General features: G+C 40.2%; 680 protein-coding genes, 15 tRNA genes, 2 rRNA genes, 2 pseudogenes and 1 riboswitch (1 of these 700 only partly in view). Of the genes and pseudogenes, 378 read left to right on the top strand and 321 right to left on the bottom strand.

The window, feature by feature from the left end; all coding sequences use genetic code 11:
- The 4 genes from E5N72_RS12825 to hda all read left to right on the top strand — a co-directional run.
- Positions 1-1,728 (top strand): 23S ribosomal RNA (locus tag E5N72_RS12825) (it extends 1,157 nt beyond the left edge of the window).
- Positions 1,729-1,852: 124 nt separating this feature from the next.
- Positions 1,853-1,967: ribosomal RNA gene (gene rrf, locus E5N72_RS12820) — 5S ribosomal RNA — on the top strand.
- 230 nt (positions 1,968-2,197) lie between these two features.
- Positions 2,198-3,253 carry a DUF2066 domain-containing protein gene (locus E5N72_RS12815; RefSeq protein WP_135925289.1) on the top strand — a complete coding sequence of 352 codons (1,056 nt, stop codon included), beginning with the start codon at positions 2,198-2,200 and terminating at the stop codon, positions 3,251-3,253.
- 17 nt (positions 3,254-3,270) lie between these two features.
- Positions 3,271-3,963, top strand: a complete 693-nt coding sequence (gene hda / locus E5N72_RS12810) for a DnaA regulatory inactivator Hda (RefSeq protein WP_213018564.1) — start codon at positions 3,271-3,273, stop codon at positions 3,961-3,963.
- A gap of 55 nt (positions 3,964-4,018) precedes the next feature.
- On the opposite strand, the gene E5N72_RS12805 is transcribed toward hda, so the two are convergent.
- The gene (locus E5N72_RS12805; protein WP_135925287.1) at positions 4,019-6,838 is read right to left on the bottom strand and encodes a hypothetical protein; all 2,820 of its coding nucleotides are present in this window, start codon (positions 6,836-6,838) and stop codon (positions 4,019-4,021) included.
- A gap of 253 nt (positions 6,839-7,091) precedes the next feature.
- Between E5N72_RS12805 and pheS the strand changes: the two genes are divergently transcribed.
- Genes pheS through ihfA form a run of 3 tightly spaced genes read left to right on the top strand, consistent with a single transcriptional unit; the run spans position 7,092 to position 10,777 of the window.
- Positions 7,092-8,072 (top strand): phenylalanine--tRNA ligase subunit alpha, encoded by a 981-nt coding sequence (pheS, locus tag E5N72_RS12800; RefSeq protein WP_062568835.1) that lies wholly within the window; start codon positions 7,092-7,094, stop codon positions 8,070-8,072.
- Positions 8,073-8,087: 15 nt separating this feature from the next.
- Positions 8,088-10,475, top strand: coding sequence for a phenylalanine--tRNA ligase subunit beta (pheT, locus tag E5N72_RS12795; RefSeq protein WP_135925285.1), 2,388 nt, complete (start codon positions 8,088-8,090; stop codon positions 10,473-10,475).
- 2 nt (positions 10,476-10,477) lie between these two features.
- A complete protein-coding gene (ihfA, locus tag E5N72_RS12790) occupies positions 10,478-10,777 on the top strand; it encodes an integration host factor subunit alpha (protein ID WP_002960690.1) in 300 nt (99 codons plus the stop codon).
- 57 nt (positions 10,778-10,834) lie between these two features.
- Here the strand turns inward: ihfA and E5N72_RS12785 are convergent, their stop codons facing one another.
- Complete coding sequence (locus E5N72_RS12785) at positions 10,835-11,641, bottom strand: DUF2989 domain-containing protein (protein ID WP_135925283.1); 807 nt, start codon at positions 11,639-11,641, stop codon at positions 10,835-10,837.
- A gap of 174 nt (positions 11,642-11,815) precedes the next feature.
- On the opposite strand from E5N72_RS12785, the gene E5N72_RS12780 reads away from it, so the two are divergent.
- From E5N72_RS12780 to ccoG, 9 genes are all read left to right on the top strand, one after another.
- On the top strand, positions 11,816-13,258 hold the full coding sequence (locus tag E5N72_RS12780; protein ID WP_135925281.1) for a glyceraldehyde-3-phosphate dehydrogenase: 1,443 nt from the start codon (positions 11,816-11,818) through the stop codon (positions 13,256-13,258).
- Between the two features lie 202 nt (positions 13,259-13,460).
- A complete protein-coding gene (locus E5N72_RS12775; RefSeq protein WP_135925279.1) occupies positions 13,461-14,588 on the top strand; it encodes a M14-type cytosolic carboxypeptidase in 1,128 nt (375 codons plus the stop codon).
- A gap of 250 nt (positions 14,589-14,838) precedes the next feature.
- On the top strand, positions 14,839-16,341 hold the full coding sequence (locus E5N72_RS12770; RefSeq protein WP_135925277.1) for an alanine/glycine:cation symporter family protein: 1,503 nt from the start codon (positions 14,839-14,841) through the stop codon (positions 16,339-16,341).
- A 151-nt stretch (positions 16,342-16,492) separates the two neighbouring features.
- Positions 16,493-16,819: a hypothetical protein gene (locus E5N72_RS12765; protein ID WP_135926289.1), complete on the top strand. Its 327-nt coding sequence runs from the start codon at positions 16,493-16,495 to the stop codon at positions 16,817-16,819.
- 1 nt (position 16,820) lies between these two features.
- A complete protein-coding gene (locus tag E5N72_RS12760) occupies positions 16,821-17,102 on the top strand; it encodes a DUF1315 family protein (RefSeq protein WP_135925273.1) in 282 nt (93 codons plus the stop codon).
- Complete coding sequence (locus E5N72_RS12755; RefSeq protein WP_135925270.1) at positions 17,092-19,773, top strand: DUF349 domain-containing protein; 2,682 nt, start codon at positions 17,092-17,094, stop codon at positions 19,771-19,773. The genes E5N72_RS12760 and E5N72_RS12755 overlap by 11 nt, the downstream gene beginning before the upstream one ends.
- Before the next feature lie 53 nt (positions 19,774-19,826).
- Positions 19,827-20,384, top strand: a complete 558-nt coding sequence (locus E5N72_RS12750) for a DUF1439 domain-containing protein (RefSeq protein ID WP_135925267.1) — start codon at positions 19,827-19,829, stop codon at positions 20,382-20,384.
- A gap of 111 nt (positions 20,385-20,495) precedes the next feature.
- Positions 20,496-21,914: a sigma 54-interacting transcriptional regulator gene (locus E5N72_RS12745; RefSeq protein WP_135925265.1), complete on the top strand. Its 1,419-nt coding sequence runs from the start codon at positions 20,496-20,498 to the stop codon at positions 21,912-21,914.
- A gap of 140 nt (positions 21,915-22,054) precedes the next feature.
- Positions 22,055-23,437 carry a cytochrome c oxidase accessory protein CcoG gene (gene ccoG, locus E5N72_RS12740; protein WP_135925263.1) on the top strand — a complete coding sequence of 461 codons (1,383 nt, stop codon included), beginning with the start codon at positions 22,055-22,057 and terminating at the stop codon, positions 23,435-23,437.
- A gap of 30 nt (positions 23,438-23,467) precedes the next feature.
- Here the strand turns inward: ccoG and E5N72_RS12735 are convergent, their stop codons facing one another.
- The 3 genes from E5N72_RS12735 to E5N72_RS12725 all read right to left on the bottom strand — a co-directional run bounded on the left by E5N72_RS12735 (position 23,468) and on the right by E5N72_RS12725 (position 25,634).
- Entirely contained in the window at positions 23,468-23,884 is a 417-nt protein-coding gene (locus tag E5N72_RS12735; protein ID WP_135925261.1) for a hypothetical protein, read from the bottom strand.
- Between the two features lie 186 nt (positions 23,885-24,070).
- Entirely contained in the window at positions 24,071-24,976 is a 906-nt protein-coding gene (locus E5N72_RS12730) for a M14 family metallocarboxypeptidase (RefSeq protein ID WP_135925259.1), read from the bottom strand.
- A gap of 64 nt (positions 24,977-25,040) precedes the next feature.
- Positions 25,041-25,634 carry a hypothetical protein gene (locus tag E5N72_RS12725; RefSeq protein ID WP_135925257.1) on the bottom strand — a complete coding sequence of 198 codons (594 nt, stop codon included), beginning with the start codon at positions 25,632-25,634 and terminating at the stop codon, positions 25,041-25,043.
- A gap of 144 nt (positions 25,635-25,778) precedes the next feature.
- Between E5N72_RS12725 and E5N72_RS12720 the strand changes: the two genes are divergently transcribed.
- Positions 25,779-26,816, top strand: coding sequence for an AI-2E family transporter (locus E5N72_RS12720; RefSeq protein ID WP_135925254.1), 1,038 nt, complete (start codon positions 25,779-25,781; stop codon positions 26,814-26,816).
- Positions 26,817-26,866: 50 nt separating this feature from the next.
- On the opposite strand, the gene E5N72_RS12715 is transcribed toward E5N72_RS12720, so the two are convergent.
- The 5 genes from E5N72_RS12715 to E5N72_RS12695 form a co-directional block, all read right to left on the bottom strand.
- Positions 26,867-27,286 (bottom strand): hypothetical protein, encoded by a 420-nt coding sequence (locus E5N72_RS12715; protein WP_135925252.1) that lies wholly within the window; start codon positions 27,284-27,286, stop codon positions 26,867-26,869.
- Complete coding sequence (locus tag E5N72_RS12710; RefSeq protein ID WP_135925250.1) at positions 27,273-28,610, bottom strand: ATP-binding protein; 1,338 nt, start codon at positions 28,608-28,610, stop codon at positions 27,273-27,275. The genes E5N72_RS12715 and E5N72_RS12710 overlap by 14 nt, the downstream gene beginning before the upstream one ends.
- Positions 28,604-29,278 carry a response regulator transcription factor gene (locus E5N72_RS12705; protein ID WP_054552907.1) on the bottom strand — a complete coding sequence of 225 codons (675 nt, stop codon included), beginning with the start codon at positions 29,276-29,278 and terminating at the stop codon, positions 28,604-28,606. The genes E5N72_RS12710 and E5N72_RS12705 overlap by 7 nt, the downstream gene beginning before the upstream one ends.
- A 2-nt stretch (positions 29,279-29,280) precedes the next feature.
- Positions 29,281-29,532 carry a PepSY domain-containing protein gene (locus E5N72_RS12700; RefSeq protein WP_135925248.1) on the bottom strand — a complete coding sequence of 84 codons (252 nt, stop codon included), beginning with the start codon at positions 29,530-29,532 and terminating at the stop codon, positions 29,281-29,283.
- A gap of 151 nt (positions 29,533-29,683) precedes the next feature.
- On the bottom strand, positions 29,684-29,983 hold the full coding sequence (locus tag E5N72_RS12695) for a YciI family protein (RefSeq protein ID WP_135925245.1): 300 nt from the start codon (positions 29,981-29,983) through the stop codon (positions 29,684-29,686).
- 198 nt (positions 29,984-30,181) lie between these two features.
- On the opposite strand from E5N72_RS12695, the gene E5N72_RS12690 reads away from it, so the two are divergent.
- Complete coding sequence (locus E5N72_RS12690; RefSeq protein WP_135925243.1) at positions 30,182-31,606, top strand: sodium-dependent transporter; 1,425 nt, start codon at positions 30,182-30,184, stop codon at positions 31,604-31,606.
- 47 nt (positions 31,607-31,653) lie between these two features.
- Here E5N72_RS12690 and E5N72_RS12685 read toward each other — a convergent pair whose 3' ends face one another.
- Both E5N72_RS12685 and E5N72_RS12680 read right to left on the bottom strand, forming a co-directional pair.
- On the bottom strand, positions 31,654-32,292 hold the full coding sequence (locus E5N72_RS12685; protein ID WP_135925241.1) for a CPBP family glutamic-type intramembrane protease: 639 nt from the start codon (positions 32,290-32,292) through the stop codon (positions 31,654-31,656).
- A 58-nt stretch (positions 32,293-32,350) separates the two neighbouring features.
- Positions 32,351-32,938: an inner membrane-spanning protein YciB gene (locus E5N72_RS12680; RefSeq protein ID WP_135925239.1), complete on the bottom strand. Its 588-nt coding sequence runs from the start codon at positions 32,936-32,938 to the stop codon at positions 32,351-32,353.
- Positions 32,939-33,131: 193 nt separating this feature from the next.
- Between E5N72_RS12680 and E5N72_RS12675 the strand changes: the two genes are divergently transcribed.
- Positions 33,132-33,401 carry an HU family DNA-binding protein gene (locus tag E5N72_RS12675; RefSeq protein WP_130051777.1) on the top strand — a complete coding sequence of 90 codons (270 nt, stop codon included), beginning with the start codon at positions 33,132-33,134 and terminating at the stop codon, positions 33,399-33,401.
- 136 nt (positions 33,402-33,537) lie between these two features.
- Entirely contained in the window at positions 33,538-34,110 is a 573-nt protein-coding gene (locus E5N72_RS12670; protein WP_135925236.1) for a type 1 glutamine amidotransferase domain-containing protein, read from the top strand.
- 59 nt (positions 34,111-34,169) lie between these two features.
- Here E5N72_RS12670 and trpA read toward each other — a convergent pair whose 3' ends face one another.
- The 6 genes from trpA to E5N72_RS12640 are packed head-to-tail and all read right to left on the bottom strand — an operon-like array spanning position 34,170 to position 40,730.
- A complete protein-coding gene (gene trpA, locus E5N72_RS12665) occupies positions 34,170-34,982 on the bottom strand; it encodes a tryptophan synthase subunit alpha (RefSeq protein WP_135925234.1) in 813 nt (270 codons plus the stop codon).
- Positions 34,979-36,163 carry a tryptophan synthase subunit beta gene (gene trpB / locus E5N72_RS12660; RefSeq protein ID WP_135925232.1) on the bottom strand — a complete coding sequence of 395 codons (1,185 nt, stop codon included), beginning with the start codon at positions 36,161-36,163 and terminating at the stop codon, positions 34,979-34,981. Before trpB ends, trpA begins: the two co-directional genes overlap by 4 nt.
- 7 nt (positions 36,164-36,170) lie before the next feature.
- Positions 36,171-37,535: a bifunctional indole-3-glycerol-phosphate synthase TrpC/phosphoribosylanthranilate isomerase TrpF gene (gene trpCF, locus E5N72_RS12655; RefSeq protein WP_135925230.1), complete on the bottom strand. Its 1,365-nt coding sequence runs from the start codon at positions 37,533-37,535 to the stop codon at positions 36,171-36,173.
- Positions 37,528-38,547: an anthranilate phosphoribosyltransferase gene (gene trpD, locus E5N72_RS12650; protein ID WP_135925228.1), complete on the bottom strand. Its 1,020-nt coding sequence runs from the start codon at positions 38,545-38,547 to the stop codon at positions 37,528-37,530. The genes trpCF and trpD overlap by 8 nt, the downstream gene beginning before the upstream one ends.
- Positions 38,548-38,556: 9 nt before the next feature.
- Positions 38,557-39,162: an aminodeoxychorismate/anthranilate synthase component II gene (locus E5N72_RS12645; protein ID WP_135925225.1), complete on the bottom strand. Its 606-nt coding sequence runs from the start codon at positions 39,160-39,162 to the stop codon at positions 38,557-38,559.
- Positions 39,159-40,730 (bottom strand): anthranilate synthase component 1, encoded by a 1,572-nt coding sequence (locus tag E5N72_RS12640; RefSeq protein WP_135925223.1) that lies wholly within the window; start codon positions 40,728-40,730, stop codon positions 39,159-39,161. The genes E5N72_RS12645 and E5N72_RS12640 overlap by 4 nt, the downstream gene beginning before the upstream one ends.
- A 523-nt stretch (positions 40,731-41,253) precedes the next feature.
- Here E5N72_RS12640 and E5N72_RS12635 point away from each other — a divergent pair.
- From E5N72_RS12635 to E5N72_RS12600, 8 genes are all read left to right on the top strand, one after another.
- Entirely contained in the window at positions 41,254-42,093 is an 840-nt protein-coding gene (locus tag E5N72_RS12635) for a PHP domain-containing protein (RefSeq protein WP_135925220.1), read from the top strand.
- 9 nt (positions 42,094-42,102) lie between these two features.
- Positions 42,103-42,726: an L-threonylcarbamoyladenylate synthase gene (locus tag E5N72_RS12630; RefSeq protein ID WP_135925218.1), complete on the top strand. Its 624-nt coding sequence runs from the start codon at positions 42,103-42,105 to the stop codon at positions 42,724-42,726.
- Between the two features lie 8 nt (positions 42,727-42,734).
- Positions 42,735-43,571: a segregation/condensation protein A gene (locus E5N72_RS12625; protein ID WP_135925216.1), complete on the top strand. Its 837-nt coding sequence runs from the start codon at positions 42,735-42,737 to the stop codon at positions 43,569-43,571.
- A 232-nt stretch (positions 43,572-43,803) separates the two neighbouring features.
- Complete coding sequence (locus E5N72_RS12620) at positions 43,804-44,166, top strand: hypothetical protein (protein ID WP_135925214.1); 363 nt, start codon at positions 43,804-43,806, stop codon at positions 44,164-44,166.
- Between the two features lie 174 nt (positions 44,167-44,340).
- The gene (locus E5N72_RS12615) at positions 44,341-44,841 is read left to right on the top strand and encodes a hypothetical protein (protein ID WP_135925212.1); all 501 of its coding nucleotides are present in this window, start codon (positions 44,341-44,343) and stop codon (positions 44,839-44,841) included.
- Positions 44,842-44,935: 94 nt separating this feature from the next.
- Complete coding sequence (locus E5N72_RS12610; protein WP_135925210.1) at positions 44,936-45,787, top strand: GNAT family N-acetyltransferase; 852 nt, start codon at positions 44,936-44,938, stop codon at positions 45,785-45,787.
- 279 nt (positions 45,788-46,066) lie between these two features.
- Positions 46,067-46,621, top strand: coding sequence for a cytochrome b (locus E5N72_RS12605; protein ID WP_063529650.1), 555 nt, complete (start codon positions 46,067-46,069; stop codon positions 46,619-46,621).
- Between the two features lies 1 nt (position 46,622).
- Entirely contained in the window at positions 46,623-47,201 is a 579-nt protein-coding gene (locus E5N72_RS12600; protein WP_135925208.1) for a YceI family protein, read from the top strand.
- Between the two features lie 22 nt (positions 47,202-47,223).
- Here E5N72_RS12600 and E5N72_RS12595 read toward each other — a convergent pair whose 3' ends face one another.
- Together E5N72_RS12595 and E5N72_RS20610 are read right to left on the bottom strand one after the other, a co-directional pair.
- Positions 47,224-48,087, bottom strand: a complete 864-nt coding sequence (locus tag E5N72_RS12595; RefSeq protein ID WP_135925206.1) for a TIGR02285 family protein — start codon at positions 48,085-48,087, stop codon at positions 47,224-47,226.
- 115 nt (positions 48,088-48,202) lie between these two features.
- Positions 48,203-48,370 carry a hypothetical protein gene (locus E5N72_RS20610; protein ID WP_165381452.1) on the bottom strand — a complete coding sequence of 56 codons (168 nt, stop codon included), beginning with the start codon at positions 48,368-48,370 and terminating at the stop codon, positions 48,203-48,205.
- 367 nt (positions 48,371-48,737) lie between these two features.
- Between E5N72_RS20610 and E5N72_RS12590 the strand changes: the two genes are divergently transcribed.
- From E5N72_RS12590 to icd, 6 genes are all read left to right on the top strand, one after another.
- Positions 48,738-49,313 carry a dienelactone hydrolase family protein gene (locus tag E5N72_RS12590; RefSeq protein ID WP_168246738.1) on the top strand — a complete coding sequence of 192 codons (576 nt, stop codon included), beginning with the start codon at positions 48,738-48,740 and terminating at the stop codon, positions 49,311-49,313.
- A 123-nt stretch (positions 49,314-49,436) separates the two neighbouring features.
- A complete protein-coding gene (locus E5N72_RS12585) occupies positions 49,437-50,300 on the top strand; it encodes an acetoacetate decarboxylase (RefSeq protein ID WP_240704524.1) in 864 nt (287 codons plus the stop codon).
- Positions 50,301-50,309: 9 nt separating this feature from the next.
- A complete protein-coding gene (locus tag E5N72_RS12580) occupies positions 50,310-52,541 on the top strand; it encodes an NAD(P)-binding protein (RefSeq protein WP_135925200.1) in 2,232 nt (743 codons plus the stop codon).
- A 142-nt stretch (positions 52,542-52,683) separates the two neighbouring features.
- Positions 52,684-54,948, top strand: a complete 2,265-nt coding sequence (locus tag E5N72_RS12575) for a TonB-dependent receptor (protein ID WP_135925197.1) — start codon at positions 52,684-52,686, stop codon at positions 54,946-54,948.
- 37 nt (positions 54,949-54,985) lie between these two features.
- Complete coding sequence (locus E5N72_RS12570; RefSeq protein WP_135925195.1) at positions 54,986-57,664, top strand: 7TM diverse intracellular signaling domain-containing protein; 2,679 nt, start codon at positions 54,986-54,988, stop codon at positions 57,662-57,664.
- Positions 57,665-57,771: 107 nt separating this feature from the next.
- Positions 57,772-59,046: an NADP-dependent isocitrate dehydrogenase gene (gene icd / locus E5N72_RS12565; RefSeq protein WP_135925193.1), complete on the top strand. Its 1,275-nt coding sequence runs from the start codon at positions 57,772-57,774 to the stop codon at positions 59,044-59,046.
- Here icd and E5N72_RS12560 read toward each other — a convergent pair.
- Both E5N72_RS12560 and E5N72_RS12555 read right to left on the bottom strand, forming a co-directional pair.
- The gene (locus E5N72_RS12560; protein ID WP_135925191.1) at positions 59,043-59,486 is read right to left on the bottom strand and encodes a hypothetical protein; all 444 of its coding nucleotides are present in this window, start codon (positions 59,484-59,486) and stop codon (positions 59,043-59,045) included. The genes icd and E5N72_RS12560 overlap by 4 nt on opposite strands.
- 111 nt (positions 59,487-59,597) lie before the next feature.
- Complete coding sequence (locus E5N72_RS12555) at positions 59,598-60,545, bottom strand: LysR family transcriptional regulator (protein ID WP_135925188.1); 948 nt, start codon at positions 60,543-60,545, stop codon at positions 59,598-59,600.
- A gap of 105 nt (positions 60,546-60,650) precedes the next feature.
- On the opposite strand from E5N72_RS12555, the gene aceK (E5N72_RS12550) reads away from it, so the two are divergent.
- The 4 genes from aceK (E5N72_RS12550) to E5N72_RS12535 are packed head-to-tail and all read left to right on the top strand — an operon-like array spanning position 60,651 to position 64,207.
- Positions 60,651-62,480: a bifunctional isocitrate dehydrogenase kinase/phosphatase gene (gene aceK / locus E5N72_RS12550; RefSeq protein WP_135925186.1), complete on the top strand. Its 1,830-nt coding sequence runs from the start codon at positions 60,651-60,653 to the stop codon at positions 62,478-62,480.
- A gap of 49 nt (positions 62,481-62,529) precedes the next feature.
- Positions 62,530-62,922 (top strand): hypothetical protein, encoded by a 393-nt coding sequence (locus tag E5N72_RS12545; RefSeq protein WP_135925184.1) that lies wholly within the window; start codon positions 62,530-62,532, stop codon positions 62,920-62,922.
- Positions 62,923-62,930: 8 nt separating this feature from the next.
- The gene (locus tag E5N72_RS12540) at positions 62,931-63,893 is read left to right on the top strand and encodes a zinc-binding dehydrogenase (RefSeq protein ID WP_135925181.1); all 963 of its coding nucleotides are present in this window, start codon (positions 62,931-62,933) and stop codon (positions 63,891-63,893) included.
- 53 nt (positions 63,894-63,946) lie between these two features.
- Positions 63,947-64,207, top strand: a complete 261-nt coding sequence (locus E5N72_RS12535; protein WP_054561248.1) for a DUF2999 family protein — start codon at positions 63,947-63,949, stop codon at positions 64,205-64,207.
- A 58-nt stretch (positions 64,208-64,265) separates the two neighbouring features.
- Here the strand turns inward: E5N72_RS12535 and E5N72_RS12530 are convergent, their stop codons facing one another.
- Both E5N72_RS12530 and E5N72_RS12525 read right to left on the bottom strand, forming a co-directional pair.
- On the bottom strand, positions 64,266-64,472 hold the full coding sequence (locus tag E5N72_RS12530; RefSeq protein ID WP_054552938.1) for a helix-turn-helix transcriptional regulator: 207 nt from the start codon (positions 64,470-64,472) through the stop codon (positions 64,266-64,268).
- Positions 64,473-64,931, bottom strand: coding sequence for a hypothetical protein (locus E5N72_RS12525; RefSeq protein WP_135925179.1), 459 nt, complete (start codon positions 64,929-64,931; stop codon positions 64,473-64,475).
- Between the two features lie 185 nt (positions 64,932-65,116).
- Here E5N72_RS12525 and lepB point away from each other — a divergent pair, with 185 nt between their 5' ends.
- Positions 65,117-65,776 carry a signal peptidase I gene (gene lepB / locus E5N72_RS12520; RefSeq protein WP_135925176.1) on the top strand — a complete coding sequence of 220 codons (660 nt, stop codon included), beginning with the start codon at positions 65,117-65,119 and terminating at the stop codon, positions 65,774-65,776.
- Between the two features lie 188 nt (positions 65,777-65,964).
- Positions 65,965-66,675 (top strand): hypothetical protein, encoded by a 711-nt coding sequence (locus E5N72_RS12515; RefSeq protein WP_240704523.1) that lies wholly within the window; start codon positions 65,965-65,967, stop codon positions 66,673-66,675.
- 73 nt (positions 66,676-66,748) lie between these two features.
- Here the strand turns inward: E5N72_RS12515 and metG are convergent, their stop codons facing one another.
- Positions 66,749-68,773 carry a methionine--tRNA ligase gene (gene metG, locus E5N72_RS12510; protein ID WP_135925174.1) on the bottom strand — a complete coding sequence of 675 codons (2,025 nt, stop codon included), beginning with the start codon at positions 68,771-68,773 and terminating at the stop codon, positions 66,749-66,751.
- Positions 68,774-68,951: 178 nt separating this feature from the next.
- Here metG and apbC point away from each other — a divergent pair, with 178 nt between their 5' ends.
- The 3 genes from apbC to E5N72_RS12495 all read left to right on the top strand — a co-directional run bounded on the left by apbC (position 68,952) and on the right by E5N72_RS12495 (position 76,009).
- Positions 68,952-70,031, top strand: coding sequence for an iron-sulfur cluster carrier protein ApbC (gene apbC, locus E5N72_RS12505; protein WP_135925172.1), 1,080 nt, complete (start codon positions 68,952-68,954; stop codon positions 70,029-70,031).
- A gap of 310 nt (positions 70,032-70,341) precedes the next feature.
- On the top strand, positions 70,342-72,984 hold the full coding sequence (locus tag E5N72_RS12500; protein ID WP_135925169.1) for a glycoside hydrolase family 16 protein: 2,643 nt from the start codon (positions 70,342-70,344) through the stop codon (positions 72,982-72,984).
- 76 nt (positions 72,985-73,060) lie between these two features.
- A complete protein-coding gene (locus tag E5N72_RS12495) occupies positions 73,061-76,009 on the top strand; it encodes a TonB-dependent receptor (protein ID WP_135925167.1) in 2,949 nt (982 codons plus the stop codon).
- A gap of 82 nt (positions 76,010-76,091) precedes the next feature.
- Here E5N72_RS12495 and E5N72_RS12490 read toward each other — a convergent pair whose 3' ends face one another.
- The gene (locus tag E5N72_RS12490; RefSeq protein WP_135925164.1) at positions 76,092-76,418 is read right to left on the bottom strand and encodes a hypothetical protein; all 327 of its coding nucleotides are present in this window, start codon (positions 76,416-76,418) and stop codon (positions 76,092-76,094) included.
- A 276-nt stretch (positions 76,419-76,694) separates the two neighbouring features.
- Between E5N72_RS12490 and dcd the strand changes: the two genes are divergently transcribed.
- Both dcd and E5N72_RS12480 read left to right on the top strand, forming a co-directional pair.
- Entirely contained in the window at positions 76,695-77,282 is a 588-nt protein-coding gene (gene dcd, locus E5N72_RS12485) for a dCTP deaminase (protein WP_135925162.1), read from the top strand.
- A 129-nt stretch (positions 77,283-77,411) separates the two neighbouring features.
- Positions 77,412-79,907, top strand: a complete 2,496-nt coding sequence (locus tag E5N72_RS12480; protein WP_135925160.1) for an EAL domain-containing protein — start codon at positions 77,412-77,414, stop codon at positions 79,905-79,907.
- Here E5N72_RS12480 and E5N72_RS12475 read toward each other — a convergent pair.
- Both E5N72_RS12475 and E5N72_RS12470 read right to left on the bottom strand, forming a co-directional pair.
- Positions 79,873-80,649 (bottom strand): CLCA_X family protein, encoded by a 777-nt coding sequence (locus tag E5N72_RS12475; RefSeq protein WP_135925158.1) that lies wholly within the window; start codon positions 80,647-80,649, stop codon positions 79,873-79,875. The two genes, E5N72_RS12480 and E5N72_RS12475, sit on opposite strands and share 35 nt — an antisense overlap.
- On the bottom strand, positions 80,649-81,248 hold the full coding sequence (locus tag E5N72_RS12470; protein WP_135926287.1) for a tRNA-uridine aminocarboxypropyltransferase: 600 nt from the start codon (positions 81,246-81,248) through the stop codon (positions 80,649-80,651). Before E5N72_RS12470 ends, E5N72_RS12475 begins: the two co-directional genes overlap by 1 nt.
- Positions 81,249-81,375: 127 nt before the next feature.
- Here E5N72_RS12470 and E5N72_RS12465 point away from each other — a divergent pair, with 127 nt between their 5' ends.
- Positions 81,376-81,720 carry an Hpt domain-containing protein gene (locus E5N72_RS12465; protein ID WP_135925156.1) on the top strand — a complete coding sequence of 115 codons (345 nt, stop codon included), beginning with the start codon at positions 81,376-81,378 and terminating at the stop codon, positions 81,718-81,720.
- 93 nt (positions 81,721-81,813) lie between these two features.
- The gene (locus E5N72_RS12460) at positions 81,814-83,031 is read left to right on the top strand and encodes a pyridoxal phosphate-dependent aminotransferase (protein WP_135925153.1); all 1,218 of its coding nucleotides are present in this window, start codon (positions 81,814-81,816) and stop codon (positions 83,029-83,031) included.
- Positions 83,032-83,056: 25 nt separating this feature from the next.
- Here E5N72_RS12460 and E5N72_RS12455 read toward each other — a convergent pair whose 3' ends face one another.
- Genes E5N72_RS12455 through E5N72_RS12440 form a run of 4 tightly spaced genes read right to left on the bottom strand, consistent with a single transcriptional unit; the run spans position 83,057 to position 85,957 of the window.
- Positions 83,057-83,524 carry a glycine zipper 2TM domain-containing protein gene (locus tag E5N72_RS12455; protein WP_135925151.1) on the bottom strand — a complete coding sequence of 156 codons (468 nt, stop codon included), beginning with the start codon at positions 83,522-83,524 and terminating at the stop codon, positions 83,057-83,059.
- A 12-nt stretch (positions 83,525-83,536) separates the two neighbouring features.
- Complete coding sequence (lpoB, locus tag E5N72_RS12450; protein WP_135925149.1) at positions 83,537-84,151, bottom strand: penicillin-binding protein activator LpoB; 615 nt, start codon at positions 84,149-84,151, stop codon at positions 83,537-83,539.
- Positions 84,152-84,158: 7 nt separating this feature from the next.
- Complete coding sequence (locus E5N72_RS12445) at positions 84,159-84,584, bottom strand: YcfL family protein (protein ID WP_135926286.1); 426 nt, start codon at positions 84,582-84,584, stop codon at positions 84,159-84,161.
- Between the two features lie 8 nt (positions 84,585-84,592).
- Positions 84,593-85,957, bottom strand: coding sequence for an adenine DNA methylase (locus E5N72_RS12440; protein ID WP_135925146.1), 1,365 nt, complete (start codon positions 85,955-85,957; stop codon positions 84,593-84,595).
- A 134-nt stretch (positions 85,958-86,091) separates the two neighbouring features.
- Between E5N72_RS12440 and E5N72_RS12435 the strand changes: the two genes are divergently transcribed.
- Positions 86,092-86,949 carry a DMT family transporter gene (locus E5N72_RS12435; protein ID WP_240704522.1) on the top strand — a complete coding sequence of 286 codons (858 nt, stop codon included), beginning with the start codon at positions 86,092-86,094 and terminating at the stop codon, positions 86,947-86,949.
- Here E5N72_RS12435 and E5N72_RS12430 read toward each other — a convergent pair.
- The 7 genes from E5N72_RS12430 to E5N72_RS12400 form a co-directional block, all read right to left on the bottom strand.
- The gene (locus E5N72_RS12430) at positions 86,930-87,631 is read right to left on the bottom strand and encodes a M15 family metallopeptidase (protein WP_135925143.1); all 702 of its coding nucleotides are present in this window, start codon (positions 87,629-87,631) and stop codon (positions 86,930-86,932) included. The genes E5N72_RS12435 and E5N72_RS12430 overlap by 20 nt on opposite strands.
- The gene (dapE, locus tag E5N72_RS12425) at positions 87,628-88,758 is read right to left on the bottom strand and encodes a succinyl-diaminopimelate desuccinylase (RefSeq protein WP_135925140.1); all 1,131 of its coding nucleotides are present in this window, start codon (positions 88,756-88,758) and stop codon (positions 87,628-87,630) included. The genes E5N72_RS12430 and dapE overlap by 4 nt, the downstream gene beginning before the upstream one ends.
- Positions 88,758-89,102, bottom strand: a complete 345-nt coding sequence (locus E5N72_RS12420) for an ArsC family reductase (RefSeq protein WP_135925138.1) — start codon at positions 89,100-89,102, stop codon at positions 88,758-88,760. The genes dapE and E5N72_RS12420 overlap by 1 nt, the downstream gene beginning before the upstream one ends.
- A gap of 5 nt (positions 89,103-89,107) precedes the next feature.
- The gene (locus E5N72_RS12415) at positions 89,108-89,551 is read right to left on the bottom strand and encodes a PTS glucose transporter subunit IIA (protein WP_240704521.1); all 444 of its coding nucleotides are present in this window, start codon (positions 89,549-89,551) and stop codon (positions 89,108-89,110) included.
- A gap of 57 nt (positions 89,552-89,608) precedes the next feature.
- The gene (locus E5N72_RS12410) at positions 89,609-90,001 is read right to left on the bottom strand and encodes an ACT domain-containing protein (protein ID WP_135925133.1); all 393 of its coding nucleotides are present in this window, start codon (positions 89,999-90,001) and stop codon (positions 89,609-89,611) included.
- A 210-nt stretch (positions 90,002-90,211) separates the two neighbouring features.
- Positions 90,212-92,368 carry a phosphate acetyltransferase gene (pta, locus tag E5N72_RS12405; RefSeq protein ID WP_135925130.1) on the bottom strand — a complete coding sequence of 719 codons (2,157 nt, stop codon included), beginning with the start codon at positions 92,366-92,368 and terminating at the stop codon, positions 90,212-90,214.
- Positions 92,369-92,372: 4 nt separating this feature from the next.
- On the bottom strand, positions 92,373-93,587 hold the full coding sequence (locus tag E5N72_RS12400) for an acetate kinase (protein WP_135925118.1): 1,215 nt from the start codon (positions 93,585-93,587) through the stop codon (positions 92,373-92,375).
- A gap of 290 nt (positions 93,588-93,877) precedes the next feature.
- On the opposite strand from E5N72_RS12400, the gene yfbV reads away from it, so the two are divergent.
- Positions 93,878-94,324 carry a terminus macrodomain insulation protein YfbV gene (yfbV, locus tag E5N72_RS12395; protein ID WP_135926285.1) on the top strand — a complete coding sequence of 149 codons (447 nt, stop codon included), beginning with the start codon at positions 93,878-93,880 and terminating at the stop codon, positions 94,322-94,324.
- Here yfbV and E5N72_RS12390 read toward each other — a convergent pair.
- From E5N72_RS12390 to xthA, 3 genes are read right to left on the bottom strand one after another with little or no spacing between them, the layout of a single operon-like run.
- On the bottom strand, positions 94,321-95,118 hold the full coding sequence (locus E5N72_RS12390; protein ID WP_135925116.1) for a putative RNA methyltransferase: 798 nt from the start codon (positions 95,116-95,118) through the stop codon (positions 94,321-94,323). The two genes, yfbV and E5N72_RS12390, sit on opposite strands and share 4 nt — an antisense overlap.
- On the bottom strand, positions 95,115-95,765 hold the full coding sequence (locus E5N72_RS12385) for an energy-coupling factor ABC transporter permease (protein WP_135925113.1): 651 nt from the start codon (positions 95,763-95,765) through the stop codon (positions 95,115-95,117). The genes E5N72_RS12390 and E5N72_RS12385 overlap by 4 nt, the downstream gene beginning before the upstream one ends.
- On the bottom strand, positions 95,762-96,571 hold the full coding sequence (xthA, locus tag E5N72_RS12380; RefSeq protein WP_135925111.1) for an exodeoxyribonuclease III: 810 nt from the start codon (positions 96,569-96,571) through the stop codon (positions 95,762-95,764). Before xthA ends, E5N72_RS12385 begins: the two co-directional genes overlap by 4 nt.
- Positions 96,572-96,817: 246 nt before the next feature.
- Here xthA and E5N72_RS12375 point away from each other — a divergent pair, with 246 nt between their 5' ends.
- The 4 genes from E5N72_RS12375 (at position 96,818) to rluB (ending at position 99,570) form a co-directional block, all read left to right on the top strand.
- Entirely contained in the window at positions 96,818-97,252 is a 435-nt protein-coding gene (locus E5N72_RS12375) for an exonuclease III (protein ID WP_135925109.1), read from the top strand.
- Positions 97,253-97,458: 206 nt separating this feature from the next.
- Complete coding sequence (locus E5N72_RS12370) at positions 97,459-97,980, top strand: EF-hand domain-containing protein (protein WP_135925107.1); 522 nt, start codon at positions 97,459-97,461, stop codon at positions 97,978-97,980.
- A gap of 130 nt (positions 97,981-98,110) precedes the next feature.
- Positions 98,111-98,701: an SMC-Scp complex subunit ScpB gene (gene scpB, locus E5N72_RS12365; RefSeq protein WP_135925105.1), complete on the top strand. Its 591-nt coding sequence runs from the start codon at positions 98,111-98,113 to the stop codon at positions 98,699-98,701.
- Positions 98,698-99,570 carry a 23S rRNA pseudouridine(2605) synthase RluB gene (gene rluB, locus E5N72_RS12360; protein ID WP_135925103.1) on the top strand — a complete coding sequence of 291 codons (873 nt, stop codon included), beginning with the start codon at positions 98,698-98,700 and terminating at the stop codon, positions 99,568-99,570. Before scpB ends, rluB begins: the two co-directional genes overlap by 4 nt.
- A gap of 100 nt (positions 99,571-99,670) precedes the next feature.
- Here rluB and ald read toward each other — a convergent pair whose 3' ends face one another.
- Complete coding sequence (gene ald, locus E5N72_RS12355) at positions 99,671-100,792, bottom strand: alanine dehydrogenase (protein ID WP_135925100.1); 1,122 nt, start codon at positions 100,790-100,792, stop codon at positions 99,671-99,673.
- A 142-nt stretch (positions 100,793-100,934) separates the two neighbouring features.
- Here ald and lrp point away from each other — a divergent pair, with 142 nt between their 5' ends.
- The 8 genes from lrp to E5N72_RS12315 all read left to right on the top strand — a co-directional run bounded on the left by lrp (position 100,935) and on the right by E5N72_RS12315 (position 110,916).
- Complete coding sequence (lrp, locus tag E5N72_RS12350) at positions 100,935-101,414, top strand: leucine-responsive transcriptional regulator Lrp (protein ID WP_063704651.1); 480 nt, start codon at positions 100,935-100,937, stop codon at positions 101,412-101,414.
- A 141-nt stretch (positions 101,415-101,555) separates the two neighbouring features.
- Positions 101,556-104,045, top strand: coding sequence for a DNA translocase FtsK 4TM domain-containing protein (locus tag E5N72_RS12345; protein WP_135925098.1), 2,490 nt, complete (start codon positions 101,556-101,558; stop codon positions 104,043-104,045).
- Positions 104,045-104,671, top strand: a complete 627-nt coding sequence (gene lolA / locus E5N72_RS12340) for an outer membrane lipoprotein chaperone LolA (RefSeq protein ID WP_135925095.1) — start codon at positions 104,045-104,047, stop codon at positions 104,669-104,671. Before E5N72_RS12345 ends, lolA begins: the two co-directional genes overlap by 1 nt.
- A 3-nt stretch (positions 104,672-104,674) precedes the next feature.
- On the top strand, positions 104,675-106,012 hold the full coding sequence (locus E5N72_RS12335; protein WP_135925093.1) for a replication-associated recombination protein A: 1,338 nt from the start codon (positions 104,675-104,677) through the stop codon (positions 106,010-106,012).
- Positions 106,005-106,391, top strand: a complete 387-nt coding sequence (crcB, locus tag E5N72_RS12330; protein ID WP_074989576.1) for a fluoride efflux transporter CrcB — start codon at positions 106,005-106,007, stop codon at positions 106,389-106,391. The genes E5N72_RS12335 and crcB overlap by 8 nt, the downstream gene beginning before the upstream one ends.
- Positions 106,392-106,400: 9 nt before the next feature.
- Positions 106,401-107,705 (top strand): serine--tRNA ligase, encoded by a 1,305-nt coding sequence (serS, locus tag E5N72_RS12325; protein WP_135925091.1) that lies wholly within the window; start codon positions 106,401-106,403, stop codon positions 107,703-107,705.
- Positions 107,706-107,878: 173 nt separating this feature from the next.
- Positions 107,879-109,423, top strand: a complete 1,545-nt coding sequence (locus E5N72_RS12320; RefSeq protein ID WP_135925089.1) for an arylsulfatase — start codon at positions 107,879-107,881, stop codon at positions 109,421-109,423.
- Positions 109,424-109,593: 170 nt separating this feature from the next.
- Positions 109,594-110,916 (top strand): AarF/ABC1/UbiB kinase family protein, encoded by a 1,323-nt coding sequence (locus tag E5N72_RS12315; protein ID WP_135925086.1) that lies wholly within the window; start codon positions 109,594-109,596, stop codon positions 110,914-110,916.
- A gap of 27 nt (positions 110,917-110,943) precedes the next feature.
- On the opposite strand, the gene E5N72_RS12310 is transcribed toward E5N72_RS12315, so the two are convergent.
- Positions 110,944-111,020: transfer RNA gene (locus tag E5N72_RS12310), tRNA-Pro, on the bottom strand.
- Between the two features lie 104 nt (positions 111,021-111,124).
- Positions 111,125-111,742: an arylesterase gene (locus E5N72_RS12305; protein ID WP_135925084.1), complete on the bottom strand. Its 618-nt coding sequence runs from the start codon at positions 111,740-111,742 to the stop codon at positions 111,125-111,127.
- On the opposite strand from E5N72_RS12305, the gene E5N72_RS12300 reads away from it, so the two are divergent.
- The 21 genes from E5N72_RS12300 to E5N72_RS12200 all read left to right on the top strand — a co-directional run bounded on the left by E5N72_RS12300 (position 111,743) and on the right by E5N72_RS12200 (position 125,477).
- Complete coding sequence (locus E5N72_RS12300; RefSeq protein ID WP_135925082.1) at positions 111,743-112,462, top strand: ABC transporter ATP-binding protein; 720 nt, start codon at positions 111,743-111,745, stop codon at positions 112,460-112,462.
- A complete protein-coding gene (locus tag E5N72_RS12295) occupies positions 112,452-114,953 on the top strand; it encodes an FtsX-like permease family protein (RefSeq protein ID WP_135925079.1) in 2,502 nt (833 codons plus the stop codon). Before E5N72_RS12300 ends, E5N72_RS12295 begins: the two co-directional genes overlap by 11 nt.
- 129 nt (positions 114,954-115,082) lie before the next feature.
- Positions 115,083-115,607 carry a crossover junction endodeoxyribonuclease RuvC gene (gene ruvC, locus E5N72_RS12290; protein WP_054561285.1) on the top strand — a complete coding sequence of 175 codons (525 nt, stop codon included), beginning with the start codon at positions 115,083-115,085 and terminating at the stop codon, positions 115,605-115,607.
- Position 115,608: 1 nt separating this feature from the next.
- Positions 115,609-116,229, top strand: coding sequence for a Holliday junction branch migration protein RuvA (gene ruvA / locus E5N72_RS12285; RefSeq protein ID WP_135925076.1), 621 nt, complete (start codon positions 115,609-115,611; stop codon positions 116,227-116,229).
- A 7-nt stretch (positions 116,230-116,236) separates the two neighbouring features.
- Positions 116,237-117,241 carry a Holliday junction branch migration DNA helicase RuvB gene (gene ruvB, locus E5N72_RS12280; RefSeq protein ID WP_135925074.1) on the top strand — a complete coding sequence of 335 codons (1,005 nt, stop codon included), beginning with the start codon at positions 116,237-116,239 and terminating at the stop codon, positions 117,239-117,241.
- Positions 117,242-118,147: 906 nt separating this feature from the next.
- The gene (gene tolQ / locus E5N72_RS12275) at positions 118,148-118,852 is read left to right on the top strand and encodes a protein TolQ (RefSeq protein WP_135925071.1); all 705 of its coding nucleotides are present in this window, start codon (positions 118,148-118,150) and stop codon (positions 118,850-118,852) included.
- Positions 118,839-119,264, top strand: a complete 426-nt coding sequence (tolR, locus tag E5N72_RS12270; protein WP_135925068.1) for a protein TolR — start codon at positions 118,839-118,841, stop codon at positions 119,262-119,264. Before tolQ ends, tolR begins: the two co-directional genes overlap by 14 nt.
- A gap of 1 nt (position 119,265) precedes the next feature.
- Entirely contained in the window at positions 119,266-120,204 is a 939-nt protein-coding gene (tolA, locus tag E5N72_RS12265; RefSeq protein WP_135925066.1) for a cell envelope integrity protein TolA, read from the top strand.
- Positions 120,205-120,213: 9 nt separating this feature from the next.
- Positions 120,214-121,572, top strand: a complete 1,359-nt coding sequence (gene tolB / locus E5N72_RS12260) for a Tol-Pal system beta propeller repeat protein TolB (RefSeq protein WP_135925063.1) — start codon at positions 120,214-120,216, stop codon at positions 121,570-121,572.
- A 34-nt stretch (positions 121,573-121,606) separates the two neighbouring features.
- Entirely contained in the window at positions 121,607-122,149 is a 543-nt protein-coding gene (gene pal / locus E5N72_RS12255; RefSeq protein ID WP_135925061.1) for a peptidoglycan-associated lipoprotein Pal, read from the top strand.
- Between the two features lie 12 nt (positions 122,150-122,161).
- Positions 122,162-122,920, top strand: a complete 759-nt coding sequence (ybgF, locus tag E5N72_RS12250; protein WP_135925058.1) for a tol-pal system protein YbgF — start codon at positions 122,162-122,164, stop codon at positions 122,918-122,920.
- 168 nt (positions 122,921-123,088) lie between these two features.
- Positions 123,089-123,164, top strand: a tRNA-Lys gene (locus E5N72_RS12245).
- Positions 123,165-123,226: 62 nt separating this feature from the next.
- Positions 123,227-123,302: transfer RNA gene (locus E5N72_RS12240), tRNA-Lys, on the top strand.
- Between the two features lie 56 nt (positions 123,303-123,358).
- Positions 123,359-123,434: transfer RNA gene (locus E5N72_RS12235), tRNA-Lys, on the top strand.
- A 47-nt stretch (positions 123,435-123,481) separates the two neighbouring features.
- Positions 123,482-123,557 (top strand) — tRNA-Lys (locus tag E5N72_RS12230).
- 56 nt (positions 123,558-123,613) lie between these two features.
- Positions 123,614-123,689, top strand: a tRNA-Lys gene (locus E5N72_RS12225).
- Positions 123,690-123,738: 49 nt separating this feature from the next.
- Positions 123,739-123,814 (top strand) — tRNA-Lys (locus E5N72_RS12220).
- A gap of 51 nt (positions 123,815-123,865) precedes the next feature.
- Positions 123,866-123,941: transfer RNA gene (locus E5N72_RS12215), tRNA-Lys, on the top strand.
- A 54-nt stretch (positions 123,942-123,995) separates the two neighbouring features.
- A tRNA-Lys gene (locus tag E5N72_RS12210) sits at positions 123,996-124,071 on the top strand.
- 129 nt (positions 124,072-124,200) lie between these two features.
- Entirely contained in the window at positions 124,201-125,241 is a 1,041-nt protein-coding gene (gene nadA / locus E5N72_RS12205) for a quinolinate synthase NadA (protein WP_135925056.1), read from the top strand.
- 148 nt (positions 125,242-125,389) lie between these two features.
- Positions 125,390-125,477: transfer RNA gene (locus tag E5N72_RS12200), tRNA-Ser, on the top strand.
- A 64-nt stretch (positions 125,478-125,541) separates the two neighbouring features.
- On the opposite strand, the gene E5N72_RS12195 is transcribed toward E5N72_RS12200, so the two are convergent.
- From E5N72_RS12195 to E5N72_RS12180, 4 genes are all read right to left on the bottom strand, one after another.
- Positions 125,542-127,266 (bottom strand): GspE/PulE family protein, encoded by a 1,725-nt coding sequence (locus E5N72_RS12195; protein ID WP_168246737.1) that lies wholly within the window; start codon positions 127,264-127,266, stop codon positions 125,542-125,544.
- A 2-nt stretch (positions 127,267-127,268) separates the two neighbouring features.
- Positions 127,269-127,691, bottom strand: coding sequence for a hypothetical protein (locus E5N72_RS12190; RefSeq protein ID WP_135925051.1), 423 nt, complete (start codon positions 127,689-127,691; stop codon positions 127,269-127,271).
- An 18-nt stretch (positions 127,692-127,709) separates the two neighbouring features.
- Positions 127,710-128,582, bottom strand: a complete 873-nt coding sequence (locus E5N72_RS20815; RefSeq protein WP_135925048.1) for a prepilin-type N-terminal cleavage/methylation domain-containing protein — start codon at positions 128,580-128,582, stop codon at positions 127,710-127,712.
- Between the two features lie 237 nt (positions 128,583-128,819).
- Positions 128,820-129,344, bottom strand: a complete 525-nt coding sequence (locus E5N72_RS12180; RefSeq protein WP_135925045.1) for a carboxymuconolactone decarboxylase family protein — start codon at positions 129,342-129,344, stop codon at positions 128,820-128,822.
- Positions 129,345-129,573: 229 nt separating this feature from the next.
- Here E5N72_RS12180 and E5N72_RS12175 point away from each other — a divergent pair, with 229 nt between their 5' ends.
- The gene (locus tag E5N72_RS12175) at positions 129,574-130,458 is read left to right on the top strand and encodes an AraC family transcriptional regulator (protein ID WP_135925043.1); all 885 of its coding nucleotides are present in this window, start codon (positions 129,574-129,576) and stop codon (positions 130,456-130,458) included.
- 27 nt (positions 130,459-130,485) lie between these two features.
- Here E5N72_RS12175 and E5N72_RS12170 read toward each other — a convergent pair whose 3' ends face one another.
- Positions 130,486-130,884, bottom strand: a complete 399-nt coding sequence (locus E5N72_RS12170; RefSeq protein WP_135925041.1) for a DUF2750 domain-containing protein — start codon at positions 130,882-130,884, stop codon at positions 130,486-130,488.
- 85 nt (positions 130,885-130,969) lie between these two features.
- Positions 130,970-131,551: a TetR/AcrR family transcriptional regulator gene (locus E5N72_RS12165; RefSeq protein WP_135925039.1), complete on the bottom strand. Its 582-nt coding sequence runs from the start codon at positions 131,549-131,551 to the stop codon at positions 130,970-130,972.
- Between the two features lie 121 nt (positions 131,552-131,672).
- Here E5N72_RS12165 and E5N72_RS12160 point away from each other — a divergent pair, with 121 nt between their 5' ends.
- The 8 genes from E5N72_RS12160 (at position 131,673) to E5N72_RS12125 (ending at position 147,108) form a co-directional block, all read left to right on the top strand.
- On the top strand, positions 131,673-132,716 hold the full coding sequence (locus E5N72_RS12160; protein WP_135925036.1) for an alkene reductase: 1,044 nt from the start codon (positions 131,673-131,675) through the stop codon (positions 132,714-132,716).
- A gap of 211 nt (positions 132,717-132,927) precedes the next feature.
- The gene (locus E5N72_RS12155) at positions 132,928-135,285 is read left to right on the top strand and encodes a TonB-dependent receptor (protein WP_135925034.1); all 2,358 of its coding nucleotides are present in this window, start codon (positions 132,928-132,930) and stop codon (positions 135,283-135,285) included.
- Positions 135,286-135,341: 56 nt separating this feature from the next.
- Positions 135,342-136,469, top strand: coding sequence for an alkaline phosphatase family protein (locus E5N72_RS12150; RefSeq protein WP_135925031.1), 1,128 nt, complete (start codon positions 135,342-135,344; stop codon positions 136,467-136,469).
- A gap of 41 nt (positions 136,470-136,510) precedes the next feature.
- Positions 136,511-137,527, top strand: a complete 1,017-nt coding sequence (locus E5N72_RS12145; RefSeq protein WP_240704550.1) for an alkaline phosphatase D family protein — start codon at positions 136,511-136,513, stop codon at positions 137,525-137,527.
- A 151-nt stretch (positions 137,528-137,678) separates the two neighbouring features.
- A complete protein-coding gene (gene recC, locus E5N72_RS12140; protein ID WP_135925026.1) occupies positions 137,679-141,023 on the top strand; it encodes an exodeoxyribonuclease V subunit gamma in 3,345 nt (1,114 codons plus the stop codon).
- A complete protein-coding gene (gene recB, locus E5N72_RS12135; protein ID WP_135925024.1) occupies positions 141,010-144,585 on the top strand; it encodes an exodeoxyribonuclease V subunit beta in 3,576 nt (1,191 codons plus the stop codon). The genes recC and recB overlap by 14 nt, the downstream gene beginning before the upstream one ends.
- Positions 144,582-146,666, top strand: a complete 2,085-nt coding sequence (gene recD, locus E5N72_RS12130) for an exodeoxyribonuclease V subunit alpha (RefSeq protein ID WP_240704520.1) — start codon at positions 144,582-144,584, stop codon at positions 146,664-146,666. The genes recB and recD overlap by 4 nt, the downstream gene beginning before the upstream one ends.
- Positions 146,653-147,108, top strand: coding sequence for a GNAT family N-acetyltransferase (locus E5N72_RS12125; RefSeq protein ID WP_135925021.1), 456 nt, complete (start codon positions 146,653-146,655; stop codon positions 147,106-147,108). Before recD ends, E5N72_RS12125 begins: the two co-directional genes overlap by 14 nt.
- On the opposite strand, the gene E5N72_RS12120 is transcribed toward E5N72_RS12125, so the two are convergent.
- Positions 147,105-147,734 (bottom strand): trimeric intracellular cation channel family protein, encoded by a 630-nt coding sequence (locus E5N72_RS12120; RefSeq protein ID WP_135925019.1) that lies wholly within the window; start codon positions 147,732-147,734, stop codon positions 147,105-147,107. The genes E5N72_RS12125 and E5N72_RS12120 overlap by 4 nt on opposite strands.
- Before the next feature lie 115 nt (positions 147,735-147,849).
- On the bottom strand, positions 147,850-149,139 hold the full coding sequence (locus E5N72_RS12115; protein ID WP_135925017.1) for an amidohydrolase: 1,290 nt from the start codon (positions 149,137-149,139) through the stop codon (positions 147,850-147,852).
- 109 nt (positions 149,140-149,248) lie between these two features.
- On the opposite strand from E5N72_RS12115, the gene E5N72_RS12110 reads away from it, so the two are divergent.
- The 6 genes and pseudogenes from E5N72_RS12110 (at position 149,249) to E5N72_RS12085 (ending at position 155,293) form a co-directional block, all read left to right on the top strand.
- Positions 149,249-149,911, top strand: a complete 663-nt coding sequence (locus E5N72_RS12110; RefSeq protein WP_135925015.1) for a Crp/Fnr family transcriptional regulator — start codon at positions 149,249-149,251, stop codon at positions 149,909-149,911.
- Positions 149,912-149,965: 54 nt separating this feature from the next.
- Complete coding sequence (locus E5N72_RS12105) at positions 149,966-150,370, top strand: hypothetical protein (RefSeq protein WP_135925012.1); 405 nt, start codon at positions 149,966-149,968, stop codon at positions 150,368-150,370.
- Between the two features lie 105 nt (positions 150,371-150,475).
- Entirely contained in the window at positions 150,476-150,979 is a 504-nt protein-coding gene (locus E5N72_RS12100; RefSeq protein ID WP_135925010.1) for an Mpo1-like protein, read from the top strand.
- 21 nt (positions 150,980-151,000) lie between these two features.
- Positions 151,001-151,789: an SDR family oxidoreductase gene (locus tag E5N72_RS12095; RefSeq protein WP_135925008.1), complete on the top strand. Its 789-nt coding sequence runs from the start codon at positions 151,001-151,003 to the stop codon at positions 151,787-151,789.
- Positions 151,790-151,966: 177 nt separating this feature from the next.
- A pseudogene (locus E5N72_RS12090) lies at positions 151,967-152,968 on the top strand (branched-chain amino acid aminotransferase); the annotation flags it as partial.
- A gap of 171 nt (positions 152,969-153,139) precedes the next feature.
- Positions 153,140-155,293 carry a prolyl oligopeptidase family serine peptidase gene (locus E5N72_RS12085; protein ID WP_135925006.1) on the top strand — a complete coding sequence of 718 codons (2,154 nt, stop codon included), beginning with the start codon at positions 153,140-153,142 and terminating at the stop codon, positions 155,291-155,293.
- A 64-nt stretch (positions 155,294-155,357) separates the two neighbouring features.
- Here the strand turns inward: E5N72_RS12085 and E5N72_RS12080 are convergent, their stop codons facing one another.
- Both E5N72_RS12080 and E5N72_RS12075 read right to left on the bottom strand, forming a co-directional pair.
- Positions 155,358-156,449 (bottom strand): DUF481 domain-containing protein, encoded by a 1,092-nt coding sequence (locus tag E5N72_RS12080; protein WP_135925004.1) that lies wholly within the window; start codon positions 156,447-156,449, stop codon positions 155,358-155,360.
- Between the two features lie 226 nt (positions 156,450-156,675).
- The gene (locus tag E5N72_RS12075; RefSeq protein WP_135925001.1) at positions 156,676-157,971 is read right to left on the bottom strand and encodes an anti-phage deoxyguanosine triphosphatase; all 1,296 of its coding nucleotides are present in this window, start codon (positions 157,969-157,971) and stop codon (positions 156,676-156,678) included.
- A gap of 216 nt (positions 157,972-158,187) precedes the next feature.
- Here E5N72_RS12075 and E5N72_RS12070 point away from each other — a divergent pair, with 216 nt between their 5' ends.
- The 4 genes from E5N72_RS12070 to E5N72_RS12055 all read left to right on the top strand — a co-directional run bounded on the left by E5N72_RS12070 (position 158,188) and on the right by E5N72_RS12055 (position 161,416).
- Positions 158,188-159,006, top strand: coding sequence for a glucosaminidase domain-containing protein (locus E5N72_RS12070; RefSeq protein WP_135924999.1), 819 nt, complete (start codon positions 158,188-158,190; stop codon positions 159,004-159,006).
- Positions 158,999-159,667: a DUF2987 domain-containing protein gene (locus E5N72_RS12065; protein ID WP_135924998.1), complete on the top strand. Its 669-nt coding sequence runs from the start codon at positions 158,999-159,001 to the stop codon at positions 159,665-159,667. The genes E5N72_RS12070 and E5N72_RS12065 overlap by 8 nt, the downstream gene beginning before the upstream one ends.
- Before the next feature lie 528 nt (positions 159,668-160,195).
- Positions 160,196-161,086 (top strand): polyphosphate kinase 2, encoded by an 891-nt coding sequence (gene ppk2 / locus E5N72_RS12060; RefSeq protein ID WP_135924996.1) that lies wholly within the window; start codon positions 160,196-160,198, stop codon positions 161,084-161,086.
- A 15-nt stretch (positions 161,087-161,101) separates the two neighbouring features.
- Positions 161,102-161,416, top strand: a complete 315-nt coding sequence (locus E5N72_RS12055; RefSeq protein ID WP_135924994.1) for a hypothetical protein — start codon at positions 161,102-161,104, stop codon at positions 161,414-161,416.
- A gap of 369 nt (positions 161,417-161,785) precedes the next feature.
- Here E5N72_RS12055 and E5N72_RS12050 read toward each other — a convergent pair whose 3' ends face one another.
- Positions 161,786-164,008, bottom strand: a complete 2,223-nt coding sequence (locus E5N72_RS12050; protein ID WP_135924991.1) for an NADP-dependent isocitrate dehydrogenase — start codon at positions 164,006-164,008, stop codon at positions 161,786-161,788.
- 487 nt (positions 164,009-164,495) lie between these two features.
- On the bottom strand, positions 164,496-164,711 hold the full coding sequence (gene cspD / locus E5N72_RS12045) for a cold shock domain-containing protein CspD (protein ID WP_036968098.1): 216 nt from the start codon (positions 164,709-164,711) through the stop codon (positions 164,496-164,498).
- Between the two features lie 208 nt (positions 164,712-164,919).
- Between cspD and clpS the strand changes: the two genes are divergently transcribed.
- Together clpS and clpA are read left to right on the top strand one after the other, a co-directional pair.
- On the top strand, positions 164,920-165,228 hold the full coding sequence (gene clpS, locus E5N72_RS12040) for an ATP-dependent Clp protease adapter ClpS (RefSeq protein ID WP_171040478.1): 309 nt from the start codon (positions 164,920-164,922) through the stop codon (positions 165,226-165,228).
- A 72-nt stretch (positions 165,229-165,300) separates the two neighbouring features.
- Entirely contained in the window at positions 165,301-167,565 is a 2,265-nt protein-coding gene (gene clpA, locus E5N72_RS12035; protein WP_135924985.1) for an ATP-dependent Clp protease ATP-binding subunit ClpA, read from the top strand.
- Between the two features lie 175 nt (positions 167,566-167,740).
- On the opposite strand, the gene infA is transcribed toward clpA, so the two are convergent.
- The 4 genes from infA to trxB all read right to left on the bottom strand — a co-directional run bounded on the left by infA (position 167,741) and on the right by trxB (position 170,518).
- Entirely contained in the window at positions 167,741-167,959 is a 219-nt protein-coding gene (gene infA / locus E5N72_RS12030) for a translation initiation factor IF-1 (protein ID WP_002962494.1), read from the bottom strand.
- Between the two features lie 90 nt (positions 167,960-168,049).
- Positions 168,050-168,754 (bottom strand): arginyltransferase, encoded by a 705-nt coding sequence (locus tag E5N72_RS12025; RefSeq protein ID WP_135924983.1) that lies wholly within the window; start codon positions 168,752-168,754, stop codon positions 168,050-168,052.
- Positions 168,747-169,463: a leucyl/phenylalanyl-tRNA--protein transferase gene (aat, locus tag E5N72_RS12020; protein WP_135924981.1), complete on the bottom strand. Its 717-nt coding sequence runs from the start codon at positions 169,461-169,463 to the stop codon at positions 168,747-168,749. The genes E5N72_RS12025 and aat overlap by 8 nt, the downstream gene beginning before the upstream one ends.
- A gap of 104 nt (positions 169,464-169,567) precedes the next feature.
- Entirely contained in the window at positions 169,568-170,518 is a 951-nt protein-coding gene (gene trxB, locus E5N72_RS12015) for a thioredoxin-disulfide reductase (protein ID WP_135924978.1), read from the bottom strand.
- Positions 170,519-170,806: 288 nt separating this feature from the next.
- On the opposite strand from trxB, the gene pssA reads away from it, so the two are divergent.
- Complete coding sequence (gene pssA, locus E5N72_RS12010; RefSeq protein WP_135924976.1) at positions 170,807-172,132, top strand: CDP-diacylglycerol--serine O-phosphatidyltransferase; 1,326 nt, start codon at positions 170,807-170,809, stop codon at positions 172,130-172,132.
- Positions 172,133-172,191: 59 nt separating this feature from the next.
- Here the strand turns inward: pssA and E5N72_RS12005 are convergent, their stop codons facing one another.
- A complete protein-coding gene (locus E5N72_RS12005; RefSeq protein ID WP_135924973.1) occupies positions 172,192-172,935 on the bottom strand; it encodes a YciK family oxidoreductase in 744 nt (247 codons plus the stop codon).
- A 228-nt stretch (positions 172,936-173,163) separates the two neighbouring features.
- Here E5N72_RS12005 and E5N72_RS12000 point away from each other — a divergent pair, with 228 nt between their 5' ends.
- Both E5N72_RS12000 and sohB read left to right on the top strand, forming a co-directional pair.
- Complete coding sequence (locus E5N72_RS12000) at positions 173,164-175,596, top strand: VolA/Pla-1 family phospholipase (protein ID WP_135924971.1); 2,433 nt, start codon at positions 173,164-173,166, stop codon at positions 175,594-175,596.
- 114 nt (positions 175,597-175,710) lie between these two features.
- Positions 175,711-176,727, top strand: a complete 1,017-nt coding sequence (gene sohB / locus E5N72_RS11995) for a protease SohB (protein ID WP_135924969.1) — start codon at positions 175,711-175,713, stop codon at positions 176,725-176,727.
- An 81-nt stretch (positions 176,728-176,808) separates the two neighbouring features.
- On the opposite strand, the gene E5N72_RS11990 is transcribed toward sohB, so the two are convergent.
- Positions 176,809-178,140, bottom strand: a complete 1,332-nt coding sequence (locus E5N72_RS11990; RefSeq protein ID WP_135924966.1) for a dicarboxylate/amino acid:cation symporter — start codon at positions 178,138-178,140, stop codon at positions 176,809-176,811.
- 193 nt (positions 178,141-178,333) lie between these two features.
- Between E5N72_RS11990 and E5N72_RS11985 the strand changes: the two genes are divergently transcribed.
- Together E5N72_RS11985 and topA are read left to right on the top strand one after the other, a co-directional pair.
- Positions 178,334-181,660 (top strand): hypothetical protein, encoded by a 3,327-nt coding sequence (locus E5N72_RS11985; protein ID WP_135924963.1) that lies wholly within the window; start codon positions 178,334-178,336, stop codon positions 181,658-181,660.
- Positions 181,661-181,963: 303 nt separating this feature from the next.
- Complete coding sequence (gene topA / locus E5N72_RS11980; protein ID WP_135924961.1) at positions 181,964-184,630, top strand: type I DNA topoisomerase; 2,667 nt, start codon at positions 181,964-181,966, stop codon at positions 184,628-184,630.
- 84 nt (positions 184,631-184,714) lie between these two features.
- On the opposite strand, the gene E5N72_RS11975 is transcribed toward topA, so the two are convergent.
- Positions 184,715-184,957: a hypothetical protein gene (locus E5N72_RS11975; RefSeq protein WP_135924959.1), complete on the bottom strand. Its 243-nt coding sequence runs from the start codon at positions 184,955-184,957 to the stop codon at positions 184,715-184,717.
- A gap of 238 nt (positions 184,958-185,195) precedes the next feature.
- Between E5N72_RS11975 and E5N72_RS11970 the strand changes: the two genes are divergently transcribed.
- Positions 185,196-185,744 carry a TIGR00645 family protein gene (locus tag E5N72_RS11970; protein ID WP_135924956.1) on the top strand — a complete coding sequence of 183 codons (549 nt, stop codon included), beginning with the start codon at positions 185,196-185,198 and terminating at the stop codon, positions 185,742-185,744.
- 60 nt (positions 185,745-185,804) lie between these two features.
- On the opposite strand, the gene E5N72_RS11965 is transcribed toward E5N72_RS11970, so the two are convergent.
- Positions 185,805-187,430 carry an alpha-glucosidase family protein gene (locus tag E5N72_RS11965; RefSeq protein ID WP_135924953.1) on the bottom strand — a complete coding sequence of 542 codons (1,626 nt, stop codon included), beginning with the start codon at positions 187,428-187,430 and terminating at the stop codon, positions 185,805-185,807.
- A 675-nt stretch (positions 187,431-188,105) separates the two neighbouring features.
- Here E5N72_RS11965 and E5N72_RS11960 point away from each other — a divergent pair.
- From E5N72_RS11960 to E5N72_RS11925, 8 genes are all read left to right on the top strand, one after another.
- The gene (locus tag E5N72_RS11960; RefSeq protein ID WP_135924951.1) at positions 188,106-190,895 is read left to right on the top strand and encodes a TonB-dependent receptor; all 2,790 of its coding nucleotides are present in this window, start codon (positions 188,106-188,108) and stop codon (positions 190,893-190,895) included.
- Between the two features lie 104 nt (positions 190,896-190,999).
- Entirely contained in the window at positions 191,000-192,496 is a 1,497-nt protein-coding gene (locus tag E5N72_RS11955) for a tryptophan halogenase family protein (protein ID WP_135924949.1), read from the top strand.
- Positions 192,497-192,498: 2 nt separating this feature from the next.
- Positions 192,499-194,349 (top strand): glycoside hydrolase family 13 protein, encoded by a 1,851-nt coding sequence (locus E5N72_RS11950; RefSeq protein ID WP_135924947.1) that lies wholly within the window; start codon positions 192,499-192,501, stop codon positions 194,347-194,349.
- A 91-nt stretch (positions 194,350-194,440) separates the two neighbouring features.
- The gene (locus E5N72_RS11945) at positions 194,441-196,318 is read left to right on the top strand and encodes an alpha-amylase family glycosyl hydrolase (protein WP_240704519.1); all 1,878 of its coding nucleotides are present in this window, start codon (positions 194,441-194,443) and stop codon (positions 196,316-196,318) included.
- Positions 196,311-197,792, top strand: coding sequence for an MFS transporter (locus tag E5N72_RS11940; RefSeq protein ID WP_135924944.1), 1,482 nt, complete (start codon positions 196,311-196,313; stop codon positions 197,790-197,792). The genes E5N72_RS11945 and E5N72_RS11940 overlap by 8 nt, the downstream gene beginning before the upstream one ends.
- Positions 197,793-197,807: 15 nt before the next feature.
- Positions 197,808-200,207, top strand: a complete 2,400-nt coding sequence (locus E5N72_RS11935) for a glucan 1,4-alpha-glucosidase (protein WP_135924942.1) — start codon at positions 197,808-197,810, stop codon at positions 200,205-200,207.
- Between the two features lie 233 nt (positions 200,208-200,440).
- Positions 200,441-200,842, top strand: a complete 402-nt coding sequence (locus tag E5N72_RS11930; RefSeq protein WP_168246736.1) for a hypothetical protein — start codon at positions 200,441-200,443, stop codon at positions 200,840-200,842.
- A gap of 17 nt (positions 200,843-200,859) precedes the next feature.
- Entirely contained in the window at positions 200,860-201,288 is a 429-nt protein-coding gene (locus E5N72_RS11925; RefSeq protein ID WP_346763506.1) for a hypothetical protein, read from the top strand.
- Positions 201,289-201,296: 8 nt separating this feature from the next.
- Here the strand turns inward: E5N72_RS11925 and E5N72_RS11920 are convergent, their stop codons facing one another.
- A complete protein-coding gene (locus E5N72_RS11920; RefSeq protein ID WP_135924937.1) occupies positions 201,297-202,016 on the bottom strand; it encodes a hypothetical protein in 720 nt (239 codons plus the stop codon).
- Between the two features lie 245 nt (positions 202,017-202,261).
- Here E5N72_RS11920 and E5N72_RS11915 point away from each other — a divergent pair.
- Together E5N72_RS11915 and E5N72_RS11910 are read left to right on the top strand one after the other, a co-directional pair.
- Positions 202,262-202,855, top strand: a pseudogene (locus tag E5N72_RS11915) (DUF1287 domain-containing protein).
- Between the two features lie 423 nt (positions 202,856-203,278).
- Positions 203,279-204,205, top strand: a complete 927-nt coding sequence (locus tag E5N72_RS11910; RefSeq protein ID WP_135924935.1) for a hypothetical protein — start codon at positions 203,279-203,281, stop codon at positions 204,203-204,205.
- 44 nt (positions 204,206-204,249) lie between these two features.
- Here the strand turns inward: E5N72_RS11910 and E5N72_RS11905 are convergent, their stop codons facing one another.
- Together E5N72_RS11905 and E5N72_RS11900 are read right to left on the bottom strand one after the other, a co-directional pair.
- Positions 204,250-206,436, bottom strand: a complete 2,187-nt coding sequence (locus E5N72_RS11905) for an OsmC domain/YcaO domain-containing protein (protein WP_135924933.1) — start codon at positions 206,434-206,436, stop codon at positions 204,250-204,252.
- Positions 206,437-206,629: 193 nt separating this feature from the next.
- Complete coding sequence (locus E5N72_RS11900; RefSeq protein WP_135924931.1) at positions 206,630-207,649, bottom strand: LacI family DNA-binding transcriptional regulator; 1,020 nt, start codon at positions 207,647-207,649, stop codon at positions 206,630-206,632.
- A gap of 413 nt (positions 207,650-208,062) precedes the next feature.
- On the opposite strand from E5N72_RS11900, the gene glk reads away from it, so the two are divergent.
- The 5 genes from glk to gap all read left to right on the top strand — a co-directional run bounded on the left by glk (position 208,063) and on the right by gap (position 214,056).
- Complete coding sequence (glk, locus tag E5N72_RS11895; protein WP_135924929.1) at positions 208,063-209,061, top strand: glucokinase; 999 nt, start codon at positions 208,063-208,065, stop codon at positions 209,059-209,061.
- Between the two features lie 22 nt (positions 209,062-209,083).
- The gene (locus E5N72_RS11890; protein WP_135924926.1) at positions 209,084-210,097 is read left to right on the top strand and encodes a LacI family DNA-binding transcriptional regulator; all 1,014 of its coding nucleotides are present in this window, start codon (positions 209,084-209,086) and stop codon (positions 210,095-210,097) included.
- A gap of 430 nt (positions 210,098-210,527) precedes the next feature.
- Positions 210,528-212,378, top strand: coding sequence for a phosphogluconate dehydratase (gene edd / locus E5N72_RS11885; protein ID WP_135924924.1), 1,851 nt, complete (start codon positions 210,528-210,530; stop codon positions 212,376-212,378).
- 34 nt (positions 212,379-212,412) lie between these two features.
- Entirely contained in the window at positions 212,413-213,033 is a 621-nt protein-coding gene (locus E5N72_RS11880; RefSeq protein ID WP_063705675.1) for a bifunctional 4-hydroxy-2-oxoglutarate aldolase/2-dehydro-3-deoxy-phosphogluconate aldolase, read from the top strand.
- A gap of 18 nt (positions 213,034-213,051) precedes the next feature.
- Complete coding sequence (gene gap / locus E5N72_RS11875) at positions 213,052-214,056, top strand: type I glyceraldehyde-3-phosphate dehydrogenase (RefSeq protein WP_135924922.1); 1,005 nt, start codon at positions 213,052-213,054, stop codon at positions 214,054-214,056.
- 261 nt (positions 214,057-214,317) lie between these two features.
- Here gap and E5N72_RS11870 read toward each other — a convergent pair whose 3' ends face one another.
- Complete coding sequence (locus E5N72_RS11870) at positions 214,318-214,506, bottom strand: hypothetical protein (RefSeq protein WP_135924920.1); 189 nt, start codon at positions 214,504-214,506, stop codon at positions 214,318-214,320.
- A gap of 368 nt (positions 214,507-214,874) precedes the next feature.
- Positions 214,875-215,384: a type VI secretion system amidase effector protein Tae4 gene (locus E5N72_RS11865; RefSeq protein ID WP_135924917.1), complete on the bottom strand. Its 510-nt coding sequence runs from the start codon at positions 215,382-215,384 to the stop codon at positions 214,875-214,877.
- 414 nt (positions 215,385-215,798) lie between these two features.
- Here E5N72_RS11865 and E5N72_RS11860 point away from each other — a divergent pair, with 414 nt between their 5' ends.
- Entirely contained in the window at positions 215,799-216,920 is a 1,122-nt protein-coding gene (locus E5N72_RS11860) for a sterol desaturase family protein (protein WP_135924915.1), read from the top strand.
- A 37-nt stretch (positions 216,921-216,957) separates the two neighbouring features.
- Here the strand turns inward: E5N72_RS11860 and E5N72_RS11855 are convergent, their stop codons facing one another.
- The 3 genes from E5N72_RS11855 to E5N72_RS11845 all read right to left on the bottom strand — a co-directional run bounded on the left by E5N72_RS11855 (position 216,958) and on the right by E5N72_RS11845 (position 220,855).
- Positions 216,958-218,232, bottom strand: coding sequence for a protein kinase (locus tag E5N72_RS11855; RefSeq protein WP_135924912.1), 1,275 nt, complete (start codon positions 218,230-218,232; stop codon positions 216,958-216,960).
- A gap of 53 nt (positions 218,233-218,285) precedes the next feature.
- Complete coding sequence (locus E5N72_RS11850) at positions 218,286-218,999, bottom strand: YebC/PmpR family DNA-binding transcriptional regulator (protein ID WP_135924910.1); 714 nt, start codon at positions 218,997-218,999, stop codon at positions 218,286-218,288.
- A gap of 74 nt (positions 219,000-219,073) precedes the next feature.
- Positions 219,074-220,855 (bottom strand): ABC transporter ATP-binding protein/permease, encoded by a 1,782-nt coding sequence (locus tag E5N72_RS11845; protein WP_240704548.1) that lies wholly within the window; start codon positions 220,853-220,855, stop codon positions 219,074-219,076.
- Between the two features lie 171 nt (positions 220,856-221,026).
- On the opposite strand from E5N72_RS11845, the gene E5N72_RS11840 reads away from it, so the two are divergent.
- From E5N72_RS11840 to E5N72_RS11800, 9 genes are all read left to right on the top strand, one after another.
- On the top strand, positions 221,027-222,073 hold the full coding sequence (locus E5N72_RS11840) for an NAD(P)-dependent alcohol dehydrogenase (protein ID WP_105174043.1): 1,047 nt from the start codon (positions 221,027-221,029) through the stop codon (positions 222,071-222,073).
- 206 nt (positions 222,074-222,279) lie between these two features.
- Entirely contained in the window at positions 222,280-222,651 is a 372-nt protein-coding gene (locus tag E5N72_RS11835; RefSeq protein WP_135924907.1) for a hypothetical protein, read from the top strand.
- A 73-nt stretch (positions 222,652-222,724) separates the two neighbouring features.
- A complete protein-coding gene (gene secD / locus E5N72_RS11830) occupies positions 222,725-224,536 on the top strand; it encodes a protein translocase subunit SecD (protein ID WP_135924905.1) in 1,812 nt (603 codons plus the stop codon).
- A complete protein-coding gene (secF, locus tag E5N72_RS11825; RefSeq protein WP_135924903.1) occupies positions 224,533-225,453 on the top strand; it encodes a protein translocase subunit SecF in 921 nt (306 codons plus the stop codon). Before secD ends, secF begins: the two co-directional genes overlap by 4 nt.
- 76 nt (positions 225,454-225,529) lie before the next feature.
- A complete protein-coding gene (locus tag E5N72_RS11820; RefSeq protein WP_135924901.1) occupies positions 225,530-226,006 on the top strand; it encodes a GreA/GreB family elongation factor in 477 nt (158 codons plus the stop codon).
- Between the two features lie 200 nt (positions 226,007-226,206).
- The gene (locus E5N72_RS11815; RefSeq protein ID WP_135924898.1) at positions 226,207-227,601 is read left to right on the top strand and encodes a RimK family protein; all 1,395 of its coding nucleotides are present in this window, start codon (positions 226,207-226,209) and stop codon (positions 227,599-227,601) included.
- Positions 227,601-228,704: a GNAT family N-acetyltransferase/peptidase C39 family protein gene (locus E5N72_RS11810; RefSeq protein WP_063705650.1), complete on the top strand. Its 1,104-nt coding sequence runs from the start codon at positions 227,601-227,603 to the stop codon at positions 228,702-228,704. The genes E5N72_RS11815 and E5N72_RS11810 overlap by 1 nt, the downstream gene beginning before the upstream one ends.
- A 30-nt stretch (positions 228,705-228,734) precedes the next feature.
- Positions 228,735-229,229, top strand: a complete 495-nt coding sequence (locus E5N72_RS11805; protein WP_063705648.1) for an MgtC/SapB family protein — start codon at positions 228,735-228,737, stop codon at positions 229,227-229,229.
- A gap of 26 nt (positions 229,230-229,255) precedes the next feature.
- Positions 229,256-229,699: a GNAT family N-acetyltransferase gene (locus E5N72_RS11800; RefSeq protein ID WP_135924896.1), complete on the top strand. Its 444-nt coding sequence runs from the start codon at positions 229,256-229,258 to the stop codon at positions 229,697-229,699.
- Here E5N72_RS11800 and E5N72_RS11795 read toward each other — a convergent pair.
- The 3 genes from E5N72_RS11795 to E5N72_RS11785 form a co-directional block, all read right to left on the bottom strand.
- Complete coding sequence (locus E5N72_RS11795) at positions 229,676-230,575, bottom strand: S41 family peptidase (protein WP_240704547.1); 900 nt, start codon at positions 230,573-230,575, stop codon at positions 229,676-229,678. The two genes, E5N72_RS11800 and E5N72_RS11795, sit on opposite strands and share 24 nt — an antisense overlap.
- A gap of 20 nt (positions 230,576-230,595) precedes the next feature.
- Complete coding sequence (locus E5N72_RS11790) at positions 230,596-231,732, bottom strand: GAF domain-containing sensor histidine kinase (RefSeq protein WP_168246735.1); 1,137 nt, start codon at positions 231,730-231,732, stop codon at positions 230,596-230,598.
- A 182-nt stretch (positions 231,733-231,914) separates the two neighbouring features.
- Positions 231,915-232,925 (bottom strand): helix-turn-helix domain-containing protein, encoded by a 1,011-nt coding sequence (locus E5N72_RS11785; protein ID WP_235382730.1) that lies wholly within the window; start codon positions 232,923-232,925, stop codon positions 231,915-231,917.
- A 127-nt stretch (positions 232,926-233,052) separates the two neighbouring features.
- Between E5N72_RS11785 and E5N72_RS11780 the strand changes: the two genes are divergently transcribed.
- The gene (locus E5N72_RS11780) at positions 233,053-234,951 is read left to right on the top strand and encodes a beta-ketoacyl synthase (RefSeq protein WP_135924886.1); all 1,899 of its coding nucleotides are present in this window, start codon (positions 233,053-233,055) and stop codon (positions 234,949-234,951) included.
- A 102-nt stretch (positions 234,952-235,053) separates the two neighbouring features.
- Positions 235,054-236,130, top strand: coding sequence for an energy transducer TonB (locus tag E5N72_RS11775; protein ID WP_135924883.1), 1,077 nt, complete (start codon positions 235,054-235,056; stop codon positions 236,128-236,130).
- Between the two features lie 4 nt (positions 236,131-236,134).
- Here the strand turns inward: E5N72_RS11775 and E5N72_RS11770 are convergent, their stop codons facing one another.
- Positions 236,135-236,551: an MgtC/SapB family protein gene (locus E5N72_RS11770; protein WP_135924881.1), complete on the bottom strand. Its 417-nt coding sequence runs from the start codon at positions 236,549-236,551 to the stop codon at positions 236,135-236,137.
- 227 nt (positions 236,552-236,778) lie between these two features.
- Between E5N72_RS11770 and E5N72_RS11765 the strand changes: the two genes are divergently transcribed.
- The 3 genes from E5N72_RS11765 to E5N72_RS11755 all read left to right on the top strand — a co-directional run bounded on the left by E5N72_RS11765 (position 236,779) and on the right by E5N72_RS11755 (position 239,041).
- Positions 236,779-238,269 carry a BCCT family transporter gene (locus E5N72_RS11765; RefSeq protein WP_240704518.1) on the top strand — a complete coding sequence of 497 codons (1,491 nt, stop codon included), beginning with the start codon at positions 236,779-236,781 and terminating at the stop codon, positions 238,267-238,269.
- A gap of 132 nt (positions 238,270-238,401) precedes the next feature.
- A complete protein-coding gene (locus E5N72_RS11760; RefSeq protein WP_135924878.1) occupies positions 238,402-238,743 on the top strand; it encodes a hypothetical protein in 342 nt (113 codons plus the stop codon).
- Positions 238,733-239,041 (top strand): hypothetical protein, encoded by a 309-nt coding sequence (locus tag E5N72_RS11755; protein WP_135924876.1) that lies wholly within the window; start codon positions 238,733-238,735, stop codon positions 239,039-239,041. Before E5N72_RS11760 ends, E5N72_RS11755 begins: the two co-directional genes overlap by 11 nt.
- A 10-nt stretch (positions 239,042-239,051) precedes the next feature.
- Here E5N72_RS11755 and fghA read toward each other — a convergent pair whose 3' ends face one another.
- Positions 239,052-239,888: an S-formylglutathione hydrolase gene (gene fghA, locus E5N72_RS11750; RefSeq protein ID WP_135924874.1), complete on the bottom strand. Its 837-nt coding sequence runs from the start codon at positions 239,886-239,888 to the stop codon at positions 239,052-239,054.
- 55 nt (positions 239,889-239,943) lie between these two features.
- On the bottom strand, positions 239,944-241,065 hold the full coding sequence (locus E5N72_RS11745) for an S-(hydroxymethyl)glutathione dehydrogenase/class III alcohol dehydrogenase (protein ID WP_135924871.1): 1,122 nt from the start codon (positions 241,063-241,065) through the stop codon (positions 239,944-239,946).
- 110 nt (positions 241,066-241,175) lie between these two features.
- Here E5N72_RS11745 and E5N72_RS11740 point away from each other — a divergent pair, with 110 nt between their 5' ends.
- From E5N72_RS11740 to E5N72_RS11715, 6 genes are all read left to right on the top strand, one after another.
- Positions 241,176-242,057, top strand: coding sequence for a LysR family transcriptional regulator (locus E5N72_RS11740; protein ID WP_135924868.1), 882 nt, complete (start codon positions 241,176-241,178; stop codon positions 242,055-242,057).
- Between the two features lie 89 nt (positions 242,058-242,146).
- Positions 242,147-243,364 (top strand): lipoprotein-releasing ABC transporter permease subunit, encoded by a 1,218-nt coding sequence (locus tag E5N72_RS11735; protein WP_135924865.1) that lies wholly within the window; start codon positions 242,147-242,149, stop codon positions 243,362-243,364.
- Entirely contained in the window at positions 243,357-244,055 is a 699-nt protein-coding gene (gene lolD, locus E5N72_RS11730; RefSeq protein ID WP_135924863.1) for a lipoprotein-releasing ABC transporter ATP-binding protein LolD, read from the top strand. Before E5N72_RS11735 ends, lolD begins: the two co-directional genes overlap by 8 nt.
- On the top strand, positions 244,045-245,289 hold the full coding sequence (locus E5N72_RS11725; protein WP_135924860.1) for a lipoprotein-releasing ABC transporter permease subunit: 1,245 nt from the start codon (positions 244,045-244,047) through the stop codon (positions 245,287-245,289). The genes lolD and E5N72_RS11725 overlap by 11 nt, the downstream gene beginning before the upstream one ends.
- Positions 245,290-245,292: 3 nt before the next feature.
- Positions 245,293-245,829 (top strand): DUF924 family protein, encoded by a 537-nt coding sequence (locus tag E5N72_RS11720; RefSeq protein ID WP_135924858.1) that lies wholly within the window; start codon positions 245,293-245,295, stop codon positions 245,827-245,829.
- A gap of 113 nt (positions 245,830-245,942) precedes the next feature.
- Positions 245,943-246,389: a DUF4826 family protein gene (locus E5N72_RS11715; RefSeq protein ID WP_135924855.1), complete on the top strand. Its 447-nt coding sequence runs from the start codon at positions 245,943-245,945 to the stop codon at positions 246,387-246,389.
- Positions 246,390-246,435: 46 nt separating this feature from the next.
- Here the strand turns inward: E5N72_RS11715 and E5N72_RS11710 are convergent, their stop codons facing one another.
- From E5N72_RS11710 to E5N72_RS11655, 12 genes are all read right to left on the bottom strand, one after another.
- Positions 246,436-246,897: a GNAT family N-acetyltransferase gene (locus E5N72_RS11710; protein ID WP_135924853.1), complete on the bottom strand. Its 462-nt coding sequence runs from the start codon at positions 246,895-246,897 to the stop codon at positions 246,436-246,438.
- Positions 246,898-246,909: 12 nt separating this feature from the next.
- A complete protein-coding gene (locus E5N72_RS11705; protein WP_135924851.1) occupies positions 246,910-248,055 on the bottom strand; it encodes a cupin domain-containing protein in 1,146 nt (381 codons plus the stop codon).
- A gap of 73 nt (positions 248,056-248,128) precedes the next feature.
- Positions 248,129-249,499, bottom strand: a complete 1,371-nt coding sequence (gene purB, locus E5N72_RS11700; protein ID WP_135924849.1) for an adenylosuccinate lyase — start codon at positions 249,497-249,499, stop codon at positions 248,129-248,131.
- Positions 249,500-249,532: 33 nt separating this feature from the next.
- Entirely contained in the window at positions 249,533-250,135 is a 603-nt protein-coding gene (gene hflD, locus E5N72_RS11695; RefSeq protein ID WP_135924845.1) for a high frequency lysogenization protein HflD, read from the bottom strand.
- The gene (gene mnmA / locus E5N72_RS11690) at positions 250,135-251,235 is read right to left on the bottom strand and encodes a tRNA 2-thiouridine(34) synthase MnmA (protein WP_119852693.1); all 1,101 of its coding nucleotides are present in this window, start codon (positions 251,233-251,235) and stop codon (positions 250,135-250,137) included. The genes hflD and mnmA overlap by 1 nt, the downstream gene beginning before the upstream one ends.
- 176 nt (positions 251,236-251,411) lie before the next feature.
- Positions 251,412-251,846: an NUDIX hydrolase gene (locus tag E5N72_RS11685; protein ID WP_135924843.1), complete on the bottom strand. Its 435-nt coding sequence runs from the start codon at positions 251,844-251,846 to the stop codon at positions 251,412-251,414.
- Positions 251,839-252,486 carry an rRNA large subunit pseudouridine synthase E gene (locus E5N72_RS11680; protein WP_135924840.1) on the bottom strand — a complete coding sequence of 216 codons (648 nt, stop codon included), beginning with the start codon at positions 252,484-252,486 and terminating at the stop codon, positions 251,839-251,841. Before E5N72_RS11680 ends, E5N72_RS11685 begins: the two co-directional genes overlap by 8 nt.
- Positions 252,486-252,815, bottom strand: coding sequence for a TusE/DsrC/DsvC family sulfur relay protein (locus E5N72_RS11675; protein ID WP_135924837.1), 330 nt, complete (start codon positions 252,813-252,815; stop codon positions 252,486-252,488). Before E5N72_RS11675 ends, E5N72_RS11680 begins: the two co-directional genes overlap by 1 nt.
- Positions 252,816-252,818: 3 nt before the next feature.
- Positions 252,819-253,085 carry a sulfurtransferase complex subunit TusB gene (gene tusB / locus E5N72_RS11670; RefSeq protein ID WP_135924835.1) on the bottom strand — a complete coding sequence of 89 codons (267 nt, stop codon included), beginning with the start codon at positions 253,083-253,085 and terminating at the stop codon, positions 252,819-252,821.
- Positions 253,082-253,438: a sulfurtransferase complex subunit TusC gene (gene tusC, locus E5N72_RS11665; protein ID WP_135924832.1), complete on the bottom strand. Its 357-nt coding sequence runs from the start codon at positions 253,436-253,438 to the stop codon at positions 253,082-253,084. Before tusC ends, tusB begins: the two co-directional genes overlap by 4 nt.
- Positions 253,435-253,788, bottom strand: coding sequence for a sulfurtransferase complex subunit TusD (gene tusD, locus E5N72_RS11660; protein WP_135924830.1), 354 nt, complete (start codon positions 253,786-253,788; stop codon positions 253,435-253,437). The genes tusC and tusD overlap by 4 nt, the downstream gene beginning before the upstream one ends.
- A gap of 55 nt (positions 253,789-253,843) precedes the next feature.
- A complete protein-coding gene (locus E5N72_RS11655; protein ID WP_135924827.1) occupies positions 253,844-254,509 on the bottom strand; it encodes a Bax inhibitor-1/YccA family protein in 666 nt (221 codons plus the stop codon).
- Positions 254,510-254,768: 259 nt separating this feature from the next.
- Here E5N72_RS11655 and E5N72_RS11650 point away from each other — a divergent pair.
- The 21 genes from E5N72_RS11650 to E5N72_RS11550 all read left to right on the top strand — a co-directional run bounded on the left by E5N72_RS11650 (position 254,769) and on the right by E5N72_RS11550 (position 283,903).
- Positions 254,769-254,859: transfer RNA gene (locus E5N72_RS11650), tRNA-Ser, on the top strand.
- A 42-nt stretch (positions 254,860-254,901) separates the two neighbouring features.
- A tRNA-Ser gene (locus E5N72_RS11645) sits at positions 254,902-254,992 on the top strand.
- 152 nt (positions 254,993-255,144) lie between these two features.
- Positions 255,145-255,540 carry a hypothetical protein gene (locus E5N72_RS11640; RefSeq protein WP_135924825.1) on the top strand — a complete coding sequence of 132 codons (396 nt, stop codon included), beginning with the start codon at positions 255,145-255,147 and terminating at the stop codon, positions 255,538-255,540.
- A gap of 125 nt (positions 255,541-255,665) precedes the next feature.
- Complete coding sequence (locus tag E5N72_RS11635; protein ID WP_135924823.1) at positions 255,666-256,127, top strand: GAF domain-containing protein; 462 nt, start codon at positions 255,666-255,668, stop codon at positions 256,125-256,127.
- The gene (locus tag E5N72_RS11630) at positions 256,124-256,402 is read left to right on the top strand and encodes a hypothetical protein (RefSeq protein WP_135924820.1); all 279 of its coding nucleotides are present in this window, start codon (positions 256,124-256,126) and stop codon (positions 256,400-256,402) included. The genes E5N72_RS11635 and E5N72_RS11630 overlap by 4 nt, the downstream gene beginning before the upstream one ends.
- Before the next feature lie 14 nt (positions 256,403-256,416).
- A complete protein-coding gene (gene proQ, locus E5N72_RS11625; protein WP_135924818.1) occupies positions 256,417-257,082 on the top strand; it encodes an RNA chaperone ProQ in 666 nt (221 codons plus the stop codon).
- Between the two features lie 27 nt (positions 257,083-257,109).
- Positions 257,110-259,134 carry a carboxy terminal-processing peptidase gene (gene prc / locus E5N72_RS11620; RefSeq protein ID WP_135924815.1) on the top strand — a complete coding sequence of 675 codons (2,025 nt, stop codon included), beginning with the start codon at positions 257,110-257,112 and terminating at the stop codon, positions 259,132-259,134.
- Positions 259,135-259,309: 175 nt separating this feature from the next.
- A complete protein-coding gene (gene nhaC, locus E5N72_RS11615; RefSeq protein WP_135924812.1) occupies positions 259,310-260,791 on the top strand; it encodes a Na+/H+ antiporter NhaC in 1,482 nt (493 codons plus the stop codon).
- A 45-nt stretch (positions 260,792-260,836) separates the two neighbouring features.
- The gene (gene pepN / locus E5N72_RS11610; RefSeq protein WP_135924810.1) at positions 260,837-263,431 is read left to right on the top strand and encodes an aminopeptidase N; all 2,595 of its coding nucleotides are present in this window, start codon (positions 260,837-260,839) and stop codon (positions 263,429-263,431) included.
- Positions 263,431-263,652, top strand: a complete 222-nt coding sequence (locus E5N72_RS11605; RefSeq protein WP_135924807.1) for a DUF2835 family protein — start codon at positions 263,431-263,433, stop codon at positions 263,650-263,652. The genes pepN and E5N72_RS11605 overlap by 1 nt, the downstream gene beginning before the upstream one ends.
- Before the next feature lie 309 nt (positions 263,653-263,961).
- On the top strand, positions 263,962-266,046 hold the full coding sequence (locus tag E5N72_RS11600) for a DUF1302 domain-containing protein (protein WP_135924806.1): 2,085 nt from the start codon (positions 263,962-263,964) through the stop codon (positions 266,044-266,046).
- Positions 266,047-266,058: 12 nt separating this feature from the next.
- Positions 266,059-267,423: a DUF1329 domain-containing protein gene (locus E5N72_RS11595; RefSeq protein ID WP_135926279.1), complete on the top strand. Its 1,365-nt coding sequence runs from the start codon at positions 266,059-266,061 to the stop codon at positions 267,421-267,423.
- 124 nt (positions 267,424-267,547) lie between these two features.
- A complete protein-coding gene (locus E5N72_RS11590; RefSeq protein ID WP_135924803.1) occupies positions 267,548-268,552 on the top strand; it encodes a YCF48-related protein in 1,005 nt (334 codons plus the stop codon).
- A complete protein-coding gene (locus E5N72_RS11585) occupies positions 268,552-270,876 on the top strand; it encodes an MMPL family transporter (protein WP_135924801.1) in 2,325 nt (774 codons plus the stop codon). The genes E5N72_RS11590 and E5N72_RS11585 overlap by 1 nt, the downstream gene beginning before the upstream one ends.
- Positions 270,877-271,088: 212 nt before the next feature.
- Entirely contained in the window at positions 271,089-275,927 is a 4,839-nt protein-coding gene (locus E5N72_RS11580) for an NAD-glutamate dehydrogenase (protein ID WP_135924798.1), read from the top strand.
- Between the two features lie 114 nt (positions 275,928-276,041).
- Entirely contained in the window at positions 276,042-277,052 is a 1,011-nt protein-coding gene (pyrD, locus tag E5N72_RS11575; RefSeq protein WP_135924796.1) for a quinone-dependent dihydroorotate dehydrogenase, read from the top strand.
- Between the two features lie 119 nt (positions 277,053-277,171).
- Positions 277,172-277,702 (top strand): cell division protein ZapC domain-containing protein, encoded by a 531-nt coding sequence (locus E5N72_RS11570; RefSeq protein WP_135924794.1) that lies wholly within the window; start codon positions 277,172-277,174, stop codon positions 277,700-277,702.
- 178 nt (positions 277,703-277,880) lie between these two features.
- Entirely contained in the window at positions 277,881-279,998 is a 2,118-nt protein-coding gene (rlmKL, locus tag E5N72_RS11565) for a bifunctional 23S rRNA (guanine(2069)-N(7))-methyltransferase RlmK/23S rRNA (guanine(2445)-N(2))-methyltransferase RlmL (RefSeq protein WP_135924791.1), read from the top strand.
- Positions 279,991-280,224: a glutaredoxin family protein gene (locus E5N72_RS11560; RefSeq protein ID WP_135924789.1), complete on the top strand. Its 234-nt coding sequence runs from the start codon at positions 279,991-279,993 to the stop codon at positions 280,222-280,224. Before rlmKL ends, E5N72_RS11560 begins: the two co-directional genes overlap by 8 nt.
- A gap of 14 nt (positions 280,225-280,238) precedes the next feature.
- A complete protein-coding gene (locus E5N72_RS11555; RefSeq protein WP_135924787.1) occupies positions 280,239-282,149 on the top strand; it encodes an ABC transporter ATP-binding protein in 1,911 nt (636 codons plus the stop codon).
- A gap of 11 nt (positions 282,150-282,160) precedes the next feature.
- Complete coding sequence (locus tag E5N72_RS11550) at positions 282,161-283,903, top strand: DUF3466 family protein (protein ID WP_135924784.1); 1,743 nt, start codon at positions 282,161-282,163, stop codon at positions 283,901-283,903.
- A gap of 86 nt (positions 283,904-283,989) precedes the next feature.
- On the opposite strand, the gene E5N72_RS11545 is transcribed toward E5N72_RS11550, so the two are convergent.
- Complete coding sequence (locus E5N72_RS11545) at positions 283,990-284,499, bottom strand: DUF2062 domain-containing protein (RefSeq protein ID WP_135924782.1); 510 nt, start codon at positions 284,497-284,499, stop codon at positions 283,990-283,992.
- Positions 284,500-284,859: 360 nt separating this feature from the next.
- Here E5N72_RS11545 and E5N72_RS11540 point away from each other — a divergent pair, with 360 nt between their 5' ends.
- From E5N72_RS11540 to tcdA, 7 genes are read left to right on the top strand one after another with little or no spacing between them, the layout of a single operon-like run.
- Positions 284,860-286,743 carry a DNA internalization-related competence protein ComEC/Rec2 gene (locus E5N72_RS11540; RefSeq protein ID WP_135924780.1) on the top strand — a complete coding sequence of 628 codons (1,884 nt, stop codon included), beginning with the start codon at positions 284,860-284,862 and terminating at the stop codon, positions 286,741-286,743.
- Between the two features lie 59 nt (positions 286,744-286,802).
- Positions 286,803-288,545: a lipid A export permease/ATP-binding protein MsbA gene (gene msbA, locus E5N72_RS11535; RefSeq protein WP_135924777.1), complete on the top strand. Its 1,743-nt coding sequence runs from the start codon at positions 286,803-286,805 to the stop codon at positions 288,543-288,545.
- Positions 288,545-289,522 carry a tetraacyldisaccharide 4'-kinase gene (lpxK, locus tag E5N72_RS11530; protein ID WP_135924775.1) on the top strand — a complete coding sequence of 326 codons (978 nt, stop codon included), beginning with the start codon at positions 288,545-288,547 and terminating at the stop codon, positions 289,520-289,522. Before msbA ends, lpxK begins: the two co-directional genes overlap by 1 nt.
- Positions 289,512-289,709: a Trm112 family protein gene (locus E5N72_RS11525; RefSeq protein ID WP_036968654.1), complete on the top strand. Its 198-nt coding sequence runs from the start codon at positions 289,512-289,514 to the stop codon at positions 289,707-289,709. Before lpxK ends, E5N72_RS11525 begins: the two co-directional genes overlap by 11 nt.
- Positions 289,697-290,452 carry a 3-deoxy-manno-octulosonate cytidylyltransferase gene (gene kdsB, locus E5N72_RS11520; protein WP_135924772.1) on the top strand — a complete coding sequence of 252 codons (756 nt, stop codon included), beginning with the start codon at positions 289,697-289,699 and terminating at the stop codon, positions 290,450-290,452. Before E5N72_RS11525 ends, kdsB begins: the two co-directional genes overlap by 13 nt.
- Positions 290,453-290,455: 3 nt before the next feature.
- Positions 290,456-291,130 carry a TIGR01621 family pseudouridine synthase gene (locus E5N72_RS11515; protein ID WP_135924770.1) on the top strand — a complete coding sequence of 225 codons (675 nt, stop codon included), beginning with the start codon at positions 290,456-290,458 and terminating at the stop codon, positions 291,128-291,130.
- Complete coding sequence (gene tcdA, locus E5N72_RS11510; protein WP_054561573.1) at positions 291,131-291,925, top strand: tRNA cyclic N6-threonylcarbamoyladenosine(37) synthase TcdA; 795 nt, start codon at positions 291,131-291,133, stop codon at positions 291,923-291,925. It abuts the gene before it with no gap.
- A gap of 3 nt (positions 291,926-291,928) precedes the next feature.
- On the opposite strand, the gene E5N72_RS11505 is transcribed toward tcdA, so the two are convergent.
- From E5N72_RS11505 to E5N72_RS11495, 3 genes are all read right to left on the bottom strand, one after another.
- The gene (locus tag E5N72_RS11505; RefSeq protein ID WP_135924768.1) at positions 291,929-292,342 is read right to left on the bottom strand and encodes a SufE family protein; all 414 of its coding nucleotides are present in this window, start codon (positions 292,340-292,342) and stop codon (positions 291,929-291,931) included.
- Positions 292,343-292,355: 13 nt separating this feature from the next.
- Complete coding sequence (locus tag E5N72_RS11500) at positions 292,356-293,570, bottom strand: SufS family cysteine desulfurase (RefSeq protein ID WP_135924765.1); 1,215 nt, start codon at positions 293,568-293,570, stop codon at positions 292,356-292,358.
- Positions 293,571-293,681: 111 nt separating this feature from the next.
- Entirely contained in the window at positions 293,682-294,968 is a 1,287-nt protein-coding gene (locus E5N72_RS11495) for a citrate synthase (RefSeq protein WP_135924762.1), read from the bottom strand.
- Between the two features lie 408 nt (positions 294,969-295,376).
- Here E5N72_RS11495 and sdhC point away from each other — a divergent pair, with 408 nt between their 5' ends.
- The 9 genes from sdhC (at position 295,377) to argA (ending at position 306,763) form a co-directional block, all read left to right on the top strand.
- Entirely contained in the window at positions 295,377-295,754 is a 378-nt protein-coding gene (gene sdhC, locus E5N72_RS11490; RefSeq protein WP_075593614.1) for a succinate dehydrogenase, cytochrome b556 subunit, read from the top strand.
- Positions 295,745-296,092, top strand: coding sequence for a succinate dehydrogenase, hydrophobic membrane anchor protein (sdhD, locus tag E5N72_RS11485; RefSeq protein ID WP_135924759.1), 348 nt, complete (start codon positions 295,745-295,747; stop codon positions 296,090-296,092). The genes sdhC and sdhD overlap by 10 nt, the downstream gene beginning before the upstream one ends.
- Positions 296,093-297,865 carry a succinate dehydrogenase flavoprotein subunit gene (gene sdhA, locus E5N72_RS11480; RefSeq protein ID WP_135924757.1) on the top strand — a complete coding sequence of 591 codons (1,773 nt, stop codon included), beginning with the start codon at positions 296,093-296,095 and terminating at the stop codon, positions 297,863-297,865. It abuts the gene before it with no gap.
- 10 nt (positions 297,866-297,875) lie between these two features.
- Positions 297,876-298,592 carry a succinate dehydrogenase iron-sulfur subunit gene (locus tag E5N72_RS11475; protein WP_135924754.1) on the top strand — a complete coding sequence of 239 codons (717 nt, stop codon included), beginning with the start codon at positions 297,876-297,878 and terminating at the stop codon, positions 298,590-298,592.
- Between the two features lie 84 nt (positions 298,593-298,676).
- A complete protein-coding gene (locus E5N72_RS11470) occupies positions 298,677-301,496 on the top strand; it encodes a 2-oxoglutarate dehydrogenase E1 component (RefSeq protein ID WP_135924751.1) in 2,820 nt (939 codons plus the stop codon).
- Between the two features lie 3 nt (positions 301,497-301,499).
- On the top strand, positions 301,500-303,011 hold the full coding sequence (gene odhB / locus E5N72_RS11465; protein WP_135924749.1) for a 2-oxoglutarate dehydrogenase complex dihydrolipoyllysine-residue succinyltransferase: 1,512 nt from the start codon (positions 301,500-301,502) through the stop codon (positions 303,009-303,011).
- A 177-nt stretch (positions 303,012-303,188) separates the two neighbouring features.
- Complete coding sequence (gene sucC, locus E5N72_RS11460; RefSeq protein WP_135924747.1) at positions 303,189-304,355, top strand: ADP-forming succinate--CoA ligase subunit beta; 1,167 nt, start codon at positions 303,189-303,191, stop codon at positions 304,353-304,355.
- On the top strand, positions 304,355-305,227 hold the full coding sequence (gene sucD, locus E5N72_RS11455) for a succinate--CoA ligase subunit alpha (protein ID WP_036968616.1): 873 nt from the start codon (positions 304,355-304,357) through the stop codon (positions 305,225-305,227). The genes sucC and sucD overlap by 1 nt, the downstream gene beginning before the upstream one ends.
- A 195-nt stretch (positions 305,228-305,422) precedes the next feature.
- Positions 305,423-306,763 (top strand): amino-acid N-acetyltransferase, encoded by a 1,341-nt coding sequence (gene argA, locus E5N72_RS11450; protein ID WP_135924744.1) that lies wholly within the window; start codon positions 305,423-305,425, stop codon positions 306,761-306,763.
- 74 nt (positions 306,764-306,837) lie between these two features.
- Here the strand turns inward: argA and E5N72_RS11445 are convergent, their stop codons facing one another.
- Positions 306,838-307,908, bottom strand: coding sequence for a DUF3083 family protein (locus E5N72_RS11445; RefSeq protein WP_135924742.1), 1,071 nt, complete (start codon positions 307,906-307,908; stop codon positions 306,838-306,840).
- A gap of 228 nt (positions 307,909-308,136) precedes the next feature.
- On the opposite strand from E5N72_RS11445, the gene glnS reads away from it, so the two are divergent.
- Entirely contained in the window at positions 308,137-309,804 is a 1,668-nt protein-coding gene (gene glnS / locus E5N72_RS11440; protein ID WP_135924739.1) for a glutamine--tRNA ligase, read from the top strand.
- Between the two features lie 90 nt (positions 309,805-309,894).
- On the opposite strand, the gene E5N72_RS11435 is transcribed toward glnS, so the two are convergent.
- Entirely contained in the window at positions 309,895-312,309 is a 2,415-nt protein-coding gene (locus tag E5N72_RS11435) for a TonB-dependent receptor (protein WP_135924737.1), read from the bottom strand.
- Between the two features lie 154 nt (positions 312,310-312,463).
- Here E5N72_RS11435 and E5N72_RS11430 point away from each other — a divergent pair, with 154 nt between their 5' ends.
- Positions 312,464-312,991, top strand: coding sequence for a YaeQ family protein (locus E5N72_RS11430; RefSeq protein WP_135924734.1), 528 nt, complete (start codon positions 312,464-312,466; stop codon positions 312,989-312,991).
- Here the strand turns inward: E5N72_RS11430 and yfaE are convergent.
- From yfaE to ubiG, 5 genes are all read right to left on the bottom strand, one after another.
- Positions 312,988-313,260, bottom strand: coding sequence for a class I ribonucleotide reductase maintenance protein YfaE (gene yfaE / locus E5N72_RS11425; RefSeq protein WP_135924731.1), 273 nt, complete (start codon positions 313,258-313,260; stop codon positions 312,988-312,990). The genes E5N72_RS11430 and yfaE overlap by 4 nt on opposite strands.
- Positions 313,260-314,390, bottom strand: a complete 1,131-nt coding sequence (gene nrdB, locus E5N72_RS11420) for a class Ia ribonucleoside-diphosphate reductase subunit beta (protein WP_130051426.1) — start codon at positions 314,388-314,390, stop codon at positions 313,260-313,262. The genes yfaE and nrdB overlap by 1 nt, the downstream gene beginning before the upstream one ends.
- Before the next feature lie 70 nt (positions 314,391-314,460).
- Positions 314,461-316,746, bottom strand: coding sequence for a class 1a ribonucleoside-diphosphate reductase subunit alpha (nrdA, locus tag E5N72_RS11415; protein WP_135924729.1), 2,286 nt, complete (start codon positions 316,744-316,746; stop codon positions 314,461-314,463).
- Between the two features lie 392 nt (positions 316,747-317,138).
- Entirely contained in the window at positions 317,139-317,813 is a 675-nt protein-coding gene (locus tag E5N72_RS11410; protein WP_135924726.1) for an HAD-IA family hydrolase, read from the bottom strand.
- Positions 317,813-318,523: a bifunctional 2-polyprenyl-6-hydroxyphenol methylase/3-demethylubiquinol 3-O-methyltransferase UbiG gene (gene ubiG, locus E5N72_RS11405; RefSeq protein ID WP_135924724.1), complete on the bottom strand. Its 711-nt coding sequence runs from the start codon at positions 318,521-318,523 to the stop codon at positions 317,813-317,815. Before ubiG ends, E5N72_RS11410 begins: the two co-directional genes overlap by 1 nt.
- 176 nt (positions 318,524-318,699) lie before the next feature.
- On the opposite strand from ubiG, the gene gyrA reads away from it, so the two are divergent.
- The 11 genes from gyrA to E5N72_RS11350 all read left to right on the top strand — a co-directional run bounded on the left by gyrA (position 318,700) and on the right by E5N72_RS11350 (position 330,883).
- Positions 318,700-321,396: a DNA topoisomerase (ATP-hydrolyzing) subunit A gene (gyrA, locus tag E5N72_RS11400; protein WP_135924722.1), complete on the top strand. Its 2,697-nt coding sequence runs from the start codon at positions 318,700-318,702 to the stop codon at positions 321,394-321,396.
- Positions 321,397-321,465: 69 nt separating this feature from the next.
- Complete coding sequence (serC, locus tag E5N72_RS11395; protein ID WP_135924719.1) at positions 321,466-322,554, top strand: 3-phosphoserine/phosphohydroxythreonine transaminase; 1,089 nt, start codon at positions 321,466-321,468, stop codon at positions 322,552-322,554.
- Positions 322,555-323,835: a 3-phosphoshikimate 1-carboxyvinyltransferase gene (aroA, locus tag E5N72_RS11390; RefSeq protein ID WP_135924716.1), complete on the top strand. Its 1,281-nt coding sequence runs from the start codon at positions 322,555-322,557 to the stop codon at positions 323,833-323,835. It begins immediately after the preceding gene.
- Between the two features lie 104 nt (positions 323,836-323,939).
- The gene (gene cmk / locus E5N72_RS11385) at positions 323,940-324,653 is read left to right on the top strand and encodes a (d)CMP kinase (RefSeq protein WP_135924714.1); all 714 of its coding nucleotides are present in this window, start codon (positions 323,940-323,942) and stop codon (positions 324,651-324,653) included.
- A gap of 92 nt (positions 324,654-324,745) precedes the next feature.
- Positions 324,746-326,413: a 30S ribosomal protein S1 gene (rpsA, locus tag E5N72_RS11380; protein ID WP_063528811.1), complete on the top strand. Its 1,668-nt coding sequence runs from the start codon at positions 324,746-324,748 to the stop codon at positions 326,411-326,413.
- A 65-nt stretch (positions 326,414-326,478) separates the two neighbouring features.
- Entirely contained in the window at positions 326,479-326,766 is a 288-nt protein-coding gene (gene ihfB, locus E5N72_RS11375) for an integration host factor subunit beta (RefSeq protein ID WP_036968575.1), read from the top strand.
- Between the two features lie 20 nt (positions 326,767-326,786).
- Positions 326,787-327,068, top strand: coding sequence for a LapA family protein (locus tag E5N72_RS11370; protein WP_054551349.1), 282 nt, complete (start codon positions 326,787-326,789; stop codon positions 327,066-327,068).
- Positions 327,069-327,070: 2 nt separating this feature from the next.
- Positions 327,071-328,207 (top strand): lipopolysaccharide assembly protein LapB, encoded by a 1,137-nt coding sequence (gene lapB, locus E5N72_RS11365; protein ID WP_135924712.1) that lies wholly within the window; start codon positions 327,071-327,073, stop codon positions 328,205-328,207.
- A 32-nt stretch (positions 328,208-328,239) separates the two neighbouring features.
- Positions 328,240-328,944: an orotidine-5'-phosphate decarboxylase gene (gene pyrF, locus E5N72_RS11360; RefSeq protein ID WP_135924709.1), complete on the top strand. Its 705-nt coding sequence runs from the start codon at positions 328,240-328,242 to the stop codon at positions 328,942-328,944.
- Positions 328,945-329,218: 274 nt separating this feature from the next.
- Positions 329,219-330,067, top strand: coding sequence for a hypothetical protein (locus E5N72_RS11355; RefSeq protein WP_135924707.1), 849 nt, complete (start codon positions 329,219-329,221; stop codon positions 330,065-330,067).
- A 96-nt stretch (positions 330,068-330,163) separates the two neighbouring features.
- Entirely contained in the window at positions 330,164-330,883 is a 720-nt protein-coding gene (locus E5N72_RS11350) for a hypothetical protein (protein WP_135924705.1), read from the top strand.
- 231 nt (positions 330,884-331,114) lie between these two features.
- Here E5N72_RS11350 and E5N72_RS11345 read toward each other — a convergent pair whose 3' ends face one another.
- Together E5N72_RS11345 and E5N72_RS11340 are read right to left on the bottom strand one after the other, a co-directional pair.
- Positions 331,115-331,945 carry a S1-like domain-containing RNA-binding protein gene (locus E5N72_RS11345; protein WP_135924703.1) on the bottom strand — a complete coding sequence of 277 codons (831 nt, stop codon included), beginning with the start codon at positions 331,943-331,945 and terminating at the stop codon, positions 331,115-331,117.
- A 2-nt stretch (positions 331,946-331,947) separates the two neighbouring features.
- Positions 331,948-333,273, bottom strand: coding sequence for a DEAD/DEAH box helicase (locus E5N72_RS11340; protein ID WP_135924701.1), 1,326 nt, complete (start codon positions 333,271-333,273; stop codon positions 331,948-331,950).
- A gap of 200 nt (positions 333,274-333,473) precedes the next feature.
- Here E5N72_RS11340 and E5N72_RS11335 point away from each other — a divergent pair, with 200 nt between their 5' ends.
- The 7 genes from E5N72_RS11335 to E5N72_RS11305 all read left to right on the top strand — a co-directional run bounded on the left by E5N72_RS11335 (position 333,474) and on the right by E5N72_RS11305 (position 342,983).
- Complete coding sequence (locus tag E5N72_RS11335) at positions 333,474-334,481, top strand: rhodanese-related sulfurtransferase (protein ID WP_105174083.1); 1,008 nt, start codon at positions 333,474-333,476, stop codon at positions 334,479-334,481.
- 236 nt (positions 334,482-334,717) lie between these two features.
- A complete protein-coding gene (locus tag E5N72_RS11330; RefSeq protein WP_135924698.1) occupies positions 334,718-335,350 on the top strand; it encodes an outer membrane beta-barrel protein in 633 nt (210 codons plus the stop codon).
- Positions 335,351-335,493: 143 nt separating this feature from the next.
- Positions 335,494-335,925 carry a hypothetical protein gene (locus E5N72_RS11325; RefSeq protein ID WP_135924696.1) on the top strand — a complete coding sequence of 144 codons (432 nt, stop codon included), beginning with the start codon at positions 335,494-335,496 and terminating at the stop codon, positions 335,923-335,925.
- A 278-nt stretch (positions 335,926-336,203) separates the two neighbouring features.
- Positions 336,204-337,214, top strand: a complete 1,011-nt coding sequence (locus tag E5N72_RS11320; RefSeq protein WP_240704545.1) for an efflux RND transporter periplasmic adaptor subunit — start codon at positions 336,204-336,206, stop codon at positions 337,212-337,214.
- A gap of 2 nt (positions 337,215-337,216) precedes the next feature.
- Positions 337,217-340,294, top strand: a complete 3,078-nt coding sequence (locus tag E5N72_RS11315; RefSeq protein WP_135924692.1) for an efflux RND transporter permease subunit — start codon at positions 337,217-337,219, stop codon at positions 340,292-340,294.
- 83 nt (positions 340,295-340,377) lie between these two features.
- Complete coding sequence (locus tag E5N72_RS11310; RefSeq protein WP_135924690.1) at positions 340,378-342,276, top strand: DUF294 nucleotidyltransferase-like domain-containing protein; 1,899 nt, start codon at positions 340,378-340,380, stop codon at positions 342,274-342,276.
- Positions 342,276-342,983 carry a 3'-5' exonuclease gene (locus tag E5N72_RS11305; protein ID WP_135924687.1) on the top strand — a complete coding sequence of 236 codons (708 nt, stop codon included), beginning with the start codon at positions 342,276-342,278 and terminating at the stop codon, positions 342,981-342,983. Before E5N72_RS11310 ends, E5N72_RS11305 begins: the two co-directional genes overlap by 1 nt.
- Positions 342,984-343,090: 107 nt before the next feature.
- On the opposite strand, the gene E5N72_RS11300 is transcribed toward E5N72_RS11305, so the two are convergent.
- From E5N72_RS11300 to E5N72_RS11280, 5 genes are all read right to left on the bottom strand, one after another.
- Positions 343,091-344,665, bottom strand: a complete 1,575-nt coding sequence (locus E5N72_RS11300) for a BCCT family transporter (protein WP_135924685.1) — start codon at positions 344,663-344,665, stop codon at positions 343,091-343,093.
- A gap of 331 nt (positions 344,666-344,996) precedes the next feature.
- Positions 344,997-346,664 (bottom strand): asparagine synthase B, encoded by a 1,668-nt coding sequence (gene asnB / locus E5N72_RS11295; RefSeq protein ID WP_135924683.1) that lies wholly within the window; start codon positions 346,662-346,664, stop codon positions 344,997-344,999.
- Between the two features lie 363 nt (positions 346,665-347,027).
- Positions 347,028-347,963 carry a biotin-dependent carboxyltransferase family protein gene (locus E5N72_RS11290; protein ID WP_135924680.1) on the bottom strand — a complete coding sequence of 312 codons (936 nt, stop codon included), beginning with the start codon at positions 347,961-347,963 and terminating at the stop codon, positions 347,028-347,030.
- The gene (gene pxpB, locus E5N72_RS11285) at positions 347,960-348,625 is read right to left on the bottom strand and encodes a 5-oxoprolinase subunit PxpB (protein ID WP_135924678.1); all 666 of its coding nucleotides are present in this window, start codon (positions 348,623-348,625) and stop codon (positions 347,960-347,962) included. Before pxpB ends, E5N72_RS11290 begins: the two co-directional genes overlap by 4 nt.
- Before the next feature lie 153 nt (positions 348,626-348,778).
- A complete protein-coding gene (locus E5N72_RS11280) occupies positions 348,779-350,302 on the bottom strand; it encodes a leucyl aminopeptidase (protein WP_135924675.1) in 1,524 nt (507 codons plus the stop codon).
- 209 nt (positions 350,303-350,511) lie between these two features.
- Between E5N72_RS11280 and msrA the strand changes: the two genes are divergently transcribed.
- On the top strand, positions 350,512-351,735 hold the full coding sequence (gene msrA, locus E5N72_RS11275) for a peptide-methionine (S)-S-oxide reductase MsrA (RefSeq protein WP_240704544.1): 1,224 nt from the start codon (positions 350,512-350,514) through the stop codon (positions 351,733-351,735).
- 56 nt (positions 351,736-351,791) lie between these two features.
- Here msrA and E5N72_RS11270 read toward each other — a convergent pair whose 3' ends face one another.
- The 3 genes from E5N72_RS11270 to E5N72_RS11260 form a co-directional block, all read right to left on the bottom strand.
- Positions 351,792-352,265 (bottom strand): hypothetical protein, encoded by a 474-nt coding sequence (locus E5N72_RS11270; RefSeq protein WP_135924669.1) that lies wholly within the window; start codon positions 352,263-352,265, stop codon positions 351,792-351,794.
- A 208-nt stretch (positions 352,266-352,473) separates the two neighbouring features.
- On the bottom strand, positions 352,474-352,893 hold the full coding sequence (locus tag E5N72_RS11265) for a hypothetical protein (RefSeq protein ID WP_135924667.1): 420 nt from the start codon (positions 352,891-352,893) through the stop codon (positions 352,474-352,476).
- Between the two features lie 282 nt (positions 352,894-353,175).
- Positions 353,176-355,218: a winged helix-turn-helix domain-containing protein gene (locus tag E5N72_RS11260; protein ID WP_135924665.1), complete on the bottom strand. Its 2,043-nt coding sequence runs from the start codon at positions 355,216-355,218 to the stop codon at positions 353,176-353,178.
- A 221-nt stretch (positions 355,219-355,439) separates the two neighbouring features.
- Here E5N72_RS11260 and E5N72_RS11255 point away from each other — a divergent pair, with 221 nt between their 5' ends.
- The 5 genes from E5N72_RS11255 to E5N72_RS11235 all read left to right on the top strand — a co-directional run bounded on the left by E5N72_RS11255 (position 355,440) and on the right by E5N72_RS11235 (position 359,136).
- Complete coding sequence (locus E5N72_RS11255) at positions 355,440-356,816, top strand: beta-lactamase family protein (protein ID WP_240704517.1); 1,377 nt, start codon at positions 355,440-355,442, stop codon at positions 356,814-356,816.
- 227 nt (positions 356,817-357,043) lie between these two features.
- Positions 357,044-357,478, top strand: a complete 435-nt coding sequence (locus E5N72_RS11250; RefSeq protein WP_135924660.1) for a GNAT family N-acetyltransferase — start codon at positions 357,044-357,046, stop codon at positions 357,476-357,478.
- A 108-nt stretch (positions 357,479-357,586) separates the two neighbouring features.
- Entirely contained in the window at positions 357,587-358,123 is a 537-nt protein-coding gene (locus E5N72_RS11245; protein WP_135924658.1) for a hypothetical protein, read from the top strand.
- A 102-nt stretch (positions 358,124-358,225) separates the two neighbouring features.
- A complete protein-coding gene (locus E5N72_RS11240; RefSeq protein WP_135924656.1) occupies positions 358,226-358,630 on the top strand; it encodes a DUF1801 domain-containing protein in 405 nt (134 codons plus the stop codon).
- A gap of 83 nt (positions 358,631-358,713) precedes the next feature.
- Entirely contained in the window at positions 358,714-359,136 is a 423-nt protein-coding gene (locus tag E5N72_RS11235) for a hypothetical protein (RefSeq protein WP_168246734.1), read from the top strand.
- Between the two features lie 112 nt (positions 359,137-359,248).
- On the opposite strand, the gene E5N72_RS11230 is transcribed toward E5N72_RS11235, so the two are convergent.
- Positions 359,249-359,671, bottom strand: coding sequence for a hypothetical protein (locus E5N72_RS11230; RefSeq protein WP_135924653.1), 423 nt, complete (start codon positions 359,669-359,671; stop codon positions 359,249-359,251).
- 337 nt (positions 359,672-360,008) lie between these two features.
- On the opposite strand from E5N72_RS11230, the gene E5N72_RS11225 reads away from it, so the two are divergent.
- Positions 360,009-360,461, top strand: coding sequence for a hypothetical protein (locus E5N72_RS11225; RefSeq protein ID WP_135924651.1), 453 nt, complete (start codon positions 360,009-360,011; stop codon positions 360,459-360,461).
- 99 nt (positions 360,462-360,560) lie between these two features.
- Positions 360,561-360,908 (top strand): hypothetical protein, encoded by a 348-nt coding sequence (locus E5N72_RS11220; protein ID WP_135924648.1) that lies wholly within the window; start codon positions 360,561-360,563, stop codon positions 360,906-360,908.
- 47 nt (positions 360,909-360,955) lie between these two features.
- On the opposite strand, the gene E5N72_RS11215 is transcribed toward E5N72_RS11220, so the two are convergent.
- The 9 genes from E5N72_RS11215 to E5N72_RS11175 form a co-directional block, all read right to left on the bottom strand.
- Complete coding sequence (locus E5N72_RS11215; RefSeq protein ID WP_135924646.1) at positions 360,956-361,834, bottom strand: LysR family transcriptional regulator; 879 nt, start codon at positions 361,832-361,834, stop codon at positions 360,956-360,958.
- Between the two features lie 379 nt (positions 361,835-362,213).
- Positions 362,214-362,870, bottom strand: coding sequence for a 3-oxoacid CoA-transferase subunit B (locus tag E5N72_RS11210; protein WP_135924644.1), 657 nt, complete (start codon positions 362,868-362,870; stop codon positions 362,214-362,216).
- 11 nt (positions 362,871-362,881) lie between these two features.
- Positions 362,882-363,580: a CoA transferase subunit A gene (locus E5N72_RS11205; RefSeq protein WP_055197201.1), complete on the bottom strand. Its 699-nt coding sequence runs from the start codon at positions 363,578-363,580 to the stop codon at positions 362,882-362,884.
- Between the two features lie 11 nt (positions 363,581-363,591).
- A complete protein-coding gene (locus E5N72_RS11200; protein WP_135924642.1) occupies positions 363,592-364,497 on the bottom strand; it encodes a hydroxymethylglutaryl-CoA lyase in 906 nt (301 codons plus the stop codon).
- Complete coding sequence (locus E5N72_RS11195; RefSeq protein ID WP_135924640.1) at positions 364,497-366,461, bottom strand: acetyl/propionyl/methylcrotonyl-CoA carboxylase subunit alpha; 1,965 nt, start codon at positions 366,459-366,461, stop codon at positions 364,497-364,499. The genes E5N72_RS11200 and E5N72_RS11195 overlap by 1 nt, the downstream gene beginning before the upstream one ends.
- An 8-nt stretch (positions 366,462-366,469) precedes the next feature.
- Positions 366,470-367,240 (bottom strand): enoyl-CoA hydratase/isomerase family protein, encoded by a 771-nt coding sequence (locus E5N72_RS11190; RefSeq protein WP_135924637.1) that lies wholly within the window; start codon positions 367,238-367,240, stop codon positions 366,470-366,472.
- 10 nt (positions 367,241-367,250) lie between these two features.
- Positions 367,251-368,858: a carboxyl transferase domain-containing protein gene (locus E5N72_RS11185; RefSeq protein WP_135924635.1), complete on the bottom strand. Its 1,608-nt coding sequence runs from the start codon at positions 368,856-368,858 to the stop codon at positions 367,251-367,253.
- Positions 368,859-368,867: 9 nt separating this feature from the next.
- On the bottom strand, positions 368,868-370,043 hold the full coding sequence (locus tag E5N72_RS11180) for an isovaleryl-CoA dehydrogenase (protein WP_135924632.1): 1,176 nt from the start codon (positions 370,041-370,043) through the stop codon (positions 368,868-368,870).
- Between the two features lie 44 nt (positions 370,044-370,087).
- Complete coding sequence (locus E5N72_RS11175) at positions 370,088-370,522, bottom strand: MerR family DNA-binding transcriptional regulator (RefSeq protein ID WP_036968456.1); 435 nt, start codon at positions 370,520-370,522, stop codon at positions 370,088-370,090.
- 341 nt (positions 370,523-370,863) lie between these two features.
- Between E5N72_RS11175 and E5N72_RS11170 the strand changes: the two genes are divergently transcribed.
- The 10 genes from E5N72_RS11170 (at position 370,864) to E5N72_RS11125 (ending at position 381,570) form a co-directional block, all read left to right on the top strand.
- Positions 370,864-372,045 carry an acetyl-CoA C-acyltransferase gene (locus tag E5N72_RS11170; protein ID WP_135924630.1) on the top strand — a complete coding sequence of 394 codons (1,182 nt, stop codon included), beginning with the start codon at positions 370,864-370,866 and terminating at the stop codon, positions 372,043-372,045.
- Between the two features lie 91 nt (positions 372,046-372,136).
- Positions 372,137-373,627 (top strand): CoA-acylating methylmalonate-semialdehyde dehydrogenase, encoded by a 1,491-nt coding sequence (locus E5N72_RS11165; RefSeq protein ID WP_135924628.1) that lies wholly within the window; start codon positions 372,137-372,139, stop codon positions 373,625-373,627.
- A 109-nt stretch (positions 373,628-373,736) separates the two neighbouring features.
- Positions 373,737-374,894, top strand: coding sequence for an acyl-CoA dehydrogenase family protein (locus E5N72_RS11160; RefSeq protein WP_105174103.1), 1,158 nt, complete (start codon positions 373,737-373,739; stop codon positions 374,892-374,894).
- 10 nt (positions 374,895-374,904) lie between these two features.
- Positions 374,905-375,684: an enoyl-CoA hydratase gene (locus E5N72_RS11155; protein ID WP_135924626.1), complete on the top strand. Its 780-nt coding sequence runs from the start codon at positions 374,905-374,907 to the stop codon at positions 375,682-375,684.
- The gene (locus E5N72_RS11150) at positions 375,684-376,826 is read left to right on the top strand and encodes an enoyl-CoA hydratase/isomerase family protein (RefSeq protein WP_135924623.1); all 1,143 of its coding nucleotides are present in this window, start codon (positions 375,684-375,686) and stop codon (positions 376,824-376,826) included. The genes E5N72_RS11155 and E5N72_RS11150 overlap by 1 nt, the downstream gene beginning before the upstream one ends.
- Positions 376,827-376,843: 17 nt before the next feature.
- On the top strand, positions 376,844-377,734 hold the full coding sequence (gene mmsB, locus E5N72_RS11145; RefSeq protein WP_135924621.1) for a 3-hydroxyisobutyrate dehydrogenase: 891 nt from the start codon (positions 376,844-376,846) through the stop codon (positions 377,732-377,734).
- A gap of 9 nt (positions 377,735-377,743) precedes the next feature.
- Complete coding sequence (locus E5N72_RS11140; protein ID WP_135924619.1) at positions 377,744-378,505, top strand: SDR family oxidoreductase; 762 nt, start codon at positions 377,744-377,746, stop codon at positions 378,503-378,505.
- A gap of 108 nt (positions 378,506-378,613) precedes the next feature.
- Positions 378,614-379,102: a hypothetical protein gene (locus tag E5N72_RS11135; RefSeq protein WP_168246733.1), complete on the top strand. Its 489-nt coding sequence runs from the start codon at positions 378,614-378,616 to the stop codon at positions 379,100-379,102.
- Between the two features lie 55 nt (positions 379,103-379,157).
- A complete protein-coding gene (locus E5N72_RS11130; protein WP_135924614.1) occupies positions 379,158-380,981 on the top strand; it encodes a phosphotransferase in 1,824 nt (607 codons plus the stop codon).
- Between the two features lie 211 nt (positions 380,982-381,192).
- Positions 381,193-381,570, top strand: a complete 378-nt coding sequence (locus tag E5N72_RS11125; RefSeq protein WP_135924611.1) for a hypothetical protein — start codon at positions 381,193-381,195, stop codon at positions 381,568-381,570.
- 109 nt (positions 381,571-381,679) lie between these two features.
- On the opposite strand, the gene gloA is transcribed toward E5N72_RS11125, so the two are convergent.
- The 4 genes from gloA to E5N72_RS11105 form a co-directional block, all read right to left on the bottom strand.
- A complete protein-coding gene (gloA, locus tag E5N72_RS11120) occupies positions 381,680-382,210 on the bottom strand; it encodes a lactoylglutathione lyase (protein WP_135924609.1) in 531 nt (176 codons plus the stop codon).
- Between the two features lie 189 nt (positions 382,211-382,399).
- The gene (locus E5N72_RS11115; RefSeq protein ID WP_105180503.1) at positions 382,400-382,816 is read right to left on the bottom strand and encodes a VF530 family DNA-binding protein; all 417 of its coding nucleotides are present in this window, start codon (positions 382,814-382,816) and stop codon (positions 382,400-382,402) included.
- Positions 382,817-382,906: 90 nt separating this feature from the next.
- Positions 382,907-383,899 carry an MDR family oxidoreductase gene (locus tag E5N72_RS11110; RefSeq protein ID WP_135924606.1) on the bottom strand — a complete coding sequence of 331 codons (993 nt, stop codon included), beginning with the start codon at positions 383,897-383,899 and terminating at the stop codon, positions 382,907-382,909.
- 61 nt (positions 383,900-383,960) lie between these two features.
- Complete coding sequence (locus tag E5N72_RS11105; protein ID WP_135924605.1) at positions 383,961-384,593, bottom strand: TetR/AcrR family transcriptional regulator; 633 nt, start codon at positions 384,591-384,593, stop codon at positions 383,961-383,963.
- Positions 384,594-384,967: 374 nt separating this feature from the next.
- On the opposite strand from E5N72_RS11105, the gene rmf reads away from it, so the two are divergent.
- Positions 384,968-385,138 (top strand): ribosome modulation factor, encoded by a 171-nt coding sequence (rmf, locus tag E5N72_RS11100; protein ID WP_036968408.1) that lies wholly within the window; start codon positions 384,968-384,970, stop codon positions 385,136-385,138.
- Positions 385,139-385,216: 78 nt separating this feature from the next.
- Here the strand turns inward: rmf and fabA are convergent, their stop codons facing one another.
- Positions 385,217-385,732, bottom strand: coding sequence for a bifunctional 3-hydroxydecanoyl-ACP dehydratase/trans-2-decenoyl-ACP isomerase (gene fabA / locus E5N72_RS11095; RefSeq protein WP_054553819.1), 516 nt, complete (start codon positions 385,730-385,732; stop codon positions 385,217-385,219).
- A gap of 207 nt (positions 385,733-385,939) precedes the next feature.
- Between fabA and E5N72_RS11090 the strand changes: the two genes are divergently transcribed.
- From E5N72_RS11090 to E5N72_RS11075, 4 genes are all read left to right on the top strand, one after another.
- Positions 385,940-386,797, top strand: a complete 858-nt coding sequence (locus E5N72_RS11090) for a 6-carboxytetrahydropterin synthase (RefSeq protein WP_135924602.1) — start codon at positions 385,940-385,942, stop codon at positions 386,795-386,797.
- The gene (locus E5N72_RS11085; protein ID WP_135924600.1) at positions 386,790-387,608 is read left to right on the top strand and encodes a M23 family metallopeptidase; all 819 of its coding nucleotides are present in this window, start codon (positions 386,790-386,792) and stop codon (positions 387,606-387,608) included. The genes E5N72_RS11090 and E5N72_RS11085 overlap by 8 nt, the downstream gene beginning before the upstream one ends.
- 5 nt (positions 387,609-387,613) lie before the next feature.
- Positions 387,614-388,048, top strand: a complete 435-nt coding sequence (locus E5N72_RS11080; protein WP_135924597.1) for an acyl-CoA thioesterase — start codon at positions 387,614-387,616, stop codon at positions 388,046-388,048.
- A gap of 145 nt (positions 388,049-388,193) precedes the next feature.
- Positions 388,194-389,105, top strand: a complete 912-nt coding sequence (locus E5N72_RS11075) for an endonuclease/exonuclease/phosphatase family protein (RefSeq protein WP_135924595.1) — start codon at positions 388,194-388,196, stop codon at positions 389,103-389,105.
- Here E5N72_RS11075 and E5N72_RS11070 read toward each other — a convergent pair.
- Both E5N72_RS11070 and E5N72_RS11065 read right to left on the bottom strand, forming a co-directional pair.
- On the bottom strand, positions 389,081-389,482 hold the full coding sequence (locus tag E5N72_RS11070) for a response regulator (protein WP_135924592.1): 402 nt from the start codon (positions 389,480-389,482) through the stop codon (positions 389,081-389,083). The two genes, E5N72_RS11075 and E5N72_RS11070, sit on opposite strands and share 25 nt — an antisense overlap.
- Entirely contained in the window at positions 389,479-390,396 is a 918-nt protein-coding gene (locus tag E5N72_RS11065; RefSeq protein ID WP_135924590.1) for a glycosyltransferase family A protein, read from the bottom strand. The genes E5N72_RS11070 and E5N72_RS11065 overlap by 4 nt, the downstream gene beginning before the upstream one ends.
- 222 nt (positions 390,397-390,618) lie before the next feature.
- Between E5N72_RS11065 and E5N72_RS11060 the strand changes: the two genes are divergently transcribed.
- From E5N72_RS11060 to E5N72_RS10995, 14 genes are all read left to right on the top strand, one after another.
- A complete protein-coding gene (locus E5N72_RS11060) occupies positions 390,619-391,770 on the top strand; it encodes a glycosyltransferase (RefSeq protein WP_135924587.1) in 1,152 nt (383 codons plus the stop codon).
- Positions 391,771-391,779: 9 nt separating this feature from the next.
- Positions 391,780-393,198, top strand: a complete 1,419-nt coding sequence (locus tag E5N72_RS11055) for an oligosaccharide flippase family protein (RefSeq protein ID WP_135924585.1) — start codon at positions 391,780-391,782, stop codon at positions 393,196-393,198.
- On the top strand, positions 393,182-394,546 hold the full coding sequence (locus E5N72_RS11050; protein ID WP_135924583.1) for an O-antigen ligase family protein: 1,365 nt from the start codon (positions 393,182-393,184) through the stop codon (positions 394,544-394,546). The genes E5N72_RS11055 and E5N72_RS11050 overlap by 17 nt, the downstream gene beginning before the upstream one ends.
- Positions 394,539-395,249 (top strand): acyltransferase, encoded by a 711-nt coding sequence (locus E5N72_RS11045; RefSeq protein WP_135924581.1) that lies wholly within the window; start codon positions 394,539-394,541, stop codon positions 395,247-395,249. Before E5N72_RS11050 ends, E5N72_RS11045 begins: the two co-directional genes overlap by 8 nt.
- Complete coding sequence (locus E5N72_RS11040) at positions 395,246-396,382, top strand: glycosyltransferase (RefSeq protein WP_135924578.1); 1,137 nt, start codon at positions 395,246-395,248, stop codon at positions 396,380-396,382. Before E5N72_RS11045 ends, E5N72_RS11040 begins: the two co-directional genes overlap by 4 nt.
- Positions 396,383-396,553: 171 nt before the next feature.
- On the top strand, positions 396,554-398,029 hold the full coding sequence (locus tag E5N72_RS11035; RefSeq protein WP_135924576.1) for a GNVR domain-containing protein: 1,476 nt from the start codon (positions 396,554-396,556) through the stop codon (positions 398,027-398,029).
- Positions 398,026-399,105, top strand: a complete 1,080-nt coding sequence (locus E5N72_RS11030; RefSeq protein ID WP_135924574.1) for a glycosyltransferase — start codon at positions 398,026-398,028, stop codon at positions 399,103-399,105. The genes E5N72_RS11035 and E5N72_RS11030 overlap by 4 nt, the downstream gene beginning before the upstream one ends.
- 9 nt (positions 399,106-399,114) lie before the next feature.
- On the top strand, positions 399,115-400,926 hold the full coding sequence (locus tag E5N72_RS11025; RefSeq protein WP_135924571.1) for a sugar transferase: 1,812 nt from the start codon (positions 399,115-399,117) through the stop codon (positions 400,924-400,926).
- Positions 400,927-401,085: 159 nt separating this feature from the next.
- Complete coding sequence (locus E5N72_RS11020; RefSeq protein ID WP_135924568.1) at positions 401,086-401,406, top strand: STAS domain-containing protein; 321 nt, start codon at positions 401,086-401,088, stop codon at positions 401,404-401,406.
- Positions 401,407-401,414: 8 nt separating this feature from the next.
- Entirely contained in the window at positions 401,415-402,269 is an 855-nt protein-coding gene (locus E5N72_RS11015) for an OmpA family protein (RefSeq protein WP_135924566.1), read from the top strand.
- 4 nt (positions 402,270-402,273) lie between these two features.
- Complete coding sequence (locus E5N72_RS11010; RefSeq protein WP_135924564.1) at positions 402,274-404,343, top strand: SLBB domain-containing protein; 2,070 nt, start codon at positions 402,274-402,276, stop codon at positions 404,341-404,343.
- Entirely contained in the window at positions 404,340-405,038 is a 699-nt protein-coding gene (locus E5N72_RS11005; protein ID WP_135924562.1) for an AAA family ATPase, read from the top strand. The genes E5N72_RS11010 and E5N72_RS11005 overlap by 4 nt, the downstream gene beginning before the upstream one ends.
- A gap of 8 nt (positions 405,039-405,046) precedes the next feature.
- Positions 405,047-406,504 (top strand): SpoIIE family protein phosphatase, encoded by a 1,458-nt coding sequence (locus E5N72_RS11000; protein ID WP_135924559.1) that lies wholly within the window; start codon positions 405,047-405,049, stop codon positions 406,502-406,504.
- Positions 406,505-406,607: 103 nt separating this feature from the next.
- Positions 406,608-408,056 (top strand): sigma-54 dependent transcriptional regulator, encoded by a 1,449-nt coding sequence (locus E5N72_RS10995; RefSeq protein ID WP_135924557.1) that lies wholly within the window; start codon positions 406,608-406,610, stop codon positions 408,054-408,056.
- Here E5N72_RS10995 and E5N72_RS10990 read toward each other — a convergent pair.
- Positions 408,025-409,059 carry a glycosyltransferase family 4 protein gene (locus E5N72_RS10990; RefSeq protein WP_135924555.1) on the bottom strand — a complete coding sequence of 345 codons (1,035 nt, stop codon included), beginning with the start codon at positions 409,057-409,059 and terminating at the stop codon, positions 408,025-408,027. The genes E5N72_RS10995 and E5N72_RS10990 overlap by 32 nt on opposite strands.
- A 20-nt stretch (positions 409,060-409,079) precedes the next feature.
- Here E5N72_RS10990 and E5N72_RS10985 point away from each other — a divergent pair, with 20 nt between their 5' ends.
- Positions 409,080-409,412: an Hpt domain-containing protein gene (locus tag E5N72_RS10985; RefSeq protein ID WP_135924552.1), complete on the top strand. Its 333-nt coding sequence runs from the start codon at positions 409,080-409,082 to the stop codon at positions 409,410-409,412.
- Here E5N72_RS10985 and yvcK read toward each other — a convergent pair.
- Positions 409,377-410,282, bottom strand: a complete 906-nt coding sequence (gene yvcK, locus E5N72_RS10980; protein ID WP_135924550.1) for a uridine diphosphate-N-acetylglucosamine-binding protein YvcK — start codon at positions 410,280-410,282, stop codon at positions 409,377-409,379. The two genes, E5N72_RS10985 and yvcK, sit on opposite strands and share 36 nt — an antisense overlap.
- A gap of 169 nt (positions 410,283-410,451) precedes the next feature.
- On the opposite strand from yvcK, the gene E5N72_RS10975 reads away from it, so the two are divergent.
- Complete coding sequence (locus E5N72_RS10975) at positions 410,452-412,425, top strand: response regulator (RefSeq protein WP_135924548.1); 1,974 nt, start codon at positions 410,452-410,454, stop codon at positions 412,423-412,425.
- Between the two features lie 19 nt (positions 412,426-412,444).
- On the opposite strand, the gene E5N72_RS10970 is transcribed toward E5N72_RS10975, so the two are convergent.
- The 8 genes from E5N72_RS10970 to E5N72_RS10935 all read right to left on the bottom strand — a co-directional run bounded on the left by E5N72_RS10970 (position 412,445) and on the right by E5N72_RS10935 (position 423,145).
- Entirely contained in the window at positions 412,445-413,767 is a 1,323-nt protein-coding gene (locus tag E5N72_RS10970; protein WP_135924545.1) for a Na+/H+ antiporter family protein, read from the bottom strand.
- An 8-nt stretch (positions 413,768-413,775) separates the two neighbouring features.
- On the bottom strand, positions 413,776-415,713 hold the full coding sequence (locus tag E5N72_RS10965; RefSeq protein WP_240704516.1) for a DUF3488 and transglutaminase-like domain-containing protein: 1,938 nt from the start codon (positions 415,711-415,713) through the stop codon (positions 413,776-413,778).
- A 2-nt stretch (positions 415,714-415,715) separates the two neighbouring features.
- Positions 415,716-416,678 carry a DUF58 domain-containing protein gene (locus tag E5N72_RS10960; protein ID WP_135924541.1) on the bottom strand — a complete coding sequence of 321 codons (963 nt, stop codon included), beginning with the start codon at positions 416,676-416,678 and terminating at the stop codon, positions 415,716-415,718.
- A 2-nt stretch (positions 416,679-416,680) separates the two neighbouring features.
- Positions 416,681-417,574 (bottom strand): MoxR family ATPase, encoded by an 894-nt coding sequence (locus E5N72_RS10955; protein ID WP_135924538.1) that lies wholly within the window; start codon positions 417,572-417,574, stop codon positions 416,681-416,683.
- A 7-nt stretch (positions 417,575-417,581) separates the two neighbouring features.
- Positions 417,582-417,977 carry a response regulator gene (locus E5N72_RS10950; protein WP_135924536.1) on the bottom strand — a complete coding sequence of 132 codons (396 nt, stop codon included), beginning with the start codon at positions 417,975-417,977 and terminating at the stop codon, positions 417,582-417,584.
- Between the two features lie 524 nt (positions 417,978-418,501).
- Entirely contained in the window at positions 418,502-419,416 is a 915-nt protein-coding gene (locus E5N72_RS10945) for an HrgA protein (RefSeq protein ID WP_135924533.1), read from the bottom strand.
- A gap of 54 nt (positions 419,417-419,470) precedes the next feature.
- The gene (locus tag E5N72_RS10940) at positions 419,471-420,955 is read right to left on the bottom strand and encodes a hypothetical protein (protein WP_135924531.1); all 1,485 of its coding nucleotides are present in this window, start codon (positions 420,953-420,955) and stop codon (positions 419,471-419,473) included.
- A gap of 618 nt (positions 420,956-421,573) precedes the next feature.
- Positions 421,574-423,145 carry an ATP-binding cassette domain-containing protein gene (locus E5N72_RS10935; protein ID WP_135924529.1) on the bottom strand — a complete coding sequence of 524 codons (1,572 nt, stop codon included), beginning with the start codon at positions 423,143-423,145 and terminating at the stop codon, positions 421,574-421,576.
- A 285-nt stretch (positions 423,146-423,430) separates the two neighbouring features.
- Here E5N72_RS10935 and E5N72_RS10930 point away from each other — a divergent pair, with 285 nt between their 5' ends.
- The gene (locus tag E5N72_RS10930) at positions 423,431-424,147 is read left to right on the top strand and encodes a metallophosphoesterase (RefSeq protein ID WP_168246732.1); all 717 of its coding nucleotides are present in this window, start codon (positions 423,431-423,433) and stop codon (positions 424,145-424,147) included.
- Here the strand turns inward: E5N72_RS10930 and E5N72_RS10925 are convergent.
- From E5N72_RS10925 to E5N72_RS10905, 5 genes are all read right to left on the bottom strand, one after another.
- The gene (locus tag E5N72_RS10925; protein WP_135924525.1) at positions 424,139-424,510 is read right to left on the bottom strand and encodes a hypothetical protein; all 372 of its coding nucleotides are present in this window, start codon (positions 424,508-424,510) and stop codon (positions 424,139-424,141) included. The two genes, E5N72_RS10930 and E5N72_RS10925, sit on opposite strands and share 9 nt — an antisense overlap.
- 171 nt (positions 424,511-424,681) lie before the next feature.
- Positions 424,682-425,254 carry a tRNA-(ms[2]io[6]A)-hydroxylase gene (locus E5N72_RS10920; RefSeq protein WP_135924522.1) on the bottom strand — a complete coding sequence of 191 codons (573 nt, stop codon included), beginning with the start codon at positions 425,252-425,254 and terminating at the stop codon, positions 424,682-424,684.
- Positions 425,255-425,303: 49 nt separating this feature from the next.
- A complete protein-coding gene (locus E5N72_RS10915) occupies positions 425,304-425,942 on the bottom strand; it encodes a sulfotransferase (RefSeq protein WP_135924520.1) in 639 nt (212 codons plus the stop codon).
- On the bottom strand, positions 425,939-426,844 hold the full coding sequence (locus E5N72_RS10910) for a transporter substrate-binding domain-containing protein (RefSeq protein WP_135924518.1): 906 nt from the start codon (positions 426,842-426,844) through the stop codon (positions 425,939-425,941). The genes E5N72_RS10915 and E5N72_RS10910 overlap by 4 nt, the downstream gene beginning before the upstream one ends.
- A gap of 1 nt (position 426,845) precedes the next feature.
- Entirely contained in the window at positions 426,846-427,220 is a 375-nt protein-coding gene (locus E5N72_RS10905; RefSeq protein ID WP_135924515.1) for an MAPEG family protein, read from the bottom strand.
- A 120-nt stretch (positions 427,221-427,340) separates the two neighbouring features.
- On the opposite strand from E5N72_RS10905, the gene E5N72_RS10900 reads away from it, so the two are divergent.
- The gene (locus E5N72_RS10900) at positions 427,341-428,696 is read left to right on the top strand and encodes a DUF2254 domain-containing protein (protein WP_135924512.1); all 1,356 of its coding nucleotides are present in this window, start codon (positions 427,341-427,343) and stop codon (positions 428,694-428,696) included.
- A gap of 1 nt (position 428,697) precedes the next feature.
- Here the strand turns inward: E5N72_RS10900 and E5N72_RS10895 are convergent, their stop codons facing one another.
- The 3 genes from E5N72_RS10895 to ggt all read right to left on the bottom strand — a co-directional run bounded on the left by E5N72_RS10895 (position 428,698) and on the right by ggt (position 433,177).
- Complete coding sequence (locus E5N72_RS10895; protein WP_135924510.1) at positions 428,698-429,414, bottom strand: SIMPL domain-containing protein; 717 nt, start codon at positions 429,412-429,414, stop codon at positions 428,698-428,700.
- 136 nt (positions 429,415-429,550) lie between these two features.
- On the bottom strand, positions 429,551-431,245 hold the full coding sequence (locus tag E5N72_RS10890) for an NAD-dependent malic enzyme (protein ID WP_135926277.1): 1,695 nt from the start codon (positions 431,243-431,245) through the stop codon (positions 429,551-429,553).
- A 174-nt stretch (positions 431,246-431,419) separates the two neighbouring features.
- Positions 431,420-433,177, bottom strand: a complete 1,758-nt coding sequence (gene ggt, locus E5N72_RS10885) for a gamma-glutamyltransferase (RefSeq protein WP_135924508.1) — start codon at positions 433,175-433,177, stop codon at positions 431,420-431,422.
- 85 nt (positions 433,178-433,262) lie between these two features.
- Here ggt and rrtA point away from each other — a divergent pair, with 85 nt between their 5' ends.
- On the top strand, positions 433,263-433,847 hold the full coding sequence (gene rrtA / locus E5N72_RS10880) for a rhombosortase (RefSeq protein WP_135924506.1): 585 nt from the start codon (positions 433,263-433,265) through the stop codon (positions 433,845-433,847).
- Between the two features lie 583 nt (positions 433,848-434,430).
- Here rrtA and E5N72_RS10875 read toward each other — a convergent pair.
- The 12 genes from E5N72_RS10875 to E5N72_RS10815 all read right to left on the bottom strand — a co-directional run bounded on the left by E5N72_RS10875 (position 434,431) and on the right by E5N72_RS10815 (position 448,099).
- The gene (locus tag E5N72_RS10875; protein WP_135924504.1) at positions 434,431-434,904 is read right to left on the bottom strand and encodes a DUF6714 family protein; all 474 of its coding nucleotides are present in this window, start codon (positions 434,902-434,904) and stop codon (positions 434,431-434,433) included.
- A gap of 1,062 nt (positions 434,905-435,966) precedes the next feature.
- Positions 435,967-436,386, bottom strand: coding sequence for a hypothetical protein (locus tag E5N72_RS10865; RefSeq protein WP_135924502.1), 420 nt, complete (start codon positions 436,384-436,386; stop codon positions 435,967-435,969).
- Between the two features lie 10 nt (positions 436,387-436,396).
- Entirely contained in the window at positions 436,397-436,786 is a 390-nt protein-coding gene (locus E5N72_RS10860; RefSeq protein WP_135924499.1) for a tlde1 domain-containing protein, read from the bottom strand.
- Between the two features lie 56 nt (positions 436,787-436,842).
- Positions 436,843-437,547 carry an RHS repeat-associated core domain-containing protein gene (locus tag E5N72_RS20810; protein WP_135924497.1) on the bottom strand — a complete coding sequence of 235 codons (705 nt, stop codon included), beginning with the start codon at positions 437,545-437,547 and terminating at the stop codon, positions 436,843-436,845.
- A 77-nt stretch (positions 437,548-437,624) separates the two neighbouring features.
- Positions 437,625-438,119, bottom strand: coding sequence for a hypothetical protein (locus E5N72_RS10850; RefSeq protein ID WP_135924494.1), 495 nt, complete (start codon positions 438,117-438,119; stop codon positions 437,625-437,627).
- A 1,428-nt stretch (positions 438,120-439,547) separates the two neighbouring features.
- Positions 439,548-442,040: a prolyl oligopeptidase family serine peptidase gene (locus tag E5N72_RS10845; protein ID WP_135924491.1), complete on the bottom strand. Its 2,493-nt coding sequence runs from the start codon at positions 442,038-442,040 to the stop codon at positions 439,548-439,550.
- Positions 442,041-442,145: 105 nt separating this feature from the next.
- Complete coding sequence (locus E5N72_RS10840) at positions 442,146-443,309, bottom strand: endonuclease/exonuclease/phosphatase family protein (protein ID WP_135924489.1); 1,164 nt, start codon at positions 443,307-443,309, stop codon at positions 442,146-442,148.
- A complete protein-coding gene (locus E5N72_RS10835; protein ID WP_168246731.1) occupies positions 443,306-444,238 on the bottom strand; it encodes a putative sulfate exporter family transporter in 933 nt (310 codons plus the stop codon). Before E5N72_RS10835 ends, E5N72_RS10840 begins: the two co-directional genes overlap by 4 nt.
- The gene (locus E5N72_RS10830) at positions 444,235-444,465 is read right to left on the bottom strand and encodes a DUF2798 domain-containing protein (RefSeq protein WP_135924483.1); all 231 of its coding nucleotides are present in this window, start codon (positions 444,463-444,465) and stop codon (positions 444,235-444,237) included. Before E5N72_RS10830 ends, E5N72_RS10835 begins: the two co-directional genes overlap by 4 nt.
- A gap of 153 nt (positions 444,466-444,618) precedes the next feature.
- Complete coding sequence (locus E5N72_RS10825) at positions 444,619-445,767, bottom strand: 5-(carboxyamino)imidazole ribonucleotide synthase (RefSeq protein ID WP_135924480.1); 1,149 nt, start codon at positions 445,765-445,767, stop codon at positions 444,619-444,621.
- Between the two features lies 1 nt (position 445,768).
- Entirely contained in the window at positions 445,769-446,251 is a 483-nt protein-coding gene (gene purE / locus E5N72_RS10820; protein WP_054553887.1) for a 5-(carboxyamino)imidazole ribonucleotide mutase, read from the bottom strand.
- 261 nt (positions 446,252-446,512) lie between these two features.
- Positions 446,513-448,099: an ABC-F family ATPase gene (locus E5N72_RS10815; RefSeq protein WP_135924478.1), complete on the bottom strand. Its 1,587-nt coding sequence runs from the start codon at positions 448,097-448,099 to the stop codon at positions 446,513-446,515.
- A 221-nt stretch (positions 448,100-448,320) separates the two neighbouring features.
- On the opposite strand from E5N72_RS10815, the gene E5N72_RS10810 reads away from it, so the two are divergent.
- From E5N72_RS10810 to E5N72_RS10800, 3 genes are all read left to right on the top strand, one after another.
- Positions 448,321-448,839 carry a TetR/AcrR family transcriptional regulator gene (locus tag E5N72_RS10810; RefSeq protein ID WP_135924476.1) on the top strand — a complete coding sequence of 173 codons (519 nt, stop codon included), beginning with the start codon at positions 448,321-448,323 and terminating at the stop codon, positions 448,837-448,839.
- A gap of 169 nt (positions 448,840-449,008) precedes the next feature.
- The gene (locus tag E5N72_RS10805; RefSeq protein WP_135924473.1) at positions 449,009-450,220 is read left to right on the top strand and encodes a porin; all 1,212 of its coding nucleotides are present in this window, start codon (positions 449,009-449,011) and stop codon (positions 450,218-450,220) included.
- Positions 450,221-450,359: 139 nt separating this feature from the next.
- Positions 450,360-450,557, top strand: a complete 198-nt coding sequence (locus tag E5N72_RS10800) for a hypothetical protein (protein WP_135924471.1) — start codon at positions 450,360-450,362, stop codon at positions 450,555-450,557.
- Positions 450,558-450,754: 197 nt separating this feature from the next.
- On the opposite strand, the gene E5N72_RS10795 is transcribed toward E5N72_RS10800, so the two are convergent.
- From E5N72_RS10795 to E5N72_RS10780, 4 genes are all read right to left on the bottom strand, one after another.
- On the bottom strand, positions 450,755-451,066 hold the full coding sequence (locus tag E5N72_RS10795; protein ID WP_205994306.1) for an antibiotic biosynthesis monooxygenase: 312 nt from the start codon (positions 451,064-451,066) through the stop codon (positions 450,755-450,757).
- 5 nt (positions 451,067-451,071) lie between these two features.
- Positions 451,072-451,482, bottom strand: coding sequence for a GFA family protein (locus E5N72_RS10790; protein WP_135924466.1), 411 nt, complete (start codon positions 451,480-451,482; stop codon positions 451,072-451,074).
- A 21-nt stretch (positions 451,483-451,503) separates the two neighbouring features.
- The gene (locus tag E5N72_RS10785; protein ID WP_135924463.1) at positions 451,504-451,935 is read right to left on the bottom strand and encodes a DUF3859 domain-containing protein; all 432 of its coding nucleotides are present in this window, start codon (positions 451,933-451,935) and stop codon (positions 451,504-451,506) included.
- An 82-nt stretch (positions 451,936-452,017) separates the two neighbouring features.
- Complete coding sequence (locus E5N72_RS10780) at positions 452,018-452,530, bottom strand: GNAT family N-acetyltransferase (protein WP_135924460.1); 513 nt, start codon at positions 452,528-452,530, stop codon at positions 452,018-452,020.
- A 46-nt stretch (positions 452,531-452,576) separates the two neighbouring features.
- Between E5N72_RS10780 and E5N72_RS10775 the strand changes: the two genes are divergently transcribed.
- Positions 452,577-452,780 (top strand): hypothetical protein, encoded by a 204-nt coding sequence (locus E5N72_RS10775; protein WP_063705116.1) that lies wholly within the window; start codon positions 452,577-452,579, stop codon positions 452,778-452,780.
- Between the two features lie 38 nt (positions 452,781-452,818).
- Here E5N72_RS10775 and htpX read toward each other — a convergent pair whose 3' ends face one another.
- From htpX to bioB, 5 genes are all read right to left on the bottom strand, one after another.
- The gene (htpX, locus tag E5N72_RS10770; protein WP_135924457.1) at positions 452,819-453,679 is read right to left on the bottom strand and encodes a protease HtpX; all 861 of its coding nucleotides are present in this window, start codon (positions 453,677-453,679) and stop codon (positions 452,819-452,821) included.
- A 174-nt stretch (positions 453,680-453,853) separates the two neighbouring features.
- Positions 453,854-454,537 (bottom strand): dethiobiotin synthase, encoded by a 684-nt coding sequence (bioD, locus tag E5N72_RS10765; RefSeq protein ID WP_135924455.1) that lies wholly within the window; start codon positions 454,535-454,537, stop codon positions 453,854-453,856.
- 13 nt (positions 454,538-454,550) lie between these two features.
- The gene (locus tag E5N72_RS10760; RefSeq protein WP_135924451.1) at positions 454,551-455,342 is read right to left on the bottom strand and encodes a methyltransferase domain-containing protein; all 792 of its coding nucleotides are present in this window, start codon (positions 455,340-455,342) and stop codon (positions 454,551-454,553) included.
- Entirely contained in the window at positions 455,339-456,472 is a 1,134-nt protein-coding gene (locus tag E5N72_RS10755; protein WP_135924449.1) for an 8-amino-7-oxononanoate synthase, read from the bottom strand. The genes E5N72_RS10760 and E5N72_RS10755 overlap by 4 nt, the downstream gene beginning before the upstream one ends.
- 7 nt (positions 456,473-456,479) lie before the next feature.
- Positions 456,480-457,520: a biotin synthase BioB gene (gene bioB, locus E5N72_RS10750; RefSeq protein ID WP_135924446.1), complete on the bottom strand. Its 1,041-nt coding sequence runs from the start codon at positions 457,518-457,520 to the stop codon at positions 456,480-456,482.
- Between the two features lie 98 nt (positions 457,521-457,618).
- On the opposite strand from bioB, the gene bioA reads away from it, so the two are divergent.
- Entirely contained in the window at positions 457,619-458,911 is a 1,293-nt protein-coding gene (gene bioA / locus E5N72_RS10745) for an adenosylmethionine--8-amino-7-oxononanoate transaminase (RefSeq protein ID WP_135924443.1), read from the top strand.
- A gap of 178 nt (positions 458,912-459,089) precedes the next feature.
- Here the strand turns inward: bioA and E5N72_RS10740 are convergent, their stop codons facing one another.
- A complete protein-coding gene (locus E5N72_RS10740; protein ID WP_135924440.1) occupies positions 459,090-459,524 on the bottom strand; it encodes an ATP-binding protein in 435 nt (144 codons plus the stop codon).
- A 272-nt stretch (positions 459,525-459,796) separates the two neighbouring features.
- Here E5N72_RS10740 and asnS point away from each other — a divergent pair, with 272 nt between their 5' ends.
- Positions 459,797-461,194 carry an asparagine--tRNA ligase gene (gene asnS, locus E5N72_RS10735; RefSeq protein WP_135924437.1) on the top strand — a complete coding sequence of 466 codons (1,398 nt, stop codon included), beginning with the start codon at positions 459,797-459,799 and terminating at the stop codon, positions 461,192-461,194.
- Positions 461,195-461,237: 43 nt separating this feature from the next.
- Here the strand turns inward: asnS and E5N72_RS10730 are convergent, their stop codons facing one another.
- The 3 genes from E5N72_RS10730 to E5N72_RS10720 all read right to left on the bottom strand — a co-directional run bounded on the left by E5N72_RS10730 (position 461,238) and on the right by E5N72_RS10720 (position 463,482).
- Positions 461,238-461,555: a DUF2845 domain-containing protein gene (locus tag E5N72_RS10730; RefSeq protein WP_135924435.1), complete on the bottom strand. Its 318-nt coding sequence runs from the start codon at positions 461,553-461,555 to the stop codon at positions 461,238-461,240.
- Positions 461,556-461,805: 250 nt separating this feature from the next.
- Positions 461,806-462,732: an FAD-binding protein gene (locus E5N72_RS10725; protein ID WP_135924433.1), complete on the bottom strand. Its 927-nt coding sequence runs from the start codon at positions 462,730-462,732 to the stop codon at positions 461,806-461,808.
- Positions 462,733-463,482 carry an electron transfer flavoprotein subunit beta/FixA family protein gene (locus E5N72_RS10720; protein WP_135924431.1) on the bottom strand — a complete coding sequence of 250 codons (750 nt, stop codon included), beginning with the start codon at positions 463,480-463,482 and terminating at the stop codon, positions 462,733-462,735. It abuts the gene before it with no gap.
- Between the two features lie 193 nt (positions 463,483-463,675).
- Between E5N72_RS10720 and E5N72_RS10715 the strand changes: the two genes are divergently transcribed.
- The 6 genes from E5N72_RS10715 to E5N72_RS10690 all read left to right on the top strand — a co-directional run bounded on the left by E5N72_RS10715 (position 463,676) and on the right by E5N72_RS10690 (position 470,354).
- Positions 463,676-465,322 (top strand): electron transfer flavoprotein-ubiquinone oxidoreductase, encoded by a 1,647-nt coding sequence (locus E5N72_RS10715; RefSeq protein ID WP_135924429.1) that lies wholly within the window; start codon positions 463,676-463,678, stop codon positions 465,320-465,322.
- A 148-nt stretch (positions 465,323-465,470) separates the two neighbouring features.
- Entirely contained in the window at positions 465,471-465,935 is a 465-nt protein-coding gene (locus E5N72_RS10710; RefSeq protein WP_054561436.1) for an acyl-CoA thioesterase, read from the top strand.
- A gap of 230 nt (positions 465,936-466,165) precedes the next feature.
- Complete coding sequence (locus E5N72_RS10705; RefSeq protein ID WP_135924427.1) at positions 466,166-466,738, top strand: outer membrane beta-barrel protein; 573 nt, start codon at positions 466,166-466,168, stop codon at positions 466,736-466,738.
- Positions 466,739-466,836: 98 nt separating this feature from the next.
- Positions 466,837-467,541, top strand: a complete 705-nt coding sequence (gene tsaA, locus E5N72_RS10700; protein WP_135924424.1) for a tRNA (N6-threonylcarbamoyladenosine(37)-N6)-methyltransferase TrmO — start codon at positions 466,837-466,839, stop codon at positions 467,539-467,541.
- 115 nt (positions 467,542-467,656) lie between these two features.
- Positions 467,657-469,381, top strand: a complete 1,725-nt coding sequence (locus tag E5N72_RS10695) for a proline--tRNA ligase (RefSeq protein ID WP_135924422.1) — start codon at positions 467,657-467,659, stop codon at positions 469,379-469,381.
- A gap of 139 nt (positions 469,382-469,520) precedes the next feature.
- Positions 469,521-470,354, top strand: coding sequence for a UDP-2,3-diacylglucosamine diphosphatase (locus E5N72_RS10690; protein ID WP_135924420.1), 834 nt, complete (start codon positions 469,521-469,523; stop codon positions 470,352-470,354).
- Here the strand turns inward: E5N72_RS10690 and E5N72_RS10685 are convergent.
- The 4 genes from E5N72_RS10685 to E5N72_RS10670 form a co-directional block, all read right to left on the bottom strand.
- Complete coding sequence (locus tag E5N72_RS10685) at positions 470,351-473,245, bottom strand: ATP-binding protein (RefSeq protein WP_240704515.1); 2,895 nt, start codon at positions 473,243-473,245, stop codon at positions 470,351-470,353. The genes E5N72_RS10690 and E5N72_RS10685 overlap by 4 nt on opposite strands.
- 311 nt (positions 473,246-473,556) lie before the next feature.
- Complete coding sequence (locus E5N72_RS10680) at positions 473,557-474,765, bottom strand: ABC transporter permease (protein ID WP_135924417.1); 1,209 nt, start codon at positions 474,763-474,765, stop codon at positions 473,557-473,559.
- Positions 474,758-475,546, bottom strand: a complete 789-nt coding sequence (locus tag E5N72_RS10675; protein ID WP_135924416.1) for an ATP-binding cassette domain-containing protein — start codon at positions 475,544-475,546, stop codon at positions 474,758-474,760. The genes E5N72_RS10680 and E5N72_RS10675 overlap by 8 nt, the downstream gene beginning before the upstream one ends.
- Complete coding sequence (locus E5N72_RS10670) at positions 475,543-476,355, bottom strand: DUF3025 domain-containing protein (RefSeq protein ID WP_135924415.1); 813 nt, start codon at positions 476,353-476,355, stop codon at positions 475,543-475,545. The genes E5N72_RS10675 and E5N72_RS10670 overlap by 4 nt, the downstream gene beginning before the upstream one ends.
- Positions 476,356-476,466: 111 nt before the next feature.
- Between E5N72_RS10670 and E5N72_RS10665 the strand changes: the two genes are divergently transcribed.
- Together E5N72_RS10665 and E5N72_RS10660 are read left to right on the top strand one after the other, a co-directional pair.
- The gene (locus E5N72_RS10665; protein WP_135924414.1) at positions 476,467-478,092 is read left to right on the top strand and encodes a M28 family metallopeptidase; all 1,626 of its coding nucleotides are present in this window, start codon (positions 476,467-476,469) and stop codon (positions 478,090-478,092) included.
- Between the two features lie 71 nt (positions 478,093-478,163).
- A complete protein-coding gene (locus E5N72_RS10660; RefSeq protein ID WP_135924413.1) occupies positions 478,164-479,339 on the top strand; it encodes a putative manganese transporter in 1,176 nt (391 codons plus the stop codon).
- Between the two features lie 57 nt (positions 479,340-479,396).
- On the opposite strand, the gene E5N72_RS10655 is transcribed toward E5N72_RS10660, so the two are convergent.
- From E5N72_RS10655 to seqA, 6 genes are all read right to left on the bottom strand, one after another.
- Positions 479,397-480,968 carry a dihydrolipoyllysine-residue acetyltransferase gene (locus tag E5N72_RS10655; protein ID WP_135924412.1) on the bottom strand — a complete coding sequence of 524 codons (1,572 nt, stop codon included), beginning with the start codon at positions 480,966-480,968 and terminating at the stop codon, positions 479,397-479,399.
- An 8-nt stretch (positions 480,969-480,976) separates the two neighbouring features.
- The gene (locus tag E5N72_RS10650) at positions 480,977-481,954 is read right to left on the bottom strand and encodes an alpha-ketoacid dehydrogenase subunit beta (protein WP_135924411.1); all 978 of its coding nucleotides are present in this window, start codon (positions 481,952-481,954) and stop codon (positions 480,977-480,979) included.
- Positions 481,954-483,168 carry a thiamine pyrophosphate-dependent dehydrogenase E1 component subunit alpha gene (locus tag E5N72_RS10645; protein WP_135924410.1) on the bottom strand — a complete coding sequence of 405 codons (1,215 nt, stop codon included), beginning with the start codon at positions 483,166-483,168 and terminating at the stop codon, positions 481,954-481,956. The genes E5N72_RS10650 and E5N72_RS10645 overlap by 1 nt, the downstream gene beginning before the upstream one ends.
- Before the next feature lie 269 nt (positions 483,169-483,437).
- Positions 483,438-484,493: a succinylglutamate desuccinylase gene (gene astE / locus E5N72_RS10640; RefSeq protein WP_135924409.1), complete on the bottom strand. Its 1,056-nt coding sequence runs from the start codon at positions 484,491-484,493 to the stop codon at positions 483,438-483,440.
- Between the two features lie 79 nt (positions 484,494-484,572).
- A complete protein-coding gene (gene pgm / locus E5N72_RS10635) occupies positions 484,573-486,210 on the bottom strand; it encodes a phosphoglucomutase (alpha-D-glucose-1,6-bisphosphate-dependent) (protein WP_135924408.1) in 1,638 nt (545 codons plus the stop codon).
- A gap of 16 nt (positions 486,211-486,226) precedes the next feature.
- Positions 486,227-486,823, bottom strand: coding sequence for a replication initiation negative regulator SeqA (gene seqA / locus E5N72_RS10630; protein ID WP_135924407.1), 597 nt, complete (start codon positions 486,821-486,823; stop codon positions 486,227-486,229).
- 131 nt (positions 486,824-486,954) lie between these two features.
- On the opposite strand from seqA, the gene E5N72_RS10625 reads away from it, so the two are divergent.
- The 5 genes from E5N72_RS10625 to fur all read left to right on the top strand — a co-directional run bounded on the left by E5N72_RS10625 (position 486,955) and on the right by fur (position 489,495).
- Entirely contained in the window at positions 486,955-487,719 is a 765-nt protein-coding gene (locus E5N72_RS10625) for an alpha/beta fold hydrolase (RefSeq protein WP_135924406.1), read from the top strand.
- 98 nt (positions 487,720-487,817) lie between these two features.
- Positions 487,818-488,039 carry a DUF2788 domain-containing protein gene (locus tag E5N72_RS10620; RefSeq protein WP_062569139.1) on the top strand — a complete coding sequence of 74 codons (222 nt, stop codon included), beginning with the start codon at positions 487,818-487,820 and terminating at the stop codon, positions 488,037-488,039.
- 2 nt (positions 488,040-488,041) lie between these two features.
- Positions 488,042-488,320 (top strand): LexA regulated protein, encoded by a 279-nt coding sequence (gene ybfE / locus E5N72_RS10615; RefSeq protein WP_004586673.1) that lies wholly within the window; start codon positions 488,042-488,044, stop codon positions 488,318-488,320.
- Positions 488,321-488,334: 14 nt separating this feature from the next.
- Positions 488,335-488,862 (top strand): flavodoxin FldA, encoded by a 528-nt coding sequence (gene fldA, locus E5N72_RS10610; protein ID WP_135924405.1) that lies wholly within the window; start codon positions 488,335-488,337, stop codon positions 488,860-488,862.
- Positions 488,863-489,051: 189 nt separating this feature from the next.
- The gene (gene fur, locus E5N72_RS10605) at positions 489,052-489,495 is read left to right on the top strand and encodes a ferric iron uptake transcriptional regulator (RefSeq protein ID WP_135924404.1); all 444 of its coding nucleotides are present in this window, start codon (positions 489,052-489,054) and stop codon (positions 489,493-489,495) included.
- Positions 489,496-489,562: 67 nt separating this feature from the next.
- On the opposite strand, the gene E5N72_RS10600 is transcribed toward fur, so the two are convergent.
- The 7 genes from E5N72_RS10600 to E5N72_RS10570 form a co-directional block, all read right to left on the bottom strand.
- On the bottom strand, positions 489,563-490,180 hold the full coding sequence (locus tag E5N72_RS10600) for an FKBP-type peptidyl-prolyl cis-trans isomerase (protein WP_135924403.1): 618 nt from the start codon (positions 490,178-490,180) through the stop codon (positions 489,563-489,565).
- Positions 490,181-490,252: 72 nt separating this feature from the next.
- A complete protein-coding gene (locus E5N72_RS10595; protein WP_135924402.1) occupies positions 490,253-490,651 on the bottom strand; it encodes a hypothetical protein in 399 nt (132 codons plus the stop codon).
- 52 nt (positions 490,652-490,703) lie between these two features.
- A tRNA-Ser gene (locus E5N72_RS10590) sits at positions 490,704-490,794 on the bottom strand.
- 74 nt (positions 490,795-490,868) lie between these two features.
- Positions 490,869-491,246 carry a hypothetical protein gene (locus E5N72_RS10585; protein ID WP_135924401.1) on the bottom strand — a complete coding sequence of 126 codons (378 nt, stop codon included), beginning with the start codon at positions 491,244-491,246 and terminating at the stop codon, positions 490,869-490,871.
- Positions 491,247-491,444: 198 nt separating this feature from the next.
- Entirely contained in the window at positions 491,445-491,993 is a 549-nt protein-coding gene (locus E5N72_RS10580) for an NAD(P)H nitroreductase (protein WP_135924400.1), read from the bottom strand.
- A gap of 63 nt (positions 491,994-492,056) precedes the next feature.
- On the bottom strand, positions 492,057-492,767 hold the full coding sequence (locus E5N72_RS10575) for a DoxX family protein (protein ID WP_135924399.1): 711 nt from the start codon (positions 492,765-492,767) through the stop codon (positions 492,057-492,059).
- 61 nt (positions 492,768-492,828) lie between these two features.
- Positions 492,829-494,790, bottom strand: coding sequence for an NADPH-dependent 2,4-dienoyl-CoA reductase (locus E5N72_RS10570; protein ID WP_135924398.1), 1,962 nt, complete (start codon positions 494,788-494,790; stop codon positions 492,829-492,831).
- Between the two features lie 198 nt (positions 494,791-494,988).
- Between E5N72_RS10570 and sppA the strand changes: the two genes are divergently transcribed.
- Both sppA and ansA read left to right on the top strand, forming a co-directional pair.
- The gene (gene sppA / locus E5N72_RS10565; protein ID WP_135924397.1) at positions 494,989-496,854 is read left to right on the top strand and encodes a signal peptide peptidase SppA; all 1,866 of its coding nucleotides are present in this window, start codon (positions 494,989-494,991) and stop codon (positions 496,852-496,854) included.
- A 59-nt stretch (positions 496,855-496,913) separates the two neighbouring features.
- Positions 496,914-497,924 carry an asparaginase gene (gene ansA, locus E5N72_RS10560; protein ID WP_135924396.1) on the top strand — a complete coding sequence of 337 codons (1,011 nt, stop codon included), beginning with the start codon at positions 496,914-496,916 and terminating at the stop codon, positions 497,922-497,924.
- A gap of 40 nt (positions 497,925-497,964) precedes the next feature.
- On the opposite strand, the gene gndA is transcribed toward ansA, so the two are convergent.
- On the bottom strand, positions 497,965-499,338 hold the full coding sequence (gndA, locus tag E5N72_RS10555; protein WP_054553937.1) for an NADP-dependent phosphogluconate dehydrogenase: 1,374 nt from the start codon (positions 499,336-499,338) through the stop codon (positions 497,965-497,967).
- A 425-nt stretch (positions 499,339-499,763) separates the two neighbouring features.
- On the opposite strand from gndA, the gene pyk reads away from it, so the two are divergent.
- Positions 499,764-501,197, top strand: coding sequence for a pyruvate kinase (gene pyk, locus E5N72_RS10550; RefSeq protein ID WP_135924395.1), 1,434 nt, complete (start codon positions 499,764-499,766; stop codon positions 501,195-501,197).
- A gap of 73 nt (positions 501,198-501,270) precedes the next feature.
- On the opposite strand, the gene E5N72_RS10545 is transcribed toward pyk, so the two are convergent.
- The 10 genes from E5N72_RS10545 to thrS form a co-directional block, all read right to left on the bottom strand.
- On the bottom strand, positions 501,271-502,095 hold the full coding sequence (locus E5N72_RS10545) for a LytTR family DNA-binding domain-containing protein (RefSeq protein ID WP_135924394.1): 825 nt from the start codon (positions 502,093-502,095) through the stop codon (positions 501,271-501,273).
- Positions 502,092-503,165, bottom strand: coding sequence for a histidine kinase (locus E5N72_RS10540; protein WP_135924393.1), 1,074 nt, complete (start codon positions 503,163-503,165; stop codon positions 502,092-502,094). Before E5N72_RS10540 ends, E5N72_RS10545 begins: the two co-directional genes overlap by 4 nt.
- A 155-nt stretch (positions 503,166-503,320) precedes the next feature.
- On the bottom strand, positions 503,321-504,877 hold the full coding sequence (locus E5N72_RS10535) for a SulP family inorganic anion transporter (protein ID WP_135924392.1): 1,557 nt from the start codon (positions 504,875-504,877) through the stop codon (positions 503,321-503,323).
- Between the two features lie 145 nt (positions 504,878-505,022).
- Positions 505,023-505,481: an Lrp/AsnC family transcriptional regulator gene (locus tag E5N72_RS10530; protein WP_036968198.1), complete on the bottom strand. Its 459-nt coding sequence runs from the start codon at positions 505,479-505,481 to the stop codon at positions 505,023-505,025.
- Between the two features lie 97 nt (positions 505,482-505,578).
- Positions 505,579-506,220 carry an MBL fold metallo-hydrolase gene (locus E5N72_RS10525; protein ID WP_135924391.1) on the bottom strand — a complete coding sequence of 214 codons (642 nt, stop codon included), beginning with the start codon at positions 506,218-506,220 and terminating at the stop codon, positions 505,579-505,581.
- A gap of 1 nt (position 506,221) precedes the next feature.
- Entirely contained in the window at positions 506,222-508,018 is a 1,797-nt protein-coding gene (locus E5N72_RS10520; RefSeq protein ID WP_135924390.1) for a M14 family metallopeptidase, read from the bottom strand.
- Between the two features lie 198 nt (positions 508,019-508,216).
- Positions 508,217-508,576, bottom strand: coding sequence for a 50S ribosomal protein L20 (gene rplT, locus E5N72_RS10515; protein WP_036968189.1), 360 nt, complete (start codon positions 508,574-508,576; stop codon positions 508,217-508,219).
- Positions 508,577-508,591: 15 nt separating this feature from the next.
- Positions 508,592-508,792 carry a 50S ribosomal protein L35 gene (gene rpmI / locus E5N72_RS10510; RefSeq protein WP_054554888.1) on the bottom strand — a complete coding sequence of 67 codons (201 nt, stop codon included), beginning with the start codon at positions 508,790-508,792 and terminating at the stop codon, positions 508,592-508,594.
- A gap of 211 nt (positions 508,793-509,003) precedes the next feature.
- Complete coding sequence (infC, locus tag E5N72_RS10505) at positions 509,004-509,567, bottom strand: translation initiation factor IF-3 (RefSeq protein ID WP_082389338.1); 564 nt, start codon at positions 509,565-509,567, stop codon at positions 509,004-509,006.
- A 57-nt stretch (positions 509,568-509,624) separates the two neighbouring features.
- Complete coding sequence (gene thrS / locus E5N72_RS10500; RefSeq protein ID WP_135924389.1) at positions 509,625-511,535, bottom strand: threonine--tRNA ligase; 1,911 nt, start codon at positions 511,533-511,535, stop codon at positions 509,625-509,627.
- Positions 511,536-511,781: 246 nt separating this feature from the next.
- Here thrS and E5N72_RS10495 point away from each other — a divergent pair, with 246 nt between their 5' ends.
- From E5N72_RS10495 to E5N72_RS10485, 3 genes are all read left to right on the top strand, one after another.
- Positions 511,782-512,795 carry an endonuclease/exonuclease/phosphatase family protein gene (locus E5N72_RS10495; protein ID WP_135924388.1) on the top strand — a complete coding sequence of 338 codons (1,014 nt, stop codon included), beginning with the start codon at positions 511,782-511,784 and terminating at the stop codon, positions 512,793-512,795.
- Positions 512,796-512,859: 64 nt separating this feature from the next.
- Positions 512,860-513,306, top strand: a complete 447-nt coding sequence (locus tag E5N72_RS10490) for a DUF3010 family protein (protein ID WP_135924387.1) — start codon at positions 512,860-512,862, stop codon at positions 513,304-513,306.
- A gap of 214 nt (positions 513,307-513,520) precedes the next feature.
- Positions 513,521-515,236, top strand: a complete 1,716-nt coding sequence (locus E5N72_RS10485) for an AMP-binding protein (protein ID WP_135924386.1) — start codon at positions 513,521-513,523, stop codon at positions 515,234-515,236.
- Between the two features lie 150 nt (positions 515,237-515,386).
- Here the strand turns inward: E5N72_RS10485 and gdhA are convergent, their stop codons facing one another.
- The 3 genes from gdhA to E5N72_RS10470 all read right to left on the bottom strand — a co-directional run bounded on the left by gdhA (position 515,387) and on the right by E5N72_RS10470 (position 519,495).
- A complete protein-coding gene (gene gdhA, locus E5N72_RS10480) occupies positions 515,387-516,739 on the bottom strand; it encodes an NADP-specific glutamate dehydrogenase (RefSeq protein WP_135924385.1) in 1,353 nt (450 codons plus the stop codon).
- 81 nt (positions 516,740-516,820) lie between these two features.
- Positions 516,821-517,303, bottom strand: coding sequence for a hypothetical protein (locus E5N72_RS10475; RefSeq protein ID WP_135924384.1), 483 nt, complete (start codon positions 517,301-517,303; stop codon positions 516,821-516,823).
- A gap of 2 nt (positions 517,304-517,305) precedes the next feature.
- On the bottom strand, positions 517,306-519,495 hold the full coding sequence (locus tag E5N72_RS10470; RefSeq protein WP_135924383.1) for an LruC domain-containing protein: 2,190 nt from the start codon (positions 519,493-519,495) through the stop codon (positions 517,306-517,308).
- Between the two features lie 224 nt (positions 519,496-519,719).
- Here E5N72_RS10470 and E5N72_RS10465 point away from each other — a divergent pair, with 224 nt between their 5' ends.
- Entirely contained in the window at positions 519,720-521,876 is a 2,157-nt protein-coding gene (locus E5N72_RS10465) for an ATP-binding protein (protein ID WP_135924382.1), read from the top strand.
- On the opposite strand, the gene E5N72_RS10460 is transcribed toward E5N72_RS10465, so the two are convergent.
- The 4 genes from E5N72_RS10460 to E5N72_RS10445 form a co-directional block, all read right to left on the bottom strand.
- A complete protein-coding gene (locus E5N72_RS10460) occupies positions 521,869-523,266 on the bottom strand; it encodes a M28 family peptidase (protein WP_135924381.1) in 1,398 nt (465 codons plus the stop codon). The two genes, E5N72_RS10465 and E5N72_RS10460, sit on opposite strands and share 8 nt — an antisense overlap.
- A gap of 182 nt (positions 523,267-523,448) precedes the next feature.
- Positions 523,449-524,351, bottom strand: coding sequence for a GGDEF domain-containing protein (locus E5N72_RS10455; protein WP_135924380.1), 903 nt, complete (start codon positions 524,349-524,351; stop codon positions 523,449-523,451).
- 61 nt (positions 524,352-524,412) lie between these two features.
- Entirely contained in the window at positions 524,413-524,811 is a 399-nt protein-coding gene (locus E5N72_RS10450) for a VanZ family protein (RefSeq protein ID WP_328247073.1), read from the bottom strand.
- A 1-nt stretch (position 524,812) separates the two neighbouring features.
- The gene (locus E5N72_RS10445; RefSeq protein ID WP_135924379.1) at positions 524,813-525,643 is read right to left on the bottom strand and encodes an alpha/beta hydrolase family protein; all 831 of its coding nucleotides are present in this window, start codon (positions 525,641-525,643) and stop codon (positions 524,813-524,815) included.
- A 159-nt stretch (positions 525,644-525,802) separates the two neighbouring features.
- Between E5N72_RS10445 and E5N72_RS10440 the strand changes: the two genes are divergently transcribed.
- From E5N72_RS10440 to E5N72_RS10430, 3 genes are all read left to right on the top strand, one after another.
- Positions 525,803-527,650 carry an ABC transporter ATP-binding protein gene (locus tag E5N72_RS10440; RefSeq protein WP_135924378.1) on the top strand — a complete coding sequence of 616 codons (1,848 nt, stop codon included), beginning with the start codon at positions 525,803-525,805 and terminating at the stop codon, positions 527,648-527,650.
- 171 nt (positions 527,651-527,821) lie between these two features.
- Positions 527,822-528,334, top strand: a complete 513-nt coding sequence (locus E5N72_RS10435) for a porin family protein (RefSeq protein ID WP_135924377.1) — start codon at positions 527,822-527,824, stop codon at positions 528,332-528,334.
- 22 nt (positions 528,335-528,356) lie between these two features.
- Complete coding sequence (locus E5N72_RS10430) at positions 528,357-529,649, top strand: Ig-like domain-containing protein (RefSeq protein ID WP_135924376.1); 1,293 nt, start codon at positions 528,357-528,359, stop codon at positions 529,647-529,649.
- Between the two features lie 62 nt (positions 529,650-529,711).
- Here E5N72_RS10430 and E5N72_RS10425 read toward each other — a convergent pair whose 3' ends face one another.
- Positions 529,712-530,128, bottom strand: a complete 417-nt coding sequence (locus E5N72_RS10425) for an MAPEG family protein (protein ID WP_135924375.1) — start codon at positions 530,126-530,128, stop codon at positions 529,712-529,714.
- Positions 530,129-530,421: 293 nt separating this feature from the next.
- On the opposite strand from E5N72_RS10425, the gene E5N72_RS10420 reads away from it, so the two are divergent.
- A complete protein-coding gene (locus E5N72_RS10420; protein ID WP_135924374.1) occupies positions 530,422-531,621 on the top strand; it encodes an Nramp family divalent metal transporter in 1,200 nt (399 codons plus the stop codon).
- A 57-nt stretch (positions 531,622-531,678) separates the two neighbouring features.
- Here E5N72_RS10420 and E5N72_RS10415 read toward each other — a convergent pair whose 3' ends face one another.
- The 3 genes from E5N72_RS10415 to E5N72_RS10405 all read right to left on the bottom strand — a co-directional run bounded on the left by E5N72_RS10415 (position 531,679) and on the right by E5N72_RS10405 (position 535,209).
- On the bottom strand, positions 531,679-532,917 hold the full coding sequence (locus E5N72_RS10415) for an amidohydrolase family protein (protein ID WP_135924373.1): 1,239 nt from the start codon (positions 532,915-532,917) through the stop codon (positions 531,679-531,681).
- Between the two features lie 11 nt (positions 532,918-532,928).
- Complete coding sequence (locus E5N72_RS10410; RefSeq protein ID WP_135924372.1) at positions 532,929-534,311, bottom strand: amidohydrolase; 1,383 nt, start codon at positions 534,309-534,311, stop codon at positions 532,929-532,931.
- Between the two features lie 112 nt (positions 534,312-534,423).
- The gene (locus tag E5N72_RS10405; RefSeq protein WP_135924371.1) at positions 534,424-535,209 is read right to left on the bottom strand and encodes a hypothetical protein; all 786 of its coding nucleotides are present in this window, start codon (positions 535,207-535,209) and stop codon (positions 534,424-534,426) included.
- Between the two features lie 355 nt (positions 535,210-535,564).
- Here E5N72_RS10405 and E5N72_RS10400 point away from each other — a divergent pair, with 355 nt between their 5' ends.
- Entirely contained in the window at positions 535,565-535,927 is a 363-nt protein-coding gene (locus E5N72_RS10400) for a DUF3718 domain-containing protein (protein ID WP_135924370.1), read from the top strand.
- Between the two features lie 56 nt (positions 535,928-535,983).
- Here the strand turns inward: E5N72_RS10400 and E5N72_RS10395 are convergent, their stop codons facing one another.
- The gene (locus E5N72_RS10395) at positions 535,984-536,679 is read right to left on the bottom strand and encodes a DUF445 domain-containing protein (protein ID WP_135924369.1); all 696 of its coding nucleotides are present in this window, start codon (positions 536,677-536,679) and stop codon (positions 535,984-535,986) included.
- 112 nt (positions 536,680-536,791) lie between these two features.
- Between E5N72_RS10395 and E5N72_RS10390 the strand changes: the two genes are divergently transcribed.
- Together E5N72_RS10390 and E5N72_RS10385 are read left to right on the top strand one after the other, a co-directional pair.
- Entirely contained in the window at positions 536,792-537,652 is an 861-nt protein-coding gene (locus tag E5N72_RS10390; protein ID WP_135924368.1) for a fructosamine kinase family protein, read from the top strand.
- Positions 537,653-537,861: 209 nt separating this feature from the next.
- Entirely contained in the window at positions 537,862-538,065 is a 204-nt protein-coding gene (locus tag E5N72_RS10385) for a CPXCG motif-containing cysteine-rich protein (RefSeq protein ID WP_135924367.1), read from the top strand.
- On the opposite strand, the gene E5N72_RS10380 is transcribed toward E5N72_RS10385, so the two are convergent.
- Positions 538,062-538,703, bottom strand: a complete 642-nt coding sequence (locus E5N72_RS10380) for a riboflavin synthase subunit alpha (protein WP_135924366.1) — start codon at positions 538,701-538,703, stop codon at positions 538,062-538,064. The genes E5N72_RS10385 and E5N72_RS10380 overlap by 4 nt on opposite strands.
- Before the next feature lie 98 nt (positions 538,704-538,801).
- Here E5N72_RS10380 and E5N72_RS10375 point away from each other — a divergent pair, with 98 nt between their 5' ends.
- From E5N72_RS10375 to E5N72_RS10360, 4 genes are all read left to right on the top strand, one after another.
- Positions 538,802-540,160 (top strand): MATE family efflux transporter, encoded by a 1,359-nt coding sequence (locus E5N72_RS10375; RefSeq protein ID WP_135924365.1) that lies wholly within the window; start codon positions 538,802-538,804, stop codon positions 540,158-540,160.
- Entirely contained in the window at positions 540,135-541,154 is a 1,020-nt protein-coding gene (locus tag E5N72_RS10370) for a DUF3080 family protein (RefSeq protein WP_135924364.1), read from the top strand. Before E5N72_RS10375 ends, E5N72_RS10370 begins: the two co-directional genes overlap by 26 nt.
- Before the next feature lie 113 nt (positions 541,155-541,267).
- Positions 541,268-541,344: transfer RNA gene (locus tag E5N72_RS10365), tRNA-Val, on the top strand.
- An 82-nt stretch (positions 541,345-541,426) separates the two neighbouring features.
- Positions 541,427-541,503 (top strand) — tRNA-Val (locus tag E5N72_RS10360).
- Positions 541,504-541,666: 163 nt separating this feature from the next.
- On the opposite strand, the gene E5N72_RS10355 is transcribed toward E5N72_RS10360, so the two are convergent.
- From E5N72_RS10355 to fucP, 3 genes are all read right to left on the bottom strand, one after another.
- Positions 541,667-542,452: an IclR family transcriptional regulator C-terminal domain-containing protein gene (locus tag E5N72_RS10355; RefSeq protein WP_240704514.1), complete on the bottom strand. Its 786-nt coding sequence runs from the start codon at positions 542,450-542,452 to the stop codon at positions 541,667-541,669.
- Between the two features lie 110 nt (positions 542,453-542,562).
- Entirely contained in the window at positions 542,563-542,916 is a 354-nt protein-coding gene (locus E5N72_RS10350; RefSeq protein ID WP_135924362.1) for an L-rhamnose mutarotase, read from the bottom strand.
- Position 542,917: 1 nt separating this feature from the next.
- Positions 542,918-544,333, bottom strand: coding sequence for an L-fucose:H+ symporter permease (gene fucP, locus E5N72_RS10345; RefSeq protein ID WP_135924361.1), 1,416 nt, complete (start codon positions 544,331-544,333; stop codon positions 542,918-542,920).
- Between the two features lie 316 nt (positions 544,334-544,649).
- Between fucP and E5N72_RS10340 the strand changes: the two genes are divergently transcribed.
- The 7 genes from E5N72_RS10340 to E5N72_RS10310 are packed head-to-tail and all read left to right on the top strand — an operon-like array spanning position 544,650 to position 550,902.
- Positions 544,650-544,949 carry a UxaA family hydrolase gene (locus E5N72_RS10340; RefSeq protein WP_135924360.1) on the top strand — a complete coding sequence of 100 codons (300 nt, stop codon included), beginning with the start codon at positions 544,650-544,652 and terminating at the stop codon, positions 544,947-544,949.
- 1 nt (position 544,950) lies between these two features.
- A complete protein-coding gene (locus tag E5N72_RS10335) occupies positions 544,951-546,135 on the top strand; it encodes a UxaA family hydrolase (protein WP_135924359.1) in 1,185 nt (394 codons plus the stop codon).
- Between the two features lie 20 nt (positions 546,136-546,155).
- Positions 546,156-547,304, top strand: coding sequence for an alpha-hydroxy acid oxidase (locus E5N72_RS10330; RefSeq protein ID WP_135924358.1), 1,149 nt, complete (start codon positions 546,156-546,158; stop codon positions 547,302-547,304).
- 23 nt (positions 547,305-547,327) lie between these two features.
- Positions 547,328-548,359 carry an aldo/keto reductase gene (locus E5N72_RS10325; protein WP_135924357.1) on the top strand — a complete coding sequence of 344 codons (1,032 nt, stop codon included), beginning with the start codon at positions 547,328-547,330 and terminating at the stop codon, positions 548,357-548,359.
- Between the two features lie 11 nt (positions 548,360-548,370).
- Positions 548,371-549,228, top strand: a complete 858-nt coding sequence (locus tag E5N72_RS10320) for an amidohydrolase family protein (RefSeq protein ID WP_168246730.1) — start codon at positions 548,371-548,373, stop codon at positions 549,226-549,228.
- A 22-nt stretch (positions 549,229-549,250) separates the two neighbouring features.
- On the top strand, positions 549,251-550,027 hold the full coding sequence (locus E5N72_RS10315; protein ID WP_135924355.1) for an SDR family oxidoreductase: 777 nt from the start codon (positions 549,251-549,253) through the stop codon (positions 550,025-550,027).
- A gap of 20 nt (positions 550,028-550,047) precedes the next feature.
- Positions 550,048-550,902 (top strand): fumarylacetoacetate hydrolase family protein, encoded by an 855-nt coding sequence (locus E5N72_RS10310; protein ID WP_135924354.1) that lies wholly within the window; start codon positions 550,048-550,050, stop codon positions 550,900-550,902.
- Positions 550,903-551,019: 117 nt separating this feature from the next.
- On the opposite strand, the gene E5N72_RS10305 is transcribed toward E5N72_RS10310, so the two are convergent.
- The 3 genes from E5N72_RS10305 to E5N72_RS20805 form a co-directional block, all read right to left on the bottom strand.
- Complete coding sequence (locus tag E5N72_RS10305) at positions 551,020-551,334, bottom strand: multidrug efflux SMR transporter (RefSeq protein ID WP_135924353.1); 315 nt, start codon at positions 551,332-551,334, stop codon at positions 551,020-551,022.
- A gap of 191 nt (positions 551,335-551,525) precedes the next feature.
- Positions 551,526-553,130, bottom strand: a complete 1,605-nt coding sequence (locus tag E5N72_RS10300; RefSeq protein ID WP_276605830.1) for a glycoside hydrolase family 97 protein — start codon at positions 553,128-553,130, stop codon at positions 551,526-551,528.
- A complete protein-coding gene (locus E5N72_RS20805) occupies positions 553,037-553,441 on the bottom strand; it encodes a glycoside hydrolase family 97 N-terminal domain-containing protein (protein WP_276605836.1) in 405 nt (134 codons plus the stop codon). The genes E5N72_RS10300 and E5N72_RS20805 overlap by 94 nt, the downstream gene beginning before the upstream one ends.
- Before the next feature lie 236 nt (positions 553,442-553,677).
- On the opposite strand from E5N72_RS20805, the gene E5N72_RS10295 reads away from it, so the two are divergent.
- Positions 553,678-554,586, top strand: a complete 909-nt coding sequence (locus tag E5N72_RS10295; RefSeq protein ID WP_135924352.1) for a transporter substrate-binding domain-containing protein — start codon at positions 553,678-553,680, stop codon at positions 554,584-554,586.
- 40 nt (positions 554,587-554,626) lie between these two features.
- Here the strand turns inward: E5N72_RS10295 and prpF are convergent, their stop codons facing one another.
- The 5 genes from prpF to E5N72_RS10270 all read right to left on the bottom strand — a co-directional run bounded on the left by prpF (position 554,627) and on the right by E5N72_RS10270 (position 561,321).
- Positions 554,627-555,796, bottom strand: a complete 1,170-nt coding sequence (gene prpF, locus E5N72_RS10290; protein WP_135924351.1) for a 2-methylaconitate cis-trans isomerase PrpF — start codon at positions 555,794-555,796, stop codon at positions 554,627-554,629.
- Positions 555,797-555,799: 3 nt separating this feature from the next.
- Positions 555,800-558,391, bottom strand: a complete 2,592-nt coding sequence (acnD, locus tag E5N72_RS10285) for a Fe/S-dependent 2-methylisocitrate dehydratase AcnD (RefSeq protein ID WP_135924350.1) — start codon at positions 558,389-558,391, stop codon at positions 555,800-555,802.
- Positions 558,392-558,508: 117 nt separating this feature from the next.
- Positions 558,509-559,633, bottom strand: coding sequence for a 2-methylcitrate synthase (gene prpC / locus E5N72_RS10280; protein ID WP_135924349.1), 1,125 nt, complete (start codon positions 559,631-559,633; stop codon positions 558,509-558,511).
- 24 nt (positions 559,634-559,657) lie between these two features.
- Complete coding sequence (prpB, locus tag E5N72_RS10275) at positions 559,658-560,533, bottom strand: methylisocitrate lyase (protein ID WP_135924348.1); 876 nt, start codon at positions 560,531-560,533, stop codon at positions 559,658-559,660.
- Between the two features lie 83 nt (positions 560,534-560,616).
- Positions 560,617-561,321, bottom strand: coding sequence for a GntR family transcriptional regulator (locus E5N72_RS10270; protein ID WP_054554723.1), 705 nt, complete (start codon positions 561,319-561,321; stop codon positions 560,617-560,619).
- Positions 561,322-561,602: 281 nt separating this feature from the next.
- On the opposite strand from E5N72_RS10270, the gene rsmF reads away from it, so the two are divergent.
- Positions 561,603-563,042 carry a 16S rRNA (cytosine(1407)-C(5))-methyltransferase RsmF gene (gene rsmF / locus E5N72_RS10265; RefSeq protein WP_135924347.1) on the top strand — a complete coding sequence of 480 codons (1,440 nt, stop codon included), beginning with the start codon at positions 561,603-561,605 and terminating at the stop codon, positions 563,040-563,042.
- 254 nt (positions 563,043-563,296) lie between these two features.
- On the opposite strand, the gene E5N72_RS10260 is transcribed toward rsmF, so the two are convergent.
- From E5N72_RS10260 to yceD, 14 genes are all read right to left on the bottom strand, one after another.
- A complete protein-coding gene (locus E5N72_RS10260) occupies positions 563,297-565,117 on the bottom strand; it encodes an alkaline phosphatase D family protein (protein WP_135926274.1) in 1,821 nt (606 codons plus the stop codon).
- A 35-nt stretch (positions 565,118-565,152) separates the two neighbouring features.
- The gene (locus tag E5N72_RS10255) at positions 565,153-565,932 is read right to left on the bottom strand and encodes a YchF/TatD family DNA exonuclease (RefSeq protein ID WP_135924346.1); all 780 of its coding nucleotides are present in this window, start codon (positions 565,930-565,932) and stop codon (positions 565,153-565,155) included.
- Between the two features lie 13 nt (positions 565,933-565,945).
- A complete protein-coding gene (locus tag E5N72_RS10250; protein ID WP_054554720.1) occupies positions 565,946-566,272 on the bottom strand; it encodes a PilZ domain-containing protein in 327 nt (108 codons plus the stop codon).
- 8 nt (positions 566,273-566,280) lie between these two features.
- Positions 566,281-567,174, bottom strand: coding sequence for a DNA polymerase III subunit delta' (locus E5N72_RS10245; protein WP_135924345.1), 894 nt, complete (start codon positions 567,172-567,174; stop codon positions 566,281-566,283).
- A 1-nt stretch (position 567,175) separates the two neighbouring features.
- Complete coding sequence (tmk, locus tag E5N72_RS10240) at positions 567,176-567,802, bottom strand: dTMP kinase (RefSeq protein WP_135924344.1); 627 nt, start codon at positions 567,800-567,802, stop codon at positions 567,176-567,178.
- Between the two features lie 18 nt (positions 567,803-567,820).
- Positions 567,821-568,798 (bottom strand): endolytic transglycosylase MltG, encoded by a 978-nt coding sequence (mltG, locus tag E5N72_RS10235; RefSeq protein ID WP_135924343.1) that lies wholly within the window; start codon positions 568,796-568,798, stop codon positions 567,821-567,823.
- Positions 568,795-569,607, bottom strand: coding sequence for an aminodeoxychorismate lyase (gene pabC, locus E5N72_RS10230; RefSeq protein ID WP_135924342.1), 813 nt, complete (start codon positions 569,605-569,607; stop codon positions 568,795-568,797). Before pabC ends, mltG begins: the two co-directional genes overlap by 4 nt.
- 56 nt (positions 569,608-569,663) lie before the next feature.
- Positions 569,664-570,902: a beta-ketoacyl-ACP synthase II gene (gene fabF / locus E5N72_RS10225; protein ID WP_135924341.1), complete on the bottom strand. Its 1,239-nt coding sequence runs from the start codon at positions 570,900-570,902 to the stop codon at positions 569,664-569,666.
- 271 nt (positions 570,903-571,173) lie between these two features.
- Entirely contained in the window at positions 571,174-571,410 is a 237-nt protein-coding gene (gene acpP / locus E5N72_RS10220) for an acyl carrier protein (RefSeq protein ID WP_016707440.1), read from the bottom strand.
- Positions 571,411-571,648: 238 nt separating this feature from the next.
- Entirely contained in the window at positions 571,649-572,395 is a 747-nt protein-coding gene (gene fabG / locus E5N72_RS10215; RefSeq protein ID WP_063704919.1) for a 3-oxoacyl-ACP reductase FabG, read from the bottom strand.
- Between the two features lie 11 nt (positions 572,396-572,406).
- Positions 572,407-573,333 carry an ACP S-malonyltransferase gene (gene fabD, locus E5N72_RS10210; RefSeq protein ID WP_135924340.1) on the bottom strand — a complete coding sequence of 309 codons (927 nt, stop codon included), beginning with the start codon at positions 573,331-573,333 and terminating at the stop codon, positions 572,407-572,409.
- A gap of 70 nt (positions 573,334-573,403) precedes the next feature.
- On the bottom strand, positions 573,404-574,432 hold the full coding sequence (gene plsX, locus E5N72_RS10205; protein ID WP_135924339.1) for a phosphate acyltransferase PlsX: 1,029 nt from the start codon (positions 574,430-574,432) through the stop codon (positions 573,404-573,406).
- 11 nt (positions 574,433-574,443) lie between these two features.
- Positions 574,444-574,614, bottom strand: coding sequence for a 50S ribosomal protein L32 (gene rpmF / locus E5N72_RS10200; RefSeq protein ID WP_036967969.1), 171 nt, complete (start codon positions 574,612-574,614; stop codon positions 574,444-574,446).
- A 10-nt stretch (positions 574,615-574,624) separates the two neighbouring features.
- Positions 574,625-575,149, bottom strand: a complete 525-nt coding sequence (yceD, locus tag E5N72_RS10195) for a 23S rRNA accumulation protein YceD (RefSeq protein WP_135924338.1) — start codon at positions 575,147-575,149, stop codon at positions 574,625-574,627.
- A 141-nt stretch (positions 575,150-575,290) separates the two neighbouring features.
- Here yceD and E5N72_RS10190 point away from each other — a divergent pair, with 141 nt between their 5' ends.
- Positions 575,291-575,887, top strand: a complete 597-nt coding sequence (locus tag E5N72_RS10190) for a nucleoside triphosphate pyrophosphatase (protein ID WP_135924337.1) — start codon at positions 575,291-575,293, stop codon at positions 575,885-575,887.
- Here the strand turns inward: E5N72_RS10190 and E5N72_RS10185 are convergent.
- Positions 575,835-576,527, bottom strand: a complete 693-nt coding sequence (locus tag E5N72_RS10185; protein ID WP_135924336.1) for an HAD-IA family hydrolase — start codon at positions 576,525-576,527, stop codon at positions 575,835-575,837. The two genes, E5N72_RS10190 and E5N72_RS10185, sit on opposite strands and share 53 nt — an antisense overlap.
- A complete protein-coding gene (gene rluC / locus E5N72_RS10180; RefSeq protein WP_135924335.1) occupies positions 576,514-577,482 on the bottom strand; it encodes a 23S rRNA pseudouridine(955/2504/2580) synthase RluC in 969 nt (322 codons plus the stop codon). The genes E5N72_RS10185 and rluC overlap by 14 nt, the downstream gene beginning before the upstream one ends.
- 619 nt (positions 577,483-578,101) lie before the next feature.
- On the opposite strand from rluC, the gene rne reads away from it, so the two are divergent.
- On the top strand, positions 578,102-581,287 hold the full coding sequence (gene rne / locus E5N72_RS10175; RefSeq protein WP_135924334.1) for a ribonuclease E: 3,186 nt from the start codon (positions 578,102-578,104) through the stop codon (positions 581,285-581,287).
- Between the two features lie 59 nt (positions 581,288-581,346).
- Here the strand turns inward: rne and E5N72_RS10170 are convergent, their stop codons facing one another.
- The 6 genes from E5N72_RS10170 to yejK form a co-directional block, all read right to left on the bottom strand.
- Complete coding sequence (locus tag E5N72_RS10170) at positions 581,347-582,213, bottom strand: PhzF family phenazine biosynthesis protein (RefSeq protein WP_135924333.1); 867 nt, start codon at positions 582,211-582,213, stop codon at positions 581,347-581,349.
- A gap of 227 nt (positions 582,214-582,440) precedes the next feature.
- Positions 582,441-582,806, bottom strand: coding sequence for a cupin domain-containing protein (locus tag E5N72_RS10165; RefSeq protein ID WP_135924332.1), 366 nt, complete (start codon positions 582,804-582,806; stop codon positions 582,441-582,443).
- A 2-nt stretch (positions 582,807-582,808) separates the two neighbouring features.
- Entirely contained in the window at positions 582,809-583,330 is a 522-nt protein-coding gene (locus E5N72_RS10160; protein WP_135924331.1) for a GNAT family N-acetyltransferase, read from the bottom strand.
- A gap of 306 nt (positions 583,331-583,636) precedes the next feature.
- Positions 583,637-584,125, bottom strand: coding sequence for a hypothetical protein (locus E5N72_RS10155; RefSeq protein ID WP_135924330.1), 489 nt, complete (start codon positions 584,123-584,125; stop codon positions 583,637-583,639).
- A gap of 98 nt (positions 584,126-584,223) precedes the next feature.
- Complete coding sequence (locus E5N72_RS10150) at positions 584,224-584,535, bottom strand: antibiotic biosynthesis monooxygenase family protein (protein WP_135924329.1); 312 nt, start codon at positions 584,533-584,535, stop codon at positions 584,224-584,226.
- 291 nt (positions 584,536-584,826) lie between these two features.
- Complete coding sequence (gene yejK, locus E5N72_RS10145) at positions 584,827-585,843, bottom strand: nucleoid-associated protein YejK (RefSeq protein ID WP_135924328.1); 1,017 nt, start codon at positions 585,841-585,843, stop codon at positions 584,827-584,829.
- 63 nt (positions 585,844-585,906) lie between these two features.
- On the opposite strand from yejK, the gene E5N72_RS10140 reads away from it, so the two are divergent.
- The 6 genes from E5N72_RS10140 to E5N72_RS10115 all read left to right on the top strand — a co-directional run bounded on the left by E5N72_RS10140 (position 585,907) and on the right by E5N72_RS10115 (position 591,583).
- On the top strand, positions 585,907-586,119 hold the full coding sequence (locus tag E5N72_RS10140) for a DUF1414 domain-containing protein (RefSeq protein ID WP_036967930.1): 213 nt from the start codon (positions 585,907-585,909) through the stop codon (positions 586,117-586,119).
- Positions 586,120-586,124: 5 nt separating this feature from the next.
- Entirely contained in the window at positions 586,125-587,618 is a 1,494-nt protein-coding gene (locus E5N72_RS10135; RefSeq protein ID WP_135924327.1) for a DUF3413 domain-containing protein, read from the top strand.
- 84 nt (positions 587,619-587,702) lie between these two features.
- Complete coding sequence (locus tag E5N72_RS10130; RefSeq protein WP_135924326.1) at positions 587,703-588,182, top strand: DUF4124 domain-containing protein; 480 nt, start codon at positions 587,703-587,705, stop codon at positions 588,180-588,182.
- A gap of 91 nt (positions 588,183-588,273) precedes the next feature.
- Positions 588,274-589,998: a bifunctional isocitrate dehydrogenase kinase/phosphatase gene (aceK, locus tag E5N72_RS10125; RefSeq protein ID WP_135924325.1), complete on the top strand. Its 1,725-nt coding sequence runs from the start codon at positions 588,274-588,276 to the stop codon at positions 589,996-589,998.
- A gap of 16 nt (positions 589,999-590,014) precedes the next feature.
- A complete protein-coding gene (locus E5N72_RS10120) occupies positions 590,015-590,953 on the top strand; it encodes a LysR family transcriptional regulator (protein WP_054554698.1) in 939 nt (312 codons plus the stop codon).
- A 186-nt stretch (positions 590,954-591,139) separates the two neighbouring features.
- Positions 591,140-591,583: a PA2169 family four-helix-bundle protein gene (locus tag E5N72_RS10115; RefSeq protein WP_054554697.1), complete on the top strand. Its 444-nt coding sequence runs from the start codon at positions 591,140-591,142 to the stop codon at positions 591,581-591,583.
- Positions 591,584-592,068: 485 nt separating this feature from the next.
- Here the strand turns inward: E5N72_RS10115 and E5N72_RS20730 are convergent, their stop codons facing one another.
- Positions 592,069-592,227, bottom strand: coding sequence for a hypothetical protein (locus E5N72_RS20730; RefSeq protein ID WP_240704513.1), 159 nt, complete (start codon positions 592,225-592,227; stop codon positions 592,069-592,071).
- 694 nt (positions 592,228-592,921) lie between these two features.
- The gene (locus tag E5N72_RS10100) at positions 592,922-593,428 is read right to left on the bottom strand and encodes a hypothetical protein (RefSeq protein ID WP_135924323.1); all 507 of its coding nucleotides are present in this window, start codon (positions 593,426-593,428) and stop codon (positions 592,922-592,924) included.
- A gap of 116 nt (positions 593,429-593,544) precedes the next feature.
- Between E5N72_RS10100 and E5N72_RS20725 the strand changes: the two genes are divergently transcribed.
- The 7 genes from E5N72_RS20725 (at position 593,545) to E5N72_RS10065 (ending at position 599,628) form a co-directional block, all read left to right on the top strand.
- Complete coding sequence (locus E5N72_RS20725) at positions 593,545-595,305, top strand: hypothetical protein (protein ID WP_240704512.1); 1,761 nt, start codon at positions 593,545-593,547, stop codon at positions 595,303-595,305.
- A gap of 171 nt (positions 595,306-595,476) precedes the next feature.
- Positions 595,477-596,175, top strand: coding sequence for a response regulator transcription factor (locus tag E5N72_RS10090; RefSeq protein ID WP_135924322.1), 699 nt, complete (start codon positions 595,477-595,479; stop codon positions 596,173-596,175).
- Positions 596,168-597,070 carry a histidine kinase dimerization/phospho-acceptor domain-containing protein gene (locus E5N72_RS10085; protein ID WP_135924321.1) on the top strand — a complete coding sequence of 301 codons (903 nt, stop codon included), beginning with the start codon at positions 596,168-596,170 and terminating at the stop codon, positions 597,068-597,070. The genes E5N72_RS10090 and E5N72_RS10085 overlap by 8 nt, the downstream gene beginning before the upstream one ends.
- A gap of 8 nt (positions 597,071-597,078) precedes the next feature.
- Entirely contained in the window at positions 597,079-597,519 is a 441-nt protein-coding gene (locus E5N72_RS10080) for an ATP-binding protein (protein ID WP_135924320.1), read from the top strand.
- A 95-nt stretch (positions 597,520-597,614) separates the two neighbouring features.
- The gene (locus E5N72_RS10075) at positions 597,615-598,313 is read left to right on the top strand and encodes a transporter substrate-binding domain-containing protein (RefSeq protein ID WP_135924319.1); all 699 of its coding nucleotides are present in this window, start codon (positions 597,615-597,617) and stop codon (positions 598,311-598,313) included.
- Positions 598,314-598,438: 125 nt separating this feature from the next.
- Positions 598,439-598,915, top strand: a complete 477-nt coding sequence (locus E5N72_RS10070; protein ID WP_135924318.1) for a hypothetical protein — start codon at positions 598,439-598,441, stop codon at positions 598,913-598,915.
- A gap of 53 nt (positions 598,916-598,968) precedes the next feature.
- Positions 598,969-599,628: a hypothetical protein gene (locus E5N72_RS10065; RefSeq protein ID WP_135924317.1), complete on the top strand. Its 660-nt coding sequence runs from the start codon at positions 598,969-598,971 to the stop codon at positions 599,626-599,628.
- Between the two features lie 349 nt (positions 599,629-599,977).
- Here the strand turns inward: E5N72_RS10065 and E5N72_RS10060 are convergent, their stop codons facing one another.
- Positions 599,978-600,955, bottom strand: coding sequence for a catalase family peroxidase (locus E5N72_RS10060; protein WP_135924316.1), 978 nt, complete (start codon positions 600,953-600,955; stop codon positions 599,978-599,980).
- A gap of 290 nt (positions 600,956-601,245) precedes the next feature.
- Between E5N72_RS10060 and E5N72_RS10055 the strand changes: the two genes are divergently transcribed.
- The 7 genes from E5N72_RS10055 (at position 601,246) to E5N72_RS10025 (ending at position 609,496) form a co-directional block, all read left to right on the top strand.
- Entirely contained in the window at positions 601,246-601,644 is a 399-nt protein-coding gene (locus tag E5N72_RS10055; protein WP_055021032.1) for a biopolymer transporter ExbD, read from the top strand.
- A 139-nt stretch (positions 601,645-601,783) separates the two neighbouring features.
- Positions 601,784-604,597 carry a TonB-dependent receptor gene (locus E5N72_RS10050; RefSeq protein ID WP_135924315.1) on the top strand — a complete coding sequence of 938 codons (2,814 nt, stop codon included), beginning with the start codon at positions 601,784-601,786 and terminating at the stop codon, positions 604,595-604,597.
- A 48-nt stretch (positions 604,598-604,645) separates the two neighbouring features.
- Positions 604,646-605,959: a DUF5690 family protein gene (locus E5N72_RS10045; RefSeq protein ID WP_135924314.1), complete on the top strand. Its 1,314-nt coding sequence runs from the start codon at positions 604,646-604,648 to the stop codon at positions 605,957-605,959.
- Between the two features lie 11 nt (positions 605,960-605,970).
- Positions 605,971-606,780 carry a phosphonoacetaldehyde hydrolase gene (gene phnX / locus E5N72_RS10040; RefSeq protein ID WP_135924313.1) on the top strand — a complete coding sequence of 270 codons (810 nt, stop codon included), beginning with the start codon at positions 605,971-605,973 and terminating at the stop codon, positions 606,778-606,780.
- Complete coding sequence (locus tag E5N72_RS10035) at positions 606,780-608,174, top strand: FAD-dependent oxidoreductase (RefSeq protein WP_135924312.1); 1,395 nt, start codon at positions 606,780-606,782, stop codon at positions 608,172-608,174. The genes phnX and E5N72_RS10035 overlap by 1 nt, the downstream gene beginning before the upstream one ends.
- Before the next feature lie 10 nt (positions 608,175-608,184).
- Entirely contained in the window at positions 608,185-608,745 is a 561-nt protein-coding gene (locus E5N72_RS10030; RefSeq protein ID WP_135924311.1) for an HD domain-containing protein, read from the top strand.
- A 64-nt stretch (positions 608,746-608,809) separates the two neighbouring features.
- The gene (locus tag E5N72_RS10025; protein WP_135924310.1) at positions 608,810-609,496 is read left to right on the top strand and encodes a GntR family transcriptional regulator; all 687 of its coding nucleotides are present in this window, start codon (positions 608,810-608,812) and stop codon (positions 609,494-609,496) included.
- A 56-nt stretch (positions 609,497-609,552) separates the two neighbouring features.
- Here the strand turns inward: E5N72_RS10025 and phnW are convergent, their stop codons facing one another.
- From phnW to E5N72_RS10005, 4 genes are all read right to left on the bottom strand, one after another.
- A complete protein-coding gene (gene phnW / locus E5N72_RS10020; protein WP_135924309.1) occupies positions 609,553-610,647 on the bottom strand; it encodes a 2-aminoethylphosphonate--pyruvate transaminase in 1,095 nt (364 codons plus the stop codon).
- Between the two features lie 141 nt (positions 610,648-610,788).
- Positions 610,789-613,605: a TonB-dependent receptor gene (locus E5N72_RS10015; RefSeq protein WP_135926272.1), complete on the bottom strand. Its 2,817-nt coding sequence runs from the start codon at positions 613,603-613,605 to the stop codon at positions 610,789-610,791.
- 215 nt (positions 613,606-613,820) lie between these two features.
- Positions 613,821-614,891: a FecR domain-containing protein gene (locus E5N72_RS10010; RefSeq protein ID WP_135924308.1), complete on the bottom strand. Its 1,071-nt coding sequence runs from the start codon at positions 614,889-614,891 to the stop codon at positions 613,821-613,823.
- On the bottom strand, positions 614,888-615,448 hold the full coding sequence (locus tag E5N72_RS10005) for an RNA polymerase sigma factor (RefSeq protein ID WP_135924307.1): 561 nt from the start codon (positions 615,446-615,448) through the stop codon (positions 614,888-614,890). The genes E5N72_RS10010 and E5N72_RS10005 overlap by 4 nt, the downstream gene beginning before the upstream one ends.
- A gap of 447 nt (positions 615,449-615,895) precedes the next feature.
- Here E5N72_RS10005 and E5N72_RS10000 point away from each other — a divergent pair, with 447 nt between their 5' ends.
- From E5N72_RS10000 to E5N72_RS09965, 8 genes are all read left to right on the top strand, one after another.
- Positions 615,896-617,098, top strand: coding sequence for an efflux RND transporter periplasmic adaptor subunit (locus tag E5N72_RS10000; protein WP_135924306.1), 1,203 nt, complete (start codon positions 615,896-615,898; stop codon positions 617,096-617,098).
- Positions 617,099-617,112: 14 nt separating this feature from the next.
- Positions 617,113-620,286, top strand: coding sequence for a multidrug efflux RND transporter permease subunit (locus E5N72_RS09995; RefSeq protein ID WP_135924305.1), 3,174 nt, complete (start codon positions 617,113-617,115; stop codon positions 620,284-620,286).
- Positions 620,287-620,391: 105 nt separating this feature from the next.
- Positions 620,392-620,985: a PilZ domain-containing protein gene (locus tag E5N72_RS09990; RefSeq protein ID WP_135924304.1), complete on the top strand. Its 594-nt coding sequence runs from the start codon at positions 620,392-620,394 to the stop codon at positions 620,983-620,985.
- A gap of 84 nt (positions 620,986-621,069) precedes the next feature.
- Entirely contained in the window at positions 621,070-622,128 is a 1,059-nt protein-coding gene (locus E5N72_RS09985) for an agmatine deiminase family protein (protein WP_135924303.1), read from the top strand.
- The gene (locus E5N72_RS09980; RefSeq protein ID WP_135924302.1) at positions 622,121-623,014 is read left to right on the top strand and encodes a carbon-nitrogen hydrolase; all 894 of its coding nucleotides are present in this window, start codon (positions 622,121-622,123) and stop codon (positions 623,012-623,014) included. The genes E5N72_RS09985 and E5N72_RS09980 overlap by 8 nt, the downstream gene beginning before the upstream one ends.
- A gap of 29 nt (positions 623,015-623,043) precedes the next feature.
- Positions 623,044-626,517 carry a transcription-repair coupling factor gene (gene mfd, locus E5N72_RS09975; RefSeq protein WP_135924301.1) on the top strand — a complete coding sequence of 1,158 codons (3,474 nt, stop codon included), beginning with the start codon at positions 623,044-623,046 and terminating at the stop codon, positions 626,515-626,517.
- Positions 626,517-627,350: a CsiV family protein gene (locus E5N72_RS09970; RefSeq protein ID WP_135924300.1), complete on the top strand. Its 834-nt coding sequence runs from the start codon at positions 626,517-626,519 to the stop codon at positions 627,348-627,350. Before mfd ends, E5N72_RS09970 begins: the two co-directional genes overlap by 1 nt.
- 11 nt (positions 627,351-627,361) lie before the next feature.
- Positions 627,362-627,625, top strand: coding sequence for an outer membrane protein assembly factor BamE (locus tag E5N72_RS09965; protein WP_135924299.1), 264 nt, complete (start codon positions 627,362-627,364; stop codon positions 627,623-627,625).
- A gap of 37 nt (positions 627,626-627,662) precedes the next feature.
- On the opposite strand, the gene E5N72_RS09960 is transcribed toward E5N72_RS09965, so the two are convergent.
- The 3 genes from E5N72_RS09960 to E5N72_RS09950 all read right to left on the bottom strand — a co-directional run bounded on the left by E5N72_RS09960 (position 627,663) and on the right by E5N72_RS09950 (position 632,725).
- Complete coding sequence (locus E5N72_RS09960) at positions 627,663-629,024, bottom strand: hypothetical protein (protein ID WP_135924298.1); 1,362 nt, start codon at positions 629,022-629,024, stop codon at positions 627,663-627,665.
- Positions 629,025-629,130: 106 nt separating this feature from the next.
- Positions 629,131-631,722, bottom strand: coding sequence for a TonB-dependent receptor (locus tag E5N72_RS09955; protein ID WP_135924297.1), 2,592 nt, complete (start codon positions 631,720-631,722; stop codon positions 629,131-629,133).
- Between the two features lie 586 nt (positions 631,723-632,308).
- Positions 632,309-632,725, bottom strand: coding sequence for a hypothetical protein (locus E5N72_RS09950; RefSeq protein ID WP_135924296.1), 417 nt, complete (start codon positions 632,723-632,725; stop codon positions 632,309-632,311).
- 344 nt (positions 632,726-633,069) lie between these two features.
- Between E5N72_RS09950 and ccoN the strand changes: the two genes are divergently transcribed.
- The 10 genes from ccoN (at position 633,070) to uspE (ending at position 641,996) form a co-directional block, all read left to right on the top strand.
- Positions 633,070-634,503 (top strand): cytochrome-c oxidase, cbb3-type subunit I, encoded by a 1,434-nt coding sequence (gene ccoN, locus E5N72_RS09945; protein WP_036967883.1) that lies wholly within the window; start codon positions 633,070-633,072, stop codon positions 634,501-634,503.
- Positions 634,504-634,515: 12 nt separating this feature from the next.
- Complete coding sequence (ccoO, locus tag E5N72_RS09940) at positions 634,516-635,190, top strand: cytochrome-c oxidase, cbb3-type subunit II (RefSeq protein ID WP_135924295.1); 675 nt, start codon at positions 634,516-634,518, stop codon at positions 635,188-635,190.
- A 5-nt stretch (positions 635,191-635,195) separates the two neighbouring features.
- The gene (locus E5N72_RS09935) at positions 635,196-635,381 is read left to right on the top strand and encodes a cbb3-type cytochrome c oxidase subunit 3 (RefSeq protein ID WP_054561331.1); all 186 of its coding nucleotides are present in this window, start codon (positions 635,196-635,198) and stop codon (positions 635,379-635,381) included.
- On the top strand, positions 635,378-636,343 hold the full coding sequence (ccoP, locus tag E5N72_RS09930) for a cytochrome-c oxidase, cbb3-type subunit III (RefSeq protein ID WP_135924294.1): 966 nt from the start codon (positions 635,378-635,380) through the stop codon (positions 636,341-636,343). Before E5N72_RS09935 ends, ccoP begins: the two co-directional genes overlap by 4 nt.
- A gap of 149 nt (positions 636,344-636,492) precedes the next feature.
- The gene (locus E5N72_RS09925) at positions 636,493-636,984 is read left to right on the top strand and encodes a FixH family protein (protein ID WP_135924293.1); all 492 of its coding nucleotides are present in this window, start codon (positions 636,493-636,495) and stop codon (positions 636,982-636,984) included.
- Positions 636,985-636,993: 9 nt separating this feature from the next.
- Positions 636,994-639,369: a heavy metal translocating P-type ATPase gene (locus E5N72_RS09920; protein WP_135924292.1), complete on the top strand. Its 2,376-nt coding sequence runs from the start codon at positions 636,994-636,996 to the stop codon at positions 639,367-639,369.
- Positions 639,366-639,533 (top strand): cbb3-type cytochrome oxidase assembly protein CcoS, encoded by a 168-nt coding sequence (ccoS, locus tag E5N72_RS09915; RefSeq protein ID WP_054553052.1) that lies wholly within the window; start codon positions 639,366-639,368, stop codon positions 639,531-639,533. Before E5N72_RS09920 ends, ccoS begins: the two co-directional genes overlap by 4 nt.
- On the top strand, positions 639,526-640,197 hold the full coding sequence (locus E5N72_RS09910) for a sulfite exporter TauE/SafE family protein (protein ID WP_135924291.1): 672 nt from the start codon (positions 639,526-639,528) through the stop codon (positions 640,195-640,197). The genes ccoS and E5N72_RS09910 overlap by 8 nt, the downstream gene beginning before the upstream one ends.
- A 38-nt stretch (positions 640,198-640,235) precedes the next feature.
- The gene (locus E5N72_RS09905) at positions 640,236-640,970 is read left to right on the top strand and encodes an FNR family transcription factor (protein ID WP_135924290.1); all 735 of its coding nucleotides are present in this window, start codon (positions 640,236-640,238) and stop codon (positions 640,968-640,970) included.
- A 102-nt stretch (positions 640,971-641,072) separates the two neighbouring features.
- On the top strand, positions 641,073-641,996 hold the full coding sequence (uspE, locus tag E5N72_RS09900; protein WP_135924289.1) for a universal stress protein UspE: 924 nt from the start codon (positions 641,073-641,075) through the stop codon (positions 641,994-641,996).
- A gap of 64 nt (positions 641,997-642,060) precedes the next feature.
- Here the strand turns inward: uspE and ttcA are convergent, their stop codons facing one another.
- The 4 genes from ttcA to E5N72_RS09880 all read right to left on the bottom strand — a co-directional run bounded on the left by ttcA (position 642,061) and on the right by E5N72_RS09880 (position 648,871).
- Complete coding sequence (gene ttcA / locus E5N72_RS09895; RefSeq protein WP_054561325.1) at positions 642,061-642,954, bottom strand: tRNA 2-thiocytidine(32) synthetase TtcA; 894 nt, start codon at positions 642,952-642,954, stop codon at positions 642,061-642,063.
- Positions 642,955-643,145: 191 nt separating this feature from the next.
- The gene (locus E5N72_RS09890) at positions 643,146-645,449 is read right to left on the bottom strand and encodes an ATP-binding protein (RefSeq protein ID WP_135924288.1); all 2,304 of its coding nucleotides are present in this window, start codon (positions 645,447-645,449) and stop codon (positions 643,146-643,148) included.
- Positions 645,450-645,458: 9 nt separating this feature from the next.
- Complete coding sequence (locus E5N72_RS09885) at positions 645,459-646,607, bottom strand: extracellular solute-binding protein (protein ID WP_240704542.1); 1,149 nt, start codon at positions 646,605-646,607, stop codon at positions 645,459-645,461.
- Positions 646,608-646,852: 245 nt separating this feature from the next.
- A complete protein-coding gene (locus E5N72_RS09880) occupies positions 646,853-648,871 on the bottom strand; it encodes a GAF domain-containing hybrid sensor histidine kinase/response regulator (protein WP_135924286.1) in 2,019 nt (672 codons plus the stop codon).
- 224 nt (positions 648,872-649,095) lie between these two features.
- Between E5N72_RS09880 and E5N72_RS09875 the strand changes: the two genes are divergently transcribed.
- The 3 genes from E5N72_RS09875 (at position 649,096) to E5N72_RS09865 (ending at position 652,594) form a co-directional block, all read left to right on the top strand.
- Positions 649,096-650,382, top strand: a complete 1,287-nt coding sequence (locus tag E5N72_RS09875) for a diguanylate cyclase (protein WP_135924285.1) — start codon at positions 649,096-649,098, stop codon at positions 650,380-650,382.
- 99 nt (positions 650,383-650,481) lie between these two features.
- Positions 650,482-651,375 carry a TIGR01777 family oxidoreductase gene (locus tag E5N72_RS09870; RefSeq protein WP_135924284.1) on the top strand — a complete coding sequence of 298 codons (894 nt, stop codon included), beginning with the start codon at positions 650,482-650,484 and terminating at the stop codon, positions 651,373-651,375.
- 76 nt (positions 651,376-651,451) lie between these two features.
- Positions 651,452-652,594 carry a GGDEF domain-containing protein gene (locus E5N72_RS09865; RefSeq protein WP_135924283.1) on the top strand — a complete coding sequence of 381 codons (1,143 nt, stop codon included), beginning with the start codon at positions 651,452-651,454 and terminating at the stop codon, positions 652,592-652,594.
- A gap of 7 nt (positions 652,595-652,601) precedes the next feature.
- Here the strand turns inward: E5N72_RS09865 and E5N72_RS09860 are convergent, their stop codons facing one another.
- On the bottom strand, positions 652,602-653,552 hold the full coding sequence (locus tag E5N72_RS09860) for a LysR family transcriptional regulator (protein ID WP_135924282.1): 951 nt from the start codon (positions 653,550-653,552) through the stop codon (positions 652,602-652,604).
- Positions 653,553-653,660: 108 nt separating this feature from the next.
- On the opposite strand from E5N72_RS09860, the gene E5N72_RS09855 reads away from it, so the two are divergent.
- The gene (locus E5N72_RS09855; protein ID WP_135924281.1) at positions 653,661-654,599 is read left to right on the top strand and encodes a sodium-dependent bicarbonate transport family permease; all 939 of its coding nucleotides are present in this window, start codon (positions 653,661-653,663) and stop codon (positions 654,597-654,599) included.
- 76 nt (positions 654,600-654,675) lie between these two features.
- A complete protein-coding gene (locus tag E5N72_RS09850) occupies positions 654,676-655,095 on the top strand; it encodes a hypothetical protein (RefSeq protein WP_135924280.1) in 420 nt (139 codons plus the stop codon).
- A gap of 8 nt (positions 655,096-655,103) precedes the next feature.
- Here E5N72_RS09850 and E5N72_RS09845 read toward each other — a convergent pair whose 3' ends face one another.
- From E5N72_RS09845 to E5N72_RS09835, 3 genes are all read right to left on the bottom strand, one after another.
- The gene (locus E5N72_RS09845; protein ID WP_135924279.1) at positions 655,104-655,484 is read right to left on the bottom strand and encodes a hypothetical protein; all 381 of its coding nucleotides are present in this window, start codon (positions 655,482-655,484) and stop codon (positions 655,104-655,106) included.
- Positions 655,485-655,597: 113 nt separating this feature from the next.
- Complete coding sequence (locus E5N72_RS09840; RefSeq protein WP_135924278.1) at positions 655,598-656,185, bottom strand: hypothetical protein; 588 nt, start codon at positions 656,183-656,185, stop codon at positions 655,598-655,600.
- Between the two features lie 73 nt (positions 656,186-656,258).
- Positions 656,259-656,444: a hypothetical protein gene (locus tag E5N72_RS09835; protein ID WP_135924277.1), complete on the bottom strand. Its 186-nt coding sequence runs from the start codon at positions 656,442-656,444 to the stop codon at positions 656,259-656,261.
- 264 nt (positions 656,445-656,708) lie between these two features.
- On the opposite strand from E5N72_RS09835, the gene sbcB reads away from it, so the two are divergent.
- Positions 656,709-658,154, top strand: a complete 1,446-nt coding sequence (sbcB, locus tag E5N72_RS09830; RefSeq protein WP_135924276.1) for an exodeoxyribonuclease I — start codon at positions 656,709-656,711, stop codon at positions 658,152-658,154.
- 39 nt (positions 658,155-658,193) lie between these two features.
- On the opposite strand, the gene E5N72_RS09825 is transcribed toward sbcB, so the two are convergent.
- A complete protein-coding gene (locus tag E5N72_RS09825) occupies positions 658,194-659,075 on the bottom strand; it encodes an NAD(P)-dependent oxidoreductase (protein WP_135924275.1) in 882 nt (293 codons plus the stop codon).
- A gap of 114 nt (positions 659,076-659,189) precedes the next feature.
- On the opposite strand from E5N72_RS09825, the gene E5N72_RS09820 reads away from it, so the two are divergent.
- Both E5N72_RS09820 and E5N72_RS09815 read left to right on the top strand, forming a co-directional pair.
- A complete protein-coding gene (locus tag E5N72_RS09820) occupies positions 659,190-659,705 on the top strand; it encodes a redoxin domain-containing protein (protein ID WP_062564542.1) in 516 nt (171 codons plus the stop codon).
- On the top strand, positions 659,671-660,654 hold the full coding sequence (locus E5N72_RS09815; protein ID WP_135926271.1) for a 2-hydroxyacid dehydrogenase: 984 nt from the start codon (positions 659,671-659,673) through the stop codon (positions 660,652-660,654). The genes E5N72_RS09820 and E5N72_RS09815 overlap by 35 nt, the downstream gene beginning before the upstream one ends.
- 91 nt (positions 660,655-660,745) lie before the next feature.
- Here the strand turns inward: E5N72_RS09815 and E5N72_RS09810 are convergent, their stop codons facing one another.
- Positions 660,746-662,071 (bottom strand): sodium-dependent transporter, encoded by a 1,326-nt coding sequence (locus tag E5N72_RS09810; protein ID WP_135924274.1) that lies wholly within the window; start codon positions 662,069-662,071, stop codon positions 660,746-660,748.
- Positions 662,072-662,219: 148 nt separating this feature from the next.
- Between E5N72_RS09810 and E5N72_RS09805 the strand changes: the two genes are divergently transcribed.
- Positions 662,220-662,957: a 4'-phosphopantetheinyl transferase superfamily protein gene (locus E5N72_RS09805; RefSeq protein ID WP_135924273.1), complete on the top strand. Its 738-nt coding sequence runs from the start codon at positions 662,220-662,222 to the stop codon at positions 662,955-662,957.
- Here E5N72_RS09805 and lysC read toward each other — a convergent pair.
- Both lysC and nhaD read right to left on the bottom strand, forming a co-directional pair.
- Positions 662,934-664,313 (bottom strand): lysine-sensitive aspartokinase 3, encoded by a 1,380-nt coding sequence (gene lysC / locus E5N72_RS09800; RefSeq protein WP_135924272.1) that lies wholly within the window; start codon positions 664,311-664,313, stop codon positions 662,934-662,936. The two genes, E5N72_RS09805 and lysC, sit on opposite strands and share 24 nt — an antisense overlap.
- An 81-nt stretch (positions 664,314-664,394) precedes the next feature.
- Positions 664,395-664,567, bottom strand: a riboswitch (Lysine riboswitch).
- An 88-nt stretch (positions 664,568-664,655) separates the two neighbouring features.
- On the bottom strand, positions 664,656-665,906 hold the full coding sequence (nhaD, locus tag E5N72_RS09795; RefSeq protein ID WP_135924271.1) for a sodium:proton antiporter NhaD: 1,251 nt from the start codon (positions 665,904-665,906) through the stop codon (positions 664,656-664,658).
- Positions 665,907-666,054: 148 nt separating this feature from the next.
- On the opposite strand from nhaD, the gene E5N72_RS09790 reads away from it, so the two are divergent.
- The 5 genes from E5N72_RS09790 (at position 666,055) to E5N72_RS09770 (ending at position 673,385) form a co-directional block, all read left to right on the top strand.
- Positions 666,055-667,329 (top strand): hypothetical protein, encoded by a 1,275-nt coding sequence (locus tag E5N72_RS09790; protein WP_135924270.1) that lies wholly within the window; start codon positions 666,055-666,057, stop codon positions 667,327-667,329.
- A 2-nt stretch (positions 667,330-667,331) separates the two neighbouring features.
- Positions 667,332-667,877, top strand: coding sequence for a hypothetical protein (locus E5N72_RS09785; protein ID WP_135924269.1), 546 nt, complete (start codon positions 667,332-667,334; stop codon positions 667,875-667,877).
- Positions 667,877-670,663, top strand: a complete 2,787-nt coding sequence (locus tag E5N72_RS09780) for an ATPase (protein WP_135924268.1) — start codon at positions 667,877-667,879, stop codon at positions 670,661-670,663. The genes E5N72_RS09785 and E5N72_RS09780 overlap by 1 nt, the downstream gene beginning before the upstream one ends.
- Before the next feature lie 162 nt (positions 670,664-670,825).
- Entirely contained in the window at positions 670,826-671,380 is a 555-nt protein-coding gene (locus E5N72_RS09775) for a DUF4136 domain-containing protein (RefSeq protein WP_135924267.1), read from the top strand.
- Positions 671,381-671,546: 166 nt separating this feature from the next.
- On the top strand, positions 671,547-673,385 hold the full coding sequence (locus E5N72_RS09770) for a TonB-dependent receptor (RefSeq protein WP_135924266.1): 1,839 nt from the start codon (positions 671,547-671,549) through the stop codon (positions 673,383-673,385).
- 168 nt (positions 673,386-673,553) lie between these two features.
- On the opposite strand, the gene E5N72_RS09765 is transcribed toward E5N72_RS09770, so the two are convergent.
- Positions 673,554-673,802 carry a YkgJ family cysteine cluster protein gene (locus tag E5N72_RS09765; protein WP_135926270.1) on the bottom strand — a complete coding sequence of 83 codons (249 nt, stop codon included), beginning with the start codon at positions 673,800-673,802 and terminating at the stop codon, positions 673,554-673,556.
- 158 nt (positions 673,803-673,960) lie between these two features.
- On the opposite strand from E5N72_RS09765, the gene E5N72_RS09760 reads away from it, so the two are divergent.
- The 5 genes from E5N72_RS09760 to E5N72_RS09740 all read left to right on the top strand — a co-directional run bounded on the left by E5N72_RS09760 (position 673,961) and on the right by E5N72_RS09740 (position 682,988).
- Positions 673,961-675,133 (top strand): efflux RND transporter periplasmic adaptor subunit, encoded by a 1,173-nt coding sequence (locus E5N72_RS09760; RefSeq protein ID WP_135924265.1) that lies wholly within the window; start codon positions 673,961-673,963, stop codon positions 675,131-675,133.
- Positions 675,134-675,136: 3 nt separating this feature from the next.
- Positions 675,137-678,289 carry an efflux RND transporter permease subunit gene (locus E5N72_RS09755; RefSeq protein WP_135924264.1) on the top strand — a complete coding sequence of 1,051 codons (3,153 nt, stop codon included), beginning with the start codon at positions 675,137-675,139 and terminating at the stop codon, positions 678,287-678,289.
- A 408-nt stretch (positions 678,290-678,697) separates the two neighbouring features.
- Positions 678,698-680,317 (top strand): L,D-transpeptidase family protein, encoded by a 1,620-nt coding sequence (locus E5N72_RS09750; protein WP_135924263.1) that lies wholly within the window; start codon positions 678,698-678,700, stop codon positions 680,315-680,317.
- A gap of 8 nt (positions 680,318-680,325) precedes the next feature.
- Complete coding sequence (locus E5N72_RS09745) at positions 680,326-681,189, top strand: D-Ala-D-Ala carboxypeptidase family metallohydrolase (protein ID WP_135924262.1); 864 nt, start codon at positions 680,326-680,328, stop codon at positions 681,187-681,189.
- A gap of 356 nt (positions 681,190-681,545) precedes the next feature.
- The gene (locus tag E5N72_RS09740; RefSeq protein ID WP_135924261.1) at positions 681,546-682,988 is read left to right on the top strand and encodes a serine hydrolase domain-containing protein; all 1,443 of its coding nucleotides are present in this window, start codon (positions 681,546-681,548) and stop codon (positions 682,986-682,988) included.
- Between the two features lie 30 nt (positions 682,989-683,018).
- Here E5N72_RS09740 and E5N72_RS09735 read toward each other — a convergent pair whose 3' ends face one another.
- Positions 683,019-683,957 carry a LysR family transcriptional regulator gene (locus E5N72_RS09735; protein WP_135924260.1) on the bottom strand — a complete coding sequence of 313 codons (939 nt, stop codon included), beginning with the start codon at positions 683,955-683,957 and terminating at the stop codon, positions 683,019-683,021.
- 102 nt (positions 683,958-684,059) lie between these two features.
- Here E5N72_RS09735 and E5N72_RS09730 point away from each other — a divergent pair, with 102 nt between their 5' ends.
- Entirely contained in the window at positions 684,060-684,716 is a 657-nt protein-coding gene (locus tag E5N72_RS09730; protein ID WP_135924259.1) for a nitroreductase family protein, read from the top strand.
- Between the two features lie 38 nt (positions 684,717-684,754).
- On the opposite strand, the gene E5N72_RS09725 is transcribed toward E5N72_RS09730, so the two are convergent.
- The 5 genes from E5N72_RS09725 to dapB form a co-directional block, all read right to left on the bottom strand.
- Entirely contained in the window at positions 684,755-685,798 is a 1,044-nt protein-coding gene (locus E5N72_RS09725) for a S66 peptidase family protein (RefSeq protein WP_135924258.1), read from the bottom strand.
- A 119-nt stretch (positions 685,799-685,917) separates the two neighbouring features.
- Complete coding sequence (gene greA, locus E5N72_RS09720) at positions 685,918-686,394, bottom strand: transcription elongation factor GreA (protein ID WP_135924257.1); 477 nt, start codon at positions 686,392-686,394, stop codon at positions 685,918-685,920.
- A 50-nt stretch (positions 686,395-686,444) separates the two neighbouring features.
- Entirely contained in the window at positions 686,445-689,663 is a 3,219-nt protein-coding gene (gene carB / locus E5N72_RS09715; RefSeq protein ID WP_135924256.1) for a carbamoyl-phosphate synthase large subunit, read from the bottom strand.
- Positions 689,664-689,679: 16 nt separating this feature from the next.
- Positions 689,680-690,816 carry a glutamine-hydrolyzing carbamoyl-phosphate synthase small subunit gene (gene carA / locus E5N72_RS09710; protein ID WP_135924255.1) on the bottom strand — a complete coding sequence of 379 codons (1,137 nt, stop codon included), beginning with the start codon at positions 690,814-690,816 and terminating at the stop codon, positions 689,680-689,682.
- A 207-nt stretch (positions 690,817-691,023) separates the two neighbouring features.
- Positions 691,024-691,821, bottom strand: coding sequence for a 4-hydroxy-tetrahydrodipicolinate reductase (dapB, locus tag E5N72_RS09705; RefSeq protein WP_135924254.1), 798 nt, complete (start codon positions 691,819-691,821; stop codon positions 691,024-691,026).
- 290 nt (positions 691,822-692,111) lie between these two features.
- On the opposite strand from dapB, the gene E5N72_RS09700 reads away from it, so the two are divergent.
- From E5N72_RS09700 to E5N72_RS09690, 3 genes are all read left to right on the top strand, one after another.
- The gene (locus E5N72_RS09700) at positions 692,112-693,425 is read left to right on the top strand and encodes a Na+/H+ antiporter NhaC family protein (RefSeq protein ID WP_135926269.1); all 1,314 of its coding nucleotides are present in this window, start codon (positions 692,112-692,114) and stop codon (positions 693,423-693,425) included.
- Between the two features lie 91 nt (positions 693,426-693,516).
- Positions 693,517-694,299 (top strand): outer membrane protein OmpK, encoded by a 783-nt coding sequence (locus E5N72_RS09695; RefSeq protein ID WP_135924253.1) that lies wholly within the window; start codon positions 693,517-693,519, stop codon positions 694,297-694,299.
- Positions 694,300-694,447: 148 nt separating this feature from the next.
- Positions 694,448-694,813 (top strand): hypothetical protein, encoded by a 366-nt coding sequence (locus E5N72_RS09690; RefSeq protein ID WP_135924252.1) that lies wholly within the window; start codon positions 694,448-694,450, stop codon positions 694,811-694,813.
- Here the strand turns inward: E5N72_RS09690 and E5N72_RS09685 are convergent, their stop codons facing one another.
- The gene (locus E5N72_RS09685) at positions 694,814-695,611 is read right to left on the bottom strand and encodes a M48 family metallopeptidase (RefSeq protein ID WP_135924251.1); all 798 of its coding nucleotides are present in this window, start codon (positions 695,609-695,611) and stop codon (positions 694,814-694,816) included.
- A gap of 192 nt (positions 695,612-695,803) precedes the next feature.
- Between E5N72_RS09685 and E5N72_RS09680 the strand changes: the two genes are divergently transcribed.
- A complete protein-coding gene (locus E5N72_RS09680) occupies positions 695,804-696,994 on the top strand; it encodes a Bcr/CflA family efflux MFS transporter (RefSeq protein ID WP_135924250.1) in 1,191 nt (396 codons plus the stop codon).
- A 67-nt stretch (positions 696,995-697,061) separates the two neighbouring features.
- Here E5N72_RS09680 and grpE read toward each other — a convergent pair whose 3' ends face one another.
- Both grpE and E5N72_RS09670 read right to left on the bottom strand, forming a co-directional pair.
- Positions 697,062-697,670 (bottom strand): nucleotide exchange factor GrpE, encoded by a 609-nt coding sequence (gene grpE / locus E5N72_RS09675; RefSeq protein WP_135924249.1) that lies wholly within the window; start codon positions 697,668-697,670, stop codon positions 697,062-697,064.
- A 58-nt stretch (positions 697,671-697,728) separates the two neighbouring features.
- Positions 697,729-698,673 carry an HrcA family transcriptional regulator gene (locus E5N72_RS09670; RefSeq protein ID WP_135924248.1) on the bottom strand — a complete coding sequence of 315 codons (945 nt, stop codon included), beginning with the start codon at positions 698,671-698,673 and terminating at the stop codon, positions 697,729-697,731.
- 120 nt (positions 698,674-698,793) lie between these two features.
- On the opposite strand from E5N72_RS09670, the gene nadK reads away from it, so the two are divergent.
- The 4 genes from nadK (at position 698,794) to E5N72_RS09650 (ending at position 702,530) form a co-directional block, all read left to right on the top strand.
- Positions 698,794-699,678 carry an NAD(+) kinase gene (gene nadK / locus E5N72_RS09665; protein WP_135924247.1) on the top strand — a complete coding sequence of 295 codons (885 nt, stop codon included), beginning with the start codon at positions 698,794-698,796 and terminating at the stop codon, positions 699,676-699,678.
- Between the two features lie 95 nt (positions 699,679-699,773).
- Positions 699,774-700,337: a hypothetical protein gene (locus tag E5N72_RS09660; protein WP_135924246.1), complete on the top strand. Its 564-nt coding sequence runs from the start codon at positions 699,774-699,776 to the stop codon at positions 700,335-700,337.
- Between the two features lie 67 nt (positions 700,338-700,404).
- A complete protein-coding gene (recN, locus tag E5N72_RS09655; protein ID WP_135924245.1) occupies positions 700,405-702,078 on the top strand; it encodes a DNA repair protein RecN in 1,674 nt (557 codons plus the stop codon).
- A gap of 53 nt (positions 702,079-702,131) precedes the next feature.
- Complete coding sequence (locus tag E5N72_RS09650) at positions 702,132-702,530, top strand: hypothetical protein (RefSeq protein WP_135924244.1); 399 nt, start codon at positions 702,132-702,134, stop codon at positions 702,528-702,530.
- Between the two features lie 65 nt (positions 702,531-702,595).
- On the opposite strand, the gene E5N72_RS09645 is transcribed toward E5N72_RS09650, so the two are convergent.
- Positions 702,596-704,191, bottom strand: coding sequence for a hypothetical protein (locus tag E5N72_RS09645; RefSeq protein ID WP_135924243.1), 1,596 nt, complete (start codon positions 704,189-704,191; stop codon positions 702,596-702,598).
- A gap of 348 nt (positions 704,192-704,539) precedes the next feature.
- Positions 704,540-706,135, bottom strand: coding sequence for a hypothetical protein (locus E5N72_RS09640; RefSeq protein ID WP_135924242.1), 1,596 nt, complete (start codon positions 706,133-706,135; stop codon positions 704,540-704,542).
- 313 nt (positions 706,136-706,448) lie between these two features.
- On the opposite strand from E5N72_RS09640, the gene E5N72_RS09635 reads away from it, so the two are divergent.
- Both E5N72_RS09635 and E5N72_RS09630 read left to right on the top strand, forming a co-directional pair.
- On the top strand, positions 706,449-708,491 hold the full coding sequence (locus E5N72_RS09635; RefSeq protein ID WP_135924241.1) for an ATP-binding protein: 2,043 nt from the start codon (positions 706,449-706,451) through the stop codon (positions 708,489-708,491).
- A 72-nt stretch (positions 708,492-708,563) separates the two neighbouring features.
- Positions 708,564-709,031 (top strand): hypothetical protein, encoded by a 468-nt coding sequence (locus E5N72_RS09630; protein WP_135924240.1) that lies wholly within the window; start codon positions 708,564-708,566, stop codon positions 709,029-709,031.
- A gap of 17 nt (positions 709,032-709,048) precedes the next feature.
- On the opposite strand, the gene E5N72_RS09625 is transcribed toward E5N72_RS09630, so the two are convergent.
- The 4 genes from E5N72_RS09625 to gltB form a co-directional block, all read right to left on the bottom strand.
- Positions 709,049-709,735, bottom strand: coding sequence for a response regulator (locus E5N72_RS09625; protein ID WP_135924239.1), 687 nt, complete (start codon positions 709,733-709,735; stop codon positions 709,049-709,051).
- 2 nt (positions 709,736-709,737) lie between these two features.
- Positions 709,738-710,073, bottom strand: a complete 336-nt coding sequence (locus tag E5N72_RS20720) for a hypothetical protein (protein ID WP_240704511.1) — start codon at positions 710,071-710,073, stop codon at positions 709,738-709,740.
- Positions 710,074-710,241: 168 nt separating this feature from the next.
- Positions 710,242-711,657: an FAD-dependent oxidoreductase gene (locus E5N72_RS09615; protein ID WP_135924238.1), complete on the bottom strand. Its 1,416-nt coding sequence runs from the start codon at positions 711,655-711,657 to the stop codon at positions 710,242-710,244.
- Between the two features lie 9 nt (positions 711,658-711,666).
- Positions 711,667-716,124: a glutamate synthase large subunit gene (gltB, locus tag E5N72_RS09610; RefSeq protein ID WP_135924237.1), complete on the bottom strand. Its 4,458-nt coding sequence runs from the start codon at positions 716,122-716,124 to the stop codon at positions 711,667-711,669.
- A 697-nt stretch (positions 716,125-716,821) separates the two neighbouring features.
- Here gltB and E5N72_RS09605 point away from each other — a divergent pair.
- The 6 genes from E5N72_RS09605 to E5N72_RS09580 all read left to right on the top strand — a co-directional run bounded on the left by E5N72_RS09605 (position 716,822) and on the right by E5N72_RS09580 (position 724,039).
- Positions 716,822-718,075 carry an efflux RND transporter periplasmic adaptor subunit gene (locus E5N72_RS09605; RefSeq protein WP_135926267.1) on the top strand — a complete coding sequence of 418 codons (1,254 nt, stop codon included), beginning with the start codon at positions 716,822-716,824 and terminating at the stop codon, positions 718,073-718,075.
- 21 nt (positions 718,076-718,096) lie between these two features.
- A complete protein-coding gene (locus E5N72_RS09600) occupies positions 718,097-718,804 on the top strand; it encodes an ABC transporter ATP-binding protein (RefSeq protein WP_135924236.1) in 708 nt (235 codons plus the stop codon).
- A 2-nt stretch (positions 718,805-718,806) separates the two neighbouring features.
- Positions 718,807-720,120 carry an ABC transporter permease gene (locus E5N72_RS09595; RefSeq protein ID WP_135924235.1) on the top strand — a complete coding sequence of 438 codons (1,314 nt, stop codon included), beginning with the start codon at positions 718,807-718,809 and terminating at the stop codon, positions 720,118-720,120.
- 11 nt (positions 720,121-720,131) lie between these two features.
- Positions 720,132-721,337: an FtsX-like permease family protein gene (locus E5N72_RS09590; protein WP_135924234.1), complete on the top strand. Its 1,206-nt coding sequence runs from the start codon at positions 720,132-720,134 to the stop codon at positions 721,335-721,337.
- An 81-nt stretch (positions 721,338-721,418) separates the two neighbouring features.
- Entirely contained in the window at positions 721,419-722,747 is a 1,329-nt protein-coding gene (locus E5N72_RS09585) for a sigma-54 dependent transcriptional regulator (protein WP_135924233.1), read from the top strand.
- Positions 722,747-724,039, top strand: a complete 1,293-nt coding sequence (locus E5N72_RS09580) for an ATP-binding protein (protein ID WP_135924232.1) — start codon at positions 722,747-722,749, stop codon at positions 724,037-724,039. Before E5N72_RS09585 ends, E5N72_RS09580 begins: the two co-directional genes overlap by 1 nt.
- A gap of 77 nt (positions 724,040-724,116) precedes the next feature.
- Here E5N72_RS09580 and E5N72_RS09575 read toward each other — a convergent pair whose 3' ends face one another.
- The gene (locus E5N72_RS09575; RefSeq protein ID WP_054551536.1) at positions 724,117-724,455 is read right to left on the bottom strand and encodes a Grx4 family monothiol glutaredoxin; all 339 of its coding nucleotides are present in this window, start codon (positions 724,453-724,455) and stop codon (positions 724,117-724,119) included.
- A gap of 263 nt (positions 724,456-724,718) precedes the next feature.
- Here E5N72_RS09575 and E5N72_RS09570 point away from each other — a divergent pair, with 263 nt between their 5' ends.
- The 5 genes from E5N72_RS09570 (at position 724,719) to E5N72_RS09550 (ending at position 731,197) form a co-directional block, all read left to right on the top strand.
- Entirely contained in the window at positions 724,719-725,300 is a 582-nt protein-coding gene (locus E5N72_RS09570; RefSeq protein WP_054551537.1) for a Fe-Mn family superoxide dismutase, read from the top strand.
- A gap of 239 nt (positions 725,301-725,539) precedes the next feature.
- Positions 725,540-727,462 (top strand): PrkA family serine protein kinase, encoded by a 1,923-nt coding sequence (locus tag E5N72_RS09565; RefSeq protein WP_135924231.1) that lies wholly within the window; start codon positions 725,540-725,542, stop codon positions 727,460-727,462.
- A gap of 26 nt (positions 727,463-727,488) precedes the next feature.
- A complete protein-coding gene (locus tag E5N72_RS09560) occupies positions 727,489-728,775 on the top strand; it encodes a YeaH/YhbH family protein (protein ID WP_135924230.1) in 1,287 nt (428 codons plus the stop codon).
- Between the two features lie 20 nt (positions 728,776-728,795).
- Positions 728,796-730,310: a SpoVR family protein gene (locus tag E5N72_RS09555; RefSeq protein ID WP_135924229.1), complete on the top strand. Its 1,515-nt coding sequence runs from the start codon at positions 728,796-728,798 to the stop codon at positions 730,308-730,310.
- A gap of 5 nt (positions 730,311-730,315) precedes the next feature.
- On the top strand, positions 730,316-731,197 hold the full coding sequence (locus E5N72_RS09550; RefSeq protein ID WP_135924228.1) for a universal stress protein: 882 nt from the start codon (positions 730,316-730,318) through the stop codon (positions 731,195-731,197).
- Positions 731,198-731,229: 32 nt separating this feature from the next.
- On the opposite strand, the gene E5N72_RS09545 is transcribed toward E5N72_RS09550, so the two are convergent.
- Positions 731,230-732,192 carry a diguanylate cyclase gene (locus E5N72_RS09545; protein ID WP_135924227.1) on the bottom strand — a complete coding sequence of 321 codons (963 nt, stop codon included), beginning with the start codon at positions 732,190-732,192 and terminating at the stop codon, positions 731,230-731,232.
- A gap of 3 nt (positions 732,193-732,195) precedes the next feature.
- Positions 732,196-733,200 (bottom strand): response regulator, encoded by a 1,005-nt coding sequence (locus E5N72_RS09540; RefSeq protein WP_135924226.1) that lies wholly within the window; start codon positions 733,198-733,200, stop codon positions 732,196-732,198.
- 205 nt (positions 733,201-733,405) lie between these two features.
- On the opposite strand from E5N72_RS09540, the gene tpx reads away from it, so the two are divergent.
- Positions 733,406-733,987, top strand: coding sequence for a thiol peroxidase (gene tpx / locus E5N72_RS09535; protein WP_135924225.1), 582 nt, complete (start codon positions 733,406-733,408; stop codon positions 733,985-733,987).
- 75 nt (positions 733,988-734,062) lie between these two features.
- On the opposite strand, the gene adk is transcribed toward tpx, so the two are convergent.
- From adk to E5N72_RS09490, 10 genes are all read right to left on the bottom strand, one after another.
- Complete coding sequence (adk, locus tag E5N72_RS09530) at positions 734,063-734,707, bottom strand: adenylate kinase (RefSeq protein WP_036967590.1); 645 nt, start codon at positions 734,705-734,707, stop codon at positions 734,063-734,065.
- Between the two features lie 180 nt (positions 734,708-734,887).
- Positions 734,888-736,801 carry a molecular chaperone HtpG gene (htpG, locus tag E5N72_RS09525; protein WP_135924224.1) on the bottom strand — a complete coding sequence of 638 codons (1,914 nt, stop codon included), beginning with the start codon at positions 736,799-736,801 and terminating at the stop codon, positions 734,888-734,890.
- Between the two features lie 160 nt (positions 736,802-736,961).
- Complete coding sequence (gene recR, locus E5N72_RS09520; RefSeq protein WP_054551546.1) at positions 736,962-737,570, bottom strand: recombination mediator RecR; 609 nt, start codon at positions 737,568-737,570, stop codon at positions 736,962-736,964.
- A 10-nt stretch (positions 737,571-737,580) separates the two neighbouring features.
- Positions 737,581-737,907, bottom strand: coding sequence for a YbaB/EbfC family nucleoid-associated protein (locus E5N72_RS09515; protein WP_036967566.1), 327 nt, complete (start codon positions 737,905-737,907; stop codon positions 737,581-737,583).
- A 59-nt stretch (positions 737,908-737,966) separates the two neighbouring features.
- Positions 737,967-740,387, bottom strand: a complete 2,421-nt coding sequence (dnaX, locus tag E5N72_RS09510) for a DNA polymerase III subunit gamma/tau (protein ID WP_135924223.1) — start codon at positions 740,385-740,387, stop codon at positions 737,967-737,969.
- 3 nt (positions 740,388-740,390) lie between these two features.
- Positions 740,391-740,936 carry an adenine phosphoribosyltransferase gene (gene apt / locus E5N72_RS09505; protein WP_135924222.1) on the bottom strand — a complete coding sequence of 182 codons (546 nt, stop codon included), beginning with the start codon at positions 740,934-740,936 and terminating at the stop codon, positions 740,391-740,393.
- A gap of 151 nt (positions 740,937-741,087) precedes the next feature.
- Positions 741,088-741,210, bottom strand: a complete 123-nt coding sequence (locus E5N72_RS20800) for a hypothetical protein (RefSeq protein ID WP_254907726.1) — start codon at positions 741,208-741,210, stop codon at positions 741,088-741,090.
- An 85-nt stretch (positions 741,211-741,295) separates the two neighbouring features.
- Positions 741,296-742,054, bottom strand: a complete 759-nt coding sequence (locus E5N72_RS09500) for a putative DNA-binding domain-containing protein (RefSeq protein ID WP_276605829.1) — start codon at positions 742,052-742,054, stop codon at positions 741,296-741,298.
- Complete coding sequence (locus tag E5N72_RS09495; protein WP_135924221.1) at positions 742,047-742,910, bottom strand: DUF692 domain-containing protein; 864 nt, start codon at positions 742,908-742,910, stop codon at positions 742,047-742,049. The genes E5N72_RS09500 and E5N72_RS09495 overlap by 8 nt, the downstream gene beginning before the upstream one ends.
- A gap of 54 nt (positions 742,911-742,964) precedes the next feature.
- Positions 742,965-743,504, bottom strand: a complete 540-nt coding sequence (locus tag E5N72_RS09490) for a hypothetical protein (RefSeq protein ID WP_135924220.1) — start codon at positions 743,502-743,504, stop codon at positions 742,965-742,967.
- 170 nt (positions 743,505-743,674) lie between these two features.
- On the opposite strand from E5N72_RS09490, the gene E5N72_RS09485 reads away from it, so the two are divergent.
- A complete protein-coding gene (locus E5N72_RS09485) occupies positions 743,675-744,652 on the top strand; it encodes a tRNA-dihydrouridine synthase (RefSeq protein WP_135924219.1) in 978 nt (325 codons plus the stop codon).
- A gap of 51 nt (positions 744,653-744,703) precedes the next feature.
- On the top strand, positions 744,704-745,039 hold the full coding sequence (locus tag E5N72_RS09480) for a TraR/DksA C4-type zinc finger protein (protein WP_135924218.1): 336 nt from the start codon (positions 744,704-744,706) through the stop codon (positions 745,037-745,039).
- A gap of 14 nt (positions 745,040-745,053) precedes the next feature.
- Here E5N72_RS09480 and E5N72_RS09475 read toward each other — a convergent pair whose 3' ends face one another.
- The 10 genes from E5N72_RS09475 to pyrC form a co-directional block, all read right to left on the bottom strand.
- Positions 745,054-746,061, bottom strand: a complete 1,008-nt coding sequence (locus E5N72_RS09475) for a hypothetical protein (RefSeq protein ID WP_135924217.1) — start codon at positions 746,059-746,061, stop codon at positions 745,054-745,056.
- Positions 746,062-746,117: 56 nt separating this feature from the next.
- Complete coding sequence (locus E5N72_RS09470; protein WP_135924216.1) at positions 746,118-747,377, bottom strand: tetratricopeptide repeat protein; 1,260 nt, start codon at positions 747,375-747,377, stop codon at positions 746,118-746,120.
- An 11-nt stretch (positions 747,378-747,388) separates the two neighbouring features.
- Positions 747,389-748,006 (bottom strand): energy transducer TonB, encoded by a 618-nt coding sequence (locus E5N72_RS09465; RefSeq protein WP_135924215.1) that lies wholly within the window; start codon positions 748,004-748,006, stop codon positions 747,389-747,391.
- On the bottom strand, positions 748,006-748,410 hold the full coding sequence (locus E5N72_RS09460; protein ID WP_054551557.1) for a biopolymer transporter ExbD: 405 nt from the start codon (positions 748,408-748,410) through the stop codon (positions 748,006-748,008). Before E5N72_RS09460 ends, E5N72_RS09465 begins: the two co-directional genes overlap by 1 nt.
- Before the next feature lie 14 nt (positions 748,411-748,424).
- Entirely contained in the window at positions 748,425-748,949 is a 525-nt protein-coding gene (locus E5N72_RS09455) for a MotA/TolQ/ExbB proton channel family protein (RefSeq protein WP_135924214.1), read from the bottom strand.
- Positions 748,949-750,313 carry a MotA/TolQ/ExbB proton channel family protein gene (locus E5N72_RS09450; protein WP_135924213.1) on the bottom strand — a complete coding sequence of 455 codons (1,365 nt, stop codon included), beginning with the start codon at positions 750,311-750,313 and terminating at the stop codon, positions 748,949-748,951. Before E5N72_RS09450 ends, E5N72_RS09455 begins: the two co-directional genes overlap by 1 nt.
- Before the next feature lie 6 nt (positions 750,314-750,319).
- Positions 750,320-751,090 (bottom strand): DUF3450 domain-containing protein, encoded by a 771-nt coding sequence (locus E5N72_RS09445; RefSeq protein ID WP_135924212.1) that lies wholly within the window; start codon positions 751,088-751,090, stop codon positions 750,320-750,322.
- A 474-nt stretch (positions 751,091-751,564) separates the two neighbouring features.
- On the bottom strand, positions 751,565-752,179 hold the full coding sequence (locus E5N72_RS09440; RefSeq protein ID WP_135924211.1) for a response regulator transcription factor: 615 nt from the start codon (positions 752,177-752,179) through the stop codon (positions 751,565-751,567).
- Positions 752,180-752,669: 490 nt separating this feature from the next.
- Positions 752,670-752,879 (bottom strand): cold-shock protein, encoded by a 210-nt coding sequence (locus tag E5N72_RS09435; RefSeq protein WP_036967526.1) that lies wholly within the window; start codon positions 752,877-752,879, stop codon positions 752,670-752,672.
- A 339-nt stretch (positions 752,880-753,218) separates the two neighbouring features.
- Positions 753,219-754,265 (bottom strand): dihydroorotase, encoded by a 1,047-nt coding sequence (gene pyrC / locus E5N72_RS09430; protein ID WP_135924210.1) that lies wholly within the window; start codon positions 754,263-754,265, stop codon positions 753,219-753,221.
- Between the two features lie 190 nt (positions 754,266-754,455).
- On the opposite strand from pyrC, the gene E5N72_RS09425 reads away from it, so the two are divergent.
- The gene (locus tag E5N72_RS09425; protein ID WP_135924209.1) at positions 754,456-756,828 is read left to right on the top strand and encodes an EAL domain-containing protein; all 2,373 of its coding nucleotides are present in this window, start codon (positions 754,456-754,458) and stop codon (positions 756,826-756,828) included.
- Between the two features lie 54 nt (positions 756,829-756,882).
- Here E5N72_RS09425 and E5N72_RS09420 read toward each other — a convergent pair whose 3' ends face one another.
- On the bottom strand, positions 756,883-759,162 hold the full coding sequence (locus E5N72_RS09420; RefSeq protein WP_135924208.1) for an acyl-CoA dehydrogenase: 2,280 nt from the start codon (positions 759,160-759,162) through the stop codon (positions 756,883-756,885).
- Positions 759,163-759,331: 169 nt separating this feature from the next.
- On the opposite strand from E5N72_RS09420, the gene E5N72_RS09415 reads away from it, so the two are divergent.
- A complete protein-coding gene (locus E5N72_RS09415) occupies positions 759,332-761,179 on the top strand; it encodes a M2 family metallopeptidase (protein WP_135924207.1) in 1,848 nt (615 codons plus the stop codon).
- 57 nt (positions 761,180-761,236) lie between these two features.
- Here the strand turns inward: E5N72_RS09415 and E5N72_RS09410 are convergent, their stop codons facing one another.
- The 11 genes from E5N72_RS09410 to E5N72_RS09360 all read right to left on the bottom strand — a co-directional run bounded on the left by E5N72_RS09410 (position 761,237) and on the right by E5N72_RS09360 (position 771,784).
- Positions 761,237-762,025 (bottom strand): putative porin, encoded by a 789-nt coding sequence (locus E5N72_RS09410; protein WP_135924206.1) that lies wholly within the window; start codon positions 762,023-762,025, stop codon positions 761,237-761,239.
- Positions 762,026-762,244: 219 nt separating this feature from the next.
- Positions 762,245-762,619 (bottom strand): PH domain-containing protein, encoded by a 375-nt coding sequence (locus E5N72_RS09405; protein ID WP_135924205.1) that lies wholly within the window; start codon positions 762,617-762,619, stop codon positions 762,245-762,247.
- A 2-nt stretch (positions 762,620-762,621) separates the two neighbouring features.
- Entirely contained in the window at positions 762,622-763,530 is a 909-nt protein-coding gene (locus tag E5N72_RS09400) for an ABC transporter ATP-binding protein (RefSeq protein ID WP_135924204.1), read from the bottom strand.
- On the bottom strand, positions 763,527-764,345 hold the full coding sequence (locus E5N72_RS09395; protein WP_135924203.1) for an ABC transporter permease subunit: 819 nt from the start codon (positions 764,343-764,345) through the stop codon (positions 763,527-763,529). Before E5N72_RS09395 ends, E5N72_RS09400 begins: the two co-directional genes overlap by 4 nt.
- Positions 764,346-764,460: 115 nt before the next feature.
- Positions 764,461-765,639, bottom strand: a complete 1,179-nt coding sequence (locus E5N72_RS09390; RefSeq protein WP_135924202.1) for a cystathionine beta-lyase — start codon at positions 765,637-765,639, stop codon at positions 764,461-764,463.
- 19 nt (positions 765,640-765,658) lie between these two features.
- The gene (gene nudC, locus E5N72_RS09385; RefSeq protein ID WP_135924201.1) at positions 765,659-766,576 is read right to left on the bottom strand and encodes an NAD(+) diphosphatase; all 918 of its coding nucleotides are present in this window, start codon (positions 766,574-766,576) and stop codon (positions 765,659-765,661) included.
- Between the two features lie 114 nt (positions 766,577-766,690).
- Positions 766,691-767,485 carry a glucosamine-6-phosphate deaminase gene (gene nagB / locus E5N72_RS09380; RefSeq protein ID WP_135924200.1) on the bottom strand — a complete coding sequence of 265 codons (795 nt, stop codon included), beginning with the start codon at positions 767,483-767,485 and terminating at the stop codon, positions 766,691-766,693.
- Positions 767,486-767,694: 209 nt separating this feature from the next.
- Complete coding sequence (locus E5N72_RS09375) at positions 767,695-768,825, bottom strand: DUF5009 domain-containing protein (RefSeq protein WP_135924199.1); 1,131 nt, start codon at positions 768,823-768,825, stop codon at positions 767,695-767,697.
- Positions 768,826-768,886: 61 nt separating this feature from the next.
- Positions 768,887-769,999, bottom strand: coding sequence for an N-acetylglucosamine-6-phosphate deacetylase (nagA, locus tag E5N72_RS09370; protein ID WP_135924198.1), 1,113 nt, complete (start codon positions 769,997-769,999; stop codon positions 768,887-768,889).
- Complete coding sequence (locus tag E5N72_RS09365) at positions 769,999-770,913, bottom strand: BadF/BadG/BcrA/BcrD ATPase family protein (protein ID WP_135924197.1); 915 nt, start codon at positions 770,911-770,913, stop codon at positions 769,999-770,001. Before E5N72_RS09365 ends, nagA begins: the two co-directional genes overlap by 1 nt.
- A 376-nt stretch (positions 770,914-771,289) precedes the next feature.
- Positions 771,290-771,784 carry an NYN domain-containing protein gene (locus E5N72_RS09360; RefSeq protein ID WP_135924196.1) on the bottom strand — a complete coding sequence of 165 codons (495 nt, stop codon included), beginning with the start codon at positions 771,782-771,784 and terminating at the stop codon, positions 771,290-771,292.
- A gap of 155 nt (positions 771,785-771,939) precedes the next feature.
- On the opposite strand from E5N72_RS09360, the gene E5N72_RS09355 reads away from it, so the two are divergent.
- Together E5N72_RS09355 and E5N72_RS09350 are read left to right on the top strand one after the other, a co-directional pair.
- Positions 771,940-772,554, top strand: coding sequence for a hypothetical protein (locus E5N72_RS09355; RefSeq protein ID WP_135924195.1), 615 nt, complete (start codon positions 771,940-771,942; stop codon positions 772,552-772,554).
- Positions 772,551-773,303 (top strand): DUF3307 domain-containing protein, encoded by a 753-nt coding sequence (locus E5N72_RS09350; protein WP_135924194.1) that lies wholly within the window; start codon positions 772,551-772,553, stop codon positions 773,301-773,303. The genes E5N72_RS09355 and E5N72_RS09350 overlap by 4 nt, the downstream gene beginning before the upstream one ends.
- A 52-nt stretch (positions 773,304-773,355) precedes the next feature.
- On the opposite strand, the gene E5N72_RS09345 is transcribed toward E5N72_RS09350, so the two are convergent.
- Positions 773,356-774,804: a DEAD/DEAH box helicase gene (locus tag E5N72_RS09345; RefSeq protein ID WP_135924193.1), complete on the bottom strand. Its 1,449-nt coding sequence runs from the start codon at positions 774,802-774,804 to the stop codon at positions 773,356-773,358.
- Positions 774,805-774,978: 174 nt separating this feature from the next.
- Positions 774,979-775,821, bottom strand: coding sequence for a 2OG-Fe(II) oxygenase family protein (locus E5N72_RS09340; RefSeq protein WP_135924192.1), 843 nt, complete (start codon positions 775,819-775,821; stop codon positions 774,979-774,981).
- Between the last annotated feature and the right edge of the window lie 235 nt (positions 775,822-776,056).

Here is a 776,056-nt window from a genome sequence, read left to right as displayed (position 1 = left end):
ATGTATGAGTGGTAGGGGAGCGTTCTGTAAGCCGTTGAAGGTGTACCGGGAGGTATGCTGGAGGTATCAGAAGTGCGAATGCTGACATGAGTAACGATAATGCGGGTGAAAAACCCGCACGCCGGAAGACCAAGGGTTCCTATCCCATGTTAATCAGGGTAGGGTAAGTCGACCCCTAAGGCGAGGCCGAAAGGCGTAGTCGATGGGAAACGGGTTAATATTCCCGTACTTGGTATAATTGCGATGGGGGGACGGAGCAGGCTAAACAAGCATGGCGTTGGTTGTCCATGTGAAAGTGAGTAGGTTGGTGACTTAGGAAAATCCGGGTCGCTAAGACTGAGACACGAGACGAGCACCCAAGGGTGTGAAGTTGTTGATGCCATACTTCCAGGAAAAGCCTCTAAGCTTCAGATTATACCGAATCGTACCCCAAACCGACACAGGTGGTCAGGTAGAGAATACTAAGGCGCTTGAGAGAACTCGGGTGAAGGAACTAGGCAAAATCGTACCGTAACTTCGGGAGAAGGTACGCTCCTATCTGTGATGAGACTTGCTCTCTAAGCGGACGGGAGCCGCAGTGACCAGGTGGCTGGGACTGTTTATTAAAAACACAGCACTGTGCAAAATCGCAAGATGACGTATACGGTGTGACACCTGCCCGGTGCCGGAAGGTTAATTGATGGGGTTAGTTTTTGGACGAAGCTCTTGATCGAAGCCCCGGTAAACGGCGGCCGTAACTATAACGGTCCTAAGGTAGCGAAATTCCTTGTCGGGTAAGTTCCGACCTGCACGAATGGTGTAACCATGGCCACGCTGTCTCCACCCGAGACTCAGTGAAATTGAAATCGCAGTGAAGATGCTGTGTACCCGCGGCTAGACGGAAAGACCCCGTGAACCTTTACTACAGCTTGGCACTGAACATTGACCCTACATGTGTAGGATAGGTGGGAGGCTTTGAAGCAGAGACGCTAGTCTTTGTGGAGCCGTCCTTGAAATACCACCCTTGTAGTGTTGATGTTCTAACGTTGGCCCCTAATCGGGGTTACGGACAGTGCCTGGTGGGTAGTTTGACTGGGGCGGTCTCCTCCCAAAGAGTAACGGAGGAGCACGAAGGTTGGCTAAGTACGGTCGGACATCGTACGGTTAGTGTAATGGTAGAAGCCAGCTTAACTGCGAGACAGACACGTCGAGCAGGTACGAAAGTAGGTCATAGTGATCCGGTGGTTCTGAATGGAAGGGCCATCGCTCAACGGATAAAAGGTACTCCGGGGATAACAGGCTGATACCGCCCAAGAGTTCATATCGACGGCGGTGTTTGGCACCTCGATGTCGGCTCATCACATCCTGGGGCTGAAGTCGGTCCCAAGGGTATGGCTGTTCGCCATTTAAAGTGGTACGCGAGCTGGGTTTAGAACGTCGTGAGACAGTTCGGTCCCTATCTGCCGTGGGCGTTTGAGAATTGAGAGGGGTTGCTCCTAGTACGAGAGGACCGGAGTGAACGAACCGCTGGTGTTCGGGTTGTCATGCCAATGGCACTGCCCGGTAGCTACGTTCGGAACTGATAAGCGCTGAAAGCATCTAAGCGCGAAGCAGGCCTCGAGATGAGTTCTCACTAGACTTTTAAAGTCTCTGAAGGGCCGTTGAAGACTACAACGTTGATAGGCAGGGTGTGGAAGTGGTGCGAGCCATTAAGCTAACCTGTACTAATTACCCGTGAGGCTTAACCATACAACGCCAAACGCGTTTTGTGACAGCGTAACAGACAGAAGTTAAGAAACTAAAGTAGACATTTACTTGATATCAGAATTCCAGATTTTAGTTAATTGCCAAGGCGATTAACAAACCAAATTTGCTTGGTGACAATAGCGTTTTGGACCCACCTGACCCCATGCCGAACTCAGTAGTGAAACGAAACAGCGCCGATGATAGTGTGGCATTTGCCATGTGAAAGTAGGACATCGCCAGGCTCCAAATTAGAGAAAGCCCGATTCGAAAGAGTCGGGCTTTTTTGCGTTTAAGCTATCCACACAACGTGCCTTATTCATTCTTTAGCTAGGTTGGGCTGGCTTCAAACGTTACTCTCGCTACTCGCTAACTAACTCATCATTCACTCATCTCCCGTTCATTAAATTAACTTTGCTTTGTTTATGGCTTTGATTTAGGATCAAACCAGTTTAAAAGCAAGAATTAATGGCCTGTGTCTAGATTACTTATTTGTTTATTATTATTTTTTTCTAGTGTTTCAACTTTTGCAGTTGAGGTGACTAATCTATACCAAGATACTCTGAAAGTTGCTGATAAATCACGAGATGCTCGATTAGCTGCTAGTCGTGAAGCACTTCTTAATGTATTGGTTAAAGTGACGGGTGATACATCAGCAGATCAAAATCCTGTTGCCAAAGAGCGTACCCGCGACATTTCAGACTATATGCTTAAGTTTGAATATGATGAAAAGCCAGATGGTACTTTGAACTTGGTTGTTAAGTTTGAAGCTAATAAAATTAATGCACTAATAAAGGATTTAAATCTGCCTTTATGGGGAACACGACGCCCGCTAGTAGCTATCTGGTTAGCTATAGAAGATAATTGGCGACGTGAGCTCGTTACGCAAGAAAGTTACCCACAACTTGAGCAGTTAATCTATGATAAGGCAGACAGACGTGGTTTGCCTGTGGTTGTGCCATTACTTGATTTGCAAGATCGTTCTATAGTTGGCATACCCGAAGTATGGGGAAATTTTTCTGAACCAGTAGAGCAAGCATCAAGTCGTTACAGTGCAGAGCGTAGTATCACAGCTCGAATGTATCAGCAGCAAGATTCTGAAACTTGGGTGCTTGATTGGCGTTTTACAAATGCAGAATTATTTGAAACAAATCGATTAGTTGGTGATAAGCAACAAATTGTTGCAGATATGGTCGATAATTTAGCGGGCGGTTTAGCACAAGAGTATGCTATTGATCCTACTATGATTGGCCAGCTTGCAACTGCAATATTTTACCTAAAAGGTATTGATAACTTTGTAGATATTGAAGTTGCAAAACGCCGTTTAGAAAGTTTAAGTGTTGTAACTCGAGCTGAAATCACTATCCGAAAACCTGATACTGTACAGTTTACTGTAAATCATACTGGCAGTATGAATGATTTCAGAAAAGCTCTCGAGTTAGACAGTGCCTTTAAAGCTTATCAAGATCCTCGTGATTTTTATCAGGTGGTAAAAGGTGATGAGTTAGAATATCAGTGGCAAGGGCTTTAAAACACGTGCAAGAACCTATGCAAATGGCATTACCGGTTACATTACCCGATGATGAAACATTTACATCTTACTTTGGTGGTGAGAACTCGCTTGAAGTCAGTCATCTTAAAGATGCGTTCACAAAGCTCAATAATAAGTTTCAATATACCTACCTATGCGGCCTAGGCGATTCTGGTAAATCCCACCTCTTATACGCGACTTGTATTCACGCTCAAGAGCATGGTTTATCGACGATGTTACTGTCGATGCGCGAGGTGATTGATTTTGGCCCTGTGGTACTCGAAGGCCTCGAAAACCTTGACGTTTTATGTATCGATGACGTGCACTTAGTGGCAGGGAATGATGCATGGGAGAAGGGGCTATTTAACTTTTTTAATCGCTTTAACGAGCCTGGTAAATATCTTGTTGTAACAGCCGATCTATTGCCTGATATGTTGCATATAAACTTACCAGACTTAGTATCTCGACTAAAATGGGGTACCACATTACAAATTCGCTCAATGAGTGATGATGATAAAGCAGAGGCACTTGTACGCCGCGCTCACATGCGTGGCCTTGAACTGACCGATGAATGCGCGCGCTTTTTATTAACGCGATTAAGCCGTGATATGCGCGCTTTACTCGATGTTTTAGACAAACTCGACCATGCCTCGATGGCCGCACAAAGAAAATTAACAATTCCCTTTATAAAATCAACGTTAAAATTATGACCAAATAGTAATTATTTTTCATGTTCGGCTTTAAATAGCCGAACATGACTTTAATTTACTTTCTAAAAACCTTAAGGTTAATTTTTTTGCATGTATAAAGTGCAGCCAAAATAAGGAACAACAGAATCCCTATTGAGCCACCAGAACTATTTTTGGGTTCTTCAATAATAGTGTTGTTACTTGCCTTTATATCAATACTAAAATTCCATGTGTATGTGTCAAAACCATTATCAACAACCAACTTTATATTACTAAACAATCCTATATCTTTATCGCTTGGAGTTCCAAAGAGTACCCCAGACTCTTTATTTACTTTTAACCATTCAGGGTTATTCATTATAGTAAAGCTTAGTGGAAGAGAGGTTGGTTGCTCTATTGTTGGAATAAACTCAAACTCTTCATCAGTAGAAAGTTCAAATTCCTCTGGCATTTCATTAACAAAATCAGCAAGTTTATACGTGTATAGGTTCAGAATAGCTAATTCTCTTCCTATATAGGTGTTATTAACCTTAGCATCTTCTGCATTCAGAACTAGCTTAGAAATATTATTTACAACTGAGTCTATAGAACTTAAGCTAACTTCTAGAAAGTTATTGTTTGAATAAACTTCAGAAATTTTTGAGAAGTCCTCAGAAATATCATAGGTTTTTATATTTCGATTATGAAAAGATATTACTTTAAGTGTTGAACTGAAAGGAATTGAAATTATTTTGTCGCCATTAATATTTTGCAAAGGAAGGTTACTTACTTCATCAGTATCATTTTCTAACTTGTAAATACTGTTGAACGAATGTGGGATGAAGTATAAGTCTTCGTTATGACTAAAAGCATTCGTAATTGGCTCTTTTTTCTCACCAGAGCCATAAAAGTTAATCTCCCCATTATCTGTTGATGAAAAATTGTAATACCACTGTGCACCGAAAATGTAGACTCTATCTTTATGTTTATAAATGCAATTTTCACATCTAAAGTTGTCAGTTATACCTTGGTTTTCAGCAGAGAAAACAGTATTGATATTGCCATCAATTAATTCATAAAGAGTCAAATCGTTTTTGCTGTACGCATATATCGTTTCACTTTGCATAAACCAAACGTAATCTATTGAAGCGTATCTGATTTTATTATTATTGTAAGTTTCTAGCTCGTCTAATTCTTTAGTATCCCAATCGTACTTCCATTTTTTAATTAAGCCATCTGAGCTTTCAGAGATAAAAGTGAAATTTTCGCTGAAATGAACTGGAGAAATTTGTTTTAATCCAGTCAATACTTCATGTTGTATGAATGCTTTTGTATTAACGTCAAACGTTGTAAATTGATTCCTGTTTTTTAGGATAAGAAGGTTATTTTGACTTTGTTCTGGTAAAGCATCAGTAAACACGGCATCGCTAAGTTTGTTTACAGTATTTGCTACAGAATCATAGTACCACAAATTGTAATTAGGGTTATCCGTCGCTATGAGAAAGAATTTTTCACCTGCAAAATCAAATGGTACTATATTTTCTAAACTCGAGTTTCTGTCACTTGAGGTTTCTTCTCCTTTTAACTCAATTTGTGACAAGGTTTCTGAGTTTCTATCAAATTCCCAATAATATCCATTTTGTGAAAACAAAATTGAATTTGAATCGGTATCTAAAATATTTATTGCGTAGTTTGATGAGGCGGGAAGTTTAAATAGATGCTGTATAGTGCCATCTAAAGAAAGAAGATTTAGGCCTCTTGTGCCGTCAGAATGGATATCGATGATAAATGCTTCATTATTAGAAATTTTAGAGTTAGCATCAATGATGTTATTTGTAGCAACCTTCGTACTTATTAAAGATTGACTTTCATCGTCAAAAGTCGCTAATTCTAATATTGTTTCACCTAACTGTGTATCTGTAGATATATTTAGCAGCCTAAATTTATTGTCCATTACTCCAGCACTGATTATATTTGATGTTCTGGCGGGTTTTGTATCTTCAATAATATCGAAAGAAGACTCGTTTTTTGACACTATTAGCCGATTATTACCATATAATTTGTTTTCATCATATATATAAACTGAGTCAGCTGTGGGGTTTGAAGCAATGTGAAGTAAATTGTCGCCGTTTTGACGTGAAAGAGTCAGCTCCGAAGTAAAGTCATTGCTATATCTGTTAAAAGCACCATAATTCCCATTCTTACAGCCTGATTTCACTTGACACTGGAATGTATATACATAAGAGCCTGAAGTAATTACTTCCGAAACATAAGGTAGGGATGATCTTCCAATATTAGTGTAGATGACTTCTTGAGACTCGTTTGTAGAAAAGTTGTAATGAATCAAAAGCCCATCAATATTGTATCCTTTTCTATCATACAATTCATAAGTGTCGAAGCTTCTTAGTCTGTCATAATAAAAGCGTGTTTTTGCAATGTATAAATTGTTCCCATTAACTTCTAAACTACCTGAGTTACAACTTACGTCTCTTAGTAAATTTTTAGTGTTATTTTCTTCAAGTAATATGAGCTCACACTGGTCATTTTCACTTAACTCGTTAAATATAAACTTCTTACCATTTATATTAACGTAACCTACAACCTTAGGTGCATAGTTTTTAAACTTCTCTCCTATCGGAGTAGACTGCTGATTATTTCTGTTGTAAAACCATATGTCTTCGCGAAATGTATCTCCATCGCCTTGTTGTGAAACAGAATAAACAATTGAATCTTCGTATATACCAATTATTTTCGTATTGCTGTTTTTTGTTACTGAAGTTGTATTTACATCAAAAACTGACAAGTTTTTACTATCTGTGGTTTTATCGTAAGAAGTGCCTATATTAGCGGCGTTGGATGTAGTAGTTATTAGTAGTGGTAGTATTAATAATGGATTGAATTTAGTAATGATATTCATAACAAAGTTCCTTTTTAGTATCTTTTTCTTAACCTAACATCAAGCTGTGTAAAATTCTATGCATACTTGATGAAGAAATTAATTTTTAGTTCAAATTTATAAATTTTAATCATTACCTCGATGGCCGCACAAAGAAAATTAACAATTCCCTTTATAAAATCAACGTTAAAGCTTTAGTAGGGCTAGAATCTAGTCCTTGCTTTCAGTTATCATTAGCTATTACAAAATCCTTCTGTGAAAGACCAGGTACTCAATGAACTTAGAAAATATTTTAGCGCAAGCACTTGAGGCAGTTGCCAGTGCGAATGAAATCGCGCAGTTAGAAGATATCAGGGTTAATTACCTTGGTAAAAAAGGTGAAATCACCAACTTACTTAAAACGCTAGGCAAGATTGCCCCTGAAGAGCGTAAAGAAGCGGGTCAAGTGATTAACCAAGCAAAACAAGAAGTACAAACAGCCATTAACGAAAAGCGTGAGTTACTAGCAAGTAAGGCTCTTGAAGAGAAACTAGCTGCAGAAACGATCGACGTAACTTTACCGGGTCGTGTTATGCCAACAGGTGGCTTACACCCAGTAACTCGTACAATTGAACGTATTGAAAGCTTTTTTGGTGAGTTAGGTTTTGCGGTTAAATCAGGCCCAGAAGTTGAGGATGATTTTCATAACTTCGATGCGCTAAATATTCCTGAGCACCATCCTGCGCGTGCTGATCACGATACTTTCTATTTCAACCCTAAGCTTGTGCTTCGTACACAAACCAGTGGTGTACAAATCCGTACTATGGAAACTGAGCAGCCACCATTGCGCATCATTTCTCCAGGTCGTGTTTATCGTAACGATTATGACCAAACTCACACGCCAATGTTCCACCAAGTGGAAGGCTTAATGGTTGATACAGATGTAAGCTTCACTGAGTTAAAAGGTATTTTGCACGATTTCTTACGTAACTTCTTTGAAGAAGATATGGAAATCCGTTTCCGTCCTTCATATTTCCCGTTTACTGAGCCATCAGCTGAGGTTGATGTTATGGGTAAAAACGGCAAGTGGTTAGAGGTATTAGGCTGTGGCATGGTTCACCCTAACGTTCTTAAATCAGTGGGTATTGATCCAGAAAAATACACAGGCTTCGCATTTGGTATGGGTGTTGAGCGCTTGACTATGTTGCGTTACGGCGTAAACGACTTACGTGCATTTTTCGAAAACGATTTAAAATTCCTAAACCAGTTCCGTTAAGAGTGAAGATATAAAATGAAATTTAGTGAAAAGTGGTTAAGAGAGTGGGTTAACCCAGCAATCGACACACAGGCTCTTTCGGAACAGTTATCAATGGCTGGTCTTGAAGTTGACGGTGTTGAGCCTGCAGCGGCTGAGTTCACAGGCGTTGTAGTTGGTGAAGTGGTTGAGTGTGGTCAACACCCTGATGCTGATAAATTACGTGTAACAAAAGTAAACGTAGGTGGTGATGAGCTACTTGATATCGTTTGTGGTGCACCTAATTGTCGTCAAGGTTTAAAAGTAGCTGTTGCGACAGTTGGCGCTGTATTACCGGGTGACTTCAAAATCAAAAAAGCCAAGCTTCGTGGGCAACCATCTCACGGTATGCTGTGCGCATTCGTTGAGTTAGGTATCAGCGAAGAAGGTGATGGCATCATGGAACTACCAAGTGATGCACCAATCGGCACTGACTTACGCGAGTATTTAAGCCTAGACGACAACATTATTGATGTTGACCTAACACCAAACCGTGGTGATTGTTTAGGTATTAAAGGTCTAGCGCGTGAGGTAGGTGTACTGAACAGTATTGATGTTAACAATCTTGAGATTGCCCCTGTTGAGGCGACGATTGAAGATAAAGTATCAATTGAACTTGTTAATGATGATGCCTGTCCTCGTTATCTAGGTCGTGTAATTAAAGGTATTAACCTTGATGCAGAAACACCGCTTTGGATGGTAGAAAAACTTCGTCGCAGTGGTATTCGTTCAATTGATCCAGTAGTTGATGTTACAAACTACGTGTTATTAGAGCTTGGTCACCCAATGCACGCATTTGATTTAAATGCGATTGAAGGTGGTATTAAAGTTCGCAGCGCTAATGCTGGCGAAGAAATCGTTCTTCTTGATGGCAATACTGCGAAACTAAATGAATCTACACTTGTTATTGCTGATCACAATAAAGCACTTGCTATTGCGGGTATTTTTGGTGGTGAAAAGTCAGGTGTGACTGAGTCAACGTCAGATATTTTATTAGAAAGTGCCTTCTTTAACCCGGTAGCGATTGCTGGTCAAGCACGTAGCTACGGCTTGCACACGGATGCATCACACCGCTACGAGCGTGGTGTAGATTTTGCGCTACAAAAAGATGCGATGGAACGTGCTACAGCATTACTTCTAGAGATTGTTGGCGGTGAAGCAGGCCCTGTTGTTGAAGCAGTAGCAACTGATAAATTACCAAAAGTGACAGAAGTGCGTTTACGTCGTGAGCGTTTAGACCGTGTAATTGGTCATCATATTGATGATGCAAAAGTCACTGACATCCTAACGCGCTTGGGTCTAGATGTGAAAATTGTTGATGGTGTATGGAGCGCTGACGTACCTAGCTATCGTTTTGATATTCGTATCGAAGAAGACTTAATTGAAGAAGTTGCACGTGTTTACGGCTATAACAGCATTCCAAACGTTGCACCAACAGCTAAATTAAAAATGACTAACCATGACGAGTCACATGTTGCGGTAACTAAATTCCGCAATACGCTTGTAACACGTGGTTACCAAGAAGCAATTACCTACAGCTTCGTTGATCCAAAAGCACAAGCAATTTTACATCCACAAAGTGATGCGCTTGTATTACCACACCCAATTTCAGTTGAAATGTCAGCAATGCGTGTGAGCTTAATGCCGGGTCTATTAGCATCGTTAGTGTATAACCAAAACCGTCAACAACCACGTGTACGTTTATTTGAGCATGGCTTAAAATTCTTACGTGACGAGAATGCTGAAAACGGCGTAAACCAAGTTGCTGTGATTGGTGGTGTAATCTCTGGACTTGCACACGGCGAACATTGGGTTCAAGAAAAGCGTAGCGTTGATTTTTATGACTTAAAAGGCGATGTTGAAGCACTTTTAGCAATTAGCAACGATATTGCACGCTTTGAGATAAAAGCAGAGCAGTCTGATGGCTTACACCCAGGTCAATCAGCAGTTATTTATGTTGATGGTAAAAAAGTAGGGTTTTTTGGTGCTGTGCACCCACAAGTGCAAAAGTTACTAGATATCAATAACACAGCCTTTGTATTTGAAATCGAAATGTCAGCCCTTGAAAAAAGAAAATTACCAGAAGCGGTAACGGTCTCGAAATTCCCGTCAAACCGCCGTGATATCGCGATTTTAGTGAAAGATCACGTAAAATCTGGTGATATTTTAAATGTAATAGAAAAAGTTGGCGGAAATCAATTGGTTGACCTAAACTTATTCGATGTGTATAAGGGCAAAGGTATTGAGCCAAATTATAAGAGTTTGGCGATTGCTCTAACACTGCAAGCGGTTGATAGAACGCTCGAAGAGAAAGATATCAATCAAGTAGTTGATAATGTGGTGGCCGCATTGGCCGAACAATTTAACGCATCGTTGAGGGACTAGATATGGCGCTTACTAAAGCCGACATAGCTGAACACCTATTTGAAAAACTCGGGATCAATAAAAAAGATGCCAAAGATTTAGTTGAAGCGTTTTTTGAAGAAATCCGCTCAGCGCTAGAAAAAGGCGAGCAAGTAAAGCTCTCTGGATTTGGTAACTTTGATCTTCGAGATAAGAAAGAACGTCCAGGTCGCAATCCGAAAACAGGTGAAGACATCCCTATTTCGGCACGCCGAGTAGTGACTTTTAGACCAGGTCAAAAGCTAAAAACTCGTGTAGAAGTTGGCACAAGCAAAGCAAAATAAGAAAAGGCAGCGTTAGCTGCCTTTTTTATTTGTCTAAGCACTGCACTAGCGAATTTATTAAAACCCGCGTGGTGATACGAAGCTTCCCGCTTGGATGCTATCGTAGGTTTTTTGCGCTAAATCATCTAAGCTGTCCAGGCTTTTACCTGCGGCAGCGAGTTGATGCTCGATAGGTAAAATATCGACATCTTCATACCCAGATAATTGTGCTACACGTGCAAAGGTGTAGGCATGCTTATACTTTTCATGTTTGTAGAATAAGCTCACAAGTGTAGGGTAGATTTCAGGGTTGGGTGTTTCACCTGCTTTATTCAGTTCTAGCGTTTTGTAAAGCAAGTCTATGGTTTTTTCATCATCAAACTTAACGTAGTAGCTTGCTAAGAAAAACTGCATTTCTGCATCTTCAGTTACGCGCTTATCTTGTTTTTCTTCAAGGGCGAGAAGTTTCGTTAACGCTGATTGATCGTTATTACGTGACCAATGGTAATACAACAAACCTGGATGGTTTGTGTCTTTTGTATCTTGGAAGATACGTGTCATCTCTTTAATACTGGTTAAATGACCTTCAACACGAGACGTCGTTTTTTCTTTTAGTTTTATATGCTCAATTTTGGCAGCGAGCGATACACACTGATCGTATTTCTCGAAATCTTTTAATAACTGGTATTTGTTTTCGTCTGTTGGTGACTTATATTCAACATATCGCTGAATGATGACCTCGGCACGTTGCTCTTTACAGTGACTGTCTTTATTTAAATCACTGCAAAAGCCAGGAGTCTCTTCGCATACCTTTGCCAGTGTAAGCGGATCTTCACACCCCGTTAACGCCAATAAACCAAGCAACACGCTTGCTCTTAATAACATTCCTTAACCTCGACTTAATAATTACGACTTTATTCTAGCGCAATGAATTGTTCTGTAACAGTGGAGAATCATTTGAGTTTAAATTAGAATAGCCGTGCCTAAGATGTGTTGCTCTCAAATCACAACACATTTTCAAAGGCTATCCGTTCAAAATTGTTTAATTAGGTAAAAAAAATGACCTCATCTCACGAGTTAGAATACACAAGCAGCTGGCAAGAACGTCAAGATTACGCAGAAAGTATGCAACCAATCATTGGTAGACTTTACCGTAATCGTGGTATCGAAATCGCTGTATATGGCCGTCCTCTCGTTAATGCCAGTACAATCGATATCATCAAAGCGCACAAAACAGTTGCACAGTTTGAAGGTACAAAACTACGTTTACGTGAAAGCTTCCCTTTCTTAGAAGCAATTAGCAAAATGGATTTAAATTCTGCACGTATCGATATTGGTAAACTAGCGTATGGTTATTTGTTTAACGATGCTGCAAAAGGTCGTTCAGTTGAAGAGTACTTAACTGACGAACTTGCAGAAATCGCAAACTCAGAGCGTAAAGAACCACGTGATGTTGTGTTGTACGGTTTTGGTCGTATTGGTCGTTTATTAGCGCGTCTATTAATCGAAAAGTCAGGTCCTTATGCAGACCTACGTTTACGTGCAATCGTTGTGCGTGGCGGTAAAGACGGCGACCTAGAAAAGCGTGCAAGTTTACTTCGTCGTGACTCTATCCACGGTCCATTCAATGGCTCAATCACAATTGATAAAGAGCGTAATGCAATTAAAGCTAACGGTAGCTACATTCAAGTTATCTACGCTAACTCACCAAGCGAAGTTGATTACACAGCTTACGGCATCGAGAATGCACTTGTTGTTGATAACACAGGTATCTGGAAAGACGAAGCAGGCCTTGGTCAGCACTTAGAAGCAAAAGGCGCAGCAAAAGTATTATTAACTGCACCAGCTAAAGGCAACATCAAGAACATCGTTTACGGTGTAAACAACCAAGATATCAAACCTGAAGATAAAATTGTCTGTGCAGCAAGCTGTACAACCAATGCTATTACCCCAACGTTAAAAGCGCTTAACGATAAGTTCGGTATCAAGAATGGTCACGTTGAAACTGTTCACTCGTACACCAATGACCAAAACTTAATTGATAACTACCACAAAGCTGAGCGCCGTGGTCGTGCTGCTGCACTGAACATGGTTATCACGTCTACGGGGGCTGCAAAAGCGGTTTCTAAAGCTTTACCTGAGCTTGAAGGTAAACTTACAGGTAACGCTATCCGTGTTCCTACACCAAACGTATCAATGGCAATCTTGAACTTAAACCTTGAAAAAGGCACTACAGTCGAAGAGCTAAATGCGTTCTTACGTGAAACAGCACTTTACTCAGACCTTCGTGACCAAATCGATTACACAGCGTCTACAGAAATCGTATCTACTGACTTAGTGGGTAGCCGTTACGCTGGTGTTGTTGACTCACAAGCGACTATCGTAGATGACAACCGTGTTGTTCTTTATGTTTGGTACGATAATGAGTTTGGTTATAGCTGTCAGGTAGTACGTTGTATGCGTGATATGGCTGAAGTAACTTTCCCAAGTTTACCTCGCTAATACCTAAGCTATAAAGAATCTAGAAGCCAGCATTATGCTGGCTTTTTTAGTCGTGAAAGTTTTTGCAAATTTTCAGCATGTGGTAGGCTGTTAAGGGTCTACACCATATTACTAACGAAACGTTCTAACGATAGGGCGTTGACTTAATTCTTAACTTACAAACGAATAGCTAAGAATTATTTTTAACCAATAGGTTTATAGAATGAAAATCACCAGCAATTTTGATAGTGGTAATATCAAGGTTATTGAAGCCGTTGATCCACTGAATATTCAATTAGAAATTAATAAAGACAATCAGTCTGATTTTTTCCAGTGGTTTCACTTTCGTCTTGAAACAACCGCGTTTCAAAACCATAAATTACACATTAATAACCTAGAAAACTCAGCGTATCCTGATGGCTGGGATGGTTATCATGCGGTTGCATCATACGATCGTCAAACTTGGTTCCGTGTTCCATCTGAATATGCAAACGGTACATTATCATTTGAAGTTGAGCCTGAGTGCAGCAGCATGTATTTTGCTTATTTCGCACCATATAGCTATGACCGTCACCTTGATTTATTAGCATGGGCACAAAGCCAGCATGCGTGTGAACTAGAAACTTTAGGTGAAACACTTGATGGTCGTGACATGAGTGTATTACGTGTCGGTATTCCTAGCAGTGAAAAGAAAAAAATCTGGATCACGGCACGTCAGCACCCAGGTGAAACAATGGCTGAGTGGTATGTTGAAGGTTTACTTCATAAATTACTTGATGACGAAGACCCACATGCAGCGGCACTATTATCTAAAGCAGTATTCTATATTGTGCCAAACATGAACCCTGATGGCAGTGTGCGTGGTCACTTACGTACTAACGCTAAAGGCGTTAACTTGAACCGTGAGTGGCAAACACCAAGCATGGAAAATAGCCCTGAAGTATTTTTAGTGCTTAATAAAATGCGTGAAACGGGCCTTGATATGCACTTAGATATTCATGGCGACGAAGCGATTCCTTATAACTTTGTTGCGGGTAGCGAAGGTATTCCGGGTTACGATGATCGTTTAAAAGAGTTAGAAGATAGCTTTAAAGCTGCGCTTTTAACTGTAACGCCTGAGTTCCAAGACGAACACGGTTATCCAAAAGATGAGCCAGGTCAGGCTAATCTAACGGTAGGTTCTTCAGCTGTAGCGCATGAGTTTAATGCATTAGCGTATACGGTAGAGATGCCATTTAAAGATAACGATGATTTACCAGACCCTGATTACGGCTGGTCTGACCGTCGTTCATATCAGTTTGGTCAAGATACGTTAGCGGCTATTGTTAACGTTGTTGATAAATTAAGATAACAACATTAAGCAAATTTTGCGGGTATCAATCAGATTGATGCCCGTTTTTTTTGGTTGACTAATACAAAGCACATTTGTCATATTGAAAATTAACTGTTAACAAAGTTAGGTTGTTTAAGTTAATATTCAGTACATCTAGCTGAGAGAAGATTATTTTTGATTAATTCTCAGATCATTATGTCGCGCATTCTCATTCGCTAACGCAGAGCATCGTAACTATCAATAAAAAATATAATTATAGAGGATATCCATGGAAGCTTTTGTAAGCGCCGTCAATGACGTAATTTGGAGTAGTGCACTCATTTACTTATGTCTAGGTGCAGGCCTGTTTTATTCCGTTTTAACCCGTTTCGCGCAAGTTCGACATTTCAAAGAAATGTGTAAGTTATTGCTAAGTTCTAATAACTCAGATACAGGAATTTCATCATTCCAAGCTCTGGCTGTTTCATTATCGGGCCGTGTTGGTGTTGGTAATATTGCCGGGGTTGCTGCTGCGATCGGCTTTGGTGGTCCAGGTGCGATTTTTTGGATGTGGATTGTCGCATTTTTAGGCGCAAGTACTGCATATGCAGAATCAACGCTAGGTCAAATTTATAAGTCAGAAGAAGATGGTCAGTATCGAGGTGGCCCTGCTTATTACTTCGACAGATGTTTACAACAAAAGTGGCTTGCAGTGTTATTTGCTCTATCCGCTATTATTGCTTGTGGTGTTTTCTTACCTGGCGTACAAGCAAACGCAGTGGGTAATGCATTCACACAAGTCTTCGGTGAAGGCACATTGGTTAGCACCAGCTTTGGTGAAGTAGGTAGCTTTAAGCTAGTTGCCCTTGCAATCATTTTGATTGTACTTGCGTTTATCATCTTCGGTGGCATTAAACGTATCGCAAACTTCACACAAATTGTGGTGCCATTTATGGCGCTAGGTTACATCGTGTTAGCTTTAATCGTGGTGTTCTTAAACTTAGATAAAGTGCCAGGCATTTTCTCAATGATCTTATCTGATGCATTCACTGCGCAAGCAGGTTTTGGTGCTGCGATTGGTTGGGGTGTTAAACGTGGTATCTATTCAAACGAAGCAGGCCAAGGTACGGGTCCGCATGCAGCATCTGCAGCTGAAGTAGACCACCCAGCTCAACAAGGCTTAGTGCAAGCATTCTCTGTTTATGTTGATACTATTTTCGTTTGTACAGCAACAGCGCTAATGATTCTAATCACTAAACAATACAATATTGTGGGTGAGTTACCTGCGGGTCAATTTATTGTACAAAATGTTGATGCTGCAACTGAAGTAGGCTCAGCAGCCTTTACTCAGATGGCACTGTTTAGTGTATTTGGCGGTTTTGGTGAAGCGTTTGTTGGTATTGCTTTATTCTTCTTTGCATTTACAACCATTCTTGCTTATTACTATATTGCTGAAACTAACGTTGCTTATTTAAACCGTTATTTTAAAGGTAATATTCCACTGGTTGTTGTGAAGTTCGTCATTATGTTTATGGTGGCTTACGGTATGGTAAATAGCTCAGGCTATATCTGGAATATCGGTGATATTGGTGTTGGCTTAATGGCGTGGATCAACATCGTAGGTATTTTAGCTATTTTCTTTGTTGCCAAACCTGCTCTTAATTGTCTACGAGATTATGAAGACCAAAAGAAAGCGGGTGGTGAAATCACCTTTGACCCAGTTAAATTAGGCATTAAAAATGCGACTTTCTGGGAAAAGCGTCTAGCTGAAAAGGCGAAACAGAAACAATAAATCAGCTTTTTGAGTATTTGTCGTGAATTTAGTTGTACAGGTTTTCGAATCTTCACAAATGAATGAAATTCAAATAAGACATCGACTCATAAAACAAGTACAATAAAGGGCGCCTAAAGGCGCCTTTTTTATGCGTAGTATGGAGAAAGATATGGCGATTATTAGTTGCCCGCAATGTGCAAAATCAATATCTGACAAACATAAACAATGCCCGCATTGTGAATGCCAAGTCACCGATCTAAGCAATGAGCAGTTGCAGCAAATGCAAAAAGAAACGCGTATTCGTAGACAGCAAAAGTTTATGAATCAGTCTTTCCTCGCACTGATATTATTTTTAGGTGGCTTTTTCTGTTATTACTTTATGCATCCAGAAACAGAGTCTATTGAGTGGTATGCCTATTCGACAGCAATGGCAGTAGGTTTTGTATGGTATATAGTGTGCCGTATCTATTTAGTTGTTTTAAAAAAGAAAAAGTAGCATGAATATTGATCATATTGTTAAAAATATCACCCCGGAAGTATTTGAACGTCTTCAGTATGGTGCGTCTACAGGTAAATGGCCTGATGGCACTCCATTATCAGAAGAGCAAAAACAACAAACAGTTCAACTCGTGATGCTTTACCAAGCTAAAGTTTCGCAAACCAATGAGCAGTTTACCATTGGCGCAAATGGTGAAATGGTGCAAAAGAGTAAAGCTCAATTGCAAAAAGAATTCGCATCAGAAAATGAAATAGCTAGGTTTAGTGAAAATGATCTTTAAACACCTGTTTACTCCAAAATGGAAACACCCTAAAAGTCAGGTTCGTTTAGCAGCAGTTGAACGCCTTGATACAGAACGTGATCTTAGCATCTTAAATAGTATTGCCCTTGAAGATAGCTCCGCTGAGATCCGTAAAAAAGCCTTGAATAAAGTGAACGATCTTGTTTTATGGTGGCAAGTATACAAGCAAGACCAAGCACTTAAAGAAATTGCAGAGCAGCACATTAATCAAGCGGTTTTGAATACTGATAGCAAACTTGACGCGAGTATTAAAAACGAGTTTATTGAGCGTTATGCGCCAGTGAAAACCCTTGAAAAGCTAGCATTTGCAGAAAAAGAAATTCAAGTTCGTGTTAAATTATTAAAGCGTTTAGCAAACCCAAGCCTAATTGATAAAGCCTTTAAAGAAGGCCGCGAAGAGCTACAATTGCAACTTGTTGAGCTTGTCATTAACCACCAACTTGCCAAGCCACTACTAAAACATGCAAAAGGTGAAGCGCATACACAACTTGCGGCTCATCTTGAGAATGAACGTTTAGCAGTAGAAATGCCTGCAAAAGTCGAAGCTGATACTCGCGTTATATTGGCGAAATTGAATGCGCTTCGTGATAAAAATGATTTTCAGCTAGTATCGCTGCAACATGCTGAGCTATTACAACAGTGGCAAGCAATCGAGTTAAAATGGCTCAGTGATGAGCAAGTAAGTGTACTTGATAAAAAATACTCTACGATTACCCAAAAGCTTGAAGCTCACATTGCAACACTAAGCAAAGAGCATGAAGCAATGCAGCAAGCATTAGCTGAGCAACAGCGTCAGGTACTAGCCCTTGCAACCCTTGAAGCTATTGGCGAAGAAATTGAAAACGCATTGCAATTAGGTTTAGAAACGCCAGAGCAAATTCAGCAAGATTGGCTTGAGGCTAAAGTGGCAGAAGCAAAAGATACCTTGGCTGAAGCAAACTTAGTTGATAATCAAAATGTCCGTGATGTTAAACAGCACTTGTCAAATCTATTTAAGCAAGTTGAGCAATTACCACAACTTGTTACCGCGATTGCAGAGTTTAAAGCTGCGTTTGATGCTTTAAAAGCGATTACCACGACTGAAGACGAAAATGAGTTTGATGGCTTAAAGCAGCAGTTTGAACAACAGCAAAAAGTGGCTCGCAAAAAACTAGCAAGTATTCCGAGTCGTTTACAAGGTCGCTTTAAAGCAAATTTAGCTGAAGCAGTAAACAGCTGGCAGCAAGCAATGGCACCGCTGACAAATAAGTTTGAAAAGAATCAACAAACAGCAAAACGCAAAGCCCGTGATGTGAAGCGTTTGATTGAACAAGGCCGTTTCAATGTGGCGTTTGGAGTGTTTAAAGGCTTTGAAGAGTTATACGACACACTTACAGATTACTATAAACAGCCTTTAAATAGTCTAAAAGCTGATTTAGAAGCCCAATTAGCAGAAGCAAAAGATTGGCAAAAATATGCATCAGCGCCAAAGCGTGATGCATTACTTGCTGAAGTCAATGAACTTGCTGCAATCGAGTGTACAGACCCTAAACAACGTGCTGAACAAGTTAAACAGTTACGTCGTCGTTGGAATGAATTAGGTCGTTTAGATACGGATGCAGAGAAACAACAAGGTGAGTTATTCGATCAACAGATTGAACTATTGTTTGCCCCATGTCGCGAGTATTTTGCAGAGCAAGAGCAGCAACGTGAGCAAGCTAAAGCACAGCGTGTTGATATTATTTCTCAAATGCAGCAACTCAATGAACTTGATACTGAATCTGGTGAATTTGATTGGAAACAGTTTGAAAGTAAGTTTAACCGTGTTGTTAAAGCATGGCGTTCTGCGGGTAATGTTGACCCTAAAACATACCGTGAACTACAAGCGCAATTCAAAGCTGCGCAATCACAAGTACAAGGCCAATTAGTTGCGTTTCATAAAGCAAATGCTGAGCAAAAAGCCGCACTTGTAGAACAAGCAACACTGTTATCTCAAAGTGATGACTTGGCTGCTGCGTGTCAAGAGCTCAAAGCATTGCAACAAACTTGGCAAACAATTGGCTTTGCGGGAATGAAAGCTGAAAACACCTTATGGCAACAATTCAGACGTGTTAACGACGACACATTTGCCAAGCGTAGTGCTGAGTTTGAACAGCAAAAACAAGTACAACAGCAAAATGATGAAGTTGTAGCTGAGCAGTTAACTGAACTTGAAACTGCCCTTGAGAGTGTAGTGCATCTTGCACAGCTTAAAGATTTAACGGTGAAATTGGCAGGACTTGAGTACTCAAAAGCGTTGTCTGCTCGAGTGGCTCAGTTAGAGTCAGCAATTAGCGAAAAAACGAAGGTTATTAGTAAGCAAGCAGAGCAGTCTAAGTTAACGGCTTTGTTTGCAGCTCTTGAGAGCAGCAGTGAGCTTCCGTCGCAATTCCAAGCTTCATTAACGACTAGCTTAACTGCTGAGCAGCTCTTAACACGTATCGAGATTCTTGCAGGTGTTGAGTCTGCTGATAGTCAGTTACGTATGACAGAACAAGTTGCGATGTTAGATGATAAACACCGTGGTGAAAAAGCCGATGTTTATTATTACTTAAAGCAATTACTTGCAGTCAGTGAGGGTTCAGTTTCTGCTGACACACTAGCAAGGCTTAAAGCAATATTTGCAATTTAACGAATAAAACCGCTTTTTATAGCGGTTTTTTTCCGTGTTTTTTGAGGGAAACAATGAGAATTTTATTATTACTTACCTGCTTATTTTTAGGTGCATGTAAAAGTACAAATCAAGGTATGTCTGTGTACTCGTTTACCAATTCAGAAATTGAAGCAGCCCTTGCTGATCAATTACCAAAATTGAGTGAGCAAATTAAATTAATGGGCTTACCTGTTGATTTTGCGGTAAATGACCTAAGTGTAAATGTAGGCCCAGATAAGCGTGATGTGGTAGTGTTAGGAGCCGATTCAAGCGCTGTTATTAAAGCCTTTGCGCTTAAATATCCAGTACGCTTGAAGCTGCAAATTGAAGGTAGCCCATTTTATGACAGTGAGAAAAAAGCGGTCTTTTTACGTAATGTAAAACTGGTTGATACAACAATCGATACAGCAGGTTTTAAAGGAAGCTTAAACTTATTAGATGATCAGGCAATGCAAGTGATCAACGGATTTTTAGCCGTTAACCCAGTCTATAAGTTAAATATGAACGATCCTAAGTTAGCATTACTGAGCAAATTGCCATTAGATATGAAAGTATCTCAGGGCGAAATTATCTTAGTGCCTACCTTATAAGAGTATTAAAATATCTAAAGCGGCATTAAGCCGCTTTTTTTGTAATTGCTTGTTAAGCAAGTTTAACCTTGTCATAATTACTCGTGATATTTCGCGAGTTGAGTGACTGCTATGATCAAGGAATTTTTAAACGACCCCACATTATTGCTCAATGCAGTTGGCGAAGGGATTTATGGTTTTGACTTATCGGGCAATGCGGTTTTTGTAAATCCTGCTGCTGAGCGCATGACCGGCTGGAGAGCAGACGAACTCCTTGGTAAAAAAATACACCAATATCATCACCATACTCGTAAAGATGGCTCACCATATCCCGCAGATGAATGTCAGATATATTGCACTATGTTCGATGGTAAACATCGCCACGTAAACGATGAAGTATTCTGGCGTAAAGATGGTAGCTATTTTGCTGTTGAGTATACTTCTACACCCGTTTATAAAAATGGGGCCTTAATTGGTGCAGTCGCGATTTTTCGCGATGTATCAAAACAGCAGCAAACAGAAGTCGCATTGCGTGATGCCTTAGCGCAAGTCCAGCACTTATCAGAACAGCTACAAGCTGAGAATGCTTATCTTATTTCAGAGTTAAACGAAGATTGGCAAGATTCAGGTTTAGTGGGGCAAAGTCATTCTTTTCAAACGATGTTAGAACAAATTACTTTAGTTAGCCAAACTAACAGCACTGTTCTAATTTTAGGTGAAAACGGCACAGGCAAAGAGCTGGTGGCACGAAACTTACATCGTTTGAGTAGCCGAGCTAAGCAACCATTTATTAGGGTTAATTGTGCTGCTTTTTCTGCAAACTTAATTGAGTCTGAGTTATTTGGCCATGAGAAAGGGGCGTTTACAGGGGCCAATGAGCGCAGAAAAGGGCGTTTTGAACTGGCCGACAAAGGCACATTATTTTTAGATGAAGTGGCAGAATTGCCATTAGAAGCACAAAGTAAATTACTTCGCGTGCTGCAAGAACAAGAATTTGAGCGCGTGGGTGGCAGTCAAACCTTAAAAGTCGATATTCGAGTACTGGCTGCAACAAATCGTAATTTGTGGCAAATGGTCGAGCAGGGTAGCTTTAGAATGGACTTGTACTATCGCTTAAATGTCTTTCCTATTCGTGTGCCTGCGCTTCGTGAGCGAAAAGAAGATATCCCGCTCCTTGCTGCAAACATAATTACACAGCTTAACAAGCGCTTAGGTAAACAGTTAAAGGGGCTTAGCAAAGCTACACTCACTAAACTGGCTAATTATGATTGGCCAGGCAATATTCGTGAACTACAAAATATCCTAGAGCGTGAAGCTATTTTGTCTAAGCAAACTGTATTACAGCTCTCAGCGCCGTTGAATAACGAGCAAACGAATGAGCAAGTTGTTTCCCTTGATGCTGTACAAAAGCAGCATATTTGTGAGGTACTTAAGCGATGCAACGGACAAATATCAGGTGAAAATGGCGCTGCAACTTTGCTAGGTCTTCCTGAGAGTACCCTTAGATCAAAAATGAAAAAGTTAGGTATACAACGCAGTTTCGCGAAATAACGCGCGCTTTCGTGATATATCGCGATTATCGATGCGGTAGAATTAAATTAATCATTTAATATCAGTAATTTACATTTTAATTTGTGTTGGCCTGATAGTTGCTCTGTCAGGCTATTACCGACACAAAAGTAAGTAGCAAAATGAAATTTGATATTAAAGAACAAGACTTAATCATCAAGCCCTACAACCAAGAAGGGCCAATTTATATTCGAGAGCAAAAAGGGCATTTTCAACGTATCCGTCGTTACTTAGGCTGGGTGCTGATGCTGACGTTTATCGCCATACCGTGGATCCCATATGATGGTCGCCAAGCTGTATTACTCGATGTAGCGAGCCAAAAATTTACCCTGTTTGGATTAACGCTGTTACCACAAGATTTTATGATCTTAGCCATGCTATTTATGACTGGCGCGTTTGCTTTGTTCTTCGTCACTAATTGGTTAGGGCGTGTTTGGTGTGGTTACACTTGCCCACAAACAATTTGGATGCTGATGTTTACTTGGGTCGAGCATAAAGTCGAAGGTAACCGAAACCAGCGTATTAAAATTGATAAAGCTGATTGGTCAGTAAGTAAATGGCAAAAGAAAATCACTAAGCATGCAGCTTGGCTGGTGATCTCTTTGCTTACATCTATGTCATTTATGGCTTATTTCATCCCTGCTAAGTCTCTTTACATGAGTTTATTTACCTTAGAAATGTCTGGGATCGTCAGCTTTTGGGTATTCCTGTTTGCTTTTTGTACCTATGGTAATGCGGGCTTCCTACGCGAAAAAATGTGTACTGTCGCATGCCCTTATTCACGTTTTCAATCAGTGATGTTTGATAAAGACACGTTAGTGGTTACCTACGATCAAGCGCGAGGGGAGTCTCGTGGTGCGCGTAAACGTAAAGCCGATCCTAAAAAGTTAGGTTTAGGTGACTGTGTAGACTGTAACTTATGTGTTGAAGTATGTCCGGCCGGTATCGATATTCGTAATGGCTTGCAGTATGAATGCATAAACTGCGGCTTATGTATCGATGCGTGTGATAGCACTATGGAAAAATTCAATTATCAAAAAGGCCTGATCAAGTACGCCTCTGAAAAACAAATGGAAGGCAAAACGACCAACCCGTTTAGACTAAAACTGCTTGGCTATGGTGGTTTAACGGCGTTGTTTGTTGTTGGTATGGTTGTATGGATGGCAATGCGTACACCTATTGAAGCCTCTGTCATTCGTGATCGTAATGCCCTGTATCGTGTTAATTTTGAAGGCTTAGTAGAAAACCCATATACCTTATCAATTATCAACAAAACACAGCATAGTTTGAGCTATTCAATCGGTATCAGTGGTATTGAAGAAGCAAGCTTACAGGTGCCCGAAAATATTACAGTTGAGGCGGGTCAGATGAAGCGTGTGCCTGTTACTGTGGTTGCTGATGGCTATGAATTGAAATCAAAGGTAACGCCTATCAGTTTTCACATTCAAGCATTAGAAGATGCTGATATCGCAATTACCAAAGAAACTAAGTTTTACCGAGATTGACCCTGACCTAAAAGTGAAAATGGCTTGTAGTTAACAAGCCATCTTTGCAAATTCGAGCTGCTTTTGCACATAAGCTTTAGCGCTGTCTAAATCATCAAATAAACAGTCCATTATTTGAATCGGAGATTGCGCTTGCGCAATGATGCGTTTCATTTGGTTAAGCACAATGGATGAGCTAAACATATAAGCGGTTGCTACACAGTTTGTGCCTTGCAGGGCACGAAATAATTGGGTAAAACCACGTTCTGCATCAGGGGTGGTAGCAAGTAATTGGGTAGAATGACTAATATATGCCCACGGCTTTCCAGCTAAAGCAGTAATATGCTTTTTTAAATCGACTGCAAAGTCATTGACTAAACGTGCGTTAATATTACCAGAAAATTGTCCAATAATAATTGGACCATCAGTGATGATACTGACACTGCCATAGTGATTCTTAAATTCCAATTTGCTTCCCTTTTGAATTAAAAAGAGCGCGAATTTTATACAATTGTATGTATGTGTCTAGTTATTTAGTATGCAAAAAAGAAAAAACATATTTTTTTCTTTAATTTGATTTTGGTGGGTTTTTTTATTTGCGTAATTGCATTCAGAGCGAATAAATAAGTCGCTCTGAATTTAAAGTATAGCTAACTATTTGTTAACAATGTAGTTCAAAGCACCAGTAATTGAGGCTACTTGTGCATCAATACAGATTTTATCATTTGCTTGTGGGCTGTCAGGGTAAACCTCTGTTGTTGTGACATATTCTGCATCGGTTAAGCCCATACATAACCCGAGCTTTTTGGCTTGGTAATTAATAACACCAAATTGAGTTTGTGGTACACCAATCAACTGGTTATTCTCATCACTTGGTGCGATGTGGGTTACTTTCTCAACTGATTTTATAATCGCTGTTTGAAATGCATCATGCGGACGTTCGCTATCAGCAACAAGATAAAAGCCGTCTGGAATGTTCCAGTTATCGTGAGTCGTTGCATCACGTGCTGCCAGAGCAGGGCGAAATTCACTATTGTCAGTATCAGTTGTTTCATGAAGGTCAATATGCACATAGGGTGCAATAGCGTTGTCGGCTAAATATTGCATGATTGCGGCAGACTCTTCAGCTGGACTACCTGCATAGAATGAGCGATTTGGATCCGTGGCATTAGGGTTCCAGCGGTTAATTGTTTCATAACCCCAAGGGCTTATACACGGTGCCACTAAGATATTAAATTCTGCAAAATAGTCTTTGGCCTTGTCTTTAGCAAACGCTAGTGCACCATGCACACCGCTTGTTTCGTAACCATGTACACCACCTGTGACTAAAACAGTTGGTTTGTCTGCTTGCCATTGTTTGCTTTTTAAAATGTAAAGAGGATACTTATCGCTGTCATAGCTCAGTGCACCATACTGCTCAATTTCAAAGAGTGTAGACAGAGCATCAAGTTGTGAGACAACATCTTCACGGTAACTGCGTTTTACTGATTGTAATTCAAGCCACGCTTTTTTGTCGGCGTCGGTCCATGGCTTACCAGGCGTTCCGATTGGGTAACTCATAAAAATACCTTGTTGTGTTGAGGTGCAAAATGCCAAGCTTATCGAAGCTTGCCATTACCTGCAACTAGATAAGGTCAGTGCTTATATTGGCATGTTCGTATAGCTGGGCATGTTGCTTTTTATGAGTCTCGAAAAGGTATTGACGAAGAGCAATTTCGCCCTCGTGTACCGTAATAATTTTTGCTGCAATACCATTGCTGGTAACGCGAACAGGTTTAGCAGACAGAACAATACGCTCTTTTTTTGGCAGCTCAAATGCTAATAACAGCTCTTTTGAAAAGTCTGGCTTATTTTGTTTTGGTTTTAACAAAACTCCCGTACTTGATAGTGACAGAATAATGTAGTGGTCAGTTTGCAGATTTAGATGAGGTGCTCGCCAACTCCGCTCAATGCCTTTCGTATCTATAACCTCAGGAGCACTGAGTAGAGGAATAACCTGGCCATTTTCATCATTAACAAACTCCAGCGGGAACCATAATTGATAAACACCCACTTCAGCAAGTAAGGTCAATTTAGCGTTCTTTAATAATCCGTTGAGTTTATCGGGTAAGTTTAGTTTTACAGACATTTTGGTGTTTGTGACTTCATCACTGCCATCATCTGCATTTTCAAAGAGTTGGTTAAAAAATGAGAGTTCTTGTTCTGTTAAATGCGCCATCCTTAGCTCCTTTTACAATACGACTGGCCAATAATATCACAAATTGTATGAATTATGAGCATTTATTGTGCCAGATGTTTTTCGATTTTCTTTTACTACTTATTTGACATACACTGATGGGAAAAAGTTTACAAGGATTTTATTTTGTCGAGCCTGACTGGTGTTAATAAGAGTTTAGTTATATTTGCGGCTTTAGTGATTGTTTTAGCAGGTATAAAAGCTGCAAGTGTGATTGTCATTCCTTTTGTTTTGGCTGCCTTCATTGCCATTATATGTAATCCCCTTATACGTTTTTTTGCCGGGTATAAAATTCCCAAGGGCGTTGCAGTGGTGTTAGTAATGCTCATTATTGTTGGCGTTGGGATTAGCCTTGCCGGTTTAGTTGGGCAATCGATGACCGATTTCTCTGAAAAACTACCCGAGTATAAAACACAACTAAAAGAAGAGTTTGTTTGGGTGGTTAATGTTGCTGCAAGTTATAATATTTTGATTGATAAAGAGCAGATTATTTCTTTATTCGATCCGGGCAAAATGATCGATGTTGCAACAAATATGCTAACGGGATTAGGGGGAGTAATGGCCAACCTGTTCCTAATTATATTAACCGTGGTGTTTATGCTGTTTGAAGGGCCGATGCTGAATAAAAAAATTCATTTAGCACTCGATGACCCAGAAATGAAAATGCAACAAATTGATCGCTTTCTAGGGTCAATAAACTCTTACCTCGCAATAAAAACCATGGTTAGCTTGGCGACAGGTCTTTTAGCTGGGTTTATGCTTTGGGCACTGGACGTTGATTATTTTGTATTGTGGGGTGTTGTTGCTTTTATGCTTAACTACATTCCTAATATTGGCTCTATCATTGCAGCGGTACCTCCTGTATTACTTGCTTTGATAACGCAAGGGCCGCTAGTTGCAGGGATCATTGCAGGTGGCTATTTAGTGATTAATACAGTGATGGGTAATATCGTCGAGCCAAAGTTCATGGGCAAAGGCTTAGGTTTATCAACGCTGGTGGTTTTTTTATCGTTAATTTTTTGGGGCTGGTTGATGGGAACAGTAGGTATGTTGCTGTCAGTTCCACTGACCATGATAGTAAAAATTGCTTTAGAAACCAGCCAAGAAGGGCGGTGGCTTGCAACTTTACTTGGTAACGGTGAAGAGTTAACAATAGATCAATAGCAATTTGCTTGATTAAGCAAAATTTAAATAATAAGGCGCTAACGCGCCTTTTATTTAAGAGGTTGTTTTAGAATATTTAAGTGATTACCAAGGATATTTATTTCACAAAGCTTATAGGTAATGGCTGCTTTGGTTGCGTTTGGCATTTCATTTAAGTATCGCCAACGACAGCTGTCTTCTAGATAGCGCTCTTGATTCACTAAGCTTCTTTTAAAGATAGGCAGTAATTGACTATTTCCCGTGTCTTCTTTGATTTTTTCAATATCCATAGTGAGTTTATTTACCCACATTTTTTGATCGCGTTGCAAATCGCTAATCACTTGGTCAAGACATTGAATATAACGCTTAGTTTCTTCGGTATTGTTGCTTGTTAACTGGCAATCATGTGGTGCTTGTGAAGCCTGTGATGCCAGTGTTACAAGAGCAGCGCACAAAGTGAGTGTTATAGTGAATTGTTTATTTTTTATCATGATAATTAAACTCTAATATAAACTCAGCACCACCCAGTTTTTCTGCATCTCGGATAGTCAATGTGCCATTATATGAGTTTACTAAATCTGATACGATGGCCATACCAACACCATGCCCACTCTCATATGTATCGAGTCGGGTGCCGCGGGTTAGTAGCGATTCACGTTTTTGCTCTGGGACACCTGGTCCATCATCACAAATGCTGAGAGTTAATTGCTTATTTTGCTTAACCTTTATATCGACCTGCGAACGGCAAGCTTTACAAGCATTATCGATTAAATTACCAAGCAGTTCCATTAAATCTGTTTTATCACCTAAAAAATAATCTTTTTCACTGACCTCAGAAGTGAAAATAATATCTTTATCGCGATACACTTTACTCATTGCACTTAAAATTGACTCGATAACCGGCTTAATATGGGTTTGCTTTTTCCATGTATCAGAGGCACCCGTAGCGGCACGTTTTAATTGATGTTCGATCATCACATTAATACGATCCAATTGCTCTTGTGCATCAGCATCATTGGCCAATGGGCTTGACTTAAGCACTGCCAATGGCGTTTTTAATGCATGAGCAAGATCGCTTAATGATGCGCGGTAACGCTCTTTTTGGCGCTGCTGCGATTCAAGCAATAAGTTTAAATCGGCTTTAATAGTTTGCAACTCAACCGGGTAAAGACCTTTTATTTGCTGGTTATCGCCCGATTCAATGGCTTTAATTTCTTTATCGAGACGCTGCAGTGGTCTTGCACTCCACACAAAACCAATTGCCATTAGCGCAGCAATAGCCACTCCCATTACATACATCCAATTAACCAGTGTTTGTTTAAAGCCATCCATCAGCCTAAGTAGAGCATCATTACGTTTTAACAAGATAAAACGGGCATGCTCCGATTGGTCAATGTTTTCTAAAATAACGGTAAGTGTTAATTGCCAATAGACGGTATTGTTGTATTCAACACGGCGAAAGTCAGCAGAGCCTGCTGGAGCTTCAAAGTTATCAGGAATAAAGTTGATGTTGGTGGCTGATTCAGAATACCAAACAGGTAAGTCGCCGCGATAAATCATCGCATAAGTATCTGAGTTTAATCTATTTAGCTCTGGAGTTAAGATGGTACTTGGCATAACAATGCCGCGTTCAGTGAAATCGACTTCAGAGATTAATGAATATAAGTGAGCTTCAAGGGTTTTTTCGGTCGCTTCGACCAAAGAGGCGTAATAAGCCTTACCAATTGAGAAAAACAGAATTGGTAAGGCTACTAATAAAACAAAGACAAGGATAAATCCTTGCCTTACTTTAAGCGGTATTTGCGATGCTACCACTGACTTTTAAGCCTATAACCACGGCCGCGTAATGTTTCAACTGGGTTAAGGGTGCCATCAGGATCAAGCTTTTTACGTAAACGCAATACGAATACTTCGATTACGTTTGAATCAAGGTCGAAGTCTTGATCGTAAATGTGCTCTGTTAGCTCAGATTTAGAAATTACCTTTTGAGGGTTAACCATGAGGTATTCTAACACTTTGTATTCGTATGCAGTTAAGCTAAGTTCTTTATCGTTAACCCACACTTGCTGTGAGCGAGTATGAATTTTGATAGGACCAGCTGTCATTTCAGGGTTTGCTTTACCTGCACTTCTACGGATAAGGGCATTACAGCGGGCAATTAGCTCTTCAACATGAAACGGTTTTGTAAGGTAATCATCAGCACCTGCATCGAGGCCTTCTACTTTATCTTGCCAACGGTCACGCGCCGTTAAAATCAAAATAGGGATGGTAATGCCTTGAGCGCGAGCTTTGGTAATTAATTCGATACCATCTACTTTTGGAAGGCCTAAATCTACCACCGCCATATCAAGCGGGTACTCAGTAATGTGGAATAAACCAGCTTCACCATCGTGACAAAGGTCAACGCTATAACGCTCTTTTTCTAGAGCATTACGAAGGTTATCTGCTAAGTGTAAATCATCTTCAATAACTAAAATTCGCATTCTTAATCCTTTTTCACTTCGCCAGTCTTTTTGTTCACATGGACGTCAACCACATGGCCGTTCGTTTTTAAAATTCTTACGGTAAATACTTTGTCTTGCTCTGTGATTTTTAGGGTTCGGCCATCTTCAGACTTTTTGGCAATCATCACAGCTTGCTTTTTAGTCACCTCAGGTGCTTGGTTTTTATTGGCATCAGCATGAAAGCTTGATAATGCAAATAAAAGACTAAAACTGAAGGCTAAAAATATGCGCATGACGGGGAACTCCTAAACCAGACCCATTTAGTTTAATTAACCAATTAACTAAAATTCAAGTAATTACGTTAAATTCTGTAATTTGATAGCCAGATCTTAGTTAATAAGGCGTGAACAAACACTGAATTATTGATTCAGTTGAGTTCAGGCTTTAACCAAACACTTTTTTAAATGGTTTTACTACTGAGTTGTCATAAACACCTGCAGCAATATAAGGGTCGTTTGCTGCCCATTCGCGTGCTGCTTCTAATGAATCAAATTGCGCGACCACCAATGAGCCTGTAAAACCAGCCTCAGCTGGGTCTTCGCTATCAATTGCAGGAAGAGGGCCTGCTGTGAATAAACGATTTTGATCGTCTAACTCTTGAAGGCGAGCTAAGTGAGCTGGGCGTGCAGATTTGCGGGCTTCTAAACTATTTTCAACATCAGTTGAATAAATCATATACAGCATAGTGAGTTCTCAATGTTATTTTTAGAAAATAGTAGCATATTGTTAGCAATAGACGAGAGATTATTGTGTCATACATGTGTGTTCATTTGCTAAATAATCTTTACAGCTTTGCTTATAGCTTTCACTTATAAAGCTTGAAATACGCGGTGTAACACTGGTAGAGTCGCTGGGTTGAGAAAATAATAATAAGGTTTTTAAATGAGCGAAAAACGCGAGCACTTTAGCTCCCGCCTCGGTTTTATTTTAGCGGCAGCCGGTTCTGCTGTAGGTATCGGAAACTTAGTAGGTTTTCCTGTTTCAGCTACAAAAAACGGTGGTGGTGCTTTTCTTTTAGTTTATGCACTGTTTGTGATTTTTATCTGTTTGCCTGTGATGATGGCCGAAATGGCGATGGGCCGAAAAGCACAGAAAGATCCGCTTGGTTCATACAAAATCTTAGCGGGTAATGATCCAAAATGGAACTTTGCTGGCTTTTTAGCGGTATTAACGCCGTTTATGATTGCCGTTTTTTACATGGTGATCACCGTATGGATTTTCGGTTATTTATCGCAAACTGCATTCGGTAATCTAGATGCCTTGGCACAGCCTGATAATTTTGGCACTTTTATCAATAGCTACACAGTGTTTGGCTATATGGCCGTGGTTGCAATCATTGTTAACTTGATTCTGGTTGGTGGTGTAAAAGAAGGTATCGAGAAAGCGGCTAAGTTTATGATGCCAGCTTTATTTGTACTACTCACTGCGCTGGTTGTTTACGTATTAACACTGGATAATGCCATGGCTGGTGTGAAGTACTACATCGTTCCTGATTTCAGTAAAATGGATGCGAGCGTTTTAAATGGTGCATTAGCTCAAGCGTTTTTCTCATTGTCACTGGGTATGGGTATTTTAATGACCTATGCATCTTATATCTCTAAGAAAGACGATATAGTTGGCAGTGCTAAAATGGTTGCTGTAACAGACTCTCTTGTTGCCTTTATTGCGGGTCTTATGGTGCTTCCGGCTATTTTTAGTTTTAACCCGAATACAGATCCAAGTACGTTATCTGACTCATCAGTGTCGATGATTTTTGTATACCTACCGAAAATTTTATTAGCGCTTCAAGCTGATATTGGTTACGTGGGTGCATCAATTGTAGCGTTTGTATTCTTCTTATTAGTCTTTTTTGCTGCTATTACATCGCTTGTATCGATTGTCGAGGTACCGACAGCTTCATTAAGTGATCGCAAAGGCATTAGCCGTAAAAAAGCGTTAGCTATTTTAACTCTATCAACCGGTGTTTTAACTGTGCTGTGCACGATGTCGTTTGGTATGGTTGAATCATTAACAAATTTTGTTAGTTACGGCGGGGCAGATAAGAGCTTATTCGATATTGTTTATGATGTGTTTTACGACACGATTTTACCTCTTAATGGTTTAATGGTGTGTTTATTCGTTATGTATCGTTGGAAAAAAGCGAATCTTTCTGAAGAGTTAAGCCAAGGCTGTGAAGGCTATGTTGGTAGCTTTACAGAGAAGTATGTGAACTTTTCACTATCAACGTTTATTCCGGCAATTTTATTACTTATCTTTGTAAATACGGTCGCAACAAAGTTTTTTGCATTTAGTATTTTCGGATTTTAAAAGCCAGCTCAATACTCAGCCGCGCACTTGCGCGGCTTTTTTATAGCCTAGAATGCTCCGGCATCAAGCACATCACCTAAGCCAAGCGTAAACATCCACAACCCCCATAAGCTGTGCTCTATAACACACACGAAGGTAGAACGGCTTTGCGCATAGGTGTAAGAAAACAGCAGCCCACCTAAAAATGCTAGCAGTACTGCGAGTACATTCGCATAGACAATGTGAGCCAACGCAAACACCGATGCACTGACGATGATACGCACGGTTTTACTTGGCATAATCCGTTTATAGCGGTGAAAAAAGTAGGTTCTAAAAATAAGCTCTTGCGGCATCACCGATAAAATGGGGTAGAGCAATAGCAACATTAGCCAATCGTTAAATGAATTTCTTGGCAGTGAAAACCAGTTTTCTTGATTCATGATGCCGTAAAACATCCCTGAGAATAGCGCTCCTAAAAAGAAAAAACTAAATAAGCGACGTTTTACCGCACTAAATTGCCCAAGGCTAGTTAAACGAAAACGCTTAAAATGGGGGTCTGATAACAGCAACATGCCGCAAACAGTCATTAAAATAATAAGTGCAGGAATAAGCCAGTTCGCGAGATAGGCACGCAGAAAAAAGCCTAATAGCGGTAAACAAACAAATATGAGGGTAAATTCAAACCAGCGGTATTGGTTAGCGTTCAATGTCGTCTCAGCGTGTTTTTTATTTACGCTAACAAGCTAAGACGACAGATTTATGACATTAAGATTGCTTAGGATCTTTCTTTTCGTCATCTTCAGGTAAGTATTTGAAAAGGGCAATGATCGTTGCTAACACGCAAACAAAGGTAATACCCATTAAACCAAACACTTTAAAGTTAACCCAAAAATCGAGCGAGAAGTTATAGGCAATGTAGATATTTAGCGCAGAGATACCTGCGGTCACTGCAACCCAAAACAGGTTAAGTTTATTCCATAGTGCTTCTGGTACATCAATTTCTTGTTTACTCTCAGAGGCATTTTCTAAAACTGAGCTAAGTGCTTTTTTCACAAGATTTTTGCCAAGCACATAGCGGCTTACTAACAAAGTGACACTGAAAATGGCATAAACAATGGTGGCTTTCCATTTTACAAACTGCTCGTCGTGGAATACTAAGGTCAGCGTACCTAATACCACCGCTATAGCAAAAAACACCCAGTGACGGGTTGGTACTTTGCCATCTTTAAAATAACAATAAGCAACTTGAATTAAGGTGGTTAGCATCAGCAAGGCTGTTGCCCAATAAATATCAACTAACTTGAAAACCGCAAAAAACAAAATCAGCGGGATGTATTCAATAATCGCATGCATAGGTTTATAAATGCTCTAATTTAAAATGATACTGGGTTGTATCAAGTTATTGCGCAAGATACAAGGTTGACTTAGTAGCCCTGAAAGCTTAGCCTCCCGAGCCAATCTGGCCTAAACCTGCGTTTAGGTTGTTTTACCTTATCTTTTTCCGCTTAACCTCAGATGATTAAGCGGCGTATTTTGGAGCATTTTTATGAATAAAGCCGCACTAGTATCTCAAATGGCTGCCCACAGCGAATTAACAAAAAAAGACACACAAGCAGCTTTAACGAGCATGTTAAATGCTATCGAAAAGTCACTTTCTGAGGGTGACCAAGTGCAAATTAATGGCTTTGGTACGTTTGCCTTGAGTTATTACCCTGCCCGAAAAGGGCGCAACCCACAAACTGGTGAAGAAATTGAAATTGAAGGCGCCAACAAACCTGTTTTTAAACCTGCAAAAGCCCTAAAAGACGCCCTATAAGCAGGATTTGCAAAGGTCTTGTAGCTTTTACAGGGTGTGTCGCTTTGAATTTTAAATAAATTCAATATTTTCAGTTGGTTATATTTGGCATGGTGTCTGCTGTATTAGTGTGAGTTTTCACAAATAAGGAGATAGCATGTCAAATCTAAATAGCCAACTAAACGGTAAGAAAGTAGCGATATTAGCAACAAATGGTTTTGAGCAGAGTGAGCTGCTATCACCGCGCAGTGCGTTGCTTGAAGCAGGAGCTGAAGTCGAAGTTGTTTCGCTTGAAAGAGATGACATTACTGGTTGGGATGAAAATCAATGGGGAAAACGTGTAAGCGTTGACCGCATCGTCAGTGAGACAGATTCAAGTGAATATGATGCTCTATTATTACCGGGCGGTTTATTTAATCCAGATACTTTACGCCAAAACAGTGAAGCTAAAGCCTTTGTTGATGGCTTTTTCAGTGCAGGCAAAAACAAGCCTATCGCTTCGATTTGCCACGGCCCATGGTTACTAGCCGAAATTAACAAACTACGGGAGCGCAAAGTAACGTCATACCCAAGTATTAAAACGGATTTAATCAATGCAGGAGCTAATTGGGTTGATCAAGAGGTGTGTGTTGATGATGGCATAGTCACAAGCCGAAGCCCAGCCGACTTAGAGGCTTTTAATCGTAAGTTTATCGAAGAGATTAAAGAGGGTGTGCACCGCCACCATTAATAATTAATGAGTAGATACATAAAAGGGCCTTTAAGGCCCTTTTTAAGTAATAAAACAACTTACTTTGTAGCGGCTTTCATACTGGCTACAAACTCTTTTAAACCAGTTAGCATTGCTGCTTGGTCATCAAGGTTCGCCTCGATGATTTTAACAACCGCAGAGCCTGAAATCGCACCAGCAGCCCCAGAATCGAGTGCTGATTTAACATCTTCTGGTGTTGATACACCAAAGCCTAATAATGCCGGTGCAGCATGGTAATCTTTTAGCTTTTTAACTAACGAATCTGCTGGCATTTGTGCTTTGGTTTCTGTACCCGTTACACCTGCGCGTGAAAGAAGGTATGTATAACCACGACCATATGAAGCACATTCTCGAAGAGTGTCATCATCTGCATTAGGTGTCGCAATAAAAATTGGATCAATACCATTTTTCATTGCTGTTTGGCGAAATAGCTTTGACTCATGCAGCGGTACGTCAGCCACTAAAATTGAATCAACGCCTGCTTCTTTAGCATCTTGATAGAACTTTTCAAGGCCACGCTTAAACACAAGGTTTGAATACAATAACAGGCCAATTGGAATATCGGCATTGTACTGGCGCACTTGTTTGATGATATCAAAGCAATCTTGGGTATTAATGTTTTCATCAAGCGCACGAATGTTGGCAGCTTGGATCACCGGGCCATCTGCAATCGGATCTGAAAACGGAATACCAAGCTCAAGGGCATCAGCACCGCCATCAATTAAGCTTTTAATGATTTCAACACTGAGTGCTTTATTAGGATCACCAATAGTAACAAACGGTACAAAGGCACCTTGATTCGTTTCATTTAATGTGGCGAACATGTGTCCGTAACGGTTAGTCTGGCTCATAGCGCGCCTCCTTCTGATAAAACACTGTGTACGTGAGCCAAATCTTTATCGCCTCGGCCACTTAGGTTTACTACTAAAATAGTGTCTTCGGTTTGTTGTTCGGCATATTTAAGGGCGTATGCAAGGGCATGGCTTGATTCAAGCGCTGGAATAATCCCTTCGTTTTTAGCCAGTAGTTGGAACGCTTCAAGCGCTTCAGTATCGCTAATACCAACGTACTCTGCACGGCCAGTTTCATGTAAATGAGCATGTTGTGGGCCTACAGCTGGGTAATCAAGACCTGCTGATACAGAATAAGACTCTTCAATTTGGCCATCGTCATTTTGCATAATATAAGTATAGGTACCGTGTAAAATGCCTTTTGTGCCTTTACATAGCGTAGCACCGTGTTGATGGGTATCTAAGCCTTTACCAGCGGGTTCTACACCAATTAGTTTTACGCTTGGCTCATCAATAAAGTCTGTGAACATACCAATGGCGTTAGAACCACCACCTACACAAGCCAGCACCGCATCCGGTAAGCGCCCTTCAGCTTTAAGCACTTGTTGTTTTGCTTCTTCACCAATCATTTTTTGGAACTCACGCACCATGGTTGGGAATGGGTGAGGGCCTGCTGCAGTGCCTAGTAAATAGTGAGCATCTTTATAATTTGCTGACCAGTCACGCAATGCTTCGTTTACTGCGTCTTTTAAAGTACCAGAGCCCGCTGTGACAGGAATAACCTCTGCACCCATTAGTTTCATACGAAATACGTTTGGTTGCTGACGTTCAACGTCTTTTGCACCCATGTAAACACGGCATTTTAAGCCAAGTAGGGCACACGCAAGGGCCGTTGCAACACCGTGTTGGCCGGCACCTGTTTCTGCAATCACTTCTTTTTTACCCATACGCTTGGTGAGCAATGCCTGACCAAGTACTTGGTTGGTTTTGTGCGCACCACCATGGAGTAAATCTTCACGCTTTAAATACAGTTTTACCTTAGGATTTTTAACTAAGTTACGTGTCAGAGTTAATGGCGTAGGACGACCTGCGTATTCATTTAATAGCTTTTCAAACTCAGCCTGAAAAGCTGGATCGTTTTGTGATTTATTAAACTCTGCTTCTAGTTGCTTGAGTGCTGGCACAAGCAGCTGTGGTACAAACATACCACCGAATTCACCGAAATAAGCTGGATTTTGCATTCTAACCTCAATAATTTCTGATATGCGAAAACGCATTTTGTAATTTTGTTTGGCACTTTTTGCCCGCTGACGCTTCAACGCCAGAATTTAGGTCAAGGCCATTAGCACCGCGATAAAGCGCTGCATGAATATTCTCTGGGTTTAAACCACCGGCTAACATAAAAGGTACTGTTGCTGTCTCTAATACAGACCAATCAAATGCTTCGCCAGTGCCGCCTTTTTGGCTTTTGCTGTAAGTATCGTATAAATGGCGGTCAACCCCTTCAAGCGGTTTAGGTAATTCACCTTTAACGGCTTGGGCTTTCCAAATTTCACAGCCAAGCGGTAATTGCTTTCTGAGACTTTGAATATACTCGCTATTCTCGTCACCATGTAATTGCACTGCAGCTAGTTTCAAGCTTTGAGCATAATCGACCACTTGTTCAAGAGGTGCATTGACAAACACACCTACATACGCGAGTGGGGCACTTTGCGTAACTTGCTTGGCGCAGTCGATATCAACATAACGTGGCGATTTAGGATAAAAAATTAAGCCACCATACACAGCACCACTGGCGTAGGCTGCCATCGCATCTTGTGAACGAGTTAAACCGCACACTTTGTTTTCACCTAAAATGACTTTACGACATGCGGCTTCTAAGTCGCGCTCAGCCATTAGTGAGCTGCCAATTAAAAAGCCATCGCACAGTGGCGCAAGCCGTTTTACATCTTTATGGGTATAAATGCCCGACTCTGAAATAACCACTTTGTCATTTGGGATAAGCTGGCGTAATCGCTCTGTTGTTGCAAGATCAGTACTTAAATCACGAAGGTCGCGGTTATTAATACCAATTAGGCTGGCATTAAGTGCAAGTGCACGACTTACTTCTTGCTCATTACTGACTTCAGTAAGTACCGACATATTTAAAGAGTCAGCCACTTTTTGAAGCGCTAAATATTGCTCGTCATCAAGGACTGAGAGCATTAATAAAATGGCATCACCACCAGATAAGCGTGCTAAGTAAACTTGGTACTCATCAATAAAGAAGTCTTTACAAATAAGTGGCTGCTCCACTTGGCTGCGCACGTATTCGAGGTACTGATAGCTACCTTGGAAATATTTTTCGTCAGTTAATACGCTCATACAAGTTGCGTATTTTTTATAAACCGATGTAATTTCGTCTAAATTGAATAGTTCGCGAATAAGCCCTTTTGACGGTGAGGCCTTTTTACACTCTAAAATAAATTGTGTGCCTGTTGCTGCTAACGCCGCTTCAAAGTCACGCTTGGTTGGCACAACATCGCCAATGAATGACTCAAGCGGGCGCTGTGCTTTTCTTTGTTCTAATTCAATGCGTTTGTCGGCAACAATTTTGTCTAACACGTTAGCCATGACTTACCTCAATAATTGCGTTCAATGTGTTCATCGCTTTGCCTGATGCTAATAATTCGCTTACTTGATCTGCGGCTGCTTTTAAATCACTTGCTTTATCGGTTAAATAAAGAAGGGCGGCAACGTTGGCTATAATGGCTGCGTTATGCGCCATCTCACCTTGACCTTGTAAAATCGCTAAGCTTGCTTTTGCGTTATATTCTGGCCCTTGGCCTGCAAGTTGTTCAAGTGAATAGTTTGCAAGACCAAAATCGCTCGCTGTTAGCGTGTATTCGCTCAGTTCACCGTTATTAAGCTCAACCACTTTGGTTGTCCCGTGCAAGGCAATTTCGTCAGTGCCTGCACCATGAACCACCATGGCGCGTTTTGTGCCAAGGGTTTTTAAAGTTTCGGCCATTGGTAAACACAGCGAAGGGTCATAAACACCAAGCAATTGCACCTCAGGAGCTGCAGGGTTTGCCAGCGGCCCTAAAATATTAAAAATTGTGCGGCTTTTAAGGGCTGTTCGCACGCCCATCGCATGGCGTACACCACTGTGATAATGCGGCGCAAATAAAAATGTAAAGCCGGTATTTTCTAAACAATGGGCAGCTTGCTCAGGGCTCATATCGATATTGATACCCAAGGCTTTAAGTAAATCCGCTGAGCCCGAATTACTCGACACACTGCGATTACCATGTTTGACCATATTGATGCCCGCAGCGGCGGCAACAATAGCAGCTGTGGTACTAATATTAATTGTGTTTGAGCCATCGCCACCGGTACCACAGCTATCAGCAAGTAAGGTTTTGCTGGTTTTAAATGGCACTGCATTGGCGCGCATTGATGCTGCCGCACCGGCGATTTCATCACTTGTTTCGCCTTTTAGTTTTAGGGCGATAAGTGCAGCAGTTAATTCAATATCATTAAGCTGGCCATTCATGATGGCATCAAACAATGCAGTTGCTTGCGAAAACGATAAATCTTGCTTTGCTAATAATTGGTTTAACTGGGTTTGAGTTGTTGCTTCCATGTTATTCCTCTACTGCACGCGTGCCGTTAAAAATTCAATGCTTTGCTGTAATAGCAATGCGCCATTTGGCGTTAAAATTGACTCAGGATGAAACTGATAGCCAAGGGCATTATCTTGTTGATGGTAAATTGCCATTGGAATATTTTCATAACAAGCAATTACTTCAACATCATCAGGGACTTTAGTTGCCATTAATGAATGATAACGAGCAACTGGCATTTTATCGCCCATACCTGCGAATACTGGGTGCTCAGTCAACGTAATAATTGATGACTTGCCATGCACAGTTTCGCCGGCATGACCAATAACCCCGCCGTAGCTTTGTGTTAGAGCTTGCTGTCCTAAACAGATACCCAGCATCGGGAAGCGGCCTTTACATAGTTCAATGAGTTCCATTAAACAACCCGCATCAGATGGCGCGCCAGGGCCTGGTGAAAGCACTAATAACACGGGTACTGTCTCTTGGCACATTTTCTCAAAGATGCTTTGTGCACTGATGTTATTACGGTATACCACTAACTGGCACCCTAACATAGAAAGTTCATCGACTAAGTTATAACTAAATGAATCAAAGTTATCTAAAAAGTAGATTTTATAGGCTGATGTTGTCGTCATTGTTGTGCCTCGTAAGTCGATTGAATCGCAGTGATCACAGCTTGTGCTTTAGCGCGGGTTTCATTGGCTTCTGATTGTGGATCTGAATCAAACACCACACCTGCACCTGCTTGCACGTAGGCTGTGCCGTTTTTAACAAAGGCAGAGCGAATAACAATACAGCTATCCATGGCGCCATCGCCCGTTAAATAACCCACTGCACCTCCATAGCTGCCGCGGCGTTTTCGTTCGGTTTGACGAACTAATTCAGCGGCGCGAACTTTAGGCGCGCCCACCAAGGTGCCCATGTTCATACAGGCTTGGTAGGCATGCAGCGCATCGAGTTCAGGCTTTAAAGTGCCAACAACACGTGAAACTAAGTGCATCACTTGTGAGTAGCGGTCTACTTTTAATAATTCTTTCGCGTGACGTGTGCCTGGTACGCTAATACGGGCAACATCATTTCGCGCTAAATCAACTAGCATAAGGTGCTCAGCACGCTCTTTTTGGTCGTTGCGAAGTTCAAGCTCAATGCGGCTGTCTAGGTCTGGATTAATTTGCCCGTTAGCAAACTTGCCACGAGGGCGAGTACCAGCAATTGGGTATACCTCAACTTGTTTACTCTCTGCGCAATATTTGAGGGCTGACTCGGGTGATGCGCCGAATAACACGAACTCTTCATCGCGCATGTAAAACATATATGGGCTTGGGTTTTGTTGTTTTAGTTGGCTGTAAGCATGAAGTGAGTCAGGGCAGGCGAGAGAAAAAGTACGTGATGGAACAACTTGGAAAATATCACCATCAACGATGTTGTTTTTTAACTTGATGACGTGTTCGCAGTATTGCTCGTCGCTAACATCGACAGAAATTGGGTTTGAGCCTGTTTGCTTTTGCCCTTGGTAGCTTTGTGCATTGTCACATACGGTATTTAAACGCTCTAACTGTTGACCAACCTCAAAGCAATTAGCATGAACTTCAGGGCCGTTAAATACATTGCCAATTAGCTCGGTTGTTTTTGCTTGATGGTCGATGACAACTAACGTTTCGGCTAGGTAGAAAACATAATCAGGGCAACTGTTTTCGCCGTCAGGCACATCAGAAAGAGTTTCGAAATTAGCAACCATATCGTAGGCAAACACACCACCTAAAAACACAGAAAACGGATTGTCTGTGGTGCTTTTAATACTATTTATGCAGCTGCGTAGTGCACTAAATGCGTTATCTGCAACTAGTTTACTGGCTTCATCAATATCGCTGGCAATCTCGTTGTAGGTTAAGGTTAATGTGTCTTCTACAAGCTCTGCAGAACAATTTTGCACATGGCTTTGTAAATAAGGCAGTAATTGTTTGCCGTTATTAGACTGTGCTGTGAGTGTGACCTGTTTGCCTTGGCAAACAATACGTAGCGCTGAGTCAACCAAAATTAGACTTTTTACACTGTCTTTAGAATCAATTTCAGCAGACTCTAACAGCAGTGAATTAGGCTTATCGAGTAAACTGTATAACGCAAGTGGGCTACTTATGTAGTCGCGCACTTGAGTGATACTGGTTACTTCACCCGGTGTCGTTGTTATATGACTAAAAATCAAACCTCATTCTCCCTCATTCCCAAAAACTCTTTAAAAAACAAAACCCCGCAAAGCGATGCTTGGCGGGGTTCGTATAAAGATGCCTATAAATTAGATAGACCCTTACCGTCCCGCTAAGCCAGGCGCCACCACCAATGATGTGTAAGAGTTGCTATGTAATTCATTATAAAACCTTAAAATTTAGATATAAAAAAACCCGCTACATGAGCGGGTTTAGAAATCGTTAGACACGACAATTCGTCACCCGCTTGTTACGAGTGCCACCACCAAATTGTGATTTGAATTGTTTTGTTCATTGTTGTTTCTTATTTAACGTGTCTGAAAGTGCATACAGTAAAGCGTACCTGAGCCGATACTGTCAAGCATTAATTTACATATTAGTACGAGTTGTGTATTTACCTATCGTAATTACCCATTTATGAGGGTAAAACACACAGTTATATAAGATAATCACGCCCTCGCAGTAAAATTTTGTTATACTCACATCATTGATTCAAGAACTTACGTAAAGCAGTCTTTCCCTTTGATAAAATACGATTTACATAGCCACACCACATACTCTGATGGTCAGCTATCAGTCGAGCAATTGTTACACCGCGCGGTTGAGAAAAACATAGATGTGTTTGCAATTACCGATCACGACACGTTAAGTGCCATAAAACCAGCTCGCCAAGTCATAGCTGATGATAATTTACCGCTTAAATTAATTGCTGGTGTTGAAGTATCAACAAAATGGGAAAGCTTCGAAATTCATATTGTTGGCTTAAATGTTGATGATGAAAATGACTCACTGTTGTCATTATTACAAGCGCAACAAGCCAAACGTGAAGAGCGAGCAACCGAGATAGGTCGCCGCCTTGCTAAAAATGGTTTTGAAGGCATTTATGACCAAGCAAAAACATTTGCTGAAAACGCACAAATCACACGCGCGCACTTTGCCCGTGCACTGATTGAGCGTGGTGTAGCTAAAAACTTCCCAGGCGTATTTAAAAAATACTTAGGGCGAGGAAAAACAGGCTATGTGCCAAGTAGTTGGTGCGATATGCAAACAGCAATTGCTGCTATTCATCAAGCTGGTGGAGTTGCTGTACTTGCACATCCTGGGCGTTATCAAATGTCGAATAAGTGGCTGCGTAAGTTAATTATTGAATTTAAAGACGCGGGTGGTGATGCTATGGAAGTGGCACAACCACAGCAAGCGCCGAGTGAGCGCCAGTTTTTAGGTGAATTGAGTCGTGAATACGGGTTACTTGCATCGCAAGGCTCAGACTTTCATTTTCCGACAAGTTGGTTAGAGCTGGGTAAAAATTTATACTTACCAAAAGATTGCCAAGGGGTTTGGCAAGCATGGGAAGGGCAATAGGAGCGTATAATGAGTCAGTTTTTTCATATTCATCCAGATAATCCGCAACCACGTTTGATCAGCCAAGCGGTTGATATAATTAAACAAGGTGGTGTGATTGTTTATCCAACCGATTCAGGCTACGCAATTGGTTGTAGTATTGGTAATAAGCAAGCAAAAGAGCGCATTGAGCGTATCCGTGGTGTTGAAAAACATCATAACTTTACTTTGGTATGTCGCGACTTATCGGAGCTATCAACCTATGCTCGCGTTGATAATCAGTTATTCAGATTAATTAAAAATAACACTCCAGGGCCTTATACTTTTATCTTCAAAGGCACTAAAGAAGTACCAAAGCGTTTATTGAACGAGAAGAAAAAAACCATTGGTATTCGTGTTATAGAACATCCGATCACTTGTGCTTTATTGGCTGAGTTAGGTGAGCCTTTAATGTCGTGTTCTTTAATTTTACCGGGTGAGCAATTTACAGAAGCTGATCCTGATGAAATTCGCGATCGCATTGAAAAGCAAGTTGATTTAATTATTCATGGTGGTTATCTTCCTGAACAGGCAACCACAGTGATTGATTTGTCGGATGATGATATCGAAATTTTACGTGTGGGTTGTGGTGATACTAAACCATTTGAACTGTAGAGATTTCATTGACTAGCCAAGAGCTTGATGCCCAAGATAACTTACAAGAGCCAGTACAGCAAAAGCTGCCACTGGCTTTTTTGCATGGCAAAGCGGTGGTCGACAAACCTGAAGACTTATATATTCCTCCCGATGCGTTGGAGATCATTTTAGAGACCTTTGAAGGCCCTCTTGATTTACTTCTGTATTTAATCAAAAAACACAAACTAGATGTGCTAGAGCTCTCTATTTTTAGCATTACTGAGCAATACGTTAGTTATGTTGAAATGATGAGTGAGTTTCAGCTTGAACTGGCTGGTGAATACCTTGTCATGGCAGCTTTATTAGCACAAATTAAATCACGATTATTACTACCAAAACATGAAGAGCTTGAAGAGGAAGAAGACCCACGAGCTGAGCTTGTCAGACGTTTACAGGAATACGAACAATTTAAAAAAGCTGCCGAAAACCTTGACGAAATTCCTCGCGAAGGCCGCGATATCTTTGTAGCCGAAGCAATGATGCCAGAATTTGGTGAGCGTGAGTTACTGTTACCTGACGTTGACATGAAAGACTTGTTAGTTGCACTAAGCGACGTTATGGCCCGAGCTAAAACATTTGAACACCATCATATTACCGCAGAGGCTTTATCGACCCGTGAACGTATGAGCTTAATCTTAGATAAGCTCTCAGAAGCCCAATCACAGTTGCCTTTTAGTACTCTTTTTACTATTGAAGAGGGCAGAAGCGGTGTTGTAGTTAGCTTTATCGCCATGTTAGAACTGGTGAAAGAAAACCTGATCAGCTGCTTTCAGGTAGATGCCAATAGCCAGATATATGTTGGTTTAGTGGAAGAGAGCGAATAGCTGGAAGCTAAAATTTTTCTGTTTAAAGCTTTAAGTGGTTAGATTTAAGTTTCAAAATCTGTGCCTTCTTCATGGCAAGTAGGTCATCAACAATCAAGATAATCACTAAAGTCTGCTTTGTATTCTAATAAAACACATAACTTACAAAGTGTTAAACAATTGCGCCAAGACTAAGTAGCTGATAAGTTGGTTTTTCCCATTTTGGGGTAAGCCTACTATTAAGGAAAATATAATGAAAAAGTTAGGAATGGTACTGTTATCTCTCGCTGCATTTGGTGCCTCAGCTGCAGAAAGTTTGCAATTAGACCTTAACCTTTATTTGAATAATCAACTTGTAAAAACGCACGTTGTTAAAACTGAAGAAGACAAAACTGAAACAGTCACTGCAGATGATATTCTTAAATTTGATGTAACCCCTACGTTGAACGAGCAAATTGTGACACTAACATCAGCACTCTATAAATTTGAAAATGGCTCTTACAATAAATTTCAGGAACCTAAGTTAATGGTAAACCTTAACGAACCTGCAACGATTGAGGTTGGAACTGAGGGTGTTGAAGTGTACAGGATTGAAATAACAGCAAGTAAAATATAATTGCTAACTATCTACCCAGGTGTTTATTGAAAATACTAAACACCGAGTAGTGCAAGAAATCATTAAAATGACTAAGTAGTGAACTAATAAAAAATAGATTTCAATAAACAAGATAAAAAGTACCTAAAATGCTTGATTTGAGTATTTTAAGGGCATTAGCTCCTAGGGGAGAAAATGAATACACTAGAAGAATTGAAAGCTCACTCACCAAATTGTTTTTCGAATTTCGTATTAAAGAGTTTAGAGCTACCACAACTTCAACTTGATGAGCTATTTGTGAGCAAAGCTGTTCATTGTAAATGCGGGCACGATGCTTATTCTGTTTTAGGCCACAAAGAAGTTGAAGTTAAGGGTTTCTTTCGCAAACGAGAAAATGTGAACATTCTACCTCCGATATACCTTGAATGTTTAAATTGTGGTTCTGTGCAATTAATTTTTGACCCAGAAAAATATGGGTGGGATGGTATCAATGGCGATAACGCAAATGTTGTCGGTAAAGGAAAGCCTGTTCCTCTTGGTTTCGAAGGCAAGGTTGCTATTTTATACAGCTATCAAGGTCTAGAAAATTACGTGGATATTTCCTCGGAATTTGGTAGAGATATGTTTGATACTTTTGGTTTGTATATTTATAACCATAATAAGCTAGAGCCTATTATTAATTGTGAATGCGCATAATTTGCGATTCAGATTTGAATCAATCTACTTAGATAGTGCGATTTTAGTATTATTTAATTCACTGATTAGCAAACGGAAATTTTAAGGAAAGCAGATGCAAAGTAAACACTTTACAATCAAAACCATGACCAAGAAGGAAGTCGAGCTCATGATTGATTGGGCTGCAGCAGAAGGCTGGAATCCAGGCCTTAATGATGCAGAGTGTTATTTTGCTGCTGATCCTGAAGGATTTCTGGTTGGTTTTCTTGGCGATGAGCCTATTGCTACAATTTCTGCCATTAATTATCACGATGCATTTGGCTTTATCGGCTTTTACATTGTTAAACCCGGTTACCGTGGCAAAGGTTACGGAATACAAATTTGGAATGCCGCGTTAAAGCGCCTTGAAGGGTTGAATATCGGCCTTGATGGTGTAGTGGAACAGCAAGAAAACTATAAAAAGTCTGGTTTTAACCTGGCCTATCGCAATATTCGTTTTGCAGGAGTCGGTGGTGGTAATTCACGGCAAAATTCAGATATTGTTGATCTTGCCACTGTGCCATTCGAAATTATTGACGCATACGAACAGGCTTTTTTCCCAGTAAATAGGGCAAACTTTACTAAAGCCTGGTTAAGCCAACCCCAATGCGACGCTTTGGGCGTAATGAGCAATGGGGAATTGGCAGGATACGGGGTAATTCGCAAATGCCAGAATGGCTTTAAAATTGGCCCTCTATTTGCCGACTCACCACAATTAGCTGAATCTTTGTTCCTTGCTTTAAAATCTAAAGTAAGTGCATCTGAAGCTATTTTCCTTGACACGCCAGAAATCAATCAAGCTGCTGTTGCTTTAGCACAGAAGTACAACATGCAGGTGTCATTTGAAACCGCCAGAATGTATACCGGCGACTCTCCGAGTTTGCCATTAAATCGTATTTTTGGTGTGACTTCTTTTGAAATCGGCTGAGTTTATTGGGGTGAGCGACTAATCGGTTGTGAGAAAACTAAAAATTTATCACGTTAAGAATTAGACGCTTTTATTAACGAAGATTCATACTACTGCTAGCACCTAGCACCTAGCACCTAGCACCTAGCACCTAGCACCTTTTTCTCTTTCCCCTTACAACTTTACCCTTTCCCCTAAGATGTGCATATACGCACAGAAGCTGTTCGTTTTACGCTATTTTCATTATATAAATCCTAAGCTAAGCTGTACTTAGTTTCGTAATTCTCATAGGAAATGAGTATGTTAAAGAATTCAAAGTCAAGTTATGGCTGGGTCGCCATCTTAGTGCACTGGTTAATGGCTCTAGGGGTGTTTGGTTTGTTTGGCTTAGGCGTGTATATGGTTGAGTTAACCTATTATGATGCATGGTACAAAGGCTCTTTGGATTTACATAAAAGCGTGGGTATTACCTTAGCGGCATTATTGTTGTTTCGTTTTGGTTGGCGCTTGTTAGGTACTCAACCTGAGCCTGTTGCTGGTAGCTCAAAGGCAATGAATCATGTTGCTCACTCAGTACATAAACTGATTTATTTAGCTCTAATCGTTATTGTGACATCGGGCTATTTAATCTCTACGGCTGATGGCCGTGCAATTGAAGTATTTAATTTATTTGCTGTACCGGCATTACCCGAGTCGGTCGCGAACCAAGAAGATATTGCAGGTAAAATTCACTTTTATGCCGCGTATGGGCTAATAGCTGTGGTTGTTTTACATGCTTTAGGGGCACTAAAACATCATTTTATCGATAAAGATAAAACCTTAATTAGAATGATCAAACCATTGAAGGATGATTAATATGAAAAAATTACTATTAGGCACAGCACTAAGTGCTGCACTTTTCTCAACAGCTAACGCAAATGCAGCTGACTACGTTATTGATACAGATGGTGCGCACGCATTTGTTACTTTTAAAATTAAGCACTTAGGTTACAGCTGGTTACATGGTCGCTTTAACACCTTCTCAGGTGATTTTAGCTATGACGATAAAGCTCCTAATGCTTCTAAAATCAATGTAACGATTGATACTAAAAGCATCGACTCAAATCATGCCGAGCGTGATAAGCACTTACGTGGTAAAGACTTCTTAAATGTTGATAAATACCCAACTGCAACATTTAAAAGTACATCAATTAAATTTGATGAAGACGGTGATGAAGCGGATGTTACAGGTGAATTTACCTTAAATGGTGTTACTAAAACCATTACTTTTGAAATTGATAAAATTGGTGAAGGTAAAGATCCTTGGGGTGGTTACCGCGTTGGTTTTGAAGGCGAAACTAGCCTAAAACTAGCTGACTATGGTATCGACTACAACCTTGGCCCAGCATCAACACATGTTGATATTGGTTTATTTATTGAAGGTATTCGTAAGTAACAACAGTTTAAATCAGTGCCGCTTAATGGGCGGCACTTTCATTTCTTTTAATTAATCTCTTTTCCAAAATAGGCTGCAAATTATCGGGTAGCCACCTTATCATCACATCGTGAAAAGCCTGAGTATGGGCTATTTTTTCAAGCGTAATATCTAACTGTTTTATATGCTCACTACCTTGTTCGTTATTCGTACAGCCAATATAACCAAGGCTTAAATCGGGCGCCTCTGACAGTGTCAATTGTGTGAGCTCATCTTCAAATCCCATTGAACGAGCTAAATAGTAGTGCTCGCTGGGGTAGCCAAGCAGTATATCAATTCGTTTCTTATTAAGCATGTATGTCAAACTTGCTAAAGTGTCGCGACCGGGTCTTGAGATAATATTGGCATCATGGCTGGTGTTTATAACATTATCTATGTCTTTGCCAAATGAGCGACTCATAGACACTCCAAGAGCAAGGTGCTTATCTGCAAGTAATGTTTTTAATGAAACAGGCTTTGCTGTGTTCAGTTCTAGAGTGTTCACTAACTCTTTTCTAATTGCTATAGAAGGGGATAACCCAACTGTTGATGTATGTTTAGAAAAAACAATATGCTGACGGCGATGCTCACTTTGGTACAAAGATAGCATACAGTAATTATTATATGGATTTGATAGCTCATGCACTGCGCGACTTGCAGGAAAGAGGGAGCGCTTAAAAGTGTAATCAGGCATCGCTTGTTCAAGCAGTTTGATTACGCTCTCATCTCGCCCTGTACCTTCATACTTGTCATTCATGATGTAGTAGGGAGCAAAATCAACCATGATCCACTCAATGACTTTTGGTTGTTCAGTTGCCTGTGAAACAGCACTGCAAAAAAATAACAAAAGCAACCAGAAACGACGCATTGTTACTACCTATAATTAAGTATTGTTAAATCTAAGTTTAGCAGGGATTTAGGTTTGTGATAGTAGGTATGTAGACTATAACGCCAGCATTGTAGCTGGCGTTAATCGGTTGGTTTTAATTGGCTTTTAACCACTTAACAAATTGACGGGCATCACTCGCCTTTTGGAAAATGGCATTTTTCAAGCCCTGCGTGTCACTAAAGATTACACGCTGTTTGTTAACCGAAATTGATTGCACTGGATGTGCGATTTGGATCAAAGATCCATTGTATTTATATGACATAATAAAACTCACTCTTTCTTTTTGTCTGTGTCTGTAGAGCTTTAAAAGGCATTAAAAAATACAGACCGACATTTGTTGTCTTGCATACAGTGTTGACTAAGTTTGTGACAGTTTAGTGATGATTTATAAATTCATCTAAATGTCATTTAGCAACTCGGGTTGCAAGTGATTATACGAATATGCGGGAATTACTGGATCAAGGTAAGGGGTTAACCGCGAGGTTTTTTTAAAACCAGAGGACTAGATTACGTTAAGATTTTTCATAGTGCAAGGTTTATTTTTTAAACACAGCAATTAATTTCTGGATATTTTTTCGAAACAAGTGTAGTGTGAATTGGCACAAAAACAACAATAAATAGGTATGACCATGAATTACCTGTTAGTAACGGATATTTTCGGGAAAACTGCGCATTTAACCCAGCTTGCTCAGCAGCTTCGTGGCAAAACGTGCCTATGTGATCCATATTCGGGTCAAATTCAACTTCCTATTAATGAACAGTTTCAATATCAACACTTTCTGACTCATTGTGGCCATGACGGTTATCTCGAAAAAGTGCATCTGAAAATGTCATCCTTGCGTGAGCCTACAACAATTATCGCGTTTAGTGCTGGAGCAACAGCTGTTTGGCGTGCTCAAGCAGAGTTGAAAAATACAGCGATAAAACGGGTTATTGCTTTTTACCCATCACAAGTGAGAAATCACCTTGAGCTTGAAGCGTCTATTCCATTTAGGTTTATTTTTCCTAAAAAAGAAACGCATTTTGAGCTTGCTCCGGTGGTGTCTGCTTTAAAAGCCAAAGCAGGTGTTCAATGTGATATTACACAATATGAGCATGGGTTTATGAACCCTTTATCAGATAACTTTAATCAACGCGCTTTTCAGTATTTTACAAAACAACTTTTGCTCAGCCATGATTGCGAACAACTCGTGACTAATGCATAAAGACTAGTCTATAGTTATTACTAAACAATATTATAAGTAATAGCTATGACGGACCATTCAAATTACAGCCACTTTTTATCGAACCCTGTTGCTAAACCTCCCTGTCGCATGACGAATGCGCAAATGTATGGTTTTTTTGTTTCAGCATGTGAGCAAAAGATGCAGGCTTATGTTGATACCACATTGAATTTACTGGCTACAGATTCAGTCTCTTTTAATGTATTAGGTAGCAGTTGCTTGCTCACCTTTACTGACATAGAAAAAATCTCCTCTTTGACACCTCCCTTTTCAGAGCATGGGTGGATGCAAGAAACGGATATCATTATTTGGCTTCCCGTAGCAAAAATGGTCAAGGGAGATATTAATCACCTCTATTGGTATCCGGCGTTTATCAGCGTAAATAACATTTATGCTTTAATTAATGGCAGAGAGGCGTGGGGTTACAATAAATATTTATGTGAATATCAAATGCCATCTGCGTTAGATGACGCTGGTCGGTTTGCTATATCCCTTGAATGCTTTGATGTGTTTAAACCTGATTCTAAATTAGCAATGCATGAGTTGCTAACTATTGAGCAAACGGACGCGAGTATCTCTGAAAATTTGCTCGACAACGTTTCACGATTTTCAAAACGCGTTGCTGATTTATTTGACTCTCAAGTTAAAGGTATTGACTTAGCACTGCTAAAACAATTGTTAGAGGGTTTCATTCATCCCCAGATGGATCAAATTTTGTTTAAGCAATTTCCCGATGGAGAGGGTAATAAAGCAGTTTATCAGAGCGTGGTTCATTCACCGTCTGTAATCAAAAAAGTCCATCAGTTAACACTTTTGCACAATGATTTTAAGCTTAATGTTAAATCTCTGGCGAGTTTTCCGCTTAATGACATGTTCGGCATAGCACTTGGCAAACAATCTGTTCACTTACCGTTTTACGTCAATATGGATTTTGACCAACTTGGCGCGACTCAAGTTTTACCAGAGTAAAGGATAACCATGCAAAAAGAAAAAATTACTATTGTCGGTGGCGGTGTAGCAGCAATGACCGCTGCAGTTTATCTGACAGAGCAGTCAGACTGGCAGCAACATCGTGAAATAACCGTGTATCAACAGGGCTGGCGCTTAGGAGGCAAGGGCGCAAGTGGTCGTAATAGCCATTTTGGTCAGCGTATTGAAGAGCATGGTTTACATGTGTGGTTTGGTGCTTATGTAAATAGTTTTCGTACCCTTGAAGGAGTATATAACTCACTCAACCGACCTGCTAGTTGTTCGCTGGCAACCTGGCAGCAGGCATTCAAACCGCATAGTTTTATTGCTTTGCAAGAATTTATTGATAACGAATGGCAAACTTGGCCTATTGATTTTCCAACAGTTGCTGGAAATCCTGCTGATGGCAGCCTTGATATTTCGGTGTGGGATTTTATCACCATGACATTAGCATGGCTCAAAAAATGGACAGAAGGCATTGAGCTAGTGTGTCAGCAGCACCAAACTAAAACAAAATTGGTGACCAAAAAATCACGAGATCAGTCTTTACTTAAGTATATGTACCAAGAGATCAAAACGGATATTGATACGCAGCTTAGTGGGGCAAGGCAATTTATCGATGATATTGAGGCGGGAGCGGCAGAAGTAGTATCAAGCCCTCGCTCATTACTGACGCACTTATTGCAGTTTACTTCGCAGCAAACAACCCACACAAGTAAACAAGCTGATCGCCTCGTTATTTGGTATATCGTTCGCAAGATAAAGCGTTGGTTCAAAGAGCAGATAATTGACTTACTGGATGAAAACGCAGAATTAAGACGACTTTATATCTGCGCTGACTTAGCCATTGCTATGCTCACAGGGCTGATAAAAGATAAAGTCTACCGAGATGGCTTTGGTGTCATTAATTGCTACGATTTTCGTCAGTGGCTTGAAAAAAATGGAGCTAATAAAACTTACAGTGTGAATTCAGCACCGGTACGCGGTTTTTATGATTTAGTGTTTGCTTATCCAAATGGTGATTTTAACAAGCCGAATGTTGAAGCCGGTGTGGCTGCGCTTGCTATGTTACGTATTGGCCTTTGCTATAAAGGCGGTGTAATGTGGAAAATGCAAGCGGGTATGGGCGATGTTATTTTCGCGCCAATTTATGAATTATTAAAACAGCGTGGCGTTAAGTTTAAGTTCTTCCATCAGTTAACTAACTTATCTGCTGGGCAAACTGACCAAGGTGAGCCGCTGGTAAGTGAAATAGAGCTTTGTCAGCAAGTGAGCCTAAAAAATGAAGACTATGCGCCGTTAATTGATGTTAAACAATTACCTTGTTGGCCAAGTGAGCCAATTTACTCACAAATTAATTCTGAACAAGCACACCTTCTGCAAGAGTATCAAATAAACCTTGAGTCTTTTTGGAGTAACTGGCCAGAAGTTTATCAAGAGCACTTTAATACAGCACTGCCATCTATCACTCTTCGTCATGGTATCGATTTTGATACGCTTATTTTAGGTGTGTCGGTTGCTTCACTTGAGCATGTAGCCCCTGAATTACTCGCTGTTGATTATGCGCTCTCTCAGCAAGCAACAAAAGTTCAAAGTGTGGCTACGCAAGCTTGCCAAGTCTGGTTGAATAAAACTAACCAGCAACTGGGTTTTAAAGACACAGTGCCAAGCAATGAGGGGCCTATTTTAAGTGGTTTTGTTGAGCCGTTTGATACCTGGGCTGCGATGGGTAATTTAGTCGATAAAGAAGATTGGCCAAGCGACAGTGGCCCAAAAAATATTGCTTATTTTTGTAGTGCATTTAGTTGTGATAGTTACCCTCCTGCAACTGCACATCAGTTTCCAGAGCAAATGAAGGCAGAAGTCAAACGCAACATGCATAATTTGTTTAGTTCAGATATGCAGGCACTTTGGCCTGATGCGTATGTTGATAACAAATTTGATTGGCAGGTTTTTTATAGTGATCCTCACAGTATTTTACCAGTATCAGAACAGCAGTACTGGCGCGTTAATATAGACCCCAGTGAGCGCTATGTGTTATCTGTGGTTGATTCGAGTAAATACCGCCTTGCAACTGATGGTAGTCAGTTTATCAATTTACGGATCACTGGCGATTGGATAAAAACCGGAGTTAATGCGGGCTGTGTTGAAGCTGCTGTAATGGCTGGTATGCAAACGGCACGTTCTATTTGCGGTCTACCCAAAACGATTAGCGGTGAACATGCGTTTGAAAAAGAATGATCATGCTGATGGCAATTATGGTGTTGATTACAAATAACTAGTCTTTGTTATTTGTATGCGACTTTAATCTTTGTTTTGGTCTATACTAAGCTGGAAATTACAAGAATTTAACAGGTTTCCCTCTTTTAAGGTCAAAATGCGAATGAAGCGTCCTTTTCTTATTGATCCAAAGCTGAAGACACTATCTTGTTCAAGCATGGTACTCTGTGTCATTGCAAGCGCTGTTACGCAGGCTGCAGAGACTAGAAAAGACATGGAAGTCATTAGTGTATACGCACAAAAGCGTCCTCAAGCAATTGAAGACGTTAGCGTGGCGGTGAGCCAAGTGAAAGGACAATTACTCAAGAATCAACATATTAAAGATTCAACTGAGATTGGTTTATTCTCACCTAATGTAAAAATAACGCAAAACGCCGCAGAGGGGACACCTCCCGCAGTAAGTATTCGTGGGGTGGGTCTTCTTGACTACAACACCGCAAATACGTCACCTGTTGCCATGTATCTTGATGGTGTGGCTGTTGGCTCAGCCAATAACCAAATTGTGAATTTGTACGACATTGAGCAACTCGAAATTTTACGCGGCCCACAAGGGACTTTATTTGGTCGTAATTCAACGGGTGGTGCTATCCTTATTCGCTCAAACCGACCTGAGCTTGATAGCTATGGATCATTGAGCTTAGGAGTAGCCAATAACAATGGCACGAGCCTCGATGGCGTGTGGAATCAGCAATTAACTGACTCTAGTGCATTACGTGTTGCTGTTAACTATCAAGACTACCAATACTCAACAAAAAATACCTTTGCAGACTCACCAACGGCAGGCATGGAGCAAAAAAATGCCCGTATATCTTTTTCGTCTGAATGGGATGAGGTTGATCTTTACCTGCAAGCGCATATTGAAGATTGGGACGGTATTGTCCAGCCTGTAGGGAGTATTGGTGTTGTAGCGAACCCTTTAACCGGAGAACTTTGTTCACCAGCAGATGCGGGGTCAACACGCTGTTTTGATAACTTTGGCTTTAATGATGGTAGTGATGACTTTTTTGAGGTAAGCGTAAATAATGACTCACCTCATAAATCTGATGGCTATGGCTTTATCGCTGAAGTAAATTGGCATGTAAACGAGCAAACTACATTTACTTCATTGTCGAGCTTTAATGATCTTCAAAGAAGCCATGCCTTTAATTGCGATGGTTCACCAGCTCGCTTATGCGAAGGGGTACTTGGGTTAGATACCCAAATGTTTAGCCAAGAATTTAGATTGTTAAATGAATTTGCAGATTACACGCTAACGAGTGGTGTTTATTTCGCGGATGAAACCATTGAGCAAGATAATTTAAATGATATTTTACGCGATTTTCGCGGCATTTTACCAACAAACTTAACTGCTACCTTTATCTACGATAATGAAATCAAGATGCAGAATTTGGCCGTGTTTAGCCAAATTGAAGTGCCTGTCGCAGAACAGTGGATGATTACAGCAGGTCTTAGATATGACTATGAATCACTAGAGTATGACTCAATCGCCACATTAAATACCGTGGTTGATGTGAACGATTTAACTGGTGTGCTGGTGCCATTTTATCGCGTTACTGATGAGCAATCAGATAACGGTTTTACAGGGCAAATTGCGGTTAATTACCGTTATTCTGATGCAAGCAATGTTTATTATCGATTTGCAAATGGCAGTAAAAGTGGCGGCTACAATGGCGGATTCTTATCATCTGAAGAACAAGCAATTTTAGCGAATTACGGTAAAGAGCGCTTGAATGCCCATGAAATTGGCTTAAAGTCGTACTGGCCTAAGCAACACTTAAGAATGAACTGGGCGGCGTTTTATTATGATTACAACGACCAACAAGTGTTTATGAACCAAGCGTCAGAAACACCGCAAATGCCGCCTGTGCAATTACTTGAAAATGTTGCTGATTCAATAATCTATGGCCTTGAAACTGAAATTAACTATCAAGCAACTAAGCAATTAGCCATGTTACTTGCAGTGGGTTATATCCCCCATGCAGAATTTGAGGACTATGTTGACCCACTTGGTAATAGCATTACCGATAATCAACTGCCTTTCACCTCTAAATGGAATGTATCAGCGGGATTAAAATACGATACCAGCTTAGCGTCGTATCCGTTATCGGCCAACATTATTTACGATTATCAGTCTGAGTTTTATTTTGATCAAAACATGAATCCCTATGCCCGCCAAGAAGGCTTTAGTATTGTTAATGCGCATCTAAAATACGATGTTGATAATTGGTCATTTACTTTGTGGGGCAAAAATTTATTTGATACTGAATACAGTCAGTTAAAGTTCGATTTAAGCTCGTTCCTAGGCATGCTTGAAGACTTTAAAGGAGAAGGGAGACGATATGGTTTTGACGTTTCTTTTCAATTTTAATTACCAGCAGGCTTGTTGTAGTGAAGGAGTCTAGTGAATGCGGTTAAAGCTGTGTATTTGTGGTCTGCTTTTTCTATTGTTATGTTCTTCGGCCTTTGCACAAGAGACATTTGTATACACGAATGTCTCAGCGGAGCAAAACCTGCATGATGTTGGGCAAGTTTTAAGTGCAAACGATAATATGTTTCCGTCGTCAGTGGCTGAGATCTCTAAATGGCGCGCAAATAAAAAGCCACAATCTCGTATTAGCTCAGTCGGAGGCAGTTATTGGCTAATCGTTGAAATAGAAAATCAAAGTGAATTTGAAGATTTAGTACTTTATCCCTACAACACACTTGTATCAAAAATAGAAAGTCGAATCTACGACATGACTGATCCAAACTCACCGGTTCAGCAGTTTGTTACAGGCGGTGTAAAACCAAATCAATTTGCCTTTCACTATGGTAACCGCTTATCTCTTGAAAAAGATAAACACTATACGCTAATCACTTATTTTGAAAGTGATTACTTTTATACCCCAGCAAAACTGGTACTAACACCTTATCAAGATTATTTTGAAACCATTACTCTTGAAAATATGATCATGATGCTCTGTTTTGGAGTGGGGATTGCGTTAGGGCTTTATAATTTATTAATATATTTAGTCTCACGTGATGTTACTCACCTTTACTATGCGTTATTTACGGCATCTTGGGTGTTTGCATGGAGTCATTTTTTTCATATATCAGACCAGTTGTTTGGCTACTATAACCCGCACCTTCATTGGCTAGGTTTTGCCTTAACACCATTAACCAATATTCTGTTTTACAATAATTTACTCAAATTAAAAGAAACGTTCCCTAAGCTCGCTCAATTATCCTTAACGGTAGGGGTTATTGCGACTTTAGGCATCCCTTTTTGTGTTTTATGGCCAAGCTTTGGTTTTTATTGGGCGACATTAGTTACCGGTGTTGCTTTGTGTTTAGGCTTGTACATTGGTATTCGTTGTATGCTGATTGGCTTTAAGCCGGCACGTTATTTTGTGCTTGCCTATATTGCCATGATGCTACCGAACATGGTCGGGAATTTAACTAATTTAGGCTTGTTGCCAGCCACCTCAATTAATTTGTATTTATTGGGTTTGATAGGCACGGCAATGGACGCTATGTTGCTAGCATTTGCTGTTGCTGACAAGTTTAGGTTATTACATGATGACAACGTAGAGCTAAACAAAAACTTAGAAGAAAAAGTACAATTAAGAACCTTAGAGCTTGAAGAGTTGGCTGATGAATTACGAGATGCCAATGAAGCCAAAAGTCGCTTTTTGGCAAATATCAGCCACGAAATTCGTACCCCAATGACCTCAATAATTGGCTATGCAGACGGCATTATGCTTGGTGATATCAAGCCTCATGAGCGTAATCATGGTATTGGCGTTATTTTACAAAATAGCCGCCATGTTTTTGGGTTAATAAACGATATACTCGATATGTCAAAAATTGAGGCAAACAAGCTAGAGATTGATTTAGTCGAAACAGATTTGTTTGCCACCATTGCCAATATTGAGTCGTTGATCGGTAAGCAAATACGCGATAAAGGCTTAAAATTCAGTGTGGATTATCAGTTCCCGTTGCCAGACTACTTGATCACCGATCCGAGTCGTTTAAGGCAAATCTTATTAAACCTCACAACCAATGCCCTTAAGTTCACTCAAGTGGGGCGTATAACCTTAACGGTGAGCTGTCATAACGATAAGTTGTCGATAAGCGTAAAAGACACCGGTATCGGCATGACAGACAAAGAGCAACAAGCCTTGTTCAGTGCCTTTTATCAAGCGGATTCTAGTATTTCTCGCCAGTATGGTGGCACCGGGCTTGGCCTTAACATTTCAAAGAGCCTTGCGCAGAAATTGGATGGTGATATCAGCGTTAAAAGTAATGTGGGTTCTGGCAGTGAATTTATTTTCACCATGTCGGTGTACACCACAGATAACACACGTTGGCTCAATGACATGAGCGAAGTGAAGCTTATTGAAACCTCACCATTTAGTAAACTCGATGCGCCAGAAAATCTAAAAGGGCGCGTGCTACTTGCTGAAGACCACCCAGATAACCGACGTTTAATTGCACGAATATTAGAGCGTATGGGGCTGACAGTGACCACCGTTGAAAATGGCAAAGACGCTGTGCAAGCAACCCTCGAAGACAGCTTTGACCTTATTCTACTGGATATTCAAATGCCGATTATGGACGGTCAAGAAGCATTAAAAATGATGCAGGCAACAGGTGTTACTGCACCTATCATTGCCCTAACAGCCAATACTATGAAACATGAAGTCACCCGTTATATGAAACAAGGCTTTAATGATTTAATAGCCAAACCAATCGACAGAAATGGCTTTAGCCACAAAATTGCCAGCTATTTAGATTGTGATGAATTGGCAGACATCAAGTTGCCCGAAAAAGAATTTCAGGCCCTCAAAGATGACTATATTAAAGGCCTTGAAAGCCAGTATGTAGAAATGCGTGAACAGTACAAAAACATGGATATCGATGGTTTAAGTAGAAATGTGCATATGTTAAAAGGCGCAGCCAATATGTTCGAATGTGAAAAGCTTTATGTTAAGGCCGTTGCCGTAGATACTGCGCTGAAAAACGACACCGTCACGATTGATACACAACTTATCGCCTCGTTGTTCTGCGCTATGGAAGATGAAATAGCCAATGTCATTCACTAATAATTGATACATCAATTAGTTGAATGCTCGTTATTTCGCTATGAGCACAGACAAATTAGCTATTTCTTGATACTAATAATGTTAAAACATATTGCTTGGAAAGTTTGATGCAGTATCAACACATTTCGGTGCCAGCAAAGGGCGCACAAATTACTATCGATAGTAAAGGGCGATGGCATATTCCTGACAATCCGGTTATTGCTTATATTGAAGGCGATGGTGTTGGCCAAGATATTTCTCCTGTAATGCGTAATATTGTCGACGCTGCGGTGAGTCATGCTTATCAAGGTGATAAACAAATACATTGGATGGAAGTGTTCAATGGCGAAAAAGCTGCTGCGCTTTACGATGGTGATTGGTTCCCGCAAGAAACCTTACATGCTGTCAGGCAATATAAAATTGCTATCAAAGGGCCGTTAACTACTCCTCTTGGTGGTGGTTTTCGTTCTTTAAATGTGGCTCTTCGTCATGAGATGGATTTATTCGTAAACATGCGGCCCATTCGCAGTTATCCACACTTACCATCACCTTTAAAAGAACCTGAAAAAACCAATATCACTGTAATACGCGACAGCTCTGAAGACGTTTACTCGGGCATTGAGTGGCAGGCTGGCAGTATTGATAACGAGCGTATGCTTGATTTTTTGTGTCAAGAAATGGGTGTTACCCGACTTCGTTTTGATAATCAATGCGGCATTGGCATTAAAAATAGCTCGAAAGAGGCTGCAGAGCGACTAATGCGTTACGCGCTCAACTTTGCCCTTAAAGAGCGCAGTGAATCACTGACGGTGGTGCACAAAGGCAATGTACTTAAATTTACCGATGGCGCATTTAAACGTTGGGCATTTGCCCTAGCTGAGCAAGAGTTTAACGCTATAGCGCATGAAAATGGTCGTTGGTTAGTGATCAAACGTGACGAGCAAGATGATTTAATCATCAAAGAAGTGATTGCCGATAACATGCTACAACAAGCGCTGCTCACCCCAGAGCAATTTGATGTGGTGGTAACAACCAATCAAAACGGCGATTACTTAGCTGATATGCTAACCGCACAAGTCGGTGGCGTGGGTATTATGCCTGCGGCAAACTTAAATAATGAAGTGGCCTTTTTTGAACCGACTCATGGCACATTTAATCGCATTGCCGGGGAAGACAGTGCAAATCCAACAAGCAGTATTTTAAGTGCGGTCATGATGCTACGTTTTATGGGCTGGCACGAAGCGGCGAATAAAATAGAAAAGGCGCTTGAACAGACGCTTAGCGCAAGTGAAATGACGTTTGATTTGGCTAACCTAGTAGCCGATGCGACGATGCTTAGTTGCAGTGATTTTGCAAAAAGCATCATCGCGCGAATAAGTAACTCAAATAATGAACCATATTAAGCGGCATTGGCGCTTTTAACTGCGTAGACACATGGTTTACCTGTTAACTGTGCTGCACGTTGGTAAATGTGCTCTGCACCTGGTTCGTTACTTGTTATGCCTGTTAATGTGTCCATTAACGCTACCACTAAAATTGCCGGTACTTGGCAACAGTATTCATCGAGTACTGCGGTTGTAGTTTGCGCATCTACATGACAATGCGGGTGAGTACGTACTGTGCTATATGCTTTTAACAGTGTGTCTGCTTGTAAAACATCATCATCTTGATGTTTGGTTTTACGGCATTGGCAGCCAAACTCATCAACCATTGTTGCCAGTGTTTGGTAAATTTCTTCGCAAGCTAAATCGCTTTTTTTACAAAGCTGCTGCTCGATGAATGAGTGTAATTGACCATTGATGTAAAGGCCGTCCTGTTGAGTGAATTGCGCTGAAGTTTCCATAATCATTTTCTCTTTGTTTATGTGCTTAACTTCACTCTAGCCCTTCACTCATTATTTATGAAATTGTTGTTTTCAATAACTGATATTGATTTTATCAATATTATGTTGTTTTTAGCGATCAGCCACCGTACCGGCAAAGGCAAGTAGCTCTCTGCGCAGCCACTGGTGCGGGTTTGCGTGATGTAACAAAGGGCTCCATAACATTTTCACTTCAATAGGAACTATTTGAAATGGCACTGGACTTATCACCAAATCAGTGTGTTTTGCTAATAACATGGCTTGGCGGCGAGGGAGTGTGGCGATAAGTTTTGGTGATTGGCACAGCAAGCTTGCCACCATGTAATGGCGGGTGAATACACGAATATTGCGGGTTTGTTCTAGTTGCCATAAGGCCTCATCGACCCAGCCGAGTTTTTGGCTGCCTGATTTATTCGTCACGGCCGCTTCTACGCCCCAACCAGCCCGATTCACCCAAATGTGCTCTTGTGCAAGGTAGCCTTGGAGGTTTTGCTGTTGTAAATAAGGGTTGTCTGGGTGTGTTAAGCAGCAGTAATTGTCGCGCCACACACTGGCTTGATGGAATGAGCGGGGCAGGCCGTTAAAGCGGTTAATAGCAAGGTCGATGGTGCCTTTTTCCATATCCTGAAGGTTAACATCGCTTGGGCTCAAAATATCAAAATTAAGCCCCGGATTTTTTGCTAGCTGCTGGGTAATAAACGGCGCAATAAGCGTTGATTCTAAGTAGTCGTTTGCCATGATGCGAAACGTAATATTTGCGGTGCTCGGGTCGAAGACCTCACTTGGCTGAGTAATTTCTTCGGCCATTTTTAACAGTGATTCTATTTCGGGTTTAAGGCTGAGCGCTTTTGCGGTTGGCGTCATTGTGCCAGCGGCTCTCACTAATAATGGATCATCAAACAAATCACGTAAACGCTTAAGGGCGTTACTCATTGCAGGTTGAGTCAAAGCCAGTTTATTGGCGGCTTTAGACACACTTTGTTCATCAATGAGGACATTTAAATACACCAATAGGTTGAGGTCGACGTGTCTAATATTCATTTGATCAATCTTATTTATTATCTTTATTAATTACCTAAATTAAAGCGCGCTTGCTATTGTGTGTAAACAAGGCAACTAAAATAATCAGCATAAGCGATAAAAATAATGCCACAGCAGAGTTCAAATTTGGCTGTTAAATCACACAGCGAACAGTTAAATCAGGTCGTAGCGACTAAGCTTGCCCGTGCGGTGTATGCTGGCTTTGAGGCTATGTTTGCAGAGTTTTTAAATATTACCCTCGGTGCGCAAAGTCGCTTTGAACAGCGCCAGTGGCATCAAGTTCAAGGGGCTATGAAATCGCGATTGCAGGTTTACGAGGGGCAAGTCAAAAAGGTAAGCCAAGCGGTAAAAATTATTGCTTATAGTGAAGTGGACGACCCAGCGCTTTGGCTATTAGCCAAACAAATATACGCAGAGATGGTGCAAAGCCACGAAAATCAGCCCATTGCTCATACGTTTTTTAATTCAACCTTCGGTGCAATCTGGGACTCTCGAAAAATCCGCAATGTGCACTTGTTTGTACTAAAAGCGCGCTATCAATTGGGGCCAAGGCCCTTTGATTCATTGGTTAGCCGTATTTCCCTGCAAAATGGCTTTGAAACTGCCATCAGCAGCTTGATCAAACGTCATGTGTTTCGCTCACAATACGCTAACTTTGCTGATGATGTTGCCATGTTACAGCGCACCTTGATTGCTGGAGCAAAACAGCAATGCCCACAAGTTTATGAGCTGCTTGCTCTTAACGATGGCTATATTGAATACGCTAATTCATTGTTTTTTAGAAATAAAGCCTGTTACATCATAGGTCGCTGTATTGCGAAAAATGGCGATAACATGCCATTTGCGATTGCGCTATTAAACAGTGAAAAAGGTCTGCACATTGATGCTGTGATGATGGGAGCTGATCAACTAAGCTTGTTGTTTGGCTTTGCGCGTACATATTTTATGGTCGATACTGACCAACCCGCCCGATACGTTGATTACCTCAGTGTTTTAATGCCTCATAAGCAACGCTTTGAGTTGTTTAATGCCATAGGCTTTATCAAACACGCGAAAACCGAGTTTTATCGTTACAAAGTTGATACTACGCGTAATAGCCCCGTTGATGATAAATACACACTTGCGCCGGGGACGCCGGGCATGGTGATGCTGGTATTTACCACCCCAGGCTCAGATTATGTGTACAAGGTCATTAAAGATAAATTTAGCGCACCAAAAACGGCTACCAAACAGCAGGTGATGGCTAAATACGACTTTGTTAAACAAGCCGACCGAGTAGGCCGGCTAGTTGATACCCATGAATTTCGTTATTTAGCATTTGATTTAAGCCGATTTAGTGAAGAGCTTATAGAAACAATGCAGCAGCAAATTGCTGATAGCCTAGTGATTTCGGGAAATGCACTTATTTTGCGCCATGTGTATGTAGAGCGCAAAATGACACCGCTTAATTTGTACATCAACGACTGTGATGAGCGAAAACTGCAGCAAGTTATGGTTGATTACGGTAAGGCAATAAAAGAGCTCGCGGGGGCTAATATCTTTCCCGGTGATATGCTGATGAAAAACTTTGGTGTAACCCGTTGGGGAAGAGTGGTGTTCTATGACTACGATGAAATTTGCCCTTTGACAGAGTGTCAATTTAGAGAGCTGCCAAAAACCGAGGATTCATTGGATGAACTCAGTAGCGAGAGCTACTTCGATATTGCCGAAAACGACATATTTCCGAGCCAGTTTAAAATCTTTTTTAGCGCAAATAAGCGGGCGTTTGAGCACTTTAATGCAGCCCATCAAGATATATTTACAGCTACTATGTGGCAGCAACTCCAAGCGGCTATAAACGATGGGCAATTGCTTGATGTATATCCTTATAAACAGTCTTGGCGTTTTTCTTCGATGAGAGCTCAAATGAAAAAATCTCACTCTACAACTGTTTAATAGGAACATAGTGTTAGCGTATGCTGTTTAAAAAGCTAAGGAACGCACTATGAAAAACACACTGTTTTTATCGAGTTTATTTATTTCGTCCATGGTAAGCGCCAATCCGTTACTGGGTAGTTGGCAATTTGTTGAAGGTAAATATGCGACCAATGACGGCTATGTGACGGCAAAAGCGCCAGAAATAACCTCAGTTAAACTGATTACGCCCAGTCATTTTAGTTATATCACTCAAAAGCAAGGCAACTTTCATTATGCTGGTGGCGGCAAATATGTTTTGCAAGACCAGCAATTTATCGAAACTTTTTCCTATGGTAATGTACCTTCATTACTTGGCAAGACTATGGCATTTGATTACAAAATAGAAGGTGACTTGTGGCACCACACCTTGTATGAAAGTGGCAAATTAGTCGAAGCTGAGGTCTGGCAACGAATTAAATAGAAGGTGATATGCGTTATATTAAGCACGAAGACTCACAGTTACATTTTGCGCAAACAGATAAACCAACTCTAAAAGATAACGAAGTTCTTATTGCTGTAGCGGCGATCGGCGTTAATCGCGCAGATTGTTTACAGCGACAGGGCAAATATCCAGCACCCAAAGGTGACAGTGAAATATTAGGTTTAGAATGCGCCGGTACCATTGTTGAGCAAGGTAGTGCAGTATCCGGTGACTGGCTTAATAAACGCGTTTTTGCCTTGTGTGCGGGCGGTGCTTACAGCGAGTATGTTGCCGTTGATGCAGCGCAAGTCATGCCGTTACCAGATGAAATGACAATGGCACAGGGCGCTGCTATCAGTGAAGTATACTTAACGGCTTTTTCTGCCTTATTTCAATTTGGTCAGCTCAAAGCGGGGCAAACGGCACTGATCCATGCGGGAGCCAGTGGTGTAGGTGGTGCGGCAATTCAAATGGCAAAGCGCGCAGGCGCTCAAGTAGTGATTACCGCGGGTAGCGATGAAAAGTGCGAGCATGCCAAGCAGCTTGGCGCAGACCATACTATCAATTATAAAACCACCGACTTTGTAGAATATTTTAAAGCCAATAATTTACAGGCCAATACCATTGTTGATCCTGTATCAGGAAGCTATTTAAATAAAAATGCTGCTGTTGCAGCCATGGATTGCCAAATTGTGATGTTAGCATTTTTAGATGCACGCTTTGCTGAGGTTGACTTTGCAAGGCTACTTAGTAAGCGAATTTCATTTCATGCATCAACGTTACGTAACCGTTCAATTGAATTTAAGCGCGATTTAAAAGAGCAGTTTATATTGCGCTTTTATGATGATTTGGCTAAAGGGTTGTTCGATTGCAATATCTATAAAACCTTAAATTGGCAAGAGGCAAATGAGGCGCACCGCATTTTAGATAACAACGAAAATTCGGGAAAAGTGGTTCTGTTAGTTGAATAACAGCAATTTGCCCATATTATTGGTTTTATTAGTAGTTAAAAGTAAAGGTTAGTATGAACCCAATTATTGCAATGCTCAAAGAGCACAATGTCAGTGACGAAAAAGTGCGTGAGCTGTTCCAAGCGTTTATGGAAAACCCAATGATGGCAATGGGTTTGGTTCAACAGTTAGGTATTCCACCAGAGAAGCTCCAGCAACTGATGGCATTAGTGATGACTCAGCCACACCTTATTAAAGAAGCGGCTGAATCAGTTGGCATCAGTGATGATGAAGTTGAACAAGCCAAAGCGCAGTTCAAAAATCAGCAGTCATAAAATTGAATGATTCGAATTGAAAAAAGGTTAGCTATTTGGCTAACCTTTTTTGTTAGTATTATTGATACGAAAACACGTCGTCCAGTTTTTTATCAAACAACTGTGCAATCTTAAAAGCCACCTCAAGAGAGGGGGAATATTTACCTTTTTCAATTGCTACAATGGTTTGCCTTGAAACACCAACAGCCTCTGCTAATGCTTGTTGCGTCATTTCATTGTGATGAAATCGAAGTTCTCGAATGGTATTACTGAGCTGTTTTGTCATTTAGCTGTCTCTTCGATATAAATACGCTTTGCTAGCAATAGTAATAATTTCACTCACTAAAAAACCAATAATAAGAAAGTGCATAATATTATATAGATCAGAGACCTCAGGTAACAGCATACGTCCAGACACACGCTCAATTTGCGTTGTTAAAAATACACACATTAAGATAATTGCAGAGCAAAACCAATGACCAAGTTTGGTGCTTTTTAGCTCAATAAGCTTATCGCGCTCATCATCCCCCAAGTCTGCTTCTTTGTGTTTAATACCCGCAAGCAGAGATTGCATAATGATCTCTAAGATCACCGCTACTACAACAACCTCATACAAATAAGACACCATTGTATCTTGGTTAAGCTCACCTGCAGCTTGAAGTGAATTAATCCCTAAAAGGTAATAGCTTAAAAGGCCAATGGTTACCACCAAGGTGCCCCAAATTGTCATTTCTTTGTAGCTCATCGTTATTATCCAATGTAAAAAATATTTGACTTGATGTTAAGTAAACTACTCATTACTTGTGATGTCAAATAATTTTGACATCATGTATGATATTTTTATCATTGACGTATTTCGTTACATTTAGTTAAGAACTAATTCGAACCGCAGTGGCTCTTATGAAAACAAACAACAAATAAGGAACGAATATGAACTGGCTTTTGAAAGTATGGAAAAATAACCGCTCTTTGATTTTATTTATCTGCTTGATGAGTGTTTTTAGAAGTGCGGTGGCTGATTGGTATGAAGTGCCAACAGGTTCAATGAACCCGACCATCGTTGAAGGGGATCGAATTTTAACGGATAAAATGGCTTATGATCTGCGTGTGCCATTTAGTCATATTTCGCTAATGCGCACAGATGAGCCAAAAGCCGGTGATATCATTGTATTTGATTCTAAGGCTGCAAATAATCGCTTAATAAAGCGTGTTATTGGCGTGCCGGGCGATACAGTGACATTAGTAGATAACAAATTAATCATTAACGGTAAAGCACTTGATTACGCATTAACTGATGATAAGCAAGAGCAGCAGATACTCATTGAAAACCTTGCCGGTGTTCAGCACGCTATTCAGGTATCAAAAACGCCCTCGGTGATGCAGCATTTTGCACCTGTCGTTATCCCCAAGGACATGTATTTAGCGATGGGTGATAACCGCGATAATAGTGCAGACTCGCGAGTAATTGGCTTAGTGCCTCGCAGTGAGTTATTAGGTAAAGCTAAAAGAGTGCTTGTATCACTCGATTATGATGATTATTACTTACCTCGAAAAGAGCGGGTTTTGCATGATTTATACTTAGCACCTTAGCAAAAATCCGTACAAAAATTGGCAATTTATAGTTTTATGTCTCAATATTGAAGACATAAAAATAATAAGCCAAAAGGTAAAGTATGATAATCGCTAAGTTTATTAGGTCATTTCGATGCTATTTGTTACTCGCCTTTTCAATTAGTCTCGTTGCATGTGGTTCAAGCGCAAAAAATGAATCAATAAAAGTGGATGAAACTAACAGCTCAACACCCGATACAAGTGTTGGGCTTGTCGATAATAGTGGTAGTGCTGACTATCAAATTATTATTTATGGCAATAGCCATAGCGCTAAACTAGGAGACTTGCTTGAACTGCTCATTTCCAGTGAGTTAACCAACGCTCAAGTTTCAACCCTTACCGTCAGTGGCCGCTTTTTAGATGAGATAGTTAACGCATCTGGCAATGTTGAAAAGCTACAGCAAGACAATTGGAGCCATGCTATTTTTCAAGGTCAAAAGTATTCTCAGTCTGGCTCTGTGAATTATTCTACGAGTGAGGCGGAGCGTTTGATTGCAAGTGCAAAAGAGCTGGATATCACACCTATTTTGTTTCCAGAACATCCACAGCGTGGCGATAGCAAAGAAGGCGAGCTTGTTTATCAATTGCATCTGTCGATTAGCAAAAAAGAAAAAAGCTGTGTAGCACCTATCGGCTTAGTTTGGGACAAAGCAATTGCCGCATTACCTGAGCTTAATTTTTACAGCGCAGATGGTAATCATGCTTCAGATGCAGGGCACTTACTTACCGCGATGACTTTTTATGAAGTTATAACTGGTGAGCTTGCAGATACCCTTGCTTACAATGCTGCTTTTGCTATCACCGAACAACAACACCAGCAATTTGGACAAATAATTACTCAAGTACTGACTGAGCACCCCGCATGCCCAAGCATTTAAGCGTGGATTAAATACAAAGAGCCGTTGTGGATTAAACACAACGGCTCTTTTATATAAGCTAGTAATTGTGTAATTACATTACACGCATACCAGGCTCTGAGCCTTCATCTGGGTTAAGAATATAAATTTCTTTACCGCCAGGGCCTGCTGCTAATACCATGCCTTCAGACATACCAAAACGCATCTTACGAGGCTTAAGGTTCGCTACCATAACCGTTAGCTTGCCTTCGATGTCTTCTGGTGCATACGCAGATTTAATACCTGCAAATACTTGGCGCGTTTCGCCACCTAAATCTAAAGTTAGTTTTAATAACTTATCTGCGCCTTCAACATGTTCTGCTTTAGCAATTTTCGCTACACGTAAATCAACTTTAGCAAAGTCGTCAAATTCGATTTCAGGGCTGATTGGCTCTTTAGCTAGTGGGCTGTTTGGATCAATCTTGTCTTTTTCAGCAACTAGGCTTTCTTTTGATTCTTCAATCATTTTGTTTACTTTATCCATTTCAACACGTTGCATTAACGGTTTGAATTTATTGATTGCGTGACCAACAAGCGCTGTTTGCGCGCCTTGCCATGTTAAACCGTCGTTTAAGAAGGCTTCAACGTTTGCTGCCATACCTGGCAGAACAGGTTTTAAGTAAGTGATAAGTACACGGAACATATTCAAACCAAGTGAGCAAACATCGTGTGCTTCTTGTTGTTTTGTTTCGTCTTTAATTAACACCCACGGCGCTTTAGCATCAATGAATTGGTTTGCTTTATCAGCAAGGGCCATGATTTCACGAATTGCACGGCTGTAATCACGGTTTTCATAGTGATTTGCGATGCTTGCAGAAGCTGCTTGGAACTCACCCAATAGCGCTTCGTCCATTACGGTGTCGCTAAGCTTGCCGTCAAATTTCTTAGTGATGAAACTTGCACAGCGGCTTGCGATATTAACAACTTTACCTACTAAGTCTGAGTTTACACGCAGTGCAAAGTCTTCAAGGTTTAAATCAAGGTCTGTGATGCCGTTGTTTAGTTTTGCTGCGTAGTAATAACGAAGATACTCAGGATCTAAGTTATCAAGATAAGTACGTGCTTTTACAAAGGTGCCTTTTGATTTAGACATCTTCGCGCCATTTACAGTCACAAAACCATGGGCAAAAACGTTAGTAGGTTTTCTGAATTTTGCACCATCTAACATTGCCGGCCAGAATAGGCTGTGGAAATAGATAATGTCTTTACCAATGAAGTGGTAAAGCTCTGCATCTGAGTCTTCGCGCCAGAATGCATCAAAATCAATCCCTTTTTTGTCGCACAGGTTTTTAAAGCTCGCCATGTAGCCGATTGGCGCATCGAGCCACACATAGAAATATTTACCCGGTGCGCCAGGGATTTCAAAACCGAAGTAAGGTGCATCACGGCTGATATCCCACTGCTGTAAGCCATCAGCAAACCATTCATCAAGCTTGTTCGCCATTTCTTGTTGAATCGTACCTGAGTGTAACCACTCTTTAAGCATGTCTTCAAAAGCAGGAAGGTCGAAGAAGTAATGCTCCGAATCTTTTAAGATTGGTTCAGCGCCCGACATTACAGAGCGTGGGTTGATAAGTTCAGTTGGGCTGTATGTAGCACCACAAGAATCACAGCTGTCGCCGTTTTGATCTTCAGACTTACACGTTGGGCAAGTGCCTGTTACAAAGCGATCTGGTAAGAAGATACCTTTCTCTGGGTCGAAAAGTTGAGAAATAGTATGCTTTTTAATGTGACCCGCTTCATTTAAACGGTTGTAGATTAACTCGCTAAAGTGACGGTTTTCTTCACTGTGCGTGCTGTGATAGTTATCAAACTCAATGTTGAAATCAGCAAAGTCACGTTGACGTTCAACACTGACGTTTTTAACCATCTCTTCTGGCGTGATCCCTTGCTTTTGCGCATTAAGCATAATTGGTGTGCCGTGAGCATCATCCGCGCAAACGTAGTAGGTTTCATGACCTTGTTGTTTTTGGAAACGCGCCCAAATATCAGTTTGGATGTATTCTAGTAAATGACCTAAGTGGGTCGGGCCATTGGCATAAGGTAATGCGCTAGTAATCAGGATCTTTCGCTGTGCCATAATCATTCCGAATTGAGATTAGTTCGATGCAAACATGCACGAATATCATTATTTAATCCATTGCCAGTTGTTTATATACAAGCTAAAGCAATGATATTATCTAATTGTCTGGTTTTAATGCTTTGAATGTTACATAATTCCGCAGCACTTTTCATCAAAGAAACGCTAATTTATTGCTATGTTTGGACTGTCAAAACTATTCTCAAGTAAATCGGCTGAAAAAGCGCCTATCATTGCTGCCTTAGCCGCCTATCGTAGTAGCGCATTTGCTATTGGTATTGAGCAAGACTGGCTCGAAGAGCTTAATCAAAACAGCGATAAAAGCTGGCAAGTCAAATTAAGCCTACCTTTTGCTGGCTGTGGCGAAATCAACGAAATTGAAAAGTTTGTCAGTGATAAACTATCTGTGCCTGTGTCAATCACAGCTCAGGTCAAGTTACCGAACGTATATAGTTTTAAGCAAATAAAACATATTGTACTCGTTGCGTCAGGCAAAGGTGGAGTAGGAAAATCAACGACGGCAGTGAATCTTGCTTCGGCTTTACAACAAGAGGGGGCACAGGTTGGTATTTTAGATGCCGATATTTATGGTCCGTCTATTCCTCTACTATTGGGTCTACAAGGAGCTGAGCCTAAAACAGAGGATAATAAAAACTTACTTCCTTTTGAGGCACATAACCTCAAAGCGCAGTCGATCGGCTTTTTAGTACCAAGTGATGATGCAACCGTTTGGCGTGGTCCTATGGCATCAGGTGCACTTAATCAATTAATGAACGAAACTGCTTGGGGAGAGCTTGATTATCTAATCGTTGATATGCCACCAGGCACGGGTGACATTCAATTGACCATGAGCCAAAAAGTACCTGCTAGTGGTGCGGTTATCATTACCACTCCTCAAGATTTAGCCTTAGCCGATGCGCAAAAGGGCATTGCTATGTTCAATAAAGTGAACGTCCCCGTGCTTGGCTTAATTGAAAACATGAGTTACTTCTTATGTGGTCATTGTGGGCAACCAAACCATGTTTTTGGCAAAGATGGCGCTGTAACATTGGCTCATCGCCATGGTGTGCCTGTGCTGGCTAATATCCCATTGGCAATTGAAATTCGTGAGAGCTCAGAGCAAGGTGATCTGATAGCGCAGGATAGTGCGGCTGAAATAAGTTGTACTTATAAAACGGCAGCTCGGGTCCTTGCTAGTAGTTTATATTATCAACAAGCCCAGACCAGCAAAGTAGATATTGTTATTACAGAAGACTAATTATTGAAATTTAGTCATTAATTAGTGTGTATTTTGTATTAGTTTGTAATTAAATAATCTCATTTTATTTGGCATCCTCCTTTATTTACGCATTACTGAAGCATGATTGATAAATTTAGGAATAAACTCGGTTTATTTGTTAATAATTTATTGACGTTTTAGTAACCTTGTCATACTCTATGTAAGCGCTTACATTTTTGTTCTTTTTTATTTGACCTCAATTGTAAGCGCTTACAAATTGGCTGAAACTAATATTTACTATTAATATCAGCTGTAAACTAACAAACACAGAATGTTAGGGTTCAATGCAATGAACAAAATAAAAACACACTTAACGCAACTCGCTATGGCACTATCTGTGGCGACGTTAGCAGGCTGCGGTGGCTCTGCCACAGACACAAAAATCGATACCATTGACCCAAGTGAGCCCGTTTCAGATTGGGTTATGGTATGGGAAGACAACTTTGATGGCGATTCCATTGATGAGGGCAAATGGAATTTTGAAATAGATTGCGCTGGCGGTGGTAACAATGAAAAGCAATGTTATACCGACAGTGAAGAAAATGCATTCGTAGCTGATGGTATTCTAAACATCGTTGCATTACCTGCAGAAGAGGGTGCTGCAAAACCTTATACCTCTGCGCGCATTAACACACGTTACAAAGCTGATTTTAAATATGGACGCTTCGAAGTCCGTGCCAAACTTCCAAGTGGTCAAGGCTCATGGCCTGCATTTTGGATGATGCCAACAGATGAAGTGTATGGTGGTTGGCCACGCTCTGGTGAAATTGATATCGTTGAGTCGGTTAACTTGAAAGTCCCAACAGATGACGGTGTTGAGTCAAATATCTACGGTACGCTTCACTATGGTAAAGAGTGGCCGAATAATGATCAAAGCGGTAAGGCTTATACGTTTGATCAAGGCACTAACCCAGCGGATGATTTTCATACCTATGCAATTGAATGGCAAGAAGGTGAAATTCGTTGGTATGTAGACGACTATCTATATGCAACACAGCGCAAATCAGAGTTACTTTACAATGCTAAAGGCGAAGCTCTGGCACTTAAACACAAAGGTTGGTACACAGAGTACTTTGATCAAACAACCGGTGAGTTAACAACTTTCTGGGATGCATCTCCTTATGATCAAGAGTTTTATTTAATCTTAAACTTTGCTGTAGGCGGTGACTGGCCAGAAAACGTTAATGCAACGGGCATTGACGCAAGTGCATTTGAAAATGGTCAAACTTTTGAAGTTGACTATGTTCGTGTTTACGAATGTGCACAAGACCCTGATACAGGCAAAGGCTGTGAAACAGTTCGTCCTGGTTACGATAATTTAGAAGATGCATTAGTACAAGGTAAAGCTCCTGCACCTACACCACCTAGTGATGGTACAGTAACGCCGCTTACTATTTTTGATAGCAGCTTTAATCCTAACTGGCCTGCATGGGATTGTTGTGGTGGTTCAACTCCTGCACTTGTTGAAGATGCTGAGCGCGGTGATGTTGTTGAATTTGTTGTGGGGGCATCACCAACGGTAAATGGTTTCATTAGCCGTGATGCATTTATTACCGATGAAAACGGCCAAGCCACTCCTTATGACGCAAGCGCTATGCTAGAAGACGGTTATGTGCGTTTTGATATGCAAGTGACTTCATTACCTTCTACTCCTGATGCACCTTGGCTTTTCAAAATTGAAAGTGATGAAGGCGCAACAGCCGTTGAGCTAAACCTAAGTGCTAGCACTGAAGGTGTTAGTCCTGTAGCTGGTGAGTGGCAAACATATACCTTCCCATTACAAACATTAGCTGACGCAGGCTTAAATGTATCTTTGATTGATGTTGTAATGATTTTCCCTGCATGGGGTCAAGGTGAAGGCGCAGTATACCGTGTTGATAATGTTGAAATTACTAACGGTGGTTCAACAACATTACCTTCACTAACACTGTTCACTGATGAGGCTAACCTAGACTGGCCTCTGTGGGATTGCTGTGCGGGCTCAACACCTATTGAAGTAGTTGATGACGAAGAGCATGGTGTAACTGCTGAGTTTTCTATTGGTGCAACGCCAACAGTAATGGGCTTTATTAACCGCACCTCATCAGGTGGTAGTGGTACTCAATTTGATGCGACTTCGCTTGTTGATGACGGTATGTTGCAATTTGAGATGAAAATAACATCGCTACCATCAACTCCTGATGCACCATGGATGTTAAAGGTAGAGTCAAATGAAGGGGCAACAGCGGTTGAAGTTAACCTTAATACGAGTACTGAAGGTGTTGATCCGGTTGCGGGTGAGTGGCAAACCTACACATTCCCTGTAAGCACACTACTACAAGCTGGTTTAGATGTGAGTGCTATTGATGTCATCATGATTTTCCCTGCTTGGGGTCAAGGTGAGGGTGCTGTGTACCGCATAGATAATGCACGTATTTATGCACCGCAGCCGCAATCAGATCTCACTTTATTTGCAGATAGCGTAGCAGACCAATGGAGCATTTGGGATTGTTGTGCTGGTAGTACACCAACTGTAGAAACAGACGACGAAGCACACGGCTCAGTTGCTGAGTTTCAAATTGGTGCTCAACCAACTGTAATGGGTTTCTTAGCAGCAGATGGCGTGAGTTTTGATGCATCACACATGTTATCTCAAGGTGTAGTTCGTTTTGAAATGAAAATCGTTTCAAACGCAAGTAACCAAGATGCGCAGTGGTTATTTAAAATCGAATCAAACGATGCAGGGCAAGCTGTGGAGCTTCCACTAAGTGCAAGCCAAGAAGGTGTCGAGCCAGTGGTTGGTGAATGGCAAACATACACATATACACTTGCCGATTTACTAAGTGCAGGCCTTGATATTAGTGCAATCGACGTTGTTATGGTGTTCCCTTCATGGGGCATGGGTGAAGGTGCGGTTTACCGTATCGATAATGCAGTCATTGCGAATCCTTAATTAACACTGGCAACAATGGTGGGTGCCAAACTGGCACCTACATACCATGGCAACAAATTGCAAAAGCAGGTAAATCATGAAAAGCACAAAATTTATTAAAACGCCTCTTGCAGCTTCAGTGGCGATGATCTTAACCGCAGGGTTTGGCACTATGCCGATGGCTTACGCGCAAGATGAGCAAGCTGACAAAGAAATAGAAATTATTGAAGTAAAAGGTATTCGTGGCAGTTTGATCCGCGCCATGGATATGAAACGCGATGCTACAGGTGTAGTTGATGCGATTTCGGCAGAAGAAATGGGTAAATTCCCAGATACTAACTTAGCCGAGTCACTGCAACGTATTACCGGTGTATCTGTTAGTCGTTCAAACGGCGAAGGCAGCGAAATCACAGTGCGTGGTTTTGGCCCTGAGTTTAACCTGGTAATGCTTAACGGCCGTCAAATGCCGGGTACTGGTTATACACGTTCTTACGCCCTTGAAAATATCGCCGCTGACGGTGTAAGTGCACTTGAAGTTGCAAAATCAGGTCAAGCAGATGTACCAAGTGGTGGTCTTGGGGCAACAGTAAACATTATAACGACTCGCCCTTTAAATAGCCCAGGTGAAAAATTTAGTTCGTCTATTAAGGCTATTCACGACTCGTCAAATGAAAAAGGGGATGATGTAACTCCTGAATTCTCAGCGATGTACAGTAATACATATGTTGATAATTCAGTTGGCTTTGCCGTTTCATTCTCACATCAAGAGCGTGATTTCCAACAACAAAGCGCAAACATTCAAGGCTGGCAAGCGAATGTAGATTTACCATCATTAGATGAAGGTGACTACATTGACCCACGTCCAGTAGATAGTGAAGGCAACCGTGTTGGTAACCATTTCTTTCCAAAAGATATGAACTACAGCATTGCTGATGTTGAACGTGAGCGAACTAATGGCCAAGTGACTTTACAATATGCACCAGTTGAAAACTTCACTGCAACGGTTGATTACACGGCAAGCCGTGCAATTACAGGCGTTGAAACAACAGGTTGGGGTATTTGGAATGAGTTTGGCAGCAACATTAATAGCTATGAGCTAGATGAAAATGGTACTGCACTTTATGCCGATATTAGTGGTAACGATGGTTCATTTACTGCAAGTCGTGGCACTACAGAAGTAAAAGCACGCTCAATTGGTTTAAATTTAGAGTGGCAAATCAACGATGCGTGGGAAGTTGAGTTCGATTATCACGATTCGAAGAATGAAACAGACAATGGTGCAGATGACGGTTTAGGTTCTGACGGCCAGATCATTCTTGGTTCTGACCAACTCCGTAGCAAGGTGTATGATTATCGCACAGGTGAAATTCCGCATGCGTATGTAAATTGGAAAAACGGCACTACTGTACTTGATCCAAGTGAAATTGATTCGAACTTTAGCCAGTTTATTTATTCGCCGGGTGAGTCTAATGTAGAGCAAGCGCAGCTTCATGCTACATGGTTAAATGACAGCTTTGAAATTCCACTTGTTAAAGTCAAATTTGGTGCTGCCAATACCAAGCAAACTATGGGTGGTTTTACTGCGTGGAGTGGCTTACGTGGTGGTCCTGGCTTTAACCCATCATTTACAGAGATCTTCCCAGACGGTATGTTCACTTATAATGATACTGGTGACATGCTAGATCAGTTCGCTGGTGGTGGTAGTGCCCTTGAACCAAATTACTATTACACCTATAGCTTTGAAGAAGCTTTGGCTCGTCAGCTTGCTTTTTTAAACGAAGATTTATTGGGCGATAACCAATACTCAATTGACCCATTTTTTGATGGTATCGACAGTGAAAGCTATGTAGAAGAAAAAACGCAAAGCTTCTACGTCAATACACTTTGGGAGTTTGAGTTATCTGACTACTTTGTTCAAATTAATGCAGGCTTACGTTACGAAGAGACTGATGTAACCAGTACGGTTCGTCAACGTGTTGAAAGCCAAGTTAACTGGGTGAGTGCATCTGAATGGATCATGCAATACGAAACTGGTGGTACAGATAACTTTTACCAAGAAGAAGGTAATTATGATATCTGGTTACCGAATATCGACGTAAAAGTTGAGATCACAGATGAACTTGTTGGACGTGTTTCGTGGGGTAAAACCATGGCACGTGCACCGCTTGGTAACCTTGCTGGTGGTCGAAGCTTAACTGGTAGTCCAAAACCAGGTTCGCGTACAGGTGGTCAAGGTAATACTAACTTATTGCCTTTCGAATCAACTAACTTAGACTTATCGCTTGAGTATTACTATGGCGAAGGCAGCTATGCATCAGTTGGTTACTTCAAAAAAGACGTTGATAACTTTATTCAAACGCAAATTACTGAAACAACGATAGAAGGTCTACATGACATTCTAAATGGTCCACGTTATCAAGAAGCCGTAGCTTCAGTTGAAGCACGCGGTGAGCAAGCAACGAGTGATGCAATCTTCAATGAAATGCTGGCACTTGGTTATGGTAATGCGGATGGTGCTATTGAACCAACTAGTGCAGACCCACTAATGGTATGGAATATTTCTCAGCCACAAAATACTGATAGCAAATCGGTAGATGGCTTTGAAGTTGCTGTACAGCACTTGTTTGGTGAAAGTGGTTTCGGTTTAGGTGTTAACGCTACATTTGTAGATGGTGATGTTGAATTTGATGTTAATAGTTTAACACAGCAAGCGCCTTTATCAGGTTTGAGTGATTCTGCTAACTTCCAAGCATTCTACGATAAAGACGGCTTGTCAGTTAAAGTTACTTACGCTTGGCGTGATTCGTACTTGATTGGTGTTGGTCAAGCGCAAGGCTCATCTGATGCACCGCCACAATTTGGCGATACGTTTGGTCAATGGGACTTAAGCGTTAACTACGACATTAATGAAAACATGACAGTTTTCTTTGAAGGTATAAACCTTAACAACGAAACTGAACGTGGTTATGGCCGTTATGAAGAGCAGTTCTTATTTGCTCGTCAATACGGACCTCGTTACACAATCGGTGCACGTTATAGCTTTTAATCTCATATGAACCCTAATGAGAACCAAAGCCGCTCAATGAGCGGCTTTTTATTTTAGTAAATATAAAAAGGATACACAGTGCTTAAAAAAGTTTATTGCGACTGAAAAAGTAAGCTGAAAAATAGCAGAAAATAGCAATGCCGGGGTTAATTAATAAATTGGGCATAAACACAATGTCGGTTTCACCATAACAATAAAGATAAAAGACCATGGTGAGTAATGAAGGTAGCGGGAAAAAGAAAGTTTCGTTTGCGACTAGGCCAACCACCGACCAGCTTGTTAGTAACAATGAGCCAATGAAGACGAGAAAGCCGTGCCAAATTTCTTGTTTTTTAGCGTAGTGTTTGGCGATTAAAATAGCAACAACACATGCTGGCAATGTTATTACGGATAAAATAACGTAATCCATAACAACTTATCCTCACTCTCCCTATAATTCGGCAATTAGAACAAAACTCATGACTTCAGATAAATCAGAAACAGCTGATGTTGTTACCTGAGAAGACTTATTTAATCGAGATTTATTAGCGCAACACGCTGCTGATTTGTGTAATATATGTCACACTATGTCCATTCCATTTTGCTTAACTGCTACACAATAAACTCTTTGTGTTTTTAAGTTTAAGCTTAGCGTGTTTTTTCAGCTTAAAATCATATGTTTAAGTTGTTTTAGGTAGAATAATAAATGAGATTATCAGATACCCATATTCAGCAGTATATTGACCAAGGCCGTATAGTTATTGAGCCTACACCGAGTAAAGAAATGATTTCAGGTGTGACGGTGGACTTGCGTTTGGGCAATAAATTTCGAGTTTTCCAAGATCATACCGCAGCTTATGTTGACTTAAGTGGTCCAAAAGATCAGCTAAACAAGGCGATGGAATCCATTATGAGTGATGAAATTGTGCTTGCTGAAGAAGAAGCTTTTTTCCTTCATCCAGGTGAATTAGCTTTGGCAATTACCTATGAAAAAGTAACTTTACCTGCTGATATTGTAGGTTGGTTAGATGGTCGTTCATCATTAGCACGACTTGGCTTGATGGTACATGTAACTGCACATCGTATTGATCCCGGTTGGTCAGGAAATATTGTTTTGGAGTTTTATAACTCAGGTAAATTGCCGTTAGCGCTACGCCCAATGATGAAGATTGGCGCTATGAGTTTTGAAACCATGACAAGTCCTGCTGAGAATCCTTACAACATACGTAAAGATGCAAAATATAAGGATCAAAACTCGGCTGTTGCAAGTCGAATAAGTGATGATAATAAGTAAAGTATTGTGTGGCTTTTAGTGCCACACGCCCATACGCCTAAACTTTTTACCTAATTAAAGTCTGCATAATTGGCAATTTAAGCGTATTCCCCCCATACTTTTAGCTGGTGTTTAAAGCACGGAGCTAAAATGCATTTTATTGGCAAGCACATCCATCGGGTTGTTAGAACGCTGCTCATAACAATGTGTTGTGTATTTTTACACAGCTTTAGTACCTTTGCTGCCAATGAGAGTCCATCGATTTGGCTGCTTGACTCTGCTGAGCCTCTTGCCAAATTAAGTCAATCGCTGGAACAGTCACTTCAAAATGCAGAACAGCTAAATGCTCTCGAAAGCAGTTCAATCCGCCTTGCCCCGCAAACATCCCACTGGTTAATAATCGATTTATTGCAACTACCCGACAAAAAAAATTACGTTGTTTATCTAGGTGAGCCAAATTTAACCTGGGCAAAGTTTTATCTGTTAGATGAAAATTCTCAGGCTACCAATAATCAGCGGCTCGCCTCACTTGAAAGCTTATCGAATGTGCGACCACATTGGTTAATAGAGCATAGTCAAGGTCATCGCTGGGCACTGGTTAACTTTGAGCACGATAGGGCGCTGACTATAGAAGTTGGGGTAGTTGCTGCAAAAACCTTTGAAATAAACTTACATCAAATCATTTTAAGCTATGGCGCTATTTTAGGTGTGCTGATTATATGCATGTTTGTGTGCGCTATTTATTTTGTGGTATCGCAGCAACCAAAATACCTGCTGCTGAATGCTTACTTCGTACTGGTTAGTATCGGATTTTTGATTGATAACGGGCTAATAAGCTATTTCGTTAATGGCATAGATTGGGAAGCAAAATGGCCTGTTAATGAGTTTGCATTATATTTTGCGAGCTATTTCTTATATCACTTTCTGGCAATCCATACCTATAAACCCCGCTTTAAAAAGGCATGGCAAGTAATGATGGCCTGTTTAGTCAGCGCGGCCGTGTTGTCATCACTATTGCCTCAGTTTAATCATCAATGGTTATTTATAGTTTCATGTATTGGGTTTTTAAGTTTTGCAGCTGCTGTATTTTTTAGTGTAATGCAGCGAAAAAATAGCCGCACCCACCTACGTGTATTTATGTTAATGACGATTGTGACTCAGGTGCTTAGTTTATTCATTTGGAATGGCTTTGGTATTGGTTACCATGGTGTTCATAACACCATTTTGCTTATCACATCACTGGCGATATGTTCCGTGCTGTTACTTAAAGACCGTCAGCAAATAGCGGCATTTAATTATTCGATGCTGCATGATGCGGAGACTAAACTGCCTAATAAGCAATTTTTGCTCGCACAAATGATGAAAAAAGTATCGCAGAAACAGCACTTTTCCGTCTTATTATTTAAACCACATGTTCTTTCAAATGCGCGTTCTACGTTTGGTTTTGAGCAAGCAAATATTTGTATCAATGAAAGATTAAGTATCTTAAATACTCAGCTACAGACCATGAATGCATTAAAGCTTGAAATTCAAGCCAGTAGAAGCGCATGGCTTGCTCATGTTGATGACAGTACGTTTGGTTGCTTAGTGATAGGAGAATTAGAACTCAGTCATATAGAGCAGTTTGCATGTTTGATCCATGGGGTATTTGAAGAAGGGCTCACCCATGAAGATATTAATTTAGTCGATAGTGTTGATATTGGTGTTGCCTATTATCCGATGCACGGCAATACCGCGAAGCAAATTTTACAATGTGCCATACAAGCAATGTCTGAAAAACGTTTACAAGGTGAGCGTTGGCGAATGTTCGACTCTGAGAGTGCGCGGCTTTCTGAACAAAGGCTATCGATTGCCGCAGGACTTAAAATGGCGATAGATGAAAATCAGTTAAGCTTACACTTTCAACCACAGGTTTGTTTGAAAACAGGCAAAGTAGTGGGCTGTGAAGCTCTCTTACGCTGGCATCATCCAGTATTTGGTGCAGTGAGCCCTGATGTGTTTATTCCAATTGCAGAGTCTGCGGGGGTGATCAATCAGCTCACTGAATGGGTGGTCGAAAATGGAATTCAGTGGCAAGCGAAGTTTTGCACACTGATACCCGATCACGTTATTTCCATTAATATTTCGGCTAAAGATCTATTAAATAAAGACTTACCTGTGCTGTTAATCACCATTTTAAATGAACAAAATGTGCGTGCCGAGTCGGTTATGCTGGAGCTGACTGAGTCAGCTACATTAGAGGAGAGTAAAAAGATTAAAGCCACACTCGATGACTATCGTTTAATTGGCTTAAAACTCGCGATTGATGATTTTGGAACAGGCTATTCTTCACTTGCTTATTTAAGTCAACTTGGCTTTGATGAAGTGAAAATAGATAAACAATTTGTGTTAAATCTGCCGTTTTCAGTAAATGATCAGAGTATCTGTCGGGCAACTTGCGACATTGCTGCCACACTAGGCGCACAGGTGGTTGCAGAAGGAATTGAAGATCAGCAAAGCCTAACTATGCTGCAAAGTTTTGGCTGCCAGTTTGGACAAGGGTATTATTTTTCAAAGCCTCTTTGTGCTGATGATTATTTAGCTTGGATTAGTGAGGTGCAGAAAGTTGAACTTAGTTTTGATGCAACAGCGAACCTAGTTGATTAAAGTAATTTAGCAGTGCTGCAAAGCAGCGCATCGCATGCTGCTCATTTGGGTAGATTAAGCCACTTGTTGATAAACCACTTACTAAAAAGCTATTTTTTATATCAGGGTGCATGGCAATGCACTTTTCAAAACAGCGAGCTGCGAGTTCTTCAGGCATGCTCATATATAGCTGTTTTACTTGCTGATCAAAAGCAATAGATTGTTTTACATACTCATTTGGGTTTGCACCTGAGTTATCTAAAAAAACCTGATGATAAAAATCATTTAAGCGCTGATTAAGTGGGTGACTTAAATCTGGTGACTGTTCGAGCCATAAGGCAGAACAAAACTGCATGCTTTTTCTATTCGCAAATAAATGTTGGCAGATATGATGATCAAAGGCATGAAACCATTCGTGTGCAAGTGCGCCACCCCCGGCATTTTTAGCCAGTGCTAACGTTTGGCTATGGGCATTATAATGTGCTTGTACGCCTTTTTGGCCGCCATGGCCAAAAGCGAAATTAAGCTTACCCCGCAAACCAATAGCTGTTGGCGGTAAGCTCAATATTTGAGCAAGATCGGCTAGGGCATCATAAATTAAATTAGCCGCGAGTAGACGCTCTTGTTTGTTCACCCAGCTACCCACTAACATAGTACGAAACCCAAACGTGTCACGAATGTCATTGAAATCAACTTGATCATCAAAGCGGTAGTCGGGGCCTTGGCGATTAAAACCTGCACTCAATCGTTTAGAAACACGCATTAAAGATATCGAGCCCTTACATCTTCTGGCATGTGCTTAGTTTGCTTGTCAACTAATGCTGCGAGTAATTTATACAATGGTGTAACGTCAAGCTGTTCAATTAAGTGAAGACTATGGGCTACAGCCTCCAATGTTGACAAGCTATCTTCACGGGGAGCTTTTCGTATTAAATACTGATTTTGAGGTAGTTGCTTAAAACTAACGGTCTTAAACTGTTGTAAACAAGGGGTAAGTTGGCGCATTTTAAATGCTTTTTTCCAGGTGCCATCTATAACAATCAGATGTGTTAGTGTTTGTTTAAATATATTCACTTCTGAGCTTTGCTCATCAAGACACCATGCGTCATGGCTTGGGTATAAAACAGCAGTGCTAGATTTTGGCAAAGTTTGCAGCGAAACAAAGTCTTGCTCAGATTCTCCAGCAATAATTTGGCAATTGGCTAAGCCTAAATTCAATAAATGCGCCGTGTTTTTAGTAATTTTTTCCTCACTTGGGTGGCGTAATATAATGATTTTTAGTCTATTATTGATTATGTTTATAGAATCACATAAGCAAGTTTTAGTAGAAAAGCCACAGTGGGAGCATAATTCTCTAGCCATATAAACTCGGAATACGGTAAAAGTATCCATAGTATACATGAGCTTAACCTACAAAGCAGGTTTGCTTTTTGACTAAGAACAGCTAAAGTTGCGGTTCTAGTTTTATGTTTTTGATTGAGGGATAAAAATGACGACAATCACCATAGACGAAAGTGCACTTGAAGGAATGGAATCGCTTTTAGGTGATCAGTTTGCAGATACCTTGAGCTTTTGTTGTAGTGAGTTTCAGCGACTAGGTTCAGAGGTGTTAGCTAACATAGGCACCGATACAGAAGCTGCAGCACGCCATGCACATAGCTTAAAGTCAAATGCTGCACAATTTGGCGCGCAAAGTTTGTCAGAAGTTGCTCAAGCGATTGAACATGCTTTAAACGAAAGTGATTTCGCAACGGCTGAGCAAAAAGCTGGCTATTTAGATGAGCAAGTTATAGGTTCAGTTGAAAAATTACAGGCTTGGTTTACTGGCCGTTAAAAACTTGAATTTATTTCAGTTGTAACTTCAAAAATCCACTAGCATGGTGGCCCTTTACTGGGGTAGTCTAAAGGCTCATTAGTAGAGGTAACCATGTCACAAATAAAAAAGAGTCACAAACTAGACGGTGTCTGTTATGACATCCGTGGGCCTGTGCTTGCACAAGCTCGAAAAATGGAAGATGAAGGCCAAAAAGTATTAAAGTTAAATATCGGTAATCCTGCCGCCTTTGGCTTTGATATGCCTGAAGATATGCATAAAGATATCATCCGTAATTTATATTCAGCCCAAGGCTACTGTGACTCTAAAGGCCTCTACTCAGCCCGTGTGGCTGTCTATCAACACTATCAGCAGCGTGGCTTACACAATCTTGATGTCGATAATATTTATATTGGCAATGGGGTAAGTGAATTAATTCAAATGACCACACAAGCATTACTCGATAATGACGATGAGGTCTTGATCCCTGCACCTGATTATCCATTATGGACTGCATCAGTTAAGTTGGCGGGCGGTAACCCAGTGCATTACTTATGTGATGAAGAGCAGGATTGGTTTCCTGATATTGCTGATATAAAAAGTAAAATCACATCGAAAACAAAAGCTTTGGTACTTATTAACCCAAATAACCCAACAGGTGCAGTTTACAGCGATGACTTGCTTATGGAGCTTATTACCATTGCTCGCGAACATAAGTTGCTGTTATTGAGCGATGAAATTTACGAGAAGATTTTATACGATGGTGCAACTCACAGCTCAATTGGGGCCTTATGCGATGACGTGCCAATTATCACCTTTAATGGTTTAGCTAAAACATACCGCGCAGCAGGTTTGCGAATGGGGTGGATGGTGTTAAGCGGCCGCACTAGCATGATGGACGATTTAAGCCGTGGCTTGGATATGCTGGCATCAATGCGTTTATGTGCCAATGTACCGGCACAATATGCTATCCAGCAAGCCTTAGGTGGTGTGCAGTCAATTGACAATTTGATTAACCCTGGTGGTCGCTTGTATGTGCAACGCGACATAGCTTGGCGTGGATTGAATGCTATTGATGGCATTAGCTGTAAAAAGCCTAAAGGGGCACTCTACGCATTTGCGAAAGTAGATACGGCGCACTTTAATATTAAAGACGATGAACGCATGATTTTAGATTTACTCAAAGCCGAGAAAATCTTACTTGTGCATGGTCGTGCTTTTAATTGGCCAGATCCTGATCATTTCAGATTGGTGTTTTTACCAAACAAAGATGATTTAACAGAAGCGATGAGTAAGATGCAGCGATTCTTCGCTGATTATCGACAAAGCTAAAAAAAGCGAGCCGAGGCTCGCTTTTTTAATAAGCTTTATCAACACGCACCGTGTTATCGGTGAGATACACAAGGCGAACTTTATCGCCTTGATTAAACAGCATCTGGTTGTCTTTATCTTGAACAACCATGTATTGTTCACCGTTTTCTACTTTTATCATTAATTCAACGAGTTGATATTGTATAACGCGACTGTTTTGTTGACGGTTGTGAGCAACAGAGCCACCAATCATTGAACCTAAAATAGTTGCGACGGTACGACCACTGCCGCCGCCAAACTGATTACCAATAACACCCCCGAGTAATGCACCGCCAAAGGTTTCCCAGCCATTAGTTTTGTCTCTAACTAGCTCTTGATCAGTAATTGTTCGTACCGATTGCACAGATCCAAATAACACCTGCTGTACTGGCACTGCTTTATTACGCTGATAATCAGCGTAACTAGGCGAGCTGAGTAATAAACAGCTTACTAGGATTGTTACTAAGTATTTCATACATCCTCCTGACTACCAGCCAAAAGTTGATTTCTCGCGTGTTTTACGGATTTCAGTTTCATCAGCCCATTCAACTAGGCCACTTTTTAAATCCATTAAACGCATAGTAAATTTGTAATACACATCAGCCTTATCAGCATTTGACTTAACAATACTCGATAAGTTGCCGTATAACATGTACTGAGCCCCAACTTGTTGACCAAATGCAATCGCTGTACTTGGGTTAACTAGCGGGTCATCGTTTTGAAAATTAAGTTGCTCACGTACCGCTTCAACGCGTGTCATATCAACAAAGCGAAACTTACCACTGCGTAGTAATTGTGTTGAGATTGAATCGGTGATTGATTCGGTATCAATGTGTTCACTGGTTTTATTCTTAATACGCTCTACAAACACGACTGGGCGACTATTTGCTGTCATTGTGCCAACCACAGGTGAAGCAAGTAACGAGTCTGTCATTTGGCTTGCTACTTTTTGTAGATCGGTTGATCCAAAGTTGATATCAGTTGTTTCAACAGCCTGAGCATCGCCGTAGCTAACCACCGCTTTATTGGCACAACCAGAAAGCAGCAAAGTGCTAGTTATCGCAATGGCCGCAGCCGATTTAACAGAAAGTAATTTCATCATGGTTTCCTTAATCTTCAAATTCTTGTGCTTCTGTTGACACTTCACGCACTGCAAGCGAGAAGGTGACAGCATTTGCTGTCGGGGCTAAGCCCGGTAACTGTGTTTTAGCAAATCCAAATAAGGTAATGGGTTGCCAAGGAGAGTGATTGCCACGTATAACAAAACCATCAGCGTCATACCAAGTAAATTGGTACTGTAAATACTGTGATTTTTTATATTGGCTTGCCAATGTCACAACCACATCTGTTAAGCCGTTTGTTTGGCGTGTTTTTACATCTGTAATTGCAAGTTTTTGCCCTAGTTCTGGGTTATTAACGATCAATTGTTGGTTATATTGTTTTGCAGTTTGCTCAACACCAATGCCAGAAGTGGTCGGGCGTGAGGAGCAGGCCGCAACAAGTAAAATGGTTAATAGTGGCACTAAATATTTCATCATTGCTCCTAAAGTTGAACGACATGTGTGTCATAGTAGCTATTAATAGAGGTTAGGAAAATTAAGGTTAACCCTTGCTTACTAACCGAAAAGTTTATTTCGCCACGACCTGGTACAGATAAAACATGTTCACCAGTTGTCATGGTATTTTGGGCAATACTTAATTGACTTGGTAAGGTAAGCCAACTTCTTGTATCTGCTTGTTCAGAGGCCATGTTATATATATTGGCTAAAATATTACCCACATCGCCGCCGCTTCTTGCCAGTTCAGCACGCATCTTTTCTTTTGCAACCAAGCGCATTACTTGTCTGGTAATTCTTCCTGTACTTTGATCTTTAAGTGTTTTCGCTGCTAGTGCCTCGAGCCTAACGATTGGTTTAAGGATGAAGTTGTCGCCATCCAATGTAATGTTCTTGTCGTTATTTGCATAAGGTGCGCCGCGGTATACAGGCATAGCGATACTATAAAAACGCGCATCTCCACGGGACGAATAAATAGGCAAGCGTAATTGAAACTCTTGTCTTGCTGGTATTAAACCTTGCTCTGCAATTACAATTACCTGGCCTGTGTTTGGCTTATGCTGCTTAAGTTCACCAAAGCGTTTACTAAATTCTTCAAAGTCTTGCTCAAAGCCCTGTTTTTTAGCAAGTCGTAAAACAGTTTGTTGTAGGTAGCTATTATCACTATTTATTTCGAGCGCTTTTTTATAATCGATATAGGCATCATCAAACTGTTTATCCGCCTCATAAAGCAGGCCCGACAAATAGAACGTAAAGGCATTTTGAAAACCATTTTTAACATTGCCAATTAGCTCAGCCATATCTGGGTAGCCTTCGGCTGCCTTTTCTGCTTGTTCATCAAGTACAGCTTGATTGTCTTTTAGTGCATCTTCTTGCACTTTATTAGCACGTCTAACTTCAACTAATGCAGATTCAAGTTGTTTATCAAATACATAACTCAGTGCTTTGTAGCTATGTAACATGGTCATTTCATAGGCAGCAGGCTCATAACCAATCACTGAGTCATTGGTTAATAATGAATTTGTTTGCTCAAGGCCTGCACTTAGCTGTACTTTGGCTGCTTGACGCTTTTTTTCCATATTTTGATAAACAGTTTCAAAGGTCTCATTGGCCTGAGAATTCTGTTTCGCTAAAAATTCAAGACGAGCAGTTTCAAGCTGATTCAATAAATAGTTACTGTGGCCATGGCTATTGCTCGGCAACAATTGCTGCGCATTTTCTATATTATTTTGAGATACAGCTTGGCGCACAGGTCTTAGCTGCGTCGCATAATCTTGGAATAGATCAGTAATACCTATGGTACTGCAGCCTGATAACAGTAAAACAGCGCCAATAAATAAACGTCGATGCACTGAACACTCCTTTTAAACAATGTACTCAGATTAGCATACGCGGCTTAACCTTCTATGATAAATTATGTAAAAAATCGTAAGTTAATAGACAACTTACTGGTCTAGTGTTTTTTAATGTTAAAGGAACACCACATTTGTTAAGTACTGTACTCTATACTTTAATTGCACTGTGTGCGTTTGCAGCTAACTCCTTGCTGTGTCGTATGGCATTACAAAGTGGTGATATTGACCCATTAAGTTTCACTGCCTTACGCTTGGTAAGTGGGGCATTGATGCTGCTTATACTGTTGCAGTGGCAATTAAAATCGCAAAGAGCTAAGCCTTTAACCGATAAAGGTAACAATATTAGTGCGCTTAGTTTATTTGTTTACGCGCTCTGCTTTTCAGTTGCCTACGTTGATTTAAATACCGGCACGGGCGCACTTATTTTATTTTCTGCGGTGCAACTGACTATGATAGGCCACAGTGTTTTTAACAAAGAGCCGCTTAGTAAAGTGCAGTGGGGGGCGTTGTTTGTAGCCTTTGCTGGCTTTATTTATTTAATGTTGCCCTCTGCAACAGTGCCCTCTTTTTTACCCGCTATGCTTATGGCAATAAGTGGCGTAGCGTGGGGAATTTACAGCATTCGTGGAAAATCATGCAGATCACCGCTGCAAGTAACTAGTTTTAACTTTTTAAGAAGTTTAATACTTGTGCCGATTTTAGTTCTTGTAGTTGCTTTAGATTGGCAAGCAGTCTCAGCCACAGGGATTTGCTTAGCTATAGCCTCAGGAGCACTTGCATCAGGAGTCGGTTACAGTATTTGGTATGTTGCACTACCAAAACTAAAAAGTAGCCAAGCGGGTGTGGTACAACTAACAGTCCCAGTGCTTGCTACAATAGCGGGGGTGCTATTTTTAGATGAGCAACTGACAACGCGTTTAATAATAGCCAGCGCCTTAATTCTTGGCGCTGTTTTGGTGTTTTTAATGGCTAAAAAGCGCAGTCTTTAGATTTAGGGTCATTGATATTTAATACGTAGCGCTCATAAAGCGTGTTAAGTTCAGCTAAAATCGCTTGTTTGCCGCTAAGCTCACTTTGTTCAATACATTGCTGTAATGTTTCAACTGACAAATACTGCATCATCTTTGCTGAAGCTCTGATATGGCTAATATGCCAAGGCTCAGGGGCAACCCCGCCTTTATATTCTTGGTAGGGGCGATAAAAACCATACTTTTCAAGGTTATTATCAAGCCATACCGCAAGCTTAGTAAATGGTCCTGTGGTCGAGTACTCATCAGGTGTTAATTGCAGTTGATAATCATCGTCAATAGGGCGGGTATCGTAGATGTCGAGGTCGGTACCAAAGTGATGCCTGCTTGCCCCCGGTAGTGCAGAGTAAAGCATAATCGCATGACACTTTTCAGTATCAGTTAAACGTTGTAAGTCTACCGTTTTTTGCTCAAGAGTATAAACTGGGCGAAGACCCTGAAATTTAGCATTCCAAATAGCACTTTGGCGCTGAAAATCGCGAAAGCTTGAGGCTATCGCCAAATCAATACCTGCTTCTTTCGCGCCTTGTTGAAGGGCTAAAAAGTCATCAACAATATCACCATGCAAGCGGTGGTTTTGTAGCCCAACTAAATGTGAGCTACTTAACCCTGTGGCGCATTGTTTAAGCTCGGTTTGGTTCATGTAAGCAGTTGCTCTAAAATGATTTCATAAATATCTGCAAGCTGAATTAAATCATCTGTGCTAACACATTCGTTTACTTTATGAATGGTTTCATTACGAGGGCCCAGCTCAATGACTTTGGCACCTGTTTGCGCAATAAAACGGCCATCAGATGTACCACCGGTGGTTTCAAGCGCTGTGTCGCGTCCGGTTACCTGCTTAATAGCGTGTACTGTAGCATCAACTAACGGACCGTGATCGGTTAAAAACGGTAGTCCATTAACAATCCAATTTAGTTCATAATCAAGGTTATGTTTTTCAACAATATCAACAACTCTTTGTTGTAGCTGTTGATAGGTTACTTCGGTACTAAAGCGAAAGTTGAATTGAATGTCGAGCTCGCCTGGGATCACATTGCCAGCTCCGGTGCCACCATTTATATTTGAAACTTGAAAGCTTGTTGCAGGGAAAAACTCGTTACCCTGATCCCACTCGGTTTGGCTAAGTTCAGTTAACGCCGGTGCAGCTAAGTGAATTGGGTTTTGTGCTAAATGTGGATAAGCAACGTGACCTTGTACACCTTTAACGGTTAAAAAGCCTGTTAATGAGCCGCGACGACCATTTTTTACTACATCACCCAGTTTATCTCGCGACGATGGTTCGCCAACTAAGCATAAATCAATCTTCTCACCACGGGCTTCAAGGGTATCGATAACACGGGTTGTACCGTTGATAAACGGGCCTTCTTCATCTGATGTAATTAAAAATGAAATAGACCCTTTATGATCTGGGTGTTTTGCAATAAAGCGCTCAGTGGCAACAACCATAGCTGCTAAGGAGCCTTTCATATCGGCTGCACCGCGTCCGTGTAGCATGCCGTCTTTTACCAGTGCCGAAAAAGGCGGGTGCTGCCAATTTTTTTCAGGACCTGTTGGTACAACATCTGTGTGACCAGCAAAACAAAAATGCGGTGATGTGTTTCCTTTGCGAGCCCAGGTATTTAAGGTATCAGTGAAAAACAGTGATTCAATATTAAAGCCAAGTTTTTCAAGGCGCTCGTTCATTAACGCTTGGCAACCAGCATCTTCAGGGGTCACTGATTCACGCTGGATAAGCGCTTGAGCAAGTTCAATAACAGGGTGAGTCATTAGGCAAAAATCTCATCGTATTGAGCTGCTTTAAAACCTAAGTGGTATTGGCCATTATGCACAAGTAGCGGGCGCTTGATCATCGCAGGTTGCTCAACTAATAATGCTAATGCTGATTCTTTATCGAGATTTTGTTTTTGTTCATCAGATAACTGGCGATAAGTTGTGCCGCGTTTATTAACTAAATCTTGCCAATCAATATGCGCTGCAAATTCATTAACTAGCTCTGCACTGATGCCGTCTTTACGGTAATCATGGAAAGTAAATTCTTGATTATTATCAGATAAATATTTTTTCGCTTTTTTAATTGTATCGCAATTGCTGATACCATACATGATAGTCATAAATTCTACTTTTTAGTTACAGTGAGTAAAGTATCTACCCCAGCAATGACCTGAGATAGTGAATAATAAAGGGGGCCAAGATTATGGCTGTTGAGCACGCAAACTGTGCCTAGCATAGGGCTGCTTAGCTCGCGTAGGTCAAAATAGGCTAATCGCTCACCTTGGCTAATTTTACTGCCATTTAGCTTAGCAATGTTGGTGTGGCTAATATGCTTTTCTATAGATGAAAACGATAAATTTAATAATATTTTCAAACCATTTTTGGCCTGTAAAATATATTCTTTTCCTGCATTTTTAACTTGTAATAGTGTGCCATCGAAAGGGGCAATAATATTGTGGCTCGTTAGTTCTACACAAATCCCAGGACCAACGGTGGCATACCTAAAAAAAGGCTCTGGGTGTTCAGCCATACTTTTAACACGACCTGTAAAAGGGCTTTTGATTGCCATACAACGCGCTTTTCTTAGGCTGCGCTCAGGCAAATATTGAACGTCGATACTCATGGCTTATTTAACGTCACCTATCACATGGTAACCGTCTTTTCTAAGTGCTGTAATGGCTTTTGCCATGCTTTGCTTTTTCACCAAGACATAATCGGTATCGTACGTTGATAAAGCAAAAATCGAAATTGACGCTTTAGCAAGCACACCAGAAATGTTCGCCATAATACCCGTTAAAGAAAAGCCAAGAGGGCCAATCACTTCAAGTGCTAGCCAATCAGTTTCTTGATCTAAACTGTCTATTGCAAAGGTACTTGGGCATACAATTGATAGCTCATCGGCGGTTTTAGCAATAAAGAAAATAGCTTGTTGGAGTAGGGCAGGATCAATCGTTGCATCAACATCTAAACTATGAATGGTAAGTTCTTCACTATGAAGTTGTAACGTTTGTTTTGACATCTGTGATCCTATCTTTGAAGCCTTTGAATTTATAGTATAGGTAAACAAAGTTAAGATAAAGCGCAATAATTTTGATTGCTGGGGATTTGCTCAGTTTAGCCTTTAAATCTTGTCCACAGATTCTGTGGATAAATATGGGAATAGCTCAGTATAAAGAAGGTAATAGGCTAATTTATAAAGAATTTATAAATTAGCCTAATTTTTGAAGGGTTAATTTTCTAAGCTTTCAACTTGCTTAGCTTGAATCGCCGTAAGGGCAATGGTGTAAACAATATCGTCTACTAATGCACCACGGCTCAAGTCATTTACTGGCTTACGCATACCTTGCAGCATTGGGCCAATACTAATTAAGTCAGCACTACGTTGCACGGCTTTATAGGTTGTATTACCGGTATTTAAATCTGGGAATACGAACACCGTCGCTTTACCTGCTACAGGGCTGCCAGGAGCTTTCTTAATCGCAACGTTTTCCATAATTGCAGCGTCGTACTGAAGTGGGCCATCAATCACTAAATCAGGGCGCTTTTGCTGGGCAAGCTTAGTGGCTTCACGCACTTTTTCTACGTCAGCACCTGAACCCGAAGTACCCGTACTGTAGCTGATCATTGCAACACGAGGCTCAATACCAAACGCGGCGGCTGAGTCTGCTGATTGAATTGCAATATCGGCTAGCTGCTCTGCGGTTGGGTCTGGGTTAATTGCACAGTCACCATAAACCAGTACTTGATCAGGTAACAGCATAAAGAATACCGATGAGACTAACGACGAGCCCGGTGCAGTTTTAATTAACTGTAACGGTGGGCGAATGGTGTTTGCAGTGGTGTTAACAGCGCCCGAAACTAAGCCATCAACTTTACCTTGCTCAAGCATCATGGTACCAAGTACCACATTGTCGAGTAGTTGCTCTTGGGCAATAACTTCAGTTAAGCCTTTGTTTTTACGAATTTCGACCATAGGCGCAACGTAATCGTTAATTACATCACTCGGTTCAATAATTGTAACGTTATCGTTGAGCTCTACACCTTGTTGCTCTGCAATACGTAAAATCTCTTCTTTGTCACCAAGCAGGATTGTTTTAGCAATACCACGTTGGCCACAAATTGCCGCAGCTTTAATCGTACGCGGCTCATTACCTTCAGGTAAAACTACGGTTTTATTCGCTTGACGAGCTTTGTCTGTTAGTAAAAAACGAAACGCAGGCGGTGACATTTTACGAGTACGGCCAACACTTTTCGCAAGGCTGTCTAACCAATCAGAGTCGATATGGCTGGCGTTATGATCTTTCACCTTATCGATACGTTGGTCATCATCACATGGTACTTCCATATTGAAGTTGTGCAGCAAGAGTGACGTGCGCCAAGTATCTTCCTCTGTTGCAAGAATTGGCAGGCCTGTATCCATGGCTTGCTCGCACAATTTCATAATGCGATCTTCAGGCTTAAAGCCACCGGTTAATAAAATCGCCCCAAGCTTGGTGCCATTCATGGCTGATAAACAAGCCGCAACTAATACATCAGAGCGATCGCCTGGTGTTACCAGTAATGCACCCGGGGTAAAGTGGCTTAAAATGTTTGAAACCGTTCGCGCACAGAAAGTGACACGACGTAAACGACGGTGAGCCATGTCGCCTTCGTTAATGACTTCGGCTTTTAAGTATTCACATAAATCGCGCACACGCGGCGCTACTAGGTCGAAATCCCACGGAATTGAACCTAATAACTTAAATGGGTGCTTTCTGAAAATCGGCAGTGATGCTAAACGGTTTAATTCGTTTTCAAGTTGCTCAGGCTCATGGGCCTCAACAAGGTCTGCACGTGCGCGACCTTCGTCATCTAAAGGAGCATTTACTTTGTTGAAAATACAACCTAGCACGCGAGGGTGGTTAACACCGCCATAGTTGCCAGAGGCGATTTCTAAACGGTCTTCAATTTGGTCATTGCTATCGTTGCTTGGTGTTAATACAAAAACAATATCAGCACCTAATGTTTGCGCGATTTCGCGGTTTACACGGCCAGCATAAGGCTGACGACGTGTTGGCACCATACCTTCGATAATCGCAATTTCGTCTTCTTTAATAGTGCTTTCAAAGCGCTCTACGATTTCTTCTAGTAAGTCGTCGCCTTTACCATCACCAATCATTTGCTCTGCATAGCTCAGCTCAAATGGTGTAGGTGGATTAATTGGCGAACCATGGGTGACAATTTGCGTTGACTTTTCTGGGCCTGTATCGCCAGAACGAGGCTGTGCGATTGGCTTAAAAAAGTTTACCTTTAGCGCTTTTTGCTCAAGCGCGCGGACTAAACCAACAGAAACAGACGTTAAACCAACCCCCGTTGAAATAGGGATCAACATAATTCTATGTGCCATTTACTTAAGCCTCCTGTGCAATACGGGCTGCATCGTTAGCAATCACCCATTCTTCGTTGGTAGGGATCACAAACGCTTTCGCATGCGCTTGGCCTTTTGAAATTAGACCTTCTTTACCAAAACGTGCCGCTAAGTTTGCATCTTCATCACACTCAAGGCCTAAAAAGCCTAATTGAGTGATGACTTTGTCACGAATAATATCTGAGTTTTCACCGATACCGCCGGTAAAAATAAGTGCATCTAAACGTTGTAGAGGAACTAAAAAAGCAGCTATTTGTTTAGCTAAGCGGTAACAGAAGATATCGAGTGCAAGGTTTGCTTGCGGGTGGCCTTCAACGGCGGCTTCTTCGATAGTGCGGCAGTCATTTGATAATTCACTAATACCTAGCAAGCCACTTTGCTTATTGAGTAAATCATCAATTTCTTGAGCCGTGTAATTAAGTTGCTGCGTTAAAAAGGTGAATAAACCCGGATCGATGCTACCACTGCGAGTACCCATCACTAAGCCTTCAAGCGGCGTAAGACCCATACTGGTATCTACACTCTTACCATCTTTAATCGCACACACTGAACAACCATTACCTAAATGTGCACTGATCACATTAGTTTGCTCGCGCTCTTTGCCTAATAATTTTGCTGCTTCACCAGCAACGTAATAATGACTGGTACCATGAAAACCATAGCGTCTTACGCCATGCTCTTTATATAGTGAGTAAGGCAAAGCGTATAAGTAAGCAATATTAGGCATGGTTTGGTGAAACGCAGTATCAAACACGGCAATTTGTGGCAGCGCTGAGAACGCTTGCTTTGCAGTGCGAATACCCAATAAATTTGCAGGGTTATGAAGTGGAGCAAGTGCCGCTGTTTTTTCGATAGCAGTAAGTACATTATCGTCGATAAGCACAGACTCAGTGAAATGCTCACCACCGTGCACAACACGATGACCCACCGCAATTAAGTTATCTGCCAGACCTAACTCATTAACTAGCTTCACAAGCTCAGCAATGGCTGCATCATGGGCTTGGCCCTTTGCCAGTTCGATAAGTTGTTTTTCACCATTATATTTATATTTGATTGAAGGCGTGTCTGAGCCAAGGCGCTCAGCTAAACCAGAAATAACTTCGTCAGAAGTAGTGGCATCTAAAATGGCAAATTTTAAACTTGAACTACCACAGTTCAGTACTAAAACATGGTGTGGTGAGCAAAGGTGCGTTGACATAGCTAGGTCCTAAAAATACGATATCAGTCAGTGTATATTAAGGCTTGATAATTAGAATTCTTTGCCAGTATAGTAAATAAGTATTTTGTTGCTACACTTAACAAAGCTAGGCTGTAATTATACTAAAGTCTGGTTGACTTAAGCCGATAACATTTTATCTCATTTAGACATTAAACGTTAGTCTCATTACCATTAATTTGGTATTAAAACTAGGACAGGTTTTGCAGGGATTGTATCCGGGAGTGTGTTACACTCGATTGTGAAACAAGATGAAGACCCTAGGAGTGATGATGCAAAAAGGTGTCATGTCACAAGTGCAAACAGGTCGTCAGTACGCGAAAAAATGGCCGATGCGACAAGAGCTCGCTCCAATGTTTGCCGAATTTAGAGTGATCAAGGCCACTGTTCTGGCTATTACAGTGATGCCAATATTGGCAATGCTGACTGTATTCATGCAAGTTAATTATTTAGGTAGTGATTATTTTCCACAAGCTATCACTATCGCGCTTTTCTTTTTATCACTACCGCTGCAAGGTTTGTTGTGGCTAGGTCGTCGCGCTCAAACCCGTTTAGAACCAGCTATGTTAAGTTGGTATACCGAGCTGCATAGTAAAATGAAGGCGCATGGCTATCAGTCACAACTCACAACTGAAAAACCATGCTACACAGATTTAGCTCAACTTTTAAAAGATATGTTCGAAAAGATGGATAAAGCGTTCACAAAAGAACACTTTTAATCACGAATAAACTGGCTCACATAAAACGATAACGTTACTTTTTGTGGGCCTTGTTGCTCTATCTGCTGCCAATGCTCTGGGCGAAACTTCCAAGCAAACGGTGTCATCATAATTAAATGTTTAATCTCATCAACAGGCAATAGCACCTGTTGCTCTAGTAAGTTTATTGACTCTTTACTAAATCCTGCTGGTGGCTCTATCTCTGTATGTGGTTTTACATCCGCATAAATAAACGCTTTTAATTCTTTAAGATGCCAAGGTCCTGGGCTTGCGACAATTAGACTGCCTTGCGATTTGGCAAGTCGAGCAAGTTCTTGTGCAAATAAGGGAGCAAACACACTGACAAGCACATCGGCAGATGCGTCAGCAAAAGGGGCTTGGCTAATCGAGGCAACACTAAAATTTGCATTTTCATAACGCTTAGCCGCGTATTTTACCGCCGGCTTCGAAATATCAACACCATATACTTCGGCACTCGATTGCGCTGCTATTGCTTGGGTATAAAAGCCTTCGCCACATCCTAAATCAATTACTGTATTTGGTTTAAGTGATGCCACTAACTCAGCTAAAGCTTGCTGTAAAAAAAGGTAGTGCCCCGCACTTAAAAAAGCTCGGCGTGCTTGCACCATTTCAAGGTTATCACCCGGTTGTTTCGACTTTTTATTTTGCACGGGTAGTAAATTGACATAACCCTCTTTGGCGATATCAAAACTATGGTTGTTGTCACAGCGGTAAGTTTTATCGGTTAGCGTAAGTTCAAGTTTGCAAAGCGGGCAGTGATAGTGAAGACTCATGAGTCTAAATAGTCCTTATCATAAAAGGTTTTAACCCAGTGCGGGCGATAGGTGATCAACAAGGTAATAGCCATGCCATTGAGCATTGCTTCAGGAAACCAAATTATGGCACATAGAATGAGATAGTTTTCTGAAATCTCAATAAAACTGTAATCACCCAATAAGTAATAAAACACACCACTGGTAAGTATTTTGATACAAGCGATAACAGCCGCGGTTAAAAATGCGCATAAAAAGATATAAATAAAAAAGTGTCTTGGTAAATAGCTATAGCAAAGTACAAAACACAAGTAACTCAGCGTGATAGGTATAAATGCCGTAAATAGTAAATGCACAGGCAATAAGGGCAGTGGTAACTGAGCGACTAACACCAGCAGTAGACTTGCAAGGCTGCTTGCAAAAATAGCCAGTCGCCAACCTAAAATCAGGGTCACTGCGGTGACCCCTAATATATGCAATTCGAGGCCCGGCAATATTCCCGCTTTAATGCGCCATAATATTGCAAGTACTAAAGCACACGCGAGCACACCCACTTGTCTTATTGGTGTTGCCAATAATTGGGATGCGCTTTGCTTATCAAAGCTTAGCCAAAGTACTAAAGCCACACAGCTCCACAAAGGGAGCTGCCATTGCATCGTCTCTATCATGCGTTAAATGTTGACCAAATTGGCGCATGATCAGATGGTTTCTCGATACCACGTAATTCGTAATCGATACCTGACTCAACACAACGCTCAGCAAGCGCTGGGGTTGCTAAAATCACATCAATACGTAAACCGCGGTTGTCATCAAAACCTTTTGAGCGGTAATCAAACCACGAATATTGTTCGGTTTTTTCTGGGTATAGTTCACGGAAGGTATCTTTAAAGCCCCAGTTTAATAACGTGCTTAGCCATTCACGCTCTTCTGGTTGAAAAGAACATTTACCCGTTTTTAACCAGCGCTTACGGTTAGGCTCTCCAATACCAATGTCGAGATCGGTCGGTGAAATATTAATGTCGCCCATCACAATAACATCTTGCTCTGGCGTGTGATTATCTTCTAAGTGAGTCATTAGATCTTTATAGAATTGACGCTTATATGGGAACTTGGTTTCATGGGCAATATTATCGCCTTGCGGGAAGTAGCCATTCATCACAGTAAGATCGCGACCATTTTCTTGAGTCACTGTTACGCTGATCATACGACGCTGTGATTCATCTGTATCGGTTGCAAAACCTTTTACAACCGATTTAGGTTCCTGCTTACATAGCATTGCCACGCCGTAATGCGCTTTTTGACCATGGAAAAAAACGTGATAACCCATTTTTTGTACATCCTCAAGCGGGAAGGCTTCATCATGCACTTTGATTTCTTGTAAGCCAATGATATCTGGTTGATGTTTATCAATCACCGCTTGCAACTGGTGTAAACGGGCGCGCAGGCCGTTAATGTTAAATGAGATTACCTTCATGGATTACCTATCTGAATTTTTGTTTATTCGTTTAGCGCAATTCTACCATCAAAATAGGGCTTATTCATGAGCAAATTACGAAAATCAAATTGAATAAATGTTGATCAATTGCTGCTGATTTTAAAAACATTGTTAACTCAGTATTAATAATTAAATTAAATAAATAATTCAGTTGATCTACTTATTTTTGGTTATATAATGCGCACAAATCACCCGTTCATATTATGTACTATTTAAAGGTAAACCATGAAAAAACAATTAGTGATGCTTTCTCTTGCATGTATCTCATTTGGCTCATTAGCAAGCAACCCGCACTACTTTTCAGCTGATAACCGTATTGAATCAAAGTTATGTAGCTTAAGTGCGAACGAAGGGTTTACCGCTGCACGTAAAGAAGCAGCAAAGCATGGCATTTCAATGTCACGTTTTTCAAAGAGCATTTTATGTAACGGTACTGACATCCGTGAAATTGCTAAAAAAGCACAATCACAAGAAGCTGCAACAAAGGCAGCTGTTGAAGTGTTTGCTAAAAATGAGCAAAAAGAGACTCAACTTTGTATCACTGCACTTAAAAAAGGTTTAACACCTGTGCGTGAAAAAATTGGTAACTTAAATACTTTAAAATGTAATGGCGAAGCAGTAACAGATTTCGTTAAGCGTTACCAAAACGCAGCTATCTAATAGCAACATTATAGTTAGATTGAAAAAGCGCTCTTTAGAGCGCTTTTTTTATGAAAAAATTACAGTAAGTAATGAAAAGCTTGCTAAATCATAGGCTTAACCTTAACTTAACTAGGTTGTAAGTACTTGATTTTAGCCAATAAGGCATTTTGGCATTCAACTTGTAACAGTCGAAGTGAATCTAATCGACTACAAGGAAATGTCTTATGAAAAAGTTAACTTTAGCATCAACAATTTTAGCAGCATTAAGCCTATCAGCCTGTTCTGCGAGTAACTCTTTAGCAAAAATCGACAGCGATTTTGGCAGCCTAGATAATGACAACGACGGTTATATCTCTAAAGTAGAAGCTGACGACGATGCTATTTGGGAGCACTTTTCAAATATCGATACCAATATGGATGAGCAAATCAGCCGTACTGAATTTAATGCTTACATGCAGTTAAATACAGGCAAGGTGGCAACTGATAGTGAGGTATCTGAATCAGCATTTAAAGCTGAAATCGCTAAATTTGACCCAATCGAAAATGACTTTAAATCGTTAGATAACGATAAAAATGGCTATATTTCTATTGAAGAAGCGGATGACGACGACATTGCAAATCACTTTGGCTATATGGATAGCAACAAAGATAAACGTGTAAGCCGCAATGAGTTTATTAGTTACATTAATAAATATGGCAGTGAAGTTGCCGAAGACGACGCGTTAGAGATGCTTAACAAGAGCTAATTTTATAAAGCAGCTATTAAATACCCCAAAAGCCAGTGTTTTACGCTGGCTTTTTTATAATAATTTTTCCAACCTTGGTCGACTTCTGTCATAATAGAGCGTTAGTGAGTAAAAATGACCTTTAGTAGCAATGGCCGCAAAACGTATCAGTGATGAACAATTAGTCGAAATCATAGAAGCCGCGATTTTTGTTGCCGGGAAGCCTGTGTCTAAGCGTCATTTAAAAGAGACAGTATTAGCTGATTTAAGCGTATCTATGCCACGCATAAATAATGCAATTGACCAAATTCAAACGCATTATCAAACTCGAGGCATTAAGCTTGTTGCCGTTGGCAGCGGTTATCGGTTTCAAGCATGTGCAAGTTTAGCACCTTGGCTTGCAAACTTATGGCAAGAGCGAGCACCGAAATACTCAAGAGCACTATTAGAAACTTTATCCTTGATTGCCTATAGACAACCCATAACCCGTGGTGAGATTGAACAAGTACGGGGGGTTACAGTTGGCTCAGGGATAATTAAAACATTATTAGAAAGAGAGTGGATAAGAGTTGTTGGCCACAAAGAAGTGCCGGGGCGTCCTGCCTTGTACGCCACCACTGCTGCTTTCTTAGACTATTTTTCATTAGCTGGTTTAGATGAATTACCACCACTGCCTGAGCTTCAGGAAAGTAAAATCAACCAGTTATTGAGCGATCCTTCTGTGAGAGAACTATCTGAATGAGTAATTTAGAAACTGAAAAGTTACAAAAAGTATTAGCCCGTGCTGGTGTGGGTTCACGTCGTGAAATGGAAAAATACATTGATGCCAACCGCGTAAGTGTTAACGGTAAAGTTGCCCGTTTAGGTGACCGTGTAGAGGCAAGCGATGTAATCCGTGTTGATGGTCACGTTGTGAAAATTGAAGACAAAGCTGAGCGTATTTGTCGTGTGCTTATGTATAACAAACCCGAAGGTGAGTTATGTACACGTAAAGACCCTGAAGGCCGTCGTACGGTATTTGATCGTTTACCACGTGTAGATGGCGAACGTTGGATTGCAGTGGGTCGATTAGATATCAACACTGCAGGTTTAATGTTGTTTACTAACGATGGTGAACTTGCTAACCGTTTAATGCACCCAAGCTACGAAGTAGAGCGTGAGTACTCAGCTCGTGTGTTTGGTGAAGTGACTAACGAAACGCTACGCACTTTAACAAAAGGCGTTGAGCTTGAAGATGGTCCTGCAAAATTCTTAAACATCAAACCTATGGGTGGTGAAGGTATCAACCGTTGGTTCAATGTCACTTTAACAGAAGGTCGTAACCGCGAAGTTCGTCGTTTATGGCAATCGCAAGATGTAGAAGTTTCTCGTCTTATTCGTATTCGCTACGGTAAGTTAGAGCTTGATAAGCGTTTACCACAAGGTGGTTGGGCTGAGCTTGATTTAGATACCGTTAACTATTTACGTAAAACAGTACAGTTAGGTCGCGAAACACAAACTAAGTTGTCGGCTATTCCTGAAAAACGTAAAGACAAGCGTGCTAAAATTAACCAAATCCGTAAGGCGGTTAAAAAGCACAATCAACGCGCTAAACAAACTAAGCGTCGTTAATCAGCAATATCATTGTTTGCAGATAAACTAATTTATTTGCAAACAGGCATAAAAAAAGCAGCGATTTCGCTGCTTTTTTTATTTCGATTCACAATGCTTATTAAGCATTTTCAACCGCTGTACGTGGGTCAACATATTCCATGTTGAAAGCTTCAGCTACTTCTTTATAAGTAACTTGGCCTTTGATCACGTTTAAGCCTTTTAAGAAATGTGCATCATCAAGAAGCGCTTTCTTATAGCCTTTGTTAGCAAGGTTGATGATATACGGTAATGTTGCGTTGTTAAGTGCAAACGTAGAAGTACGTGGTACAGCACCTGGCATGTTAGCAACACAGTAGTGAACAACGTCATCAACGATGTAAGTAGGATCTGCGTGAGTTGTTGCTTTAGAAGTAGCGATACAACCACCTTGGTCGATTGCAACGTCAACGATAGCAGAGCCAGGCTTCATTGCTTTGATGTGCTCAGCTGTAACTAGTTTAGGCGCTGCCGCACCTGGGATTAGTACGCCACCGATCACAAGGTCAGCTTCTAGTACGTGTTTTTCTAACGCATCAGCAGTAGAGTAAATAGCTTTAACTTTGTTACCGAACTGTGCGTCTAATGCACGTAATACGTCGATGTTACGGTCAAGAACAACAACATCAGCACCTAGGCCAACTGCCATTTGCGCTGCGCTACGACCAACCATGCCGCCACCGATAACAACAACTTTAGCTGGCTCAACACCAGGTACACCGCCCAGTAACATACCACGGCCGTGGTTTGATTTTTCAAGCGCTTGTGCACCAGCTTGGATAGACATACGACCAGCAACTTCACTCATAGGAGCAAGAAGAGGTAAACCGCCACGAGCGTCAGTTACAGTTTCGTAAGCGATACAGATTGCGCCGCTTTTAACTAGGTCTTCAGTTTGTGGAAGATCCGGTGCTAAGTGAAGGTAAGTAAATAGAATTTGGTCTTCGCGTAACATTGCACGCTCAACAGCTTGAGGCTCTTTTACTTTAACGATCATTTCAGCTTTAGCAAAAACGTCAGCAGCGGTTGGTAAAATTTCAGCACCAGCTGCAACATAATCTTCGTTAGTGAAGCCAATGCCCATACCTGCATCAGTTTCAACAAACACTTGGTGGCCATGGTTTACTAGTTCACGAACACTCGCAGGAACCATACCTACACGGTATTCATGGTTTTTAATTTCTTTAGGTACACCAATAATCATAGTTTTTCGCCTTAATAGAACGGGATAAAATTTTTGACTATTATATTCATGACATGCCAGTGTGTCTCACCTTTTTTAAGTTGGATTCTAGTGATATAATCTAAAAAATTAATTTTAACAGTTTAAAACTCTGGTTTGTCTTATGCACCAATTACTCGACCGAATTGACCGTAAAATTTTAATGGAATTACAGCTCGATGGTCGGATCTCTAACGTAGAGCTGGCAAGGCGTGTAGGCCTAAGTGCAACACCCTGTTTAGAGCGGGTAAAAAAGCTCGAAAGGGAAGGGTACATACTCGGTTATAAAGCCGTGGTAGATCCTGCAAAACTCGGGCAAGGTTTGTCGGTTTATGTAGAAGTGACTATCACTAAAACATCACCCGATGTATTTGAAGAATTTAACGCTGCAGTTAAAAAGCACGATGAAATTATTGAATGCCATTTAGTATCAGGTAATTTCGACTTTCTATTAAAAACGCGGGTAAACGACATGTCGGAATATCGAAATGTTTTAGGGGATATTCTACTAAAACTACCTAATGTCAGTGAAAGCCGAACCTATGTGGTAATGGAAGAAGTAAAAGGTGAGCAAGGGGTCATTATTCGCCCATATATTGCCTAAACTGTTAAAATACACATTGAGTAACAAAAACTTGTTCATTATCAGTCCATCAAGGTTAAGATAAAGTGCATCAAACGGCATTTCCTGCTAAGGTATTTCACTGCTAATCGATGAGTAAAGAATAATAAGGAATAGGGAGCTATGCGCCTAAATGGTGTTCAAAGACTGTTAGAAACGGGGCTAATTATTAGTACCTTTGCAGCAGTATTTATTTTATGTGCATTAATTAGTTTTGATCCAGCCGATCCTTCTTGGTCGCAAACCGGTGAATTTGTTAATGTTAAGAATATTACCGGCACCGCAGGTGCATGGATTGCGGATATCCTTTTGCTTAGTTTTGGCTGGCTAGCTTATCTTGTGCCAGTAGCCATTCAGCTGTTTGGCTATTTACTGTTTAAACAACCTCATCGTATTTTACAGCTTGACTACACCACGCTTGCTCTAAGAGTCATTGGCTTTGCGTTATTCATTACCTCAGCCACGGCAATTAGTAGCATCAATTTTGATGACATATATAATTTTTCATCGGGCGGGGTAGTAGGTGATGTGATTGCCACAGCCATGATGCCTACTTTTAATTTCACTGGCACCTCTATTTTATTGTTGTGTTTCTTTTTTGCCGGTCTAACGCTACTAACAGGAGTTTCTTGGGTTCAGTTTGTAGACTTTGTTGGTAAGTGGGTGATGAAAATATTCTACTTCTTACGCGCGCAGTTTTCTGCATGGTTAAATCGCGAAAGAGAAGCGGTTAAACCAACGTCAGCCGAGCCAGACGCTAACTTTGAACAGCAAGATAGCAACCCAGCTATAGGTTTCAATGACATAGACGAGCCAGCAACAAAGCCATCACAAACACAGAAAAAACAGCCAAGCAGTAGTGATGATGAATTTGAAGGTTTTGATGAGCTTGACGATATTCTTGACCAAGAAATTGGCTTTAGTGCGCTTGATGACGAATCATTCGATACTGTATCGGCACTTAATGCGCTTGATCAAAGCCCAGTCGTTGAGCCAGAAAAACCTGTAACAACGGTTGTATCGCCTGCGCGCCCAATGCCAAAGGCAAAACCTGCGTACCAGCCACCGCCAACGGCAAAAGAAAAGTTTGAAGCCTTACTAGATGAGCAACCGCCTGCTAACCCATTACCATCGCTAGATTTACTCGATCGCCCAGATAAAGCGAAAAATCCATTATCACAAGAAGAGCTCGATGGTATCTCACGTTTAGTTGAAACCAAACTACTTGATTTTAATATTCAAGCTGCGGTTGTGGGTGTTTATCCAGGTCCGGTTGTAACTCGCTTTGAGCTTGATTTAGCGCCGGGTATCAAAGTAGCCAAAATCACCGGCCTAGCTAAAGATTTAGCGCGTTCACTGTCTGCTGTGAGTGTTCGTGTTGTAGAGGTTATTCCAGGTAAAACTTATGTTGGTTTAGAGCTACCTAACAAACACCGTGAAATAGTGCGTTTAAGTGAAGTTATTAACGCACCTAAATTTGAATCAAACCCATCACCACTGACTATGGTGTTAGGTAAAGACATTGCTGGCGAACCGGTATGTGCTGACCTTGGCAAAATGCCGCATTTACTCGTTGCAGGTACCACAGGTTCAGGTAAGTCAGTGGGCGTTAATGTAATGATATTAAGCTTACTGTACAAATCGGGCCCTGATGATGTTCGTATGATCATGATTGACCCGAAAATGCTTGAACTTTCGGTGTACGAAGGCATCCCACATTTATTATGTGAAGTTGTTACCGACATGAAAGAAGCAGCCAATGCATTGCGTTGGTGTGTAGGCGAAATGGAACGTCGTTATAAGCTAATGTCGGCGCTTGGGGTGCGTAACTTAAAAGGTTACAACCAAAAAGTGCTTGATGCGAAAGAAGCGGGTCACCCTATTTTAGACCCACTTTTTAAAGACACAGATGGCATGGCCGATGGCCCTGAAGAGCTTGGTAAATTGCCAAGTATTGTGGTGGTGATAGACGAATTTGCCGACATGATGATGATCGTGGGTAAAAAAGTGGAAGAGCTGATTGCTCGTATTGCACAAAAAGCTCGTGCTGCAGGTATTCATTTAGTGCTAGCAACACAGCGCCCATCGGTTGACGTTATTACAGGTTTAATTAAAGCGAATATTCCAACGCGTATGGCGTTCCAAGTTTCAAGTAAAATTGACTCGCGTACCATTTTAGATCAGCAAGGTGCCGAAAACTTACTGGGTATGGGTGACATGCTTTACTTACCGCCGGGTACCAGTGTGCCAGTGCGTGTACATGGCGCGTTTGTCGACGACCACGAAGTTCACGCGGTTGTAGATGATTGGAAAAAACGTGGTAAACCAAATTATATAGATGAAATTTTAAGTGGTGATGCCACAGAAGAAATTTTACTACCTGGAGAAACCAGTGAAGACGGTGATGAAGAGTCAGATCCGCTTTACGATGAAGCAGTATCATTTGTAATTGAAACCGGCAAAGTGTCGGTATCGAGTGTACAGCGTAAGCTTCGCGTAGGTTATAACCGCGCAGCTCGCTTAGTTGAACAAATGGAAACATCAGGCATTGTTAGCGCACCGGGTCATAACGGTGCTCGCGAAGTCTTAGTGCCAAATGGTGGAGCAAATTAATGAAAAAAATTAAATACCTAGCCCTAATTATGGGTTGTTTATTAAGCGGTCAAAGTTTTGCAGACGACAGCGAAGCGTTGCAACAACAACTGGCTGCAATTAAAAGTTTTAAAGCAGAGTTTTCACAGCAGGTGACCGATTCTCAAGGTGAAGCTATCATGCAAGGTGAGGGGAACATTGCCCTTCAACAGCCTATGATGATCCGCTGGCAACAACAAAGCCCAGATGACACCTTGTTTGTATCTAATGGCGACAAAACTTATTACTTCGACAGCTTTGCTGAACAAGTAACCATTATGAATACCCACAGCCTAATTGATTCAACACCGTTTGTATTGTTGACCTCAAAAGATCCTGAGCAGTGGGCAAAATACCAAGTTGTGGCAACAGAGGCAGGCTTTAGTGTCACGCCAAACAAAGGCGTTGAGAGCCAAGTTGAAAAGTTAGATATTAGCTTTAATGCTAAAGAGCAAGGTCTTGCATCACTAACTGTATTAGACACCTCTGGTCAGCAGTCTTTATTTACCTTTAAAGATGCCAAAGTAAATGAAGCGCTTGCAGCTCAAACATTTGAATTTACCATTCCTGAGGGCGTGGAAGTTGACGACCAAAGCCAAGGTGATTAAGGCTTGAGTAACCTCGGATTTAATTTTGGCCCTGATGTGCGCCCACTCGCGGCGCGCATGCGACCAGAAACACTGAATGACTACATAGGTCAGCAGCACCTATTGAGCCCCGACAAACCTCTTTACCAAGCGATTCTTGCAGGTCGATGCCACAGCCTCATTTTGTGGGGGCCGCCAGGCGTTGGTAAAACCACCTTAGCGCAAATTATTGCTAACCATGCCGATGCAAGCCTTATTCAAATGTCGGCTGTTACAGCAGGCGTGAAGGATATTCGTGAGGCAGTAAGCGAAGCGAAAGCAAACCTTGCTGGGCGAGGACAACGCACTTTATTATTTGTAGACGAAGTGCACCGCTTTAATAAATCTCAGCAAGATGCATTCTTACCACATATCGAAGATGGCACCTTTATTTTTGTTGGTGCAACCACCGAAAACCCATCATTTGCACTTAATAACGCGATATTGTCTCGTGCCCGTGTGTATGTTCTAAAAGCACTTGAGCAAACCGATTTATTTACCGTGATTGAGCGCGCCTTGCGTGAAGACGTAGAGCTCAGCCAAAAACACATTGAAATTGCCGATAACGCCAAACAGGCGCTTTGCCAAGCAAGTGATGGCGATGCGCGAAAAGTACTTAACTTGTTAGAACAAGCGGTTGATTTAACTACTGAGCAGCAGGGCAAATATCTAGTTGATCAACATGTTTTAAGCCAAGTACTGCCAACTCACTTAGCCAAGTACGACAAAGGTGGTGATGAGTTTTATGACTTGATTTCAGCGTTTCATAAGTCAGTGCGAGGTAGTTCACCTGATGGCGCTTTATATTGGTATTGCCGTATTTTGGCAGGCGGCGGCGACCCACTTTATGTAGCTAGGCGCTTATTAGCGATTGCTACAGAAGATATTGGCAATGCCGACCCGCGAGCAATGGAAGTCGCACTCAATGCGTGGGATATTTTTCAACGTGTTGGCCCAAGTGAAGGTGAGCGCGCTATTGCACAAGCCACCATTTATTTAGCCAGTGCTCCGAAAAGTAACGCTGTGTATATGGCGTTTAATCAAGCGCTGCAAGACGCTAAAAATGAGCCGAGTTATCCTGTGCCTGAGCATTTACGCAATGCACCAACAAGTTTAATGAAAGATTTAGGTTATGGCGCTGAATATCGTTATGCTCACAATGAAGAAGGCGCATTTGCGGCTGGCGAAAAGTACTTCCCAGAAGCAATTAATGATCGCCAGTATTACTTCCCAACTGACCGTGGGCTTGAACAAAAAATAAAACAAAAGCTGGACTATTTAACTCAGCGCAACGAGCAAAGTGATATTAAACGTTATGAATAGTTTGAAACTTTACATGATGATTGCGCTAGGTGGTGCATCGGGAGCATGTTTACGCTATTTTCTTAGCGAAACCATGCTAAAACTGCTGGGTAGGGGATTCCCTTTTGGCACGTTGACAGTTAATATTCTTGGTTCATTGTTAATGGGCATTTTGTACGGCTTGATTGAAAAAGAAATAATCGCTGTTAGCCCAGCTAAAACCTTAATTGGTATTGGCTTTTTAGGTGCATTGACCACCTTTTCAACATTCTCAATGGATTCGTTGTTGCTATTGCAACAAGGTCACTTTTTTAAAATGGCCCTCAATATCACCTTAAACGTGGTGGTGTGTATATTTATGGCTTGGCTGGGCCTTCAGCTGGTAATGCAAAAAGGTTAAAAATCGAACATGTTAGATTCTAAATATTTACGTCAAGATATTGAACAAGCGGCTGCACGTTTAGCAACGCGTGGTTTCGAGCTTGATATTGCAGCAGTGACTGCTCTTGAAGAAAAACGCAAAACATTACAAGTAAAAACGCAAGAACTTCAAAGCGAGCGTAATGCAAGTTCCAAAGCTATCGGCCAAGCAAAAGCGAAAGGCGAGCACGAAAAAGCACAACAGCTGCTTGATTCAGTTAGTAATCTTGGCGACCAACTAGACAGCGTTAAAGCAGAGCAAGATGCAGTGTTAGAAGAGCTTAAGCAAATTGCACTTGCTATTCCAAACTTACCTGATGAATCAGTACCTGTTGGTGAAGACGAAGATCAAAACGTTGAGATTTCAACATGGGGTACGCCTAAGTCATACGACTTTGAAGTAAAAGATCACGTTGATGTTGGTCAAGATGTTAACGGCCTAGACTTTGAAATGGGCGTTAAAATCAGTGGTGCACGTTTTACCGTTATGCGCGGTCAAGTTGCACGTATGCATCGTGCTCTTACGCAGTTTATGCTTGATACGCACACAGAGCAAAATGGCTATACAGAAATGTATGTGCCTTACCTAGTAAATAGCGCAAGCTTATACGGCACAAGCCAATTACCTAAGTTTGCTGGTGACTTATTCCACACATTAGGTTTAGTAGATGACGACGGTCAGCAACAACCAGGTTTCAGCTTAATTCCTACAGCGGAAGTGCCGCTTACTAACAGTGCTCGTGACGAAATTTACGACGAAAGCGACTTACCAATTCGTTTAACAGCACATACACCATGTTTCCGTAGTGAAGCGGGTAGCTATGGCCGTGATACCCGTGGTCTTATTCGTCAGCACCAGTTCGACAAAGTTGAATTAGTACAACTAGTAAAACCTGAAGATTCAATGCAAGCACTAGAAGAGCTAACAGGTCACGCTGAGCAAATCTTACAAGCATTAGAGCTGCCATACCGTAAAGTGATTTTATGTACAGGTGATATGGGCTTTGGTGCAGCAAAAACTTACGATTTAGAAGTTTGGTTACCTGCACAAAACACCTATCGTGAAATCTCATCATGTTCAAACATGGTTGATTTCCAAGCACGTCGTATGCAAGCGCGTTTCCGTCGTCAAGGCGAGAAAAAACCAGAGCTACTTCACACACTAAACGGTTCAGGTTTAGCGGTTGGTCGTACCCTTGTAGCAATCTTAGAAAACTACCAACAAGCTGACGGCTCGGTCATCGTGCCAAAAGTATTACGTCCTTACATGGGTGGCTTAGAAGTAATTAAATAGGCTTAATTTTTAGTCATTTTATGAAACCGCATTGGGAAACCATGCGGTTTTTTTTTTTTTTTGATAATAATTAATTGCGGTAAGCAGTATGTTTAGTAAACTAAAAATAGGTACTATCAGTTTTAAAACTAAATCACATAGTATTTTATTACAATACACGAAGGACTGCTGTTATGAAAAAACTACTCGCCGTAGCATCTGCTGCTTTGTATTTAGCAAGCTCTGTCGCTTTTGCTAAAGATAAGCCCAATATCCTCATAATATTCCCCGATGATGTAGGCTGGCAAAACGTCAGTGCATATGGCCTAGGTACAATGGGTTATAAAACCCCAAATATTGATAAACTTGCCCATGAAGGTGCAATGTTTACCGATCACTATGCACAACCATCATGTACTGCTGGTCGCGCTGCACTTATTACCGGCCAGTATCCAATCCGTAGTGGCATGACAACTGTTGGCAGACCAGGCGCAGAGCTTGGTTTAAAAGCGGGCTCTTATACCCTTGCTGAGGTTCTTAAAGAGCAAGGTTACGCTACAGGTCAATTTGGTAAAAACCACTTAGGTGATCGTAACGAGCACTTACCAACCGTTCATGGTTTTGATGAATTTTTTGGAAACTTATATCACTTAAATACGCAAGAAGAATTCGAGCAACGTGATTATCCAAAAGACCCTGAATTTTTCAAAAAGTATGGTACGCGAGGTGTTTTACATACTTACGCAACTAATGTAGATGATAAAACGGTTGATCCACGTTTTGGTAAAGTGGGTAAACAAAAAATTGAAGATACCGGCCAGCTTTCTCGCGAACGTATGAAAAACGTAGATAAAGAGTTTATGGCTGCGAGCCTAGATTTTATCAAGCGTGCAAAAAAAGCTGATAAACCTTTCTTTGTTTGGTTTAACCCGAGTCGTATGCACATGTATACGCGTTTAAGTGACGAAAGTCGTTATTTAGCTGAAGAGTACACCACAGAGCATGATTTATACGGCAGTGGCCTAATTGAACATGACCAGCAAGTGGGTGAGTTAATGGCTGCACTTGATGATATGGGTGTACTTGATAACACTATCGTTATTTACTCAACAGATAATGGTCCTGAGCACAGCGCTCGATTACACGGCGGTACAACACCTTTCCGTGGTGAAAAGATGACAACTTACGAAGGCGGCGTACGCGTTCCTATGATTGTTCGTTGGCCAGGTAAAGTCCCTGCAAATACGATACTAACGGGTATTCAATCGCACATGGATATTTACACAACCCTTGCAGCAGCAGCGGGTGAACCTAATATCGCGAAAAAAGCCCTTAAAGAGCATAAGCAACCGATTGATGGCGTAAATAACTTAGATTATTGGTTAGGTAAAACAGACGAAAGTGCGCGTGATAGTTTCCTTTATTATTACGAATCAAGCATCAAGGCTGTGCGTTATAAGCAGTGGAAACTTCATTTCGAAACGAGCGAAAACTATTATGCTCAGTATGAGAAGCAAAAGTTCCCGATCATCTATAACTTACGTATGGACCCGTTTGAAAGCTTTGATGGCTTAACAGACCGTTCAGACATTGTGCAAGCTAAGCAATGGCTAAATGAGCCTGTGCAACATCTACTTGGTGAACACATTAAGTCATTGACTGAATATCCACCACTGCAAAAAGCAGCGAGCTTTGACTTTAGCCAACTGATGGAACAGTTGATGTCTGGTAAGCAGTAACACTCAATAAAACGATTTATTAAGTTGTTAATCTAAATAAATAGCCGCATCGGGAAACCATGCGGCTTTTTTAGTTTTATGTTAATGGGCAAAAGATTGTAAAAGCTAAAGTGGATCTAAAACCGAGCAATCAACGTATTCAAAGCATTAAGTTAATAGTGTGAAACATTATGAGTAATAAACAAAAGTCTGTGCCAACATCACGGTTTTCACGAGCTGTTCGGCTTGGCTCTTTAGCTGGTAAAGTGGCGGGTAATATGTTGTTTGAAGGCACAAAAGCATGGGCGGCTGGCAAGCAAACATCACGACAAGAGTTATTGTTACAGCCTAAAAATATTCAGCGCTTTGCCGAACAGCTTGCAAATCTGCGTGGGGCTGCAATGAAATTGGGCCAGCTGTTATCTATGGATAGCGGTGAATTACTCACTCCTGAGCTATCTGCAATTTTAGCAAGGCTGCGTGCAGAAGCGACACCTATGCCGCAAAAGCAACTAGTTAAAGTGATGCGAGAGCACTGGGGCGATGCATGGCTAGAACAATTATCACACTTTGAACTTAGGCCATTTGCTGCGGCATCAATAGGGCAAGTGCATATTGCTTACCGAGAATCGGGCGAAAAGTTAGCAGTTAAAGTGCAATACCCAGGTATTGCAAAAGGCATTGCCAGTGATGTTGATAACTTAGCTTACCTTCTCAAGCTCAGTGGCTTATTACCCAAAGAGGTAGAGCTACAACCTCTAATAGACGAAGCCAAACAACAACTTATAAACGAAGCTGACTACGAATTAGAAGCTAATTATTTAAAGCGCTACAGCGAGTGTTTAAAAGGTGACGACAATTATCTTATTCCTAATGTAGTAGATTCGCTTAGTTCTTCTCAAGTTTTAGTCATGAACTTTGTTGAGGGACAAGAGCTAGAAGCACTTGCAAGTGCAGAGCAAACGATACGTAATAAAGCTGCTCAGCAGTTACTAAGCTTATTTTTACGGGAGCTATTTAGCTTTAAATTAGTTCAAACAGATCCAAACTTTGCTAATTATCAATATCAAATCGACAATCAACGCTTAGTACTTTTAGACTTTGGCGCCACCCGCGAACTACCTCAGCATATTAGTGATGGCTACTTACAGTTATTATCTGCCGCGAATAGTAACGACAGAGCAGGTGTTGCAACAGCAGCACAGCAAATTGGCTATTTTCAACAAGGGCTTGCGCAAGAATATATAGATAATGTCATTGATATATTTCTACTCGCCTGCGAGCCACTGCGCCACCAAGGTGAGTATGATTTTGCAAATAGTGACTTACCAAAACGAATCAAAGAGCTCGGCCTAAAAATGAGCACCGCCTCAGAGCATTGGCACGCACCACCCGTAGATGCTCTGTTCGTACACAGAAAACTAGCGGGCCTGTTTTTAATCGCTGCAAAGCTAGGCGCAAAAGTGAATGTGAACAGTATTTTTAAGGAGTTTAAAGCACAGAGGGATAAATAATAGAGCGGGAGTTTGGGCGTAGAAAAATGGTCGGCATAGCAGGATTTGAACCTGCGACCCCTGACACCCCATGACAGTGCGCTACCAAGCTGCGCTATATGCCGACGTTGCAAGCCATAGTACGGCTTTTTTTATAAAAATCAATACACCTGCGGTTTGTTTGGCTGTTTATTGTCCAGCTCTAATTATAAAGTGATTAGGCTGGCGGTTAATCTAGCCAATCGTTGATCGTTTTGTACATAAAGTCGCGTATTAATGGTTGAGCATCGGCGTTAGGGTGTAAGTTATCGTTTTGCATAAGCTCTGGTCGGCCAGCAATATCGATCATAAAAAATGGCATTAATTCTGAGTTTGTTTCATTGGCAATGGTTTTAAAGCTGTCGGTAAAAAGCTTGGTATAACGCGGGCCGTAATTTGGCGGAATTTGTACCTCCATTACGGCGGTTTTCGCCCCAGTTTGTTGGCTTTTTGCTATTAAATCACGTAGGTTAGCTTGTAAGCGCTTGATTGGAAAACCGCGTAAACCGTCATTTCCGCCAAGCTCTATAAGCACGTGCGTAGGTTCGAACTCGGTTAGTAATGCATCGAGTCGTCTTAATGCACCGCCTGTGGTTTCACCGCTAATACTGGCGTTTACTAGGTATACTGATTGGTCTTTTTCATCGTACTTATCTTGTAACAATTTAACCCAGCCTTGCTCTTGTTTAAGGCCATAAGCGGCGCTTAAACTGTCACCTAAAATTAAAATTGTGTTGTCAGCTGCTGCCGTAAGTGGTTTGATTACTAACAGTAAAACGAATATAAAACGTAGGATTGGATGCATCATATGTCAGCGCTTTCTCAATTAAACATTATTCAAGTTAAAGGACTTTCTAAAACGGTCACCACAGTTGAGGGCGACCTCACCATCCTCAGTGACATCAGCTTTAATGTCAAGTCAGGAGATTCGGTTGCGGTAGTGGGCACATCTGGTTCGGGTAAGTCTACTTTATTAAGTTTATTAGCCGGCCTTGACCAATCAACCAATGGCAGTATTCATTTAGATGGTGCTGCATTACACGAATTAGATGAGGAAGCACGTGCTGCACTTCGCGCTGAGAAAGTAGGTTTTGTATTTCAATCTTTCATGCTCGTGCAAAGTTTAACAGCTCTAGAAAACGTGATGCTACCGGCAGAACTTGCTGGAAGCAAAAATGCTAAACAACAAGCACTTGAGCTACTTGAAAAAGTAGGGCTAAGTCATCGTGTTGGCCATTACCCGTCGCAATTGTCGGGCGGTGAGCAGCAACGTGTAGCGATTGCTCGTGCATTTATTGGTACACCTAAAATTTTATTTGCCGATGAACCTTCAGCCAACCTTGATAGTAAAAACGGTAAGCTCATTGAGTCGTTATTATTTGAACTTAATCAAGAACACGGTACGACACTTATTTTGGTAACTCATGATGAGCAGCTTGCGCAAAAATGCCAGCAAATACTACATATTGAAGCTGGGCAATTAGTAACAGTAAAAGAAAGCGAGGGAGTGCAAGCGAATGTGGGCTAAATTAGCACTAAAACTGTTTTCACGTGAGTTTAAGCGCGGTGAGTTAACAGTGATCAGTGCAGCCATAGCTTTAGCTGTACTGACTGTTTTAACTTTATCTATGGTTACTGACCGTATCGGTCAAAGTATTGAGCAAAAAAGCAGTGCCTTTATTGCTGCAGATCGTGTCTTAGCAAGTAACCATGCTTTACCTGCTGAGTTTTTAGATAAAGCCGCCCAAGATAACATTCGCACCGCAAAAATAACCTATTTCGATACCATGCTATTTGCTGGTGACGAAATGCAGTTGGGTTCGGTTAAAGCGGTATCAAACACTTATCCATTAAAAGGCGAGCTAAAGATAAAATCTAGCTTAACTGCTGAGCCTCAGGTAACTGAAGACATTCCAACTCGCGGTGAAGTTTGGCTCAGTGAGTCGGTGTTCTATGCGCTTAATATTAAAGTTGGCGATAAAGTAGAGTTAGGAGCCGCCACTTTTGTTGCCAGTCATGTTGTAGCTGAAGAGCCCGATGCACCGTTTAATGTGTTTTCTAGTAGCCAACGTATTTTAATTAACGAAGACGATATTGCAAAAACTCAGGTTATTCAGCCGGGTAGTCGAGTGTTTTACCGCCAGCTCTATGCTGGGGACGAAAGCGATATCGAAAATTTTTATAGCTGGTTAAAACCTCAAATGAAAGAAAACCAGCGTTGGTATGGCGTTAAAGACCGCCAATCGCCTATTTCTAATAGCTTAAACCGCGCCGAAAGCTACTTATTATTGGCAGGCTTACTTGGCATTATATTAGCTGCTGTGGCTATCGCGGTATCGGCAAAGCGCTATTGTGAACGCCAATACGACCCTGTTGCCATGATGAAAACACTCGGCGGTAGCCGCGCTATGATCCGTAAAATATATCTACTTCATTTGAGCCTTGTTTGTTCAATGTCGGTGATCGTTGGTTTGCTGATTGGTTATGGATTGCAAGCCATTGCAACAGATTATCTAGCACAAAGCATGGGCTCAGTACTTCCTAGTGCATCGGCTAAACCGTGGATTATTGCAATTAGCACAGGTTTAATTTGTGCAATTATGTTCTCGATTAAACCATTACTCGATTTATTTGATATTCCGCCGCTGCGCGTACTGCGTCGTAACTTAGGCGATCGTTTATTGGTCAGTAAAATACACCTTGCTATGTCGGCACTTACCGTGTTTTTACTGATGTGGTTATTTAGTAATAATATTAAAATAAGCGCTATTTTGTTTCTCTCTACAGCGTTTTTAATTGCTGTGTTGTTTGGTTTATCAAAGGTTATATTTGGTGGCGGTCGAAAGCTCGGTTTAAGCCCTGGTAATAGCTGGTCTTTGGCAATTGCGTCTATCCAAAAACGCGCCAACGTAAATGCTGTGCAATTGATTAGTTTTGCTTTGGCTATCAAACTGTTGCTGTTTTTAATTGTACTTAAAAATGACATGATCTCTGACTGGCAATCGCAATTGCCGGTTGATGCGCCCAATTCATTTTTAGTGAATATAACAGAGCAAGAACTAGAGCCAATAACGAGCTTTTTAGCAGAGCGAGATATGCCAACCTCTGACTTTTATCCGGTTGTCCGTGGCCGGGTAAACGCCGTTAATGGCGAGTTGGTAGCTCGTGAAGTCTCACAAGAAGACAATGAAAAGAAAGATGAAGAAGCCCGTTCCGGTATTGGTCGTGAGCTAAACCTAACTTGGCGTGAAGATTTACCAAGCCAAAATGAGCTTATTGACGGCACATGGTTCACAAAAGATTCTGTCGCTGAAGCTTCAGTTGAAGAGTCTATGCTTGAACGCCTTGATGTTAAATTAGGTGACACATTAACCTTTTTGATTGGTGCACAATCGTTTGATGCCAAAATCACCAGTGTGCGCAAGGTTAATTGGACAACATTAAAGCCGAACTTCTTTATTATTCTAAGTCCTGATGTATTGGCGAGTTTCCCTGCTACTTATATTTCATCGGTAAATGTAAAAGCAGATAAAAAGCGCGAGTTTAATGAGCTAATGCGCCAGTACCCAACGGTTAATGTGATTGATGTTGAAAGCTTTATAAAGCAAATCCGCTCAACCATAGAGCAAGTATCGTTAGCGATAGGGTTTGTGTTGGCAATTGTTGTTGCCTGTGGTGCTCTAGTGCTTATTTCACAAGTACAAGCAAGTTTAGGCGAGCGTATGCAAGAGATTGTTATTTTGCGAACCTTAGGCGCGAAAGGGCGCTTAATTAAAAATGCCACCTTATATGAGTTTTTACTATTAGGGGTCACAGCAGGCTTAGTCGCTGCCATTGTTAGTGATGTTGCATTATTAATAGTACAAAGGCAGATGTTTGAATTAGCAGGCAAACTGCATCCGCATATTTGGTTAATTGGCCCTGCGGTAGGGGGCTTATTTGTGGCATGTTTGGGTTATTTAATGATAGCCAGAACAATGCGCAAAAATACTCAAGGCTTATTGCGCTCGTTGGCATAAGAGAAAGCTGTGTGAAAAATGCTCGCAATTGCGGGCATTTTTTATGAATTGCAATTGGTTACTGGTAATTTATACAGTGCTCTGGCATTATTAACTGCAGATAATAATGATAATAGACGGGTCAGTTAGTTGGCGATTATTTTAGGAATTGATCCTGGTTCACGATTAACAGGGTATGGTGTGATTGCCCATCAAGGTGCAAAGTTTACCTATTTAGGAAGTGGTTGCATTAAATTAGCCGATCACGATTTTCCGGTGCGCTTAAAAATGATTTACCAAGGTATTAGCCAGTTGGTAGAACAATTCTCTCCAGATAGCTTTGCTATCGAAAAAGTGTTTATGGCACATAATCCAGACTCGGCACTTAAACTAGGCCAAGCCCGAGGTGCAGCAATTGTTGGTGCTTCAATGGCTGAGCTGCCAGTTTATGAGTATTCGGCACGACAAATTAAGCAAGCAGTTGTGGGTAATGGTGGAGCCGATAAGTCGCAAGTACAGCATATGGTTAAAAATATATTAAAATTACCGGGCACTCCGCAAGCCGATGCTGCTGATGCCTTGGCTATTGCTATTTGTCATGCTCACTCAGAACAAAATTTAATAAAACTTGCGGGTAGCGCTAGCAAAACCGTAAGAGGACGATTAAGGAAGTAATATGATTGGTCGATTAAATGGTTTACTAGTTGAAAAACAGCCACCAGAAATTCTTATTGAAGTAAGTGGTGTAGGCTACGAAGTACAAATGCCAATGACCTGTTTTTATGATTTACCGGCAGTGGGTGAGCAAGCGATTATTTATACCCACTTTGTAGTACGTGAAGATGCCCAGTTATTATTTGGTTTTAACAATAAAACCGAACGCGCTTTATTTAGAGAGCTATTAAAAGCCAATGGTGTTGGTCCTAAACTTGGCCTTGCCATTTTATCGGGAATGTCGGCGCAGCAATTTGTAACGTGTGTAAATAATGAAGATGCGACCACTTTGGTTAAACTGCCGGGGGTTGGTAAAAAAACCGCTGAGCGTTTAGTGCTTGAAATGAAAGACAGACTTAAAAATTGGGGTAATGACTTATTTACGCCATTTAGCGATAATGCGGTTATTGAGCCAGCAAGTAATAATACACTTGTGGCAAATAACGCTGCCGATGATGCTGTTTCAGCGCTTGAAGCGTTAGGTTACAAATTACCGCAAGCACAAAAAGCGGTTAAAGCAGTTAATAAACCAGATATGACGACCGAGGTTCTAATTAAAGAAGCTCTAAAATCAATGTTGTGAGTAAACCATGATTGAAGCAGATCGCTTAATTGATGCATCTGAGCAAAGTAACGAAGACAGTGTTGACCGTGCTATACGGCCAAAGCTTCTTAACGATTACACAGGCCAGCCGCATGTTAAGCAACAAATGGAAATTTTTATTGAGGCCGCACGGCACCGTGGTGAAGCACTCGATCACTTATTAATATTCGGTCCACCGGGTCTTGGTAAAACGACTCTTGCTAACATTGTTGCTAACGAGCTTAACGTAAATATTAAAACGACGTCTGGTCCTGTACTCGAAAAGGCAGGGGACCTTGCTGCACTTTTAACAAACCTTGAAGAAGGTGATGTACTTTTTATTGATGAAATACATCGGCTAAGTCCACAAGTTGAAGAGATTTTATATCCTGCGATGGAAGATTATCAGCTAGATATTATGATTGGTGAAGGCCCTGCAGCGCGCTCAATAAAACTCGATTTACCGCCATTTACATTAATTGGCGCAACAACACGGGCAGGATCACTTACCTCACCGCTAAGAGACCGTTTTGGTATTGTACAGCGCTTAGAGTTTTATTCTGTTGAAGACTTATCAAAAATTGTTGCACGTTCTGCTAGCTTTTTAAATTTAACCATGTGTGATGAAGGCGCGGCCGAAATAGCCAAGCGCTCGCGTGGTACACCTCGAATTGCAAATCGTTTGTTGCGCCGTGTGCGTGATTACACCCAAGTACGCTCAGACGGTAAAGTAAATGCTTCGGTGGCTGAGCAAGCACTCGATATGATTGATGTTGATAAAAGTGGCTTTGATTATATGGACCGTAAATACTTGCTTGCTATTATCGAAAAATTTATGGGTGGCCCAGTTGGTCTTGATAACCTCGCTGCTGCCATTGGCGAAGAAAAAGAAACCATAGAAGATGTAATAGAGCCTTTTTTAATACAGCAAGGTTTTATTCAACGCACTCCACGCGGACGACTTGTCTCGGATATTGCCTACCTTCACTTTGGTTTAACACCCGATAAATAATCAAACCTAAAGTTTAGTTACTAGCTTTTTATTTATAAGTTTCGAGCAGCTCAAAAGGGCTGCTTTTTTAATTTAGGTAACTTGGTTTTATTTATTAGCAAGATAGGTTTTACCGCTTACCGCTTAGTATCATTTTAACATCTGTAATTCACATGCTGTTAAGTTAGCTGTAGGTATTCTCGTTGACGTTTGCTCAGGCAAAAAAAAGCCCGCATAAGGATGCGGGCAAACAACAAGTTGAAGGAAGTAATCTTGGAAACTATGGTCAATTTGAACGAGGTTTTATCCTGTGCAAATTAACCTGGAGCAATACGAAACATCATAATGCAAAAAACTGAGCTTAATGAAAGACTCTTTCATGAGGTTGCTAGCTCGGTATAGGTAAATAATACGCAATGAAGGATTTTTCTTCAAACTAGAAAAATTTTATTTTCAGATAAAAAAAACTAATGTGAGTGAAAATTTAAGTTGTGTGCTTTTTGTTCACTTTTTGGTGTTTTTATATTTAAGCTCATGAATAAAGTGGGTTTTAAAAATTTTATGAACTTCATTCAGGATTAGTTTAAGTATTCTGTAGTAGATTTGCAAAACTGCTTTTGGGTGTTTATGCGTGTTTTTTGAATAAAAGCGCTATTTTTTGAGGTTTTATTAGCTTTTTAGGATTTTTGTAATGACTTTTTATTAATGTAAAAATATGCACAAAAAGACGAGTGAAACTTAATATGACTAAAAAATAGCTAAGCAATTTGCTTTTTACCGTTAATTGCCGCTAATTCACAGCAAGAGCGTTGTCAGTTTATAACTGACTATATACACTAGGCACAACTTTTGGCCTCATTTATGGTCAAACAGTGCGCATGTAATAAATATAACAAATTATATAGAAATCTATTTTAGGAGTTTAACGTGGGATCAGGGCTTAACTTTTTAGATCTTATTCTAGAAGCCAGTGTACTTGTCCAGCTAGTAATGTTGGCATTAGTCGGTATGTCGGTAATGTCATGGGCAATTATTTTTCAACGTAAAAAAGCGATTTCTGATGCACTTAATGGCGCAAAGCGTTTTGAGCAAAAGTTTTGGTCAGGCGTTGATTTAAGTAAACTATATAATGAAGTGTCAGCCCGTCCTGGAGGCGCTTCTGGTGTTGAGGCACTTTTCGTCGCAGGTTTTAAAGAATTTGCTCGTCATAAGAAAAATTCAATTCAAAGCGCAAGTATTGTGATGGAAGGAACGCATCGTTCTATGCGCGTTGCTTTGTCTCGCGAAGTAGAAAAACTAGAATCAAGTCTTTCATTTTTAGCAACAGTAGGTTCAATTAGCCCATATATCGGCCTATTTGGTACGGTGTGGGGTATCATGAATGCGTTTATCGCGTTAGGCGAAGTTAAGCAAGCTACGTTACAAATGGTTGCACCGGGTATTGCAGAAGCACTCATCGCTACAGCGATGGGCTTATTTGCGGCAATCCCAGCTGTTATCGCTTACAACCGTTTTGCAAACAAAGTAGAAAAGCTTGAAGGTAATTACATTAACTTCATGGAAGAGTTTGCTAATATTTTACACCGCCAAGCAGCTACACAAATAGAGGCTAAAGCGAATGTATCAGCGTAAGAAACGTCGCCCTGTAGGGGAGATAAACGTAGTACCTTACATTGATGTAATGTTAGTACTGCTAATCATATTTATGGCAACAGCACCACTTATCACCCATGGTGTAAAAGTCGACTTACCGAAAATGGAAGAGTCTGATCTTGTTGATACCAAAGATACACCACCGATCATTGCTTCAATTGATGCCGAAGGTAAATATTATGTCAGTATTGGTACTGACCCTGAAGCGCCGATGGAGGCCCTTGATGTGGCGGCGGTTATAAAGCTACAGCTGCAGAAAAATCCAGATACTCCGGTTATGATTAAAGGCTCTGGCCGTGTTTCTTATCAAGAAGTATTGCTATTAATGGACTTTTTGAAAAACGCGGGTGTTCCGTCTGTTGGTTTAATGACTGAATCATTCGAGGAGTAGTATGCGTGCATCAATAATAAAATCGGTTATTTTGCACCTTGCTATCGTTGGTTTTTTAGTAGCGAGTGCAAACTTTCATATGCCAGCTCCTAAAGTCATGGAAGTAAACCTTAATCCAGCGTTACCTGCACCAGAAAAAGCAGTGTCTGCTGTTACCGTTGATCAACAACAGGTTGAGCAGAAAATTGCAGAGCTTAAAAAGCAAGAAGAAGCAAAAAAACAAGCCGAAGCGAAACGTATTCAAGAGCTAGAGCGTCGAGCTAATGAAGCGCGTAAGCAAAGAGAAGCTGAAGACCGTCGTCTTAAAAAGCTAGAGCAGCAGCGCCGTGCTAAGGAAAAAGAAAAAGCAGAAGCTGAAGCACAAGCGAAAAAAGCACGTGAAATTCAAGAGAAAGAACGTGCAAAAGCCAAACAAGCTGAAAAGCAAAAGCAAGAGGCTGAAGCTGCAGCAAAAGCAGCCGCTGATAAACGTAAAGCTGAAGAAGAAGCGTTAAAGAAAGCGGAAGAAGAGCGTAAGCGTAAAGCAGCTGAAGCAGAAGCTGAGCGTAAACGTAAAGCTGAAGAAGCTGAACGTAAGCGTCAACAAGCTTTACAAGAACAAATGCTGCAAGAACAGTTAGCAGCAGAGCAAGCTGCACGTAACAAGGTACGTCAACAACAAGTTCTAGGCGAAGTTGAAAAATACAAAGCGTTAATAATGGCACGCATTCAGCAAAACTTCTTAAAAGATGAGAAGATGAAAGGCAAAGAGTGTCGCCTTAATATACGTCTTGGTTTTAATGGCCTTGTGACTCAAGTAAAATCGCTTGGTGGTGATACCTTAGTGTGTGAAGCTGCAATGCGTGCAGTGCGTATGGCAGATACATTACCAGTATCACCTGATCGTGACGTATTTGAGCAACTAAAAAATATAAACTTAACCATAGCACCTAAATTTTAAAGGAATGATATGTTTAACCAGATAAAAACTGCGTTTTTTATTGTATTACTGGGCTTTCATGGCATTGCCAGTGCTGCCTTAGAAATTGTAATTACCGATGGTATCGATGGCGCTCGCCCAATTGCGGTTGTGCCTTTTAAATATCAAGGTGTTGGTCCTATCCCTGAAGAATTAAATAAAGTGATTGCAGCTGATTTAATGCGCAGTGGTAAGTTTAAGCCAATCGATGTAGCAAACATGCCGCAGTTACCGGGCAAAGATGCTGATGTTGACTATGGCGCATGGGTTAACCAAGGCGTTGAGGCTGTGCTTGTTGGTCAAGTAGAGCAACAGCCAGGCGGCCGCTACCTTGTAAAATATGAACTTATTGATGTTATTCGTGGGCAAATCACCGGCGGACAAACAAAAATGATGGCTAATGGCAAATTAATGCAAAGCCAAGATCATATTTTAGACGCCCGTGAAAGTGTGATTTCTGAAACCGGTTTTCGCCGTTATGCACACCGCATTAGTGATGTGGTTTACGAAGCACTAACTGGCGAAAAAGGCGCATTTTTAACAAAAATTGCTTACGTTATCGTGCGTGATGATGAGCCAAAACCTTATCAGCTCGTTGTTGCAGATTACGACGGTTATAATGAACAAGTTCTACTTCGCTCTAAAGAACCTCTTATGTCACCAGCGTGGTCACCAGATGGGACTAAACTTGCGTATGTAACTTTTGAGAATCGTCAAAGCCAAATTTACATCCAAGATCTTTACACTGGTAAGCGCGAGTTAATCACAAGCCATCAAGGTATCAATGGTGCACCACAGTTTTCACCAGATGGTAAAAAGCTACTTTTAGTACTTTCGAAAGACCGCAATGGTGCAACCGAAGTATACCTTTTAGACCTTGCTACGCGTAAAGAAACACGCTTAACAAATCACCGCAGTATCGATACAGAGCCTTCTTGGTTCCCAAATGGTGAAGATATTGTGTTTACGTCTGAAAGGGGTGGTAATGCCCAGATTTATAAGTTAAATTTAAAAACAGGCAGAGCTAAAAGAATGACGTTTGATGGTGATATGAATTTAGCAGGTTCTATTTCACCTGACGGAAAAGAATTAGTGATGGTGAATCGAACAAACGGTCGATACCATCTTGCTAAAAAAGAGCTAGCTACTGGTGCGTTCCAAGTGTTAACGAGAACACGCCTAGATGAATCGCCAAGTATCGCGCCAAACGGTTCGATGATTATCTATAGCACGCTTCATAATAATAAACAGGTATTAGCGTTAGTTTCTATGGATGGTCGCTTTAAAGCACGTTTGCCTGTACTAGACGGACAAGTTAAGGCACCGGCTTGGTCGCCTTATTTACAGTAATTTTACTGGTTTACTCAATATAGGAATCAATTAAATGCAACTTAATAAAACTTTAAAAGGCCTGCTAATTGCTGTGCCAGTGATGACATTAGCAGCATGTAGCTCTTCTTCTGATCTTGATGAAGGTGCTGCAAACCAATCTAACCAAGGTATGGTTGAGCAATCAAACAACAATGATACAGTTGAAGTTGCAACACTTACTCCAGAGCAGCAAGCTGAAGAAGCACTTCGTCAAAAATACGAAGCGTTACGTCAAGAGCAAATCATTTACTTCGGTTTTGATAATGCAAAAATTCAAAGCAAATATGCTGAGCTTTTACAAGCACACGCTGAATTCTTAGTACAAAACCCATCAGTTAAAGTACTAATCGAAGGTCACGCAGATGAGCGCGGTACACCTGAGTACAACATCGCGTTAGGTGAGCACCGTGGTCAAGCAGTAGAAAAATATTTACAAAGCTTAGGTGTTTCTGCTAGCCAAATGTCAGTAGTGAGCTATGGTGAAGAAAAGCCAATGGTTAAGTCTCGCACTGAAGAAGCGTTCGCGAAAAACCGTCGCGCAGTATTAGTTTACTAATAAAGAGTCATTATGAAGCCGAAAATTATTTTGGCAGCAATGATCTTAAGCGGGAGCACCCAGTTATGGGCTGCTCCCGCTCCTGTTTCAGAAGCTGCAAGCTCACAATCGAGCATTGAGAAGCGTTTAGTCGCGTTAGAAAACATGATGAAGTCACGTAATTTATTACAAGCTGAGCTTCAGCAGCAGCTTAATATATTACAAGACGAAGTAAGCCAAGTTCGTGGTATTACGGAAGAGCAAAGCTATAAGCTTGAAAAAGTACTTCAGCGCCAACGCGAGTTGTACCAAGAAATCGAGAATCGTGTAAGCCAAGCATATAGCCAACCTGCTACGCCAGCTCAACCTACAAACAGCTATACCGATGTAGGGGCTACGCAAGCGATTAGTTCAGACTTATCAGAAAACGAGGCTTATGAGCGCGCTGTAGCGTTAATCATGAAAGATAAACGTTATGAGCAAGCGATTCCTGAGTTTCAAACATTCTTAACGACTTATCCTAATTCAGTATATGCATCTAATGCACATTATTGGTTAGGTCAGTTGTTAACAATACAAAATGATCAAGCGGGTGCGACTGAACACTTTAAAAAAGTAGTCAATGAGTATCCTAATTCTAACAAGCGCCCAGATGCGATGCTAAAGTTAGGAAACTTATTAGCTGATCAAGGTTTAAGCGAGCAAGCACTTAAAACCTTTAATGATTTAATTAATCAGTACCCAAGTACGACTGCTGCAAAATTAGCCACAGAACGTCTGTCGCAAATGTAGATTTGACCTGATTAGACTGCTTTTTGACTTAAGCGGTCTAAAATTAGGCATCTAGACATAAAAACTTAAAAAAAGAGATATTTTCTGTTGCACTCAGCATTTAAATAAGTATTATAAGCGCCCGCAGCAGGCGATTGGTAACAACAGCCGAATTGCGGAAAAAAGAGCGGGTCATTAGCTCAGTTGGTAGAGCAGTGGACTTTTAATCCATTGGTCGATGGTTCAAGTCCATCATGACCCACCATTCTATTAGAATGGTAATCTTTAATCGACGGATTTACGTATAGCTTTTATAAGCATCAGAGCGGGTCATTAGCTCAGTTGGTAGAGCAGTGGACTTTTAATCCATTGGTCGATGGTTCAAGTCCATCATGACCCACCATTCTTTGAATGGTTCTATATCGGCGGATTTACGTAGCTTTTAATAAGCAGCAGAGCGGGTCATTAGCTCAGTTGGTAGAGCAGTGGACTTTTAATCCATTGGTCGATGGTTCAAGTCCATCATGACCCACCATTCTTTGAATGGTCATATCGGCGGATTTACGCACTTAATACCAGAGCGGGTCATTAGCTCAGTTGGTAGAGCAGTGGACTTTTAATCCATTGGTCGATGGTTCAAGTCCATCATGACCCACCATTTTATGGTATTATTCAAATCGGCGGATTTACGCAGCTTTAATTAAGCGACAGAGCGGGTCATTAGCTCAGTTGGTAGAGCAGTGGACTTTTAATCCATTGGTCGATGGTTCAAGTCCATCATGACCCACCATTCTTCGAATGGTCTTATATCGGCGGATTTACGCACTTAATACCAGAGCGGGTCATTAGCTCAGTTGGTAGAGCAGTGGACTTTTAATCCATTGGTCGATGGTTCGAGTCCATCATGACCCACCATTTTAAATGGTATTTTACATCGGCGGATTTACGTATCTAAATATCCAGAGCGGGTCATTAGCTCAGTTGGTAGAGCAGTGGACTTTTAATCCATTGGTCGATGGTTCAAGTCCATCATGACCCACCATTTCTAAAAATGGTATCTCACATCGGCGGATTTACGCATCTAAATATTCAGAGCGGGTCATTAGCTCAGTTGGTAGAGCAGTGGACTTTTAATCCATTGGTCGATGGTTCAAGTCCATCATGACCCACCATCTCTTACTTACCTTTTCTATCTAAGTTATCCTTTATTTATCTTAACAGCGCACAGCAATACTGTTCTTTAGCTTAAGATTCTCGTATAATTCGCGCCATGAATGCACTGTGGACTAAGTGGTCGAGAAATGAGTCTAGCTGAACAAATTATGCCTGAAGATTATATCTTCCCTCCAAAGCCAGCTCCGTTATCTAAAGACGAGCAAGCCGAGTACAAGGCACGTATCAAACAATTATTGAAAGATAAGAACGCCGTTCTTGTTGCCCATTATTACACTGATCCTGAAATTCAAGCGCTTGCTGAAGAAACAGGTGGTTGTGTTGCTGACTCGCTAGAAATGGCGCGTTTTGGCGCTAAGCACGACGCAGATGTAATTGTGGTTGCGGGTGTTCGCTTCATGGGCGAAACAGCAAAAATCCTTACGCCAAATAAAACAGTTGTTATGCCAACACTTGCTGCAACCTGTTCATTAGACGTAGGTTGCCCAATCGAAGAGTTCTCTGCGTTTTGTGATCAGCATCCAGATCGCAAAGTCGTAGTGTATGCAAATACATCAACTGCAGTTAAGGCGCGTGCAGATTGGATTGTTACTTCTTCATGTGCCCTAGAGATCGTAGAGCACTTAGATGAGCAAGGCGAAAAAATCATTTGGGGTCCTGACAAACACTTAGGTTCTTATATTCAAAAGAACACAGGTGCTGACATGATCATGTGGAATGGCGCCTGTATCGTTCATGACGAGTTTAAAACCAAAGCACTTAAGGATATGAAAGCCTTACACCCAGATGCGGCTGTATTGGTTCACCCAGAGTCACCTGCGGAGATTGTAGCCTTAGCAGATGCAGTTGGTTCAACAAGCCAACTTATCAAAGCAGCGCAAACCATGGACAACAAAAAGTTCATCGTCGCGACTGACCGTGGCATTTTTTACAAAATGCAGCAGTTATGCCCAGAGAAAGAATTCTTTGAAGCACCAACAGCAGGTGAAGGCGCAACCTGTAAAAGCTGTGCACATTGCCCGTGGATGGCAATGAATGGCTTAAAAGCGATTGAAGAAGCACTGACAGACCCAGAAGGTAAAGAAGTGTTTGTTGATATGGACTTACGCGAAGGCGCATTAAAGTCGCTTAACCGTATGTTAGAGTTCTCTGCAACGCTTCAGCGTTAACAACTAACCGTCTATATACAAAAGGCAAGGTGTTTACCTTGCCTTTTTTGTTTGATTACTAATCACTTAACTACACTATTTTAAAAAGCCCTTGCGTCTGTAGGGTTGTTTTCATACTATAACGCCGCGCTAAACACTAAGCGCCTTAGGTGACGTGTCCGAGTGGCTGAAGGAGCACGCCTGGAAAGTGTGTATACGGCAACGTATCGAGAGTTCGAATCTCTCCGTCACCGCCATTTCTTTTTCTACCACTCTTACTTTAATTATTCTCAAATGGTTTAAAGGCGTATTTTAGCTAGTCTAATTATCCAAGCTGTTAATTCTTTCACACTCTTTCCAAAAAGACTGTCCTAATACTCTGTTTATTTCTTCTGCTGAAGTGAGGCCTTTTGATAATGCTTCTAAGGCCACTTTATATAAAGACCTCGCACCGCTTTGAGCTGCAACCTCTCTTAACTTACTGGTACTCTCTCCAGCCCTAATTGCATCGGCTAGTTGATAGTCTATAGTGATTATTTCGAACAGAGGAATGCGTCCTTTGTAACCAGTGTGATCGCACTCATCGCAACCTGATGGCGACATAATATTTATATCAGAAAAGATACTTTTAAAGCGTTTGCCATGGGTATCTGTGGCCAATGGGCCACTTAGATTACAACTAGGGCATAGTTTTCTAATTAAGCGCTGTGCTGCAACACCTTTTAAAGAGTCGGCAATAATAGGACGTGACACACCTAAGCCTATTAATCTTGAAATAGTCGTAATTGCATCACTAGTATGTAAGGTGGTCATCACAAAATGCCCCGTGATTGCAGCGCGAAAGGTCATTTCTGCGGTTTCTTCATCGCGAACTTCACCCATCAATATTACATCAGGGTCTTGTCTTAAAATACTTCTGAGGGCGCTGGAGAAGGTAAGGTTCTGTTGAGGATTAATATTAACTTGGGCAATACCTTCAATTTCATATTCTATAGGGTCTTCAACTGTAACAAGGCACTTTTCGGGTGAGTTTAATTCTTTTAAGGCAGCATAAAGTGTACTTGTTTTTCCTGACCCGGTAGGGCCTGTTATCACAAAGATACCTTCGCTACTTTGCAGTAAGTTTTTAAATGTGTCGAGCTCTTGCTGTTGTAAACCAATATCATCTAACTTGTTTACAACAGATTTGATTAGCAGGCGGATGACTACTTTTTCTCCCCCTTTAACAGGTAATGTCGATACCCGTAGGTCAACATCTTGGCCTTTAAGCTCTAAACTCACACTACCATCTTGTGGGACCATTTTTTTTGCTAAATTAAGGCCAGCTAATGCTTTTATTCTTTGTATTATTGGAATAAAAACTTGTGCAGGTAATTCTGATATGACCCTTAACATGCCATCTACTCTGTAACGAACTATACCGCCATTATTAAAGGGTTCTATATGGATATCACTGGCTTTAAATATAAATGCCTCTAACAGCATTTCAGATACAATTTTAACGATGGCTGAGTTTGAAGAGTCTGGCTCATTTCGTTTGGTTCGTGTGTTAAGTTGGGTTGTTTTTATAATAATGTCATTTTCAGATAGCATTTGCTCCTGATAAAACATTTCTGTCCATTTTGCTATGAGCTCGGGTGATGCCAATACTGACTTAACATGCAGGGTCGTTAAAAATTCAACCATTGCTTCCATATCAGTATCAAATGGGTGGGGTGAAGCAACTGTTAATAAGCCATCAGCAAAGCCCACAGGAAAAATGCCATACTCTCTGGCTACTTTAAGAGAAACATAATGAAGCAATTCTTCCGGCACATTGGTAGGAGGTTTTGCAACCTCTAACTGGTAACTCTTTGCAATCATTTCAGTTAATATTTTGCTGTCGACTTGCAAAATTGCCTCTGCACTTTTCCATGCTGAAATCGCAGATTCACCGTTATACATTTCTTCAATATTAATATTGCTGTTAGTTGATTTTTCAATGCAAAATCGTTTTAGCCAATTAAAAGTGGCATTACTTCTGTGTACTTCATGTTTATCAGCCATACTCATTCCATATATATTTTGTCGTCTTTGGCATCAAACGTAATTGTTGAATTACCATTTGGAATGGTTAGGCGAAAATGTTCGTTGGTAATTTTTTCATAAGTTACATCCATAACAGATGCAATAGGGCTTGGTAAATCGTCTGGCAGTTCTCCGTAAGTTGTGCGGTAATGTTCAACATCTTCTGCAATCATTAATAATGCTACTGAGCTGCCCGTTTGATAATCTCTGTCATAATTTACAGGGTGAGTTTCATGACCGATAACTAGTGCTTTTGCTAACAAAAAACCAAAAGCAATATATGTTGCATAAGGAAGCCAGCTCGGTAAAACAATAAAAGATCGATTTTTATTTCGTTGATTATTTTGCGTTTCATCCATCGCTTGCGCGATACTTTCTTGCCATCGTTTATTGGTTGAAATCATTTTTATCTTCCTAGTTACTTATTCGTGATGGCCGTGCTGCTGACCTATATGTTGTTCAGGGTGTTTTACCCAGCCCGGAGGCCAATTCAAGTTAGAACCTGCATTACTGCGACTGCCTGATTCTGATTCACCATTTGTACCAGTTTCTGTACTTGTACCAGTTTCTGTACTTGTACTCGTTTGGCTACCCGTGTTGCTATCTCCACTACTTCTATCTGGAGGTGGGGTGTTACCTGTGTTACTTGCATCAGGAAGTTGGGGGTTACCATTATTACTTGCTTCAGGTTGCTGGCTAGTCCCAGCATTAGCTAACTTAGGTGGTTGATTGATTTTGGGAAGGTTTGAATTTGCAGCTAAAGGTTCTTTATTTGTTTGGTGTGTCTCATAAGGTGTTGCTAACGCAATAATCATCATATTAGGAGTCACAAAAGAGTGTTTTAACTCAGTTATGTGATCTAAGGCATTAAGTACATTTAAACCGTTTTGACTATTTGCTTTTAAAAATAAAACAGGAAAAGCCTCATGACCGGTAAAATTAAAAAACCCAGAATGATTAACTAATTGAGCTGAAAATCCAATATCAAACTCTTCAGAAAACTGACTGGCAAGTCCTGGTAAATAGCTTGGGGCTTGACCAAAACTTGAACTTGAAAGCTCATTTGGCTTTGCCAGTGCATCTGGTGAAGTTGCTATAACATCCTGATATGCAAGCCCTATAGAATGGATTCTATATAATAAGGTAGCTGCTTTAGATTCATTTACATAGCTTTGATAATTAGGTAGGGCGATTAAGGATAAGATCCCTATAATTGATATAGCCACCATAAGCTCTACCAATGTGAACCCATTACTTTTAAAAAAGTTGAGCTTTCCCAAAATCGTTGATTTCATTAATACAATTCACTATTTAAGTTATATCTTCTTAAATATAGACAAAATCATAGGTTTTTCATCTTAGTTTAATTTATATTTTTCGTAACTTAAGGATGGTTAATTAAGTAAATTCAATGTTCTACAGTATAGTTGTTTGAAGGTTTTTCAGAGTTACTTTGCCAAACGATATGAGGAAACGAAAAGTTGTTACATGAATTAAAGTCAATGAGGAAAATAGCGCTTTGGCAGGTTTTATTAACCTACCATAGCAAAGTGCTTTTCGAGATAACATTTAGCGCGCATGGCTATGTGGCTACTGACCTTTCTGGCAAGTTCTATTACTAATAATTCAAGTTGTTCACGGCTATAGCCAAGTATTACACAGCGCTTTAGTTGCTCACTAACTAAGCTGCTGGCATCGTCTAACGCAAATAATGCACCTAAAGAGGCAAGCTCAAACACGTTGTTGTTTTGCTGCTCTTTGTCTAAAGGCAGCTGACCCAATGTCAGTGCGGTTTTTAGTTGCTGCTCTGTGCGTTTGATAAGCAGCGAATTTGAACCTTGAATATCATCAACCGAGTTTAAAATATCTAGCGCCAACAATGCTTTTGGCACCCCAGAATACACACTAATATGCGGTAAAATATCACACAACTCTTGCATTGATACGCCATCATTCAATGCGTGCTGACATGCTCGTTTTAACAAAGGCTTGTCATGAACGGTTACCAAAGCAGCGATCGCGACAAACACAAATAGATCCGTGTTATTTGGGGTCATAATTTCTCTTTTGATTTTAGGTATTGAATATATTGAAGTTTTGTAGCAGTGGCTGATTACATAGAGTATGTAATCGAAAAATTGAAAATACATTATGGTCGATGATGGCGGTTTCTGCTTGCCATAAATGATGTAATTTTTGCCTAAAGCAACGAACTGTTACCTTAAATGGTCCTAACCTCAAATTACGGTGATACACTTAATGGAGTATTTATTAGAGGTAATCTAAATGCGTCAGGCATTATTAGAAGCAGTGAAAGCGATAGCGGTTGCAGATGGTAGTTTTGAAACAGCTATTCCAGAGTTATTGGTGTTCAGACGAAGCGAAGTTTCATTGCCGATGGCCTGCGTGTATGAATTAGGACTGGGCATTAGCTTGCAAGGCGCAAAGCGAGTGGTACTAGGTGAGCATAGTTATGATTACACTGACGGCCAATCACTCGTGACCTCAGTCGATGTGCCTGTTGCCTCACATATTACTCGTGCTAGTAAAGAGCAGCCATTTTACGGCTTATATCTACGCTTAGATGCTCATGAAATAAGCCATATTGTTGCTGAAATGGAGTTTGCAGGGCAAGATAAGTTCCCTAAACATCAAGCTATGTCGGTGGTTGATACTGATAACGGCTTACTTGATGCTTTGCTTAGGCTAATTCAACTCGACAATGAGCCACATTTAAAAGCTAATCTTGCGCCACTAATTAAAAAAGAAATCATATTGCGTTTGTTAAATAGTCCGCATAGCCCTTATTTAAGACAGATTGTGATGTCTGGCTCTGCCCATCAAAAAATCGCCAAAACCTTATGTTGGTTAAAAGAAAACTTTACTAGTCAATTTTCAATCGATGATTTGGCTCGTGATGCACACATGAGCCCGTCAACATTCAGGCTGCATTTTCGTGATGTAGTAAAAATGAGCCCATTGCAGTATGTAAAAAACTTACGGCTACAAGCGGCAAGACAACTAATGCTCAATGAGCGAATAGATGTAGGCTCTGCAGCTTTAAAAGTGGGTTATGAAAGCCCATCCCAGTTTAGCCGCGAGTACACTCGCTTTTTTGGTAAGCCACCGATAAAAGATATTTCAGCACTGCGCTTACAACAAATAGCATAAAAAAGGGAGCGCATGGCTCCCTTGTATTTAAAATCGTTTTTTCGGCACTCTCAGTTGTGAGTCAAACTCGTCGGGGAATAAAATGGTGCCGTCGTCTTGATCTGTTGGGAACACCGCAATCAGTAAGTCATCTTGTTCAAGGCCGGGTGTCCAGCGACTTAACCAATCTTTTACTGGAATCGCTTTGGGCTCGCAATCTTGCCATTCACCGGTTGCCCAGCTTTGTGCAAACTCGCGGCTAGGCCATACAGGAACACAGTCGTCGTCTTCGTTAGAGAGCATGACACAGCCATGTTCATCATTGAGGATCCACACTTGTTTAAACTCTTGAACCGTTTCAAACATATAAGCGAGTCGTTTCTTTGCGCCTAAGGCGAGTACAGCATCAAACTCAGTTTCAACACGTTTAGCAGTTGCATTATTCATGACAGGCTCACTCTTTTAGTTATACACAGCTACACCTTAATCATAAGGTGATAAATAAATATGACAAGTAAAGTTAATAGCTAAATTAATTTACTAATGCAGCGAATAGATCGTCAGCAAGTTGTTGCAGAGATTTTGGATCTTGATTTGTTAGTGCATAGGTACGAATACCGTATATACCCATTACTAAAAAGCGCGCCAACTGTTGAGCTGGCTTACTACTTTTAAATTCGTTGTTATCAAGGGCTTTTTGAATTTGTTCGGCGAGGGCATTCTCGTAGGCATTAAGGTTACCACGCAACACACTACAAATTTGTGGATCATTGCCTTCAACCTCAGAAATACTCTTTGTAAGCAAGCATACCTTGGCAACTTCACCTTCAATACATTCATCAACAATCACAGTTAAGTAATGTTTGAGGGTCGATAAAATTGATTGTTGGTCATTAAAAAGGGCAGTAAATTGTTGGTTTCTGTCTTTTTGATACTGCTCAGTAGCGGCTAAAAATAAGCCTTTTTTGTTGCCATAAGCCGCGTAAATAGAGCCCGGATGAAGATGAGTCACTTCTTTTAATTTTTGCATACTGGTCTTCGCATAGCCATGTTGCATAAAGGCATGCATGGCTTGGCGTAGTACAAATTCAGTATCAAATTCAGCAGTTCTCATTAAGGCTCCTCACGATTTATAAACGAAGTTTACGTAATCTTGAACGAATATTCAAAATAAACCTTGAAGTTAGTATGTTTCGCCCTTATCTTGAATGTATGTTCAAGATAAGGATAAAACCATGACAACCGATTTACTTTCTCCATTTAAACTAAACGACAGTATTGAGCTGCAAAACCGTGTACTAATGGCCCCACTTACACGCTGTATGAGCGACGATAACCTCGTTCCAACCCAAGCGATGGTTGATTATTATGCGCGCCGTGCCGATGCCGGTTTAATTATTAGCGAAGCAACGATTATTCGCCCAGATGCTCAAGGTTACCCAAATACACCGGGTCTATTTACCAGTGAACAAATTCAAGGTTGGAAGAAAGTGACCGATGCTGTGCACGCGAAAGGCGGCAAAATGTTTGCTCAGCTTTGGCACGTAGGTCGTGTTGCTCATCCTCACTTTTTTGGTGGTGATGTACTGGCACCATCAGCAATTGGTGTAGAGGGTTCGGTACCAAGAATGCGCGAGTTAACTTACGTGACACCAAAAGCTGCAACCATCGAAGACATCCAAGGTTTAATTGCTGACTACGCAAAAGCGGCTGAAAACGCTATAGAAGCGGGCTTTGACGGCGTTGAAATTCATGGTGCGAATGGTTACTTGATTGATCAATTCTTACACTTTGCTGCCAATCAACGTGAAGACCAATACGGTCAAACACCAGAAAACATGTCACGTTTTGCTCTTGAAGTTGTTGATGCTGTAGTGGCAGCCATTGGTGCAGATAAAACAGCATTACGCTTATCGCCAGGTGCGTATTTTAATATGACTGAAAGCGACGGTGATAAAGCAGTATTTGATTATCTATTACCAGCACTTGAAACACGTAACCTTGCGTACCTACATGTTGGTATCTTTGATGACAGCATGCGCTTTGCAAGTTTAGGCGATAAGTCGGCGTCTGAATATATGCGTGGTGCTTATAAAGGTACCTTGGTAGGGGTAGGTAGCTATAGCTTTGAAACAGCAAATCAAGCTATCGATAACAACCAATTTGATTTAATTGCGATTGGTCGCCCATTCATTGCGAACCCAGATTACATCAGTAAAGTTAAAAATGGTGAAGCGTTAACACCATATAGCGAAGAAATGCTGGCTGAGTTGATTTAAGCAAATCTAATAATATTGTCCAACCAACAAGCGCCCAGTTAATTTAACTGGGCGTTTTTCTAATACTTTCTTATTTATTAAACAGTTGAGTCTTAAATCTGCCATGAAAATGCATTAATTGTTTAACTGTTGTGTCAAAAATTTTGACCCTAAATGTCATACACGCTTTGCATACTGTGCCCGCTTTTATATACGTAACCTTGGAAAAACAATGAGCACAGTAACTAAAAAAACAAAACTAAGCCTTGTAATCGCAACGCTTTTAGCAACATCGGCAAATGCAAACACCAATAACGAAATTGAAGAAATTACCGTTGTTGCAAAGCCAACCAGTTATGCAAATAACGTCATTGAACCTGCCATGCTTGAGCAACAAAGTTCAGTATCAAGTGTGTTAGCCGTGATTGATAACTTACCGGGTATTAGCATCAACGAAGGTGATGCATTTGGTGGTGACGATTGGTCAACCACCATTACTATGCGTGGCTTTAGTATCGATGGTAATCAACAGCAATTAGGTATGACGATTGATGGTATTCCTAATGGCGGTTCTAACTATGGTGGCGGCGCAAAAGCAAACCGTTATCTTGACAGCGAAAACTTAGCAACGGTTGAAGTAGGGCAAGGTACGTCTGATATTGCCTCTGCATCACTCGAAGCGCTAGGCGGTACATTTAATTTTGTGAGTGTACAACCGAGTACTGAGCAAAGCACCACGTTTGCTTATACAACGGGCGATCACAATGCTAGCCGTTACTTTGTTAAGCACGAAACCGGCACTGTGTTTGATAACACGCAAGCCTATATTAGCTATTCGCAAACAGACACTAGCCGCTGGATTGGCGATGGCAGCAATGGTGGTAAAGACAACCAGCATATCGAAGCTAAGTTTGTATCAGACTTTAGCGATTTAACCGTAACGGGTCGTGTTTCGTATGATGATGTTCACGAAATTAACTATAACAGCATCAGCATTAGTGAGTTTGAACAAAACCCTGATTGGGATCGTTTAACTTGGAATTGGACTGGTGTGCCGCATTTTGATCAAATGTTTGCTGAGGGCTGGGGTACACTGCGTGAAAATACCCTTGCGTATGTAAAGTTTGATTACGCATTAGGTGCCACTTCAAACTTAAGCTTGTCGCCTTACTATCATAAAAATTCAGGTCGTGGTGATTGGATCCCGCCTTATTTAACGTCACCAGTTGATGGCGATGGTAACCCAACAACAATTGGTGGTGAAAACGCAGGCAGCTATGGCTTTACAGATAGCGATGGTAATCCACTTGCACCTGCTGCAGGTTGTACGGCAAGTTTAGAGTGGCCATGGTCATCTGGCCCCGGCTTAAACCCAGCCTGTTACCCAGATGATGCTATTCCGGTTATGTCGTATCGTCATACTCACTACAAAAAAGACCGCTTAGGTATGACCGGTGAGTACCAAGTAACGCTTGGCAATCATGATATTGAAGCCGGCTTTTGGTTTGAACAAACAGACCGTGATGAATCACGTGACTGGCATAAAGTTATTGATGCCCGTGTATATCATCATTTTGACCAAACACCTTATTGGACACAGTACAAGAACACGTTTGAAACAGATACATTCAAATGGTACGTGCAAGACTCAATCAGTTTAGGCGATTTCACACTTAATTTAGGTGCTAAACAGTATCTTGTTGAACTGCAGCGTTATAACCATTTTGAAGATGAATATTCAGATAAGATCGACAGTGATTCAGACGTACTATTCAGCGGCGGGGTGTTGTATCAGCTATCTGCAAGCACAGAGTTATTTACCAGCTACAGCGAAAACTTTGCGGCAATTAAAGATGGCGTACTTGAACGTGATTCATCAACACTGACCGAAATTGAACCTGAAACAGCTGAAAACATCGACCTAGGTGTGCGTTACAGTGATGACCGTTTACGTTTAACGGCAACGGCTTACAGCATTGAATTTGATAATCGTATTACTTTTATTGCCCCGGGCAGTGATACCGATGGTATCGACTACACGATTGGTACGAACGGTTCTTACATCAACGTAGGCGGTATTGAGTCAACAGGTGTGGAGCTTTCTGCAAGTTATATGCTGACTGACAAATGGAACCTTTACACATCGTATACCTACAATAACTCTGAGTATCAATCGAACGATCCAAGTGCATATAACGGCGATGGTGAGTTACTTGATGAAGCATCTGCAAGCTTTAAAGCGGGTGATGAAGTGATTGACTCAGCACAAGATTTATTTGTGGTATCGGCAGATTATTACAGTGGTGATTTCCGCTTTGGTTTATCGGCTAAATACACCGGTGAGCGTTTAGGTGCATGGACTGATGAACAAACCCGTACACGTAACAAGGTTGATGGCTACACCTTGGTTGATTTAAACATTGGTTATAACACGAGCCTTGATTCGGGTGTGTTTAAATCACTTGACCTTGCATTTGTGGTGAATAACCTGTTTGATAAATCATATCTAGCGGGTGGTACAGGTAATGGTTCAACCTACTTTATTGGTGCACCACGTACCGCAGCTTTAACACTTACTGCGCAGTTCTAATTAATAAGCGACGTTTTAAACAGCCCATCGTTGATGGGCTTTTTAGCAGGTGATATATGAAAAAAATAATTTTAGCGACGGCAGTGGTCGCAGCATCTTTTTTAAGCCTAAACAGTAAAGCTGCCGACAATGTTGTGCTCGTTACTCTTGATGGACTTCGCTGGCAAGAAGTGTTCTCTGGTGCAGATAAAAACTTAATTGATAACACTGATTTTGTTGCAGATACAGATGAGCTAAAGGCGCTTTTTTGGCGAGATGACCAAGCACAGCGAACTCAAGCGTTAATGCCATTTTTTAGCGAAACATTGGCAAAGCAGGGCGTTTTGATTGGCGATAGAACGCAAGGCTCATTGATGTCGGTAAGCAACCCGTGGTATTTCTCATACCCAGGTTATAGTGAAATTTTAACCGGCATAGTAGACGAAAATATCGATAGTAACGATAAAGTGCCTAACCCCAATAAAACCATTTTAGAGAGTTTAAATACTCAGCCAGAATTTAAAGGTAAAACCGCGCTTTTTGGTAGCTGGGATGTGTTTCCCTATATTGTAAATCGTGAGCGTAGTGGGGTTTATGTTAATGCTGGCTTTGAAGCTTTGGATGTTGTGAAGTCAGAGGAAGTGACTCTGCTAAACCAAATGCAAAGCGAGATCCCAAGTCCTTGGCACAATGTTCGCCTCGACAGCTTTACCTACCGATTTGCCAAACAATATTTATTAAATAAACAGCCGCGTTTACTTGTTATTAGCTTGGGTGAAACCGATGACTTTGCTCATAACGGTAAATACGATGCCTACTTAAAATCGGCTAAACAAAGTGATGCGTTTATTCGTGACCTTTGGCAAACAATTCAACAAACACCGGGCTATAAAGACAACACCACAATGATCATTACCACCGATCATGGCCGTGGCAGTCATGCAGATGATTGGCAGCATCATAGTTCGAAGCGTGCTTTGGCACGTTCAGAGCAAGGTAAGCAACGTTTTCCAAACGGCATTGTTGGCTCTGAGCATATTTGGTTAGCGGCGATAGGCCCAGATATAAAAGCAAAGGGCTTAATAAAGCCCAAAAATGAGCTTAAACAAGCGCAAGTGGCTGCAACTGTGTTGAGCGTTTTAGGCATCAACAGTCAGCAAGTTAACCCGAAAATGGCAGCGCCGATTAAGGAGATTTTAAAATGAGTTTAACGCTTAGTTTTTTTAGAAGCGCCTTATCTGGATTAATGCTGGTTAGTTGTGCGAGTGCGATTGCCGCACCGAATAAAATTTTGTTTGGCTCATGTGGTCATCAAGACAAAGCTATTCCAATTTTTGATGCTATCAACAAAGAGCAAGCCGATTTATTTATGTTCCTTGGCGACAACATTTATGGAGATACCGAAGATATGTCGGTACTTGCCGATAAATATCAACGTTTAGGGCAAAAGCCGGGCTTTAAAACATTACGTGCAAATACACCTATAATAGCCATGTGGGATGACCATGATTATGGCGAAAATGACGCTGGCAGCGAATACCCAAAAAAACAGCAATCACGAAAAATCATGCTCGACTTTTGGCAAGAGCCTGCGGATTCTGCTCGCAGAACTCGTGAAGATGGTATTTACACTTCGTACACGTACGGTGAAGGTGAACAAACAGTAAAGGTGATCATGCCAGATCTGCGTTTTAATCGCGCACCGTTGAATCACGTATCGGCGATGACCTATCAGCTTGAACGAAAACCTGCAAAACAAGGGCCTTATAGCCCAACAACCGATAAAAACGCCTCTATGCTTGGCGAAAGTCAATGGCAGTGGCTTGAACAAGAGCTTAAGTCAGATGAAAAGATAAAAATCATTGCCTCAAGCTTGCAGCTATTAGCTGATTTTACAGGCTGGGAGTCATGGGCTAATTATCCAGCTGATCGTGAGCGTTTATTTACTCTTATTAAAAAGCATAAAGTAAACGGTGTAATTATTGTCAGTGGCGATACCCACTGGGGGGAGTTGTCTAAGTATCAACAAAACCTAGATTACCCACTTTATGAGATGACCAGCTCTGGACTAACAGAAAAGTGGAAAGATGTTAGCCCTAATAAACACCGTGTGGGTGATTACACTCATGAGGTTAACTACGGCGATTTAACAATCGATTGGCAAAAAGCAGATCCTACCATTCGTATTGCGCTTAAAGGTATCAAGGGTGATGAGATAATGCACACCGAGTTTGCGTTATCGACGATAAGTCCATACCAGTAAATATTGCCTGTAGCGCATACCCGTAATACGTACCCGCAGCTCATGGCAAACATGGAATTAAGCCTTGTTTGCGGGTATTTCTCTCTATCCCATCTAATTAAAATATCTTACACTGTGTCAATTAGTTAGTTTCAAGCAAGGACAGTGTAAAGTGCTGAATATAATTCAATCAAATCGCATGGAAGCACTGCAAGCGCGGTTTCACGCTCTTCTTAAAGTTAATCCATTAACGAGCCCCTTTAAAAAAGAAATTGTGCTTGTGCAGTCACCGGGTATGTCGCAGTGGCTAAAAATAGGTTTAAGTGAACACTTAGGGATTGCTGCTCAGGTCGACTTTCCGCTGCCTTCGAGTTTTATATGGCAGCTTTACCAACAATTATTGCCAGATGTACCCAGTGAATCACCGTATAACAAAGCGAACCTTGCTTGGAAGCTGTTTGCGATTTTACCAAACTGCATTGATGAGCCGCTGTATTTACCACTGAAAACCTATTTAGATGGTGACAGTGAGGGGCAAAAAACCTTTGCCTTGTGCGAGAAAATTGCCGACGTTTATGACCAATACTTAATGTATCGCCCCAATTGGATTACCACTTGGGAGCAGGGCATTGATGAGCTTGATGATGTTGATGTGGGCATTGCGCCATGGCAGCCAGATCTTTGGCGCAAGCTGGTGGCGCACAGTAAAGAACTTGGGCAAAGCCAATATCACCGCGCCAACATGCAAGACAAACTCCTTGCAGCCCTTGAAAAAATGGACGCAAGCCTATTACCTGAGCGTATTAGTTTATTTGGTATTTCTGCAATTGCGAGCAGCCAGCTTGAAGTGTTTCAGGCCATTGCGAAAAAAACGCAGGTATTTTTGTTTTTCTTCAACCCCAGTGAGCATTACTGGGGCGACACACTGGATGAAAAAACAGCAGCCAAAATTGCTGCTAAATATGCCAAACGCCCTCAGTTACAAGCACTTGAAGACAGCGCTAAAAACCCTGATCACGAGTACTTTTTTATTGGTAATCCGCTACTCTCGTCGTGGGGTAAATTAGGCCGAGACTATTTTGAGCAGTTACTACAACTGGATGCGCAGTGGCTAGACGGATTCGATAACGATTTTGATCAAAGCTTGCTATCGCAAATTCAGTCTGAAATTTACCAATTAGCCTTTAAGGGCGAATCACTTACGCCTGATAAAGAATGGTTTATTAATGACGAAGGCAAATTGCCGATTCAGGCTGATGACACCAGTATTGTGCTGAGCGATTGTCACACGCCACTTCGTGAAGTCGAACGACTACACGATTACTTGCTTAATTTATTCAATGAAAATAAAGCACTAACACCGAAAGATATTATTGTAATGATGCCGGACGTTGGCACATACAGCCCGTACATTGAGGCGGTGTTTGGTGGTGCCGAAGGGCGACGCTTTATTCCTTATGCGTTAGCCGATTTAGCCATAGAGCAAGAAAAGCCCGTGCTTAGCTCGTTTGCTAGTTTAGCCGATTTACCTTATTCACGCTTTGGTGTATCTGACATTCTTGATTTACTGCAAGTCACGCAAATTGCCGAAAAATTTAATCTCGAAGCTCATGAGTATGAGCAAATAGGTTTTTGGCTTGAACGCGTTGGCGTTAAATGGGGCTTAGATGCCGCTCACAAAGACAGTTTTGGCTTACCCGCAATAGATTTAAATACCTGGCAACATGGCTTAAACCGTTTGTTATTAGGTGTTGCACAACGGGATGAACAACTGCCTTTCTCGGGGATTTACAGTGCCGATGAAGTTGAAGGTATGGCACTGAATACCTTAAATAAACTCATTGAATTTATTGATGTACTGGCCCGATATAAAGCTAAGCTGCAAGCTGATGCACCGCTTAACGAAAAAGCAGAAATTCTAAAAGAATTATTAAGCGATATATACAGCGATGAAGGCGAGCAAAGCTGGGATTTATTAGTACTGCAAAAAGTGCTCGATACACTGATTAAGCATTATGATAATGGCGATTACCAACAAGCTGTTTCGCAGCGTATTGTGAGTTACTTGGTTAAACAAGGTATTCAAGAAAAAGGCGTAGGGCAGCGCTTTTTAGTGGGGCAAGTTAACTTTTGTACGCTGATGCCAATGCGTGCAGTGCCATTTAAAGTAGTGTGTATGCTGGGTTTAAATGATGCGGATTACCCGCGTACCGTTCAGCCAATTGGTTTTGACTTAGTACCATACTCAAAACGCCAAAAAGGTGACCGCTCTCGCAAACTCGACGATCGTTACCTGTTTTTAGAAGCTATTTTAAGTGCCCGTGAGAATCTATACATCAGTTATATTGGCCGTTCTTGCTTTGATAACCAACCAAGAATGCCCTCAACCTTAGTGAGTGAGCTTTTAGAATACATAGCCCGTAGTTTTGAGTTTGCTGATCAAGACACTCACTTAGAGCTACCAGAGGCGCTAATTAATTATCAGCACTTACAGCCATTTAACCCAGCTTATTATCTGACCACTAACAAAGAAGGTAATAAAAGCCAAACTGATGGCGAGCAAAAAGCAAACAAACCACTAGCCACACAATTACACAGCTATAACCCAGTGTGGATGCCAACTCAAGCTGTTAACCCTGAACCTCAGCAAGCGCTTAGTGTCCAGCCAGAAAGCAGTGTTGAATTAACTCAGTTTATTCGCAGTATTTGCCAGCCGCACGAGAGCTTTTATCAGCAAAGTTTGGGTTTACGCTTGCCGCAATTTAACGATATTGCAAAAGATGAAGAGCCATTTAGTTTAGACGCATTACGTCGCTACTTTTACCTAGACGAAATTCTCGAAGCCAGCATTCAAGAAATTCCTCTGAACCAAGCGCAAATAATGCAGCGCGGTGAGTTACCCCAAGCCCATGTTGGCGATCTTGTATTTGAAAGTATGCAGCACCGAGTTGATGCGCTTGCAGGGCAAGTAAAAGCGCATATTCAAGTTGATGAAGCATTACCCGTTGAAGTAAATATTAAAATTGCCAATACCACACTAGAAGGTTGGTTAAATCATATTTATGGTCAAAAACAGGTGTTTTATCGCACCGCCAGTATTAAAGCAAAAGATGTAATTCGTGGCTTTGTGCATCATTTAGCGGCGCAAATAATGGGTCAGTCAGTTGAAACCCTTATTCTTGGCTTAGACAAGCAAATTAGTTTTTCACCCTTGTCAGAAAACGATGCCCGCAAGTATTTAAACGATTGGTTCTCGCTTTATGAAACGCTTTTAACTCGCCCAGTGGCGTTTTTTCCGGTCAGTGGTTACGAGTACATAAAAACAGATAAAGATATGGTCAAAGCAAACAATAAATTCGCGCCGCAATACATAGGCATGGGTGAGGGTGAAAATCCGTATATTCGTTTAACCATAAAGAGCCTTAAAGACTGTGAAGAAGAGTTTATAAAATGGAGCGAGCTGCTGTTATCGCCACTCGTTGAATTAGCACAGGAGGCAGATCATGCAAACGCTTAATCCAATGAGTATGGCGCTGTGTGGGCAAAGCCTTATTGAAGCCAGTGCCGGTACAGGTAAAACCTATACAATCACAGGTTTGTATTTACGGTATTTGTTGGGCTTACAAAAAGCGACCGGGGAAGATGAAGCATTAAATACGCCGCTTAGTGTTGAGCAAATCCTAGTGGTGACCTTCACTGAGGCCGCCACCCAAGAAATTAAAGACCGTGTGCGAGCGCGTATAATCAATGCCAGAGATGCTCTGCTTGGCAAAGAGCCCGATGATGAGCTGATTGAGCAAGTAATTGACGAGGTAACTGACAAACACGCCGCATTTGATTTGCTAGACGCTGCGGCAAAGTCGATGGATGAAGCCGCTATATTCACCATTCATGGCTTTTGTCAGCGAATGCTGAAACAACATGCTTTTGAGTCAGGGGTGGCGTTTAACTTAGAGTTTATTTTAGATGAGCGTGAGCTTATTCAAGAAACCCTTAATGACTTTTGGCGTGCTTTTGTTTACCCACAATCAAAAGAGCGCACGCAAGCAATTACCGATATTTTCCCAGTGCCTGCGTCACTGTATTCACAGGTAGTGAGTTTACTCAATAAACAAGGGGCAACAATCACCCCCGAGTATGACCTTGATGAAATATGGCAAGCACGCGATAACTTTGTGGCAAAAGTCCCGGCATTTAAAAAGGCGTGCCGTGAGAGTGAGTTTATTAATGCTGTAAAAGCGTCTGATTTAAGTGGCTCAAAAACCCCAGGGCGAAAAAACAGCCTTGCAGCGCTTGAAGAATACTTAAACAATGACGAGTTGTTTTTTGTATTTGGTACTAATAAATACTCGTTTGAAGTGTGGAGCACAGAGAATTTAAGCGACCCTGCAAATTACAAGAAAAACGGTAGCTTACTCAGTCACGAAATGCTGGCTCAGTTTGATGAAATGGCTAAACTCAGTAGCCTTATCAATAACGGATTGAATATTGCGATAGTGCAATATGGCGCTAAATGGGTGGCAAATGCATTAGTCAAACGTAAGCAAGAACAAGGTGTTATTACTCCAGATGACTTACTGAGTAACTTGCATCAGGCGCTTTTAAGTGAGCAAGGCCAAGCATTAAGTGAAAAAATTGCCGCTTTGTTTCCGGTTGCCATGATTGACGAATTCCAAGATACCGACCCAGTTCAATATGGCATTTTTAGCCGCATTTATGGCATTAAAAACACCACGCTTGCCATGATAGGTGATCCAAAACAGGCTATTTATGGTTTCCGTGGTGCAGATATTTTTACTTATATTGGCGCAAAACAAGCCGTTGAAAATGACAAGCAATACACCCTAGATACCAACTACCGCTCAAGTGAAGGGGTTGTTGATAGCGTAAACCGCTTATTTGCAAAAAATGACAATAGCTTTATTTATAACGACGCAATCCCATTTCAAAAGGTTAATGCGAAGGGAAAACAGCAAGACAAAGCGTTTTTAATAAACGGTGAAATGCCAAGTGCATTTGAATTTTCGGTTTTTGTTGATGAATACGCCGAAGCCAACAACAAGCCAACCAGCAAAGGGGTGGCTCAACAAGCATTGGCTTTGCAATACACGAAAAAAATCACCGAGCTACTCAAGCAAGCTGATGCAGGCGCTGCAACCATTGCAGGAAAACCTCTTACTGCCGCTGATATCTGTGTGTTAGTGCGTGACCGAAACGAAGCACAGCTGATGAAAACCGCACTGGCAGAAGCCGCCATTGCCAGTGTGTATTTATCGCGTGATAGTGTTTTTAACCAAGAGCTTAGTCATCATTTACTGAACTTTTTAACGGCCTTGCATGGACAGTATGATGAATCATTACTGCGCGGTGTACTTGCCGGGCCATTGTTTTGCTTAAGCTACAACCGCATTTATCAGCTTCACGAAAATGAAAGTGCGTGGCAAGAACATCTAAACTTTTTTGCTCAGCTTGCCCACATTTGGCATAAACAAGGCGCTATGGCGATGCTCGAGCGTTTATTAAGCCATAATCAGCTTGCAGCGCGTTGGCAAGGCTTAGGCTACAACGTTGAGCGCTGGCTCACCGATTTTCGTCATTTAGGTGAAATCTTACAGCAAAAGCAAATTGAGCTTGAGGGCACCCATCGATTGCTGCGTTGGTTTGCACAAAAAGTTAGTCAACAAGATGGTGAAGCGGTGCAAGTACGCTTAGAAAGCGATGCTAATTTGGTGAAAATTGTCACCATGCACGCCTCAAAAGGCTTAGAGTACCCGATTGTATTCATGCCGTTTGCCTGTGGTTATCGCGAAAGCAAAGAAGCCCTTTACCATAAAGACGGTAAGCTGATTTATGACCTTGCTAAAAGTGACGAGGCAATGCAAAAAGCAGAGCAAGAGCGCTTAGCTGAAGATTTACGCTTACTTTACGTAGCATTGACTCGTGCCGTGCATTTTTGTTCTGTGGGGATGTATAACATTTCGCAAGGTCGTAGTGCTCGCCCTGGTATTCAAAGTACCAGCATTGGCCATGTATTATTTGCAGGGTTAGAGATCAAATCGGGCGATGAATGGCGCGCGTTGTTACAACAATTTTGTGAAGGCTCAGCGCACATGCACTATGAGGTGTTTCGCCAAGCAGATGAGCTTGAAAAGTTAACATTTGCTGGAGCTGACAGTGAGCAAGAATATCAAGTTAATACTGTTAAAGCAGACATTCAGCGTGATTGGCGCTCAACCAGCTTTAGTAGCTTAACGCTGAAAAAGCATACTGACCATATTGAGCTTGGTCGCAGTGATGAAGACCACGAAAAAGATGAGTTTTTAGCCCAAAATGCCAATGCTTTAACACCTTACAGCTTCCCTAAAGGCGCAAAGCCAGGTAGTTGTTTGCATGAAATATTTGAGCAATTAGACTTTACCGACCCTTATGCGTTAAAGCGTCCAGCCAGCGAGCAAGACGACCATGCACTTGATAAAGTGATCAAAAAGTTATTCGAAAAATACCATATTGATGATAGCTGGCAGGAAATGACCGAGCAGTGGATCCTTGCTGCGCTGAATTGCCCATTGAACGATAAAGGGCTTAGTTTATCAGTACTTGAGCCTGATACCTGTTTGGTCGAAATGGAATTTAATTTACCGCTGTTATCGCTCTCAAGCGATAAGCTTAACCAAGTGTTGGTAAAACATTTTAACTTACCTGGGCAGCTCGACTTTAGTGAGGTACAAGGCTTACTAAAAGGCTTTATAGATTTAATATTTTGCTGGCAGGGTAAGTATTATATTCTTGATTATAAATCGAATTTTTTAGGTAATAGTGTGGCTGATTACCAACATGAGCAGCTAGAACAAGCCATGACCAGTCATCAGTATCATTTGCAGTATTTAATTTATACCGTAGCACTGCACCGTTTATTAAAACAACGTATTCAAGATTACGATAGCGACACGCATTTAGGCGGTGTTTACTACACCTTCTTACGTGGTATGAGCGAAGGGCAAGGGGTGTATTTTAATCAGCTAACAAAACAGCAAATAACTGAGCTTGATAGCCTATTCGCACAAGGAGCCATGCTATGAGTCAAATGACATTCGGCTTTGATGACCATGAGCCAAACGAGCCAGTGAATAAGCAACCACAGCAGCCAGAACAACATGCCCAAAGCGATTCAGCGTTACCTGCCACAGAACTTAAAACGCAGCCTTTACTGAGTTATTTGCTGGAGGCAAAACGTATTCGCTTGGTTGATGTTAAACTCGCTGAACTATTGACTGGTTCAGAAACAGTTACCGGCTCACAATCGTTGATAGAGAATAACGATGCAGCGCACAGTGAGGTTTTTTACCTGATTTTATTGCTTGCGGTAGCGCAGCAAAGTCAGCACAGCTGTTTAGAGCTCGCGAATATAAACTGGCAAAATCCGTTTGAAATTAAACAGCAAAGCTTAGCTGATGCCAGCATCGCAGCCCCTGATGTTTTAACACCGTTTGCGGCAGAATTTGGCCTTACTGAGGCCGTTAATAAATTAATGAATGCTGATTGTGTAGGTGACGACAAGCCACTGCTATTGTTTGCGAATAAACTTTACTTTGCCCGCTTGGCAGAATACGAAACCACTCTGGCATCGCGTTTACATCATTTAGCAACGAAAGAGCTGACCCTAGATGAAGCCGCATTAACGGCATTACTTGAGGTGTATTTTCCTAGCAGTGAACATACACCCAACCCAAGCGATCCTATTAAAACATTAAACTGGCAAAAAGTAGCCTGTGCGATTGCTGCAACAAAAGGTTTTAGTGTGATCACCGGTGGCCCGGGTACCGGTAAAACCACCACGGTAACTAAGCTACTGGCCATATTACAATCCTTGTATGCCAGTGCACCGCTAACAATAAAGCTGGTTGCACCGACAGGTAAAGCGGCAGCTCGTTTAACCGAGTCGATTTTAGGGGCAAAGCAAAAGCTTAGTATGATCCCTGATAATATCGCGCCGCTTATCCCTGAGAGCGCACAAACGATTCACCGTTTACTGGGCGTTATTCCGCATACCAATAAGTTTCGCCATAACAAGCGTAACCCACTGCATTTAGATGTACTGATCATTGATGAAGCATCGATGGTTGATTTGTCGCTTATGGCAAAACTAATCGAGGCATTACCGAGCCATGCAAGGCTTATTTTACTGGGTGATAAAGACCAATTAGCCTCGGTTGATACGGGCAGTATTCTTAGCGACCTCTGCCAAGGGTTAGAGCTTGGCAAAATGCCAGATTACAGCAGTGAAAGAGCAGCGCAGCTTAATCGCGTTTGTTTTAATAATCAGAGCGAGATACCTGCGGCGAGCAGTCATTTTGTACTTAACGATTGTATTGCGTTTTTACAGCAAAGTTATCGTTTTGATGGCAGCAGCGGCATTGGTCAATTAGCACAAGCTGTAAATACCAATAACACTGGCTTACTGGGCTATGTAGAGCAAACGATTAATCAAGGTGGCTTCAAAGACCTTAAACTTAATTACAGCGTAATTAGTAAACCGATAGAGCAGTTTGTCCAACAAGCGGCGTTGCAATACCACGATTATTTGCAACTTATCCAGCAAGGGGCAAGTGTTGCAAGTGTGCATAAAGCATTTGCGCATTATCAGTTACTAGCTGCCGTCAGAGAGGGTGATTATGGTGTAAATAGCCTTAATCAGCGTATTGAAAAAGCACTGGCTCAACAAGGTTTAATTTCGCCATATCAAAGGCATTATGTGGGTATGCCAATTATGATCAGCCAAAACGACTACCAGCTAAAACTGTTTAATGGCGATATAGGTATTTTAATGCATGATGAGCAAGGTCAGTTAAAAGCCATGTTTGTTGATGAACAAGAAAATATTCGCGCCTTTTCGCCCGCACGTTTACCTGCTCACGATAAAGTGTATGCCATGACAATTCATAAGTCGCAAGGCTCTGAATTTGCTTACACTGCAATGATTTTACCACCAATAAAACAGGCTAATCAGGGCATTAACAGGCAATTGGTTTACACGGGGATCACCCGCGCGAAAACCACATTTGAGCTGGTGGCCGATAAAAATGTATTGCTTATGGCGATGAATAAATCTGTTACTCGTGCATCAGGTTTATACGATAGGTTAAAACATGAAGCTAGTTAAAGTAACGAGTGAGCAACTCAACGAGTTAATGGGGTGGTTTAACACAGAAGCAGAACTGCGTATTTGGTCTGGGCCATTTTTTAGTTATCCATTTGATACGCAAAGCTTTAAAAATGATTTAAAGCTAGATGCGCTGAGTTCCTACGCGCTGGTTAATGACGAAGGCCGCATGTTAGGGTTTGGGCAATACTATTTACGTGAAGGACGTTGCCATTTAGGGCGGCTGGTTATCGCGCCAAGCGAGCGTGGTAAAGGTCTTGCAAAAGTCTTGATAAACTTACTAGGAGAGCAGGGCAAACAGCAGTTGCAGTGCGATAGCTTGTCGTTGTTTGTGTATACCCACAATACCCTTGCTAAAACGGCCTATGAAAAGCTGGGGTTTATTCAAACTCAGTACCCCGCTGACATGCCACTCGATGGCTGTATTTATATGACTTGCTAAGAGCGTTTAAAGCTGCTTTTACGAAACAGATTAGGTTGCCAGCCAAAGTGTATGGCGCCTAATCTTAAACATACCGTCACAGCAAATGCGCCAATAATGCACCAAATATAACTGACCTCAAGGGTGAATAAAGCCGCATAAGTTAACCCGCCAGATAAGCAAGCGGTTGAATAAAGTTCTTCGCCCATTACTAAAGGCACTTCTCGGCAGATCACATCACGCATCAGGCCACCAAAAATACCTGTGGTCATACCCATGGTGATGGCTACAACCATATCTGCGCCGCAAATCAGTGCCTTTTCGATACCGATAATGTTGAAAATCGCCATCCCTACAGCATCCATTAATAGCATGGTGGTGTTACTTAAATCGGGTAAGTGACGAATAGATAAAATAGAGGCGAATATGGCTATATAAGTTGCGTACAAGTAATCAGGCTGAGCTATCCAAAATACTGGTTTGTTAAGCAATATGTCTCGAAGTGTTCCACCACCCAGAGCTGTGACTGTGGCAACAACCACCACACCAAAACCACCGACACTTTTTTCATGGCCCAGCAAGGTGCCAGAAATAGCAAAAAACGCTACACCGATAATGCTTAAAAAATGAAAGTATTCTGATGTCATGGGGCTTCCTTACCTGTTTATAGTAACTAAACCCTAGCAAAATGAACTTTATTGATGCTGAACAGCTAAGAAAATAGGGCGGGTAATGGTATTACCCGCCGGTAAGAAAATTTTATTATTTTAGGTAATCAACCACTAATTGCGTCATTGCATTTACGCCAAGCTGTAAAGCTTTTTCGTCTGCAAAAAAGTGTGGTGAATGGTTACTTGGTGCTGTGACTGCATCTTGACCTTTTGGTGTGACACCTAAGAAAAAGAACATGCCTGGTGTTTCTAAGGCGTAGTAACTAAAGTCTTCGGCACCTGTGATAAGTGGCGTTGTGATCAGGTTTTCTTTACCAACCACGCCAGCAAGTGTTGGTGTCATTTTCTTGGTTAATTTAACATCGTTCACTGTTACTGGGTAACCATGGTCAATGTGAACATGGGCTTCTGCACCACCTGATTCAGCCACCATCTCAGCGGTTTTAGCTAAACGCTTTTTAATGTCAGCGCGCATTTCTTGGTCAAAGGTACGAATTGTGCCCACCATTTCAACTTGATCAGGGATGATGTTGTTACGCACACCGCCATTAATGGCACCAAATGAAACCACCGAAGGCGCTTTGGTCACATCAACTTGGCGTGATGCGATGGTCTGTGTTGCCATAATAATTTGTGATGAAGCTACAATTGGGTCAACCCCATTCCAAGGACGTGAGCCGTGAGTTTGGCGGCCTTTTACTGTGATTGTAAACTTGTCTGCGCTGGCCATTAGCGGCCCTTCACGAAAACCAATTTGTCCGGTATTAAGTGAGCTGGTTACGTGTAAACCAAATACGGCTTCTGGCTTTTCTTTAAATAAGCCTTCTTTAAGCATAAGCTCAGCACCGCCTTCTTCGCCATCAGGTGCACCTTCTTCAGCAGGTTGAAAAATAAACAGAATATCACCTGCTAGTTGATCTTTAATTTTTACTAAAGACTCAGCGGCCGCCATTAAAATAGCCACATGGTTATCATGACCACAGGCATGCATTACGCCAACGGTATTGCCTTTGTACTCTGTTGTTTGCGTTGACGCGAAAGGTAAGTCTACTTGCTCTTTAACAGGTAGTGCATCCATATCAGCACGCAGGGCAATAAGCGGGCCTTTTTTGCCCCCTTTAAGTTTGGCAACCACACCGGTATGAGCCACACCTGTTTGAACCTCAAGGCCTAATGAACGTAAATGCTTAGCCACGTATTTGGCTGTTTCAAACTCACGGTTACTAAGCTCTGGATATTGGTGTAAATGACGGCGCCATTTAATGACTTTTTCGCTGACGCTTTTATTGGCAGATTTAAGTTCAGTATTAATATCACTAGCAAATGCAGGTGTAGAAATAGCACTGAGAAGTAGGCTGGTCGAAAGTAGTTTGTTTAACATCCCGTATCCTTTTATTATTTAGATATCCAAACAACCTGTGAAACGCTGAATTCTGCATTTTGAGGTGGCTTGGATATATGCACACTACAACAATGTAAAGGATAAACACTTGAATGAACAAGACCTTTCGGTAATTAACCAAGACAAATGGTTTAAAAATCGCACACAATTATTTAGGGACAAGCTAGTAAAAAATGCTAAATTAATCACCTTAAATGCGGGTGATGCATTGTTTTTGCGTGGTGATGAAAATACCGGTCTGTATTGTGTTATTAATGGCGTGCTTAGAGTTTCTGGGGTCAATAGCCAAGGCAAAGAAGCCGTGCTCAGTTTTGTAACCGGTGCTATGTGGTTTGGTGAAGTGGCTCTGTTTGATGGTGGTAAACGCACCCACGATGTGTATGCTCAAACTGCGGTACGACTTTTACACGTACCTGAGCGGGCATTAACTCAGTTATTACAAGAGCATCCTGCTTATTGGCATGATTTTGGTCTGCTGCTTACCAATAAAGTGCGAAACCTGTTTGACTCATTAGAAGATCACGCACTCCTTACAGCAAAGCAAAAGGTGAGTAAGCGGTTATGTATGCTTTATCAGTCGTCACTCCAAAGTTGTTTGCCGCTTACCCAGCAACAACTTGCCGATATGACCTATTTAACACGGCAAACCATTAATCAAATATTACAATCCCTACAAGCTGATTCAATTATTAATCTTAAATATCAATCGATTGAAGTAATTGACATCGAAAAATTACAATCTCAATGCTAGTTTGGAACTAAAATTGCTACAAAGTTGTAATCAAGCTTAAACGGAAGACAACTTGTGGCAATAACATTTCATAATCAATATAACCCATATCAGGTTTCGGCTGCTGCTAGGCTGTCGCAAACAACTCGCCTCGATGATGTGAAGGCCATGCATACGCCTGCATCTTCAGCACAGCAACTTTTACAAAAGCAGTTTGAGCCCAGTTCTTTTTTAGCACAAGCGCAAGAAGCCTTGGTTTATCAGCGACTCGGGGTTGATAAAGAGAAAATTGATGAAATAAAAGCGCAAATAGAAAAGCTTGCCGAACAAATGCAGCAACAAGGTGCCGACACCAAAGCACTGCAAGAAAAAATGAATGAACTGCAAGGAATGCTTGATGAAGAATATCAAAAAGGACGTGAACGCATGGATATGCAGCCAGAAGCTGAAAAAGGCAAGGTCATCGATGCGTTGGTTTGATGTGTAAGTTTAATATAGCCATTTTAAAATGTCGGTTAGTTGACATTCTTGACGGTGAATTTTCTGCTAATCTGAATTTTGAACACAGTTTTGGCAGGAAAAATAATGAAAACATTAAAACAACAACTGACAAATTACGCTCTTTATCACCGCTCTAAACGTAATATTTACACCCATTTTATTGGCATCCCATTAATTGTATTTGCGATTATTTGTTTATTGAATCGAGTCACGCTTATTTCAGAGCCTGCTTTTATCTCCTTGGCAACCGTGGTGATTGCACTCACCTGTCTTTATTACTTAATGCTTAGCTTATCTATGGGGTTAATTATGGCTGTATGCTTAAGTTTGTTAAGCATTGCTGCTGAGCCTGTGGTGTCGCTCTCAACAGAGTTATGGCTAGCGGTAAGTATTGGTAGTTTTGTTGTAGGTTGGGTATTTCAGTTTATTGGCCATTATTTTGAAGGTAAAAAGCCAGCCTTTGTTGATGATTTAATTGGTTTAGTAATAGGGCCTTTATTTGTATTAGCTGAGTTATTGATTATGCTTGGTTTTTATAAAGATATTGCTGAACATATCGAACAACATGCAGGCCCTAACAAAGCATAACAACAATAAAAAGGAACACATATGCAATTAAATGGTAAAACAGTTTGGGTAACTGGGGCATCTTCTGGAATTGGTGAAGCACTTTGTGAGCAATTAGCTGCAAAGGGCGCAGTGCTGATATTGTCTGCTCGTAATGAAGAAAAACTCAACGCTCTAAATACAAGGCTCGGTGGCAATCATCATGTGGTTGCGCTAGATTTGGCAAAACCTGAAGCCTTACTTGAAGATATGCCCGGAGTGATTGAGCGAATTGGCCGCATTGATGTGCTTATCAATAACGGTGGAGTGTCGCAGCGCAGTTTATTTTTAGAAAATGAATTCACTGTGTATCGCCAACTGATGGAAGTAAACTACTTTGGTTTAATAGCTTTAACCAAAGCGGTAGTACCGCAAATGGTTGAACAAGGTATGGGCATGGTCGTTTCAATTAGCAGTGTAGCGGGTAAAGTCGGTTCAAAGTTCAGAACAGGTTATTCGGGTTCTAAATACGCGGTAGTGGGTTTTATGGATTGCTTAAGAGCAGAGTTAGCCGACAAAAATATAAAATGTTTAACCATTTGCCCAGGTTCAATTAAAACTGCAATTGCGCATAATTCGTTAGATGGCCAAGGTAAACCGCAAAATAAGCCAGAGGAATCAATCGAAAACGGCATGGATGTGGCAAAAGCGGCTGCAAAAATGATTAAAGCCATTGAAGCCGAGAAAGATGAAGTTGTTATTGGTGAAGGAATAAGTGGTTTAGCACCGACTATAAAGCGTTTTTTCCCGGGCTTTTTTAATCGCCTCACAGCAAAAATGAACTACAGGTAATTTCGCTTAGTAAGCGTATAAATAATTATCATTAAACAATGCGCACATGAGTTGCGCATTTTTTATACCAGGCGAACGTTTTTTTATCGTTTTTATCGAGAAAAGGCACTAGTTTGCTATGGTTAAACAGGGATGGATTAGCATACAATGGGGCAAAAGTAGTCCAAACAAGAGAGAACAACAATGGCCGCATTTGGTACTGTATTTATGCCACAAATGATCCAAGCACGTTTTGCTGATAACTCATGGAGTGAAAGCGCGCTGGTCCCATCTGATAAAATCGAATTACATGCGGGTGCACACGTATTACATTACTCAAGCACCTGTTTTGAAGGATTAAAAGCGTTTCGTCACGAAGATGGCTCGGTCTATATCTTTCGTATGGATGCTAACATTGCTCGTATGAAGCAAAGCTCTAAATTACTAAACTTACCTGACTTTGACGAAAGCATGCTTGAGCAAATGATTAAAGACATTGTTAAAGAGTATGCAGACGAAACACCAGCACCGCCGGGGTCTATGTATATTCGCCCAACTCACATTGGTACAGAAGCCGCAATTGGTAAAGCCGCTGCGCCGTCAATGAGTTCCTTGCTTTATGTATTACTTTCGCCAGTGGGTGATTACTTTGCAGGTGGCGCTACTGCACTGCGTGTATTACTTGAAGAAGACGGCATGCGCTGTGCACCTCACATGGGTATGGTTAAAAGTGGTGGTAACTATGCAAGTGCATTAGGTCCAATCTTACAAGCTCGCTCTGAGCATCAAGCTGACCAAATTTTATTCTGCCCAGGTGGCGATGTTCAAGAAACCGGTGCTGCGAACTTTATTCTAATTGATGGTGATGAAATCATCACAAAAGCACTTGATAGCACATTCTTACACGGTGTGACCCGTAATAGTATTTTAACGATTGCGAAAGATTTAGGTATGACCGTATCTGAGCGTAACTTTACTGTGTCTGAGTTGCTTGAAAGAGCTGCTAAGCCGGGCACTGAAGCTGCATTATCAGGTACCGCTGCGGTACTGACGTCGGTTGGCACGCTTATTCATAACGACCAAGAGTTTAAAGTGGGGTCGGGTGAACCAGGTGAAAAAGTCGCTAAATTACGCCAAGCATTGAATGATATTCAATGGGGCAAATCAGCAGATACTCATGGCTGGTTAACAAAAGTATAATTACGCAAACAGTGTTTACTATTGCGAAAAATTAAAGGCCACGCTATTGCGTGGTTTTTTGTTTTTACATTGGTTTACAGCGCTTCCTGTGTTTGACCGCAAATAACTAGACATTCTTTTGTATTAACTTTACTTTCATTTTGTTAACAATAACTAAAAAGTAAAATTATTATGATTAAAAAAGCGCTTGCTTGTGCAATTGTGGTTGCACTGACGGGGTGTAGTGAATCTACCCCAACAAAAACAGAACAAACTATAAAAACTGCAGAGGTTAAAGCTGCTGTGAATTATCCAGAAACGAAAAAAGGCAATGTTGTTGATGAGTACTTCGGCCAGAAGGTAGCCGATCCGTATCGTTGGCTAGAAGACGACATGAGCGAAGAAACGGCGCAGTGGGTAAAAGCCGAAAATGACGTTACCTTTTCTTATCTTAAAAATATTCCTTATCGCGATGAGCTTAAAACCACACTTGAAAAGCTGATGAACTATGAAAAAGTCACAGCGCCATTTAAAGAGGGTGAGTACACTTACTTTTATAAAAACGATGGCTTGCAAAATCAGTATGTGGTTTACCGTAAAAAAGGTGACTCTGAAGCTGAAGTGTTTTTAGATCCAAATACTTTCAGCGCCGATGGCACAACCTCAATGTCGGGCTTAACTTTTACTGAAGATGGAAGTTTAGCTGCTTATCAAATTTCTGAAGGTGGTAGTGACTGGCGTAAAATTATCGTTATTGATACAGCGACTAAACAGCCTATTGAAGAGGCATTAGTCGATGTAAAGTTTAGCGGTATTTCGTGGTTTGGTAACGATGGCTTTTATTATTCAAGCTACGATAAGCCAAAAGGGAGTGAGCTGTCAGCAAAAACAGATCAACATAAGGTCTATTATCACAAGTTAGGCACAGCACAAGCTGATGACCAATTAGTCTATGGCGGTACAGAAGCACAGAAACATCGTTATATTGGCGCTGAGGTAACGCGTGATAATCGATACCTAATAATTGCTGCAAGTACTTCAACATCAGGTAATAAACTGTTTATCAAAGATTTAACTAAGCCTGACAGCAAGTTAGTAACCATTCTAGATAACACAGATTCAGATACATCAATTATCGATAATGACGGCTCGAAACTGTATTTAGTGACTAACTTAAATGCGCCAAATATGCGTGTAGTGACAGTTGATGCCGCTGATCCAAGCCCAGAAAATTGGCAAGATTTAATTCCTGAAACTGACCATGTACTTAGTATTTCAAAAGGCGGTGACTATTTCTTTGCTAAGTATATGGTTGATGCGATTTCGCAAGTAAAACAGTACGATAAGTCAGGTAAACTAGTGCGTGACATTCGTTTACCGGGTGTGGGCACCGCATACGGCTTTAGCGGTAAGCACGACGCTGAAACGCTTTATTATTCATTTACCAATTACACCACACCAGGCAACATCTATTCATTTAATGTTGATTCTGGCCAGTCTGATGTATATCGCAAGTCGGGCGCTCAATTTAATAGCGAACAATACACATCTGAACAAGTGTTCTACACATCTAAAGATGGCACTAAAGTTCCGATGATTATTTCATACAAAAAAGGCACTGAGCTTAACGGTAAAAACCCAACAATTTTATATGGCTATGGTGGCTTTAATGTAAGTTTAACACCAAGCTATAGCCCAACTGTTGCCGCTTGGCTTGAGCATGGTGGCGTGTATGCTGTTGCTAATATTCGTGGTGGTGGTGAATACGGTAAAGAGTGGCATGTAAATGGTACACAGCTTAAAAAGCAAAATGTTTTTGACGATTTTATTGCTGCTGCAGAATACCTTAATGAAAAACAATTCAGCTCACCTGATTACCTAGCGGTACGTGGTGGCTCTAATGGTGGCTTATTAGTTGGTGCGGTTATGACGCAGCGCCCTGAGCTATTTAAAGTAGCACTGCCTGCTGTAGGTGTATTAGATATGTTGCGTTATCACACCTTTACTGCCGGTGCTGGTTGGGCGTATGACTACGGCACCAGTGAGCAAAGTAAAGAAATGTTCGAGTACTTAAAAGGCTACTCGCCAGTTCACAATGTTAAAGAAGGTGTTAGCTACCCTGCAACGTTAGTGACAACAGGGGATCATGACGACCGTGTTGTGCCTGCGCATTCATTTAAGTTTGCGGCTGAGCTACAAGAAAAAGGTGCGAAACAAAATCCGTATCTAATTCGTATTGAAACAAATGCAGGTCATGGTGCAGGAACACCAACCAGTAAAATTATTGATCAATACGCTGATATTTATGGCTTTACCTTATACAACATGGGTGTTAAATCGCTATAAGATAATATTTACTCAACTAAAATAAAAACGCCGAGCTTTAAGCTCGGCGTTTTTATAGCAATTGCTATAAATCTATACCCAGTGCGAAAATCATTTTGTAATCTTCTTTTTCGGGGACTACACCATTTTCATCGGCTATCGGGTCGGATAGATAATCCCAGACTAATGAAATATCAAAATCAATGTCATCAGTAACGTCTATTTCAAAGCTTGCCATTGCATACTGTGAATCGCCACCAGTGTCTTCACTGGCTGTCAAATATCGATAGTTAAAACTAAAATCGATATTTTTGGTTACTTCCAGTTCGTAATTAGTGCCAACAAAATAAGACATTGAAGAATTTGATTTATCTTCACCATTTGCAACGGTATCAAACTCTGTTTTTTGATAAGCAGGACCTGTTGAAAAGTCCCACTCAATTTTGTCGGTATCCATTACGTAATAACCTACACCCGCACCTACAGTGTATTTATTGGCAATGTTTTGAAATGGGTCACGATAGTATTCAAAGAAAATAGGGCGAAAATACATTTTTTGCGTATAAAACCAGTCGAAGGTTCCATTTGCTCGTATGTTATTTTTAGTGACTTGCTCATCGCTGGTGGTGCGATACCCTAAAAACTCAGCTAAAAAGCGACTCGACGCTGTTCTGCGTTTGATATCGGCTCTGGCTGAATATTCAGTTTGATCAGTATTACCTCGAGATAGGTCGGCGCCCAATGATATTTTTATTGTCCAAGCACTAAGCTCACTATCAATTGACGGAGCGATAGAGACTAAATCACGATAACGATACTTAGCAGGAGCATCACCTACTTTTACATAACCACCCGATATATTTAGTGTGCCGCTGAGTTCTTCACCATCATTAAAACGAACTGTGTGATGACGTTCAGAAATAATCATGTAGATATCTTCGCGGTCGATCATCAGGGTATCGAGTACGTCGCTATCGAATTCGAGCTCCTTATCGTACATTGAAACGAGCTCACCTTTGAGCCATTCACCAGAGTTAAGTCGGATCCAATCAAAATGAGTGGCATCTTTTATGATTATGCCGCGTTCTTCAAGTAGTGGATCAGGAAGTGATTCTGCCGCATAGCCTGTAAATGGGCTAGCAACTAATAAACCAAGAAGCAGGTGTTTTTTGAGCATTATTTCAATCCATGTTTAATAAAACCAGCCCACGTTACTTTAGGCTCAAATTGAGCAGGAATACCTACAAAGCTCTGACAGGATGTACAAAGTTCATCAAAGTATTCGTGTCTCAAGCTGCCCATAAGGTAAGCAGATTGGCTAAAATCCATAAAGAATTAGTAGGTTATTTGCTAAAATAACCTACTTAATTTTAGAACATAATATTTAGCTGTTCAAAAAATAGTTAGGCTGAGGGTAAAAATAATCGTTGATAGGTTTTATATGCATACTCGTCACTCATACCTGACAAGTAATCACAGATCACCCGCATTGCATTACCATTATTGTTGTGTGCGTTTAACCACATCTCTTGAGTTGTTTCTGGTAATAAACGCATCGGGTCGCTAGCAAAAGCGCTAAATAATTCTATAAGCAGGTTTTGCCCTTTAAATTCAACCTGTTGCATTTTAGGTTCACGAATTAAACGCTTGAATACAAATTGTTTGAGCACATTGAGTATTTTTGAAAACTCATCAGGCAGGCTAACGGTATATTGTAAAATCTCTGATTCGAATTCGTTATTTTGTACCTCTAAAGAGGCATGGATAATAAATGTATTTACTAACTCACCAATGGCGTCTTTGCGTTCATATTCATGATGTGAGAAAAGCCTTGCGGTAATTGCACTTAAATGAGTTGTTAACCAAGGTGAATTGAGTTCTTGTAACTGAATAAGAGCATGGTTTTGCCAATCAGCAAACGTTAATACTTCAGTGGCAATCGCATCTTCTAGGTCATGAACTGCATAGGCAATATCATCTGCCAATTCCATTATTGCAGAGTCAATAGACTTATAATGAGTTTTAGACCTAAACTCATCCACCTTGTAGTGGCTAGTCAATAATGCTTTGTCGTTTTGTGATAGCGGCGCAATAATCCAATTAAAAACATCGTTATCATCTTTGTAAAGCCCTTTAGCCGGTCGCCAGTGATCGGCTTTTATGAAACTTCGCGTATCAGATAATGGTGGGATGGTATGCCATACATCATCAATAAACGCAGGGTACTTGATAAATCCCAACAAAGTCCGGCGCGTTAGGTTCATACCATAACCGTTGCTGTAGGGTTCAAGTTTAGAAACAATGCGTAAAGTTTGCGCATTGCCTTCAAATCCACCATGCTCGCGCATCATGTAGTTTAAAGCTATTTCACCACCATGACCAAAAGGTGGATGGCCAATGTCATGAGCAAGACATAAGGTTTCGAGTAAGCTGCCACTCGGGAAGTGTTCAAATTCAGGGTGCTGTTTTTTTAAATGGCGCAGCAAACCACTGCCGATTTGTGCAACTTCAAGAGAGTGGGTTAGGCGAGTGCGGTAAAAGTCGTTTAGGCCAATACCCATAATTTGAGTCTTTGCTTGTAAACGTCTGAAAGCAGCGGCATGGATTATACGAGAGCGGTCAACTTGCCATGGTGAGCGGTTGTCATTGGGACGATATTTTTGTTGATCTATAATTCGTGCTTGCCAAGGTTGGCACATAATAAAAAAGCCTATGGTTTCGCGACTGAGTTAATGAAAGTATACGCAACCGCTTGAAAATTGCGAGTATATTGAATGTATTATGAGACTTTTTAAATACGATTGAGGTGAAAAAAATAGCACCGAATTCGCCAAAGATTGGCTTGTTTGATATACTCCGCCTTTGTATGTGTGTGATGTTACCGCACATGAGTAGTAGTTTACTTGAGAGAATACATGCTTAAATACGTTTTTCAAATTTTACTAGCTGCCTTTTTTACTTGGGCACTGTTGTCACCTTTTATAGATAATGAAAGTGGTGTTGACGTATCTTCACAAGACCTTACAACTAGCAAGGGCAGCCAGCAAACTATAAAAAAAGAGAAGCCATTACATAATGTTAAACTCCCTGATTTTGCTGCGTTCAGTGATGTAAAAGAGAAGAAACATGCATTTTTTGATTTTATACGCCCGCATGTTGAGGCTGAAAATAAGAAAATTTTGCAGCAAAGAGCAACATTAGAAATAGCTCGCATGATGCTGGAATATAATGAGCCTTTAACAGTTAAACAAAAATCAGATATAAAGAAAATCCTCACCAGTTATAAACTGCCGACGACGATTGATGTACTGTCACTATCTCAGGCATTACGCCGTGTTGATATTATTCCAAAAGAACTTGCTTTGATGCAGGCTGCGAATGAATCGGCTTGGGGAACATCGCGATTTGCGCGAATTGGCCTTAACTTTTTTGGTCAGTGGTGCTACAAAAAAGGTTGCGGTATGGTACCACGCCGTCGTGCTGATGAAGCTGCTCATGAAGTAACGGCTTTTAAGTCTGTAAGAGCTGCTGTAAGCTCTTACTTTAAAAACATTAATACTCATGCGGCATACAAAGATTTACGTTCAATCCGAGCAGATTTACGCCGTCAACAAAAGCCTATTGAAGCCACAGTTTTAACGCAGGGTTTGTTATCTTATTCTGAGCGACGAGAAGCTTACATTGAAGAGTTAAACACAATGATAAATCAAAACAGAGCATATTTTGATGAATAAAGTTATGTCATGTTTCAAGGCGGTAGTGTTTGCCGCTACCTTAGGTGCTTCTGTAGGAACAGCAACCGCAGGCGAGTTTGTTGTTGCATACGATGGCTTTTATGACCGCCTTAAAGTGGTTAACAAAGGTGACTTTCAGTACGCGCAAGTAAACTTTTATTTATCTGACATTGCTACAAATGATGTATGCAAAATTAAGTCAGGGAAAATAATAACAGAACAACAAGAATTTGATCTTACCTATACAGATCAAGCCCAGTTGTTGCTACCGTTTGATAAACAACTCGATACAGATAAGGCGGTAATTGTCGTAAAACCTGAGAATCCTCAGCATGATTGCCAATTAAAGCTACAAATTGAAGCAACCAACCTGAGTGACTTTGCACTGACAAAAGCAAACCTTTATGAGTTAAATGAAGAGTTTGATGAATTGCTATCTGATTTATCAGGATTCTTCGTCAGTAAATTAATGTGGTTTTTGTTGCCAGAGCAACAGGGAGTTGTGCTTAAATTTGCGGATGAAAATGTGGCAATATCAGAGGCTGATAATTGCAAGCAAAGCCGTTGTGCAATAATGGTGACTGATGATTGGCAAGACAATCAAACAAAACTGCAAACAAGTGCTCGGTTGATCAGCGCAACCCCATGGATTGTTAAATAACTGCATCAACAACACGCCCTGTGCGTATGTAAACTGTGCTATATGAGGGAGCTTTTTATGCTCCCTCAATTATTTTAGCTTGCTTTTATATTTAATTAACCCTTTCATCAACAAGTATTGTTCTAATACTATCTTCTCTATTTTTATTTTATTTACTACTCTTATTTTGTTGGTTTTAAGTTAGGTAAGATAAAAATAATGAGTAAAAAAATATAGTTTCAACTAATTTAGGTAGTCTTCTTACAATAAAAGATCTTAAGGTGTGAAATTTAATTATTATTTATTAATTACTTATGTTCTTGACTGTTTAATGTTGGTAATTTTGTTTGCTAATTTAAAACTAACTAAAAATTATTAAATATACTCCTTGGTGTTGTTAGTAAAAAATAACTAAATTTAATATTTTTAAGAGTTTTCTATATCGATAAATAATAGATGTAGATCAATAAACAATGCTGCAACTGGCATAAAGTAAAAATATACAGTTCTTAATGAAGGTACGTAAATATTTACTAAAAAGGAGTTGCCATGCAGACAGTAAACGTCGAATCAGTATTAATTAAGCCTACAAAAGTAAGTAAGGGAAAAACTAAACAGGATGTTGTATTTGACTTAAATGTAAAGAACCCAAATTTAAAATGGAATGCTGATGGCCTATATCCATACAAGCGTAAAATGGATGTTGTAGAGTATGAGCGCCATAAACATGAACTGCAAATTGAGCTATTAAAAATGCAAGGTTGGGTGAAAGAGACTAACCAACAAATTGTTATTTTATTTGAAGGCCGTGACGCAGCAGGAAAGGGTGGAACAATAAAGCGCTTTATGGAGCACTTAAATCCGCGTGGGGCGCATGTTGTAGCACTTGAAAAACCCACTACCCGTGAACGTGATCAATGGTATTTTCAACGTTATATCAATCATCTACCAGCAAAGGGAGAAATAATTCTGTTTGACCGTTCTTGGTATAATCGCGCTGGCGTAGAGAAGGTCATGGGGTTTTGTGAAGACCAAGAATACCTCGAATTTATGCGGCAAACACCTCAGCTTGAACGCATGTTAGTTAACAGTGGTATTAAATTATTTAAATATTGGTTTTCTGTGAGTAGAGAAGAGCAATTTAGACGCTTTAAATCACGCCAAAACGATCCTCTAAAGCAATGGAAACTGAGCCCGGTTGATATGGCATCATTAGCCAAATGGCATGACTACAGTGCAGCAAAAGACGCCATGATGTTTCATACCCATACTAAAGACGCACCGTGGACTCAAATTCGTTCTGATGACAAAAAACGTGGTCGTATTAACTGCATGCGTCACTTTTTAAGTTGTTTAGATTATCCAGGCAAAGACCATGAAATTGTTGATCAAGTTGACCCATTAATTGTTGGTGAACCAACAAAAATGTCTCAACGTTAAGATTAGGAGAGTGAAATGGAAATTACAGATCCAATGTATGACGAGCGCTTAGCAAAGTTAGAGAAGAGCCTCGCTAAAAGTAAAAAAGAAGTACAAAGAACCGCTGCGATTGCAAAAGAGGCCGCTGAACAAGCCCAAGCAGCCGTTGATAAAGCAAACGAAGCTGAAAGTCTTGCTAAGAATGCTCAAAAACGTCTTAAAGCAGCTAAAAAGCAACTAAAAGAGGCCATAGTGCTCAAGATAGCGCAAAAGAAAGCATCAAAAAAATCTGCCATTAAACGCGCTAAACGTATGGCTAAAAACAAAAAGGCGAAAACAGCAAACGCTTAGTTATAAGTTAAAACTGAATCGAAGCTATTGTTATATGTTGTGGTTTATGAACGGCTGACTAGGTGAATGAATAATACCTGTTGGCAGTCATGCTTAATCATTTAAGAGATTGAAGCTTTTTAACAGCTTTAAAAATTACTTATTTATGACTGTATGGATGTAGTAATTAGCGCAATGTTGAGGCAATTTTCGATAACAAGTAGATAACGAAGTTTGTGTTTTGTTATCAGCCAGTTTATTGCATCAAAGTAGACGGTTTAATTAAGCGAATTGGTATAAAAAGAGAGTTGCTCTTTTGCTAAGGCTCATAGAGCCTCAGCAATCGAGATAACTCTCTTATTTTTTAGAAGATTAGCGAGTTCTAACGAATTACACTAATTTTGCTAAAATATCGTTAAATGTTGTGCTTGGGCGCATTGCTTTGAATGCAAGCTCATCATTTGGTTGGAAATATCCACCCACATCCATTGCTGAACCTTGTGCATCGTTCAACTCAGTGATGATTTGCTCTTTTTGAGCTTCTAAATCAGTAGCGATTTGCGTGAATTGCGCTTTTAATTCCGCGTCATCATTTTGTGCAGCAAGTTCTTGTGCCCAGAATAATGAAAGGAAGAAGTGCGAACCACGGTTATCAATCTCTTTCACTTTACGTGAAGGTGATTTGTTTTCAGCTAAGAAAGTACCTGTAGCTTTGTCTAGTGTATCAGCAAGTACTTGAGCTTTCTTGTTACCTGTATTAACCGCTAGATGCTCTAAAGAAGCTGCAAGCGCTAAGAACTCACCTAAAGAATCCCAACGTAAGTGGTTTTCTTTTTCGAATTGTTGAACGTGCTTAGGCGCTGAACCACCTGCACCTGTTTCGAATAAACCACCACCATTCATAAGTGGTACGATTGAAAGCATTTTAGCACTTGTACCAAGCTCAAGAATCGGGAATAAGTCAGTTAGGTAGTCACGTAAAACGTTACCAGTTACTGAAATTGTGTCTTTACCTTCTTTGATGCGCTCTAATGAGAATTTAGTCGCTTCAATCGGTGCTAAAATGTGGATCTCAAGACCATCAGTATCATGTTGTGGCAGATACGCGTTTACTTTTTTGATTAATTCAGCATCGTGTGCACGGTTTTCGTCTAACCAGAAAACTGCCGGTGTGTTAGTTGCGCGAGCGCGGTTAACAGCAAGTTTAACCCAATCTTGAATTGGTGCGTCTTTTACCTGACACATACGCCAGATATCGCCTTGCTCAACAGCATGCTCAAGTAATGTTGTGCCAGCTTTGTCTACTACACGGATTTTACCAGCTGCTGTAACTTCAAACGTTTTGTCGTGTGAACCGTACTCTTCAGCTTTTTGCGCCATAAGACCAACGTTAGGTACGCTACCCATTGTTGTTGGATCGAATGCACCGTTTTCTTTACAGAAATCGATAGTTGCTTGGTAAACACCTGAGTAACAACGATCTGGAATTACAAAGCTTGTGTCTTGTAATTTACCTTCGCTGTTCCACATTTGACCGCTAGAACGAATTGCAGCAGGCATTGATGCATCGATGATTACATCGCTTGGAACGTGAAGGTTTGTGATACCACGGTCAGAATCAACCATAGCAATAGCAGGGTTGTTGTCGTATACAGCTTGGATATCAGCTTCGATTTCAGCTTTTTTAGCTGCGTCTAGGCTTTCGATTTTTGAGAATACATCGCCAAAGCCGTTGTTTACGTCAACATCTAGTTCTTTGAAAAGATCAGCGTGTTTTGTAAATACGTCTTTGAAGAATACTTTTACAGCGTGACCGAAGATGATTGGATCAGACACTTTCATCATGGTTGCTTTCATATGTAACGAGAACAACACGCCTTTGTCTTTCGCAGCTTGAATTTCTTTAGCAAGGAAAGCTTGAAGTTTAGCGGCACTCATACAAGAAGCATCAATAACTTCGCCAGCTAATAGTGGCGTGCTTGCTTTAAGAACCGTAATATCGCCGTTTTCAGCAACATGTTCGATACGCACGTCAGTTGCTTCAGCTACCGTTACTGATTGCTCAGAACCGAAGAAGTCACCTTCTTCCATGCTTGCAACGTAAGATTGAGAATCTTTGCTCCACGCACCCATTGAGTGTGGATTGTTGCGAGCGTATTCTTTAACTGAACTAGGTGCACGACGGTCAGAGTTACCTTCACGAAGAACCGGGTTTACAGCAGAACCTTTGATTTTGTCGTAAGTTGCTTTGATTTTCTTTTCTTCATCAGTTTTTGGCTCTGATGGATAATCAGGTAAAGCGTAGCCTTTCGCTTGCAACTCTTTGATTACAGCACGTAACTGAGGAATAGACGCACTGATGTTTGGTAGTTTGATAATGTTAGCTTCAGGTGTTTTAGCCATATCACCTAATTCAGCAAGTGCATCATCAATTCGTTGTTCTTCAGTTAAATACTCAGGGAAGTTGGCAATTACACGGCCCGCTAATGAAATATCGCGAGTTTCAACTTCAACACCTGCAGCGTTTGTGTACGCTTGGATGATTGGTAACAATGAATACGTAGCAAGAGCTGGCGCTTCATCTGTTTTAGTATAGATAATTTTTGATGTCATCATCATTCCTAGATAGTTGGCGTAATGTTTGATTGTAACTGCGCTAACAGTAACCCTTAATTAGCCATATTCAACAATGCAATTATACTGCTATGGTATATCAAGTCTTAAATATAAGTATTTCGATATAACGACAGCAAGCAGTCTGTTAGCTGTTGCAACTTAATACAGAGTATCAAAATAACCACAGCTGACAGACTGTAATACCAATTTGCAAAATAGATCTTTTAATTATGCAAAAAGGCATAAAATTCTTATAGCTCAAATAAGCTAGCTTTGAAATTAGCCAAAAGCCTTACGTCAAAATGACGAAAAAGCTAAATTTAAGCAACAAGAGTGTAACAAGCTTGGCTCTAAAGGGCTAATAACAATTAAACTATTGGGGTAAAGAAATGGAATTTCAAGTTGAAAATAAAAATCAGTGGTAGATAGGGAAGTAAGCGAGGATCTTAACAAGGTCGCTCGCTTGGTACTCGAATAGGTTCACCTAAGAGATCTCATCGTTAGGCGCAATATTCGTTGCGTGTAACCCTTTAGGACCTTGTTGCAATTCGAATGTTACATCTTGACCAGCTTTAAGTGTTTTATAACCGTCCATTACAATCGTTGAGTAATGAGCGAATATATCAGTCTCGCTGCCGTCTTCTACGATAAAACCAAAACCTTTGGCATTGTTGAACCATTTGACTTTTCCACAAGCCATACTTCTACATCCTTCTATAAGTTGACTAATTTAGTTATTCTAAACCGTGTAATTTGCTAGACTGACTAATGATTAATCAATCTATCTTTGACTGTAGTTTATTTGGCCAATCAGTCAAGTGTTTTGGGCTATTTTTTAACAATTTATTTATTTTTTTATTCAAGTTTGCTTGAGTTCTAAAGACAAGACTATATTTATTATGAGTGGTATGAAAGATTCTGGTGTTATTGATACAGTTCGCGATAGTGAAAAGCAAAAATTGCAGCCGCCGCGAAAATATAAAGTCATTTTAAACAATGATGATTACACGCCTATGGACTTTGTGATAGAAGTACTTATGACGTTTTTTAATATGGATAGCGATAGAGCAACAGATGTGATGCTTCAAGTTCATCATAACGGTAAAGCAATATGCGGTGTTTACAGTGCCGATGTAGCCCATACCAAAGCTGAGCAAGTTAATCGTTACGCACGAGATAACGAGCATCCACTGCTTTGTAGTTGTGAGCAGGAATAAATACCAAGGTAGGGTGAACCGATTAACCCGTCACAACGGTATATAAAATATTATCTCAGTAAGGGGTTGCCAATGCTAAACAAAGACTTAGAACTAACTCTGAATGCGGCGTTTCGCGAAGCGAGAACGCGTCGGCATGAATTTATGACCGTCGAGCATCTTTTACTTGCGCTGCTCGATAACCCTTCTGCTGGAGAAGCGCTAAACGCCTGTGGTGTTGATATGGGCGCATTAAAAGTTGAATTATCAGAATTCATTGATGAAACCACGCCTGTGATTCCTGATCTTGAAGAAGACAGAGAAACACAGCCAACATTAGGTTTTCAGCGAGTATTACAGCGCGCTGTATTTCATGTGCAATCATCAGGCAAAAATGAAGTTACTGGCGTGAATGTGCTGGTTGCTATTTTTTCTGAGCAAGAAAGCCAAGCGGTTTATTTACTGAAAAAAGCCGACATTAACCGTTTGGATATTGTGAATTTCATTTCGCATGGTATTTCTAAAACTGATGACGATCTTGGTGGTGAAGACCATGATGATATCCATGAAGAAGTGCAAGAAGTGCAGGGTGAAGAGCCAACAAAACTCGAAAACTTTACAACGAACCTTAACCAACAAGCTATCGACGGGAACATCGACCCATTGGTAGGCCGCGATAACGAAGTTGAAAGAACGGTTCAGGTATTATGCCGTCGTAAGAAAAATAACCCACTACTGGTTGGTGAAGCTGGGGTTGGTAAAACAGCGATTGCCGAAGGCCTTGCTTATCGCATTGTCAATAAAGAAGTGCCAGAAGTTATCGCTGACGCGGTGGTTTATTCACTTGATATGGGGGCGTTGCTTGCCGGTACTAAATACCGAGGTGATTTTGAAAAACGTTTCAAATCACTATTGAAAGAGCTACAAGCAAAGCCTGGCTCAATTTTATTCATTGATGAAATCCACACTATCATTGGTGCAGGTGCTGCATCGGGTGGGGTAATGGATGCATCAAACCTGATTAAACCGCTGCTTTCAAGCGGTAAGCTTCGCTGTATGGGTTCTACAACCTATAACGAGTTTAAAAATATCTTTGAAAAAGACCGTGCTTTAGTACGTCGTTTTCAAAAGATTGATGTGCTTGAACCAAGCGTGGCTGATACTACAAAAATTCTTAACGGCTTAAAAGAACGTTACGAAGAGCATCATGGTATTCGTTACACGCAAAAAGCGCTTAAAGCGGCTGCTGAGTTAAGTGCAAAGTACATTAATGAGCGTCATTTACCCGATAAGGCAATTGATGTCATCGATGAAGCTGGTGCAAATCAACGTTTGCAACCAGCATCAAAACGTAAAAAAACCATTGGTGTGGCAGATATTGAGCTGATTGTATCTAAAATGGCTCGTATTCCGCAGCAAAGTGTTTCGTCAAGTGATAAAGAAACGCTGAAAAATCTTGATCGCAACTTAAAGATGCTGGTGTTTGGTCAAGACCAATCTATCGATGCACTGACATCTGCTATTCGCCTATCTCGTTCTGGTCTTGCCAATGAAGATAAACCGATTGGCTCGTTCTTGTTTGCTGGCCCAACAGGGGTTGGTAAAACAGAGGTTACTAAGCAGCTTGCTAAGTGCATGGGCGTTGAGTTTATACGGTTTGATATGTCTGAGTATGTTGAGCGTCATGCGGTGAGCCGTTTGATTGGTGCGCCTCCTGGCTATGTAGGTTTTGAACAAGGCGGCCTACTGACAGAAGCAGTGATTAAAAACCCGCATGCGGTTGTGCTTTTGGATGAAATTGAGAAAGCTCATTCCGATATTTACAACATTCTACTGCAGGTTATGGATCATGGCACATTAACCGATAACAATGGCCGTAAAGCAGACTTCAGAAATGTTGTACTGGTTATGACAACCAATGCTGGTGTGCAAGAGACTGTTCGTAAATCAATCGGGTTTACTGAGCAAGATCATTCTCATGATGCGATGAGTGAAATTAACAAGGTATTTTCGCCTGAGTTTAGAAACCGTTTAGATAATATCATTTGGTTTAACCACCTTGAGAAAGAGGTTATCTTGCAAGTGGTTGATAAATTCATTGTTGAATTACAAGCGCAACTTGATAAGAAGTCAGTTAATCTTGAGCTTACCTCTAAAGCTAGAGAGTGGTTGGCAGATAAAGGCTACGATAAGGCAATGGGGGCACGTCCGATGGCACGTGTTATCCAAGATGAGCTTAAAAAGCCACTGGCAAATGCAATCTTATTTGGTGAATTAGCCGATGGTGGTTCGGTTAAGGTCTCGGTGAAGGATAAAAAGATTCACTTTGACTTTGAGACTAGCCTAGAAACAGCTTAAGTTGATTCTTAGCTGAAAACAAAAAGCCCAGCAATTGCTGGGCTTTTTGTTTATTAAATGGAATTAAAACTAAGTTAGTTTTAACACCATTTAACAAACGCTTTTAGCTCTTTGTAATAAACACACCTGCTCACTCAAAGCAGCAAAAAGCTAAATTTCTCGTTATCGCACTAACTTAGCGAGCACGGAATACGATGCGACCTTTCGATAAATCGTAAGGAGTCATTTCTACGGTTACTTTGTCGCCAGTTAAAATGCGGATGTAGTTTTTGCGCATTTTACCAGAGATATGAGCCACAACTACGTGACCGTTTTCTAGCTCAACTCGGAACATTGTATTTGGTAAAGTATCAAGGACCGTACCTTGCATTTCGATTACGTCTTCTTTCGCCATGTTTAGCGTAACACCTCTTTAATAGTTAAACGCTGCAGATTTTGCCGAAAATACGGCAATAAGTAAAGCTACAGGGCTCAAATTTGTCAATTAAATCGCCAACCACTGATCGCCAATATGCTTTTGTGCCGGCAAAAATTGAGTTTTATATTTCATTTTGTTGCATTCATCGATTTGATAACCCAAATAGACAAATTCTTTTGCTTGTTGTTTTGCAAACTCAATTTGTTCCATGATCATAATACTGCCGATACTGTATTGTTCATAATCTGGGTCAAAAAAAGTATAAATAGCTGAAAGTGAATTCTTCATACAATCGGTAACCGCGACTGCGACTAACCGATCCTCATCACGCAACTCAATAAAAGTCACAGGAAGCCATTTGCAAAATAAAAAGCTCGCGTATTGATTTTGCTCGGGAGGATACATAGAGCCATCTTGGTGTCTTTGCGTGATGTACTTACTGTACAGTGGGTAATACTCAGCACGTTCATGATCACTATAGCTAACAGTAAAGCGCTTTTTGGCTTTATTCATTTTACGCTTTTGCGATTTTGAAGGAGTAAATTGCTGTGCAAGCACCCGCACTGAGTTACAAGCATTACAACTTGGGCAGTGGGGACGATAAATCTGATCACCACTTCGCCTAAACCCTAAAGCAAGTAGTTCCTCAAACCTATCAGGGCCATAACAACTTGGATCAAGAATAACCAATAGTTGTTCTTGGCGATTTGGTAAATAACTACAATCAAATTGTTGGCTTAAACCTAGTCTTGCGGGTAAATGCTCAGTCATAAATATCAATCAACTCTTGCGGTTGCCACATACTTGCTGTGGGGATGTAGCTATGGGCTAATTTAAGTCTAGTTAAAAATTCTCTACGTGGAATAACTTTTGCGCCTAAAGTGATCAAATAGGGGTTTTCTAATTGACAATCGATAAAATGGGCGTGGTGTTTTTTTAGCCAGTTAACTAATGCCCACATCGCAAGTTTAGAACCATTGCTGATGGTATGAAACATGGATTCACCACAAAATATACCGTTTTGCATGATGCCATACAAACCAGCAACTAGTTCGTTTTCTTGCCATATTTCTACACTGTGAGCAATATTTTGATGATGTGCTTCGATATAAGCATGCATCATTTGCTCAGTGATCCAGGTACCTTCAGCGTCGAGTCGTTGCTCACGGCAAGCATTGATAACGTGCGAAAAAGCGTGATTAACAGTGACTCGAACCGGAGCACGTTTTAAGTGCTTTTTTAAACTACGACTGACATGAAATTCATTTAACTCAATAATACCGCGCATGCTAGGTGACCACCACATAATTGGTTCGTAATCACTAAACCATGGGAAAATACCATTTTTATAAGCATGTTTAATGCGGTTAACTGATAAATCACCACCAATAGCTAATAAACCATCAGGCTCATCGAGGGCATATTCAGGATTTGGGAAATCTACACTCTCGGGTGAGAGCTGATAAAGTTGCTTGATCATATCAGCATTATCGTTGTTATTTATTATGATTCTAGCAAAATTTTAGCCATAAAAAAGGGGCTGTTTTTCGACAACCCCTTACAAAGCTAGTATTTAGCAATAGATTATAGATTATCTAAAAAGCGCTCAGCATCTAGGGCAGCCATACAACCTGTACCTGCTGATGTGATTGCTTGACGATAAATGTGATCACACACGTCACCTGCAGCGAATACACCTGGTACGCTTGTTTGTGTCGCATTACCGTTTAAGCCTGATTCAACTACTAAGTAGCCATCTTTCATTTCTAGCTGACCTTCGAACATGTCAGTGTTTGGCTTATGGCCAATTGCGATGAATACACCTGCAAGGTCAAGGTTTTCAGTCTCTTCTGAGTCAGTTGCTTTAATGCGGATGCCAGTAACACCCATTTCATCACCAAGAACTTCATCTAAAGTACGATTGTAATGTAAAACAACATTACCGTTTGCCGCTTTTTCATTTAAACGATCAGCCAGAATCTTCTCGCTACGGAAGCTATCGCGACGGTGGATCACGTGTACTTCGTCGGCGATGTTAGATAAGTAAAGAGCTTCTTCAACTGCCGTATTACCACCACCAACAACAGCAACTTTTTGACCGCGATAGAAGAAACCATCACAGGTTGCACAAGCAGAGACACCACGACCTTGGAAGTTTGTTTCAGATTCTAAACCTAAGTACTTAGCAGACGCACCTGTTGCAATGATTAATGCATCACAAGTATATGTACCTGAATCACCTGTTAAAGTGAAAGGGCGCTTAGTTACATCAACTTTGTTAATGTGATCGAAGATAATTTCAGTTTCGAAACGTTCAGCGTGCTCTTTCATACGTTCCATTAATGCAGGGCCAGTTAAGCCATGCGCATCACCAGGCCAGTTTTCAACTTCGGTCGTTGTTGTTAATTGACCACCTTGTTGAATTCCTGTGATTAGAACAGGGTTAAGGTTGGCACGTGCTGCGTATACCGCCGCCGTGTAGCCCGCAGGTCCAGAACCCAAAATTAATAGTTTACAGTGTTTAGCGTCACTCATGGTTTTTCCTAAAAACGTTTCAATACGATGTCTATGCGACCGATTCTAAGAAAAACAAGGCGGATGTAAACAAAAGGCTCGATTATTTTTTTTGGTAAATCGCAAAGCTGTCAAATAATCCTTACTCATTATGATTTAAGCTGCTCTTTTTGCTTGTTAAATGAACTATTTCTTAATTGTTATGCCTTCAAAGTACGTTTATTCATGACCAAGCAATATTTTTTTGGTATGTTTTAGCTAATTTTGATATTAGCTTTAGTTATGAGCTAAATAAATGAACAGGCAATTATGGTATTTTGGCAGGAAAAGCCCGCATTCGGGCTGACTACGGAAGACTTACAGGTCTTAACCAATGCAAAAGAGTATCGCATTGAACTATTGCGTTTAATTCGTTCAGCGACAAAAAGAATTTATATAACTGCTTTGTATCTTCAAGATGATGAAGCAGGTCGAGAAATTTTAACGGCATTACACGAAGCCTCATTAGCTAATCCAGATTTAGAGGTAAAAGTACTGGTTGATTTTCATCGCGCTCAGCGAGGTTTAATTGGCGCTGCAAAATCTGATGGCAATGCCAGTATGTATTGTGACTTTCAGGAAAAATACCAGTCTAATGTAAAGGTTTATGGTGTTCCTGTTAAAGCGAAAGAGCTTTTTGGTGTGTTACATTTAAAAGGCTTTGTGATTGACGATACTTTATTGTACAGCGGTGCAAGTCTTAACAATGTCTATTTGCAGCAGGACGATCGTTATCGTTTAGATCGCTACTTTTTAGTGCATCAAGCTGGTTTGTGTAACTCAGTGGTAGAGTTTATTGAATCACACTTATTAAGTTCTGAGGCTGTTCCTCGTATTGATAAGCGACCTCTAGTTAACTTCAACGATATTAAAAATGCGCAAAAGCAGTTAATGCGTGATCTTAAATCAGCAAGTTATGAAAGTGCAGCAGAGGCGAGTGCGGGTGAATTAGGGGTTCGTCTTTTCTTAGGCTTAGGCCGTCGTAGTAATAAACTAAATCGTTTGATTAAGTCATTATTTGATACCACGGAAGAAGAATTAGTACTTTATACGCCTTACTTTAATTTCCCAGCACCATTAATGCGCTCTTTACGTCGATTACTAAAACAAGGTAAGCAAGTAACAATTGTGGTAGGTGATAAAACTGCGAACGATTTTTATCTGCCTCCTAGTGAGCCGTTTAGTAAGATTGGTGCACTCCCTTATTTATATGAAACAATCCTACTTAAATTTTTAAAGTCTCAGAAGCGTCATATAGTAAATGGCAATTTAAATGTTTATCTTTGGAAGCATGAAAGCAACTCTTTCCATTTAAAAGGAATTTGTTCAGATAAGCGTTTACATTTGCTTAGTGGGCATAATTTGAATCCACGAGCATGGGGTTTAGATATCGAAAACGGGATTTTAATTGACGATCCGAAGCAAAATATTCTTGAGCAAATAGAAAACGAAAAACACGCTATTTTGCAGCACTGTCGTCGTTTAAATGGCCCGCAAGACTTAGAGACAATGGATGATTATCCTGCGCCTGTTAAGAAACTTTTGGGTCAGGCAAAGCGTGTAAAAGTAGATTTTATTATCAAACGCTTTATTTAGTGGGCTTAAAGATTAAAAAAAGCAGCGAGAGCTGCTTTTTTTGTGTTTAGCTATTAGCTTTACTTCTGTTGAGCATCTAAAGATTGGCCGTTCACCTCTTTAGAATCGTCGCTCATCAAGTATAAATAAGTTGGCATTAAATCTTCTGGCGTTGCTAATTTATCTCTATCTTCACCAGGGTATGCAGAAGCACGCATAGATGTGCGAGTTGCACCAGGGTTGATACAGTTCACGCGAATATTGGTTTTGCCCACTTCACAGGCCCAAGTTTGCATCATGCCTTCAACAGCAAATTTTGAGATTGCATATGCACCCCAATGCTCACGCCCTTTGCGACCAACACCAGAGGATGTAAAAATAACAGATGCACTTGGTGACTTTCGCAATAATGGAAACATAAATTTAGTGATCATGGCTTGCGCAGTCACATTCACTTTCATAATGTTTTCAAAGGTAGAAACACAGAAATGTTCAAGCGGCCCTAATGAACCCAAAATACCTGCATTGTTTAATAAACCATCTAACTTGCCAAACTGCATTTCTATAGTTGCGGCTAAATCGCGGTAGTTTTGTTTTGTTGCACCTTTTAAATCCATCGGCACGATAGCCGGCTGTGGGTAGCCTGCGTTCACGATTTCATCATAGACACATTCGAGTTTATTAGTTGTTTTACCAAGTAATATAACAGTGGCACCATGCTTGGCATAAGTTAATGCGGCTACGCGACCAATGCCATCACCCGCACCTGTTATTAGAATTACTTTGTCTTTTAGCGCATTCTCTGCGGCTTTATAAGTGTGCATAAAAGTACCATCAATTAGATTTTTTGCTATTTTAACATAGCAAAAAGCCAAGTTATCGAATTTATTGCAAATTAAGGTGGCGAAAATTGAAACTTTACGTTAACTTTAACTGGTCTAATGTCTTATTAATAATCTAATTACATTAATTTAACTTAGAATAAAGGTAGTAGAACAACTACGTTTAACTTTGAACACACAATAACAATAAGATTTGCGCGGAGCGAAATTATGAAAAAAATGCTACTCTCACTAGCCATTGCGTCAGTCATTACCGGCTGTGGTGGAGGAGAAACATTAGAAGATGTTAAAAATGACACCCCACCTGTCATCCCAACCGCGACCGTTAAATTTGACCCTGCAAATAGCGTTATCTCGGTACCTAATGACTTACTGATGAGTGGTACACTTGATGGCACTTTAAATATGCCGGGTGAATTAGACGACAACAATGTTAGTGTTGAACGCGCAGCCTATGCTGATCCTCAGCTTGCACTAGGTGCCCTTGATGGCTGGTCAACACAAACTCCGTTTAAAATCGATTTAGCATTCCCTGCGGGTATCTCACTTGATATGGCTTCTGCCGGTTCACCTGGTGCAGTTCGTATTTTTGAAGTAGTTATGGGCGCAAGTCAAACAGATGAAACCTGTTCGCAAGTACCTGCAGGCATTGCCTGTAAGTTGGTTTCTGAGCTTACCTTTGGTGTTGACTTCATTACACAAGGTTCTGGTGATGCGGTTGCTGTGATCCCACTTAAACCTTTTAAAGCGGGTAGCACCTACATAAACGTTTTAACAACGTCTTTAATGGACTCAGAAGGGCGTTCAATCGAACCATCTTCAACTTATGCACTTGTTAGTGAAGAAACACCGCTAATTACTGATTCACAAAAATCTCTGCAAGCGGTGATTAATAGCTACGAAAATGCAGTCACCTCAGGTGGCGCAATTACAAAAGATGAAATTATTTACTCTGCTGCGATGACAATGCAATCAGCAGGTCAAGTACTAGGTACTGTTAAGCAGCTTTTAGCAGCTAGCCTTTCGCAACCTGCCTTACCAACACCGATGGTTCAAATTCCTGAGCAACCTGTAATTACAGTTGAGCAAGTATTCGCATCACAAGGTATTACAGGTGTTTCACCAGTATTTGGTGGTGTGCAATATCAAAAGGGTAGCGTGATGTTACCTATGTATTTAGCAACGCCTACAGGCAAAACGGTTGATGATTTATCAGCAACTTATTGGCAAGGGCTATGCGACAGTGGTGTTGCTGTACTTGGCTATGCATCTACTGCAGGTGACTCATTCCCAACAGACCCAATCAGCGAAACTGATGGTTTATGTATGGCGTTAAGTGGTGGAAAACTGCGTGATTTAGGTTTAGATCAAACTAAACACTTAACCAAATACAACACAATTCCAAAAACACAAAGCATTGCTAACGTTCCAGTACAAGTTACTAAACCAATTTTACCTGTGATCAACGCAATACGTGGTCAGTTAGGGTTGGATCCTCTGGTAATGCCTGAAGGTGGTTGGCCAGTAGTGATTCTGCAGCACGGTATTACTTCTAAAAAAGAAGATATGCTAGCAATTACAGCACAATTAACAATGCAAGGCTTTGCAACGGCCGCAATCGACCACCCAATGCATGGTGAGCGTGGTGTAGATGTAGACGGCGATGGTACTGATGACTTTAATGCTTCTACAGGTTCAGTTTTAAGCTACATGAACTTACAGTCATTATTAGTTGCGCGTGATAGCTTACGTCAATCAGTTGCTGATTTACTGGGGTTACGTTTAGGTCTTAACTTTACTGGTGCTGCTGATTTAAATGCCCAAGATGTTTCATTCTTAGGCCATTCATTGGGCTCTGTAGTTGCTCCAGCATTTGTTGCTGTGACTAATGCACCGCTAGCTGAGCAAGTTGATCCAATGTTCAATGTGAAGAGTGTTGCACTTGCCAGTGGTGGTGGTGGTATCGCTAGTTTCTTAATTGAGTCAAATACATTTGGTCCTTTTGTGCAAGGCTCTGTTTTACTTGCAGCAGGCACAGCTGAATCTGCAGAGTTTGGTGCTTATGCACAAAATGAAGCGCTGTCTAACTGTGGTTCACTTGCTTCTAACCAAACAGCTTTTGTTACATGTGCTTATAAAGAGTATATTGGTTCGCTAACTATGGCTGGTGAAACTGTAAAACTTGCTAATATTCAAAGCATAATTACTCAGTTTGCTTTTGCTGCACAAACGGCGCTTGATAGTGGTGATCCTTCAAACTACGCCGCATCAGTTGCAGCGCTTGGCACACCAGTCTACATGAGTGTTGTCGTGGGCGACGGTGAAAATAACAATGCTGATATGGTTATCCCACCAATGGTGGCGAGTAATCCAATTGCTGGTAGTTTACCTCTTGCCAACTTAATGGGCTTATCAACGGTTGCTGAGACACAAGGTCCAACTGCTGATGCGATGAGCTATGTGGTTAAATTCACTAAAGGTCATCACAGCTCAGTGTTAACGCCTGTAGCTACTGCTGATTCAGGTGCTACAGCGCAAGAAAGTGCAGCTGCTACAGCTGAGATGCAACTGCAAATTGCGACTTTCTTAGCAAGCCGTGGTCAGTATCTTCAGGTTACAAACTCAGATGTTGTCACTGAATAACTGAAACCTATTAATTAAGTAATAACCAATTAAGTAAAAAGCCACATCATGTGGCTTTTTTTTGCTTTAAAGCATGGTAAATTGTGGCGAATAATTAATAAGTGGAGAGTTTGATTGGAATTTTTATATGAGTACGGGTTATTTCTCGCAAAAACCCTCACATTTGTCATCGCTATTGCTGTCATTGTTGCCATTATCATGGGAGCTGCAGTAAAACCTAAAGCGAAGAAGGGCGAGATAACCATTGATGATTTAAGTGAACAGCTTGATGATTTAAAACAAAGCTTTATCGAAAACACACTTTCAAAGAAAGAGTTAAAAGCTCACCAGAAACAACAAAAAGCAGCCGCAAAAAAACAACACAGTGAAGACCCTAAGTCACGTCTATATGTAATTGACTTTAATGGCAGTGTAGATGCGCACGAAGTAGAAAGCTTACGTGAAGAGATCACAGCTATTTTAACTATTGCAGATAAAGAAAAAGATCGTGTTCTTGTTCGTTTAGAAAGTGGCGGAGGTGTAGTGCATGGTTACGGACTTGCTGCGTCTCAGCTACAACGCTTACGTAATGCAGGTGTGCATTTGACTGTAGCCATTGATAAAGTAGCGGCGAGTGGTGGCTATATGATGGCATGTGTTGCTGATGAAATCGTAGCTGCACCATTTGCAATTGTTGGCTCGATTGGGGTTATTGCGCAAATTCCTAATTTTAATAAAATTTTGAAAAAGAATGATGTGGACTTTGAGCAAATTACTGCAGGTGAATACAAGCGAACATTAACCTTGTTTGGTGAAAATACAGACAAAGGTCGTGAAAAATTCAAACAGGAAATAGAAGAAACGCATGGCTTATTCAAAACATTTGTTAGTGAACAACGCCCTTCACTTGATATAGATATGGTCGCAACAGGTGAGCACTGGTTTGCTACACAAGCCTTTGATAAAGGCTTAGTTGATAAAATTGACACAAGCGATGATATTTTATTGAGCCAAGCAAAAGAGCGTCAAATCTTCAAAGTGAAATACCGTATTAAGAAGAATTTGAGTGATAAATTAGCGGTGGGCTTAAGCTCTGGTTTGAGTAAAGCAGGTGTGAGTTTAATGTCGCGCTTTAAAGGCTTAAACCCTTAAACTTCAGTTTTAAACAGTATATAGGCAATAAAAAACCCGCTATTTAAGCGGGTTTTTTATGAGTCGTTCATAAGTAAATTATTACTTAATAGACTTATGATAGTCTTCTAAATCTTTAGCGGCATTTGGATCGTTAAATACGTCCTCATCAAATTCACCTTCAGATTTTGCAACCACACAGGTCACCATACAATCACCTGTTACGTTTACAGCGGTACGAGTCATATCAAGTAAACGGTCAACACCAATGATAATAGCAATACCCTCTACAGGTAAGCCTACTTGGTTTAACACCATCGCTAACATGATAAGGCCAACACCTGGCACACCGGCAGTACCGACAGATGCTAGTGTCGCGGTCAAGATAACCATTAAATAATCAGAAATTGTTAAATCAACTGAAAAGACCTGTGCAATGAACACGGTAGCAACACCTTGCATAATTGCTGTGCCGTCCATGTTAATAGTTGCGCCTAAAGGTACCGTAAATGAAGCAACTGAGTTGTGAGCACCAAGTTTTTTGCTAGCAGTTTCAAGGGTAATAGGCATTGTTGCACTTGAACTTGAAGTACTAAACGCAAACAAACAGGCGTTTTTCATTTTCTTTAAAAACGTCACTGGATTTAAACCAGTTAATACTTTTAATAAGATACTATAGTTTACAAAGCCATGAATTAAGAGCGCGAAGACCACCACGCCAAAGTATAAGGCAAGGCTTGTGATGAGTTTAAAGTCTATAGTTGTGAATAACTTAGCCATTAAAAAGAATACACCGTAAGGGGCGATATTCATCAGTAGGGTAACAAGTTTTAAAATAACGGTGTTTAAGTCTTCGAACACGGTTGCAACACGTTTACCTGCTTTACCGCTTAAAGCCATCGCCACACCAAATAACAAAGCAAACACAATAACTTGCAGCATATTGCCATTTGCCATTGCATCAATTGGGTTGGTAGGAAACATTCCAATAATGACTTGTGCAAGGGTAGGTGCTTCTTTAGCACTGTAGGTCGCATCTGATGGTAGGTTAATACCTTCACCAGGATTAACTAATAGCGCTAGTGTTATAGCAACGGTGATCGCTATTGCTGTTGTTACTAGATAGAGTAAGATTGATTTTCCACCTAATCGACCTAGTTTTTTAGGGTCACTTAAGCTACATGTACCACACACCAGCGATACAAAAACCAATGGAACAACCAGCATCTTTAAACTTGCGATGAATATTTGCCCACCTACATGGAAGATACCATCCACAAAAAATGCTTTAATTGGTAAAGAGAATAATCCTAGTGGAATTAGGAAATCGTCTTCACCCGCTAAAATCGCTTGAAAGATAAAACCAACAAGCACACCCAGTACCATACCTACCATGATACGAGACGTAAGGCTTAAAGATCGTACTTTTGACATATACCTAGTCTATATTTTTATAAATTTCGCCATAGCCTACCAGCCTGAAGATTTTTATACAGGAAAATTCGACAAATATTTTAAATTAATTCGCTGTAAATCTGATAAAAAAATTATGATATTCGTTCAATTTTTAGGTTAATATTAGGTAAATATATAAATAAATTTAAAATAGCTAACTAGGGAGAGGTCAATGCCTTTATTGCGATGGCTAAGTATTATAGTTTTCAGCTCATTGTTAGTTGCCTGTGGCGGCGGTGGGTCGTTAGAGAACGATAGCGGTTCACTTGATGGAGGGGATGGTGGTACGACTGATACCCCAAGTTACTCTGTATCTGTGAAAGGTTATACAGCGGGCACAAATGAAGAGTCGAGTTCTGTAACGGTCGAATCACCATTAACTATTTCAGCAACTCTGACCAATCAGGGGGTTGCTGTATCTGGTGAAGTGATAACTTTTAGTCTTGATGGTAGTATTGGCTTGATAACACCTGCTTCTGGTACGAGCTTGACCGATTCAAATGGTGTTGCATCAATTACTGTCACTGCAGGTGATACGGCAGGAGCTGGTATCATTACTGCATCCTACATAGTTGGTGAAGAGACTTTTAGTGATACTTTTGGTTTCACATCCGATGGTTCACAAACGGGTGATAGCAGTGGCACAGTTTCATTAGGGCTTTCGATTGTTGACAGTTCTGGTTTACCTTTCTCTTCAGACAACCCGGTTAGTAAAAACAACAAAGGAACGGTTACAGCTACTTTACTTGATGAAAGCACTCCAATTGCTGGCCAATTGATTTCGTTTACTACAAACTTCACAGGTAAAATTACACCCGTACTAGGTACTGCGCTAACAGATGAAAATGGCCAAGCAAATGTCACTTTAAGTAGTGGCGATTCAAAAGGCGCTGGTCAAGTTATCGCAACATATACAGATGAAAATGATAACACCATTACGAAAACGGTAGGTTTTATATCAAATGGTGATGATGCTTCTTCTGATGCTGCCCAATACTCAGTGTCTGTTCTAATGCTAACAGGCTGCAACCCTTCGTGGGATCAAAATCGAAATAATGTGAAGCTTGATCCAACTTCGCAAGCTTCTGGCTGTACTATTACTAATTCAATTTCATCAACCGAGTTAGGTGATTTATTTGTAGAAGTAATAAATGACCAAGGCGGTGATGGTGTTGCTAACTCATTGGTTGATGTAACAACTGATCTTGGTTCTGTATTACCTTCTTCAGGTCGAGCTCTGACTGATAACTTTGGTGTTGCACTTTTAAAATTACAGCCAGGAAATACAGGCGGTGCTGGTACTATTTCGGTGTCATCGTTAGGTGAAAGTGCAGATCTTAACTTTGCTGTTGGTATCGCTGATCTAGTGTTAGAAGTTGATAATGGACTAAACACAGATAGTGAAGGCAATACAATTCCTTTGAAAGCGGGTGGTAGTACTATTATTGAAGTTACCCTTCGCGACGAGCAAGGTAATTTATTTACCACGCCTACAGAAGTAGAATTTAACTCTACGTGTGTTTCAAATAATGACTCGACAATTGATGCATCAGTACAATCGTCAGCAGGTATTGCAAGCTCAACATACCGTGCTAACGGCTGTTCAATCAATGATGTGGTTAATATTACAGTTGAAACGGGCGGCAAAAATTTTACGGCGTCTACTGTTATACCTGTTGAAGTATCGGCTGTTCAATCAATACAATTTCTTGATGTTTCGGAGCCAGTGATTGCGCTTCCACCTGGTGAAGGTGGTTTACCAACACAATCAGTCGTTCGTTTCAGATTACTTGATGCGGATGGTATTGTTTCTGCACAGCAACGTATTGATTTTAAATTGACGGACTCAGTAGGTTTAGCAAAATTAACGCAAAAAACTGCTAATACAGACAACAATGGTGTTGTACAAACAACAGTGACTTCAGGCATCGTTCCTGGGCCACTTGTCGTTAAAGCATGTTTTGTTTCTAAAGAAGATGTTGCTGCCTTGCCTGAAGGTGATGATTTATCTTGTTGGACAGATGAAGTTGAACTATGCGAAGCTGAACCAAGCAATGAAATTTGCCCAGCAGGGACACTTCACTTAGTACCTTTAACTGAGCAAATTAACGCAGTGTCATCTCAACTTGCTTTATACTCTGGTGTTACAGATCAAAACAGTTTTGACTTAAGCCCAGAAGTCTTAAATCCAAATGCATTAAATTATAATGGCGTCACTAATAACCTGACAGTTTATTTTGGTGACCAATTTAATCAATTCAATAGTGATGGTGTTGAATCAACCGTTTTAACTGAGTCAGGTGTTATAGGTTCACAAAGTAATGAAGCAGTATGTCGTACTACTGATGCATCATGTGTTGTTACATGGCGCTCTCAGGGTGAACGACCTTTCTATGACTACAAATGGGGTAATAGAATTGGTGAAATTGATGGTAATACTGCAACTACTGAAGGAATAAACCCTAAAACTGGTGAAGTAAACTGCGACCCTTATTTTGGTATTGCAGCCCCATGTATTGGCACCTTAGTTCGCGCTAAAAATGATCCAAATGGTGTAATTCGAGGTGGACGAACAAGCATACTTGCGGTAGCGAAAGGTCAAGAGAGCTACGAGGATGAGGAGTCATCAGATGGCGTTACTCGTCGAAACGGGTTATTTGATGTTGGTGAATATTATACGTTATATGATTTACCTGAAGCATTTAATGACCACAATGAAAATAATACCTTTGACAAAGCTAACTGTAGCGATGCAACCAGAGATTCTTACGATGCTGATTCAGACCCATGCTCGGAGAAAAATTCACGAGGCGGTCATAATGAAACATGGCGAGATCTTGATAATGATGGTGTATATGACGGCCCTGATGGTAAATATAACGGATTGTTATGTAGTGAAGCTGCCTTTAATGCTGGGCAATGTACGCGTGATTTAATTGAAGTTCGTAAGCAGATTGAAGTAGTTATGTCTGGTGATGAACCTTATGTACGATTCGCAGTATTAAAATCAAATGAAGTAGTGACTGCTCCTTACGAAGTAGTTGTGCCAGCTGATTGTAGTTCGACATTTGCAGGTGGCTTTGAAGAATCAGATAATGCAAGCTGGTGTGATGTTGAATCGATTGATTTGTCGAGTGTTACACGCCCTAACCCGAATTACGATGAGGATGATCCTGATTCAGGCCCAGAAGATATTGATATAGGTTTAACGGGTATCAATATCCAAATTTTCTACAGTGATGAATTTGGCAATCCGCTTCCTGCTGGTACAGAGGTAACAATTACTGCAGACAATGGTGATTTTTCTATACTGCAACATCAAGATATTATCGGAAGCACAAATAGAGACTCAACAATGTCTTCAAGTGTACGTATAGCTCGAGAGGTTGACGGTAACCAAGACGCAGATGGTGTGCTGACCATTACATTTAATTTCGAGAATCAATTTGGTACTACAAAAACAGTAAGTAAATCAATTGCTATACTTGATGATAAATAAATTTAAGCACAATTAAATTTAAAAAATGCCAACCAGAAGGTTGGCATTTTTGTTGCTGTTCTATATATTCCCCTTGAAATTACCGCAAAACACCACATTGACTAAATTAGCAACAAAAATTGTTTAATTATTCAGTCAATGAAGAAAAGTTTCGATTAAAAGCTTGTAACAATTGGTGTTTGTAGATATACCTATAAATATTCGTGCTCCAATGTTAAAAAATCATACTTATTTGTTTAATGTGATGGATATACATTTATAAGGGCAAAAAACTTTAAAACTTTCGGTCAGAAATAGGCAACTATGGGCAAATCACTAGTAATTGTAGAGTCTCCGGCAAAGGCAAAAACAATTAACAAATACTTAGGAAAGGATTTTATCGTCAAGTCCAGTGTTGGGCATGTGCGTGATCTTCCAACTTCAGGTTCAGGCAAAACGAAAACAGCGGCGACCAAAACGCCTGCTGAAGTTCGCAAAATGTCACCAGAAGAAAAAGCTGCCTATAAAAAGCAACGAGATTATAAGAATCTTGTTGCCCGCATGGGGATAGACCCTGAAAAAGGTTGGGAACCACATTACGAAATACTGCCAGGCAAAGAAAAAGTTGTTCAAGAATTAAAAAAGCTTGCTGAAAATGCCGATAAAATCTATCTCGCAACCGATTTGGATAGAGAAGGGGAAGCAATTGCATGGCACCTCGAACAGATTATTGGTGGCGAGCCTGAAAAGTATAAGCGAGTTGTTTTTAACGAAATTACTAAAAATGCAATTCAACAAGCATTCGAAACACCGGGTGAACTAAACACTGATATGGTTTACGCACAACAAGCGCGTCGTTTTCTTGACCGTGTAGTGGGCTTTATGGTGTCACCATTACTTTGGGCTAAAGTTGCTCGTGGTTTATCAGCCGGTCGTGTGCAATCTGTTGCTGTGCGTTTACTCGTTGAGCGTGAGCGTGAAATCAAAGCATTTATCCCTGAAGAGTTTTGGGATGTACACGCTGATGTTAAAAATAGTGAAGCTGCATTACGTTTAGAAGTTACAAAACACGCTGACAAAGCATTTAAGCCTGTTAATGAGGCGCAGGCAATGGCTGCGGTTACTGACCTAGAGAAAGCTCAGTACAAGGTTGTTAGCGTTGAAGAAAAGCCAAGCAAGAGTAAGCCTAGTGCACCATTCATTACCTCAACCATGCAACAGGCTGCTAGTACACGTTTAGGCTATGGTGTTAAAAAGACTATGATGCTGGCTCAACGCTTATATGAAGCGGGCCACATTACTTATATGCGTACCGACTCAACCAACTTATCAAAAGATGCGGTTGAAATGTGCCGTGATTACGTAACCGAGCAGTTTGGTGAAAAGTATTTACCAAAAGCACCGATCAGTTACAGCTCTAAAGGCAATGCACAAGAGGCGCACGAGGCGATACGTCCATCAAGTGTCGCGGTATTATCAGGTCATTTAGATGGTGTTGAAGCAGATGCGAAAAAGCTCTACGAATTAATTTGGCGTCAATTTGTAGCTTGTCAAATGGTACCTGCTGAATATGACCTAACAACTTTAACCGTAGGTGCGGGTGATTATCAGCTAAAAGCAAAAGGCCGTGTACTTCGCTTTGATGGTTGGACAAAAGTTCAGCCAGCTGTTCGTAAAAAGAATGAAGAAGATCAATCATTACCAGCAGTAAAAGAGGGGGATGTACTAACGCTTGTTGAGTTAGATCCTAAGCAACACTTTACTAAGCCACCTGCGCGCTTTAGTGAAGCAAGCTTAGTTAAAGAGCTTGAAAAGCGTGGTATTGGTCGCCCTTCAACTTATGCATCAATTATCTCAACGATTCAGGACCGTGGTTATGTGCGCGTTGAAAACCGCCGTTTCTTCGCTGAAAAAATGGGTGAGATAGTTACTGACCGCTTAGTGGAAAACTTTGAAGATCTGATGAACTTTGATTTTACCGCTAAAATGGAAGGTCGTCTGGATGATATCGCAGAAGGTGAGCGCGTTTGGACACAAGTACTAGACAAGTTTTACGCAGACTTTTCAACTCAGCTTGAAATTGCTTCAGGTGATGAAGAGCAAGGTGGTATGCGCCAAAATCAAATGGTTGAAACAGACATAGATTGTCCAACCTGTGGCCGTAAAATGGGGATTCGTACTGCGTCAACTGGTGTATTCTTAGGCTGTACAGGTTACAACCTGCCACCTAAAGAGCGTTGTACAACAACCATGAATTTGGTGCCTGGTGATGAAGCGATTGCCGCAGATGTTGAAGATGTTGAAACAGAATCACTAATGCAAATGAAGCGTTGCCCAATCTGTGAAACGGCAATGGATTCATACTTGATAGACGAAACACGTAAACTGCATGTCTGTGGTAATAACCCAGCCTGTAAGGGTTATATCGTTGAACAAGGTACCTTTAAAATTAAAGGCTACGATGGCCCAATTATCGAATGTGATAAATGTGGCTCAGATATGCAGTTAAAATCAGGCCGTTTTGGCAAGTATTTTGGCTGTAGTAATGAAGAGTGTAAGAATACGCGTAAATTACTCAAAAATGGTGAAGCTGCGCCACCGAAAGAAGATCCGGTTCATTTACCAGAACTAGAATGTGAAAAATCAGAAGCTTACTTTGTACTTCGTGATGGTGCTTCAGGTATTTTCTTGGCGGCGAATACTTTTCCTAAGTCTCGTGAAACTCGTGCACCTAAAGTTGAAGAGTTAAAACGTTTTAGAGATCGTATTTCTGAGAAGTTTTATTATTTAGCTGATGCGCCTACGCAAGACCCATATGGCAACCCTGCAATTGTTCGTTATAGCCGTAAAAATAAAGAACAATATGTGATGAGTGAAGTCGATGGTAAAGCGACAGGTTGGACTGCTCACTACCAAAATGGCAAGTGGGTTGAAGAAAGTAAAAAGAAAGCGCCTGCAAAAAAGAAAACATCGACAAAAGCTAAGGAATAATTCCTTAGCTTTTCAAGACAATAAAAAACCGGAGCGCACGTCTTTGTGTCATTCCGGTTTTTTTATATCTGGTTTAACGACAAATTAAATTTGTACGTCTTTTACTTTCTTAAAGCCTTCAGCTTCAAGCTCATCGTTCACACATTTTAGTACGTATGGCTTTAATTCTTCGTTGCTGATGTCATCATCTTTAGCCCAGTTTAAACACATCTCAGTGTATTCTTTGATCATTTCAGCTGATGCTTCAGGTGCTTCGTTAGCGATTGCGTTAGACGCTGACACGCTTAATACAGGTGCCAAAATTAGTGCTAGCAATGCTTTGTTCATTTAATTATTCCTAATCAACATAATTAATAATTACTGGCTTAAAGTGCTCAGTAAAGGTGCGCAAAGGGCATACCGCTTTGCTTAAGTGAATTTATAAACGAAATCTGTAAAAAAGATAACGAAATATTTTTATCGTAAAGATAAACAAAAAATAGTCACAGTAGTGCGCTGCAAATATAGAAATTACTAATAAAAACCGCGTATTATCAAACTAATATTTATGAGAGTGATTTTAGAAATGTCAGAACAGATTAATCAAACTAAAAACAAAAAAGTGCCTTCTACATTAGAGAGAGTCGTCGAAAAATTTATTTTTCGTTCTCGATGGCTGTTAGCGCCATTTTTTATAGGTTTATTAGTCGCTGTAGTCTTATTGTTGTTAAAGTTTTTCAAATATCTTTACAGCATGGCCTTAAATACGTTTTCGGCAACTAATCAAGAGTTATTGGTGGGAATATTAACTTTGGTTGATACCGCGCTTTTAGCTGGGCTTTTGCTTATCATTATTTTTAGTGGTTACGAAAACTTTGTTTCAAAGTTGAATATAGACAATCACGAAGACAGACCTGTATGGATGGGAAAGGTTGGTTTTTCAGGGCTTAAGATGAAATTAATAAGCGCCATTGTCGCTATCTCTGCTGTAGAGCTTTTAAAGGTATTTATCAGCTCAAACAACCATTCAACGGATGAGTTACTTTGGAAGGTGTTAATTCATGTGACGTTTGTGGTGTCGGGAGTGTTATTTGCACTTACTGACTACATTAATAGTAAAACCATGAATCACTAATCGTGTTATTAGTAATAAAAAAGCCCTGCATTGCAGGGCTTGGTGTTTAACAACTGATAATTAATTCAGGGTTGCATAAAAGCAACCGAACCCGGGCAGAGTAACTGTATTATTGTTTAACTCAGCTGTGTGATGCGATAGCTCCGTATGCAGTGAAGACACTGTATCAGAGATTGTTAACTCGCTACTTTGTGCGCCTAGGTTGAATGCACACAGCATTTTGACGCCTTCAAAGGTTCTATAAAAAGCAAGTACAGGCTCTTGAGTGTTTAAAAACTCAATGTCGCCTTCTAACAGAACATTTTTATCTTTACGCCATGCCATAAATTCACGGTAGGCATTCAAAATCGAATTTTTGTCTTGATCTTGCGCATTAACAGCAACGGCTTTGTGAGCATTGCCCACAGGTAGCCATGGTTTAGCTGTTGAGAAGCCCGCCTGTTCAGCATCGCTTGCGTCCCATGGCATTGGAGTACGGCATCCATCACGGCCTTTAAAGTTTGGCCAGAAAGTAATGCCGTATGGGTCTTGTAAGTCTTCAAAAGCGACTTCAGCTTCACCTAAACCAAGCTCTTCACCTTGATACATACATACGCTGCCGCGTAATGAAGCAAGCAGGGCGGTCAGCATTTTACATTGCTGCGGATTGATCGTGTTATCTTTACTCCAGCGACTAGCAACACGTTCAACATCGTGGTTACTAAATGCCCAACATGGCCAGCCTTCAGTCATACGCTCTTCTAATGTACTCACGGTATTACGAATATATTCTGCACTGTAATCATTAGTAAGTAATTCAAAGCTATAACCCATGTGGAGTTTATCACCACCTGATGTGTACTCAGCCATAGTAGCTAATGAGTCTTCTGATGAGATTTCACCTAAAGCAACCGTGCCAGGGTATTTATTTAATAGGGCACGAATGTCCTGCATAAAGCTTAAGTTTTCTGGTTGCGTATTATTGTAGTAGTGATACTGGAACGCATACGGGTTATCTTCGCTAAAGCCACGACCCTGACGCTTTTCAGGCGGCTTAGCAGGATTGTCACGTAATTGTGCATCGTGATAACAGAAATTGATCGCATCTAAGCGGAAACCATCAACACCTTTTTTAAGCCAAAACTCCACATTATCTAATACGGCTTTGCGAACTTCAGGATTATGGAAGTTTAAATCAGGCTGTTCTGCAAAGAAGTTATGCAAGTAATATTGACCACGACGCGGTTCCCATTGCCATGCTGGACCACCAAATATAGATAACCAGTTATTTGGTTGTGTGCCATCCGGCTTCGCATCTGCCCAAACGTACCAGTCAGCTTTATCGTTGGTTTTATCTTCACGACTATCGAGGAACCACTGATGTTGATCTGAGGTATGGCTCAATACCTGATCAATAATAATTTTAATATCACGTTGGTGAGCTTGTGCAATTAAATCATCAAAATCAGCAAGGTTACCAAAAATAGGGTCGATATCACGATAATCACTTATGTCATAACCAAAATCTTTCATTGGTGATTTAAAGAAAGGTGAAATCCAAATAGCATCAACACCCAAGCTCTTAATATAATCGATGCGATCAATGATACCTTTGATATCACCAATGCCATCGCCATTGGTGTCTTGGAAACTGCGCGGATAAACTTGATAGATAACCGCACCTTTATACCACTGCTTTTGAGCCATGTTTTTCTCCATCGTGACACTCAGTGTTTGTAAACTGTTGGGCAACTAACCAGATGTTGCCGGAATGTCAAAAGCATACGTGAAGGCTGGGATAGTGTAAAAACTCTGCATACGTATGCACGCTAAATTCATATTTTAATTACTGAAAAAATATCCGTCGTTGCACCAGTTCAATTGGCTATTTCATCTATGAAAAAATTTACCAATTGGCTTTGCTTGTTATTTGTAAAAACAATAAACCCCAGCTTGGTGCATAAAACAGTTGCTTCTGGCCAAAGTAGTGCAAATAAAATTTGGTAAGACCAATTTCCAGTTTGTCGAACTTTTTCTGTTTATTAACATTACTTCTTTTGCTAACACCCTGTTGAGGAGGCTTTTGTGTTTCTACTGGAGAGTTAAGGTTCAAAATTATGGCGAAAATGTTTCATTCTTATTAAATTGTGCTGGTATCATACTAAAGTTAACAATTACAATGGGTTAAGTCTTAATTGTGTAAATGTATTGTTAATTTTTAAGTGGTTGAACTACGCTGAATACGTATGCATAAATTTGTTAAGGAAATAATCTCGGCGTTAATATTCATTCCGACAACAAAATCAGTCAACGACTTCAGCTATTAGATAATAAATATCTGCATCGCGTTGGCATTACAATTTGGGTAATGGGAAAAGCATCATGTCTATGTTCAAACCAAGTATATTAACTCTGGCTTTAACAGCCGCAGGTTTAAATAGCTTTGTAGCGTATGCTGCAGAAGAAGACCAAAAAGCAAAAAACGATAACGTTGAAGTTATCGAAGTAAAAGGTTTTCGTGGCAGTGTTGTAGAATCTATTAATACTAAACGCTTCACTCCTGAAGTTGTTGAGTCAATCTCAGCAGAAGATATCGGTAAGCTACCAGATTCATCAATTGCAGAATCAATTGCACGCCTTCCTGGTTTAACTGCTCAACGTCTAGATGGTCGAGCTAGCCGCGTAAGTGTTCGTGGTTTCAGTGAAAACGAAAGTGCTACTACTTTTAATGGCCGTGAGCAAGTATCAATCGGTGACAACCGTGGCGTAGAATTTGACCTTTACCCATCAGAAATTATGAGTGGCGTAACGGTATATAAAACACCAAGCGCTAGTCTTGATGCAGAAGGTATTGCTGGCGTAATCGACATGCAAACTGTTAAACCTTTAAGCAAAGGTGAGCAAGTTATCATGTTCAATGGCCAATATGAGCAAACTGGTTTTGATAAATTAAACCCAGACGGTGACGATAAAGGTTTCCGCGGTACTGTTTCATACATTGATCAGTTTGCAGATGACACAATTGGTGTTGCATTTGCTTACAATACAATGAGCTCACCTAACCAAGAAAAACGTTGGAATTCATGGGGCTACCCTGAGTTTACCGGTGGAGACGGTAACACGTATTCAATTTTAGGTGGTGCTAAACCATTCGTACGTTCATCGACTCTTGAGCGTGACACAGCGATGCTTGTTATTGAAGCTGCGCCGACAGACCGTCTTAACATGACATTCGATGCCTTATACGTTGATTTTTCGGATGAAAAAATCTTACGTGGTATTGAAGTGCCATTTGCTTGGGGCCAAGGTTCTATCGACCCAAGCTCAGCTGTAATTGATGCTGACTCTGGTTTTATCACAAGTGCAGTAACTGAAGGTCAACGTGTTGTTGTTCGTAACGACTACGAAGAGCGTAACGCTGAGCTAACTCAGTTTGGTTTTAATGCAAAATACGACATCAGTGATGACTGGTCAGTAGAATTTGACGTAAGCCGCTCTGAAGTTGAACGTCAAATCTGGAGTATCGAAAGCTACTCAGGTACAGGTCGTGGTGACGCAAATGGTGTTGCTGATACGATTGGTTACGAGTTTGACGGTGGTAACACTGGCGCGCAATTCAGCCACAACCTTGATTACAGCGACTACGACTTAATCCAACTTGGTGGCCCATTATCTTGGGGTGCAAGTGCTGCACTTAACGATAAGTATGGTTTAACAGGTACTGAATACCAAAATACAGCGCAAGATGGCTTTATCAACGCGCCAGAAATCAATGATGAATTAAGCACATTAAAACTTGCTGCAAGCAAAGTACTTGATAACGCTTACATCAGCCGTGTGTCATTTGGTATGTCTTACCGTGACCGTGAAAAGAGCAAAGTGTCTGAAGGTTACTTCATGACATTAAAAGATTTCTCTTTATCAAATCCAGGTATGTTATCAATCCCTGAGCAATACCGTTTAGGTACAGCGAGCCTTGACTTCATTGGTATGGGCAACATGGTTGCATACGATACCAACGGTTTAGTAAACGACGGTTATTATAACCTTCTTCAAGAAAGCTTAACTGATTCAAAACACAAGACACAATCTTGGACTGTACAAGAAGAAGTAACAGCGTTTTTTGCTCAAGCTGACATTAATGCTGAAATTGGTTCAATCCCTGTAACAGGTAACGTTGGTGTTCGTTATGTGAAAACTGAACAGTCTTCACAAGGCTTTGCCGCTAACACAGTGAATGGTTTAGTTGTTGTATCACCAACTGATGTAAGCCACGATTACAGCCACTTCTTACCAAGCATCAATTTATCGTTTGCAATTGATGAAGAGCAAACTGTACGTTTTGGCGCGGCGAAAACGATTTCTCGTGCTCGCTTAGATGAAATGAACTCATCAGTTAATGCTTCTTACAATCAACAACCTGATGAAAATGGTAACTACTGGAGTGTATCAGGTGGTAACCCTGAACTTGAACCAAAAGAAGCTACAGGTTTTGATGTAAGCTACGAAAACTACTTCCATGAAGAAGGTTACTTTGCAGCTGCTGTATTCTATAAAGATATCACTCAGTGGATTTTCGATGGTACTTATGAAATCGACATGAGCGGTGTAGCTGACCCGTCTACCGGTGAAATCCCTGCAACTTCAACCGGTACTGGTTCTGGTAAAGTAAATGGTGGTTCTGGTGACCTATGGGGTTATGAGCTTTCATTAACACTACCGTTCACTATGTTCAGTGAATCACTAGACGGTTTTGGTTTAATCGCAAGCCATACAGGTGTTGAGCAAGACTTAACTGACCAAAATGGTAACGAATATGAGCTACCTGGTTTATCTGACCAAATCGATAGCTTAACAGTTTACTTTGAGCGTAACGGTTTCCAAGCACGTACTAGCATGCGTAAACGTAGTGACTTTAAAGGTGACGTATACGGTTTAGGTTTTGCTACTACACAAGTTGATATTAAAGGCGAAACAATTTGGGATGCACAAATTGGTTATGACTTTAGTGAAGGCGGTGTAGAGAGTCTTGACGGTTTATCTGTAACTTTCCAAGTTCAGAACATCACAGAAGAGCCGTTCACATCACTACAAGGTGATAACTCACTTCAAGTACGTGATTATCAAGACTACGGTCGTACATTCCTGTTAGGCTTCAGCTACAAGCTGTAATGAGCTAAACAGAGATATAAAATTGCCCTTGTGATTTGTTTTACAAGGGCTTTTTTATATCAGTGAGCTACACTCAATGAATTGAAATTGGCGTTAGGTGTACTATGGAATCAAAAAAAATAACCAAAGTAGTGATTGCTGGCGGTGGTACCGCAGGGTGGATAACTGCAGCATTACTCAATAAAGTGCTGGGTAAAGTGCTTGATATAACCCTGATAGAGTCAGCAGAAATTGGCACTGTCGGTGTCGGTGAAGCCAGTATTCCACCTATTTTGCATCTAAATGGTGCGCTAGGTATAACCGAAAAAGAATTTATTAAGGCCACTGGCGCAACGATTAAACTGGGTATTGAGTTTGAAAATTGGCGCAGCCAAGGTCACAGCTATATGCACGCCTTTGGTGAGATAGGTAAAGACTTCCCGTTTTGTGAGTTTTACCACTTTTGGTTAAAAGCAAATCAAGCTAATAATGCACCTGATTTTTGGGATTTTTCACTTAACTACCAAGCTGCAAAAGCACATAAATTTGCCCACCTTAAACAAATTCCAAATACTCAGTTAGCGGGCTTACATTATGCCTATCATTTTGATGCCACACGATACGGCGAGTTCTTAAAAGAATTAGCACAATCACGGGGCGTAAAACGGATTGAAGGCAAAATTGAATCGGTTAATCAATGTCACCAAAGCGGGCATATAACCTCTTTATTGCTTAAAAATGGCGAGCAAATTGACGGCGACTTATTTATTGATTGCACAGGTTTACGTGCATTATTAATAGAGCAAACACTTAATGCAGGTTTTGAGGATTGGTCACATTGGTTACCTTGTGATAGTGCTGTTGCAGTGCAAAGTGAATCAGCTAACGATGCAATTCCATATACACGTTCAATTGCAAGAGACTCGGGTTGGCAGTGGCAAATTCCATTACAGCATCGTTTAGGCAACGGTCTTGTCTATTCTTCTCGTTTCTTATCAGACGAAGCGGCAAAACAACAGCTCTTGGATAACTTACCTGCTAAACCACTGACAGAGCCCCGCGTTATTAAATTTAAAACAGGCCGCCGTTTAAAGCAGTGGCATAAAAATGTGGTATCGGTTGGCTTATCGAGCGGATTTTTAGAGCCATTAGAATCGACCAGTATTCATTTAATTCAAAGTGCAGCCATTCGTTTAATTAAGTTTTTTCCTCATCAAGGTATTAAACAAAGCCTTGTGGATGAATTTAATCAACAAAGTAAAACAGAATTTGAGCGAATTCGTGACTTTATTATTCTTCACTACAATATTACTGAGCGTGATGACAGTGCGTTTTGGCGTTTTTGTAAAGGCATGGATATTCCAAGTAGTCTTAAAAAGAAAATTGAGCTATTTAAAACCAGTGGCAAGCTCGTAAGAGAAGACGATGAGCTATTTGCCGAAGTTGCATGGCAACAAGTGATGATAGGGCAAGGGCTTATAGCAGAGGATCACCATCCATTAACTGATGCGTTATCAGATGAGCAGTTAAATGAGCTATTTAGTAATTTAAAAACCTTGATTAATAGCACTGTAGAGCAACTGCCGAGCCACAGTCAATTCTTAGAAAAAGTACAAAATTAACTATGAAAACAACACGAATATTTTTAGCGTTAACGACCGCATTTACGCTTTTCAACTCGACAGCCAGCTTTGCAATTACTGCGTCACCAGAAAACTGGTGGGTAGGAATGCAAAATGACTCGTTACAAGTCATGCTTTACGATAACAATATTGCTAGCAAAACGTGGCAAATGATCCCTTATAAAGGTGTTGAGTTTAAAGGGGTGACAACAACGAATAACCCTAACTACGCGTTTTTAGATTTAACCATTAGCGATAATGCAAAGGCGGGAACACTAACCTTTAAAGCTGAAGATGGCACAGAATTTACTTACCCGTTAAATGCCCGTGATAAACAAAGTGCCAATCGTCATGGCTTTACAAATAAAGATACGCTTTATTTAATCAATCCTGATCGCTTTGTAAATGGTGATCCAAGCAATGACACCGTTGCTGGTATGAAGGAGGCTGCAAACCCAAGCTTTAAAGGTGGCCGACATGGCGGTGATATTCAAGGTGTTATTAATAGCCTAGATTATCTTGAGGACTTAGGTGTGACTCAACTTTGGTTAACACCGGTGCTTGAAAATGACATGCCAAGTTACTCTTATCATGGTTATGCCATTACTGACTTTTACAAAGTTGATCCGCGTATGGGTAGTAATGCACTTTACAAAACATTATCAGCAGAGGCGAAAGAGCATGGCATCGGCTTAGTGATGGACATGGTACTTAACCACTTTGGTTCATCGCATCAGTGGATGGTTGATATGCCAACAGCAGATTGGGTTAACTTTGATGGCAAGTTTGAAAACGGCAAAAATGCCACAAGTCACGCCAGACAAACAATTCAAGACCCACATGCGAGCCAATACGATAAACGTCAATTTAATGATGGTTGGTTTGTTGAGTCTATGCCTGATTTAAATCAGCGCCAGCCGTTACTGTCTACTTATTTGATTCAAAATGCCATTTGGTGGATTGAATACGCCAACTTAAGCGGCATTCGTGTTGATACCTATTCATACTCAGATAAAGCATTTTTAGCCGATTGGACTAAAGCCATTATGACCGAGTATCCAAACTTTAATATTGTAGGTGAAGAGTGGACAACCAACCCGGCAATTGCTTCTTATTGGCAGCGCGGCAAAGTAAATCAAGATGGCTATACCTCTGACTTACCGAGTGTGATGGACTTTTCATTACAAGAAGCGCTGCTCCAAGCACTCAACGAAGAAGAAAGCTGGAATACAGGTTGGGTAAAAGTGTATCAATCGCTAGCGAATGACTTTTTATATGCTGATACAGATAACATTTTAGTGTTTGCTGATAATCATGACATGAGCCGTGTTTACACTGAGCTTGGTCAAGACCTAGCAAAAACAAAATTAGCCATGACGCTACTGTTAACGACTCGCGGTATTCCACAAATTTATTACGGCACAGAACTGTTACTTGATAACACGCCAAGTAATGACCACGGTGATATTCGCATTGACTTCCCGGGTGGGTTTCATGGTCAAAAAGCGAATGCCTTCACAGGCGAAGGACTTTCAGCTGATCAGAAAGAGATGTTAACTAGCATTAAAAAGCTGCTTCAACTGCGCCAAGAAAAACCAGCCCTAAGCGAAGGCCGTTTAATGCATTTTTCACCGAAGCAAGGCGTTTATAGCTATGTGAGAGAACACCATGGGCAAACTGTATTAGCTATTCTTAACAAAAACCAACAAGCCATTGATTGGGACTTAAGCTACATGCAAGAAGTGCTGAAAGGCAACAATAAAGGACGCGATTTAATCACCGAAAAACCTGTTGATCTTGCAGCGCCAATCCGCTTAAAAGCTATGCAAGCACGCTTAATCGAGCTTGAATAATTGCAACTAATAAGCTGAATACGTATGCATTTACTGTCCGTATGCAGCCCTTAACATTAGTATGAACTGATATTTACAGAAAAATGAAGTAATGATGACAACATACAAACTAACTGCGCTAGTAGTGGCTTCGGTTTTAGGTTTAACTGCCTGTGGTAACGATGCGCCAGTACAGCAGAACACGCAAAAGCAACAATCAGAAGCTAGCCAAGCAGCTATCTCTAAGCCTGTGGTTTATCAAGTATTCACTCGATTATTTGGTAATACAAACACCACGAATAAACCGTGGGGCACATTAGAAGAAAATGGGGTAGGCAAATTCGCTGATTTTAATGATGCAGCATTACAAGGTATTAAAGAGCTAGGCACGACACATGTTTGGTATACCGGTGTGCCGCGTCATGCATTAGTAACTGATTATACTGAATACGGTTTGTCTCAAGATGACCCTGATGTTGTAAAAGGGCGTGCAGGCTCGCCTTATGCGGTGAAAGATTATTACGATGTTAATCCTGATTTAGCAATTAACCCTGAGCGCCGCTTAGAAGAGTTTGTTGAGCTTATCAATCGTACTCATGAGCACGGTATGAAAGTTGTTATTGATATTGTGCCAAATCATGTAGCGCGTAACTACGAGTCGGTTGCCAAGCCTGAAGGTGTTAAAGATTTCGGCGCTGATGATGACACGACGAAAACCTATGCTCGCGATAATAATTTTTATTATGTAACAGGGCAGTCATTTCAAGTGCCAACAAGCGATAGCTACCAAGTATTAGGTGGTAACCCGCATCCACTTGCAGATAATCAGTTTGATGAAACACCAGCAAAATGGACGGGCAATGGGGCACGCGCTGCTAAACCCGACATCAATGATTGGTACGAAACAGTTAAAATCAATTACGGTGTGAAACCAGACGGCAGCTACGATTTCCCAACACTACCAGCTGATTACGCTGAAAAAGATTACCGTGCGCACTATGCTTTTTGGCAGGATAAAGACCTACCAAATAGCTGGTATAAATTCCGAGATATCGCACTATATTGGTTAGATAAAGGTGTTGATGGTTTCCGTTATGACATGGCAGAAATGGTGCCTGTTGAGTTTTGGAGCTTTTTAAACTCATCAATCAAAATGCAAAAAAGTGATGCCTTTATTCTGGCAGAGGTTTATAACCCAACACTTTATCGCCCTTATATTCAGCAGGGTAAGATGGATTATCTGTACGACAAAGTCGGCTTTTACGACACAGTTAAAGCTGTGATGCAAGGTAAACAACCAGCAGAAACTATTTTTGAAATCCAAAGCCAAGTGGCTGATATTGAAGAGCACATGCTGCACTTTTTAGAAAACCATGATGAGCAACGCATTGCTAGCCCGGATTTCGCTGGTAGCAGTGAAAAAGGTAAGCCAGCTATGGTGGTTTCTACATTAATGTCGCGTTCGCCAACCCTACTTTATTTTGGTCAAGCTGTTGGTGAAGATGGCTCTGAAGACGGTGGTTTTGGTGACCCAACGCGTACCAGCATTTTCGATTATATGGGTGTACCTGCGCATCAAGCATGGATGAATAATGGTAAATTCGATGGCGGTGCGCTTTCAAAGCAGCAAGCTGATCTTCGCGCTTACTACACGAAGTTAATGTCATTAAACACACTTCCTGCCATTGTTGGCGGTGACATGCAAGCGGTTGAATTGACTGGCTCAGAGCAAGTAATTGCCTTTACGCGTAAGCTAGGCCAACAGCTGGTGCTTGTAGTGAGTAACTTTTCAGAAAATCCACAGAATGTTGAGCTTACTCTTAACCAAGCGTTATTACCTAAACTTAACCACAGTGGTTTAACGTTAACTGACAATCTAGAAAATCATGCCGACATTGTGATTTCTGAGGCAGCAACGAAGGCGCCAATTCAATTACAACTGAACGGCTTAAGCAGTGCAGTATTTACCTTAAAGGCTGACTATGAATAATAACAAACCAACGCTAAGCTTTTGGCAAATATGGAATATGTGTTTTGGATTCCTTGGCATCCAATTTGGCTTTGCATTACAAAACGGTAATGTAAGTCGTATATTTCAAACTTTAGGTGCCAATGTTGATGACATTCCAATCCTTTGGGTTGCAGCGCCGCTTACAGGTCTTATCGTACAACCTATCATTGGTTACTGGAGCGATAAAACATGGAATAAGTTAGGTCGCCGTCGTCCGTTCTTTTTCTATGGGGCAATTTTAACGACGTTATCGTTATTCATTATGCCTAACTCACCAAGCCTGTGGATTGCGGCGGGTATGTTATGGATCATGGATGCGTCAATTAACGTGACTATGGAACCTTTCCGTGCACTTGTCAGTGATAATCTGCCGAAAAAACAACGTGCAACTGGTTATGCAATGCAAAGCTTCTTCATTGGTATCGGTGCGGTTGTCGCGTCTGCTTTACCTTGGATGATGACTAACTGGTTCGATATTGCTAATACAGCACCTGCTGGGCAAATCCCGGATTCTGTAAAATTCTCGTTTTATTTTGGTGCTGTTGTTTTAATTTTTGCTGTATTTTGGACCGTCTTTACAACTAAAGAATATTCACCAGAAGAGCTTGAAAGCTTTCATGAACAAGAGCAAAGCGATGACTCGGCTGATGTTCAAAGTGATGTCAACTTTAACAAAGGCGCTGCAATCTTTACGGTGCTTGGCCTTGTTGTACTTGGTATCGTTACCGGTCTTTCTCTTGAGAAAGAGCTGTATTTGCTTGCAGGTGGTTTGATTAGCTTTGGTGTTATTCAATTTATTGCCGGTGCTTTAAAGGCTAAAAACGCAACCAGTGGTGGCTTTTATCAGGTTGTGAATGATGTATTCACTATGCCAGAAACGATGAAACAATTGGCTTGGGTACAATTTTTTAGCTGGTTCTCATTGTTTGCAATGTGGATTTATACCACCTCGGCAGTAACTAGCTTCCACTACGGCAGCAGTGATACAAGCTCACTTGCTTATAATAACGGTGCTGACTGGGTTGGTGTGCTATTTGCCGCTTACAATGGTTTTGCTGCCATTGCAGCACTGTGTATTCCAATTATCGTTAAAAAAGTAGGGCTAAAAATGGCCCATGCTATCAACCTAGTGTTAGGTGCATTGGGCTTGGTAAGCTTTATTATTATCAAAGATCCAAGTTTACTAATCTGGCCAATGATTGGGGTTGGTTTTGCTTGGGCTTCAATTCTATCTTTACCATACGCAATGTTAAGTACCTCAGTACCAAGTAAGAAAATGGGTGTGTACATGGGTATCTTTAACTTCTTTATTGTTATTCCGCAGCTTTTAGCGGCAAGCGTATTAGGCCTAATTTTACGTCACTTTTTTGATAATCAACCGATTTATGCGTTAGTGCTAGGTGCAGTGTCATTTGTACTAGCAGCGGTCGCTGTACTGCGCGTTAAGCAATAATAATAAGGACACACCATGAAAAAATTTAATCTTATTACCGCAAGTTTTTTAGCGTTAGGTTTAACAGCTTGTAGTTCAGAGCAATCAGTTAATACATCAGTTGAGCAGGTGTCTGCGCCAGGAGCTCCGGGTGTTGAACCTTTTTGGGCATACTCAGGTAAAACAGGTATTGGTACATCTTACGAGCAATACCAAGACGGCCACTATAGTGATGCAGCTGCTACAGGGAAAGTATCAAAAGTTTGGTTTTCAATCGCGAAAGGCATGATCACCGAAACTATGTTTGGTTTAATTCACCAAGCACAAATCAAAGACATGCAGTTTGTTGTAGTTGGTAAAGACTTTACCGTTACAGAGAACGATGATCTGGATGTTAGCATTGATTATTTATACAAAGACGACGCAGGTCGCCCATTATCGCTTGCTTACAAAGTAGTAAGTAAAGATAAACAAGGTCGGTTCACTTTAGAAAAACATATCTTTACAGATCCTAACGGGCAAACATTGTTTGTTCGTAGCGTATTTAATACTGACCTTGAAGGTGTGAAAGCCTACGTTAATGTAAATCCTTACATTGATAACAACGGTTTAGACGATTTTGCAAAAGTGACCGACAAAGGTCTAGTTGCTTGGCAAGATGATAACTTTTTATCTTTACAAGCCGGTCAACCATTTAAAAAGGCAAGTGTTGGCTTTACAGGTGTGAGTGATGGCTTAAAAGAGTTAAAAGCATCGCAATCATTATCAACGACTTACCAAAATACCGGTGATAAGTCGGGTAATGTAAGCTTACTTGCAGAGCTTGGCGAAGTATCTAAAAACACCACCTTTGATTTAGCTTTAAGCTTTGGTAATTCTGAAGCTGCAAGCTTAAAAGAAGGCCAAACAAGTTTAAACCAAGGTTATGAAAAAGTGCTTGCTGCTTATAACGGCGAAGGCGCGGCAATTGGTTGGCAAGATTACTTAGCAAGCCTTGAACCTTTGAGCACATTAACTAACAGCACTGCTGATAATGGTAAATTGCTATATACCAGCGCCATGGTATTAAAAGCGCAAGAAGATAAAACTCATGCAGGTGCTTTAATTGCGTCACTTTCTAACCCTTGGGGTGAAACGGTTTCGGCTAAAACAGGTTCTACTGGTTATAAAGCCGTTTGGGTTCGTGATTTCTATCAAGTTGCTATGGCATTTATGGCTATGGGTGATACACGTACAGCTAAAACGGCGTTTGAATATCTAGAAAAAGTACAAGTGACGGACAGCACGCCAGGCAATGGCGGTGACACGGGTTGGTTCTTACAAAAAACGCACGTTGATGGTGAGCTTGAGTGGGTAGCTGTTCAGCTTGATCAAACAGCAATGCCGATTATGTTAGCGTGGAAACTACATCAAGCTGGCGTACTAAGCGATCAAGAGCTGACAGATTGGTATGGCAAAATGTTAAAACCAGCGGCTGATTTCTTAGTTGATGGTGGCGTTGCGAAAATTCTATGGAACGACACACAAATTACACCACCAGCAACGCAACAAGAGCGCTGGGAAGAACAAAATGGTTTTTCTCCCTCAACAACAGCTGCGGTAGTTGCAGGCCTAGTAACGGCTGCTGATATTGCTAAAAAAGCAGGTGACACTAAAAATGCAGAGCGTTATCTAGCAACGGCTAAAACCTACAACAGTGAAATTGAAAGCACGATGTTTACGACTCAAGGTAACCTTAAGTCTGAAAACAGTGATGGTGAATATTTCATCCGTATCGGTCAAGACAAAGATCCAAACTCATCAACCACACTTAATGCTAATAACGGTCGTAAAGGCTTTGATAAAAAGCAAATCCTTGATGGTGGTTTCTTAGAGCTTGTTCGCTATGGTGTGCGTGATGCACTTGCTCCAAGCATTATAAAAACTTTACCAGAGTATGATGACGAAACCTTAGTTGATAACCTGCAAGTGCGCTACACCTTTAACTTTGCTGATGGTTCGGGTTCATTCCCTGGCTACCGTCGCTATGGTAACGATGGTTACGGTGAAGATGAAGTGACAGGTAACAACTATGCTGAAGGTGGCAATAACACTCCAGGTCAACGTGGTCGTGTTTGGCCGTTTTTCACCGGTGAGCGTGGTCACTATGAAATCGCTGCGGCAAACGCAACCAATAGCCTTGATGCGATGAAGCAACAAGCGATTAAAGACACCTATGTAAAAGGCATGGAAGCATTTGCTAATGAAGGCATGATGTTACCTGAGCAAGTTTGGGATGGCGTTGGTAATAATAAAGCAGGCTATCAGTTAGGTGAGGGGACAAACTCAGCGACACCACTTGCTTGGACTCACGCTGAATACATTAAGTTACTCCGTTCAGTGAGCGATAAACATGTGTGGGACCATTACCCAGTAGTTGAAGACGCATTGAAATAATTCAGCTTCAGATGATGAAACCGCCGATTAACACTTGGCGGTTTTTTTTTGTTTTGCACTTTTTTACATTAATTTTCAAATAGTGTGATATTTTAGCATTACGTAAATATAATTTCTGAGACAAACACCTATTTAAGTAAAAGCAAAAATTGCACTATTTTTTTTAAAAATAGAGGTTTTGCTCAGGTTGAGTAGCTTTGTTTAAATTAAAAAGTAAAGGGAATTTAATTAATATGCTAAAAAGAATTTCACTTATATTATTACTAATTTTACAATGTTCTTGCTCTATTAATTCTAACTTCGGGAATTATATTATTGCTGACGCCGAAAATAGAGGAAGAGGTGAACAAGTCCAGGTTTATAACGATCGAGAAATTTTCAATTTTAGATCAACCTATTTAGGTAATGTAGAATCCAACTTTTGTCACGAAAAAAATGACTCTCTTATCCCTGAAGATGCTTATTATTACAATCCTTCCAATATAAAAGATACTTTACAAGATTCTTTAAAAGTTAAAGCACATAAAATGGGTGGTAATGGTATAGTTTTTTCTCAATGTTATACTACGTCAAATACATATCAGTGCTATAAATCAATGCGTTGTGAAGGCTCTGTTTATAATATTGAAAATTAACTGTGAGCTCTAAAACAATGAAACACATGCTTCGCTTTGTTTTTCTAATGCTACTTACTTACCCTTTCTTAAGTGTTGCTAATGCAAAATTAAAACCCTTCAGCAGTGATGGTTGCAGCTCTTTTCCTGATGGAACTATAGAACATAAAAACTTGTGGTTGGCTTGCTGTACAGCCCATGATCTCGCATATTGGCAAGGCGGTACTTTCAAGCAACGTGACCAAGCTGATGTCGATTTAAAAGAGTGTGTTGCAAAAGTAGGTGAGAAAGAGATTGCGGTATTGATGCTTGCTGGTGTCAGAGTGGGTGGTACACCTTTTTTACCAACCAGCTTTCGCTGGGGTTATGGCTGGCCATATCCTAAGTTCTATGGCGAACTAACAGAGCAAGAGCGGATGCAAGTTGAAAGCCGTTTAGCCGAACTTAATACTGAGAAAAATAACTAATTAATCGTTTATCTAAGTTCTTTACAGGTTTTAGATGCATCATTGATTACAGTTGCTTCAGCGCTTTTGGCAAAACGTGTTGACATATAGAGGCCTAATTGGTGGTCTGGCATTTTTATGCGTGTAACGCCATCAAAGTGGTGAGGCTCGATATCTTTTGCAATTACAGTGGGTAGGGCTGTAATACCAGCTCTGTTTTTAGCTACAAACTCAACAGCTTGTTGCCATGTATTAACTTGTTGCTCATGGCTTAGTATTTCATTTTCATCAATGTCTAAATATTTAAGTATTAAGGTGCGCGCACCAGTACCGCGCTTATATGCTATGCCTTGTAATAATGCCTGCTTGCGTAAATTTTTAATACTTAAATCTGTTTCATTTGCCTGGATTATGAGCTGGTAACCAACTTGATAAATTGTTTTTGAACGAGTCGCAAATAGATCTCTTTGAGGAAGCAGTAATAATGGCATAGCGATATCTACTTCATTATTTTTTAACATTTTAATTAAACGAGCTTGCGGTACTGTAATAACGTCAAGGTCGGATTCGAGATGATTAATAACACAGCTATATGCTGACTTTAATTCACCATGAAATTGTTTACGGTAGTACTTTAAAGATTCGCCATTTTCACTTGATACACCTATCAGCAATTTAGCTGAAATTGAATGGCTGAATGAAGCAATAAATAAAGCACATAAGGTGATAAAAAAACGTATAAAGTCCATTTATAAACTTGTCATATTTTAATTAATTATTAATTTATCAATGACTAGTTATAAAAACAATATCAAGGTAACAACCTGAAATAACATCGTTGTATGTATTTAGCTTGAGTTATTCATTTATATATTTTAAAACAGTGCGTTAGAAATTTTTACTTGAGGGAAAAGCTGGAAACTGCAATATTGAAATTGTGTAGCATTTTGTAGCCTATGAAGTACTGTATTATTTTTCCAAATGGAGTTTGTAAATGATAAAAACAGCCTTAATTTTATTTTCATTGATTGCGTTTAATACGCAAGCACAAAGCTTTCAAGCAAAATTAGTCAAAGCTGCGAAAGAGCGTACTGAACACGTTGTAGTTTATAACGGCAGTTATCGAAAAATTGACTAGCCCAATGGCGATGTACCAAAAAATATAGGTGTGTGTACCGATGTGATAATTCGCAGCTATAGAGCTTTAGGAATTGATTTAAAGACGCTTGTACATGAAGATATGCGCGACAACTTTACCTTATATCCTTCAAAGCGAATTTGGGGCTTGACCAAACCAGATACTAACATTGACCACCGAAGGGTACCTAACTTGCAAGTGTTTTTTGAAAAATTTGGCACAAGAAAAGTTATTAGCAAAACAGCTGCTGATTACCAAGCTGGTGATATTGTGACTTGGGTTTTACCTAATAATAGGCCTCATATCGGCATTGTTACAGATGAGCTATCTGAAGATAAATTAAGACCTCTCATTGTTCATAACATTGGCTGGGGGCCGAAAATGGAAGATATGTTATTTAACTATAAAATTACAGGTCACTATCGATTTGAACCAAATCTTAGCAAATAGTTTTTCCTGTATCAGAATTAAGCCATAAGCAATTGCTATCGTCTTGCATTTTATAACCTCGTGTTTTTGCTATAACAGCGTGCATTGTTCGTTATTTGTTAAAGTTTATAGCTCTTTGTATTAAGAACATGGAATAAATTTTGTTTTTATAATAATTTAAGGTATTTTGTACCTATAACTTATGCTGAGCAGTTTTATAAAAAGCATCAAGTAAAATTGTCAGTTTCAATCTTTTTAAGTGCAAAAAAGGAACAGTTCGATAAGTGAAGGGAATTATGAAAAAACGTATCAAAGAGAGCTTTGGTGTAATAGCCTTAGTATTAACATTAATAACATCATTAATAGGCATATATTCGTTGAGTGAATTTATTACTATTTATGGTTCTATATTTCTTGTCTGTTTGATTTTTGGAATGTATAGATATGCTTAGTAAGTTTACAGTTAAATCAACATTAGCTGAAAAGCTTACTAAAAATTCTTTTGTCGCAATTGAACCAATCTATTCAGATGAAACCACAGAGTATTTGAATACTAAATTTGATCAATTATTCTTACAGCAGAATCAATCTAGACGCTATGTAGATGCTTTAGATATGCTTAATTTAGGGGTTCTTTACGATGTTTTTAACCCAAGCTTAATATCATTAATTTATAAGCTAATGCCCAATCCAATTCTTTATCATTGTCATTCATATGAAATTGATGGTAAGTCTCAAAAATCACATATAGCAGGGGACAACTTTTTAGACGGTTGGCATAGAGACATAGACTGTATTCATGATTTTGAAAAGGGAGGTATTCAGCATATAAGCCTTTTTGTATATCTAACTGATGTAGGTGCCAATGATGGTGCATTTGAAGTTTGCACAAAAAAGTTAGGTTATCTTCCTAGATTGTTTAAGAGCTCAAAATTTTACAGTATAACAGGTAAAAGAGGACATTCTTTTTTATTTAATAGAACTGCATTTCACAGAGCTAGCCCGAATAAAAATAATAATTACCGAAGAGTATTGAAAATTTCATTCCAAGATAAAAATACTAGCTCAATAAAACTGAATGAAAAAATAAAAAGTCATAAAAAAAGATTTAACCTACAAAAAGTACGTGATTCTGTACCAAAAGAAAATGTTATCATCAGGTCGTTATTTGGTGACGAAAAAGTAAATAATGAAGAATTGAGAAGGGCAATAGAAAGTAAAAATCTATCCAGCATAAACTATGCCTTTATCCCCGAGTCTACATTTGAAATTAAATATAGTATGTCATTATTAAAAGAATTTCGGGGGGCTGCGAGAGATTTAATGTATCTAAAGAAAATGATGTACTCAAAAAAAATTAAATGTAGATAGTATTCTTCCCCCCTCAAAGTGTGAATTTGAGGGGGGAATGGATTTTATAACCCGGCTTTTTTAGCGCGAGCAGTATGTAGTTTTTTATAGCTTTCGATTAAACGAAGGTGTCTATCTAATCCCTCAAGCTTCATGCTGGTCTCTGTTAGACCATAAAACATCACATCGCCGTTGATTGAGCCAACCACGGCATCCATTGTTTCTTGGCCAAACATACGGGTAAAGCTGTGGATGTAATCTTCAATTTCAAGGTCATCACTAAGAGCAACTTCTAATGTTGCGTGCATTGCTTGGTAGAATAGACCACGTTCTACAATAGTATTGTCGTTATATTGTAAGAAAGCTTCAACAAGCTCCATTGCTGCCTCTAAATCACCAAGAGCTAAGTAAATAAGTAGTTTAAGCTCAAGAATCGTTAACTGACCCCACACTGTGTTTTCATCAAACTCAATGCCGATTAAGGTGATGATATCAATGTAGTTATCAAGTTCACTTTGTTCTAAGCGCTCAACTAAATCAGCAAGTTGATCTTCTGATAAACGGTGCAGATTTAAGATATCTTCGCGGAAATTAAGTGCTTTATTGGTATTGTCCCAGATTAAGTCTTCTACTGGATACACTTCTGAGTAATCAGGCACCAAAATACGACATGCAGTACCAAGATCTGAGAACTCAGCAATGTAAGCTTCTTTACCTAAGCTTTCTAAAATACCGAATAAGCTCGCTGTTTCTTCTTCATTGCTGCCAGAGAAATCCCACTCAACAAACTCATAATCGTGTTTAGCACTGAAGAAGCGCCATGAAATCACGCCAGTTGAGTCAATAAAGTGTTCTACAAAGTTTTCTGGCTCAGACACAGCCATGCTATTAAATGTTGGCTTAGGCACATCGTTTAAACCTTCGAAGCTTCTGCCTTGTAATAGCTCAGTTAAGCTGCGCTCTAACGCAACTTCAAAGCTTGGGTGTGCACCAAAAGAGGCAAATACACCGCCAGTTTTAGGGTTCATGAGTGTTACGCACATGACAGGGAACTGACCGCCTAGTGAGGCATCTTTTACTACAACTGGAAAGCCTTGTTCTTCAAGGCCATTAATACCTGCAACAATCCCTGGGTATTTGTTTAAAACCTCTTGAGGTACGTCTGGTAAAACAATTTCTTGCTCAATGATCTGGCGCTTAACAGCACGTTCAAAAATTTCAGATAAACATTGTACTTTTGCTTCGGCAAAGTTGTTACCTGCGCTCATACCATTACTTAAGAATAAGTTTTCGATTAGGTTTGATGGGAAGTAAACCGTTTCACCGTCAGAGTGGCGTACATAAGGAATAGAACAGATACCACGTTCTTTATTGCCAGAGTTCGTATCAATTAGGTGTGAGCCACATAGCTCACCATCTGGATTATAAATTTCACGGGTATAGTCATCTAGAATTCCCTCTGGTAGAGAGTCATCGTCAGTCAGAGCAAACCACTTTTCATTTGGATAATGAACAAACTCGCTATTAGCAATGTCTTCACCTAAGAACTGATCGTTATAGAAGAAGTTACAGTTTAAGCGCTCAATAAATTCACCCAATGCTGAGCATAACGCGCTTTCTTTAGTTGCACCTTTACCATTAGTAAAACAAATAGGTGAGGCTGCATCACGAATATGTAGTGACCATACATTAGGCACAATATTACGCCAAGAAGAGATCTCGATTTTCATCCCTAATTCTTCAAGGATGGCCGTCATATTTGCGATGGTTTCTTCAAGCGGTAAATCTTTACCTAAAATAAACGTGTTGCTGTCATCACCTGGTTTTGCCATCAGCATTGCTTGTGCGTCAGCTTCGATACTTTCCACAGTATCGATTTTAAACTCTGGCCCAGTTTGAATAACACGTTTTACCGTACAACGTTCAACAGAACGTAAAATACCCGTGCGGTCTTTTTCAGATAAGCTTTCAGGTAATTCAACCTGAATTTGGAAAATTTGGTTATAGCGGTCTTCTGGGTCAACGATATTGTTTTGCGCCACACGAATACCATCAGTCGGGATATCGCGTGAATTACAATACACTTTAATAAAGTAAGCCGCACACAATGCAGAAGACGCTAAGAAATAATCGAATGGACTTGGTGCAGTGCCATCACCCTTATAGCGAATAGGTTGGTCTGCAATGACAGAGAAATCATCAAACTTGGCTTCAAGTCTGAGGTTGTCGAGAAAATTAACTTTAATTTCCATTAAAAAATTCCACCTTTGTGCGCATTGCTATCTGAAGCTTTATACAGCCAGATAAGCATTTTCATCATAATAGGTGTAATTATCTGCTTTTTCGAAGTAATAGTCTTGGGTAAATCGAAAAAAAAGCGATTTTAATAAATAAAAGCCTAGTTTGCAGAGCAGATAGCGATAACTGTGGCGTTATCGCTAAGGGTTAAACACTCGAACCGCGAATAATTAAACGAGGCGGTAAAAGCGTATTTTCTACTTGTTCACCACGAATAAGCTTAAGTAGATTATCAACTAACATTTGCCCCGCAAGAGTGGTGTCTTGCTGAACAGTAGTAAGAGGCGGATTAACAAAGCTGGCAACAGCAATGTTATCAAAACCGACAACGTGAACATCGTCAGGAACTTTTATTTTTGCTTCTTTCAGGGCGCGAATAGCACCAATAGCAATAAGGTCACTGGCTGCAAATAAAGAGTTAAAACGAATATTATTGGCAATCAATGATCGAGTAGCATGATAGCCTGACTCTTCTGTAGAAATGGCATTAGCCATTTTACGTTCGTTAAGGGTCACACCTTTAGCTAAAAATGCATCTTTAAAGCCTTGGTAACGGGCAAAAAACTCAGGGCTATGCTCAGAGGCATCACCAATAAAAGCACAATCTGTTCTACCTGTAGCTAATAAATGCTCTGCCGCTAACTTACCACCACCATAATTATCACAGCTCACTGTTAAGTCAGGGCGGTTATCGACGCTTGCGCCCCAGCAGACAAACTTAGTGTGTTGGTCAATTAAGGTTTTAAATTTGGGTTGATAATCGAGGTAATCCCCATAACCCAATAAGATTAAGCCATCGGCACGGTGACTATCTTCATAATCAGCTTGCCAATCTGAGCTGCTTGATTGAAACGAAACAAGCAAGTCATAGCCTTCTTTCGCACACGCTCTGGTAATACTACCAAGCATCGCTAAAAAGAAAGGGTTTATTTGTGATTCATCTGAGGTTGGATCTTCAAATAACAAAAGGGCGAGGGTGCTACTTTGTTGTGTTCTTAGGTTACTGGCATTTTTATCAACTTTATAGTTGAGCTGTTTTGCTACCTCATGAACACGTCTACGCGTTTCTTCGTTGACCAAAGGGCTGTTTCTTAATGCGCGAGACACGGTTGACTGTGACACACCCGCATAATGTGCAATGTCAAAAGATGTCGCCTTACCTTTCATATTGTTACCAAATAACATAAGTAGTAATTGCCATTTTCGGCTATTTAATATTTTTTTCAAGCTATTTGTGACGAGTGGTTAATTACAAGCAAAACTCAGAGCTAATAGGTGTTATTTCTGTGCATTTTGTTGATTTTTAGCACTTAAGGCGTGAGTTTTTTAATAAAATACGTATGCATTCACAAATAATGAAAATTTTTATTGATTCGAATCTGACACCGGTGTCATAATGTCACTGTTTTATCATTTTGTTGTCAAAACGTATTTGGCTGCCCATTCATTTGGGCAGCATTTTTTTAATACAAAAGATAGCTTCTTTGAGGCAACGACCCAAAGTTTAGCAGACACAGTGGCTTTGCCATTGAAAACTAGAAAAATAAGCGGCAATAGCTTAGACAAATAGAGAAAACAACATGAACACACAGACAACTACAGAATTCGCTCCTATTCTTGTTGCCGATATCGGCGGCACTAACGCTCGTTTCGCTTTAATCACAGACTTTAATACGCAAACAAATCAGTTTGTTATAAAGCATAATTTAACATTCCCAAGTGCTGATTTTGGTTCTTTAGAAAGTGCAATTAATCAGTATTTCAGTCAAATATCGTTTCCAAAGCCTAAGCGTGCATGTTTAGCGGTAGCGGGCCCTATAAAAGCAGGCCAAGTACACTTAACAAACCTTGGCTGGCACTTTAACGTTGCAGATTTAAAAGCTGAGTTTTCATTTGAGCAACTTGAAGTTATCAACGACTTTGCCGCATTTGCTTATGCAGCACCATATTTAGACGATTCGCAAAATATGGCCGTTAAGGCAGGTCAAGCAGATGAAAATGCAAATATTGCAGTAATGGGCCCAGGCACTGGTTTTGGTGCAGCGTGCTTAGTGCGTACCTCTCAAGGCAGCGCAGTACTTAGCTGCGAAGCGGGTCATATTACCCTTGCCGCAGTAACAGAGTTAGACCGCCTTTTAATCACTGAGCTTAAAAAACAATTAAATCATGTGTCAGTAGAGACAGTGTTCTCAGGCCCAGGTATTGCGCATTTGTATCGTGCTATGGCTGCGGTAAAAGGTGTTGAAGCTAAAAATTTAGATGCAGCGCAAATTAGTGAATTAGCCACTACAGGTCAATGCGAAGTGTGTGATGCGACATTAAATCAGTTTTGTGATTGGATTGGCAGCGTAGCCGGCGATTTAGCTCTTACATTTGGTGCATTAGGTGGTGTATTTATTGGTGGTGGTATTTTACCACGCATGCAACAACGTCTATTATCGAGTCGATTTATTGAGCGTTTTGCAGACAAAGGTATTATGTCGCAATATACTTCACAGATCCCTGTTACACTAGTAACACAAGACAACATTCCATTCATTGGTGCTGCTGCGTGTTTACATGTAAACAGTAACGCGTAATTTGCAGTTGGATTAAGAGCGGATGAAAAAAGTTACCATCAACAGTGTTGCCAGCCATGCTGGTGTTTCTAAGAAAACAGTCTCTCGCGTGCTGAATAATGAGCCAAACGTGAGTGATGCAACGCGCGAAAAGGTACTAAAAGTATTTAAAGAGTTAGATTACACGCCTAATCCTATTGCCCGTGGTTTAGCACAAAATCGCAGTTTCATAATTGGTTGCTTATACGACAACCCAAGTAAAAGTTACATTACCCGCGTGCAAACAGGTGCTTTAGCGGCGTGTCATGAACTTAATTACAACTTATTGATCCATCCTTGTGAGTTACGTGGCGAAGAGTTAATTAGTAACATTGAGCAGTTAATTCAAACCTCTCGTTTAGATGGTATCGTTTTAACTCCACCTTTTTCGGACTTTCCTCAATTAGTGAGTTTTTTAAAGTCGAAAAAGATCCCGTATGCTCGTGTAGCCTCAGCCACCCTTGAAGATGATTCTATTTCTGTACGAAGTAATGACGAGCAGGGCGCTTTTGAAATAACTGAGCATCTTATTAAGCTTGGTCACAAAGAAATTGCGTTTATTAAAGGTCACCCAGATCATAGTGCTACAGAACAACGTTTTAAAGGCTACCGCCGTGCACTTGCCTCAAACGGCATTGAATTTGATGAGCGTTTAGTCGAAGAAGGTAACTTTAGTTATCACTCTGGTGTTGATAGTGCCCGTACTATTTTAGATTTAAATCCTAGGCCAACGGCAGTCTTTGCTTCAAATGACTACATGGCAGCAGCGGTATTAAAGTTAGCTACGCAAATGCAATTGAAAGTGCCAGACGATATTTCTATTGCAGGTTTTGATAACGCACCTATTGCCCGTCATATTTGGCCAGGCTTAACCACCATCGCACAGCCAGTTGAAGAAATGACACAACAAGCAGTCAAGCAATTAATTACACATATTAGTGAACCACAAGAGTCACCTTATCAAGTGACACTTGAAGCAAAGCTAATTACTCGCGAATCAACAGCAGCAATTAAATAAATTTCATCATATTTTTTCACAGTAGCCCGAGAATGAGTGACGCGTTCTCGGGCTTTTTTATTTTGAAGCTAGAAAAGAACGGATTTTAATTTAAGTTACTGTTTATAAGTAATAAGTTTGGCAATGTGTAAGCTTTATCTAAGTCGTTATAAGTAGATATAAACATGAAATATCCTCATATTCTACTAAAATTAAATTGTTCATTATTTGGTCATTTAAAAAAATTAAACTAAATTTAACAGATAGGGTTGACACCGGTGTCACAGTCATGAGTTAATACAGTGACACCGGTGTCAGGTTGGTTGTGAGAGACAGCCTGATAGCGTACCTTTGAACGGGTAAATCAAAGATGCTCAGTACAGTTATATTCGTGGAGTCTGTAATTGTTACTGAGCCTTTATCCTCTAACTATAGAGATGAGTCGAATTTTATGTTGCATCCTCGTATCCAAGAAGTCACCGACCGCGTTATTGAACGTAGTAAAGAGACCCGCCAAGCTTATTTAAAGCGAATCGCGCACGCAAAAAAACAAACAAGAGTTCGTGCAGGTTTAGGCTGTGGTAATATTGCACACGTTATGGCTGCTTGTAGCAGCGATGACAAAGCTCGTTTAAAAGCTGACGAGCAACCAAACCTAGCTATCATCAACGCTTATAACGACATGCTTTCTGCGCATGTACCTTACAAAGATTATCCAGAAATCATCAAAAGCCTTGCAACCAAGTACGATGCAACAGCACAAGTTGCTGGTGGTGTACCTGCAATGTGTGACGGTGTAACACAAGGCCGTGATGGTATGGAACTGTCATTGTTTTCACGTGATGTGATTGCAATGTCGACTGCGGTTTCTTTATCGCACGACGTGTTTGACGGTGTTTTCTGTTTAGGTGTATGTGACAAGATTGTCCCAGGACTTTTAATTGGTGCCTTATCATTTGGTCATTTACCAACGTATTTCTTACCAGCAGGTCCAATGCAATCGGGTATCCCGAATAAAGAAAAAGCCCGCGTACGTCAAAAATTTGCACAAGGCCTAGTAAGTCGCGAAGAGCTGTTAGAAGCAGAAAGTGCGTCGTATCACAGTGCCGGTACTTGTACTTTCTACGGTACTGCAAACTCGAATCAAATGTTAATGGAAATCATGGGTCTACATTTACCTGGTAGCTCTTTCATTAACCCATACACAGAACTACGTGATGGTTTAACAGGTCATGCTGTAGAAACCATGTTAAAGCAGTTAATCGAAACAAAAGATGCTAACTGCCTTGCAGACGTAGTGAGTGAAAAAACAATTATTAATGGTTTAGTCGGCTTGTTATCAACAGGCGGTTCAACAAACCACGCAATCCACCTAGTAGCAATCGCTAAAGCAGCGGGTGTGATCCTTACGTGGAAAGACATGGCTGACTTATCTGAAGTTGTGCCACTTCTTACGCGCATCTACCCGAATGGTTCAGCAGATGTGAACCACTTCCAAGCTGCTGGTGGTATGGGCTTCCTAATGAAGCAACTACTTAGCAAAGGTTACCTACACAACGACGTGAAAACGATTGTTGGTGATGGCCTTGAAGCTTACACCACAGAGCCAATGTTAGATAAAGATTCATCAGTGATCATGACTAACAGCACAGGCCCAAGCAAAGTTAAATGGGTAGCGTGTCCAGAAAAATCACACGACGAAGAAGTATTGCGTCCGATTGATAATCCGTTTAGCAAGCAGGGGGGGTTACAGCTTCTTACAGGTAACCTTGGTAAAGCAGTTATTAAAGTATCTGCAGTGGCTGAGTCGCATCAGGTTGTTTCAGCGCCAGCTAAAGTATTTAGCTCACAAGGCGAGTTACAAGAAGCGTATAGCCGTGGTGAATTAAACACCGACTTTATTGCTGTAATTAAAGAGCAAGGTCCGAAAGCGAAAGGCATGCCTGAGCTTCATAAATTAACGCCAGTAATGGCAACACTCCAAGATCAAGGCTACAAAGTAGCGATTGTGACAGATGGTCGTATGTCGGGCGCATCAGGTAAAGTTCCTGCAGCAATCCACTTAGCACCTGAAGCTGTTGAAGGTGGTGTAATCGCAAAAATTCACGAAGGTGATTTAGTGACACTTGATGCACCAGCGGGTGTATTAAAAGTACACGTAAGCGATGAAGAATTAGCAAAACGTGAATTACAACTTAGCCAACCAAGCCAAACATATGGTACAGGCCGAGAATTATTCGCAGGTTTCAGAAATATAGTAAGTAGTGCAGACCTTGGCGCTAGCGCCTTCGGTTTAGAATAATAATACGCCGTTACTGGGCTATGAGGAACATACAATGAGCATTGAGAAAATTTTATCATCGGCACCTGTGGTACCGGTTGTTGTTATCGAAAAACTTGAAGATGCAGCACCCCTTGCACGTGCGCTTTATAACGGTGGCTTAAAAGCATTAGAAATTACTTTGCGAACGCCGATTGCGGCAGAAGCAGTAAAGCTTATGAAAGAAGCTGTACCTGAAGCATACGTTGGCACAGGCACTGTTATTGATAAAGCGACATTTAATGCATCTGTAGAAGCTGGTGCTGATTTTATGGTTAGCCCAGGTGTAAACGACGAATTATTAGCACTGGCTAAAGAGTCTGATATTCCATTTTTACCAGGTGCAGCAACACCAAGTGAAGTAATGAAATTAGCAAGCCAAGGCTTTAAGTTCTTAAAGTTCTTCCCTGCAGAAGCGGCAGGTGGTACAGCAATGCTTAAATCAATTGGTGGCCCTTTACCGCAAGTGACTTTCTGCCCAACTGGCGGCATTAGCCTTGAAACAGCACCTAACTACCTAGCACTTAAAAACGTAATCTGCGTAGGTGGTACTTGGATGTTAGATAAACAACTTATTGAAAACAAAGACTGGCAAGCCATTGAAGCGCTTGCTCGCCAAGCAAGTGAAGTAAAATAATTAACGGGAGATATTAGAATGATTAATGTTGCAATTAATGGCTATGGACGTATCGGTCGTAACGTATTACGTGCTCTTTATGAGTCAGCTCAAAACAACGAAATCAAAATTGTTGCTATCAATGATTTAGCACCAGCAAATGTTAACGCGCATTTAACTCAATTTGACTCAGTACACGGTCAATTTTCTCAAAAAGTAACACTTGCTGAAAACACCATGCTAATTGGTAATGATGAAATTACTCTTACGCAAGAGCGTGATCCTGCAAACCTTCCTTGGAAGGAATTAAACGTCGATATCGTATTAGAATGTACGGGTTTATTCACTTCACGTGAAGCAGCTGCAAAACACATTGAAGCCGGTGCTAAAAAAGTAATCGTTTCTGCACCTGGTACTGATATGGATGCAACGGTTGTTCATGGTGTTAACAGCGAAGTTTTAAACGCTGACAGCAACATCATTTCAAACGCATCGTGTACAACAAACTGTTTAGCACCGATTGCAAAAGCAATCAACGACACAGTAGGTATCGAGCAAGGTAGCATGACAACCATTCATGCTTACACAAACGATCAAAACTTATCTGACGTTTATCACCCTGACTTATACCGTGCACGTAGCGCAACTCAGTCAATGATCCCAACTAAAACAGGTGCAGCTAAAGCGGTTGGCTTAGTGCTTCCTGAACTTGCGGGTAAACTTGACGGCATGGCAGTACGTGTGCCAACAATCAACGTTTCTTTAGTAGACTTAACGTTCGTTGCAAAGCGTGAAACAACTGCAGCAGAAATCAACGAAGTCGTTAAAGCTGCATCAGAAGGTGCAATGCAAGGTATTCTAGAATACAACGAACTACCGCTTGTTTCTATCGACTTTAACCACAACCCAGCGTCTTCAATCTTCGATTCTACACAAACTAAAGTAGATGGTAAGCTTGTTAAAGTAATGGCTTGGTACGATAACGAGTGGGGTTTCTCAAACCGCATGTTAGACCAAGTTAAAGCGCTAGGTCAGTTCTTATAATAGAACAGTAAAAGTTTAAGCTTTATCCAACAAAGCCACGTTTATCGTGGCTTTTTTGGTTTTAGTGCTTAGTTACTTCCATAATATGGATTGATGTAAATACTAAGCTATTTGATTTTTCTGTAAATTTTAAAAATAATGTTAAATGCTAAAAGGGGAAAGACGGTAACAATGGAATAAAACATAGATTGCCTAGTATCCAAAGGTGATGAGAGCCAGTGATATGTAATGGCTAAAAAAATTATAAAATAGATTGTTAAGTTAATTATTTTTATCATTATCCGACGCTCGTTGCTTTTTTAGCAAGTAGGACAAATAGTTTAAGTAAATAATAATTATTACTCCTGTTGAGAAGAAAGTAATATTTTGCAGCATGTCAGTGGAAGAGTGTAGCCATCCTAAAATGGCAATCACCTCAATCAAAAATACCCCAGCTGCTAATCTACTCATGTATTTCATTGCTAAATCGCTATTTAAGAATCAAAGTAGGCATTTTTCTTCATATATAAGATTAATAATAAGATAACACCCATCATGTTTTGGATAAGTATTATTTAAATTTAGTCTTCTGTATTTTTATTCCCTGCATTTCTGTGTTTTGAGTAATTTTTTATGTAGAAAAGTTACTATAAAAGAAATAAATATAAATGAAGGAAGTACATAAATAAAAAGCAAAGGGGCATTCTCCACTCTTTGTTCTTCATTCATAAATGGAATAGAGAGTTTCTTATAAGCTTCTAAAAACAACATGAAGTTCGCGAATGCGCTAACTAAAATAAGACTTATATTCAAAAGATATGACTTAGCCTTTGACATAGTTATTTAATCTCCCAAAACCAAATATCTTTGCTGTTGTTAAGATCTGATACTACACCAAAGAATTCATATATTGATCTTGTCAGCATACCACCACTAGTAATTTGATCTTCATTCCAAAGATCGATGTGGTCTCCACTACGGTTAGTAACAGACTCACTGCCTCGTTGCCAATAATCTTTAAAAAATATAATTCCAGTTTTACCATCTAGGTCATCTTGGAAAGTTTTTGGATTAATTTTTTGTAGATCACCTAACCAACTAAAGTTTGAAGTTTTAAGCCAACTGGCCATTTCTTCTGCTAAAAGAATATGTTTCATGCCAGCGTGTCCCCAGCATTTCTTAACTTTAGCTCCTGCAGTTGATACGCCAGATTTAATTAATGCGTCACTTAAGTTAATAGCGCAATAGTTTCCAAATGGGGAAGAGCTATTAGTTTGCTTATTTTGACATCTTGCTCTGATCAGTTCTTTTTCAGGAAAGTTTTCCCATAAATCTTTAAATTGTAACATTTTATATCCTTATAATAGAGATGGTCTTGATTGTAAGTATCTTCAAAGGTTTTGAACAAAATCGACTAAAGTTCATTTTTTGTAATTAATTACTATCGAGTATGGTACTTCAATAATTGCTGCTAAAACTCTAAGTTAATCAGCAGAATTGTTTGGTAAATCGTATGGTAGGTTATTTATTGAGAAAGTAGACATTTTTATTCCTTTAAAAATAATTTACTTGTGCAGGCTAGTTTGTTCCTCATTTAAAGTCAATAAGGATTCTTTTGTATTTTAGTTGGCTACTTACATTTGATTCTATCGATACTTGTTAGCAAACATTCACGCTGCTTTATAATGTCTTACATTACAATATTTTTTCCTAAATTCTTCTGTGTTATGCTGCAAAAAAAATTGATAAATGGATTTTATATCATGACACGTCTTTATCATCGGCTATTTAGGGCTGAGCAGTTTCAAGTGGGTGAAGGCAATATCAGCGGCTATATTGCTTGCTTCTTAGCGGTTTTATCCTGTTTAGGGGTACTAGCTTTTCATTTTCCTGAGTATTTAACGACCCCAGAGCTCAGGCAAAACTACAGTGTCGAGTTTTTACGCCAGTTGATGTTTGTGGCATTGATTATTTCAGGCAGTTTAGGGTTGTTGAACTTTGTTCGTAATACTAATAAACGGCTCGGTGCAACGGCTTGGGTGTTGATCTTGCTTGCGATTGCATTTGGCGGGCCTAATGTTGAGGTGGGCGACTTTAAAGATAATACGCCGTACTTGGGGCTTGATTGGTTCATTCTTGACTTACTTGGTTCAACCCTGATTTTTATTCTAATTGAGAAGCTACTGCCGCACCGTAAAGAGCAAAAAATCCTCCGTTCTGAGTGGCAGGGTGATTTAAATCATTTCTTTGTTAATCACTTAATTATTGGTTTTGTGTTGCTGGCAACCAATCAGTTCGTGCATCACGCATTTGGCTGGGCTGTGTCTGATACAGTGCAAGGCTTTATTATTCAACTGCCATTTTTACTGCAGCTATTTCTAATCATTTTAGTAGCCGATTTAATGCAATATTTTGTGCATAGGGCTTATCACGAAGTGCCTCTGCTTTGGCGTTTTCATGCCGTGCATCATAGTGCAAAAGAGATGGATTGGCTGGCAGGCTCTCGTCAGCATATTTTAGAAATACTCGTGACGCGCAGCTTAGTGCTCACGCCTATTTTTGTGCTCGGCTTTCCATCGGATGTTATTAGCCTATATGTAATAATTGTTGGCTTTCAGGCAGTATTTAACCACGCCAATGTTCGTGTGAGATTTGGATGGTTAAAGTATTTGCTGGTTACGCCTCAGTTTCATCATTGGCATCATTCATCTGATAAAGCGGCCATTGACCGTAACTATGCTGCGCATTTTTCTTTTTTAGATTATCTATTTGGCACTGCTGTCAAAGGCCAAGCAGAGTGGCCCGACAAATATGGTGTAGTCGGCGATTACATGCCCGAAGGTATGTTAAAGCAGCAGGTGTTTCCGTTTAAAAAGCAAAAATAAAGCCTCACTGAGGCTTTATTTTTATAATGACCCTAAATCATAATCGCGAAACTAGGTCAGAAAGGCGAGGGCGTTTTTCTGAGTTGAGTACCAAGCACTCTTGAGCTATGTCAGCAAGCATCTTAGTAATGTCGTTTTGTTCAGTCACTACAGTCAGTAAATCATCGATGAAATAACCAAGGGCACGCACTTCAATCCCTTCTAGTAGCTGCTGTTGATTAGGCGTCAGCATTGATAAGTCTGTTGCCGCACCAAAGTCACCAAATAATAAGTCGCCTTGTGAATTGATCATGCTGTTATGGGCATAAATGTCACCATGACTTACTTGCTTTTGATGCAAATGAGCTAGGGTACTGGCCATTTGCTTAACAACTTTTAGCACCATTTCTTGCGCGTACTTGCAGTTGTCTTCGAATGTGTCTCGTGTACAAGTTGCAAGGGAAGGTGGCAAACCAAGATTCGTAAACTCTTTACTGATAAGCTCCATCACTAAACCGAGTTGTGACTCTTCATCGACATAGCCCAATGCTTTTATGAGATTTGGATGCTCACTGGCTTTTAAACAGCAATTTAGCTCATCGAGTGGATAACCATCACTGGTGATCTCGCCTTTAAATAACTTAAGAGCAACAGGCTGTTGATGCCAATTGGCTAAGTGAATAACCCCAGATGCACCTTGGCCAATCTGATTTTTAATATCGATTTCATTCAGTGCAATTTGGCTAAACAGCTGACAGTGTAAGCTAGTAGAGCGATTTAAATCGTTACCAGAGAAGGCAAGCCAAGCAAGCTTCGGTAAAGCTAAAAGCCAATCTTCAATTTTTGTAAGCTTATTGGCACTTAAACGTATTAGCTCAAGCTCTTTACAATTAGCCATTGACTCTGGCAAATGTGTTAACTGATTACCTGCCAGTGCGAGCTTTTTAAGCTTGCTGTACTCACCAAATGTTTCAGGTAAAGCGGGAATTTGATTATCAGTTAAGATCAGCCATTCTATCTGTGTTGGCAAACAGTGCGCTTTAAATTCAGTAATTTGATTACCTTTAAATGCCACCATGATTAAGTTTGGGCATTGTCTTAGCACCTCTGGAATATGTTTAAACTGATTAAATGATAAAAACAGCCTTTTGAGATTTTTTAATTTGTAAAAATCGTCAGGTAAATCACTTAGCTGATTATTAGATAAATCGAGGATTTCTAACGTATCGGCTAGGGTATAAATTTCTTTTGGCAATTCGGTTAGTTCTGCAACAAGCTGAAGCCGTGTACAACCTAGTAGAGAACCGGCTTTTAACTCTTCGAGAGTATTCAATGTTGATTCCTTTGGGCTAAAAGGTAAAAGGCCAACTTGGTTGGCCTTTTTAATTAAAACTGTGCGTTGTGGTAAACGTTTTGCACGTCGTCACAGTCTTCTAGCATGGCTAAAAAGCGTTCCATGACTTCAACGTCTTCACCTTCAATGGGTGCTTCTACTTGCGGCACAAAAGCAATTAGATCTTCGTGGAAATCAGTAACTCCCATTTCTTCAAGTGCTGTACGCGTGTTGTTGTATTCAGTGTGTGGAGCGAATACAGTCACTTTACCGTCTTCAACTTCTACATCTGTTACATCTACATCAGCCATCATTAGTGCTTCTAAAACAGCCTCGTCATCATCACCATCAAATACAAAAATAGCGAGGTGATCAAATAAGTGTGATACTGAGTTTTGCGCACCAATTTTTGCATTCGCTTTTGTAAAACAAACACGTACGTCAGCAAAGGTACGTTTGTTGTTGTCGGTTAAACAGTCAACAATGATCATACAGTTACCCGGGCCGTAACCTTCATAGCGAGTTGCTACGTAATCTTCGCCGCCACCGCCTTTGGCTTTATCGATTGCACGCTCAATTACATGCGTAGGTACTTGGTCTTTTTTAGCACGCTCAATTAAGCGACGAAGCGCTAAGTTGCCATCGGGATCAACACCACCATTCTTAGCGCAGATATAAATTTCTTTTCCGTACTTTGAATAAACTTTGGTTTTTGCACCCGCAGTTTTTGCCATTGAGTCTTTTTTGTTTTGATAAGCTCTGCCCATCTGCGTGTTGCCTTTTTGTTATAGATAAAAATAAAGCGGTTATTCTAATCATTTAACCTACTAGTTAACAGTGTTTATTCATCGCTTTGCTGTAACTGCCACATTCGTGCGTATTCACCATTTGCTGCAAGCAGTTGTTGGTGTTGACCTTGTTCAACAACCTGTCCTTGTTTCATAACAATAATTTTGTCAGCGTCAGTAATTGTTGATAAACGATGCGCAATGACTAAGCTGGTATGTCTTTGTGCGACTTCACGCATCGCGCTGAGAATGGCTTGTTCTGAATGCGAATCTAGCGCCGATGTTGCCTCATCAAATAATAAAATGGGTGAACCTTTCAAAATGGCTCTGGCAATTGCAATGCGCTGCTTTTCACCGCCTGATACTTTTAAACCGCGCTCACCAACAAGGGTTTTATCGCCTTTGTCTAGGCTTGCAATAAATCCATCTAAATGGGCAAGGCTTATGGCTTTATCAATTTCATCTTCGCTTGCAGTTGGATTTCCGTAAGCGATGTTTTCGCGAATGCTGGTATTAAATAGCACGGTATCCTGCGGTACGATGGCAATTGCTTGGCGCAAACTTTCAAGTGTCACTTTGTTGATTGCTTGCTCATCGATATAAATTTTGCCCGCATCCACATCATAAAAACGGTAGAGCAGGCGGCTTAGAGTGCTTTTACCTGCGCCACTGGCACCCACAATCGCCACTTTGCTGCCAGAAGTAACCTCAAAGCTTAAGTTATTTAAAATTGGCCGTTGTTTGTCGTAACTAAACGACACATTTTCAAAGCGAATAGCTGCTTTGGTTGCTTTTAATGGTTTTGCATCTTTGTCATCGCTAATGGCGGCTTTTCGATTTAACAGCCCGAGCATGTTTTCAAGGTCAGTCAGCGCACGGCGTATCTCACGATAAACAAAGCCTAAAAAGTTAAGCGGTAAAAATAGCTGGATCATGTAGGCATTGATCATCACAAGCTCACCTATTGTCAGCTCTTTATTGACCACTGAACTGGCACCTAGCCACATTAGCGCTGTAATAGCTGCGGCTATAATAAGTGCCTGCCCTGAATTAAGCGCCAGTAATGATAAACGATTTTTTAGCCTTGCTTGCTCCCATTTAGCTAAAAAGCTGTCGTAGGTGGTCGCTTCATATTGTTCATTGTTAAAGTACTTAACGGTTTCATAATTTAGTAAGCTGTCGATAGCACGGGTATTAGAGTTGTTATCGGCAGTATTTGCTTCACGAATAAATCGGTTACGCCACTGAGTTACTATCACAGTAAAAGCAATGTAAATAGCGACCGCGATAACGGTGACTAGTGCAAACCACGGCGAAAATAAGGTCGCAAAAATAATCGCTACTGTGATTATTTCAAATAAGGTTGGTACGATGTTAAACATTAAAAAGCGCATTAAAAAGCTGAGGCCACTTGTGCCACGTTCTATATCACGACTGATACCACCTGTTTGTCTATCAAGGTGAAAAGCAAGCTCTAAACTATGCAAGTGTTTAAATACTTTTAAGCCAATATGGCGCATTGCGTGCTCAGTAACACGGCCAAATAACGCATCGCGTACTTCACCAAAAAATACACTGGCAAAGCGCAGTAAACCATAGGCGATCAGCAAGGCAATAGGAACGCTTAATAGCGGGTTGATACTCGCATCAACCGCGTCAATTATTTCTTTTAGTGCCCAAGGCATCAGCAATGTGGCGCCTTTTGCAGCAATAAGCGCCATTACGGCTAAAATAACGCGGCCTTTAAAGGTCATTAAATAGGGCCAGAGTGTTTTGATGCTTTGTGATAGGTTCATTGCATCAGGCGATCTTGTCACTTGTTCTTTGCGGCTCATTCCACGCATGGGGGTCTCTTAAAATCAATTTGATAAAAATAGGCAAAAGCTTTCGTGTTTTAGGCAAGTGTAATTTGCAAATTTACCTCTATACTGAGTGAAGTATACACCAGTGCATTAGCAAATTAGTTAATTGCATGAGTTAAACACGAAGAAAATTAAGGAGTAAGCATGAAAACCGTCGGTTATGCAGCACATGATTCTGAAAAACCATTAGAGCCGTATCATTTTGAACGCCGTGCACTTCGTGATGAAGATGTATCAATTGAAATTCTATATTGTGGCGTGTGCCATTCAGACTTACATACAGCAGAAAACGATTGGGGCTGGACTCAGTATCCTGTCGTACCAGGCCATGAAATTGTTGGCCGTGTCCTTGAAGTAGGCAGTGGCGTTACAAAATATAAAGTAGGCGATAATGTCGCTGTAGGTTGTATGGTTGATAGCTGTTTAAGCTGTGACCAGTGTCATCACGGTGAAGAGCAGTTTTGTCGCGAAGGGATGGTAGGAACCTACTCAGGACAAGACCGTATCAGTGGTGAACTCACTCAAGGTGGTTATTCAAAGCACATTGTGGTGCGTGAAGAGTTTGTATTGAGCGTGCCAAAAGGCTTAGACCTTGCTAAATGTGCACCAATTCTATGTGCGGGTATCACAACGTATTCGCCACTACGCACGTGGAATGTCGGCCCAGGTAGCCGTGTTGGTGTGATTGGTTTAGGTGGTTTAGGCCACATGGCGATTAAAATCGCAGCTGCAATGGGCGCACATGTTACGGCAATTAGCCGTAGTGATAAGAAAAAACAGCAGGTTTTATCTTATGGCGCAAAAGATTTATTGGTATCGAGTGATGAAGCAGCCATGCAAGCGCATGCTAATCAATTTGATGTGATCATTAATACCATTCCGGTAAAACACGACTTTACGCCGTATATTCCGCTTTTGGATATTGATGGTACGCAAGTATTGGTTGGTCAAGTCGGTGAGCTTGCTGAGTCTAACTCAGTGCCGTTATTAATGGGGCGTCGCCGTGTTGCTGGCTCATTAATTGGCGGTATAGCGCAAACCCAAGAGATCCTCGATTTCTGTGCGTTACATAATATTCTGCCAGAAGTCGAAATGATCAATATGGACCAAATTAATGACGCATTCGATAAATTAAAGCAAGGTGATATGGCCTCACGCTTTGTTATCGACATGTCATCATTAGAAGTTTAACTTGTTTAAAAAGTTAAACTAACTAAGCGGGTCTAGTTAGGCTCGCTTTATTTTAGTTACTTTTATTTAAGTAATACCTTGTGTTTTATTTTTTTACCCTCATTATAGCCCTGTTATCCGCTTAATTTATTGGTCAGTTCTTGTTACGGTTTTTCTCAGTCATTATCTTGCTATTTACTGTGTTCTTTAGTGCACAGAGCATGGCTATGCCTGACAATCACTCACACTATGCTGCGACTAAATTGTTCCAAGTCGAGCTGACTAAAACCCCAGTTATTTCTCAAACTCATACAGTTGAACACCCTAAACCGGTAGAACCATCGGGGTTTGATACCCTTGTGCCGCGTTTAACTGCCAGTAATTCATCATTGTTTCTTTATCATAGTCAGGTTGATCCTGATTACGAGCTATTGATTGAATTCTTTGCTGAAGATTGGGGAAAAGAGCACTTTTTAGCGCCGCCAGGTGCTGTGCGTGTGATCCCATGGTTTGCGTTAGCCACTCAACGTAAATCCCGCATTAGTGGCTGGAAAGACGCTAATCTCTTGTACAAAGCCAATACGACCTATCATAGCTAAACGACTTCCTTCGTTACTTTTATATTTTTGGAATTAATTTTTACCGGCTGACAATGCCGGAAGGAAGTCATGTATGTCACATAAATCTAAGCCGGCGCTATGGCGTCGTCTAAAAATGAGTTATGTCGCTATGATAGCGGCGTGTATTTTACTAGCGGTAAGCGCATTACCTAATCTTTATCCTAACAAATCTTGGTTGCACATTAGCTTGCCAGATCAAACTGTGACGCTGCAAAGTGTGACAACGTCACTAAATCAACATGGTTTTGAAGTGACTGAAGCCAATGATAGCCAAGCACAACTGGCTATTTTATTAGCTGAGCCGACTCAAAGTGCTAATGCGTTGAGCTTTATAAAAACGCAATACCCACAGCTAAAGGTTAAAATTGTTGAGCATGCGACAAGCCCACAATGGCTTCAGCAGCTGGGTCTTTCACCGATTAAATTGGGACTCGACTTAAATGGTGGCGTTTTATTTGTGCTTGATGTTGACCTAGATAAAGCAATGCAAGAGCACTTAAACAGTGTGTATCAACAAACTAAATTGACGCTTCGTAAAGACAAAATTCGTGGGATCCGTGCAAGTGAAGTAAAAGATGGAGTTGAGTTACAAATTTTACCAAGTGGTGAGGAGCAACTTGCAGGACTTGTCTCAACGTTACAAGGTCAATTCAAAGGCCTGATGCAAACTAAATCAACAACGAATAACCTAACCACGGTATTACTGCATTTTAATGAGCAAAGCCAAAACGAATTCAATAAACAAGTTATGGCGCAAAGCTTAACAACCCTGCGTGGTCGCATTGAAGAGCTTGGTATTACTGAAGCGGTAACGCAAAGACAAGGTAAGCAGCGCATTCGTATTGAGTTACCCGGTGTGCAGGACCCATCAGAAGCGAAACGTATTATTGGTGCAACTGCGACCCTTGATTTTTACCAGGTCGTCGAAGTCGGTGGTAAAGCGTTTAATGTACAAGGCGGTGGCGTTGTTAATTTAGATCCGATGGCGATTTTTTCAGGTGATCACATTAATAATGCCAGTGTTGGCAAAGATGAATGGGGCAAGCCTTTAGTTCAGCTTAGTTTAGATTCGCAAGGTGGCGATGCGATGTCTGCTTTTTCAAAGCACAACATAGGTAAACCAATGGCCACGGTGTATTCTGAATACTCGCGGGATGCGAATGGCGACGTTGTGAAAAAAAGCGAAGTGATCAATGTAGCAAACATTGCCCAGCATTTAAGTTCTCGTTTTAGCATTACTAATATGAAAAGCCCGCAAGCAGCTTACGATTTAGCGCTTTTACTACGCGCAGGGTCGCTTACAGCGCCAGTGACAATCGTTCAAGAACAAACCATAGGCCCAAGCTTAGGTAGTGAAAACATTGAACACGGTTTAGCAGCGTTAATGCTGGGTATCGGTATTACCCTTGCCTTTATGGCGCTTTGGTATCGTCGCTTAGGGCTGATTGCCAATATTGCTTTATTGCTTAATCTAACGGCTTTAGTTGGTTTAATGTCGTTATTACCGGGGGTTGTACTGACTTTACCGGGTATTGCAGGGCTTGTACTGACGATAGGGATGGCAGTGGATACCAATGTGATTATCTTTGAGCGAATAAAAGAAGAGAAGCGCAAAGGTCGACCTACATATCAAGCGATTGAGCAAGGTTATAACCAAGCATTTACGACCATTTTTGATGCCAATGTGACTACGATGATCACGGCAATTATTTTATACGCCATTGGTTATGGGCCGGTGAAAGGCTTTGCAATCACGTTAGCGCTTGGGCTATTAACCAGTGTCTTTACTGGCGTTTATATTTCGAAAGCGCTTAGCCAAACACTCTACATTAAACTAACTAATTTAACGGGGGCTAAAGCATGAGTTGGTCAACATTAACTGCACCGAGTAAAGCGCGCGTTTTAGGATTACTGCTAAGTTGTGTTTTAGTCATCGCGAGCTTAAGTGTTTTATCTGTAAAAGGGCTAAACTTTGGCCTTGATTTTACAGGTGGCTACATCACGGAAATTAACACAACGTCAGTCACGACAATTTCTGATTTAAAGGCAAAGTTAAGCCCCGAGGTTGCGAGTAAATTAGCCATCAGTAAAGCGGGTGAATATCACTTTGTTTTAAGAGAAGCTCCAGAGGCTAGCAAAGCGAGTACTTGGCAAGCAGAGCTGAATGAACAAGGCGTCGACTATAGCGTATTATCTAGCTCATTTTTAGGCTCACAAGTGGGTGATGAGCTTTTTGAACAGGGCTGTTTAGCTTTATTTGCAGCGCTGATTGCAATTATGGTTTATCTTGCCGTGCGCTTTGAATGGCGACTCGCAGTTGGTTCGGTGGTTGCACTGTTACATGATTTAATCTTAGTGCTAGGTTTGTTTTCTTTGCTAGGGCTTGAGTTTAATTTAACCGTGCTGGCGAGTTTACTGGCTATTATTGGTTATTCATTAAATGACTCAATTATTGTTGGCGACAGAGTCAGAGAGCTTTTACGTATTCAGCCAGACAATCAACGCATAAATACCCATGTTGTGATTAATGATGCAATTGGCTCTACGTTAACGCGTACATTGATCACCTCAGGCACAACACTTGCTACCATTGCCTGTATTTGGCTGCTTGCAGGGGCTGCATTAACGGGTTTTGCTATCGCGTTATTTGTGGGCATTGTGGTGGGGACATTCTCATCGATTTGTATCGCCGCGACCTTGCCGCAGTTATTGGGGTTAAGTTCAGAAAATTACACCCAAACACTGGATGATAAAACCAAAGCCTATATGGAGATGCCGTAAGTCAGTTTTATAACTTACTTTCATCAGCCGCTATTTTTCCATAGAATAGCGGCTTTTCTGTTTTAACTGCTTTGATATGAATAAAACACACGTAATTGAACATTTACACTTTGCGCTTGAGGCACAACTGCAAAACGCTAAAGAAGCGGCAAAAGCGGCCCATGATGCAGCAACTCACGAAGAAAGTGTTGCTGAAACTCAATACGATACCTTGGGTTTAGAAGCCGCTTATTTAGCGCAAGGGCAAGCTGAGCGAGTTAATGAGTGCTACCGTGATATTCAGGCATTCAATACGGTGTTTAAAGAAAGCGAATTTAATAAGGTTCGTGAAGGTGCATTAGTGTGTCTTATCGATGAGCAAGATAACGCAAAGTGGTTCTTTATGGGTCCAAGTGCTGGTGGCTTAGTGGTCACCGTAAAAGAGCAACCGATTTATGTTGTAACCCGAGAAGCGCCGTTAGGTAAACAACTGATTGGCAAGCAAATTGATGATGAAGTAACACTGACTATTGCAGGAAATAAGCAGTTTTACAACATTACTGAAATACTCTGATCTAGAAAGTTTATTAATCAATAAATTTCATCTTAAGGTAAAAAATAACTCGTTGGTCACAAAGCTAAAAACCCTCTATAAATCACATCAAGCTTAATGCTTATAAGCACCCATCTAGTTAAGTGAAGTTTAGCCTCATGCGTTCACTTAATTGGTTGGGTGTTTTCATTTTTTTCATAAGACTTAATTTAGGAAAAGTCGTGTTTAAAACCTTGATTGTGGTTGATAACAATGAGCAACGTATTGCTCAAAATTTCGAAAATGTCATTACCTTTGACACCTACTTACGTGATTACCCAAAACATAATGAGCCAAAAACGCGCATTTTAAACTTGTGTGATACAGGGCAGTATTTAAGTAAAGGTTATTATTGTTCTTTGCTTGCTGAAGCGAGAAAGCATCAGGTATTACCGAGTGTAAAAACAATTAATGCGCTCCGTAGCGATGAGCACAGCACGCGTCATAAAGAGCTTGCTGGTGGCACTGTCTTTTTTGGTCACACAGATCAAGAACAGCAAAGTAAAGCAACCAAAGCATTATTCTCGCAATATCCTGCGCCTATTTTGGTGTGTGATGAGCATGGTGTTGTGAAGCAAGGCACGATTGCATCATTAGATGACACTGGCTTTACAGAGTTTGTAAAACAACTCAGTAGCTTTACCGAGTCTGTGTGGCGCATTCACGATAAAAAACGTCGTTACCGTTGGGATATGGCTATATTGGTTGATCACCAAGAAAAAGTGCCGCCAAGTGATAAAGATGCCATTGCTAAATTTATTAAAGCAGCCGCTAAACATGGTATTTATGCTCAAGCACTGACATTTGATGAAATTACCAATATTGCACAATTTGATGCGCTATTTATTCGTCAAACAACGGCCATCGACCATCCAACTTATCGCTTAGCAAGTAAAGCACAAAGCATAGGGTTAGTGGTGATTGATGATGCAGAGTCAATACTGCGCTGTTGTAATAAAGTGTATTTGCACGATGCCTTTAATTATCAAAAAGTGCCGAGTTTAAAAACTCACGTTGTGGCTGATACACGTGAAGAGACAATTGAAAGTTTAGAAGCAAACTTTAGCTACCCACTGGTATTAAAAATGCCAGAAGGCTCTTTTTCAAAAGGCGTATTTAAAGTTGCTAATCGTGATGAGTTAGTTGCTAAGTTAACTGAGCTGTTTGAGTTTAGTTCACTTGTGCTTGCACAAGAGTACATGTACACCGAATACGACTGGCGTGTCGGGGTGTTAAATGGCCGTGCAATTTATGCGTGTCGTTATTTAATGGCGCGTAATCACTGGCAAATTTACAACCATGATGCAAAACGCTTTTTCTCAGGTGGTTTTGAAACCTTGCCAACGTTTGAGCTACCTAAAGTTGTACTTGATGCAGCATTAAAAGCTTGTAAAACGGTGGGTAAAGGTTTGTATGGTGTTGATGTTAAAGAGCATCAAGGTAAAGCATACGTGTTAGAAGTGAATGACAACCCGAGTATCGACCATAAAGTCGAAGATGCCTATTTAGGTGATGAGCTTTATATGATCATTATGGATGAGTTTAAACAACGCCTAGAAGCACGAGGCCGCGGTTAATGAACGCATCTGTTTGTCAAATCCGCTTTGCCAATGCAACGGATTTGACGGCTCTTGTCGCCATTGAAGAGCAAAGCTTTAGCCAAGATAGATTAAGTAGCCGTAGTTTAAAACGCTGGATCAGCGCAAGCCACGGCTTATTGATGGTGGCTGAGGTAGATAATCAACTGGTTGGTTATGGTTTAGTGTGGTGCCACAAAGGGACACGCCTTGCTCGGTTATATTCACTGGCGGTTTTGCAATCTCAGCAAGGTAAAGGTATTGCTTCAAAGTTACTACTTGCGCTTGAAAATGAAACGGCTAAACGGGGCCGTTTATACATGCGTTTAGAAGTTGCGGTAAACAACCAATCAGCAATTCGTTTATATGAAAAACTGGGTTACCAGGTGTTTGGTCATTATAGTGATTATTATGATGACCATAGTGATGCCCATCGAATGCAAAAAAACATTCGTCGTAATATCGAATTTAATGCCGATAAGCACACGCCTTGGTATCAGCAAACAACCGAGTTTACCTGTGGTCCTGCGGCGCTATTAATGGCAATGTCATCCTTGAATGATACCGCAATGAGCCAACTCAAAGAGCTGGATATATGGCGTGAAGCCACGACTATTTTCATGACTTCAGGGCATGGCGGTTGCCATCCTCTAGGGTTAGCACTTGCAGCAATGAAACGTGGTTTTAAAGCTGATGTAGTTTTAAATACCCGTGATACTTTGTTTATTGACGGGGTGAGAAGCGAAAAGAAAAAAGCCATTTTGCATACCGTACACAATCAGTTTGTGGCTGAAGCAATAGCTGCAAAACTGCCTGTGAGGTATCAAGAGTTAACCTTGGCCTCCATTGAAGATTGGCTTGCTGAGGGTAAAGCGGTGGTGTTATTGATCAGCACCTATCGGTTTGATGGTAAAAAGTCACCGCACTGGGTGTGTGTAACGCATATTGATGAGCATTGCTTGTACGTGCATGACCCGTTTTGTGAAAACGAAAAACAATTGGCGATTGATTGTCAGCATGTCCCAATAGCCAAAGCTGATTTTAACAAAATGGCGAGTTTTGGTTCATCAAGACTCAGCACTGCGATGGCCTTTTATTTATAATTTTAATTGTTAGTTTGATTTGGAAGTACAGTGACTCTGAGTAGTTTATTTGATATTGCCCCTTATTCTTGGTCAGCAATTGGTAGCGCCGCATTTTGCGGCGCAATTATTGGTATGGAGCGTCAGTTACGCGGTAAGCCTGTTGGTATTCGTACCTCCGCACTCATTGTGTTAGGTACCTACTTATTTCTTGCTACTGCATTTATGTTGCATGGCGATGTGATAGACCATTCACGTGTAGTGGGCCAAATTATCACCGGTATTGGCTTTTTAGGTGCCGGAGTAATGCTTGCAAAAGATGGCGCGGTAGTTGGTGTAACATCCGCTGCAACGATCTGGGTATTAGCATCAATTGGTGTTGTCATTGCCACCGACAACTTACTAGCTGCAATAAAACTATCTGTGCTAGTAGTAGGTATTTTATATGGTGTAGATGTACTTGAAGCTAAATTTAAGAGTTTAGGTCGCGGCGTGCATGCCCGTGTAAAACGCTATTCAAAGTTGTATTATCGAAAAGAAAAGTGAAGTTAGATAATAGATTAGAGTGAGTCATGGAGCCTTGTTACACGATAAAGCCTGCTAGTTTAGACGATTTGTTACTTGTTGATAGTCAAATTCCTGAGTTTGATGGCCGAAATACCCTTAGCAAATTACAAGCACAGTGTGCAGAGGTTGAGCACCTAGCTTTAGTTGCCTATATCGATAATAAGCCTGTGGCCTACAAACTGGGTTATGCATTAGATTCAAATACTTTCTATAGCTGGCTTGGCGCAGTAGCGCCAAAGTGCAGAGGAAAGGGGATTGCACAGGCATTATTAAACGCACAAGAAACATGGGTTCAAGAGCACAATTACCGAGCTATTAAAGTTAAGTCGATGAACCGTTTTCCTGCAATGCTGAGTATGCTGATTAAAAATAGTTATGCAATAGTGGGTTATGAAGACAGAGGCTGCCCACAAGCTAGCAAAATTTTATTCTCCAAAGTCTTTGATTAGCCTAATAAATTCTAGACTACTCATACTCGGTGTGATGCCATTTTTAAACGTTTGACCATGAATATTGGCCATCTCGCCTGTTGTTAAAACAAGAATACTTCCGTCACTGAGCTCAAACGGAGTATTGACGGTAGCTAAGCCACACGTTTTCTCGCCAACGAGTGTTACATTTTCAAGCGATGATAGGCCAATTGCTAAAGCTTCAGCAGAACTTGCGACACTAGAATCAATCAAAACATAAATCCCAATAGGCTGATGTTTTAAATGATAGGTATCTGGTTGGAAATTGATTTTTTGTAGCGAGCTTTCATGGGCTATTCCATCTTTAAAACCAAATCTAGTAATGCTTCCAGATGACAAATGGAATTCACCTAATGTCTGTGTAGCGTCAAAAAAGGGGGAAAGTGCTTGTAACATCGGCCACATATTGCCGCCGCTATTTTTTCTTAAATCAATAATCCAGTATCGAGAGTTCTCGTTGTCTTGAGATTTTATCTTATTAATTAAATTACGAACATATTGAGATTTTTCTTCCGTGGTCGTTGTGCCAATACTGGAAATTTTTAGATAAGCAAGTTTACCTTTTTGAAAATTCAGCTTAATTTTACTGTTATTAACACAGCGTTTTTTAGCACTAAAGAAAGTTGTATTTAAACCTTTAACTTTTAGGTAAGTGTGCGGCTCATTAAGTGATTTTATGAGTGATTTTAGGTTTAAGTTACCATATTCGAGATAAGCTGCTCTATTAGCATAATCAGTTTTATGGATAAAATGTAGGTCAATTAACTGTTTTACTTCTTGATAATTTGGTTCTGCAAATAAAGTTAAACTGCAAAAAGAAATATGGGCTAAAAGGCACCCTTTGAAAATAGTCATTTTTTGCAATTTACTACTCACTATTTTGGCAGGCTTAATAAAAAGTGTACTCCCTCGTTGCTATCTATTACTGAGATATTACCTTGTAGTTGCTGCGTTACAATTTTTTTAGCAATACTAAGACCTAACCCCATTCCTGTATGGTTGTTTTTTCCTTTATAGAAAGGTGTAAAAATAGCGTTGATCTGATCATCTTCGATTCCGATGCCATTGTCAGTGTAATGAATTTTCAATATACCATTGTAATCTTGCATATCAATTTTGATTCGTGGTTTTTCAACGCCTAAAAATGCGTGCTCCATAGAGTTTTGTAGCAAAATGAACAGCACTTGTTTTAGTAAATCTATTTCAATTTCACATTCTGACTTGGAAGGCGAGTAACTAACCTCAAGCTTGGCATTCGTATCTTTAAGTGGTTGTGTTAAATGGTTAGTTAATGTATCAGCTAACTGTTTGAGGCTAAAGGGAGACTTTGATGATTGAGCTTTTGTGTATAGCAAGTCTTGTAAAATACGTATTTTATGGGCACAGGTGGTGAGGTTCCGTGTTAATAACTCATTAGTATTAGCCATTGTTTCAAGAGCCTTATATAGAGCTTTTTGGCCTAAACTTTTATTTTCAAGACTTTGGTGCGTGTTAGTAATTGATAAATTAGCCACATCAACTGCGGTTATGCAATTACCGAGTGGGGTGTTGAGTTCATGGGCAATCCCTCTTATTAGAGTAGCCAACTCCTCGAACTGTAGTTGTTCAAATGCTTGTTTTTGCTGATGAAGTAATTTTAGTTGGGCTTCAAAACTATGCTTGATGGTTTCAAGTAATTTAATAACAGGTTCACTGTAACTATGCGGTTTATTATCTAAAATACATATCGTACCAAAAGGGGTCGCATCGCCGGCTGATATAGGTAACCCCAAGTAAGAAATCATATTTAACTTTATATCTGGGTTATCTTTCCAATTTTCATCAACCAGTGCGTTAGATATTGATAATAGCTTTTGCGTTTTTATGACATGCTCGCAATATAGGCCAGAGCCATCTAAGCTTTCACAATCACCGATGTTATAGGGATTTTCGAGATGATCATTTTTTGAAAAAACACTGATAACGTTGTCTTCAACTTTCATAATTAAAGCAACGGGCACTTTTGCAAACATCGCTAAAACCTCAAGGGTTTTATTCCAACTTTGTACTAATTCATTATAATCAGGTTGATACATTATTTCCGACTCAGAGAAAAAATTACTGCTATCTGAAAGCTTAGTTACAAATTTAATTTCGGCAAATTAATGCTTGACTTAAATGATATTTTCAAAAATTTCTGAGTTTATCTTACTCGTTATCCGAATAACTTACGTCGCACAACTGTCCTGTATTCACTAGGGGTTTGTGATAGTACTTTCTTAAATACCCGTGTTAAATGACCTTGGTCGTTATACCCGACTTCAAGGGCGACTTCTTGAATCGATAAGTTTGAAGAGGCGAGTAATTCTTTTGCTGTTTGCACGCGAAGTTGTTGCCAGTATTCAATGGGGGTTTGGCTGGTGGCTTGGCGAAAGCGTCGAGTAAAGGTGCGATAGCTAAGGTTGAATTGTGCTGCAATCTCTTGCAAAGATAACTCTGATGTTAGGTTGTTTTTTAACCAAAACTGTATTTGAGCAATGAGTTCATCAGGATGCTTATCGACAGCTCCCTCAAGATAACGTTGATCTTCATATGGCTTACGGATTTCATGGGAAAAATTACGCTCAACATGTTGTGCAGCTTCTCGGCCGTAATATTGACTAATAATATGCACAATAACATCGGCAAGCGCATTTAAACTCGCAACTGTGTACATGCGCTCAGATTGCGTGATAAAAAAGTCAGGCTTGAGCTGGACTTTAGGGTAGTCACGTTTAAATTGCTCTGCGTAATGCCAGTGAGTGGTAGCAGGGTGACCATCCAGTAATCCTGCTTCTGCAACTAAACAATTACCTGTGCCTACACCAATAATATGACTTCCTTGCTGCCATGAATCCTTTAACCATTGCACTAATTTTTTTTGTTTATTGACGACAGGACGCGGATTACGCCAGATGCCAGGTACAATTATTAAATCACTTGTAGGGGCGGTGACTGTTTCACAGTCAGGTATGATTGCCAGCCCCGTTCTGTTGGGTATAGGCGCCAAGTTACTGGCTACTAAGTTGATATTTAGAGGACAAAACTGTTGAGACTGATGATGGCTTTTGGCAAACGCTTCGCCAGCCCTCAACATCTCAATTGGTAGCGTGAGGCTGGTAATTAATAAATGGGGATAAACCAAGATACTGATTTCGGTGGCTTTAGTTTGTTGAAGTTTTGTCACTTTAATTGCTCCGACCAGTTGTTTTTGGCATTTCATGCATAATATTTGGCTATTTAAGCATAAAGAAGCGTTGGTAATCCATTTAAACTTAAGCGAATTATCGTAACACGTTTTCTCAAGGTAAATTATGACAGCATTACCCGTTATTGTTGGTATGGGTGGTATTAATGCCGCTGGCCGCACTTCTTTTCATCAAGGTTATCGTCGTATCGTGTTAGACAGCTTGGACGCAAAAGCCCGTCAGGAGACATTTTTAGGCTTAGCGACTTTAATGAATTTAGTTACATTGACAGACGGTGTTTTAAAAGATGCAAATGGTAATACCGTCAATGAAGCAGATATTGAAACACAATTTGGCGAGCAAATTTTAGCTGGCACACTTATTCGTAAAATTGAAAAAAATCACTTCGATGTAGATGCAACGCCATGGCAGCAAAAAATGACGTTAACAGCGTCTGATGAACAACAGATTGTTTTTGAAACGCGTCGTCGTGATTTACCATCTCCAGTGCCAGCAAGTTGGCAGGTCGAAGACCTTAGTGATAAAAAAGTGAAAGTCACTATTAGTGCTGATCTTGCTATCAAGCATGACAGCACGCGTGATAATCCAATTAAAGCGGCAGGTCAATTACCGACAGGTTTTGAACCTTCAGCAATGTATAACAGCCGTTATCAACCAAGGGGCTTACAAGCAACTATTTTTGCCGCAACCGATGCTATTCGTTCAACAGGTCTGCCGTGGCAGCAGGTAATGAACAGTGTTGAGCCTGATCAAATTGGTACATACTCAGCTTCTGTGGCAGGTCAAGTTGATGATGAGGGTTTTGGTGGATTGATACGTGCGCGTCAACAGGGCGATCGCGTAAGTACTAAACAGCTTGCACTTGGCTTAAACACCATGTCGACTGACTTTATCAATGCCTATGTAACAGGTAATGTGGGTACAACTTTTACCACATCAGGCGCGTGCGCCACGTTTTTATATAACCTGCGTGCCGCAGTAAACGATATTCAAGCGGGTCGTACACGAGTAGCTATCGTAGCGTCTGTTGAGTGTGCTATCACGCCAGAAATCGTTGAAGGTTTTGGTAATATGAGCGCACTTGCAAATGAAGAAGGTTTAAAGCGTCTTGATAATACTGATGTGGTTGATCATCGCCGCACAAGTCGTCCATTCGGTGAAAACTGTGGTTTTACTATTGGTGAAGGTGCACAGGTTGCAATTTTAATGGATGATGCACTGGCATTAGAGTTAGGTGCTGATGTGTTAGGCAGCGTTGCTGATGTGTTTGTCAATGCAGATGGTATTAAAAAATCAATCACAGCGCCGGGTCCTGGTAACTATATTACAATGGCTAAATCTGTTGCATTGGCGAGCAGTATTGTTGGTCAAGAAGCGGTACAAAAAAGAAGCTTTATTTTGGCACATGGCTCGAGCACGCCACAAAATCGCGTAACAGAATCATTAATTTATCATAAAGTAGCACAGACATTTGCGATTGATAATTGGAAGGTTGCAGCACCTAAGGCGTATGTGGGTCATACTATAGCGCCAGCTAGTGGAGATCAGTTAGCTATGGCGTTAGGTGTGTTCAGTCATAATATTATGCCGGGTATCACGACAATCGATAAAGTGGCGGATGACGTTTATAGCGAGCATTTAGATATTCGTACTCAACATTACCAATGCGATGCAATGGACATTGCATTTATTAACTCTAAAGGATTTGGTGGTAATAACGCAACGGCAACAGTACTTTCACCAACAATCACATTAAAAATGCTAGCAAAGCGTCATGGTGATGCGGTTATGGCGCAATATCAAGACCGTCATACTCAAGTTGCACAAGCCCAAGCTGACTACCAAAAACAGGCTGATTTAGGTCATTATGAGCTTATATATCGTTTTGGTGATGGACTAATTGACGAAAATGACATTGAAATTTGTGAAGATTCAATGACAATCCCTGGTTTTGATAAGAGGATTTTGTTAACAAAATCAAACCCATACCAGGATATGTTTTAAGATCAAGACATGTTTAAGCACATTCTTGACAGCAAGGCGCTTTTAAAGCGCCTTTTTTAGTGCTATAAATGTTCCTATCTAAGGGAATTGGAGCAATTACTCATGATCAAACTTACTAAATTTGCTGTACTTTGTTCACTAATCGGATTACCAACACATACTTTAGCACGAGACGTTAATGACTTAGGTATTGACGTACAAGCTGCTACATCGGCCTATATCGTTAAAAATCAAAATCCGCGTTTTGCTGGTAGCTACAATGGCTCTCGATTAGAAGGGTGGGCGTTAATGTCGTATGTAGTTGACACACAAGGTAAAGCGAAAGACATTGAAGTGATCATGGCCTCCGATACCCGTGGTAGTGAAGAAAACGCAGAGAAATATTTAACTAATTTAGAGTTTGCACCAGCCACTAAAGGGGGTAAAACAGTTGAAGGTGGGTATCTATTTTCATTTGAAGTAGGGAAATATTTTAACGGTTACTCAAATGATAAAGCGAGCCGTGGTTTTATTAATGAATACGATGAAATTAATAAAATGCTGCAAGCCAAAGAGTTTAAAAAAGCTGAGCAGTCATTGGCTAAGTTATATAAAGATCACACCAAAAACACCTCTGAGCAGGCGTTATTTGCTTGGTTAAAAAGTCAATTTTATTACTACCAACAGCAATGGTTTGGCTTTGATGAGCAATTGTCGATAGCCTATTTATTGCGAGCAAAATTACCAACAGATATTCAGTATTTAGTCGCTAAAAGTGCTCTGCAGTGGTATAGCTTTAAGGGCGATTTTAACCTCGCTTACAATGCTATTTATGCACTTGATAATATCGAAGGTAAAGAATTCTCAGAAGAAAACAAACTTGCTACAATTAAGCAAATTGATGACTTGTTAGCCCGCACACCGCAAATCAATTCACAAATTAGTGTTTCAAAAGATAAGCTGTCTTATTTATCTTTGTCTCGCGGTTCTATCAAGATAGAGGGCGCAAGTGATGTATCCAAATTACAGATCCGTTGTGCTGATCAAGTCATTGATCTTGAAGCCAGTGAGTTAGTTAACTATGTCATTGATGAGCAAAGTAGACGCTGCGGTTTATTAGTTAAATCTGCAAACCCAGCTGAAATTAAAGTTAAACAAACCGGGTATGCCATTGTTAACTCTAAATACGATGCTAGTTAGCTGTTTACTTTAAGCGTTTAACATACCTTAGCGTTACGAAATTAATTAATGCCATTAAAAAGGCAATTTCGTAGCGACTGAATGCCACAGCTATGCCAATAAGTCCCATATTCCAAATACTGGCTGCTGTGGCTGTTCCATAAGTTGAATTTTTGTTCTTCAAAATGGCACCGCCACCGATAAAGCCAATACCTGTGATAATCCCTTCTAGTACTTTTGATTCTGCCTCTGAGCTTGTTAATACAGACATGCCTACTAATGCATAACCACAAGATGCAACGGCTACTAACGGAAAAGTTCGAAGACCAGCGCCATTACTGGTTTTTTCACGGTCAAATGCCATGGGCAAGGCAAGTAAATATGCAATCCCTAAGTGAATTAAATTATCGAGAATTTCATACCAATCAAAATTAAAGTCCATACTTAGCTCCTTGCGATGTTAATTTTGACTGAGCTGCAATTTCAATACCCGATCAACAAATTTAATAAAATGAGGAAACTAGGGACATGTAGCCGGGTTTTAAAAAGTAAGGCTTGGTATAATTTGCGCTTTTTACGCATTGCTATGTCATTTTTTCAGTCTTTTGGCTGTTTGAATTTCAGCCATGCTAACAGTATGCTAATCACGCTGAATAAATAGGCTTCACTTTGAAACATTCCACCCCACCTCTTGAAAAGACCGCGCTTGCACTGTGTATGTTTGGTGCTCTCATTGCTGTTATATTGCCGGACATTATCACTGAGCAAGTACAACCGTTTGTACAAATGGTTTTAAAGTGGATAGGTAGTAGCTTTTTCTTGATGATCAATTTTTTATTGTTTGCCATCATAATATTAGCCGTAAGTCCATTAGGAAGCCGCAAAGTTGGTGGCGAACATGCTGTTGTCGAGTATTCAAACTTTGGTTGGTTTGCTATGCTGTTTGCTGCTGGAATGGGCTCAGGGTTGGTTTTTTGGGGTGTAGCAGAGCCTGCATTACACTCCCTTGACCCACCACTTAAACAAAGCTTATACCCAGACAGACTAGCAAGTAGCTTGGCTTTAACCTTGGTCAATTGGGGAGCTCATGCTTGGGCTCTTTATGCAGTCTTTGCATTAGTTCTTGGCGGGTTAACACAGTACAGTGGTAAGTCAGGAGATATATGTGCTCCTGTTTTAACGGCACTTGGCAACCGGTTTGATAGATCTGCAAAATATACAGTCTCGTTTATTGTAAAATTAACTGCGGTGCTCTCGATATTTTTTGGTGTAGTGGGGACCATAGCAAATTCAACTTTACTGATCAGTAAAGGTGTTGAGATCGAGTTGGGTGTTACTTCAACATTATTAGTTGGGTCTTTAATCGTTTGTTTGTTAGCAGTTATTTATTCTCTGTCGGTTAAGTTTGGTTTACGTCGCGGTGTGCAATCACTGAGCATATTTAATGTGCTTTTGGCATTTAGTTTGCTCGTTTGGTTGCTAATAGTGGTGCCGATTGCGCCTATTATTAAAATTGCATTAGATGGAACCGGCTACTATTTACAGTTACTTGCGACCGGCACTTGGCAATTTGATAGCCAATTAAAAACACCAGATTGGGCCAATCATTGGACATATAACTACTACTTTTGGTGGTTAGCGTGGGGACCATTCGTCGGCGTGTTTCTAGCCAAAATTAGTCAGGGGCGTAAGGTTTGGCAATTTATTATGGCGGTTGTGTGCATTCCAACTTTAGTCACAATTATCTGGTTTGCGACTTTTTCAGGCGCAGCGATTGAATGGGATAGACTCAATCAAGCAGGCATTTTAGCTGCAATTAGACAAGATTACAGCCAAGGCCTATTTGTATTTTTTCATCAATTAGGTTGGCAAGGGACCGTGTTTATTTGGTCAAGTTTGTTATTACTATTGGTATTTGTGGCAACCTCAGCTGACTCTGCAATTTTAGTGATAAGAGAGCTTGTTGGAGCGAAAAATAATCGTGTGACCCTCTACGCATGGTGTTTTGCTTTATTTATATGCAGCTTTTCATTATTGCTGTTACAAGATGAGCCCTTAAATCGTAGCGTTGCAATTTTAGGCGCTTTACCTTTCTTACTAATATTTTTATTGCAGCTGGTTGGTTTTTTAAAAGAGTTTATTCGCGATATTTGTGATTAATACCAACCCAAGAACAATTACCTCAAAGTAGATCACTTAATTAAGCGAGTTGGTATCACTACATTTTCTTACAGTAAAATTAAGCGTTTGCTATTATGCTCATAAAATAAGCTTAAGTGTATTGGAGGACCCATGCTTAAATCTTTGTATGTGCTTCTATCTATTAGTTTACTAAGTGGCTGTACTGTAATTGGCTTAGTGGCAGATGGTATTGGTGGCCGCTCTAGCCAAGCACAACCTGCAACAGCCAATTCAGCCCCAAAAGAAAACAACCGTGTGAACTACGGAATGACCATGACGATGATAGGTTACGAAATCGATAAAGCTATTGTTGAAGGGCTAGAGAATGGCAGCAAAGACAAAGATGTTGAGCTTAAATGTCGTCAAATAAGTCGTACAGTAAAAGAGTGTGTTGAGGTTCAAGCTGAACCAAAAAAAAAACCTACATTAATGGATAGCTTCAATGAAGATTAACATTTCGAGACTCGTTATTTGCTTAGTAAGTTATCAATTAGTGGGTTGTACTGTGGCTGGTTCATTAGTAGATGGCTATGCAAAAAACTCACAACCAACAAACCTTGCAACTACAAATGCAAATCATGCTAAGACTACAATAAAAGATCCCGAGGGTTTCTCATTCGCAAAGCTAGGTTTTGAAATTGACAGTGCTGTGATTGGCTTATTAAAACCGAAAGACAAAGAACCGCAACTGGTTTGCAGGCAAATCAGTCAAAGTATCAAAGAGTGTGAGGAAATAAAGCCCTCACACTAGTCATTACACATTACAGATATTTTTGATGAAACATTAGGTGTTCATCAATAAAGCTGCTGATAAAGAAGTAACTATGATCATAACCAGCGTGCATGTTAATTTCAGCTGGGTAATCTTTTTCGTTCACGACAGCAAATAAGTTCTCGGTTTTGAGTTGCTCAGTTAAGAAGTTATCGGCTTCACCTTGATCAATACGCATCGGTAAATAATCGTCAGCAATTGCTTTTTTCATTAATTCACAGCTATCGTATTCGAGCCAATTTGCTTTATCACTGCCAAGGTAATTGCTAAACGCCTTTTCACCCCAAGGGCAATTAATCGGGTTCACAATCGGGCTAAAAGCACTGGCGCTAACGTACTGCTTAGGGTTTTTAAGTGCAATCATTAGCGCGCCATGACCACCCATAGAGTGTCCGGCAATGGCTTTTTTGTTAGTAACAGGGAAGTGCGCCTCAATCAGTGCTGGTAACTCAGCAACAACATAATCGTACATGTTGTAATGCACATTATAAGGTGCTTGGGTTGCATTAACATAAAAGCCTGCACCTTGACCAAAATCGTAGTTTTCGTCGTCAGGTACATTATCACCGCGCGGGCTAGTATCTGGGGCGACAATCGCAATACCTAGTTCAGCCGCTTTTTTAAAAGCTCCCGCTTTTTGCATAAAGTTTTCATCAGTGCAGGTTAAACCTGATAACCAATACATTACAGGTACTTTATTCGTTTCGCTGGCACCAGGCGGTAAAAATATAGCAAAGCGCATGGCACAATGTGTACTATTAGCTTGGTGGATATATTGTTTATGCCAGCCACCGCTGACTTTTGTTGAGCTTATGTTTTCTAGCATAACCACATCCTTGAAACAAAAGTGCTAGGTAGTAACCTAGCGCAAAAGTAAAAGATTAATAATGAATAACTGAGCGAATACTCTTACCTTCGTGCATTAAGTCGAAAGCTTCATTGATATCTTCCAGTTTCATGGTGTGTGTGATGAAATCATTTAACGCAAACTCACCATTCATATAGCGCTCAACAATCTCTGGTAGCTCAGAGCGACCTTTAACGCCACCAAATGCGCTACCACGCCATACTCGGCCTGTTACCAGTTGGAATGGACGAGTAGAGATCTCTTGGCCTGCACCTGCAACACCAATGATTACCGATTCACCCCAACCTTTGTGACAACACTCAAGAGCAGAGCGCATTACATTAACGTTACCGATACATTCGAATGAGAAATCAACACCGCCGTCAGTCATTTCAACGATAACTTCTTGGATTGGTTTGTCGAAGTCATTTGGATTGATTAAATCAGTTGCACCTAGTTTAGTAGCAAGATCAAATTTACTGGTGTTGATATCAACACCAATGATACGGCTTGCACCCGCCATTTTCGCCCCGATAATCGCTGATAAACCAATACCACCTAAGCCAAAAATAGCGACAGTATCGCCTTTTTGAACTTTTGCTGTTTTAGTAACAGCACCCATACCGGTTGTTACACCACAACCAAGTAAACAAATTTCTTCAAGCGGCGCTTCTTTACTTACTTTAGCAAGTGAAATCTCTGGTAATACAGTGTACTCAGAGAACGTAGAGCAACCCATGTAGTGATAAATTGGTTGACCATCTTTATAGAAGCGCGTTGTGCCATCTGGCATTAAACCTTTACCTTGCGTTTCACGTACCGCAGAGCATAAGTTTGTTTTGCCAGACTTACACATCTTACACTCGCCACATTCAGCAGTGTAAAGAGGAATAACATGATCGCCTACTTCAACGTGCGTTACGCCTTCACCAACAGCTTCAACAATACCGCCGCCTTCATGGCCTAGGATTGCTGGGAAAATACCTTCAGGGTCTTCACCAGACAAAGTGAATGCATCGGTATGACAAACACCTGTAGCAACAATTTTTACCAGTACTTCGCCTTTTTTAGGCATCATTACATCCACTTCTTCAATTGAGAGTGGTTGATTTGGACCCCAAGCGATAGCCGCTTTTGATTTAATAAAATCAGTCATAACGTTCCCTTATAGTTGTTGGAAGTAAGTAATAAACTTAGTCTATTTTATTTATTTCTCAATGAATGATAATCTTAGTTTTATTAAAACACTTTTACAGTATGGTAATAATGAATCGTTGGCACGGAATTGATGAATTTTTAGCGGTAGCCGAAACCGGTAGTTTTACAAAGGCAAGTAAACTGCTGGGTATGTCAGTGGCGCATGTAAGCCGTTATGTGAGTCAATTAGAAGAACGATTAAACACACAATTGCTAACCCGAACGACCCGTAAAGTAGTGCTAACGCAAGAGGGGCAAGTGTTTGCGCATCAAACAAAACAGTTACAGCATGCTATGGATGATGCCACGGCACTGCTTGCCGAGCAGCAACTGACACCTAAAGGCAGCATCAAACTGACAGCCCCTGTCATGTATGGTGAAAGCTACATAATGCCTGCGGTTCATACATTTATGCAAAAGCACCCAGATATTGAAGTAATCAGTCATTTAAGTAATGAGCAAGTCAATCTATTAGAAGAAGGGTATGACTTAGCTATTCGGCTAGGTCATCTAAAGGATTCATCTTTAAAAGCTCGGCGTATTAGCCAGCGCAGACTCGTTATATGCTGTAGCCCTGAATATATTAATAATTTTGGTCAACCACACAGCGTCAGTGAATTACATCAACATCATTGCCTTATCGGTAATAACAGTTATTGGCGGGTAAAAGAGCAGGGCCAAGATAAGCACATTAAAGTGGCTGGGCGTTTAGCATGTAATAGTGGTTGGGCATTGGTGGATGCAGCTATTAAAGGGTTAGGCATCGTGCAATTACCGGATTATTATGTCAATGAGCATCTAGCCAATGGCAAGTTGACCGCTGTACTTTCGAATGTTGCACCTGCACCTGAAGGTGTATGGGGGGTGTACCCACCTAGGCAATTTATAGCAACCAATGTAAAAGCATTACTTGACCATTTGGTCGCTACAGTTCAAGTATCAGATTTATAATTATTTTTTACAATTTCGCGCATCCCATGCTGGCTAAATCTATGCTAACATGAGCGCATATTTAGCCCTTGGAATATTCATAACTTATTATGTTTCAACCTGTTAGCCTTTTTATAGGGCTGAGATATAGTCGCTCATCAAAGGGCAATGCTTTTATCTCGTTCATTTCATTTTTCTCAATTGCGGGCATTGCTATTGGCTTAATGGCCTTGTTTACAGTCAGTTCTGTAATGAATGGCTTTGAAAATAACCTCAAAACAAACATGCTTGGTTTAATTCCCCATATCGAAGTATCAGCTGAAGATAATTCGAAAGAAACCATGTTGCAGTTACAGCAGCAACTAGCAAACTCTAAAGATATTAAACAAGTTAACCTTTATCGCCATGGCGAAGCCATTTTGCAAACCAACCAAGATTTACAAGGCGTGTTATTGCAAGGGCTCTATGATGAAGGAAGCTCCCTGTATAACGTAAAAGATAAAATTGTTGCTGGCAATTGGTCACAAGTAATGGACAGTAACTATCACATTGCGATTAGCCGCTATTTAAGCCGTAAATTGGGTATTTCGCTTGGGGATAAAGTACGGGTGATCATGCCAAATGCCAGTTCGTATACACCCCTTGGTCGAGTACCTAGCCAACGTTTGTTTACCGTTGCTGCACTGTATGAAACACAATCTGAAATTGATATGTCATTGGCATTTACCAGTGGTTATTCATTAGGCCGAGTCTTAAAGCTGGCAAAATCAGCAGCACCCAACTTAAGTATCTCTTTGTACGAACCTTTTTCCGTAGAGCAAGTATTACAATCTCAAACAGCAATTTTAAATGATTACACAGTAACTGATTGGCGAGCTAGTCAAGGGACGTTATTTGCCGCTGTGGCGATGGAAAAGCGCATTATGTCTATGTTACTTGGTTTAATTGTGCTTGTTGCGGTGTTTAATATAGTTTCTGCATTAACCATGATGGTAAGTGAAAAACAAAGTGAAGTGGCTATCTTACAAACGCTGGGTTTAACTCCTTTACAAGTTCAGCATGTATTTATGATCCAGGGTTTATACAATGGTGTTATTGGCACCAGCATTGGTGCGTTACTAGGCGTGCTATTAAGTAGCAATATAAATGAGTTATTGAATATGTTAGGCATTAATTTATTAGCGGGTGTGAGTTTACCCGTTAAATTTGATGTTATGAGTTTGAGCCTAATTGCCGCAGGGAGTATTGCTATGAGCTTTTTAGCTACTTTGTATCCTGCCCGAAAAGCTGCAAAAGTGAATCCAGCAGAGGTATTACGTTATGAGTGATTTAGTGATTAATTGTCAGCAGCTTAATAAAGTGTATCAAGATGGCGATAATCAGGTTGCAGTCTTAAAAGGGGTTGATTTAACGCTCAATCAGGGCGAAATGTTAGCCGTTGTAGGTAGTTCTGGTTCAGGTAAAAGTACTTTATTACATATATTAGGCACCTTAGATAATGCGACAGATGGAACCGTTGAAATCAAAGGTCAACAAGTTGCTAAATTAAACCGAAAACAACAAGCGAGTTTCCGCAACGAAAATTTGGGCTTCATTTACCAATTCCATCATTTATTAATGGAATTTACTGCCATTGAAAATGTTGCTATGCCACTTTTAATTAAAGGTTTAAGCGCAAAAGCGGCAAACGAAAAAGCCCTCAACATGCTTGATAAAGTAGGGTTATCTCATCGTTGCGAACATAAACCATCGGCGTTGTCAGGTGGTGAGAGGCAGCGGGTTGCAATAGCACGTGCATTGGTAACAGAGCCTGCGTTGGTGCTAGCCGATGAACCAACGGGTAACTTAGATAAACAAAACGCAATTAAGATTTATGACTTGATTAAAGAGTTAAATACCAGCTTAAAAACTAGTTTTGTTGTGGTAACCCATGATTTAGAGCTTGCAGATAAACTAGGCAAAATTGCCTATTTAGATGATGGTAAGCTTGCAATTAAAGAGTCTCAGCATGTTGCTTAGTGCCTTTATTTCAAAACGATTTCGCGCTCACAGTGGCCAAAAAGAGGGGCAAAATGGCTTTGTAAGCTTTATTGCTAAAGCTTCGACAATCGGCATACTTTTGGGAGTCGCCGTATTAATTGTTGCTCTATCAGTGATTAATGGCTTTGAGCAACAACTAGTGCATCGGCTTTTATCGGTTGTACCGCAGGTTGAATACGTTGCTCCTAATAAACCAATCAATAATTGGCAGTCAAAAGTTGCTTTATTGCGCTCTCAAGCCGGTGTAACAGGTGCAGCACCTTTTATTAGTGTCAACGGCATGGCGCAGTTTAAAAGTGAGTTAAAAGCGGTTGAAGTGCGTGGCGTTAGCCCAGAGTTTGAAAACCAAGTATCGGCGTTAAACCAATTTACAGAAGGGCGCTTAGTTAGTCAGTTACAACAAGAAGATGTACTTTTAGGACAACAAATAGTCAACCGGTTAGGTCTTAAAATTGGCGACCCAGTTACCTTATTAATCCCACAGATAAACCAGCAAAGTAACACTTTACTTGCTCCAAAGCGGGTGAGTTTGAATCTTGCGGGTATTATTAAAATGGGCGGCCCAATTGATGAAACAGCGGCTTTTATTCGCCTCGACAAAGCGCAAAGTGTACTGAGTTTCGATGAAAACCAAGTAACCGGTTTACGGTTACAAGTAGCTGATGTATTTGCTGCTCATCAAACCGCTATGCGGGTGGGGCAAGTTATCCCAGATTATGTCTATGTCTCTAGTTGGTTCAGAACGCAAGGCAGCTTATATCAAGATATTCAAATGGTTCGAACTATTGTGTATATCGTGGTGTTTCTAATTATTGCCGTAGCTAGTTTTAATATTGTTTCATCACTTGTTATGGAAGTACGCGAAAAACAGGCAAATATTGCGATTTTGAAAACCATGGGAGCACAAGACAGTACGATTTTAGCCACCTTTGTTATGCAAGGATTTACGCAAGCACTTATTGGCGTAATACTTGGAACGATTATAGGTGTTATGCTTGCATTAAATATCAGTGAATTATTCTCGTGGATCAGTCATTTGTTAGGTGACAATCCATTACAAGGTGTTTATTTCATTGAGTTTTTACCTAGTAAACTCGTTTGGCAAGATATCGTTATAACGGTGATTGTTACCTTTGTCCTCGCTATTTTGGCAACATTATACCCTGCGTGGCAAGCAACCCGAGTAGACCCAGCAAAAGTACTCGGTAATTAAGGAATGTTTATGGATAAGCAAAGGATTATCGATTTTTGGTTTAATGAATTAGGCTCAGATGCTTGGTATAAGCAATCTGATGACACTGATGCATTAATTACGGTTAAGTTTTCAGAATGTCTATTGCAAGTTATCGCTGGCGAGCATGCTGACTGGCGAGTGGATGCCCTAGGCTCTTTAGCTGAAATTATCGTGTTAGATCAGTTTTCACGCAATATTTATCGAAATACTGCACAGGCTTTTAGCCAAGATCCACAAGCATTAACCTTAGCGCAAAGAGCAATTGAACTTGGCTTTGATAAAAAGTTACCTAGCTCTCAAGCTGCGTTTATTTATATGCCGTTTATGCATAGTGAATCCAAAGTTATTCATCAGCAGGCTGAGCAATTGTTTAAAGGCATGAGTAATTATGAATTTGAACTAAAGCACAAAGTTATTATTGATAGGTTTGGTCGCTATCCACACCGCAACGCAATTTTAGGTCGTGAATCAACACCTGAAGAGCTGCAATTTTTAACAGAGCCTAACTCTTCTTTCTGAGTTGACTGAATAGTAGGCAAGTAAATTAAAATGCCATTTGATTGCCCGTAAACACTTGCACAGCGCCATTTTAAACCTTAAAGTGTCAGAAATGTTGTAAAAGAGTAACCACCATGGAACAAAAACAAGCAAGACCATTAACACCAGAAGAACAAGCCGAAGCGCAAAAACAAAGTGTTATGTGGCAAAGAGAATGTTTCCAGAATGCACAAAAGCATTTAGCTGAAAAAGGCGTTATCCCGCAAACAGTTGTTGAGAAAGAAAGCCGTTTCATTGCGCCATTAGTGGCTATTTGGAAGTTTAAAGCACAAAATGGTAAAAGCTATTGGGTTATCACAGGGCGTTTACCAACCGATCACGCAGAAGCGAGTGCAGCAACCAATGCCCGTGAAGTACTTAGATATTTCTCAATGCAATGGCAACTAAAGGCTGATCAACTAATGCAGTCAGGCGCTGTAGATAAGACCAAAGTAGATTTTGCTAATTTACTCATTAACCGCGCTCATGGTTTATATGAGTTATTCGAAAAAGATGATATGTGGCAAAATGAGCCAGCTTAACTTTAAATAAAAAAGCTGAATAATTATATTCAGCTTTTTAAACCATCTAGTGCACCAAAGTGAATGGCCGCGTATCAAATTGCTTGATAGGGCAGAGCATTCGTTGTCTTGGAATTCCTGCCTCCATAAATACTAAGCCATCAGCCGAAAACCCATTTCGTTTAAATCGATCAACTTCATTTAATATGCAATTGATACTAACGCAATCACAGCCTTGTTTTTCAGCTAAACCTACTAAGTAATTCAATAATGATTTGTAAACTGATCGGTTACGGTGTTCAGGTAATACAGCAATCCGACCAATTAAGCCATCATTACACAAGCGCCCAGTCGCAACTGGACATTTATTACTTTCATCAGTAACAAGTACGTGATGAGCCGTTTTATCTAAATGGTCAAATTCGACGTGTTTTGGAATATGTAATTCGCAAACAAATACCCTCTCTCGGATTTGTTGCAATAGTTCCTTGTCGATACTCCATTCAACTTCATCTATCATGTAGCCCATATAAACACGCTCCTAACAAAACCAAATACCCTCATTTAATAGTGTAGTAAAAGTTTTTAGGAAAATGTGGTTATTTTTTGAACTATTTATATCGCTAGCGGTCAGTGATGTTTGGTCTGTTAATCTTTTTATTAGAGAAAGATCTTCTAGATCATGCATATAATTGACCCCATTAACACTAAAAAGTACTTTATCATCGATGATTTGATAAATTGCACGTGTGCCGCCTAAGCGTTCAAAAATGAGCATATCATCATCTAACAGTGCTTTTACATCATCAAGCGTGTATGGTTCTTCTAGTGGTGCTAGGTCCATTTCATGTTTTGGCTGGCTCATACTATTGCCAAGCCATGTCTTAAATACTGAGTCATCATTGATTGCAGCAATCATTAATTGCTTCACTTTTTCGGCTTCAGTTTGGCTTAGTTCACCTTTTGAGGCACGTAATTTTAGCTCTGGATCACCATATCGTTGATTACCAAGCTCAGTATCAATCAGGTGATCTGCAAATTGGGATAACAAGTCGCGTTGGTTTGGTGCTCTAAAACCTACAGAATAATTAAGTGCATTTTCAACAGCGTAACCCTCGTGCGGGCAGCCTGGTGGAATATAAAGAATATCACCCGGTTCTAACACACAATCGATCACGGCAGGAAATTGCTCAACTTGTAATAAGCTTTTATTTTGCGCAAATTGTTTTAAGTTCGCATCAGGTAAACCAACGCGCCAATGGCGTTTACCTTCGCCCTGAATAATAAACACATCGTATTGATCTAAATGCGGACCCACGCCACCACCCGGCGTAGAGTAGCTGATCATCAAGTCATCAATACGCCAGTTTGGAATAAAGCGAAATGGCTCCAGTAGTTGCGCTGCATCGTTATGCCAATGGTCAACCGCTTGTACGAGTAACGTAGCGTGCTTCTCAGTTAGCAAGCTAAAGTCTTCAAATGGACCATGGTATGCTTGCCAATCATCTGAGTGATTGGTCACAATACGTGATTCAATGCTTTCTTCCATGGCAAGCCCAGCAAGTTCTTCGGGCTCAATAGGATCAGCAAAATCTTTGAAGCCTTGCTTAATAAGTAATGGCTTCTTTTGCCAATACTCAGCTAAAAATTGCTCTTGGGTTAATGAATTGATGGTTAATTGATACATAACATGACCTAAGCGAATTGATATAAAAAAAGCGAAAGGAAGGCCTTTCGCTTTTTTAAGTCTTAATTTGAATTTAAGCTAAGTTGTCGATGAACTCAACAGCACGACCAATGTAATTAGCCGGTGTTAATTTTTTCATTTCTACTTTTGCTTCTTCAGGTAACTCAAGACCATCGATGAAATCAGCCATGATTTCTTGGTTTACGCGCTTACCACGCGTAAGGTCTTTAAGTTTTTCGTATGGCTTTTCGATACCATATTTACGCATTACCGTTTGAATTGGCTCTGCTAGTAATTCCCAGTTTTGGTCTAGCTCTTCTAGTAAACGCGCTTCGTTTACTTCAAGTTTGCTTACACCTTTTAATGTCGCTTGGTAAGCGATCAAAGTGTAGCCCATACCAACACCTAGGTTACGTAACACTGTTGAGTCAGTTAAGTCACGTTGCCAGCGAGAAACAGGTAGTTTTTGCGCAAGGTGAGTAAAGATAGCGTTAGCAATACCTAAGTTACCTTCAGAGTTTTCAAAATCAATCGGGTTTACTTTGTGAGGCATAGTAGATGAACCAATCTCACCTGCGATTGTTTTTTGTTTAAAGTGGTTTAGTGCAATGTAGCCCCAAACGTCACGGTCAAAATCAAGTAATACAGTGTTGAAACGTGCAACTGCATCGAATAACTCTGCAATGTAATCATGCGGCTCGATTTGTGTTGTGAATGGGTTAAATGTTAAACCTAGGCTTGTTACAAATTGCTCAGCGTGGCTGTGCCAATCGTAATCTGGGTAAGCACTAAGGTGAGCGTTGTAGTTACCTACAGCACCGTTGATTTTACCTAACATTTCTACCTTGGCAATTTGGTCACGTTGACGCTTTAAGCGCATGTATACGTTTGCAAACTCTTTACCCATTGTAGATGGCGTAGCAGGTTGACCGTGGGTACGCGTCATCATCGCAACTGACTTGTATTCAACTGCTTTTTCTTTCAATGCATTTAGAAGTTGGTCACAGTATGGAAGTAATACTTTATCACGCGCTTCTGTAAGCATTAAACCGTGAGACAGGTTATTGATGTCTTCTGAAGTACAGGCAAAGTGAATGAATTCGTTAACTGCGTTTAGCTCTGCGTTGTCAGCTACTTTCTCTTTAAGTAGGTATTCAACTGCTTTTACGTCATGGTTAGTTGTGCGCTCGATCTCTTTAACGCGTGCAGCATCCGCTTCGCTAAAGTTATCAACAATGGCATTAAGTAAAGCATTAGCCTCGTCGCTAAATGCCGGTACTTCTGTGATTGCGCTTGCTGCAGACAAAGCTTGTAACCAACGAACTTCAACAGTTACACGGTATTTGATTAAACCAAATTCGCTGAAAATGCTGCGTAGTTCCGTGGTCTTGCTGCCATAGCGACCATCTACCGGAGAGATAGCGGTTAACGCTGAAAGCTCCATAATGACTCCTAAATTGTCTAGTTTGAACGATAATTAAATTGATTGTTTAGCAATAGCGAGGATTTTTCTTTTTGCAAAGAAAAAATGACGGCGCTTACCGCCCATTTGTCGCCATAACACGGCACTACGAATTCCGGCCAATAATAGGGCACGAATTTTGTTTTGCGTGAGCTGCTGTTTTAATAACTCTGGCTTGCCGTAAACTTGAATACGATGCCCAAGGGGGCTTAGCACCGATGAGTAAATATCAGCAAGCGCTGCTACAACAGTATCATCTGTGATAGCAAAATGGTCGAGGCGACGTTTAACATCATCAATGCGACGACCTAATTCATTTAAGCTGTTTTGTTTTGAACTTAATGCACGTTCTAATTGCATTAAACCACCCACATATTTCACGATTTCGACGTCTTTGTCTGCGCCGGTAGAAAGCTGTGCAATCAAAATGCGATAACCTTCACGTAAATTATGTTTACCCTGATACACATCTTCAGGGCTATTTGGTGATGTTTCAATTATACAGTTTAATAACTTTTCTAATTCGTGGTCGCTACCTTGGCCATATTGCGCAACTTTTTGTACTTGTTTGGCAACTTGACACATGGCAGCTAACGCCATGACTTGGTGCTCTGTCATTATTTGATCACCGAATCAATAATCCCACCGCCTAAGCAGACTTCGTCAGCATAGAAAACGGCTGATTGACCAGGAGTCACGGCTTTTTGTGGCTCATCAAATAACACGCGTGCCATACCATCTTCACCAACGAGTAATGTACAACTGATATCTTCTTGGCGATAACGGGTTTTAACCGTACAGCGCGTAGTCCCTTTAGGGCCTTCGCGGTCAACCCAGTGAAGTTGATTTGCATTTAAGCCATTACTGTATAGGCGAGGGTGGTCTTTACCTTGGCCAACTACTAGTACGTTGCGCTCAACGTCTTTATCTACAACGTACCAAGGTTCACCTGAGCCTTCTTTCATGCCGCCAATTAATAGGCCTTTACGTTGACCCAGTGTGTGGTACATCAAACCTTCGTGCTCACCCACTTCATTGCCATCGGTATCTTCGATTTTACCTGGCTGAGCTGGTAAGAATTTTTGTAAAAAGTCTTTAAATTTACGCTCACCGATAAAGCAAATACCAGTGCTGTCTTTTTTATCATGCGTAATTAAATCTTGCTCTTCAGCAATACGGCGTACTTCTGGTTTTGCAATGTCGCCAACAGGGAAAAGTGTTTGTGCAATATGCTCATGGCTTAATGTGTACAAGAAATAGCTTTGATCTTTGTTGTCATCAAGACCACGACACATGACAAATTTATCACCACGTTTTTCGCGGCGTACATAGTGACCAGTCGCGATATAATCTGCACCCAGTGCTTGCGCTGCAAATTCTAAAAATGCTTTGAATTTGATTTCTTTATTACACATGATGTCTGGGTTTGGCGTACGGCCTGCTTTGTACTCAGCTAAAAAGTACTCAAATACGTTGTCCCAGTATTCGGCTGCAAAATTTACAGTGTGAAGCTCAATGCCTAGCTTGTCGCACACAGCTTGTGCGTCTTTTAGGTCTTCAGCTGCAGCGCAATATTCATCATTATCGTCTTCTTCCCAGTTTTTCATGAACAGGCCTTCAACTTGATAGCCTTGCTGCTTTAATAAATACGCTGATACAGAAGAATCAACACCGCCGGACATACCCACGATGACTTTAATGTGACTATTTTCGCTCATAATATTCGCTGTCATTTTTAACTGCTATGGAAAGGGCGGTATTATATACCCAAACCACCTCAAGATGCGAGTTTCAGTTGGAATTAAAAGCGATTTAGGCAAGGCATTGATTGCAAGTAATAGTGGGTTGGATATAGCATACTTTTAGACGCCCAAACCAGCCAAAATTACAGCAGTTATTGGTAAATCAAACTTAGGGGGTAGGCTTGGCCAGCTAAATGATCTTCAATGCATTTTAAAACCAGCGGGCTTCTAAGTGGTAAGTTTCTTATTTGCTCAATGCTAAACCAATCGGCACTGAGAATGTCATTATCTTGGGGGGATGGTAAATATAGCTCTGGGCAAGTAAAAGCAAAGCTAAAACGCATATAATGGAAGCCATTAGCCGCATGTAAATTGTAAATACCAACCAGATGGCTGGCATTAAGGCTAATACCTGTCTCTTCAATAAGCTCACGACAAGCAGCTTCAGCTAAGGTTTCATTTGCCTCCAAATGACCGGCAGGCTGGTTATAACAGATCTCACCTGTGTGTTTATCGCGTTCTTTAACAAGTAAAAACTTATCTTCGCATGTAACGATAGCCGCGACTGTGACATTAGGTTTATGCATCTGGATTGTTCACTACTTTAAACTGGCCACTATCCAAACCATCGAGAGTATAGCTACCAATGCTGTAACGAATTAATCGTAAAGTAGGAAAGCCAACATGAGCAGTCATGCGACGAACTTGGCGATTGCGTCCCTCAGTGATAGAGATTTCCAACCAGCTGGTAGGTATGTTTTTGCGCTCGCGAACGGGCGGGGTACGCGGCCAAATTGATGGTTCGTTAATGCGTTTAACCTTGGCAGGCTTGGTCATGCCATCTTTAAGTTCTACGCCTTTGTTTAGGGCAAAAATAGCCTCATCACTGACATCGCCTTCTACTTGAACCCAATACGTTTTAGCTGTTTTTTTATTGGGTTCAGTGAGTGTATGTTGTAACTTGCCGCAGTTTGTAAGTAGCAAAAGCCCTTCGCTATCTCTGTCTAAGCGTCCTGCTGCATACACGTCTTTAATACTAATAAAGTCGGCAAGCGTTTTGCGGTTTTGCTCATCAGTAAATTGGCAAAGCACATCAAATGGTTTGTTAAACAGCACTACTTTGCGCTGCTCTGGGCTGATTGCTTTTTTAACTTGGCGTTTTTGCGTGGGCCTTGAATACGTTCGACCGCTACTACGACGTGGTTTGCTATTGGCTTTGTTTGCCATTAAATGCACCTAGCCGGTTTAGGCAAACCTGCAATTTTAGTTGCTTGTTTAGCTGGGCCTTTGGGAAATAGTTTATATAAGTACATACTATTACCTTTTTCTTCACCTAGTTTTTGGGCCATGGCTTTGACCAGCATACGGATTGCTGGGCTGGTGTTATATTCTAAGTAAAAATCACGCACAAAGTGCACAACTTCCCAGTGCTGTTCACTTAACGTAATATTCTCTTGCTCAGCAATGATTGGTGCAAGCTCTTCACACCAATCATTTGAGTCAAGTAAATAACCTTGTTTGTCAGTTTCTATTTGTTTGTTATTAAATTCAAGCATGGTTTACCAAGTAATCGTGTTCTTTGTGTTTAAAGTCATTTCTACAAATTGCGTGTAGTCGATTGCGATGTCGCCCAAGCTTATAGAGATATTTCGTGCTGTGGCATCTTCATTGAGTAAATATAAAGCGGATGAAAATTGCTTAAATTGCGTGCTGCTGTAGCAAGCGTCGCTAACTAGTAGAATAGTATCCTCTGCGGCTATTAAATTTGCTAGCGTATTGGTGCAATAATGAGAAAGTGGTTTAGCAAATATATGAAGTGTGCTCATAATGTTACCACCTGATCTTGTTGGCTTATTAAATGACGTTGCTGCTCAAAACTGGCTACCTTCACATCAATAATTAATTTATCTTTTGTTAAATTAAAGTCTATTAATGATTTTTCGCACACATAAATATTTTCTACATCATATAACTCAAGCGTCTTAATGGTTTTAAAATAGTTTTTGATACCAAGTTGTTCTGGCTGTTGATTCTTTTTTAGAGCTAAAACTGCCTCACCACTGAGCAACCAGCTAATGTTTTGTTCAATAGCAGCGAAAATTAGCGTTGTGTCGAGTGAGTCACGAATATGCTGGTCATCAAACGGGCTGTGTTGGCTAATAACTAAAACGTTTTTCATTTAAATTGCACCCATTTATCAGCATCACTGGCAAGCATTGCAAACTCAGCTAACCCCGCCACTGTGAAAACACCCGTCTGGTTAATATCTAATCCTCGTTTTTCTGCAGCTGTAACGCATAATAAAAGCGGAATAGCTTGTTCATGTAAACCTTGCCACAAACGACTTATTGGTAGCTCGTCACTGGCAAGTTCTAAATGTTGGCTGGCATGAAAAACACCTGCTTGGTATAAAAAAACAGCTGAAATAGTGTGACCTGACTCAATGCATGCCTGTGAAAATTTAATCAGACGTTGTGTAGTATCGTGGTCAGTCGGTGCGGTGTGAAGAGAAAGTACAAATTTTGCCAAAACGCATCCAATAAAAAAGCCCCTAGAAAGGGGCTATTTTAACAGAACTATTTAATTAGTCATCACTTGCACCAAGTAGGTGTAGAAGAGATGTAAATAAGTTATAGACGTTCAGGTATAAAGATACTGTGGCACGAATATAGTTTGTCTCGCCGCCATTTATGATACGGCTTGTATCGAATAAGATTAAACCAGACATAATCAATACAACAGCTGCATTAATAACCATGAAGGTGATAGAGCTACCAATAAAGAGGTTTACTAGGCTTGCAATGATAACCACGATTAAACCAACAGTTAAAAAGCCGCCCATAAATGAGAAGTCTTTTTTAGTGGTAAGTGCATACGCAGACAAACCAAAGAAGATCAACGCAGTAGAACCAAGCGCTTGCATTATTAGCATTGGACCGTTCGGCATTGCTGCATAGTAGTTAAGCATAGGGCCAAGGCCCGCGCCCATCAAACCAGTAAATACAAACACCCATGCAACACCTGATGCACTGTCAGCCTTTTTGTTAACTACAAAAAGAACACCAAATGCAATCAAGCTAAATACTAACCCCATAAAATAAGGTAGATTCATCGCCATTGAAATACCTGCAGTTACTGCGCTAAAAGCAAGTGTCATAGCCAGTAAAAAGTAAGTATTTTTTAATACTTTATTTGTTTCAATAGTCGACATTACCGGTCTAGTGGTATTGTACGATTGATTAAACGCCATTGTTAGAGCTCCTTTGAATGAACTTAATTCGTTCGTTAGTTCCAATATTAAACTGAAACTAAGCCTATCAAGAGTTATATGTTTGGGCAAACCTTTGTAGATCAATAGACATGCAAAATAATCAAAAAGTTCAAATCGATTATATTTTGACTTTAATTGTGTTAATGCTGAGCGATTTAGTTGTTTTTTAATCACTTAAACAGATTTTTGAAAAAAAAGCTTCACAAACACAGCTGCCTTATCTATTATGCACGCCGTCGGAGAGATGGCAGAGTGGTCGAATGCACCGGTCTTGAAAACCGGCAGGGGTTTGTAGCCCCTCTAGGGTTCAAATCCCTATCTCTCCACCATTATTTTTACTACTGGCGTTAGCGAGTAGGTTTTTCGCATTCGGAGAGATGGCAGAGTGGTCGAATGCACCGGTCTTGAAAACCGGCAGGGGTTTGTAGCCCCTCTAGGGTTCAAATCCCTATCTCTCCACCATCATTGAAGCCGCTGAATTTATTCAGCGGCTTTTTTGTTTCTACAGCCTTTCCTCAGTTTTACAAATTACGACTATTGTCGATATTTCCCATTTCAACCACTTAGTCCATGCTTTACGTATCTCGTATTATCTTTGTGAAATTAGGGAATTTATGAAACATCGTTTAGCAAAGAGTGTAGGACTTTCATTATTATCGCCCGTTATCGTAGGTTGTATCCTCGGCCTTTATTATGCTTTTACCTTAGATGGTAATGGGCTGAGTATTTTTTTTAATCTACTTGTCAGTGCAATCGCTAATGCGCACATTGTGGGTCTTACAATGGCGGCGTTTGTAGTGCCGGGTTATTTACTTATGCATAAATATGCAAAAGTAAACTATTCGGGCGTTTTGACACTGGGATTATTAGGTGGGGCAATTTTTAGTTACTTGTTAAGTGCAACTACAGGGATGGCATTTGTAATCAATGCAGTAATGTCTGCCTTAGCAGCAGGGCTGTTTTTATTTGGTTTAAGACAGGGGTTAGCAACCCAATCTCCACATCAATAGCAGAATATTTAATCAAGCTAGCTTATTTTAAGGGCAAATTGTTTTTTTTTGCCCTTAAAAGGTTTCATTTATTGCTTACAAAGAGTACCTTTAGCTACTGTATGTTTAATAAGAAGTAGTTTGGTATGCAAAAGCAGGATTTTTACCAGTCATTAGTTAAACAAGCTGAATCACTAATTGCAGGTGAATCAAATGTCATTGCAAATATGGCAAATTTAAGTGCGTTGTTGTTTACCTCTTTAGAGGATATAAACTGGGCGGGCTTTTATCTAATGGATTCTCCCGAAGAATTAGTGTTAGGGCCGTTTCAAGGCAATCCAGCATGCATCCGTATTCCAGTAGGTAAAGGAGTATGTGGGACTGCTGCACAAACACAACAAACACAATTAGTTGAAGATGTTCACGCATTTGCAGGTCATATTGCATGTGATGCAGCATCAAATTCTGAAATTGTTGTACCTGTTTTTAAAGATGGTAAAGTGTTTGCTGTACTTGATATTGATAGCCCGAGCATTGGCCGTTTTGATACTGATGATCAAGCTGGTTTAGAAGCATTGGTAAAATGCTTTGAGGCAAATCTAAAATGAAAGATCTGCTAAATGTGCAAGATTACCTTTTTGCGATTCACGATGTAGGTGATTGGGAAGGGGAAGAAGAAGTTGTTGCTGAAAGGCTCAACGACTTGATTCACATGGCTTGGGATCGTCTACCTGATGACCTTGACTGTGAATCAATTGATGAAATTATTAATGGTATTTGGGAACACCTTCGCGGTGATTTAGCGCTTATTGAAGCGGACTTCGAAGAGTTGACCGACTGGGTAACACACTATGTCGATTCATCACTTGATGAAAAGATGTAATAAAAGGTTCTAACATGGAAACCACAAACAAGCTAAAAGATATTAATGAAGTACTGGATTTCTTATACCAAGAATTTCCACAATGTTTTAAACAAAAAGACGGCATTCAACCGCTAAAAGTAGGTATTTTTAAAGATATCGCTGAGCGCATTGAAGGTTCTGAGAAAGTAAGTAAAACTCAGGTTCGTCAAGCGCTAAGAAAATACACCTCTAATTGGCGTTATTTAGAAGCAGTAACTAAATCTGAGTTTCGTATCGATCTTGATGGTAATCAAGACGAAAAAGTGGAACAAGAACACGTTGAACATGCACAAAAAGCGTTAGAAGAAAGCCGTGCAAAAATGGCTAAACGCAAAAAGCAACAACGTCCACGCAAAGACGGTGACACAAAATCTTACAAAAAGAATACGGGTCATCATGCAAAATCAGCTGAAAAAGGCGCTAAAGTTAGCAATAAGCCTGCAAAAGCTGCACCTGCAAAAGCTGCACCTGCAAAACGTTCTGGAAAAGTTGAACCTTTACCTGCCTCTGAGGTCAAGGTAAATAGCAAAGTTAAAGTTAAACTTGGCCAAGCACTTGTTAATGCGGTTATTACTGAAGTGAACAAAGATGAGGTTCATGTTGAGTTAGTAACAGGGATGCAAGTTAAGACCAAAGCAGACAGCCTGTATATCATTTAATAGCTGTAAAAAATTAAGGAGTTGTGTATGAGTAATAAGTTTACGCTCATTCCGTTAGTCGCTGCCCTGTTTTCAGGTTCATTATTGGCATCTACAGACAATCTAACTGTTGAAGATTTGCCTATTCTTAAGCAAGAAAGCCAGCATAGTACGGCTAGTAAACGGGTGACAAACTTATTTACTCGTGCACACTACAAACCTATTCGTTTTAACGACGAATTATCTGAGCAAGTTTTTGATCGTTACATCGAATCCCTTGATTTCAACAAAAGTGTTTTTTTAGCTTCAGATATTGCCTCATTCTCGCAATATAAAGACCAGTTTGATAATGCACTTTCGACAGGGAAGCTTGGGTTTGCTTTTGATATTTTTAACTTAAGCTTAAAACGACGTTTTGAGCGTTATGATTATTCATTGTCATTACTTGATAAAGAAATGACTTTTGATAAAGAAGATGAATACATGTTCGACCGCGAGGACGCGAGTTGGGCAACAACTCAGGCTGAGTTAGATGAGTTATGGCGTCAACGAGTTAAATATGATGCGTTACGCTTAAAAATGACAGGTAAAGATTGGCAAGGCATTAAAGATGTTTTAACCAAGCGTTACCACAATGCGCAAAAACGCTTAGTACAAACAAATAGTGAAGATGCGTTTCAAATTGTAATGAACTCGTTTGCACGAAGCATCGAAGCGCATACTTCTTATTTATCTCCACGACGTGCTGAACAATTCAAGATGGATATGGACCTTGAGTTAGAAGGTATCGGCGCAGTCCTTAGTTATGATGAAGATTACACAGTAATTCGTAGCCTAGTACCGGGTGGTCCAGCAGATAAGTCAGAGCAAATTAAAGCTGATGACCGTATTATTGGTGTTGCCCAAGAAGGTGAAGACTTTGTTGATGTTATCGGTTGGCGCTTAGATGATGTTGTTGAGCTTATAAAAGGTCCAAAAGGCACCAAAGTACGTTTACAATATTTAAAAGGTGCAGATGCTCACGGCACTCCTAAAGTGGTTGAAATAACCCGTGATAAAATTCGCTTAGAAGACCGTGCTGCCAAATCAAATGTGTTTGAAGCAAAGTATTCAGATTTAACCAGTAAAATCGGTGTGATTGAAATACCAGGCTTTTACAATAACCTATCACAAGATGTAAAAGTTGAGCTTGCTAAATTAAAAGAAGCTAAAGTTGATGGTATTATCATCGACTTACGTCAAAATGGTGGTGGTTCTTTATATGAAGCGACACAACTTTCTGGTTTATTTATAGATCAAGGCCCGGTCGTTCAAATCCATACACTAAATAATCGTATTGAAGAGCAAAAAGACCGTGATGGTGTGACTTTTTATGATGGCCCATTAACGGTATTAGTTGACCGTTATAGTGCCTCTGCCTCAGAAATTTTTGCTGCGGCAATGCAAGATTATGGTCGTGCAATTGTGATTGGTGAGCAAACATTTGGTAAAGGCACTGTACAGCAGCATAAACCGCTTGGCCGTGCTTACGATTTATATGATCATCCATTAGGTAGCGTGCAATATACGATTGCAAAATTCTACCGTATCAATGGCGGCAGTACACAGCACAAAGGCGTGATACCAGACGTATCTTTCCCTTCAGCTATCGATCCTGCAGAGTGGGGCGAAAGCCAGCAAGATAATGCACTACCTTGGGACAGCATCATCCGTGCTAAATACAACTCAGTTGATAACCTAAAACCAGCTATCTCTTACGTTAATAAGCTTCATGATGCACGTATTGCAAGTGAACCTGAGTTTGGCTATGTGTTTGATGACATTAAGCGCTATCAAGAAGAGAAAGACCGTAAGACTATCTCACTAGTTGAAGCTGACCGCTTAAAAGAGAAAGACGAAGGCGAAGAGCGTGCATTAGAGCGTGCGAATGAACGTTTGGTTCGTCTGGGTGAAAAGCCAGTTGAGAAACTAGACGACTTACCTGATGTGCTAGATGATTTAGACCCATTCTTAGAAGAAGCGGCTCTGATCACTCAGGACTATATTAAATATGGTCGTATCGCGAAAAAATAATTAGCATTTTTTTAGCAAAATTGTTCAATAAAAAGGCGCTTAGGCGCCTTTTTTGCTACCTAAAACAGGTCATCTTGTTATAATGAAAAAACTGATAGCCTTAAACTATAAGGGTTTGAGGCTTATGAACAATAATAATTAAACACGCCATATAAGACGTGTAGGAGACTATCTTTTGAATTCAGTTGAAGATAAACCTGTTAAACAGGCCAGCTTTTTGGACGCCCTGATCCCAATTTCAGTGCTGGTTTGCCTGCTAGGTGCAGCAGTTTACTTATTCGGTGATAACTCATCATCGGGTCCAAATCAAATCGCATTATTATTTGCCACCTTTACTGCCGCATTAATTGGCTTAAAAAATGGTTATACCTGGAAGAAACTAGAACAAGCCATGATCGAAGGGATCACTTTGTCTCTTGGTGCAATCATCATTCTTTTGATGGTCGGTGCTTTAATTGGTACTTGGCTACTTTCAGGCACTGTACCAACCTTAATTTACTATGGTTTACAGATCATTAATCCAAGCTGGTTTTACGCAGCAAGTTGCTTAATTTGTGGCATTGTTGCGATGAGTATCGGTAGCTCATGGACTACAGCTGCGACCATTGGTGTTGCACTGCTTGGTGTCGCAACAGGCCTTGGCCTTGAACAAGTTGTTACTGCGGGTGCGGTTATTTCTGGTGCTTACTTTGGTGATAAGTTAAGTCCATTATCAGAAACCACTAATTTGGCACCGGCTGTTGCGGGAGCTGATTTATTTGAACATATTCATCATATGCTCTGGACAACAGTGCCAAGCTTTATTATTGCGTTAATTATTTTTATTTTTATGGGATTTAATGCAGGTGGTTCGACAGAAGCAGGCCGTATTGATGAAATCGTTAATTTATTAGAGCAAAACTTCAATATTGGCTTTGAGATGCTAGTGCCATTAGCTGTATTACTTTTCTTGGCAATCCGTAAGATGCCAGCTTTTCCTGCAATTTCTATCGGGGCAGTATTAGGTGCGATTTGGGCGATGTTATTTCAATCAGATTTAATAAATAGCCAAATTGATGCATCACAAGGCCACGCGATTGGCTATTTTAAACTAGTTTGGACAACCTTCTTCGACGGTTTCAGTATCGATACTGGCGATGAAAAAATGGACTCACTATTAAGTGGTGGCGGTATGGCAGGCATGCTAACAACAACTTGGCTGATTATGACAGCCTTGATGTTCGGCGCTATTATGGAAAAAACCGGTTTACTTGATATGTTCGTAAAGAGCATTTTAAAAATAGCAAAAAGCACAGGCTCGCTTATTACTGCCACTATCGCAACCTGTATTGGTACCAATGCGGTAGCAGCTGACCAATATATTGCGATTGTTGTTCCTGGTCGAATGTTTAAAGACGAGTACGAAAAGCGCGGTTTGAAGCCAGTTAACTTATCTCGCACATTAGAAGATGGCGGTACTATTACAAGCCCACTTATACCTTGGAATACCTGTGGTGCTTACATGCAGAGTGTTTTATTAATAAATCCATTTGATTACGCTATGTATGCATTCTTTAATTTAATTAATCCATTCTTAGCGGTTGTTTACGCCTATTTAGGTATTAAGATTTTACGTATTACCCCAAAACACGTTAAACAAGAAGCTAGCGCTGAATAATAAACTTAGGCCCTGTATAGTTGCAGGGCCATTTTGGAGCCAGTTATGTCTGCTACGAGTAAACCTCAAGCTCAATATTTAAAAGATTATCAAGCCCCTCAATTTTCAATTCAACATATCGATTTACGCTTCGAATTAGCGCCTTTACAAACGTCAGTACAGTCTACAATGACAATCAATCGTACTGATGAAAGTAATTCGGACCTTGCTCTTGATGGTGTTGATTTAACGCTCATCTCAGTAGTGGTTGATGATAAAGCCTATGATGATTATACACTCGAAGATGAAAAACTAATCATTCATAACCTACCTGATAACTTTATTCTGAAAATAGAAAACCATATTGATCCGCAAACGAATACTTCACTAGAAGGTTTGTATTTGTCGGGTGGTGCTTACTGTACGCAATGTGAAGCCGAAGGTTTTCGAAAAATTACCTATTACCTCGACCGCCCAGACGTACTTGCTAGTTTTGATGTGACTATTATTGCTGACAAAAAATATACTCACTTGCTCTCAAATGGTAACCAAATTGAGGCTGGTAACTTAGATGACGGTCGACACTTTGTAAAATGGCAAGACCCATTTAAAAAGCCTAGCTACTTATTTGCATTAGTCGCTGGTGACTTTGATGTGCTACGTGATCATTATACAACCAAGTCAGGTCGCAATGTTGAATTAGCTTTATTTGTTGATAAAGGAAATTTATCAAAAACACCTCATGCTATGACATCACTAAAAAAATCAATGCGATGGGATGAAGAGCGCTTTAACCTTGAATACGATTTAGATATTTACATGATTGTCGCTGTTGATTTCTTCAACATGGGCGCGATGGAAAATAAAGGTTTAAATATCTTTAACTCTAAATGTGTTCTGGCGAATCAAGAAACAGCAACAGATAAAGATTACCATACAATTGAATCCATAGTCGGACATGAGTACTTCCACAACTGGACAGGAAACCGAGTTACATGCCGTGATTGGTTCCAATTGTCTTTAAAAGAGGGATTGACTGTTTTCCGCGATCAAGAGTTTAGTAGTGATATGGGGTCGCGAGCACTCAATCGAATTGATGCGGTAAAAGTGATGCGAACGCACCAATTTAGTGAAGATGCGGGGCCAATGGCACACCCAATTCGCCCTGAAAAAGTCATCGAAATGAACAATTTTTACACGGTTACTGTGTATGACAAAGGGGCTGAAGTTATTCGTATGATGCATACCTTACTGGGAGAAGAAAAGTTCCAACAAGGTATGTCATTGTATTTTGAGCGTCATGACGGACAAGCTGTTACCTGTGATGATTTTGTTGCTGCTATGAGTGATGCATCAGGTATCGATTTAACGCAATTTAAGCGTTGGTATAGTCAAGCTGGTACGCCAAAACTTAATGTAGAACAAGTTTACGATGAACAAAAGCAGACCTTCACACTGAGCATTGAACAGTTTGCTCCTGATAATCAACCTGACAATGCCTTATTGCATATTCCGTTTGCTGTTGAGCTTTTAGACAGTGTAGGGCAGTCACTACCTCTTGTGATTAATAACCAGCCACAAGATTCGGTATTAAATGTCACTGAAAAAACACAGCAGTTTGTTTTTGAAGGTATTAAACAGCGCCCTGTAGCTGTACTACTAGAAGATTTCTCTGCGCCGTGTATTGTTAATCAAGATACATCTGCTGCAGATCTGTTACATATTATGCGGTTTGCTCGCAGTGATTTTTCACGTTGGGATGCTCAGCAGCGTTTATTTACCAATGAAATGAAAGCGGCGATTGCCAGCGGTGAAGCCTGTTTATCGGATGACATTTTATTCGCATTAAAAGCATTAATTGATCAGCGAGAGGGTGATCTTGCTCTGATTGCTGAGCTTTTAAAACTGCCTAGCTACGATACCCTCGCAGCAGAATATGCAGTTATCCCTGTTGATGACATTATTGCTGTACAAAATGCATTTGAATCACAAATAGCAACTCACCTAACAGAATCATTGGTAAATTGTTATAACGCGCTTGAAGATGATGGTTCAACAACTGCAACTGCTGTAGCCGTACGTGCTCTTAAACAAGTTTGCTTGTACTATTTAGCTAAAACAAATCACAACTCAGTAAATAGCTTAATTAATGAGTCTGCTCACAGTAGTAATATGACGAATGTATTGGCAGCATTAAGTGCTGTTGTGAAAGCTAACCACCCATTATGTGACACATTACTTGATGAATTTGATGCAAAATGGCGTCATGATGTACTTGTGATGGATAAATGGTTTGCACTGCAAGCGATGAAAGAGACAGCGAGCAGTATTGAAGATATTAAAGCTCTTTATAATCATCCAAGCTTCGATTTTGGAAACCCAAATCGTGTACGGGCATTAGTTGGCAGCTTTAGTCATTTTAATATTACCCAATTCCATCGAGCTGATGGTAAAGGTTATGAACTTTTGGGCGACTTATTAGTTAAATTAAATGATATTAACCCTCAAAATGCATCGCGAATGCTAACCCCATTTATGTCATGGCGACGTTACGACGAAAATCGTTCAGCAGCTATAAAAGCGCAGTTAATGCGTTTAGCAAATTTAGAAGGGTTAAGCGATGATTTATTTGAAAAGGTTGAGAAAGCACTTGAAAGCTAATGAGAGAATACTATTTTGCTTTGTACCTTAGTTATGCTGAATGTCTTGATTACTATCATGGTAAATATAAGTCTGTTCAGGTAACAGAAGACGGCGGTAAAATCGTACGATTCGATGCTCGTTATTTACGCCCGCACATTTCTTCTTTAGGAATAAGAGGGCGCTTTCGGCTAACATTAACCGATGAAAATCAGTTTATAAAATTAGAGAAAGTGAGTTAAAAAGCAGCTATAGCTGCTTTTTTATTGCTCAGTACCCAGTAAAAAAGCCTCATTTGTAGTTATTTTCTTGCTCTTCAAAACAGTAATTTTATTATATTTTTGTTAATTCGATTTGTTCTATTGTTAATTTACGTGTATAAAATATCTGGTATGACGTCTTACCAATACGTAAACGTCACATTTTTAAATAAATATTAACCGATTGAACGCGTTCTATATTGTATTTTTATTGTTTCGCTTCTATCGTTAGAAAGATACTAAAAACAACAATTTGATCACAGAACAACCCGTTACAGGGGGATGAACACAATGATAAAACGATCGCTTTTTGTTAAAAACAAAATAGCTTTGGGACTCGCGGCGGCTACACTCGGAATCTCAAGTACATCTTTGCATGCAGCAAACTTCGAGTTAGGGGACTTTGACGTACGTTTTGACTCTAACTTTTCTTATGGTCAAAGCATTCGTGTTGAAGACCGAGATTTTAAACATATAGGTAAAAGTAATAATCCTTCATTTGATTGGACGGGTTATCATTCTGCGTTAAATCCTATTTATTCTTCTGCGGATGTTTGGAACCAACCTGGTGCCTACTCTAATAATGGTGATGCAGGGAATTTAAATTTTGATAGTGGTGATTCATTCTCAAAATTATTAAAGGGCAACCACGAGTTATCAATTAGTAAAGATAACTATGGTTTCTTTACACGCTTTATGTATTTTTACGACTTTGCATTGATGGATGGCGATTTTGCATACAGCAATCCTACATCAGGTAACAAAGTAGACCCATGTGACGATGATGACACTAAAGAACAAGTATGTGCTGATTTACGTTTATTAGATGCGTACGTTTGGGCAAACTTCGATTTAAATGAAGGTCGTAACCCTCTGTCTATTCGCTTAGGTCAGCAAGTTGTAAACTGGGGTGAAAGTACCTTGATTTCTCATGGTATAAACGTTAACCCAGTTGATATCGATCGTTTAAAAGCGCCAGGCGCTGAGTTAAAAGAAGCCTTTATCCCTGTGGGTATGCTTTGGGCATCACTTGGCATTACAGATAACTTAACACTGGAAGGCTTTTACCAATATGAATGGCATGAAACACGTCTTCCAGCTGCAGGCACGTACTTCTCGACTAACGATTTCGCGTCAGAGAATGGTTATCAGCAAAATATTCAACTAGGTTTTACATCAAACCCAGATATCGATTTAGCATTCTTAACAGAAAGCTTAAACAGCTTAGACGATATTGTGCGTTCGCAAGGTGTTGATCCAACATCTGCGCAAGGTCAAGCTATGATGGCGCAAATGTATTTAGCTTATCCGACTAAAGTAGCTCTTAAAGGTAAGGGCAGTGCGGGTAAAAATGAGCCAGATGATGGTGGTCAATATGGTTTACGTTTAGGTATGTTTTTACCTGAATTAAACGATACTGAAGTTGCTTTATACCACATCAATTACCATAGCCGACGCCCAGTAATTTCTGGTCAAGTGTCTAATTTTACAGCTGGTGCTATCGCGGCTGATATTGGTATGTTGTTATCTACAGAAATCACTGAAGATAATGTAACTAGCTTACAAGCATTCACCAAAGGCCAATTAGAATACCCTGAAGATATTAAGCTTTATGGTATCAGCTTTAATACATCATTAGGCGAGACTGCTTTCGCTGGTGAATTTGCATTCCGTCAAGATGAGCCACTACAAATTGATGACGTAGAGCTTCTGTATGCGGGTATGCCGGAACAACTAGCTGTGGCTGGAATTCGACCTGACTTTGCGGGTATTTCGCAAATGAGTCTGGGTGATGCTACAAGTGTTGTAGGTCCTGGTGAAGTGGCGCAAGGCTTTATATTACGCAATACAGCACAATTACAATTTACAGCAACGCATCTATTTGGCCCATCATTAGGTGCAGACAGCTGGGCGGTTGTTGGTGAAATCGGTGGTGTGCGCATTAATAATATGCCTGAGTACGATGAGCTGCGTTTAAACGTTGCAGGTACGGGTCGAAGCGGCATTATGCAGGGGCCACTGAGCGATGATTATTCAACCCTTCATATGGGTTTATCGAATGGTCCTGAAACGAATCCGTTCCCAACAGCATCGGCATGGGGTTATCGTTTAATCGCTAAAGGTGATTACTATAACATTTTCAACGGTGTTAACTTCTCGCCACGTTTTGTGTTCTCACATGATGTGAATGGTATTACACCTGATCCGATGTTCTTATTTGTTGAAGACCGTAAATCACTCGGTGTAACGATGAACTTCAACTATCAAAATGCGTGGTCATTCGACTTTAGCTATAACTCTTTCTGGGGTGGTGGCGCGACGAATACATTCTCTGACCGCGATTATGTTTCATTTAATATTAAATATTCAATCTAAGGGTAAATTATGATTATTAGAAAACCTACCCTCATTGCTGCAGCTTTTTGTAGCGTTTTCGCAAGCTCTAGTGTACTTGCAAAAATTACTGCTGATGAAGCAGCACGTTTAGGTAATGACTTAACGCCAATTGGCGCAGAAAAAGCAGCTAACAAAGATGGTTCTATTCCAGCTTGGACGGGTGGTATCACAACCCCTCCTGCAGATTATAAACCAGGCATGCACCACCCAGACCCATTCGCTGATGATAAAGTGTTGTTCACCATCGATAAGTCAAACGTTGATAAATATAAAGAGTACTTGAGCCCTGGTCAGGTTGAATTATTCAACACTTATCCAGACACGTTTAAGATGAACATTTATCCAACGCGTCGTAGCGCGTCTTATCCGCAGTTTGTTTATGATGCGACTAAAAAATACGCCACGACAGCCGAGTTAGTTGAAGGTGGTAACGGTATTAAAAACACAGCTGTGGGTGTACCTTTCCCAATTCCTAAAGATGGTTTAGAAGCAATTTGGAATCACCTTTTACGTTTCCGTGGTTTATCAATTGAACGCTCTGGTGGTCAAGCAGCACCAACAGCGTCAGGCTCATATAATTATGTTGGTTTTGAAGAACAACTTTTAGTTGAATATTCATCACCAGATGCAACGCCAGAAAAACTGCAAGAATCTAATATCTTGTTTAAGTTTAAGCAAAAAGTAACTGAGCCAGCTCGTCTAGCAGGTACTGCGTTATTAGTTCATGAAACTATGGACCAAATCTTAACGCCACGCCAAGCATGGACATACAACTCAGGTCAGCGTCGAGTTCGTCGTGCACCTAATGTTGCATATGATGCACCAGGAACAGCGGCTGATAGCTTACGTACCACTGATGACTTTGATATGTTCAACGGTTCTCCTAACCGTTACAACTGGACATTAAAAGGTAAGCAAGAGCTTTATATTCCATATAACAGCTATAAACTTCACAGCGATAAGTTAAGCTATGATGATATCTTGCAAGCTGGTCACATTAACCCTGAATATGTTCGTTACGAAAAGCACCGTGTTTGGGTTGTAGAAGCAAACCTGAAAGAAGGTACGCGTCATATTTATAAGAAACGTGTTTTCTATATTGATGAAGATAGCTGGCAAGTACATGTAACGGATATTTATGATAACCGTGACCAAATGTATCGTGTAGCAATGGCACATGGTCTTAACTACTATGAAGTACCGACTCATTGGAGTACGTTAGAAGTTTATCATGACCTTAACTCACGTCGTTACCTAGCAATTGGTTTAGATAACCAAGAAAAAATGTATGATTTCTCACAATCATTCAATGATAACGAGTTCACTTCAAGCGCTTTACGCCGCGAAGGTCGTTAAACAATCTAAGGCACCTGACTTCAGGTGCCTTTTGCAATTCGCGTAAGTCATCAAGACACGCAATTGGTTTTCCCAGTGGCTTTTTTGACTTCTCTTTTTATCTTTTCGAAGGCGATTTATCTTTATGAAGTATTTGCTTTATGCCTGTCTTGCTTATAGTGCTTCATGTTTTTCTCAAGACATGCCCACACCGCAACAAGCGATTAGTGCCGTTAATGCAAACAAAACTCTACTCACTGACATCGAATTGGTCGGTGAAAAACTGGTTGCTGTTGGTAAACATGGTGTGGTTATCACTAGTACTGACGCACAAACATGGCAGCAAGCCAGTGTACCAACTCAAGTATTACTCACCGCGGTTGATTTTTATAATGACGAATTAGGCTGGGCTTGTGGCCACGATGCCACTATTATCAACACCGTGGATGCTGCTAAAACTTGGCAGTTACAACAATCTTTACCAAACATGGATAAACCATGTTTAGATATTCTTTTTACATCTGAAAACCATGGTTATGCAGTGGGTGCATACGGCATGTTTTTTGAAACCACTGATGGTGGCCAAACATGGCAGAAACGTTTTTTAGATAGCTTGTTATTTGAAGATGATCGCGACTATTTGAATGATTTAAAAGAAACAGATCCTGAAGGATATGAGCTTGAGACCGCATCAATTTTGCCGCATTTTAATCGTATAGTGAAAACTAAAGACCGGTTAATCTTAGCAGGTGAAATGGGGCTAATGGCCGAAAGTGTTGATAATGGCCAAACATGGCAACGTCTTGAAGAGATTTATATGGGCTCTTTCTTTACGTTTGCGTCAACTGCAGATCAGGGTGGTGAAGACCTAGTTGCAGGTCTGCGTGGCAATATATTTACTCGTCAAGCAAATAGTGATCAGTGGTTACCAATTCAAAACACTAATTATGCCACCGTCAACAGCGCAATAAACCACAATAACGAATGGCTTTTATTTGCCAATAGTGGAGTTATTTTTCATGTTAAGGGTGATCAATTATCAGAAGAGCAAATGGCCGATGGCAAATCATTGCTCGACGGTGTTGTGTTTCAAGACAAACTAATTATGGCTTCAGAAAATGGCATTAAAGTGAAGGAGTTGAATCCGTAATGCGTGGTTTATTAGACTTTTTAGAAAGAGCGGTGTTTCGTCATCGCTTGTTCGCAATTATTTCCTTTGCTTTGATCACCTGTTTTTTATTATTCAAAGCAACACAAATTCAATTAGACGCCTCGTTTAATAAAAATATCCCTCTTAATCATGAATACATGAAAGTATACACCAAACACGAAAAGCAATTTGGTGGTGCAAATAGCATTTTAATTTCGGTGTGTGATGCAGACGGTGATATTTTCAATGAAGAATTTTTTACCCAACTAAAAGCAGTTCATGACCAGCTTTATTTTATTCCAGGTGTTAACCGCCCATTAGTTAATTCAATCTTTGCCCCGAGTGCACGTTTTGTTGAAGTTGTTGAAGATGGCTTCGCTGGTGGTCCAATTATTCCGGCTAACTTCACAGCTGATAAACGTGGTCTTGCAGTTGTAAAAGAAAACATCGAAAAAGCAAAAGTGGTCGGCCGTATGATCGCTAGTGACTACTCGTGTGCAATGGTAACAGCCCAGTTACTCGAGACTGATCCGCAAACACAAGAAAAACTTGATACATTAGCCTTTGCTGAAAAACTAGAAACACAAGTTCGTGAACCGTTAAGTACTGATAAAGTCAGTATCCATATTATTGGTTTTGCTAAGATGGCAGGGGATGTAGCAGAGGGTGCTAAAGGCGTACTGTTATTTTTTGCAATCGCGATTGCTTTTACCTTTGTGATGGTTTGGCTGTTCTGCCACTCTTTAAAACTGACAATTTTACCGATTGCCTGTTCAATCATTGCCGTTGTTTGGCAGTTAGGTTTGTTATCAACCTTGGGCTTTGGCTTAGACCCTATGTCAATTTTGGTGCCGTTTTTAGTGTTTGCGATTGGCGTAAGTCATGGTGTGCAAATGATCAATGACATCGGTAAAAAAGTGACGTCAGGAAGCTCAACCCGGGTGTGTTGTCAGGCAAGCTTTAGAGCACTTTTGATCCCAGGTGGTATCGCGCTGCTATCAGACACAATTGGCTTTTTAACCTTACTCACAATTGATATTGGTATTATTCGTGAACTTGCCATCACCGCAAGTTTAGGTGTGGCGGTAATTATTTTCACAAACCTCGTATTGTTACCAGTGTGGGCATCGTATATGCGCTTTGAAGGCTCTGTGCATATTCAAGCAGGAACACACTCAGACAAACCGAATTTCTTAGATAAATTGCGTGAACTGTTAGTAAAAGCGACGGACCGTAGAACCGCCGGTTTAATTATTGTGCTTACAGCGATATTATTTGCAGTGGGTTATTGGCAAGCTGACAAAATGCGCATTGGTGATTTACACGCAGGTGCGCCATCTTTGCACCAAGATGCCCGCTACAACCAAGACACCTTTTTGATTTCTGATAAATACACCATTTCATCAGATATCCTGAAAGTGATTGTAGAAGCGTATCCTGCTGCTTGTACTGAGCATGATGTGATGGAGCGTATTAGTCGTTTCCAATGGCAGATGGAAAACGTTGCAGGGGTGCAATCAGCAGTGAGTTTAAGCTCAGTTGCGCAATCTGTGAATGCCGGCTTCAACGAAGGTAACCTTAAATGGCAAAGCCTGCCGCGCAACACGGCAAGTTTAGTGCAAGCTACTTCACGCGTTGAAACAAGCTCAGGTTTACTCGATGGTAACTGCTCTGTAATGCCAGTGATTATTTTCTTAAATGACCACAAAGCAGAAACTATTGACCATGTGGTAGCGAAAGTTAAAGAGTTTGCTAAGGCTGAAGAAACGGATGAGTTGAAGTTTAAGTTAGCATCGGGACCTGTGGGTGTAATGGCCGCAACCAACGAATCTGTATCAGCTGCACAGCTACCTATGATGCTTTACGTTTACGGCGCCGTAATCCTGCTATGCTTAATTAGCTTTAGAAGTGTTAAGGCAACGGTTGCGGTTGTATTACCTCTGTATATCGTATCAACTTTAGCGCAAGCCTTGATGGTACAACTTGAAATAGGTTTAACGGTATCGACACTACCAGTTATCGCTTTAGGTGTTGGTATTGGTGTTGATTATGGGATTTATATACTGTCATCAATGATGGGGCAGCTAAAACAAGGTGTGGCACTCGAAGTGGCTTATCGCAATGCATTAGCAGAGCGTGGTAGCGCAGTGTTATTCACGGGTATTACCTTAGCCATTGGTGTTAGCACATGGATTTTCTCTGATCTGAAGTTCCAAGTAGATATGGGTATTCTTTTGACCTTCATGTTTTTGGTTAACATGCTGGGCGCAGTACTACTTTTACCTGCAATTGGTAGCTTCCTCTGGACTGACCAGAAAAAATAATGTGAATAATTGTGCTCCAATATGGCCAGTAATGGCCATTTATATCTATATTTTGTGAATAGATGACCAAATAGCTGAAAAGCTTAAAATGATTTCATCGAAAAGGCTGTTTATTAGCTGCAAAAGAGTTAGAATTTACCTGACTCCACGCTAATAAATGGCTGTACAAATATTCTACTAATCGATAAGTAGTATAGATTAAGGAACATACAATGACACGAAATGAAGGGCAAGCCTCGGTTATCTTAGATAATGTCTGTAAGCTGATCCAGAAAAAAGTTCACGCTGATAATGTGTTACTCGTTGAGAAATTCGCCAAAGCCTTGTACAGCAATATGTCTAAAGAGGATTTGGCACATCGCAACGATAGTGACTTATATGGCGCTGCACTAAGCCTATGGAACTCGCTAGAAAAAAATAACTCTGATGACGCGGTTGTCCGTGTCTTCAATCCAGAAGTAGCAAAAGATGGCTGGCAGTCATCGCACACTATTGTTGAAATCATCGCGAAAGACATGCCTTTCTTAGTTGATTCTGTGCGTATGGCCATGACTCGCGAAAACATCTCTTCTCACTTATTACTTCACTCTCCACTGAAAATCCAACGTGACAAAAATGCTAAAATCACGGGTATTTCAAGCTTAAAAGCAGAGCAAGAATCAACGTCAACAAAAACGGTGTTCTTTATCGAGATTGATCGCCAAACAGATGCAAAAGTTATTGAGTCTTTCAAAAAAGAACTTGAGTCTGTGTTAGTTGACGTATCTATCGCTGTAGAAGATTGGCAGCCAATTCGTGAAAAGCTAATTGCTGTAACGAAGGATTTACCTAAGCGTCATCATAATAATAACGAAAGTGAAGTTGCTGAAACGGTTGAGTTTTTAGACTGGTTAGCAAAAGATAACTTTACCCTAATGGGTTATCGTGAGTATGAACTGTCGCCTGTACAGGGTGATTATCAATTAAAAGGTAAAAAAGGTACTAGCCTTGGTCTGATGAAAAACACAGACGAAGAGCACAGCCGTTTACTTTCTGAATTACCAGAAGTTGCACGTCAAGAAGCGCGTAGCAATAATTTACTGATTTTAACGAAAACTAATTCAGTGTCTCGTGTTCACCGTCCTGCTTATATTGACTATGTGGGTATCAAGCGTTTTGACGAGGAAGGTAATGTAATTGGTGAAGACCGTTTCCTTGGTTTATTCTCTTCGAGCTTCTACAACAACAGCGCCGCTGATGTTCCGGTACTGAAAAGTAAAATTAATCGCATTATGGAAATGTGTGACTTTGCTAAAGGCACCCATGCTTATAAAGCGGTATTAAATATCCTAGAAACATATCCACGTGATGAACTTGTGCAAGCACGTGAAGCCGAACTACTTGAAGTTGCTATGGGCGTACTACAAGTACAAGAGCGTGATATGTGCCGTATTTTTGTGCGTAAAGACGCATATGGCCGTTTCTTCTCTTGCATGGTCTATGTACCGCGTGAGCGCTATAACACGGCACTACGTCGTGAAACGCAACGTATCTTAGCTAACGCATTTAATTCTGACGACAAAGTCGAATTTACTACTTTCTTCTCTGAGTCAACATTAGCCCGTACTCATTATACGGTGCGTGTGACTGACAATAATATTGAATATAACGTGAAAGACATCGAAAACAACCTAATTGAAGCTGCCCGTACTTGGGAAGATAGACTCCAGTCTGCACTACTTGAGAGTGCAGGTGAAGCACGCGGTAAAGAACTAAACCGTAAATATGCACAAGCATTTGCAAGTGCATATAAAGATCAGGTTTTACCAAGTGCTGCGGTTGTTGATATCGAGAAACTTGAGCTTCTTAATGACGAAAACAAACTAGAAATGTTGTTCTATCGTCCACAAGAAGAAGCAAATACCAATGTTGTTCGTTTAAGCTTATTCCATAAAGATGAGCCAATCCACTTATCTGACGTCATGCCAATGTTAGAAAACTTTGGCTTACGTGTAGTGGGTGAAACGCCTTACTCAGTTAAAACGACAGACGGTAAAGTTAATTGGATCATGGATTTCACCATGCTAATTGACAATAAGGGCATTGCTGACTTTGATAAAGTATCTGCTCGTTTCCGTGCTGCGCTTACTAATGTTTGGAATAACCGTTTAGAAAACGATGGTTTCAACCGTTTAGTATTAATGGGTGGTTTAACCGGTCGTGAAGCGTCTATTCTTCGTGCATACGCTAAATACATGCGTCAAATTGGTGTAACTTTCTCGCAGACTTACATCGAAAGCACATTTGCAAATTACCCACATATTGCTTCGCAAATCGTTAACTTATTCACTAAAAAGTTCTCAGTTAAGAACCCTGGTAGTGAGAAGACGCTTGAGAAGCTAGTTGCACAAGTAAATCTTGAACTAGAAAACGTAGCAAACCTAGATGATGACCGTATCATCCGTTTATACGTTGATATGATCAATGCAACTCTTAGAACGAACTTCTTCCAAAAAGAAGCGGATGGCCAATTTAAGTCATATGTATCGTTCAAGGTTCAGCCTTCTATGATCCCAGAAATGCCATTACCACTGCCTGCGTTTGAGATCTTCGTATACTCGCCGCGCGTTGAAGGTGTGCATTTACGTGGTGGTAAAGTTGCACGTGGTGGCCTACGTTGGTCTGACCGTCGTGAAGACTTCCGTACTGAGGTACTGGGTCTTGTTAAAGCGCAACAAGTTAAAAACACGGTTATCGTGCCAGTAGGTTCGAAAGGTGGTTTCGTATGTAAACAGCTACCGACTGACCGTGAAGCATTCTTCAAAGAAGGCCAAGAGTGTTACAAAATTTTCATCCGTGGTTTATTAGATATCACAGATAACATCGAACGTGGTGAGATTGTTCCGCCAGTTGATGTTGTTCGTCATGATGAAGATGACCCGTATTTAGTTGTTGCTGCCGATAAAGGTACTGCGACTTTCTCTGATATCGCAAACGGCATCGCAAATGAATATAACTTCTGGCTAGGTGATGCATTCGCATCAGGTGGCTCAGTAGGTTATGACCATAAGAAAATGGGTATCACTGCAAAAGGTGCGTGGGAGTCTGTTAAGCGTCACTTCCGTGAAATGGATATTGACTGTCAAACAACTGATTTCACTGTTGTAGCTATCGGCGACATGGCGGGTGACGTATTTGGTAACGGTATGTTGCTTTCTAAGCACATTCGCTTACAAGTGGCGTTCAACCACATGCACATCTTTGTTGATCCAAACCCAGATGCTGCAACATCTTACCCTGAGCGTGAGCGTTTATTTAATTTACCGCGTTCTTCTTGGGAAGATTACAACAAAGACCTTATTTCACAAGGTGGTGGTGTATTCTCTCGTGCGGCTAAATCAATTAGCTTAAGCCCTGAAATGAAGAAAATGCTTGGCACTAAAAAAGCGAGCATGACACCTAACGAATTAATCAAAGCAGCTCTAATGATGGAGTTTGATTTACTTTGGAATGGTGGTATCGGTACTTACATCAAGAACTCTAAAGAGACTGATGCAGATGTTGGTGACCGCGCAAATGATGCACTTCGTATTAACGGTTCTGAGCTTGGTGCGAAGATCTTAGGCGAGGGTGGTAACTTAGGTGCTACACAATTAGGTCGTATCGAATTTGCAGCTAAAGGTGGTCGTGTTAACACTGACTTCATCGATAACGTAGGTGGTGTTGCGTGTTCAGATAACGAAGTAAACATTAAGATCTTACTTAATGGCTTAGTTGCTGAAGGTGACTTAACGCGTAAACAACGTGATGAGCTACTTTATGCTATGACCGATGAAGTATCGCAGCTGGTTCTTAAAGATTGTTATCGTCAAACGCATACCTTATCGATTACACAGTCAAAAGGCACATCAACACTTAAAGAAAAAGTACGTTTTATCCATGCCCTTGAAAAAGATGGCAAGTTAAATCGTGCAATTGAGTTCATTCCAACTGATGAAGAACTTGCAGAGCGCGCAGCAGCGGGTAAAGATTTAACTCGTCCAGAACTATCTGTACTAGTTTCTTACGCGAAAATGGTACTTAAAGAGTCTTTAGTGGTTGATGAAATCACTGAAAACCCTTATTACCGTCAGTTATTGGTTAATTCATTCCCGGTACCACTTCGTGAGAAGTTCAACGATGCAATGGATAACCACCCACTTCGTAAAGAAATTATCGCAACAAAACTTGCCAATAATATTGTTAACGATATGGGCCTTAACTTCATGGTTCGTATGCACGAAGAAACAGGTGCTAACGAAGCAGAAATCGCGCTTTGCTATTCAATTGCAAAAGAAGTGTTCCAGATGCCAGAAACATGGTCATCAATTGTTGCACTTGATAATAAGATCCCAGCAGCTGTACAAACAGAAATGCTCTATCAGTTACGTCGTACGGTTCGTCGTGCAACACGTTGGTTCTTACGTCATCGCAATAAAGCACAAACGATTGAGCAAGCAATTGAGTTCTTTGCACCAACATTTGCTGATTTAAGTGAAAACTTAAATAGCTACATGGTTGAAAAAGAAAGCGAGCGTTTGGTTAAAGCAGCTGAGAAGCTAATTGATAGCAATGTACCAAAAGCACTTGCGACACGAGTTGTGTCTCTATCAAGCCTATTCTCTGTAATGGACTTAGCCGAAATTGCTAATAATTCAGAGCGTAGCATTGCTATGGTATCTAACACGTACTTCAAGTTGGGTGCGCGTATGGGCTTACATTGGTTCCTTGACCAAATTACTAACCAACCGGTTGCAAATCACTGGCAAGCACTTGCTCGTGCTTCTTACCGTGAAGAGCTTGATTGGCAACAACGTACATTATCGGCTGTGGTACTTAATAGCTTTGCAGCAGACAGCAAAGACATAGATGCACAAATTGATGAGTGGATGGATAACCAAGATCTACTTCTACAACGTTGGAAACAGATGCTATCTGAATTCAAAACATCACAAAGCCATGATTTTGCGAAGTTCTCAGTAGCACTTCGTGAACTAATGTTGTTAAGCCACAACTGTGACACTTCCAAATAAGTGAAAAGTCGTTAAAATACATACCCCAGCTCGCTGGGGTATTTTTTTGCCCTTAATTTGCAATGGTCCGTTTATAAGCGGCTACCTTGTTTATTTTTACCTAAGGAACAAACCATGTTTTATGATCTAGCTCGCCGTTTTATGTTTACCCGTGATGCGGAGTGGGCTCATGAATTTGCACTTAATAATTTACGCCGATTTGCTCATACTCCATTGAGTGCAGCGTGGTCTCAATCTGTCCCTAATAAACCAGTTAACTTTTTGGGTTTAGAATTTAAAAATCCAGTAGGTTTAGCGGCAGGCTTAGATAAAAATGCAGAGTGTATTGATGCATTTTCACAAATGGGTTTTGGCTTCGTTGAAGTGGGTACTGTTACTCCTCGCCCTCAAGCTGGTAACGATAAGCCGCGTATTTTCCGTTTACCAGAATCAAATGCGATCATAAATCGTATGGGCTTTAACAACAAAGGCGTTGATAACCTAGTTAATAACGTAAAAGCGGCGAAATATGACGGTATTCTAGGTATAAATATAGGTAAAAATAAAGATACACCAAACGAGCAGGGTAAAGATGACTACATTCATTGTATGCGCAAAGTATTTGAGCATGCATCGTACATCACAGTAAATATTTCTTCACCAAATACTCCGGGTCTTCGTGATTTACAATATGGTGAAGCGCTTGATGACTTGCTACAAAGCTTAAAGAATGAACAACTTGATTTAGCTGCAAAGCATAACAAACAAGTGCCTATGCTTGTTAAGATCGCCCCAGATCTTGATGAAATACAAATTGCGCAAGTTAGTGAGTCATTGATCAACAATCAGATCGATGGTGTTATTGCTACAAACACCACACTTGAGCGTGCTGCAGTGCAAGGCCAACAATATGCAAACGAAGCGGGCGGTTTATCTGGACAACCAGTACGTCAGCGCTCAACCCACGTGGTTAGTGAGCTGAAGCGTTTAACTGATGGTAAGTTACCTATCATTGGTGTGGGTGGTATTGATGATGCAGACTCTGCAAAAGAAAAATTTGCAGCGGGTGCCGACCTTGTACAAGTTTATACTGGCTTTATTTATAAAGGCCCAGAATTGGTAAAAACGATCCTTAACGGCTTATAAGGATCAGTTATCTAAGCATTTGATCATTAATAAAATGTTCTAAAAAAGTATTTTATTAATGGTCAGGCTTAGCTATAATTTATGATTAATCGCACAGAATTCTAAGTTAGGGAGGAGACATGTTACAAGCATCGAAGCAATGGAAATGGCTTGCTTGTGCAAAAAATAATCGTCTTTTGGTTGACCTTGACCAAGATATGCAACTGTGCACACCTTACAAATTACGCCAACTTACTGATGCTGTTTTACAAGAGCCAAACTTCAGTCTTGAAGATGCTGCATTTTATCAGCAAGTTTATCAATATCTTGAAACATTCTCATTATGGAGTCCGGCAGAGCTTTGCCAAATTGCTCTTAACGCTACAGCAGTTAAATTTCATTTGAAGCCAGTACTTGCAAAGAGTTGGTTTTTTCATGAATACCAGGGTAGCCAGCCAAGTGTTGAAGCGGTTGTAAAGTTATACTCTAAGTCACAAGAAGGTGAGTTTTTAATTGTCGATCATTCACCAGAAGCATCTGTTTGTATTAATCTGAGCGCACACTTTCAGTTAGACGAAAATCTATCTCTAGAGCAGTTTGAAGCCATCAAGGTTCTAAATAATCGTATCCATCCTGTTTATATTCAACAAAAACAGTTTAAAACGGCCTAGGGCGTGTTGACCTTTGTGAATTAAAATATGTTCACTCTAGAGGCAATTTAATCGCGGCGAGAGATTCGCAACCTAGTGGGCTAAGTAAAAATCTAGCTAATATCCCTGCAAATGTTGGCGTTTTTGTTCGCCAAGCTATGCTATAATCCTGCGCAATTAGCATTTAAGGGTTTTTACTTTGCAATTTATCGCACTTACTTCTATCGGAATAGAAAATTTACTTGTTGATGAGCTTACAGCACTTGGTGCAGAAGTCTCTAAACAAACCGTGGGCTCTGTACGTTTTGAAGCAGATAGCTTGTTAGCACAAAAAATTTGTTTATCGAGTCGCTTCGCCACTCGTATCATGATGCTGATAGAAGAAAAAGAAGGCGTTAAAGACAAAGAAAGCCTTTATCAATTTGCACGACTACAGCCCTGGCAAGAGTGGTTTGGCCCAAAACAAACTTTCGCTGTTGATTTTAGTGGTACTAACAACGATTTAAAAAATACCCAGTTCTCTGGTCTTGTCGTAAAAGATGCGATTGTTGATTATTTTTCAGATCTATTTGAACAGCGTCCAGATGTTGATAAGTACAACGCTAATGTGCGTGTTGTAGCAAGATTAAATCGCCAAGGTGTTGCGCTTTATATTGACTATTCAGGTCCACGTTTATCTGAACGTGGTTATCGTCAAGACCAAGGTAAAGCACCGATTAAAGAGCATTTAGCTGCAGCACTTGTAAAGCGAAGTGGCTGGCTTGAAAATGTACAACAACCTTTATTTGATCCATGTTGCGGTGCTGGTACCATTTTAATTGAAGCAGCAAGCATGGCTCGTAATGAAGCGCCTGGCTTATTCCGAGAAGGTTTTGCATTTGAGCGCCTACCAAGTTTCCGCATCCAAAAATACAAAGAGTTAAAAGCAGAACTAACGGCTCAAATTACTGATCCAAAGCTTTGGCTTATTGGACATGATATTGATGCTGGTGTAATTAAAAAAGCACAAGAAAACGCGGAACGCGCAGACCTTGGTAATGTAATTAAATTTAAACAAAGCGATGCAACAAAGCTTACCTCAGTTGCTAAGCTTCCTGGTGTGGTGATTTCAAACTTACCTTATGGTGAGCGTTTAGGCTCGATGGCAGAGTTGGTTAACTTACACCGAAGCTTAGGTGTTGGCTTCAAAAAGCACTTTAACCATTGGAAGCTTGCTTTACTTGGCACCGACGAAAGCCTATTTAAGTTATTAAAGCTTGTTAAATTAAAACGCTATAAGTTCAAAAATGGCCCGTTAGATGTGGTGCTAAATTTATATCAACTTGACGATAAACAAGTCGAGCTAAGCAAAGAAGATAAACCAGCACTTAACTTTGAAGGTTCAACAGCATTTGCAAACCGCTTAAAGAAAAACAAGCAAAACTTGAAAAACTGGTTAAAGCAAAATGAAGTAAGCTGTTATCGTGTTTACGATGCGGATATTCCAGAATATAACGTTGCAGTTGATGTGTACGATGATTCAGCGGTTATTTTTGAATATGCCGCACCGAAAGAAATCGATGACACTACGGCACAAAAGCGCTTACAAGATGTGATTAGCCTGACCGCTGAGCAGTTAGAAATTGCGCCAGAGAATATCGCAGTTAAAGTACGCAAAAAGCAAAAAGGCGAAGAGCAATATACTAAGGTATCAAAACAAAATCGCACACAAGTAGTCGAAGAGTTTGGTGCTAAATTTAAAGTAAATCTATTTGATTATTTAGATACAGGTTTATTCTTAGATCACCGTTTGGCTCGTCGTTATATTCAACAAAACTCACAAGGTAAACGTTTCTTAAACTTGTTTGCTTATACGGGCAGTGCATCTGTTCATGCTGCGCTAGGTGGTGCCAAAGCAATTACTACCGTTGATATGTCAAAGACCTATTTAAAATGGGCGCAAGAGAATTTCGCGCTTAATGACTTGAGCAATACTCGTTTTCGTTTTGAGCAAGCTGACTGCTTGAAATGGCTTGAATACGCACAAGGTCAATATGATTTAATTTTCTTAGATCCACCGACGTTCTCAAACTCAAAACGTATGAAAGATGCATTTGATGTTCAGCGTGACCATATCAAGCTCCTTACTTGGGTTAAAAAGATTTTAAGTCCAAATGGCACGCTTATATTCTCTAACAACAAGCGTGGCTTTATCATGGATGAAGTTGGTTTAATGGGGCTTGGCTTAAAAGCAGAGAATATTTCTGGCAAAACTTTATCGCCAGATTTTAAACGCAATAAGCAAATTCATAATAGTTGGCTTATTACACATGGCTAGTTTTACCTTGTATCACACAGATGGCTGTCATTTGTGTGAAATGGCAGATGAATTATTAGTTGCAGCAAACGTTTCCTTTGCTGCAAAAGATATCATGGATAGTGAACAGCTTATCGAGCTTTACCAAACCAGTATTCCGGTTGTTGAAGCTCATCAAGGCGAAAAATTATTTTGGCCTTTTGATGCACAGCGATTAGCGCAATTTATTGCTGATAATAAAGAATAAGAGTAGTAATCACGATGGATTTAATCAGAATAGCCAAAGCGCAACTCGCTTATGGTACGCATCCGTTACTAGATGATGCTGATGCAGTTATTGAGTCGGGTGAGCGTGTATGTATTGTTGGTCGTAACGGTGCAGGTAAATCAACATTACTTAAAGTACTTGATGGCCAAGTTATCTTGGATGATGGTGAAATAAACCAACTAAGTGGTATACGAATTTCGCGTCTAGAGCAAGATCCACCAAAGGGGGCTGCAGGCTCAGTATTTGATTATGTAGCGCAGGGTATGCCAGATATTGCTAACTTATTGATTGAATATCACCAAGTTAGTAATCAGATGCAAACAGACTATAACGATAAGTTACTAAATAAGTTAGAGCGCTTATCAAATCAATTAGAAACAGTTGACGGCTGGCGTTTTGATACGCGTATTCAACTTGTGTTATCGCGCCTAGAGCTAGATCCAGAGGCTAAACTTGAATCATTATCAGGCGGTTGGTTACGTAAGGTTGCTTTAGCAAGGGCCCTAGTTAGTGAGCCTGATTTATTGCTACTAGATGAGCCTACCAACCACTTGGATATGAGTAGTGTTATTTGGCTCGAGCAATTTTTAAAAGAATTTAAAGGCGGTATCGTTTTTATTTCTCACGACCGTGCGTTCATTCGCGCAGTAGCTACTCGTATTCTTGATTTAGACCGCGGAAAACTAATTTCATATCCGGGTGATTATGCAACATACCTTGAACAAAAAGCGCATGATTTAAAGGTAGAAGAAACGCAAAACGCGCTATTTGATAAACGCTTAGCCGAAGAAGAAGCGTGGATCCGCCAAGGTATAAAAGCCCGTAGAACACGTAATGAAGGACGCGTTCGCGCATTAAAAGAGTTGCGTAAAGAGCGTAAGCAGCGAGTAGAGCAGGTTGGTAAAACAGATTTCAACATTGAAACTGCTGAGCGTTCAGGCAAGCTTGTTTTTGAAGCGAAAAACATAAGTCATGCATTTAAAGACAAAGTGATCGCTAAAGACTTCTCTACACTTGTTATGCGTGGCGATCGTATTGGCCTTGTAGGCCCTAATGGTATAGGTAAAACAACACTGCTTAAAATTTTATTTGGTGACTTAACACCAGATAGCGGAAGTGTTAAGCAAGGCGTTAATTTAGAATTTGCCTATTTTGACCAATACCGTCAAAAGCTTGATGAAGAAGCCACAGTACAAGACAACGTAGCTGAAGGTAAGCAAGAAGTGATGATGGGCGGGCGCTCACGTCATGTACTTGGTTACTTACAAGACTTCTTATTTCCGCCGGCAAGAGCCCGCACACCGGTAAAAGCACTTTCTGGTGGTGAGAAGAACCGCTTGTTACTTGCAAAGCTATTTTTAAAGCCGTCTAATATTTTGGTACTCGATGAGCCAACCAATGACTTAGATATCGAAACATTAGAATTACTTGAAGATATTATTAACCAATATCAAGGTACCGTGCTTATTGTTAGCCATGACCGCGAATTTATAGATAATACCTGTAATTCAGTCTGGGCATTTGAAGGTGATGGTAAGATTACCGATATTATTGGTGGCTACAGTGACTATGAGGCTTATGCTGCCTACTTAGTTGAGCAAGAGAAACAACAACAGCAACAAACTAAGCAAGAAAAACCCGTGGTGCAAAACCAAGATAAACCACAAAAGAAAAGTAATAAACTCTCTTACAAATTAAAACTTGAATTAGAAGAATTACCCAGTAAAGTGGAACAACTTGAAAAAGCGCTCGATGCTCAGCAAGTTGTGGTCAATGACCCTGACTTTTTTAAGCAAGATGCTGCAATTACATCAGAAGCATTGAACCATTTAGCCCAGTTAGAGTCTGAGCTTGAAGCCGCTTTTGAGCGCTGGGAAGAACTCGAAGATTTAAAGAATCAGTAGTAAGGATTAAAATGAAATATAAATTACTCGCTGCCAGTATTTTAGCTACTCTAAGTACCTCAGCGATGAGCGCGACCTATAAATTAGAAGAGTTAGGTGGTCTGGAAGGCTCTAAGCATAATTATATAACGGATGTTAGTGAAAACGGTCATATCATTGGTCTTGCAAATGGTATGTACAAATTACCTGTAGACGTTTCTTACATAGATTTTGAAGAAAGCAACATTAAAAATGCTTATGACCAAGAAAAAGCGCGCTTAGAATCAATTGATAAAGAAATTACGTTTACGTTAGATGATATTCAAAATAACGATGCAGTAAATACGAACGCTGATGCGCATTCGTTTATGATAAGATTCTTAGCGACAGATAGCCGTTCAAATGATTCAGAATTTCAGAAAATATCGAGCGCAATTGCAACGATATACAATGCCGAAGGCTCGCAGGAGCAGGTGTTATTTGATGAAGCATCGCTTGATTATGATGGCTTGACCCGTTCAACATCAAACCTCCTAACAGCAGTTGCTGATGATGGTGTAATGGTTGGCTGGGGTAGTGCACCTTACGAGAAAACCGCCTTTACCCAAACAGATGAAGACGAAGAAGAAACTCATTTCTTGCGTGAATTTATCAGCCGAGGCATTGTTATTGGTGCTAATGGTGTCGAAGTACCTTTAGTTCCTGAGTTTGATGAGCACGGTGGTATTAGCGCAGCTTACGGTATTACCAAAACAAACGCTGGCTACGAAGTGGTAGGTACCGTATCTACTGGTATTCCAATTGATCCTCAAGATGATATCGATGATCGATGTGATAATGAAGACGAGCCAGTTTCAGATTGTGTTGAAACGCTTAATCGTAGCTTTAGTACGGGTATTTTCGATAAACGAGCCGTTAAATGGACCTTAGATAACGACCTAAATATTATCAATACGGAAATATTTGGTTTAGGTCTTACGCCAAAAGATGACGAAGATTTTGCATTTAGAAGCAGCGCTTTTGTCATTAATGAAAATGGGGTAATAGCTGGTACTTCAGATGTTCGCTATAAAGATCGAGATATTCGTATCACTATGCCGGTTATTTTTGAGAATGGTGAAGTAAAAGAGTTTCTTGACCAAGAAGATGATTGGACCTCGGGTCAGCCTTTAGCTATCAATAATGACGATGTTGTGGTTGGTTATGCAACCAAAAGAATCGAAGGTACAAACCGTACTAAATTTTTCTATTACGACAAGAAAAGTGACAGTGTTGTTTTCCCGACAGATTATTTCTCAAGTTCTAGCTCAATCGCTAATGACATAAATGATAATGGTGTGATTGTTGGTGAGGGTGAAACCGATATCTACAATACGTCTACACGTCGTCGTGAAGGCTTTATGTACACTATCGGTGAAGATAAAGTCGTAAATTTAAACGATTTATTACCTTGCTATGAAGAAGATGGTGAAACACGATTTAAATACGTTGTTGCTGAAGCCAAGTCGATTAACAACAATAATGAAATATTTGGTGTTGCTACCAAAACGGTAGAAAAAACAGATTCATTCGGTAACACGGTAGTCGATCTTAACGGTAATGTTGAATATGAAAGTATTGCAGTACCTGTTAAGTTAACACCAATTAGTGGTTCAATTGAAGAGTGCCCTGCAGAAGAAGTTGAACAATATCAGCGTCAGTCTGCAAGCTTCCCTTGGTATGCATTAATCTTGTTACCATTTGCAGCTGCACGTCGCTTTTTTAAAGCAAAGTAGTGTAAAAAATAACTTTTCAACTACATTAAAAAACCCAGCTTAAAGCTGGGTTTTTTGTCTATACTCATATTTGAATTGTCAGTTTTTTATTTTTGATGTCGATGTAACCATGCTTTTCTTACAGAGCGCTTCCAAAGCATATCTGTTACGAAATAGCCAAGTATAGCCGCGGCTGTTGCACAAATAAGTGAACCAACTAAGAAAGCCGGACCAATGGTTGTTAAGCTTTCTAAAAACCATTGCCAGCTAGGCTCAAAATGGAAGTGTTGTGTAGGTTGCGCTAAGGCAATTGTTCCAACAATATATGAGCAGTAAAAAATAGGTGGCATTGTCAGTGGATTTGTGATCCACACCGTAGCAACAGAAATAGGCAAGTTTACACGAAATGGAATGGCCAGGGCGGCTGCTAGAACCATTTGAAAAGGAACAGGGATGAAAGCAAAAAATAAACCTACAGCAAATGCTCCTCGAGCAGAACGGCGATTTAAATGCCATAAATTGGCATCATGTAATAAACGGCCAAAAATTCTTAAGTATTTATGATCTCTTACCTTGTTGTGATCAGGTAAAAACCGTTGGATCGTTTTCTTAGCCATTTAAAGCAACCATTTACATCTGTTTGGTTATGCAGTGGTTTTATATTGGGTTGTTTTATTACCCTTTATACGGCAAACACTGCAGTGTTTTATCTAATAAGTTTTGCTGTTATTTTAGCAGCTGCCTATTTTAAGCCTTTTTTGCCAATATTGTCAGGGTTTATTTGCGGTATTTTTTTAGTATTTTTTCATTACTTAGTCTTTTATTCTCAAAGCGAATGCGACTTAAGACCTAAAAAACCAGTAATTGCTAATTTTCAAGTAATTTCAATACACTCAGTCCAGTCACCTTTCTACGTTAAAGCAAGCCTAAAAAGCATACAGGGGTGCAGTCTCTCTAAATTAAAACCACCTATAGCAATGATTAGTGTTAGCACAGCGCAAAAACTGATGGTTGGTGATGAAGTGAGTGCGCAAATAAAGCTTAAGCCGTTTAGAAGCGTAAAAAATTATAATAGTTTTGATCGTGAACGACATGCGTTTAGACAAAGACTTTTTTATAAAGGGCGCACAGTTTCTAAAATACAGATAGAAAATCAGACTGGTAAACCTACTAGTACTGAGGTATATCGCAATTACATATCGACTATAACTACTGGCAGCCAATTACAATGGCTTTACTATGCTTTGCTAACTGGCGATAAAAGCAAAATATCGCAACAAAATAAACAACAACTACGTGAATTAGGTATAAGCCATCTTTTGGCAATCTCAGGACTACACATCGGGCTTGTATATGCAATCGGCTTTTACTTTAGTAAATATCTCACCCGTATAATGCGAATACCTGTGTCTCAAACCCGTCAGATTAATAGTTGGTTTATGCTGATAGGTTTTTGTTTTGCAGCTACCTATGTATATCTAAGTGGTTTTGCCGTGTCTGCAGTGCGCGCATTGTTGATGTTAGGCTGTTTGCTATTTATCTACATCTTAAATAAGAATCCATTGCGATGGCGAACAATTCTTTATGCTCTTACACTAGTGCTGATTATTGATCCATTTACGTTATTAAACCCCGGTTTGTATTTTAGTTTTATTGCTGTTGCTATTATTTTTCTTGTTATTCGAAGTTCTCTTGGCAAAAACTTAGGTTTTTACAGACGTGTTATACAGCTTGGCTTAATTCAATTAGCGTTATTTATAGGCCTGTTGCCATTGTCACTGTTTTACTTTGATGGCGTAAGTACGATTGGCTTGCTGGTAAATTTAGTCGCTGTGCCAATAATTAGTGTCATTGTTTTACCATTTTTAGTTTTGTACAGTTTTTTATCTTTATTTTTAGATTTATCGCTACTTTTATATGGCTTAGATTTTGTTTTAAATTACCTTTATCAATCGATAATGTTAGTCCCAAAACAATGGCGCTGGCTTGAGTTCGCATTTGTTGAGTTCAATACCTTAGTTTTGATTTACAGCACTCTGTTATTGTTTCTTTGTTATCCTTATCGAGCATTTACCATTATTCCTGTATTGATTGTAACTTTTGATTGGCTTTTGTCGCCGAAAAGCACTTTTCAGTTAGATGTATTTGACGTTGGTCATGGCTTAATGGTGATGCTCAGCGAAGAAAATAAGGCGGTTGTCTATGATTTAGGGCCACGTTATTTTGGTCGATATGACTATATTCAGTCAGTTTTATTAGCAAACATAAATGCGCTTAAGCTTGAGGTGATTGCCACTATAGTAAGTCATCAAGATAATGACCACATTGGAGGTCTTCACTCGTGGAATGAAAATGGCTTTGGAGAGACGTTAAAGTATTTTCATCCGCATGGCGTGAATGCTCGTTGTGAGCCAAAGCTTTTAAAAATCGGCAATGTTAGCTTAACTAGCTTTAGTATGCCTGGTGATAATAACAATGATCAATCTTGCATTTTGAGGGTGAAGTCGGGTGAGTATAGTGTGTTATTAACCGGCGATATTTCTGCTGAAGCAGAGCAACAACTCATTACCAGGCTCCCAGACCTGCAAGCGACAGTACTCGTCAGCCCTCATCACGGTAGTAATACATCGTCAAGTCAGGCGTTTATTGAGCAGGTGCGGCCTAAACTGGTTATCCACTCAAGTGCATACCAAGGGCAGTGGCAGTTTCCTCACCCTGAGGTTGTAAAACGTTATCAAGACCGTGATATAGCGCAGTTAAGTACAGCAGACAGTGGCCATATTAGAATCAAATTCTATAACGATACCTTTTTAGTTGAATCAGCTCGCGAGCATGAAAGTTACTGGTTCGAACAAGATTGACGTTTTGTTTTTACCCCCATAAGGCTACAATAGTCGAAGTCTATGAATAAGAGAGTGTTATGGATCAAACTACATCCCAAATTTATAAGCGATTAATCAGTTATGTGGGTGATTATAAATTAATCGCGTTTTTCGCCATTGTTGGCATGGTTGGCTATTCTGCCATGGATGCACTGTTTATCAATTTAATGAAACCTTTTATTGATGAAGGCTTAAATGCTCGTAATACTGATGTATTAACTTATGCACCATTCGTTGTTATCGCGTTAGTGCTTGGTCGAGGCATGTTTAATTACATGTCATCTTACTGCTTGAGTTATGTTGGCTCCCAAGTTGTTAGAACTCTTCGCCAACAATTATTCGAACATATATTACATTTACCTGTGTCTTTTCATGACAAAAATTCTAATGGTGATTTAATTTCTAAAATCACTTTCGATACAGAGCAAGTACAACAGGCAATTACTAAAGCGCTGTTAATTGTGGTGAGAGAAGGGGCGTTTGTTGTTTTTTTACTTTTCAATATGTTTTATACAAGTTGGAAGTTATCGCTGATTTTCTTGGTTATTATTCCGCTGGTGGCAGTGATTGTTGCCTTTGTATCGAAACGCTTTCGGATGATCTCTAAAAAAATTCAATCAGCGATGGGGCAAGTTACTCGTAGTTCAGAGCAGATGCTCTCTGGGCATAAAGTAATCCACGGATTTGGTGGTCAGCAGCAAGAGATTGCTCAGTTTTCAGCGATCAATAACCATAATCGTCAGCAACGTATTAAAATGGATGCAACAAAGGCGTTAAGTGTTTCGGTTATTCAGATCTTAGCTGCGAGCGCAATGGCAGTGATTTTATGGGTCGTGTCAATGCCATCAATGATAGACACAATCAGCTCTGGTGATTTCGTATTACTAATATCATCAATGATGATGTTATTACGTCCACTTAAGCAACTTTCAAATGTAAATAGTGACTTACAACGTGGTATTTCTGCAGCACAAAGTATCTTTTTGGTACTTGATGAAGATGTAGAAAAAGACACTGGCACCTATAGTATTGATAAAGTGACAGGGCACATTGAAATAAACAACGTTACTTTCAAATACCCAACTAAAGATGAACCAGTTTTGAAAAACTTGTCGCTAACGATTAATGCCGGCGAAAGCATTGCATTAGTGGGGCGCTCTGGCTCTGGTAAATCGACCATTTCAAATTTATTGCCACGTTACTATGAGCTAGAAGGTGAAAGTGAAATTTTACTCGATGGTGTCAATATCGCTGATTACAAGCTAACGGATCTTCGTAAGCAATTTGCATTGGTTTCACAGCAAGTGGTGTTATTTAACGATACTATTGCAAATAACATATGCTATGGCCTTGAACGTGAACTCAGTAATGAAGAGTTAATGGCGGTTGCCAAACAAGCCCATGTTTGGGAATTTGTTAAAGACTTGCCAGAAGGTTTAAATACCATGGTGGGTGAAAACGGCGTGATGTTATCTGGCGGTCAGCGTCAACGTATCGCGATTGCACGTGCCATTTTAAAAGATGCACCTATTTTAATTCTCGATGAGGCGACATCAGCTCTCGATACTGAGTCTGAAAAGCTGATCCAGCATGCACTTGATAGCTTAATGAAAGAAAAAACATCAATTGTGATAGCACACCGTTTATCAACAATAGAAAACAGTGATTGTATTTATGTTATTGATCATGGTCAGGTTATCGAAAAGGGCACGCATAGCGAGCTGCTTGAAAAAGACGGCACCTATTCCGCTCTTTGTAAAATGCAATTTGGTGAGCAGTAGTGAGTGTTATTGAAAAAAGCTGGTATAAAAGACCAGGTTTACTCAGTGTTTTACTCTTACCTTTGAGTGTGCTTTTTTGGCTAATCTCAACGCTTCGTGCTTTGTTATATAAGCTTAATATTCTGAAGGCTTTTAAAGCGCATGTACCTGTTATTGTGGTTGGTAACATAAGTGTGGGTGGCAACGGCAAAACGCCATTTGTAATTTGGCTTGCTGAGTTCTTAAAACAACAAGGTTTAAAAGTGGCGGTGATCAGTCGTGGTTATGGTGGTCAGTCTGACTCGTATCCATTGTTAGTTACTGATGAGACGACTACAACACAAGCGGGTGACGAACCTGTACTTATTAGACGTCGTTTAGGTTGTGTTGTTATGGTTGGACCTGACCGTCAAGCCAGTATTAAAAAATTAGAACAGCACGATATTGATGTCATCATTTCTGATGATGGTATGCAACATTACAAAATGGCCCGAGATATAGAATGCTGTATTGTTGATAGTGAACGCCAGTTTGGTAACGGTTTATTAATGCCAGCAGGTCCACTTCGTGAAACCAAAGCGCGCTTAAAATCGGTTGATTTAGTCATTGAAAATGGCGGCAATGCACAAAGCCGCTATGATTTAGCATCGAGCCCATTTCGAACCGTGAGTGATTCAAAACTCGCCAATTCAGTTCAAGATAAAGGCCACGCCGTCAGTGCTATTGGTAACCCGAAACGCTTTGAGATAAGTCTTGAGCAGCAAGGCATTAACTTGCTATCGACTCATCATTTTCGCGATCACTATGCCTACCAAGCAAGTGACTTTACTATGTTTGGTGATGACGCTGTTTTTATGACAGAAAAAGATGCAGTTAAATGCTTTAGCTTTGCCAAGCCAAATTGGTATTATTTGCCTGTGGATGCAAAGCCGACAACAACGGTTATCGAAAAACTAAATTTATTATTAAAACAAAAAGGGATCCTCAATGGCCTTTGATACAAAATTACTTGAAATTATCGCCTGTCCAGTGTGTAAAGGTAAATTACGTCTTGATAAAGAAAATCAAGAGCTGATTAGTACAGCAGCGAAACTTGCTTATCCAATCAAAGACGATATCCCAGTGCTTTTAGAAAATGAAGCACGTGAACTAAGCCAAGAAGAGGTTGATAAGTGGAATTCGTAGTTGTAATTCCTGCTCGTTACGCATCGACACGTTTACCAGCTAAACCACTTGCTGATATATGTGGTAAGCCAATGATCCAACATGTTTATGAAAAAGCAGTTGCTTCAGGCGCATCACACGTTTATGTTGCCACCGATCATCAAGCAGTATTTGACACTGTTAGTGAGTTTACAAGTAATGTTCTAATGACGCGTGAAGATCATCAATCAGGGACAGAACGTTTAGCTGAAGTGGTTGAACAACTCCAACTTGAAAGTGATACGATTGTCGTTAACGTGCAAGGCGATGAGCCTTTATTAGCTAGTGAAAATGTCTCGCAAGTGGCTAAACTACTCGCTGATTCTGACGCGCCTATGGCAACATTGAGCACAAGTATTGATGATATCGACGATATATTTAACCCTAATTGTGTAAAAGTGGTTAGCGATGCGCACAACAATGCAGTGTATTTTTCGCGTGCAACCATTCCTTATCATCGAGATGCGATGATGAGTAATCAAACTGATAAAATCAATCTTGATGATTATGCCCGCCATATTGGTATTTATGCTTACCGAGCAGGGTTTATTACTCAATATATTGAGCTACCAGAATCTCCGTTAGAAGTCCTTGAATCTCTAGAGCAGCTTCGTGTGCTTTATCATGGTTATAAAATCAAAATAGCTAAGGCATTATGTGCTCCACAAGCAGGTGTAGACACGCCAGAGGACTTAGCCCGCGTCATTGCAGTGCTGAGTAAATAACCAATGCACGATGTAAATACAGTTCATCTTCATGCAAGTGAAGATGACTTTTTTGTATTTTATAAACCAGCAGGTGTAAGCTTTCATAGTGAAGAATGTGCTGGTTTTGTTGTACTTGCAGAGCAACTTGTAAACGAAAAACTATATCCTGTACATCGCCTTGATAAAGTCACCTCGGGTTTAATTATTTTAGCCCGTCACAAAGAAGCAGCAGCAAAGTTCACTGCGCTATTCAGCGCCCATCAAGTGCATAAATTTTATCTTGCACTCAGTGATGCAAAACCAAAGAAGAAACAAGGTTGGATAAAAGGGGATATGGAAAGAAGTCGTCGGGGCGCTTTTAAATTGCTAAAGAGCCAAACCAACCCGGCTGTTACCCGCTTTTATTCAAAAAGTATTCGCCCTGGACTACGTGCCTACCTATTAAAACCTTTTTCGGGTAAAACACATCAACTAAGAGTCGCGATGAAAAGCTTGGGTGCGCCAATTCTTGGTGATAGCACGTATGCAGGAAGTAAAGACGAGCGCACAAATTTGCATGCTTATGCATTACAATTTAGCTATAAAGGGCAGCTTAAAGAGTATCGATGCGATTACACTTTGGGTGCTCATCTCAATGAAGTTTTTAACTCAGACGAATTCAAAGAGTGGACAGCTCCTTGGACGTTGGATTGGTAAATGAAAGAAACAACACAAGACATCCGTTTTGGTGGCATTAAACGTTTATATGGTCATCAGCAATTTGATTGGTTACAACAAGCACATTTTTGTGTCATTGGTATTGGTGGTGTAGGTAGTTGGGCCGCTGAAGCGCTAGCTCGCACGGGTGTAGGACAACTAACCTTAATAGATCTTGATGATATTTGTGCAACTAATGTTAATCGTCAAATCCATGCTTTGACTGGCACCGTAGGTGAAGCAAAAGTTGAAGCGATGAAAACACGTTGTGAGCTGATAAACCCAGATATCAAAATTAATGTTATTGATGACTTTATAACGCTAGATAACATTCGTGAGCATATTCAAGGCTTTGATTATGTGATTGATTGTATTGATGCAGTGAAAGAAAAGGCCGCGTTAATTGCACATTGTAAGCGTATAAAATTACCCGTTATTACAACCGGTGGCGCAGGCGGACAAACTGATCCGAGCCAAATTAGCTTTGGTGATGTAGCTAAGACAACCCATGATCCTTTGCTTGCAAAAGTACGGTATATTTTGCGAAAACAGTACAACTTTAGTAGCAATCCAAAGCGTAAATTTAACGTAGATTGTGTTTATTCAACTGAACAGCTTGTATATCCAACCTCTGAAGGCGAGGTTTGCCAAGCAAAACAAGGCGCAGATGGTTCAATGAATATGGATTGTAACAATGGTTTTGGCTCAGCCACAATGGTAACAGGAAGCTTTGGCTTTTTTGTCGCAGCCAAAGCAATCAGAAAATATTTAGATAAAAAACAGCGTTCTTTATAACATTTAGCGGTTTTGCTCAGCCATGGTTTGAATTTTATCAACCATGGCTTTGATGCCATTGCCGCGAGAAGGGCTTAAATGGCTAATTAGACCGAGTCGTTCAAATTCATCATAGGCATTTATTTGTGCTGCTTGTTCCGGTGTTAGACCATTGTATAAGGCTAAAATTAAAGCCAATAGTCCTTTAACGATACGGGTATCTGAATCACCAGCTAAAACAAGGCTATTTTCTGTATGATCAAAGTCGATATATAGCCACACTTTACTTTCGCAGCCTTTAACTAGGGCATCATCTACTTTAAGCACTTCTGGCATAACTGGTAATTGCTTACCTAATAGCATTATCTGGCGGTATTTTTGCTGCCAACCTGCAGCTGTTTCAATGTTTTTACTAACGGCTTCAAACGTTGAATTCATAACTTATCCAAATTTAATCTAATAACTCAATACTGTTTTTAAGAGCATCAATAAACGCATCTACATCATCTTTATTGTTATATAACGCAAAGCTTGCTCTTACTGTACCAGGAATGTGCAAATGGCTCATTATAGGTTGTGTGCAATGGTGGCCACTGCGCACGGCAACGCCAAACCCATCAAGCAGAGTGGCTAAATCGAAGGGATGTTCATCGCGATAATTAAAACTAATGTTACCGATGTTATGTATTTGGTTTGAATAGATATTAATACCATCAATAGCTGATAATTGTTTTATCGCATAGTCAAAAACTGTATGCTCATGTTGACGCATTTGCTGAAAATCTAACGATGTTAAATACTTTATTGCCTCACTAAAGGCGATTACACCCGCAATATTAGGTGTTCCTGCTTCAAATTTACCCGGTGCATCCCGAAAAGTGCTTTGCGTGAGGCTCACTGTTTCGATCATTTCGCCACCGGTTTGATAAACATCGAGCGAATTTAACAGCTCGAAACGTCCATAAAGACCACCCAGACCTGTAGGCCCGAGCATTTTATGGGCAGAAAATACGTAAAAGTCACAAGAAATTTCTTGTAGATTAGGGCGTAAATGCATCGCAGCCTGCGCACCATCAATCACAGAAATAGCATTAATGGCTTTACATGCTGTAATGATAGGCGCTAAATCAGTGATATTACCTAATGTATTTGATGCATGAGTAACAGCAACTATCTTAGGCTGATACAGTTTTATAAACTCACTGCACCTTACGCTATCAATGACCAAGTCATCTTCAATAGGTAAAATAATTAGTTCTGCACCAGTACGCTGTGCTAGTTGTTGCCATGGCACTATGTTGGCGTGATGTTCAATCGCAGAGATAGCAATTTTATCGCCTGGTTTAAGCCGAGAAGCCAGACCATTTGCGATTAAATTAATCGATTCAGTCGCTCCTTTGGTCCACACTAACTCATTGGCTTTAACAGAAAAATAATCTGCAAGTAGCGTTCTGGTGTGTTCATATTGGCGGGTCGCGTTTTCACTGAGTGTATGACGGCCACGGTGCACATTGGCATTCTCATGACTATAAAAACGGGCAAGGGCATCAATAACAGCTTGTGGCTTTTGTGAGGTCGCTGCTGAGTCTAAATACACCAGAGGCTGCTCATTAACCGTTTCATTCAGTAATGGAAAGTCAGCGCGTATTTTTGCAATATCGAACATGGAAGGCCTTAAGCTACGAGGATGCGACGATTTTAATTACTTTGCACAAATAGACAAGTGCAGGGCAACAAAAAAGGCCGCATAGCGGCCTTTTTTAAACGCAAATTCGTATTAACGCTTGTCTGTTGGTACGTAATCGCGTGAAGTTTCACCAGTGTATAACTGACGAGGACGGCTGATCTTGTGACCAGGTTGAGAAAGCATCTCATCCCAGTGAGAGATCCAACCAACAGTACGTGACATTGCAAAGATTACAGTGAACATGCTTGTTGGAATACCGATAGCTTTTAAGATGATACCTGAGTAGAAGTCTACGTTAGGGTAAAGTTTCTTCTCAACGAAGTATGGGTCTTCTAGTGCAATTTGCTCAAGCTTCATTGCGATATCAAGAAGTGGATCTTGAATGTTTAGCTCAGCTAGTACTTCGTGACATGTTTGACGCATTACTGTCGCACGTGGATCGAAGTTTTTGTATACACGGTGACCGAAGCCCATAAGACGGAATGGATCTGACTTATCTTTTGCTTTAGCAACGTATTCGTCGATACGGTCTACTGAACCGATTTCTTCTAACATGTTAAGACATGCTTCGTTAGCACCACCGTGCGCAGGACCCCATAAAGATGCGATACCAGCCGCGATACACGCGTAAGGGTTTGCACCTGATGAACCAGCTAAACGTACAGTTGACGTTGAAGCGTTTTGCTCGTGGTCTGCGTGAAGCATGAAGATTTTATCCATTGCTTTAGCAAGAACAGGGCTAACTTTATATTCTTCAGCAGGTACTGAGAACATCATGTGTAAGAAGTTTTCAGCAAAGCTTAAGTCGTTACGCGGGTGTACAAACGGTTGACCTACGTTGTATTTGTAAGCCATAGCAGCGATTGTTGGTAACTTAGCAATTAGTTTGATTGCACTAGTTTTACGTTGTGTTGCATCAGTGATGTCTAAATCTTCGTGATAGAAAGAAGATAAAGCACCTACAACACCACATAGCATCGCCATAGGGTGAGCATCAAAACGGAAACCTTGGAAGAAGTTTGCGATTTTAGTATCAAGCATAGTGCTATGCGTGATTTCTTTTGCAAACTCATCGTATTGTTCTTTAGTTGGTAATTCGCCGTTTAACAGTAAGTAGCAAACTTCGATGTAGTTAGACTCATCAGCTAGTTGCTCAATTGGGTAACCACGGTGTAGTAATACACCTTTACCGCCGTCGATATAAGTGATTGAAGATTCACAAGAACCGGTCGACATGAAACCTGGGTCGTAAGTGAAGTAGCCATGAGAACCTAACGTACGTACGTCGATTACGTCTTGGCCAGCAGTGCCTTGGTAAATTGGAAGTTCGATTGGATCAAGACCATCAATATGGACCGTGGCTTTATTATCCGCCATCTATTTATCTCCTATTAAGATAACAACTCTGATTGTTATGTTCTGAATCTGTTTAAGCACATTCTTTTCATTTTAACGTGAAAGAGGGGTGTAAAGTCAATTTTTATAAACATTATGCATAAATGGATAATAAATATTCTGCCAGGATTAAATATTATACCATTGGCTAATTCGCAAACGACTCTTACTAAACAAGAATTGTAAAAAGACCTTTGGCTATATATACTATCCAAGGTTTTATACCGTATTGTCTGTAGGTAAACTTTATTTTTACATTTAAGTTTTGCATAAGTGTGAACTTTTTGTGTATCAACACGGTTTACTTAGATAGTTCCATCGAAATTCATTTTGATGGGTTTAGAAAAACAAGTAGATGAGCTCCTAAGTGGGCAAGATGGGCAAGTAACTGTGAAAAAGCAAAGACCTGTAAATCTAGATCTAACAACTATATCTATGCCGGCAACGGCTAAAGCATCAATTCTTCACCGCGTCACCGGTGTGGCACTATTTTTTGCTTTAACGTTTGTCATTTGGGCTTGGTCTGAGTCTCTTTCTTCTCCAGAAGGTTTTGAATTCGTCAAGGGTCTGTTCAGCGGATTCATTGCCAAATTCATAGCGTGGGGTACCATTTCTGTGTTGGCATATCACCTAATCGGTGGTGTTCGTCACATCATTATGGATATGGGTCACTGGGAAGAACTTGAATCAGGTAACTTCAGCGCTAAAGTTGCGATGGCTTTAGGTGTTGTAGCTGCAATTCTAGCAGGAGTGTGGATATGGTTTTAAATCAAGCAACTCTTAAACGTGATGGTGTACAAGATTTTGTATCACTTCGTACAACAGCATTAATAATCAGCGCTTATGCGATTTTTATTATCGGCTATTTTTTATGTACACCAGAAGTCACTTTTGAAGCCTGGCAAGGCCTATTCTCTAATCTAGCAATGAAAGGGTTTACACTAATTGCCCTTGTTTGCATTATGGTTCACACCCGTATCGGTCTTTGGCAAGTTCTAACTGACTATGTCAAAAATGCGAAATTACGTGCTGTTTTAGGCTTTGTATTAAACCTTATGGCCGTTGCTTACGTAGCAATAGGTCTAATCGTTTTATGGGGTGTTTAAGTGAATTATTCTGTTCGTGAATTTGACGCAGTAGTAATTGGTGCAGGCGGCGCGGGTATGCGCGCAGCACTTGCTATTACTGAATCAGGCAAAACCTGTGCACTTATCTCTAAAGTTTTCCCTACACGTTCTCACACTGTGTCAGCACAAGGCGGCATTACTGTTGCGTTAGGTAACTCGCATGAAGATAACTGGGAATGGCACATGTACGATACTGTTAAAGGTTCTGATTTTATCGGTGACCAAGACGCTATCGAATATATGTGTAAAACAGGCCCAGAAGCTATTACTGAATTAGAAAACATGGGCTTACCATTTTCTCGTTTTGAAAATGGCCGTGTTTATCAACGTCCTTTCGGCGGTCAGTCGAAAAACTTTGGTGGTGAACAAGCAGCACGTACTGCAGCAGCTGCTGACCGTACTGGTCACGCACTGTTACACTGTCTTTACCAGCAAAACGTTAAAAACAAAACAAACGTATTTTCAGAGTGGTATGCACTAGATTTAGTTAAAAACAGCGATGGTCATGTTGTTGGTTGTACAGCAATCGACATTGAATCAGGCCAAGTTGTTTACTTCAAATCAAAAGCCGTTGTTTTAGCAACAGGTGGTGCAGGTCGTATCTACGCATCAACAACTAACGCACACATCAATACAGGTGACGGCGTTGGTATGGCAACCCGTGCTGGTGTTGCATTGCAAGATATGGAAATGTGGCAATTCCACCCAACAGGTATCGCAGGCGCTGGTGTACTAGTAACTGAAGGTTGTCGTGGTGAAGGTGGTTACCTTCTAAACAAAGACGGCGAACGCTTCATGGAACGTTACGCGCCAAATGCTAAAGACTTAGCATCTCGTGACGTTGTTGCTCGTTCAATGATGACTGAGATCCGTGAAGGTCGTGGTTGCGATGGTCCTTACGGTCCACATATCAAGCTTAAACTTGACCACTTAGGTGAAGAGACGCTTAATTTACGTCTTCCTGGTGTATGTGACCTTGCGAAAACATTCGCACACGTTGACCCAGCTAAAGAACCAATTCCAGTAATTCCAACATGTCACTACATGATGGGTGGTGTACCAACTAACGTAAATGGTCAAGCATTACAAATCGATGCAAATGGTCAAGAGAAAGTAGTTGAAGGTTTATTCGCTGTGGGTGAAATTGCCTGTGTATCTGTACACGGTGCTAACCGCCTAGGTGGTAACTCACTTCTTGACTTAGTTGTGTTCGGCCGTGCAGCTGGTAACTTCTTAGGTAAATACCTAAATGGTGTTGAAGCAGGTAAAGATGCGTCTGAATCAGACCTTGAAGCATCTCTTGCGCGCTTCAACCGTTGGGAAAGCTCTAAAGCTGGCCAAGGTGAAGACCCAGTTCAAATTAAGAAAGACCTACAAATGTGTATGCAGCTTAACTTCTCGGTATTCCGTGAAGGTGATGCAATGGCTACAGGTCTTAAAGAACTTAAAGAAATTCGTGAACGTCTGCAGTACGCTCGTCTAGACGACAAGTCAACAGAGTTCAACACTGCGCGTATCGAATGTCTAGAGTTAGACAACTTAATGGAAACAGCTTACTCAACTGCAGTAGCTGCAAACTTCCGTACAGAAAGCCGTGGTGCACATTCTCGTTTTGACTTCCCAGATCGTGATGACGATAACTGGTTATGTCACTCTATCTTTAACCCAGTTACAGATGAAATGACAAAACGTGAAGTAAACTACGCGCCGAAACTGCGTGAAGCTTTCCCACCTAAAGCACGTACATACTAGGAGCGAGACGATGGCACAAGTACAATTTTCCGTTTATCGTTACAATCCAGATGTTGATAATGCACCACGTATGCAGGACTTCACGCTAGAAACGCAAGAAGGCCAAGATATGATGGTATTGGATGCTCTAATGCAATTAAAAGAGCAAGATCCAACATTATCATTCCGTCGTTCATGCCGTGAAGGTGTGTGTGGTTCTGACGGTATCAACATGAATGGTAAAAACGGTTTAGCATGTATTACTCCTTTATCAACGCTACTTAAAGGTGGCAAAGGTAAAATCGTAATTCGTCCATTACCTGGTTTACCTGTGGTACGTGACCTTGTTATTGACATGAGTCAGTTCTACACTCAATACGAAAAAGTTAAGCCTTATCTAATTAATGACACGCCAGCGGCGGGTGAGCGTCTTCAATCTATCGAAGAACGTGATAAGTTAGATGGCTTATATGAGTGTATTTTATGTGCATGTTGTTCTACATCGTGTCCTTCGTTCTGGTGGAATCCAGACAAGTTCATCGGTCCTGCGGGTCTTCTTCATGCGTATCGTTTCTTGGCTGATAGCCGCGATACAGCGACTGAAGAGCGTCTTGCAGATCTTGACGATGCGTTCAGCGTGTTCCGTTGTCACAGTATTATGAACTGTGTTAGCGTGTGTCCTAAAGGTCTTAATCCGACTAAAGCAATTGGACAAATCAAATCAATGCTTTTAAACCGCGCTGTTTAAAGCTTGAATATGTAAGGTGGTTAAGTGATTAACCACCTTGTTTTTACAACAATTAATTTCTGCGCTAAAGAAAAGGGCTTATAAATGCACGAAGGTGTGATGAAGGCATGGCTAGAATCTTCTCACTTAAACGGCGGAAACGTTGCTTACGTAGAAGAGCTTTATGAAGCGTACTTAGATGATGCGACTTCTGTGCCAGAAGAATGGCGAGAAGTGTTCGAACAATTACCAAAAGTAGATGGTGTGGATGTTGACGTAAAACATTCAGAGGTTCGTTCACAATTTGCGGAGCTTGCTAAAAACAAGCATAGAGAAGTAGTGGTAGCAGAGGGTGGCTCTGGCGATCCTAAACAGGTCAAAGTGCTACAACTTATTAATGCTTTCCGTTTCCGTGGTCACCAAAATGCTAACCTAGATCCATTAGGTATCTGGGAACGCGAACGAGTTCGAGATCTTGAACTTGAATACCACGATTTATCTGAAGCTGATTTTGACCGTGAATTCAATGTGGGTTCGTTTGCCGTAGGTCGCGACACCATGCCTTTAGGTGAGCTATACCAAGCACTTAAGACCACGTATTGTGGGTCAGTTGGTGCAGAGTATATGCACATCACTTCAACTGAAGAAAAACGTTGGTTACAACAGCGTTTAGAATCAGTGCAATCACGTCCAACGTTCTCTAAAGAAGAAAAGCTACGTATCCTTAAAGGATTAACAGCTGCAGATGGCCTTGAAAAATATTTAGGGGCTAAGTTCCCTGGTGCAAAACGTTTCTCACTTGAAGGTGGTGATGCGTTGGTACCAATGCTTAAAGAACTAATTCATCGTGCAGGTGAAAGCGGACAAAAAGAAGCTGTTATTGGTATGGCTCACCGCGGTCGCTTGAACGTGCTAGTGAACGTTTTAGGTAAAAACCCATCAGAATTATTCGATGAGTTCGCTGGTAAACACAAAGATACTTTAAGCTCAGGTGATGTTAAATATCACATGGGTTATTCATCTGACTTCGCTACAAAGGGTGGCAATGTGCATATGGCACTTGCGTTTAACCCATCTCACCTTGAAATCGTTAACCCAGTAGTTATGGGTTCGGTACGCGCTCGTTTAGACCGTTTAGGTGATAAGTCAGGTATTAAAGCATTACCAATTACTATTCACGGTGACTCTGCAATCGCAGGTCAAGGTGTTGTTCAAGAAACATTTAACTTATCGCAAACTAATGCATTTAGTTGTGGTGGTAGTATCCGTATCGTGGTAAACAACCAAGTTGGTTTTACAACGTCAAAACAAGCGGATGTTCGTTCTACACCATACTGTACTGACATTGCGAAAATGGTTCAGGCACCTATTTTCCACGTTAATTCTGACGATCCAGAAGCGGTTGCATTTGTTACTCAAATCGCACTTGATTTCAGAAATCAATTCAAGCGTGACGTTGTAATTGATTTAGTATGTTATCGCCGTCATGGTCATAACGAAGCGGATGAGCCGAATGCGACTCAACCACTTATGTACCAGAAAATCAAAAAACACCCAGTTCCACGCCTAATTTATGCTGACCAACTTGTGTCTGAAGGTTCATTTACAGAAGATGAAGTCAAAGCACTTGCTGATGAGTACCGTAACGGTCTTGATGGCGGTAACTGTGTTGTTGAAGAAATTCAACCAGAAACATCTCACTCTTCAGATTGGGCTAAATTCGTTGGTCACGATTGGGATGTTGAGTACGATGCAAAACTTTCTGTTGAAAAACTAAAAGAACTTGGTGAAAAAGTATCAAGCTACCCAGAGAGCCACAAAGCTCAGTCGCGTGTTAAGAAAATTTACGACGACCGTAAGCTAATGGCATCAGGTGAAAAACCGCTTGATTGGGGTATGGCTGAAACGCTAGCTTATGCTTCACTTGTAGATGCGGGCACAGATATCCGTTTAACAGGTCAAGACTCAGGCCGTGGTACTTTCTTCCACCGTCATGCTGTTATCCATAACCAAAAAGATGCATCAACCTACTTGCCGCTGCAAAACATCAGCGAAAAACAAGGTTCATTTGAAGTATACGACTCAGTACTTTCTGAAGAAGCGGTACTTGCATTTGAATATGGTTACGCAACAGCTGAACCAACTTCACTTGTAATGTGGGAAGCACAATTTGGTGACTTCGCTAACGGTGCACAAGTTGTATTTGACCAATTCTTAAGTTCTGGTGAACAAAAGTGGGGCCGTTTATGTGGTCTTACATGTTTACTTCCACATGGTTATGAAGGTCAAGGCCCAGAGCATAGCTCGGCACGTCTTGAGCGTTTCTTACAATTGTGTGCTGATCACAATATGCAAGTGTGTGTGCCTTCAACACCAGCGCAAGTTTATGCAATGCTTCGTCGTCAATCTGTACGTCCTTTACGTCGTCCATTGATTGTTATGACACCTAAGTCACTACTTCGTCATCCGCTGGCAACTTCAACACTTGAAGAATTATCTGAAGGTGTGTTCCACAATATGATCGATGAAATCGATGATATTGCAGCAGATAAAGTAGAACGCGTTGTATTCTGTAGTGGTAAAGTTTATTACGAGTTACTACAAGAGCGTCGTAAACAAGAATTAAATAACATTGCTATTGTTCGTGTAGAACAATTATATCCATTCCCACACGCTGAGATGGATACAATCATGCAACGTTACCAACACGTTAAAGATTTTGTTTGGTGTCAAGAAGAGCCGCAAAACCAAGGTGCATGGTATTGTTCTCAACATCATTTTGTTGATGCAATTCCTGAAGGTGCTAAATTAACTTACGCAGGTCGTAAAGCATCAGCATCACCAGCGTGTGGTTACATGTCAGTGCATAATAAAGAACAACAAGCGCTCGTTGCAGACGCGCTTACTATTGAAAAGAAAGGATAAGCAATGAGCACAGAAATTAAAGTTCCTGTACTTCCTGAGTCGGTTGCTGATGCTACTGTTGCAACATGGCACGTAAGTGTTGGCGACAAAGTAAGCCGCGACCAAAACTTGGTTGATATCGAAACAGATAAAGTTGTTTTAGAAGTTGTTGCACCAAACGATGGTGTAATCACTGAAATTTCACAAGAAGAAGGTGCAACGGTACTTGGCGAGCAAGTAATTGCATTACTTGGTGATGCAGATGCTGCACCAGCAAGTGACGACTCTGCCAAAGAATCTGCACCAGCAAAATCAGAAGACGCGCCAGAGGCGCAATCAGCACCAGCATCAGAAGGTAAAGAAGTGGACATTAAAGTACCTGTACTTCCAGAATCAGTCGCAGACGCGACAATTGCTACTTGGCATGTTCAACCAGGTGAAGCGGTAACTCGCGATCAAAACCTAGTTGATATCGAAACTGATAAAGTTGTTCTTGAAGTGGTTGCTCAAGAAGACGGTATCATGGGTGAGCACATTCACGCTGAAGGCGAAACAGTACTTGGTGAGCAAGTAATTGGTACAGTTAAAGCGGGCGCAGCACCAGCTAAAGCACCTGCAGCAAAAGCTGAAGAGGCTACTGCAAGCGAATCAAATGATAGCTCTGATGTGTTAACACCATCAGTTCGTCGTTTAATCGCTGAGAAAGGTCTTGATGCATCTAAAATCAAAGGCACAGGCAAAAACGGTCGTGTGACTAAAGAAGATGTTGATACATTCTTAAAAGCACCTGCAGCAGCACCAAAAGCTGAAGCAGCGCCAGCAGCACCTATGGGTGACCGTACACAAAAACGTGTTCCTATGACACGTTTACGTAAAACTATCGCTAATCGTCTTCTTGAAGCGAAAAACTCAACTGCAATGTTAACTACATTCAACGAAGTTAACATGAAGCCAATCATGGATCTTCGTAAGCAGTATCAAGAAGTGTTCGAAAAGCGTCATGGTATCCGTTTAGGTTTCATGTCTTTCTACGTGAAAGCAGTTACTGAAGCACTTAAGCGTTTCCCTGAGGTGAATGCATCTATCGATGGTGATGATATCGTTTATCATAACTACTTCGACATCAGCATTGCGGTTTCAACTCCACGTGGTCTTGTTACACCAGTTCTTAAAGACTGTGACAAGCTATCAGTGGCAGAAATCGAAAAAGGTATCCGTGAATTAGCACTTAAAGGTCGTGACGGTAAACTATCTATCGAAGATATGACTGGTGGTAACTTCACAATTACTAACGGTGGTGTATTCGGTTCATTACTTTCTACACCTATCATCAACTTGCCACAGTCTTCAATCTTGGGTATGCATAAAATCCAAGATCGCCCAATGGCTGTTAATGGTAAAGTTGAAATCTTACCAATGATGTATTTAGCGTTATCTTACGATCACCGCCAAATCGATGGTAAAGAATCAGTAGGCTTCCTAGTAACAATTAAAGAGTTACTTGAAGATCCAACTCGTTTACTACTAGATGTTTAATCTGGTTGTATAAAAACTAAGCTGTGAACCCTGTTCACAGCTTTTTTTTTGCGCCTTTGGTCTAACTGGGGTTTTCATGTGGAGCCTTGGGATTTATACTAAGTGCGCAATTTGGGATAGCTGTTTATTTTGCATAAATATTCAGCTCTTTTAGTATAAAAAATTGGATAAAGCATCATGAATTTGCATGAGTATCAGGCAAAACAACTTTTTGCCGAATATGGTTTACCAGTTTCTCAAGGTTTCGCTTGCGATACACCTGAAGAAGCTGCAGCAGCTGCTGAGAAAATCGGCGGTGATATGTGGGTTGTTAAAACACAGGTTCACGCAGGTGGCCGTGGTAAAGCTGGCGGTGTTAAGCTAGTTAAAACAATCGACGAAGTAAAAGAGTTCGCTGCGAACTGGTTAGGTAAAAACTTAGTTACTTACCAAACAGACGAAAATGGTCAGCCAGTAGCTAAAATCCTTGTTGAAAGCTGCACTGACATCGCTAACGAATTATACCTTGGCGCTGTAGTAGATCGTGCTTCTCGTAAAGTTGTTTTCATGGCATCTACTGAAGGTGGTGTTGAAATCGAGCAAGTTGCAGAAGAAACTCCAGAACTAATTCACAAAGCTGAGATCGATCCACTAGTTGGTCCACAAGCATACCAAGCTCGTGAATTAGGCTTCAAACTAGGTTTAAACCCTACTCAAATGAAACAGTTCGTTAAGATCTTCATGGGTCTTGCTAACATGTTCAACGATTTCGATTTCGCACTTTTAGAAATCAACCCGCTAGTAATTACAGACGAAGGTAACCTTCACTGTCTAGACGGTAAAATCGGTGTAGATGGTAACGCGCTTTACCGTCAACCTAAAATCCGTGAAATGCACGATCCTTCACAAGAAGATGCACGTGAAGCTCACGCTGCAAGCTTCGAGCTTAACTACGTTGCACTAGACGGTAACGTTGGTTGTATGGTTAACGGTGCAGGCCTTGCAATGGGTACTATGGACATCGTAAACCTACACGGTGGTAAGCCAGCTAACTTCCTAGATGTTGGTGGTGGTGCTACTAAAGAGCGTGTATCTGAAGCATTCAAGATCATCTTATCTGACGACAACGTTAAAGCTGTTTTAGTTAACATCTTTGGTGGTATCGTACGTTGTGACATGATCGCTGAAGGTATCATTGGCGCAGTTAAAGAAGTAGGCGTAAACGTTCCTGTAGTAGTACGTTTAGAAGGTACTAACGCTGAACTAGGTCGTGAAGTACTTGCTAATTCTGACCTTAACATCATCGCTGCTGAATCACTAACAGACGCAGCTGAAAAAGTTGTTGCTGCTGCGGAGGGCAAATAATGTCTGTATTAATCAATAAAGATACAAAAGTTATCTGTCAAGGTTTCACAGGTGGCCAAGGTACTTTCCACTCTGAGCAAGCGCTTGAGTACGGTACACAAATGGTTGGTGGTGTAAGCCCAGGTAAAGGCGGTCAAACGCACCTTGGTCTTCCAGTATTCAACACAGTACGTGACGCTGTTGAAGCAACTGGCGCAACTGCATCAGTTATCTATGTACCAGCACCTTTCTGTAAAGATGCAATCTTAGAAGCTATCGATGCTGGCATCGAGCTTATCGTTTGTATCACTGAAGGTATCCCAACACTAGACATGGTTGACGTTAAAGTTAAGCTTGAGCAAACTGGTGTTCGTATGATCGGTCCTAACTGCCCAGGTGTTATCACTCCGGGTGAAACGAAGATCGGTATCATGCCTGGTCACATCCACAAGCCTGGTAAAGTAGGTATCGTATCACGTTCTGGTACTTTAACTTACGAAGCGGTTAAACAAACTACTGACGCTGGTTTCGGCCAATCAACATGTGTTGGTATCGGTGGTGACCCAATCCCTGGCACTAACTTCATCGACGTTTTAGAAATGTTCGAAAAAGACGAGCAAACTGAAGCAATCGTAATGATCGGTGAAATCGGTGGTACTGCAGAAGAAGAAGCTGCAGAATACATCAAGCACAACGTGACTAAACCAGTTGTTTCTTACATTGCAGGTGTTACAGCTCCTCCAGGTAAGCGCATGGGTCACGCAGGTGCAATCATCGCAGGTGGTAAAGGTACTGCTGATGAGAAATTTGCTGCATTAGAAGCTGCTGGCGTAAAAACTGTACGTTCACTAGCTGACATCGGTGCTGCACTTAAAGAGAAAACAGGCTGGTAATCAGTTTTAATCTCTTAAAAAAGGCTCGCTTATGCGGGCCTTTTTTGTATCTGAGAGTTTCCTAGTTTGTGCACGAAAATTCTAGCTTTAAATTAAGAATAATAATGCTTTATTTGTGAATAAAAATTCCATACACTGATACCTTGTTTATTTGTTTTTATATAAAACGCTGTTATTAAAAAAGGTAAATATCACGTGCGTACCACAGAATTGGTAGATGGATTTCGCCAGTCAACTCCTTATGTTAATGCTCACCGAGGTAAAACTTTCGTTGTAATGCTCGGCGGAGAAGCAATTGATCAGCCAGGTTGTCGTAGCATCATTAATGATGTTGCATTATTAACGAGCTTAGGTATCAAAATTGTTTTAGTGTTTGGTGCAAGGCCACAGTTCAATGCGGCACTGCAAGAATTTGGCATAACTAGTCAGTTTCATAATGAAATACGTGTTACTGATAACGCGACTTTTGATGTAATAAAGAAAGTTGCGGGTGCAATGCAGTTCGATATAACCGCGCGTTTATCTACGTCTTTAAGTAGTACTCCTATGACTGGTTCATACTTGAATGTGGTCAGCGGTAATTTTGTTATTGCTCAGCCTTTAGGAGTTGACGAAGGCATTGATTATCATCACTCAGGCCGTGTAAGACGTATTGATGTTGAAGGGATTCGTCATCAATTAAACAATAACAGTATCGTACTACTTGGTCCGATTGCCGCCTCAGTGACAGGTGAAAGTTTTAATTTAACTGCTGAAGAAATTGCCACTCAGGTTGCATTAAAACTGCGCGCTGACAAAATGCTCGGTTTTTGTAAAGAGGCCGGTATCTTGGATGAAAACGGTGAAGCAATTGCCGAGCTTATGCCAAATGAGGCAGAATCTGTCTTAGCAAACTACCGTAATCAACCTGATTCATGTTTAAGTGCAACGGTATTCTTACAAGCGGCCATTGATGCATGTCGTGGCGGCGTACATCGTTGTCATTTAGTTAGTTACAAAGAAGATGGCGCATTATTACAAGAGCTTTTCTCATTAGATGGCATTGGTACGCAAATCGCGCCGCAAAGCTCTGAACAGTTACGTAGTGCAACAATATCTGATATTACCGGGATTATTAATCTGATCAGACCGCTTGAAGAGCAGGGCTATTTAGTTAGGCGTTCTAGAGAGCAGCTTGAGATAGAAATAGAGCAATTTACTGTCATTGAGCGTGATGGTTTAATTATCGCCTGTGCCGCTTTATACCCATTTGCTGAAGAACAAGTGGGGGAGTTTGCAAGTCTGGCTGTTCATCCACAGTACCGAGATGCAGATAGAGGGAGTTACCTACTGCGTTTTATTATTAATAAAGCCAAACGTGCGGGTTACTCGCATTTATTCGCTTTAACCACACGCAGTATTCATTGGTTTTTAGAACAAAGCTTTGAATTAGTGACCGTTGATGAGTTACCGGCGAAGAAAAAGGCACTGTATAACTATGAGCGCCGTTCTAAAGTGCTGCGACTGGACCTTACTAAACTAAGTAAAAACCGTTGATAGGACAACTGAGTGGATTGCTATAAAAAAGGTGACGCATGTGCGTCACCTCTAATTCTATATATTGTATTTAATTAATACTCATAGTTAATGTGCTGATAAAAGCGCACACGTAAATCTTGGCGCGTTGGATTAAAGGCCAGCTCGTCAGTTACTTCATTAATTGCGCTTTGCACTTGATTCATAAACTTACCATAACCAATGTCATGCTTGTCTTTATCGGCTGCGGCAATCACAAAATGTAGAGAATCAACAAGTTGATTTGCATCCCAATAATGTTGTAATTGCACTTGCTCTGAGCTGCAATCAAAGGTTAGCTTTTGCAGTTCACTGTTACTTTGTGCGTTATCAATATTGCTATTACGAACAATAGGGCGGGTACCATTAGCGATAAAAGCACCAAGGGTTAGCGCTCGTTTTTCGCAAGCTCGTTTAAATGCATCAAAAATATATTGATAAAATTGCGTGTAATTCTCTTCATTCAACATATGTTGAAATTGCGTTTTAATCGCGCGGGTTACTGGAATAGAAAACCCAGCATAAGTCATTTCACTGTGCTGTGTTGGTAAATGACATTGGCGAGATTGATAGCGTGGATATAAGCTACGCAATTTATAGCCATAGCTTTCTTTGTGACCTTTTGCTTTAGCAAATAAATCATAAGTAAGATGCTGGTGATCGCGAATTTTAAGTGGAGGTTGGCCGCTTAATAGCTTTTCTTGTAATGAGTTTATTACGCGCTGTACGTTATGGTGAAAACTTGCTGCATTAGCACGAATATCTTCACCTGTAGCCAAAAATAATAAACGAATTTTTTTGCATTTTACATCATTAGCGGCAAACACATTATGTGCTTCGTGGTATTGTGGGTTATAGAAAAACAAAATCTGCTTAGCGGTTTCTAAACTATATGCCTCATCATGGTAACGAACGACAGGTAACTTATCGTTAGCGATCAGATGTACATTGTGCAGTTCATATTCATCACATAGTGCAAATAACTCCCTTGCAAGACGCTTATAAGCACAGCTTACATTACTAAACTGTGCAAAAAACTCATCAGTAGGTTTAAACTCAACTAGCACATACTGGTTAGCACGCGCAGAGCTTGGAATATAGACTCTATGTTGATTGAGCGAAGCCATCTTTTTTCCTTATTGGTAGTGAAACTGACGGCACTATATCGCTAGTCAATGATCATTTTATTGCGTTAGAACAATTTTTTTACCGATTTTGCAGCGTCTGTAAACAATGTATTCAATAATCGGCTTATTATCTTCAATAAACATGGCTCAACTACTGTATGTTAGGGTTTGTTTTTGTAATAATGCATTAGTTTTGTCACCATGCAATATTTTGAGGATTATGCTCCTATGGCGGAAATTGAGAATCGCCCAAGTAACTTTATTAGAACGCGTATCGACGAAGATCTCGCAAGCGGTAAGCATGCGACTACACACACGCGTTTTCCACCTGAACCAAACGGTTTTTTACACATTGGTCATGCAAAGTCTATCTGTTTAAATTTTGGTATTGCCCAAGATTATCAAGGTCTTTGTAACTTACGTTTTGATGATACGAATCCAGAAAAAGAAGACATCAATTACGTAAATTCAATTAAAGAAGATGTGCAGTGGTTAGGTTTTCAGTGGGATGGTGAAATTAAGTATTCATCTAACTATTTCGATGCGTTATACGGCTATGCTGTTGAGCTTATCGAAAAAGGCCTTGCGTATGTGTGTTTCTTATCGCCAGATCAAGCACGTGAATACCGTGGTACTTTAAAAGAGCCAGGTAAAAATAGCCCGTACCGTGATACGCCAGTTGAAGAAAACCTAGCGCTATTTGAAAAAATGCGTAATGGCGAATTCAAAGAAGGCGAGTGTGTACTGCGTGCTAAAATCGATATGGCAAGTTCATTCATGGTATTGCGTGATCCGATTTTATACCGTGTACGTTTTGCTCACCACCACCAAACAGGTGATAAGTGGTGTATTTACCCAATGTACGACTTCACGCACTGTATTTCAGATGCGCTAGAAGGTATCACGCATTCATTATGTACGCTTGAGTTCCAAGATAACCGTCGTTTATACGATTGGGTATTAGATAACATCAGCCTTGAGTGTCACCCACAGCAAATCGAGTTTTCACGATTAAACCTTGAATACACCATTATGTCTAAGCGTAAATTAAACGACTTAGTGGTTAATGGTCATGTTGAAGGTTGGGACGACCCACGTATGCCAACGATTGCTGGTTTACGTCGTCGTGGATACACACCTGCGTCAGTGCGTGAGTTCTGCTCGCGTATTGGTATCACTAAACAAGAAAACATGGTTGAAATGGGTATGCTAGAAGCATGTATCCGTGAAGACCTAAATGAACATGCACCACGTGCAATGGCTGTTCTTGATCCGGTGAAGATTGTTATCGAAAACTATGATGCAGATAAAGTAGAGACTTTATCAGTTGCCAATCACCCGAATAAAGAAGAGATGGGCCGTCGTGATGTGCCTTTCACGCGTGAGATTTATATCGAACGTGAAGACTTCCGTGAAGAAGCAAATAACAAGTTCAAACGTTTGGTACTTGATAAAGAAGTACGTTTACGTGGTGCTTATGTAATTAAAGCTGAGCGTGTTGAAAAAGACGAGAACGGTGAAATCACCACTATTTTCTGTTCTTACGATCCAGAAACGCTAGGTAAAAACCCAAGCGATGGCCGTAAAGTTAAAGGTGTAATCCATTGGGTATCAGCCAGTGAGTCAATCACTGCTGAAGTACGTTTATACGACCGTTTATTTAACGTACCAAACCCAGCTGCTGCTGAAGACTTCAATGCAACGCTAAATCCAGAATCACTCGTGGTGCTTGCTAACGCGAAACTTGAACCGTCTCTTGCTAATGCACAAGCAGAGCAGGGCTTCCAGTTTGAACGCATGGGCTATTTCTGTCGTGATAACAAAGCCGACTCACTAGTATTTAATCAAACTGTGGGTCTTCGTGATTCATGGGCAAAGATTGAACAAAAGGGCTAAACTTTTAACTAATTGTTTAAGTTTCTAAGCTTAATAAAAAACCCTTTCATTTTAAAAATGAAAGGGTTTTTTTATAACTATTAAAAGTGATTAAAAATAGCCGCGAATACCTAAGCTAAAGTTGCGACCAGGTAGTGGTGCTTTTTCTTTAATAAATGAACTGTGAACGAAACCTAATTCATCCGTTAAGTTATCAGCATTAATGTACAGCTGCGTATCGACAGGGCCTAAATCAAGTTGGTAATTTGCCGATGCGTCAAACAGGGTATAATCGTCAGTTTTTGTTTCATAAGCGGTAATATCTGACTGCTCAAAATAATGAGTGCCTGCTAGGCTAAATTGCCAACCGCCAACAGTATACTGTAGTTCAGAACCAAGTTTGTTTGCTGGAATACGTGGTAGGTAACCTTCGCCATCTTTTAATTTAGCAGTTGTTGAATCACCAAACACTTTAACCAATGTGCTTGGTGACACTTGGTAGTGGACGTCAAACTCAATACCGTAAAGTTTTGCATCTTTACTTGCAAATTGATACACCGCCATTGCGTCTTCGTCAGCCTCTGCTGCTGACTCTAGACCGTGTTCTTCATCGAATACGAGCCCAGTACTTTGCTGGTAATAGTAGTTTTCAATGTCGTTGTAGAAAAAGTTAACGGTGTAACCAAAGTCACCAATAAAGCGGCGGAAACTTAAATCAAAGTTGGTTGCAGTTTCTTGATCGATATCTTCAGGCTCAAAGTGTATTTCGCCGTCTTCGATATGATAACCAAGGCCTAACTCATATGTACCAGTTGCAATATGTACACCATTTGAAAGTAGTTCAGCACTAAGAGGCGCGCGCTCTGAACGAGATACGCTAAGCGCAACACTTTGGCCTTCTTGATATTGCCAGATTGCACCTGCAGAAAAACTTAGATTTGTGAAATCTTCACTGTAGTTAATGATTTCAGCTTCTTCTTCGTCATGGTGCTCTTCTTCCTCTTCATGGGCGTGGTCATGATGGTGCTCTGCCATACTAACAGCCGAGTCAATTTGGTAATCCTCAATACGTGCGCCTAATTCAACGGTTACATCACCAAATTGACGCTCTTCAAGCATGAATAGTGCATTGGTTTTAGTTACACTTGCTGGTGTAAAGGCTTCTTCACCATCAGCATCGTAGTCTGATTCTGTGTAGTGGTAGCCAGCCATACCGTGCCAAAGGCCTAATTTATGTTCAACGGTTGCACGTGCTTCAGTGGTTTTGTTAGAAAACACAGTGCCAACTGCACCATCTTCAATTTCGGCATGTTTATAGTCTGTGTAACCCACACGTAGTGAGATATTTTCAATCCAGTTATCATGTAGCGCATAGCTCATGTAACCTTGCCAGCGATCTTGCTCTAATTGCGCGAAGACAGACTCTTCGTGTTCTTCTTCACCTTCGTGTTCATCATGATGCTCACCTTCTTCATGCTCTTCGTGATGATGGTGTTCATGAGCGGGAATACCGTAATCTGTTTCAATACGACCATATGACACACCTAGTGTTAGGTGATCGCCAACATAACTCGTGCCAAAATTAACATTTTGGCTATCGATAAAGGTGTTTTCTACGCGGTTAGCGGTTTCGTGTTCTTCATGATCTTCACCCTCATGTTCGTCATGCTCTTCAGGAAGCTCGAATGTTGGTGTTTTGTAATCATGACCTTTGCGCTTTGTGCCATCAAAATGGAAGTTGAAGCCTTCATTACCGGTTTCAAGTTTTGCGGCATAAGTATTGGTGTTTGATACTGTGTCATGGGTGTATTGCGCAGCGCCTGTTAAAGTGTCGATATTGTCGGTAGGAATACGATTATCAACAACATTTACCACACCCCCTATCGCACCTGAGCCGTAAAGTAGGGTAGCAGGGCCTCGTAACACTTCAATTTGTTCAGCGGCTAGGCTGTCATTTGATGTTGCGTGATCTGGGCCAATACGTGATGCATCACTGCTATCAAGGCCATTTTGAGTGATTTTCACACGCGGACCATCTAAGCCGCGAATGATTGGGCTTGATGAAACTGGGCCAAAATAACTAGCATTCACACCAGGTAGGCCTTTTAGTGTTTCTCCTAAGGTCGGCTTAGCCTTATTTTTAAGATTATCACCAGCCAATACGTTAACGGGTGAGATCATTTCAAGGCTATTTTTATGAAGCGCAGAAGCATAGACAACAACTGTTTCTACAGATGTTGGCGTGAGAGTAATAACTAGATTTTGATTATCACCATTAATTTCAACACGTTTATCGATAAAATCATCTTTGCTGATGTGTAATTGGCCTTTGTTATCTACATCGATTTTAAACTGGCCTTGTTTATTGGTCACAACGCTTTGTGACTTACCATGAACATGAACTTCAGCGTTACTGATAGGTTGCTGATTTTTATCTAATACTTGACCTGTGATCACAGCAGCCATTGTTGATTGAGAGATCAGCGCAGCGGCAACAGCACTAGAAAGAATTGAAATTTGCTTCATTATTACTACTTCTAAGTTTGTTGTTGAGTGTTGTGATATAATATAACACTGCAATTTTTTATCTGCAATAACGTTATAATATAACTTTTAACTAAGTCGCGAATTTTACACCGTAAACTATACTTAGAATGTTTCAGTTAGATGGACATTCGTTATGTCTGATAAGAATCGTGTTTTTAAAGCCAATTTTACTATCGCAGATTTGCGCGAACAGCGAAATCACCAAGAGGTTTTCACCACGGCATGTGATAGGCAAGAAAGCTATGAACATTTTGTGTTAAAGCTTTTAAGCTACTGCTTATTTTCTCATAATAAAATGGCAACCATGAACGCACGGCTTAAAAGTAGTGAGCCAGATGTGTCAATTAAAGCCCTTGATGAGCATTATGAAATGTGGCTAGCAGTTGGAGAACCTGATTTTACAATATTGAGTAAAATTGCTAAACGTGTTGACGAACTATGGGTTGTAACTACGCTAAACAATGAGTGGTTACAAGAATATGAGCATCAATTAGAGCTGATAAATAATAGCCATTTAATTGCCTTTGATGGAAACTTTATTGAGCAATTGGCGAGCCATTTGACTAAAAACTTACAGTGGGATGTAACGATAGATCAACAAACAGTGAGTGTCTCAGACAAAGAAAACTTCTACCAAACAAACGATCTTGTGTGGCATTAAAGCTCAATTTTTACCTTACCGTTGGGTTTACTACAACACAGCAACACTTCACCTGAGCGTACAAACGCAAGTGGTTCTTGGTTATAATTTACATCACCTTCGACTAATTTAGCGCGGCATGCACCACAATAACCTTCACGGCATTGGTAGGGGACGTCTATTTTGTGTTGTTCTAGGCATTCAAGGAGAGATGAACAGCCAGAATCAAATTCGAGACTCTGGCTGTCTGTTCCTGCAAGGATAACCTCTGCAGTAGTGTTAGTGCTCATTACAGATCGAAGTCACCAAAATCTGATGCATCAACCTGAGAATCAATTTGGCCTACAAGATAAGAGCTAATTTCAGCTTCTTGTGGAGCAACTTGAACGTTGTCTGATACTAACCAAGAGTTGATCCATGGAATAGGGTTACTCTTACTTTCGAACTGTGCCGGTAAGCCAACCGCTGTCATACGCGCATTTGTGATGTATTCAACATATTGACATAAGATATCTTTATTTAAGCCAATCATAGAACCATCTTTAAACAAGTATTCAGCCCAATCTTTTTCTTGCTCAGCAGCTTCAACAAACATCTGAATCGCTTCTTCACGGCATTGTGCAGCAACGATTGCCATTTCAGGATCGTCTTTGCCTTCTTGCATAATATTTAGAATGTGTTGCGTGCCAGATAAGTGGAGCGCTTCATCACGGGCAATAAGCTTGATGATTTTCGCATTACCTTCCATTAGTTCACGCTCTGCGAACGCGAATGAACAGGCAAAGCTTACATAGAAACGAATAGCTTCTAGAATGTTAACCGACATCATAGCTAGGTAAAGTTGCTTTTTAAGGTCAAATAAGCTGACTTTTACTTCTTCACCGTTGATCACATGTTTACCTTCACCATATAGATTGTAAACAGAAATCATATTGATTAAATCATCGTAGTATTTGGTAACCGCATCAGCACGTTCACTGATCTTCTCGTTACTGACGATATCATCAAAGATAAGCTCGGGAGACTGCGTAACGTTACGAATAATATGCGTGTATGAACGGCTGTGAATTGTTTCACTAAACGCCCATGTTTCAATCCAAGTTTCAAGCTCAGGAATAGACACAATGGGTAGTAACGCAACGTTAGGTGAACGACCTTGCACACTATCTAGCAAGGTTTGATATTTCAAGTTGCTTAAAAAGATGTGTTTTTCGTGGTCCGGTAACGCTTGGAAGTCAAGACGGTCTTTACTTACGTCAACTTCTTCAGGACGCCAAAAGAACGATAATTGTTTTTCAATTAGCTTTTCGAAGATAGGGTACTTTTGTTGGTCGTAACGTGACACGTTTACAGTTTGGCCGAAAAACATCGGTTCTTGTAATTGGTTATTATGGTTTCGGCTAAAAGTTGTATATGACATAGTGATTTCTCAAAAAACAGTCAGGACAAAGCGGGCAAATGAGCCCGCTTTTGTTATGTTATTAATTTAATTAGATTTTACAAGCGCCGCCTGCACAACCGTCATCTTCTACCTCTGGTGTTAGCTCATCTTGAGCATCCGATGCACCGTCACGTGTGTTGTGGTAGTACAAGGTCTTCACACCAAGTTTATAAGCAGTCAGTAGGTCTTTTAATAGCACCTTCATAGGTACTTTACCGCCTTCGTACTTAGATGGATCATAATTAGTGTTTGCAGAAATCGTTTGGTCAACGAATTTTTGCATAATACCAACAAGCTGTAGGTAACCATCGTTTGATGGAATATCCCACAGTAGCTCATAGTTGTCTTTCAGGTTTTCATAATCTGGAACTACTTGCTTTAAGATACCATCTTTACTTGCTTTAACGCTGATATGACCACGTGGTGGCTCAATACCATTTGTTGCGTTAGAGATTTGTGATGATGTCTCTGATGGCATCAATGCAGATAGCGTAGAGTTACGCATACCGTGCTCTTTAATGCTCGCACGTAATGAATCCCAATCTAAATGAAGTGGCTCATTACAGAACTGATCTAGGTCACGCTTGTAAGTATCTGTCGGCATGATGCCTTGAGAATACGTTGTCTCGTTAAATTTAGGACACGCACCGCGTTCTTTCGCCAACTCGTTTGATGCTTTCATTAGGTAATATTGAATTGCTTCAAACGTTTTGTGAGTTAAGGCATTAGCACTACCATCAGAATAACGTTTACCGTTTTTAGCAAGGTAGTATGCGAAGTTAATTACACCTATACCCAGCGTACGACGACCCATCGTTGCGTTTTTAGCCGCAGGAACAGGGTAGTCTTGGAAATCAAGTAAGTTATCAAGGGCACGTACTGCAAGTTCAGCAAGCTCTTCTAACTCATCAAGCGACTCAATCGCACCTAAGTTAAATGCAGATAGCGTACAAAGTGCAATTTCACCTTCTTCATCCATTACATTGCTAAGTGGCTTAGTTGGTAATGCGATTTCTAAACATAGGTTAGATTGACGAATTGGCGCCACAGTCGAGATAAACGGGCTGTGTGTATTACAGTGGTCAACGTTTTGTAAGTAAATACGACCAGTGCTTGCACGCTCTTGAGCAAACATTGAGAATAACTCAATTGCTTTAATACGCTTTTTACGAATTGACTCGTCTTGTTCGTACTTAACATATAGCTCATCAAACTTCGCTTGATCTTCAAAGAATGCATCATATAGACCCGGTACATCTGACGGGCTGAACAATGTGATGTAATCGTCTTTGATTAAACGGCTATACATTAATTTGTTGAACTGGACACCGTAGTCAAGATGACGTACACGGTTGTCTTCAACACCACGGTTGTTCTTAAGGACAAGAAGATTTTCAACTTCTAAGTGCCAAAGTGGGTAGAACAACGTTGCTGCACCGCCACGAACACCACCTTGTGAACAGCTTTTAACCGCTGTTTGGAAGTGTTTATAAAACGGAATACAACCTGTGTGGTACGCTTCGCCGTTACGAATAGGGCTACCAAGAGCACGAATACGGCCCGCGTTAATACCAATGCCAGCACGTTGCGAAACATATTTAACAATCGCAGACGATGTCGCATTAATAGAATCAAGGCTATCACCACATTCAATCAATACACATGAGCTGAATTGACGTGTTGGTGTACGAACACCGGCCATAATTGGTGTAGGTAATGAAATCTTAAATGTAGACACTGCATCATAAAAACGCTTGATGTAATCAAGACGTGTCTCTTTTGGATAATCAGAGAATAAGCTTGCAGCAACTAAAATATATAAAAACTGTGCACTTTCGTAAATTTCGCCAGTAACACGGTTTTGAACTAGATATTTACCTTCAAGTTGCTTTACAGCAGCGTAGCTGAAGTTTAAATCACGATTATGATCAATATATGAGTCTAACTCATCGATTTCTTGTTCTGTGTAGTCGACAAGTAAATGCTGATCGTAACGTTTGTCTTCAACTAATTTTGTAATGTGATCATATAAACGTGGTGGCTCAAATTGGCCATACGCTTTTTTACGCAAGTGGAATACAGCTAAGCGAGCAGCTAGGTATTGATAATCAGGCGTATCTTTTGAGATTTGATCCGCTGCCGCTTTGATGATTGTTTCATGAATGTCGTCGGTGCGAATGCCATCATAAAATTGAATATGTGATTTTAATTCAACTTGTGAGACAGACACATTATTCAGACCTTCTGCGGCCCAAGCGATTACGCGATGGATCTTATCTAGATCGAGTGACTCTTTACGGCCGTCACGTTTGCTTACAGATAGCTGTTGGTTCATAGTTTTGCCTGTATTCCTTGGGAAATTTTAGTTGTAAAGACAAAGGTATTCTTTATGTAATTATTATTATTAAACACTATATGCAGCTAATTGAATAACATTTAGCCACAATATCTGGTGTTGTTTAAATTGCAGATCACAAGATAGTGTGGTCTGCGCTGTTTTGCAAGGGATAGAATTGCCCCATTTTGTGGATAACTATTGGATAAGCGCATTGTGTTAGTGACCATTAACCTTTGAACATTCATAGACGACGAAATTTGTAGAAATCAACTCAAGATCCAGAAAATTTACCGTTTTAAAAAATAAATTTCGACTGATTTTTTTATCATCAAAGAATGTTCAAAAGTGAATCAGATCACAATATATGGTGTTTTAGATAATAAATAACACTATATATGGTTAAAGCCATCAATTGGCGAATGCCAATTAAAATCTGCCTGCCAGCCAAGCGCAGCGTCAACACTCGGTATGTAACCCCAAAGCGCCGTTGCACTGTACATATTAGCTGCTTTTGCAGCTTGAATATCTCGCTCAGCATCACCGATATACAAACAACGAGTTGGATCAACATCTAAGATCTCAGCTGTATGTAACAGTGGATCCGGTGATGGTTTCGAAACAGCTAATGTATCGCCACTGACAACGGCTTGAGCATTACTTAAAGATGGGATCGCTTGTACTAAGGGCTCAGTTAAAAAGCCGGGCTTATTGGTCATAATGCCCCACTTAATATTGTTTTGCTCAAGTGCAATTAAAAGCTGCTCGATGCCGTTGAAGCATTTACTGTGAACGGCAATATCATCAGCGTAATAATCGAGTAACTGTTGTCGTAAAGCCAGTTGTTCTACATCAGGCCACTTATCACCAAAACCAACCTCTAAAAGTGCATTGGCTCCGTTTGAAGCTGCGGGACGATAAATATGCTCAGCGACTGGGGCGATATCTGCATCGGCTAATACGCGATTTAATGCATGACCCAGATCATCGGCGGTATCAAGGAGCGTACCATCGAGATCAAAAATAAAAGCATCAAAATCGATAGAGGGTGCGTTTACACCACTCATTAGGCTAATTTCTCAAAGTGCAGGATGTAATTAACACTTACATCATCATTTAAACTGTACTGCTTAGAGAACGGGTTATAGTTCAGGCCTGTGCTGGCTCTTACTTTTAATCCCGCTTCTTCAGCCCAGGCAATAAGTTGTGCAGGTTTGATAAACTTTTTATGGTCATGGGTACCTTCAGGCACCATTTTTAAAAGCTTTTCTGCACCCACAATGGCAAACAAGTAGGCCTTTGGTGTTTTGTTTAGTGTTGAAAAGAAGACATCGGCGCCCGGTTTAGCAAGTTCTGCTACAGCACGAATAATAGACGCAGGATCTGGAACATGCTCAAGCATTTCCATACAAGTAATAACGTCAAAGCGAGCAGGGTGCTCAGCCGCAAACTGTTCTGCTGGTACTTTTATATAGTCAACAGGGACACCTGTTTCTAAACTGTGTAACTTAGCAACGGTAAGTGGCTCTTGGCCCATATCGATGCCGGTTACTTTAGCGCCCATGCGCGCCATGCTTTCACTTAAGATGCCGCCACCACAGCCAACATCTAAGGTTTCCTTATCAAATAAGCCGCCTACTTTATCGGCGACAAAATCCAAGCGAAGAGGATTTATTTCATGAAGAGGTTTGAACTCTCCGTCGCGGTCCCACCAACGTTCTGCGATGGCTTCAAACTTTGCAATTTCTGTATTATCTACATTTTGATGTTCGGTCATAAAAAACTTCCTCGTCAATCTGAGGCCATTATATAGGGGGAAATTACTAAATCGCAAAGATTTAGCGCCTGTAAATCTAAATAAATTGTGATAGCATGGTCTGGAAATAATAACTAAAGCTCTTAAGACGGCATTGTGCCTCTTTATGAGTCAATACTGAAGGAATGTGAAATCAAATGACTGATCTCGCCAATGAAATTCTGCCAGTCAATATTGAAGATGAATTAAAAAATTCGTACCTTGATTACGCAATGAGTGTAATCGTTGGACGTGCATTGCCAGACGTACGTGACGGCTTAAAGCCAGTTCACCGTCGTGTTTTATTTGCAATGAACGAACTCAATAATGATTGGAATAAACCTTACAAGAAATCAGCACGTGTTGTTGGTGATGTAATCGGTAAGTACCACCCACATGGCGACAGCGCGGTATATGACACCATCGTTCGTATGGCGCAGCCTTTCTCATTACGCTATATGCTTGTTGACGGCCAAGGTAACTTCGGTTCTGTTGACGGTGACTCTGCGGCAGCAATGCGTTATACGGAAGTTCGTATGGCGAAAATGTCACATGAATTATTAGCTGACTTAGAAAAAGAAACCGTTGATTATGTACCTAACTATGATGGTACTGAGCAAATTCCTGACGTATTACCTACTAAAGTACCTAACTTACTAGTAAATGGTTCATCAGGTATTGCGGTTGGTATGGCAACGAACATTCCTCCGCATAACTTAACAGAAGTTATTAACGGCTGTTTAGCGCTTATTCAAAACCCAGATATGTCAATTGCTGATCTAATTGAATATATCCCGGGTCCAGATTTCCCGACTGCGGCGATTATCAACGGTAAAAAAGGCATTGAGCAAGCGTACCTAACAGGTCGTGGTAAAGTATATATCCGCGCTCGTGCTGAAATCGAAGTTGACGAAAAAACCGGTCGTGAAACAATCATCGTTCACGAAATCCCTTATCAAGTTAACAAAGCGCGTCTTATCGAAAAAATCGCTGAGTTAGTTAAAGATAAGAAAATTGAAGGTATTAGTGCACTACGTGACGAATCAGATAAAGACGGTATGCGTATCGTTATCGAAATCAAACGTGGTGATGTTGGTGAAGTAATCTTAAACAACCTATATGCACAAACTCAGTTACAAACTGTGTTTGGTATGAACATGGTTGCACTTGATAACAACCAACCTAAGTGCTTTAACCTTAAAGAAATGCTTGAAGCGTTTATCATTCACCGTCGTGAAGTTGTTACACGTCGTACTGTATTCGATTTACGTAAAGCCCGTGACCGTGCTCACACGCTTGAAGGCTTAGCAATTGCTCTTGCGAACATCGACCCAATTATCGAACTAATTCGTAAGTCACCAACACCAGCTGAAGCTAAAGTGGCACTAACAGCTCGCCCTTGGGAGCTAGGCACTGTTAAAGCTATGCTTGAAAAAGCAGGTGAAGATAACGTTGCTCGCCCTGATTGGTTAGCTGCAGACTTAGGTATTCGTGATGGTCAATACTATTTATCTGAGCAACAAGCACAAGCAATTCTTGACCTACGTTTACACAAACTAACGGGTCTTGAGCATGAGAAGATCTTAGACGAGTACCAAACGTTACTTGATCTAATTGCCGAGCTTTTACACATTCTTTCAAGCCCTGATCGTCTAATGGAAGTTATCCGTGACGAGCTAGTAGAAATTAAAGAACAATATGGTGATGAGCGTCGTACTGAAATCAGCGCTGCTGCTCACGATATTAGCCTTGAAGACCTAATCAATGAAGAAGACGTTGTAGTAACGCTTTCTCACGAAGGTTACGTTAAGTATCAACCATTATCTGACTACGAAGCACAGCGTCGTGGTGGTAAAGGTAAGTCAGCTACGAAGATGAAAGATGAAGACTTCATCGAGCGTCTATTGGTTGCTAATACACACGATACAATTCTGTGCTTCTCAACTGCAGGGCGCTTATACTGGTTGAAAGTATATCAGTTACCATTAGCAAGCCGTGCAGCGCGTGGTAAGCCAATTGTTAACCTATTACCACTTGAAGCAGATGAGCGTATTACTGCTATCTTACCGGTACGTGAATACGAAGAAGATAAATATATCTTCATGGCTACTGCGTTTGGTACAGTTAAGAAAACACCATTAACAGCTTATAGCCGCCAACGTGCGAGCGGTATCATTGCCGTTAACCTTAATGAAGGCGATAGCCTAATTGGGGTTGATATCACAGATGGCACGAATGAAATCATGCTATTTACTGATGCTGGTAAAGTTGTACGCTTTAAAGAAGCTGAAGAGTCTGAAGTATTAGACGAAAACGGCAACCCAGTACTTGATGAAAACGGTAACCCGGAAATCCGCTTTAAAGGCGTACGTCCAATGGGCCGTACAGCAACAGGTGTTCGCGGTATTAAGATGGCAGACGATCAACGCGTTGTATCGTTAATCGTTCCTAAATCAGATGGTGCAATCCTAACTGTGACAGAAAATGGTTACGGTAAGCGTACAGCACTTGAAGATTACCCATCGAAGAGCCGTGCAACACAAGGTGTTGTATCAATCAAAGTTAGCGAACGTAACGGCGCTGTGGTTGGTGCAGTACAGGTTGATGAAAACGACGAAATCATGATTATCTCTAATCGCGGTACACTTGTACGTACTCGTGTAAATGAGGTTTCTACGGTTGGTCGTAATACTCAAGGCGTTATTTTGATACGAACTATTGACGAAGAGCAAGTAGTTGGTTTACAACGTATCGAAGAAATCGAAGTTGATGAGCTTGCAGCCATCGAAGGCGAGGCCGTTGAAGTAGTCGATACTAATCCTGAAGAAGCGGGTGATAACCCACCTTCAGAATAACATTGATTTAAAAAGCGGCTTCGGCCGCTTTTTTTATCCGCACTATAATTACTGGAATGAGGCAAAGTAATGACTAAATATAATTTTTGTGCAGGACCGGCAATGCTACCGCCGGCAGTTATGCAAAAAGCACAAAAAGAATTTATTGATTGGCAAGGTTTAGGTGTATCTGTGATGGAAATTAGCCATCGCAGCAGCGACTTTTTAGCGCTTACTGCTAAATGTGAAGCAAGCCTGCGTCGCTTAATGAATATTAGCGATGAGTTTGAAGTATTATTTATGCATGGCGGTGGTCGTGGTCAATTTAGTGCTGTGCCACTGAATCTTCACCTTGATGGTAAGCCAGCTATTTACTGTGAAAATGGCGTGTGGTCGAAAGGTGCAACAGAAGAAGCGGCAAAATTCACCACAGTTCAAAGTATCAACGTACGTGATGATGAACAGCAAAATGGTCAGTTTTCAATTAAGCCTGCAAGCTGCTGGGAATTACCTGCTGATGCGTCATACATTCACTATTGCCCGAATGAAACCGTAGATGGCATCGAAATTTTTGACGTACCATCACACCCATCAGCACCGATTGTTGCTGATATGTCGTCGACTATTTTATCGCGCGAATTTGATGTAAATCAGTTTGATCTTATTTACGCTGGTGCGCAAAAGAATATCGGCCCATCTGGTTTATCTATTGTAATTATCCGTAAAACCTTACTTGAACGTGAAGGTCTTGCAAAGCCGGGTATTCTTGATTATGCATTAGAAGCGAAACAAGGCAGCATGTACAACACACCACCGACATTTGCATGGTACTTAGCCGCTGAAGTGTTTGAATGGCTGGAAGCAAATGGTGGCGTTAAAGCGATGGAAGAGCAAAACATCGCAAAAGCCGAGCTACTTTACAATTATATTGATAGCTCAGATTTTTATAGCAATAAAGTTGCTAAGCATTGCCGTTCGCGTATGAACGTTCCGTTTTGGTTAAATGATGAATCGCTGAATGATAAATTCATTAGTGAATCAAAAGAAGCAGGCTTATTAGCCCTTGAAGGTCACCGTATTGTCGGTGGTATGCGTGCAAGTATTTACAATGCAATGCCACTTGAAGGCGTGCAAGCCTTGGTTGATTTTATGGCTAACTTTGCAAAGGAGAATAGTTAAATGGAACAACTACGTCTTGAACCTATTGCAAAAGTTAATGGTAGCGTAACCTTACCCGGTTCAAAAAGCTTATCAAATCGTATTTTACTTTTAGCAGCGCTTGCTAAAGGTACAACAGTGGTTGAAAACCTGCTTGATAGCGACGATATCCGTCATATGCTTGGTGCACTAAAATTATTAGGTGTTAATGTTACGCTTAATGAAGACAAAACAGTGGCGACCGTTGAAGGTGTAGCGGGTAAATTTAATACACCATCTGAACCGTTATTTTTAGGTAACGCTGGAACTGCGTATCGCCCGCTAACAGCTGTACTTGCTGCTGTTGAAGGTGAGTATGAGCTTGTTGGTGAGCCACGCATGGAAGAGCGCCCAATCGGCCATTTGGTTGATGCATTGCAAGCACTGGGTGGTGATGTAACTTACTTAAAAAATAACGACTATCCACCATTGGCTATTAAAGGCGGTAAAATCAATGGTGGTAAAGTAGCCATTGATGGCAGTATTTCAAGCCAGTTTTTAACAGCGCTATTAATGGCAGCACCGTTATTTAATGGCGACACGGAAATTAACATTAAAGGCACGCTGGTATCTAAACCTTACATTGATATTACCCTTGATGTGATGCAGCGTTTCGGTGTTACTGTAAGCCATGACAACTACGAAACGTTTTATGTAAAAGGCTGTCAGCAGTATCAAGCACTTGAGCGTATTATGGTTGAAGGTGATGCATCAAGTGCTTCTTATTTCGTTGCGGCAGCTGCAATAGCGGGCGGCGAAATTGAAATTAATGGGGTAGGTGCGGCGTCTGTTCAAGGTGATATTGGCTTTGCCAAAGTTATGGAACAAGTGGGCGCAAAAATCGATTGGTACGATGAAAAGCTGGTGGTTCGCAAAGGCGAGCTGAATGCTGTAGATATTGATGCTAACGCAATACCTGATGCGGCCATGACACTGGCAACTGTAGCACTTTTTGCAAAGGGTAAAACGGCGATTCGTAACATCTATAACTGGCGTGTTAAAGAAACTGACCGTTTATATGCAATGGCAACCGAACTGAGAAAAGTAGGTGCAGAGGTTGTAGAAGGTGAAGATTTTATCGAAATTACTCCACCTGACACATTTAATGATGTTGCGATTGATACCTATAACGATCACCGTATAGCAATGTGTTTTGCGATGGTTGCAGTGGGCGGCAAGCCGATAACTATTAACGATCCTAAGTGTACGTATAAAACGTTTCCTACATTTTTCAAAGTTCTAGAGTCTGTCTCAAGTCAATAAAACAGAAGAAAATATAAAAAGTTACACTCTAAGTGCGGATCTATTTTAATAACTGGCGTATAATATTCCGGTTTTATTTTGGTGTGCATTGCAGGAGGTTATAAATGCAGGCGTTATCAATGCCCGTAATCACCATCGATGGTCCAAGCGGTTCAGGTAAGGGAACTGTATGTCGCTTGTTAGCCGAGAAATTAGGTTGGGATGTATTAGACAGCGGTGCGATTTACCGTGTGCTGTCACTTGCTGCGCTTCACCATCAGATTGAATTAGATAATGAAGATGCATTAGTACCACTTGCAGCAAACTTAGATGTGCAGTTTTTGGTTGATAGCCACACTCACACATCGAAAATTGTGTTGGAAGGCGAAGACGTCACAACCACGATTCGTAATGAAGAAGTGGGTGCAGCTGCATCGAAAATAGCAGCTTTACCACGAGTGAGAGAAGCATTATTACGCCGTCAGCGTGCATTTCGTACAGAAAATGGCTTAATTGCTGATGGTCGTGATATGGGCACTGTTGTGTTTCCTGATGCACCGTTGAAAATATATTTAACTGCTACAGCTGAAGAGCGCGCACGTCGTCGCTTTGCTGAGTTGAATGAACGCGGTCTTGATGTTACACTAAGTGGTCTACTTGAGGACATAAAAGCGCGAGATCACCGTGATATGACACGTGAGGTTGCGCCATTAGTGCCTGCAGAAGACGCCATTGAAATCGATACTAGCGATTTTGATGCGATGCAAGTGTTTGATAAAGTAGTAACTTTACTCGACGAAGCAGTACTTGCAGGAAAGCTTCCAAAAGCTAAAAAGTAAATTTATAAGGTGCCGGCAGGATGCTAGCGCGATTTTAACAACCCCATGCAGCATGGTTGCTAATTGGTTATTTAATTATTTAGAGACGTATAATGTCAGAAAATTTTGCGCAGTTATTTGAAGAAAGCCTAAAGGGTTTTGAAGCAGAGCAAGGCTCTATCGTTAAAGGTACAGTTATCTCAATCGAGAACAACATCGTACTTGTTGATGCTGGTCTTAAATCTGAAAGTGCAATCCCTGCTGAGCAATTCAAAAATGCTGCTGGTGAACTAGAAGTTGCTGTTGGCGACGAAGTAGATGTTGCTTTAGACGCAATCGAAGACGGTTTCGGCGAAACTATCCTTTCTCGTGAGAAAGCGAAGCGTCACGAAGCGTGGATCCGCTTAGAAAAAGCATGTGAAGAGCAAGAGACTGTTACTGGTGTTATCAACGGTAAAGTTAAAGGCGGTTTCACTGTTGAAGTTGATTCAATCCGTGCCTTCCTACCTGGTTCACTTGTTGATGTTCGTCCAGTACGTGACACAACTCACCTTGAAGGTAAAGAGCTTGAGTTCAAAGTAATCAAGCTTGACCAAAAACGTAACAACGTTGTTGTTTCTCGCCGTGCAGTTATCGAATCAGAAAACTCACAAGAGCGTGAAGAGCTTCTTGCTAACCTTGTTGAAGGTCAAGAAGTTAAAGGTATCGTTAAGAACCTTACTGACTACGGTGCGTTCGTTGACCTTGGTGGTGTTGACGGTCTACTACACATCACAGACATGGCGTGGAAGCGTGTTAAGCACCCTTCAGAAATCGTTAATGTTGGCGACGAAATCGCAGTTAAAGTTCTTAAATTCGACAAAGAAAAGACTCGTGTATCTCTAGGCCTTAAACAGCTTGGCGAAGATCCATGGGCAGCTATCGCTGGTCGTTACCCAGAAGGTTCTAAGCTTTCTGGTCGTGTAACTAACCTTACTGACTACGGTTGTTTCGTTGAAATCGAAGAAGGCGTAGAAGGTCTAGTACACGTTTCTGAAATGGATTGGACTAACAAGAACATCCACCCTTCAAAAGTTGTTTCACTAGGTGACACTGTTGAAGTTATGGTTCTTGAAATCGACGAAGAGCGTCGTCGTATTTCTCTTGGTCTTAAGCAATGTATTGCTAACCCATGGCAAGAATTTGCTCGTCTACAAAACAAAGGCGACCAAGTTACTGGTAAGATCAAATCAATCACTGACTTCGGTATCTTCATCGGTCTTGAAGGCGGTATTGACGGTCTTGTTCACCTTTCAGACATTTCTTGGAACACGCCAGGCGAAGAAGCTGTACGTGAATTCAAGAAAGGCGACGAAATCACTGCTATCGTATTACAAGTTGACCCAGAGCGTGAGCGTATCTCTCTAGGCGTTAAACAAATCGAAGCTGACCCATTCAATAACTACCTGGACGCAAACAAAAAAGGTGCTATTGTTAAAGGTAAAGTGACTGAAGTTGATGCGAAAGGCGCAACTGTTGAGCTAATCGAAGGCGTTGAAGGTTACATCCGTGTAGCTGATATCGCTCAAGAGCGCGTTGAAGATGCTACTACTGTAGTTTCTGTAGGCGACGAAATCGAAGCGAAATACGTTGGTGTTGATCGTAAGAACCGCACTTTAAGCTTATCTGTTAAAGCTCTTTTCGAAGCAGAAGAGAAAGAAGTACTAGAGAAGCTTAAGAAAGAAGAGCCAGCGTTCGAAAACGCTATGGCTGCAGCATTCAAAAATGCTCAAAAAGACTAATATCTAGTCTTTTTAAATTGGAAGGGCAGCTTTGCCCTTCCTTTACCACTCTTTAAGGAAACGCTATGACTAAGTCAGAATTGATAGAACAACTTGCTGAGCAACACGCACACATCCCTGTGAAAGATGTTGAAAATGCCGTTAAAGAAATTCTTGAACAAATGGCCGGCTCATTATCTAGCTCAGATCGCATCGAGATCCGTGGCTTTGGAAGTTTCTCATTGCATTATCGTTCTCCTCGCACAGGTCGTAATCCAAAGACTGGCGAAACAGTTGAGTTAGACGGTAAGCACGTACCACATTTTAAACCAGGTAAAGAATTACGTGACCGCGTAAATGCGAGTATTGCCTAGTTTTATACAGGAGTAGTTACTTGTTTAGGGTATTAAAAATTGTATTAATTGCGCTGTGTTTATTTATTGCGTTTGTACTTGGTTCACAGAATCCACAATTGGTGCAAATCAATTATTTAATCGCCAGTAATACCTTACCCCTAGCTGTTGTAATAAGTATCTGCTTTATTTTAGGTGTCGCAATTGGTTGTTTTATAAGCTTTACACTGTTTTCTCAGTTAAAGTGGCAGAATTATCGCTTAAAGAAGAAATTAGCGCCTGAAAAAAACAATAAAAAGCTTGTTGCTAATAAAGACACCTAATCATGATTGAGCTTCTGTTTTTACTTTTACCCGTTGCAGCCGGTTACGGTTGGATAATGGGCAAAAACAGCGCTAAAAACCAAGCTCATCAGCTTAACCGCCAAATTACCTCTGAATATTCTAAAGGCCTTAAGTTTCTCTTAGACAGAGAAGAAGACCAAGGCTTAGAACACCTTATTAATCTACTCGAAGTTGCAGCTGACTCAGTTGAGCATTATTCAACATTGGCCACCATGTTTCGCCGCCGCGGCGAGCTTGATCGCGCAATTAAAATTCATGAGCTGCTATTAAAACATCCAAGCCTTGATGAACAACAAGCTGCAACCAGTCGCCTAGAACTTGCTGAAGATTATATTATGGCAGGTTTGCTAGACGGCGCAGAAGAGCATTTAGTGTGGCTTGTAAAGGCAGGGCATAAAGAGGCACTAGAGCCAATTATTAACCTTTATTCACAAACTCGTGAATGGGAAAAGGGCATTAACATGTTCGAGGCGCACAGTGATTTATTTACTAAACCTCAGCATGTGAAAGCCATTGCTAATTTTTACTGCGAAGCAGCCTTACAAGATAACGATACGCAAATTATGCGTAAAGCCATAAGCTTAAACCATAAAGCCATTCGCCCATTGTATGAGCTTGGCCACAGTGCCTTTACCAATGAAGATTATGTAAAAGCAATTTATTATTGGCGCGAGCTTATTAGCCAATTTACATTTTTTGCGCCGGTTTTTATTGAAGAGCTTGCAGTTAGTTATCAAAAATTAAACTTAACCCATCAATTTCATGAGTTACTCAACGAGTTGCTCGATAAAGGTGGTGTATTAATAAAAATAAAACATTGCCAAGCTTTACTTGAACAAGGCCATATCGAGCAAGCAATTAAATTTTTAACGGATAGTTTAAAGCGTCATCCGACTATTCGTGGCTTTAGCTTTTTATTACAGCTACTTGCCAAGCAAAATAACGATATTAAAGATGTACTCGATCAAATTGATAAGCTAGTAACGTCTTATATCGCAACCAAACCTGATTTTCAGTGCCAGCACTGTGGCTTTACCAGTCATACCATTTATTGGGTATGTCCATCGTGTAAGCACTGGGAAACAATTGTTCCAAGCCGTGGCATAGACGGTTTTTAATTCATATTAGTCCATTAGTTTTTAGGAAAGTTATGTCTGTCGAAGATTCAAAAAAAGTATTAATTGCCCTTGATTACGATGATCAACAAACAGCTCTTGCGTTTGTAAAGCAATTATCGCCTGATACGTGTCGCCTTAAAGTAGGCAAAGAAATGTTCACGTATTTTGGTCCTAGCTTTGTTAAGGAACTAATCGACTTAGGTTTTGATGTATTCTTAGACCTAAAATTTCACGATATTCCAAACACAGTGGCTAAAGCTGTAACCGCAGCTGCAAAAATGGGTGTGTGGATGGTTAACGTGCATGCCTCTGGTGGCGTTGAAATGATGACCAAAGCAAAACAAGCTTTAGAGCAGTTTGGTGATGATGCTCCATTACTGATTGCAGTAACTGTACTAACCAGTATGGATGCCGCAGAGCTTACTCGTTTAGGTGTAGATAAAACGCCAGAAGAGCAAGTAATTTACCTAGCAAAACTTGCTAAAGAGTCAGGCCTTGATGGGGTAGTGTGCTCAGCGCAAGAAGCGAAAAAGCTAAAAGCTGAATTAGGCGCAGACTTTAAACTGGTTACCCCAGGTATTCGCCCAGCAGGCAGCGATGCAGGTGATCAAAAGCGCATCATGACACCTAAACAAGCCGTAGAAGATGGTAGCGACTATTTAGTTGTAGGCCGCCCAATCACCAAATCGGCAGATCCAGTTGCAACACTAAAAGAAATTAACGACTCACTAAAATAACCTCGTTATTTTAAAATAGTCTTTTAAGAGCATTGTAAGCGTGATTTATATCGCGCTATATACAATGCTCTTTTTGTTTGTGGCAATTTAACAATGCTTTTATTTCCTCAAAGAAATTGAAGTGTCTATAATGGATTAAATCATAACTCTAAGTTTATTTTCAGTTGAACAATTATCCAACAAATTGATTTGTTGTTTTTTTCTGGTACTTTAATTAAGCAAGTAAATAATATAGTTATTTCCTATTAGGCTTTTCAGATGCAAAGGAGGCATCGTGCCAAAACAAATATCAACAATTAAAAACCCCCTTACAGTGATTGCTATTTTTGCCGGTATAGCTGAAGTTTCAGGTAGTGCAGTACTACCTTTTATAAGTGAAACTAACCAGCAAACTTATATTTGGTTCCTAATGTTGTTTCCCTTTGCTCTTATAATATTGTTTTTTGTAACTTTGAATTGGAATCATAAGGTGCTTTATGCTCCATCTGACTTTGAGAATGAAGACAACTTTCTAAACTTATTACATAAAAAAGAACCTTCAATAGACGATCAATTAGATGATGATAGTGTTCATGAAGAAGCAGCGATCGGAGTTTTAGATTTTGATGCAAATGAGATTTTCAAATCGAATGATGTATTAGACTTCAATAAAACTGATCGAGAGAGAAGGGTAAAAATTGAAGGTATGCTTTTCCGAATAAGACGAGATGAAGGTCGGATTGCAGAAGATCTAGCATTCAAAAAGCTTTCTTTGGCTTATGGGAAAAATTTACAACGTGAAATGAGTTTAACTTTAGACGGTGTTGATTTTAGTCTGGATGGTGCCTTAGCTACAGAGAGTAGCTTAAATGCTTTTGATGTTAAATATTACCGTAGGATGACTAGGGGCTTTTTTAATTCAAGAAGGTTTGAAGAACAAATTACACGATACATGCATATTTATGAACGTTTATCTGAATCTAAAAAAGCTGGCTTTAAAGTTACTTTTGTTTTAGTTTCTGATGAAGTTAATCAAGAGGCTATTCAAAAACTTGAATGTTTTTTATCTAATATGCCATTTGAGGCGGATGTTATTAGCTTTGAATTTGATGAGTTAATCAATGATTTTAAAAATGCATCTTAAATAGCGCAATATCAATAGCGTCCATTGCTTGCAAGTTTAAATACTCTTACCAAGAATTTATAAATTATTTGATGGCATAATCCAATAGGAGATTAAATGGAAGAAACTATATATGCATGGACTCCGAAATTAATTGTTGAATTAGTATCAGTACTTGTTTGGCCTTTAACAGTCATAATAATCGGTATAAAGTTTAGATCAGGAATTTCTGACGTAATTAGTAACTTTTTTACGCGTAATAGGGTCTCTGAACTTTCTGCGACAACTTCTGGATTATCAGCTAAGTTTGTAGCTGAAAAGCAGTCGTCCGAGATCAAAGAATCAGCCACTTCCAGTTCTATCAATTTACCAGATACTATGAGCAGTGAGGCGATAAAGAAAAGACATGAAGACTATAAAACTGAGTTTAGTGTTGAGCTATATAATGCCATAAAAAGTCATTTAGCAGCTTTAAATTTGCCTCAAGAGGAGCAAATTGAAATCCTAGCAAAAGAAGTAGCTCTTTATCAAAGTGCATTACGATATTTTGATATAAATAAAGTCCTATTCAGATCTCAATATAATTTATTTAACATCATGCGACAGAATAATGGTGAAATATCTAAAGAAAGTGCTAAAAATAATTTTGAGGAAGTGAAGCGATTTGTAGGAGAAGCGTTTGCTGAGTGGGACTGGGTAAAATATATTGCATTTCCTGTTAGCAGTGGTTTAATAACTGATAGTGGTGATACTTACAATCTAACCCCAATTGGGAATTCTTATGTGGCATATATGTCTAAAAATCCACAACTAATTGATGACCTCGCAAAACTATAAAATTTCGAATAACAAGGCACTAAATGTGCCTAGTTTGACTTCGTAATTAACTAATTGTTGGGTGAGCATAACAAATGTCTGAAAATACTTAGAGCAGTTCTTCAACTCAAACTTTCAATTGCTGATATGAGGTAAAAAAGAGTAAAGCTTTCACTTTACTCTTTCAGATAATTAAATATCTTTCGCAACTCGCAACTCGCAACTCGCAACTCGCAACTCGCAACTCGCAACTTATTTTAATCTAATCGACGTTGCTTCAATCTCGATTAAACCTTGCTTAAACAAGCCGCCAATGGCTTTTTTGTAGTTTGCTTTACTGGTTGAGAAAGTCTTTTTAATTGCTTCTGGGTCAGACTTATCACCAAGGTGAAGTACACCGCCTTCGGCTTTTAATTTAGTTAAGATTTTTTCGCCTAAGTCGTTTACTTTGCCCATACCTGGCTTTTCAAGTAGTACGTCGATTTTACCGTCTTCACGTACTTTTTGAATAAAGCCTTTTAAGCGCTGGCCAACAAATAGCTTTTTAAATACCGTATTGTAGTAAACCACACCAATGTGGGCTTCGTTCACGAGTACTTTGTAGCCAAGGTCTGTTTTACCGGCAACGATTAAGTCAACTTCTTCCATCGTTGAGTAAGTTGGTTCTTCTTTCGATAAAAACTTATTAAAGTTGCTTGATGCACAAATACGTTGGCTGGCGTTATCGAGATATAAGCGTACAAGATACGAAAAGCCTTCTTTCATTTTTGGCTTTTGTTCATTGTATGGCGCAAGTACGTCTTTTTCGAGACCCCAATCCATAAACGCACCAGTGCTATTAATTGCTTTAACACGGAGTAGGGCATATTCGCCCACTTCAGCTAAAGGTTTTTTTGTGGTGCCGGTTGGGTGGCCTGCATGATCTAAATAAATAAATACTTGCACGCTGTCACCAGCTTCAAGTTCGTATTCAATTTCTTTACTTGGTAAAAATACTTCACCTAAGTCACGGCCATCTAAATAGGCGCCTTCGTTTGACATTTCGTTAACGAATAGTGTTTGGGTTGTTCCAAGAATGCTCATTATTATTCCTGTTCTGGTTTTTTCTTACGACGCAAAGGTGAAAAACCATCGACATCAATAGGTGGTTTAATAGGCGTTTTCGGTTTTTTAGGGGCAGCTTTACGTTTTGGTTTAGCAGGCTTTGCAGCGACTTTTTTCTCTGCTTTATTCCAAACCGTTTGTGGTTTTTTCTCACGTAGGCCTTTAAATTTACCAACAAGGCCATCAACGGTGAAAAAGCTTAATTCATCATTTAAAAATGCTTTAATTGCTTTGTAGCTTGGCCAATCTTTCGGACCCACTAACGAAATAGCAGTTCCCTTAAAGCCTGCGCGACCTGTACGACCAATACGGTGCACATACTCTTCAGCATGCTTTGGTAGGTCAAAGTTAATTACATGGGTCACGCTTAATAAATCAAGACCACGTGATGCAACATCGGTGGTGATTAAGATTTTAAAGTTTTCACGGCTAAAGGCATCCATGATTTCAAGGCGTTTGGCTTGGGTTAAGTCACCAGCGAGTGCTTGTGCTTTAAAGCCTTTATCAGTTAATAACTGGCTTAAACGCTGAGTATCGGCACGTGTTGCGGTAAATATAATGCATTGTCCGACATTGTCTTGTTTTACAAAGTGCTCAAGTAGCGCTTCTTTGTGATCTAGGTGATCAGCTAAATAAAGCTGCTGGGTAATGTCACTATGCTGCTCATTAGAAGCACTTAACAGTATTTGTTTTGGTGAACGTAATAAGTTACGTGACAGGGCATCAACTTGTGCATGGTCAAGGGTTGCTGAAAACAATAACGTTTGACGTAATCGGTGATCAGCAAGTTCGTTGATCATTTTAACTTGATCGGTAAAGCCTAAATCTAGAATACGGTCAGCTTCATCAAAAATTAAAAGCTCTAAGCCTGAAAGCTGTAATGAACGTTGACTTAAATGGTCAGCTAAACGCCCCGGTGTGCCCACTACAAAATGAGGGTCTTTGCGTAGCGCCTTAATTTGGTCATTAAAGTTTTCGCCACCGAGTATTTTAACGGCACTAATATTAGTGCCGGCAATTAATAGTCTTAATTGACTGTATACTTGGGTTGCTAATTCGCGGGTAGGCGCAACGATTAAAACGCGAGGGTCGCGTTTACTGAGTGCTTTTTGTTTCATTACACGCTGTACAGCAGGTAATAAAAACGCCAGCGTTTTGCCCGATCCTGTTTTTGACTGTGCAAAAATATCATGGCCTGCGATAGCTGTTGGTACCGCGTGAGCTTGAATGTCAGTGGGCTGGGTGATGCCTTGATGCGCAAGTTGTTTTTCGAGGCGTGTATCAATCCCAAGTTCAGTAAAATGCAATGCGTAATCTCCGATGAGCAAAATTTAGTAAATCTTGTTCATTATAACGTACTTGCCTTGCTAGGAGACAGTAAAAACACAGCTATTTCGCATCAGTTTTTGCAATTATCGCTAATTCGCGTAAAATACGCGCCCTCAATGCGCCGGATTTACGATTCGGTTAACGCCCCACATGGGCATTTAAGGCAAAAGGTAAAACCATGACTGCTGTTCATAAAGACAATGTAACCAGCGAGCACTTTGTTGTGTGCGCACTCTACAAATTTGTAGCCCTTCCAGATTTTGAAGCTATTCGCCAACCATTACTTAAAGTAATGGAAGACAATGAAGTACGCGGTACTTTGTTACTTGCGGCTGAAGGTATCAATGGTACTGTTTCTGCTAAGCGCGAAGGTATTGATAACCTATTAGCATGGTTAGATGCACAACCAAACCTAGATAACATTGTGACTAAAGAGTCATACGATGATGAATGCCCGTTCTACCGTACTAAGGTAAAACTTAAAAAAGAAATCGTAACTATGGGTGTTGAAGGTATCGACCCACGTGAGGTAGTGGGTACATACGTAAAACCAGCTGATTGGAACGCGTTAATTTCAGACCCTGAAGTGATTCTTATCGATACGCGTAATGATTACGAAATCGAGATTGGTACTTTCCAAAATGCGGTTGATCCAAACACTAAAACATTCCGTGAATTCCCAGCGTGGGCAAAAGAAAACCTAGATCCAGCAAAGCATAAGAAAGTCGCTATGTTCTGCACCGGTGGTATTCGCTGTGAAAAATCAACTGCGTATATGAAAGAGCAAGGTTTTGACGAGGTATTCCACCTTGAAGGCGGTATCCTTAAGTACTTAGAAGAAGTACCAAAAGAAGAAACCATGTGGGAAGGTGAGTGTTTTGTATTTGATAACCGCGTTGCGGTAAATCACGACTTACAAAAAGGCTCTTACGACCAATGCCATGCCTGTCGTATGCCTATCACTGAAGAAGAAAAGCAAAAGCCTGAATACATGGAAGGTGTTTCGTGTCATCACTGTCACGACAGCCTAACAGAAGAGCAACGTGCCCGTTTTGCTGAGCGTCAAAAGCAAATCGAATTAGCACAAGCGCGTGGCGAAGGTCACATCGGTAACGAAGCGCAAGAAGTTCTTCGTAAGCGTAAAGAAGCTAAAAAAGCGCAAAAAGAAGCACAGCGCCAACAGTAACCTTTAGCAAATTTCTTATAAACCCCAGCATAGTCTGGGGTTTTTTTATGGATTATTTATTAGTTAGCTTTTTAAATATAGTTACTTTGTTTATTAAGTCACTGTAATTGCTATAAAAGCTACCATTTGTTCCTTATTGCTGTACAATCTGCCGATTATTTATTTTAGATACCATCTCCAACACTATCTTTTCTTAATTTTAAAAAGTAAACGTTTGAAGTATAAGGATATATACAATGTACAAACTACTTACGGTGGCAATGTGTTCAATGCCATTTTTTGCTCATTCAGCGCTTAACGAAAATAAATTTGGTTACATTGGCATTGCTGCTCAAAAAAATTACTACGATGTTAATTTTATCCCGTTGTTAGAGCAGCAAGAAATTTTACCGTTACGTTATGACTACAGTGACACAGGAACTGGGTTTAGAGGATTTGCCGGCTACCAATTTAATCAATATCTAGCAATAGAAGCAGGTTTTAGTGTGCTTGGCGAAGCCGAATTTAATGTCTATAGCGAAACAACTAATCAAAGTGGTACGGTCGTTAAAAATTCTGTTTACAGCGGAGGGCTTGAAACCAATGCACTTGATCTGCGTTTACTTGGTACATACCCAATTACTGGCAATGTATTTGTTAGGGCGCATTTAGGTAGTGTACTTTGGGATAGTAATTTTAGTTTTCTTCAAAAATTCTCTGATGATTACTTTATTGTTGATCAAAAAGACTCTGGAGTATCACTTTTAACCGGGCTAGGTATTGGTTATGCATTGTCTAGTGGTACGGCCTTAACACTTGATTATGAAAATACAAAAATTAATGATAGCAACACACATACTATCGTTGCTTCAATAGTGTTTAAGCTCTGATTTATCCGAGGATTTTTTAGTTGAGTTACCTAGTAATAAGTTAGTGCGCTTTTTTACACTTACCTACATATATCTCACAGTCCCTTACGAACTAAGTAGTTATTATTCTAACTAACAGCAATACTTTATAGGACTAAATGGGTATGAAGAAACTACTAGTGAGCTTATTATTACTAGGTGGCTGCGCGACACAAGGTGTTGATAGAACCGATCAGCAGGTCATGATTAAAAAGTTTTACGCCAAAGTTGAAGATGTTAAACCTGTAAAACTGTCATCTAATGTAAAAACAGGCATTGTTGGTGGCTCTGCAATAGGGCTTATCGATGAATTAGATGGCAATCATGAAGATATGGTTGCTGGGGCATTAGCTGGTGCAATTATTGGTGGGCTTTTTACTGCCATTGCAGAGGGCAGCAACAATGCCTTTGAATACGCACTTAGATCAGAGCAAGAAGGGCGTTTTTCTGTTATTCAAAAGGACGAAATTGATCTTAATTCTGGTTGTGTAGAAGTGACCATTGCGTCAGAAGCGCGTTTAAAAACCGTGCCTGCAGTTAACTGTATTAATTTATAAGATTAATCTGCATTCATACAAACCAGTTTGAGGGATAAAACCTGTTGCTACATGCGTTTAAAGTGACTTAGTTATCTGTAAGGTTTTATTGCCTGAAAATAGCCCACTTAAATAAGCAATATTACAGATAGAAATGCGGCAAAATCAGCGCCGTATTTCTAATTATTCATTTTAACTTATCAATTTGTTTATTAAACGAAGCATCCTTTTTATTGATCACAAAGCTGTTACACTTCGTAACAATTAAAACGATTCTTATTTAGGTGACACTTTTGATAATTGGCAAATTGCATTCATGGACTTTTCTTGCCTTAATTAGTTGCGTATCAGTCGCTGAGGCTGCAAACGTAGTTGTTGAATCAGTTACGGTTGAAAAAGCAAAACAACAAATAAAAGCAGTTGGTAGTGCTGAAGCTGTGCGTTCTGTAACCTTATACCCTGCGGTTGGGGACAGAGTGACTGCTGTTCACTTCAAACCCGGTGACAATGTTAAAAAAGGGGACTTGCTACTTGAGCTTGATTCGCGCAGGCAGCAAGCTGCTCTTTTAGAAGCACAAATAACCTTAAATGACACAGAGCGAACAATGAAGCGGCTCGAAGAAAGCCATGCTCGAGGTGCTGTACCACAAAGCGATTTAGACGATGCAAAAACGTTGCATGAGCTTGCGAAAGTTCAGTTGATGCAAGCAAAAACAGAGCGTGAAGACCGCGAAATTCGTGCTCCGTTTAGTGGTGTGATGGGGCTAACAGATGTAGAAGTTGGCGACCGGATCACAACACAGACTGCGATTGCAACGATTGATGATGTATCAACACTGTACATTAACTTTAATGCACCAGAAGCAGCAATTGATGTTTTAAAGGAAAAATCAGCTGTTGAAGTGATCCCTTGGCTAGGCGACAAAACTTACAGCGCACAAGTTGCCCAGTTAGACTCTCGTATTAATCCTCAAGCGCGCACCTTAAGAACCAAAGCAAAGTTAAATAATGAATCTCATCAGTTTATGCCTGGTATGAGTTTTCGTGTGCATATTAATTTACTTGGTGAAGAGCATGCAGTGGTTCCTGAAGCTGCCATGATGTGGGGAGCCGCGGGCCCTTACGTGTGGAAAAGTGTTGATAAAAAAGCCACACGTGTTGATGTTAAAATTGAACAGCGTTTAGCCGGTCGGTTATTGGTATCTGGTGGCTTAAAAGAAGGTGATTTATTGGTTACTGAAGGCGTGCAACGTTTACGCCCAAACCAAGAGCTTACTTTTATGAATGAAACAACGCTTGCCAAGGAGTGATAATGAAACAGCAACCTATGATGGAAGATTTACCATCAATGGCGATACGTCGCCCCGTATTAATCGTGGTGCTGAATTTGTTAATCATTATAGCGGGTATTGCCGCTATTGCTGGTATTGAAATACGTGAACTACCAGATGTAGACAGGCCACGCATTACTGTTTCAGCATCGTTTCCTGGGGGCTCGCCTGAAACCGTTGATACCGAGGTAACCAGTAAACTTGAGGGGGCTGTTGCTCGGGTAAGTGGTGTTAAAACAATTCGTGCGCAAAGTGAAGAAAATAATGCCCGTATTGTGGTTGAGTTTCGCCCGGGTGTTAATCTAGATGATGCAGCCAACGAAACGCGCGAATCGGTTGCCCGTGTACAGCGAGAATTGCCCGAAGAAGTAGAGCGTGTATCTATTATTAAAGCTGATAACGATGCCGAAGCCGTGGTATCGCTAACGGTATCAAGCGACAGCTTATCATTAGAAGCACTTACTGAACGCGTTGATGTTGACTTAGCCCCGCAGTTTTTAACTATTCCTGGGGTTGCCGATGTTCGCTTAAATGGAGACCGCGAGCGGGTATTAAGAGTACGAATTGACCCGCTAAAACTAAGCAGCTTTAACCTTACTGTACCAGATATTGCAAATGTGCTTCGCCAAGCTCCCTTTGATGTGCCTGCCGGTAGTTTAAAATCAAGCGATCAACAGGTGATTGTTCGTGCCGATGCTACGTCAATATCAGCTGAACAATTGGCAGATATTATAGTGCGTGACGATACCCGTATTGGTGATGTTGCTGCAGTGTATTTTGGCCCAGCTGATCCGCGTTCATTCGTGCGATTAAATGGAACGCCAGTGATTGGCATGGAGATAATACGCCAAGCTCAATCAAATACTATCGAAATTTCTGATGAAGTGCTGACCTTAATCGAACGTATGAGAGAACGTTTTCCTGAAATGGAATTTACCTTAACCTCTGACGATGCGCAGTTTATTAGAAGCTCAGTGGATGAAGTAATAAACTCTCTATTACTGACAGTGTTGTTAGTAGTGATCACACTTTGGGTGTTTATTGGCTCATGGCGAGCAACGCTCGTCCCCGCATTTGCCATACCTGTTGCGTTAATTGGTTCTTTAGCACTTATTTGGGCGCTTGGTTTCTCGATTAATATCTTAACTTTGTTGGCGCTGGTATTAGCGACAGGCCTTATTGTAGATGATGCGATTGTGGTCAGTGAAAATATTCAACGTCAGCGTGGCTTAGGCCTTGGCCGCAGAGCTGCGGCTGTAATTGGCACCCGCGAAGTATTTTTTGCTGTGGTGGCAACAACCGCTGTATTAGCAGCTGTGTTTGTGCCGATTGCCTTTTTGCCTTCAACAGCAGGGCGACTATTTAGAGAGTTTGGTGGTGTGCTTGCTGGAGCTGTCATTATATCAAGCTTTGTAGCGCTTTCTTTAGTGCCTGCACTAACCTCAAAACTTAAATTAAAGCAGGGTGGTTTTCATCCTTTTGCAAAAGTTGGGCATGCTTTAGCGAATATATACAAACGCTCAATTCACGGCGTACTTAAACATGCATGGCTAACATTTTTTGCTTGCTTACTCGTTGCAGCAGGCTCTGGTGCGCTGTATTTCAATTTAGATAATGAATTATTGCCGACAGAAGACCGCGGTAAAATTCGCATTTTCGCCCGTGGCCCAGATGGTGTAGGCCTTAACTTTATGGACAGGCAAGCGGTGCAAATGGAAGACATTTTACTGCCCTATGTTGAAAGTGGTGATATTGAGTCTATTTATACCGTCGTTGGGCAATGGGATCCTAATATCGTATTTATCACTGTGCCGTTAAAGCATTGGGACGAACGAAATTTTAGTCAGCAAGAAATTATCAATAAAATTCGTGGACCTTTAGGAAACATTCCAGGTGCGGCTGGCTACCCAGGCGGTTCAAATAGTTTGAACTTGCGTGGTCAAGGCGGTGGTATTGAGCTTGCATTATTGGGGCAAGATTACCTTGAGATCTTTAAAGCGGCACAGAGTTTCTCGGCAGAAATAGAAAAAGCCTTGCCAGAAGTGGCGCCAGTTCGTATCTCGTACCAACCGTCACAACCGCAATTACGGGTCAATATTGATAGACGTCGTGCTGAAGAGCTCGGTGTATCGCTCAGTGATATATCTATTACGCTTAGAGCAGCCATTAACGGCGATGACATTGCTGATTTAAACATCGGCGACCAATCAATCCCTATTATGCTGCAAGCACAAAACCAAACTATTACAAATCCAAGTGACTTAGCAAACTTATATGTTGGTGGCCGAAATGGTCAGTTAGTGCCACTGAGTAGTGTGGCAACCATTACAGAAGAAGGTGTTGCAGCAGAACTAGAGCGCCATGCTCAGCGCCGAGCAATAGAATTAAGCATGGAAATGCCAGATGACATTACTATTGCCGAAGTTGTAAATAAAATCCGTGAAATATCAGAGCAAAACCTGCCAGCTGGTATAAGTTTAGCCTTTAAGGGTGAGGCACTCACCTTTGAAGAAACGGCTAATGAAGTGCTGATCACCTATATTTTGGCATTTTTGATTGTATTACTTGTGTTAGCTGCGCAATTTGAAAGTGTTAATAGTGCCATTGTAGTGATGATCACTGTGCCATTTGGCATTACATCGGCCATTTTGGCCTTGTATCTAACGGGTACATCATTGAACATTTATTCACAAATAGGTTTGGTCATGCTTATTGGCTTAATAGCTAAAAATGCTATTTTGCTGGTGGAATTTGCTGACCAATTACGAGATAAAGGTCGCAGTGTTAGAGAAGCAGTTGAAGAAGCTGCTCTTGTGAGGTTACGCCCAATTGCGATGACCTTAGTGTCAACTTTGCTAGGTGCATTACCACTTATATTATCCACCGGTGCCGGTGCCGAAGCGCGTAACGCGATTGGCTGGGTGGTATTTGGTGGTTTAGCATTAGCAGTGCTGTTCACATTATACCTTACACCTGTGATTTATCTTGGTTTAGCGCGCTTTACCAAACCTCGTGGTGATGAGTCGAAACTTCTGGCCGAAGAACTAGAAAAGGCTTAATCCATTTAAATCTGCTATTTTTTCTTTGAAAAAATAGCAGATTACACTCACAATCAAGGAAAAGCTCAAAACTAGGTACGCTTATGCAAGCCGAACACGTCGATATAGCACAATTTTTAAGTGATCATGCTCCATTTGATGATTTGCCCGAAGAAGCGGTTAACACTCTCGCTTCACAAGTAGAGATAGCCTACTTCAGAGCGGGAACACAAATCCTTAATTACGGCGATGACATTGCCGATTTATATGTAATTAGAACCGGAGCCGTCGAAATGTATCGACGCGATGGTGATTTGTATAACCGTTTAACTGTCGGTGGTATTTTCGGACAAATGGGTTTGCTGATGAACCGCAAAGTCCGATTTCCTGCCAAGGCCCTCGAAGACACCTTAGTGTATTGCATTAATGTAGAGCTATTTAATCAATATTGTGATGAATACGAAGCCTTTGCAGACTTCTTTGAAGCAGATGGCAATGTTCGTCTTCATCAGGCCATTGTAGAGCAGGCTGACAGTAACGATTTAACAACTGCAAAAGTTAAATCATTACTGCACAGAGATGTAGTAACCGTAGCAAAAGACGCGTCTGTGCAAATGGTTGCCCAATTGATGACACAAGAGTCGGTATCGTCTGTATTAGTAACAGATGCCGATAAACCCATCAGTGATGATCCTGACGATGATGATGGTCAAGTAGTTGGCATAATTACAGACCGAGATTTGCGCACCAGTGTGATTGCTGAAGGTTTAAGTTACGAATCACCTGCCGAGCAAATTATGCAAACGGACCTTATCTTACTCGATAGCAACGCCTATGTGTTTGAGGCTGTGCTTGCTATGCTCAGAGATAACATTCATCACCTACCTGTCGTTGTTAAGAAAAAGCCCATCGGTGTTATTTCGTTATCTGACATTTTGCGATATGAATCACAAAGCAGTTTATTGTTAGTGCGGGGTATTTTAGCTCAGCAATCCGTAGAAGATTTAGCGCATTATGCACGTCAGCTACCTAACGTGTTTGTACGCATGGTTAACGAAGACGCTAACTCTCATATGATTGGTACAGCAATGGCTGTAATAGGGCGTACCTTTAAACAGCGTTTACTTGATTTAGCCGAAGAAAAATTTGGCCCGCCGCCCATTCCTTATTGTTTTATTGCCTTAGGTTCAATGGCTCGTGATGAGCAATTAATTGTTACCGACCAAGATAACGCCATTATTCTTGATAATAGCTTTAACGAGGAATTACATGACGAATATTTTCAAAAGCTCGCTGATTTTGTCTGTGATGGTTTAGCCGAATGTGGCTATAAATACTGCGAAGGGGAAATTATGGCGTCATTTAAAAAGTGGCGTTTAACTCGTGAGCAGTGGAAAGAGCAATTTGCAGGCTGGATGGCAGAACCAAAACCACAGGCTTTATTACACAGCTCTATCTTTTTTGATTTAGATGGCGTTTACGGTAAAACCAAATGGGCTGATGAGCTCAAACGATTTATTGCAACTGAAGGGCGTAAGAATAAGCGTTTCTTGGCTAACCTTGCAGCCAATGCCCGTAACAGAACACCGCCTTTAGGTTTCTTTAAAGATTTTGTGCTAGAGCATAATGGTCAGCATAAGCGTTCTATGAACTTAAAACGCCGTGGTACTGCGCCATTATCAGATGTAATTCGTGTTCATGCTTTAGCAATAGGCAGTCGTAAACAAAATTCATTCGAGCGTTTAGAAGATATCATCGAAGCAAAGCTTTTACCCGCAGGGAAAGCGCAAGATCTTCGAGATGCCTTAGAATACATTGCGATGGTTCGTATTCGCCACCAAGCATGGCAAATTGAAAAGTTAGACGAAGCCCCAGATAACGATCTTGAGCCACATTTACTATCGCCTTTTGAGCAGCGCAACCTTAAAGAAGCGTTTGCGATTTTAGATAAAGCGCAGAATTTCCTTAAATTCAGATACTCTGCCAATACAGGGATGAAGTAATGGCTAAACAAGGTGTTAAACTTGATTGGCCGACTCGGTATCAGCAGTTATTAGCGGCTAGCAAACAGCCGCTAATTCAAGAGTTTTATCAAGCCGCTATTTGTGATTTAAACATGCCAATTAGCGACGTACCCTTAGTGGCGCTTGATTTTGAGACGACCGGTCTAAATTTTCAAAATGACGATATAGTCAGTGTTGGTTTAATTCCATTTAATGCTAGGCGCATCTTTTGTAAAGATAGCCAGCATTGGATTGTACAACCAAGACGTAAGCTCGCTGAAGAGTCGATCGTTATTCATGGTATTACCCATTCAGAAGTAAGTGACGCGCCAGATTTTTCATCTATTATGGAGCCATTACTAGCAGCATTAAAAGGTAAAGTCATAGTGGTGCATTTTGCTCCCATTGAACGACACTTTTTGTATCAAGCGTTGCAATCGCGATTAGGTGAAGGCCTTGAGTTTGCAGTAATAGACACGTTGGAGCTTGAAAGCAGGGCGCTTAGAGCAAAACAAGGTTTACTAGGTAGGTTGTTTAATTCTAAGCTTGATTCCGTTCGTCTTGCGGATTCTCGTATTCGTTACTCCTTACCTGCGTATCAAAACCATAACGCACTGAACGATGCCATTGCCACCGCAGAGCTGTTACAAGCGCAAATTGCTTATCATTACCGCCCAGATACACCGCTAAGCGAATTGCTCATATAGCGTGCTTAACAGCACAGACTTTATGACGAGTAATTTAAATTAATTGAGCAAAGCTTATAAATAAAAAACGCCGCATATAGCGGCGTTTTTTTATTTAAAGGTAGTGGTTAGTTTCTTGGCTCTGTACGTAGACCAAGGATTAAACTTACACACATTAATAGCAATACAAAGGTAAACGGTAAGCCCGTAGATACGGCACCGGCTTGTAATGCTTCGATAGCTTGTGTGCCACCAATCCAAACAAGCGCTGCAGCAATCGCACCCTCGATTGTTGCCCAGAAAATACGTTGTGGCACTGGCGCGTCAACTTTACCACCGGCAGTGATAGAGTCGATAACTAATGAACCTGAGTCAGATGACGTAATAAAGAACACGAGTACCAGCACAATTGCAATGAATGAAAGCACTTGCGACATTGGCAGGGCTTCAAACATTTGGAACATCGCAAGTGGTACATCAGTTAAACCTTTCTCACCTAGTACACCCACTTTATCAATAACTTGTTCAATAGCGATACCACCATAAATAGACATCCAGAAGATAGTCACAACGGTAGGCACAAGTAATACGGCAATTAAGAATTCACGAATTGTACGACCTTCAGATACACGCGCAATGAACATACCTACAAACGGTGACCATGAAATCCACCAAGCCCAGTAGAATACTGTCCAGCCGTGCATCCAGGTTTCATCTTCACGGCCATGTGGGTTACTTAACGGAATAATGTTTTCAACATAACCCATAACAGTATTAGGAAGATTACCAAACGCTGCTGAAAAACCAACGAGAGCAACAAATACGAGTAATACAAATGCGATAACCATGTTTACATTACTAAGCAGCTTAACACCGCCGTCGATACCACGAACAACAGAGATCACTGCAAGTAGAGTAACACCAACAATAACGCCGATTTGTAGACCAATACCGCTATCAGTACCAAACACATGGTTTATACCTGCTGCGGCCTGCTGTGCGCCTAAACCAAGAGACGTTGCAAGACCAAATAAGGTGGCAAGTACAGCTAGAATATCAATAAGATGGCCCGGCCAGCCCCATGCTTTGTCACCTAAAATAGGATAAAAAATAGAGCGGATTGATAACGGCAGGCCTTTGTTGTAGCAAAAGAATGCTAACGAAAGCGAAACAACGGCGTAAATAGCCCAAGGGTGTAAACCCCAATGGAACATAGTTGCACCCATTGCTAATTTCGCAGCCTCTGGTGTGTTTGCTTCAACGCCGAGTGGTGTTTCGTACCAGCCTGTAAAGTAAGCGACAGGCTCTGCTACGCCCCAAAACATTAAGCCAATACCCATACCCGCAGCAAATAACATTGCAAGCCATGAAATACGAGAGTGAGTTGGGCGCGCTTCTTTACCACCAAGGCGGATATTGCCGTATGGTGAAACAATCAACGCCAAGCAAAACAATACGAATAAGTTTGCTGACCACATAAAAAAGCCATCAAAATTATTAATAATGTCGTTTTTAATTCCATTCAGGGTTGTTTTTGCTGTTTCAGCATCTGACACAAGTGTTGCCACTAAAAATAGCGCGATTAAACCAGCACTAATGCCAAATACAGGGTTGTGCACATCAAAACCCCATTTTTGTACATTGTCCTGACCGACGGTGTAGTCGGTATTGTCGATACTGTACTTATCATGATGTTCGCTCATGAATACCTCTTGTTGTAGTTATATCTAGCAGAAAGCTAAACGGCCGGTTGGCACATCTCAGCTAACACTGTTTATACGGATGAAACCGAAAAATAGTTTGTAGACGAACTAAATTTGTACCAAAGTTTAGTCTTTAGTGTAGGAGTTCGAAAAAAAATGTAAATGGTTTTGTCCCTAAACAGCCGAATAAATGCGGTTTTTTACGTTTTTTGTTGGAATTGTGAACAATTTGATGCGGCAGAGGAATAATTTGATGACAGTATTATTTCAAAACAAATTATTTCAATTGAGAGGAAAGTGCTGCAAACACAGGGCTTGCAGCACAAAATTACTACTTTTTATAAGCGTCGTTATGAACGCCAGCAGCACGACCAGAAGGGTCAGCATTGTTTTGGAATGACTCATCCCAAGCAAGCGCTTCAGGTGTTGAACAAGCAACTGATTTGCCATGCGGAACACATTTTGCCGCTGCATCACCAGGGAAGTGCTCTTCAAAAATACTACGATAGAAATACGCTTCTTTAGAATCTGGCGTATTAATCGGGTATTTATATTTAGCGTTAGCAAGGTCTTGATCGCTTACTTGCTCGCTCACATACTCTTTTAAAGTATCAATCCAGTTATAGCCTACACCATCAGAGAATTGCTCTTTTTGACGCCATAACACTTCGTCTGGTAGATAGCCGTCAAACGCTTCACGAATAATGTGTTTTTCGATTTTACCGTCTTTACACATTTTCGCTTCAGGGTTGATACGCATTGCAACGTCTACAAATTCTTTATCTAAGAAAGGCACGCGTGCTTCTACACCCCAAGCAGCCATAGATTTATTAGCCCGTAAACAGTCAAACATATGTAGTTTAGACACTTTACGGTTTAGCTCTTCATGGAACTCTTGCGCATTAGGTGCTTTGTGGAAATAAAGGTAACCACCAAAAAGCTCATCAGCACCTTCGCCAGACAACACCATTTTTATACCCATGGCTTTAATTTGACGCGCCATTAAGTACATAGGAGTTGAGGCACGAATGGTTGTCACATCGTACGTTTCAATGTGATAAATCACTTCGCGAAGAGCATCAATACCTTCTTGAATAGTAAAGTGGATAGGGTGGTGAACCGTACCAATCATATCTGCAACTTTTTGTGCAGCTGCTAAGTCTGGTGAGCCCTCAAGACCAACTGAGAAAGAGTGCAGTTTTGGCCACCAAGCATCAGACTCGTCATTATCTTCGATACGTTTTGCGGCGAAACGTTGCGTGATAGCTGAAATAACCGATGAGTCTAAACCACCTGATAATAGAACACCGTAAGGTACATCACACATTAGTTGACGTTTAACAGCAGCTTCTAAGCCTTCTTTAACATCGCTTGATTTAGCTTCGTTGTCTTTTACTGCGTCATAGCTTTGCCAATCGCGGCTGTAATACTTACGAAGTTGACCATCTTTGCTCCACAAGAAGTGACCCGGAGGAAACTCTTCAATGTGTTTACAAATTGGTGAAAGCGCTTTTAGTTCTGAAGCAACATAAAAATTACCATGCTCATCATGACCTGTGTAAAGCGGGATAATACCAATATGGTCACGACCTATTAGGTAGGCGTCTTGTTCTTCATCGTATAAACAAAAAGCGAAAATACCATTCAAGTCGTCTAAGAATTCAGGCCCTTTTTGTTTATATAAAGCTAAGATAACTTCACAGTCTGATTGAGTTTGAAACTTAAAGTCTGTTTCTAGATTTGCCGCAAGCTCTTTGTGGTTATAAATTTCACCATTTACAGCAAGGATATGTGTGCGCTCTGGATTATATAAAGGTTGCGCACCACTTGATACACCAACGATAGCAAGACGCTCGTGGACTAAAATAGCTTTATCAGATGAATATACGCCAGACCAGTCAGGTCCGCGGTGTCTTAAAAGTTTTGACATCTCAATTGCTTGACTTCGCAATTGGGTGGGATCAGATTTGATATCTAATACCCCAAATATTGAACACATAGTGACTCCTCATTCCAAATATGTGCGCAGTTAACAGAATTTATATAACTGCGAATGTTTGTTTTAACAGAAATAATTACCTAAGTCACACAGCTTTTTTAAATATTTGAGAATAAAATATGCACCAAGTGTTATTGCTTTGCACCAAAATGGGATGGCTGCCTAAGTTGTGAGCAATTTAAATACTTGATTTGAGCAAATGGGCTGGCTTGAAGTGGTAAATAGCGCCATTAAAAGTGTTTTTTTGCACTATTTTGGTGCGTAGCGTTAAGCAAACTAATTGTTCAATTTGTTTATCGAAGATGTATAGACAAGTGGGAGCTTTAAGAAAGCAAGTGGCAAGCCACTTGCTATTCAGATTAACTATTTGTTTTTGTATTTTAGCGCAATGGCTAATTGATTAAGGTGAGCTGTTAGCTTTTCTTTCGCCTTAAAAGCATCTGCTAGAGTAACAAACTTGAAATGTAAAAAATCACCTGGCTTTAATTGGGCAAAATGACGAAGATCAGCGTCGATCACAGTTCCTAGCAAAGGATAGCCACCGGTTGTTTGCGCATCATTCAATAACACAATTGGTTCTCCATTTGGCGGCAACTGAATGCTGCCTGGTGCTACTGCCATCGATGGCAATGACACATCATGCTCTAAGCCACACTCATCACTTAATAATCGTGTACCCATGCGGTTACTATTAGGTGATACATGCCATGAATGATTTATAAAATTAACTATGGTGTCTTTAGGCAAAACTGCAGCATGTGGGCCAGCATGTATGCGTATTTGGGTGCTTTTAGGTGGTAGCATTGCACCTAAACCAACTTTAGTGTTGTATTTTGGTATTACCTCAAAGCTGTCTCCAGATTTCAGTGCTTGTCCGGTTAGACCACCAAAACCAGCTGTTATATCTGTTGAGTAGGAATCCAATATAGGGTCAGGTAGCTGCCATTGTCCGCCTATAGCAAGGTAGCTTCTAAACCCATGCCGTGCGGCATTTAGCTTTAACACATCACCTTTTTTAATGTAAAAACTCCAGCCTGGTTCAATCGCATTACCATTAACACTGGCTTTCATATCTGTTCCATGCAAGGCAATGTAGTAGTCGTTATCGAATTTAATTTCAGCAAGACCTAGTGTGATCTCAATGACTGGATTGTTATCTGCGTTTCCAACTAATCGGTTTACTATGATCTGCGCATAAGGATCAATACAGCCAGATTGGCCAATTCCCAAATGACGAGCACCCACGCGGCCTTGATCTTGTATAGACATTTGCATGCCAGGTTTAACGATGGTGATCATTTTAACACCTCCTGAATAACAAACTCTAAGGTATCACCGGGTTTAACAGCACAGGGAGAGGTTGCATTAATATCGAATAATTTAAAGTCGGTGTGACCGATTATTTGCCAGCCACCGGGTGACGTTTCAGGATATACGCCTGTTTGCTCGCCACCAATAGCGACAGACCCTTTTGGCACTGAGATGCGCGGCTCGCTTCGACGAGGCGTATATAATTTAGGATCCAAGCCATCTAAGTAAGCAAAACCAGGTTGAAAACCTAAAAATAAAACAGGGTAGGTTTTACTACTATGTAACTGCGCGACTTCATCAACAGTTAAGTTGTGCTCTGCAGCTACATGAGCAATGTCAGGGCCATGTTGACCACCATATACGGTGGGTAGCTTATGATGAGTTGATGCAAAATCTTTAGTCGTAGTCTCTTGCCACTGCTCAAGCAATAATGGCAGCCAACTTGCTAGCTTTTCAGACTCTTTTAGATACAGAGTTAAGTTGTTATTAGCTGGAACAACATCAACGAAATCTCCCGTCGATTGGCAAAATTGAGCCAGCGCCCAAATCTTTTTTTGTGTATTTAAGCCATGCTCAGCACTTTCATATGCATCGAAGAAGATACAATGCGTAGTGAGCGCCATAATCTTTGGTGTGCTTTTTGTCGTCATTGCAGGTCAATCTTATTATTATCCCTTGATACTATTTAGCATATAGGGTGAGTGCTAATGATGTAAATGAGTGTTTAATGTTAATTAGAAAAACTCATGATTGCCAAGCAGTTATAAAATCATTACAGCTGCTTGGCGTATTACTATGTGTTATTACTTAGCGTTGTTTAAAAGCCAGTTTGATAACAAGCGAACACCATAACCAGTGCCACCTTCAGCTAACTCATCTTTAGCTTTGCTGTTAAGTGCATTACCAGCAATATCGATATGAACCCAACGGGTATCGCCGGCAAAGTTTTGTAAGAAACTTGCTGCTGTCGTTGCACCTGGACCATGCGAACCAATATTTTTAAGGTCTGCGATATCCGATTTTAGTGCATCTTCGTAACCAAGTGGTAAGCGCCATAAGTTCTCGTTAACCTGCTTTCCTGCAATTGTAAGTTGCTCAACAAGCTGGTCATCATCAGAGAAAACCGCTGCGTATTCATTACCTACAGCACCGATTTTTGAGCCAGTCAATGTAGCCACATCAATCATAATACTTGGTTTAAACTTGTCGCGGGCATACCACATTGCATCGCTTAGCACTAAACGGCCTTCAGCATCTGTATTAACTATTTCAACGCTTAAACCTTCTGCTGTGCGAACAACATCACCAGGCGCTACCGAGAATTGTGACACCATATTTGCAGCCATACCCATTACAGCCACTACGTTGGTATCTGCTTTTGCAAGTGCCATTGCTTTAACCGTACCCAGTACTGCTGCTGCGCCTGCCATATCTGATTTCATGCGGGCAATCGAAGCACCTGTTTTAATACTATAACCACCAGAGTCGAAGGTAATGCCTTTACCAATCAATGCAATTGGGGTGTCTTTATTACCTTGGTAATGTGCAACAACTAAACGCGAACCTTCTTCACTGCCACGGCCAACAGCTTCTAACGCACCCATGCCTAATTTTTTAATTTGTTTTGGCTCTAAAACGGTAATTTTAACGCCTAATTTTTTTAACTCTTGTGCGGCTTTTGCAAAATCAGATGGCGTCATCTCAGTTGCAACTTCTGAAGTTAAGTCACGCGCTAAAAAGACACCTTGTTCAATGTTTTGTAGTAACTTATGGGTTTTGACCGCTTGGTCTAAATTTTCAACATCAACAGTATAGTTAACTACATGTGTATCTTGTTCTTTTTTGTATTGTTCAAAGCGGTGGTCACGTAAATTAGCACCATGTGCAAATTCAGCAGCGTATTTAGCATTGATTTCACTATCTTTAAGCTCTGAAAAATCAAGGCTCACAGTTGCTTGTTTTGCTGATTGTAATTTGGCATGAACATTACCACCAAGCTTTGCCATTTTAGCTGCATTAAGTTCAGCTTGCTCACCTAAGCCTACAAGCACAATACGTTGGTGATCGCTGCCGTTTGGTGCAATAACTTCTAATGTTTTGCCATAGCCCGCTTTAAAGTCACTAAATTCGATAACTTTATTTAAGTGGTTTTGAGTTTCTGGTTTTAAGTAATTAAAGTTAGCAACTTGGCTATCTGTGTCTAAAAACAACACTAATGTGTTGTCTTTCGGTTGAATCGATTTTGCAAAAGTGAACTCTGCTGCATTAACTTGCGTAGCAAGTGTTATACCCAGAGCAAGAGCAGACAAACTGTGTGCAATTCTCATTTTTAATATCCCAATGTTAAAAAGCTGTGTTTTACCGTAAATAGGCATAAGAGTTAAATTGTTAGCGGTGAACAGCCGTTTGCATGCGTTTAAGGTGAAATAATAAATAGGATTACTCGGTCTGCTATATTACAGGCTTTTACGAGGAAATAAGTATGACAATTAAGTCGATATTACTGACATTATTCACTTGCAGTGCCATTTTCACCATGAACCATACAACAGCGCAAGAGATGCCAGACAACGCAACCGGACATATTGAAACAATTGTGCTTGGTTCTGGTTGCTTTTGGGGAGCCGAAAAACGATACGAAGCACTTGATGGTGTTTTAGATGCGGTATCTGGTTATGCTGACGGTAGCGGTTTTAAAGCAACCTATAGAAACATAACACGTAGCGCACGTCGATTTGATGAAAATAACTACGCAGAAGTTGTTAAAGTGACTTACAACAGTAATCAGTTAACGACAGAACAATTATTAAAATACTATTTCGAAAATCATGATCCAACTCAGTTAAATCGCCAAGGCAATGATATTGGCACTCAATACCGCTCAACAATTTTGGCAAGTAATAATCAGCAAATTGAGGTTGCTAATAAACTTAAAGATGAATACCAAGGTAAGTTAACCGCAGCAGGGTACGGCAAGATTGTTACTATTATAAAACCTCTCGATTCGTTTTATGCGGCAGAGGAATATCATCAAGATTATTTAAAGAAAAACCCTAATGGCTATTGTCCTGATCACTCAACAGGGGTTGTTTTTACGCCAGTAGAAAAACAGCAAGTTGATAACACGGCCTTATTAACCAATAAGCAAATTGTCGTGATAGATGCTAAAGGCTATTGCCCTTATTGTGAAAAATTTAAAAATGAGGTCGCAAATAATTATCAAGGCACAATTCCAATGACTTTTCGCCATGCAGATCAGCTTGATGGCTTAAAAATTAAAACCCCAACATGGGCGACACCCACACTCTTATTTATTGAAAATGGCGAAGAAGTGTATGGGAGACAAGGTTATGTGAGTAAAGATGAGTTTTATAAAGCCTTAGGCGCATTTAAACTAGGTGATAGTGAAGCATTCAGAGTTGCATTCCATGCCAGAACAGATAGCCCATTTTGTAAACAATACGATATCTTTAAAAACACACCGGATGGTATTTTTGTTGATAAGCTAAGTGGTGCGCCATTATTCGATACTCGTGATAGGTTTAATTCGGGAACCGGTTGGCTTTCATTTACTCACCCGGTAAAAGACAGTGTGACCATGCATGAAGACAACAGTTATGGCATGCAGCGCATTGAGCTTAAATCTAAAAGCTCAGGTATTCACTTAGGACACTTATTCCCGGGGGAAGGGCCAAGAGGTAAAGATAGATACTGCATTAATGCGACGGTGCTTGATTTTGTGCCACGTGACCAAATTTAACGTAGATACAAAAAAACCAGCCATTATGGCTGGTTTTTCAGCATTAGAATCAGTCATTACCACAATTTTAATTCCTGTTTTGCGCGATTTAAATTAAATGATACATATTCATTATCATCGAGTCTTGAGGCTTCATAAAAGTCAGCAATTGCTGCCGTATCATTATTAGCCATAAATCGCGCGACACCTCGGTTACTTAATGCAAACGACGTTAATTCATTACGTTTAAATCGAGATGCTTTAATCTCTTTTAATAGGCTTATTGCTTCAGTACAGTCAGCTTCAGCTTTTTCAAACTGCTTTAGCTTTACACTTGCAACACAGCGATTAAAAGGCGCTATATATTGATTTGCTGGATCTTCAGCAGACGTTACTAACCCAGCATTGTAGTCACCTTGCATAATCGCAATGGATGAGGCTTCGTCATCCACTACCATTAGTTTAAAGTCGATATCATTTGCTAACACCCAATTCGAACTCATGCAAAGTGAGGTAATCAAGATGGTTTTGACAGGTATGAACTTGAACATTGTTTATCTCCTTAATAATGTAAGTACATCACTTACTCTATTAATTTAGAAACAGTGTTACTGATTGACAAACGACAAAAATACACCCATTAGATGAAAAAAAATATCTTATTGGGTAGGTGGCTTGAGTGTATATTTTAGACAAAAAAAAGCCCAGTCAGAACACACAAGGACCGGGCTTACGACAACAATTTGGTTGGGCTAACTATTACAGCGCTAAGTTTTGCTTCGCGCGGTTTAAGTTATGATTTACCAGTTCATTTTTTGAGATTTGAACTGCTTCATAAAAGTCTGAGATTGCAGCTGTATCATTTTCTGACATGATACGTGCAACACCGCGATTACTTAACGCAAATGATGTTAATTCACGGCGTTTGTAACCTGGTACTTTACTTGTGTTTAGAAGTGAAATCGCTTGTGTACATAGGTTTTCAGCTTCTGAAAAATTCTTTTCTTTTACGCTTAATGCACAGCGGTTGAATGCAGTTTCATATTCATTGCTTACATTATCGTTTGTTTGAGCTTGTTCAATAACCATCAGTTTATAATCAGCTTGGTCGGCTACTGCCATCGCTGAGCAAGTTAATAAAGAGCTAAGTGCAATAGTGGTTACAAGTGTTTTTAACATGATAGTTTTCCTCTGAATAAGTTGGTGTTTATTGCCAACGAGTGAACTTTAAAATATTCCTATAAGCTAAACAAACGATTAAATTAGAACTGATAGATGAAGAAATTTAATCTATAGAGTAATTACTCAGTTCTCAGCGATTTAGTAAGGAAAATTAGAGAGGAGAGTGTCTGAAAATTACTTTCAAACACAATAAGCTTTGTTTTGTGAATGCTATTTATGTACTGATGTTATCAGTTTGGTTGAAAACACATACTCTAGATCAGCTAGTTATGATTGAAGCTATTTATTTAATGTAATATTCAAAACTAAAATATCTGCTGTATCAGTTTGTTCTTTGAGTAAGATAGTATTACCGCTTATAGCAGTTATTTGACTACATAAATCCGCACAAAACTTTTCAAAATCAATACTTAAATTTTGAACACCTAGTTCATAATCGTAAAAATTCATTGTCCTTGAGTCGTTTTCTTTGTATTGAAAATAGAAGCCATTTTTAATAGGGTAAATGCTTGAAATAAAATGCGTATTATCAAATAGATTGGTACCAGAAGCAGTGATTACTTGGCCAATTGAAAAACTCAGTAATTCGTCGTTATCATTTAAAAAAATATCTTTATCTTTCAATTGCGTTTTTAATGACATTATTTCGTCAGTAACTAAATCAAATTTAACTATTTCATCATTGTGAGTGTTCTTATCAACAAACAAAATAGCATCTGACTGTTTATACCACCCGATTGGATACCCAATGATTCCATTTAACCATTCGATTGCGAACTGGTCTTCCTCTAGCTTAATAAGAAATGGTTTGTTATTTATACTGCTTGCGATACGTGTTCCAGAGGGGTCCCATATTGGTTTTGATAAAGCATATTCTTGCTCAGTGTTAACGAATAATAATTGTTCTTCCTCAGTCTCAATATGTTTAATAAAAAGTTGTGGAAGTCCATTTTTCATTGACATGTAGGCGATGAGTTTTTCATCAGGTGAAAGTGCAGCTTCTTTATCAATGGTATTAGAGTTTACGATTTTTATAGGAGTAGAGAGTGAATCTAAAGCGCTAATCAAAATATCTTGATCAGACTTAGCCTCAATAAAATACAGTTTGTCCTTAACGATTTGTGGATAAATCAAAAAGTTATAGCTTTTAAAATTAAGAGTCGTTAATTGGCCGTTTAATTCAAGTTGTTTTAACTCACTGCCATTACTCAATAACAAAGAGTCACCATCGTTAAACCAAGTCATAAAGTGCCAGTTATGATCAATTTCAACGACTGATTCAAGGTTAAAACTCGATAAATTTAATAGTTTTACCTCCGAGATTGCATCTTCATTGAAGCCAATTATCGCTAATTGTTTCTGGTTAGGTGATAAAGCGAGCTTGTAGGGCTTGAAATCATCATTTGGTTGAAGAATTTCGTAAGAATGGCCAGTAATCAAGTTATGTCGATATAGGCTTACATTACGGCTGTGTTCGGAACTGTTTTGATTTGCTAAATAGAAAAGGTTTTCTTGTTCATCTATAAAAAACAAGCTGTTCCAGGTTATATCTGTACGAGAAAAGAGTTTTTCTTCGCTGATCACGTTCGCTTCTGTATCTAATTGCAGTCGATTGAATGAAATACTCCCTTCATCTTGAAACGAATATACAAGCGTATTTGTATCTGTATCCCATGCAAGGTAGGTGAACGCTTTTAAGTCTGTACTTAATTCTTTATATGAATTTAATAGTAAATCTTTGATTAAAAGCCTTCGCTTATTAGGACGATTGGTATTTTGTATGTAAGCCATAAAACGCCCATCAGGACTAACTTGTAGGTAACGCTCTTTTTCATTGCTTGCAGTAATAGGCTTAAGATCTTCTAAAGAAATCTGTTTATCTTCGTTAAGGAAATTGAAAAGGAAGATAATGATAAACAAAGCAGGGATAATTAAGAGTGCTATTTTTGTATTTTTTATCTGATGTATTTTTGCTAATGGAGTGCTCGTTTTTTCATCATGAAAACGTATTTCAGCCTCGAGACTATAGCCCCGCTTTGGGTGTGTTTTTATAATGTGCTTTTCTTCATCGGATAACGCTTGTCTTAACAAAGCAATATTTCTGCGAACTGAATTAGGACTGAAAATAGCTTGTGGCCAAACATTAGCAAAAAGCATTTCGGCTGATAACACTTGATGTGGTTTTTGCGAAAATACTTCAAGAAGTGCCATCACCTTAGGCTCTACAACAACAACTTTACCATCTGTTTGAATTTCGCCAGTCTCAAAATTAACCAAAGAGTCATTAAGAAAAAATTGTTTTGATAATTTACTTTCACTCAAGTTGATAGTTATCCATTTGTTATTATTAGTTATTTTCAGCTTAATTTTTTCTTAAGCTTTTCTTAATCATTACTTCATCGCTTTTTGTTATTCGCAAAAGTAAAAGTATCGAAAGGCCAAGCGCCATATTATTCAATAAACAATAAAAGGAATGTAAAGTGAAGCGATATTTACTAATGCTCATATTTTTTATGTGTTTTATTAGCCATAAAGCACATGCAATGAAAGAGTTAGACTATAACAAATTGGCAAGTCAATTTATTACGGTTTTAAACACTAAAGATTTAGATGAGATCGAAAAGTTTGTAGTAAAGAACTTCTCGCCAAATTCTCTTGCACGCTGGGAGGGTAAAGGTAAAGACCGTTATGTTGGGTATTCGATGAATGTTGCGCTTTTTCATGGAGAGTTGAGTGTTATTTCTACAGAACTTGATACGTCAACTAATCGCATCCGTCATATCAGTAAAGTTTATTCAAAGAATACAGATATGCAGCATCAAGTAGTGTTATTTTTTAATGATGACCAATTACAAGCAATAACAGGGTGGTCTATTGAAGAAACTCCACAAAACCAAGGTTCAAAAGGCTCTTTAACTGAGTCACAATTTATTGAAGAGATCAAAATCTATACTGATAAACTGGCGCAAAGAGGTAGCTTCTCTGGCACGGTATTACTTGCTAAAAATAATGACATTTTGTTCAGCGCTGCATATGGCTTTGCTTCACGTCGCTATGATGTGAAAAATAACTTAGAAACGAAGTTTCAAATTGGCTCAATGAACAAAATGTTTACTAGCGTCGCTATCTTACAGCTAATAGAAGCTGGCAAAGTATCGCTTGATGATCCGCTCACTAAATTTATTGATAAAAGCATTTTAGGGAAAGGTGATTTTAGCAAAATTAAGATTCGACACTTATTAAGTCATACATCAGGGGTAGGTAATATTTCTGGCTATGACGAGATACAAAATAAGGTGCGGTCTCTTAAAGATATCCAACATTTATACACTTCAATTGATGCTACATTTGAACCCGGAACTGAATGGCGTTACAGCAACACGGGTATGGTTCTACTTGGTCAGGTGATTGAGAATGTAACTGGTGAAAATTACTATGATTACATAAATGAAAATGTATATAAAAAAGCTAACATGCAACTAAGCGGAAGTTATGACTTAGATGTGCCTGTCAAAAATACTGCCCGTAATTATTGGTTTTCTGTCGAAACTGGTCAAGTAACTGAAAATTTGATGTTTCAATCGGTAAAAGGGGGACCTGCAGGCGGAGGTTATTCAACTGTAGGCGATTTACACAAATTCGCCATGGCAATGCAAAATGCTCAACTAGTAAGCCGTGAACTCTCTAATAAAGCCTTATCAGCAAAACCTGAACTAAATGCACCAAACTGGGGATATGGTTTCTCTGTGAGAAGTTCAGCAGGGAATACAACTGTTGGTCATAATGGGTCCCATTTAGGCATGACAGCAAGGTTAAATATGTATCAAGAAAAAGGCTATATTTTAGTTGTTTTGGGGAATTTTCAATCTTCAGCATGGCCTGTTGTGGCAAAAGTAGATCAACTCATAAAGCGTTTGTAAAAATTCATTAAAAATAGGGGCGTATTAAAGCCCCTTATAAACAACCTGCAAATCTATTATTGATAAATTTAATAGCAATGTAATGGTTTTACGTTGTGGTAGTGTTTGTGTCAGTAGGCTATATCCTGTTAAAAAAGCGTTTTAATTATATATGTAGCAATCGGTTAGTAACTTTGTTAAAACTAATCCTCTTAAATAACAGGTGTTAACATCACTAAGGAATACTGGTGCAAGGATATAAAATCAGCACAGATAAAACTGACCTCGATTTTGAAGTAATTTACGGTTTTATTTCAAAAAGCTATTGGGCGTCCGAAATACCAAGGCAGACGCTAGAAACAGCCATTGCAAACTCATTTTGTTTTGGTGTCTATGATAGCCATGATTATCAAATAGGTTTTGCCCGCCTCATAACAGACAAAGCAACATTTGCCTATCTTGCTGATGTATTCATAGTAGAGAGCCATCGAGGCAAAGGTTTGAGCAAGTGGCTTGTTGAGAGCATAGTCTCTCACCCAGAGCTTCAATGCTTAAGGCGTATGGTATTGCCAACAAGAGATGCGCATGGTTTGTACGCGCAATATGGTTTTCTACCAATTGAAAATCCAGAGATGTTTATGCAAATTTGGAATCCAAATGTTTACCATGATCTAGAAAAGTAACAACAATTTAAAGGTTACATGGAACCAACTACTTTTAGTTTGTGGTGAACTTAGCGTTTTATAGCAGTTTTATCATATACAGGCATTAGTAAATTTAAGGACAGAATTATGAAAACAGGAATTTTATCTATCGGGTTATTATTTTCATCAAATCTTGCTTTTGCTGATTGTAAAATAGCGCTTGAAGAAAGGTTAAAAGACGATTTGAACCTCACATACCAACAATTTGATCAGACATACGATGCTGGGTTTAGGTTATTAGAAAAATCAGGTTGCCATGCTGAAGCCGCAATTCTGATAAAACGTTTTATCTCTCACAATAATTCAAAAGAAAGCTCGTTAACGTGGCATTTAGCTCAAATGGAAGGGTTAGCGGGTGATTATCAACAAGCGGTTTTTCACGCAAAAAAAGTATTGGATCCCGATGAAGAGCTAAGTGGTTCAAAAATGTATTGGAATGACTTTGTGTTAGGAAACATCGCTTTTTGGAATAAAGATAAAGAAAAGCTAAAAAAACACATAGCAAATATAGAAAAAGGGCAAAGTTTTAAACCTAACCAGATAAACCTGAACTACCTGAATCAGTTACTCAAAAACTTTGATTTAAGCTACAAACAGGCATTATCTGAAGCAAGTGGTGAATGAGTCTAAAATACAAGTAGGCTTATTGTATGGCAGCACTGCTTCATCGATTTTTCAAACCATACATTTTATTTTACTGAATAAAATGAATAACCGTAGACTCAAATGAACAAGGAAGTAAAAAACACATTTGATAAATACCCTGAAAATGCCAGAGCTAAGCTCTTCGAGATTCGAGAGCTAGTTTTTCAAATTGCATCTGAATTGGGCCTTGGTGAAGTTGACGAGACACTAAAATGGGGAGAGCCTAGCTACAGTGTAAAAACAGGCAGCCCTTTTCGAATCGACTGGAAGTCAAAGTCACCTAACAATTATTATCTGTTTTTCAACTGCCAAATTAAATTGGTAGATACATTTCGTGAACTATATGGTGAAAAGCTTCATTTTCAAGGGAATAGAGCTATAGTTCTTTGTTTATCAACATCGTTACCAAAAGTAATAATAAAGTCTTGTTTGATGTTAGCTTTAACTTATAAGCAGCGAAAGGGATTACCTCTTTTGGGGATGTGAAATTTCGGATCAGAAAGGTTTGAAGTGGATTATAGTCGATTTGCTTTAATACGGCCTAAGATTACAGTAAAACGGAGTCAATATTGCGCCTTAGTATTCAATCAAAATTATTAATTAGTGCGGGTATTATTGCGTTTTTTTCTGCTATCTGGCACGTACTCTGTATATTTGGCGGGCCTAGTTGGTATGTTTTTGCTAGGGCTCCTCAACAAATTATTGAATCTTCAATACATGGAACTTTGCTTGCCCCCATTGGCACACTAATAGTAGCGAGCTTAATGTTTGCTTGTACTGTGTTTGCTTTTTCAGCGGCGGGCTTAATCCGCAAAGTTCCTTTTCTCAAACCTGCTTTAGTAACAATTGCGGTAATTTGTACTTTACGGGGTCTAATTGCTATTCCAACATTTATTACAACCTCAGGTTTAGATATTTGGCAAATAGTTGCAAGCGTTATTTGGTTTTATGTTGGCGTTTGTTTTGTTTTGGGTTTTATAAAGCAATGTTGAATTTGAAAGCCTTCTATAAACAAGCTATTTAAGTGTTTGGAGGCATTCAAAGTACATAAACGACAAAACCCAGCCGAAGCTGGGTTTTGAGACAACACAATTCTGTGAGAACTTATAACGCTAAGTTCTTTTTAGCACGAGTTAAGTTGTGCTCTACTAACTCGTTACCTGAAATTTGTACTGCTTCGTAAAAGTCAGACAATGCAGCAGTGTCGTTTTCAGACATGATGCGAGCAACACCACGGTTACTTAACGTAAACGATGTTAATTCGCGACGTTTATAGCTAGGTACTTTACTTGTACTTAGTAAGCTGATTGCTTTTGAGCAAAGTGTTTCAGCTTCAGAGAATTTTTTCTCTTTAACACTTAAAGCACAGTCATTAAATGCTTGTTCGTATTGACGGTTTTCTGCAATATCAGCAGTGATAGATTGGTCAATTACCATCAATTTGTAGTCACTCTGATCAGCCACTGCCATAGCTGAACAAGTTAATAAAGAGCTAAGTGCAACGCGTTTCATAAGTGTACTAAACATAATCTTTTCCTCTAATTAAATCGGTATCAATCGCCGACAAATGAACTTTAATTGAACAGCGAAAATTCAACAAACGATAAAATATGACCTAATAGATGAAGAAATTTAACCTATAGACTTTAGTCTAATTTAGTGAGTTAGTCTTAAAGCCGTAAGCCGTCTGATCTGACCCCGATAAAGTAGACACGGGGTTTAAATAGCTAATGTTTACGATAAAGAAAGATAAAGCAGCAGAGTACGCAAAACAAACAAATTGTTGTTTATTAATGACTGAATCGGTACTTTAAGGTGGTATGTATAGTTGATGACTTAATTTATTTAGAATAAGCGTATAACCATGAAACTGATATTTGCGTTGTTACTTTTAGGGCCTGTTATTGCCAATGCAGCTGAAGATAAAGTTGCTGTTTATCTTAATTTTGAGCAGGCTTATTTGAGCAACGATGTATCTTTGTTTACGCCATTATTAAGTAAAAACTATACGATTAGACAAACATTGCATATTCCAGGCATAGGGTCAGATACTGTACCAGTTACTAAAGCTCAGTTACTTCAGGGCATGAAGCAAAACCCAAAGCCTAGTTCATTGCCACGCTCAAAAGCTGAATCAGTTAAAATAGAAACAATTTCAAAACAGCAATTCTGTGCAAGTTCACAAACTTTAGATCAAGTCGTAGTAGCAGGTAAAAACTACGAAGAGAAGGAACTACGCAAAGCCTGTTTTAAACATGAAAATAACCGTTATGAAGCAATATCACATACTATCGATGTTTATTACCGAGAGCTTTAATAGACATAGTTATAGATTCAGAAATTTCCGTGTATCAAATAAACGTACTAACTGATATTAATTACGGATAAACCCTATAAATGAGATAAGGAAATAAATATGTACAAACAGTTAGGTTTAGTCGCAGGCGTATTTTTAGCATCAACAAGTTGCTTCGCAGCTGATAGCTTTCAAGTTGAAACATCTGTTTATAAAGCGAATGAGCTACTAGCATCGCCAGTAATGCTGGTGGAAGAAAAACAACCTGCGACCATCTCTATAGGTGAGGGGTTTAGTTATGAAGTTAAAGTTACACCACAACAAAATAATACGGCAGCTGTAGAAACATCAATCACACTCGCTGGTAGCTATTTTACACCTTCTTTTATTGTGGAGTATGGTAAACAGGCGTCTTTTGAAATTGGTGAAAATAAAGTAAGTATTTTAGTAACCAAGTCTAAAAGCTAAATTTGCAATAAAAGACCCTCAATGAAGTTGAGGGTCGTGATTATTTGTTATTTTAGATGTTTAAAAGTATCAATCATCCATTTAATAAACAGCTCTAGCTGTGCATTTGTTTCGCTAGGGTCATGTTGCACTAAGTAGTATTTGTCTTTGGTTTTTAATGGCATATCAGTGAAATTAAATAGCCATTGCTCATCAAACCAAGTCTGACTAATAGGTAAGGGGATTAGGGCAATACCCATACCCTGTTGCGCTGCACGTGCCACACCAAACATACTATCAACCTGAATAATTTGCTTTGGTGCGAAGTCTTCTACACCGGCATGTTCTGCCCATTGGTGCCAAGCCCAAGGACGCGCTTTGTGAAGTATAAGAGGTACTTCGTTTAAGGCCTGAAATGGGTTTTCTTGCCATGCTTGCCAGTTTTCTTTATTACATGCTGGTGTATACGATAGCGAAAACAGCTCATGTACAACGCCTTCATGCGGTTTAGACGAAGACAATACTATCGATAAATCACTTTGCTTAGTCAGCTCTTTACGCGTTTTTAAGGTATTAAGCTGTAAGTTAGTATTAGGGTGTTCACTAGTCCATTCACTTAGCTTCGGCATTAAAAGTTCACTGGCGAAAAATTCAGGCAGTGTGATGCTAATAGTCACATTCTCTTGTAATTGACTAAACTCGTTGATGGTTTTTTCAAGCGCTTTTATAAGCGGTGACACAGAGTCATAAAAATTCTTCCCTGCAGCTGTCAGGCGAATTGAGCGTGTTTGACGTTCAAACAGTTCAATACCCAATTGTTCTTCTAATTGTTTGATCTGATGGCTTACGGCAGAAGGCGTAAGGTAAAGTTGGTTTGCCGCATCTTTAAAACTAAGAGTACGTGCAGCAAAACAAAATGAGCGTAAGCCACGAATAGGTGTTTGCATAGTTAATTTCAGTAAGTCTCGATAGCGCTTATTAGTTAATTAACTGCTAAGCAATTATTATCCCAAAATGTAAAAAGTAAGAGAGTAAAAAATAAATATAGCTAATCTTTGCATAAACGCATAAAAAACATTCGGTAATTGATTGTTTAATCTACTTTTATTGTGGATTGTGAATTTTACCATTTTTCTGAAACAGGTAACACCCTAAGCCTCAAAGACTTTCACCTCACAAAGTTAGGGCATTTTAAACCATTTGTGTGACAAATTGGTGCAAAAGTTCTGTAGCTAAGAGATAAAAAAAATCCCTCTTGCGAGGGATTTTGGGTAACTCAGCGCCATTGGCACTGGGAATGAGGTCGGTACATGGGATGTGAGTGGTTTAAAAAACCATCTCTGGAACATCACCTTCAACAAGCAATTTGCCTGCCGTTTTGCTAATAATTTCATCTACTGACACGCCCGGAGCGCGTTCAATTAGATGAAATGCGCCGTCTTTAACTGCTAGTACGGCCAAATCAGTTACGATTTTCTTTACACAGTTAACCCCAGTTAGCGGTAAAGTGCAACTTTCTAATAACTTAGAGTCACCATGCTTGCTTGCATGAGTCATCGTAACAATAATATTCTTCGCGCCAGCAACGAGGTCCATCGCGCCACCCATGCCTTTAATTAGCTTCTTTGGGATCATCCACGATGCGATGTTACCGTTCTGGTCAACTTCAAATGCACCTAATACTGTTAAGTCTACATGACCACCCCGTATCATGGCAAAACTATCTGCACTATTAAATATTGCTGCACCTGTGGCTGCTGTCACGGTTTCTTTACCCGCATTGATCATATCTGCATCAACTTGGTCTTTAGTTGGGTACGCCCCCATACCTAGTAGGCCATTCTCAGACTGCAGCATAACTTCGATACCCTCAGGTACATAGTTAGCAACGAGAGTAGGGATACCAATACCTAGGTTTACGTAATAGCCGTCTTGTAGTTCTTGTGCAACACGCATTGCAACTTGTTCACGTGATAATGCCATTTTATTGCTCCTTAATCGCGAGTTGTTACACGTTCAATGCGTTTTTCAAAGTCACCTTTGATCACGCGATTAACATAAATACCTGGGGTATGAATTTGGCTTGGCTCAAGTTCACCTGGCTCAACAATTTCTTCAACTTCAGCAACGGTAATTTTACCTGCTGTCGCGGCCATCGGGTTGAAATTCATAGCTGTGTGGCGAAATACAAGATTACCGTAGCGGTCGGCTTTCCATGCTTTAACAATGGCAAACTCACCCGTAATTGATTCTTCTAAGATATACGGGCGACCATCAAATTCTTTAACTTCTTTACCTTCTGCAACCGGAGTGCCGTATCCTGTTGCAGTATAAAACGCAGGAATACCCGCACCACCGGCACGCATCTTCTCTGCGAGTGTACCTTGTGGTGTTAAAACCACATCAATTTCGCCATCGAGTAGTTGTTTTTCGAAAAGCGCATTTTCACCTACATAAGACGCGATGATTTTTTTAATTTGCTTATCGTGAAGTAAAATACCTAAGCCGAAATCATCAACACCGCAGTTGTTTGAAACAACGGTTAGATTTTTAGTCTGTTTACGCTTAATTTCACTGATAAGTCCCTCAGGAATACCACACAAGCCAAAGCCACCAGCGATGATAGTATCGCCATCTTTTAAACCTTCCATTGCAGCTTCATAACTTGAAACCACTTTATCGAAACCGGCCATGAGCCTACTCCTTAATTATTCTGAGTGTTCTTTAGAGCAAGTGATACCTTGCTGACAGGTTGTTTATTTAATGCACTGCAAATAGCCCAACCAGCTTTCGCCAGTCTTTCTAAATCAATTCCATGCTCTATGCCAAGCCCTTGCAGTAAGTAAACTACATCTTCAGTGGCAACATTTCCTGACGCCCCTTTGGCATAAGGGCAACCCCCAAGGCCTGCAACGGCACTGTCAACCGTTGCTATACCGCGGCTTAGGGCGGTGTAAATATTTGTGAGCGCTTGCCCGTAGGTGTCGTGAAAATGTACAGCGAGTTTAGATTTATCAATATGTTGCAAGAGTAAATCTAATAACTCATCGACTTTTCTCGCCGTACCTACACCAATGGTGTCACCTAGGCTAATTTCGTAACAACCAAGCTCAAGTAATCGCTTTGAGACGTTTAATACATCATTGTAGTCGACATCACCTTGATATGGGCAACCCATAACGCAGCTCACATAACCTCTAACACGAATGTTATTCGCTTTGGCAAAAGCCATCACATCTTTAAAGCGATCAATACTTTCATCAATAGAGCAGTTAATGTTCTTTTGACAAAACGCTTCACTTGCCGCTGTAAAGATAGCAAATTCTTGAATGTCGACTTGTTTTGCCGCTTCTGCACCCCGTAAATTTGGGGTGAGGGCACTTAAGTTAACATTAGGCAAATTTAACGCGCTAATTACATCGCTAGAGTCAGCCATTTGTGGCACCCATTTAGGTGACACAAATGCGCCTGCTTCAATATCTTTAAGGCCAGCATCTGCAAGGGCGTTGATAAGAGCGACTTTATCTTGAGTACTAACGGCTGCTTCATTTTGCAAACCGTCTCTGGCGCCAACTTCTACAATGCGAACAAAATCAGGGTACAGTGCCATTACGCCTCCGGCTCTTCAACGATCGCGAGCATATCACCGTGACTCACCAGTTCACCTTCAGCAAAGCAATAGCTCGTTAATACACCATCATGCGGGGCATTGAGTGTGTATTCCATTTTCATAGCTTCAATAATGACGACCGCATCACCTTTAGCAACCGTACTACCCACCTCAACCAAATGCTTAACAACAGTACCATTGAGTGGCGCAGCAAGTGGTAGTGCATCACTTTCGTGTTCACTAATATAGTGTTTATCAATCAGCTCTAGCACCGTTTGTTGAGCTTTGTACATCACTGTGATGTGAGAGTCTGTTTGATTAATATGAGCAACGACTTTTTCGCCATTAACGACTAAGTTCGCAAGGCCATTTTCAACGCTACCTGAAGTTGTATAGTCAACTCCATCTAGGTTGATTTTAAAGCCTTCTGAGGTCTTAACAGCATGAACGTTTAAATCAACAAACGGAATTGTTGTTTTAGCGTCACTGTTTAGCATAAAGCCTGTTAATTGTTGCCATGGGCTGCTGCTTTCACCTTTTAGTTGATGTGCATACGCATAGGCTGCCACAACAGTTGCAATAACAGATTGTTGCTCGCTTTTAGCAACAAGGCGTTCACCTTGATCTTCAATAAAGTGCGTATCGGGTGCACCTGCTTGAAAAGTAGGGTGGTTAGCAAGATTATGTAAGAAATTAACGTTACAGCTAAAACCTGCTAGATGGAACTGCTCTAGTGCTTTTGATAAGCGCCCAAGCGCTGCCTCACGGTTATCGTCATGAACAATTAACTTAGCAATCATAGGGTCGTAGAACGGGCTAATTTCATCACCCGCTGCAATCCCTGTATCTATACGTACAAATTCAGATTCGTTCGGTGTAAATAGAGCATCAATGTGGCCAGAACACGGAATAAAGTCATTACTTGGATCTTCAGCATAAATACGCGCTTCAAAGCTGTGACCTTGCAGTTGAATATCTGCTTGGCTAAGTGGTAATGCTTCACCTGCCGCAATGTTGATTTGCCAATTCACCAAATCAACACCAGTAACCATTTCTGTTACTGGGTGCTCTACCTGCAAACGGGTGTTCATTTCCATGAAGAAGAATTCATCACCACAAAGTAAAAACTCAACCGTACCTGCACCGCGATAATTAATCGCTTGGGCACAACGTACCGCAGCTTCACCCATTTCTTTACGAAGTGCATCAGATAAACCCGGAGCAGGGGCTTCTTCAATTACTTTTTGGTGACGACGCTGTAAAGAGCAGTCACGGTCGCCTAAGTACACACAGTTACCATGGCTATCTGCAAAAACTTGTACTTCAACATGGCGAGGTTTAGTGACGTAGCGCTCTAACAGTACTAAATCGTTACCAAAGCCGGCTTTTGCTTCACGTTTTGCGCCTTCAAGAGCACTGATAAAGTCTTTTGCGTGTTCAACAACACGCATACCTTTACCACCGCCACCAAAGGCCGCTTTAATAAGTACGGGATAACCAATTTTTTCAGCTTCAGCTTGTAAGAACTCAGTATCTTGATTATCACCATAATAACCAGGTACTAAAGGTACATTCGCTTGGTGCATTATTTCTTTAGCGCGGGTTTTTGAGCCCATGGCTTCAATGCTAGATGCTGGTGGGCCAATAAAGGCAATATCATTTTTCTCACACGCAAGCGCAAAGTCAGAGTTCTCTGATAAAAAACCATAACCCGGGTGAATACAATCAACACCAGCTTGTTTTGCCACATCGATGATTTTGTCTGCCACTAAGTACGAATCTTTACTTGGCGCAGGACCAATGTGATACGCCTCATCAGCAAGCTTTACGTGCTGAGCATGTTTATCTGCATCTGAGTAAACTGCAACCGTTGTTAAGCCCATTTGTTTAGCTGTACGCATAACTCGGCAGGCAATTTCACCACGGTTGGCAACGAGAATTTTTTTCAATGATTTTGTTGTCATAATGGTTCCTATTTCTGCCAGTTTGGGGCACGTTTTTCAAAAAATGCAGTCAGACCTTCTTGGCCTTCTTGAGATACACGTATGCGTGCAATGCGCTCTGCGGTTAACTCAATAAGTGCATCATCAATTACATTACCAGCCACATCATTTATAAGCTGCTTTGCTGCTTTAACTGCAATAGGGCCATTGTTGACAAGGTTTTGTAAATGTTTGTCGAGCGCTGTTTGTAAATCGCCGGTGATCTGGTGAATTAAACCCAGTTGCTTGGCTGTATGAGCGTCGAATATCTCAGCCGTTAAAAAGTAACGACGTGCAGCGCGTTCACCAATAGCTTTAATGACATAAGGGCTGATAACCGCAGGAATAAGACCAAGCTTTACTTCACTTAAGCAAAATTGCGCATCGTCTTGGCAAATCGCGATATCACAACAGGCAATCAAGCCTAACGCACCGCCAAATGCAGCACCTTGTACGGCACAAATTGTAGGGTGAGGGCTTGTAGCAAGGACTTTCATAAGCTTTGCCAGCTGCATTGAATCCGCTAAGTTTTCAGCAAAGTCATTGCCAGCCATCGACTTCATCCAATTTAAATCAGCACCTGCAGAGAAGTGCTTACCTTCGGTTTTTAAAACCAGTGCGCGCACATCGCAACTGTTTGCGTGTTCAATTAAACGGATCAGCTCACTAATGACTTCTTCGTTAAATGCATTGTGTTTTTCAGGGCGACTTAGTACCAGCACAGCCACATTTGATTTTGTTATTTCGAGTGTTACTGACATAAGGCCTCCATTACATTCTAAATACGCCGAACTGCGAATCGCGCTCTGGTGCATTTTTAGCTGCACTTAAGGCAAGCCCCAATACATTGCGGGTATCAGCAGGATCGATAATGCCATCATCCCAAAGGCGGGCACTGGCGTAATATGGATGACCTTGTTTTTCGTATTGCTCGATAATTGGCTTTTTAAACTCACTGACTTGCTCATCAGTCATGCTTTCGCCTTTACGGGCTAAACCGTCTTGTTTAACTTGTGCAAGAACGCCAGCTGCTTGTTCACCACCCATTACAGAGATACGGGCGTTTGGCCACATCCACATCATGGTTGGTTCGAATGCACGACCACACATACCGTAGTTACCTGCACCATACGAGCCACCAATTAATACGGTGAATTTTGGTACATCAGCACATGACACAGCGGTTACCATTTTCGCACCATGCTTGGCGATGCCTTCGGCTTCGTATTTTTTACCAACCATAAAGCCAGTAATATTTTGTAAAAACACCAAAGGAATTTTGCGTTGCGCACATAGTTGAATAAAGTGCGCGCCTTTTTGCGCCGATTCACTAAATAAAATGCCGTTGTTGGCAACAATACCGACAGGGTGACCAAATATTTTTGCAAAGCCGGTTACTAATGTTTCGCCAAAGTAGCGTTTAAATTCATCAAATGATGAATCATCAACAACACGGGCAATTACTTCGCGTACATCAAATGGCTTTTTAAGGTCGGTACCCACAATGCCGTAAATTTCGTTAATGTCGTAACGCGGCGGTTTAACATCATCAAGTAACGGTGCAGTAGGGCGCTGATAGTTGATTCGTTCAATACATTGGCGCGCGATAGAAAGTGCATGGGCATCATTTTCAGCATAGTGATCGGCAACACCAGATGTTTTACAGTGAACATCAGCACCACCTAGCTCTTCAGCACTTACTTCTTCACCCGTAGCCGCTTTAACCAGTGGCGGGCCTGCTAAGAAAATTGTGCCTTGCTCTTTTACGATAATACTTTCATCAGCCATCGCTGGTACATAAGCACCACCTGCAGTACATAAACCCATTACGACTGCAATTTGTGGAATGCCTTTACCAGACATACGAGCCTGATTATAGAAAATACGGCCAAAGTGTAATTTATCGGGAAATACATCATCTTGTTCAGGCAGGTTTGCACCGCCTGAATCAACTAAATAAATACACGGTAAATGACAACGTTCTGCGATATCTTGAGCACGTAGATGTTTTTTTACCGTTAGTGGAAAGTATGTACCGCCTTTTACGGTTGCATCATTGGCGATGATCATACATTCAACGCCTTTCACACGACCAATACCGGCAACAACACCTGCACAAGGAATGGCTTGTTCATACACGCCAAAGGCAGCAAATTGTGAAATCTCTAAAAATGGCGAGCCTTCATCAAGTAGCGTTTCAATACGGTCACGAACAAACAACTTACCACGGCCTTGATGGCGCTCAATCAGGGCAGGGCCGCCGCCTAAACGGATATCAGCTACTTTTTCACGTAAGTCAGTTACGAGCGCTGCCATGTTGTCGTGATTTTGCAAAAATTGCGGATCGTGTGGATTTACACTCGATTTTAAAATCGTCATAACAAGGTCCTATCGGCTTTCAGTGAATAATTCGCGACCAATTAGCATGCGGCGGATTTCAGAGGTACCTGCGCCAATTTCATACAGTTTTGCATCACGTAATAAACGACCTGTTGCGTATTCGTTGATATAACCATTACCACCTAAGATTTGAATAGCATCAAGGGCCATCTTAGTTGCCAGCTCTGCCGCATATAAAATTGCGCCAGCGGCATCTTTACGCGTTGTTTCGCCGCGGTCACATGCACGAGCTACCGTGTAAACGTATGAACGAGCAGCATTCATTTGCGTGTACATATCAGCGATTTTGCCTTGAATAAGCTGGAACTGACCAATTGGGCTATCAAATTGTTTACGCTCATGAATATAAGGAACCACAATGTCCATACATGCTTGCATAATGCCAAGCGGGCCTGCCGCTAAAACAACACGCTCATAATCAAGGCCACTCATAAGTACTTTTACGCCTTCGTTTAAGTTACCTAGAATGTTTTCTGCTGGTACTTCGCAGTTCTCAAACACTAATTCACAGGTGTTAGAGCCACGCATACCAAGTTTGTCTAGCTTTTGCGCAGTAGAGAATCCCGGAGTGTTACGTTCAACGATGAAAGCTGTGATGCCTTTAGGGCCGGCATTTAAATCTGTTTTTGCATAGATAACAAAGGTATCGGCATCTGGACCATTAGTGATCCACATTTTGTTACCGTTAAGTACAAATACATCACCTTTTTTCTCAGCTTTTAATTTCATTGATACAACATCAGAACCCGCATTTGGCTCACTCATCGCAAGGGCACCAATGTGCTCACCGCTGATAAGTTTTGGTAAGTACTTTTCTTTTTGTGCTTGTGACCCATTACGGTTAATTTGGTTAACACATAAGTTTGAATGAGCACCATAACTTAAACCAATCGAGGCACTTGCACGGCTAATTTCTTCCATTGCGATTACGTGCTCAAGGTAACCAAGGCCAGCACCGCCAAATTCTTCAGGCACTGTCATACCTAATAAACCCATTTCGCCAAGTTGTGGCCAAAGTTGATTAGGGAAGGCATTGTCTAAATCTGTTTGTTCTGCAAGTGGTGCGATTTCTTGGCTAGCAAAGCTATTAACGTGATCGCGGATCATGTCTGCTGTTTCGCCAAGTCCGAAGTTCATTTCTTTGTATAGTGAAATAGTGCTCATAATGTGTGTTCCTGTGAGAGTCTGTCGACGAGATTGTTGTCAGGTTATTCGTCTAAATTATTAAGGGTTTCACGACAGCGGCGTTCTGCTGTAACCAATTCCATCAGTACAACTTTAATGTCGTCCATTTGTTGGCTTAGGTCCGCTTTTTTCTCTGCGATAAGGTCAAGCATAGTCACTAGCTGTTTAGCGCTTGATTTATCAGCATCGTAAAGTTCAAACAAACGACCCGTTTCAGCTAAGGTAAAACCTAAGCGTTTACCGCGTAGAATAAGTTTTAGTCTTACTTTGTCGCGTTTTGAATAAATACGGGTTTGACCATTGCGCTCAGGTGATATCAGGCCTTGGTCTTCGTAAAAGCGGATAGAGCGGGTGGTAATATCAAATTCTTTTGCTAGTTCGCTGATACTAAACGTTTGCTCATTGCTAGCAGGTTCAACTGCTGCGCTTTCAAAGTTTGTTTGATTGTCTTGTTTCATGATTTATTTACCTCATTCGAATAACTCCAATATAAGTGAAGTTTACGTAAAGGTAAAGGGTGATTTAGGAGTTATACTTTAGACTTATAAAGATAACTGGTTGGATTTGTTGAAAAGCTCTATTTATCTAGCCTTGTAAGCAGATGTTCGATTTTTAATACAACAAAATACAGATAAGTTTACAGTTTTAACGACCGCAAAAAAGTTGATTTTAGATTTACGTTGGCGTAAACGTAAATATTATGTATGCTGAATTAAATCGAAATTAAACTATAACAAATTAACTGTTTGGTTACACATGATTTGAACACATGATGATAACCACTTACATGGAGCCAATTATGACTACTGAAGCCGTTGTTATTGTTGCCGCAAAACGTACCCCTATGGGTGGTTTTATGGGCGCACTTAGTGGTGCTCACGCAACTGATTTAGGTGCTACAGCTATTAAAAGTAGCTTAGAGCAAGCTGGTTTATCTGCCGATAAGATTGACGAAGTGATCATGGGCTGTGTATTACCAGCTGGTCTTGGTCAAGCACCGGCACGCCAAGCAATGTTAAAAGCAGGCCTTAACCAAGGTACTGGCGCAACAACAATCAACAAAGTATGTGGCTCTGGCTTAAAGGCTGCAATGTTTGCTCATGACTTAATTAAATCAGGCTCTATAAACACCGCTGTTGCAGGTGGTATGGAAAGCATGAGTAACGCGCCTTATATGTTACCGAATGCACGTTCAGGTATGCGTATGGGTCATGGCGAAGTAAAAGATCACATGATGTGTGACGGCCTTGAAGATGCTTACGACAACAAAGCAATGGGTTGTTTTGCACAAGATACTGCCGATCAATATTCAATTGGTCGTGAACAAATGGACAACTTTGCACTTAGCTCACTGACTAAAGCAAATAGCGCAATTGAAACAGGCGCATTTGATAATGAAATTGCAGCGCACACTATCTCAACACGCAAAGGTGATGTGACTGTTGCGATTGATGAGCAACCAGGCAATGCGCGTCCTGATAAAATTCCAGGTTTACGTCCTGCATTTAAAAAAGACGGCACGATTACAGCTGCAAATTCGTCATCAATTTCTGATGGTGCAGCTGCGCTTGTGTTAATGCGTGAATCAGATGCTAAAGCACAAGGTTTAACACCACTTTGCCGTATCGTTGCTCACAGTACACATTCTCAAGCTCCAAGCGAATTTACTTTAGCACCAGTTGGCGCGATGCAATCGCTTTTAGAAAAAGCCGGTTGGTCTGTGAATGATGTTGATTTATGGGAAATCAACGAAGCGTTTGCCATGGTGACTATGCTTGCAATTAACGAGTTAAAACTTGATGAAAGCAAAGTGAATGTTAACGGCGGTGCCTGTGCACTTGGTCACCCAATTGGTGCAAGCGGTGCGCGTATCTTAGTTACCTTAATTCATGCATTAAAGAATCGTGGTCTTAGCAAAGGTGTTGCCTCACTGTGTATCGGTGGTGGTGAAGCTGTTGCTATGGCAGTTGAAGCTATTTAATCGCTTTAGAATTTTAATCTCTCACAGCCGCAACGTATTTTAAAAACTATCATGTTGCGGCCTCTTTATACCCACTGGGGAGGAGTGCCTCATGCACCAAGTACCTTTATTTATCAACGGCGAATTTACCCAATCAAGTTCAACGCAGTTGATTGATGTTATCAATCCTGCAAACCAAGAAGTGTTAGCGCAAGTTCCGTGTGCAACGGATGCTGAAATGGATGCAGCCATTGCCTCTGCAAAAGAAACGTTTAAAACATGGAAAGAAGTGCCAATTTCTGAGCGTGCGCGCATTATGATGAAATACGCCGCACTACTAAAAGAAAACCATGATGAGCTTGCGACGATTATTTGTCATGAGCTGGGTAAAACATTTGAAGATGCCAAAGGCGATGTTTGGCGTGGTATTGAAGTTGTTGAGCAAGCAGCCAATGCACCATCACTCATGATGGGCGAAACAATGGAAAACGTAGCGCGTAAAATCGATACCTATTCTTACATGCAACCGCTGGGTGTCTGTGCAGGTATTACGCCATTTAACTTTCCTGCGATGATCCCATTATGGATGTTCCCACTGGCTATTGTGTGTGGTAACACCTTTATTCTTAAACCATCAGAACAAGATCCATTAACACCAATGCGTTTAGCTGAACTATTTGTTGAAGCGGGTGCGCCAAAAGGGGTGTTACAAGTTGTTCATGGTACAAAACCACAAGTTGACCGTTTATTAGAAGACCCAGCAGTACGCGCTATTTCATTTGTTGGTTCGTGTGGTGTAGGTGAATACATCTATTCAAAAGGCACAGCAAACCTTAAACGCGTGCAAGCTTGTGTAGGTGCAAAAAACCACATGGTTATTATGCCTGATGCAAGTAAATCGCATGTTGTAAACAACCTAGTAGGTGCGTCTGTAGGTGCTGCGGGTCAGCGCTGTATGGGTATTTCGGTTGCTGTGTTTGTTGGTCAAGCAAAAGACTGGGTTGATGAAATTAAAGCAGGCTTTGAAAACGTACGCCCTGGTGTATGGGATGATGCAAACGCGGCCTACGGCCCACAAACATCAAAAGCGGCAAAAGATCGAATCTTATCACTTATCGCAAGTGGTAAAGAACAAGGTGCAACGTGCTTAATTGATGGCTCTGACTTTACTGTTGAAGGCTACGAGCAAGGCAACTGGGTTGGCCCAACATTATTTACTGATGTAACAACAGAAATGGATTTATACAAAGAAGAGATCTTTGGTCCAGTACTGGCTTGTATGTTTGTAGATACACTCGATGAGGCGATTGAGCTTATCAATAACTCGCCTTACGGTAACGGTACTTCGTTATTCACATCAAGCGGCGCTGCTGCACGTAAATTCCAACATGAAATCGAAGTAGGTCAAGTTGGTATTAACGTGCCAATTCCTGTGCCACTACCGTTTTTCTCTTTCACAGGTTGGAAAGGTTCTTTCTACGGCGATCAACACACCTATGGTAAGCAAGGTATTCGTTTTTACACAGAAACGAAAACAATTACTTCACGTTGGTTTGAAGATGATATCGCTTCAGGTCCGAACATGAGTATCAACCTTAAATAAGCCGTAATTAATTTACTGCTGAGCGAGCACACGCTCGCTCAAAGAACACACATTTAAACGACAACAATCGTTATTCACACAAGAATAAGACAACAAATAGAGGTCTACTATGGACTTTAATTTAACCGAAGATCAGCAAGCGTTTGCTGAAACAGCCCGTCAGTTTGCAGAGTCTGAACTTGCGCCTAATGCAGCTAAGTGGGACCAAGAACACATTTTCCCTAAAGACACCATTAAAGCAGCCGGTGAGCTTGGCTTTTGTGGTTTATATACCCCAGAAGAAGCGGGTGGCTTAGGTTTATCTCGCCTAGATTCAAGCATTATTTTCGAACAGCTTGCTATGGGTTGTACAGCAACGACCGCTATGTTGACCATTCATAATATGGCAACCTGGATGATTGCAAGCTTTGGTACTGAGGACGTTAAAGCTCAGTACTGTGAGCAATTAGTAATGGGTGAGTTACTTGCTTCTTACTGTTTAACAGAGCCAGGTTCTGGCTCTGATGCCGCATCGCTAAAAACCAAAGCGGTTAAAGAGGGCGATGAGTATGTGATCTCAGGCTCTAAAATGTTTATTTCGGGTGCTGGTGAAACTGACTTACTTGTGGTTATGGCGCGCACTGGTGGTGAAGGCGCAGCCGGTATTTCGGCATTTGTTGTGCCAGCTGATGCAGCAGGTATTGAATACGGTAAAGCTGAAGAAAAAATGGGCTGGAATGCACAGCCAACACGTTTAATTAGCTTTGAAGGTGTCAGAATTCCTGCGGCTAACTTACTAGGTCAAGAAGGCGAAGGCTTTAAGTTTGCAATGCAAGGCCTAGATGGTGGCCGAATTAATATTGCTACCTGTTCATTAGGTACAGCACAAGCTGCTCTTAATACTGCGCGCGAATACTTAAAAGAACGTGAGCAATTTGGTAAGCCATTAGCTGCATTCCAAGCACTGCAATTTAAAATTGCCGACATGAACACTGAGCTTGTTGCCGCTCGTCAAATGGTGCGCTTAGCCGCATTTAAACTAGATACAGGTGACAGCGAAAAAACCACTTACTGCGCGATGGCAAAACGTTTTGCCACAGATGTTGGTTTTAAAGTATGTGACGACGCACTACAAATTCACGGCGGTTACGGTTACATCAAAGAATATCCATTAGAGCGTCATTTTAGAGACGTACGTGTGCATCAAATTCTTGAAGGCACAAACGAAATCATGCGTGTGATTATCGCACGTCGTATCTTAGCTGAGTCAGCTGGCGACATTCTATAAGGAGCAACCTATGTCTAATCCATCGATTGATTTAAATATTGAAGGTAACGTAGCGGTTTTAACCATGAATAACCCGCCAGCGAATACCTGGACACAAGATACATTAACAGCACTTAAAGACACTGTAACTGAGCTAAATGCTAACAAAAATGTCTATGCATTAGTGATTACAGGCCAAGGTGAAAAGTTCTTTAGTGCTGGTGCCGATCTGAACGTATTTGCTAGTGGTGATAAAGGCGTTGCAGCCACCATGTCTAAAGTGTTTGGTGATGCATTTGAAGCTTTAACAAATTTCCGAGGTGTATCAATCGCGGCAATTAATGGTTATGCCATGGGCGGTGGTCTTGAAGTGGCTCTTGCGTGTGATATTCGTATTGCTGAAGAGCAAGCTCAAATGGCACTTCCTGAAGCGAAAGTTGGCTTACTGCCTTGTGCTGGCGGTACGCAAAACCTTGCATGGCTTGTCGGTGAAGGTTGGGCAAAACGCATGATTTTATGTGGCGAGCGCCTAAAAGCAGATAAAGCACGTGAAATTGGCCTTGTTGAAGAAGTGGTCGGCGCTGGCGAAAGCTTAGCTGCGGCAATGAAACTTGCTAACCAAGTTGGTGAGCAAAGCCCGGTTGCTGTGACTGCATGTAAAGAACTTATTCAAAAAGGTCGCACACAACCTATGGCCCATGCATTGCCATTAGAGCGTGAGTTATTTGTACAATTGTTTGATACGCAAGACCAAAAAGAAGGCGTGAATGCGTTCTTAGAAAAGCGTAAAGCAAATTGGGTAAATGGCTAATGACTAACGTAACACTACTAAATCATCAAGATGCGCCTGTGGTGTTTGAAACTGCAGAGGCCGAGAGCGGCCTCATTGCAATTGCGACACTCAATGCGCCTAAGTCGTTAAATGCCTTAAATTACGACATGATCCAACTGCTTGAGCCTCAGCTTAGAAAATGGGCTGACGATGACGCTGTTGCCATGGTTATTTTAAAAGGGGCTGGTGAAAAAGCATTTTGTGCTGGTGGCGATGTAGTAAGCCTACATAAAGCAATGAGCACAGGTGAGCCTGCTCACTACATTGAAGACTTTTTTACCCTTGAGTATAAATTAGACTACCTAATTCACTGCTATGAAAAGCCAATATTACTTTGGGGTAATGGCATTGTTATGGGTGGCGGTCTTGGCTTAATGGCTGGTGCAAGTCACCGTGTGGTAACCGAAACATCGCGTATCGCAATGCCTGAGCTAACCATTGGTTTATACCCAGATGTTGGCGGCAGTTATTTCTTACATAAAATGCCTGAGCAAGTGGGTTTATTTTTAGGGTTAACTGCGGCGTCTATCAATGCTGAAGATGCCTTGTTTGTTAATCTTGCTGATCACTATGCAACAGCAGATAAATATGACGCTATTTTAACGGCTATCACAGCTGAAAAGTGGGGAAAAACAGCCTCATTAAATCACGATAAGCTAACTAACATTCTAATCTCTATTGATAATATTTCAGGCCGTGTCCCTAAAGGTAACGTAAAAGATAACCTTGAGGTTATTCAAAAGCTGGTTGAATTTGACTCACTGCAGGGCAAAATTGACTACATTCAAGCTTTAGAAACAGAAGACAAATGGCTTACCCGTGCGCAAAAGTCATTAGCACATGGTTGTCCGCTAAGTTGTGCGCTTGTTGAACGTCAATTAGCTAATTCAAAAGAGATGACGTTAGCACAGTGCTTTAAAATGGAGCTAGGCATGTCGGTTCGCTGTGGCGAAGTAGGTGAGTTCCAAGAAGGAGTTCGTGCGCTACTAATCGACAAAGACGGTGCACCAAACTGGCAGTTTAAATCGCTTAGCGATATCGACGAAGCAGTTGTAGATAGCTTCTTTACAGCACGCTGGGATGAGCAATCTCATCCACTTAACTCATTAACGTCATCTTAAGTCCAAGGGGTAAACAAATGGCTAAATTAACAATAGGATTTATTGGTTTAGGCAACATGGGTGGCCCAATGGCGGCAAACCTTGTCAATGCAGGTCATACAGTTCGAGTGTTTGACTTAAATAAAGCAGCGGTTAATGAGCTTGCCGATAAAGGTGCAATTGCTGCAAACGATGCGGCTGAATGTGCCATTGGTGCTGATATTTTTATCAGTATGCTACCGGCAAGTAAACACGTTAAATCGCTTTACTTAGGTGAAACGGGTCTTATTAACTTACTTGATAGCAAAACCTTAGTGATTGACTGCTCAACCATTGATGCAGAATCAGCACGTCAAGTGGGTAGCGAGCTTGCTCAAAAAGGCATTGATTTTGTTGATGCACCGGTATCAGGTGGTGTTGCAGGTGCAACAGCGGGTACTTTAACCTTTATCGTCGGTGGTGAACAAAGCCACTTTGAAAAAGCCAAACTGGCTCTAGCAGATATGGGTAAAAACATCTTTCATGCTGGTGAGATTGGTGCAGGCCAAGTCGCAAAAATCTGTAACAACATGCTGCTAAGCATTTTAATGGCAGGTACTAGCGAAGCACTACAAATGGGCATAAATAACGGGCTCGATCCAAAAGTGTTAAGTGACATAATGACTGCAAGTTCTGGTCGTAACTGGACACTTGAGCTTTATAACCCATGCCCTGGTGTAATGGAAACAGCACCAGCAAGTAATGATTATAAACCGGGCTTTATGGTTGATTTAATGGCGAAAGACTTAGGTCTTGCTATGGAAGCGGCTCAGCAAAGTAATTCATCTACCCCAATGGGGTCAATGGCGAAGAATCTATACACTATGCTTCAGCATCAAGGTGCGGGTAGTGATGATTTTAGCGCTATTTTTAAATTATTCTCGAAGTAGGAGATTGTTGTGGATATTAAAAACAACAACATCGTAATTACCGGTGGTGCGCAAGGTTTAGGCTTTGCGATGGCCGAGAAATTTGCATCGCTTGGCGCGAACATCGCCCTTATCGATATGCAACAAGACGTACTTGATACGGCAGTATCAGCGCTTGCCAAGCATGGCACAAAAGTCATGGCATATGCTGCTAATGTCACAGATGAAGATGCAGTGGTAGCAACGTTTAATACTATTAACAAAGACTTTGGCCATATCGGCGTGTTAATTAACAACGCGGGTATCTTACGCGATGGTATGTTTATCAAAGCAAAAGAAGGCAAAGTAGTTGATAAAATGTCGCTGGCTCAATTTCAATCTGTAATTGATGTGAACCTGACCGGTGTATTCTTAGCTGGTCGTGAAGCTGCGAGCCACATGATTGAGTCTGGCAAAGGTGGCGTTATCGTTAATATGTCGAGTGTTGCTCGTGCTGGTAACATTGGCCAAACAAACTATGCTGCGTCTAAAGCTGGTGTTGTTGCGATGACAACGGGTTGGGCGAAAGAATTAGGTCGCTTTGGTATCCGTGTTGGTGCAATCGCACCGGGTGTTATTCGCACAGCAATGACAGATGCAATGAAACCAGAAGCAAAACAACGCATGATGGCGGTAACACCAGTGGGTCGTTTTGGTGAAGCAGAAGAAATTGCCCAAACAGCACAATACATTGTAGAGAATGACTTCTTTACAGGTCGTGTTGTTGAAATTGATGGCGGTATCCGCCTTTAGTTTTAAATGGTAACCCTTTACCCATTGAAAGTACCAAAACGGTAAGCCTAGCTTGCCGTTTTTTTATTTTTTAAGTATTTTAAATTCATAATGATAAGGAGATTTTTTATGAGCACTGATGTCATTACAGTCTCAATGAGCAAAGGAATTAAAGCTAACTTCAATCTGGGTGAACATTTAATTGAATACTGGGGTTCTGCTTATTCTGGAAAAGAAGTTCTGAAAGTTGACGGTGAATTAATAGCAGAATCACGTAACTTTAAAACGAAATCTGTTCATGAGTTTAATGTTGATGGTAAAGCCTGCCAATTAACAATTTCAGTGACTTTATTCAGGAAGTTTTCTTCTACCATAACATTAGAGTGTGAGGGTGAGCTAGTTCACAGTTATGAACTCACATATGGTAAAACCCGACAAATTGCTTGGTATTTAAAAGCAATCCCATTTTTATTTGCAGGGGTTTTAGGCTGGTGTTTTGCCGCTGATATTCTTACCTTATTAGAGTTGGTTATCTTTTTTTGCTTAACCTTTGCAGTATCAGAACTGGTTCTGAAAGATCAAGGCTGGATCATCGAAGAGCAAAAGCCTTGTAATTAACTGTTTAGCATTCAATAATTAAGCGGTTAAAAGCCGCTTAACTTTGAGAGATGCAGTGAATCCCAAACAAATCCGCAATTTTTATATCAATGAAGAACAGTCTGTTTATTTACTGTCTCACCATGATGCTAAAAAGCACCGCCAATGGCTTAACATTTGTATTAAACAGCTTACTTTGCTTGGTTACAGTGACGTTGAATTAATTGGCTCTGGTGCATTCGGATTTGTTTTTGCCGGTGTTGATGATGAAAACCTACCTTGGGTATTTAAGTTTTCACGGATAACCCTTGCACAAAGTGTGCGTGACCGTCTAGAAGACGAAGCGTACATGCTCTCGCAAGTTAATAATCCGCTGGTGCCAAAATTTTATGCCTTTGAACGCATTAAAAAGCAAGGCATTTTAATGATGGAGCGCGCTCTAGGTGAAGACTTAGAAAAAATTTCCATTAAACAGGGGCGTTTTAGTGCAGCAAAAATTATGGCGCTGGCTCTTAGGCTACGTAATGTGCTTGTAGATTTACGTGAACATAAAAATGGCTTAAGCCCGCAACCAATTGTGCATGGCGATATCAAGCCCTCTAACATTGTTTATGATGAACAAACCAATAAGTTGTCATTGGTTGATTGGGGCAGCTCTGTTTATGCACAAATAGATGCTGATGGTAATCCGGTTGCCAGCAACTTTATGGATCTCATGTCTGCAGATATCAGTAGTACCAATGCACGTATGGGGGATGTGTATTTTATAGGTGATGAACAAATGTCGGGCGGGCAGTCATCGCCACGTTTTGATGAGCAAGGTGTTGCCTCAACTCTTTATGCATTAGCCTCTGCACAATCTTGTAGATTTGGTGCGGCGGTTATTCCGGCTACAAGCTTAAATTTACCTATGGAGCTTGCCCGGGTAATTGACGGTATGCTTTCAAAAAATAAGGCCACTCGCGATGGGGCTGGTGATTATTTTATGCGAAACATGCCTACAATGGCTAAAGCTTACCTCCCTGAGCTGCCCCGTAAAGTCATTCGCCCTTATATTCCTTATTGGTTTAGTGAGTTTGATGAACACCCAGACACGGTGGTTTACAGTTCTCGAAAGCAATTTTTAAGACAAGCCGACTATAATCAACAATTACTTGATGTAAACGATGCTCAGCTCGATAGATACTACAAAGAGTTTTTATTTGATACCGGCGACACCGAAAAAGCATTTTTGGCCTCAATAAGCCGATTAGCAAAATATCCGGTAGTAGGGGGCTTGAGTTTTCATTGGAAAGAAAACTCAATGTTTGTTGAATCATCACTTATCCTGCATGATGAAACACTCGGTACTGCGTTTACCGATGCGATTAACAACACGGTGATGTTAGCACAGGGGATTGAACAAAAAGGTCTCTTTAAATGTTGTTTGTTTGATGCGCGTAAGACCATTCAGCTAGAGCGTGATGGCACCGGTGCGTTTAAATTTAAACATTTACCTGAGCTTGATTACGAAGTAATGGATGTACAAGCCTCAGACGTAACCAGACCGCACTCTTACTTTGAAGATGGTAAAGACCCAGATGAGCAATTACAGCTCCCGAAAAAGGTCATAAAGTGCGTATTTGAGCTTAACCAAATACACCACACGGGCTGTATCATTTTCGAAGCCTTACCTGATAGGATGAAAATACATCATTACTATCGTTTGCTTGATGCCAGTAAAGAGCCTGAATTTAAACGTTTATTAAGTAAGCTTATGCAATACGCGGTTAGTATCACAGATGTAGGTGTAGCAGGCTTTATGAAGCTACCTTACAAAAATACCCGTGAATTTGATTTATGCACCAGACAGCCCGATGAGTTTTTTCCAAGAGATCCGAAAAGAGAAACAATTGAGTAGATTATTTAAAGTTGCTAAATGACCTTCATTGTGTGAATCACATTGGATATGTATTTTTTACGCTGTTTTTGTTCGTAGCTTTTTCTTGAAAATTAATTTTAGCTACATCCTTTAGTCCTGATATTATCCAAAAGTTTTAATTGAATCATTGAAAAATGTAGGGATAAGCCTAATTGTAAAAGTCGAATATGCTTTTAAATGGATTTAATATATGTTCTGGCTAATATCCTTTATTATTTTGCTCGCCATTACTGTCGTGCCATTTCCTTTTAAGATATATGGATATCTATCAGGTAAAGATGACAGTCCTAAGATTGTTAAATTTGAAGAAATAACGAATGCGCTCTTTATGTCATTGGGCTTGTTCGCATTTTATGGTTTCATCACAGATAAAGTTTATCTAACACCAGAATTTTGGAATGGGTGGTTATGTGTCGCCATCGTATGGTCTTTGCTGCCTTTATTTTGGTCACCTAAGCTTGATTATGCTAGTGAAATGCTCGGCCGTAATAATATGCGGTTGCTGGCAGCCGTAAGTTCTATTTTGTACCTCCCTTTGCTTTTTGCAGTCTATTTTTATGCAAACTAATTTTTCACTTCGTAGAACACTTTACCCTAAAGCAAGCTCATATTTAGAAATGAAACCTTAGAATTAAGAATAAAATAACCTGCTAAAGCAGGTTATCTACGGTGCAATCTTACTTATGCTCTTCAATTATCTCAGTGATCCCTTCAGATGAGAGTATTTCTATCCAATAACCATCTGGGTCTTTAATAAAGGCTAGGCCTTTCATCGAACCATCGTCTGGTTTTTTTACAAACTCAACATCGTATTTTGCAAAACGTTCGCACGCAGCGTAAACGTCTGGCACGCTAATACCGATATGACCAAAGCCTTTTGGTTCATCATTTCCACTATGGTAACCAGCAAAGCTGTCGTCGTTTTCTGTGCCCCAATTATGCGTAAGCTCGATAAGAGCAGGGCGGCGAAATACCCACTGTGCTTTTTCTTTATCGGTGCCTTTTGGCATGTCTTGCTCATAACCTAAAAAGTACAGCGTAAACTCCATTTTAGGAAAATCATATTTACCCAGTAACTTCATGCCTAAAACGTTTTGGTAGAAATCTAAAGAAGGCTTTGGATCTTTAATACGCAACATAGTTTGTTGCATCACGAAATCTTGCGTTGCATTTGCGATTTGTTCAGGTGATTCGTTGTAGTTAGACATATACATCCTTTTTAAATGACATTAATGATGATGCACTCAGTCTAACATAACCACGTTACCCTTAAATTAATAAAAAATAATATTGACCAGTTTGACTGGTTGTGAAGATATTAACTTGCTAACTCACATAAAAAACCGCCTCAACAGGCGGCTCTTATAAATTGACAGCTTGTAACTAGCAATTGTTGATTAGTTGCCCCAAGGATTACTCGCACTTGAACGTTGTTTACGGGTTCGTGCTTGTTGCTTGGCTTCTTTTTTTGCGTGAATGCGTTTAGCGTCGGTAAAACTTAACTCACACGGTTCACCTGGTTTTTGATCAGCAGGGATCACGCGATCTCGAGGTGGCAGCTCGTAGTTTACATCGTCTGGGCGTGGCAAATTTTTAAGGCGGTACAAATAAAAGTTTTCTACTTTTTCTTGTGCCCATTGTGTTTTACGTAAAAACTTAACCGCAGATTTAACATCTGGATTATTTTTAAAGCAGTTTAAACGCATGTAGGCGTGGAGCAATTCCCAGCCATATTGCTCGACAAGCTCTGTCACTACTTGCTCGATACCTACACCTTGCAGTGGGTTATTGCTGAAAATTTCTTTATTACTCATTAGACTGTCCGGTATTACAAAACTAGGGTAAGTATAATTGCCTTTACCCTAGTTTTATAGCTAACTTGCTAAGAATGTTTATATTCGAGCTTATTCTTTACAATTAACCACTACACGGCCGCGAATTTGACCTTTTAATAACGCTTCTGCATTTTCTATGGCTTTAGATAGTGGTATTTCTTGCGAAATGGTGTCGAGGTACTGAGTTTCAACTAACTCACTTAGACGTTGCCATGCTTCAATTCGATCAGCTTTAGGGCGCATTACACTATCTATACCCATTAGACTAATGCCACGAAGGATAAACGGCGCTACCGTTGCTGGAAAGTCCATTCCTTGTGCTAACCCACACGCTGTTACAACACCTCCGTATTTAATCGATGCACACACATTTGCAAGGGTGTGGCTACCCACAGAATCAATTGCGCCAGCGAATTGCTCTTTAGCGAGTGGTTTACCAGGTGCTGAGAATTCTTCGCGAGATAAAACGCGTTTTGCGCCTAATTTTTCAAGGTGCTGTGCTTCATTTATACGGCCAGTTGTTGCAACCACATCAAAGCCAAGTTTATTTAATAAGTAGATAGCAAAACTACCCACGCCGCCATTGGCACCGGTAACAAGTATTTCACCACATTGTGGCGTGATGCCTTGTTTTTCTAATGCGATAATACTTAGCATTGCCGTATAACCCGCAGTGCCAATTTGCATTGCCTGTTTTGGTGTTAAATTAGCGGGTAGGGGGATGAGCCAATCAGCACTCATAGACGCCTTTTCACTTAGGCCACCTAGGTATTTTTCGCCAACACCAAAGCCATTTAGTAGCACTTTATCGCCTACTTTAAATTCATCGCTTTTAGACTCTGTTACTGTGCCTGCAAGGTCGATCCCGGGGATCATAGGAAATGTTCTTACCACTGGCCCTTTACCTGTGATTGCTAAGGCATCTTTGTAATTTAACGTGCTGTAGTCAACATCAATATTTACATCATGCTGGTGGATGCTCTCTACAGGAAAGTCTGTGTATTCGGCACGATAGCCTTGATCATCTTTATTAATAACTACCGATTTTACTGATGTTGTCATGGTGACTCCTTTTAGACCGATCGTCTTTTAATGGTTAAAATAAAACCGCATTAAAACGGCTTTATAAAATTAATCGTAAAAATTGTGCTGTATAAAGGGTAAGTGGTTCACTTGATTTATCAAGTTTAGAGCGCATTACTGCGCCTTCCCAGCCAATCCAGAAAAACTCAGCAAGCATTTTACAATCTGAAACTTGAGGTATTTGTTTTTGCTGCTTGGCGTCGATTAAGCACTGCTCAATTAAAGCTTGCCAGCTGGTGTAAGCCTGTTTAATACGATCAATCATTGGCTCATCAAGATAGCTGAGCTCTTGGTTTAAATTGCCAATTAAGCAGCCGCGTTTAAACTCAAACTTTGCCATGCCTTGTTTGGCGTCATTGGCAAATAGCACAATCCTCTCAAGAGGGGTTGTTGAATCGTTGTTTAGGTGGCGTTTTAACTTTGCCTGAAAATAGCTGTCGTAAGCATCAATGAGTGCTAAGCCAAAATCATTCTTACTTTTGAAGTAATGATAAAAAGAGCCCTTAGGTACCTGAGCTGATTTTAATATTAAATCAATGCCGGTTGCACTAAAGCCTTTTTCGGTTAATACCGCTAACCCGGTATTAATTAATAGGGCACGAGTATCTGCATTTGAACGTGCTATTTTTGGTGGCCTGCCACGACGGCTTGGCACAGAGTTATTTGTTTCCATACCGACTATATTAGACCGATCAGTTTTTAATATGCAAGAACTATATTGCTTAAATTGTAATCATCATAAATTTGTCATGATTACAATTAAATTGGGAACTTTGCACAAATGATGTTGGTCACAAATACTGAAGCTAAAAGAGCTGTATCGTTTTTAGCTGAATTTAAGTGTATTAATAGATGGTTTTAGTTAAAGAGGTACGACCACTTAGTCATTTTAAATGTTAATTCATTTGAGCATCAGCACGTTAGTTATTGTCAATTTATTTAATTGCTTTTTGCTATTTGAATTTAACAGTTTTATTAACTATTCATTAAATGTAGATGTCAATTTCGCTACATATCTATAAATATAAAAAGGTGAGGATATTACCTATGAAGAGACAGAAAAGAGATCGTTTAGAAAGAGCTCATTCTCAAGGTTATAAAGCAGGCTTGGCAGGCCGTTCCAAAGAACAATGCCCTTATCAACAAATCGACCCTAAATCTGAGTGGTTAGGTGGCTGGCGAGAAGCCATTGAAAACCGAAACATGTTTAAAACTTAATATAGGCACCTTATTTACGCAAAAAAGCCCCATTTAGGGGCTTTTTTGTATCTACTATTTTGTATCTTAAATTAAAGATTAAAACGCAGATGTATCTTGGAAAAGACCTACTTTAAGATCTTTTGCTTCATAGATTACTCGGCCATCTACTTCAACAGTACCATCAGCCATACCCATGAATAATTTACGTTTAATAACACGTTTCATGTCTAATCGATAGGTTACTTTTTTAGCTGTTGGTAAGATTTGACCTGTGAATTTAACTTCACCTACACCAAGTGCACGACCAAGACCTGGACCACCAGACCAACCAAGGAAGAAACCAACTAATTGCCACATAGCATCAAGGCCAAGACAACCTGGCATTACAGGGTCACCTTTAAAGTGACAGTCGAAGAACCAAAGATCTGGGTTGATATCTAGTTCTGCAACAATTTGACCTTTACCGTGCTCACCACCGTCAGCAGTGATAGAGATAATGCGGTCCATCATTAGCATGTTGTCACTTGGTAAACGACAGTTGCCTTCACCGAACATTTCACCTTGACCACAAAGGACCAATTCTTCTTTTGTATAGCTGTTTTTAGGTTCCATAACTCTCATTCATCGCTTAGAAATTGCCACGTACTTTAGCGTACACTTGTACGCTAAACAACTCGGAGCAGTTAATTATTTACTATTTTTCGCTTGTTTTATGACCATTTAATTAAACTGTAGCCGATAAAGGGAGATAAAACCGCGCATTGTGAAGTAAAAATCATTATAATTGCTGTGATTCTTTAACCAGTCTAAAGGAAATTTATGATCCTTTTTGTAAACTCACTGACAGTGATTGATTTTTCTTACTTGTGTAATAAACGCGGCGCAGTTGGCGAGAGCTGGATTGTGGATTTAACTCTGCATGGCCAATTAAATGATGAGTCGATGGTGCTTGATTTTGGCTTAGTTAAAAAGCAAATCAAGGGCATTATTGATAACTGTATCGACCACAAACTTGCAGTGCCTGCCAAATTAAACGGTTCACTAACACAGCATGCTGAGCATAGCGTGCTAGATTGCCATTTTGGTGATAATTATCACTTAGCAATGAGTGCTCCTAACCAAGCATTTTGCTTAATTGATGCGGATGTTGTTGACGAAAAATCAGTAACTGAGTTTTTGATTAAAACGATAATGCCTGAGCTACCTAGTAACATCGAAAAGATCGAAATCAATTTATACCCAGAACATAGCCAAAGCTTTTACTATCATTACAGCCATGGCCTTAAAAAGCATGATGGTAATTGCCAGCGTATTATTCATGGTCATCGTTCGCAAATTGGCATTAGCCTTGATGGTATGGCTATGCCACGCTTACAAAAAGAGTGGGCAGATAAATGGGAAGACATTTATTTAGCCACTGCTGAAGATGAAATTAACAAAGCAGACCTTAAACATGTAACTGCACAAGACAACGATGTGTGTTTTGCGTATACATCACAGCAAGGCTATTTTGAAATGGCAATTGATAAGTCTCGCTGCGACATTTTACCTTGCGATACCACTGTTGAATGCATTGCAGACTACTTAAGTTCTCAAGTTAAAAACCAATACCCTGAATCAGAGGTAAAAATTACTGCTTATGAAGGTGTTGGCAAAGGGTCAATCAGTTATGCGTAAAGGATTACTAGTAGCAGCGTTTGCAGGGCTGTTCTCACTTACTGCAAGTGCTGTTGAATTAAAAGGACATTTAACCCAAGGCGGTTTAGTAACAGGCCAAATTGAAGGTGCTAAAAGCGTTAGTTTTAATGGTGAGAAACTTAAGCTTTCAGAAAATGGTGAGTTTGTATTTGGTTTTGGTCGTGATGCTGAGACAAATCACAATCTTTCTTGGGTTGATAGTAATGGTGTGAGCCACGAGCAAGCAATTACAATCACCAAGCGTGACTATAAAATTGATAAAATAACTGGTGTTGCAAAAAAATATGTTTCGCCACCTAAAGAAGTGTCTGAGCGTATTAGCCGTGAAGCTGTTGCTGTACGTAAAGCCCGCGAAGTTAATTCTGACTTAAGATACTTTTTAGACCCTGTTTATAAACCAGCAACCGGCCGTATCTCGGGTGTTTATGGTAGCCAGCGCTACTTTAATGGTGAGCCACGCAGACCGCATTTTGGTTTAGACATTGCAAATAAAACAGGCACTCCAGTATATGCCCCTGTAAGTGGCACTGTGGTATTTGCTGATGCAGATTTATATTACTCAGGCGGCACCTTAATTCTTGATCATGGCCATGGCGTTACCTCTACTTACATTCATTTAAGCAAATTAGATGTCAAAGTAGGGGATGAAATTAAGCGTGGCGATAAAATTGCGGAGATCGGCGCGACCGGACGCGTAACTGGCCCTCATTTAGACTGGCGTTTTAATTGGAAGAATGAACGCCTTGACCCTGCGCTAATGATGCAAGACACATTAGCTAATGAAAAGTAGAGACTATGACACAACAAATCGATCGTGACGCTATTATTGCAAAGCGTATTGCTGATTCAACAACTTCAGTAACAAAAACTGTTTTTCCTGGCCGTACTAATCACCATAATACTTTATTTGGTGGTGATGCATTAGCTTGGATGGATGAAGTGGCTTTTATTGCTGCTACGCGTTTTTGTAGAAAGCCACTTGTAACGATTTCGTCTGACCGTGTGGATTTTAAAGAAGCTATTCCTGCTGGAACATTTGCTGAGCTTATTTCAAAAGTTGTACATGTAGGTAATACCAGCCTTAAAGTAGACGTTGAGATTTTCTTAGAAAGAATGCATAAAGATGATAAGCACTTGGCTATTTCTGGTAGCTTTACCTTTGTAGCTGTTGATGATAACCATAGACCAACACCGGTTGTTTGCGAAAAAATGATCAACGGTTTCGATTAACTAATCGACAAATATTTTTAATGTAATAAGTACCTATGGGTACTTATTATTTATAAGGTTAAGAACACATCATACAATATTTGGGGTAAATAAAAGCTCAGCAAGGAATGAATTATGCAACTATAAATTCAGCAAGGGGGAGTCGATGAATTTCATACTTTTTATTTTATACAGTTGCATACTTATATTGGCTTTTAACCAAGTTGATAACTATTGGTTTGATCTTATCGCCTCATTAAGAGGGCAAATGCTTGCGTTTAGCTTGCTGTTTGCAATGGCTTGTGTTCATAAGGCTAAGAAATTGGGCGCTGTGTGCGTGGTATTCAGTACGGTACTGATCTTTCATCATTACAATTATTTTAATCAAGCTGACTCTCAACCAGGTGATATAAAAATAGCGCAAGCAAACGTCCATTATAGTAATCCATACTTAACCGACATAATTAATACTCAGCTAGTTAATAGCGACAACGATATACTCATTTTGTTTGAATTTAATGATACACAGCGTCACCTACTTAGTGAACTTAAAGGACGTTATCATTTATTTGGCTATGCTGAAGTTGAAGGGGCGCCATTTGGAATTATTGTTATCTCAAAACATCCAATTATCCATAAACAAATTAAGTATTTAGATAACCCAAAATTAGGTTTTGTAAAACTTAACTTTTTGTTCAAAGATACAGTCGTGAGCGCAATTTTACTGCATCCGCCATCACCCAGAAATCAGCTTTTATGGGAGCAAAGAAATTATCTTTTATCGAAAGTTGATCAACAAATGCTTCAATTAAAAGGGCATTGGTTTATAGCCGGGGATTTTAATACTGTGCCTTGGTCACGTTATTTTTTAAATCATAACAACAGTTGTTCTCAGCAAGGCCGTAACTATGCAAGTTGGTCTGCTGTTGAAAATAAATTGGCTATTTCGTTAGCGGGTTTACCAATTGATAATTGTTTTGTTAGCCAAGGAACGCGACTTTCTGGAGTACACACGCAAGTCATCAAAGGTAGTGATCACCATTTACTAAGCTATCAACTTTCTTTTTCGACATATTGATTAGCGCGTAGAAAGCTATTTTCTATCAAAAGATTGATTACCATTGTTAACTCAAAATTATCCCATGGCTTTGCTGTGATGATATTGGCAATGTTTTTATATATCGCATGTTTAGTTGCTTCTAACTCAGCATAACCTGTAAGTAGCATTCGCGAGCAATGTGGTTGGATCTGGCGAATTTCTTTAAGTACAGTTAAACCGTTTAACGTTGGCATTAGTAAATCACATATAACTAAGTTTACATTATTTAATTTTGTATATTTGATCGCTGCACATGGGTCACTAAAGCATACAACAACATGGTCTTGTGATAGTAAACGCGATAGGGCACGTAATATAGCTTCATCATCATCAATGATTACAATGGTTGTTTTCATGATTGAGCCCCAAGTAAATGCCTTAAATCATACAAAACATGTTTAAAATTTCGTTTATGTGGAAATAACCAAAACGCTTTGTAAGAGTAGGCTAATGCCTTTGAGTAGTAACCAAGCTCCCTATAAAATTCACCATAGCATTCACTTAATCTCGCTTTGATTCTTTTAAGTTCATTGTTTGATACAACAGATTGGTTACGATTAATTATTTCGACCATGGCCGCTAAACGGTTTTCTCTATTTGCTGTAATAGAATTGGCGCGCATTAAATAGTGCATTGCACACTGTGTTGAGTAGGCAACATAACCTCGTTTAGCTAATTTTAACCAGCAATCTAAATCTGTAGCGCTACTTAACTTATTGTCAAAACCACCCACATCAACAATGGCTGAACGTTTAACCATTACTGATGATGTACCAACAATATTGGTGGTGATCATTTGGCTGATTGGGTTTTCAAGTAATTGGAAATCTTTACTTTCTTTATTGCATTTAAATTCAGGCCAATAGTCGAAACAACCAATAATGTCCTCGTTCTGTTCATTAAAATGCATATAGTCAGTAAAACTTAACACACAATCAGGATGTTTTAGATGGAATGCAAGTTGACTAGCAAGCTTATCAGCAGACCAATAATCATCGGCATCTAAAAAAGCTAAGTACTCTGACTTTGCTTGTGTAATTGCAAGGTTACGAGCAGCAACAACGCCCTTTCGTTGTTGACTAAAAATCCGTACTTCATTTTTTTCAGCGGCAAGTCGTTGTAGGTAGTTGATACTGCCATCAGTGGAGCCATCATCGACAATAATGATCTCGAACTGAACGTTTTTTTGCTGATAAATGCTGTTAATACAAGTATCTAAATACTGCAAGCAGTTGTAGTTTGGAATGATAATACTGACTTGGCTGTTCATAATATGCTCCAAAAGCATTTCTTCACGTATTAAAGGATACGCAATTTAGACGCCAGCTTTAAATCTGTATTTTCTGTTAAATTACTAAGTCTTTTCTCTTTGTGCGTTGCATTTTGCAAATGCTAAGCATGTTTTTATCTCATTTCGGGAATTTAGCGGCTTTTTTGTCGGGTATGGAACTTGCCATAGCTCTTATAACCGTTTTTGTAGGAGCGTTTTTTTATGAAGCACATTGCTATATTAGTCCCAAGCTTTCCGATTGCATCAGAAACCTTTGTTGTAACAGAAATAAAAGCGCTGTTAAACGCAGGGCACAAGGTGACGGTGTTAACCTTCGAAAAAACCAGTGTGTTGATTAACTTAACCAGCGCTATTGAAGTGAAAAAAATCACTAAACCAGCGTTTAAATCAATATTTCCTTCAATGCTAAATATTTATAAGTTAGCAAAAGCAGCTCACACTGCAGCTCAATTTAAATCAATTTCAACTCAATCATTACTTGCGTACGGTTATCAAATTGCACGTTATATAAAAGCGGCAAAGATTGATCATCTACATTGTCATTTTATGCATGGGCCACTTGCTTATGGCATTGTCGCAGCGAAACTTGCTGATATAACAGTATCATCAATTGGCCACGGACATGATGTTTATGTAAACAGTGCTGATCTAAAACCTAAACTCGCATTTTGTGATTTTTCGATAGCTGTCTGTGAAGAAATGGCTATGCAATTTAAGCGCTTTTCTGACAGTAACGTTAAGTTACTGCATTGTGGTATCGATACCAGTCAATTTAATCATAGCCCCACATCACTTAATGAGTCCGTCAGGCTAATTTTTATAGGGCGGTTAGTCGAAAAAAAAGGTTTGCAGTTTTTATTACCTGCTTTGAGGCAAATTCCGAAAGAGCTTGGGATCACTGTTGATATTGTTGGTGATGGCCCTATGTTGAACGATTTAATCTTTATGGCTGAAGAGTTAGGAATTAGAAAGTCTGTCCGGTTTTTAGGTGAAAAACCACATGATTGGGTCAGCGAAAACCTAATTTACTATTCAGCTCTTATCGCACCATTTTGTATTGCAGAAAACGGTGATAGGGATACAGGTCCGTTAGTGTTAAAAGAAGCTATGGCCTCTGGTTTACCTGTACTCACCACCACCTTAATGGGGGCAAACGAAATTGTCACACCCCAAGTTGGAATGAAATGCATGCCTGGGAGCATTTCTGCTATTAGCAAAATGCTATTTAAATTCCACCAACTCTCTCCTCATCAGCGTTATATGCTAGGTCAAAATGCTAAACAGCATGTAAATCTAAACTATAACGCAATAAAACAGGCAGAACGGTTATCACAATGGGTTGAATCTTTATAAGGAACGACCATGAGTAACTTAAAGCAAATAGGCTACTTTGCATGTGCAATTTTTGCGGTAAAAGGAATGGGTTTTATACTTTTACCCATTACAACTCGCCTTTTAGAACAACAGGAGTTTGGTCAATTAAACTTCCTAGTAACACTGTCTGCATTATGTTCTCTGGTCGTTTCATTAGGGTTACCTGAGTTATTGCTAAAGCAACAATATGATTCTTTTAAAGAAAAAATGGCATTGTTCCGTGACGCTTTAATCTTAATTCTATTGTTCTGTCTAATGTTCATTCTTTTTGGATTTGTTTTTTCAGAAGATATCATCAAAGCATTACCCGCCAATATCAAGCTGATAGATCTCAAGTTATTAATAATAAATCTTGCGCTAGCAGCCATATTAAGTATTCCTTATACCTATTATCGACTATTTGATCATGCGCAAAAGTATTGTTTTTACAGCGTTTCTCATGCACTGATTCAAACCTGTTTAACAATTACTTTATTAGTGCTTGGCTATAATATCACCGGCGTGATGATTTCAGGAGTTGTGTGCACCCTAATTATTTTAGCTTTCACTGTTCATGATATTGCTGATGCAATAAAAGTTAGCTACGCAGAGTTTAGTTGGCGAATCAAAAAATCTCAGGGTGTGTTTTTACTTTCTATAATTTCATCGGGGTTGTTTGTTTATGCAGGTAATGGTGCAGAAAATTGGTTCATTGTTGCTTACTTCGATGAAAAATTGTTAGCTATTTATTATGTCGCGGCTCAGTTTGCAATTATAACCTCATTCACCTTTGAGCCAATTAGACTATGGTGGTTTGCTAAACGCTTTAACCTTATCAAAACAAACAAATTACAGTATCAACAGTATGCTATTTTGTCTCTGAATACGGGTCTTGTATTGTGCGTTATAATGGCCATTGTTGCGCCTTTACTACTTAATTTTGTATTACCAACTCACTATCATGGGCATGACGAATGGCTTGTGTTGCTAATACTAGTTGTTGCTATCAGACATCATAGTGACATTTTAAATATTGGTTGTTACATGCATAAAAATGGTGTGTATGTATCTGTTGTTAATTTGCTAACTGCATGTTTAGGGTTAACTTTACTGTATTTCCTGGTGCCACGTTTTGCAGTTGAAGGCGTAATAGCCGCTTTAGCTATCATGCAAAGCTTTAAATTAGTGTGTTTTTACATTTTGAGTCAACATCTTGAGCCTTTGCAGCTAGATTTTTTTGCTGTTATCCCAAGTTGGATTGCATTAGTATCAATAACCTTTGTAACACTGCAATTTGAAAGTTCACTAACAGCTAAAGGGCTTATTCTTGTCTTTTACATTACCGGATTAGCCTTCCAATATAAGTCACTATTTTTACCTGTCATTAAAAAGCTAGTTAAGGGGCATGATTATGCTCAATTACTATAAACAAAATACGCTTTTAATAAATGGCATTTTAATTACTTTTGCTGTAGCAGTAACATACGCAACGGTAGGGCCAATTGCTGTATTTGCTTTGTTGCTTCTGCCATTCGCTGCCTTCACTGCGGTAAAAGTCAGTGTTGCATTTATTATATTATTCATCCTGTTTAGTTACTTTAGACTCCATGAGGCATTTCCAATATTAATGCCTTTTAAAATACCAAAGCTGCTAGCACTTGCATCGTTGCTTGGTATTGTTTGGCATCTTTTCATTTCTCAAAAACTTAAGCCTCACTGGCAAACAAGTCACCTTGTGTTCTTTTTATGGTTTGTCTGGCTAACCGTGTGTGTATTCAGTGCGTCTAATCGTGGACTTGCGATGGAGTACTGGAGTGGCGTTTTAACTAAAGTGCTCATAATGGTCTTTGCAATTTCTTGGTGGATGACATCACTTAAACATTTTAATGCAGTCAGAATTGGCATCATGATTTCTGGTGCTGCCATAGCCTTAGTGGCACTGAGTAACAAAATGAATGGGATTGGTTTAGTAGAAGGGACACGCGTGACAATCTCACGTGAACTGCGTTCGCAATTAGGCGATCCCAATGACTTATCATTGGTAATGATGTTCCCTGTGTCGTTTTTAGCAGCAGAAGTGTTTGATACAAGTGCGCATAAAGTCAGACGAATAATTGCATTAATTTGCTTAGTGATTGCTATTAGCGGCGTTATTGCGACTCAAAGTCGAGGCGGACTACTCGGTATTGCAGCAGTGATTAGCTTCTTTATTTATCAAAAAGTTAAGAACCCCGTAGTTGTAGCCTGTATTGGCGCTTTTGGAATGCTTGCTATGGTGGCTTTTGCTGGTATTGCTGATAGGCAAAGCGGTGGTTCACATGAAGGCGGAGTTGATGAATCTGCTATGGGCCGTATCTATGCATGGCAAGCAGCGATCAATATGGCGATTCATAACCCATTAACGGGTGTTGGGGTTAATAATTTTGTTGTTAATTACTATTTTTACAGCCCCCATTGGGATGGCAAGAATCATGCAGTACACAGTACATGGTTTCAAGTTTTAGGTGAAACAGGCATTGTTGGCATATGCATTTTCATATTAGTGATTGCCTGTATTTACCGCAGTTTAAACCGAGTATTTTTGATAAATACGCAGTTAAATGATGAAAAAATAGCGGTAAATGCGAAAGCGTTAAAAGGCGGATTAATTGGCTTTATGGTGTCTGGAACCTTTTTAACTCAAGCATTTACATGGCCTATTTATATAATCCTTGCTTTAACAATTGCCTTAGAAAAGCTGGTAATGGATAGACAACGGGAGAACGCACATGAGTGAACAACTTAAACATTGGTTAAAATCAAGTGACAGCCCATTTGCAAAATCACTTTTTCAATTTGCAAAAGCTATTCGCAATCCGCAAATTTGGGTGATCCCCGGTGTACATTCTTTGCTGTTTAAGCTGCATTTACTTATTAGCACAACGGTTAGCGAGATGGCACGTATCTTTTATTACACACCGTTATTTAAAAGCCAAATTAAAGGCACTAAAGCTAATTTATATCTTTATTCAGGAATGCCACAAATATTAGGCAAACTCGAAATTAGTTGTAAAGATAATACGCGCATTAGTGGTATTACAACATTTTGTGGGCGGAGTCAGGGCGAATACACACCTAAGCTAATAATTGGCAGTAATGTTGATATTGGCTGGCAAAACGCATTTTCAGTGGGGCGTAATATCATTCTAGAGGACGATGTGCGTCTTGCTGGTAGGGTGTTTCTAGCAGGGTTTCCTGGTCACCCATTAAATTCACAAAGACGTGCAAAGGGTGAGCCTGATGATGAGTGCCAAGTAGGCGATATCATTATTAAACAAGGCGCTTGGATTGGTACTGGTGCAACTGTACTTGCAGGAGTAACAATCGGTGAAGGGGCTATTGTTGCTGCAAGTGCTGTCGTAACTAAAGATGTACCTGCAAACACTATCGTTGCCGGTAACCCAGCAAAAGTTGTTAAACAGCTTAAGGATTCGCTATGAAATTTATTGTATTCGGCGAAGATTGGCAAAGTCACCCAAGTAGTACACAGCATCTATTCAAACAACTAGCAAAACAGCATCAGGTTATTTGGATTAACTCGATTGGGATGCGCAAACCAACATTTCGCTTGATTGATGTGAAACGAGTTTTTAATAAATTAAAAAGTCTTTTTTTATCAAAGCGCTCAAGCCCAAATGCTAAAACAACTGATCATAGCCTCAATTTAGATTTAACAGCGCACACATTAGCTGTTTTACCTTGGCACGATAACCTTATTGTAAGGTTATATAATAAGTGGATTTTTAATAAAAAAGGTTTGATAGGTGATGAGCCAATTGTGTATTGGTTAAGTGTGCCAACAGCAATTAGTTTAATCTCTCCAAGAGAGCAAGATAAAGTAATTTACTATTGTGGTGATGACTTCTTAGCACTGGCTGGTGTTGATCATAAAATGGTTGCGCCATTTGAAAGAGAACTTATCAAAAAAGCAGATACTATCTATGTTGTTAGCGAGCGACTTGCCAACAAAATGCCAAAATCCAAAGTGAAAATGCTTTCTCATGGGGTTGATTTAGCACTTTTTACTACGCAAACAGCAAAAGCCAGAGAACTTGAGCAAATAAGCAAACCAATGATTGGTTTTTATGGCTCCTTAAATGCTTGGCTTGATAAAGCCTTATTGTTGACTCTTGCTAAAGAGAGGCCTGAGTATCAATTAGTGTTAATAGGACACCTCATAGAAGATTTCTCAGAGCTACTCAAGTTGGACAATGTAACTCATATAAAGGCTGTAGAGCATCATCGCTTAGCTTCATTTTCACAGCATTGGCAAGTATCGATCTTACCGTTTGTTGATAATGAGCAGATAAGATCTTGTGATCCACTCAAGTTAAAAGAATACATAGCCACAGGCACACCAATCGTCACAACACGCTTTGCTGCGGTTAATCCTTATCGTGAGACCATCTTAATAGCAGACACCCATCAAGGTTTTATCGATCGAATTGACTATGCAGTTAGCTTAAGTAAATCGCAAAACTTAAACTGGCGAACTAATCAATCTCAGCAAGCTAATAATCATAGTTGGCAAGCAAAAGCCACGTTAGTTTGTAAACAACTAAGATTTTGCTGATTTAATCGTAAAACCTAAAAGCTGCATCTTGTATAGCTACAACATGCAACTTTTTGCATTTTGGCTCGAGACCTGCAACTTACTAATTAAATGAATGTATCAGGGTTATTTATTTTCAATTTGCAATCAATAACCCAAACATTTTGCAAAATGCAAAGCAATAGGTAAATCATGTTAGTAAAAGAGCAAATCAAACGGTTACTATATTTAGGACTTTATGCGCTATACACGCGTATTAAGCTTTTTATAATCCCGTTTTGTATTGTGCCACTCGTCGTGATTGTGCTTGCTTTATTTGCACAAAAACAATACAGCAATCATGCAACTATTTTAATCGAAGAATCTGCACTACTTAACCCATATTTAGATGACTTATCTTTCTCATTTCAATTATCAGATCGTATTGCAGCGTTACGCACCTTAGTTATCAGTCGCAAAGTACTTATCTCTGTAGCGAAAGAAACACAATTAATCCCTGAAAATGCCAGCAATAAACAGGTTGAAGAAATACATCAACAGTTGTCTAAGGCTTTATCTTTATCTTTGATTGGTGATGAGCTGGTCCGCATCAACTTTATTTGGCATAACCAAGCACAAATGAAGCCAGTGCTTGAAAAGGTCGTTGAAAAATTTATAGAGCGTTTACTTGCTCCAACTAAAGCTTCTCTGGATACGTCTGAGCAATTTTTCTACATACAACTTGATAGTCTACGTGAAGAATTAGAGGCTTCAGAAGAAGCACTAGCAGAATTTAAAAGTCAAAACAGTAATACTTTACCAGCCGTGCTTCATAGTAACCGGCAAACATTTGATACCTTACTAACTGAAAAACAACAAAAAATGATTGCTCTATCTGGTGCAAAAGCAAAGCTTAACGCACTGGTAAGTAAAGTAGGGCAAGCAAATCCTATTTTAGGAAACTTAGAAGAAAAAATAATCCGTACAGAATCAGAACTCAGTTTGCTGCGCACTCGCTATACCGATAAGCACAGCAAAATCATCGAGAAAAAACGTACCCTCGTTAATTTAAAAAGCCGTCAACAAGCATTACTAGAGAAAAGCGAACAGTTAAGTACAACAAATATCGATCAGCTTTGGCAGTTAGTGAACACCTTACCTTCTCAAGATAACAAAGAATCAAGTGTATTGGTTTCTCAACTGTTAGCACTTGAAGAGGCACGCAACAACTTACTACAGCAAGAGCAAGAGTTTGCCATGTTAGAAGAGCAAGTGAAGCTAGTGAGCGATCGTTTATTAGTGACCAGTGATGTTGAAAAGCAATTACGTAAACTCGAGCGTGACTATGAAGTAAAACAATCACTATACAAAGATATGCTCAGTCGTTACGAAATGGCCAAAGTGACCGGCAAGCTCGTTAAATATGAAGGCCCTGACAAAGTTAAGACAATTGAACGCGCATATAGCCCAACGCAACCAATAAATACCTCAATTATGATGACTGCAATTGTAGGTCTTATCTTAGGAATATTTACAGGTGGTGCAAGTGTGTTTGTTGCAGCCCTTTGTGATAGCCATTTAAAAGACACGCAAACCATTGAAAAGTTAACTAACACTGAGGTGGTAACAATACTTCCTATCGTCAATAACGGGGAAATAACCGGCATTATTGAAGGAGAAAAATCATGAATGTTATGCATTTAGTTCAGCACTTACAGGTAGGTGGTTTAGAAAAAATGGCAATAACGCTGCTTCAAAACAGTCAATTTAAGCATTCAAGTATTATTGTTTCGCTTGAGGGGGATAGAAATACTGCATTTGAACAGTGGCCTGAGCTTGAGCCTTTCAGTCATCGCGTCATTTGTTTAGATAAAAAGCCAGGGATCAGTTTATCTGTTATAGCTAAAATCAAAAGTCTAATCAAAGAGCATGATATCGACATAATACATAGCCACCACATTGGGCCATTGATTTATGCGGGTATAGCAAGTTCGTTATCGCAAGGTTCAGTAGGGCATATTTCAACAATACATGACGCATGGTACCTCACTAATACAAAGCAACGCACTTTTACAAAGTTATTAGATTCGTTAACTAATATATATTGGGTTGCTGACGCACGCATTGTTGCAGACGAATTTAGAGCCAAAACTGCGATTATACCCGAGCACACTATTTTAAATGGCATAGATTGCGAAAACTTTATGGCTATTGATGCTAAAGCAGCTCGTGAACAATTCAACTTACCAAATAATGTTAGGTTAATCGGCTGCGCAGCAAGACTTATAGAAGGGAAGGGTCATAAAGATATGATTCATTCACTTCGCTACTTACCCGATGATTTTCATATGGTATTTGCAGGAGATGGAGACCAAAAAGAGTATTTATTAAATTTGGTAAGAAGCTTGCACTTAACTTCGCGGGTTCATTTTTTGGGAAATGTACATGATATGCGTGCATTTTATTCAAGTATTGATGTGATGTGTTTGTACTCTCAACGCGAAGGCCTTCCACTTTCAATAATTGAAGCAATGGCATGTGGTATTCCAATTGTGGCCAGTGATGTGGGAGGCATTCATGAAGTCGTTACTCCAGAGCAAGGTGAACTTGTCAGTGTTAATGACTTTAATCAACTTGCTCCTGCAATTCAAAGAGCTTGTACTTTACCGCGGGGACTCTGTATCCGTCACCATGCTATTAAGGTTGCTGATGCACGAACAATGAGCAGTAAATACGATAATTTATACTCAGCACTGCTGATGTAGGAGGTTAGTATGACATTTGTTACGCTTCTATTTATTACCTTGGTGTGTGTTGTTATATATCACCATATCGGTTACCCAATTTTGTTAAAACTGATTGCCTCAAGAAAGTTAAAACCAACTACACAGCAAGAGTGTGCTGATAAGTATCAACCAAAAATTGCGATTTTAATGTGCGCTTACAATGAACAGCAGCACATTGCTGAGAAGCTCCATAACCTAGCCTCATTAATTTATGATAACAGTCGCTATTCAATCCATGTTTATTTTGATGGCTGTACAGACAACACGATAGAACAGGCAATGCAAGCTCAACAAGTGCTTCATAGCCAAGGAGTACAGTGCTTTTTTCATATTCGCGATGAGAATATGGGAAAAGTACAAGGCTTGAATACCCTGATGGGCATTGCAAAATATCAAAACGATATTCTACTTTTTACAGATGTCAGTGCCTTATTAAGCATTGATGTGCTCGATAAAGTTGTAGAGCATTTTGTTAATCCCTCTATCAGTATTTTAACCGGTGTGTACACATTGGATGACGATGCACCTGAGTCACAAAAGGTTTATTGGCATTACCAAAATCAAATTAAGAAATCAGAATCGAACCTTGGTGCTGTTATTGGTGTCCCTGGTGCTATGTTCGCTATGCGCTCAAGCGATGCGTTTGAACTTGAACAAAACACCATAAATGACGATTTTGTTTTATCGATGAAAGTATTGGGCAAAGGGGGCAAGGCGGTACTCGACGAAGACGTTGTGATATACGAACGTGATTGCGATTCACAAAGCGATGATTACACCCGCCGCGTACGTTTAGGCGCCGGAAATTGGCAACAAATTAAAGCCTTAATGATTTTGTTAAATCCTCGTTTAGGTTGGACTTTTCTTAATTATTTTTCTCATAAAGTTCTGCGTGGTGTAATGCCTATTATTCTAGCCATTATCTATGCCAGCATTTTTTTTGAGGCATTTATTGCACACACATTGTGGGCACAAGCTCTTGCAACAGCTATAGCGTCTTTACACATTACACATATAGTCAAAGCAACTTGCCAAATTACAACACCTATACCTTTGATTGATAAGATCAACTATATATTAAATAGCTACTTCTTAGCATTGTGGGGAATCATTCGCTACGAATTTGGCTACTTTAACAAACCTTGGAAACGGGTTAGGTCAATTCGTAAGGCCTCAACCAAAACGCTAGTTAAAATAATAAAACGCACAATTGATATTGTTGGCGCGCTAGCACTTCTCACGCTTGTATGGCCAATCTGCTTAATAACTGCTGTTGTAATTAAACTTACCTCAAAAGGCCCAGTGATATTTAAACAGTTGAGAGTGGGCGAAAGCTCAGATGAATTTGTGTCGCTTTTTTACGTTTATAAATTTCGCTCTATGGTTGTTGATGCTGAGTCACACTCAGGTGCTGTTTGGGCAAGTAAAGATGATCCAAGAATAACAGCGGTTGGCCGTTTTATGCGTAAAACCCGTATCGACGAGCTTCCGCAACTTTTTAATGTTCTTAAAGGAGAGATGTCTTTAATAGGCCCTCGACCTGAACGCCCAGTTTTCTACGGCAAACTGGAAAAAGATATTCCCTATTTTTGTCAACGTACTTACGGGGTGAAACCGGGTATCTCAGGTCTTGCACAAGTAATGAACGGATACGACGAAACAATAGAAGACGCCAGAAGTAAGATAGGTTGGGATTACGCTTATTCATTGAGTATGTCTTCTCCTGTTGCATGGGCAAAATTAGAATTATCAATTATCCTGCGAACCTTACTTGTTGTTTTCACAGGTAAAGGACAATAACAGGTTCTGCAAATTACGTTGCATAATGCAATTTTTGCTATCAAAAATGTTTGCATTATGCATCAGCCAGCCTTTATTGATATATAAATCAATGCGTTATAAACTGGCACTGTAGTTGTACTGTTAACTATGACTAACCAAATACAAAGGTAGAAGATCATGGCTAACAACACAAAAGTATCTGTAGACAGTAAATACATCACACTCCCAAATGATTTTTCGGGCCTTGCAGTAGACGGCTTTAAAGATCAATTCGAAGAAGTAGCACAAGGTAAACAAACCAACGTTGTACTCGATTTTAGTGAAACAACTTTTATCGACTCATCAGGTATAGGTGCGATGGTCTTTTTATATAAACGCATTGAGAAGAAAGGCCAAAAGCTGTCATTACTTAATGTCTCTGGTCAGCCTCATAAGTTAATGAGTCTGTTAAGAGTAGACAAAACAATCCCTTTCATTGAACAAAATGATATAGCTTGAGGTGAGTTATGAAGCACACACTCTTTATCATAATTTTGCTCACGTTAGGTGGATGTGCTTCTTGGCCTGATGAAGGGCAAGGCGGCTGGGCTGAAAAATATCAGAACTACCCGTTAACCGATGAGCAAAACGAGCTTATTTACGATACACAGGAAACCATTGTACTTAGTGAGTTTGAACATCATGTACTCAAACTTGATTTACTAAAAGCACAAGGTATTCAACAATGTATGCCTGCTCAATTATTAAAAGCACAGATATATGAAAACCGCATTCGTCGACTCATTGCGGCTAAAATGTGGGCTGATGCCGAGCATGATTTACTCGTTCATTACCATGGACTAAATCAACTAACTAAACACTTCGAGACGGTTAATGCTTTGACTAAATGCGGTGTAGCAACAAAAGCAGAAGAACCAATGAGTGTTTCTCTAAAAGAACAGATCACAGAGCTTTTGAATAGCGATAATCAATTTTCGTTAAACGACTTTCAGGTAACGCCGAAGTATCTCTCACGCTTAGCACAAGCTGCTGATCTAATTAAACAAGTGAAAAATGTTGAGTTATTGCTTGTCGGTCATGCTGATATTAGTGGTCAGCAAATAACAAATTATGAACTGGCTTTTAAACGCGCCGAAACAGTGAAACATTGGCTGGGTGTTTATGGTGTAAACCCTGCAACTATGACCACCCTAACGCAAGGAAGTTTATCGCCTTACAGCGAACAACCTGATTCAAGTTTTAAGCGCCATTCAGATAGACGTGTGAACGCGATTATTATCGACAAGGGTGACGAAAAAGCAAATGAGCAACATCCTGCATTATCTAGTTGGACGAAAATCTTAAACGGGCCTAAGGAGTAATACCATGAAACAATTACTTTTATTACTTTGTTTAATTTTTTTCGCAACCACAGTGGCTGCTGAAGAAATCAAAGTGGGCAATAAGCTTTTCGTCTATTTACCTGGTGAAGCTGATTTTTCTCAACCATTTGAGGTAGATAAAGATGGCTCTATCACACTGCCTGAGCTGGGTCGTTTTAATGTGGCGGGCTTAGAACTTAAAGAAATTGAAGCACAGCTCAAAAAATCACTCAGTGAAGTCTTTGTTGCAATGGATGATTTTTATGTAGAAATACATTCGCGCGATATCTTTATTAATGTAATGGGTTATGTGAATGAACCTTCACAAGTTAGTATTCCAAACGACGGTAACATTCAAATGGTAATAGCCAGAGCTGGGGGCTTAAAACCCGGCGCCCAACTAGACCGCTTACAAATCCGCCGTGCAAATGAAGTTATAGAGTTCAACTATAAAGCGTATCTAGACTCAGGCAACATAGATTTACTACCCAGCTTACAAAGCGCTGATACTGTATTTGTGCCTGTTTCTCCGCTATTAGGTAATGTACAAATTGATTTTGATGCTCAAACATTAAGTGCTTCTGGCGATGCGAGCGATAACAGTGCGATTACTTTATTGGGTGAAGTGCACAACCCGGGTAGTTTCTCTTTTAAAGAAAATATGAGTGTGCTAGATGCATTAATGCGTGCAGAAGGCGTAACTCGCTATGCTGATGTAACTAAAATTCGCGTCATTGTTGATAAAACCCCAGTGGTATTTGATCTAAAAGCATACTTAGATAAACCAAGCAACGATACCATGCCAGAGCTCAAAGCGGGCTCTACTATCTATGTACCAATTATGGTCGATGATGTGAATACCACATCAAGAACCGTGTACATCATGGGAGAGGTGCAAAAGCCTGGTGCCTATGAAGCCGCAGAAAATACAAGCTTTTTAGATATTCTTGCTAATGCTGGAGGGCCAACACGCTTTGCAGAAACACGCCAGATAAAAATTCTTACTCCCGCAGGTGAAAGCATCTTATTTGATTTACAAGGCTACAGTGAAGGCCTTATTAACGCAAAAGTACCTAACTTAAATCCGGGTGATGTAATTTTTGTACCAGAGAAAACCGATCAAAATGAGAAAAGCTGGTTAAAGGTTCCACCTAAGCGAGCAATTAAAATCATTGGTGCGATCATGTCACCAGGACGCTATGAGTGGAGTCAAGAAATGGATTTTACAGATTTACTCGCCCATGCCGGCGGCCCAACAAAAGGGGCCAATATAAACGACATTAAAATTGTTAGAAATGGCGAAGTGACAAAACGCTTTGATTTAGAGCAATACACAATTAGTGGCGCTAAAAAGCATGCGTTACCGAGTTTACAAGCGGGTGATACCATTATAGTTGAAGAGTTACCTGTTGACCCTGCAGACAACAAATCACAGTGGATCCGCCAAGAGTCTGGAAAATCAATTTATATTATGGGGCAGGTTGGTTCACCTGGTCGATATGCTTTTAATACCAACATGCACTTTATTGATATTTTGGCTGCAGCTGATGGCCCGACCGATAATGCAGACCTACGTAATATTCGTATTACTCATCGTAATGGTAATACGGCTAAAGTTAGCAGGTTAAACCTTGCAATGTATTTTGAAACCGGCGATGAAACATTATTTCCCCATGTTTTACCTGGCGACACCATTTATATCCCAGAAAAAAACAAAGACTGGTTACGTACACCTAAAGAGCAAGTTGTTCGAATCATGGGCGCAGTTGAAAAACCAGGACGCTATAGCTTTGACGATACCATGACAGTGCTTGATGTTTTAGCAGAGGCAGGCGGTCCATCAAGTTCAGCACTCATCGACAAAATCGTGGTTGTGAACCACTCTTGCTGCAAAGAGCAATCAAGAGTATTTGATTTAGAAGAGTTTGTGAAAAACCCTAACTCAGCCTATATACCAGTTCTTCGAGCGGGCGATACACTTTATGTCCCTGATAAAGGGCAAGACTTAATGAGTCAATTTAAATCAAACTTCTTAGATTTTATTACTGTGCTAGCTTTAGTGGTGGGCTTATGAAATTAATTCCTGCGCAATACCAAGAACTAGAAGCTGTGTGTAACGAAATAGATAATGCTAAAGCACGTTGCATTTGTTTTATTTCTTTAACAGGCAATGAAGGGTCAACGTCATTGTGTGCAAGTGTTGCTAGACGTTTAAGTTTACAAGGTTCAAGAGTACTAATTATCGACTTGAACCCTTTAAACCCTTTTAAATTGAATTCGCAAACAAAAGCAGAATCATGGTGTTTTAGTGATATATCTTGTCAGCTTAATATTATTAATACTGATTATGTTGATTTATTAACCATGCAGCACCTAAAAGAGCTGGAATCGGTAAAAAATAAAACAGTACTCAATGATGCGATTGAACGAATAAAGCAAGAGTACGATTTTATTTTTTTAGATATGAGCCCGGCCTTGAAACGTAACCGAGGTAATGTGCCGCTGCATGCATTAAGTCTGTGTACTGAATTAACCTTTTTGACAGTATCACTTGGTTACAACAATGAAGAGGCGCTGTGTCACGGGGTCGCAAATTTAAACAATGCGGGGATAAAAAATATAAAAATTGTTGTTGCTCAACATCAGTTTGCACCGCTTGGTAGTCGTATTTTAAATACACTCAATAAATACCAACAAAAGTGGCCAACACTCACTAATTTTTTAATTAATAAAGTGATCAAACAACGTTGGTTATTTGTTCCTTACTGAGGCCTTGTATGGATTGTTTATATCAAAAATCATTTCAATTAGATTGGCCTATTGTTAGTGAGATCCGCCATATTCTAAAACATGTATTAACAGCTATAAGTGTTAAAAATCAAGATATTGATGCTGCCGGCTTGGTTGCTACTGAGTACCTAACAAACTTGCTACGTCATAGCGAGGAAAGTGATAAAAAGCTGCAGTTTTCAATGTATAAATTACCTAAAAATAAATTGCTTATAGAGTTCACTGATGCAATGCCAAGCTATAATTTGTTTGAGAATCATAGCTCTGATTGGCATCTAGAAAGTGGTGAGTTAGTAGAAGGTGGTATGGGTGTAGCGCTTATTAAGCACTACTTCCCAAATGCTAAGTACACATCAGAGAAGCACAAAAATACCTTTTCATTTCATTTATCAAACATTGATAAACGACCAACACTGATTTATATCGATGATGACAAATCTCAGTTAGCTTTGCTAAATGCTTATCTTTGCAACCACTTTCAGGTAATTTGCTGTGAAGATATAGAGTCAGGTTGGCAAGAGCTACTTACATCGGGCGCAACGGTTTTGTTACTTGACCATAAACTAAAAAATGGCACAAGTGAGCCATTATTAAAAAAATTAAATCAGTCAAATATAAAAACAAATTTATCAGTAGTCATGCTAACCGGAGATGATAGTGATGAACTTATTAAACGGATAAATTTATTAGGGGTTGATGACTACTTAGTTAAACCCGTAACAAAAACTAGATTACTACAAAGTATTGAACGAATTGTTCATCGATTCTCTGCGTTAAAATATTTAATTAACGAAGAGCGAATGCAAACACAGCGTAGCTTAACAGATCATACCGCCTATAATTTTGGCTCGATTATTTCACAAAATGGTGGCGATTTCTGTTTATATCCCCACCAGCCACAAAAGCCAGTTATCTTAGGAGATATGATGGGGCATGGCATTACAGCTTTAAAAGAAAGCTTCGCCATTAAAGGTTTTTTGAGTGGCTGTTTGGCCACAGAGATCCCCTTACAAAATGTTCTTAGCACCTTAAACACAGCACTCTGTGAACAACGACTGTGTAAATCGAGTTTAGTGACCTTATTAATAACATTTATAGAAAACAACACATTCCATTGGTTCAATGCCGGTCATCCTGCTCCTTGTGTTATTACTAAAAAAGGGCAGTTAATACAGTTAACTGGAACAGACCCTTTACTTGGTTTAAGTGATGAACATCACTACTCACATTACCAATATGACCTGAGTGATGTTGAGCATATTTTACTATTTACTGATGGCTGGTTAGACAACCAACATTTTAATGAGGTGGGTCAACACATAGCAAATTTACCGGCCGAAGATCTTCACAGTGAACAATTTGCATATAAGCTTTGGCAATCAAGCCAAGTTAAACTATCAGACGAAGTTGATGATGCATCTTTAATTGTCATCAATAAACACTAAATATAGAGTTTACAAAGTCACCAATTAAGCACTAAGCTACTAGTAAGGAACTGTAAAATAATCACTTTATCTCAGCATAAAAACTATAAAAAGGAAGCCAGTAATGCCACCTAAAATACTCATTGTTGAAGATACTGAGTCACTCGCCTTGATGTATCAGTCTTATCTGATTCCAACGGGAGTGAAAACACGCATCGCTTATAACGGTGAGCAAGCAATGTGTGCATTACAAGAATTCGAGCCTGACTTAATAATTTTAGATGTCATGCTACCCGATATAAATGGCTTGGATATTTTATCTTCGTTAGACTCAGACACCGCACCACAAGTTATTGTTCTTACAGGTCATGGCACCAAAGAAATGGCCATTAAAGCCATTAAACTCGGCGCGAGTGACTTTTTAGAAAAACCAATAGAAGCCGATCGTTTTAGGATCACCGTAAATAACGCGCTTAAATTAAAAGACTTAAAGCAAACGGTAAAAAGTTATCAAACTACATACGAAAATGGTAAATATTTTGATTTGATTGGTAGCTCAAGCGTGATGCAGTCAGTTTATCAAATCATAAAATCTGCATCGGCAAGTAAAGCAACCGTGTTCATCACCGGTGAAAGTGGTACTGGTAAAGAGTTGTGTGCACGTGCTGTGCATTTAGCATCACCTCGAGCTAATAAGCCTTTTGTTGCTCTAAACTGTGCAGCTATTCCTAAAGACTTAATTGAAAGCGAAATATTCGGACACTTAAAAGGCGCTTTTACTGGTGCTATAGCAAATCGAGAAGGAGCCGCAGGTCAAGCTGATGGCGGCACGTTATTTCTTGATGAACTTTGTGAGATGGATATCAACTTACAAAGCAAACTACTGCGTTTTATTCAAACGGGATGTTATCAACAAGTAGGCAGTGAAAAAGAAGTAAAAGTCGATGTACGCTTCGTTTGCGCTACCAATCGAGACCCGTTACTAGAAGTACAAGAAGGTCGCTTTCGGGAAGATCTCTATTATCGTTTACACGTTATTCCAATAGCCTTACCGCCACTAAAACAACGGGGCAAAGATGTTATAGAAATTGCTGATGCGTTATTTAAAAAAATAAGTAAAGAAGAAAAGCGTCAATATAAAGGGATGTCTGAAGGCGTAAAAAACTTATTTTTGGGCTACAGTTGGCCTGGTAATGTTCGTCAATTAGAGAACACGATTCGTAATATTATGGTGTTACATGATGAATCATATATCGAAGTGGATATGATCCCCGCATTACCTCAATCCTCTAATCAGAATCAATTAGCATCGTTGCATCAAGTACCGCAACCAGAAGTCATTATTACTGCTGTAGATACAGGCTTGCATACTGAACAAGCTACCATGAATGACACTTTGTTGACGTTCACTCAAGCAGACATTGAACCATTATGGCTTGTTGAAAAACGTTACATTGAACAAGCTATACAAGCATGTGATAACAACATTCCTAAAGCAGCTGCTTTATTAGATGTGAGTCCATCTACGATTTATCGTAAAATTAAAAGTTGGGAAGAGATGCAAGTAAGCTAGAGTTATAGACTCTATCTAGCTGCTTAAATTGCTGCTCTCCAGAAAAACGTTGTTTAACAAGTCTTTGTGCATTGCCTAGCATGTAATTTCTTTGATCAACACTCAACATAAGTACGTTGTTTAGCTGTTTATGCAAAGCATCGCTTGTACTTCCAGTCATCATTAACCCATTTGATAGGTGTTTTATTATCTGAGGTAACTGACCAGCAGGCGATGCAATAACGAGTACCCCGTGTGCCATTGCTTCTAATGCCACCATAGGTAGACCTTCAGCCCGAGAGCAGATCACCAATACATCAAGTTGTTGCCATATTTGTTGTTGCTCACATTGGCCATGATAACTCACCGCTGACAAATCAAGCTCATTGACCATAGGGCCATCACCAAACATATGAAATTTTAAGTTAGGTGTGTTGAAACGTTTGGCTGTTTCAATAAAAATGTCAGGGCCTTTTTCATGGGATAAACGACCAACAAATCCAACGTTTAATTGATCATTATTTTTTAGACCTAAATCTTTAGTAGATTCATTTACTGGAATAAAATTTTCGAGTAATTCAGCATTGTAAAGCTCTTCGGTGAGTTTGCTAGAAACAGCAAAGTTAAGTGAAAAGTAACTTAGCAATTTGTCGAGCTTATTGTAAAAATAAACCTTACCCGTGCCTGCTTCTCCAGCATGATAAGTTGAAATACAAGGGCGGTTTTGCCAGCGACACACTAACTTGCCCATGATACTTGCCTTGTACCCATGGGTATGGAGTAACGCTGAGCGAGGAAACATTTTTAGTATTTCGTTCAAGCTTTTTAAATTTCCGCCAGCAAAACCGAAAGTGATATTTGCATTTTCTAAGCGCTCATATAATTCATGGTTATTATGATCTTGATAAAATAGTACCGAGCTCATAATATTATATCGTTCTAACAGCTTACTCATGGCAATCAAATGGCTTTCGATGCCACCAATTAAGCTTGAATCTACGAATAAAATAACACTATATTTCATATTCACTCCAAGGTGAGGCCATGATAGATACTGCGACCTATACGCAATTACAACAGGATGTTGGTGACGACCTAGCAAAACAACTTTTGCAGGTATATATCACTGAGTCCCGCCAAATCGTTGCTGATCTTGCTGACGCAACGAAACAGTCTGAAATCGAAATAAATGCCCATAGTTTAAAAAGCAGTAGCCGTAGTTACGGGGCATTAGCCGTAGGCGGCCTTGCAGAACAAATTGAGCAAAAAGCGAAGGCATCACAATTTGACGATGAACTACAAAGCTTAATAGCCTTACTGCAAGACCAATTTGCACGAACGCTAACTCACGCGCAAAGTTTGATTGCTACTGACTAGTTCCTCAGCTTCTAGGCTTAACGGCATTTTTAATATTTCGCCAAATACATTACTTAGCTGCTCAATGTCGTGTTGTTGATTAGCCGATTTCACCACATCATTAAAATGCGAAACAATTTCACTAAGTGCATCTAAAGAAATACTTAAATCGCAAAAACTATAGCCCAGCATGCCTTCAAGCCAGTCAACAGGTTTCATATCGAGCGATTTAATAACACTGGTTTCTTTAGCTATGTTTTCAATAAACACTCTACATGCCGATGTGTTTTGTACGGCTTTGGCAATATCTTCTACTAACATGGCTGGCATAACACTGGTAATCAGACTGCCTGGGCCAATAATAAGCATATCTGCGTTTTCTATTGCTTGAATAACACCTGGTGCGGCATTTACATTTTGAGAAAGGGTGACGTAATCGGGTAATTCTGCCAGAGAATCAATTTCGCATTCGCCAAATACTTTTAAACCAGCAGGTAACACCGCAAGTAAATCGGTAGGTTCATCTGACATGGGTAAAATAGTTTCAGAGTTTCCTAACATTGCGTTAAACCATGCTACTGCTTGAGTCGCAGAGTTTGTTTGCTGCGTTAAACTTAATAATGCTAAATTACCCAAGCTGTGGCCGTCGAGTTCACCGCCATTAAAACGGTGGTGAAATACTTGATGAATAAGTGAGTCATTATCTGCAAGCTGTAAACAACAGCGCCGTATGTCACCCAATGCAACAACATCTTGACTATTTCTTAGCTTGCCAGTGCTACCACCATTATCGGTTGTTGCTACAATCGCAGTTAGCTCTGCACAATGAGGTCTTATAGCACTGAGCATATGAGATAAACCATGGCCACCACCAATGCATACTATTTTCATGATTCTTACCCCTTATTCGTTCAATACTATTTAAAAGCATAGTCTGTACCAAAAGGTTAAGTTTTATAAGGTAATGAAATTTAAATACTTTATTTTCTAGGTTTAGTGTCTACACTAAAAGTGGGGCATTTATTTGCAATATGCGACGCAATATCAACGTGGAAAAGCAATGGCTGAATTAAATTTACAACAGTTACAGAGTGAACTTCGCAAGTTTCACTGTATAAATGACAGTCGAGCGTTGAAAGCGCAGCTTGAACATGTATTAGCGCCGTACTTTACTTTTAACGAACTTTGTTTAATCAATATCGAACATGACAAAGCATCTTTCGAAATGAGAACCACAAAACACCTTGAATTTGATGAACAATTACTAAAGGAAATACTAAAATCCAGTAACGACGAATGGTGTTTTTTTAATACTAACCATGTTTTCCTAAGCTCAGAGCCACTTAATGATGCCTTGATATTTAAAGTCGCCTTGTCTGAAGAAAGCATGCAATGTTTTGTGTTTTTTTCAGTTAAAGAAAGTGACTATTTTTCTAAAAAAGCATCAACAGCGCTCCATGTGCTATTACAGCAAGTTGCATGGCAGTATTCGCAATTAACACGTTTAAATAGGCAAAAATTTCATTCAACCTCGTTATTAACTCGCCTTGGAGAGCTGTCAGAATTATTTAGAGACTTTGCCAGTGAATGGTTTTGGCGCACCAATAAAGAAGAGCGGTTTATTAATGTGCTGACCACAGCTAGCCACAGTAATTTATATAAACGTCATTTTTTACATAAAAATTTCGATGTGATCATTACTCAGCAAGAACAAAAACAGCTTAAAAAATGGTCTCACTTTAAGCACCTTTTAGCCGAGCATGCTGAGTTTCTTGATTTTGAGTTTGAAGTTAACTCCTCACCATCGGCATGGGTATCATTTAGTGGCAAGCCACAGTTTGATGCGCAGGGTCAGTTTAGAGGCTACCTCGGAATTGCAAAAGATATCACAGTAAACAAAGACCGTGAGCAAGCTTTGCAATTAGCAAAAGAAAAGGCAGAAGAAGCGAATCTTGCTAAATCTAAATTTTTAACCGTGATGTCACATGAAATACGCACCCCTATGAATGCGATAGTCGGAATGTTAGATTTACTTGCTGATTCAAAACTTAGCGACAAACAAAGCCGCTGGCTTGATTATGCTAATTCAAGTGCCGATTTATTACTTGATTTAATTAGTGACGTACTGGATTTTTCTAAAATTGAAAGTGGCTCATTAGATTTAGACATAAAAGCAACCGACATCAATGCCTTGGTGAAGAATATTGCGTCACAGTTTTTAGAGATAACGCAAGGCACTAATGTTGTTTTTTCTACACAAATCAAAGACGGCTTACCGGATAAAATAAATATTGATAGTGCGCGAGTAGGGCAAATACTTTTTAATATTCTTGATAATGCTTTTAAGTTTACCAAAGTGGGTACGGTTAATTTTGTAGCAGATTACACTGACCAATACCTACACTTTGAAATATCAGATACCGGGCAGGGAATATCTCCTTCGCATATTGATTCAATTTACGATGCCTTTAAACAACATGACTATGGTGTAAACCGGCAGATTGAAGGGGTTGGTCTTGGCTTAAGCATAACAAAGAGCCTTGTTGATCTAATGAAAGGGGATATTAAAGTTGTTAGTGAACAAAATGTAGGTACTAAGTTTACTATTCAGATCCCCTATACGGTTGTCAGTGCTGATACCAAAGTAGTTGACGACGAAAACACATTAGAGCCTATCGCTATTTTGGTAACTGAAGACAATAAGACCAATCAAGTGTTGATTAAAGCTTTCTTAGAAAAGCTTAATCACCATGTCACATTGGCTGATCATGGCCAACAAGCTATTGAAAAGTTACAACAACAACACTTTGATTTAGTTCTTATGGACATGATGATGCCCGTTATGGATGGTATAACCGCAACAAAGTACATTCGTGATGAATTAAAGATGACCTTACCCATAGTAGCGTTAACAGCCAATGCTTCGCATCAAGATAAAGCAATCTGTATAGATGCGGGAATGAACAAAGTATTAACTAAACCGATTCGTTTTCATGATTTAAATAGGGCTTTGAGGGTACTATTTAGTCAGTAACAAAGCCCCGAAGGGCCTTTTACAATACCATAGCTGCAATCCAACCGGCGATCAGCAACGGAATATTAAAATGAATAAATGTCGGTACCACAGAATCCCATATATGGTCATGTTGCCCATCTGCATTTAAACCAGATGTTGGCCCAAGTGTAGAATCTGATGCGGGGGAGCCTGCATCACCTAATGCCCCTGCAGTGCCAACAAGCGCCGCAGTGGCCATTACTGAAAAGTTTAGTTCTAATGCCAGCGGTACAAATAAGGTGGCAATAATAGGCACCGTCGAAAATGAGCTACCAATGCCCATCGTTATTAGTAACCCAACAAGTAAAATTAATGCAGCAGCAAGTGGTTTATTCCCTTCCATAAGGCCAGCTGCTGAACTAACAAGGGAGGTGACATCACCTGTTGCTTGCATTACCGAAGCAAACCCTTGTGCAGAAATCATAATAAAGCCAATCATCGCCATCATAGCAACGCCTTTACTAAAAACATCACTATTTTGTTCCCACTTAACAACTCCAAATAAACTGAAAATCATTACACCAACTAGTCCACCTAATATCATCGAATTGCTAACACTTTGAGCTACTAACGAGCAAAGCACAGCTGCAATTCCCACAATAAGTACTTTTTTAGGTTGTTCGATAACAACATTTTGAGGTGTTTCAGTAAGCGGGTGTGGAGCATAGTCACGGCGTTTTTTATAGCTAATAAACACTGCGATTAACAAACCTACAACCATGCCAAGTGCAGGGATGATCATTGCCATGGGCACCTGGGTATTCACAATTTCTAAACCATTATCGGTTAAGTTTTTATGTAAAATTGAATATAGGTATATTCCACCAAAACCATAGGGCAAAACCATGTACGAGGTTGCCAAACCAAAAGTTAAAATGCACGCAATAGCACGCCTATCTAAGCGCAGTTTGTTGAATATCACTAGCAACGGTGGGATCAATATGGGTATAAAGGCTATATGCACTGGGATTAGGTTTTGCGAAGAGATCGCGCAAAGTAAGATAATAACTAAAATAAAATAACTTAGCGTTGTTTCGCCTTTATGGCTGTGCTCATTCACCTGTTTTAACAGGGTTGAAGCAAGTATTCGGGTCAATCCTGATTTTGAAATAGCCACAGCGAATGCCCCTAACATGGCATAGCTTAATGCGATTTCTGCACCACCAGAGAGCCCGTCATTAAATGCATTCAGTGTTTCTGATAGACCAAGCCCGGCAGTTAGACCAGCAACAATCGCACTCAGTGTCATTGCGACAATAACGTTAATTCGGCAAAGTGTTAGTACCAGCATCAAAATAACGCCAATAATTACTGCATTCATGGTTTTCTCTATTTTGCTGTTTTGATGGAGTTTAACAGAAGTCGTACCTGCTTTTTGCGGTTTTGATTAAAAGCCTGTTGCTGATAACGTACTTCGATGAATATTTGTTCAAATTTAGCTAGTTTGCTGGCAACTGTTGGCTTTGAGCGCTTCATCAAAGCGATATTTTGCAAAGGAGTGTTTGTTTCATCGTAGTGAATTTGTTGTTTTTCAGCCCAGCGATAAAGTTGCATCAGTTCAAAAACAAGGGGTTCAGAACTGCGAGGTAAACGCTTGCTGTATAAAAAGTAACTGGTAAAACAAAGTGCGAGAGTTACCATAATTACCAATGGAGTTAACCAAAATGCATTATTACCAAAAAGCGCTTTAAATAAGTTTTGTTGCGATTGCTCGTCAAAAGTTAAAACCCAATTTGTCCACTTGTAATCAAGCTCTTCTAATTTAATACGAAGCCAATTAATCGCTTTTAAGTGACTCCAGCGCTTTAAGCCAAAGTTTAAATTATCATTAAACCGTTCGCTCAACGCTTGAAACTCTGACAACGAACCGTTGAGACGCTCAGGTGCAACAACTTCAGTTGCATCGAAAACGTGCCAACGCTCATCGTAAAATACTTCAACCCATGCATGTGCATCATATTGGTAAATATTAAGGGTTGTGCCTTGTCGTTCCGCACCTAAGTAGCCTGATACAACGCGTGCTGGATAACCTGCCGCACGAAACATAAAAGCTGCTGTACTGGCGTAGTGGCCACAAAACCCACTCTTATTTTCAAACACAAACTGATCAATGGTGTTTTTATTAAGCATAGGAGTAGGAGTTAGGGTATAGCTAAATTGTTGCGTATTAAAATAGCCTAATAGAGCATTGAAATACGATTGTGCGGTAGTATTTTTATTGGCTAAATTATTTACAAGCTCACGAGTCTTGGGGTTACTTTCAACGGGAAGTTGTGTATAAAGCCGCTGCTCAAAAGGAGTTAGACTATAACTTACTTGCGTACTTTGCACAGCATATTTAATATTTTTATTTAGATTGCCTTTACGTTTTAGTAAACCGTTGTATGTGCTTGCCACATTATTATGACTACTCGTGGCAAACCCTAACGCAAAAAGCCAGTTCGATGATGACGGCTCGGCAATAACATTATATTCAACCTTAGGTTCTTCAATATTGACACTACGATTGTCGTTAAATTGTTGAGTCTTCAAAATGTCCGATACTAACCATTGCTGACCATCAAAGGCATCATGAATTAAACTGCGCCAATAATAGGGCGCTTGTAAGGTCGAGTTCGGATGCTCTTCAACTCTGAACACAAGGTCATCAGACTCTGCAAGCTTGGCAATTGCAAAAGGGTCAACTTGTTCAGATAAGCCAGTTTTTGCAAGCTTTGGCCCCGGAAGTTGCCAAAATGCAGGGAGTTTAGGTAGAAATAAAATTAAAAAAACTGATACTGGTAATGCGAGTAAAACTGTTGTAATACTTTGCTTATTGGCAGCCTTAAAGCTTTTAGGGCTTGATAAATAACCCAGAACCGCAAAGTTAATGATGTAAAGCAAGCTGACAATAAAGGTCTCTAAAATGCCTTGATAGAACAAATATACCGTGGAAAGGTTAAAAAACACCAGTAAACATACGGTTTGATAGTGTTTTACAGCTTTTGCTTGCAACAATTTAAAAGTGCTAGCGAGTAACATCATAGATACAAACAGTTTAACTGTATCGCTAATCCCTACAGTTACAAACAGAGCAATTAAACACAGTGCCGCAAGGATATTTGCCATCAGTGCAGTGAGTTTTTTATAAAACCGGTCTAACACGAGATTAAAAAAACTTAAGCCGACTAATATGAATAAAAACGAACTAGGGATCTCACTAAATAATAAGCCACTGATTGCTATAAATACGAATGATAAAACGGCATTAATAAGCGATAAATTCACAACTAATGCTCCGCTAAGGCTTTTAAACAAGCTGTTTGATGGACATCACCAGACGCTTTTGAAATTTTCTTTTTTGGTAAAGTTAATGAAAAAGCAATTTGTTGTTCTGTAAGTTGATTAACTAAAAAACATAGCTGACTTAAGCGATACTCTGTGTTACCACTTAGCATATTAAAATTAAGCGCTAACTCTTGAGTCGTATCACTGGTAAATTCTTTGCTCAACAATTGCTGTGTTTTTGCATAATGTTTCCATGATACTTTATTCAAAGCTGAGCCTTTAATAAAAGGTGTTAATTGATAAAATTCATCAGAACCTGTTTTAGATTGTGCATTATCACCTGCATCGTTCAGCTCTTCATGTAACTCAATATCTAAGTTTTCTGCTGATTTAGGAGTAGGGTAAACATAGATCACATCACTCGGCTGAATATAACTCCACACAGACACTAAACCAAATGGAAAGTGACTTATTATTTTTGCTTTTTCAAGACCGTAAACACCACGTTTAGTACAGTTAAGTGCTATTTCAATGGTTTTTTTGTCTGAGTCATCCAGCGATATAGTCTCTGACTCTGAGCCAGATATCATTAATTTTACTTGTTGGCTACTAGAGGTTGATTGTAACTGATAGCGAGCATAGGGAGATTTTGGAGCATAACTATTTATAGCAAAAAGATACTTAACAGATAAACCGCGCATATTCTTATAACCAGTGAGAATCGAAAACACCAAAATAACTACCATCAAATAGGCCATCGCCAAGATCAGATTGTTTTGATAATTGATGCCCATCACAAAGTTAAGCAATGCAATGAGTAAAAACTTCATGCCTAATTTAGAAGGTAATACATAAATGTTTTTATGTTGTAGAGAGATCTCACTAACGTTATGTTTATTCTTCAAAAATTTATTGAAAATGGATTGGCCAATTTCAGAAATAATAAAAGCAGGGCGCTTTAACATGCTTATAAGCTTACGGGCACATGATTTAATGCATAGCCACTATCTTGATTGTTCAAACCAAGGCGGTGATCAGTCACACTGCTAAATACAGCTTGAACATCCTCAGGTAACACAAAGTCTCGTCCTTCAATATAAGCCCATGATTTCGCAGCACGCGAAATAGCAATACTGGCTCTTGGCGATAAAGGATTAACAAATTGAGAGCTTTGGCGTGTGTAATCAACCAGTTCTAAAATATAATCAACAACCGCGTTACTCAATGTAACTGAAGATATTTCTTTTTGAATAACAGCAAGTTGCTCAGGGGTAATGCGAACTGGTAATTCATCATAATTGCGGTTATTCAAACCTAAAATTAAGCTTTTTTCTGCTTGTTTATCAGGAAAGCCTAAGCTAATACGCATGAAAAAACGATCTAATTGTGACTCAGGTAACGGGTAAGTACCTGATTGATTTACTGGATTTTGTGTTGCGATAACAAAAAATGGAGAAGGCAGGGCATGTTTAACCGAATCAACAGTAACTTGTTTTTCTTCCATGGCTTCAAGTAACGCACTTTGTGTTTTAGGTCCCGCGCGATTTATTTCATCTGCTAACACAACCTGACTAAAAACAGGGCCTTGATGAAAAGAAAACGCATGTTCCTTTGCATCAAAAATATTTGTTCCTAGTATATCTGATGGCAGTAAATCACTGGTGAATTGAATGCGTTGGTAAGATAACCCTAAGACTGCCGCAAGTGCATGAGATAAAGTGGTTTTTCCCATCCCAGGTAAATCTTCAATTAATAAATGGCCTTCGCTAAACAAACAAGCTAGAGCAAGTTTAATTTGTTGTTGTTTACCAAGAATAACAGTAGATAGGTCATCTATAATAAGATTGATTGTTGAATTCATAAACTACTTAACTTGCGATGGTTTCCATCATTTCTAGGCGCTTCATGACAGTATCGACTTTTTTGGCATTAAATGGTTTTGCAATAAAACCCTTAGCACCAAGTTCCCAAGTATTTTGCACATTCTCAAGACTATTATGGCCAGAACACATAACAACATGAGTATGTGGGTGATGGTCATTTAAGTATTCAAGGATCTCAGTGCCGTCTGTATTAGGAAGCTCAATATCTAGAAAGATAACATTGGGAGACTTTTCCTCAATAACAGTTTTTGCTGATTCAAAATCTCGGCTTTCTAAAATATCGTCAAAACCCAGACCAGTTAAAATTTGATTTAAATAATCTCTGATATCTTGCATATCATCAATTATCAAAATTGGCTCTAACGGTTTCACAAATTCCATATCGTTTACATCTTATCGTTACATCTCAAGTTGATAGTTTTAATATATGCTATGGAGTAGCTAAGCTCAAGAAACAGCCACGAATTAAATGAATAAGTTGATAAAACACCACTGCAATGTCCGATACCGTCTAGTATTGGACTTAGCAAACGCAGAGTATAGATGTGGTTATGTATAGATGTCTTACTTCCTATAATTTATATTATGTTAAATTGAGTTATTCCCGTCACTTTGTCGCCAATTCCCCGTTCTGTAATTAGCAGTTTAACTCTGGATCGGTCCAGTTTTGTGTGTCAAAAATTCACACTACTATTCAACTGGTTACACATACATTAGATTTAAGGAATTTAAATTTTGATATTTTAACGCTGGATCTTTTTTTGGGATTTGGTTTGAACAATTCTGCCATTTGATGGCTAAAAATTGACATTATTTGTATATGCTTATAACGCGACGCTACGTGCGTGGCTTTAAGGTTATCCCGCGAAAGATTATCAGAATTCACGTAGCGCACTTTCAAGATGTCACTTATTCCAAACGCTTGGTATTAGCTCACCAGTTTGGTGATAAATTCCAACTTGTTTGATGTAATTTTTAAAGTCCGGGTTTTCATCTACAATTCGATTAGCTGAAACCCAATCAATGTCAGACTTTTCTTTAGCTGGGATTAATATTTGACTGTTGTACAAGTCACCCACATCTAATAGCAAAATTCCAATACCGTGTAATGAGCTTAACATTTGCAGTTCTGGTTCAACACCATCAGCTATTCCAGTTGCGACAAGATAACCGAAATTTGCCCAGCTTGAATTTGATACTGCCTGAAAGAAACACTTTCGGACGTTTGACCGTGTTAGCTCTTTTTTCACTTCAAAAGACCACAACCTTACGGATTTATCATTACCGAAGCGAACACAAGTCTTCACCGTTTGATCCCAACTTTTATCTAAAGGCTCCATTGCAACGATATCAGGATGTAACCAGTGATTACCGCCAGCACCTTGGCTGTTTTTAGATGTCTTTTCGTCTATGCGATGACAGTATAACCCCATGTCTTTATTTAAAAATTCAATAAGAATTGGGTATAAATCATGTTCACTCAGTCTCAATTCGTCAGCTTCATGTAACTCTTCATCAAGGCTTTCAGTAATAGCTAAAGGCTTATCATCCCAGTAATACAGACGTGGTCTTGGCTTCTCACGCGTTTTTATGTTTTTGCACTTTTCTTTAGCTCTTTTTGTTCGTTGACCACCAACTTCTGCCGCTAATTGTGCTATCAGCTCCTCCTCATTAGCGTAATTAGGGTTCTTCATTTTTTCTGTCATTTCTACTGGATAGCGTTCAAGAAACAACTTGGCAAGTTCGCGAGCAGTTAATTTTTCACCTTTATGATCTCGTAATGTCTCAATTATCATGTCGACGCGTGTTTTGTTACTCATACAACTGCCCTATTCTTCTTAAAAGCTGCTTATAGCTGTGCTTCTGTAAAATGCTTACTTAAAAATTCCTTTTAGCTTTTCTAAGGAAATAACTGTTTTATCAAGCCCTTCATGCGCAGGAGTTTTATCTCCGTGCTTTTTATCTAATGTGTCAGATGCATTAGATGCAACAGCATCAATAGCAGCACCTAATAATTTTTCTAATAATTCTTCTTTTTTACCCGCGTGAAGGCTGTCCACTTGATTTTTAAAGTTTTGGTATGACTTTGCTAAAGCTTCTTTATGCGAATACTCTTGTTGCAGTCTTAAGGCTTCACTTCTTCTTTTAGATGCAAATAATGCTAACCATAGTACAGGCAAGATAACTGGTAGTTTATATGTAAGATTACTGAGCAAGTTCTTATAATCTGATACATCAATAAATTTAATTACAGAATCAACCGTCCAGATGCCGTCAATAGTTGAAATAAAGGCTGTAAAAGACAATACAAATACAGAGATATAGAAGAGAATTGAGTATTGTTTGATAGGTTTAGCGAATGACTTCCTCATTGCTCTGTATGCTGCCGCTAACCCAGCACTCGTAGCAGCAGGCAAAAGCTCTTCAATTTGGCTATTCAAGGCTTCATACCTTTCTTCCTGTTTAATCTTGAAATCATCAAGATGCTTCTTTCTATCAACGATTTCTTGCTTTAACCCTCCTTTTAAATTGCCATCTTCGTCCTTATTGCCCATTACATCTGTATAAAATAGCTTTAATTGTTTGAGTTGCTCTTCTGTTCCATGAAGTAACTCAGTAATTGCTTCACTATCATTTTGAGCCTCTTCTTTAGCAGCAGAGATCTGAGTTTTGATTGAATCACTGCCACTTTCTAATAGCTCTTCTTGGTAGTCACGAATTTTAATTAAATTTTCTTCTAGTTCATTGACCATCTCATTCATCCGAGCCTCTATGGATTTCTCAGAATCAGAACCTTCAAAATATTTATTCCTTAAAGTTGATATTTCTTTGTGAGTTGACTCAATATCTTTAAACTTTTGTACAAATTTAATTTTTAAATCTCGAAGTTCACCTGAGTATTCTTTAAACTCGTTGTAGTACTCTATTGTTTCATTTTTAAAGGATTTTAGACCATCAGATATTGCTTCTGAATAGCTTCGATAAGCCAATTGTGTCGCTCTAGCTCTCTTATTTGACTCAACCACATACGGCCTTACATAAGTCAAAAGGTTGTCAACATTTGCATTAGCGTTAGTTATATGACTTATATTCCTATCACTTAAATAAGCATTAACTTCATTAAAGCATGGTTGGCACTGTTTCTGAAAGTTTTGCCATGTGGACACAGGAACTAGTTCCGGATCAATTGCTTCAAGCAATTCATTAATAAATTTAACTACCTTTTTTAATCTGGCAACTTCTTCAACATCGGTGAGAACGCTATCGTCGTCTACTTTTAAATCAACTAAAACATCATTAAGTTGGGCCCATATTTTTTGAAACGGGTGTGTTTCAAATTGCTCTTGCCAACGACTCATTATTCAACTTCCTTATTTATTGTTATTTCGTCTGAGATATATTTTGATAAAAAACCAGTAGTTGGTTTAAGTTAACAAACTAACTTGTCCCTATAAATCTCTTGATAATGTTCAGTAATTTTCACCACCTTCCTAAGAGGAGGGATTTGTTCTACTCGCCTGTTGAACCAGCCTCTAATTTCTAACTATACATCGGTGTTAGAAACTCGCCAAACATTTTGAAATTAGGTTTATATGTAATATTAGATAAAAACTAGTTAGTGTGGTGAGCTTTTTGCCCTCTCTTTTTCACTTTTATTTAAACTTTATGACAATATACAGAATTATATTTCACTGACCTCAGGCTAATAAACTTTCATTTTCCCTAACTAAAAGCTCTTACAACACCTAGAGCTATTTAATGCAACACGACAGTTTAAAGAATGGAATAAATGACGTACCTTGCATGAGTAATTACGGCACCAATACGAAGATCACCGAGGTAAAATCATTGAGAATCATGCCTAAACTAATTGTTAGGTTCAGCATTAAAAATGCTGTAAGTGGCTTTAAATTTCATTGTCATTCCTTGTAATCTACCTACAACCACCCTAGTACGCATATTTTTAAATGACTATTTTATAGAACAATTTGCTTATTACAGCCGATGCTTTCTACAAAGTAATTATCATGACTTACTAGGATAAATCCGCCTTTAAAGTTTTCTAATGATTGAGCCAAGAGCTGTTTTGATTCAAGGTCTAGATGATTATCGGGCTCATCCAATAACAAAAATGCTGTACTTTCAATATTACTGACGATACACATGGCGAGCTTCATTTTTTCGCCGCCACTTAAATGTGTCGCTTGCTTGAATACGTCATGTTTTCTAAAGCCTAAGCTTGCTAATAATGTACGTGCGATGCTTTCATCAAGGGTCTTACAGTAGTATTTTAAGTTATCAAGCAAAGTTAGCTCTGCCTTTATTAAAGTAAAGTACTGATCTAAATACAACAACGGGCTATTCCTATGTATGTGCCCTGCTCTCACTTTTAACTCACCTGTTAAGGTTTTTAGTAGCGTCGATTTTCCTGCGCCATTTACACCAATTAAGTGTATTTTTTCATTATTGAATATTTGTAGGTTAATGGGGGTTTGCGACCCATATTGTAAAATTACGTTTTCAAGATTTAGTGCGTTGCGTTGTTTAGTGTCAGAATTATTAAAATAAAACTGCTGTTGTTTTACTTGTTCGAGCTGGTTAAGTATCTGCTTCTTATTACTATTAAGTAGCTCTTCTCGTTTTGCGGTATTTTTATTTTGCGAAGATAAATTAGCGCTCGCTTTATCTTTTTTAGCATCCATAAGCACTTTAGGTTGGCTACCAGATTTTCTTGTTCCTAGACCTTTAGCGGCTCTTTTTGCTGCTTTTTGTTTGCTGCGCTGCTGCTCTAATAGCAGTTTATTTTGCTCCTTTGTAGTATGAGATAGCTTATTTTCAAGCGCTGCTAGTTGGTATTTTTTTTGGGTCTCGTAATCACTAAAACCGGTGCCAAACACTGATAACCCCATAGATGTGAGTTCCCATATTTCATCGGCTACTTGCAGTATTTGACGGTCATGACTTATTAAAAGTAGCTGCCCAGTGAATCGTGCTATGTGATTTAAAAGCCAGCTTTTACCTTGTTTATCTAAATGATTAGAAGGTTCATCAAGTATTAAAATGTCGTGGTGTATGGTAAATAGCGACCATAATCTGAGTTGGCTTAGTTGACCGCCACTTAATGCTGTTGCACAACTGTTCTCATTAATACCATAAATGCCTAAACGAGTTAACTCAGCATAAAATCGCTCGGGCAGATCCCAAAATCCATCAAGTAAGTTAAGTTCGTGCTCTGTAAAATGACCGTTATGTATTTGCTGTAATGCTTTGAAATAGTGGTTAAGCCCTAGTACGTCTATAATCGTTTTATTTTTTAATGTGTGACTATCAACTAGTTGCTCATAAAAACCAAGTTGACCATTGCAAACAACATTACTCGACGACGGAATAAGGCGATTACAAAGTAGCGATGCTAATACTGACTTCCCTACACCATTTCGCCCTACTAAAGCTGTTGTTTTAGCATTTAATGACACTGAAATATTATTCAGAACTTGGCCGCCATTGGCGTGTTGATATGATAAGTTGGCTGCTTGTAATTTTGGCATACTGCCTCCTGCTATACAGGGACAGTGATACAATTCGTTTAATTATAAAGCGAATTGAACTAAGCGTATGACCACCAAAATGGTAATTGATTTATACTACTGACAAGAGTGAGCAACGCCTACTAGCCCTGTTGTTCCAAAGAAAAATGTAAAAATGGATAACAGGTTTAGTTGTTCATGTTGGCTATTACTCCTAAAATTATGCCCTTCATACTAGCCAGTTAGTATTAAATTGGCAACAATTTATGTTAGGGTTTGTTTGATATTGCATTAAAGGAAAGGATTTTGAAGCACGTTAACTGTCAAGCGATAGCCAATAACCCAACGCAAATAAAACTTAAGATAAACGAAAATAAACGTGTATTTATTATCAGCGATCTCGATGCTAATTTAGCTAAGTTTGAGCAAGCTTTAGTCGCTGTCGATTTTGATGAAAGCAACGATGTTTTATTTTCACTTGGTGATGCAATAGATAGAGGCAACGACAATTTTGCGTTGTTATCACGTTTTAAAGAGCTGGGTGTTTATATGACACTGGGTAATCATGAGCACATGATGCTTGAGTCGCTACTTGCCGATGATCATAGCTACTATTCACTATGGGTTGAAAATGGTGGGCGTTGGCATACTCAAGCAACCGATGATGAATTAAAAGCGATAACTGAGCAGCTTTTACAGTGCCCTCTTTCTTATTTGCTTGACTATGCTGGTATGCGAATAGGGTTGTCGCACACAGTATCTGCAGATTGGAATTGGCAAGCTCCTAGTGAGCATAAACCATATGCCGCGGCATCGTTGTTGTGGGATCGCACAATTGTGAAACAAACGATAACAAAGAAAAATGCCAGCATAGACTTTTCTGTGCATGGCCATAACACCACTGCTGAACCTTATTGGCTTGGCAACACTTATCATATAGATACTCATTATTTGAGTGGCAAGCCTACCATTGTTGAACTTAAACCACTCATTAAAGCATTTATGCAGCTAAATTCAGTCTAAGGTTGCAACCTGTGTTAATGCATGTACTTCAAGATATTGTTTATAGGCCAAACGAGCATGCCATAATTGCTCATTATCTTGCTGAATAAATATAAGTGGCCCTGAGGTTTCTTTTGCTAAGCGGTTTAATTTAATATATTCACTGGTGTCAATGATACCATCACTAAAATACTGTTCAGCGGTATATAAAAACACATTATCTTTATATACATCACTGTGCCAAATTAGCGAACGATACATACTAGCACTGATTTCAGTCGGTTTTTTATTCGACTTATATAGTTTTAGCTCTGTATAAATCGAGTTACCTGTAAAAACAATCCCAATTAATGAAAGGGTTGTAAGAGTCATCATCCATTTCATACTTCTATCCCTGTTAAAAGCTCTATTTTAACTATAGGAGATAATATGAATGATTTACCGTTTATTTAATCAATTGGGCTGGTTGTAAGTATTTACAAAATACTTAATTATTGTTTTATAAGTACCTATTTTATGTATTAGGTTTTACAACCTAATACATAAGTATTTAAATTAATGTAGTGCCGCGGTAAACGGAATTTTTTTACAAATTTCAGCTTCGGCTACAAGAATTTCTTCTAATCGGGCATCCACTTCATGTTTATCAAAATACTCGTACGCTAACTCTACAAATAGGTTTTTGTGCTTTTCTTCAGACTTTGCAATTGCAACATAAAACTCTTTTTCTTTGCCCGGTGGCAATGCTTCAGCGACCAATGAAAAGCGTTCATGCCCTCGAGCTTCAATTACACCTGCAACGAGTAAGCGGTCCATTAAAAACTCATCACGACCGTTTCTAAATACCGCACGAATTTGTTTGATATAGGGATCTTTTTGGTCATTACCAAGTGAAACATCACGTTCCATTAATAACTTAAGTACTTGTTTAAAATGTATCATTTCTTCAAGAGCTAAGTCTGTCATTGCTTTTACAAGCTTACGACGGTCAGGATAATGCGATAGCATTGACATTGCCATACCTGAGGCTTTCTTCTCAGCAGCGGCATGATCTTGTAAAAAGGTATCAAAATCTGCCAAGACACCTTCTGTCCACTCAAATGGAGTGTGATATTTTAATTCAAACATGATAACGAACTACTTAACTAACAATGGCGGCGATTTTAGCGTATTTCTGTTATAAAATCTTGTGATTGTAACCAAGTGACTTATCAATTTTGCCGTTTCTGGTGGAGGCAATTTTATCGGGGTGTTTAATATCATTCCAAGCCGTTACTTTACCACCCATATTTAGCTGCTCGAACTGTATATCTGCATCTGTACCTAAAAATGTCTGTAACGCTTTAGCGCTGTGTGGCTGTGCAACATTTAACGTTAATAGGTTGGCTTTTTTGTCTTTAAAAAAATTAAAAACACGTTGTTGATGTTGCTCATAGCAGTTAATCAAATACTGATCAGACTGAATATCTGCTAACGAATATTTACCAAATGTCTCAAAGTAGCAACGCTTTAAATGCGTGTTAAAGCCTCCGTCACTTCGCAATAAATTGGTGTGCATTCGGGCCAGCAGTTGACGGATCGAAGGTACCCATTTAGACAAGTCTCGTTCAAGGTTAATAAAGCGGCTATTAGCAAAGTGCGCATCTAATAACGGGAATTCGCTAAAAACAGGAGTATCAGCAATAACGTCTGCTTCTTTTAAGGCTGATTCGGTATACGCTGTGTGGGCCGTTTTATAGCCCAATTGTAAAAAACTATGGCACAGACTGGTAGTGCCTGTGCGAGGTAGGCCAATAATAAATATTTTGTTGTTCATTTAACTTTTTGGATCGGTAACCATAAGGACTTATCGCCTACAGGGGTTAGCGGTGGTAGTTCTTTGTTTTCTAATTCTACAATAATCTTGTCATGAATATGGGCGTTTTCTATTAATTTACCATTGTATTTAAAAAAGATTTCATCGAACTCACCGCTTTCTATCATTATGCGTAAGCCTTTATTGACTGCTTTTGCAACTTCGGTGTTGTCTTTGTTGAAGAAGAAATAGATTGGGCTGGTGTATTTCAACATTAAATGAGGCAATACAACCAGAGGCATTTGTTGCTTAAAAACTGCTAGTTCATCTTCAATTTCAAGCACAGAGCGTGGGAATAAGTCGCCCCGGCCTCTGTCGAGCATAACAAACAACGAATCAAAGTTTCCTGACGTTGATATAACCAAGCCATTGTCACGCAATATTTGGGTATCGGGCCAATCTTGTCCTTGTACAAAGTAAACTTTCTTTAAATCGTCGAGGGTTTTTAGTCGGCTTAAATAAGGTAGTTTCGGCTCTGTTGTGAACATTAAACGCCAACCAAACAAGCCTTTAAATATAGGAACACGAACCGGCAGTAACTTGTCTTCTCTTACTTTGTTAGTCATAGTCCAGGTGACATCAATATCACCGCCATGTTCAATTTCTTTTAATACCCTATTTTGACCTAATAACTTTGGTGCAGCAGTTAATTTGTATTTGTAGCCACTGCGTTTTAGTGCTGTATCCAACAAAATAAGTGGGTAATAAACTTCTTCAACTAAACTGGGCAAGGTTTTAGGATAAATTATATTTAAAACTTTTGGTGGAATAGTTGATTTTTTGACATGAGCTGTATCTTCTGTACTGCCGGCAACTTGATTCGAAACAAATACGAATGCAATCGTAAATACAACTCTTATCATATTAAAAAACCTGTGTTATTAATAACATAACCGAACTTATGAAGATCATTAAAAACGTTAAAACCATGCCAACGACGCGTAGCTGCATTTTTTCATCTGCTAATGCATAACTATGACAAAAACGACCTACTAATAACATCGCACCTAAAATATAAGTAAAATGGCTGGGTAACCCTTGATACTCTAATAAAAATAGCAGAATTAAAGAAAATGGCACATATTCTATAAAATTAGCATGGGTGCGGATCGCGGCTTGTAAACTTGCATCACCACCGTCTCCTAAAGAAATACGCTTAGCTTTACGGATTTTAATAACGCGAAAGCTAAGTTGAATATACAAAATAGCCAAAATAGCAGCAAAAGTTGAAACTATCACAATTTATTCCATTTATTATTTAAAGTTAGACGCCTAGCACTGTTTATTGCTAGGCTGACATATAATTTGCTAGGTTAGCTCAAAATCCTAATTAAAGTCTAACAGTTCTTAAGGAAGTGCATGATTACGCCAAGAAAAATAGCCGATAATTACCGTGAAATGATCAGCAGCATAGGATTTTATCCGTCTATGCTGTCTGTTTTATTTTTGACTTTTGCTTTAATTACAACAGCTGTTGAGTATTCTGATCCAGCAATGAGTGTTAAGAAAGTCTTAAGTGTATTGCTAGTAGACAGTGAAGAAAATGCACGTACCATCCTCAGTACTTTAGCCGGAAGCATTATTTCGTTAACTGTATTTAGCTTCTCTATGGTTATGGTCGTGTTAAATAGCGCCAGCGCCAGCCTTTCTCCTCGGGTATTACCCGGACTTATAACTCGTAAATCTCATCAACTAGTTTTAGGCTTTTATTTAGGCAGTATAATTTACACCATTCTAATGCTCATCAATATTCGTACCATAGGAAATGGCAATATGGGCATCCCTTCACTGGGTATATTTATATCACTGGTACTTGGCTTAATTTCACTGGGTTTCTTTGTTTATTTTATTCACTCTATATCCAGAGCTATCCAAGTTGATAATGTACTGAATGACTTATTCAAAAATACTAAAAGTGAACTTAATAGCATTAAAGCTATGCAGCATGAACATCCTGTTGATGATTTTCCGAACTTTGACGACTGGTACAGCATAAAAAGTAAAACGGAAGGTTATTTTAAAGGCGCTCATAGCGATAAATTGTGCGCTATCTGTAAAGAGCACGACATTAAAATTTATATCTCTGTTAAACAAGGTTTTTTTACTGTAAAAGGTTACCCTTTTTTAAAGTGCGATACTGATTTAACTGACAAACCAGAGCTCATTGATGAGCTACTTGCATGCTTTATTTTTTACATTGAAGAATATGTTAGCGATCATTACCGATATGGAATGACGCAAATATCTGAGATTGCTGTTAAGGCAATGAGTCCGGGCATTAATGATCCAGGTACTGCAGTAAAAGCTATTGATATGCTGAGTATTTTACTCATTTTGCGATTAGACATTTATGATGTGAATTATTCGCTTAAACAATGTGATGATAACCATCCTAAGTTGTTTTTACATGAAACATCATTTGATGAGCTGCTGCATGATAACTTCACACCTATTCGCAACTATGCAAAAAATGACGCTTATGTAATGGTTAACGTACTTGAGGCGTTTAAAAACATATTGTTTAGAGCATCTGATAACGAAAAAGCGACTAAGAGTTTGTTTATTTACTTAGGGGCGATTATTGAAGATATAGATACGCATATTAGTAATGAGTACGACCGTGAACAAATTACTAATATGCTAAAAGCGATTGCCCGTATTTCAGAGCAACAAGGTGAAAAGTTACTGGCGCGCTTTACCAGCAACAATCAATAGACTAATTTTCGATAAAATAAACTGCATAACTGCTTGCGCTAATAGTAAGCTCACCACCATTGTATGCATCAGGTACATAGTTTTCTGGTGCAGCATCTGCCATTACCATTTTGCTAGCGCGCATGTAAGGTTGGCTTCCTGTATCGAGTGGGCTGCTTGACGCTGTATAAAGGCCTTTGAGTTCAACCCCATAATCACTGGCAAACTCTTTCGCAGCTGCACGCGCATCTTTAATGGCTAGCTTTTGCGCTTGCTTTTGTAGCTCTTCATAGCGACTCGATACAAATTGCGTTTGATTAATTTCGTTGATACCCGCATTCACTAGTTGCTGAAGCATAACTGGGTACTTTTTAATATCAGTCAGAGTAACAGACAGACTACGCGATACTCTGTACCCTACAAATTCCTGTTTGCCTGTTTCACGGTTGTATTCTGTTTGGCGTTGAATTGAGATATTAGACGCATAAATGCCCTTTTCTTCTACGCCTTGGCTTTTAGCAAGCTTAATGGCTTTGGCCATGGTTGCATCAGCTTTGTTTTTAGCGGCAATTAAATCTTTATCTACTTCAACAATACCTACAGTTAACTTAACGTTATCAGGGATTGCTTTAACCGTTGCATTACCTTGGATATAAATATGCGGCGCATCTGGTGTTGCTTGTGCTAACACATTAAAACTAAGTGCGGCGGCCATAGCGGTAAAAACTAACTTACGCATAATACTGTTCCTTAATTAAAAACTCCGTTCATTATCACCTTAAAGGGTTAATTCAATATGAACAACCCCTATTATTCAGATATAAAAAAACAGGCATTAAAAGCCTGTTTTTTTTAACCACTCAAAGCGATATAGTTTAGATACTACGGCGCTTATAGTTACGGTATTCTGGAAGCCAGTAGTTTTTCTCGATTGCAGCCCATAAAGCCTCATCACTTAACTCAAGTGCCACACCTTCTTCCATCGCTTTTTTCGCTACTGCAAAGGCAATACGTTTACTTAACGCTTGGATTTCGGTTAACGCTGGTAGCAAGCTGCCTTTACCAGTGTTTGCACGAGGTGAAGACTCTGCCAATGTTTCACTTGATACAATCAGCATTGCATCAGTGATACGAGTAGCTTTAGCTGCGATAACGCCTAAACCAATACCCGGGAAAATGTAGCTATTGTTACATTGTGGGATTGGGAAAATTTGGCCGTTATACTCAACCGGATCAAATGGGCTACCCGAAGCTACAATCGCTTGACCCTCTGTCCACTCAATAACATCTGAAGGAAGTGCTTCTACTTGCTTAGACGGATTACTTAGCGGGAAGATAATCGGTTGTGGGCAAGATGCATGCATTGCACGAATAACTTGCTCTGTGAATAAACCAGGTTGTCCAGATACACCAATTAAGATATCTGGTTGTGCACAGTGCATTACATCTAATAATGATGCGTACTCACCGCTATACGTCCATTCACTTAAACCTTCTTTAGATTGGCAAAGCGCTTGTTGGAAATCACGTAAACCTTCCATACCATCAGTTAGTAGACCAAAACGGTCAACCATGAAGATTTGTGAGCGAGCTTGCTCATCGCTAATGCCTTCAGCAACCATAGTACTGATAATTTGCTCAGCAATACCACAGCCTGCTGAACCTGCACCAACAAATACCACTTTTTGCTCTGAAAGCTTCGCACCTTTAACACGACATGCAGCCAATAAAGACCCTACAGTTACCGCAGCAGTACCTTGAATATCATCGTTAAAGCTACAAATTTCATCACGGTAGCGTTTTAATAATGGCATTGCATTTGGTTGTGCAAAGTCTTCGAACTGAAGTAAAACACTTGGCCAACGACGTTTAACAGCCTTGATGAATAGGTCTAAGAATTCATCGTACTCTTCTTGCGAAATACGCTTATGACGAGCCCCCATATACATAGGGTCGTTAAGCAGTTTTTCGTTATTTGTACCAACATCAATCATCACTGGTAATGTATAAGCTGGGCTAATACCACCACACGCTGTGTAAAGTGACAATTTACCAATTGGAATACCCATACCACCAATACCTTGGTCACCCAAACCAAGAATACGCTCACCGTCAGTCACAACGATAACTTTTACTTTGCCTTTAGTAGCGTTACGTAAAATATCATCAATTTGGAAACGATCTTCGTAAGAAATAAATAGACCACGGGCACTGCGGTAAATGTCTGAAAACTTTTCACAGGCATCACCTACTGTTGGTGTGTAGATAATTGGCATCATTTCTTCAAGATGATCACGCACTAAACGGTAGTAAAGTGTTTCGTTGTTATCTTGAATTGCACGAAGATAAATGTGCTTGTTTAAATTATCACTAAAGCTTGAATACTGTTGGTAACAACGCTCAACTTGTTCTTCAATTGTTTCATAACGCGGTGGCAGTAAACCGGCTAAGTTGAAACTTTCCCTTTCTTTTTGTGAAAAAGCACTGCCTTTGTTTAATAGTGGCGTTTCGATCAGACCTGGGCCTGAATAAGGAATATAAAGATAATTTGGATCGGTATTTGTAGTCATATTTCCAAGCTTTGATGCGTCATAATTATGACCTGACATTATTACTCTTAAAGGCGAAATTGCAATGACAATTCACCTTGTCAGACCATTGAAGAAAATGAATTTTATGCCCTAAACGGCACAACGAATAGTATACATGAAAACTCAGCAGCTTTAAGGCTGCTGAGCTTGTTTTTAGTGGCTTTTATCACTTAAAGCGATACCTTCGCGGCGCGGATCGGCTGCGCCATAAAGTTTACCGTCTTTTACTTCAACAGCATGTAAACCAGAGTTTAAATCTAGGATACGAACTGTGTGCCCGCGGTTAACAAAATCAGCTTCCAAGTTCGCAAGTTCAGTGCCCTTTTCAAGGCTTGTATAATTGTTGCGATTAGTAATACGCGGTAAATTAATGGCAGTTTGCGCATCTAAGTTCCAATCAAGCACACCTACTACTACTTGAGCAACGTAATCAATGATACGACTACCACCCGGTGAACCGACCACTAAACGTAAACTGCCGTCTTTGTTAAACACCATCACTGGCGACATTGAACTACGCGGACGTTTACCTGCTTCAACGCGATTAGCTAAAGGTTTGCCATCTTTTGTTGGTGATAAAGCAAAGTCTGTAAGCTGATTGTTTAAAATATACCCGTTCACCATTACTGTTGAACCAAACGCCATTTCAATAGAGCTGGTCATCGAAACCGCATTACCTTGGCTATCGACAATCGATACATGGGTTGTTGAAGGTAGCTCGTAAGCATCATCTTGTGCATAAGCAAGTGAGTTTGGCGGAGTACCTGCTTCTGCGTGAGCATCTTTTTCAGAGATAAGCTTTGCACGACCTGCAAGGTAGTCTTTATCAAGTAATCCTTGTGTCGGGATTGGCATAAAATCAGGGTCGCCCATATACACGTTACGATCAGCAAAAGCTAAACGTGATGCTTGGGTAAAGTAATGCAACGCTTGTACTGAATTTGGTTTTAGTTTAGCCATATCTTTATGTTCGAGTAAGGCTAAAATCTGTAATACAGCAACACCACCACTACTTGGCGGAGCCATTGAACAAACCTCGTATTGGCGATAATCAACACATACTGGAGCACGCTCTTTGCTTTTATAATTCGCTAAGTCTTCAACAGATAAAGTCCCCGGTGCTACCGCTGAGTTTTGCACTGCATGCACAAGTTCTTTGGCGTTTTCACCTTTATAGAAAGCATCAATGCCTTGTTTCGCAATATCTTTATAAAGCGCGGCAAGTTCAGGGTTCTTTTTCACAGTACCAACAGCTAGTGCTTTGCCATCTGGAAAGAAGTAATCATGAATAACAGGCAGCTTGGTAACCCCAGGGTTTAATTCTTTAACCAGTAATTGATGTAAACGCGGCGATACTACAAAGCCTTGCTCAGCTAACTCAATAGCAGGGCCAAACAAAGTTTGCCAATCTAACTTACCATAACGCTTATGGGCAGTGGCAAAGGCATCTAAAATACCCGGTACACCAACTGAGCGACCACCTACTACAGCTTCAATCCATTTCACTGCTTTACCGTGTTTATCTAAAAACAACGTTTCGTCAGCATGGCTTGGTGCTGTTTCGCGGCCATCAAAGCTGGTTAGGTTTTTTGTTTTGTTGTCGAAGTACATCATAAATGTACCCCCACCGATCCCCGACGATTGTGGCTCTACCAGTGTCAGTACTAATTGGGTTGCAATGGCAGCGTCAACCGCTGAGCCACCTAGCTCAAGCATTTTTTGACCCGCTTTTACTGCATAAGGGTTTGCTGCAGCGACCATGTATTTATCGCCTTCAACAACCTGTTTATGGGCAAAGCCGGTTGCGGCTTCAGGTTCGCGGGTTTCAACTTTTGCAGGAGTCGCGAAAATAGCGGTTGAATAAATTAATGAGGTGGATAGAGCTAATAGCGCTTTGGTTTTGAATAACATAAATAAACTTAATCCCGTAGTGTATTTGGCATCTTAAAATTAAACGTGCACAATAGGCGACAATCTCAGATACAACAAAAATAACATGATAAACCTGCCCCTGAAACTAGAATATATTCTGCCTCCTTTGTGTTTAGTACTACTAAGTTCTTTGTTTGCACTTTTCAACTTAAATGAATATCTTGAATTTAACCGTGAGTTAGTTGCAAATGGTGAGTTTTGGCGTATTTTCACCAGTCAATTCGTACACGCCAATTGGCCTCATTTAGGCTTAAATTGTGCCGGAATTTTATTAATTTGGGCTCTACACGCTGAGCATACAAGCCCTGCTCGCTATGCGTTTAATATTGCCATTCTTGCATTATGGTGTGGGTTAGGTGTGTGGCTATTTTGCCCAGATATCCATATTTACACCGGATTAAGTGCCCTACTGCATGGTGTGATTATTTGGGGAGCAGTAAAAGATGTACAAGCAGGCATGTTTTCAGGCTGGTTATTGTTTGCTGGTACGTGGGCTAAAGTGATTTGGGAGCAAATTGCCGGCCCGAGTGAATCGGTGAGTCAGCTAATCGCCTCTAATGTTGCCATTGACGCCCACCTTAGCGGCGCGATTGGTGGCACTCTACTCGCTTTGCCTGTCTTTATAAAAATAATAAAAAATCGCGAGTAACCTTACTCGCGATTTAAGGGCCGATCATTGTTTAAACAGTTAACCCTGCGTACTGTTCATACCCATGGACTTTTAATACCAGTGCCTTCAGTACCAACTCCCAAGCACTAAACATCATTATCGTGAAAGCTTCAACTCTGTTTTTCATACTTGGGCTATTATAAACTCCCACGCTAACGTAAACGCATCAAGACTTCGACCTACCAATTTTTCGTAGAATTGTTCTTCAAGTAGCATTTTCTCAGCTTTTGATGACTAGCTCATAATAGCCTGAAACGCTTCATTTGAAAGTGCACTAACTCCTTCACACCTATATTTGTTGCGGGAACCAGCGTGAAAAACATACTTATCTAAAAGCTTTTCATTAATACATTTATTAATCGAGTTTTTGCTATATATTGTTTGTCCAACCATCATATCAGCAGTGAAAATAATGTCGCTTACTTCAAACTATCTTAAAGTTTCTGCTAATTTTATCTGGTTATTATTTTGCTATTTAATATGTTTCATAAAAAATTGGTTATGATTTATCTTCTATATCAGATATTACAAAGCCCCGGCTAACGAGGCTTTGGATTCAAAATCAACTCAATCGTTCCCAAACTAAATCAGCTACCTTAGCTTCTTTCTCTAGGTCAAATTGAGACTCATGTAGAAAATACTTTATGAATGAACGTATAGTATTTTTTTGATTCAAAGATAACTTTACAAATAAAGACTCATACTCTGAGCCACCTTGTATATTGAGGCTCAAGACAGAAAAGATGGAATCTGATAAAACATCAATCTCATCAAAATTAGATAAACAAAGAGTCATGAATGAAGGTAAATAATAAACGAAATAAGCTGGAGCTAGTCGGTAGACTATTGCTGTCAAATCTACTTGACAACATTTGATCACATCTATTCCAAAGTCTTCCCAAGATTTACCACTCAAAATTCTTATAACCTCTTTGTCTTCCCAATCTAAATTAGGCCTATCTATTAAGGGGCAATTGGGTTGCTTTGTACTGCCAAATGCATATGACAAACTATCTAATAGCGCTAATTTATTCATTGAACTAACTTCTCATTTATTTTTGTAATGATTGACATTTACCATACTTTTCCAAGCATCAATAGCTTGGCTTCTTTGATTTGCACCTCCTCCCATGAAACACTTTTTATTTATTGTGTCTCTCGCTATTGCACACCTCTGGTTGGCGACCTCCCGAAGGAATAAATCGCCTCTAGACATGGATTGGGAACATCTTCTTGGTCGTTTGCATTCTTGGTTTACGTTTTGCTGTAGTTTTTGCTGTTCAGATGGGGAGCATTGACCGGGAGGTTCAATGTTATTTGCCGCAGGGCTTATTTTCAGACCCGCATTATCAACTTCACAACTTTCTCCTCATTTCCAAACCTTTGCTATGCTCGCGTTTGCCAAGATTATTAGTTATGGATCATTTTCACCGCATTCTAGAAGACGACTATCAATCCACTTATTTTATCAAATCCAATAAGCCTTACTTGAAGCTGAACCTTTAATGTTAACAATTGCTCTAATATAGTCACTTTTAAAGCATTGATACTATGTACCTCTCTTTAAATGTCTGGGGTTTACAATATTAGTGCGAATTGATTCTATGGCAATTTTCTTTTCTGGAGTAGAAGTCATTCAAAAAGCTGCATCTTTAACGCCTGAATTGAAAAAACAGCACTTCACTCTTACAAATGTCTTCACCTAGTATGATCATGGAGTAGTACTTTTTCCAAAAATTAATAACAGGAGATGCACCAAACTATTCTTCACATAAATCAAGTGATTTATTCATATATGACCGTGCTAAATCAACTTGTACTTTTGAAATTTTTTTGAAGTTTGAAAAGCCATAATCTTGAAATAAAAAAGCCAAAACAGAAAATTGATATAATTATATAATTATAAAATTCTAAACTTTCTTGGCTCTCCACTGCTTGGAAATAGTAATCAAATGCCTTACCAGAGCCACTCTTTAGCCTGAAGCTCTTGGCAACTTATAAATACTTAATGTTACTCATTAATGCCCCATTGAATCCAGCTTTATCGATAACACTTTCTAAATGAAAGCCTCTGTAGCTGAGGCTTTGAATTCAAATATCATTTAAAATTATTTTTCCACACATCTATTCTCTCTATACTTTTAGCATTAAAAGAGCGATATGCAGGGTGAGATTTGATATCACGAAGTAATATTCCAAAATCACTTGAATCATCACCAACCATATCAACGAATAATGTTGCTCTAGACATATCAAGATCTTCTCTAACGAGAACAGCTAAAAAATAATCAAGCCTTTCGACAGTAGATTTATTTTTAACATGCCTCTTATACTCAACCAGCATTTCGGTCTCCCAATAAGCGCCCGTGAAGTTGCTGCGATACATTGCAATATATGTGACTTTGATACTTTGATGAACTCCCTTAGCATAAGGCGCGACAAGATTATTCAAATGCCAATAGGCTATGGTTCCAACTAATAAGATAATTGAAAGTGCTAATAACACTATTTTTTTCATAATACTCATACTATTTAACCGTTAGGGTTCCGTATTGCGTGATATTCCCTGTTGGGTTCCAAAAATGAGGCCCTTTTATAAACTGAGTTTGCTGCGTTTTTGTGCCATTCAATAGTTTATCTAATTTCGACCACTGATCTTTCGAAGTGACAGTTGCACATCCATAGCTAGTAGAACCATAATGTAACCTAGCACCGCTTCTGTCATTACCGTTGTCATCGAAATAATCATCAATTCTGCTATCATTTTTGAGTAGGCCATACCAGTCAGGGTATTCAGGTCTAAAATTTGGATTATCCGTAATTAAATACGTCCCCTTAGGCGCTGCTAAATAAGGGCTGGTATTTGGCTGTTCTATTGTTCCATCACCTAATACTTGACCACCCGTAAACGCTTGCATACTTAAAGATTGGCCTGTATCTCTGTCTACAGCGGTTAATGTATTTGTACCAGTATCTAGTACAATATAACTAGTAAGCCAAGTCTATCAGTATATGAAACTGGGTTTTGAAGCACATACCCATACGTATTAATCCCACCCGCTAAACCAATCGGATCTGACTGAATGTAGCGTCCCAATTCAGGATCGTAATCCCTAAAGTAGTTGTAGTATAAACCAGTTTCAGAATCGGCATATTGGCCTGGAAAGCGTAATCCCATTGCGCCTGTTAGCTCATTTGTAGTCTCAATTAATTTACCAAAAGGTGTGTAGTAACCACTCCAAACAGCTTCTGCAGCGCTATTTGTTATTGCAATGGGTGCATCTAAATGATTTGTATGTATAAAATAAATTTCATTTGCTATGACAAATGCGATACGTTGACTATTTAAGTAAATATACTCTACCAGAGTTTCACCATTGCCATCCAATTCAGCAACCAGCATACCTGACGAATCATATTGATAGTAACGTTCATGGCGATTATTTATTTCATCCACAACAGTATAATTGCTATGAACAAAACTTAATTCAGCGTCATACCAGAAACTAAGCCAACTACCGTGGATACTGTCTAACACCCACAAAGAGCCCTCTGGCGCTGTACCTCTTTTTTCAGAGTATTTGCTGTCACTTGCTCTTACATTAACATTACCGGTTAATGTATTTGCAATTTCAAAACATTGCCCTGTAGATACCTCTAAGTACCCCCTTCCATACACCCAACGCTGCCTATTTTGATTTGATGTAAAACAAAATCCCGTCTAGCGCGACTTTGGATTCAAAAATTTAGGCTTTGCTAATAATGTCTAAATTTCTTAACGAATATAAAAAACTGTCCTTTTGTTTTTTCGTCAATTGATATAGAGCAGCTTACTTCGTGAGGAAAGTCACTTTCTACATCATACATACCAATTAAGAGTGAAGTTGCGGTTTTCCTATTAAAATCAGTGATTTTACTAAAGCCAGACTCTAACTCTATAGTTTTGTCTGCACAATTCATTATTGCTGACACATTGTGGTTTTTATTTTGAACAGTTTCACCGATAACATATACTCCGTATTTCCCTCTATATCGATGTTCTAAGTGTATGTTGTCACTTCTACTTTTGCCTGTATCAACCCAAATTCCTCCTACTTGCTGATAATAATCATCGGGAACATAAGTCAAATTTAAAAGCGTATAAATAAATCCACCTGAGAATGTTTTTAAATGCCACTTAGCATAAATATTTAATGGTGGCATAAGAACTAGAACAAAAATCAATATTAATAAAACCCACTTGAATCTCATCGTTCATGCCTATTTAGGTCTGCTAATACGTTATAATATTGGTTAATAACCTCATCAACATAGTCCTGACAGTTGTTAGTTATCACATTATAGTTTTTCATATCAAATGAGATTTTTGCTCGTTCCTCTGCTTTCTCATTAATGCATCATCGTATTCTTTATCCTTGCATGAATATCCACTCGTATCAGGATCTGCATAAGAAAAGCCACTATTTGTACCATCCTTATACAAAATTTGTTCGTGGAAAACACCTAAATTCATATTAGATGCACCATTAGTTCTAAACTTTCCTAGTCCATTTAATGGTCGCGTACATATTTTCGCTAAACAAATTGGGGCAGACTAAATATAGCGTCCTAATTCAGGAGCGTAATCCCTAAATTAGTTGTACACTAAATTGGTTTAGATCTGTCAAGTTAGAACTTAGATAGTTATAGACTAGCTTCATCCTATTTCAATTTGTATATTTCTAGCAAAAGCCTCGGTTTGTGAGGCTTTAAATTAATAGCTAATTCCAATATTTATTAATAATCTTAGGTAAAATTATAAACCACTGAAAATATCCACCGATAAAGCAACAGATACTAATAACAAACACTTCTAAACCAAAGCTGCTTTGATAATCTATAGTTAGTAAAGCTGTAACTAGATACAATAAAAACGGACCTAATGGAAAACTTAAAAGTCCCAGTAAAACTAGTATGAACACACCTAACTCGTGAGTTTGGCTGACATATTGAACAGATTCTAAAACAGAAAGAATGACTCAAGTAAAACAGGTTATCCATACTAGTTTCAATATCTGGATTTTTTTTAGATTCATACTATTTCACCTGACATAATCTTAAACATTTATTAGCTAAACTATCACTGTACTCGTGACAATCGGTACCATTTGGACATATCGATTTAAACTCAGCGTTAATGCAACTTTCGACATAAGTATCATCTTTTCTAATTTCATCACATTGTTTTGAGTCATAATGTCAGTGTCAGCTTTAGTTGTTGCGTGACCTAAACTACCTTTACCAAAAGGATAAGTGTTATCAAGAGCACTTGTAGGCGTATTACTTGAACAAAGCTTATTTTTACTTAAACCAACACGGATTTACTAAAGGTAAAGTTTTATTGGTATATCTCTAAACTTATTCCATTCAAAGGGCGTGTGCACATTTATGTTGTCATATTAATGATCACTGTACCTCATTTCTAAAAGTATTTGTGATATTCGATGAACTACAAAGAGCAGCATAATTTAGTAAGTGGTAGATTACGGGATTTAATTAGCGATAAACATTAAGATATTTTTTATGGTAAAAACAAGTTAAATACTTATATCTAATGGTAAATATCAATTGCTATTCAAACAAAAAAGCAACCCTGAATATCAAGGCTGCTTATTAGTCAGTGCTAAATTGTTCTGAAAGTTAAAGCGTTTCTTTAAACAACTTATAAATACGACGGTATTCATCTAACCAGCTTGATGGTTGTACAAAACCATGCGGCTCAACTGGGAAGATCGCTGTTTCAAAGTTTTCTTTTTCAAGTTCAATTAAGCGCTGTACTAAGCGAACTGAATCTTGGAAGAATACATTATCATCAACCATAGGCGCATTAATTAATAAATGGCTCTTAAGACCTTCAGCAAAGTAAATTGGTGAGCTCTTTTCATAGGCAATTGGGTCAACATCTGGATGATTTAAGATATTCGACGTATAAGGACCATTGTAGTGAGCCCAATCAGTTACCGGACGAAGTGCAGCACCTGCTTTGAATAAATCAGGTTGTGTGAATAACGCCATAAACGTCATGAAACCACCGTAAGAGCCACCATAGGTGCCTAGAGCTTGTGTATCAACGTTTGCGTTATCTGCCATCCAGCTTACGCCGTCTGCTAAATCTTGGATCTCAGGTGTACCCATTTGACGGTAAATAGCTGTACGCCAATCACGGCCGTAACCTTTCGATGCACGGTAGTCCATGTCCATTACTACGTAGCCTTCTGAAGCAAGTAGTGAGTGGAACATAAACTCACGGAAGTAACCAGACCAACCCATGTGTGAGTTTTGTAGGTAACCAGCACCGTGGTTAAAGATAACCGCTTTACGGTTTTTACCTGTTTCGCCTTCTTTATAATCAGCTGGGTAATATACTTTTGCGTAAATTGGCTGATCAGTGTGGCTTGAAGGCACAGCAACAATCTTAGGTGCGATTAGTTTCTTCGCTAAAAACTCATCAGATACCGTGTGCGTTAACTGCGTTGCTTGGGTATTTGCTTTTGCATCAGCAACGTAAAGCTCAGGCGGTGACATAATTTTTGAATGAGTTAGCAGTAGTTTGCTTTCATCTGGGCTTAACTGGTAATCAGTCATACCATCAAGGTTGGTTACTTGCTCAGATTCACCGTTTGCAGGGTTTACACGATAGATTTCGTAAAGACCTGGATGCTCAACGTTAGCTTTGTAGTAAATCGCTGAGTTATCAGCTGTTAACGTTAAGTTTGAAACAACAAATTGGCCTTTAGTTAGCTGTGTCGCCTTACCGTTAAGTGGCTTTTTGTAAATGTGGCTGTAACCAGACTCTTCAGATAAGTAGTAAAGCGTATCTGAATTGTTTAACCAACCAAAATCGTTGTATGCATAGTTAACCCATGCATCGTCATGCAGACGGTGCTGTGAAACAAGTTTGTTGTTTTGTGTATCAACAGTGGCTAACCAACGATCTTTGTTGTCCCATGCTTCAAGCATAAGTGCCACTTGTGAACCATCTGTGTTCCATTGGATTGCACTTTGGTCCCAACCCCAATCCATCATTAGATTGATGGCGCGTGGTGCTTTTTCAGACTTGTAGGTTTTGCCTTCACGGGCGTAGTTTTCTTTTTTAACAGCTGCAAGTACGTCTTCATCAAAGCCAGGTAAGGTATCGAATGCAAGGGTTGTTTGCTCGCCTGATTTAAGGTCGATGTAGATAACATCTGAGCTGATTGGTTTTTCATCAGCAACACGACGACGTACTTTCTCAGCCTTTACACGTGCATCATCGGCAATGTAATTAGGCATGATATCGCCTTCGTCACGCCATGAACGGTTCTCAGTGGTTACTGCAACGAGTGCTTGGCCATTTGGTGAAAGCTGAACATCTGCTAAACGTTTGCCTTTACCTAAGTAAAACTGCGCGTTAGCAATGCTGTCGTTTTGTTCGTTGATTTGTGCTTTACGCTCTTCACGATCTTTTTTGTTTTTGTGAGTCAGCGCAATGTAATCAATTAGTTTGTGCTGTTCTTTTGCAATGTAAGTGTCAGGCTCTTGTACACCTTTAGGTGCATCGTCTAGGTGTAAGTTTACTAATTCAACTTGACGACCCGTTGCTAAATCAACTTTATAAAATGCATTACCTTGACGAAAAGCAAGGCTACCATCAGTTAAAAACTGTGGTTTTGATTGCTGTGCGCTATCGTGAGTAATTTGAGTAATTTGGCCAGTGCTTAAGTTTTTAACGAAGATATTACCTTCAAATGAATAAGCCTGTTGCTTTTTATCTGCTGAATAAACAGCATTTTTAGCGCCTACAGTGTGTAGTTTATTTAACGCTAATTGTGATGCAGATTGGCTGTTAATTGCTTGAACGTATAAATCACGTAACTCATTGCCCTGTTGCTTTTGTGCATAAACGATGCTGTTAGAATCACCGTTCCAGAAAGCACGCTCAGGCTGACGGCCTAACCAATCAGGGTGAGCCATTGCTTGCTCTAACGTGATTTCAGCGGAACCTGTGTCAGCGGGAGTAACAACAACGGGTGCTACATTGGTAACTTGTTCTTCAGAAGGCGTTGAGGCGGTTGATTGACAACCAGCTAGCATAAAGCTAGATGCGACTGCGAGAGCCACTAACGTTTTATTAGCAGTGGTTTTGAAATTCATAGTGCTTCTTTAGGGTAATTATAATTCGCCTTATTTAAGCAGAAGCACTGATGAAATAGCAATTTTTATAGGATAAACAGCCAAACTTTTCCGTTTAATAACAGCTTATTTCAATGTGATATCAAGCCATACCATACGATGATCAGAAGAGGCATTGCGATCCTCAATTAATCTGAATAACTCAGAGTTTTCTGTTGGCCAAAATACTCCGCCGTCATTTATTTCAATACCATAATTAGATGGCAGTACGTAATCGGCTCTGGCTTGCCAATAAGCGGTATAGTTTTTAGCATAATCTTCTTTATACAATTCTTTAGCGCCTTTGCTTGTTGGCGTAAAAGAGGTATTCACTAATGGGTTTTTTAAAATCTGGTCTGTAGTATTTGGACGTGCCTTGCCCCCTTCTGGCGCAGCATTTAAATCACCAACAATTACAAAGCGGCTGTTCGCTTTTAAGCCTCCTTTTTGGCCTTTATCATCGTAAATGTAGTTAGCATTATTGATGTAATCAGCAATTAAGCGCACTTCATCGTGGTTACGCTTACCGTTGCGGTCTTCTGGGCCATCGAATACCGGCGGCGTAGGGTGCGACGCAAGTAAATGAACTGTTTTGCCTTTTATATCAATCGGTAAGTCCCAAAATGATTTAGAGCTTAGGTGAATCGCTTGCCATTCTTCAGTAGAATACCAATCATTACCTGTTTTGGGGTCGATAGGCATTTGTGCATTTGGCATATCTTTGTATTTGAATGTTTGTAATGTTCGCGCTTTATCTAAATCAATTGGGTAGCGAGAAAGTACAGCCATTGCATAATGCCCTTCAAAGAAGCCAAAGCCGTGTGCGTCACCTTTGTAATGCCCCTTTACACCATCGTTATCTAAGTCAAATTCGGTAGGTAAACCGGTGTTGACTGGTGCGATAAAGTAGTATGGGTAATCGATGGCAACCTGCTTATTTTGCGATACCTGCAGGTAGTTTTTACGAAATACGTTAATGCCTTTATCAGCATCAATATAGTCAAACTCATTGAGTAAAATAACATCAGGTCTTACTCGCTGAATTATTTCGGCAATGTTGCGAATTTGCTGGTGGTTGCTCGCTAATGCTTTGCTTAAAGCATCTTTATCAATAGCTTCGCCTTTTTTAGCATAGTTGGTTGCATCCATACTCACGTTAAAGGTAGCAACACGTAAATCTGCAGCCACTGCATTGTTAGCAAATACACCTACAGCCAGGGCTAAAGAGGAAGTTAATAAAGCGTTTTTCATGAAATAAATCCGTCTACTATAAGTAGTAAAATAATACTGCTGACAATGATCCATAAGATCATCGCCATGATAAAAGGTTTAATGCCTGCTTGTTTTAAGACTGAAATAGATAAGCCACTACCAATCAAAAATAAGGTCATTACCAAAATTTGTTTAGCACCAACATTGAGTGCATGCCAAAGTGTTTGATACTCAGGAAAGCTTGAATTAATCAGTGCAGCTGCTAAAAAACCAAATATAAACAATGGGATACTGGCTTTTTCATCTGATTTCCAAAAAACACCCGCGATGCTTGTATAAGGTATGATCCACATTGCTCTGGTTAGTTTAATGGTTGTTGCAATAGCAAGTGCTGATGCGCCATAAGCAGCGGAAGCCCCCACTACACTACTGGTATCGTGAATCGCAAGTGCCGCCCAAACACCAAATTGCTGTTCAGTTAGGCCAAAATAATGGCCAATCATCGGGAACAACACTAAGCCAAGGGCGTTTAATAAAAATACCACAGCGAGTGATATCGCCACTTCGTGATCTTTGGCTTTAATCACCGGGGCCATAGCTGCAATTGCGCTGCCACCACAAATTGCTGTACCAAATGAGATAAGTACACCGGTGTTTTTATTTAACTTAAATAACTGAGATAAAATTTCGCCAAGACCAATAATCGCGGTAATACTGACAATTGTAAGCACAATAGAGCTGCGCCCTACTTCTATTACTTGATTAAAATCAACAGCAAAGCCTAAGCCAATAACCGCTAACTTTAGCATCCATTTACTAAATTTTTGTGACTGAGCTGCAAATGGATTGCCTAAAGTCATAGCAAATAGTGCACCGACTATAAGTGCCGTAGCAGAACCAACAAATGGCAAAGCAGATGCTAAAAAAAGCGTAATAAAAAGTAATTGTTTTGGGCGTTCAGCTATCACAACGGCACTCTGATTAGTTTGTTGGTTAATTTATGTACCAGAGGTGCGACAACAATAACGGTAGGAAATGCCACACAAAAAGCAAAAGCCCACGCTTTAAGCCAAATGGTTGTAATGTTATCGATTAAACCAACGTTAAAAATGCTGATCACTAAAGACATAAATCCAGACATAAACAGCGCCATAAAAAAGGCAAACACGACTGTTCTAAATCGAGGATGTAACATAACAAGCTAATATTAATATAAAAATATTAGTCTATAGGAAGAAAAACCTGACGCAAGTGCTTTGAGACAAGAGGTACAAAATTAGCGAAGTTTGCGCGTAAGGCCAAAAATTAAAAAGCCGAGATAAACTCGGCTTTTAAGAATTTAAACTGATTAGTTTAAAATAAGTTGGGTGCTGGTAGCAGCTACACCTGGGTAATCATGCTCTGGCAATATTTCAGCAAGTGCTGCTAATCGCTCACCTAATTGGTGAAGATTATTAGCAGATACGTTGATATGTCCCATTTTACGGCCTGGTTTAGCCGTTTTACCATACCAGTGGCTTGTAACATCTTGAGTAGCAAGTACTGAGTGTGGAATTGAAGGCTGTCCTAACACGTTGATCATAGCAGTAGGTCGAAGCAATTCTGTACTGCCTAATGGTAAACCTGCAACAGCGCGCATGTGGTTTTCGAACTGAGAGCAATGCGTGCCCTGCTGTGTCCAGTGACCAGAGTTATGAACTCGCGGCGCAATTTCGTTTACTAATAACGTACCTTGAACATCAAAAAACTCAATTGCTAATACACCCACATAATCAAGTTCTTTTGCTAGCTTGTTAAATGCAAGCTCAGCTTGTTCTTGAATTGCAGCTTTTTCTTTACCTGCAACTGAAAGTGTAAGCACACCGTTAGTGTGTTGGTTTTCAGTTAATGGGTAAATTACTGTGTTACCTGCTTTGTCGCGTGCACCGATGATAGATACTTCGCGGTCAAATGGGATCATCTTCTCAGCAATAATAGAATGCGGTGCACTGTCGGTACCAGATGCAATGAAATCTGCCATTTCTGACCAAATTTGGTCAATTTGATCATCTGATTTTAAGCGCCACTGGCCTTTACCGTCGTAACCCGCTTGGCAAGTTTTGATCACAAGTGGCTTACCTAAACGCTCTACCGCAGCAATAAGGTGTGCTTTTTCGGTAATTAGCTGATAAGGCGCGCACTCAACATTTGTTTTATCAAGTAATGCTTTTTCAAGTGCACGATCGCCACCTGTTTTAATCGCCGCTTTACCCGGGTAAAACTTGTTGCTTTGACAGCACAGTGTTAGTACATAATCAGGAATGTGTTCAAACTCTGCTGTAATTGCGTCTGCGCTATTAATAGCTTGTTGTAATGTACTGTTATGAACTTCACCGGTTAATGGGTGAATGATTTTTTCACTACCCACATCGTAGGCAACAACATTTAAATCAAGGGGTGCGCCCGCTAAGCTCATCATTCGAGCTAACTGACCCGCACCTAAAATTAGAATATTCATATTACTCTGCAGGATTAGGGTTAGCTAAGATAGTGTCTGTTTGTTCTTTACGGAATGCTTCAACTTTTGCGAAAATTTCTGGCTGTTGGCAACCTAAAATTTGTGCAGCTAAAAGACCTGCATTTGCTGCGCCCGCTTCACCAATAGCAAGAGTACCTACCGCAACACCTTTAGGCATTTGGCAAATAGATAATAACGAATCTACACCATTAAGAGTTTTAGATTTAACGGGTACACCTAAAACTGGTAGTGATGTAAAGGCCGCTGCCATACCTGGTAAGTGCGCAGCACCACCGGCACCTGCGATAATAATTTTAATGCCGCGATCTGCAGCTGAGCTTGCATAGTCAGCAAGTAATTGAGGGGTACGGTGAGCAGAAACAACTTTAGTTTCGTATTCAATGCCGAATTTTTCTAGCATTAACGCCGCATGTTCCATCGTTGGCCAGTCTGATTTGGAACCCATAATAATGCCAACAGTCATAAATACACCTCAGTAAATTGTTTTCTAAAAAGCGGACTTTTGTCCTTATTTTGTGGCGGGTATTATATACCCAAACCACATCAAGATGCGAGTTTCAGTTGGAATTAAAAGCGATTTAGGCAAGGCATTGATTGCAAATAATAGTGGCTCTATTGTTAAAATCAAAAACGCAGTATTAATCGCTTTAAACCATCTCAAGATGCGACTCTAGAAGCACAAAAAAGCCATGACATGCATGGCTTTTAATCACTCATCAGCTAATTAAGCTTCTTTACTTGCTAGGTACTCAGTGTATGTACCTTTAAAGTCGATAACTTTGCCGTCTTTGATTTCCCAAATGCGGTTAGCAAGTGATGATACGAATTGTCTATCGTGTGATACGAATAATAAAGTTCCTTCGTATGCTTCAAGTGCTAAGTTAAGCGCTTCGATAGATTCCATATCCATGTGGTTGGTTGGCTCATCCATTAATAAGATGTTTGGTTTATGCATCATAATTTTACCAAACAACATACGGCCTTGCTCACCACCTGAAATCACTTTTACTGACTTTTTAATGTCGTTTTGTGAAAACAGCATACGACCTAAGAAACTACGAACAACTTGCTCGTCGTCGCCTTCTTGTTGCCATTGTTCCATCCACTGGAATAAATTCATGTCTTGTTCGAACTCATCAGCATGATCTTGCGCGTAATAACCAATATTAGCATTATCAGACCATTTAAATTCACCTTGTTTTGGTGCTAAGCGACCTGCAAGGGTATTTAATAATGTTGTTTTACCAACACCGTTCTCACCGATAATCGCAATACGCTCACCTACTTCAACTAAACCTTCAAGGCCACTGAAAAGCATGTCATCAAAACCTTGCGCTAAGTTAGTTAGCTCTAAGGCATTACGGAATAACTGCTTTTCTTGTTCAAAACGAATAAATGGGCTTTGACGAGAAGACGCTTTAACTTCTTCAAGCTGAATTTTATCGATTTGTTTAGCACGTGATGTTGCTTGTTTTGCTTTTGAAGCATTTGCAGAGAAGCGAGATACGAACTGCTGTAGTTCTGCAATTTGGCTTTTCTTCTTCGCATTTTCGCTCAGTAAACGCTCGCGGGCTTGTGTTGCAGCAAACATATATTCATCGTAATTACCTGGGTAAATACGAAGCTCGCCATAATCGATGTCAGCCATGTGCGTACATACTGAGTTTAAAAAGTGACGGTCGTGCGAAATGATGATCATGGTGCAGTCGCGTTGGTTTAACACGTCTTCTAACCACTTGATGGTGTAAATATCCAAGTTATTGGTAGGCTCATCAAGTAGCATGATATCTGGATCAGAAAACAGCACTTGTGCAAGTAACACACGCAGTTTAAAACCCGGTGCGATTTCAGACATAGGACCGTAGTGTTGCTCTGTACCGATGCCTACACCAATCAGTAGCTCACCGGCTTTAGCTTCTGCTGAGTAACCATCCATCTCTGCAAACTCAGTTTCAAGATCAGCTACTCGCATACCGTCTTCTTCGCTCATTTCTGGTAAGCTATAAATACGATCACGTTCTTTTTTTACTTCCCACAGCTCTTTATGACCCATGATAACTGTATCGATCACAGAAAACTCTTCATAAGCAAACTGATCTTGATTAAGTTTAGCAATACGCTCGTTTGGATCTGTACTGACATTACCTGAAGATGGCTCAAGTTCACCACTTAGGATTTTCATGAAGGTTGATTTACCACAGCCATTCGCACCGATTAAACCATAACGGTTTCCATCGCCAAATTTTGCTGAAATATTTTCGAATAAAGGTTTAGCACCAAATTGCATGGTGATATTAGCTGTACTAATGATAGCGGTACCCTCCAGCGGGTAAAAAGTAAAAACAAATCTGCGTGCAATTTTAAACTAAAGCCGCTTTGCACGCCATGATAGTTTAAATAAATCAACTCAGTTGTTTTACAAAATGACATACAGCACCTATGCTGAACCGCACATAAAATGAGCACGCTCACAAACGAATGTGAGCGCGCTCAACTTTCAAATAATCATTATAAAACAAGGAGTTTGTTAGCATGAGAAATAATAACACAGAACAGCGAATTTTAGATGCTGCTTGGTCATTATTCGAAAAAGAAGGGTTTTCTGACACCTCTACTAGACAAATTTCGGCGGCCAGTAATATTGCTGTGGGTACTTTATTTAATTATTTTCCAGATAAAGTTGCTATCTTAGAGGGCTGCTTAGAAAACAGATTTGCAGAAGTGTTGGAGCATGCTAAAGAAACAGACATCCACCGCCCTGCCCGTTTAAAAATAAGCCACTATGCACAGTATTTTTATCAATTCTATTGTACACACCATCATTTTTACAAACCTCTTTTCAGCGATCGTTTGTTTAGTGAGTCGTTTCAGAAGCAGCACATAAGATTGATGGAATCATTAATCTTTGCCGATCAACCGCATTTTAATAAAGTTAAAGCGGCCATTCTACTAGACTGCTATTTTATGACCTTATTGCACGGTTTATGCTCAGACAAACCCAATACAAAAGATATGCTAAAAACATTAAGTCAAAAGGTGTCCATTTTTTAGATACACTAACTTATTGATAATTCAGTATAGTGAACTCAAAATGAATAAATATTCCTCAAAACCTATATCTTTGTTGATTTTTTTCACTTTTTACCCTATTTTAGCTCTGATAATCTCCTACTTTTGCAAAATAACACTTATTAGGGACGATGTATAAACAAGGATTTCTATGAAAAGAACTTACATAGCAACATTAATCGCAAGTATGAGCATAGTCACAATTAACAGTCATGCTATTGAGATATACAAAGATGATAAAAACAGTGTCACTGTTGGTGGCTTTATTGATGCCAGAGTGATCAGCACTCAAGGTGAGACTGAAATTGTAAATGGTGTATCCCGTATAAATTTGGATTTTAAACGCCAGCTAAAAAATGAATGGCAAGCCTTGGCATTCCTAGAGTGGGGAGTAAACCCTGTAGGTAATAGTGACATTGTTTACAATAATCGCTTTGAAACTGTGCAAGACGAGTTTTTATACAACCGTTTAGGTTATGTTGGTGTAATACACGAAAAATATGGACGAATTACTGTAGGTAAGCAATGGGGTGCTTGGTATGACGTGGTTTATAACACAAACTACAGCCTAGTATGGGATGGCAATGCTGCCGGGGTCTACACCTACAATAAAGACGATGGAGCAGTAAATGGTACTGGTCGAGGCGATAAAGTACTGCAGTATCGTAACAACTGGGGAAATTTCCATATAGCATTGCAAACGCAATTAAAATCAGATGACTTTTATACCTGCGATATCGCCGATATTTCGCGTGCATCATGTCAGGCATTATGGGATCAAGGTAATAATGCTGCTCAGAAAGTTGAGTTTAATTCAACTTATGGTGCTTCCCTCTCCTATTATGCAACTGATGAACTTAAATTTACCGCAGGTGTAAACCGAGGCCAATTTGAGATTCTGTATGCTGGCGGGCGAAAACAATCAGTAACAGATCTAATTTATGGTGTGGGTATGACCTATGGTGATTTTAATAAACCTGGTTGGTATGCATCAGCGAATATAAATAAAAATGAAAACCATGATACTGATAATTTAGGTCGGTTAATTAAAGAAGCTGTCGGTTCTGAATCGTTAGTCAGTTACCGTTTCGATAACGATATCCGCACTTTCTTAGCCTACAACATATTTGATGCTGGTGACGATTACGTGATTCAACCAAACTTTAATGCTGATCCTAATGATGTGTTTAAACGACAATTTGCTGTTTTAGGTTTGCACTACTTTTTGGGCGATGACACTATTTTATACATCGAAGCACGTAAAGATTTTAGTGACTTTTCAAGTAATGATGCTGAGCAAGAAGCACAGATGTCACAAACCGAAGATGATGGTATAGCTATCGGTTTTAATTACACTTTGTAGTTAGGATAAACACTAAGCCCACTATTGTGGGCTTTTTTCTAATCTAATTGCACACTTTCAAGATTGTTCGCAATATCAATCAACGTCTGCTATTACTTAACAATCATAAAACTAAAATACGTCAATATTTGAGGTTGTTGTGTCTAACAAGGTAAAGCTAATTCTACTTTCATCAATATCTAGCGTTTCGTTCATGCTCTTTCACTGGCTAACAAATATCAGAGAATCGGATACGGTATTTGGTGTTAGTTCCGATTTATCGGGTGGTTTAGTAATGGGCTTTGCTATTGGTGTGATGCTAGTTACATTAAGCACACTTAAGTTAAACAAGTATTGAGTGTTTTTAGGAAACAAACGTTTAAACCCTTTTGACTCTTTACTTCCAAATAATGTGATTTTTCTAATTATTTCATGAGCTCCTTATTGGATCCTACACACTTACCCTGCCTATTAAAAAGCTCAAATTCCAAGCTATGCTGAGATTGAAATAAAGCCCAAAATTGTATGATGTGTTCTTTTTACTGTTAATGACTATCATAATGAATAATCACGTTCTACTTTAGCAATACGCGTTGTAAAGGCGCTGTACCATTTGTCTTTACCAAGTTGCTGGGCATTTAAGTGCTCTACGTTTTGTTTCCAGGCTTTAATTGATTCTAAGCTTTGCCAATACGACACAGTAATACCTAATCCATCACGAGCAGACTCCATGCCTAAATACCCAGGTTGTTGTTCTGCGAGCTCCACCATTCTATTCGCCACCTCTTTATAACCAGCGGTATCGTCAGATAAGATATTCGTAAAGATTACGGCGTAATAAGGCGGTTTTGGTGTATTCGCTATCATGGCTATTACTTCCCTCTACTAGGTTCAAAGCCGTCATAGCATGGGATTTCTGTGTTAAACGTATCCCAGTTTGCTTTAGAGCTCACGAAATTGTGACTAATTGGACGTTCGTTTATATCACTATCTAATAAACCTAGGCGAATACGTAAGCGGCTTGGGTCATCTTTATTTTCGCTATAAACTGGGGAGCCACAGCTACTACAAAAATAGCGAATTCTACCGGGTTTAAATTCAAACGCACTTAGATGCTGCTTGCCTTCTGTTAGGTTAAAACCATCTCGTTGAATAAAGCCGTTGGTTGCGTAAGCTGTGCCAGAGTTTTTACGACACAACGAGCAATGACAATGAATAATTGAGTCTATACCACCAACAATCGTTACTTTTACTTTGCCGCACAAACAACTTCCTTTATACATAGTCCCTCACAAGGTTAAAGCTTAATAGCCGCGATGCTTCCAAAAATCAGTGGCAGTGCCTTCGGCTTCCTTTAATAAGTTAAAGGATTTATCGGCAATTATATGGCCATTTAACTCAATAGTCATGCGCCAAATACCTACTTTATTATCAACAGGTGCCCATATAGTATCACCTAAGTAAAACTGCCAATCGTTTGTTTTAACGTACTGTTCACCCTCAAACGGCGGCATAATATCGCCATCCTCATCGGGGATATCTGGGTGGTAAACGCAAAATTTAATTTTTTGTCCTTTGGCCTTTTTAATGTTAACAATAAAGCCAAATTCAATATCTAACTGTGCAGGAACGTCTGTTGTAAATTCGGTGATTTGAGGTAGGTCTTTCTCCTTTGCATCCCAATGACTGTAAATGCCGTAACTTTCAATACTGGTAATTGGTTTGGCTTTTGCCATAGTTGCAAGCGCTCCTTTTTAAAAATGAGGCGCTATTTTATAGTAGCAACCTTAGCAGAACAAGATTGTACTATTATAGTAATTAGGTAACGTATTTTATCCAGTGAGCATCATGCTGTTGAAAGCCGCATTTTGTTAAAAGCTTAATACATGAACTATTATTTGGGTTAACTAAAGCTACAATAGTGTTTAGCGGGGCCGGCACAAAGGTTGTTAATTTTTCAAATAACATGGCTAATACCTTTTGCATTATCCCCTTGCCAAAGTATTGCGACGACAATTCAAATCCTAAAATACCCTGCCCGTTAATTATGTTAAATATGCCAATACTACCAATAACTTGGCCAGTACTTCGCAAAACAATAACCAACCGAATACCTTGTTGATTATAAAAACTCTCAATGTCGCCTTGAATAAAGTCGTAAACGTCACCTTTGGTTATGTCAGCGCTGTAATCATTAAAAGATTGAACATGAGGATCTTTTAAAATATCCCAAATTGCTTGGCAATCTTTGTGTCGAATTGGGCGTAAGTCAAAGGCTAAGTCATTGTGGCTTGACACGGTAATTACTTCTTTTTCTTTATGAGCTGACATTATTGTCTTACTATAAGGGCAAATACAAGCAATTAGGTTAAGTTCGATGAGTAAAGAGTTTAAAGTAATTCAACCTACCACTACAGTGTATTGTAAAGAGCGCGGCGAAGGCTGGACTTTAACAGGGATCACCAGCATTGATGAGCATACTTCTGTGATGTTCGATGGCGTAAGGTATACCTTACCAGCCCGTGAAATTGTTGAGGTATTATTACCGCAACAGCTCGAGCGAGAGAAAAACCAACAATAAAAAAAGCCAGCATCAAGCTGGCTTTTTCGTGTTTAAAATTAACGTAATGCGTTAATACGCTCATCAAGTGGTGGGTGCGATGAAAATAATTCAGCAACACCCTTACCGCTTGCAATACCAAACGCCATCATTGAACCTTCTAGTTGTGATGGGTGGTTTTGCTTTAAACGCTCAAGGGCGCTTCGCATTTTATCTGCACCTACTAGCTTAGCTGCCCCAGCATCCGCAGAGAACTCGCGTTTACGGCTATAGTAAGCAACTATCATACTCGCTAGAACACCAAATAACATTTGGAAAATCATATCGAATAAGAAGTAAGTCCAGCTACTACCACCCTCTTCTTCATCACTATTTAAGAAGTTATCAACAATACCTGCTAATACTTTCGCTATAAAGATAACAAAGGTATTCACTACACCTTGAATAAGAGTAAGCGTAACCATGTCACCATTTGCAATATGAGACACCTCATGTGCCAATACCGCCTCAGCTTGATCTTGATTCATGTTATGTAATAAACCTGTGCTCACAGCCACCAGCGAGTTGTTCTTACTTGGGCCGGTCGCAAATGCGTTCATTTCAGGGCTATCGTAAATAGCCACTTCTGGCATCGCGATACCTGCTTTTTTCGCTTGAGCTGCTACCGTCGAAACTAACCATTGCTCTGTTTCAGAACGAGGCTGTTCAATAACATGTGCACCGGTTGATTTTTTTGCCATCCATTTCGACATAAATAACGAAATAAACGAGCCACCAAAACCAAATACGGTCGAAATAACTAAAATGCCGCCTAAACTGCGATGGCTAATACCCAGTACGCTCATCACAATAGACAACACAATACCTAACACTAGCATTACCGCTAAGTTAGTCAGTAGAAACAAAAATACACGCTTCATAAAAACCTCAGAATAAACATACCAATTGTATTAACTAACGACATGGTTAAAAATCGTTAGTTAATAAAATTATCTGGGTGTTCTACCAACTCAGTTTAGGGCTTATGCAATTGGTTGCAAGAAACTAATTGCAACCAATTGTGACAGAGTATGTCAAAAGTAACAACTCAATTATTATGGGTTGATAGATAAAATTTCAAGTAAGGTTTTGTAAATTTTTAATTTTGGGGTGCCGTCTGTATACGGACTAATCGCCAAAAGCGGGAAAGGTAATGCAGATTTTAAGGTTTCTAAATTGGCGTCTTGTTCACGCATATTTGGGTCTACATGATTTGCAATCCAACCCACACAATTTACACCGAGCGCTTTAAAATGAGCTGCTGTCAGTAAAGCATGATTTAGGCATCCTAGTTTCATACCCACGACTAAAATCACATCAAGCTGCTGTGATTTAACCCAATCACTGAGCAAATCAGTTTCGTTGATAGGTAAACACCAACCGCCGGCACCTTCTGTAAGAATATAATCGGTATTGAGTGCTTTTACATTCGCATAAGCAGCATCGAGCTTGTCAAATGCCAGTCTGTCGCCTACTTGAGCAGCTGCAATATGCGGTGCAATGGGTGGCTCATAGGTAAAGGGGTTAACTATGTTATATTTAACCCCAATTGATGAGCTTTCCATTAAGGTTAATGCATCATCATTGACTAGCTGCCCAAATGCTTCTTCTGCACCTGCTGCAATAGGTTTAAACCCAACCGCACGCTGTTTATGTTGCGCTAGTAAGTTTAGTAATAAACTGGTGACATGGGTTTTTCCGGCATCGGTGTCTGTACCCGTAATAAAAAATTCTTTCATTTTTGAGTTAATTCTATTTTTCTAGTTCTAAAAGGACAACTTGATAGCTCACTCTAGCATGCCCATCAACCAGAGGGTATGCCTTACAAACACTATTAAGTGCCTGCCTTGTTAATAACCCATGGCGCTTTTGCTTAGTTTGCAATGAGGTAGCACCAATCGCTTTTATCGAACGCAGCGCATCTAAAGGAGAGTTATAGGAATCTATATAACATCTATCAGCTGCAAAATTGAGTTTAAACCCCGCCAATTTTGCATAATCAATAATGTGACTAGCACAATAAAACTGATTAATATGGTTTTGCTCATCTAAACAAGCAAAAGCCTGTTTGATCTCTTTGAGCGATCCATCTACCACGCAGCTTAAATAAACCTTGCCGCCTGCTTTTAGGGAGTAAAAAAGACTTTTAAGTAGCCCTTTTAAATCAGCAGACCATTGCATTGCAAAATTACTAAACACACAATCTAGCGAATTTTGCTGTAATGGTAGGTTGTCCATATCAGCACACACTTTTAAACAATGCGGGTTTTGCTCTGTGCTTAGCATGGAATGACTTAAATCCATTGCCAATACAGTATCAAAATGTGTTTTAAGTATTGCCGTATTAACTAATGGCCCAGCCCCTAAATCAAGGCAAGTACCCTGCTGATGTTTATTTGCCATCATTTTTAATAAATGCGCAGCCGCTTGTTTTTGTACATTGGCATGGCTTGCATAATTCGCAGCCGCTTTAGAGAACTTAGTTTGTGTTGTTAGCTTATTACTGTCTTGAAAGCTTAAAGGTACTTGCAGTTGAACACTCATAAACACTCCACTAGCGAATCAACCAGCTGTTTTATATCGTCTGGAAGATGTGCGCTACTTAGGGTTACCCTAAGTCGTGCCGTATTAAAAGGCACCGTGGGCGGTCTAATAGCGGTTAACCACACGCCTTTACCTTTAAGCTTATTAGCAACGGCAAGCGTGTGTTCTGCATCGCCCAATACCAAAGGCTGAATAGCCGTTGTTGATTCCATTAATGCTAAGTTATGCTCTTTGGCAAGCGCTCTAAAGTAGGCAATATTCTCTGAAAGCTGAGCGCGTCTCTTATCCGCCTTTAATAACTTTTCGAGTCGCTCTAGAGTACAACTTGCCATCAGTGGTGACATCGCCGTTGAATAAATGTATTCGCGATTAAACTGCAGCATGTAATCAATCATTTGCTTTGATGCAAGCAGGCAAGCACCACTACTTGCCAGTGCCTTTCCAAAAGTGATGATCAGTAAATCAGGCTTGATTGACTCACAACTCCCTAAACCTTGCTCACCCAATACGCCAAAGCCATGGGCGTCGTCAATCATCAGCCAGGCATTGTACTGTTTAGCGAGTTTACAGAGTGCTTCAATGGGGGCTTGATCGCCATCCATCGAAAATACCCCCTCGCTTACTATGAGCTTATGCTTTGCCTTTGATTTTTGTAACCGAGATTCTAAATGCTTAAGGTCGTTATGATTAAACCGCACCATGGCAGCACAAGAATGAAGGCCGCCATCAATTAAGCTGGCATGATTAAGCTTATCTTGGAAGATTGCCGATGATTGCGCCACGCTTTTATCTTGAAACAACGCTTTTAATACACTGCTATTAGCACTAAATCCGCTATTAAATAACATGGCGCTTTCATAGCCTAATAACTCGCATAAACGCATTTCAAGCTGTTGCTGTGGTTTATTATAACCATTCACTAGCGCTGAACTGTGGCTACCTAGCTGCTGCGCATTTATTGCGATAAAATCATCTGCAAAACCAAGGTAGTCATTACTGGCAAAATTTAAATACTGTTTACCTGCAACCTGAATAAAGCGCCCACTTGCTTGCTCAACAAGCTCACGCTTTCTCAGTAATGCATCAGCTTCTCGCTTAAGAAGATGCTCGGCAATAAAATCAAAAGCCATTTAAATATTACGCTTCGTAAAATAGTTCTGATGTTGCTTTATCAGCAACTTTTGATGAAAGTGATGCCTCTACTGCTTCATCAGAATAATCTTCACGCCTTTCTGGGTTCATGCCTAATTTTTTAATCAGCATCATGTCAGCATCTGCTTCTGGGTTTTCTGTAGTCAGTAGTTTATCACCGTAGAAAATTGAATTAGCACCAGCAAAGAAACACATTGATTGCATTTGTTCATTCATCGCCGTGCGACCAGCAGATAAACGGACATAGCTTTTTGGCATCATAATACGTGCTACAGCAATGGTACGAATAAACTCAAAATGATCTAAATCTTCAACATCTTCAAGTGGCGTACCTTTTACCTTCACCAACATATTGATTGGCACACTTTCAGGCTGTTGCGGCAAATTTGCTAACTGCATTAGTAAACCAAAACGATCAGCTGCCTGCTCGCCCATACCAACAATACCGCCTGAACACACTTTCATGCCAGCATCACGCACGTTATCTATGGTGTTTAATCGGTCTTGGTAAGTACGAGTAGTAATAATCTGTTGATAATATTCTGGTGATGTATCAAGGTTATGGTTGTAGTAATCAAGACCCGCGTCTTTTAATGCATGGGCTTTTTCATTATCAAGCATGCCAAGGGTCATACAGGTTTCAAGCCCTAACTCTTTGACTTCTTTTACCATTTTCTCGATATATGGCATGTCGCGATCTTTTGGATCAGACCAAGCGGCCCCCATACAAAAGCGCGTTGCACCCTTTTCTTTAGCTGCACGTGCTTGCTCTACCACTTTTTCAACTTCCATTAGGCGTTCACGCTCTAAATCCGTTTTATAATGACCAGACTGAGGACAATATTTACAGTCTTCTGGGCAAGCACCCGTTTTAATCGATAATAAAGTAGAAATTTGTACTTCATTTGGGTTGAAGTTTTCACGATGAACACTGGCCGCTTTGAATAATAAATCATTGAACGGCATTTCGAATAATGCTTTTACTTCTTGGTGGGTCCAATCGTGACGGACAACAGCGTGCTCCATAATAGTCTCTTTTCTTAAATTAATGGGACGGTATGATTGGCTAAGTCTACGAGTTGACGTAACATTGTCAACGAACAGGAGGCTATTAAAGTTTACATATGAACAAAAAACAACCTATTGATCTAAATTTTGACCGCGAACATATTTGGCACCCTTATACATCAATGACTAATCCTTTGCCTGTTTATCCGGTAAGTCATGCTCGTGCTAACCGCATTTTTTTAGAAACGGGTGAAGTATTAATTGACGGAATGGCATCTTGGTGGAGTGCTATTCATGGTTATTGCCATCCGGTTTTAAATGAAGCAATAGCCACACAACTAAACAAAATGAGCCATGTTATGTTCGGTGGCCTAACACATCAGCCCGCTGTTGAACTGTGTAAAAAGCTCGTTAGTATGACGCCACCCTCACTTGAAAAAGTGTTCTTAGCCGACAGCGGTTCTGTCAGTGTTGAAGTAGCAATAAAAATGGCTCTTCAATACTGGCTGAGTAAAGGACATACTGGTAAACAAAAACTAATGACGCCGCTTAAGGGCTATCATGGTGACACCTTTGCTGCCATGAGTGTCTGCGACCCTGTAAATTCAATGCACAGTATGTACTCTGGTTTTTTACCTGAGCATGTTTTTGTTCCTGCTCCAAGTGCTAAGTTTAACGGTGAGTTTAGTTCTACAGAGGCTGAAAACCTAGAAAACTACTTTGCAGCTCACCACCAACACGTTGCGGCATTTATAATTGAACCCATTGTGCAAAATGCTGGGGGTATGAATTTTTACCATCCCGATTACTTAAAACATCTACGCATACTTTGCGATAAGTATGATGTTTTACTTATTTGTGATGAAATCGCCACAGGCTTTGGCCGCACAGGTACCTTGTTTGCTGTTGAGCACGCCGACATAGAACCAGACATTTTGTGTATTGGTAAAGCATTAACGGGTGGCATGATGACACTTTCTGCAACTTTAACCACCAGCAAAGTTGCTATTGGTATTAGTGAAGGTGAAGCCGGAGTGCTTATGCATGGCCCTACTTTTATGGGTAATCCATTAGCATGCGCAACTGCCTGCGCCAGTATTGATTTACTGCTCGAACAACCTTGGCAAGAACAAATAGCACATATTAACCATGTACTCACAGAGCAGCTTGCTAAATGCAAACAACTTGATGACGTAGCAGATGTTCGTACCCTAGGTGCAATTGGTGTTGTAGAGCTAAAACGTAATGTTGATGTGGCAAAAATTCAACGCTTTTTTATAGAGCAAGGTGTGTGGATCCGTCCATTCGGTAAACTTATCTACCTAATGCCACCTTATATAAGTGATCTGCAATGCCTAACTAAGTTATGTGATGCTATATTCGCAGCTATTGATCAACAGGCGTATTAGGGCGTGTTGACCCTTTGTGATTAATTTTGCAGCAGTGTGTTTGGTATTTAGGCAAGGCAGAGCCTATGTAGTGTGGTTGTTCCACATAAATAGGCGATAACGCAGCATCAATGCCAAACACGCGCCAGTAAACAAGACATTAAAAAAGGAAGCTAATGCTTCCTTTCTTATTCATACTTTACCATTCAAACATATACGCCATTTTACTTATGGTTCGTAAAGGAACATTGTGTTCACATCGTTTAGCATAAAGATGCTGCAATGATTTATCTTTAATCTCACCAACAATCACTTCTTTTACTTGATAACCAAGGGCTGTAGCCGCTTGCGCGTAGGCGATAAACTCCCACTTTTTAATATTGGTGTTATCAACAATTACCAATGGGATTTCTTCTGCTAAAGCATTAATAAACCGCGCAAGGTTCAAGTTGTGATACTCAGGAAGCTTGTATTTATCAAATTGATACACACCTTCGCTGTTATAAAAATAATCATCTGTTGCGCAAACGACATACTCACTTTCGTTACCAGCAACTAACTCATCAGCTAGGCTTTGCGCATAATATGATTTACCCGAGCCGGGTAAGCCGCGAAGAATAAAAACTTGTTTCATAGCACCTGTAATACAATAAAAAATAAAAACTAAAGGACAGTTATCCTGTTGAGAATTGTTAATAATGCCACAAAATAACCAATTAGCGCAGTGAGAAATTAAATTATCACGAATTTTACGCAAAAAACCGCTGTTATTTTGTTCAATTGAAGAAAAACTAGTAAAGAGTATGTCTGAATAGTTTTTTTATTTGATTTACGAAGGTAAGATAGTCGATTCAAGTGCAATGCACAGCATTATTATATTAGGCAACTTATATCATTGGAGTGAAGATGAGCCATTTAGCGATTTCAGAGCTATTAGAAGGCAAGGTTGCGGTTGACAGCCAAGTAACAGTAAAAGGCTGGATCCGTACACGCCGCGATTCAAAAGCAGGAATTTCATTTTTAGCCGTTCATGACGGTTCGTGTTTTGATCCTATTCAAGCGGTAGTACCTAATTCACTCAATAATTATGATGAAGTAACACGTTTAACTGCTGGTTGTTCAGTATCTGTAACGGGTATTCTTGTGCCTTCAGCGGGTCAAGGTCAGTCTTTTGAAATTCAAGCTAACTCTGTTGAAGTATTAGGTTGGGTTGAGAATCCAGACACCTACCCTATGTCGGCTAAACGTCACAGCATTGAGTATTTACGTGAACACGCACACCTTCGCCCTCGTACTAACATCATGGGCGCGGTAACACGTGTACGTAACTGTTTAGCTCAAGCGATTCACCGTTTTTACCACGAGCAAGGCTTCTACTGGATCAGCACACCTATCATCACTGCAAGTGACTGTGAAGGCGCTGGTGAGATGTTCCGTGTATCAACTTTAGATATGGAAAACTTACCGCGTACAGATAAAGGTGAGATTGACTACAGTGAAGATTTCTTCGGTAAAGAAGCATTCTTAACTGTATCTGGTCAGTTGAATGGTGAGACATACGCATCGGCAATGTCAAAAATCTATACTTTTGGCCCTACTTTCCGTGCTGAAAACTCAAATACATCTCGTCACTTAGCTGAGTTTTGGATGGTTGAACCTGAAGTTGCATTCGCAGATTTAGAAGACATCGCGAAACTTGCTGAAAACATGCTTAAATATGTTTTCAAAGCAGTATTAACTGAGCGTCGTGATGATATGGAATTCTTTGCACAACGTGTTGAGAAAACAGCTATCTCTCGTTTAGAAGAATTCGTGACTAAAGATTTCGCACAAGTTGATTACACTGATGCTATCGAAATTTTAAAAGCATGTGGTAAAAAGTTTGAGTTCCCTGTTGAATGGGGTGTGGATTTACAATCTGAGCACGAACGTTACCTTGCTGAAGAACACTTTAACGCGCCAGTAGTTATCAAAAACTACCCACGTGATATCAAAGCGTTCTACATGCGTCAAAACGAAGACGGTAAAACAGTGGCAGCGATGGACGTAGTTGCACCAGGTATTGGTGAAATCATCGGTGGTTCTCAACGTGAAGAACGACTAGATGTATTAGATAAGCGCTTAGAAGAAATGGGCTTAAACAAAGAAGACTACAGCTGGTACCGTGACCTACGTAAATACGGTACTGTACCTCACTCTGGTTTTGGCCTAGGTTTTGAGCGTTTAGTTGCTTATGTAACAGGTATGGGCAACGTTCGTGACGTTATCGCCTTCCCTCGTACTAAAGGCAGCGCGACATACTAATCAGTATCGCCTAGCAAATAAAAAGCCGCTCTCGAGCGGCTTTTTAGTTTTTCTTTTGTACAGATGTAATATCGACAACTCTATCTCCTTCAAAGGTGATAGATACTAAATACTCACCGCCAATTGAGCCCTTAAGCTTATAAGACCAAGTTTCTACCTTTTGACCTGGCTTTATATTACCGCCTGTATCAATACCTAAACTTTGCACGTCTTTGAGTAAGGGAGTGCCTAATTTATCTAAAACTTCGATTTTGCTCATATCTTTAAGTACAAGATCTCCATCAGATAACCTAAAACTGCTGCCAGCAAAGACTATTAAAGGACAGAATAAAAAACATAAAAGTAAAAGGTTTTTGAACATGGTTCTTGCATTAAAATAACATTGAAATGTGACTCTGGATTATGAAGTTATAGTTTAATTTTAGAATGTAAAATCCCTTTAGCCAATATCCGAAAGGTTAGATGAAGCAAGCATGAAAACTTCTAAACTATCGGTTTATTGAAAAACAGTTTATGTATAACGTCCTTTCCAGCTCGTGTTTATAAATTACCATAAAAAAAGCTGCGCACCTAAAAGGTGAACAGCTTTTAACAACCAGAATCGTTATGAATTACAGAGCGCTTTCAAGCTCTGGTAACACATCAAATAAATCAGCAACTAAACCATAGTCAGCGACTTGGAAAATTGGCGCATCAGGGTCTTTGTTGATGGCAACAATCACTTTAGAGTCTTTCATACCCGCTAAGTGTTGAATCGCACCACTGATACCTACAGCAATATATAAGTCTGGGGCAACAATTTTACCGGTTTGACCAACCTGCATATCGTTTGGCACAAAACCCGCATCAACAGCAGCGCGTGAAGCACCAATTGCTGCGCCTAGTTTGTCAGCAATACCATTCAATAACGCAAAGTTTTCACCATTTTGCATACCACGACCACCAGAAATAACCACAGGTGCAGCAGTCAGCTCTGGGCGTTCTGATTCAGTTTGTTCTTCTGATACAAACTCACTCAAACCAACAGAGCCTTTACCTGTAACGCTTGTTACAGCTACCGGTGCTTGTTCTAATGCAATATCAAAGCTACTAGCACGAACAGTGATTACTTTTTTGCTATCCAGAGATTTAACTGTGGCAATCGCATTACCTGCATAAATAGGACGTTTAAATGTATCAGCATCAATCACATCGATGATTTCAGAGATTTGCGCAACATCTAAAAGTGCTGCAACACGTGGCATAAAATTTTTACCCGTTGTTGTAGCGCTCGCGACAATGTGTGAATAGTTATCTGCTAAAGATAAAACCAGATCCGCTAGGTTTTCAGCAAGCTGATGTGCGTAAGCGGCATCATCAGCAATCAGGACGCTGCTAACACCTGCAATAGATGCTGCTTGCTCACTCATTGCAGATAAGTTTTCGCCTGCAATGAGTAAATCTACATCAAAGCCTAGTTTAACAGCAGCAGTAATCGTTTTATTGGTTTCAGGCTTTAGAACACCTTTGTCGTGTTCGGCTATCACTAATGTTTTCATTTAGATCACCTTCGCTTCTGTTTTTAACTTTTCTACCAATGTCGCAACATCTTCAACGATAATGCCACCACTGCGTTTTTCTGGCTCGTTTACTTCAACCAGCTGCACGCGAGGCGTAAGGTCTACACCTAAGCTATCAGCAGCAATCACATCAAGTGGTTTACGTTTTGCCTTCATAATGTTTGGCAATGAAGCGTAACGTGGTTCATTCAAACGTAAATCTGTCGTTACGATAGCAGGTAGTTTAAGAGCGACTGTTTGTAAGCCACCGTCCACTTCACGCGTTACATTAACTGTACCCGCTTGTACATCTACTTTAGATGCAAAGGTACCTTGGCCACGACCTGTTAAAGCAGCAAGCATTTGACCGGTTTGATTGTTGTCAGAGTCAATCGATTGCTTACCTAAAATAACTAGCTCCGGTGATTCTTGCTCTACAATCTTGCTCAGTAATTTAGCAACATGTAAAGACTCGAGCTTTTCTTCTGTTTCAATATGAATGGCTTTATCGGCACCGAGTGCTAAGGCCGTACGTAATTGCTCTTGACATGATTTATTACCAATAGTCACAGCAACAACCTCAGTGGCCGTCCCTGCTTCTTTTAAACGAATAGCTTCTTCAATTGCAATTTCACAAAACGGGTTCATCGCCATTTTTACATTAGCTAGATCAACATCCGTTTTATCGGCTTTAACGCGTGCTTTGACGTTGTAGTCAATTACTCTTTTAATTGGAACGAGGACTTTCATCGTGACTCCATCAATTGTGTGTTCTCAAAGTTGACCTTCGCGTCAACTTATTTATTTTATGAATTCAGACTACTTCCTGTTGACGTAAACGTCAACCTAAAATAACCTTAAAGTATTCACAGCCTGTAACGTTTCATTTGCAAGTATGAAATAAGGTTCTTTACAGCAGGTCCGTCACCGAGAAGAGGTTTATATGGTCGAACGCGAAACCATGGAATTTGATGTAGTCATCGTAGGCGCAGGCCCAGCAGGTTTATCAACTGCGATTAGATTGGCTCAACAAGCACAAGAAAAACAACAAGAATTAATGATCTGTGTGGTAGAAAAAGGCTCTGAGGTGGGCGCGCACATTTTATCTGGTGCCGTTTTTGAAACCAAAGCACTCGATGAATTACTACCCGATTGGCAGTCATTAGGCGCTCCGGTTACTACAAAAGTAACGCAAGATGATATTTACTGGTTTAATAACAGTGAAAAAGCCACCAGCATCCCCCACTTTGCGAGTCCTAAAACATTCCATAACGAGGGCAATTACATTGTTTCTATGGGTAATGTATGTCGCTTTTTAGCTGAACAAGCTGAAAACTTAGGGGTAGAAATATTCCCAGGCTTTAGTGCGCATTCTTTAATCATTGAAGACGAGACAGTAAAAGGCATTATCACTGGCGATATGGGCCTTGATAAAGACGGCAACGAAAAAGACGGTTATATGCCGGGTATGGAGCTTAGAGCAAAATACACCGTATTTGCTGAAGGCTGCCGAGGTCATTTAGGTAAAGAGTTAATCAAACACTTTGCCCTTGATAAAGATTCGTCACCACAGCATTACGGTTTAGGGTTCAAAGAAATATGGCAAATCGACCCGAGTAAACATAAAGAAGGCACCGTTGTACATGGCACAGGCTGGCCATTAACCGGCGATACCAGTGGTGGTGCGTTTATGTATCACAGCGACAACAACCAAGTAGTCGTAGGCTTAATTGTTGACCTTAACTACTCAAACCCACATTTAAGCCCGTTTGATGAATTCCAACGTATGAAGCATCACCCTGTCTTTAAAGATGTATTAGAAGGCGGTGAGCGTATAGCCTATGGTGCAAGAGCAATAGCCAAAGGTGGCCTGCGATCATTACCAAAAATGCACTTCCCGGGTGGTTTACTTGTTGGTTGTGATGCCGGCACATTAAACTTTGCCAAGATCAAAGGTAACCATACCGCAATGAAATCAGGCATGGTCGCTGCTGATGTGATTGTAGCAGCCCTTAGCGACGGAAAAGAAAATACCGATTTAGCAGAATATAAAACGGCCTTTGAACAAAGCTGGGCGTATAAAGAGCTCTATCAATCGCGTAATTTTGGCCCTGTTATCCACAAATTGGGTAAGTTCTTAGGGGGTGCTTATAACACTCTAGACCAAAACCTATTTGGTGGCAGCTTACCGTTTAACTTTGAAGATAACATGCCAGATCATGCCACCTTAGTTACTGCTGATCAGGCCGAAAAAATCGACTACCCAAAAGCAGATGGCAAACTAAGCTTCGATAAACTTTCATCGGTGTTTTTATCAAATACCAATCATGAAGAATCGCAACCATGCCATTTAAAGCTAAAAGATAACTCGATTCCAATTACAGTGAATTTGGTGCAATTTGATGAACCAGCGCAACGCTACTGCCCTGCTGGTGTATACGAAATACAAGAAGTCGAAGGTGAAAAACAGTTTGTGATTAATTCGCAAAACTGTGTGCACTGTAAAACCTGTGACATAAAAGACCCAAGTCAAAACATTACTTGGGTAACACCTGAGGGAGCTGGCGGACCAAACTACCCAAATATGTAATAACTAACGTTACTCATTTAATTAAAATTCATCCTAAATTGCAGGGGCTTCGGCCCCTTTTTTAGGCTATGCTTAAGGTCTGTTTACCTTTACAGATTAAGACGTTAAAGGTGAACTGATATTAGTCGTGATTAAAAGTGAGTAAAATATGCCGTCTTCAAGTGTGACCTTTCGTTTTTTAGCTGAACCTACCGATGTAAATTTTGGCGGTAAGGTTCATGGTGGTGTGGTAATGAAGTGGATTGACCAAGCTGGCTACGCCTGTGCTGCAGGTTGGAGTGGTCATTACTGCGTCACTGTTTCAGTAGCGGGTGTAAAGTTTCAGCGCCCTATTTTGGTTGGACAAATTGTCGAAGTTAAAGCCAGTATTGCTCACACAGGTAAAACCAGCATGCAAATCTTTATTCAAGTCCGCTGTGGTGACCCAAAAACACAAAACCTAGTTGAAACCAATCATTGTGTTATTAGTTTTATTGCGATGGATGAAGCAGGTTACCCAATCGAAGTACCTTCTTATACCGCTGTGACTGACGAAGAAAAGAAAATTGAAAACTATGCGATAAAAATGAAAGAGATCGCAATAGAAACAGAAACCCTTTTGCAAAAAGCGTAAAAAAACACTGATTTAAAAACTGCACCTAGTAACTTCTACAGAGTACCCTGAAATTGTTACGACTGCCAAACTGAACGCCTGTTTACAGTTTCAACAACCTGGTCATAAAATCGCTTAATAAAGCCTAAAAACAATACTTTAGGCTTTATTTTTGCGTTGGCATTGCCATTGCAATACTCCTAGTGAATGACGCGAAACATTCGTTTTTTATTTTATAAAGGAGCTATTAAATGATTAAAGCAATTTCAATGTCTGCACTTTCTTTAGCACTACTAGGTTTTAACAATGCTGCACATGCAGATATTACCGAAATGGATTCTCCGCGTATTTATACCGGTATCGGCTACGGTCAATATTCTTTTGAGTTTGAAGACAACGAAAATGACACTGACTTCGATGATGATTCACAAATGCTAAAAGGCTATATTGGTACGCAATTTAATAAATACCTAAGCCTTGAACTTGCATACCAAAACTTTGATGAAGTAAGCGATATCGATTCTAAAGCTGAAATTGACGGTGTTTCACTGGCTGCACGGTTAGCAGCGCCGATTACAGAAAGTTTTTCTGTCTATGCCAAAGGTGGCTGGCTAGAGTGGGACGCTGAAATTGAGCAAGACTTAGGTGAACTTGGCAGCATTAGTGCCGACACTGATGGTGGTGATGTATTTTATGGTGCAGGTATTGAGTATGCTTTCACTACGAATATGCAAGTACGTTTGGAATATGAGCGCTATGAATTAGAAGATGATATTGACCCAGATATGGATGTAGCGTCTGTATCATTCCAATACATGTTTTAATTTAGACTGCACAGTCTAAATATTAAAAGGCAGTCTCGACTGCCTTTTTTTGTGTTTGCATGTAAAATGTCGGCAGATTATCTTAACGACAATGCACAATGAGCGAATACCAATTAACTGCCGTCGGCCACATTCAATCTCCTTACAAACAAAAATTTGCTATACCGCGCCAACCTCGTTTGGTACCTGAAGCGAAAGCAAAGCTGGTATTCAGCAGAGATTTTAACCGCGAAGAGTTTGTTCGCGGCCTCGATGAATTCAGCCATATTTGGTTATTATTCAGATTTCACGAAACCGCTGATAAAGGCTACTCAGCAATGGTAAGACCCCCGCGTCTTGGCGGTAATGAGCGTAAAGGTGTATTTGCAACACGCGCAACCTTTCGCCCAAACGCAATTGGCATGAGTGCTGTTAAACTGCAAGGCATCGAATATAAAAATGGTCAATTAAGCTTATTACTGTCAGGTATCGATTTGCTCGATGGCACACCAATATTAGATATTAAGCCTTATTTACCTTACTCAGATGCGATGACTGATGCCACAGCAGGCTTTGCCGATACCCGACCAGAAACCGATATGAGTGTCGAATTTAGCGATGAAGCCCTAGCCTTTATCGAAAAACAAACTGAACAACCTGAATTAAAAGCGTTTATAAGCAATGTATTAAAGCAAGATCCTCGCCCGGCATACAAAAAGCAACGTGATTCAGAGCAAAGCTACGGCATGACCTTATATGACTTTAATATTCGTTGGCATGTTAAAGATAACCACAATACAGTGATCAGCATTGAAAAATGCTAGCTTTTTTTACACATAGCGCTTTAGTGTCAGTGATTCCACTGGTAAACTGAGCGCCTTGTTACTACTCAAACGTCTTGAGTAAACGATAATAATTTTAACACTACTTGGAATAGAGATGCGTACCAGTCAATATATACTCGCAACACTTAAAGAAACTCCGTCTGATGCAGAAATTGTTTCTCATCAATTAATGCTACGAGCAGGCATGATCCGCCGCGTTGCGTCGGGTTTGTATACATGGTTGCCCTCTGGTTTACGCGTACTTAAAAAAGTAGAAAACATTGTACGTGAAGAAATGGATAAAGCTGGCGCTATCGAAATGTTAATGCCAATTATCCAACCTGCTGATCTTTGGGAAGAGTCTGGTCGTTGGGAGCAATTTGGTCCTGAATTACTGCGTATTAATGACCGCCACAACCGCCCATTTGCTCTTGGTCCAACTCACGAAGAAGTGATCACTGATTTTGTGCGTAAAGAAGTAAGCTCTTATAAGCAATTACCACTTACTTTATATCAAGTACAAACCAAAGTACGTGACGAAGTTCGCCCTCGTTTTGGTGTAATGCGTGCTCGTGAGTTCACCATGAAAGATGCTTACTCTTTCCATTTAAGTGATGAGTGTTTAGAGAAAACATATCAAGTAATGCACAAAGCATACTGCAACATCTTTGAGCGTCTTGGTCTTGATTACCGGCCTGTTATCGCTGATACAGGTTCTATTGGTGGTAGCGTATCGCACGAGTTCCACGTACTTGCAGAATCTGGTGAAGATGCAATTGCCTTTAGTGATGCAAGTGATTACGCTGCAAACATCGAAAAAGCAGAAGCATTAGCACCGACTGAAGAGCGCCCAGCAGCAAGCAAAGAGTTAAAAGTGTTCCCAACGCCTGATGCAAAAACCATCGCTGAGCTTAAACAACATTACGGTGTTAAACCTCATCGCGGCGTGAAGACATTAATCGTATATGGTGCGCCAGATGAAAACGAACAACGTGGTTTAGTTGCGCTTGTTTTACGTGGCGACCATGAATTAAACGAATTAAAAGCTGAAAAACACCCTCTTGTAGACTCACCACTTGAAATGGCGAAAGAAGAAGACATCGTTGCAGCTATTGGTGCAAAACCGGGTTCATTAGGCCCTGTAGGCCTAACGATGCCAATTATCGTTGACCGCTCTGCAAATGTACTTGCTGACTTTGTTGCGGGTGCAAACAAAGACGGCGAACACTACAGCGGTATTAACTGGGATCGTGATGTAGAAAACTACGAAGTTGCTGATATTCGTAACATCGTGGAAGGCGATCCAAGCCCATGTGGTCAAGGCTCACTGCAAATCAAACGTGGTATTGAGGTAGGTCATATCTTCCAGCTAGGTACTAAGTACTCAGAAGCTATGAAAGCTGGCGTACTGAGTGAATCTGGCAAAAACCAAATTATGACCATGGGTTGTTATGGTATTGGTGTTTCACGTATCGTAGCTGCGGCTATTGAGCAAAACAACGACCAATACGGTATTAAATGGCCACAGCCAATCGCACCATTTGATTTAGCGATTGTACCTATGAACATGCATAAGTCTCACCGTATCCCTGATATCGCTGAAAACCTTTATAAAGGATTAAAAGAAGCGGGTTTAGACGTGTTGTTTGATGACCGTAAAGAGCGCCCTGGTGTGATGTTCAACGATATGGAGCTTCTAGGTGTACCTTTCACACTTGTTATTGGCGAGCGTAACCTAGACGAAAACAAGGTTGAACTTAAAAACCGCCGCACAGGTGAAAAGCTAATGCTAGATTTAGACACTGCAGTTGTAGAAATTGCATCTTTAATTAAAGGCTAATTAGCTAGCTATTGATAAACAAAAAACCGCTTCGGCGGTTTTTTTGTTTTATTAATTGTCATAGATGTTTCGCTAAAGCGTCTTTTTACTGTCATTGATTCTGCCTAGCATTTACTTTATTACACCATGAGTAAATGCCATGAATAACACCACTTGCAGTAGTAAAACCCACTATCCTGCCGTCTGGATCTCCGACGTTCACTTAGGTTACAAAGACTGCCAAGCGCAGTACTTACTCGACTTTTTAAATGCCATTGAATGCGACGTACTGTATTTGGTTGGTGATATTGTTGACTTATGGTCAATGAAACGACAATTTTTCTGGCATCCAAGTCACTACGATGTGTTAGCGCTTATTCAACAAAAAGCGAAAGAAGGCACCAGAGTTATTTATATACCCGGTAATCATGACGAAACCTTTCGCCATTATGCCAATGAGTCGTTGTTCGGTATCGAAGTACACAAACAATATATACACACTACTAAGGCCAACAAACGTTTTTTGCTTTTGCACGGTGATGATTTTGATTCAGCAACCCGATACAACAAATTAATCAGTATTGCAGGCGATGCTGGTTACGACTTGTTATTATTTCTAAATCGTTGGACTAATCGTATTCGCCGTTTATTTGGTGGAAATTATTGGTCTTTAGCGTCTTGGATAAAAGCTAGAGTACATAAAGCGCGTGAAGCGATCGATGCATTTGAAAAAGCAGCCATCCATGAAGCAAAAAAACAAGCTGTCGATGGCATCATTTGCGGGCATATTCATCACCCTGCCGTTAAAGTAGTTGATGGTATTTTGTATTGTAATGATGGCGACTGGATAGAAAGTTGCACTGCATTAGTTGAAAACAGTTCAGGTCGTATTGAATTACTACACTGGAGTGAAACACAAAAAGTGATTCACTCTGCAGACATTAGTAAACTGACACCTAATCACGGACTTAATAATAGCCAAGATGCAGCCTAGTTTTTTAGCCACATTGCTAATTTTTTACGTAATGTGGCTTGTTTTATAGGCTTGGTAATGTAGTCGTTCATACCAACACTTAAACACTTTTCTCTATCGCCTGCCATAGCGCTTGCCGTCATGGCTATTATGACAACATCTTGGTATTGCTGTCCTGCTTTTCCCTGACGGATCGCTTTTGTACAGTCATAACCATTGAGATTGGGCATCTGGCAATCCATTAAAATTAAATCAAATACTGATTTGTTATTTTTCAACACATCGAGAGCGTCCAGTCCATCACTAGCAGACTCAATATGTATATGGCTATCTCGTAATATTGCTTTACTGACTTCTATATTAATTAAGTTGTCATCCACGATTAAAATAGACCGGTTTGATAAATCTAACTCTATACGCTCTTTTTCATCGTGGTTTTTACGTTCAATAAGATGATCTGAATCTTTATAAAGTAATGCTAATCGGTAAACTAACTCATCTTTAGTCACGGGTTTAGCAATAAAGATAATATTATCTGGCAATTGTTGTCGTTTAGACATGGAGGATAAAATCCCCAAAACCATTAAATATTTATCAGTATTATGTTTTGCATAGCTGATAACGCTATCAATTTCTGCATGTTTGTGATCAATAATGATTAAGTCAAAGCTAGTAAGTTCATTGCTACTAAAAGACTTTATTTTTTGTAAACTTTTATAAGTCGGAAAACATATACTTTGCAGCTTTTTCTCAATGTTCTGCGCTAAAACTTCATAACTTACTGCTAAACCAATTCTTTTTTCGGCCAATAATGCCATTGGTTTATTTAATGGCTTTTCTTGCTGCACAATTTCAACTGAAATTGTCGCTGTAAAACAACTGCCTGCATCTTTTTGACTTGTAACAACTATATCTCCCCCCATCATCTGCGCGAGGCGCCGACTGATCGATAATCCAAGTCCACTTCCACCATAATGCCGTGTTGTGCTTGAATCTTCTTGGGTAAATACTTCAAATAGCTTGCTTTGATTTTGCTCTGATATACCAATTCCTGTATCAATTACTGCAAACGTCAATTGTATAGCGTGTTCATCAATATGTTGTTCAGCCACCGATAAAAGCACATGACCTTTGTGCGTAAATTTAAACGCATTGCTTAATAAGTTATTTAATATCTGTTTTAAACGATGACTATCACCTATTACAGTTCGATGTTTTACATCACAAGTATCTAGTAACACTTCGAGGCCCTTTTTATGCCCCTGCATTGCCATTGAGGTGATTAAATCACTACATACCGCCACAACATCAAACTCATGAAAATCTAAATCTAACTTTCCTGCTTCAATCTTAGAAAAATCTAAAATATCGTTTATTAAAGTCATCAACGAGTTGGCACTTGCATTTGCATAATGTAAATACTGTAACTGTTGCTTTGTTAGGGGTTGCTCTTCAAGCATTTCTAGCATCCCCAATACCCCATTCATAGGGGTGCGAATTTCATGGGAGATATTAGCGACAAATTCACTTTTAGCTTTACTGGCTGCCAAAGCTTGCTCGGTTGCAGACTCAAGCTCAGCGGTACGTTTTTTAACTTCTTCTTCTAAAGTGTCATTTAACTTTTCAAGCTGATGCTGCGCGTTTTTTAGCGTATCAATATTCCTAGCAATTGCTGCTAACTGAGTTTGTTGATTCGCTGCGTCATATATCGTCGCGAGAGTAATTGAAAAATAATGCGTTTTATTATGATCAATATGAATAGCTTCAAATGAACAAGGCTCATCTGTTTTTATAGCATGTTTGACGCCTAAAAAATCTTCATCGTTAAAATTAAATAGCTGCTCAAATTCAGTTTTGTTTTGCTCAATGCCAAAAAAAGTTTTTGCAGTTTTATTTGCATAGCAAATGATCCCATTTGGCATAATCATGAAAATTGAATCTGAAGAACTTTCGATAATCTTGCTGTTTTTTTCTTTCAAAAAATTTAATTCAAGCTTTCTGTTAATGTTGCGCTGATAGATAATAAATACAGTTATAACGCATATAATTGCTAAACAGATTAGAAAGATAAATTTGTTTCGCTTTTGCTCTAATTTTTTTAGTAAGTCATCTGTATCAACTGACACCGCAATCGTTAATGGTGCCATTTTTATACCGTTTTTAAATTCCACAGTTTGTTTTAAGTAAAGTTGCTTATGTAGATAAAAAGCATCAAAAAAATCGACTGTGTTTATGTTTTGATTTGCAGAAAAATCCTTAGACCATGATTTATCGCTCCCTAACTCAAAACTAAACCGGTATGTTTCATCTGGGTGATACAAATATTGCTGGTTAGCATTAAGCAAGTACACATTAAACTGCTTATCAGTATCAGCTGTAAGCTCTCGTAATAGATTGTCTGCAAAGTAGTTTATGATCAGTACCGCAAATGGGCTTCCATTGGCATCTTGAACCAGTTTAGAAACCCTGTAACTAGACACATAGGGTTGCTGAATTTGGCCGTTTTCTCGGTTGTAATTAATTGGCGAAATATATACAAAGCCATTTGCTAATTGTGAGGTGATGGTCATGTATTCTCTGTTGCCTTTATGTTGTAGCTTATCCTCTGCCACACGAATAACTTGACCATCTATATTATCGACTCTTACAACTTCTTTACCGTTATCTGCAATGTAAATATACCTTGCTTGGGCTATATTCTTATCTGTAGTCATAAAACCACTGAAAATTTTTGCTAACCTGTCTTTCCATGCTGAAATAGGTGTTCCAAGTACAGGATCTATTTGTTGCTCATTAGTGGCGCGCATAATGGCCATAATAGGTGGGGTTGCATCTAGAAAGTTAAGTGCAGAAATATTTTCTCTAAATACAGAGCGTAAAGCAGCTTCTTTATCAGTCAGTTCTCTTTGCATCTTTATTTGAGTACGTTCAAATAATTGTTCACGCAGCGAGTATTCGTATTGTACTGTGATTAAGCCTGCCGCGATTACTAACACAAACAAGGTAATAATGGGGATTTTATGGCGACTAAAAATACGTCCCGGCTGTACATAGTCCATTTAATCAATTGCCTATTATGCGAGTCTTCCTTCAGTATAGGTCAAAATCATAATAATAAAGATTGATCGTAAATAAAAAACAAAACCACTAAGACGTATTTTTACTTTCATACAGACAATAAAAAAGCACCGCTGCGGTGCTCTTTTATTAGCCAGAATTTTGACTAGCGGAACAGTACATCCTCTTTATTAAACCATTTAACACAAAATGCGAGTAATGCACCTGCGACAATCACTGTCGCTAGGAAAATTAAACCCACAAGTGTGTAATCGACGGTGCCTTTAATGATTTCTTTTATTGCCAACGCAACGTTTGTCACTGGAATAAAAGCGGTTTTGCTCGTCAGTTCAACATTCGGCATTAAAGCAACCATAATTGGAAAAATGACACCCATGCTTAGTGGTGCCATGTAGTTTTGTGCTTCTTTAAAGGTTCGCGCATAAATAGAAATAGCCAGCGCTAATGATGAGAAGATTGCAGCTATAGGCAATAACAACACAAAAATCAGCCCTAAATCTAATACCGTTAAAGAGCTAAATGCGTTTTTAACAACAGCTAAATCAACAAACGCAATTGCAACCGCGATCCATATTCCCATACTCAATACAGTAATTGTCGTTGTTGCAATCGATGACGCTAATAAAGTAATAAACTTACCAAGTACCAATTGAGTGCGTGTTATTGGTGTTAGTAGCAGAGTTTCTAACGTTCCACGTTCTTTTTCACCAGCTCCTAAATCAATCGCAGGATACGTTGCACCCATCAATACCAGAGGAATAAGTAGATAAGGAATAAACCCACCTATTTTCTCACCCAGATTTTCACGTTTATCTGCGGTATCAACCTTTACAACTTTGATAGGTTCGATAATGGCAGCTTGTTGCTGCTCAGATACGCCAAAGCTTAATAATTTGCTAGTACGCAGTTTATCGCCATAGTCTTTTGCAAGCTCTTTAACGCGGTCAAATAAAAAGTTAATTGCCTTTGCATCGTTATAAACAACTTGCCATTCACTTTGCTTAGCGTCGTCTAGTGTTTGCTTTGCGTCTGACGGTAAATAGATACCCATGTCGATGGTGCCTGCTTTTACCGCATTAGTGAGATCTTCTACGCTATTAAAGGTTTCGTCGCCTTTATATAAAGTAAAGCTTTTGTGGTAAAACACCTTATCTGTAAACTCTTGCGCGTAGTTACCATTAATAATTGCGTAGGTGTGCACTTCTTGCTCGGCCTCAAGTGCCGCTTGCGAGCTAATAAATGCCATAACAGCAAATAACAGTGGGAATATAGCAACCGGAAGAGCAACGACGAATATCAAGGTTTTACGGTCACGTAGCAGCTCTTTTAATTCCTTTTTAAATACTTCAAACATCACGGCTCTCCGTTAAAATATTCATAAACGCTTGGTTTAGCTCTTCGCTTTTACCCGTTTGTTTAAACTCATCTAAGGTGCCATCAAAACAGCTAATACCTTGATTAATTACCGCAACCCGATCGCAAAGTAATGCTACTTCATCTAAGTGGTGAGTTGAGAAAATAACCGGTGTACCCTGCTCTTTAAGGCCACGAATAAAGTTAATAACAGTTTGGGTAGTCATAATGTCTAAGCCAGTCGTTGGCTCATCAAGAATAACCACGTCAGGGTGATGAACAACAGCGCGAGCAATATTGGCTTTTTGTTTCATACCCGTTGAAAGGTTTTCGGCGCGTTTATCAATAAAGTTGTGCATATCAAGTAATGTAAATAACTCATCACAACGTGCTGCTACTGCTTTTTTGCTCATACCATGTAAACGGGCAAAATATTCTATGTTTTCTTTAACCGTCAAACGCCCGTATAAGCCAGTACTGCCAGACAGAAATCCAATTGATTTACGGCCAACTAATGGCTTTTTAACAATATCGTGCCCAGAGATAGTAATACTACCTTCATCTGGTTTTAAAGCTGTTGAAATCATTCTTAAAGTGGTCGTTTTGCCAGCACCATTTGGACCTAACAACCCTAGCACTTCGCCTTTATTACATTGAAAGCTAACGTCTCTTACAGAATGAAAAAACTCTTTATCTTCACGGGGATCTATATTGTCCGTTTTATTTTTTTTATGATCTTTCGTTAGCTTAAACTTTTTCTTAAGCCCTGCGACTTCAATCATGTGCGTTTCCTTCGTTTCGGTCTAAAGTAATCGGTATTACTATAAAAATCTGGATTTTCATTGTCAGTCCACCAACCCGGCACACCTAACAATGGCAGCGGCGATAAATTTTTATTGTCCCGCAAGCAATCATCATTTTTTATCATCTCATAAAGACGTTGATCTAGATACGCATATTGCTCGCTTAAATCTTTACAAAATATGTCATCAGGAACAACAACAAACAAAGCCTTACCTGTTAGGCCTATATAAGGCTGAGTGAGCATTTCGTAATTAGCGTGACCAAACATATATGGCCTAATACTTTGCCCCCATTGTTGTCGCTGCTCAACAAACGCCTGTTGCCATTGGTGGCCGCGTAATAGCTGTTGCCAACTTTGTTCTGTAATTGCAAGCACGACACCACATTCATCAAATAAAGTTAGTGCGTTTCTATGTTTGCTACGCTCTTTTAGACCGTGTAGTTTAATTTCTTCTATATGTTGATGATTGATCAGCGCTTTGGTTTTTGGGAATAAACACCAAATAAATCCGCCAAAAAGGTCGTGCCAATTTTGTTGTCTTGTTGGTACTTGCCCAGTTTCAAAGATAATTTGTTCGTAATAGCGAGTTTCGTCAGCAAATTTTTCATCTTCAACAAAACTAATGGCGGTGCCTTGTGATGTTTGTGCATTCAGATACTGACTAAACCAGTGACATGAAGGCCAATCTGATAGCTTATCTATATTAAATAGTGTTGCTAAATCAGCAAAGGCACCGGTTGTTAAGTATTGTGTAGACCACTGCTCGGGTGCGGTAAATCGTTTCATTGCGTAATATATTAACTTCTTGATGTATTGTGACTAGTTTACCGCAAAAACTGGTTCTCATTAATAGAACCTCATATACTAATGCCACCATAAAACAAAAAAAGAGCTATTATGAAACGCTATTTTCCAGTGACACTCCTTGCAAGTGCTATCATTGCAGGCTGTGCTTCAACAAGTATCACTTCAAATGATGTAGAAAAAGCCTATCAAAGCATTAACTCAGAGCAATTAGCTGAGCATATTAAAGTGTTGGCATCAGATGAGTTTGGCGGCCGTGCACCATCATCAAAAGGTGAAGAGCTTACCCTTGCCTATTTAACTGAACAATTCAAAGCATTAGGTTTTGAGCCGGGTAACGGTGATAGTTTCTTACAAGAAGTACCGCTTGTTTCACTTGAAGCAGATTCAAACATGGTACTGACTATTGGTGGCAAAGATTACCAATACAAAAAAGACATGGTTATGGGCAGTAGCCGCATAAGTGCAAAAGAAAGTATTAAAGACTCAGAACTTGTGTTTGTTGGTTATGGTGTCAATGCACCTGAATACAACTGGAACGACTACGAAGGCCTGGACGTAAAAGGCAAAACAGTTGTCATGCTGGTAAACGATCCTGGTTTTGCGACTAAAAACCCTGATTTATTCACCGGTGATGCCATGACCTACTATGGTCGTTGGACGTACAAATACGAAGAAGCGAGCCGTCAAGGTGCAGCAGGTGCAATTATCATTCACGAAACAGCACCAGCTTCTTACCCTTGGTCTGTTGTTGAAAACTCTTGGAGCGGCGAACAGTTTGGTTTCCAAAAAGAAAACAACAACATGGATCGTGTTGCTGTTGAAGGCTGGGTAACCACAGACGTTGCTAAAGAGTTGTTCTCGAAAGCCGGTTTAGATTTCGACACCATGAAAGCAAATGCTGCAAAAGGTGCTTACCATGTTGATATGGGCGACCTAACAGCCAGCGTTGAAGTAAACAATACGATTAAAAAGTCAATTTCGTATAACTTTATCGCGACTTTACCGGGTAGCGAAAAGCCAGATGAGCACATCATTTATTCTGCTCACTGGGACCACCTTGGTACAGATAAAACCCGTAAAGGCGACCAAATCTATAATGGTGCCCACGATAATGCGACTGGCACTGCAGGTTTAATTGAAGTGGCAGAAGCGTTTGCAAGTTTACCAGAGCACCCTAGCCGCTCAATGACATTCTTAGCTGTCACGGCTGAAGAGCAAGGTTTACTTGGCTCTAAATATTATGCTGCAAACCCTGTGATCCCAGCTTCTCAAACTGTTGCAAACATCAATATGGATAGCTTGAACTTATTAGGTAAAGTTAAAGATATCAGTGTTGTTGGTATTGGCAAATCAGAAATGGATAGTCTGCTAGAAACAGCTGCAAAAGCACAAGGCCGTACAGTATCTGGCGACCCTAAACCGTCTTCAGGTGGTTACTATCGCTCTGATCACTTTGCATTTGCAAACATGGGTGTACCAGCAATGTATGCCGGTGGCGGTAGTGAAGCCCTTGATGAAGAAACAGCAAATTACCGTAAGCGTATGAGTTTAGTGCTTCGTGGTTGTTACCATCAGCCATGTGATCGTTACCGTGATGAATGGGATTTATCAGGTGCCGTTCAGGATCTTCAGTTATTCTATCAAGTAGGTTTTGATATTTCTGAGCGTAAAGAATGGCCTAAATGGAATGCTACTTCAGAGTTCCAACGTCAATAGATGCAAATGAGATTGATTTTCATTAAAATCTAATTTACAGTGTAACCTGATTAATTTTTAGGTTGCACTGTATGCTCTCATTAACACAAACATCGAGTTTCATTCCTAAAAAAGTGAGGTGTTATATTACGGATAATAAACGCTTGTTTTTACCCCTTCTTTTGCTTGTTGCATTAGTAGTACCAACAACGCGTGAATTTACCCTTCAAGCTTTAAGTGATGCTTTTTTTCAAGTATCAGTATTTGTTGCAGCCACCTTATTAATCTATTACTACCTTATTGATCGCCTTCCTCAGTTACAGCTTAGCTATTTACGTGCTAAATCAGGCATTCTAGAAGTGAGTTTTGCTTCAATCTTAGGTGCTTTACCTGGCTGTGGGGGTGCCATTATTGTGGTAACCCAATTTACCAAAAAACAAGCTAGTTTTGGTTCTGTTGTTGCAGTCTTAACCGCAACCATGGGGGATGCTGCTTTTTTGCTATTAGCCACTCGCCCACTTGATGGTTTATTAATGATGTTAATCGGTGTTGCTGTGGGCGTTATTAGCGGTCAGTTAGTTAACACATTTCATAAAGCTGATAAATTTCAACCTGATGAAGCAAGCGAATACACAGAACCGCCGCAGTGCCAACCAAGCGCTTTGAAATTTAGCCGCCCTGTTTGGAAATTGGCCCTAGTACCAAGCTTGATAGTTGCCTTTGTTATCGCCACCAATACCGACCTTAGCGTATTCGGTGATAGCGTTAATCAAGGTATCACCCTATTTGGCTCGATTATGGCGTTATTCACTGTAGTTGTATGGGCTCTTTCATCTAAAGGCAGCAGTTATAAACAAGTAACCAGTGAAGAGGCTCCTTGTACTCCACCTTCAAAACTAACAAAGGTTTTAATGGACACCCACTTTGTTACGGCCTGGGTTGTCGCCAGTTTTATGCTTTTTGAAATTTTAGTTAATCTGGCTGGTATAAATTTGAGCGCATGGTTTTCTGACTACGCATATTTGGCACCGCTGGTGGCTGTAGCCATTGGTTTATTACCTGGTTGTGGGCCGCAAATTGTCGTAATGACACTCTATATTCAAGGTATTATTCCATTTAGTGCTATGGCAGCAAATGCAATTTCGAATGATGGCGACGCCCTATTCCCAGCAATCGCATTAGCACCAAAAGCAGCGTTAATGGCAACTGTGTATTCAACAATACCTGCACTGTTATTCGGTTATGGCTTGTACTTTTACGGAATATAATTTTTGCTTTAGATAATAAAAAACCAGCCGAGGCTGGTTTTTTAATGCTTGTTAATGTTAGCTCATCGCCATCATCATTTTTGCAGGATCTTCTAAGTATGACTTCCACAAATTGTTGAAGCGGGCAATCGTTCCGCCATCAATCACGCGGTGGTCGCCAGACCAACTTACTTGCATAATAGCAGCTGAAATTACATTACCTTGTGCATCAAAACGAGGTAAATGCTGCAGTTTACCTAAAGCAACAATCGCTACTTCAGGTTTATTGATGATCGGAGTTGCAATTGTGCCGCCAATCGCACCGATGTTAGAAATGCTAATAGTGCCGCCTTTCAAATCATCTGGTGAAACACGACCATCACGTGCCGCTTCAGTTAAACGAGTAACCTCATTTGCAACATCTACAATGCTCTTTGACTGACATGATTTAATGTTTGGCACGAGTAAACCAATCTTAGAATCAACCGCCATACCGATGTTATGATCATCAAAGTAAGTCAGCTCACTGCAATCATCATTAACTTGTGAGTTAAGTACTGGGAATTGCTTAATAGCTAATGACAGCGCTTTGATAAAGAACGGCATCATAGTGAGCTTAACGCCCTGTTGCTTATACTGCTCTTTTAACTCGCTGCGCATTGCAATTAGTTTAGTCAGGTCGATTTCATCACAGAATGTAAAGTGAGGAATTGTCGAAACTGAGGCAACCATTTGCTTAGCCATTGCGGCTTTAATGCCTTTAATTGGCTCAACACGACTACCACCAGACACTGCTGTTACAGTTGCCGCTGGTTCTGCCGCTTTTGGCGCAGCTTGTTGTTGTGTTTCTTGGCTTGGTGTTTCGTTTAAGAAATCTTCGATATCTTGTTTATAAATCCGGCCATTTTTACCAGAGCCTGGTACTTGCGTTAAATCAACATCTAGTTCGCGGGCTTTACGACGAACAGCAGGTGAAGCAACTGCTTTTTTGTTAAGTTGTTTAGTTGCGCTAGATGCAGGTGCTGACTTTTCTGCAGATTTAGTCACTGCATTTGTTTGTGCTTTAACTACCGCAGAGCTTACATCAGGCTCTGCGCTTTGGCCCGCAATACTCATTTGAAATAATGGGCTATGAACCGCTGCAATATCACCTTTTTGGTAATAAAGCTTTTTCACTTTACCTGTGTATTTAGCCGGAATTTGCACCAATGCTTTGTCTGTCATTACATCACACACAGCTTGGTCTTCAACGACTTCATCGCCTTCACTCACTAACCACTCAACAATTTCACACTCAACGATACCTTCACCGATATCTGGCAAAATGAAATCTTCTAAGTGCTCACCAGTCTCAGATGGTGCTTCAGTAGCCGCAGGAGCTTGAGCTTCTTCGCTTTGTGTTGGTGCTTCGCCATCAACATCCATTGCAAATAATGGCGCATGGACTTTCGCAATATCACCTTTCGCATAATATAGCTTGCTGATCACACCATCATGGACAGCTGGAATTTGCACAAGCGCTTTGTCGGTCATCACATCACAAATAGGCTGGTCTTCTTTTACAGCATCGCCCTCTGCAACTAACCACTCTACAATTTCACACTCTACGATGCCTTCGCCGATATCTGGCAAGATAAAATCTTTAGACATACTGACTCCTAAAACTCAACTGATTGCTTAATCGCAGCAAGCACTTTTAGTGCATCCGGCACATATTCTTTTTCAAGTGCTAATGGATATGGCGTATCTAAACCACACACGCGAGCAATTGGCGACTCAAGGTGTAAGAAACACTCTTGTTGAATTGTTGCAACGATTTCAGCCCCAAAACCATTAGTGATTGGTGCTTCGTGGCTAACGACTAAACGACCTGTTTTAGTCACTGATTTAGCGATTGTCTCAACATCCCAAGGTAAAATAGTACGTAAGTCGATAACTTCACAACTAATACCTTGTTCAGCTGCTTTTTTAGCCGCATCTTCAACGATTTCCATCTGTGCGCCCCAAGCAAGCAAAGTGACATCAGTGCCTTCTTGCACAACTTCAGCTTTGCCAAGTTCGATGCTGTAATCTTCTTCTGGTACTTCGCCTGTTGATGCACGGTATAAACGTTTTGGCTCAAAGAAAATAACAGGGTTATCATCTTTAATTGATGCACGAAGTAAGCCTTTTGCTTGATAAGGATTACGTGGCACAACTAACTTCAAACCCGGTGTATGAGCAAAATAGGCTTCTGGTGATTGTGAGTGATATAAACCACCTGCGATACCACCGCCATACGGAGTACGAATTGTTAGATTGCCTACATTAAATTCATTACCACTGCGGTAACGGAATTTAGCTGATTCATTCACGATTTGGTCAAATGCAGGGAAAATATAATCTGCAAATTGAATTTCAGCTAAAGCAGGTGCACCAAACGCCGCTAAACCATTAGCAAAACCTAAAATACCTTGCTCAGTTAACGGTGTATTAAACACACGGTGCTTACCATATTTTTCTTGTAAGCCCGATGTTGCACGGAATACACCACCAAAATAACCAACGTCTTCACCAAAAATACATGCATTTGGATGCTCTGCCATGGTGATATCAAGGGCAGAGTTAATTGCATGAAGCATGTTCATTTTAGCCATTACTTTAATCTCCCAGCAGTTGTTGGATAAGCATCAGGATGCTGCAAAATGTGCTCTTTTAATTGTTCGTATTGTTTTTGCAGTGATGGGATTGGCTTATCATAAACATCAGAAATGAGATCTTCTAATGCTGGTTTTGCTACTTTTTCAGCACGCTTAAGCGCTGCTAAAATTTCTTCACGAATTGTTTCTTTGTCTTTTGCGTCTTGCGCTTCGTCTAACCAACCTTGTTTTAGTAACCAGTTACGGAAACGTTCGATTGGACAGCCTTTGTGTTTAGCTTCTTCGTCTTTGCTGCGGTAGCCGCTTGGGTCGTCACTCGTTGAATGAGCCCCTAAACGATAAGCAATTGACTCAATTAAAACTGGCTCACCATGTTTAGTGGCAATTTCACGTGCTTTTTTAGTTGCAGCATAAACTGCAAGGGCATCAGCACCATCAACACGGATTGTTTTAATACCATAACCTACACCACGAGAAGCAATACCATCCCCTTTAAATTGCTCATCAGCAGGGGTTGAAATCGCATAGCCATTATTACGAGCAAAAAAGATAACTGGCGCTTGGTGAACAGCAGCCATATTCAAGCCCGCATGGAAATCACCTTCTGAGGCTGCACCCTCACCAAAATAACAAATGGTGATGTTATCAATTGTGCTGTTTAACTCACCTGTTTGTGGGTCAATATGGCGAACTTTTTGACCATACGCATAACCTGTTGCTTGCGGAATTTGCGTACCAAGTGGTGATGAAATTGTCATGTAGTTAAGTTCGCGTGAGCCATAGTGAATTGGCATTTGGCGACCTTTACCCAAATCTTTTTCGTTTGAAAACATTTGGTTCATGAATTGGTCAAGTGTAAAACCTCGGTATCGCAAAGCGGCTTGTTCACGGTATTGGGCCATGATCATATCGTTTTGGTCAAGCGCTGCTGCTGATGCGGTTACAGCCGCTTCTTCACCTAAACATTGCATGTAAAAGCTTACACGACCCTGACGCTGTGCTGCTTGCATACGTTCATCAAGTGCTCGAATAAAACGCATTGTCTCGTATAAACGGATTGCGGTTGCTTTGTCGATATCGGGTGCGGTGGCACCTTCATGAATGTCGCCTTCCTCATTAAGAATACTTAATGTAGGGATCGTTAATGCGTGACCATCAATAAATGACAGATCATGATTAATGTTTAGCGATACGTTATTTGGATTACTCATAACCTACCTTCTTTCGTGTCAGAAACCTACGCCACTGCCCTTATTTGTGTTTATTATCAGCATTTGCTGTAAGGATAAAGTTTGCGCAATATTCAATCTAATTAAATTAAACTGCCGTCACTTTACGTTAACGTAAGTTGTTATTCAACTAATCATAGACGAATAGATGAGAAATGGCTAAAAACGCATGGAAAGTTAACTATACAACAAAATAAACTCTTTTTAGTCATATAGTTAACTTAATATAGATGGGTGTTAATGCAGAGATTTTAAATAAAGTTGCTATCAACTTGCATTGGGATAACGGTAAGCAAAGCACGCTGACCTAAGGCTACATCAGCGTTTGGGAAGATAATAGCTTCACCCTCTACCTCCGCTTCATATCTGGTCTGACCATCAATTGCCAATAATTCACCCTTTGCGAAACCGGTGAAGTTTTCTACATCATCAGCAAATGGGAAGCTAAAGTCTTCACACGTACGGTTTATTGTTCTATAAACTGAAAACAACTCAAAATCATCTGCATTAAATTCTTTATAATCCACCTTTTCTTGACTAATTAATGCAGTTAAAGTTTGTTTGGTTTTCTCGAAGCGGCTCATGTCATTTTCACCAAATGGCTTTACTTGACCAAGCTCTACCGTAAATGAATCAGCACCATGTACAAACGACGAGTAGTAACTAAACGTTGTTGCCGCTGATTTCATCATTAATACTGTGTTTACACCACAGCTGAGTAAAAATTGCAGCTGTGATTTTTTCCACGGTTTTCCATGTAAGAATGGGTATACAGCAAACTTTTCATTTTTAGAGCCACGAATTGCAGTATGAAGGTCATAATGAAAACGCTCACTGTTGTGGTTGCCTCTTTGGAAAAAATCAGAAACAACATCCTCAAGCTGCTTTGCACGAACTCGCTCAGGGTTTGAAGCAATACCTTCTACAGTATGGTGACCGTTAAACAGGCGGTTTAGGTTTTCATCTACAAAGCGCTTACCGATATTAATCGACTTTGGATTACCAAAAATAAACAGTACACGCTGCTTAAGCGGCAGTTGTTCTTTAATAATTGCTCTAAGTAATTGGTCACAAATTTCAATTGGCGCCGTTTCGTTGCCATGTATCGCACTTGAAAGAACAATATCTTTGTTTGTTTGCTGATTTGGTTGAAATTCAATGATGCCCGTATCATGAACTGTCACATCAGTGCCATTCTCAAGGGTGAATGCACAAGGTTCAAGTGAAAATTCATTGTTACGGGTTAAGGTTAAAAAGTCGCCATTGCTTTTTAATTCGTCAAGATATGAAGGAATTGAATAGCTCATTGTCCTATCCTAAAAATACGTGAGAGTAGAATACAAAAACGGCTGAGAAACTCAGCCGTTTTAAAAGATAAAAATGAAATTAGCTAATTACTGAATCAACCAGTTTTTTCGCTTCTTTTTCTAGTAATGCTAGATGTTCTTGACCTTTGAATGATTCTAGGTAAATTTTATAGATATCTTCTGTGCCTGATGGACGAGCTGCAAACCAACCATTTTCGGTAACAACCTTTAAACCACCAATAGCAGCATTATTACCAGGTGCATGAGTTAGTTTTTGTGTAATAGCATCACCCGCTAAGGTACTGGCAGTTACATCATCTGCCGATAACGCTTTTAGACGCGCTTTTTGCTGTGCATTAGCTGGGGCATCAATACGTTTATAGATAGGTGCACCAAACTCTTGCTCAAGTTCTTTATATAGCTGTGAAGGTGTTTTACCCGTTACTGCTAATATCTCAGCAGCTAGTAAACCTAAGATAAAACCGTCTTTGTCGGTGTTCCACACCGTACCATCGAAGCGCAAGAATGACGCCCCTGCACTTTCTTCACCACCAAAAGCAAGTGTCCCCTTGCTTAAGCCTTCAACAAACCATTTAAAGCCTACTGGTACTTCTTTTACTTCACGGTTATTACGTGCAACCACTTTATCAATCATGCCGCTAGATACGAGCGTTTTACCAATAGCAACATCTTTTGACCATTCACGATTATTTAGTAAGTAGTCAATTGCAACCGCTAAAAAATGATTTGGATTCATTAGACCATCAGGTGTAACAATGCCGTGACGGTCATAATCAGGGTCGTTACCAATACCAATATCGTAGTCATCTTTTAGAGCAATAAGATTAGTCATTGCATAAGGAGATGAGCAATCCATACGGATTTTACCGTCTTTATCCAAAGGCATAAACGAGAATGTTGGATCAACAGACTTATTTACGACTGTTAAGTCTAAATTATATTTTTCGGCAATCACTGGCCAAAAGTTGATACCAGAGCCACCGAGTGGATCCACACCAATTTTGATTTTTGCATCGCTAATAGCTTTTAAATTAACGATGTTTGCTAAGTCATCGACATAAGGTGTTATTAAATCTTGGTATTTGATAAAGCCAGAACGTGATGCTTTAGCAAACGGAAATAACTCTACAGCAACTAAATCTTCAAGCAGTAATTGATTTGCTCTATCTTCGATCCATTTAGTAACGTCAGTATCAGCAGGTCCGCCATTCGGTGGATTATATTTAAAACCACCATCTTCAGGCGGGTTGTGTGACGGAGTTACAACGATACCATCGGCCAATTCATTTGGATTTTCTTTATTATGACAAACAACTGCGTGGCTGATCACTGGGGTTGGCGTATAGTCGTCATTCTCTTGAGTAATAACTTGCACTTCATTCGCAACCAACACTTCAATTGCTGAATTAAAAGCAGCTTCACTTAAAGCATGCGTATCTTTGCCAAGAAACAGAGGTCCAAAAATGTTATTTTCTTTACGATAATCACAAATTGCTTGAGTGATCGCTAATATATGCGATTCATTAAATTTTACATCGAATGAACAACCGCGGTGACCAGACGTACCAAAAGCAACGCAATGCTCTGGGTTTTGTTCAAGATCAGGTTCATTTAAGTAATAAGCAGAGATTAGTTTTGGAACATTTACTAAGCTCTGTTGTGGCGCAGGTTTCCCTGCCTCTGGATGAATCGCCATATTATTTCCTTACCTGTTATAAGTAATCACGAATTTTTTCTGCTTCGTCCGCACTATAGCCTAGGCTTAAGGCCACTTCATGAAGCATCATTTTTTTTCTGGTTGTATTTGAGTTAGTCATCACCCAATACTCTGTATCGGTGATATTTTTTGGATTCATACTACTGCCACTTTCAAGCAACGCCTCTTTACTAGTTGCAAAATAGACGCGGTCACGGCCTTTAATTTCTAGAACGTTCGCAAAATCTGCTTTGTGTGTTCTGTAAAGCGCTGCCAAGATAAATAAGAAACGACCAACAACACCTTTTTGCATTGCCAGTTCTTCTTTGTTTAACACATTAAACACATTACCTTTGACTTGTTGCGCTGTTGTGACAGTTTCGACTTGTTCAGGTTCATCGTGTTTAGGGGCTGGTTCTTGCTCTATTGCTTGTTCAGGTTCAACAACTGGAGATTCTTGTTCAGTTTTGCTAGTTGCTGTTTCAACGGGCGCTAAGGTGCCATCAGAAAGGTTTAATAAACGACGTAAAATAGTGGAAGCGCTCTCACCAATACTTTGCGTGTTGCTAGCTATGTATTGATATAACTCGTCGTCTATGTCAATTTTTTTCATGTTATTCCTGTCTTTACGGGTCACATTATAAAAGTTCTCGATGATTATACCTAAGCTCGCAGTAATTCTCTATGTTTTGCAATTTGTTATTTCGCTAGGCAAAATACTGCCATTAAAATTAGGAGTTGAAAATGCTATTAAACTACCAACAAATGGGTCAAGGTTCAGACGTTGTGTTGATCCATGGTTTGTTTGGCTCGCTAGAAAACCTCAATGTAATCGCAAAAGCCTTAGCTGAAAATTACCGCGTAACAAATATCGATTTACGAAATCATGGTAAATCATTCCACAGCGATACCATGAATTACCATGCTATGGCTCAAGATGTCAGTGAGTTACTTGAATACTTGAACATTAATAAAGCTCACATCATTGGTCATTCAATGGGCGGTAAAGTTGCTATGCAATTAGCTCTTAATCACCCCGCGCTAATCAATAAACTAGTGGTGTTAGATATCTCTCCTGTTGCTAATAACCCTCGTCATAGTGCTATTTTTGCAGGCCTGAATGAGGTAGCCGAGTCGAATGTTGTTGACAGGAAAGCCGCTGATGAAGTCCTTGCAAAGCACATAGATGAAGTGGGTGTACGCCAGTTTTTATTAAAGAGCTTTGCTAAGAACGATCAAGGCCACTACCAATGGCGCTTTAATTTAGCGGTTATATATCAGCAATATGAAAATATTTTAGCTCAAGTTGATGAAAATGATTCTTGTTTATGTGATACTTTGTTCATCAAAGGTAATGATTCAGACTACATCTTAGCTGAGCACCGCCCTGCAATTATGGCGTTATTTCCTAATGCTAAAGCAAAAATAATTCATGGCGCTGGTCATTGGTTACACGCACAAAAACCGCTTGCCGTAAATAAAGCAATTAGCGATTTTTTAGCCACATAAAAGACAGATAAATTTCGCTGTTTTTGATCGTGCGCACTAAATTATTATGAATTTGTGTGGTATAGTACGCGCCGTTTATTTTGAAGGTTTATACGTTGATGGTCAGTCAGTTAATTAACGAATTTGATACCTTAGGGTTGTATTTTGGCTTAGCCGGCATTTTCTTTTTTATTGGAATGGCAATTCAAGACGTCCTTAAAAAAGGTGATGTACCAAAATTTGGCCGATACATCGTTTGGTTAGTGCTATTCTTAGGCTGTTCTGGGTTTATAGCTAAAGGTCTTATTCAAGTCTTTTGGCAAGGCGCAGGTGTGGGCTAGATATGGCAAAATCAGAAACAGATAGAACAACACCCGATTTATTTGAATACGAGAAACGTCCAGGTAGACCTAAAACAAATCCCCTACCTCGCGACATGCAATTAAAAGTAAATAAACGTAATCAAATAAAGCGAGATAAAGCACGTGGTTTAAAGCGTGTAGAATTTAAGGTTTCATCACAGTTATATCAGGCATTAAGCGATATGGCAGATGCGCAGAATATTAGCCGTAGCGCGTTGATTGAAACAATTTTACAAGAAAGATTGGCTATTGATAGATAGAAGGTTTTAAATCCATGTCAAGCGTAGGTATTTTTTTCGGAAGCGACACAGGTAATACTGAACACGTAGCTAAAATGATTCAAAAAGAATTAGGTAAAAAGCTAGTCGCGGTTCATGACATTGCAAAAAGTTCTAAAGAAGAGATTGCTGAATTCGATTTATTGTTATTCGGTATTCCAACTTGGTACTACGGTGAAGCGCAATGTGACTGGGATGATTTTTTCCCTGAATTAGAAGAAGTAGACTTCGAAGGTAAACTGGTTGCAATTTTCGGTTGTGGTGACCAAGAAGACTATGCTGAATACTTTTTAGATGCAATGGGTATGATCAACGACATCGTTACTGAGCGTGGCGCGATTGTAGTAGGTCACTGGTCAACTGATGGCTATGACTTCGAAGCATCAAAAGCATTAATTGATGACAAAACGTTTGTTGGCTTAGGGATTGACGAAGATCGTCAACCTGAACTGACAGAGCAACGTGTAAAAGACTGGTGCGCTCAAGTTTATGAAGAGATGTGTTTAGCGGAACTTGCTGATTAATAACAAGTACTACTCGCATTTACTAGCTGATGTAAAGATGCACAACCAGTTCGTTTTCGTCTAAAAAAACAGCAATCAAACGAATTGTTCTTTGCACTTAGTAACTAGGCACGTTATTCTAACAGTTGCTAATGTGTCGTGTGCATCTTAATGATGCCTAGTATAACTAAATAAATTGAGACAGATTGAATGACTGATCACAACTTGGAACTAAAAAAAGCAGGGTTAAAAGTAACTTTGCCGCGTATTAAAATTTTAGAGATTCTACAATCTCCAGACAATCAACACATCAGCGCTGAAGATGTCTATAAAATTCTATTAGACAAAGGCGAAGAGATTGGTCTTGCAACTGTCTACCGTGTACTTAACCAATTTGATGATGCAGGTATTGTATCTCGCCACCACTTCGAAGGCGGCAAGTCAGTATTTGAATTATCTGGTAGCACTCACCATGACCACCTCGTTTGTCTTAAATGCGGCAAGGTTGTTGAATTTGAAGATGATTTAATCGAACGTCGTCAAGAAGAGATTGCTACAGAAAATGGCATTAAATTAACTAACCACTCTCTTTACCTTTATGGTGAGTGTGAGGACAAAGTTAAGTGTAAAGAATATGCTGAGTCAAATAGCTAATTAGCTGTTTATTTCAGACATAAAAAAACCTGCTTAAAGCAGGTTTTTTTATACCTATTAAAATCAATTAGATGATTTCTAATAGCTCAACATCAAAGATTAGTGTTGAGAAAGGTGCGATTGCAGCACCAGCACCACGCTCACCATAAGCAAGCTCATGCGGTACGTATAAACGCCATTTTGAACCAGTACCCATCATTTGTACTGCTTCAGTCCAACCTTTGATAACGCCACCCACTGGGAATTCAGCTGGTTGACCACGCTCATAAGAGCTATCAAATACCGTACCATTGATAAGTGTACCATGGTAATGCGCACGAATTGTTGAATCTACAGTTGGTTTCTCACCATTGCCTTCAGTAAGCACTTCATATTGAAGACCTGACTCAGTTACTGTTACTTCAGGACGTTTTGCATTTTCTTCTAAGAAGGCAATACCTTCAGCAGCAAGTACTTTAGCTTCTTCTTCGCGGCGAGCTTGGATTTCAGCATTGATCTTTTCAAAGGCAGCTTGAATTGCTGGGATTTCAACTTGGAAATCGTTACCAGTGTATGCGTCTTTCATACCTTCAAATACAGAGTTTAAGTTTAAACCTTCAAAAGGGTTTGCTTTTAATTGCTCACCCATTTGTAAACCAATACCGTAACTTGCTTTTTCAGCGTCTGTTGTAAAATTATCTGACATGTTTAAATTCACGTTTATTTAGTTAAAAGACGTGCCCATACTAACATAAAAAAACAACGAATATCGCTTAGTTTATTGCGTTTGCTCAGTGTTTAAACTAATTCGTTGCTTTATTTTCTCAATGACTAATGTTGCAACCGGTAAACTTATCACCATAGCCAAAATAAAATATGTATCTTTTAAACTCGCCTGCCCCATTAATATTAAAGGCACTACAACAAGCCCAACTACAGCGATAAATATTGCCGCAATAACAGGCCAATGTTTGTCGTACTTACCAATTAAATGACCTACGAGTACATTGAAACCAATGCCATACGCAATTGAGGATAACAATCCGTAATCTGGTTGTGCATCATGAGCCATAGCAACAAGTACATTAATGCCACTATGATAAAAATAAGAGAAGATACACCAAAGTAAAACATGCTTTATCATTCTTATAGGTGTAGAAGGTGTGCTTGCTGACATTATTTATCTCCAGATAGCAAAAAACCGCCCTGTAGGCGGTTTTTTTAAATAATGGTGGAGAGATAGGGATTTGAACCCTAGAGGGGCTACAAACCCCTGCCGGTTTTCAAGACCGGTGCATTCGACCACTCTGCCATCTCTCCGTACGGCGCGCATAATATTAGTTACCGTGGTCGATGTAAAGCCTTAATTGTAAAAAAACAATAAAAACTCATATTTAGTAATACTGTTTAGGTCGACGCGCAATCATTGAGCAGACAAAACAGACAATTAAACTGATAAGAGCAAACCCTGCCCCCTGAACAATAACGTCTATTTTGTTTAGATTGTTATTTGGTACTATCACTAATAAAAATGCGGGTAAGCAGGTTAAGGTCAATACATAACAACAAACTTTAAAAGCGCGACCAAAATCAAACCGCTTAGTACTGTGCATCCACCACGTAAGTAACAACAAAAACCCAATAGCAGATAAGCCAAGAAATTGTGGCGCTCTAGTTGAGATAGCCACAAAGAAAGTGACGGCAGCACCTATAATGCCCCATATTGACCAAGCGAACCAATTTTCTTTTTCTCGTAAAAATAAGTTTCCCATTGTCCTCGTCTTCTTTATCGTTATTTTTTAAGACTATCCCTACGTTAACAAAAAACAACCGATTAAAAAACACACTGAAGAATAATTATTTTGTTTTTTGCATCCTAATAATTCTTACACTGCAGCTTAAATTAATTAAACTAACACATGCAAGCTTAATAGCATCTGACTGCATAAATATAAAAAAGTTCCTAATTTTTAAAGTCTCTCAAAAAAAGTATCTGGTTTATGCCTAATAGGCTTTTTAATATCAACTTCAGGAGTACCTAAATATAAGAAGCCAACTATCTCGTCATCAATTTTACAATTTAAAGCTTTTTTGACTGATTCACTTTGAGCAAAATAGCCTGTGCGCCAGATCCCACCTAATCCTTGGGCAAAAGCGGCCTGCTGCATGGCAAGCACTGCACAACCAGCACTTTGAACTTGTTCAATACGTGGCACTTTAGGGTTTTCTTTTACATCAGCAATGGCAATGATAATCATAGGGGCGCGAAGTGGTAGTTCTTTTGCACGATTAACCGTGCGCTCATCTTGATGTTCAGCAACTGCAGCTTGATGATAAATATCACCTAATCTATGCCGAGCATCGCCTTCAACAACAATAAAACGCCAAGGAGCAAGGCAACCATGATCCGGTACTTTTATTGCAGCTCTTTGAATAATCTCAAGCTGTTCTTCTGATGGACCCGGAGCAATAAGACGTGGATCTGATTGTCGAGTTTGTAAAAGAGTTAAAGCGTCCATTTAATTCCTATTAAAACATTAATACAGCGCCTCATTTTATAAAGGCATTAAAGTACTAGCTTATCATTTATATTCACTTGCAATAAAGAGCTTAGTGCGATTTCTAACAAGCCAATAATCGAGGCTAAAATAGCGACCTCCCCCCGAAAAAAATAAGCTTAGTAGCATAACGAAATAGATCGCTGAAAACTCGATACCATTATTTAAAATTACAGGTTTCCCTTTCGCATAAAGGTATTCCGTATAACCATGAGTCTCTAATAACTCGCGCATTTTAGTTAATCTCTCACCCGCTTCTTTTGAATTGGTCAAACTGGCTTCACTTGCAGGAATTGCAAGCCAACTGAGGACTCTTGCAGGGCTGGTACTCGCATCTGTTGGGGTAACGGCAAACCAGCCATTACTTGCGTGTACAGTCGTTGCAGCAACAAGCATAGTTATCATTAAGGGGATTGCTACTAAACGTGTGAACAGACCAAATAACAGCAAAATTCCGCCTAAAAACTCTGTCCATGCTGCTAAAAAGGCCAGTACAGAGGGCATTGGTAGGCCTAACCCCCATTCACTATTACCAAACCAAGCGACGATATCATCGGAGGCTAAAAAGTATTGATAAAAATGGGTAACATCACCGCTTAAGGCAAGTTTATTAAAGCCGGCAATGATCATCACTGGGGCTAAGATTAAGCGAATAAATAGGCTGGGTAGTCCATCTAAAAACTGAAGTTTAGTTAAGATGCGTTGGTAAAGAGGTAATAAGTGTGTGATCAACATTGCGGTCTCGTGACTAATTAGATTAATCACACAGACCGCGAGTTTTCTAGTTTACTTTCAATTAAATTTTACGGGCGACTTGTAGCGCTTCAAAAATCGCACGTTTCGCATCAATAGCGGCAGCTAGTTTGGCTCCACCAATAACGTGAACTTTGGCGTTTTCTGTTTGTTTTTCGAATGTTTCTGTATTTGAAACCTGACCAATACAAGCAATCACAGTATCAACATCTAAGATTTGCTCTTCACCTTTAACAGTAATTTTCAAACCTTGGTTGTCAAAGCTAAGGTACTGACACTCAGCAATTTGTTTTACACCATGCTGTTTAGCAACTTGACGATGGATCCAACCCGTTGTTTTACCCAGTTCACTACCAAAACGCCCTGCACTTCGCTTAAGCATGTATATTTGGCGGTTATCTTTTTCAGGTGCAGCTTCACATTCAATACCCCATTGAGTTTTGAATTGCTCAATAGTTTGCCCTTTGTGTTCACTTAAAAAGGCAACCATATCAAAACCAATACCGCCGGCACCTAAAATCGCTATTTTGTTACCTAGCTCTACCTCACCGCGGATCACTTCATCATAGGCAAACACACGCTTGCCATCGTTACATTCTATTTTTGCTTCACGAGGTCTAACACCTGTTGCAAACACAACATCATCGTATTGGTTAAGCATGTTTTCTGTAAATTCAGTGCCTAGCTTTAAATCAACATTTAAGCGTTTTAACTCATTTGTAAAGTAATTAAGAGTATGGTTAAAGTCTTCCTTACCAGGTACTTGCATTGCTAAATTAAATTGACCGCCCATCTGCTCTTTACGCTCAATTAGAGTCACTTTATGACCTTTTTCTGCTAAATAGCAACTAGCAGCCAGACCAGCGGGGCCTGCACCAACAACAAGCACTAAACGAGAAGATGACGCTTTTTCAAGGCTATAGTCTAATTCAAAAGCAGCCTGTGGGTTAACTAAGCAAGTCGCACGTTTGTTTTTAAATACATGGTCTAAACAACCCTGATTACAGCCAATACAGATATTGATTTGCTCTGACTTGTTATTTACGTATTTATTAAAAAACTCAGGATCCGCTAATAAAGGACGCGCCATCGAAATTAGATCAGACTCACCCGCCTCTAAAATACCATTGGCTATTTCAGGTGTATTAATGCGGTTTACTGCGATTACTGGTACCGATACTGTATCTTTTAAACGTTTTGATGCCTCTTTAAAGGCACCCGGTGGTACCATGCTCGCTATTGTTGGAACACGTGCTTCGTGCCAACCAATCCCCGTGTTAAAGATATCAACGCCCGCTTTTTCAAGTGCAAGCGCTTGTTGTTTAACTTCTTCAGGTGTCGAGCCGTTTGGGATCAGATCCATTACAGATAAGCGAAATACAATAATAAATTTTTCACTTACTTTAGCGCGTACAGCTTTTACAATATCAATAGCTAAACGCATACGATTTTCAAGGCTACCTCCATAACTATCCGTACGCTTATTAGTATGGTTAGCCATGAACTCATTAATCAAATAGCCTTCAGATCCCATTATTTCAACACCATCGTAACCTGCTTTTTCAGCTAGTTTTGCTGAGTTTGCAAAGTCTTTAATAGTCTTTTTAATTGAGCCTAACGACATTTCTTTAGGTTTATAAGGATTAATAGGTGCTTGAATAGCACTTGGTGCTTGATTAAATGGATGATATGCATAACGGCCAGCATGTAATAATTGTAAGCAAATTTTTCCGCCATGTTGATGCACTGCATCCGTATATGCGCGATGTTTAATCACATCATAAAACGAGTTAAACGTTGAGGCGAAAGGCGATAGCTTACCTCGTAAATTTGGACTGTAACCACCAGTTATAATTAATCCAGTGCCACCCTTTGCACGTGCTTCATAAAATGCGCGCAAGCGTTTACGGTTGTGCCATCCCTCTTCTAAGCCGGTATGCATTGATCCCATAACCAAACGGTTACGAAGTTCGGTATGCTGTAATTGTAATTTTTGTTCTAACATTGTGTGCCCCGTTAACTGGTCGAACCTCTACTTGAAATAGATTCTGCGGTAATAACTTAGAATAATCAACTTTTCGCTAGTAAATATTCTGTAGCAAATTGTCTTTTTAAACACTCTGTTACTATTTAACAGTTAAATTTAAAGTTAATCTAAGCTAAGATGAGTCATTACAAAGCTGTATTGAATTAAGGATTTATTTTGCTAGCAAAGATATTTAAAGGCATTTGGACTGGGATTAACTTCTCCCGCCGTTTAGTCCTAAACATTTTATTTTTATTACTAGTAATACTCTTTTTCGTTGCAATAACAGGTGAAGAAGACAAAGTAAAAGTAGCAGACGGAACTGTGTTGCGCCTCAACTTAAATGGCCCAATAGTTGAAGAAAAAACTTACGTTGATCCTGTAGAAGCTGCGATTAATGACGCAACTATGGGTAAAGAAGCACCATCAGAAATTTTACTTGATGATGTAATCGAAGTTATCAACGAAGCAACCAATGATGATCGCATCACTGTAATGCTACTTGACCTACAAAAAATGCCTAGTGCACACATCAATAAGCTTAAGCAAATTACTAAAGCTATCGATGAGTTTAAAGCGGCTGGTAAACAAGTCATTGCTACAGGCTATTATTACACTCAAGCACAATATTATATTGCAGCTCATGCTGACGAAATCTCAATGCATCCATACGGTGGTGTGAGTATCGAAGGCTATGGCATGTTCCCTCTTTACTTTAAAGAAGCATTAGAAAAGCTAAAAGTAACACAGCATATTTTCCGTGTTGGTACTTATAAATCAGCAGTCGAGCCATTTATTCGCAACGACATGTCTGATGCAGCAAAAGAAGCGAACAGCGTTTGGTTAACAGCACTTTGGAATGAATATAAAACAGATGTTGCTGCAAGCCGCCCATTCGATGAAAGCAATTTTGATGAAGATATGGATGTGTACTTAGCTAAGATGCAGGCCGTTGACGGTAACTCTGGTCAGTACGCTTTGAACAATCAATGGGTTGATTCTTTAAAAACATCACAGCAAATTCGCCAGCAACTGATTGAATTAGTCGGTGCAGAAGAAACCGGTAAGACCTTTAAGCAAGTCAGTTTCCGTGAATATCTATCATTGGTAAAACCACCTGTTGAATTTGACAACCCAATCACTGAAAAAGTTGCGGTTGTTGTTGCTAAAGGCACTATTGTCGATGGCGAACGCAAAGCCGGTGAAATCGGTGGTGATTCTACAGCTGCCCTACTTCGTAAAGCTCGTTTAGATGACAAAGTAAAAGCAGTGGTATTACGTATAGATTCAGGCGGCGGCAGTATGTTCGCATCTGAAGTTATTCGAGCTGAAGTTTTAGCTCTGAAGGCTGCTGGTAAACCTGTTATTGCTTCTATGAGCTCGGTAGCAGCATCGGGTGGTTACTGGATTGCCTCAGCCGCCAATGAAATTTGGGCTGCACCTAGCACAATTACAGGTTCAATTGGTGTGTTTGGTACGTTCATGACATTTGAAAATACTATGGCTGAACTGGGTATTTATTCAGATGGTGTTGCGACAACAGATCTTGCAGGCTTCTCAATTGCGCGACCGCTTGATGAGAAAATGGCAGATATTATCCAACTAAGTGTTGAAAATGCATATAAACGCTTTTTAGATGTTGTGGCTGAAGCGCGCAATATGACACCTGAACAAGTAGATAAAATTGCTCAAGGTCGTGTATGGATTGCAACACAAGCAAAAGAGCTTGGTTTAGTTGATAAACTGGGTGACAAGCAAGATGCAATTGAAGCTGCCGCTGAACTAGCTAAACTTAAGCATTATGATGTTAAAACCATCAAACAATCGCTTACACCGCAAGAGCAAATGCTTCAAGATATCTTTGGTACAGCAGCAGTTAAAAGCTTCTTTGCTAAGTCTGATCCATCACAATCAGTATTGGCTACACAAGCTAATTTACAGAGCCTGATCAAGCAACTAAGTAGTGAAATTGACAATCTTAAAGATTACAACGATCCACAAGGCGTATACGCTCGTTGTTTGGTGTGTAATGTAATTCAATAAGTTACTTAGCAATTCAATTTTAGGTATACTAGGCCCAGTTATTTAACTGGGCCTTTTTTATGAAACGTAAACGTATATATATCGCCTACACAGGTGGTACCATCGGGATGAAAAAATCGAGCCGAGGCTATGTACCGGCTGAAGGTTTTTTAACCGAAACTGTGGTCAATAATGCAGAATTTAATCGTGACGAAATGCCTTTGTTTGATATTCACGAATATTGTCCACTGATTGATTCTTCAGATATGTCACCTGCCCACTGGCAACTAATTGCTGACGATATTAAGAGTAAATACCAAGACTATGATGGCTTTGTGGTTCTGCACGGTACAGATACTATGGCTTATACCGCTTCTGCCCTGTCATTTATGTTTGAGAACCTGACAAAACCTGTAATTGTCACAGGCTCGCAAATTCCGCTTTCGCAGCTTCGTTCTGATGGCCAAGTCAACTTACTCAATGCAATGTATTTAGCAGCTAATTACCCAATTGCTGAAGTAAGCCTATTCTTTAATAACCAATTATTCCGTGGTAACCGTGCAACAAAAGCCCATGCTGATGGCTTTGATGCATTTGCCTCTCCGAATCTTGAACCTTTAGCATTGTCAGGAATTAATATTCAACTTATCAAAGGCCAGCTAAGTCCTTACGTTGATAATGCACTGCAAGTTTCTAATATTACACCACAGCCTATTGGTGTACTTTACTTATATCCGGGTATCAGCCCTGAAGTGGTAAAAAGTTTAGTAAACGACAATATCAAGGCCTTGGTACTCTTGAGTTTTGGTGTGGGTAATGCGCCACAAGACTCTGCATTTATAGATATTCTGAATGATGCAAGTAAGCGCGGTATGGTGATTGTTAATTTAACGCAATGTTTAAAAGGCCAAGTGAATATGGGCGGCTATGCCACAGGGAATGCTTTGCTTAATTGCGGTGTTATTAGCGGCTATGATATGACATTAGAAGCCTGTTTGACCAAGTTGCACTACTTATTTAGTCAAAAGCTTGAAGTAGAAACAATTCGACACTTGATGCAAGATAACCTTCGCGGCGAGTTAAGCCGTTAAAAAAAGGCACAAATTGGTGCCTTTTTTCGTTTTTTAATGATTAACGAACTTTTTCGTCAATCTCAACTAAGTCAGTTAAATGGCATATTTCACCGCTGTGGGTTTTAATACCATGTTCACCAAAGTAATCTCGTTGTGCTTGTACAAGGTGACCATTGCTTGGTGTTGTTAACGTCGCAATGTAAGTTTGCGTAGCTGTTAATACAGGGAAAGCAAGACCAGAAGCAACCGCTGCACCTGTCACTTTACGTAAAGCCGCTGACTCACGCTGCATAGAATCAATAAATTCTACACCTTCAGCAACGTTGTCTAAGTAATCAGCACGGATAATACAGCCTGCGCGCCATGTTTGTAGCGTTTTAGAAAGATCAACTTTCCACTGATGAGCGCGTGATGCACCTTTGATAAGTGCTAAACCTTGACGATAAGCAAGTAAACTTGCCAGAGTGAATGCATCTTTTAGCTCAGCTAAGTCTAAATCAACTGTGTCAGTTGCTTTAGCAGCGTAAGTCATTTCTTTAGCAGCATGCGTATCACAGGTATTTGTTAAGTGACGTGCTTGAACAGCTGCCACTAGTGATGGCACTGCAATACCAAGCTCTAGCGCATTTTGCGCAGTCCATAAACCAGTGCCTTTAGCGCCAACCTTGTTATCGATTAAATCAACTAGCGGTTCACCTTCTGTTGTTTCGAGGCTCAAGATATGGCTTGAGATTGACAGTAAGTAGCTATTTAATGTGCCTTCAGACCATTCATTGAAAATGTCCGCAACTTCTTTTGGTGAACGATTCGTGCCTAAACGCAATAATTGATACATTTCTGCAATTAATTGCATTAACGCATATTCGATACCGTTATGAACCATTTTCACAAAGTGACCACTTGCAGATTGGCCTACACGGGCAAAGCATGACTCACCTTTATAGCTTGCAGCTACTTTTTCAAACCACGGCTCAACACGCTCCCAGCCGCCTTCTGAACCACTTGCCATCATAGCTGGGCCGTGACGAGCACCTTCGGCACCGCCAGAAATACCCATAGTGGCAAATTCAAATTTGTTTTGATATTTAAGTTTACGGCTTATGCCGTCTTTATAGTTACTATTGCCGCAATCTACGATAATGTCATCACAGTCAACGCCTGCTTCTGCAAGCTCTGTACATACTTTATCAACCAATTCACCAGCAGGAACTAAAAGTAGAATCGAACGAGGCGGCTCTAAGCGTCTAACCATATCATTTAAATCAGACACAATATGTAAACGGTCTGCCAAACCAAGTGCTTTCGCACAGCTTAGTAACTCGGCACCCGCATCTGGGTTTTTATCATAAGCTACTAATGTCAGCCCTTTTTCAATCAGGTTGAGGGCAAGATTTTTACCCATAACGCCTAACCCTACTAATGCAACTTGCATTTAGTGTCCTCCTCGGTAACAACTATTGGTTAGTTAATCAAAATAAATACGCGCGCATTATACCCAAGCAGCCCAAAAATGCGAGCTTCCAAGCTAACTTGCTATAAATCTATAAAAGGCACGCAGCAAGCTGGGGTTAGTATATCAAATTAATAAGGGCATCGGACCAGATTTTTATAATACCCTTTAAAAAGGTATGTGTATTGACGCTACCTGACACCGGTGTCATAATAGCGTCATTAATGCTTTGTAAACTCTGTATTTAATACAAAGAGCCAGATACTCATACGTAAAAACAATGATTTTTTACTTATGAATTCTGCATTAAGCTTAATTTGATTCATTTATATGCTATTAAATAAGCACAACATTTTAATAGATAACCATCAATTCGCTTAATATTTTTAAGCGCACAGGAGAATTTGATGCTAAGACGCACTAAAATTGTTGCGACACTTGGGCCGGCAACCGATCGCGATAACAACTTAGAAAAAATCATTCGTGCAGGTGCAAATGTGGTTCGTTTGAACTTCTCACACGGCGTAGCACAAGATCACAAAGACCGCGCACAAGCAGTTCGCGATATTGCAAAGCGTTTAGGCAAGCACATTGCAATTCTTGCTGATTTACAAGGTCCAAAAATCCGCGTATCTACGTTTAAAGACGGTAAAGTAAACTTAGCAGTTGGCGCTAAATTTACCTTAGATGCAAAAATGGAAAAAGGCCAAGGCGATGTAAATGCTGTAGGTATCGATTATAAAGAGTTACCAAACGATGTTAAATCAGGTGACTTACTGTTATTAAATGACGGTCTTATCCAACTGACCGTTGATAGTGTAGATGGTCATTTAGTTCACACCACAGTAACTGTGGGTGGTGTACTTTCTAACAATAAAGGTATCAACCGCTTAGGTGGTGGTCTTACGGCTCCGGCATTTACAGATAAAGACAAAGAAGATTTAATCACAGCAACAGAAATTGGTGTTGATTATATTGCTGTATCATTCCCACGTAGTGGTGATGACATGCGCTATGTTCGCTCATTAGCAGAAGCTGCTGGTTCTAACGCGCAGCTTCTTGCCAAAATCGAACGTGCAGAAGCTGTAGAAACAGTTGAAGCAGTTGATGATATCGTACTTGCTTCTGATGCTGTTATGGTTGCTCGTGGCGACCTTGGTGTTGAGATTGGTGATGCTGCCCTTGTTGGTAAACAAAAGCTAATTATTAGCCGCGCACGTTCACTAAACCGTACTGTGGTAACAGCAACGCAAATGATGGAATCAATGATTGATAACCCGATGCCAACACGCGCTGAGGTAATGGACGTTGCAAATGCGGTTCTAGATGGCACTGATGCAGTAATGTTATCTGCTGAAACAGCAGCTGGTGACTACCCTGAAGAAACCGTTGCTACTATGGCCCGCGTATGTTTAGGTGCTGAGTCTCAAAAAGAAACTCACGTTTCTAAGCACCGTTTAGATAGCCGCTTTTCATCTAATGCAGAGTCAATTGCACTGTCTGCTATGTATGCAGCCAACCATCTTGATTCTGTAAAAGCGATTGTGACACTGACTGAATCAGGTAGCACAGCTAAATTAATGTCGCGCATTAGTTCTGGCTTACCAATTTACTCATTATCACGTCACGCTAGCACTTTAGGTCAAACTGCATTGTATCGCGGTGTTTACCCTGTGTTTTTTGATTCAACTAAATGTGAAGATGAAAATATGGTTCGCGAAGCACTCAATACATTAGTAGAACTTGGTTCTTTAAGCACCGGAGATACTGTGATTTTAACTCACGGTGATGCGATGGAAACTATTGGTGCTACCAATACAATGAAGATTGTGACAGTTTAAACTGTTGCAATCACTGATTAAAAAAGGCGCATTGATTGCGCCTTTTTTGTCTTTAACTGATTATGAAAGCTTATTAACTTGCTAGTGCAGCTTTTACTTTATCACGATAGCTGCGGCTCACTTTTAACTCTTGTCCATTATCGAGAACTAACAAGTACTCCCCACTCACCTGAGTGACGAGCTTACTAATTTGTTTGGTGTTAACAATGGCACTGCGGTGAACACGAACAAACAGTTGCGGATCTAACTCTTGCTCTAGCTCTTTCATGGTTTTACGTAAGATATGAGTTTGGCCATCTTGGCAATGTAAACACATATAGTCACCTGCAGCATCAACCCATTGAATTGTAACAACAGGAACACGAACAATTTCGCCCTGCTCTTTTACTGCCAGTGATTCAGGATAACGACGATCTGCAAGGCTATCGCCTGTCGCAAGCTTTTTCAAAATTTCTTCACAATTGTTGCCAGTAATACCAGCCACAAAGCTTGCTAGTTTCTTCTTATGGGCGTTATCTTGTTGTGTTTTTAAATAAGTATGCACTTTTTCTACCGCCTGTTTTAGTCTGTTGTCATCGACTGGTTTAAGAATATAATCCAATGCATGAATCTCGAATGCTTTTACCGCAAACTGATCAAACGCAGTTACAAACACAATGGCAGGCAATGGATTAACACTTTCGCTTAAAGCGCGGGCCACTTCAAAACCATTCATATTTGGCATTTGAATATCTAAGAATACCAGTTCTATATTCCCTGATAAGCACTCATCTATTGCTTCTTGACCATTGCTACATAAACGAATTACTTCTATGTCTTCAAATTCAGAAAGTCGAACGGCTAAGCCTTTCCTTGCAAGCGGTTCATCATCAACGATCAAAGTTCTAATTTTGCTCATTTCTTAACAGCCTTTTCAAACGGAACGCGCAGATTTACTTTTAATCCACTTGGCGTATTGTCAGAGAGAACAAACGAGTAGTTGTTCTCATAAAGTGTTTTTAATCGATCCTGAGTGTTAGCTATACCAACCCCTTGAGAATTAACGAGCTGACCATTTTTAAGCTCAGTGCCAGGACCATTATCGCCTACTTCCAATAATAATTCATTTGCAAAAACTTGTGCCTTAATATCAATGACCCCGCCCTCGTTGAGTTGTGCTATCGCATACTTAATGGCGTTTTCTATCAACGGCTGGAGAATTAAACTTGGTACTAAGGCTTTTTTTGCTTGTTCGCTTACATCAACGTTAATTTGTAAACGCTCATCAAAGCGTACTTTTTCAATTTCTAAGTACAGCATTAATGCATGAATTTCTTGCTCTAATGGAACTTTTTTAATTGGATCTGTATTGAGTGTATAACGCAAGAAATCACTTAATTTAGACACCATTAAATTAGCATCTTTATTCTCTTTAACCAAAATAAGTGTAGAGATTGCATTAAGCGTATTAAATAAAAAGTGCGGATTAAGCTGATAGCGTAGCATCTTAAGTTGTGCTTCGTGAGCCATTGTTGTTGCTTTTAAAGCCTTTTGACGTTCACTTTGCAATAACTGGTAATACTTAATACCAAAATATAATCCACTCCAACAAAGGATAATATAAACTGAATCTAAACCTTGCTGAAAGTAATAAAACCACTCATTTGGGCGATAACCATGGCGGTATATCTCCCATAAATTAAATTTTTGTACTACAGCCCAAAGTGTGCCCGTTAAATAAGAGGCACCAAATACTACTAACATGAGTACCCAAGGCGAAGCATTCCACACTTTGCGATACATGTAGCGTAAAGGCACTGTCATTAAACAACCAGCATAAGCATTTAATACAATGACAAACACGTAAATATCACGCATTTCAAATACTTTAGAGCCGATGTAATTAACTAACGCATACCCTATCCAGCCTGCAATTTGCAAAACCCAGAAAAAACGTTGTCGATTATCAACTAATGATTGCCAATTCAAAATATCAAGTTACCTTACAAACTTATAGTTATTATACCGATAGACTGTTATACAAAGCACTGCCGCCTATCTTAATTTTTTATAGCCTTAACGCATAATTCAGGTATAAAAAAAGCGAAGACGACAGCCGCCTTCGCTTTTTAAACATTGTCTATTTAAGCTAACTTATCAGAAGCTACCTTATAATGCGGATCCTCAATCACGTTTACTTCAACTAAATCACGCGCATTATGCAGAAGTTGGATACAATCAGGGCTCAAGTGGCGTAAGTGCAATTTCTTGCCCGTTTTAGCATATTTATCTGCTAAGTTATCAATTGCCTCAATCGCACTGTGATCTGCTACTCGGCTATGCTTAAATTCGATGATCACATCTTCAGGGTCATTTTTAACATCAAATAACTCAGCGAAGTTTTTCACTGAACCAAAGAATAATGGACCATGAAGTTCGTATACTTTTGAGCCTTGCTCATCAATATAATTGTTTGTGTAAATATGTTTTGCATGCTGCCAAGCAAATACCAGTGCCGATACAATAACACCAACACATACCGCAATAGCAAGGTCAGTAACTACCGTTACACCCGATACAAGAACAATCACAAAGGCATCAGACTTAGGCACACGCTTCATCATCTTAAAGCTTGCCCATTCAAACGTACCAAGAACAACCATAAACATAACACCGACAAGTGCAGCCAGTGGGATCATTTCAATTAGACTTGCAGCGAAAATAATAAACGCTAGCAGCAATAATGCAGCACTGATACCAGATAAACGTGAACGACCACCAGAGTTGATATTAATCATTGACTGACCGATCATCGCACAACCGCCCATCGCTCCAAAGAAACCGCAGGTAATATTCGCAGCACCTTGACCGATACACTCTTTGTTACTGTGACCACGTGTTTCTGTTATTTCGTCAATTAAGGTTAATGTTAGTAATGACTCGATTAAACCAATTGCCGCAAGAACAAGCGCATAAGGGAAAATAATTTTTAATGTTTCTAGGTTAAATGGCACCATAGGGATGTGGAATTGTGGTAAACCACCCGCAATAGTTGCTTGCTCATTACCCGTCATACCTTTTAAGAAATCAAGAACGGTACGCGCTTCTAAGTCAAAACCAATTACCAATCCTGTAACTGTGACAATTGCAACTAATGAAGAAGGCACAGCCGTAGTCAGTTTAGGTAAAAAATGGATAATTGCCATTGTAAGTGCCACTAAGCCAAGCATAATATACAAGGCTTGACCTTCCATCCACTGCTGCCCTCCCATGCCATCAGGTACTTTGAACTGACCAAGTTGAGCTAAGAAAATAACAATAGCTAGACCATTAACAAAGCCGAGCATAACGGGATGCGGAACCATGCGAATAAATTTACCAAGTTTAAAGACACCCGCTAAGACCTGCAGAATGCCCATTAAAAGCACGGTCGCAAATAAATATTCAACTCCGTGATCTAATACTAAACTTACCATTACAACGGCTAATGCGCCGGTAGCACCAGAAATCATACCTGGACGGCCACCAAAAATAGCGGTGATCAAACCAACAATAAAGGCAGCATACAAACCGACTAAAGGCTCTACATTAGCAACAAAAGCGAATGCAACAGCTTCAGGCACCAATGCCAGTGCGACCGTCAAACCAGATAAAATATCATTTTTAGCAGAGCTTGGCGCTTTGCTGAGTAAGTTAAACATTAAGTTCCTCTTTGTAGTGAATACGTTTCGGCAAGGCGCGCAATTCTAGCAAAAAGCAGAAAAGTTAACAATTATTAACAACAAAACGGTCAGTACTGTTAAGTACTAACCGTTTTTAACTGTTATCAATCGTAGTAAATAAAAACTAAAGTGGTAAAGACGTACTACGTTTAACACACGTCATAGTGACATTAGAATGAACTTCTTGTACAAACTCTAGGTTTAACAGGTTATCGCGAACAAATTGCTCATAGCCTTCAATACCTTTAGAGATAATACGAAGCATAAAGTCCATTGTACCAGCCATACTGTAACACTCAGTGACTTCGTCGTAGCTCATAATTAATCGTTCAAACTCAGCTAAGTTTGTTCTGCCGTGATTTGATAAACGAACATGGGCATAGACTAACATATCAAAGCCAAGCTTTTTCTCATCAAGCAAAGCAACTTTACCTTTGATGTAGCCATCTTGCTCAAGCTTAGCAATACGACGCCAACATGGCGATTGAGACAAACCAACTTTGTCGGCAATCTCTGCCGTTGATAAGCTAGCATCTTGCTGTAATAATGCCAAAATTTGGCGATCTACTTGGTTAAGAGACATTTTATTTCTTTTTCTTTAAGATTATGGGTTAAATTATATAACTGATTTAAAAAACAGTCTGCTTATTTTCTACTACTTATGCAATGAAATTGCAATTTTAGCCATACTTACCACTGATAAAAGGGTTTGTTTTTCGCTCATGGCCTACCGTAGTGTTTGGACCATGCCCCGCTAAGATAACAACATCATCAGTCAGCGTAAGGATTTGTGACTGAATAGATTCAATTAACTGACTGCTATTACCCTTAGGGAAGTCAGTACGTCCAATTGAACCTTGAAAAATTACGTCGCCGACAACTACCTGCTGTGACTGTTCATGGTAAAACACAACATGGCCTGGTGTATGTCCTGGGCAGTGGCGAACAGAAAGCGATAGTTGACCCACCTCTATCGTATCGCCGTGGCATAACCACTTTGTAGGATAAAATGGTTCGATAGCATCAAAGCCGAACATTTGCGCTTGCATAGGAAGCGCATCAAACCAAAATTGATCATCAATATGCGGGCCGATTATTTCAACATCATAGTGCTCAGCTAGTTCTTTAGCGGCGCCAACATGATCTAAATGCCCATGAGTAAGATATACCGCAACCAGTTTACATTTTAATTTCGTCAGCTCAGTGATAAGTTTTTCTTTATCACCGCCGGGATCAATTAATGCAGCTTGATTACTCTCGGTGCAAATTATAATACGACAATTTTGTGCAAAACCAGTCACCGGAACTGTCACTACTTTCATATTACTGTCCTTGTTCAGATTGCTCAAAGCTCATAAAAATTGGGTATTTTAAATAAGCTTGATCATAAAATGGCGTACGCTCATAAAGCCAATCTAGGCGCGCTTGTGGGTCATTTGCGAACTGCTTGTCCTCACGTATTTTTTGGTCAAACTCCAACGCCAAGGCAGGCTTTTCTTTAAGCATTTGTCTTGCGTAAGGCATCAATGCATAATTTTCAACATACTCAGTCCGCTGAAAAATAGTATTGAAGTCTCCCCAAGCAAAGAATGAATCTGGCGCTTCTGGGTGCAGTAAGTGAGTAGCAAGTTCAGAGTATGGTTGCTCAGTCGATACTTTATACCAACCAAACATATTTAGGTTGTCTACTTTGGTATAATCAAAGCTGGCATCAACCCTAAAACGTCCCTCAAAAGGCGCTTTGGCAAAGCTGTAATCTTTCACAATTGCTTGAGTTAACGGTACAGATACGTTTTCAGTAACTTTATCAACCTTAATACCATGCAACTTTAACTTTTCAATAATGTGACTGTACGCAGGTGGAATGTAAAACGCGCTTGGCACATTAACAGTCTTTTTAACTTCTTTTTGCCAAAAAATAGGTAACGCGTCATAGTCTTTAGGCTGACCTAAATACTTAACCTCAGATTGACCAGAAAGAGCACTTTCAGAACGACTGTACGCAATCCCTTTAAATTCAATAGTATCTGGTTGTTTTGCATATCCACGTTCAACAACTAATTGCGTTGGTTTGAAATCAAGCTCTTTTCTAACCGCCTCATTTAGTGCTTTATCGTTTGCAGCTAAGGCATCAATTGCACCATCAATGAAAACATAAGTACCTAATACGCGCTGCTTATAGGGCTTTAATGAATGGTTCTCAACCAAAATCGTCGGTAATGAACGCAAGTCACCCCAGCCATTTGAAAAGCGTGGTGTGGCAACCCAGCCAGCTAGCCCTTTCTTAAATTCGCGCTTATCCATAACAAATACGAGAGGACCAGGAATATGCCCTGCCTTTTCAAGCTTCGCATCTATTACAGGCTTAAACAGATTATCTAATGCCTCAGATACACTTGGTGATTCACTTGAAAATACAGGGTTATAGCCATACGTGACATCGTATTGATAATCAGCACCATCGGTTACATGAACATCAACGTATAAATCTGGCTTAAACTGATTGATCACCTTCATCACACCACGAACTTCTGGGGTATCAAGCTTTGTGTAATCACGATTCAAGTTTAAATTTAGACCGTTTGTTCTAAAACCCATTTCTACTGGGCCACGCTGATTAATACGGTTATATTGACTACTACGCTCGTGACCGTCTACGTTTAAAATCGGTATAAACAGAATATTAACTTTGCTCAAGATATCGCGACGTTTACCCGTGGCAATATCGCGTAGCAGCATAAACATGGCATCTTTGCCGTCAATCTCGCCACTATGAATGCCCGCTTGAATAAAAATCGTAGGTTTAGTGTCTGCAACTAGCTGCTCTGCATCAAATAACCCCTGCTCATTTGCGACTAACATTTTCACTGCACGACCTGCACTACTAGTAGCGATGGTCTTTAATTTAAATTGAGTTGGGTTAGCTGCAACTAAACGGTCAACAAATGCCATTGTCTCATCATAATTAGGAGACAAAGTACCATCACTTAACTCGAACTCTGTCGTTAATGGCCCTTTTTCTTGTAGTAATGACACACTGTTTCCGTGCCATGGCATTAATGGGGGTAAGTGGCTGTCTAACGTTACTACAGCAGATAAAAACACTAAACTCGCAAACATATCACTCTCAAGTGCGGAACTTATTCTAATACCTGAAATTATACCAACTAATTATTATGGATTGCGTAAACTGCGGTGATTCAACAAAAAAATGGAGCAAATGACATGCTAGCTAGCATCTATAATGAAGTAATGAGTGATTTTCAGGATCAAAAAAAGGAGCACTAGGCTCCTTTTTAAACTGTATTAAAAGCGAAATTAAGCCGCTAGGCCTTCTTTTGCTTTTGCAACAAGCGCTGCGAATGCAACTTGGTCGTAAACAGCGATATCTGCAAGGATCTTACGATCGATTTCTACAGATGTCTTTTTAAGACCATTGATAAAACGGCTGTATGAAAGACCGTTTTGACGAGCTGCTGCATTGATACGTGCAATCCAAAGTTGACGGAAAGTACGTTTCTTAGCACGACGGTCACGGTAAGCGTATTGACCCGCTTTAGTAACTGCCTGGAAAGCTACGCGGTAAACACGTGAACGTGCTCCGTAGTAACCTTTAGCTTGTTTTAAAACTTTTTTGTGACGTGCACGTGCGATAACACCGCGTTTAACTCTTGCCATTTCTGAAGACTCCTATTAAGCGAATGGTAACATACGTGAAACTAGACCATGGTCATTCTTATGAACCATCATCTTAGGACGTAAGTGTAATTTACGCTTAGAAGTTTTCTTAGTCAGAATGTGACGAAGATGCGCTTGTTTACGCTTGAAACCGCCTGAAGCAGTTTTCTTGAAACGCTTAGCCGCGCCTCTGTGAGTTTTTAGCTTATAAGCCATTGCAATAACTCCAAATGTATTGCTTAAAACATTAGCAAGCAGGCGAGAGATATATAAAATAGCTCTACTTTATAAGGCCTAACTTACTGCCATAATCCGGTGAAGGTTCATTGCTATTGCTTTGCAACCTTACTTTAAACCGGTTATTTCAGGTGAACAGTAAACTGTTACTTGCAGACCTGAAATAAAATCGGTGCGTAATATAACCTGTTTATTGCTTTTTAGCAATAGGGGCCATCATCATAACCATTTGACGACCTTCAACACGATTAGGGAATGATTCAACTTGTGAAACATCTTCTAAATCGGCTTTAACACGGTTTAATAATTCAATACCAATTTCTTGGTGAGCCATTTCACGACCACGGAAACGGATGGTGATTTTAGCTTTATCACCCGCTTCTAAGAACTTACGCAAGTTGCGAAGCTTAACCTGGTAGTCACCTTCATCCGTACCTGGACGGAACTTGATTTCTTTAACCTGGATCTGCTTTTGCTTTTTCTTTTGTTCTTTAAGTTCTTTGCTTTTTTCAAAGATGAACTTACCGTAGTCCATAACCTTACAAACAGGTGGCTCAGCATTAGGACTGATTTCTACAAGATCTACACCCGCATCATCAGCGATAGCTTGCGCCTCTTTTAATGACACGATGCCAGCTTGCTCGCCGTCGATGCCAATTAAACGAACTTCTTTAGCTGTAATATCTTCGTTGATACGATTTTTTTGAGCTGTTTGTTGCCCTTTCTTGCCGCCTCTAATGGTACGATCCTCCAAGAATATAAAATAAAAAGCGTGTAGTTGGCTGTTTGTTTTGCCCTACACGCTCATGATTTATTGTCGATTTTTAATTTCTTCGCTTACTTTTGCAATGAAATCATCAACACTAAATTTGCCTAGGTCTTCACCTGTGCGAGTGCGTACTGCCACTTCTTGTTGTTCAACTTCTTTATCGCCAACAACAAGTAAATATGGAATACGTTTTAACGTATGTTCACGGATTTTAAAGCCAATCTTCTCATTTCTCAAGTCAGCAGCGGCTCTAATTCCAAGTTTATTTAATTTTTGTACAATTTCTTGCACATAATCAGCTTGTTTATCGGTGATGTTCATAATCACAACTTGCTTTGGTGCAAGCCATGTTGGGAACAATCCAGCGTATTCTTCAGTTAGAATGCCGATAAAACGCTCAATCGAGCCTAATATAGCACGGTGAATCATCACTGGTGTACGACGTTCATTGTTTTCTGCAACATAAGTCGCACCTAAACGGCCTGGTAATGCAAAGTCTAGCTGTACAGTACCACATTGCCAAGCGCGGTCTAAGCAATCATAAAGCGTGAATTCGATTTTAGGGCCATAGAATGCGCCTTCACCTGGTAGGTAATCAAATTCAATGTTGTTCGCTTTTAATGCATCGGCTAACGCTAACTCAGCTTTATCCCACATTGCGTCTTCACCGATACGTTTTTCTGGACGAGTTGATAGTTTTACAACAATCTTCTCAAAACCAAACGTCTCGTATGTATCGTAAACCATTTTGATACATGATGATACTTCATCCATGATTTGCTCTTCTGTACAGAAGATGTGTGCATCATCTTGGGTAAAGCCACGTACACGCATTAAACCGTGTAAAGCGCCTGATGGTTCATTACGATGACAACAACCAAACTCAGCCATACGTAATGGTAGATCACGGTACGATTTTAAACCTTGATTAAAAATTTGTACGTGACCTGGGCAGTTCATTGGTTTAATTGCATATTCACGCTTTTCAGATTCAGTTGTGAACATTGCATCTGCGTATTTATCCCAGTGGCCTGATTTTTCCCATAAACCACGGTCCATCATCAATGGGCCTTTTACTTCTTCGTAATCATACTCACGTAATTTTTCACGAACGAAGTCTTCTAGCTCACGGTAAATGCTCCAGCCATCGTTATGCCAAAACACCATACCTGGCGCTTCTTCTTGCCAGTGCCATAAGTCAAGTGCTTTACCAATACGACGGTGGTCACGCTTTTCAGCTTCTTCTAAGCGTTTTAAATATGCTTTAAGTTGCTTTTTATCCGCCCATGCTGTGCCGTAAATACGTTGCAGCATTTTATTTTCTGAATCACCGCGCCAATATGCACCTGCCACTTTCATGATTTTGAAATGTTGGCAGAACTTCATGTTTGGTACGTGTGGACCACGACACATGTCGATGTATTCTTCGTGATGGTATAAACCAGGACGGTCATCTTTTGCAATGTTCTCGTCTAGGATTTCCATCTTGTAAGTTTCACCGCGTGCTTCAAATGTATCACGCGCTTCTTGCCAGCTTACGGTCTTTTTAACCACATCGTAGTTTGTTTTAGCAAGTTCAAGCATACGCTTTTCAATTGCATCTAAATCATCTTGGCTTAAAGAATGATCCATATCGATATCGTAGTAAAAACCGTTATCAATGGTTGGACCGATAGCCATTTTCGCTTCAGGGAAAAGTTGCTTAACTGCATGACCAATAAGGTGCGCACAAGAGTGACGAATAATCTCTAAGCCGTCTTCATCTTTTGCTGTGATAATTTCTAAACGCGCATCTTCAGTAATTAAGTCACATGCATCTACACGTGTGCCATTAACACGTCCAGCGATGGTTGCTTTAGCTAAACCTGGACCGATATCGCTTGCAACATCATAAGTACTTACTGGGTTTTCAAAACTACGCTGACTGCCGTCAGGGAGGGTAATAACTGGCATTATAAATCCTTATACAGTGGTGATGCCTACAATGCATCACATGTAGTATTTTTTAAAAAATTGAATAACTCTGCAACGCTTTTACGAATAAGCATTGCTAATTAAGCATGTATTTACTGAGTCTTCGCAAATACAAGCGGCCATTGTCGCTGCTCAAGCACTTAAATACAAGTAGTTATGCGAGCAAATTGACAATTACTTAACTCATTTCATAATTAGGAGGTCTGTACTTCGAAGGTTACCATAATGCCACACATGCATACGCTCAAGTTTGCTACGTTAAACTTGCTAAATTATACTGCGCCGCCCTATTCTTTTTATCAGTTACACGAGCGTTACAACAATACTCAATGGCAACAAAAACAACAATTTGTCGCTGACTTTTTATCAACTACAAACGCCGATGTTGTTGCTTTTCAAGAAGTGTTTAGTGCTCATGCTTTAGAGGTACAGTGCAAAGAAGCGGGCTACGACTATTTTAAAACTGTGGATTCTCCTTCTCAAGATGCCCTATACCCACAAGTTTTATTTAACCCAATTGTTGCAATCGCCAGTAAGTTTCCATTTAAAAGAGCTGAAGCATTAAGCCCATGCCCAGAGATGCTTGAGTACTTAAATAATCAAAATGAATTTAAATTTAACCGTACTCCAATAAAATGCTTGTTTTCATTCCCTGAGTTTGGCGATGTATGCTGTTATGTTGTGCATTTTAAATCACAACGTGTGCAGTCTATGGCACATATATTAAATATTCATAATCTTGAAGATCCACTTTTACAACTACTACACCAAACAGTTGGGGCTATGCAATCACAGATATCTCGTTCACTAGAGGCATCGATTGTTTACTATGATGCCTTAAAAACTCAACGAGAAAAGCAATGCGCCACGCTAGTAATGGGGGATTTTAATGATTCACTTACCAGCCCAACCCTTTCGTTTATGACACAAGGCTTTCATCCTACCCGCTGTGAACCCTGCATTGAGCACAATGAACCCGTTGTTGGGTTAACAGATAGCTATGAGTTCAGTGCGGCATTTCATCAGCAACAAGAAAAACCGTTTAGTCATTACTTTCATGGCAAAGGGAATGTGCTTGATTATATATTGGCCTCTGCTCACTTTAATCCTGACTGCCAGATGTCTAAGGTTAAACTGCTGGAATATGAAAGCTATGCAGCGCATTTAAACCCTACACAATCAACAGAAGACATCAGTGTCAGTGACCACAGTGCAATTGCTATAAAAATTCATTTTTAAAGCAACTGTTTTTCATGACGTTACTTGCTATAATTGCGCAAATTAAGTTATTTAGAGAATGACCATGAGAACATGCGGTGTAGAAATTACTGGTAGTGATGTACTACTGTGTATTTTAACCAAAGACAATGACGTATTTGATATCCGTGATGTCAGACAAACACGCTTCACTTTAGGTGATGGCAATGACACTGAAGTAATGCGTAAGTTTCAGTTTGATTTTAGGAAGTTGATGCAAGATTACCAAATTGACTCTGTTGCAATTAAAGAGCGTCAACCAAAAGGGAAATTTGCTGGCAGTGCTAAAGGGTTTAAAATGGAAACTGCTATTCAGCTTATTGACGAGTTAGATGTACAAATTTTTAGTGCAACGACAATTAAAGAGCAACTTAAACGTAATCCAATTCCTATTGATTTCGAAGATACTGGGTTAAAGAAATTTCAAGAAAATGCTTTTATTAGCGCCTACGTTTACCTTATGCGCAAAACCTACAAACAAGACGAACAATAACTTCCAATAAAACGTGCTACGGCACGTTTTTTATTCCCCATTAAGTATTACTCATAAAAAACCAACATATACATTAGTCTTAAAAAACTTTTCTTTGTCGACAATCTGTGTTTAGTTAGATACGAACGCACGTTTTGAGAATCAAGTTTTTGATTACCTCATTACGCATTGCATCAAGTCCATGACAACTAACTAGCCGGACACGGAGAAAACAATGCAGACAAAGAACACACCAAACAATAATCTTCCACTTTCGAAAAGCTATTTTAAAGGTTGCACTGATGTACCCTTAATCGAACAGACTATTGGTCAGTATCTTGATAATATTGTCGACAATTACCCTGACCACCCTGCTATTGTGGTTCATCATCAACATATTCGTCTTACCTACAAAGAATACCAACAACAAATTAACCAATTAGCAATGGGGTTATTATCATTAGGGGTTAAACCGGGAGACAGAGTTGGTATTTGGTCACCAAATAATATTGAGTGGTGTCTAACCCAATTCGCAACAGCGAAAATCGGTGCCATTATGGTCTGTATTAACCCCGCTTACCGTCCGAGTGAATTAGAGTACGCGTTAAATAGTGTTGAATGTTCAACGTTGATCACTGCAAGTCAATTTAAGTCTAGTAACTATATTGAAATGCTTAATGAACTTGCACCTGAATTAAGCCATTTAACTGCAGATGGATTAAACCTAAAAAAATTACCGCATTTAAAAAATATTATTCGAATTGGCGACAAAAAATCTCCTGGTATGTATAGCTTTAATGATGTAATGGAACGCCCTACAGAAGCCCATAAACTTGAGCTTGATGCTATCGCTGCCACTTTGCATTGCGATCAGGATATCAATATTCAATTTACTTCAGGTACCACGGGTAACCCCAAGGGAGCCACTTTATCCCATAAGAACATTCTAAATAATGGCTTTTTAATGGCCGAAGCGATGAAGCTTACTCATCAAGATAAGTTGTGTATCCCCGTGCCCTTGTACCATTGCTTTGGTATGGTACTAGGCAACTTGGTTTGTATAAGTAAAGGGGCTACAGCTGTTTTCCCAGGAGATTCTTTTGACCCTAAAACAACCCTAGAGGTAGTAGAAAAAGAGCGCTGCACGGGTTTACATGGTGTTCCTACCATGTTTATCGCTGAACTTGAACTAAAAGAGTTTAGCAGTTATGACCTTTCAAGCTTACGAACAGGCGTCATGGCCGGTTCGACATGTCCAGAACAAGTGATGCGTAAAGTTCACTCATTAATGCATATGCAAGAAGTAGTAATAGGCTATGGTCAAACTGAGTGTAGCCCTATCAACAATGTAACTGAAACTGACTCACCTCTTGAAAAGCAAGTGACGACTGTAGGGCGTGCACTAGCACATACAGAAGTTAAAATTATTAATGAAGTTGGGGATATTCAACAAATCGGTGTTCCTGGTGAAGTTTGCAGCCGTGGTGCAGGCATTATGCGATGTTATTGGAATGATGAAGAGAAAACCAATGCCACCATAGATAACGAAGGTTGGTTACACTCCGGTGATTTAGGTGTAATGGATGAAGAAGGCTTTGTTGCTATTGTTGGTCGTATTAAAGATATGATCATCCGTGGCGGTGAGAATATATACCCTCGCGAAATAGAAGAAGTGCTTTATAGTTACCCGGGTATTCAAGATGCCGCTATTTTTGGTATAAGTGATGAAAAGTATGGAGAAGAAGTTTGTGCGTGGATCCAACCTAAAGATGACGCAGTGCTTGATGAAAATGCAATACGTGATTTCCTACAAGATAAGCTGGCCTATTTTAAAGTACCAAAGCACATTCGCTTCGTTGAAGAATACCCTATGACTGTAACTGGTAAATTGCAGAAATTTAAAATGCGCGAGCAAATGCAAGAGCTTCTTAAAGAAAACGCATTTTCGTAAGCATTCAGTATTAAAGCTCAGCCATGCTGAGCTTTAACTCGTTTAATTCAATTTAACTTATTTGCAGTACTATTGAGCTCTAACGCCCTATCCACTATTTGGTGGAGTTATGGTTAACTATTTTAAGGTTTGCGCTAGCAGTGTGTGATATCAAACAGCGCCTTGTTTGATCATAGCCTGTGAAACACGTTCAAACCCTGTAACATTAGCCCCTAACAATAAATCACCTTCATGGTCGTATTGTTTTGCAGTTGATGATACTCGATCAAAAATTTCTTTCATAACTTGTTGAAGTTTTTCATCGACCTGCTGTGGGCGCCATTTCTGCATACTGGCATTCTGAGCCATTTCAAATTGGCTGGTCGCAACTCCACCAGCGTTTGCAGCCTTACTCGGCCCTAGGTAAACATCATGCTCTTTAAAGACAGCAAGTGCGTCTGCAGTCGTTGGCATGTTAGCGCCCTCACACACGGTCATACAGCCGTTTGAAACAAGTGCTTTTGCATCCTTTTGAGTTATTTCGTTCTGTGTTGCACATGGCAAAGCAATATCAGCCTCATATTGCCACACTTGATGGGCATCACTCGGGTACTGATTTACAGGGGTAAATTCAGCATCTGGGTGTTCATTTAAATAATCACGAAGCTTCGCACCTTTTTCTTGTTTTAGGTGTTTGACTAACTCAACATCTAATCCCTCTTTGCAATATAGGGTACCTTGCGAATCACTACAGGTAAGTACAACCGCGTCATGCTGCGCTAGTTTTTCCATTAAATAGAGCGCCACATTACCAGCGCCTGATACTAAACAACGTTTACCACGTAATGAGTCATTTTTGGCATCAAGCATAGCACTTAAAAAATACGCAACTCCGTAGCCAGTCGCTTCTGTTCGCAAAGCAGATCCCGCCATTATTTCAGGTTTGCCTGTCAACACACCTTGAAACTGATTGGTGATTCGTTTGTACTGGCCAAATAAGTAACTAATCTCCCGACCAGCAACCCCGATATCACCGGCTGGTACATCTGTATTTTCGCCAATGTGACGGTAAAGCTCAGTCATAAATGACTGACAAAAGCGCATGATCTCATTGTCGCTTTTACCTTTAGGATCAAAGTCTGAGCCGCCCTTCGCTCCACCTAAAGGTAACCCTGTTAGTGCATTTTTAAGAACTTGCTCAAAACCTAAGAACTTAATGACACTTAAATTCACGCTTGGATGAAATCGCAAACCGCCTTTGTAGGGGCCAAGTGATGAACTAAATTCGACTCGATATCCACGGTTTACTCTAAGGTTGCCCTTATCATCATGCCAAGGTACTCGAAAAATAATTTGCCTTTCAGGTTCAACTAATCGCTCTAATATTGCCTGTTTTTGAAAATCGGACCCGTCTTGCACAACCTGTTCTAGCGAGTGAAATACCTCTTCTACAGCTTGGAAAAACTCAGGTTCGTTTGCATTTGCTTCCTTTACTTGGTTAAGTACATCTTGTAGATATTGCATATTAACTCCTCAAGCTATTGAAAATATTGTATTCACCTAATTACTATTAAACTTCTAAACAGCCTTAAACGATCACTTAGTTTAACGAATCGCAAACCGTTGAGACTCTTGCGAAGCATCAAAGTGCCAAAAATAGCGCATTGGTTCATGCTGGCCATCGTAAAACCATATCTCAGCCACTAGTTCAACCGCTGAGTTTGCAAGCATAATATCCGAATTCAACTTACTCTCGACAAGTGAAGAGCGTAACAAACATTCGGAGTAATCCGCTTTGTTATCCTCACCTTTAAGGCAGATATTTATATACGCACGTGGATTGCCCATATTTATATCAACATCAACATAAAGTAACACCTTACTAGACAAATCAAACGTTGGAGAAATAGTTAAATCAGTCATTGTATCCGTTTGTACTGCTGTTTCAGTTGCTGTTTCGTTTTCTGTAGTGGCGGTTGTTGCCGATGTTCCCAAAATATTTGAGTTTTCATTTACAGCATCACCTTCACCGCCACCACCACACGCTGTAAGAATTAAACAAATCATTGTAATTAATTGATGTTTCATGGCTACTGTGCTCCCGAAATCACTTTAGATGTTGTTGCATTGTTAAACCACATTGGACTTTCTCTGCCATCAGATTCAGCAAATGTTTGGAACTCACTATAGGCTTGGGTTATATCAACACTTTCTTTTGGGTGCGCCCACGACGACCCCACTTCAATGGCCCAAGGTAATCCAGATGGCGTTTGGAAGTAATACCCAAACTGAGTATTAGTTGCATCATCACTGCCTACTAAAGAAAACAAACTTTGATTAAATTTTTCTGTCGGCGGTTGGTTTTTAATATGCACTTCCCATCCGCGAGGATTCAAGCCATCTAAAAAAGTACCGTGATAATGACCTTCTGCAGCAAAAATAAATGGGTCCAGTGTATATTTAGGTGCATCAACACTCGCTATATAAGTATTTAATGACACACTCAAAGTGAAGCTAACTTTATTATTAATGTTACAACCCGCTTCAGTTCTGAAAAAACTACAGCTAGAATCTTTACTTGCATAAGCCCATGTATCTGGCATCACAATAAAAATTGCGTCTTCTGTTCCTTCTTCAAGGATCGTATGTGTTTGCTGTTCGCCATTAATGATTAAACTGATTGATGCTTGGTCTATTTGACTGCGTAAAATGCGTTTGTTTATACCACTGGGGCTAGATTGATAAAGGCGAACTGCAAACCCGTTATGAAAAGTAGCACCTATTCCTACAAGGTCTCCTTCTATTTTATAACCAAGCGCTTGTCCATCTTTATCAATCAACTTTGTACGGTAATTCATAACCAAATCATTAAAGTCATAATCACCAGCGAAGGGCCATTGGTCTTCATAAGCCAGAGTTACCCAGCCATTCTCACTTGGGTAAGCAAGACTACCGTAGGTATTAATAGGATAGTCTTCAACTTCTCCGCCTGTAACCCCACCTGTTGCAGTTATTGGATTTGCTTCGCTACCGTCTGTGACCCGAAAACGTGCCCATGTTGCTCCCATAACAGCATTACTTGGTACATCAACAAGAACACTGTTATCCCCTTGATTAAGGCGATATTTACTCACTGTGATTTCGTCTGCATCAAACTGGTAATTTTGGTCCCAATCAAACCAAGCATATAAATAGCCATTATCATTTGGTGATGTGACAATAATTTGGCTTGTTGAGCCGGCAACAAAATCAGTCACAAACTTGACCCCATCGTCAGAGCTATCTACTGATGACTGGAGAAGATCACTGGCAGTGTTTAAGTTTTCTCCATCAACACTTGCGCCGAGATAAACAAGGTTAGATTGGTCTTCATTAGGATCGAACAAGTGTCTTGCACCGCTATCTTCTAACGTTGTTTGATAAGGTCTAGGCGCATCACCAAAATCTATCGAGTTATCTGTAACTTTTACCTCTGCTATAGCACAACGTGCCCCATCATTTTGGTTAGATGTAGGGCCCAACGTAAACACAGACGCAGTTGGTGTATAACCCGACACAGGGCTGATGTTTAAATTAACCCTATGGACTTTACCGCTTCGATTGTTACTAAAATAAAACTGCCCTTGCAAATCAAAGTAAGCTGCGCCATTGGCGCCTGTATCACCTGCAATATCGAGATTTGTAATAAAAACAGGGCCACCATTTTCAACGTTGATCTCATATAAGTCGCCGTTTGATTCAACAGCGTAAAGAAGAGTACTGTGCGGGTGAAATGCAAAGTCATAAATAGAGAGATTCCAGTTAGCAGAGCCTGGAATTAATTCAGCTTGGTATTGTTCATTTTGTGCTGTTAAATTAATGGCGTAAAGGCCAAAGCGTGGATGATATAAGTAATACACAGCCTTGTTTTGCTGCTCATCAACTAAAATATCACCCACATAAAAGTTCGTATCTGGTAAGCCGCTTACATTTAAACGCTCTAACATGTATTGGTTATTTATGCGTACCACACTTTTAGGGGCTTGCTTACTAAAACCATACATATATTGGTCTTGGTAATTAAACCCCACCGCATTAACACTGTCGTTATTAGCTTCGCTTGCAAAATCCATTGCTGCTGCAAGCACTGTCGTTTTCGCAGATACTAAATCAACACCATACATCTGTGCGGGCGAACCCTGAATTAAAAATGCTTTACTTGGACACTGCTCAAATGGTGCTGCACTTACCAAGCCGTTAGCAAGTGCCGCTGTTAAGTAAATGAGTATGTTAATTTTCATAATTACACTCTCCTTTGGGTGTGTAATTACTTTAAGCAGCAACCATTCCAAAAAATAAATTGTCTTTTAACAATGCGTTATAAAAATCTAGCCAATATTATTCGCAAGTTGCGAGAAGAATAATTGCATAATGCAATTCCTTTTAGCTATAAAAGCAAATCATTCCCATTTAAAAGTATGACATGCTAGACTAGTTGGGATTTAAAAAAATAATAAACCCTACTATGAAACTTAAAGCCGCTGCTTTTCTGTATTTTGCCTTATCAATGAACTGTGCTTTTGCATCATCATTGCAAAACCATATTGACGAAGCCAGAGCAATCAGTGATTACCAAAAACGATATGAGTATTTATTAAGTATCGATAAACAACTTTTAGAATCTGCAAGCCTTGCAGAAAGAATCAGTTTTAACGTTAGATTAATTCACGTTCATATACAGCTCGGGCAGTTTCAGCAGGCGCAAACAATAATAGATGAGCTTGAAGCAGGCCCAAAATACAAAAACGACTCCCCTATATACAGCGAGTTGTATCTTGCTAAAGCACGACTGGCCTACAGAAAAAGTGACTTAGAAACCGCAATTTCGTTATCTCAACAAAATGTCGCGCTATTTCAGCGTTTGCAACTTAGCGATTATGAAATTGACGCCGTGGCGAGCCTTGTCAGTGCCTATCATAATGCTGGTGAGTATCAAGCCGCCTTGAACTTGCTTGAGGTTTATATTCACGACAACAATCGCGAATTAACCTTAAAGCAAAAAGAAATGCTCTACCATGGTTACTCACGTAATCTTGAGCAGTTAGACAGGTTAACGCTTGCTCTGGAGTATAAACTAAAACGCCGTGAGCTAGTTCAGCAGATGTCACCGTCTATTTCATTACAAGCAGGCATAACCTATTCGATTGCTCAAAGTTATTTAGATTTAGGCCAATACGAAAAAGCAAAGAGCGAGTTTATTACAGCGCTTAGTTTTGATAGACAAACGGGGTCACTTTCAGATATCGGACATAGCTTAGTTAAGTTATCACAATGCGAATATGGGCTACACAATTACACTAAAGCACTTGAATACGCACAAGATGCTCAGCAAGTATTTGCTAGTTATAACAGCACAAGAAATACCGCTTGGGCTAAGCATAATATTGCAATAAATTTGCTTGAAATTGATAAAGCTGATCAAGCATTAGCAATTGAAAAACAAGTAATCACTGAACTGAAAGAAGACGATCACTTATATACTGATGTGTTACTGACATTAGCAAAACTATACATTGGCTCGACTGAGCTTAAACAAGCTAAACATTATGCACAGCAGGCCTTTCAATTAAGTAATCAAAAAAATAGGCTGCAAAAGCAGATCCTTGCCCTTGAACATCTAATTACAGTTGCACAACAGCAAGCTGATTATCAACAAGCATTGTCGTATCAACGCACTATCACGGAGCTTGAAAAAAACTTTGCCCATAACAACTACAATCAACGTTTAGCGGAGCTGCAAAACTCAATTGCTATTCGCGACCGAGATTTGGCCATTCAAAATTTAAAACTGCAAGACCATGAAAAAAGCCAAGCCATAGCCTCACAGCGTCAAACAATCTTATACAGCATTTTATTATTTAGCTTGCTTTTAGCTGTAATGGGCATCGCATTATTAAGAGTAAAACAAAGAAAACAACTGATTGAACAACGCCGGAATTATCTAGATAAACAAATCAGCCAACGTAGTAAGTTATTATCACAAGTTGCCCACGAACTAAGTGGTCCATTAACCGGGTTGCGCTTACACCTTGAAACTCTGCAAGCTGGTCTTACTCAATTTAATGAGCTTACCTACGAAAAGCTCAACCAAAAAATCACCGATATGGCAACTTTAGTCACTGATTTAAATAAAATTTCACTTTTAGAGCAAAGCTGCTTTCAGCTCAACGTAACAACAATTAATGCAGCTGAGTATTTCCAAAGCTTACACGCAGATATGGCAATCCAGCTTGATAAATTTGAAGTGAGATTCTCACAAAATGTTGCTAATGAATTAAACTTTGAGTGCGATGCAACAAGGCTTTCACAGTTATTTGCAAACTTAATCAGTAATTCGCTTAAGTACACGCATCAGCCCGGTAAGATTAATTTAACGATTAGCCAAAGCCAAACACAGCTATTGATCCGCTATGAAGATTCAGCCCCTGGCGTGAGCGATGAGAGTTTAACAAAGATTTTTGACCACCTTTATAGAGTGCCTGACTTAAATACAGTTAAGCAATCAGGATCAGGGATTGGGCTTGCGATAGTAAAACAAATTGTCGAAGCCCATAATTGGCGTATAACGGCAGCCCATAGCGAACTCGGTGGTGTCCGCTATGACTTAACGATTGCTATTTAGGTGATTTGTCTGGCCATTCAAATGCACCAACATCACCAGGAAATACAACCGGTGATTCAATTCCATCTTTGTTCACAGCAGCAACACCAAAATAGTAGTTATCGATAACAATATTTTTCAGTGTTGCTTCGGTGACTTTGCCAACATCACGACTAAATTGCCATTGTGGCTCACTGGTATAACGCCAATAGATTTTATAACTAACCACAGTTGGGTCATCACTTTCATGCCACGCCAAGGTTGTACTTGGCTTTACAGCACCTGAAATACTGACCCCTGTTGGTGGTGCAGGCGCCCATGCCATTGATGCCATCGTCACTGCATTTAGTGACGTTAATTTCGCTGCATAGGCAAAATCAACATGATCAATGGTGTCACCGTAGGTAATACCATTTTCAGCACGTAAGTCTTGGTGTTGTTGGTTATAATTTTCGTTGGTTTCCATTATACGCACAGCTGCAAAGCCAACATCGTTAAATGGACGGTGATGCCCTCCTCGACCAAAACGATCGAGTCGATATACCAACATGGTATCCAGATTTTCAATGTAGCGATCTGCGATTGTATCTATGTAACGAGCAAGGTTACGACTTGCAGAATCAACCTCACCACCGGTAAAACGGCGTTTATGGGCTTGCTCTTTGGTTTCAATAACGCGAGTGCCTTCAGAGAAGATACGTGCAGTTGTGTTATCTGTTACCCCATTAATGCCGGTTGAATTACCAATCATGTCGTTGTTTAAAACACCATGAACACGCCAATTATGCTCTTGTGCATATTTAGCTAAAATTTTACCGCCAAATAAGCCTTGCTCTTCACCAGATAAAGCTGCATAAACAATTGAGCCATTAAATTTATACTTTGATAAAACACGCGCAGATTCCAGCACGCCAGCCACACCAGATGCATTATCATTAGCCCCTGGCGCATCTGAGGTATAGTCCATTACATCAGACACTCTCGAGTCAATATCACCCGACATCATAACCATTCGGTTCGCATCAACTTGACCGCGCTGAATAGCCACAATATTGACAACCTCTACCGGGTTTGGAATACGCTTTTCACCGGAAATAGTGTCTTTTACTTCGATGATTTCTAGGCAATTTCCGCACGCTTTAGAAATCGCCTCAAATTCAGACTTGATCCAACGTCTTGCTGCACCAATACCACGTGTATCTGATTTCGTCTCAGAAAGAGTATGGCGAGTGCCAAAATCAACCAGCGTTTGTATATCTTGCTCTATACGCGTTTTTGAAACTGCATTTGCAATATCATGCAAAGCTTGTTGATCTTTATATTGAGGTGTTGTGGCTTGAGCTGCCGAGACCAAAAACAGCGATGAGCTAAACAAAGCACCCGTTGTTGTTATTATTTTACGCTTTAACATAGTTTCACTCCTTCAATGAATAATTCAAGGCTAACTAATATTTCATTTCACGCAATAGTTATGAGTTAGAAAACAAATTATTAGGTTGAATAATCTGAGTTTATCTTTTGTCTAGGTGCTGTGAAGTTTAAAATAAGTAAGAATCGTAGGAATTGAAGGTAACTGCTCAGTTGTAAGTGACACTATGATTTTGTACCTGGTAATGTCATCGTATCATTATAAAACACCACCTGATTGCCACCCGCGTACTTTGCGTTATACATGGCTTTGTCAGCGCACTGAATTAAATACTCTGCATCGCCATAATGTTCTGGAAATAACACAGCACCAATACTTGGCGAGTAAATAAGCTCTGCATCATTATAGATAAGTGGTTTACAGATTTCTGCTTTTAACTTATCAACGGCTTCTATCACGTCATTTTTATTCTTAACGCTTTTCAATACCACGACAAATTCATCTCCACCTAAACGGCCTACTGAGTCACCTTTTTTCAATACATGGCGAATACGCATGGCAATTGTTTTTAACAGCTTATCGCCCGCTCCATGACCATGGATATCATTAACTTGCTTAAAGCCATCAATATCAATAAATAACACGCCTATTACTGTTGAAATGGTATTCGCAATTGACAAAGATTCTTCTAATTGTGTGGTCAGATAATGACGGTTAGGTAAATCGGTAAGTGAGTCATGGCCTGCCATATAAATTAATTTTTGTTCTAATTTTTTTTGCTCAGTAATGTCATAAGCGATTGCCACTCTGACTTGTTTTTCTTTTGACCAATAAACTGACCACAAAACATGGACTATTCTGCCATCTTTTCTTACCCAACGATTTTCAAAACGTGGATCATCATTGCTAGACACTATTTTGTTGATAGCCTGAATTGTTTTTGCTCTGTCTTCTGGATAAACAAAGTCGAGCATCTGTCTATTAATAGCCTCTTCTGGTGCGTATCCGAAAATAGATTCAAAGGCTGGATTTGCAAAAAGCAAAGTACCTTTCGAGTCTACAACACAAACAGCATCTAATAAGAGAGTGATAATATCAGATAAATATTCCGATGTTTCTTGGTTCATACACGACTAAATTGTTTGCTTTGCAATAAGTATAGACGAAACCAAGCAAGTGACTGAAAGTTTAGGGCTTAACTGGGTATAACTTTTTACTAAGCCAAAGTGATATTGCGCTAAATACAGCAATCCCTAAGAAATCTGCAATTAAATCGAAAACATCTAAAGTACGTGTTGCCACAAAATATTGACTAAATTCTTCTAATACAACGAACGTGGAAACAATGAGCACCGCTAAATAAATTTCATGTCCAACAAGTTTGATAGTTTTAAATTTAAACGCAAGGTTAATGAATAAAGTCAGCAAACCAAACAGGCAAAAATGGCCCAGTTTATCGCCATAAGGAATTGCAGCAACTAAATCAAAAAGCAGTGATTTTTGCCCCGTATTTGCTAAATAAATTACCCAACCAATAAATCCAAAAAAGCTAAGCGCCATTAAAAACAGCAGTCGTTGCAACATCATCTTATTGCCCCATATGTGTTGTTAAAAACAGAAACTGATAAGGGATTACTTTATTCCAGTAATGCCAATCGTGAGAACCCGGACGCTCTATGTAATCGTGACGAATTCGCAGCTTAAGCATAGCTTGGTGCAGCGCTCGGTTTTGCTCTACAAAGAAGTCATCTACACCTATATCGAGCATGATAGCGAGAGTATCAGCGCCTTTTTTCCACGCTGTGTTACCTGCAGCTATTTTATGTAAGTTATTAATAATGGCAATGTTATCCCACTTTTCTTGATTATCGGCATAGCCACCCAATACTTTTGCAAGGCCAAATTCAGCACTAAACGGTCTTACATCAACACCTGCCGAGATTCCCGATACTGCGGCAAAACGAGTTTGGTTATTAATGGCAATATGCAAAGCACCAAATCCCCCCATCGATAAACCTGTTATTGCACGGCCACTTTTAGACCGATTGGTCGAATAGGTTGTGTCTATATAATTGACTAAATCTTCAGCGATGTAAGTTTCGTATTGCGAACTTTTGTCGATGTCAGAATCGAGATACCAAGAGCCGAAGTTTCCATCAGGATTAACGATAATGACGTTATATTGATCGGCAAGTTTTTCGATATCTGTTAGTTTTGTCCAATCAGTATGGTTGCCGCTATAGCCATGTAATACATAAATAACATTGTAATTATTAGATTCTTGATAGCCATCCGGTAACGTTACCGTAACGGGTTTCTCAATGGCGGTTTGTTTACCCTTAAATGTATGGGTTTCGGTTTGATAAGCACAAAGTGGTAAGCTAATAACAAGCGAAAGTGTAAAGAGCAACTTTTTCATAATTAATTCCTTTTTCTTATTATATTTTCACTTCTCACAGAAGATGTAAATAACTGAATAGAGGATAGATTTTGATCTGAGTTTTTGAGCTAAATGAACTGCTAAAAAACCACTCAAATGATATAGTAGTGCTACTTTGATTTTTAAAAAGCGTCGTCTATGTATCGTTTATTTGAACGGATGACTAATCCGTTTCCGAAAGAGCAACCATCTCAACCACCTAATAGTTTATTTGCATTTTGTCGTCATTATACCCGTGGCATGGAACTTTCATTGCTACTGATGTCTTTAAGCGCAGCTGCACTTGCTATTTTAGAAGTCTCGCTTTTTAGTTATATGGGGCAATTAGTTGATTGGCTCGGTCAATACACCCCTAATACCCTTTTTGTTGAGCAGCAGGCTGAGCTTACAAAAATGGCAATTGTGCTGCTGGTAGTATTGCCCATAGTTGTATTTTTTCACTCAGCAGTGTTACATCAAGCGCTACTGGGTAACTACCCTATGTCTATCCGTTGGCTAGCGCACCGTTATTTGCTTCGTCAAAGTGTTAGCTTTTATCAAAACGAATTTGCTGGTCGTATTGCGACAAAAGTCATGCAGACCTCATTAGCCGTTCGTGAGTCAGTGATGAAACTGCTCGATGTACTAATGTATATCGTAGTCTACTTTGGTGCCATGGTATTTTTAGTCGCTGAATCTGACTGGCGTTTGATGCTGCCATTGTTAGTTTGGTTAGTCCTTTATGCTGCAATTCAGATGTATTTTGTACCCAAGCTCAAAAAAGTAGCCAGCTCGCAGGCAGATGCGCGTTCAGAAATGACCGGACGTGTGGTTGATAGTTATACTAACATTTCAACAATCAAATTATTCTCGTATACGCAACGTGAAGAGCAATACGCAAAAGACAGCATGGATGTGTTTTTACAGCCGGTATATAAGCAGATGCGTTTAGTTACCAGCTTGAACTTTTCTATCAATACTCTTAATTATTTGCTGGTATTTAGCATTGCCGCTTTGTCATTGTATCTGTGGTCTATTAGTGCCATCAGTGTTGGGGCTATCGCTATTGCAGTGAGTTTATCTCTTAGATTAAACGGTATGGCACAATGGATCATGTGGGAGATCAGTAGCCTGTTTGAAAACATTGGTACTGTTGCTGATGGTATGAAAACCCTATCAACGCCGATTGAAGTAGATGATAAAACAGATGCGAGCACCCTTAACGTTGATAAAGGGTCTATAAGCTTTGAGAATGTACAATTTAACTATGGTAAAGCAGCTAACGAAACCCATCGTGGCCCTGTTATCAATGGCTTAAACCTTGATATAAAACCAGGTGAAAAAATTGGTTTAGTGGGTCGTTCTGGCGCTGGTAAGTCGACCTTAGTGAACTTATTACTGCGCTTTTATGATGTTGACTCGGGCACTATTCGTATTGATGGTCAAAACATCGCAGATGTAAGCCAAGAAAGTTTACGTAAACATATTGCGATGGTGACGCAAGATACCTCGCTGTTACATCGCTCTGTAAAAGACAACATTCTTTATGGCAGGCCAGATGCAACTGAAGAAGAAATGCTCGCTGCTGCAAAGCAAGCTAAGGCACTTGAGTTCATCGAAGACTTAGAAGATAGCAAAGGTAATAAAGGCTTTGCTGCACAAGTCGGTGAACGAGGTGTGAAGCTTTCAGGTGGTCAGCGACAGCGTATTGCTATTGCCCGTGTACTGTTAAAAAATGCTCCAATTTTGATATTAGATGAAGCAACTAGTGCCCTTGATTCAGAGGTAGAAGCGGCAATTCAAACCAGCTTAGACGATTTAATGACGGGTAAAACGGTTATAGCAATTGCGCATCGCTTATCAACTATTGCACAAATGGATAGACTCATTGTACTTGATGAAGGTGGCGTGGTTGAACAAGGTTCTCACCAACAATTAATTTCACAAGGTGGCATCTATGCTGCCCTGTGGTCACATCAAACCGGTGGTTTTATTGGTGTTGAGTAACTAAGTTTTTGCTGTATTTAACTAGCTAACTGGTACTTGTATCTGCAAGCTAGTTATTTACAGTTTCAAATATAATTCAACCAGTTGTATGTAAATTAACAATTACGCTGCTTGATTCCACTAATACTAAACGCTAGTATCGACCCTAATATAAACACAAGAAATTAAATTATGAAAAAGTATATTTTGCTTTTTATATTTGCTGCTAGTTTTCAGACTAAGGCAGATACGTATTATCTAGGTGCTGACTATATGCTCAGTGATATTGAAATTAGTAGTGAAAGTGCTAAACCAACTGCTACCTTCTTAAGAGCAGGCGCCAGCAACAATAATATGGCATTTGAGGCACAGTACTTAATATCAAGTGATGACGACAACATTTACAATTTAGAGTTTGAACTTGAAAAAAGCGCCGCACTCTTTTTTGTTATGCAATCTGATGTGGTTAACGGCTTTGGACTTGATATTTCATTAGGCTATGCAAAAAACGAAATGATCGTTAATTCAGCATCTGAAAAGCTCCCCACAAATTATAATTATGATGGCTTTGCATGGGGAGTAGCAGTTCACCAACAGATACCTTATATCAAAAATACACAAGTGAGATTAGCCTACCAATCTTTATTCAAAGGAGACGACGTAGAAATCAGTGGTGTAACACTTGGCCTTACTTACCATTTTTAAATAGCTAATCGCAAGGATTTTCATGAACACGCAGTTGAACGTATCAAAACTTTTCAGTATCTCTTTAATTGTTAGCGCTATTTTGGGTTGCGGATCTGAAACTGACTCAACTCAGTTAGCAAAAGAAGTTGAACTTGAAAAGTTACGCCAAGAAGGCACTATCATTGAGTCACTTAGTATTGAAAACTACCAAGTTCGTTTAAAAGAAGGTGACACCCATCAATTGAAAGTAACGGGTATAGATTCAAATGGTGAATCTAGAGACGTAACCAATGAAATAACCTGGCAAACAAGTGACGAGAGTATTGCTAAAATCAATAGTAATGGCTTGTTAACTGCTCTAAAAAATTCGCCATCGAACCAAGGGTTAATTACTATATCCGCGACGACTATAAATGATATTAGTGATGAAAAACAAATATCTATTGCAGATGTGGCGGCAGAATCAATTAATTTAAAACAAGTCATTCCTGCAACAGGCTCTATCAATACATGCACGCCTGCGAGAGTATCGGCCGATATAACCTACGTTGATGGATATACTGCATTAAATAGCTTGAGAGATATAAATCTAAGTGTCGATGAAAATACAACTGCCAAAATCAATCAGCAAGGCTTTGTATATACATCTGCTGCAGCTGTTGAAAGCACTGTAATTACAGCTGCAATTGGCAATGTTACCGATCAATTATCTGTTGTTGCAGATCCTAGCAATTTAAAAGAAATTAATGTTTCGTTTAATTCTGAACAAGATAGTGAGTTAAACATCAGCGTTGGAGATCGAATCCAACTTGCTGCCAAAGCGGTATATCAAAATGGCAATTCAGAGCAAACAGAAGACATTAGCTCAAGTATCAAGTGGTCTGCAATCAACAGTAACTTTATTGGTTTAACACCAAAAAGTATTGACGATAGTGATTCGACAGCTAGTTTTCTTGCACTTAAACCTGGTACCACGCAACTGTTAGCCGATTGTGGTACTAAGCAAAAGATTACAACAGTACAAATTGAAGGTGACGCTGAACTTGATTCTTTAGAAATTAATGATGGCTCTAGCGAGTATTCAATTTCTCCTTTAGGAACGATTGAACTCAAATTGTTCGCTAACTACAGCTCAAATCAATCATCTTTAAATGTAACTGAGTTTGCTAATTGGAGTATTAATAACAGTAACCTAGTAACGACTAAATTAGTAAATGCGGGCACAGCTCAAGCCGGCTACAGAGTTACAAGTACCTCAAATACATTGGGAACAGCATTGATCACTGTTCAATATGACACAGAAATTAGCAGTGTTTTAATAAATATCGAATAATGACTTTGTCAATTTAAATAAATCTCAGGTGAGGCATTGAATCACAATACCTCACCACCCTTTTACAATAAACGTAAGCCTATTAATACCAACATCACCATGTTAGCCATTGCTGCAATCAAAAAGAAATAGCTGCGTGGACTTGGGTTCTTTTCTGTTGCTATCGCATAATACAGAATCATATGGATAAGCCTCGCAGCTACATATATCCAGATACACAAAGCAAATGCCATGCTATTCAAGTTAAGAAAAAAACCTAAAAACACAGTGGCTAAAAATAATGGGCTATTCTCTAGGCTATTCATAAAGGTGCGATGCGCGCGAAACACAAAACTATCATGACTCAAGGAACTGTCGAGTTTACCTGGCACCGCATTGGGTTGTTTTGCTTTAGTCACAGCCGCAACTATCCACTGAATAGTCAACATAATTAGATAAACATACACAGCCGCGTAAGCTGAAAAAGTGAGTTCAGGCATTTTCATTTCCTTTTGCTAATAACAAATATGCTTATACCTTGCAATAATCCAACCAATACTCCAGTTAATATAACCACCTGATTTATAATGATTAAGTATGTTTAAAGCAAACATGCTGTGCCATTACTACGTAAAGTGTATAAAAATTACAGTGTGGATTAGTTATAAGTTCAACACACTAACGCTAAACGACTCATCTCTTTTACTTTACCCTTGCAAATACTCTCTATACCCTTAAGATCTGCTTTGTTTAAACTGTTAATGCACTAAAAATAATAATAAAAGGTTTTGTCATGCGTTTAGGTCCCGGACTTCTTGTCACCGCCGCTTTTATTGGCCCAGGTACAATCACCACTGCAAGTGTTGCAGGTGCTAATTTTGGCTTTGCTCTTATTTGGACGTTATTATTCTCTGTTATAGCGACTATTTTGTTGCAATCAATGGCTGCTCGTCTTGGTGTGGCTACTGGGAAAGATTTAGCAACTGCACTTAGAACCACTATTCAAACACCGATCTTTAAAGTCCTTGCTGCGATATTAGTGATCAGTGCGATTGGTATTGGCAGTGCAGCTTACGAGGCGGGAAATTTGACTGGTGCAAGTATGGGGTTACAAGAAATTATCCCATCAATAAACCCATTGATCTGGACACCTCTTATTGCACTATTAAGTGCTGCATTATTATACACAGGTAAACATAAAGTAATTGAAACTGCACTGATTGTTTTAGTAGTTTTAATGAGCTTGGTGTTTATCTCAACGCTGGTGATGGCGGCACCGCCTCTTGGCCAAGTTATGAAGGGTTTTATACCTAGTCTACCTGATGATTCAATTACTACGGTGCTTGCCTTGATAGGCACAACTATTGTGCCCTATAACCTGTTTTTACATTCAGGGGTACTTGCCGAAAAACACGATAGCTCACAAGACATCGATAAAGTTATTAAAGAAACGAATCTTGATACCGGTATTTCGATTACTTTAGGTGGCATAATCACATTAGCCATTTTATCAACGGCCTCAGTGGCATTTTACGGGACTGACGCAGGTAAAATATCAGCTGCTAATATGGCCGTGCAACTTGAGCCTCTGCTTGGGGGTATGGCTCATTATTTCTTTGCTATCGGTTTGTGTGCCGCAGGCCTTACAAGTGCCATCACCGCCCCACTCGCTGGTGCTTATGCGGTATGTGGTATGCTTGGCTGGTCAACACAAATGAGCGATACACGGTTTAAGCTTGTCGCTATTGTTATTTTGCTTTTTGGTGCTTTTGTCGCATCGCTAGGGCTTGATCCTGTTGCGGTGATCATCTTCGCACAAGCTGCCAATGGTTTATTATTACCTATTGTTACTTGTTACCTTGTTTGGTTAGTGAATCAAAAATCTGTAATGAAAGAGCATACCAACTCGATGTTAGTTAACCTTGTGATTGTACCTGTATTATTGCTGATATTCGGGCTAAGCCTCTATAAGCTTGTAAACTTGGTAATATAAAGACTTTAAATACAAAAAAGGCCGCAATCGCGGCCTTTTCTCTAATTGCTCTTGCGCTTATTTTGTATAAGCACGTGGCATCGCTGAATCAGTTGTATAACGTTCACGTAGTTTATCTTGACGCGCTTCGGTTGAAACCTCTTCACCGTTGATCCACATTTTACTGACGTGTGAATTAAGCTCAAATGGATCTGCAGACCACATTACAAGGTTGGCACGTTTACCCGTCGCAATTGCGCCTGAGTTTAAACCAAATACATCAGCAATGTTACTTGTAACAGCGCTTAGTGCACCTTGCTGGCTCATACCATAAGATACAGCATTACCCGCATCAAAGCGTAACTGGTATACATTGTGGCTAGAATCACCCGCTACACCAATAATGACTTTTACACCGGCCTTTTCAAGCTTACCTGCGTTAGCAAGGTTTGCATGTAATGAATCAAAGCTACCTGGTAAGTTAGCCATTGAACTGATGATCACAGGTACATTAGCTTTAGCTAGCGTATCAGCCACAACAACCGCATCATCACCACCATGAATCACTAAATTAATGCCATAGCTTTGTTTTAACTTAACAAGTTCATAGATGTCTGATGCGCGCTGCACGCTTGCAATAAGAGGCATTTCGCCAGCTAGCACTGCATCTAACACTTTTTGTTCAGTCGAAGGCTCTTTTTTGTCGTCTTTTTTGTCATCCTTTTTGGCTGACTTTTGACCTTCTAACTTGTCGATAAGTGTTTTCATCGACATAGCACGGGAACCTTTGCTCTTTTCACCTAAGTGAACAACAAGTGCAACTTGCTTTTTATTTACGCTGTCAAAGCTACCAGATAAATCAACAACAGAGGCAAGACCTGCAAAGATACTTTCACCACCGTTTGGTACGATTAGATCCTGAGTAATGCCGCCTTTACGTGCATAAGGAATTAAGCTACTACGCGGGTTAAATGCAAGGCTAGGATCGAAATCAATCCCTGCTTTATCATCCCCACCATCACGCGAGCCAGCAACAGCACCCACTTCCACTAAACCTAATTGATTCATTGTGCCAATAAAACCAGCGGTTACAATTTGACCTTTTGCATCAATGGTTGTATCAGCATCAATAGATGCAGGGTTGATTGCAACAATTTTACCTTCGTCAATAACGACGCTCGCGCCTTCTAGAACGCCTTGTTCTGTTGACGTGTGCAGTGTTGCATTAACAATCGCTACAGATGCAGCACTCGCAGTTGCCGAGACCAGGCTAGCAGCAACGAGAGACAGTTTTAATGATTGAGTTAATTTTGTCATCAATGTTACTCCTATTTTTGACCTAGCATGAAATCGCTTTGTGCTTGATATTTATCATCATTACGATCATAAACTTTGGCACCATCAATAAACACTTGTTCAGCTTTCGCATAAACACTGAATGGGTTTTGATTCCAAATAACCACATCAGCTTGTTTACCCGCTTCTAGTGAACCTGTTTTGTCATCAATACCTAGTGATTTCGCAGCGTTTGATGTGATCCACTTGATTGCATGTTGTTCAGAAATGTTATAACCAACATCATTTGCGCGGTACATAACTTTCCCTGCTTCTTGGTTTAGACGCTGAATTGTTGTGTCGGAATCTGAGTGAACCACTGCACATGAATTTTTAACTGCATCAACAATTGCTACGTTCTCTTGAACCATGTCGTAGGCTTCCATTTTAAAGCCCCACCAATCTGGCCAAAGTGCTGCACAGTTGCCATTTTCAGCTAATAGATCAGCAATCTTATAAGCTTCAACACCATGATGGAATGTACCTGAGTGATAGCCAAATTCTTTACCAAGATCGATCATCATAGCCATTTCCTCTGCCTTGTAGCAGTGGTTATGAATGAGTATCTCGCCATCAAGAACACCCGCTAAGGTATCAAGCTTGATATCACGATGCGGTACTTCGGGATTTTTACCCGCAGCATAATCGCTCTCGTATTTTTCCCATTGACGCTTATATTCTGCTGCTTCTATCCAAGCTGTACGATAGCCGGCCATATTACCCATACGCGTTGATGGTAAAACACCTTTACTACCATAAACACGTTTTGGGTTTTCACCACATGCCATTTTTAAACCATATGGTGCATCAGGAAACTTCATCCCTTGCATCGTATGAGAAGGAATATTTTTAAGCGTTACGCCACGACCACCAATCAGGTTTGCAGAACCTGGTAGAATTTGTAAAGACGTAATGCCCCCTTCACGAGCACGATTAAAACCTGGGTCCTGTGGCCAGACAGAGTGTTCAACCCACACTTCAGCTGTAACAGGGCTTGTCATTTCGTTACCATCTTGGTGAGATGCCACCGATGGTGTTGGATATGCTCCTAGATGTGAATGCACATCAATAATACCTGGTGTTACCCATTTGCCTTGTGCATCAATCGTTTTATCAGCTTGAACTGATAAATCTTTACCAACTTGCTGTACTTTGCCATCAACAAAGAAAACATCTGCATCATCTAAGCGCTCACCTGTGCCAGTTAGTACTGTTGCATTTGTGATCAATGTGCTTTGTGATGCAAGAGGCTTATAGGTGCTTGGGTATGGGTTTTTATTTATAGTTACTTTTGGATCTTGAGGGCCATTGTCTTGGCATCCCGCTAACGCGACACCAAGCGCCATGACCAATACGGATGGAGCAAATTTTTGCATTATGTTGTTTCTCCTTTTTATTATTGAACCACTTTAACCAAATGTTAATTTCAATGCGAACAAACGAGGCAAGTAGCAGTTTATTGGGACGAATTACCTGTTTTGTTTTGCTCTATTTTTTAATGTAATTGTTATATAGCTGCTCTAAAGCACCTTCGGTAGTTAAACTCGGATCTTTGTTAATAAAATGCTTCACAGTGCGAGTTACAAAGTCTGAATTTTGTTTATGCTGCTTCGCAAAACTTTTGATCAGTGAATCAGCATCGTTTGCTGCTGTTACCTTCTCGTGGCGATGGCGATATTGGCTTAAAGCACGATTAAAATCACCGTTATAATCTTCAACCACCAGCTTATAGAATTCTGTCCTGTCTACGTTCAAATCGTTAATGCAGTAATTTAGCGCGTCTTTAAAGTCATAAAAGACTTTGCCTTGCACATCAAATTCAGCACGCTTTTGACGAATAGTTACACTGGCCTCTTCTGTTGCATAACTATAACCTTGAAATGCAAGCCGCTCTGCAGCCTCTGCACCTAACTTCATACCTGCTTTAATGCTATGTACAAATTCATCACTCATATCGTGAAGCTCACTTTCATGCCACATGTGATAAATTCTCAACGCTTTAGCGTATTTTGCTGAAAGTTTCTTTTTAAGCTTTGTCACTCGCCCATCAATGGTCAGTATCCGTTCGTTATGTAGTAACGCAAAACATTCATAACATGCTGGAATAGATATAAATTCTGCGTCTTCACCTAAATCTATAATGCTTTGTAGCATATGTAGTGGTGGGCAAAAATCTCGCTCAGTGGCTTCACAACCGCAATAGAAGCATTGATTAAAATGTTTTGATTCAGATGCATAAGCTTGTTGATAATAGCCTGCTAATTTCGTGGCCACTGGTACTCCTTATACTTTAAATAGCGCGACTAAAAAATGTAGAGTTAAAACGCAAATGTAACCATCACGTAAAAACCAAACCTTTAATACTAGCCAATAAAGATTTTTTAATAATAAAAATAGAAAAATATTTCTCGAATTGTGTCAAAGTTCACACTTAAAAATATACCTTATCAAGCGGTTATTTTTTGTTGTTCACATCTACATACTTACTTACAACTTGTCGATTTTCATTAACAGCAATTACTCTCGGTTAGCGCATACTTTAACTGTGCCCAGCAAATAGGAAGTGTGCAGTATCCAAAGCGAGGTAGCACATATGACGTGTCACATGGACAAACAACTGGAGAGAAAGATGAATACGTTAACAACAGCACTCGGTACAGCATTAATTTTAGGTTCTTCATTAGTAGCAACAGAAACAAACGCCGCACAATTTGTAGCAGCAGATGACAATGTTGGTACTCAAGCGTGTATGGCAATTGCTTCAAACAAACCATTAAACGTAATAAACACAATGCGTGATTTACGCTTAAGCAAACGGGTTATGACAGAAAAGCTACAGTGTAATGAAATGAGCACTGAAAAGTTTGCTAGCACCTATGGGTTTAATAAATCAGCAAGTTATTTGAATTTTGAAACAACAACAAAAACCAGTATCCAAGATATTGCTAAAGTATCTGACGATACAGTCATTGTTATTGCTGGTTCTAAATAATTATGATGAATTCTAAGTAGTAGGCCGATACCGGCCTGCTACACACCCTAACCCTATTATATTAACGCAGCGATAAGACCAAATAAGCCGCCAAACACCCCGCCCCAGATCACTAACCAACCTAAATGTTCTTTGATCATGGTTTGAATAATATCTTTTACCATAGTTGGCGTAAGTTCATTTAAACGCTCATCAACTAAACGCTCAACTGTACCATGTAATGACCCACCTAGATGAGAGTTGGCAAATAGCTTTTCATCAAGAATCGTTTTAAATTCGTCGCTCTTTGATATATCAATCACCGCCGCTTTCATTTTTTCAATGAAAGGTTCACGCATAGGCTCTAACGCATCTCGGCCACCAAACATAGACAGCATGCCACCAAATTGTGAGTTTTCAATGACCTCAATTAAAGAATCATAAGCCGGACTTAAATTAACTTCACTAATAACTGGCTCAAGATCAATATTAGGTTTCGCTAAAGCCATGACTTGATCAATTTTCTCTTCTGCAAAAAACTCGGTCATAACTAAGTTACGTATAGCAACTTTAAAAGAGGCAAATTTAAGAGTAATGACGCCTGAACCGTAAAGAAAAGGGACTTTTTCAAACAGCATATGAATTGCAAGCCAGTTTGTTACAGCCCCAGATAAGGCAAATAAACCAACCGTTAAGACAACTGTTTGATCAAATAAAAATCCGACTAATACAAAGGCAACTGCCACTAAATTAGTGATGAGACTTTTATTCATCTGAATCCTCGTAAATTAATTACTAAACTTTAATAATATTAACGCCATGGGTTTGTTAATTCACCGTCTTTTTGCCATAGTTTAATTATATGGTTAAAAGGTGAACAGAATTATGTGGAATTCGGTGAATGAGCAGATAAGCCAAGCGATGCATTTTGAGTTTAAGCATACTTTTAAACGCCAGTTACAATCACCCAATAACGATAAATACTTCCATATTGGTGATGATCTACACCACTTCTTTGTTAAGGTGGCTCACTTAAGTGATTTAGAGCGACTCGAATGTGAAGCTTTTAATTTAGAGCTGCTCACGCAAGAGAGTTTATTTATGATACCCGATTGCATCACTACAGGTTGTAACATTGAGTATTCATTCATCGTTCTAGAATGGTTAGAACTTGATAAGCAACCACATTCAAATTGGTATCAAATGGGTGAACATTTAGCCATGCTTCATCAAAAACATACTCAAGCCATGTTTGGATTTGATAATGATAACTTTTTAGGTCCAACTGTTCAGCCCAATCGATGGCACAGAAAGTGGGATGTTTTTTTTGCAGAGGAACGAATAGGCTGGCAACTGCAATTGTTACAAGAAAAAGGCATTGAGTTAGTAAACCAAGAAATGTTCATCGCCTTTATTAAAGATGCACTGCATAGCCATGTAGTGGAACCATCTCTACTCCATGGTGATTTTTGGCGAAGAAATATGGGGTTTTATAACACCGTACCCAGTATTTTCGATCCAGCTTGTTATTATGGTGATCGGGAATGTGATATCGCAATGAGCGAATTATTTGCTCCACTGCCTGATGCCTTTTACGAGGCATACAATGCCTTATACCCATTACAATCTGGATATGAGCAACGAAAACTCATCTATCAACTTTACCCTGTTCTTAACCATGCAAACATTTTTGCAGGACACTATCTTACTGAAGCAAAACAACAAATCGAATTACTCCTTAAATAACATTAAAATCGTTGTAAAACGAATGTCATAAACCGTTAATCGTGGCTATAGTTTACTTATAACGCGTTCAGATACAGGTGCTAGCCGCTTGTTTAGCGGTTAGTAAGTTATACCAATCTGATTAAATCTAGATTCATTTTTCATGGGTTAAGGTTTAATTCTGATTGCAATTTAACGAACTCAGGCATGCCTGATTAAGGTAAAAGCTGATGAAAGAACATTTCACACAACGTATTTCATGCCCTCATTGTGGCCACCATATACATGTTGCTCTTGATGCAAGCGACGGTGACCAGGATTATTACGAAGATTGCAGCGCATGCTGTAACCCGATCCACTTAAATATGCATATTGATTACGCACACAACAAACTAGAACTTTTCGTTGACAGCGACGACGAGCAAATTTTTTAATTTGCTCGTTTGCTATGTTCTTGTTGGGATAGGTAATTTTCTACGGTGTTTATAATGGTATAGGTTTGTTGATCAACTTCGATATTAAGCTTATCACCAACACTGTACTTATCTAAATTTGTGATTGCGAGTGTTTCTGGGATTAGGTGCAACCAAAAGCCCTGTTCATCAACTTCGCCAACGGTCAAACTTGCGCCATTCACACTAACAAAACCTTTGTAGAGTACGTATTTTTGCCAATCAGCTGCTAGTGATAAGTGCATTTTACAATTATTTTGATCATGATTAATTGCAATAATTTCTGCCATACAATGAATATGACCAGAAACAATATGCCCTCCTAATTCTGTGCCAAAGGTAACTGAACGCTCAAAATTTACTGTGTCATGCTCAGTTAATGCACCTAAATTAGTTAGTCTTAGTGTTTCATCTATTACATCAAAATCAATAAAACTGAACTCTGCTGATTGTTTTTCAAAACTCACGACTGTCAAACAACAGCCATTAATAGCAATACTCGCCCCCAAAGTTAAGTTAGCAGCATAGTCATTAGCTACCTGTAAAGTGAGTCGTAAAATTCCACCTTCGTGAATCGCTTTTTTTACAATAGCTTGGGTTTGTACAATTCCGGTAAACATAGCAACACTTCTTTTCTTCACTAAATAGATAACTGCGATTTTTATTGATCTATGAATAGATTACAATGTTTGTCTGTTTTTTTAGTTGTGTGTTTTTTATGCTTTTTTGTAGTTGGGAAGCCAAGCGCTTAATTTCTTTAGCCATCCCTGTGTTTTTGGCGCAAGTTACACTTATTTTAATGACTGTGGTTGATACAGTAATGGCAGGTCAAGTAAGCGCAATTGACTTAGCTGCTTTATCAATTGCAACTGGTATCTGGAACCCATTAATGCTTGCCCTTCAAGGAATTTTACTTGCGCTTACAGGAATTATTGCGCAATTTTCAGGTTCAAATGATAAACAAGGAATTAGTCATTATTTTCAACAAGGCTTATATTTAGCACTGATACTCAGTTTCATAGGTGTCTTAGTCGCTGGTTTTGCTGATAGCGTATTAAATCAACTGGACACCAGCGCTGCGATTACATCTCTGGCTGAGCAATATATTTACTTTGTTAAATGGGGAATGCTGGGCTTTTTGCTATTTAGCGTGTATCGCAATATTACTGAAGGTATGGGTATGACAAAGCCAGCCTTCTATATCAGCCTAATCGGTTTAGCTGTAAATGTTCCTGCTAACTATGTGTTTATCCACGGTAAATTAGGGTTTGATGCCTATGGTGGTGCCGGATGCGGTATAGCCACAGCACTTGTATTTACTTCTATGGCACTAACTCAAGTCATTTACTGTCATTTCAGTAAAAAAGTGAACGCTAAAGAACTCCTCGCTAATTTTGCATTACCAAAATTCTCAACAATGTGGATCATTACCAAAGTAGGTATTCCTATCTCACTTGCTACCTTTTTTGAAGTAACCTTATTTGCTTGTATTCCTTTATTTATAGCTCATTTAGGTGCTGTCGCAGTCGCTGGCCATCAGATTGCAGCCAGTGTAACCACCTTGCTATTTATGATGCCACTAAGCCTCTCAATTGCGATAAGTATACGTATTGGCAATTTATTTGGTCAGCAGCACTTTGAGCAATTAAGAAATGCAGTAAGAACTAGCTATATTCTGGCAGCTGTAATTGCATTTATGCTAGCCAGTATTACTTTCTTTGCACGTGATATCATCAGCCAATTGTATTCAGATAATCCTGAGGTATTAGCACTTGCCTCTTCAATTATGGTATTGGCTTGTATCTATCAATTGCCAGACGCTTTGCAGGTCTCAGCTAACGGCATTTTACGTGGATTAAAGCACACAGCCCCTATTGGCTACATAACATTTGTTTCATATTGGCTGATCGGATTTGCGCTAGGATTCGTACTTGCTCGTACAGATTTAATTGTTCCAGCAATGGGCCCTCATGGCTTTTGGATAGGCATTATTGTGGGGTTAAGTGCCGCAGCAATTATGTTGATGTTCACTGTTCATAGGCGATTTAAACATGCACCATTTTTGCAAAACCAATAGCCTTCTAAACTCTATTATCGCTCTAGTGTGTGTGGCACTTATTGCCTGCACACCCTCTTCTGGTGATGTAAATCACACCTATGCGCAAAGACTAAATAACGTGCTTAAAACCGAAGGTTTTAAGCTATCTAAACCAAGCACGCTAACTGTTAAGCACTTCGCTTATGACGATGAATACAAAGCAACGATCGGCATGCTTGAACTTGCCCAGTTACGTCAGTGTAAGCTTGTAACTCTGATTGCTGAGCACAATAACCAGCTTGGCAAAACGGCAACACCCGCTAATGTTTTGAGTTATCAAATTAAGTTTATACAAAACGCAAATAAATGCTTAGAGCGCATTGATGAACAAGATGAACTTTTTGAAAAAATAAAACTCACCGCAGCAAAAAAACAAGCAAACTTAGCCAACTACTTTAAAGCTATGCTGTTCAACGAAACCGAGTTTAAACAAAGCTGGCAGCTAAGTTCGACTTATATTGATGAAAATACGTCAGGTTTTAGCGAAACCGTGAGCGCATTGGAGCAGATTGCTAAATTAAACAATCAAATTAATACCGGCAAAATAAACGATATAGAGCCCGATAAAATCATCAGCCAACTTGAAGTGTTAAACCGTTTTAAATACAACAAGCTGTTAATTTCGGCGGCTCGAGCCCAAACACATTACAATCAACAATTAACAGAGCTGCTAATGCAGTACACAAATGATGAACTCTGTCCTGCCAACAAGAATAAACAAAAAGCACAAACGCTAAGTAATGTGTTTAAAAAGTTTTATTTGGAGCAGTTACAACCTTATCAATCATTCTTGGTGGGAAGATTAGAAACCCTACAACCACTTTATCATCAGATATGGCGTGACACTGAAATGAGCCCATTAGTAGATAGCGAAAGTAATGAGGCAATTTTACGGAATCTTAAGCGCTCTGCTAAAAGCCATGTAACTTGGTGGCAAGGTTTTTATCGAGCGTGCGAAATTAGTCCGTTATGAGTAAAAAACCAGCACTTAACATAAAAATAGCTAAAGCTGCTTGATTCACACAAGCAGTCGCTATATATTAGCCTCCGTTGTTTAGCCAAGCTAACAACTTTTTAAATCAAAATACAACCGTAGCTCAGTTGGTTAGAGCACTACCTTGACATGGTAGGGGTCGGTGGTTCGAATCCACTCGGTTGTACCACGATTTAGGTATAACCAAAGGAAAGAGCACTACCACTAGGTTGTACCAAAATATTTAATCTACTTCATAATTAAATGTCTGTACGACCGTAGCTCAGTTGGTTAGAGCACTACCTTGACATGGTAGGGGTCGGTGGTTCGAATCCACTCGGTCGTACCAAATTTAATCCAACCTTTACTAAGATATTACCCGAAAATCTGAATTGTACAGTTGTAGCTAAGTCGGTTAGCGCACTACCACTCTTTATGACACGCTCCAAAGCTCGGTGGTTCGAATCCACTCAGTCGTACCAATTCTAAATATTCTAATTTGATAATTGGGATCACTCATACCCTAATAGCTTCGACAACTCTAAAGCTGTTACCTTCATATTTTCGTGGATCATTGCCATATCAGTTGTATGAGATCCGTCAGTGAAATCAATAAATGGCACAACTAACGCCGCTGCGATTTGACCTGTGGCATCAAACACCGGATAACCAATGTCATTTACTCCATGAGCTTGCGCACTAATCACACTCTCATAACCCTGACTTTTAACGCAATTGATTATATCCTCGAGTTGTTCAGAATTTGCTTGTGGGTGGTCACTTGGCACACGACTTAGCATTAAATCACGCTTTTCTCGTTCAGAAAACGCCAACAATAAATGCCCTGAACAGGTATTTACTAAGGGTGCTTCAGCGCCAAGTCTAACGCTAAAGATACGCGCCGAAGGTGAATCTTGCTGCACTACAACATGACCTTTACCCTCGTAGTAGATCACTAAATGGCAAGATTGCTCTATGGTATAAGATAATCTGTGCATCAAAGGGTTAGCTAGCGATGTTAAACGCTTAATAGGTGGAAACCGATTGGCTAGCCCAAAAAGCTTTAAGGTTAATCTATGCCTATCACTTCCCGCTGGCGTTTCAATATAGCCGCGTTGCTCTAATACCGCCAACATTCTAAACAACTCGCCGACCGAACGATCGAGTCGTGCTGTGATATCCGTGATATTGAGACCGTCTACTTCACTTGACAGCAATTCAAGCAAATCCAATCCTTTTTCAAGCGCAGGAGCTGAATACACTTTTTTCCGTGATTTAGAATCCGTTTCTTTTTCCACTGATATTCACCTTAATATAACTCACTAGTTTTTTGAGACTAGCTATAAAATTTCCTCAGATTACAAAAGTATACATTAGTTTCATTTATGAGAAAAAGCGCCATAACCATTTAATAAGCTGCTATTTGTTCATCCAGTGAAAAAATCCGCTCAACAAGCTTCCACTTAGCAGATTTACTGGATGACGTATCAACCTTTTGAAACTTTTCCATAAATGCTTCCCATTCTTGAACTTTACTATTTTGAGCATCGAATCTGGCTTTGTGTTCAAAACTAAAGTCATCGCAGGTATCAAGTATCATAATTAATTGTGTGCCTAGCCGATGAATCGCCATGTTCGTTATACCCACTTCTTTGATTGCCGCTACAACTTCAGGCCATACATTTCCCGGGGCATGATATTTCTCATATTCGGCTATTAAATCATCGTTGTTTTCTAGCTCTAATGTTAAGCAATATTGCATTTCATTTCTCCACTGATGTTTTATGTATATAGATAACGCGATAAGCAAAAACAGCTATCACCATAAAACTAATTAAAGGTAGTAAAAAAGAGGTTTGTACTGCACTTAGTGACTTAATCAGTGGCCCTGCATCAATCATCTGCCCCTGTAGAGGTGGCATTAGCGCTCCTCCGACAATCGCCATAACCAACCCTGAGGATGCGATACTTGCATCGGCTTTTAAACCGCCTAAACTGATACCATAAATTGTTGGGAACATTAAAGACATACACCCCGAAACAGCAATAAGACAATACAATCCGAGCATGCCCCCGGTAAAAATGACAGCAAACGTCAAGCTCGCTGCAGCAATTGCAAAGATCATCAGCAGTAATGCGGCGTTAACCCAATTAAGTAAAAACGTACAAATAAAGCGACTGGCCAGAAAAACACACATAGCAACAATGTTGTAATTCTGCGCTTCAGAAGCGGTTGAGCCTACTTCAGTCATCCCGTAATGGATAATAAAAGTCCAGCACATAATTTGTGCACCAACATAAAAAACTTGAGCAATCACACCTTCAACATAGCGCTTATTTTTAATAAGTTTTACAAAAACCTCCTTCGCGCTATTGTCACTTTGATTTACTTTAACAGCCTGTGTATTAGGCAAGCGATAAAATAAATAGATAAAAAATAAGACAATAACAATCATCGCAATTACCACATAAGGGTCGCGTATTGTCGCCAAATCAGCTGCCTGCATCGCCATATGATTAAATGGTTCTTCTTTTGAAAAGGTATAAAGTGCTTCGGTAAGCTTTTCATCAACAACTGCGGGGAGCCAATGTGCATATTCTGGATGTTGTAATTTTTCTTCAGCTCTAAACTGTTCTATTTCAAGCTTATTTAGAATCATAGTTGAAGCAACAAACATACCCATCAACGAACCAACAGGGTTGAATGCTTGCGCTAAATTTAACCGCTTTGTGGCTGTCCGCTCATCTCCCATCGATAAAATATAAGGATTTGCAGTTGTCTCTAAGAGTGCCAATCCACAGGTTAAAATACATAAAGAAGCCAAAAAATAATTAAATTCCATGTAATAACTGGCAGGAATAAATAGTAATGCACCCAGTGCATATAGCCCAAGTCCAAGTAGTATCCCAGATTTATAAGAATAGCGCCGAATATACAATGCGGCAGGAATAGCCATCACTCCATACCCTAAGTAAAAAGCAAATTGCACAAGAGAACTCTGTGCATTTGAAATTAGAAAAATATCTTTGAACGCTTTTACCAGCGGGTTGGTAATGTCATTTGCAAAGCCCCAAAGAGGAAAAAGTGCTGCAACCAGAATAAAAGGTATCAGCATATCCGTTGCGATTAATGGTGCAGTTTCCCCTCCCTCTTTTGTACCTAATTTATATGTGTTCATTGTTAATTACGCTCTTAGTTAGATGCTGTTAATACGAACTGCTTAGTACAGTTCATGTTTAAAAGATTGCACGATAAATTCATATATACAATTAAATTTCATATAAGAAAATATTATTTTATATATATCTATTAAAAACAATTGGTTATTTACTATTTTTTTAAAGGTTCCTGGCTGTAGCAACAAATGACAGTGGCTAGAGACAAAAGAAAGATGTTGACTTGTTAAATCATTACAAATATTTTAAATATGAAAAAATAATTCATACTTAAAATAAATTGCTAATGTACCAACAAACTTTAATTGTGAGGATTGAATGTCTGGAAATAAATTTGTGTTACTGCATGAACAAGACAACGTCATTGTTTGTTGTCAGGCTGCATACCTTGGTGAAGCGATCACTATTGCAAATGATGAGCTAACGCTAAATACAGATGTCACTGTTGGTCATAAAGTTGCCTGCCGTGCAATTCAAAAAGGCGAACAAATTTTAAAATACGGTGTGCCTATCGGATCTGCCACTGACGATATTGAAAAAGGACAGCATGTGCACCTTCACAATATGAAGAGTGACTATATAGCAAGCCACACTAGGCACTCAGTTAGTGGAGATTAATATGCAGGGCTATTTAAGAAGTAATGGTAAAAAAGGTATTCGTAACACTGTGGTTGTTGCCTACTTAGTTGAATGTGCACACCATGTGGCAAGAACAATCGTTAATAAGGCAAATAACCAAGACATCCAACTTATTGGCTTTCCTGGCTGCTATCCAAACAATTATGCACTTTCTATGATGACTAAACTGTGTACCCACCCTAATGTTGGCGGTGTGTTACTCGTTTCTTTGGGATGTGAAGGGTTCAACCGCGAACACTTAAGTGAAGCTATCAGTCAGTCTGGTCGCCCCGTTAGTACGCTTGTTATTCAAAATAACGGCGGAACAAAAAACACCATTGATAAAGGGGTTCAAGAAGCTGCGGCTATGCTAGAACAAATTTCTTCATGCCCTGTTGTTGATATGACGGTTGATGAATTAGTTATTGGCACAATTTGTGGTGGTTCAGATGGCACCAGTGGTATCAGCGCAAACCCTGCAGTTGGTAAGTGTTTCGACCGTTTAATTACGCAAAATGCAACCTGCATTTTTGAAGAAACCGGCGAACTTGTGGGCTGCGAGCAAATAATGGCGCAAAGGGCCGAATCGAAAGACCTTGCAGACAAGCTTGTATCTTGTGTAATTAAGGCTGAGAAATATTACACGAAAATGGGCTATGGCAGCTTTGCTCCGGGTAATGCAGAGGGTGGCTTAACAACACAAGAAGAAAAATCAATGGGAGCTTATGCTAAGTCAGGTGGCTCGTTAATTAATGGCATTATTAAACCGGGTGAAGAGCCTCACAAAAAAGGCTTATTCTTGATGGATGTAGTCCCTGATGGAGACCCTAAATTTGGATTTCCAAACATTTCTGATAATCAAGAAATCATCGAAATGATTGCATCAGGTGCCCACATCACATTATTTACAACCGGTCGTGGCTCCGTTGTTGGTTCAGCTATTTCGCCAGTAATTAAAATCTGCGCAAACCCTGAAACATACAAAAACTTAAGTGATGACATGGATATAAATGCTGGAAGTATTATCGAAGGTCAGAAAACGGTAGAGCAAGTGGGAGATGAAATCTTTGATCTTATTGTCCGCATTGCAAGTGGTGAACAAAGTAAATCTGAACAAATGGGACATCAGGAATTTTTGTTAACTTATAAAACATTCGACAGCATAGGACCTGCTTGCTTGAATTAATGTGAGCAGAGGACATCATCATGAATAATTACTTTAATCATAAATACCCTGATATATCGGACCTCAAGAAAAAAGCCAAACAACGCATACCACGCTTTGCATTTGACTACCTTGAAGGTGGTTGTATGGAAGAGCGAAGTGTTCAGCGAAATCGAGACGAGATCAATGCTGTACAATTGCGTAGTACATTATTAAAGCCTTTTTCTGGCAGCGATCAATCAGTTGAACTATTTGGCCACACCTACTCTGCTCCTTTTGGAATTGCACCCGTTGGTTTGCAAGGCCTAATGTGGCCAAAAGCGCCTGAGATACTGGCTAAAGCTGCCGCTGAAAAAAACATCCCTTATGTATTAAGTACTGTTTCGTCATCTAGCCTTGAGCGTATTGCAGAAGTGTCTGAGGGTCATGCTTGGTTCCAATTATACAACCCAACAGATGAGAGCATTCGTAAAGATCTATTAAGTCGCATAAAAGCAGCACACTACCCTGTATTGGTTGTCACAGTTGATGTGCCAACATTTGGCTATCGCCCAAGAGATATCCGCAATGGTTTGGCGATGCCACCTAAAATGACACTCTCAAACATCATGCAAATGCTAAGTAGACCCCGTTGGTTTTACGAAACAGCGCTTGCCGGCAAGCCTGAAATGCAAACCCTAAAACCCTATATGCCTAAAGACATGCCAACCGATGAACTTGCAGCATTTATGAATAAAACAGTTATGGGCCGTGTAGATATTGAGGGACTAAAGCCTATACGAGATATGTGGCAAGGGCCATTAGTAATAAAAGGATTAATTAGTGAACAAGATGTGAAATCGGCTATAGAACTTGGCGCTGATGCTGTCGTAATTTCTAATCATGGTGGTCGACAACTTGATGCAGGTGAATCACCAGTAAAACCACTACAAACTATCGCATCTAAGTATTCAAAAGACATAAAGATATTTATGGATAGCGGTTTACGAAGCGGCACTAATATTGTGAGTGCCCTAGCAAGTGGAGCAGATTTTACTTTTCTGGGTAGACCTTTTGTATATGGCGTTGGCGCATTAGGTGATAAAGGAGGCATTCATACCATTAATGCATTGATGATGCAGGTAACGCAGATAATGAACCAATTAGGCTGTGAAAAAGTAACGGACTTACCAAGCTTCCTAGTTAAATAGCTGAACAATATGGTAGGAGTATTATGAAAAACGTTTTCAACACTCGTCAACTTGGTAACACAAACCTAAATATATCAACGTTAGGTTTTGGGGCTGCGTCTATGGGTAATTTATATCAACCAGTCAGTGATGAAGAAGCTAAAAAAACTTTATCATCGGCTATTGATATAGGTATCAACTATTTTGATACAGCTCCGCGTTATGGTGCAGGACTAAGTGAACGTCGAGTGGGAGATGCACTAAGGGAACTTCCAAAACAGGATTATATATTATCCACAAAAGTTGGAAGACTCATTAAACCAGACGCGAAAGCGGATGTAACGCAGCTTCGCCATGGTTTTGCTACTCCGATGCCTTTTGATGCTCAATATGACTACAGCTACGATGGCATTATGCGCTCATTTGAGGATAGTCAGCAACGTTTAGGGCTCGCTGAAATTGATATTCTTCTGGTTCATGATCTTGGCAGAGATACTCATGGAGATAGAGATTCATTTTATTTTATGCAGTTCGAGCAAGGTGGTTATAGAGCACTTGATGAACTTAAAGATAGCGGACAAATCAAAGCGATTGGTTTAGGTGTAAACGAAGTAGAAATTTGTAAGCGTGCCATGAATATTGGCCAGTTTGATTGTTTTTTATTAGCCGGCCGATACTCATTACTTGAACAAGAACCAGTCAACGAGTTTCTTCCTCAATGCATTGCAAATGGTACGTCGATAATTCTAGGCGGTCCTTACAACTCGGGCATATTAGCAACTGGCGTTCGCACTAACAAAACGCCCTTTTATAACTACAACCCTGCCCCTAAAGAAGTAATTTTAAAAGTAGATAAAATTGAGCAAATTTGTCTAGACCATAATGTCACTCTCGCTGCTGCTGCACTGCAATTTCCGCTTGCACACCCGGCAGTTGCATCGGTTATTCCAGGCCTTGGCAATGCAAAGCGAGTTGCAAAAACTGTACAGCTATTTAATGAAGTGATCCCTTGTGCATTTTGGCAAGATTTAAAATCTGAACAGTTACTTGCTGAAAATGCCCCAGTACCGATGTAATGAGCGTAATTATGAAATCAACATCTAGCTCAATAATAGAAAAAGTAGATAGCCATCAACACTTTTGGCAATTAAGCCGAGGAGACTATAACTGGCTAACTTCTGACTTTACTTGTCTCTATAAAGATCATTTGCCTGAATTACTAGCTTCAGCATTAGAATTATATGGCATAACGAGCACAATTGTAGTTCAAGCTGCAGATTCAATAGATGAGACATACTTCTTGCTCGAACTAGCTAATAAAACTGATTTCATAGCAGGAGTCGTCGGTTGGGTTGATTTTCAAGCCAACGATGTCATTTCTCATTTAGCGTCATTAAGTAAAAATCCCTATTTCAAAGGTATTCGTCCAATGTTGCAAGATATTGACGACCCTGACTGGATACTCAATGAAGATTTTGCTGCTATTTTTGATTTTTTAGCAACCAACAGCCTTACATTTGATGCACTCATACTTGATATACATCTTGAGCAGATAAAATTAATTGCAAAGCGCTATCCACAATTAAATATTGTAGTTAACCACCTTGCTAAACCTGACTTAACAAAACCTATGTCAAAGAAATGGCAACGCCAGTTAACCTGCTTGGCAGAGTTAGAAAATGTTTCTATTAAGTTTTCAGGACTAATGACACAAGCTGCAACAGATTGTGTTGATGTTGCTATTTATCGTCAATATTTTCAGCTCATTTATCAATTGTTTGGTCCGAAAAGAATTCTTTGGGGAAGTGATTGGCCTGTTGTCAACATGAATGGCAGTTATGATTTGTGGCATGACATTAGTCAGGCATTGATCAATGAATTGCCCAAAGCAGAACGGCAGTTGATATGGTCAGAAAATGCGCGAAATTTTTATAAGTTACTCTAATCACACCTTTTAAGGACACATTATGAATCAGCAAAGCTCAAAAAAAATTGCCTTAGTAACAGGAGGTGGTAGCGGAATAGGTCGAAGTATCTGTTTACGTTTAGCGAAACGGAATATGCATATTCTTGTTGTTGATTTAAATATCGATGCTGCAAACACAGTGATGCAAGAAATAAATGAAAACGGTGGATCTGCACAAGCATTTGCAGTGGATGTAGCTAACCATCAACAAGTAGCTGAGTTGTTTGCAACTATAAAAAAACACTATGCCATTGATATTCTGATAAACAATGCAGGTATAGCCCACATTGGCAATATCGAAAATACCACAGAGTCAGACTTAGACAGACTCTATAACATCAATGTTAAAGGTGTTTATAACTGTATGCATGCAGCCATTGCAAGCATGAAAGAAAAACAAAGCGGCGTCATCATTAATCTAGCATCTGTTGCTTCATCCGTAGGAATTGCCGATAGGTTTGCCTATTCAATGACTAAAGGTGCCGTTTTAACCATGACCTACTCTGTAGCAAAAGATTATTTATCATACGGTATTCGTTGTAACTGTATTGCCCCTGGTCGTGTTCATACCCCTTTTGTTGATAACTTTTTAGCACAAAGCTACCCAGATAATCAGGCTGAGATGTTTGAAAAGCTCTCAAAAAGCCAACCTATTGGTCGCATGGGTAAACCTGAAGAAATCGCAGGACTTGTTGATTACTTATGCTCAGACGACGCTGCATTTATAACAGGCAGTAATTTCCCGATTGATGGCGGTTTCGTCACACTTAATAATTAACTGAAGTAAAGAGAATCATTATGAAACTACTCAGATATGGCCCTGAAGGCCAAGAAAAACCCGGTATTATAGATGGTGACGGTAAAATTCGTTGCTTAAGTGGCATTATTAATGATGTTAATGGAGCCGCTCTTTCAGTTGAGAGCCTAGAAAAAATAAAACGCTTAGACCTTACATCACTGCCTATTGTAGATGAGTCAGTAAGAATCGGCGCTTGCGTTGCTAACGTTGGTAAGTTCATTTGCATTGGTTTGAACTACGCAGATCATGCTGCAGAATCTGGCATGGCAATCCCAAAGGAGCCTGAAGTATTCAGTAAAGCCACCAGCGCCATCAGTGGACCTAACGATAATATTATCAAACCTAAAAACAGCGAAAAATTAGACTGGGAAGTTGAACTTGCCATCGTCATTGGTAAGCACGCCTCTTATGTCAATGTTGAAAATGCCAATGACTACATAGCTGGTTATTGTGTTTGTAATGATGTATCTGAGCGTAACTTTCAACTAGAGCGTGGCTGCCAATGGGATAAGGGTAAAGGCTGTGACACATTTGGTCCACTTGGTCCTTGGCTAGTAACCAAAGATGAGATTGCTGATCCACTTAATTTAGATATGTGGTTAAAAGTAAACGATACCCAATTCCAAAATGGTAATACTAAAACCATGGTATTTGATCCTGCGTTTATTGTTAGCTATCTCAGCCAATTTATGAGCCTACAACCAGGCGATGTTATCTCTACAGGCACTCCACCGGGAGTTGGTTTAGGGCAAACTCCGCCAATTTATTTGAACGATGGTGATGTTGTAACCCTAGGCATCGAAGGCTTAGGTGTACAACAGCAACGGGTCGTTGATTATAAGAAATTACACTAAGTAATAAATCCCAAATTACATTTGATCAGGACCAAAATCCGATAGAGCGACAGCCTATCGGATTTTTATTTAATACCAATCCGAAATATTACTTAATTATTTTCAGAGATAAAAAATCTAACTGGCTAGTTTCAAACCAATAATGCCAAGCGCAATCAACAGTAAGCTGGCTATTTTTAATAGACTCACGCCTTCTGCTAGTAGCGTCATACCTAGTATTGCAGACCCAATTACACCAATACCTACCCAAACCGCATAAGCCAAACTAAGTGGTAATGATTTAAGCGCTACGCTTAAGCAATAAAAGCTCGCAGCCATGGTTAAGACTGTAAAGAATGAAATGAGTGGTTTTGTAAAACCGTTTGATTGTTTTAGGCCATAAGCCCAAGCGACTTCAAGTAAGCCAGCGGTAATAAGTAGGATCCAATTCATGGTCGACCTCTTTATGGGGTCGTCCCCGAATTTAATTTCAACTTTAAGGTCGTCCTCAAAGCGGTGTAGTACATCACCACACCCGGCAAATTTAGCACGCCCAAATTAGCAAGGCAACTATAGCCATAAAAAAGCGAGCAACCTGCTCGCTTTTTTATACTTAGCCTTTTTCGTCACCTATAAACTCACATTTAGCGACCAATAATCAGTGCACCGCCTTGAGCTAATAAGTTTAAGGTTAACTTGCCACTGTTACTTACTGTGACTTGTTTGGTACCAGCACTGCCATCTTTATGGTCAAACAACAGGGTGACTTTTTTGCCCGCTAACATAGGTAAATCAATATCGAATGTTTTAGCTTTATTTTCACCATTCACGGCTGCAACCCACCATGTTTGCTGGTGACGCCTTGCAATCGTTGCATCTTGACCCGGCTGACCTGCAATATAACGTGTTTCATCCCATACCGTTGGCATCGCCTTTAAAGTATCAATAACAAATTTAGGTTGCTCTACAAGGTTATTTGGCGTCAGGCCAAAATGTTGTACTGGTGATTGATAAAGCACACCTGTTGCCAGTTCAAATGCATCTGTGGTTTTACGAATAGTGCCGACGGTTTGCTCTTGAGATAAGCGTTTGTTTAAAAACACTGGGGCAAAATCCATAGCGCCAATAGCATTACGGGTAAAAGGTAAAATAGTCGCGTTATAGGCATGTAAATCTAACGAATTTTGATGAAAAACAAGGTTCTCCGATGCTAAAACCGCTTCAGATGTGACGAAGTTAGGATACATTCTTTCCCAACCACGCGGGATGGTGCTGCCATGAAAGGTTATCACTAAACCATACTGATTTGCATCAGTGAGAATATCTTCATAGAGTTTAATGGTCTCTTGTTTGTCTCCACCAAAAAAGTCAACTTTAAGGCCTTTAACACCAATGCTTTGCAACCACGCCATTTCATTTCGACGTGCAGGTGCGGTATTCATTCTATTTTGTGGGGTTTGAGTTGCGTCATTCCACCAGCCATTTGAGTTGTACCACAAAATAACATCAACGCCCTTACCATTGGCGTACTTAACCAATTCGGCCATTCTATCTCGGCCAATGTTTTTGTCCCACCAATTATCGATTAATACATATTCAAAATTTAATGACGCAGCTAAATCGATAAATTTGATTTGGTCATCGTAGTTGATACTTGGGTCTTGCCAAACAATCCAGCTCCATGTTGAACGACCCATTTTATAATCTTGGCTTGCTTGATAAAGCGGTTTAACCAAATCAAACGCCACGGTTGATTCAACAATTGGCTTTAAACTAGTTCCCAACGTAATAGTACGCCAAGGTGTGGTTGCTGGCATTGCCATAGCGGCATAAGTCGAACCTATGCCATTGTTTTCGCCAGCCTGAGGAAATGAAATACGATAAATACCGTCTTTTGTGCCTTCACTTAATTTTGAGCCAACATAATGGCTATCAACACCGGTTTCAGAAATTAATAACCAGCCTTTATCGCTATTTTTAAATAATGCAGGAAAGGTATAGCCCACGCCGTTCGCTGACGGTGTACCAAGGGCTTCGTTAAAGGTGTAAGGCTCTTCGTAACTTGGTTTTGTTTGCTTCCAGCCCGTTTCGGGTAAGGCTTGTGGGCTTATAAATGTGGTTGCAGAATCTGGTAAATTAAAAGCGCTATATTCAGCTAACACCTTGATACGGGTATCTGTTTCAGTCCCTGAGATTTGATAGCGAAACGCAACATCGCTATCAGACACATTAAACTCGACGCCAAGCATTCTGCCGTCTTGGTTTTCAAATTGTTTTCAAATTGTGCTTTGAGTGTATTCGCTGTGTAATTTACGTCACTAACCTTCGCATTATGCAGCTTATAGCTTTCATTGACTGAAGCGGTTATATGGCTTTTATATTTGAGCCTTTGTGAAAAATCACCCAGGTTGGTATTTAAACCAAGCTCTGATTGCTGCAAAAACACCTGCTTGCCATAATTTACGCTATAAACAAGCTGGTTTTCTTGTTTTTCGAGTTTTACAGTTATTTGTCCATTTGGGCTTGTAACGCTAAGCGGTAATTGTGCGTGAGCAAGCATAGAGCTTGTGAGAAGTGATATATAGATACTTGGTTTTATCATTGTTGTTATCCTTAAGCTGCAAAAGCATTAAGTGATATCATAATACAAATGTAAACTTTTTGTCACTCAAGTCTATAAATATAAGCTGTAATCGAAAAATGTACTCCATCCGTTAGGTATTGTTACAGTTCCTAGGTTGTATATTTACGGCAAAAGGCTAAGCTTTAGATAAATAACAAAAACTTAAACAATTTATGAAACTACTGACCGTGCTTTTTTTATTCGCCTCATATCAAGCTCTTGCGGGTCTTACGCCTGTTAGCTTTGAAAAAAATGGCGAAATCATCACTGAAGAAGCGGTGCGTTTCAGCGGTGGGTACGGTTATAACCTAGATGCCAAACACGTTCTAAAGCTCGTTACCCTCGATTGGCCCCCTTATATAGACGAAAACTTATGTAATAAAGGTTGGCTTTTCCAATTTACGGTCAGTGCTCTTCTTGAAAAAGGCTACGGCGTTCATATTAGTTTTTACCCTTGGGCTCGTGCAGTTAGAGAAGCTGAATTAGGCCGAGCCGATATTCTCTTTCCTGAGTACTTCATTGAAAGTAATGTGATTTCTGATAACTTTTTAGATAAAACCCGTAACGATTTACTCGCTTTAAGTCATGCAATCCCGGGAGGAGATCTATCTTTCGTGGCGTTAAAAGGAAACCAAATCCCTTTCAATGGAGACTTAAACTCAGTAAAAGACCTGCCTATTGGAGTCGTACGCTCATATAAAAACACCAAAGAATTAGATGCCATGATCGATAACAAAGAAATCGATACAATCGTGGCAAATAATGAGTACCAATTAATTCACCTGTTACTTAGCAACCGAGTAAGCCTGATTGTGGCAGATCTTGAAGTGTTAAAAGCCAGTGTTCATAAATCTGAGTTATCAATTAAGGGTAAGCGACAAATATTAGAATCACTGGTCGCACTAGAACCAAAACTTGAATACAAAGCACTTTATTACTCTGTCAGTAAATCAACACCGCATTGGCAAAAAGTTTTACAAGATTTGAATGATGAAATAGAAATGATGCAACAAAGCGGCAAGTTTGATGAGTTTATTGAAGGCATGAAACAACAGTGCTACGGATTAGAAAAAGCGACGTAACCGCCGCTTTATTTTGAGCATATCAGTACGCTATAGAGTACTACTCAGGCACTCTAACCCAGCCTTCCATTAACACGCGCGCACTTCGGCTCATACTTGCTTTTGTGACTTGCCATTTGTCATCAACAAGCGTTGCAGCGGCACCCACTTTTAAAGTACCAGAAGGATGACCAAAGTTTACCTCCTGACGCTCGCCACCGCCTGCAGCAAGGTTAACCAAGGTGCCAGGAATAGCAGCTGCAGTACCAATAGCAACCGCAGCTGTGCCCATCATCGCATGGTGTAATTTACCCATCGACATAGCACGTACCACTAAATCAATATCAGTATCACTAACAACTTTACCGCTTGACGCATGATAAGTTTTAGCTGGTGCAACCCAAGCTACTTTTGGCGTATGTTGACGTGCTTTTGCTTCATCAATATGAGAAATTAGCCCCATTTTCAATGCTCCGTAAGCACGAATCGTTTCTAATTTTTCAAGCGCAGATACATCACCGTTAATGGCTTCTTGCAGCTCTGTACCATCATAGCCAACTTCACTGGCGTTAATGAAAACCGTTGGAATACCCGCATTGATCATGGTCGCAGACAACATACCAATGCCTGGCACGTCTAGTTCATCGACTAAATTACCTGTTGGGAATAAGGCCCCTTCGCCATCTGCAGGGTCCATAAATTCAAGTTTCACTTCAGCGGCAGGGAATGTCACACCATCAAGCTCAAAATCACCAGTTTCTTGTACTTCACCATTTGTAATTGGCACATGCACTATGATGGTTTTACTAATATTGACTTGCCATACTTTAACTTCGACAACGCCGTTATCTGGAATTTTGCTGGCTTCAACAAGGCCGTTCGACACAGCAAAGGCCCCGACTGCTGAAGTTAAATTGCCGCAATTACCACTCCAATCAACAAACGCTTTATCGATAGCCACTTGACCAAACAGATAATCAACATCGTGATCAGCTTTAGCGCTTTTCGATAAAATCACCGTTTTACTGGTGCTTGACGTTGCGCCGCCCATGCCATCAGTTTGTTTTTGATAAGGATCAGGGCTACCAATTACACGCAATAACAGGTTATCGCGCGCCTCACCTGCCACTTGGGCAGGCTCAGGTAAGTCAGTTAAGTTAAAGAACACCCCTTTACTGGTGCCGCCACGCATATAGGTCGCTGGCACCTTAATTTGTGGTTTAAACGCCATTACTTAGTGCTCCTCAGATTCTAAGAAATCTTGCGCGAAACGTTGCAGCACACCACCCGCTGAATAAATTGACACTTCTTCAGCGGTATCTAAACGACACGTCATTGGTACTTCAACGGTTTCACCATTGGCACGGGTGATCACTAAAGTCAGGGTTGCACCTGGTGTTGGCTCACCTTTCACGCTAAAGGTTTCACTGCCATCAATACCTAATGTAGTTCGCGTAGTACCGGCTTTAAATTCTAGCGGTAGTACGCCCATACCAATTAAGTTAGTGCGGTGAATACGCTCAAAGCCTTCCGCTGCAATCACTTCAACACCTGCAAGGCGTACACCTTTTGCAGCCCAGTCACGTGATGAGCCTTGACCATAATCGGCACCTGCCACAATGATAAGCGGTTGTTTACGCTGCATGTAGGTTTCGATTGCTTCCCACATACGTGTCACTTTGCCTTCTGGTTCAATACGAGCGTATGAACCTTGCTTCACTTCACCATTTTCTTTAACCATTTCATTCAATAACTTAGGGTTAGCGAATGTTGCACGTTGTGCAGTTAAATGGTCGCCTCGGTGCGTAGCATACGAGTTAAAATCTTCTTCTGGGAGGCCCATTTTAGCTAAGTACTCGCCAGCTGCACTTGACGCTAAAATCGCATTTGAAGGCGATAAGTGGTCAGTGGTGATGTTGTCACCCAGTACAGCTAATGCACGCATATTACTAAGCGAACGTTCACCCGCTAATGCGCCTTCCCAATAAGGAGGACGGCGAATATAAGTACTTTGTGGACGCCATTGGTAAAGCGGATCGTTGTCTTCACCGTAATCAACACTTAAATCAAACATTGGCTCGTAAACCTTTTTAAATTGTTCAGGTTTAACACTTTGTTTGATCACTGCATCAATTTCTTCATCTGATGGCCATAAATCCATTAAGCGAATTTCGTTGCCTTGTTGATCGTACCCTAATACATCTTTTTCGATATCAAAGCGAATAGTACCAGCAATGGCATAAGCAACAACCAGTGGTGGTGAAGCTAAGAATGCTTGTTTAGCATAAGGGTGAATACGGCCATCAAAATTACGGTTACCCGAAAGTACAGCTGTTGCATATAAGTCACGGTCAATCACTTCTTGCTGAATCTTTGGATCAAGCGCACCACTCATGCCATTACAGGTCGTACATGCAAAGCCAACGATACCAAAGCCAAGTTGCTCGAGTTCAGGTAATAAATTTGCTTCTTCTAAGTAAGATTTAACCGCTTTAGAACCCGGTGCCAGTGATGTTTTAACCCATGGCTTACGGGTTAACCCTTTAGCGTTAGCATTGCGCGCAAGTAAACCAGCGGCAATTACATTGCGTGGGTTACTGGTATTAGTACAACTTGTGATTGCTGCAATGATACAGGCGCCATCTGGCATTAAGCCTTCTTGATTTTCAACGATGCCAGTGATACCCGCTTTATCAAGGTCCTTTGTTGCAACACGGCGATGTGGATTCGATGGGCCCGCAATATTGCGCCCAACTGATGACAGATCAAAGGTTAACACACGCTCATATTCTGCCGTTTTAAGGCTATCGCTCCAAAGACCGGTTTCTTTTGCGTAAGTTTCTACTAGTTTAACCTGCTCTTCTTCGCGACCTGTTAAGCGTAGGTAATCAAGTGTGTTGTCATCAATGTAGAACATCGCAGCTGTTGCGCCAAACTCTGGCGTCATATTAGAAATAGTTGCTCTGTCACCCAAGGTAAGTGCATCGGCACCTTCACCATAAAACTCAAGGTAGGTCGACACAACTTTTTCATTGCGTAAAAACTCGGTGATCGCTAATACGATATCAGTTGCAGTAATACCTGGTTGTGGTTTGCCTGTTAGCTCAACCCCAACAATGTCAGGTAAACGCATGTAAGACGCTCGGCCAAGCATCACGCTTTCAGCTTCAAGACCACCCACGCCTACAGCAATAACACCTAATGCATCGACCATAGGTGTATGGCTATCAGTACCAACTAGTGTATCTGGGAATGCCACGCCATCGCGGTTTTGGATCACCGGTGACATTTTCTCTAAATTGATTTGATGCATAATGCCGTTACCCGGCGGGATCACATCAATATTTTTAAATGCTGTTTTCGTCCAATTGATAAAATGAAAACGGTCATCATTACGACGATCTTCAATAGCACGGTTTTTTTCAAAAGCATCCGGTTCAAAACCTGCGTGTTCAACCGCTAATGAATGGTCAACAATTAACTGTGTTGGTACCACAGGGTTTACTTTTGCAGGATCGCCGCCTTTTGCAGCAATAGCATCACGTAGGCCCGCTAAATCAACTAACGCTGTTTGACCTAAGATATCGTGGCACACAACACGAGCAGGAAACCATGGAAAATCTAAATCACGCTTACGGTCAATCAATTGCGACAGCGCATCATTTAGCATTTCAGGTTCACAGCGACGAACTAAGTTCTCGGCAAGTACTCGCGATGTATAAGGAAGTGTGGCATAGCTGCCTGGTTTAATTGCATCAACAGCAGCGCGGGTATCAAAGTAATCTACTCCTGTGCCTGCTAATGGTTTTCTAAAATTTGTATTCATGATGATTCTACTTGTACTTGGTGACGGTGAACAAAGGTGGGCTGATTGTTTTTGTATTTATTTCGCCCCTTTATAAAGGGGCAGCTAAGCTACCCCTATCACTGATTTAATTAACGATTAACGCTCAGAAATTGGCGTATAGCTGCGCGCTTCTGGGCCCGTATAATCTGCACTTGGGCGAATGATACGGTTGTTAGCACGTTGCTCTTTCACGTGTGCTGTCCAACCTGTTACACGACTCATCACGAAAATTGGCGTGAATAACTTAGTTGGAATACCCATGAAGTGATACGCAGATGCATGGAAGAAATCAGCATTACAGAATAATTTCTTTTCACGCCACATAACTTCTTCACAGCGAACAGACACTGGATAAAGAACATCGTCACCCACTTCTGCAGCCAGTTTTTCTGACCATTTTTTGATGATCACGTTACGTGGATCTGATTCGCGGTAGATAGCGTGACCAAAGCCCATGATCTTGTCTTTACGCTCAAGCATACCCATCAGTGCATCTTCAGCTTGATCTGGGCTTGTGAAGCCTTCAATCATATCCATAGCGGCTTCGTTTGCACCGCCATGCAGTGGACCACGTAAGCTACCGATAGCACCGGTTACGCAAGAGTGAATATCCGACAATGTTGATGCGCACACACGCGCAGTAAATGTCGATGCATTAAACTCATGCTCAGCATAAAGAATTAAAGACACATTCATTACTTGCTCAAACAGTGCTGATGGTGCTTTGTCATGTAATAAACGTAAAAAGTGTGCACCTACCGAATCATCATCAGTTTCAGTGTCGATACGAACGCCGTCATGACTAAAACGATACCAGTAACAAATAATGCTTGGGAATACGGCAACTAGGCGGTCAATCGCATCATTCGCTTGTGAGAAATCTTGCTCCATTTCTAGGTTACCTAGCATAGAACAACCGGTGCGCATTACATCCATTGGATGTGCGTCTTTAGGGATGTTTTCAAGCACTGTTTTTAGTGCTTCAGGTAAACCACGTAGTGATTTTAGCTTTGCTTTATATTCAGTAAGCTCAGATTCTGTTGGTAATTCACCACGCGACAGTAAAAATGACACTTCTTCAAACTGCGCTTTATCTGCTAATTCACTAATATCATAACCACAATAAGTTAAACCTGAACCTGACTTACCTACTGTACACAGTGCTGTTTCACCTGCTACTTGACCACGTAAACCTGCGCCGCCTAATGCTTTATCTACCATGAGTGTTCTCCTTATATGTTGTCGTTATGATTTTTTAGCTGAGAAAAGGTTATCGAGTGTGTTTTCATATGAGTGGTAATCTAAAAACTCATATAATTCTGCACGTGTTTGCATGTTGTCTAATTGGCTTTGTTGTGAGCCTTCGTTAAGAATAGACGAATACACATTAAGCGCTGCTTTGTTCATCGCTCTAAATGCACTTAATGGATAAAGTACAATTTCAACACCAACTTCGCTTAACTGCTCTTTTGTATAGAGCGGTGTTTGACCAAATTCAGTGATATTCGCAAGAATTGGCACATTTAACGCTTTAGCAAACGCTTGGTAATCTGCTAAATCATGCACAGCTTCTGCAAAGATAGCGTCTGCGCCAGCTTCAACACACGCTGCTGCGCGGTCAATCGCTGCATTTAAGCCTTCTTTTTGGAATGCATCAGTACGCGCCATAATGTAAAAATCACTGTCTGTTTTGGCATCAACCGCAGCTTTAATACGGTCAACCATTTCATCTTTAGACACGATCTCTTTATTAGGACGGTGACCACAACGTTTTTGTGCTACTTGGTCTTCAATATGGAAGCCCGCAGCACCCGCTTTAGTCATTTCTTTAACGGTACGAGCAATATTAAATGCACCGCCCCAACCTGTGTCAGCATCAACAAGAAGCGGTAAGTCGGTAGCGCTGGTAATTCGACGAATATCTTCAAGTACGTTATCTAGGCTAGTCATACCTAAATCTGGCATGCCGTATGACGCGTTAGCAACACCTGCACCTGAGAGGTAAAGTGCTTGGTGACCTGTTTTCTCTGCCATCATTGCGCAGTACGCATTGACGGTGCCAACCACTTGCAATGGCTTGTTGTTGGCAATTGCTTGTTTGAACTTTAATCCTGCTGACATTGGATAACTCCTATCTTTGAACGGTTTCAGCTCTTTGGCTGACTCTATTTTTAAATCTAAATTGTGACTGTTTAACTACGGTGCTACTGATTTTTTGCTGCGAGTAAGTCAAACTTCGTCTGAATATTTGCCTGAGACGCGCTGATATGGCGTTTCATAAGCATTTCGGCTAATTCACCGTCATGGTTTTCAATGGCATTAATAATAGCCAAGTGTTCATCAAATGCTTTTGATACACGTGGCCCAACCATACCCATTTGTACACGGTACATACGAATTAACTGGTACAACTCATTACATAAAAGATGAATTAAGTGTGCGTTTTTCGACCCTTTTATAATGCGATAATGAAAATCAAGGTCGCCCGCTTCTTGGTAGTATGATTCACCTTCTTTTACACGCTGTGTTTGTAAGTGCTGGTTCAATAACTGTTTTAACCCCTGCACTTCTTCAGGTTCCATGTTGTCGGCAGCTAACCGACAAGCGAGCCCCTCAAGGGCACTACGTACCTGATAGACTTCGATTAAACGCTCAGCGGTCAGTGCGACTACACGGCAACCAACATTGGCTTTACGCTCTACCAAATAACAGCTCTCTAAACGATTTAGCGCCTCACGTAGGGTGGCACGGCTTACACCATAGCGTTTAGCAAGTTCTGGCTCAGAAATTTTGCTCCCCTGCTCAATGGTGCCTTGTACAATTTCACGACGCATGTCGACAAACACTTGGTCTGATGCCGTTGTTATCGTGATATCGTTGTAGTTATCGTTGGCTTTTTGCTCTGTCATAAATAGGTCTATTTAAGTACTAAATTAAGATTGTCGACAATTTGTGAGTTCACTATGCGCCCTATCATCGAATGTGTCAACCTTGAGATCGGAAAAATAGACTAAAAAACCAGCAAAATGTCGACATAAAATGATATTTATCAAAAATAATGACTATAAAAGACATTTATATCGGCAATTTGTCGACACTTTAATATCGCTCGTAAAAAGCTAAAAATATCCCCCGAAAGCGCTATAAATGGTATGATCCGCCTATTATTACGTGACGTGAGAGCCATTTAGTGGACGCTAATACATATATTCCAGACTCATTTATTGATGATGTAAAAAGCTACCTTCCTGAACATTTATCATTAGACGATTTTATTGCAGCCTGTCGTAGCCCACTTAGACGCTCAGTTCGCGTAAATACATTAAAAATGTCAGTCGATGAATTTCAGCGTCAATGCGCCAATAAAGGATGGGAGTTAACAGCAATTCCATGGTGTGAAGAAGGATTCTGGTTAACACGTCCAAGTGAGGAAGAAGAAGCCCTTGCAATCGGTAATACCGATTTACACTTAAGTGGCGCTATGTATGTACAAGAAGCCAGCTCAATGCTGCCGCCGGTTGCACTCAGAGCCGAGGTTGAGCAAAGCAATACGGTATTAGATATGGCATCGGCACCAGGTTCAAAAACATCACAAATCGCTTCCATGATGGATAATAGTGGCGTGTTAATTGCCAATGAATTGTCATCGTCACGCTTAAAAGTATTGGCAGCAACCCTCAAACGTATGGGTGTTGGTAACTGTGCGTTATCACATTTTGATGGTGTGATCTTTGGAGATTACATGTATGAGTGCTTCGACAGTATTTTGCTAGACGCCCCGTGCTCAGGTGAAGGCACGGTTCGTAAAGATGCAGACGCCCTAAAGAATTGGTCAATCGAATCTAATATTGATATTGCTGCTGTGCAAAAAGCACTCATCAAAAGTGCCTTTTACGCCCTAAAACCCGGCGGCACATTAGTTTATTCGACCTGTACTTTAACACCCCTTGAAAACCAACAAGTGTGCGAATATCTATTAGCTGAGTTCCCTGATTGCATAGAAGTACAATCACTCGATAGCCTGTTCGATGGCGCAGATAAAGCGACAACCAGCGAAGGTTATTTGCACGTTTGGCCGCAAACTTACGATAGTGAAGGTTTCTTCATCGCTAAATTTAAGAAAATAGCGTCAAGCGATAACCCCAATCAAAAAGTTAAGAAAGGCGCATTTCCGTTTGCTGAGTTTGATAAAAAGCAAAGCCAAGCGTTTATGCAAACAATTAAAAAACAGTTCGGTCTAAAATCACTTAAAGGCACCTTAATGCAGCGTGATAAAGAGCTTTGGTTGTTTCCTGATGGCTTTGATGAACTGCAAGATAAAATTAAATACTCACGTTTAGGTATTCAACTTGGTGTAATTCACAAAGGTGGGGTTCGCTTAGCGCATGAATTTGCCACCGTATTTGGCCAAGATTGCGATAAAAATACCTTTGAGATGTCTGCTTGCCAAGCAAACGATTACTTTAACGGTAAAGATATTCGGCTTGAAAAACCAACTCAAGATAATGGTGAAGTAGTGTTAATGTTATGTGGCTGTCCGGTAGGCCTTGGTAAGTGGCAAAAGAATAAAATTAAGAACTCATTACCACGTGATTTAGTACAAAATGCCCAGTTGATAACTTGGGTATAAGTTGCGCATAAGGCTTGTATAAAGTAGGCACCTTTTTAGGTAAAAAGCCGTAACAGGCTGATTTTAAACTAGTATAAAATTTGTACATTTACCGTGCAATTTCCTGCTAATTAACTACACTTAAAAGTACTTTCTACTTCTCCCTACTGAATTTAGAAGGTGTTTTTTTATAGTTAGCGCAGGCTCGCACGAGCCACCCCTAAGCCCAGAACAATGCGGATTCGTTCTGGGCGTTTTTTATTCTGATTATTCGATTAATGTGTGTTTAAATCGAATTCTGTAATTTGGTTGTCAGCATGAATTAGTTCATATTTTGCGAGCAAACCATCATTGAGCTCTATCAAACTGATAGCTGCATTACTAACCAAATACTTTTGCCCTTCCCCCATAGTTTGGTGTTTATCAACTTCCATCTGCCAACGTTTAGTAAAAAAGTTAAGTGGGCTTTTTGGGGCATATAAAATCGAATCTAGCTTATCGAGTACATTAATGAGCTTGCGAGGAAACTCATTTTTAATACCACTGGCGGTTAACTGCCAAATACGGTTTTTATGTTTGCCAAAGCGCTTTTGCACTGAAAAACAAAATGAATAATGTACATCACCAGAGAGTATCAAGGTTTCTTTTGGTGTATCTTCACGGCGGAAAGTATCAAGTAGCTTTTTAGCGGAACCTTCGTGGGCCATCCAGTTTTCAACATCAACTAGCAAAGGTTGCCCACAAAAATTAAAAATAGCTTGGATTGCTTCAATTGATTTAACACCAAACACCGGTGCTGGAGATACAATAATCACTTTATCGTGAGACAATAAGCTTTCTTCTAGTTCCGTTAGCCTTTCCCAATCAAGTAAGCCAGATGGTTCATTGAAGTTTTGTTCATTACGCCAGCGATGGGTTCGGGTATCGAGCACCACAACTTTGGGTATGGTATTAAGCTCATAATGCCAATGGTTAAAATTGAGTATTAGCTTATCAAAGTCTTTAAAATGCCAACTCTGCTGCTTTAAACTCTGCTTAAAACTTGGCAATAAAGACAATGAGTTAGTACCCGCATCATTACCAATCCCTTGCATTAACCAATAACTAATCAGGCCATTATTTACTATGCGTCGGCTAGCTGGGTGCTGATAAATAGCCTGCTCCCATCCTGCGGTTAAGTTCCAATCATCGGTGACATCATGATCATCAAACATCATCAATGTCGACACATTGGCGAATAACCTTTCGACACTGTGAAGACCCTTTGCAAAACCAAGCAGTGCATCTTTTTCAAGTTTAAATAGATTAGCGTATTTAGGGGCTAATGCTGGGCATTCAATTGATTCGAACTCAATTAGCTGCCAAGTAACCGCGCTGAAGTTTAATAAATAAAGCGCTATAAATTCTTGAAAATGGATTAAGTGGTTTTCAGCTTTTAAGCTTGAGAAGTGCGGCTCATCTTTTTTAAGCCAATAACCAACACCAAATTTGCTGCGTTTTTGCCAAGGCACTTTGGGTAAGTGTAAATGGCGCTGATAAAGTTGCTGCTCAAACCCTGCTGGTAAATCTAAATCAAGCGCTGGCTCTACAAACACACCAAACAAGCTAATCACTTTTTCAATCGCGAGCAGCATAGGCCCTGCGACATCATCTGCATATATTTGATCGCCAGATAACAATAATAAGTCAGCACCTGCATTAAGAGATTGACGCTGGTCATTTTGCCATTTGTCAGCAGCAACGAGACTATCTTTTGCTGGGTGATGAGGGTTACGACAGGAACCATGAAGAATTCTATCGAGCCTATTGGGGATCACAAATGCAGGAGATTCAGCTCGCTCGTAGCAATAAGACGACAGATCAATGCTTTTATCTTCATCATGTAACGAATAATAGATCAGTGAATCTACTGTAAACTGGCCACTGACTGGCATGACATTGATGAAATTTAAGTAAAGATGTTGCCCTAATTGAATTGACTCTAAGTTAGAGTAAGTATCAACACCTTTAAACTCAATTCGGTATTGGCAAGGCACAGTTGTAACAAATTGAAAGCACACTCGCCCTGCATCTGCTCGGCGTACCATTGGCCCCATTACTAACTGAGGTAAATTTGATACGCCTTGCACCACTACGCCCTTTTAGCTTGATTGAACAACGAGTAAAAGTTGTTAGTTGTTGCTTCGGCTAACTCGTTAAAAGTAAGTCCTTTTAACTCAGCGATGTAGTAAGCTACATCTTCAACGTAGGCTGGTTGATTTGTTTTACCACGATAAGGAACAGGCGCTAAATAGGGTGAGTCTGTTTCAATTAATAAGCGATCAAGCGGGATTTGCTTTACAACATCTTTTAGCTCAACGGCATTTTTAAATGTAACGATACCCGAAATCGAGATATAAAAGCCCATATCAATGGCTTTTTTGGCCATTTCCCAGTTTTCTGTAAAGCAGTGTAATACACCACCACAATTCTCTGCATTATGCGCACGCATTAGATTAATGGTGTCTTCTCTGGCATCACGAGTATGAATAATTAGCGGCTTATTGAGCTCATTAGCAACCTCGATATGACCAACAAAACTTTCTTGCTGAACTATATGGGTGTCTTTTGAGTAATAGTAATCTAGACCGGTTTCACCTATCGCAACCACTTTATCGTGGCTAGCAAGTGAAATAAGTTTTTGCTTATCGAGCGCGTCTTTTTGATCAAGTGGGTGAACGCCGCATGATGCTGAAACATCTGGATAGTGTTTGATTTTATCCAGCATCGTTGGGAATTGATCTAAAGTGACACTCACGCACAAAAAATGTTCAACTTTCTTTGCGCGAGCATTTTCAAGTACTTGGTCTAAATTAAGGTCGAGTTTATCGAAATCGAGCCTGTCTAAATGGCAATGAGAATCTACAATCATGGTACTACTTTTATTACATGGTATAGGTCGGATTGCCAGAGTTTAACATAGTACCCAAAAGTTTTTCGATCTTCGCATTCAAATTCGTTTTGTCATCAATAAAATTCACACCGATACCCGGTGGATTTGAACTTTGAGCACCTTGCGGGGTGATCCAAGCAACTTTACCTGTCACTACATCGTCTTCCAATGCATCAGGTAAAGTAACTTTTAATGCAAGTGAATGGCCCATTTCAAAACGCATATTAGTGCGAACAAATAAACCACCATTTTTTAAGTACGGCATGTAACAGCGATATAATTCTTCTAAGTCTTCAATATCTACTAATAATTCTTGCACGATGTATCCTAATTTTGGCTTTCACGTAATGAAAACGCTAACTTCGAAATGGCCAGCGACATATTTAAACCTAGCACATGCGAGCTATTATACAGAAATTCTGCTATGGCTTGTTGCGCTTTTTGGTAGCTGAAAAAATCCATCCCTAATACTAATTTTTCCTTTAAATGTTCTGTTAAAAACAGAACAAATACATTAATCAAGGTGCTATCTTTGCTAAGGATCTCGACTAAAGCACTGAAATTATCGCTGTCTTTTAACTCAGTTGCAAATTTATAGAGGGAATCTATTGAGTCTAATTGCTTTTCATTATACCAATGCTCAATAAGCATTGGCTGCTCTACAAATAGTTCTAACCAAGAATAATGAGGTATATTAAATTCACCCAACCATTTTTTAGCTAGGCTAGGATTTACCTTTACCTCATGAACTGCACAGCGGCTTAAAATTGTGGCTGGCAATAAAGCCAGTTGTTCACAGGTTAAAAGCAGGTATCGATTTAAACTGGGTTCTTCAAGAGTTTTTAACAAGGCATTTGCAGCTGCGGTAGTCATTTTATGACTGTGTTCAAGTACCACCACTTTATTACCATTTTGAGCTGATGAATGATTAATAAAATCTGTAATTTCACGCACTTCATCAACACCAATAGTTTGGCCTTCAGCCTTTACAACGCGCTTGTCGGGATGTGTGTTTGCTCGGTTTAATTGACAGCTTTTACATTTTCCACAGGCAATTAGGTTATGGGCATTAGAGCACAGTAACGCATCAGCTAACATATCAACTAGCTCACGTTTTCCTACACCGATATCGCCATTAAATAACTGTGCATGATGGAAACGTTGCTGCGAATAGCTTTGAGCTAATTGCTGATATAAAGGTTCAAGCCATGGCAAAGGCATGCTAATTCACACCTTTGAAGAATTCATCAAGCACACTGGTAATAGCTGCATGCACTGCAGGCATGGTTTGATTAGCATCTACTGTTTTGATGCTGTTGTCAGTGCTTGCAATTTCAAGATAACGTTCTCGAGTGCGCTCAAAAAAGCCTAAAGCTTCTTGCTCTATACGGTCTAGTTCACCACGTCCTTTTGCACGTTCAAGACCCACTGCAGGTTCAATATCTAAATATATCGTTAAGTCTGGTTTTAAACCCTTTAGCACCATATCAGCTAAAAAAGAAAGTTGCTCTTGTGCAATCCCACGACCACCCCCTTGATACGCTTGCGATGAGAGATCATGACGATCACCTAACACCCAAGTGCCCTTTTTAAGTGCTGGTTCAATGACATTAGCAACCAATTGCGAACGTGCCGCATACATAATTAACAGCTCAGTTTCAGAAGTGACTGTTTCTTGATGAGCCTGTTTTACGATACTACGTAGTTCTTCTGCCATGGGTGTTCCACCTGGCTCACGTACATTGATAAATTCGATCTGCTTATTTTCTAAATAAGCTTGGCACACGGCAATTGCCGTTGATTTTCCAGCCCCTTCAAGGCCTTCAATCACTATAAATTTCGCTGTCATATGACTCTATTCTGGTTGTTAATTCAATTGATACTGTTTAACTGCGCGATTATGTTCTTGTAACGTTTTCGAAAATTGATGGCTGCCATCTCCCTTCGAGACAAAATACACGTACTCAGACTCAGGCGGATTAACTGCCGCAAGTAGCGCTGCTTTCGATGGCATGGCTATTGGTGTTGGCGGTAAGCCTTTTATTTTATATGTATTATACGGTGTATACGTTGTTAAATCTTTGCGCTTAATATCACCATCAAAATCCGCACCTATACCATAGATAACTGTCGGATCGGTTTGCAAACGCATATTGGTTTTTAAACGATTAGTAAATACCGCCGAAATTAATGGTCGCTCAGAAGCAAGGCCGGTTTCTTTTTCAATAATCGACGCAAGAATTAAAGCTTCATAGGGTGAGTTTAAAACTAAATCTGGCGCTCTTTTTTGCCATGCAGCCTCTAATTCTTGCTGCATTTTGCTGTATGCGCGTTTTAATAAGCCACTGGCGCTATCTTCACTATGGTAATGATAGGTGTCTGGGAACAACCAGCCTTCTAAATTTTCTTGCGTGCTACTTATCTGAGTCGCTAAATTTTCTGGATCTAAATCTTGAGTTAAATGAGCTTGTTTTGCTATGTTTGCCACCACTTCACGAAGAGGTTGCCCTTCAATAATAGTGAAACTAAAGCTTACTTGTGCACCTTCATTGATACGGCGAATATTATCAATCACAGCGCTTGTATCAAGTTCATACAGACCCGCTTTTAAATCAGTAAGAGTCGGATCTAATTTAGCGAGTACCTGAAATTTAAAGCAGCTATCAACCCATTGTTTTGCTTGCCATGCTTGGCAGAGTTGATTAAAGCCAGTGCCGCGCTCTACTTTGAATAAAGTACTGTTTTCAACTTTTAACGGCATTTTTAGTGCTGATTGAAGCTGTTGATAGCCAATACCACAACATAGCAATGCTAATAACAGCACGCTAACAATGACTTTTATCACGTATTCTCCTTGGCAAACTGCGCCGCTAATAGCGCGTTACTGCGTACAATATCAAACTGTGTATCAGCAATGCTTGTAACCGGAACCACACCCATTAAACTGTTGCACATAAATACGGCATCCATAGCTAGCAACTCATCCAGTTGGATTGCTTTAAACTCAATGGCTAACTTACCACATAAAGCGTTTAGATAAACCCCTGTAATACCGCAGCCATCTAACTTGGGTGAAACGATATTACCGTTTTTAATGGCGAATATATTTGCAGCTGAGCACTCAATCACATTATTTTTATAGTCAAGCACCACAACGTCATCACACTCAACAGTATGCATGTGCTTTTTTATAAGTACTTGCTCTAAACGATTTAGGGTTTTTAGTCCAGCAAGTAACGGTTGGTATGCAAGTCTCACGTCACTTATTGCTAATTTAACACCCTGCTGTTGCCAGGATTGATAGTGTGAAACCGCAGGTAATACAGTGATAAGAATTTGGATATTGGGTGTATCTGGTAAACCATAACCACGACCACCTGCGCCACGAGTGACGACTATTTTTAAAATACCCGTTTGTGTATCACTAATTGCTTGGTTAACTTCACACTCAATTGCGCTTAAATCTAATTCGGGGAAAAATAGCCTTTGCGCGCATTCTTCTAAACGCGCTTTATGTAAATCCCAGTGTTCAACCTCTGAGTCCACCACTGAGGCAGTCGTGAAAAAGCCATCACCGTAATTTAAGCCACGATCTTGTGTGCTTATTGTGGTGTCTGGTGTGATTATTTTTATTGTTTGTTTTAATTTACTCATACAAAAAAGCCCAGTTAAACAACTGGGCTCTTCTTTTAGTCCGTTGTTAAAAAGAATTATACCTTTTTAAACAGCAACGAGCCATTAGTACCACCAAAACCAAATGAATTACATAGTGCGTAATCCAATTTAGCGTCACGTGCAGTGTGCGGTACATAATCTAAATCACAACCTTCATCAGGGTTATCAAGGTTAATTGTAGGGCTTACTTTCTGGTCAACAAGTGACAAGATAGTAATAATTGACTCTACTGAGCCTGCTGCACCTAACAAGTGGCCCATCATTGATTTAGATGAACTTACCATCACATCTTTCGCTGCATCACCAAAAATAGTTTTAACGGCTGATGTTTCGGCTTTATCGCCTGCATTAGTCGATGTACCGTGAGCATTAATGTAACCAACTTGGTCTGCATTAACTTGTGCATCGTTTAATGCATTTTCCATTGCCAGTGCTGCGCCTGCACCGTCTTCAGGTGGAGAAGTCATGTGATATGCATCACCACTCATACCAAAACCTACCAGTTCAGCGTAGATTTTCGCACCACGTGCTTTTGCATGCTCATATTCTTCAAGTACGATAACACCGGCACCATCAGCAAGAACAAAACCGTCACGGTCTTTATCCCAAGGGCGTGATGCTGCTTGTGGATCGTCGTTACGTGTTGATAGTGCACGTGCCGCATTAAAACCACCCATACCAATTGGTGTAGAGGCTTTTTCTGCACCACCGGCTACCATTGCGTCTGCATCACCGTATGCAATCATACGCGCAGCATGACCAATGTTATGTAAGCCTGTTGTACATGCCGTAACAATTGAAATGTTTGGACCACGTAAACCATGCATAATCGATAAATGGCCCGAGATCATATTGATAATAGTCGAAGGCACATAAAATGGTGAAAGCTTACGCGGACCACTATTTAGTAGTTTAATGTGGTTTTCTTCGATTAACGTCAAACCACCAATGCCAGAACCCACTGCAACACCAACGCGCGTGGCGTTTTGTTCAGTGATCTCTAGACCAGAATCTTGTAGTGCTTGTACACCCGCTGCAATGCCATATTGGATAAACAAATCCATTTTCTTTGCATCTTTCGGTGACATGTAAGCTGATGCATCAAAGTCATTCAGCAAACCTGCGAATTTGGTGCCGAAACTTGAGGTATCGAAATGTGTGATAGTTTGAATACCACTTTTACCGTTTAACAAACCTTGCCAAGTAGATTCAACATCATTACCTAGCGGTGTCAACATTCCTAAGCCAGTTACGACGACTCGACGTTTAGCCACGGGTTGCCTCCAATAAGGAAATTATTTTAGGTAGGTGTAAACCAAATTATACCAATAACGTTATATCGCGTCATTTGAAGAAAAAGCTAAATTAGTAATATGGCAAAAGCTTCATTGTTAGTGATTTTGAATCAGAAACTTCCACTACATTGTTGCTAGGCTTCACCTTCATAATTAGCAATTTTTACTGCTAATTGGTAATAATTAGTATCATTCTATAGATAGACTAAGGGCAGCTAAACGCTGCCCTTAAAAATCAAAATGCGTAAAATTACTCAGCGTGAGCTGTAACGTAATCGATTGCAGCTTGAACTGTAGTGATCTTTTCAGCTTCTTCGTCTGGGATCTCAGTGTCGAACTCTTCTTCAAGAGCCATTACTAGTTCTACAGTGTCAAGTGAGTCAGCACCTAAGTCGTCAACGAAAGAAGCTTCATGTTTTACTTCTTCTTCTTTAACACCTAGTTGCTCAATGATAATTTTCTTTACGCGTTCTTGGATGTCGCTCATTCTTCTTTCCTTTATTAAAAACGCCAATGCGTTATTTTCAGATTGCGGCGTAGTTTACGCCGCATAATTCTGTGATTCAAGGATTTGCTGATAATTACTTATCTGGTCAAACCTCTTGATTGGTATTTGTTCATTTATCGCTTATTTTCATAGCGAATTCAAGTATGTTTAAAGCAAGATCACAAAAAATTCAACAATTTTCGATAATCTTTCGTTAGCAAATTTTTGCCAACTTTCATTAAACCATGTACATCGCGCCATTTACGTGCAATGTTTCGCCTGATACATACGCAGCAGCGTCAGATGCTAAATAACACACTGCAGCAGCAATTTCTTCAGGTTGACCTAAACGACCAGCAGGTACATTTGCAAGCGTAGCTGCTTTTTGCTCATCAGTCAGCTCATCTGTCATGTCTGTTTGGATAAAACCAGGCGCTACTACATTAACTGTAATACCACGTGAGGCAACTTCGCGTGCTAATGACTTAGTAAAACCAATAACACCCGCTTTCGCCGCGGCGTAGTTTGCCTGACCCGCGTTACCCATAGTGCCCACTACAGAACCAATATTAATGATACGGCCATTTTTCTTTTTCATCATAGGGCGTAATACAGCCTTTGATAAACGGAAAATTGAGCTTAAGTTAGTGTCGATGATGTCATCCCACTCACCGTCTTTCATACGCATTAATAAGTTATCACGGGTGATACCCGCATTGTTAACTAATACGTCAATATCACCTAAATCAGCCTTAATTGCAGCAAGTGTTGCCTCAATCGACTCAGGATCGGTTACGTTAAGAGCATAACCTTTACCGTTGTCACCTAAGTATTCACTGATTTTAGCAGCACCTGATTCGCTTGTTGCAGTACCCGCTACTTTTGCACCTTGTGCAACTAACGTGTTTGCAATTGCTTTACCAATACCACGGCTTGCACCAGTGATTAGGACAACCTTGCCCTCAAGAGAAAATAAATTTGTCATTCTATTCCTACTTATTTCGCTTCATCAATCGTAGCTTGCGTATTAACCGCAGCGCATACCATTGCTTTATCAATTCGTTTCGCAAGACCCGTTAAAACTTTACCAGGGCCAAACTCATAGCTTTGTGTAATACCTTGTGCAACCAATGCTTGTACTGTTTCAGTCCAGCGTACTGGGCTGTATAGTTGACGTACTAATGCATCTTTAATTGCTTCGCTTGATTGCTCAGCTTTTACATCAACGTTGTTGATTACATCACACTTAGGCGTATTAAATGTTAAAGCAGCTAAATCAGCAGCTAATTTTTCAGCGGCTGGTTTCATTAGTTCACAGTGAGACGGTACGCTAACTGCAAGTGGTAAAGCACGTTTAGCGCCGGCTTCTTTACATGCTTCTGATGCACGCTCAACCGCCGCTTTGTGACCTGCAATTACAACTTGACCTGGAGAGTTGTAGTTTACTGGTGAAACAACGTCACCATTTGCTGACGCTTCACAGGCAGCTTTAATTTCATCATCACCTAAACCGATGATTGCAGCCATAGAACCAACACCCGCAGGTACTGCTTCTTGCATGTATAAACCACGGTTCTCAACAAGTTTAACGGCTTCGCTTAAGCTTACAACGCCAGCACAAACAAGTGCTGAATATTCGCCTAAACTGTGACCGGCCATAACAACATCAGCTTCAGGGTTTGCGTCTAACCATTGACGGTAAATAGCAACACTGGCAGTAAGAAGTGCTGGTTGTGTACGATGGGTTTGATTTAATTCTTCTTCTGGACCATTAAGTACAAGTGCAGCGAGATCATAGCCAAGTGCTTCAGATGCTTCGGCGAATGTTGCTTTAGCAATTTGTGAATCAGCTAATAGTTCAGATAACATGCCCACAGCTTGTGAGCCTTGACCTGGAAATACGAGTGCAATTTTATGTGCCATACTTTGCTCTTATAATTAAACAAAAAAATATTCATCAGTAGGCAGCATAACAAGTTTTAACTATGCTGCACTACTTTGTTGTTGGATGTGTTTGCTCAAAAATCGCAGCGATTTTTTCAGGGAGTTGGCGTTCGACTTCCCGCGCGGCTTCATCAATAGCAGCATGAAACGCCTTCGCAGAGGCATTACCATGGCTTTTAACAACAATACCGCGCAATCCTACCAGACTTGCGCCGTTATACTGGTCGGGGTTCACCCGCTTGTAGAGTTTTTTTATCACTGGACGTAATAAAAATGCTAAACACTTGTATAAGAAATGTTTGTGTAAGGCTTTGGTGAGTTTATGCATGATGAGTTTGGCAATACCCTCACAGGTTTTTAATGCCACATTACCTACAAATCCTTCGCAAACTATAACATCGGCTTTGCCACTGAAAATATCACTACCTTCACTATAACCTGTGTAATTAAGATATTTACACTGCTGCATTAACTGTGCAGCCTGTTTTATTCCTTCGTGCCCTTTTATGTCTTCAGAGCCAATATTCAATAAACTAACTCTAGGATTTTCACAACCTAGAGCTTGCCCTGCTACCACAGACCCCATGATGCCAAATTGATAAAGTGTTTGTGCATCACAATGCACATTGGCACCTAAATCTAACAAATAGACAGGGTTTTTACGTTCAGTTGGAACAGCAGAAATTAATGCAGGGCGTTTTACGCCTGGAAGCATCTTTAATACATAATGCGCCATAAAAAATAAAGCGCCCGTATTACCAGAGCTTACACATGCTTGCGCTTCACCCGATTTAACTAAATCAAGGGCAACTCGCATTGAAGAATCTTTTTTAGAACGAACTGCTAAAGCGGGTTCACACGCATTAGTAACGACTTCGCTACAATGGCGAATAATTAAACGAGGGTGTGAAACAGAATCGAGTGCTTCGAGTTCTTTTAGAATAACCTGCTGATTACCACATAAGATGAGTCTTAAGTTGGTATTCGCATTAACTGCGTTTACTGCAGCGGGGATAGATGAACGGGGGCCGTAATCGCCCCCCATCATATCTAACGCTATGGTTAGATTGGTCAGCATATAGCAATCTCTTAGTTAGAAATTACTTTAACGCCTTTATAGTAACCGTCAGCAGTTACGTGGTGACGACGGTGAGTCTCACCAGAAACTTGATCTACAGTTAAAGTTGGACCACTGATCGCATCGTGTGAACGGCGCATGCCGCGTCTTGCACGAGACTTTTTGCTTTTTTGTACAGCCATTAGTCTTCTCCTAAGAATCTTTCTTAAGTTGTTTCAAAATATCAAATGGATTTGGTTTGTCATCTTTTGCTGCTAATTTACCAAAGCTGGCAGGCTCTGATGAATAACTGCACGAGGTTTCGTTGTGTGTAGGCACTATTGGAATAGCCAAAATCAATTCGTCTTCGATTAACTCAAATACGTTGATTTCACCGTTTTCGTCCAGTTCTACTTCATCGTAACCTGCAGGTAGATGATCTGACTCTGCATCCAAACCAACTGGCGAATACACAAAGTCTTGTTCCAAATCCAACCCTAATTCACCATTGCAGCGTTGACAAGTTACAGTTACATGTGTTGATAAGTTTCCACTTATTACCACTAAACCTTGCTCATCAATTTTGCAATGAATCTTTACCGCTATTTCACCTGCTTCTTCCTGCACAACTTGCTCTAAACGAGAAAGTTTTTCAAGCGGTACAATACCGTCATACGTTAAACGATGTTGTGCTGCTTTGCTGGGATGAAGAGTGATGGGAATTTTCACCTTTTGCATAGGGGCTGCATCATATAGATAGTTAGTAAGTTAGTCAAAGTAAAAAACCATTTTTAGCCGGTTTTTAACGATCTTCTGCTTTGTTTTCGGATTCAATGTGGCTTATCCTTGGCAAAATACAATTTTCATCCAGAATTTATTATGAAACCAACACTTATATTAGCGTCAAGCTCACCATTTAGACAGCAATTATTAACTAAATTCAATCTACCTTTTGAAAGTTTCTCTCCAGATATTGACGAAACCCCTTTTAAAGCTGAAACACCCGAGCAATTGGTAGCGCGTTTAAGTGAACAAAAAGCCCGTGAAGCAATAAAGCATTTTGATGAAGGTTTAGTCATAGGCTCTGATCAGGTTGCGGTATTCAGCAATACAATTTTAGGTAAGCCTCATACTAAAGAGAATGCTATTAAGCAACTATCGGCATTTAGTGGCCATACAGTGACATTTTTAACGGGTTTGAGTGTATTTGATATAAAAAGTGGTAAAGCAATTACCAACGTAGTGCCCTTTGATGTGACATTTAAAACACTCACATTTGAGCAAATTAATGCCTATTGTGATGCTGAACAACCATACAATTGTGCTGGAAGCTTCAAAAGTGAAGGGTTAGGTATTTGCCTATTTGAAAAACTCAGTGGCGATGACCCAAATACACTTATAGGCCTGCCACTGATCACATTAACTAAACTACTGGCTGAGTTTGGTGTTGATGTGTTGACGCTGCAAGGGGCGTAGTTAAAACCTGCAATAGTTGTTGGTATGAATCAACAACACATAACGGCGTATGTTTTTGTAACTGCGCCGGGCTATGAGCGCCAAAACTAACACCAATACAGGCAATACCTGCAGCGTTAGCCATTGCCATATCGAGTTGGCTATCGCCAATCATTACGGCATCACGTTTAGCTATGCCCTGCTCGTGCAAAATTTGCTCAAGCATATCCGGTGATGGCTTCGACTTAGCATCATCTGAGCATTTTACATTTACAAAGTACTGACCAAGACCTGACTCATTAAGTAATCTGTCGATGCCTTCACGCCCTTTACCGGTAGCCACAGCGAGTTGCATGCCAGCCTCGCTTAGCTGCTTTAGCACAGTTTCTACATCTGCAAATAGCGGCGTAGGTGTTACATCTAACTCACGATACTGCGCTTTATAACCAGCCACTAGCTCATCGTTTAAATGTGCATGGGCAGGAAAAAGCACTTCAGCGGCTTTTGCCAGCGACAAACCGATAACATCCTTGGCTTGCTGTTCAGATGGAATATCAATTCCTAATTCACGAGCCGTATTACGCAAACAGTTGACGATTTTTGGCACTGAGTCCATTACAGTGCCATCCCAATCAAAAATAACTAACTTAAACTTGTTCATTATCTGCACGTAGCTTTTTGATACAGTTTTGAAGTGTATTATCTAATGGCGCTTCAACATGCATAGTCGTTTCATTTTTAGGGTGCATAAAACGCAAATCATGGGCATGCAAGAATAAACGATTCAATCCAGTTAACTTATTCACGTACTGATCAAACTCTGCCACACCGTATTTATCATCACACGCAATTGGGTGGCCTTTGCATTGTGTATGCACACGAATTTGGTGTGTACGGCCAGTAACTGGCGATGCTTGTACTAATGAGCATTCAGCATAACGCTCAAGGACACGAAAACGTGTATGCGATGGTTTACCCTCAGTATTATCTACACGCACTACTCGCTCACCTGATTTTAAGGTGTTTTTACGAAGCCCTTCGGTGACGTTTTTAGTTTTCGCATCCCATTGACCATCAACAAGTGCCCAATAGTTTTTTTCCATGGTTTTTTCGCGCAACTGCTTATGTAAATCAGTAAGCACTGAACGACGTTTTGAGATAAGTAAACAGCCTGATGTGTCACGGTCTAATCGATGGACAAGCTCTAAGCTGCGCTCTTCAGGACGGAGCACACGTAGTGCTTCGATTAAGCCATAGCTTAAGCCACTGCCACCGTGAACAGCCATTCCTGAAGGTTTGTTAATAACCATTAAATACTTGTCTTCAAACAAAATCGCATCTTCAAGTTGTTTAACTTTATCAAGTTTCTTCGGAACGAACTCTTCCTTTTCAGCGACTTTAATAGGCGGAATGCGAACGACATCGTTAAGTTGTAATTTGTAAACAGGTTTTATGCGTTTTTTATTTACTCGCACTTCGCCTTTACGAAGGATTTTGTAAACTGCACTTTTAGGCACACCTTTTAGGTGGGTAATAAGAAAGTTATCAATACGTTGACCTAGATGGTCTTCACTGATGGTAACAAACGAAACTTGTAAGCCGGTTTTTTCTGACATTGCCTAATCACTGATTTAAGTAAATAATTTAGTTGCTAACCCGGTTGTATTAGTGGGATAATCACCGCTGCGAACATAAGTTTGCAAGTAACAACGGTGCTTTTATCACATTAATACATTCGTGATGCATATTCTGGGTTGCCGATCATACAGATCCGCGCTAAGTTTTCCAAAGCTTTTATAACTACCCAGCCAACACGAGCGTTCAATTATCGGCGGTGCGCGTAATATATCGCCTGAATAATTTGAGCACGAATGTTGATTAATGAACATAAAAAGCAATTGAACAAGATAAATTGACTGATAGTGACAACGTAACATCGTCATTCAGAAGCAGCTGTTGTAGCAAGACATTGAATAAAAATTGAAATCTGGTCGACTTCAGGACAAAACTCGTAAATTAAAACCGCAAAAAATGCGGCAGTTTTGGCACCAAATAGAATCTAATAACATGACAGCATGTTATTGTCTGCCACACTATACTGATGCTCAATGTAAGCAAACAACCTAGGGTTTTGACTTTACCCAGTCGTGAGACTGCACAAGAATAACCGTCAAATACCACTGAACAGACGATTTTACTTCGTCATGTCAGCGACAAAATTAGTAGAGTAACAATATGAAACGTATGCTAATCAATGCGACGCAGCAAGAAGAAATGCGCGTTGCACTGGTTGATGGCCAGCGCCTGTATGATTTAGACATAGAGAGCCCGGGTCACGAACAAAAAAAAGCAAATATTTACAAGGGTAAAATTACCCGTATCGAACCATCACTAGAAGCTGCCTTTGTAGATTATGGCGCTGAAAGACATGGTTTTCTTCCACTTAAAGAAATAGCTCGCACCTACTTCCCACAAGGCTATACGTTCCAAGGCCGTCCGAACATTCGTGACGTGATCAAAGAAGGTCAGGAAGTTATCGTGCAAGTTGATAAAGAAGAGCGTGGCCAAAAAGGTGCTGCGTTAACAACCTTTATCAGTGTTGCTGGTAGCTATTTAGTACTTATGCCGAACAACCCACGTGCAGGTGGTATTTCTCGCCGTATCGAAGGTGATGAGCGTACTGAACTTAAAGAAGCACTAAGCCGTTTAGAACTTCCTAAAGGTATGGGCTTAATTGTTCGTACTGCAGGTGTTGGTAAGTCTTTTGAAGAACTAGAGTACGACTTAAAAGCATTATTGGTGCATTGGCAAGCTATTCAGCAAGCAGCTGACAGTGGCCCTGCTCCGTTCTTAATTCACCAAGAAAGCAACGTAATATTCCGCGCGATTCGTGACTATTTACGTCGTGATATTGGCGAAATATTAATTGATAAAGCACGTGTGTTCGAAGAAGCGAAAGCGCACATTGAGCGTTTCCGCCCAGACTTCATGAGCCGCGTAAAGCTTTATCAAGGTGATGTACCGCTATTTACTCATTACCAGATAGAAAGCCAAATCGAATCAGCTTTCCAACGTGAAGTTCGCTTACCATCAGGTGGCTCAATTGTAATTGATCCAACTGAAGCGTTAACATCTATCGATATTAACTCGTCAAAAGCCACTAAAGGCGGTGATATCGAAGAAACTGCGCTTAATACAAACTTAGAAGCAGCAGACGAAATTGCGCGTCAATTACGTTTACGTGATTTAGGTGGTCTTATTGTTATCGATTTCATCGATATGACCCCACCACGCCACCAGCGTGAAGTTGAGAACCGTTTAAAAGATGCCGCTCGTCCTGATAGAGCACGTGTTCAAATCGGTAAGATCTCACGCTTTGGTCTACTTGAAATGTCGCGTCAACGTTTACGCCCTTCATTAGGCGAAGCGAGCCAAGGTCCATGTCCTCGTTGTAATGGTCAAGGTACGATTCGCTCAAACGAATCAATTGCTCTGTCTATCCTTCGCTTAATCGAAGAAGAAGCAATTAAAGACAACACATCACAAGTTAATGCACAAGTGCCTGTTGCTGTTGCCGCTTACTTGTTAAACGAAAAGCGTCGTAGTGTTCAGCGCATCGAAAAGCGCCACAACGTTGATGTAGTGATCATTCCTAATCAACACATGGAAACGCCACATTACGAAGTAATTCGCTTACGTAAAGACGAAACAATCGAAACAGTGAGCTACGAGCAAGTTGTTGCGCCTGAGCCAGAAGCATTTGAAATGGCTAAAGCGCCTACAGCACCAGTTCGTGAAGAGCCAGTTTTAAAAGGTGTCGTTATGCCAACTACACCGGCTCCTCAAGCAGCACCTAAAGCTGAGCAAGCAACTCCTGCAGCTAAAAAGTCTGAAGGTGGTTTATTTGCTGCAATTGGTAAGTTCTTCAAATCTTTATTTAGTACTACTGAAGACGAAACAGAGAAAGAGCAAGAAGAGAAAAAGGCAGCACAAAGACGAAGCAATAATCGTCGCAACAACGATAACCGTCGTCGTAGCAACAATCAGCGCCGTCGTAACTCTCGTAACAAACGCCCTGAAGACGCACAGGCTAAAGAAGAAAATACAAATACTTCAACACCTGAGCAAAAAGAAGGTAACGAAAATCGTAACAAGCGTCGTCGTAATTCTAACAACAGAAAGCGTAATGAAAAACGCACTGATGATGTAGAGCAAACGACAAAAGAAACGGCACAAGAAACACAGTCTGAGCAACCAAAGGAAACTAAACCTAAGGTTCGTCGTCAACGCCGTAACTTGCGCAAGAAAGTTCGCGTTAAAGACGAAAATGCAGATGATGCGAATTCAGTACAAACTAATGAACCGGTAGAGCAAGCACCAAAAGCTGAAAAACCAGCTAAGCCTGCAAAAGAATCGGTTGCAGTTGAGACTGAACAAGCAGAGCAACCAGTTGCTGAATCACAAGTAAAATCTGAACCAGTTAAAGCTGACGCTGAGCCAAAACAAACAGAGCAAGTTGAATCTGTAGTTGAAGCATCAACTGATGAAGAACAAGCTCAACCTCGTACTCGCTCTCGTCGTTCACCGCGTCATTTACGTGCCGCTGGTCAACGTCGTCGTCGCCCAGAGCAAGACGAAAAATCAAGTGATGCGAAAAGTGACGCACCTGCGTTTATTCCAGTTGCAGATCAAGCCGCTGCAGAGTATGAAGCTGAGTTAAAAGCAAAGCAGTCACAAACTCAACAGCCAGTACAAGCTGAAGAATCAGTAAAAGCTGACGAACCAGTTAAAACTGAAGAGCCAGTAAAAGCTGAAGAACCAGTTAAAGCTGACGAACCAGTACAAGCTGACGAACCAGTACAAGCTGACGAACCAGTACAAGCTGACGAACCAGTACAAGCTGACGAACCAGTACAAGCTGACGAACCAGTAAAAGCTGACGAACCAGCACAAGCTGAAGAGCCAGTTAAAGCTGAAGAACTAGTAAAAGCTGAAGAGCCAGTTATAGCTGACGAACCAGTACAAGCTGACGAACCAGTAAAAGCTGAAGAGCCAGTACAAGCTGAAGAGCCAGCACAAGCTGAAGAGCCAGTACAAGCTGAAGAGCCAGTTAAAGCTGAAGAGCCAGTACAAGCTGAAGAGCCAGTACAAGCTGACGAACCAGTACAAGCTGAAGAGCCAGTTAAAGCTGAAGAAGCTAAACCAACACCTAACAATGAAAAAACAATGTTAGTTAAAGGTTCAGCAAGCGCAGCAATGGCAAAACCAGCGCCAGTTGCAGACAGCGAGCCACAACCTACTCCGGCGGCTATGGCACATGATAAACGTGACGCTATTCCTGATAGTGGTCTACGCCCAGGTTCTGTTAAACCTGCAGGTAGAGCGAGAGCAGAAATGACGAAAACATTATCTGCTGACTAGTTGATAGCTATATAAAAAAGCCGCGTTATGAAACGCGGCTTTTTTGTTTTAGATGTACACTAAATCTCGATTTTTTGTGTGCCGATGGCACTGGCGTATCCGCCCACTAACACTTTTCTCACGCCCTGCTCATCCGAGTAAACACTTGTAGAAATATGTGAGCGACAGCCCATTGCTCGACCTTGTTCAAACTGAAAATGGTTTTCTTGCTGAACAAATACATGTTTAGTTAAATAGCAAGCAAGCGCACCATTGGCACTCCCCGTTGCTGATTCTTCAGGTATACCTACCAAAGGAGCAAAATTACGACAGCTTGCTGTTAGCCCACTTTCGCTCTCTAAAAGCTCAAATGCGTGAACACCGATCACTTTATGTTGTTGACAAAATTCGCTCAGCGCTGCTTCATCAATAGTCATTTTATCTAAGTAGCCATTAGGCACAGCAACGATAATATCAGGCAAGCCTGTGGTTATTATGTCAATTGGTAAACCTGTTGCTGCAAGTATAGTTTCATCAAGCCCTAATAAGCCTGCAAGGTCACTATAAGAAAAGCCACCAAGATATTTTGGTAAGGCTTGCTCCATAGTAATTTTGCCGTCTTCGGCAATTGTGACGCCTAACAAACACGCTTTTGTTCGCTGAGTATAATAACCTGGTTTTAATAAACCCTTTTCATAAAACGTAGCGAACACCGCAAGTGTTGCATGGCCGCAAAAATCAACTTCTTCTGTTGTCGTGAAAAATGATACTGCAAAGTCAACTTCATGATCTTGGGCTACAAATGCCGTTTCTGAAAAGCCAACTTCTTTTGCAATCTTCAATTTTTCTGTATCTGAAAGATTGTCAGCATTTAATACCACACCTGCAGGGTTGCCACCTGTTCCCTCTGCGGTAAATGAATTAACTAAAAATGCAGTTATTGTCATTACTTTTTCCATACTTAAGTTAAAAACTAGGATCACCGCACAAGCTTAAAATATATCGTTATGCCACTAGTGCCTTGTTAGTTGAGATCCAAATTGGCTGATTTTTATATATTACCTGAAATAAAAACACGAGTATAAGCCAAATAGTAAAAGCACAAAAACACTAAGATGCGTAGCTTTTTTAAGGTTTAATTCTTACTGTTCTGAATCTGATATCGAAATTATCGCTACACCCATACATCATTTGTGGCAGTCAATTGCCCACCCGCATTACCTTTATTTACAACCCCTTTGGGTTCAACAAGCATTATTTTGCATTCGCTGTTTGCTTTTGGTTTATGCTCAACACCCTTAGGAATTACAAATAACTCACCAGCTTCCAAAGTCACAGCGCCATCCCTAAACTCAATTTCAAGTATCCCTTCAATAACTATGAATACTTCATCAGTATCAGGATGATCATGCCAAACAAACTCTCCTTCAACTTTAGCGAGTTTGAATTGATAGTCATTCATTTCGGCAATGACCCGTGGCGACCAATGTTCAGTAAATTTAGAAAACTTATCTTTAAAGTTAACTGCTTTGTAAGTCATCGTTACTCTTCTCCAAAAGGCTCTTTGCGTAAGTCAAATTCATAAAACAACATATCATTTACCACTTCATCTTGCTGAATAAATGAAAGTTTATTTAAAAGCTTAACTGACGCGGTATTTGATTTATCAACACCAGCGATAAGCCTATGCCATTGTGGGTGGGTGTAAGCCAAGTTGATAAAGCCATGCAGTAATTCAAATGCAAGGCCCTTCCCCCAATATTGCTCAGCTAATAAGTAACCAATGTGGGCATTTAGGTTATCGCTATATATAAACAAGAACCCTATAATTTCACTTTCTGAAGACTGCAGCATTAATAAATGGCATTCTTTAAGCATTTTATTAAGCCACTCCTCAGCCGCTAATTTAGATTCTATGCCTTGAAAATAACTCGGTAAATTTGCAACTACAGCGGGGGTTAATATCGAAGGTAAAGCTTTAACTAGAGCAGTACGCTCTGATTTAGCTGCATTAGAATTTACTTCAATGACATTTAATCTTGCAGTGTTAAATGAAAGAGTCATTTACCCTCTTTTTAAATTTTAGCTTAAAAGATTACCCTAATGGATTTACCAGCATTGAGCCAGATAAATCATAGTTAGATAAAAATTTCGACTAAATAGCACATGTTTAAGAAGCTTATAAATGTCAAAGCAAGAATTGATTTTCGTAAGAATTAAAGCCTGTGTATTTGCTTTTTTTAGGGGGGCACCATGACCAAAAGCCACTGTGAAACATACATTAGAAATATATCAGAGCTGGCACACACTGATATTGATAAACATATTATCGATATAAAAAATTTAAATTTAGTTAATTAGCTGCCAAGTTTAAGGCGACTCATCTGATTTAAAAATGACCCACCCTTTACTAAACCATATTAAAGAAAACACGGCACTAATCAGGCTAACAATAAACACTATTGTAGCGCTAAATTGCATATGCGCTAACCCTTGTTCTAAATGTGATGCTCCCTCTTGATTGTTCGGAACATAGTTGAAATACCAAATCAAACTAATAAATAAGCTTATGATATGTAGGCCTATAATTGTATAAAAAAATGGCTTAGATACTTTTACTTTTGGATAGAGCGAGTTTAATAACGCGAAAACAACAGGCCAAAGCATCGTCATAATATAACGCTGAACTTCAACATGAAAATACATTAAAATATCTTGTGGTTGCTCTTGTGCAGTAAGAATTGTCACACCATATTCTGGGCGTGTTGTAGCCAAGCTTCTCCCTAACAGCACAATACCTAGCAAAAATAACAAGACTCGAATATTTTCAGGTTTTAATAATCTAAGGATTCTATCCATATATCCCCCAAATAGCGCTAAAGTTAAGAGACTTAGCCAAGGCACTGTTAAACCAAATTTACAGTTTTAACTTATAATCTCTCCAGCTTTTCCTTTATTTATTCTCTAACAACCTCGTATAAAGCAGGCTGCCCGACTAAACCTTCTACTCTTTCGCTGTTAAGTGCTAATTGCATCTTTTGCACTGCAGAATTAAAGGCGTCTTGGCTTTCCCACTCAGCTACATTGATTAGTTTATATTTGGCTTCACCCAAAAATGATTGTGTTTCTAATGAACGGTGTAACTTAGTTGATATATACCCCGGTTGCGTTTTTAAAAAATCTCGATGGGATTCCCAGTATTTGATTGATTCTTCTAACTTGCCTTCAGGAACAATAAATGGATTAATTAGTACAATACTTGATGACATTCCTTTACCCTCGATATTTAAAATGCTGCTCAATTAGATACTAAGAAGCTATTGTGAGCTCATACTCAAAAATACGACTTATTCTTGAATATCCATTTCTATTGTTATCACTTTATTTACGGCTTTAGAATACTAAAAAACAACGTATCTCAATTTAAAACCAATCATAAAGGACCAACTCACACTCTTCTTATTTGAGATAATTGCAAAAATTTTCAACGTGAGTCCAAATAGTAAAAAAAGCCCAGCTAAAGCTGGGCTAAATAAGAAAGGTTGCGGTAGCTAAGAAAGTTAACTTTCTTCTTGCTCCATAAAGCGCTGTAACTGGTCTTTAAGATTAGGTGGAATACCTTTAATAACAAGTGTGTCTGTTGCTTCGTTGTAGGTAACTCGCTCACCTAAATGTTTGCGTTCGAAACTCACACTGACACCGCCGCCCATACCTGAAAACTTAACCATGCTGGTAACTGTTTTCTTATCAACAGGGAACGACTCTTCTAAGTCATAATTTTGTTCTTGGCAAAAGCTTTCAAATGGGCTGTCGTCACTTTTTGATAATGTCGCAGAAAGTTCTTTAACATTGGCATCTTCACCTGTAGTCACACAATCATTACAGTAATCAAAAACTTGTTTGCGTAGCTCGTCTTTTTCTGACTTATCGTATTGTTGCTCAGATAAGTAATCTTCTACGGCATTAAGCATAACTTGGCTTTGCTGTTTCGGATCAATGCCCTCTTCACAACCTAAAAAGTCTAAGAAGAAGTCTGCTACTTTACGACCGGCACGACCTTTAATAAACGACACATATCGATTATCTTCTGGTTGCGCATCCCACGCTGTTAAATCAACTCGTGCTGCTAATTGCATACGCGAAATATCTAAATGACGTGATGACGCTAGATCAAGCTCAGAAGTAATTGAGTAGTGCTCTTTAATATTAATCATGGCAATTAACAAAAAGTCACTCGCAACATACTGATAATGGCAAAAAACTAAATAACCCGTTTCGTTGAAGGCATACTTATTTAGCTCTTCTTTTAGCACATTTGTCGCTTGCTCTGTCATGTGCCAAAAACCAAGCTCGTTATTACGGTAGCTTTGCATAGCTGAAGCAACAATACTGTTTTTCTCGCCACTAAATGCGCAATAACCTTTACCCGGCTTACCATTGTATGCATGGTGTAGCTGTTCAATAAAAACGGCTACTTTATCGTTAACAACCATCTCATCATTGCGTAAATGAATATCTGTGTCGTCATCTTTTTTGTCTACATAATGAACGACTAATTTTTTAACATCTATTGTCATCTTTGTTTTTCACGCCTCTGGTGTTAAAATACGGGAATATAACTCTTTTTACCGAACCAACTGATGCCTATCATATCAAAATATTCTAATGAGCAAGTAGAACAAATCGTTGATCAGCTGATCGATGTACTAACAGAGCACAAAGCGCCTGTTGATTTAAGCCTTATGTGTTTAGGAAATTCTATCACGCATATTTTAAAAGAGCATGTACCATCAGAGAAAAGACAAGCGGTTGCCGACAATTTCGCCAAAGCATTAGCTCAGTCGGTTAAATAAGATTTATGAATTTATCGCAACAAAGTCAATTCTCATCAAAAGTAAGTCAGCTTCTAAGTTGGGGACATTGGTTCACCTTTGCAAACATAGGCTTAGTGCTATTTATTAGCGTAAGCTACTTAGTTGCAGACAGTGCGCCAACCACCTTTATGGGCTATTTATACATGCTCGTAACTTGGTTAAGCCACACCAGCTTTATTACTTTTATTGCCTTTGTTTTGACGATATTTCCATTAAGCTTAGTGTTTCCATACCCTCGGCATATCCGAGGGATGGCGGCTATTATCGCAACGCTTGGTGCTTCATTATTGACACTTGATGCCTATGTGTATTTTAACTTAGGTTATCACTTAAATACATCTGCACTACCCGAAATTGTGTCTCTGCTTTGGCACCGCTTAACAAGCTCACCTGCTCTTACCACGATTCTAGCGGGTGGTATTGTGCTGTTAATTTTAGCGTTTCAGTTATTAGTAAGTAACTATACATGGCACCACTTAGCACGCTTAAAGCAATATAAATTTCCGCGTTATGCGACAAGCACGATTCTAGTGTGTTTTGCACTAAGCCATAGCATTCATATTTGGGCTGATGCCAACTTAAAGTTCGACATCACTAAACAAGATAATGTATTGCCATTGTCTTATCCAACAACGGCAAAAAGCTTATTAGCTAAAAATGATTTACTAGATATCGAAAGCTATAAAGAAGCGCATGATGTTAGATTAGATCCACACAACATAGATTACTTAGCACCTACTCCACTTGCTGAATGTAAGGCTGACTCAATTGCCACAATTGATATTTTGGTATTTGAAAACAATAACGCTCTTGAGCAATTTGTTAGCACTGAACCTGCACTACGTAAGACAGACTTGTTCTTACAACCTATCGAAGCTGAAGACACGTTATTTAGTTTAGTTTACGGCCTACCAGCATTTTACAAAGCCCCGATTCTAGACAAACAGCAACTCCCTGTTTGGCTTGCAGATAATCGCTCAATACAAATTAATGGTTTTGAACAATTCGAATTTATTAACAACGAAGATATAAATCCGGCTATTCGTCTTATTCGCGCGGATGAAACTACACGCCCACGTGAAGCAGCAAATGCCGTTTTTGCCTTTAGTTTAGCTAATAACAGCAATGGAATTGTCACTGCCTCACGCTTATACAGCTCAGACAAAAAAGTGGTGCAAACTGATGGTCTTATCCAACCAAGCGATATCATTGCCACAAGTGTTGGCCATTATTTCAGCTGTAATACGCTCGCAAAGCAAACTATGCTGGGAAGCAATTTATATAAACGCCATGATGATACCGGTGTTAACTATTCTCAAGATGTTTTCATTGCCTTTAAGAAAGACCGAATTACTCTGATTGACTCTGATGGTAATTTTAAAAATATTTCTGCTGCACAAGGTTTTGCGATTGAGCAAAGACTTGATGTCCCATTTTTGGTGCAAAGTATTAAAAAACTAAAACGTTATACACCTTAGTGATTATTGATAAATCATTATTACGAGCTAGTTTTAAATATACTCACACAGAGCCCTATTACTGATTTAGGAGACATGGATGTCATGAAAACTATAATCACTTTTTCAATAATAGTTTGTTTGTTGACCTGCTCCCTTTCATCACTTGCTGCAACAACTGAATACTATAAGTGCGTCACAGACAGAGGCACCGTTTTTAGTGAATACCCCTGCGGTAACCGTGCAACCAAGCACAAAATCCACGTTACCGATCCCGACATTAAAGCACCTAATAATTATGTTAAAGAGCTGAATGAATTAGAGCGCCAGCAAATTATTAGAGCTCTCGAAGCAGAGATCCGTAGTTATAAGTATCGTTTAGATATTTTGAGCCGCGATCGAGATAGAGCGCAATATCAACAGGAACAACGCTTAAATAAAAGGTTGTCAGATAAAAAAGCGAAAGAAATTAACAAAGACATAAATAAACAGCTTAAAGCAATTAATAAGCAATACGTGCGAGACGTGAAAAACATTAACAAAAAAATCGTAAACTTAGAGAAAAAACTCGCTCGATATAATTAAATACACTTTACTATTGGGTTTGAAGAATAAATAACATATTCTTAACACCTATAGAGTTATTGCTCTATGTTGGTATAAGTAAGGAGTTTATATGCAGCCACAACACATTGCAGAGTTAATTTTATCTGGGTTTCGCAATCACTATAAACTCTTTCAAGCAATTACTGCTAAAGCACCACTCGCGTTTGCACAGCGTGATTGGCAAAAAATAAATGAAATAAGCAAACTCAGAATTAGCCATTACGATGATCGGGTTAACGAAACCATTGCTAAGCTCAAATCGCTTAATGAACAGCAAATTATTACCTTAGACCAAACCTGCTGGCTTGAAACCAAACAACTTTATCAGCAATTTTTGCGCTTTCATCCTCAAGCAGAACTCGCCGAAACCTTTTACAACTCAGTTTTTTGTCGTTTATTCCATCGCCGTTATTTTAATAATGACTTTATATTTGTAAAAGCAACGCTAGCAGATGCCCCAGCATTGCCAATGGAAGCCGAATATCGTAGTTACCACCCGGTTGTTGATGGCTTAAGACCTACTATTCGCAAAATTATTAACCAGTTTGATTTTAAAGCCCCCTTTGTTGATTTAGAACGGGATATTCGCTTGCTGGTAAAAGCCTTTTATAAACAAGCACCCGATACACATCATCAAGCATGGCAAATGCGCTTTGATATACTGCAAGCCCCTTTTTACCGTAACAAAGCCGCTTATATTGTTGGCCGGGTCGTTTCAGAAAGTGGCGTACAGCCATTTATTATTGCTGTGTTACATCATGAAGACAAAGGCCTATACCTTGACGCCCTACTTACCAAATCATCACAAATGCGGGTTATCTTTGGTTTTGCCCGTGCTTATTTTATGGTTGAAACCCATGCACCATCCGCGTTAGTGCGCTTTTTAAATCAGCTTATGCCTAATAAAACACTGGCAGAGCTTTACAATGCCATAGGTTTTCATAAACAAGGTAAGACCGAATTTTATCGTGAGTTCTTAAGTCATTTAGATCATTCAAATGACCAGCTCGTTATAGCCCCCGGTACACCAGGTATGGTAATGATGGTATTTACCCTGCCCTCGTTTGGCTATGTATTTAAAGTAATTAAAGACACCTTTGGTGAAAGCAAACCCTTTGGCCGCGATACCGTATTAAAACGCTACCAATTAGTAAAAAGTCATGACCGTGTTGGTCGCATGGCCGATACCATAGAGTATTCGAACGTCGTATTTCCACTAGCCCGATTTGATAGTAAATTACTTGAAGAGTTACATAAAACCATTGGTTCTTCGATGATTATTGAAGGCGAATGGCTAATCATCAAGCATTTATATATTGAAAGACGGATGACACCGTTAAATCTTTATCTTGAAAATGCCAGTGAGCAACAAGCTTTTGAGGCAATAGAAGAATATGGCCAAGCCTTAAAAGAAATGATCGCCGTTAATATTTTCCCAGGCGACATGCTGTTGAAAAACTTTGGGGTGAGTAAACATAATCGCGTTATTTTTTATGACTACGATGAAGTTCAGTATCTAACCGATATGAATTTTCGTGCTTTGCCTAAAGCCAAAACGTACGATGATTACCTAGCCAATGAGCAAAGCTACTCTGTGGCACCACAAGATGTGTTTCCAGAGCAATTATGTACCTTTGTGACAGCAAACCCGGTGTATAAGCAATACTTATTGAGTACACACCCTGAGCTTGAAGATCCAGCCTATTGGCGACAAGCACAATACAACTTTAAGCAAGGTGTAGTAAGCCATATTTACCCATACCCTGCTGCACAACGATTTATCCATTATTGGTAAACACCAAGGACACAGAATGAATATTAGTAAAATAGATTTAAACTTACTTGTTTACCTAGATACTCTTCTCAGGGAATGTAATGTAACCAAAGCAGCTAACCAGCTTAGCATTACCCAGCCAGCAATGAGTAATGGCTTAAAACGCTTACGTAATTTATTTAACGACCCAATTTTGGTGCGTACCAGTGAGGGTATGGTACCGACAGAGCGTGCAAAAGAGTTACAGCCAGTGATCCGCGGCATATTAATGACCCTTGAAGAAACACTTGCACCAAACCGCGAGTTTGAGGCATCACAAAGTAAACGTGTTTTTCGTATAATGGCCAGTGACTATGCAGCAAGTACCCTTGCCCCACGCTTATTAAGTAAATTACACGAAGAAGCCCCTGATACCACACTCGATATTTTGACCCCAAGTGATGTAACCTTCCACGATGTTGAAAACGGCAAAGTTGATATGGCTATCAACCGCTTTGAAAACTTACCGCAGTCGTTTCACTATAAGCAAATTTGGAAAGACAGCTTTTGTTGCTTAGTAAAAGCAGATAACCCGATTATTAAAGACTTCAGCCTCGACAGCTATTTAAAAGCGCGTCATATCTGGGTAAGTAAAACAGGCTTTGGTGTAGGCGTTGGTATGGACCCTAAAGATGTGCAAAAGCTAGGTTGGGTCGATGAGGCGCTCGCTCACTTTGGTAAACACCGTAATATTGCCACCTTTACCCGTAACTACCACGTAGCCATTCACTTAGCGAAAGAGCAAAATTTGGTTGCAACGCTACCTTCAAAAGCGGCAAATATTTATTTAGACGATCCGGGCCTTAAAATTCTTGAGCCGCCATTCCCTATTCCGCCGTTTGAGCTCGATATGATTTGGAGCCCGCTATTACACCGTGATGCAAGCCATATTTGGTTACGCCAAAAGGTTGCAGAAGTGGCCGACGAGCTTAAGTAAGATTTTACCAACCAAATTGTAATTATTGCTGATAAGCCAAGTATTAGCTTAGCTTATCAGCATATGCCCTCCTATTAAAAACCTACAACCACCTGAAATACAATAACTTTATATTTAAGTAGTGAACTGGAATATGCTTTGCAAGTAACTCATTGCATTGTTTTTAATATTCAAAAAGAGGTCATTATGAATACTCATCAAGGACAAGACGTTCATCATATTGCAGATATCATCCAAGTTATGAATAGCGGTATCGATTTTTATGAAAAAGCACAGGAAAAAGTAACCGACCCAAGCATTATTGCCTTATTTCAACGCATGATAGATGCGCGTAAAGTAAGTGTTGAGCGCTTACAACCTTATGCTATTAACGAAAATGGCGAGCGCGAAAATGGCTCTGACTTTGCTGTAGAAGCACGTAAAGCCTATACATCACTAATTACTAAACTAGGTGCCGACAAAAACGCCACCTATGTTAGCGAACTTGAAGAAGTTGAAGATAAAACACTAGCCGAAATCAAACATGCGCTTAAAAAACCACAACCACATGATTGTGAAGCCGCGTTATCAAAAACCCTGCTGACAATTCAAAGTTGTCATGCTGAAATGAGTAAAATGAAAAAGCATTAAATTGTGAGAGTGCAAAGCCCACTTAAGCTGGGCTTTTATCTGATTAAATAAGCGATTTTGGTAACCTATACTTGAATTATAAGAGCAGATGCTTGGTAAAGCTTTTGTAACCGGCAAGAATGTTTAGCTAAAATATGAAGCAGACCCAACCCTAACGCTCTGTTTTTTATAGTATTTATTTTTTGTTATGTATGATGTTGATCAATATCATAATCGCAGTTGTAACACTTTGACGTTGGTAAACGATATTTGTAAAAGCCTTGTACTATTTGGTTTCTTGAGCACTTTTGGCAGGTATAACGCAACGCTCTAACTACTAATATAATAGCAAGCACCATGCTACCTATATAAAACGGGTTAACAAAGAAGCCATCAATGGTTTTAGGTTGAAATTGAAAGCCTATTATGCATAACACTAACAAACCCAAATGAACTTTGAAATTATTACTACGCTTCAATTTAACCCCTCTTTTATCTAATATACATTACCCGTGATGTCGACGAATGTGTTTGATTAAACCTAATTGATTAAACTCAAGTGAAATAATATTGGTTTTATTGTACTTGATAGTTTTGTCTAAATGAGCTGGTTTAACTTTACCTGATTCAGTCATTTTTACCAAAACTACGTTAGCATCAACCATAATCTCATTTATTTCTATTGAACTATAAATAACTTCATCATTTAGCTTACTTATCATATCCTCGCGAAGTTTTGATTTATCTGAATAAACAAATTTATATTTGACGTGTTCATCAATGAAATCATCAGCTAGTAACGAGATAAAGTAGTCTACTTCTTTAATTGTTGTGTCGGGCTGCTGACGCGCATTTTTTGCTGCTACAAATGCTTTAGCTTTTTCAATTAATTGCTCTGAAGTGAATTGGTCATTTGCATTACTGGTAAATGAAAAAAAGAAAACAAAATAACACTAATATAGATTTTTTCACAAGACTCTCCTTGTATACCTAACATTATGGCATTTATACGACACGTTGTTTGCGTTGCATAATAGTCTGTTGAGCTGAGTTGCTACATGCTCAGTTGGTTAAGTGGGTGTTGTTTATGCTACAGCTCCCTGTAATGCTCAGCGCTTGTAATGTATCCATTACACATAAATTTGACTAAATTAACAATTTTATTTTCACGCTTAAAAGACTTTTAGTCTTAGTATTGAAGCAAGTTAACCGATTGACTTTAAATTCTAACTTAGCTGCTTAGTAATTTTAATTCATTTAATCATCATTCATTGTTCATTCTTTTCCGAAATTCGGAGAGTTTCAATATCGTACATCAAGCATGACTCGTTTCTGCCTCATTACGAGTTGCAACCGAATTTACTCACCAAAGCCTTTTTGACAAGAATTTTTTATCTTTGGTAATGTGATTCCATCGAGCGAAATTCTACTACCGCAAAAAAAGACACTTTTAGAGCAAGCATGTTCCTGATTATTGAACTCAATTTGCTCATCTTTTATCGTAATTATAAGACTGCACTGAATTCCGTAGTCTGGTTCATCATAACTAAATTTTAAAAGGTTGCCTTCTTGATACATCAGTAAAGGACCTCTTTCATCAATAACTTCGCAAACATGAAAATTTGCACCCCAAATAAGTCCGTTTACTAAGTATCCATTTTCTGTTTCGGAAATGTTTATATAAGAGGTTTTTAAAGTCTCCAATCCTGAAGAAAGGTCAGTGATTTGTTCACTTGATGCATAACACCCATCTAAAGTTTGCTCACCAATAGAAAAAACACTAATGCTTAAAACCAATATTAGAAAAAAATGAAAAACTTCTTCATGCTGGCCGTGGCGATTAATATTTTGCCGTGACTTAATCATAAAATTAAATAAGTAGAAGGCAAATTTTGTAAGTAATGTAAGATTTGTAAGAGCTTATTGATATAAAGCGTTGTTACTGATTTATTGATAATATATTCCAATACATTAGGTACTTTATGAAACGTAATAATCTAGTTAAGATCACTGCTTTGTCCGCGTTCTTGCTCAATGGCTGTGGCTCTAACAGCTCAGATAAAAACACCACAAACGAATCCATAGCTGATCAGAAAAGTAAATTCAAATCTGAATGCACTGTTCTTCCAAGTGACTTAACCCCTTTAACTTTCCAGGTAAAAAATGAGAAGGTTGAAGTCAATGGCGTAAGCTGTGATGCTTCACCTGAAGCATTTAACCTAATGTACAAATCAAATCCACAAGTTAAGAATCTATATTTGGGTGATATTGAAGGCTCAGTTGATGATACTGCCAACCTTGAATTAGGCAAGTTAATTAGAAAGCTAGGTTTAGACACTACAGTCGACGAAAAAAGTCATATAACATCCGGTGGAGTTGACCTATTTGCTTCTGGTGTAAAGCGTAACTGGTCTTCAGGTGCAAAAATAGGCGTTCATTCTTGGAGTGATGGTACTAAGGATGGCAGTAGCTACCCTAAAGACGCTACATCTCATAACATGTATATCGAGTTTTATAAGAAAATGGGGATTTCTCCTGACTTTTATTGGTTTACTTTAAATGCAGCTTCTTCAAACGGTATGCACTATATGACCGATGATGAAGTAGCAAATTATTTATTAAAATCAGTAAGTGATGAAAGCAGCTCAATTAATGCAATCCCTAAAGAACTCGCCAAAACATATACCCCAGCTCTCGGTTTTGATAAGTACGCTTATGTCTCAACGCCAAATGGAGGAAAGATAAACATCATTGCACAAGACAAAATTAATGAAAGCCAATTAATGCGGTCTAAAGCAATCCTTGAGCATTTCTTGAGAAATTTTGAAGGCTCTAAATATGGGGCAGACAAATCAATGATCGCAAACAAGATGGCTGAAAATAATGCAATATTGATGCTGTTAAACGGTCAAGATGATGGCAAAAATCCCGCGAAAGAACTTGCTGGACAGCCGCTTTACCAAAATGAGATTCAAGTAGAAGGTCATGAGTGGTACTTCAAGCAAGATTACACTCACAGAGATGCAGCCTATGAGGAAATATTACATTTAGTTCATGACTATGGGATTGGTGTTGATAAGAACCCAACTTTTATTGGTGCTGCTAAAGACTTCCAAACTGAAATAAGGCTCGCTCAAGAAAACGCCATTGCCGACAAATTATGGGGCAGAGGAGATGAAAACCAAGCATGGCTAGATGAACTCAGAGGCGAGAACAGTCTTTCTCAAGAATACCTTGCAGCCGTCATAGATTCTTATTATGGACTATGGGGAGCATGGCAAGCTCCTAAAAAAGAGGGTGAGGGTAGCATGTGGGGAATTTACGCAGCAAAAACACGTGATGATATAAAAACAAAAGACACAAGCGGCTGGAATTTGATGGGTCAATTCTTTCACCCGTATTTAACCTATAACGCTCAAATACATGATAGTTTCAAAGGTGACTTTAGCTTAAAATTCGACGCTAAAAAGCCATATACAAATCACTCTAGATACTTAAAAGATATTACTCTAACGGGTTCAAATAATGCCAATGTAGTGGTAAATGAGCTTAATAACACGATTGTGGGTAATAGTGGTGACAATACGGTTATATTTTCAGGCGAAGAAGCAAATTATGTCGTCGAAAAAGGTCAAGATGGTTGGTACACAATCACAGATTGTCGAGATAATGGTGATGGTATTGTTAAGGTTAATAACATTGAGAAGCTAAAGTTCCTCTCTACTGAAGTAAACTTAAAGTAATACCTTCAACTTCTGGGGGCTTTGAGAATAAGCTCAAAGCCCTTTTTTAACTTCCACTTAGACTTGTCAAACTCGCATTTGTAAGCCTTTGTAAGCATTTGTAATCTCTCTTTCGAAGCTCTCGCTTATCATCTAAAATATTACTATATATATCATGCATATTTGTTCTTAATGTCTAAACCCTGTGTAATTTTAGTAGAAGACGACCCTGAGATTTCTCGTCTGATGCAAATGTATTTTCTCACTGAAGGCTTCGAGTCAATTGCTGTTGATAATGGTGCTAAGGCACTATCAATAATTAAAGAGAAAACACCTAACTTAGTTTTATTAGATTTAATGCTGCCTGGAATGAGCGGCAGCGATATATGTAGCGAATTGAGAACTTTCTATAATGGACCCATTATTGTATTAACAGCCTGCGATGACGATATGAGCGAAGTGAGTCTACTTAAGCTAGGTGCTGATGACTACATAACCAAACCTGTTAGACCGCATATCTTAATGGCAAGAATCGAAGCAGTCTTTCGCCGCTTCAAACAGTCGCCTCATAGCACTCATAACTCTAACGACGAGCTAAAAATTGGAAGTTTGAGCATAAACCTCAAAATACATCGTGCAACCCTTCATAACGAAGAGCTTCAATTATCGCAAACTGAGTTTGAAATGCTAATACTGCTTGCAAAAAATGCAGGGAGTGTTGTTTCGAGAAAGGAGTGTTGTAAATTACTCAGAGGAATTGAGCTAGGTTATAACGACCGCTCTATTGATATGAGGATTTCAGGACTAAGGAAAAAGCTGAGAGATAATCACCCTCCTTATAAGCTCATACACACAATTCGCAACAAAGGCTATATGATACGCAATGAATAAAATACTTCCCCCCTTATTTGCACGTATCTATATTAGGATTGTTATCGCACTATTCGTTAGTATTCTCACCGTTGTTTATATTGCGAATGACTTCTTAGAAAAAGACGAACTAGATGATTTTTACAAAGATACTAGTTTTGTTTATTCAACCATTCAGGCTGAATGGAAAAAAAGAGGGCAAAAGCCACAAGATTATTTAGACACATTAAGTTTCCCACTACCATACAACCACTTTGATATTTTGTGGCAAAAGCATGATGATACAAATACTTTATGTCAAGACTGCATATATCTAAATTCAATTAGTGGCGTAGATATATATGAAAAAGGGCACGATAACCTAGCGGCAATATTTATGGTCGAAAACATAGGTGCTTTAATCATTTCTGATAGACCCCCACTTATATTTGACGAAAATCACTTAGCTACCCCGTGGTATAAAGATCCTGAAGATATACTTCCACTGGTCTTGTTGCTTGTAATACTTACGGTCCTTGCTATTTTTTTATATCTCCCCATCTTTAAGCTTAAAAAACAAATTGAATACTTAGCAAAAATTAATAAAAGCTTTGGTTCTGGCGATCTCAGTGTTAGAGCAAGCGAGAAGTTGCAACAACCCGTTAAAGAGCTAGCTGTTAACTTTAATACAATGGCAGAGTTGATTGAAAACACAGTAAAAAAAAGCCAAGTTTTTGCGCAAGCTGTACCCCATGAAATGCTAACACCATTGAGTAGGATTCAATTTGCTACAGGTCTTCTAAGAAAAAACTATCAACAAGAAGTAGAGCTAGCACTTTTAGATAATATTGATACTTATATCGATGATCTCAAGGACCTGACAAATAAGGTTGTAATGCTTTCCAGATTAAACAATAATAATTCAAGCAAGCATTAGTTGAAGAAATCAACCTGTTAGCATTCATAAGATCTCGTTTAGCTGTTTTATCACAGCACGGTAGTAAACGTGTAAGCCTCAATTGTAGTGAAAATCACTTTATTAAGTGTAATAGTCTTCATTTAAGACTTGTGCTCGATAATCTAATAACAAATACCCTGAAATATTCTAAAAGCAGAGTTGTTATCAAAGTGGTCGTTGCTCAAGACATTACTTCAATAATCTTTGACAACGATGGTGAATGCATTTCTAAGGAACAGTCTCAATTTGTATTCTTACCTTTCGCTAGGCTAGATGACAGTCGAAGTTCTCAAACAGGTGGTGTTGGGTTAGGTTTAGCCATAGCTAAAGCCGCAGCAGAACAAATGAATGCAAGTTTGGCTTTGAGTGAAAGTGCTTTAGAGGGAACATGTTTTGAAGTAAAACTCCCAAATCAACAAAAGCTTTAATTTAGAAAGTAGTCAATTTTTCTGCACTCTTGTGGTGAAAAGATAAATAACAGCTAAGCTAGATAAAGGCTTCTTTAAACTTTTCCCAGAGGTCAATGATGATAATTTTTCTTGCTCTAGCCTTAATGCTGTTTACAAACTTAGCTCATGCTGATGATGAATACATAGAACTTAAAATTGGCCTGATTGACAATTACCAGCCATTCAGCTACGAAGAAAACGGTCAACCAAAAGGTATATATGTTGAGAAAATAATAAGCATTGGTCATCATCTTCACTTTCAGCCTAAATTTGTTTTTTTACCACTACAGCAAATATTAAAAAAAGTTAAGACTGATAAGCTAGATGGTGTAGCAGGCGTAGTTTATACAGAAGATAGGAGCCCATACCTAAATTACCTTACAGAAAAACCACTTGCCAAGATAAATGTTTCTTTATATACAAAACATATGATCAGCAATGTCGAAGGATTTTTCCTATCGAAACCCATAATTGGTGCGAAAATTGGCTTTAACTTGGGTTCGAATTTAGATAATACTTTAAAAAAATCCAAGATAGAGCTTTATCGCTTTAATAACATGGATGAAGCACTTGAACTTTTAACCAATAATAGACTTCAAGCGATAATACATACTGAAAACGAGGTAGATTTATCTCTTAAATATAGCGATCTAAAACTTTATAAAAGTGATGAAATCCTATCAGAAGAGTCTACTTACCTCGCCTTGTCTAAAAGAGCGCATAAAAAAATATTAGAATTAAAGAAAGCGCCCGACCTGTCAGTTCATGAGTGACTTTTATTCATAAACTTTAAATTAAGTAGTCATTGCAACGGCTTACATTTGCTTACTTAGGCTTACTTAAATATAAGCTCTTTATGTTTATTATCTTAGGGTAATTTTTAATTTGGAGCCTACTCGTGAAATTTTGTTTTATTCCTTTGTTGTTTATTGCTGGTAGCAGCTTTGCTAATGAGTTATCAGCCGAATACCACTTCTTAAATACAGACTTAAATGGCAAAAGTAGCAGCGATGTTGCAGGCGCAGTAAAGGTTAATTATCAAACATCCGTTACAGCAAATTTCAATGTCATAATTTCATTACAAGACTCTTTCAGCATGAGTTTCTTTGATGAGTCATTAGATTTCAAAAAAGCTGACATCGCAGGTCAATATAATTTCTCTATCACTGAACAGTTTTCGTTACGCCCTTATATTGGCGTATCGCACTTGCTTTCAAACAGTAAATTACTCGAAGATAATAAGTGGGGAATTACATATGGTTTAAAAGGTAACTACCAAATTAACAACTGGAATGTTTACTTAGGCTTAGAGAAGTTTAAAGTTTCAGACTTGGATGGTGATTCATTCATTGTCGGTATTGGTTACTCTTTCTGAAGGCCATTCTTGATGATTGAATATTTTAATACTTATAAAAATTTGGAGTACAAGTGAATAAAATTGTTAACAATGCTACCCCACTTTTAAGCTCTATAAGTAAAACTTTAACGCCTGAAAATGCAGTCATTAAGGGAGCAAAAGATTCGGTTCAAGCCATAGATACGGCCAAACTAGGTATGTCTGCAGACAAGCACTTCGATAAAGTACTAAAAAGTATTTATGGAGAAGAAGCTGTTCAAGGGAAATATATCATCTCTGATCATCCATCTGTATATGCCAGAAAAGAAAAGCTGCAAGCAGAGCTCGGATTAGCGATTAAAGATTTTGAGTCTAGGTTTGGTGTATCGTTAAAGGGGGCCAAGTTTGAGCAAAACCGAGACAACAAACGATTCGAGCTCGATGATACAGTTACAGACTCCAAAGTAAGAGAGGCCTTTGAAAACAACTCTCTATTGCAAAATGGGCTATATGCCCTACAAACCATATCAAACTCCATTGGAGCAGGAATTGCCCATAAACAATATCAGAAGCTTTATGAACAAGGCCAAACAGCTCTCGCTGACGATACTCTTAGTAAGATTTCAGACATATTAAATAATGGCAACTTTCTTATTTATAATGGCGATAAAGTCGAACATCAAGGGTTATTAAAAGTACAAGCGATGTACCCCAGAAGTGACAGCGCTGTGACTGGCTATGTTGATTGTTAAATTACAGATAATCATGGAGTATCGATATAGTTACAAGTTATATCGTGAATTAGTCGCTACTTAAACTGGTACACGCTTTTTTAGAAAGTTCGAATATTGTGCAGAATCTTCCTGCTACAACTTATTCCGTCCAAATGTGTTTCAGTGGCTTGTATGAGATTATATTCCTATCCTATAAAAGTGTAACTGAAAGTAATTTACGCGCGCGGCTAAACTCCGATCTAGTTTACGCTGCCTTTTTCTAAACCGTTTATGTCCAAAAACGAGTTTATCCAGCAGTCTGCTTCTGACCCTTACACACCTCAGATTTATTAATTCCTTTTAATCAAACCTGACAGATACTTAAGATTTATTGCCCCGTTAAACGCTTTGCAAATGAAATTGCATAGGCTGTTGAGCGTAATTTAAGTACTTTGTCATCGCTTGGCATAAAGCCTTTAGATAACAGGTTTGGGTCATAATTTGTGAGGTCGCAACCTGATTCACCTGTCGATTCTATGGTGAGCTTTCCTAAATTAATTGTTTTGCGCTCAGTGGGCCAACGAACTGAAGGGTCAGTTAACGCATCACCGGGCTCGGCTAATTCAGCTTGAAAACGATAATGAACCTTCCCTTTCGCTAAATCCTCTTCCAGTCGCTTAGCCAAAAATGATTTAGGGAAGGTTTTCATTTGCTCTTCTGTTAGCACCTGTTCTGGCTCTTCTGGCACCATGGTCCACCTAAAGGCATGCTTAGCGCCCTTTTCATCAACCATGTAAAAGGTATGCACACCAAAATAACGCGAAGACACATACGATGCTGGCGGGTTATGGCTTTGTAGCCAATTAAATTGCCCTAAGGTACTTGGGTTTTGTTCTCTGTATGCTTTTACTTTAGCAAAATCGATTTGCCCTGTTTTTTCGTCAGGTACTAAGGTACTTAGCAAACCAAAAAACGCTTCTGGGCTGTTACCTGCAAATACTGGCGTAGTAAGCCCTGCAATATTATGCACATCACCATTTTCTAGCACAAACTGCACCCCCATTCCACGCGGCGAGCGTGATGTTTCATCAGCATGAGGGTTACCACCGCCCATAGAAAAGCGAATATTTGCTTTTGACGCTGCGTTAAATAAAAGGCTGATTGAATACTGTTTTGCTGCTTGATTAGGTGTAAATGTGCCAACAGCGCACACCCCTTTGGCATGACCTTTTCTGATACCGGGCTGCTTACCTGACAGCTTCTCAAATAAATTAATAAAATCTTGCCCGTTTACTGGTTGCTCAGCAAAACTTGCTGTTGGTAAAACAAGGCACATAGCACAAACTAAAGACTTAATTTTTAGCATTTATCCATCCTTTAAACTTAGCTCCAACAAAAATGACCAGACTAACCTGAAAATCATTTCATCAAAGCTAATAAATATTTTTACCAACAAAAACGCTACAAACATTTAATAAACTTAGAATGTTTATTTAACTACCGTTTTTTTAAAAGCTGCTAACTTTAAATTTAGGATCCTAAAAACTGCTGTGGCGCCCAGCATTTTAAAAATAATCCGTGGTATTAATCACGTCTATGGCTAGTCCACTTAATCGTAACTTTTGTGGCTTGGTCAAAAACAACAAGGACCTAATTATGGTGAAACAACATAAAAAAACCACTGCAAACGCTGATGTAGATATGACCCCTATGCTTGATATTGTGTTTATCTTGCTGATATTTTTTATCGTCACAACCTCATTTGTTAAAGAGCGCGCTATTGAAGTCAATCGCCCTTTAGCAAAACCAAGTCTTGAAAACCCTAAAAAACAAGCGCAATTTACTATTACTGAAAACGACAGTATTTACTTTGCAAACCGGCTTATCACACCAGAGCAAATAATCGCTAATCTCGCGTTATTTGCCGCACAGTTTGAAATGACCAATGTGCAAGTAACAGCAAGTGAGCAAAGTAGCCACAAAACCTTGGTCACCTTGCTTGATAAAATAAAACAATATCAAGATGTGCCAATTTCTATAAGCACGTCTTTATAACTTATCTCAAAGGGTCATTTGACCCTTTTTTAATATTAAAAATAAAAAACCGTCACATCTTTGTAAAAAAGCCTCTCTATTATTGTCTGCAACAAATCTGGTCTAGTCCAGATTAATTTAAAAATAAGAGGCTCAACAGATGATTAAACGACGTACACTCAGCACAGCTGTTTTTTTGTGCAGCTACCCATTTTTATCAGCGCATAGCGCTTTTGCCACTGATGCAAAAATTCAAGGCTCTATCACAGATCATAGTAATCGCTTGCCAGGTGCTTTGGTTAAAGTCGTTGGCACAAATCAATCAACGGTGACTGATTATGATGGTAAGTTTGAGCTTGCTAAATTAGATGCAGGCCGCTACCAACTTGAAGTTTCTTATATGGGTTATCGCAGCCAGATTGTGGATGTTGAGATAAGCAACAATGAAGTTAAATTACTGTCTCCTATTGTGATGGATAATTCAGCTAACACCATTGAAGAAGTCGTTGCTGTTGGTCAAATTCAACGTGGTGAAATGGCTGCGGCCAATAGCCAAAAAAATGCTAAAAATATTAAAAATGTTATTTCGGCTGATGGCATTGGTAAGTTGCCAGACCGTAACGCAGCTGAAGCAGTTCAACGCATCCCTGGTGTTTCTATAGAGCGCGATCAAGGCGAAGGCCGATTTGTTGCTGTTCGCGGCTTACCTGCCCAGTGGAGCTCTGCAACAATCAATGGCAACCGATTACCAACTGCAGAAGAAGAAACCACCAGCCGCGCCACTGCGTTTGACTTTTTCCCGAGTGAGCTTATTGAATTTGTAGAGGTATCAAAAGCATTAACGCCAGAAATGGAGGGAGATGCTATTGGTGGTAACGTTAACTTTATAACCAAAAAAGCACCTGATGATTTTGTATTTAATGCCAATTTAGCACTCGGTCAAAATGAACTAGCTGATGGCAATAACTACTCTGCCAACTTACTTTATGGCGATCGCATCTTAAATGACAAGTTAGGTTTTTTAATTAACGCTACAGCTTGGCAACGCGACTGGGCAACAGATAACTTTGAGCCTCGTAGAGGAAATGATGGTTTAGGAATTTATCGTTTAGAGCTAAGAGATTACACCGGAACTCGTGAAACTTACGGTTTAAATGGTTCTGTTGAATACCAGCTTGAACAAGGCAATATTAGTGCGAGTGCCATGTACGGCACACTAATCGACGATGAAACGCACTATAAGCATCGTATGCGTTTTGATAAAGACCGAGCAGAACTACAACATATAAGAAATGAGCTCATAACAGAAATGACTGGCTTTGAGTTTGCTGGTGAGCATTTCTTTGGTTACGACAAAACATTAAATTGGTCTTTATCTAGCTATGAAAACGAATTTAGGTATGGCAACACGCCTAACAGCGAAGATAACAGTTATTTTGTAGTTCGATTTGACCAAAAAAATGTCGGTTACGAAGGCCTTGAAGACAGAGATACAGGCAAAAACTACGCTTATAACACGATTGATGGTGGCTCAGATCCATGGGACCAAATCAGTACTCACCTACCAAGTGGCTTTTCGTTTGATCCAAGCCAAATGGGCTTATCGTGGGTCGAACTATATAAAATTAAGGTGAATGAAAAAGATAAAATTGTTGCCGCTTTAGACTTTGAGTGGCAGCTCAATAGCGACCTTATTGTTAAAGTAGGTGCAAAATATCGCGATAAAGAACGCGTTGCTAGGTTCAGCGATGAATTTTATGCATGGGATACTGAAAACTATGGCGCAGCCCCTACTCTGAATGATTTTACATTAGCGGACCAACCGGGCCGAAGTGACTATTTAAGCGAGCTTTCTTACGATTATCAAAGTCAGTTTTCGCAAGTTGCAAGTACTGATGACTTAGCAAATTTTTGGAATAACAATAAAGGCAAGTTTGTCCTTGATAAGAGTGAATCTGCTTTAATCGAAAATGGTGGAGCGCTTGGCAGAAACTTTGATGTTAATGAACAACATGCATCTTTATATGGTATGGCAACATATACCATTAACGCTAATTGGGAAATGCTAACAGGTCTTCGTTTAACTCAAACAGACACCGAAGTTGACGGTTATATTTACCTTGCAGATGAAGATAAAGTCGAAAGCGTTAAAGCAAACAATGACTACTTGTCTGTGTTACCTGCATTGCATTTAACCTACCACCCTAACAGCCAAACCAATTATCGACTCGCATTAACTCGCTCTTTTGCTCGTCCTGACTTTGGCTCATTAACTCCAGGGGCGACTTACTTAGAAGCAGACAACGAATTAACTTCTGGTAATCCAAATTTAGAGCCGACTTATTCAGATAATGTCGACTTAATGGCTGAATACTTCTTTGACCGCTTAGGGTTAGTTTCTCTGGGGGTATTTTATAAAGATATTACCGATCCTATTTTTCAAAGTAGCTCTATAGGAGAGTTCGGCAATAACACTGGGGTTAATATTATTCGCCCTGAAAATGGCGATAGCGCATGGCTTGCAGGCCTCGAGGTGGCGTTTAATCGTGATTTAGGTTTTATTACACCTGAACTAGATAACTTTGGCATCATGGCTAATGCGACCTTCATGGATTCAGAAATGACGATTCCTGATCGCGCAGACAAAGTCTCCATTCCTCGCCAAGCAGATAGTCTCTACAACTTTACGGTGTATTACGATAACACACATTTTGCAGCTCGATTAGCCGTTAACTTCAAAGGTGAATACATTGAAGAGCATGGCAGCAGCAAACAATTTGACAGCTATTATGGCGACAATACAAGCGTTGATTTTACGACGTCATATCAGCTTAACGAAAACGCATTAGTCTACCTCGAACTGAATAACTTAACCAACGAGCCTCTTAAATACTACCTAGGCGATGAAAGCCGTCCTCTACAAGTAGAGTACTACGGTGTACGCGGCATGGTTGGCTTTAATTATCAGTTCTAATCAGTTTTTGAGTTGTATGCGGGGCCATTGCCCCGCAAAGGATACCTAATGTTTTCACACCCTAATTGGCTTAAACGTGCCCAAGGAACCGGTTTTGTGTTATTTGCAGCCAGTGCTGCATTTCTCACTTACTTTTCTATGTACGCATTTCGTAAGCCATTCACTGCAAATAGTTACACTGAATTCGACGATCCGAGTTGGCAGGTAAGCTTTAAAATTGCACTGATTTTGGCGCAAGTTTTTGGCTATTTATGCGCTAAATTTATTGGCATAAAAGTTATTTCAGAGATGCAGCATCAGCAACGAGGTTTAACAATTATTGGCCTTATTGCCGCTGCAGAAATATCGCTGGTGTTATTTGCTATCACTCCGATTGGGTTAAATGTTATTTGGCTATTTTTTAATGGCCTTTCACTAGGCATGATTTGGGGACTTGTTTTTAGCTTTCTTGAAGGAAGAAAAACCAGTGAAATTCTAGGCGCAATTTTGAGTGTCACATTTATATTGGCATCAGGGCTTGTTCGCAGTGTAGGCAAATGGCTTATTGATACACTAAATGTACCTGAGCTATGGATGCCTGCAGCGACAGGTGCGCTATTTTTCCCGCTGCTATTGTTTAGTGTTAAATGCTTAACCCTCATTCCAGAACCAACAGCAGAGGACGAACAAGCAAGACAAAAACGCTTACCTATGGATGGCAAAGCCCGTTGGCAATTTTTTAAACAGTATTGGTTTGGTATTAGCTGTCTCATTCTAAGCTTTATGCTTTTTACTGGTTTTCGTGATTTCCGTGACAATTTTGCAGCTGAAATTTGGCAAGCTCTTGGCCATGGTGAAGAACCTGCCATTTTCGCCTACGCGGGGATCAGAATGTCATTTATTGTCCTTATCGCATTAGGTGCGATGGTTTTGGTAAAAAACAACAAAACCGCATTTTATGTCAATCACGGCTTTATTTTATTCGGTGCCGCTTTGTTATTGTCGAGTACCTTTGCTTTTGAAGCTAACTTGATATCCGCAAAAGCGTGGATGGTATTACTTGGTTCAGGTCTCTATATCAGTTACATCCCGTATAACTGTTTTCTATTTGACCGAATGATTTCAGCCGTTGGCTCCGTCGCTAATGCTGGTTTTTTAATTTATCTTGCTGATTCTGCAGGCTACCTTGGCTCTGTCAGTATCTTACTGTACAGAACGCTTGCTATGCCTGAGCTCAGTTGGCTTAACTTCTTTATTAACGCTTGTTACTTAGTTGGCATTGTAGCCGCCGCTTTAGTTGCATGTTCACTGTGTTATTTCACAGTACGTTTGTCCCCTATTCGAACTCATCACTCAAAACAGGTTGTGACCTGTAACAATTAAAAGAGAATCTTATGAAAAACATAGAAGCTATCATTTTAGATTGGGCTGGAACTGTCGTAGATTATGGCTCAGTTGCCCCCACCACCATTTTTGTTGAAGCATTTAAACAAGCTTATGAGTTTGAGATTTCACTTGCAGAAGCGCGTATTCCAATGGGTATGGGAAAATGGGATCACATTGCCACACTTGGAAAGTTGGAGTCAGTTGCTTCACGCTGGCACTCTCAGTTTGGCCGAGCAATGTCAGAAGCAGATATTGATCACATCTATCAAACTTTTATGCCATTGCAAAAAGCAAAAGTAGCAGACAGAGCAATGCCTATTCCTGGTGCGCTTGAAGTGATCAATCGCTTAAAACAGCAAAACATCAAAGTAGGCAGTTGTTCGGGATACCCTCGCCAAGTTATGGAAGTGTTAGTCAGTGCCGCTGCAGACTATGGTTATCAACCGGATCATTGGGTAGCAAGTGACGACATTAAAGCCGGCTCTCGCCCTGGCCCTTGGATGGCTCTTGAAAATGTAAATGCTTTAGGCATTAAAAAAGTCGCTAACTGTATAAAAATTGATGATTCTGCCCCCGGCATCGAAGAAGGTTTGAATGCCGGAATGTGGACAATTGGCCTCGCATTAAGCGGTAATGCTGTCGGCTTAACAGAACAAGAGTGGCAAGCTTGTAGTGCTGAACAAAAGCAGCAACTGACACGTCAAGCTTACCAAAGCTTGTACTCTGCAGGTGCGCATTTCGTGGTTGACTCGCTGGCTGATATTGAAACTGTTTTGATGCAGGTTGATGCCAAGCTAAGCCGAGGGGAGCGCCCATAATGCAGTTTCAACCTTTTTGGTTTGATAACGCAATGCAAGAGGAAGCCTATGCGCTTCCTCTTTCATTACCTACAAAGCACCATTGCGATGTATGTATCATAGGTGGTGGCTTTACTGGTCTTTGGACTGCTATCAAACTCAAGCAGCAACAAGCTAATTTAAAAGTTACCATCATTGAAAAAGGCTTTTGCGGGCAAGGCGCATCAGGGCGAAATGGCGGTGCAATGTTAACTTGGTCAACTAAGTTGCCCAGTTTAAGTAAGTTAGTCGGTCTCGAAAAGGCACTGTTTTTAGTCAAAGAGTCTGAGTCAGCGGTTCATCAAATTGCAGAGTTTGTTCGTCAGCATGGCATCGACTGCGATTGTCGAATTGATGGCTGTTATTACACCGCCTCAAATGAAGCACAAAAGCACTTGTTAGACCCCGCAATAAAAATGCTTGAGGATAACAATCTTAATGCGTGGCAACACTGTGATACTCAAACTCTTATCAACACAGGCTCTGCCGCCAATATTAGCGGCCACTATTCACCTCATGGTGGTAGTATTCAGCCGGCAAAATTAGTTCGTGGTTTAAAACAAGTCGCTGAAAGTTTAGGCGTTACAATTATTGAACAGTGCCAGTACAAAGCACATAGCGGACAGTCCCCTCTAAATGTTGAAACAAGCCAAGGTAATATTTGTGCTAATCATCTAGTATTTGCCGTTAATGCGTGGCTCCCTACCCTAAAACCGCAGTTTCAACGCAATATCGTGCTGGTTTCAAGTGATATGGCAATTACTAAACCGATGCCTGAAACCCTTGCGCATTTAAGTCTCAATCATGGCGCTGCAATAATAGACTCCCGTATTTTTGTAAACTATTACCGCACCACTACTGATGGTCGATTAATGCTAGGCAAAGGCGGAAATTATTTTAGCTTCGCAAACAGAATGAGTGATAAATTTGAGCAATCGAGTCGCTATCAAACGCTATTAAATAACTCTTTAACACGCTTTTTCCCTAAACATAATTTTGAAATAGATCGAACTTGGACAGGCCCTTCTGACCGTAGTGTCACTGGCTTCCCGTTTTTTGGACATTTGAATAATCAAGCAAACGTTATTTACGCTGGGGGCTACTCTGGTAATGGCGTCGTACAGTCTTTTTTAGGGGCAAATATTCTGTCAGCTTTAATTTTAAAAAATGCACCTGTTTGGCAACACTGTGGCCTTGTAAATCAAGCATTAGACAACTTTGTGGTTGAACCATTTCGAACTGTCGGCGCTTACCTAATTCGTAATGCAATTCGTCGTAAAGAACGAGCAGAAGACAATAACACGCATGTAAATCCAATAGATACGTATCTTGCCAGCCTAATAGGCAGTGCAGGAAAAGTTGATATGAAATCGTAGAGCTTTTTAGATGACCATTACACACCAACAAACCATCACACGGATCCGTTATTTATTTGAGCAGTTTGGCTATCAACACTATGACGAAATTTGTACCCAGTATTCTCATGCAGCCCAGTGCGCTGGGCTTGCATTGCGGCAAAAATTAAGCGCCGATACTGTCGTTGCTGCATTTTTACATGATATTGGACATTTAATCGCACAGCAGCAAAATCTCACGATGACCAAGCAAGGATATGTGAATCACTGTGAGCTTGGCGCAATTTTTTTAAAAGAAAATAACTTTAATGATGCTGTCGTTGCCATGGTTTCTCAACATGTTCAAGCTAAACGCTATTTAGTCGCAAAGAATCCAGGTTATGAGCAAACACTTTCGCCTGCCAGTACACTCACCTTGCAACAACAAGGTGGCCCTTTGTCGTTACAACAAGCTAATAAATTTGCAGCTCAGCCATATTTTGAAGAAATCTTACAATTAAGAGAACTTGACGACTGCGCAAAAGATCCAAATATGCACATTGAACCACTTTCTTTTTGGCTAAATTACTTAGATAACTATTTAATTTCATAATCAAACGTTATAAATCCCTTTATTATCAGTTAAGCTAAAGCTGTATTTAGCAAAAAGGCACGGTATGCTTTTATATCAACAAATCAGAAATTACATACATCAATTACTAAGCGAAGGGAATCTGAACACGGGTGACAAACTCCCTTCTGAGCGTTTGTTACAAGAACAATTTAACTCGACCCGTATTACAGTCCGTGAGGCGCTACTTCGTTTAGAAGCTGAAGGATTGATCTATAGCCAAACGCGCCGTGGTTGGTTTGTAACACCAACAAAACTTAAGTGGAATCCAGCCACTAAAGTAAACTTTTATGAACTGGCAAAACAACAAGGCTTTGTTGCTGATACCCAAGTGATTAGCCATCAAGAAATTAGCAATCATGATTTAAAAGCAGAATTTTCTGCATCAACTTTTCATCATTTGCAACGTGCTCGCAGCCTTGATGAACGCTTAGTGATGTTTGAAGATATTTTTTGTGATGCTGTGCGTTTTGATGGCCTTGCTGAGCACAACCTAAATGGCTCGATAACACAAATAATGGCAAATCAATACGCAACAAATGTAGTCAATGAGCAGTGCGCGATTAGTGTTACTGTCCTTCCTGACGATGTAGCACAGGTATTGCAAAAAAATAGTGGTACACCCTGTTTAAAAGTTATTCGTAAACGCTTTGATGAGCTTGGCAGTTTAGTGGATTACAATATTGAGTATTGGTTGCATAATGCCATTGAGATGACTGTTGAAGGTCACTAAGGCAATAAATGAAAAAAGGCTTTGTTAAACAAAGCCTTTACACGGGTGAACATTCTTTATAACCAATATCTGCTGTTTGATATTGCTTTAATTAAACGTGTAATATCGTTTTCGAACACATGACCAATATTGCCAATTCTAAAGCAGTCAGCATCTGACACCTTACCTGGGTAAATCACAAACCCTTGGTTTTTAAGCAACAAATAAAACTCTTTAAAGTCATACCCACTTGCTGTTGGAGAGTAAAATGAGGTGATAATCGGTGAATGTAAGCTCTCATCTAAGAGTGTTTGAAAACCTAAATCTCTCATCGCAGTCACTAAGAGTTGCTGATTGTTTTTATAACGCTTATGACGTGCTGCAACACCTCCCTCTTGTTCTAATTCAATAAGAGCTTGATGAAATGCGCGTACAACATGTGTAGGAGATGTGAAACGCCATTTACCTTGGTTGTTCTCCATACACCGCCACTGCGCATGTAAATCAAGTGACAACGAACGTGCAACCCCCTGAGAGTCTTCAATTAAGTCACGTTTACAAATAACAAAACCAAAACCTGGAACACCTTGAATACACTTATTAGATGAGCTTATCATTACATCAATGTGCCAATCTGCTAAGTCAAACGGTACGCCACCAAAGCTGCTCATAGCGTCTAAAATATACACTTTGTTATGGCGTGATAAGAGTTCGCCAACTTGCTTTGCTGGGTTTAGCATGCCAGTCGTTGTTTCGCAGTGCACCATTGCAACATGACTAATGTTTTCATCGCTCAAGAGCGTTTTTTCAATGTCGTCACAGCTTGGTAGCTGAGTTTCAGTGTAATTTAAAACACAATGGTCAATACCTAAATACTGGGCAATTTCTACCATCCGTTTACCATATGCGCCATTGTTTATTATCAATAACTTATGCTCTTTTGCGACTAAACTACCTAAAGCACTTTCTACACTCGCAGTGCCACTGCCCTGCATTAATGTACACGTATAGTCACTACTTTTAGTGGCCAAAGTTACAAGTTTGCTGCGAATAGCCTGTACAACACCTAAGTTATAATCGTCATCCCATGTACACCAATCCTTTAACATCGCTTGTTTTACAGTGTCCGATGTTGTTAATGGGCCAGGAGTTAACAGTAAGTATTCATTCATTTTAATATCGCCTAAATCTGGTCTAGTCCAGTTATTATTAGGGATTTAGGTTGATAAAAAAAGTGAAGTTTTTATGACTGCATTAAAAAAGGGCCAAATGGCCCTTTGCAAAGTTAAATAATAAAAGAATCTAAAGGGAGTTTAGAACTTGTACTCTGCACCTACGTAATAGTACGCACCGTTAAAACCAAATGGTGCTGAACGACGTGAGTAAGTGAATACACCAGGGCTTGAAACAATTGTGTTGCCGCTTGCATCAACAATCGTACCCGAGCGTGAATTACCAATGGTGTTCTTATCTGGGTAAACATCAAATAAGTTATTTGCACCAATGTTAAATGACAGATTTTCGTTAAAGAAGTAGTTAACTTTTACATCAGTTAAGATTTCAGCACCGTATGTTTGACGACCACCGTCTTCAACTGTGTATTCGCCGTAACGGTTTAGTGATAGGTTTACAGTCCAATCTTCTAAACGATAAAGCGCACTTAAGTTAATGCGGTCTTCTGGTTGCCATTCTTCAATAATTGATGTTTCTTGCGCAGAAAACACATCTTCTACCGGAATAGTCTCAAGGCCACTGCCTGATGGCGTAAATAAATCAACCACATCTGTTTTAGTGAAGTTAGCAGCAAAAGTGAAATCAAGCGTGCCGCCAAGGCCTTCTGTGTTCCATGTAGCAACTAAATCAACACCTTCTGTTTCTGTGTCTGCACCATTTAAGAAGAACTGACCCGCACCTGCGCCTGAGCTTTCAAGTGCAGCATCTAGCGTATCTGATAAGCCTTTACCTAAACGGTTAGAAATAACGATACGGTCGTCGATATCAATCGAGTAGTAGTCAATGGTTAAATTGATATTGTCGGTAACGTTATACACAATACCTAAACTGCGGTTTTGTGATTTCTCTTCTTTTAGCTTAGGAATACCAATTGATTGCGCTAAGGTACTGTCGTTTCTGAACGTACCTACTTGCTCAGCGACTAAGCTGCCATCATCACCCACAACAAACTGTGTACTTACGTTATTAAAGTAAAGTTGTTGCATAGAAGGTGCTCTAAAACCTGTGCTTAGTGCACCACGTAAAGACACATCTTCAGTAATTGACCAGTTACCCGCTAGCTTAAAGTTAACTGTATCGCCAAAGCCTTTGTAGTTATCGTAACGTACCGCACCTGAGATGATGACATCATCGATTACATAGGTTTCTGCATCCATGTAGAATGAGATCACATCGCGCGACTCATCAACTGATGATGCCGGATCTGAGCCACCAAAACCTTGCGTACCACTTGCTGCATCAACACTACCAACACCGCCATTTAAGCCAGAGTAAATGCTAACGCCATCAACTGTGTCGTAATCACGGTATGCGTATTCACTACCTTCAAGAATGCGGAACTCATCAGTACGTAGCTCAGCACCCAGTGCTAATGAAAAATTGTCGTAGTCTTTAGTGTAATCAAGGTTGAGTGTTTGAAGCGATAATTCAAGGCCATATGCATACGCTGAACGCGGGATAGTGGCACGAATTTCATCAGCGCTTAAACCTTGGTTATAACGAAGGTAGTTTGCGTATGAGCCATTGATTGTGTCGCTTGTTGTGTAATCAATGCTGTTTTCACCGTAGGTGTAAGATAAATCAATGCTTGAATCATTATCAAACGACTTTTTAAAGCCCACGTTGTAAGACACGTCATCAATGATGGTATTAATCTTAGGTAAGAAACCCATAGGAATGGTTGCATCACCATCTTGTAATACTGGGTTACCATTTGCATTTGCGTTATGACGGAAAAACGCTGCTGATTCGTTTTCACGATTTGAATAGGTGATAAAGCCATATAATTCACCACCAGCTAATTCGTAGCCAGTATTAATCGTTAAAGCAAATTGCTGTGAATCTGCATCACCGATTCTAAATGTATCACGAGGTGCTGTTAACTCACGCGGATCGCCAGCTAATAGCGTACCGTCATCAAGTTCTGTACAGCCGTAAAATTGACATGAGCCATGAAGGCCTGCACGGTTAGTTGGCGCACGGTCACGGTAATTAATTGTGGTGTTAAGATAACCTTCATCACCTAAAGCAAAACCTTTGTTGAAATCAACAGTAACCGTTTCACCATCGCCTTCTGAATACTCACCGTAGTTGATAGCGGCTTTACCGCCTTCTTCGGCGTCTTTTAATACGATATTGATAACACCTGCAATCGCATCTGAACCATATTGTGCAGCAGCACCATCACGTAATACTTCGATACGTTTGATTGCAGCAGCAGGGATAGCGTTCATGTCAGTACCAGCCGTACCACGACCTACTGACGTATTGATGTGGATAAGGCTCGCTTGATGGCGGCGTTTACCGTTGATAAGCACTAAGGTTTGATCTGGTCCTAAGCCACGCAATGTTGCTGGGCGAAGTGCATCTGTACCATCACTGATAGACGAGCTTGAAAAGTTAAACGATGGAGCGATTGCTTGAAGCATACGGCCTACTTCTGTTTGGCCTGTATTCTCTAGTGCTTCGGCACTTAAAATATCAACCGGAACCGGTAAATCTTCAACCGAGCGTCCTGCTACACGGCTACCGACAACGGCAATTTTTTCGATGTTTTGTTCTGCTGCTTGATCTTCTGCTAATGCTTGCGTATTGGCGGCTAGCAGTAATGGCACGACTGCAGCGCTGACCCCTGATACTTTGATCATGTTGTTATCTTTCCTATCTACTTGTTTGAGTTTTATCCTCAGCAAGCCTTGTTGATCAACAACCGCATCAAGCTCAGTACCTTCTAGCATCGCATTCAGTGCATCGAGTTTAGTGTAAAAACCAAATAACGATTGTGCCTGATATTGCTTCGCTAATTCGAAAGAAAAAATGACTGTTTGTTCGGTTTGCTTTGCAAATTCGATTAAAGCCAAATCAGCTCGTTGCGCTTTGATGTCAAATTGCAGCATTTGTTTTTCAGCTGCAATTGCTGTTTGGCCGACGGTAAGGCCATAAACAACAAATGAGGCTGGTAACAACTGCAATTGCTTACTGTGCAACTTAAACAAACAGGTGAGGGAAAAAAATCCACTATGTAAATTTAACTTTTTTTTAATTAATTTTTTGTGACGAGAAAGTGGCGCACAATTAACATCATAATATTGGCGTATTCTCATAGGCAGAACTAACCTTTTGCAGCGAACGTTAAGCTAACACGATGCTCACCCAAACGTTGATGATTAACTGACAAATTTGCCTGTAGTGAATCAAGTAGGCCTTTAATATCGCCAGCTTTAAACACACCAGCTACCTTCAAAGATGCAAGTTCAGGATCGCTAAGCTCAAATCTCGTTGCTGTATAACGACTAACTTCTTGAAGTGCCTCGCTTAATGGTTCACCACTAAAGATCAGCATTCCATGTTGCCATGCAAGATCGCGTTGCACATCATCTGCTGAAAGCTGCTTAATTGGCTCAGTTTTACTGTGTTTAATCAGCGCTTTTTCACCAGATATAACAACATTCGCTTTTAGTTTTTTTATGTCAGAGCTGTTATCTGAAGCACTTTTTAATCTGTCAAAGTCACTTGCATCAACATGAGTATTTGGATCGGCAATCATTACTTTGCCTTCAGTGACCACTAATTCTAAGTCTGATGCAGTATTTCGCTGAACATTAAACACTGTACCAAGTGCAGTAAAAGATTTATCACCCGCGATCACTGTAAATGGACGGCTTGCATCTTTAGCAACGTTAAAACGCCCTTCGCCACGGTTTAAAATTAACTGGCGACGAGTTCCCGTATAAGCCACTTCAAGTTTTGTATTGGTATTAAGTTGTACAATCGTGCTATCTGGCAAGACGAATGTAGCTTGCTCACCCACTTTTGTCCGGTAAATCTTATTAAACTTCGCGTAATCGTTCTCTTCACTTTGCCAATAACTAGAATAAATCAACATAATGCAACCAAACAGCATCACAATTAAAAAGCTGGCGGCTGTTGCCATGCCAAATACTGCGGGTTGTTTTTGTGGTGCTTTGTAAGGAAACAGGCTACTTAGCTCGTTAAGTACACTCATTTCATCCCACAAGGTTGCAAGCTCAAAAAGTGCTTCTTGGTGTGCAGCACTTTGATGGGCCCACATATGTAATTGGCTTACTTCATCTTTTGATAAACCACGGTCAATGGCGCTTATCCACTGACTCGCCTGCTCTTGAATCATTTCTTTTGATGAAAACGGGTGAACATTACTCATTTGTTCACCTCTTTAGCAGCGAACTCTGTGGTTGTAGGGTGACTGTGGGTTTGAACGTCGTGAGATTTCATTGCTCGGTGAACATGTAATAAGCCTTTGGCTATGTGTTTTTCAACAGTGCTTTCGCTGAGTTCCATTTTAGCAGCAATTTCCTTTTGGCTTAGGCCGTAGACTTTCTTTAAAATAAAGCATTTTTTTACTTGTGGACTTAGTTCGTTAGTTACTCGGCAAAAAAACAAAAAGCGTTCTTTTGAGGTCACTTCATCTTCTAAGGCCATTGAGCGCATTTGATGCTCAACTTGTTGTTGCTCATCTAACGACTCTTTATATTTATTATCCCATTTAGCAATATGGTTTAGTGCTAAATGTTTTGCCGTTTTCAGCATATAACTATGAGTGTACTCGATATTTTGTCTAAGATCGGCCTCATAACTTTTGATAAACGTCTCTTGCACAATATCTTCTACATCATCAGGGCTGACGATACGTGATACAAAGCGCCTAAGCTTGCTCGATATCTCAGTAAAAGCAGTGATCACACCTGTTCTATCTGTCATCCTTAACTCACATTTATTATATTTTTATTGCTTTAGGGTACGAGATTTCAGTTTAATTACAAGCCATTTGTTAAAATTTTGTGCCTCACGTTAATACACCCAAATAAAATCATATTTATACCTTACATTTATTTAAGGAAAGCTGCTGATTTTAGTACATTTGTATAACCAACTTACCATCACAGCAAATCTAATAAACAATGACTAACCAAGCCTCAAAAGTAGATAAATGTGATTTCTACTGGTTTACTTTGCTAACTCGTTTTAATAATCCTCATTAAAGTAGTTTTTTGTATCGATATAATCCGAGCAAAAGTAAACTAAAGGGTGTACCTTTTGCTATTTTGGGTATAAACTAAGCGAACTTTAAAATTGCATAGGACTGCCTTTGAGTTTTGGATGGCATTTCTTTGCTTACTTGCTTAACAATTGGACTGTGGAGTAAACATGCGTCTGCCTTTCGCACCTGCCAAATTATCTTTATCTGCTTTATTATTGGTTACTGCACCTATACTTTTATCTGCTTGCTCTAAAGCACCGGAGCAGCAAGGTCAAATGCACCCTGCTGCGGTTGCCACAATGACCATGAAAACTGAAGATGTGCCTTTTACTATCGAGCTGCCTGCAACGTTATCTGGTTCAAAAGAAGTCGAAGTTCGTGCTCGCGTTACCGGTATTCTTGAGTCACGTAACTTTGAAGAGGGCCAACGTGTAGAGCAAGGCCAATCATTATTCACTATTGATCTTGAACCTTATCAACTTGCGGTTGACCGCGCTCAAGCAGCACTTGATGGCGCAAAGGCAGCTTTAATTCAGGCAGAGCGTGATGTAAAACGTTTAGCAAAGCTACGTGTCGAGAAATCTGTTTCGCAGCGTGACTACGATAACGCAAGTTCAGCCAATGATATTGCAAAAACAGATTTAGCTGCCGCTAAAGTAGCTTTGAAAGAAGCACAACTTAATCTTGAATATGCGCAAGTTAAAGCCCCTGTCGCAGGTGTAATGGGTCGTGAGTTTGTTTCTGAAGGCACTTATGTTTCTGGCCCAGATTTATTATTAACGCAAATGACTCAGTTTGATCCGATTCGCATTCGTTTTGGCTTATCTGAGCGTGAACAATTACAAATGCGTCAAGATGTTAAAAATGGCTCACTCACTTTACCTGAGCAAGGCCACTGGCAAACACAAATCAAATTACAAGACGGTTCTTTATACAGCAAAACCGGTGAAGTTAATTTCTCTGATGTCCGTATTAACCCGAACACAGGTACCAGTGAGTTTCAGGCAATTATCCCTAACCCTGATTACCAACTTCGCCCGGGCCAATTCGTGCGCGTTGAGTTAAGTGGTGCAGTTCGTAAAAACGCTTTCATCGTGCCACAACGTGCCGTGCTTGATAACGGCACCGGTAAATTTGTTTATGTAGTAAGCAAAAACGAGCAAGGCATGGATGTTGCGTTACCTGCCCCTGTCACTGTAGGTGAATGGATCAAAAAACCAGAAAACGAGCAATACCAAAATTTTTGGTTGATTCGAAGTGGGTTAAAAGAAGGCGACCAAGTTATTGTTGATGGCATGGCACGTATTTTCTTCCCGGGTATGCCAGTCAATGTTGGCAAACCAACCACTAACTCAAGCCACGCAGAATAAGCACAGGGAGTCTTATGTTTTCTCGTTACTTTATAGACAGACCCATTTTTGCGTTTGTTATATCTATTGTTATTGTGCTTGCGGGCCTTGCTGCGATGCGTAGCTTACCAGTTGCGCAATACCCTGAAATAGCACCACCGGTTGTACAAGTCACCGCGGCCTACCCTGGCGCATCTGCAGGAGTACTCGAACAAACCGTTGCTACGCCGATAGAAAATGCCATTACCGGTGTTGAAGGCATGATGTATATGTCATCAACGTCAACCAGTGCTGGTTCAACCACAATCGAAGTTACTTTTGAAATTGGTACTGATGTTGACCAAGCCGCTGTAAACGTAAATAACCGTGTAAAACAGGTTGAAGCACGTTTACCTGAAGAAACACGCCGCCAAGGTGTCGTGGTTCAAAAAGGTTCTTCTAGCTTTTTACAAGTGCATGCCTTTTACTCACCAGATGGTACACGCTCGAGTTTATGGACATCTAACTATGTCACTATGAACGTGCTTGACCGTATTAAACGAATTCCTGGTACAACGAGTGTACAAATTTTTGGTGCTAAAGATTATGCTATGCGCATTTGGCTACGCCCTGATGTAATGAGTCAATTAGGGGTTACGGTTGAAGAAATTGCCGGCGCAATCCGCGTACAAAACTCGCAATATGCCGCAGGTAAAATTGGTGCTACGCCAACAACTCAATCTCCACAAGAACTGGTTTATAGTGTTACAGCACAAGGCCGTTTATCTGAGCCTGAGCAGTTTGAAAACATCATTATTCGTTCAAATACTGACGGCAGTAGCTTACGCTTAAAAGACGTTGCCCGCGTTGAGCTCGGTTCGAAAGATTATAACTTCAAAGGGACGATTAACGGTAAAGAAGCGGTACTGCTAGGTATCTTCTTACAGCCGGGTGCTAATGCTCTTGATGTGGCTGAAGAAGTAAACAGTGTTATTGAAGAAATGAAAAGCCAGTTCCCTACCGGTCTTGCTCATTTAACCTCTTACGACACAACCCGCTTTGTTGAAGTATCAATTCGTGAAGTAGTAAAAACACTACTTGAAGCCATGGTACTGGTATTCTTAGTGGTGTATTTATTCTTACAAAACTGGCGCGCAACGCTTATTCCGACTCTTGCAGTACCGGTTTCACTACTAGGCACATTTGCTGGCATGTATATGCTGGGTTACTCAATTAACTCACTCACCTTATTCGGCATGGTGTTGTCGATTGGTATTGTTGTTGATGATGCCATCGTGGTACTTGAAAACGTTGAACGTATTATGCACGAAGAAGGCCTAGGCGCTCGAGAAGCTGCCGTTAAAGCCATGGGCGAAGTAAGTGGCCCAGTGGTTGCAATTGTTTTAGTACTTTGCTCTGTATTTGTGCCAATTGCATTTTTAGGTGGCTTAACCGGTGAGTTATTCCGCCAGTTCGCAATTACTATTTCGATTGCTGTAAGTTTATCGGGTGTGGTTGCCTTAACTATGACGCCAGCTCTTTGTGTGCTTATTTTAAAACAAGAACACAAACAAACCGCCCGTTTTTTCTTATGGTTTAACGACATGTTTACCAAGATCACTGGCCGTTATGTAGGTGCTGTTGGTTTTATGGTGCGCCGTGGTCTGTTAGGTGTGATCTTAATGACAGGTATGGTTGCTGCTACAATTGGCCTTTGGCAAAATACGCCTGGTTCACTTGTACCAGATGAAGACCAAGGTTATTACATCTCTGCCATCTTCTTACCAGATGGGTCATCGCTTGAGCGCACCGAGCAAGTAACACAGCAAGTTGTCAAAGCCGTACAATCAAACCCAGCTAACGAAAACGTAGTGGCGTTTACAGGTTTTGACTTTATTGGCGGTGGTTACAAAAACAGTGCTGCAACCTTATTCGTGACGCAAAAGCACTGGGATGAGCGTGAAGTTGATACCAAAGCGCTAGTGCAAGAGCTCTTCATGAAAACAGCGGGTATTAAAGAGGCACTCGTGCTTGCCTTTAACCCTCCTGCTATTTTTGGTTTAGGTAACACTGGTGGTTTTGAATTCTACATTCAAAACAAAGGTGATAGCGACCCAGATAAGCTACAACATGCAATGCAGTTGATGACAGCTGAAGCACAAAAAAGCCCTATTATCAGTGGCTTGCAAACACTTTGGCGCCCTGATGCACCACAGCTACGTGTTGATGTTGACCGTGAGCAAGCGCGTGCCATGGGTGTCAAAATTGATGACGCGTTCACTGCCCTTGCTGGTAATTTAGGGACTTATTACGTTAACGACTTCAATAAATTTGGTCGCGCATGGCAAGTACTGATGTCTGCAGACGCTGAATTTAGAATGAAGCCTGATGACATTGGTCGTATCTATGTTAAAAACAACCAAGGTACTATGGTGCCGCTTTCAGCCTTTACCACTATCGAGTATAGCCGTGGCCCTGAAAACCTTAACCGTTATAACAACTTACCAGCAGTTAAACTAATGGGTAATGCAGCACCGGGTTACAGCTCGGGTCAAGCCATTGCTGAGGTAGAACGTATTGCACAAGCAGTACTACCACCTAATATGACCTACGAATGGACAGGCTCTGCATTCCAAGAAAAACGCAGTTCAGGTACCACGGGCATTGCCTTAGGTCTTGCTGTGATCATGGTATTTTTGATTCTAGCAGCTCTTTATGAGCGTTGGTCACTACCGCTGTCTGTCATGCTTGCCCTGCCATTTGGCACATTTGGTGCGCTTATAGCAGTATGGGTTGTCGGCATGACAAACGATGTGTATTTCCAAATTGGTCTTGTCACACTACTTGGTCTTGCCAGCAAAAACGCGATTCTTATCGTTGAATACGCCTTGATGAAACATCAACAAGGTTGGAGCGCAAGTACTGCTGCACTTGAAGCTGCACGTTTACGTTTTAGACCAATTATTATGACCTCTCTAGCCTTCATTTTAGGTGTTGTGCCGTTAGTACTGAGCTCTGGTGCAGGTGCGGGAGCTCGTCATAGTGTTGGTACGGGTGTTATGGGCGGTATGATGGCTGCAACATTCCTTGCGGTATTCTTCGTGCCACTGTTCTTTTATTGGTTAACGGCGCGTAAGTTAACTGAAAAACGCTCAAGACAAGAGCTTGCTGATGAGATAGCAAAACATCACCAGCAAGAACATGTCAAAACCCAAGAGGGTAACCTGTAAAAAATGAAGGGCAAACAATGAGTTTGCCCTTTTTTTTGATTATTTGATTACTAGCAATTTACTGCTTCGAGCGCTAGTATTAAGGAAAGATGTGTGGAGTGCAGCATGAATAATCAAAAATTAGCCGAATTTGAACAATTTTTTCAAATCAACGAGAGCAATCGCGTCAATTTATACGCCGTTGAACCTGAAGCTGTGCCAAAAACCAATGCTGAACTCGAAGCTGATATCCCCGCTTTATTTAAACTTGCTAACGAAGTAAATGAGCTTGAGCAAGCAACCTTACGCCCGCTTAGAAACCTAGGTGATGTTGCACAAGAACTAGCACTTTTTTTACAAGCACAATCACGTAAAATTGATTTGATTATGAGCCATATTTTAGCCTCTGAACAGCCAGAAGATGACGCTAACTATTGCGATAGCTATGGCGGTGGCGGTGTAAAATTAACCTCATCAGAAGTGTATGAACTTGGACAGACATTTCGCACTAAATTATTCTTACAACACGAAGCATCTGCCATTTATTGCTATACCGAATTAGTCGCCATTGAAAAATGTGATGATGATAAATACCAATATACCTTATTGTTTACGGCGATTCGTGATGCTGACCAAGATTTAGTCGTAAGAGCGGCCTTACATGCCCAAACTCGCCAACTAAAAAAACGTCAACAAGAAAACAATTCGCAAGACAGTTAAAAATCACGCTTTATCGCGCACAAAAAGCTGACATCTATGGCTAAAATGCTAAACTAGCCCCACCTTAGTTTGTTTATTACCTTCATGAAATTTAGACTTTTACCTGAATGGGCTGAGCAAGATGCTGTTATGCTTACTTGGCCACACCAAGATACTGATTGGGCTGCAAATTTAACGGCTGTAGAGCCTGTGTATGTGGCACTTTGCCAAGCAATAAGCCAGCAACAAGATGTTGTCATTGTGGCTCATGATAATACGCTCAAAGCACATATTGCCGGATTACTTGAAACCGCAAATGTTGATGCTAAGCGCATTCACTTTGTGGTGACACCCTGTAACGATACTTGGGCACGCGACCATGGCCCATTAACCTGTGCGAATATTGATGACGCAACAGAATTAAAAGTAATAGATTTTATTTTTAATGGTTGGGGCAATAAATTTGCAAGTGAACTTGATAACCAAATTAACCAAGTGCTTGTAAAGCAAGTTGCAAACCCTAAAAATGGTTATCAGCAAAGTGAACTGGTTCTTGAAGGCGGCGGCGTCGAAATCAACGAGCACGGCGTACTACTGACTACAAGCGAGTGCTTGTTAAATCCAAATCGTAACCCAGCACTTACAAAAGCAGATATAGAACAAACGCTAGTTGAGCAACTTGGTGCTACGTCTTTCCTTTGGGTTGACCACGGCTACCTTGCTGGTGATGATACCGACAGCCATATTGATACACTGGTACGTTTTGCACCAAACAACACCCTTGTATATGTACAGTGTTATGATAAAAATGATGAGCATTTTGCTGCCCTTGATGCAATGGAAAAGCAACTGCAATCATTTAAAACAGCAGAAGGTGAAAACTACACGCTGATCGCCTTACCTTGGCCAAAAGCTGTTTTTAATGAAGATGGTGACAGACTCCCTGCCACATACGCTAATTATTTAATTATCAATAAAACCGTTTTAGTACCAAATTATGGTGATGAAAACGACCAACTTGCACTTGGTCAGGTTGCCAAAGCATACCCAGATCATACTGTGGTGGGTATTAATTGCGTGCCAATTATTCACCAATTTGGCAGCCTTCACTGTATTACAATGCAATTACCACGCGGCTTTTTAGCAGGAACAAACAATGACTAAACCAACGCATTTAAAGGTTGCTCTTGTTCAGCAATCAAACACCGATAATGCTCAAGACAATATGGCAAAATCTATTGCTGGTATTCGTGATGCAGCAAGCCAAGGCGCTAAGCTTATTGTTCTTCAAGAGCTGCACCGTAGTTTGTATTTTTGCCAAACCGAAGATGTAGACGTTTTTGATTTAGCAGAAACAATTCCTGGCCCAAGCACAAACACCTTAGGCGCACTCGCTAAAGAATTAAATGTGGTGATCGTGTCATCATTATTCGAAAAGCGTGCCACAGGTCTTTATCACAATACCGCTGTGGTTCTAGAAACTGACGGCAGTATTGCCGGCAAATACCGTAAAATGCATATTCCTGATGACCCAGGTTTTTACGAGAAATTTTACTTCACACCGGGTGATTTAGGTTTTCAGCCTATTCAAACCTCTGTTGGCAAATTAGGCGTGTTAGTGTGTTGGGATCAATGGTTCCCTGAGGCTGCACGCTTAATGGCAATGGCCGGTGCTGAAATTTTAATATACCCAACAGCCATCGGCTGGGATCCGCGTGATGAACAAGACGAACAAACACGTCAAAAAGACGCGTGGGTTATTTCACAACGCGCTCATGCAGTTGCCAACGGTGTACCGGTGATCAGCTGTAACCGTGTTGGTCACGAAAGTGATCCAAGCGGTCAAAGCGAAGGTATTCAGTTCTGGGGTAACTCGTTTATCGCAGGCCCTCAAGGTGAAATTTTAGCCGAAGCTAACAACAGTGATGAGCAATTATTGGTTGTTGAATTAGACCAAGCGCGTAGTGAAAACATTCGTCGAATTTGGCCTTACCTTCGTGATCGTCGTATCGATCACTATCAGGACTTAACCAAGATTTATCGAGACTAAGCAGTAAAAACAGTTTAAAGGAGTAGTAAATGGCGTTTGCGCAATGGGCAGCATTGCCTTGGGTAAAATCTGAAAAAGATAAAATTCAATGGGGACAACTTACCGGTAGCGGGCTTAGCATCGCCATCGCAGAAGGTGTAAAACAACACAACGAGCTGGTTGTGATTGTCACCCCAGATACGCCAAGCGCCCTACGCCTTGAAACTGAGCTCGAATTTCTATTGCCTGAAAACCCAGTCATGGTCTTCCCTGACTGGGAAACGCTACCTTATGATCATTTTTCGCCGCATCAAGATATTATTTCTGCACGCCTAGCCACCTTAAATACATTAAAAAAAGAACTACAAAGCGTATTAATCGTGCCAGTATCAACCTTGATGCTACGTACAGCCCCTGCTTCGTTTATTTACGGTTCAACCCTTAACTTTAAAGTGGGCGATACCTTAGATACCCATACACTGCGTGAAAACCTTGAGCAAGCGGGCTATTTACATGTACAGCAAGTGATGGAGCATGGTGAATACGCTATCCGTGGTTCTATCGTTGACTTATATCCTATGGGTAGCCCTCACCCATTCCGTTTAGACTTTTTTGATGATGAGCTCGACAGCATTCGTTTGTTTGATGTTGAAAGCCAACGATCTGATGAAAAAGTCGACAAAATTGAGTTACTGCCAGCTCACGAGTTTCCAACTAACAACTCAGACATCGAGCGTTTTCGTATCAATTATCGTGAACAATTTGGCGCAAGCTCTGAGCAAGACTCAATTTATATGCAGGTTACCAAAGGAACTTGGCCTGCCGGTATCGAATATTACATGCCACTGTTTTTTGATGGACTGGCGACTATCTTCGATTACTTACCAAGCAATACGACGTTTATGCATTTTGGCGATATTGAGCATGCTGCTGAGCAGTTTTGGCACGATGTAAATGTACGCTACGAAAATCGCCGTGTTGATCCACTTAGACCACTACTTGAGCCAATTAAGCTCTATCAAAGTGTTAATGAGCTGTTTGGTGAATTTGGTAAATACGCACGTATTCGTTTATCGCAAGCCAAATTAGGCACCAAAGCAGGCCATACAAACCTTGCCAGTAAAGAGCTGCCAAATGTACGTATAGATCATAAGTTACATGAACCGTATCAAGGTTTAATAAACTATGTTGCTAGCGAGAAAAAACAAAAAGGCCGCGTGCTGCTCTCGGTTGAATCGGATGGCCGCCGCGAATCATTACTGACATTATTAAAACCAAGTGGTTTAAAGCTCAAAGAGTTTGAAACTTTTAGCGATTTTACCAATAGTACAAGCGATGTTGGCCTCATCGTTTCGCCACTTGAACAAAGTGTGGTGTTAGACGGTAAACCGCGTTTAACCATTATCACAGAGCAAGAATTATTAGGTATTAAGGTATCGCAGCGTCGACGCCGTAAACACAAATACGAAGCCAGCCAAGATGCGCTTATTCGTAACCTTGCTGAGCTACGAGAAGGCCAGCCAATTGTGCACCTTGACCACGGTGTAGGCCGCTATCAGGGGCTTGAAACCATCGATGCTGCCGGTGTTATCACCGAGTTTGTTACCATCATTTACGCCAACGAAGCGAAGCTTTACGTACCTGTTTCAGCGTTACATATGCTGAGCCGCTATTCTGGTGGCGAAGAAGCCTCTGCCCCGCTCCATAAATTAGGCTCCGATGCGTGGGAAAAAGCTAAAAAACGTGCTGCCGAAAAAGTTCGTGATGTGGCTGCCGAGCTATTAGATATTTACGCAAAGCGCCAAGCAAAACCGGGTAACCAATTTAAGCTTGATGGCAGTGCATATCGCCAGTTTAGCGACAGCTTCCCGTTTGAAGAAACTGATGATCAACGCAACGCCATTGAGTCTGTTCTTGGTGATATGCAAAGTAAACAAGCGATGGACCGTTTGGTGTGTGGTGACGTTGGCTTTGGTAAAACTGAAGTTGCAATGCGCGCAGCCTTTGTGGCCGTTAACGATAACAAGCAAGTTGCGGTGCTGGTACCAACAACACTGCTTGCTCAGCAACATTATGAAAACTTTAAAGATCGTTTTGCCGATTTACCAATTGAAGTTGGTGTTTTATCACGCTTTAATTCTACAAAAGAGCAAAAAGATACCCTAGATAAAATGGCTGAGGGTAAATTAGATATCGTTATTGGTACACACAAGCTTATTCAACAAGATATCAAATTTAAAGATTTGGGCTTATTAATTGTTGATGAAGAGCACCGCTTTGGTGTGCGTCAAAAAGAAAAAATCAAAGCATTACGTGCCGATGTTGATATTTTAACACTTACAGCAACCCCTATCCCGCGTACCTTAAACATGGCAATGAGTGGTATGCGTGACCTGTCAATTATTGCCACACCACCTGCAAAACGTTTAGCGGTTAAAACCTTTGTTAGACAAAGGGATGCAGAACTAATTCGCGAAGCAATCCTGCGTGAAATTAAACGCGGTGGTCAGGTGTATTTCTTACATAATAATGTTGAAACTATCGACCGTGTTGCTGAAGAAATCAGTGAATGGGTACCCGAAGCCAGTGTTACAACGGCACATGGTCAAATGCGAGAGCGCGAGCTTGAGCAAATTATGAGTGATTTTTATCATCAAAAATATAATGTCATTGTGTGTACCACCATTATCGAAACCGGTATCGATGTACCCACTGCCAACACCATTATTATGGATAGAGCAGATAAGCTAGGGCTGGCCCAACTACATCAGTTACGAGGGCGTGTTGGCCGAAGCCACCACCAAGCGTATGCATACCTTCTAACAGGTAATCCTAAGTCGTTAACAAAAGACGCTGTAAAACGTTTAGAAGCGATAGAATCGCTTGAAGATCTGGGCGCTGGCTTTGCACTTGCTACCCATGATTTAGAGATTCGTGGAGCGGGTGAATTACTTGGTGACGACCAATCAGGGCAAATGCAAACCATTGGTTTTAGTTTGTATATGGAAATGCTCGAGCAAGCCGTTAACGCATTAAAAGAAGGTAAAGAGCCAACCCTTGAGAATTTACTAGGTCAACAGACTGAGGTTGATTTAAAACTACCAGCCTTATTACCTGAAGATTATATTCATGATGTAAATGCTCGTTTAGGAATCTATAAACGCATTGCAAGCTGTGCTAACCTCAACGATATGGACGAATTACAGGTAGAGCTAATAGACCGCTTTGGTCTGCTACCTGATGCCACTAAAAACTTATTTAGTTTGCAGCAATTAAAACTGCAAGCAAGCAATATTGGCATTAAGAAAATTGAAGCAAATCCGAAAGGCGGTTATTTTGAGTTTAGCCAGCATACAAAGGTTAACCCTAGCTTCATTATAGGTTTGATACAAAGTGCACCACAGGTGTATAAAATGGATGGCGCGAATAAATTGCGCTTTGCGATTAGTGAGGCAAACCCTCGCGAACGCTTAAAAATGGTCACTGCAATGATTGCAGATTTCGAGAAAAAGGTTAGCCATTAATGTTGTTAAGAAATAGTTTTTTGTTGCTGTGTTGCTTATTTACAAGCTCATCGTTTGCAACGAGATGGTTTGAAATTGAAGTACTTATCTATAAACAACGCCCAGCACCTTATTTACAAGAAGATTTTTCTTTAAAGCATGATGAGATTACTGCTAAGCGCGAAAAAGATCTGCTTTCTCCAGCTTATACAGCGCAAGCTAGAGAAGAGTGCTTAAATGGCGACAGTCGATTTCAGTCTACGACATTTGCAGATGCTATTATTACCTCGAATCCCCACTCTAACGTGTGCGATGAAAGTGTTGATTATTTATCTAGTTATGACGAATTACCCGTAACACCCGTAGTCGAAGCTCGCGACGACACGGATGAAATTTATCTACTCGCGCCCGAGCAGCTACAGTTTATCGAACAAAGAAAGCAACTAGATCGTAAAGGTCTCACGCCGATACTTCACACAGGTTGGCGTTTTCCTGAAATGAGCGAAAGTAAAGCCCCCAGTATTAGATTGTTTTCAGGTGATCACTTTTCACAAGCGCTCGATAGCCAAGCAACTACTGATAATGACTTTATTAATCTAGTTAGCCCGGTACAGCAATATATTCCCGAACAGTTACAAACGATACCGAAGTGGGAATTAGAAGGCTTGATGAAAATATACGTTCGCCATTACCTGTTTATTCATGCTGATTTTGATATTAGTCAGCGTTTAGAGAGTGGCGACTATGAAAAAGCACGTTTTTCACAATTTAAGCGTGTAATAAGTAATGAAATTCATTATTTCGATCACCCTCGCATGGGGATGATTGTACAAATAAGACGTTATAACCATTAATGGAAACTATTATGAAAAAATATATGGCAATTGCTGCTGCAACGGTAGCGCTTACTTTAGCTGGCTGTTCAAAAGTTAACTTAGAAAACTATGAAAAAATTAAAATCGGTATGGATAAAGCTGAAGTTGAAGCGATTTTAGGCTCGGCGGATAAGTGCGAAGAAAAAACACTTCATACTAATTGTATTTGGGGTAGCAAAGACAAAAATATCGAAATTACATTAGTTTCAGATAAAGTGTCGCTGTACAGCAAAACAGGTTTAGACGCTAAATAAACCTACCAGGGTGGTAATGTACCACCCTCGTTTCTCTTTATTTAACTGACGTCGAATATATCCTTTCAATATTAACAATTTTGCTGCGATTTAAGGTGATTTTGTAGCGCTGCATCAGTGTTTTTTCATCGTTTTGTGAAAAAACCAATACCATATTTAGTTGATACCTACGCTCAACTGCTTGCTTAGATATTTTATTGCTTTCAAGATGATAAAGTTTACCTTCACCGCGTTTTAAATAACGTGCAAATGGCGCTAAACTAAATTGCATCGTTTGTTGTAGGGTATCGTAGCCCGGTAAAAACTCTTTAGCATTAACGTGTGTTTCACTAGCAAAATGTAACCATTGAGAAGCCTGCTTGTTCTGATGGCGACGCTTAGAGAATATTTGTCTAACCTCTTTGGGGATACGCTTAAAAGCTTCGTATTCTAGCCAAATATACTGACTAGCAATGCGGTCTTTAGTGATACTATTTCTAAATTGAAAACGCCATTTTGGCCGCCCTCTTACTATTGCTCGCCATATAACGCGGGTAATATCCTCTTTGAATATCTCTCGCAGCCCATAAATTACACCTAAAATCAAAATTAAGGTTGCAGTTACCTCAGTAAAGGTTGAACGGGCGTTTAACACTACTAACATTACAAAGGCCATGATAACAGCCGTTACAGATCCCTTCACAATGCGCTTTAAATAGCTATTCAAATGTCGGGTATGACGAGTTAAAACCACACCATGTTCAATCAAACGTTGTAACAGGCGCATTTTATTAGTGATTCGATTGGCATCTTCAAGGGTTGATTGCGAGTTATATTCCTGCTCGTCACGGTAACTATTTTCAGTTTTACAAAAATCTAAAAGCTCGCTGCGCTCTTTTGCAAAATCGCTACTGCGTGGTCCTTCGTCTAGCAACTTTAAAAATGACTGTTCAACATGCCAACTTAAATAGTTATCGGCATTTTTATAAAATGGCAGTAGTTTTTCATCATCTGGTGTGTAGCGTCTCAGCTTTTTAAGCAGCCCTTTGGTTTGCTCACATAATTCAATGGCTGCAGGATAAAACTCTTCAGCTTCTTGGTATTTTAAGGTGTCTTTAATATCAGCATTAAGCGCTAAACGAACTTGGTAGCAATATAAGTTTAAATTTTGTCGATAATCTTGCTGCTCACCTTTGTTTTTACTAACAAAGCGACTTCTCACCAAGGGTAAATGAATATTGTTGGCGTTATAAGCTAAATGTGATTTGAAATGGTTATTAAAAAATGACTCTTCACTAAGTGTTTGTGGATTAACACTCATCTCATTAGGGATTGAGAAATACAGATCTAAGCGCTGCTCTGCACGGGGAGTGAGTTCAGGCTCAATAATAAAAGATAGGTTTTCGTCTTGTTTTAGCAATATCACCTCGTTTGTTAAAAGTACCTATACAGTTTACGCGTTGATAAGCTTTCAGACAATAAAAAAGCCCCGTAAAACGGGGCTTTAATAATCATTTCAAACTAGATTAGAACTTAACGTTCACACCAGCGAAGAAACGACGACCTAGTACATCGTATGTGTACGGGTCAGTGTTTGAGTCATTGTTACCTGAGTAGTAAGGTGCTTGCTTATCGAATAAGTTGTTAACACCTGCAGAGAATGACACTGTGTCGTTCATGATGTATGAACCACTGATGTCGTGGTATACAACAGTACCAACGCTTGGTACTAAACACTCGCTGTCGTCAGCAAGACATGCATAGCTGTCTAGGCCGTCGATCATACGTGCTTGATATTGTGCATCCCAGTTGTCGCCAGACGCGTTAAGAGTGAAGTTAGACTTAACTTTCGCGTAGCTACCGATACCAGAAGTTACAAGACCTGTGTAATCGATTGTGCTTGTGCCTGAATCAACGATGTACTCATCAAGGATAGTTACATCAAGACCTGTGCGCCAGTTAAGACCTGCAGCTTCAAATGCATACTTGAAGTTTACGTCGTAACCTTTAGTCGATTCGTTACCAATGTTTTGTAATTGGTTGTTGAAGCTAATACGACCAGTGCTTTGGTTGAAGTTGATTGCAGAAGACTGACAAAGTGCAGTATCTTGGTTTTTGTATGAACCTGTAGCAGCGTCAAGACAGTTCTCAACGATGTATTGGTTGTTTACGCTTGAAATTGAGTTTTCGATTTCGATTTCATAGTAGTCAACAGTCATTGAGAAACCATCTAACCACTCTGGAGCGTATACGAAACCAGCTGTTACTGTATCAGCAAGCTCTGGCGTTAATTGGTCGTTACCACCAACAGTTACTTCAGCTTGGTCTTGTGCACCAGGGAAGTTAACTTGTTCGAATGAAGGTGATTTACCTTGGTAAAGCTCAGATACTGTAGGAGCACGGAATGCAGTTGAACGAACAGCACGTAGCATTAGTTCGTCGTTTACACGCCAAGTTAAACCTAGTTTCCAAGTCTCATCTGAACCAAATGTGCTGTAGTCAAATGCACGTACAGCTGCGCTTAAGTCAACCATTTGTGCAAATGGTGCATCAGCTAGAAGTGGAACAGCAAATTCTACGTATGCTTCGTTAACGTCGAAACGACCACCTGTTGGTTCAACACGTGGGTCATTTGCAAGACCTTGTGAAGTTAGTGAATCTGGAACGTACCATGCTTTTTCTTCACGACGCTCGATACCCGCTGCGAAACCAACGTAACCAGCAGGAAGTTCCATTACTTCACCATTAAGGCCAGCTGAAAGAACTAATAATTGGCTACCACCTGAGTTGTTTTCAGTGTAGTTGTACTGTGCAAGGTTACCAGCAGACCAGTCAGCTTGGTTTAGTGGGTTAAACTCACCTTCACCGATTGCATCTTGGATTGAACCCATGTTTAGAAGGTTTGTTGCACGGTCAACTGAATCGTTACGACCGAATACTACTGAAGTATCCCAGCCCCAACCGTTGTCGAATGAACCGTCTAGACCGATTACTGCACGAACTGTGTCAACAACTTGCTCATAACCACGAGGGCCTACGTCTGTCATACGACGACCGTAAGAGATATCTTCTCCGTCAGCAACACCATGAGAAAGAAGTGAATCACCCATAGTTTCTGCATCGTATTTGAAGTCAAACCATACTGGCTGTGGAGCCATTTGTTGAGTTGACCAACGCTTAGAGTAAGTGAATTCAGACACTAGACGCGTTTCATCAGTTACGTCAAAGTGGCCGATACCTGTAAGGTTTAAACGACGCATTGGCGTGTATAGGTAGCTTGTTGCTGAGTAGTTGTATGCATCACCAGCAGCAGTGAAATCATGCCAACCACCATCTGCTTGACCTTGAAGGTCTGCATTTTCAGCCCAAACGTGGCCGAAAGGTGTATAAGAAGAACCACCACAGTAGAAGCTACCGTTGTCGTAATCTTCTTCGATAGGACAATCAGAGAAATCACGATCTGCTTGAGAAGCATCGCCACGGTCAGTGTATTGTAAACCGATTACAACGTTACCACGATCAAAGCTTGAACCCATTGTGATATCGAAAGACGTTTCGTCTGCATCGCCTTCACCAGTGATAGCACCGTTAAGGTTCATGTCTAGACCTTCGAAGTCGTCTTTTAAGATGATGTTAACAACACCCGCTACCGCGTCAGTACCGTATACAGCAGATGCGCCGTCTTTAAGTACTTCAACTTGCTTGATCATTGATACTGGGATTGTGTTTAAGTCAACAGTAGATGCTGCACCAGTACCAGAGTTGATCATACGACGACCATTTACTAGTACTAGAGTACGTTGTGCACCAAGACCACGTAGGTCAACACGTGCGTTACCACCTGAACCGTTGTTTACAGCAGGGTTAGTCATTGCACCGCTTGCTGCAGTCATTTTTTGTAAAACGCCATCGATGCTTGATGCACCCATTGCTTTGATGTCATCTGCACCAATTAATGTTACAGGACTAGACGTCTCCATATCGGTACGCTTAATGCGAGAACCTGTAACTTGAATCTTTTCGATTGAATCTGCCGCATCTTCAGCAGCTAATACTTGCATGCTTGAGAACATTGGGATTGCTGATACAACAGCTAAACCAAGAATTGATTTTTTCATGTGAAAACCCTACTTGTTGGAAATTTACCTTAGTTAGGTAGCGCTCGTTATTATTCGAATCACGAGTCAGCGGCAGGCAACTTAGGCTCAGTTAACTGAACGAAAACTGAATGGTAGAGCAATAAAAAAACAGCCTAAATTTCTAGTTTCCAAATGGGGTAATAAGGTTTCACGATGTATCAATGTTAACAGAAAAAAACACTATAAAATCAGTTTTCTACAATACTTTATAACCAAAAAAAATACGATTGAAATCAATTGCACGAACTTTGTAATCAAGTGTAACTAAGGCCGTATTGAGGCTACAAATGAAATTTTTACAACTTGATCACACATCGTTATAAAAACCGTAAAAGCTTGGTAAGACTGCTAACCATAGTTATTCACTAAAATTAACTAATTAGACAAAGTTAGTCGGTTAATCGCTGTATTGGAGGATGTTTTTTTAGATTTGTTCCAAAACTTTGTGGTTTTCTTGGAATAAGTTAGTTAAATGGCGTCGTTATGTATGAAAACTAATTTGATGGTGTGTATCACTTAGTCAAATAAACAGTTATTTGGTGATACACATATAAATGTTGTGGTATTAAGGTTGGATAGAATCAAAATAATAAAAAAGCGTGTGTGTTTTGTTACTAGCGTCTTGATAGGTCACGATCATCTTCCATGTCATGACGGGTTCTGAACACGCCCCTACCATTGTATTAGCAGTCCATATTTTTTCAGTGTTAGTAAACTGAACTGGGATGAACCCCATATACATAGATACACCTTCAAGTTTAGCTGAGGGATTTTTGGCATCATCTGGCAACTTCAAGTTAATTGTAAAAGGGGTTTCTGGGCTAACTTTAGAATTACTTAACCAAACTTCTACATTATTATTAAATTGACATCGGCTATTATTTTCACAGCTTGTACTTGCGCTACCCTCTTCTATACTTTGGTAATCACACGCAGCAGTAAAAATACTGATCAGGAAAACTGGGAGTAAACTAATTCTCACTTTCTTTGCCTGTATAAAATAAAAGCGGATACTAGTCAGGTCATAGATAAAAGACAACTATGCTCGATGGAATAAGCTAATAAAAATACAATCACTGACAAAAAATAACCAACAAAACATCAAAAATTGATTGATGTCATAATTTTATGCAATTGACCTATCTTTTTAAGGTCAAAAATTTTATCATTTCCATCGCAAAAATAAGGGTTTCTCGAGTTTGTTTTCTGAAGCTAACACCTTTTAGCTAGCTTTAGGTAACACACTTGTGAAGTAATAGTAGGCCCCACTTTTATCAAGTGGGTAATTCATTTCTAAAACGCATTAATTGCAGCGGAAGCCAGAAAATGAGCCAAACAGTAGCATCACAAACTGAGTACAATTATAAAGTTGTACGCCAATTCGCTATTATGACAGTGATTTGGGGCATCGTTGGCATGAGTGTTGGGGTTCTGATTGCTGCCCAATTAGCTTGGCCAGCACTTAACTTTGATACACCATGGTTAACTTACTCTCGACTACGTCCGTTACATACGAACGCAGTAATTTTCGCATTTGGTACAAGTGCTCTTTTTGCGACGTCTTATTACGTCGTACAACGTACGTGTCAAACGCGCCTTTTCTCAGATAAACTAGCAGCCTTCACCTTCTGGGGTTGGCAACTTGTTATCGTACTTGCAGCGATCACCTTACCTTTAGGTATCACAAGCTCAAAAGAATACGCAGAACTTGAATGGCCAATCGATATTCTTATCGCCGTTGTTTGGGTTACATATGCAGTTGTATTCTTCGGTACGCTAATCAAGCGTAAAGTATCGCACATCTATGTTGCGAACTGGTTCTACGCTGGTTTCATTATTACTGTTGCCGTTTTACACATTGTAAACAGCATGGCAATTCCAGTTTCACTTACTAAATCATACTCTATCTACGCAGGTGCTGTAGATGCAATGGTTCAGTGGTGGTACGGTCACAACGCTGTTGGTTTCTTATTAACTGCTGGTTTCTTAGGTATGATGTACTACTTCGTACCAAAACAAGCAGGTCGCCCTGTTTACTCTTATCGTTTATCGGTAGTTCACTTCTGGGCACTTGTTTCTTTATATATCTGGGCAGGTCCTCACCACCTACACTACACTGCGCTTCCAGACTGGACGCAAAGCTTAGGTATGGTTATGTCAGTTATCCTATTCGTTCCATCTTGGGGTGGTATGATCAACGGTATCATGACGTTATCAGGTGCATGGCATAAACTGCGTACTGACCCAGTACTTCGTTTCTTAGTTGTTTCTCTATCTTTCTACGGTATGTCTACGTTCGAAGGCCCAATGATGGCTATTAAGTCTGTTAATGCGCTTTCACACTACACTGACTGGACTGTAGGTCACGTACACTCAGGTGCACTAGGTTGGGTTGCAATGATTTCTATCGGTGCTATCTATCACCTAATCCCTGCACTATTCTCACAAGGCCGTATGTACAGTGTTAAACTAGTTAACACGCACTTCTGGTTACACACTGTGGGTGTTGTTCTATACATCGTAGCAATGTGGATCTCAGGTGTAATGCAAGGTCTAATGTGGCGTGCAGTGAACTCAGACGGTACGTTAATGTACAGCTTTGTACAGTCATTAGAAGCTTCGTATCCGTTCTATATCATGCGTTTCCTAGGCGGTGTATTCATCGTAACAGGTATGCTAATTATGGCTTACAACGTTTATCGTACTATTGCTGCGAAGAAAGATTCGCTTCAATTAGACGCTGACGCACAATTAGCATAATGGAGTAGCACGATGAGCAATAATAATTCACAAAACAAACACGAAATAGTCGAAAAGAACGTTGGCCTTATGGCTATCTTGACTGTTTTTGCTATCAGCTTTGGTGCATTGGTAGAGATTACACCACTTATGTTCCAAGACGATACGACTAAACCTGTTGATGGCTTACGCCCTCTTACAGCGTTAGAAATGGAAGGCCGCGATATCTATGTACGTGAAGGTTGTTACAACTGTCACTCTCAAATGATTCGTCCTTTCCGTGACGAGGTTGAGCGTTATGGTCACTACTCTGTAGCTGGTGAGTCAGTATGGGATCATCCATTCCAATGGGGTTCTAAGCGTACTGGTCCTGACCTAGCTCGTGTTGGTGAGCGTTACTCAGACGATTGGCACCATGCTCACTTAATGGACCCACGTGCTGTGGTTCCTGAGTCAAACATGCCAGCGTTTCCTTGGTTAGATGAAAACAGAGTCGATACAACCCATACTCTTAAAAAGCTTCAAATATTCCGTGATAGCTTCGGAATTGATAAATCAAGCGACCGTTACGACGGTAAAGGTTATGGTAGCGACGAAGAGTTAAAAGCTGACATTGCGAAAATTGAAGCCATGAACGATGGTAAAGGCGCGACTGAAATGCAAGCTCTTATCGCTTACTTACAACAGCTTGGCACACACTTGAAGTAATTATTATGGATTACGGAACATACAGAGGCATTTTAACTCTGGTAATTTTAGTACTGTTTATTGTGATTGTTGTATGGGCATACAGCAAGCGTAGCAAAAGTCGATTTGATAACGCTGCTAATGCCATATTTGAAGATGAAAAAAAACACAACAACACAATCTCTAACGAGGAAAAGGAGTCTGAGAAATGACTAGCTTTTGGAGTATATGGGTTATTGTATTAACCCTTGCGTGTCTTGCTATCATCTTCGGCCTACTTCTGTGGAACTTGAAAAACTACACAGGTGTTAAAGAAGGCGAAAGCTGTGGTCACGAATTTGATGGCATTGAAGAACTAAACAACCCACTACCAAAATGGTGGACTTACATGTTCTTCGCGACATTTGTATGGTCTGTTTATTACCTTGCAGCTTACCCAGGTTTAGGTAATTGGGAAGGTTTAGGTAAATGGACAAGTTCTAACCAAGGTATTACTTCTCTAGCTGAGTCTAAAGAAGCAACTGAACAAGCATTAGCTAATGGTGAGAACGTTCAATTAGACCAAGAGTTTATTGCAGCAGATGAGCGTTTTGGCCCAATCTTTGAGTCATACGCGAAGCAAGATATTGAAGCACTTGTAAAAGACGAAAAAGCGCTTGAGATTGGTCAACGTTTATTCTCTCAAAACTGTGCTCAGTGTCATGGTTCAGATGCACGTGGTGGTTTAGGCTTCCCTAACCTAACTGATAAAGATTGGTTATATGGTGGTACACCAGACAAAATCAAAGAAACACTTCTTTATGGTCGTGTTGCTGCGATGCCACCTTGGGGTGATGCACTTGGTGAGCAAGGTATTAAAGAAATGACTGCTCACGTACTAAGCTTATCTGGCCGTACTGTAAACCAAAAAGATGCCGAAGCAGGTGCTGCGAAGTTCGCAATGTGTGCAGCGTGTCACGGTGCTGACGGTAAAGGTTCAGTTGCACATAACTTACCATTTGGTGCACCTAACCTAACTGATAACATCTGGTTGTATGGTGGTTCTAAACGTGCTGTTGAAGAAACACTTAGAAATGGCCGTGCCGGTGTAATGCCAGCATGGAAGGACATTCTAGGTGAAGATAAAGTACACCTATTAACAGCGTACGTTTACAGCTTATCGCAAGATAAATAACCACGTCGTTAATAAAATGTATAAACAATTAATCTTTTAATTCAATAGATTAATTAAGATCAAAAAAGCCTCCATCTGGAGGCTTTTTTTTAGTCTTTTGCTTTTAGATCCGATAAAATGCGTACAACATTTTTTAAGGTATAAGTACTATGAAACCGACTCCTTGGTATAAAAACTTTTGGCCATGGTTTTTAATCTCCTTCCCGCTTGCTGCAATTATCGGCTGTTTTGGTCTAATTTATATGGCTATTGGCAATGGTCCTGATATGGTTGTTGATGACTACTATAAAAAAGGCAAAGCAATTAACCTTGAACTCAGTAAATTCAATAAAGCCAAAGCACTATATCTGCATGGTGATTTAGATGTAACTGGTGATAAAGTTAGCTTTAAGTTTACTAAAGGTGATGCAAGCCAAGTTCACTCTTTAAAAATGTCATTTTATCATCGCACCATTAAAGCCAATGACTTCAATGTTAGTTTAATGAAAAACGCTCATGGTGACTTTACAGCCCTACTCGACACTCACGTTGACGGTGCATACACAGTGTTTATTGAACCTATCGATAATAGTTGGAAGTTAAAAGAAGACATTACTCTTCCTACTGATAAAACAATTTCGATTAGCCCTGAATATAAGTAGTAAACTCAAATGTCCGATAATTGCTTTCATTGTCTTGAAAGTGTGCCAAAAGGCTTTAATGCGACTGTCGAAATAGACGGTAAGGCACAACCTATGTGTTGTATTGGTTGCCAAACGGTTGCTGAGAATATCGTCGCCCAAGGCATGACCGATTACTATAAGTTTAGAACTGTGCGCTCTGGTAAAGTAGAACAACTTGTTCCAGAGCAGCTTGAGTTAATTAAGAGTTACGATAACGAAGATATACAAGATGAGTTTATTTCAGCCACAAATGACTTATCAGAAGTGCTTCTTACCGTCGAAGGTATCACCTGTGCTGCCTGTGCTTGGTTAATCGAGAAACAATTACTCAATTTAAAAGCAATTAAGCGTGTGGATGTAAATACATCGACTAATCGTGCGATGATCCAATGGGATAAATCGGTTACTCCACTTAGCCAAATTATCACTTCATTACACGAAATCGGCTATAAAGCTTACCCGTTTCAGGCTGACCTTGAAGCGAGTCAAAAACAACAAGCCGCTAAAGCCTATATCCGCCGTTTAGGTGTTGCAGGTCTGATGACTATGCAAGTAATGATGTTCGCTTTTGCCATGTATTTTGGCATGTTCTCGGGCATGGAAGAAAACTTTGAACAGTATTTCCGCTGGATAAGCTTAGTTCTTGCTTCGCCGGTTATTTTATACAGCGCCCTGCCGTTCTTAACCAATGCAATTAATGGTTTAAAAGCCAAACAGCTCAATATGGACTTACCCGTATCTTTAGCGATTTTTGGTGCTTATGGTGCGAGCTGCTATGCCACATTAATGTCGGTTGGCGAAGTTTATTTTGAATCTATCTGTATGTTTACCTTCTTATTATTACTGGGTAAATATTTAGAATTTAGAGCCCGTTTAAAAGCCAGTGAATTTACTGCTAACTTACAAAAACTTTTACCTTTAACTGCACGAATTATCAATAGCGATAATCAAGAATCAATTATTGCGGCTAAAAAGCTTAAATTAGGCGATGTTGTTTTAATTAAGGCAGGCGAAACCATTCCTGCTGATGGTGTTGTGATCAAAGGTAAAACAACTGTTGATGAAGCCATGATGACAGGCGAGCATCAGCCAGTTAATAAATTTATCAGCCATCAGGTTTACGCTGGTACTATTAACCACGATGGCGTGATCAGTATTGAGATCAACAAAATAGGCCAAAATACGCTGCTTAATCAAATAATTAAGTTACAACACACAGCATTAACCAAACGCCCTCGATTAGTTGAGATCACAGATAAAGTCGCGCAGTGGTTTGTTGCGTGTTTATTACTGTTTGCCTCCATTACAGCGATTGGCTGGTATCAAATAGACCCTGAGCATGCTTTTTGGGTTACTATTTCGGTGCTTGTTGCAACCTGCCCTTGCGCCCTTAGTTTAGCGATTCCAACTGCCCTAACCTGTGCCGTAGCCAGCCTTACAAAGCGTGGCATTTTAATTAAACAAGCCCATGTTTTAGAAACGCTACCACAATTAACAGATATCGCCTTCGATAAAACAGGTACTTTAACGCAGGGTCGTTTCACTATTGAGCGTGTTGAAATGGTCAGCAGCCATTATAGTGAAGCTGATGCATTACGATTAGCAGCGCAACTTGAAAGCTTCTCAGAACACCCAATTGCTAATGCGTTTGCAACTTACAACGACACGGTTAACCCTATCGAAAATGTCACAATCGAACCGGGTAAAGGTATTACAGCAGAGCTTAATAAACAGCACCTAGCGATAGGTAAAAGCGGCTGGTTTGATACCGAAAAAGCAGATGCACAAGCAACCTTGTATGTCGATAAACAAGTAGTTGCGCGCTTTTATCTCGCCGATAGCTTACGTAACAACGCAGAAAAACTAATCACAGAGCTGCACTCTCAACAAATAAAGTGTCACATGTTAACGGGTGATGCATCAAACAGTGGTGAGCGAATCGCAAAACAGTTAAATTTAGATACCGTGCATGCAGCATGTAGCCCTCACGACAAACAAACTCATGTTGAAGCACTCGCAAACAAAGGCGCCATCGTTGCCATGGTGGGTGATGGAGTAAATGATAGCCCAGTATTTGCCAGTGCCCATTTATCTATTGCAATGGAAACAGGCGCTGATATTTCCAAAAACAGTGCTGATGTGGTATTACTCAATAGTGATCTAACCGCCATCGAGCATTTGCTCACAGTGTCGAAAAAGACGCGCCGTATTGTTAAGCAAAACTTGGCACTATCACTTATTTACAATGGTTCGATTTTACCACTGGCAGCCCTTGGGCTTGTTGCTCCTTGGATGGCCGTCATCGGTATGTCTGCAAGCTCCATTTTGGTTATTACCAACTCATTAAGGTTATTAAAACTATGAGTATCATCTACATGCTTATCCCGATTGCCATATTATTTGTGCTAATTGCTATTGGGGTGTTCTTTTGGGCTGTAAAGAGCGAACAATTTTCTGATTTAAACAAACAGGGCCACAGTATCCTGTTCGAAGACGATAAAGAGCAGCACAACAAAAGTAATGATTGATCCGCTGTTTATTAGTGCATTTGTAATGGGTTTGCTAGGCAGTGGTCACTGTCTAGCTATGTGTGGTGGCATTGCCAGTAGTTTACAACTTGCTGCTAACAAAAACCGCGCAGTCAGTTTTTCTGTTGCTTATAATCTGGGACGTGCGCTTAGTTACATGCTTGCTGGTGCCTTAGTCGCTGGAATTAGCAGCCGTTTTGCAGCGCAAAATACCACTATTTCTATAGCATTATCGTTTTTAAGTGGCATTTTTATGCTCCTTGTTGGGGTTTATATTATGCGCTTAGCGGCGACCCTACAGTGGTTAGAAAAACTAGGAAAAACCCTAGTATGGCAGCATTTAGCTAAGCTCAATCGTTATTTATTACCGGTCGATACAACACCTAAAGCCCTACTCTATGGTGCTTTATGGGGTTGGTTGCCCTGCGGATTAGTTTATTCAGCACTGACTTGGGCTCTCACCAGTCCATCAACACTTCATGGGGCTGGGGTAATGTTATTTTTCGCGTTAGGAACCTTTCCTGCGATGATAAGCGTAGGTCTAGTCAGTCAAAAAATAAACGCTATTTTCAACCATGTTTGGACTAGGGTTATTCTAGGCAGCGTAATAATATGGTACGGTATATACTTATTAATTATAGCAACCGATAAGCTAGTTCATTAATCTTACGCGTTGTTAACTTATTTGAATGGATTTGATGTATGGACTTCTCACAAAACAAGTCAAAAGGCTTATGCACAATTAGCTGTAATAATTGCAGTATTAGCCAGCTATGTTTGCCATTTTCATTAAACGGTCAAGAAATGGATCGTCTTGATGAAATCATCGAGCGCAAAAAACCACTGCACAAAGGTGACTTTTTATTTGAGTCTGGTGAAAGCTTAAATGCGATATATGCGGTACGCTCAGGTTCGTTTAAATCTTACACGTTATCTGAGCAAGGCGATGAGCAAATTACTGGTTTTCATTTAGCTGGTGATTTAGTCGGTTTCGATGCAATTAACAAAATGGCTCATCAAAGCTTCTCGCAAGCACTTGAAACCTCAATGGTATGTGAAATTCCATTCGATACCCTCGATGATTTAGCAGGTAAATTACCAAAGCTACGCCAACAAATTATGCGTTTAATGAGTAATGAAATTAACTATGACCAAGAAATGTTATTGTTACTCAATAAAAAGTCAGCTGAAGAGCGCCTAGCGAGTTTTATCTATAACCTTGCAGAACGTTTCGGTGAGCGCGGTTTTTCGCGTAAAGAATTCCGTTTAACCATGACACGTGGCGAGATCGGTAACTATTTAGGCCTTACTGTTGAAACAATTAGCCGCCTTTTAAGCCGCTTCCAAAAAGCCGGTTTTATTAAGGTTGAAGGTAAATTTATCACCATTTTGGACCAGCAAGCACTTGCAACAACAGCAGCAATTAAATGTAAGTAGAGTTTGATTTAAAGCAACTTTCTATTGTTTGCCCCTTTAACTGTTCTAAATTTAGGTTACACTCAAAGTACTACTTTTTGCGGAACAGTTAAGGAGCAGCACATGGACGCAATTAAACGAATTTTAGCAGTTATAGACCCAACCAAAGAGCAGCAACACAGTTTAAGCCGCTCAATTGATCTAGCCAAAAAATCTGGCGCGACCATCACCGCTTTCCTCAGTATCTACGACTTCTCTTACGAAATGACCACGATGCTTTCTGCTGATGAGCGTGAAGCGATGCGTGAGGCGGTAATCAAAGATCGCCAAGCATGGCTAGACGAGCAAATTGCACTTTATCCTGAGCTTACCATTGATAGCTGTGTTGTTTGGCATAACCGTCCTTACGAGGCAATCATTAATACTGTTATTAATGACGGCTATGATTTAGTCGTAAAAGGTACCCATCAACACGATACGCTTAAATCAGTTATCTTCACGCCAACTGACTGGCACCTAATTCGCAAGTGCCCTGCTCCAGTTTTACTTGTTAAAGAAAAAGAGTGGCCAGCACAAGGTAATATTCTTGCAGCAGTGAACGCGGTAAGTGAAAACGAGCAACACCTTGAACTTAACAAACGTATTATTAATGATGCTCGCTTCATTTGTGATTTAGCGAATGCCACTCTTAACCTTGTGAATGCATACCCTGCAACTCCGGTTAACATTGCTATTGAAATTCCTGAGTTCAACCCGGGTGTTTATAACGAATCAGTTAAGAAACATCACTTTGAATCAACGCTTTCGTTAGCTGAAGGGTTTAATATTGATAAAGCTCATTGCCACATTGAAGAAGGCTTACCAGAAGATGTCATTCCTGATGTTGCTGCACGGTTAAACAGCGAATTAGTAGTGATTGGTACTGTCGGTCGCACGGGGTTAAGCGCGGCGCTTGTCGGTAACACTGCAGAGCATGTCATTGATAGTCTTGATTGTGATGTATTAGCGTTAAAACCAGACGGCTACGTCAGCCCTCTTGCTAAATAACATTTTTAAAATGCATTAAAAAAGCCCCAGTTCGGGGCTTTTTTTATATACAGTTTGAGGGTTTTTATATATTTGTTACATCGATAAATAATGATTCATCAATGTTTGTCGAAGAGACTACCGCCTCGCTAAAGTCATAGCTTTCACGATTGCCTTCTCTATCAAGTGGTAAGTTCTCAAAATCAAATAAGTTTCTGTCTGCAAGCTGACTTGGGCTAACATTCTGTAAAGACTTAAAGATACTCTCAACACGACCCGGAGTTTTCTTATCCCACTCTGTCAGCATGGCTTTAATTGATTGACGCTGAAGGTTTTCTTGCGAGCCACACAAGTTACAAGGAATAATCGGGAAATCTTTATGCTCTGCGTATTTAATTAAATCTTTCTCACGGCAATATGACAACGGACGAATGACTACGTTACGTTCATCATCAGAGCGTAATTTTGGTGGCATCGCTTTTAATCGTGAACCATGAAACATATTTAAGAACATTGTCTCAACAATGTCATCCATGTGATGACCAAGTGCTAGTTTTGTCGCGCCAATTTTTTCTGCGAATGAATAAAGTGTGCCGCGACGAAGTCGTGAACACAGACCACACGTCGTCTTACCTTCTGGTACTTTTTCCTTTACTACTGAGTAGGTATCTTTATCAACGATGTAATACGGGATATTTAGCGTTTCAAAGTAATCAGGCAAAATGTGCTCAGGAAAGCCTGGCTGCTTCTGATCAAGGTTTACCGCAATCACTTCAAATTTAATTGGCGCTGCTTTTTGTAAATTAAGCAAAATATCTAGCATCGCAAAAGAATCTTTACCACCACTGATACACGCCATAACAACATCACCGTCTTCAATCATGTTGTAATCAGTAATCGCGTTACCAACATGCCTTCTTAGACGCTTTTGAAGTTTATTAAATTCAAGAGTTTCTTTTCTAGTATCAGTTTGATTCATTTGCTCTGCTCATACAGGCTTTGCTAAGCCATGTTTCATAGTAAAAAGTTCGGCGTGGATTATACGGACTTTTTATACGAGTTGAAATGATTAGCTTGGGATTATTGTTGTTGTACTCTGCAACTTAATTTATATAAAAGCACAAACAAATCGAAAACAATACATTCGTATTTTACTGTATACACATAGGCTCACTTTGAGCAGGTATAATGCTCCTCTTGGCTGTCATCTGCTGGTGTGCACCACTTTAACAATACCTCTTTAAGAGATTCATACTTTATTGGTTTAGCAATGAAATCATTCATCCCAGCATCAAAACAACGCTGCTTATCTGCACTTAATACATTAGCAGTCAATGCAATGATAGGTGTTGATTTAAAGGCTTCTTTCTCGCGTATTTTTATTGTTGCCTGAGGGCCATCTAAAACAGGCATTTGCATGTCCATGAAAATAATATCAAATAACTGTTTCTCACATTGTAATATGGCTTGTTCGCCATCATTTGCTATTTTTATTGAGCTAATATTAAATTCATTTAGCATCGCTTCGATAACGACCTGATTGATTTCATTGTCTTCAACAATCAGAACATTTAGTCTTGAGAAATCAAAAGACTCATCTGGAAATTTCATCAGCGTTACCTCTTTTATATCAGCATGCTTAAAGCTCTGTTTTGCTACCATCTGAAAATAAAAACGTGAACCAACACCAGCTTCACTTTCAACATGTAAAGTTGTGCCCATCAAATTGAGTAACTTACTCGAAATAGCCAAACCTAACCCTGTACCACCAAAGCGACGTGTAATTGAGGCATCAGCTTGTGAAAAGGCTTCAAATAAATTACTCATGTGCTCTTTGACTATACCAATCCCAGTATCTATTACGTTAAACGTTAAGCTAAATTCATCATTACGTTGAGCAATTTCAACACTCAACGTCACATTACCCCGCTCTGTAAATTTAATTGCGTTACCAAGTAAATTAATTAGTACTTGTTTCAAACGCGTTTCATCTCCTAAGAAGATGGCCTCTTTGCCATCAGGGCTTGTTTCAATATTAAATTGAATATTCTTGCTATGTGCTTGTTCTAAAAATAGATGCTGGAGTTCATCTAATATACTGCTTAACTTAATTGGTTGAGATTCTAGCTCAATTTTAGAAGCCTCTATTTTACTTAAATCCAAAATATCATTAATAATCACTAATAAACTCGAACCAGAAGACTGAATAATAGCAAGCATCTTTGCCTGTTCTGTAGTGAGTGTTGTTCTACTCAATTGTCGAGCCATTCCTAAAATACCATTCATAGGAGTTCTTATTTCATGACTCATATTGGCGAGAAACTCTGATTTTACTTTTGTCGTGTGCTCTGCAACTTTTTTTGCTTCAGAAAGATCACGACTTAAAATACGAAAGCTATCTGCTGCGCTTGCAAGAACTCCAATTTCATCTTTACGGTTTAAATCATGTATTGGTGCCGATAAATCCCCCTCTAAAAAGCGTTGAAAACTGACAGTGAGCCTCTTGATGGCTTGAGATATTTGTAGATGAAAAAATGCGGCAAGCGCTAACACATAAATAAACACGACAGCCGCCAGTGCTTTTAATATTTTTTCGGTTTTAGAAACTGTGATTTCTGCGTCTTTTTTGATCTGATTTAAATGGGCTAAAGAATTCTCTCTTAGCTTATTTGCTAGTGTACTAAACTCGATTGCATCCCCCGCCATTACAACATTTACCAAACTAAAGTAGTTGCGATTGGCCTGAATAGCTTTTGAAAAAGCGTTCTGATAAGTGCTCGCTAATGTCGCTGTTCTTAAAATTTCACTCTGAACATCGTCTTGTTGTGTCATAGCTAGATCATTATTAAGCCCAGATAACACTTGCAAAGCATTATTAACGGCAGTTCGTTTTGTATAGTCTTTTTTAGTTAAAAATTGATAGGCATCACGATGTAGCACATGCCACATATTGAGGCTTTCCGCGATGATCAACATTTGTTCATTAGAAACAGCTAGCTTCTTTAGGTTTTCAAGATGAGTAACGGCCTCAAAATAAATGCTCGGAAGTTCAACTTCGATGAGCTCTGATCTAATTTCATATCGCTTCGTGAGGACAGCTAAATTATCACTATATCTGTCGATTAACTCAGACATAGAGTCTAAATATACTTGGCTATCACTCTCATCTGATTTCAAGTTAACTTCATTTAAACGGCTTTTTACACTGTCGAAATTCTCTATGATTTTACTAAAAACAGCTTCACTTCCAGACGAGCCATAGACAGAAATATCTCTTTGCATTTCAACAATATCTTTGTTTATGCTTAAGATGCTGACTGCATAATTGCTTATACGGCTAATATCATTGAAAGACACTTCAATTGTTTTGAGGCGCTTGTTCATCACAACAAAGCTTATTCCCATGACTAATATCACCAGCATTAATGCAAGTAATACTTTAGCTGCCAGTGACTTAGAAATGATATTAATCAATTTAATTCCCTATGAGTTTAATAGCTCATACCACTTATCTAAGCTGTAATCATAATTAGGCATTACTGTATTCCAAACGGCAATATTCGAAAAACGCTTTATATAACTGCCACCATCTCGCATCTGGCCCGCTTTAACCGACACTTTTCCATCTGTACCTTGCAGGTCTATTGATGCAGCTTTTCCTTCATACCAATAATCCCATTCCGGCTTTGACATAAGCGGCTGACTGCGATCGGGGTTAGAAATATAATAACCTTGGCGCGCAATAAATGCTCCTGGATAGCCAGATAACCACCAATTCATATACTCATATGCCGCATCTTTTACATGTCCTTGTGTATTAGAAGATAAGCACATAACCCCATGCCATGCACGGTACCCTTCTTTGGGAGAAGCATAAACAACGGGTATCCCCTGTCCTTTACATGCACTTACACCTGGAGAAAACATACTTTGAATATTGACCCGTTTCATTTTCATGAAATCTACAGACTGCGGAACAGACGTCCAAAAGCCAGCGAAATGACCTTGCCTTTTTTTCTCGAGTAGAATTGCAAATAGCTGATCTATTTCAGAAATACTCATATTGCCAATATCGTTGAAACGCATCAGTCCTTTGCCTTGAGCTGCTAAAGCTGCATCAAAGATTCCAATAGTGGGAGCATTCACTAAAGCCACTTTACCTTTGTTTTTTTCATCAAGTAACCAAGCCCATGACTCTGTTTCATAAGGAATACCTTGTTCTATAAAATTAGTGTTGTAGCCAAATGAATCAACATTATGGACATAAGGCATAAAACTAATTTGCTTTGTAGGTGTAGTTCCCAAGGAGCCATCGGCTTGAACATAAAGTAACTTGTTAGGTGAATCTCCGGCTCCTATGCTTGCTTCAGGTGTAATCTTGCCTGTTTTAGTCAAAGGGTTAATTTCTTGCCAATAGTTTAACCTATCAATATCTAATGGCTGTATTGCACCCGCTTGCCATAGTATGTTGATTGAATCAGACCATTGCTCATAGAGATCGAAAGAATTTGGGTTTGCAGCTGCTTTTTGTAGTACAGCAGCACTGCCCATTGGGGTAAACTCAACATTAATGCCTAACTCACGCATTGCGCGTTGTCTGAGCTCTTCTTGTAATGTGACATGCGTCCCCATAACGCGCAGAGTGATTTGCTTTTTAGCAAAAACATAGGGGGCTTTAAACGCCAACGTTGATACCGCAGCACCTACGCTAAGAGTTTTCAAAAAGCGCCGACGATTTTGAGCATGATTCATTACATTACCCCAAATTTTTATATACATTAAGTATAGGTTAAATTTGAAGATAGCCTAAACTTAGGCAATCGCAATGTATTGTTAGGGTTAGGGATATAAGTATAAAATTGCTTTAAACCTTATGTTTAAAGCGCTAAATGTCCTTTTGCTGCAATAATGGATTGTTCAATTGCCGTATTTTTAACAGGCTTTGATACAAACAAATCCATGCCCGCTTTTTTACAGGCGGCTTTATCATCTGCAGAAGTATTCGCAGTTAATGCAATTATAAACGTTTTATTTTCAGGACAAATACCATTAGCTCTCAGATAACGTGTTGCTTCTAAACCGTCAAGTTCAGGCATTACGCAATCCATAAATATCAAATTGTAGTTATTTTGTTTGCATTTATTGATCGCATCGACGCCATCACATGCAAAGTCTGCAGTTAAGCCTAATTTTTCTAAATGTGCTTTCAAGACTAACCGGTTAATCTGATTATCATCAACGACCAAAATAGCGAGAGGAAGAGTTGTAAAATCAATATTACTTACATCTTGTTGTTGATGGCTTTGAGGTTGACCTTTTTCTAGAGGGAGTTTAATTTCAAAACAACTGCCTTTTCTATGTTCACTGTTCACCTCAACTGTGCCGCCCATATAATCAATTAGCTCTTTAACTATTGCTAGGCCAAGACCTGTACCGCCCTTTTTTCGATCTTTACTTATCTCTTGTGTAAAGGGTGAAAATAGCGATTTCATAAAGTGCTCAGTCATGCCAATCCCTGAATCAGTGACCTTAAAAGACAGAAACACTTTATCATTGAGCTCTTTAGCACTGGCAGTTAACGTTACCTCACCTTGCTCAGTAAACTTAAGTGCATTACTCAACAAGTTCGAGACTATTTGTGTAATGCGAGTATTGTCACTGAAGGTCCAACACTCATCACTGATATCAATCGTCGCATCAAAGCTAAGGTTACTTTGTTGATACAAAGGAGAATACAAAGAAACAATATCAACAAAAATGGTTTTCAATAAGAAGTGACTAGGTTCAAGCTTAAGTTCGCCGTGATTAATTTTTGAAAAATCCAACACTTCATTAATAATATTCAGCAAAATATCTGCACTACGCAACGCTATTTTGAGTTTCTCTTCACGCTTTTGCTCTGATTTTTCATACAACAAAGTCGTTAACATGCCTGTAATACCATTGAGCGGAGTACGAAGTTCATGGCTTATTTTGGCAAGCAAAATGCTTCTATCTTCAAGTGTACGTTCTGCATCAGCTTTTTGTTTTTTAAGCTCTTCACGTAGCAGTACCGACTTAGTAATATCTTGAAAAGTACCAATTATCCGAACACACGCCCCCTCTTTAAATTCAGCTTTTCCGACTGTTGATACCCATATAGGATTACCTTTAGCTGTTATCAATTCAATTTCAATATTCCAATCTTTACCTTGCTCAATAGCTTCTTTGACAACTTTTTCAATGGCTTGGCGGCTTTCGCCTTGTTTGTAAAATTGAATTGCATTCTCGAGATCGGGCTTGAAATCTTCAGGGACTTCATGAATAACTTTAGTTTGCTTACTCCAGTAAAGATGATTGGTGATTAAATCTAGCTCCCAAGAGCCAATTTTTGCCACCTCTTCAACTTGTGCAAGCATAGAGTTCTTTTTAATTAATTTTTCTGATGATAGATTACGAGCAAACTCATTGCCCAACCATTGAGCAAAAAGTTCAACATAATCATGCGCCTCTTCTGTGAATGGTGCTGTAGATTGTGCCGCTGAAAAGTTAACCGTACCAAACACCCTTTTACCAATGTGGATAGGCGCACCAATATAAGATTCTAATTGGAAGTTCTTGTAACAAGGATGTTCAGCTATGTAGCTCTGAGATGCATGGTTAAATGATAATGCTTTGTCTGCAGCTAATGTGTGTGAACAATAGGTTCCTGCTACATCAAACTGAGACCCAACAGGGATCGCATCGTTTGGAGAAACCACGTGAATAACTGTATATACTTGTTCTTCAACACGACTCACAATTGCAAAATCAAGATTGAATATCGCTAAGCCAAAATGCAGCAATTGCGCCACTTTATCATCAAAATTAGTTTGCTGATTCGATACAATATCGTGAAATTGGCGCAGAAAGTTCACAGTCACTCCTTGTCATTTTTAAGCTGCGATTTTTAAGTTTTTAGCATACCAGTAAAATAGCTATTACACACTTTAAAACTTAGAATATAGAACTAAGATAATAACATTTAGCAACCCAAAAACATTATTAGTAGCCTTTGTTTTTATTATAAATTGGTAAAAGTCCGCATCTTAAACAATACTTTATACTTAAAAAATATAACTTTCTTGTCGTTGGTTTTTCTATGTCGCTTAGAACCCAGTTTTTAGCTTTACTAATACTATTGCTTTTATTGGTTACCACTAACACTGTTTTAGTTATGCTTTTAGATAAAGAAGGCAGGCAAAAGCACGAGGCAGTTGATCATACACACGAAATAATTGACGAATCAGAAAAACTTTACACCCAAATAGTTCATGCAGAAACAGGCCAGCGTGGTTATCTTCTTACACAAAATACATCTTATTTAACGCCCTACTACGACGGTATAAAAAAAGCAAAAACACACTTTTTAACCCTGACTAAAATTACAATACATCAGCGAGAGCAGCAAGAAAAACTATCTCAACTTGATGTTTTAATAAATAAAAAATTTGACGAGTTAGATTTAACTATTAATTTAGTGATGCAAAACAGTCCCTCTGCAATCCAAGCAGCAATGGAGGTTGTACAAAGCAACGAAGGGAAAGAGTACATGGAGCAAATTCGCAAATTAATTTCTGAATTTCAAAATATACAACGTGAAAAGTTAGATATAGAGATGTCAGATTTTCAACAACACAGTTTGTTGTTAACGTATCTAATTTCAATTCAAATTCCACTGCTTATTTTATTATGCGTTTTTTCAGCAGTTTTTATTAATAAAAAACTCTTCATTCCGTTAAAGCAATTACTGCATATTACTGAACAATTAGAGAAAGGAGATAAACCTAACGTAAGTATTGTTTACAGGCATGATGAAATAGGTCACCTCCTTAAACGATTTCAACGTATGAGCAATATCATCCATAAACGAACTAAAAGATTAAATTTTCAAGCAAAACACGACCATTTAACAGGTGCTCTTAACCGCTCAGACCTAGAACCCCATTTACGCCAGGCCATTAATACTTGTTCAGTAGACAACAAACTGGCACTAATTTTTATTGATATAAATAAATTCAAACAGTTAAACGATAATTATGGTCATAGTATTGGTGACAAGGTGTTAATTGAAACAGCAAAACGTATCAGCTCTACTTTTCGAGCCGATGACGCCATCTACCGTTATGGTGGAGATGAATTTATCATCATCGTAGAAAACATCTCAAAGATTGAATATATAGAACCTATGCTTAATCATTTATTAAAGAGTTTTGAAGTCTGTTTTGAAATAGAACAACATACTTTTGACATCGATTTAAGTATTGGTGTTGCTCTCGCTCCTGATCATAGTGACGATTGGAAAACGTTAATCAACCTAGCAGATAAAGCAATGTATAACGCAAAATTAAGCCACAACGCCTCATATTGTATTCATGGTCAAGCTTGAATGAAAAACTAATCGATTCAGCTACTTTTTACGTATAGTTTGCAAATATCATCATCACTATGTATAAAAAATAGACCAACTGTCTTCTAAGGTGTCACAATGCATATATTATTAACGGGTGGAACAGGTCTTATAGGCAAGCATTTGTGCCCATTTCTTTTGAACCATCATAAAGTGACTGTTCTTACTCGTAACCCTATCCAAGCAGCCGTCTTGCTTACTCACCAAGTTGTGGCTGTTAAGTCATTAGACGAGGTCGATTTTGAACAGGTAGACGCAATCATTAATCTAGCAGGTGAGCCTATTGTTAATAAGCGCTGGAGTGATTCACAAAAACGAGAATTATTAGATAGTCGTATTAAGCTGACCCAACAAATCACAAAAAAAATCAACCGCTGCAATTCACCACCACACACTTTTATTTCTGGCAGTGCGATTGGCTTTTATGGTCGACAAGGCGATTGCAAAATAGATGAAAGCTTTAATGACATTTACCCCGAGTTTAGCCACGTACTATGCCGAGATTGGGAGCACGCAGCAACCAAAGCTGAATCGGAAAAAACGCGCGTGTGTCTACTCAGAACTGGTGTGGTGTTATCAAAACATGGCGGTGCGCTCGATAAAATGTTACCCGCATTCAAATTTGGTCTTGGCGGCCCTATAGGTCATGGTAAGCAAGGCATGTCTTGGATACATATAGATGATATGATCCAACTCATTTTATTTGTACTGTCTCATCAAGACATCTGTGGCCCTATCAATGCAACAGCGCCTAACCCTGTTGATAATAATGAGTTTAGTCAAACCTTGGGTTCCGTTATTTCAAGACCAGCAATGCTAAGAATGCCTGCTTGGGTTTTAAAGCTAATGATGGGCGAAATGTCTGATTTATTACTTCATGGACAATTCGTGATCCCTGATAAACTTTTAAAACATAATTATCGTTTTCATTATCCAGAACTTAAACCAGCATTAGAGAGTTTAAGGCTTTAAGTAAAAATCATTAGTTGATTTAATCAGCGTGGTACATAATAATTAATTATGTCGTAAAGTGGAATTAGGGATATTCATGGTGGACTTACCCACCATAATCAGCATTTCGGTATTACTGAATGTGGTTATTGGTGCCTTCTTATTGTCTCTGTATTTTTTGAGACAGCAACAAAGCTATTTGTATTGGGGAAGTTCGTGCCTGATTTTTGTATTAGCCCAAATTACAGCCACCTCACGAGTGTTTATTGACCTTCCAATTTTGACACACTTTATAGCCAATTTACTTATAATAGCCGCTCCACTAGCTGCAGTCTTAGGTATTCATGCCTATAACAATAGAGAAAAATACTACTTAAAACGTTGCTTATATCTTCTACTAGCTACTGCAATGCTATTATTTCCCATGTTTCAACTTGGTTTTGATCAATCCGTCACGACTGCAATTCTTGCCTTTAGTTTTCTCTACGCAGCGAATGCTTTACGTAGACTAAATGTTGAGCGAATTATCCACTTGGTGCTCTTGCAGCTATGCTTTTTCATTCACAGCGCCATCATGTTTGTTCAATTTGATCTTTTAGTGATGGAGCACTTTAACTACATAAAGGCAGACATATCACAAGTGTTTGCCATTATTCTAATTAGCCATATCATCATCACTACACTTACAGCAATGATCTGGCCATTACTCATGTTTTTAGAATCAGAACAAGTACTCAGTGATCTTGCTAATCGAGATTCATTAACTGGATTACTCAATAGACGAGCTTTTATAACTATTAGCAATAACTATTTGGAACAAGCAAACAATAGCCTCAGTGAATTATGCGCAGTCATGATTGATATAGATTTTTTCAAAAGAGTAAACGACAAGTATGGCCACGAAACTGGGGATGAGGCATTAAAGTGGGTCGCAAATAAAATAAAATCACAACTTAGAGAACACGACTTAGTAGCACGAATTGGTGGAGAAGAATTTGCAGTTATACTTCCAAGCACGAACCAATTACAGGGTGAAAACTTATCAGAACGAATTCGCTTAGCCATCAATAACGACTATTTTACTTTCAATGATCAACGCATAAAATTAACCATCAGCGTGGGCATAATCACCCATCAGTCAGGAAGCAATAATATAAACGAGTTACTTGCCCAAGCAGATAAAGGACTTTACAAAGCAAAAGTAAACGGTAGAAATCAAGTCGTTACTATGGCTTTTTGAAAATACTTTACGCTAAGCTTGTATTCAATGTACTTAATTCATTATTGACCCAGTTTTTGTCTAAACATTGCTCAAGGTTAAGCTCTGCGAACTTTAAGAAGCTACGAGCAGCATGAGAAAGATGACGATCAGTGCGCACCACGAAGTACCAGTGACTAGCAAGCTGAACATCAACTACATCAAGGATGCAAAAAGAGCTATCGTTTGTTGGCAATACATGGCGTGATACCACACCAAGCCCCATGCCAGAGCCTACAGCGACTCTAATCGCTTCGTTACTAGCCATTTGCACTGTATTACTCAATACTAAGCCACGACTTTGCAGCTCACTCTCAAATAGCATTCTAGTTGCAGAACCAGGCTCACGTAATAAAAAACGCTCCTTCATTAACTCTTTTAAAGTCACTTGCTGTTGCTGAGCAAGTGGATGATGCATAGGAGCAATAAAGACAAGTGGATTTTGCAAAAACCGCCCAGCCTTTGCATGTTCTAGTGACGGCGGGTGACTAAATACATAAATGTCATCTTCTCCTCTTTCAAATCGAGCAAGTACTTCTGCCCTATTACCAATCTCCAGCGGTAATTCTACGTGAGGATGTAAATTACTGTATGGGCCCAGTAACTTAGGTAATATATATTGTGCAGTGTTTACAATGGCTATTTTGCAACGCCCTCGCTCTCCTCCTCTAAGCTCAACTAAATAATCTTGATAATCATCGAATTGTCCAAATACTTGTAGGCACGTTTGATAAAGCGCGAAACCCGCTTCAGTAATATGAATTTTTTGCTGATTAACAATAATTAAAGGTTCACTAATACTTTCTTGTAAGCGCTTAATTTGTTGAGAAACCGTCGGCTGTGTTAAATGTAACTGCCTTGCTGTTTCACTGATCGAACGAGTTTTAACAACTTGCATAAACACTTCTAATAGCCGAAAAGAAATATGTCTTAGATCCATAACCACCACCCATAGATAAAAATCTATAAGATACTAGCATTTATTTAATTATTTACTATGCTTCTTTTTGTTTAAAATGACGACATTTTAAATTCAAAGGAGAATAAAGTGCCTGATATTGTTGTAATGTTTTTTATTTTGGGTCTAGCTGCAGGGTTATTGCGCTCAGATCTTAAAATTCCACAAGCAACTTACGAAACGTTGAGCCTACTGCTTATGCTAACAATTGGTTTAAAAGGTGGCATGGTGCTGCACGGCAGCTTGCATTGGAAGTTACTGCCTGAAATGGGCGCGGTGATGCTTCTCGGTGCAGGTATTCCTCTTCTTGTTTATCCTATATTAAATAAATTGCTTGGTTTATCAGTAGCAAATAGTTCAAGTATTGCAGCACACTATGGTTCAGTAAGTGCCGGTACATTTGCTGTTGCTTTGGCTTATGCTGAGTCAAATGCTTTAGATGTTGGCGCTGAAGTAACACTCTATCTAGTCATGTTAGAACTGCCAGCAATTATTGTCGGTCTGCTGCTATTTCGCAGCCTTGGTAATGGCTCAAGTAAACATTTATCACTTAAAGCACTGTGGCATGAAACATTAACAAACAAAAGCGTCATCTTGTTAGTCGGTGGTGTGATAATCGGCATGATGTATGGCACTCAACAAGGTAGTCAAGTAACCAGTTTATTAACCAACAGTTTCAAAGTCGTACTGGCGTTGTTTTTACTTGAAATGGGCTTAATGGCAGCTCAAACACTACGCCCTATCCCATGGCATCACTGGCGCTTAGCACTTTTTGCTCTTATTACTCCTAGTATTCTTGGCGCGATTGGAGTCGGTGTCGGAACCCTTTTACAGCTGGAACTTGGTTCAGTTGTTATTTTGGCAAGCTTAGTAGCAAGTGCATCATATATTGCCGCACCAGCAGCCATCAAAGCAGCCATCCCAGAGGCTGACATTGGGTTGGCTATGCTCTGCTCCTTGGGCATAACTTTCCCATTTAATGTATTAGTTGGTATTGGCTTGTATCACCATATGGCATTAAATATTTGATAAACGTGCACTTTATGAATGCGGTTTCAGAAAAAGTCGTTTACTATTGGTAGAAAATAATGTGCAAGGATATGCCATGTTCGATCAAGAGTTAAATTCTGAGCAGCAACATATAAGTGCAATTTTTCAACGCTTATGCGAAGTATACCAAGTAACCAATAACACTGAGCTTGAGCAAGCTTTAGCTCTCAATCAAGGCTATAGCAAAGAATGCATTCAAAGCGCTATTGTCCCATATGAAGTGATTGATAAAGCGAGTAAACACGCTCAGGTTAGTTTTGACTATCTACTAAGTGGTAAGAAAGATAATTTAATTAAACTAGAAGGCCCATTGTTACAGGCAATTAATAATGGGCTTTTAAAAAGTATCAAAAAGATGTCAATAGCGGGGTTAATCAAGGGTGAAAACCAAACTCAAGATGCACTCAAACAGCTAGCTGATATTCAAGTTAAACAGATAAAAAATGAACTAAAACTACAAAGCCAGATAAAATAATCTGGCTTTTAATTTTTTCCTTTATAGAGCTTGTTGTAGATCTCAGAAATATTATTTTGTTCATCGTAATACTTCTGCAACTCACCTAAAGATAGCTCTTTTAATTGCTGGTTTTTAAGATCAGTTGCTTCTACCCACTGAAACTTTTGAAGGCTTGTACTGTTATCCATCAGGCTACATATTTCGTTTTTCAGAGCCTCCGCTCTATTAAACAGTTTTATGGCTTTGTTGATATCTGTTTCTTGCTCTGCCTGTAGCGTACACCACACCACCTCAACAGATTTGCTTCTGATTTGTTCTTCAAAAATATTTTTGCGTGCTATCAGCCACGTGCTTACAGCTAGCAAAACTGCTAATACAACAATGGCTATGTAAATTAGTTCAAGCATGACGATCCCTCGGTAAACTAAATGTTACTATACACCCAAACTTAGTGCGCAAAACATCAGGAAAAAGCATTAATATTAATAGTATGGAACTGATATATTTCGAATAATCCGTGTTAAATTTTTGTATGAAATGGCCAGCTTGGGCTCAGTAAAAGCTTTAATTTTGTTTTAAGTAGTCCAGGAAATAACATTACGATAGCAAGGGTAAAACTGATATACAGTACGATAAAGCTGTAAATGTAATGTATGTAGGCATGTTCAGCTTGAATATCTAACACAACAAACTTAAACCAAAGAATAAAGTGAGCTAATGAGAGAACTACTGTTAGCTTAATTACACAGAAAAATAGCAGTCCAAAGTTAAAACTGAATTTTGTATGTAAGAGATAAAGAATATAAATACTGAGTAAGTTTATTAGGCAAGCTACAAGGTAAATATTTTGAGTATTTCCAATGCTTTGATTTTCAGCGATAAAAATTAATACATACTCCATCAATAAAGATGTTAGCGCATATTTTGTCACCACTGTCGCTATTGATAAAAAGTCACTAAATCTTTCTCTATTTCCAATAGCACGGAACAAAGATATAGCAAAAGCTAAAACATACATAACAGCAATAATCACCTGCATAGAAATCACTTGATGATTTTCAGTGGCAACCATTAACTCTTTATATAAATTTTGAATAGATTCAAACATCTCTTACCCTTACACTAAGTCATAAGGGTAAGATGTAATTAAGAAAAAAACCAGCCAAATTGGCGTTAGATTATTAATTTTCTTTCTTTTTCTCTCTTACAATCACAATTCCACCTGTACCATTAAGTTGTTGTTCTTCTTTTTTCTTTTCTCGAATAATAACAATTCCACCTGTTCCTTGTAATTTTGTCGTATCAAAGCTTGAAGCTGGAGTTGCGTCGAATGCTAAAGTAGATAGTAATAAAGCTGATAAAGTCATTTTTTTGTTCCTTCATTGTTAAAGATAGTTTTCGTTAGCAAATACCGAGCCACAGAATACAAAACAGCTCAAAAACTAACGACACCTCACTATATAAGCATAAAAATTAACCGCAAGGCCATTTTTTATACAGCTCGTGTTTATAAAAGTTACACTAAACAGCCACATTACGTTTTACTCTATAAACTAGCTAGGCTCTATGCCATAATTCTGACAATTCAGAAAACAACTCAAAACGGCTCGACGCTTAGCAAGGTTTAATGCATGGCTTATCCAGAACAACAACAACCAACAATTTACTGGCACGACTACGAAACATTTGGCGCAAGCCCGCAAAAAGATCGTCCAAGTCAGTTTGCTGGCATTCGTACCGATCTTGATTTAAATATTATTGGTGAACCGTTAATTGAGTATTGTAAGCCGGCGGCTGATTACTTACCCCACCCCGAAGCATGTTTAATAACAGGTATTACCCCGCAAATTGCGATGCAAAAAGGCTTAGTTGAAGCTGAGTTTATGGCAAAAATCCATGCTGAATTTAGCCAACCTAACACCTGTGTAGCGGGCTATAACAGTATTCGCTTTGATGATGAAGTTACACGTTACAGCTTATATCGTAACTTTTATGACCCATACGAGCGTGAATATAAAAACAATAATAGTCGCTGGGATATTATTGATTTAGTGCGTGCCTGTTATGCACTACGCCCAGAAGGCATTGAGTGGCCGCTCAAAGAAGACGGTACGCCGAGCTTTAAGCTCGAGCACTTAACCGTTGCCAATGGCATTGAACACGCTGCTGCTCATGATGCTTTAAGTGATGTAACGGCAACCATAGCGTTGGCAAAATTAATAAAAGAAAAACAACCTAAGTTGTATCAGTTTTTCTTTAGCTTACGCTCTAAAAAAGCACTAGCTGATTTAGTTGATGTATTTAACATGACACCACTGGTGCACACTTCATCACGAATTCCAGCAAGCCAAGGTTGCACCAGCTGGATTGCACCAATGAGCTTTCACCCAGTCAATAAAAACGCCATTATTTGCTTTAATTTGACTGAAGATCCGCAAGTCTTATTAGATTTATCAGTTGAAGAGCTACGCACCCGTCTTTACACAAAACACAGCGACCTCGGAGAAGACGAAGCACCGGTAGGCTTAAAACTCGTGCATTTAAACAAGTGCCCTATTCTTGCACCAGCAAAAACCTTGTTGCCAGAGAACGCAGCCCGATTAGGTATTGACCGCGAAAAATGCTTACAAAATCTCGCTATTTTAAAAGCCAACACAGAACTTCGCGACAAAGTGACCGAAGTGTTTAACGAACAGCGTGATTACGGCGAAACCACTAACCCTGATTATCAACTTTATGATGGTTTTACCAGCCACGCAGATAAAGCAAAATTTGCTATGATACGTGATGCAAGCCCTGAGCAATTAGCCTCAATGCAGCTTGATTTTGATGATAAAAAGTTTGCTACCTTGTTATTCAGATACCGTGCTAGAAACTGGCCACACACACTTAGCCAAGATGAGCTAGCAAAATGGCGCCAGTATTGCCAAAACAAACTAATGCATGGCGAAGATAACCCTTCGATCAGTGGCCAAGATTTCATGATCACCCTTGAAAATCTGGCTCATGAAAATGATGATAACGAAAAAAATCTGCATATTTTAAAAGCGTTATACAATTATGCACAAAGCATGTAATAAAAAACGCGACAATAATTGTCGCGTTTTTTATTGATATTACTTTTTATGTAGCGCTTCAATACGCGCTAATAAACTTGAGGTGTCGTAGCGGCCACCACCTAAAGCTTGTACATCGGCGTAATATTGATCAACTGTTGCCGTCATCGGCAAAGTTGCGCCGTTTGCCTTTGCCTCATCCAAAGCGATGCCTAAATCTTTACGCATCCAATCAACAGCAAAACCAAATTCGTATTCGCCAGCCCACATTGTTTTGTAGCGGTTTTCCATCTGCCATGAGCCAGCTGCACCTTTCGAGATGGTTTCAATCACTTTTTCACCATCAAGGCCCGCTTGTTTTGCAAAGTGTAACCCCTCAGCTAAGCCCTGCACCACACCAGCAATACAAATTTGATTTACCATTTTACAAAGTTGACCAGAGCCTACTTCACCTAATAATTGGCTAAAACGGCTAAACGCAGCCATTACAGGTTGAACAACATTAAAATCAGCTTCGTCGCCACCTACCATCACAGTTAATACGCCATTTTCTGCACCCGCTTGGCCGCCAGAAACAGGGGCATCTAAAAATGCAATACCTTGTAGTTTTGCCTGAGCGCCCACTTCACGTGCCACCTCAGCAGAGGTTGTGGTGTGATCAACTAAATAGCTGCCCTCATGCATGCTTGCCAGTACACCATTTTCACCATAAACAACTGAGCGTAAATCATCATCATTGCCTACACACATGAAAACGATATCAGCCCCTTTAGCGGCTTCACTTGGCGTTTCACAATAATTACCTTGATACTCTGAAACCCACTTTTGCGCTTTAGCCGTTGTGCGATTGTAAACTGTCACGGTGTGACCTGCGTTGGCAAGGTGACCCGCCATTGGGTAACCCATTACACCTAATCCGATGAAGGCGACTTTCATTGACATAAAACTGACCTATTTGAGTGATAAATTAGTAATAATTTCATTATCTCAACCGAATAACTAAAAAGCGAATGAAAAAAAGTTCATTTAAACAGTTCAAAAACACACAGGTAAAACATGGATAGTATATATCGTTTCAATGCCCAGCTTGCATCTGGAGAAAACTTTAGCCTTGAATCGTTACAAGGTAAAACAGCGCTTATTGTCAATATAGCCAGCAAATGTAATTTTTCAGTGCAAATGGCAAGCCTTGAAAAGCTTTATCAAGACTATAAACAGCAAGGATTTACCGTACTCGGTTTTGCCTGTAATCAATTTGGCCACAATGAACCTCTAGATGGCAATGAGCTACAAGCCTTTTATCAGCAACACTTTGATGTTAGCTTTCCCATTTTTAACAAAGTGTTAGTGAACGGCCCAGAGGCCCATCCTTTATTTAATTATTTAAAATGTCATACCCGTGGAATAGCACAAAACCGCGCAATTAAATGGAATTTCACCAAATTTCTTATAAACTCAGAGGGTCAACTCGTTGCGCGATATGCCCCGCGCACCAAACCCGAAACCCTCAAAATGGTGATAGAGAGTAATTTAAATGATGAAACTGGCCTTATTCAGTGCGCAAAAGTATGAGCAACCGTTTTTTGAAAGGAATCTAACTGAATACGCTGAGTCTGTTTCGCTCAGTTATTTTGAGCAATCCTTAAACAGCAATACCACCCCCCTTTGCCAAGGCTTTGATGCTGTGTGCGTGTTTGTTAACGATACAGTCGACAAACACGTCATTGCCGATATGGCTGCCCTAGGCATAAAGGCAATCTTATTACGCTGTGCAGGCTTTAATAATGTTGATCTTGATGCTGCCAAAGAGCATAACATCAAGGTTTGCCGTGTGCCCGCTTATAGTCCAGAAGCCGTGGCAGAGCATTGTATTGCCCTTATGCTAACGCTCAACCGAAAAACCCATAAAGCCTTTAACCGAGTACGTGAAGGTAACTTTGATTTAAACGGCTTGCTAGGCTTCAACTTATTCAAAAAAACCATCGGGATTATAGGCTGTGGCAAAATCGGCCTAGCACTGGTAAATATCTTAAATGGCTTTGGAGCTAAGGTACTCGTTTGTGACCCAATGGCTGGTGAAGGCCCTTATACCCTGTGCGATTTAGACACATTGCTTACCCAAAGTGATGTCATCTCATTGCACTGCCCGCTCAACGAGCATACCCATCATTTAATTGATGCTAGCGCATTTAAGAAGATGAAAGACGGAGTCATGCTGATTAACACCTCTCGTGGTGCACTTCTTGATACTCAAGCCTGTATTCAAGCGCTTAAGTCTAAAAAGCTCGGACACTTAGGGCTTGATGTGTATGAGCAAGAGTCAGAGTTATTCTTTAAAGATCACCGTGAAGAAATCATGCAAGACGATATTTTTTCACGCCTTATTAGCTTTCCGAATGTGTTAGTCACAGGCCACCAAGGCTTCTTCACCCAAGAAGCACTTAGCGAAATAGCCTGCACTACATTGCAAAGCGCCAATGAAATAAGCCAAGGATTACCATTAACTAACGAAGTTACTTAAAGCAAGCGCACCTTAAATTAAAAAAGGCGTGAGGTTTAAACCCTACGCCTTTTACTTTTCCCTTGAAACTAGAGACTTGTAACTCAAGTTTCTATTTCAACAACGCCACGTTCACAAATACCGCCGTCATTAATAGCGGACAAACAAAGCGAATGTACTGGGCAAACCAATAATGAGGGCCGCTAGATACTTGATGCAATTTATTACCACGCTGCCATAACCAGCCAACAGTAATGAAATAGAACAGTCCCATTAAAGGTAATTGGTACTGTGTAAGCACCATAATCACTAAGCCAAATAACCAGTCAAAGTTTAAGATGATAAGTGATGAAGCGATAAAGACGACTAGCGTTACAAATAAGGTCGCTTTTTTGCGCTCAATACTGTGATTCTCAACTAAAAATGCCACTGGAATTTCGGTCGATGAGATGGTTGATGTCACTGAGGCAATCGACATTAATACAAAGAATAATAAGCCAACGAGTAAACCCACTTGGCCCATAGTGCTAAACAGCTCAGGTAAAATCGCAAATATTAACTGCCCTTCACCAACCAATTTACCACCGCTAAATACCTCTACACCGTTATGCTGAGCAACAAAAATAGCCGGAATAATCAATAAACCCGCTAAAAAGGCCACACCGGTATCAAGCAGTGCCACGGTTCCTGTTAATTTAGGTAGGTTGGCATCTGGTTTTAAATAAGAGCCATAAACCATCATACATCCTACACCTAACGACAATGAAAAGAACGCTTGCCCCATTGCCGCAATAATTAAGTTTGCATCAAGAATTTGACTAAAATCTGGTACTAAGTAGGCTGCAAAACCATCCATCGCACCATCAAGTGTAGCGATATAAGCAATTAACGCCACTAATAACACTAGCAATAATGGCATTAAGCGGCGTGACCAAGTTTCGATACCTGATTTAACGCCTTTTAAAATAATACTCGCAGTAAGAATAAGCATCAGCGGTGTAAACACAAAGTTGCGTGCCATGGAGTCGCTGTGCAAAAAGTTACTTAACTCAGTAAAACCAAAGAAGTTTGCGATTGGCTCAAGCGCATAAGCGAGCATCCAGCCTGCGACAATCGAATAAAAGCTTAGCATTACAATCGCACCAAACAAGCCAACATAGCCTGCTGCAGCGCCTACTTTAGGCGCAGTCTCTTGCCATGCATTTGATAATGCTTTTACCGGATTAGCTTGTGCTTGATGGCCTAAATATAGCTCAGTATAAAGAGCTGGAAGCGCTAATAAAAAAATAACAATAAAATAAACAAGTAAAAATGCACCGCCGCCATGGTTTGCCGCTTGTGTTGGAAAGCCCCAAATATTACCTAAACCTACCGCCGCGCCAGAAGCGGCTAAAACGAAACCTAATCGGCTTTGAAAGCCGTCACGAACTTGTGCCATACATCTACAAATCTGTTATTATTTTTCCTCATTAAACCATAATTACAGCCAACTGCGTAAACTATTTGCGTTTGTTCGTGCCTATAAATGTGCATCTGCTGTAAAAATAAACAAAACTAAATACGAGCCTTCGTGTAAGCGTTAAACCATGAGCTGTCACTACTTTTCGAATACTCTTATCATCGAGCAGCAAAGCCAATCAACGGCCAAAAAAATTATGCTGATGGATGCAACACGTATTGATGTTGCAAGTTTACCCGTTGATAAATTACTCAGTGAGTTTGAGTTAAGTGTGCTTGAAAAACGCAAAGTCCCTGCTGCCAAGCAAGAGTACTTAGCGACTCGCCTAACGTTAAAATATTTGTATCAACACGCTTACCCTCATGATGATTTAGCCCTCAATGAAATATCGAGCCAGTTTGATGACAAAGACAGCAAGCTAAAGCTACATACCCCGGTTAGAGAACCTGTGTGGGCCTGTTTATCTCATTCAAATGGTTTAATCGGTGCAGCTCTTAACCCAGAACAGCAGCTATTTGGTTTTGATATTGAACAAAGCAGCAAGCCTCGCCCTTTTATCAAACTCGCTAAGCATTTTTATCATCAAGATGAAGTTGACTTAATTAGCCGTTTTGACACTCCCGATGAACAGGCACAGTGCTTTTTTAGAATCTGGACATTAAAAGAAGCGCTTGCCAAAGCAAGTGCTCAGCCTATTGCGAAACTACTTGCTCCTAATGTATTTGAAGAATTGAGCAAACATAATTTAAGCGTAAGTAGTAACTCTATTGAAGGCTTTGATATAAGTGTTGTGGCAAAAAAAAGCACTGACTGGCAGTGCTCTTTTATTAACTTTAACGAGTTACGCCGCGACTTGGCTTTCTAATAGTCGGCTATGAATAGCCTGCACGACTTCATCTGACTCGCTTTGCTCAACTAAGAAGCACAGGTTATGTTTACTTGCACCGTGGCAAATTAAACGAATATTAAAATCACTCAATACCTGCATTAAGTTCATTTCTTGCTGACGTAATTGAATTTCAGAACCAATTAAAGCCACCAGCGTCAAGTTGTTCTCAACCGATACATGACAAAACTCAGAAAGCTTATCTAAACAAGCTTGATCAAGCTCAGGGCGTGATGCATTTGGCGCGTTATCTAAAGTAATTGCAACACTGATCTCTGAGGTAGTAACCAAATCAACCGAAATATTAAACTCACTTAAAATGGTGAATACACGGGCTAAGAAACCACTCGCTAGTAGCATTTCTGGGCTTTTAACCGTTAACAGAATTTGGTTTTTACGCTGCGTTACTGCACGAATACCCGGTTGCTGAGACTTTTCTTTTTCAATCCATGTACCGCCTAATTGCGGCTCACGGCTTGAACCAACAAACACACTAATATGGCTACGGCTCGCTGGTAAGATAGTTGCAGGATGCAGCACTTTTGCTCCAAACGTGGCCATTTCTGCCGCTTCATCAAAGCTTAAGCGAGCAATTGGGCTTGCTTTGGCGCATAAACGCGGGTCCGTACTGAAAATACCCACAACATCGGTCCAAATATGCACGCTTTTTGCGTTAATTGCTTCAGCGAGTAATGCAGCACTGTAATCTGAACCACCACGCCCTAAAGTCGTTGTTTGATTATGTTCATTGCTACCAATAAAGCCTTGAGTTACAACAACTTGCTCATCAAGTAGCGGCACTAAATGCTCTTTAGCAGCCGCAGCGGTTGCTGCAACATTAGGTGTTGCTTTAGCAAATTGGCTATCTGTTTTTAGCACCTTACGCACATCAAAACGCACCGCATCAAGACCTTGACCACGTAAAACTTGAGTGAACAAATACGATGATAAACGCTCACCAAAGCTCAGTAGCTCATCTTGCTCAGCTACTGACTTAACCCCTTCTGATGCCAAAGTTTGAAAAGCCTTAAGCGTTTCATTAAAGCCATGTGCTAAATCAGCATCGAGCGACAGCTCTGCCAAAATTGCTTCTTGAATGGCGACTACGCCGGTAATGTGCTCATCACGCTCAACCGCGCTCAAATCACGTTTACACAATGCAACTAAATGATTGGTCACGCCAGCACTGGCACTCACAGCAACAATACGTACTTGGTTATCAGCACAAACGATTTCTGCGCAGCGGCTCATAGCATCAAAGTTAGCTACACTGGTACCGCCAAATTTTGCAACAACGTAATCTGATTTTGTATTGGCGGCTAATTGGGTATTCATGTCGTCTCCTTTTGTGGAAAACTATCCACAGTAAATCAAGAAGAACTCGGCAAGGGGGTGCTTTGAAAATAAAGAGTAGTCCATGCCAGAAGCTCTCCACCTAGTTTGGTGACAGTTTTGAGGATTCAGCCCCATAAACCGAAAAATAACCGTGACGTCCGGCTAATTTTCTCGGCGAGTACTTCCCTCATTAATGATCATCGGCGTTCGTCACCTCACATTAACTACCTAAGTATCGCACCTCTTCTGAATGTTAAGTTAACACCTGGTTAAAATAACAAAGCCTGCTGTTAAAAGCAGGCTTCGAAAGTTAACGTTTAGACGTCTAGCTGTCAAGTTGTTTTATGAAATTAAACTGCCCGCTAAGTGCGAACCGTAATAACCTACGGTGTATGAAATCAATAAATACACCGACATTCTTAGGTAACTCATAAATGTAAGCGCTTTTACTTTACTCATAGCGATAATACCCGCCGCAGAACCGATAATAAGCATTGAGCCACCTACCCCAGTTGCGTAAGTAAACGATAGCCATTGCTGTGGACTCATCACAATATCAGCTTTTAAGAGTGCTGCAGTTAAAGGTACGTTATCTACCGCCGCCGATAATAGCCCCATTAAGTAATTGGCATATTCAGGCGCCATCAATTCATAAAGATGAGTAAATTTAGCAAGCATGCCAACTTCTTTTAATGCGCCAACCAGCAATAATACACCCACGAAGAACAATAAGGTGTCGTACTCAATTTCACGAATATAATCGATGATTTTTTTGTTCACATCTTTTTTGCGCATTAAAAATTGCGCAACCAAAAACATCAGTGATAAACCAAATAAAAAGGTTAATAGCGGTGGCACACTATAAAGTACGCTCAGCGTTAACGTAGCAATAATCGTCGAGAAGAAGATAACCGCAATGGTAATATCGGTTTTTTCAATACGACGAGCCGTTTGCTTTTCAAATACCACATTACCCGACATACCCACCGATAACATTGCCGCTAACAATGCAACACTTGCAAGTGCAGGTACAATTAATAATAACAAGTTAGCAATGGTGACTTTTTCGTCTAAGAAAATCATCAGTGTTGTAACATCACCGGTGATCAGCGACACCCCACCCGAGTTAACACTGAATACAATTAAGGTTGCGTATTTTATTAATTTTTTAGGATCTAACTTCAGTGACATCACTACCGCAAGCGAGATTAAAGTTGCCGTTATGTTGTCTGATATTGATGAAAATAAAAACGCAAAACCACCAATCAAAAACATCAGCTTTCGTTCACTGATTTGATTTGGCATAATTTTATGCACAATATTCTGGATAAAGCCTTTAGAGTTTAAATACGCTACAAAGGTCATCGCAGCCATTAAAAATAGCCACAAAGTCGCGATTTCTAATATATTGTGATCCAGTTGATGTTGTATGGTTTCTGGGCTTTGCCCATGAATCGGAGAGATAAATAAGATAATCCAGCATAAAGTACCAAAAAAAAGCGTCGTTTTGGCCTTGTTAACATGGATAATATCCTCTATAACGATAAGCAAAAATGCCACCGCTATCAGGGTTAGGATAAGTGGGGTTACCATGGTATTTGAACAACCTTTATAATAATGTAAAAATTGTAAGACGAGTGTTTCGGCGCGGATTCTAGCAGCATCGACAGCATAAAACTATTCTCAATTACATAATTTACTACTAATCGCTAACACCAAAGTCTGAATTTACTGGAGCCTTATGATCCCAGCTAAAAAGTTATTAAATACCCTTACAGAGCATTGGGGGGTGTTAGAACTATTATTTAAACGTTTTAAAATGGCTGATTTCAGCTTGAAAGACGTACAAAATGCGATAAAACAAAAACAACCTACTTGGTCAAATGAACGCATTTATAAAGAAACAAATCGTTTATTGAATCAAGACATCATTATCCCACTGGCTAAGTCATCGCAGTTAGAAATCAACCGCGCGATCGCCGATTTTGCAACTTTCTTGCTACAAGAAGAGCACCTAGGTCTTGCCCAAGAAATTAGTGTGCTCGTTGATGACCTTGCTCGCCTTGGTAACCGCCTTGCTAAAGCGGGTGAAATTGAAGATCACGACGAGCTACGCCGCTTTAGCCGCATTATGGATGATCGGGTTCGCAAAATAATGAAATTGTTTGCCCATAATGAAAACGCAATTTTAAATATTGTTGAGCAAGCCAAAGCTAACAATGCAGTGCAATCTTTGCAAAAGCGCTATCAAGCAGTCATTGAAGCGTTCGATGAATACATTGAACCTATGCTGGAAATGGTGGATATTCGTGGTGACTTCCACGCTTGCTTTAATACCATCGAAGCGCAAATTAGCGCGCAAATAGAGCAAATTGACCGCCTTGGTAAGTCATACCAAGACAAACGCATGCTTGAACAATTACGTACCCGTATTTTAGAAATGCATTTAATTGGTCGTGAAAGCTTACGTAAAAGCGCCGATATGCTGATGCCGCTGCGTGAAGAATTACGCCGCAATAACCTAATTACTCGCCAAGCGGCTAAAGTGCTTGGTTTAGTGCGTAAAAATGGCGTGGATAACATGTTAAGTGCGGTACAGCCTAATTTTGTCTCCGACGCACAGCGTTTTTCACTTGGTCAGCAACGTCATATCGTGGCCTATATGGCAGGCTTAGTCGACTTTGAGCACGATGAATATCAGCTTCCTGAACAGGATGATGTACCTGCGTATCAAAGTCCGCATATCCCTGATTACAACGATGTTAAAACCCAATTTAGAAAACGCTTTAAAAAAGCCAGCAAAAAAGCTCAGCCACTCCTTAGTTTTTTAGATGAAAGCTACCCAGATCTTGAGGCTGACGAAATGCTGTTCTTGTATCAAAAACTAATTAGCGATGGCGACCTTGAGATTAGCCAAAGCCAAGAGAAAGTAAAAATAAAAATTGCCCAGCAACACTTCTCTCTTTACCCATTTAACTCATCGATTGCTGACGATAAAAAAGCAACAGAGCAATAACCATGACAGATATTAATTTAGATGATTTAACGCATCTGCAAGCTATCAATAAAAAGCTCACATCAGGCTACCACATTAGTGAGCAAGACACGCTTATGTGGCAAGAGCTTGACCAACACATTGATGCTTATCGCGCGTTATTTAGCGCCCTAGGCCATGACCTACAACACGATAGCCGTGGCTTTTACTATTTTGGTAGCGACGAAAGCACCCCAAACATGGGTAAAATTTCGCGTGCCATTGCACTGACTATCTACATCTTGATTGAGCACTATGCCAATACCGGTAAAGATCCAATGCGTGCCTTGTTTGATGAAGTAAACGACCTAGAACTGATGCAAACCTTAGTGCAAATCAACAAGCACCTGTTTGATCAATTAGAAATATTCTCAGGCTCAGATTTACGCAAAGACGTTTACCTGCGAATGGTACGTTTAGGTCTTGCGCGCGAAGTAGAAAACGGCTTTATGCTGCAAGCGCCAATTTATCGTTATATCGATGCATTAATGGAAGTAAACGAAGAAACCTACCTAGGAGATGACGAATAATGCAAAGCCAAAGCCTTTACGGACTCAGCAAACTTGCGCTTTTAAATACCGCAGGCTATGCAAAATGCGTGATCCCGCTGGATAAAAGTAGCTCAATCTGTGCACCGAATAATACCGGTAAAAGCTCGGTGATTAATGCCCTGCAATTTCCACTGATTAATGATTTACGTTTAACAGAATGGGATGGCCACGACTTAGACGAAACCCGAAAATTCTACTTTTCGTCAGATCAATCCTATATTTTACTTGAAGCTGACTTACCTAATGGTCCTGTGGTGATTGGTGTTGCTGGCCTTGGTAAAATTGCCGGATATGCGCATCAGTTTTTTTGCTACCAAGGTAAGTTGAACCTAGAGCACTACACTCAAGGCAAGACCATTGTAAAATTCACCAAGCTTTTTAATCACTTAAAAGAGCAAGGTTTCAATCCAATCGAATTAAAAGCGCAAGAGCTAAACGCCCTGCTCACTGGCGGCGCAACTCCGTTTGATGGCGATATCAACTTAAAGATGATCCCCCTCAATAACGTGCAAGACTCAGCGATTTACAAAGAAATTTTCCGCCGTATTCTTAACTTGCATAAGTTAGGTGCCAGTGATGTTAAGCGCTTTATGCTACGTGTATTTGAGCGTCATATGTCAAACTCACGGGTCGACTTTTATGAAGTTTGGCGACGTTCATTCGATAAAGTGAATCGCGCTAAACGGGAATTAAAAGCCCTTGAGTCAATGCAAGAGCCTATCGCAGCTCTTGAGTCTATGCTTGAAAACCAAACAGTTTTAAAAGGTAAGCTTGCTGCCTATGCGCCAAAAATTGACCAAGCACTGATTGACTTTGAAACCTATCAACAAGAGCAACTATCTGAGCTAAACATTGCCCTTGAAGATATCGAACACGAAAAGCATGAGTTCGAACAAAAGCAGCAGCTGTATATTCAGCAATCGCGTGATATTGAACGTAAACAAACACAAATTGAACAATGGTTTTTAGACTATCGAGCGCTTAAATCTGAGTTTGAATTGGTGAATAAAGCCACCTTAAAAGTAAGCCTTACGCAACTTAAGCAAGATTATGAATCGCTATCGCATTCATTAAGCAGTGCCCAAGGTCAAAGCTTACACACCCTTGATTACCGCATTAGCGAAACACAAAAGCAAATTAAGAGCTTAAAACTGCAGTTAAAGAATCTCGAGTTCAATTTATTCACCCGTATGCGTGAAGATTTATCTTTGAAAGAAGTTGAAGAGATTTCGCGTATTCTAAACCCAGATATCTTATCGTTTGCCACCACCAGCAATGGTGATGTTGAGATCACAGACGAAGATGCCTTTGGTGAGTTCTTAGAGCAGTTATCGGCAAATGTTAAAGGCGGTGTACTAACTCTTCCTGGCGCGACGATTAAACTTAAAAAACTAAGCCCTGTGCAGATGCAAACGGGCGAAAATAAAGAGCAATTAACCGCGCAACTCGCTGCTCTTGAAAACTCACTGAAAGAGTTTAAACAGCAGCGTGAAGTCGCTGCGAATGTCGCCGAAAAGCAAAAAGAAAAAGATGCCCTATATGATGAGCTAATGGCCTCTGAAGAAGCATTAAAACGCTTTGAACAATTTGAAGTGATGCAGCAATCTGTCGATGCACAAACTCTACTAAAAGAGCAATTAAATGCAGAGCGCGAACAAGTTGACGACTACCTGCAAGACATTCAAAAGAACAGTGGTTCAATCAGCGAGCGCCGTTCGATTATCAAGTCGAAAAAAGATCTGCTTGCGCGTCAAGCTGACCGTTTACGCCAAGTTAAATCAGAACGTATTGATCACACGCTTGATTTTTATTCAGGCAAAGTGACGCCATACATGATTGAAATCAGTATTGATTTTGATAATTTAAGTGATCTTATTCATCACTTTAACAAAGACTGCCAAGAACTACGCAACTTTGATATCAACGTACGTAACACCTACATGCATATTTATAATGCGGGTATTACTAAGTTTGATAACGAAAACGATGAGTTTACTAAATACGAAAAGCTTATTAGCGCGTTTCATAACATTGATAACGAGCGCGATGCTGTTGAGCGTCAAGGCCGAGTTGCGTTAACCGAAGTAGCCGCCACCATTAAAGGCTTGCGCGAAGACCTAGATCGCCTACGCCGCGAAATGAACAGCTTTAATAAAGGCATTAGTCAGCATCGGATCTCTAACCTTCAAGCATTCAAAATTAATGTTATTCCGCGCAAGATGTTAGTTGATAGCATTGATACCATTATCAGTACCTCAAACCAGTTTGAGCAAGGCGATACCCTAGACCTATTAAGCCAAGAGCCTTATAGCGAGTCTGCGGTAAACGAAGCGAAAGATCATTTAATTAAACTTGCCTCAGAAAAAGCAGGTTTAACACTGACCGACTTATTTGATATTCGTTTTGAAGTAGTAAATCGTGCCGGTGAAACTGAACACTTCGAAAAAATAGACTCAGCCGGCTCTAACGGTACTCGTATCACCATTAAGCTACTTTGTGGCATGCTGTTTATTCGTTATTTATTAAGTGATCAAGAGCAAAACCTGTATCGTATTCCGATTTATATCGATGAAGCAGCTGATATCGACCCACAAAACCAAAAAGCAATTATCGAAACCGCTCTTAGCTTTGGCTTTGTGCCGATTTTTGCCTCAGTTAAACCACAAGTCAGCTGTGATTACATCGTCCCAATTCGTACAGTGAAAGATGGTGCGCAAAACTGGGTTGATGAAAAAGACTGGATAGAAGTTGAACACAGTGCTTAATTGCAAAAATTAATCATTGATTCAGTCAAGGAAGACTATGTTTACAAACTATTATAGTACTTTTTTGTAAATGTGCCATAGTTTTTAAATAATCATTCCGTTGAATTATTTTTATGTTATGTTATCAATTAAGTAGTGGAAATTTGCCAAGGAGCAAACAATATGAAGAACTTATTAATCGCGACGGCTGTATTATTTTTAGCGGCCTGTGCTAAAACGCCTGACTGGGATTACGACAAATCAGCAGATTTTAGTAATTATAAAACCTTCTCTTGGGTACCTAATGCGAGCTTAACTAAAAACGTAGCGAACTACCAAATTAGCCCTTTAATGGAAAAACGTGTTCGTGAAGCCGTTAATGCTGAACTTGAAAAAAGCGGTATGAAGCTTGTTGATATGGCACAAGCAGATGTACTGATTAACTATCATGCATCAGTTGATACAAAAATTGATGTAGATACCTTCAACGTAGGTTACGGTGCACGCTGGAATTACTGGGGCATGGGTTATAACACGCAAACAACGACTCGCGAATACGAAGTGGGTACATTAATTTTAGACGTAGTTGACCGCGCTTCTAACCAGTTAGTTTGGCGTGGCGCTAAAGAAGGTCGTTTGCAAAAGAATCAATCACCTGAAAAGCGCACTGAAGTTATCAATGAAACCGTTGCTAACATTCTAAGTAACTTCCCACCGCAATCTATTAATCAAAACTAAACACCGTTTTAGTAAAAAGACCGCGCAATTAGCGCGGTTTTTTATTGCCTGCTGAAATCTGGTTGGAGTGGTATAACTCAGTGATTCAGATACAATACCCGCAATTTTCAGTGCGCCTAACTAGCCCACTACCCCAGATTAAACAAAATAATCAAGAGAGTTTTAGATGGTACGCGCAGTACAGCTTACACTTCCCGCTTTATTCGTCACTTGCTCAGTGCTAGCAGAAGACACCAACAACATTGAACAAATCACCGTTGAAGTTTCAGCAACCGCAAATAAAGAGCCTGTTGGTACTTTTGATGCGCCGGTATCAAATTTAGAGTATGACCCGCGTGTCGATTTGCAATCACGTAATATGGCTGAAGCACAAGCTGATGTAACCATTCGTGGTGGTATCTTTGAAAATACCGGCTTTCGTGTTGGTAGCAGTACGTTATTCGACCCTCAATCTGGTCACTACTTTGCTGAAATTCCGATTGCACCACAAATGCTAACAGGCCCTTCAGTGCTTACTGGTGCTGATAATGCTCTTTACGGTATGAATAGCTCAGTTGGTACGGTTTCATTTGGTTGGCGCCCTATCACAAGCACTGGCAGCGTTTCACTTGGCACAGGTACGAATCGCTTTAATTTACAAAGCATTCATGCTGCCCATAGCCAAAAGCTGGATAGTAAACCAGATTGGCGATTAGGTTTTGAGGGTGAATACTCGCACTCAAAAAGCGATGGCTCAATTGAGAATGGCGACCACGACTTTGAACGTGCCTCAGCGCGTATTCAACTTGCAAGCTCTACCTCGCAAACTGATTTTATGTTTGGACGCCAAGAGAAGTTTTTTGGTTGGCCAAACCTTTACACACCATTTAATTTTAACGAAACCGAAGATCTTGAAACCAAGCTTTTCATGCTCAATCACAAGCAAATTTATGGTAAGGGCAATAGCCTTGAAGTGACTGGTTATTATCGCAAACATAACGACCATTATGTATTATCTCGTGAAAACCCAGCTATTTTTGAAGCGTTTCACGAAACCACGGTTAAGTCATTGGCACTCTCAGGGCGTCACCGCTTAAATAACCGCTATGCTATTAATTATGCTGGCCAATTTATTGCTGATGAAATTGAATCAACGTCTCTTGAAAACAACTTTACGTCACGCAATTACACTAAGCTAAGTATCTTACCTGAGTACAAGGCGGCCCTTGCAGCGAACAAAGAGCTTACTATTCGTATTGGTGCTGCATTTGATGATACAAACCGTGATAGCTCAGCTACCTCATTTATTGCCGATGCAAGTCTGAAAGTAGCTCATCAAAATGGCAGTGAACATACCTGGTATGCATCATACGCCGAAGCAACACAAGTTCCTGGTTATACAGCAATTGGCGGCAGTGAAACGGGCGGATTATTCAGAAGTAACTACAGCCTTGAGCGCGAAACCACCGATAACCTTGAACTAGGTTTACTGATTGAACAGTCTTCGTGGCGTTTAGATTCAGCTATTTTCTACCGCAAAGATAAAAACCTTACGGATTGGACATATCGCTTTGATGCAACCTCAGCTCGTTTTGCAAACCCGGTTGATATAGACACCTTAGGTGTTGAGTTTTTAGCGAATAAATCGTTTGAAAGCACTGAGTTGATTGCCAGCTACACCTATTTAGAGAAGTCAGAAGACTATGGTACGGCAGATATTGATGCGAGCTTTTATGCGCTGAACTACCCTGATCACCGTGTAACACTGGGCGCAGTATGGCACCCGATGGATGTGCTTGAGCTACGTATCGATAACGAATGGCGTAAACAACACAGTAACCGCCTACGTAGCTCTGATGATGAAGCCTTCTTTACACAGTTAACGATAAAATTCACACCTGCCCAGCTTGATAATGTGTTTGTTACCTTTGCAGCTGACAATATTTGGGATGAATCATTCGAAGAAGTACCGGGTACCCCCGGTCGCGGCGAGCAATATACTCTTAGCGCTACTTATACGTGGTAAGCAAAAACAATAATGCCAGTCAATTGACTGGCATTGTTGTGTCGCATCCATTTCTGTGATTCTTAAAACAACATCCTAGCTGAAACTATTTAAATGCCTTGACGAAAACTTTGGCTAAAAAACACAACTGATCCCAGCAACCGTTAAAAAGTGTTAAGAGTTTAATTTTTAGGTCATCTGCTCAAGCTCGGTAATCAAATAAAGTGCTTGTTCGTTAGTGGTGCCACACACATCAATGGTGGCAGAAAAATCACTGCATACTTTGGGTCTTGATTCATCGCCAAATAATTTACATAGATTATTATCATCAAGTTGAATACAGCGCTCTCCCGCCGCTTTCCCGTTGGGCATCCCAGGAATTGCAGAGCTAATACTGGGTGCAATACAACAGGCGCCACAGCCTAATCTACATGCCATTTTATCTGTCATTGAGTACCTCTTATAGAACCTTTGTAGCGCCTTTGTAATATGTGTAATGGTTTGTTACATCTTCGAACGCCTTGTAAACACTTTATTGCGTATGCTTAGCCTATCAAATTTATTTTTAATTACCGTCAACCGTGAGGGACTATCCCGTGGCTAGTAAAAAACAAATCATTCTCCCAATCGCCGTATTAGTCGGCGGACTAGGAATGGCATTCGCATTTGCTTCAATGAAGCAGCCGCCAGCAGAAAAACCAGAACAAGATACGCGTCCGCTTGTATCAATTAAACCTTTAAGTTTTGATGCTGTAACACTCGATGTAAAATCATACGGCATTGTCAAACCAAAAAACCACACAGACCTAGTTGCACAAGTGAGTGGCCAGGTTGTCTCGCTGTCTGAACAGTTTGTACAAGGCGGATTTGTTAAGCAAGGCGATATTCTAGCACGTATTGACCCAAATGATTACGAAGCTGCACTCATTGAGGCAGAAGCAGGTCTAGCGCAAGCAAGCTCTGCTCTTGAAATTGAACGCGCACAAGTCTCTGTTGCACAAGCTGAGTGGGACCGCATCAAAGGTGACTCAAACCAAGTTATCCCTTCTGAGCTTTATTTACGTAAACCTCAACTTGCGGAGAAACTTGCAAACTACCGTGCAGCACAAGCCAGTGTTAAACGCGCCAAACGCAACCTAGAGCGCACTTACATTAAAGCGCCATACGATGCGATTATTGACGAGCGACTAATTAGTTTAGGCAGTGTAGTAAACCCAGGCAATAGCTTTGGTAGCCTAAGCTCAACATCACTGGCTGAAATTCGCTTACCTGTTGCAGATAAAGACCTACAATACCTAAACAATCAAGGTATTGGTGCTAACGTATCAATTAACGCTGAATTTGCAGGTAAACAAACAACGTGGCAAGCGACTATTGTTCGCAGCGAAGGGGTTGTTGACCAACGCAGCCGTATGAATTACCTAGTAGCACAAGTAGCAACGCCTTATGAGCAAAAGCAACCTCTGCGTTTTGGCTCGTACATTAATGCCACCATTGAAGGCCGTGCACTAGACAACGCAATTGTTGTTCCGCATCACTTAGTTAAAGACAATAAAGTAGCCGTTTTACAAGATGGCGAAACCCTTACTTTTAAAACACTTAACATAGTGCGCGAACAAAATGGCATGGTAATCGCCGATAATGGCCTTGCTAATGGTGAACAACTTATTACCTCTGCTCTTGAATACCCAACTGAAGGCATGGCAGTCAAGCTAGATAATGCAAAACTAAGTGTGCCAACAACGCAGTTAGCGTTAAAAGAGGAATAAGCCATGACCACGCACAGAGAAAAAGGGCTTATTGCCTGGTTTGCTCGCAACCCAGTTGCTGCAAACCTACTTATGATATTCATTTTAGTGGGCGGCTTATTGACAGCAATGTCGGTGCGTAAACAAATGTTCCCACAGTTTGAAAGTAACTGGATCAGTATTCAAGCTGTTTACCCTGGGGCTGCGCCACAAGAGGTAGAAGAAGGCATCACCATTAAGGTCGAAGAGTCTTTAGAGGGCCTCGAAGGCATTAAACGTTTAATTACTTATTCAAACCGTGGCTTTTCACAAGCTTGGATAGAAATCGAAGAAAAATACGACCCGCAAGAAGTACTCGACGAAATCAAGATGCAGGTTGATTCAATTAATACCTTCCCTGCTGAGATGGAACGCCCTATTGTTCGCCGCGAAAAGTTTGAGCAAGAAGTCATGATACTCGCTTTGTATGGCGATATGAGTAACTACCAGCTCAAAGAGCTTGGTAACGACATAAAAGATGAGCTACAAGCTTTACCACAAATAAACTTGGTCAACTTTTACAGTGGCTTAAACTACGAAATTGGCATTGAAATCAGCCCAGATAAACTACGTGAGTATGGTTTAACTTTCCGTGATATTGCCACAGCCGTGCGTAGCTTCTCTGCCAATATGTCAGCGGGTCAAATTCGCTCTGAAAATGGCTACATTTCAATGCGTGTTGAAAACCAAGCATATCGTGGTAAAGAGTTCGAAAATCTGCCTTTATTACACCTACCTGATGGCGCACAGGTGTTATTAGGTGATGTAGCAACAATTAACGATGGCTTTGAAGAAGGCTTACAATACTCTAAGTACAACGGTAAAAATTCACTGACTTTTGAAGTAAATGCATCAAAAGATCAAGACATCACTAAAGTTGCTGCGGTATTAAAAAAATACCTCGCAGATAAAGCGCCACAGCTTCCTGCTGGTGTAAAACTATCACCGATTGTTGATTTAACTTACTACCTTGAAGGTCGTCTAAACATGATGATCGACAACATGGTGTGGGGTGGTATTTTAGTGATGGTGGTACTTGCCCTATTCTTGCCACTGCGCTTAGCATTTTGGGTCATGATGGGTTTACCAGTGTCATTCCTAGGTGCATTTTTAATGATGCCTCTGGGCTTTATAGACATCACAGTTAACTTAGCTTCTTTATTCGCATTTATACTGGTGCTGGGGATTGTGGTTGATGACGCCATCGTGGTTGGTGAGTCAGCCAGTGCTGAAATTGAAAAACACGGTCACAGTCTCGATAACGTAGTACGCGGCGTAAAACGCGTTGCGATTCCAGCAACCTTTGGGGTGTTAACCACAATTGCCGCATTCTTACCGCAAACATTGGCATCAGGCCCTGGCTCTGCGTTTTCTAAAGCCATTGGTGGTGTAATTATCCTTTGCTTAATTTTCTCATTGATTGAGTCAAAACTAATTTTACCGGCTCACTTAGCGGCTATGAAAAATAAACCTGCGAATCCTAAAAACCCGTTACACCGTTTACGCTTAGGTATGGATAAAGGCCTCAAGAACTTTGTTGATAATTACTACACTCCATTTATTGGTCGCTGTATTCACTATCGCTACACCGTGATTGTTGGTTTTATCTGTGTACTTATTGTCAGTGGCGGTATGTTTGCGGGTGGTTTAGTGAAATTTGTTGCGAACCCTAAAATTCCGCATGATTTCCCTCGTATCTCTGTTGAAATGAACCTATCTTCATCTGAGCAAGCAACTCTTGAAACAGTACAAACTATTGAGAAGCTGATTTTAGATGTCGATAAACAACTTGAAGAGCAATATGGTCAAGCAATGATCCGCGACTTATCGGTTAGTTTACGCGGTCGTACAAGTGCTCGTATCATGGCAATTTTAGTTGAACCCGATTTACGCCCTATTGATACATTCCAATTAAGTGCTATGTGGCGCGAACAAATGCCACCATTACCGGGTGTGAAAACACTTAATATTGAAGATAGTATCATGAACGGAGGTCGTGATGACGGCGATGTGAGCTTCCGCCTTGAAGGCAAAGATATCAACAAGCTAAAAGAGGTTGCGGCTAAGTTAAAAGAGAAATTAAATAGCATGGAAGGTGTGGGTGATGTTAATGACTCACTACAATCAGCAACCGATGAAGTACAACTTGAACTTAAACCGCTTGCTTACAGCTTAGGCTTAACGCTATCGGATGTGGCATCACAAGTCAGCTTTAGTTACTACGGCCTTGAAGCACAACGTATTTTACGTGATGGTGAAGAAATAAAAGTAATGATCCGCTACCCTCGTGAATCTCGTGATGCAGTAAGTGACATTACAGATGCACGTATCATTACACCCACTGGCGTTGAAGTGCCGCTTGCTGAAGTCGCTAAGGTTAATATTGTTGATGGCGTAAACCGCATTCGCCGTGAAAATGCTAAACGTACCGTAAACGTATGGGCTGCGGTAAATACTGACCAAGCAGAGCCGTTTGCCATTGCTAAAGAAATTCGTGACGACTACTTACCTAGCCTATTGAAAAGTTACCCAGGTGTAGAAAGTAATGTAGCTGGCCGTATTCAAGAAGAAATGGACAGTGTGGCAGAGCAAGTACGTGATTTTGCATTATCAATGATGATTATCTTTGCGTTACTTGCTATTCCACTACGCTCATACTCGCAACCATTCATTATTATGTCGGTTATTCCATTTGGCGTAATTGGTGCGATGTTCGGTCACATGATCTTAGGTATGACGATGAGTAGCCTATCGGTATTCGGTATCATCGCTGTTGCCGGGGTTGTGGTGAATGACTCGCTAGTAATGGTCGACTTTGTTAATAAAGCTCGCGCTGAAGGTGTAGCAATTAAAGAGGCTGTCATGCAGGCTGGTGGCCGACGTTTTAGAGCTATTTTATTAACCTCAATCACCACATTCATTGGTGTATTACCAATCATTATGGAAACAAGCTTACAGGCTAAAATAGTTATTCCAATGGCGGTTTCACTAGCTTTTGGTGTGTTATTTGCGACCGTTATTACACTGATATTAATTCCATGTCAGTACGTTGCACTTGAGGACTTTAAACGCCTAATAAGTAAACTGAAAGGTAAAAAAACACCAACTGAATCTGAGTTACAGACAAGTAGTAACTAATAATATTCCACTATCCCAACCTAACGCTTGGCAAAGTAGTTTGCCAAGCGTTTTTTATATCTATTCACTTAATTAACAGGTCTATTTTGAGACAATAAAACCTCGTTGATTACAAGGCAAAAACTTTGTTATTGAGTTGTTCTTGCATTGCTATTGCTCTGGTATTCATGCTGTCGTAAATAAGTAATTTTTAACGATAGATTTAATTCATCAAAATGACTAAGAATTACTGCTTGGTATTATATCTACTCACTAGGTAAAGTGTTCTGTTTTTAATATTAATACGGATTACTATTACTAAAAAATAAGTAAATTTGTTCCTATATTTTGTATTGCTTTGCTAAGCTTAAATTAGCATTTAATAAATGAGTCTCTGGCTCAAACCTAATACGTTATAAGGACATAGCTATGAAATTTTTTCGTCAAACGGCTTTGGTTAGTTGTTTTTTATTAGGCGCACCTGTATTAGCCGAAAACCAATACTTGCAACAACAGCTTGAACCTATTCTCATTGGTGAATCACACACCATTGAAGAACAGCAGATCCACTCCCCTGAAATGACCATTGCCACATACAAGGCAAATGGCTTTGAGCAAGTTTGGGCTGACATTAAATATGCAAAGCAAGTACTCAACTTAATCGCACAGTCAGAACTTGAAGGTCTTTCACCCAACGATTATCACTTTGATACATTACTGGCACTTATAGACGAAGTAGATAAACGTGGCACTGATGCAGCCGAGGCACAGTTTGACGTACTAATGACTGACGCAATTATGACCTATGCGAAACATTTGATCCGCGGTAAAGTTAACCCAAAACAGCTAGCATCTACATGGAACTATGAACAATTTGATGTCAGCCCTGATGCTGCAGCAGCTTCTTTACTCAAACATGTAAAATCTAAGAGTCTTGATAAAGGATTAAACAACCTTAAGCCCGTATTACCCCATTATCAAAGGTTAAAGAAAGCGCTAGTATTTTACCGAGAGCTTGATGCAAAAGGTGAGCTACCTGCAATTTCCTTGCAAAGTAAAGCACTTAAACCAGGTCAAACAGACCCAGCAGTGCCGCTCTTAAAACAAAAACTACATCGCTTAAATTATTATACTGGTAACCTATCTGATGCTTCCGAGTATGATGATGAACTTGTTGATGCTGTCAAAAAATTTCAATACGCTCATCAAGTTGATGACGATGGTATTATTGGCGGTGCAACTTTAAAACTTCTCAATAAAGACTACAGCGAATATGTGAATGATATTTTAGTTAATTTAGAACGCATTCGCTGGGTTGATAATACGCTCACAGAACGTTTTTTGATCGTAAATATAGCTGGTTATAAGCTGTATTTATTTGAAGATAACAAGCTTAAATGGCAAACCAATGTAGTTGTAGGCAGAAACTACACCAAAACCCCAATATTTAAAGGGCAAATGAGTTATATCGTGATGAACCCAACTTGGACTGTTCCACGTAGTATTTCAGGTGGCATTATCAAAAAAATGAAAGAAAATCCTAACTACCTAAATGAAAAAGACTTTGTTGTGGTTGATAGCCGCCGTAACCCAGTTGATAGTGAGAGTATTGATTGGGCAAATGCAAGCCGGAAGAACTTTCCGTACTGGTTTGTACAACAACCATCAGAGAATAACTCGCTAGGCCAAATTAAATTTATGTTTCCCAATAAATACTCAATTTATTTGCACGATACACCAGCAAAAAGCCTATTTCAGCAAGACCAACGTGCATTTAGTCATGGTTGTGTAAGAGTCGATGATCCTTTCACCTTAGCTGAAAAAATCTTAGGAACCTCAGATAATTGGTCTCGCAGTGACATTGATGACACTATTGCCGCAAAAGAAACTAAAAAAGTTAGCTTATCTAAACCATTAGACGTGCTATTAATGTACTGGACTGTCTCAGGGAACGATCAGGAAGGTCTTCATTTTTATAGCGATGTTTATAACCGCGATGCAGAACTATTAAAAAAGTTAACTACGCCATTAGCTAATAATTCAATTTAAGGAAAATTATGAAATTAAGCCGTGTTATTTTTTATCTATTTTTCGTTATCAATGCCCAGCGGACTCTAGCCATTGAGCTAAGTGACACGTTACATAGTTTAATTTTAGATGCAAACCAAGTTCTGACTCTTGATAACACGGCTGATTTTACTCCTACTGCTGTTTCAGATGTTGAAACAGCACGACTAGGACCAACCAGCATTGCCATAAATGCGCCCAACAATGCGGGTTTCTACAACCTAGTACTGAGTAATGGTAAAGTCACTAAACACTTGCTCATTATCGTGAAAAAGCCTTTCAATTCAGACAATAAACAATTGAATAATTACCAAATAGGGCTATACCCTGCCCCTTATAAAAATTACCCACAGTACACTGCGCCAAACGGATTTATCGAAATTTTTGAAAAAGACTTATCACGCCAGCTTACTCCTCATGTACAAATTAAAAATGTAATTTGTAAGCAAGTGAGTGACTTTCCAAAATATTTATATATAAATAACGACGGCTTGATGATGCTAGAAGAGTTACTCACGTTTGTACAAAATGAAGGGATTAAAGTCAGCAAATTTGCCTTTATTAGTGGCTATCGAACCCCCCACTACAACCGCTCTATTGGTAATGGCAAACACAGCCGACACCAATATGGTGATGCCTTTGACTTATATATAGATGAGAATGGCGATGGCCGAATGGACGATTTAAATGGCGATGGTAAACTAACGATTGCTGATGTTGATGTACTTTATAAAGTGTTCGAAAAATTTCAAAAACAGAGCCGCTATAACGGCGGTATCGGTCGCTATAAACCCGCCTCTCACCACGGTGGTTTTGTTCACATAGATAATCGAGGATTTACCGCTAGGTGGTAATACAATCTTCTTATAACCCTTGTTTATATATTATCCGATTGCATTATTGCTGCTTGATTGCTAAGTTATTGTGAGGAAGGGGAAATCACTGTGAAGAGGTGATTTGAGACAGTGGTATTGAAGAAATTTAATCACCCTACTCAATGACACACAACCATCAGTTAGAACAACACTCTATCTCAGCAACGGAGATCCAATAAGCCCCGCTGGTTATTGGCAAGCACTTCAAAATGGGAGTGTATCTGTATTGCATTACAGTAGTTTAGACCACACCAGAATGGTAAGCCTTATCAATCAAGCCATGCGCAATGAGGTTTTACATAGGTTAATGTAACCAACAAATAACAAGGACAGTAATGAACATATTCTGTAAGAAATTAAGGTTGCTTGTAGTTTTTTATTTACTCGCAACTTCAAGCATTGCACACAGCCAAAACATGCAGGCAGAGATGGCTGATTTTATCCAAGGCTTTCATGACTACAAGCAGTTTAATGGTAATGTATTAGTCGCAAAAGATGGAAAAGTACTGTTTGAACAAAGCGTTGGCTATGCCAACTTTGAATGGGATATAAAGCATAGTGATAAAAGTAAATTTAGAGTTGGTTCAATTACCAAACAATTTACCGCCATGTTAATTCTGCAATTGGCACAAGATGGTAAACTTAAACTCGATGATCACCTTGCAAAATACCTACCTGACTACAGACATGATATAGCCACTAAAATTACTCTTCGCCAAATACTTAATCATACCTCTGGCCTTGGTAATTATACTCAAGCAAAATCGTTTCGTGATGAGTACAGCCGAAACCCCTACAGTGTTGATGAATTTATTCGCTTGCTATGTAGTGATGATCTAGTGTTCGAGCCTGGCACTGAATTTCGTTATAGCAATTCTGGCTACTTTATTTTGGGCGCGGTAATCGAAAAGGTAACAGGTCAAAAATATCAAGACGTATTACAGAAGAATATTTTAGATCCACTCGATATGAAGGATACAGGCTATGATTCTCACAATAAAATCATTAAATATCGCGTATCGGGTTACGACAATGGCCTAGCAGGTTATAGCAATACTGATTATTTAGATATGTCTATCCCGTATGCTGCAGGATCAATGTACTCAACAGCACAGGATTTACTAAAATGGGATCAAGCTCTTTACTCGGATAAGTTATTGAACAAAGAGTATAAGAGGCAGATGTATCAAGTTTCTGAGCAAAGAAATTATGCGCTTGGTTGGGAAGTAACAAACCTTGATAAAAGCACCTACGGAAAACCCCTAACACGTATTCAACATGGCGGTGGCATCAATGGTTTTAATGCATTTATAAGTAGGATAATCGAAGACAAATTATTGGTTATCATTTTAAATAACACCGGTGGTGCGCCACTCACTCCCATGACTAATGGCTTACTTGCAATCTACTATGGCAAACCCTACGAAAAAGCGACAGAGCATGCAGATAGTAAACTTTATAACGCATTTAAACATGAAGGTATTGCAGGGTTAAAGAAAACTTATCAGCAAATGGTGAGTGATGACAATACGCCAAGAGAAAGGTCGCTAAACTACTTTGGCTATGAATTAATGCAGATGGGTGAGCTAGACGCCGCAATAACGGTGTTTGAACTCAACAATCAATCTTATCCAGAGTCCGCAAATACGTTTGACAGTTTAGGTGAAGCATATTTAGCTGCCGGTGATAAACAAAAGGCATTAGCAAGTTACAAAAGTGCGTTAAAACTAAACCCTGACAGTGAAAGTGCCAAACAAGCAATTGAGAAATTACAATAAACAAGCTCAGCTACTCTATACCTAAAATAATTAGTTATCGAGTACCCGCTTATCTAAAATCCCTTTTTCAATCAGTTGATTGAGAATCGCCTTGGTTTTTTCTCGGCATATATCACGAACTAAACGAACTGCGGGTGTTATTGACTGACGGCTTGGGCATATTAGCCAAAGCTCTGCACATAAGTGAGGGTAATTTTGCATTACTGGCACTACCCGCCCACTTAGCAAATCATCACTGATATCAATACATGATTTAACCGCAAGGCCTTTACCTGCCACACACCAACGCCTTACCAAGTCACCATCGTTAGATGCTCGGCGGCCTTGCATTTTTACCTTAAAACGTTCGGTTCCATCGGTAAAATCCCAGACATTATTAATGATATCTTGAAGTTGATAAAATAAACCTTGATGCTGGGTTAATTCATCAGGATGTGTTGGCGCGCCATATTCGGCAATGTACTCTGGGGTCGCACATAACAGTCGTGGCACATTACATATTTTAAAACCATATAAGTTTGAATCAGATGGCGAGCCATACCTAAGTGCGAAATCAACGGAGTCTCGGTAAAAGTCGACATTACTATCGCTAATATGCGGGCGCATACTCAACTTTGGATATTCATCGAGTAACTCATCTAACCAAGGAATAATAATATTGCGGCCTAAATCTGACGATAGTGCGACTCTTAGCTCGCCCTCAATTTCATCATGCTCACCTTTTAAAGCAAGTGTCGCTTGCTCAAGCATGAACACAGCTTGCTGACATTGTGGTAAAAAACGTTCTCCTGCCGCAGATAAGCGCAAATGACGAGTTGTACGAACAAACAACTCTGCACCAAGAGCGGCTTCAACACGTTTAATTGCCGCACTGGCGGTAGCTGCTCGCATGTCTAACTTTGCTGCTGCGGTTGTAATACTGCGAAACTCAGCAACCTTGAGGATTAATTTGAGATCTTCAACCAGCATATTAACTAAAATTTTTTGATAATGTTTATTCGATTATGCGCTTTATCGCAAAGTATGCAAGGCGTAAACTGCACCTAATTGTTATACATGCGGGAGCAAATCATGACACACCCTATTATTTCTGACTTACAACGCCGTTACACAAGTAAGCGTTACGACGCTTCAAAGCACATTAGCCAAGCAGACTTAGCTGTAATTTTAGAAGCAATACGCTTATCGCCATCGTCTATTAATTCTCAACCATGGAAGTTTGTAGTCATCGAATCAGATCAAGCTAAGCAACGTTTGCATGATAGTTTTGCAAATAAGTTTCAGTTTAACCAAGCACATGCAAAAACAGCATCACACACCATTTTATTTGCTTATAACCCAAGCTATAAACGTGCTGATTATGAAAAGGTAATCGATGCTGATATTGCCAATGGTCGTACAAAAGCAGAAAACAAAGAGCAAGCATTTGGCGCATTCGCTTTCGTTGATTTAAATACTGATGAGCAAGGAGTTAACGCACATTGGACTAAAGCTCAAACTTACATTGCTTTAGGTAATACCATGCATACTGTCGCTCGTTTAGGTATAGATTCAACCCCGATGGAAGGCGTAGATAAAGACTTACTCGGTGAGCTTTTTGCAGATGAATTAGGCGGCTATGTTTGTGAAGTAGCACTCGCAATTGGTTATCACGAGCCTGAGCAAGATTATAACGCTGCATTACCAAAATCGCGTTTAGATAAAGATGCGGTAATTACAGTCGTGTAACAAGCCTTTCAATCGCGCCGGTAAAACCGGCGTGATAATTATTTTAAGTCAGTTTTCACCACGACATTACTCGCCACACCTTCATACAAATCTGCCGTTATTGTGGCAACAGCACCATTTATTAGTGCTAAATTAGGAGCTACGTGGCCAATGTCGGCATCAACGATAACCGGGAACAAATTGCCTTTAAATGCAAGCTCTATTGCTTGGTATTCATCAAAGTAGCAGTCGTTATTAATTGCAGGGCTGCGACCAAATATCACCGCGTTAACATCAGTAAACACATCATTTAGCTTTAAAGACAATAAACACCTAGCTAATGCCATCGGGCTAAGTTCCGCATTCTCTAAATATAAAACTAAACCTTCTGGCGCATACTGCTTTTTAAATTCATGCAAAGCATAGTAATTTGAGGGTAATAATAACCCTAACGTGTCTAAACAGCCGCCAATAAGCCGTCCAGAAACTTCAATCTGACGTTTATCCTTATAGTTAATACAGCGCCATTGGCTCGGTGCATTTAGATTAAATTTTGCATTTGGATTTGCTTTATAGTCAATTGCCTCTTTTTGATAGAAAGGAGAAGCAACTTGATGTAAACACTGATTTTCTTCCAGCTCCATTGCATTAAATATATCTTGCAAATGCTGATCGGTGTCATCTGGATGAATTTGCATTAAGTTTGCGGCGTGTAAAGTCGCCCAACCACAACGAGTCGTTAATGCACATGCAAAGGTGCTGATATCTGAAAAGCCTACCAACCATTTTGGTTTAGCATTATTAATAGCGTTAAAGTCAAGTAATGATAAAATCTCCATGGTGAGATCGCCTCCCCATGGCGGCATAATCGCTGCAATCGAGTCATCAGTTAAAAACTGCATTAATTCTTCTGCACGTTGCTTTGCAGGGTTATGCTCTTGACGTAAGCATGCCCCTTCAATGATTGTAAACCCTTTCGCTGTTAAACCTTGAAGTACTATATCTAATCGCTTATGAAATGATTCATCAACACCAGAGGAAAAAGCACAAATGGCTATTTTATCACCTTTGGCTATTGGCTTAGGATACTGAATTTTAGCCATTACTACTCCTTTATTCCGTTTAACGAGCCCCCAACGTACCGAATAAATTTACGCCTGTAAACAGGCATAAAAAAACCGCGGTAGTAAACCGCGGTTTTTATCAATGCTTGGTTAAGCTATTAAATATACTCAACTTCAATGATTTCGTACTCTACCTCACCGTTTGGTGTTTTAATGATAACGGCATCGTCTACCTCTTTACCAATTAAACCTCGTGCGATTGGCGAGTTAACAGAGATCAAGTTATTTTTGATATCTGCCTCATCATCACCTACGATTTGGTATTTCACCTCAGCGTCGGTTTCAACATTAACGATAGTCACTGTAGTGCCAAAAATAACCTTGCCAGTTTTTGGCATTTTAGTTACATCGATGATTTGCACATTTGAAAGCTTCGCTTCGATTTCTTGAATACGGCCTTCGCAGAAACCTTGTTGCTCGCGAGCAGCATGGTATTCAGCGTTTTCTTTCAAATCACCATGTTCACGCGCTTCAGCGATATCAGCGATAATTTTTGGGCGTGTAACTGTTTTTAATTCGTTAAGTTCTTCGCGCAGTAATGCTGCACCACGAACTGTCATCGGAATTGATTGCATATTATTCTCACTTAATCCAAGGGTGAATGTATCACCCTTGGCACATTTCCTTAGTTCATTCGCTGGTGTAATTCCTGAACTGACGTCACACTGCTACGGTCGTCTGCTTGGTTAGCAGTACAGTTAGCAAATGCCGCGTTCAGTGTCGTTGTGTAGTTTGTCTTGTGCTGTAAAGCACCACGACGTAACACCTTCGAATCTTCAATCGCTTGGCGACCTTCAGTAGTGTTTACAATATAGCTGTATTCACCATTTTTAATTCTATCAAGAATATGAGGGCGGCCTTCGAATACCTTGTTCACGCGACGAACTGCAATACCTGCTTCTTCAAGGGCTTTAGCAGTACCACCCGTTGCATCTAACTCAAAACCAAGGTCAGTCATGGTTTTAGCTAGCTCAACAATACGTGGCTTGTCACTGTTGCGTACCGATAGTAACGCGCGACCACCGCGTGGTAAAGTGTTGCTTGCACCTAATTGTGCTTTAGCGAATGCTTCGGCGAAAGTTTCACCAACACCCATTACCTCACCCGTTGAGCGCATTTCTGGGCCTCGGATTGGATCAACACCTTGGAACTTAGCAAATGGCAATACCACTTCTTTAACACTGTAGTAAGGAGGAATTACTTCTTTAGTAATACCTTGGCTCGCCAGCGACTGACCAGCCATACAACGTGCCGCTACTTTAGCAAGCGCGATACCTGTCGCTTTAGAAACAAACGGTACTGTACGTGCAGCACGTGGGTTTACTTCGATTAAGTAAACTTTACCGTCTTTCACAGCAAACTGTGTATTCATTAGACCTACTACGCCAAGCTCAAGTGCCATATCAGTCACTTGCTTACGCATCACGTCTTGAACTTCAGCTGTTAATGAGTGCGCTGGTAATGAACATGCTGAGTCACCAGAGTGAACACCTGCTTGCTCAATGTGCTCCATGATACCACCGATGATTACTTGCTCACCGTCACAGATTGCATCAACGTCAACTTCGATTGCGTTATCTAAGAAATGGTCAAGTAGTACTGGCGCTTCATTTGACGCTGATACTGCTTCAGTCATGTAACGACGTAAATCGTCTTCATCATATACCACTTCCATCGCGCGGCCACCTAGTACGTATGAAGGACGTACAACAAGTGGGAAACCGATTTCAGCTGATTTTGCAATCGCTTCTTCCATTGAAGTTACTGTTGCATTCTCTGGCTGAAGAAGGTTTAAACGCTCAACTAATTGTTGGAAACGCTCACGGTCTTCTGCACGGTCGATAGCATCTGGTGAAGTACCAATAACTGGCACGCCGTTCGCTTCAAGTGCACGAGCAAGTTTAAGCGGCGTTTGACCACCGTACTGAACGATAACACCTTTAGGCTTTTCAACACGTACGATTTCTAATACATCTTCTAGCGTGATTGGCTCGAAGAATAAGCGATCAGATGTATCATAGTCAGTTGAAACAGTTTCAGGGTTACAGTTAACCATGATTGTTTCATAGCCGTCTTCACGTAAAGCTAATGCTGCGTGAACACAGCAGTAATCGAATTCAATACCTTGACCGATACGGTTAGGGCCACCACCGATTACCATGATTTTATCTTTGTCAGATGGGTTCGCTTCACACTCTTCATCGTATGTTGAGTACATGTAAGCTGTGTCTGAGCTAAATTCGGCAGCACAGGTATCAACGCGCTTGTATACAGGCACGATATCTAACTGGTGACGCTTTTTACGAATTTCAGCTTCAGAGACACCGGCAATTTCTGCGATACGCGCATCAGCGAAACCTTTACGCTTAAGCTTACGTAAGAACTCAGCATTTAAACCAGCCATACCAACTTCGCTGATTGTTGCTTCGTCTTTTAAGATGTCTTCGATTTGCACTAGGTACCAAGGGTCAATCTTAGTTAGTTCGAAAACTTCTTCTACGCTCATACCGTGACGCATTGCATCTGCTACATACCAAATACGCTCTGCACCTGGCTCACGTAATTCACGGATGATTTTTTCTTTCGCTTTCGGGTCATCAAGAGCAACGATTGGGTTAAAACCCGTTGCACCGACTTCAAGACCACGTAATGCTTTATGAAGTGACTCTTGTTGGTTACGACCAATCGCCATAACTTCACCCACAGACTTCATCTGTGTTGTAAGACGGTCGTTTGAACCGGCGAATTTTTCGAAGTTAAAACGTGGGATCTTAGTCACAACGTAGTCGATTGACGGCTCGAAAGACGCTGGTGTTTTACCGCCAGTGATGTCGTTTTGTAGCTCATCAAGGGTGTAACCTACAGCTAGTTTTGCAGCGATTTTCGCAATTGGGAAACCGGTTGCTTTTGATGCAAGTGCAGATGAACGCGATACACGTGGGTTCATCTCAATGATAACCATACGGCCATCTACTGGATTCACACCAAACTGTACGTTTGAACCACCTGTTTCAACACCGATTTCACGAAGTACCGCCATCGATGCATTACGCATGATTTGGTATTCTTTGTCTGTTAGCGTTTGCGCTGGTGCAACCGTAATTGAGTCACCAGTATGAACACCCATTGGGTCAAAGTTTTCGATAGAACATACGATGATACAGTTGTCGTTTTTGTCACGAACAACTTCCATTTCGTACTCTTTCCAACCGATTAATGATTCATCGATTAGAAGCTCATTTGTTGGTGATAAATCTAAACCACGCTCACAAATTTCATCAAATTCTTCTTGGTTGTATGCAACACCACCACCGGTACCACCCATAGTGAATGATGGACGAATGATACATGGGAAACCGATGCGGCTTAGTACATCGTGTGCTTCTTCCATTGAGTGAGCGATTTCTGCACGCGGACACTCAAGACCAATGTTTTTCATTGCAGCGTCAAAACGCTCACGGTTTTCAGCTTTATCGATTGCATCAGCAGTTGCACCGATTAACTCAACGCCGTGTTTAGCCAATACACCGTGCTTATCTAAATCAAGTGCACAGTTTAATGCAGTTTGACCACCCATAGTAGGAAGTACTGCATCTGGCTTTTCTTTTTCAATGATTTTCTCTACCACTTCCCAGTGAATTGGTTCGATGTACGTCGCATCAGCCATTTCAGGGTCAGTCATGATAGTTGCAGGATTCGAGTTTACAAGAATAACTCGATAGCCTTCTTCTCGTAGTGCTTTACACGCTTGTGCACCAGAGTAGTCAAATTCACAAGCTTGACCGATTACAATCGGGCCTGCGCCTAAGATAAGAATGCTTTTTATGTCGGTACGTTTTGGCATTGTTACTCCGGTTAAATTAGTTTGAACGTGCTTGCATCAAATCGATGAAGTGGTCGAATAATGGTGCCGCGTCGTGTGGACCAGGGCTTGCTTCTGGGTGACCTTGGAAGCTAAATGCTGGTTTATCTGTGCGGTGAATACCTTGTAGCGTGCCATCGAATAGTGAAACGTGCGTTGCACGTAAATTCGCTGGTAATGTTGCTTCATCAGCTGCGAAACCGTGGTTTTGCGCTGTGATCATAACAACATTGCGGTCAAGATCTTTAACTGGGTGGTTACCACCGTGGTGACCGAACTTCATTTTTACTGTTTGTGCACCTGAGGCAAGAGCAAGTAATTGGTGACCTAAACAAATACCAAAAATTGGCGTGTCTGTTTCAAGGAAAGTTTTAATTGCTTCAATCGCGTATGTACACGGCTCAGGATCACCTGGGCCATTTGATAAGAAGATACCGTCTGGGTTAAGTGCTAATACGTCTTCTGCTGATGTTTGTGCAGGCACTACGGTTAATTTACAACCGCGGTCTACTAACATACGTAAGATATTACGTTTAACACCGAAGTCATAAGCAACAACGTGGAACTTCTCGTCTGCTGCTTCTAGCGTTTTAAAGCCTGAACCTAATGTCCAGCTTGATTCACGCCACTCAAATTTTTCCTTGGTTGAGACAACTTTTGCTAAATCCATGCCTTTTAAGCCTGGGAAGGCTTGCGCAGCTTCAAGCGCTTTTTTCTCATCTAACTCGTCGCCCGCGATGATACAACCATTTTGAGCGCCTTTATCACGTAAGATACGTGTTAATTTACGAGTGTCGATGTCTGCAATACCTAAGATATTGCGTTCTTTTAAGTAATCACTTAACGATTGCTCGTTACGGAAATTACTTGCTAGCAGTGGCAAATCACGGATCACTAGGCCTTTAGCCCAGATTTGACCCGCTTCTTCGTCTTCGCTGTTAGTACCCGTATTACCGATATGTGGGTACGTCAAAGTTACGATTTGTTCCGCGTATGAAGGGTCAGTCAAAATTTCTTGATAACCAGTCATAGACGTATTGAATACTACTTCGCCCACTGACATGCCGTCAGCGCCGATTGCAGTACCGCGAAACACTGTGCCGTCTTCTAGGACTAACAGAGCGGATTTAGTCAAGTTAACCTCCTAACAGTAAAAAACGGGAGTAAAGTCATTTGCTCTACTGCCCGTTTATAGCGATTGGAAACACGCATTTATGAATTTTTGGCAAATTGGCGCTATTCTACAGTAATTTAGCTTGTAGATCTAATCTTAATTAATAAAATAGTAAAAATAAGCGCTATTAACTAAAAACTCGCTGAAACTGCCAAAAATCAAACTAAACTACTTCAAGTCAAGCACATCTTGCATATCATAAAGTCCAGCTGGTTTATTTTTCAACCAGCCCGCAGCTCTTACAGCTCCTAATGCAAAGGTCATTCTTGAACTTGCTTTATGAGTTAATTCTAGCCTTTCGCCAGAAGTTGCGAAATATGCGGTGTGTTCACCTACTATATCCCCGCCTCTCATGACCGAATAACCTATTTCATTTTGCGATTTTGCATGTTCGTCATTGCTTCTGTCAAATCGTGCAACTTCATCGTGTTGCCAGCCTTTTGCCTCAGCAATCGCTTCACCAATTGCCAGCGCGGTGCCCGAAGGTGCATCAATTTTGTGACGATGATGAGCTTCAAATATTTCGATGTCCATGTCATCGCCAAACTTCACAGCCGCAGTCTGCACTAAGTTAAGCAGTAAATTCACACCTACGCTATAATTGCGCGCAAAAACAATCGGAATATGCTTTGCTGCTTCATTTAAAGCATCAATGTCGTCTTGATTAAGACCCGTGGTACCAATTACCATCGCGATATTTTTTTCTACGGCTGTTTTTAAATGACTACGCATACCTGCCGGTAAGGTAAAATCAATCAGCACATCAGTATCTTTTACATCTGACTCTTTACTAAATGACACATCAGCTGTTGCGGCACTGTTTAATTGATTAACGGCAATATCTAAAAGTGGCGAGTTGTCACGAACATACGCGCCCGTTAAAGTTGCATCTTCTTTTTTTGTGACAGCTTCTAAAAGTGCCAGCCCCATACGGCCGTTTGCACCAAATACACCTATACGATTCATACTATTACCTTACCTATTCTTATTAGCTGGCTAGATTTTATCGAAAACTCATGTAATAGTCAGGTTAGCTTATAAAAAACACTGAGCTAATTTATGCTGAGTTTATGTTTTATAAAATAACAACAATAATAACAGATAGTCTTTGCATTTAGCCATCTATACATTTAAACTTCTTCCTTTGCGCCGATTTGGTCTTTGGCTTGCGGGCGCTGTTGATGTCTTTTAGACACAACTAAATACAGCTAAAAGAAGTCTTTGGCTGTGTTATTGGTTATCTAACGAGGAATATGATGCAGCCATCATTTAATAGAACAAAAGCAAAATTATCTTTGCTGCCGCTTTTGGTGTTTGTCGGCTTATTTTTAGGCGCTGGCTTATACTTACAATCTCAAGGTGTTGATTACGCTTTTTATCAATTACCTGCTCCAGTGGCAATTTTACCTGCCATCATGCTGGCGTTTATCTTAAATAAAAATACCATCAACCACAGTGTTGAAACCTTTATTAAAGGTGCTGGCCACAGCAATATCATCACGATGTGTTTGATATATCTTCTCGCTGGTGCGTTTTCTGCGGTTGCCGGTGCAACAGGTGGTGTTGATGCCGTTGTTAATGCAGGTTTATCACTTATTCCGCCAGCATTATTACTACCGGGATTATTTTTAATCGCCGCTGTTGTGTCGACTGCAATGGGTACTTCAATGGGTACTATTGGTGCTATTGGTCCGATTGCTTATGCCGTCGCCCAAAAAACAGGTATTGATCCATCACTGATGGCTGGCACGATTGTATCGGGTGCCATGTTTGGTGATAACTTATCAATCATCTCTGACACAACGATTGCTGCAACCCGCACGCAAGGCTGTGAAATGAAAGATAAATTCCGCGAAAATCTAAAAATTGCACTGCCTGCTGCAGCATTAACAATCGGTTTGTTATTTTTCTTAACACCTACTGCGGAAGCTGTAAAAACTCAAGACTTCGATATTTTATTAGTATTGCCTTATGCCTTTATCTTGGTACTCGCGGTAATGGGCTTTAACGTATTTGTGGTGCTATTTAGCGGTATTATCTTTGCTGCACTCATGGGCTTTACTGGCAGCTATGAAGGGGCGAGTTTTGTTAAAGATGTTTATAAAGGCTTTACCGATATGCAGGAAATTTTCTTGCTATCGATGTTTATTGGCGGCCTTTCAGAATTTATCCGTATTAATGGTGGTCTTGATTATATTGCTAATAAAATTCAAGCAATTACTAAAGTTATCGCTAAATGGCACCGTAAAGTTGCGGATCAATTAGGGATTGCAGCCCTCGTTATGACCAGCAACCTATGTATTGCTAATAATACGGTATCAATTATTGTTGCAGGCCCAATTGCTAAAAAATTAGCGGATGATGGCGAAATTACAGGTAAGCGTTCAGCAAGCTTGCTTGATATTTTTGCTTGTGTAACACAAGGCTCACTGCCTTATGGCGCACAAGCGCTATTGTTGGGTGCTACTTTTAAAATTAGCCCATGGGAAGTATCAACATCATCTTATTATTGTTTTATTCTTGCTTTTACTGCAGTAGCGGTAATTTGCTTACGTCGGAATAAAGCATAAGTTAAATAATTTTTGCCAAGATACGCCCAATTTAGGGCGTATCTGCTATAATCCTGCCTTTGTATCCCCTTTACACCATCAATATTGAGATATGAACTTGAAAAAGATCCTTTCTGTTGCTGCGCTATGTGCAGTAAGTACTTCAGGCTATGCCGCTAATTGGAGCTCTACGCAATTACACGTTAATAACGGTGAACACAAAAATCCGTTTTCATTAACTAAGTCAAATACCACGGTTGTTTCATTGCAACATGCTTCTGGTTACGACTATGGCGATAACTTCTTTTTTATTGATTACAGCAATGACGACCGTCAAGATGGCTATCAAGACAAAGACTTTTATGGCGAGTGGTATTCAACATTTAGCTTATCAAAAATCTCTGGCAATGACTTTTCATACGGCGCAATTGCCGATGTAGGCTTAACAGCAGGTTTTAATGCAGCGGGTGACGCAAAAGTACTGAAATATTTACCCGGTGTAAAATTGAGCTGGCAAGCTCCGGGCTTTAGCTTTTTATCTACCCTATTCACCGCTTACATTGATGACAGTGAAGGCGTAGCACGTGGTGGCGCACCAACTGAATCAAACAGCTGGATGATTGATGTTGCATGGGGTTACCCATTTACTATTGGCTCACAAAAGTTCAATGTAACAGGTCATGTTGAATACATCGCTGAACGTGAAAATGAATTTGGTGAAGATGTAAAAGCGTGGATTCTAGCACAGCCAATCATTACTTGGGATTTAGGTCATGCAATGAGCATGAAAGAAAATACGCTACTGCTAGGTCTTGAGTGGCAATACTGGCACAACAAGCTAGGTACAGACACTACTGAGTCAGTACCACAACTTCACGTTGAGTGGACGTTTTAACGAGTTGCTAGTTGCTAGTTGCTAGTTGCTAGTTGCTAGTTATCAAATTAAAGCCTGCAGTTATCTAAACTACAGGCTTTTTAAATTTTAGAGTAAAATTTGACATACATTCGATCGTGGTTCTACAGTTAGATTTTAGGAGAACCTCATGAATAAATCATTTATCATTAGTAGCTTACTAGCTTTAACTACTTCTTTCCTAGCCAATACAACTGAGCTTAAACCTGCAATAAAATGCGGTTTACCAAAACCTTACTCAATGCCAAAACTTGATCAAGTTACTTACGACGGAAAAGCCTGTTTTTGCCAAGAAAATGATTGTAATTGGAAAGATATAGATATTACTCTTTTAATTGAGGGTATAGCTATGGTTAGTCTGGCGCAAAAATGTGGTATTCCTGAGCAGCTATCCACTCCTTCAATCGAGCAGACAACTTACCCAGGAAAAGTGTGTATTTATGAGAATAAAAAATATTATTGGCAAAATGTTGATATTCAACCTTTGCTCTATTGATCATAATTTACACTGCGGGGTTTTCCCTTTCGCTCTGGCCGCTTGTTGAGCTTTTAATGCATCTGACATGTGCTTTTGAAGCTCTTTAATTCGGTTACCCGGAGCTGGGTGAGTCGACATAAACTCGGGTGTACCACTACTACCTGCTGCACTCATATTTTGCCAAAGAGATACTGATTGCTCTGGGTTAAATCCTGCTTTTGCCATTAAATCTAGACCTACAATATCTGCCTCTGATTCATGTGAGCGACTAAATGGTAATACCACCCCATATTGTGCGCCTAAACCCAAAGCCTGCATGATTTCGCCTCGATATTGCACATTCCCCATATCAAGTGCTGCACCACCAACTTGTAAGCCAGTTTGTAAAAGTGCATTCTGTGAAACACGTTCATTTGAATGCTCAGCTATCACGTGTGCAACTTCATGACCTAAAACAGTAGCAAGTTGGTCTTGGTTTACCGCTACTTTTAATAAACCAGTATGAACCCCGATATAACCACCCGGTAAGGCGAATGCATTTGCAGAATCGTCTTCAAATACTACAACTTCCCAAGACTGTTTTGCATACTCATTTGGCAGTACAGAAATTACATCATCGGCAATACACTTAACATAGCTATTAACTCGTGGGTCTTTATTAACAGGCTGCGTTTTTTTCATTTCTGCAAAACTGGCTTGTCCCATTTGATTCATTTGTTGATCAGAGTAAAGCGCAATTTGCGTGCGTCCTGTTGGTGAGGTTTTACAACCAGCTAAAACAGCGGTAGCTAACACTGCCATCAATAACTTTTTCATACGAATCCTTGAAATACTTGGTGCAATAATCGCTAATATAGCAAAGCATTGCTTAATTTTATATGAAAATGAACGACCTCATTATCAGTTGTTATTTTTTCGTTAATTCTTTTACTTAGCAGGCAAACTAAGTTCACCACAGGGGTTCACACTGCTACAATAGTGACCTAACTTTCGATTAATGAGTAACCAATGCCTTCCCCAGAGATTTTAAATAAACGCATTTTATTACCGTTACTGGCAAGTATTGTTGCAATTACCCCTCTTGCCATAGATTTATACCTACCTGCAATGCTGGTAATTGCAAACGACTTGCAAACGACGATGCCAAATGTGCAAATTTCACTAAGCATTTATCTTGCAGGTTACGCCCTTGGCATGTTGTTTTTTGGTCCAATTGCCGATGAGCTTGGCAGACGACTACTTGCTAAAGTAGGCTTAAGTTTATTTGGTATTAGCTCATTGGCTCTGGCATTTTGCCAAAATATTGAATTGTTTTGGTCTTTACGAGCCATTCAAGCTTTTACCGGTGCTGCTGCGACGGTTGTAGTGCCCGGGATCATTCGCCATATTTACCGCGAAAATACCGCTAAAGGTATGTCGTATGTGTCTATGATTATGATGGTGGCTCCACTGATAGCCCCTACCCTTGGCTCACTCATTATGGGCATCTCAACCTGGCAGGTTATTTTTATCGTTCTAGCAGGCTATAGCTTTACAATTTTAGCCTTAGTCCAAATACATTTGATCGATATTCCTATATTTAAAAGTAAACAGCGCGGTTTAGCATTGTTTTTCAATAGTTATAAAACCGTATTTTCACGTCGCAGCGCCCTTGCTGATATTGCCAGCTCGATGTTTGCCTCGTTTGCATTCTTCTGTTTTTTAACATCGGTACCTTATGTATATCTCGATTTTTTTAAAGTAGATGAGCAATTGTTCGGTGTGTTATTCGCTTTTAATGTATTAGCGCTGATGTTTGGTAACTTTATGAATACGCGCTTGGTGCCACGTTTGGGCTCTCGTAAACTTTTGTTTATTGGCCTTGCTATTGGTTTTGTTTCTGGCGCTGCCTTACTGTTGTTCAGTGTGATGCATTTATCGCTGTATTTTATCGTAGCCGCTATCGCCCCGCTGATGATGAGTTTAGGTATTGTAGCGAGTAATGCAGACTCATTGATTCTCATGCAATTTGAAGAAAAGTCAGGTACTGCAACAGCTGTTATTGGTACACTGAGATTCGGTAGTGGTGCTTTAGTTGGACCTATCCTTGCTTTTGTTCATCCACAAAGTGCTATTCCATTTTCTGCGATGATGTTCAGCGCACTGATACTGATATTACTTGTACAGCTTTGGCATCGAAAACGATACCAATCGAGTTAAATACTTAAACATAATTGGTAAAAAAAATGCCTGTTATTAACAGGCATTTTTTCTATCTCTTTAAAGCTTATTCAGCTTCTTTAGATACCATAACCATTGCAGGGCGTAATAAACGGCCATTTAATGTGTAACCTTTCTGCATTACTGCAAGAACAGTATTAGGCGCTACATCATTGCTTGGCTGAATTGACATTGCTTGATGGAATTCAGGGTTAAATTGTTCACCCTGTGGGTTAACAATTTCAACACCGAATTTTGATACCGCATCATTAAAACTCTTAACGGTCATTTCGATACCTTCAAGCACAGGTTTAAGCTGTTCATTTTCTTTATCAGAAAACTCAATTGCACGCTCTAGGTTATCGATAACAGGTAGTAATTCGTTAGCAAATTTTTCAAGTGCAAACTTATGTGCTTTTTCTACATCTTGAGCGGCACGACGACGCATGTTCTCAACATCTGCTGCAGCACGAACAACACTGTCTTTTTGATCGTTTATAGTTTGCTTAGCAGCTTCTAACTCGCTGTGCAGTAGCGCGATTTCTGCTTCAGGGCTCATTTCTTCGCCTTCAACTTGCTCTGCTGCTTCAACGGCTGCATCAACATCCGCTTGCATTTGTTCAAATTCTTCGTTTAGTTCAACTTCTTGCTCTGGTGATTTTGTCTGCTCAGACATAGCTTACATGCTCCAATTCTTTACAACTGCGGTAATTATGGGGATTGAATAAAAAGATTCAAGAGGCTGATGAGCCGATTAACTCAAATTCTTGGATGATTGCTTCTATTTGTGCTGATTTTGGACAAATAACACAAAATCGACTCTGATATTCTTGGTTATTAAAGTATGGAACGCTGATAACCATTAGCTCATCACAATCAGTAAATGGTAGTTGTTCTGTATTAAGAACCGATAAACCATTTTTAAATGCCAACTTATCTTCAACGAAATTTAAAAATGATACTCCAATATTAAGACTGGTTTGGCAATCAACTTGGCGATAAAGATAATTTTCGCCCACCACAATGCTATTATCAGAGCCCAGTTTTTGACTTAACTGTCTTGTCCATTGTGTGAGTGAATCATGACAATTATGCGGTGCAGTATTGGCCATCGCCTGCATGCGATACAATCCTTCCATCAGGGTTTGTTGACTGAACACCGTGTTTAGCCAAGTCGCAAATTGATAACGCACAGCATCACTTGAATCTTCAGGTTTAGTGATACAAATATTGTGGCTTTGCCCTGCTCTATCAAGCAACAAAATAAGCCAGTTGCTAGCATCAAAATCAAGTACTTCAACACGGAAAACCAGTTGTGAACTTACCTGTGGCAAGCCAACACAACAACAGACCTTGTAACGCTGACTCAAGCCATGAGCTAATTCAACAAGCTGGGCTTGCTGTGGTTGCCAATAAGTTGCAATTTGCGGTAACTCAAAAAACTCTGACAGCCAATATTCAAACCCTTCATTGGTGGGTACACGGCCAGCAGATGTATGAGGTGAATATAATAAGCCCTCTTTTTCGAGACGTGCCATCGCATTACGCACCGTAGCTGAGCACACAGCCATGCCTTTTTGTTTAGCAATTCGTGATGAAGCAACAGGCAACCCTTCACCATTACAATAAAGGCTCATTACTGCTGAAAATATTTGTTGGTCACGCGGATTTAATTTCATAATTAATACATCTTGCTCCTTGGCCTTAGATATTTGGGCGCTGCAAGTTTATTTCAAGTTATTTTCAAAGCATTAATTTTTAATGTAATCTATTGCTATGAAAGTTTAAGTGCAATTAACATGGATTCACCGTTCAAGACCATAGGTTTGATTGGCAAACCTAATCACAGCGCCGCAGCCACGACCCTGCAACGCCTTCATACTTTTTTACTTGCCTTAGGCTTTGAAGTGCTCGTCGAGCAACGAACTGGACGCCAACTTGACAACGTACCAGCAGAAAACTTAGTTAAGTTAGTTGATTTAGGTGAGCGGGCAGATTTAGCCATTGTTGTTGGCGGCGATGGAAACATGCTTGGTGCTGCTCGCGTTCTTGCGCGCTTTGATGTTGCAGTTATTGGTGTAAACAGAGGTAACTTAGGCTTTTTAACTGATTTAAACCCAGAAGGTTTTGAAGCAAGTCTTGAACACGTCCTGAGCGGACAATTTATCGAAGAAAAACGCTTTTTATTAGAAGTTGAAGTCTATCGTCATGCCGAACTTAAGAGTGCGAATTTGGCGGTTAATGAAGCTGTTCTCCATGCCGATAAAGTTGCCCATATGATTGAGTTTGAAGCCTTTATTAACAACGATTTTGTGTTCTCACAGCGCTCAGACGGCTTAATTGTCTCAACACCAACAGGCTCAACTGCTTATTCATTATCGGGTGGCGGGCCTATTCTAACACCTGAGCTGAACGCAATTTCATTAGTACCAATGTTCCCACATACTTTATCAAGTCGTCCCCTAGTGGTTGATGCCGATAACGAAGTGCGCTTAAAGCTCAGCCTCGAAAATACCGACAGTCTGCAAGTAAGCTGCGACAGTCATGTGGTTTTGGCGGTATTGCCCGGAGATGAAGTGGTTATCAAAAAAGCCGATAAACACTTGCGCTTAATTCACCCTAAAGACTATTCCTACTATGATGTTTTGAGAAAAAAACTTAATTGGGGAAGTCGGCTATTTTAAATAGCAATTTTTATCTTAAATAATTGCCAAGGCAGATTGATTAGCGCAAAATAATCATACTTAATGCTGTAATTTTTTAAGGATACTTCACCGAAATGAGCTATATCGTTTTTCTTGCTCTGTTATTACTTATCACCTTGCTAGGGTGTTACTGGATGGTTGAAAGCAACCGTCGTAAAGCGATTGAGGCTGAAAAGAAACGTTTTAACCAACGTGTAAAAGAAATTAATAATGACTTTAAAAGCAAGTTGATTGACTTTAGCGAAGGCAAACTTATTCGTCCGAAAAATGTTTCGCGTTTAAGTCAAATTACGAGTAACTTTTTTGTTGTTCAAGCTCATAATGAAGAAAACCTTGCTCACCTTGAATACATCAGTGATTTATTGATAAATACCATCATCATGGAAGCGAGCAAAGCGCAGACACCAGAAGAATTAGATCAATTAGCTGACCGCCTTCAATATTTCATGGCTGAACTTCCTTACAATGGCATTGAGTACAACAAGTCATTTTATCAGGAATCTTTGCCGTCGCTAATTGAAGTCATCAAGTATCAGCCGCCGACAATGCCCTCAGATGAACAAGCAAAAGAGCTGAACTCATCGAATCCAAAAGACATAAACCAAGAAAATCAGAACGCAGAATTAAGCAAAGTTTAAAATTTAATTTGCAAAACCCAAAAACACTGTATAAATTAACAGTCAATTAGCTGGATGGATAAACAGTATGTTAATTGGGTTAGAAATTAAAAATTTTGCCATCGTCAGTAACTTGAGTACTGAGTGGCACAATGGCATGACCGCCATTACAGGTGAAACCGGCGCAGGTAAATCAATTGCCATCGACGCGCTATCATTGTGCCTTGGTGAACGAGCTGATGCAGCTGCGGTTCGCCCAGGCTCTGAACGCGCAGAGATCTGCGCTGAGTTTGATATTAGCCAACTTCCGCTCGCCCAACAGTTTTTAGAACAGCATTTACTTTCAAATAACGACGGCGAGTGTTTGCTGCGTCGAGTTATTTGTAAAAATGGCCGCAGCAAAAGCTATATTAATGGCAGCTCAGTAACCGCTGCGCAATTAAAAGAGTTAGGTCAGTATTTAATTTCAATTCATGGTCAACATGCCCATCAGCACTTGTTAAAGTCTGAGCATCAATTACATTTACTTGATGCTTATGCAGGCCACAACCAGCTATTAACTGATGTTAAAGAGCGCTACAAAGCTTACCAAGCATTACTTAAAGAGTTTAATCATTTAGAGCAGCAGCAACAGCAACAAGCAGCTCAAAAGCAGTTATTAGAGTATCAGGTGGCTGAACTTGATGAATTTGCTTTACAGCCGGGTGAATTTGAGGAGATTGAAGCTGAGCATCACAAACTAAGTCATAGCCAAACTATCTTAGAGTCATGCCAGCGTGAGCTACAACACTTATACGAAAGTGACGAGCTAAGTGCTTGTTCAATGTTGCAACACAGTGCGCAGCAATTTGCTGAGCTTGCTAGTTATGATGAAAGTTTATCGAGCATTGCAGCGCTACTTAGCGAGGCTGCTGTACAAGTTGAAGAAGCAAGCCGTGAAATTCGTAGTTATGTTGATGTAACTGACTTAGACCCCGCTCGCTTAGATGAAGTTGAAACACGGTTAACAGGTATTATGGACCTTGCCCGCAAGCACCATATAAAACCAGAAGAGTTAGTTGAGTTTCATCAATCTATCAGTGAAGAGTTAGCATCAATCAGCTATAACAGTGACCGTTTAGGTGCGCTTGAAAGTGAAATTGATGATGCGCTTGAGCAATACAAACAGGCAGCACAATTATTAAGTGAAAGCCGTCATAGTTACGCACAAACACTTAACCAATTAATTAGCGATAGCATGGCGAACTTATCGATGGAAAATGGCAAGTTTGCGATTGATATTCAGCAAGCCACCGATAAAGCACCAAGCTCAATGGGCTTTGATATGGTTTCGTTTTTAGTATCAACTAACCCAGGTCAACCAATGCAAGCACTTTCTAAGGTGGCCTCGGGTGGTGAACTATCACGTATTAGTTTAGCGATTCAGGTTATTATTGCTCAACGTGTTACAACGCCAACACTAATTTTCGATGAAGTCGATGTGGGTATTTCTGGCCCAACCGCTTCAGCCGTTGGAAAACTTTTACGCCAACTCGGTAAATCGACACAAGTTATTTGTGTAACTCACTTGCCGCAAGTAGCAAGCTCTGGGCATCAACAATTTTTTGTTGCAAAAGAAATTGCAGACGGCGAAACCTATACGCAAATGAATAAGCTTACAAAAGAAGGCCGTATTGATGAAATAGCCCGACTACTCGCTGGCGATAACATCAGTAAAATGGCAAGAGCCAATGCAAAAGAGCTCATAAACGCGCATGCCTAATTTGAATGCTTGGGTGTTTAGCTGCTAAAGATTTATTAGTTTAGAGTTTATGAATGAATATTAAAAATATGTTTATCACTGTGGTGCTTGGATTGGTTGCCTTAAGCTCTAACCATTCACAAGGTGCAACAGCTGCTCCGCCTTCTCAAAGCGCTCAGTTATTCGTTACGTTAATTGAATGTATATTATTTATACTCCCCACTACCGCATTTTTACTGATTGTTTGGAGTCGTTGGAAACATTTACGCTTTAAGCAGTTATTACAAACTGCATTAAATTCGTCATTGCTTTTGATGCTAATGAGCTTGGTAACGGTCAGTCTTTTAGCACAAAGTATTTCACCATGGATAATTGTGCTTGCAAGCTGCCATGTATTATTGGTGGGAGTTAATTATTTATTAGTTAAACAGCACACCAATAGAGTGAAAAACACCTTAACTGGTTGCTGGTGAATAATTTTATATTAAAAATCGCGAAGCACTTAAAGCTTCGCGATTTTTGCATAACCAGCAAATAGTTAGTCTATTTCACTGGCATAGTTAAACAGATTCATTAGTAGTCGGTCTGCCATACTGGTAACCGTAGGGCCTTGAGTGATGTTTTCTGCTTTATGTTGAAGTGTAAGCATACCGCTATCAGCCAAGATGATATCGCCTGTTGCAGGGTCTTTTACAATAGTTGGTAAGCCTTGTTGATTTACAGCTAAAATTTGTGCTCCAGCTGGCATCTGAGAAAAATAACCTCTTGCACTTCCAGCCTGATAAAACTCAGTTACCTCTCCAAATGGTCCTTCAAAAATTCTTTGTTGTTCTTGAGAACCTACACCATCAGGGTTTGGTTTACTTGGCCCATCCACATAACCATTGGCTGTTACCCTATAGCCCCATTTTGGATAAATCTTCTCTTCAGGGTAATCAGCATCACCTGCGATAATTGCGACATTACCCTTTTTTAGTGACCAATTATATGCTTCATTAAGTTCTGCATCAGTGAAATTACTCAATCTGAAGCTACCTATAAAAAAGATATCTGTATTGTAATTATCTAGTGCTTGTTCGGTAATTGAATTTGACGCTGCAAAGTCATGATTTATTGAAATTGGTTTATTAATTACACCATTTTCACCAAAATTTGCTGCGCTTGTTAGTTTTTCTAAAGACCACTCCATTAACCAACCATTAAGCGTATAACCAGCCCACGTAGCTTGTCTGGCTTGATCGATACTCGTGATAACGATTGACTCTGATTCTACGCTACAAATTGGCTCAGCATAACAAGCAACTGGTTTTAGTGTATTAACTGCTAAATCATTTATGCGCATTGGATAGGAGGCTACTTCACATGTTTTACCCGTGTCTATAGATGCCTTATATAACTTAGTTACGTTGTAATTACCTTGATCGTTAATCACTTCACGAGAAATAAGCAGCTCACCATTTTGATCAAGCGCAGCGCCTGTTACAGTAGTTAAACCATGTTCTGACTTTTTCGATAGTTCAAGTGTAGAGAGATCTAATGAGAAAATACTGGTTGCAGAAACTAAGTACACTTCCCCATTTTTAACAACCATATCACCGCGTAATATATCTGAGCTATTACCATAGCCAGTCATATTACCTACAAACTGGGTCTCGCCAGAATCAGGATAAATAATATAGAACTTACTCCCTTTAGAGCCATAAATAACATCACGGTCTGGATCATACGCTAAACGTGTCATTGGACTTGTTCGGGCAACTTCTGTGTGCGTATTTGTCTGCATATCAACGTAGGCTAATTTAGTGTATTTATACTTTTCGCCTTTAATCGGTAAGTCTTTCAATTCATCATCAGATAAATTCAATGAACTTGGGTCTAACTTATAAGTTAAAGCCCGTGGTGCTGACACATAATATAGACGATTACGAGTACTATCGAATGCCATTGCCGCTGAAGAAAACTTCGCTTTTGAGTGAATTGCTGCCGTTTTTGCTTGCTCATCAAGCGAAAACACAACACCTAAATGACCTCGGCCAGAGTTAATACCATACAGCTCACCAGTACACATGTTTGCATAGGCACCTGACGAGAGAGCGCTGCAAAGTGTCATTATCGAAAAAATAGACTTTTTCATTTTATATTCACCTGAAAAATAAAACCAAACCTTATTTACTACTAATTGAAAATAAGAAAGGTAATAAATGTTAATTTTTTATTTAAATACTACAAAGTAGAATATTTACTTTTAAATCATTACAACACAATAGGAAAACCCTTATTTTTAGAGAGAACAATAAAAACAGATGATTAAAAACTAAAAAAGAAAAACATTAATATTAAGTAAAAATACAAAATAGAGAAGGAGAGAAAAAATAAATTGAGGAGCTACAATATTAAACGTTTAAATAATTAATAAAATTAAGTTTTCATATAATTAACCATCGTAAAGTAGTTTACTTCACGATGGTTAAAATGTAGCGAATTAATCTATATCACTAGCGTAGTTAATTAAGTTTAAGAATAAGCGGTCTGCCATGCTAGACACACCTGTACCTGAGGTGTAATTTTCAACTTTGTCTTGAGAGTTAACAATACCGCTATCAGACAATAAAATATCACCAGTAGCTGAGTCTTTTACTATCGTTGGCAAGCCATCTTGATTAACTGCTAATACTTGCGTACCTGCAGGCATTTCAGAAAAATATCCTTTAGCACCACCCGCTTGATAGAAACTCGTTACACCACCAAATGGACCAGCGAAAATAGCTTGTTGAGCTTGAGTATTAACACCATCAGGGTTTTGAGTATTTGGCCCATCTACATAACCATTACGAGTAACTGTATAACCCCATTTGGCATAGACTTTTTCATTCGGCATATCAGAATCAGCCGCAATAATAGTTACATTGCCAGATTTTTTTGACCAATTGTAAAGCTCTGCAAGTTCAGCATCTGTAAAATCGGTATCATGAAAACTTCCCATAAAAAAGATATCTGTATTGTAATCATCAATAGCAGCTTCTGTAATTGAGTTTGCAGCAGCAAAATCATGATTTATTGAAACTGTTTTATTAACAATACCGTCTTCACCAAAGTTTGCTGAACTAGTCAGTTTTGCTATTGGTTTATCAAATAAATAGGCATTTAAAGTATAGTTTTGCCAAGTTGCCTTTCTATTTTTATCAATACTGGTAATAACTAGTGGCTGAGCAGCAATACTACAAGTTGGCTGGCTATAACACGCGACTGGCTTAAGTGTGTTTAACGCTAAATCATTAATTCGCATTGGGTATGTACCCATTGCGCAGGTTTTGCCCGTTTCAATCGACGCTTTATACAACTTCGTAATGTTATAATTACCTTGATCGTTAATAACTTCTCGTGAAATTAATAACTCTCCATTTTGGTCTAGCGCAGCACCTGTTACTGTTGTTAAACCATGTTCAGACTTTTTCGATAATTCAAGTGTAGAAAGATCCAATGAAAAGATACTGGTTGCAGAAACCAAATACACTTCACCGTTTTTTACAACCATATCGCCGCGAAGAATATCTGAGCTATTGCCATAGCCAGTCATGTTACCTAGGAACTGCGTCTCACCTGACTCAGGAGAAATAACATAAAGTTTACTGCCTTTTGAGCCATAAATAACATCGCGATTTGGATCATACGCTAAACGAGTCATCGGATTAGATCGATTAAGAACGGTGTGTTCTTTTGTATCCATATCTACATAAGCAATACGAGTATATTTATACTTTTCACTTTGTATCGGCAGGTCAGCAAGTTCATGGCTCGCTAAATTAAATTCACTTACATCTAACTTATATGAAAGCGGTCGTGGAGCTGCTACGTAATAAAGTCGGTTTCTTGTGCTATCAAATGCTATCGCTGCAGATGAAAACGCAGCTTTTGAATGAACAGCTGCGCTTTGCGCTTGTTCATCTATTGAAAAAACGAAACCTAAATGACCTCGACCAGAGTTAATACCATATAACTCGCCCGTGCAGTTATTTGCCGAGGCATGTGATGCAAGTACCCCACATGCTACCAATATAGATAAAATAGATTTTTTCATTGTATTTTCGCCTGAAGAATTAATCAAAACTTTATTACTAGCAAAAATGATAAATAAATTATTTATTATTATGCCAATCGTGTATAAATTATACTCAGCTTGATTTTAGGCTTCAGATATCTGAAAACAATCAGAAATTTTTGATAATGAGACAAAAAGGTGAAAAATAATAACATGTAAGGTTTAAACAGATTAATAGCAATCCTTTTTCACTAAACAATATGAAATAACGAAAAACGTTAACTAATAACTCCATAATTTCTACACATTTTCTCGTTAGTATGCGTACACATTAAGCCCATTCTAACCTCTAATGAAATACTCTTTACTTATCGCTATTTATTTTTTGTCATGCGCAAGTGTAGCAACCACACTGCCAAGTTCTCTATTAAATCAAGTCACTGACCTTGAAAACCAAGGAAAAATCAGTGAAGCCCTCACAATTCTTGAGCAATACAAAGATCATAATAGCACTTCATCAACCTATGATGTTGCCATGGCTCAAGCGCCACTTTTACGTAAAAAAGGTCATTACAACGAGGCGATTGAACTGTTACTGCCATTACAAAAAATTGCTAATTTGAGTAAAGAGGATCAATACCAGATCCAAAAAGAGTTGGGGATCAACTACCGCCGCCAAGTAAAAACAATTGAAGCAAAGAAGCACTACATGGCAGCCTTAGCGCTTGCAAACGAACTTGAAGACAAAAATCTACAAGCACAAAGCCATAGCAATTTAGGTTCGCTATACGACACACTTAATGATCTTGAACAATCAATGCACCATCAAGTAAAAGCACAGGGCTTGTTAGAAAACAGCGATAATTATGAACTGGTTGCCACTAACTTTTATAACTTAGCAAACCTTGCTCAAAGACTTGATGACCTTTCTCAATCTGAGTACTTCTATAAAAAAGCGCTTGAGTTTGATATTAAAACCAAAAACCAAATGAATATTGCAGACACCAGCTTACAACTTGCCAAGTTAGTGTATAAACGAGGTGACTTAGAGCAGGCGCTCCCCTTATTAAATAACGCCTATACCCGTTTAGCCGACGTCAACGCCTATGAGAATATGGCTACCGCGAAACATACGCTAATGCAATTGTATTTAAAAATAGACAACCAACATATGGCGCTCAGTAGTGCTGAATCAGGGTTAAATGCTGCGCTTAAGTCTGGCTCGACATTAAGCAAAATTTACTCTTACTTTAATTTAATCGAACTACATCTAGCACTAAAAAACCCTATATTGATTAACCTTTATTTAAGTAACACAAAAGAACTACTCGCTGATATTGATAACCGCTTATTGAATCAAAAACAGCACGGTTATACCGCGATTTATGCTGAACTTATCGGTGATTACAAACTAGCAGCTGAGCAGCTAAAACTTAAAAACACACTTGCCGAGTCGTTGTTTGAAGAGCATTTAAATCAAGCTGTTGAAAAGAACAAAAAACAATTAACCGCAATCGAGCAACAGCAGCGCATTGATGATGAGATACAAAAAAACAAACTCGCTACAGCTCAAATGAATAATCAGCGATTAGAAAAACAGATATGGCTGTTATCAGCCGGCATTGTTTTATTGTTCAGTACGCTTGCCTTAGTGCTGTATTACTTTAAGCATCGAAAAGCTCTATTTAAAGCAAAGCTATATCAATATAGCTTGATTGAAAAAGACAAAATGCTTGCAGATATATCCCATGAATTACGCACACCACTGAGTGTATTAAAACTGCATATCGAAGCGCTGGAACTCGATATTCAAGAAAACCGTGACCTAGCCTACAGCAAAATTAATGGCAAGATAGCACAGCTAAATAACTTGATATCCGATGTATATCAGTTATCTCAAGCTGAAAACAAAACTCTTACATTAAATCTTCAACAATATAATGCAGCACATATTTTTACTGAATATGAGCAAGACATGCGCCGCTATGTTTGCAGCCATCAACTCACATTTTTAGCTGACATTGTTATTGCTGAAGGAGTTGAAATCACGGTAGATAAGCAAAAGCTTGACCAAATTCTCAACAATATTTTTACTAATGCCTGCCTATACACAGACAGCCCTGGCCATGTTCGCCTTAAAGTAAGAGCAAACAACCAAGAGTTGTTTATTCAAGTTGATGATACCTCTCCTGGGGTAGGAAAAGCGCATATAGGCAAACTATTCGACCGTTTATATCGTGTTGAAGAGTCTCGTAGCCGTGCATTAGGAGGTTCTGGTTTAGGGCTTTCGATCTGCCAAAGTTTTGTAGAGCTAATGTCTGGTAATATTAGCGCATTACCGGGTAAGTCAGGTGGTTTATGTATCAGGATTTTACTGCCTATAAGTAATAAATAAGCGCTTTCTTCTCCATTTTTTCACCACATTTTATTGCTTAAATAGCACTATAAACTACTGTGGAATGGAACCATGTCAGAGTCATTAAAGCATGCTCAATGGGCTAAGTCAGTTGAGCGTAAACATCGTCAAAACAAAGTTAAAAAAACCAAAAAGTCTCATCTTCCTTTCAGTGCTGCTATCGCTAGCTTGCTATTAAGTGCTGGGCTTTATTATGTAAGCTATGAAAAGCCAGTAGCGTCCCCTCCACTGTCTGAATCTGCAAAACAGCGTATATCACAGTTTTTTGCAAAACAGTTTTTATTAGGTCATTGGCGTTTAAACAAGATTAAATATTCAACTAATGCAATTCAAGTGTATGTACAAACGCCAACTCCAATTGCTCTCGAAGGTGAGGCGCTAAGCCAATATTTACATTACGCATTATGTCCACTTCCCAGTAAACAAATTTGGCAGGATATTCAATCCAGAGAGTTATCAGTGTACGTATTTAGCCATTCTGTTAGAAAAAGTGAACGTACCGTTTGCAATAAGGTGTGAAAGCGATGAACGCCAAATCAATTGATTTGACGTTCATCATAACGATAGCCTGCGCCGTAAACAGAAGCGACTATCTTAGGAGAGAACTTTAAATTCTTAAGTTTTTTGCGGATGTTTTTGATATGGCTATCAATAACACGATCGGTAATGTCAAAGTTATTTGGTTGAATATGATCAAGTATCTGCTGCCTTGAGAAAACACGTTTTGGTGCTTTATATAAAAGCTTAAACACGTCAAATTCGACCTTAGTTAAACCGAGTGATACACCTTGAATTTCAACTTCTAAGGCATCTTCGTTTAGACAAATAGTAGCAGGCATCTCAGTTGGCTGCTGGGATATTGGTGTACATCGTCTTAAAATAGCCTTAACACGCATGACAAGCTCTGCGCCACTAAAAGGTTTACACACATAATCATCAGCACCATGCTCTAACCCTTTTAACCTATCAGCCTCTTCAACTTTAGCGGTTACCATAATAATGGGTACCATAGAAAAAGCGCGGATCTGCTTCATGCACTCCACGCCATCTAAATTAGGTAACATAACATCTAGAATTATTGCATCTGGATTATTCTCTTTGACCCACGACACTACGGCGCTGCCATCAGTAATGTGGTGAGTAGTAAAGCCAGATGCATTGAAGAACAACAGCACTTGTTCTGCAATATCTAAGTCGTCTTCAACGACTAATATCTGCGACATTTTTATTTCCGTTTCATATTTTTTATTATTTTTAATTGCTTCCTAACCATCGCTTTAAACGCGTCTGATAAGGTTTCGTCTAATAAAACCATAGTCAGAATATCGTGCAGATCTTCACTTTTCATAACCTCATTAAGTAAATCATTTTCAGATTTTGAACTTGGTTGAAAACAGTTTAGTTGCTCATGATTAATGTGTTCGCAAAACATTTTCTTTTTTTCCATGTTGTTAGCATCAAATGTCCATACTGGATCCAAACTTCTTTGGAACATTAAAGCGTAACAATGTGGAGCAAATATGGAGCTAGCACTAAACTGCGAAGATAAATTAGAATCCAACCATTTTTACTGAGTAATTATACGTTGCTGGCTCTGATTTTTCATTTTCTTTATCGGGGATTACTCTCAACAAATCAAATGTTAGTTGAGGTGATGATTTTGCTTTGATTAAGCATAAAAAAAGCAAGCCATCGGCTTGCTTTCAAAATCGTACATTAAGTTAAGTAGTTATACGCCAAGATATTCCATTATACCTTCAGCTGCATTTCGGCCTTCGAAAATAGCTGTAACAACTAAATCTGAACCGCGAACTATATCACCACCCGCAAAGATTTTAGGGTTCGTTGTTTGGTGAGTAAATTCTCCTTGCTCAGGAGCATTAATGCCACCCCAATGATTGATTTCAACGCCATACGGCTCCAACCAATCCATTTTATGAGGTTTAAAACCAAATGCCATTAGCACTTTAGTTGCTTCAATAACATGTTCAGAACCGGCCACTTCTTCGGCACGACGACGGCCATTCTCATCTGGTTCACCCAACTGAGTTTTAACCATTTTTACGCCTGCAACTTTGCCTTGTTCGTCAACCACAATACCTTTAGGTTGAACGTTAAAGGTAAATTCAACACCCTCTTCACGGGCATTTTTAACTTCACGTTTTGAGCCTGGCATGTTTTCTTCGTCACGACGATAAGCACAAGTTACTTTTGTAGCACCTTGGCGAATAGAGGTTCTTACACAGTCCATTGCTGTATCACCACCGCCTAACACGACGACTTTTTCGTTAGCCATATCGATATAAGCTTGTTTGTCTTCCGCATAACCCATAACACGATTGGTGTTACCGATTAAGAATGGTAGTGCATCAAACACACCATCAGCGTCTTCATTCTCAAGTCCTGCACGCATACTTTGATACGTACCAACACCTAAGAACACGGCATCATATTCAGCGAGTATTTCATCAAGGGTAACATCTACGCCAACCTCAGTGTTTAACTTAAACTCGACACCCATTTCAGTGAAAATTTCACGACGCTTTTGCATCACTTCTTTTTCAAGCTTGAATGAAGGAATACCAAACGTAAGAAGTCCGCCAATTTCTGGATGACGGTCAAACACCACAGGTTTTACACCGTTACGTACTAAAATATCCGCACAGCCCAGGCCTGCCGGGCCTGCACCAATAATTGCTACTTTTTTGTCAGACCAAACCACATACGACATATCTGGTTTCCAGCCCATCTTAAAGGCTGTATCTGTGATGTACTTTTCGATATTACCGATAGTAACAGCACCGAATTCCTCTTCAAGTGTACATGAGCCTTCACACAAACGGTCTTGTGGACAAACTCGTCCACACACCTCTGGTAAGCTGTTAGTACGGTGAGAAAGCTCTGCCGCTTCTAAAATACGGCCCGTACGAATGAGCTTTAACCATTGTGGAATATAGTTATGTACCGGACATTTCCATTCGCAATACGGGTTACCACAATCCAAACAGCGGTCCGCTTGTGAGTTTACTTGTGTCTCAGAAAACGGCTCGTAAATTTCGACGAAAGATTGCTTACGCGCTGAAATTGGCTTTTTACGCGGATCAACACGTTGTACATCGATAAACTGGTATACATTTTCGCTCATACTACCCCCTTACTGAGCCTGAACACGAAGCTCTGCGCTGCTGCGCGCTCGGTGTCCGAGTAAACTTTTTACATCACTAGATTTTGGCTTAACTAATTTAAACATTGGAATGTATAAATCAAAGTTAGCTAAAATCTGCTCAGCGCGGTTTGAGCCTGTAAGCTCTAAATGCTCAGCAATTAGGCCGCGTAAATGTTCTTGGTGTGATGCCAACCCTTCGAGCGTGACAATTTCAACAAGCTCAGGGTTAATGCGTTTTTCAAAGTCATTGCCTTCATCAAGAATATAAGCAAAACCACCTGTCATACCTGCACCAAAGTTGATACCTACTTTGCCAAGCACGCAAACCACACCACCGGTCATATATTCACAGCCGTTGTCACCAACACCTTCTACAACCGCTTGTACGCCAGAGTTACGAACTGCAAAACGCTCACCTGCACAACCTGCCGCAAATAATTTGCCGCCTGTAGCACCATATAAACAGGTATTACCGGCAATAGTCGCTTTGTGGCTTTCGAACGATGAACCCAGCGGTGGACGAATTACCAGCTTACCGCCAGCCATCCCCTTACCAACATAGTCATTCGCATCGCCTACTAATGTCATTTCAAGGCCACCAGCATTCCATACACCAAATGATTGACCCGCTGTACCATGAAGCTCAATAGAGACAGGATCAGCAGCCATACCTTGGTTACCATGTTTAGAGGCAATATAGCCCGATAACATCGCACCCACTGAGCGGTCAGTATTACAAATACGACTTACCAATGAGGTGCCCGATTTTTCATCAATCGCTTGTTTTGCTTTTTCAAGCAAGGTTTCATTTAGCTGACCTAAATAATGCGAACTATTAGGTGCACTGCAATACAGAGTCTCACCAGTTGGGTTATTTGGTACCGCAACCACAGATGACAAATCTACTTTCTTTTGCTTCTCTGTTTTGCCTTCAATGGCTTCAAGCAGGTCCAAACGACCTATTAAATCGGTTAATCGAGTAACCCCTAAGCTTGCCATTATTTGGCGCGCTTCTTCGGCAATAAACTTAAAGTAGTTCATCGCCATTTCTGGCAGACCATGATAATGCTTTTGACGAAGCGTATCGTCTTGCGTTGCAACACCGGTCGCACAGTTGTTTAAGTGACAAATACGCAGGTACTTACAACCAAGTGCCACCATAGGGCCAGTACCAAAGCCAAAGCTTTCAGCACCTAAAATAGCCGCCTTGATGATATCTAGACCCGTTTTAAGGCCACCATCAGTTTGTAGACGAATACGATGACGTAAACCATTTTCTACTAGCGCTTGCTGGGTTTCAGCAAGACCAAGCTCCCAAGGACTTCCTGCATACTTAACAGAAGTAAGTGGGCTTGCACCTGTACCACCGTCATAACCAGCAATGGTGATTAAATCGGCATACGCTTTTGCTACACCTGTTGCGATAGTACCTACACCCGGCTCAGAAACGAGTTTCACCGAAATCAGTGCATCTGGATTTACTTGTTTTAAATCGAAAATAAGCTGGGCTAAATCTTCAATCGAGTAAATATCGTGATGCGGCGGAGGCGAAATCAAGGTCACACCCGGTACCGAGTAACGTAATTTTGCTATATATGGCGTTACTTTTTCACCCGGTAATTGACCACCCTCACCTGGTTTTGCACCTTGCGCAACTTTAATCTGAATTACATCAGCGCTACGTAAGTAGTGTGGTGTTACGCCAAAGCGGCCAGATGCAACTTGCTTAATACGCGAGTTTTTCTCAGTGCCGTAGCGAAGTTTGTCTTCACCACCTTCGCCTGAGTTTGAACAACCACCTAAACGGTTCATTGCAATCGCGAGCGCTTCATGAGCCTCTGGCGATAACGCACCAATACTCATTGCTGCTGAGTCAAAACGCTTGTAGAGCTCAGTTGCCGGCTCAACGTCATCGATATTCACACCAGCTTCAGGAATTTTCACTGCCAACATGTCACGTAAATTGGTGATAGGGCGGTTATTTACTAAATCAGCGTAGGCTACATAGTCGCTATATTCCCCAGAACGCACTGCTTTTTGCAGTGTCTGGATAACGTCTGGGTTGTACGCATGGTATTCACCACCATGAACATATTTTAATAAGCCGCCATGGCTTAATAATTTACGTTTACTAAAGGCTAACTTATGTAGTTTGCGCTGGTCATCATCAAAGTCAGTAAAACAAGCCCCTTTGATGCGACTTGCCACGCCATTAAAACAGGTTTCTACAACTGCATCTGATAAACCAACGGCTTCAAATAACATCGAACAGCGATACGAAGCAACAGTACTAATGCCCATTTTCGACATGATTTTATATAGACCTTTATTTATCGCATTACGATAAGCAAGGGTTACTTCACAGTAGCTCTTGTTTAAGATCTTTTTGTCAGTCATCGCAACTAACGATTCATACGCAAGATACGGATAAATTGCTGTTGCACCAAAGCCTAGTAATACAGCAAATTGGTGTGCATCACGGACACTGCCCGATTCAATAATGATATTTGATTCACAGCGTAAGTTGTTATCAACTAAACGTTTTTGAACAGACCCTACCGCCATTGCAGCCGGGATAGGCAAGTGCGTTTCACTAAAGTTACGGTCACTTAGAATAAGCATGACACAGCCCGACGCTGCTTTTGCTTGCGCTTCATCACAGATACGGGTGATCGCTTTCTCTAAACCTTCTTCTTTGGTGTAAGTAATATCAATTTTACAATAGCTGTAATGTTCATCGTCAGCATTGATAAGCTGTTGCATGTCTGCATACATCAAAATTGGCGTATCAAACTGTAAACGCTTAGCATGGCCTGTTGTTTCATTAAATACGTTTTGCTCACTACCAATACAAGTAGCTAAAGACATAACGTGATTTTCACGAAGTGGATCAATCGGTGGATTGGTTACTTGCGCGAATTTTTGTCTGAAGTAATCGAACAGTGAACGATGACCTTCTGAAAGTACCGCAAATGGCGTGTCATCACCCATTGAGCCTGTTGCTTCTTGACCATTTTCGCCCATTACACGAATAACGCTATCAAGTTCTTCGTTGGTGTAACCAAACATTTTTTGGTACTTAAGCAGAGTTTCATCATCAAATGAACGGTTGCCCGCATCTTTCTCTGAGAGTTGCTCAAACGGTGTTAAACGCTTAACGTTTGCTTCTAGCCATGCTTTATATGGATGGCGTGATTTAAGGTCTTGGTCAATCTCATCTGAATGCCAAATCTTCCCTTGATGAGTATCTATAACTAATAGCTCACCAGGGCCAACACGGCCTTTCTCAACCACTTCGTCTGGTGCGTAGTCCCAAATACCTACTTCTGAAGCAAGGGTAATGAAACCATCTTGAGTGATTACATAGCGAGCTGGACGCAAGCCATTACGGTCAAGGTTACAGGCTGCAAAACGACCATCTGACATTACAATACCTGCCGGGCCATCCCATGGTTCCATGTGCATTGAGTTGAAGTCATAGAATGCACGTAAGTCATCATCCATGGCACGATTCTTTTGCCATGCTGGTGGCACAAGCATTCGCATAGCACGGAATAAATCCATACCACCCGCTAAGAACAACTCAAGCATATTATCTAAGCTTGAAGAGTCAGAGCCGCTTTCGTTCACGAAAGGCGCTGCTGATTGCAAATCAGGAATAAGTGGTGAGGCAAACTTATACGCACGGGCACGAGCCCACTGGCGGTTACCTTGAATAGTATTAATTTCACCATTATGCGCTAAATAGCGGAATGGTTGCGCTAATGGCCAACGAGGTTGTGTATTAGTAGAGAAACGTTGGTGGAATACACAAATCGCACTGGTCATACGAATGTCAGCTAAATCTAAATAAAAGTTAGGTAAGTCTACAGGCATCATTAAGCCTTTATAGACAGTAACTAAACCAGATAAGCTAGCAATATAAAAATGTTCATCGTTTTCGAGGCGCTTTTCTGCACGGCGACGTGCTACATACAAGCGACGCTCTAAATCTTTTGGACGCCAGCCTTCTGGTGCGCTCACAAAAATTTGTTCAAAGCCCGGTAGTTGTTTTTTTGCAATTGGCCCTAAACATGATGAATCTGTTGGCACTACACGCCACCCCTGAATACTCAAGGTTTCTTTTTCAAGTTCTTCACTCAGCACATCTTTAGCTGTTTGTGCAAGTACAGGATCAGCATTTAAAAATACCATGCCGACTGCGTAGTTCTTACCTAAATGCCAATCATGTTCGCTGGCAATAGCACGAAAGAAACTATCGGGTTTTTGCATTAATAAACCACAGCCATCACCGGTTTTGCCATCTGCAGAAATACCGCCTCGGTGTTCCATGCGATCTAAGCCCGTGATTGCTGTTCGAATCAAGCGGTGACTCGCTTGACCATTGACCTGGGCTATTAAGCCAAAGCCACAATTATCTTTTTCTAATTTTGAGTCATATAACATAGACCCCTCCCCTTGCTACAACGACTAGCGATTCAGTCTTTTGCGACAGTGCTAGCAGACGAACAAAACTATCGCCAATTGTTCCATGAGTCAATAGAGATTTGAATACATATTCATATTCTTGAATATTTCTCACTTGAAGGCATATATTAAATACTAAGCAATTTTTTTACATTTAGACGTATTTTTACCGTTATTTTTTTATGACACTGGTGTCAAATTTAACAACTTGTAAAAAACCAATCTAAAAACCCGCACCTTTACGTTAACGTAAACTGCACCTATAAATGAATAATTATTCACCTTATGAATATCAATGCAGCTTTTTATGGGGTCTCACCTAGCACAGTTGCATCATTATTTACTCTTGGCTTTAGCATAGTTACAAACTATGTATCTGAGCAGACTACCTTAGTCGCAATGACTGAGTTTCTTTACCTATGCGTCAACAAACAGCAATTTAAAAGTGTCCGCTGCGGACACTTTTTCTGTCCGCGGACAGGCAGTAACTCATCAAATAAAATAAAATACATTAAAAATCAATATATTAAATTTTGGCACGCTACTGGTATAGATAAAACATCAGCGAAATTGAGGATTTCAAAATGTTCACTATCAGTTTGTTTATGGCTTCTCCACTTACCATGCTTGCCGTTGGCTTCATGATTGTGTGTTTTGAGAATCGTAAGGAGTTATGATGATTAAGGATACCAGCGCCCAAGATATTAGTGTGGCAAAGAAAAACACCATTAAAAAACCACTTATGTTAGCAGCGGGGGTAATACTTGTTGGTGCGCTTGGCTTTCAAGCTTTGTTTGCCAGTAACGATGGCAGCATTTCGGTTGATGCAGCAAGCCTACAAATTAGTGAAGTGAGCCAAAAGACGCTCACCAGAGATGTGGCAGCGAGCGGTAAAATCGTTGCAGCCAATGCGCCAAAGGTTTACAGCCCTGAACGTGGCTTTGTCGATTTAAAAGTAAAAGCCGGTGATAGCGTTGAAGTAAATGAAGTGATTGCAACCGTTACCAGCCCTGAGCTAACCAACGAATTAAAACAGCAACAATCAGTATTAGCGCGATTAGACGGCGAATTACAACGCAAGCAACTTGAAGCGCGCAGGCAAAAGCTGAGCCTTACCAAAGCACTCGATTTAGCTCAGGTAGAACTAAATGCCGCAGATAGAGAAAACCGTCGCGCTAAAATCTCTATCGAGAAACATTTGATCAGCCAAATAGATTTAGAAAAAGCCGTTGATGATTTAGCTCGTGCCAAGCTTTCATATAAGCACGCCGAGCAAGAAGTCAGCTTAGCTAAAGATACCCTCGCATTTGAGCTAAAAGCAGCAGAGCGCGATCTGGCGCGTCAGCAATTGATTGTTGATGACTTACTAAGACAAGTAAATGAACTCACCATTACCGCCAGTGTAAGCGGCATTGTTGGAAACTTATTAGTGCAACAAAAAGAGGCGGTAACACAAAGCCAACCGTTAATGACATTGGTCGATTTAAGTAACTTTGAAGCAGAACTGCAAGTACCAGAAAGCTACGCCAACGAGCTAGGTCTTGGTATGCAAGTAGAACTTACTTTAGGCGCACGTCATGTAACAGGCACCCTATCGGCTATTTCGCCTGAAGTGAATAATCGCGAGGTCACTACCCGCGTACGCTTTGACAATGAGATTTCTGGCATTCGCCAAAATCAACGCTTAACCGCACGTATTTTATTAGAGAATCGCGACAATGTATTGCAGGTAAAACGCGGCGCATTCTTACAACAAGGTGGCACCCATGCTTATAAAGTTGACGGTGACATGGCTTATTTAATCGATATAAAAACCGGTGCAAGCAGTATCAATGCTGTCGAGATTATCGAAGGCGTAGAGCCTGGCGATAAGTTAATTATCTCGAATTACGATCGCTTTAAAAAAGCACCCTCACTGGTTTTACGCTAACAAATAAAAGGAATAATCAACATGCTTACAATGAACAACATCAGCAAAGTGTATCAAACAGATATGGTACAAACGCACGCCCTTCGCGACTTCAACCTACAAGTAGAAGAAGGTGAATTTATTGCCGTAACAGGCCCGAGTGGCTCAGGTAAAACCACCTTTTTAAACATTGCCGGTATGTTGGAGCCGTTTAGCGAAGGCCAATACATGCTAGACGGTATTGATGTGGGTAAATTAAATGACAACCAGCGCGCAGATCTCCGTAATCAAAAAATTGGTTTTATTTTCCAAGGCTTCAACCTTATTCCAGATTTGAACTTGTATGAAAATATTGAAGTACCACTGCGTTATCGCGGTATCAGAGCTGCTGAGCGTAAACGCCGAATTGAACAATGCCTTGAGCAAGTTGGTTTAGCCTCACGCGCTAAACACTTACCGCAACAACTTTCTGGTGGTCAACAGCAACGTGTCGCTATTGCCAGAGCCCTTGCAGGTGAACCACGCTTTTTACTCGCCGATGAGCCAACTGGTAATTTAGACAGCCTAATGGCGCGTCAGGTAATGGAGCTGCTTGAGCAAATCAACCGTGATGGCGCAACCATCATCATGGTAACCCATGATCCAGAGCTTGCCCGCAGAGCACCACGTAATATCCAAGTTGTTGATGGCCAACTCGCTGACTTCACTTTGTATCAAGGCACCCAAAACCTTAAAGCGGCTGGAGTGTAACCATGTTCCTTCATTATTTAGATTTAAGCTGGCGCAGCTTTAAGCGCACGCCACTAGTAAGCTTTTTAATGGTGCTGGCTATTGCCATTGGTATTGGCGTAACCATGACAAGTTTATCTGTGTATCACATGATGTCGGCAGACCCTATTCCTGAAAAAAGTAGCGATCTTTACTCTGTGCAGTTACAAACCATGGATGAAGGCCGTACGTGGTGGACAATCGATAACATGCCACTGCAATTAACCTATCAAGATGCAGTCAACCTTAACCAGGCCAAAGCAGGTGGCAAGCGTGTCACTATGGTTAGAACGGGTTTTTCGGTTTATTTAGACTCAGACACAGTTAAACCATTTATTGGTCAAGCTCGTCTAACCACCCCTGATTTTTTCGATATGTTTAACCTATCGTTTATTTATGGTGGGGTTTGGAGCGCGCAACAAGAAGCCGATGCAGCCCCTGTTGTGGTGATCAATAAAGAATTAAACGACAAGCTATTCGCAGGTGAAAACCCAGTAGGCAAAATGGTGTACCTTGATGATGCTAGTTACGAAGTTATTGGCGTGATTGATGATTGGGATATCACCACCAAATATTATGATCTGAACAACGGTGCATTTAATAAGACCGAGCAACTATTTTTACCATTTAGCCTAATGAAAGCACGCCAGCTTGAAAACTGGGGTAATACCAATGGTTGGAAGCACGAAAAAACCAATACCTTTAACGACAAACTCAATTCTGAAATGGTGTGGTTACAATTTTGGGTTGAACTAAAAACACCTGCAGAAAAACAAGCTTACCAAGACTTTTTAATGGCCTATATGCAAGAGCAACAAAAGCTAGGTCGTTTTAACCGCGAAAAATTAACCGCCACCTTACGCGATGTAAATGAGTGGATGCAGTACAACAATGTTGTCAGCGAAGACAACGAAATTCTGGTTGGCCTAAGCTTTATGTTTTTGGCGGTATGCCTTGCCAACATTTTAGGTTTATTACTAGCGAAATTTTTACGCCGCGCTCCGGAAGTCGGTGTGCGCCGTGCATTAGGTGCCAGCAAACGCCAAATATTCTTTCAACATATTGTTGAGGTCGCGATGTTAGGTTTCTTAGGTGGCATCTTCGGAATTATTTTGGCGCAAGTGGGCTTATTAGGCGTACGTCAAAGCTATAGCTACTACCAAAGCTTAGCCACAATGGACTTAAGCATGTTACTCAGCGCACCTGTGATTGCAATTAGCACCTGTGTGATAGCGGGTCTGTACCCTGCTTGGCTGGTATGTAAAACCAACCCTGCTATTTATCTTAAGAGCCAATAAGGAAGACACCCATGTTAGAAATTAAACCTATCTTTCACGCCTTATGCCGCTCAAAAGTTGGCGCTATATTATTACTGATCCAAATTGCCATCACCACTGCGATTGTCAGTAACGCAGCGTTTATTATTCAAGACAGAATTAGCTATTTAAGCCAAGAGACTGGCTATCCTGAACAAGACATTTTTGTTTTTAATGTCATGATGTTTGGCAAAGATGTGTCGCCGTCACAGCAATATGAGCTTGATGAAGCCATGCTTCGTCAAATACCTGGGGTAGTCGATGCTGCTTACTCGAGTAACACACCACTTTCGGGCAGTGGTTCTTCGTCAGATTTTAGTTTAAAGCCAGCACCTGAAGAGAGTAAATCAGCCCGTACTTCTTACATGTTTATCGATGAGCATGGCATTAATACCTATGGCGTTAAACTCATTGCTGGGCGTAACTACACTGAAGACGAAGTGATCGTTACCGATAACTATGATGAGCTTTCAAAAGTAACCGTTGTCACTAAAACCCTACTCGATGAGCTGTTCCCTGACGGCAATGGTTTAGGCCAAACAGTCTACTTTGGTGACATTCCAATGAAAATAATTGGTGTTATTGATCTAATGAAAGGCCCATGGCTTAAAGACAGCCGTCCAGATAACGTAGCACTGCTGCCTTTTATTAAGCCTGGAACAAATGCACGCTTTGTGGTTAGAACGGAGCCTGATCAACGTCAATCAGTCATGAACCGTGTTGAAGAAGCCATGTTAAAAAACTACAACAAACGCGTTATCTCTCGCATTCGTGGCTTAGATGACGATAAAGAGTCATACATGGCTGAAGACACATTAATGATGCGCATGCTGATTGTACTAATTACTATTTTAGTGTTGGTGACAGCCCTGGGTATTTTCGGCCTAACGTTGTTTAATATTAGCAAGCGTACTAAACAAATTGGTACTCGCCGCGCTTTAGGTGCCAGAAAGTCAGCCATTATCAGCTACTTCTTAGTTGAAAACGCCATGATATGTGTTGTTGGTTTAGTGATTGGTGTGATTGCTGCCGTGTATTTAGGGCAATTACTGATGCAGCACTTTTCAATTGCTCAGCTTGATATTAGTTACGTACTTGCTACAGCGCTGGCAGTGTTCGTTATGAGTTTATTAGCGGTACTTGCCCCTGCAAAACGGGCTGCGAATATCTCACCGAGCATTGCAACTCGAACAATTTAGTTCTCCCAACCTATGCTACACTGGATTAACAGTGTAGCATTCATCTTGCACCCTTATTAGGAAAATAACTAAAACAAAAATATGGAAAAAATACTTATCGTCGACGATAACCCAGCCATTTTGGATGCATTGTCGTTATTACTCGAAATTCACGGTTTTGATGTTGTTACAGCAAGTAACCCGTTTGAGGCAATTCAGGCCGTACAATACCAACGCATAGCGCTTGTTATTCAGGACATGAACTTTACCGCCGACACCACTTCAGGCGAAGAAGGCAAGGAACTTTTTTATGCCTTACGAGACATTAATCCTCACCTACCGATTATTTTGATCACCGCATGGACAGAGCTTTCTACTGCGGTTGAACTTGTCAAAGCAGGGGCTGCTGATTATTTACCAAAACCATGGGACGATGCCAAGCTACTTACTTGTGTAAATAACCTAATCGAGCTGGGTAAAGCAAAACAGCAAAACGAAACCTTTACCCGCCACCAGCAAGAGCGTGACGCATCTGTGCAACAAGCTAATTTGGTGGGCTTGGTTTATAAAAGTACCGCTATGGAGCACATTGTTAATCTTGCGATTCAAGTGGCTAAATCGGATATTTCAGTGCTGATCACAGGCCCTAACGGCAGTGGTAAAGAACGCATTGCGCAAATAATACAGGCCAATTCATTATTAGCAGATAAACCCTTTATCACTGTTAATGCGGGTGCTTTACCAAGCGAGCTTATTGAGGCTGAGTTATTTGGTGCCGAAGCGGGCGCCTATACAGGCATTACCAAACAGCGCATTGGTCGTTTTGAAGCGGCCGATGGTGGCACCTTATTTTTAGACGAAATTGGTAACTTGCCACTTTCTGGGCAAATGAAGCTATTACGCATTTTACAAACCGGTGAATTTGAACGTTTAGGCTCAACACAAACACGTAAAGTGAATGTGCGGGTGATTTCAGCAACCAATGAAGATTTAAGCCATGCAATTAAAGCAGGTCAATTTCGAGAAGACCTTTACTACCGCTTAAATGTAATTGAGTTAAATTTGCCAAGCCTTGCCCATCGCCCAGATGATATTTTAGCTTTGGTCGCACACTTTTTACCTGAGCGCACACTGTCGCTTAGTACAGAAAAAGCCCTGCTCGCCCATAGCTGGCCGGGTAATGTTCGTGAGCTTGAAAATGCCTGTAAACGCGCTGGCGTTTTAAAACCCACAGGGGTGATTGAGCTTGCTGATTTTGGCTTACAAGTTGAAACAAACAGCCCATCACAAACAAGAGCAGAGCCTAACAAACAAGAGATTGAACTTGCCATGCGCGAGTACAAAGGTGTGATTGCTAAAGTGGCTCGCCATTTTGGCCTAAGTCGCCAAGCGCTTTATCGCAGGCTTGATAAATTTAAGATTGAATACTAATGCGTTTTTCGTTTCGATATAAAATCATAACTTTGTGTATTGCAGCGTCTGCATTGCCGCTTATATTGGTTTGTTATTTTGCGGGTATAAGCTTGTTTTACAGCCTATTAGCCCTGCTCGCTTGCACCTTGATAAGCGGACTTTTTGCCGCGCAATTATCAGCTCCGCTCATTGATGGTATGAACTCGCTCGAAACCGGGCTGCTTAATTTTAAAGATGGTGAGCTGGCTACATTATTAGCCTATGATGGCAGTGATGAGCTAGGTAATTTATGCCGGCTTTATAACCAAACCGCAAAACAACTTCGCCAAGAAAAGCAATGGATATATCAGCGTGAGTTGATGCTCGACAAAGTGCTGCAAAGCTCGCCACAAGCTGTGCTTTTGACTAACGACCAAGGCTTTATTGTGTATAGCAACCACAGTGCTCGTAGCTTACTCGATGCTAAATCAGCCCTTGAAGGTGCCAAGCTCGAAAACTTATTAGATTCAAGCTGCGAGCAATTAACGCGTGCCATTCACAAAGGCGTTGATGGCTTATTTACCCTCGATAAAGCAGATCAAGAATCACAAACTTGGCATATGGCAACAGGCCGATTATTACTAAATAATCAGTTTCACCAACTGTATGTTTTTAAACAGCTGACTCGCGAGCTAAGCCGCCAAGAAGTAGAGGTATGGAAAAAAGTCATTCGTATCATTAGCCATGAGCTTAACAACTCACTAGGGCCAATGTCATCAATGCTTCATAGCGCGCAACTATTAACAAAAGAAGTCGACGAGCCACGCTTAAAACGGGTATTTACCACCATTGAAGACCGCATAAAACACCTTAATGAGTTTGTACAAGGCTATGGCAAATTTGCTAAGTTACCCACCCCTCAACTGTCGACGATTAACTGGCCGACACTGATTGAGCAATTAAAAAGTCAGTGGCAGGTTGAGGTTTCACTTGATGAACGTGTAACAACTGACGCTGATCATACCCAACTCGAGCAGTTACTTATAAACCTATTAAAAAATGCCTATGAATCGGGTTCAAACCCAGAAGATGTCAGCTTAACTGTGCAACAAGAAACAAGTGGCACACATATCACAGTGAGTGATAAAGGCAAGGGTATGAGTGAGGCTGTAATGGCCAACGCACTTATTCCCTTTTACTCCACTAAAGCAACAGGCAGTGGCTTAGGGTTAGCACTTTGCAGGGAAATAGTTGAAGCGCACCACGGGCAAATTAGCCTACATAACCGTGAGCACGGTGGTTTGAGCGTGCATGTTTTATTACCTGGGTAATACCACCGCTTACTAATCTTAAGCGAATGGCTATAAAAAAAGCCGCAGATTGCGGCTTTTTTCTACACTAAATATAATTATTCAGCGTCTTTTTCTTTGTACTTTGCAGCTGTTTCAGTGATTAGTGGCTGTAATTCACCACGTTGAAACATTTCGATGATAATGTCACAACCACCGATAAGCTCGCCTTCTACCCATAATTGTGGGAATGTTGGCCAGTTTGCGTATGCAGGTAACTCTGCACGGATATCTGGGTTAAGTAGAATGTCAACGTAAGCAAACTGCTCACCACATGCCATAAGTGCTTGTGATGCTTGTGAAGAAAAACCACAGTTAGGTAACTTTGGTGATCCTTTCATGTAAAGAAGGATTGGATTTTCAGAAATTTGCTGTTTAATTTTATCGATGGTTTCCATTTACAACCTCAAAAAAGACATTAGCTTACTACATTGGCCTTGAAAAAGTTTCACAGTGGCCTCAGATATATAACTTAAATCGGCATTCGTAGCCACAATTTAAAATAGTCTTTAGCAATAGCATTGCTGTTTGCTAAAACTTGAGTAAAATACTCAACAATTATAGTAACACTATAATACCACTTGGTATAGGGAAGTACGCTGTTTACCTTGCTATTACCTATAACTGAGTGGACTATCAACCAAGAAGATGGAGATAAAAAATGGCATTTGAACTACCGTCACTACCATACGCAATCGATGCATTAGAGCCACACATTTCAAAAGAGACTCTAGAGTTTCACCACGGTAAACACCACAACACTTACGTTGTGAAATTAAACGGTCTGATCCCAGGCACAGAATTCGAAAACAAATCTTTAGAAGAAATCGTATGTTCTTCAGAAGGTGGCGTATTTAACAATGCTGCACAAATCTGGAACCACACTTTCTACTGGAACAGCCTATCTCCAAACGGTGGTGGCGAGCCTACAGGCGCAATCGCTGACGCGATCAACGCTAAATGGGGTTCTTTCGACGCATTCAAAGAAGCGTTAAACGACAAAGCAGTAAACAACTTCGGTTCAAGCTGGACTTGGTTAGTTAAACTAGCTGATGGCACACTTGATATCGTAAACACGTCAAATGCTGCAACGCCATTAACTGATGAAGGTGTTACTCCAATCCTAACTGTGGATCTGTGGGAACACGCTTACTACATCGATTACCGTAACGTACGTCCTGATTACCTAAAAGGTTTCTGGGCATTAGTTAACTGGGACTTCGCGAACGCTAACTTCGCTTAGTCTTCTGTTACTAACAGTTATCAAAAAAGACGCTTAGGCGTCTTTTTTATTGCCCTTCGCACGCCCCTTCTGACCCGCAGCCAACCACTCACCCAAAAAGCCTAATCAGGATGAGCTTTTTTCAATTAAATTCTTAATTTTCTTGCGCAAAAATTCAAAATCGTGACTAAGCTTTAATTAACCTTTGCTTTTCTCTTAATCTAATTACACGTCATTTTAGCGGGTTTTCGGAGGTCTCTATGAGTATTTTTGAGCATTACCAATCACGATACGAAGCAGCGCAAGAAGAAGAATACAGTATTGAGGAATTTCTCGAGATCTGTAAGAAGGATAAATCAGCTTATGCCAGCGCACCTGAACGGTTATTGATGGCTATTGGCGAACCTGAAATTATCGACACATCAACCGATGCGCGCTTAAGCAGGCTGTTTTCAAATCGTGTAGTTGCACGCTACCCGGCATTTCACGATTTTTATGGTATGGAAGATGCCATTGAGCAAATCGTCTCTTATCTAAAACATGCTGCGCAAGGTTTAGAAGAATGTAAGCAAGTGCTGTATTTACTTGGCCCGGTAGGTGGTGGTAAATCATCAATTGCTGAAAAACTTAAATACTTAATGCAACAAGTACCTATTTATTCAATTAAAGGCTCGCCTGTTAACGACCACCCTTTAGCCTTATTTGATCCAAATGAAGACGCCGAGCTTTTAGAGAAAGAATATGGCATTAAACCGCGTTATTTAAAAACGGTGATGTCACCGTGGGCTGCAAAACGCTTAAGTGAATTTAATGGTGACATTAGCCAATTTAGAGTGGTTAAGCGCTACCCATCTATTTTAAATCAAGTCGCGATTGCTAAAACTGAGCCCGGCGATGAAAACAACCAAGACATTTCAGCGTTAGTCGGTAAAGTCGATATTCGCCAGCTTGAGCACTTTGCACAAAACGACCCAGATGCGTATGCCTACTCCGGTGCACTTTGTTTAGCAAACCAAGGCTTGATGGAGTTTGTAGAAATGTTTAAAGCACCAATCAAGGTGCTACACCCACTACTTACAGCAACGCAAGAAGGTAACTACAACGGCACAGAAGGCATTAGCGCCCTACCGTTTAATGGTATGATTCTGGCTCACTCTAATGAATCTGAGTGGCAAACATTCAAGAACAATAAAAACAATGAAGCATTTTTAGACCGTGTTTACATCGTCAAAGTACCTTATTGTTTACGTGTTTCTGAAGAGGTTAAAATTTACAATAAACTACTCGAAAATAGTGAGTTACATGACGCCCCTTGTGCACCCGGTACATTAAAAACACTGGCGCAATTTACCACCCTTTCACGCATGAAAGAGCCAGAAAACTCAAGCATTTATTCAAAAATGCGGGTGTATGACGGCGAAAGCTTAAAAGACACCGATCCGAAAGCGAAGTCGTATCAAGAATACCGCGACTACGCAGGTGTTGATGAAGGCATGACTGGGCTTTCTACCCGCTTTGCGTTTAAGATTCTGTCGCGGGTATTTAACTTCGATACTACCGAAGTAGCTGCCAACCCTGTGCACTTATTTTATGTGCTTGAGCAACAAATTGAGCGTGAACAGTTTTCAGCCGATGTTGAAGAGCGTTACTTAAGTCACTTAAAAGGCTACCTCATTCCTCAATACGTAGAGTTTATTGGTAAAGAGTTACAAACGGCCTATTTAGAATCTTACTCAGAATACGGGCAAAACATCTTTGACCGTTATGTCACCTATGCTGATTTTTGGATCCAAGATCAAGAATACCGTGACCCAGATACCGGCCAGCTATTTGACCGTGCAGCACTTAACGCAGAGCTTGAAAAGATTGAAAAACCTGCGGGCATTTCAAATCCGAAAGATTTCCGTAATGAAATAGTCAATTTCGTACTGCGTGCACGCGCGCACAACCAAGGCAAGAATCCGCTTTGGACTAGCTACGAAAAACTTCGCACGGTTATTGAGAAGAAAATGTTCTCAAATACAGAAGATCTCCTGCCGGTTATTTCGTTCAATGCGAAAACATCAGCTGAAGATCAGAAAAAACACGAAGACTTTGTCAATCGTATGGTTGAGAAAGGCTATACCCAAAAACAAGTACGTTTACTTTCTGAATGGTATTTACGCGTTAGAAAATCGCAGTAAAAAACGTTTGTTTTAAGGGGGTTGTTATGGCGCATTTTATTGACCGACGCCTGAACGGAAAAAACAAAAGTACCTTGAATCGTCAACGGTTCATCAGGCGTTACAAAAAACAGATTAAAGAAGCGGTGTCTGATGCCATTAATAAGCGTAGCGTAACCGATACCACCAGCGGTGAGAGTATTTCTATTCCGCAACGTGATATCAGTGAGCCTATTTTTCATCAAGGACGTGGTGGTGACCGTGAACAGATCCATCCAGGCAATGACCAATTCTCTACGGGCGACAAAATTAAGCGCCCGCAAGGAGGCGGTCAAGGTGGTGGCTCTGGCGAGGGTGAAGCCAGTGATTCGGGTGAAGGACAAGATGACTTTGTGTTCTCTATTTCAAAAGATGAATACTTAGACTTATTGTTTGAAGATCTTGAACTGCCTAACCTGCAACAAAACCAGCTCGATAAACTGGTGCAAATGAAAACCCATCGAGCCGGTTTTTGTAACGATGGCATGCCAAGCAACATTGATATTGTGCGCTCTTTACAAGGCTCACTTGCGCGAAGAGTTGCAATGACTGCTGGCAAAAAGCGTCATCTTGCTGAACTTGAAGGTCAGTTAGCGCTTTTAAAAGCCGAAGATCAGCCAGATAAAGCGGCTATCGCTTTGCTTGAACGCCAAATTGAGGAGCTGCAAAGTCGCATTAAAGCAGTGCCATTTATCGATAACTACGATTTACGTTTTCGTAATTATGAAAAACGACCACACCCCACAAGCAAAGCTGTGATGTTTTGTTTAATGGATGTGTCCGGCTCGATGGATCAAGCGACTAAAGACATGGCAAAACGCTTTTATATTTTGCTTTATCAATTTTTAACCCGTAGCTACAAAAATATAGAAGTCGTTTATATTCGCCATCATACCCAAGCGAAAGAAGTCGATGAGCAAGAGTTTTTCTATTCTCAAGAAACGGGTGGTACCATCGTCTCTAGCGCATTAAAACTGATGAACGAAATCATCGCTGAACGCTATAACCCTGAAGAGTGGAATATATACGCAGCGCAAGCGTCTGATGGCGACAACTGGGCAGATGACTCACCAAATTGTGGAGAAATTTTACGTAACAAGCTTCTAAAAGCAGTACGCTACTATGCGTATATTGAAATCACAGCCCGTGCTCACCAAAGCTTATGGCGAGAGTATCAATCAATAGCACAAACCCACGACAACTTTGCAATGCAACATATTCGTGGCGTTGAGGACATTTACCCAATTTTCCGTGAATTATTTAAAAAGAATCGTCAGCAGCAAGGCGCCGCATAGCCTTGCGAGTGAGGTAAAGTATGGCCGATAAACGTATTAGCGACGGTCCTGATTGGACATTTGATCTATTAGCAGAGTATCAAACTGAAATTGAACGGGTAGCGAAAATTTATAAACTCGATACCTACCCGAATCAAATAGAGGTGATCACTGCTGAACAAATGATGGATGCCTATTCGAGTGTGGGAATGCCAATTGGCTACAGCCACTGGTCGTATGGTAAAAAATTCATTCAAACTGAGCAAAACTATAAGCGAGGGCAAATGGGCCTCGCTTATGAAATTGTTATTAACTCAGACCCGTGTATTGCTTATTTAATGGAAGAAAACACACTGCCAATGCAAGCCTTGGTAATGGCCCACGCCTGCTATGGTCACAACTCATTTTTTAAAGGCAATTACTTATTTAAAACCTGGACTGATGCCAGCTCAATTATCGATTACTTATTATTTGCCAAAAATTACATTGCCAAGTGCGAAGAGAAATACGGTATTACCGAGGTCGAAAACCTGATTGATTCATGCCATGCGTTAATGAATTATGGTGTAGACCGCTACAAACGCCCGCAACGTATTTCGCTTTATGAAGAACAAAAACGCCAACAAGAACGTGAAGACTACTTACAATCACAAGTCAACGAGTTGTGGCGCACTATTCCTACCTCGCAACAAGAGTCTAAAAAACGTGAGCGCCGTTTTCCTGAAGAGCCGCAAGAAAATATTTTATATTTCATCGAAAAAAATGCCCCATTGCTTGAATCATGGCAGCGTGAAGTAATCCGTATTGTGCGTAAAATTTCGCAATATTTTTATCCGCAAAAACAAACTCAAGTAATGAATGAAGGCTGGGCAACATTCTGGCATTACACCATTTTGAACCATCTGTATGATGAAGGTAAGCTCACCGATGCCTTTATGCTCGAGTTCTTACAAAGCCACACCAATGTTGTGTACCAACCGCCTTACAACAGTAATTATTATTCAGGGATTAATCCTTACGCCCTTGGTTTTAACATGATGGTTGATATTCGTCGTATTTGTGAAAACCCAACTGAGGAAGATAAAAGATGGTTTCCGGAGTATGCCGGCAGTGATTGGTTAGAAACGCTGCACTTTGCAATGCAAAACTTTAAAGACGAGAGCTTTATAAGCCAGTTCTTATCGCCAAAAATTATCCGCGATTTTAAGTTATTTACTATTATTGACCATGAAAAAGAACCCACCCTAAATGTCGGTGCAATTCATGATGAAATGGGTTATCACCAAGTACGTGAAAGTTTGTCAGCGCAATACAATTTAAGTAACCACGAACCCAATATTCAAGTTTACGATGTTGATGTTAGAGGTGACCGTTCTTTGACCTTACGCTATGTACCACATAACAATATCCCCTTAGCAAACTCAAAAGATGAAGTATTAAAACACCTTTACAGGTTATGGGGCTTTAAGGTAAAACTGGAGCAAGAGTCTTCAACAGGGGAATTGTCACTACTGGGAGAATGCCCAAAAAGTGATGCCCGACACACTACAGAGTGAACCGAATGAATAAAAAGTTACTGGTTATCATCGATTCTGTCGACGATGCAAAAACGTCGTTATTACACGCTAAACAAAAAGCTAAAGGGGTTAAGCATATTGATATTGTTGCTTTTAGCTATGAAGACACCAGTAGCATTTTATTTTCTCTTCCGCCAGATGAAGCTTTGGCTATTCAAGATAAAGAGTTAGCGAAACTGCGTACCTCATTAAGTCCGCTAATTAATGACTATTTAGAAGTCGGTAGTTACACATTACAAACACTGTGGCACGAGAGCCCCGTGCAGTGGCTTGCTAACGAAGTGACCACCTCAGACTATGAGATGGTAATTAAAACCCGCCATATTGATGAACAAACGCAATTTAGCGAGCTTGACTGGCAGCTTATTCGATTTAGCCCGCTGCCTCTTTACCTAGCTGCTGACAACAAGTGGCGTAACAATACCAATGTACTCGCCGCGCTCGATTTAGGTAGCGAGAAAGCTACAAAATACTGTTTAAATGAAGCAATTATAAAAACCGGTCTTGCCTTCGCAAAGGATTATCAGAGCGAATTTTTTGCCTGCTATACTGTCCATGTGTCGCCTTTCTTGCGAGATTTAGGGATTGTTTTTTCTGATGAGCAGGTAACTAATGCTTATGAAAAATTACCGGTTGCGCAACGTGCACTAATTGAAGCTCATAATTTAAAAGAGCAACTCAAAATTAAAGCTGGGGTGGTTGAACAAGTTATACCTAGTGTCGCCGCAAAACTTAATGCTGATTTAGTAATTATGGGGTCAGTGGGTAACACGGGCATAAAAGGGCATTTAATCGGTAATACCGCAGAGAAGGTCATGAAACTGCTAAAAACAGATATTCTCGTATTACCACCAATTGGAGTGTAAAAAAGGGCGAAGTTTCGCCCTTTTCCGTTAAGTTATAAATCTGAATACGCTGTAACTTTATTACGGCCGTTTTCTTTAGAGTGATATAAAGCTTTATCTGCAGCTTCAACCCACTTTTCATAACGATCGAACTTTTCGTCAAAACAAGCAAAACCAATACTGACGGTTAATTGAATTTGTTTTTCACCAAAATAAATTGACGAGTTCTCAATCATTGAACGCAGACGTTCAGCAAAAATATGCGCACCATCGAGATCAGTATCCAGTAAAGTTACTGCAAACTCTTCGCCACCATAGCGACCAGCCAAATCAGTTTCACGTAATGTTTTTCTAAGTAAATCAGCAATGTGACGCAGCGCTTCATCACCGCCACGGTGACCGTGTTCATCATTGACCTTTTTAAAGTGGTCAATGTCAAACATTAATAAGGTACTGCAGCCGCCACTGCGTACGATACGCATATACTCTTTACGCAGTTTTTCTTCCCAATATCCCCTATTCGTTAATTTTGTAAGGGCATCAGTTCGACTCATTTGCTCAAGCTTACTATTGGCTTCTTCTAGCTCTTTTTTATTTACCGCTTCATCGGTTACATCATAAATAATGATACAGATATGAGACACTTCACCAGTGGTCGTGGTTAAAGGAATAAAGGTGGCATTTTGATACATATGATCCGCTTTACCAGTAATTGGGCGGTAATTTTTAAAGCGGAAAATATAAGGCTGCTGCTCCCAGATAGTAAAAGAGCGATTATTTAAAATGAACACTGACTCTGATTTGCTACGGAACCATTTTTCGTCTATTGATGGAAACAAATCAAACAAATCTTTGTCTTTCACGGCACTTGGTAACAAGCCTGAATGGTTTTCCATAAACCCATTCCAAATGCAGACTTTGTAGTCTCTATCAAGCACCACAAGACCTACATCAACAGTATTAAACATATCCATTAACCAATGGAGTTCATTCATATTAAAATCAGATGCAGGCATAGTTTAATCTTCTAGTAAATAAGCGACTTTGTATTTTAAGGTTTTGAGCGAATCCTCAGTAAATAGCAGCATTAAATCACAATTAATATTATGATTTTCGATGCCATAGCTGATCTCAATCGCCAGCGTTCGTTGCCAGCGAGATTTATTAGCCTTTACCAAATCAGACACATCACAATGTTGACCCAGAACCACAGGGTGCCCTTGACTAAAGCGCATATCAAGCTGCTTTGAAAGACCACTTAAAATAGCCCCGATCAGAATATTGCTCACATCCATTAGCAACTCAAGCTCAATCTTGTTGTTAAGCTCACCTTCGTAATTCATAAGTGACGCAATTTCTTTAAAGCTTGAGTCATTTAACAGCAGCAAAGCTTCACCAGAAACACCGCCGCCTATAAAGCCTTGGCAAACTCCAGAGGTAGTCGCATTGGCATCAATAGAACGCAGTGCCATGTCTAGTTCATTAACTTCTAGGATATTAACATTCGGGATAGGCAACTTTACAAACACATTCAGTAAGCGTGCAAGCAAGTCCCCTGCTTGTCCCATTGCAACATTGGTAAGCTCTTGATAGATATCACGTACATCGGGGTCAACTTGTTCGCCCAGCCGGTGTGATAGACGCTCACGCATGGCTTTGTCTTTAATACCATGATGTTCAATGATATTAGCAAGCTTTTCTGCAGAGCAAGGTTTTTGAATAAAATCAATGGCGCCTAACTCAAGCACACGTTGATGAGCATTAGGTTGGATATCACCTGAAACAACCACGGTAAGCACATGAAGATCTTGGTCTTGAATGGCTTGAAGTACTTCATAGCCATCCATCTCAGGCATATTTAAATCAAGGAATAGTATTTCAGGCTGAATTTTTTTGATTTGCTCAATACAGTGCACACCGTCTTCAGCAAACTCAATTTTAATATCCCAATCATCGGGTAAAGAGCGCGCTAATTGCCGACGAGCTAACTTTGAATCATCACAAACTAATACCGATGTTGACATATACTCTCTCTAAACCCACACTTTTTTACTAGCCATCTTTAAGAGTGCTAACTTTATTCTTATTTTAATTCATAAAAAATAGCGGCACGGACACATGTTAATCAAACTGCTCGTTTTTTACAATTTTAAATTAGAGTAAACCTTGGAGCAATTAGATGAGTATAATACACTCAGCTTAAATGCGTTAATTTGAAGGAATTATATTATGTTACGCCCACTTATTTTTGCACTCAGTGCAGTTTGTACGTTTAGTTACGCAAATGACTTACCAGAAAATAGTCTTGATGCTGGTAAGGTATCAGCTCAGTCAAAGCCTGTTACCCTACTAGGACAAGGGGTTGAAGTCGGTCAAAAAGCACCTAATTTTAAAGTAGTAGATGATAGCTTTACACCTGTCACACTAGACAATTATCAAGGTCAAGCTGTTTTGCTCAGCGTTGTACCAAGCCTGGATACAGGGGTATGTAGCATTCAAACCAAACACTTTAATGAAAAAGTAGCTGCTGAGTACCCGAATATAGCTATGCTCACATTAAGTGCTGATTTACCGTTTGCACAAAAACGTTTTTGTAAAGCAGAAAATATCGACAAAGTCGTCACCTTATCTGATTCTGTATGGCGTGACTTTGGTAAGAACTACGGCTTGATTATCAAAGATATGGGCTTATTAACTCGTGCAGTATTTGTGCTCGATAAAGAACATAACATCGTTTACAAGCAACTAGTCGATAACCTCTCAAAAGAGCCTGATTATGACGGTGCTATTGCCGCATTGAAGAAACTGTAAAATCAGAAAACAGTTAAACAGATACAAAAAAACCGCCCTGAGGCGGTTTTTTTATTAATGAATCTAAAAGGTTAATTAACCTAATAGCTCACCAAGTTGTTGGCTAACAGCTTCAACAGCTTGGGTACCGTCTAGTTTATGGTACTGAGTGTTGCCTGCTTTTGCTTCAGCTTGGTAATAATCAACTAATGGCTTAGTTTGGTCGTGGTAGATACCTAAACGCTTACGTACTGTTTCTTCAGTATCGTCATCACGAATGATTAGGTCTTCACCAGTGATGTCATCTTTACCATCAACTTTAGGTGGGTTATAAACTACGTGATAAACACGACCAGAACCTGGGTGTACACGACGGCCGCCCATACGCTCAACGATAATTTCGTCAGCAACGTCAAATTCAATAACGTGATCAACCACCACACCATTCTCTTTCATTGCATCAGCTTGAGGAATAGTACGCGGGAAACCATCTAGTAAGAAACCTTTTTCGCAATCTGGTTTAGCGATACGCTCTTTAACTAGACCAATAATAATTTCATCAGATACTAATTGACCTGCATCCATTACTTTTTTAGCTTCAAGACCAAGTGGTGTACCTTCTTTGATTGCTGCACGCAGCATATCGCCCGTAGAAATTTGTGGAATACCGTATTTGTCCATCAAAAACTGAGCTTGAGTACCTTTACCTGCACCCGGCGCGCCCAAAAGAATAATGCGCATATCATTGTCCTCTGTGTGATACTAATCTTAAATTATGGTCGATCAGTGGAGTTTTGTTCTTAGAGCCTGAATTCTTCCACAACTGAGGCTATACCTCAAGTAACTTATACCAATTGCCTATATTAGCAGCAATAAAAAAGGGAGCACTGCTCCCTTTTCCAACTCATTGCGCTAAAACACTTATTTGCTTAAATCTAGCATAAGCTTGTTCAAGCGAGTTACAAAGCCAGCAGGGTCTTTTAGAGTACCGCGCTCTGCTAATAATGCTTGGTCAAGCAGGACATGTGACCACTGGCTGAACTTGTCTTCATCTTGCTCAACGTTTAAGTGTTTAACAAGCTGATGCTCTGGGTTAAGCTCAAAAATAGGCTTTTGCTCAGGCACAGTTTGACCAACAGATTCCATTAACTTTTGCATTTGTGAACTCATATCGTGTTCATCGGCAACAACACATGCTGGAGAATCAGTTAGACGGTGCGTAAAGCGCACATCTTTCACGCTGTCGCCAAGTGCTGACTTAATACGTTCAACTAGACCAGCTACTTCTTTTTCTGACTCTTCTTGCGCTTTTTTGGTTTCTTCGTCATCCATGTTGCCTAAATCTAAGTCACCACGGGTGATTGACTGGAATGATTTTTCGTTGAACTCTGTTAAGTAGCTCATCATCCACTCATCAACACGGTCGCTTAATAGCAATACTTCGATGCCTTTCTTACGGAAGATTTCTAAGTGTGGTGAGTTTTTCGCTGCAGCAAATGAGTCAGCAACCACATAGTAGATTTTGTCTTGCTCTGGCTTCATACGTTCGATGTATTGTTCAAGCGATACATTTTGCGTGCTTTCGTCAGTATGTGTAGAAGAGAAACGCAGTAGCTTAGCAATGGCTTCTTTATTTGCCATATCCTCAGCTGGACCTTCTTTTAACACCTGACCAAACTCGTTCCAGAACGTTTGGTAATCTTCTTCACGGTTTTTCGCCATACGCTCAAGCATTTTAAGTACGCGTGATGTACAACCTTTACGGATCGCTTGCGTTACTTTGTTATCTTGTAAAATTTCACGCGACACGTTAAGTGGTAAGTCGTTTGAGTCGAGTAAACCTTTCACAAAGCGTAAGTAACTTGGCATAAACTGCTCTGCGTCATCCATGATGAAAACACGTTGCACATACAGTTTTAAACCAGTTTGACGGTCACGATTCCATAAATCGAATGGTGCTTTTTTCGGGATGTATAACAAGCTTGTGTATTCAGTTTTACCTTCAACCTTGTTGTGAGCCCAGCTTAATGGCTCTTCCCAGTCATGACCAATGTGCTTATAAAACTCTTTGTACTCTTCATCTGTTACTTCTGACTTATCGCGAGTCCAAAGTGCAGTTGCGCGGTTAATACCTTCCCACTCGCCCGGCTGCGCTGGGATTTTCTCACCATCAGGGCCTTCAGATTCAGGTACTTCTGCTTTATACATTTCAACTGGAATAGAAATATGGTCTGAGTATTTAGTTACGATGCTACGTAAACGGTACTCATCAGCAAATTCTTTCTCATCTTCACGTAAGTGTAGAATGATTTCGGTACCGCGTGTTGGCTTGTCAATCTCTTGTAATGTGTACTCGCCCTCACCTGCAGATTGCCATTCGATACCTTGGCTTTCACCTGCTTTACGAGTACGCACGGTTACGTTATCTGCAACGATAAATGCAGAGTAAAAACCAACACCAAATTGACCAATCAATTGTGAATCTTTGCTTTGGTCGCCTGTTAGGTTTTGGAAAAATTCTGCGGTGCCTGATTTTGCAATGGTACCCAGTGAATTGATCACATCTTCACGGCTCATACCAATACCGTTATCAGTAATGGTTACCGTGTTTGCTTCTTTATCGGCACTGATACGTACTTTTAGATCTGCATCGTTTTCGTATAAATCGCCATTAGAAAGCGCAAGGAAACGTAATTTATCTGCCGCATCTGACGCGTTTGATACCAGCTCACGTAGGAATATCTCTTTATTAGAATAAAGAGAATGAATCATCAGGTTTAATAGTTGTTTGACTTCTGTTTGAAAGCCTAATGTTTCTTTTTGTGCTGCAGTCATTGTGTAAATCTCCAATTAACAAAGTGTCTAATCTGCACTATGACTCATATATGGGGTAGGCTTTTGGAACTTCAAGGCAAAAAATTAAATTAGCGGGTAAATTCGGGGGCTAACTACAAAAAAGCCTGCATAAAGCAGGCTTTTAATACCATATCAGGTATTAGTTTTGATTTACGGCGCGTCGTCCGCTAAATGCGTGCATCAGCGTCATACCATCAAGTAAATCAAGCTCACCACCAACAGGGACACCGTGCGCAATACGAGATGCGCCTACCTGATACTTATGACAAAGCTCAGCAATGTAGTGAGCAGTGGTTTCACCTTCAACACTTGGATTGGTTGCGAGGATCACCTCATTAATACCGCCTTGTTGCAACTTGCTTTCAAGGATATCAAGGCCAATTTCTTTTGGTCCTATACCATCAATTGGCGACAAGTGACCCATTAAAACAAAGTAAAGTCCTTGATATTGACCGGTTTGCTCAATAGCGAGTACGTCGGTTGGTGATTCAACCACACACAGTAAACCACTATCTTGGCGTTTAACACTTGAACAAATATCGCACACAGCTTGCTCTGTGAAAGTGCGACAAGATTGACAATGCCCTACTTCATCCATTGCTTTGGTTAATGCATGGCCAAGTTGCTTACCACCTTGACGGTCACGCTCAAGCAAATGAAAAGCGATACGCTGTGCCGACTTTGGGCCTATGCCCGGCTGGCATCTTAGCGCTTCAATTAGCTGTGTTAAACTAGGAGATAGTTGCATACAAGATCACTTAGAATGGCATTTTCATACCTGGTGGTAATTGCATACCGCCAGTTACTTTACTCATGCGCTCTTGTGTTTCTTCTGCAACACGACGTACTGCATCGTTACACGCTGCCGCTAGTAAATCTTCGATCATGTCTTTGTCGTCTTCCATTAGGCTTTCATCTAATTCAACACGACGTACATTGTGGTTACCAAGCATAGTTACTTTAACTAGGCCTGCACCTGCTTCACCTACAACTTCAAGGTTTGCGATTTCTTCTTGGGCTTTTTGCATGCGCTCTTGCATTTGCTGCGCTTGCTTCATCATGTTACCCATTCCACCTTTAAACATAACTGTCTCTCTTTCTAAACTACTTTAATTGGCATGAAGATAAGGGCTATTGCAACTAATTACAATGCCTGAATACTGTTTTCATCGATTATAGCGCTAAATAACTGTTGAAATTGCACTATATTTTCATCGCTATTTATTACATCAATCGCTTGTTGATGACGACCCGCATCAATTTTTTGTTGAATCAAATACGGTGAATCAATTACGCCATCAGCAAACTCGATACTAAGCTCTACATTATGACCATAAATTTCACTTAATGCAGCATTGAGCTTTTGTCTAAGCACTGCGCTGTCTAAATGGCGCTGTGATGAGTCAACTTCAATATGTAACTGATTATTCTGCTTAGTAAAGATCGAATGCAGCGCAAATTGGCGCATGCGGCCACCAAGTCCCATACGCTTTATTAAATACGCCCACTCGTCTTGTTCGTGTGCAAATTTAATACTGCTGATCGGGCTTTCAAAATCATCTGGAACCGGAATACTGGCTTCTTCAGCTACTGGCTCTGGCACTTTTTGCGGGTTGATTTGCTCAAGCAATTCAGGCGCTAGGTTTTCAGTGATTGTTTGATGCTTTTCTCGAAAATCGACTTTTTTTACTTTATTGCTGCTCTCCCCCGTTTGCTGGGGGATGGGCTTTTTTACTTCAGCAGCCATTGCTTGCTGCTGAGGCTCAATATTGGTCGTGGCTGTGCTTTGTTGCGCTGGCGGTTCTAATGTTGGCTTAGCTTCAGGCTGTTGTTCTGCTCTAACATTCGTTTGCGTTGCCGCACCACTTAAGCGACCAGCACCTGAGATATTGCGGTCTTGTAAAATACGAGCAATGGCCGATTGCGCCTGACTTTGCTGTTGCTGAGGCGCAGGTGCTTCATTTGCGCTAAAGCCCTGATCATAAGCGCTATTCATCACATCATCGTATTGCGCAGCAAGTGATGAATCCATTTGTGCATCGTACTCATCCATATAGTCTTGCGAAGAATAGTCAGATGTAGAGTACTCTGGTGAAGAATAATCAGCTGCTGGAATGTGCTCTGAGCTACTCTGCTGTTGTGGCGCTGGTTTGACTTCAGTTTCAGCTGGCTGAGCGGATTGCTGAGGCTGTTGATTAGCATTAGGCTGCTCTACTGCTGTTGCTTCAACTTGCTGGGCAGGCTCATGGCTATGTGCTGTTTCTGCTTTGGCTGCTTGAATAGGCTCAGCTTCAACTTGTGTTGGCTGAGGCTCTGAAGGCACAGAAGTTGTATGCACTGAACTTTGTGCTACTGATGCTTGCTCTGAAGCTGCTTGCTCACGTTGCGCCGTTGATTTTTTTAAAATATCACGTAGTGCTCCGGCACCACTTGGTTTAACCTGCTGCTGGGTATTCGTGGGTGTTTGGTTTTGTGCAAATTGCGTTGGTTGAAATGCGAGCAGTCGCAACATGATCATTTCAAAACCAAGTTTAGCATCGGGTGCCCATTGCAAATCCTTTTTACCATTTAATAGCAACTGGTAATACACCTGCATTTGCTGTGCATCAGTTGTTTGTGCCACCTGCTCAATAAATTCACGGTTAGTCTCATCAAGTGCCGCAGCACTAGGCACGAGTTGCACAAGCTGAATAAGGTGCGTCAGGGCGATTAAATCGTCGAGCAAGGCTACAAAGTTAGGGTTTCGGCTAACCACTGCTTTTACTTCTTGAAGTAATGCATCGCCATCTTGGCACAGTAACGCTGCTAACATGATTTGGCTATATTGGGTATCCATTAAGCCAAGCATGGTTTGCACAGCCTGATGATTAATATTGCCATTGGTTTGCGCAATTGCTTGGTCTGTAAGACTCAGTGCGTCACGCATACTACCATCAGCTGCTTTCGCTAAAATTGACAGCGATTTATCATCAAAACTTAGCTGTTCTTGATTAAGAACATGGGCAAGCTGATCATGAATTTCTGATTGCGACAAAGCATTTAAATTAAACTGTAAGCAACGCGATAAAATCGTCACGGGCAGTTTTTGCGGATCGGTTGTCGCTAATAAAAACTTCACATGCTCTGGTGGCTCTTCCAATGTTTTTAGTAATGCATTGAAACTATGCTTTGACAGCATGTGAACTTCGTCGATTAGGTATACCTTGTAACGACCACGTGTTGGCGCGTATTGAACGTTATCAAGGATTTCGCGGGTATCTTCTACTTTGGTACGTGATGCCGCATCGATTTCTAACAAATCAATATAGCGACCAGCTTCAATGTCAGTACAGCTTGAACATTGGCCACACGGCTCAGCAGAGATACCCTTATCGCAGTTGAGGCTTTTTGCGAATATTCGTGCGATGGTTGTTTTACCCACCCCACGAGTTCCAGTAAAGAGATAGGCATGATGGAGTCTATTTTGTGTTAATGCATTAACCAATGCCTGTTTAACATGAGACTGCCCCACTAACTCGTGAAAGGTTTGTGGTCGCCATTTCCTTGCTAGAACCTGATAACTCATTAATTATTCGCCTTCGAATTCAACCAACTTTAAGATTTTGATGCCCATATCAGCAACACGTTGTTCACCACCAAGCTCAGGTAAAGATACAACAAATGCGGCATCCGTTGCATTACCACCCAGTTTTGCAACTAATTTTGCTGTTGCTTCAATTGTGCCACCTGTGGCAAGTAAGTCATCTACTAATAACACTTTATCACCAGAAACGATAGCATCTGTATGAAGTTCAAGCGTGTCTTCACCATATTCTAATTGATAGTTTTGTGAAATCACTTCGCGAGGAAGCTTGCCTGGTTTACGAACTGGAATAAATGGAATACCAAGAGCATAAGAAAGTGGCGCACCAAAAATAAAACCACGAGATTCAGTACCAATGATTTTAGTAAAACCTTGGTCTTTATATGCCGCAATAAAGCTGTCTATCGTTGCTTTAAATGCCTCAGCGTTAGCCATTAAAGTTGTTACATCGCGGAACATAATGCCCGGCTTAGGGTAATCAGCGATCGTTGCAATGCTCTGTTTGATGAGCGTTGAAGTTGCTTGAGTCATAATTATACTGCTCAAAAAGTTTATCTAACAAAGCTCGAGAGTATAACATCACCTTAGTGGAAAGTCGGTAGCAAGTTTCGAAATTAATCACCTAACTACAACAAAAAAGGCTGCATGGTGCAGCCTAGTGTCTTAAATTTGCTTACGCAGATTAAGATAAAGATGTGATCCAACCCAGAATAGCGTTAAGACAGCCAATGCCACCGAATACAGCTAAAAACGCAATGAAATAAGTTGCATTGAACGGATCTTTAAAGTCTTTATCATTCGACATAGTTACTACCTTTATTTAAGCACGACAAAATAAAGCGGACATAATAGTCGAACTGTCCTCATCAATAAAGGGGTTTAGCCGATTTTTAAACCAATGTATTAGTAACTACGATACCACGCTCTGCCATGGCACTTAAGGTATTGAGCGCTCCCTGATAAAGCTGCTCTTGGCTAAATTGAGGAGCATGCTCTGCAACTACTTGGCATACATCATTTAAGTTTATACCTGGCTGAGATTCAATAATATTAAGTAGTAATGCGGTCATCGCATTTGTTGATAAAAACTGCACTTCGTCATCGCCATCCCGATATACCACAAAGTAGCTTGCCTCAGCTGCGGGCTCACTCGGCTGGTTATCGACACTGATGGTATGAACTGGGAAGCTATAACTCAAATTACGAGCCAGTGAACTTAAATATAATGGGGAACTTGTCACTTGATGAGCCGATAAGCCAACTTCATTTACAAGTTTTTTAGCAACCGACACATCTAGCTCAACCCACTCATAATGAGCCAGTTCTAACATGAACGCAGGATCATCACTTTGCATTTCATAGTCATTAGCAAGAAAGGCCAAAAACTCGCCTGCTATATCTAAAAAATAAGGAGATTTACAGTTGTGCTGACTGAAAAATTGCCTAACGAGTCTGTGCCAAGCTTGCTCTGAATATAAACTTTTAAGTACTGGATATGCAGAGCTGACAAAACCATCCACATTATTAAAAAATAAATCGCGGTAAATCGCCATGCGACGCTCTTCAACATCACTAGGCTTAGCATTATTCTCAGGGTCGCGAATATGCGCCATAAACGCTTGTTGTACTTGCGTAAAATGATTATGCACTGTGTTTCACCGTTACTTGGTTTTGCTTATTGGCTGCGTGCTGCAAGGCTTCAATAGTTTTCAGCTCAGCTAATAACTCAGCCATAGGTGGAATATTAAAGTCACGCTCTAACAAAGTAGGAAAAACTCCATGAACTGCGTAGGCTTTTTCAAGCAATTGCCAAACAGGATCGATGACTGGCGCACCATGGGTATCAACGAGTAAATCTTCAGCCTCAGTGTAATGGCCCGCAACATGACCATAAGCGATACGTTTAGTTGGTAATGCTGCTAAGAATTGCTCAGCATCATAACCATGATTAATAGAGTTTACATAGATATTGTTTACATCAAGCAATAGTTGGCAATCAGCTTCCTCTAAAACTGCATTAGTAAACTCAAGTTCAGTCATTTGCTGCCCAGGGGCACCATAGTAAGATACATTTTCAATAGCAATTGGCTGTTCAAGAATATCTTGTACTTGTCTGATCCGCGAGGAGACATGCTTAATTGCATCTTCAGTAAACGGAATAGGCATCAAATCGTACATGTGCCCTTCGCCCGAACAGTAGCTTAAATGCTCACTAAACAAACGAATATTATGCTCTTTAAAGAAGGCTTTAAGTGATTTCACAAAGTCAATATCAAGCGCTGCAGGTGAGCCGATCGATAACGATAAACCATGACAAACAAAGGCATGCTGCTCGGTTAGCTGTTTAAATTGTTTACCAAAACGCCCTCCAAGCTTTAGCCAGTTTTCTGGTGCAACTTCTAAAAACTCAATGGGTTTAGGAACATCGATGAGCATTTCATCAAGCATTTCCCGGCGTAAACCTAAGCCAATTTGCCCAAAATCAGCTACTGATTCTTTTAACATACTACCTCCTACTAAAAAGGGCCATTATGGCCCTTTCAAAAGCTAAATGAGCGCTTAGTGGTTAGAGCCACATTTACCTTCGCCACACTTACCTTCTTTAGCTGCTTTTTTGTCTGCGCCACATTTACCTTCGCCGCACTTACCTTCTTTAGCTGCTTTTTTGTCTGCGCCACATTTACCTTCGCCGCACTTACCTTCTTTAGCTGCTTTTTTGTCTGCACCGCATTTACCTTCGCCGCACTTACCTTCTTTAGCTGCTTTTTTATCTGCGCCACATTTACCTTCGCCGCACTTACCTTCTTTAGCTGCTTTTTTATCTGCGCCACATTTACCTTCGCCGCACTTACCTTCTTTAGCTGCTTTTTTGTCTGCACCGCATTTACCTTCGCCGCACTTACCTTCTTTTTCAGCTTTTTTATCGCCACCGCACTTACCTTCGCCACATTTACCTTCAGCGGCATCTAGCTGATAACCAGCTTGCATTTGCTGAAATTCAAATGGGTTAGCGTTAGCATCAGTGGCTGCAAAACTTGACGCACCAACCACAACCGCACCTAATGTTAATGCAATTGAATTTTTCTTAACTGTGTTCATTATCGACTCTCTTTTTTATAAAGGGTTATTAAACAAGACCTGCGAACTGAAAATTACTTTCAAAATTACTAAATTATTTTCTGAAACCGATGATAAAGCAAATTACGATTTATCAAATATAGAATAGCAGGTAGAATACGCGTCCAATTTTTATTTAGTATACAGGTATCATGCGACTAGTTTTAGCACCAATGGAGGGAGTTGTCGATTTCAAAATGAGACAGCTACTCACTGATTTAGGTGGATTTGATTTATGCGTTACAGAGTTTGTTCGTGTCGTTGAAGACACACTACCCGAGCGTGTATTTCATCGTTATTGCCCTGAATTAAAAGCCGGTGGTTATACCCGTGCTGGAACACCAGTGCGGATTCAATTACTAGGCCAAGTTCCTAATGCATTGGCTGAAAATGCAGTCAAGGCAATACGCTTAGGATCTCATGGTATCGACTTAAATTTTGGCTGCCCAGCAAAAACTGTTAATAAAAGTAAAGGTGGTGCTGTACTTTTGAAAGATCCTGAGCACATGTACGAAATAATCAAAGCCGTACGTGATGCAGTTGATCCACGTCATGAGGTCAGTGCAAAAATCAGACTAGGGTTTGATGACGATAGCAACAGCCAAGAAATTGTTGATTCTGTTGTCAGTGCGGGTGCATCAAGTCTTGCTATTCATGCAAGAACGAAAAGAGATGGATATAATCCACCGGCATATTGGGAAAAGATCCCTCCGTTAATCAAAAATAAAAACATTGCTGTGGTTGCTAATGGTGAAATTTGGCAAGTTGAAGATGCATTGCTGTGTCAAAAACGCAGTCATTGCCAAGACTTAATGCTTGGTCGTGGTGCTCTAGCAATGCCTGATTTAGCAAAGCAAATAAAAGCACATGTCGAAAATGAGCAGTACACTCCGATGCTTTGGGAGCATGTGATTTACCATATTATTCACTCTTCTATGCATCAAGATGAAAGCAAGTGTGAGAAATATTTTGCTTCTCGAACCAAGCAGTGGCTTGGATACCTAAAACGCCAGTACCCACAGGCCAACGCACTTTTTGATGAGATTAGGCGTTTAAAAGCCAAAAATGAAGTTGCAGATGTACTTAGAAAGTATGCCAAAGCGCCGAGTATTGATGCAAATCATAACTAGCTAACTTGTTTTGTTTGATAATGTCAGTATTGCCCACTTGGAATAAACGCGATGAACAATACTGAAATTCAAACAAAGTTATCTGCAGAACTTGCGCAGGTTAGACAACGTTTACTCGATATGCTAACTAATTCTGATCAAGGCTATCACCAACAATTGCTTTCGCAATTAAGCGAAACCCCTCCTGCAGATTGGCTAGAATTAACCTCAAATAAGCTGGGTCCTGAATATCAAATTTTAATTTCTAGACTCGAAAAGCTAGAGGCAGCGTTATGCCAAATAGACATTGGGCAATATGGCTATTGTTGCGATTGCGAAGAAAAAATTGATGATGAACGCTTATTAGCAGACCCTGCTAGCCAACGCTGTAGAAGCTGCGCTCCTTAGAGCGCAGCAAGGTATTATGAAGAAAATATAAAGCTCGTTGCAGGATAAAGAATAATATCTTCGATAAGCCAATCAGCTTCTTGTTTCGTCACCCCCAAACGCTTTATTAAATTTACTCGCGCTTGCTGTTCACTCCAAGTGTGATAATGAATACCAAGATCTGTTTCCATCATCACTAACCAAAAATACTGCTCGCCCGCTGATAACTCCCGCTTACTTTGTAAAGGGTCTCGATATTCGAGCTGCCAGTCAAGACCCGCCACATTCTCATCTTGACTAAAAAACTGCATTACTAGAGGAGTACTGTGTGAGGTCGGTAAATGAAACGCCACATTGTGTATCGCTATTTGCTTTAATTGAGACTGAATATTGCTAAGCCACGTAAGAGGAGGTTGCGTTTTCGCTCCAAAGTAATTCAACTTGCTCTGGTACCAATCTTTACCATTTGCAAGCCCCACTAAACCTAACTTGCTACGTGGTGTGTATTGAGATAAATATTGTTCAAGCTTTGAAAGTGCTGAGTGTACCACTTCATCATCATTATTAGTTAGGTGGTTTTGCACCATTGAATGTAACAACTTAAGCTCAATTTTATTTAGTTTTAAACTACTTTCCTCTGCTTGCATTAATTGTGTTTGTACTAATTCCAACCACGTAGCTAATTTTTGAGCAGAATAATCTTTTTTATTAATTGCACGACTAACAACATCGCGCTGCTCTGGCCAAACAAAATAACGTTCTGGATAACGCTCAGCGATGATCAGGTAATTTAATTGCGCCTGTTGCGATTCATCTAGCGCGATACTTTTCAAGCCTTGATAATTGAAGTGACGAGCTTGTAAATACTCGTTCGAAAAAGGCCAACTTGTTACCGAATCTGAGCTTGATTGATTAGATAGTAAGTTATTTATGTTACTGAGTGCTTGCTGGCCTTCATCAAAGTGATTGAAACGAGGAGGTTGCTCGGTGCAAGCTGTTATCATCACACTTGCGACAAGTAAAAATACGATCTGTCTTAGCATTATAAAATTCCATAAAAAAAGCCCCAGAGGGGCTTTTTAATTTAAAACAACATCAATTAGATTTTCACGCCATTACGGTTCGCTTTATCTTTGATGAAGGTTGACCAGCTCTTCGCGAATTTACGCGTACGCGGATCGTCCATTGCTTTAGTGATAGCGTTATAAGCTTGCTTGTACTTCTCTTGGTAGTAATAAGCTTCAGCTAAGTCAGAGTAGATAGTTCCCTTTTTATCAGAACCTAACTCTAACGCCTTGTTCAAACGAACAACGGCTGCACTATAGTTTTGCGATTGTAAAAGTAATGAACCTGCTTTGCGGTAAAGCTCTGCATCGTCATCAAATTTAGCCGCTTCTTCATAGTATTTAGCTGCTTTCTCAATATCTTTTGAGCGGTGGTAATTAGATGCCACTGCACTGATATTTTGCTTATTACGCTTAACTTTATTTTCGTTAATTGCCTTTTCAAGCACAACTGCTGCTTTGTAAGGAATATCGTTTAACGAATAGAAGTTAGAAAGTACTTTGTATTCAACTTCATTTTCAAAATAGCCATTTTTATAGGCAACTTCCATGGTCGCAAGACCTTTCTTGAAGTCTTCGGTTTGTAGGTAATATTTACCCAAACCAACCCAGGCTTTTTTGTCTTCAGGCCAAACACGAACAATCTCTTCAGCTACTTCTACCATGTTTTTGTACTGTTTAAGTTCAAAATAGGCAGCAAGCTTTAATTGGTAAGAGGCTTTAGCAGGCTCTTTTGCCAATTCGATTGCTTTGTCTGCAGCAGGAAGTACGTCTTTATAAAGTTTTAACTCGTAGTTTGCTTGTGCAATACGTGTATAAACTTTGTCGTCTTCCTCACCTGTGAAGTCCATCCAAGCTGCATAAGCTTCTTTTGCTTTTGCATATTGCTCTGTACCTGCGTACATGTCACCTAATAGTTTTAGGCCTTGCTCTTGGTCGGCAAAGTTTAAAACATCAGGTTTAACAGCTGCTTGAATGTGCTTGATAGCTAACTGGTACTGCTCTTTTTGAGCGTACATTTGACCTAAATAACGGTCAACAGTTGCTCTGTCGAAGTCATCCGATGCATCAATTTCTTTAAGCAATGCAATGGCTTCGTCAAGCTTTTCTTCATTGTACAAGTCAAACGCTTTAATTACTTTCTTACCAACGCGCTCACCCATAACTTTAGTTTTTGCTTTTTTACGCTCTTCAATTTTCGCGTAGTCTGGCGCCGCTAAAGCAGGTGCAGTAAATACCACACCCGAAAGTGACATAAGAAGCGCAAGAGCAGTTACTTTAGATAAATTTCTCATTACTCGCCTCCTTAGTTGCCTTGATTAAGTTTAAAGTCTAGTTGTACTTGAAGACCAAATTGCTTTTGTGGCTTACCATCAATAACTTTTGGACGGTATTTCCACTTAGATAACGCTCGCTTAGCTTCGCGGTCGAAGATACGTTTAGGATCTGCATCGATCACTTCGATATCTTCTACACCACCTACTTCGTTGATAGTGAATGAAAGTTGAACCCAACCTTCTTTACCATCACGCGCTGCTTGCGTTGGGTATTTTGGTTCAATACGAACGATAGGTGTAGCATCACCATCACGTCCAAATGCACCAGGACCACTTAGGCCACCAGCTGTGCTTCCCACATCGATGCTTGGCATATTAAATGACAAACCACCAGTATTTGGGTTGCTGTTTTCCGGCTGAGGCGGCTGCGGTTTAGGCGGCTGCTTTGGCGGTGGCGGAGGCGGAGGCGGAACACGCTTCCTCTCCTGCACCTTAGATTCAGGCGGATTCGTCATAATTTCGACTACAATCTGTTCTTTTTGTTCAGTCGCACGATCAGCTCCACCGGAGATGAGGTACGCCATGAAGTAGAACAAGCCGAAAGTAACTGCCCCACCTGCAATCAGTGAAAACAGAAAACGAATCATTACTGATCTCCAGCTATTGAAATTTTAAGGTTATCACCCGTCGCTTTGATCTGGTCCATAACTTTAACTACTACGCCGTGTTTTGCTTCTTTATCAGCTTGCAAAATTACAACTTCAGTAGGTTGTTCTGCTAATAAACTTTCAAGTTTAGCTGATACACGCTCAACGTCTACTTGTTGTTTATCAATCCAGATTGCACCGTCAGCACGGATAGCAACAAAAATGTTTGCATTTTTTTGCTTCGTAGCTGCAGCTGCTTTAGGTTTATTGACTTCGATACCAGCCTCTTTAACGAACGATGTAGTTACGATAAAGAAAATAAGCATGATAAATACGATGTCAAGCATTGGCGTCATGTCAACCGCTGCTTCTTCTTCTTCACGAAAACGTTGTTTACGTGCCATATTTAATTCTCTCTCTAGTGATGAGGCATGCTATCTACAAGTTTAGCTTTCGCCATTCTCGCTCTTGCCTCAAGGCGTGAGCTAAAGAATACTCCAGATAGTGCCGCAACCATTCCAGCCATTGTTGGGATTGTTGCCATTGAAATACCTGATGCCATTAAACGTGCGTTACCAGTACCTTGAGTAGCCATGGTTTCGAAAACCGCGATCATACCCGTTACAGTACCTAGTAAGCCGATTAAAGGACAAACAGCTACTAATGTCTTAATCAACAACATACGCTGATCTAATTTTTCAGACGCTTCAGAAATCCATGCTTCACGGATTCTGTGTGCGTACCAAGACGTAGTGTCTTGGCGGGCATCCCACTGAGCTACGATATCCTTCGTCATACGAGGAAACTCAGCTAGTAGGAACCAATAGCGCTCAATCATTAAAACCCACATAAGAAAGAGTGCTATCGCGACCACGTATAAAACCTGGCCGCCTGTGCCAACAAAATCCCTGATAGATTCCCAGATCTCCATCAGGACTAGCATTAGGCTTTCTCCTTCTCCGCGTGAGCAGCGATAATACCAGCGCTTTGCTCATCAAGGACATGTAAAACCGACTTACTACGACCCGCAACAATTGAGTGAAGTAGGATAAGTGGTAGAGCTGCAATTAGACCTAGCGCAGTAGTAACAAGTGCTAGAGAGATGTTACCAGCCATGATCTTCGGATCACCTGTACCGAACAATGTGATTGTTTGGAACGTTAGGATCATACCGATAACCGTACCTAGTAGACCTAGTAATGGAGCGATTGCTGCCAAGATCTTGATGATGTTGATACCAGCTTCGATGCGAGGCGTTTCACGTAGAATTGCTTCGTCAAGTTTAAGCTCAAGGTTTTCAACGTCTTGATTCTTGTTGTCAGCGTAAACCTTAAGAATACGACCCAGTGGGTTGTTTGTATTCGGAGTAGAAAGGTTTTTAAGCTGGCTCTTAATCTTAGTGCTAGTCAGCGCAAGATCAATGAAACGAACGATGAAGATAAGTAGACCAACAACAAGTAATACTGTGATGATGTAACCTACTTCAGCACCTTGCTCGTAGTATTCCATTAACGATTTCTTCTGCGTGTTGATACGTAAGATCGCGCCGCGAGTCGGGTCGATGTATACGCCAGCGTAGTTATCTGCAGAAGTTTTTTCTAAATCGCTGATACCCGCTAGGATGTAGCTATCAGGTTGCTTACCTAGAGGTTGGATCGCTTTAGTTTCTGGAGAGTAGATTAAGTAACCTTCGTCAGTAACTAAGTTGAAGTTACCAATACGCGTTACTTTCTTCATTGAAGATGAACCGTCAAGACCTGCAACTTCAGTTTCGAAAGTTGAAACTTTAGCTGATTCAGTCATTTCAGTTTGAAGAGAAATCCAAAGTTCTTCAAGTTCACGTACAGTTGGAAGCTCTTTCGCAGCAGCTAGTGAGCGAAGTACTTCAGCACGTCCTGGTTTTTCAGCAGAAACAAGTGATGCTTCGATTGAACCGATTGCATCAGCAGCTGCACGACGTACAACACCGAACATCTCACCTAACGTACCTTGAGCATTTAAAAGAGCTTGCTCTTTCTCAGCTAAAGTATTTTCGTTTTGTGCGTATTCTTTAGATAAACGGTCACCACGTGCTTTTTCAGCAGCTAGATCGCTTTTTGCTTTGTTAAGTAACGCTTGCTTGTCAGCACGAGCTGAAAGGAACTCTTGTTCACGTTGCTTGTTTAATTTACCTTCAGAAATACGTTCTTGCTTAACTTGCTCAAGAATTTTGTCTAAAGCATCAGTGTTTGCGTGTGCATTAAGCGCGGTACCTGCAGAAACAGATAGTACTGCTGCAACAGCAAAACCTTTAAATAGTTTCTTCATTATTGATTACTCCGCGCCAAAGATTGGTAGTTTAACAAGTTCTAATGTCGCTTGTTTACGCGCCATACGGATAACTTCTTTAACAGGTTTTAGGTATTCTTCACCTAATTCTTTCCACTGTTTAGTGTTGTTATCCCACACCCACGCGTGCTTAAGGTCAAAAGACTGTGCTACGTAAGTGATACGACCTAAACGACCGAAGTCTACGTTGATGTTTTTGCCATCAACTTCAAGCGTACCTTGTGAAGCTGTAACAGCTGAGCTGTATGCAGTTTCAACAGTGTAAGCTTCAAGAACTTGGCGGAATTTTTCAGATGTAGTAACTGAAGCTGATGCCATGATGTCACGTAGTCTTTCAACACGTGCTAGGCGGTTTTCAAGATTGAACGGAACGTCCGCTTTGATGAATTGCTCAAGCGTATCGATCATGCGATACATCAAAGGCACAACGTTTTGTTTCGTGTTATCGATTGTTGCGATTTGACGGTCAAACGATTCGATAGACGCGTTTTGGTCAGCGACCAAACGTGCTACGTGATCATTATACACCTTCATTAGCTCAGTTTCGTCAACAACGCTACGGTACTCAGCGATTAGCTCCTGAGTTTGACCATATACATTGTCAATTTTAGTTTGAGACTTAACAGCAGCCTTTTGAATTTGTTGACCTGCATCTTGCACATCTTTCAAAGGATCTGCAATCACATTGCTGCTTGCAAATGCAAAAGCGCCAACCAACGCTGATGCTACAAGACTCTTTCTGATTTTAACAGACATAGTTCCCAACCAATTAAGTAATGTTACTTTTATAATTTAATTACCTTCCGAAGAAGACAACCCTGATATCTTTTAATAGATATCAACCCTCCAATAATGCTAAATGCATCAGAGTCTGTCAACTTGATGTTCGGCTTTCGTCCGAAAAATTTGGTAACTCGTCGTTGATAGGAAAATAGCTCGAACAATCAATTAACAAAAATATAACAGACCCATCAAGGGGAAGGTTCTAAAGCCCTTTACTAGCAAACACCACGTTCATGCTGGGTTCAACCTTAAACATAAATGTAACATTTAATAAAACCAGAAAAGGCATAAGAAAATTTAAAAAAAAATTCTATTTAGTGATCTAAAAAATCTAATTTGCAGAATTTTTATGCACTCATCAGTGGGTAATGTTTAGTAAATGCACAATTGCCTTACTAAACACAAGGATGAGCGAGAATTTATCTCTCACCGCTAAGGGTGAGAGTCTCAAAATATGGCGCGGTCTTTAACAAGCTTTGCTAAAGAGATAATTGAATCAACCTCAAGCTTTTCAAAGATTTTTGTCTTGTACGTACTTACTGTTTTGTTACTAATAAACAGCTTTTCACCGATATCTTTGTTTGAGAGGCCCTGTAGTAAGTAATTCATCACTGCAAGCTCTCGCTCTGTCAGTAATTCATCAATATCTTTTTCAGATGCTATTAAATGCTCTTGAGGAAAGAAGGTATAACCCCTTAAAATCATCTCTACTGCAGATGAAATATCCTCTAAGCTTTCAGCCTTGTTAACAAAACCTTGCGCGCCTAATTTAGCCGCTGTTCGAATAATGTGTTTATCTTGCTTTGCTGATAAAAATAGCACTTTACCAGAGAAGCCACTGCTAACTGCGCGTTTGTATAAACTAAAGCCATCTGAATCTTCTAATTCGATATCTAAAATAGCTAGCGCGACATTATTACTTTTTAAAAACTGTAATGCTTCCTTTTGACTCGCAACAGCTTTTACTTCATTAACCAGAGTTGACTTTGATAGTACCATCTTGATTGCTGTTGCAACCATTGGGTGGTCGTCTACCAAAAGTATATTGTTTCCTATGCTCATCGATTAGCGAACCTTCATTATATTTCATCAAACAAGTATAAGTTACTCAGAATTTATTCCACTTGTGAATACTTTAAGTTTAGCGGGTAATTTTGAGATTGTTGAAAATATCTCAAACATTATAAAAAAGAGGTAACTTAACCTGTTGATCAAAACTACTAGCCAATACAACAGTCAATGTTGCATTGAGTAAATCCCGTCTATGAAGCATATAATACTTTAGTTATGGAGAGTAGCTTTTAGAGGATTGTTATCGAACTTTTAGCTTAATGTCTGACTAAGAAAACCCGATACAATGCCTTTGGGGGATTAATAATTCGGTACAGACTACCAAGTATGAGGTACAAAGGAATTATTTATGTAGAAGTAGTAAAAAATGGTTTAGGAGAAAGCGTAGTATGAATGAGGTAGAGAAAGTTGATAAGAGGTATAAATGAATTTTGGTGAAACAGAAACTGTTTCACCAAAATACTTAGTTTCGCATAACGAATTATGCTACTTCTACGTTCTCAGCTTCAGGGCCTTTTTGACCTTGTTTGATGCCGAAAGATACTTGTTGGCCTTCGCTTAAAGTGCGGAAGCCTGTACCTGTGATAGCACTGAAGTGTACAAATACGTCAGGACCATTTTCTTGTTCAATAAAACCGAAGCCTTTTGCTTCGTTGAAGAACTTAACTTTACCAGTAACCGTGTTTGACATACCAAATTTTCCTGTAAGTCAATTATTAAAATTCAGCCATAATGGCTCTATCCTCCCTGAGTGAATGCCCAAAAACTAGGGGGTAAAGTACAGGAAGAACCAATAACCAACCGGTAACCGAACAAGCCGCACATTATCCGTAAATTCTATACGCAAAAACTCAAAGCAATTTAAGACTAACACATTAAATAGCTTTTAGCTCTATTAATCGAAAATTATTTTGAGGTCAACGGCTAAACTTTTAAATATGACAGGCATATTTCTAAACAATTAAAAAATAATAAAAAAGCCCAACGTAATGTTGGGCTTCTGAATAATATTAGCTAACAGTAAGCTCGCTTATTTAACTTGCCAATCCATGTTAGCTTCAGCTTTGATCGGCACTACCTCAGAGTCTCCTAGTTTGTAACTTGCAGGAACAGTCCAGCTTTCTCTTACCAGTGTGATCGTGTCTTTATTACGCTCTAAACCGTAGAAGTCAGGGCCAAAATGGCTCGCAAAACCTTCCAGCTTATCTAAGGCTCCCGCCTCTTCAAATGCTTCAGCATATAATTCAATCGCTGCATGTGCTGTATAAGCACCTGCACAGCCACACGCTGCTTCTTTTTTATCTTTATAATGAGGCGCAGAATCTGTCCCTAAGAAAAACTTTTTGCTACCGCTTGTCGCTGCAGCAATCAATGCTTGCTGATGAATATTACGTTTTAAAATTGGTAAACAATAATAATGTGGACGAATACCGCCCGCTAGCATGTGGTTACGGTTATAAAGTAAGTGGTGAGCTGTGATTGTAGCCGCTACATTATCAGGTGCGTTATTAACAAACTCTACGGCATCTTTAGTCGTAATATGCTCAAGTACTATTTTAAGTTTAGGGAAGTCAGTTACTACATCGGCTAAAATTGTATCGAGGAAAACTTTTTCACGGTCAAAGATATCAATTGATGAATCTGTCACTTCACCATGCACCAGCAGCAACATCCCTACTTCTTGCATTGCCTCAAGTACTGGGTAAATGTTTTTGATTGATGTTACACCCGAATCTGAGTTGGTCGTTGCACCCGCAGGGTATAATTTTGCCGCAACAATTTTACCCGTTGCTTTTGCTTTTTTGATTTCTTCTGGTGAGGTTTTGTCCGTTAAATAAAGCACCATCAAAGGCTCAAAATCACCCTGAGGGCCTGCGGCTTTAATTCGCTCATAATATGATAAAGCACTGTCAGTGCATGTGGCCGGTGGAACAAGGTTTGGCATAATAATCGCGCGCCCCATATAGCGGCTTGCATCACGTACAGTATCGGTAAGCTGATCACCGTCACGTAAATGAATATGCCAATCGTCTGGGCGGGTAATTGTTAGTGTTTCAATCTTATTTATATCTGACATTGCTGGTTTCCACGGCTAAAGTTAGAGGGATAGCGCAAACTTTATACAAATAACGAAGTTATTTTTTGAAGTTTGTGTTCAGATGCCTAGTTTACACCAGTTGCTGTTTTTTTTGAAAATAACTTTGTAGATAGTTTGATAGTAGGTTAACGTAATAAGTTAATAAAACATTTGGGTTACTTTTCTTTCTATGTCTAAGAATTTAGATACAGCGTTTGCACTTGAGGTCAAAACTGACCAACTCCATATTATTAATCAATTCTCTTCATCGCTAATGCAATTAGATACTGTTGAAGAATTATTAGAGTATGTGACTTCGCAAGTAGTAAGCAGGCTTGGATTTATAGAATGTGTCATATTTTTAGTCGATGATGAGTCTCGTACATTAAGAGAAGTTGCGTCTATGGGAACCACTCTCGCAGACGATACATACCATATTGTGCGCACCGAAATTAGTTTTGAGCAAGGTATTACTGGGTATGTCGCTTCAACCGGTAAACCGTTAATGATTGGTGATGTAACAAAAGACGAACGCTATATTGCCGATGCCCGCCCTGCACTTTCTGAACTCTGTGTTCCTTTAGTATATAAAGAAAAGGTATTAGGTGTTATTGATTGCGAGCACCCGCAAAAAAACTATTTTAATGACGCCCATTTAGAAATTTTATCTACAGTCGCACATTTACTCAGTGCAAAGTTAAATCAAGTCAGAACTGTAGAAAACCTTCAGCAAACAGTAAAACAATTGAACGATGCTCAAAAGTTGGAAAATTGCATGTTGCAAATCGCCAACCTTACTTATCAGTCAAGTGAACTCGATAGCTTTTTTGAGTCTTTACATAGCATTATCACCTCGTTACTCAGAGCAGATAACTTTTTCATTGGGCTATATGATAAACAAAGTGATGTTTTAGATTTAGTTTATATTATCGAAGAAGGTGTCCGTTCTAATGCACATACTAAAATTTCTAAAGAACTCTTAAAAGATACGGCCTCTTACTACCTTTTAAAAATCGATAAATCACTGTTGTTTAATAAAGAGGCGTTTCAACAACATATTGATGCGGGTCATTTTAAAATGGTTGGTCGACAAGCAGAGTCTTGGCTTGGTGTGCCATTTAAAGTAAATGATCGAATAAGTGGAGTCATTGCAGTTCAAAGTTACAGTAAACACTACCACTATAATGAACATGACCGTGCATTACTTACTTATGTCAGCCGCCAAATCAGTATGGCAATCGACAGGCAGTTATCACGTCAGGAGCTAGAACACCGTGCATTACATGACGAACTTACCGGACTGGCAAATAGATCGCTCCTCATCGAACGAATAAAACATGGTATTTTGCGCTTAGCACGCGCAAATAAAGGCACACACCATGCTCTACTCTATTTAGACTTTGATCGTTTTAAGAGCATCAATGACTCACTCGGCCATGAAGTGGGAGATCATTTTTTAGTAAAAATCTGCGAGCTCATACAAGGTACGATCCGAAATACAGATACATTTGCTAGATTAGGTGGAGATGAATTTGCCATTTTCATGGAAAACATTACCGATAAACAACAAGTTCAAGATGCTCTTGAGCGTATTAAGGCAGCTTTAGCAAAACCACTGAATATTGATGGTCATTTATTACAAGCATCAACCAGTATTGGCGTAGCATTCTGTGAAAGCACAAATGACAAGGCTTATAAACTTTTGCAACATGCTGATGCAGCTATGTATGAAGCCAAGTCGTCAGGCCGTGGGCAAGTTAAGTTATTTAACAATACCATGCGCAAAAAGTTAAAAAATCATGCCGACATTGAAAACGACTTACAACATGGCATTGAGCATAATGAGTTTGAGCTTTATTACCAGCCCATATTCACAATTCAAGATACACAGGTTGTTGGTTTTGAGGCACTTGTTCGCTGGCATCATCCAACCAAAGGTTTTGTCTCTCCTGCCGACTTTATTCCTGTTGCAGAAGATACTGGTCAAATAATCAATCTAGATTTACATCTTCTAGATTTAGCTGCGCAACAAATAGCCAATTGGACAAAACAAGGCCTATCATTTGGTAGAGTCACTGTTAATGTTTCCTCACGACACTTTGCAAGTTTAGACTTTGTTTCGCAAATACACGCATTATACGCAAAGCATCAATTACCTTTAGGCTCGCTTTGCATTGAGATCACAGAGTCTGGCTTGATTGGAAATTTAGAGCTTGCGACTAAAATTATTGAGGGATTATCGCCGCTAGAAGTTAAATTATGTCTAGATGACTTTGGCACTGGTTATTCTGCACTTGGGTATTTGCATCAACTACCAATCCACATTTTAAAAATAGATAAAAGCTTCATTGATCACTTAAGTAAAGGACAAAACCCATTAGTAGATGCGATTTTATCCTTAGCACAATCTCTACAATTAGATGTTGTAGCCGAGGGTATTGAAACGAATCAGCAACTTGCTATTTTAAAACAAACTCAGTGTAAGTTTGGCCAAGGTTTTCTCAAGGCCCGCCCTATGCCGGTCAGTGAAGCAGAAAACATTATACGTAATGGTCTTCACTAAGAGTATGAAAATGAAAGCCTTACACTAGCAAGGCTTTCATTGATATCTACTATACTACAACTCCCCAGGCGCAAAGTTATCTACTGCTATTGCCTGCTTGCGAAGCGAGTTCGCCTCATTCATTCGTGTAGCTACGGTTTCGTTTATGAGGTTTTTATCTGCAGCAGCAGCTATCGCATCTTCCAATTCTAAGTGACGACCAATCGTGCCTTCTTTTTGCCATTTGCGTAATTGTTTAAAATCTTCATGGGTATCAATCATCGCGATAAACGCATTTTCCATTACCCCGGTGCCTGCATTTTCATCAACATAACAAAGGTGTGTGAGTCTGTCTCTGAAGACGCCTGGTTTACTCATATGCTCACAAATAGTCTGAGCAATATCATCACTAGGACGGTGATAATGATTTCCCACAGGGAACACAATGCGTTTTAATAAGAAATTGACCACAGGGTTAGAGAAGTTCTTAAAGAAACCATCGAATGCTTGGCCAATACAAAATAGCGAATGCTCAACCGCGTATTTTACAAAAGGTAAATCTGCTTGTTGACGCCCTTCGTCTTCATAGCGCTTCAAAACACATGATGCAAGATACAAATGGCTAAGCACGTCGCCTAGACGCGCCGAGATCATCTCTTTACGTTTTAACTCGCCCCCTAACACTAGCATGGCGACATCTGTACAAAACGCTAAGCCACGACTCATACGGCTTAATTGTTTGTAATACACCGAGGTTGCCCCACACACCGGCGCTTTTGCAAAATAACTGCGAGTTAAAGCATGTACAAATGCCATGCCTGCATTGCTTGCAGCAAATAGAATGTGTTGAAGCAGTAACGAGTCAAATTCTTTCAATGCAACATCATGATCTTCCATTGCGGCTGCTTCCATTTCTTTTAAAACAAACGGATGACAGCGAGTCGCACCTTGACCAAATATCATCAAGTTACGAGTTAAAATGTTTGCACCTTCAACGGTAATTGACACGGGGATCCCCATATAACCATGGGCTAAATAGTTATTAGGGCCCACTTGAATTCCCTTGCCTGAATGAATATCCATGGCATCATTCATCACCGTACGCCCCATTTCAGTCATATGATATTTAGCTATTGCAGTAACAACCGAAGGGCTCAGTTTTAAATCAATCGCTCCAGCAGTCATTAACCTTGCTGACTCTAGCATGTAGGTCAAGCCACCAATACGTGCGAGTGCCTCTTGCACACCTTCAAATTGACCAATCGAAACACCAAACTGCTGACGCACTGTTGCATAAGCCGATGTCATTCTTGACGCTAAATGACCTGTTGCGGTGCTAAGTGCCGGTAACGAAATACCACGGCCTGCACTTAAACATTCAACTAGCATACGCCAACCTCTACCAGCCCCCTTTTCACCACCAATAATCCAATCAAGTGGTATAAATACATCTTTACCGTACGTAGTACCATTCATAAATGCCATGTTCAGTGGATAATGACGCTCGCCAGTTTGCACACCTTCATGGTCTGTAGGAATGAGTGCACAAGTAATACCGAGCTCTTTTTTATCACCTAATAAGCCATCTGGGTCGTACATTTTAAATGCAAGACCAAGTACTGTAGCAATGGGTGCAAGGGTGATATAGCGTTTTGACCAGTTAAGTTTTAAGCCAATAACTTCTTCACCGTTATGCATGCCCTTACAAACCACACCAGTATCAGGAATACTGCCCGCATCCGATCCGGCCTCAGGGCCTGTTAAAGCAAAACAAGGCACATCATCACCTTTAGCTAAGCTTGGTAACCAACGCTCTTGTTGCTCTTTAGTACCGTAATGTAAAAGCAGCTCACCGGGGCCTAAACTATTTGGCACCATTACCGTAACTGCTGCAGTTAAACTTTTGGTGGCAATTTTCGCTACAATCGTTGAGTTAGCGATTGCTGAAAACTCTTTCCCTCCAAACTCTTCTGGAATAATTAGAGCAAAAAAGCCTTCTTTTTTTAAGTAATCCCAGACTTCTTTTGGTAGGTCTTTATCTTTTTGCACGATTTGATAATCATCAAGCATGGCTAGCAAGGTTTCGACTTGCTCGCTCATAAATGCGCGCTCTTTGTCACTTAATTCAGGCTTGGGAAAACCGTGTAATTTTTGCCAGTCGGGGTTACCGCTAAATAACTCACCATCCCACCACACATCGCCCGCTTCCATCGCTTCGCGTTCTGTTTGAGATAAAGGTGGCAACACTTTTTTAAACATACTAAACGTGGGCCGCGTAACAAGATTAATGCGAATGTCTTTCACTGCAAAAATCACAATTACAGCAACCAATAGCAAAATAATTACGGTCGTCATTGTGCAATCCTTTTATTTAAGTCAGTTTTCTCAAGTATGACTGATCGTGCCATAAATACAACGTAAGCAGCGGTAACTTCAGTTGTTTTAGTACGCACTGTTTGTGGTTTAGTAAGACACTGCTATTATGCTAAAGCAATAAAAAACAACAAACTTCTAGGGAATAAAAATGAAGACTCCATATAAGCTGAGCATCAGCGCATTAATGGTCGCAAGTGCATTAGCGCTTACTGGCTGTAATGACGACGCTACGAGCACTAAAACAACAACTGCTGAAGTCAAATCAAGCCAAGTAACAGCACAAGATGCTGATAAATTTATCGCCGATACTGAAAAAGAATTAAGTGCACTATATTTAGAATCAAGTCGCGCTGAATGGATTTATGCCAACTTCATCACTCACGATACTGCTGAATTATCTGCTGAAGTAAATCGCAAAATGACCGAAGCCGTAGTCCGCCTAGCAAATGAAGCTGCAAAATTCGATAGTTTAGAGCTTGATTATGATGCACGTCGTAAACTAGATAAACTTAAACTAGCGCTCACTTTACCTGCACCACAAGATGCTGAAAAAACAGCAAAGCTCTCACAATTAGTGGCTGAGTTAGGAGGCATTTATGGCAAAGGTAAATACTGTAAAGAAGATGGCAGCTGTTTAAGCCTTGGCGAAATGACAGCTAAAATGGCAACGAGTCGTGATTACAATGAATTGCTTGATTTATGGCAAGGTTGGCGTCAAGTTTCAAAACCTATGCGCCCGCTTTATGAGCAACAAGTTGCACTGACCAATGAAGGTGCAAAAGAGCTAGGCTATGCAGATACAGGCGCTATGTGGCGTAGTAAATACGATATGCCAGCCGATGATTTTGCAAAAGAACTTGACCGTATTTGGGGCCAAGTTAAACCGCTTTATGATTCATTACATTGTCATGTTCGTGCCAAGTTAGGTGAAAAATATGGCGAAGATAAAGTACCTCAAGACCAACCTATCCCAGCACACCTGCTAGGTAATATGTGGGCACAAACTTGGGGTAACATTTACGATGTTGTAGCACCAGAGAATGCAGATCCTGGTTATGACGTTACAGAACTATTAGCTGAACACGATTACGACGAACTTAAAATGGTACGTGGTGCCGAGAAGTTCTTTACATCAATGGGTTTTGCACCATTGCCAGATACCTTCTATGAGCGCTCATTATTCACTAAACCACAAGATCGTGACGTACAGTGTCATGCATCAGCATGGAACATAGATAGTAAAGACGACCTACGTATTAAAATGTGTATTCAACGTACAGGTGAAGAGTTCTCTGTTATTCATCATGAGTTAGGTCATAATTTCTACCAACGCGCGTACAACACGCAACCTATTTATTATCAAGAAAGTGCGAACGATGGTTTCCACGAAGCGATTGGTGACACCATTGCTCTTTCTGTGACACCTGGTTATTTAAAAGAAATTGGTTTATTAGACGAAGTGCCTGATGAATCTAAAGATATCGGCCTATTAATGAAAATGGCATTAGACAAAGTAGCGTTTATCCCGTTTGGTTTATTAGTAGACCAATGGCGCTGGAAAGTTTTCTCAGGTGAAGTAACGCCAGAGAACTACAACAAAGCGTGGTGGGAGTTACGCGAAAAATATCAAGGTGTACAAGCTCCTATCGCACGTAGCGAAGCAGACTTCGATCCAGGTGCTAAGTATCACGTACCGGGTAACACGCCTTACACACGTTATTTCTTAGCGCACATTTTACAATTCGACTTCCACAGAAGTTTATGTGAAATTGCCGGTAATAAAGAAGCGATTCACCGCTGTTCAGTTTACAACTCTGCTGAGGCGGGTGAAAAACTAAATGCAATGTTAGAAATGGGCTCAAGCCGCCCATGGCAAGAAGCCCTTGCCACTATCACTGGTAAAGAAGAAATGGATGCAACAGCAATCTTAGATTACTTTGCACCGTTACAAAAATACCTTGATGAGCAAAATAAAGGCCGCCAGTGCGGTTGGTAATAACAAAAAAGAAAAAGCCCGCATAATGCGGGCTTTTTTATGTCATCAAATTAATGATTAAAACTGTAAGCTTACGTTTGCGAAGTATGCATCGTAATCTGAGTCATCCCAGTTGTTTGCATAACCTGCTTTTAAACCAACGTTTTTGTTAAAGAAGTGCTGTGCACCAAAGCTGTAGTCATCTTCTTTGTTAAACGTTACAAATACTGATGTTGCTTTAGAGAAGTAGTAGTTAGAACCTAGTTCCCAAGAGCTACCGCTATCATCTGTATCAGCAATAGTACCTTCAATTGTTAAGTAGTTACCTTGTTGAAGATCCATGAAGTATTTTGCATTTACAGCACGGTAATCAAACTCATCGTCAGCTGTGAATGTGAAACCTAAGTAATCAGTGCTGTTAAGCTGGTGATTGTATTTAAGGTCGAACATTACCGTGTTGTCACCGTCTTCTACATCGATAAATGTCGCTTTAAGAAGAAGGTTAGGATTAAAGAAGTAACCTGCAGACACATTGAATAAATCAGTGTCTGAACCGTAATCGTAGTTGCTGTAACCCGCACCGATTACAAAATCTTGTACGAAGTACTCACCGCCGATGTTAGTTACATCACCAAAGTCGTCATCAGAGTAAGAACCAAATACATTGGTTGTTTTGTTGATGTATTCAAACTGGTCGTATGGACCCATCGTTTTCTTTGGCGCGAAGTAATATGTTGAATCAACACTTACTGTGTCGTTGCCATCGGTGTCCATGTACCCTAAATGGCTGATTGATTGGTAACTATCCGCAGCAGTCGCGGCAGTTGACAGAAGCATACTCGAAATAATAACTGCTAACTTTTTCATAAACAGATTTCCCTATTAACATTGTTTCATTGCTGTTGAAAACTAGCCTGATGGCTAAGTTGGGCACATGCTAACGTGAGAAAACTGAACGGAAACTTAACTAAGCGTTTGTTTTTACTTGATTAATTGTAATAAAGTGTCGGTAAATGTAAAGAAAAAGTTGGCCGAATAATTCTATTCAAAGCCAACTTATAATTTAAAGTCTATAATTTCAGTACCTTATAAAGAGAATTCACTAATAATTCTGTAAACCTCATTAATGTTATCTCCTGCTTTAAAGTCTTTACTGATTGGCGTTGGATCTGAACCAACCCAAATTTTCAGTTCAGCATCTAAGTCAAAATGCCCGGCACTTTCTTTACTAAACTTAGTAATTTTTGAGTAAGCAATGCTCAACATTTCAACTTTAGAACCAGTAACACCTTGTTTATCAATAATAATTAATCTCTTATTGGTAAAGATAAACATATCACGAATGACTTTATAGGCTTTTTGAACTGTTTCACCATCAATCAGAGTATTGGCAAGCAGCTCTTCTAAATCATCATTATCGACTTCACTTGCGTTACCCATTAATCCACTTAATAGACCCATAACTAGCTCTCCTTATGAAAAATTTGGTTTTCGAGTGTGTGACCATTCACCAGTTGACGATACTGCCAACCTTGTTGATAACAAAAGTGTAGAAGATTGATATCAAAAGGCTCAGCTGTTTTCTCAAACTCGATCACATATTCTTTTGCTTGGCTCATATAAACATGATGTACATGGGCAAGGCCTGCAAGCTTTGCTTCTACATCATCATATTGTTGATTCAACTGTAGCGTAATATAGTGTTTGTTATCTTGTGTGCTAGAACGGGCTTGATGCTCACTTAATACCCCTTTATCTAGGTGTAAAACTTGTGAGCATAAACGCTCAAGCTCAGTTAAGTCATGGGAGCTTAAAATAAATGTTGCCTCGTTACTTAAAGAGCTTACCAGCTCTCGAACCTCACGGGCATGGATTGGGTCAAGACCCGCTGTTGCTTCATCAAGCATCACTATTTCAGGTGAACCAATTAAAGCTTGTGCAATAGTCACTCTCTTACGCATACCATGAGAAAGGTCATCCGGTCGCTGCTTAGCCACTTCTGACAAACCAACTAGCTCTAAAACCCGAGCCGTTTCTTTTTTACGAACCGCGCCACTGAGCCCTTGTAATTGACCATAAAAGTTAAGTTGATGCGCAATACTGAAACGGGGATCAAGCTGGGCATCTTGTGGTAACGCAGTTAATTTACCAAATAACGCCGCACTACCTGGGTTATGCCCCATTACCGATAGCTTTCCTGAACTTGGTAAAATATAGCCACACAACAAGCTGAATAAGGTTGTTTTACCCGCACCATTTGGACCAACCAGCGCCACTGGTGCCCCTTTATTTATTTCAAAGCTGACGTTATCGAGCGCTCGTTTAGCCCCATAGTTTTTTGACAAGCCTTGTGCTTGAATTAAAACGGTCATAATGAGCTCCTCGCAAAAATTCGTTCACCAGCAATTAATAACACTGCCGTTTGTAGAAGTGGTAAACCTAGAGCCAGTGTGACGCCGGCACGTTGACCTGCCATTAAATCAAGTTGATAGCCCGGAAATATGTAATTTAAAACCTCAAATGCAGGCCATTGCCACGTCAGTAAGCCAATCACAATATTACCGCCAGCAAAGAACAAAATGGCCAACACAAATGCAAGACGCGATGAACGGGCAAAGGTATTCAAAAAGCTCATCAAAGCAATAAATGGCATAACCGCAACAAGCAAATAAAATAACAACATAAAGCTTCGCGTTAAGCCTGAAAGTAGCAAACTGAGCTCACGATAGCCAAGCATTGCAACGGTTGCCATCAAGGTAACAAATAACAGTGCCGCTAAAATGAGTAGCTGCCCTAAAAAGCGACCTATGATAATTTCTGAGCGAGTGGCTCTAAGTGATAAAAAGCGTAACGTACCCCGTTGTCTGTCGCCCACAGTTTGGTCGCTGCATAAAAACAAACAAAAGCTTGGAAAACTAAATAAAGCAATCAGCCAATAAACAGCTAGTTCAGATTCAGGCCAATCAAGTAATTTACTGATGCCAATGGCGCCAAAGGCTTGCCTTGCAAAGTCAGCAAAATCAGGTGAGCTAATCAAGGTCACAGATTGGGCAATGGGATAGCGTAAAATAAGTAGCCAACAAATGGCAAAAGCGGCAACCGCCAGCAAACCACGTTTGGTCAAAAATAGTCGTACCAGCTCAAATTGGGCAATTTGTGCAAGACGTATAGGATGTAACTGCGTCACTCATAATCCTTAATGAATTTTATTATTAGAATTACACTAAGTTGAAACAGCTTGAATTACCAGAAAAAAAAGACCCGACAAGCGGGTCTTATGTAACAAAGTATATACCTTTTACCTAAAGGTGGCTCTCGTACACAGCCAGTGCTTGATCAAGGTCGGCTAGTAAATCTGCTACATCTTCAAGGCCAATGTGAAGTCTTATCACTGGACCTTGCGACCAACCCGTTTCTGAGCGAAGCCCTTTCATGCTCAGGTTTGCCGTGACTAAGCTCTCATAACCGCCCCAAGAAAAGCCCATTTTAAAATGGTGCAGGCTATCTAAAAACGCATCAATCGCTTGTTGATTACCTTGCTTCATTACAAATGAAAATAAGCCATTACTGCCATCAAAGTCTCGTTTAAAGAACTCATGACCCGGACACGTTGCAAAGGCCGGATGGCGAATATGATCAACCAATGGATGTGTTTCAAGCCATTTAGCCACTTCAATGGCTGCTTGTTCATGCTGTTTTAAACGCACAGCCATAGTACGTAGACCACGTAGCGCTAAATAGGCATCATCCGCAGAAGTACATTGACCAAGTAGGTATGAATTTTCTCGAAGGGTTGGCCAATACTTTTTATTGGCGACCGCCACCCCCATCATCACATCTGAATGACCAACAATGTATTTTGTAGCAGCTTGAATACTAATATCAACACCATGCTCAAGCGGTCTAAAATGCAGGCCATTACCCCAGGTGTTATCTAACATAGTCATAACACCGCGCTCATTTGCCTTAGCAACCATGGCTGGCACATCTTGCACTTCCATGGTGATTGAGCCCGGTGATTCTAAAAACAATACGCGCGTGTTCTCTTTAATAAGTTCACTAATCCCTGCACCAATTCCCGGCGGGTAATAGGTTGTTTCAATCCCTAATCCAGCCAGTATTTTGTCACAAAAATCCCGGGTAGGTTCGTAGGCAGTATCCACCATTAAAATATGATCGCCCGTTTTCACAAACGATAACAGCGCATTGCTTATTGCAGCCGCACCTGATGGGTAAAGCGCACAGCCTTCACCACCCTCAAGTTCAGCAATCGCTTCTTGCAAAGCAAAATGTGTCGTCGTACCACGACGGCCATAGAATAACGTTTTGTCGCCTCGCTTCTTCGCCGCAGCTTTTAAATCAGCCACTGAATCGAATACCACAGTTGATGCACGTTGTACCACAGGGTTCACAACCCCTTGTGTGTACGCTTTTTTACGCCCTGCAGAGACGATTTGGGTATTTTTATTTGTCTTTGTCATAATTTATCCAAGCTGTACTTTACAGGTTGCGCCAGTGCTCAACCAAAAATCGAGAAATAGAATCTTGTCGGGTTAGTTTAAGATGACTGCCCTGCTCATGCCATTGGCCAAATTCATTAAGTTCAGCGCGGCTAAACCATCTTGCGTCATCCAACTCGTCTTTATCTACCTGAATATCTTCTGAAACCGCTGTGGCCATAAAGCCAAACATAATTGATGATGGAAAAGGCCAAGGCTGTGAAGCGATATATTGAATATCTGTCACCGCAACACCAGCTTCTTCCATAACTTCGCGAGCCACGGCTTGCTCTAGTGTTTCACCTGGGTCAACAAAGCCCGCAAGTGTTGAAAAAACGCCTTCTGGCCAGCTTGCTTGACGGCCTAGCAAGCAGCGCTCAACTCCGTCTGAAAAGGTTTTAGTCACGATCATAATCACGGCAGGATCGGTACGCGGAAAAGTTTGATGCTGGCAAGTTTGGTTTTCACATAAACGCGAATGCCCTGCTTCAACCATATTATTTTCATGACCACAACGCCCACAAAAACGGTGTGTTGCGTGCCAAAAACATAAGCCCCTTGCCAGTGCCGCAATAGACCCTTGTTTAAGCTCAACTTGTGGGCCTAACTTGCGAATATCAACAAACTCAGCGCCATTGAGCATAGGCTCAATGAGTGAGTCTGGTTCATGGCTGACATCTAAAGCAAAGTGAGCCACATTATCGTCGTCTAACCCCAATAAAATGCCTTTTGATAAATCGAGGTGATCGACTTGAGATAAGCGTAAATAACACACTTCAGGACTGTCTTTAACAAATAAACTTTGATTGTTATTGACCAATAACCAGCGACTCTGAGAATTCATTTGAGCCTTTAACCACTTAGGATCTTTACGGCGATTTGATGCACGATCCAATGGCATTTGAGAGTAATTCAGCATGGCGTTCCTTGAAAATAGTTTACTAGCTAAAACTACCATAAGCTGATGATAAACCCAATTTATTACAGGCATAAAAAAAGCCCAACCAGGGCTTTTTTATTCTCTCTCACAATTTTACAAGGTCGCGAGGTGCGCTTGTAGTTTTTGGTTCTCAGCTTCAATATGCTGATAGAACTCTAAATCTTCTAATTTACTTGCGGCAGCTTTATCAATGATGATCACAGCATCTTTATGAAGTTGCAGAGCCGAAGCTGGGCATTTGGCCATTAACGGGCCTTCTACCATGGCGTGAATGGCATCAGCTTTACTTGCACCGGTTGCTAAAAGCACTACTTTTTTGGCTTCTAAAATAGTACCAATACCCATAGTGATTGATAAATGCGGTTGATATTCGCCTTCTGCAAAAAATCGCGCATTGTCTTCAATCGTCGCTTTTGTCAGTGTTTTAACTCGGGTGCGTGATGTCAAACCTGAAGAAGGTTCGTTAAAGCCAATATGACCATTACGGCCAATACCAAGTAGCTGTATATCAACACCACCAGCTGCTGTGATTTTTTGTTCATATTCAGTGCAAGCAACAAGCGGATTTACTGCATCACCCGGCGGTACATGGGTGTTCTGTTTATCGATATCTACATGGTTAAATAGCTGTTCATTCATAAAGTAGCGGTAACTTTGTGGATGTTCGCCAGTTAAACCTAAATACTCATCTAAATTAAATGTTGTCGCTTGGCTAAACGAAATCTCGCCAGCTTTATTTTTAGCAATCAGCTCTTGATATAAAGCAACCGGCGTTGAACCAGTTGCAAGGCCTAGTACTGATGCAGGTTTTTTTAATAGTTGTTTAGCAAAGATGTTAGCACCATACGCTGCAACTTGGGCTGCATCATCAAGAATTACTATTTGCATATCGATTAGCTCTAATTATTTAAATTGAAAAAAATGGCTCTAAAACCCAACCCCACGTGCAATCGAGTTGGGTTTTAGACTAACCACTGCCAGGATACATTACAGTAGTTAAAACCATTATGACAACGCTGTCATTATCACTTTTAGTCTTATCTTTGTAAAGTAAAAGTGAATAAAAAATTACTCTTTTTGTTAGTGTTTAATAATTATCAAACACTAACAAAGATCTTACGGCGATACATCCAATGTAATACCAGCATTTGTACTGCTAATAACGCAATCACCGCCATCAGAGGTTGCCATGCCTCTGGCACAGCTCGAACCACCCCACCAAATACGCTTTGGCTTACATAACCCCAATTCACTAGACTTGACGCTAAATAAATAATAATTGAGTTTGCACCTATGATCACAAAGGGATACGCGGCGCGTTGCCCTGGCAGAATATCCACCAGTGCATAAAATACGGCGAGCAATATGGCACTCCAGCCAACGGTTACAAGCACAAATGAGCTGGTCCAAAGTTCTTTGTTGACTGGGAACTGTAAATCCCATAACCAACCTAAACATACACTTACCGCCCCTGCGGCGAACAGTAATGCGGTCATTTTCCACTCGCCAATTTGCTGAGCACGAGCAACTAATTGCCCTGCAAACACGCCCATCAATGCATTAACAATCGCTGGTATATTCGACAATACACCTTCAGGGTCCACCACACGGTTTTGATAACTAATACCCGGTAGTAAGTGCGCATCAAACCATGCATTCCAACTACCTGCAGCCGAAAGGTCGCCAGCACTGCCACCCGGCACTGGCACAAAACAAAGCAGTAACCAATAAGCCACTAAAATAGCACCTGCAGTAATAATTTGTGTTCGCAAACTAGTGTGCCAAACCAACATTGCACAGAAAAACCATGCAATAGCGATACGTCCAAGCACACTGACATAACGAATTTCATCCAACGCCATTGGCATCCCTGTGCCCCAGCCGTGGTTATACAAAATACCTAATAAGCACAATAGCAAAAGACGCTTACCCGCCTTGCGGTAATACACTTTGCGCTCATCAAACGGTAAATGGTCAATGCGTTTGGGGGCTAGCCCCATCGCCACACCCGATAAGAATATGAATAATGGGAAAATCAGATCGTAAAATGTGAAGCCATGCCAAACACTATGCACTGTGTGCGCTTCAAAAACTTTCCAGCCAGTCCAGCCAGTTAAAACGAATAGTGCTGCAAATAGTGACTGTCCACCTAATATCCAAAACATATCCATGCCGCGCAGTGCATCCAGCGATGCCAATCGTTTTCTTGTTGGTTGTGTTGTTGTCATTGTTTACCTTTAATACAAAAAGCCCCGCGATACTTCAGCGGGGATTTTTCCAGGGAAGTTCTTACAAAGCTTTACCAGCTATATATGTCGCTTTTACATATTGATTATCATCTAGCACAACAAAATCAGCATCAAAACCGCTCAGCAAGCGACCTTTTTTATGTAAACCTAAATATTGTGCAGGATAAAGTGATGCCATTCGTAAGCTCTCAGCAAGGCTAACATCCAATGTGTTCACTGTGTTACGCACCGCACTTGCCATATCAAGTACGCTACCTGCTAATTCACCAGTAGTTGAATTTAATCGATCGCCAGTACGAATAACTTTACGACCATCAAAGAAATCAAACTCCATATCGTCAGTACCCACAGGTGGCATTGCATCTGTGACTAACATAATTTTTCCGCGCTGTTTGCTGCGAATTGCTAATTTTGCTGATGAAGGGTGCACATGATGACCATCAACAATTAAGCCGCACCAGCTGTTATCATCCCAAAGTGCAGCACCAACAACACCCGGCTCTCGAGATGTAAACGCTGACATCGCATTAAATAAATGGGTGAATCCATCAGCTCCTGCCGCAAGTGCAGCATTGGTAGTCGCAAAATCCGCATTAGTGTGGCCAATAGATACCTTTACGCCACACTCAACTAGGCGCTCAATATCATCAGCACTAACATTCTCAGGCGCTAAGGTAACCATTTTAATGCCTAGATCTTGGCGTGCATAAATCGCAAATTCTTGCTCTGTGATTGGGCGAATAAACTGCTCGCTATGGGTGCCTTTTTTCCCTAATGAAAGGTGCGGTCCTTCGAAGTGTACGCCCATAACGCCCGGGATCCCTTCAGCAATTGCTTGTGCAGTGGCATCTGCGGCTTTTGCCATGACTTCGACTTTGTCGGTAATCAGCGTTGGCATAATCGCTGTTGAACCAAACTGACCATGTGCTTTGGCTATTTTATCTAAACAATCTGGTGTTTGTTCAGCGTTAAAAAACGCCCCACCACCGCCATTCACTTGTACATCAATAAAACCTGGCGCGACTAAACCCGTTAATGCAACGGCATCAGCATGTGCTTCAACACGCTTAAACACGCCATTGTCGACGCTAAAATATACGTCAGATAAAAATTCGTCACCGGTAAACAATTTACTTGCATGATAAATCGTCATTACAAACTTACCTCTTGGTTTTGTTCAAGCACAGATTGCTGAGCAAAATACACAGCGCCCATTTCGGGTGGTTGAATCGGCGCTTCAACTCTTTTCGCTATATCTTCATCAAGCCAACAGTTTAATGGTTCAGCTAAACCACCGATCATAGATAAACGTGGAGGGTTATTTTCAAGTAATCGGTGTGCTAATTTACTGACGTAATTAGCTCCTTCCTTAACAATTTCAATCGCTACTTGGTCGTTATTTTTTGCTGCTTCAAATACATAACGTGCTAATTTGGCAAAACTACTCGAAGGCTGCCCTGACATTTGCTCGACAATCCCCATGGCATTATCCACCGAGAAATGCTGACAAATCACATCTGTTAACTCTGTTTTTTCACCCAAACCATCTAAATCAAGTAATGCGTTTTTTATAGCTTCAAGCCCCATCCATGCACCACTGCCCTTATCACCAAGAGCAAAACCATGACCACCATAGTTTGTGGTATGACCCGCAACACAAGAGAATCCACATGAGCCAGTTCCGGTTATAATTACCGCACCATCGCTACCTTCGTGTGCACCAATACAAGCAGTATGTAAATCGGTGGTGAGAAACATTTGTTTAAATGGATGGTCCCATTCCATAATCTTGTCGTACAAGCTAGGTAGGTTTACACCAGCCAGACCCAAACCAGCATACAGTTGATGAACTGTCTCAAGTGGTAATCCAGCATCTCGAAGAGCTAACTGTGTTGAGACCATTATTGATTCAAGCGTGCGTTCTAAACCATGTAATGGGTTCGCGGGGCCACCAAGGCCGGTTCCTAATACACCTTGCTTAACAGAGTAGATAGTAGCTCGGCATTTTGTTCCGCCACCATCAATACCAATAAACAATTGGTCCTCACTCACACTCTTCGCCATCATTTAACGACCCCTAGCCTTCGTTTAGTTTTTATTTAAATCGCATTATTTTTATTCTAAGAATGCGAAATGATCTCAACCTTTGTTGATTTAATGTTACACAACAAATGACAGCGTTGTCATTACTTTTTTTATAAAAATGCACATTAGTTTAAAATTTACCTACAACACTTTGAAACTAAAGAGCATTATTCGAGAGTAATAAATAAAAAATCGTCCAGCAATCACTTCTCAACTTATTCTCGCTACTTTTTTGAGTGCAAATTAGCGACAAAGCTCCATGTTACTGTGCTTTTATATACTCAGTATTGTATCTAATATTAGCTTAGCGCAAATAATACTTTAGTTAAACATTTTATTTAAAATGGAATATTTTTTTCTATCTTGATAACAACAGTGAATCATCAATACAGTGAAACTCAGCAGCGGCTTGCTTTAAAATATCGGCAGTGAGGTGCTCTGCTCCATAGACATCACACGGTAGCTGATAATTATTCGCTAAGTGACCAAGCAATAACGCAAAATCACCATCACCTGAAAGTAATACCATTCTATCAAGCTGCTTGGCATGCTCTAGCATATCAATGGTAATGCCAACATCCCAGTCCCCTTTTGCACTACCATCTCTGCGCTGAATAAAAGGTTTTAGTTTTACCTCAAAACCAATTGCGCGCAGGATATTTTGAAACTGCGATTGCTTTTCGTCACCTCGGTATATTGCATACGCAATAGCACAATCAATTTGGTAGCGTTCGCTCATCTGTGCCCAAAAGGCATTGTAATCAAAGTTTTTCTTGTAACTTTCTTTACAGGTGTAATAAATGTTTTGTACATCTACAAAGATACCGACTCTTGGCTTATCAACTGCTGACATAATTATTCTGTTTTTAGTGATTTGTGTTCACTGTAGCATATCTAGGTTGATATTTACGAAAAAGTAACCTAAATTGGTTACATAAAACAAAGTAACCAAATTTGGTTACTTATCGCGATGTAACTAAATTAAGTTACTTAATCTAAGGGATCATAATGATTGCGGTGATCAGTGGTGATTTAATTAAATCACAAAAAATTCCACAACAAGAATACGATGCCATGCTGTATCAGCTTGATCAAAGCTTACGCTTTGTTGCCAAGCGTTTTAATGCAAGCTTCACCATTTACCGAGGTGATGCGTTGCAAGTACAGCTATCAGAGCCTGAGCTGGTGTGTCATGCTGCCATCTTGTTGTATTTGCAGATGAAAGCAGCCAATTACGAACTACGACAAAGTTTGGCTATTGGCTCACTCGACAACCCCCGCGCCGATATAAAAACAGCCACAGGCAGTGCTTATACCTTATCAGGTCGCGGCTTAGATAACATCGGCCAGCAACGTTTGGTGATAAATATTGAAAATAACACCCTTGAAGAAGCCTTTGCGCTCAATATTGCTTTTGTCGAAGTCCTGCTTGAAAAAATGAGTCAAAAGCAGGCCAATGCGCTGTTTTATTATTTAACCGTCGAAAATAACAGCCATGCAGAGCTTGCCAAAGAGCTTAATACCAGCCGAGAGAATGTCACTAAGTTACTCAACCTAGCCCATTATCAACTTATCGAGCGCTTTATAAATTACAGCCAAACCACACTCAAAGGATTGTTATGACCAGTTTTGCTCTATTACTCACCGCGTTAGTACTAGGTCACTTACTTGCTGACTTTTATTGGCAACCAATGAGCTGGGTGCATGATAGAAACAACCGTCACTTTCGTGCCAGCAAACTCTACTTGCACGTATTAACACATGGCGTGACCTCTTTAGCTGTGCTAACACTGTGGGAATACACCTACGGCTGGCAAGAGTTCTCTCGGGTATTGTTAGCAACTGTGGCGATTATGCTGAGCCACTATGTCATTGACTTGGCAAAATCGTACTCAAATAAAGGCGTGGTGCCCTTTATACTCGACCAACTAGCCCACCTTGTTGTGATTGTAATGCTAACGGTTTGGCTTACCGATAAAAATGAATTTTATAGCTTAACATGGCAAAAGCTGATTGCCCTCGATACCTTGTTTGTTATTGCAGCTTATTTATTGGTGCTTAACCCAAGCTCTGTGTTTATTCGCATGATGCTAGAAAAAATCAATATCCAGATCAACAATGAAGGCAGTATTCCTGCCGCGGGTCATTTTATTGGCTTGCTAGAGCGGGTATTAATGTTGAGCTTTATCTTGCTGGGTGAATACGGCGGTGTGGGCTTTCTACTGGCAGCAAAATCTATCTTTCGCTTTGGTGATTTAAAAGAAAGTAGCGAAAAACAACTCACCGAATATGTCATGCTGGGCACTTTATTAAGTGTCACCGTGACACTCTTTATTGGTGTCGCCACCTTGTATTGCATTAAACTCTTTTAATCGCTTAGAAAAACAAAAACGCGCAATTGCGCGTTTTTTGTTTTTACTGTTATCAACTATCCGCAGCGGGTTTACGTCTTGGTCGAGATGGCCCAGACACACGCTGACGATTACCCGTAGGTTTATTACCTGTGGGTTTATTGTTATTCGATTTATTCCCGTTGTTAGCGCCTTTTTGGTTTTGGCCCTGCTCTTTACCCTTACCCTGCCACTTACCTTGTGAAGGTCGCTTTTGCGATTTAGGTTTTGGCTTTTGTGCAGGTTTTGCTGCACCTTGACCATCTTGAGCTGGTGCTTTTGGCTTTTTCGGTTTCTTTGGTTTTTTCGGCTTGATTGGACGCGTATCTAGTGGCTTTTCAGCAACTGGTTTGCTTGGCTCAAAACCTGCTTCGGTTGCACGCGGAATAAGCTCACCAATAAAGCGCTCAATACCATACAAATCGTCGGCATCATCAGCTGTAACAAACGAAATAGCATGACCTGATGCACCCGCTCGGCCTGTACGGCCAATACGGTGTACGTAATCTTCATAAATATTCGGTAAATCGTAGTTAACAACGTGAGGTAGCTCAACAATATCTAGGCCACGAGCAACGATATCGGTTGCCACTAATACGCGCACTTCACCCGATTTAAAGCCTTCAAGCGCTTTAACGCGAGCGCCTTGCGATTTATTACCGTGAATGGCAGCGCCGACAATATCATCGCGTTCAAGCTGCTTAACTAAGCGGTTCGCACCATGTTTGGTACGGCAAAATACTAATACTTGCTGCCAATCATTGCTACGGATCAAATGACTAAGTAGTGCTGTTTTGCGTGTTTTATCGACCGCATAAACAGACTGCGAAACCGTTTTAGCTGTGGTGTTTTTTGCTGCGACTGAAATTTCAACTGGGTCGTTAATTAGCCCTTTTGCAAGTTCACGAATTTCATCAGAGAAAGTCGCTGAAAACATCAGGTTTTGACGTTTAGCAGGCAATTTAGCAATGATACGTTTGATGTCATGAATAAAGCCCATATCGAGCATACGGTCGGCTTCATCAAGGATCAGCACTTCTAAATCATCAAACTTAACAGCATTTTGATTATGTAGGTCTAACAAGCGACCTGGTGTTGCTACTAAAATATCAACACCTTTGCGAAGGCGCAGCATTTGTGGATTAATTTTAACGCCACCATAAACAACAAATGAGCTGACATTTGAATGTTTTGCATATTGCTCAACATTTTCACTTACTTGTAAAGCAAGCTCACGGGTTGGTGCCAGTACCAATGCTCGTACTTTATTACCACCCGCTTTAGGGCCTTTTGACAAGCGCTCAATTAACGGCAGCGTAAAACCTGCTGTTTTACCTGTACCCGTTTGCGCTGCGGCCATAACATCGCGGCCTTCAATGATCGCAGGGATAGCTTGTGATTGAATAGGCGTTGGTGCTTCATAGCCCTTTTCTAAAACTGCATTTACTAAAGCTGGTGATAAACCTAACCCATCAAAACTCATACTATCTCTCTTTAAAAAATTCAGCCGATTCGGCGAAGTGCGCGCATTATACCTAGGATAGTCAATAATGCATGGAATTATTTGCAAACTAACACTTAATGCTGAACTTAGCAGACTAATTTAAGGCATAAAAAAAGCGGCTTTAATGCCGCTTTGTTCTCATATACCCAATCTTTACTTAACACCAAGCTCGCGTAAACGCTCTTGTAGGTAGCTGTCTGCGGTGTAGCGCTCAGATAGCACAACATCAGGACGCGGGTGTAAGAATAATGGTAACGAAATACGTGATTTCGTTGACGCTTTACCCGTTGGGTTGATCACGCGGTGAATCGTTGATGGGAAGTAACCACCTGACGCTTCTTGAAGCATGTCGCCAATATTGATGATCAGGTTACCAAAATCACATGGTACGTCTAACCAACCGCCATCCGTTGTTTGTACTTGTAAACCAGGCTCATTCGCCGCAGGTAATACAGTTAATAGGTTGATGTCACCATGCGCTGCCGCACGGATTGCACCTGGCTCTTCATCACCAGTCATTGGTGGGTAATGAAGAATACGCAGGAGTGTTTGCTCTGAGTTAGCAATCATATCTTTAAGATCGATAGAGAACTTAGCGCGCACCTCTTCTGGTGCTTCAGCTTGAACCCAGCTTAATAATGTAGCTGCAAACTCATTCGCTAAACGGTAGTACTCACGAATTTCTTCTTCTAGCTGTGCTGGAACACGGCCTTTTGGATAAACGTGGTAGTACTCTTTAATATCTTTAACGGTAAAGCCTTTTGCAACTTCTGACACTGATGGTGGGAAATAACCATCTTGTGTCTCTTTTGAAAATAAAAACTCGTGCTTTTGCTCAGAATTAAAGAATTCTTGCCAATTTTTGTAAATAGACTCAACTAATGACTGAGGGATTGGGTGATTTTTTAATACACCGAAACCTGTGTTTCTTAGTGACTCAACAAATTGAGCGGCCGCATCGCTCGCTTTATAATCAACGGTAGGTAAATGTTGCATTGTCTTTTCCAGTGAATAAGGTTCTAGAAGTCTGTGCTAAGCATAGCATTTCTTCATTATAGCGCTTCGCGAGGATAGAGAAACACAGGCAAAAACATAAGGACTTATGTCCGCCCCTACCTTGCTTAACTCCTTAAGTTTGATACAGATCAACTAAGCATTTAAGTAGTATAATATGTACTATCATCTAAACTTAGGTATGGCCAACTAGACACGTTTCAACGCAAAAGGATCG

This window comes from Pseudoalteromonas sp. MEBiC 03607 (assembly GCF_004792295.1).
Classification (GTDB): Bacteria; Pseudomonadota; Gammaproteobacteria; order Enterobacterales; family Alteromonadaceae; genus Pseudoalteromonas; species Pseudoalteromonas lipolytica_C.
The sequence above is the reverse complement of the archived record's forward strand: the minus strand, read 5'-3'. Positions and strand labels throughout refer to the sequence as shown.

Coding starts and splice junctions, on each gene's coding strand:
- hda (WP_213018564.1), top strand. CDS start 3,271: ATGCAAATGGCATTACCGGTTACATTACCCGATGATGAAACATTTACA.
- E5N72_RS12805 (WP_135925287.1), bottom strand. CDS start 6,838: ATGAATATCATTACTAAATTCAATCCATTATTAATACTACCACTACTA.
- pheS (WP_062568835.1), top strand. CDS start 7,092: ATGAACTTAGAAAATATTTTAGCGCAAGCACTTGAGGCAGTTGCCAGT.
- pheT (WP_135925285.1), top strand. CDS start 8,088: ATGAAATTTAGTGAAAAGTGGTTAAGAGAGTGGGTTAACCCAGCAATC.
- ihfA (WP_002960690.1), top strand. CDS start 10,478: ATGGCGCTTACTAAAGCCGACATAGCTGAACACCTATTTGAAAAACTC.
- E5N72_RS12785 (WP_135925283.1), bottom strand. CDS start 11,641: ATGTTATTAAGAGCAAGCGTGTTGCTTGGTTTATTGGCGTTAACGGGG.
- E5N72_RS12780 (WP_135925281.1), top strand. CDS start 11,816: ATGACCTCATCTCACGAGTTAGAATACACAAGCAGCTGGCAAGAACGT.
- E5N72_RS12775 (WP_135925279.1), top strand. CDS start 13,461: ATGAAAATCACCAGCAATTTTGATAGTGGTAATATCAAGGTTATTGAA.
- E5N72_RS12770 (WP_135925277.1), top strand. CDS start 14,839: ATGGAAGCTTTTGTAAGCGCCGTCAATGACGTAATTTGGAGTAGTGCA.
- E5N72_RS12765 (WP_135926289.1), top strand. CDS start 16,493: ATGGCGATTATTAGTTGCCCGCAATGTGCAAAATCAATATCTGACAAA.
- E5N72_RS12760 (WP_135925273.1), top strand. CDS start 16,821: ATGAATATTGATCATATTGTTAAAAATATCACCCCGGAAGTATTTGAA.
- E5N72_RS12755 (WP_135925270.1), top strand. CDS start 17,092: ATGATCTTTAAACACCTGTTTACTCCAAAATGGAAACACCCTAAAAGT.
- E5N72_RS12750 (WP_135925267.1), top strand. CDS start 19,827: ATGAGAATTTTATTATTACTTACCTGCTTATTTTTAGGTGCATGTAAA.
- E5N72_RS12745 (WP_135925265.1), top strand. CDS start 20,496: ATGATCAAGGAATTTTTAAACGACCCCACATTATTGCTCAATGCAGTT.
- ccoG (WP_135925263.1), top strand. CDS start 22,055: ATGAAATTTGATATTAAAGAACAAGACTTAATCATCAAGCCCTACAAC.
- E5N72_RS12730 (WP_135925259.1), bottom strand. CDS start 24,976: ATGAGTTACCCAATCGGAACGCCTGGTAAGCCATGGACCGACGCCGAC.
- E5N72_RS12725 (WP_135925257.1), bottom strand. CDS start 25,634: ATGGCGCATTTAACAGAACAAGAACTCTCATTTTTTAACCAACTCTTT.
- E5N72_RS12715 (WP_135925252.1), bottom strand. CDS start 27,286: ATGATAAAAAATAAACAATTCACTATAACACTCACTTTGTGCGCTGCT.
- E5N72_RS12705 (WP_054552907.1), bottom strand. CDS start 29,278: ATGCGAATTTTAGTTATTGAAGATGATTTACACTTAGCAGATAACCTT.
- E5N72_RS12700 (WP_135925248.1), bottom strand. CDS start 29,532: ATGCGCATATTTTTAGCCTTCAGTTTTAGTCTTTTATTTGCATTATCA.
- E5N72_RS12695 (WP_135925245.1), bottom strand. CDS start 29,983: ATGCTGTATATGATTTATTCAACTGATGTTGAAAATAGTTTAGAAGCC.
- E5N72_RS12690 (WP_135925243.1), top strand. CDS start 30,182: ATGAGCGAAAAACGCGAGCACTTTAGCTCCCGCCTCGGTTTTATTTTA.
- E5N72_RS12680 (WP_135925239.1), bottom strand. CDS start 32,938: ATGCATGCGATTATTGAATACATCCCGCTGATTTTGTTTTTTGCGGTT.
- E5N72_RS12675 (WP_130051777.1), top strand. CDS start 33,132: ATGAATAAAGCCGCACTAGTATCTCAAATGGCTGCCCACAGCGAATTA.
- E5N72_RS12670 (WP_135925236.1), top strand. CDS start 33,538: ATGTCAAATCTAAATAGCCAACTAAACGGTAAGAAAGTAGCGATATTA.
- trpA (WP_135925234.1), bottom strand. CDS start 34,982: ATGAGCCAGACTAACCGTTACGGACACATGTTCGCCACATTAAATGAA.
- trpB (WP_135925232.1), bottom strand. CDS start 36,163: ATGCAAAATCCAGCTTATTTCGGTGAATTCGGTGGTATGTTTGTACCA.
- trpCF (WP_135925230.1), bottom strand. CDS start 37,535: ATGGCTAACGTGTTAGACAAAATTGTTGCCGACAAACGCATTGAATTA.
- trpD (WP_135925228.1), bottom strand. CDS start 38,547: ATGGAAGCAACAACTCAAACCCAGTTAAACCAATTATTAGCAAAGCAA.
- E5N72_RS12645 (WP_135925225.1), bottom strand. CDS start 39,162: ATGACGACAACATCAGCCTATAAAATCTACTTTTTAGATAACTTTGAT.
- E5N72_RS12630 (WP_135925218.1), top strand. CDS start 42,103: ATGAGTCAGTTTTTTCATATTCATCCAGATAATCCGCAACCACGTTTG.
- E5N72_RS12620 (WP_135925214.1), top strand. CDS start 43,804: ATGAAAAAGTTAGGAATGGTACTGTTATCTCTCGCTGCATTTGGTGCC.
- E5N72_RS12615 (WP_135925212.1), top strand. CDS start 44,341: ATGAATACACTAGAAGAATTGAAAGCTCACTCACCAAATTGTTTTTCG.
- E5N72_RS12610 (WP_135925210.1), top strand. CDS start 44,936: ATGCAAAGTAAACACTTTACAATCAAAACCATGACCAAGAAGGAAGTC.
- E5N72_RS12605 (WP_063529650.1), top strand. CDS start 46,067: ATGTTAAAGAATTCAAAGTCAAGTTATGGCTGGGTCGCCATCTTAGTG.
- E5N72_RS12600 (WP_135925208.1), top strand. CDS start 46,623: ATGAAAAAATTACTATTAGGCACAGCACTAAGTGCTGCACTTTTCTCA.
- E5N72_RS12595 (WP_135925206.1), bottom strand. CDS start 48,087: ATGCGTCGTTTCTGGTTGCTTTTGTTATTTTTTTGCAGTGCTGTTTCA.
- E5N72_RS20610 (WP_165381452.1), bottom strand. CDS start 48,370: ATGTCATATAAATACAATGGATCTTTGATCCAAATCGCACATCCAGTG.
- E5N72_RS12590 (WP_168246738.1), top strand. CDS start 48,738: ATGAATTACCTGTTAGTAACGGATATTTTCGGGAAAACTGCGCATTTA.
- E5N72_RS12585 (WP_240704524.1), top strand. CDS start 49,437: ATGTATGGTTTTTTTGTTTCAGCATGTGAGCAAAAGATGCAGGCTTAT.
- E5N72_RS12580 (WP_135925200.1), top strand. CDS start 50,310: ATGCAAAAAGAAAAAATTACTATTGTCGGTGGCGGTGTAGCAGCAATG.
- E5N72_RS12575 (WP_135925197.1), top strand. CDS start 52,684: ATGAAGCGTCCTTTTCTTATTGATCCAAAGCTGAAGACACTATCTTGT.
- E5N72_RS12570 (WP_135925195.1), top strand. CDS start 54,986: ATGCGGTTAAAGCTGTGTATTTGTGGTCTGCTTTTTCTATTGTTATGT.
- icd (WP_135925193.1), top strand. CDS start 57,772: ATGCAGTATCAACACATTTCGGTGCCAGCAAAGGGCGCACAAATTACT.
- E5N72_RS12560 (WP_135925191.1), bottom strand. CDS start 59,486: ATGGAAACTTCAGCGCAATTCACTCAACAGGACGGCCTTTACATCAAT.
- E5N72_RS12555 (WP_135925188.1), bottom strand. CDS start 60,545: ATGAATATTAGACACGTCGACCTCAACCTATTGGTGTATTTAAATGTC.
- aceK (WP_135925186.1), top strand. CDS start 60,651: ATGCCACAGCAGAGTTCAAATTTGGCTGTTAAATCACACAGCGAACAG.
- E5N72_RS12545 (WP_135925184.1), top strand. CDS start 62,530: ATGAAAAACACACTGTTTTTATCGAGTTTATTTATTTCGTCCATGGTA.
- E5N72_RS12540 (WP_135925181.1), top strand. CDS start 62,931: ATGCGTTATATTAAGCACGAAGACTCACAGTTACATTTTGCGCAAACA.
- E5N72_RS12535 (WP_054561248.1), top strand. CDS start 63,947: ATGAACCCAATTATTGCAATGCTCAAAGAGCACAATGTCAGTGACGAA.
- E5N72_RS12530 (WP_054552938.1), bottom strand. CDS start 64,472: ATGACAAAACAGCTCAGTAATACCATTCGAGAACTTCGATTTCATCAC.
- E5N72_RS12525 (WP_135925179.1), bottom strand. CDS start 64,931: ATGAGCTACAAAGAAATGACAATTTGGGGCACCTTGGTGGTAACCATT.
- lepB (WP_135925176.1), top strand. CDS start 65,117: ATGAACTGGCTTTTGAAAGTATGGAAAAATAACCGCTCTTTGATTTTA.
- metG (WP_135925174.1), bottom strand. CDS start 68,773: ATGGCACAGCGAAAGATCCTGATTACTAGCGCATTACCTTATGCCAAT.
- apbC (WP_135925172.1), top strand. CDS start 68,952: ATGTTTGGACTGTCAAAACTATTCTCAAGTAAATCGGCTGAAAAAGCG.
- E5N72_RS12500 (WP_135925169.1), top strand. CDS start 70,342: ATGAACAAAATAAAAACACACTTAACGCAACTCGCTATGGCACTATCT.
- E5N72_RS12495 (WP_135925167.1), top strand. CDS start 73,061: ATGAAAAGCACAAAATTTATTAAAACGCCTCTTGCAGCTTCAGTGGCG.
- E5N72_RS12490 (WP_135925164.1), bottom strand. CDS start 76,418: ATGGATTACGTTATTTTATCCGTAATAACATTGCCAGCATGTGTTGTT.
- dcd (WP_135925162.1), top strand. CDS start 76,695: ATGAGATTATCAGATACCCATATTCAGCAGTATATTGACCAAGGCCGT.
- E5N72_RS12480 (WP_135925160.1), top strand. CDS start 77,412: ATGCATTTTATTGGCAAGCACATCCATCGGGTTGTTAGAACGCTGCTC.
- E5N72_RS12475 (WP_135925158.1), bottom strand. CDS start 80,649: ATGCGTGTTTCTAAACGATTGAGTGCAGGTTTTAATCGCCAAGGCCCC.
- E5N72_RS12470 (WP_135926287.1), bottom strand. CDS start 81,248: ATGGCTAGAGAATTATGCTCCCACTGTGGCTTTTCTACTAAAACTTGC.
- E5N72_RS12465 (WP_135925156.1), top strand. CDS start 81,376: ATGACGACAATCACCATAGACGAAAGTGCACTTGAAGGAATGGAATCG.
- E5N72_RS12460 (WP_135925153.1), top strand. CDS start 81,814: ATGTCACAAATAAAAAAGAGTCACAAACTAGACGGTGTCTGTTATGAC.
- E5N72_RS12455 (WP_135925151.1), bottom strand. CDS start 83,524: ATGAAATACTTAGTAACAATCCTAGTAAGCTGTTTATTACTCAGCTCG.
- lpoB (WP_135925149.1), bottom strand. CDS start 84,151: ATGATGAAATTACTTTCTGTTAAATCGGCTGCGGCCATTGCGATAACT.
- E5N72_RS12445 (WP_135926286.1), bottom strand. CDS start 84,584: ATGAAATATTTAGTGCCACTATTAACCATTTTACTTGTTGCGGCCTGC.
- E5N72_RS12430 (WP_135925143.1), bottom strand. CDS start 87,631: ATGAACCAAACCGAGCTTAAACAATGCGCCACAGGGTTAAGTAGCTCA.
- dapE (WP_135925140.1), bottom strand. CDS start 88,758: ATGACTCACCCTGTTATTGAACTTGCTCAAGCGCTTATCCAGCGTGAA.
- E5N72_RS12420 (WP_135925138.1), bottom strand. CDS start 89,102: ATGACTATCATGTATGGTATCAGCAATTGCGATACAATTAAAAAAGCG.
- E5N72_RS12415 (WP_240704521.1), bottom strand. CDS start 89,551: ATGGCAATCAAAAGCCCTTTTACAGGTCGTGTTAAAAGTATGGCTGAA.
- E5N72_RS12410 (WP_135925133.1), bottom strand. CDS start 90,001: ATGTCAAAACAAACGTTACAACTTCATAGTGAAGAACTTACCATTCAT.
- pta (WP_135925130.1), bottom strand. CDS start 92,368: ATGGCACATAGAATTATGTTGATCCCTATTTCAACGGGGGTTGGTTTA.
- E5N72_RS12400 (WP_135925118.1), bottom strand. CDS start 93,587: ATGTCAACGCACCTTTGCTCACCACACCATGTTTTAGTACTGAACTGT.
- yfbV (WP_135926285.1), top strand. CDS start 93,878: ATGCAAAAAGGTGTCATGTCACAAGTGCAAACAGGTCGTCAGTACGCG.
- E5N72_RS12390 (WP_135925116.1), bottom strand. CDS start 95,118: ATGAGTCTTCACTATCACTGCCCGCTTTGCAAACTTGAACTTACGCTA.
- E5N72_RS12385 (WP_135925113.1), bottom strand. CDS start 95,765: ATGATAGAGACGATGCAATGGCAGCTCCCTTTGTGGAGCTGTGTGGCT.
- xthA (WP_135925111.1), bottom strand. CDS start 96,571: ATGAAGGTAATCTCATTTAACATTAACGGCCTGCGCGCCCGTTTACAC.
- E5N72_RS12375 (WP_135925109.1), top strand. CDS start 96,818: ATGAAAAAACAATTAGTGATGCTTTCTCTTGCATGTATCTCATTTGGC.
- E5N72_RS12370 (WP_135925107.1), top strand. CDS start 97,459: ATGAAAAAGTTAACTTTAGCATCAACAATTTTAGCAGCATTAAGCCTA.
- scpB (WP_135925105.1), top strand. CDS start 98,111: ATGGCCGCAAAACGTATCAGTGATGAACAATTAGTCGAAATCATAGAA.
- rluB (WP_135925103.1), top strand. CDS start 98,698: ATGAGTAATTTAGAAACTGAAAAGTTACAAAAAGTATTAGCCCGTGCT.
- ald (WP_135925100.1), bottom strand. CDS start 100,792: ATGATTATTGGTGTACCTAAAGAAATTAAAAACCATGAATACCGTGTA.
- lrp (WP_063704651.1), top strand. CDS start 100,935: ATGCACCAATTACTCGACCGAATTGACCGTAAAATTTTAATGGAATTA.
- E5N72_RS12345 (WP_135925098.1), top strand. CDS start 101,556: ATGCGCCTAAATGGTGTTCAAAGACTGTTAGAAACGGGGCTAATTATT.
- lolA (WP_135925095.1), top strand. CDS start 104,045: ATGAAAAAAATTAAATACCTAGCCCTAATTATGGGTTGTTTATTAAGC.
- crcB (WP_074989576.1), top strand. CDS start 106,005: ATGAATAGTTTGAAACTTTACATGATGATTGCGCTAGGTGGTGCATCG.
- serS (WP_135925091.1), top strand. CDS start 106,401: ATGTTAGATTCTAAATATTTACGTCAAGATATTGAACAAGCGGCTGCA.
- E5N72_RS12320 (WP_135925089.1), top strand. CDS start 107,879: ATGAAAAAACTACTCGCCGTAGCATCTGCTGCTTTGTATTTAGCAAGC.
- E5N72_RS12315 (WP_135925086.1), top strand. CDS start 109,594: ATGAGTAATAAACAAAAGTCTGTGCCAACATCACGGTTTTCACGAGCT.
- E5N72_RS12305 (WP_135925084.1), bottom strand. CDS start 111,742: ATGATGCATCCAATCCTACGTTTTATATTCGTTTTACTGTTAGTAATC.
- E5N72_RS12300 (WP_135925082.1), top strand. CDS start 111,743: ATGTCAGCGCTTTCTCAATTAAACATTATTCAAGTTAAAGGACTTTCT.
- E5N72_RS12295 (WP_135925079.1), top strand. CDS start 112,452: ATGTGGGCTAAATTAGCACTAAAACTGTTTTCACGTGAGTTTAAGCGC.
- ruvA (WP_135925076.1), top strand. CDS start 115,609: ATGATTGGTCGATTAAATGGTTTACTAGTTGAAAAACAGCCACCAGAA.
- ruvB (WP_135925074.1), top strand. CDS start 116,237: ATGATTGAAGCAGATCGCTTAATTGATGCATCTGAGCAAAGTAACGAA.
- tolR (WP_135925068.1), top strand. CDS start 118,839: ATGTATCAGCGTAAGAAACGTCGCCCTGTAGGGGAGATAAACGTAGTA.
- tolA (WP_135925066.1), top strand. CDS start 119,266: ATGCGTGCATCAATAATAAAATCGGTTATTTTGCACCTTGCTATCGTT.
- tolB (WP_135925063.1), top strand. CDS start 120,214: ATGTTTAACCAGATAAAAACTGCGTTTTTTATTGTATTACTGGGCTTT.
- pal (WP_135925061.1), top strand. CDS start 121,607: ATGCAACTTAATAAAACTTTAAAAGGCCTGCTAATTGCTGTGCCAGTG.
- ybgF (WP_135925058.1), top strand. CDS start 122,162: ATGAAGCCGAAAATTATTTTGGCAGCAATGATCTTAAGCGGGAGCACC.
- nadA (WP_135925056.1), top strand. CDS start 124,201: ATGAGTCTAGCTGAACAAATTATGCCTGAAGATTATATCTTCCCTCCA.
- E5N72_RS12195 (WP_168246737.1), bottom strand. CDS start 127,266: ATGGCTGATAAACATGAAGTACACAGAAGTAATGCCACTTTTAATTGG.
- E5N72_RS12190 (WP_135925051.1), bottom strand. CDS start 127,691: ATGATTTCAACCAATAAACGATGGCAAGAAAGTATCGCGCAAGCGATG.
- E5N72_RS20815 (WP_135925048.1), bottom strand. CDS start 128,582: ATGAAATCAACGATTTTGGGAAAGCTCAACTTTTTTAAAAGTAATGGG.
- E5N72_RS12180 (WP_135925045.1), bottom strand. CDS start 129,344: ATGACCCCAAATAACACGGATCTATTTGTGTTTGTCGCGATCGCTGCT.
- E5N72_RS12175 (WP_135925043.1), top strand. CDS start 129,574: ATGCGTCAGGCATTATTAGAAGCAGTGAAAGCGATAGCGGTTGCAGAT.
- E5N72_RS12170 (WP_135925041.1), bottom strand. CDS start 130,884: ATGAATAATGCAACTGCTAAACGTGTTGAAACTGAGTTTGATGCTGTA.
- E5N72_RS12165 (WP_135925039.1), bottom strand. CDS start 131,551: ATGAGAACTGCTGAATTTGATACTGAATTTGTACTACGCCAAGCCATG.
- E5N72_RS12160 (WP_135925036.1), top strand. CDS start 131,673: ATGACAACCGATTTACTTTCTCCATTTAAACTAAACGACAGTATTGAG.
- E5N72_RS12155 (WP_135925034.1), top strand. CDS start 132,928: ATGAGCACAGTAACTAAAAAAACAAAACTAAGCCTTGTAATCGCAACG.
- E5N72_RS12150 (WP_135925031.1), top strand. CDS start 135,342: ATGAAAAAAATAATTTTAGCGACGGCAGTGGTCGCAGCATCTTTTTTA.
- E5N72_RS12145 (WP_240704550.1), top strand. CDS start 136,511: ATGCTGGTTAGTTGTGCGAGTGCGATTGCCGCACCGAATAAAATTTTG.
- recB (WP_135925024.1), top strand. CDS start 141,010: ATGCAAACGCTTAATCCAATGAGTATGGCGCTGTGTGGGCAAAGCCTT.
- recD (WP_240704520.1), top strand. CDS start 144,582: ATGAGTCAAATGACATTCGGCTTTGATGACCATGAGCCAAACGAGCCA.
- E5N72_RS12125 (WP_135925021.1), top strand. CDS start 146,653: ATGAAGCTAGTTAAAGTAACGAGTGAGCAACTCAACGAGTTAATGGGG.
- E5N72_RS12120 (WP_135925019.1), bottom strand. CDS start 147,734: ATGACATCAGAATACTTTCATTTTTTAAGCATTATCGGTGTAGCGTTT.
- E5N72_RS12115 (WP_135925017.1), bottom strand. CDS start 149,139: ATGTTAAACAAACTACTTTCGACCAGCCTACTTCTCAGTGCTATTTCT.
- E5N72_RS12100 (WP_135925010.1), top strand. CDS start 150,476: ATGAAAACATTAAAACAACAACTGACAAATTACGCTCTTTATCACCGC.
- E5N72_RS12095 (WP_135925008.1), top strand. CDS start 151,001: ATGCAATTAAATGGTAAAACAGTTTGGGTAACTGGGGCATCTTCTGGA.
- E5N72_RS12085 (WP_135925006.1), top strand. CDS start 153,140: ATGATTAAAAAAGCGCTTGCTTGTGCAATTGTGGTTGCACTGACGGGG.
- E5N72_RS12080 (WP_135925004.1), bottom strand. CDS start 156,449: ATGCTCAAAAAACACCTGCTTCTTGGTTTATTAGTTGCTAGCCCATTT.
- E5N72_RS12075 (WP_135925001.1), bottom strand. CDS start 157,971: ATGTGCCAACCTTGGCAAGCACGAATTATAGATCAACAAAAATATCGT.
- E5N72_RS12070 (WP_135924999.1), top strand. CDS start 158,188: ATGCTTAAATACGTTTTTCAAATTTTACTAGCTGCCTTTTTTACTTGG.
- E5N72_RS12065 (WP_135924998.1), top strand. CDS start 158,999: ATGAATAAAGTTATGTCATGTTTCAAGGCGGTAGTGTTTGCCGCTACC.
- ppk2 (WP_135924996.1), top strand. CDS start 160,196: ATGCAGACAGTAAACGTCGAATCAGTATTAATTAAGCCTACAAAAGTA.
- E5N72_RS12055 (WP_135924994.1), top strand. CDS start 161,102: ATGGAAATTACAGATCCAATGTATGACGAGCGCTTAGCAAAGTTAGAG.
- E5N72_RS12050 (WP_135924991.1), bottom strand. CDS start 164,008: ATGACATCAAAAATTATCTATACTAAAACAGATGAAGCGCCAGCTCTT.
- cspD (WP_036968098.1), bottom strand. CDS start 164,711: ATGGCTTGTGGAAAAGTCAAATGGTTCAACAATGCCAAAGGTTTTGGT.
- clpS (WP_171040478.1), top strand. CDS start 164,920: ATGAAAGATTCTGGTGTTATTGATACAGTTCGCGATAGTGAAAAGCAA.
- clpA (WP_135924985.1), top strand. CDS start 165,301: ATGCTAAACAAAGACTTAGAACTAACTCTGAATGCGGCGTTTCGCGAA.
- infA (WP_002962494.1), bottom strand. CDS start 167,959: ATGGCGAAAGAAGACGTAATCGAAATGCAAGGTACGGTCCTTGATACT.
- E5N72_RS12025 (WP_135924983.1), bottom strand. CDS start 168,754: ATGACTGAGCATTTACCCGCAAGACTAGGTTTAAGCCAACAATTTGAT.
- aat (WP_135924981.1), bottom strand. CDS start 169,463: ATGATCAAGCAACTTTATCAGCTCTCACCCGAGAGTGTAGATTTCCCA.
- trxB (WP_135924978.1), bottom strand. CDS start 170,518: ATGAGTGACGCTAAACACTGTAAACTATTAATTTTGGGTTCTGGACCT.
- pssA (WP_135924976.1), top strand. CDS start 170,807: ATGGTATTTTGGCAGGAAAAGCCCGCATTCGGGCTGACTACGGAAGAC.
- E5N72_RS12005 (WP_135924973.1), bottom strand. CDS start 172,935: ATGCACACTTATAAAGCCGCAGAGAATGCGCTAAAAGACAAAGTAATT.
- E5N72_RS12000 (WP_135924971.1), top strand. CDS start 173,164: ATGAAAAAAATGCTACTCTCACTAGCCATTGCGTCAGTCATTACCGGC.
- E5N72_RS11990 (WP_135924966.1), bottom strand. CDS start 178,140: ATGTCAAAAGTACGATCTTTAAGCCTTACGTCTCGTATCATGGTAGGT.
- E5N72_RS11985 (WP_135924963.1), top strand. CDS start 178,334: ATGCCTTTATTGCGATGGCTAAGTATTATAGTTTTCAGCTCATTGTTA.
- topA (WP_135924961.1), top strand. CDS start 181,964: ATGGGCAAATCACTAGTAATTGTAGAGTCTCCGGCAAAGGCAAAAACA.
- E5N72_RS11975 (WP_135924959.1), bottom strand. CDS start 184,957: ATGAACAAAGCATTGCTAGCACTAATTTTGGCACCTGTATTAAGCGTG.
- E5N72_RS11970 (WP_135924956.1), top strand. CDS start 185,196: ATGTCAGAACAGATTAATCAAACTAAAAACAAAAAAGTGCCTTCTACA.
- E5N72_RS11965 (WP_135924953.1), bottom strand. CDS start 187,430: ATGGCTCAAAAGCAGTGGTATAAAGGTGCGGTTATCTATCAAGTTTAT.
- E5N72_RS11960 (WP_135924951.1), top strand. CDS start 188,106: ATGTCTATGTTCAAACCAAGTATATTAACTCTGGCTTTAACAGCCGCA.
- E5N72_RS11955 (WP_135924949.1), top strand. CDS start 191,000: ATGGAATCAAAAAAAATAACCAAAGTAGTGATTGCTGGCGGTGGTACC.
- E5N72_RS11950 (WP_135924947.1), top strand. CDS start 192,499: ATGAAAACAACACGAATATTTTTAGCGTTAACGACCGCATTTACGCTT.
- E5N72_RS11945 (WP_240704519.1), top strand. CDS start 194,441: ATGATGACAACATACAAACTAACTGCGCTAGTAGTGGCTTCGGTTTTA.
- E5N72_RS11940 (WP_135924944.1), top strand. CDS start 196,311: ATGAATAATAACAAACCAACGCTAAGCTTTTGGCAAATATGGAATATG.
- E5N72_RS11935 (WP_135924942.1), top strand. CDS start 197,808: ATGAAAAAATTTAATCTTATTACCGCAAGTTTTTTAGCGTTAGGTTTA.
- E5N72_RS11930 (WP_168246736.1), top strand. CDS start 200,441: ATGCTAAAAAGAATTTCACTTATATTATTACTAATTTTACAATGTTCT.
- E5N72_RS11925 (WP_346763506.1), top strand. CDS start 200,860: ATGAAACACATGCTTCGCTTTGTTTTTCTAATGCTACTTACTTACCCT.
- E5N72_RS11920 (WP_135924937.1), bottom strand. CDS start 202,016: ATGGACTTTATACGTTTTTTTATCACCTTATGTGCTTTATTTATTGCT.
- E5N72_RS11910 (WP_135924935.1), top strand. CDS start 203,279: ATGCTTAGTAAGTTTACAGTTAAATCAACATTAGCTGAAAAGCTTACT.
- E5N72_RS11905 (WP_135924933.1), bottom strand. CDS start 206,436: ATGGAAATTAAAGTTAATTTTCTCGACAACCTCAGACTTGAAGCCAAG.
- E5N72_RS11900 (WP_135924931.1), bottom strand. CDS start 207,649: ATGAAAGGTAAGGCGACATCTTTTGACATTGCACATTATGCGGGTGTG.
- glk (WP_135924929.1), top strand. CDS start 208,063: ATGAACACACAGACAACTACAGAATTCGCTCCTATTCTTGTTGCCGAT.
- E5N72_RS11890 (WP_135924926.1), top strand. CDS start 209,084: ATGAAAAAAGTTACCATCAACAGTGTTGCCAGCCATGCTGGTGTTTCT.
- edd (WP_135924924.1), top strand. CDS start 210,528: ATGTTGCATCCTCGTATCCAAGAAGTCACCGACCGCGTTATTGAACGT.
- E5N72_RS11880 (WP_063705675.1), top strand. CDS start 212,413: ATGAGCATTGAGAAAATTTTATCATCGGCACCTGTGGTACCGGTTGTT.
- gap (WP_135924922.1), top strand. CDS start 213,052: ATGATTAATGTTGCAATTAATGGCTATGGACGTATCGGTCGTAACGTA.
- E5N72_RS11870 (WP_135924920.1), bottom strand. CDS start 214,506: ATGAGTAGATTAGCAGCTGGGGTATTTTTGATTGAGGTGATTGCCATT.
- E5N72_RS11865 (WP_135924917.1), bottom strand. CDS start 215,384: ATGTTACAATTTAAAGATTTATGGGAAAACTTTCCTGAAAAAGAACTG.
- E5N72_RS11860 (WP_135924915.1), top strand. CDS start 215,799: ATGACACGTCTTTATCATCGGCTATTTAGGGCTGAGCAGTTTCAAGTG.
- E5N72_RS11850 (WP_135924910.1), bottom strand. CDS start 218,999: ATGGGCAGAGCTTATCAAAACAAAAAAGACTCAATGGCAAAAACTGCG.
- E5N72_RS11845 (WP_240704548.1), bottom strand. CDS start 220,855: ATGAGCCGCAAAGAACAAGTGACAAGATCGCCTGATGCAATGAACCTA.
- E5N72_RS11840 (WP_105174043.1), top strand. CDS start 221,027: ATGAAAACCGTCGGTTATGCAGCACATGATTCTGAAAAACCATTAGAG.
- E5N72_RS11835 (WP_135924907.1), top strand. CDS start 222,280: ATGCCTGACAATCACTCACACTATGCTGCGACTAAATTGTTCCAAGTC.
- secD (WP_135924905.1), top strand. CDS start 222,725: ATGTCACATAAATCTAAGCCGGCGCTATGGCGTCGTCTAAAAATGAGT.
- secF (WP_135924903.1), top strand. CDS start 224,533: ATGAGTTGGTCAACATTAACTGCACCGAGTAAAGCGCGCGTTTTAGGA.
- E5N72_RS11820 (WP_135924901.1), top strand. CDS start 225,530: ATGAATAAAACACACGTAATTGAACATTTACACTTTGCGCTTGAGGCA.
- E5N72_RS11810 (WP_063705650.1), top strand. CDS start 227,601: ATGAACGCATCTGTTTGTCAAATCCGCTTTGCCAATGCAACGGATTTG.
- E5N72_RS11800 (WP_135924896.1), top strand. CDS start 229,256: ATGGAGCCTTGTTACACGATAAAGCCTGCTAGTTTAGACGATTTGTTA.
- E5N72_RS11795 (WP_240704547.1), bottom strand. CDS start 230,575: ATGACTATTTTCAAAGGGTGCCTTTTAGCCCATATTTCTTTTTGCAGT.
- E5N72_RS11790 (WP_168246735.1), bottom strand. CDS start 231,732: ATGTTTGCAAAAGTGCCCGTTGCTTTAATTATGAAAGTTGAAGACAAC.
- E5N72_RS11780 (WP_135924886.1), top strand. CDS start 233,053: ATGACAGCATTACCCGTTATTGTTGGTATGGGTGGTATTAATGCCGCT.
- E5N72_RS11775 (WP_135924883.1), top strand. CDS start 235,054: ATGATCAAACTTACTAAATTTGCTGTACTTTGTTCACTAATCGGATTA.
- E5N72_RS11770 (WP_135924881.1), bottom strand. CDS start 236,551: ATGGACTTTAATTTTGATTGGTATGAAATTCTCGATAATTTAATTCAC.
- E5N72_RS11760 (WP_135924878.1), top strand. CDS start 238,402: ATGCTTAAATCTTTGTATGTGCTTCTATCTATTAGTTTACTAAGTGGC.
- E5N72_RS11755 (WP_135924876.1), top strand. CDS start 238,733: ATGAAGATTAACATTTCGAGACTCGTTATTTGCTTAGTAAGTTATCAA.
- fghA (WP_135924874.1), bottom strand. CDS start 239,888: ATGCTAGAAAACATAAGCTCAACAAAAGTCAGCGGTGGCTGGCATAAA.
- E5N72_RS11745 (WP_135924871.1), bottom strand. CDS start 241,065: ATGACTGATTTTATTAAATCAAAAGCGGCTATCGCTTGGGGTCCAAAT.
- E5N72_RS11740 (WP_135924868.1), top strand. CDS start 241,176: ATGAATCGTTGGCACGGAATTGATGAATTTTTAGCGGTAGCCGAAACC.
- E5N72_RS11735 (WP_135924865.1), top strand. CDS start 242,147: ATGTTTCAACCTGTTAGCCTTTTTATAGGGCTGAGATATAGTCGCTCA.
- lolD (WP_135924863.1), top strand. CDS start 243,357: ATGAGTGATTTAGTGATTAATTGTCAGCAGCTTAATAAAGTGTATCAA.
- E5N72_RS11725 (WP_135924860.1), top strand. CDS start 244,045: ATGTTGCTTAGTGCCTTTATTTCAAAACGATTTCGCGCTCACAGTGGC.
- E5N72_RS11720 (WP_135924858.1), top strand. CDS start 245,293: ATGTTTATGGATAAGCAAAGGATTATCGATTTTTGGTTTAATGAATTA.
- E5N72_RS11715 (WP_135924855.1), top strand. CDS start 245,943: ATGGAACAAAAACAAGCAAGACCATTAACACCAGAAGAACAAGCCGAA.
- E5N72_RS11710 (WP_135924853.1), bottom strand. CDS start 246,897: ATGGGCTACATGATAGATGAAGTTGAATGGAGTATCGACAAGGAACTA.
- E5N72_RS11705 (WP_135924851.1), bottom strand. CDS start 248,055: ATGTATCAATTAACCATCAATTCATTAACCCAAGAGCAATTTTTAGCT.
- purB (WP_135924849.1), bottom strand. CDS start 249,499: ATGGAGCTTTCAGCGTTAACCGCTATCTCTCCGGTAGATGGTCGCTAT.
- hflD (WP_135924845.1), bottom strand. CDS start 250,135: ATGACAGAGCACCAAGTCATGGCGTTAGCTGCCATGTGTCAAGTTGCC.
- mnmA (WP_119852693.1), bottom strand. CDS start 251,235: ATGAGCGAAAATAGTCACATTAAAGTCATCGTGGGTATGTCCGGCGGT.
- E5N72_RS11685 (WP_135924843.1), bottom strand. CDS start 251,846: ATGCATAAACCTAATGTCACAGTCGCGGCTATCGTTACATGCGAAGAT.
- E5N72_RS11680 (WP_135924840.1), bottom strand. CDS start 252,486: ATGGCAAACAAAGCCAATAGCAAACCACGTCGTAGTAGCGGTCGAACG.
- E5N72_RS11675 (WP_135924837.1), bottom strand. CDS start 252,815: ATGCTTGAATTTAATAACAAACAAATAGAAACTGACAAACAAGGTTAT.
- tusB (WP_135924835.1), bottom strand. CDS start 253,085: ATGAGCACACTTCATATATTTGCTAAACCACTTTCTCATTATTGCACC.
- tusC (WP_135924832.1), bottom strand. CDS start 253,438: ATGAAAAACGTTTTAGTTATTAGCCAACACAGCCCGTTTGATGACCAG.
- E5N72_RS11655 (WP_135924827.1), bottom strand. CDS start 254,509: ATGGCGTTTAATCAATCGTACAATACCACTAGACCGGTAATGTCGACT.
- E5N72_RS11640 (WP_135924825.1), top strand. CDS start 255,145: ATGAAACATCGTTTAGCAAAGAGTGTAGGACTTTCATTATTATCGCCC.
- E5N72_RS11635 (WP_135924823.1), top strand. CDS start 255,666: ATGCAAAAGCAGGATTTTTACCAGTCATTAGTTAAACAAGCTGAATCA.
- E5N72_RS11630 (WP_135924820.1), top strand. CDS start 256,124: ATGAAAGATCTGCTAAATGTGCAAGATTACCTTTTTGCGATTCACGAT.
- proQ (WP_135924818.1), top strand. CDS start 256,417: ATGGAAACCACAAACAAGCTAAAAGATATTAATGAAGTACTGGATTTC.
- prc (WP_135924815.1), top strand. CDS start 257,110: ATGAGTAATAAGTTTACGCTCATTCCGTTAGTCGCTGCCCTGTTTTCA.
- pepN (WP_135924810.1), top strand. CDS start 260,837: ATGTCTGCTACGAGTAAACCTCAAGCTCAATATTTAAAAGATTATCAA.
- E5N72_RS11605 (WP_135924807.1), top strand. CDS start 263,431: ATGAGAGAATACTATTTTGCTTTGTACCTTAGTTATGCTGAATGTCTT.
- E5N72_RS11600 (WP_135924806.1), top strand. CDS start 263,962: ATGATAAAACGATCGCTTTTTGTTAAAAACAAAATAGCTTTGGGACTC.
- E5N72_RS11590 (WP_135924803.1), top strand. CDS start 267,548: ATGAAGTATTTGCTTTATGCCTGTCTTGCTTATAGTGCTTCATGTTTT.
- E5N72_RS11585 (WP_135924801.1), top strand. CDS start 268,552: ATGCGTGGTTTATTAGACTTTTTAGAAAGAGCGGTGTTTCGTCATCGC.
- E5N72_RS11580 (WP_135924798.1), top strand. CDS start 271,089: ATGACACGAAATGAAGGGCAAGCCTCGGTTATCTTAGATAATGTCTGT.
- pyrD (WP_135924796.1), top strand. CDS start 276,042: ATGTTTTATGATCTAGCTCGCCGTTTTATGTTTACCCGTGATGCGGAG.
- E5N72_RS11570 (WP_135924794.1), top strand. CDS start 277,172: ATGTTACAAGCATCGAAGCAATGGAAATGGCTTGCTTGTGCAAAAAAT.
- E5N72_RS11560 (WP_135924789.1), top strand. CDS start 279,991: ATGGCTAGTTTTACCTTGTATCACACAGATGGCTGTCATTTGTGTGAA.
- E5N72_RS11555 (WP_135924787.1), top strand. CDS start 280,239: ATGGATTTAATCAGAATAGCCAAAGCGCAACTCGCTTATGGTACGCAT.
- E5N72_RS11550 (WP_135924784.1), top strand. CDS start 282,161: ATGAAATATAAATTACTCGCTGCCAGTATTTTAGCTACTCTAAGTACC.
- E5N72_RS11545 (WP_135924782.1), bottom strand. CDS start 284,499: ATGGCTAAGAAAACGATCCAACGGTTTTTACCTGATCACAACAAGGTA.
- E5N72_RS11540 (WP_135924780.1), top strand. CDS start 284,860: ATGATTAGTGTTAGCACAGCGCAAAAACTGATGGTTGGTGATGAAGTG.
- msbA (WP_135924777.1), top strand. CDS start 286,803: ATGGATCAAACTACATCCCAAATTTATAAGCGATTAATCAGTTATGTG.
- E5N72_RS11525 (WP_036968654.1), top strand. CDS start 289,512: ATGGCCTTTGATACAAAATTACTTGAAATTATCGCCTGTCCAGTGTGT.
- E5N72_RS11515 (WP_135924770.1), top strand. CDS start 290,456: ATGCACGATGTAAATACAGTTCATCTTCATGCAAGTGAAGATGACTTT.
- tcdA (WP_054561573.1), top strand. CDS start 291,131: ATGAAAGAAACAACACAAGACATCCGTTTTGGTGGCATTAAACGTTTA.
- E5N72_RS11505 (WP_135924768.1), bottom strand. CDS start 292,342: ATGAATTCAACGTTTGAAGCCGTTAGTAAAAACATTGAAACAGCTGCA.
- E5N72_RS11500 (WP_135924765.1), bottom strand. CDS start 293,570: ATGTTCGATATTGCAAAAATACGCGCTGACTTTCCATTACTGAATGAA.
- E5N72_RS11495 (WP_135924762.1), bottom strand. CDS start 294,968: ATGGCGGATAATAAAGCCACGGTCCATATTGATGGTCTTGATCCAATC.
- sdhD (WP_135924759.1), top strand. CDS start 295,745: ATGGTTTTAAATCAAGCAACTCTTAAACGTGATGGTGTACAAGATTTT.
- E5N72_RS11475 (WP_135924754.1), top strand. CDS start 297,876: ATGGCACAAGTACAATTTTCCGTTTATCGTTACAATCCAGATGTTGAT.
- E5N72_RS11470 (WP_135924751.1), top strand. CDS start 298,677: ATGCACGAAGGTGTGATGAAGGCATGGCTAGAATCTTCTCACTTAAAC.
- odhB (WP_135924749.1), top strand. CDS start 301,500: ATGAGCACAGAAATTAAAGTTCCTGTACTTCCTGAGTCGGTTGCTGAT.
- sucC (WP_135924747.1), top strand. CDS start 303,189: ATGAATTTGCATGAGTATCAGGCAAAACAACTTTTTGCCGAATATGGT.
- sucD (WP_036968616.1), top strand. CDS start 304,355: ATGTCTGTATTAATCAATAAAGATACAAAAGTTATCTGTCAAGGTTTC.
- E5N72_RS11445 (WP_135924742.1), bottom strand. CDS start 307,908: ATGGCTTCGCTCAATCAACATAGAGTCTATATTCCAAGCTCTGCGCGT.
- glnS (WP_135924739.1), top strand. CDS start 308,137: ATGGCGGAAATTGAGAATCGCCCAAGTAACTTTATTAGAACGCGTATC.
- E5N72_RS11435 (WP_135924737.1), bottom strand. CDS start 312,309: ATGAAGCAAATTTCAATTCTTTCTAGTGCTGTTGCCGCTGCGCTGATC.
- E5N72_RS11430 (WP_135924734.1), top strand. CDS start 312,464: ATGTCTGATAAGAATCGTGTTTTTAAAGCCAATTTTACTATCGCAGAT.
- yfaE (WP_135924731.1), bottom strand. CDS start 313,260: ATGAGCACTAACACTACTGCAGAGGTTATCCTTGCAGGAACAGACAGC.
- nrdB (WP_130051426.1), bottom strand. CDS start 314,390: ATGTCATATACAACTTTTAGCCGAAACCATAATAACCAATTACAAGAA.
- nrdA (WP_135924729.1), bottom strand. CDS start 316,746: ATGAACCAACAGCTATCTGTAAGCAAACGTGACGGCCGTAAAGAGTCA.
- E5N72_RS11410 (WP_135924726.1), bottom strand. CDS start 317,813: ATGAGTGGTGTAAACGCACCCTCTATCGATTTTGATGCTTTTATTTTT.
- ubiG (WP_135924724.1), bottom strand. CDS start 318,523: ATGACCGAACATCAAAATGTAGATAATACAGAAATTGCAAAGTTTGAA.
- gyrA (WP_135924722.1), top strand. CDS start 318,700: ATGACTGATCTCGCCAATGAAATTCTGCCAGTCAATATTGAAGATGAA.
- serC (WP_135924719.1), top strand. CDS start 321,466: ATGACTAAATATAATTTTTGTGCAGGACCGGCAATGCTACCGCCGGCA.
- aroA (WP_135924716.1), top strand. CDS start 322,555: ATGGAACAACTACGTCTTGAACCTATTGCAAAAGTTAATGGTAGCGTA.
- cmk (WP_135924714.1), top strand. CDS start 323,940: ATGCAGGCGTTATCAATGCCCGTAATCACCATCGATGGTCCAAGCGGT.
- rpsA (WP_063528811.1), top strand. CDS start 324,746: ATGTCAGAAAATTTTGCGCAGTTATTTGAAGAAAGCCTAAAGGGTTTT.
- ihfB (WP_036968575.1), top strand. CDS start 326,479: ATGACTAAGTCAGAATTGATAGAACAACTTGCTGAGCAACACGCACAC.
- lapB (WP_135924712.1), top strand. CDS start 327,071: ATGATTGAGCTTCTGTTTTTACTTTTACCCGTTGCAGCCGGTTACGGT.
- pyrF (WP_135924709.1), top strand. CDS start 328,240: ATGTCTGTCGAAGATTCAAAAAAAGTATTAATTGCCCTTGATTACGAT.
- E5N72_RS11350 (WP_135924705.1), top strand. CDS start 330,164: ATGGAAGAAACTATATATGCATGGACTCCGAAATTAATTGTTGAATTA.
- E5N72_RS11345 (WP_135924703.1), bottom strand. CDS start 331,945: ATGAGCATTCTTGGAACAACCCAAACACTATTCGTTAACGAAATGTCA.
- E5N72_RS11335 (WP_105174083.1), top strand. CDS start 333,474: ATGACTGCTGTTCATAAAGACAATGTAACCAGCGAGCACTTTGTTGTG.
- E5N72_RS11330 (WP_135924698.1), top strand. CDS start 334,718: ATGTACAAACTACTTACGGTGGCAATGTGTTCAATGCCATTTTTTGCT.
- E5N72_RS11325 (WP_135924696.1), top strand. CDS start 335,494: ATGAAGAAACTACTAGTGAGCTTATTATTACTAGGTGGCTGCGCGACA.
- E5N72_RS11315 (WP_135924692.1), top strand. CDS start 337,217: ATGAAACAGCAACCTATGATGGAAGATTTACCATCAATGGCGATACGT.
- E5N72_RS11310 (WP_135924690.1), top strand. CDS start 340,378: ATGCAAGCCGAACACGTCGATATAGCACAATTTTTAAGTGATCATGCT.
- E5N72_RS11305 (WP_135924687.1), top strand. CDS start 342,276: ATGGCTAAACAAGGTGTTAAACTTGATTGGCCGACTCGGTATCAGCAG.
- E5N72_RS11300 (WP_135924685.1), bottom strand. CDS start 344,665: ATGAGCGAACATCATGATAAGTACAGTATCGACAATACCGACTACACC.
- asnB (WP_135924683.1), bottom strand. CDS start 346,664: ATGTGTTCAATATTTGGGGTATTAGATATCAAATCTGATCCCACCCAA.
- E5N72_RS11290 (WP_135924680.1), bottom strand. CDS start 347,963: ATGATCACCATCGTTAAACCTGGCATGCAAATGTCTATACAAGATCAA.
- pxpB (WP_135924678.1), bottom strand. CDS start 348,625: ATGACGACAAAAAGCACACCAAAGATTATGGCGCTCACTACGCATTGT.
- E5N72_RS11280 (WP_135924675.1), bottom strand. CDS start 350,302: ATGAGAATTGCACACAGTTTGTCTGCTCTTGCTCTGGGTATAACACTT.
- msrA (WP_240704544.1), top strand. CDS start 350,512: ATGAACCATACAACAGCGCAAGAGATGCCAGACAACGCAACCGGACAT.
- E5N72_RS11270 (WP_135924669.1), bottom strand. CDS start 352,265: ATGTTCAAGTTCATACCTGTCAAAACCATCTTGATTACCTCACTTTGC.
- E5N72_RS11265 (WP_135924667.1), bottom strand. CDS start 352,893: ATGTTAAAAACACTTGTAACCACTATTGCACTTAGCTCTTTATTAACT.
- E5N72_RS11255 (WP_240704517.1), top strand. CDS start 355,440: ATGAAAGAGTTAGACTATAACAAATTGGCAAGTCAATTTATTACGGTT.
- E5N72_RS11245 (WP_135924658.1), top strand. CDS start 357,587: ATGAAAACAGGAATTTTATCTATCGGGTTATTATTTTCATCAAATCTT.
- E5N72_RS11240 (WP_135924656.1), top strand. CDS start 358,226: ATGAACAAGGAAGTAAAAAACACATTTGATAAATACCCTGAAAATGCC.
- E5N72_RS11230 (WP_135924653.1), bottom strand. CDS start 359,671: ATGTTTAGTACACTTATGAAACGCGTTGCACTTAGCTCTTTATTAACT.
- E5N72_RS11225 (WP_135924651.1), top strand. CDS start 360,009: ATGAAACTGATATTTGCGTTGTTACTTTTAGGGCCTGTTATTGCCAAT.
- E5N72_RS11220 (WP_135924648.1), top strand. CDS start 360,561: ATGTACAAACAGTTAGGTTTAGTCGCAGGCGTATTTTTAGCATCAACA.
- E5N72_RS11215 (WP_135924646.1), bottom strand. CDS start 361,834: ATGCAAACACCTATTCGTGGCTTACGCTCATTTTGTTTTGCTGCACGT.
- E5N72_RS11210 (WP_135924644.1), bottom strand. CDS start 362,870: ATGGCATTATCACGTGAACAAGTTGCAATGCGTGTTGCACAAGAACTA.
- E5N72_RS11205 (WP_055197201.1), bottom strand. CDS start 363,580: ATGGCCGGTTTCGATAAAGTGGTTTCAAGTTATGAAGCTGCAATGGAA.
- E5N72_RS11200 (WP_135924642.1), bottom strand. CDS start 364,497: ATGGCACTGTACCCTGATTTTGTTCGCATTGTAGAAGTTGGCGCCAGA.
- E5N72_RS11195 (WP_135924640.1), bottom strand. CDS start 366,461: ATGACAACAAAATCATTGAAAAAAATTCTCGTTGCCAACCGTGGTGAA.
- E5N72_RS11190 (WP_135924637.1), bottom strand. CDS start 367,240: ATGTCAGTAACACTCGAAATAACAAAATCAAATGTGGCTGTGCTGGTA.
- E5N72_RS11185 (WP_135924635.1), bottom strand. CDS start 368,858: ATGACGATTTTAAAATCGAGTGTAAATCCACACGATCCGCAATTTTTG.
- E5N72_RS11180 (WP_135924632.1), bottom strand. CDS start 370,043: ATGAGCACTATTTCACTATACAAAGAAATGAACTTCGGACTTGGCGAA.
- E5N72_RS11175 (WP_036968456.1), bottom strand. CDS start 370,522: ATGAAACAAGACAATCAAACAAACTTTGAAAGCGCAGCAGTTGAACCT.
- E5N72_RS11170 (WP_135924630.1), top strand. CDS start 370,864: ATGACTACTGAAGCCGTTGTTATTGTTGCCGCAAAACGTACCCCTATG.
- E5N72_RS11165 (WP_135924628.1), top strand. CDS start 372,137: ATGCACCAAGTACCTTTATTTATCAACGGCGAATTTACCCAATCAAGT.
- E5N72_RS11160 (WP_105174103.1), top strand. CDS start 373,737: ATGGACTTTAATTTAACCGAAGATCAGCAAGCGTTTGCTGAAACAGCC.
- E5N72_RS11155 (WP_135924626.1), top strand. CDS start 374,905: ATGTCTAATCCATCGATTGATTTAAATATTGAAGGTAACGTAGCGGTT.
- E5N72_RS11150 (WP_135924623.1), top strand. CDS start 375,684: ATGACTAACGTAACACTACTAAATCATCAAGATGCGCCTGTGGTGTTT.
- mmsB (WP_135924621.1), top strand. CDS start 376,844: ATGGCTAAATTAACAATAGGATTTATTGGTTTAGGCAACATGGGTGGC.
- E5N72_RS11135 (WP_168246733.1), top strand. CDS start 378,614: ATGAGCACTGATGTCATTACAGTCTCAATGAGCAAAGGAATTAAAGCT.
- E5N72_RS11125 (WP_135924611.1), top strand. CDS start 381,193: ATGTTCTGGCTAATATCCTTTATTATTTTGCTCGCCATTACTGTCGTG.
- gloA (WP_135924609.1), bottom strand. CDS start 382,210: ATGTCTAACTACAACGAATCACCTGAACAAATCGCAAATGCAACGCAA.
- E5N72_RS11115 (WP_105180503.1), bottom strand. CDS start 382,816: ATGAGTAATAAAGAAATTTTCAGCAATAACCCACTGCAAGGTGTAGGT.
- E5N72_RS11110 (WP_135924606.1), bottom strand. CDS start 383,899: ATGACAACATCAGTAAAATCGGTAGTTATTAATAAAGATGATCAAGGC.
- E5N72_RS11105 (WP_135924605.1), bottom strand. CDS start 384,593: ATGGAAACAAATAACTCTGTGCCAAGCCGTCGTGGCAGGCCACCAAAA.
- rmf (WP_036968408.1), top strand. CDS start 384,968: ATGAAGAGACAGAAAAGAGATCGTTTAGAAAGAGCTCATTCTCAAGGT.
- fabA (WP_054553819.1), bottom strand. CDS start 385,732: ATGGAACCTAAAAACAGCTATACAAAAGAAGAATTGGTCCTTTGTGGT.
- E5N72_RS11090 (WP_135924602.1), top strand. CDS start 385,940: ATGATCCTTTTTGTAAACTCACTGACAGTGATTGATTTTTCTTACTTG.
- E5N72_RS11085 (WP_135924600.1), top strand. CDS start 386,790: ATGCGTAAAGGATTACTAGTAGCAGCGTTTGCAGGGCTGTTCTCACTT.
- E5N72_RS11080 (WP_135924597.1), top strand. CDS start 387,614: ATGACACAACAAATCGATCGTGACGCTATTATTGCAAAGCGTATTGCT.
- E5N72_RS11075 (WP_135924595.1), top strand. CDS start 388,194: ATGAATTTCATACTTTTTATTTTATACAGTTGCATACTTATATTGGCT.
- E5N72_RS11070 (WP_135924592.1), bottom strand. CDS start 389,482: ATGAAAACAACCATTGTAATCATTGATGATGATGAAGCTATATTACGT.
- E5N72_RS11065 (WP_135924590.1), bottom strand. CDS start 390,396: ATGAACAGCCAAGTCAGTATTATCATTCCAAACTACAACTGCTTGCAG.
- E5N72_RS11060 (WP_135924587.1), top strand. CDS start 390,619: ATGAAGCACATTGCTATATTAGTCCCAAGCTTTCCGATTGCATCAGAA.
- E5N72_RS11055 (WP_135924585.1), top strand. CDS start 391,780: ATGAGTAACTTAAAGCAAATAGGCTACTTTGCATGTGCAATTTTTGCG.
- E5N72_RS11050 (WP_135924583.1), top strand. CDS start 393,182: ATGCTCAATTACTATAAACAAAATACGCTTTTAATAAATGGCATTTTA.
- E5N72_RS11045 (WP_135924581.1), top strand. CDS start 394,539: ATGAGTGAACAACTTAAACATTGGTTAAAATCAAGTGACAGCCCATTT.
- E5N72_RS11040 (WP_135924578.1), top strand. CDS start 395,246: ATGAAATTTATTGTATTCGGCGAAGATTGGCAAAGTCACCCAAGTAGT.
- E5N72_RS11035 (WP_135924576.1), top strand. CDS start 396,554: ATGTTAGTAAAAGAGCAAATCAAACGGTTACTATATTTAGGACTTTAT.
- E5N72_RS11030 (WP_135924574.1), top strand. CDS start 398,026: ATGAATGTTATGCATTTAGTTCAGCACTTACAGGTAGGTGGTTTAGAA.
- E5N72_RS11025 (WP_135924571.1), top strand. CDS start 399,115: ATGACATTTGTTACGCTTCTATTTATTACCTTGGTGTGTGTTGTTATA.
- E5N72_RS11020 (WP_135924568.1), top strand. CDS start 401,086: ATGGCTAACAACACAAAAGTATCTGTAGACAGTAAATACATCACACTC.
- E5N72_RS11015 (WP_135924566.1), top strand. CDS start 401,415: ATGAAGCACACACTCTTTATCATAATTTTGCTCACGTTAGGTGGATGT.
- E5N72_RS11010 (WP_135924564.1), top strand. CDS start 402,274: ATGAAACAATTACTTTTATTACTTTGTTTAATTTTTTTCGCAACCACA.
- E5N72_RS11005 (WP_135924562.1), top strand. CDS start 404,340: ATGAAATTAATTCCTGCGCAATACCAAGAACTAGAAGCTGTGTGTAAC.
- E5N72_RS11000 (WP_135924559.1), top strand. CDS start 405,047: ATGGATTGTTTATATCAAAAATCATTTCAATTAGATTGGCCTATTGTT.
- E5N72_RS10995 (WP_135924557.1), top strand. CDS start 406,608: ATGCCACCTAAAATACTCATTGTTGAAGATACTGAGTCACTCGCCTTG.
- E5N72_RS10990 (WP_135924555.1), bottom strand. CDS start 409,059: ATGAAATATAGTGTTATTTTATTCGTAGATTCAAGCTTAATTGGTGGC.
- E5N72_RS10985 (WP_135924552.1), top strand. CDS start 409,080: ATGATAGATACTGCGACCTATACGCAATTACAACAGGATGTTGGTGAC.
- yvcK (WP_135924550.1), bottom strand. CDS start 410,282: ATGAAAATAGTATGCATTGGTGGTGGCCATGGTTTATCTCATATGCTC.
- E5N72_RS10975 (WP_135924548.1), top strand. CDS start 410,452: ATGGCTGAATTAAATTTACAACAGTTACAGAGTGAACTTCGCAAGTTT.
- E5N72_RS10970 (WP_135924545.1), bottom strand. CDS start 413,767: ATGAATGCAGTAATTATTGGCGTTATTTTGATGCTGGTACTAACACTT.
- E5N72_RS10960 (WP_135924541.1), bottom strand. CDS start 416,678: ATGTTAAAGCGCCCTGCTTTTATTATTTCTGAAATTGGCCAATCCATT.
- E5N72_RS10955 (WP_135924538.1), bottom strand. CDS start 417,574: ATGAATTCAACAATCAATCTTATTATAGATGACCTATCTACTGTTATT.
- E5N72_RS10950 (WP_135924536.1), bottom strand. CDS start 417,977: ATGGAATTTGTGAAACCGTTAGAGCCAATTTTGATAATTGATGATATG.
- E5N72_RS10945 (WP_135924533.1), bottom strand. CDS start 419,416: ATGAGTAACAAAACACGCGTCGACATGATAATTGAGACATTACGAGAT.
- E5N72_RS10940 (WP_135924531.1), bottom strand. CDS start 420,955: ATGAGTCGTTGGCAAGAGCAATTTGAAACACACCCGTTTCAAAAAATA.
- E5N72_RS10935 (WP_135924529.1), bottom strand. CDS start 423,145: ATGCCAAAATTACAAGCAGCCAACTTATCATATCAACACGCCAATGGC.
- E5N72_RS10925 (WP_135924525.1), bottom strand. CDS start 424,510: ATGAAATGGATGATGACTCTTACAACCCTTTCATTAATTGGGATTGTT.
- E5N72_RS10920 (WP_135924522.1), bottom strand. CDS start 425,254: ATGTTTGAATTAAAATATCACACTCCATTTGAGTGGACAGAAGGTGTC.
- E5N72_RS10915 (WP_135924520.1), bottom strand. CDS start 425,942: ATGAACAACAAAATATTTATTATTGGCCTACCTCGCACAGGCACTACC.
- E5N72_RS10910 (WP_135924518.1), bottom strand. CDS start 426,844: ATGATAAGAGTTGTATTTACGATTGCATTCGTATTTGTTTCGAATCAA.
- E5N72_RS10900 (WP_135924512.1), top strand. CDS start 427,341: ATGATTACGCCAAGAAAAATAGCCGATAATTACCGTGAAATGATCAGC.
- E5N72_RS10895 (WP_135924510.1), bottom strand. CDS start 429,414: ATGCGTAAGTTAGTTTTTACCGCTATGGCCGCCGCACTTAGTTTTAAT.
- E5N72_RS10890 (WP_135926277.1), bottom strand. CDS start 431,245: ATGACTACAAATACCGATCCAAATTATCTTTATATTCCTTATTCAGGC.
- ggt (WP_135924508.1), bottom strand. CDS start 433,177: ATGTTATTCAAAACCAAAGCGCTATTAGCTCTATCCACCTCATTAATT.
- rrtA (WP_135924506.1), top strand. CDS start 433,263: ATGATAAACCTGCCCCTGAAACTAGAATATATTCTGCCTCCTTTGTGT.
- E5N72_RS10875 (WP_135924504.1), bottom strand. CDS start 434,904: ATGAATAAATTAGCGCTATTAGATAGTTTGTCATATGCATTTGGCAGT.
- E5N72_RS10865 (WP_135924502.1), bottom strand. CDS start 436,386: ATGAAAAAAATAGTGTTATTAGCACTTTCAATTATCTTATTAGTTGGA.
- E5N72_RS10860 (WP_135924499.1), bottom strand. CDS start 436,786: ATGCAAGCGTTTACGGGTGGTCAAGTATTAGGTGATGGAACAATAGAA.
- E5N72_RS10850 (WP_135924494.1), bottom strand. CDS start 438,119: ATGAGATTCAAGTGGGTTTTATTAATATTGATTTTTGTTCTAGTTCTT.
- E5N72_RS10845 (WP_135924491.1), bottom strand. CDS start 442,040: ATGAATTTCAAAACCACTGCTAATAAAACGTTAGTGGCTCTCGCAGTC.
- E5N72_RS10840 (WP_135924489.1), bottom strand. CDS start 443,309: ATGAAAAACGCTTTATTAACTTCCTCTTTAGCCCTGGCTGTAGGTGTA.
- E5N72_RS10830 (WP_135924483.1), bottom strand. CDS start 444,465: ATGTTACATCCTCGATTTAGAACAGTCGTGTTTGCCTTTTTTATGGCG.
- E5N72_RS10825 (WP_135924480.1), bottom strand. CDS start 445,767: ATGAATATTCTAATTTTAGGTGCGGGTCAGTTAGCTCGAATGATGAGC.
- purE (WP_054553887.1), bottom strand. CDS start 446,251: ATGACTGTTGGCATTATTATGGGTTCCAAATCAGACTGGCCAACGATG.
- E5N72_RS10810 (WP_135924476.1), top strand. CDS start 448,321: ATGAGAAATAATAACACAGAACAGCGAATTTTAGATGCTGCTTGGTCA.
- E5N72_RS10805 (WP_135924473.1), top strand. CDS start 449,009: ATGAAAAGAACTTACATAGCAACATTAATCGCAAGTATGAGCATAGTC.
- E5N72_RS10795 (WP_205994306.1), bottom strand. CDS start 451,066: ATGATAGCGAATACACCAAAACCGCCTTATTACGCCGTAATCTTTACG.
- E5N72_RS10790 (WP_135924466.1), bottom strand. CDS start 451,482: ATGTATAAAGGAAGTTGTTTGTGCGGCAAAGTAAAAGTAACGATTGTT.
- E5N72_RS10785 (WP_135924463.1), bottom strand. CDS start 451,935: ATGGCAAAAGCCAAACCAATTACCAGTATTGAAAGTTACGGCATTTAC.
- E5N72_RS10780 (WP_135924460.1), bottom strand. CDS start 452,530: ATGTCAGCTCATAAAGAAAAAGAAGTAATTACCGTGTCAAGCCACAAT.
- E5N72_RS10775 (WP_063705116.1), top strand. CDS start 452,577: ATGAGTAAAGAGTTTAAAGTAATTCAACCTACCACTACAGTGTATTGT.
- htpX (WP_135924457.1), bottom strand. CDS start 453,679: ATGAAGCGTGTATTTTTGTTTCTACTGACTAACTTAGCGGTAATGCTA.
- bioD (WP_135924455.1), bottom strand. CDS start 454,537: ATGAAAGAATTTTTTATTACGGGTACAGACACCGATGCCGGAAAAACC.
- E5N72_RS10760 (WP_135924451.1), bottom strand. CDS start 455,342: ATGAGTGTTCAACTGCAAGTACCTTTAAGCTTTCAAGACAGTAATAAG.
- E5N72_RS10755 (WP_135924449.1), bottom strand. CDS start 456,472: ATGGCTTTTGATTTTATTGCCGAGCATCTTCTTAAGCGAGAAGCTGAT.
- bioB (WP_135924446.1), bottom strand. CDS start 457,520: ATGGAGCACGCTGTTGTCCGTCACGATTGGACCCACCAAGAAGTAAAA.
- bioA (WP_135924443.1), top strand. CDS start 457,619: ATGAACAAAAAACAACCTATTGATCTAAATTTTGACCGCGAACATATT.
- E5N72_RS10740 (WP_135924440.1), bottom strand. CDS start 459,524: ATGAAACAAGTTTTTATTCTTCGCGGCTTACCCGGCTCGGGTAAATCA.
- asnS (WP_135924437.1), top strand. CDS start 459,797: ATGAGCCATTTAGCGATTTCAGAGCTATTAGAAGGCAAGGTTGCGGTT.
- E5N72_RS10730 (WP_135924435.1), bottom strand. CDS start 461,555: ATGTTCAAAAACCTTTTACTTTTATGTTTTTTATTCTGTCCTTTAATA.
- E5N72_RS10725 (WP_135924433.1), bottom strand. CDS start 462,732: ATGAAAACATTAGTGATAGCCGAACACGACAAAGGTGTTCTAAAGCCT.
- E5N72_RS10720 (WP_135924431.1), bottom strand. CDS start 463,482: ATGAAAGTCCTCGTTCCAATTAAAAGAGTAATTGACTACAACGTCAAA.
- E5N72_RS10715 (WP_135924429.1), top strand. CDS start 463,676: ATGGTCGAACGCGAAACCATGGAATTTGATGTAGTCATCGTAGGCGCA.
- E5N72_RS10710 (WP_054561436.1), top strand. CDS start 465,471: ATGCCGTCTTCAAGTGTGACCTTTCGTTTTTTAGCTGAACCTACCGAT.
- E5N72_RS10705 (WP_135924427.1), top strand. CDS start 466,166: ATGATTAAAGCAATTTCAATGTCTGCACTTTCTTTAGCACTACTAGGT.
- tsaA (WP_135924424.1), top strand. CDS start 466,837: ATGAGCGAATACCAATTAACTGCCGTCGGCCACATTCAATCTCCTTAC.
- E5N72_RS10695 (WP_135924422.1), top strand. CDS start 467,657: ATGCGTACCAGTCAATATATACTCGCAACACTTAAAGAAACTCCGTCT.
- E5N72_RS10690 (WP_135924420.1), top strand. CDS start 469,521: ATGAATAACACCACTTGCAGTAGTAAAACCCACTATCCTGCCGTCTGG.
- E5N72_RS10685 (WP_240704515.1), bottom strand. CDS start 473,245: ATGCAAAGAGAACTGACTGATAAAGAAGCTGCTTTACGCTCTGTATTT.
- E5N72_RS10680 (WP_135924417.1), bottom strand. CDS start 474,765: ATGTTTGAAGTATTTAAAAAGGAATTAAAAGAGCTGCTACGTGACCGT.
- E5N72_RS10675 (WP_135924416.1), bottom strand. CDS start 475,546: ATGATTGAAGTCGCAGGGCTTAAGAAAAAGTTTAAGCTAACGAAAGAT.
- E5N72_RS10670 (WP_135924415.1), bottom strand. CDS start 476,355: ATGAAACGATTTACCGCACCCGAGCAGTGGTCTACACAATACTTAACA.
- E5N72_RS10665 (WP_135924414.1), top strand. CDS start 476,467: ATGAAACGCTATTTTCCAGTGACACTCCTTGCAAGTGCTATCATTGCA.
- E5N72_RS10660 (WP_135924413.1), top strand. CDS start 478,164: ATGCTCTCATTAACACAAACATCGAGTTTCATTCCTAAAAAAGTGAGG.
- E5N72_RS10655 (WP_135924412.1), bottom strand. CDS start 480,968: ATGTCTAAAGATTTTATCTTGCCAGATATCGGCGAAGGCATCGTAGAG.
- E5N72_RS10650 (WP_135924411.1), bottom strand. CDS start 481,954: ATGGCTAAAATGAACATGCTTCATGCAATTAACTCTGCCCTTGATATC.
- E5N72_RS10645 (WP_135924410.1), bottom strand. CDS start 483,168: ATGAGTAATCCAAATAACGTATCGCTAAACATTAATCATGATCTGTCA.
- astE (WP_135924409.1), bottom strand. CDS start 484,493: ATGAGCTATTCAATTCCTTCATATCTTGACGAATTAAAAAGCAATGGC.
- pgm (WP_135924408.1), bottom strand. CDS start 486,210: ATGGCGATTCATCCAGAGGCAGGGAAACCTGCGCCACAACAGAGCTTA.
- seqA (WP_135924407.1), bottom strand. CDS start 486,823: ATGAAAAAAATTGACATAGACGACGAGTTATATCAATACATAGCTAGC.
- E5N72_RS10625 (WP_135924406.1), top strand. CDS start 486,955: ATGCTATTAAACTACCAACAAATGGGTCAAGGTTCAGACGTTGTGTTG.
- E5N72_RS10620 (WP_062569139.1), top strand. CDS start 487,818: ATGGTCAGTCAGTTAATTAACGAATTTGATACCTTAGGGTTGTATTTT.
- ybfE (WP_004586673.1), top strand. CDS start 488,042: ATGGCAAAATCAGAAACAGATAGAACAACACCCGATTTATTTGAATAC.
- fldA (WP_135924405.1), top strand. CDS start 488,335: ATGTCAAGCGTAGGTATTTTTTTCGGAAGCGACACAGGTAATACTGAA.
- fur (WP_135924404.1), top strand. CDS start 489,052: ATGACTGATCACAACTTGGAACTAAAAAAAGCAGGGTTAAAAGTAACT.
- E5N72_RS10600 (WP_135924403.1), bottom strand. CDS start 490,180: ATGTCAGATAATTTTACAACAGACGCTGAAAAAGCAAGTTACGGTATT.
- E5N72_RS10595 (WP_135924402.1), bottom strand. CDS start 490,651: ATGTCAGCAAGCACACCTTCTACACCTATAAGAATGATAAAGCATGTT.
- E5N72_RS10585 (WP_135924401.1), bottom strand. CDS start 491,246: ATGGGAAACTTATTTTTACGAGAAAAAGAAAATTGGTTCGCTTGGTCA.
- E5N72_RS10580 (WP_135924400.1), bottom strand. CDS start 491,993: ATGGACGCTTTAACTCTTTTACAAACTCGACAATCAGATCCACGTCTT.
- E5N72_RS10575 (WP_135924399.1), bottom strand. CDS start 492,767: ATGTTGATCACACACTTATTACCTCTTTACCAACGCATCTTAACTAAA.
- E5N72_RS10570 (WP_135924398.1), bottom strand. CDS start 494,790: ATGTTAGAACAAAAATTACAATTACAGCATACCGAACTTCGTAACCGT.
- ansA (WP_135924396.1), top strand. CDS start 496,914: ATGAAACGTAAACGTATATATATCGCCTACACAGGTGGTACCATCGGG.
- gndA (WP_054553937.1), bottom strand. CDS start 499,338: ATGCAAGTTGCATTAGTAGGGTTAGGCGTTATGGGTAAAAATCTTGCC.
- pyk (WP_135924395.1), top strand. CDS start 499,764: ATGCTAAGACGCACTAAAATTGTTGCGACACTTGGGCCGGCAACCGAT.
- E5N72_RS10545 (WP_135924394.1), bottom strand. CDS start 502,095: ATGAGCAAAATTAGAACTTTGATCGTTGATGATGAACCGCTTGCAAGG.
- E5N72_RS10535 (WP_135924392.1), bottom strand. CDS start 504,877: ATGTTTAACTTACTCAGCAAAGCGCCAAGCTCTGCTAAAAATGATATT.
- E5N72_RS10530 (WP_036968198.1), bottom strand. CDS start 505,481: ATGTCTCTTAACCAAGTAGATCGCCAAATTTTGGCATTATTACAGCAA.
- E5N72_RS10525 (WP_135924391.1), bottom strand. CDS start 506,220: ATGAAAGTAGTGACAGTTCCGGTGACTGGTTTTGCACAAAATTGTCGT.
- E5N72_RS10520 (WP_135924390.1), bottom strand. CDS start 508,018: ATGTTTGCGAGTTTAGTGTTTTTATCTGCTGTAGTAACGTTAGACAGC.
- rplT (WP_036968189.1), bottom strand. CDS start 508,576: ATGGCAAGAGTTAAACGCGGTGTTATCGCACGTGCACGTCACAAAAAA.
- rpmI (WP_054554888.1), bottom strand. CDS start 508,792: ATGGCTTATAAGCTAAAAACTCACAGAGGCGCGGCTAAGCGTTTCAAG.
- thrS (WP_135924389.1), bottom strand. CDS start 511,535: ATGCCAGTTATTACCCTCCCTGACGGCAGTCAGCGTAGTTTTGAAAAC.
- E5N72_RS10495 (WP_135924388.1), top strand. CDS start 511,782: ATGCCACACATGCATACGCTCAAGTTTGCTACGTTAAACTTGCTAAAT.
- E5N72_RS10490 (WP_135924387.1), top strand. CDS start 512,860: ATGAGAACATGCGGTGTAGAAATTACTGGTAGTGATGTACTACTGTGT.
- E5N72_RS10485 (WP_135924386.1), top strand. CDS start 513,521: ATGCAGACAAAGAACACACCAAACAATAATCTTCCACTTTCGAAAAGC.
- gdhA (WP_135924385.1), bottom strand. CDS start 516,739: ATGCAATATCTACAAGATGTACTTAACCAAGTAAAGGAAGCAAATGCA.
- E5N72_RS10475 (WP_135924384.1), bottom strand. CDS start 517,303: ATGAAACATCAATTAATTACAATGATTTGTTTAATTCTTACAGCGTGT.
- E5N72_RS10470 (WP_135924383.1), bottom strand. CDS start 519,495: ATGAAAATTAACATACTCATTTACTTAACAGCGGCACTTGCTAACGGC.
- E5N72_RS10465 (WP_135924382.1), top strand. CDS start 519,720: ATGAAACTTAAAGCCGCTGCTTTTCTGTATTTTGCCTTATCAATGAAC.
- E5N72_RS10460 (WP_135924381.1), bottom strand. CDS start 523,266: ATGTTAAAGCGTAAAATAATAACAACAACGGGTGCTTTGTTTAGCTCA.
- E5N72_RS10455 (WP_135924380.1), bottom strand. CDS start 524,351: ATGAACCAAGAAACATCGGAATATTTATCTGATATTATCACTCTCTTA.
- E5N72_RS10450 (WP_328247073.1), bottom strand. CDS start 524,811: ATGATGTTGCAACGACTGCTGTTTTTAATGGCGCTTAGCTTTTTTGGA.
- E5N72_RS10445 (WP_135924379.1), bottom strand. CDS start 525,643: ATGAAAAAGTTGCTCTTTACACTTTCGCTTGTTATTAGCTTACCACTT.
- E5N72_RS10440 (WP_135924378.1), top strand. CDS start 525,803: ATGTATCGTTTATTTGAACGGATGACTAATCCGTTTCCGAAAGAGCAA.
- E5N72_RS10435 (WP_135924377.1), top strand. CDS start 527,822: ATGAAAAAGTATATTTTGCTTTTTATATTTGCTGCTAGTTTTCAGACT.
- E5N72_RS10430 (WP_135924376.1), top strand. CDS start 528,357: ATGAACACGCAGTTGAACGTATCAAAACTTTTCAGTATCTCTTTAATT.
- E5N72_RS10425 (WP_135924375.1), bottom strand. CDS start 530,128: ATGCCTGAACTCACTTTTTCAGCTTACGCGGCTGTGTATGTTTATCTA.
- E5N72_RS10420 (WP_135924374.1), top strand. CDS start 530,422: ATGCGTTTAGGTCCCGGACTTCTTGTCACCGCCGCTTTTATTGGCCCA.
- E5N72_RS10415 (WP_135924373.1), bottom strand. CDS start 532,917: ATGACAAAATTAACTCAATCATTAAAACTGTCTCTCGTTGCTGCTAGC.
- E5N72_RS10410 (WP_135924372.1), bottom strand. CDS start 534,311: ATGCAAAAATTTGCTCCATCCGTATTGGTCATGGCGCTTGGTGTCGCG.
- E5N72_RS10400 (WP_135924370.1), top strand. CDS start 535,565: ATGAATACGTTAACAACAGCACTCGGTACAGCATTAATTTTAGGTTCT.
- E5N72_RS10395 (WP_135924369.1), bottom strand. CDS start 536,679: ATGAATAAAAGTCTCATCACTAATTTAGTGGCAGTTGCCTTTGTATTA.
- E5N72_RS10390 (WP_135924368.1), top strand. CDS start 536,792: ATGTGGAATTCGGTGAATGAGCAGATAAGCCAAGCGATGCATTTTGAG.
- E5N72_RS10385 (WP_135924367.1), top strand. CDS start 537,862: ATGAAAGAACATTTCACACAACGTATTTCATGCCCTCATTGTGGCCAC.
- E5N72_RS10380 (WP_135924366.1), bottom strand. CDS start 538,703: ATGTTTACCGGAATTGTACAAACCCAAGCTATTGTAAAAAAAGCGATT.
- E5N72_RS10375 (WP_135924365.1), top strand. CDS start 538,802: ATGCTTTTTTGTAGTTGGGAAGCCAAGCGCTTAATTTCTTTAGCCATC.
- E5N72_RS10370 (WP_135924364.1), top strand. CDS start 540,135: ATGCACCATTTTTGCAAAACCAATAGCCTTCTAAACTCTATTATCGCT.
- E5N72_RS10350 (WP_135924362.1), bottom strand. CDS start 542,916: ATGCAATATTGCTTAACATTAGAGCTAGAAAACAACGATGATTTAATA.
- fucP (WP_135924361.1), bottom strand. CDS start 544,333: ATGAACACATATAAATTAGGTACAAAAGAGGGAGGGGAAACTGCACCA.
- E5N72_RS10340 (WP_135924360.1), top strand. CDS start 544,650: ATGTCTGGAAATAAATTTGTGTTACTGCATGAACAAGACAACGTCATT.
- E5N72_RS10335 (WP_135924359.1), top strand. CDS start 544,951: ATGCAGGGCTATTTAAGAAGTAATGGTAAAAAAGGTATTCGTAACACT.
- E5N72_RS10330 (WP_135924358.1), top strand. CDS start 546,156: ATGAATAATTACTTTAATCATAAATACCCTGATATATCGGACCTCAAG.
- E5N72_RS10325 (WP_135924357.1), top strand. CDS start 547,328: ATGAAAAACGTTTTCAACACTCGTCAACTTGGTAACACAAACCTAAAT.
- E5N72_RS10320 (WP_168246730.1), top strand. CDS start 548,371: ATGAAATCAACATCTAGCTCAATAATAGAAAAAGTAGATAGCCATCAA.
- E5N72_RS10315 (WP_135924355.1), top strand. CDS start 549,251: ATGAATCAGCAAAGCTCAAAAAAAATTGCCTTAGTAACAGGAGGTGGT.
- E5N72_RS10310 (WP_135924354.1), top strand. CDS start 550,048: ATGAAACTACTCAGATATGGCCCTGAAGGCCAAGAAAAACCCGGTATT.
- E5N72_RS10305 (WP_135924353.1), bottom strand. CDS start 551,334: ATGAATTGGATCCTACTTATTACCGCTGGCTTACTTGAAGTCGCTTGG.
- E5N72_RS10300 (WP_276605830.1), bottom strand. CDS start 553,130: ATGCTTGGCGTCGAGTTTAATGTGTCTGATAGCGATGTTGCGTTTCGC.
- E5N72_RS20805 (WP_276605836.1), bottom strand. CDS start 553,441: ATGCTTGCTCACGCACAATTACCGCTTAGCGTTACAAGCCCAAATGGA.
- E5N72_RS10295 (WP_135924352.1), top strand. CDS start 553,678: ATGAAACTACTGACCGTGCTTTTTTTATTCGCCTCATATCAAGCTCTT.
- prpF (WP_135924351.1), bottom strand. CDS start 555,796: ATGGCGTTTAAACCACAAATTAAGGTGCCAGCGACCTATATGCGTGGC.
- acnD (WP_135924350.1), bottom strand. CDS start 558,391: ATGAATACAAATTTTAGAAAACCATTAGCAGGCACAGGAGTAGATTAC.
- prpC (WP_135924349.1), bottom strand. CDS start 559,633: ATGGTAGATAAAGCATTAGGCGGCGCAGGTTTACGTGGTCAAGTAGCA.
- prpB (WP_135924348.1), bottom strand. CDS start 560,533: ATGTCAGCAGGATTAAAGTTCAAACAAGCAATTGCCAACAACAAGCCA.
- E5N72_RS10270 (WP_054554723.1), bottom strand. CDS start 561,321: ATGACAGAGCAAAAAGCCAACGATAACTACAACGATATCACGATAACA.
- E5N72_RS10260 (WP_135926274.1), bottom strand. CDS start 565,117: ATGGGGCCAATGGTACGCCGAGCAGATGCAGGGCGAGTGTGCTTTCAA.
- E5N72_RS10255 (WP_135924346.1), bottom strand. CDS start 565,932: ATGATTGTAGATTCTCATTGCCATTTAGACAGGCTCGATTTCGATAAA.
- E5N72_RS10245 (WP_135924345.1), bottom strand. CDS start 567,174: ATGCCTTTGCCATGGCTTGAACCTTTATATCAGCAATTAGCTCAAAGC.
- tmk (WP_135924344.1), bottom strand. CDS start 567,802: ATGACAGCGAAATTTATAGTGATTGAAGGCCTTGAAGGGGCTGGAAAA.
- pabC (WP_135924342.1), bottom strand. CDS start 569,607: ATGAGTAAATTAAAACAAACAATAAAAATAATCACACCAGACACCACA.
- acpP (WP_016707440.1), bottom strand. CDS start 571,410: ATGAGCGACATCCAAGAACGCGTAAAGAAAATTATCATTGAGCAACTA.
- fabG (WP_063704919.1), bottom strand. CDS start 572,395: ATGACAAATTTATTTTCTCTTGAGGGCAAGGTTGTCCTAATCACTGGT.
- fabD (WP_135924340.1), bottom strand. CDS start 573,333: ATGGCACATAAAATTGCACTCGTATTTCCAGGTCAAGGCTCACAAGCT.
- plsX (WP_135924339.1), bottom strand. CDS start 574,432: ATGCTGACCAATCTAACCATAGCGTTAGATATGATGGGGGGCGATTAC.
- rpmF (WP_036967969.1), bottom strand. CDS start 574,614: ATGGCTGTACAAAAAAGCAAAAAGTCTCGTGCAAGACGCGGCATGCGC.
- yceD (WP_135924338.1), bottom strand. CDS start 575,149: ATGCAAAAGGTGAAAATTCCCATCACTCTTCATCCCAGCAAAGCAGCA.
- E5N72_RS10190 (WP_135924337.1), top strand. CDS start 575,291: ATGAAACCAACACTTATATTAGCGTCAAGCTCACCATTTAGACAGCAA.
- E5N72_RS10185 (WP_135924336.1), bottom strand. CDS start 576,527: ATGAACAAGTTTAAGTTAGTTATTTTTGATTGGGATGGCACTGTAATG.
- rluC (WP_135924335.1), bottom strand. CDS start 577,482: ATGTCAGAAAAAACCGGCTTACAAGTTTCGTTTGTTACCATCAGTGAA.
- rne (WP_135924334.1), top strand. CDS start 578,102: ATGAAACGTATGCTAATCAATGCGACGCAGCAAGAAGAAATGCGCGTT.
- E5N72_RS10170 (WP_135924333.1), bottom strand. CDS start 582,213: ATGACAATAACTGCATTTTTAGTTAATTCATTTACCGCAGAGGGAACA.
- E5N72_RS10165 (WP_135924332.1), bottom strand. CDS start 582,806: ATGACTTACAAAGCAGTTAACTTTAAAGATAAGTTTTCTAAATTTACT.
- E5N72_RS10160 (WP_135924331.1), bottom strand. CDS start 583,330: ATGACTCTTTCATTTAACACTGCAAGATTAAATGTCATTGAAGTAAAT.
- E5N72_RS10155 (WP_135924330.1), bottom strand. CDS start 584,125: ATGGATAGAATCCTTAGATTATTAAAACCTGAAAATATTCGAGTCTTG.
- E5N72_RS10150 (WP_135924329.1), bottom strand. CDS start 584,535: ATGTCATCAAGTATTGTACTAATTAATCCATTTATTGTTCCTGAAGGC.
- yejK (WP_135924328.1), bottom strand. CDS start 585,843: ATGACAATAGATGTTAAAAAATTAGTCGTTCATTATGTAGACAAAAAA.
- E5N72_RS10140 (WP_036967930.1), top strand. CDS start 585,907: ATGCCTATCATATCAAAATATTCTAATGAGCAAGTAGAACAAATCGTT.
- E5N72_RS10135 (WP_135924327.1), top strand. CDS start 586,125: ATGAATTTATCGCAACAAAGTCAATTCTCATCAAAAGTAAGTCAGCTT.
- E5N72_RS10130 (WP_135924326.1), top strand. CDS start 587,703: ATGAAAACTATAATCACTTTTTCAATAATAGTTTGTTTGTTGACCTGC.
- aceK (WP_135924325.1), top strand. CDS start 588,274: ATGCAGCCACAACACATTGCAGAGTTAATTTTATCTGGGTTTCGCAAT.
- E5N72_RS10120 (WP_054554698.1), top strand. CDS start 590,015: ATGAATATTAGTAAAATAGATTTAAACTTACTTGTTTACCTAGATACT.
- E5N72_RS10115 (WP_054554697.1), top strand. CDS start 591,140: ATGAATACTCATCAAGGACAAGACGTTCATCATATTGCAGATATCATC.
- E5N72_RS20730 (WP_240704513.1), bottom strand. CDS start 592,227: ATGGTTGATGCTAACGTAGTTTTGGTAAAAATGACTGAATCAGGTAAA.
- E5N72_RS10100 (WP_135924323.1), bottom strand. CDS start 593,428: ATGATTAAGTCACGGCAAAATATTAATCGCCACGGCCAGCATGAAGAA.
- E5N72_RS20725 (WP_240704512.1), top strand. CDS start 593,545: ATGAAACGTAATAATCTAGTTAAGATCACTGCTTTGTCCGCGTTCTTG.
- E5N72_RS10090 (WP_135924322.1), top strand. CDS start 595,477: ATGTCTAAACCCTGTGTAATTTTAGTAGAAGACGACCCTGAGATTTCT.
- E5N72_RS10085 (WP_135924321.1), top strand. CDS start 596,168: ATGAATAAAATACTTCCCCCCTTATTTGCACGTATCTATATTAGGATT.
- E5N72_RS10075 (WP_135924319.1), top strand. CDS start 597,615: ATGATGATAATTTTTCTTGCTCTAGCCTTAATGCTGTTTACAAACTTA.
- E5N72_RS10060 (WP_135924316.1), bottom strand. CDS start 600,955: ATGCTAAAAATTAAGTCTTTAGTTTGTGCTATGTGCCTTGTTTTACCA.
- E5N72_RS10055 (WP_055021032.1), top strand. CDS start 601,246: ATGGTGAAACAACATAAAAAAACCACTGCAAACGCTGATGTAGATATG.
- E5N72_RS10050 (WP_135924315.1), top strand. CDS start 601,784: ATGATTAAACGACGTACACTCAGCACAGCTGTTTTTTTGTGCAGCTAC.
- E5N72_RS10045 (WP_135924314.1), top strand. CDS start 604,646: ATGTTTTCACACCCTAATTGGCTTAAACGTGCCCAAGGAACCGGTTTT.
- phnX (WP_135924313.1), top strand. CDS start 605,971: ATGAAAAACATAGAAGCTATCATTTTAGATTGGGCTGGAACTGTCGTA.
- E5N72_RS10035 (WP_135924312.1), top strand. CDS start 606,780: ATGCAGTTTCAACCTTTTTGGTTTGATAACGCAATGCAAGAGGAAGCC.
- E5N72_RS10030 (WP_135924311.1), top strand. CDS start 608,185: ATGACCATTACACACCAACAAACCATCACACGGATCCGTTATTTATTT.
- E5N72_RS10025 (WP_135924310.1), top strand. CDS start 608,810: ATGCTTTTATATCAACAAATCAGAAATTACATACATCAATTACTAAGC.
- phnW (WP_135924309.1), bottom strand. CDS start 610,647: ATGAATGAATACTTACTGTTAACTCCTGGCCCATTAACAACATCGGAC.
- E5N72_RS10015 (WP_135926272.1), bottom strand. CDS start 613,605: ATGCTGCAATTTGACATCAAAGCGCAACGAGCTGATTTGGCTTTAATC.
- E5N72_RS10010 (WP_135924308.1), bottom strand. CDS start 614,891: ATGAGTAATGTTCACCCGTTTTCATCAAAAGAAATGATTCAAGAGCAG.
- E5N72_RS10005 (WP_135924307.1), bottom strand. CDS start 615,448: ATGACAGATAGAACAGGTGTGATCACTGCTTTTACTGAGATATCGAGC.
- E5N72_RS10000 (WP_135924306.1), top strand. CDS start 615,896: ATGCGTCTGCCTTTCGCACCTGCCAAATTATCTTTATCTGCTTTATTA.
- E5N72_RS09995 (WP_135924305.1), top strand. CDS start 617,113: ATGTTTTCTCGTTACTTTATAGACAGACCCATTTTTGCGTTTGTTATA.
- E5N72_RS09990 (WP_135924304.1), top strand. CDS start 620,392: ATGAATAATCAAAAATTAGCCGAATTTGAACAATTTTTTCAAATCAAC.
- E5N72_RS09985 (WP_135924303.1), top strand. CDS start 621,070: ATGAAATTTAGACTTTTACCTGAATGGGCTGAGCAAGATGCTGTTATG.
- E5N72_RS09980 (WP_135924302.1), top strand. CDS start 622,121: ATGACTAAACCAACGCATTTAAAGGTTGCTCTTGTTCAGCAATCAAAC.
- mfd (WP_135924301.1), top strand. CDS start 623,044: ATGGCGTTTGCGCAATGGGCAGCATTGCCTTGGGTAAAATCTGAAAAA.
- E5N72_RS09970 (WP_135924300.1), top strand. CDS start 626,517: ATGTTGTTAAGAAATAGTTTTTTGTTGCTGTGTTGCTTATTTACAAGC.
- E5N72_RS09965 (WP_135924299.1), top strand. CDS start 627,362: ATGAAAAAATATATGGCAATTGCTGCTGCAACGGTAGCGCTTACTTTA.
- E5N72_RS09955 (WP_135924297.1), bottom strand. CDS start 631,722: ATGAAAAAATCAATTCTTGGTTTAGCTGTTGTATCAGCAATCCCAATG.
- ccoN (WP_036967883.1), top strand. CDS start 633,070: ATGAGCCAAACAGTAGCATCACAAACTGAGTACAATTATAAAGTTGTA.
- ccoO (WP_135924295.1), top strand. CDS start 634,516: ATGAGCAATAATAATTCACAAAACAAACACGAAATAGTCGAAAAGAAC.
- E5N72_RS09935 (WP_054561331.1), top strand. CDS start 635,196: ATGGATTACGGAACATACAGAGGCATTTTAACTCTGGTAATTTTAGTA.
- ccoP (WP_135924294.1), top strand. CDS start 635,378: ATGACTAGCTTTTGGAGTATATGGGTTATTGTATTAACCCTTGCGTGT.
- E5N72_RS09925 (WP_135924293.1), top strand. CDS start 636,493: ATGAAACCGACTCCTTGGTATAAAAACTTTTGGCCATGGTTTTTAATC.
- E5N72_RS09920 (WP_135924292.1), top strand. CDS start 636,994: ATGTCCGATAATTGCTTTCATTGTCTTGAAAGTGTGCCAAAAGGCTTT.
- ccoS (WP_054553052.1), top strand. CDS start 639,366: ATGAGTATCATCTACATGCTTATCCCGATTGCCATATTATTTGTGCTA.
- E5N72_RS09910 (WP_135924291.1), top strand. CDS start 639,526: ATGATTGATCCGCTGTTTATTAGTGCATTTGTAATGGGTTTGCTAGGC.
- E5N72_RS09905 (WP_135924290.1), top strand. CDS start 640,236: ATGGACTTCTCACAAAACAAGTCAAAAGGCTTATGCACAATTAGCTGT.
- uspE (WP_135924289.1), top strand. CDS start 641,073: ATGGACGCAATTAAACGAATTTTAGCAGTTATAGACCCAACCAAAGAG.
- ttcA (WP_054561325.1), bottom strand. CDS start 642,954: ATGAATCAAACTGATACTAGAAAAGAAACTCTTGAATTTAATAAACTT.
- E5N72_RS09885 (WP_240704542.1), bottom strand. CDS start 646,607: ATGGGGACGCATGTCACATTACAAGAAGAGCTCAGACAACGCGCAATG.
- E5N72_RS09875 (WP_135924285.1), top strand. CDS start 649,096: ATGTCGCTTAGAACCCAGTTTTTAGCTTTACTAATACTATTGCTTTTA.
- E5N72_RS09870 (WP_135924284.1), top strand. CDS start 650,482: ATGCATATATTATTAACGGGTGGAACAGGTCTTATAGGCAAGCATTTG.
- E5N72_RS09865 (WP_135924283.1), top strand. CDS start 651,452: ATGGTGGACTTACCCACCATAATCAGCATTTCGGTATTACTGAATGTG.
- E5N72_RS09860 (WP_135924282.1), bottom strand. CDS start 653,552: ATGGATCTAAGACATATTTCTTTTCGGCTATTAGAAGTGTTTATGCAA.
- E5N72_RS09850 (WP_135924280.1), top strand. CDS start 654,676: ATGTTCGATCAAGAGTTAAATTCTGAGCAGCAACATATAAGTGCAATT.
- E5N72_RS09845 (WP_135924279.1), bottom strand. CDS start 655,484: ATGCTTGAACTAATTTACATAGCCATTGTTGTATTAGCAGTTTTGCTA.
- E5N72_RS09840 (WP_135924278.1), bottom strand. CDS start 656,185: ATGTTTGAATCTATTCAAAATTTATATAAAGAGTTAATGGTTGCCACT.
- E5N72_RS09835 (WP_135924277.1), bottom strand. CDS start 656,444: ATGACTTTATCAGCTTTATTACTATCTACTTTAGCATTCGACGCAACT.
- sbcB (WP_135924276.1), top strand. CDS start 656,709: ATGGCTTATCCAGAACAACAACAACCAACAATTTACTGGCACGACTAC.
- E5N72_RS09825 (WP_135924275.1), bottom strand. CDS start 659,075: ATGTCAATGAAAGTCGCCTTCATCGGATTAGGTGTAATGGGTTACCCA.
- E5N72_RS09820 (WP_062564542.1), top strand. CDS start 659,190: ATGGATAGTATATATCGTTTCAATGCCCAGCTTGCATCTGGAGAAAAC.
- E5N72_RS09815 (WP_135926271.1), top strand. CDS start 659,671: ATGAAACTGGCCTTATTCAGTGCGCAAAAGTATGAGCAACCGTTTTTT.
- E5N72_RS09810 (WP_135924274.1), bottom strand. CDS start 662,071: ATGGCACAAGTTCGTGACGGCTTTCAAAGCCGATTAGGTTTCGTTTTA.
- E5N72_RS09805 (WP_135924273.1), top strand. CDS start 662,220: ATGAGCTGTCACTACTTTTCGAATACTCTTATCATCGAGCAGCAAAGC.
- lysC (WP_135924272.1), bottom strand. CDS start 664,313: ATGAATACCCAATTAGCCGCCAATACAAAATCAGATTACGTTGTTGCA.
- nhaD (WP_135924271.1), bottom strand. CDS start 665,906: ATGGTAACCCCACTTATCCTAACCCTGATAGCGGTGGCATTTTTGCTT.
- E5N72_RS09790 (WP_135924270.1), top strand. CDS start 666,055: ATGATCCCAGCTAAAAAGTTATTAAATACCCTTACAGAGCATTGGGGG.
- E5N72_RS09785 (WP_135924269.1), top strand. CDS start 667,332: ATGACAGATATTAATTTAGATGATTTAACGCATCTGCAAGCTATCAAT.
- E5N72_RS09780 (WP_135924268.1), top strand. CDS start 667,877: ATGCAAAGCCAAAGCCTTTACGGACTCAGCAAACTTGCGCTTTTAAAT.
- E5N72_RS09775 (WP_135924267.1), top strand. CDS start 670,826: ATGAAGAACTTATTAATCGCGACGGCTGTATTATTTTTAGCGGCCTGT.
- E5N72_RS09770 (WP_135924266.1), top strand. CDS start 671,547: ATGGTACGCGCAGTACAGCTTACACTTCCCGCTTTATTCGTCACTTGC.
- E5N72_RS09765 (WP_135926270.1), bottom strand. CDS start 673,802: ATGGCATGTAGATTAGGCTGTGGCGCCTGTTGTATTGCACCCAGTATT.
- E5N72_RS09755 (WP_135924264.1), top strand. CDS start 675,137: ATGACCACGCACAGAGAAAAAGGGCTTATTGCCTGGTTTGCTCGCAAC.
- E5N72_RS09750 (WP_135924263.1), top strand. CDS start 678,698: ATGAAATTTTTTCGTCAAACGGCTTTGGTTAGTTGTTTTTTATTAGGC.
- E5N72_RS09745 (WP_135924262.1), top strand. CDS start 680,326: ATGAAATTAAGCCGTGTTATTTTTTATCTATTTTTCGTTATCAATGCC.
- E5N72_RS09740 (WP_135924261.1), top strand. CDS start 681,546: ATGAACATATTCTGTAAGAAATTAAGGTTGCTTGTAGTTTTTTATTTA.
- E5N72_RS09735 (WP_135924260.1), bottom strand. CDS start 683,957: ATGCTGGTTGAAGATCTCAAATTAATCCTCAAGGTTGCTGAGTTTCGC.
- E5N72_RS09730 (WP_135924259.1), top strand. CDS start 684,060: ATGACACACCCTATTATTTCTGACTTACAACGCCGTTACACAAGTAAG.
- E5N72_RS09725 (WP_135924258.1), bottom strand. CDS start 685,798: ATGGCTAAAATTCAGTATCCTAAGCCAATAGCCAAAGGTGATAAAATA.
- greA (WP_135924257.1), bottom strand. CDS start 686,394: ATGCAATCAATTCCGATGACAGTTCGTGGTGCAGCATTACTGCGCGAA.
- carB (WP_135924256.1), bottom strand. CDS start 689,663: ATGCCAAAACGTACCGACATAAAAAGCATTCTTATCTTAGGCGCAGGC.
- dapB (WP_135924254.1), bottom strand. CDS start 691,821: ATGAATCGTATAGGTGTATTTGGTGCAAACGGCCGTATGGGGCTGGCA.
- E5N72_RS09700 (WP_135926269.1), top strand. CDS start 692,112: ATGCAGCCATCATTTAATAGAACAAAAGCAAAATTATCTTTGCTGCCG.
- E5N72_RS09695 (WP_135924253.1), top strand. CDS start 693,517: ATGAACTTGAAAAAGATCCTTTCTGTTGCTGCGCTATGTGCAGTAAGT.
- E5N72_RS09690 (WP_135924252.1), top strand. CDS start 694,448: ATGAATAAATCATTTATCATTAGTAGCTTACTAGCTTTAACTACTTCT.
- E5N72_RS09685 (WP_135924251.1), bottom strand. CDS start 695,611: ATGAAAAAGTTATTGATGGCAGTGTTAGCTACCGCTGTTTTAGCTGGT.
- E5N72_RS09680 (WP_135924250.1), top strand. CDS start 695,804: ATGCCTTCCCCAGAGATTTTAAATAAACGCATTTTATTACCGTTACTG.
- grpE (WP_135924249.1), bottom strand. CDS start 697,670: ATGTCTGAGCAGACAAAATCACCAGAGCAAGAAGTTGAACTAAACGAA.
- E5N72_RS09670 (WP_135924248.1), bottom strand. CDS start 698,673: ATGAAATTAAATCCGCGTGACCAACAAATATTTTCAGCAGTAATGAGC.
- nadK (WP_135924247.1), top strand. CDS start 698,794: ATGGATTCACCGTTCAAGACCATAGGTTTGATTGGCAAACCTAATCAC.
- E5N72_RS09660 (WP_135924246.1), top strand. CDS start 699,774: ATGAGCTATATCGTTTTTCTTGCTCTGTTATTACTTATCACCTTGCTA.
- recN (WP_135924245.1), top strand. CDS start 700,405: ATGTTAATTGGGTTAGAAATTAAAAATTTTGCCATCGTCAGTAACTTG.
- E5N72_RS09650 (WP_135924244.1), top strand. CDS start 702,132: ATGAATATTAAAAATATGTTTATCACTGTGGTGCTTGGATTGGTTGCC.
- E5N72_RS09645 (WP_135924243.1), bottom strand. CDS start 704,191: ATGAAAAAGTCTATTTTTTCGATAATGACACTTTGCAGCGCTCTCTCG.
- E5N72_RS09640 (WP_135924242.1), bottom strand. CDS start 706,135: ATGAAAAAATCTATTTTATCTATATTGGTAGCATGTGGGGTACTTGCA.
- E5N72_RS09635 (WP_135924241.1), top strand. CDS start 706,449: ATGAAATACTCTTTACTTATCGCTATTTATTTTTTGTCATGCGCAAGT.
- E5N72_RS09630 (WP_135924240.1), top strand. CDS start 708,564: ATGTCAGAGTCATTAAAGCATGCTCAATGGGCTAAGTCAGTTGAGCGT.
- E5N72_RS09625 (WP_135924239.1), bottom strand. CDS start 709,735: ATGTCGCAGATATTAGTCGTTGAAGACGACTTAGATATTGCAGAACAA.
- E5N72_RS09615 (WP_135924238.1), bottom strand. CDS start 711,657: ATGAGCGAAAATGTATACCAGTTTATCGATGTACAACGTGTTGATCCG.
- gltB (WP_135924237.1), bottom strand. CDS start 716,124: ATGTTATATGACTCAAAATTAGAAAAAGATAATTGTGGCTTTGGCTTA.
- E5N72_RS09605 (WP_135926267.1), top strand. CDS start 716,822: ATGATTAAGGATACCAGCGCCCAAGATATTAGTGTGGCAAAGAAAAAC.
- E5N72_RS09600 (WP_135924236.1), top strand. CDS start 718,097: ATGCTTACAATGAACAACATCAGCAAAGTGTATCAAACAGATATGGTA.
- E5N72_RS09595 (WP_135924235.1), top strand. CDS start 718,807: ATGTTCCTTCATTATTTAGATTTAAGCTGGCGCAGCTTTAAGCGCACG.
- E5N72_RS09590 (WP_135924234.1), top strand. CDS start 720,132: ATGTTAGAAATTAAACCTATCTTTCACGCCTTATGCCGCTCAAAAGTT.
- E5N72_RS09585 (WP_135924233.1), top strand. CDS start 721,419: ATGGAAAAAATACTTATCGTCGACGATAACCCAGCCATTTTGGATGCA.
- E5N72_RS09580 (WP_135924232.1), top strand. CDS start 722,747: ATGCGTTTTTCGTTTCGATATAAAATCATAACTTTGTGTATTGCAGCG.
- E5N72_RS09575 (WP_054551536.1), bottom strand. CDS start 724,455: ATGGAAACCATCGATAAAATTAAACAGCAAATTTCTGAAAATCCAATC.
- E5N72_RS09570 (WP_054551537.1), top strand. CDS start 724,719: ATGGCATTTGAACTACCGTCACTACCATACGCAATCGATGCATTAGAG.
- E5N72_RS09565 (WP_135924231.1), top strand. CDS start 725,540: ATGAGTATTTTTGAGCATTACCAATCACGATACGAAGCAGCGCAAGAA.
- E5N72_RS09560 (WP_135924230.1), top strand. CDS start 727,489: ATGGCGCATTTTATTGACCGACGCCTGAACGGAAAAAACAAAAGTACC.
- E5N72_RS09555 (WP_135924229.1), top strand. CDS start 728,796: ATGGCCGATAAACGTATTAGCGACGGTCCTGATTGGACATTTGATCTA.
- E5N72_RS09550 (WP_135924228.1), top strand. CDS start 730,316: ATGAATAAAAAGTTACTGGTTATCATCGATTCTGTCGACGATGCAAAA.
- E5N72_RS09545 (WP_135924227.1), bottom strand. CDS start 732,192: ATGCCTGCATCTGATTTTAATATGAATGAACTCCATTGGTTAATGGAT.
- E5N72_RS09540 (WP_135924226.1), bottom strand. CDS start 733,200: ATGTCAACATCGGTATTAGTTTGTGATGATTCAAAGTTAGCTCGTCGG.
- tpx (WP_135924225.1), top strand. CDS start 733,406: ATGTTACGCCCACTTATTTTTGCACTCAGTGCAGTTTGTACGTTTAGT.
- adk (WP_036967590.1), bottom strand. CDS start 734,707: ATGCGCATTATTCTTTTGGGCGCGCCGGGTGCAGGTAAAGGTACTCAA.
- htpG (WP_135924224.1), bottom strand. CDS start 736,801: ATGACTGCAGCACAAAAAGAAACATTAGGCTTTCAAACAGAAGTCAAA.
- recR (WP_054551546.1), bottom strand. CDS start 737,570: ATGCAACTATCTCCTAGTTTAACACAGCTAATTGAAGCGCTAAGATGC.
- E5N72_RS09515 (WP_036967566.1), bottom strand. CDS start 737,907: ATGTTTAAAGGTGGAATGGGTAACATGATGAAGCAAGCGCAGCAAATG.
- dnaX (WP_135924223.1), bottom strand. CDS start 740,387: ATGAGTTATCAGGTTCTAGCAAGGAAATGGCGACCACAAACCTTTCAC.
- apt (WP_135924222.1), bottom strand. CDS start 740,936: ATGACTCAAGCAACTTCAACGCTCATCAAACAGAGCATTGCAACGATC.
- E5N72_RS20800 (WP_254907726.1), bottom strand. CDS start 741,210: ATGTCGAATGATAAAGACTTTAAAGATCCGTTCAATGCAACTTATTTC.
- E5N72_RS09495 (WP_135924221.1), bottom strand. CDS start 742,910: ATGTTAAAAGAATCAGTAGCTGATTTTGGGCAAATTGGCTTAGGTTTA.
- E5N72_RS09490 (WP_135924220.1), bottom strand. CDS start 743,504: ATGAACACAGTTAAGAAAAATTCAATTGCATTAACATTAGGTGCGGTT.
- E5N72_RS09485 (WP_135924219.1), top strand. CDS start 743,675: ATGCGACTAGTTTTAGCACCAATGGAGGGAGTTGTCGATTTCAAAATG.
- E5N72_RS09480 (WP_135924218.1), top strand. CDS start 744,704: ATGAACAATACTGAAATTCAAACAAAGTTATCTGCAGAACTTGCGCAG.
- E5N72_RS09475 (WP_135924217.1), bottom strand. CDS start 746,061: ATGCTAAGACAGATCGTATTTTTACTTGTCGCAAGTGTGATGATAACA.
- E5N72_RS09470 (WP_135924216.1), bottom strand. CDS start 747,377: ATGAGAAATTTATCTAAAGTAACTGCTCTTGCGCTTCTTATGTCACTT.
- E5N72_RS09465 (WP_135924215.1), bottom strand. CDS start 748,006: ATGATTCGTTTTCTGTTTTCACTGATTGCAGGTGGGGCAGTTACTTTC.
- E5N72_RS09460 (WP_054551557.1), bottom strand. CDS start 748,410: ATGGCACGTAAACAACGTTTTCGTGAAGAAGAAGAAGCAGCGGTTGAC.
- E5N72_RS09455 (WP_135924214.1), bottom strand. CDS start 748,949: ATGCTAGTCCTGATGGAGATCTGGGAATCTATCAGGGATTTTGTTGGC.
- E5N72_RS09450 (WP_135924213.1), bottom strand. CDS start 750,313: ATGAAGAAACTATTTAAAGGTTTTGCTGTTGCAGCAGTACTATCTGTT.
- E5N72_RS09445 (WP_135924212.1), bottom strand. CDS start 751,090: ATGTCTGTTAAAATCAGAAAGAGTCTTGTAGCATCAGCGTTGGTTGGC.
- E5N72_RS09440 (WP_135924211.1), bottom strand. CDS start 752,179: ATGAGCATAGGAAACAATATACTTTTGGTAGACGACCACCCAATGGTT.
- E5N72_RS09435 (WP_036967526.1), bottom strand. CDS start 752,879: ATGTCAAACACGGTTACTGGTAAAGTTAAGTTCTTCAACGAAGCAAAA.
- pyrC (WP_135924210.1), bottom strand. CDS start 754,265: ATGTCAGATATAAATAAGATTGAAACACTAACAATTACCCGCCCAGAC.
- E5N72_RS09425 (WP_135924209.1), top strand. CDS start 754,456: ATGTCTAAGAATTTAGATACAGCGTTTGCACTTGAGGTCAAAACTGAC.
- E5N72_RS09420 (WP_135924208.1), bottom strand. CDS start 759,162: ATGACGACCGTAATTATTTTGCTATTGGTTGCTGTAATTGTGATTTTT.
- E5N72_RS09415 (WP_135924207.1), top strand. CDS start 759,332: ATGAAGACTCCATATAAGCTGAGCATCAGCGCATTAATGGTCGCAAGT.
- E5N72_RS09410 (WP_135924206.1), bottom strand. CDS start 762,025: ATGAAAAAGTTAGCAGTTATTATTTCGAGTATGCTTCTGTCAACTGCC.
- E5N72_RS09405 (WP_135924205.1), bottom strand. CDS start 762,619: ATGGGTCTATTAAGTGGATTAATGGGTAACGCAAGTGAAGTCGATAAT.
- E5N72_RS09400 (WP_135924204.1), bottom strand. CDS start 763,530: ATGACCGTTTTAATTCAAGCACAAGGCTTGTCAAAAAACTATGGGGCT.
- E5N72_RS09390 (WP_135924202.1), bottom strand. CDS start 765,639: ATGACAAAGACAAATAAAAATACCCAAATCGTCTCTGCAGGGCGTAAA.
- nudC (WP_135924201.1), bottom strand. CDS start 766,576: ATGCTGAATTACTCTCAAATGCCATTGGATCGTGCATCAAATCGCCGT.
- nagB (WP_135924200.1), bottom strand. CDS start 767,485: ATGCAAATAGTAATTCTTGATGATGCAGCCCAAGTTGCAGCGTATGGT.
- E5N72_RS09375 (WP_135924199.1), bottom strand. CDS start 768,825: ATGACAACAACACAACCAACAAGAAAACGATTGGCATCGCTGGATGCA.
- nagA (WP_135924198.1), bottom strand. CDS start 769,999: ATGACGATTTATCATGCAAGTAAATTGTTTACCGGTGACGAATTTTTA.
- E5N72_RS09365 (WP_135924197.1), bottom strand. CDS start 770,913: ATGATGGCGAAGAGTGTGAGTGAGGACCAATTGTTTATTGGTATTGAT.
- E5N72_RS09360 (WP_135924196.1), bottom strand. CDS start 771,784: ATGTCAGCAGTTGATAAGCCAAGAGTCGGTATCTTTGTAGATGTACAA.
- E5N72_RS09355 (WP_135924195.1), top strand. CDS start 771,940: ATGATTGCGGTGATCAGTGGTGATTTAATTAAATCACAAAAAATTCCA.
- E5N72_RS09350 (WP_135924194.1), top strand. CDS start 772,551: ATGACCAGTTTTGCTCTATTACTCACCGCGTTAGTACTAGGTCACTTA.
- E5N72_RS09345 (WP_135924193.1), bottom strand. CDS start 774,804: ATGAGTTTTGATGGGTTAGGTTTATCACCAGCTTTAGTAAATGCAGTT.
- E5N72_RS09340 (WP_135924192.1), bottom strand. CDS start 775,821: ATGCAACATTTACCTACCGTTGATTATAAAGCGAGCGATGCGGCCGCT.